Raw genomic sequence first — 826,531 nt, forward strand, 5'->3', positions numbered from 1 at the left:
CCGCCGTCTTCCGTGATCCACCACCGAGGGTGCTTTCGGCCCGGAGGGGTCGTTCGCGACGCACCTGCGTTTTTCCGTCAGGTTGCGCAGCAAGACCACTAAAGCTCCACAGATACCTCACTATTTGACGCGACGGATGCGTCGACGACCGGTCTCTGAGGGGGAAGCCGGCGTCACGCGCGGGGGTGCGTTCGCTCAGCGGAGCCGTGCTCGCCCCTGCCCTGGGAGGGGACAGCACCGCATGAAGCGGACCTTAAGCACCACGCTGCTCACGACGGGCGCGCTCATAGCCGCCTTCGGTGTACCGGCCGCACATGCCGCGGACCCGCCGCCGCCCCGCATCGACCTGCGGGTGCTCGTCGTCAGCGACGGCGGGCCGGCCACCGACGCCATCGCCGCCGAACTGGACACCGCGGGAACGCCCTACACGCAGATCGACCTCACGCAGTCCGGCCGCCCGGTGATCGATGCCGGATATCTCGCGGACACCGTGGACGGCCGGGACCGGGCCAAGTTCCAGGCGGTCGTCCTGCCCAACGACAACCCGTTCCCGGCGAACTCGCCCGAGATGGCCGCGCTGGTCGCGTACGAGAAGGCCTACGACATCCCGCAGGTCGACGCGTACACCTACGCCCGCCCGGAGGCGGGACTCCAGTACCCGGTGTACGGGGGCTACTCGGGCAGCGTCGACGGTGTGCAGGCGCAGGTGACCGATGCCGGGCGGGCTGGTCCGTTCGACTACCTCGACGGGCCGGTGCCGTTCGAGGACAACTCGCCCACCGTCGGCGAGAGTTACGCGTTCCTGTCCACGCCGATGGCCGGCGCCGACTTCACCCCGTACGTGCAGGCGCCGATCCCGGGCACCAGCAAGCAGGGCTCGCTGGTGGGGGAGTACCGGCACGACGGGCGGCGTGAGCTCGTCGTCACGTTCGTCTACAACCAGTACCAGCAGCAGTTCCGGCTGCTGGCCCGCGGCATCGTCGAGTGGATGACCGGCGGGGTGCACCTGGGCGCCTCCCGCAACTACTTCGCCGTACACGTCGACGACGTGTTCGCCGCCGACGACCGCTGGAACTCCACGCTCAACTGCACACCGGGCGACGTGGACTGCACCGACCCCGACGCCACGCCCGACCCGATCAGGATGACGGCCGCCGACGTCGACCACGCCGTCTCCTGGCAGCGCGAGCGCGACTTCACCCTCGACCTCGCCTACAACGGCGCCGGCAGCGTAGACCACCGTGAGGACAACAACGGAGCCGACCCGCTGGCCGACCGGCTCATCGCCGAGCGCGCCGAGTTCCGCTGGATCAACCACACCTACACGCATGCCTTCCTCGGCTGCGAACAGGACACCTCGGTCGTGCCGTGGCGGTGCGCCACCAACGCCGACGGCAGCACCAAGTGGGTCAGCCGCGCCGACGTCGCCGACGAGATCGCGCACAACCAGGTGTGGGGGCAGCAGGCCCAGCTGCCGCTGAACAACGACGAGTTGGTGACCGGCGAGCACTCCGGGCTGCGGGTGCTGCCGCAGCAGTCGGCCGACAACCCCAACCTGGCGCTCGCCCTCGCCGACACCGGCATCGGCTGGCTGGCCTCGGACAACTCCCGCGAGCCCGGCCAGCGGCAGGTCGGGCCCGCGACGACGGTCCCGCGCTACCCGATGAACATCTTCTACAACGCGGGCCGGGCGGCCGAGCAGGTCGACGAGTACAACTGGATCTACACCGGCCGGGCGCAGGGCGGCAGCGGCATCTGCGAGGACAACCCGGACACCACGACCTGCCTGGCCGCGCCGCTCGACACGGCCACCGGCTACGCGCAGCACATCGTGCCCCTGGAGCGGCAGATCGCCCTCGGCCATGTCCTCGGCAACGACCCCAAGCCGCACTTCATCCACCAGTCCAACCTGGCCGAGGACCGGATCGCCTACCCGGTCCTGGACGGCGTGCTCAACACCTACGACACGCTGTTCGCGCAGAACACGCCGATGGTCAACCTGCGGATGAAGGACATCGGCAACGAGCTGAGGCAGCGCGCCTCCTGGCGGGCCGCGGTGGGCGACGGGCAGGTCATCGCCTACCGGATCGGTGACACCGTCACCGTCGACAGCCCCGGTGGCGTGTCCGTCCCCGCCACCATGCCCGAGGGCACCACACAGGCCGGCTCGGCCTTCGGCGAGGCGTACGCGGGCGAACGGTCCGGGTGGACCACCCAGGCCGCCGAGCCGCTCACCCTCACCCTGCCGCAGCCCGCGGCCTCCTCCACGGCCCCCGGCACGGGCGGCTCCGCGCCGGCCACCGACCCGGCACCGGACGCCCGCGTGCCCGAGGGCGTGGCCGAGCCGGTCCTTCCCGCGGGGAACTGACCGGCGCACCGGCAGCGAGGTCCCGGCCGCCCGTCGGCAGGCCGGGACCGGCACCCCTCCCCACACCTCGGCCGTGGAGCACATCAATGCACGTTCACCACGGCGCGCGACGCAACGACGCCGCGCGCGTCACCCTGCTCACCGAAGGCACCTACCCGCACAGTCACGGCGGTGTGAGCGTCTGGTGCGACCAGCTCGTCACCGGCATGCCCGACATCGAGTTCGACGTCATCGCCGTCACCGGCACCGGACGGGAGCCGCTCGTGTGGGACCTCCCCGACCATGTCCGCGGCGTCCTGTCCATGCCCATGTGGGGCGCCGCTCCGGAAGGCCGCCCACCGCGCGGCCGGTCCCGCAGGCGGCTCACCGACGCGTACGAGCGGTTCCTGACCGCGCTCGTCGACCCCGGCGCCGAGGGCGGCTTCGCACCCGCCCTGCACACCATGGCGCGGGCGGCGGCGAGCGGCGAACTCAGCCCTTTCCTGCGGGGCGACACGGCGATCACCATCCTGACCGCCGTATGGACGCGTCCCGGGCTGGCCGTGCGCGAGGCGCGGCCGACCCTGCACGACGCGCTCACCGCCACCGCCCTGCTCGAACACGCGCTGCGCCCGCTGGCCGCACCGTCGCCGCAGGACGGCGTCGCGCACGCCGTCAGCGGAGGCGTCGCCGTCCTGCCGGGGCTCGCCGCACGCGAGCGGTACGGGGTCCCGCTGCTGCTCACCGAGCACGGGGTCTATCTGCGCGAGCGCTACCTCGGATACCGCACCGCGCCGTACCGCTGGCCCGTCAAGGCGGTGATCCTCGGCTTCTTCCGGCTGCTGGCGGAGGAGAGTTACCGCCAGGCGGCCCTGATCACCCCGGGCAATCGCTACAACCGGCTGTGGGAGGAGCAGGGCGGCGCCGACCCGGAGTCGATCCGCACCGTCTACAACGGCGTCGATCCCGCCGCGTTCCCGCCGGCCGGTCCGGAGCCGGAGACCCTCACCCTGAGCTGGGCCGGGCGGGTCGACCCGATCAAGGACCTGGAGACCCTGATCCGCGCCTTCGCCCTCGTCCGGGACCGGCTGCCGGACGCCCGCCTGCGGTTGTTCGGGGGCACGCCCCGCGGCGGAGAGGCATACCGCGAGCGCTGCGAGGCCCTGGCCGCAGAGCTGGGGCACGGCGACGCGGTGACCTTCGAGGGCCGCGTCGACGACATCAAGGACGCCTACGCGGCCGGGAACGTGGTGATGCTGTCCAGCATCAGCGAGGGCTTCCCGTTCACGCTGATCGAGGCCATGTCGTGCGGCCGGGCGACCGTCTCCACCGATGTCGGAGGGGTGCGCGAGGCCGTCGGCGACACCGGCCTGGTGGTGCCGCCGCGCGACCCGGCCGCCATGGCCGCCGCCGCCCTGGAACTGCTGGACGACCCCGTCCGGCGCCGGGCGATGGGCGAGGCGGCGCGGCTGCGGGTGATCGAGCAGTTCACCCTGCGGCAGACCATCGACACGTTCCGCGCCATCTACCACGAACTGGCCGCAGGGAAAGCGGAGTTGCCCGCCAGAGTCGTGCTGCCCGCCCCCGCGGTCACCGGCACGAGGAGCCTCACCGGATGAGCGGACCGATATCCCTCGAACCCGGCGACGCGGGGCAGGACACCCTTGCCCTGCGGCTGGCCGAACCCCGTCCGCCGCGCCGCCGCCCACGCTGGGCCCTGGACGATGCCACACTCGCGATACGGCTGCCGGGCCACGGTCCCGACGAGGAGGCGGTGAGCACGCTCGCCGCCGAACTCGCCGACGCCATAGGGCCCGCCGTCCATCCCTACGAGGTGGCGGCCCTGCTGGAGGCGGAGGGCCTGTCCGCCTCGCTGATCAAGGAGCGGTACGGCCACCCCAACCTCTTCTCGCTGGCGACCGCGCTGTACGAGAGGGTGCCCCGCACGTTCCCCGAGCCGCCACCGGCGACCGACCCATGGCGACCCGACACCCTGCGCTGCCTGCTGCGCGGCGTGCTCTTCGCGTTGCCCGCCCTGGCCTACCTGCTCATCGCGCCGCTGTGGCCCATCGACCGGCACGCCCCCGTACTGATCGTCGCGGGCATCGCCTCGTGGGCGTGGGGACAGGCACTGGGCCATCGCGCGCACCTGCGGCTGGTGACCGGACGCCGGGAGGCGTCAGGCACGTTGCTGACCGGGTCCGCGCTGGGCGCCGCGGTGGCCACGGCCCTCGCCGCGCTGCCCGCCGACGGCGTGTTGGCCATCGGAGTGGCGGCGGCCCAGTCGCTGTACCTGGCCGGAGCGAGCGTGCTGCTCGTCCTGGGCCGCGAGCGACTGCTGCTGGCCGCGCTCAGCCCGCTCATCGCGGGCGCCGCGGTGCTCCCGTGGTGGGAGCCCGGACCGGAACTGCGGGTCGGGCTGCCCCTCCTGGCCCTGCTGGGCACGTCGGTGGCCGCCGCACGAGTCCTGTGGGCGGGGCGCGCAGGCCAGGCAGCGTCCGACGCCGGGCGGCCGCGACTTCGCGCATCCGTGCCGTACGGCCTGTTCGGACTCGCCGCGGCGGTGCTCGTCATGCTGGAAGGCCGGCGGCAGCCGTACGCGGTGATCGCACTGACCCTCAGCATGGGCCCCGCGGAGTGGCTGCTGTACCGCTACCGCGGCTGGTCGGTCGCCGCGTTACGGGTCAGCGCGACCCCCGGTACGTTCCTGGTGCGCTCGGCCGCGGTGCTCGGCCTGTGCCTGTCCGGCTATCTGCTGTTGCTGCTGCCGGCGGCCCTGCTCACCGACTCCGAGGCCTCGCTCCTCCTGCTCGCGGCGGCCCTGTGGACCGCCCTGCTCCTGCAGGCGTTCGGGGTGGCCTGGCCGCCCGCCGTTCTCTGCCTGGCCGCCGCCGGCGCGGCCGGAGCGGTGACCTTGCTGCACCTGCCACCCGGACCGGCCGTGCTGCCGTCCGCCTGCGGTGTGGCCGCGGTCTGTCTCGCGGCCTGCGCGATACGCCTGCTCGGCCGGCCCTCCCCGCACGCCTGACCACGCGAACCACCCCTGGCGGACCACGGACCCGCAGCCCGTCCACACCGGGTCTCCCGTCCGACGACCACTACGAAGGGACAACGAGTTGACCTCCGCACCGCTCGCCGCCGTCACCGGAGCAGAAGGCTTCATCGGCTCGCATCTCACCGAGGCGCTGGTCGCCTCCGGCCACCGTGTGAGGGCCATGGCCCAGTACAACTCCTTCTCCTCCTACGGCTGGTTGGAGACCCTGCCCTCCGACGTCCTCGACCAGGTGGAGATCGTCCTCGGCGACGTACGAGATCCCGGCTCGGTACGCGGCCTGCTCGACGGCGCCGACTGCGCCTACCACTTGGCCGCGCTCATCGCGATCCCGTACTCCTACCAGGCCCCGCACAGCTACGTGGACACCAATGTCACCGGCACCCTCAACGTGCTGGAGGCGGTGCGCACCCTGGAGACGCCGCGCCTGGTGCACACCTCGACCAGCGAGACGTACGGCACCGCGCAGACCGTGCCGATCACCGAGGACCACCCCATCAACACGCAGTCCCCGTACGCCGCTTCGAAGGCGGGCGGTGACCGGCTGGCCGACAGCTACCACGCCAGTTTCGGCACCCCCGTGGTGACGCTGCGGCCCTTCAACACCTTCGGCCCGCGCCAGTCGATGCGCGCGGTCATCCCCACCGTCATCGGTCAGGTGGCGGCAGGGCAGCGCACCATCACGCTCGGCGACCTGCGTCCCACCCGGGACTTCACCTTCGTCGAGGACACCGCGCGGGCGTTCCTCGCGGTGGGCACCGCCCCGGCCGAGCAGGTCGTCGGCCGCACCTTCAACGCCGGGACCGGCGGCGAGATCTCCGTCGGTGACCTCGTCGCGCTGATCGGCAAGGTCATGGACGCCCCCCTCGACGTCCGCGAGGACGCCGAACGCCTGCGGCCCGCGGCTTCCGAGGTGATGCGGCTCGTCGCCGACGCGAGCCGGCTGGCCGCCGCGACCGGCTGGCAGCCCGGCCACACGCTGGAGGAAGGGCTCGCGCGAACCGCCCGGTGGTTCGTCGATCCGGCCAACCTGGCCCGCTACAAGACCGGCATCTACAACATCTGACCCGTCCGGCACGTACCCGCAGGAGGTATGTCATGCATGCAGTCATCCTGGCCGGAGGGAAGGGCGTCCGGCTGCGGCCGTACACCACCGCGCTGCCCAAGCCGCTCGTCCCCATCGGCGACCAGCACGCCATTCTGGAGATCGTGCTGCGCCAGCTGTCCACGGCCGGCTTCACGCGCTGCACCATCGCCATCGGCCACCTCGGCGAGATCATCCGTGCCTACGTCGGCGACGGCACCCAGTGGGGCCTGAGCGTCGACTACGCCACCGAGGAGAGCCCGCTCGGCACCATGGGCCCCCTGCTCACCCTGCGCGACCGGCTGCCCGAGAACTTCCTGGTCATGAACGGCGATGTGCTCACCGACCTCGACTACGCCGACGTGCTGCGCAGGCACGAGGCGTCCGGCACGCCCCTGACCATCGCCACCTACGCCCGCAAGGTGCACATCGACTTCGGGGTGCTGACCACCGACGCCAGCCGGGTGGTCGCCTTCACCGAGAAGCCCAGCATCGACTACCGGGTTTCCATGGGCGTCTACGGCGTCTCCCGGGCCACCCTCGACGGCTACACGCCCGGGCTGCCGCTCGGCTTCGACGAGCTGGTGATGGACCTGCTCGCGGCCGGACGCCCGCCGCACGCCTACGAGTTCGACGGCTACTGGCTGGACATCGGCCGCCCCGACGACTACGACCGGGCCAACGCGGAGTTCACCAGCCGCAAGTCGCTGCTGCTCAAGGGGGCCTGAGGAGCCATGCACATCCTCGTACTCGGCGCCACCGGCTACCTGGGCACGCACGTCGCCGAGCACCTGCGCACCCTGCCCGACGCGCGGGTCCTCGTCGGCGGCCGCTCGCCTGCCGCCGACGTCAGGGTGGACCTGGCCGCCGATCGTCCGCAGGAACTGGCGGCGGCTCTGGCCGACGTCGCGCCCGACGCCGTCGTCAACTGCGCCGGCGCGACCGGGGGCGACACCGTCACCCTCGCGGAGGTGAACGCCCGCGGCCCGGCCGTGCTGTGCGCGGCACTGCGGGCTGCGGCGCCCGGGGCCCGCCTGGTCCATCTGGGCTCGGCAGCCGAGTACGGAACCACCGGGGCCGGAGCGCGGGTCACGGAGTCGGCGGCGACCCGGCCGGCCGGCCCGTACGGCGCGACCAAGCTGGCCGGCACGGTGGCGGTGACCGCGTCCGGGCTGGACGCGGTGGTGCTGCGGGTGGGGAACCCGGTGGGCCCGGGGGCCCCGCCCACCGGGCTGCCCGGCCGCGTCGCCGCTCTGCTCGCGGGCGCCGGGGACGACCCGGTGGCGACGCTGCGGCTCGGTGACCTCTCCGCATACCGCGACTTCGTGGACGTACGCGACGTGGCGCGGGCGGCCCAACTGGCGGTCACCGCCGCGGGACCACTGCCGCCGGTGCTCAACATCGGCGGCGGTGACGCCCGTCCGGTGCGGGACCTGGTGCGGGGGCTCGCGGACGCGGCCGGTTTCCGCGGCCGGATCGACGAGGCGGAGTCCGGCGGATCGGCCCGCTCCGCGCAGGTGTCGTGGCAGTGCTCGGACATCACCGCCGCCCGCGACGCCCTGGGTTGGTCGCCGTCCCACACCCTCGACGCGTCTCTGGAGGCACTGTGGGCGGCCATCCGCCCACGGGCCCGCAGCGCCGAGGGGGCTCCGGCGCGGTGAGCCTGCTGATTCCGCTGTACGTGCATCCGGCCGAGGACCCGGGCGCCTGGCACCGGCTCATCACGCGCGCCGCGCGCACCTACGGCGTCGTACTGAACCCGGCGAACGGCCCCGGCCGGGCCCCGGATCCGGCGTTCGTCAAGGCGGCCGAGGCACTGCGCGCGGCCGGAGCCCGCCTGCTGGGCTACCTGGACACGGACTACGGAGCCCGTGAACCCGCCGAGATCACCGCGGATCTGCGCCGGCATCAGGAGTGGTACGCCGTCGACGGCTGCTTCCTGGACCAGGTGCCGGCAGCCCCGGACGCGTTGCCGGACTGCCGCCGCCTGGTCCGCTCCGCCCGCCGCCTCGGGGCCTCGACCGTCGTCCTCAACCCCGGCGTCCATCCCGCGCCCGGTTACGCCCGGCTCGCCGACCTTACGGTCACCTTCGAGGGCCCCTGGTCGAGGTACGTGTCGGACTTCAGCCGCCCCTCGTGGACCGAGCGACTGCCCGCCGACCGGCTGTGCCACCTCGTCTACGGCGTGCCCGAACCGCTCGTGCCGCTCGCCATGAGGACCGCGCAGGAGCGGGGCGCGGGTGTGTGCGGACCGGTGACGGGAGAACCACCCAACCCCTGGTCCGGGCTGACGCCGGCGCTGACCGAGGCGGACAGGTGAGGCGGGACGTCTCGGCCGTCCACCTTGTTGACCGTGGTTGATCCGACCGCGTCCCTCGTCATGCCGCGTCGGCCGTGAGCCGGCCGATGACCCTGATGACCTGCCGTCGGGTGGCCAGGCGGCGGGCGAGGAAGGCCATCACCCGGTTCATGCGCCCTGCGATGACGCTGGGCGGCGGGTTCCTGCGGTCCAGGGTGCCGAGCGCGGTGCGGACGACGTCGACGGGGGAGGCGAGCCGCATCCCTCCGGCGGCCTGCGTGGTGCCCGCGACGTCGAAGAACTCGGTCCGGGTGGCGCCGGGGGACAGCGCCAGCACCCGCAGACCCGTGCCCCGCGACTCCTCCCACAACGCCTCGGTGAGGCTCAGCACGAAGGCCTTCGTCGCCCCGTAGAGCGCCATCCGCGGGTTGGGCTGGTAGGCGGCCATGCTCGCCACGTTGACGAGTACCCCGCGCCCTGCCGTACGCAGTTGCTCGATGAAGGCGTGGCTGATGTCGGCCACCGCGGTCACGTCGACGGCGATCTCCCGGCGCATCCGTTCCGGATCCGTGCGGTGGAAGGGACCGAAGGTGGCGAACCCGGCGTTGTTGATCAGGCTGGTGACGTGCAGGCCGAGCCGCTCGACGTGCGCGGCCAGCGCCTACCCGGGATTGTCCGTGGCCAGGTCCATCGGGACCACGTGGACCTGGATCCGGCGATCTGCACGCAGCTCGGCCGCCAGCTCCTCCAGACGTTCCCTGCGGCGGGCGACCAGCACCAGATCCGAACCGCGGGCGGCGAGCTGACGGGCGAACTCTGCGCCGAGACCCGCGCTGGCTCCGGTGATCAGTGTGGTCTGCCCGTGGTAGTCGACGGCTGTCATGGCTGCCCTTCTTTCAGTCGCTGCTTTTCTGGCAGTTAATGCCAGGTAGGCGGCTGCTGTCTAGAGGAGTAGCCTGATGTTCATGACGACCTTGTGGGACCGCTCGCGGCAGGTCGCCGTCCAGGAAATCCTGGACACGGCGGTTCGCCTGTTCGCCGAGCAGGGCTATGAGCGGACGACGATCGCGCAGATCGCACGCGAGGCAGGGATCTCGCAGCGGTCTCTGTTCCGCTACTTCGGCACCAAGGAGGACCTGGTCTGCGGGGACCAGGAAGCGCTGGGCGAGCTGCTGAAGCGGACCGTCGAGCAGCAGCCGGCCGAGGCGTCCGTCTGGGATGCCCTGCGTGCCGGATTCGAGGTCGTCCTGACCGCCAACCACACCCCGGAGCGGGTGCTGGAGCTGTCCCGTCTCATCTTCGACACTCCCTCACTGCACGCCCGCTACATCGAGAAGCGGCTGCGCTGGCAGGCCGCACTCGTCCCGGTCGTCCAGGCACGGCTGGGCGCCGCGTCCGGCCCGGGCCCGGCCCCCGACCCGCGTGCCAAGGCGATCGTCGCGACGGTCTTCGCCTGTATCGACACGGCGACCGAGCTCTGGGCCAGGCACGACGGACGACTCGACCTGGCCGACCTGTACGACGAGTGCCTCGCGGCCGTGCGGGGCGGCCGCGGCTGAGTGGCGGTCGGCGCCCCCAGGGCGAAGACGCGATCATCCCCGGTCAGGATTCTCCAGACCGGCGAAGGCCTGGCAGAGGTCGCGGTGCGAGGCCGGTGCCGTGGCCTCGCACCGCGGGCCGGTCAGATGCCGAACGGCGCGGCGTAGCGGACGGTTCCGCCGGGCAGCGGGTGGGCGGCGTCCAACGTGAGGGCCATCAGGGCCTCGTCGGGTACGTCGATGGTCAGGCCGATGCCGTGTGCGGAGGCCCGGTTGAAGCCGAACCGGGGGTAGTACGTCGGGTGCCCGAGGACGACGACGTAGTGCTCGGCCTTCTCCTTGGCCGCTGTGAGGGCGGCGCGGATGACTGCGGAGCCGGCGCCGCTGCTTTGCTGCTCGGGCCGCACGGCGCACGGGGCCAGGCACAGGGCCGGGACCTCGCCGATGTGGCAGCGGGTCAGCAGGGCGTAGCCGACGGGGCGGCCGTCGTCGTCCGTGGCGACGAGAGACAGGCCCTCGATCCAGGCGGGGTCGGCGCGCAGTGCGTCGACGAGGTCGGCCTCCAAGGGAGTCTCGAACGCGGCCAGGTTGATGTCGCGGACGGCGGGGATGTCGGCGCTGGTCTCAGCGCGCGTGATCCAGTTGCGCATGATGGATGATGATCCGTTTCAATGTGGTGTTCGTGCAGGCGCCCCGCGAGCTCACGCTCCCAGCGAGGGCGGACAGGATGGCGTCAGGCCACGGCCCGGGACGTGAGGGAGACCCGGACACTGCGCACGGTGGCCACGAGCGCGGTCATCGACCCCACCTCCCTGTTCTCTGATCACCTGTTGACACGAACAGCCGTCAGCATACACAGGGCGCCTGCGTGAGGTGCCGTGCCGTCGGGATCACTCCTCCCGGCACACCGTACGAGGGTCGGCCCCCTTGCGGCCCGGCGGTGCGGAGAGCGGCTGGTCGCTTCCCGCCGGGCGCCCGCACACGGTCGCCGAGCGCACCTTGTGGTCGCGGTAGGTGACCCGCACGATCTTGTAGCCGTGCCCCCGCTGGTCGGCGTACGGCTGACTGCCCGCGAAACTGACCGTGCCGACCGGCAGGTTCGGGTTGGGGCGCCAGCGCAGGTCGGCCCAGGTCTCCGGAGCGGTCTGCGGGGCGTCGCCGTTCTTCGAGGCCCGGTACAGCACCGCGGTGGCGCTGTAGGCCAGTACCGACTGACCGCTGGAGAACAGCGCGTCGTTCCACGGCCGGGCGGGGTCGGCGAGCGCGGTCGCCGACGTGCCCGCCGGGAGCAGCTCGCTGAGCACGCGGTGGGAGTCCTGGTAGAAGCCGGTCGCGCCGACGAGGTCCATCGGTGCCAACGCGAAGTGGTACAGGGTGACCTCCGGTGGGATGCGCAGACTCTCGCCCTCGTCGTAGTTGCTCTTGGTCAGGTCGTCGCCGGTGAACACGGTCATGTGCTGCCCGGAGCAGCCCGGCGTGGAGCCGAGCTGGGACATCAGGTTGGGGACGTCCTCCACCCGGCCCGCGAAGTACAGGGCCCGGGGTACGGGGTCACTGGCGCAGATCGCCTCGACCGGGTCGGTGAGTTCCGGTTCGCCGTTGGGGCTGAGCCGGTAGGACCGGGAGGGAAGCAAGGTGAAGCCGGCCCGGTCCAGCATGCCCTTGCCCACTCTGGCCTGCTCGGTCGTGTAGAAGTCCTTCTCGCTGCCGACCTTGCGGGCCAGCACCACGGCCCGGCCGTCGTCCTCGCGCCGGGCGAGCTGCTTGGCGACGACGAGCAGCGCGTTCGCCTCCTCCTCGTCGGTGGCGGCCAGACCGAACCAGTTCGACAACTCCCGCGCCAGATGGCTCCCGGAGTTGGTGGTGCTCACCACGGGCAGGCCCGCGCCCTTGAGGATCTCCACGGCGTCATCGCTCTCCGTCGTGTCCCGTCCCAGGCCGACGACGCCGACGACCGACCGGTCGCGCCGGGCCAGCTCGGCTATGTGCCGGGCCATGGGCAGCACTTGGAGCATGTTCTCGCCCGCGTTGGCCAGCAGGACTCTTATCTTCGTCGGCTGGTGGGTGCTGACATTGGCGTAGCGCTGGTAGAGGTAGACGCCCGTGATCTCCTCGAGCCCCTTGCGGGTGCCGGACTCGTCGGCCGCGGTGACCGGGCCGGCGTAGACGATCGTCACGTACTTGTCCTTCGGACCGATCTTCGCGTTCTCGGCCCGGATCGCCTGCTCGACGGCGTCGAAGGTGATGCCCTTGCCGGCGCCGTACAGTTCCAGCGCGTTGCCCGCGGCCAGCCGTACGTCCCCGGTCGCGACCCCCACGCACTCGCCGCCCACCAGGACGGAGTCCGTGTTGGAGCCGACCAGTCGGCCCTCGCAGTAGCGCTCGGCCATCCACCGGTTGCCCAGGAAGCCGAGGCCGAGGGCGATGGCGAGGACCACCGCCAGGCAGGGCCTGGACCACAGCAGCCAGGCCGCCGTACGGCGGATCCTGGTGGTGGAGTGCTGCGTGGAGTGCCGGCGGACCAACTCGTCGGCGGACAGCGGTATCCGCAGGATCCACGGCAGCGCGGCCGCGCGCCCGGGGGACTGGCCGACGTTGAGGCCGGTCACCCACTCCTGGTACCTGGCGTCCGCTCCGTAGGCGCGCTCCGGATCCGCCCCCGCGGACCCATCCGGGTACGGTGCGGCGGGCAGGCGGGGCTCCGCTGTGGGCACCCCGGACTGCTCGGATCCCGGCGGACGCAACCGCTCGGCCGCCGGGATCGCGGCCAGCACCAGCAGCGGGTCCACTTCGCTGCGGCGGCTGCGTACGTTGCTGATCGCGCGCAGCAACAGCAGGCCGCCGTCGTCCTCGGTGGCGCACGGCAGGTACACCACGGGCGGGACCGTGCGCTTACGGCGCCGCAGGTCCAGCGTCCTCGGCCGGAAGTTCTCGCGGAGGTCCTCCAGCAACGCCAGCACCCGCAGCTCCAAATGGAACTGACGTGCCGTCACATCACCTGTCTCGGCCGCGACGATCTGCTGGGCCGCGGCGAAGGCGCGGCCGCGGATGGTCTCCCAGGACTTCGTCGGCCGCCACCGCGACCACTCGGCGGCGGCCGGCCGGTCGCTCGAAGGCGCCAGGAACGTCGTGGTCGCGAACCAGCGGCTGGCTCGGCGCAGCCACAGCAGCGGCGGCGCGCTGCGCGCCAGCAGATGCGCCACGCCGAACGCGGCCAAGGCCAGGGCGCCGCCCCACACAGCCGTCTGCCAACCGCCCTCGCCCAGCAGCACGCTCAGGCAGGCGATGAACATCGCCCCCACGAAACCGGACGGGTTCACCACGGCGCCGACGGTGTCCGCCAGCGCCGAGGCGCGGTTCTCCTCGTCGGCGCCGTCCGGGTCGCGCCCCGGACGCCAGCGCAGCTCGGCCAGCCGTCGCATCAGCCGCTCGCGGCGCTGGGCCGCGGACCACACCGTGCTGACCTCACCGCCGACCTCCGGCGCGGCCTGCTCGACGGCCCGCAGCAGCCGTGAGCGCGGAAAGGCGAACGGCTTGTACTGCGACTGGCTCTGGTTGTCCCAAGGGTGCTCGCACAGCTGGCGCACCATGTCGATCGCGGAGGAGTAGGCGTCCACGCCGCCTCCGCCGTCCAGCCGTTTGGCGATCAGCCCCCGCGGCTGATGGCCCTGGCGGACGAAGTCCACGACCTGTTCCACCCGCCGGTCGAGCGTGCCGCTGTCGTCCTCCTCGGTGGCCTGCAGTACCACCAGCGGCGTCACCGGCGGGTTGTCCCGGAAGTTGTCGATGAGTCGCCTCATCAACTCGAACACGGCGTCGGCCGCCTCGATCCCGGCGCTGCCGCTCCACACCTCTCTGCCCACTCGCTCCGCCCCCGTCGCATCCGCCCGACCCGGCCCTTCCGGATCAGATGGAGATACCCACACCCAAACACCCTGCACCGTACGGGCGTTGCGATTCTCGCGATCCGTCACGAGCCGGGGTGTGAGCCGATCGGGGTCAGCCGGTGGGGTCGAGAAGGATCTTGCGGACCCCGTCCGAGCGGTCGGCGAAGAGTTCGTACGCGGCAGGGCCCTGGGAGAGGGGGAAACGGTGCGACACCACGACCTCCGGCTTGATCCGGCGCGCCTGGGCCAGCGCGATCAGGGTCGGAAGCTCGTAGTGGATCGAGCACAGCCCGATGGCGAACTCGAGTTCCTTGATCTGCGCCAGTCCCATGTGGAACGGGAACGCCTTGCTGTGGCTGACTCCGACGACACTGACCCGGCCGGCCTGCCGGACCGCCTTGAGGGCCAGCTCGATGGTGGCGTCCGAGCCCACGGCCTCCACCACCGCGTCCGGGCCACGTCCACCGGTCATCTCCCGTACGGACGTCTTCGTGTCCTCGCCCTCGACCGGTTCGACGCCCAGGGACGCGGCGAACGCGCGTCGCTCCGGGACCAGGTCCGCACCGAGCACACGCGCGGCGCCCATCGCGAAGGCGGACTGCGCGGCCATCAGGCCGACCGGACCCAGACCGATGACCAGCACGGTCTCGCCGGGCTGGATCCGGGCGCGACGGCAGCCGTACCAGGCCGTCGGAGCGTTGTCCGTCAGGACGACGGCGGCCTCGTCCGAGATGCCCTCGGGAAGGTGCACCAGGTTGATGTCGGCATGGGGCACCGCGAGCGCCTCGGCCTGGCTGCCGGGGAGCTGGGGGCTCACGCCGTAGCAGAGCTCCGTACTGGACTTGGCGTACTCGCACCGGGCGGTGAACCCGGCCGCGCAGGCCTTGCACCGGGTGCAGCCGGCCGAGGCCGGAACCAGGACCCTGTCACCGGGCTTGAAGCGGGTGACCTGGTCGCCGGTGTCGACGACCACGCCGACACACTCGTGTCCGGGTGTGTAGCCCAGTTCCGGACTGAACGGGTTGCCCTGGTAAATGTGCAGGTCACTGCCGCAGATTCCGGCCGTGGTCACCTGGACGACGGCGTGGGTGGGGCTCGTGACGGCCGGATCGGGGACGTCCGTGTAACGGATGTCGTGACGGCCGTGGTAGGTAAGTGCCTTCATCGGATCGCTCCTCCCCCTGCCGGGTCAGTCCGCGATCTTCAGCACGAGCTTGCCCCGGTTCTCACCACGGAACAGGCGCATGAGGGTGTCGGGGAACGCCGCCACGTCACCGGACACCACGTCCTCGAGTGACTTCAGCCTGCCTTCCTTCCGCCACGTGGCCATCCGGGCGATTCCCTCGGCGTATCGGTCGGCGTAGTCGAAGACCACCATGCCCGTCATGGTGGCCCGGTTGACCAGCAGCGACAGGTAGTTCGCGGGGCCTTGCGGCTTGACGCTGTTGTACTGGGAGATCGCGCCGCAGACGACGACGCGGGCGCCGCGTGCGAGCCGCAGCAGTACAGCGTCCAGGACGTCGCCGCCGACGTTGTCGAAGTACACGTCGACACCGTCGGGGGCGTGGGTGCGCAGCGCCTTGCGGATGTCCTCGTTCTGGTAGTCGATCGCGGCGTCGAACCCGAACTCGTCGACCAGCAGCCGGCACTTGGCCTCACCGCCGGCGATGCCGATGACCCGGCAGCCCATGATCTTGGCGATCTGCCCGACGACGCTGCCGACCGCTCCCGCCGCACCGGAGACGACGACCGTCTGACCCGGCTCGGGGCGCCCGATGTCGATCAGGCCGAAGTAGGCCGTCAGCCCCGACATGCCGAGGGTGCCGAGGTACGTCGCCAAGGGGGCCGCCGCCGGATCGACCTTGATCACATCCCGGCCGTCCGACAGGCAGTACTCCTGCACGCCGAACGACCCCGACACATGGTCACCGACCGCGAATCCGGAGTGCTGTGAGGCGATCACGCGTCCCACCGCACCCGCGCGCATGACCTCACCGATCTCCACCGGGCGGATGTAGGACCTGCCCGCGTTCATCCAGCCGCGCATCGCCGGATCGATCGACAGACAGAGCACCTGCACCAGGAACTCCCCGTCGCCCGGTTGTCCGACCGGCTCCTCCACGTGCTTCCAGTCGGTGGACCGCGGCTCGCCCACGGGACGCGCGGCCAGACGCACCTGGTGGTTGGTTCGGCTCATCTTCGGCGACTCCTCAGTCCTCGCAGTGACCTGTCGGCGGACATACCACCCGGTCGGTATGGCCCGTGAGCGTACGGTGCCGATGCGCGTGAGGCAAGGGATGCTGGGCTCGAGACGTGGACCCGGCTTCAGGGCATACCTGAAATCCGAGGTCGCACGAACGGGTTCGGTGGGCATTCGGTCAGGGAACAGCCGTACGACAAGGAGGGGCGAGGCCATGGGTACCGCCGTCCACGTGCCGCAGACCCGGGACATGATCGGGGAGGAGCTCTCCGGAGACGAGGCGTTCGCCGCTCTGCGCCACTACGGAGGGCTGCGGCTGCTGGCCGACTCCTTCGTGCGGTTCCGTTACGCGGACGGGTTCACCAACGCCCGAGCGCTGGCCTTCCAGGTGGTGCTCGGACTGGTTCCCTGCACCGTGGCGCTCGTCGGCCTGGCGACATCGGTGCACACCGAGGACGTGGGCCGGGTCGTCGAGCTCACGCTCGGCCGGATCGTGCCGGGAGCCAGTGCGGAGATCGTGGAGGATGCCTTCGAGGGGACGCGGCGCACCGCGCACGGCGACGTCTGGGGCACGCTCGCCCTGTGGCTCGGTCTGGGCTTCGCACTGCTGAACCTCGCCTCGGCCATGGGCCAGATCGAGCGCGGCGCCAACCGTATCTACGGGATCGAGCGCGACCGTCCCTTCCCGCGCAAATACGCGCGGGGGATAGTTCTCGCGATCGCCGCCGGTCTGCCCCTGGTACTGGGGTTCGTGGTGCTCGTCGCCGGAGAGGCCGTGGGCGACGCGGTGGCGGACACCGCCGGCTGGGCGGCCAGCGTGCCGCAGTGGTGGAGTGTGCTCGACATCCCGCTGGGGCTCGCGCTGGCCTGGGTGGCCTCCGCCGTGATCTTCCGTTGGTCGCCGCGGCGCGTCCAGCCCGGCTACACGTGGCTGGCCTTCGGCTCGGCCGTGCACCTGTTGCTGTGGGTGGCGGCCACCTGGTTGCTCGCGCTGTACGTCAAGGAGAGCGGTGCCTTCGGCGCCGTGTACGGCCCTCTCACCGCCTTCATCGCCCTGCTGCTGTGGGCCAACCTCACCGCCGTCGCACTCTTCCTCGGCATCGCGTTCGCCGCCCAGCTGGAAGCGGCCCGCGCCGGTATCGAATCACCTGTCCGGCCGGACCCAGGACCGGGCAGGTGAGGCCGGCCGGCCAACCGTTCCCCCGCGCGAGGGATCACGGCGGTCCGCAGGCATAGACCTTTCCAGGCGGGGCACTTGGAGTTCTGCTCGCGCTGCTCTGAGTCGATCGCTGGCGTGAGCCATGTATGCAGCCTGTTCCTCGCGGCGGCGTCGGCCGCCGAGCGAGCTGTGCTTTGAGAGAGGAATCGCCATGCTCCTTCCGGCTGAGAAGGAACTGCGTGCCGCGCTGGCCCGGTTCGCCGAGGCGCGCATCGCACACGACGTGCTCCCCACCGTTCGCACCAGCCGCGCTCTCGAAGACGCCACGTACACGCTGTGCGTGATCACCGGCGACCGCACCGCCGAGGACGCCCTGTCCGCGGCGGATGCACTGCTGCAGAGGTTCTGCGCCGACCGTGAGGGCCCCACGCGAGAGGCCAAGACGCTGGCCGCGTAGGAGGCCGAACCCGCGTGACGGGCCGGCGGCTCCCGCGGGACGGCATGTGAAGTGACGAGTCCGCCCTCTCCGACGCTGAGATCAACGTGATCATTGACGTGACGTACGGGGAGGGCTGGGACTCCGCCTCCCGTACGGTCCTCGGTCCCATCAGCCGGAAGCTCGCCGCGAGTCGGGACGCCGCGGGCGAGCAGTACGCCGTGGTGCTGCGCGAGCGAGGACGCCCCCAGCCGATCGCCGTGCTGAACGTCGCCTGGGCGCACGACTATGTCGGCGTGTGGGCGTACGACGAGCAGGGCCGTCGTTTCCGCGAGTTCGACCTGCGCCGCCTGGAACCCGGCCGGCTCTTCTGCCGCCACATCGCGCAGTGGAGCTACGCCACCGAGGCGATGAAGGAGTTCGCGGACGACGCGGGGCGCGTCCTCATCGACCTCTACCCGGACGGCACGGGCGGGAAGGTCGCCCAACCGAAGGGCGCCTTGGGCAGTTCGCTGCACACCCTGGCCGATGTTCCGGACGAGGAGCGCTGGGTGTCGCCTTCGGCCTTCGCCGACTGGGCATGGGCGGTGGCCCTGGTTACCGGCGGACTCGCAGACGACGTCGACCTGCGGGACGTACCGGAGGGAACTCCTCTGCGAGACGGCACGGCGCAGGACCGGAAGAGGGACGGCCGAGCCACGGTCCCCGGGTGGTGCCCGCCCCGCCCTCTGCGTCCCCGCCACCTCGACGAGATGTTCGTAGCCGGCACCCGTTTCTCACCGCCGGACACCCATGCGACCGGCCCGTACGTCGTCGAGCGCATCATCGATGCCGGTTTGCTACGGCTGCCGACAGGCCGGGTCGTCGCCTGCGATCCCGGCTGGACGGATCCCGAAGAGCCGTTCACTGTGGCCGTACGGCCCGGCAGCTACCGCATGCAGATCGCGACCGCGGCCTACCCGGTCGAGCACTGGGGCAAGTCGCTGCACATGGAGGATTTCATCGGAGCGCGCATCGTCGTCTCCGAGGAACCCACGGCTGCATGGGAGTTGGCGCTGCGGCCCGGCGAGGATGTGCGGACGCTGCGGGAGGGCGAGTTCTACGGTTTCGGCGTGGACACCGGCACCGGCTGCTTCGTCGACGCCGCGGCGGCCGGCAGGCTCACCGGCGGGGAGGACACCGTCCCGGACCACGACAGCGCCGACGGCATCTTTGCCCTCGACGACCCGGAGTCCGGGGGCAACCTCATCGGCTACCCGAGCGGTATGGGAGACGGCTCCTATCCGGTGTGGATCGGCCGGGACGCCGAGGGCGAGGTCACCTGCCTCGTCGCCGACATGCTGCTCCTGCGCCGCCAGGACCTGCTGTCCGGTCGAGACCAGCAGGACGCGTGACGGACTCGACCGTCAGCCGAGCCCTTCGGCGAGTGCGACGACGTCCTCGAGGCCGTCGACGGCGAACATGATGCGACGCAGACAGGTCATCGACATCCTCCGCCACATCTCCTTGGCCGACTTCCCGGCCGCAACGTCCCCCGCCTCCAGCCGCTCGCCCAGCCAGCGGAGGGGCCGCCGGGCGGGTGACTCCGGACTGCTCCGAGCGGAGTCCAGGAGCGGCGGACGTCTGCCCGTGCGCTCAGGCTGACGTACGCCGTGCCCGCCCGGAGCGTGTGGTGGCGGGCGGAGCCACGCCGCGTCGTCGGCGTCGGTGCGGCAGGGACGTCGGAGGAACGAGAGCACATGGCGGAACAGGGCACCAGAACGGGCCGGCTTTCGGGGTCGTGGAACCGCAGCGGCGGAGCAGAGGACGACCCTCGCCCCGCCACGACCGATCCTGCTCAACACCCGCCCCGCACACGTCAGTCACCGGTCGCGACGTCTTCCGCCGTCGGGATGAGCCCGCCGGTGCAGCGATACCTCTTACGACGCATGCGGCGACGAGCGCGGTGCTGAACCCCGGGCGCATGCGGGCTGCCGTGAGCGCGAGCGGGACAACCGAGAACCCTCACTCCGGCCAGGGCCGTGCGTGTGAGGTGGCCGCGCCGATCGCCGCTCTCGCCGCCCGTTCGACGAGTGAGATCCCGCTTTCCATCGTCGGGTTGCCGTCGCTGAGGACCGAGACGAGATACCGGTGACCGTGGACCCTGACCTGGCCGACACTGTTGATGACCCAGAGGTCGGTCGTGTTGCGCTGTAGCCAGCCGTTCTTGAGGGCCCATCGGGAGCCGGGGGAGCGGGCGGCGGACACTCCCCAGTCCTGGTCGTCCGTGACGCCGCCCATCAGGTTCCCGATGGCGGCGCGGGACTCCTGGGTCAGCCCTCTGGGAGCGGGCGGAGCCGACCGGCCCTCGGCGAAGACCGCCCGCAACAGCTTGACCTGGTCCGTTGCGGTGGTCCGGGTGAGGCCCCAGCTGCCGGGGCCGGCCTGTGTCGAGGAGAGCCCCAGCCGCTCGTTCGCTTCATCGAGTCCTTCGGCCTTGCCGATCACCCGCCACAGGGCGTCCGCCGCTGCGTTGTCGCTCGTCCGGATCATCTCCTCGGCGTACATGCGCTCCGAGTACGTCAGCTCGCGGCCCTCATCCTGTGCCTGGAGCAGCAGAGTCGCGAGGATGTTCACCTTGCTGATGCTCGCCGTGACGAAGGTCGTGTCCTCGCCGTACGAAGTGATCCGCTGATAGGCGCTGTCCAGGTCGAGCACCGCCACTGCCAACCGCGCGTCGCCGTCCGGCAGGACGGGCCGGAGTGCCCGCGCGAGGGTGGCAGGCAGGTTCTCTCGCGGCGGCGCCGCGAGCCCGGGGGCGGGCGCGCCGGCCCGCGTGTGGGGCGATTGCGCCTCGTGCGCGTGGGGCGTGCCGGCGGTGGAGCAGGCCGCGAGCGACGCCACGACTGCGGTCGCGGCGCAGGCGGCGCAGATCCGCAGGGTGTGCGTGAGGAAGTCGTGCGCTGGGTGCATCCGGTTGGGCTGTCCGTCGGGCATGGCAGGGCAGGCCTCGGTGTTCCTGTCGGGGAGGCGGAGAACAATCAGAAAATATGACAAACCGGATGCGATGGTGGTGATTGGCGTCAGGGGCGGCGTGTCGTGTCGCTCGTCGGCCGCCGGTCGGCCCAGTCCCGGGTCGCGCACTTCGGCTATTGCCTTCGCCGTCATTCATTGCAACGAGCCGTTGCGTTCGGCGGCAGAGTCATTGCTTCAATTCGCCGCGTTTGACCTGGTGTTAAGGACTCAAGTGGATTGACTTGATTGTGAATGCAACGTAGCTTTCGGGCATCGCAAAGCACGTGGTATCGCGAGATGAGGAATGGCCATGAGCGAGTCCGTCCACACCGTCACGACGCTGCCGACGAAGCGTCAGTCCGGCTGCCCCTTCGACCCGCCGGCAGAGCTGCTCGATGCCCGTCGGCACGGCCCCATCAGCCGCTTCACCCACGATGGCGGAAAACCCGGCTGGCTGATCACCGGCTACGACCTGGTCAGGTCGGTCCTGGCCGACTCGCGGTTCAGCTCGCGCAAGGAGCTCCTGAATGTGGGTGACTTCGAGGTTCCTCCGGCGCCGCCCGGCGAGTTCCTCCTGATGGACGAGCCGCAGCACGGGCGCTATCGCAAGCCGCTGGTGGGCAAGTTCACGGTAAGGCGGATGCGGCTCCTCACCGAGCGCATCGAGCAGATCACCGCCGACTGCCTGGACGCCATGGAGAAGGCCGGGCCTCCGACCGACCTGGTGAGCGCGTTCGCCAAGCCCATCCCGACCATCGTCATCTGCGAGCTGCTGGGCGTGCCGTACCAGGACCGGGGCTCATTCCAGGAGCAGATCGACACATTCATGGGAGGGGAGACGAGCGACGAGGAACTGATAGCGGCCTACACCGCAACCCAGGAGTACCTCGCCCAACTGGTGGCCGCCAAGCGCGCGAACCCCACCGACGACGTGCTCAGCGAGCTCACCGACAGCGACCTCACCGACGAGGAGCTGAAGGGGATCAGCCTGATCCTGCTGGCCGCCGGATTCGACACCACGGCGAACATGCTGTCCCTCGGCACCTTCGCGCTCCTTCAGAATCCGGCGCAACTGGCCGCGCTGCGCGCCGACCCCGCGCTCACCGACAGGGCCGTGGAGGAACTGCTGCGGTACCTGAGCGTCGCCAAGACGTTCATGAGGACGGCCATCGAGGACGTCGAGCTGGGCGGCCGAACCATCAAGGCCGGCACGACCGTCGTCCTGTCCTACAACACCGCCAACCGCGACCCCGAACGCTTCGCCGACCCCCACACGCTCGACCTCCAACGGCCGGACACGGCCGGGCACCTGGCCTTCAGCCACGGCATCCACCAATGCCTGGGCCAGCAACTGGCCCGCGTCGAGATGCGGGTCGCCTTCCGCGCGCTGATCGACCGGTTCCCCACGCTGCGTCTGGCCGTACCGGCTGAAGAAGTCGGCCTGCGCCCGGAGACCGCCGACATCTACGGAGTGAAGAGCCTCCCCGTCACCTGGGACAAGGAGGACTCATGAGAACGACGCACCTGAACGTCGACCGAGAGCGCTGCATCGGCGCCGGGATGTGCGCCCTGACCGCCCCCGATGTCTTCGACCAGGATCCGGACGACGGCCGCGTGCTCCTGCTGCACGCCGAGCCACCCTCCGCCCATCGCGCGGCCGCAAAGACGGCCGCTGGGGTGTGCCCTTCCGGGGCGATCACCCTGCGCGAGCCGGAATCCGGCGGCCCCTGACGTCCGGGCCGCCTCGTTCCCGCTCCGGAGTCAGTTCGACACCTGTTGCGGTGGGCAAGCTCCTTTGCACCGGCGTTGAGCTGCATCAACCACGTGGGCAGGATCCACGCCCTGGGGCGCGCGCTGAGTACGGAGGAGAGAGGACAGGCGCGACGCTCCCCGGTGAGCGCGCCCAGGCGCTGGTCAGCAGTTGCGGATCGACCAGACCGGCTCCCAGTCCACGTCCGGTGCGTCGGTGCTGACCGGGAAGGTCTGGATCACGTTGCCGTTCTGCCCGTAGATCGTCGCCTGGGCGTTGTCGGTCTGGCTGTTCATGACCTCGCCCGTGCCGTGCCAGTTCGACAGGTAGTAACGGCTGCAGGCGTACAGGAAGAAGACCCGCCACTGGTTGACCGTGGGGTCCCAGACGCCGGCGCAGAAGTTGCCCGTGTCGCAGGTGATGTGATCGCCGGCGGGCACCAGCTGCGAGGGGGCGGCCGGCGAGATCGTCGGGGAGACGGCGGACGCGGCCGAGGACGCAGCCTGGGCCGAGCCGGTGGCGAAGACTGAGGCCAGCACCAGGGTCATGGTGCCGACCGCGCCGAGAAGGGATCGCAGGGGACGCATGGGTTCCGTTGCTCCTGTAGGTGTCGAACGGCGGGTGTGAGGACGGGCGGATGCCGGTCGTGGCGACCGACGGGAGCGCGTGCGAAGGGGTCCTCTGCGAGACCGGGCTGTTCCGGACTGGCAGAGGTGGTGCGCACAGCAACCTAGAGGGCCGTCGGCCCCGACGGTCCCTGACAGATGTCAGGGACCCGCACCGAGTCATTGCGTGTCACGAGTGCAACTGGCGTATGAGGAAGGGGAGTTCATCGCGCCGCAGCCGCCACGGGAAAGTGCGGAGCGAACTGCCGAGCCCCCTCCCCTCGCCGCCGACGACGCCCGTCACGGGGCCCGCGTGCCCGGGCTCATGTCACGGGCGTGAACTCGGGCAGGATGAGGGCCGAATGGGCCGGTCGTCCCTCCGCGGGGGGGCATCGCGCTGAGGTTGCGCAGCATGTCGTTGCGCTGCTCCAAAGCGTGAGTGGTGGTCGGGAAAGTGCGGCATCCCCCTCGCCGACCAACTCCTGGTTCGAGGTCACGAACGCACGGGTGTTGCGTTCGTAGGCGGCGAAGCCCGCGGTGTGGTCCCGGCCGGCCAAGGAGCCGGCGAGCATGTACGCGCCGACGATCGCGAGACTGGAGCACTGTCCGGTGAGGAGCGAGCGCTCGCCAACGGCCTGTGCACGAACGGACAGTGGGCCGGCTGGTCACCGGCATCAGGGAGCCCGCGTCCGGGACGCAGGTATTCAGCAGGACCGTTCAGTCCACTCAGCCCACTCAGTCCACCGGATGCCCGGGCTCAATGGAGAGGGCATCGGAGAGCCTCAGTAGCGCCGGGCCGTCAGTGTTCCCGCCCTCGCTGCACTGCACGGGATCCAGGACGAAGCCGACGTGGTCGCCGGCGTCGATCTTCTGCTCGATGCTCCCGACGAACCACGCGCACGAGTCCTGCAGTACGGCGGCCCCACTGTGCCCAGGGGCCCAATCAGTACGCGCGAACTTGTCCACCTGGTGACCGGTCTCGCCACCGAACAGGGCAGCGAGCTCCTGCTGCTCCCGGGTCAGCAGATGTACGGCGAGGAAGTCGGCCGCGCAGGCCACCTCATACGTGCGGTTCACCTTCGACAGCCACACCACGAACCGCAGCGGCCGGATGGAGCACTGCGAGGCGAACCCCACGAGGCAGCCCGCCCGCTCCGCGCCCGCCGTGGCCGTGACGACGTACATGTCGGGGTTGAGCCTGCCGGTGAAAGCGTCCATGCCCACCATATTCACCTATCCGCCCGCTCCCGCCGGCACATGAACCGGCACCGTCGGGACCCGCGGGCGGCCGGACCCCGTCGGGCTCGGTGGCGGACGCTGCCGCACTGCTCAATTTGGCCGCCCTCGTTGCCGCGCTCCTCGCCTCGCGAGATGCTCGGTGGTCCCATAGGGTCACGGTGCCGATACGAGGAGCGCTGATGTCAGGACAATTTGAAGCGACGGTCGAGGTCGATCGACCTGTCGAGGCTGTGTTCGACTACCTCGCCGACGGGCGCAACGATCCGCAATTCAGTCCCCGAGTGCTCGGGATCGAGCGGGTTCCGGACACCCCGACCGCCGTCGGAACGGTCTTCCGCAGCACGGTCAAGGACGCCGGCATGAAGACGGCCAGGGAATTCCGCATCACCGACCTCCAAGCCCCGGTGCGCATCCGGTGGGCCGAGGTGTCGAAGAACACCGTCACGGCCCGCGAAGGCGGCTACGACCTGGAGTCACTGGCCGGGGGCAGGACTCGGGTCCGTATTTACAACGTTCTGGAGGGCCACGGCGTCGGCAAGCTCCTCGTAGGCCTGGCGCTCGCCGCCGCCCGCAAGGATGCCGACGCCTTCGGCACCCGGATCAAGGCAGCGGCTGAAGCGGCGATCGCCCAGCGCTGACGCCTTTCGTGAGCGCGGCGGCTCGCTCCACCTCGCGGACCGGCTCGTCAAGCTCGACGGTGAGGTCTACCGGTTCGACGCGCGCCGCGCACATGCGAACCCGGCCGCGTCTGGACCCGCCGCTGTGGCCCGGCCTGGCTCGCCCGCCTGCACTACCTCACCCGCACCGACCACGCCCGCACCGCAGCCCGCGAGGCCGGCCTCACCGTCACCGACCGCACCCTCAAGGCATGGCTGGACGGCAGGCGAAGCCCATCGAGGGCGAACCTGGCACGCATCGAGACCGCATACCGGGCGGTGCGCCGTCACAATGTCTCCCGCTACCTGCTGGCCCGCCTCAACCGCGAAGGCCGCGGCACCCGGGTCGAGTTCCACCCGCTCAACCAGTCCCAGGTCGACCGCCCGCGCCAGCGCGTCCGAACTTTCATCCGCGCTTACGGAGGTACGCCTCCAGCTCCGCGGCCCCGGTCAGCATCGCCCGCCCGCGGGCGGACAGCCGGCTGCGCCAGTCGCACAGTGCGGCCTCCAGGGGTTCCAGACCGCCGGCCCTCCGTACCTGGTCGATCAGCGGGGCGATCTGCTCCAGCAGGTAGCCGCCCCTCCTGAGTTGATGGGCCAACCGGGCGTCCCGCACGTCGGCCTCGACGTAGCGGCGGTACCCGGTCCGTGGGTCACGGCGAGGGGTCACCAGCCCGGCGCGCTCCCACTTGCGCAGCGTCGCGGGCCGGATGCCGAGTTCCTCTGCCAGCGGCCCGATGAACGTGCCGCCGGGCCCGGAGACCGTGACTGGCTCGGACCCCCCACCCGGCTCGGCCGCCGTAGTGGGCGCCAGGTCGCGCAGGGCGCTTTCCACTGCCTGGAGGGTCCGCCGGTCGTCGAGGAGTTGGGCGTGGCTCTCGTCGATGAGTCGGAACGCCTCGTCGTCCCCGCCCTGATTTACGGCCCGCATGATCGACGCCGCCGTCTGGTGGCCGTGGCCGGGCAACAGGGCAAGAAACGCGCGCAGGGCCCCCGCGTGCAGCGAGGTGTAGGTGCGGTAGCCGTGGGGTGTGCGGTCGGCGGCCGGAAGGATGCCGGCCTCCTCGTAGTTCCGGACCGCCTGCGTGGACAGACCGTGCCCGCGCGCCAGATCAACCGGCCTGAGCCGTTCCGCGATTTGAAGGTTCTGTCCCATGTTCCTGCCGATATCGCGAGAAACTTTCAACCGAAGGTTCAACGATACCGTTGAAGGCATGGCGACTCACCTCAAGGATTCCATCGAAGCCTTCGACGCTGCGGCAGTCATGAGACGGCTGCCCGCCCGGCCCCGGCTGCTCGCCCTGGGCGAGCCCACCCACGGGGAGGACGCACTGCTCGAACTGCGCAACGAGCTGTTCCGGCAACTCGTCGAGCAGGAGGACTACCGGACCATCACGATCGAGAGCGACTGCATGATGGGCCTGGCCGTGGACGACTACGTCACCTCCGGCAGAGGGTCTCTCGATGAGGTCATGAAGCACGGGTTCAGCCACGGCTGGGGCGCCCACGCGGCCAACCGCGACCTCGTGCGCTGGATGCGCGCCCACAACGACGGCCGGCCCGCGTCCGAGCAACTCCGCTTCGCCGGTTTCGACGGCCCGTTGGAGATCACCGGCGCCGCGAGCCCCCGACAGGCCCTCACCGCACTCCACGGCTACCTCGCGGCCCGAGTGGACGCGGATCTGCTCCCCTGCACCGCGGAAACGCTGGACCGCCTGCTCGGTGCCGACGACCGGTGGACCGACCCCGCCGCGATGATGGACCCGGCCCAGTCCGTGGGACAGTCGGCCGACGCCGGTCAACTGCGGCTGCTCGCCGACGATCTGGTCGCGCTGCTCGACGCCCAGACTCCGCACCTGCTCAAGGCGACCTCGCGGGAAGACTGGGACCGGGCACGCCTGTACGGACGCACCGCGACCGGCTTGCTGCGCTACCACCACTGGATGGCCGACACCTCACCGGCCCGCATGGCCCGGCTGTGCGCCCAGCGGGATCTGATGATGTCCCACAACCTCCTCGCCGTTGCCACTCGCGGCCCGGCATTCATCCACGCCCACAACTCCCATCTCCAACGAGAGAAGAGCACGATGCAGATGTGGGAGGGGCCGGTGCAATGGTGGAGCGCCGGTGCACTGGTGAGCGCCCAACTCGGCCCGGAGTACGCCTTCGTGGCCACGACCCTCGGCACGATCCGACACCAGGGAGTGGACACCCCGCCCCCGGACACCCTCGAAGGGCTCCTGTACGCCCTCCCGGACGACCGCTACGTCATCGACGCCCCGCGCCTGGCCTCCGCCCTCGGTGACGCGCGGCCCGTGCTCCGCAAATCCCCCTGGTTCGGCTACGCCCCGTTCGACCCTGCCCACCTGGCGGTCACGGATGGCATCGTCTTCGTGAAGGACGTCCAGGACGTCCCGCACAGCTGAGGTCAGCGAAATGAGTCGATGTTCTCGCTCACCCAGTCGTCGTAAGTGCGCATCGGGCGGCCGATGATGTCCCGCACGGACGGCCGCTGGTCGACCGTCCACTGAAGGAGTTCGTCGAAGCGCGCGCCGTACTCCTCAAGTGCGTACAACGTCACGTCGATCGCACCGTCCGGCCAGCCGCGGCGTCGCCAGATCGCCCGACTCTCATCCGCCGACAGATCAACCGTGCCGATCTCGCGGCCGAGAGCGGTCGCGATGCTCCGTATCCGTGAACGTGTGCTCAACGGTGGGCCCACGGCCTCGACCACCGTCCCGGTGTAGTCATCGCTGATCAGCGCTGCGGCCGCGACGGCGGCGAGGTCCGCCTCGTGGATGAAGGGGTAGTGGCCTTGATTGAGGAAAGCCTCCCGGACCACCCCGTCGGCGCGGACGCTGTCGGACCAGTCCGATCCTGTTGCCGGGTAGGTGCCCTCAAGGACGGCACCCATCACAGCCGACGGCCGGATGTGCGTCCAGGCGATGCCCGAGCGCTCCACCGCTTTCTCGATCGCCAGCCAGAACCAGGTCTCCGGCGGATTGGCCTCTTCGTACTCGGGCCCATGAGACGACAACACGACGACCTTGCCGGCGCGGGCATTTCGCGCCAGGGCGAGGGCGTCCTGGACCGTAGACGGACGGGCACCGGCGAGGAACACGGCCTCAACACCGTCGAAGGCCCACTCGCACTCCAGCGGACGGGTGATGGATCCTTCCACGACGTCGACCGTGTCAGGCCAGCCACCACACTGGTCCGGCTCCGCCATCACCCGCACTTGGCGACCCAAGTCAAGCAGTTGTCGGGCCAGGCACCGGCCGACGATCCCGGTCGGACTGTTGCCTTCATCCTTGCGCGGGCTGACGACGGTCAGCAGGCAGATGCCTTCGGTGACCGGCTTCTTCTCACTCTGCTCGAACCTGTCCACAGCAAGACCTTCCAACGCGTCAGCGGAGATCTTGCACCGGGACCGGCCCCGGGCACCGGACGGCGTCCGTCGTGCCTCATGGCCGCAGGGCCCCACGGCTGCGGATCGAGGCCGGGAAGTCTAGCAGGGTGTACCGCGACAACTTCGTTGACTGCAGGCCCAGTAGGGCGCGGGCAGCCGTAGGGCGGGGACGGCTTCACCGGAGATATCCAGGTGTCCGGTTCGGCCTGACTGCAATTCCTGTGCAGGAGAGGCCTGCAGGACGCGATCTGTTGATGGTAGGCGTTGAGGACATCGGCGGGCGGCCGAGCGGATGACATGTGCGCTGACGAACGACGGAGGTGTGTGGCGTGGACGCGGTGACATCGCGATACGGCGGTGAGGTCCTGCAGGAGCGGGACCGGGCCGGCGACCCCTGGGAGGGAGTGGATGCGGCAGCTCTCGCGCGGGCCGCGCGGGCCCAGGCGGGGCGGCCGGTGGCGGGCATCGACGACATGGCGGCGTATCTCGCCCGCCAGGTGTCGGACGCCTCCCACCGCGAGGTCCTCGGCCCGCTCCTCGACGGTCAGGGTGCCTGCGGTGTCATCGTGCGACGCGGCGAGGTTCTGGCCTCGTGGGGCGACCCGACCCGGGCGGAGATGGCCTACAGCGCCACGAAGAGCGTGCTGTCGCTGGTGGCGGGTGTCGCCTTCGACGACGGGGTGTTGCGCCTGGACGAGCCCGTGTCGGAGTCGGTGGACCTGCCCGAGTTCGGCACGGCCCATGGGCGTGCGATCACCTGGCGCCACCTGCTGGACCAGACCAGCCAGTGGGAGGGGGAGCTGTGGTCCAAGCCGACCTGGGTGGACGCGCAGAGCACCCGCGAGGGCACGGAGTCGGCGGGCGGTGCGCCCGGCGCGGGCTGGGCCTACAACGACGTGCGGGTGAACCTGACGGCTCTGGCGCTCACGGCCCTGTTCGGCCGTCCTCTGCCGGACGTGTTGCGTGAGCGGGTCATGACGCCGGTCGACGCCTGCGACGGCTGGTCCTGGCACGGCTACGAGAACTCGGTGGTGGACATCGACGGCACCCAGGTGCCGGTGGTCTCCGGAGGCGCGCACTGGGGTGGGGGCCTGTGGATCAGCGCCCTGGACCTGGCGCGCATCGGCATGCTGTGTCTGCGCGGCGGGACATGGGCGGAGCGTCAGGTCCTGTCGCGTCGCTGGATCGAGGAGCTGTGGACTCCCTGCCGGGTCAAGCCCGAGTACGGCCTGTCGTGGTGGCTCAACGACCACGGCACGGTATGGCCCGGGGCCCCGCGGACGGGCCGCTGTGCCCGCGGCAATGGCGGCAACCACCTGCTGTGGGTGGACCCGGCACGCGACCTGGTGATCGCCTCACGCTGGGGCGCCGAGGTGGAGCGCCTCCTGGCCGAGGTGTCGTCGGCGGTGCCGCCGCTTGCGTGACGCGCAGGGGGCGTTTCTCGGCTCGCCCCATGCCGCGTCCTCGTCAGTCGGGCCCCGCCTCACTTGGCGTAAGGACCGGACGCTCCGGGTGCGCTTCGGAGCGGGCTCAGGTCAACTGGTGACCATTGCAGCGACATAAGGAGCGGCATGGGTGCCCTGCCTTTGAAGAACGGCTACACGACCATCGATCCGCGCCTTGACCGGGTGCCGCAGTTCGACGAGCGCAGCAGGAACTTTCCGATTCGGGCGCTGGTTGCCGAGCGTGCGCCGTTGCGCTCGGCCGGATGGGCCTGTCCGCGCTGGCTCGACCAGGGCCGCGAGGGCGCGTGCGTCGGCTTCGCCTGGTCTCATGAGCTCATCGCCACCCCCGTGCAGGTACCCGGGGTGGACGACGGGTTCGCGCGCAAGGTGTACCGGGAAGCGCAGCGGCTCGATGAGTGGCCCGGGGAGAACTACGAGGGTACGTCGGTATTGGCGGGGGCCAAGGCGGTCGTTGCCCGTGGATACATGGAGGAGTACCGTTGGGCGTTCGGTGTCGACGACGTGCTGCGCACGCTCGGCTACTTCGGCCCCGTCGTCATCGGTGTCAATTGGTACGACTCGATGATGAGGCCGGCACCGAACGGACTGCTCGAGGTGTCCGAGGGCGGCTTCGGCGGCCATGCGATCCTCGTCCGCGGCGTCTCGTTCAAGGCACGTCTCAACGGACACAACGGCACGATCCCCGTTGTGCGGCTGCGTAACTCCTGGGGCCGTGACTGGGGTGTCGACGGTGACTGCTATCTCCGCGTCGAGGACCTGGAGAAGCTGTTGGAGGATGGCGGAGAAGCGTGCGTCCCGGTCACGCGTACGGCCGGCCCGCTGATGGCTCCGGAGGCGGACCTCGACCTCCTTCGTGAGACCGGTGAGGTCGACTGAACGCCCCTTCGAGCCCTCTGCGAGCTCCTGACAAAGACAAGGATGAGGGCCCGGTCAGCCGAGACTGAGAAGGCCGGCTTCGACGACGGCGCGGCCGAAGGGGCCGGCGAGTTCGGCGAGACGCTCACAGTCGGCGTCACCCAGGACGGCGTAGGCGGGGAGGGCCAGGCGGTCGGTGCGGTCCTCGATGTGCCGGCGCAGGAGAACGCCTTCCGGGCTGAGGCAGTCGCCGTCGAGGAGACCTCGCGTGCGTAGACGCTCCTGGGCGCCGGCCCACTCCTCCTCGGGCCAAGCACGGCTCGCCTTGAGGAAGTCGACGGGAACCTCACCGCTCGCGGCGTGCAGAACCAGGGCCTCCAGGCCTCCGACGCCCTCGCTCAGCAGGCACGCGACATGGCCGTCTCCGCGGAACTCCCGGAGCAGTGTCTGAGCGTGCCACAGCTGCAGTACCGGCTCCTCCGGCCAAGGCAGTGCGGCATGCGCGGCGAACAGCGGGCGGCCCTGCGCGTGTTCGCATGCCGCTTCGGCGGCCCGGCGGGTCAGTGCCAGCACCTCCTCGAAGTTGGGCAACCCGTGGATTCCCGCCCGTCGCAGGGCTTCGCCCGCCGCTGCGTAGCGCGCATCCAACACCTGCTGTGGCGTAGTTGCGTCCCAGGCCCCGTCGACCGCCTGCCGTACGACAGCGGGGTTGAAGTTGTAGAAGGTCGAGATGACCAGTTCGGCGGAGGCGCGGCCGAACGCGGCGCTCCTGGAGGTGAAGTACCCGGCGCGAACGCTCAGGCCCAGGTCCGCGTACCGTCGCCTCCCCTCGGGGACGAAGTAGATCATTGCGTGGACGGGTTCGAGGCGGCGCCAGGCCGCCCGCGCAGTCTCCATGGGGTCACCTCTGCGGAGAGTCGACGAACGGGATATTCGCTGCGGGGTCAGTACTCGCCGTGCGCGCGCAGGTGTTCCAGCAGCAGGCGGCTCAGTGTTTCGGGCGCCTCCTCGGGGATCCAGTGGCCGGCGCCCTGGAGGGTCTCGAACCGGTACGGCCCCTTGACCCATCGCTCGGTCTCGTGCGCGGCTGCCGGGCCGAACGCGATGTCCTCCGTGCTCCAGACGTACAGCGTGGGCAGGTCGATGACGTCGATCGCGCCGTCGGGGCGGCCGGCCCGATACCAGTTCAGTGCAGCGCTGAGAGCGCCCGGCTGGGACAGGTGGCGCACATAGGCGTCCGCACTCTCTTGCGGGACTCCTCCGGCGTAGAAGCCGCGAAGCTCCTGGGCATCGTGGGCGAGCATGCGCTCCTCGGTCGCGGGTGTTTCGCGCCAGTCGATCATGTACTGGGAGCGGTTGCGCTGATCCTGGTCGGTGCGCAGGGTGGTGGCCAGAGCGCCGGGGTGCGGGGTCGAGACAACCGTCAGGGTGCGCACCCGGCCGGGGTGGGCGTGCGCGGTCCACCAGGCCACCGCGCCTCCCCAGTCATGACCGACCAGGTCGAACGCCGCCCAGCCCAGTTCCTCGCTGATCGCGACCACGTCATCGACGAGAAGGCTGATGCGATAGTCCTCGGGCCGCTGGGGGCGGGCGCCGGGGGAGTACCCGCGCTGGTCGGGTGCCACCACCCGGTAGCCGTGCGCGGCCAACGCCTCGATCTGCCGTCGCCACACCAGCCCCGTCTGCGGGAAGCCGTGCAGCAGCAGCACCGGGCGGCCCCCGGGCGGACCTGCCACGATCGCGTCGAACACGCCCGCACCCGTGGAGATGCTCAGCTGAGTCACGATCCACCTCACTGTACCGACTGGTCGGTACCCTCCCGGGGAGGAAGCGGGCTGTCAAGGCTGCGGACTGATTGAATCTGACGTCGGATTCAACTATAACGAGTGGCGAGGCCGACCCCTGTCACCCCTGCGGCCATGACATGCGCAATCGAGCCCGGCTTGCGGCGTTCGGAGTTCTCGCCCCGAGGCCCCGGAAGAACCGCACCAACAGGAAACAGTGAGGCGACATGAGGGAAGCAGTCATCGTTTCGACGGCACGGACGCCGATCGGAAAGGCTTACCGCGGTGCGTTCAACGACACCCAGGCGCAGGAACTTGCCGCCCATGCCCTTTCGCACGCCGTGCAGCGCGCCGGGCTCGACGGAGGTGAGGTCGAGGATGTGGTCTTCGGCTGCGCTGTCCAGCAGGGGTCCTCGGGTTTCAATGTCGCGCGTCAGGCGGCTCTGCGCGCCGGACTTCCGGACATCGTCTCGGGGATGACGATCGACCGGCAGTGCTCGTCGGGTCTGATGGCGATTGCGACGGCCGCCAAGCAGATAGTCGCGGACGGAATGCAGATCGCTGTCGGCGGCGGTGTCGAGTCGATCTCCTTGGTCCAGAACGACCATATGAACACCCACCGCATGGCGGATCCCTGGCTCGTCGAGCACACGCCGGACATCTACCTGTCGATGCTGCACACGGCGGAGATCGTCGCCGAGCGCTACGGCGTGAGCCGGGAACGCCAGGACGAGTTCGCGCTCGTGTCACAGCAGCGCACCGCTGCCGCGCAGGACGCCGGCCGATTCGACCATGAGATCGTCGCGCTCGACAGCGTCAAGAAGGTCCTGGACAAGCAGTCCGGGGAGGTGCGGGACGAGGCCGTGACCCTGACCCGGGACGAGGGCAACCGGGCGTCGACGACGCTCGAGGGCCTGGCCGGGTTGGCGCCGGTGCTGCCGGACGGTCAGGTGAGCGATCATTCCAGCGTCACGGCGGGCAACTCCTCGCAGTTGTCGGACGGGGCCTCGGCGTCGGTGCTGATGGAGTCGAAGGAGGCCGAGCGCCGCGGACTGGAACCGCTGGGCGTCTACCGGGGTATGACCGTTGCCGGATGCGGGCCGGACGAGATGGGCATCGGGCCGGTGTTCGCCATTCCGAAGCTGCTGAAGCAGCACGACCTCACCGTTGACGACATCGGCCTGTGGGAACTCAATGAGGCCTTCGCTTCCCAGGCGTTGTACTGCCGGGACGAACTGCACATCGACCCGGAGCGGTTCAACGTCAATGGCGGCGCCATCTCGGTCGGCCATCCGTACGGAATGACCGGCGCCCGACTGGTGGGGCATGCCCTCATCGAGGGCAAGCGCCGGGGCGTCCGGTACGTGGTGATCTCGATGTGCATCGGCGGCGGAATGGGCGCAGCCGGACTGTTCGAGGTCGCCTGAGGTGTCGACCGTGACGGGCAAGGCCCGAACCGCTGTCCTCGTGGACTTCGGTGGGGTCGTCACCTCCAGTGTGTTGCAGGCTTTCACCGACTTCGGCGCCTCGCTCGGCGGCGACCCGCGTCTGCCGCTCGACCTCCTCGGCCGGGACGAGGCATCACGCACCCTCCTGGCCGACCACGAGTGCGGCCGTATCGACGCCGAGGCATTCGAGCGAGGATTCGCCGAACGGCTCCGTGCGCACGGCGCCGACGTGGTGGCCGAGGGGCTCACGGCCCGCATACAGGCGGCAATGTCGATCGACCAGGACATGCTCGCGCTGCTCGGTGATCTCCGAGCCGCCGGCCGTCCTGTTGCGCTCGTGTCCAATTCCTTCGGTACCGGAACCTACGACGGGGTCGAACTCGCCGCTGTCGCCGATGTGATCGTCATCTCCGCCGAGGTCGGGATCCGCAAGCCCTCCCGGCGGATCTACGCGATCGCGTGTGAACGCCTCGGCATCGACCCCGAGGAGGCGGTCATGATCGACGATCTGCAGCAGAACCTCGACGGAGCGGCACGGATCGGAATCGAGGGCGTACTGCACACCAGCACCGCCGACACCCGCCGCCAACTCGCCGAACGCTTCGGGATCACCACCTGACGATCCACTGGAAGGCACGCCCATGACCAGCGTCTTCGATCCTGTGTGCCGCCACGCGGCCGCCACCCCCGAGAACATCGCACTGCGCGGCGCCACGGATCAGTGGACCTACCGTCGGCTGCGTGACGCGAGTATGCGGTACGCGGGCGCCCTGGTCGCCGCGGGCCTTTCCCCGGGGGACCGGGTGCTGCTCGCGGCGCCGTCGGTGCCCGAGTTCGTGGTGGCCTACCTCGGGATTCAGGCCGCGGGCTGTGTCGTTGTGCCGGTCAACACGATGTCCACCCGGGCTGAGGTCGAGTACGTTCTCGGCGACGCCGGATGCTCATCGGCGATCGCATGGCACGCCCTCGGCCCCGCTGTCGCGGAGGCAGCCGCGGCGCTCTCGGTGCCCTTTTGGACGCTGTCCCCGGGCGCGTCGGTCGCCGCCGCTCCTGTGGGCGTCGTCGACCGGCATCGCGGCGAGACCGCGGCCATCCTGTACACGTCGGGAACCACGGGCCGGCCGAAGGGGGCCCAACTCAGCGTCGGGAACCTGCTGTCCGCCGGGGAGATCGGCGCCGAGTGCAGCCGTGCCTCGAGCACCGACCGTACCGGCACCGGACTCCCGCTGTTCCATGTGTTCGGCCAGGCATCGGTCATGATGGCGACCTTGACCGTGGGCGGCTCGATGTCGTTGCTGGCCCGCTTCGACCCGGCGTCGATGCTGGACATGCTGCGCCGCGACCGGCTCACCATCATGGCCGGCGTGCCGACCATGTGGAACGCGCTGCTGCATGCGGCGGGAGACGCGAACCCGGCGGACTTCGCCGGGCTCCGGGTCGCCGTCTCCGGGGGCGCGTCGCTTCCCGGGGAGATCGCCCGGGCCTTCGAGGCCCGCTTCGGCTGCACGATCCTCGAAGGGTACGGGCTCACCGAGACCACTGCGTTCGGTACCTTCAACGACCTCGACCGCGGCGGCAAGACGGGGTACACCGGCAGGGCGGTGCCGCGGATGCAGGTCCAGGTGCGCGACGACGACGGAAACGAGTGTCCGCCGGGCGGCGTCGGCGAGGTGCACATCAAGGGGCCCACGGTGATGCGCGGCTACTGGAACCGCCCCGCGGACACCGCCGCGGCCATCTCGTCCGACGGCTGGTTCCGGACCGGCGACCTCGGTGAAACCGACACGGACGGGGACCTGCGCATCGTCGACCGTCTCAAGGACCTGATCATCCGCGGCGGTTACAACGTCTACCCCGGTGAGGTCGAGGAAGTTCTCTACGAGCACCCGGACATCGTCGAGGCAGCCGTGATCGGCGTTCCCGACGAGCACTACGGCGAGGAGGTCGCCGCGCTCATCGCAGCCCGGCCCGGTTCCGAGCTCGGTGCCGCCGAGGTGTCGGCCTGGGCACGAGAACGGTTGTCCGCCTACAAGATCCCGCGCATCGTCCGGCTCGTCGACGCGTTGCCCAAGGGCCCGACCGGGAAGATTCTGAAGCGGTCCATCGACCGCAGCGCTCTGGCCCGTGACACGCCGACCGCCGACGTTGCCGCCGGCCCCCACTGAGCGTCCCCACGTTACGGATGGTGAGCATGGTGTCGGATTCAAGTACAGTTTCCGGGATGGACACCACTGCTCCCGAGGAGATCGACGGCGACGAGGCGCCCCCCATGGCGCCCCTCTCGCACCTTCGCGAGCCCCCCACGACGAAGCGCGGAGCTCGGACACGGGCCGCATTGGTGAAGGCCGCACGGACGGTGTTCGAACGGGACGGCTACCTCGACACCCGCCTGACCGACATCACCAAAGAAGCCCAATGCGCGGCGGGATCCTTCTACACCTACTTCGCCAACAAGGAAGAGGTGCTCGCCGCCGTCCTCCTGGAGGCGCAGGAGGACATGATGCACCCCGGCATGCGCCGGGTGCAGGACACCGACGACCCCTATGCGGTACTCGAGGCGAGCAATCGCGCGTATCTCGAGGCATACAAGCGGAACGCGAAGCTGATGGGTCTGCTCGAGCAGGTCGCCCAAGTGGAGCCGGAGTTCCGTGAGTTCCGAAGCCGGCGCGCCGATGCGTTCATCCGCCGCAATGCCCGCGGCATCGCCGACCTGCAGGCGCGGGGTGTCGCAGACCGTGAGGTCGATCCGATGATGGCCTCCCGTGCGCTGTCGGGCATGGTCAGCGTCATGGCCTACAACGCCTTCGTGCTCGGCGGACGGCAAGAAGAGGGCCCGCCGGCGGACTTCGAGGAGCTCGTGTCCACGGTCACCCGGCTCTGGGCGAACGCTCTCCGCTTCCCCGACCAGCGCTGATCCGGCGGCTGGACCACCTGCCTCACAGCACCCGGCACCCGCCGGGTGCTTCTCCTTTTCTCGCCTCCTTTGCCGGGGCCGGTCACATGGTTCCTCTTCGCGCGGCACTCGAGCCCGGCCCGTCCCCCGCATTCCGCTATTGAACTTGACGTCGGATTCAACTATACATTTCGGCAGAGCATGGCTCACGATCTTTGGGCCGTGTCCCGGCCTCGCACGCCCAGCCACCGAGAGGGTTCGCTGTGAACGTTGCACGAAGAGTCGCCGTCGTCACCGGTGGTGGCGCGGGCATCGGCAGTGCGCTGGTCGCACGGCTCGCTCGCGCGGGCGCCCGGGTCGTCGTCGCGGACCTCGACGCGGACGCCGCGCGGGCGGTGTCGGAGCGAGTCAACGCCGACCATCCGGGAAGCACCGTCAGCGCCGGCGCGGACGTGTCGGACACCGAGCAGATCCAGCAGTTGGTCGACCTGGCGGAGAGCGCATTCGGCCCGGTCGACCTCTACTTCGCGAACGCGGGCATTGCCGGGGCGCCCGGCCTCGACGCGAGCGAGCAGGACTGGGACCACTCGATCGACGTGAACCTACGAGCCCACATCCGTGCGGCAAGGCTGCTGGTGCCGAGGTGGCTCGAGCGCGGTGAGGGCTACTTCGTCAGCACGGCCTCGGCGGCCGGACTGCTCACCCAGATCGGCTCCGCCACGTACGCCGTCACCAAGCACGCGGCCGTCGCCTTCGCCGAATGGCTGAGTGTCACCTACGGCGATCGCGGGGTCCGCGTCAGCTGTCTGTGCCCGATGGGGGTGAACACCAAGCTGCTGTCCTCCGGAGAGGACTCCGGGGACGCGCTGGGACGAGCCGCGACGCGGGCCGTCACCTCCGCCGGTGACGTCCTGGAGCCGGCCGAAGTAGCCGACGCCGTCCTGGCCGCCCTCGAGGACGAACGCTTCCTCATCCTGCCGCACGAAGACGTTCTTGAGATGTACCGGCAGAAGGGCTCGGACTACGACCGGTGGCTGCGCGGAATGCGCCGGTACCAGAGCGCCCTGCTGGCGCAGTCATGACCGATGCGCCGAACGAGCTTGTCCTCGCCGAACACCGAGGGCCGGTGCTGGTGCTCACCTTCAACCGGCCCGCCAAGCTGAACGCCTGGACCTACGAACTCGAGGACCGCTACTTCGCGCTGCTCGACGCCGCCGAGGACGACCCGGACGTACGTGCCGTCGTGGTCACCGGCGCGGGACGCGGATTCTGCGCCGGAGCCGACCTGCAACAACTGCAGGCGGTCGGCGAGGTCTCCGAGGCGGACAGGGCGCGGCGCCGCCCGCGGGACATTCCGCGGACCCTGCGCAAACCGCTGATCGGAGCGATCAACGGGGTGGCCGCCGGCCTGGGCATGGTGGAGGCGCTCTACTGCGACATCCGCTTCGGCTCGTCCTCGGCCCGGTTCACCACGGCATTCGCGCAACGCGGGCTGATCGCCGAGTACGGGATCGCCTGGCTGTTGCCCCGGCTGGTGGGGCACAGCCGGGCAGCGGACCTCTTGCTGTCGAGTCGCATGGTGGATGCCGAGGAGGCATTCCGTGTCGGACTCCTCGACCACCTGGTCCCCACCGCCGACGTGGTGGACGCCGCTGTCGCGTACGCCGCCGATCTGGCGAGGCGCTGCTCCCCGGCATCCATGGCCGTCATCAAGAGCCAACTCAGCGCCGACGCGGACGGCACCTACGCCGATTCCGTGAGCCGGGCGCAAGGCCTCATGCTCCAGGCCTTCCGCGGGCCCGACGTCGTCGAAGGCGTGGCCAGTCACCTGGACAAGCGCCCACCCAACTTCCCCTCTCTACCCGTCAGGAGTTCGGATGTCCCTGTTTGAGATGTCGGACCGCGCCAAGAAGTACCGGGCGGATCTGCTCGAGTTCATGGATGCACACGTCTACCCCGCCGAGGCGGTGTACCACGAGCAGATGCGCGCGTCGGGTGACCCGCACTTCCACCCGCCGATCCTCGAGGAGCTCAAGGCCGAGGCGCGCAGGCGTGGACTGTGGAATCTGTTCCACCCGCACCCGGACTGGGGCCCCGGTCTGACCAACCTTGAGTACGCACCGCTCGCGGAGATCATGGGCCGCAGCCACATCGCCTCCGAGGCGTGCAACTGCAACGCGCCCGACACCGGCAACATGGAGGTGCTCACGCTGTTCGGCAGCGACGAGCACAAGGAGAAGTACCTCAAGCCCCTGCTCGACGGAACGATGGCCTCGGCCTTCGCGATGACCGAGCCGCGTGTCGCCAGCTCTGACGCCACCAACATCGAGCTGCGGATGGAGCGCGACGGCGACGAGTACGTGCTCAACGGCCGCAAGTGGTTCGCTTCGAACGCGATGCACAAGAACTGCAAGGTGCTCATCGTGATGGGCAAGACCGACCCGACGGCGGCCCCACATCGCCAGCAGTCGATGATGGTCGTCCCGATCGACGCCCCCGGGGTCACTGTGGTCCGCAACCTCCCGGTGTTCGGGTACGCGGATCGCGAGGGCCATGCGGAGATCGTCTTCGAGGATGTCCGGGTGCCGGCCAAGGACGTACTCAAGGGCGAGGGCGAGGGTTTCGCCATCAGCCAGGCCCGGCTCGGGCCCGGTCGCATCCACCACTGCATGCGTGCCATCGGCGCGGCCGAGCGGGCGCTGGAACTGATGTGCCGGCGCGCACAGTCACGGGTGACCTTCGGCAGTCCGGTTGCCGAACGGTCCAACATCCAGGACTGGATCGCGGAAGCGCGTATCGACATCGAGATGATCCGCCTGCTCACGCTCAAGGCGGCGTATCTCATGGACACGGTCGGGAACAAGGAAGCGCGCACCGAGATCGCGGCCATCAAGGTAGCCGCCCCCGACATCGCGTTGAAGATCGTGGACCGCGCGATTCAGGTGCACGGGGGAGCGGGAGTGACCGACGACTTCCCCTTGGCGATGATGTACGCGCATCTGCGGACGTTGCGGCTGGCGGACGGTCCCGACGAGGTTCACAAGCGGGCCATCGCCAAGCAGGAACTGCGGCAGTACCGCGACGTGGCGACGGCGGCGGTGAACTGACATGGCAGGACTGGACCTCACCGGTCGCACCGCCGTCGTCACCGGGGCCTCGCGCGGTATCGGGCTGGCGATCGCCCAGGCCGTCGCCGCGGCCGGCGCAAACGTCGTCCTCACCTCCCGGTCCCAGGAGGCGGCGGACGCCGCCGCTGCCCAGGTCAAGGGCACAGCGGTCGGCGTCGGAGCGCACGCGGTCGACGAAGAGGCGGCCCAGCGCTGTGTGGATCTGACCCTCGAGCGCTTCGGCAGCCTGGACATCCTCGTCAACAACGCGGGGACCAACCCGGCCTTCGGGCCGGTCATCGACCAGGACCACGGTCGGTTCGCGAAGACCTTCGACGTGAACCTGTGGGCGCCCGTCCTGTGGACCGGACTGGCCACGCGGGCCTGGATGGGCGAGCACGGCGGGGCGGTCGTCAACACCGCGTCGGTGGGCGGCATGGCCTCCGAGGCGAACATCGGGTTGTACAACGCGTCGAAGGCCGCACTGATCCATCTCACCGGGCAACTGGCCCTGGAGCTCTCGCCGAAGGTCCGCGTCAACGCGGTGGCACCGGGTGTGGTGCGCACGAAGCTGGCCGAGGCCCTGTGGAAGGAGCACGAGCAGGCGGTGTCCGCCTCGGTGGCGCTGGGCCGCATAGGGGAGCCTGCTGACATCGCCTCCGCGGTCGCCTTCCTCGTCTCGGACGCCGCGAGTTGGATCACCGGCGAGACCATGGTGATCGACGGGGGGCAACTGCTGGGTGACGCACGGCCGTTCAGGCAAGGAGCCGGCATCGGCGTCTAGCGCGGACTTCGTCGAAATCGACGCCGGGGCGGTGAGCTGAGGCTCGAAACCTCGGCGTCGAGTGGCCGAGTTGCCCTGGCCCAGCAGCCGGTGCCCGGTGCTCTGGAGTCGGTTGTCGTCGGGCTGTGGCCTGGTCCTGTGGCCCCCCACGCGCCGGGCGTGTCAGCCGGGCGGTGCCGTCAGATGGATCAGGATGCCGCACACCTCGTCCACGATCTCCAGGGCCTCCGACTCGTCCCCGCAGTCGGCCAGCTCGCGTGCCGCACCGCCGATCACAGTGGTGAGCACTCGCACCCGAACCCGGCCGGCACGTCGCTTCTCGTCCACCTCCAGGAGCCGGGCGTTGCGCCGCACCCACGCGCGGTCCCACTGGCGGCGCAGGGCGTCGAAGCCCGCGGGACCGTCGTCCTCCGCGATGAGTCTGCCGAGCCGCCGGTTGTCCCAGGCACCCGCCAGGTACGCCCTCGCTCCCGCCACGAACAGGGCGATGGGGTCGTCCACACCACGGCCCCGCTCGGCGGTCAGCGTGGCCGCGGTCCGGCGCTCCTGCTCCTCCCGGAACTCCTCCCAGAGGGCGAGGTAAAGCCCTCGCTTTCCGCCGTAGTGCTGGAAGAGACTGCCCACCGGGATGCCGGAGCGCGCCGCGATCTCGGCGAGACCGGCGTCAGAGTAACCGCGCTCGGTGAACACCTCCAGCGCGGCGTCAAGAAGCGCACAGCGGACCGTTCGGTGCTGCCCGGTGGCTGCCTCCGGCCGGTCCATTCCCTTCTGCCCGTCGGCCTGCTGACGTAGCGCCTCGGGCCCGGCAGACTCCACGATGCCGCTCACCGGCAATCCCCACCTTCCCCGGCACCGTCGCGGATGGCGAGGGCGACCAGCAGTTCCAGGAGGTCGGCGATCCGACGCGGACTGCGCCCGGTGCGTTCCTCGATCCGGCGCAATCGGTAGTGCGCCGTGTTGTGGTGCACCCGCAGCCGGTCGGCGGCCAGCCGCAGGTTGAGGTCGGCCTCCGCGAAGGCCCGTATGGTGGCCGCCAGCGTGTCGCCACGTCTGCGGTCCTCATCCAGCAGCGCACGCACGCGGGGATCGACCAGCTGCCGGGCGAGGTCGTCGGCGCGCAGCGCCAGGTAGTCGAACGGGGACAGCCGCGGCAGTGCCGCCACCCCGCCCCCGCTCCCGCTCGGCACGAGGTCGAGGGCGGCCCGTGCCTCCTCGTAGGCGCGCGGCAGTTCGCCGGCGCCCTGGGCGACCGTACTGATGCCCATGGACAGCATGGTTCCCTCTCGCGCGAGCCGTTGCTGTACCGCCTCGAAGTGGGCGCAGATGTCCTCCGCGTCCATGCCGGTGCGGACCACGGGCACGGCCACCACCTCGCCGTGGCGTACGACGACCAGGGTTCGGCCGGCCCAGGGACCGGCCACGCCGATGGACGCGCTGGTCGCGTAGCCCTGTTCGGCCGAGGTGGGGTCGCCGGTGCGGGTGTCGCCGACGCACACCGCGACGACCGCCATCATCGGCGAGTGCGGTCCGATGCCGTAAGCCTGCGCCGCGGCCAGCAGCGGGCCGCGCGTCGGTGCCGCGCCGGCCAGCAGCTGGTCCAGGAGATCCCGGCGCTCCCGGTCCGCGTCGGCGACCACATGCTGCTGGTACTCGACATAGGCCTGCGCGGCATGAGTGCTGGCGTAGTCGACGTACCGCATCAGCGGTGTGACGAGGGACAGCGCGGCCTGCTGCGCCTCGGCGGAGGTGCCCGCGCAGTCCAGCAGTTCGTCCCACAACACCTGCCGGCCGACCCGGAAGGCACTGATCCAGTCCTCGAGGGCGAACCCCGCGCGTGCTCTGCGCATGGCTGCCGCGCGGCTGAAGACCAGGTCTTCGGGGGCGATGTCCTGGTCGCCGGCCAGCGCCGCCAGCTGCATCCGGTAGTGCGTGAGGACCTGGTCCCGAACGTCGTCGAAGAACCGCTCGTCCTGCAGCGCGTACGACGGGATCTCCGTGCGCATCACCGCGACGGCGGTCTTCGCCACGTCCTCGAGCCGGTCGTGGACGGTGTGCAGGATCCGGTGCCGCTCCCGGCTGAGGGGTTCGGAGAGTGCGGGGGCGCCCAGAGCGGGTCCGCGAGGCATGGCGCCGATCGTCGCTGGCTTCCTCGTGTCCCGTCAACAGGCTCGGCGGGCGAGATGCCGGGGGCGTTGGGCGTGGCGCACAGACCGGTGGCCGCGAAGTTGGGTGCTCGCACCCAATGTGCGCTCGGAAGGCGCCCACTTACTGTGACGCTCGCCCACCCCCCAGTACCTCGGAAGGGGCGTCTCTCATGCTCGCGGTCGACGGTATCAGCGTGCGCTTCGGCGGGATCACGGCACTCGACGGTGTCGCGTTCACCGTCGAGCCGGGCACCGCCGTGGGGCTCATCGGACCGAACGGAGCCGGCAAGACCACCTTGTTCAACTGCCTCACCAGGCGCTGCACCCCTGATGCGGGGACGGTCCGGTTCGAGGACGAGGACCTGCTCGCCCTCCCACCGCACTCCGTGGCCGGGCGCGGTATCGCCCGCACCTTCCAGAACCTGGGTCTGTTCCCGCGGCTCACGGTCCGGGAGAACGTCATGGTCGGCGCCCACAGCCGGGGGCATTCGGGACACCTGGCCGCGGCGCTCCGGCTGCCCCGCGTCCGGCGTGAGGAGAGGGAACTACGTGACCAGGCAGATGACTTGCTACGGCGTCTCGGCCTCGCGGATGTCGCCGACCACCCCGCCTCCGGGCTGCCGTTCGGCACACTCAAACGCGTCGAGCTCGCCCGGGCCCTCGCGGTACGGCCCCGGCTGCTGTTGCTCGACGAACCCGTCAACGGGCTCAGCCACGGCGAGGTCGACCAATTCGCGGATCTGGTCCGGTCGGTGCGCGAGGACTTCGACCTGACGCTCGTGGTGGTCGAACACCACATGGGGTTCGTGATGGGCCTGTGCGACAAGGTCGTGTGTCTCGACTTCGGGCGCAAGATCGCCGAGGGGTCGCCGGAGGGGATCCAGCGTGACCCTGCGGTCATCGAGGCGTACCTGGGGGTGCCGGCATGACGGAATCCACCAACGACAGCACCGAGACCGGACAGTCGAGCGGGGAGCCGGACTTCCTGAAGGTCACCGGTCTGCATGCCGGATACGGTCAGGCCCGCGTGCTCCAGGGGCTCGACTTCACCGTCGCACGTGGCGAGGTGTGCGCGGTCCTCGGGCCCAATGGCGCGGGCAAGACAACCACTCTGCGGGCCCTGTGCGGCATGGTCCGCGGACGCGGCTCGGTGACGTTGAACGGTACGGAGCTGCTGGGTCGCTCGCCCGAGCAGACCGCGCGTCTCGGCGTGGCGCACGTACCCGAGGGCCGGGGCACCTTCAACGACCTGACCGTCGAGGAGAACCTGCGCATCGGCGCCCATTTGCGCACCGGCCGATGGAAGCGGGGCCGTGCCGAGCGCGCAGGCGTGGCGGCCGATGCGGAGCGCATCTACGACTACTTCCCCAAACTGCGCCAGCGGGCCCGTCAAACCGCCGGCAGCCTCAGCGGCGGCGAACAGCAGATGCTCGCCATCGGCAGGGCGCTGATGCTGCGGCCCTCGCTGTTGCTCCTGGACGAGCCGTCGTTGGGGCTCGCGCCGCTGGTCACTCGCGAGCTGTTCGAGATCGTCCGTGCCGTCAACGAGGAGGAACGCACCACTGTGGTCGTCGTCGAGCAGAACGCCCAGCTCGCGCTGGATGTGGCGCACCGGGCGCACGTACTGGAGGCCGGCCGCCTGGTGCTGTCCGGACCGTCCCGGGAGATCCGCGAGGACGGGCAGGTCGCCGAGGTGTACCTCGGGGTCTCCGTCCGCTCCGGACAGGGCGGGTGAGCGCAGTGACCGAACTGCTCCAGCAAGTGGTGGAAGGGGTTGGCTCCGGTGCCGTCTATGCCAGCCTGGCGCTGGCCCTGGTACTGATCCACCGGTTCACCGGAATCGTCAACTTCGCGCAGGGCGAGCTCGCCATGATCTCCACGTACGTGGCGTGGCAACTCGTGGCGTCCGGGATGTCGTTCTGGCTAACGCTGCCGGTGACCCTGGCGGTGTCCTTCGCCGGCGGCATGCTGGTCGAACGGATCGTCATCCGCCCGGTGCAGAACGCGCCCGAGCTGACGATGGTCATCGTCACGGTCGGTCTGTTCATCTTCGTCAACGCCATGGCCGGTCTGATCTGGTCGTTCACCGTGAAGGACTTCCCGCAGCCGTTCCCCGACGGCGGGATCGACCTGGCCGGGGTCCGCGTGGACTGGTCGAGCCTCGGAATCATCGCGGTCGTGGCCGTCGTGATGGGCCTGCTGTACCTGCTGTTCCAGCACACCTCCATCGGCCTGGTGATGCGGGCGGTCGCCTGCAACCCCGCCTCCGCCCGGCTGTCGGGCATTCGAGTGGGCCGCGTGCTGATGCTCGGCTGGGGGCTGGCCGCGACAGTCGGCGCGGTGTCGGGCGTGCTCGTCGCCCCGCTGCTGTTCCTCGAGCCCAACATGATGGGCGGAGTGCTGATCTACGCGTTCGCCGCGGCCACCCTCGGTGGCTTCGACAGCCCGGTCGGCGCGGTCGTCGGCGGCCTGGTCGTGGGCGTGGCCGAGACGCTGGCCGGGGCGTACGTGGACGTGATCGGTGCCGATCTGAAGGTGGGCGTACCCCTGCTGATCATCCTGGCGGTGCTGCTGGTGCGACCCCAGGGCCTCTTCGGACGGGCGGCGGTGGAGCGCGCATGAGCACGATCACCGCAGCACTCGGCACCGACCGCGCCCGCCGCCTGCGGGCCGCGCTCACCGTGCTGCTCGCCGCGGGCGTCGCAGTCGGCGCACCGTTCTACTTCGCCCCCTTCCAGGTCTTCCAGCTGACCATGGTGCTGCTGTACGCCGTGGCGCTGGCCGGCCTGAACCTGCTGGTCGGATTCGGCGGGCAGATCTCCCTCGGACACGGTGCGTTCTTCGCGGCAGGGGCCTACACGGCAGCGGTCATGCTCGACCGCTACGACACCGGCCACCTGGCCACGCTGCCGGTCGCGGCCGTCGGATGCTTCCTCCTCGGCCTCGGTTTCGGCGTGCCCGCCCTGCGGCTGCGCGGGCTGTACCTGGCCCTGGTCACGCTCGCCTTCGCGGTGTTCCTGCCACCGCTGCTCAAGCGGCTCGAACCGGTGACGGGCGGCTCGATGGGCCTGACCGTGGACAAGCTGCAACCACCCGCGTGGAGCGGGCTGGCCGAGGATCAGTGGACGTACTTCGTCGTCCTCGCCGTCACCGCGGTGGCTCTGCTGCTCGCCCGCAACCTGCTGCGGTCACGGGTCGGTCGGGCGCTGCTCGCGGTGCGGGACAACGAGAGCGCCGCGGAGGTCATGGGCGTACGGCTGTCGCTGCACAAGACCCTTGCCTTCGCGTGGAGCGCGATGTTCGCGGGCGTCTCCGGATGCGTCTACACCTGGGTGATCGGCTTCGTCTCGCCCGACTCGTTCAGCTTCGTGCTGTCCATCACGCTGCTGGCCGGCCTGGTGGTCGGTGGGCTCGCCTCACTGTACGGACCGCTGCTGGGCGCGGCCTTCGTGATGTACGTGCCGAGCGTGGCCCAGGACATCAGCGAGGCGGCGCCCGGCGTGGTGTTCGGCCTGCTGATCATCGCGGTGATGTTCGTGGCGCCGACGGGACTCGCCGGTCTGGCGGGCCGTGTCCGGGGCGCCGCCGGTCGCCTCACCCGAACCACCACCCCGGTCGTCGGCGACCGGGAGTGCGACGCCGAACCCTCCGCGCCTCCCACCCCGGCGGAGCCCGCACCTGTCGATGCCCAACCCGTGGGCGCCCCGCCCCGCATGGAAAAGGAATGAATCACATGCGCATGACGACCACTCTGCGCGCGGCCGCGGCCGCGTCCGCCGCCCTGCTCCTCGCCACCGCCTGCAGCAGCCAGCGCGGGCAGGACGACAAGGACGCCGCCGCCGACGGCGCCTGCCAGGGCCAGCAGACCACCGGCATCACCGACAAGACCATCAAGCTGGGCGGCATCTACCCACTGTCGGGACCGGCCTCCGCATACGGCACGATCAGCAAAGGCGTGAGCGCCTACTTCAAGCACGTCAACGACAAGGGCGGCATAGACGGCCGCACCGTGGAGTTCACCGTCCGCGACGACGGCTACCAGCCGCCCAAGGCGGTCGAGGAAGCCCGCAGACTCGTCGAGCAGGAGAAGGTCTTCGCCGTCTTCCAGACCCTGGGCACCCCGTCCACGGCCGCCGTGTGGGACTACCTCAACAAGCGGAAGGTGCCGCAGCCTTTCGTCGCCACCGGTGCCTCCGTCTGGGGTACGGACGACGACCACCCGTGGACCACCGGCTGGCAGCCCAACTACATCGCCGAGGCACGGGTGTACGCCAAGTACCTCAAGGAGGAGAAGCCGAAGGCCAAGGTCGCCGTCCTCTACCAGAACGACGACTTCGGCAAGGATCTGCTCGGCGGGTTCGAGGCGGCCCTCGCAGGCAGCGGAATCAAGGTGGTCGCCGAGGAGAGCTACGAGGTCACCGACCCCTCCGTCTCCGCCCAGATGACAAGCCTCGCGCGGTCCAAGGCGGATGTGCTGCTCAACGTCACCACGCCGAAGTTCGGCAGCCAGGCCCTCGCCGCCGATGCCAAGAACACCAAGTGGAACCCGCTGCACATCGTGAACAACGTGTCCTCGTCGGCCACCGTGCTCAAGCCCGTCGGCTTCAAGAACGTCCAGGGCGTGGTCTCGGCGACCTACTTCAAGGACCCCGCCGACCCGCAGTGGGCCGACGACACGGAGATGAAGACGTACCAGGACGCGCTGCGCAAGTACGCGCCCGACTCCGACCCGGCCAACCAGTTCAACGCCTACGGCTGGGCCGCCGCCTCCAGCTTGCACAAGGCTCTGGACGCGATGAAGTGTCCGACCAGGGAGGGGATGCGGGACGCGGTGCGCAACCTCAAGGACGTCAAGGTGGACATGCTGTTGCCCGGCGTCACCCTCTCCACCGGGCCCGATGACGCCTTCCCGATCGAGACGATGCAGCTGATGCGGTTCGAGGGCGAGCGGTGGCAACTGTTCGGTGAGCCGGTGGATACCCGCAAGGAGTTCGGCCCGCTGGCGAAGTGAGCCGGCGGGGCGGCCCCCAGCGGTCGATGCCCTGACCGCTGAGGGCCGCCCCCGCCGTGCCCGGGACCCGTGCGGTGGGGAAGTGGCTCTCAGGTCGAGCGAGTGCGCAGTTCGGCGTCGGCACGCAGCAGAAGGGTGTCGGCCGGTGGCCGCGACGCACTGGTCCTTCGGTGCCGTTGGCAGGCTGCTGGACCTGGAGAAACGGCACATCCGCGAACGCGCCGGCAGCGCGTACATGTCAACCTGCTTGCCGTAGCCCCTCGCGCCCGCCACGCCGCGCCGCGGACAAGGCGCGTCCTTCGTCGGAATTCAATAGGCTTACATGGTCAGCAGGTCAACGTGCATTCGGGAACACCGAGCCACCGCCACGGACGCCGTCATGCCGATCACCGGCCGCGGTCAGGACCCGCGGCAGACCATCGGTGACCGCGTACACGGTCGTGTCCAGCGGTGGAGAAGCGGATGACGGAGCTCAGCGAAGGCCACGACGATCCATTCGGCCTGCATCTCGCCGCCTTGGCGGTGCTCGACGACCGGGGAGTCGTCGTCGGATGGAACCGGCGGGCTCAGGAACTGCTCGGCCATCCGGACACAGCCGTGATCGGTCGCCCGGCACTCGAGGTTCTGGTCGATCCTCGTGATCTGCCGGCTGCCACCGAGGCCGCGGTGACCTGCAGAAGTGCCGGCGGCTGGTTCGGCGTCCTCACATTGCGGCACCGCGACGGGCAGCTCGTGGCGCTGGGGCTCAGGGCCCAGGAGGTGTCACGCGATGGCCGGGTCCGTGAGTGGTTTCTTGCGGGGGCACCCGCGGTTGACGTCCTGGAATGGCAAGGGGACCGCGCGGTTCTCGACGGGTTGTACCGCCAGTGCCCGATCGGTCTGGTCATCCACGGCCCCGACCTGAGGATTCTCCGGGTCAACCGGGCCATCGAACGCTTCACCGGCGTCCCGGCAGACGACTTTCGGGAGCTGCCCACCGGGCGGATGCTCCTCCCTGACGACGCACGCAAGGCTGTGGACCGGGTGCGCCAGGTGATGGAGACCGGAAGACCCCTGGTCTACTCCGAGCAGTTCGTTCGCCTGGAGCGGGATCCGGCACGAGAGCGGGTCGCGTTGGTCTCGTCCTTCCGGATGGAGGAGCCGTCCGGCCGTATCCTGGGTGTGGCCGAGTTGATCGAGGACATCACCGAACGTCATCGGGCACAGCGCCGGCTCGCGCTCCTCGACCAGGTCGGCAGTCGCATCGGAACCACTCTCGACGTGGCCGAGACCGCCCGGGAACTCGCCGAGGTGATGGTGCCTCACCTCGCCGACCATGCGTCGGTGGACCTCCTTGAGCCGGTGACGCGGGGTGAGGAACCGCCGCGCGCCCTGGCAGGGCCTCTCGTGCGACTGGGGGCCTACGGCGTCGGTGCCCAGCAGCCCGGCCCGCCCCACCCTCACGGCGAGCCCGTGGAGTTCGGGCCCGACACACCTCAGGCCGGATGCCTGGCCGAGGGACGACCTGTCCTGGAGCCGGTTCTCCCGCCCGACTGGTTCTCGACGGTGGGCCATCAGGGGGCCCATGCTCCCGATCCGGGCACCCACTCCTTGATCGTGGTGCCTCTTGCCGCGCGTGGCCTGGTGCTCGGCGTCATGACCCTGTGGCGTTCGCGCCGCCCCGATGCCTTCGAGGCGGACGATCTCACCCTTGCTCAGGAACTCGCCTCGCGCGCCGCCGTCGCCATCGACAACGCCCGGCGCTTCACGCAGCATCAGCAGACCGCGTTCGCCTTGCAGAGAAGCCTTCTGCCCCGGGCGATTCCGGAGCAGTCGGCTGTCGAGATGGCCCTGCGGTACCTGCCGGCCAGCGCGGGCCCAGGCCTTGGCGGCGACTGGTTCGACGTCATTCCCCTGTCCGGGGCCCGGGTCGCCCTCGTCGTCGGCGACGTGGTGGGGCGCGGTATCCATGCTGCCGCCACCATGGGCCGGCTGCGCACCGCGGTCCATACGCTCGCCAGCCTCGACATGGAACCGGACGAGGTCCTCTCCCGCCTCGACGACCTGGTCAACCTGGTGGCGGCCGAACAGGAAGCAGTCGGCGAACGGCCCGTGGGAGAGCAGGTCGTCGGCGCCACCTGTCTGTACGCCGTGTACGACCCGGTCTCCGGGCGCTGCTCCGTTGCCCGCGCCGGTCACCCGCCGCCGGTGGTGACCGCGCCGGATGGACGGGTGGCGCTGCTCGACCTGCCCGCCGGCCCACCGCTCGGCCTGGGCGGCCTGCCGTTCGAGGCCCGGGAGATCGAACTGGCCGAGGGAAGTCTGCTGTGCCTGTACACCAACGGAATCATCGGTGAACGCCACATCGATGCCGACGTCGGCCTGACGAAGCTGTGTGCAACGCTCACCCGCCCTGCCGACACGCTGGAACGGACATGCCAAGCAGTGGTCGACGCGCTGGTCCCCTCGCTGCCCAGTGACGACGTCGTATTGCTGATCGCTCGCACCCGCATGCTGCCGCCGGAGAATGTCGCCTCCTGGCATCTACCCCCGGAGCCTGCCAGCGCCGCCCGCGCCCGGGCACTGACCTCGGCCAAGCTGACCGAATGGGGTCTGGAGCACCTGGCGTTCACCACCGAGTTGATCGCCAGCGAACTGATCACCAACGTCTACCGCTACGCCGGCGGTCCTGCGACGCTCCGGCTGATCCGGGAACGGTGCCTGGTGTGCGAGGTCAGCGACACCAGCCACACCTCACCACACCTGCGCCGCGCCCGTACGACCGACGAGGGCGGGCGCGGCCTGTTCCTGGTGGCCCAGATGACCGAACGGTGGGGTACCCGCTACACCCGCGAAGGCAAGACCGTGTGGACCGAGCAACCGCTGACCGGCGCGCCCGCCTGACCATTCACTACGGCTTGTATCCCCGCCGGTGCGGTGCCCCGGACACGGGTTCCCTCATCGGCGTGTGATTCATCACAGCAAGTTATATTGTGCACAATTTAATTGCTGGCTAGATTTTGGGAATCAACGGCACTGTCACAAGGAGGCAGCACCATGGATCCCGTCCGCTATGAGGATTACCGCCCCGCCGAACGCCCTGACTATCAAGCGGAGTTGGAAGCGGTGGTCGCACAGGTGGCGCAGCGCACCGGTGCCTCGGTCGAACGCGAGGCCGTCGGCCGCGCCGTCCGCACCGCTCACGGAAAGACGTACGGCCTCCTCAAAGCCACCGTCACGGTCGGTGACAACCAGGGCCTCCACGGGCAGGGCATCTTTGCCCGGCCCACCGTGTACGACGCCGTCGTCCGCTACTCCAACGGTCTGGGCCACCAGCGTCCCGACCACCAGCTGGGCGCGGCGTGCGGGATGGGCATCAAGCTGTTCGGGGTCCCCGGCCGGTCACTGCTGGCCGATGAAGCGGACGCCGGCACCTTCGACCTCAACCTGATCAACAATGACGTCTTCTTCGCGAACACCGCCTACGACTACATGGTCATCGAGGAGTTGTTCGCGGAGCTGCCGGAAGGCCTGGCGAACCCCGCCCGCCGCAAGACCTGGATGGCGGAGTTCCTGACCCGCCGGGGCACGCTCACCGATCCTGACGGCTGGCTGTGGGACGAACTGTTCGCCATGCTCTCGTTCACCACCGTCCCGCGCAGGAACCTGCTGTCGTACACCTACAACAGCATGGGGGCCTTCCGGTACGGCGACCACATCGCCAAGATCCGCACCGTGCCGACGGCCGAATCCCTGGCCGCCCTCACACACCAGATCGTGGACGTGCGCGCGGACAACGAGGCGTTTCGCCGCACGCTGATCGCCGAGGCCGAGGAGCGCGACCATTCCTTCGAGCTCCAGGTGCAGCTCAACACCGATCTGGCTCGCATGCCGGTGGACAACACCTCCGTGAAGTGGCCCGAAGAGTTGTCCCCCTGGGTGACCGTCGCCCGTGTGGACCTCCCGCGTCAGGACGTCGGCGGGGAGGACAACGTCGCGGCCGCCGACGCCACGTCGATCACGCCGTGGCGCTCACGAGAGGAGCACCGGCCCATCGGCGAGATCCAGCGGGTGCGGCAGGAGGTGTACCGGCGCTCGTCCATCGAGCGGCACCGCATCAATGGACAACAGCGGCGTGAACCGGTCAGCAGCGCACAACTGCTCGGCTGAGCCGCCCGAGCCGCCCGGCGGGCCCTACCCCTGCTCGGGCACGGCCATCTCGCCCAGCAGCGACCAGTCGTCCTGCGGAATGTTCGCGTTCACGATGCGAGGCGTCTCGATCAGATGGGGCGGCAACGTCTGCTGCGCGGCCCTGAAGTGCGCCGACTGCACGTGAGCCGCGCCCGCTTCGTCATCGCGGAAGGCCTCGACCAGGACGTACTCCGTGGGGTCCGTCACGCTTCGCGACCAGTCGAACCAGAGGCAGCCGGGCTCCCGGCGCGTGGCTTCGGTGAAGTCGGCGGTGATGTCCGGCCACCGATCGGCATGCTCGGGACGGACTCGGAACTTGGCGGTGATGAAGATCATCAGCCTTCGTGTCTCCTCGGATGTACGTCGTCTCGGTTGCGGTCCGGCAGCAGATGTCGGAGGCCGGCGCGTGCGGATGCGTGGCGACAGGATCGTACGACGTCAGCCGCGCACGGGCAGTTCACCCGCGCCGGGAAGGGCCTGAAGCAGCACATCGTTCGGCTGCCCCCGCGGTCGGTGATCAGGTCACTGGGATCTTCACGAAACGCGTGGCCGTCGCGAACTCCGTCTCGATGCGAGCTGCCGTGGCACGGAGTTGGGGGAGGAGTTCGGTGGTGCACTCTTCCGGGGTGCGGCGGCTGTTGTGCATCGCGGCATTGACGGCCGCCACCACCTTCCGGTCGCGGTCGTGCACGGGTACGGCGATCGAGCGCAGTCCTTCGTCCAGTTCGCCCTCGTGCAGCGCGTAACCCTGCTCGGCCACCTGGTCCAGCACCTCCTCCAGCCGCCCGCGATCGGTGATCGTACGGCCCGTCAGTCGCTCCAACGGGCCGACATGATCCAGGGCATCCCTGCGCTCGGCAGGCGGCAGGCCCGCGAGGAGCACGCGTCCCCTACGAGCAGCCGAGCGATGCACCGACTGCCCGGTCGAGTTGATGGCTGCGACCGGGCATCTCGCCGGTGCGGCCTCAGTCGGCGGCCGCTCCCTGGAAGCGGCCGACCCAGTACGCGGTGCGATCCAGGTACGCCGTCTGCGCCGCCTCTCCCGTCTGCCCGTACGCCCCGCTGTACGTCTGGTAGCCGTGGCCGGCCGGCGGGGTGGAGTCGGCCGGCTCGATGGAACTCCCTTCGTGCCACTCGTTGAACGAGGTGACCGACACCCAGGTCGGCGACCCGCCGATCGCCGGATCCAGGGCGTTGGACCACTGCCGGTCGTACGCCGCGCCGTCGGCGCGCTCCACGGTGGGTGTTGCGTTGCCCGGCACCGCCCGGTCGTCGATGTAGCCCGGCGCGACGGACGGAGCCCAGATCAGACCATGGGCACGGGCGTAGTCGCCGGCCTGTTTCCAACCGGGAGCCGTGGCGCCCGCGATGCCGTCGTAGGTGTACATGCCGGAGAAGTGCGCGATCTTGGTGGTGTCCGTGGTCTGGGCGAGGACGATGCTCGTGTCGGTGACCTGGTCCAGTGCCGTCCAGTCGGTGATGTCGAGGCTCTGGAAGACGTAGAACGCGCCCTTGCCGCCGTGGTCCGCCGAGCGGTGGAAGGCGGGGTGGCTGCCGTAGGTGCTGTTGATGTACTCGATGTCGGCGGCCGTCGATGCCCCGGTGCGGCCCGAGTACGGCTCCAGGTGCCAGGCCACCTGGATGCCCTGCTCCTGCGCCGCGTCGAGTACGCCGCGCGCGAGCCGGTCCTCGTAGCTGCCCCGGCCCCACCAGCTGTGGACGATCACGCCGGCGCCCGACCGGGCGACCCACTTCATGTGCTGGTCGACTGTGCCGTCGAAGTCACCGGAGTCGTACGGGCCGAGTGCCGGGTAGAGGTCGGCGCCGAGGCCGTCGGGTGGGGTGTGGCCGCCCTGCTGCCAGTGGCGCCAGCCGCCGTTCACCGTCGGGCTCCCGTACCAGGGGTAGTAGAAGAGGTGTACGTCGTCGGACAGCGGTCCGGCGGTGGTTTCGGCGCCGAGGCGGAACGTGTCGATGTCGAACAGGGCCCCGCCGCCCCCGGTGAAGCGCAGGAAGAGCGACCCGGAGGCGGAGGCGGTCAGGGGCGTGGTGACGGTCGTGAACGTCTCCCAGCCCCCGGTGACCGGTACCGCCACCGAACCGAGCAGGGTGCCGCCGGCCGAGCCGGACCGGATCTCGATCGTGCCGCCCGCGCCCGCGGAGGAGACCTTCGCCGTGAAGGTCTTCGCTCCCGCGGTGGTGACATGGGAGTAGCCTGCCCAGTCCCCATGCTCGATGTAGCCGAGTGTCTGTCCGCCGCTGGCCGGGGCGTGCGCGGCCACCTGCACACCGGAGCCGGAGCTGTACGACTCGGCCTCGATCTGGCCGTTGCCCGCCGGGGCCGAGCAGTCGGCCGTCGCCTGCCCGGCGGCGTACCGGACCCCGCCCAACAGCAGTGAACGGAAGGCGGGGTCGGCGTAGGACTCGATGGTGTGGCCGAGCCCGGTGTAGAAGGATCGGCCCGTGCCCTGGCTGTGGCACCAGGTGATGGGGTGGTCGGCGCCCATCGAGCCGCCGCTGTAGGTGCTTTCGTCCAGTGTCTGGAGGACGCGCACGTTGGGGCGGGGGTTGGCACGGTAGTTGTACCACTCGTCGGTGCGGGTCCAGGTCGCGCCCAGGTGGGTGGTGGCCGGGTGGGTCCGGTCCTCGGTGCGGATCGTGGCCTGCTGGATCGCTGGGTGGCTCTGGAACCAGGCACCGACGAGCTGTCCGTAGTAGGGCCAGTCGTACTCGGTGTCGGCCGCCGCGTGCACGCCGACGTAGCCGCCGCCGGAGTCGACGTAGGACTGCAAGGCGTTCTGCTGCGCGGAGTTGAGGACATCGCCGGTGGTGTTGAGGAACACCACGGCCTCGTAGCTCGCGAGGTTCGACGCGGTGAAGGCCCCGGCGTCCTCGGTGGCCGCGACGGTGAAGTCGTTCTGCCCGCCGAGTGTGCGCAGGGCGTCGATGCCGGCCGGGATCGCGTCGTGACGGAAGCCGGCCGTCTTGGAGAACACCAGGACCTCGAAGGAGGCAGCGTGCGCGGTGCCTGCCGGGGTGATCAGGGCGCCGAGCAGGCCCAGCGCCAGGGCAGCGGTGCCGCGGCGCAGCCGCCGCATCAGGATGGTCATGGTCATCGCCCCTTTCGCGCCGCGGAGGCGGACGAGTTGAGCGTGAAGGTGTCGACGTCGAACAGAGAACCGGAGCCTCCGGTGAAGGTGAGGAACAGCGGGCCCGATCCAGCGCCGTTGAGTGTGGTGCTGACGGTGGTGAAGGTGTCCCAGCCGCCGGTCACCGGCACGGTCACGGAGCCCAGCAGCGGACCGGTCTGCGAGCCGGAGCGGAACTGGAGGGTGCCGCCGGCCCCGGCCGAGGAGACCCGCGCGGAGACGGAGGCCGCACCCGTGGTGGACACGGAGGCATACCCGGCCCAGTCGCCGTTGTCGATGTACCCCAGCGTCAGACCACCGCTGGCCGTACCGTGCGCGGCCGACTGCACACCAGAGGCGGAGCTGTACGACTCCGCTTCCCACGGCGTCGTCGTGGCGGAACCGGAGCCGACGGTGAAGGCGTCGACGTCGAACAGATTGCCCTGCCCGGTCGGGCCGCGGAACACCAGGAACAGCTCGGTGGTTCCGGCTGGCGCGCCGGAGAGGTTGGCGGTGACGTCGGTGAAGGTGTCCCAGCCGCCGGTCACCGGCACGGTCGCGGAGCCGAGGAGGGTGCCGGTGGCAGAGCCGGCGCGTACCTGGAGGGTGCCGCCTGCGCCACCGGATGCCACCCGGGCGGTGAACTTCGTGGCGCCCGCGAGGACGTACGGCTTGAACGAGATCCAGTCGCCGTCATCGGTGAATCCGACCGTCCTGCCGCCCTCGGCCGTGGCGTGATCGGCGATCTGGATGCCGGACTGGGCGCCGAAGTGCTCGCCCTGCCGATGACGCGGTTGCAGAGTGCGCACGGAGTGCGTGGTCAGGCCGCCGGCGTCGGTGTACTCGGCGTCGAAGACACCGTACAGATTGGCGGCGCTGTCGTGTTCGCCGTCGGCGGGCACGGTGAGGTTGCCATCGCAGCCGTTGGTGGAGGTGATGGCGTGGGTGTGGCTGTCATGGCCGAGGAGATAGGTGACCTTCACCTTGGAGCAGTCGACGGTTCCGTCCTCGGGGTCGCTGACCTGCACCTTGAACGGCACGGTGTCGCCGAAGGCGAACGGCTGCCCGTCCAGGGGCTGTTGCAGGGTCACCGTCGGTGCCGTGTTGCCGGCGGTCACCACCAGGCTCGCGGTGCCGGTCAGGCCCTCCGGGTCGCGGACCGTGAGGGTGGGCCGATAGGTGCCCGCGCCGGTGTACGTGTGGGTGGGGTTGGCCTGCGTGGACGTGGTGCCGTCGCCGAAGTTCCAGGAGTACGTCAGCGTCCCACCCTCGGGGTCGGAGCTGCCCTGGGAGGAGAACCGCACGGTCAGCGGCAGGGCGCCGGAGGTGCGGTCGGCGGCGGCCCGGGCGACCGGGTTGCGGTTGCTGCCCGCGATGTACTCGATGCGGTACAGGGCCGAGTTGTTGCTGCCGGTGCCGTAGTCCAGGACGTACAGCGCGCCGTCGGGGCCGAAGTCGGTGTCCATGACCTGGGTGCCGTTCCAGGGGACGTCCTCGATCGACCCGTAGGAGCCGTCGCTCCTGACCTCGATGGCCTTGATCCACTGGCGCCCGTACTCGGCGGCGAAGTAGCGGCCGTCGAGGGACTGCGGGAACTTCACCGTGGAGGTCGAGTTGGGGTCGTAGCGGTAGACCTCGCCGCCCATCGGGGACTCGGAGCCGCCGCCGAACTCGGGCGGCGAGCCGTCCAGCCCGTACTTGATCCAGCTCGGCTTGGCCGGGGGCAGTTGGGCCTGCCCTGTGTTGCGGAAGGAGTTGTTGGCCGGCCCGCCCGCACAGTTGTACTTGGCGGCGGAGGGGCCGCTCGGGAAGGTGTACTCGTTGTACGTCTCGCTGGTGGTGTTGGTGCCGGTGCAGTACGGCCAGCCGTAGTTGCCGGGCGAGGTGATGCGGTTGAACTCGACCTGGCCGCCCGGTCCCCGGTTGGGGTCGGTGCCGCCGGCGTCGGGGCCGTAGTCGCCGAGGTAGACGGTGCCGGTGGGCCGGTCGACGGACATCCGGAACGGGTTGCGGAAGCCCATGGCGTAGATCTCGGGTCTGGTGCCGGCGGTGCCCGGTGCGAAGAGATTGCCCGAGGGGATGGTGAACCCGCCGGCTGCGGTCGGCTTGATCCTCAGCACCTTGCCCCGCAGGTCGTTGGTGTTGCCGGAGCTGCGCTGGGCGTCGAACTGGGGGTTGCGGTTGGTGCGTTCGTCGATCGGCGCGTACCCGGACGAGTCGAACGGGTTGGTGTCGTCGCCGGTCGTCAGATAGAGGTTCCCGGCCGCGTCGAAGTCGATGTCACCGCCGACGTGGCAGCACTGGCCGCGGTCGTTGGGCACTTCGAGGACGACCTTCTCACTGGACATGTCCAGGGTGCCGTCGGTGCGCAGCGTGAACCGCGACAGGTTGAGGTGACCCTTCCACGGCTCGAAGTCGGCGGCCGTACCGGTCGTGGGGGCGTCCCCTGCCGGTGTGTTCAGCTTGGGGGAGTAGTAGACGAACACGTACCGGTTGGAGGCGAAGGCGGGATCGGCGGCGATTCCCTGCAGGCCCTCCTCGTCGTGCGTGTAGACGTCCAGTTTCCCGGCCTGCTTCGTGTTGCCCGCGGCGTCCGTGAGGCGGATCGTGCCGTCGCGGGCGGTGTGCAGGACCGACCGGTCGGGCAGTACGGCCAGCGACATGGGTTCACCCATCTCGGCAGCGCCGGTGGCGAGTTGGACCTGCTGGTAATCGCCGGGCGGAAGGTCCGCCGGGGCGGCGGAGGCGGTGGTGGCCGTGGGAGCCGCCGTGGCGACGCCGGCCAGGAGGAGCGCGAGCGCGGTGAGCGTTCTCAGCCCCGCGCGAGGGCGCCAAAGCATGGGGGGTCGTCCTTCCTGACGGTGAGAGATGTCAGGCAAGGCGCGCGCCGGCCGCGCGTGCCGCAAGGTGGTGCGGGGCACGACGACGGACCTGTCGGACCCCCGCGTGGGAGCGCTGTGCGTGAATTGCGCTGTTGGCAAAGGGAATTGCGGCACTCTGATTGCATTTTGCATGCTGGCGGCCACCGCCAAATATGTCAAGGCCCTGTCAAAATCTCGAGTGGAACGGACTCGCCGGCCAGGGTGGGCTCCAGCGTCAGGGTGCCGGTCTGCCGGGTGCCCGTGCGCCCGAGGGTTGTGGCCAGGGGGGCGTGGCGATGGCCCTGAGTAGGTGTATTTGAACTTTCTGTTCATGATCAGCGGAAGCGCCATCCACTAGGAGTGGTGCGTGGGCCGTGACTGGCGCTGAGGTGGAGCACCACCGGGGAGCGGTCTGACGAATCGGTCGATGCCGTGCGCCTGGGCGAGTGGTCAGCGACGCCTGGAGGCGACCATGTCCCAGACACAGACAGCCCGGCTCATGGACGGCGTTGGCCTTGCCCGACGCATCGTCGAGGAGACATCAGACAAGGCGTCAGAGCTTGCTCGACGTGTCGGTGTGACGCCTTGCCTCGCAACGGTGCTGGTAGGTGAGGATCCGGCTTCGGTGACGTACGTTCGGATGAAGCGGGCCCGTTGCGCGAAGGCGGGCGTCGAGTCCCGGCTTGTCAGCCTGCCGGCCACCACTACAACGGCTGAGCTGGTGGAGGCCCTCCAGTCCCTCTCGCGGGACGCCGGAGTGCACGGCACCTTGCTTCAGCACCCGTAGGCCATCACATCGATGAGCGGGCGGCATTCGAGGCCATCGCGCCGGAGAAGGACGTCGACGGGGGCCAACGGCAGCTGGAGCGAGCAGTACTGCCTGGCCGACCTGCGACTTCGCGCCGGGGGCGACCCGACGTACGTGTGGGACTGGTACAAGTCCAACGGCTGCCTGTTCGGCTCCAACCGCGCGACGATGATGTCCGGCTGGGACCCGACCCTGCACGTCAACGGCCCCGGCCAGCACAGCTTCGTCCTGCTCGACGGCGACATCGGCACGAGCCCGCCGGCCGGCCCGAGGTTCCCCCTGATGATCCACGCGGTCCCGAAGGGAACGCCGTACGCGTGGGAGAACCGGTACTGGTACACCGGCACGTTCTGCTGGTGGGGCAACACCACCTACAGCCGTGCCAATGTCCCGGGCGCGAACACGAACACGGGCTGGAGTCTCAAGTTCTTCGAGTAGGGGAGACCAAATCCTGCCCGGAGCTTCCGTGCCGATGACCGTACCGTCCCTCCTGGTCGCACAAGGTCCCTTCACCTCCGGGGGCAACGATCCGGCCGGTTCGGCAGTCGTAGGGGAGTGACGGACTTCCGTCTCCGGAGCCTTCTGCCAACCACCGTTCCCCTTCCGGTGGTTGGCGGCAGGGCCTGTCACCCCTGGGAGATTTCATGAGCCGCTATGCCACACCGCTTGGCGACAGACCGAGCGGCGGGCACGACATCGCCGTGTCCACCACCGGCGCAAGTGCCCCGCAGGGTAGGCCCGTCGGTCGCGGGGCAAGCCGCGGTGTCGTGCTGGGGGCCGCTGTCGTGCTGCTGGCCGGTTTCGGCGCCCCGGCCGATGCTGCGGCCGGCGAACCGGTGGTCAGCGGTGCCACCGTCAACTCCGGACGGGACGTCATCGTGGGTATCACGCACGACGTGGTTTTCCCGGTCACGGTCGGCGGATCGGACGACTCCGGCCTGTCCTTCGTGGACGTGGATCTGAAAGGGCCGCACGGCGGCTTCTACACCACCGACGCGTTCTGCGAGAGTGCGACGGCCTGCACAACGGTGTTCACCGTCAACGCCCACCCTGCTCCAGGCAGCGACGATCCGGTGGACCTGGCCAACGCCAACGCGGGAACATGGTCCGTAGACGCCTTGGCCGACGCCAATGACGGCGAATCGGTCTTCGCCCCGCGCGTGGGGTCGTTCAGCCTCAAGCGTGCCGCGCAGCTCACGGTCAACGCGTCACCCGAGCCGGTGACGAAGGGCGCTCGTATCACCGTCACCGGCAAGCTCGTGCGGGCCAACTGGGACACCTATCGGTATGCGGGATACACGGGCCGGACCGTGCACCTGCAATTCCGCCCGAAGGACAGCAGCACCTACACCACGGTGGTCGCGGTAAAGACCAGCAGCACCGGCACATTGCGCGCCACGGTCAAGGCGGTCAAGGACGGCTACTGGCGTTGGAACTTCGCCGGCACGACCACGACCGGCCCGGCCAAGGCCACCGGTGACTACGTCGATGTACGCCCCTGATCCGACAAGCACCGCAGCTCGCAAGCCGGGTGGCTCGTCCGCCCGGCAGCAGTGCGCCACGACCCCGCACCTACGACGTCCCGTCGTCACCTCTCGGCGCTGACCAGGTGTCGATGCGTCGTATGGTTCCCGCTGTGGTCGCTGCTGCGGGATGTGAGGGTGTGCGAATGCCGTGGCTGAGAAAACCCGGGAGGCGGACGGTCGGGCTCGTGGCCGCGGTCAGCGCGGCGCTGGCGCTGACCTCCTGCAGACCGGGGGGACATGACGACGAGTCCTCGGCGGACCGTGAGGCGAAGTACAAGCGCGTCATCGAAGATCCTCACCCGCGCCCCGCCGACGTCATCGAGATGGCCGGCGCACCCACCGGAGTGGTCCGCGCGGGCGAGGGCTCGCTGCTTCTCACGTACTACGCCGGCAATGTCGAGGACGACGAAGGGCCGGCTGCGTCCGCGTGGCGCATCATCGGCCCGGACGGCGCTACGGTCGCGCAGCACGCGGAACACGCCGACGCGGAGGCGACACCAGCCGCGTACAAGGGAGTGACCGGCGGCTTCGTGCGGGTGCCGCCGGGCGAAGGAGCCGAGGGAGCCCAGGCCCTCGACGTAAGCGGCAAGCGGCAGAAGGTCGTCATCACCGGGACTTCGTTGCGCACCCGACCCGGCGACGTCCTGCTCGCCGAACTGGAGCCGACCCTCGTCTACCGCCCCGCCACGCGCACCGTGGCGCCCCCGGCCGGAGTGCCGGAAGACGCCGTCCGTCTCGCCGTCGACGAGCGGGGCACGATCTGGAGCCTGGACCAGTCACTGACCGAGGACCCTGATCGTGTCCTGTGGCAGCGCGACGGTCGCACCCTGGGCTCTACGGCGGTCCCGAAGCCGTACACGGGTGGCGTGCTCGCCGCGCGCGGTGGCACCGCGGCGCTGTCCCTCACCCGGGGCGAGAGCGCGAGCGGTCTGCTGGTGACGACGGACAGCGGCGAGCACTGGCGGACGGTCCCCGGCGGCGGCGTCGCCTGGCAGGACCTGAAGCGTGGCCCGGAGTCGCTGGTCCTGGAGGTCCTTGCCGACGGACGACTGCTCGTCGGCGAGGAAGGCGGCCGCTACTGGCTCGCTGACGACCACACCAACAGCACCTTCCACCAACTGAAGACGCCGACTGCATTCACGTCGCTCACCGTCCACGGCAAGACGCTCTACGGCATCGCGGACGCGACGACAGCGACGTACAGCCTGGTGAAGGGCGAAGGGCTGTGGATCTCGCGTGACGGCGGCCGTGATTGGCGGCGCCACGACTGGCGCGGATGGTGACGCTCGCCGAACAAGGGGAGGCCCTGGGAGTGCCGCTGCACTCTCGTGTTCCGCTTTGTCCTCTGGCCAACGCGCGTAGACCGCGGGCACGATTCTTCCTGCACCACCTGCACCACCTGCACAGCCGCCCCACAGAATCGTGGCCCACCGCAGGAAGGTCCCCGTATGAAGGTCACCCAGGCCGTGAAGCTCCGCTCGGTCCTGACCGCTCTCGCGCTCGTCATCGCCCCCAGCGCCGTCGTCATCGGCACCGCCGGCGATGCGTTCGCCGTCACCAAGATCAGTCACGCCACCGCGACCTCGATGTTCCAGCAGGTCGGCATCACCTGGTCGTCGTCCGGGAACTGCTCCAACCGCAACAACCCCACCTGTACGTCCTTCGAGCAGCTCAACCTCGCCACCGCCCAAGGCGCACAGACGCTCAAGCGTGCCAGCGGCTGTGCCCTGAACATCACGGGCGGCACCGAGACCGGACACGCCTCCGGCACGTACTCGCACTGGAACGGCTACAAACTCGACTACGGCAAGTACGCCTGTCTCGGGAACTACATCAAGAACACCTTCACCTACATCGGCCCGCGCGGCGACGGGGCTCCCCAGTGGCGCTCCGGCTCGGGCAACATCTACGCCGACGAGGGCAACCACTGGGACGTCCTCTACTACAACTGCGGCGGCTGCTGAAGCCCGCACTGCACAGCACCGAGAAGTCGCAGCTCTTCCGGCAGCTCCCGGGCTGCCGGAAGAGCTCGCAACGTCCGTTCGCCGCGCCTGAGCCTGTGGTTCCGGTGACCGGGCGGAGGCCGGGTCTGACGACCGTGCCGTCCCGCAGGCCCGGCTCTTCAGACCTTGCCTCGGCCTGCGCCTCCTGGGCTGGGACCTGCCCGGGCGATGAGCAGGGCCACGTCGTCGTGGTCGTCATCGGCACGCAGGGTGTGCAGCAGAAGGTCGCAGGTGGCGTCGATGGAGCGGTTGGGGTCGTCCAGGACGTTGAGGAGGGCGTCCAGGCGTGCGTCGATCGGCTGGTCGCGGGTCTCGATGAGGCCGTCGGTGTACAGGACCAGTTGGTTCCCGGGCCCGAAATCGACCGAGGTGGAGTCGAAGGAGATGCCGCAGCCGCCCAAGGGTGCGCCGGTGGGTAGGTCGAGTAGCTCACGTGTGGCGTCCGGGCGGAGGAGCACGGGCGGTAGGTGTCCGGCGAGGGAGACGTGGCACTGCGCGGAGTGGGGATCAAAGACGGCGTAGACGCAGGTCGCGATGGTCTCGAGGTCGTCCGTGATGTGGTCGAGGTGGTGGAGGACCTGGTCGGGGGACAGATCGAGGTCGGCCAGCGTTCTGGTGGCGGTGCGCAGTTGTCCCATGGTGGCAGCGGCTGTGACACCGCTGCCCATGACGTCGCCGACGACGAGGGCGGTTTTGTCGCCGTTCAGGGGGATGACGTCGAACCAGTCGCCGCCGATCTCGATGGTGGCCTGGGCGGGGCGGTAGCGGAAGGCGACATCGAGACCAGGCCGTTGCGGAGGGGGGTGGGGCAGCAGGCTGCGTTGGAGGGTGAGTGCGGTACGCCGCTGTTCTTCCACGGCGTGGTGTCGGTCGGTGACATCGACGCTGGAGGTGGCAACGCCCAGCACTTTCCCGTTGGGGGATTCGAGCCGGTAGAAGGAGATCGACCAGGCGTGATCGTTGTCCGGGTCGGCCGCTGTGCGGCCCACGATGTACTGGTCAACAATCGGTGTCCCGGAGGCGAGGACTTCACGCATGGCGCCTTCGAAGGACTTGTCCAGGTAGGGCACCACCTCGTGGACGTGGCGGCCGATGTGCTCGGTGGCCGGCACGCCGTTCATCCGTTCTTCGGCGGGGTTGACGGAGACGTACCGAAGGTCGGTGTCCAGCATGCCGAGCCCGATCGGTGACTGGGATACCAGCTGGGCGGACAGGGCCAGGTTCCGCTCCACCTGCCGTAGCGTCGCCTGGTCCGTGGCCAGGCCCAGAGCCCAGTACTCGCGGTGGTCGTCCTGCAACCGCATGTTGCGGAACTCCACCAGGCGGCTGCTGCCGTCCTTACGCCGGACGGGAATGACCCCGGCCCAGCTCTCGCCGTCCTGCATGACCTGCGCGAACAGCGTCAGCACCGTATCGAGCTGCTCTCTGTCGATCAACAGGTGGCTCGCGTACCGGCCCAGTGCCTCCTCGGCGGTGTAGCCGAAGAGGGTCTCGGCCTGCGGGCTCCAGAGATCGATCCTGCCCTCGGCGTTGAGGAGGACTGCGGCCACGTTCAGCACATCCAGCAGGCCACCCGGCCTGGACGCAACCACACCAGCCGTGGCGGGATCGTCGCGGAACGGCTCGGTCGCACCCATACCTCGGGCTCCTTCCCGCCGCGGACCAGGCTGCCGCCCTGCCAGGCTGACAGGTGCCGGCGCCAGTACCCCGCTATCCCATCGTCCTCCTCCGCGGCCGACGCGTGCACGCCAGCGCCGGCGAGGAGCGGGAGCCGGCTGGACGTCATCCTGCCGGGTTAGTCGGCGGGGATTGCCGGGGCGGCGGGGCCTGCAGTGCGCTGGGGGCAGGCAGGCAGGCAGGATGGACGGCTGGACGGTCTACGTGGGCACAGACATGCCAACGTAGACCTTCTCGGAGCTGCAGGTCAGATCGAGGTCGGGAGTGAAAGGGCCCGCTCGTCATCTCCAACGCGCCTCGGGTTCCGCTCAGCGTCCTTCCTGCCCTGCGTTCACTCCTACGCCTTCCGGGCGAGTCCGCCGTGTTCTGCGACGACCTCCGCGGCGGGCAAGCCGGGCTCCGGTCGCCACTGCGTCACCGAGACCACGCCAGGTGCGATGAGGTCCAAGCCGTCGAAGAACGTGGCGATCTCGTCGACCGTGCGCAGGTTGTAAGGGACGGCGCCGCTGTTGTTGTAGGCGTCCTGAGCCTGCTCGAAGACCGGGTCGATGCCGCGCGATCCGTCGTTGATGGAGAGGTAGCTGCCCGAGGGCAGGGCGCTCATCAGCCGGGTGACGATGGAGCGAGCCTGATCGTGGTCGGCGACGTGGCCCAGGATGTTGCTGAGGATGAGCGCGGTGGGGCGATCGAAGTCCAGTGTCTCGGCGGCGGCTGCCAGGATGCGGTCCGGGTCCGTCACGTTGGCGTCGATGTAGGCGGTCGCGCCCTCCTGGGTGGAGTAGAGCAGGGCGCGAGCGTGGGCGAGCACCATCGGATCATTGTCGACGTAGACGATCCGGGTCTCGGGAGCCAGCTGCTGGGCGACCTCGTGGGTGTTCTGGGCGGTTGGAAGACCGGTGCCTATGTCCAGGAACTGCCGGATCCCCGCCTCGGCGACCAGATACGTGATGTTACGGCGCAGGAAGGCGCGGCTGGAGCGGGCGATGGTGACGATGCCGGGGAAGACCGCGGTGTACGCGTCGCCTGCCTCCTCGTCGACGCGGTAGTTGTCCTTGCCGCCCAGCCAGTAGTTCCAGATGCGGGCGGAGTGCGGAACCGAAGTGTCGATCTTCTGATGGTTCGCAGGTTCCGGCGTCGTCACAGGGTCGGTCATGAGTCGTGTCCGTTCTTGAACCGCAGCATGGATGCTTCACGGCACAACCTACGTCCGAACGCCCTGTGAATCTGCGGCAGTTCACACTTTCCCGGCTGGTTCGCCAGCCGCCACGATGCCGCCGAAGAGCTCGGTCGGGATCAGTCCGCCGTCCGGCCCAACGGCGTCCGTGTGCGTTCGTCTGCTGATCGGCAGGAGGTCCAGTCGGCCTCGACCGGTAGAACGGCGGCCACGTTCCCAGTGCTCACCCCCGGTCGCAGCCGTCTGCACCAGCCTCGTGCCGCGCACGATGACGCCCCCATCGGCCACGGTCGAAGTTTGGGGGCGCGGGACGTGTGGACGACAAGGACTGCGCTGTCGGCGAGGCGGTGGTGTGTTTACTGTCCTTGATGCGGGGGTTGGTGGGTATAGGGGTTGGGGTGCTGCGGCGGCTGTCCCTGGTAGGGGTTGGTGTTGGGGTAAAACTGCTGGGCAGGGGGGTACATCGGGTACTGGGCGTCACCTCCACTGCCGGCACCGGGGCCGCCATTGCGGCGACTGCGCAGGAGCGCGAAGACGATCGCGCCGACGACCACGACCGCTGCGACGCCCCCAACGAGAACGAGAAGGTTGCGAGATGACGTCTGGACCGGGGCGTCCGCTATGGACGCCCCGGGTGGTGCAGGAACAGCCAGCGTCAGCTTGCCGAGAGGGTTCTTCTGGGGGCCGGCGGGGATGTCCATCGTGAGCGCCGAGTACGGGCGGACGATCCCGTAGCCGTACTCCTCGCCGGGAGCCTTCAATCCCTTGTGGTGCGCGAAGGTGGCGGCCGACTTGATGAGGCGGTTGATGACCTGGCCTGCGGTGAGGTCGGGGCACTTGGAGCGCACGAGAGCGGCGGGGGCGATGGTCAGGCCGGTGCAGTCGACGACGATGGCGTCGTCGTCGCCCGCCGCCGTGATGAGGCCCGGGCCGACCCCCACGAGCAGGGAGCCGACGGACAGGAGGTCGGCGCCGCTCATGGTCATTGCATGCTCCTCAGCGGGGTCGCCTCATCGGTTTCCCCACTGCGCGAAATGAGCGCCGGTGCGGGTCCGAGGCGAGAGTCCGGCAGCCGCAGTGGCCGCCTGACCACCAGGTTCGTCGCGCGGTGGCGCCGGAACCAGGCCGCCCTGTCCCTATGTGTCGGACGCCCACGATCCGCCCCGCCGCCTACGACAACGGGGGATGAGCCCCGGCGCACGCCGCCGCACCGCACCGTGGGCCCCATCGTTCGGGATGCTGGGTGCGCGACTCCCAGGAAGTTGTCACCTGGGGAGACTGCGGTCTGGTTGCCGCCGGCCGCCGCGGTGATCGTAGAGCCATGACCGGCAACGTCACGCCCCGCGACCCGCACTCCTACGTCGGAATGTGGGTGACCGCGGACGGAATCATCCGCCAGGAACTCCTGCCCAACGGTCGCTACGACGAAGCTCGCGGCAACCGGCGCAGCGCCTACACCGGCAGCTACACCGTCACCGGCAACCACATCGACTACGTCGACGACACCGGCTTCACCGCCACCGGCGACGTCCGTGACGGCGTTCTCTTCCACGAGCACCTGGTGCTCTACCGCGAGGGCGACGAGCACACCTGGCGGGAACCTCGACCGTAGCCAAGATCCAGGTGCAGGAAGCCGTACTGGCCTCGACCTCGTCGCGCGAGCAGCCGAGGTCGCCGTCGGCGGCCTGTTGGTTCGGCGACTCTGTGCGCATCGCGGCCGACAGTTCGGTGCGGGCGGCACTGAGCACCCCTGGATGGCTCGGTGAGCCGCGCTGGGTCGATCAGCGCGAGATCGTCGGCCCCGTCGGCGGATCGTGGCCCGGCTGTTCCGATTCCATGCGCGAGCGGGCCGGGACGGCCTCGAACAGCGCCCTGGCAGGTGAGAAGGGCATCGGGCGCAGTCGCGGCAGGTGCGCCGATGGTCTGGAGCCGGTGGGCCAGGCCGCCGATTCGCTCGTAGATTGGAGGTGCAGGCGGTCGCGCTCGCAGCCCTGGGAGAGCGCCTGATGACAGCGGACATTGAATTTACGGCGTTCTTCGACGCCACACCAAGCCCGTACCTGGTGCTGGGCACGGACCTCGTGATCCACTACGTCAATCAGGCATACCTGCAGGCCACCGGGCGGTCCCGGAGCGAGCTGGTCGGGAAGTACTTCTTCGACGCCCTGCCGGAGAACCCTCACGCCCCCGAAGAGGCGCAGCGGAACCTGAAGGCGTCGCTGCGCCGGGTCCTGGAGACCGGGGAACCGGAGACCTTGGTGCTCCAGCGGTACGACATCCCGGCCCTCCAGCATCCGGGCGAATTCGAAGAGCGCTGGTGGTCGGAGATTCACACACCGATTACCGGGCCTGACGGCAGGGTGAAGTGGATCGTTCAACGGGCCGAAGACGTGACCGTGTTCATCCGGTCACGCCGGGCACGCGCGCTCACCGCGGGCTTCACCGCACGGGAGAAGGGCATGGCGGCCGAACTGTTCGCGCGGGCCCGCGAACTGCACCACCTGAATGAGGAACTGCGCCAGGCCCACGCCCGCGAACGGCAGGTCGCGGTCACCTTGCAGGAAGCCATGCTCTCCGCCCCCGACCTGGACCGCCACACCGAGAACATCGCGGTCCGCTACCTGCCGGCGACCACCTCACTGAACGTGTGCGGCGACTGGTACGACGTCGTCGACCTGCCACCCGACCGCTACGCAGCAGCGGTCGGAGACGTTGTCGGCCACGGCCTGCACGCCGCCGCCGTCATGGGGATGCTCCGCAGCGCCCTGAGCGCGGTCATCCGCACCACTCCCAGCCCCGCTCAGGCCCTGGAAGTCCTTGGTCTGTACGCCCGCTCCCTGGACGGCGCGACGGCGGCAACCGCGGTCAAGGTACTGATCGACACCCGCAGCAAGCTGATCATCTACAGCAACGCCGGACACCCGCCGCCCGTCCTGCTCCACTCCGACGACACCTGCGAACTCCTGGACCAAGCCACCGATCCGCCGCTCGGCGCCCGTGAGCACCATGTCCCCCGCCCCCAGGCCGGCCTCGCCTACACCGTGGGGGACACCCTCGTGCTGTACACGGACGGCCTCATCGAGCGCCGCGACGAGGACATCGACGCCAGCCTGACCCGCCTGACGACGGCTCTGGCCCAGGTCAGCTCTCTCACCCCTGACCAGCTCGCCGACGAACTGCTGACCCGCCTCGGCGTTGCGAGGGGCGCTCCCGACGACATCGCCCTCATCGTCATTCGCCTGTGAGCTGAGGCGGAAACCGTCAGCGATTCGACGAAGGGGCGGCTCACGGTGACGCGGTTCAGACAGTGGTCGGCGTGACGGTGGCCACTCTGTGCTGGGCGGTCGCGGCTGGAGCAGGCCCGGGTCATCGCGGCCGCCAACGCTTCGGCGGGCGTACGGTCTTCCACGCCCTGCGGTTCTTCGCGCCCGGCTTTGTGCCCATGCCCGCCCTGGAATAGCCGTACGCCCAGGCTATTGGCATGGCCCTGCCCGAGGGCACGGAGCACTCGTGTAGGGCCCCCTTGGGGCGGTGACGTGCAGGTGTCACCGAGAGTCAGGTGACACCTGCCGTCGGGAGAGGGCCAGCCTGCGCCGCACTCGGTCGACCTCCGTGACGACGACCGTCACCTCGTCGCCGGCCTCAACGACGTCCTGTGGAGTCGCCACGGGCGTCGAGGCGAGCTCTTGAAGGTGAACCAGTCCCTCGATGCCGTCGGCGACCTGGACGAAGACGCCGAACGGGACCAGTTTGGTGACCTGCCCCTGCAGTGTTTGGCCAACCGCGAATGCCTGGAAGGGGTCCGGCCGTGTCGCTTTCAGAGACAGCCTTGCCTCGCCGTTCCATGTGTCGAACTGGAGGAACTCGCACGAGACGCGCTGCCCGACCTGAACGACGTCCGAAACCGCTTCGATGTGCCGCCAGGACAATTCGGGAATCGCGATGAACCCGACGCCTGGAAAGACCGGATGGTCGGGGCCGTCGTCCAGAGCCACGAACACGCCGAACCGTTCGATGGCCGTAATCGTGCCGGAAAGGATCTCGCCGCGGTGGCGTGATTTCAGGAACGCCCACAGTTCCGGGTTTTCGGTGGCGGTCATTGACAGCCGGGCGTGGCCCTCATCCAAATCAACGGCAATGACCTCAGCGATGATCCGCTGGCCGACCTTCACGGCCGCAGAGTGATTCCGCCTCCAGGAGACATCTAAAGGCCAGATGATCCCGAGGGGGCGTGCGGAGAATCCGTCCAGGGTGACCGTCACCCCCTGAGACCGTGAGACCTCTGCGACCGTGCCGCTGCAGAGGTCGCCAATCCCGATTCCTGCCAGGAACTCCCGAGAATCCAGATCGCCCGACGCTGCCCCCATGCCATCCAGCCTCTCATGGAGAGCAGCGCACGACGTGGATGGGGCTGGGGGGAGTTGACGATGATGAACTGCCGCAGCGGCCCGAAGTAGACCTCGATCGGGTTGGCCCAGGACGGTAGGTCGGGGAGGGTCGGGACCTGTCATCGATGAGCGGCATCCTGGCCGGCGCCGCCTGCGGTCTGCTGCCGGCCTGACTGCCCGGCCTCACTTCAGGTGCCGGCCGAAGAACCGGTTCCCGTCGTCCACCTCGAACCACGGGGTGCCGGTGTGCCCGCCCAGATTGGCGTGCAGCGTCTTCTCCTTTGTGCCGAAGGCGTCGAACAGGTCCAGCGCGCGCTGCCGGGGGTTCCCTTCGTCGTCCCACTGCAGGAGAAGCAGCAGCGGAATGGTGACCCGCCGGGCCTCCTCGCGTTGAGCGCGGGGCACGTAACCCCCGGCGAAGAAACCCGCGGCCGCGATGCGCGGCTCGACCACCGCCAGCCGGATGCCGACGGCGGTCCACCCCGAGTACCCGACCCGACCGCCGATCTCGGGCAGCGAAAGGAGGGCGTCCAGGGTGGTCTGCCAATCCGGGACCGCATTGGCGACCAGCGGGCCGACGAGGGACTCGAAGATCTCGTCGACCGGCTCGCCGGTTTGCATCGCCCGGCGGAGGTCGGCGCGGGCCTGCTCGTCGGCGGCGGAACGGGGGCGGTCACCGCACCCGGCGGCGTCGATGGTGGCCACCGCGTAGCCGTACGCCGCCGAGTGCCGGGCCCGGGCCACCAGCCGCGATTGCCGCCTGGACAGGCCGTTGTTGTGGGCCATCAGGATCAGCGGGACCGGTGCGGCGGATTCAGGGGTCCACAGAGTGCCGGGGATCTCGCCGAGGGTGAATTCGCGCTCGACGACGCCGTCGTCGAGGCGCTGTTCGGAAGTGAATTGCACAGTCGTGCCTTTCGGGAGTGCGCGGAACGGCGCTCCCGGACGACTGCCTATCGTCCGACCGTGACCCCGGAGGGGAGCACCCATGTCGATACTGTGTTCACGGGTACCACCTCCTCGTTCTCTCGCACGGCCTCCGGAAAAGTAGCAGCGGTCGCCGTGGTCCGCCAACGGGTTTTCGCGGAGGCTCCGTTGCCGGATATCACCGGGCCACTCGCCCAAAGGTCAAGGTCGGTGTAGTCCAGGGCTGAGAAGGGTCGAGGTGTGCGCCTGCACCACGTCCAAAGCTCCCACTGAACACCGCGGTCCGGCGCAGTTCGGGGCAGCGGCTGGTGCCCGCAGGGCCCGAACGCCCTTGGCGCGGGCGGCACTTCAGCGCCGGTGGGTGAACCGGCGGCGACCCGGAGTGCAGTCGCGCCCGGCCGAACCTGGTCGTGGAGTTCGTCGCCGACGCCGCCATCGACGCCGGTCGCTACTCCTCACGGTCCGCTTCGTACGTCTGCGCGACGACCTCACCCCGCAGAAGATGCCGCCCTTCGCGGCCTGACCGCCGTACTTCGGGAAGATCACGGTACGGGCGAACCGAGCATCGACTCCCCGGAGGTAGTCGCGGTCTTCTTCGGTACGGGGCCGTGGTCCGCCCGGACATGTGAGTTCGGGGTGACAACGCGCTCGCGCAGGTGAGCGTTCAGGACGCCCGGCGGCCGCTGATGACCCGGCGTATTCCGTAGGCGGCGAGGCCGGCGGCGAGGACCGCGACGCCCCATGCGACGGAGGCGGCGGGCAGGGTGAAGGCCAGCACGAGGCAGCCGGCCAGGCCTACTGCGGGGACGATGCGGGGCGGGCGGTTCTCGTCCGGTGTGAGTGTCCAGGCGGAGGCGTTGGCGATGGCGTAGTAGACGAGGACGCCGAAGGAGGAGAAGCCGATCGCTCCGCGTACGTCGGTGGTGGCGGCGAGCACCACGACGACGGCGCCCACCAGCAGTTCGGCGCGGTGCGGCACCTGGAAGCGCGGATGGACGGCGGCCAGGACGTGGGGCAGGTGCCGGTCGCGGGCCATCGCCAGGGTGGTGCGGGAGACGCCGAGGATCAGGGCGAGCAGGGAGCCGAGCGCGGCGACGGCCGCCCCGGCCCGCACGACGGGCGCCAGCCAGTCCGCCCCGGCGGCCCGCACCGCATCCGACAGCGGCGCGGCCGCCTCGCCCAGCCCCTGGGGGCCGAGCACCATCAGGACGGCGAGGGCCACGGCCGCGTACACGACCAGGGCGAGGCCGAGCGCGAGTGGGATGGCGCGGGGGATGGTGCGCGCGGGATCGCGGACTTCCTCGCCGAGGGTGGCGATGCGGGCGTACCCGGCGAAGGCGAAGAACAGCAGTCCCGCCGCCTGCAGTACGCCCGTGACGGTGGCATCGGAGCCGACACCCAGCAGGTCCGAGTCCGCTGTTGCCGAGGTCAGGCTGGCGACCACGACCGCCGCCAGCACCGCCAGTACGACGGCGACGACCGCCCGCGTCAGCCACGCGGACTTCTGGATCCCGGCATAGTTCACGGCGGTCAGCGCCACCACCGCGGCGACCGCCACCGCGTGGGCGTGATCGGGCCACACGTATGCGCCGACGGTCAGCGCCATCGCCGCACAGGAGGCGGTCTTGCCGATCACGAAGGCCCAGCCGGCCAGGTAGCCCCAGAAGTCGCCGAGGCGTTCGCGGCCGTAGACATAGGTGCCGCCCGAGGCCGGATAGCGGGCGGCCAGCCGGGCGGAGGAGGTGGCGTTGCAGTACGCCACCACCGCGGCCACCGCCAGAGCGACCAGCAGTCCGGAGCCGGCCGCGCCGGCGGCCGGGGCGAGCGCCGCGAAGATGCCCGCGCCGATCATCGAGCCCAGTCCGATGAGGACGGCGTCGCCGAGGCCGAGCCGCCGCTCGAGCTGAGGTGATGAGGTTTCGGGGGGCTGGCTCATGACTTGCTCCGTCTTCCGGCAGTGCGCGGTCGGGCTCCCGACAGTAAGGTACATCAATTCAGATTGATGTATTCTGTCTTCATGAGGCCTTCGGAGCCCGCCGCCCCGGCGTTCGTGCAGCTGGCCGCCCACCCGCTGAGGTGGAAGCTGCTGACCGAACTGGCCGCGAGTGACTACCGGGTTCGTGAACTGGTGGAGCGGGTCGGCCAGCCGCAGAACCTGGTCTCCTACCATTTGCGGCTGCTGCGCGGCGGCGGGCTGGTCACCACCCGCCGCAGCAGCTTCGACGCCCGCGACAGCTACTACCACCTGGACCTCGAGCGCTGCGCACACGCGCTTGCCGGCGCCGGCACCGCCCTGCACCCGGCGCTGGGCTTCGCTCCCACCCCACCGCCGCCGCCCTCGCCACCGCCGGCGGAACGACCCGCGGTCCTGTTCGCCTGTACCGGCAACAGCGCCCGCTCACCGATCGCCGAGGCACTGCTGCGCCACCGCACCGACGGTCAGGTGGAGGTGACCAGCGCCGGCAGCCACCCCAAACCCCGCATCCATACCGACGCCGTACAGGTGCTGCGTGACCAGCACGGCATCGACATCTCGGGGCAGCGTCCACGGCACCTGGACACACTGCTCGGCCGTCGGTTCGACTACGTGATCAGCCTGTGCGACAAGGTCCGAGAGGTCTGCCCCGACTTCGGCGACCACTCACGGCTGGTCCACTGGAGCATCCCCGACCCCGCCGCAGTCGGTGGCCCCGGCCCGGTCGGCCACCCCGCGTTCGTCCGCACGGCAGCAGAGATCGACACCCGCATCCGCTACCTGCTGCCGCTGCTCATCCCCGCACCACAGGAGGTTCAGCCGTGACCACCCCCGACCAGTTCGCCAGCGTCCGCTACCTCGTCGACGACGTCCAGGCGGCCATCGACTTCTACACCAACCACCTGGGCTTCACCCTCCGCAGCCACCCCGCCCCCGCTTTCGCCGACGTGACGCGCGGTCCGCTACGGCTGCTGCTGTCCGGCCCGGCCACTTCGGGCGCACGCGCCACCCCCGGCGACCTCGGGGCTGGGGGCAATCGCATCCACCTGATCGTCGACGACCTCGACAGCGAGGTCGACCGGCTGCGCAGCGCCGGACTCACCTTCCGCAGTGAGGTGGTTTCGGGACCTGGCGGGCGCCAGATCCTGCTCACCGACCCCGCCGGCAATCTGATCGAACTGTTTGAACCCGCCCGCTAAGGGTCTGTGTCTGATCCCCTGTTACTCGTCCCGCCGAACGCCGCGACGTCGCCACGGGTACGTGATGCAAGCCGCCTGACCTCGGGGCCGGCGTCCAAGGGCCCGAGTTCTGTGCACCTTGGTGCGGGTTCACAGAGCCCACTGACAGCTCACTGGATCAAGTCGGTGTGTGAATGGAACTTCGGGCAGACGTACAGCTGCAGATGGTTGCCCCTGGAGACCTGGACCCCCGGCGGGTTTGCCACGCCGGCGCTCTCGAGCGCGGCCGGGGCCTGATCCTCGTACGGGGCCCAACCGACGTTGCTCCGGTCCCATTCATTGATGCGATGGTCAGCAGCGGGCTCATCGCGGTGCCAGGCGATGCAGAACCGCGCGATGGGATCGGTGAGGCCCCACGCGGGCCAGCCGCCGACCTTCCATCCGGGGGCGACGGGCAGCTCGTTCATGTAGAACTCCTCCGGGGCGATCTCTTAGGAATCGTCCACCGCGGCGGCGACCGCCTGCCACGTGCTCCAGTCCGCCAAGTGCTGGTGCAGGTCCTTGGGCAGCTCCAGAAAGTTGGGGTACTCGGTGATCTGCTCCGGTGCGAGCACGCACGGCTCCGGCACGTAGCCGTCGTACTCCACCTCGGACGGTGTGGGCGGCGTGGCGAGGACGTTGGTGACGTCGGCGGCGGTTCGCCAGAAGAGCGCGGTCGGGGGCTTGTACTCCGGCGGGTGCTCGACGGGACACCACAACACCCGGAGCAGATCGTTCTTCCCGGGCGATTGCCGCAGGGGTATGTCGCGCGCGTACAGCTGGGCGACGGGCAGAAGCGGGGAGACCGGCCCCTTGTGCCACTTGTCGCAGTACGGCCACGGCTGTCTGGCGGGCCACAGCAGCGGCCCGCCGACCGAGCTGTCGTAGGGCGTCGGTGAACCTGGGCGGGGATGCAACCGGAGCGCCGGGCGCACCAACGGGGCCAGTTGAGGAAAGGCAGCCTCTGAGAAGGCCGCACCCGCCCGGTCCACCAATCGGGCACGGATCGGGTTGCAGGCTCTAAGCGAAGGGCGTTCGAACTCGCCACTGTCTGGATGACCACCCGGAGGCCGACTGGCATCGAGGTGTGGTCAAAGGGCCAGCTGATTGCTGCCGCAGCCGCCGAGGTGTGCCTGCGCGCCCTCGTCCCTGCCCCACCACCGGCCGCCCTCCGCCGGAGAGTTGCGCCTCACACGCCCACCGGTCTCGCGCCGGTGGCCGGCGTGCTCGGGGGCATCCATGGCATCGGCGGCGGTTCGCTGCTCGGCCCGATTCACGTCGGCCACGGTGCGCCCGTCGCACGCGTCGTTCCGGCTGCGCTCGCCGCTACCTTCGCGACCTCGCTTGTCGGCGCCGCCGCGTACGCGCTGCTGTCACTCGTGAAATCCGGAGAGTTCGCCCCTGACTGGTGGCTCGGCGTCGCCTGCGGCATGGCAAGTCGCCGAGGTCGGTCGCGAATTCGACGCACGCCCAGGCCAGCTGATCCGGGTTCTTGGCGGCGACGTAGCTCCCCAACTGTGAGCTTCCGCGACCTCTGAACGCGCTGAAGGCTGGGGCAAGTAGTAGAACGCGTGAGCGATCTCCGGCTCACGCGCCAGGTGGCACGCAGTGCACGGTTTCGCCGCTCGCACGCGAGAGCCGCTCTCGCGGGGCCCCTGCGGACCTTCCCGCGTGCTGCGCCTTCGCCCCGGCGGACAGCTTCGGCATCCACGGGCGGCAACGCCTGCCACGTACCACAGGCGGTTTCATCCGGGTCACCGCATGCACACAGGACTCGACGCGCGTGATCGCGCCAGACCTGTTGCCCTGGTATGAGGCCCTTGCATTCACCCACCGGAGGGACCAATGAACAGCTACCGAGTCGCGCAGGTAACCGCCCCAGGCGGCACCCTCGAGATCGCCGAGCGAGAGGTGCCGCAGCCCGGCCCCGGACACGTCAGGATCGCCGTGGAGGCGTGCGGTATCTGCCACAGCGACGCCAATTTCGTCGAGGGCCGGCTACCTGGAGTCACGTTCCCGGACGTGCCCGGGCACGAGATCGCCGGGCACATCGAGGAACTGGGCGAAGGGGTGCGCGAGCGGGGGTGGCAGGTGGGCGACCGAGTGGCGGTCGGCTGGTTCGGCGGCAGTTGCGGCCACTGCAAACGCTGCCGCCAAGGCGACTTCATCGTCTGCGACAACCTGAAAGTCCCTGGCTGGGCCTACGACGGAGGCTTCGGCGAGAAGATGATCGCGCCCGTCGACGCCCTCGCCGGAATCCCTGACGATCTCGCGGCAGCCGACACGGGGCCCATGGCCTGCGCCGGTGTGACCACTTTCAACGGATTGCGACGCAGCCCCGCTCGGCCCGGCGACCTCGTGGCCGTCCTTGGCCTGGGGGGCCTGGGGCACCTCGGAGTCCAGTACGCGGTCGCCATGGGCTTCGAGACCGTGGGGATCGCCCGCGGCGCCGAGAAGGCCGAGTCCGCCAAGCGGCTGGGCGCCCACCACTACGTCGACAGCACCTCGGACATCCCGGTCGCGGAGGCGCTGCAGGCCCTCGGCGGTGCGAGGACCGTTCTGGCCACTGCCGGAAACTCCCAGGCCATCAGTGCGACCGTGGAAGGCCTGACACCGCGAGGGGAGCTGGTGATCATCGGGGCGGATCCCTCACCCATGAGCATCACCCCCGCCCAGCTGCTTTTCAGCGGCCGTGTCGTCCGCGGCCATCCATCCGGCACTTCGCAGGACGTGGAAGACACCATGGCGTTCAGCGTCCTGCATGGCATCCGGCCGATCACCGAGACCGCACCGCTGGACCACGCCGATGAGGCCTACCAGAAGATGCTCTCCGGAGCCGCCCGCTTCCGGATGGTGCTCACACCCGGCTGACTCCGGCCGGCTTGGGCGACGTGGGGGCGACGGCATGATCAAGCACGCGCACAGGGCCGTGCGCCCCCGACTCCGGCCAGGCCCCGCCGTACCCCTCCAGACGGCCTCGCCGGGGTTTGGCTGGTCATACCGGACACGTATCCCGCGTATCCGCGTCGAGGAACGACCTCGGGAGAGACACAGGGGTCCCGTGCCCGCGGGCGTGGAGGCCGACGATGCGCTTACGACGGCAGTTCGGTTCCTGCCTGCTCGCTCACCATGTACTGGGCGTACCAGTCCGGCCAGTTCGGGTCCTCCGCGCCGGTGCGCGCCTCGTGCTCGCCGTGCGCGGCCGCGGCGCGGCGCAGTGCGTTGGCCAGGTCTTCGGCCGAGGCGAACGTCGTGGTCGCGGGATCGAGGCGTCCGGGGAGGCGGGCCGTGATCTCCTGCAGGAGCCAGCCGTTGCCGTCCGGGTCGCTGAAGGACAGGAACGAGCTGTAGCTGGTGCGCTGCGGATCGGGGCCTGGCACCCGGGCGTCGGTCCCGGCGTGGTGGAAGATGCCGCCGGCGTCGTGGAATACCTCGCTCGGCTCGGCGCCGAGCCGCTTCAGCTCATCGTGTGCGGCGTTGATGTCGTCCACGATCAGGTGCAGCCCCTGAGCCGAGCCCGGCGTCTGGGACGTGACCGAGGTGCCGAAGATGACCGACGCCGGCGAACCCGGCGGCGTCACCTGCACCACCCGGAAGTTCTCGTCCGCGGCGACGTCCGCGTCCAGCCTCCAGCCCAATCGCGTGTAGAAGCCCTTGGCCCGGTCGACGTCGGACACCGGCACCACGACGACTTCGAGTTTCATGTCCATGACTGGCACCTCCTGCGCTCGTACAAGGAGCCGACGCGACGAGACTCGCACGGCCTCGCCTGAGAACCACCGACCACCGGGCGAGTGAACGCCGTCGCCATTAAAAGGGTGGTTCGTGAGTTGATTGTCGGCAACGCGGGGCTCGGGCAACTACGCGATCTCGGCGAGCAACGGCCGCGTGCTGACGCGCGGGCACGATGGGGGAGTCCATGATGTCCCAGTTGATCGACCACACCGTCTGTTGCTGACCGGCAGGAACGGCCACAGCCCTTCCCGCGTCGCATCCGTCCAGTCACCTCGCCCCATGTCAGGGACAACGAGACAGCAGTCGGACAGACGCATGATCGGACGGTCGCTTCTAGTCGACGCCGGGTGCGGTGCCCTTCTTGCCCCGCGCATCGGCGACGGCGTACGGCAGGCCGGGAAGGAGCAGTGCCAAGGCTACCCACAGTGGCAGAGTGAACAGCGCCCTGTCGCCGACCAGCCACTGGGAGAGCAGCACTGCGCCCAAGCCTGCGACAAGGGCGACCGCAAGATTCCTACCGAGCCCCAGACGGCCGCGCCGCAGTTCCCAGGCGACCGTGACCGCTGCGACGACGGCCCAGAAGGCGACCTCGTCAACGCTCACGACCCGTTCGGTGGTCCACCGGACCAGACACGTGGCCAGCAGCAACCAGCCGATCACGAAGCAGACCATCGCCGCCGTGCGCAGCAGCCGGCGGGGGAACGGAGCGCGGGCCCGCGCCCAGGACGCGGCGAACTCCTTGACGTCGTCGCCCACGACGTCCTGAGGCGTCCGCCCTGCGGCCGCCGCGTCCTCCAGATGAGCGGAGAGCTCGTCGAGCATCTCCCGGACGGATCCGTCGTCGATGCCCCGGTACTCCCAGTTGCTGCGGCAGACCGCGAGTACCTGTTGGTTCGTCATGGTTCGCTGATCCGTCATGGTGCGCTTCCCCCCGTGGGTTCGTTGTCGGTCAGGATCCGCCCCACACGCCTGCTGAAGGCGTGCCACACGGCCCGGCCGCTCCTTAGTTCAGTACGTCCCGCTTCGGTCAGGCGGTAGTACTTGCGTGGGGCGCCACCGCTGGCCGACGGGGCGCTGTACGAGGAGATGAGCCCCTCCCGCTCCATCCGGGCGAGCAACGGATAGATACTGCCTTCGCTCACGAGATCGAGCCCGCTGTCGGCGAGTGCCGTCACGAACTCGAAGCCGTAGCGCGGCCGTTCGGCGATCAGCGACAGCAGGCACAGGTCGAGCACTCCGCGCAGCATCTGACTGCGACGCTGGTCACCGCTAGCGGGCCGCCCCTTTGTCATGCGGTACAAGATAGTCAGCCATTGCCATGCGTCGCAAGATACTTGCAGTGCATGGCAATGACGCCGACGGCGCAGGTACGAACGGGGACGGCGGCCTCGATGCCGATCCGGAGCTCGCACGGTACGTCGTGTCGGATTACTTCCGGGCCAGCGTGCGAGTGAGTCCGGCTGCGACGGTCGTGGCGAGGATCCAGCCGGCGGCAATGAGCGCTGCGGCCAGCCACTGCTGCCAGCCCTGCGGGTTGAAGGCCTGCTGCTGGCCGAAGCCCACTACGGGCAAGAGCAGGTCGAGCGTGTACAAGAGCGGGTTGAACGGCGGTGCTTCGGCCGGCTTCACCGCGGGCGGATGGTGGACGGCAAAGGTGCACGTCCCAGCGATCAGCAAGAGCAACAGCCACACCGCGGCCCGCAAGGGCCGGTAACCGTAGCCGACAGTCCAGTCCTGCAGCAGGCCCCACCCGCGCTGGGCCGTCGGCTGCATCGCCTGCCGCCTGCGGCATTTGGCGAGGAGCACCTCACGCGCTGCATCATCGAGTCCCTGCCGGGTGTAGGCGGCGGCCAGTTGTTCGTAGGGCTGGGGCAAGTAGCCGGCCTGTTCCCTGGCCAGCCACGCCAGCCGCTCGCCCACCGGGTCCGTGATCTTGAGATGGTCGTAGGTGAGGCCGTCCAGGAGCAGGACATCGGGCCAACGATCCGGGAGGTCGGCCAGGACGCCGATGCGAGCGTGCCGGAGATCGACGAGGCTGCGGAGCTGCGTGCTGTTGTTGGTCCTGAGTGAGCCTGCCGAGATCCTGTTCAGCGTGAGCGGTCCGTCGACGGTCGTTCCTTCGAGGCACAGGTCGCTGTGGATGCGGCTGTTGGTCAGGGATATGTGGCCCTCGGAGAGGAACCCGTCGCAGCAGTCGAGAGTGCCGCCGACGGAGAGCCCCCAGGCCGTGAGGGTATTGCCCGATGGGTTTGTCAGGCGAGCGTTCGGGAGTTCCACGCTGGCGCCCACGTGTGCATCGGTGAGCACAATCTGCCCGGTGGATGCCAGCCCCTCCCCGCCGATGCGTCCGAGCACGTGCAGGCGGCGCGCCGAGAGCGTCTCACCGTGTGGGTGGTGCAACCGTGCTCCAGCGAGAATGACGGATCCGTCCACGTGCGTCTCCTCCAGCATCAGCTGCCCGGTCGCAGTGAAACCGGATCCTGCGGCAAGGTCGCCGTTGATACGGGCGAGAGACGCATCCAGGGCAGGCTTGCCGACACTGTTGAGGGTTGCGCCCTGCAACAAGAGCGGGCCCTGCACGGTGGCGCCGGCCAGGACAACCGGGCCTTCAGCCGTAAAACCCGTGTCCAGGGCGAGAGGGCCATCCACGTGCAGGCGTTCGGCGTTGAACGCGGGCCCGTTCGTGTTGCGAAGCCGCGCGCCCGCCAGCGTGCAGCAGCGGGATATCTTCGCGTCCTGCAGCCGGAGTTCGCCCTCGGAGACCAGGGGGCGTCCCGGCGCCTGAAGAGGGACTCCGCCGAAGAGTCCTCCATCCACGACGAGTCCGTCGCCGTTGAGGGTCGCCCCCTCGGGGTGGGTGATGCCGGCGCCTTCCACGACCAGGGTTCCGCCGACTCGGGCACTCCACAGCAGCACCTCGCCGTCCATGACCGCATCGCGGCAGAGCAAGTCGCGCTCTACCACGAGACTGTCGCCGTGCAGTGCCGGAGCGCCGCTGACGCTCAGACGGGTCAAGTCCACCGTCCCGGTCACATGCGCACGAGTGAGCCGCACGGGCCGACTGCTGCGGCAACGCGTGAGCCGTAGAAGTCCGTCAACGCGCGCGTCCTGCATGAGCAGCCCTGGAAACGCTGAACCGCTGAGATCGACGAGTCCGGTGGACGCGGCTTCCAGCAGCGGCTGTTGGTCGAAAGTGCAGGCCTGAGCGATCAGGGCGTACTGGAGGTCGCAGCCCGACAAGTCGAGGACTCCCGTGACGGTCGCGCCTCGCAGCCGTAGCGCCGGCACGCGCCCCGGCAGTGGTTCAAAGTCCCCCAGCAGTAGACGGGCAAGGACCTCCGCTCGGACGACTGCGCTCGAGGCAGGCGGGCGACCTGCGATGTGATGACGCAGATCGACCTGTCGTCCGGATGGGAACGCATCCCACACCGCTTGCTCTGCGTCGGACAGTTCAGGCCCGGACATGGTGCTCCCCCCCCCGCTGCGGTGTCTCCACAGACCGCCTCCCGAGATGCTCGGCTCGAATCTGCGGTTCCAATCCCGGCGGGCACGACTGTCCTGTCCGGTGAATCGCGGGCGCCATCGGGAGCTGGAAGCCGCCTCAGCCGGTGAACTGAGAGGAGTCCGGCCCACGTCGAGCGTCGTGCTGGCGGCGGCTGCGGGTCTGCAACGAGGCCGGCGGGTGGCAGCGGTCGTGGTTCCTCGCCCGCGTTTTCAGCGGCGCACCCTACGAGAACAGCACGCTCGTCCAGGACCGTTCCGCGGCGCATCCGCTTCGCGCGCGTAGGGGACCCCAATGAGGGGGACCCCAATGCGGGCGACAGCCGTAGGTCGAACTTAGTGCGTCTGCCCTGGGAGTTCGGCGGTTGCGGTGGTCGAAGGGTGGGTGTGCGCGGCTTCGAGGAGTCTTGCTGCGCCGCGGACGGCGGCGGTGTGCGGTGCGGCAACGGGCTTGATGGGGGCGTGCAGCCGCGCGGTGAGGGGGTAGGTGATGTCGGGGCGCAGCGCGCCTCCGCCGGCCAGGAGTACCCCCCGCTGCAGGGCGTCGAGCGTCTGCGCGGTGTGGTCTTCCTCCAGCATCGTCGTCACCATCGCGGTGACCGCGTCGGTGATCTGCGTGGGCGGGGTGAGACCGTCCAGGTCGCTGGTGCCCAGGACGGCGTGGCGGGCATCGGTCACGGCGCCGTCGGCGAGCAGGACGACCTCGGTGATGCCGGCGCCGATGTCCACCACGAGCAGCGGCCGGGTCAGATCGGCACCGGCGGCCGTGGCCACGGCTCGCGCGGAGGGCACGGTCAGCACGGTGTGCGGCCGTAGGGGCTCCAGTGCGGTGCGGGCCTCCTTCCGGAAGGTGACTCCACCCAGGACGGGCGTGGTCAGGACGATCAGGCGACTGCCGAAGCGCGGCAGGAGGTGGCCGAGCAGGCGGTCGAGCATCCGGGCGGTGGCGGGGGCGTCGACGATGGTGCCGCGCAGGATGGGGTGGCTCGTGCCGTCGCCGGGCAGGGTCACCGTGGGCACGTCGAGGATTGTTCGGCGTGCGGACACCCAGGCGCGCGTTCGGGCGCTGCCGAGGTCGAGGGCGATGCCGGAACACTGGCGGTACAAGGGCCAGGTACGGTTCGGGGCAGTCGCGGCACGGGGTCGGGCTGATGTCGTCATCGTCCGGCCTCTCTGACCTGCTGGCAGCGGGCGCAGTAGCGGGCCTGCGGCACGATCATCAAACGCTCGCGGGCAATGGGCCTGCGGCACAGGTGGCAGGTGCCGTAGCGGCCCTGATCCATGCGCGTCAGGGCCGCTTCCACATCGGCGAGCACCATGCGGGCGGAGGCGGCGAGCTTGACGTGCACTTCGAGCTGAGAAGCGGCCCGCCGGTCGAGCAGCGCCTCGGTGCGACTCGTGGCGGGGACTGTGAGCTGCTGGAGCTGTTCCTGGCGGAACAGACGCTGCTCGTGCAGGTTCTCGCGCAGCGAGGCAAGGTCCTCGACCGACAGGGTCGTGCCGCGGCCGCTGATGATCTGCTGGTTCACCACTTCACCCCTCGGGCAGGGCGGGAGACGGAGACTGGGGGGCGCTTGTGTCAGGCGGCATTGCGCTGGCAGGAGACGCAGAACCGTGTGTAGGGCAGGATCTCCAGGCGCTCGACCGGGACGGGTGTGGAGCAGCCCAGGCAGATTCCGTAGCTGCCGTCGTCGACACGGGCAAAGGCAGCCTCGATCTCCTTGAGGACCCGTTCAATGGTCTCCTTCTGCACCGACATCAGCTGTTCCGTCGCGTCAGGACCGGACTCGTCCAAGGCCTGCAGCTGCGTCAGCCGGGAGCCGCGTTCGTGTTCCAGGCGTTGGCGGGCCTCGTGCGCCGTCAGACGCTCGGGACGGGTTTCGGTGCGGGGCGTATCGAGCGACATGGTGGTCCTTACCTCGAAAAGGCGGATGGCGCGGATGGCGTACGGAAGCGGTGAGGGGCCGGGGCGCCGGGGGGATCACGGTTGGTGGTCATGCCCCCACCGTGGCCGATACGCCGCGTGAAACCCATCGGGCGTGATACCCATCTGCGGCCGTTACCGGGGCCCATCGCGCCGTATGCACGCAGGGTGCGGAAATGGGCATTGGAGCCCATCGACGGATCACGCTGGGCGGGGCAGGCTGGCAGCAGGCCGGTCAGAGCAGTGGCCGCGGCTCAAGCTCGGAGAACGCGGTGACCGACAAGACAGACAGAGCCGTGTCACGAAAAGGAAGGCGTCATCCCGGTGTCCCTGTTCTGGCGGATCTTCGCCCTCAACGCCGTGGTGCTGGGAGGCGCGACGGCGCTGCTGCTGTGGGCTCCGGTGACCGTTTCCGTACCGGTCCTGTTGACCGAGGCGATCATCCTCGTGGCCGGCCTGGCTGTCATGCTGATCGCCAACGCCGCCCTGCTGCGCATCGGGCTCGCCCCCCTGGACCGGCTCACCCGGTTGATGACCACCGTCGACCTTCTGCGCCCCGGGCAGCGGCTGCCGGAGCACGGCCGCGGTGAGACCGCCGAGCTGATCCGCACCTTCAACGCCATGCTGGAGCGGCTTGAGCATGAGCGGGCCGCGAGCAGCGCCCGCGCACTGCTCGCGCAGGAGGCCGAGCGGCGCCGCATCGCCCAGGAACTCCACGACGAGGTCGGCCAGAGCATGACCGCGGTCCTGCTGACGCTGAAACGGGCAGCGGACGACGCGGACGAGCCCTTGCGCGGTGAGCTCCAGCAGGCGCAGGAGATCACCCGGGGGAGCCTGGACGAGGTCCGCCGCCTGGTGCGCCGCCTACGGCCGGGCGTACTGGAGGATCTCGGCCTGGTCAGCGCCCTGACCTCGCTGACCACCGAGTTCGCCACCCACACCGGGCTGCGCGTGGTGCGCCACTTCGATGTCGGCCTGCCCGAACTGGATCAGGAAACCGAACTGGTGCTGTACCGCGTCGCTCAGGAGGCCCTGACGAACGTGGCCCGCCACGCCGAGGCCGACCGGGTGGAGGTGCGTCTGAGACACACAAGCGACACGGTGGTGTTGGCCGTTGCGGACGACGGCCGGGGGACAGGAGTCGCACGGGAAGGGGCGGGGCTCCGCGGGATGCGCGAACGGGCCCTGCTCATCGGGGCCACGCTGGATGTCACGTCCCAACCACTGGCCGGCACGCAGGTCCGGCTGACCGTGCCCGTTCCCAGGAAGCAGCCATGACCACAACCGACACGCCAGCGATCCGGATTCTCCTCGCCGACGACCACGCGCTGGTGCGGCGCGGCGTGCGGCTCATCCTGGACCAGGAGCCGGACCTCCAGGTCGTCGCCGAGGCCGGCGATGGCGCCGAGGCGATCGCATCGGCCCGCACCCACGAGGTCGACCTGGCCGTGCTGGACATCGCCATGCCCCGGATGACCGGCCTGCAGGCCGCCCGCGAACTGATCGCGCTGAAGCCGGACCTGCGCGTGCTGATGCTGACCATGCACGACAACGAGCAGTACTTCTTCCAGGCCCTCAAGGCCGGCGCCAGCGGGTACGTGCTGAAGTCCGTGGCCGACCGCGATCTGGTCGCCGCCTGCCGGGCGGCCATGCGTGACGAGCCTTTCCTCTACCCGGGTGCGGTGACCGCCCTCATCCGCAACTACCTGGACCGCGTCCGCCACGGCGAGGAACCTCCCGACCAGATCCTGACGCCGCGGGAAGAGGAGGTGCTCAAGCTCGTTGCCGAGGGCCACTCCTCCAAGGAGATCGCCGAGATGCTCTTCATCAGCATCAAGACCGTCCACCGGCACCGGGCGAACCTGCTGCACAAACTCGGCCTGCGAGACCGTCTGGAACTCACACGCTATGCCATCCGCGCCGGCCTGATCGAACCCTGACCCGTTTCGCCCTGTACCGCCTCAAGGTTCCGGCTGTCACTCCCCAGCCGGGACCTCGAGGTCCCCGACGGCCCGCTTTCACCGAGGCACCACCAGACCAAGAAGGGGACGGCGCATGGCACGCTCCTTGCAAATCGTCCCCCGCGCGGGCGGCCTCGGCCCAGCCGCAGTGATCGCTGTCCTGCTGGCCATCCTCACCGCTGTGGTCAGCCCGCCGGCTCAGGGCAGCACTGACTTCAGCGGCAGTGGGGCTCTGACTCCCGGAGCTGCACAGGCCGCCGGCGAACCGTACGCAGACGATGGGTACTTCGCTGTCCGCAACGCGCTGGTCCGAGGCCACCGCGACATCCCCGACGATCGTCCTTCACCGCCGGTCACCGCCACCCTCGCTTCGTGCATCAGGGCCTACAGCCCGCCGCAGTCCGCACCCACGCCCCTGCCGACGGCGAACCGGCCTGCATCTCCGCATCTGACGGGCCGTCACCAAGGGCGGGCGCCACCACCAGCCTCAGGCACCTGAACCTCTCCCGACTTCCTCGTCACCGCTGCCACTGCCCTGGCCGTGGTGTGCCTGCCGGAGGCCCACTTGACCCGCGCCCTACGCATCCGAGGGCTGCTCGCCCTCGCTGCCCTTGCCCTGTCGCTGTACGCCGCCCTCACCGTCCCTGTCCACCTCGGACTCGATCTGCGCGGCGGTACACAGATCGTGCTGGAAACCCGCCCCACCGCCACCGCTGACGCCGACAGCGACGCCACCGACCGAACCCTGGAGGTGCTGCGCGGCCGCATCGACGCGCTCGGCGTAGCCGAACCCACCCTCGCCCGATCCGGCGACAACCGGATCGTCGTCGAACTGCCCGGCGTACAGGACCCGGCCAAGGCCGCGGACGTGCTCGGCCGCACCGCCCAGCTCACCTTCCACCACGTCGTCGGCACGGCCACCAGTGCTGACGACACCGCCAAACCGCTGCCCAAACGGCCCCGCCAGGAAGTTCTGGCCGACGAGTCCGGTCGGCTCCTGCGTCTTGAAGCAAGCTCGCTGACCGGCAAGGGCGTCAAGGAGGCAGCCGCCCGGTTCGACCAGCGGAGCGCTGCCGGATGGCAGGTCGCCGTCGACTTCGAGGGTTCCGGCCGCGACGGCTGGGCCCGCCTGACCGGCCAGGCCGCCTGCCACCCTGCGGGGGATCCGTCCCGCCGGGTCGCCATAGTCCTGGACAACAAGATCATCTCCTCGCCGCAGGTCGACCCCTCGGTCGGATGCGGCTCCGGCATCAGCGGCGGCACCACGCAGATCACCGGATCCTTCACCGCCGGCGAGGCCAAGGAGCTGGCCCTGCTCATCAACGGCGGCGCTCTGCCCGTACCCGTCGAAACGGTCGAACAGCGCACCGTCGGCCCCACTTTGGGCGCGCAGGCCATTACCGCCAGCGTCTGGGCCGCCGCCGCGGGCACCACGCTGACCGCGCTGTTCATCATCGTGATCTACCGGCTCATGGGTGCTCTGGCCACCATGGCGCTGGCCTGTTACGGCCTTGTCTCCTACGCCGCCCTGGCTGCCCTGGGCGCCACCCTCACCCTGCCGGGTCTTGCCGGGTTCGTGCTGGCCATCGGAATGGCCGTCGACGCCAACGTCCTTGTCTTCGAACGCGCCCGGGAAGAGTACGCCTCCCGTAACCGGCCGAGCCCGCGCTCGTCCCTGACCGCGGGATTCCGCGGCGCCTTCAGCGCGATCGCGGACTCCAACGTCACCACCCTCATCGCCGCCGGCCTGCTGTTCTTCCTTGCTTCCGGGCCCGTGCGCGGCTTCGGTGTCACCCTGGGCATCGGCGTCCTCGCCTCCATGTTCAGCGCCCTGGTCATCACCCGTGCCCTCGCCGAGTACGCCGCCTCCCGGCGTTGGCTGCGCCGCCGCCCACGCCTCACCGGCATCGCCCACACCGGTGCGGTCCGCGACCGCCTCACCCGCACCAACCCCCACCTGATGCGCAGCCCCCGGCGCTGGCTGGCCGCCTCCGCCACCGTCCTGGTCCTGGCCGCCTCCGGAATCGCCGTACGGGGCCTTGACTTCGGCATTGAATTCACCGGAGGCCGCCTCATCGAATACACCACCGCCACCCCCGTCGACCCCGACCGCGCCCGCACCGTCCTTGCCGACGCAGGCTTCCCCCGCGCCGTCGTCCAGACATCCGGCGACACCCGGCTCACCGTCCGCACCGACCAGTTGACGAACGCGCAAGCGGCCACCGTCACCCAAACCATAGGCACCCTGGCCGGCGACGCCGACAAGCTCCGCGACGAAGCCATCGGCCCCAGTCTCGGCAAGGAACTACGCCAGGGCGCTCTGATCGCTCTCGCAGTCGCCCTGGGCGCTCAACTGCTGTACCTCGCGGCACGCTTCCGCTGGCTGTTCGGCACCTCTGCGGTAGCTGCCCTCGCCCACGACGTGGTGATCCTCACCGGCATCTTCGCCTGGCTCGGAAAACCCATCGACGGCGTCTTCCTCGCCGCGCTGCTCACCGTCATCGGTTACTCGGTCAACGACTCCGTCGTCGTATTCGACCGCATCAGGGACCTGAGCCGACGCGACCCCAAGGCACCCTTCGCAGCCGTCGCCAACCGAGCTCTCCTGCAGACCCTGCCCCGCACCATCAACACCGGCATGGGCGCCGCCTTCATCCTCACGGCCCTGGCCGTCCTCGGCGGCGACTCCCTCACCGACTTCGCCCTCGCCCTGCTCATCGGCCTCGCCGTAGGCACCTACTCCTCCATGTTCACCGCCACACCCCTCGCCATCGAACTCCACAAACGCACGTAGGCCAGGCTCGCTGCCCCCGTGCTGCCGGAAGTGACCACTGCCCGGCAGGCCACCGAGGTCGCAACCCATGACCTGCGCACGATGGCGTCCGTACGGACCCAGAAATGGATACTGCGCCCGATGGCGGAGCCACGCGGCCGCGTGTGACGGTGGCACGGACCCCAACCTGCCACCGGTTCACGCAAGGAGGGAGTCATGCCCCACCCGGTACAGATCCCCTGCACTACGAAACCCGAACGCAGCCAAGCGGCCCTCATGCCGCCCGCCCTCCGAGAGCGGGGCGTCAGCCGCGCGAAGACCGGCGACGACGAGGCCGGGCCCGGGCCCTGCTGACCCTCTCCGTGGCGATGCTGATCACGGGCATGATGCTGCCGCAGGGTCTGCTCCTCGCGGCTGGTCTGGTCACGGCTGGGACGGCGACATATCTACTCGTGCCCCCTCGTGGCCCGGATCGCCCCGGCCTGTTCTTACCCGCGTCTACGGAGCGATCCGCACCGGTGAGACGCTGCAGTACCGCAGTCCACGCCTGCCGTACGGCGCGCACACATTGCAGGTCCGCGTCACTGGGGAGCGTAATTCCTCCTCCGAGGCGGCGTTCGTGAGCGTGGACCGCGCCGAGGTCTGTACCGACTGACAGTCCACATACCGGGGAGGCGAACGGGCCGTCAGCAGGCGGGCTGGACGCTCATCGGATCGCGTTTCCGTCGGCCAGTAGGCCGACCACCGTCGACGCGGCGGTGCGGTGCCAGTGTCCGCTCCGACGGAGCATGGCATGGCCCCCTCCGGCCATGATCTTCAGCTCGGCCCGTGCGCCGGCCGCACGCGCGCGGCTCACGAACGACGCCGACGCGTGTGGATCGGTGACTCGGTCGCGGTCACCGTGGAGCACGATCACGTCCTTGCCTCGCAGGTGGGCCACCGGCTCCCCTTCCGGACACCAGGGCGCAAGCGCGAGGACCGCCCGTACCCGCGGGGCGACGGCCGCGCGCAACGCCGCACGGCCTCCCATGGAGTGGCCGACCAGGACGACCGGTACGTCTTCGGCCAGAGCGGCCAGTTCCCTGAGCGCCTGCCGGGTGTCGCGGACAGGATCAGCGTCGTGACCGTTCCAGCCGCACACCCTGTAGCGCACCTCTGCCAGCAGGACATCGTGATCCGGCACAGCCGCGGCGACAGCCCGCACGAAGGGTCTCATCCGGAGCGGTGAGGGATACCACCCGCGTGACGTGGCCCGACTGTGCGCCTTGCCGCCGTGGAGGAACAACACGGCTGCCCGAACCGAGCGAGGGCTGCGCCGTGCCAGCAGTGCGGCCGCGCTCTTGCGCGCAGCCGCGGGCGCGCGTTCGTTGCCGCCCATCCATCCTCCTCAAGCGCCGCGCTCGATCCCAGGGGGATCCGGATCGATTGCTGATCAACAAGCGTCGCCGACCGTCCTGCAGCGTAGACGGTTCACGTCACCTCCACGCCCAGCACCCGCGCGAGGGTGGGTGGCGGGCGAGGCAGGAAGCCGCCACCAGAGCTGTGACCATTCGTTCTCCCCGCCCCGCCCCGGGACTTACGCTTGATGCTCCGTGTGGCCAGGGGAGGCCACCGATTCATGGGGGGATGCGCGATGCGCGCCTACATTCGCCGTGCCTGTGTGCCGGCAGTGCTGCTGTCCGCCGTTGTGTTGGCGGGGTGTTCGTCGGAGAGCGACTCGGGGGATTCGGTCGCAAGCCAGGAGCCGGCGGGCGAAGCACCGGCCGAAGGAGCGGCGGTCGACACGTCGGAGTCGGCGTCCTCATCCGCTCCCGGGCCCGTTCTGGAGGTCGGGGAGACGGGCGAGTTCGCCACTGGCGAGACGGACGAGTCCGGCGAGGACTACAAGGTCACGTCGACCATGTCCGTCAAGGTCGTCAGTGCGGAGTACGTGACTGCTGAGCAGGTGGACATGTCGAAGGAGCCGGAGAACGGTCAGTACGTCAAGCTGACGCTGACGTTGAAGAACGTGGGCGACGCTCCGGCGAAGATCATGACGTACGGCAGGATGGAGTGGGAGGACACCGACACGGCCGCTCAGGGCGCCTCCACGCTGGAGGGCATCGGCGACGGGCGGAGTGTCGACTCGTGGTACAAGCCCGGTCAGTCCGTCACAGGACATCTCATCCTCGACGTCGGCGACGAGGGTGGGACCGTCAGCTACAACGGGTCGGAGGATCCGAACGCTGAGGGGCCGGTGTTCTCCGTCAACCTCCCGGAGTAGGGGCGGCCTGGTCCGGGGGCGCAGCAGTCGGCGCGCACCTGCGTCACCGCGCGACAAGCAGCACCCCGGCGTACGAGACGCCTGCCACGACCAGCCATGCCGAGAGGCCCAGCAGCGCCGTTCGTGCGCCGGTGCGTGCGAGTGAGGGGAGGTCGACCGCGCTGCCGATCCCGAACAGGGCTGCGGCAAGCAGGAGTTCCTGCCCGGTGTGAGCGGCCTCCAGGACTTCGCCCGGCAGCAGCCCGGTGCTGCGCAGAGTCACCGCCGCGAGGAAGCCGACGACGAAGAGTGGTATCAGCGGTGCTTTCTTGCGGCCCGGCTTGCCCGCCCCGGCCACGTCACCGCTCGGGCGCCGCGTGGAAAGCGCGACGGCGGCGACGAGCGGTGCGAGCAGCGCCACCCGCACCAGCTTCACCAGCACCGCCTCGCCGAGGGCTGCGTCACCGGCGGTCTGCGCCGTGGCAACGACTTGGCCGACATCGTGCACGCTCGCGCCGATCCAGCGCCCGAACTCGGCGTCGCCCAGTCCCAGCGGCCCCTGGAGCAGCGGCAGTACGGCGATGGCGAGCGTCCCGCAGAGAGTGACCAGGGCCACCGAGGTGGCCGCGTCGCGTTCGTCGCTGCCCCTGGCCTCGCCCACCGCGCCTATGGCCGAGGCGCCGCAGATCGCGTACCCCGCGGCGATGAGCAGGGGCTGGTCCCTCGGCAGTCCCAGTCGCCGCGCCAGCCACCAGGTGCCGGACAGCGTGGCCATGACGACAGCCAGCGTCATGAGGACCGTTGCCCAGCCGAGACGGGCTACGTCGTCGAGGCCGAGCTGCAGTCCGAGAAGGACGATGCCGACACGCATCAGCCGCCTGCCCGCGTAGGCCAGTCCCGGGCGGGCGGATCCCCGTACCACCCTTCGCAGCCGGGGGAGGTGCGCGGCGAGGACTCCGAGCACCACGGCGACGGTGAGCATCGGCACGGCGGGAAGGAGCCGGTGGATGGCGAGGGCGAAGGCGAGGCCGCATGCGGCGAGGAAGAGTCCCGGGCGCAGGACGGGCGCTTCACGCACCCGGCTCCGTTGCGCAGGACGTTCCCTGAGGAGAGCCATCAGCAGTCGGCGGGCAGTTGGTAGACCCGCCGGACGCTGCTGCCGAGGCGGGAGATGTCCGCGCCGTAGACGTGCAGCGAGATCGCCGTAGAGGGGCCGGCGTTCCAGACCCGGTGGATGTCCCCGGGAGGGGCGAAGCCGCAGAACTCGCCCTGCTTGTTGACCACGTCGGTGGTGGCGACGAGCCTGGCGGCGCCGTCCGCCGCCGGGAGGAGCCGGTAGCGCCGCTCGCGTTCCTGGCCCTGGTGCACCCCCGTGGTGCACCAGGACACGTGGTCGTGGACGGAGGTTCCCTGGCCGGGCAGCCAGACGAGCGCGACGACGGAGAAGCTTCCGTCGTGCTCCGCGTGAAGCAGGTGCTGCCGGTACCGGGTCGGATCGCTCTGTCGCTGTTCCTCGGTGAGCAGGTCGGACGCGCCGAGGTGGGGTGCGAGACGTTCACCTACGAGGTGAGCGGTCAGGTCAGGTGGAAGGCCTCGCCCGACGTCTTCTCGTAATCCGGCGAGCAGGGCTTCAAGACGGTCGGTGGTGCGGGCCGCGGTGAAGGCACCCGGAGCGGTCGACGCAGAAGTCATACGCAGAGCGTCCGACCGCTCCTGCCATCACGTCCAACGACAGTTTCTTCGCATCTCCCAAGCAGCGCTTATGGATTGAGCGGTCAACAGCCCGTCTTGCTCGCCGCCACGGCCTTGAGTTCCTGGAGAACGAGCGCCGTGGCGGGGATGCGCAGGTGCTCCCGCAGGACGTAGGCCGAGACCTTGCGCCGGGAAGCGGGCTGGAGCGGCCGGCCGGCCACCTTGGCGCGGTGCATGAAGGTCAGCACCAGCGCGGGAACCATGGCCACGCCGAGCCCTTCCGCCACCAGGCTCTGCACCGCCAGGTTGTCGTCCGTGGTGAAGGCGATGTCGGGTACGAAGCCCGCCTCCTCGCACTCGTGCAGCAGGTTGGCCCGGCAGCGTGGACATCCGGCTATCCAGCGTTCCCCGTCCAGATCGGTGAGCTGGACGAACCTGCGCCGGGCGAGCCGGTGTCGGCTGGGCAGCAGTACGGTCAATTGGTCTTCCAGGAGCGGGGTCTCGACCAGATCGTCAGGGACGTGTTCGTGCAGTCCCGGGTAGGTGAACGCCAGGGAGATGTCGCACTCGCCCTGCGCCAGGCGCCGAAGCGATTCCGGGGGCTCGTTCTCCAGTAGATCGATGCGTATGCCTGGGTGGGCAGCCGCGAGACGGGCCAGAGCCTCCGGCAGGAGCGTGGAGTTGGCGCTGGGGAAGGAGCAGACACGGACCTGTCCTGCGTGCAGCCGGGCGAGGGCGTTCATCTGCTCCTGCGCCGCCGATAAGGAACCGAGTATGTCGCCGGCGTGCCGTGACAGCGTCTCGCCCGCCTCGGTGAGGCGTAGCCCGCGGCCCACCCGGACGAACAGCGGCATGCCGACGTCCCGTTCAAGAGCCTTCATCTGCTGGGTGATCGCCGGCTGGGTGTAGCCGAGAGCGCGTGCGGCAGCCGAGTACGAGCCGGTCCTCACCACTTCGTGAAAAGTTCTCACATACCGGGAATCGAACACCGCTGCATCATAGGGAATGCGAGGGCGCGGCGCTGCCGTCACCGTGTGCGCCGAGGACACCAGTTGGGTGGTGCGGCTCGCCGGCCTGGAACCGTGATCTAGTCGGATCGACGGCTTCAGGTAGCGATCGAGAAGGGTGGTTCGTGCCGTGGCAACCAACGGTGCCTGGCGGATCCGACGCGCCGAACCCGACGAGGCCGGCGAGCTTGAAGAGCTCCAGAACCGATCGTCGACTCACTGGGGGTACCCACCGGGCTACTTCGACTGGGCGGGTGATGCTCGGGCGATTCCGGCTGCCTATGTCCGGAACAACCCGGTCTTCGTCCTGGAGGAGGCCGGCAAGAGTCTTGGCTTCTACGCTTTCACCGAGGAGGACGGTGACCTGCTCCTGGACAAGCTCTTCGTTGACGCCGACGAGATCGGCAAGGGGTACGGCAAGCTTCTCTGGCAGCATGCGATCCAGACCGCGCGCGAGCTCGGGCGATCGGAGTTCATCGTCGGTTCGGATCCGAACGCCGCTCCGTTCTACGCAGCCATGGGGGCCGTGGAGTACGCGACGAAGCCGACCGCCGAGCCATCCTGGACCCTGCACATGTTCCGTTACACGCTCTCCAGCTAGCTGAGGGGCCGTCCGTCGTACCGCTCGCCGACCTGTCCGGCGAGGGTGTGGTTGTGCATCCGGGCGATTCCGAGCATGGCGCGGCCGGGCTCTCGGCGGTGCGGGATGACGCGGCCCTTGCTGTCCGGCCCCAGAAGGCGATCGCCGCCCTTATGGCCAGTCGTGTCTTGGCATCGTGCCGGGGCGGACGAGCGCCGCCGCGCGGACCGGGATCCGCGCGGCGGTGGATTCGTCGGCACACGAGCCGTCAGGGATGACTCGTGAGGTACCCGCCCATGGAGGTGAAGTACTCGGTCGCGCCCAGCTCCCGGCCGTCTTCGGTCCGTACGCGTGTGATGGCCAGGCCATGGTTGCGGCCGGTGCGGGCGTCGGCTCCGGTGACGATCACCACGCCGTCGCCCTCGCGGTAGAAGATGCGGCCGGGCGTGCCGCCGTACCGGCCCTGGGAGACCACGGCGGCGAGCACCTCAAGCCGCTTGCCCTTGTGGAAGGTGAAGGTGCTGGGGTACGGCTCGGACTGGGCGCGGATCAGGCGCTGGAGGTCCTCCGCCGGCCAGGTCCAGTCGATTCGGCTGTCCTCGATGGACCGCTTGTGGAAGAAGCTGGCCTGCGACCGGTCCTGCTTGGTGAACTCCGTCTGCCCGGCGGCGATGAGGTCGAGCGCGCCGATCGTGACCGGCGCGATGAGGTCCACGGTCTTGTGGAAGAGGTCGGTGGCGGTGTCCGTCGGTCCGACCGGCACCGCCTCCTGCCGGACGATGTCGCCGGCGTCGAGTTCGTCGTTCATCATGTGCGCGGTGACGCCCACTTCGGGTTCGCCGTTGATCAGCGCCCAGATCAGCGGGGAGAAGCCGGCGTACTTCGGCAGCAGCGAGTCGTGCACGTTCAGGGTGCCGTTGCGCGGGAGGTCGAAGATGCGCGGAGGGATCCACGTCCGCCAGTTGTTGGCCACGATGATGTCCGCGTCGGCCTCCTTGAGGCGCTCGAACAGCTCGTCGTCGTCCGGGCGGTTGCGGATCACCACCGGGACGCCGTGCTCCTCTGCGAGGTCGGCGACGGAGTCGCTCCAGATCTTCTCGTAGGCGTGCTCGCTCTTGGGGTGCGTCACGACCAGGACCACGTCGTGTTCGGAGTCCAGGAGGGCTTGAAGGGTGCGATGCCCCCAGGTCTGGTAGCCGAACATGACGACCCGCATGGGCTTCCTCCTCGAGGCAGGGATTTACCGAGGTCAAGTAAAGCAAGGCTTGCCTTAGTGCACAACGGGCCTATGTGGCCCGCCACTTGAGTCGCCGCTGATGCTTCGATACCCGCCTCGCCCCTATCGACAGCTTCACAGGATTAGCTTAGGCTCACCTAAGTTCTCGGTTTGCCGCTCCGTCGGCGTGCCCGCTCCTCGTACTTTCCCCACGCCTGACAGGCGACTGCCCCGCACGATGGGAGAGACATGTCACAGGTTCTTCCTGGTGACGCAACACCGGTTCACGACCTCATTGGCATCGGCTTCGGACCTTCCAATGTCGCCATGGCGATAGCCCTCAGCGAGCACAACGCACGAGCCGCAGGGCAAGAGGTGATCACCGCTCACTTCTTCGAGCAGCAGCCCTCCTTCGGCTGGCACCGTGGCATGCTCATCGACGACGCGACCATGCAAGTGTCCTTCCTCAAGGACCTGGTGACGCTCCGGAACCCGGCCAGCGAGTACAGCTTCCTCTGCTATCTGCAGAGCAAGGGGCGGCTGATCGACTTCATCAACCACAAGAACCTGTTCCCGCTGCGGGTGGAGTTCCACGACTACTTCGAGTGGGCGGCGGCCAAGGTCGAGGACATGGTCTCCTACGGTCATGAGGTCGTCGGCGTCGCGCCGGTCGTCCGTGACGGGGCCGTGGAGTACCTGGAAGTGACGGTCCGTTCGGGGGAGGGGCTCCTGGTCCACCGGGCCCGCAACCTCGTCATCGGTACCGGCCTGCGCCCCCTCATGCCGGAGGGCATGGAGCGCGGCGAACGCGTCTGGCACAACTCCGAATTACTGGCGAAAGTCGATGAGTTGGAGGGCACCTCGCCTTCCCGCTTCGTCGTCGTGGGCGCCGGGCAGAGCGCCGCCGAGAACGTCGCCTACCTGCACCGCCGCTTCCCCGAGGCCGAGATCTGCGCGGTCTTCTCCCGCTACGGCTACAGCCCCGCCGACGACAGCAGCTTCGCCAATCGGATCTTCGACCCCGCGGCGGTCGACGAGTACTTCGCCGCGCCCGAGAACGTCAAGCGCAGGCTGATGGACTACCACGGCAACACCAACTACTCCGTGGTGGACATCGACCTCATCGACGACTTGTACCGGCAGATGTACCAGGAGAAGGTCCTCGGCACCGAGCGGCTCCGCTTCCTCAATGTCTCCAGGCTCACCGACGTCAAGGAGACGCCGACCAAGGTCCGTGCCACGGTGACGTCCCTAGTCACCGGCGACGAGACGCCCCTCGACGCGGACGTCGTGGTCTTCGCCACCGGCTACAGTCCCGCCGACCCCATCGGCCTCCTCGGCGAGGTCGCCGATCGCTGCCTTCGCGACGACGAGGGCCGCGTCCGCGTCGAGCGCGACTACCGCATCGCGACCGACTCCGACCTGCGCTGCGGCATCTATCTGCAGGGCGGCACGGAGCACACCCACGGCATCACGTCGTCGCTGCTGTCGAACACCGCCATCAGGGTCGGCGAGATCCTGGATTCCCTCCTCGACCGGGGCCTCAAGTCGGCCGCCGACGAGGCCCGGACGGTCGCCGACGGAACCGGCAGCGCCGCTCGTTAGTCCGGCCCACTTGCCGTATGCCGCCAACAGGCCCGAATGTAGGGCATGTTGTGGGTGTGATCCTTCCTGAACCAAAGGGATGACGTACGTCGACATGGGCACGACTGCAGTCGAGCGCCCCGCGCTCAGGGGCACAGCACCGGCCCGTCGGCGACGGGTTGTGGGCTTGGGCGCGCTGTTGCTGATCCTCGTGATCGCGGGGTTGGCGTCGTTGGCCGTAGGTGCGCGCGCGTTGAGTCCTGCCGAGGTGTGGCACGGGCTGTTCGCGGCGCCGGACTCCGACCAGCGGCTCACCGAGATCAGGCTCATCGTGCAGACCGTTCGGGTGCCCCGGACGGTGCTCGCGATCGTCGCGGGCATCGCCCTGGGCGTCGGCGGGGCGTTGATCCAGGGATACACACGCAATCCGATCGCCGACACGGGCCTGCTGGGGGTGAACACCGGCGCCTCGTTCGCCGTGGTGTCGGTGATCGCCCTGTTCGGGTTCGATGATCCCTTCCAGTACGTCTGGTTCGCCTTCCTGGGGGCCGCGGCCGCCGGTGTCGTCGTGTTCGGGCTGGCGAGCATCGGCAGGGGGGCGGGCAACCCGTTGACGCTCGCGCTGGCCGGGCAAGGGGTCGCGGTGTTCCTCATGGCGATGACCACCGCGGTCGCGCTGTCGGACAAGGAGTCGCTGAACGCGCTGCGCTTCTGGAACGCGGGCTCCGTGGCCGGTGTCGGCTTCGACGTCATCTGGCCGGTCACCGGATTCATCGTGGTCGGGCTGGTGTTGGCGCTGACCACGTTGCCCGCCATCAACCTGCTCAACCTGGGGGACGACGTGGCGCGAGGGCTGGGCGTGAACATCGCGCTGAGTCGGACCGTCGGCATCACCGCCATCACCCTGCTGGCCGGCGCGGCGACGGCCGCGTGCGGCCCCATCGCGTTCCTGGGGCTCATGGTGGCCCATGTGGCCCGCTATCTGACCGGGCCGGACTACCGCTGGCTGGTGCCGTACGCCGGTCTGCTCGGAGCCGTGATCCTCCTCGTCTGTGACATCGTGGGCCGCTTGGTGGTGCGGCCGAGCGAGCTGGACGCGGGCGTCCTCGTCGCTCTGCTCGGCGCCCCGTTCTTCGCGGTTCTGGTGTGGCGCGGAAAGTTCAAGAGCGCATGAACGGGAAGGACTTGAGGGTGAACGGGCCGGACGTCAAGCCGAGCGGCGCAGACGTGCGGTCGAACCGGGCAGCCATGAAGCCGGCGGTGACGCCTGGCGTGCGTCTCGGAAGCGTCTCGTTCGTCTGGCGCCCCTGGATCGTCCTCGTCACGCTGCTGCTCGCCGCGGCGACCTTCCTCGTGTTCTGTCTGTCCATCGGGGTGGGGGACTTCCCCATCGGGCTGGACCAGGTGATCGCCACGCTCCTCGGCCGGGGTGAGCAGGTCGACGAGTTCGTCATCATGGACCTGCGGATGCCGCGTGCCCTGGCCGGGCTCGTCGTCGGGATCGCGCTGGGAGTGTCCGGGGCGATCACGCAGTCCATCGCCCGCAATCCGCTGGCCAGCCCGGACATCCTGGGGATCACCGGGGGCGCCAGCGCCGTCGCCGTCTTCCTGGTGACGGCGTCCGGTGGGACCGCCGCGGCGATCGCCAACTCCGTCGGCCTGTCCGCGGCGGCGCTCGCGGGCGGGCTCGGCACGGGTCTACTGGTGTACTTCCTGGCGTGGCGGCGCGGGATCGACGGCTTCCGGCTCATCCTGATCGGCATCTCGGTCAGCGCCGTGATGGAGGCGATCACGACCTGGCTGCTGGTCTCGGCCGACATCAGAGACGTGGCCCGGGCCCAGGCGTGGCTGGTCGGCTCGCTGGACGACCGGTCGTGGGACGAGGTGCGGGTGGCGATCTGGGGCACGCTCGTCCTCATGGTCGTCGTGACCTGTGTGTCCTTCCAGTTCAAGCCGCTGCATCTCGGCGACGACGTCGCCGCGGGCCTGGGTGTCCGGTACACGAGGGTGCGGGCGGTCCTCCTGCTGTGCGCGGTCCTGCTGGCCGGCGTGGCGGTGAGCGCGGCGGGCCCGGTTCCGTTCGTCGCGCTGGTGGCGCCGCAGGTGGCCATGCGACTGGCGAGGTGCCCGACGCCGCCGATGGTGGCGTCCGGCGTGAGCGGCGCCCTGCTGCTGATCGGCGCGGACCTGGTCGCGCGCACGGCGCTGCCGATCAGCCTCCCGGTCGGCGTGGTCACCGCCGCGATCGGCGGCCCCTTCCTTGTCTATCTGCTGGTGCGGGCCAACCTCAGATAGCCGGAGCAAAGGTCAGGAAGCGTGAACGGAGGGGGCCTGATGGGCGCTCAGCAGACAACAGCCGAGACCGAGACCGAAGTCGTCGACGCCGCACGGCTGGCAGCCAAGGGCATAACGGTCGGGTACGGCGCCCGGACGGTCATCGAGGACCTTGACGTGGCGATCCCGTCCGGCGTCGTCACCACGATCATCGGGCCCAACGGCTGTGGGAAGTCGACCCTGTTGCGGACGTTGTCGCGGCTCCTCAAGCCGACCAAGGGGACGGTCGTGCTGGACGGCGACGACATCGCCCGGCTCAGGACCAGGGACGTGGCGAAGAAGCTCGGCCTGCTGCCGCAGGCGCCGGTCGCGCCGGAGGGGCTGACGGTGGCCGACCTGGTCGCCAGGGGCCGCCATCCGCACCAGAGCTGGCTGCGGCAGTGGTCGTCGGACGACGCCGCCGTCGTGGAGCGCGCGCTGGCCATGACCGGGGTGGCCGACCTGGGCGACCGCCCCGTCGACTCCCTCTCCGGTGGCCAGCGTCAACGTGTCTGGATCTCCATGACGTTGGCACAGGGAACCGACCTGCTGCTGCTCGACGAGCCGACCACCTACCTCGACCTGGCGCACGCGATCGACGTGCTCGACCTGGTGGACGATCTGCACGAGTCGGGGTGCACCGTGGTCATGGTGTTGCACGACCTCAACCTGGCCACCCGCTACAGCGACAACCTCATTGTGATGAGGGACGGTTCGATTCTTGCGCAGGGGCACCCGCGTGACGTGATCGCCGCCGAGCTGCTGCACGAGGCGTTCGGTCTGCGCGCCATGGTGATCGAGGACCCGGCGGGGGACAGGCCGCTCATCGTGCCGATCGGTCGCACTCACGTCCAACTCCCGTAGATCCCGATAAAGTTGGAGAAGTTAGGCTAGGCTTACCTCATCTGGTCACGCTAAGGTTTGCCTGCCCTTAGACGGGGGTGCAGTGGAAAGCGCGAAAGCAAGGGGAATGCGGATGCTCCTCACAAGAACGACGCGTAAGAAGCCCGGGCGGCGGCTGGCAGCCGCACTGTCCGCCGCGACTCTCGGCGTCGGCCTCCTCGCGGGATGCGGTTCCGACTCGTCCGACTCGGCGGACAATGCGAGCGACAGCAACTCGACTGCAGCCGCCGGCGTATTCCCGGTCACCGTGGAGCACGCATTCGGATCCACGAAGATCACCAAGTCTCCCGAGCGGGTCGTCACCGTCGGCTACACGGACGACCAGACCGTCCTGGCATTCGGCATCAAGCCGGTCGGCATGACCGACCAGTACCCGAACCCGGCAGGCCAGAGCCCCGACATCAACACCCAGTGGCCCTGGGTGAAGGACAAGTGGGGAGACACCAAGCCCGAGGTCATCATGAAGAACGGTGACTCCGGTCCCAACTACGAGAAGATCGCCGCCCTGCGCCCCGACCTGATCATCGCGGTCTACTCCGAGGTCGACCAGGCAGCCTACGACAAGCTCTCCAAGATCGCTCCCACCGTCGGCCGCACCAAGACCGAGAAGGAGCCGTTCAGCGCGCCCTGGCAGGACAACGCGCTGCAGATCTCCAAGGCCCTCGGCAAGGCCGACGAGGGCGAGAAGATGATCGCGGACGTGCAGGAACAACTCGACGCGGCCAAGAAGGACCACCCCGCGTTCGGGAAGGAGACCGCCGTCGCACTGTCCTGGTACGAGAACTCGGTGGCGCCGTTCACCTCCACCGACGTACGCGGACGGCTGGTGTCGGGCATCGGCTTCAAGTACCAGACCGAGATCGACAAGGTCGCGGACGGCAGCTTCTACACCAAGCTCTCGCCCGAGCGCATCGACCTGGTCGACGTCGACCGCATCTTCGTGATCAACGACAAGGCGGACACGGACGCGCTGAAGAAGTTCAAGCTGTTCACCAACCTGGACGCGGTCAAGAACGGCAAGGTGTCGTACCTGCTGGACAGTGAGGGCCCGGCAGTCGGGGCGGCCATCTCCCAGGGCACCCTGCTCTCCATGCCGTACGCGATCGACGAACTCGTCAAGTCGGCCGGCTAGGTGTGAGCATCACCGACACGCGCGTCGCCCCGGCCACACTGCGCACGGCGACCGGACGCGAGGCCACCCGATGGGTAGCGGCGCACTGCCGCGAAGTGCCCTGGCTTTCGGTCGCCACCGTGCTCACCACGGTGGCCGGGGCGGCCCTGCAGGTGCTCCCTGTGCTCCTGCTCGGCCGCGTGGTCGACGGGGTGGTCGAGGGCGAAGAGCGTTCGATCCTGGTCACGATCGGGGCGTTGATGGTGGCCGCCGCGCTGCTCGGCGCGGCGGCCACCGCGGTGTCGACCTACCTGATCGGACGGCTGGGGGCGGATCTGCTGGCGCGGTTGCGCGAGGGCGCCGTCCGGGCGGTCCTCGGGATGCCGAGCGCACGGATCGAACAGGTCGGCCGGGGAGACGTACTTTCCCGGGTCGGTGACGACGTGGCCGTCATCTCCAAGGGCATCCGTACGGCCATCCCCACGGTGTTCTCGGCCGGAGTGCTGGTCGTCATCGCGACGGTCGGCATGTTCGGCCTGGACTGGCGGCTCGGCCTGGCCGGCGCGGGCGCGCTGCCCGCCTACGCGCTGGCCCTGCGCTGGTATCTGCCCCGGTCCGCCCCGCTCTACCGGAAGCAGCGGGCCGCCCAGGCCGACCGCGCACAGGCGTTGATCAGCGGTCTGAACGGCATCGACACGGTCCGGGCGTACCGCTTGGAGGACGCCTTCCGCGACAAGGTCACCAGCGAGTCGTGGCGGGTGCGCAATCTCGGCATCGAGGTGTTCAGGTTCTTCGGCCGGTTCGTCGGCCGGGAGAACCGCGCCGAGTTCATCGGGTTGGTCCTCATCCTCGTAGTGGGATACGCCCTGCTGGAGGCCGACGCCGCCAGCCTGGGCGAGGTGTCGGCGGCCCCCCTGCTGTTCCACCGGCTGTTCGTCCCGCTCGGCGCCATCATGTTCACCTTCGACGAGGCACAGAAGTCGGGCGCGAGCCTGACCCGCCTGGTCGGGGTGCTGGAGGAGCCCACCGAGGACCGGCTGGTGGGTGACACCGCTGTCGAGGCGGCCGGCGCCGGGTCGTACCCGGTGACGGTGGAGGGGCTGACGTTCCGCTACCCAGACGCCGAGGAGCCGGTTCTGCAGGATGTCAGCCTCACGATCCCGGCCGGCGGTTCGCTCGCGCTGGTGGGGGCGACGGGCGCGGGCAAGACGACGCTGGCCGCGCTGATCGCGGGCATCGGCACACCGCAGTCCGGGTCGGTGCGCGTCGGGTCGACCGACCTGGCCGGTCTGGACGAGGCAGCCGCGCGCGCCTTGGTGAGCATCCTGACGCAGGAGACGCACGTCTTCTCCGGCCCGCTCGCCGACGACCTGCGGCTGGCCGCACCGGACGCGACCGACACCGAGCTGACGGACGCCTTGCGCACGGTCGGCGCCGACCGGTGGGTCGATGCCCTGCCCGATGGGCTGAACACCCTGGTCGGGGAGGGTGGCGAGCGCCTGGACGTCACCAAGGAAGCCCAGATCGCCCTGGCCCGACTTGTGTTGGGCCGCTCGCCCGTCGTGGTGCTCGACGAGTCGACGGCCGAGGCGGGCAGCGAAGGCGCCGCGGAGCTGGAGCGGGCCGTGCTGGCCGCGTGTTCGGGCCGGACCACGTTGTTCGTGGCGCACCGGCTGACCCAGGCGATGGCAGCGGACCGTATCGCGGTACTGGACGCGGGACGAGTGGTCGAGCAGGGCACGCACGAGGAGCTGGTGGCTCTGGGCGGCCGGTACGCACAGCTGTGGCGGGCCTGGCGAGAGGGCAGTTGAGCAACCCCTGATGTGAGTTGGGCCGACTTTCGTACGGTGGAAGGAACGCGGAGTCTTCGATGATGGAACCGAGCGCTCGTCACGTACTGCTGTCCCCGGGGCAACTGGCCGCCGTATGCCGGCGAATCGGCGACCATTCCGACCGGACCATCGCCGAAGCGTGCGCCATCGGGCTGTCGTACTGGGCGACGGGTCTCGGCCCCGACGGCATCGACCTCACCGCCGGCACGCTCTTCACCGAAGTCCTCGGATGGGTCGACAACGGAGGGGACGGGCCCGGAGGTTGGGAGGTCGGCGCGGACGGGCGGAGCATCGCCGTCCCGGACGGAGTCGCGCTCGCCGAGGCACAGCTCGCGCTGGACGACCTGGCCGACTTCCCGGACCGGCCCCTCGGGACGATCGGTCCGTCCAGCGTGGCGGCGCGGCTCGCAGCCCTGGCCGAGTGGAACGACACCCAGGCCGAGCGGGTCCGTCCGACCATTGTGGAGATGTTCCGCGAGCAGGCGCGGACCCGGCCGGACGCGGTCGCCCTTGTCGACGAACACCGCTCACTGACTTACCGGCAGGCAGCCGAGCTTTCCGGACAGTTGGCCCACCATCTGATCGACCGAGGATTCGGCGCCGAACAGGTCGTCGGCATCTCGCTCGGCCGCTCCGCCGACATGGTGATCGGACTGCTCGGCGTCCTCCAGGCGGGCTGCGCCTTCGTACCGCTCGATCCGCAGTGGCCCGCCCCGCGCCGGGCCGTCGTCATCCAGGACGCCCGGGTCGTGGTGCAGCTCAACGACTCGGGGGAGCACGCCCCGGACGAACCGGAAGCCGTGGCCGTCGACTTGGACGACTGGAGGTTCAGCTCCTGGCCCACCGAGGGACCCGAGGTCACCGTCCTCGGAGACGCCCTGGCATACGTGATCTTCACCTCCGGGTCGACCGGGCGGCCCAAGGGCGCGATGATCCGGCACGAGGCGATCAGCGAGCGTCTGCTCTGGCAGGTCAACGAGATCCTGGGCTTCGGACACGACGACGCGTCGCTGTTCAAGGCGCCGCTGTCCTTCGACATCTCCATCAACGAGATCTTCCTGCCACTGGTGAGTGGTGCCCGGCTGGTGGTTCTGCGGCCCGGCGGCGAGCGCGACCCGCACCACCTGCTGAGCGTGATCGCCGAGCAGCGCGTCACCTTCACGTACCTGGTGTCGTCCATGCTGGACGTGCTGCTGGAGATCGCGGGCGACTCCGACCGCCTGGACAGCCTGCGGCACGTATGGTGCGGCGGTGAGGTGCTGACCCCGGAGCTGTACGAGCGGTTCCGCACCAAGCTCGACATCCCCATGTACCACGGCTACGGCCCGGCCGAGACGACGATCGGCGTCTCTCACGTCATCTACCGGGGCGCGGCGGAACGCCTGTCGACGTCGATAGGCAAGGCCAACCCGAACACCCAGCTGTACGTACTGGACGACGAGTTGCGCCCGGTCCCCGTCGGCGTCGGCGGCGAACTCTACGTAGGTGGCTTCCTCCTGGGGCGTGGTTATGTGGGCGCGCCGGGCCTCACGGCCTCCCGATTCGTCGCCAACCCCTTCGCCGACGACGGCTCCCGGCTCTACCGCACCGGTGACCTCGCGCGGTTCGCCCCGGACGGGTCGCTGGACTTCCTCGGCCGGGCCGACAACCAGATCAAGATCCGCGGAATGCGGCTGGAGATCGAGGACGTCGAGGTCGGTCTCGCGGAGCACCCCGGTGTGCGGCACACCTGCGTCGTCGCGAAGAAGAACACGGCGGGCGGCACCTACCTCGTGGGGTACGTCATCCCGGCCGCCGGGAGCGAGGACCTGCGAGCCGACGAGGTCAAGGCCTGGGCCACTGAGCACATGGTCGAGTACATGGTGCCCGCCCACATCGTCGTCATGACGGAGTTCCCGCTCACCGCGAACGGCAAGCTCGACCGGAACGCATTGCCCGAGCCGGTGGTGGGAACGGGCTCGCTGAGGCAGCCCACGACCGAGAACGAGCGAGCGGTGTGCGCCGCGGTCGCGGCAGTACTGCGGCTCGAAGAGGTGGGAGTCGACCAGGACTTCTTCCAGCTCGGTGGCGACAGCATCCTGGCGATCTCGCTGCTGAGCGCGCTGCGCGACGTCGGGCTCTACGTCACGGCACGGCAGATCTTCACCAACAGCACCGTAGGGGCGCTGGCGGCGGTGGCGAGCCGTGAGGACACCTCCGCGGTGGACCGCCGTGATGTCGCGACCGGTTCCGTCGTGGGCTCGCCCATCGTGCAGTGGCTCGGTCGGACCACGGACGCGATCGACGGCTTCGTGCAGTCGGTGGTGCTCAACACCCCGGCGGACCTGACCGCCGACGCCCTCGACGCGATTCTCACCGCCCTGGTCCGGCGCCACGACATGCTGCGCGCCAAGCTGGTGCGCGGTGAGCGCTGGAGCTTCAACATACCGGAGGCCGACGAGGCCGTCGCCGGGTGGCAGGAGAGCGACCGGCCCCTTGACGAGTGCGTCGCGCTCGCCACCGCCGGGCTGGACCCGGTGGGCGGGGTGATGCTGCGGGCCGTATGGCGCCGCGTGGCACGACAACTCGTCCTGGTCGCCCACCACGTGGTCATCGACGGCGTGTCCTGGCGCGTCCTGATGGAGGACCTGGCCACCGCCTGGCGGCAGTTCACCCCGGGTGCGCCGATCGAGCTGCCCCCGGTGGGCACGTCGTTCCGGCGCTGGACGCAACTGCTGGAACGCGCCGCGTTCGACGCGGACAGCTCCTACTACTGGCGTCCCCTGCCAGGGGAGGACGGGCCGGTGAGCAGGCGTGCCCTGTCCGCCGCCGACACCGTCGCACACGAGCGGATACACACCGTCTCGGTCGGCCCCGACGTCACGGCCCGGCTGCTCGGCGAGATCCCCGCGAAGTTCCACGCAGGCGTCAACGACGTCCTGCTGACCGCGCTCGCCGTCGCCCTCGCCCGATGGCGCCGCGACCTCGGGCAGTCGCAGACCTTCGCGCACATCGAACTCGAAGGCCATGGCCGCGAGGGACAGTTCGTGGCGGGCTCCGCCGGCTTCGAGCCGGAGTTGTCGCGGACCGTGGGCTGGTTCACCACGCTGTTCCCTGTGATCGTGGACCCCGGTGCGGCGGCCGACCTCACGGCGCCCGAGTACCTGGCCGCTGCGCTCAAGGCGGTCAAGGAGAACCTCGCCGAGGTGCCGGACAACGGAGTCTCGTACGGCGCCCTGCGCTACCTGACCCGCACCGAGTTCGACGCTCCCGCACCGCAGGTGCTTTTCAACTACCTGGGCCGCTTCGACGCGAGTGCCTCGGGGGACTGGCAACTCGCGGGCACCACAGGACAGTTGGGTGAGAAGCGTGACCCGAGGATGCGCCTGCCGCGTCCCCTGGAGTTCAACGCCATCGCCGAACCCGCACCCGCTTCCACCGGCGAGTACGAACTGGTCACCAGCATCTCCTGGCCCGACGGCATGTTCTCCGACGAGGACATCGCGACCCTGGGCGAGTACTTCCGGGTGGCGCTGACGGGACTGGCCGTGCTCGAACAGGGCGGCCATTCGCCCAGCGACTTCGCCCTGGTGCCGCTCACCCAGGCCGATGTCGACGACCTGGACAGCCCGGTGCTGCGGGACATCCTGCCGTTGACTCCGCTGCAGGAGGGGTTGTACTTCCACTCCGTCTTCGATGACGACTCCGCGGGCGCCTACGTCGAGCAGCAACTCCTGACGCTGGACGGCGACGTGGACGCCGACCGGCTCGCGGCGGCGGCCACCCGCTTGCTCACGCTGTACCCGAACCTGGCGGCGCGGTTCGTGGCACTGGCCGACGGCCGTGTGGTCTCCGTGCTGGAGAGCGGTGGGGAGGCGCCCTTCACCACCCTGGACCGCCCCGGCATCACCGACGCCGAGATACGCGAGTACGCCGAGCGGGACCGCCGCGCCGGATTCGACCTGGCCACCGGTCCGCTGATGCGGTACACCCTCATCCGCGCCGGCTCCGGTCGCACGGTCCTGGTGCAGACCGTGCATCACATCATCGCCGACGGCTGGTCGGTTCCGCCGATGCTCCGCGCGCTGCTGGCCGAGTACCACGCGCCGGGCACCGTGTACCCGGTGGGCGGCTTCCCCGATTACGTGCGCTGGCTCGCCGGACGGGACGCCGACGAGAGCGACCGCGTCTGGGGCGAGCAACTCGCCGAGCTGCCCGGCCCCTCGCTGGTCGCCGAGGGGCACACCCCGTCCGACCGGTTCACCGACATCGCCGTGGAGCCGGAGGACGACATCGACGCCGCCGCCCGCTCGGCCGGCGTGCCGCTGAGCGTCGCCGTCCACAGTGCCTGGGCCGTGACGCTGGGCGGCATCCTGCACAGCACGGACGTGGTGTTCGGTTCGACGGTCTCCGGGCGGGACGCCGATGTGCCCGGCATCGCGGACATGGTGGGTCTGTTCATCAACACGATCCCCGTGCGCGCCGGTTGGACCGGAACGACCACGGCGGGCGACCTGCTCGCCTCGGTGCGGGAACACCAGAGCGCGGTGCTGCCGCACCAGCACGTGTCACTGGCGCGGATCGGCCGCCAGGCCGGCTCCGGGTCGCTCTTCGACACGCTCGTGGTGTTCGACGTCGCGACCGACGTCGACGGGCTGCGGCGCCAGGACGACACGCTGGTCATCACCGGCATCGTGAATGAGGGCGCCCCGCACTACCCGTTGACGCTGGTGGTGGAGCGCGCACTGGATGGCCGTCCGCGCTTCAACCTGATCCACGACGGTGAGCTGCTGCGGGAGGCGAGCGCCCAGGCGATCCTGCGCACGTTCACCGCGACGCTCACCGGCCTGCTCGCCCGCCCGGACGCCCTGATCGACGACCTGGCGTCCGAGAGCGACCGGCCACCCGCGCGGATCACTCCGACGACCCTGGGCGGACTGTTCGACGCCGCCGCGCACCGCGACCCGGCCGCCATCGCGCTCACGCAATGCGGTCTCGACGGCGGAACCCGGTCCTTGACGTACGGCGAACTGGCCGCGGCGAAGAACCAGTTGGCCTCGACGCTGCGCACGGCTGGTGTCGGTCCGGGCAAGCGGGTCGCCGTCGCCGTGCCGCGTTCCCTGGAGCAGGTCGCCGCCCTGGTCGCCATCGTCAGTGCGGGCGGCGCGTACGTGCCGCTGGACCTGGCGTACCCGGACGAACGGCTGGAGTACATCCTCGCCGACGCCGCTCCGCAGGTCGTTCTCGTGCACCGCGAGCAGCGGGACCGTTTCACTGAGCTGCTGGCCAGGGCGGGTGTGTCGGCCCGGGTGCTTGTGCAGGGAGACGAGCTGCCGGTGGGGGACACCACCGAGCCCGAGGTGAGTTGGCACGACCCTGCCTACGTGATCTACACCTCCGGATCGACCGGCCGGCCCAAGGGCGTCGTCGTCCCGCACTCCAGCGTGGTGACGCTGCTCGCCAACACCCAGCCCGACATGGACTTCGGCCCGCACGATGTATGGGTCCAGTTCCACTCCTTCTCCTTCGACTTCGCGGTCTGGGAGTTGTGGGGCGCTCTTGCGTACGGCGGTGAGTTGCTGGTGCCGGAGTACGGGCTGACCCGTTCCCCGGTCGACTTCCACCGGCTGGTCCGCGAGCGCGGGGTGACCGTCCTCAACCAGACTCCGTCGGCGTTCTACCAGTTCATCGAGGCCGACCGGCATGCCGACGAGCCCCTGCCCACCCTGCGTCGGGTCATCTTCGGCGGCGAGGCGCTGGAGCTCGGGCGGCTGCGCGGCTGGGTCGACAGGCACGGCACCGGCTCGCCCGAGCTGGTCAACATGTACGGGATCACCGAGACCACCGTCCATGTCACCCACCGGGTGCTGACGGATGAGGACTTCGGGCTGGGCGACGACGTGAGCCCGATCGGCGGGCCGATTCCCGGCCTGGTCACCTACCTGCTCGACGACCGGCTTCGGCCGGTCCCGCCGGGCCGGGTGGGTGCCATCTACGTCGCCGGTGACCAGGTTTCGCTCGGCTATCTGGGCCGGCTGGGGCTGACCGCGAGCCGGTTCGTGGCGGACCCGTTCACAGGGGACGGCTCCCGCATGTACCACACCGGCGACCTCGCCCGCCGCACGCTGGACGGCGAGCTGGAGTTCGCCGGACGCGCCGACGATCAGGTCCAACTCAAGGGGTTCCGAGTCGAGCTGGGCGAGGTGGAGTCCGCGGTCAGAGAACTCGACGGCGTGGTCGACGTGGCCGTCACCGTGGCGGACAGCGGCGACTGCTTGGTCGCGCACGTCGTGGGTGGGGTGCCGGGTGACTTCACCGAGTCGCTGTCCAGGAAGCTGCCGGTGCACATGGTGCCCGGGCGGGTGTTGCCGGTCGACGCGCTGCCGTTGACGGTCAACGGGAAGCTGGACCGCGAGGCTTTGGCGCTGCGCTCCGAAGACAGTGCCACCACCGCGGCGGCGTTGTCAGCGGCCCCGCCCGGACCGGTCGCGCCCCGCGGCGGAGCCCCAGATCGATACAGCCCCGCGCCCCTCCAGGGACGAGGCGGTGACTCCGCGCTCGCAGCACTCGTCGGCATCTTCACCGAAACCCTGCCCGGCACCGCGGTGGACGCCGACACCGACTTCTTCCGCGCCGGCGGCGACAGCATCGTCGCCATCACCGTCATCAACCGGGCCAGGGCGCTCGGCCTGGCGATCGCGCCCCGCGACGTCTTCCTGCTCAGGACCCCCCGCGCGCTCGCCGAGCACCTCACCACGAGCGCACCGCGGGCCGCCGCGCCCACCGCGGCCCGCCGCGAGGACGGCCCCCTCATACCCACGCCGATCATCCTGCGCCAGCGCGAACTGGGCGGATCCCTCTCCCGGTTCGCCCAGGCCAGGACACTCGTGGCCCCGGAGGGCACCGGCTTCGCGGACGCCGAGCGCGCGGCGAACGCCGTCGTCGCCGCGCACCCGATCCTCCGGCTCCGCCTGCGAGTCGAGCACGGGGTCTGGGCCCTGCGCACCGAACCCCACCACGACGTCACCGTCGTACGGCCGGACACGCCCGATGCCACGGCGGCGGCGAACGAGGCCGCCGATCGCCTCGCCCCCGAGTCCGGGGACGTCATCGCGTTCGCGTGGCTGCAGTCGACCCGGACCCTGGTGGTCACCGTGCACCACCTCGCCGTCGACTCGGTGTCCTGGCTGGTGCTCCTGGACGACCTGGCCACGGCCCTGCGCGGGGAGCCCCTGGCACCGCCGACCACGTCCTACGCCGAGTACGCCGAAGCCCTGACGCTGCACTCGGCCCACGCGATCGACGACCTCGGGCACTGGGTCACCACGCTCCAGGCGCCCGCGCTGCTGCCCGCAGTCGCCGGGCTGCGCGAGACAACGGTCGTCCTCCCGCCCGACGTGAGCGACCGCGTCACCCGCACCGCACCCGCCGCACTCGGAGTCGGTATCACCGAGTTGCTGTGCGGCGCCCTGCGCACCGCACTGACCCGCATCCAGCCGACGCCCACCGACCTCGCGATCGAACTGGAGCGACACGGCCGGTTCCCGGCCCTCGACCACCACGACTACACCCGCACCGTCGGCTGGTTCACCTCCATCGCGCCCGTACGGCTCACCGCGCACACCGACCCCGTCGCGGCGGCCCGTGAACTCGCCGACCGCCAGCCGGACGAGCGCGCACATGTCGCCTACGGGCAGCTCCGGTACCTCAACCCGCAGACGACCCCGCTGCTCACCGCCCGCCCACAGGTGCTGTTCAACTACCTCGGCCGGGGCAGCGAGTCCCAAGCGCTGCAGATCACCGGTGGTGGCCAGGGCAGCCCGTACGCCGTCGAGGTCAACGCATGGCTCGACGAGGCCACCGGTAGCCTGCACGCGGCCTTCACCCTCGCCGAGGGCATCCCCGACGAGATCACCGAGCACTGGCACAGCGCACTGGAACGCATCGCGCAGGCCTCCGCGACAGCCGAGCGCACCGCGCCCGTCACCCCGCTCCAGCGCGGCCTGTTCTTCCAGGCCCAGATGGCGGGCTCGGCCGGACACTACGTCGCGCAGAGCTGGTTCACCTTCGACCGGCGTCTCGACACCGACGCGCTGGCCGAGGCGATGGCGTACGTGATCGCCCGGCACCCGGTCGTGGGTGCCGGCTTCACCACCGACGACGACGGCAACCCCGTCCAGACGCTCGCGGCGGGCCGCAGCGTCGAGGTCCGTACGATCGCCCTGTCCACGGAGGCGGAGGTCGACGCCCTGCGCGTCCGTGACCGCGACATGGGATTCGATCCCGGCGAGCCGCCGTTGATCCGGATGACCGTGGTGCGGCGCCCCGGCGACCGCGACGGCCTGCTGCTGAGCTACCACCTGCTGCTGTGGGACGGCTGGTCCCGCGAGATCGTCCTCAGGGACCTGTTCGACGCCTATCAGGCCGTCCTCGCGGGCGAGTTGCCGGTACCGACCCCGGCCACGCCGAGCTTCGAGGATCACGCCCGGGCGCTCGACGCCAAGGACGTGGCCGTATCGGAACGCTTCTGGTCGGATCAGCTGGCCGGCCTTCCCGGCCCGACACTGCTCGCCGGACCGACGCCGACCCTCACGGACGCCCTGCCGCGCGCCCTCGTGCGGACACTGCCGGCCGAGCAGTCGGACCTGCTGCGGGAAGCGGCCAAGGTACACGGTGTCACGCTGAACTCGGTGCTGACCGGGGCCTTCGGCCTGCTGCTGGGTGCCCGCACGGGCCGCAGTGACGCCGTGTTCGGCGTGACCGTCTCCGGCCGGGAGGGCGAGGGGCTGGCCGACATCGTCGGCGTGCTGCTCAACACCGTGCCCATGTGGACGCGAGCGAGGCCCGGCGAGACGGTCCGGGAGTACCTGTCGGCCGTGCAGACGGCCAGGGTCGAGGCGATGGAGCACGAGCACATGGGGCTCGGTGAAATCCAGCGGGCCAGCGGACACGACACGCTGTTCGACAACTTGTTCGTGCTTCAGAACTTCCTGGACATGGACGCGTTCGCGGAGATGAACGCCCGGCACGGCATCACCTCGGTGAAGGCGGATGACTCCACCCACTATCCGTTCACCTGGGTCGTGACGCCTGGCGACCGGCTTACGGTCAAGCTGGAGTACCGCGACGAGGACGACGAGAGCGCCCGGCGCCTCCTCGACGACTATCTGCGCGTACTCGAAGACCTGGCACGGGCGACCGGACCGGTGGGGGCGCTGCGGGGGCTGGGGCCGCAGCCCACGCCGGCCGAGCGTACGGACGTCGGCACGGACACCGTCGTCGACCGGTTCGACCAGGCGGCGGACCGTGACCCGCAGCGGGTGGCATTGGTCGCCCATGGCTCGACCATGACCTTCGCCGAACTGCGGGACCGCAGCCGGGCGGTGGCCGGTGTGCTCGCCGCGCGTGGCATCGGTCCCGAGACGACCGTGGGTCTCGCGATCCCGCGCTCCCTCGACTGGATCGTCGCGCTGTTCGCCGTCCTGCGCGTCGGCGCCGCCTACGTGCCGCTGGAGCTGGACCACCCGGACGAGCGGATCGCGGCGATCGTCGAGGACGCCGGCCCGGACGTGATCCTCACCGTGAGCGCCGTATCCCCCCGCCTGACGGGCGAGCTGCTCGAGTTGGACCGTCCCCTGCCGGCTGCCGAGCCGTTCGTGACGTTCGCGCCGGACGACCCCGATCGGCTGCGGCACCCCGCGTACACGATCTACACCTCCGGATCGACCGGTAAGCCCAAGGGCGTGGTGACCGAGTACGCCGGGCTCACCAACATGCTGATCAACCATCAGCGCCGGATCTTCGAACCGGTGCTGGCCGAGCACGGGCACCGGATCTTCCGGATAGCGCACACCGTGTCGTTCGCGTTCGACATGTCGTGGGAGGAGCTGCTGTGGCTCGCCGACGGGCATGAGGTGCACATCTGCGACGAGGAGTTGCGCCGCGACGCGCCCCGCCTGGTCGAGTACTGCCTGGAGCACGGCATCGACGTCATCAACGTGACGCCGACCTACGCTCAACAGCTGCTCGCCGAGGGCCTGTTGGACAGCCCCGATCGGCGTCCGCCGCTGGTGCTCCTCGGTGGTGAGGCGGTCACGCCGACGCTGTGGCAGCGGCTCGCCGAGACCGAGGGGACGGTCGGCTACAACCTGTACGGACCGACCGAGTACACCATCAACACCCTGGGCGTCGGCACCTTCGAGTGCGAGGACCCGGTGGTCGGCGTGGCCATCGACAACACCGACGTGTACGTGCTGGACCCGTGGCTGAGGCCGCTGCCGGACGGCGTCCCCGGCGAGCTGTACGTCTCGGGCATCGGCATCGCGCGGGGCTATCTCGGGCAGCCCGCCCAGACCGCGCACCGCTTCGTCGCGTGCCCCTTCGGCGAACCCGGCGAGCGCATGTACCGCACGGGCGACCTCGTGCTCCGGCGGCCTGACGGCAATCTGACGTACCTGGGCCGCACCGACCAGCAGGTCAAGATCCGGGGCCACCGGGTCGAACTCGGCGAGGTCGAGGCCGTCTTCGTCGCCCACCCGGCGGTCCGGTTCGTCGCCGCGGTCGCCCAGCCCGACCCGCAGGTCGACGGCGCGTACCGGCTGGCGGCCTACCTCGTGCTGGACGGCGCGGATCTTGCGACGGTGGCCGCCGAGGTGGGTGCCGGGCTGCCGGACTTCCTGCGTCCGACGCACTACGCCCAGGTCGACAGCATCCCTCTGACGGTGAACGGGAAGGCTGACACGAAGGCGTTGCCGGAGGCCAAGCCGCTCGGCGCGCTGACCACGGCGGGGGAGCGCGGTCCCGAGACCGAGACCGAGACCGTGGTGTGCGAGTTCTTCGCCGAGGCACTGGACCTGGACGATGACGAGGTGAGCGCGGTGAGCGACTTCGTGTCCCTGGGAGGGCACTCCATGCTGGCGGTACGGCTCAACGGACTGCTCCGCCGCGAGTACGGTCCTGTGATCACGATCCGAGACCTGTTCACCCTGCGAACCCCGGAAGCGATTGCCCGCCACCTCGATGACAACTCCTGACACGCAGCGACCCCGCCCGGGGTCCGACATCCTGCGGACCGCCCTGCGCCGCAACGTCGGCGCCATGGTCTGGGGCACCGTACTCATGGGCCTGTACCAGGCGGGCGAAACGGCCTTCCCGATCGCGCTCGGCCTGATCGTCGAGCACACGATGCAGGACCGGAGCCTCGGTTCGCTGGGCCTGTCCATCGCCGCGCTGGCCGTGATCATCACGACCGTGTCGCTGTCGTGGCGGTTCGGGATGCGCGTCCTGCAGAAGGCCAACACGACCGAGGCGCACCGCTGGCGGGTGAGGGTCGCGGCCTGCGGACTCCAGCCGGTGGCCAGGGACGTCGACCTCAAGTCCGGCGAGGTACTGACCATCGCCACCGAGGACGCCGACCAGACCGCCGACATCATCGAGGTGGTGCCGCTGCTGATCAGTTCGCTGGTCGCGGTGGTCGTCGCGGCGGTCGCGCTGGGCCTGGCCGACCTCCGGCTCGGCCTGCTGGTGATCGTGGGCACCGTCGCGATCATGTCCATCCTGAGCGTGCTGTCCAGGCGGATCGGCTCCAGCACCCAGGAACAGCAGGCCCGGGTGGCGCGGGCGGGTGCCAAGGTCGCCGACCTGATCACCGGCCTGCGTCCGCTCCACGGCTTCGGCGGCAACCACGCGGCGTTCAGCTCCTACCGGAAGGTCAGCACCGAGGCGAAGCTCCAGGCGATCACCGTCGCCAAGGTGAACGGCGCTTACGCGGGCACCGCGCTGGCGCTCAACGCGGTCCTCGCCGGCGCCGTGACCCTGACAGCGGGCTGGCTGGCCTTCGACGGGCAGATCAACATCGGGGAACTCGTGATGGCGGTGGGGCTGGCGCAGTTCATCATGGAACCGCTCAGGCTCTTCTCGGAGATGCCGAAGTACGTGATGATCGCGCGTGCCTCGGCCGAGCGGATGGCGTTGGTGCTGACCGCGCCGCCGGTCACGACGCCGGGGCCGGAACGCCCGGCCGAGGGCGGGGACCTGGAGCTCGACTGCGTCCGGCACGGGACATTGCGCGACCTGAAGTTCCAGGTGTCGCCCGGGGAGTTCGTGGCGATCGCCGCCTACCAGCCGCGGGCGGCGGCCGACCTCGCTTCGATCCTGGCGGTCAACGTCCCGCCGGACGCGTACGAGGGAGCGGTGCGGGTCAGCGGACAGGAGCTCGCGGACCTGTCGATCGAGGCGGTCCGCGCGCACATGCTGGTGAACCCGTACGACGGCGAGATCTTCGCGGGCACGCTCCGCACGAATATCGACCCGTCCGGCACCAGCGGGTCGGTCCCCGAGGCCGTCGAGGCGTCCATGCTGACGGACGTCGTCGCCCTCCACCGCGACGGCCTCGACTACGGCGTCCGCGACCGCGGCGCCAACCTCTCCGGAGGACAGCGCCAACGGCTGTCCCTGGCCCGGGCGTTGGCCGCCGACGCCGACATCCTCGTCCTGCACGACCCGACGACCGCTGTCGACGCGGTCACCGAACAGCTCATCGCGCGCAACGTCGCGAAGCTGCGCCGGGGGCGCACCACCGTCGTGATCACCAGCAGCCCGGCACTCCTGGACGCCGCCGACCGTGTCCTCGTACTCGACGACGGGGTCATCACGGCTGAGGACACGCATCGGAACCTGCTGTCCAACGACGCGGACTACTGCCGGGCCGTGGCTCGGTGACGTGACCGGCTAGCCAAGCGCCCAGGCGACATCCCTTAGCAGGGCGTGTCGCCAGCCCGCCCGGTCGTGTCCGGAGGCCGATCGCGAGACCCGTAGGGTCGCACCGGCTTGTTCCGTCAGGGACTCGGTCAGTTCGCAGTGGGGCAGCATTCGTGTCTCGTGTTCCCCGACGTCGAACGCGATCCGTAGACCGGACAGGTCGGGGCGCTCCCGCAGACGCCTGGCGATGGCGCCGCCGACCGGGCCGCCCAGCGGGTCCGGTCGGTCCATGGCGTCGGGAGTCCACCAGAACGACCCCGACTGGCAGGCGACGCGGGACACCAGGTCCGGGAACTCCAGCGCCGCGTACATCGCGCTCAGTCCGCCGAGGCTCTGCCCGGCGACCACCAGCCGGTCCGGGTCGGCTGGTACGCCGGACTCCGCCACCAGCGGCAGCAGTTCGCCCCGGACCGCCTCCCACAGCTCGGGCCTGCACGCGAACTCTGCCGCCCTGCCCTTGGCCGGCAGAAACACCAGGGTGACCGGGGGTATCTCGCCACTGGCGACGGCCGAGTCGAACGCGGTCATTGCCGGATGCAGGTACAGCCAGTCGTCCCCGTCGAGCAGCAGGACCACCGGTCCACCCCCGCCCGCCGGATGGACTCGTACGGTACGCCGCCCGCCGAGCCGTTCGCCGGCCCAGCGGATCCGGGTGCGGGGGAGGGGCAGGACGTCGTCGGCGCCGACGACGGGCCAGTGCGGCTGGCCGGGGGCGTCCGGGGTCGCGGCGATGGACCGGTCACCGCCCGCACCCACCGGGTTGAACGGGTCGGCGTACGCCGAGTCGCCCGCGAGCAGCTGGTAGGTCACCCGCAGCCGCGCGGGCATCCTCACCTCGGCGTACCAGCAGTCCGTTTCGCCCCACCGGCGCAGGGGCACGGGCTCCGACCAGCTCTCGAAGCCGATACTCGCCTCAGAGCCGCGCCACAGGAACAGGGTCACCCAGCCGCCGTCGTCGGCAGGTACCGACGGGGGTGCCCCCGCCGCTGCCCAGAACGCGTCGGTGCCGGGTTTGCCGGGCAGCCCGAACTCGGCGAAGGCGTTCTCCATGTCGGCCGTGACCAGGCGCACGAACGTCTCCTTGTGAGGGGGAAGCGACGACGGCTAAGCTCCTGTCAATTAGGTCAGGCTAACCTAATGTTGACGTTTCGAGGAGGCAACTCGCCATGAGCACCAACCCCTTCGACGACAACGAAGGCCGCTTCCTGGTCCTTGTGAACGACGAGGGCCAGCACTCCCTTTGGCCGTCCTTCGCCGAAGTGCCCGGCGGGTGGACGATCGTCTTCGCCGAGAACTCCCGGGAGGCGTGCCTGGAGTACATCGAGTCCCACTGGACCGACCTGCGCCCCCGATCCCTCTCGGCGTAGCACCGTGTACAGAAGGTCGGGGGCGGGTGTTGAGGGTCTGCTGCTGCCCCTCGGCGGTGCGGCGCTGCAACTCCACGGTGTCCTCCAGGAGTTGGGCTTACTTCGCCGCGAGGTCCTTGTACTGCTGTTCGCGCGCGGCCAGCATCCGGGCCCGCCAGGTGGCGGCGGCCTGCCACACGATCACGATCAGCAGGGTGAAGACCCCGGCCGCGCCCACGGCTCCGACCAGAGCACCCACGGTGTCGGCACTGTCGGCGAGCGTCACCTGTTCCCCATTCACTTCGCTTCCTCTTTCTCGGCCTCGGTCTTCTCGGCCTCGGTCTTCTCGGGCTGGGACTTCTCGGCCTCGCTGAGCGTCGCGGCCGCCCGCGCGACGACGTCGGGAGTCAACTCGTAGAAGAACGGCGTGACATCGAAGTACTTCATCGCCTTGCCGTCCTCCGCGAGTTCGAGCGTGCCGACGACCAGTCCGGCCGCCTCCAGTCGCTGGAGGTGCATGTGCAGCAGCGGACGGCTCATCCCGATCTCACGGGCCAGCGCGCTGACGTAGTTCCGGCTCTCCAGCAGCGCCGCGACGATCCGCATGCGGTGCGGATTGCCGAGGGCGGAGAGCACCTTCAGCAACTCATCACCCGTCGGCGCCGGAGGCGGGACCTCGGGCATCGCGGCCCCTTTCCGCCGTACCTGTCAGAAAAGGCTGACAGCCCCTTCCGGTACCTGTCAAAGATTCCTGACACATATCGGGGGCGGATCGGGGACAGATCAGGGGTGGCGTGGGGGATGCCTCAGGGTTGGATCAGAGCCGGATCATGATCGCGTTACGAGCTCATGGAAAAGGGTTGGAGTGCGGGGGCGCCCCGTTGCTACCTTCGTGGTGGACCGTGAAGTCGTCGTATGGAGGTGAGCCCCGTGAACACAGTTACCCGTGGGTGCTCCCTCATCCCGTCACGGTCCGGCGGCTGACGTTCGGTGTCGCCAGGAGCGCCTGAGATCGAGGCACTCCTGAAGGAGACTCCGATGAACACGAAGCCTTTTACCTCTGGCCTGAGCGAGAACGCGATGATGATCACGCGCGTCGCGGACAGGCAATGGCATGCACTGGATGACGACCTGGTGGTCGGCCGCGGGTATGCGGAGCACCGGCCCGACGGACGCTTGTTCGTCAGCATCGATGCCTGGCACGACGCCGCGTTCGACCGGCTCGCCGAGGCGATGCTGGCAAAACTGCCGACGCCGCTGTACACAGTGGTCGACGAAGCCGACGTCGAGCTGACGGCCGGCTGGCGGCGGGCCGGATTCACGGTCCGGCGCCGCGAGTGGGAGTACGTCGTGCCGACCGACCCCCGGGTCACAGGGCTCGAAGCAGTCCTGCCGCCTTCGGGCGTGACGCTCGTGCCCGCCGGTCAGGCGGACGAGAGGCTGCTGCGGGCCGTGGACCGCGCGATCCGTGACGAGGTCGAGGCGACCCTCGGGTGGCAGTCGATGCCCGCGGAGGTAATTCCCCGCCCCGAAGGCGACACCATCGTCGACCCGTCAAAGTACGCGGTGGCCGCGGCGCCGGACCGCTACCTGGGGCTGATCCGCGTGGTGACGGTGACCCGGCCGCGCATCGGGCTGGTCGCCGTCCGGGCCGGGGACCAGCGCCGCGGCATCGCGCGGGCGCTGCTGGCCCACGCGCTGGGGACGCTGCACCGCACCGGGATCGCCGCAGCCTGGACCGAGGTCCACGAGTCCAACCAATCAGCCTCGGCGCTGTTCGAGGGCATCGGCGCCCGGCCCATGGGCAGCAATCTGGAGCTGGTGCGATGACGAAGAACAGGAACGTCATCGAAGTCGAGGGCAAGGTCGTCGAGTGCCTGCGCAGCGCCATGTTCACCGTGGAGCTCGAGAACGGCCACCAGGTGCTCGCGCACATCAGCGGGAAGATCCGCAAGAACTACATCAAGATCATGCTGGAAGACCGGGTGCTGGTGGAGCTCCCGCCCTACGATCTGACGCGCGGCCGGATCGTGTTCCGGTACCGGAACTAGAACCGCATCAGGCAACGTTCGCCCTGTAGTTCGCGGCCCTAGCTGCTGCTCGTGATGGGTCACCCCTGCCGACGCCCAGGATTTCCTCATCGCAAGGGAGTTGCTGATCCGCCTCGCCCGCCGGCATCCGGAGATCGCGTCCCGCCGAACGCCGCGACATGAGGGGCTGCCAAGGGGGCCGCTTTCTGCCGCTACGGCCAGCCGCCCTTGTGGCGGCTGGCCGTCCCGCGTTCTTTGCCACGGAACCAACGCGTAGGCCCGAAGGGGGCCTCGGCACGGCGTGTAGGCGGCCCTTCCGTAGGCTCGCTCGGTGACCCCGTTGATCGTCATCTCGACGTACGGAGAGAGCACACGCTTGCACTTACCAACCGGAACGGTGGGCGCGTAGCAACCCGCGGGTGAAGCCCGACTCGAGGTTGGATGCGGCGCACCAGACGTCGCCCCCGAGCTGCGACTCGAACACCACACGGCCCTTCTGCATACGCCAGAGATGGAGCTCGTTCGCGTTCTGCGCGACCAGAACGGCCTGCGCGCCGCCACTGGCGTTCACAACCGTGCACGCCTTGAAACTGAGGCCGACCATCCCGGGCTCGTAGGTCTCTGTGCGCTACATAGTCTCCGCAGTACCAGTTGGAGTTCGTACTGACGGTCTTCCAGCCAACTGTGTAACTGGCCACGGCCGACTGAGTCCCGAACAGGACCAGACTTGCCGCGACAGTTGCGGCCTTGAGTCAACGGCGCATGCCGTCCCCCCAATGAGATGCCGACGGCCTCCAGCGGCGTCGGCCCCACCCCCGACCCTGTCGAGATGATCGCACCGACCCACGCCCGACCCGTCCATCCGCGCGAGGGCATCAGAAACGGGTACTCGCCCCGGACTCCCCGACCTCATTGAGGGCTGGGTGGCCGGCACAGCAGGCGAAGAGACCCCCACGCCCTGACGTGATCTTCGCTGCGTCGTGAGGGTGTCCTGCTGTTCCGGTCCGGGGCAGAGTCGGCGACCGGGTCGGCGTGGGCTGCGAGCCCGGGTCCTGCAGCCAGTGCGCGCGGCGCCTGAAGGGCCAGGAGGTGTACTGCCTCAAGGGCAGCCTGCAGACCTACAACGACGTCGACGCATGATGGTCCCGGTCAAGGCGTCGGTGGCGGAAGGTCTGGAGGATCCTGGCCCAGCGACCTGGCGACACGCTCAGTACTGTTCGGTCTCCGCAAAGCCCGCGTCCGCGTCGTCGTCGGTGACGAAAGCGTCGGCAGCGGCGGTCGGGTCGAATCCGGGCGGGCTGTCCTTGAGCGCCAGGCCCAGCCCGGCCAGCTTCGCCTTGACCTCGTCGATGGACTTCGCACCGAAGTTGCGGATGTCGAGCAGGTCGGCCTCGGAACGAGCCAGGAGCTCACCCACCGAGTGGACACCCTCGCGCTTGAGGCAGTTGTACGACCGAACGGTGAGCTCCAGCTCCTCGATCGGCAGCGCCAGATCAGCGGCGAGCGCGGCGTCCGTCGGGGACGGACCCATGTCGATGCCCTCGGCGTCGATGTTCAGCTCGCGGGCGAGACCGAACAGCTCGACCAGGGTCTTACCGGCGGAGGCCATGGCGTCACGCGGACGCATCGCCTGCTTGGTCTCGACGTCGACGATCAGCTTGTCGAAGTCGGTGCGCTGCTCGACACGCGTGGCCTCGACCTTGTACGTGACCTTCAGAACCGGCGAGTAGATGGAGTCGACCGGGATACGGCCGATCTCCTGGCCCACCTGCTTGTTCTGCACGGCGGAGACGTAACCGCGGCCACGCTCGACCGTGAGCTCCATCTCCAGCTTGCCCTTGCCGTTGAGCGTGGCGAGGACGAGATCGGGGTTGTGCACCTCGACACCGGCCGGGGGCGCGATGTCGGCGGCGGTGACCAGACCCGGACCCTGCTTGCGCAGGTACATCACGACCGGCTCGTCGTGCTCCGAGGAGACGACCAGCTGCTTGATGTTGAGGATCAGGTCGGTGACGTCCTCCTTGACGCCCGGCACGGTGGTGAACTCGTGCAGCACGCCGTCGATGCGGATGGACGTGACCGCCGCACCCGGGATCGAGGACAGGAGGGTCCGGCGCAGGGAGTTGCCGAGGGTGTAACCGAAGCCCGGCTCCAGCGGCTCGATCACGAACCGGGAGCGGAATTCGTCGACGACCTCTTCGGTCAACGAGGGACGCTGAGCAATCAGCACGAGGTATTGCCTCCAGTGTTGGGCGCCCGCTATGTGACGCCGTAGACCTTACGAAGGGTACGGGCGGTTCGGCCTCATTGGAGGCCGAACCGCCCGTACCCCGATCAGTGGGTTGAGGCGGTCACCGGATCGGCCGGACCTGAACGAGCTCAGCTGGTGCGGCGCCTTCCGGGCGGGGTGTGGGGCGGTCGGCCGGTGTCGTCGCCGGGACGGGCATCGATGAGTCCGCCGATGCCGGTCTCACACAACATGGCCTCATCGTGCTGAATGCCCTCCGGCCACAGACCGACGACGGGGCGTTGGCCGATGCCACGGCCGCCGTGCTGGACCCGTCGAGGTCGACTCGACCGATCGCTACGGTGGACCTTGTCGGCCACGGCTGACGACGAGGACGAGGACCGGGACACCAACGGGAGGGGCACACCATGCAGTTGGCCGCCGACAAGGGCGACATCAACACGATCATCGGGGGTATCGCCCCCGACTGGGGGCCCTTCGGGGCTCTCGGTACCGAGGCCAAGACGATGATCCAGGTGGTCATGGCACTCGCCATCCTGATCTGTCTCGCAATCGCCATTTGGGGCGCGGCGAAGCAGCGGATCGGCGCCACGGCCCTGCGCGACACATTCAGCGCCGAGCAAGGCAAGGGCCTGATCGTCGCTGGACTGACCGGCGTATTCATCATCGGCTCACTCGGCACCGTGTTCACCATCGTCTACGGCATGGCCGTTTGACGACCTCGTGCACGGCCAACCCTGCCGCGGCCCGAGGCAGAAGTGCGCTCTCGGTCCCTCGGGCCGCCGAACCACCACGGTCCCGATATCCGCGTCCACAGCCGGGTCTCGACCACGGGCGACGACGCCGCGCATGGCCGTTCCTGAAGGGTGGTATCCCGGCCGCGGCGGGCGCCGGCGACGCGAGCGTCCCCTGTTGAGGGGGCCCTCTCACGTGCCGGCGGCTGTTGCCTCGGCTCGGTGGTCAGCGACAGCTCTTGAGCGATCCGTTGCCATACCCGACCCAGAGGCGCGATCGATGCGGCTGCCTGACCAGGCGGGGGCACCTCGCGCGGGTGACCTGGCCTCGCCAGAGCACGTTGGGCGACCGTCCGGGCCCCGGTCAGCCGGTGTCGAGGGCGCCCACCAGGCTGGCCACCGTCACCGTGTTGAAGACGAACGCGATCGCCGAGTTGGCCGCCACCGTTCGGCGCATCTCGCGGGAGATCACCGAGACATCCGTCGTGCCGAACGTCGTCATGACCGACAGGGCGAAATAGACGTAGTCGGCCCAGGCGGCGGACTGGGTACCGGGGAACTCCAGGCCCCGTTCGTTCTCCAGCAGGTTGTCGGCCAGGAAGGTGACCGCGAAGGACACGCACACGCAGATCCAGGCGGTGACGACGAGGGTGAGCGCCGCCGTCACCCGGGGTTCGACGGGAAACTGAGAGCCGATGTGCCCGGGGCGCCACACGACGGCCACCACGAGCGCCGCCGCCGCGATGAGGAGCGACGCTCCCGGCCCGGGCGCGGTCCCGAGCACGTAGCGCTGCATCACCGTGCCCCGGGCGCTGCGCTCCGCCCAGTTGCGGATCCGCTCCTCGGGGGCGGTCGAGAACGCGGGCAGCGTGACGACGAGGTAGGTGAAGAGATAGGCGAACAGCACCAGCACGCCCGCATCCCCCACCGAGAACGGCGCCGTGTCGTCGTCGAGCACGAGCACGAGGCCGAGCAACGCTGCCACGCAGACCGCGACGAGGCTGCTCACTCCCGCTCGACGGCGTTCGGAGAGCCAGGAATGCACCGGCAAGCTCCTCTAGATTGCGGTCATCGTCATGATTTCCCCCTTTTCGGGCGAGTTGCAGCCTAGCGGCCGGGTGTCGGTTTTCAGCCGCGCAGCGCGGAGGCGAAGATCCTCGGCAGTGCCGACCAGCTGGGCGCGGCGGCGAAGTCGGCGAGAGCCATCCGGTGGTCGCCGCGGTGCGGTTGGTGACGAACCACGGGGGCTTGGGGGACATCACCGGCTCGGCGTGCAGGAGCGACCGGGGTGCCGGACGGAACGGGCCTCGTACGACCGTGCGCTCCGGTCCGTCCAGGAGCAGCGCGCTGTGGACCACGCCGATGCCCGCTCTGCACGTCGTCGAGCGTGTGGCCCGGGAAGGCGCCCCGGGAGGCGGTCTCGGTGAGATAGCCGACGCCGGTCCACGCGTTCAACGCGACCGTGCCGTAGCGGAGTTCGGCGAGTCGCCTCGTCGAGCGCGGGGCCCCAGGACGGCCATCGTCCCCGGATGCGCGATCAGGTTCACACCGAGCGGGCGCGTACCGTCTCCTCCGTGACGCCCGCGGCGTCCACACCTCGGCGCTGAAGCCGGTCAGCAGCAGTTGGTCCCAGACGCTGTGGGGCAGGACTCGGACCGGGACGCGCCCGCCGGGCGCCCGCGGACGGAGAACCCGACGACGGGACTGCGGCCCTTCTGCAGGGCCTTGATGCTCGCGGCGAGCGCGCCCGCCGAGGTCAGCACCGGATACGGGCCGTGATCCACTCCTGGCCGACCAGCGGACTGCCCTCCAGCAGCCGCTTGTACGCCAGGGCGGCGTCCACCCACGCCTGGGCCCGCGCGGCGGCCGCCGCGTGCACCCGCTCCAGCAGCTCGCGCGGCCGGCGCAGCCCGCAGGCGGCCTAGCCGCGGACCAGGTCGTCGACGGCCCGGTCGAGCGCCCACCTCCGGTCGGTCGCGGGCAGGGACGGCGCCATCACGCGGCTCCCTTGACGAGGTCGGCCGCCTTCTCCGCGGCCATGATCGTGGGCGCGTTGGTGTTCCCGCGCGGCACCGCCGGGAACACGGACGCGTCGACGACCCGCAGGCCCTCGACGTCGTACACACGCAGTTCGGGGTCGACCACCGACCCGATGGCACAGGTCGAGGTCGGGTGGTACAGGGTCTGCCCGGACCGCTGTGCCCAGGCCAGGAGTTCCGTGTCGGAGTCCGCGGCCGGCACGTCGTACGGCCCGGTCACGAGGTCGGCCACCGCCCGCTGCTCGGCGATCTCCAGGGCGATCCGGATGCCGGCGACGAGGGCGTCCCTGTCCTCGGCCGTCGTCAGGTAGTTGTGCACGATCCGGGGCGCCACGTCCGGGCGCGGTGAACGCAGGGTCACCGCGCCGCGGCTGGTCGGGGCGAGCACGCACGGGCCGAAGGAGAACCCGTGCTCGGCGACCGGGCCGAGCCCCTCCTGGTGGAACAGCACGGGCGCGGCGTGGAACTGCAGGTCGGGGGCTTCCAGTTCGTCCCGGCTGCGGAAGAAGCCGCCGGCCTCGCCGACGTTCGAGGTCAGCGGCCCGCGTCCCTGGCTCTGCAACAGCGCGACATTGTCCGCGCTCGCCGCGCTGATCAACGACTCCTCGTGGGTGCGGAAGTTCAGCAGCGCCATGTAGTGGTCCTGGAGGCCCTGACCGACCGGGAGATCGCGTACGACGCCGATGCCGAAGGCGGACAGGGTGGTGGCCGGGCCGATCCCGGACAGCATCAGCAGCTTCGGAGACTCGTAGGCGCCCGCGGAAAGGATCACCTCGCGCTCGGCGCGCACCACCTCGACCGTGCCGCCCCGCTCCACCTCCACGCCAGTCGCCCGGCCGCCCTCCACCTCCACGCGGTGAGCTCGGGCCGAGGAGAGCACGGTGAGGTTGGGGCGTTCGAGGGCAGGGTGCAGATAGGCCACTGCCGCGCTGCAGCGCAATCCGTTGCGCTGTGTGAGCTGATAGCGCCCTGCACCGAACTGCGTCACGCCGTTGAAATCGTCGTTCGCCTTGTGCCCGGCCTGCGCCGCGGCCCGCACGAACGCCGAGGCCAGCGGATGCGAGGACCTGCCCTCGCTGACCGTCAACGGGCCGCCCGTGCCGTGGAAATCGTCCGCACCGCGCTCGTTGTCCTCGGCACGCCGGAAGTACGGCAGCACATCGGCGTACGACCAGCCGGTCGCCCCGGCCGCGGCCCAGCCGTCGTAGTCGGCCCGGTTGCCCCGTATGTAGATCATGGCGTTGATCGAGCTGGAGCCGCCGAACACCTTGCCCCGGGGCAGGTAGGCCCGCCGTCCGCCGATCCCGGGCTCCGGGTCGGAGTCGAGGTCCCAGTCCACGTCGGACTTGAACAACTGGGGGAAGGCGGCCGGGACATGGATCTCCTGCGCGGCGTCGGGGCCGCCCGCCTCGATCAACGCCACCCGGACCCCGGGGTCCTCCGACAGCCGTGCCGCGAGCACACAGCCCGCGGATCCGGCACCGACGATGACGTAGTCGTACATGCTCATCTCAGTCCCCTTCGATGGGAAAGGCGGCTCGGGAAAGCAACCGGGAAAGACACTCTTGGGAAGAACACCTGTGAGGGGGAAGGCACTTCTCGGGCGTGATAACCGAGGTGCCGGACCGAGAGCGCGCGTGAGGAAGTCGACCTGATCGGCCGGCGCGCGCAGCTGCCATCAGCCACCCGGCCCCGGCATGGCGTACGACGTGCCCCACGGGGTGATCCGGGCCGGGTCGGATCCGGGGCCGAGCCACGGCCGAGGCATACGGTGGCGACCCCGACGACTGTGTCCTCGGCGCCAATGTGGCCGAGTGCCTCCGGGTGGCGAAGGCCATGATGGAGCAGGGCGGCATTTTGAGCAGGACGCAACTGCGGTAGGAGGCGTACGACCGGATGCCGAATCGAGAGGTGTGAGACACGGACATGCCCGCCACGGGATACACAGCGATCGAATACGGCGCCGTCAGCGTGCTTGTGGGCCCGCGACGGGGCGCCTACCCGTACGGCAACTCACTCCTCGTACGCGGCACGAGCGCATCGCTGGTCGTGGATCCGTCGCTGTCGCTCGTCGAGGCCGCGCCGCCCGCGGACGTGGTCCTCGTCAGCCATGCGCACGAGGACCACATCGCAGGTCTCGGCAGCTACGACGTCCCCGTCCACATCCACCACGGCGACCTCGACGCGCTGCGCTCCCGCGCGGCGCTGGTCGCGGGGTACGGCCTTCCGCCGGGTGACGTGGACGAGGTCGACCGGACGATGCGCGACCAGTTCCACGTCCAGGGACGTGCCGACGCGAAGCCATTCGACGACGGCACGGTGTTCGACCTGGGTGGCCGCACGGTGACGGTCGTACACCTCCCCGGCCACACCGAAGGCCACAGTGGCTTCCTGATCGAGCCGGACGGTTTCCTGTTCATCGCCGACATCGACCTGACGTCGTTCGGCCCGTACTACGGCGACGTCGGCAGCGACCTCCCCGACTACGAGGCCTCGATGCGTCGTTGCCGTGACATCGACGCCCGCTGGTACGGCACCTCCCACCAGAAGGGCGTGATCGAGGGCCCCGCGGAGTTCCGCCACCGGCTCGACGTCTTTGCCGCTGTCGTGGAGAAGAGGGAAGCGGCGCTCCTCGACTTCCTCAGCGAGCCACGCACGGTCGAGGACATCGTCGACCACCGCCTGGTCTACCGACCCCACGTCGAAGGTCCACATGTGCGGCCGGTCGAGCGCAGAACGGCCGTGCAGCACCTGGAGCGACTGAAGAGCCTGGGGCGAGTCGAGGAGGTGGAGCAGGGCCGATTCCGTGCGAGACAGCGGAGCTGACCGTGACCGCAGACGGCGCTGGGCCGGCCATGCGCTCGCGCACCGTCCCGCCCTGCGCGCGGTGCGGGACGGTCACCGCTGTGGCCGAAGAGTTCCAGAGCAGCGTCAGGACGGCGACGGGGTGTCAAGGGACCACTGAGAACGTCGGTCTCACTCAGCCGACCTGCGGTTGCGCTGGACCGAGGAGAAGAAGGACCAGGCGATCAGGACGACGCCGACGAGGCCCGTGATGACCTCGTGGATCTCGTACCGGATGGTGACGAGCAGGATCACGGCGAGGGCGCCGATCGCGTAGTGCGCGCCGTGCTCCAGGTAGACGTAGTCGTCGAGGGTGCCCTGGCGGACCAGGTAGACCGTGAGCGAGCGGACGTACATCGCGCCGATGCCGAGGCCGAGCGACATCAGGACGATGTCGTTGGTGATCGCGAAGGCGGCGATGACGCCGTCGAAGGAGAAAGACGCGTCCAGGACTTCCAGGTAGAGGAACATGAAGAACGCGGCCTTGCCGGCCATCGCGACCGCCGGGACCTTCTTGCCGCTCCTCTCGGCCTCTTCCTCGGCCTCGTGTTCGCGTTCCTCCTCTTCCTCGAGTTTGTTCTCGAAGCAGCCGGAGAGGCCGCCGACGATCAGGTAGGTGATCAAGCCCGCGATGCCGGCGGTCAGGACGGTCTCCGCCTTGTCCGCATGGATGCCGCCGTGCTGGTGGGCGTTGGTGGCGAAGGTCATCGCGGAGACGAGCAGCACGATGAGCGCGATGCAGACGGAGAGCATGTCGACCTTGCCGAGCTTGGCGAGCGGGCGCTCCAGCCGGCTGAGCCACTTGATGTCCCGGTCCTCGAAGATGAAGTCGAGGAAGATCATCAACAGGAACATGCCACCGAAGGCGGCGATCGACGGGTGGGCGTCGGTCACCAACTGCTGGTACTTGTCCTTGTCGTCGAGCGCGAGCCGTACCGCTTCGATCGGGCCGATCTTGGCGCTGACGGCGACGATCACGACCGGGAAGACCAGGCGCATGCCGAAGACCGCGATCAGGATGCCGACGGTGAGGAAGATCTTCTGCCAGAAGGCATTCACCTTCTTGAGGATCCCGGCGTTGACCACGGCGTTGTCGAAGGACACCGAGATCTCGAGGATGGACAGGATCGCGACGATCCCGAAGCCGGTCCACCCCCCGTACAACACCGCCGCGACCAGGCCGAGCGCGGTGACCGCGAACGATCAGCCGAACGTCTTCAGAAGCACTGGCTACCCAATCGTCCTGTACGGGGCTCCCCGCGCCGTACCTGGCCTTACGAAACATTGACCTGCGCAAGTGGGACCATCCTAAGTAAAGGAGCTGCTCAACTGCCGTCGCTGTTTCGGGAGTTGGGCCGTAGTCTCGTGCTGCGGAGGTGGTGTTCGACGAGGCCGGCCTGGTCGACGGTGGAGGTGTGTGCCGGCCGGACGGAGGGAGGTGTGTCCTCAGGAGCCGCAGTCGTGGCCGGCGTCGCATTGCCAGCCGGAGAAGCCGTCTTCGCGGGGGTTGTCGAGGTCGTGGTCGAACTGGAGGAATCCCCAGGCCACCCAGGCGATGAAAGCGATGCAGAGCGCGAGTCCGGTCCAGAGGGCCAGATTGGCCGGCTTCCTCAGGAGGGCTCCGCGGCCCGCGTCGTCCTCGTGGGTGTACTTGATCTCGTCGCCCTCCATATCCCCGACGAGACCGTACTGGAAGTGGTTGAGCGCATGCCGCGAGGTGGTGCTGGACCAGGCCCGTCGGCCGGCCCTTCGGAGCCGCCTTCCGCCGGAGGTTCTCGGCGCGCAGTTTCAGGCCTGCGAGGCCTTTCCCGCCGCTGGCCGGTGGCGCCGTCGGCAGCCTTCGAACTGCCGCATCCGCAGGCCCATAACAGTCCTCACCCACAACGGGCTGACCCTCAACACGCCGCGCATGCAAGGGAAATACCCAGACCGCAGCCGTCCGCTACACGCATCAAACCTCGTTCAGTGTCGAGCCCCCAGTGCCGTCAGCGCCGCCACAGTCATAGCCGTGGCCGCCGACGGCAGGGCCAGGGGCAGGTGCGGGGCGAACTCGGGGGAGTGGTTGGCCGGGAGGGCAGCGAAGCGCTCCGCCGTGCCGCCCGCGCCCGCCGTCCCGGCCCACTGCCGCGGACCCACCACACCGACCATCCAATAGCCGAGCGGCACCCCCGGACACCCGTGGATCTCCCGCCCGGCATCGCCGTACAGGCCGAAGTCCTCCGTCGCCATCGACGGCGGCCACGCGGCCACCCGCTCGGCGCCCAGCGCCTCTCGGTGGGCGTCACGGATCGCCGCAGTCAGCTGCTCGTCCGGCAGGGTCACCGGCGAGCGGGACACGACGGTGATCTCCGGTTGGCGCGGACAGCCGGACGCGGTGGCCTCGGCCCGTACGATCCGCTCGACCGCCGCCACGGCCCGGTCCAGCGCCGCCGGGGTGAGAGCCCGCACGGTGATGCCGAGCGTCGCGCTCTCCGGTACGACGTTGCTGCGCGTGCCGGCGTGGAGCGAACCGACCGTGAGGGTCGTCTGCTCGGCCGGCGCGCTCTCGCGGGCGACGACGCCCTGCAAGCGCATCACGACCGCCGCGGCGGCCAGGACCGGGTCCACCGTCAGCTGCGGCGCCCCCGCGTGACCGCCACGCCCATGCAGGGTGACGTCGAGGCCGACGCTACCCGCCAGCACCGGCTGCCCGTGCCCATGGGCCACCATTCCGCCCAGCAGCGGCGCCGTGTGCTGCGCGAGCACGGCGTCGGGGGGGCCGAAGCGGTCGTAGAGACCGTCCGCCAGCATCGCCCGCGCGCCCGTCAGGGTCTCCTCCGCCGGCTGGCCCACGACCACCACCGAGCCCCGCCAGTGCGCACGCGCACGCGCCAGCAGCGTCGCCGCGCCCAGCGCCGCGGCGATGTGCAGGTCATGCCCGCAGGCGTGCATGTGGGGGCCGTCCGCGGCGTACGGCAGTCCGGTTCGTTCGCGGACCGGCAGTGCGTCGAGTTCGGCGCGCAGATACACGCGCGGGCCCTCGCCGTTCGTGAGGGCGCCGACCACACCGTGTCCGCCGACGCCGCGCGTCACGGTGTACCCCTCCGCCTCGAGCGCGTCCGCGAGACAGGCCGCGGTCCGGGTTTCCGCGCCGGAGGGCTCCGGGTGCTGGTGCAGGTCCATCGCGAAGGTGACGAGTGGGCGCAGCACGGTGTCCAACTGCCGCAGGACGGGCGCGTGTCGGCCGGTGGGGGTGGTCGCGGCGGGGCTCATCCGGGCATGATCCGGCGGACCGGCAGCCGACCGCCGTCACATCGCTGGCAGAACAGTGGCAGATCACTGACAGATCGCTGTCACCTCGCTGACCGATCGCCGGCGCGGTGCTGGCGCGGGCCGTCAGCGCTCTGTCAGTGCTTCGCAGCTGATCGCGTCAGTGGTGCCCGGTCCAATGAGGGGGCCCAACACCCCGGGAGGAGCCCGGTGGTGTGACCACGTCAGGAGTGATCATGGCTGACAAGTCGACCCTCGCCGCCCTCGCCGACGAGATCCTGGAGCTCGAGTCGGAGACCTTCGAGATCTCGGACTACTCGGACGCCAGCGAGGTCGTACTCGCCGGTTCCACCAGCTGCTCCTCCACCTCGACCTGCTCCTCCACCACCAGCACCACCTCCTGCAGCGCCTGATCCCGCGGATTCGGCACGCGGCGGACGGCCGGGTGCCGCCCGTCACTCCTCCAGGAGCGGCGAGCGGCACCCGGCCGTCGGCGTGTGGCCCTACCGGGTCTATTCGCAGTGCACCGGGCCTCAGCTCGGTGGTGAAACGAATTTTTGGCCCGCTCTGACCCCAGCTGTGCGCACGGATCCGCAGTGTTCACCTCGGCCAGAGTCAGAGCGGCCGGTTCTGCCGCTCGGCGAGAAGTTCACCAGCAGGTGGACGTGGTTGGCCCCGCCGATGAACTCCACCAGCTCGGACTCGAAGTCCTCGCACACGGCCCGCATGATCTCCTCGCAGCGTGTCAGATACCTGCTCGCGTAGACGCGGAAGATGCAGTGACGGCCCGTACCAATGTTCTCATCCAAACCTCCAAACCAGCTGTGTAGCGTGATCCGCGTGCAGCTTCGGTACAGCTTTCGCCTGTACCCGAGCGCCGGTCAGCGCACGGCGTTGGCGAAGGCGTTCGGGTGTGCGCGGGTGGTCTACAACGACGCCCTCAGGGCTCGGGAGACCGCCCGCAGCGAGGGCCTGCCGTTCCCGAAGACTGGCGACCTGTCGAAGACCCTGATCACCGAGGCGAAGAACACCTCGGAACGGGCCTGGCTCGGCGAGGTGTCCGTCGTCGTTCTCCAGCAGTCTCTGCGCGATCTGGACACGGCCTACCGGAACTTCTTCGACGGCCTGAAGGGCAAGCGGCCGCGTGTGGGTGCGCCCCGGTACAAGTCCCGCAAGGACACCCGGCAGGCGGTCCGGTTCACTGCGAACGCCCGCTGGTCCATCACCCCGGGGCAGAAGCTGCGCCTGCCCAAGATCGGCGATGTCAAGGTCAAGTGGTCGCGCACGCTGCCCTCGACGCCGTCCACGGTGACCGTGGTCAAGGACTCGGCGAGCCGGTACTTCGCCTCCTTCGTCGTGGAGAGCAGCCCGTCCGAGGTGCTGCCGAAGGCGACGCGCGAGCTGGGTATCGACCTGGGGCTCGGGCACTTCGCGGTCCTCTCGGACGGCACGAAGGTCGACAGCCCGCGCTTCTTGCGCCGGGTCGAGAAGCGCTTGAAGAAGGCGCAGCGCGCCCTGTCTCGCAAGGAGAAAGGCGGCAAGAACAGGGACAAAGCCAGGATCCGCGTCGCACGGGCACACGCCCGTGTCGCGGACGCGCGCCGCGAGTTCCATCACCAGCTCTCCACGCAGCTGATCCGCGACAACCAAGCGGTCGCGGTGGAGGATCTGTCGGTGAAGGCCCTCGCGCGCACGCGTCTGGCTAAGTCCGTGCACGATGCCGGATGGTCGGCGTTCGTGAGCATGCTGGAGTACAAGGCCGCCCGGTACGGGCGCGCCTTCGTGAAGATCGGCCGGTTCGAGCCGACCTCTCAGGTGTGTTCCGTGTGCGGCGCCAAGGACGGCCCGAAGCCTCTGCAGGTGAGGGAATGGACATGCGGGGCGTGCGGAGCGGTCCTGGACCGGGACATCAACGCGGCGGTCAACGTCGCCAAGGCGGCCGGACTGGCCGTGACAGCCTGTGGAGCGCAGGTAAGACGTGCCCCCGTGCCCGCACCGCGCAGCGAAGCAGGAACCCTCTCGACACCACGTCCTTCAACGGCACGGTAGGTAGGCGAGAATCTTCCCCCTTCAGGGGGAGAGGATGTCAAGGAAAGGGATGCGGGACCCGCCGGATCTCCCCCTCCGCGAGATCGGCCTCCCGCAGGCCTGCCCGGCGCGCGGCAGTTCGCAGGCGTGGCATCCGCAGGGCCCGCTGGCGCGACCAGCCGAAGTCGATGGGCAGCAGACCGGGTGCCAGGACGCAGACCGTGCGCAGGCCGATGCGTTCCTGCTCCGGCGTGGTCTGGTCGACCACGACGACATCGAGGCCGGCTCGTACCAACTCGTCGCGGCACAGCGCCACATCGTCCAGCAGATCGCCGGTGCGAGGCCGTCCGCCCGACTCCCAGGACGCGTACACCTCCGCCATCGGACGGACAGCCGTGGGCTCGTGGTAAGGCGTCACGTACGTCGCCGTCCCGGGCAGCCCGTACAGCTGGGCGTGGTCCTTGAGGTGCAGCACCTTCGTGAAGTCGGCGGCCATGGCCTCCAGTTCGGTGCGCCGCTCGCGCACCTGGCCAGGCAGGTGCGGGATGTACGTCAGTACCTCCGAGAGGGCGCCCTCCAACGCCGCCGCCGGGTCGAGGGAGGCGCCCGCGCCGAAGGAGTGGACGCCGGGGCCGCCGTCCCGGCGGACCGCCAGGCCCGTCACCACCGGTACGGCGAGGTCGATCCGGTTGTCGAAGGCGTGTACGTCGTAGCCCTGCAGAGCGGCGCGATCGATCATCGCGCGGACGATGGGGTCGGTGACCGTGGCCAGGTCGATCTCCGTGAGCCGGATGCCGCCGTACCAGGCGAGGAGGAAGGCGTCCCGCTCGATCAGTTCGAGCAGCCCGCCGAGCACCGCCTCCTCCAGACAGCTGCCGATCGCACAGCCGTTGGAGCACTCGAAGACGAAATTGTCCGCCGCGAGCCCCGCGCTGTAGTGGACGAGCCGGGCCGGCACCAGGAGCGGACGCTCGTCGCGCAGGGAGTACCCCCAGACCCACGGGATCGGTCGGTCCGGATCGAAGGGGTCCACGAGCGGATCGTCGCGGTAGGTCTCGGGCGCGTAGAAGCCGCAGTCGGCCGGGTCGAGCGCGTCCTCACCGAGGCTGCTGTACGACGCCGTCAGCAGCCGTGTGCCGCGCCGCCGGTGTGTCCCCGCGTACCGCTCCAGGCCCTCCAGGAAGGCCAGGTTCCGGCTCGCGGAGAAGCCGTTGGCCTGCCCGCTCCAGGTCACGTCGGTCAGACCCGCGTACCCACGCATGAACACACTGCCCGCGACGGGCGCCGTGGTGGGCGAGGTGATGTTGAGCCAGGTACCTGCGCCGAGCAGGCCGGTGACCGGGTTGGCGAGTGCCGCCGGCGCGAGCCGGTAGGAGGATGCCGGGCGCAGCCGGTAGCTGTCCTCGGCCGGCTTCGACCTGCTCACCAGGGTGAGTTGGGCCGACTCCCGGGTGTCCGAGCCGCCGGTGCCGCAGTGCGGGCACAGCGGGTCGGCGTACAGCGGGAAGGTCCCTACGCTCAGCGTCGCGAAGTCGAGGCAGGACACCTGCGGCAGCACCCGGTCGGATGCCGTCTCGCCGGGCGGATCCGGGTTTCCTAGGACGACCGCCTCGTACAGCGCCCGCACGGCGGTGGTGACGAAGTCCGGCAGCTCCGGCCAGGCCGGGGCGAAGCTCCACGGCGAGCCCGTCTCCAGCGCGTCCCGCTCGGTGCGTGAGCGCAGCCGCTGCCAGCGCATCGCGAGGCAGGTGCCGCACGCACGCGCGTCCGCGTCGCCGCCCCAAGGGCCCACCAGCACCTGCCGGGACGTCAGATGGACCAGTGCGCCGGGCCGCACATCGGCATACGGGTCGTCCCGCACGGCACGCGCCCCGAGCGGCACCACCTCGGGCCCGGTGTCGTGCGGCCGCGCAGTCCGCGTTCGACAGGGCGAGGCATACGGTGAGCCGGCCCGCTCATCGAGCGCCGACCGCAGCCGCAGCCGTGCCTGCTCCAGCGGCAGGCCCTCCAGCACGGGTGTCATGCGCGGTTGCTCCAGCGGAAGGTCTTCAGCCCGATCGTCGCGAAGACCACGGTGAAGCCCACGAGCGCGGCGCACCCGATCCCGATGTCGCCGAGGCTGCCGCTGCCGGTGAGCGCGGCGGAGACGGCGTCGTTGAAGTAGCGCAGCGGCAGCACTCGGGAGATGGTCTGCAACCACGACGGCATCAGGTCCAGGGGGAAGAACGAGCCGGACAGGAACGCCATCGGCACCATCATGAAGTTCGCGATCGCGGCCACCGCCTCCGGCGTGTCGGCGTACGAGCCGATGATCACGCCGATCGACAGGAACGTCGTGATGCCGAGCACCAGCACGGGCAGGGCCAGTGGCCAGCGGGCGTCGAGTTCCAGGCCGAAGCCCGGCAGCATCGCCACCGCGATGAACAGCACCGCCTGGACCGCTCCCACGGCCAGCGCCAGCACGTACCGCGACGCCAGGACCGTCGGCAGGCTCGTCGGCGTCATCCGGATCAGCCGCAGCAGATCGTCGCGCCGCCACTGCATCAGCGTGAACGCGATGCCGAACACCGCCGCGTTGGCCACGCCCCACGACATCACGCCGGGCGCGATGTAGGAGATGTACGGCCGGCCGGTCTCCTCCACCTCCTGGCCGCTGAAGATCAGCCCGAACACCAGCAGAAACACCAGCGGGAAGGCGAAGGTGAAGAAGAGTGTGGCCGCGTCGCGGACCTGGGCCCGGTAGCCGGACGCCGTAAGTGCGCCGTATGCGCTCATGCCTGGTGCTCCGTGTTCTGCGCGTGCGGGATGTCGCCGGTGCTCGCGTCCGACGTGAGCTGGAGGTAGACGTCCTCCAGGGTGGCGGTCCGGGTCTGTACGCCGTCGAGGCCGCCGAGGGCGTCCAGCGCCGACATGACCTTCCCGGACACCTTCGTCTCCAGGACGAGGCTGCCGCCGCGAACTTCCGCGCGGTCGACGCCCGGGACCGCCTCGGCCTCTGCCACCGTCATCCGCTCGGGCGGCAGCAGCAGTGAGGTCGGTGCGCCGGCCGCGCCGACGAGTCCGCGCGGGGAGTCCAGTGCGGCGATCCTTCCCTCGACAAGGATCGCCACGCGGTCGCAGAGTGCCTCGGCCTCGTCCAGGTGGTGCGTCGTGTACACGATCGTCCGGCCGGCTTCCTTCAGTCGGCGCAGCACCTCCCACAGATCGCGTCGGGCCTGCGGATCGAGGGCGGCGGTGGGCTCGTCGAGGAAGATCAGCTCCGGGTCGTGGACGAGCGCGGAGGCGATGGCGAGCCGCTGACGCTGGCCGCCGGAGAGGTTCTCCACGCGGGTGGCACGCTGGCCCACCAGGCCGACGGCGGCCAGCGTGCGCTCGACGGCCGCCGTGTCCGCGCGGTACAGAGCGGCCACGGTCGCCAAGTGCTCGTACGCCGTCTGCCGTACGAAGAAGGCCGACGACTGGGTCTGCACACCGAGCCGGGGCAGCAGCGCGACATTGCGGGGCCAGGGTGCGCCGCCCAGCACGTCGACGGTGCCGGCGTCGGCCTGGCGCAGGCCCTCCATGATCTCCACCAGCGTGGTCTTGCCGGCACCGTTGGGTCCGAGCAGGCCGAAGAACTCTCCGCGGTCGACGCGCAGCGACACCCCGTCCAGGGCCTGGCGGCTGCCGTAGCGCTTGCTCACTCCCTCGACGCGGATCGCGGTGTCCGCCGCGCGGTTGCCGGGGTCCGCCGGCACGGTTTCGGTGTCCGTCATGAACAGCTCCTCGGAACAGGTCCGTCAGGGGGCGAGCAGGACAAACGCGGCCGCAACCAGGCCGGCCGCGATCAGACAGACCAGAACGGACGAGCCGATCCCGTATGCCGTGTACAGGGCCCGCGCCCGGCGCGGGTAGGCGGCAGCGGCCTGCCGGTCGCGCAGGCGCAGTCTCAGGTAACGCCCGCTCTCCGGGGCGAGGTTGGACACACCCAGTGCATGACCGATCATGGTGTATCCGTCGAGGGGCGGGAGTGGCACCAGGTTGACCAGTGCCTGAACGCTGCCCAGCAGAAGCAGTCCCGAAAGCACCCGGCGCGTCGGGTCGCCGGGCCCGAGCGCCGCCCACCAGAGGGCGAAGGGCAGCAGGAACAGCAGGTTCGCGAAGGCCCCGGCCGCGCCGACCACCAGCTGGTGCCGACGGCTCGCGAGGAAGCGGTAGTTGTCGACCCGGCAGTACATGATCGCCACGGGCAGCCGCCAGCGCAGGCCGATCTCGCTCACCGTGCCGCCGTGGTGCCGGGCGGCCACGCCGTGCGCCAGCTCGTGACAGGCGGTGCTCAGCCACAGCAGGGTGAACACGCCGACCAGGGCCACCGGTTGCCGCAACAGCCACCATGTGTCCCGTACGAGCGAGCCGGCGCCCGCGGCCAGGACGACCTCCATGGCCAGGCAGATCGTCAGCAGGGCGATCAGGACCGGCGGGCGCAGCAGCGGGCGCAGCACCCGGTGCAGTCGCCCGGTCGTCGCTCCGGCGTCGGCGACCAGTCGCAGGCTGCCCCTGTAGAGGTTGCCGGTGAGGGGCGAGGAGGGCGGGGCCGCGGGGACGACGCGGACGGGCGCTCCTTCGAGGAGCCGCTTGGTGCCCAACAGGCCCAGAAGCTGCTGCCAGTTGGCCTCGCCGAGGCGTCGCCCGAAGGCGGCGGCGTACTCGACGCCGATCTCCTCGAGGCTGCGGTCCCCGTCCAGCCGGGAGATCAGGAAGTACTCCTTCGGCCCCACCTCGAACGACGAGCCGTCCGCCGGATCCTTGATCAGGTGCACGGTGGCAGGACCGCGCAGCAGGGGCGCGCTGAGCAGGATGTCCGGCCGCAGCCGGGGCCGGTGCGTGAAGACGTCGGGTGTCATGAGAGGGCCTCCGACGCGGCTCCCGTGCCCGAGCGCAACACCCGGCCGAGGATGTGGGAGAGGTACGCCTCGTCGCGGATCGTCACATGCAGCCGGTTGTTGGTCATGTGCATGTATGGCGAGAGGAGCAGCGGCAGAGCGAGCGCCGGGTCGGTGACCTGCTCGTCGCGGGTGCCGTCCCAGGACCGGAAGACCAGTTCGCCCGCCTCGGCCAGCGCGACCGCCTTCTCCCGCAGCTCCAGGCAGTGCGCCGCCCAGCCGCGCAGAAACGCGGGCAGCCGGTCGGGCCGCCTCGCGGCGACGGCCCGGCGTATCCCGTCGAAACGGCGGCCCAGCCGGGGCGCCATCTCGGCGTAGCTGCGGTCGTACTCCGAGGAACCGATGAAGCCCGTGCCCGGGAACGCGCGGTGCCAGAACTCGTAGTACCGCTGCAGATAGTCGGCGAGGTCGTCCTCGTCGGGCAGGAAGCAGCTAGCCATCACCATCATCAACTGGGCCGAGGTGCCGAGCAGTACGGTCCTCAGGTGCAGGTTCATCGAGCCCAGCGCCGCGATGACCAGATCGCTGGAGTGCGCGAAGTGCCACTCCGCCAGCGCGACTCCGGCCGGCCCGCCGTACTTGCCGTACTCCGGCTCGTACGGCTGGTAGGCACGTGAGTTGTTCGGGCGCAGCCGCATCCGTCCGTCCTCGCCCATGAACTCCCCGCGGTCGCCCTCCGGGAATTCGATCTCGAAGAGGGTGTTGTAGAACTCGCTGAGGAACCCAGAGTCGACCTCGTACAGCGCCGGACGGCTGCGCAGGAACGCGTCGACGGCTTCCTCGGCCCGGCGGCGCACCTCGGCCGTCGCCTCCTCGCTCGCCGGCCGCAGCCGGAGCCGCACATGCGGGCCCTCCAGCCAGTAGTTGATGAAGAAGTGCCCGGCGAGCAGCCCGTCGCCGGTGAGGTCCCGGATCAGCGGGCCCACGCACTTCACCAGCAGGGGCTGCGGGTTGGCGGCGTAGAAGATGTGCATGGCCTGCCACTTGCCGCGGCCGGGGGTCAGGTCGGTCATGCGGGGCTCTCCTCGAAACGGCTGTGGGAGGTGAAGGTCTCGACCGACAACTCGGCCACGTGGCTGCCACGTTCGGAGACGACGTGCAGGCCGCTCTCCGCCGGGAGCATCTCGCGCAGCTCGATCCGGTCGTCCGGCGACTTGACCAGCGCCTCGACGGCGGTGAGCGACAGTGGGCTGTCGAAATCGAGGTACTGCGGCTTGGCGCCCGCCCCGCCCCGGGGGCCGCTGGAGACGGTGACGAAGACGCGGGCGGGCAGGCCGTGCATGCGGCGCCAGCGCCGCCACGCCAGGAATGCCTCGTCGTCCGGCGTGCCGGCCGGCCGTGTGGGCAGCGCCGCGGCGGTCGTGGACCAGCCGCGCCGGGCGAGCACGAGGTTGCCGTGCCGCACCCGGGGGCGGCGGGTGACGCCCTCGTGCGCCGGGCCGTGCGGGACACCGGCCCAGACGTCGAGCGGGGCCATCGACGTGGGCGACAGAAGGAGCAGTGTGCGCGGGGTCTCGGGGAGGGCGAGCGGCACCAGATAGCCGAGGTACACCGGGATCACCTCACGGCCGAGCCGCTCGGAGCGCAGCAGCAGCCGGTCCTCGTCCTCGTCGTGTTCGAGGCGGAGGTCCTCCAGGTGGATACGGCGGTCCTCGGGAACGCTGCTCGACTCGCCGGGGCAGACGATCTGGTACTCGGTCAGGCGTCCGTGCAGGTTGAGGTTGGTCGTCACCGCCCCGCCGGTCAGCTCGGCGAGCACGGCTCCGGGCGGCGTCAGTCGGGTGGCCTGTTCCCGGAGTGGTTCGGAGAGGCCGGGGCCGGACGGCTCGTCCCAGACGTGCGTGAACCGGCTGAACGGGAAGGACAGTCCGCCGTAGGAGCGATTGAGCACCATCAGCGGCTCACCGTCCTCCGTGGTGAGCTGGAGGTGGTGGCTCTGCGGGGTGAACGGGGCCCGCAGGCCGTCCAGTTCGGCGGCCACCTCGTCGAGGTGCGCGTCGTCCAGCACGACGTCCGTCTCCCCTGCGTGGCCGGCCCACAGCGCGCGCATCCGGTCGATGAACGTCCGGCGGGCCCGATCCAGGGACTTGATGTCCGCGAGCCCGAGCCAGTTCTCCTCAGGCACGTACTCGCCCCGCGCGTCGAACGGGGACCGCTTGGCGGTGAAGGAGAGGTACTGGTCGAAGAAGTCCTCGTGGAAGTCGTGCACGAGACCGAGCAGGTCGTCGCAGCGGCCGCCCTTGCCGTAGCGGGCCACGAAGAACCCCTTGAACGTGAGCCGCTGAGGCAGCGTCAGGTCGAAGGCCGGCAGGATCCGCTCCACCGAGCGCAGCGCGCCGCCGTCCGTGCCGGTCCAGGCACCCAGCCCGCAGGACACGTCGTCTCCGGCGTCGGCGTCCTCGTAGAGCAGGGTCTGCGGCAGGGACGGCTCCTCGACGCCCAGCAGCTTCTGGGCCCCGCCCAGACCGGCGCGCAGCCGGCGCAGCAGCCGCGCCCGTCCGGCCGTGTCCGCGTGCGGGTACGCGTCGATCAGCTCGGCCGCGTTGTCCAGCTCTCCGGCAAGGTCGTGAGCCCACGGCCGGTCCAGTGCCCGCAGCGCGTCCTGGAAGGAGCGCAGCGGGTCGGCGGTGTGCACGTCGGTGTCCAGGCTCGGGACACGGATCATGCCGAGCTGGAGCAGCGCCGACACATACGTCTCGCACAGCGAGGCGTCGGCGCCGTACTCGGCGCAGAGCCAGTCGGCCACCTCGCCGTAGCGCAGGTCCCGTTCGCTCAGCAGGGCGATGAGCCGGTCCAGCGTTCCGCTGCGGCGCAGGAAGAACAGCCGGTCCTTGACCGCGTCGAAGGTGACCGCCGCGTCGTCGTCGCCGGTCGTGACCCAGCGCCGCACGTATCGCACCCTCTGATCGTCGCCGCCCCACCCGGACGCGAGCCGCACCGGCAGATCGGCGCGCAGCGCGGGAGAGGCGAGGATCTGCTCCGCGAACCGCGCGAGAGCCACGACGTTGAGCCGCACCCGACCCCGCCACTCGGCCCGCAGCACGATCGACGGATCGTCGCCGTCGCCGAACGTGCCGAGGGCGACCCCCGTGAACGTGCTGAACGGGCTGGTCTTGCACGCCGTCCGGTACAGGTAGGACAGCACCGAACGCTCGATCTTCCGCAGCCGCTTGTCCGGCCGTTCACCCGCGCCGAGCCGCACATACGACTCGAGCCGGCCTTCGAGCGTCGGCGACGCGAGCAACAGGCCGTGCCGCAGCCGCTCCTCGTCGAGCAGCGCCCGCAACACGCCTCGTGTCCCGGCGAGTTCGTCGCCGAGCAGCGTGGCCCCGCGGCGGTGCAGCAGGTCGAGCGCCCGCCTGCCCTCCAGCCACTGCCCGGTCCGCTCGGCCACGGCCGGGTCCAGTGCTTCGATGAGGTCGAGCGCGGGCGGGTCGCCCTTGGGCAGACGGTTGTTGAAGATGTCCCGGCGCAGCGTCAGCAGGTGCCGGCGGCGGCCGTCGCCGGGGAAGACCCGGTCGGCGGCCGGGACGAGCGCGTGCAGGACGTCGCTCAGCTCCCGGCCCCGCTCCAGCAGCTCCTCCTCGGCGGCCAGCACCTCGTCGGCCCAGCGGGCGGTGCCGGGGCAGCGCAGGGCACGGACGGACTCGACGGGTAGCCCGGCGACCCGCAGAAGGAAGCGGTGCCCGGGCTGCCAGCTGGTTCTCGGTGTCACGGCGGCCCCCTGTCAAACGATCTCGGAGCGGAAGTCGGCAGGACACGGGCGCTCATTGCCGAGCAGCATGATCAGCAGCGGCGCCTCGCCGGAGTCCGCAAGCCCCAGCTCCTCGATGTACGAGATGTTGTCGAAACCGAGGGCCACACCGGCGCCCAGCCCGAGCGCCGCCGAGGCGGTGTAGAAGCTCTGCGCGATCGCCCCGATGGTGGCGTTGACCAGCCGGTACCCCCGGTCGCCGACCGCGTCCAGCACCGCCGTCGTACGCAGGCACGGCACGATGACCGTGCCGGCCTGTTCCAGGTTGTAGTTGGACAGGAAGTAGTTGCGCTGCAGGAACGAGCCCGGCGCGCCGGACGCCACCAGGTGCAGGGTGTGCGTGTCGGGCTCGTAGGCGTAGGCGCCGGGCGCGACGCCGTCGACGTGGTTGACGAACGCGTACAGCCGGGCCTGACGCGGGGTGCCGGCAGGTTCCGCGTCGCTGCCGAGCCGCGTCCCCGCGCAGGCGGCGAGCGTGGTGGCCAACTGCGTGGCCGTCACCGGGACCGTCGCGTCGAAGCGGCCGAAGCTGCTGCGCCGGGAGCGCAGGGCCGTACGGACGCTGACGTCCGGGAACTCCGCGGGCGGCAGGGCGACCGGGTCGGTGGTCGCGGCCGGCTGGGCGGGCGCGCTGGGCCGGAGCGCCTCGGGCCCGGGCCGGTCGGTGGCGTACTCGGCGGTGGCGCGGTGGATCCGGCGCAGGGTCTCGAAGTCGAGGACGGTCCGGGACCGCTCCTGGTCACGCCGACGGACGGCCGCGCCCGGCGCCCCTGCCGACGTGCCCTCCGCCTCCGTACCGTCCCACAGCAGCGGAACGACCGCGAACAGCCCTTCCTCGTCCTCGCCCAGCCCCAGCAGCCGGGCCAGCTCCGCCTCGTCGAACCACAGGGCGGGGGCCACCCTCAGCCCGCGGGCACGCGCCCAGACGCGCCAGGTCTGGAGCAGCGCGCCCACGTCCATGCTCACGGCGTGGAAGGAGAAGCTGTTGTACTTGAACGCGTTCTGCCAGTACTTGACGCCGAGTACCAAGAACTGGTCCGTCGCCTCCCCGTACGCGCCGAGCGCCGCGGCCACCTCCCCGCTCACATCGCCGGCCAGCAGCCGCTGCATGGCGTGGCGAGGCGGTGAGTAGTAGTGCACGCCGGGTGTGAGGGGCCCCGACCGGCCGGAGATCCAGTAGATGCTCACCGGGTAGAGACCGCCGCCCGAGGCGGTGCCCCGGGACCAGTTGGCCTGCGTGTAGTGCGGGAGAGCACCGAGGTCGGTGTTGGCCTGGACTCCGAGACGGCGGCCGGTCAGGCCGTAGGAGTCCAGCAGCATGCCGGAGAGCAGGGGCAGCGAGAAACGCCCCGCGTTCGGCATGTCGTCGGCCAGTAAGCCGGCCGTGACCGTGGCGTCGGCGGGGTAGGGCGCGTCGGGCAGCGGGAACGACTCGGCGCCCGGGTAGTACTTCGCCTTGCGCGGACGGTCCGCCCAGTCGGGCACGAAGTCGGCCGGCTCCATCGGGATCCGGCCCCGGTGCATGATGGCCGTCGCGTATTCATGGGCGTAGCCCATGGGACTCGCCTCTGCTGGGCGTGGAGGGTTGTGGGGGATTGGGAGAACGCGGGTCGTCAGGGGAAGGGGTGCGGAGCCCGATTGAGGTCGGCGGCCTCCAGGTCCCGGTCGCGCAGCCCCGCCTCACGCAGAGCCGTACGCAGCCGCGGCATACCGAGAGCCCGCTGGCGCGACCAGCCGAAGTCGATCGGGAGCAGGCCGGGCACGAGGACGCTGAACGTGTGCAGTCCCAGCCGTCGTTGTTCGGGCAGCGTCTGGTCCACGACCACGACGTCGAACCCGGCGCCGGTCACGGCGGACACACACCGTTCCAGGTCGTCCCGCAGATCAGGCGAGACGGGCGCTCCGGTCGCGTCCGGCCAGGCCAGATCGGAGACCGCGAGCTGTTGCGTGGCCGTCCGGCCGCGCAGCAGGAAGTCGGCGTGCACGCCCATCTCGGGGATGCCGTAGACGAGCGGGTGGTCGTGCAGGTCGGTCACCTGTGAAAAGTCTCCGGCCATGGCGCGCAGCCGGGCCTCGTCGCGCTCGGTCCGTCCCTGGAGGTTCACCGCGTCGGTGGCGATCTCGCACAGTGCCGCGTCCAGCGCGGACTCCGGGTCCATACCGGCACCCGCTCCGAAGCACATCCGGCCCGGACCGCCGTCTACGCGTTCGGCGACGCCGGTGACGACGGGGATCGGGAACGTGACGCGGGTGTCGAAGAAGCGGGCCCGGTAGCCGTACATGGCGAGCCGGTCGACCATGTTCCGGGTGGCGGGGCGGGTGCTGGTCGCCGGGTCGATCTCGGGCAGGGGCTGCCGCCCGTACCAGGTGAGCAGGAAGGCGTCCCGCTCGACGACCTCCATCAGGCCGAAGTAGACGGCCTCCTCGGCACAGCCGCCCGAGGCGCAGCCGTTGGAGCTCTCCTGCACGAACCGGTTGTCCAGACCGGGCGCGTGATAGTACGTCAGGATCTCGGGCACCAGCCGGGGCGCCCGGTCCCGCAGCGACCAGCCCCATACCCAGGGGATCTCCCGATCGGGCGAGAAGGGCACGACGTGCGGGTTGTCGCTGTGGAAGGCCTCGGAGTACAGGCCCACTTCGCGCGGATCCACGGCGTCGGCGCCGAACTCCGCGAGCGTCCCCGTCACCCGGGTCCGCTTGCCGCGCGCCCGCATGCCGGCGTAGCGCTCCAGCCCTTCAAGAACGCCGATCCGCGCACTGGCCCCGTAGGACGCCGTGTGCCCGCCCCAGAACGTCTCCCGCAGGTACTCCCCGGAGCGCATCGAGAAGCAGCCGATGGTCGCCGACGTCGACGTGGACGACACGTCCTGTACGAGGGACGGGCCGAGCGCGCCGCACACCGGGTTTGCGAAGGCCGCGATGTCGATGTCGTAGGCCTCGACCGGACGCAGCCGGAAGGACCCGGGCGTGTGCTTGGGCGCGGAGTCGAGCGAGACGACGGCACCCTCGGGCGTGTCGGCGACCGGCCGCGAACACGCCGGGCACTGCGGGTCCGGCACCAGCGGATAGCCGCGCACCGACAACGACTCCAGATCCAGCACCCGCACGTCCGGGAACGGCTCGCGCGCCGGGGCCGCATGCGCCTGTGCCACGACCACGGCGAGAGCGTCGGCCGCGAACGGGACGGCATAGGGCCACACCCCCGACTCGTGGGTGGGACCGCCGAGTTCCAGTGCGTCACGCAGAGGCACGGAGCGTACCGCCTGCCAGCGCCGGCCCAGACACCGCGGACAGGGCGAGTCGCCCATGGGGCCGACGATCGCGTGCCGCGCGTACAGGTGCACCGGCACCGGCACCGGTCCCGGTCCCGGCTCGGGCGCGCCGTACTCCTCGGCGAAGGCGTCGTCGAACCCCAACGCGCGCACCGACACATCGATGTGGCCCCGCCCCTGTCGGTCGAGGGCCGCCCGCAGCAGGCCGGTCATGAGACGGACGGCACTCGGCACGCGGACCGCCGGAGCCGTCGTCTCAACCGACACGCCGGGCCTCCGACGTCAGTAGCACGCGCACGACGTGGATGCCGGCGCGTTCGAGGTCCGCGGAGCCGGTCGGCACGACGAGGGCGTCCCGAGCCTGTTCGCCGAGCCGGCGCAGTACATCCGCCCAGGATGTGCCGGCGCCCGGGTCGGCGGTCACAGTGCCGATCACCGCCAGGGCGCGGGGGTCGAGATCGCTGAGCACCGGATCCCCGAACGACGTGTCATCGGCCGGCTCCTGCTGCTCCAGCTGAACCTGACCCAACAGCTCACGCAGCGCCGCCACGGCCGCGGCACGGAACGACAGCTCGGCCCCGAGCGACCAGCGGGTACCGGCCCGGGTGAGGACGACCGACACGCCGGACCGCTCCCGCTCACCGAGGTCGAGCAGCTCGGCCTCGACACCGAGGTTGACGGCGGAGCGCATCAGGAAGGTGAGTTCGGGATCGGCGTCGGCGGGCACGGCCACGCCGGACACCGCGGCACCTCGGACCGTCCGCCGGAGCGCGTCGTACGCGAGCGCCGACAGCATGCCCTGCGCGGCGGCGTCGGCCACGCTCGCACCGGCCCGCATCCCGGCGCTCGTCGCCTCGAAGAGCCGCTCCGGATTGCCGGCACCGAACGGGCGCACGGCCTCGCCCGGCACCAGGAACCGCTCCTTCGTGAGCAGCGAGGCCGCCGCCTGCCACTCCCGTACGTCCGCCTCCGCGCCCCCGATGCCGGTGGCGGTGACCAGCTCGGCCGGGGCGAGGCGCACCGCGGGTTCCGGGGCGTTGGTGCGGGCGTGCGGGACGACGTGCTCGGCGTACGTCTCGGCGGCGCGGTGCAGGGCGCGCAGCCGGGCGCCGGCCACGTGGTGGACGTCGGCGGCGGCGATCCGCCGGGGGCGGCCGTGCCCCACGCCGAGTTCGACCACGCTGAGCTTCAGCGGGGTCTGGGTGATGTCCTCGTCGTCGTAGCGGCGGAACACACCGGCGTGCGGCCGCAGCAGCACCGAGCGGCGGTTCAGCTCCGCCACCAGATCGTCCGCCTCACGGGCGGTGTCGACGGTGGGCAGTGCGAGAGCGTCGGTGTCCCCGGTCGCCAGATCCACCTCGGGCACCTCGGCGAGCGTGTCGTCGGCGCAGAACGGGCAGCGGGGGTGCGGGAGCAGGGGCTCCGAGGCGAGATCGAGCGACTCCGTGTCCTGCACGATCAGCTGCCCGGCCGTCTCGGCTGGCAGCGCGCCGGCCGCCGACTTGAAGACCTCGAACCCGAGCAGGTTGCCGAGCATCGCGGACAGCGGGCCGCCTGGAACGGGCGTGCCGGCCGGCAAGCCCAGCGCGAGCGCACTCCACACGTCGGCGGCTTGCGCGGAGGCCCCGTTGGCGCCGAGACGCAGCACCGCACACGCCCAACACCCCGTTGTCTGAGCCGACATGGCCGGTCCGGCGACCGCGTGCCGCCCGAAGGACCAGGCCGGCAGGAGCGTGCGGCCCGCGGGCACACCGGCACGCAGCAGTGCGAGAATCACCCGCGGCGCGTCCGGCCCGCCGGTCACGACGACGACGTCGTACCCGTCCAGGCTGTCCCAGGTCACCGGCCCGTCCGCGAGGTCGCGGACCTCGACCGGGCAGCCCTCGGCAGCGGCGGCCGCCGCCTCCTCCGCGATCGCCTCCCGGTCGAGGCCGGGCAGTACGCCGACGACCGCGCCGCCGTTGCGGATCAGGCTCAGCACACACCAGCGGGCCACCAGGTCGGCGCCCACGACGGCCACGCGCGTGTCCCGGAACCGCTGGAAGCGCCGCGCAGCGTCGTCGGCGTAGTGGTCGACATAGGCGATCTGCATCTCGAATCGGCGGGCCACGTCGGCGGACGGCTCCGCCTCGGCGGACGCGTTCGCCGCTGGCCTGGACGGGACGTCACGCGCGAAGCCTCGCTCGTACAGCGTGCCGACAAGCTCGCCGACCATGGCGCGCTGACGGTCGCCGAGCCCCTCGCAGATCTCGGCGACCGTGTGCTCGCCGTTGAAGTGGGGCACGAGAAGCGTGGCGAACCGGTACGCCGACTTGGCCGTCAGCCGGAATCCGCCGTCGGCGTTGTGGAAGAGGACACCGTCGGGGGTCTCGGTGAACAGGACGTCACGGCGGATCCGGGGGCGGGTCGCGGCGACGGCGTCGTACCGTGCGGAAAGCATGCGGATGTCACCTCGGGTCGGAGGGGCGGTGGGGGGCGGGGGACCGGATGGTGCGGGGTAACGGGAAGCGGTCAGCCGGGAGTTCGGGCGGGCGCGGCGAGCTGACGCGCGTAGATCCTGAGCAGTTCGTGGATGCGGTACGGCTTGGGCGGGCCCTCCTCGACGAATCCGGCGTCCGCGAGCTGTTCGAGCACCTCGTCGGGCGGCGGCGAATCCGGGTTCCCGCCGCCCTCGAACTGCGCGGCCAGCCGCAGGAAGGCCTCACGCAGATCGGGATCGAGCCGCCCCAGAGCGGCTTCGAAGACTTGAGGTACGGACATCAGCGGCTCGTCGGCGAGGGAGAGCCGGGCGGGCAGGTCCTGGGCCAGCCAGCTCGCGCAGTCCGCGATGCCGAGGCCGGGCCGGGTCAGCAGACGGGCGGCGGCGATCCGCAGGCTGAGCGGGAAGTGCCCGCAGATGCGGGCGAGTTCGCGTGCGGCGTCAGGTTCCTGGCCGACCCTCTCGGCGCCCAGGGTGGCGACCAGGAGGTCGTGGGACTCCTGCTCGTCGAGCGTATCGAGGCGATGCACGACGCCGCCGTGCGTGGCGACCAGGCCCGCGAGCCCGCGTCTGCTGGTCACCACGGCGGCACCATCGGCGGGGGAGGGGAGCAGGGGCCGTATCCGCCCGGCGCTCGACACGTCGTCGAGGACGAGCAGCCGACGCCCCGGGCGGCTCGGGGAGGGAAGCCGCCCCAGGGCCTCCGCCGTACTGAGCGCACTGCCGTCAGGGTCGGTCATGGTCAGGGTGAAGCAGCCGCCGGGAAAGGCGTCCTGCACCAGATGGGCCGCCTGCAGTGCGAGCGCGGACTTGCCGATGCCGGGGGCTCCGGAGATCACCACCAGGCCGGTCCGCGGATGATCGGCGGTCAACGCGCGTTGAATCGCGGCGAGTTGGGTGGCGCGTCCGGTGAAGCAGGGGACGGGGGCGAGGGAGGGGACGGTGGTGACGGTGGGGGCCGGCGTGGTGGCGGGGAGGCTGCGAGTGGTGTCTGCGGCTAGAGCGTACGTCGGGTCGGGGGCGGGGTCGGGTGCCCGGTCGTGAGCCGTGGAGGCGGCAGGCGGAAGGGCCGCGGGATCCGGTGCCTGTTCCTGTGCCGGCGTTTGGGCCGGCGCCTGACTCGGCAGATCGGCCCTGGCGACACCTGCCGGCAGTGCGGCCGGTCGCGAGGATGTCCGTGCCCCGATCGCGGGGAGGACCTTGAGGCCCGGGGTGGTATCCAGCTCCTCGCCACGGAGGATGGCCATCTCCAGCCGCTGGAGAGGCGCGCCCGGATCGATGCCGAACTCCTCCTTCAGCCGCTCCTTGACGGCCCGGATCTCCACAAGGGCTTCTGTCTGGCGGCCGGTTCGGTACAGCGCCTCGATCAACTGCTCCGCGAAACGCTCCCGCTCCGGGTGGCGTCGGGCCGCGTCCCACACATCGGTCAGGACCTCGCGACATCGCCCGCGCGCCAGTTCGATGTCGCACAGCCTCTCCAGCGCCCTGAGCCGTTCCTCCGACAGCCGGGGTGCCTCGTCGCGGTGCAGCATGTGCGAGGAGACGTTGGCGAGTACCGGGCCCTGCCACAGGGCGAGGGCCTCGCGCAGTACGTACGACTCCGTCTCGGCGTCGCGGGCGGAGTCGGCCGACTGGACCAGGCTGCGGAAGCGGACGAGGTCGAGGGTCTCGCGGTCCATCCGCATCCGGTAACCGCCCGGTACGGCCTCGATGGTGTCGTTGGCTATCCCGTACTTCGCGAAGATCCTGCGCAGCCGCAGGACGCAGCTCTGCAAGGCTGCCCTGGCCGTGGCTGGGGGCTCGGTGTCCCAGACGGCGCGTAACAGATAGTCGGTCGAGACCACCGCGCCGGAGTGAATGAGGAGGGCGGCCAGGAGATTCGTGGGCTTGGACGGCTGCAGGACGGCGGCGTGCTCACCGTCGGTGATGCTCAGGAGTCCTAACAGCTGGAACCGCATCCTACTTATCGCTCCGTTGTGTCCTCTGGCGGTCCTGGCGTGCGGCTGATCGAGCTCGCTCCTGGGCCCGGCAAGAATACGGGTGCAAACGTCGGCGGCGTTGACGGATTAGGGGACGCTCGACGACCGGAAAGAAAGCTGTTTCTGTGGCAGCAATGTCCGGAAGCCTATTGCTTTGGCTCCCTTGCGGGTGCCAGCGGATACTTTAAGCGTGAGATCGCGGCAAGTCGATCCCCTGGTTTGAGAATATTGCCCAGGTGTCGGAATTTCGGTTGTATTTCATGAAGGTCTCACATGGCCCCTTTGTCGGCCCTGTGTGGATGACCAGGTCGGATCGCTTTCATGAACTCGCAGGTCGGCGTCGGCCAGGCGAGGGTGGCAGGCCCGTTCGCGACTCTTCGGAAGGCCTGATCCCGGTTGTGATCGGAAGGTGAACAGGCTTCTTCTTTCCGTTCGGAATCGATTGTTCCGTCATTGGTTCAATCCAATTCCACACGTTACCTGAGGTAACGTATAAGTTGACGCACGAACGAAATCAGGGCGCCCACTGTCGTGTGAAGTGGGCCGGTCGAATAAGGACGCCTGAATTTCTTCTGGCCGTCGGGGTGCGCCGGGCTCGGCCCCGGATCTCTCGGCACCCTTGTGGCGTCGCCTTACAGAGGCCGTGGCTCGCCCCAGCGGGTCTCTGCTCGACAAGGCCCCGGCCGTCGCGGGTGTCGTCGGCCGACCGCGACGGCGGCCCGACTTCCTCTTCGCGGGCGACGCCTTGGTCGGGAACTGCAAGCCCGCTACCCCATTGCGTATACCGACAAATCGCGGGCAGGCGGACCTTGAGGGACGAGTGAAAAGGACGCGTTCCTTACGACGGCGACGGAGGTGGATACGCCATGGACGCGAAGGTGTTGGAGCGGTTTCCAGCGGGAGCTCCGCGCGGATCGTGGCCTGCGGAGGAGTATGCGGCCCGGCTACGGGACGAGGGCGAGCCCGGCGCGACCGTCGTGATGGACCTGCAGTCGGACGCGTTCCTCGTGGTCGTCGGGGATCGTGGCAAGGACTGACGTGCCGTAAGGCTTCGCGCAACGTGACGGCGACGGCGACGGCGGGGATCACACCGCAATTCGCGCGGCGGATTCTGGCTGGCACGCTGTCTGCTGCACGGCCATGAATGCTGAGCGGTATGCCTTCGGCGGTTGTCGTCTGCCCTCTGCACGGACTCCGGTCGCGGTGGCCCGGTCCGTCCAGCCGCCGGGCATCGCGGTTCTTGCGCCGGCGTCAAGGCCGTCGACGGCCCCGTCGCCGCCGCCGCGCCGCCGTGTCTCGCTGCCGGCCGACCGTCCTATGGCGGCGTCGTCCCCCAAAGCCTGTCTCGCAATGCGGGGGACTTCCCTTCATCTCCCCTGGAGCCTCGCCCACCGGTTACCAGCTCGGCTGTGTCCCAGCAGTCGCGCCTGCTCACTCTTGAGCCGGGCGAACCGGTCACGGATGTACTCCCTCAGCTCCCGGCCGGGGAAGGATATGAGTGACAGGTGCTCCTCGTAGTTACCTTGGGCCCAGCGCGCAGCCGTGATCTCGTAGCCCGAGGCGTGGGCGCATGGCTGGAGTAGGTCCTGGGGTATCTCCTCCTCGATGAGGTGGCGCTATCTGCCTCAAGATCTACCAGAGACGGACTTGACGCCGCTCTTCGCGGGGGCTGGAATCGGAACGGCCGACGGACGCCACTCTCGCCTGATCAACCCGAACACCCACGAGTCGGATACTTCGCCGTTCACGACGCAGTCTTCCCGCAACGTCCCTTCACGCACGAATCCGATCTTCTCCAGGACCCGGGCAGATGCCTCGTTGCGCGTATCGGTCTCGGCCTGGACTCGATTCAGGTCCAGTGTGTCGAATGCCCACTGCAGCAATGCGTGCGCGGCCTCCGTCGCGTAGCCGTGGCCCCACATCGCTTCGTCGAGGATGTAGCCCAATGACGCGCTGCGGTAGTCCGGGTTCCATCCGGTCAGACCGCACCAGCCGACGAAGGCACCGTCAGAAGCACGGTCGATGGCCACCCGTGCCCCGGTGCCTTCGTCCGCGATCTTCCGGCACATCGCGATGAAGCGGTCGGCGCGGGCCCGTTCGGTCCATGGCGGGGAGTCCCAGTAGCGCATCACGTAGGTGCTGCTGTGCAGCGCGAAGAGGGGGTCCGCGTCGGTGTCGGTGAAGGGGCGCAGTCGCAGGCGAGCGGTGTGCAATATGGGGGTGGCCAGAGTCATGCGCACCATCTTGGGTCTTCATGGGGCGGGCAGAACACCGAATATCCGATCCCCGGTCCGGCCCCCTCTGGCCCGGCGGTAGCTGATCGACGGCATACGGCTCCGGGTTCGGACAGGAGTTCCTCGTGGGGATGTCCCCGTCGAGTACGGTCCGTGGGGCCGGATCTGCGATCTGTTCCGCCGATGGCAACGAGACGGTGCCTGGCACCGGGGCCTCACCCGACTTCAGGATCGACCGACTCAAGAGGCACAGAGCAGTGGCCACGACGTACGAACAAGCTCTCCGTCCGCTACGAGGCGACGGTGCTGGTCGCAGCCCTGAACGAGTGGCTGTGACCACCACAGTCGCAACGGCCCTCAGACGACGTCGAATTCGTTGCCCTCGGGGTCCTGCATGGCGGCGGCGTAGAGCCCCATGTCCGGCTCATCCTTGATGCGCAGCACGGTGGCGCCGGCTTTGACCAGCCGTTCCACCGTAGCCTGGACCCGCTGGGTGCGGACGTCCAGTGGGACGTCACGGCCCCCACCGACCTTCAGGTCGAAGTGCCACCGGTTCTTGGCGACCTTCGGCTCCGGAACCTGCTGGAACCACATCCTCGGTCCACGTCCCGCGGGGTCGATGATCGACTCCGGAATATCCCCGGCACCGGCCGGCAACTCTGCCTCGGGCACCCCCACCGCCGCCCAGTAAGCGCGCCACGTGGCATGCCCGCCCGGCGGAGGCTCAGGCACGTAGCCCAGGGCTTCGGCCCAGAAAGTCACCATTCTCTGCGGATCGGAGCAGTCGATCGTCAGCTGAACTGTCATCTCCATGCTCGGAGCATCCCAGGCAGGTCTGACAGACGATCCACTTTCACGACAGGCCCTAGCGGCCGATGTAGAACCGGATGACCGTGCCGTCGGCGTCAGTGTGAACACGCACGAGGTCTGCGACGCAATGCACCAGCAGCAGGCCCCTGCCTCCCCGCTGGTCACGGGTGGGCGGGCGGCGTCCGACCAGCGGATCGCTCAGATACCCGCGGTCGCTGACCTCACACACCACCTGGGCGTCCTGCGCCCAGACTCGCACGGTGCCGGAACCGCCCCCGTGTACGACGCTGTTGGTGGTGAGCTCGGCCACCGCCAGCGCCAGATCTTCCAGACGCACCCCCTGCAGCCCGAGTTGCGCTGCACACTCGACGGCGAAGTGTCGCGTGGCCGGCAGTTCCTGTGCACCGAACTCCCGCGACTGGGCCGACGTGGGCACCGGCCCCAGCGGCTGGTTGTACAGCTCCACGATGTGCCCGGGGGCAAAGGACGGGCTCGGATGCTGGGATGGGCCGGAGACGATCAGCGGGTGGGTGGCATACGCGTCGGCGAGGACTCGTTCCTCGAGCCGGTCAGCGTCGTAGGGACACAGGATGGTCGCTTCCCGGCCTTGGAACGCGGGGTTGATCAGCGCCTCGTGCTGGGCGCAGGCCGGGTACTCCAGGCTGCTGCGGCCGGGCCAGATCGGCTCCCCGATGATCCGGACCCGCGTCGCAGGGTGTGCGTCGGCGAAGGCGCGGAGCACGTTCGGGATGATCCGCCCCGGGTTGCGGCCGGCTTCGGTCATGTCGATGAAGCGTACGGATCCTGCGTCAGCGCCCAGAGTTTCCTTGAGCATGGCCAAGTTCGGGCCGGGCACGGCGACCGCCACCGGCTCCCCGCCTTTGAGACCATCTCGGATGAAGGGGACGGTTCCTTCGAGATACTCCTGCTCACCCCGGTAGAACAGCGCTGGGTGCACGAACGGTTCGGTGGCAGCCGATCTGGTCATCATGACACCACCTCGATCGCGTGCAGCTTCGGCCAGAACATCTCAAGCACCCGCCGCATACTGGCAGGTGGCCGCTCAACGACGATGCGTCGCCCTGGCGGAAGGTCATGGGCGGTCACCGCCAAGGCAGAGACCCCTGCAACGTCCGCGAAGGTCACTGCGGACAGTTCCAGATGACACACCGGCGCTCCGCTCCGAGCGAGTCCGTCCAGCATCTGCTCCCAATCTCGGCGCGTGGCCAGCGTGATCTCACCGGCCGCCCGCCACCCCCTGTCACCGGTCAGGGGTGACACGGTCAGCTCACCGTCCAGCGAGGTGGGCAGTGATGCCTTTCCATCAGCCTCCGGCGAACCATCCATTTTCTGTCACCTCCAGTCACCTGCCGATCTGAGACCAGTCTCTCGTGTGCAACACCAGGGTACGAACCGTTCACCACAACTTGCTGGTGTCGGCTGTACTGGAGTCAAGCCGGGATTGGCGCGGGAGGCCCAAGGAGCTGGTCCCGGGGTCCGGGTTGTTGAGGCTTGGGGCCGTCACTCGGATATCGCGAAGCGACCTCCCGCCACGCCGATCCGGGCCCTCATCCCTTGCCGCATGCATCTGGCGGGGCGGGTGCGGGCGGCGGCTCGAAGCAGGCTGTGACGTCCTTGCCGCGAGGGCAACGGCGTGCCGCCACGTCATGGGCGAGGGCGTCGACCAGGAACAGCCCACGTCCACCGGGGGCTTCGTTTCCGGCGTCGCGCTGTTCGGGTAGCTGAGCCGAGGCGTCATGCACTGTCACGTGCAGGCATTCCTCGTCCCGCGTGAGGATGAGTTGTGCTGTGGTGTGGGCGTGGATGTGCGCGTTGGTGACCAGCTCGGACACGGTCAGGACGATTGAGTCCACCAGATCGGGTGCTGTCCGCTCCCACCCGAGGGCCGCCAGATGACTGCGCGTCCAGTCCCTGGCCGTCTTCACTCCATTGCTGATCGGCAGCGAACGCGCCCATCCCGCAGCTCTCATGTCCTGCGCCACTTTTTCTCCTCCGGGCCGATTAAGTGCGTCGTCCGTGTGCCCGGAAAGTGCAGCTCCTCACCCTCACGACGCCGAACCCGTGCGTGGGTTCGCGCCGTGTGAGCCGCGGCTTGAGCCAGCGCGTCTGCGCTGGCTCCATGCCGCGCGGGGTTCGGCAGTGACCCCGCGCTTCGGCAAGGTTGCGGGTGTGAGCGCGAAACGAGGGGGTACGCGCTGGTCATCAGCCGTTTCAAACGGCAGCGGCTGTCGCGGTTCTGGGAGAGGAACATCATGGCGATCACGAGCACGCCTGCAGCGCATACGCAGACCAGCGAGCTGCCGGAGGTCGCCGATCCCTCTCAGGTGGCGCCGAAGGACGCCCGCGAGCTGTCCAAGGTGTTCTTCGATCAGCTTGCGGTGCTGGAGGAGGGCACGCCGGAGTACAGCTACGCGCGGAACACGCTGATCGAGATGAACCTGTCCCTGGTCCGCTTCGCGGCCGGCCGGTTCCGCAGTCGCGGGCCGGAGGAGATGGAGGACATCGTCCAGGTCGGCATGATCGGTCTGATCAAGGCGATCGACCGGTTCGACCTGTCCCGGGAGACGGAGTTCACCTCGTTCGCCATCCCCTACATAGTGGGTGAAATCAAGCGGTTCTTCCGGGACACCACCTGGGCCGTCCACGTTCCGCGTCGGTTGCAGGAAGCCCGCGTCCAGCTCGCGCGCGCCACGGAGGAGCTGAGTAGTCGTCTGGGGCGCACCCCGACGGTGACCGAGCTGGCGGAGTTGATGAGCCTCTCCGAGGAAGAGGTGCGCGAGGCCCGCCTCGCCGCGAACGGTTACAACTCCTCCTCTCTGGACGCCACCATCAATGGCAGCGAGGACGGCGAATCGGCACTGCAGGACTTCATCGGCACCGAGGACACCGCTCTGGAGCTGGTGGAGGACTTCCACGCTCTGGCCCCGCTGATCGCCGAACTCGATGAGCGGGACCGGCAGATCATCCACATGCGGTTCGTGGAGGAACTCACCCAGGCCAAGATCGGCGAGCTTCTGGGCGTCTCGCAGATGCACGTCTCCCGCCTGCTGTCCCGTACCCTCGCCCGCCTGCGTGAAGGCATGCTCACGAATCAGTGAGTTGCCCGCCCCGGGCCCCCGAGCCCCCGGGCGTGGCCGGAGTTGTGTTCCTAGCCGGTGGCCAGCCACTTCCTCTCCTCAGTCTTCGGGTCTGCGCTGCTGAGGGGCACGTCAGCAAGGATGTAACTGCGCCCCAGACGACGGCGACGGCGGGCCGTGGGACCGCGGTTTACCGCGGCCGGGAGCTCCAAGACGTCGTCGATCTGTGTGCGCTTTCCGGCGCCCTGGTAACGCAGATGCACCTGGTAACGCAGATGCAGAGGGAGAGGCTCCGCGTCTCACCTGTCGCGGCGCAGGAACCGAGACCGGGTGGTCATCCGTTCCACCATCCGCCGCGCAGGCGCGGCGGATGGTGGGGTCTCAGGCCAGATGCCAAGCCGTGGCCGTGCCGTCGTCTTGCTCACGAACCAGGCGATGACCTTGCCCTTGTCTTACCAGCGGTCCAGCGGTCGGCGAGCTCCCGCCGAGGTACCCCATGCCGGCGCCTTCCCATAGCTCGTGCGCGGGCCGGCGTCCGCTCGAGAGCCGACGCCGGCCTGACGTTTCGCAGTGGTGGCGCGCGCGTGCGGGAGAGGCCCTTCGCCCAGGCCTCGACACCGCACACACGCCCCCTCTGGGTTAGTGCGAAGTCGCCGCCGCCCTACTGCGGCAGCGCCTTGCCCGCCGGGCGGGGGCGGGGCGTTGGACGTGTCAGATCCGGCCGCCGGTCATGCGGGTGATCGGACCCAGCGTGCGCCGGCCCGCCCGCCGACCCGCCGCATACGACGCCGCGCCCAGCGCGGTCAGCCCGGCGCCGGCGCCCGCGACGACGATCTTGCGGTTGGCGATGAACGTCCAGGTCGTCTTGGCGAGGGCGACGGCCTGTCCCGAGGCGGCGACGACGGCTTGGCGGCCGGCCTCGACGCGCTCGGCTGCCGTGTGGGCGACCGCGGTGGTCGCCGCGGCCGCCCGCTCTGCCGTGCCCGCGGCGGCTGACGCCGCGTCACCGGCCTTGTCGGCCGCCTTGCCTGCCGCCTTGGATGTCGGAGCGGTTGCCCGCGACGTGGTGCGACGCGCCTTGGCCGCCGCCTCCTTCGCGGATGCGGAATCTTGACTGGTGTCATTGTTCGATGGGCTCATGGACATCGCGTTGCCGTATCCTCCGGCAGCAAACATGTTCGAGCAAGGTCGCGTTTCCGGGCCTGCGCCCGCCCGACTCTGGTTCACCGGGCACCCTCTGGGCCATCTGCGCCCCGCAGTCGCAGACCGGCGACGCATCGAGCCGTACCCGGACCGCTCCAACCGGGCGGTGAATGACCGGGCCGAACGTCGAAATCACTCCAGCGTCACGTACTCGCCGACCGACGCCATGCGGGCTGCGGCGACGACCAATGCGGCGGCAACGGCATCCTGGACGGCCACCCCGACTGACTTGTACAGGGTGATCTGGGTGGGTGAGGTGCGGCCCGGTTTGTGCCCGGAGATGAGTTCGCCCAACTCGGTGTGCACGTGCTCGGGAGTGATCACGCCGTGCCGGATGGGCGTCAGCAGGTCGTTGCTGCCGGCCGGGAAGGGAGCCAACGCGGCTTGTCGCGACTCGACGCACACGAGCGCATCGGCGATCGTGGCGTCGTCGATCTCACGGCCGTCCGGGTTGTAGCCCACCGAGGTGACGTGCACTCCAGGAGCCAGCCAGGGACGGCGGACCACGGGTTCGAGGGCGTGGGTGGTCGCCGCGGCGATGTGGGCGCCGTCGAGCGCCTCGACGTAGGTGGGCACCGCCCGCACTTCGACGTCCAGCTCGGCTGACAGCTCTGCGGCGAGGTCAGCTGCTTTTGCCGGGACTCGGCCGGCGATTCGGACCTCCCGGATGGGGCGAACTCGGCACATCGCGCGGGCGTGGGATCGAGCCTGGACTCCGGTGCCCAGGACCGCCAGTAGCGTCGCGTCCTCGCGCGCCAGCAACCGCGCCGAAAGAGCCGAACAGGCAGCGGTCCGGGCTGCGGTGATGGCCGTACCGTCCAGCAGCGCGGCAGGCGCGCCGGTGGCCGAATCGAAGACGAGGATGGCCGCTTGATGGGTCGGCAGTGGAGTCGCGGCATTCCGCGGGAAGAGGGACACCAACTTGGCCATGAGCACATCGGCCGATGGCACGTAGCCCGGCATGGCGGCCAGGAAGCCATCCTGCTCGGGCACGAGCGCCGCGATCCGGGCCGGTGCCGAGGCGCTGCCCGAGCTGAGGTCCGCCATGGCTGGGGCCAAGGTGTCGATCAGCGCGTCCAAATCGATGAGGGCCTCGACCTGCGAGCGCCCGAGCACAAGCATCCGGCAAACCTCCTGAGGGGCAGTCGCGCCCGACGGCTGATCGGTCAAAGCGTTGTCCTACGGCTCCTTCCCCTGCTGTGACACGCCGTCCCCCTTGAGCATGTTCATCCGTACACACTGGGCAGGTTCGTTCGTCTGCATGCTGCGTCGCCCCCTGGCAGCCACAGGCGGATTGCCCGCTTGAGTGATGCCGTACATGCACTTCCGTGGATCCGCGAGCGGCTCGCCAGCTGAAGACTGCTTCTGCTCACTGGCCACTCGGCCCGGCGGCATAGGCCAGCGGCGGCGCGATCGCCTGAGCATCCGCTCCTTGGCCGACCCACAGGGCGATGAACAGCGCGGCGGTCGCCTCCAGGAGCCCGGCCCGTTCGAGACCGCCGCCTGCCACGGGCTCGCAGCCCACATCCCGCACCAACTCGCGTACCTGCGCGAGAGCTGCCTCGCTGTCCCCGCACACGGGAACGGCCAGTGGCCGCCCCTCGAAGACGGGCGGCCGCATGCGCCACACATCCTCGTGACAGAGATTGAACGCCTTGACCACATGAGCTCCTGGTGCTGCCGCGGCCAACTGCTGCGCCGCCGAGGGGCCTCTTTCCGTCAGCAGTCGGAAATCCGGCCCGACCGGATTGGAACAGTCGACCAGGACCCTGTCGTCCAACGATGCCCGCAGCTCCCGGACCACGACCGCTCCCGCCCCGAAGGGCAGCGCGGCCAGCACCACCTCACCGAACTCGGCCGCGGCGCGCAGGCCGGCAGGCGCCGCGCTGCCTCCGATGCGCGTCGCCAGTCGCTGCGCCTTGTGCGCGTCCCGTGCGCCGATGGTCACCTCGTGCCCGGCCCTCGCCCACTGGGTGGCGAGTGCGTCCGCCATGTTCCCTGTTCCCAGCACGCCGATTCTCATCATGTGTTCCTTTCCCCGCCTGCTTCGACCGTTCAGCACGACGCTAGGGAGCCTCTCGGGCACCATTTGGTAAGTGACGACCGATGATTTCCTCGCCGACTGCCGCGCCCGCCTCGCCTTCGACCTGTTCTCCAACACGTGGAACGCCGTGGTGCTCTGGGCGCTGCGCGACGGACCGAGGCGCCCCGTCGAACTGCGGGAGCGGATCGGGGGCATCAGCTCCAAGGTCCTCACCGAGACGTTGCGGCGCCTGCAGTTCAACGGACTGGTGGCACGGCACGCCCATCCAGGGGCACCGCCTCGGGTCGAGTACCAACTCACCGCTCTGGGGCGGACCTTGTTGGCCCCCATCGACGCCGTCGGGGCATGGGCTTTCGAGCACGGTGACGAGGTCATGGCGGCCCAGGACGCGGAATGCAACGCCGCCGCGCAGCAGTCCCCTCACACCCGCTAGAGGACTGACCCGGGCTCTCGGCCGGCCGCTGTCACCGCGGCCGGCCGGCCGGGCTCAGGATCCGCCGCGCTCGCGGGGGATCTTCTGACCCGCCTCGATCGCCACCGGCAGCCGGTTCTCGGCCGGTGGCAGCGGGCAGGTGGCCAGGTCCGTGTAGGCGCACGGCAGGTTCGTGGCGCGGTTGAAGTCCAGGACAACCGTGCCGTCGGCGGCGGGCGGCTCGACGGCCAGGGTCCGATTGGCGGCGTAGGTGGTGACCCCGGAGGTCGCGTCGGTGAACAGCACCGTCAAGCCGCCCGCACCACGTCCGGGGAACGCCGTCAGGGACAGCCGACGCCCCTCCACTTCGAACTCGATCCTGCCCGGAGCGTCGTACACGTGCTCGAGGCCTGCGGCCGCGGCGCCCACGGTGGTCGGGCGCGGCTCTTCGAAGGGGATGTACCGGCCCGTCACGGCCCAGCGCGGGTCGGGGGCGTAGGCCGGTGTGCCCGTGAAGGCCTTGAGCAGTGGTGCGTCCGGGTGCCGCGGGCGCACGATGTCGTTGCCGCCCCGTTTGGCGACCTCGATGACGGCGTCTCCCCAGACCGCGTCGACGCCGCCGCGCTCGGGAAGGACACCGAAGCGGTGTTCACCCCGCACCGGCGTTCCGTCGACGACCAGCTCCTCGCCGTTGTCGAGATTCACGACGACCCCGTCGGGGCCGGTGCGCCACGCGCCGGGTGCGTCGGGGAAGCGCTGCGGCCGGTCGTCGAGCCAGTGCAGACCGGTGACCGCCAGGAACCCGTGCGGGTCGGCGAGCCGGGCCTCTTGGGCGCGGTGCCACTCCAGCCAGTCCTCGGTAAAGGCATGGAGGTCCGTTGTGGTCGCCTCGGTGGGCATGAGTTCTCCTTCGTCACGCGAGATTTGGCCTCGCTCGGGGGTACGGGGAATGTGTCGGGAGCCCGACGGGCGTACTCAGCCGGCCAGTTGGCCGAGGAGCGCCCAGGTGCGCCGGCGGTCCGCTGCTCCCGCGATCTCGGTGCCCGAGAACACGACCTCGGTGGCGCCGGCGTCGCGGTAGCGTCGTACTTCGGCTTCGACGGCCTTTTCGTCGCCGATCACGGCCAGGTCGGCGGCCCGTCGGCCGCCGGAGAGCTCGATGACCCGTGCGTAGGACGGGATCTGTTCGTAGAACGCGAGGTTCTCGGTGGCCCTCGCCCGTACCGCATCCACGTCGTCCGTGACCACGCCGGGCACCAGAGCCACGATCCTGGGCGTGGGCCGGCCGGCGGCCTCGGCCGCGGCGGTGAGGGCAGGGACGATGTGCTCCGCCAGGGCGCGCGGCCCCGCCAGGTAGGGCAGGATCCCGTCCGCCAGCTCTCCGCTGACCCGCAGCGCCTGCGGCCCCATCGCGGCGACCAGTACGGGGACGCCGCTCTCGGCGCCCGGTACGCGCGCCGAAATCGGGGTGCCGGCGGTGATCAGCTCGCCGTGGAAGTCGGCCGTGCCGGTCTGTGTCAGCTGCCGTAGTGCGGTGAGGAATTCACGCAGGCGGGCGATGGGGCGCTCGAAGGGCAGGCCGAAGCCGGTCTCCGTCAGCAGTTTCGTACCCAGGGCCAGCCCGAGGTGGTAGCGGCCGTGGGTCGCCGCCTGGGCGGTCTGCGCCTGGCTGGAGACGATCAGTGGGTGGCGGCCGAAGACAGGGATCGCGGAGGTGCCCACCTGCAGTCCGGGCACCGCGCGCCCGACGATCGCCGCGAGCTGGGGTGAGTCCGCGCCGAAGGTCTGGCCGAACCAGGCCGACCGCAGACCCGCGGCCGCGGCCTCCTGGGCCAACTGCACGGTGGCGTCGACCTGGTTCTGCGCGTCGGACGCGTTGAGCACTACTCCAACAGTCATGCCAGTCACAACGGGCCTCGGCCGAACCCGCATTCCGGTCCGTGTGTGACAGCTTCTTGTCAGTCATGTGTACAGGAGTCGGGTGGGACAACGACGTCCCGGAGACCGGCGGAGAGCCCTCAGGACCGCCTTGACCGACCCCCGTCTAGGTCCGCGCCACTGATGGCGGTTGATGCAGCGTTCGACGGTGTTCCGCTGCTTGTAGGTCTCGGCATCGACGCTGCGCGGGCGGGCGCCGCGGCGGCCTCGCCGCAGACGTTGCCCGATCTGGTCGGCCGGCTGCGGGATGGCACCGCGCCTTCCTCGCCGGCGTAGATGATCACGGATGGCGCGGGAGGAGCAGACGCGGTCCGCCAGAACGGCCAAGGGGCGGTTCCGGGGCCCGCCTGGGCCGGGTCGTGGCACGCGGACGCGCGTTATGACGGTCCCCAAGACCGGTGCGTCACCAGCCTGGCCCGCGGTGAGGCTTGAAGGCCAGGGGCCTCGCATGGCCGTCCGCGGCCAAGTGGACCTTGGTGCTCAGCCCGCCGTGCGAGCGTCCGAAGGACCGCCACCAGCGACGGAATCCACAGATGCCGGTGCACGTCGACGTTGGTCAAGATGCTCGTCCCACGACGGTTTCCGCCCGTTCCGCGATGGTGCGCAGTGCGCTCCGGACGTCGTCGGAACCCAGCACGTCGCGGTGCACCGCCTCCACGTCCACCCCGCAGGGCCGGTCGTCGTCCAGGCGGGGCACGATCTCCCGGATCGCTCGGTGCAGCAGCCGAGGTCCTCCTCCCAGGGCGGACGGAGCGGCCAGGTCCACGGCCTGGGCGGCAACGACGGCCTCCACAGCGAGCAACTGCCGCAGCCGGACGAGGATCGTGGCCAGCCGCCGTGCCCCGAGCGCCGCATTGGTCGAGTCGTCCTCGACGGCGTCGGCGCCATGGCGGGGGTCCGTGCACACGGGTACGGACAGCATGCGGATCTCGGAGACGAGTGCCTGCGCCGTCTTGGCGAGCGGTGCGAAGCCCGAGCGCTCCGGGCCGTACGGCGAGAGGTTCGCGGGCAGTCCGCTGACCTCGGGGTCGAGCAGTCGTCGCATGCGCTCGGCGGAGAGCGACGCGGTCTGCGTCAGGGCCAGCGCGAGGGTGTCGAAGGCGAGGGCCAGAGCCGGGGTGTGGAAGTTGCCGGAGGAAAGGATCTCGCCGGTGTCGGGCAGTACCACCGGATTGTCGCCGCAGCCGTTGAGTTCCGGTCGGAGCGAGGCGTCGGCGAAGTCCAGCGCGGCGTGCAGTGCCCCGTGCACCTGGGCCGCGCAGCGCAGGCTGACGGGGTCCTGGACCCGGCGCGCGTGCCGGGGAACACTCAGCTCACCGCCGTCGAGCAGTGCGAGCAGCTCGTCTGCCGCGCGGGACTGACCAGGGGCGGCGCGCAGCCCCAGTACCCGGGCGTCGAGCGGGCTCGTGTTCGCCCGGAACCCCTCGTAGGTCAGAGCCGTGACCGCCTGGGCCAGCGTGAGGAGAGCGGCCGCCTCGTGCAGGGCCAGGGCCCCCTGTCCGGCTGCCAGTGGGCTCGCGCTGCACAGCACATGTCCGTCCTTCGGGCCGAGTCCGGCAGGGTTGAGACCGGCCTGCCGCAGTGCCGTGCCGCCGTCGAGCACCTGGCCGGCGAACTCGGCCCTGCCCTCACCGAGGACGACCAGGCCGACGTGGGCCATCTGGCACAGATCGGAGGCGCCGATCGACCCCACCTCGGGGATCACGGGATGCACCCGCGCGTTGAGCATGGCCACGAGCAGCCGCGGTATCTCAGGTCGTACCCCGCTGCCGCCGCCCGCGATGCCGTTGACACGGGCGAGGAGGGCAGCACGTACGAGGGGAGCCGGTAGCGGATCGCCGACAGCATTGGCTCGTCCTCGGACGGTACGGACGCTGAACTCATCCAGTTCGTCGCGGGGCAGCGCGTACGACGAGCGGGTGCCCAGCCCCGTCGTCAGTCCGTACGTCGGCACCTGGCGGTCGACGACGTCGTCGACGACGGCCCGGTCGAGGGTGAGGCGGTCGAGCACCTCGTCCGCCAGGACGACTTCGGCTCCGTGGTGGGCGACGGCGACGACATCGTCGTAGGACAGCGTCCGCCCGTCGACGACGACCCCTGTCACGAGAACCGCAGCTTCTGGCCGAGGCCGCGCTCTTCGGCCTTCTTCAGCATGGCCGCGCCCAGCGCGATGTCGGAGAGGGAAAGCCCGCGGTGCCAGAACAGGTTCGTCTCGTGGGCGCTCTCCCTGCCGGGTTTGCCGCCGGCGACGATCTCGCCCAACTCGCCGTGCAGATTGGTCTCGTCGAGTCTGCCGCTGTCGACGTGTGCGCGCAGCGCGCCGAATGGTCCGGCGTGCGCCTGGCCCCAGTCGTCGACGACGATCTTGTCCATGACATCCGTGAGGGAGAGTTCGACGGCACTGTTCGTTCCGTAGGGCACGACCAGGGAGCCGGGGGCGATCCACTCGGTCTTCAGCAGCGGCTCCGGGTGCTCCAGCCGGGAGGCCTCCACCACGATGTCAGCGCCTTCCACGCAGGTCTTCCAGTCCTCGGTGACGACGACGGGCTTGCCGAGTTCCCGCTCAAGTCGCTCGGCGAAGGCCTTCCGGCTCTCGGGACGGCGCGAGTGGACGCGGATCTCGGCGAGGTCGAAGATCCGGTCGAGCAGGCGGACGTTCCAGTACGAGGTGGCGCGGGCGCCGATGTGCCCGAGCACCTTGGCGTCCGGGCGTGCCAGATGCCGCGCTCCGAGCGCGGTGAGGGCACCGGTGCGCATCTCGGTGATGGCGGTGGCGTCGAGGACGGCCACCGGCATTCCGGTGCGCGGGTCGAAGAGGTTGAGCAGCGCCATCTCGGAGGGCAGGCCCTGCCGGTAGTTGCCCACGAAGTCGCCCACGATCTTGACGCCGGCCAGCGCGAGCGGCGCTATGTAGCCGCGCAGGACATTGAAGTGGCCGTTGAACGCGGAATCGGGCACCAGGTGGACGCGCGGTTCGATGACCGTTTCTCCGAGGCCCTGGGCGCGCAGCCCGTCCTCGACGGCGTCGAGAATTTCGTTGTCGGTCAGCTCGAGCTGCGCGATGTCCGAGCCGTTCAGGAAGGTGAACCAGACCGGTTCCATGGGGGTGTCTCCCTTACGTCTGAGCTGGCCAATTGTGTGTGGCACATCAGTCGTGGAACGTGGGCATTCCGGGCGCCCCTGGCCTGATTTCGTACGAACGTAACAGTGCGTTCACGGTTGGCCATTGACTGCCATTCACTCACTCGAAAATCTGCATACGTATATGCAGTCAGGTGAGGGGCAGCCTTGATCAGATTCGACGCGGTGAGCAAGAACTATCCAAACGGCACCACGGCCGTGGATGACTTGTCCCTGGACTTGGCCGAGGGCGGCATCACGGTCCTGGTCGGTCCCTCCGGCTGCGGCAAGACCACGACCCTGCGCATGATCAACCGCATGGTGGAGCCGACGGCCGGGACGGTGAGCCTGCACGGCCGGGACATCCGGGAGGTCAACGCCCCCGAGCTGCGCCGCGGTATCGGCTACGTGATCCAGCACGCCGGGCTGTTCCCGCACCGGACCATCCTCGACAACATCGCCACCGTGCCGCTGCTGCTCGGCTGGAGCCGGAAGAAGGCGCGGGCGCGGGCGGCGGAGCTACTGGAACTGGTGGGCCTGCCGGCCGAGATGGCGGGACGCTACCCGAACCAGCTCTCCGGCGGGCAGCAGCAACGCGTCGGGGTGGCCAGGGCGCTGGGCGCCGATCCGCCGGTCCTGCTGATGGACGAGCCGTTCAGCGCGGTCGACCCGATCGTGCGCGCCGAATTGCAGGCGGAGTTCATACGGCTGCAAAAGGAACTGCACAAGACGATCGTATTCGTCACGCACGACATCGACGAGGCGATCAAACTCGGCGACAACATAGCGGTGTTCCGAACCGGCGGCAGGCTCGCGCAGTTCGACACCCCCGAGCGACTGCTCGCTCACCCGGCCGACGATTTCGTGGCCGGCTTCGTCGGGCAGGACCGGGGCATTCGCCGGCTGTCCTTCGTCAAGGCGGCCGAAGTGCCGCTGCGCGACGGTCCGGTGCTGCCCGCGACCTCTCCCGTGACGCGGGCCAGGGCTGCGGACGAGCCGTGGGTGCTCGTCGTCGACGACGAAGGGCGACCGCTCGGCTGGGCCGCGGTCGTGGACCTGCCGGAGAGCGGCACCCTCGCCGAGGTCCCACTCAGGCCGCTCGGCCACACCTTCAGCCTCGTCGGCGACTCGGCGCGAGCCGCTCTCGACTCGGCGCTCCTGTCGCCGTCCCGGCTCGCGGTGGGCGTGGACGCGGACGGCGCGGTTGTCGGCGTCGCGGACGCTCACGAACTGTCCGCCGTGGCAGCCGCCGCCGAGGTGCCCGAAGCGGTCGAGAGGGCGGTCGTGGACGCGGCGCCCGAGGTCGTCCAGGACGGCGGCCCGGAGTCCGGGATCTCAAAGGCCGGTGACGCGAAGATCGGGGACGCGAAGCACGAGGATGCGAAGGCCGGGGGCACGGCCGGTGCCGGCCGCCCTGGCGGTGGTGAGCGATGAGCGGCGGTGAACCGCTGGTCCGGTGGGACTGGATCGGCGACCACATCGGCGAGCTGGCCGACTACACCGGGATCCACCTGCGACTCGGCCTGCTGCCGGTGCTGTTCGGGCTGATCATCTCGGTGCCGCTCGGCATCCTCTGCCACCGGTGGCGGTGGCTGTACGCGCCGGTGCTGACCGTGGCCAACATCCTGTACTCGATCCCGTCACTTGCCCTGTTCATGATCTTCGTCAAGTACACCGGGCTGACGGAGCGCACCGTGATGATCCCGCTGACGCTCTACACGCTGTCGGTCCTGGTGCCCAACGTCGTGGACGGGCTGGCCTCGGTCCCCGAACCGGTCCGCCAGGCGGCCACCGCGCTGGGATTCGCCCCGGTACGCCGTGTCGTCCAGGTGGAACTGCCGATCGCCGTACCCGTCGTCATCGCCGGCGTTCGCGTCGCCGCCGTCTCCTCCATCAGCCTCGTCGCCGTGGGCCAGCTGATCGGGCAGGGAGGTCTCGGCTACTACATCACCCGAGGCCTGCAACTCGACTTCCCGACCCCGATCGTCACCGCGATCGCGCTGATCATGCTGCTGGCGCTCGCCACCGACGCGCTGCTGGTCCTGGCACAGCGGCTGCTCACCCCCTGGTCCCGGAGCAAGGTGACGGCGAAATGAACGATCTTCTGAACCAACTCGGTTCGGTGGGGGACTGGTTGACGTCCGCCAAGCAGTGGCACGGTGCGGAGGGAATCCCGCAGCGGCTCCTGGAGCACCTCACCTACAGCGGGCTGTCGCTGCTGTTCGCCGCCCTGATCGGGCTGACGCTCGGGCTGCTCGTCGGGCACACCGGCCGCGGGGCGTTCGCCGTGGCCAGTGTCGCCAACCTCGCCCGTGCGGTCCCCACCTTCGGCCTGGTGGTCCTCGTCGTCACGCTCGTCGGGCTCAGCACCACCCCGGTCCTGGTCGCCCTGGTCGCGCTCGCGATCCCGCCGATCCTCATCAACACCTTCGAAGGAGTCCGGGGCGTGGACCCCGCCACCAGGGACGCCGCGCGCGGGGTCGGCATGACCGAGTGGGAGGTCCTGGTGCGGGTGGAGGTACCGATGGCGCTGCCACTGATCCTGCTCGGCCTCAGAGTCGCCGCGATCCAGGTCGTGGCCACCGCGACCATCGCGGCCTATCCGGGTCTCGGCGGTCTGGGCCGCTTCATCGTCGACGGGCTCTCCCGCAACGACTACGAACTGGTCATCGGCGGCTCGGCCGCCGTCGTCGTCCTGGCGCTCGTCGTCCAGATCCTCTTCACCGCGCTGCGGCGCGTCATCGTCTCGCCGGGCCTCAGGGTCTCGGCCTCCAAGTCCTGAGTTGTACCGAGCCCCCCGGGGCTCAGAGAAAGGAAACACCCATGAGAGGCATCCACCGCGGCGCCGCCTTCGCTCTGATCGGCGCGCTGTCGCTGACCGCCTGCGGCGGCGGCGACAGCGATGAGAACCCGCTGACGGGCAGCGGCGGCGGCAGCGGCGACGGCAAGTCCGTCGTCGTCGGCTCGGCGAACTTCCCCGAGAGCCAGCTGCTCGCCGAGATCTACGCCGAGGCCCTGGAGGCCAAGGGTGTGAAGGTGACCCGCAAGTTCGACATCGGGGCCCGTGAGGTCTACTACGACCAGGTGGTCAAGGGAGGCATCCAGGTCTTCCCGGAGTACAACGGCGCCCTGCTGGCGGTGGCGGTCGACAAGAAGAGCACGGCGACCAGCACGGAGGCCATCAACGCCGAGCTGAAGAAGAAGCTCCCGTCGTCGGTGGAGATCCTGGACTCCGCCGAGGCCCAGGACAAGGACTCGGTCACGGTCACCGCCGAGACTGCCAAGAAGTACAACCTCAAGACCATCGCCGACCTCAAGCCGGTCGCGGGGGACTGGACGATCGGTGCCGGCTCGGAGTTCAAGACCCGTACACAGGGATGGGTCGGTCTGAAGAGCATCTACGGCGTCGAGTTCGGAAAGTTCCAGCCGCTCGACGCGGGTGCCCAGAGCACCCTGCTGAAGCTGCTGAGCTCGGGCAAGGTGCACGCCGCCAACATCTACACCACCGATCCCGCCATCGTCGAGGACAAGCTGGTGGTGCTGGAGGACCCGAAGAACCTCTTCGCCTCACAGAACGTCACGCCCCTGGTCTACAAGTCCGCGGTCAACGACACGGCCAAGGCGGCGCTCAACGGCGTCTCGGCCAAGCTCACCACCGAGGACCTGCTGGACATGATGAAGAAGCTCGTCAATGACAAGGAGGACGCCGGCACGGTCGCGAAGGAGTGGCTGACGAAGGCCGGGCTCGCGACCTGACCGGTTCGGCCGGGCCGACGCCGTCCGCCCCGCACTCCTTGCCACCGCCGGGCAGGAGTGCGGGGACCGAGCGCAACCGGCGGCCCCGTTCGGCCGGATCCCCACGCGGGCCTCGCCTTCGCGTCAGCACCGCGCACTGCCGTCGTTTCGCCCGCCTGACTGTGCTGACCGACCCGCGTCGGCAGCGTGGTCTTCAGCACCGCCGTGCGTGCCTGGGCGGCCGACCAGCACCTCGAGCCGCTGGTCGAGTCCCTGACGGCCCGCCACGGTCGGCGCTTCGATCTGCAGGACATCCACCAGGCGGCCGACGACCAGGGCTCCGGCCGCCTCAACCCGCCGACCCTCGTGCTTTGTCACTGGGGAAGCGCGGCTCATAGCTGCGGGACACCTCATGCACCTTGCGCAGGCCGAGGAACCCCAGGACGACCGCGGTCACGATGGCCGTGGCGGAGGCGACCAGGGTCCGCAGGGTGTCCCCGGCGCCGGCGGCCTCGCAGACCACCGCGGCCAGAACAGCGGTGACGACGGAGTTGATGACGCCGACGACAACAGGTGAGCCGGACAGCCAGTGGGTTACCCCGATATGGCGGCGGAAGCTGTAAGTCGTCCAGATCCCCGGTGGGTCGTCGTGGTGGCTCGCGATGAAGTACGGCTCGAGCTCCGGTGCGAGCTCGACGTACGCGTGCCGCAGCCGGTTCATGCCGATGATCAGCCAGGCGTCCTCGATGTCCGCCTCGATCAGCCGGAAGTACGTCCCGAACCCGACGAGCAGGACGACCGGCAGCACCAGCAGCGCGAAGGTCGTGAACTCGGACCCGAACCCGGCCGCGTTGGCCACCAGCGAGAGCGCCACCACCACAGCCGACAGCACCGTCAGATACGTCCCGGTCCGGCTGAAGATCTCCTGCCACGTCATGCTCCGCGTCGCCAGCAGACTCCAGTGCTCGGTCGCCAGAAGCTGCGCATGCGGCGTCCCGGCATCAACACCCTTGAGTTCTCTCATCCCCCGAGTGTGGGACCTCCGTCGTCGACGAGTTCGAAGGGCCCGCCGGTGGTGTCAGCGGTGAGTTCGAGACTTCGGGAGTCACTACGGCCTTCCTCGCGCGCTGAGTGCGGCCGTCACCCGCCGCTCCTCGAGGTCATTCCCCCGTGCCCCGCTCTTGGCGCTCCACCTGGAGGCCTCGCGCGTGTCGTTCCTGCGGTCAGGATGCATGCCCGGACCGCATGCCGACGCGGTGCCGGGCGTCAGTGAGTGCGTGCGGTCGCCAGCTCGTGCGCCTTGGCGCTCATCGCCCCCCGCATCTGCTCCAGACCCGACGGGCATGCTGCCGGAAGGCACCCGGCACAGGGGAGGACACGGAGTGAATCAGGCATCCCGCCTCATGGTCGGGCCACCTCGACCGCCCGGCGTGGACACCCTCCACTACACCCCGCGCAGCGGCCTCGAGGCCATCCGCGAGCCGGGCCACCGCAGGATGGTCGCGAGTGTCCTGGCCTCCGGCCTCGTCGACCGGATGATCGCCCTCACCGAGGGCTTCGAGCCGCCGGTCGACATTCAGCAGCCGGGAGAACCCCTGAGCCGGGCGAAGATGACCGCTCCGCCCGCGGTGGCGGCACTGGCGATCGCGGTGGCCAGACCGATCACGCCGGAGTTCTCCACCCCGAGGTCGTCGAGCAGGTACGACATCTCCACCGGGACGGTGTAGAAGACCATCGCGCCGAAGAAGGTGAGGGGACAGATGCCCGCCAACTGCCGCCAGGGGAACGGGCGGCGGGCCTCCGCCTCGGCCGGAGGCAAGTCGCCGGCCGCGCGGGCCGCCGGGGTGGGCGGGGCGGTTGCCATCAGCGGGGCGAGCGCCAGGCTCACGGCATAGATCCAGAAGGGCATCCGCCAGCCCGCCGATCCGGCGGCGCCGCCGAGCACGAAGAAGACGGTGGCCGACGCGGAGGCGCAGATGGTCTGCAGGGCGAGGTACTTCACCCGCCGGTGACCGCTGTGGTAGTCGCCGATCAGAGTGGTGCAGGATGTCATGATCGCGGCCTCGGCGACTCCGACCAGGGCGCGGCTGGCGATGATGCCGCCCAGCGAGTCCAGCCAGAGCGGGGCCGTGCCGAACACGGCGTACAGGACAGTCGCCACGATCAGCAGGCGCTTGCGGCCCACCCGATCCACGATCACACCGGCGAACGGGGCCAGCAGCGCCAGCGCCGGGACGGTGAGCGCGAAGGGCACCAGCGCCTTGGCCCCCGGGACCGACGCGAAGTGGTCCTGCATCTTCGGCAGCACCGGGGCGATCAGCACCGCCCCCAGGATCGGCAGACAGCTGCCCGCCATCAGAAGAGTCACCCGCAGCAGATGGGCCGGGCCTGACACCGCGACGGCTGACGGAGTGGCGGCATCGACGGCGGCGGGAGGTGGCGGGGGCACAGATCCGGACATGGCGGCTCCAGGGGACGGCGTAAGGGAGCGGGCATGCCTCACAGGCGCCGACGGCGCCCGGCATGCTGCGGAAGCCCGCACGTCGGCGGCATCCGGACAGCGGCGTGCGGTAGCGACGACTATGGGCGCGCCAAGGTGGCGGTGCGATCCCCTGCGCAATCGGAATCCCGTATCCGGGTTATCCGCGCTGTGGATGGTCGCGCCCGCCAGGGGGACAGGCAGCGGGGCTTCCGGAGCGGTCCGCGCGCTTTCGGTTCGGGCGGTTCCATGGCTGAGAGTCCAACCAACCTGATTGGGAGTCTCAGCGGCAGCACACCCGAGAGCCCGTCCGGCCGCTTGCTCGGTGATCCATTTCCCCTCGTCGGGCAAGCCGAGCGGAGCAGCCGGCCCAGGCCGAGCTGGTCCCGTACTGCCTGCGTCCACGCCTCGCTTCTCACGACGCCCGGAGCGTCCGCGCACTCCGGGGAGGGGGTGCTCAGGCCACTCGCCTGACCACTCACTCCCTGGTGCATAACTCGGGCAAAATGCAATAAAACGACGATAATCTGAATAGTGAGTGCCAGGCGGGCCTCTTGAAGGAGGAATATGTCGATGACTGAGGACACCGGCGCAAAGTATGGCGGTGCGCCCGGTTCTCGTGGCCGGACGACCATCGCCGATGTGGTGGTGGAGAAGATCGCCGGAATGGCGGCACGGGACGTGCTCGGCGTCCATGCCCTGGGCAGCGGATTCGCACGCTCGATGGGATCCATGCGGGAGCGGATGCCTGGCGCCGGTAGTGGCAAGTCCGTCACGCGTGGCGTCAGTGTCGAGGTCGGAGAGCTGCAGGCGGCCATCGATCTGGAGATCGTCGTCGACTACGGCGTCTCGATCACGGACGTGGCCGGTGCGGTGCGGGAGAACGTGATCTCCGCCGTGGAGCGGATGGCAGGTCGGGAAGTTGTGGAAGTCAACATCATGGTCAGTGACGTGAAGCTGCCCGACGAGGAGGACGAAGCGGACGAAGGGGAAGAGCGGCAGCGGATCCAGTAGCCGGGGCCGAGCAGCCCGGTTGAGTGAAGGGAGTCAAGGAGCGCGTGATGCAGGGCCGTGGTGGGCTTGATAGCCGGAATGGCCCTGGGTGTCGCCGCGTACTTCGGTGACTTCTGGGCCTTTCTGCTGGTGCTGGTGCTGGGTGTCGTCGGTCTCGTGGTCGCCGTCGGCACCACTCTGCTCCTCTGCACCGACGGCGCCACCGAATCCCGCGCCCGCCGTACCGCCGCACCGCGGCCTCCCAAGGCATCGTCACCCACCTCGGCAACCTGCTGGCCGAGTACCGCGGCGACTGGGCCAGCGATGACACCGCTCTGCTCGCCCGGCGCGTCCCACCAAAGATATGAACCGCCTCGCAGGACAAACCCACAGCCGCAGATCGGCCGCCCTGTCGGCTCCCGCAGGGGAGCGGCGTAAGACAGCAGGCGAAGGCACCCCTGTTTCCAGCCGAATTTCTAACCGGGGTAAGCAGGGCGTGGCCCTGTCCGCGTACGCGCGCAGGCGGATTGCAAAATCGTGCGCTTGGGTGGAGATTTACTGGGCAGGCAGTGGTTCGGAGGGCAAAAACTCACCCAATTCTTGTTCTCTAGCTGGTCCTGATCCTGTTTGGTGCGGGATTCGCGCTGAAATTTCTGTGGTGGATCGCGATCGCCGTCCCGGTCATGTGGCTGGTCGGCTCGTCGCTCGCCCGACGGGTGGGAGTGGCCGCTGATATCGCTGGTAGACGAGCGGCCTCGGTGGATGTCGAGCGGCAGAGGGCGCTGGCTCGTCGTCCTGCCGAGGAAGCGGGCGTGCCCGTGGCAGCAGACGCCTCCGCAGGTTTCCGATGCTGGGTTGAGAATTTTTTTCCCGCGCAAGAATCAGAGAACCTGGCTTGATTGAGGGCGTGGAACCCTGAACGCAGGGCACCCGCAAACGGCAGCGGTCATCGAAACCGCTGTGTACAGGCACGGAAAAAGGAGGAACAGCGGAGCCCCTGCTGTCCTCTGTTTACCGGAGGAGTTGTTTTCCGCGTGACTGAAAATGTGTGGAGTTACAAGCCGACGGCGAGGCTGACGGACGCCGACCTCACCGGGTACAAGGTCGAGGCGACGGACGGCGGCATCGGCAAGGTCGACAAGCACTCCGACGAGATCGGTGACGCCTACCTGGTAGTGGACACCGGTGTGTGGATCTTCGGCAAGGAGGTTCTGCTCCCGGCGAGCACGGTAGTCAGTATCGACCTGGAGGAGCAGAAGGTGTTCGTCGACCGCACCAAGCAACAGATCAAGGACGCTCCCGAGTTCGACCGCGACAAGCACCTCGGCGACCACCGTTACCGTGATGACCTGGGCACGTATTACGGCCCCAGCGGCCCGGTCGTCTGATCCAACGCCTGTTCTGAGGAACACGACCCTGGGACTCTGCGAAGAGTCCCGGGGTTCATCCGTGCCCAGGCAGCGATGGCGAAACGGCTCGGCGAAGTCCTGAGCGACGCGGCGATAGCGTCTGGGCGGTTCCTGCTGGGGTTTCCCGTCATGGGCGGCAGGTAGGCCAAGGGCCATGGGCGACCTTGGTCTCCCGGACAGATCGGCGAACAAGGCCTCAAGAGCCTCGGCCACCGCGTCGTGGTCAAGAAGCCGGGCTCGCTCCTTCGCTCTCCAGCGGGCCGGCGTCCCTACGGTGATGCGCGCAGCCCGCGGGGGAGGGGGGATGGGCCGGTCGATGCCTCCGTTCCCCGCGAGGCCGGCGCATCCGGGGCGGCCGCCATCGAAGCCCTCGGTACCTCCCGCTAACGCCCCCAGACGCGACCTCGCCCGGCCGCACCTTCACGGTGCGACCGGGCGAGGTGCCGTACGGGCGAGGTCGGTGGCAGGCGTGAACCACGGCGTGGCCTTGCCGCGACCCGGACCACTTCCCCAAGTCCACCCCGTTCGCCGAGAACATTGACCAAGTGCTCACCGACGCGTTGTGGAACATCCTCGACTCCGCGAACTGATGCCGACCCGCCACGGGTTCCAGTACAAGACGAACATCCGGGACACCGGGAACCTGGAGCACTGGCTACTCAAGGTCGATCGACACCGCGCTTCGCGACCCGCGGACGCGGCATGCCTCAACCGCTCGCGCGCTATTCGAGGACGCGCCCGGTCAGCCCCGTTCCGCAGCGTGCCCGCACTGACACGGGCAGCACGTGCTGGGTCTCTGGGGAGATGCGCGCCCGCGCATGTGGGAGGAGGGTAGAGAGAGGGGTACAGCCTCCGAGACCGGGCGCCGGGGGCGAACGCAGGCGCTGGGGGCGAAGGCAGGCGCTGGGGCCGGGCGGCGTGGCCGCGCGCGACCTGAGCAACCTGATTCCGCTGACTTGACTTGAGGCCATTCATGGAAACCGAAACAAAAGCCACTCTGGCCGCAGCCCTCGCGACCGGATACGTGCTGGGCCGCACCAAGAAGGGCAAACTCGCCATCGGTGTCGCCTCCGTGCTCGCCGGTCAAGGACTACTGAGTCCCAAAGAGTTGGTCAACCGAGCGCTGCGCATGGCGTCCGAGAGCCCGCAGGCCGCCCAACTGCTGGACCAGGTCCGCGGAGAGCTGATGGACTCCGCCCGCGCCGCGCTGTCCGCCACCGCCGACCGCCGCCTGGGAGCGCTGGCCGACTCGTTGCAGCAGCGCATCAGCTCTCCTGGGGACAAGCCTGACGACGAGGAACAAGAGCCGCTCGACGAAGAGGAACCGGACGGCGAGGAAGAGGCAGCAGAGGAAGAGGAGCCGGAGGAAGAAGAGGAAGAGGCAGCAGAGGAAGAGGAGCCGGAGGAAGAAGAGGAAGAGGAAGAAGAAGAGGAAGAGGAAGAGCCGGAAGAGACACCGCCCCCTCGAAGCCGAGCGAAGAAGAAGACTCCCGCAAAGCGGTCCGGAGCCAAAACACCTCCAAGGAAGAAGGCTCCCGCTGGAAAGAAGGCCGCCGCGTCGAAGCCGACGGGTAAGAAGGCCGCGGCGTCGAAGTCGACGGGTAAGAAGGCCGCCGCCGGCAAGGCACCCACCCGCGGCAGTCGTAGGAGGTAGGCCATGGCCAAGACGGCGGAGAAGACCACTCCGAATGGAACCTCCGGCATGGACCAGCTCAAGGAGCAGCTGTCCGCGTTCGCTGCAGCGCAGGGCCAGCGGATGGTGGACAAAGCCGGAGACAAGATCAGTGATCTCGCTCAGGGCCTGGCAGAGGTTGGCGACGGCAACAGCACGTTGCTCAACGTCGGCAAGCGCGTACTGGGCGGCGGGCAGTCACCGGTCATGGCGTTCCTCAGCGAGAAGGCAGGAAACGTGAAGGACAAGGTGGTCGACAGCGTCAAGGGTGCCTTCGGGGGCGGCGGCAAGGCGGGGAGTGGGAAGGTCACGAACATCGTCGAGGTCATCGACGTCGGCAAGCCACTGCGCACCGTCTATGACCGCTGGACCCAGCTCGAGGAGTTCAGCTCCTTCGCCAAGGGTGTCCAGAGCGTCTCTCAGTCGGACGAGATCGAGAGCGGCTGGAAGGCCAAGATCGCCTTTTCCAGCCGTAGTTGGAAAGCCACCGTGCAGGAGCAGATTCCCGACGAGCGCATCGTCTGGAACTCCGAGGGTGCCAAGGGCACCACGCGCGGTGCCGTCAGCTTCCACGAACTGACTCCGGACCTCACGCGCGTGGTCATCGTGGTCGAGTACTACCCGTCCGGCTTCTTCGAGAAGACCGGCAACATCTGGCGCGCGCAGGGACGTCGCCTGCGGCTCGACCTCAAGCACTTCATGCGGTACGTCACGCTCTCCGACGACGAGGACCTGGAGGGCTGGCGCGGCGAGATCCGCGACGGCGAAGTGGTCCGTTCCCACGAAGAAGGTCTTGAGGACGACGAGGAGGACGAGCCCGAAGAGGGTGAGGTGGACGACGGCGAGGCCCGGAACGTGGAAGAGGAGGAAGAGGAAGAAGACGAAGACGAAGACGAAGACGAAATGGAGGACGGAGACGAATCGGAAGACGAATACGAAGACGAATACGAAGAGGAGGACGAAGCGGTCCGATAGGCCCAACCGGACCGGCGAGAGAGGCCATCACCGGCCCACGTCACACGCGGTGAGGTGTCACTGCACTCGCCGCGGGTGCCCTATCCGGGGGCTGAACCCGTGGGTCACCCGGTCTCGTTTCTGGCTCCCCGTGCGCCCATCGCCCTCTCGGAGCCGGCCCAGCCGAGTGCGAGGCCCGTCAGAAGCCTCTTCGTGGTTGCGTCCAACGCTCGTTCCCACTGCCACCCGTCCCAATTTGAACGTCCTCTGACCGGCGGAAACGCTCCTCGTGAGGTGTTGGAGCGTCAACTTTCGCTCAGCGGACTGAATGCGCGGCTCACGTCCTTGGGGTCCGGCGTCGCGCCCGCCGCTCGGGGATCTCCGGGCTTGGTTCACTTTCGGCTGAGAAAGGCCGGGCCACTACTGCAGTGCGCGGACCGCGGCCGAGAACACCGGGGGCATCCGGGACGCCGCAGGGACGATGAGACGGGCGGTGCCGGGACGACGGCTCGCGGCCAGCAGGGCCCCGGTCAGCAGCCGGTGGCGCCGGGTCAGCCGGGTCCAGGCGCGCTCGTATGCCGCTGGTTGTCCGGCGGCCAGGCAGCGGATGGCGGCTCCGGCGGTTGCCACTGCGAGGGCGATGCCTTCGCCGGTGAGGGCGTCCAGGTAGCCCGCGGCGTCGCCGACGAGCAGGACACGGCCGGCGGTTCTGTGCCGCACGCGCTGTCGCAGTGGTCCGGCGCCGCGCACCTCCGTCGCGGCCGGGCCGCGCAGCGACGCGGTGAGGGTCGGGAAGTCGGCCAGGTGTGCGTCGTATCCCCGGCGGCTGCGGCTGAGGACCGCGACGCCCACCAGGTCGTGACCGATCGGTGTCACGTAGGCCTCGCCGTGCCGGGACCAGTGGACCTCCACGTAGTCCGTCCACGGTTCGACGCGGTAGTGGCGGCGCAGTCCGTAGCGGCCGTGCGGGCGGGCCGGCAGTTCCAGCCCCAGGCCGCGGCGCACCGGGGAGTGCAGGCCGTCGGCGGCGATCAGCCAACGGGCCGTGGTGCCCGCGGCGGTGACCGTGTCCGCGCTCTGGCGCACCTCGCCGACCTTGCCCGGCAGTATTTGAACGCCGAGGTCGAGCGCGCGCTGGTGCAGTGCGGAGTGCAGCGTCGTACGGCGGATCCCCAGCCCACTGTGGCCGCCGCGGAAGGACGCTTCGGCGCGGGTGGTGCCGTCCACGTAGCGGATGCCGCGCAGTTCGCGGCCGGTGACCTCGACGCCCAGTGCTCGCAGCGCGGCGACTCCGCCGGGCATGACTCCTTCTCCGCAGGCCTTGTCCACAGGAGTGGTCCGGGGTTCGACGACGGCGGCCTCCAGTCCGGCGAGCGCGGCGTGGATGGCGGCAGCCAGTCCGGCGGGGCCGCCGCCGGCCACCAGTACGTCGATCATGCCGACACGGGCGTGGTCGCGGTGGCCAGTGCCTGGTTCTCGCAGCGGATGCGCACGGTGAGCAGGGCGGCGTTGAGTGCCGTGAAGACGGCCGCGGTGGTCCAGGCGGTGTGCACGAGGGGCAGGGCCACGCCCTCGGCGACGACGGCCACGTAGTTCGGATGCCGCAGCCACCGCCACCGGTAGGGGCCGCCCGTCACCAGCGGAAGACCGGGTACGACGATCACCCGGGTGTTCCACCGGGGGCCCAGGGTGTGGATGCACCACCACCGCAGCGCCTGGGCGCCCGCGAGCACGGCCAGCATGGGCCAGCCCAGGGCGGGTACGAACGGCCGGTCGGCCAGCCATACCTCGGCCGGGCAGGCGATCAGCAGGCCGGTGTGGAGGGCGACCATGGCCGGGTAGTGGCCCTGACCGGTCTCGGTCGCGCCGCGGGCGGTGGTCCACCGTTCGTTGCGGCGGGCGACGACGAGTTCGGCGACGCGCTCGGCGGCGACGGCGGCCACCAGCAGTCCGTACCAGATCATGTGTCCTTCGTGTCCTTCGTGTCCTTCGAGGTCCGAACTACCAGCGCAGCAGGACGAGTTCGCAGGCGAAGCCGGGCCCCATCGCCAGCAGCAGACCCGGCGTGCCCGGCGGCGGGCGGCGTTGGGCCAGGGTGTCGCGCAGTACGTGGAGCACCGACGACGAGGACAGGTTGCCCACGTCGGCAAGGTGACGCCAGGTCACATCGAGTGCCTCCTCGGGCAGGCCGAGGGCCTCGGTGACGGCCTGAAGGACCTTGGGGCCGCCGGGGTGGCACACCCAGGCGGTCACGTCCTTCGGCTTGATCCCGTGGCCGCCGAGGAACCCCTCGACGTCATCGGCGAGGTAATGGCGCACCACATCGGGGACCTTCGGGTCGAGGATGACCTGGAAGCCGGTGCTCTTGATGTCCCAGCCCATGACCCGCCCGGTGTCCGGATACAGATGACTGCGGGAGTCCACGATCGTCGGGCCGGCGGTCTCTTCCGGGCGGCCCGGGCGTTCCCCGCCGCACGCGACGACCGCGGCGGCGCCGTCGCCGAACAGCCCGGTGGCGACCAGGTTGGCCATGGAGGCGTCGTTGCGCTGGAAGGTGAGCGAGCACAGTTCGACCGACAGCAGTACCGCCACTTGGCCCGGACGGCCCAGCAGGTAGTCGTGCATACGGGCCAGGCCGGCGGCGCCGCCGGCACAGCCCAGGCCGAACAGGGGGAGCCGTTTGACGTCCGGCCGCAGTCCGAGGCGGCCGACCAGCCGTGCGTCGATCGAGGGGGTGGCGATGCCGGTGACGGAGGTGAAGATCAGCAGGTCCACGTCGGCGGCGGTCAGGCCGGCCATGTGCAGAGCGCCTCGGACGGCCTTGGCGCCCAGGTCGGTGGCGGCGGCGATGAAGACGTCGTTGGAGGCGCCGAATCCGTCCAGTTCCCCGTATCGATCGAGCGGCAGGGTCATGTGCCGCGAGCTGACTCTCACGCTGCGGTGCAGCCGGTCCAGGACCCGGCGGTCGCTGCCCTCCGGCAAACAGGTACGGGCCACCATGTCGGTGATCTCGGACTGGGTGCGACGGTGCGGTGCGAGGGCACCGTGAACGGCGGCGATCCGCGTCATGTGGTTCCCGTCCGGTTACCGACTGGGGTGAGTTGCTTCCCACGTGTTCCCCGGACCGGGCCTTCGACACCATGGATCGCCCGTCCGGCCGTTCGCCACGAGGGCGCGTGCTCGAGCCGGGTGGGGCCGGGACGCCTACGATCGGCCCGGTGAGCACTCCCGAGCAGTCGACGGTCGGCGGCCCGGCCGCGAGTTGGGCCAGCCGGGTGGGCGGCCTGGCCGGATCGTGCCACCCCGGGCCTGTCGCGGCGGTCACCGCCTTGATGGCCGCCCTCGCCGTCACCGCCGGCCAGGGCGCCGCGCGTTGTGTCCTGACCGCCGCCGCGGTGCTGACCGGGCAGTTGTCCGTCGGCTGGTGCAACGACGCGTACGACGCGCGCCGGGACATCGCCGCCGGCCGTCGGGGCAAACCCGTTGTCGACGGCACGGTCGGCGTGACGGAGGTGTGGGTGGCCGCGTATGCCGCACTGGTGCTGTGCGTGCCGCTGTCGTTCGCCTGTGGGCTGTGGGCGGGCGTCGTTCACCTGACCGGGGTGGCGGCGGCGTGGGCGTACGACCTGCGGCTCAAGGCGACAGCGTGGTCCTGGGCGCCGTACGCGGTGGGTTTTGCCGCGCTCCCGGCGTTCGTGGCGCTGGGGCTGCCGGGGCAGCCATGGCCGGCCTGGTGGGTCGTCACCGCCGGGGGGTTGCTGGGAGTGGGCGCGCATCTGGGCGATGTGCTGCCGGACATCCGCGGGGATCTGGCGACGGGCGTACGGGGCTGGCCGCACCGGCTGGGTCCGGACGGCGCGCGGCTGCTGCTGCCGGTGCCGCTGGTGGCCGCGTCCGCGGTGCTGGCGCTGGGGCCCGCCGGACCACCCGGCAGATGGGGAATTGCGGCGCTCGCGGTGGCCGGCCTGGTCGCGGTGGCGGGGACGGTGCTGGGACGCCGCTGGGAGCGAGCGGCTTTCGCGGCAGCGGTCGCCGTTGCGGTGGTGGACGTGGCGTTGCTGCTGCTGCGCGGCACCGGGATCGCCTGACCGCGCCGCCTCAGCCCAGGGTCAGCCCTTGATGCCGCAGAGCGTGTCCGGCTTCTGCGCGCGGGTGTGGCGGGCGGCCTTCGGTGCCGACGGTGATCATGGGGTACTGGTTCGGCTTGCGCTACTCCCGTGGAGGGTGCCTCCCCACGTGCCCCTCTCTGGTAAGAACAGGCCCAGCTCGAGGGCGACGGTGACATGCTGGCCACCCACGGTGGAGGTGGCGTCGCCCGAGGAAATGCGCCGTGTCATGGACTCGGCATGCATGCACGGACAGCCGTCCATCCTGGTTCAAGCAGCGCCGGATGCGTGAGGCGCCTGACGTATCACTGCGGGTGCGGGTGCCCGCCGTTCAGGGCCTGTTCGACGGTGAGGTGGCAGTCGATGAAGGTGTCTACGCCGACAAGCCGGACGATGCGCTGTACGGGATCGGTGAGGGCGGCCAGGCGGAGCCAGCCTCCGTTTGCGGCAAGGCTGCGGTGGGTGCCGATGAAGATGTTGATGCCGGTGGAGTCCATGAAGCTGACGCTGCTCATGTCGACCACCACGCGGGAGAGGGCAGGTGTGGTGGCGTTGAGGGCCTGCTGCAGCGGCTGGCTGGTCTGCTGATCGATCTCTCCCGTGACGGTGACTACGCGGATTCCGTCGTCGACGGTGGTGGTGACCGACAGCTGGCCCAGTTGCCCGGTCCCCGTCATTGCTTGCTCAGCCATGACTGTAATCCTGGCACGCCCTGATCGTGGACCCAAGGGCTGCCCGTACCGTGTGGGTGAACTCTGTGGATGGCGGAGCCGGCAACGCGCGTTCTGGCGTCATCGTACGCAGGGGGAGTCAACCGGCCGCCCATGGGTAGGCGCGGGCCTGTGAAACGAGGGCGACGGTATTGATAAGGGAAGTGGACCCGCTGGCTGAGGACGGCAGCGCCCAGGACGGACGTTCCCGCGTGCAGACCACGGTGGCCCTGGAGGGCGGCGGTGCGACGATCGCGCAGGCCCGTCACCTGGCCGTCAGCTTCCTCTCCCAGGCGCAGGACCGGCACGGTGTGCCGGTGTCGCAGCGCGCGATGGAACTGACGCAACTGGTCGTGAGCGAGCTGGTCACGAACGCCCGCAAGTACGCTCCGGGCCCGGTGCTGATGCATCTGGGCATTGCGGGGGAGTGGGTGGAGGTCGTGGTGTGGGACTCCGACCCGGTCCTCCCGGTGGCCCGGGCCGCCGATGCCGACCGCATCGGCCAGCACGGTCTGGAGATCGTCATGGCAGTCGCCGAGAGTTTCGAAGCGTATCGGGAGCCGGTCGGCAAACGCATCACCGTCCGCATCGCCCTGCACGATGATGCCGACGCCTCCTCGAGTCGGCCTCAGTAGGCCACCCGTGGGCCGTCGACGAGTCCCTCCGGTAACTCCCCCACTTCCAGCCGTGTCACCTGCCCCGTCGGCGTCCAGTCGCCGGGAGGAACGAATCGGATCAGGTGAGCACCACAGCAGGCGCCGGAGGGAGGCGCTCACTGCTGCAGCGGGCGAGAGAGGTTGCCGTCGTCCCCATCCGCCGCTTTCTGTAGCTCCGGTACCCACCGTCTGCCCCGACCCCGTCATGCGGCCCGTTCAGCACGGCCTGGTCGAATTCCCGGGGGTTGCGGAAATATGCATTCAACTTTTGAGCGCGTGAAGTGGCTTCTGCGGGGCACCTGATTGCGCGGAGGTTGATAATCATGGTTCCCCTGCTTCTCGTTCTGCTTCTCGCCCTGATCCTTTTCGGTGCCGGGTTCGCCCTCAAGGCCCTGTGGTGGATTGCCGTCATCGTCCTGGTGGTCTGGCTGCTGGGCTTCGTGGTACGGCCCGCCGCCCACGGTGGCCGCAAGGGCCGCTGGTACCGCTGGTAAACAACACCCAGCGCGAAGGGCCCCACCGAAGATCGCCGGTGGGGCCCTTCGCTATGCCACCGCGGCGCACGCATCCACGGAATTCCACATCGGACCAATGGGGGCCGACTCAAGGGGCAGGGGTGTCCGTGTGGCCGGAGAGCGGGCGGTGCTTCGCAGGGGTCCGTGCGCCTTCAACCCCATCCGTTCCGCCCGCATTTCACCGCCTGCCCCAAAAGCGTCGTGTCTGCGCCGGCCACTCGCAGAGTGCCACCTTTCCGGCAGTTCCGGGTCATCCCCAGGTTGCGGCACGGCGCTCATATGTCGTACCCGTGCGGCGAACTCGCCGAGATGGTGTCTGCCCTGCGGCTGTGGACGGAAGGCGACCGGGACACGTCCCATGGCGATTCGCGACAGCGGTCGGAGGACGATCGAACACGGGATGCCCCGCCGCTACGGCCGCGACGCCGAACCGGTCCTTTCGTGGGCATGCGGGTACTCCGCGGTGCGATGCTGGAAGGCGAGCACCTTTGGGTTCTGGACGACGCCCTGGCGGATCTCGATGGCGTGCCGGATCGTGTCGTCGGCGTCCCAGCCGTCGGGGCCCTGGAGCACGGCGTCCAGATACGGCAGGAGTGCCTCGCTGTTCTCCCAGGTCGCGGAGTTCCACAGGTAGGAGGGGCTGTGGTCCACTCCGTAGTACCTGACGCGGTCGCCGACGGTGAACATCGGGTCGGTGAACGTGGTGGGCCGGGCCCAGTCGAAGCCCATGCCCTCGTCGCAGGAGACGTCGATGACCAGGGTGCCGGGGGCCAGCTTGGGCAGGTCCTCGTCTATCAGGAACATCAGCGGCGCGTCCGTGTCCTGCAGCACGCAGTTGACGATGATGTCGTGTCCGGCGAGGAACTCGGCCAGCGGCAGCGGGCCGTCCTCGGTGAGGGCGACACTGCGTCGTGGGGCGAGGGTGTCGTCGGCCTTGTCGTGGTCGAAGTGGACGATCCGCGCGGAGTGGATGGGGGAGCTGACGGCGGTGACGCCACGCGCCGTGAGGACGTCGACGTCGTGCACGCCCAGGGCGCCGAGCGCGGTCACTGCGCCGCGGGCGGTCGCGCCGAAGCCGATGACGACCGCGCGCTGCCGTCGCCCGTAGTCGCCTGTCACGCCGGTCAGTTGCATGGCGTGCAGGACCGAGCAGTACCCGGCCAGCTCGTTGTTCTTGTGGAAGACGTGCAGGTTGAAGGCGCCGCTGCGGGTCCAGTGGTTCATCGCCTCGAAGGCGATCAGGGTCAGCCGCCGGTCGATGGCGGCCTGGGTGACCCTCTCGTCTTGGACACAATGGGGCCAGCCCCACAGAACCTGACCCTCGCGCAGTTCCGCCAGGTCTTGGTGGAGCGGTTTGGCCAGCAGGATGACATCGCAGTCGGCGATGAGCTCCTCGCGCGTGCGAAAGCCCGCGACGAGCGGGGCGAGCTGGCTGTCTGGGACGCCGAAGTGCTCTCCATAGTTCTCCTGGAGGTAGATGCGCTTGCGGAGACCGGCGTCGATGCGGTCGAAATGAGCGGGGTGAACGGGCAGACGATGCTCGTTTTCCTTGCGGGTCTGCGACATGATTCCGAGCTTGAGCTGCTGCAAAATGCCCCTTTGGTTGCTCCCTGTTTAGCACACCGGGGCAGTCCCGCAGCCGAATGCGTTGGGCGGGACCAGGGGCGGGCGAGGCGTTAGCCGGCCGGCGGCCACGACCAGAGACGGGGTAATCGCGGCAGGCCATGCGGGCTGCCGCTTGCTCCTCCGTCGTCGGCCCCGCAGGGCCGAGCTACTGATCTCGGGCAATACGGCCCGGGCGGGCGGGCGCTGTACGACCCGCGCCCCCGGCGACCCGAGCCGCTTCGACTGGACTGTCGACAGCCCCTGATCGGGCCCGGGTGGCGACGGCGCGGGGACACTGAACGTAGGCGTGACCCGCCCCGCCCGTGGTGAGATCTGAAGCCCTGTTATCGGACCGCGGTCTCGCCCACCCGTCCCACGTGGGGAGCGGGACCCTTGTGGCCGATGTCGCGACACGGGCTGAGGTGATGGCGACGCAGTACGACCAAAGGGTCCCGCTGGTGAGGCATCTACTGAGCTGTGGGGCTCAGAAGGCGAACGCCGAAGCCCCCTGCGTTTCCTTTATGCAGGGATTGGCGAAGGTGTGCTCGTAGTTCACGCGCGTACCGCGCCATACACCTTCAACGGTGACGACAATGGGGCGGTATTCCTTGGTGCAGGGCCGTCCCGTCTCATTTCGCCGGAGTGTGGCTAAGCGGTCGAGGTCCCCGTTCACGCGGTCCAGGTCCGCACAGGCTTGTCGCGGATCGGGGTGAGTTCCCGTAGTGGTGTACGCACAGTTCACGGTGACCGCGCGCTCCGGTGCTGTCGTGGCTGCCTTCTCACCCTGGCCGGTGGTCATGACCAGGGACGAAGGGGCGTACAGCGAGGCGGGGGCGCTGTGGGCGGGCGCGCTCAAGGGACCAGCGAGGGTTGCGGTGAGCAGGGCTCCTGTCATTGCCCAGCGTGTCATCGGTTGCATGGTGTATCTCCTTTCTGTTCGCGGTGCTCAGTGCCTCGAAGTACCCGTCTTGTTGCGCCCGTCCCACGGTGAGGCAGTTGGCGTCTTTGCTGTCGCGGCAATTCAGACCAGATTGCGTATTCAATCAGTGGCTTGATTGACTGACCACTCTTCACGGTTGCGGAGGTGAGCGGCTTTTCGTTCGGTTCGTCGGTTGCAGGTGTGGCCGATGCACTCGCGTGCGAAATGGCCTGAACCTGGTAAGTGTGTTTTCGGCCCGGGTTCGCACGCTCGCCCGAGCTGTCTCGGACGGGAGCCGGCGCGAGTTCCGCTTCGTGCTGGAGTACAAGGCAGCTGGTGCGGGCGGGAAGTGATCGCGACGCGGTCGACCGTTTCTTCCCCTCCTCCAAGCGCGCTCGTGCATGCTGGTGTTGATGGGGGTGCGGCTGGACGGCTCCAAGGAGCTGATCGCGTCGGCCGAGGGGGTGGGTGAGTCGGCCGCGTCGTGGGCGGATGTGCTGAGCGACTGCCGCCGACGGGGCATGCGGGATCCGGAGCTGGTCGTCGGCGACGGGGGGATGGGTCTATGGAGGGCCCTGGCACAGGTGTTCCCCGCTGCCCGCCATCAGCGGGTGCTGGGTGCACAAGGCCCGCAATGTCATGAACGCCCTACCGAAGTCCGACCAGCCCAGCACGACGAAGGCGATACAGCAGACCTGCCATGCGGATGACCGGCTCAAGCAGCTGACATGGATCATCGCCTTAAGAGCTCCTAACAGAATGATCTGCCTTGACGTCTTCATGGCCACATCAGGATCGGTGAACGTGGTTGGTAGGGTCCGGCAGTGACCTTGACGGACCTCAGCTACGGCTTTCGTGACGATGATCAGCGGCGCCGCGTCCAGGCGGTTATCCACGATCGTCTTGCTGACGACCGCGAGCCGCAGGAGTGTCGTTACCTCATGCGGTTCTGGTGGCAGCTGGGCATGCCGTACCAAGAGGTGTCGTTGGCGCAGCTGAGCTTGAACGTTCGCAAGTCGAAGCTGGACGTGCTTGAAAGGCTGATCAGCGCCATCAGGACGTCCCACGACGAGATCGACGCATGGGTAGCCAGCGCGCAGGACGCCTTCCCGGTGATTCAAGATCGTGGCTTCCGGGCCGCCTCGGGTGACGACTGCTAGTGCAACAAGTTGAGTTGCCGGTGGGCGATGAGGCAGCAGGCGAGTCTGAGGAACGCTTCGTGGATGTCGGCTCGTCGTTCCCAGCGGATCCGTAGGCGTCGAAAGCCGTGAAGCCAGGCGAAGGTGCGCTCGACCACCCACCGGTAGATGCCAAGACCGGTGCCGTGCCGGGTGCCGCGGCGGGCGATGGCCGGCACGATGCCGCGAGCGCGGACCTGGTCGCGGTAGATGTCGTGGTCGTAGCCGCGGTCCGCGAACAGAGAGTCCGGTTTGCGCCGTGGCCGTCCCACGCGGCCACGGATCGGCGGGATTGCGTCGAGCAACGGCAGGAGCTGGGTGACGTCGTTGCGGTTGCCGCCGGTCAGCAGGATTGCGAGCGGAGTGCCGTGTCCGTCGGTGATGAGGTGATGTTTCGATCCGGCTCGCCCACGGTCAACCGGCGAAGGGCCCGTGTGCTTCCCCCTTTTAGGGCCCTGACGTGGGACGAGTCGACCACGCACCGAGACCAGTCCAGCCGTGAGGCCGCGTTCAGCTCGGCCAGCAGGACCTCGTGAAGCCGCTGCCACACGCCGGCCTCGTTCCAGTCCCGCAGCCGCCGCCAGCACGTCATGCCCGAGCCGAAACCGAGGTCCTGTGGCAGGTACTCCCACTGGATCCCGGTGTGCAGCACGTACAAGATCCCGCACAGCACTTCCCGGTCCGGCAACGGCTTGCGGCCCGGATACCGGAACCTGCGCTCACGCTGCGGCAACAGCGGCTCCAGGCGATCCCACAACTCATCCGACACGAACCACGGCGACATCCCCACACCGGGCCGAACGCTCAACTCCCGCCCCGGAGACGGCAACCAGAACTGATCCACCTCATTGTGTTAGCCGTTGTAAGGGCCGGCCCCCGTAAATGATCTCTGGGTCCGCATGGACGCGGCTGTTCCCCGTGTGGCCCGCTCGCCTATCCAGCGAGGGTGAGGTTGTGGAGGCGGGCGATGCCGAGCATGGCGTGGTGGACGCCGTCACCCTTGAGACGGCAGTCGCGGAGTACCTTCCAGGTCTTCATGCGAGCGAAGACGTGCTCGACGCGGGCTCGGACTTGCTTGTGGGAGCGGTTGTGCTCTTGCTTCCAATTGCATAGTTCACCGCTGGCGGGGCGTCGATGCGGGATCACAAGGCCGGTGCCCGGGTAGCCGCCATCGGCGATTGTGGTCGTCTTCCCGACGGCCGCCTTGGCCCCGGACTCGTCCCATGCCTTGCAGTCGTTACGGTTACCCGGAACCGGCCGTCCGACCGCGACGACCAGGCGGGTGTCGGCGTCGACGACGACCTGGTGGTTGGTGGAGTACCTGTAGTTCTTTGATTGCTCGGCGATTCTGTGGTCGCGGGTGGGAACCAGGGTGCCGTCCACGATGAGCACTGTGCCCTGGCGGAAACGCTGTCGCTGCTTGAGCGCGAGCAGTGGGCCGGTGCGGGCGACGATCCGATCGGCTGCGGACTTCGAAACACCGAAGAGCGGGGCGAGCTGCCGCAACGGCAGGTTGGTGCGCCAGTAAGCAGCAACGAGCAACACCCGGTCCTCCAGCGGTAGCGACCACGGGCGCCCAGGCCGCAGCACTTCGGCTCCCTCGCGGCGCAGCATCGTGATCAGCTTGCGGGAAGCGCGCGGGTTCAGCCCGGTGAACGGGGCTATCCAAGATGGCTCCGACGCCGTGATCACTGCTGGAACACCAAGATCGTCCCACTACCCGGGGCCCGGACATACGGAGATCCCTGCCTGCCAGAATTTCACTGGGCGGTCTCGTCATCGGCCGGTACCGTGCGACGCAGAACCAAAGGGGATGAGCCGGTGCGCCCAGTGCTGTTGGTGGATGTGGACGGACCGCTGAATCCGTATGCCGCGAAGCCGCACCGCCGGCCCGGGGGCTATCAGACGCACCGCCTACTGACGCCTCGCTGGAAGGCCGCCGAGCGGCGCCGACTAGCTGAGTGGGGGCTCCCGAACAAGCCCGTGAAGCCGCTGCGGGTGTGGCTTAACCCGGATCACGGCCCGGCGCTGGATGCCCTTCCCTTCGACCTGGTGTGGGCGACCACGTGGGAGGAAGAAGCCAACGCCTTCATCGCGCCAGTCCTGGGATTGCCGGAGCTGCCCTTCATTCCCTGGCCCTCCCCGCGAGCCCAGCCCGGCGGCGGTGTGTTCTGGAAGACGCCTGAGATCGTCACGTGGGCGAAAGGCCGGGCGTTCGCTTGGATCGACGACGAGATCACAGAGGCCGATCGCGCCTGGGTGAAGGAACACCACGACGGTCCCGCCCTACTGCACCGGATCGACCCCCGATGCGGCCTTGCCATCGACGACTTCACCGCGCTGACGGCGTGGGCGACCGGCCTGGACTGACTTCACCGCCGGTCGACAGCCGTCCGCGACGCCGTTCCGCACGAACATTGCGGGACGGCCCTTAAAGGCTGTTGCACAACGGCGATCTCGCTCAGATCCAGCCACCGACAGCAAGGTCAACTGCCCGAATATGCATGCCTTCCTGCCGTCTTGGAACGCAGCATGAAGGAGACCCGGAAGATCGACCAGGCGTTGTGCAACAGCCTTTAGGTGTCGGCTGGACGTTGTGCAAGGGAGAGGCGTGTGTGCGGACTTGACCCCCGACCACATCACACTCGACGAGTGGGGCAATCCGTTGGTCGACGGGATCCCGATCCCGGCTCGCACGGTGAGACGCGCACGTCGTGCCGCCGCCAACTGCCGGTACTCGCCTTGAAACTCAAGGTTGGGCGAGGCTCCCCGCGGCTGTCGGGCTGCGCGAACCACGATACGTCCGTGGTGCCAGAACGGCGGGGGCGGTCCACGCCGCAGAGCGCGCGCCGCGCACGCCGTTGCCGTGGCGGGGGCCTCACCGAATCGCCCAGGGCGTTCCGTTGGCTGACAGGGCGGACTTGGCGCGACCTGTCGGCGGCATCGCGAACAGCCGAGTCGCCACACCGGCCACGACTGGCCAGCGTCACTTTCACAAGATCCTGTTGCGAGCTCTTAGAAATGAAACCGCAGCAGCGGTCGGGCGTATGACACTTCAGTCGGCGTGAGGAGCGCGAGTTGGAGACGATGGTTCGGCGGTGGCGGCGAGGAGGGCGGTGTCGTCGTCGACCCGATCGGGGGTGTTCAGCAACTCCAGGGCTCGTTCGGTGATCAGCTGGGGGTCGGTGCGGGCGGCGGCGGGAAGCGTGCCGCAGGTCTGGCGCAGGGCCTCCAGACAGCCGTCCAGGGACAGCGCCCGGTTTTCCACCAGGCCGTCGGTGTACATCAGCAGGCTGGTGCCGGGCGGGAACGCCACCTCGCGGTCGACCGGGGCGCTGCCCAGCCCCAGCGGCAGTGCCGGGGGCAGCTCCAGATAGGCGGTGTCGGTGGCTATCAGCAGGGGCGGCAGGTGCCCGCTGGCGGCGTAGCACAGGCGGTGGCGGTGTGGGTCGTAGACCGCGTACAGGCAGGTGGCGAAGCGTTCGGCGGCGAGCGACTGCATGTAGGCGTCCAGCCTGGCCAGTACCTGGGCCGGGCCGTCGCCCTCCATAGCGAGGCTGTGCAGGGCGGAGCGGAGTTGGGCCATCACGATGGCGGCTTCCACGTCGTGGCCCATGACGTCGCCGATGGCCAGCCCCACGGCACCGTCGGGCAGTGCGAGCACGTCGTACCAGTCGCCGCCGACCTCGGCACCGCGGTTGCTGGCCCGGTAGTGGGTGGCCAGGCGCACCCCGGGCACCTGGGGCAGGCTGTGGGGCAGCAGGGCGCGCTGCAGGGTCAGGGCGAGGCGGCGTTCGTTGTGGTAGCGGGTGGCGTTGTCGTAGGCGAGGGCCAGGCGGTGGGCGAGGTTCTCCAGATACTTGTGTTCGACCGCGGAGTAGCCGGTGTGCCGGACCAATACCAGGGCCCCCAGGGTCTGGTCGTGGGCACGCAGCGGAAGGGCCAGCATGGAGGCGGGCGGCGGGTGAGCGCCGGCTGGGGCCGGGGCGGTGCCGTTGATCGCGTGGGTGGCGGCGGTGGCCAGGGTCTCGCGGGCAAGCAGCGGAGTCCCGGCGATGTATGCCGGTGGCGACTGTGCCGGGGCGGGTCGTGCGGCGGTGAGGTGGATGCTGATCTGGTCTGCGAAGTCGGGCAGCAGGATCTGGCCGGCAGTTTGGAGTATCTGGTCCGGGTCGAGAGTGGCGGACAGCCGCAGGCCCGCGTCGGCCAGGGAGCCCAGCACGGCCAGCTGGTTGCGGGTCTCGGTGAGGGCCTGTTCACGCAGCCGGGACAGTTCCAACCCGGTGCTGACGCGCGCCAGCAGCTGGCGCGCGGAGAAGGGTTTGGCCAGGTAGTCGTCGGCGCCGGCCTGGCGGCCCTGGACGGATTCCTCCTCGCCGGCGCGGGCGGTGAGCAACACGATGGGCAGGCGGGCGGTGCGCGGGTCGGCGCGCAGCGCCCGGACCAGCTCGAAGCCGTCCATGTGGGGCATCATCACGTCGCTGAGCACCAGCTCCACCGGCTGCGCCAGGGCCATCTCCAGGGCGGCCCGGCCGTCGGCGGCGAGCAGTACGTCGTAGTCGGGCTCCAGGAGCTGGGTGAGGTAGGCGCGCATGTCGGCGTTGTCGTCGACGACGAGCAGGCGGGCTCGGTGGGGGCGGTCGGTTGCGTGCGGCCCGGGGCCTTGGAGGGGAGTGTGGGTCGCGGAGGCGTGCGGGGTGCGTGCCGCGGGGGTCGGCGCAGCGGGGGCGGGGTCAGCCGCCAGCCAGCCCAGCGCCTCGTCCACATAGGGTGCGGCGCGGCCGGGCAGGCTGCCTCCGCCTTCCCTGGGGGTTTCCCCGGGGGAGCCGGTGTCGGCTGCCGGCGGGGCCGGGCGGGGCCGGTGGGCGGCGGTGAACGGGAGGTGCACTGTGACGCTGGTGCCCTGCCCGAGCTGACTGTCCACCCCGACGGTGCCGCCCTGCGCTTCCACAAGGTCCTTCACCAGCACCAGGCCGAGGCCGCTGCCCTCGTGGGAGCGGGAGCGGGCGCCGCGGACCCGGTGGAAGCGCTCGAACAGGCGCGGCAGCTCGTCCGCGGGGATGCCGGTGCCGGTATCCGTCACGGTCAGCCGGGCCCGGTCGCCGGCCGCGACCACCTGCACCCGGGCGCCGCCGGTGAAGGTGAACTTCAGGGCGTTGCTGAGCAGGTTGAGGATGATCTTCTCCCACATCTCCCGGTCCAGGGACACCGGCTTGGACAGCGGCGGGCAGTCCACCTCCAGCGTCATCCCGGCCGCCTCGAAGGCAGAGCGGAACACCCCGGCCAGCTCGGCCGTGGCACCGGCGAGGTCGACCGGCTCGAGGACCGGGCGTATCTGCCCGGCATCGGCCCTGGCGACCTCCAGGAGGGTGTTGACCTGCTTCAGCAGGCGCAGGGCGCCACGCTCGGCCAGGTCCAGCTGCTCGCGCCGCTCGGGCCGGTCCTCGTCGGCCAGGGCCTGCTGGAGCGGGCCCAGGAGCAGGGTGAGCGGCGTGCGCAACTCATGGCTGACGTTGGCGAAGAAGGCGGTCTTGGCCCGGTCCAGCTCGGCGAGCGCCTCCGCCCGCCGGCGCTGCTCGTCGTGGGCGAGCGCTGCCGTCAGCGCCCCGGCCACGGCGGCGGCGAGTACCTCCAGAAAGTCCCGGTAGGCCGCGGCGGGCGGGAAGCAGGGGTTGATGCCCACGACCAAGACGCCTCCCACCTGGCCGGCGCAGTCCAGCGGCAGAGCCAGCGCCTCCTCGACCGGGAGCCGGGAGGCCGCGGCGTGCCGGCCGGCGGTGTTGCCACCGGTGAGCGCGGCGGCCGACAGCGTGGCAGGGGCACCGTCGGTGACAACCTGCGTCAGCCGGGCCGCGACCTCCGACCCGTCGGCCGTATTCAACGAGACGGGCTCAGGCGCCTGCTGGAGCCCGGCGCAGGACGCCAGCCGCAGCATGCCCGGCTCGGAGGCCAGGTACAGGCTGAGGAACGGGATCTCCTCGGGATAGGAGCTCAGCACCTCCGCGACGACGCGGGCGACTTCGTCCGGAGTGAGCAGCCCGGCGGTGCGGGCACCGGTCTCGCTCAGCAGGCGCAGCCGACGCTCGCCCAGTACCCGGCCGGTGGTCTCGGTGATGATCTGCAGCACGCCGCCGGATGTGCCGTCGTCCAGCAGCACGGGCTGGAAGGAGGAGTCGAAGTAGCACTGTTCCGGAAAGCCGTGGCGCTCCATGATGAGCGGCTCATCGGCGATCAGCAGGGACTTGCGGGTGTCGGTCACATAGTGGAAGTGGTCGCTCACGGGGTGGGCCCAGACTTCGGGAAACACATCCTTATAGGGCCTGCCGAGGGCCCAGGGATGCTTGGCGCCGACAATGGGTGAGGAGCCCAGGTTGTACAGAGTGGCGAATTCGGCGCCCCAGTACAGAGCCATCCCGTGCTCAGAGGTGAGCATGAGGCGCAGGGTGTCCACCAAGGGGCCCGGCCAGGACTCGGGGGGCCCGAGCGGCGTCGCCGCCCACTCGATCCCGGCCAGCAGCTCGCCGAAGGCACCGGCCTCGGCGAACATCCGGGCCGCCGCGGTGCTCGGGTCATCGGGCCGGGTCATCGAGAAATCTTCCTCCTGGCGCCTATGCGCTTCGCCCGCGCCCTCCCAGCGCTACCGACAGCCACTCAGTGCGGATCCTCCGGGCAGATCGGACGCCGGGTCCGACGGTTCAGGCTGCACGCTGCCGAAATTGGAACAGAAAAACAGCCTAAACTGCGATTTTGTAAGAAGTGTAAACTTTCAGATGCCGCAATGCCGGTGCCCGTCGCCCAGCCAGACGTTCCTCACGGACGCATCATTGGACGGGCGGAAATGATCGACGCCCTTCGGCGGACGTTCGAGCTGGCCTGGCAGCGCGCTATGCCGGTGCCCGTAGGTGGAAGCAGCCGGGTCCGGTGCCGCCTGGCGCTTGCCGGGTACGTCGTGTTCTTCCTGGCCCGGACGGCGAGAAGGCGAGAAGGCGGCGGTGAAGCTTCGGATCCGTCCCTTTTTGGGGACCTGGCCTCGCCGACGGCCGAGCTGAAGACCCACACGGTCGTGGCGGGCAGACCGCGGTGCGCATCCTGGGCCCGCGACCTCCATCAGGGCATCGAGGGAATCGCCGCCCGCGCCGTCGAGGAGGCACTGGACCGGCACCCGGCCGTGCTCGCGGTCGATCTCAACGCGGTGGAGTTGTTCACCGCTGCCGAGCTCAACGTCCGCTGTCCCTGCGCGAACCTGGCCACACCGGTGAGGGGGGGAGGGTTGGCATGGCTGCGCCCGCGGCATGGCAGGGCGGGGCGCGTGTGCCAGCCTGCGTTCGGGCAAGAACTTCCACGACTCGTCGCCTCCACGCTGCCGCCCCGTCGTCCGCATGCACGTGCTCGGGCCACCCCGTAGCGTGGATTACGTGCGTTCCGCCAACACCGCCTCGGCGTCGCCCGGGAGGCCTCGTGGCTGTCGGTAGGGAACGGGATCACATGGCAGAGAGCAGCTTCCGCATCAGGACGCTGGCTGCCAGGGCATTCTGGTTCCTTCTGACGACCCGGCCTGGTGTCGGCCGGCGCCGCATCACGGCGCACCCGCCCAGCGGCGCACCCGCAGCGGACTTGATGACCTCAACCCTCCGATGTTCGAGATGGCACTGAGCCGATCTCGTTCCAGGTGGCGAAAGCGGGTGGTGTCCGTGAACCGGACGGCGTCGTTGTGCACCGCCGAGGGCGCCACGGCTGTGGTCGTACTGGCCGGTGTCGCGAACCCGCATGCCTACGCGAGCGGCGATGACCGGGAAACGCGCAGCGCGGAGGTTCTCCAGGAGCTGGTGCCTTCCCCGGATGGCCCGGGCCGTACGGCAGCCGGCGGCGTACGGGGCAGCGTTGTCCCGGAGGCGGGAAGAGGGAAGGCTGAATTGAAGGCAGGCCGCGTCATCACCTCGAAGGCAGTCTTCGACGTGGCCTCCAACTCCAACCAATTCGCCGCAGACACGGCCCTGTTGCCGGCCGGGCGGCAACACCTCGCGCTGAACGACCCCCTGTCCGACCACCTCGACAACCCTCCGGCCTGGGCGCGGGACGTCCCGCTTGGCGACCTGATGCGCCACACGAGCGGCATTCCCGACCACCAGGATCTGCCGGAGGCCAAGGACATCGGGACGACCTTCATCCAGCAGGAGTTCTTTCGCAGCACCGTCAAAGTGAGCCCGGACCGCAACACTGCCGTCACCGTCGTGTGCAACGCGGAACCACCCGATAGCTTCCGTGCGGCAAACCAACTGCCGGACACCTGGACCAAGTGATGCGTCAGGGCCGTCCGGGACCTGCCGAGTCGCCTCGCCCACGGCGCTTCGGAAGGTCCATCCTGCCCGTGCTCATCCTCATCGCCTTCTTGATCGTGGCGGCGGTGACCGTTGGCTCGTGGCTGCAGTTCACCGAGCGGCAGGCGGTCGACACGGTGCACACCGTCGGATCCTCGGCCGCCGACCGGGTGGATGTGGAGGCCGTCGTCCAAAGCGTCGACGCCGCGGGCAGAGAGCTGGTGCTGCGGGTCTGGGTGACCCCGCGCGGGACCCTCGGCGAGGCGGACGGGGCGGCCCCGGTGGCCGATCTCAGCCTCCAGACCTCGGGGGCGACCCTCAGCGACCTGAAGTTCGCGGCGCATGAGCGGCTCGCGACGCGAGACGTGCAGGTTGCGCTCACAGGCGGATCGATCAGTGACTACCCGTTCGACACCTACGAGACCGACATCGCGTTCCGGGCGCAGCTGGGCGGCGAGCAGGTGCCGGTACGGATGCTGTTCTCCAACGCCGACACGCTCTTCTCGATCTCCGCGGAACCCGCGCCCTCCCGGCAGGAGGCCGTGGTGGCGGTGGAGCTGGCGCGATCGGGCAGCCTGCTCGTCTTCGCGGTGTTCATGATGGTGGTGATGTGGGCGCTGGCGGCGGCCGTGCTCATCGGGGCCTGGTACCTGACGACCAGCGGCGAGGGCCTGGTCTGGCCCGGCCTCGCCTGGATGGCCGCCACCCTGTTCGCCCTCGCCGCGTTCCGCAACACCGCCCCCGGCACACCCCCGATCGGCTGCGTGCTGGACTGGTTCGCCTTCCTGTGGGCCGAGACCATCATCGCCCTCTGCCTGGTCACCGTGGTCCTCACCGGCGTCAACAAGGCCCTCCACCAGGCCGCGCCACCCGTGTAGTCGCTCCGCCGCACCGGGCCGGCCACGGCCACGGTCGGGCGCGTATGGCGGCATGCCGGGATCTGAGGCGGGTCGGTCTACAGGATCCTCCTTCGGGGGCCCACCCCCTGAGCTCTGACTCCAAGGGCGCGCTCGAACAGCTCTCGCTGCACTTCGCGCGGCATCTCGCTCCTCGCGGGATCACGGTCGACAGCGTGCTCCCCGGCGCTACGGGACAACGGCATCGCGGTCTTCCAGGTCCCCGATGGAAGGAGGCGGTGCTTGTCCAGGACGACCTGGCCGCGGACCTGTGCGGGGTCTCCGAGTCCTCCAGCCGCCGGGCGGTTTCCTCAGTGGAGGGGCCGACGAGGTCGAGGCGCTGATGAGCTTCGATCACCTCCATGTAGACCTCGCCGCGGGCGGTGGCTTGTTCGCTTTCAACGTCGGCCCGGAAGCCGAAGCCGCTGGTGCCGGCTGTTACCTGCCGTCCCACGCCGAGCGGTGGGATCACCTACACGCCGGCGCGTGCCACTAGCAGCGGCTGGAAGAAGCCAGTCTCCTGTGGCATTCGCCACCCGAGGTCGACAAAACCGGCCTCGGCTGCGAGGCCCGCCAACCGGTCCCGGCCGAGTGCCCAGTACGTGGTCCGGCGGACCCGGACGCGCCAATGTCCGCCTGCCGGGAGGAGTTGGAAGTGCTCCAAGTCGTAGTGCTCGCCGTCGTCGTGCCAGTGCCAGAGCTGGAAGGTGACGGTACGTTCTCCGCCCTCGGTGTCGGCGATCTGGTGGACTTGTGGAGGCGTCGAAGCGGGGCGGTCGCGCACCAGATCGTCATAGGGGCGGGTGCTGACCAGCAGCAGGCCGGTAGGACGCAGCACGCGGCGCATCTCGGCCAGGGCGGCGTGCACATCCTGCTCCGTCAGCAGGTGAGGCAGCGAATTGTCGGCGCAGACGACGGTGTCGAACTGGCCGTTCGGAAACGGGAGGCGTCGCATGTCGGCGACGGCCGTGTGCAGGCCCAGGCCCAGGCGGGCGCCCTCACGGGCAGCGCGGGCGGCGGCACGGGGGCTGAGGTCGCTCCCGGTGACGCGGTGCCCGCGCAGCGCCAGACCGATCGCCTGTGTGCCGATGCCGCAGGAACAGTCGAGCACCGCCGCACGATCCTGGCCGATCAGGGCGTCCAGGGCGTTTCCTTGCCGACGGATGCTCGCGTCCCAATCTGCGTAGATCAGGTGGTAGTCGTCGGCCAGCTCGTCGTAGAAGTGCGCCACCGATGTCTCGGGCATGACCCCAAATTACAGTGCCGGATTACCCCGAGGCCCTGGTCGCCCCATGAACGGAGCGGCCCCCTCTCACTGACGAGTAAGGGGTTCAGAACACTTTCTCCTGGGACGGCTCGGATAAGAGCCAAGGGTGCGGGGCGGGACGTCTTGCTTGAGTAGAGCCGGCCGCACGGTGGCGAGGCTTGTTTTTCTCCGCTGGCCAGTATGCGCGCCGGCGTGCGGTGGCCCAGTCGGCGGGCAGTTGGCGCGGCGCCGGCTGGTGGACCACCCCATCAATGATCTCCCTTCCCGACGCGCGAGCGGTCCACCGGGCGGGGGGCGGAAGAAGTGTGGGGGTGGGCTATCGGCCGACACGTACGGCCGCCTCCTGTGCGACGGTCGCGTTGATGTGCGAGACCTCGGGCTCCTCGGCCTCGGTCTCGGCCGCGGATGAGCACGAGCCGGGCATCACGCGACTATTCAGGAGTCCTGGCCCCCGGATCAACGACGACAGCAGCCACGGCTGCGGTGTCAGTCCGCTGTCGTATCCTTCCCGCTGCCGCACACCGACTGGGAGGACCAAGAGAATTGACTGACCTGTCTGCTTTCCCGCTGCCTTTTCAGGCTTCCCGTTCCATATCGTTCGCGACACCCCGAACGCTTCGGGAACTTCAGATGATGCAGTGCAGCGCCCACATTCGGGCGAAGCCAGGGTGGTTCGACAAGATGAACGACGCCGACATCGTCGCCAGGTGGACGCAAGAAGCGGTCGCCCAGGGTCTCACCGAAGCGCAGGTGCGTTACGTGCTTGCCGAACTCGCGCATTACGCCGCACTGCGGGACGGACAAACCGGCGTCGAGGTCTCCGCCGTCGACGGGGTGTGGCAGTCGGACACACTGGTCGACAACGAGCTCAGATCGCGGCTGCGCCAGGCGGTTCGGGTTCTGGAACAGGTCCCCGCAGCGGAACAGGACTGGCACCCCGGATCCGATGGTCAGGTACTGGATCTGGTTCATCCCTCACTGTTCTGCCTGGTGCGCGACGTGAGCGGTGCACCCGAGCGGGCTTGGCAGAACCCGGCGGACCGCTATTCGCGGTACGAATTCTCGGAGAAATTCCAGTGGCTGCCCACTGACGTGGACGTCAGTGACGACGGCGATGTCGCCTTCCGTTCGTACGTCAACAACGTCCACCCTGATACTCATCGTGAACTGGCCTCCGTCCTACCAGACTTGTTCGCGCGCCTGCGCCCACTGCTGGAGAACGTGCTCACTGATCTGCGCCATCCGCGGCCCTTGAGGATCGAGGCCGATCCTTACGGGTGGTACGACTCGGAGCCGGAGTACCCGGACAAATCTGCCTACGGTGATGATGAGGCCTACCAAGAAGCGGTCCGTGCTTGGGAACAGGCCCAGGACGACTGGTGGGAAAACCGCCGCCCGGTCATCCCGGACGCCCCGGCCTTCACCCCGCCCGAGTTGCCCGATGACTCCGCCCGAGTCGACCTGCGCGGCCGCCGTCTCCAGGTCATCGTCAAGCTCGCCACCATTCATCTCACCCCGGACAAGCCCGAGTACGCCGGCGGTTCCTGGCATGTCGAGGGGATGTTGAACGAGCGGATCGTCTCGACCGGCATCTACTACTGGGACAGCGAGAACATCACCGAAAGCCGGCTGAGTTTCAGGGCGGCACTCGACGACCCGGCCTACGAGCAGAACGACGACAACGGTCTGCGTGAGGTCTATGGACTGGAGGACGAAGACGCCCTGAACCAGATGCTGGGATCGGCATCGACCCCAGCGGGCCGCTGCCTGGCGTTCCCGAACATCCTCCAACACCGCGTCGGCTCCTTCCGCCTCACGGACCCCACCCGCCCGGGACATCGCAAAATTCTCGCGTTCTTCCTGGTCGACCCCTCGGAAAAGATCGTCTCGACATCCGATGTGCCACCGCAACAGCCATGGTCCCCCGCCTCGACCATGACGCTTGAACAGGCCAAGAGCTACCGCGAACAACTCATGCAGGAACGCAAGTTCTTCGTCGACGAACACAACGAGCAGCTCTACGAACGAGAGTTCTCCCTCTGCGAGCACTGAGGAGCACGGCGGCAGGCTGCGCTCCTGATCCGCACCGCTCAAGGGCCGGGCGTCGGGAGCCGCACCGTCCGGTGCCGCGGTGGCGCAGCGCGCACCCCACGGAAGATCGCCAGTCGTTCGAAGGACGGAGATCAGGTCAACCTGGCGCGCTGACAAGCGATGCTGCGTGGCCGTCCCCTGGGCGGCCGGTGTCGAGGGCGGCAGCAGGGCAGGTTGAGAAGCCATCCGGGCAACTTATCCGAACGCCGTTTCGGACCCAAGCGATTAACTGAGCATTTTCAGCGTGACCACCTATCAGGTGACAGCTCCGGCGCCTCTGGCGTCAAGCACTTGCCGGGGAGGCAGTCAGTTGAAAGCGTCGGTCATGCAGTCCACCCGGCAGTCGGCAGCCTCATAGCGCTGGCGGAGGGCGGCAGCTGCTTCTTCGCGCTCCACAAAGAGGTACCCGTAGTGCTGGCGCGCCACCCTGGTCACGTCTCCGACCGTGACGATGGCCGGTTCGCCGTGTGCGGCCCGTCGACGCGCTCCGGCGATTGCCATGTCCGCAGAGCGCAGCAGGTTTCTGGAACGATCCCGGATCACGGCTGCCTGGGCGCGTTTCGCCGAGAGGGGACGCAGGACATGTCCTCTCCAGACGTAGCCGGCGGCCACAAGGATGAGACCGAGCGCTACGAACAGGAGTCCGCCTGGGGCGTGAGGTCGCATCTATCCAGTCTTCACCACTCGCGTGGTGACCGTCATGCCCGCGTCGGCGGCCGATTGTCGGAGCGACTTGGTGTCAGTGAGCCCTTGCGCAACGCACGAGGCTCCCGTGCCGCTGAGGGAGGTGTTCGAAGTCTCAACCCACAGGCACAGGAGCCGCGTTGGTTCCGTATTCTGCCGCACTCGACCTGCCTCACGCCCTGGTCGAGTGGGTCACCATGCTCATCGTCACCCCGCTAGGGTGACCGCCGCTGCAAGCTCCCACCGCACCAGCGTGCCCTGGTCGGCCTGGTGTACCTGCACCGGCACGACACCCTCGCCCAGATCGCCGCCGGCTTCGGTATCTCCGTCGGCACCGCCCACGCCTACACGACAGCCGTCGTCGACCTGCTAGCCGACCGGGCTCCCGGCCCGCTGCGTGCCTTGCGCGAGACGGACCCGGACTACGTCCTGCTCGACGGCACCCTTGCCGAGTGCGACCGGGTCGGCGACAGCCGGGCCGACTACCCACAAGCACCGCCGACACGGGGTGAACGTGCAGGTGGTGACCGACCCCGCCGGGCGGCTGCTGTGGATCTCGCCGACGATGCCCGGCCGCGCGCACGATCTCACTGCGGCCCGCGCCCACCGGATCATCCGGATCTGTGAACGCCAGGGCGTCCCGGTCCTCGCCGACCGCGCCTACATGGGAGCCGGCCCATGGGTGACAACACCCCTCAGACGCCCGCCGGGCCGTGACCTCACCCCGACCCAGCAAACCATCAGCCGAGCGCTGGCCACGGCACGGGCACCGGTCGAACGCGGCGTCGCACGACTGAAGTCCTGGCGGATCTTCCGCAAGTCCCGGTGCAGTCCGAATCGAATGTCGTCAATCTCCGCGGCCGGGCTCACTCTGGAGCGGCAACGCTGAAAGACCTCACTGACCGCTGCAAACTGAGCCAAGCCCGCGATCTTGCGGCTGGCGATCTTGGTGGGTGGGCTGTGCGGTGCGTGCTGATCTTGTGCCAGACGACTTGTGGTGCGCACGTGCCGATCGCGGCGCCGATGCACGCCGGCACTATCCGCCGCGCCCTGCGGCGCGTCGGCCATGCGGGCAAGCCCGCACATGCCGTCATCCAGGCCCTGGACGGCCTGCTGGACGACTTCGGTGACGGCCTCGACGACAACACGGCGCTACTCGCTCTCGGCGTCCCCACCGCCCGGTCTACGACGAATAACACGGACCTGAGCATGCTGAAGATCACCACCCGCGACACCGCGACCGGTCCCGTTCTGGAGATCACCGGAGAACTCGACTACGCCAACACCGCCGAGCTGCGGGACCTGCTCACCACCCTCACCCTCCAGCCGGGCCGGCGCCTCGTCCTGGACCTGGCCGGCCTGGACTTCTGCGACTCCAGCGCTCTCACCGCCCTGATAGCCGCGCGGCACTTCGCTCCGATGGGTGAAGCCGACGGTGAGGGCGCCTGGCAATCCGGTCGCAGGAGGTGGCCTAATTCTGCAGAATTCGGGTTGTGGATCGCTTGGTGGAGATCGCGGATCGGTTGACCGCCGTCGGCGGCGTTGTCGGAGTGTGTTTGGGAGGCAGCCGCGCGAGGGGCACGCATCGTCCTGACTCCGACTACGACCTGGGCCTGTACTACCGGCCGCCCCTCGACACTGATGCCCTGCGCCTGCTCGCGGCCGAGCTGACCGGCGAGCCGGTCGACGTGACTGAGCCGGGCGGCTGGGGACCGTGGGTGGACGGGGGTGCCTGGCTAACCATCGAAGGTCACCACGTGGACTGGATCTACCGAGATCTGAACCGGGTGCATCGGATCTGGCGGCAGTGCCAGGATGGGCAGTTCGAGGTAGGCGTCCAGCCCGGCCACCCATTGGGGTTCTATTCCCACGCCTATGCCGGCGAGGTAGCCCTCGGACGCATCCTCGCCGATCCGAGCGGTGAGCTGCAGACCCTGCACTGGCAGACCCACAGCTATCCGCAACCCCTGCGCGAAGCGCTCATCACCAACGCGCAATGGGAGGCGCCGTTCATCCTGGCTGGCGCCCGCAAGGGCGCGGCTCACGGCGATGCCTTCTATGTCGCGGGTTGCCTTTTTCGTGCGGTAGGGCTTCTCGCGCAGGCCCTCCACGCCCAGGCCAGGTGTTGGGTGCTCAACGAGAAGGGGATGGTTCGGGCCGCGGGAGAACTTGCCGTGGGACCAGCCGATTTTGCCGAGCGGGCCCACGAACTGTTCTCCGCGCTCGGCACCACCCCGGATACGCTCACCGCCGCACTCGATGACGCCGATCGACTGGCTGCCGAGGTCTGTGAACAGCTGGTCTTCTGACCGTGTCCTTGACGGTTCACGCAGTGTCATGGAAGGGCTAGTCCGTTTACGGACCGGTGCGACGTTTCTGTGCCCATATCTCGCTCCCACCGCTCGGCGTGGCCTCGCACTGTCCATCCGCCGGCCCGGCTGGCGGACTCTGCACTCCCCTAGGTTGGGTGCGTACGGGTGCTGTCACGGGTCTCCTGCAATTCGCGCGGGAATGCAGACGTGGACGGTGGGGCGTTGGGTTCGGCGTTGGGTGTCGTCGCGCGTGGCGCGGAGGAGTAGGAGGGTGAGGTCGAGCGCTGCGAACTCACCGGCCCAGCCCTTGGCTTGGGCGGGGCCTCTACGAGTGATGAGGTCGTCCCCAAGTCGGTGATCATCTTCGGGCTGACCTGGAGCATCCGGCGGCGAGTTGCGCAGGTCGGGACTGAGGTGAACGGTGTAACGGGCGGCGGTGAGCATCTCCGCCGCCCAGGTGGCGTTTTCGTTCTCCCAGGTGCGGCCCAGGTCGAATGACAAGCGGATCCACACGCTGCGGAGCGTGGGATAGGTGTCGAATACCGGCACGCCCTGGGCGCTCACGGCGAAGGCGTCGACGGGGCCGAGAACTTCGAGTTCGCCGCTTTGGCGCGGGTGATGCGGATCATTGCGTTGCTCATCGGCTCCGCCCCTTCCCGGCTGGCTGCGCTGGGCCGCCCACAGGCACGGCGGCGCTCTGCGGCGCACACTCGGGGAAGGCGGCCTCCGGTGTGGTGGCCTTCGCGGCGAGCGGGTGACCGCCGTCTGTGCGATGCGGGTTCGCCGCTCCAACAGCCCGTTGCTGGTTCGACAAGCGCGCCTACGTCTTCCACGGCACTATCACCGTCGCCGCGCCCCGGCTCTGGATCAGGGCCTGATCAGCCAGTGCTCAGCAGCGTGACCATGCCTCTCTCGGAAGCCAGTGGGACAGGTCGTCCATGGCTTCGAGCGGAAAGACCACCGGTCGAGTGAGCAGGTGGTCGCCGACTCGCTGCACATCGATCACGACCCCCGACGATTCCGAGCCGGGCACACCTGCGTCGATGTAGACAAGCTCGTCATGGGGCTCGCGAGCCTCGGCCTGGTCGATGATCCACTGCTCAAGCGTTGAGGGGACTCGCCCCACCATTGGCGTCTCGTCTGCAACGACCTGAGGCCCGCGCTGCGCGTCGACGACAACCGCTGCCAGCCGTTCTTCCCGGTAGTGCAACTGCAGGCCGAAATTCGGGTAACTGCCCTCCAGGACCATGGGGACGGCGTCGAGGCCGGGCTGGTGCAGTGTGCACCGTTGAGACTCCATCGTGATGCCGCTCAGTGCCATCGACACCTCATCAGGAGTCACGCCGAAACGCAGCGGCCCACGGCCATGAACGGATCCAGCGACCACTGCTGTCTCTCGTTGTCCGGCAACACGCCCCGCCATTTGACCATGGCCATGAAGAGTACGGCGGCCCCAAGATCCGCCGGACAGGCCCCCAAAGCCTGTTGCAGAACCTGGTTGGAGATCGCATAGCGCCGACATGCAAGGTCAACCGGTTTCATCAAGCGGCAGGCAATCAGGCAACGCTCCGCCTCCAACAGGTCTGATCATGGCCTGGAATCGGCGCAGGGCAAGTTCTGCACACGCTTTAAAGCGTGTTGCACAAGGCTGTGTTCGGGCAGGCCAGAGCGGGCGGGGTTGTCTGCTCATGACGTGAGGGCGAGGTTGTGCATGTGGGCGACGGCCTGGACGGCGTGATGGAGACCGTCACCGCGCTGGCGGCAGTTCCGGAGGATCTTGTAGGGGTTCATCCGGTCGATGACATGTTCCACGCGGGCGGGGACCTCGGCGCCGGCGGCGATGGCCTCGCGTGCCGGCTTGCACGCGCTCTTCTGGTCAGTGAGCATCGCGGCGATGTCGGGCTGACTTGAGGGCTCGTCTTCGGTGGCCATGCGGTGACTGTAGAGACTGAACGGGGGCGTTGCTACAGGGTTGCCGCGTGGCCTGGGCTGCGGGGGGGGGAGAGAGAGACAGAGGGTCACGATGCTGTGCCGGGCATCATGGAACGATCTTCTAGTGGCTGGTGTGATCACGGCGTCGGAGACGTCTTGGATAGCCCTTTTCAGCGGGCTGAGCCCGCGTTCCTTCGGGAACCTGGTGACGGCGCTGCGCCGCGAAGCTGCGGATCCGGGTGCAAGGGCCGGCCTGGTCCCTTCCGCTGAAGGACTGGGTACTGCTCGTATCGGCCTACTGGCGCGGGAATTTGACGATGCGTCAACTCACGCCGCACCTCGGCATCTCGAAGTCCGCGGCCGACCGGATTATCGACCACCCCGCTCCCGCGCTTGCCCTGCGGCCCCGCAGGCGGTTCGCCAAGGGCACCGCTCTCATGGTGGACGGCACCCTGGTCCCACCCGGGATCACGACATCGCCGATCGGTCGAAGAATTCTCGGTACTCAACCAACCACCAGGTCGTCATCGACGCCGACACCCGCCTGGTCGTCGTGGTCAGCCGGCCGCTCGCGGGCAAGCGCAACGACTGCAAGGCGTACGAGGAGTCCGGCGCCAAGGCCGCTGTTGGCAAGACCCTCACGATCGCCGAAAGGCGGTTTCCGGGCACCGGACTCGACATCCCACACCGTTGTGAGCGTGGCCGGGCCGAACTCCCGGACTGGAAAGAGGAACACAACAAGTCTCAAAAGCAGGTCCGCGCCCGCGTCGAGCACGTCTTCGCCCGCATGAAGACCTGGAAGGTCCTCCGCGACTGCCGCCTCAAAGCGACGGCATCCACCACGCCATGCTCGGCATCGCCCGCCTGCACAACCTCGCCCTCGCCAGGTAGATCAGAGGACCCGTGCGGCGGCCAACCCTGCCCGAGCCGATCCGGAGATTATTCACGGGACATCCCGCAGGCCTGCAGCTCCTGGAGACGCTCGAGGTCGTCACGAACCGTCTCCCGCTCCTCGGCGGTGAGGTTGACCGCGCCGGCCTTGGCGAGGGCCGTCGTCGCGGTCCCTTCGTCACCGAGACGCCCGGCGACGTCCGCTCGCAGGAGGAGGAGGCGAAGCAACTGCACGGGTGTGGGCCGCTCGTCTTCCAGGTGCAGTACCCGGTCGATGATCTTCGCGGCGCCCGCCGGATCCTCTTTCGAGTCCGCAAAGAGGGACGCGTGGTGCAGGGCACGGGCGAAGGTCTCCTTGGGGGCGGGGCGGTGATGCGGGTCCTCGCTCGTCTGCTGCCCGATGCGGATGCAGTTGCCACCTGGATCGGTCATGAGGAACTGCCGCACGCCGTACGACATCTCCTTGAGAGGCCCGATACGCGGCAGTCTGCGGGTCGGGATCCTTCCGTACGCCGCCTTGAGCCCGGCCCGGAAGGCGGCGTGCAGCCCGGCAACGTCATCGGTCAGGACGTAGCACGTGCTGATTGATTCGGTCGGCTCGTACTGCTTCATCCCGAAGAACTGGAGCTCGATGCCGCCGCGCTTCACGACGGCGTACGGGTTGGGGCTCTTCTGCTGGAAGGTCACCTCGAACCCGAGGGCGGTGTAGAAGTCGACGACGGGCTGGATGGTCTGGCACGGCAGGATCGGAATGGTCTTCTCACTCATACCCGCACACTAGTCAAAATTGACTATTGGGTACAGGTGCTGCAAGGAGTCACGCCGTGTGCGGTGGCGACGTGCCGGCCGAACGGCGGGATCAGATGCTCTCCGAGCATGGACCCGCAAGGCTGCAGGTGAGCAGCTTGTCGGCCAAGGCTGTCGCCCTCGTACGGGTCCTGCAGGCTGAGCTCGGTATTGACCTGACGAGCGCGAAGGCCGTAATGCGGCGCGTGGTGAACGGTGAACGCTCAGGAACGCTTCAGGAGATGGAACACCTGGCTCGCAAGCTGAGAGAGCCCGGCTCATTGCTGAAGCTACGCGCCGTAGGTGTGATTGATGCCCATCGCCCTGGCCTTGCCGGGGGCGAGGGTGGGGTGGCAGCGGCACTGGGCCCGGATGGAGGTCCTCTCGTCCGCGCTGATCACGTACTCGTCATCGCCGAGCTGTTCGCCCTGCCAGGTGCGGGCGTACAGGTCCAGCACCCAGGCGGCCTTCGGCCGGAAGCCGGGGCTGGTGATGAAGATCCAGGAGCGCTGCTGCCAGGGCCTGAGCGCGTCCTGGACCAGCCAACTACCCACGGTCGACGCCGACATGAGCGGGGCGATGCCCCGCCGGGTGGCCTCCCGGGCCAGTTCCGGGCACGACCAGCGTGAGAGCGGTACGTCACTCTCGGCAGGCAGGCAGGCAGCCGGCAGGCCAGCGCCTTGACCTCGGCGGCCTGCAGCGGTGTGAACGAGGCGGGAAGGCCGCAGCGTTGACGGTCTTTGAGCCCGGACAGGCCCGCCTGGGCGAACCGGCCACGTCAGCGGCGCACGGGTTCCAAATGCAGCCCCGTCTCCTGGGCGATGCATGCGTTAGAGCGTCCACGCGCGGCGTGCAGCACCACCCGTGCCCGCACCCGCAGCCGGTGCCCGGACTTGTGGCCGTAGGCCGCCTTCTTCAACCGCACGCGTTCGGCGGCACTCGGGGCTGTCGGACAGGGGGTGCGAACGGGGATGGCGGGCGAACCGACCGGCCGAAGTGGATCACTGGTACCCCGCAGCCTGCCCCGCCCGACACCGCCCCAGCCCCCGCAATGCCCGGTGCAAGAGGCCACCTGGACAGGGAAAACGCAACTTCGACATGGCCCGCAGAGGCAGCTACCTTCACCTGGTCTTCGGCGATCGCCCACGGTCGCACAGGAGTTCCTTCAGGCTGAGCCACTCGCCACGGGATGAGTTAGTCACGCCCCGCGAACCCTCGCCCCCATGCCCAAGCCACCGAAACCGGGTCCACGCCAGGCACCCCCAACCAGGGAGAGACGCATGCCCCATCTTGCGCTGTACACATTCGGCGTCCTGAAGTCACCTCTCGCCGATCCCGCAGCTCTCACGCGCGAGTTCTACGACAGTGGTGAGGCCGTCTACCGGAAGATCGGCCAGCACCCCGGATACCTCGCGCGTGCTGAAGCGGCAGACGGTGACCGGGGCATGCTCTTCGAGGCGGACTGGGGTGCATGGGGAGAGTTCGCCGTACCGACCTGGTACGGCAAGGGCCGTACTGTGGAAACCACCGCCCTGGCCGCGACCCTCTCACTCTGGACCGACCTGCGCCCCGCCGTCGACGCCGTCTACACCGGTCTGCACCGTGAGGCGCTCAACAGGCGTTACGACTGGTTCGAGAGGACAGGACACCCGAATTACGTGTGCTGGTGGGTCTCCGACGGCGTGATACCCACCTGGCAGGACGGGGTTTCCAGGCTGGAACACCTCCACGACCACGGCTCCGCGCCGCACGCCTTCACCTTCCACCACTCGTTCGCCCCGGACGGAACTCCGACCAGGATCAAAGGCATCGGGCCGAAGAGCGACCAGGTTCGCTGACAAGGAAGCCTGAACGACCGGGTTCGCTGTCAACGCCTCGATTGAATTACGGGGAACAGATGCGTCTGCGCTATGGACGGATCCGCCAGTACACGGGCTTCGCCGTCCACCTCGCGAGCACCGATGAGTACCAGGACGCCATCCTGCCCACCAGCGACATCTCCGGCCCCCCGAAGACGCCCTCGACTGCGCCTGCTGCCTCTACCTCACGGACCCCGGCATCTGACTCCGCACCACTCACAACACAGGCTCCCAGTCAACCCCCGAAGGATTTACGGAGCCGACCGGTTGGGTGTCTGATCTGACGGAGTGATCACTGCTCGGACATGTCGGTGCGGCGGGCAACTGACTAGCGTCGCTGCCCGCCGCATGGCTCTCGCGGATCAGCTGTAGGGGATCACCAACACGGACTTGTCCGTGCCCGTCTGCAGTTTTGAGGCGCCGTTGCCGATGGCGTTCCAGACCTCGAGACGTACGGTGCCGCCCTTGAGGCTGCCCAGTGTGCCTGTGGACGCCTTGAGGCCTCGCGTCTGCGTGTACTCCTCCCACCCGGCGACCGGGTCGGTGGCGAAGTAGTTGTACGTCTCGGTCCGGTCGAAGGTGCCGTCACCGGTGAGGTCGTAGCTGACACGCGCCTGTTGGCCGAGGCCGACCGTCGTGCCGGCGTCCAGTTGGAGCCGGAACGTGGTTCCGACGCCCGGGGTGAGCGTGCCGTTGACTCCGCGGACCTCGTAGACGAGGGGCTGGTGCGGGGTGCCGTCGTGGTTGGCGCCGCCCGCGGAGGCGATCGTGTCGCTGCCCGAGGTGCCGTCGGTCGCTGTGGTCAGGACACCACCGCTGCGCAGCTGGAAGGTGTTCCCGGTCGGCGGATCGGGATCGGGGTCCGGGTCCTGCGACCCCGACCCGGTGCCGGTCGCGGTGGAACGAGCAGGCACGGAAAGGGTTTTGCCGTCCGAGAAGGTGACGGTACGGGCCGACGATCCGTGGTTGTGGGCGACGTAGGTGCGGGTCGTCCCCTTGGTGAGGACGGCGGAGGTGGGGATGTCGCCGGTCACCGTTGCGTCCGGGGCGCCCAGCGCGTCGAGGGTGTTGATCCAGTGGTAGGTGTGTGCCTTGGACTCTCCCTGCTCCGGGGTGTATCCGGCGTTGCCCGCGTCCCACTTCGCCTTGGCCGTGGCCGGGTCGGCCATGGACTGGAACTCCCAGAGGATGTCGCGCCATTCGACGGCCGGGCCCCCGTTCTCCCGCTCCATCTCGGCGATGTTGCGCCGTATAGCGGCCTTCTCACCGCCGAGATGGAGTGATCCGCCGGTGACGGGCAGGACATTGATGCCGTGGATCTCCTCGGGGTTGGCGGTCCACCAGGTGGCGTAGGCAGCGCCGCTGCCCCAGACCATGCCCGCCGTGTCGTGCCCGAACGAGGCGGGGAAGACCTGCTCGTCGGCGTCGAACCAGTACTGGGCGATCGATTCCGACTCGGTGGTCAGCAAGTAGGTGCCGAGGTCACGCAGCGAGGTGTCGCCGGTGGCGGAGCCCCACAGGACGAGGGCTGCGCTGAGGTTGGTGGACTCGGAGGAGGACTCCTGGTTGTTGCCGGCGGCGAAGCCTTGATGGCCGGATGCCCAGCTGTGGCCGGCGTAGACGTCGAAGCCGCGCAGGAAGGGGAAGGAACCGTCGGTGCGGCTGGGGTTGGCAGTGTCCCGTACGAGGGTCTTGACCATGCCGCCCCATGCGGATTCGGCGGCCCATCCCTGGTCGTACTGGGCGACGATCGCCGCCGCATAGACGTAGTAGCTGTAGTGGAAGTGGTGGTCGTTGAGCTCGGTGTCGCTGCCGTAGGACGCGGGATAGCCGGTGAGGGTCTTCCAGTCCTTGTCGTAGCTGAACTCGTTCGCGCCGCCCGCCGTGAACCATTCCTGGAGCTTGCCCTTGATCAGGCCGAGAAGCCTGTCGCGGATGCCGGTCTCCCCGATCTGCTCGGCCACCGGAACGAGTTGGGCGAGGCGGCCGAGGGCTTTGCCGGTCCAGTAGGTGTCGGTGGCCCCGGAGAAGGGGTCGGCAGCATTGACGACCTCGTTCAGGTATCCGCGCAGCCGGGCGGCGTCCACACCGTTCGACTTCGGCAGTGCGGGCAGGACCGCCGCTGCCTTCTGGGTCGTGGTGAACGAGGCCGACTCGCGGACCTTCATGGTGCCGCGCGGTGAGACGTACGTGTAGGAGGTGAGGGCGTCGGTGGTGTTCAGCCACTGGTGACGGTAGAGCGCCTGGAGAGTGCCGCGCTCGGTGCCTTCCTTCGACTCCGTGGTGAGGGTGTAGGTGGCGTTCACCGTGCCACCGGTGTAGCTCCAGGTCACCTTGGAGTCGGTGACGAAGCTGTAGGCGTACTTCTTGAAGGTCGCCAGCGCGTCGGTGTTCGGCAGCACCGCGACGGAGAAGTAGTCCTTGGAGCCGAGACCGGCGGTGATGGTGGAGCCCGCGACGTTCCAGTCGCTGCCGGTCGGCGCGAAGAGGGCGTAGTGATGCCCGCCGACGGTGATGCCGAGGACGTTGGTCTGGTCGGCGAAGACGGTGGGCGCACCGGCGGTGGTGATCTGGGCGTTGCCGCCGGAGCCCTTCGCGTATACGAACGGGGAGCCGTGGCCGATGGTGGTGCGCAGCGTTCGGGCACCGTCGGACCACAGGGGAGTGACCGTCCAGTCGGACCAGTCGTCGGCCTTGGTGTCGGGGGAGTTGAGGTCGGTCAGTCCGATGGTGAGGTCGCGCTTGTGGGCGTACTCGTACTGTCTGCCGTCACCGACGATCGCGGGCGACGTCGGGTAGCCGACGTCGAGTCCGCCGGCCGTGGCCTGGTAGGTGAGGGGATGCCCGTACATGGGGGTCGACCACGGGTTGTCGCCGTAGCGCTGGAAGGCGAGGGAGGACCACCAGTCGTTGGTGGGCACGGGCCGGTTCCGGGCGGCGGTGGTCAGCTTGGGTGTGACGGGTGTTCCTGTGTTGGTCGTAGGGCCCGACGTGCCGGCGGGCCGAGTATCGGAGTAACTGCCGGAGCCTACGGGAACGGTAGCCGCGGCCGCCGGTGCGGCGGCCGGGACCAGGCCGACGACGGCGAGCGCTGAGGCCAGCAGCAGTATGACGGCCGGTCTGGTGCGTGGGGATGGCATGCGGCACCTCAAGTCTTCACAGAAGAGGAGTCTGAGAGCGCTCTCAGATGGCCGGAACGTAAAGCCTCTGTAATGCACGTGTCAATGCATTGAACGCGCCCGGGAGTTGACGACGAACCAAGTCCGTTATGTCTTCGGCAGTTGATGATGAGGGTCGGTGAAGCCGGCTCCCGGCGGGCGCGGATCGCCGCTACGGCCGGCAGTTCCCTTGCTGCGGCCGGTCCGGCCGACATCCTGCGCCTGTGACCAGGGCTGCCGCCATCCGACTCCGCACTGCGGAAAGCCCGTGGGCGCACGACCGAGTCGGTCACCACGGCCTTCCAGTTGGTGCCCTCGATGCCCGCGCGGATCTTGTAGCGCGCTTCCACTGATCGGTCTTCTGTTTCTGGCGGGCCTGTTGGACGGCGTCGCGTTCGCTGAGGTGCCGAAGCCCGTCCTCGCGGTGGAAGAAACGCTCCTTGACCTCTGGCTCACCTCGGAACCACGAAGGCCCCTACATCGCTGCGTTCGTCGCCTGGGCCGTCCGCAGCGAATACGCCGCCAACATCAGCATCTCCGCCGATCCCAGGGGACGATCTCCGGCCACCTCCTCTACGACGACTCCTTCGAGACCAAAGACCAAGTCGCTGGGCTGATGGCCCTCCTCTACGGACAGACCCCGCCAGGATCAGCCGCCTGACCACCACGCACGTCATCCACGACGACAAGGGCGTCGCCCTGCAGCGCTACAAGACGCCGCTGAGACTGCCACCGCCGCTGGACGAGCTCGTCCTCCAGCTCGTTGAGATCGCCCGGAGCCATGAGCTCACGCTGGTATCCAACGACCAGAACGCACCCTGGCTCTTCCCGAACCAGCGCCCCGGCAACCCGCTTCCCAGACACCGACTCGCAAGCACGCTCCGCGACATCGGGATTCCCTCCGAAGCCGCGCGATGCGCCGCCCTGCTCGATCTCTTGTGTCCAGGGGCCCCGTCCTGCAACGGCGCCTCGGGGTCAGCTACTTGGTAGTACGCGCCCGCGTTCACGCGGCGGGCTGCTATGAAGCAGCCACAGACGAGGAACAGGCCCTGATGGACAAGTTCCTGGCCCGCACCGAGCGCTACCAGACACTCCTGATCGATGCCACCGACAGGCTGGGCCTGGATCGCATCGACGTGGGTGGCGGACAGTCCGCCACAGAACTGGCTGACACCGTGCTCGCGGCAGCCGACGCGCAGACCGCGGTGGGACGGTCATCCAGCGGTCGGTGACCACTCGTGGCGGCTCACCTACGGCACGGCACATCCCGACGCCCAGCGCCCCACCAGCTCGTATTGAAACGATCAGTTAGGCAGTCACCTGCTCGTCGACGCTGCTGCTTGGGACAGAGCGGGGGCCGCGCTGAAAAGCGCATATACGGAGGCGCGGACTTGGCCTGAGACCACCTCGGGTGTGGAGCTGTCCAGCTTGCCGTCGAGGTGCAGGAACGCCAGTCCGCGGTCGTTGAGGCGGCCGGAGACGATGTGGCTGAACTCCGGACACGGCGAGGCCCTGCTGGCCCTCGGCTTCGATCTGTGCTGGGCGAGCGCCTGGATGGGCGAGCCAACCCGTGGATCGGCCCCGTCCTCGGCCTCCCGCCGCTGCCGTTGGTCGACTTCGGGGACAGCCTGATGCGCGAGCGGCCGGACGGAGTCCAATGGAAGTCCGAGCCTGTGGTGGCCTACGCCGAAGGCCGACCCTTCGCCTGGGTGGACGACGAACAGACCGACGCCGACCACGCCCACATCGCCCTCATCCACCCCACCCCGCCGCTGCTCCACCACGTCAACCCGCGCATCGGCCTGCGGCAGGACGACTTCACCACCTTGACCGGCTTCGCCGCCTCAGTCTCCCGGCTCCGCCGTACCGTTCTGACTGTCTTTGTGAGGCAGGCTCTATCCCGGGGGAGGACGTCCTGTCGGCCTCCGGCATCCTGGGCGACCACCGGTTCATGGGCGGCCAAAATGGCTGGCGGAAGGCGTGGTTGAACGGGTAGGAAGGGCGCCATGAGTACCTCTGGCCGCCATCAGTCCGCCGTTCCCGATCCGCGGACGTTCTCCCGCAGCACGCTGGAACTGGGCGATGTTCTGCTGCATCCGTGGGGTCGGGCGAGCGCCGAGCCGGACACGCTGCTGGACGGCCTGATCGTTGCTGCGGCGGATCCGCTGGTCGCCTTGTGGAACCCTCTCGCGATATCGGACCGTGATGACGCCCTTGGATGGCTGGAAGGTCGAGACGGCGGCTGGGACGCCGGTGTGAGTGCCTCTTTCGCCGCGCGGAACGCCAGCGACGGCGCCCTGTTGGGGAGCGTTACCGTTCGGTGGGTCGACCGCGCGGACGGTCTGGCGATGATCGGTTACTGGACGTTGCCGACCGCCCGCGGACGGGGTGTGGCCACGCGAGCAACGAGGGCGGTAACGAACTGGGCCTTCCGAACTGCTGATGCCCGCCGCATCGAGATCGCCCACGCAGTCGGCAACGAGGCTTCCTGCCGGGTGGCCCACCGCTGCGGCTACCTCGCCGAGGGCACGTTGCGCGCCTCGCATCGCTTCGGTGACGGCGCGTACCACGATGAGCACTTGCACGCCCGCCTGGCCACAGACCCAGGACCGGCCGATCCCATACAGTGGCCGACTGCCCAGGTGCAGTCGCCCCCCGGGACCACGAGTAACTGACCAAGACCGTCGCCGGCTAGTGCCGCATCTGCAAACGTTCGCCTCCCCGCAAGGACGTTTCTTCGTGTTCCATCAGGTGGAGGGTTATCGGGCTCCGGTTTGGCCACCTGCCGACGCCGATCAACGCCCGATGATGCACTACGACAGCCAGGTCGGCGAACTGCACTCAGCGGTCGCCTTGGGGCCACGGTGGCGGAGCAGCCGCATGAAACGTCGGCGTGCTGTTCGACCCTGCCGGCCACCCTCTCTGCCTGTGCCGCGACGACTAGATCAGGCGACGTTCGCCCTGCTCCTGCCCTGCGCGGATAGCAGGTGGCATCTGCGCGCGTGCGTCGCCAACGCACGACCGACCCGGCGCCCTTTCGGATGATCCGCAGCAGGCGCCGCCCCTCGTTATCGTCGACCGTGGACGCGCACTGGGTTTGCCACCTGGACAGCCTGGCTGCCGCCGGACTGGTTTCAGATCCGAGCCCGGCAGGCCGACGGCGGGATGAGCCGTACGTGGTCCGCAACGACTGGCAGAGCCGAGGCCTGGCCATGGCCGCCGCCCTGACCTGCTACAAGAAGCTCGCGAAACTTGCCTCGTGAGACTCTCTCTAAGAGCACCTACTGACCTTCAAAGCGTGGTGTCGTAGAGGCTGACGTCTCGTGATCCCTGCGGTTTGCCGACTGCATGAGGTACGCGAAAGGGGGCGGGCTGACCGACGAACGGCGGGCCTTCCGAGAGTAGTTGAGGCTGGAGGCGGCCGAACGGCTCATACGGGGCGAGGAGAACACGGTCATCGCTCACGGGCTGCGGGTCAGCGTCCGGTTGGTACAGCGTTGACGCAAGGCTTGGTCGCAGGACAGGCCGAGAGCCCTGGCCTCGAAAGGCCCAGCATCGTTGCCGCTACTCAGCGACGTACTGTTCGCCGTGCTGGAGCGGGAGCTGGCCAGGGGCCCGACGGCACATGGGTGGCTGGACCAGACGTGGACCCTGTCACGGATCCAGACGCTCATCGGGCGCCGCTTCTATAAGAGCTACACCGTGCAAGGGGTGGCCGCCCTGCTCAAGCGGCACGGCTGGAGCTGCCAGGTCCCCGCCCGGCGTGCGATCGAGCGGGACGAGAACCTGGTGGCCGGCTGGGTGAAGGAGACCTGGCCCCAGGTGGAAGGACCGTGGCGGCGCTCGACGCCTGGCTCGCCTTCGAGGACGAAGCCGGATTCTCGATGACGCCGCCGACCACCCGCACCTGGTCCCGACGCGGCCATACGCCTATGGTCCGCGTCCGGGGCCGCTCCCGCCGCCGCTTATCTGTGGCCGCCCTGGCCTGCTACAAGACCGGCGAAGCCTCACGGCTGATCTACCGGCCCTGCCCAGACGCCCGGCCCGACGGGCGCAAAAGCTTCTCCTGGAAGGACTACCGCGACCTGATCCAGACCGCCCACCAACAGCTTGGCGGCCCGATCGTGCTGGTCTGGGACAACCTCAACCCCCACCTCACCACCGGCATGCGCCGCTACATCACCGACCGCGACTGGCTCACTGTCTTCCCACTGCCGCCCTACACACCCGACCTCAACCCAGTCGAGGGCATCTGGTCCGTCCTACGACGCACCACCGTGGCCAATCGCGCCTTCGCCGACCCCGATGACTTGATCACTGCCGTCCGACGCGGCCTACGCCAGCTCCAATACCGCCACGAGGTCCTCGACGGCTGCCTCACCGGCACCGGCCTCCGATGCCAGCCACCATGACGACATCACGCACTCGACGCGGTAGTCGGAGAGCCCTTTCGGTACTCAGATGTGCTGCATCCAGATATTGGGCTCTACGTAGGTGCCCTGATCAGCGGAGTGGTCGAGCCGTAGCAAGCTCAGCCCGTCAGGGATGACGTAGTCACCCGTTTCGGGGAAAGCCATGCCGGTCCACCCCTCCCATTCCGCGATCGTGCCGGTCATAGTTTGCGACTCGGGAGCCGCTGCGAGAATGCGGGCGCCCAGACGCTGGTGCGTCCGGATCCATGGATCCAGGGCCATACCGTCCTCACGGGTCCACCTCATGAAGGCCTCGATGGACGTCAGCGGGTAGCGGGCTTTCAAGGTCGGGCGGACCGGTGCGATGACGCGCGGCCATCCTGCATCCTCGGCGAGTTGGCGCAGTGCTGTGAGTGTCTCCCCGGCCAGGCCGCGTCCTTTGAATGACGGGGTGACGATTGCTCCGCAGATCACCAGGGTGTCGGGTTCGACGCCTTGCTCTCGACCCTCCACGGCGCGGATCGTGGCATGGGTGTAGCCAGTGGGGAGTGTCTCCGTTCGCCCATCCCACCGGATCGGTATACCCCAGCCGGTCGCGACAGGCATGCCGTGGTCGTCCACCAGCGTGAGATTAAGGTCGGCGAACCACTCCCTGATCCTGTCGATGTACTGCTTGGCCAGCCGATCGGCTGTGATGAACTCCGGGAAGCCCTCGCTGAAGAGCTCCTTCATCTGCTCATCAGGCCATGTGCGTGCGTCTGTTCGCTCAACGGTCAAGGTCACCGGCCCGTTTATAGCGCACCGATCACAGACGGAGCGACGCAGTTCTTGTGGCTTGGGCTGGAGCAGGCCGCCGGGATCATGCCCTGTCGGCCCTCACGACACCACGCTTTGAAGGTCAGTAACAGAAAACCTGGTCGTAGCCACATCCCCTTCCGGCTGAGTCGGCAGTGCTGCGGGAGGTGCTCGGGCCCGAGCTGTAGGAGGCCGTACTGGCCGTCCGCCGCGCGGAGGCGGAGCTGTTCGCGATGTTCACCGACGCGGACGTCATCGAGGCCGTCCGCTGGCGGTATTGCCTGGCTACTCCTCGGGCTCCCAGGCGATCAGCTGCTCGAACACCTGCCGGTCGCCCTCGATCTTCAGGTCGCTCAGCGTGAGGCGGCCCCAGACGAAGAGAAGCAGCTGCTCGGCCGTGCCCGTGGCCGAAGCGGAGGCGGGCGCGGCGTCGTCCGTGAGGGGTGCGGGCCAGGCGCCGGTGCCGTCCAGCGCGAGGAGCCAGGAGCTGCCCTCGGTGGCGTGGTAGTGGATGGTGGCGGCCTCGTGCGGCCAGGCCGCCGGGGTCGAGTTGCAGGTGTCGAGAAACTCGGCCACGCCGTCGATCGCGACGTCCGGTGGCATCGGCTGCACGGCGCCTTCGGCGAGCTGGGCGTCGTAGGTGTGCACCAGCACCTCGTGCACCCGGCGCCGGGCAACGACCCAGGCATTCGCCGACGACACGCCGGCGCCCCACCACGCCCAGCACTCGCGCTCCGGGCCAGCCTCGCGCAGCGCACTCAGCAGCAGCTCGTTCGACTCGGCATACCAGGCCAGCAGCGCCTCGAGCTCGCGCGGCACCTGTGCGGCATCCTTGGCCGGCGGAGCCTCGGCCGGGCCCGCGGCGACGATCGCGGCCCACCAGCGCTGGCCCGTACCCAGGTGCTGCACCAGATCGAACAACGTCCACTCGGGGCAGGACGGCACCGGCGCCTCAAGGCTGGGCGCGGCGGTAACCGCACTCCGGAACGCGGCCGACCGCTCGTCGATCAGTTGCAGCAGGGCGGAATACTCAAGACTCTCTGTCACATCGCTTGCCTATCAGCCCAGTTCAGCCGACCGCACCCCATTTTCCAGGCCGTCAGCTGCGGGAGTTAGGCACCTGATAGGAAGGCCTGGTCGTAGCCATATCCCCTTCCTGGATGGCTCGTTGAACGAGTCACGGGGAAGGGGAACGGTCCTCCGTGGATGGTGCCGGATGACCTGTGGGGGCGGATCGAGCCGTTGCTGCCGGTCAGGCAGCGGCGTCCGCGCCATCCCGGCCGGTTGCCACTGGACGACCGTGGTTGCCTGCAGGGCATCCTGTTCGTGCTGCACACCGGGATCCAGTGGGAGTGGCTGCCGCAGGAGCTCGGCTTCGGGTCCGGGATGACGTGCTGGCGCCCGCTGCGGGACTGGCACGAGGTCGGGGTGTGGGACCGGCTGCACCAGATGCTGCTGACCGAGCTGCACCGTGCCGGGAGGCTGGACTGGTCCCGGGCGGTGATCGACGGCTCCCACCGCCAGGCCCGTCGGGGCGGTCCAAAACAGGCCCGAGCCCGGTCGACCGTGCCCGGCCCGGCTCGAAGCACCACGTCATCACCACGCAGGCGGCACCCCGCTCGCCATCACCCTGACCGGTGGCAACCGCCACGGCATCACCAGCTGCTGCCCCTGCTCCACGCGATCCCGCGGATCCGCGGAGCGACCGGTCGCCCCCGTCATCAGCCGCGGCAGTTGTTCGCCGACCGGGCCTACGACTTCGAAGTACCGTCGGCTCCTGTGGAAGCGCGGCATCAAGCCGGTCATCGCCCGACGCGGAGTTCCGCACGGCTCCGGCCTGGGCTCGGTCCGCTGGGTAGTCGAGCGGACGAACGCGTGGATCCACGGCTTCCGACGGCCACGGATCCGCTGGGAGATCGGCATTGTGTTAGCTCCTCTAAAGCCGCGGTGCGTTCCGCTCTTGAGGAACCAGCATGTCCTGCGGACCGTTCTTCCAGGAGGACTGTCCTGGATTGCGGCCCGAGCTGGAACGACAGCTGATGGTTCACGCTGATCCTGGTGACAGTCGGCCCTCGAAGACCCAGGATCCAGCGGTCGTCGTGCTCGGCAGAGAGGGAGGCTTCCACTCCGGCACGATGCGCTGTCATACGCCGGATCACGCTGCTGAGATCACCCGAAAGACTCGCAGTCCCCTCTCGGGTGAGGTCAGGACTCAGCGGTGATCAATTCTCCCTCGACGCTCAGGTGGGCTCCAACACCCGTTCTCGAACGGGCTGCTGCTCATCCGTGAAGGGGTTTGGGTGGACCAGGGGTTGCGGGGGAGGGAGGCGGCGTCAGTGTGCCGTTCGGCGTGCCGTGTTCTCTCGCCATTCCCGGCCGATCGATCGCATCAGGGCGGGGTAGACCCCCAGGTACCGGAAGGGTTTGATGCCGGCCATGTACAGGGAGCCGAGGCGGCCATTGGGTTTGACCAGGACGGCCATCTGGCCGCGGTAGCCGCCGTGGCCGTCGGGGACCCAGCCGATGTGCATGACCCCGTGCATGGTCTTGTTGGCGTACTCGGCGGCCCACTCGTCGTGCGTCTGGAAGACCGAGGTGAAGGGCACCGCGGCGAGGTCGGGCCCGCGCGGCCCGTCGCGCAGGTCGTCCGGCAGCCGGTCGCGCAGCGTCGCCACCCGGCCGCCGACGCCCGAGTCCGGCTTGTCCCAGCCGAGCACCGCGCCGAGCTTCCAGCGCACCGCGAACAGGAAGCGGCCCACGGGGTTGCCGCCGTCCGGACCGTCCGTGCCATCTGCCATCTGCTGGACCAGGTGGTGCAGGTCGTCGGGGCCGCCCGGGGTAGGCAGCGCCCACAGGTCCTCGAGCTGGAAGTCGCCGGCGATTTCGTGGATCCGCCAGGGGCGGGACATGTGGTCGGTTGAGGGAAGGCGCAGACCGTTCATGGTGGACCCCTGTCTATACGGTGGCGTATAGATCGAGCATAGACCCATCTATACGGCTCCGTATACTTGGGCCGGGGTAGGTGAAAGGGAGACACGGCATGGGCGCGATCCGTACGCCGCGGGACAAGTGGATCGAGGAAGGGCTGCGGGCGCTCGCCGCCGGCGGCCCGGAGGCTGTCCGGGTCGAGGTCCTCGCCCAGGCGCTCGGCGTCAGCAAGGGCGGTTTCTACGGCTACTTCCGTAACCGCGCCGCCCTGCTGGAGGAGATGCTCGACACCTGGGAGCGCGGGGTCACCGCGGATGTCATCGAGCGGATCGAGCGCGACGGGGGCGACGCCCGCGAGCGCCTCGGGCGTCTCTTCGACTTCGTGGGGTCGGGCGAGACGCCCGTGACCAGCGCCGGGGTCGAGCTTGCGATCCGCGACTGGGCCCGGCGCGACGAAGGCGTCGCGCGTTGCCTGCGCCGGGCCGACAACCGGCGCATGGACTATCTGCGCGAGCTCTACGGGGCCTTCTGCCCCGACGAGGGCGATGTCGAGGCCCGCTGCCTGATCACCTTCTCACTGCGCATCGGCGACCACCTCATCGCAGCCGACAACGGCCCGCGCAGCCGCACGGAAGTCCTCGCCGCAGTGCGGAACCGGTTGTTGGGCTAACAGCCTTGGGAGCGATTGAGGTCGGGGCGTACTGGCGTGGCGGGTCGGCTGGTGGGTGATCAGAAGGCGGCCTATGGGGCTAGCAACAGTTCCGTGCTCGCTTTGTGGCGGGTCGCCTTCCGGGCGGAGCGGTCAGGGACCAGGGCTGCCACTGCGAGGTGGGTCTCGGCGTAGGTCTTGCGGCGGCAGGTGAACCGCTGCAGGGGGCCGCCACTGCTTGTGCTCGGCGTTGCTGTGCTCCACGCAGATCCGCGTGGAGGGCCACCGGCGTCGCTGCTCGCGCCAGGCGTGGTGCTCGCCCAGCGGCGCGTCGTCCTTCGGCTTCTTCGGCGGAGCGCTGACCTGACCGAGAAACTCGTCGGCTGGGCCTCCGGTAGCCCTCGTCGGCCTCGGCCTTGACTTTGGGGTGCCGTGGGAACTGCTCGGCGATTTACTCGGTGCGCATTTCGGTCTGGTCGTGCATGCGGCCCGGTCGGACCATCCCGTTCAACGGAGTGCGACCCTGCGGGTCACTGAAAGGTGGTGGTCTTGATGGTGTTCTGCTTCTTCTTGCCGGAGGCGAACGCCCTGCGGTCGGGGCGGCGGGCGCGGGGGCGGCGGACAGGTGCCGTCGACGTGCAGGCCAACGCCCTCCGCGCCGGCGTAGGCGAACGCGTCCTCCATCGTCCGCAGCCGCACCCCCAGTTGCCGGGGGAGGGCGAGGCCGCGGGTCGCCGGCAGCGGGCGGACCTCGCGGATGGCTCCGAAGGCGGTGGAGCGGTCCACTGCGTACAACTCGGCCAGAGCGGCGTGCGGGATCCCAAGCCGCGGATGGACCAGCGTGGCCAGGAGCCGGTCGGCGAGGGTCAGGCGCTGCTTGGGTCCGGCGCCTGTCGGCCGCCTCCGGTCTCCACCACGCCGCTCGTGTAGACAATCCGACTTGCGTGACGCCGACTTCACCGAGACCGACCTGCGCGAGGCAAACCTGCGCAAGGCCGAGGCCCACGGCGCGGTCTTCCACCGCGCCGACCTGCGCATGGCCGACTTGCGCGGCACCGACTTGAGCACCGCCAGCCTTGTCGAAGCACGCCTGACCGGCGCCCTGGCCAGCACGCACACCCGCTGGCTCGCCGACTTCGACCATACGGCCGCCGGAGTCGCTGACACCGATGACCCCGGACCCGAGCCCTCACCCCTACTCCAGCCGCCCGGGATGACGTGGCAGGCACCGCCGCTGCGGTCCACCCCCTGACCAGGACGCGCCGGTCAAGGCTGCGGCGACCAGGATCCGCCTGACCGGCGTCACTCCCTCTGCAACGGCGTCCTGATCGCGCAGAGCCGCGGGGGGCCAGGCAAATCCAGGAGCTGACACCGCTCCCAAGGTGGTAAGTGAGTGCCCGGCTCTTCCCGGTGTCCGGTGACAGCGGGCTGTGAGCGCGTGCCATAGATCCTTGACGGACGCGCACGCGAGTTCCTGTCACGTGGCTGGGGACACGGGGCTGTGGCAGGTCCGGGGCGGGACGGTAGCCTGCCCCGTTGTGATCACCGCGCGTGAACTGAACCGGGCGACCCTCAGCCGTCAGCTGCTGCTGGAGCGTGAGCCGTTGACCGTCGTGGATGCGGTGCGGCGCGTGGTCGCGCTCCAGGCGCAGCACCCGGCCTCGCCGTATCTCGCGTTGTGGAACCGGGTCGCCGGTTTCGCTCCGGTCGAACTCGATGCCGCCTTCACCGGGCGTGCGGTGGTCAAGGCGACCCTGATGCGGATCACCCTGCACGCGGTGCACGCCGGGGACTATCCGGTCTTGCGCGCGGCAATGCAGCCCACTCTGCACGCCTCCCGACTCGGCTTCCGCTTCGCCGACGCGGGGCTGACCCCGGCAGACGCCGACGAACTGGTGCCACAGCTGCTGGCCTTCGCCTGTCGGCCGCGGACTTCGGCACAGATGCAGGCGTGGGTCGAGGAGCGGCTCGGTGCCGAGAAGAAGGACGGGGCGTGGTGGGGGCTGAAGGCTTACGCGCCACTGCACCATGCCCCAACAGGCGGGCCGTGGTCATTCGGCCTGCGGCCGTCCTTCGTCGCGGCGGGTACCGGGACCGTCCCCGCGGGGCGGGCGGTGGATCCACAGGCGCTGCAGACCCTGATTCTGCGCTACCTGGCAGGTTTTGGGCCCGCGTCGGTGGCCGACGTGGCGCAGTTCGCCATGGTGCAGCGGGCACCCGTTCGCCAGGCGCTGTCTGCTCTGGACGGCGCCGTCGAGCAGGTCCAGGGGCCGGACGGCAACACGCTGTTCGACCTCCCGGCCGCCCCCCGCCCGCCCGCGGATACTCCCGCTCCACCCCGGCTCATGGCGATGTGGGACAGCATCTTGCTTGCCTACGCCGACCGTAGCCGGGTGATACCCCCGGCCTACCGTCCCCTGGTGATTCGCACGAACGGAGACGTACTGCCCACCTTGCTGGTGGATGGCTATGTCGCCGGTGTATGGCGCCCGGTGGAAGGCGGTATCGAGGCCACGGCTTTCCACTCCCTGTCGCCCGCCACCTGGGACGGCCTGGCCGCGGAGGCACAATCCCTGAGGGCGCTCCTGGGCGAGCGCGAGGCGGAGGTCTACAGCCGCTACCACCACTGGTGGGCGAAGCTCCCCCAGGCCGAGGTGCGGATGCTGTGACCGGCTGATGTGCCGCTCGGACTTGAGCGGTCCCCCCAGGTTCCCTGACAGAGCCTGGCGCGTCTGCGGAGGTCAGCGCGGCGCTTTGCGAGGGTGGCCGCGGACAGCATTGCGGCTTCGCGCCGGCTGGTGGCGAGTGACGTGCTTCGCCATTGACAGCTACCGTGCCTCGGTCCCGGAGCGCGCAGGCCGACGCGGCCCGGGGGGACGACAACTACCGTGCGTCGGCACACCCGTGCGTCGGCACACCCGTGCAAGGTGCTCAGCACCAGCCATCAGGTGTCATGCCGACGAACCGACTTGCCATTGCCCGGGGGAGACCTCTGACGTTTCATCACCCATCGTTGCCGGCCCGGGCACCCTCGCCGGTTCGCTCCCGACCGGCGCACTCCGGCACGACGGCCGACGGGAAGTTGGCCGCCGTGCCGAAGCCACCCCCCCTGCGCAGCCCCCAGAACCCGGCGGGGTGTCGCGGCGGCCGCAGCGCCGGCCAGCCACCGCCGGGCGATGTGGGTGCGCGAGCACCAACGTCTGCGGGGTGAGGACTGCCCCGAGTCCGGGGTGAGAGCCACCGCAGCCACTCGGCCGTCCCCCTACTCCGGGTTCAGTTGCTCGTGCCCGACATCGCACCCCCTCTGGTCGGCCGCCGAGAGAACGCCATCGTCAAGACGGACGACCTGATCACCTCAGTGGGTCGCCGTCTGTTCGCAGCCTGACCTTGTCGCATCACCGGAGCTCCACGTTCGGGGGGACGCGTTCGCCCTCCGGTCAGCCCAAGGCTGAGGTAGCCGACCATCGCCAGACCCATGGGGGAGCGGGGCGGGACCTCGTTCCTGCGTGAGACCGGCGGCGCGGCGGATGATCCTCCGCTCGGCGGGCTCTTGAAATCGGCCCCGGTGGTCACCGGTCGACTTGTGGCTGGGCTCCTCAGGCCGTCTGCCGGGCGGGTCCTGGCTGTGTCGGCGGCTGGGGCTGGGAGGGCGAGCATTGCGCCGGCGCCATGGGGCGGTGCCACCTCCGGCAGCGGCGGCTGTCGTGGCGGTGAAGTCGGTGGTGGCGCCGGCGCCGCTGGCTCGAGCGCCGGCGCTGCCGGTATCTGGGGCAGGCCGTGGTGGCTGGGACGCGACCGGTGGCGGCAGCGGGGGAGGCGTCGTCCTTGGTGGTGGCTGCGGGTGGAGCGATGGCGCGTGGGGTCGCCGCCACGGATGGGGGGGCGGCCATGGCTGGAGCCGGTGGCTGGCGTGAAGGCCGCTGTCGGTTGCGGATGCTGCGGTGCGGTCGGCGAGGGTGGCAATGCCTGGATTCAGTCCTGGGCCGGATGGCACCCCGCTCCAGTGCTGTCCGCGGGTTTTTGACTTGTCGTCGGCTATCTGGGGTGTCATGGTCCTGGTCTCTGGCTGCTCCCCTTGCGTGGCTGCGGCGGCTGCGACTGGACGGCGCGCGTCCGACCTTCGTGCGGGGGTGTCGGCAAGTCTGTCCGTGGCGGCTGTGTGTGCCCGCTACAGTTCCTGCTGTGAGGCGCTGATCAGGGCATATCCAGATGTCCGGGGGTGGCGTCTTAGTCGTCGTGCGGTGCGTTGTCAATGCCCGACACGCGCGCAGAAGTGTGACGGGGTGTCAGTGGGGTCCCCCGTATGGCTCAGTGTCGTGGCCAAGTCGCTTCTGCTGTCACTTTTTGATGGTCCGTCACATGTGCGGTTCCGGGTTCTTGAACGCCCGATCGGCCCCGTTCTGGTGTCTGCCACAGATTTCTGAAGTGGCGACAGAATTCGGCGTGAGTAGGTTCTTTCGTAGGCGGCCGGGTCGGCTGGCATCCCTGAGAGATGGAGAAAGCAATATGCCTGCGAGAGGGAGAAGCGGAATGCGTACGCGTACCGTGGTCGGGATCGCATTGTCGGTGGGTATCACCGTCGTCGCTGCAACCACCGTGAACTATGCCTCGGCTTCGAATTCCGTTCCGGAGTCCGCCGCGTCGGTGCAGGAGGCCGCTGCCTCCTTGCCGCAGGGAGGGGACATGGGCGGGGACGGGCAGACTGGTGGGGACGGGCGGACGGGCGGGGACGGGCGGACGGGCGGGGACGGGCAGATTGGCGGGGACGGGCGGTCGGGCGGGGACGGGCGGTCGGATCACGGCGACTGGAGGGATGACGACGATCGCGAACGGGTCTACGTCAACGAGCGGACGTATTCGGTCAAGGGGGGTGAGTGCATCGCTGTAATCAGTAGTCCGGCGACCAGCTTCAACGTCCGGAACGAAACTGACAAGAGGATCGAATTCTTCACCGGAATTACCTGCGACAACGGTGCCGCAATTGCGACCATCGGGCGCGGAGACTCCAGCAGCGCAATCCCCGGAACGGTCGTCTTCGACGGCAGCGTGGTGCCGTTCGCGCTCGTCGGCAGCTTCCGGGCAGTCGACAGGAAGCACCACTGACCTCCACACCGGCCCAGGGGCAGCGCCAACCCGGCCCGTGTGCCATGTGGACCCCGGCCCGCTTTAGGGCCGGGCCCTGCCCGTCGAGCCGTGGGACGACAGCAGACGCGATCCCTGCCCCTCACCTGGCCGTCTCCTCACGGGTGGACAAGGGACTGCCGGCCTCCTGTCCCGGGGCGATACGGGCCGGTGAGTGCGGCGGCAGCATCGGGAACCAGGCCAGGATCACGGACGGCCAGGACTCCGGCGCCGGTTTCTGCACAGCCGTGTCCACGCGCAGGACACCCCCCGCGCCAGGGGTGCACGCGCTGCGCTGATCCGTTCCCCGGGACACGACCGACTCGATCCACAGCAGAGCCCACGCACGTGGAGGCCAAGGAGCCCCGGTCGAGCAAATCGGCCGGGGCTGCCTTTCGGTCAGATGGCCGCCAGTTCCCGTAGTGATTTCATCGCTGGGTTCCGGGCCAGTGGGCCTTCTTCGATCGGCGATGGCCGGGCCGCTGGCTCCTGGAGCACGTCGGCCCCAAGGGGTTCGCCGAGCTGGAGGCGGCCGGGGTGAACGGCATGTATCTCACCGACCAAGCCCTCCACCAGACCGCGCTGCTGGTGTCCGCCCTGCTGATCACGTTGCTGTGACTGAAACTCTTGCTGCTCGCCGCCGGCCCGCTGGCTGCGGTCCGGGCAGCGGACGACTGCACCGGCCCGGACCAGACCGGCCAGTCAGGGTTGGTCGGGGGCGGCGCCGAACAGGGGGGCGAGCGGATCGCCCTCGTACCCGACTACGAGGCAGGCCGCGGCGACCGGTCCTCGGGAGAGCTCTGCGAGCTGGGCCAGGGCAGCCGTTTCGGACGGCAGTCCAGCCGGATCGAGACCGAGCGCCCGAGCCGCAAGGTCGCGTCGCCGGTCGAGGTCGGGCATGTCCTGCCGGTACTCGTCGGCGACCGCCTGGAGTTCTCTGGCTGTCCGTCCGGGAGCACCCCGCCACCACGGTGCCACCAGACACAGCCGCACCAACTCCGGCAGTCCGACCGCAAGCGGTCCGGCCTCACCGTCAAGGCTGACGTACACCACGGGGCGTTCCTCACCGCCCTCACCAACAAAGCAGAACGCGTCCCCTGAGCCCGCCCGTGCGAACTGCTCCAGCCGGGCCCCGGAGGCGAGCCGGACCCCGTCCTCCAGCTCGTGATCGGCTGGATTCGTCGCGTCGAGGTCCGCGACCCCGGCAAAGAAGCCGACGACTCGCTCGTCGGTAGCCAGGAGAGGCAGCAACGCGCCGGGGTGGGCGGGCACGTCGGCTGACGCATTTGATCCGTTCATCCGACAACCGTAACTGGGCCATCCGGCACCGGTGCGGCCTGACCTGCAAGGTGGTGGTCAAGCGTCGCTGAGACGAACAGGGCGGTCGTCGAACTTCAGTGACATCAGCGGCGGGTGATCTCGGGCAGAAGCGAAGGAACTCAGCTCCCGGCGAAGCCGCTGAACCCCGTCGTTCTTGGCCGCCAGGACGGATAGCAGGAGCCGGTGACGCTCCTTGAGCGGTCCCGACAGACGTCGGTCCGCGTACGTACCGACCGCGGCCACCAACTCCTGCCGCGTTCCGAACACCGCGCCCCGGTGTCGCCGCAGGTGCATGAGCCAGTCCCGGGCCGCCAACGCGTACGCCCGCCACGAGTTCGGCGACGGCGCTGCTCGACGGCAGCGTACGAAGCCAGGTGTTCACCGCCCGCGTTGCGCGCGGACCGTGCCCAACCTCGAACAGCACCGGCATCCGCTCAGGGATCAACGGCTCGCCACAGAGCCCCCAGGACTGCCAGCCCTCGGCAGAGAAGAAGTGAACCAACAGGCGCCGGGACGGTAGAGCCGCGAAACGATCCTCATCAACAACGAACCCCACGACCGATCAACGGGAGTTGATGAATCTGAGACACGCCAAGAAGGCAGCGACAAACTGGTTCCAGACCTCACACCAGGCCCCCAGGGCGAGCACGGCAAGACCCCTGGCCAGTCCAGCCGGGCCGGTCGCATCTCCTGCACCCTGCACGTCATCGGTGTGACGATCACCAAGGACATCGCCCTCGCCGCGGTCGTCCTGGTCCTTGACCTCCCCGTCACGGTCACGGGCGTGGTGGCCGGCCTGGGCATCGACGGCTCGGCGGTACTGCCGGGAGTGCGGTGATCCGCTGCCGCAGACGATGGCGGCGGAGGCGGTGTTCTGCTTGAGTCGGTGCAGGTCACGGCAGTGGCGGAGGCTTCAGCGGACCCGGCAGCGGGTGGCCGCGATGGTCGAGGACGGGAGTTGCCCTCCCTTGCCGGTACGTGCGGCCAGACACAGCCGGTACATTCGGCCGGACACACCAGGACGAATTCTCTTCTCGCCCTTGCTCACCATGCACGTCTTGAGCCAGTTCTGTCGACCAGGGGCAACCGGCGTTGAATCTCCGCCGCGAAGGCGGCGGGGTCTTGTGCCACTTCTGGCAGAGGCCCGAACAGTGTGGGGTGCTGAGGGACGAGGACGCCGGAGTAGGCGCCGTATGAAGCCCATGAGGTCAGCCCAAATCCGTTTCCCACTTCTTCGGCTACTGAACACCCAGCAATGGGTTGGGCCAGCTCGACAAAGCGTAGCCCCCGCGGGCCCGGGGGTGGGCGGGCCCCGCTACGATCGCGGCTCGGCAGCACGACGATCTGGGGAGCGACCGTGCAGGAAACGAGCACTGTAGAGCTGGCCTACGTGCCGACGACCGCGGACGCTACGGGGGCAATTCGCGCGCGGATGCGAGCCACACCGGCGGGACGGCTGCAGAGCGGGATCATCCTCGCCAGCGCGATCGTCGTGCTAGGCGCTTTTGCCGTGAGCTTCACTGGGCCGAAGGGTCCCAGCCTCCGTGTGACGGTGCTCTGCCTCGCGGCGCTGGCCTTGTGCATCGGTGTGTACGTGCTGGTACCTGCCCTGCAAGGGCGCCAGGTATACCGGATGGTCGCCCCGCAGGGGGAGTTCCGGGCCGTTGTGGACGACACCGGGGTGCGGGTGACCTCGCGGGACAGCGAGACGATTCACCGGTGGCCAATGATCACCCGCTATGCGGAGACTGATGCGCTCTATGTGCTGATGACACCCGACAAGTACAGCGTCGGCATCGTCGTCCTCCCCAAGCGCGGCGCCCCGGAACCGGCGGATGTCGACCGGTTGCGAGTCATCCTCGACCAGCACGCCACCCGGGTCTGATCCGAGAGGATCGCCACACTGCAAGGGTGGCCAGTCCGGGCGCTGATACGCGCCCTCTGGCTGTCAAGGGGCCTGGGACCTGTGACACCAGCGGCTGACACCAACGAGGACGTACAACAGCGGCCAGGGCCGGACGCAGGCGAACCATCGATGGAGGTCTCGGTCCGACTGGCCACTGTCGCCGGGCGCCCCATGCGCTCCGCTGCCAGAACCTGGTGAGACCGGTCCCGCGAGAGTGGCAGTGCACCGACCAGCCCAGGCCCAACCCGTTGGACCCGGTCTCGTGCATGGCGCGATGCCTGATCACGGACGAGCACAAGGAGATCCCATGAACGATCAAGCCACCCCTGTTTCGACAGATGCTTTCAGGGTCGTCGCTGTTGATGCCGACTGGCCGGAAACACGGCAGTTCATGGGTGGCGGCGACAACCAAGTCACCGGCGACATCCATGTGTGCCTGTGGTTCGGCTCTGCGTCCTATGACCCACAGGTCGAGCACGTCATGGTTTTCAGCGCCTCCTCCGGCAATGCAAAGGCGAGCGAGGCCCTGGAGGACGCTTTGGAGGACTACTGCCACCCCGGTGGGGGACTTCCGGCCAGCCTGCCGGTCTCCGAACACATCACCATCACCGCAGAGGGGAAACCCGTGACGTTCGAACTCTGGCGGAACAGCAGCAACCATTACTGGGTCGCCCGGGGTCGTGTCGAGAACACCGAAGTGGTCCTGTCCGGCTCCAAGACAGAGCCCAGCGAGCTGCGCCTGGTCCGCGTGAACGACCTGGCCGCGTACTCTGCCCCGATCGCGTTCCTCCCGGCCCGGGAGGCGATCTCCGTTGCCATGGGAAGAGATCTCCAGACGGCGGGGCCCAGCCGGCAATTGCAGGTCGAGGAGGCGGACACTGCACTGCGGCCCCTGCGCGGCATCGCCGCCCGAGGTGCCGCCCTCGGGGGACCCAGCCGGGAATTGCACGACGAGGAGGCGGACACCGTGATGCGCGCCCTGCGCTACCTCGCCCAGGATGCCGGCCCCGCGGGAGAATTGGGAGCAGAGAGCTGATCAGCTCCCGCCCCCCTGTCCCACTCCTCGAAGGCCGTCAGGCTCTCGTGGCCCGCGCTCCGCTGACCGACGATGTGGTGGGTCACGACGACAGCGGCGGCTACGGAGAGCATGACGTGCAACCTGTGCCCCGAGCGAGTGCCTGGACCATACTCTGAAGCCGACGTGAGTCGTGACCGATGCTGGAGGAGGTGCTGGTATATCCCCGGGCATGTCAGCAGTTCTCTTGAGTGGATCGCGCGAGGGCACTGACGGCAACGAGCGAGGATGGCGACAGCACGCAGCAGCCTGCTACGGCGGCGATCCGTGACCGCCCGGCCGAGCCAACAGGATGTGCCCCAACTTCTAAGAGGTCGTTTTCTCCTGTTGTTTCATCCTGGGATGCGGGTTTGATCCGGTGATGTCGGGTCGCGCCAGGAGATGGTGTTCTCGCCGGTGAGGCGGCGGGCCATCAGGTCGGCCATGGCGAGGTGGATCATGGCTTCGGAGCGGGCGGGGAGGGTCTCGTAGTCGCGGGCCAGACGGCGGTGCAGCATGAGCCAGCCGTAGGTCCGCTCCACCGTCCACCGCTTCGGGATGGGGGCGAATCCCCTGGTTCCGGGGGCGCGTTGGACGATTTCAAGGTCGATGCCGAGGGTGGCGGCGTGGTCGACGGAGTGCTTGCGGTAGCCGCCGTCGACCCAGACCTTGCGCAGGCTGGGGTGGTCGGTGGCGGCCTGCTCGAGGAGGGGTCGGCCGGCGGTGGAGTCCTGGACGCCGGCCGCGGTGACCAGCGCGGCGAGAAGCAGGCCGAGGGTGTCGGTGATGATGCTGCGCTTGCGGCCCACGATCTTCTTGCCCGCGTCGATGCCCTGTGTCCGGGCGGGGACGGAGGTGGAGGTCTTGACGCTCTGCGCGTCGATCACGCAGGCCGATGGCTGCGTGTTGCGGCCTTCCTGCTGCCGCACCGACTGCCTGAGCAGGCCGTTGAGCTGGGCGAAGATGCCGTCCTTCTGCCACTTGGCGAAGTAGCCGTAGACCGTCTGGTGGGGCGGGAAGTCGTGCGGGAGATAGGCCCACTGGCAGCCGGTGCGGTCCACGTAGAGGATCGCGTTCATGATCTCGCGCAGATCATGCTGGGGCGGCCGGCCGAAGTCCAGGGCCCGACCGCGGCGCTCGAAGCGCCAGGCGGACAGCACCGGCTCGATCAACTCCCAGCGGGCATCGGACAGATCACTCGGATACGCGCGACGGTCGGTCATTCCCTGGACGTACCGCCAGTCGGGGGCGTGCGCCCGGGCGTGCATCCTGCCCCGCAGAAGCACGGCACAGACAGGGGCGTCCAGGGTTGAGACAGGCGCAAGCCAACTCCGACCCCGCACGTCACACCATCTACCCCGACAAACACGACCGACTCAGCACCCTCACCAGCGCCAGATCACCGGCCCACAGAAACCTGGACCGATCACCGCACTACAGATGAAAACGACCTCTAAGAGGTCGTTTTAATCGTGAGTATTGGGCTTTAAGTCAGTTCGTTCTGCCTCTCGATGTGGTGCTGGTGGGTCTGTGATGGCGGTTCTGCTTGGTGAGGCTTGCGGTGCGACGGATGGGGCGGAGGATTGCTTGCGCCTGTCTCATTCAAGGACGCCCGGGTCTGTTCCGTGCTTCGACGCCGCAGGGTGCACGCCTGGGCGCACGCCCTTGGGCGGCGGTATGTCCAGGTCATGGCCGACCGTCGTGCGTATCCGAGTGATCTGTCCGATGCACGCTGGGAGTTGATTGAGCCGGTGCTGTCAGCCTGGCGCTTCGAGCGTCGTGGCCGGGCCCTGGACTTCGGTCGACCACCGGAGCATGACCTGCGCGAGATCATGAACGCGATCCTTTACGTGGACCGCACCGGGGTGCAGTGGCGCTACCTGCCGCACGACTTCCCGCACTGGAACACGGTCTACGGATACTTCGCCAAGTGGCAGCAGGAAGGCGTGTTCACCCAGCTCAACGGCCTGCTCAGGCGGCTCTTACGACAGAAGGAAGGCCGCGGCGCCGAACCATCTGCCGGCGTGATTGACGCGCAGAGCGTCAAGACTTCCACCAGTGTCCCCGCCTCAAGTCAGGGCATCGATGCGGGCAAGAAGATTGTCGGCAGGAAGCGGAGCATCATCACCGACACCCTCGGCCTTGTGCTGGCGGTGCTGGTCACCGCGGCCGGCGTCCAGGACTCCACCGCTGGCCGAGCCCTTCTGGAACAGGCCGCCACCGCCCACCCCACCCTGCGCAAGGTCTGGGTCGACGGCGGCTACCGCAAACACTTCGTCGAGCACGCCGCCGCCCTCGGCATCGACCTCGAAATCGTCCAACGCGCCCCCGGCGCCAGGGGATTCACTCCGATCCCAAAACGGTGGACGGTCGAGCGGACCTACGGCTGGCTCATGCTCCACCGGCGCTTGGCCCGCGACTACGAAACCTTGCCCACACGCTCCGAAGCCATGATCCACCTCGCGATGACCGACCTGATGGCCCGCCGCCTCACCGGCGAGACCACCGTCTCCTGGCGCGACCCGACAACACCGGATCCAGTTCGCATCCCGGGATGAAACAACGGGAGAAAACGACCTCTAAGACAGCGTTTCTGATGGTGAAAGCTGTTTGGTTGCCTGACGACCTCGTGCACGGCCGTGGATCGTCGAGGGTGACGGTGCTGGCAGTGGTCACGCTGGAACGCCGCGGGAGAGGGCAGCGGTCTGCTGGTGTGAGAGCAGTCCAGCGACGGCTGGGACGATGTCGGTCATGTGCTCGCTACGGCCGAGATGGCGGGCAAGAGCCCGCCAGTTCCAATTCGGCGCCCTGCGTATCGCGGCCGGGTCGCCCAGCCACGCTTCGAGCCCCTCACGTACCGAGTCCGGCAGGCCGCAGGCCTGAAAGGAAGGTTGCCTCATGTGTGCAGTGTGGAGGATCGCATCGACGTCGGCAGGCGGGGCTCGGCCGGACGACCGTAACGGCCCCGCCCAATCGACCCCCTCGGGATGGGGCGGGTATGGGCACCGGCTTCATCGACCCAGCCCGGTCTCCGCTCATCCAGTCGAGCCGTCGGCATAGGTGACCTCAGGGTCGGGAGGTGCCTCGGAGCCGGTCAGCGCGGCGCAGGTGCGTGCGAGGGTCAGGACTGATGTCTCTTCGGTTGTTACACAGGCCAGCAGCCGGGTGGCCGCCATGCCCGTGGGTGACGATGCGCTGTCCGCCCAGCGCTTGCTGGTCTCAACCCGTTCTTTGGTCATCGTGACCGTGCAGGTACGTGACCTGGGGCCCTCGTCGCAGCCGTACCAGTAGGGAGTTTTGCGTGGCTCGTAATACGGGTTGTTCTGCTCGGCGAGGTCACCCATCGGGTTGGGGTTGGGGCCGCTGACGGCGGCCTGCAAGGTGATGCGCTCGCCCTCGCGCATCGTGAACCGGCACTCCCGGTCGGTGGTCGCATTGGTCGTCGCGGCGCAGCGCACCGGCGTGCCCGTCACGTTGACCGCCCAGCCGGTGAAGAGCCCGACGACGAAGGGGTGTTCGGGGCGTGCTGATGTCTCCGGCGCACCGGGGCTGCTGGGCACCGTCACGTTTCGGGCTTCGTGCTCCTTCGGCGGCATCAGTTTTTGGAGCTCGGGGGTGAGTGTGTCGGCTGTGTCCGCAAAGCGTGGCGCGGGCGCGTTCACGGCGGTCGCGAGTCGGCCGAGGTCGGCCCGCTCGCCGGCGGGTACCTTGTAGCCGACGAACCTGAACTCCAGCTCCAGCCCGGCGGCCTTCGCCTTGTCATGGGCGTCCTTGAGCAGTGCACGTTGATCGGACGTGCAGGCGTCCCTGCCGCTGCTCGTGACCACGATGATGCGGTTGCTCTTCTCCCCGCGGAACGGGTGGAGACCGTCGAAGTCGTCGATCGCCGCGGCGATTCCGCTGCCCAGCGTCGCCTGTCCGCCGGGCGTCACCCCGCGGACGGAGTCAGCGATCTTGCGTCCCTGGCTGGTTCCGCTCGCGACGACCTGCGATGTGTTTTCGGGCTTGCCGCAGTCACCTCCGAACCTGCGCAGGGACAGGGCGTCGTCTTCCCCCGCGTTCTGGGCCGCCGAGCCGACGGCACGGGCCACGGCGGCGAAGTCGGCCCCACGGCGTGTCGCGGCGGCCGGCACGGGGACGGACGCGTCCACGAGGAATGCGGTGCGGTGGTCCGGTACGGAGCGGTACACGTAGAACGCGGCGGCGCCCAGGAGCAGTACGGTCACCGTGATCAGCGCGGTGATCACCTTGCGCCGCCGGGACCTCCGGGGGGCAGTGGCCGGCTCTGGGGGCGTCCCGACACCGCCGGAAGCGTCTGCAGTCCTGGTCCTGTCGGCCGCGGTGTCCTCGGCCGGTTGCTGGCCCGTCATGTGGCAACCGGGGATTCGGCGCGCAGCTTGGCGAGTGTCTTGTTCAAGGCTTCGGCCTCCGTGTTGTAGGCGTCGGCGGCCCTCCGGTAGGCCGTCCGCGGTTCAGGGCCGCCGGCGGTTCGGGCCCGTTCGGCGTCCAAGAGTTCGTCGGCGGCCTCGATGACGCGTCGCTGCCGGTCACGAAGCTGTGTGGCGTGGGCGTTGATGTCGCGTTCGGTCGGGTTCTTGGTGCGGCCCGCCAGGTCCTCGAGGACCGCCCTGACCCGGGGGTCCGCCCCGCGTGCCGTGCGCAGGTGGCCCTCGGCGGCTTCGAATCGGCCTTCGTCGATCGCCTGCACGGCCGCGTCGACTTGTTCGACGGCGGGATTGAGCGCGTCGACGACCTTTCGGGCCCCGCGCAGGACCGGCTCGTCGTTGGCATACCAGTCCACGGCGGCCTCCAGCTCCGGAAGGGTGTCGACGAGCAGCGGATCCGGGGCTCCGGCGCCCGCGGCGATCCGGCGCAGCCGGTCACGCTCTGCCTTTGGTACCTGATAGCCGACCACCCGGAACTCGAGGCGTAGCCCTGCCGCGCGGATCCGGTCCCGGATCTCGTTCTCCACGAAGGCGATGTCGTCGTCGCAGGCGTCCGCGCCGTGACGGGTGATCGCGATGACGCGGTTCATCTGGGTGGCGGAGAGGTCGAACGGCCGGGAGAAGTCCTGCACCGCCTCCACGATGCCGCGTACCAGGGTGGGTTCCCCGGCGGCGCGGATGCTCTCGGTGGCCTGTGCGAGTTCGCGGCGGTCATCAGTCGTGAAGTCGACCAGGCGCCGGGTGTTGTCGCTCGCCCCGCACGCACCGCCGAAGGTGCGCAGGGCGAGCGCGTCGCCGTCCCCGGAGTTGCCCACCGTCGTCCGTACGGAGGCGGCGATGTCGGATGCTCCGCGGGGGTCCCTGCCTTTCGCCGTGTCAACGAGGAACTGGGTGCGGTAGGTGGGGGCGATCTCCGGGATGATCCACCGGGAGGCGATCCACCCCCCGCCGGCGATGACGGCCAGGCAGAGCAGCAGGAGCAGTACCACCTTGATGCTGCGCGGCAGCTCGACGAGGTACTTGATGAAGATGTTGCGCTGGCGGCCGGAGCCGACCATCACGCCTTGGGCACCTCGCAGATCGAGGGGCCTCTGGTCTTCCGGATCCGGCCTGAGGCCCCGGTCGCCGGTGATCCGGCCGCTCATGGAGCCGTCACCCGGAGAAGTGATTGGTCTGCTGGGCGCGGTCGCCGACCACGAGGCCCTGGGCGTGGCGGGCGTCGACGGTGTAGGTCCGCTGGTCGCTCCGTGTTCCGGGGTGGGTCAGCACGAGGACCGCCCGCGCGGCGTCGGCCAGGCCGGCGTCGCGGTCGGCGTGCGTCGTGGCGAGCGCGCGCACAAGGTCGTCATGGTGGCCGACCGGGTTGGTGAGGTAGGCGTCCAGCACGTCCACGCGCGCCTGCTGGTCCTCCATCTCACCCTGCCCACCCGAGAGTTTCCGGCGCACCGCATCGCAGAGCGCCTGGTAGGAGTCCTGGACCGCGCTGGATGCCGCACCTGAGATGCCCGCGACCCCACCCGCCACGAGTGCGGTGGTGATCAAAGTGACAGGATCCATGAGTCGGCTCTCCCCCCTTGAAAGTCGAGCACGCAGCATGACGTGCCGGATACTCACGGTAGGGAACGCGGTCCCGCCGTGTGTAGCTTTCGCAAGATTTGCGGGCATAGGCAACTGCCGTATGTTATAGGCGTGTTGAGGGCTTTCACCCGAGATTTGAGGGAGGCGGGTCATTGCGCTCCGCGAATGGCCTCCGGCCCGGGCGCACGGCTCGCCGACGTCGGCGCGGTCCGTGTGGTCGCGCACACAGGGACCAGCGACCGTCCGGAGGCTTACGCGCCCAGAACTGCTCGCGCGGATCATCGCCGAACCCGACGCCGCCGAAGGCTGAGACAGGACCGGCCTGCTCCCCGAACCGCTCCAAGAAAGAACGTGGGCCGCTGTCGATTCAGTCACGTCCCGTTCGACGTCATGATGTGCGGCGCCTCGCCGCACGATGACGCGACAGAACCTGACGAGGAAACACGTGGATCAACTGCTGAGAGTCATGAACTTCAACGTCTCGAGTGACGGAATCGGTGCCGGTGAGTACCAGAGTCTTGAGCGGCCGTTCGGTCATGACCACCCCGAGAGGCTGTTCGCCTGGGCCGGAGCCACGGCGAGCTGGCCCATGCGCACCGATCCAGGGGGAAGCCGGGGCCTTGACGACTACTTCACGCGAGACTTCGCGCGCAACATCGGTGCCGAGATCATGGGCCGCAACAAGTTCGGGCCTCAGCGCGGGCCCTGGCAGGGCCATGACTGGCGCGGCTGGTGGGGAGAGGAGCCCCCGTTCCGCACTCCGGTGTTCGTCATGACCCACCACCCGCGTCCGTCGTTCGCGCTCTCCGACACCACGTTCCACTTCGTCGACGGCAGCCCGGCCAAGATCCTCGAACGGGCACGGGAAGCGGCGCAGGGCAGGGACGTTCGCCTCGGCGGCGGGGTCACCACCATCAGGCAGTTCCTTGATGACGGCCTCGTCGACACCATGCATGTGGTGGTCTCGCCGGTGAAGCTCGGGTCCGGACTGCGACTCTGGGAGTCCCCTGATGAGCTGCTCGACCGGTTTCACCTGGAGGTCGTGCCCAGCCCGAGTGGGGTGACCCACCACCTGTTCTGGCGTAGGTGACGCGGGGTCCGGTCGAGTTCAGGCGGGGCGACCGCGAGGGGGGGCGTCCGCCCCGGCGGATGCCCTTCTCTCGCCGTGTTCTGCGCGCGCTGCGGCTCGGCGACCGAGGCAGCCTCTCCAGCCCGCGTCGGCCCCGCCGGACGTACTCGTTGATGGCATTCGTCGGGTGGTGCAGGCGGAGCTTGCGAGGCTGAGGGTGCGGGGGGGGGCGTGTCCGAGCTTGTGCTGGTCCAGGTGGTGCTGGATGAGTCGCTCGTGGTGGGGTTCCGGGCGGTCTCCGCTGATGCTGAGGATCTGCCCGAGTGCCTCTCACGGGATGCGCCGACAGTGGGACCGTGGGGCAGCTCGTGATTGCGGCCGGGCGCGGCGAAACCGCCGGACTGCGGGTGACCGGATCCGCGCCCCGGAGTCCTCCTGCATGGCTCCGGCAGTCGTATGGTTCCGGGTGATTTATGGTGACTCAAGGAGTATGTCCCTACCGGAGGTGCAATGATGCGCGCCGCGGCAGCGATCGTCTCTCTGGCTGTCAGCGTGACGCTCATCGTGGCGACAGCGGCTTGTGACCAGGGCGGGTCGGAGTCGCCGAAGGCCCAGTACGGCGGCTGCCCTGTCACAGGGGACTACGGGGAGTTTCACCTCTCACCCGAGACGGCGGGCGCCCTTACGGTCAAAACGACGCTGCCCGCGCCGGGCTGGTGGAACGGCAGCACGCCGGAGTCCGTCAAGAGCGGCTACGAGTACTGCATGGCCGCCAATATCGCCTACCGGTCCGGACTCGACCGGGTGAAGGTGGAGAACGCACCCTTCCCGGAGGTGGTGTCAGGACGGACCAGCGACTTCGACCTGGCCCTGGCGCAGATCACGATCACCCCGGAGCGGAGCGAGGTTGCCGAGTTCTCCCCGCCCTACCTCTCCTCGACCCTGGGAGTGCTGATCAGGGACGGTGAGAAGATCAACGAAGACAACATCCGTGACGTTCGGATCGGAGTGGCCGAGGGCACCACGGGCGCGGAGTTCGTCGAGAACCGCCTCAAGCCGACCAAGCCCGTCACCGCTTTCGCCAACGACCCGGAGATGGTCAAGGCGCTGGAGGAGGGCCGGGTCGACGCGGTCGTCCACGACACGACCATTTTGCTGGCGTATCCCCAAAAGCAGGAGAGCAGGGTGCGCCTGGTGGGCCAGTACCGGACCGACCAGGGGTACGGCGCCCTGTACCCGGCGGGGTCACCCGACAAGGAGGAGCTGGACCGGATCATCAGGCAGCTGATCGACGACGGAACGCTCACCAAGCTGTCGGCCGTCTATCTCGGGGGTGCCTTCGGCCAGGACCCGGCCAAGATCCCGTACCTCTCGGTCGACGACTCCTGAACCCTCCGGGTGCGCACACCCCGAGCGGGCGACGGCCCGGTTTCCGGCCCACTTCACAGATCCGCCGTCAGGGACCCGCTCAGATCCCGGCGGCTTCGGTATCGAGTGCCTGCTCAGCCCAGATGATCTTGCCTCGGTCGGTGTACCGGGTGCCCCAGCGGCGGGACAGCTGCGCGACGAGGAAGAGGCCACGGCCGCCCTCGTCGGTGAAGGCTGCGCGGCGCAGGTGCGGGGAGGTGCTGGTGCCGTCTCCGACCTCGCAGATCAGGCTGTCACGGTCGTGCAGCAGACGCAGGCCGATGGGGCTCTTGCCGTACCGGATGGCGTTCGTCACCAGCTCGCTGAGGATCAGCTCGGTCGTGAAGGCGGCCTCGCCCAGCCCCCAGGCTTCCAGCCTGCGGGTGGCCTCAGCGCGGATCCGGGGTACGGCGGCTGGGTTCTCTGGCACCTCCCACTCCGCGACCTGCTCCGGGTCGAGGAGCCGGGTGCGTGCGACGAGCAGAGCGACATCGTCACTCGACCTGGTGCGCAGCATCGCGTCGAGCACCGTCCGGCAGGTGTCGTCCGGGGTGGCGCCGTCCGTAGCGGCGAGCGCCTCCCTCAGCATGCCGAGTCCGATGTCGATGTCCCGGCCGCGGGCTTCGACCAGGCCGTCGGTGTAGAGGACCAGTCGGCTGTTGGCGGCCAGCTGGAGTTCGGCCGTCTCGACCGGCAGACCTCCTGCCACGCCGAGGGGTGGGGCGCCGGGGATGTCGGGGAAGGTCACGGAGCCGTCGGGCGAGACCAGCGCCGGGCCGGGATGACCGGCCCGGGCGAGGACACACAGTCCGGAGACCGGATCGTAGACCGCATACAGGCAGGTGGCGCCGGTGACGGCAACGGTCTCGCCCTGGGCCGCCGCGTCCTCGTCGATCCGGGTGATCAGCTCGTCGAGGCGCACGAGAAGCTCGTCCGGCGGCAGGTCCAGGGCGGCGAAGTTGTGCACCGCGGTCCTCAGGCGACCCATCGTCGCGGCGGCGTGCAGACCGTGTCCGACGACGTCACCGACCACCAAAGCCACCCGGGCCCCCGGCAGCGGGATGACGTCGTACCAGTCGCCGCCCACCCCCGCCTGCGCGGGCAGGTACCGGTGCCCGACCTCCAAGGCGGACAACTCGGGAAGTGTGCCGGGCAGCAGGCTGCGCTGGAGGGTGACGGCCGTGGTGTGCTCGCGCGTGTAGCGGCGCGCGTTGTCGATGCACACGGCCGCCCGGGCGGCTAGTTCCTCGGCGGGGGAGAGGTCGTCCGACTCGAAAGCGTCCTGCTCCGAACGCCAGAACTCCACGACGCCGAGCAATTGGCCTCGGGCCTGGAGCGGGACCGAAATCATGGAGTGGATTCCGTAGGTGATGACCTTCTGGGCCCGCTCCGGGTCCTGGGCCCGCCACCCGTCGGCCACGGCGAGGTGCGCCACCAGGATCGGCCGGCCTGTCGTCATACCGATGGCCACCGGGTTCTCGGGTACGTAGCGCATACGCGTCCCGACGGGGTGAAAGGGCGTCTCCTCCCGGTTGCCCGCGGCCGCGATGCGGCGCAATTCCAAAGGTGCCCCCGTCGGCTCATCACCGAGCAGCACGGCTTCCACCAGCTCGACGGTGGCGAAGTCGGCGAAGCGCGGGACCGCCACCTCGGTCAGCTCCTCGGCGGTGCGCTTGATGTCGAGGGTGGTCCCGATTCGGGTGCTGGCCTCGTAGAGCAGCTGCAGGCGCCCGCCGGCCACGTCCGCCCGACCTGCGAGGGCGCGCAGTTCCGTGGTGTCCCGCAGCGTGGCCACGCTGCCCCCGTTCGGTCCCACCGGCCGCACGTTGACCGCGAGGAGGATGTCTCCGGCAAGGAAGACCCTGTCCGTGGCCGTCCGGCCCGACCCCAGCAGTTCTGCCAGGGCCGGGCTCAGTCCGAGTCCGGTGACCGGGCGGCCCTCGGCTTCCGGCGGCAGTGCGAGCAGACGGCGTGCCTCGTCGTTGACCAGCAGCAGCCTTCCGTCACGGTCCAGGATGATCACGCCTTCACGGACCGCGTGCAGCACCGCCTCGTGGTGCTCGTACATGCGGGTCATCTCCACCGGCCCCAGACCCCGAGTCTGGCGCCGCAAACGCCCGCTGACCAGAGCCGAACCACCTGCGGCCAGCAGCAGCGCGACACCGCCGGCGGCGAAGATCACCGGCAGTTGGTGCTGCACCACACTGGTCACCGTGTTCACCGTGACCCCAACCGTGACGAGGCCGACCGCGGTCCCCTCCTCGTCGAAGACGGCCACCGTCGAGTCGACCGCCTTCCCCAGGCTGCTGTCGAACGTGGTCTGGTGGGGCTCGCCTTCCAGCGCCTCGTCGTAGGAAGTGGAGACGTGCTTGCCGATCTGGTCCGGGTCCGGGTGGGTCCATCGGAAGCCGTAAGGGCTGAGCGCTACGACGTAGTCGACGCCGGTGTTCTTGCGTACGGTCTCGGCACGTGGCTGAAGTGCCGCCGTCGGGTCATCGCTCTGCATCGCCTCCGCTGTGCCCGGGGCGTTCGCGAACGACTCGGCCGCCACCAGTGACCGATCGGCGGCCTCCTGGATCGCGCGGTTACGGTCCTGGATCACGAGCGCCACCACAGCCGTGGCGATGAGCAGCAGGACGACCACCAGCTGCAGCAGGAAGACCTGGCCGGCGAAGCTGCGCGGCTTCAGCAACGACAGCCCGCGTCGGCCGGCCGTCTCGTGACGGGCCTCCGGGCCGGATTCCGGCGGCCCGGCCTTGGGGGGCATTCGCTCGCCCCGTCGGCCCGCTGGGACATATGGCCCACTTTTGCCCATTTCACCAGTATCAGTGACCGTCCCGACGGGCGCGGCTCAGGACGGGCCCGCCGGGCTGGTGCCGCGGCAAGCGGAGAGTTGCTGCGCGGCGCGAACGTCTTGGACTTCTCCCGGGCGGTGGCCGACGGCTCGCATGTCCGGGCACTAAAAGGGGATCCAAGACGGGACGAAGTCCTGTCGACCGGGGCAGAACCGGCAGCAAGCATCACCTGCTCACGGACGCCTCTGGCATCCCTCTCGCCGCCACGCTGACCGGCGGCAACCGCGACGACGTCACTCAGTTCATCCCGCTGCTGGAGGCCGTTCCGCCCGTCCGCGGCAAGCGCGGCCGACCTCGACGCCGCCCGGACGCAGTGCTCGCCGACCGCGGCTACGACCACGACAAGTACCGCCGCCTCGCCTGGGACCTGGGCGTCAAGCCGGTCATCGCCCGACGCGGCACCGAGCACGGCTCCGGACTCGGGGCCGAACGCTGGGTGGTGGAGCGGACCTTTGCCCATCTGCACTGGTTCCGCCGCCTGCGGATCCGCTGGGAGGTCCGCGACGACATCCACGAAGCCTTCCTCTGGCCTGCGCACTCATCTGCTGGCGCCGTTTCTCAACGGCTCAGCGTCGCCACTCGTAGGAGCCGGGAGAGGTCTCCACAACCTCCTGAGGCCAAGCGGCACGGACACGGTGCAGCCGTTCGTGGTGCTCATCGGCCCATCCGCTGGCCAGGCGCACTGGGACACGGACGGATGTCCCCGATGCGGCCAGGTCCTCCACCACGAACACGGCAACCCCGTCCTGACCGGACGGCTCGAACCGGATCTCGGGGTTGCGCCCGTCATCCATCCAGACGGCATCCCGCCCGGCGGCGAGCTCTCCCAGGACCTGTGACCAGCTGTCCAAGTCGTCCGGAGCCAGACACACATCGAGACGTCCTTGGGCGAACCCGCTCGTGACGACGATCTCCGCATCGAGGTAGTCGTGCAAGGTCAACACCCCGGGCATCGTCCGGCCCAGAACGCGAACCTCAAGACTGCTCTCCCCGTCGGCCAGACGGATGAGATCCACAGTGCTGCCCTCGGCCACGACCGCTCCCCACTCTCGCATCGGCTCTCGTCATCATGCACGTGCATCAGCACTCGGCTGGACGGGGGCATTGAGTTAGGAGTTCTTAGTGCGATGCGGGCCGGTCCCCAGCGGCGCAGGACACGGACTTTGGTGATGCGCCGCTCGGTGGGGGGGCTGGATTCGGCCTGGGCTGGTGCGTGGGCGGCTGGAGTGGTCGGCCATGCGGTCTCGCCGAGCCGACGGCAGCGGTCGGCTCACGCTGCGCCGTGGTCGGCGAGACCTGGAAGCGTTCGGCCCAGCCATCCCGGTCCATCTCAGCTGCTGCTCGCGGACAGCAGGAGGTGGGCGACGCAGCCGGGATCGTCGGACATGGGTGAGTGCCCACAGCCGTGTAGCCGGAGATGACGGGCCCCGGGCAGGAGCCGAGTCGCACGGCGTGCTTGGTGCAGCGGTGTCAGAAGATCGCGGGTGCCCCATGCGACGGTGACGGGGACGCCGGGGGCGAAGCCACGGAGCCGGTAGTTCCGGGCTGCCCTGCGGGTGGCTTCGAAGCCGGGTGAGCGGGCCAGGTTGCGAAGGGCGCCGTCGGCTGCCTGTGCTGTCATCTGCCGGGGCCGCGCGACGAGTTGCCAGAATGCGAGTGTGCGGCCCAGCGGATTGCCGGTCACTCGTGCCGTACGCCCGCCGAGGCTCTCCGCCATCATGCGCGCGACCCGAAGCGAGCCGAGTGCATAGGCCGCTTCGGGGCCGGTCCACAGGCCGATGGGGGACAGTGCGACAGCATTGCTGACGGCGCCTGTCCGGGCGAGTTCGAGTGCGACGGCCGCGCCGAGCGAGTTGCCGACGACGGGCGGGCGTGTGAGGCCGACTGTGGAGAACCACCTGGCGACCTCGGCAGCCAGTGCGTGGACGGTGGGGGTGGTGCCGTCCGGCAGCGGTGGGCTGTCGCCGAATCCCGGCAGGTCGACGGCCACGACATCGCGTTCACGAGCAAGCAGGTCGATAACGGGTGCCCAGCCCTCCCGGTCCAGCTGGCGGATCACGACCAGGGCCGGGCCGCTGCCGTGACGGCTGCTGACGAGCTGGATGTTCGACATGTCGAGATCGTACTGCGGTGGGTGATTATCGGGCGAGTTGATTGGGTTGGCGCACAGCGAAGCTAAGCCGCTGGTATCGCCGGTGCGCTCCGGGGCGTCCCGCGACCAGTCCAGCTCGCCGTTCCGGCCGAGTTCGTCCAGCACAAGCCGATGCAGCTTGCCCCAGACTCGGCCTTGCTCCACTCGGCGAACCGCCGGTACGCAGTTGACCAGGACGGCCCGAACGAATCCGGAGCCTGCCGCCAAGTGCAGCCGGAGGTGGCCACGAACAGTATCGCCGCCAGGCCCTCCCGGTGCCGTAGCGTCGACGGCCGCCGCCTTGCGGCCGGACTGGTGCGGCCGGCACCACCCGTTGGAACAACTCCCACAACCCGTCGGGGACCAATCACTCCGTGATCGTCACGGGCATGCAGGCTACCGATCACGCCAAACGCAACGTCGTCTTAGAGGTCGTTTTCTCCCGTTGTTTCATCCCGGGATGCGAACTGGATCCGGTGTTGTCGGGTCGCGCCAGGAGACGGTGGTCTCGCCGGTGAGGCGGCGGGCCATCAGGTCGGTCATCGCGAGGTGGATCATGGCTTCGGAGCGTGTGGGCAAGGTTTCGTAGTCGCGGGCCAAGCGCCGGTGGAGCATGAGCCAGCCGTAGGTCCGCTCGACCGTCCACCGTTTTGGGATCGGAGTGAATCCCCTGGCGCCGGGGGCGCGTTGGACGATTTCGAGGTCGATGCCGAGGGCGGCGGCGTGCTCGACGAAGTGTTTGCGGTAGCCGCCGTCGACCCAGACCTTGCGCAGGGTGGGGTGGGCGGTGGCGGCCTGTTCCAGAAGGGCTCGGCCAGCGGTGGAGTCCTGGACGCCGGCCGCGGTGACCAGCACCGCCAGCACAAGGCCGAGGGTGTCGGTGATGATGCTCCGCTTCCTGCCGACAATCTTCTTGCCCGCATCGATGCCCTGACTTGAGGCGGGGACACTGGTGGAAGTCTTGACGCTCTGCGCGTCAATCACGCCGGCAGATGGTTCGGCGCCGCGGCCTTCCTTCTGTCGTAAGAGCCGCCTGAGCAGGCCGTTGAGCTGGGTGAACACGCCTTCCTGCTGCCACTTGGCGAAGTATCCGTAGACCGTGTTCCAGTGCGGGAAGTCGTGCGGCAGGTAGCGCCACTGCACCCCGGTGCGGTCCACGTAAAGGATCGCGTTCATGATCTCGCGCAGGTCATGCTCCGGTGGTCGACCGAAGTCCAGGGCCCGGCCACGACGCTCGAAGCGCCAGGCTGACAGCACCGGCTCAATCAACTCCCAGCGTGCATCGGACAGATCACTCGGATACGCACGACGGTCGGCCATGACCTGGACATACCGCCGCCCAAGGGCGTGCGCCCAGGCGTGCACCCTGCGGCGTCGAAGCACGGAACAGACCCGGGCGTCCTTGAATGAGACAGGCGCAAGCAATCCTCCGCCCCATCCGTCGCACCGCAAGCCTCACCAAGCAGAACCGCCATCACAGACCCACCAGCACCACATCGAGAGGCAGAACGAACTGACTTAAAGCCCAATACTCACGATTAAAACGACCTCTTAGAGGTCGTTTTCATCTGTAGTGCGGTGATCGGTCCAGGTTTCTGTGGGCCGGTGATCTGGCGCTGGTGAGGGTGCTGAGTCGGTCGTGTTTGTCGGGGTAGATGGTGTGACGTGCGGGGTCGGAGTTGGCTTGCGCCTGTCTCAACCCTGGACGCCCCTGTCTGTGCCGTGCTTCTGCGGGGCAGGATGCACGCCCGGGCGCACGCCCCCGACTGGCGGTACGTCCAGGGAATGACCGACCGTCGCGCGTATCCGAGTGATCTGTCCGATGCCCGCTGGGAGTTGATCGAGCCGGTGCTGTCCGCCTGGCGCTTCGAGCGCCGCGGTCGGGCCCTGGACTTCGGCCGGCCGCCCCAGCATGATCTGCGCGAGATCATGAACGCGATCCTCTACGTGGACCGCACCGGCTGCCAGTGGGCCTATCTCCCGCACGACTTCCCGCCCCACCAGACGGTCTACGGCTACTTCGCCAAGTGGCAGAAGGACGGCATCTTCGCCCAGCTCAACGGCCTGCTCAGGCAGTCGGTGCGGCAGCAGGAAGGCCGCAACACGCAGCCATCGGCCTGCGTGATCGACGCGCAGAGCGTCAAGACCTCCACCTCCGTCCCCGCCCGGACACAGGGCATCGACGCGGGCAAGAAGATCGTGGGCCGCAAGCGCAGCATCATCACCGACACCCTCGGCCTGCTTCTCGCCGCGCTGGTCACCGCGGCCGGCGTCCAGGACTCCACCGCCGGCCGACCCCTCCTCGAGCAGGCCGCCACCGACCACCCCAGCCTGCGCAAGGTCTGGGTCGACGGCGGCTACCGCAAGCACTCCGTCGACCACGCCGCCACCCTCGGCATCGACCTTGAAATCGTCCAACGCGCCCCCGGAACCAGGGGATTCGCCCCCATCCCGAAGCGGTGGACGGTGGAGCGGACCTACGGCTGGCTCATGCTGCACCGCCGTCTGGCCCGCGACTACGAGACCCTCCCCGCCCGCTCCGAAGCCATGATCCACCTCGCCATGAGCGACCTGATGGCCCGCCGCCTCACCGGCGAGAACGCCATCTCCTGGCGCGACCCGACATCACCGGATCAAACCCGCATCCCGGGATAAAACAACGGGAGAAAACGACCTCTTAGTGCGCGTTGAGCCATTGAGCAAGCGTGCCCGCGATGAGCCAGTCGTAGAGCCTGGGACGTCTGTACTGGACCGGGCGGGCTACTGCCGTCGACGGCCACCGAAACAAGGCTCCGCCGCCTGCAACCTTTCCCCCCGTCCGACTGTCTCCTGATCATCAACCGCTCCTGTCTCTGTGGTCCCTGAGACATCAATCGGCACAGGAGCGGTCGCACAGAATCATCAGGAGACACTTCATGCGCATTCGCCCCGCAGCCTGCGCGGCACTCCTCGTGGCGTCCCTCGCCCCCGTCCTCACGGCACCTCCCGCCACCGCGGCGGCGGCCAGGTACGCGGACGACTTCAACGGCGACGGCTACCGCGACTACGCCAGCTACACCTACGAGCAGTACAGCAAGGGCGGCGGCGTCCGGATCACCTTCGGTACCGCCTCCGGACCCGGCACCCAGACCCAGTTGATCACCCAGGACAGCCCCGGTGTCCCCGGCGCCGACGAGACGGAGGACCAGTTCGGCGACGTCCGGGTGCCCGCCGACTTCAACGCCGACGGATACGGGGACCTCGCCGTGTCGGTGTCGCGCGAGGACGTCGACGGACGCACGGACGAGGGCGGCGTCGTCATCCTGTGGGGAAGCGCGACCGGCCTCTCGGGTGGCACCGCGATCCCCAACGCCGGTGCCAAGGTGTCGAACGCCCGCTTCGGCCGCGACCTCGCCGCCGGGGACTTCAACGGGGACGGCAAGAAGGACCTGGCCGCGATCAGCGGGAGCAAGGCCTACGTCTACCGCAGCATCACGCGCACCGGTGTGGCAGGCTCGGTCACCAGCCACGACAAGACGACGAGATTCGCGCCCACGTCCCTGGTCTCGGGCAACATGAACGGGGACTCCAAGACCGATCTGGTGATCATCGGAATCACCGACGAGCCCGACAACTTCGGCACGGACGCGTGGTTCATCAAGGGCGGATCCCCGCTCAGCGCGGGCAAGACCCTGCGCCTCGTCACGAACTACGGCGATCCCAGCGAGGCGGTGATCGCCGACTTCAACAAGGACGGCTACGGGGACCTCGCGGCGGGCAGCCAGATGTACAACAACTACCAGGGCCGGGTGTCCATCTGGTACGGCTCCTCCACCGGCCCCGCCACCGCCGTCCGTATCACGCAGGCCACCACCAACGTCGCCGGCACCCCAGAGTCCGGCGACATGTTCGGCTCCTCCGTCTCGGCCGCCGACATCAACGGCGACGGCTACAAGGACCTCGCGATCGGCGTCTACGGAGAGAAGATCAGCCAGGAGACGACCGAGGGCGGCGTCCACGTCCTGCGCGGCAGCGCGAGCGGGATCACCGGCACCAACTCCCAGTGGCTCGCCCGCAACACCGCCGGCGTCCCCGGCGACGTCGCATGGAACGACTGCTTCGGCGAGCCGGTCCGCCTCCGCGACACCAACCGCGACGGCAAGGCCGACCTCTACGTCGGCGCCATCAACGGCTCGCTGCGCTTCCCCGGCACGTCGTCCGGCGTCACCACGACCGGTGTGACCGACGCCGACACCGAACTCATCTGGGGCATGCTCCACTAGGCCCGGCCTCCCGCCCAGCTGCCTGGGGTTCGCCTTGTTCGTACGAGTGCGGCCGCGTCGTGGCCGCTCGCGCAGTTCCCCGCGCCCCTAAAACGGGGCTTCGCCCCTGAACCGGGCCCCGTTCGGGGGTACAGGGGGCGGAGCCCCGACAGCAACGCCGAGGGCCGTACCCATGGCGGGGGTCCTGGGGGCAGCTCGGTACACACCCCGTACGGCACCGCGACCTCCCCGACCGCGCGGCGGGCGTGCTCGGAGTCGAGCAGGGCCTTCGCCCTCCGCCAGATCCGGTTGCCGTGCCGGTCGAACTGCCTCGCGGTGACCCTGTCGACGGCCTCACGGCGGCGCTGATCGCCGACCCGGTAATAGCGTTGAGTGGTGGTCAACTGCCGGTGGTCCATGAGCTGGCGCAGCACGTCGACCGGTACGCCAGCGTCCGCGTGCACACCGAGCGAGCCGCGTGCCCGCGCCTGGCCTCCCTCATCCGCTGGGACGCGGCGGAGCTCGCTCGCACCGCCTGTCCCGGTGTCGAGGGAGGACTCGAGGAGCTCGCGCAGCACCTGGGTGTGCCGCTGCACCCGGGACGCCGGCCCGCCACCCAGGAGGCCTGGGCGGTGGCCCAGGTGTTTCGACGCGCGATCGAGCGCGGCGCGGCCGCGGGCCGGTGGTCGACCCTCGCTCAGCTGGAGGAGATCGCCGGGACCGCGCCGAAGCCGGTCGAGGAGAAGTACCTTCCGCCGCCCACGGTGCAGAGCTCGCTGTGCGACTGACGACACCGGGTGTCGTCCCGGTGCCCGGGCCGGGCCGGTCATGTCCGGCGTGCGATGAAGACGCATCGCGTGCTGTCCCCGGTGAGGGGGCTGCCGTCATACCCGCCGAAGTGCCGTGCTCCCGCCTGCCTCCGCTGATGCCCGCCGGGCATCAGCATGGGTGCCTCCGGCCACTGGCACATGTGTGATGCCTGACGGGTATGAGAGGCGTCGAAAGAGGTCTTGGACGGAGTGCCGTCGCCGGACGGAGGCTGTGGGGGCAAGGACATCGAGCCACTGACAGGAGCTAAGACGATGAGGGTTTTCCTCACCGGCGGATCCGGTTACATCGGCAGGGCGACCATCGCCGCACTGATCCGGCAGGGACACACCGTGGATGCCCTGGCCCGCAGCGACGGCGCCGCCGGGACCGTCCGTGCCCTCGGCGCGACACCGGTGCGGGGCGGGCTTGGGGACCTCGGCGTGTTGAACGCCGCGGCTGCCCGTGCGGAGGCCGTCGTCCACCTGGCGCAGGCCGAGACCGGTGCCGAGGATCTGGAGGCGGCCGGCGCCATGCAGGACGGCATCGGCAGCGGCCCCTACGTGCACACGGGCGGCACCTGGGTCTACGGCGACACTCAGGGCGTGGCGGACGAGAGCGCGCCGTGGAACCCGCCGTCCCTGGTCGCCTGGCGCAAGTCCGTGGAGGACGCCGTCCTTGAGCGCGCCCAGCGCGGTGGCCGCCCCGTCTTGGTACAGCCCGGCCTGCTGTACGGCGGCGAGAACCGTCTGATCGACGTCTTCTACACCACCCCGGGCAAGGAGGCCGGCGCCATCCCCTACATCGGCGACGGGGCCAACCGGTGGGCGCTGGTGCACATCGACGACATCGCCGAGCTGTACGTCGCCGCCCTCAAGGCGAAGCCGGGTTCGGTGTACGTTGGTGTCGGCGGTGTCAACCCCACCGCCAAGGAGTGCGCCCTGGCGCTCAGCCGGGCCACGGGCATCGAGGGCAAGGTCGCGTCGATCAGCCTGGAACAGGCCCGTGAACAGATGGGCCCGATCGCGGACGCCTTCGCTCTCGACCAGCAGCTCACTCCGGCCCGGGCCAGGGAGGAACTGGGCTGGACTCCCACCCACACCGACCCGCTGGCCGTTCTCGCCCGTGGCTGAGCACGCCTGCGCACGGCCGACAGCGTCTGCGGCGGCGCGCGCTCGCCCGGTAGATTGGTGATCGACTGCCATGGTCGTGCCGGAGGAGGTCCGGGACGGCCATGGTCCACAGCGGCCGACCGACCGGGTGCGCCGTGGCGACGGAGCAGGCGGTGATTCCGGGTGGATCTTGATCTGCGGAAGCTGCGCTATTTCGTGGCCGTGGCGGAGGAACTCCATTTCGGGCGGGCCGCGGAGCGGCTGCACATCGCCCAGCCGGTGCTGTCCCGGCAGATCCGCAGCCTCGAGGACGATCTCGGAGCGGAGGTGTTCGACCGTGGCCGCCGCGGGACGCTGCTCACTCCGGCGGGAGAGCAGCTGCTGGAGGACGCCCTGCCCTTGCTCGCCTCTGCCCAGGCACTGATGAGGCGTGTGAGATCGGCGGCCCAGGACACACAGTCGCTGACCATCGGCTTCATGCCCGGCATCACGGTCACCCCGGCCATGGTCGCCTTCACCGCGCACCATCCGGACGTGAACGTGCGCCTGCTGCGCACCACTTGGGACGACCAGGTGGAGGTGCTGCTGGACGGCCGGGCCGACGTCAGCATCGTGCGTCTGCCCATTGACCGCAACGGTCTGCAGATGCGTCCGCTCTTCCGGGAGCCCCGCGTCGTCATGGTGCCGGCCGGGCACCCCTTGGCCGGCAGGACGTCGGTGAGCATCAAGGATCTCGCCGCCGAGCACCTGTTGCAGGATCCCAACGCCGTTCCGGAGTGGCGCGAGGTGGCACTGGAACTGCAGGGCGGGCGGCGCCCCGAGGTCCCGGTGATCCACCAGGTGGAGGAGAAGCTGGAAATGGTGGCGGCCGGAGCGGGTGTCTGCGTGCTCCCGCTGTCGACCGCCAACTTCTACACCCGGCCGGACGTGATCCCGCTGCGCGTGGAGGGCATCGGCCCCAATGAGGTGGCCCTGGCCTGGGTGGCGGCCCGCCGCTCCCGCCTCATCCACGACTTCGTCCAGGCCGCCGCTGCCACCCTCGTCCGGCCCCACACCGAGGAACCGCAGCCGTCTTCGGGCTGAGGCGGTTTCCACGCGGACCGGGGCACCGCTCGACTCCGGCCTCGGGCGGTGCGTTCGCGGTGCCGAGCGGCCGCGTCGCTGTCGGCGCAGCACCCGGTGCCGCGGGTTTCGCCGCCCGTTCCACTGGATCTGCTCGGCGAAGTGATCGAGTCCCCGTCGATCTGTGCGACGGGATCCCTCAGGTGGCTGATCTATGCACGTCGCGCGACGAAGACGAACTCCTTGCCCGGCCGGTCGGGCGCGTCGCGCACGTCCTCCACCTCGACTACGGTCGAGGGGGAGGTAGACGCGTGTCCTGGCCATCAGTGATCGTTCTTGTCCCCGCGGAGCAACGCCCGTCGCTTGAAGGGCGAATCCGTTCCCTTGAGCTCGTGCCGGATCCCGTGACTGGCGACGAAAGGCTGCACCAGCACGGGTACTCGTATTACATCGACCTCTCCGGCGGGATCCTGGCGGACTACGAGCCGGAGGAGCTCGAGCAGGTGAGGACCCGGATCGGCGAACCGTACGCGGTCTATGTGTCGTGCCAGTCCATGGACGCGGCCCGGGCCTTCCTCTGCGACGTCCTGCCTGGCGTGGACGGTCTTGTCGACACCAACCACGACGAGATCCTGCAGGCGAGTGAGTTCCTCACGCTGGTGGACCGTTACCCCGGATGGGACTGGCGTCGCCAACCGAGCACAGACCTCCAATAGACCGGCTACGTCGGCGTCCTGTCACCTGCGGGTCCAGATGAGGATGGCGGCCAGGTGCAGTGCGGCCTGGTAGGCGACAGCAAGCTTGTCCGTCCGCATTGCAAGGCCCCGCCACTGCTTGATCCGAGCGATGCACCGCTTGACGGCATTGCGCTCTTTGTATGCCTCAGTGTCGAAGCCGGGCGGGCGGCCTCCGGCGCGGCCTCGCCGCAGACGGTGGCCGATCTGGTCGGCGGGCTGCGGGATAACGGCACGGATGCGCGTCGACGGAGGTGCCGACGGATTGCGCGGGAAGAGTAAGCGCGATCCGCAAGGACGACCGTAGGGCGGGTTCTTGGCCGGCCGAGTCCGCTTCGCGGGATCCGGATTCCGGCCATGACTGCCTCGAAGGCCGGCGCGTCACCGGCCTGGCCCGCAGTGAGGTGAATGGACAGAGGCCGTGCCCGGCTGTCACTGGCCAAGTGGACCTTCGTGCTCAACCCACCGCGGGAGCGTCCGAGCGCGTGATCCTCTGGCTCGGTCCGGCCGGGCGCCCCCTTTTCCTGGCTCCGGCCGAACGCTGGTGAGCCCGGCAGACGGTGGAGTCCACCGAGACTGTCCAGCCCACGTCGTCGCCAGCATCCGCCACCGCAATGACAGCCGCGAGAATCCGTTCCCATGTGCCGTCCATGGCCCACCTGATTAGGCGTTTGTGCGCGGTCTGAAAGGGCCCGAGTTCCTCTGGCAGGTCGCGCCAGGGCGAGCAGGTGCGGTACTTCCACGCGATGGCTTCCAGGGTCCGGCGATGATCCGCCCACCGTCGTCGACGGACCGGATCGGGCGGCATCAACGGCTCGATCCGGACCCACATCGCATCAGTGATCATTAACCGAACAGACACATCCGATCAACTGACCCACTCATCAAGGAGACACGCTCCAGGAGCGCGGCGGAGGGGGTGCTTCAGATCGCCTGGGTGAGCAGGCTCTCCGACAGGTCCCACAGGCGCCGGGCGTTGTCCGCGTCGACGGCGTACCGGGCGACGCCGTGCAGGGTGCCGGTGCGCCGGTCGACGGTGTCGGTCTCGTTGCAGTCGACGAAGTAGCGGCCGCCGATGCCTTCGAGGAGGGGCGAGGTCGCGAGGAGCACGGAGATCGCGGCGCCCTGTTCGACCGTCTTGATCAGCTCGGCGGGCACCCTGCCGCTGCCCCGGCCGCCGGTGTGGCGCTGCAGGTTGGTGTAGGTGGCGCCGGGCATCAGGGCGTTGGCGGTGATGTTGTCGCCTGCCCAGCGACGGGTGGCTTCCACCGCGAAGAGGACGTTGGCGGTCTTGGACTGACCGTAGGCCAGCCAGGGGTCGTAGGGGCGGAAGGCGAAGTTGACGTCGTCCCAGACGATGGGTGACTGCTGGTGGCCGGTGGAACTCACCGCGACGATGCGGGCGTTGCCGTCGGCGGACAGCGCGTCGTGCAGGCCGGTGGCGAGCGCGAAGTGGCCCAGGTGGTTGGTGGCGAACTGCCACTCCCAGCCCTGTTCGGTGTACTGCTCCGGGCTGGCCATGACGCCGGCGTTGTTCACCAGGACGTGCAGTGGGCCCTCCCAGGCCGTGGTGAAGGCGGTGACGGACTGCGGATCGGCGAGGTCGAGGTGGGCGACCTGAACGTCCCGGTTGCCGGTCGAGGCAGTGATGTCCTTGGCGACGCGTTCTCCCGCCGCCATGTCCCGCACGGCGAGCGTGACGCTCGCTCCGGTGCCGGCCAGGACGCGGGCCGTCTCGGCGCCGAGGCCGGACGAGGCGCCGGTGACCACGGCGCGGCGGCCGGTGAGGTCGATCCCCTTCGCCACCTCGGCGGCCGTGCTGGAGAATCCGAAGGGAGTGGTGATGGTGCTCATGCGTGAACTCCTTGCCGTGTACTGCGTCGCGTACTGAGGTGTGTGGCGGTGGTCCTGTGGGTTCAGGGCGTGACCATGCGGTCCTGCTCCACCGGGGGCGTGCCGTCGTGCCAGTCCAGAGCCTTGCCGTAGCGGACCAGTTCGCCGTACAGGGCGGGGTCGACGTGTTCGGTGAAGACCAGGTCGAGTACGGCTTCGGCGGCCTGGGCCGGCGTCCGGGCCTGGCTGTAGTCGCTGAACCAGGGGCGCGAGGTGGCGGTGTCCACCATGCCCGGGCACACCGACGCGATCAGCGTGCCGGCGGCGAGGTCATGGGCACGGCGCTCGGCGGCGACCGCACGGACGGCCGCGACCTGAGCCACCTTCGAGGGCACGTTCAGCCAGACCGGCCAGCCCGCCTCCTGCGCGCTCCGGTGGTGGATGGCCCTGCGCCACGACTCCACGGCGTACTCGACCTGGTCCAGGCTCGCGCCGTCGAAGAGGTGGTGCAGGCGGTGGTCGAGATGGCCGAGAGTGCCCAGGCTGCTGGCCACGACGAGCAGTCGTCCACCCGGCCGCAGGATGGGGCCGAAGGCGCGCAGGATCGTGTGCGTGGCCGTGTTCGAGACGTCGATGAACTCGTCGGCCCGCTCGGCCTGCGACTCCTCGGGCAGCAGGCGGGCGACGGCGTTGGAGATGACGACGTCGACTCCTTGGTGCCGGGTGCGGAGGTCATCGGCGAGAGCGGCGACGGCGTCGCTGTCGGTGACGTCCAGGACACGGCCCTCGACGCGGGCCCGGGTGCCGGGCAGCAGGCCGACCTCGTGGGCGGCCTTCCTCACACGCTGGTGGTTCCGGCCGGTGAGCAGGACCAGGTCGTCCGGATGCATGCGGGCCGCCAGCCCTTCGGCAAGAGCGCGGCCGAGTCCTTGGTTGGCGCCCGTGACGAGGGCGATACGTGAACCGTTCATGCATGCCACGCTAGGAACGCCGCGTTCATGAGTCCAGCGAAAGTTCAGCACGGCTAGTATGCGTAAACGTCATGGACTTCACGGATGTGTCACTCACCGCGCTGCGCGTCTTCCGCGCCGTCGCCGAGCAGGGGACCTTCACCGCCGCCGCCGCGTCGCTGGGCTACACGCAGTCGGCGGTCTCCCGGCAGATCGCCGCGATCGAACGAGCCGCGGGCGCGGAACTGATCGAGCGGCGGCGCGAAGGCGTACGGCTTACTGCGGCCGGGCGGCTCGTCATGCGCCGCGCGACGGTCGTACTCGACGAGATCGACGCGGCCGCACGCGAACTGTCCGGCCTGCCCGCGCAGGCCGCGACGGTTCGACTGGGCTGGCTGCCCAGCGCCGGTGCCGTACTCGTGCCCCGCGCCCTGGCCGCCCTGCGCGACACGGACCCCGGCATTCAGGTCGTCGGCCGGGAGGGCGGCACTCCCGCGCTGGTGCGCGCCCTGCGCGCCGGCAGCCTCGACCTGGCCCTGCTCGCCTCGGCCCCGCCGTTCCGCCCGCCGGACGACGAGTCGCCCCCGCTCGCCGTGCAGACGCTCACCGAACGCGCCCTGTGTCTGGCGGTGCCCGCGGCGCATCCGCTGGCCCGCGGCGACTTCGTCGACGTGGCCGACCTGCGCGGGCAGCGCTGGATCGCGAGCTCCGCCTCGGGCGAGGACCGTCTGATGGGAGTGTGGCCGGGACTGGACGAACGGCCAGAGATCGCCCACATCGCCCGCGACTGGCTCGCCAAGCTCCAACTCGTTGCCGCGGGCTGCGGATTGACCACGGTGCCCGCAGTGCTGGTTTCCGCCGCACCGCAAGGAGTCCGCATCCTGCCGGTCCGCGGCGGCCCCCAGGAACAGCGACGCCTGCTTCTCGCCCGCCCGCCTCAGGCGCCGAACGAGCCGGTGACTCGTGTGGCGGCGGCCCTGCGTACGGCGGCCCTCAGCTCCGGTAGGCCTGATGCCTCTTGATGGTGGTCAGCCCTCTGCCGTTTCGATCAGCTCGAGGAGGTTGCCTTCCGGGTCAGTGACGTACGCGTAGCGCATCCCTTTGGTCGCTCCGGGCGCGGGCGGCGACACCGCCCCGGCACCGCACTCCGTGGTCAGGCGCGCAAACGCCGCGTCCAGATCTGGAACTTGCAGCGCGAGGTGCGTGAAGGTCTGCGCGGAGGTGGCCGCGAACGGATCGGCGTGCGCGACAGGGCTCGAACCGGAACGTTCGACGAACTCCACACGCAGCCCGGCCCCGTCACTCAGCACAGCGGTGCGGACGCCCGCCTCCGGCATCTCGATTCGCTCCTCCGCTTCGGTGAGCCCGAAGGCATCGCCATACCAAGCTTCCTGAGCGGCCAGGTCGGCGACCGAGAGGCTGACGTGATGGAAGCAAACAGCTGTCATGGCAACTCCCATGGTTAATACCATTTACCTGGTAAGTGATGTTAACCTTAGCTTCATGAGCCCTCCTGTCAAGCGGCGCCCCACCGGCCGTCACCACGGGGACCTGCGCAACGCCCTGCTGCGAGCAGCCCTGGAACTGGTCGCCGAGCGAGGTCCGCACGGCTTCACCCTGGCCGAGGCCAGCCGCCGCGCAGGGGTGAGTGTCGCGGCGCCGTACAAACACTTCGCCGACCGGGAAACGCTGCTTGCGGAACTCGCCACGCAGGGCTACCGCCAGCAACGGGACCGATTCGCTGCAGCCCTGGTCAGCAGCGAAGACCCGGTGGAGCAGCTCGCGGCCTTTGCGTCCGCCTACGTCCGCTTCGCCGCACAGGAACCGGCCCTGTTCGACATCACGTTCCACGCGGGTTTGGACAAGTCCCGGTTCAACGAACTGGCCGCCGCCGGCGACGAGGTCGCCAGCCTGCTTCTCCCCACGTCCCGCCGCCTTGCCCCGGACGAGGACGATGCATTCGACTTGCTGCTCCGCGTCGCCGGCGCCGCCCACGGGCTTGCCGTGTTCCTTCGGCAGGGCCTGTTCGGCATGGGTGGCGAGGCTCTCGCCGCCACGGAGGAGAAGGCTGCCCGCACGGCCCGGGACATCGCGCGGCAGAGCGACACCTGATCTCTTCCTGCGCCAGCACTCTCCACGCCGATCGCCCTGATCCCCGACTGCGATGCGGATGGTGCTCGTCGGCCGCGATAGAACCCGTGTCAGGACGCCGATCAGGTCGCCGTCACCTCGGTTGAGCGCCGGTCCGAGGATTCGGACACGCCCGTGAGACTCTGCGTCCGGGACACGGCGTGAGACGTCAGCTCAGGCCGCAGGATGCGGCAGCGCCGTAGGACACGACCCCTGAGACCCCACAACCAGCCTGAGAGCGTGGCACTGGATGGCAAGGCGCAGCTCCGCCGCCGACGGCCACCACAAAGTGGAGGCCGCTGCCACAGCAGGCCGGCCGGTGCGGATCCTCTCGCTCCTGGCCCTGGGCGATAGCTTGGCCGGAGCGGAAGACAGCGCCCGGCTGCCTGCCGTCCGCACCCAGCCCCGCTCGGCCCGAGCGACCAGTACCTGAAACGGCGCCGAAGATCACACCTGCGGGACAACAACAGCGCACACCCGGGCCGACTGCACCGCTAGCAGGCCAACTGAAGTGCTCAGTCACAACTGGTGCCTGCGCCGTGTTCGTCTGACATCAGTGACCTGCATATCAGCCGTGCGGGTTGGTGATGATGGAGGGCGTAGGTGCGCGTGATGCGACGGCCCTTGGGCCGCCCCCATAGGTTGAGACCGGCTACGGGCCGATCATGCTGCCGCTGACAGCATCCAGCGGAGTTCAGCCGGTCGCCGGGTCTGGTCCCTGCGTCTAGTTAGGACCCTGAGTCAGGTTCCTGCCGGAGGTCCGGGAAGCAGCGCAGCCGTATACCGGGCTCACCGGGCTGCCTTCGCGCGGCGAGCTGCTCCTGGATGGCCAGCGCGGTCTGGTCGTCGCAGGCCGCGACCTCCACCACGGCCGGCCCCGGCTTTGCTGCGTGTGCTTCGTCGGTCGGCCTCATGCACGGCACGACGCGTCGCCGCCTGCAGAAGTTCTTCCACTTCGGCGGCTTCACCCGACCGAGTAGGGGCACCATCCGTTCGTCAGGATGGGGCGTGAGCGCGGTCGGGCTGACGGCTGCACGCCCTACAGCGGGAACGGCGAAGTCGTCGAGGGCCAACCGGCCCTGGAAGGCTTGTCCTCGTGCTCCGCGTCAGTGCTCTGCGAGCCGGGCCTGCACCACTCACGCCGCCCCCTCCAGCCCAAGGGAGGTCAGCGCCTGGAGCTTGTCGGCGGCTCTTGGTGCTCGACAGGAGCAGTGAAGGCCCCACGGGCCTACGTAGAGCAGCTGGAGGACGGCACCAAGGTCAAGCCGGAGGGTTGTACGCCCGCCCTGGTCGTTGTTCGAGGCCGATTACCTTGCAGTCGAACACGCGGAAATCTATGTCGGCCGGAGTAGACATTGGACGGTGGTGTAGTTATGGTTTCTCTCGTAGCCCAGAGATCCAGCAGGGCCTGGCAGAGATGAACTGCCGGCCAGCAGTACATGTAGTTGCAGTGCGCAGGACGGTGCGGTGGTGGAGTTTCGAAGCCAGGCTTGTTGCAGGACGGCGACGGGGCTGACGACCGCATCGGGTGGCCCGCAGTGATCAGGGGCCGCCGTGAGCAGTACCGCAGTAGCAGTTCAGTAAATGCAGTTCGCAGTACCCAGCAGTGAAGTCAGTGAGCAGCACCTCGGTGAAGGCGTCGGCTGCGGACGCGCGCACCGGGAAGTTCGGCAGTGGGGTTCTGAGCCAGAGCAGACGCAGGACAGGCGACGGGGCTGGCTGCCGAAGGGTGACGCTTAGTCAGGTCACCAGCAGTTCGCATCACCAGTAGTGCAAGGCAGTACACCACCGAGGGAAGAACGGAGGAGCCCCGCGCCATCAGGATCGCCCGGGCGCAGTCGCTGAGCCCGGGTACCGCAGGACATCGATAGTGAGGTGGTCTCCGGTCAGGCAACCGCGATCCCCGCGCCCCCGACAGCATCCTCGGTCGGGCTAGCGGAAACAGAAGGCCGGCGCAGTACCAGGGCCGGCAGATGGTGTAGCAGTTCCTTCGGGGCCCTGGTGCCATAAGGCACCAGGGCCCCTCAACGCGTTCCACAGAGAGGTGCAATGACAGCAGACGACTCGTACGGCCGTCTCGACGACGACGACTACCCCGCCTACACCATGGGCCGGGCCGCCGAACTACTCAACACCACGCCGAACTTCCTCCGCGCCCTCGGCGACGCCCGGCTCATCACCCCGTTGCGCTCCGCAGGCGGCCACCGCCGCTACTCCCGCTACCAACTGCGCATCGCCGCCCGCGCCCGCGAACTCGTCGACCACGGCACCCCGATCGAGGCCGCCTGCCGCATCGTGATCCTCGAGGACCAGCTCGAAGAAGCCCAGCGCCTCAACGCCGAATACCGCCGCGCCGCCGACTCGAAGGCCGTGACCGGAGACAGCTGAGACCTGCGACCTCTTGGGACTTCGCGAGTGCGTCCTGCGCATGCTGCCCGGGACGCACACCGCGCTGGCCGTTGGGGATACGGCGTGGTTCGGAACGGCTTGGATCGCATCGCTTCGCAGATCGGGTTGCCCAGGGCATAGCCCTGGGGTGGCGCCCTGTCGGGCGCGGACCTGTGATTAGGGCGTCCGGGAGCCACCGTCGGCGCCGGGGCGCGGCACTCGCGAGAGCAGCGGCGCCCAAGGCACGGCCCTTCGGCGGCAGCGGCGCTGTCAGGCCCAGGCGATGGCGTCGTCGACGGGCACGCGAGGCCGGCGCGGGAACCACGGGTTGTCACCGGGGTGACCGACGTTGCAGCGCTGGATGTGGAAGGTATCGGCGGCATCGTGTGAGCGACAGGGCTGTCTCGCGAGGGCCACGCATCACCGATGCAGAACGTCCCGAACGCGCAGAGCAGCCACCTGCGGTGCCACACCGGCGGCGGCGAGCAGCTCGGTCGCCGCCGCCTCACCCGTGGGGTCCACCCAGGTGGACGCCGCGTTCGCCTCGGCGAGGGCCAGCATCAGCGCTTCCAGCGCCAGGGCGAGGGCGGGGGCGGGGACGAGGTCCGCGAACACGCCTTCGTCCTGCCCGCGTTGAACGGTTGCGCCGGCTTCCTCGCGGGCCGGTGCCAGTGCGGCGCGTATGGACTCTTCTCCTGGGTGGCGGCGCTCGAGGGAGACGAGCATGCGGTAGTGGTCACCCGCGTCCCAGGCCGCCAGGGCCATCCGTGCCATCGCTTCCAGCGGGTCATCACCTGGCGTACGGGCTGCGGTGAACGCCTGTTGAAGCGCTTGGCCTGCCTCCTGTGTCAAGGCGGCGACCAGCGCTTGCCGGTTGGAGAAGTGTCCGTAGAGAGTGCGGCGCACGACGCCGGCCGCCTGAGCAATGCTGTCCAGACTCGCGTCGGGGTGGTCCAGCAGTTGCTGCCGGGCGGTCGCGAGGATGCGTGTGCGGTTCGAGCGGGCGTTGCTGCGCTGTGGAAAGCGGTCCAGGACTGCGGTCATCTGCATGGCTCCCCTGTGCCGGATCAGGTGCGGGCAGGTCCCGCGGCCTCCGCTCTGCGGGAGAGGCACGGGTGGGTGCGGCATCCGCGTGACCCGGGGACGCCGGGAAAGTGTGGGCGCCGGTGCACCCTCGAGCACCGACGCCCACTCACCCCTGCCCGGGGTGGCTTTGGTGTCCTGCTGATCACACGTCAGGGGACGAGGATGAGGCGGATCGGGTCGCCGATCTTGTTCTCCAGCCGGTGGACGGCGTCGGCGGCGTCGGTGAGCGGGATGTGGTCGGTGATGGAGGGGGCCAGGTCGAGGCGGCCGCTGGAGGCCAGCTGTACCAGCTCGACGACGCCCTCGGGGGTGGCGCCGTAGTGGCCGCGCACCTGCTTCATCATGTAGTTGAAGGTGAGGCCCTCGGTGATGGTGAGCGGCCTGGGGGTGATGCCGACCAGGATCAGAAGGCCTCCGCGGCCGAGCACTCCGGCGGCCTGCTCGCGGACGGCGGGTACGCCGGCGCAGTCGAAGGCGAAGTCCAGGCCCTTCCCGCCGGTGGCCGCGCGGACCTGCTCGGCGAAGTCGGGGGCCGTCGGGTCCAGGGCCAGGTCGGCGCCGAAGGTCAGGGCACGCTCGCGAGCGCTCAGAAGCGGGTCGATCGCGATGATCGGCGCGGCGCCGACCAGGCGGGCGAGACGCACGTTGTGCGCGCCGACTCCGCCCACACCCCAGACTCCGACGGACTGGGCGGGACGGACGCCTGCCGTGGCGACGACAGCGGCGTACGGGGTGGAGACCGCGTCAGGGATGATCGCCGCCTGGTCGAACGGGAGGCTGTCGGGGATGGGGACGAGGGTCTCCTCGGGGGTGACCATGTACTGGGCCCAGCCGCCGTCGTAGTCGATGCCGGCGGTACGGAACCGGGAGCAGGGGCGGCGGCGTGCGCAGTCGGCGCAGCGGTTGCAGCTCTTGCCGGCCTCCAGGGTGACGCGGGTGCCGACGGTCAGGCCCCGCTTGAGGTCGGGGCCGAGGGTGTGAACCACACCGGAGACCTCGTGGCCGACGGTGACCGCGTCGGATTCGAGGAACAGCGGGGGAAGGGTGCCGTCGAGCAGGTGGACGTCCGACAGGCAGACGCCCGCGGCCTTGACCTCGACGAGGACCTCGCCCGGGCCGGGTACGGGGACGGGGACCTCTTCGACGAGGAACTTCTTGCTGTCGACGTAGAAGCGTCCGGCGAGCATGGTGTCCATGCGGATCTGCTTTCTGTGGATGGCACTGTCCGGCGGTTCGCGCAGACGGGTGCCGGGTTTCCCAGAGGCTGAGTGGAGGCCGGGAGGCGTACGGCATGGGAGGTGGTGCCGCACGCCTCCCGGCGTATGGGGGGGTCAGGCGAAGACGTCCTGCTGGTAGCGCTCGTCGGCTTCGAGCTGGGCGAGCCACTGCTGGGCGGCCTCGTCGTCGGTGCCGGTCCGCTTGCGGTAGATCGCGCCCAGGGCTTCGCGGACGGCGGGTGCCATGCGGCGGCCGTCGCCGCAGACGTAGATGTACGCGCCGTCCTCGATGGCCTGCCACACTTCGTCGGCGGCGCCTGCGAGGGCGTTCTGCACGAACCGGGCCGGGTGGCCGGTCACCGCGGAGAAAGCCGTGTGGAGCCGGGCGATGCCGGACCGCTCCCAGGCCTGCATCTCGCCCCGGTAGAAGTAGTCGTGCTCCGGGTGCCGGCAGCCGACGAAGACCTGGGACAGGCCGACCCTCGTGCCGTTCTCGTGCTGCCCGGCACGCTCCTCCAGGAAGCCGCGCAGCGGTGCGATGCCGGTGCCGGGGCCGATGAGGATCAGCGGCGTCGTGGGGTCGGCCGGCGGGGCGAAGGCCGGAGAGGGCACGCGTACGTAGCCGTAGACGACGTCTCCGGGCTCGAGGCCTGCGATGTAGGAGGAGCAGGTGCCCCGGTACTGGCCGTCGCCGGACAGGGCGGGCCCCTCAAGCAGGCCGACGGTCAGGCGGACCTGGCGCGGGTTGGCCTGCGGGGCGGAGGAGATGGAGTAGAAGCGGGGCCGGATCGGGCCCGTCATCTCCAGGAAGCTACCCAGCGGCAGTTCGACCGCCGGGAGGCGCTCCAGAAGGGTGAGCACCGAGACGCGCTTGTCGAGGATCTCCTTCCGGTACCGCTCCTCGGCTTCCTCGGTGTCGGCGGTGTACGCCTCCAACTGCGGCCGGGTCCATGGGCACTGGGTGTGCTCGGCCAGGTTCCGGATCTGGGAGCGAGTGGCGATGTCCTGCAGTTCCAGGAACTCGGTGAGCAGCAGGCCGGCGGTGACGGGCGTGCCCACCGGCAGGTGGGTCCGGCCGCCGGCGGGCTGGTCGAGGCGGAGCACCTGGTCGCGGTCGACGCCGAGCCGCGCGAGGGCGCGGTCCACCAGCGCGGGCTCGTTCTTGGCGAAGACCGCGAGGTGGTTGCCGGTGTCGTAGGTGACACCCTCGGGCAGCTCGATGGTGAGGGACTTCGCGGACGGGCGTGGCGGCTCGATCTGGAAGTCCCACAGGCCGGTGGCGTCGCTGACGAGTTCCTCGTTGGCCAGCACGGTCAGCGGGTAGGCCTGCTCGGAGACGATCGCCGGGCGCACGTCCGCCTCGGTGAGCAGCTGCACCTCGTAGCGCGGTCCGCCCGCGTCGGAGGTGTCGGCGGCGTACTCCTCGGCCAGGGTGGCCCACAGGGTGTCCATCCAGCGGCTCGCCATGCCGTCGAAGTCACCGGCGGCGTCGGCGATGCCGCGCTCGACGAAGGGGGTGGCACCGGCAGCCAGCAGGCCTTCCTCGACCCGCTTCGGGAAGGCCTGATAGGTGGCCACCCACTGGGTGTTACCGGCACCCAGCAGCGCGAACCGCACATCCTTCAGCGAGCCTTCCGGCAGCCCGGCGGCGAGCAGGTCGTCGAAGCGCTGGGCGTTGTCAGGCGCCTTGCCGTTGTAGCTGGCGGCGACGACCACGAGCAGGCCCTCGGTGGGCAGGTTGTCGCCCAGCTCGTCCAGGCTCGTCAGGGTGGTACCGAACCCGGAACGCTCACCGCGATCGGCGATCGTGCGCGCCAGGTCCTCACAAGAGCCCAGGCTGGAGCCGTAGGCGACGGTCAGGTTCACGCCGACACCGCTGACCGCGGCCTGCTGCTCGGCATTGTCGCCCTGCGCGTCCGCGACGCTGAAGACGGTCCGCTCGTGCTCGTGACGGGTCCGTACGACCAGCTCGAAGTCGCCGGGCTTGCGCGTCAGCGCCTCCCGCACGTCCATCTGGTAGTCGCTGGCGTCGGAGAACTTGAACTTCTGCAGCACCAGCGCCAGGGCGAGGCGGGCCTCGGTGAGCGCGAACTGGCGGCCGATGCAGGCACGTCGGCCGTTGCCGAACGGCTTGTAGGCGTGCGGGTGATGCTGCTCCCGGTTCTCCGGCAGCCACCGGTCGATGTCGAACTCGTACGGCCGCTCCCACGCATTGGGGTGCGTGTGCAGCGGGCCCATCAGCAGGTTCGTCTGCGTGCCCTGCTTCAGCTCGTAGCGGCCGCCGATCACCGTGTCCTGGAGCGGCGCCTTCATGATCTGCGGGATCGGGGCCCACAGGCGCAGGGTCTCCTCCAGGATGCGCGGGATGACGTCCAGCTTCATGATCGTGTCGTAGTCCGGGACGGTGTCGCCCGGCATCACCCGGTCGATCTCCGCGTAGGCCTGGGCCAGCACGTGCGGGTTGCGCATCAGCGAGTAGGTCGCGAACGACAGCAGACCACTGGTCGTCTCGTGACCGGCGATCAGGAACGTCACCACCTGGTCCCGGACGTTCTCGTCGTCCAGCGGCTTGCCGGTCTCCGGGTCGGTGGCCTCCAGCATCAGACCCAGCAGGTCGCCTTCACCACTGCTGTTGCCCTGACGGCGCTCCTTGATCACACGCTCGACCAGGTCGCGCATCACCTGGATGTTCTCGTGGTACTTCTTGTCGTCGTCCGCGCGCAGCGCGGTCATCTCCGGCAGCTCACCCGTGCGCCGCATCGACTCCGTCAGCGCCTCCAGCAGCGCGTTGAGGAACGGGTGCAGCTCCTCCTTGGCGAAGGAGTCGAACCGGTGGGCGAACCCGGACAGAGCGATGGTGTCCAGCGTCAGCCGGGTGTAGTCATCGGTGATGGCTACGGGCCGGCCCGCCTTGCTCTCCCACTTGCCCACCAGGTTCTGGGCGATCTCCAGCATCTGCCCGTAGTAACCCTTCATGGCCCGCTGGCTGAAGGCCGGCATGAGGATCCGGTGCGCCATGCCCCAGAGCTCGCCGTCGTCCTCCTCATGAGCCGTGAACAGGCCGGTGCCGGTGTAGTCCCGGACATGGGACAGCGGCGCCAGGATCGGCTTCCCGAAACGCGTCTCGTCGGAAACCTCGGTGACCAGGTCCGGGTCGTAGACGAAGACGTTCTCCTGGCCGCCCAGGTCCAGGCTGAAGATGCCCTCGGGGAACTGCTTGGACAGCTCGGCGAAATACGCGACCGGGTTGGTGTCGGGAATCTGCGGTGTGTCGCCGAGGATCGGGACCCCGCCCGGGGACCGTGTGGCGCTCGGGTCGGTCACAGGTTGCCGAGTCATGGCGTGCTCCTTCTGCGCGGAGAGGGGGGAGGGGCAAGGGCGCTGCGCGCTGCGGGTGAGGCCGCCGGCGGGCAGCGGGCCCCGGTTTCCATACGCTGTATGGAACTGCTTTCAGTGGTACCATACGTCGTATGGAAAATCAAAAAAGGGCTCCCCGAGGGACGCGAAAGAGGGACGTACCGCTCACCAAGGACGGCATCTACGCCAAGGCGCTGGAACTCATCGACGCCGACGGGGTCGAGGCACTGAGCATGCGCAAGCTCGCGACCGCGCTGGACGCGAACCCGATGTCGCTGTACCACCACGTGCCGAACAAGGACGCCGTACTGCGCGGCGTGACCGAACGCGTCGGCTCACAGTTCCGCACCCCGGAACGGGTGGACGCTCCCTGGCAGGACCGCTTGCGGCAACTGGCCCTGGACTTCCGCGCCCTGTCGCACCAGCACCCCAAACTGATGGGTTACTCCTTCGGGCGCGCCGACTTCATCCAGCCGGAAGACTCCTTCTGGAAAGGACTCACCGACACACTCGCCGCCGCGGGTCTGCCGACCTCCGAAGTCCCGCGCGTGGCCGGCACCCTGTGCGCGGTGTTCTCGGGGCTACTGGGCGGCGAACTGACCGGAGCACTGCAGCGGTGGAGCAGCTTGCCGCCGGCACCCACCGGCCCGCGCGGGGAAGACACGCCCCCACTCCCGCAAGCCGCTCTCGACACGATGTTCAGCTGGGCGGTGGAAGCCGTGATCACCGGCGTCGAAGGTCATCCCGCGCGGGCCCGCGAGGAGGCCTGACGGGGAGGAGCGGCGGCCGACCCGAGGGACCCGACGGCGGAGCCGAGGTTGTGCAGCTATCGGGCGGTAGTCCTGCCCACCAGCTGGCGGGGGGCATTGCTGCATCCATCGCCCCAGAGGCGATGACGCCTCAGCCGCTGGCCGATGTGCCGTGCTCCGAGGCAGCCGCGATTTCCAGCGCCACCCGCAGTTCAAGTGAGCTGCCCGCTGTGGTGGCTGCGGGCAGCAGTTCCTCCGCGCGTTTGACGCGGTAGGTGACGGTGTTGCGGGCGATGTGCTGACGGTCGGACGCGGTGCGCAGGCTGCGTTTTCTCGGCGAGGTAGACGCGCAGGGTTTCGCGAAGCTCCCGCAGCCGGGCGCCCTCGGAGGCGAGCGGGCCGAGCACCTCCTGTACGAACCAGCGGGCGTGTTCGGAGTCAGCCGTGACGAGGGCTGCCAGGCGGACATCCCGGTACTCGCAGAGCCAGGAACGCGTACCGTGCGAGGCCATCCGCTGTGCCTGCAGCGCTCCGCGATGGCTGCGGCGCATGCCGTGCGGGCCGGTCGCGGGCGGGCCGAGCGCCGCACGCACCCCTGCCGGGTCGGGCAGAGAGCTTCGCAGGCGCTCGATGCGGTCTTCGGCGAGTTCGCCGGTAACGGCGAACCAGGCCCACACAGTGTTGCCGTGGGCCGGGATCATGAGCGCCTTGGCCGCCTCCAGGGCCCGGGCCACGGAGGCGGCCGCGTGGTGCAGCCGTTCCGCGGCGGGACCCGAGCCGGCGGTGTCGTCCCACAGCACCGCGGCCACGTGCGTGCGGGACAGGTCATACCGCAGACTCCCGGCGGCGGCCTCCTGGTCGACCGGGCGGCCGGCCAGCAATTCGTCGATGACGGCGCGGCGTGCGGCTTCGTCACTGCCACGCCAGCGGTCCCGTTCGGCGATGTACTCCTCGGCCATCACGCTCGAATGGGCGTCGACGTAGGAGAACATCAGGTCCTCGATCCGGCGCAGCTCACCCAGGCGCTGGTCGGCCGGAACGTGCTCCTCGACCCCTGACGCCAGGCCGCGCGTCAGCTGCGCGTGACCGAGCCGCACTCCGCGCAGGACGAGTTCCAGCGGGATCCCGCGGCGCGCGAACTCCCGGCATCCTTCCAGGGCTTCCTCGGCGAGGGGCGGTATGGGCGCGTTGAAGTCGGACCGCATCAAGTACAAGCCCGTCAGCACCGCGGACTGGGTCACACGTCTCAGGGTGGTCACGGCAGCGGGACCGCCGCCGTGCTCGGGCACTTTCCTGAGGACTTCCTCCGCGATCGCGTCGGCACTCTGCAGCGCCCACCCGACCGCTGCCGGGCCGAGCTCTGTGCGTGCCGCGGCCAGCTCGGCCGGCGACAGGACGGGCTCGGTGGGGCGGCTGGGATCCGGCTGCAACCATTCAAGCCACTGCCCCGTCACGTCGTTTCCCTCCTTCACCGGGGATGCGGGCGAGCGGGCCGCTCGCCGCTGCCGCCCAGGCCAGGGGACCATAACTTTCCCGGGAGCGTCGAGCAGCCGCGGACCCCGTCGCCGGCGGGCGCCGCCATACGGCCGACGGCAGGAGGCGTTCTGCCCGGCCGGCACGGTCGTACCGTTCACCGGCCGGAGTCGTTCACTCCGCGCGGCGGCACGGAGCAACGCATGGAGCGCCGGCCGCCCCGTGCCACTGTGCTCGGGGCAGCCGGCCATGGGCGCCGTCCGCGGCGCCGACGACTCAGGCAGTGTGCTACGGGACGGGTACCGCCGTGAGCCTGCCGCGCAGCGCAGCCACCAGACGCGGGACGTCGGCCGTACTCTTCGCGCCGCCGAAGACGTAGAAGTCGGGGCGCACCAACATGGCCTCAAGGCCGGCCCCGGCCAGGTCGGCCAGGTAAGTACGGTCGAGATCGACGACGTCGTCGGGGCCGCTCGCCGTCGGATCGTCGGTGATCCTCAGCAGGCGGAGCCCGACCTCATCGCACCAGGCCAGTGTGTCCTCGTCGAGCCCGTCACGCGGATCACCCGTGGTGAGCAGGGTGAACCCGATGCCGACGGTTTCGTCGAACAGGCCGGTACGGCCACTGAACCGCACCCGTCCCTGTCGGCTGAGCTGCCCGGTCGGCTCCGCCCGGGCACCGGAGAGGTCGCCGTCCAGCAGTCCGTCCGCGAAGGTCTGCAGGAACGGGTCTCCTTGCGGTACCCGCCCGGCCTCCTGGTCGGCGAGCATGCGGGCGTCGCGCTCGGCGGCCGCGGCCGGGTCCGGCTCGCAGATGACCCTCCCCAGGCGCACAGACGTCTGCATCGCATGTTGCAGATGCTGGCTTCGTTCGATGGTGTACGTGTCCAACAGCGCCTCGTCGGCTTTCCCGGACAGCACCAGGTCGAGCTTCCAGCTCAGGTTGATGGCGTCACGCAGGCCTGAACACAGGCCCTGCCCGGCGAACGGCGGCATCTGGTGGGCCGCGTCCCCGGCCAGCAGCAGCCGGCCCTCCCGCCAGGCGTCCGCCCACCGTGCCTGGAAGGTGTAGACGGTGTGCCGCTCCATGGTGGCGTTGCCCGGGTGCAGGTCCCACGGCTCGAGCAGCTTCCAGGCGGTCTCGATCTGGTTGAGCTCTGCGATGGACTCGCCGGGCAGGCGCATGAACTCCCAGCGACGGCGGCCCGGGCCGCCGACCACCGCCGTGGTCGGCCGGCCCGGATCGCAGATCTGCAGGTTCCGGGGCGTCCACTCGCGGTCCCGGTCATGGGGTATGACGTCGAGGACCAGCCAGTCGAACTTGAAGCCGAGGTCGGTGACCGAGGTGCGCATGCACGACCGGATGAAACTGTTGGCGCCGTCGCAGCCGACGACGTACGCGGCCCGGAGGGTACGCTGCGCGCGTTCTCCGTCACGGAGCAGGGGCTCGTCTCCCGTGCTCTGCGCCACGGTGACTTCCACGGCCGTGGTGCCCTCGTGGACGCCGACGGCTTCCCAGCCGCGCAGGATGTCGATCCCCGGGAGCGACCGGACGCGCTCCTCCAGGGCCGCTTCCAGGGTGGGCTGGTTGAACGCGCTCAGGTTGGGCCAGCCGGAGTGGCTGCCGTCCGAGAAGTCGTAATGGAGGAGTCTCTGGCCCTCTGCGTTGCGCCACTCGTACTCCACAGCGGGCTCACTGACAGCGGCCATGTCCGTCCCCAGGGATGCCAGGATGCGGCCGGCCTCGTGGTCGAAGACGACCGCCCGCGGCAACGGGTAGGCCTGCGGCCAGCGTTCGACGACACCGACCCGCCGACCCCGGGTGGCCACCTGGATGGCCAGTGCCAGCCCGACCGGGCCGGCGCCGACGACCAGCACGTCGTAGGGCTCCTCGGCGAGGCCCTTGGTGGAGATGCTCATACGTACTTCCGTCTCCTTGCGTTCGTTCAGCCGGCGTCGTGCGCGCCGGTCATCATCGCGGCGAGGTCCTCGGGGCGGAGGAAGGACGGCGGTACGGGCGGGCCCCAGTTGTACAGAGCGAGGCGGGCGTCCTCCCACATCCCGGGGGTCCACAGCTGGTCGTCGACGATGCAGTCCGTGTCGGAGTAGTACTCGGAGAAGTTGCCGGCCGGGTCCTTGAGGTACCAGAAGAAGTTCGACCCCAGCTGGTGGCGGCCCAGACCCCACACATGGCGCTCGGGGTGGCCTTCCAGCATCCGGGTGGCGCCGCGTCCGACCTCGTCCACGTCATCCACCTGCCAGGAGGTGTGGTGGAGGAAGGAGATGGGGGCCTTTTGGACGAGCACGTTGTGGTGGTCGGTGGAGCAGCGCAGGAACGCCGCACCCGGTACCTGGTCGCTGACCTTGAAGCCGAGCCCTTCGGTGAAGAAGCGCTGGGACGCCTCCTGGTCGGTGGAGCCCAGGACGACGTGTCCGAGCCGGCGGACGCGCACCGGCCCTTCACGCAGCACGCCCGGGGCACGCTCGCCGGCCCGCTCGATCCGGCCGGGAGCGTTGTATGGCGCCGCGACAGGCGCGGACTGCACGATGCGCGGCTGCACCTCGACGGTCACCGTCACCTCGGTGCCCGGGTCGACCGCGCGCAGGCGGTGGCTGTCCCGGACGAACGGCACCTCGAGCCGGTCCAGGGCGGAGGCGATCCGGCCGAGGTCGTCGGGCTCATCGGCGCTCAGGGTGAGGTCCTCCAGGCGGCGCCGCGCCGCTTGCACGATCTTGAGCTGTTCGCCTCCGTCGGCAGTCGCGAAACGGCCGTCGCCGAGGTCGGTCAGCCCGAAATCGGCGTAGTAGGCCGAGGTGGCGGCCACATTGGGCACGCCCATCGTGATGTGCGCCACGCGATGCAGGGACATGGCAGTCTCCTCAAAAGCTTCAATGTGCGGTCATCTGCGCAGGGAACTCATGTGCCGCGTGTCAGGCGGCCTGCGTGCCTTCCGGGTAGCTGGAGCCTGCGATCAGCGCAGTGCGCAGCTCACCGATGCCGTCGATCCAGCTGCGCAGTTCCTCGCCGGGCGCCAGGAAGCGGCGCGGGTTCCGGGCGCCGCCCACACCTGCCGGTGTGCCGGTGAAGATCAGGTCGCCGGGCAGCAGCGGGCAGATCGACGAGAGCCAGGCGATCTGCTCGGAAACCGAGAAGATCATCTGGGAGGTGCGCGAGTCCTGCATGGTCTCGCCGTCGATCGCGCAGCCGAGCGCTAGGTCGTCGGGATTGTCGAACTCGTCCGGGGTGACCAGGACCGGCCCGGTCGGGCTGAAGCCGGGGAACGACTTGCCCAACGAGAACTGGGGTGCCGGTCCCTGCAACTGGATGCCGCGCTCGGACAGGTCCTGACCGAGCGTGAGGCCGGCCACGTACTGCCACGCGTCCAAGGCGGCCACCCGGTACGCCTCACGACCGATGACCGCTACCAGCTCGACCTCCCAGTCGACCAGGGCACTCGGCAGCGCGACCGTGTCGTAGGGCCCGGTCAGGGACGTGGGGTACTTGGTGAAGACAGCGGGACGCTCCGGTACGGCGACCCCCGACTCCGACACGTGGTCGGCGTAGTTCAACGCGACCGCGAAGACCTGCCGCGGGCGCGGAACCGGCGCGCCCAGCTGCCGCTCCTCGACAGGGGTCCGCTCGTGGCCGGTCGCGGCCTCCGACCCGGCCCAGGAGCGGAACTCGGCCCAGCGGTCGAAGACTGCCTGCGGGTCCGAGGAGAACAGCCCGTCGCTGGCCTTCTCCACGTCGACGGCACCGTCAGGGAAGACGAGCACCAGGCGGCTGTTGAGCGTGGCTGTGCGCATGGCACGACACCTCCATGAGAAAAGGGGATGAGGGAAAGAAATGTGCTCTGAGAGGGGATCAGCCATGCGGGCGTGGCTCGCTGCTCCGGCTGCGTGGCGAGCAGGTGGCCCGGCCTGGGCCCTCAGGCGCCGGCTCGGCGCCAGCGCAGGCGCAACAGGGACTCATCGGGTCCGGCAGCTGTCAGCTCCAGCCCTGCCTGGTTGAGCCGGACATCGCGTACCAGGGCCGTCCCCGTCCACGGTGTGTAGTGACTGGCCTGAAGGCGGTGCACGACCGGCCCGTCCGCCTCGCGCTCCCAGCGTCCGGCATACGCCACGGTCCCGCTGGCCGTCTCCTCGAACGGGGATGCGACCGGAGCATCATCGGGATGGACTGTCAGCAGCGCGCTCATCCACCCGTCGGCGGTGTAGAGCAGCATCCCGCTGGGACGCTCCCCGAGCGGATGGACGACCGTCCCCTCACGTGTGAGCGTGAAGTCCTCAAGCTCCCAGGCTCCGACCAAGCTGTCCATGTCCGCCTCGCACCGTGGTCAAGTACCGTCGGCCCGACCCCGACGGGCACCGTCACAGCACCACGGAGATGCCCGAGCGGCCGGGCCGAGTGGTCGGCCCCTGCCGCCCACACACACCAGTCAACCTGCGACCACCGCACCGACTCTCGGTCTCCGGAACCAAGAATTCCGCCTGCATTGGGCTGACAGCGCCCATGCGCCCCGCCGATCCGCCGGGGAGGCACGGAAGTCGCCCGGGCCGGCGAGCGCCGACTCCACCACGGCGTCGAAGTGCCGGTCGCGGACGAGGGCTTCGACGGCGGCTGCCATCGCACGGTGTCCGGGCGGACCAGGGCCGGCCGTACCGACGTCGGCGGCCAGGAGTCCTGCGGTAGTGCCGGTGGGCCGGCTTGCTGCTCGAAGATCTGGTGCTCGCCGCGCCGGTCCATCTGGGAGGTGGGCTCGTCCAGGATCAGCAGTCCCGGGCGCCGGTACAGGGCCCTCGAACACGCCACGCGCTGCCACTGGCCGCCGGAGAGCTCCGAGCCGCCGAAGACATCGCGGGCCAGGAGGGTGTCAAGGCCTGCGGGTAGTTCCTCGACGGCCTCGCGCAAACCTACCGCGTCGACGGCCTCCCACACGGGGGTGTCGTCGTGGGTGCGAGGCTGGCCGAGGGTGACGTTCTCGCGGACCCGCAGCGGCTACTGCGCGAAAATCTGCGGCACCAGGCCGGTGTTCGCCCACACCGTGGCGGGGTCCACCTCGGCGAGGTCGGTGCCGTTCCACGGGACCTTGCCCTTGTCCGGCAGGTAGATCCCGGTCAGCAGCCTGGTCAGCGTGGACTTTCCCGATCCGTTCGCGCCGACGATCGCGAGGATCTGGCCGCGCCGCAGCGCGAGGGAGACACCGTCTACGGCGGGCTTGTCCTTGCCCGGGTACTGGTAGACGACCTCCTCGAGCCGGATCTCCTCGGTCGGCGCAGCGTGTGGGTGGGGGCCGCGCTTGGGGGCGCGGGCGGCGGCGTCGTCGAGGAAGGATCGGCGCTGCTCACGCCGCGGGCGCGGCGCCTACACAGGTGAGGGTGACCATCGGGGCCGGGGTGGTGGGCGAAGTGGCAGACCCGGTCGGTATACAGCTTGGTGGTCAGTTGAAGGCCGCAGCCTCCGAGCAGCAGCCCGCACCAGTACGTGTCGTGCTCGTGAAGGCGTCGGAAGGCGTCCAACTCGATCGCTTCCAGCGGGAGTATCAGCGGCTCCTCCGAGTCCGCGCTGGCCAGGACCGCCGTCTGGATCTGCCGCCTGTCACCACGCACGAAAACCCCGCCTTTCGTCTCAACTCATCGTGCCAGTCACGCTGTTGATCTCACAGACCATGACCGTGCTCACGCCGTCGTACGCAAATTGACCCGGCTGGGGACGCCACTGAGCTGCGGATTCTCGGTCATCACGCCCCCTCCCCGGCCAGCTCCTGGACACGGTGGACACCGCAGATGCTGCGGGCTGGCAGGGGCTTGCGCCGCACAACACCATTCCGTCCTGGCCCGAGCAGGTCTCCTGCCCGGCCGAAGTGGCAGCGGGCGTCGGCACGACGGCGGCGCCCAGCGCTGCGGCCTCCTCACGGCAGAGCTTGCACAAGCCGTCCTCGAGGGCGCGGCCGACCACGATGATCCGGTCACCGAACTCCCTGTCGGAACATGGCGCGGTGAACTCCGGCTCGGCAACTGGGCGCTGCCCCTCCCTGAGCTTCCGCAGAACCTCGCCCCGGCCAAGTGGCGCCGCCGTGCCCTCCCCTGGTACGCCAAGCCCGCACCGGGCGCCGCCGAGGGATTCGCCCTGCAGGTCGCGAAGACCGACCTCGTCAGGGCTGTGACCCGGCGCGCAAAGCCATAAGGTGCCATGCCGCGACCCCAGATGACGACGGAGGACCCGGACCCGGGCGTCGCCGCCACGGGCGCTCCGTCGGCTTGCAGGACGGATGGTCCCCGTGTGTTGAAGGGCCACCGGCGGGGACCGCGTACCGCTTCGGCCTCACTGGCCGAGGTGGGGCTCCATTGCCTGGCCCGCGGTGAGGCCGGCCCGGCTTCGGCGTACACGGTCCGGACTTCGGCGGCTAGGTCGGAGTGGTCGCGCAGGTCGATGTCCAGGGCGTGGCCGATGAGGCCGAACATCTCGTGGACGAGCCGGTCGTTTCACGCCGTTGCCGTGAGTGCGACGGCGCCCATTGGCTGGATTCGAGTACCTGTTCGATAAACCATGAGTTTGATCATGTTGCACTGCATGTATGCGTGATGGGGTGTGTGGGTTGACGTGCACAACTCACAACCTCGCAGGGGGGATTGAAGAAGTGAGACCTTTACGTGCGTCGGGGTGGGGACATGTTGCGGCTGGTGCCGCCCTGGCTCTACTGGCGGGAATGGGAACGGCAGCAGCTGCCCCCGCCCCGCCTGCGCCCGATCTGGGAGCTTCGCCAGAGGCGTTGGCCGCGGCGGGACCGCAGGACCTGACGGCCATCGCTGCCGGGGGAGAGCGGCCGGTCTCCGGCAGGGCGCCGTCGGCCGGCCCCAAGTTCTCCAAGTCGGGGACTGTCTGGCGGGTCATCACTCCGGATGTGGTGCTGCGCAACACTGTGACCGATGCGGACGGAGACAAATCGAATCTGACGTTCCAGGTGTGGACCACGAACGCGGACGGTACCCCGAAGGCCGAGGTTGACCTGGACGGGACGGGCGAGTACGACGTGCTGGTGTCGTCGTATGTGTCCTCTGGCGGGACGGCGAGGGTGACGGTGCCGTATGGCTTGCTGAAGCCCGGCGTGCTGTACAAGTTTCGTACCTCCGCCTACGACGGCAGCCTGTACGAGACGACCTGGTCGCCCTATGCGGACTTCCGCATCGACCCCTACATGAAGTTCCCCGCAGCGCAGACGTCGTCGACGATCGACTCCGACAACCAGGAGATCGCCGAGGTCACACGGACGGATCCGGGGCCGGCTCTGCCTACGTTCACCCCAAGTGGTGCGGTGAAGCGGGAAGCCACGCAGAAACGTACCTGCGGCAAGCAGGACGCTGAGGGCCACCAGCTGTGCATCGAGCTGTCTCCTCCCACCAAGGAGTCCAAGGCGCGCGCCAACAAGCGCGCCGAGGCGGTACGCAAGGCCGAGGAGGCCAAGGCCCGAAAGGCCGGGAAGTCTCCAGCAGAAGCGGCCGCGGAAACAAGGGTGGCGCCTGCGGTGGAGCTGGTCGACTGGTGCTGGGACAAGCCGGTGGGCAAGGACTACATGAACCGCACCGACGCCTGCCTGAAGAACATCGGATCGGCGACGCTGATCTTCGTCGACCCGGGGCGGGACGTGACGATCGGCACCGCCGAGTTCGACTTCGAGCAGCGGATCAAGGCGTACCCGAACAAGGGCGCGTCCGGGTCGAATTTCGCGGAGTTCGACCAGGCGATCGCGATCATGCCGGTCTCGATCGACCAGGCGCTGGAAGGCGTCACGATGAAGTGGAACGCTGGGACGACGTGCCAGTCGTGTGTGACGTCGAACGTGAAGTGGACGGACGGGCAGAACAACAACGCTGGATCGACCGCTTACTGGGACGTGGACGGCACCAGCGCGCCGTACGGCGACCGGTGGGGCCGCGTCACGACGCAGTGGAACGGCTCGGGCAAGGAGACCATCGATCTGGGCTGGTCAGTAACCGCCACCGTGGACGCCAGCGACACCGCGATCGCTACGGCTTCCTTCGGGACCTCCGGGATCGATGAGGTGCGGGAGCTCGCGCCGCGCTGCGACGACTACCTCAAGTCCTCGGCGCCGGGCTGCGTGCTGCCGTACTTCAAGACGACCTGGACGGTGGACACGAACAAGTACCCGGCCGCCGGGGCGTACTACTGGTACATGCAGCAGGTGATGCCCGATCACGCCGGCTCCAAGCGGTGGGACTCACTGATGCACTACCTGGGCCCGGACACCACGGTGAAGAACAGCGCGGGCAATCCGTGGACGAGGGACGACAGCCGCAAGGTCATTTGTGGGCCCACCTCTTCCTGGAGCGTGCACCCATCCGATGCCTCGGTGGGCTCGGTCGACTGCGACGAGTTCGCGATGGCCTCGACGCACGAGTCAGGCGGATACCCGAAGAGCGTCAACCTGGTGTCTTCTGGCACCAAGTGCGCTCAGCTCTTCACCGACAAGATGGGTGACGGCTCGGCGAACTTCGGTCTCCTCGCGGACACCCGTACGATGACGAACGGACCGAGCGGCACTGAGCGATGCGGGCGTGCAGCTGTCTCGAGCACGCAGAACCAAAAGGCGTTCAGCGGTTTTCCCGCCCCAGAGTGGCGGACGCTGGACGGTGACGGGTTCTTCGTGACGCTTCCGGGATACGAGCACTGCACGTCGACCACGACCACCTGCACGTGGCGCAAGATCGGCTGACGTAGCTTGAACGCCAGCAGATAAAGGCACCCAGGGGGCCAGCCCGCAGGGCTGGCCCCCTACTTTTCGTGGTCAGTCGGCCCAACGCTGCCACTGGTCCTCCTGTGCTGGATCGATACTGCTGAGCCACACCAGCGTCCCACCGATCAGACCGGGCTTGTCGCGCGCGGCCAGGGCCGGGGTTTCAAGCATGTCGGCAGTCTCTTCCAGGTAGGTGACCAGTGTGTCGAGCTCCTCGCCTGGGTTGTCGTTGTAGCGGGACCAGGGGCCCAGGTAACCGGTCGTGCTGTCCAGGTACAGACCCGAAGTACTGTCGGCTGGCCCCAAGGCGAACACCGGAATCCAGGTTGCCTGCCACACGGTGATCCGGTTGTCTTCGGTGCGGTTGGCGTTGAGGGCGTCCTGATCAGCTTGGGCGTCCGTCTTAAGCCGGTAGGTGGCAGCCACGGCGTCCAAGGTCATCAGAGCCCTGTTGCCTGGAAGGCATCCCCATCCATTGGCCCCGTCGTCGCCCGCGGTCAGCAGCCACAGGGCGCGCAGCTCGACGGGTATCCGGATGCCAAGGTCCTCTTCCAGTGCGTCGATGGCGGCAGGACTCGCTCCGGCGCGCAGCGCAGCGTAGGAATCGGGCGCATGGCGCTGGAGCCAGCCGGTGATGCGCCGCCAGGCATCGCCGACCTCCCGTACGGTGACCGCGTCGGCGGCAGGATCAGCAGCCTGCCCCAGCTCGTGGTTCTGATCCTGGGTATCTGTTGCGGGCTCGACAACGGCGGCCGGGTTCACGTACCGGATCTCGATCCGGTCGACCTCGCGGACATAGCCCACAGTCAGGTCGGGGCAGTCCTCGAACACCTCGCCGTCGACCATCACCGTGAGGATGCCGGGCAGAGCCGAAGGCTCACCCATGCCCGGGTCGTCGGCCAGCTGGCCGGCCAAGACCTTCAGAGCGTAGGGCACGCCAGCTCCGAGCTGGGGGGCGAGCTCGCGTACGTGCGCGGGGATCTCGACGATCACGGCCTGGTGCTCCTTGCTGGTCGATGGAGGACGCTGCCACTCACCCTAGGACGCCGACGCTCAGCCGCAGGGCTGTCTGGGCCACTTGCCGTGCGGCCGAGACCACCGAACTCGCCTCCGTGCTCCGCGCGTTGGACCATCGCACCACCGACGGCGAGCAGGAACCCCTAACTAAATGATCAGTGCGGTGGTTGGCTGGAAGGGACACTCGGCGTCAACTGGGGACGGGCCAGGCGCGCAGCACAGCAGCGATCCTGCCGCTGGTGCAGGCTGGGTCGCGCAGCAGGTCGCGCAGGGCGAGGGCGTCTTCGCGGGTGGGTTTGACCGAGACCCCGGACGCCTCCAGGTACATCACGCCGGTCGCCGCGGCGACGGCCATGTTGGAGCGCTCCAGCCAACGGCAGCGGCCGAGGACGTGCACGAGGGCCGCGGCGCGCGCGTAGGGACCGTCGTAGACCGGTGTGTCCAGGAGCTCGGCCTTGTGACAGGCGACAGCGGCCACCGGCACGCCGTAGTCGTCGGGCGCGGGGTCTCCGGCGCCCGCCAGCTCGGCGACCTGGAGGATCCAGGGGACGTCGATGTGCAGGTCCATCAGGCGGCGTGCGCTCCCGGCGCCTGGACGTCGTCGTCCTCTGCCTCGTCGAAGAGTTGCTGGTGCTCGTCGAGGAAGCGGCGAGCGGCGTCCAGGCCGCGCTGGCGCAGGCCCTCGGCGTCGTCGCGGACGAGGCGGGCGATGTAGTCACCGAGGTCCAGGCCGCGGTCCTTGGCCCGGGCCTGGGCGAGTTTCTTGACTTCGGGGTCGACACGGACGCCGAGCTGAGTCTTCGCCATACCAGCATGGTAACAGCTGTTACCAACCAGAGGGACGCGCTACCACCCACAGGCAGGCCAGCTTGTGCCCGGCTACCTTCTCGGCCGAGACCGGGACCTCGACGTGCTGGGCGAGGCCGCGCAGGCTCCGCGCGTTGGAGACCGAAACTGTCATTGAAGCCGTACTCGGCGGGCCCGGGGTGTAGCGGCTGCTGTCCGAGATCACCCGGACGCGTGCTGGCTGGCGCCGTCTGTGGCAGCTGTCGGCAGCTAGCGTGGCCGTTGGTCGACAGATTGGGTGTGTCATGTCAGACGAGTCGTCGGCGAGCCCTCTGGGCACGACCATGCGCGAGGTGACATTCCCTGACCAGTCGCGCGGCATCGTTCTCGTAAAAGCTGGTACGCCGCAGGTCGAAGCGGATGAGATGGCTGCCCGGATGTGGGCGGAGCGCTGCCCGACGCGGGGTAAGTGGGAACAGTAGAAGCCCCGGCCGGGCGCTGTCTGTTTGACGCTGGGACCAACGGGACGTCGACTGGCAGATATGTCCCAAAAGTGTGGTGCGCATCCAATTGGAAGCGTGTCATGATCACGCCGTTAGGAAGATCATCGCATTAGCGGCAACTGTCCGGTTCATGGGGCGGGGAGATCTCACAGATGAGCAGTGGGCGGTGCTGGAGCCGCTGTTGCCGAAGAGGATGACGGTGGGGCGGCCGCCGGTTTGGTCCCGGCGGCAGCTGATCGACGGCATACGGTTCCGGGTCCGCACCGGGGGTGCCATGGCGGGACGTGCCCGTCGAGTACGGGCCGTGGGGCCGGATCTACGACCTGTTTCGCCGGTGGCAGCGAGACGGCACCTGGCACCACGTTCTCACCCGGCTCCAGGCCCTGGCTGATGCGAAGGGCGCGATCGTGTGGGACCTGAGCGTCGACTCCACCGTGTGCCGTGCCCATCAGCATGCGGCCGGGGCCCGCAAGCAGGGTGACCTGCAGAAGGAACCACCGGGCGGTGTTTCGACGAGCCCGGTGATCACGGGCTGGGGCATTCGCGTGGCGGGTTCACGACCAAGCTGCACTTGGCTGTCGAGCACTCCCAGGCGCTGCATACGGTCCAGACGTCTCGCCCGGCCTCTGCCAAGACTGACAACTGCCAATCCACAGTGCCTATTAGGCGTACGCCTGCCGGAAGAACCGCGCCTACCTGCGCCGCCGGGGAATCCGCTGCACCATTCCGGACAAGGCCGACCAGGTTCGCAACCGCAGGAGGCGCGGGTCCAGCGGTGGCCGGCCACCGAGGTTCGACCCCAGAGGACTACAAGGCCCGGCACGCGGTCGAGTGCGGCATCAATCGCCTCAAGAGACATCGAGCCGTGGCCACTTGGTACGACAAACTCGCGGTCCGCTACGAGGCTACCGTCCTCGTTGCCGCCATCAACGAGTGGTTGTGACGTACTGGTCCGACGACAACTCGAACACCCGGACTCGCCGACCGCCGGTGGGATTGACGGTCTCACGGATCGGATGCATCCCCAGTTTGGTCATGATCCGTTCGGAGGCGTCGTTGCCCACTTGAGTGATGCTGACGATCCGCTCCAGCCCTCGCTCTTCGAACCCGTACCGTACAGCGGCTGCAGCGGCCTCGGTGGCCAAGCCCTGCCCCCAGTGGGAACGTCCCAGCCGCCATCCGACCTCAACCGCCGGCAGTACCTCCGGCAGGAAGTCGGGCACCGAAAGGCCGGTGAACCCGGCCAACTCGCCAGTGGACCGGATCTCCACGGCGAACAGGCCGAAGCCCTGTGACTCCCACTCGCTCTCCCATGCCTGGATCCCACCGCGAGTCTGCTGCTCGTCACGGACGCTGCCGTCACGGATCCACCGCATGACCTCGGGGTCGGCATTGATGGCAGCCATGGGCGCAACGTCTTCCTCGCGCCAGCGACGCAGGATCAAACGGGGAGTCTCAAGCGTGACCATCCAAGCATTCTGGATCACAAAATGGGCCCTCCGCCATCCTCACCAGGCACTTTCGATACACGCCCTAACGACCTCGTGCACCGTTGGCCGTGGCTCAGTACTCAGGTGGCTCGTTGAGCTGTGCATGGTGGGGGTTGGGGCGCGTGAGTTGATTGTGGCGGAGTACCGGGTCACTGGGCTGTCGCCGGGTGTGACCGCTGAACTCGTCGCTGAGGTGGGGCCGTTGTGGCATGAGGAGCATCAGGCTCGGCTGACGGCTCGGCCGCGGCGGCGGGCTGTAGGAGCCGGAGCGAAGTACAAGTTCGTCTTCGTCGACCGGCTGCCGGCCACCCTGGTGAGTCTGCGCCATGGCACCACGCATGACGTGCTGGCCTGCCGGTTTGGCGTGGACCGCTCCACCATCACACGCGCCATCGGCGAGGTGCGGCCCCTGCTCGCGCAGCGGGGCTGCACCGTCGCGCCGGGCATCCGCCTGGGCTCTCTCGCCGAGGTCATCGAGCACCTGGGTGCCGGCGGCAGGACCGGGATCATCGACGGCACGGAGATCTGTGTGCGACGCCCGGCCGCAGGCCGCAAGGACCGGGACAAGTTCGTCTCCGGCAAGACCAAGCAGAACGCCGTGAAAGCCATGGTCGTCACGGACGCCGAGGGGCGCGTGTTGTTCTGCAGCCCGGTCCGGCCAGGCAGTTGCGCCGACATCACCCAGGCCCGGCAGCTCGGACTGGTCGAGCTCCTGGCCGACGGCCCGTTCATGGAGATCCTCGCGGATGCCGGCTATCAGGGCATGGGCGCCCAGACCAGCGGACGGGTGGTCACACCACCGCACCGCAAGTTCAGGAAGAACGCTCCCGCCTGGTACGAAGAGCGGCACGAGCAGCAGCGCAAGGCGCATTCATCACGGCGCATCCGCGTCGAGCACGGCATCGCACACCTGAAGAACTGGCGGGCACTTGCCCGCCACCTCGGCCGTCGCGAGCACATGAGCGACATCGTCCAAGCCGTGGCCGGGCTGCTCTCACACCAGCAGACCGCCACTCTCTACCGCAGCTTTCGAGCGTGAATGCCGTCAGCGCCGCAGACCTCGACGTGCCACGGCCAACTGTGCACGAGGTCGTTAGGCAGACGGCGAGGGCGGTTGTGGCGGCCCTGTGCGCGCATCGCCGCCCGGGGCAGCTGCGGGAAGCGCGGACGCTGACCTGGGCGTCACGGCCGGCCGCAGGCCGGCCAGCAACTTCGCCTCCTCCTCCGCGAAGGCCGGATCCGTCTGGTATCCGACGTTGCCGAGGATCGGGGCGGGCAGCGGATGCTGCGCAGTGCGTCCGAGCGCGAGAGGGTCCACGAGGGGTGCGCGATCGACTGCAGGCCCATGGTCTCCGGCGAGACGGATGGGTCCGCCGACGGGGTCGGTGAGGCGGTACAGGTTGCGCCAGCCCTGGACGCTGCCGTGCAGTGCGGTGAGGCTGGCCGGGCCGAAGTGGGCAGGGAACCACCGTCCGTAGAGCCGTTCAAGAGGCGAGCCGTAGGTCTGCAGGGCGACCCGGCGGCGCAGGGATGGGCTGAGCTGACAGATGGCGGCTGCCACCAGGACGCTGCCTTGGCCGTGGGCGGATAGAGCCAGACGCCCGCCCGTGGTTTGGCTCCACGTCGTGATGCGCCAGGCCACGTCGGGCACGGCGCGTTCGGCGTAGCAGGGCGGCGCGAGGGGGTGGGCGGCGCGCGGCCAGAAGGTGCCCATGTCCAGGACGGTGATGGTGCGGCGGCCCGCCTGCCCTTTGTAGGCGTGATGACTCCAGGCGAGGAAGAGGAGAAAGCCGACGACCATCAGCCAAGAGCCGAGCGCCTGTGCGGCCTCAGCCGTCCCCTGTACGAGACCGCCGGCACCCTGCGCCGCCTCGCTCGGCCCCTTCTCCGTCACGAAGGCACCCGTGAGTCCGGCCATGCACAGGGCCAGGGACCCGCCGGAGGCGACACCGATGACCAGGGGACTCCGGTCGATGAGCGCGGCACGTGCGCGTTTGCTCGCGATGCGGCGGGTGCGGACGGTGTCCCTGATTTCGCCCGGGTAGTCGCTTTCCACGTGGGCCCTCTCCTGGCGGCTCACCTGCCGGGTGCGCCAGGCCAGCCAAGCGAACACGGCCAAGAGCACGAGCAGCAGTGGGGGAGCGGCGGATGCCTGCCAGGTCAGCAGGACGGGCGGCCCGGCAATCGATTCGTCAGTGTTGTTCAGCCAGTCGCCGGCACGCTGCGCCATGCCGCCGCTGAGCACCGCACCGAGCGTGCAGGCGAGCAGCGCAACGGCTGGGCCGGCCAGGCCGCGCAGTGCGGTGCGCGGGTCGGGACGCGAGCGGTACAGGAGGCGGGCGACCACGCCGAGCGCGATCACGAACACGCACTGGACTATGGCGATGATGCTGAACGCTGCCCCGCCGGGCATCCGGCCTGAGGAACGCCAGTCGGGACGCGACCACCCCGCATACAGCATGGCCGCGGCGAGCAGGACCAGGGCGGCTGTGGGCAGGTAGCGCATCACGAGAGTGTCGATTTGCCGGTCCAGGCGGTGCTCGCTGCGGCCGCGGCGGCATACCACCCAGAGGACAACAACCGCCCCCACACATAGAGCTGTGTCGAAGACCCAGCTCAGCACCTCAAGCCCAGCCCGGTGGCCAGAGGCACGGTCGTAGCGGCCCGCGGAAGTGCCGACCGCCGCAGCGACCGTCAGGAAGCCGGCAGCGACGTGCGCCGCACGCAGCCTCGCCACCAGACGTTGCCCGTACCAGAACCCGGGCCGGCTCAAGGCGCTGCCGTGGTCATTGTCGTCATCGGATCCGGCGCTGCGCGGCACCGGTTGCTGACTCTCGTACGCACTCCAGGTGCGACAGGACAGCCACCACAGCAGACCGATGAAAGCGGCGGGTGCCAGAGCAGCCATCACCAGGCGGCGGCCCGGCTGACTCCACCAACCGCCCGCTGACCCCACCGGCGAGAGGAATCGCAGCCAGGAATGCTCCTGGGCGCACACCCGGCTGCCCGCGCACTGCCACGCGGCCAGGTCCAGGACCACCTCACAGGAGGCGGCCACCAGCAGCACCGTCAAAGTGAGGGCGGTCAGCCGTACGAGCAGACCGTAGAGGCGGATCGCACGTACGTGGCCTCCGGCGGCGGGAAGCATCCAGTGCGCCAGATTGATGAGCGCGAAAGGCAGCAATACCAACCACGAAGCGCGGGCCACGTGTTCATATCTGCTCTGGCACCACACGTACGCCTCAGGCACCGGCCTGCCGGCACCGCTCTCGCCTCTGCTCTCCGCGTCGACGTCGTCGACCCGCCGGTGGATGGCGGCCCTCTCGTCACCGGTGACCCGGACTGTCTGAGGAACGTCCAGCATTTCCTCAGGCGAGGTGCCATCGAATCCGTGAACCAGAAACTCCAAGACGGCCGTCGTGACTTCCGGCCCCGCCGGGATGCCGGCGCCCGGCTCCTGCCAGGGCGGCGGTTGCGGAGCCGGAGCCGTAGCCGGGGCCTGAGATTGCCGAGCCGTTCTGGCCCGAGCCGGGACCTGCTGCCCCCGCGCCCGTTCAGTGGCCTCATGGACGCGTGCGAGTACACGCTGCACCGCCTTGGCCTGAGGATGCCGGGCACCGAGCGCGGTCGAGGTCCGCTGTGCCGCCACCGCCAGCACATCGGTAAGGCGGTCCATGCCCGCGAGATCGCCATCGACCCGGGCGATCTCGTGACGCGCCGAGGCCATGGTCACCAGAGCTTCGAGGGCCCGCGGGTGATCCGGGCCCCAGCGGTCGATCTGCTGCTGGCATACAGTCTCAAGAGATTGAGCAAGCCCTCGCGCGGCCTCATGGTCTGCCTCCTCGCGGGCAGCCAGGTACAGAACGGAGACGGTACGCATCCGCACTTCGAGCCACTGAGGGCCTTCGCCGCTCCGGCGACTGTGGCGCTGCGCCTTGCGGGCATACGCCACGGCCTGCGGCCAGTCACCGTGACGGGCTGAGAAGGCCCCGTAGTGCGCGAAGGTGTAGGCCTTTTCCAACCGAGTTCGGGCGCTCTGCAGTGCGGAATCCAGAGCCGTGCGAGCGGCAGCACTGTCTCCGCCCTCGTCGAAGACAGTAGCGAGTCGGGTGTGGACCACGCACCGGTGCCGCATCGGCACCATCTCCGCCTCGACCCAGCGCCGGGCCACATCCAAGGCTTGCTCGTATTCCAGACCCATCTCCATCTCGCGTAACAGCGCGAGGAAATAGGCGAATTGACCTGCAGATGAAGCAGTACTGAGCAGCTCCATCCCGCGGGGGAGGGCTCTCACCACCCCTTCGAGTGCCGCTTTGGCGGCCGGCCTGCCGCGAATGGCTTCCTGCGCGATGTCGAGCCGCTCCGGCCACTGAAAGTCGTAGCTCTCAGCCATCCGCGGGTCCTCCCGCCAGACGCCTGCGTAAGCTGCGCAGCGCCCAGCGGCGTTCCTCCGCAGCTTCCACCTGCGAGAGAACGCCCTCCTCTTCCCACCTCCGTAATTGCCTGAGATACAGATCAGTGCTGGTCAGATCTTGCGCGGCACGTTCCTCGTCCACCAGCTGTGTCCCTGATGCGGCCGAGCGGCGCGGCTCGGGAAGAGACACCTGATGCCGGAGATGGCTGATGCTGAACTGCGTAAACCTGCCCATGGCGTGCAGCAGGGAAGCGGCGATGAGGACGTTGCTTACCCGGGAGGCGTCCGCCCGGTCGAGCCTCTCCTCCATCAGAATGCCCACCACCGGCCGCTGGGCCTTCTCCCCGTGCTGCTCATGCCGAGCGTCAACGCCCGCGGTGTCCACCGGGCTTCCGGAGTAGCCGTCATAGCTGCCCAGCTGCTGCTCCACGGTCAATTGGACTGCCTTGAACACCCCGTCCGCCGCGTTGCGGTAGTCGAGTGGCTCATGCGTCACGCGGCCGCTCAACCGAGTCTCCTCGCTGGGCGGACAGTAGGTGCCCCGCCAACTCACCTCCGGACGCGGCCAGTCCGTTGGAGCAGCGGGCGGCAACCCATGCGACTCCGCGTCCTCCACAGCGATCAGCGCGAGGTCTGCATCCTTGATCTCCTCGCACACTTGACCCGCAAGGCGCCGCCCATCGGGCAATTCAAGATCAAAACGCATGTTGCCTGGCGAGCGCCAGCGCAGGCAGTGCAGCGCCGTAAGCACAAAGGCCCGGGTGATCAAGAAGCCGGCGCCCAGACACCGCTCGCCCTCACAGATCCGCACCCAGTAGTGCTGCTCCCTCATGGCGTACTGGCGCTCCGCTCGACGGTAAGCGTCACTTCGAAAGAGGCTTCTGCGGAGGCTTTGGAGAGAATCACCCCAGCCTCAGCCGCAAGAGTGAGGCCGAAGACCACCTGCATGCTCGTGACGGACCAGCCGTCCCGCTCGGGAGTCTGAGACAACGAGTCCTGCGCGATACCTGCTGCCTGGACGATCGCTTCTTGTACCTCGCACGAGCGCTCAATGAGCGGAGCTGACAGGCGCGCCCTGCTTCCGATCTGCCGCGAGCCCCGGGCGTCCACCTCGACGGTCTCGACGCGCACCACTGGAACGCCTTCAGCCGGCTGTTCCCCCATGACGGTGTCCTCTCACACGACCGCGCTGATCGCCCTTAGCCTAGACCCGAGGCTGCCTTCCAGGAGGCGGATCCCAGCGTGCTAACACCCGTGCTGAGCCTCACTGTTGCGGACCGGATAGGCGTCATCCGGGAACTCGCCGACCGTAAAGACAGCTTGACCCAGCACCTGGATCAAGCACCCTCTTGCCAATCGCTCAGCCTGGCCCCCATCACGGGGCCTGGAGTCGGCTGCTGGCACCGCCAGTAGCTCGCACCGTATCGCCCCGCGCCAGCCCCCCACCAGGCCGGCCGCCGCCGAGCGCCTACGTCACAGCCGCCCGGGCCGGCGCAACACGTGGCGCGACCAGGGGCATTGGAGGAAAGATCTCCGGAGGCGGCACTGCGAGGCTGGGCCAACGGTGCTGTTCGCTACTGCGCACCCTTCCCCGACCGTCCGGGCATCGCCAGCGAGCGCGGTGCGGGCACGCCCATTCAGCACGACGCATTGCTGCCCGTCACCCACACGGGTGATCCGACGAGAACAGGCCCGACATGGGCTGAAGAACTTCCGGTAGACGTCGACCGAGAGGCGCAGCCGAGCGGGGCGGCAGCGCCCTAGGGGGCGCAGGACCGTGAAGTGATGAGGACCACCAGCTCAGCGGGCATGGCTGACCTCCGCAACGGCCTCGAGCAGCTCCAGCCTACGAATGCGACGAGCGCCGCGCATGCGCGCTGGGTCAGGCGCCGAACCGGGTTACTTCGCCGGGGGAGAGGTCTGGGCGGGTGTGGTGCCAGCGTGCGGGGTAGCGCCGTCGGTCGGCGCTGTCCCGGGCGCTCCGGACGTGCGTCATGGGCCGTTCTCACCCGCTGACGTCATCTTCACTCGGCCAGCCCATCCCGTCGCGCCGCACGGGTGAGGTGAAGGCAGTGTCGTGAGCAGTCATCCCCGGAGAAAGAGTGGATATGAACCACATACGGCGCGCCACCGTCTGGGGGGCACTCTCCTTGGCGGCCCTCCTCCCTGTCGTCACCCTGATGGTTGCCGCCCCGTCCATGGGGTCCGAGAGCGGCGGCAGCGCCAAGCTTGGCGAGAACGCCAAGCCGACCGTTGTGCTGGTGCACGGTGCCTTCGCGGACGCCTCGGGCTGGAGCAAGGTGGTCCAGAGCCTGCAGGCCCAGGGATATCCGGTGATCGCGACTGCCAACCCGCTGCGCAGCCTCTCCGGCGACTCCGACTACCTCGCCACGTTGCTCAAGTCGATCAAGGGTCCCGTCGTTCTTGCCGCCCACTCCTACGGCGGCGCTGTCATCACCAACGCAGCGGCCGGCAACCCGAACGTCAAGTCCCTCGTCTACATCGCCGGATTCGCGCCGGACAGGGGCGAGAACACCGTGGAATTGTCGGCCAGGTTCCCGGGCAGCCGATTGACGGACGACCCCCAAGCACCCGTCCCCACCGCTCTGAACGCTGTTCCGCTCGGCGGCGGTCCGAACGAGGTCGATCTCTACATCAAGCCGGAGAAGTTCAGCGACGTCTTCCTGAGCGACCGCGTGGGCGGGAGCCGGGCCGCTGTACTGGCCGCCTCACAGCGACCGCTGGCCGCCCGCACCGGGAGCGAACCGACCAAGGCCGTAGCGTGGAAGTCGATTCCCTCGTGGTACCTGGTTGCCACCGACGACCGCACAATCGGTACCGACAACCTGCGCTTCATGGCCAAGCGGGCCGGCTCGACCACCGTCGAGGTCGACGCCCCGCACAACGTGATGGAGACCAACTCCGCCGAGGTCACCGACCTGATCCTGCAGGCAGCGCACGGCTCCCGACCCAGCCTCGCCCGGACCGGCACTGGCAAGCAGGGCATAGTCCTCGGGGGCGTGGCGGTTCTGGCAATCGCCGGGGGCGCGTCCCTGGTCATGCGGTCGCGCCGCGCCTGACACAGACGCCGCCACACATCTGCGTGCCGAGGCTCACCGGGGTCCACGTCCCCACGCAGGACCCTCACTCGGCAGCGGCAGTACTTCAGCGGGTCAGCGCATTCCGTGGTTTGGCCAACCCGCACGCACACCTTGGCCGCCTGCCAGCACTGTCCCCAGGACGGCCGGCGGGTCACGGCGGAGTCCGCGCGCTCGGCGGCCCTGGCCCATCTCGCCCGCCATGCCCGCGGTGATCTGAGGGCGCCTCACCTGCGGATCTGTCAGTGTCACGAGCGCGGCTGCCGCTGGCACCGCCGCCACCGCTGGTGCGCGGGACCCATCCGCCTGCTCCTGGCGTGTGAACGCGGCGGCCGCGTCTGGCGCCTCGCCGACGCGTGCGGCGCCTGTGCCGCGGCAACCACCCAGGCCGCCGTCGTGCCCGACACCGTGCTGGCCGCACCGTTCCACCCGGCTTCCGTGCGGCTGCGCGGCCCCCGGCCCTGGCGGGGGCCGGGGGAGCGTGTCCGTGTGGGCGAGATCCTCAGCTACTTGGCTGCGGCCCTGCCCGCGGACGTGTCCGCCGGGACGAGGCTCCTCGCCCCGGCAGTGCGCCCTGCGTATGAACGCGTGCATGCACGTCGAACTCCGCGCGGGCCTGCTGCGCAGCCTTCGTATCGACGCGGTGGAAGCCTGCCACGAGTTGGAGCGGGCGCAGTGGGCGTGCGTGGTGAACGGCCCCGGAACGGCCGGGGTGGCTGCGGAGCTTCGCGATGCCACACTGCTCGCCCAGTCTCCGGCCCGCCCCGACCGACGGCGCGCGGCCGACTGGGCGCTGCGTATCGGGTGCCCTGCCCGAATCGGTGGGGTTGAGCCTCGACTGCGCCTGTCGGGCGTCTATCTCGCGGCGCGTAGCGATCCGTCCTCGGGAGAGGGTCTGAGTGAATGCGACCGGATCATCCGTGACTGCGGCCTGCACGATCTCGGTCGCGGACATCAGGCAGATCGTGGCGGATCTCCACCGGGTCGCGGACGACTCTGATGACTCCCGCCCGTCTGGTTTCGTAAGCGAGAGCGAGCAACGTTTGTAGGGTCTTCGAACTTGAGCGGTGCGCGTCGGATACGTGCTGACTGTTCGGCACAGGCTGTGACGAGCGGAGCTGTTGTCGACCCTGGATGCAGGGCGCCCGTGGTCCTGGTTGATCATTTCTATTCTCTACGCAGAATGATCACTGGGGAGCCACGGGCTTGGTCAACGATACGACGTTGCTGCTGGACCTCGACGGGGTGTCCGTCATGCGGGTCGAGCGATGCGAGGACGGTGGCCGCCGGGTCCACCTGGCCACGGCGGATGTCTCGGCCCGGGCCTGCCCGGCCTGTGGGGTCCTCGCATCCCGGGTGAAGGGATCCTCCGCCACCACCCGGCCCCGTGATCTCCCTTACGGGGAGCGCGGGTTGGAGTTCTTCTGGCACAAGCGGCGCTGGTTCTGCCGCGAGCCGGCTTGTCCTCGCGCGTCGTTCACCGAGCAGATCCCGCAGATCCCGGCCGGCGCCCGGCTGACGGAGAGGCTACGGAGTACGGCCGGGCGTCGGATACGGGATGCTGGCTCCACGGTCATTCAGGCCACCCGCGATCTGCATCTGTCCTGGCCAACCGTGATGGATGCCTTCCGGACAGTGGCCCACGAGGTCGTCGAAGCGCCGCTCCCCGAGGTCGGGGTGTTGGGCATCGACGAGACCCGGCGGGGCAAGACGAAGTGGGAAGAGGACCCCGACACCGGCAAGTGGCGGCTGGCGCGGGATCGCTGGCACACCGGGTTCGTCGACGCCCTCGGAAACGGTGGGCTGCTCGGCCAGGTCGAGGGCCGCACCGTCGCCGACGTCCTGGCCTGGCTCGCCACCACGCCGCTGGAGTGGAAGAAGCGCATCCGATATGTCGCCATCGACATGTCGGCCACCTACCGGGCCGCCGTACGCACCGGTCTTCCGGACGCCATCGTGGTCGTCGACCACTTCCACGTCGTCCAACTCGCCAACACGATGCTCTCCCTGGTGCGACGCCGGACCACCGCCCAGGTGCGCGGGCGGCGCGGACGGGCCAGCGATCCGGAATGGAAGGCCCGACGCCGCCTGCTACGCAACCGGGAAGACCTCACCGACGAGCAGTTCGCACGGATGTGGAATCCCCTGCTCGACGAGGGGCAGATCGGACAGACGCTGCTGACCGCATGGATCGCCAAGGAGTCCCTGCGTAACCTCCTGGCCCTGGCCCGCACCGGCCCAAGCCGTCACCAAGTCGGCCTGGCCCGTTGGAAGTTCCTGACCTGGTGCGCGGACTCCGACATCCCCGAAGTCCGCACCCTGGCGACCACCGTCGACCGCTGGTGGCCCGAGATCGCGTCGTTCATCGACACCGGCCACAGCAACGCCAAAAGCGAGGGCATCAACCGCGTGATCAAGCTCGTCGCCCGCAACGCCTTCGGATTCCGCAACGCCACGAACCAGCGACTACGCACACGCTGCGTCACCACCCGCCGAGCCCGCGGACACATCCGGCGAACCCACTTCATGCAATGCCCTGGTCACTGCGGCCCCTGCTGCAACCGCCGCCACTCCTCCTCCACCTCCGCATCCGCGTTCTGGCCCCGCAACTTCAGCATCTGCATGTCCTCATTCCGCATGGCTTCTTTGAAGCGAGCTGCCCTCTCGGCCTCGACGGCTCGTACGTGCGCGGCCCCTTCTTCTCTTACCGACGTGTCGAGTATCCGGAACTGATCGGCGATGTGGGCCAGCGTGCCTCGGGTTTCTGCCATACGAAGTCGCCTTTGCAGAGATTCCGTGAATCGTTCAAGGTCAGCTCGGGATTCACGCATGAAAGCTTCGACTTCCCGGCAGGTGCGAACGATTTCGTCGGATTCCAGCAACGCGGTCTGCCATACATCTATGTCCTCGCGCAGACGGCGCGCCTTCAGCAAGGCCGTTCGAGCCTCGGGCGGTACATCGGCCGGGCTCTTGGCCTTTCGGGCCACGGGGGACACCAACATCCGCAGCTCCCGCTCGGCTTTGGAGGCGTCCGATATCTGTAGGCTGAGGAGTTCGTTGTCGTACGTTTCCCGGACGAGTTGCGCACGCAACTCGTCTTCCAATGCTTTCCACTGTGTGATCGCGGCGTTGGGTTGCGGTCCGTGCTGTTGGGGCCGGGCTGTACCTTCCTCCAATGTCTGGAGGAAGCGGACGGCGCGCTCTGCGATGCCTAATACCTCCCCGACCCGTGCCGGAAGGTTGCTCTGATCTCCTGTCATTTCTCTCTCACTTCCTAGACCCTGGCTCCGTGGCTCACGACTGATTGCGCTGAGAGAGCTTCTGGATCGCGTTGGCCAGCGCGCGCAGGTTCTGCTCCGCCGCGAGGGCTTGGGCGCCCCCTCCCCGTCCGCCTCTCGCTATGGCCTCAGTCAGCTCACGGTGCACCGCAGCCGCTGCCACGCTGATCTTGTCTAGCGCTTGAGCGTCGTCCTTCAGTGATCGGCGCGGCTCTTTGTCCAGTCTCTTCCATTCGTGCCCGAGATGAGTGAGCGAGATCAGCTTGACCGCTACCGCATCGAGCGCGATCAACGCGCTCTCGACCTGGGCTCGCAATCTGTCCGTGAACTCCTTCTCCACTCCCGCCGCATCTGCAACACCAGCGCTATGCGTCAGTACTGCCAGCCATTCAGCCGCACGGAGCAGCGGCTTCCGTGTTGGCCACGCAGGTAATTGTTCGATTAATCCCTGGACCTTCTGAGGGTCACCTTCCCGTGTCGTACGGGCGAGTTCCATTCCTACCCAGGCGGGATCATTGATGCGGGCCAGCCGGGCGGCCTCCGCCGCGGCCTCCGCCTGGGCCCGGGCTTGGGCCTGAGCTTGGGCCAGGGCTTCGGCCTCCTTGCGTTTCTTTTCGTCGTACCACGCCCAGATGAGGAACAGGACGACGCCCAGCACGATCAATTCCACGGACACCTCAGGAAACCGGAGTTCGCACGATGAGCACAGTCATAGTGGCAGGACAGTTGCCATGAGCGCCATGTGTGTTCGCCCCTCGTTTGTCACGAATGCGCCAGTGCGCCCTCCCAAGTGCCAGTCTCTGGTGGGACGCTGATGCTGTGGAAATGAGTCGGCACTGCTCGATGGACAACGGTGCGTGGACGGATTTGATCACCAATGCCACGATGCTTACAGCGGAGGAACGGGACGACCCTCGGCCGTGGTTGGGAGAACTACCCGGCGGGTCGCACGACGTGGCCGCGTACGTTCACGAGTCCACCCATCACTGGTGTTTCAACTCGCGTGTGGGCAACGCACTGTTCACTGTGGCTGCCCGAGCTGATAGCAATGCCCAGGTGTATCTGCTGCGCCGTGCCGCCTCCACTTGGCGGGACTACTCTCCAGAACTCGACGCGGTGGGCGAGGCGTTGAGTGACCTGGTCGAAGAGCGGGGCGGGCTGGGGCGAAACGGCCGCCGGCTGACGGCCGAGGACCGGGTAGATGCCCCTTGGTTGATACTCGACGATGTCCTGCGTTTCCAGGTCACCATCCGCTTGCTGCGGCCACTCGCCGAAGGGTTGGCTCTCTTCGCAGAACACGACGCGGTACCCCGGGTGAACAGTCGTGCGGGAAGCCACCTTGCCAAGGATCTCGCCTTCTACTTCAAAGGCGGAGCCAACCTGGTCAAGAACGATCTGATCATCGAGCCGTTCAGCACCCTGGCTGCGGCAGGCGGAATTCTGCGTGACGCCCGGCTGAGCCCCTACGGGCTGGCGTCGAAGGCCAGTCTGCTGGCAGCTCCGCTGAGCACCAGTGCACAGGGCTATCTTCCCGGCTATCTTGCGGTCAAAAGCATGTGGTGGCACCTCAGTAGCCAGGACAGTCGGCTCGCCACCGAGACGGACCTCGTGCTGGCCTATCTTCGCAGCTATTTCTACGACGACCCTGGCCTGGCAACAGTGCTGCTCGCCTCTCCCGAGCGCGATCCACTCGTCAGCGTCGACCGCGTCGTGGACCATCTGGCTCGCAGGCTTGCCGACATCGAGCGGGTGACGGCAAACGACGTGGCGTTGTTCGAGGACTCACTGGTGCGGTTCACCCAGACCGGGGAGCCAGGGACGGGAGACGGCATCCTCGCCGACCCCCGCTGCCGTGAGCGTGCGACACCCCTGTTCATGGAGACCGTGCAGTCTCTGGGCGAGGGGCCTCGGCAGGAGTTGTTGGGTGAGCGTGTCGTGCAAGCCACCCAGGATCTGCTGTTTCGGGTATGGAGGAGACGGCCGTACCTCTCCGTCTCTTCCGTCCCGGTCACGCTGCGCGTACGCGGTGACGGCGCGGGCGCAGAAGTCGAGTGGCGGGGGAAGCCGCTCTTCGCCGTGGCGGCTTCGGATCTGACACCGCATGCTGCTGCCGGTTCGTACGATGCCAGGCTGGAGATTCTGCTCGCGACGGCCATGACGGGAAAGGACCTGCTGTGCCGGGGCGCCTTCGTCACCGCACAAGGCCGCCTGCTCTCCTGCACTATGAACCGGCAAGCCTCTGCCGATCTGCGGCGGACGATGCTCACGCACCATCAGGAGCGCAACGAACTTGTGGCCGCTGGTGGCCAGTTGTCGGGCTTTGCCAATGGCGTGGTCGCACACATGGATGGTCTTAAACAGTTCCTCGACCGCACCATGAGGCAGACCATCCCCGTCGCTGACTCCCTGTTCCGGGACACGGCGCTGTGGCCGTCACGTGACCAGGCATCGACCGAGCACTGTGGGGAGCTGATGTCGGAGGACGGCCTTATCCCTGTGCTCGGCTCAGCTCGGCTGCTGAACTCCTTGGCTCTGCTCGGTCTCGCGACCGGTATCGACCCCGACCGCTCCCGGGTAGCCGAGGTGTTCGCCTCCAGGGGATTTGACCTCGAGTGGACGCTCGATCAGCTGGATGCCTGCTGGCACACGCATGGCTACCCACCCCGGGTGACGCGTTCCCCGGAACTTCTGCTGAGCCTCGTGTGACGCCGCCTCGCCCGATCCCTCGAAAGGATGCTCACACATGACCGACACCGACCCGGAGAACGACGGCCAAGCGCAGGCCGGGGAACCCTTCGTGGTCATCAAGGGTCTATGGCTCGTCGAATTCCACGAACTGCACGAGAGCCTGCCACCGGGCGCCATCCGCAAACAGTCGCGTGCCGCCGACGACGGCCGTACGTACGGAGACCTCGGCACCATCGTCGCGGTGCTCACTCTGACGAGCGCAGCACTCCAGACCTTCACCGCTTGGCTTCAAGCACGCCAGGCGAAGCATCTGGGGCGGACCGAACCGCAGCCGGAGCCATCAGGTCAGGGCTACACCTTGGAGTTGCGGTCCGACGGAACTGTCGTGATCACGCTGCCCCCGCTCGGCGGGACGGACGGGGAGCGTTCGGGTGATCCAGCACTCTCCATCCAAGAACTGCGCGTACAGCTTGAAAGGCTCCTTGGCCCCTGAAGTTTCGCCATTTTCTTGATCGGCTGGAGGCGGGCGGGTCATGCTGCGTGAAACCGACTGAGAGGGCATTTGATCTAGGCATATTACCCTTTTTGCCCTAGTGGGTCCCTCGCCGGGTTGGCGTGGTCTCATCTGTTATGCGTTTGGCAAGGTAGTCGATCGACGCGATGTGGATCACGGCTTCGGAGCTGGTCGTCACAGTCCGTGACGACCAATCAGCGCGTATCCGACGCGCACCGCTCAAGTTCGAAGACCCCGTTTGTAGACGGTCTCGGGCAACACTTGGCGATCAGACAGCTCGAAAATGTTGATGTGAACCGACAACACTGGAGGGGCTGGTCCATTCCTCGCTTGTTGTGCGCCATCGAATCGTGATCACGCACCAACGCCTTGAGCGGTTAGAGTCCGGGCACGACACGACGAAGGGGAGAGCCGTAGCCAAGATCAACATCAGTCTCGATGCCGAGTTGGTGGTAGAAGTGATGGTCCTTGCTGGCGTTGGATCGCCCCAGGACGCCGTCGAGCTGGTCGTCCGCGACTACATCGCCCGTGGTCATCGCACGGAGGCACGCACGGAACTCAAGGACCAGAGTCTGCGCGAGGTAGAGGTCAAACCGCAGGAGCCGCAGGGTTGATCATTCGCAGCGTCCATCGGCGAAGGACCAGGAGTGATCAGCCTGCGGCGGTCTCCTGTGCCCGGGCTGCCCTGGTGCTGGCGAGCCGGTAGGACTCGGTGCCAGTTTCGATGATGTTCCCGCCGAAAGTGAGCCTGTCGACGATGGCCGCGCAGAGCCGCGGATCGGTGAACGTCCTGGTCCACCCGCCGAATGACTCGTTGGAGGCGATGGCGACGCTGTTCTTCTCCTCGCGTTCGGTCAGCACCTGGAACAGCAGCTCAGCGCCCCTGCGGTCCAGCTCCATGTAGCCCAGCTCGTCTATGCAGAGGAGATCGACGCGTCCGTAGCGGGCGATGGTCTTGGTCAGGATCTTCTCGTCTGCGGCTTCGACCAGCTCGTTGACCAGCTTGGTGGCGAGTGTGTAGCGGACCCGGAAGCCGGCCATGGCGGCCTCGGTCCCGAGCGCGATCAGCAGGTGGGACTTGCCGGTACCCGAGTCACCGATCAGGCAGAGCGGCAGGCCCTTCTTGACCCATTCACAGGTCGCCAGAGTGTGGATGACCGCGGCGTCGATGTTCCCGTTGGCCTCGAAGTCGAAGGCCCGTAGCGACTTCTCCCGCGGGAACTGCGCTGCCTTGATGCGCCGTTCAGAACGTCGCCGGGCCCGGTCGTCGCACTCGGACATCAGCAGTTCGGCGAGGAAGCCGCGATAGGACATCTGGTTCCGGGCGGCGGCTTCGGCCAGCTCGTGGAGATCCGTCGCCAACCAATCCTTGTATCGACTATTTGACACAAGATTCCATCCACGGCATCTTGTACTCACCACTCGATACAACCGTGGCTTGCGGCAAGTAGCGTCCGCTTCCGCTGGGCGCAAGCCATGCGATCATCACCACTCATTGGGGTTCCCGTATGCTCGACACCGACCGGCCCGAGTCCCGCCTCCGTGCCCGTGCTGATCGCTACGCCCGCTGGGCCGGTCCAGCCGTGGGCGTCGCCGCAGCACCGCTGTGGGCCACCATAGACATCACCAATTTCGGCTACAGCAGCTTCGACTTCGGCGTGCCCCTGGTCAGCTTCGTCACCGCTTTCGGCCTGTGCACAGTGGGCGGCGTCCTGCTCGGCGACGCCCTCACCACGCGTCCTCGGGAGGCGGTACGCACCGCCAGTCTCACCCCGCGCCGAGTGCGAGACTATGTGCCGCCCCGTTTCACCCTTCTACTTCTCCTCCAGGCGGTATTCCTCGTCGCGCTGGTGGGCATCGGGGATGCCACGGCCACTCAAGGCGCCGCGGACCGGGTGATCGGGGCGATGGCGTCTGACGGCGGCTGTGACGGGACCGAACCACCTGTCATCCTCTGGCCCGGCATCTTGGACGGCCGCCAGATGCTCGGCTCGCTCGTCATCGGCACAGTCGCCTGCGCCTGGGCCCTGCGGCGTATCGCCCGGCGTCCGGGCGACGAACAGCAGCGCCGCGACCGCGCGCGGGCGATCGTCGCAGCCTGGGGGGTGCTGGTCTCGGGCCTGCTGTTGCTCGTCGCTCTGATGATCGACACCTATCTGGCGGACGGTAACTGCGGGGGCATGATGGGCTCCGTCGCCTCCTTGGCGGTCTACCCCCTGGGCCTGCTGGCTCTGCTCACCCTGGCCTGGTCCCTGTTCACCGTGGTGGCACCCAGGGCGGCCCGACGATGACCGCGCTCGCCGTCCGCATCGACACCACCAGCCAGGTGCCGCCGTACGAACAGATCCGCACCCAGCTCGCCGCCCTGATCCGCACAAGCCAACTGGCCGAGGGCGAACGCCTGCCGACCGTGCGTCAGCTCGCCACCGACCTGGGCCTGGCGCCGGGGACCGTGGCCCGCGCATACCGCGAGCTGGAGGCCGCTGAGCTGATCCGCACCCGCCGTGGCGCAGGCTCCCGGGTCGCGGCGCCGCCGTCCGATGCAACACACCCCGATCCGGACCAACTTGCCACGCTGGCACGGGACTTCACTTCGGCCGCCCGCGCTCTGGGCGCCCGTGACGAAGCCATCCTGACCGCCTTGCGAAAGGCGCTGAACTAGGACCAACCGGCCGTCCGGTGCCGTCCTCCGTCGGCCCACTCGGCACGTCCTGGCCATCATGCCCACGTATGAAAGGAATCGCACACGTGAACGCAAGCAAGCAACTTGGTGAGGTGCTGGGATTCGAGGAGTACGTCCGCACGCGGCATGACGTTCTGCTGCGCAGTGCCCGGTGCCTGGTCCACGATCCGCTCGACGCACAGGATCTGCTGCAGACCGCGCTCGCGCGAACGTACCGCCGCTGGGACCGCATAGACAAGCAGCTTGCGGATGCCTACCTGCACCGCGTCATGATCAACACGCGCACCGAGTGGTGGCGGGCCAGGAAGCTGCAGGAGCTTCCCACCGCCCAACTGCCGGACGTGAGCGTCGAGGACTCCACCAAGCAGCACGCCGACCGCGCCCTGCTGATGGGCATCATGAAGATTCTGGCGCCCCAGCAGCGCAGCGTCGTTGTGCTGCGGCACTGGGAGCAGATGTCCACGCAGGAGACGGCCGCTGCCCTCGGCATGTCAGCCGGAACGGTCAAGAGCACTCTGCATCGGGCGCTCGCCCGGCTTCGGCAGGAACTGGAACGCCGCGACCTCGATTCTTTCTAGCCGACGCGGCCACCGTGGTGGCTGACGGCTGATCACTGATGCGCAATGCGGCGCGGTTCCGGGCAAGAGCCAAGGGCCGGTCGCGGTCTGCGCGCAGTTCGTCACCACGGCCGGCAGGATCGTTACCAGCCTGCGTGGCGAGCACTACGACGATGCCGAACGCGACACGATCAGCCGCGGACTTTCCCGGTACGCGCCGCGGCCGACTGGATCGAGAACGCCGTCACCCGCGGCGAGGTCGACCTGGACGAGCAGCTCCAGAAGCTGCTGAAAGGCTCGGGTGAGTAGGCGATGGGGCGGGGCTGCCCCGCTCACGTCCACGCCGAAGCGATCCTCAGCGTCCTGCAGGAGGCCTGCCCCGCCGGACTGACCATCACCCAGCTCATGGCCGCCACCGAACGCACCCGCGCGCAGATCCACATCGGGCCTCGCACACCTGCGCCAGGTGGCGGCCGCGCGCCGTCTTTCGCCGAGTGACCTGGGACAGGAAGTGGGGGTATCGGCTGCTGGGCGACGCGCCGGAGGTATGGATCGGCTACGAGCGGGCGTTCTTCGACGCCGTCCACCACCGCGTCGAGAACTTCATCGCCGAGATCCTCCTGCCCCACCAGAAGAAGACCCCCGACGACCCCTACATCCCTGAGCCCACCCGCCCCGAGTACTGGCCAGCGTGGAGCAGCCCTGCACGGCGATCTGTTGCAGCGTTCATGCGGGGGTGTCCGGCTGCGCGGGGGACCAAGGGAACCTGGCACCTCGTTCGACCGCAGGTTGAAGATCAATCTAGAAGCCGAACACCTGGGTCCAGGTCCAATCGTCGTTGGCCAGGCCGACGCCCATGGTGGCCAGGGAGCAGTTGAGGAGGTTGGCCCGGTGGCCCGGCGAGTTCATCCACGCATTCATGACGGCTTCGGGAGAGCTTTGCCCTTGGGCGATGTTCTCTGCTCCGGGCGACGGATGCCCCTGGGCGGTGGCCCTGTCCGCGAAACTGCGGCCGTCCAGGCTGGTGTGGTCGAAGTAGTCGTTGGCCGACATGTCCTCGCTGTGGAGTTGGGCGGCGCGTGCGAGGCGGTCGTCGAGCTTCAGGGGGCTGCAACCGGCTTTGGCCCGCTCGGCGTTGGTGATCGCCAAGACTTGCTCGGCCGGAGTGTTCACGGGATCTGCGGCGGGAGGAGGAGTGGGGGTCGACTTGGGTTTGGGAGACGCCGCCTTCGGTTTCGACGGTGCCGGCGTGGGCTTCGTGCGGGTGGGAGTGGGCCTGGGCGAGCCGGACTTGCTGGGTGAAGGTGACGGGATTGCCGAGGCGGTGCGAGGGGGAGAGGACTCGGGCGCTGTGGGTATCGCGGACTGTGAGCCGGCCGCGGACCGCACCGTGCTCCCCTCCCCGTCCGACGTCGCGGTCAAGCTCGCGATCGTGCCCCCGGTGATCAGGACGGCTATCGCGGCGGCCACGCCGGTGATGCGACGCCGCTGTATTCGCCTTTGGGCGCGGCGGCTGCGCCGGCCATGCGTGCGAACGCCGCGGACCGGCGCAAGTACGGCGGTGTGGTCGCCCGGTTCGGACGTCGTGCCCATGTCCGGGCGGGAGGAGCCTGCGTGGGCGTGGTCTCCCGTAGCCGCGAGATCACCCCTGCCTTGGTGTCCGGGTGTGTCGAAGGCCACGGGCTCGGCGAGTGTTTCGGCACCGCTGAGGGCGGTCAGCCCTGCGAGACCGGTCAGCGCGGCAGCCACGGGCACCAGGCCGAGGCCCACCAACAGCCCCTCTGCGGGCACCAGTCCGGCTTGGTGGCCCGAGCAGTTCGCGCAGTCCCGTGCGTGCCGAGCGATGCGCTTGCGCCAAAGCGGCGACGGGCGGCCGTCCCAGTTTCCGATCACTTGGTCGACGCGTGTGCACAGCGGGGTCGCGGAGAGCGCGCGTACGACCAGACGGGCGGCCTCCAACTGCGCCTTCATCCGCTGTACGCGCACGGCGGTGTGCTGCACCGACAGCTCCAGCGCGGCGGCCATCTCGGCCCGGCTCAGCTCGCCCACGGCCTCGAGCCACCACAGCGACAGCAGCGTACGGTCGTCGGTCTCCAGCCAACGGGTGGCCTCAGCCACCTCACGCCGCTGGCCTTCCAGACCGAGACGGACGATCGTCAGGTCCACGAAATCCGCGCCGGGGTCGGCCACGTCGTAGGCGTCCTGCAGACCCGAACCGTCCGGTGCGATCCGCTGCTTGTACCGGTGGGTGCGGATCTGGTTCATCGTGATGGCCACCAGCCAGGACCGGAAGCTGGCCGGGTTATGCAGCAAGCTGAGGCCGCCGAGCGCGCGGAGCATGGTCTCCTGTACGACGTCGTCGACGTCGGCATGCCCGTTCAGCGCCCGGCCTACGATGTTGTACACCAGCGGCAGATACGTGCTGACCAGCTCGTCCTGCGCCCACAGGTCGCCTCGTCGTGCCGCCTCGACCACTGCGTGCTCGTGTTCCCCAGTTGCTGCCACGCCTGTCCACATCCCTTTCCGGCGCTCAATTTTTGGTCCTGGTACAAGGGGAGACCTTGGGCCGGGGGTGCCATAACAGAAATTGGTTCCTGCTAAGTAGCTGTTGTCTTTCCGATCTTGAGAGATGCTCGTCGAACGGGAGTCCCGATTAGGTGGTCCTGGGTGCTTGGGGGCGCGTTCGCATCCCGCGGATCCGGGGTGACCCCCGCGCCGACGGTGTTGCCGCCGTCCGGAGCCAGCACCGTGTTGACCCGCCTGCGGGCGATCGCCCACTCCTGCCATTCCAGCTCGGCCTGGATACGGCAGCCTCCTCATGCAGCCCGTCGACTCGACGGCGAGCGGCGAACTCGTACTGTTTCCAGTAGCCCGACCCCGACGGCATTCGAGGCCTCCCGGCGAGCGACAACACGACAGGCCACAGCTCCCACGGAATCACCGACCCTAAGCTTGACCAGCTGAAACGCCGTCCTCAAGTTCGGCAAGCCAACAGCCACCCACCCTTACCGCTTCAGGGGCGGCGGCGCCGTGCTGCTTCTGACCACCAGGCGGGTGGGAACGATGTCCGTGCCGGATCGGGGGACGTCGTGTTCGTGGATCTGCCGCAAGACCTCCTGGGCACTTTTCCGGCCCACCTCGGCGAAGTCCTGGTGGACGGTGGTCAGGGGCGGGGCGAAGTGGGCGGCATCGGGGAGGTCGTCGAAGCCGACCACGCTGATGTCGCCGGGGACGGCCTTGCCTCGTTCTTGGAAGGCGTGCAGGAGACCGAGTGCCATCTGGTCGTTGGAGGCAAACACCGCGGTGCAGTCCGGCTCTTGTGCGAGTTCGAGGCCGGCCGCGTAGCCCGATGCGGCGGTCCAGTCGCCGTGCAGGGGCGGTGGCACAGGCCGTCCGGCTTCCTCGAGCACGGTCTGCCACGTCTGGGCTCGGCGCTGGCTTGCGTACGACGTCTCCGGACCGGTCACGTGCCAGACGGTCTCATGTCCGAGTTCCAGCAGGTGGCTGATGGCCTCTCGGGTGCCGCCGGCCTGGTCGGTATCGACCACGCGATAGCGGTCTCCGGCGTCGGAGTCCACGACGACCACGCGCACGCCGGGCGGCAGCTTCACGGTTCCCGCGTCAAGCAGGTGGACCTCGATGAAGACGATGACTGCGTCGACGGCCAGCTCGCCCATCCGGGTGAAGGCGCCCAGCACACTGTCCTGGGTCGGAATATCGACGGGGATCACCGTGATCGCGTATCCCTCGGCCGCGGCCTGGGCCGCGATCGCTTGCACGGTGTCGCTGTGGCCGGTGGCGGAGAGGCTGTGGAGGATCACGCCGATGGTCTTGAACTGCCCGTACCTGAGGGCGCGCGCCGCACTGTTGGGCCGGTAGCCCAGCTCCCGCATCGCAGCCTGCACCCGCTCCCGGGTCGAACCGATCACGCTGGGATGGCCGTTGGCCACCCTGGACACGGTCTGACGTGAAACGCCGGCAAGCGCGGCGACGTCGGCCCTCGTGACGTGCTGCCTGTGGCGCCCGCCCGGTACGGCCGAGCCGACTTGCTGTGCGCCCACCGCAGGACCAGGATCCTGCTGTCCCAGCTCACCCAGGTCCATCGAGCCTTCGCTCCTGTCTGTCCACTCGTCGCCGTCCGCTGAAGGCTCGGGCGGAAGTCTTAACGTGCGAGAAACCTTGACCTCCCACTGTGACGGGTGCCACGCTACCGCATCATGTTCACGTGACCAACAGGTCTGCGGGCTGAATGGTCACGTGAACAAGGTCGGGTCGGTGCGCTGAGCCCGGACTCGATGTTCACGTGACCACGCAGTGTGGTCAGTATTCGCGCAGCAAGGAGTGAAGCGGTGGTCGCAGCACCACAGGCAGGGGTTCTAGGTGCCAGGAGGCCATCGGCCTCGAGACGGCGGTCATGGGTCGGCTGGCGGTTCGTCGGGCCGTTCGTGGCGGTGTTTGCGCTGGTCTTCCTCGCACCGATCGGCTACTCGATCTACCTGAGCCTGTTCCGTACCCGGCTGATCGGCGGAACGGCCTTCGTCGGTGCCGACAACTACAGCGAGGTGCTGGGGGACGCGCAGTTCTGGTCCGCCTTCGGGCGGGTGGCGGTCTTCCTGGCCGTGCAGGTCCCGATCATGTTGCTCCTCGCGCTCCTGCTGGCCCTGGCGATCGACAGCGGCCGCCTGTACGGGGCGGGCTTCTTCCGGATCTCGGTGTTCCTGCCTTACGCGGTGCCGGCCGTCGTCGCAACGCTGATGTGGGGCTTCATGTACGGAACCCGGTTCGGCCTGGTCGGCAACATCAATGAGGCGTTCGGGATCTCGCTTCCCGACCCGCTGTCGCCCGATCTGGTCCTCGCGTCGATCGGCAACATCGTGACCTGGCAGTTCGTGGGCTACAACATGCTGATCCTCTACTCGGCGCTGAGGGTGGTCGATCCGGCGCTGTACGAGGCCGCGGAGATGGACGGGGCCGGGCAGCTGCGGATCATCTGGGCGATCAAGCTCCCGGCGCTGCGCGGGGCTCTGTCGATCGCGACGATCTTCTCGATCATCGGCAGTTTCCAGCTGTTCAACGAGCCGAGCGTCCTCAAGAGCCTGGCGCCGAATGCGATCACGTCCTACTTCACGCCAAACCTCTACGCCTACTCGCTGTCGTTTGCCGGACAGAAGTTCAACTACTCGGCCACGGTCGCCATCGTCATGGGTGTGATCACGATGATCATCGCCTACGCCGTCCAGCTGCGCGGCATGCGAAAGGAATCCTGATCATGGCGACCACGACTCCCCGCGTCGGGCACAAGCCGCGCACCGCACGGCACGCGGGTGCCTCTTCGGGCCCGCTGGTGGTCCGCCCCGCCCGGCGCGCCTCCCGCCGGAAGAGGCGCAGCGCCACGCTGACCGCCCTGACGGTGATCATGCTGGTGTACACGCTGCTGCCGCTGGCCTGGCTGGCGATCAACGCGACCAAGACGCAGAAGGGGCTGTTCGACTCCTTCGGCCTGTGGCTGGATGGCGACTTCGCCCTGTTCGGCAACATCGCCGACACCTTCAGCTACAACGACGGGATCTTCACCCGCTGGCTGCTCAACACCGTGCTGTATGTGGTGGTCGGGGCGGGCGGCGCTACCTTCCTCGCGACGCTCGCCGGGTACGGGCTGGCCAAGTTCGACTTCCCCGGCAAGAAGGCCGTCTTCGCGACCGTCATCGGAGCGGTCGCGGTGCCCGGTACCGCACTGGCGGTTCCCACCTTCCTGATGTTCTCCGAGATGGGGCTGACCAACACCCCGTGGGCGATCATCATCCCGTCGCTGGTCTCACCGTTCGGCCTCTACCTGATGTGGACCTTCGCCACCGACGCCGTCCCGAAAGAGATCCTGGAGTCGGCGCGCGTCGATGGCGCCGGCGAGTTCCGCACGTTCTTCCAGATCAGCATGCCGATGCTGGCGCCGGGAATCGTCACCGTTCTCCTCTTCAACGTGGTCGCGACCTGGAACAACTACTTCCTGCCGCTGATCATGCTGAAGGATCCCGACTGGTACCCGCTGACCCTCGGCCTGAACAGCTGGAACGCCCAGGCTTCCACCGTGGGCGGCGAAGCGGTCTTCAATCTCGTGATCACTGGATCACTGCTCACCATCGTCCCGCTGATCGCGGCGTTCCTGCTGCTCCAGCGGTACTGGCAGTCCGGCCTGTCCGCCGGAAGCGTCAAGGGCTGATCTGCGCCCGCCGCCTGCCACCCCTCCCAGGTACACCGCACGAAAGGGAACACCCCATGACGAGAACCCGTCGTCACGCCCTGCTGCTGGGCGCCGCGGCCCTGTCGGTGGCACTCACCGCCACCGCCTGCAGCTCCTCCGGCACCGAGGACTCGGGCAGCGCCAAGCCGGTGTCCAACGCCGACATCCAGGCCGCCCTGAACACCGGCGGCGAGATCACGGTCTGGGCCTGGGACCCGACGCTGAAGAAGGTCGTCAGCGACTTCGAGGCCAAGTACCCCAAGGTCAAGGTCAACCTGGTCAACGCCGGTACCAACAACGAGCAGTACACCGCGCTGCAGAACGCGGTCAAGGCCGGGAAGGGCGTCCCCGACGTCGCCATGATCGAGTACTACGCCCTGTCGCAGTTCTCGCTCGCCAAGTCCGTCACCGACCTCAGCGCCCTGGGTGCGGACAAGCTCAAGGGCACCTTCACTCCTGGCCCGTGGAGCGCCGTCCACGCCGGCACCGAGGGTATCTACGCCCTGCCGATGGACTCCGGCCCGATGGCCCTGTTCTACAACAAGGAGGTCTTCGACAAACACAAGATCAAGGTGCCGGCCACCTGGGAGGAGTACATCGCCGCGGCCAAGAAGCTGCACAAGGCGGACCCCAAGGCGTACCTCACCGCCGACACCGGCGACGCCGGCTTCACCACCAGCATGATCTGGCAGGCCGGCGGCAAGCCGTACACCGTCGACGGCACCGACGTCGGCGTGAACTTCGACGACGCCGGCACCAAGAAGTTCACCACCGCCTGGCAGCAGCTCATCAGCAACAAGCTGCTCGCCCCGGTCCCCGCCTGGAGCGACGCCTGGTACAAGGGCCTCGGCGACGGCACCATCGCCTCCCTCGTCACCGGCGCGTGGATGCCCGCGCCCCTCGCATCGGGCGTCAAGGCCGGCGCCGGCAAGTGGCGTGTGGCGCCCATGCCGCAGTGGAACAGCGGGGAGGACGTCACCGCCGAGAACGGCGGCAGCTCGCTGGCCGTCATGGAGGCCAGCACCAAGAAGAAGCTCGCCTACGCCTTCCTCAAGTACGCCACCGTCGACGAGGGCGCGCAGACCCGTATCGACGCCGGGACGTTCCCCTCCACCACCAAGCAGCTGAACTCCGTGGAGTTCCTGAACAAGAAGGACCCGTACTTCGGCGGCCAGAGGATCAACGAGGTGCTCGCAAAGTCGGCCGACGACGTCCTCGTCGGATGGTCCTACCTGCCCTTCCAGGTCTACGCCAACAGCATCTTCAACGACCACGTCGGCAAGGCCTACGTCAGCGGCACCACCCTGCAGGACGGCCTCAAAGCCTGGCAGGACGCCTCCCGCAAGTACGGCCAGGAACAAGGCTTCACCGTCAAGTAACACGCCCCCGGCCCGTGTCCCGCCCGCCTGTTGGCGGGACAGCAGGACCGTCCAACGGCACTTCTTCGCACCTCCACCCTGAGGGCACGAGGTCGCACGACCGGCCGCCAACGGCCGCCGCTGACGACGGCCTCAGCGACCCGCCCCCACCATCGCCCCGCCGGCCACCTGACCGGCCGGCGGGGTCCCACCCCGGGCTCACCGAGCCACACGCGGCCTCCCTCCCCCATGCCCTGAGCCGCCCGTACCCGAAGGAGCAACCCGGATGCACGGACGCTCGCCCAGCATCCTGCCCAGGCCACCGCCCGCGCGGATTCGGGCACCGGTGGTCGCGATCACCGCGGTCGGCCCCGCAGCCGCCAACAGCATCCCGTGCCCGCCGCCCCGAGCAAGGACACTCAGCGGGCGGTGACAACGCCGTAGCGTGCCCCACCCGCAGTGGCCCCTTCTCCACAACAAAGGCCGTGCCCGCCAGCCCAAAGCGAGCACGTCAACTCAGCCGACCCCACGTTCCCCGGCCGCCCGGCACCCATCACCACCTCGCGCCGTGCCTGCTCCGGAACACACCCAGGCGCCACCACCGCATCACAACCGCCCACCGCGGCAGATCGCTTCGTGGCGCCCAAGGCGGCAACGACCGCCTGCACAGAGCCGCATGCAGAAAAGGAACACGACATGCCCAACTCCCAACCCACCCGGCCAGGTCCTCACTCCGCCGTACTGCCCCCCGCCCGTACCCGCTTCCTCCGCCGCGCGCTGGCCTGCCTCGCGGCCGCACTGATCGCCGCGCCGATCACCATGCTGTCCACCGCGTCGCCGGCGGCTGCGGAAACCAACCCGACGGACGCCAGCAAGTTCAAGGGCGTGAACTGGGCCCGCGTGGGAGACAACTATGTCCACGGCGACGTCGTCCCCGAGGGGTTGGACAGCTCCGACAGCTACGACACCGTCAAAGCCAAGGCCAACGCCATCCTCGGCGGATTCCAGAGCACGCTCGGCGCCAACACCGTCCGGCTGCCGATCAACACCCACTCCGTCCCCGGCACGACGTGGGGCGACAAGTACACCGGCGCCATCGACGCCGCAACCGCCAAGGGCTTCAAGGTCATCCTCTCCTACTGGGAGGACGATGCGGCCCAGAGCGGCAGGATCACTAATATGGCCGCCTTCAACTCGATGTGGGACGCGGTCATCGGCAAGTACGGCTCCAACAGCCTGGTCTACTTCGAGCCGATGAACGAGCCCCACGGCTACAGCGCCACCGACTGGGCGAACCTCGCCGCCAAGTGGATCACTGACCGCCCCTCGGTCCCCAAGAACCGGATCATCGTGAGCGGACCCGGCTCGAACGACTACGTCACGACCGTGTGCGCCGACTCCCGCCTCGACGGGACCTACCTCTCGCTCCACCACTACGCCTTCGGTAAGCCGGCGAAGACCTACAGCGAATGGGTCACCGACTTCAAGAGCAAGGTCGGCACCTGCGGCACGCGTACCATCCTGGACGAGTTCGGCGCGCCGATGGACACAGGTCTCAACTACAACGACGCGACGAGCACCGACAACTTCGTGCGGTACCTGCGTGCCGACACCGACACCGCCCGTTCCCTCGGCATGGGCGCGGTCTACTGGCCGGCCCTCGGCGGTAAGCGCATCGACCGGCCCACTTACGACTGGTACTCCCTGTTCGACCTCAAGGGCAGCGGCACCAACCTGGCGCTGGGCGTTCGCAACATCAGCGGCATCGACCGCCTGAAGTACGCCTGGGGCAGCGACCCCGGCTCGCACACGAGCATCCTGCGCAACGTCGGCAGCAACGGCTGCCTCGACGTCCCCGGAGCCAGCCACGACAACGTCCAGGCCCAGGTCTGGGCCCAGTGCTGGGGCGGCGAAAACCAGCAGTGGACCCGGACGCCCTCCGGGCAGATCACCGTCTACGGCGGTACGAGCACGAAGTGCCTGGACGCCTACGGAGCAGGCACCAAAGACGCCACCGAGGTCGGCACCTATGACTGCAACGGCGGGGCCAACCAGAAGTGGATGTTCTACTCCGACGGCACGATCCGCGGAGTGCAGTCCGGTCTGTGCCTGGACAGGGCCCTGGACACCTCCAAGGCCCAGCTCTGGTCCTGCTGGGGCGGCAACAACCAGAAGTGGCAGACCAGCTGAGAGCCACCCCCGCCTGACACACCCACAGGCCGGTCGCGGACGTCAAGAGCCGCGACCGGCCTCATCCCCGGGGCGCTCCCCTCCGGGCCCGAGCAGCCGACCGGTCCATCCACGGTCCCATCGGCACTCCGAACGTCTCCCTACCACGAAGCGAGGAAAGCTGTGCCCCTTGACGACCTGACCGCATTCCACTCCGGCTTTGCCTGGGGAGCGGCCACCTCCGCCTACCAGATCGAAGGCGCGGTCGCCGAGGACGGCCGAGCACCATCCATCTGGGACACCTTCTGCAAGCAGCCCGGCACCATCGCCGGCGGGGACACCGGCGACATCGCCTGCGACCACTACCGCCGGTGGCCCGACGACGTGGCGTTGATGAAGGCCCTCGGCCTCAACGCCTACCGATTCTCCATCGCCTGGCCCCGCGTCATGCCGGACGGGGACAGCCGCGTGAACCCGGCAGGGCTGGCCTTCTACGACCAACTGGTCGACGCGCTGCTGGAAGCGGGCCTTGCTCCTCATGCCACCCTCTACCACTGGGACCTGCCGCAGGCCCTCGAGGACCGCGGCGGCTGGCCCGCCCGCGACACCGCCCTGCGATTCGCCGACTACGCCACCGTTGTCGCCGACAGGCTCGGTGACCGGGTCACCAACTGGGCGACGCTGAACGAGCCGTACTGCTCCGCATGGCTCGGCCACCTCCAGGGGGTCATGGCGCCGGGCCGCACCGACCTGACCGCCGCCGTGCGCGCCTCACACCACCTGCTGCTCGCCCACGGGCTCGGCGTCCAGGCCCTCCGGTCCACCGCATCACAAGCGCGGGTCGGCATCGTCAACATCCTCACGCAGTCCGAGCCCGCGAGCGACCGGCCCGAGGACATCGCCGCCGCCCGCCGCGACGACGGGCACAACAACCGCTGGTGGCTTGATCCCATCCACGGCCGCGGTTACCCGGCCGACATGGTCGAGGTGTACGGGACCGAACCACCCGCCGAACCCGGTGACCTGGAGGCGATCGCCGCGCCGCTGGACTGGCTCGGCGTCAACTACTACAAGCGGTCAGTCACCGTCGACGATCCGCAGGGGCCCGCACCGTTCGCCCGTCCCGTCACACCGCCGGGCACACCCCGTACCGGAATGGACTGGGAGGTCCACCCGGACCGGCTGGAACACCTGCTCGTCCGGATCAGCGAGGACTACGCACCGCGATCGATCTTCGTCACCGAGAACGGCTCCGCCTACCCCGACCGTGCAGCGCCCGACGGCAGCGTCCACGACGTCGAGCGCATCGCCTTCCTGGAGTCCCACCTGGCAGCCTGCGCGCGGGCGGCCCGCCGCGGCGTCCCGCTCGACGGCTACTTCGCCTGGTCCCTGCTGGACAACTTCGAATGGGCCTACGGCTACTCCCAGCGGTTCGGCATCGTCCACGTCGACTACGAGACCCAGACACGCACCATCAAGGACAGCGGCCACCGCTACGCCGAGATCATCCGCGCCCACGGGCGCACCACACAACACGCAGCCGGCCGTGCGCAACAGCACTAACCGCCAACCGCCATGGTGACGGGTCCGGTTGAGCTGGGTCGCTAGGTCGGCGTTGCGTACCGGCCGCGTGGGAGCACTGGGCAGAGAGTAGGAGACGCAGCCAGAGAACGGGCGCGCGCCGAGTGAATCCGGGCGGGGTTCTTACCGCTGTTCCGGCCGGAAACATCCACTGCCTGCTGAAATGCGTAAGTCGACACGGGCACGATCGGTCCGGAACGCATGGCGCCTTCACCTGGCCATGTGGCTGAGAATGCGTGTAGAAAATCTACATAAACCCGCACGGATCGGCTTCGTCACTGCGCGGCAGGGTCTTCGCTTCGTTGCCGCGACAGGTTCGGTTGCTACGACGGGTTCGAAGGTAGCGCCAGAAGATCAAGGAGTCGGCGAGCTCGGCCGCCAAGCCGGAAAGGCTCTGCGGGAGCAGCAATGACCCGTGAGCGATCCCACAAGCGCGTCGATCGGTTGGCGCGCGGACGGCGAGGGGGTTATCGTCGATTAGTAGAACGACCGGTCTTCCTCCCTCATGAGGAAGAGTCTATATCGACCTTCCGGCTGGGCTGCCTCCAGGCGGAGAACTCCCAGTAGGTCGCCGGTGCACGTCGAAGAGAGATCAAAAGGTTCCGTGAAACCAATCCGCGCCCCGGCCCAGCCGGGGCACCGCACAGAGCCGCTGCCTCATGCGGCTCCGACGGGATCAGCTTCCCGACCGGATCAACCGGACGGCGTTCAGCAGGGTCTCGTAGGCGGCCGTGGAGTCGTCCAGGTAGCCGGCGGCCATCGCGCCGTCGTACAGCATCAGCAGCGCACCGGCGGCCGACTCAGGGTCGGCGTGGCCGAGCCGGCTGAGGAGATCCTGGAAGAGGCTGCGGATCCAGTTGCGGTGGGTCGTCACCAGGTCGCGGACCGGGTGGTCGGCGTCCGGGTACTCGGCGGACGCGTTCAGGAACGGGGATCCGCGAAAGCCGCGCTCACGGGCGTGCTCGGCGATCGCCTCGAAGATGAGGTCGATCGCTTCGGCGGGCGGGTGCCCGGCCGCCAGCGGTTCGGCGACCTGCTTGTAGTAGGCGTCCTTGGTCAGCAGGTATGCCACGACCAGGTCGTCCTTGGAGGCGAAGTGCCGGTAGAAGGTCGCCTTCGTCACCCCGGCCTCGGCGATCAGCCGCTCCACGCCGATCGCGCGTACTCCCTCGTAATAGAACAGCCGCGACGCGGCCCGGACCAGGCGTTCGCGAGGAGGCAGGTCTCCTTCGATCGTGCTCTCCTGACGCTCGGGGTTGGTTGGCTTCTGCCCAGTAGTACTCACTTCCCCATTCTGCCCGTGGAGCGGCCTTGAGTGGCCCCCACCCCCCTACGGCCTACCAGGGCCGCCACCCCCTATCCCGTACGGCCCTAGCAACGTGGCCGCGCATCGAAAGGCTTGAACCATGACTCGTCGTCTTGAAGGAACCGTCGCCCTGGTCACCGGCGCGTCCAGCGGCATCGGCCACGCCACCGCCCTCGAGCTTGCCCGCGAGGGCGCGTCCGTGGCCCTGGTCGGCCGGCGCGAGGACCGGCTGACCGACCTCGCCACCGAAATCTCCAACGCTGGTGGCAAGGCCCTGGTCGTGCCCGCTGACATCACCACTGCCGAGGCCGCTGCGGAAGCGGTCGAGCGGACTGTCAACGGCCTGGGCCGCCTGGACACGCTGGTCAACAATGCCGGCCTCATGCTGCTCGGACCCACCCCCGGCGCCGACCTGAACGACTGGCAGCGCATGGTCGACATCAACCTCATGGGCCTGCTGCACACCACCCACGCGGCCGTCCCCCACCTGGTCAAGGCCGCCGCCGACGGGCCGCGCCAGGTCGCCGACATCATCAACATCAGCTCGCTGAACGGCCGCAACGCCTACGCCATGATGGCCGTGTACACCGCCACCAAGTTCGGCGTCACCGGCTTCAGCGAGGCGCTGCGCCAGGAACTGGCCAAGCAGCACGTCCGCGTGTCCGTCATCGAGCCGGGCAGCGTCGACACCGAACTGCGCACCCACAACTCGGAAGTTGTCCAGCAAATGCTCAACGCCGGCCTCGGCGACGTCGAACGGCTGCAGAGCGAGGACGTCGCCGACACCGTCGGTTACATCGTCACCCGCCCCCGGCACGTGGCCGTCGCCGAACTGCTCGTACGCCCCACCGAGCAGGCCTGAGCCCGAGCCCTGAGTCCATTCCCAGACATGCAAGGAGGCGTGGTGGCGGTCGGCACTCGTGTCGCAGCAGCCAACACCATCGTCCGTGTCTGCCTGGTGCTGGCCACCGCCATCACGCTCGGAGACGGCCTGCAGCAATTGGCGCAGGGAGGCCCGGCGGACGCGGACAACCTGCACCGCTTCATGGCAGGCGTCTACATCGGCTGGGCTCCCCTGTTCTTCTGGGCGGCGGCAACGATCCGTCGGCAGGGAGTGCTCGTCTACTTCCTGGCAGTCCCGATCTTCCTCGGTGGCATCGGGCGGCTGGTCTCCTTCTCCCAGTACGGCATTCCCAGCCCAGCGGGAGTCTTCCTCGCCTCCGCCCTCCTGGAATTCCTGCTCGCGATCGTCATCGTCTGGGCACATTCCACTGCGCTCAGGTCCCGACGATCGCCGGCCGCTGCCTGAGGCGCCGGTCCCGGGTGGGCAGGGCAGGGACCGTGATCGCAGCCTGGGCGTGCAGGAGCGGGTTGCGTCCAGTGCCCTTCTGCCACGCCCGGCCCGGAATGTGCATTTGACCGGCAAGGAGACGTGGGAAAGGTGAGACTGAAAAGGATTCTGGCGGTGGTGACCAATCAGGGCACCTACGGGGCGAGCGAGCACCGGACCGGCCTGTGGCTGGGTGAGCTCGTCCATTTCTACGACAAGGCAGTGAAGGCCGGCCACACCGTGGAGGTGGTAAGCCCGGCGGGCGGCGAGGTGCCTCTCGACCCTCGAAGCCTCGGCCGGTTGTTCGTCGACAGAACGGTTCGCACGTATCTCGACGACCCGGCCTTCATGGACGATTTGAAATCCACCCGTTCTGTCGCCGAGGCGGATCCGGACGACTACTCCACGATCTTCTTCACGGGTGGTCACGGAACCATGTGGGACTTTCCCGACAGCGCTGACGTGCAGCGAACAGGCGACGCCATCTACGCCGCAGGCGGCATCGTCTCCTCGGTCTGCCACGGCGCCTGCGCCCTCATCAACCTCCGTGACGCCGACGGGAACCCGCTCGTACAGAACCGCAGCGTCACAGGCTTCGCGACGGTCGAGGAAAGACTGGCCGGCGTGAAGAGCAGGGTGCCGTTCCTCCTGGAGGACGAACTGCGCGCGAAGGGAGCCAAGTATGTGCGCTCCACCGTGCCGATGACGCCGCACGCGGTGCGTGACGGCCGCCTGATCACGGGCCAGAACCCGGTGTCCACCAAGGCCGTCAGCGACTTGATTCTCGGTGCCTTGGCTGAGACCGAGTAACAAGCACAGACACTTGGGGCGCCGGCATCCGCAGGGCGCCTCCCGACCAACCCACCTCTAGGAGACTCCTCAATGTCGAAGATCCTTTTCGTGATGACCGGCGCCGACCACTGGACGCTGGCGGACGGCAGCAAGCACCCGACCGGCTTCTGGGCCGAGGAGGCCGTCACCCCTTACCAGGCGTTCACGGCCGCCGGCCACGAGATCGTCGTCGCCACACCGGGCGGAGTCGTGCCGCCCTTGGACCAAGGAAGTCTGGCGCCGCAGTTCAACGGCGGCGAGGAGGGCGCGAGGAAGGTGGCGGACGCCCTCGCCTCGATCAGCGAGATCCAGCACCCCGTCAAGCTGGAGGACGTCGACCTCGACGACTGCGCCGCCGTCTTCTACCCCGGTGGCCACGGCCCGATGGAGGACCTGGCCGTCGACGCCACCTCCGGCAAGCTCCTCATCGACACCCTCTTCTCGGGCAAGCCGCTCGGCGTGGTCTGCCACGCCCCGGCCGCCCTGCTGGCCGCCACCGATGCCGACGGCGGCAACGCCTTCACCGGCTACCGGCTCACCGCCTTCAGCAACGCCGAGGAGACCCAGGGGGGCCTGGCGGCAGGCGCCAAGTGGCTGCTCCAGGACCGCCTGGTCGAGATCGGCGCCGACTACCAGGAGGGCGAGCCGTGGGCCCCGAACGTGGTCGTCGACCGCAACCTGATCACCGGCCAGAACCCTGCCTCGGCTGGACCGGCTGCGGCCGAGATGCTCAAGAAGCTGACATGACGTAGCAAAGACCCCGCGCCCGCACCTGCTCCCGTACCCCTCCGTACGCAGGCGGCTGATTCCCGCCTCATGCTGCCGATGCCTGAAGTTGAAGTCCCGGTCCCGCGCTTTCCCAGGCTTACGAACCCTGGATGTGCCCAGTGAAGGGACCGGCGCACATCCAGACGGCGATCCCGCCCCCCCACCCGCGCTCCCGGAAGGTGTCCAACGCCTTCGCCGCGCAGTTCGCAGCATGTACTGCGGCCTTGTGGGCCCGCCCCGATACTGCGCCTTCGAAGGAAATCCGACTGGACGGCCCCGCGAGAACACCGCATCGGATGCGAACAGGCAGGCCGACGATGCCGCGCATCGACTCCGTGCATGTGCTCGGCTCAAGGAACGGCGCGATGTCGTGCGGCTTGCTGCGAGTCAGCCGGGCTGGCCCCGCACCCTCGCATCAACATATCGACGACGCCGGGCCGGCGTCCCCACCGCCACCCGGCAGGTGCGCGAGAGGGAGAGACAGAAAGCAATTTCGATCAAGGGACCCGGAGGGCCGGAGGTCCTGGAGTGGATCGAAGTCGAGGACCCGACCCCGGCCGCGGGCGAGGTCGTCGTCGACGTGGTGGCCGGTGCGGTCAACCGGGCAGATGTCGCACAGCGGATGGGGTTGTACCCGGTCCCGCCGGGAGCATCGTTCTGCCCGGGACTGGAGGTCTCCGGCCGGATCAGCGCCATCGGCGAGGGCGTGACCCAGTGGCAACTGAGCGACGGAGTATGCGCGTTGCTCGCCGGGGGCGGGTACGCGCAGAAGGTCGCCGTCCCTGCCGGGCAGTTGCTCAGGGTGCCCAAGGGCATCAGCCTTGTCGAAGCGGCGGCCCTGCCCGAAGCCGCCGCCACGGTGTGGTCGAACGTCTTCATGAACGGTGCTCTGAAGACGGGCGAATCCTTCCTCATACACGGTGGAGCCGGCGGCATAGGCACGATGGCCATCCAGATCGCCAAGGCCCGCGGCGCCCGAGTCGTCACCACCGTCGGTGGCCCCGAGCAGGCCGCCAGGGTACGAGACCTCGGCGCCGACCTCGCGATCAACTACCGCACCGAGGACTTCGCCGAGCACGGCCCGTACGACGTGATCCTCGACGTCATTTGCGGCCACTACCTCCAGCGCAACATCCACTCCTTGGCCCTCGAAGGGCGACTGGTCATCATCGGTCTGCAGAACGGCCTGGAGGCGAACTCAACCTCGCCGAACTCCTCTTCAAGCGCGCGTCCGTAAACGGGACCACTCTGCGTTCCCGCCCGACCGGGCAGAAAGCGGCCATCGTGGCCGAGGTCCAGGACCACGTGTGGCCACTGGTCGAGAACGGATCCGTACACGTGGTCATCGACCGGACCCTGCCCATGACCGAGGCTGCGGAAGCGTACCGGATCCTGGACGCCCACCACATCGGCAAGATCGTCCTGGTCAACCCCGACACCGCATGACGCGACCTGCCGTCGCTCGCGTCACCGACGGCAGGTCGCGTCATGCGCGCTGAAAGCCGCCCAAGGAGCGCGGTAGGCGAGACCGACCCGAAGACGTCGGCGGGCATTACGCCGACGCCGTGCGTCAACTTCGTGACCGGGGTTCCGGGGTCGCGGGCTCATGGGCGGGGTCTGCGGGCGTGGAGGACGAAGGCCGGGGGTGTGTTGCGCCATATGGTGCGGCTGGGGACGACCTCTTCGAAGCGGTTGACCATCAGTTCGCGGAATCGACGGGCGGGGGAGAGGGGAACGGCGTGGAGGTAGGTGAACGCGGTGAAGGCACCCGCCGGGGCGAGCACCGCGGCTGTCGCGTCCATGAGCTGGTGTTGGGTGGCGGAGGGAAAGAGGGCCCAGGGCAGGCCGCTGACCACCACGTCGGCCTTCTCGATGCCGCGCTCATCCAGCAGGCGGCGCAGGTGTACGGCGTCGCGCTGGATGACTTCCGCTCCCGGGTGCCGGTGGCGCAGGCGCTGGGCAAGGAGCGGATCGATCTCGACAGCCAGGTGGCGGCCGCGGCCGCCCAGCCGGCGCTGGATCTCGGCGGTGAAGGGTCCGGTGCCGGCACCCAGTTCCACCACGACGGGCTCGCCGCGTTCGGGCACCGGCGCGCAGACCGCCGCGGCCAGGTGCCGCGAGCTGGGGGCGATGGCCCCCATGCGGGCCGGTGCCCGCACCCACTGCCGCAGGAACAAGGTGTAGTCGTTCGGCTCCTGCAAGGGCCGCCTGCAAAGAGGGCAGTGCCGGGCTGTGTGGTCCGCGGTGCTGGTGGTCATATCGATGCCCTTGTCGGGGAGTGCGGGTGGTCCATCGCGTCGGCGTGAACGGGCAATGTGCTGTGGTCCCGTCGGCGGCTCAGCGGTCGGTTCTGTTGGGGGCGGAAGGACTTGGAGGGCGATGCCGCAAAGGCCTCAGCGGATATTTGCTGTGCAAGACGCCGCACCTTCCAGGGCACTTCGCCTTCTCGGACGACTTGGCCGTGGCCGGTCTGCTGACCAGGGACCCCTGCTGTCGGGAGGTGGCCAAACAGCTGACCGCCGGGCACCCGCCCGCGGGGGCGATCGACCTGATCTTCGAGACGATCCCCGAGCACGCGCGGGCGCGGCTTTCGCGGATCGCCGTTCAAGTACGTGGCCGCCGAGTGCTCAGACGCCCTCCAGACGGTGGGCGGCCTGATGGCTCCCATCGGATGGATCCGCACCTTCTTCAGCGACAAGAGGCTCACCGGCGGAGGCCACCTCGACCCTGGAGCGGATTGGTTTCATGGAACTTGTCATCCCTGTTCGACGTGCACCGGGCCCGGTGAGAGTCCTCCGGCTGGTGGCGGACCCGCCCAGACAGCCCGGACAGCCCAGAGAACCACTCTCAAAGAAAGACCGGTCGTTCTACCTCGCCGACAATAGCTTTCCTGAGGCCCTCGCGCCACTCGTCGACCCGATTGAGGTGTCCCTCACTCGTCATCACTGACCAGCAGTGACAGGCCGACCGCGTCGCGTTCTTGACCGCGACCTCGCAGAGGTCGACTGCGCATGTGCGGGTCGGCGGCATCCACCTCAATGTCCGCCCGGAAGAGGCCCAGTCCGCGTACTCGCCTTGTCGGCGTACGCGCGGACGGCACCAAGGAGTTGGTCACGCTCAAGGGCGGAGTCCACGAGGTGGGCGAGCCCTGGGTGGACCTGCTGTACGACCACACCCGCCAGGGCGGGCCGGCTCCGGTCCTGGCGGTCGGCGGCGGGGGTTCGGCTTCCGGAGGTCCTGACCGAGGTCTTCCCTGCCTACCGGCATCAAGGCGCTGGGCCCGCAAGGCGATCAACGCGCTCAAGGCTCTGTCGCAGTGGGCCCAGCCCGGACCTTGTCAGGCGGGGTGGGCTACTGGGCCGGGAAGACCACTGTCAGGAGGCGGAAGAGTTCGGCGCGCTCCTCGTCGGACAGTTGGTCCAGGCCGGTCTGCGTCTGCTCCATCCGCTCGCGGATGGTGTCGATCAGCTTCTGGCCCGCCTCGGTGAGGGCGACGTTCTTCACGCGACGGTCGGTGGCGCTCACCTCACGGCGGACCAGGTCGCGCTTTTCGAGCCGGTCAATGATTCCGGTCATGTTCGACGCGTCACAGGCGAGGGTGTGCGCGAGCGAGCGCATCGAGGCGGGCGCGCGGCGCAGCACCGTGAGGGTCTTTGCCTGACTTGAGGTAAGGCCCGTGTCGGCGGCGGCGGTCGTGAAGTCGGCGTAGTGCGTACTGACCGAGTGGGCGAGCAGCTCCATGAGCTGGGCCTTGGACGGGGTGGGCGGCATGCCTGGAGGGTACCCCGAAAAGCTTGAATCTCTCAACCTTTGACATACCCCAGCTTCATATTGTTTGATGTCTTCAAGTATGGAGTACCTCGATGGTTTCGGTTCTCGCCCATCGATGCGTCCGTCCTTTGGCAACCTTCCACCGGAAAGAAGACCGTGAAGTCCTCCCTCCCCACCGCGCCGGAGCGCCGCACCGGCAGCCTCAGCCTCGTGCTGGTGCTGGGCCTCGCCGCCATGGTCGTGTCGATGATGCAGACCCTGGTCATCCCGATCCTCGGCATCATCCAGAACGACCTCGGCGCCTCCACTGCGCAGGTCAGCTGGGTCACCACCGCCACGCTGCTGTCGGCCGCGGTCTTCACGCCGCTCCTGGGCCGCTTCGGCGACCAGCACGGCACGAAGCCGACCCTGCTCGGTGTGCTGGTGCTGATGGTCGCCGGATCCGTGCTCGCCGCGACCACGAGTTCCATGCTGTGGCTCATCGTGGCCCGCGTGATGCAGGGCGCCGCCACCGCGATCTTCCCGCTCGCGCTGTCCGTGCTGCGCTCAGAGGTCGAGCCCGCACGGCTGCCCGGCGCCATGGCTCTGGTGAGCGGAACGCTCGGGTTCGGCAGCGGCCTCGCCCTCGTGAGTGCCGGACTCCTCACCCAGGGCGCGCACCCCGACTACCACCAGGTCTTCTGGCTGGCCGCCGCACTCGCCACCGCCGCGCTCATCGCCGTTGCGATAGCCGTACCCGCGCCCCGCACCCGGACGGGCGGGCGCACCGACTGGCTCGGCGCCGCCGGTCTCGCCCTGCTGCTCGTCCTGTTCCTGCTGCCCATCTCGCAGGGCCACACCTGGGGCTGGACCTCGACCCGCACGCTCGCCCTCTTCGCCGCCGCGGCCGTCACGACCGTCATCTGGGTCCTTGTCGAACGCAGGGTCCGCGACCCCCTCGTGGACATGAAGATGTTCGTCCACCGCCCGGTGCTCTTCACCAACATCGCCGGACTTCTCGTCGGGTTCGCCATGTTCTCCCAGTTCATCGGCGTCTCCTATCTCGTGCAGACGCCCTCTGAGATCGCCGGCTACGGCTTCGGCGCCTCCGTCCTGCGCGCCTCCGTCGTCTACCTGCTGCCCTCCGCCCTCGTCTCGCTCGTCGCCGCGCAGTTCGGAGGCATGCTGGTACGCCGCATCGGCGCGCGTCTCACCCTCGCCGCCGGCGCCGTCTTCGGCGTCGTCGGTTTCGCCTGGCTGACCTTCGCTCACGACACCACCGCGTCGGTGATCCTGGCCGGCATGGTCGTCGGCGTTGCCATCAGCTTCGGCTATGCCGCGATGCCCGCTCTGATCGTGGCGGGCGTCCCCCACCACCAGACCGGTATCGCCAACGGCATCAACTCCATCTCCCGCTCCGCCGGCAGCGCGATCGGCAGCGCGGTCATCACCTCGCTGCTCGCCTCCCAGACGCTCGACAACCTGCCCCCCGGGGTTCCCGCGCTGCCCGCCGAGAGCCAGTACACCCTGAGCTTCGCCCTCGCCGGCATGGCGTTCGCGCTGGTCATCGGCGTGGCCATGGTCGGCCTGGCGGTCCGCCGCAGGTCCCCCTCGCCCGCCACCGGCACGCCCGCCCCGTCGGGCGACGGCGAAACCACGCCCGCACGCACGGCCGCCACGGTCTGACCGCACCACCTGCGCGGCCGCGACTTTCCTTCCCTCGAATGCCGACCGACCGGCCTTCCCTCCCAACCGAACAGGACACGACTGTGACTGACACCAAGGCAGCCTTCACCCTCGACGACACCTTCACCTCCGCCGAAGCCACCACGCTGGTGGACCGACTTCGCGCCACCTTCCGCACCGGCCGCACCAAGCCCCTGGCCTGGCGCCGGACACAACTGACCCGCCTGCGCGACCTACTCACCGACAACCGCGCGGCGATAGCCGACGCCCTCTACGCCGACCTGCGCAAGAACCGCGCCGAGGCCGAGGCGATGGAGATCGAAACCACGATCGTCGAGATCGACGACTACCTGGAGCACTTGGAGGAGTGGACCGCCCCGCAGCCCGCCCCCGTGACGGTGCCCGGCGTCCCCGGCAGCACCGCCCGTACCGTGTTCGACCCCCTGGGTGTCGCCCTGGTCATCTCGGCGTGGAACTACCCGCTCAACCTGCTGCTCGTGCCCGTCGCGGGCGCACTCGCCGCCGGCAACGCCGTCGTCATCAAGCCCGCCGAATACGCCGCCCACACCTCGGCACTGCTGGCCGAACTACTGCCCGCGTATCTCGACACCGACGCGACCGCCGTCGTCGAGGGCGGCGCACCGGAAACCACCGTGCTGCTGGAGCAGCACTTCGACCACATCTTCTACACCGGCAACGGCACCGTCGGCCGCATCGTGATGACCGCCGCCGCAAAGAACCTCACCCCCGTCGCCCTCGAACTCGGCGGCAAGTCACCGGTGTTCGTGGACCGGGACGCCGACATCACCACCGTCGCGCAACGCCTGGCGCAGACGAAGTTCGCCAACGCAGGACAGACCTGCGTCGCCCCCGACTACGTCCTGACCGACCCCGATACCGCGGCCGAACTGCAGGCCGCCCTGGTCGTCGCGATCAAGGGGCTGTTCGGTGCGGACCCGCAGACCTCCGACGCCTACGGACGGATCATCAACGAGCGGCACTTCGACCGGCTGACCGCGCTGCTGGGCTCCGGCCGCACCGTCACCGGCGGGCAGACCGACCGCGCGGACACGTACATCGCCCCGACCGTGCTGGCCGACGTCCGGCCCGACGAGCCCGTGATGCAGGAGGAGATCTTCGGCCCCATCCTCCCGATCCTGACCGTGGCGGACCTCGACGAGGCCATCGCGTTCATCAACGACCGCGACAAGCCCCTCGCCCTCTACGCCTTCACCGAGAGCAACACCACCAAGCGTCGCCTCGCCGCCGAGACCTCCTCGGGCGGCCTCAACTTCGGCCTGCCGATGCACCACCTCGCCGTGCCGACGCTTCCCTTCGGCGGTGTCGGCGAGAGCGGCATGGGCAACTACCACGGCCGCTACTCCATCGAGACGTTCAGCCACCGCAAGGCCGTCCTCGACGTCCCCCTGAGCTGAACCACCCCGGCCCCAGGCGGTCGTACGCAATCCCACCCCGCAACCTCACACGCGCCGCCGTCCCGCACCCTCCTCGGAAGAAGGCATCCCCATGCGCCAATTGACATCGCATTACGCCGCCCCCGTGGCCAACGACCTCGAACACAAGAGCAAGGAGACCAAACGCCTCATGGACGACACGCTGCTGGAGCAACTGAGCGCCGGCAAATACATGCTGATCACCAGCTACCGCAAGAACGGCACCCCGGTCGCCACACCGGTGTGGGTGGTACGCGACGGTGACACGCTGGGCGTGCAGACCCAGGCCGACTCCTGGAAGGTCAAGCGGATCCAGGCACGCGGCGACATCCTCGTCGGCCCCTGCGACCTGCGCGGCAACCCGACCGGCGACCCGGTCCCGGCCACCGCCGAGATCACCGACGCGGCGACCAGTGCCCGCTACCGCACCCTCATCGCCCGCAAGTACGGCATCCTCGGCCGCCTCATGATCCTCAACAGCCGGCTGCGCCGGGGAGGGGACACGACGCTGGGCATCCGCGTGCGACTCGCCTCGTGACGAGTTGACGCACCGTCAGCTATCGAATCAGGGGCCGTCTGTCGGACGGCCTTGGTGAATGCCGTCAAACGGTCACGGCACACAAGAACGAGCGATCAAGGGGGTCGGGTCGGATCATGGAAACAGCGCAGAGCCAGCAGCAGGCGGCACCCGGCGCCTGGTCCGCCTTCGCCCGCTTCGTACTCTTCGGCGGCGGAGTAGGGCTCGCCTCCAGCTTTGCGGTGGCGGCCCTCGCCTCCTGGATTTACTGGGGCCTGGCCAACGCTCTGATCACCGCGGCTTCCACGCTCCTCGCCACCGAGTTGCATTCCCGCTTCACCTTCGGCACAGGCGGGCGCGCGACCAGGCGCCAGCATGCGCAGTCGGCCGGGTCCGCGGCGGCCGCGTACGCGGTGACCTCCGTGGCGATGCTCGTCCTGCAGCAACTGGTGGCAGCACCCGGTGTGGTGCTCGAGCAGGTCGTCTACCTGTCCGCCTCCGCGCTCGCCGGTGTCGCGCGCTTCGCGGTGCTGCGCCTCGTTGTCTTCGCGCGGAGTCGCTCGCAGGTCGCGGCCACCGTCCGCACCACCCGTCCCGTGCACACGACCGCGGCCCGCGCCGCGGCACCCGCCGGCCCCGTGGTGCTGTCCCACGCCGCTTGACCGTTGCGCCGTTCCCAATGATCTTTAGGACCTGGATGGGCGCGATCCAGCGACTTCTCGGGGTAGATGACACCGAGGTGTTGGGCTGAGCTGGGCCCTTGGTTGTCTATTCGCACCGCTTGGCACCGGAAGGTCATTCCTTGTTGCCACCTGCGCCTGCTTCGCGTGTCAGCAGCGTCTCGGCGCTCGTCGCCCGCCACCGGATCGGCCTGAACCGGGGCCAGACCCATGCAACTTCCGCTACTCGCACCCCCGTATAACGAGTGGATAACGCGCCAGGACGGTAGAAGGCGGCTGCGCTCCTCAACGGGTGACAGATCCTTCGGGGCGCACGTGCGATGAGCGTCGCTCAGGAGCCCCGTGCAAGCTCGGAGTTCGCTCGCAACCTCGCGAGCCGCTCAACCACCGGAAGGACCCCACCCATGCGTGTGCCTCGCGGCGCCCTGCTCATGTCCGCCGCCTGCACGTCCGTCGCACTGGCCGCGACGGCACCGTCCACCGCCGCTGCCGTGGACGGCCCCGCCCAGCGGCGGATCCAGATTGTGATGATCAACTTCAGCGACAGCTCCTTCGCTGACCCCACGCAGGCCAGGAGCAACCTGCAGAACAGCTACTTCGGCAAGACCAGGTCCCTGACCTCGTACTACAACGAGGTGACCCGGGAAGCCACCACGTTCAAGCCGGCCGCGGGGGGCGAGGGCGGAGTGATCGGCCCGATCAATCTCGACATGCCGGCCGCCGGCTGTGACACGCGCAAGATCTACTGGCTGACGCAGAAGGCGCTGGAGGAACAGGGCTTGACGTGGGTGGACGACTTCGATCACCTCTCGATGGCCTTCCCCGGCGAGAAGGCGGGCTGTGGCTTCGGGGGACTCGGCTCTGTGGGAGGCGGCCTGACCTGGATTCCGACCGGCGACGGCACAGCCGACCAGACAGTGCTGTCCCACGAGTTCGGTCACAACCTCGGCTACGGCCACCAGATGCGGATCCGCTGCGAGGACTCGGACCTGGCGAGCTGCCGGGACACGGAGCACAACAGCTTCATGACCCCCATGGGGGGAGGCGGCGTGTCGGTGGGCCTGACCGCGCCCGAGCTGATTCACGCTAAGTGGCTGTCGGACACGGAAGCCGTGAAGGTCACCAAGTCCAGTACGTACACGATGCGTTCTCTGTATGGACCGGGTGACGGCGTGCGCGCGCTGATCGTCCCGGCCGGGCAGGACAGCCTGATCGTGGAGGTGCGCGGCGCGTCCGGCACGCTCGACGATCGCCTCACGGGTGTGTACGCCTACCGCGTGAAGAACGGCGACTTCGGCAAGGACGCCGACCTGATCGACACCACGCCTGGTGACGCCGACGCTCTCAAGGCCGGCACGGTCTTCACCGACAAGGCACACAAGGTTGAGATCAAGGTGGAGCAGTCCGGTGACGGTACGGCGACGGTGGCAGTCAGCCTCAATGGCGTGCCGAGCCCCGCGAAGGCCGAGGGCGAGTCCGGCAACGGCGCGGCGCCGCAGACCGGCAGCAGTGAGCCGGTCGCTTCCCAGAACGAGGACGGTGCGGAAAGCACCGGCAGTGCCGGCGACCAGAATGGTGCCGATCTCGCCGAGACCGGCGCCGACACCACCAACTACCTGCCCATGGCGGCGGGCGGCGCCGCGCTGTTCACGGTCGGCGCTGCATTCCTGCTGAAGTCCCGCCGCAAGCGGGCGGCCATGGCCCGCCACGCACGCTGACTCCGGCTTCCTGAACCGGTTCTGGGCGCCTCTCGCGGGAGGGAGGTGCCCAGAAACCTCAGACGTCCCACGAGGAGTGGCCCTCGTCAGCCGCTGAAGACGTCTCCTGTGTAGCGGAACCGGAGGGAGTCGGTGTCGTAGTAGTTCGCCGTCGTGCCGATGGCAGGCGAGTGAGGCCCGTCGGCCTTGTTCCACTCATCGATGCCCAGGAAGTACATGGTGTTCCCCTTCTGAGCGAAGTTGACCGTGCCGGAAGCCTGGAAGAAGTAGGTCCACAGGGCCGTGACCGCGGTGGAGTTGCAGGCGCGCTCCTGGCGGACCGGGGCGCCGTCCGTCGACGTGCCGCTGTGGGTGAGACACATGCCGGTCGCGTAGTTCCGGACACGGGCCTCCTGCGTGGCACGGTCGATGAGCAGCTCCCACTGCTGCGTACGGCTGCCGTCGCACTCGGCTTCGTACGGCTCGGCGCCCTCGGCCGTGGAAATGTCCATGCAGCGGCCGCTGGACACGATCGGCAGCTGGGCACGGTCGTCGGCGGCCGGCTGCCAAGCGGGAGGGGTCGATTTCTTGGAAGCGCGTGCGGACGGTGTAGGGGAAGGGGAAGGGGAAGGGGAAGGGGGCTTCGGGTCGTGCTGTTCGCTCCGGGCGGGGGATGAGGATGGCGAGGGTCGCGTGGCCGCCAGGGTGGGCCGCGGCGACGGCGGGTCGTTGCCGTCGGGCAGAGCCGCGTAGCCGCCGATCGATACGGCGAGGAGAGCGGCGCCGACGCCGGCGACCTTGACGGTCGTGCCGGCCCCTGGGGTGGCCGTGGTCGTCCCGGCCGCGGCCCCCGTGGCGGCGGAGCCGGCGACCGCGGCCGCTCCCACGACCTTCGTGCCGTATGAGGCACCCACCCACAGCAGAACACCTGCCGGGAGTACGGCCTTGAGCGAGTTGTTCAGCTCCCACAGTTGGTGGTTCGCACGGCGACACCGGCGGCACCCCGAAAGATGGCGCTTGAGACCTGAGTGCCCGCCGTGCCGCCCGCCGCGGCGGACCGAGGCGGCCAACACGCCCGTGAAGTGCCGGCACTCGTCGGACATCGTCGGGTCCGCCGCGTACTCGGTCAGGTACGCCTCACGCAGACCCTCACGCGCCCGCGCGGTGAGGGACGCGACGCCGCTCGGGCTGATACCGAGCAGTGGCGCGATCCGCTTCGCTGGTTCTTCTTCCACAGCCGAGTGCCACAGCACGGTCTGCCAGCGCTCGGGAAGACTGCGGAACGCGCGCTGCACCAGACCGGCGTCCTCCCGCAGCAGCGCCTGTTCCTCACCGCTCGGCGCCTCGGAGAGCCAGGTCCCGAAGTCGGGGGACAACTCGATCCGGTCGGCTGTGGCGGCCCACGACGCGGCCGTGCGGCGGACCGTGGTCAGCAGATACGGCCGCCAGGCCCCCTCGGGACCGGCACCTCCGCGCACGGCGCGCAGCGCGCGGGCGAACGCCTCCGAGGTCAGGTCTTCCGCCGTGTGCGTGTCTCGTGTGCAGGTGCGGGCATAGGCGATGACCGAAGGGCGGTGCCGCCGGTAGAGCTCGTCAAGCGCGGCGTCGGCGGCCTCCGGGGGGCCGTTGCGTATGAAGGCGGTCAGGTGAGCGTCGCTGGCGGCTGCCGTAGCGGCGGCTACGGAGGTGCGGTCGCGCATGATAGTCATCCTGGGGGCGACAGACGGGAGGGCTTGTCGAAGGCGATGAGCGGTCAGCGCGCGCGCCGTCCCGGGCCGTTATGAAGCCGTGATCTGACGGCGTCACCGTCGACAACCGCGCGCCGACACACCTGGTGGGCCTTCTCGATCAGGTCCTTGGCGGTGGCGGCGTCCACGTTCAGGATGTCCGCGGATATCTTGCCGATGATGCCGAAGCCCCCGTCGTTCTTGCCGATGCCGACCTCGGCGGGGACAGTCGAGCCGGAGATGTCCGGCTGTGAAGAGCTGCTCCGGGTTCGTACCGGCGCCCGAACCGCCCATCTCCTTGCGCGAGTTGACGACGACTTCGAGGTTGCCGTCGTCGGTGGCCACGCAACCGTCACGGCCGTTGTTGCGGTGGCGACGGCGGTGTGAAGGACGTCGGACGGCTTGATCGAGATGAAGACGCTTCCGTCTGTGGTTCGCCGTGACTCGTGCCCACGATCGCGACGGTGTCGGTCGAGACTACCGATCCAGGGAGACGATCATCTTCCCGGTGTTCTCGCCGCGCATCAGCCCCAGGAACGCCTCGACACCGTTCTCGACGCCCTCGACGACGGTCTCCTGGTACTTGAGCTCACCGGAGCGCAGCCAGCCCGCGACCTCCCGCACGAACTGCGGCTGGAGCGCCTCGTGATCGCGCACGAGCATGCCCTGGATCCGCAGCCGCTTACCGATGACCATGGCCAGGTTGCGCGGGGCGGGCGTGGGCTCGGTCTCGTTGTACTGGGCGATCATTCCGCAGAGGGTGATGCGGCCGTGCAGGTTGAGCGAGGAGATCGCGGCTTCGAGGTGCTCGCCGCCGACGTTGTCGAAGTAGACATCGATGCCGTCGGGGGCGGCGGCCTTGAGCTGCTCGGCCACGTTGCCGTTCTTGTAGTTGAAGGCGGCGTCGAAGCCGTACTCCTCGACGAGGAGCTTGACCTTCTCGTCGGAGCCGGCGGAGCCGATGACCCGCGAGGCGCCCTTCAGCTTCGCCATCTGGCCGACCAGGATGCCGACCGCACCGGCGGCGCCGGAGACGAAGACCGCGTCGCCCTCCTCGAAGGAGGCGACATCGAAGAGGCCGGCGTAGGCGGTGAGTCCGGGCATACCGAGAACGCCCAGGTAGGCCGGGAGCGGAGCGATGGACGCGTCGACCTTGACGGCCTGCTTGGCGTCCACGTCCGCGTACTCGCGCCAGCCGAGGCCGTGCAGCACGTGGTCACCAACCGCGAAGCCCTCCGCGTTCGACGCGATGACCTCGCCGACCGCACCGCCGTCCATGGGCTGGTCGAGCTGGAACGGCGGGACGTACGACTTCACATCGTTCATCCGCCCGCGCATGTACGGGTCGACCGAGAAGTGCAGGTTCCGGACGAGGATCCGGCCCTCGCCGGGCGCGGCTACCGGAGCCTCGCGCAGGGCGAAGTCCTCCGGCTGGGGCCAGCCGTGCGGGCGGGCGACGAGGTGCCATTCACGGCGGAAAGGGGGGAGAGCGGACGTGGACATGGTGCGGTACCTCCCAGAAAAGGTTCAGGAACTGAAACAACTATCACTTCAATGCTTTAGGTTGTCAAGTATCGCCGTTCTGACGGCATGGCCACCACCCGTACAGGCCCGCTGACCATCGAGGTCGTCGGAGGCGGCCGCGATCAGCCATGCCCTCACCGGGGCGCCGGCCCGGCAGCTGCTGGGAGTCCCTGCACTTCGCGCGGGAGCCGCGGGGCGCGACCCCGTCCCCTCCGGGGCTTCGCCGGCGCATAGGCCGTGGACATGCGGGGATTGCCCGTCAGGGCGAACGTCTACGAGAGCCGTTCGACAGCACGAGGTTGAAGATCGAGCTGAGAAGTCATCTGCCTACCGATAGCGGCCCCGGGTCTGATGAGGTGCTCACCGCACACCATCAGACCGGGGCCGCCGAGGTCTGGCACTCAGAACTTCACCAGTTCCCGCTCCTCATCCGGATCCGCACCCTTCGAATCGCCCGAGCCGGACGAGCCCGACGAATGGGCCGAGTCGCCCTGCGTCCGCAGCCCTTCCCCCTCGACATCCACGTTCGGCAGCACCCGGTCCGGCCACTTCGGCAGCCACCACGCCTTCCTGCCGAGCAGAGCCAGGACGGCTGGGACGATCGCCATCCGCACGATGAACGCGTCGAAGAGGACGGCGATCGCCAGGCCGAAGCCGATCATCTTGACCATCGCCTCGCTGGAGCCGATGAAGCCGCCGAAGACCGCGATCATGATCACCGCGGCGGCCGTCACGACCCGCGCGCTGTGGTTGAAGCCGGTCACCACGGCCTGGCTCGCCTTCTCGCCGTGGATGTACGCCTCTCGCATCCGGGTCACGAGGAACACCTCGTAGTCCATCGCGAGGCCGAAGACCACACCGATCATGAAGATCGGCATGATCGCCACGATGGGGCGGGTCTCCTCGACGCCCACGAGGTCGGCCATCCAGCCCCACTGGAAGACCGCGACCACGGCGCCGAGAGCTGCCATCACGCTCAGCAGGAAGCCGAGGGCCGCCTTCAGCGGGACGAGGATGGAGCGGAAGACCACGATCAGCAGCAGGAACGCCAGGCCCACGACCAGGGCCAGGTACGGGATCAGAGCGTCGTTCAGCTTCTGCGCGACGTCGATGTTCATGGCTGTGGTGCCGGTGACCAGCACGTCCGCGTCCGTGTCGGCCTTGATCTCCGTGCCCGCGTCCCGGATGCCGTGCACCAGCTCCTCGGTGGTCACCGACGACGGCTCGGAGTCCGGGATCACGGTGATCGTCGCTGTGTCACCCGCCTTGTTGGGGGCGGCCGGCATCACGGTCGCGACGTTCTTGAGAGCCTTGATCTGGTCGGTGACCTCGGTGAACGCGGCATCCGGGTCGTCGCTCGCCTTCGCGTCGACGACGACCACCAGGGGGCCGTTGAAGCCGGGGCCGAAGCCCTCGGACAGCAGGTCGTACGCCCGGCGCTGCGTCGTCGAGGTCGGCAGCGAGCTGTCGTCCCCGATGCCCAGTTCCATGGAGGCGGCGGGGACGGCGACGGCCCCGAGGCCGGCAACGCCGAGGAGCAGGACGGCGATCGGACGGCGTACGACGAACCTCGCCCAGCGCGTGCCCATGTTGGGCTTGGCCTTGGCCGAAGCGGCCTTCCGCGCGGCCCGGGCGCCGCCCAGGAACTTGCTCTTCTCGCCCGCCGGCTTGACCCTCCGGCCCGCGTAACCGAGCAGCGCGGGGATCATCGTCAGTGCGATGAGTACCGCGATGGCGACCGTGCCCGCGGCCGCGACGCCCATCTTCGTCAGCATCGGCATGTTGACGACGGACAGGCCCACCAGCGCGATCACGACCGTGAGGCCGGCGAACACCACCGCCGAGCCCGCGGTGCCGACGGCCCGGCCGGCCGCCTCCTCACGCTCGCGGCCCTCGGCCAGTTCGGCCCGGTAGCGGGAGACGACGAACAGGGCATAGTCGATCCCGACCGCCAGGCCGATCATCGTGGCCAGCGTCGAGGTGGTCGAGCCCAGTTCGAGCGTGCTGGCGAGGGCCGTGATCGCCGAGACTCCGATACCGACGCCGATGACCGCCGTCAGCAGCGGCAGGCCGGCCGCGACCAGTGAGCCGAAGGTGATGACCAGGACCACCGCGGCGACCGCGATACCGATGATCTCGCCCGTGCCGGTCTCGGGCTGCGCCAGGAGTGCGTCACCGCCGACCTCCACGGTCAGCCCGGCGTCCCGCGCGTCCTGCGCGGTCTCCTCCAGGACTTCCCGGGTGCCGTCCTCCAGTTCCATGCCGGGGACCTTGTACTTGACCGACGCGTAGGTGATCGTGCCGTCCTTGCTGACGGCGTCGGCCTGGTAGGGGTCGGCGACGGAGGCGACCTCGGGGCCGTCGGCCAGCGCGTCGACGGTCTTCTGCACGGTGTTCTTGTTGGCGGCGTCCGTCATCTTCTCGCCGGCGGGTGCCTTGAAGACGATGCGGGCGGTGCCGCCGTCGGCGCTCATCCCGGGGAAGCGCTGTTCCAGCAGGTCGAAGGCCTTCTGGGCCTCGGTGCCGGGGACGGTGAAGGACGTGTTGCTTGCCGAGGGGGCGCTGGCCGCGCCGAAGCCCGCGAGCGCCAGCAGTGCCACCCATATGAGGGCGACGAAGTGCCGTCGCCTGAAGGCGAGTCGGCCGAGTCTGTAGAGAAACGTGGCCACGAGGGCGTACTCCCAGTCAGTCGTGGGGTGTTCAGGGCAGGGGTGATCAGCCCGGCGGGGAGGCAAGGTTGATCGGCCCGACGACGTGAGCGGTCACGTCAGGTGATGAGTGCGGGGTTTGTCAGGCCGTGGGCGCGCCGAGGGCGGGGAGGGCCACGGCGTCGATGTACGCAAGGAGGAAGTAATGCGTCGGCGGCTGTGCGTCGATCAGCGTGTGGGCGGCGAAAGCGCCGCTCATCATGTGCATCGTGAACCTGATGGCCGGGGTGTCCGCACGAACCTCACCCCGGTCGACCGCAGGCCGCAGCATGGGAAGGTACTCCGCCATCACTGGGAGACAGTCGAACCGCCGGCCGCCGAGGCGATCGACCTCGTCTTCGAGGCAATCGGCGAGCACGCGCGCGAGCGCGGCTTTCGCGGATCGTCGTTCATGAGCGGGCCGCCGGGTTCTCGGACGCGGCCCATCCGGTCCGCTGCCTGGGTGGCGGCCCACCTTAACTGGACGCGCCCCTTTCACGGAATTGCCGACCCAATTCGGCCGCGCCGAAGCGGAGTCGGCCGCCGGTTCGCCGCTGATGCTGTACGACGGTGCGATGGCTGCCGACCACCCGGACGGACGGCTCGACGGCGGCGCACAAGACCCTGCTGGAAGCGGTCCGACTGATCCGACCGGGAGACTGACCCCAGCGGGCACTCACGCGAGACCGGTCATCACGGCATCGCGTACCGGTTCGCGATAGCCGGCTGGGCGCGCGGCGTCAGGCTGGCGAGGAGCTCACGGACGGTGGCCACCTCGACCCTGGAGCGGATTGGTTTCATGGAAGTTCTTCATCCCTGTTCGACGTGCACCGGGGGACCCTGCGAGAGTCCTCCGGCCGGAGGGGACCCGCCCGGACAGCCCTAAGGCCATCTTCATAGAAAGACCGGTCGTTCTACCTCTCGACAATAGCTCCTCCGGGGTTTTCGCGCCACAATTCGACCCGATTGAGAGGTCCCTCACTCATCCGCCATTGACAAGAGCGCAGCCCGCCGGAGGTAGCCTCCCCACATGCTCTACGGGCGGCAAACGGAACTCCAGGCACTGAGTCGGCTTGTCGCCGAGGCCAGTGCGGGCCGGGGCGGAGCGCTGATCGTGGAGGGGGACGCCGGGGTCGGGAAGACGGCGCTGCTGCGGCGTGCCGTTGCCGCGGCCGGCAGCGGCACGCGTGTACTGACCTGCTCGGGCGTCCAGGCCGAAGTCGCCCTGGCCTTCGGTGGACTGCAGCGGTTGTTGACGCCGCTGCTCGACCAGTTGCCGGAGCTGCCGGACGATCAAGCCGCCGCGCTGCGCAGCGCGTTGGGCCTGTCCACCGCGCCCGCCGCGGATCTGCTGGTCCGCACAGCCGTGTTGTCCCTGCTGGACCGGGCCGCTGCCCGTACCCCCCTGCTGCTCGTCGCGGACGATCTGCACTGGCTCGATCCGGCCACCGCCGGTGTGCTGCTCTTCGCCGCCCGCCGCATCGAGGGCCGTTCCATCGCCTTCCTCGCCGCTGTCCGCGAAGTCGGGGAGGCCACCGGGGACCTGCCACGGCTCACGCTCGGCGGGCTCGCCCCGGACACCGCGTCCGCCCTCCTCGACGCGCACGGGTGGGGGACGCCGGGTCCGGCCAGATGCGCCATCGCCGCCGCTGTGGGAGGAAACCCGCTGGCGCTGGAGGAACTGGTTCGGCTCGGCAGTCCGGCGGAGGTCGCGGAGAAGGTCGTGCTCACCGGCACTGCCCCGCTCAGCCTGCGCCTTCGCGAGGTCTTCGCCGAACGCACCCGGGAACTGCCCGAATCGGCCCGCACCCTCCTGCTGGTGGCGGCGGCGGAGGACAGCGGCCACACCGGCACCGTGCTCGCCGCGGCCGGACGGCTGGCGGTCGACGCGCAGGCACTGGACGTCGTGGAGGCTGCCGGGTACTTGGAGGAGGTGCCGGGTGCCCGGCTGCGCTTCCGGCATCCGCTCGTACGGGCCGCGGTGTACGCCGACGCCTCCGCTCGCCGACGTGCGCTCGCGCATCGCGCGCTCGCCGACGAGCTGGCGACACAACACCCGGAGGGCGGGCAGCGCGAACGGGCCGTATGGCACCGCGCGCTCGCGGCCACCGGCCCCGACGAGCAACTGGCCGAAGCACTGGTAGCCGGCGCGGAGACGGTGCGCCGCAGGGGCGGACTCGCCGCGGCCGCGGCCGTACTGCACCGGGCCGCTCTGCTGAGCCCCACGGAGCAGCAGCACACCAGGCGGCTCGCCGCCGCGGCCCACGCCGCCTGGAAGTCGGGCAGCCCGCAGCTGGCCCACCCGCTGCTGAGGGAGGCACTGTCCCGGCCTGCGGACGCCGAGACTCAGCTGGAACTCGACCGGCTGCGGGGCATGATGGAGCTCTGGGGCGGCGATCAACAGGCGGCGGTGGCCCGGCTGTTGGACAGCGCCGTCGCGCTGGCCGGCCGGTCCCCCGATAAGGCGGTGACTCTTGCCTTCATGGCGGTGGACGGGGCGCTGCGCGCCGACCGGACGGACGAGGCCCTGCGGGCCGCGCGGCTCATCGAGGCCGCCGGCGTTGAGGATCCCGGGTATTCCCGGTACGGGAGCTGGCTGGCGGACGCGGTCGTCGGCCGTCCCTTGGACGGGTTGACCCCCTGGCAGATCCTCCAGGCCGCGCCAGAGGGCCTCAGCCGCAACGATGCGCACCTCCACGCGTGGCCTGCCGCGCTGGGCCACCTCGGGGCCTCCCCCCGGATGGCCCGGTCCTTCATCGTGGAAGCCTGCGACCATTTCGCCACGTCCGGCATGCTGGCGGTCCGCGGACTGCTCCTGTCGTGGCTTGCGGACCTGGAGTACCGGACCGGGCTGTGGCCCGAGTGCGAGGCGCACGCGCAGGAGGGGTTGCGGATGGCCCGGGACGTCGGGCAGCCCGTCCTGGAGGCGGATCTGCTCGCGGTGCTGGCCCTGCTGTCCGCCGGGCGCGGCGAGGCGGAGGATTGCCGCGGGTACGCCGAGCGCGCCCAAGCTCTGGCGGTGCCGCAGGCCAACAGGTCGGCGGCGGGCACCGCGCAGTGGGCGTTGGGGCGGCTGTCCCTCGCCGCCGGCGACTACGCGGAGGCCTGTGAACGACTGGCGGCGCTCGGCGAGCCGGGCTCACCGTTCGCCCACAGCCGGGTGGCCCGGCAGGCCGCCCTCGACGTGGTGGAGGCGCACGTGCGCGCGAATCGCAGGGGAGCCGCCGAGCAGTCGGCGCGGGCGTTCGAGGAGTGGGCGGAGCAGACCACTCTGGTCTGGCCCGAGCCGGCCCGGCACGGCATCCGCGCCCTGCTCACGGAGGACGACGCCGCGGACAAGCACTTCCAGGCGGCCCTGTCGGCCGCGGGCGCGGCGGACGCTCCGCTCGCCCGGGGGCACACCGCGCTGCTGTACGGGGAGTGGCTGCGGCGGAACCGGCACGAGGGCGAGGCCAGAGCACAGCTGCGCTCGGCGCTGGACACGCTGGAGGGTCTCGGGGCGCGGGGCGAGGCGGAGCGCGCCCGCACCCAGCTGCGTGCGGCGGGTGGTGCGCCACGGCGCCGCGGCGGCGATCCGTCGGCTCGGCTGACGGTCCAGGAGCTGCAGGTTGCCCGGCTGGCAGCGGAGGGGCTGAGCAACCGGGAGATCGGCGCGCGGCTCTCCTTGAGCCCGCGGACCGTCGGCTACCACCTGTACAAGGTGTTCCCGAAGCTGGGCATCAGCAGCCGCTCCCAACTGCGCGACGCGGACCTGGATGCGGTTGGCTGACCCGTACGGCGACGAGTTGGGCCGCGATCGCCGTGGCCACCTCGGCCGGGGTGCGGCCACCGAGGGGCAGGCCGATCGGCGAGTGGATCGCGGCGCGCCCCGCCTCGCCGAGTCCGGCGTCGCGCAGTCGTCCGTCCCGGTCACGGACCGTCGCCGCCGAACCGATCGCGCCCAGGTACCCGACGCCCGCCTCGGTGGCTTCCAGCAGCGCCGGAACGTCGACCCGCGCATCGTGCGTGAGCACCACGACGGCGGAGCGGCCGTCGAGTGCGCCTTCGCCGCGCAGGGTACGCAGCCCCGTCTGCGGCAGTCCGGGGAGCACCTCCACACCGGCGTCCCGTGCCTGCGCCGCGAAGACCGGGCGGTGCTCCAGGACGATCGGCCGGTAGCCGAGTTCGCCGCCGATCCGGGCCAGGGGCCCGGCCACCGGCGTCCAGGTGACGATCGCCAGCCGCGGCGGGGAGGCGTGTGCGGCGACGAAGACGTCCGGTTGCGGACCGGAGCCGAGAACCGCGGTGCCGCCCTCGGGCAGCAGGCTCCGCGCCGCCGCCTCGGCATCGCGGTCCACCTCGCCCGCGCCGAGGCTGCCCTCCCGGCCGCCGTCGGGCAGCACGACCAGGTGCCGGGAGCCGGCGCCGCGCAGCCGTATGGCGTGCGCGGCGGGGCGCCCGGCCTCGACCGCCGTGGCCAGGACGGGCAGCCACCAGGCGCTGTCCGGCGGCACCGGCTCGATCCAAACCGTGACCGTGCCTCCGCAGGTCAGACCCACGTCGAACGGTCCACTGGCGGGTCCGGCGGGGCCGTAGCGGCGCAGCACGGGGCGGCCGTCGCGCAGCACGTCCTGCGCCGTCGCGGCGATGTCGGCGTCGACGCAGCCGCCGCTGATCGCGCCGAGCGCCGCGCCCGCGCCGTCGACGGCCATCGCCGTGCCCACGGGGAAGGGTGTGCTGCCGGCCGCGTCGACGAGGGTGGCCAGGGCGAACGACCGGGATTCGGCCCACCACCCCGCCAGCTGCGGAAGGATGTCGCGCATTGCGTCAACCCACCAGCTTGTCGGGGGTGATGGGCAGGTCGGTGATCCGCCTGCCGGTGGCGTGATGGACGGCGTTGGCGATGGCCGCGGCGACGCCGACCGAGACCACCTCGCCCATGCCCTTGCTGCCGTGCGGATGCGCGATGGTGTCGGGCTCGTCGATGAACAGCACCTCGATGTCGGGGACATCGGCGTTCACCGGGATGTGGTAGTCGGTGAGCGCGGCGTCGACGTACCGGCCGGAGACCGGATCGGGCGTCAGCTTCTCCATCAGCGCCCAGCCCATGCCGAACACGATGCCGCCCTGGGCCTGGTTCCTGGCCGCCTTGTGGTTGGTGATCCTGCCGACGTCGAATACCGCCACGTGCCGGGTGACACGGACCCTCGGCAGATCCGGGTCGATCCGCACCTCGGTGAAGTGCGCGCCGAACGTGGCCACGGCGTGGGAGGTCCGGGGGGTGTAACTCGCCTCGGCCACCACCGGTTTGCCGTCGTGGCGGGCCAGCAGGGCACGATACGTCTCCCCGCGCTTGGTGTCGTCCCGGTGGAACAGCCGCCCGTCGGCCGCCTCGACCTCGCCGTCCGCCAGCCCGTACAGGGGCGAGTCCGGGTCGGTGACGGCCATCCGCACGGCGGCCCGGCGGGCCTTCTCCGCCGCGAGGTGGACGGCGGAGCCGGTGTAGCCCGTGGTGCGCGAGCCGGCGTTGCCCGCGGTCCTGGGCAGGTTGGTGTCGCCTGCGCGGACGGACACCCTGCCCAGGGGAACCCCCGTGCCCGCCGCCGTGATCTGGGCGACCAGTGTGAGGGCCCCGGTACCGATCTCCTGGGTGGCGGTGCGCACCTGCGCCGTCCCGTCGGCGCGGATCTCGACCTCGGCCCGGGCCTGGTCGGGGATCTCGCCGCGTACGGCGGTGGCCATGCCGTAGCCGACCAGTTCGCCGCCCTCGCGCATCGAGCGGGGCTCGGCCGTGCGCCGGGCCCATCCGAAGCGCTCGGCTCCCAACTCGTAGGCCTGGAGGAGGTGCTTGGCGCTCCACGGTTTGCTCGTCAGCGGGTCCGTGGTCAGGTGGTTGCGGCGGCGCAGCTCCAGTGGATCCATGCCGAGGCGGTAGGACAGCTCGTCCATGGCGCTCTCCAGGGCGAAGGAGCCGGGGGCGTCGCCCGGGGAGCGGAGGCTGATGGACGGGCCGATGCTCACCTTCGCGACCTTCGCGTCCACGGCCAGGACCGGCGCGGCGTAAGAGGAGGCGGTGGAGATGATGGCGGGCTCGGGCCGGTCACCGCGCATCTCGGTCGCGTTCACAGTGTCGTGGAGGATCACGGCGAGCCTCCCGTCCCTGCCGGCACCGAGCCGGATGCGCTGAACGATCGGCGGCTGGTGGCCCGTCGAGGTGAACACCTGCTTGCGGCTGAGCACGAGTTTGACGGGGCGTCGGACCACCCTGGCCGCGTGCGCGGCGAGCAGAGAGTGCCCCCACACGTCGGTCTTGTTGCCGAATGCCCCGCCGACCAGCGGGGACAGCACCCGGACGCGTTCCGGCGGCAGCCCGAACACGGCGGCCACGACCTCCCGGTGGCCGTGCACGTCCTGGCTGCAGTCGTGCAGCGTGAGCGTGCCGCCCGACCATTCGGCGACCACGGCGCCCGGCTCCAGCGGCACGTGGCTGAAGTGCGGCACCCGATAGGTGGAGTCGGTACGCACGTCCGCGCCGGCCAGCGCCGCCTGCGGGTCGGCGCCGGGAGGGAGCACCAGGTGCTGCGGCCATGGCGGGCGGATGAGGCGTCCGCTCGCGGTGTAGGCGTCGGGCAATGCCCCGTCGAGTGTGGGCACGGACGCGTCCACCTCGTAGTCGATGTCCACGAGCGACGCCGCGTGCAGGGACTGCTCCAGGTTCTTGGCGACGACGATCGCGAGGTGCTGCCCGTAGTAGGTGATCTTGTCGTCGGCGAGCGGGAAGCGATTCTCCAGGTAACCGGTGTCGGCGGGGGTGCTCCGCCACGGCAGCCGGTCGCGGTGGGTGATGACGGTGAGCACTCCGGGTGCGGCCAGGGCCCGGGTGGTGTCGATACGGTGCACCCGGCCCGCGGAGATCGTGCTCGTGACGACGGTGGCGTGCGCCATGCCCCGCAAGCGCACGTCCGCGGTGTAACGGGCCGATCCCGTGACCTTGTCACGCGCCTCGACGCGGTTGACCGGCGCGCCGATCCCGGATTCGGGAACCTCGGTCCTGGACGTCATCGCGCACCTCCGAGTTCGGTGAGGGCCCGCCGCACGACCGCTTGGGCCAGGCTCACCTTGTACGTGTTGTCGGGGCGCGGGGCCGCGCCTTTGGTCGCCGCGCGGGCGGCCGCGTCGATGGCGTCCTTGCCGAAGGGACGGCCGAGCAGGGCGTGCTCCGCCGCCCTCGCGCGCCAGGGTTTGGGGGCGACGCCACCCAGCGCGATCCGGGCCGAGCGGACCGTGCCGCCGCGCACCTCCACGGCGACGGCGGCGGACGCCAGCGCGAAGGCATACGAGGCGCGCTCGCGGAACTTGACGTAGTGAGAGTGCGCCGAGGAGGCACGGCCCGGCAGCTCGACGGCGAGGATGATCTCGTCGTCGCGCAGCATGACTTCACGCTCGGGTGTGCGGCCAGGCAGCCGGTGGAAGGCGTCGATCGGGATACGTCGCTCCCCACGGGGCCCCCGGACGACGACCTCGGCGTCGAGTGCCTGGAGCGCGATGGCGCAGTCGGAAGGATGGACGGCGATGCAGGAGCCGCTGGTGCCCAGGATGGCGTGTTTGCTGCTGTCACCGTCCAGTGCCGCGCAGCCGGAGCCCGGATCGCGGCGGTTGCAGGCGAACTCGGGCTGCCGGTAGTAGGGGCAGCGCACCCGCTGCAGGAGATTGCCGCCGAACGTGGCGCGGTTGCGGATCTGCGGGGACGCGCCCGAGCGCAGCGCCTCGACGAGGACGGGGAATCCCCGCACGATCCGCTGGTCGTCAGTGGCATTGCGGCACAGCGCGCCGATGCGCAGCCCACCGTCCGGCAGGGCGGAGATCTCGTCGAGAGCGAGCCCGTTGACGTCGATGAGGTGGCTCGGCCGCCGGATGCCGTCGCGCATCAGGGTCGTCAGATCGGTGGCGCCGGCGATCACCTCTGCCCCGGGGTGACGAGCCAGGAGACCGACCGCCTCACCGACGCTGCGTGCGCGGACGTACTGGAACGGCTCCACGACTACCGCCCCTTCGCCATTGTGTCCGAGGCCGACGCGATCGCGTCCCGGATGTTGCAGTAGGCCGCGCACCGGCACAGGTTGCCGCTCATGGCTTCGGGGATGCGGTCCTCGGTGATCCCCGGCTGCTCTTCGAGCAGCGCGACAGCCGACATGATCTGCCCGGAGGTGCAGAAGCCGCACTGGAACGCGTCGTGGTCCATGAAGGCCTGCTGCACCGGGTGCAGGCGGTCGCCGTCGGCGATGCCTTCGACGGTGGTGACCTCCTGCCCGTCGTGCAGGACCGCGAGGGTGAGGCACGACAGGACGCGCCGTCCGTCGAGCAGCACGGTGCACGCTCCGCACGCCCCCTGGTTGCACCCCTTCTTGGGGCCGGTGACGCCGACTTCGTCGCGCAGAGTGTCGAGGAGGCTGCTGCGCGGGTCGACGGCGAGCTTCAGGCGCTCGCCGTTGACGGTGAGGGAGAGCTGTCGCGTCGCTTCGGGGGCCTCGGTGCCCTCCGCCGACGTCGCGGACAGGTACGTACCGGCCGCGACGGCGGCTCCGACGGTCAGCCCACCGGCCACCACGGTACGGCGACTGGGGTGAGGGGACACCTCGTCCGGCATGGAGTGCCCTGCCTTTCTGATCGGGACTTCAGCCTCCGTCCCGGTCGTCCCGGGTACATCTGTCACTTCGACTGGTCTCGTCAGGTGAGGGTCCATTTCTGGTTGGGCTGGTCGTTGCAGGTCCACCGGATCAGCTGGGTGCCGTTGGCGGTTGCCGCGCCAGAGGCGTCCAGGCACTTGCCGTTGAGGTCGGTGATGGTGCCGTCCGAGTGGACGGTCCACTTCTGGTTGGCGCCGCCGTGGCAGTCCCAGAGGACCACCTTGTCGTCCTCGCTGTCGTCTGCGGCGTCGAGGCACTTGTCGCCGTAGACGACGAGTTCGCCGCGCGAGGTCTGCTGGAAGGTCTGGTTGCGTCCGCCGGAGCAGTCCCACAACTGTGGCTTGGTGCCGTTGATGTGGGTGTTCTTGTCGATGTCCACACAGCGGTTGGAAGCGGCGCCGACGAGGGCCGCGCCGTCGGTGCCGGGGATGCCCTGGACGCGGAGGGCGTCGATGTCGGGGGTAGTGCTGCCGGAGATCGCGGCGAACTTCACGGTGTTCGCGCCCTTGGCCAGATGCGCGAGCACCGAGACCGTCCGGTAGGTGGAGGCCGAGCCGGTCGGCGGGAAGGCCACGACGTACTTGTACTGGCCGTTGACCTGGATGGTGGCCTTGCGGGCGGTGCTGCCGCCGTTGGCGTAGGTGATGTCGACGAGCTTGGTGCCCGCCGTGGAGGCGGTGATGTTGCTGAAGGCGGGGGTTGCGGCGGTGGTGGTGTCCTCGTAGGTCGAGCCGGAGGCCTCTGTGCCGGAGACGGTCAGCAGGACCGCGTCGTTCGCCGGGACGGAGGTGGTGTAGCTGGTCGCGAACGATCCGGCGTCGGTGTGGGTCCAGGCGTTGCGCACGGTGGCGGAGGCCGAGGTCAGGCCGAGGTCGGCCCAGCGGACGGTGATGTTCGCGGCGGAGCCGGTGCGGTTGAACAGCATGACCGCGCGCTTGCCGGTGCCGGAGAGGATCTTGCCGTACACCCGCAGGCCCCGGGTGTCCTCGGCGACCTTGACGCCCTGCAGGCCGCGCGGGTCCTGGTTGATGGCGAGGACCTCGGGGTTGGTGAGGATGTCGCGGGTCTCCGCGCTCATGGTGGCGACGTTGTTGCCGGCCAGCAGGGGGGCGCCGGCGATCGACCACAGGCTCATGTGCAGCCGGTTGCGGGCGGCGGACATTCCGTTCACGCCGACCGTCAGCATGTCGGGGTCGTTGTAGTACCCGGTGTGCTGGGCCGCGGGCTGCTGAGCCTCGTCGAAGTTGTAGTACATCTTGGTCAGCTGCGGGGTCTCGTCCTTCTGCAGGATGTCGACGCTGGTGCGCCACAGGTCGCCGTATCCCGGCGCCCAGTTCCACGGCAGTCCGGAGCCCCACTCGCAGAACGACAGCACCAGCTTGCGACCGGTCACGGCCGAGGCGGCCTCGTTGGCGGCGGCGATCTGCTTGTACGTGGCCTCCTGGTCCAGGCCCTCCACACGGCCGCCGCAGAAGTCGATCTTGACGTAGTCGAAGCCCCAGCGCTGGAAGGCCTCCAGGTCCTGTTGGTAGTGGCCCTCCATACCGGTGTTGGGCGCCTTGGGCCGGGTGGTGGGGTAGTAGTAGCCGCAGCCGTTCTTGCCCGCGTCGGTGTAGATGCCGGCCTTGAGGCCCTTGCTGTGGATGTAGTCGGCGATCGCCTTCATGCCGCCCGGCCACAGGTTCTCGTCCACGACGATGTTGCCGTTCGCGTCGCGTTGGCCCTGCCACCAGCCGTCGTCGAGGTTGACGTACTTGTATCCGGCGGCGGCCATACCCGAGGAGGCCAGGGCGTCGGCCTGCTGCTTGATCACGTTGTGGTCGATGCTGCTGAAGAAGCTGTTCCACGATGCCCAGCCCATGGGCGGCGGGGTGACGCCTATCTGAAAGGTGCTCACGGCAGCCGGTTCGGCGGACAGGGGCGCCGAAGACTCCGGCCGGTCCAGGGTCGCCAGACCCGCGAAGGCGAGTACGGCGGCGAGCACCTGGGCGATGACGCGGCTGGTCCAACTACGTGCAGCGGTGCGGGACATGCGGCTCTCCAAAGGAAGGGAAGGCTGACACGGTGCTACGGCGTGAGCTGGGCGAGGTTCACGGCGTTGGCCATCGCCTGATAGCCGGCGTCGTTGGGGTGCAGGTGATCGCCGGTGTCATAGGCGGGGTTGAGGGCGCGAGGGTTGCCGGGGTCCCGCATTGCCTTGTCGAAGTCGATGACGCCGTCGAAGGCGCCGCTGGTGCGGATCCATTGGTTGACGGCTTGGCGGACCTTCTCGCCGTCAGGCGTGTAGTAGCCGGCGCCCTCGTAGGGCAGGATCGTCCCGCCGATGATCTTCACGCCGACGGCGTGGGCTTTGTCGATCACCTTCTGCATGCCGTTCTGGAGGTCCGTGGCGGTCAGAGGGGTGGATCCGTTGGAACCGAGGTTGCCGCCGATGTCGTTGATGCCCTCCAGCAGGATCACGCTCTTGATGTTGGGCTGGCCGAGCACGTCGTGGTCGAATCGGGTCTGAAGGCTGGGGTTGTTGCCGTTGACGTCTGTCAGTACGCGGTTGGAGCCGATGCCGGCGTCCACGACGCCGAGGGTGGGGCCGCCGGGGGCGGAGTTCATGCGCTGGGCGAGGTAGTCGGGCCAGCGGCGGTTGGCGCCCCAAGTGGAACCGACGCCGTCGGTGATGGAGTCCCCGACGCACACCAGTGTTCCGGTGGCGGTCGAGGAGATGACGTCCAGGCCTGCGAGGAAGAACCAGGACCACTTGTTGGTCGGGTAGTTGCCGAGGCCGTCGTCGGTGACGTGGTTGCCGACGGTGGAGACCCAAGCATCCTGCTGGGCCTCTGCGTGCCAAGTGGTGCCGGCGGGCGTGCCCGGCAGGTGGAGGCTCACGAGCTGGTCCGTATTCGCGGCCACGTCCATCGGGATCGGATCGCTGGCGACGTCCTGCCCGGCGGGGATGGTGACGGAGGCGCTGCCGTTGAAGGTGACGGTGTGGTGGGTGCCGGGGACGGCGGTGCCGGGGGTGCTGCCTTCCTGGGCGAGGTCGACGGCGTCGATGGTCAGCGGTGCGGTGCCGTAGCGGTTGCTCAGTCGGACGCGGAGCTCGGACCCTGCCACGGTGGTGTGGGCGACCATGCGGATGCTCTGGTTGGTGAAGGAGGGGCCGTTGGACATCAGGCCGGCGGTGTAGGTGCCGACCCGTGTGAGCGGGGTGAGCACCGGCGTGAGGGTCCAGTGCTGGTTGGCGCCGCCGTTGGACGGCCACTGGATGATGTCGTTGCCCTCTTTGTCCAACGACTCTTTGTTGTCGACGAGCAGGCCGCTTGCGGCGTTGGCAAGGGTGTAGGTGCCGCCGCCGACGGACTCGATCTTCCACTGCTGGTCGCCGGAGCCGTCGCAGGTGTTCTGGACGAGCTGCGGAACGGAGTTCTGCGGGTCGGGGGCGTCCAGACACAGGCCGCTGTTGGCGCTCCTGACGGTATAGGCGCCGGAGCTGGTCCGGGTCAGCAGCCATTGCTGGTTGGCCCCGTTCTTCGACGGCCACTGAACGACGGGTGCGCCGGGGGCGGTCGAGCCGTATCTGATGTCCATCAGTTGGCCGCTCGCGGCGTTCGTCAGGGTGTAGACGGTGCCGGAAGCGGGTGCTGCCGGCACCGCGTGGGCCGTGGCGCCGGCCCCGGTCAGGGCGCAGGCCACAAGGCCCAGGCCGACCGGGACCGCGAGATGTCTGGTTGTTCGCATGAGAACTTCCTTCTTGAGTGTTCATCCGGCCCGGAGCAGGCACAGCAGCCGCGCGGCCTCCTGGGCCATCGCGGCGCGTCCATGCAGGACCAGCGGTACGGGTACTGCGGCGCGGAGCCGGGTGATGAGGGTCGAAGTCCAGTGCGGCCGTGCGTTGCACAAGGGGGGTGAGCAGATCTGATGGCGTCGGCGATGGCCACACGGGGGCGAGGTGGGGCGGAGATCCCCTGGACTACAAGGGATCTCCGCCGCCTTCCTAACCGGGGAGCTTCCACTTCTGGTTGTTTGCGCCGTGGCAGGTCCAGATCACAAGCTGCACAGGGCTGGTGCTGCCCTCCGGGACGTCCAGGCATCGCCCGGACTGCGTGCCGCGCAGCGTGCCGTCGGCTTGCGGAGTCCACGTCTGGTTGCTTCCGCCGTTGCAGGTCCAGATGTGCACCTTGGTGCCGTTCTTCGTGGCCTGCTCAGGGACGTCCAGGCACTTGCCGCCGATCCTGATCGTGCCGTCGGCCGGGTTGTGGGTCCAGATCTGCGCGAAACTGTTGTTGCAGCTGTAGGTCTTCACCGGCGTGGCGTCAGCGGCGTTGCCTGCGGGGAGGTCCAGGCACATGCCGGAGATGCCCGAAGGGACGGAGCCGACACGTGCAGGGGTCGGATCGGTCCCGGGCGTGACGGAGAAGGCGTCGAACTGCTGCGTCTTGTATCCGCCGCCGGTCGTCGCGTCGGCGGAGTCGACCGTGCCCAGACCGGAACGGCCGTGAGCGTAGGTCGAGTCGGTGACACTGCCCAGCACCGTGCCGTCGACCCTGGCGGTGATCGTTGAGCCCTGCATGGTCAGGGCGACGGAGTGCCAGCGGTTCGTGCCGAGGGCCGCTGTGGTGCCGCTCTTCAGGGTGGTGAACTTCCACGCGGAGTCGCTCTTGAGGATCGACCAGGCACCCGTGTCGCTCACCCGCAGGTGGTAGGCCTCCAGGCCGTTGTTGTTCCTGCCCTGCATGGTCACGCGGCCAAGGAGTTCCACCGCGCCCGGTTGTTCCAGCATCGTGTCCGCGCTGACGGTGTAGTTGCTCCACGAGTCGTCGCCCATGAAGGTGTACGGCGCGTAGTACGGCTCGCTGGTCCAGCGGATCGGGGCGGCCGTGGCCATCTGACGCAGGCACGTGCCCCCGCGTCCGCCACCGCAGGACACGGTCTGGAAGGCACCGTTCATGTCCGTGAAGTACCTCGGAGACGAGGTGACGCCCTTGGTCTCGAAGTCATCGGACTGCGGCAGGCTCAGTGACGAGGCCGCCGGCGATCCCGCCGTGCCCTTGCCCTGCCCGGTCCTCGTTGTCAGCGTGTAGACACGGCCGGGCTGCAGCGTCACGGTGTACCGGCCGTCGGAAGGCGTGACATCGGCGGTGTGCGCCAGGTTGTCAGCGGCGCTGTCCGAGTTGGTGTTGAGATTCGTGGCCCACACGTGAACCTGACCAGTGGACAGGCCGCCGGTGACCCGGACATCCAAGGTCTGCGGGGCGGTGGCCTCCGTCGTCTCGATGATCGTGCTGTAGTCGCCACCGTCGGGCGCTCGCAGCGTCACATAGCTGCCGTTGGACCGGTCACCGCCCAGATAGCCACTGGCGGAATCCTGGTACCGCCACCCGATCTGGGCGAACTGCGTCGTGTGGGCCATGACCCACGTGGTCTTGCCGACGCGATAGTGGCCCGACCAGGGCTGGTTGGCCGACACCAGTCCATTGAAGGCGAAGTACGTGTTCGGATAGAGGGAGCCCACCAGCGGCCAGTTGTAGTACGCGGTCATTCGACCGTCGATGTAGTCCCGGTTGAGTGCCCGTGCCACCGGCGCTGCGCCCGCCTCGGTGTCCTGTGATCCGTTCTCGCTGGCCCACAGCGGCTTTCCGATGTTCTGCGCGGTGCTCGTGCTGTTGCAGGTGGTGAACGGGGCGTTGTTGCCGATGGCCCCGCCGTTGCTGTAGCCGCACGGGTAATGCACGCCGATGACGTCCACCGCGTCCCGGAACGCCGCGTCCGCCTTCATGTCGTCGGCAACTGCCCAGGAGTCGGTGTCAGCCGCCACGACCTTGGTTGCGTAGCCCTTCGAGACCAGCGCCTTCTTGAGGTCGACGTACCACCAGGCCTTCCAGCCCCGCTCGTTCCAGCCGCCGAGGGAGTCGATGGTCAGGTTGTGCTGCTTCGCGCAGTCCATCCAGCCCATCAGGTAGTCGATCGTGTCGGAGGACCAGAAGTTCCCGTCGGGGATCCAGCCCGGCGCGCCCCAGGCCAGGCCGGCGAACTTGATCTTCGGATTGCGAGCCTTGGCCTCGCGGGCCAGCCACCACTCATAGCCGGCGTCGCAGTCCACATCGCCCTTGGTGTGCTCGTGGCTTGGTTCGGCGCCGTCGGTGGAGTTGGTGTCCCCTCCGATCTCAAGCTTGAGTGTCTGCAGCGAGGCGCCGACGCCGGGCTTGAAGAGGTAGTCCAGTATCTGGCTGCGCTGCGGCTCCGGGTAGTCGACCAGCAGGCGGCTGTTACCGCCGCCGCCGCTGATCGCCCCGATGCCGTCGAAGGTCCGGCCGCCGGACGTCCCGTCGACCGTGATGTTTGTCGTTGGGGCCGCCGCGGCCGGCGTCGGCGGAAGGGCGAGCAGTGAAAGGCAGACCACGAAGACTGCTAAGAGGGCACGAGGAACCGATCTGGGCATGGTGTCGCCTCTCGTGTCGGTGACGGTGAGGTACGCGAGCATGTCCGGGGAGCGCCCGACGCGAGGCGCGGAACGGGGTGGGCCCGGGTCTGGCGTGCGGTGGTGCGCATAAATGCGTCGACCCAGGAGGTTCAGACCTTGGGCCGTGTGAACTGCTGGTTGGTGCCGGTACCGCAGGTGTACTGGATGAGGCGGACATCGTCGTTCTTGGAGCCGGCCGGGACGTCCAGGCACTTGCCGCTGTGTCGTGCAACCAGGCGGTAGTAGCCGTTGCCCTGGTCGTCGAACTTCCACTGCTGGTTCCGGCCGCTGCCGCAGCTGTACTGGTTCACGAAGGCCTCGTCCGCGGTGGACGCATGCTCGACGTCCAGGCACTTGCCGCTGTGCTGGGCGAGGATGCGGTAATAGCCGTCGCCTGCGCCCTCCAGACGCCACTGCTGGTTGAGGCCGCCGTTGCAGGTGAATTGGACGACGGGGGCCTTCTGGGTATCGGGGGCGTCGGCGGAGGGGGTGTGGTCGGCGGAGGAGTTGTCCTTGACGTCGACGCACTTGTTGCTGTGCCGGGCCACGAGGTTGTAGTAGGGGCCGCCGCCCACGCCCTTGACCGTCCCCGCCGCCGTGTCGATTTCGACCTGGGGGTACCAGGGCAGGTTCATGGTGGTCTTGGTCGGGAAGGTCAGCGGCAGCCAGACGTACGTGGATTCGTTGACCGGGCGCCTGCCCCTGATATCGGCACCGGCCCACCGGTCGCCCATGTACAGGTACGAGGTGCCCGACGTGCCTTGGACGGGCAGGACGAACGTGGTCTGGGAGTCGTGGGCGATGTCGTTACCGACATCCTTCATCTCCGACCAACCAGTGCTGAGGCTGGTGGAGGTGGCGTACTTCTGCTGGTTGGGATTCCAGCCCCTGGTGCCGGAGGTCAACATGAAGTAGACACCGTCTCGCTTGAACAGCGCCGGGGACTCCCGATACTGGCCCGGCCAGGGGTTGGCGACCAGGGCGACCTCTTCCTTCACCTTGTAGTTGGTGTCGTACCCGGTGAAGGCGGAGTTGAGCTTGTAGATGCGCAGGTCGGCGTTGTCCTTGGCGGCCGTGGCGTGGTAGGCGGTCTCATTGCCGTTCGCATCCTTGTCGACGAACAGCGTCATGTCCCGGGACTCGGTGCCGCTCGGCGGCCGGAAGCTGCTCTGATAGTCGTAGGGGCCCTCGATCGTGTCGGAGACGGCGACGGCGGTGCGGGCCTCGACGTAGTCCGTGGCGTTCTCCTTGTGCATCCACATGACGAACTTCTTGGTGGTGCTGTTGTAGATCACCTTGGGACGCTCGATCTTGGCGGACTCCAGCTCGGGATCGCTCGCCTCGTTCAGGGCATCGCCCACCCCCTCCCACGTCTTCAGGTCGGACGACTTGTAGACGGAGACGGCCTTGAAGGTGTCGTCCGAGTGGCGGTTCTCCCCGAACCAGTAGTAGTAGCCGTTGTGCTTGATCACCCCGCCACCGTGGGCGTCGACGGGGTCGCCATTGGTCCCGGTGAAATCGATGGGGTTGGTCAACGCGACCGGGGCGGCATGGGCGGGCGGCCCGACCACCAGGAGTGCGAGCACGCCGGCACAGGCGGCCGGCAATGCCGTGAGAACACGTCTGAGCATCATTGCTCCTTCGTGAACGGGAGGGCGGCTTCGGGAAGGAGGTCGAACCCACCCTCGGGCGGCTCTTGGCCTCATTCGTCGATCTGCGCTGGGCCTGATCGAGAATGAGGGTTGGCCCCACCCCGGAGCGGGGCTGACATGAGGTGTGAGGTGGGGCCAAGATCGAGGGATTGGACGTCGGGTACGTCCGCTGTCGGCCTTCGGCCAAGTCCCGTTCAGCGGACTTCCCGGGGGTGTTCAACGGCAGCTCGGCAGGAGCCTGGCGAGGCCGTCGCCGCGGCCGACGACGCCGTCATTGGCGCCTCGCCGGCGGCTACTGGTGCGGGACGAATGGGGTTCGTCGGCTGCGAGAGCGGCTCAGGTGAAACGGGGGATGCAGTCCGGGCAGACGGACAGCGTCCGGTCGGGGGCACTGGACCGCTGGATGTGGCCCACGGAGATGGGGGCGTCTGTCCAGCGGTTGCACCTGCAGCAGAGGTCGGCATTCATCTGTCCGGAGTCTCCTGCTCTTGAACGAGGTTGGCGTCGTGGGGCGTTGGCGCTCGTGCTGGGGAGGGGCAACTGCCGCTCTGTGCTCAATACCGGCTCCAGAGGAATGGGGGGTGGGAAGGCGGAAAGGGGCCGGCGCGGCCGATGGTCAGCCCTTGTTGGCGCCGAGGGTCAGACCGCTGACGAACTGGCGCTGGAGCGCGAAGTACACGATCAGGGTCGGGATCGCGGTGAGCAGGGCGCCGGCGGCGATCAGGTTGGGGTCGGTGAAGTACTGGCCGGAGAGGTTGTTCAGGGCCGAGGTGATCGGCATGTTCTCGCCGGTCGAGATCAGGACGATGGCCCAGAAGAAGTCGTTGTAGATCCAAATGGACAGCAGGGTCGCGAGGGCCGCCATCGCCGGCTTGCACAGCGGCAGCGTGATCTGCCAGTACAGCCGCCACACCGAGGCGCCGTCGACCAGCGCGGCCTCGGTGAGCTCGTGCGGAAGTGAACGCATGAAGTTGCTGAGTACGAAGGCGCAGAACCCCGACTGGAACGCGACATGGATGAGGACCAGGCCGAGGGCGGAGTCGTAGAGCTTGCCGGACATGGTGATGCCGGGCAGGTCGATGAGCAGGTACATCCGGTACAGCGGGGTGATGATGACCTGCTGCGGTAGCAGGTTGCCCGCCGTGAAGACCAGCAGCAGGAAGAGGTTGAGGCGGAAGTCGAAGCGGCTGACGTAGAAGGCGACCATCGACGACAGGAACAGCGTCACCAGCACGGCGGGCACCGCGATGAGCAGCGTGTTGCCGAAGTAGTGCATCATGGCCGACTGCTGGAAGGCGTTGGTGAAGTTGTCGAGGCTCAGTTTGTCGGGCCAGGACACGTAACCCTTCTCACTGGTCTCGCCGTACGGGCGCAGGGCCGCGAGGATCGCCCAGAGCAGCGGAGCGAGCCAGGCCAGTGCGGTGCCGACGAGGAAGACGTGCAGCAGGATCCGGGCCGGGCGCAGGGGGGTGCGCTGCTTGCTCAGCGCGGCGGTGAAGGCGCTCACGATCGCCGCTCCTTCCGGAAGGTGGCCACCAGGTACGGGATGATCACGGCGAGCGAGATCACCAGCAGGACGACGGCGATCGCGGAGCCGTATCCGATGCGGCTGGACTCGCCGATGATGTTGTTGGTCACGAGGATCGAGAGCAGCTCGGTGCCTTCGGCGCCCTTGTTGAAGACGAAGACCAGGTCGAAGGCGCGCAGGGCCTCGATGATGGTGACGACCAGCACGATGGTGTTGGTGGGTCGCAGTGTGGGGAAGATGACGTTCCTGAACGTCTGCCACTCGTTCGCGCCATCGATCGCGGACGCCTCCCGCAGCGAGGGGTTGACGCCCTTCAGGCCCGCTAGATAGAGGATCATCAGGTAGCCGGTATGCCGCCAGCAGGCGGCGACAAGCACGGCCCAGAGGTTCAGGTCGGGGTCGCCGATCCAGTCGATGTAGTGGCCGGGCTTGTTGGCGCCGATGAGGCTGTTGATCAGGCCGGTGTCGGGGTTGTAGACGAGCTGCCAGACGAAGCCGATGACGGCGAAGGACATCACGACGGGCAGGAAGAACGCCGTCTGGTAGACCCTGCTGAAGCGGATCTTCTTGTCCAGCTGTACCGCCAGGAACATCCCCAGCGGCATGGGTAGGAGGATCAGAACGGCGAGCCAGATGACGTTGTGCTGGACAGCGGGCCAGAACTGCGGGTTGTTGGAGAACAGTTCCTTGAAGTTCTGCAGCCCGACCCACTGGATCGAGTCGAAGCCGATGCCGTCCCAGGTGGTGAAGGCCAGCCCGATCGAAGCTAGCGCCGTGACCCACACCAGGGCGATGTGCAGGACGGTCGGCAGGCCGGCCATGAGCCACAGCGTGAGCCGGTCGCGGCGGGTCAACAGCCGTCGGTGCCCCTGTCGCACCCGCTCGCTCCTCCCCTTTGCCGACAGTGTCTCCGGGGGCCCCGGGGGCGGGGGCATGGGATTGGTCGCCCCCGGGGTGCTGGTAAGTCCGGTCCCGGTACCGGTGTTCCGCGTGACAGTCATGAGGAAGCGAAGATCGTCTTTTTCTGGCGCTCGATCGACGAGAGCAGGCTGTCGATTCCCTTCGGATCGCGGATGAACTTCTGCAGCGCGGGCTGCATCACCGTGGAGGTGAAGTCGGGGCGGCTGTCGCGGTCCATGAACTGTGTCAGGCTCTTCGCGCCCGAGATCATCTCGTACGCCTTCTTCTGCAGCGGGCTGTACGAGGAGGTGTCGGCCTTGGTGGAGGCGGCGACGACGCTCGGGTCGGACTTGAGGTAGATCTCCTCGGCGGCCGGGGAGCCCAGGTACTCCAGGAGCTTGACGGCACCGGCCTTGTTCTTCGGGGCCTTGCTGAGCATGAAACCGTCGGTCGGCGCCTCGACGGTGTTCTGCCCGTACGCAGGGTCGATCTCCGGGAAGGCGAAGAAGTCCAGGTCGTCCAGGTCGGCCGGGTTGGTGAACTGCTGGGCCACGAAGGTGCCCAGCAGGTACATGCCGGCCTTCTTCGAGGCCAGAGTCTGGGCGGCGTCCTGCCAGGTACGGCCGACGGCGCCGTCCTGGTGGTAGGGGAGGAGCTCGGTCCACAGGTCGAAGGTCTTGCGCACCTTGGCGTCGGTCCAGGAGGCATTGCCGGCCATCAGCTCGACGTGGAAGTCGTAGCCGTTGGCACGGAAGTTGATCTGATCGAAGGTGCCCATCGCGGGCCAGGCGTCCTTGTCGCCGAAGGCGATCGGGACGAGCCCGTCCTTCTTCATCTGCTTGCACAGCGCGACCAACTGGTCCCAGGTGGTGGGAACTTCGTAGCCGTACTGCTTGAAGACGCTCTTCCGGTAGAAGAGGGCCCAGGGGTACGTGTACAGCGGGACGAAATAGTGGTTGCCGTCCTCACTCTGGCTGAGCACCTTCATCGCGACGGAGAAGTTGTCCCCGATGGTCTTCCACACGTCATCGATCGGCGTGGCCAGTCCCTTGCCCGCGAAGAACTGCATGCGGTAGCCGGCGAACCAGTGGAACACGTCGTCCGGCGTGCCCTGCAGATACGAGTTGATCTGCTCCTGGAACGTGTTGTGGTCCTTGGTGTTCACGTCGACCGTGACCCCGGACTTCTTCTTGTAGGCCGCGTAGATGTCCGCGAACGCCTTCTTCGGCACCGCGTCCGACGCGTTGGAACCGACCGACACGGTCTTCGGGTCACTCGCCGTGCCGCTGCCGCCGCAGGCGCTCAGCAAGGGGATGCCGGCGCCTAGCGCAACGGCCCCGCCCATCCCTCGCAGCAGCGTGCGGCGGTCGGGGCCGGGAGAGGAGAGACCGGAGGAAGAGAGTTGCATGACGACTCCTGGGGCAGGGCAGCGGCCATCGAGGCCAGGCCGCAAGGACACACGATCGATCAGAAGTGAACGAGACCGAACAGTAGGCCCATGAGATCCGTTCGGCCTGCCGAACGTCAAGAGTCGCGCGCGACCTTTATTTGACCCCTGCGAAAACCGACGACCTGGGGAAATCGCTTTCTCCTGGCGCCCGTTGACGGATTCCCGCAGGACCGACGCGATGGGTGCGCTCCCATGGCGCGAGTGTGTCTGGTCCGCACATCGAGCACACCTGGCGCCATTTGAGCCATTTCACGCCGAGCCGCAAGTGCAGTAGCCCCACTCCAGACAGGGACGTCAGCATGTCGGCAAATGAGCAGCAACTGGGAACGTCAACCACTCCGGAAAGCCGTCGCAGGCCCGGCCTCCGTCCGCAGGCAGGCCGGGTGGACGGCGGCGGCCCTCCGTACGGCCTTGGATGCCGAGCCCGCGCATCCGGCAGCTCATTGGACGAGTTCGCCATGCCCTGATGCTGGCGGGCTTCCATGTCGTCGATGAGGCAGACGACACCACGCAAGGGCTGAGGGTGAGCGAGGCACCGACCGGTGTGCTGGTGAGCTGGACGATGTCGCACGGCTTTATCGCGCTGGCGGCCGATCAGGCTGGGGCGTCCAGCGACGGGATGCGGGTGGTGGTGCAAGCCGCGGTGGCGGACCTGCTGGTCCAGTGCGGGCACCCAGTGGTCGAGACACTGGAGGGGAACGGAATCGTGGTGCTGGCGGAGGAATCAGCGGCCGATGCGTGACCCGGCTGTGGGTGCCAGTCGCCGGATCCCGCCGACAGGGAAGGACCCTTCGACCTCCCCAGGCTTCATGGCCCTTCCCCGGTCGGCTCCAGATGGCTACCCGTCCGCCCGGGTCTCACGCTGTCACAGCTGACGGCCAGCGATATCCCCGACGGGGTCGTCGGCCAGCACGATCGCCGCGGTGATCCGTTTGCCCACCGGCTCGCGGTGGATGGCGAAGCTCTGACCGACCGCCATAACGATCTCCAGCCCATGCTGGCCGATCCGGGTCGGGTCAGGCGCGAGGACCACCGGCGGGGTCGGGTTGCTGTCCCACACGGTCACCTCGATGGCACCGCCGCTGATCTCCAGGGTGAGCAGGCACGGTCCGGGCGCGTACTTCCGTGCGTTGGTGACCAGCTCACTGACGACGAGCTGCACCATACCCATCGCCCGTCCGGACACCGGCAGCCCGTGCACGGCCTGCACATCAGTGAGGAAGGTGCGGGCCAGGTCGCGGGCCACGGCGATGTCCTCGCTGCCCTCGAACGCGCCGGACACCGAGAGGACGTCCCCTATCAGTGATTGATCGTCCTCGCTGCCTACTGTCCGTTCCATGCCGACCCACCCCCCGCCCCGTGCCCACACCTGCTTCGCTCGTTTACCCCCGAACCTTCACATCAAGCCGGTCAAGCACGAAGTATGAGTCACGCTCGCGCGTGCGTGACGGCGGCAGTACGGCGGGCGGCCCAACTCCGGCCGGGGCAGAACAAAGGCCCAGGTCAGGGAGGTGTGGGTCGGGGATTTGTGCCGGGGGCAGCCTCTGTGGCGGGTAGAGAGTCGTGTTGGTTGCGGCAGAGGAACTTTCCCTGATGCGCGGTGTGTGGGCGGATGGCCAGGGAAGGCGTTCGACATGCGTTCTTCTCAGCGCCGGCATGGCCGGGCCGAATCCGCGATTCCTGAGAGTGGCCAGGCAAGGCTGATTGCGGGCGAGGCCCGTTGCGCGCCGGATACGGGTGCGGCGCTCCAGCGGGAGAAGGAAGAGCTCGAAAACGCGATGGAGCCGGCCGGTCATCGACATGGCCCGCGGTGTGCTGATGGTGACCTTCACCTGTTCGCCGGAGGACGCATGGGAGGTCCTGGTGACCGTCTCCCAGCATGCGAACGTCAAACTCCGGGAGGTCGCGCAGGCCATCACAGCGGCCGCGGCCGGAGAGCCAATGCCAGCAGCGCTGCCGGAACACCTCGCATCGGCCGTGCAGACTCGCCGGACGCCGCCTGACGGGATCGACAGAGGGGCCGTCGGCTTAAACGCTGAGTGCCCACCGTACGACCGACAGTGAGAGTTCACGGGCTGTGGTTCCACAGCGACTGGACCGGTGGTCCCGCGCAGTACAAGCACGGGCCGTAGAGGGTGCAGGCAACCCATCCCCGGTGCGGCAGAGCGACGCTGGGGCAGTGAACGCCGCGCGAGCCGGTAGACGGTGTTCCTGCGGCGCAGCAGCAGGCTGGCGAGCAGGGAGGCGACCAGGACGGCGGCTTTGACGTGCTCGCCGACGGCTGTGCCGGGGAAGGCGAGTTCACCGATGAGCAGGGCGACGGTGAACCCGATGCCGGCCGGTGTCGCCAGGCCGAAGACATCGGCCCAGGCCAGGTCCGGGTTGAGCCAGGCTCGGGTGAAGCGGGTGGCCAGGTAGGTGCCGGCGAAGATCCCGAGTACCTTGCCCGCGACCAGGCCGACGATCACCCCGAGGGGCTCGGGGGTGGTGAACACCTTGCCCAGCGCGCCGCCGGAGATGCCGACCCCGGCGGCGAACAGCGCGAACAGCGGCACACACAGGCCGGCGGAGAGCGGGCGCAGCAGATGCCCGGTGCGCGCGCCGGGCGATTTCTGTTCGCCCTGGTCGCGGGTGGTGCGCAGGGTCAGGCCCATGGCGACCCCGGCGACGGTGGCGTGGACGCCGCCGTTGTACATCAGGGCCCAGATCACCACTCCGAGCGGCAGGTACCACCACCAGCCGCGCACCCGCAGCCGCTGCAGTACGTAGAAGACGGCCAGTCCGGCGAACGCTCCGGCCAGCGCCCAGTAGTTGAGGTCGGAGGTGAAGAAGACGGCGATGATCAGGATCGCGCCGAGGTCGTGGACGACTGCGAGGGTCAGCAGGAAGGCCCGCAGGGCGGTCGGCAGGTGGGTGGAGATGACCGCCAGGACCGCCAGGACGAAGGCGATGTCGGTGGCCATCGGCACCGCCCAGCCGTCCATGCTGCCCCCGCGGGCCGCGACGGTGACCGCGTAGAGGGCCGCGGGGATCGCCATGCCGCACGCGGCGGCGATGACCGGCAGCGCCGCGGTGGTTGGGGTGCGCAGCGGGCCGACCACCAGTTCCCGTTTCAGCTCGATGCCGGTGACCAGGAAGAAGACGGTCAGTAGTCCTTCGGAGGTCCAGTGGCCGACCGACAGGTCCAGTCCCAGCGCGGGTACCCCGAAGTTGGGGGCGGCGCCGATGCATGGCGTGTCTCAGCACCCGAAGACGGCTCTTGCATTGGCGACGGTGTTAAACACCCGAAGAATCTGATCCATCCCGGTCATCTGAAGGACCCGCCGCAGATGCTCGGGCACACACGCCAGCACCAGCACGACCCCGCTCGGTTCCGCCTGCTTCCACGCTCCGATCAGCAGGCTCAGCCCCGCTGAGTCGCAGAACGAAACGCCGGACAAGTCCAGCACGATGAAGCGGCCAGCCCGCGCGATCAGCTCCTTGAACTGCGGGCGAAGCACCGGCTCGGTCACGAAGTCCATCTCGCCGCTGACCCTCGCGACCAGACAGTGGCCGACGGCAAACGTCTCGACCGACGGATCACTCACAGTGCTCTCCCATCCCTCTGGTCGGGAGACCTCGGCGGAATCTCGACAAGAGCCTGTCGGCCCCCTGCCTCGCCCCAGATGTCCTAGTCACCCTCCGGGGGACACGCGCGCGTCCACGGCCAGCCCGTCGCGTCGCTTGTGTCGGGTTAGGGCAGTGGCCAGGCCATCGGGACGTGATCGGCGCATATGCTCTGCCCGGACCACTGCACCAGCGTAGGTTTGCCGCACATGACGCCGTGCATCCACTCCCGCTGCCCGCTGGGCATCTCCACTTCGCGGGCGACCAGGCGCCGACACGTTTTCCCGTCCATAGCTGACCTCACCTTGCTCGCCCCCGCTCGCGTCGAGCGCTAGATCGCTAACCGTCACTCTGCCGTACGTCGACGGTAGCTCCACGCGCGTAGATATGAAGTAAGCCCGGGCGCGGGCCGGTCCTCACGGAGCTCGGCAGTTCGGCCCCGCGGGGGCCGGGCGCTGTACGACCCGCGCCCCGGTGACCCGGCCCGCTGGGACTGGGCGGCAACAGCCGCTGATCACCCGCACTCGGTCGGGTGAAGACACCGCATCGGCAGAACCCTCCTGGGACGCCCCGTGCAGTGCCGTACGTGAACCCGCTCAACGAGACGCCTGTGAGTCGGCCAAGCCTGGTCGTCGTCGACCTCGCGGCCGCCGACGACGCCAACGCGCTGGCCTTCCAGCAGCTTTTCCGGCCGCTGCTGGACACAACGTGGGCGTTCTCCGGCCCCGCAGCCCGCAGGACGCCCACGGGGCTCGATTCCGAACTCCGCCCGGACGAGTAGCCGGCGCGGAACTACTGTCCTGACCTCGGGCCTGAACAATTCTGGGCGTCGGTTGTAACGTTCGGTCCGCCGCACGCACTGAGGGGTATGAGTTATGACGACCTGCGTGCGCTGTTCCTCAACTGCACGCTGAAGAAGAGCCCGGAGCGCAGTCACACGCAGGGCCTGATCGACCTCAGCTCGCGGATCATGGAGAAGCAGGGCGTGTCCGTGGAGCACCTGCGGCCGATCGACCATGAGATCGCCACCGGGGTGTGGCCGGACATGACCGAGCACGGCTGGGAGCGCGACGCGTGGCCGTCGGTCTACCAGCAGGTGATGGCGGCCGACATCCTCGTCATCGCCGGGCCGATCTGGCTGGGTGACAACAGTTCGGTCGCCAAGCTGGTCATCGAGCGGCTCTACGCCTGCTCCGGCCTGCTCAACGACGCCGGTCAGTACGCCTACTACGGGCGGGTCGGCGGCTGCCTGATCACCGGCAACGAGGACGGCGCCAAGCACTGCGCCATGAACGTCCTGTACAGCCTTCAGCACCTGGGATACGTGATCCCGCCGCAGGCGGACGCGGGCTGGATCGGGGAGGCCGGGCCGGGTCCCTCCTACCTCGATCCGGGCTCTGGCGGCCCCACCAACGACTTCACCAACCGGAACACCACGTTCATGACGTGGAACCTGCTGCATCTGGCCCGGCTGCTCAAGGACGCCGACGGCGTTCCGGCGCACGGCAACCAGCGGTCGCAGTGGGACGCCGGGTGCCGGTTCGACTTCGAGAACCCGGAATACCGCTGACCCCGTAGGCGGCGGGTCCACAAGCCAGTGAGTCAGCACGCCAGTAAGTCACGTCCACAAGTCAGCTGTCAGCAAGTCAGCGTCAGCAACGAGAGGCCGAAAATGACCGTCGAGTCCACCGAGACCATCCCCACCTGCGCCTACCCGGGCTGTACCAATCCGCCCGAGCCGCACGCACACGGCGGGCAGGGTCCGGTGCCCCGCTACTGCGAGCACCCCGAGCACAACGCGCTCGGCGCGTTCCGGAAGTTCCGCGCCAAGCGGCAGCAGCGCAAGGAGGACAAGCGCGTGGCAGCCGAGGCCAAGAAGGCGGCCAAGGACGAGGCGAAGGGCCCCGAGGCGCCGGTGGCCGGGCAGTCCTGGCCCGCCGTCTCCGGACATGCGCCCGGGCAGGTCCCCGGCGCCGGGGTGGTGCCCCAGGAGCACGGGCAGGCCCCGGTCGCCGACGCGTCCGAGCAGGCGTCGGTGGAAGCCGTGACGGGTGAAATGGCGGCCATGGCGGCGATGCCGACCGCCGACGATGCCGCCCAGTCGCGCGACGCCCTCGCCACGCTCATCAAGCAGCTGGCCACCGATCTGCCCTCCTACATAGAGGAGTTGGCGATCATCACCGACTCGGCGGCGGCCGAGGCCCGGATCGAGACGGTCACCCGCGCCGCAGCGCAGCGCATCCTTGCCGCCGAGGAGCGCGCCACGCTCGCCGAGGAGGCGGCCGACATGGCCGTCACCGCGCTCGACACCGCGCAGACGAAGTTCGCCGAGGAGACCGCCGCGATCCGCGAGGCGACGGCCCGCCAGGTGGCGGACGCGGAGTTCGTGCGGGCCGAGCTGGAGCGCTACCGCGAGCGGGTCGGCATGCTCGAGGTCCGTCTCGACGCCGTCCGTGATGAGGCCGACGAGCTGCGCCGCGAGAGGGCGGCACACGCCCCCGAGCAGGAGCGGCCGCGTCCCGCCGACCACCAGTGCTGAACAGCCGTCAGCCCACGCGCAAGCGTTGATCCTGCGGTCCACGGCCGGTTCGGGCAGCGGCCCCGGACCGGCCCTTTCACCAGCAGAGAAAGAGAAACGGAAACCCTCATGTGCCGAAACAAGCGCCCCCTTCTGTGGATCACCACCGCGGTGGTCGTCGTCGCGGCGGCCGCCGGGCTCTACCTCTTCCAGCCCTGGCGGCTGTTCACCACGGACCGCGTGGATGAGGCGGCTCCCGTGGCCACCGGCCGGCAGAGTGCCGCGGCCAAGCCGTCGGCGACCGGCAGCTTCGTCTCGCACGAGCACGAGACCAGCGGCTCGGTGGAGGTCCTGAAGCTCGACGGCGGAAAGGCCACCCTGCGTCTGACAGACCTGCGCACCTCCGACGGCCCGGCCCTGCACGTGTGGCTCAGCGACCAGCCGGTCGAGCAGGACGGCGGCAGCAACCTCGACGACGGCAAGCACGTCGACCTCGGCGACCTCAAGGGCAACGAAGGCAACCAGAACTACGCCATCCCGGCGGGCACCGACCTGAACAAGTACTCCACGGTGACCATCTGGTGCGAGCGCTTCAGCGTGTCGTTCGGCGCGGCCGAACTGAAGCAGAGCGCCTGACGGAACAGACCGCACGGAAAAGCAGTGGGGCGGGGGGCATGCCACCCGCCCCACTAATCGTCTATCCCGCGCTGCGCAGCGGCAGCCGCTGTGTGATCAGGTTGAACAAGTCTGTCAGCGGCTTGCCGACGTCCTTACCGAACTCGGTGAGCCCGTAGGTGACTTGGGGCGGCGTTGTCGGCTCGACCTCCCGCCGGACCAGGCCGTCCTCGACCAGCGCGCGCAGGGTCTGAGCGAGCATCTTCTCGCTGACACCCTGGATACTGTCGCGCAACTCGTAGAACCGAAGGTCGTTGTTCCGCAAGGAGATCAGCACCCAGATGCCCCACCTGCTGGTCACGTGATCGACCACGCCGCGCGCGGGACAGTCGGTGTGAAACACCTCATACCGATTGCCCGCCTCGGCCTGTGTGAGCTGCGCGCCTTCCGTCATATCCGGAGCTTACCCCTGGGTATGTTCTTACGAAAAGTAAGCCCCGACTCCTAGCGTCAATTACCGCAGTGCACAACGGACTAGGAGCGGAACATGATCGTGGTGACCGGGGCTACCGGGAATGTGGGCCGGCCTCTGATGCGGGCTCTGACTGAGGCAGGCGAGCAGGTGGTAGCGGTGTCGCGGCATGCGGCGCGGGTGCCGGACGGGGTCCGACACGTGGCGGCCGACCTGGCCGAGCCGGCAGGTCTCACAGCCGCGTTGGACGGGGCGAAGGCACTGTTCCTCCTGCTGTCCGGCGACCTGCACGCCCCACAAGCCGGGCCGGGGGACATCATCGACCTGGCCGCCGCCAGTGGGGTCGGCCGGGTCGTCCTACTGTCTTCGCAGGGCGTGGCGACCAGGCCGCTCGGCCCGTCGCGGGTCGCGATGCGTGCGGTGGAGGACACGTTGCGGGAGTCCGGCTTGGACTGGGTCGTCCTGCGACCGGGCGGCTTCGCCTCCAACGCGTTGGCCTGGGCGGAGTCCGTCCGCACGCAGCGGACGGTCCGCGCACCCTTCGGCGACGTCGGGGTGCCGGTCATTGACCCGGCGGACATCGCCGAGGTCGCGGCAGCCTGTCTGCTGGACGATCGGCACACCGGTGGGGTGTACGAGCTCACCGGGCCGGAGGTGATCACACCGCGTCAGCAGGCGAAGGGCATCGCCGCCGCACTCGGCTCACCGCTGCGATTCCACGAACTCACCCGCGACGAGGCCAGGGCCGCGATGATCCAGTTCGTGCCGGCCGAGCTCGCCGAAGACACTCTGGACATCATCGCCGCCCCGAACCTGGCCGAACTGCGGATCAGCCCGGACGTGGAACGAGTCCTCGGCCGCGCCCCGCGCCCCTTCAACGACTGGGTCGCCCGCAACATCGCTGCTTTCCGCTGAGACATAACTCAGCTGAAGCGCCCGGGCAGCCTCGTGCGGCTGTGGCCGCACGAGGCGACCACCTGGGAAGTGCCGCCGTCACCGGTGCGCGACGAAGCGGGCCCACCGCGACGATGACGTCCGGGACGCCTCATGCATGTCGAACGACGCACCAACGACCCAGGCCACTAGGACACCAGGACGGGAATGAGCAGCGCCACGCAGGTGATGAGGCTCCACAGGGCGGGGGCCGCGCTCAGCGTCTGCTCGTGCCGCGCGGCCGCCCGGGCAGAGGCCGCCTCACTGCGGGTCAGGTGCCAGGGGCCGACCCGCTCCTCGAGCCGCTGGTACACCAGGCCGAGTACGGCGCCGTAGGCGAGGTGACCGACGAGGGAGGGGAACGACACGGCCAGCGCCGCAGCGCTCCACTGGGGGTCGGCCCCGAGCAGCACGGGAAGCAGCGTCAGATTGCCGAGGACCCACCAGAGGAAGCCGTACGAAACACCCCAGCCGATCCCCGAGGGCGCATCGAAGCTGCGTCGGCGGAAGAAGACCGCGTACGTGACGCCGATGACCTGGGAGATCAGCAGGTGGATGACGAGGCCCACGACCTCCGACTGCGAACCGACGAGGGCGGCGACAGTCGGCAGGAATCCCACGGCGACCATGACGCCGGTGAAGAGCACGCCGCCGGCCAGCCCGGCGATGACGCCGTGCCAGACCGAGATCACCCGCCCACCGGTGAGGCGTCCCTCCTGGGCGTGCCGTACGTCGTCGGAGAACACCGCCCGCGACAGGCCGCCCAGCCAGCCGCTGAGCAGGGACGTACCGGCACCGAGCAGCACGTATCCGGGCAGTGACTCAACGGCGGTGCGCACCGCGTCCGGCGTCCACTCGAGGCCGCGGCCGTCCAGCAGCGGCGAGACCGTGACGGCCGCGAGCCCCCACCACACGAAGCCGAAGGCGGCACCCCGGATCAGGGCGGGGCCGGAGCCCTCACGGGCGTCGCCGAGGACCACCGCATACGAGGCACCGACCGACAGCCCGACGAGCAGCCCCTTCCAGCCGAGCCCGAGCACCGGGGCGACGAGCAGCCCCGAGGCAGACGCGCGCACCAGGAGGCCGGGCCTGAACTCCCGCTCCGTGTGCACCAGCAGGGCGAGGACGGCGGCCGTGGCCGCCCCGTAGGCCAGGTGGCCGAACAGGCTGGGGACGAGCGCCTGCGCCGACGCCACGTCCCAGGCCACCGACCGGCCCAGCAGGAACGGCAGCAGGGTCAACGGCCCGAGGAACCACCACAGCACGCCGTACGCGAGTCCCCAGAACAGCAGCTCGCGCTGGCGTGCGACGAGGGCGCCGAAGACGGCCCCGATGACCGCTGCGATCAGCAGGTGGAGGGCGAAGCCCACGCCGGGCGCATCGGTTCTCACGATCGCCGCGACGGTGGGCAGGAACCCGATCTCCGCCATCACCCCGCCGAAGACCAGCCCTCCCGCGAGGCCGGCGAGGGCTCCGAGTCCGGCGTTGCGCACGACGCTCACGGCGTTAGGCATGACGGTCATCCTTGGTCGAGAGGGCGATGTCCCTGGGGAAGACCAGGTCGAGGGTCCAGTCGGCGAGCACCCGCAGCCGTTTCTCCACACTGGGCAGCTTGCTCAGGTAGACCGAGCGCCACAGGACCCAGGCGAGGAAGCCGGAGACCCGCCGCCCGCCGATCTCGCCGGCCGCTGTGCGGTGCCCCAGCGAGACCAGTACGCCGAGTCCGCCGAAGCGGAACGCGACGGGACGGCGCCCACGCAGGACCGCGGCGATGTTCTTCGCCACCGCCTTGCCCTCGCGGATCGCGTGCTGCGCGGTCGGTGGATGGAACCCGCCCGCCAGGTCCGGGATCCGTGCGCAGTCGCCCAGGGCCCACAGGCCGGGTATGCCGGGGACCTGCATGGTGGGTTGCACGGTGAGCGGCGGCGGCATGACCTGCTGCACGAGCGGGTTCGGCCGGTTGCCCGCCGTCCAGGCCAGGGTGCGGGTGGGGATGGTCTCGCCGGAGTCGAGCGTGATGTCCTCGGCGGTGGCCATGCTCACCCGGGCGCCGAGGCGGAACTCGATGCCGCGTCCGCCGAGTTTGCGCTGCGCGTAGCGGCCGAGCTGCGGCGACAGCTCCGGCAGCAGCCGATCCCCCGCGTGCACGATCACGAACCTGGGCCGCAGCCCGTGCAGCCGCGGATAGAAGTGGAGTACGTCATGGACGAGGTCGAACAGTTCGGCCACCAGCTCCGTCCCGGCGAAGCCGCCGCCCGCGATCACGAACGTCAGCAGCCTGGCCTGCTCGGCCGGGTCCGGTTCGAGGTCGGCCCGCTCCAGCGCGCCCAGCACCTGGTTGCGCAGCTTCGTGGCGTCCTCGACGGACTTCATCGCGAAGGCGTGCTCACCCACTCCCGGAAGGTCGAAGAAGTGCGGCACCGCACCGACCGCCAGGACCAGTTGGTCGTACGGCACGCGGAGCATCCCCTCCTTGCCTGCGCAGACATACGCGTTGCGGGTCTGCGTGTCGATCGAGGCCACCCGCCCGTGCAGGAACGAGGCATGGCCGAGCCCGGCGCGCACCGGGGCGCTCACGTGCCTGGCCTCCACCGTGCTGGAGGCGACGCCGACGAGGAGCGGGGTGAACAGCAGGAAGTTCGAGTCGCTGATCAGCGTCACGTGGGCGTCGAGCCCGCGGCCCAGGCGCCGGTCCAGTTCGCGCGCGGCGCCGACCCCGCCGAAGCCGCCACCGACGATCACCACATGGGGTTTGGCCCGCTGGGGCGCCGGCCGGGGCGGGAACCGGACCGACAGGGCGTGGAAGGAGAGCCCGGCGATCGCGCCGAGCAGCGCGGCGCCGACGAGTTCGGGGAAGTGCGAGACGGCCACCGTGATCGTCCACGACGGCTTCTGCCCCTCCAGCGCGGGGGCGAGGGTGAGCGTCCAGGTCACCCAGTCGAGCAGGCCGACGAGCAGACCGACGGAGAAGGCCGAGCCGGTGCTCTGCCGCTGGCCGCCGAAAAGGAGGCCGAGCACGGCTCCCAGCGCCACTGTGTGGGCGGCCCACGGCAGCCATGGAGGCTTGGTCACGACGGCCACGAGCGCGCCGCCGGGTAGTGCGGCGATGACGCCGAAGAAGAGTCGTCTGAGCAGAGTCATGCCGTTCCGTGCGGGCGGGCCGCACGAGCGTTACAACTCCCTTGGAGGCAAAGGCACCGAGCGAAGGCCTCGCCGACGAACTGCCGGTTACCCGGGGGTCAAGCCGTCACTGCCGTCACTGCCCCTGCCAGTTCCGGAAGGCGGAGAGCAGCTGCTGCCTGGCGTCCGACGAGATGTTGTCCGGGGTCAGTTCGCCGGTCGTGGCGATCGTCCGACGGAACTGGTCGAGATAGGCCTCGCACCCGGTGCATTCCGCCAAGTGCTCGATGAAGCGCCGCTCGTCATCCTCGCACAGGACGCCCTCGAGGAAGTCGGTCACCAGCTCAACGAAGTTAACGCAGTCCACGCTCGTTCCCTCCCGCCACGACGTCTTGGGCACCGGACAAGTAGTCCTCCAGCTTACGGCGCAGGAACGCCCTGGCCCGATGCAGGAGCACGCGTTGGTTTCCGGGTGAGATGTCCAGCAGGGAACAGACCTCCTCCGAGCCGTACCCCTCGACATCGCGAAGGGTGATCACCGTGCGCAGGCGGGGCGGGAGTTCCTCGAGCGCCTCCGCGATCACCTCGCGGACCTCGCCGCGCAGCACATGGTCCTCGGGAATGTGCAGATGCCGGGGCTGCTGCCCGACGGCCCAGTGGCCGGGGTACTGCTCGTCGGGGCCGCGGAACCGTGCGGCTTCCACCGTCGGCCCTTCCTCCTCCTCCGGCAGCAGGCTGGTGAAGGGGACGGTCCTGCTGTCCTTCGTACCGCGCGCCTTGGCCGTGTTGACCAGGATCCGGTACACCCAGGTCTTCAGGGACGAACGGCCCTCGAAGTCGCCGATCCCCCTGATGACCCCCAGCCAGGTATCCTGGACGGCCTCCTCCGCGGATGCCTTGGTCGACACGAAGGACATGGCCAGCCGGAGCATGCCGCCCGACCAGGTGTCCAGCACCAGGGCGAACGTCTCCTCGTCACCGTCACGCAGCCGCTGGACCAGGACCTCGTCCGGCGGCAGTTCGCGTGCGCCCGCCATTCGTCACTCCCCCTTGCCGGCCGTCAACTGGGAGGTCAGCTTAGGGCAGCCCAGCGATCGAGATCTCATGCCGGTGCCTTCGGTCATGTCCCGGTAAGGACCGTCACGGCCGTGGAGACCGGCCGTTACAGGTCCGTCACCCTCGCCGCAGGGTTTGGAAGGCGCCACGCAGCCGGTCGCGCGCTTCGCCGGACAGGGCCTGGGCAGGCGGGCTCTGAGGCAGCTCACCCAGCATCGTGAGGGTCTGCTTGAACTGGTCGAGACAGGTCTCGCAGTCGTCGCACCTCGTCAGGTGCGTGAGAAAGCGCAGCTCGGTCGGCTCGTCCATGGCGCCGTCGAGGAAGGCGGTCACCAGCTCGACGAACTCGTCGCAGTTCATGCCACCTGCCTGATCTCGCTCAGTGAACGGTCCATCGGAGTACCGAAGGGACACAGAACCAGATACCGGCCACGGCCGCAGCCGGGCGGCCTGATTCGAGCCGATCGGCGCGCGGCCCTGCGCCGGGCGGCTCCAGAGTGTCAGCGACCTGGTGGCTCTGATCGATCGGGAACACGCCGAGATCCCTGCCGATCCCTTGGATGGGGCCGTGGCATTGCTTGAGCAGGCCAACAGTGGCGATAGCGGTGCCTCCGACGCCTTCCTCACCCTGCTGGCCGACCAGGGGGCGAGGGGTTCCCACCACACGGAGCCGCTGACGTAGGTCCAGGCCGCCGGCCGCTGCGGCGGGCACGGCGGAAGCGCCAGTACTCCCTGGACGTCCATCGACCATGAAGCAGAGGGTTGCGGCGCAGGGTGTCGCCCAGGAAGCGGGGGGGTGAAGCGGCGGTAGTGGTCTGCGGCGATGCACGTGGCCGACCAGGTCCGCATCTGCGCGGCAGAGGACGGCCTCACGCCGACACAGCTCGCCCTCGCGTGGCTCCTCCACCAGGGCGACGACATCGTCCCCATACCTGGCACCAAGCGCCTCGCCCACCTGGATTTGGGGCCATTGCGGTGCCCCGGCGTGAGGGGTGGCGCACGCGGATCGCTCCTCCTGGTCCGAGCTTCGCCCGGTAACCGTTCGGGCGGATCGGTGCTGTTACCTTCTCCTGTCGGCATTCGTCATAGGTGTGACGACCGAAATTCGAACGGTCGTCGTACCCAACGACTGAATCGGGAACCGGATGCTGACCAACATCATGTACGTGACGATCTACGTCACCGATCAGGACCGTGCGCTGGAGTTCTACACCGAGGGACTCGGCCTGGAGAAGCGGCTCGACTTCCCGGGGCCCGACGGACGTTTCCTCACCGTCGGCCTACCCGACAGCCCGGTGCAGATCATCCTGTGGTCGCATGCGGCGGCCGCGGGACAGCCGGGCGGCGCGGGCGCGCCCGGTCCGCTGATCCTCGAATCCCAGGACTTGCGAAAGGATTTCGAGATCATGCGCCGACGCGGCGTCACCTTCGAAGAGTCCGAACCCGTGGACTATCCGTTCGGGGTCCGCGTCGAGGCGCTGGACCCGGATGGCAACCGGATCTCGCTCCGTCAGCAGCTCAAGTCGTGACCGCCCACCCGTCCGGCCTCGTGGCCGAGGCGTTTGAAGCCCAGCACGATCGGCTGCGCGCCGTCGCGTACCGGGTGCTGGGCTCGCACGTCGACGCCGAGGACGTGGTCCAGGAAGCCTGGATGCGCCTCGCCCGCCAGGACGCGGCGGCCATCGACAACCTGGCCGGTTGGTTGACCACCGTGGTCGGCCGAATCAGCTTCGACCTCCTGAGATCCCGCCAGGCCCACCCCGAAACCGCCTACGGGAAGGCGTCTGCGGACCTCGTGGTGACGCCCGCCGACGACCCTGCGCCCGACGAGCAGGTACTGCTTGCCGATTCGGTCGGCCTGGCCCTGCTCGTCGTGCTCGACTCGCTCACCCCGAGCGAACGCCTGGCGTTCGTCCTGCATGACATGTTCGCGGTCCCGTTCCGAGAAATCGGCCAGATTCTGAGCAAATCCGCCGACGCCTCCAAGATGGTCGCCAGCCGCGCCCGCCGCAAGGTCCAAGCCAGAGACCGGCCGGCGGCCCCCGGCCGCGAGCACCAACAGGGTCGTCCAGGCATTCCAAGCCGCCGCTGTCAGCGGCGACTTCGAGGCGCTCCTGCGTGTCCTCGACCCGAACGTGAAGCTGACCGTCGACACCCCCGACGGGGTGGTCGTCACCCTCGGCGCCACCAAGGTCGCCGCCGGCGCCCGCATGTTCTCCGGCGAGGTCGCCCGCCACCGACCCGTGCTGGTCAACGGCACCCCCGGCCACATGTCCTGGCGCCCCGACGGAACCCCTCTCTCCGTCATCGCCTTCACCGTCATCGAAGGCCGGATCACCGGCATCCACATCGTCGTCGACCCGGCCAAACTCGCGTCGATCCATCTGCCCCCCGGCCTGAGCAGGTGTCAGGGTCTGCCCTGGCCGGCCCCGGAGGGGTCGGCCGCCGGAAGTTCAGACGATGAGGCGGAGGGAGAGCTCGCCTCGCCGTCGACGGGCAGGATGTGGCGCAGCACCGCATCGGGAGAGGCCAGCGAACGGGCGAAGGTCGCGACGAGGTCGTGCGGGGGACTCGCGGAGAACACTGCGGCCTACAGGCTCGGCCGGATCCCGCTGATCGTGGTCGACGAGGTCGGCTACATCCCCTTCGAATCCGAGGCCGCGAACCTGTTCTTCCAGTTCATCGCGGGCCGCTACGAACGCGCCTCCGTGATCGTGACTAGCGATAGACCCTTCGGACGCTGGGTCGAGGTCTTCGGCGACGACACCGTCGCCGCCGCTATGATCGACCGCCTCGTCCACCAAGCCGAGGTCAACTCACTCAAAGGCGACAGCCACCGCATGCGCAGCCGCGACCTCGGCCGGGGTTCCCGCCGCCGACACCGGCGAATGACCAACATCAACTGACGGACCGGGGGTCAGAGTTCACTGACCACCAACGGGTTCATTCTGAGAGACCGCCGACACAGGCCAGGAGACAGAGGAGGTTGGGTGAAGAGCCCGAAGGCCAGGTAGGTGCCGTCGCAGCTGGTGTATCCGAAGGCCTGCGCGATGCGCAGCCGCCGGCGGGAGTTGACGCGGCCCATGTGGACGGCCAGTCCGCGCTCGAGGAACAGCGTTTCGATCGAGTTCCAGGGGGATGAGGCCGTGCTCGCTGGCGTCCTGGACAGGGTGGCGACCTGCGCGTGTCGTGTGTGAGGGGCGAAGGTGCGTGGGTGTGATCGCTTGATCTGGGGCGCAGCTTCGTGCCGGTGCTCTCGTCTGGACCGATGGCGGCGGCAGAGCAGACAGCAGGGGGAACCTGCGGCTAGAGTCGGCAGGGCACGGCCAGCTGGACTGGCTGCGACGGGAATGGGTCCGACGTCCCTTTCGGGCGTGGTTGCCACGGAAGTTGGCGCTGCGTCAATCGCGACAACTTCACACGCGGCCTGTACGTCGGCAGGGCCTCAGTTGATCATCCGTCTTGAGGATGGTCGACCTGAGACACCTGCCACTCTGCATGCGGTTGCACTCAGCTCGGCCTTCCTCCGTCCACGGGAGGGACCCGAGCGTGGAGCAGCAGATTGTCCTGGCAGTTCTGGGCGTTGCTGGCGTTGTATCGGCCTTTTTGTTCGCCTTCAAGGGCTTGCTCGACCAGATTCCTGATGTGATCCGTTCATGGCGCCGTGTCGTTGATGAAGCCCGCCGCTCCCACTCTGATCACGGTCTGACGTCGGATGATCATCACCCCCCGTCCTCAAGCGGCGATGGAACGCGATGACCGATACGTTGGTCCGGGGAGCGGTCATGGCGACACCTGGAGCCTTTGTCGGCTGAGATTCTCTTAATGAGCTGAGTGAGGGGATGAGGCTGTCGGCTGTGCCCACCTCGGGCGGCCCAGATCTCGGCGTCGAAGTCCGGGTGCTGCCGGGCCGCCGCCGGCAGCAGCGCGTAGCGGACGTCCACGGCCTTGGTGAGGACCCGCAGTTGTGCGGACGACAGCACTCAGGTACCCCGCTCGTTGGCGTCCAGCGCTGACAGCAGGTCACTCCGTGGTGGTGGAGCCCTCGGCCTGCCGGTACAACGGTGTGCGCGATTGACGTGTAGTGCGACGCTCACGCTGGCGCCCAGGTGTAGGGCGAGACATCGCCGGTTGGGGGTGATGACCTGGTGGCCGTCCGGCACGGCGAGAATCCGGGGTACGCCCGCGCGCACTGTAAAACCAGTGGAGGCCGCGCTGGCGGCGGCTCCGGCTGGTCGCAGTGGGGACGGCGTCGATGAGGTGCGCGCCGCTGCGCGCGACTTCCACCGCGCCGTCTTCGGTATCGCCGTTGTGGGACGGATGCGGAGCGGAGCAGGAGCCGGGATGGATTCGGGGGAGAAGGGGTCCAGCTGCTCATCGACATGCAGGCCGACACCTACGAGCGGGCCATCGCGGCAGTACAGGCCGCGTACGGCAGCAACTCCAGCCGTCCGAAGTCTCCCGACCGCAGCCGATCCACCTCTTTGTCCGGGCTGCCATGCCTGCACGGCTGTCGGTCGCGTGTGGGCAGGAGTGTTGTCTGGAAGGCGTTCAGGATGCGACCTCCCCAGGCCCGTCCCTGCCGTGGAGAGATGCCCGATGATGCGCAGTGCGAGGACCAGGAACATGTTGGGTATTGCCCGGCGCGTTGAAGAGATCGGCGAGCAGGCGCACGCAACGCTGCTCGCCCTCGGGCGGTGCTCTGCGTGGTGTGAACCCGGCTGCGTTCGATCGCAGAAGGGCGTCGCTGGCAGAGCGTCGGCCCGTTTCGCCTCAGCGTCCCGGGCCGACGCAGCGTGCCCGAACAGCCCCAACTGTCGGACACACGCGGCCAAGCCGTCCGGTCGCCTCCGCGACACACTTACGCCGCACCGCACACATACCCTCATGCATACGCCTCACGCGTGGCTGCAAGGTGGCCCATGACCGCCTACTCCAACTGGGACCGGGCCGCGGCCAGCTGCCGAAACCGCGTCTGCTGAAGCGGCGCTTCGCCTCCGCGTGACCCGCCTCGTCCTACAGTTGTGCTCCTACTGACCTTGAACTCGGGTTGTCGTAGCCGCTGACAGAGCTTGATCCTCGCGGTACGCCTCCTATGAGGTATGCGCAGGGCGGCGGTCTGTCGGCCGAGCGCCGGCAGTTCCGCGAGGGGATCCGGTTGAGGGCGGCCGAGCGGTTCGTTGCAGGTGAGCCGAGTTCGGCGATCGCGAAGGAGTTACGGGTCAGCGTCCGGTCGGTGCAACGGTGGCGGCGGGCCTGGGACAAGGGCGGTCCTCGGGCGCTTCGGTCGGCGGGTTCGGCCTCGCCACCGCGGCTGAGTGAGGCCCAGTTCGTGCAGCTGGAGGCGGAGTTGGCCAAGGGGCCGGTTGTACACGGCTGGCTGGATCAGCGGTGGACGCTGTCGCGGGTCAAGACGGTGATCGGCCGTCGGTTCCACAAGAGCTACACCCTGCAAGGGGTGCGCAAGCTGCTGATCCGGCACGGCTTCTCCTGCCAGATCCCGGCAAGGAGAGCCGTCGAACGCGACGAGGAGGCGATCTGCGGCTGGGTGAAGGAGACCTGGCCGCAGGTGGAAGGACCGCGGCGGCGCTCGACGCCTGGATCGTCTTCGAAGACGAGTCCGGCTTCTCGATGACGCCGCCGACCGCCCGCACCTGGGCCAGACGTGGCCACACCCCAGTAATCCGGGTTCGCGGCCGTTCTCGCCGCCGGATCTCCATCGCTGCCCTGACCTGCTACAAGCCTGGTGAACGCTCCCGGCTGATCTACCGGCCGCGGCGTGACGACGGCCGACGCGACGGACGCAAGAGCTTCGCCTGGACCGACTACCGCGACTTGCTCATCACCGCGCATCAGCAGCTCGGCGGGCCGATCGTGCTCGTCTGGGACAACCTCAACGTCCATCTCGCCTACGGGATGCGGCAGTTCATCGCCGGCAAGAGTGGCTAACCGTCTACCAGCTGCCCTCCTACGCACCTGACCTCAACCCGGTCGAGGGTATCTGGTCCCTGCTGCGGCGCGGCTGGCTGTCCAACACAGCCTTCACCACCCCCGAGCACCTCATCCAGACCATCCGCCACGGGATGAGGAAAATCCAGTACCGCCCTCACCTCATCGACGGATGCCTCGCCGGGACCGGACTGTCACTCACCCCAACGACATCATGAGTTCAAGCTCAGTAGTTCTGGGCAAGGTGGCGTTGCAAGTCGATGTGACGGAACTGATAAACAGTGCCGACTTGACGCAAAATGCCCCGCCTGTGGGCATCTGCAAGGAAGGCCATCAGGTTGTGGGGGACATGACCGCGCAAGGCAAAGTAGAAACGAACTGCAAGAAAGGGAAGCCATGCGGTCGCCTTCAGGCCGACCCTCAATCCGTTGAACAAACCCAAGAGGCCGGCGAAAAACAGTGCCCCTCCCATGCCCCCGCTCATCATGAGAAGGAAGAGCGGCAGGCCGCTAACCAGACCGACAATGGTGGTGATCATCAAGAAAGTGCGCCGGTCTTGTGCGAGGATTCGGTTGGGCCCCACGGATGATGTGAGGATTGCGCCGACAGTTGCGACTCCTCGCCCTATGGCACTGGGGGCGAATAATGCCAGCCCAAGGAGAAGCCCTAGCTGGAAAACGGCACCCATTGATTGCAACGTAACACCCAGAAGCATTCCTACGGACATCAGTCCAACCAATTTGATAGGTGACCAGCGCAATGCGATTGCCGGATCCTCCCGGAGAGCGATAGTGCCTCCGGCCAAGAACGTGACAAAGAGCGCCACGAGTCCGCCGGTAGGAATTCCTGCCCGTAAGCCTTCAGAAATTCCGGAATCATAGCCGAGTTCCTCTTGGAGAAACCCAAGGCCAGCCGGAATCCCGAAAGCGAGACCAGCCCCGACGCCGACTACCGGTCCGACTATCAGCCCCGGAATTAGCGGGTTACACCACTTTCTGATCTGCCACCATCTAATATCTCTACCTTCTCCGGTAGCCTGCAATTTACGGGCGAGGAAGGAAAGAGTACGACGAGCCTGCTTCACGGTCCACCTGCTCGTAGAATCAGCACTGTATCCGTATACGGAATCGATGTACCCGTCGAACAAATGCGCACAGATGTCATTCTCGTCTCGGAATCGCTCGCCATCCAGAAGCTCGCTCGGAACCGGCCCTTCGTGGCCACGCGGCGTGTAGATGGTTCTGGCTAAGAATAGGTGGAGCGGTGTCTTCAGGGACCGAGCCAACGGCCCGTCGCTGGCTAGGTGAGGGAAAATCGGCTCCCATCGACCTGGTGGCATTCCAAATTTTAGATAATCAGCCGCTTTTGTATGCTCCACAGGGTCTACGTAAATCCGAGGAGCGCTGGCGAGTGGAATAACTCCTTGGGCTGCCTGCACAGTCAGTTCGAACTCACTAGACCGACTGACGAGCACCAGGCCCGGCAGTCGCGCCTTGCTGATTTCTTCAAGCGTTTCCATGTAAAGACCTGGCGGCAGTTCATCAAAGCCGTCAAGCAGCGGAATCACCAGGTTCTGATCGAGGAGTGCTCGGGCGCGGGAGTAATAGTAAGAGCGCACGTTCCGTTGCCGATCAGCAATGCCCAATAGCGGGTGTTCGCGTGCAAGCTCCGATGCAATCCAGGATTTTAGGTCTTTTTTATTCGGATCCCAGGAAGCCAGCGACATGAGCACCGGTACCGCGGCACCCGATTCGCGCTCCTCGAGAAGATCGAGCAGGAGCCGTATCAAGAGCGTCGTCTTACCCGAGCCGCGCTCGCCCAAAAGTACCAGCTGACGGCCGGGAATCCTATTGAGAACCTCAATGATATTATGCTCCCCAGCCAACGTCTGCACATCCGGTGTGGAGCCGGATGAGCAATTCACTGCACCAGGGGTAACGGATAGCAAGTCCGTCCACTGTTGAGGTGTCATATCCGGATTCCAGGAGACTGAAATCCAAGGCGCCCCATGCAGTTGACGTAGCTGTACCTCGACGCTCCATTCCCTCTGGACGCCATCGGCTAGGTAACGAGTCAAATCTTCCATCGAAAGCGGAAGCTGCTGCCTAGTGGCTTGCCATATGCCGTATGCTGTAAGTATCAGCCCCCCTAATCCAGAAAATCCACCAATTACGCTCGATTGCTTGTCGGAGGCATCCCAGCCAGCTTTCGCAAAGTGAACCCCCAGCCAGATAAGAGCACCACCCAGGGCGACCAAGCCGACCGCCAGCACGATACGTCGTCGAGCCATGACGTCATCATCCCGCAGGAGTTGTGCTTGAGTCAGTGGCTTACAGGAACCCAAGTAGGCGCCTGCCCTGCCACTTCTCGCCGACCATCAGGGGCGCTACCAGCGCGACGCGGCACTGACGGCCCTGCGACTGCCCGAGTCTTCCCCACGGCGCGAGCGCCGCCGATATCAACGTGTCCAGCCTGGTCTCGCGAATGGTCTCGACCAACAGAACGCCCCCGGCCTGGGAGACTACGGCCTGGCACCGGCTCTCGACGCGGACACGCGGGTAGGACCCGCTATGCTACTTCACCTGCGGAGTGCTCCCTTCCACGCGGCGACCTGAACCCTAAACAGGTCCCATCGTTACTGGTCAGGAGCACTCTTGCATTTCCGATAACGCCTCGGTCGCCCGCCCACGTGAAAGTCCGAGGCTAGTACTCCAGCCGTAGATGATGAGCTGGCTGGTTCAGCCGATGCATGGCAGTTGTCACATGCGCAGGCTTGTTGCCCGGAGAAGATTCCCTCAGCCCAGTGTGATTCGCGCTATGACCGGGAGATGATCGCTGCCGGTAGCGGGCAGGGCACGGATGGGACCGACGGTTGCCGAGCGAGCCATGATCTGGTCGATCCGGGCCAGTGGGAAGGCGGCGGGGAAGCTGAAGGCGAAACCCCGTGCCGGCACGTTCATCTGTGAGGTCAGTGGGTTCAGCCCACGGTCGTCGGCCGTGCTGTTGAGGTCGCCGAGGAGTATCACTGTGTGCGATTTGTCGGTGGCGATGGCCTTGCCCAGCAGGCCGGCGCTTTCGTCGCGCCAGGACAAGGCGAGGCCGGACGGGTGGACGCGGACTGAGGGCAGGTGCGCGACGTACACCGCGATCTCACGGTGCTGGGTGTGGATGACCGCCCGTAGCCCGCGGCTCCAGGGCTCCGTGATCCCAGCGGGTTTGATGTGCAGCTGCTGGACGTCGGTGAGGGGGTATTTGGACCAGAGTCCGACGGTGCCCACCACCGCGCGGTACCGGTAGCGCGGGGCGAGGGTTCTTTCGTAGATCGGCAGCGCCGCGGGCACCAGCTCCTCCAGGCCGATGAGGTCAGGCTCGGCATCGGCCAGGGCGCGGACCGTGCCCGCGGGATCGGTGTTCTCGTCGCTGACGTTGTGCTGTACCACCACCAGGTCGTGCGCCCCGGGCTTCGCCCCGGGCAGCAGCAGCCCTCCGAAAAGGTACGTCCAGGCCGCCACCGGCAGGGTGAGGGCCGCCAGCGCGAGCACCGAGCGGCGCAGGAGCGCCAGGCCGAGCAGCACTGCGATCATCAGGCCGTACCAGGGCAGGAACGATTCCAGCAGACTGCCCAGGTGTCCCGGGGAGTTCGGCACCAGCCGATGGAACGCCAGCAGCAGTGCTGTCAGCGTCGCCAGCGCGGCGAGCACTCGTTCCCGCGTCCAGGGCGGCCGGCCCTTTGCGTTCCCGCCCACGGCCCACCACCTTGTCCTGCGGGATGTTGTCGTCTTCATCCCACGCGTCGCACCGCTGCTCCGCTCACCCATGGCTTCCCATCCGCCCGCCCTTTGCCCTTGCTCTTGCCCTGCAGGACGAGCCACCTGGTGAATCAGGTTCTGTTTGCGCAGGTGTGACGGCACACATCCGTGAGGCCCAGGAGATCGGAATGGAGCCACAGCTGGTGACACCGTGGTGCTGCCGGAGCCGATGGCGAGTGGGGAGACAGGTGCGGCCACCGGTGATCATCGGTGGGTGTGTGGACAAACGAAGATCAGGCGATGGCCGCAGGCCACCGCGTAGACCCGGCTCACTGGCTGGATATGTTCGAGGGCTTGATGAGCCGGATCGCGAGCCGCTTCGCGCGGGCCGAACCACGGCGCCGGGCACGCTCGCTCGTCCTGGGACTGCTGTCCGGCCTGCCGAGCAAGAACTGCTGGACCATCGCCGAGCATGCCGGACACGCCACCCCCTACGGCCTGCAGCACCTGCTGGCGCGAGCCAAGTGGGATGCTGACGCAGTCCGTGACGACTACGCGGATACGTGGTGGAACACCTCGGCGACACCCACGCCGTCCTGGTCGTCGACGAGACCGGCGACCTGAAGAAGGGCACAGCCACGGTGGGCGTGCAACGCCAGTACACCGGCACCGCGGGCAGATCGAGAACTCCCAGGTCGCCGTCTACCTCGTCTACGCCTCCCGCGCCGGACACGCAGCGATCGACCGGGAGTTGTACGTCCCGCGTTCATGGACCGAAGATGTGGACCGCTGCCGGGGGGCCGGGATACCCGACGAGGTAACCTTCGCCGCCCAAAGCCGCCCTGGCCACCGCAATGATCACGCGTGCCCTGGACGCCGGCGTCCAGGCCGCCTGGGTCACCGGCGATGAGGTCTACGGCGCCAACCCCCACCTCCGCGCCGCCCTTGAAGCCCGCCAGACCGGCTACGTTCTCGCTGTCGCCCGCGACCACCAGCTGCCCACCAAGGCCGGGAAGTTCCGGGCCGACACCCTGGCTCGGAAGCTGCCCAAGCACGCCTGGCAGCAACGCTCCGCAGTCGCCGGAGCCAAGGGACAGCGGTTCTACGACTGGGCGGTAGCCGACCTGCCCAGCGCACAGCCCGGTCACCACCACCTGCTCATCCGACGCAACCGTCGCACCGGTGAACTCGCCTTCCACCGCTGCTACTCACCCAATCCGGTGCCGCTGGCTACGCTGGTACGAGTCGCGGGATCACGATGGCGGGTGGAAGAAACCTTCCAGTCCGGCAAGGGCCTGGCAGGACTGGACGAGCACCAGGTCAGACGGTGGACCTCCTGGCACCGTTGGGTCACCCTCGCCATGCTCGCGCACGCCTTCCTCGCCGTCGTCCGCGCCGACGAACACGCCCGCCATCCAACACCCTGATGGCGCTCTTTGAACTGGGCTCTGTCCGCAGTTCCGTGAATCCCCAGGTCAGCGAGATGAGCGAGGGATCGTTTCGGCAGAGTATGTCCTGGCATGGCGAGCAAGACGGTCGAGGCTGTGCTGTTTCCCGGGATCGATGTGCGAGTGGAGCGCGTCATCGACTCCTCCGACATCCTCGTGGTGAGGCCGTGTCCACCGCTCGCCCAGGCCGATGCCCGGACTGTCGGAAACAGGCCAGTCGCATACATAGCGCGTATCAACGAACCCTGCATGAAAGGCCGTTGGGGACTCGCCGGGTCATAGTCCGGCTGCGGGTCCGCCGGTACTTCTGTGATCGGAAGAACTGTTTCCGCAAGACGTTCGTCGAGCAGGTGCCGGGCCTGTCCGAGCGGCACCGCCGCTCCAGCACCGGGCTGACAGGGTGGCTTCGGTCGATCGCGGTGGAGCTGGGCGGCCGTCCGACCGCGCGGCTGTGCCGCCGTCTCCGGCTGGTCGCGGGCCGGACCCGGCTGCTCAGGCTGTTGACGGCGCCGACGGTGCCGGACCGTGCGCCGCGGGTGCTGGGGGTCGATGAGTTCGCCTTCCGCAAGGGCTGCACCTACGGCACCGTGCAGGTCGACGTCGCGGCCGGCCGGGTCGTGGACGTACTGCCCGACCGCACCTCCGAGACGTTCGCGGCAGGGCTCACCGAGCACCCTGGAGCCGAGATCATCTGCCGAGACCGCGCCACCGCCTACACCAAGGCGGTCAAGGAAGCCGCTCCTCACGCCCTGGAAGTCGCTGATCGCTGGCACCTGCTGCAGAACCTGTCCGCCGCGTTGGAGAAGACCTGCCACCAGCACCGCGACTGCCTGCGCAAACGTGCCGAGGAGGAGACGGTGACCGAGATGGCAGAGCCTCCCCCGATGCTGTTACCGCCCGCGGAATTGCCCCGCACCCAGATCATCGAACGCACCCGCCACCGCTACGAGGACATCCACCGCCTGCTGGAGAAACGCTGGACGATCAGCGCCATCGCCCGCCGTCTGAACCTCGACCGCAAGACCGTGCGCCGCTTCCGCGACACCGACCTCGACGAGCTGCCGGCCTCCGCTCGCGAGCGCCGCCCCAACGGCGTCCCGGAGCCGTTCAAGGCGTATCTCAACACCCGGTTCATCGAAGCGCAAGGCCAGGTCAGCGGCACCCGGCTGTTCCTGGAGATCCAGGCTCGCGGCTACCGCGGCAGCCGCCAGGTCGTCCGCAAACACCTCGCCGCCCTTCGTGCGGGCACCGCCGAACCGGTCCGGGCCGACATTCCGAGCCCTCGCAAGATCACCTCGTGGATCATGCGACCTCGGGAGACGCTCACCGAAAGCCAGGACGAGCGACTCCTTCAAGTCCGGCTCGCCCGCCCGGACATCACTCGGGCCTGTGATCTCGCTCGGGCGTTCGCCGATCTGGTCCGTCACCAGCGCTACCTGTGCTGGAGTGGATCCGGCAGGCCGAGCAGGACGCACCGAAGCCCATGAAGGGCTTCGCCGGCTTCCTCCGTCAGGACCTCGACGCGGTGACCGCCGGCCTGACCCTGCCCTGGAGCTCCGGAGTCGTCGAGGGGCACGTAAACCGGGTGAAAACACTGAAGCGAGATATGTACGGCCGAACCTCGTTCGAGCTTCTCCGGACCCGCATCCTGACTCAGCTTGAGGGGTAGACACGAAGCGCCACCTGCCTGCTCACAGGCACGGTGCACTGGCGCAATGGGGGTGGAGCAGGTGCGACGGGTGGTCAATCTGCAATCTGTTGAGCAGAAGTTGTTGCTGCTTGCTCTCCTGTTTGTGATCGGCGGGTCGATCGTCGCAAACCTCTTCGCGTGGGACGTGAAGTGGCAGATACCCCTCATCTACGCCGTGCTCTATGTCCTGCTATCAGCCGTTATTGAGATCCGTGATCATCAGGCCCCTACAGCTTCCACGCACTACCGCACCAGCGACGAATTCTTTCTGTCGTTCGCCCGTCTCGTACGCACCGCCGAGCGCCATGTCTACACGAGCTACGTGCGCAACACGCCGCCGCCGAGTTTCCAATCCCCGGCCGCACAGCAGTACTTCAGGGCCGCGGCCGACTGGACCCGGCGCAACCCCGGCGCGTCATTCCACCGCATCATCGGTGTCCCTGCCCAGGAGCCCGGCAAGAGCGCCATGCGCTTATGGCTGCGAGAGCACTACGAAGAGATGCACGGTCTTGCCAACTACCACGCCCGCGTGGTGACCACCAACAGCGGTGTCGACGCCGTCAATATGGCGATCATTGATGACACTGCGGTCCTGTTGCTCCTGACCGCGGATGGATCTTTCATGAGCGGACACAGCCTGGAGACGGCTGAAGCCGTCAACTCCTTCAGGGACTACTACAGGTCTTGGTGGGCATCAGCGGAGCCTCTGGAAAGCTACGCGCAGAGGACTGACCTCATGTCTGCCGACCACTGAGCTTCACGGAACTGCGGACAGAGCCAAAACTCGCGATCCGTATCAACCCGACCAACTGATCCCGATGACCTGCAACGAGGTCCAGCATCTGTTCACCGCCCTGGCGGTCCAGCCTGTCCACGGCGCAGCCCACCGGCTCCGCTGGTCCCACTGGCGACGGCGTCACCAAGCCCGCGCCCGCGACAGCCACTATCAACGACAAACAGCCCAAAACGCATGAAGATCGCCATCTACGGCTGGAGTACTAGTGTCCTGTGCCAGAGATCCGTCGGCAGAAGTGAGCGAGGGAGTCGAGGATTTCCTTTGCCGGTAGGACTCGCGCACTTCGGTCGCGGGAGGGCGGTACCCGCGCATCGCGTGCCGCCCTGCTGCGTATGCCACCAATGCCGCGTACTCCTCCAACGCTGTGTATCCCCCAACGCTGCGTACTCCTCTCCGCCTCGCGGCCCGCGACCGTATGCTGACCTGGATTTACGGGGCCGGGGCCGGGTGGGGGTTGGCGTGATGGGACGTCCTTGGGCGAGGGGCGCTGCGGCGGCTGTGGCCGTGATCGCTTCGGCCGCGCTCGCTTCGTGTGCAGGAGGTGCGCGCTCCGCCGAGCCTCGCGACAGCAAGTCCGCATCGCCGCAGCGGCAGGCTCCCGCCTCGCCGTCGCAGAAGTCGCGGCAGGCGCAAGTGGAGCGGCACCGTCAGAGTGTGCTCAGCGAGATCGCCAAGGGTGACGACGCCCCCGACCGTGCGGGCTTGAGTCTGGTGAGCGTGGGTGCCAAGGGCACGGTGTTCTTCTGGATGACGACCGACGCGCGCTACTGCGCCGTGTTTTACTCCGGGACGGCCAGCGCGTCGTCGTGTTCGACGAAGCCCGACGACGTCATCAGCCCCGCGCCGGCGCTGGACCGTCTCCACGAAGGGGATGTGTACAGCGCCCGGAGTGCGTACGGGCTCATCATCGCGGCCGACAGAGAGACCGTTCGGTCCCTCTCCTGTGGTGACGAGCGCCTCGTCGTGAGAAGGGTCCGCGTCATCGAGGCCGGTGGCGCGACCCGCACGATCTATGGGGTGGAGCTCGACGGACGCACTGCCGGTATTTTGCAGGCCGAGGTCGTGCGGGCCGACGGCCGGCACACGGAGACGCTGCCGCTCGGAATCACGGCCGACGAGGTCACGGCCGGGCACGGCTGGCAGGTCTGCGCCTAGCGTCTTGCGCCAGAGATCCGTCGGCGGAAGTGAGCGAGGGAGTCGAGGATTTCTTCAGCTGTCTTGGTCCAGATGATCGGCTTGGGGTCTTCGTTCCAGTCCTTGACCCATGCGCGGATGTCGGCTTCGAGGACCTGAACGTTCTTGTTGTGCGCCACGACGGATCTTCTGGCCGGCGAGGAAGCCGAACCACCGCTCGACCTGGTTGATCCAGGAGGAGCCGGTCGGGGTGAAGTGCATGTGGAACCGGGGGTGTTTGGCCAGCCACGTCCTGATCGCAGGGGTCTTGTGGGTGCCGTAGTTGTCGCAGATCAGGTGGATCTGGAGATGTGCGGGAACTTCCTTGTCGATCCTGACCAGGAACTTCTTGAACTCCGCTGCCCGGTGTCGGCGGTGCAGGCGGTGATGACCTCGCCGGTGGCGACGTCGCTGCTCGGGGTGGAGAGGGACATGGCCGCTGGAGGCCATCGCCCGCAAACCGGGTCAACCTGAGCAAGGTGATCAGGCACTGGCCGGACATGCAGAGGGTGGCCGGCTCCCTGGTCACCAACCAGGTCCGGGCGTATGACGTCGGCACCCGCGACCCCGAGGCCACCCTGGCCCGTACCGCGCCAGACATGAACGGTTGGCTCTGCTCAGTCGGGCGGTTCTACGCCGCAAGCCGTGGCGAAGCGATCCAGGTCTTTCGAGAACTGTTTGCGGGTGCTTGTGGTGGCATCGGAGTTCCCGGCTTCGCGAGCGTCGGCGAAGAGACGCAGGTCCACGGCCATAGCCATGAGCGGCGACCTGACATCGACAGCGTCGGCGACGTCCGCGGCGTCGCCGAAGGAGGACGCGACTCCCCGGATCTGAGAGTGGGTCACGTCCCCTTCCAGAGCAGCGGTCGCGGCACTGACAGCGGCAAAGCCCGCCGTGCAGCCGGGGTCTTTCCCGGATGTCGGCTCAGTCGTCTCGGTCGGCGCGGGCTGTGCAACGGGCGGCGTGAGCTGCGGGGCGGGTGCCGTCGGCGGGGCGGTGCTGGTCGGAGACGATCCGTGAGAGGTCACCCACTCCTTGAACTCTTGCAGGTCCCCCGCACCGAGCCAGGCGACGATCGCGAGCACCGATGCCGCTGCCCCGACCACTGGACCCCACCGGCCGCCCGCGCCCCCGCCGGACCCTTCTGCCATCGGCGCCTTCCCCCTTGATCGCGACCTCCCCGGTTCACTGGCCGGAGCGTTCCGTTGTGCTGGCAGGCTAGCGTTTTCGGGCACTCGGCGGGTCCAGCGCTGGTCTTCCGATGTGACTCAACCCCAGGGCTACCGACGGAATGCTGTGACCTGCTGTTTTGCAGCGCTTGGTGGGGATGGTCCCGTGACTCTATGAAGAGAATCCCGGCACTGTGAAGCAGAAGTGGCCGCAGTGAGTCGGCTCGGGATCTGGCGCCAGGGGGCCAGGCTCGCGAACTCAGCATCCTCGTACCGCTCGAATGCTCTTTCCAGCGGCCTGAGACGTGTTGGCTGCCGCTGTCAGGTCCATGTCCGAAGTCGGTGTCGCCAGAGATCGTGCCGCGATGCAGCCCGTCCGGTTCTCCCGCTTTTCAGCCGCCGCAGGCGGAGCGAATCCTGTAGAAGGTGCTCAGGTACCGCGCGTGGTAGGACGCGCTGGTGATCCGCACGATCGCCTCGTCGGCCGAGCGCGCAGACGACCCGGTCAGGTTGGCACTGCCCGTGTAGACGCGCGCTGTGATGGCGCCGTTGTAGTAGCCGTCGATCAGCATCTGCTTGTTGTGCGGGCGCACGTCGATGCCAGGGCCGTTGGGAATGCGGCATCTGCGGTGCTGGATGCCGGCGGCGTTCAGTCGGCTTGTGATCGTGCTGTCGGTCTCGGTGTAGATGAGGTCGATCCAGCAGCCTCTGCCACGCAGCTGGGCCAGCTTGTCGGCGACCTGGCGGCGGGAGCCGAGGAAGCTGTGCGTCACGATGCGGACGGCGGTTCGGTGGGCCAGCCCGTCCGCGCCCGTGTAGGCGCAGCTGATTTCGTCGAGCACGTTGACGACGGTGTCGGTGGCCGGGTTGTTGTACGAGCTGTCCCCACGGGGGAAGAAGAACCCTCGGTAGGTCGAGCCGGTCGGCGTGGAGAAGTACGCGTTGTTGTTGCCGCGTGCCAGGGTGCGCCCGCGGCGGAGCTGCTCGTGGTACGAGGCGTACCCGTCGTACACCGCGCTGCTCACGAAAGTGACGGCGTCGTTGAAGGATTCGACCTTGTACCAGTCAGAGAGGTTCGAGGAGGTCTGGAAGACGACCCTCGAGTAGCTGGTGCTGTCGTCGAAGGGTCCGATTCTGGAGAAGGTGAAGAACTTGTTGTGGTTGTACGCCGGTTGGGGCGGGGCCACGGCCAGGCAGCCACGCCGGACGTCGTCGACGCCGTCAGGGTCCTCGAAGCGGTCGTCGCACACGACGATCCAGGAGCGGGCGGCGTCATTGGTTCCCAGCCCTGCCCTGAGGGTCTGGTAGGGCACGTTGGTGTACTCGGGGCCGCCGGCGCCGTCCACGTAGGTCGAGTCGTCGACGATGAGCCGGACGTTGACACCGCGCCGATGGGCGGCGAGCAGCGCGTTCGCGACCTCCTGGTCGTTGAACTCGTACATCGCACCGCGGATCGTCGCCCCGGCCGGCGTCGCGTCGATCAGCCGTACGAGCTGGGTGAAGATCGCCTTCTGCTGTGCCGCGGTGCCCAGCGGGTCGTTAAATACGGGCCCGTTGACGACCGGCTTGGTCTGCGCGGCGGCGGGCGTGGCACTGCCGAGGAGCAGGGCGGCCACCATGGACAGGACGGCGGCGGCCGTGGTCGGCAGGGTGCACAGACATCGGGCCGGAAGCGGGCGTGCAGTTGGACGGGGCATCATCTTCGCTTTCCTGAAGGTGGGCAACGGGCGATGCCGGCGGCAGTGACACCCGCAGTCGGCTGGCGAGGGACAGGAGGCGGGCGCGCAGACCACGGAAGCGGCGAGATCACTGTGCCCCAGCGAGCCGAAAAGCCACCCAAGGCTAGGCATTTCGGAGTACTGAGTGAGCTCTACGAGTGAGAAGTGATCACCAGGCTGATGCGGTCGGTGGCCGGGCCGACGTTCCAGCCACTCAGATCGCACAGTCCGGATGGCCCGGTCTCCAGACGCCGGTGGTCATCACGCAGGCGGGTAGGCAGCCTGGTTCGCGGGACGCCGCGGGTGGTGGCGCGTGAGCGCTTCGGCGGGGGAATGGTGCAGGATGCCGTGCGCACGGGCCAGATCGCCCATGGCCTGGTGCAGCGCCAGTTCCATGGCCTCGGGTGGGTTGAGGGGGCCGTTTCCGTCGGGGCGGCGAGAGTCAGCGCAGGTCTCCCCAGCGGCAGTGCGGGCCGGGAGTGGCGATCCACCCGCCCCGGGTGACGTAGCGGATGTCGTGCCCGACCCAAGTGGCTGCGGGGCCGGGCGGCAGGAAGAAGCTGACCTGCTCCCGCCTACTGTCCAGAAGTACGGGGCCGGCATAGAGGCGGGGCAGGCCGGTCAGGATGTCGGCCGTGCGCAGGCCCAGGCAGGCGGGGACGACCAAGCGAGCGCCAGCGCGCGGAAGGGGTAGATAGGGAGCCGTTCAGTCAGGCCGCCCATGCTGGTAGATGCCTGATGCCCACCAACCGGAGCGCCCAGGCCGCGGCAGGCGACGCAGCGGCGGCGCCAGGGACTCATCGGGTTGAGCGGGCTCACCCCGGTACCCGCGTACAGGTCGGGTTCCAACGACATCGCTCCACCCCCATGCCGTACCGAGGGATGCAGGGGGGCGATTTGGTTGAAGCGCTATGACTGCGTTCTTGCCGCAGTCGTATAGGCAGGGCGCACCACCAGGCTCGTATCCCTCGAAGGCTGGTTTCGAGGCCAGATTCTGGCTCCCGTCGCTACCCTCGATGATCGAGGCAGCGGTTGTGGAGGGATCCGCGATTCGGTGAGCGCTGTCGGCGGATCATGAGCACCGTCGGAGCAGATCCGGGTGATCATGAGCATCGGTGACGCTCAGTAGCTCTTGGTATGGGCCTGTGGTTTTGTGTCTGGGCAGGTGGCCGTCGCCGGTATGCGATCTTGCCGGGGTTGGCCGGGGATCCCAGGCGTAGCCATAGCCGGATCGCGGCGACGGGCCCTGCGAGGTGTGATCGATGCGTCTCGCTGGGTTGGGGCTTGGGCCGGTGGACCGACGCGCGCACACTGGAACTGTGCACGAAATGCTCGCCGGCGGGATGGCGGAGCGTGAGGATCTGCTCGCTGCAGCCGTCGTCGAAGCCGTTGAAGGAACCGGCGCGTATGCCGGGAGTGTCTTTCTCCAGTCCCGCGACCGTCGGTCGATCGTGCTCGCCGCGACGTGCGGTGTGCCGCCTTCGCTGCTCGGTGGCTGGCACCTCATTCCGGTGAGCAGTCCCATTCCGGTCGCCGCAGCCTATAGCTCTGGGCGCACGGTCCACCTGAGTGGCGCCGACGAGACGATGCGCCGGTTTCCTCAGCTGGCGGTAGCTCTGCCGTACGCCTTTGGCTCCTGCTCCGTGCCGGTGGGCTCAGGTGAGGAGACCTTCGGTGCGCTAGCGATCGTCTGGGCGGCGTCACCAGGCGGCGAAGGGCTGTCCAGGGCGCAGCGCCGTCGCGTGCGGACCATCGCCAAACGGCTCGGTGCCTCCCTTGCCGATCTCCGCGCCCGTACCGGCGATCCTGTTGAGTGCGACCCGCAGACGATTCCCGTCGAGACCCCATCTCCGTCGGCACCGGCCGTGAGGGTCGGCCTGTTCGACTGGGACCTCGTGAACGGCACCGTCACCGTGGACGACGAGCTCTGCGCGATCTTCGGTTTCGCCCCCCGTGCTTTTGACGGACGAGCCGAAACGCTGGCTTCCTGCTTGCACCCCGGCGACCGAGCCGCCGTTCGAGCGGCCGCCCGTGCGGCAGCTGCCGGGGGCCGGATCACATCGCGGCGCCTGCGCATACGGGATCGCAGGGACGGCGGCGCGGGGTACCGCACGGTCGAGTTGTGGAGCCGCGCACCGGGGGCCAACGACGCGCGGGCACGCACCCATCTGTTCGGCACGGTCGTCGACGCGCAGGCCGGCAGCGCGGCCGTCGCCGCGGTCGAACGGCTGCGGGACGGGGTGTTCTCCCTAGCCCCCGACGGGCGGGTGGCCTATGCCAACCACAGTGCCCTGAAGCTGCTGGGCGTGCGCGGAGACGCGTTGCTGGGCCAGTTCCTCTGGGACGTGCTGCCGTGGCTGTCCGATCCCGATGTCGAGTACCGGCATCGGTCCGCGATGATCTCGCAGGCGCCGGTCTCCTTCCTGGCCTGTCGACCGCCCGACCAGTGGCTCGACTTCTCCCTCCATCCGGAAGCGGACGGAGTAACCGGCCGAGTGGTTCCCTCCGGTCATCCACCTTCCACCTCAACGCCATCCGTCTCCTCGGCCGAGACAGCAACCGCTGCCACACCGGCGCGTCTGGGTGTCATGTACCACGTCCTTCAGCTGGGCAGCGCGCTGACCGAGGCGGTCACCGCCCGCGAAGTCTGCGAAGTCATCTCCGACCAGCTCCTACCCGCCTTTGGAGGCCAGCAGCTGGCGATCTACGTGGTCCGCGACGGAACGATGCGTCTGCTCTATCACACCGGCCACCACGAAGACTTCCTCGACTGGCTGGAGGGCGTACCGCTGCATGCCTGCCTGCCCGGTACGGAGACCCTGACCTCCGGCGCTCCACTCTTCATCGAGTCGCAGCAGGACCTCTCCCAGGGCTACCCGGGCATCCCCACGGGCGAAGTGAGCTCGTGGGCGTATCTGCCACTGATCGCCTCCAGCCACCCTGTCGGCACCTGCGTCCTCGGCTTCGACGAGATCCACCGATTCACGGCGAAGGACCGCGGCGTCCTCACCGCACTCGCCGGGCTGATCGCCCAGGCCCTGGAACGAGCGCGGCTCTACGACGCGGAGTTCGCCCTCGCGCACGGCCTGCAGCAGGCGCTCCTGCCGCACCGGTTGCCAGTAGTCCCGGGTATCCGCACCGTCGCGCGCTATCTGCCCGGCACCAGCGGAATGGACATCGGGGGCGACTGGTACGACGTCATCCCCACCGGTAGTGGGGTCTGTCTCGTCATCGGAGACGTGGAGGGGCACAGCGTCGCCGCCGCAGCCACCATGGCCCAGCTGCGCAGCGCCGTACGGGCCTTCGCAGCAGTGGGCCATACTCCTGGCGATGTGATGGCGGGCGCCAACCGAACCCTCATCGACCTCGACCCCGGGCTGCTGGCCAGCTGCTGCTACATCCACCTCGAACCCCACAGCCATCACGCCTACGCCGTCACCGCCGGCCACCCCCCACCCTTGCTTCGCCGTCCCGACGCGACGACCAACGCCCTTGAACTGGACATCGGCCCACTCCTCGGTGTGGATCGCGCAAGCGTCTATCCAGCAACCCGGTTCGACCTCCCACCAGGGTCCGTCCTCGCTCTCTACACCGACGGACTGGTCGAGGAACGCGGCGCCGACATCAACGTGGGCATTGACGGCCTGCGAGCATCACTGGCTCACGCCGCTGCGGACTCACTGAACCAACTCGCCGACCGGCTTCTGCACAACGCCCGGGGCTCCTCGTACCGAACTGACGACATCGCCCTGCTGCTCGCCGAGTACGGTTCCGGTCACGGCGCCGAGGTGACACCTGATCACGGTGTCATTCTCACTGACTCGGCACAACGCTAGGCCGACGCCGAACTCTTCTGCGGCCAGCGTGCGCGGCGGCGGCCTGATGAGTGCGCCGGAGCGCGCTTGCCGTCGTAGAGGGCGACATCGGCGGCGCACGTCAACACGGTGAGGTCGCGGGGTGCTGACGGATCGCAGGTCGCGGCGGCTACCGAGGCGGCGATGCCCGCCACCTGGTCGTCGTCCCGGGCGACCGGCGTACGCAGCGTCTGCACCAGCTGCGCGGAGCGGACCTCACGGCGGGCTGCGGGCAGCTCCAGCACGATCAAGACCTTGCACCACCGAAGCGGCCTACGGCAGGGCGCCGCGGAGGCCGTCCCTTGTTGCCTGACGATCCCCGTTCGTCAACACGGGCATGGGCGGCTCTCGTCCGCCCCGTCGGGCAGGAGCACCCGTTCGGCGGCGGTGAAGTCACGCCCGGCGGAATGGCACAACTCGTGGAACCAGGCATCCGAGCTGAGCGGGATCGAAACCGATCCGTTGAAGGTTGTGTACTCCATGAGGGAGGCGTGTTTCAGTTGCCATCCCCGGGTCTGATGCAGCAGAGGGAGCTCGGCGAGCATCCTCCTGCTGGACGCAGCTGCACGACGCCCCAGGGAGCCTGCCTTCGGACGCGGTGACCAGTGTGTTGATGCCAGCGAACGCGCGGATTGAGTCGGTCTTTGCCGCAGGGACGGGTTCACCGATCCGTGTATCCAGATCAGCGTCCCAGAAGACCAGCTGGTTCTGCTCGTTGAGTAGGACCAGTCGCTGCCCGTCCGGGCTCCAGGCCCACTCCGGAAGATGTCTGCGTAGAGCTGGCCCACCGAGAGCTTGCGTACGAGCTCGCCCGCGATGACATCCCAGATTCTGATGATTCCGTCGCTGGTGACCACCTGCGCTCGGCTGGCCGGAGGCCGAACCGCCATACTGCCGGTTTGCGCGAGATTCCTACGTTCGCCGGCGTCGCGCCCCGCTCCTCCGACTCGCGCGCGAGGATCTGCGAGGCCCGCACACACAGTTGCTCGCGCAACCCCTGATTGCCGCGAAAGGCGATCACGGTGAGCACCCCTGCCACCAGCGCGAGCACGGTGATTGTCGCCGCTACCGTGCGCCATCGACGGATGCCACGGCGCTGGCGACGGCGGCTCGCCTCCCCATACTCCCGCTCGGCAGCGCTGATGTCGGTGGAGCGTTCCGCACACCACCCCACGGACATCTCCAGAGGAGCACCGCGCAGCAGCGCGCCGGGGTCGTGGCCTGAGGCCTGCCACTGAGCCACGCTCAGACGCAGCTGCTCCTGCCAGGCACGGAATTCCCGTGACTCCTCAAGCCAGCCCCGCAGACGCAGCCACTGACGAATGTTGACCTGGTCGGATCTGAACTTCCCTGCACCCTCACGCGATACGGCAACGGTTCCTGGCCGAGTCGGCGTGCTTGATCGCCGTTCCATAGGGTCGGACGCTGAGCCGGCACCACCTAACCCCGAGCGATACCGGCAGATGCTCGACGAACACGGCGCGCGTGAGCACCGCTTGGGGCAGTTCAGCGCCAAGCGGGTCCCGGTCAGGCTGCCTGGGCGGTCAGGACGGCCTTGGCCGCCAGCCGGAGATTCCTGATCATCGGATTCGGGTCGCCCTTGCGGCTGACCAGGACGACCTGGCTCGGGGGAGCGCCCTCGACCGGGACGGTGACGAGGTTGGGACGCAGTGAGCTACGCCGATCGCCGACCGGTAGCACGGCGATCGCCCTGCCACTCGCGACGAGTTCGAGCTTGTCCTCGTAGCTCTCGATCGGCGGCACGCCGGCCCCGAGGATCCGGTAGGAAGTCCAGTCCGCGGTCTCGAACGCGCACGGCGCCGTCTCTTCGCCGGCCAGTTCTTCCGCAGTCACCGACGTGCGGTCGGCCAAGGGATGGCCGCGCGGGACCACGAGCATCCGGGGCTCCTCGTACAGCGGCGTGGTGAACACGTCGTCGGTGGCGAGCGGCAGCGGGGTCCGCGCGATCAGGGCGTCGACGCGCTTGTCGGACAGCGCTCCGACGTCGCGGCAGCTCAGGTACCGGGTGGCGATTTCGGCGTCCGGGTAACGGCGGCGCAGTTCCCGTACGGCGGCAGTGATCACCAAGTCTTCAACGTAGCCGATGGCGATTCGTTCGGTCTCGGCTTGTTCACGCACGGCCAGCTCGGCCTGGCGGGCGGCCTGCAGCAGGGCTTGGGCACGGGGGAGGAACCTCTGGCCGGCCGGAGTGAGCCGGGTGCCCTGGGGTGTGCGGTCCAGCAGACGTGTGCCGAGATACTTCTCGAGCCGTTGGATCTGGCGGCTCAGCGCCGGCTGGGCCACGTGCAAGTTGGCGGCGGCCCGTCCGAAGTGCTGGTGCGCCGCCACCACGGTGAAGTAGCGCACCAGCCGCAGTTCCAGGTCCTGTCCGAGATCGTTCACCCTTCCAGCGTAGGCGTCATGCCGTTTCGGAATGATTAGGTTGCCGAACCGGTCTTGGACGGCCATGCCGTCCTGAGCCTTGACTGAAGGAGCAACGTTTCCCCGAGAAAGCGACAGGCGCGATGAAGGCGATCCAGTTCCACGAAGCGGGCGGGCCGGAAGTTTTGCAGTATGACGAAGTGCCGGTTCCCGAGATCGGCCCGGGCGAGGTGCTCGTCCGGGTGCACGCGGCAGGCATCAACCCTCCGGACTGGTACCTACGTGAGGGGATGAAGGTCATGCCGGCCGAGATGAGGCCGGCGCTGGAGTTCCCCCTGATCCCTGGAACGGACATGTCGGGCGTGGTCCAGGCGGTGGCTCCGGACGTGCTGGGGTTCGCCGTCGGTGACGAGGTCTTCGGCATGCTGCGGTTCCCCGGATTCGACGGCCGGACGTACGCCGAGTATGTGGCCGCGCCGGCTTCGGACCTGGCTCACAAGCCGGCCGGTATCGACCACGTGCAGGCGGCTGGGGCGCCGATGGCCGTGCTTACGGCCTGGCAGTACCTGGTTGATCTCGGCCACGACGTGCCGTCTCCTTTCACCGGCCAGGTGCACCAGCCGGTGCCGATCACGCCAGGGATGACCGTGCTGGTCAACGGGGCCGCCGGTGGCGTGGGCCACTTCGCGGTGCAGCTGGCGAAATGGAAGGGGGCACACGTAATCGCGGTGGCCTCGGGCCGGCACGAGCAGTTCCTGCGCCAGCTCGGCGCCGATGAGTTCATCGACTACACCAGGACGCAGGCCGCGGACGTGGTCAGCGGTGTCGACCTGGTGATCGACACCGTCGGTGGCCCGGACAGCTCACGCTTCCTGAGCGTGCTCAAGCGCGGCGGCACCATGCTTCCGGTGTTCTTCGCCCAGTACGACCCGGAAGAGACGGCGAGTCTGGGCATCACAGTCTCGAACATTCAGGTGCGCTCCAACGGCCCCCAGCTCGCCGAGATCGGGCGCCTGGTCGACGAGGGCAAGCTCCAGGTCGGGGTGGACAGCACCTACCCGCTGCCCGAGGCGGGCAGCGCACACACGCGGGCCGCGCAGGGCCATCTCCAGGGCAAGATCGTGCTGACGGTGGTCTCGTGATCGCCGAACTCCAGCAGGCGGTGGCGAACTACGACCACGCTCTGGACGAGCTGAATGTGCCCGAGCTGGAGGCGGCCCTGACCGAAGACACCACCTGGACCTTCACGATGCCCGGACAGGGAGTGCTCGGCCCGGTCGCCGGACGCGCCAGGCGGTGCTCGACTTTATCCGTGACGGGCACACGGCCCAGACCGGAAGGGCGCGGCACCACCTGGGCAATGTCGTGGTCACGACGACGGACGCCGCCACCGCTGGGGTGCGGGCCTATTTGGTGCAGACGAGGAGCACCGGCGAGAGCATCCAGATGATCTCGACCGGGTCTACACGTTCGGCCTGTGCCGGTCCAACTCCGACGGTGGGTGGCGGATCGCCGAGCTCACCCTGACGCTGGTCAACGCCTTTTGGGGCGGGGCTATTGACCCCGCAGCGGCGCGGGCGCTCAGCATGTCGCCGAACGCGGCGGCGATCTGCTTCAACGTCAGCAGCCAGGAGACCGTCAAGACGTTCGTGTCCTGCATTGTCGGCAAACTCGGGCTTCGCGACCGCGTTGAGGTTGGTCGTGTACCCCTACCGCCGGGGGCTGGTGATCTGATGCGGGTCCGCCTAGCGGCCGGCCGTGCGGCATCAAGGTGGCGCGTGGACGTATGGGTGAAGCGGCCGGACGGCGCCGACTACGACGCTCCGCCCATGGCCAGCGCGGTTCGCGCCAGCCCGCGCAGCCAGGCGTGGGCGTGATCGGTGTCGTAGCGCTGATGCCACGACAGGTATATCGGTGCCGACGGCAGTTCGAGCGGGAGGGGGAGCACGACCAGGCCGAGGTCGGCGACCGCTGAGCGCGTGGTGGCTTCGGGGACGCTGATCAGGAGATCGGAGCCGCGCGCGAACTCCAGCGCGGCCGCTTCCGTAGGCGCGGTCGCCACCACGCGGCGGGTGAGGCCGAGCCGCGCGAGGGCGTCGTCGATGGCATTGCTGAGGTTTCCACGTCGCGAGACGGTGACGTGCTCAGCGGCGGCGTACCGCCTTGCGGTGACGGTCCTGACGCGGGTGAGGGGGTGCCCCTGCCTCACGACGATGACGAGGCGGGTCTCGCCCACGTCCTCGGCACGGATGTCCGGTGCGCTCGGGCGGTTGGCGTTCGCCTCCAGGTCGACCTCGCCGCGCCGCAACTCGGGGGTGTCGATGCTCGATTCCGCGACGAAGCGCAATCGCACGCCCGGCGCCTGTCCGCGCACGGCCGCGAGCAATGCGGGGCCGCTCAAGGTGACCAGGGAATCGTGCCAGCGGAGTGTGAAAGTGCGCTCCAACGTTGCCAGATCGAGTTCACGGCTCGGCGCCAGCACCCCCTGGACCTGGTGCAGCAGCTCGTGCACCTGTTCACGGACGGCGATCGCATACGGCGTCGGGGTCATCGTGCGGCCGGTGCGTACCAGGATCTGATCGCCGGTCGTGCGCCGGATTCGGCCCAGACTCCGGCTCATCGCGGGGGCGGTGACGTGCAGGCGCGCGGCCGCTCCGGCCACACTTCCCTCCTCCAGCAGCGCATCGAGCGCGGTGAGCAGGTTCAAATCCAATTGCATGTGAGTAATTCTAGCCGTGCTTGACATGCATTTGAAGTCAATTAAAGGGCTGTATACCTTCGAAACGAGAGCGCAAAACGAACGTGCAGCTCGGCCCGACCGGCCTCATCGTCCCCCTTTCACGCGGGAGTACCACCATGTCCGAAACGCTTCAGTCCACTGACGTCGTCACCTCCGACGCCGATCTGCTCGGCCAGACCGCGATCGCCGTGCGCGCGGCCGGCTCGGTGCTGCGCGAGCGCTTCGGCGAGGTGGTCCGCTACCAGACCCGCGAAGAGCTGATGCGCGCGCTCGCCGCCAACGACGCCACTGCCCTCGACATCCTGCGCCCCCGCCTCACGGGCCTGCGCCCGGCCGCCGACTGGGTGGAGGACGAACTGGACGGCGGGGCGCTGCCGCCCGGCGAATGGTGGGTCGTGGATCCGGCCGAAGGCAACGTCAACCACCTGCACGCCCTGCCGGAGTGGGCGGTGACCGCCACTCTCGTGCGTGACAACCAGCCGGTGCTCACCGCGGTCCACCTGCCGTTGACCGGCGAGACCTACACCGCGCTCATCGGCGCGGGCGCCTACCTTGACGGCCGGCCGCTGCACGTCTCGCAGACCGCAGACCTCGGCCTGAGCATCGTGGCCACCAGCCAGGCCCGGCCGGACGAGGACGAGAAGGTCGTGCGGCGCGTCGGCTCCTCGATCACTGCGATGCTCTTCGACGCGCTCGTCGTACGCACCGCCGTGCCCGCGACCCTGCACCTGCTGAACGTGGCCGCCGGCCGGATCGACGCCTTCTGGCAGTTCGCCGGCGCCCGCGCGGACCTGCTGCCCGGGGCACTGCTCGTCAGCGAGGCCGGCGGACAGCTCTCCGACGCCGAGGGCCGCCCCTGGACCCCGCAGAGCGAGAGCTTCCTGGCCGCCGCGCCCGGCGTCCACGCCGAGGCCGTCGCCACACTCTCACGCTGACCGCGCACCACGACCTGCACGCACGGAAGGACCAGATCATCATGACCACGATCGCAGTTCTCGGAAACGGCCGCGTCGGCGGCAACCTGGCCACAGCCCTCACCCGGACGGGGCATGAGGTGACCGTGGCGGACCGCGCGCCGCGCGCTGCCGCCGACGCTGCCCGGACAGCCCAGATCGTCATCAACGCCACCCCGGGCGCCGGCTCGCTGGACCGGCTCGTCGCCCTGCGCGAGGAACTGCGCGACAAGATCCTCGTCGACGTCTCCAACGCCACCGTCGACGGACCGGACGGACTGCCCGCGGACCTGATCTATCCCGGCTCAAGCCTCGCCGAGCAACTCCAAGACGCGCTCCCCGAGACGCGCGTCGTCAAGACACTCAACACCATGCTCTTCCCGGTGATGACGGCGCCGGCCACACTCACCCAGGCGCCCGACGCCTTTCTCTCCGGCGAGGACCCGCAGGCCAAGCAGACCGTCCGTGAACTGCTCATCAACCTCGGCTGGCGCAAGGAGTGGATCACTGATCTCGGCGGGATCCAGACCGCCCGCGCCACGGAGGCCGCGATACTGTTCGTACCGCACGTGATTCGGTCCAGCGGATTCGCGCCCTTCGCGATCTCGATCGCCCGCTGATCCGCACACAGTGCACCGCCGCCGGGGTGGTGTCCAGGACCACCATCAGCTGAGCCAGGCCCAGCACGACCAGGATGCGTCCACGACGTGGCGCGGCCGCGCCGTCGGGTTCGAGGGCCGCAGCGGATGCGGTGCTCATGACGAACTCCAAGTCAATGAAGAAGCATCAGTGAGTAGAGGGGCGCGGTGGGCGAGCCTTGGCGCGGCTAGCCCACTGATCCCGCGTCTCAGCTTCGGCTCCCGTTACGGTCCATGCATGGTTTTGGGGCGCCTTGCCGCTGTCGGGTATGCGGGGCAGTCGGTCGCCAGGCGTGGCGATGCCCAGGAGCTGCTGGTGGATGGCGTGTTGTCGGCGTGGGGGCTATGGCGTCACTCGCCGGGCAGGGTGAGCGCCAGCTTGCCTGTGACGCGGCCGTCAAGAAGGTGTCGGACGGCTGCGGCGGTCTCAGCGAGTGGGTAGACGCTGTCCACTACAGGGCTGAGCGTGCCCGCGTCGATGAGGGCGGTCAGGTCGCGTAGCCCGTCGGCGTGCTCGGAGGAAATGAAGGTGCCCAGGTGCTGTCCGGTGAAGGGGGACAGCATCTGTGCGCGGAGCTGCCGGTCAGTGCCGCCGAGCCAGAGGCCGTTCGTCTCGCCGCCGGTGATGACCAGCCTGCCGCGGCGCGTAAGGGCACGGCGTAGATCCCGCAGACTGCGGTTGCCTGCGATGTCGATGATGGCGTCGTAGCGTCGCGGGCCGGCGAGGAAGTCCTCGCTGGCGTAGTCGATCACGTGATCGGCGCCCAGTGCCCGTACGGCGTCGAGCTTGGGAGTGCTCGCGACGGCCGTGACCCGGGCATCGAAGGCGTGGGCGAGTTGGACGGCGAAGGTGCCCACGCCGCCGGCGGCTCCTGTGATCAGGACGTGCTTGCCTTCCTGGACCATGCCCTTGTCGCGAACCGCCTGGAGTGCGGTGAGTGCGCTGACGGGTACCGTCGCCGCCTCCTCGAAGGTGAGTCCGGTCGGCTTGGGAGCGATCCTGTCGGGACGGGCGGCGGCGTATTCGGCGAATGCGGCGACTGCCGTGCCGTAGACCTCGTCGCCGGGCGCGAAGCCGGTCACGTCGGAGCCGACCGCCTCGACGAGACCGGCGATGTTGCGGCCGGGGTTGGGGAGCTTCGGCCTGCGCAGCCCGCTCACGGGCCGCACCGCGTACGGCAGACCGGCCATCATGTGCCAGGTGCCCCGGTCCACGCTGGAGGCGCGCACCCGCACCAACACCTGGCCCGGCCCGATGCTGGGCCGGGCGAGCCGCGCCGTGCGCAGCACGGCCTCCGGCTCGGCGCCGTAGCGCTCCTGCACGACGGCCGCCATCGTCTGGGTTCCACCGGTGGTCGCGGTCGGCTCGCTCATGTTCCGCATCGTCACTGCTCCGGGTTCCGATACCGCTGCACTTACGGCGTAAGTACTTACGATGTAAGTGCAGCACTTACGGCGTAAGCTCGTCAACGCTGGAAGACCACGAGAGGAAGTGACCATCCCCCGTGACCCGTCGAACCACCCCGCAGCCGACCCGCGAGACGCTCACCCGGCAGCGGGTGCTGCATGCCGCCGTCGAACTCGCCGACACCGGCGGCTTGGAGACGCTGACCATGCGCAAGCTCGGCGAGGCCGTCGGAGTCGAGGCGATGTCTCTGTACAACCACGTGGCCAACAAGGAGGACCTGCTCGACGGCATGGTTGACCTGGTCTTCGGCGAGGTCGAACTGCCCACGCCGGGTGACAACTGGCGACAGGCGATGCGGCAGCGGGCCATCTCCATGCGCCTCGTGCTGTCCCGCCATCGCTGGGCAATCGGGCTGATGGAGTCACGTTCCACACCAGGCCCGGCCACCCTGCGTCACCACGATGCCGTTCTCGGCTGCCTGCGTCAGGGCGGGTTTTCCCTCACCCTGACTGCCCATGCCGTCTCGGTTCTCGACAGCTACATTTACGGGTTCGCCCTGCAGGAGAAGGCCCTGCCCTTCGACACCCCGCAGGAGACCGCCGAACTTGCGGAGTCCATCATGAGCGGTTTCGGCGACGGCGAGTACCCGCACCTGGCCGAGATCGCGACTGCTCACGTCATGCGTCCCGGGTACGCCTACGGCGGCGAGTTCGCATTCGGACTGGACCTCATCCTGGACGGCCTCCAGCAGATGGCGGGCTGACGAGCCAGCGGCGTGCCGGCCGCACAATCCGGTGCGCTCTCTTGTCGAACTGGTGAGGACAGAAGAGCCCAAGGGAGCCGGCGCACTATGAATGCCTTCAGGACCAGGGCACGGCCAGCCCGCCCCGCGGTACTTCATGGCCGCTAGGAAGCTCCACAACAAGGGGCGGGCCGTCGACGTCATCCTGTGGAGGGCACCCAGGATCTGACCGACCAGAACGTTCCTAAGGTGATCCGCGAGCGCGCCTACACGCGCGCCTGGCTGGTCCTGGGGACGGCGTCCCAGGCCAGATGGCGTTCGGCGACAAGGCCGTGAACGGCGGCGCACGCCCCGCCTGCTCCAGGCAGGGCCTCGACAGGGGCACCCTCGTCGTCGCCGGCGACGGCATCGACATCCCCCGCCGGCGAGGTGCGCACCCACCACATCGACGACGAGGCCAGGGCCATCGCCAGCGTGCCGAGTCGCTGCGCGAGTCCATCGCGACCCTGCGCATGCCGGCCCCCGTTCAGGACGTCGACCCGCTCACCGACATCGCCCTCGTCCTCGGCACCGCGCCCCGCATGCGCACCCCGGAGGTGTTGCAGGGCCTCACCGAGGGGCGCTCCATCGCAAGCGGCTGCACGGTCGTCGACGCAGAGGTCGCCGCCGACGGGACCTCGGTGACGCTGACGGTCGACATGCCGGACGGCGTACTGGCCCAACGGGTGACCACGCCGGGCGCCTTCAGCGCCGGCTGACTGCGTACGCTGGGCACGGCGACCGCGCGTCGCTCTGCCGGGCTCGGCACGCCGCTCGCTCAACATGCGGACGAGCAATGGAGGGATCGGCGTCGGCCGCATGGCCTGGGCTGCCCGGTCAGCAGGCCATGCAGCCGTATCTCGACAACGCCGGATCCGAGAACGGCGTCCGTGCCCTGTGCCGGGTTCCGCCGCCTGCGGAACTGCTGCGCCGCCGCATGCTGGCGATCGAGTTCTACCTGGTGCTGATCGAAGCAGGTCTGGGACTCTGCCTGAGTGCCGCTTCGCTGGCGAACGTCGCGCGGGCGACGGAGTACGCGCAGGAGCACATCGCCCTGACCAACGATCTGTTCTCTTCCGCAAGGAGCGGTACGAGCACGACGACCTGAATCGCTGCCTACCACCATCACCACGGTTGGTCCCTGCAACGTACGGTGAACCACATGTGCGCGGCGATCGACCGCGCCGAGCACCAGCTGCTGGCCGCCTGTGACGACCTCCTGAACACCTGCGACCGGGCCGCCGTGGGCGCCTACCTCGATGCCCTGTGTCATCTGGTGGGGGGGCAACCAGCACTGGAACTACATCGCTGCGCGGTACCACGGTGAGCACCACCGCTGGAACGGTGTCCGCTCGGGCACTATCACCCGGCATCGGGACCGCACGGTCTTCGCTGCCACCGGTCCAGCGCTACCGCCGATCAACGAGGTGACACTGTGAACAGCACTTTTGCGACGGCTCCCGGTGCCCTGCCCGGCGTGGGGCATGCACTCCTAGCCTGACCCGCATCCTCACCCAGCCATGAGTCCCGGTGTCAGGAAAAGGAACTGGGCGACAGCACAGCATCTACGAAGTCGGTCGGCGGCAAGTAGCCATGGGCTTCGACATAGTGGGCAACCAGCTCAGGAGCAGCGTAGGCGACGCCGTTCCCCATGACGCGTACCTCTGAACTGCCCCGCGGGCAGTCGCCACGCGGTCCGAACAGTCTCGCGACGCACCAAGGGCAGAAGTGATAGCCGCGAGTCTGCTGGGCCCGATGTGACTGAGTCATACTCTGCAGTGCGCCTACCAACCCCGCAGGCGGCTCCCCTTTTGAGTAGTTCTCGCTTCGGCTGAGCCAACCCACGTTCAGCAGCGGGACACCTCGCCAGCGGCCTGATGCTTCTGGGTCCCAATTGTCCCTGTCATACGTGTACGGAGTCAGGTCTGCGTAGTTGGTCATGCTGATTGTCTATCAACCAGAGTCGCTCGGACCCCACGCGCCGCAACCGATCAGACCACAACGCTCGAAAGCATCACGGAACTGCGGACAGAGCCGATTTCAAAAGATCCCCATCAAGGGAGCTTGCTGGGCGCCGGACCGTGGAATCGGCCGGTCTCAGTCCGGCGTGGAGTCTCCGAGGAGCGCATCGCGGATCGAGGAAGCCACGACACGGAACATTCCGGAGAACGCTCCACCGATCGCTGCCAGGCCGGCCTTCTCAGCGATGTCCGTCCGAACCGGGGCCTTGTCCTCGGCCATCTGCGCGAGTGGCGCCGGGCGCCTCCTGACCGTCGGGCTGGATGGATCCGGGTCTGGGGTGCCCTGCTTGTAACTCACTGGTTCATCCGAGAGCTCTATCGGGACAGTGCGCTCTACCAGATGGGGGGCGCCGACCAGACGATGGAGCGCCCAGGGGTTAGATGCCTCACGGACCCAAGCCGTCAAGGAGACGGCTGAGGTGTCTGTGTAGCTTTGCTGGCTGTTCGAGTACAGGGGCAAGGGAGCTTCGGTGGACGTGGTGCGGGTGATGGAGTCGTTGGCCGAGCAGGGGGTCACGGTCATGTTCAAGGCTGATGCCGAACGCATGCGGGAGGGCACGAAGCCATGGACGTTCGTCGCGAGCGGAGCCCCTTTCCACGAGGACCTGGTCGTGCGCACGGACGCTGTCTCCGTCCAGGCATGCCTGGCCGTCTGCTTGCCACGGCTGCGCGAGTTCGGCCTGGTTATACCGGAATGAGGGCTTACTGGCCCTAACAAAGCCTCTGGACGTGTCGGTGGGTGATCAGGCAGACAGCAGGTCCGAGGAAGGCCTCGTGGATGTCGTCGCGTCGTTCCCAGCGGATCCGTAAGCGGCGGAAGGCAGCCAGGAGATCGTCCGCTCAACGACCCAGCGGAAGGTGCCCAGTCCTGTCCCGTGCGGCTGGCCGCGCTCGGCGATCGCGGGCCTGATGCCGCGCTGGCGCAAGAGCCGTCGGTACTTGTCGTGGTCGTAGCCGCGGTCGGCGAAGAGCATGTCGGGCCGTCTGCGCGGTCGGCCGACGGCTCCGGCCACTGCCGGGATCTTGTCCAACAGGGGCAGCGGTTGGGTGACATCGTTGCGGTTTCCGCCGGTCAGAGATACCGCGAGCGGGATCCCCTGGCCGTCGGTGATGTGTGGTGTTTGCTGCCCGGGCGTGCGCGGTCGACCGGGCTGGGCCCGCTTTTGGGCCCCTGCGTGCGGCCCGGACGTGGGAGGAGTCGATCACCGCCCGCGACCAGTCCAGCTGGTTCTTCGAGCGCAGCTTGTTCAGCAGCAGCTGGTGCAGTTGATCCCAGACGCCGGCCTCGTTCCAGGCAGCCAGGCGGCGCCAGCACGTCATGCCCGAGCCGAAGCCCAGTTCCTGCGGGAGGTACTCCCACTGGATACCGGTGTGCAGGACGAACAAGATCCCGCACAACGCCTGACGGTCGGGCACTCGCGGCCGTCCCTCGACCTGCTTCGGTAGCGGCTCGGGCAGCAACGGCTCGACGAGCGACCACAGTTCATCCGACACGATCCACGGCCGCGACTGACGCTTCCCCATGCCCACATCAACGAGCGATCAAGCGGACAGTCACATGATCAACCCGCTTTTGTTAGAGCCAGTTAGTCAGGTTGGTATCGGCTCTGGTATGCCGCGGTGACAGGTGGGGCAGGCGCCGGTCCAGACAGCGAGGAGGAACTGCATCTCGCGGACGACCTGGTAGAGGGTCAGGCCGGCGCCGTTGATTTTGGGGGTCCGGACCAGTCGCTGGAGTGTGCGGAAGGCATGGGCGGCGGAGACGAGGGTGACGTGGTGGTGGCAGCCGTTCCAGGTGCGGCCTTCGAAGTGGGCAAGTCCCAGTACTGCAACGGTCTATGTCGTGACTGTTGGCCAGGCCGTTCGTTGATGTGGTCATGGGTGGGGACCTTGCTGATGTCAGTTTGTGGGCGGGTGAGTTGGACCGGTTGCACGAGCGGTTCGTGCATCGGTTCAACAGGACTGAGCCGCGGGAAACGGCGCTTGCCTATATGCAGGGGCTGATCGCTCCGCTGGAGCGGAAGAACGGCTGGACACTGGCCGAACAGGCGGGTCACGGAGCTCCGGACCGTATCCACCGGCTGTTGAACAGGATCGAGTGGGACGCCGATGAGGTCCTCGACGATGTGCGGGACTACGTCGTCGAGCGCCTCGGCGACCCAGACGCCGTCCTTGTCGTCGATGACACCGGATTCCTGAAGAAGGGTGTCCGTTCGGCCGGCGTGCAACGGCAGTACTCCGGCACCGCGGGCCGCACCGAGAACTCCCAGATCGGTGTCTTCCTCGCCTACGCCACCGGCCGCGGACGCACGCTGATCGACCGACGTCTGTATCTGCCCACCCTCGTGGACGGACGACCGGGAACGCTGTCGGCGGGCAGGCATCCCCGTTTCTGCTTTCTCCGCATCCAGCTCTCTAGCCCGCACCACGGTCAGGCAGGCGTGGGCGGCCATGGCCAATGTCATGTGGCGGTGCCAGCCGGGATAGCGGCGGACCTGGTAGTCGTCCAGGCCGCATTCCTGCTTGGCGGTCTGGAAGCATTCCTCGACTGCCCATCGGCTGCCCGCGATGCGGATCAGCTCGTCCATCGTCGTGCCGGCGGGACAGTAGGCGATGTAATAGGAGATCTCCTCGGACCTGCGCACGCTGCGGCGGGCGAGAACCCAGTGCCGGCGGTCCTCGCGGTGCCAGGGCCTGACTTCGACGCGTGCCCAGTCGAAGATCCGCCGGCCATGGGCTCCCGCGCCGCAGGAACGGCGCTTCCATTTCTGCCGTGGCAGGCCGGGAAACAGGTCGTGGACGGGGTGGTCGATGGACCAGCGGGTGACGACGGTGTCGTGCCGGGTGGTGGCCATGACGTGGAAGACGTCCGCCTGCTCAAGCTCGAACCGCCAGCCCTTGCTGTAGCCGTAAGCGGCGTCCGCCGTCACCCAGCTGAACGGGACCTTGCCGGCGATGGCCCGGCGGACCATCGCCCTGGCCATGGCCACCTTCGTCTCGAAGGCGACACTGTCGTCGATACCCGCCCGCCGGCAGCGGTCCCGATCGTCCATCCATGACGTGGGCAGATACAGACGGCGGTCGATCAGAGTGCGTCCACGTCCGGTGGCGTGAGCGAGGAACACACCGATCTGGCTGTTCTCGGTGCGGCCGGCGGTTCCGGAGTACTGCCTTTGCACGCCGGCCGAACGGATGCCCTTCTTCAGAAACCCGGTGTCATCGACAATCAGGACGGCGTCCCGTTCTCCGAGGTGATCCACCACGTAGTCGCGTACGTCGTCCAGGACCTCGTCGGCATCCCACTCGATCCGGTTCAGCAGCCGGTGGATGCGATCCGGCCCGGCATGGCCGGCCTCCTCCGCCAGCGTCCAGCCGTTCTTCCGCTCCAGCGGCGCAACCAGTCCCCGCATGTAAGCCAGCGCTGACTGACGCGGCTCCTCCCGGTTGAACCGGTGCACGAACCGCGCATGCAGCACGTCCAGTTCACCCGCCCACAACCTGACATCGGCAAGGTCCCCACCCATAACCGCACCAACGACTGAACTGGCCAGCAGTCACGGCAAACACCGTTGCAGTACTAGTGCTGGATTCCTCTTTCGCTGGGTATATGTCCTGGTGGCGGGATAGTTGATGGTGCTCGGGGGCGGGTGCTGGACGATGGTTTTACGGGCACGGCCGGGGCGTGACGAGGACGAGTGGACCGTCGTTCGCCGCTTGTCGCGGGCACGGAAGGCTCCGCGGGATGCAGTGATGCGGGCCCGGATGATCGAGCTGAGCTGGTCGGGGCTCCGGGTGCCGGCGATCGCCGTGGAGCTGGACTGCAGCCAGAAGACGGTCCGGTGCTGGCTGCACCGCTTCAACCGCTCAGGCCTGCAAGGGCTGGATGACCTGGGCGGGCAGGGCCGCAAGCGGCGGATCACCGAGGAGGAACGCTCGAGAATCATCTTGCTGGTCAAGAGCGTGCCGCCGGGGCGGCTGAGGTGGGAGCCCGTCGGCGAGCTGTGGGCTTTCGACGAGTCCGGACCAGCCGAGTGGACCCTGGATTCTCTGGCCGCGGCCGCGCGGACCGAAGGGATCGAAGTGAGCCGCTCGCAGGTCCGCCGCATCCTGCTGGCCGAAGGCGTGCGCTGGCGCCGTACCCGGTCCTGGACGCGATCGAAGGACTTGGACTTCGTCCCAAAAGGACGAGGATCATCGGCCTCTACACCCGTCCGCCCGACGACGTTACGGTGATCTGCGCCGACGAGCTGGGGCCAGTGATCCCGCGGACCTTCCCGCCCGCACCTGCCTGGTCACCCGACGGGCACCGGATCAAAGCGGAACTCGACTACAGCCGCGGACCCGAGAAGACCTGGGTCAACGGCGGCCTGCGACCAGCCGACGGCCAGGCAGTCACGATGACCGCGTCCTCCCGCAACAGCGAGTTCTACCAGCAGTTCCTGCAACTGATCGAGGACGCCAACCCGCACGGGCAGATCTGGATCGTCACCGACAACCTGTCCAGTCACAACAGCGTGTCCACCCGGACCTGGCTCGAAAACCATCCCCGCATCCACCACGCCTTCATCCCCGTCGGCGCATGTTGGCTCAACCTGCAGGTAGGCTGGTGGCGCATCGTCCGCAAGGCCGCCCTCGCCCGCCGGTCATTCGCCAACCGCGACGACATCGCATACGCCACCACCCTGGCGACCGACCAGCTCAACGCCCATGCCAACCCCTGGATCTGGGGCAGACCGACACCACCAACTCGCATACTGCGGCGCCGATATGTCTACACCGTTTGAGGAATCCAGCACTAGGTCCCTACGACGCCCGTGCCAGCCGCACGATCGCCGCAATCGACTGGTCGACGTCGGCCTCTGTCGTGGCGTGGCCGGAGACCGAGATGCGCATCAGCCGCCGGCCGCGCCAGGTGGTGGCGCCCACCCAGCAGGTGCCGTCCTTCTGTACTGCCTGCACGACGTGGTCGGTGCGGGCGTCGTCGCCGAAGCTGACGAGGACTTGGTTGAGCGTCACGTCGTTGACCACCTCGAATTCCGCCGCGGACAGGCCTTCGGCGAAGCGGCGGGCGAGGGAGCAGCACCGGTCCACAAGTTCAGCGACGCCGTCACGGCCGAGTTCGCGCAGCGCCGACCAGGTGGCGAAGCCTCGTGCGTGGCGGGAGGACTCGGTGGTGTAGTCGGCGCCACCGGCCGGAGTGCTGTCAGCGCGGGTGAGGTAGGAGGCGGTGTATGCCAGGGCGTCGGCGTGGACGGCGGGGCGGGAACAGAAGGCGTAGCCGCAGTCGTAGGGCACATTCAGCCACTTGTGGCCGTCGCAGGCCCAGGAGTCGGCCAGCTCGACGCCGTCGACGAGGTGGCGGGTCGCTGGGCTCGCGGCCGCCCACAGGCCGAAGGCGCCGTCGACGTGCACCCAGCCGCCGTGGGCGTGGGTGAGATCGCAGGCGGTACGGAGGTCGTCGCAGGCGCCGGTGTTCACGTTGCCGGCCTGGGTACAGACGATCGCCGGCGTGCCCGGGTCGGACGCCAGCACGCGGCGCAGGTCGTCGGTGTCGAGGGCGCCGCGTCCATCGGTGAGGACCGTCTCCAGGCAGTCGGTACCCAGGCCGAGCAGCCGCAGCGAGCGGTCGATGGTGGCGTGGCGCTCCTCGCCTGCGACCACCCGCAGGCGCGGGGCGCCGCCCAGACCCTTACGCCCAACGTCCCAGCCGGCTTCGGTGAGCAGATGCTGCCGGGCTGCCGCGAGCCCTGCAGTGTTGGCCGCTTGGCCGCCGGTGACGAACCCGGTGGACGCCGTGGCGGGGATGCCGAGCAGGTCCTTCAGCCAGCCGCCCGCCGCCTCCTCCGCGGCGAGCGCGGCGGGCGAGAGCGCGGCGTTGAAGGCGTTCTGGTCCCACCCGGCGGCAAGGATCTCCGCGGCGGTGGCCGCGGGCAGCGCCCCGCCGACGACGAACCCGAAGAACCGCGGCCCCGCGGTGGCGACGAGTCCGGTCTCGGCGACGGCCACCAACTCGTCGACGACGGTGAGCGGATCGGCGGGCGAGCGGTCCAGCGGGCGGGAGAACGCCGCGCGCAGGGCTTCGTAGTCGACGGGCCGCGCCACCGGCCGCTCGGGCAGCGAGCGGCGGTAGGCGGCGGCGTGCTCGGCGGCGTGTTTCAGGATCTTGGTCAGCTCGTCCATGGCCGGACCGTAACCGCTCGTCCGAGCGGCCGGGAACGGCCAATGGGGGGAGTTGGTCCGTCCTCCGATCCCTCAGCCCTGGCGGCGGGAAGCTCGACGGAAGCTTCATCCCGCAGCACTTCGATGCTGCCACCGCAAGCCCTCAAGTGTTGCCGGAACTCAGGTTCTGGCTCAACTTCTGTGGTGCGGCCCCGTTCCGGATGCATCGGACCGGTGGGCCCAGGAATCCCGCAGGTCAGGGGCTTGCCTCGACGAGGGCACTCAGTCGTAGGGCACAACACCGAACGATGACAGGCAGGACACCGCCACAGGATATGAGGGGTTCCCTACGAGGTGCGGCGTAGGGCGGAGCAGCGGCTGTACGCACGGTGGCGAAGGCCGCGCGCTGGGCGGACGCCGCCCTGCAGGGGGATCTGGGGTCCGGAGGGGAACTGCGGGAGCGCGGCGAGGGCCCCGCAAGGGTGTACCGGGATTAGGTCAGAGCTCCGCGCTATTCGCTCAGCCGAGCAGCCTGCTCAGTAGGCTTTCGCCTGCGTCTTGGTCAGGACTCTTTGCGGCCGGAGTCTCACGTTGGTCGGAAATGCCCCCGATTCGATTCACGCCGTGCTCAGGCAACGAGCTCGGCATTTCATGTCCGACATGCTCTGGCTGGTCATTCCCGGAAGCGGATTGAACGATGATGCCGCTGTTCTCGTCGTCTGCGGCGGTGGCTGGGCCAATGCTGCCGAGGACTGCTGCGGCAGCCATGGCGGTTACGGTCAGGAGCTTGCGGATGCGCATGTGGGGCGTTCTCCGTTCGAGTGCGGATTGGACAGGCCCATATCACCATCAATTGTGAAATTAAAGCCCAATGCGCCCATCTGTGGGCGAGGCATCGGATAAAGCAAGTGGACCGTGGCGGGGGAGTGCCGGCCGCTGTGCTCGTGCGTCGATGCGCCATCCGACGAACACAGCCTCCAAACTGTCGTCCACAACAACCCGCGCCTGGCCGACCTCGCCGCCGAACAGCTCCACGCGGCCGCCGAATCCGACGGCCGTGTCCTGCGCCTCGCCGAGGACCTGGCCCTATTCAGCGCCAACCCCGACCACCTCGCAGGGGCCTGCGCTCGGCTCGCTCTGCTGGATCCGCCGGCCGTCGTCTCCCCCGCATCGAGCCGGACCCTGATCCGCGCTGTTCGGTACGGGCACCTCTGGCTGGAGGAGCAGGCCGGAATTCGCCAAAGGCTCTTCGCCCGCCTGGACAAGGCGGTGTCCGATCAGCGGCCCGGGCAGGGGCGCAGGATGCTGATGCGCGTCAACGTGACCGCCTCGGATGACCGCACGGACGCCGAGGTCGCGATCGTGGAGAGGGCGACCGACTACTTCGCCGGCCTCGACAACCTCACGCAGGAAGCAGTCGCGGCAGAGGCGCTACCGAGCGGGAGGCAACGGACGCCGCCAGCCGCCTTCGCACGATCCTCAAAGGCCTGCGCCGCCACGACGCCTACGCGCACGACCTGCGCTCTCAAGTAGAGGATCTGATCCGGGCAGCGGCCTTGGCAGGAGACCGTGTGACTGCCGGACAAGCCCGAGATGTGGCCACCTGGAAGCAGCGCGCCACCGCCGGGGCGCAGTTGCCGTTGACTCCGCTGCACAAGCAGGTAGCACGCCGGTACTGGATCCAACAGAGCTGTCCGCGCTGTCACGCGAGACAGGGCAAGCCCTGCGTTCTCGCGGGTACAACCGATCCTGGACGAACGGAAAGCCCGGCAGAAGACGAATCCGAAGGTCGTTCCGCGCCCGTGGCGCGTGTACGAGGTGACATGCCCGGACTGCGACCAGGGCCCGGATTCGCGTTGCGAGAGCCCCGGAGGCCCACATCGTGCACGGGTGGAGAAGGCGAAGGAGTACACCCGCCTGCGGAAGGCGCGACCGCAGTGATTCATCCTTGAATGGGGGCGCTCTGCGGGATGTTCTCGCGGGCGTCGATGCCAAGACTCCGGCCGACGAGCCTCTCCTGACAGTGCTGTTGGCTGCCACGGAAACGAGAGCGCCGTCCTTGTACGAGCGGGCGGCGAATCGGCTCGGCCGGGACGTGCCTGGGGATGCGCAGGCCGGCTCCGGGCGACCCGGTCAGGATGATCACGTGGCCGGGGTGAACGGACGTCCGAGAAAGGGGTGCCGGATTCATGCCACCACTGCCACGTTCGACCAGCACGCCGCTTTCGACTCGACTCAAGTACGTCCCGACCACTGGTGCCCTGCTGTCGCATGCCGCACGGTTGATCGGCCCTGGACGTGCCCGACACGGGGTTGCCCTCGTCCGTGTACGGCAGGACGTCCAGCGGGGAAGGGCCGGTGGAGGGGTAGACAATACAGTCCGTGCCAATCGCGACGTGGTATCGGCCAGTCGCGGCAGCGGTCTTGAGGATCTTGCGGTGCATCCCGATCCGGCCGGTGGCCAGCACGGCGGCCCGGATGTCGGGTGCCATGTCTCGTGCTTCAGCGCCGGCCACTCCTCGTTGTACGTCACCTGGCCCGGCTGCGCTGCCTCAACTTGCCGATGCCGCCCTTCGCCGTCGACTTGATGGCGTTCAGTAGCAGCGCCATCGTTTGGGTCGACCTGCTTGTGCACGGCCATCGCGTCCAGGAATTCCTGGTTGCCCATCTTGGTGGTGACACCGAGGTCGGCCATGGTCTCCACGTACGCGTCGCGCAGCCGGTTGTGCCAGGGATCCAGGTAGCGGCATGCCTCCAGGCGCACATGCGCCTCGATCGGCGCGACCTCGAACCCGAGCTCCTGCGCGTACGCGACAGTGGGGGTGACGGACGTCAGATTGATCGCGCCCGCGAGCCAGTCAAAGAAGAAGAAGCGGCGCCGATGCCCGCACGTCCTGGTTGTATGCAACGGCCGTTGTTGCCAGAGATCCAGGTCCGGCGGAGCATGAGCACGGAGCGATGTCTAAGGGGTGTCGAGCCCACAGCCGCCGGAAGTCGGCACCAGACCGGCAGACGCCCGTCCTGGTTCGGGTGGCGGCGCCGGTCGGCGATTTCGACGGTACGTCCGAGCTGCTACATCGCGGTGGTCTTCCCGGTGGTGGCCGGCCCGGAGATGATCAGGCCGCGTCTGGCTCCGCCCTGCTGGCCTCCCAGCACCACGAACCGTGCGTGGTAGTCCTCCCGTTGCTCCAGCGTCCATTCCTGGTCGTCGGCGTCCCGTGCCGGTGTGTGGGGCGTGTCGACGAACTGCTGCCATCCGTCCCACGTGGTCAGCGGACTGAAAGTGCTCGTGGTGGCGGGCTGGGCCGCTGTCACCATGCCTGGGCCTCCTGGTACGGGTCGTGGATGCGCATGCCGCCCGCCCCGGCGGCGTCCAGCGTCTGCTCAGCGGCCTGGTCCTGGGTCGTTTCGGCCGTCGGCTCGGATGCTTCATCCGCGTGGCCTGCCGCGGCGTCCTGGTCGTCGGCGAGGGCGGCGAGAAGGTCGTCCTCGTCGTCCGGGTCGTCCTCGATGTCGTCGGCGTCCCAGCCGTCGGCATCCTGAAGCGGGACGGTGAAGGAGCCGGGCAGCCCGAACGAGGCCCCCGGTGCGAGAGGCGCAGGCCACTGCTGCGGGGTGGTGGCGGGGGAGGGATCGGTCATCTGCGCGGCCGCCTGGGCCCGGGCGGCTACCGTCCGCTCTCGCCTGCTGCCCAGCCCCTGGCTGGCACGGCGCAGCAGCGCATCGAGTGCCTGGGCGATCGCGGCCTCGTGCTCTTCACGGCCATGCCGGCGTTCCACGGTGCGGCGGACGTGGTCGAAGGTGAACGCGGTGAACGGGCGCCGGACCGCCCCCGCGTGGACCCACGGCACCTCGAGCCATCCCTCGGGCAGGCGCACCCACACCCGGTTCGGATCGTAGGGGTTGTGGTGGACCTCCCACCGTCCGTTCTTGTCCGCCCGCGGTGAGCGGCGGCGCCGGTAGGGGTTCAGGCCGGGGTGGTCGTAGGTGCGGTAGCCGAAGTTGATGCTGTGGTTCTCGGTAGCGCTGGCCAGGTTGATCGGTACCGTGACCAAACCGAACGAGACAGCTCCGGACACATATCGATCGGGGCATGGCTGACCTCCGCGACGGCGCCGAGCAGCACCAGCCTATGAGCGTGGCGCTGGAGGGCAAGGCGCAGCTGCGCCGCCCGCGCGATGCAGACGATGGAGAAGTCTCCAGCCCCCGGGGGTTCAGATGCCGAAGGGGGCTACCTCGTCGGGGGAGAGGTCTGGGCGGGTGCGGTGCCAGCGTGTGGGGTGGCGCCAGCGGCGGGCGCTGTCCCGGGCGACGTCGACGTCGACTTCCACGACCAGGTCGGGCTGTACGAGGGTGACGGTCAAGGTTTCCTTCGTTCCCCACGCGGCGGAGAACGTCCAGCCCGTCCACGGGTGCCCGCTGGCGGTGGGGGACAGCAGAGGGGCGACGGCGGCGCTGGCGGCCGCCGAGAGGGTCGTGCTGCGGCCGACGTATCGCAGGCGCCCGTCGGTATCGAGTCGCCCTAGGAGGAGACTGCGGGGCGTGGCGAGGGAGCCGGTGACGGCGCCGACGATCGCGTCCTGGCTCTCGCGCACCTTGTACTTCCGCCACCCGCGCACCGACGGTAGATAAAGACTGTCGAGTCCTTTGAAGAGCAGTCCCTCCAGGCCGACCGCCGTCCAGGTCAGCCACTCGGTGACCACGTCTGGGTCAGTGGTCGACGGGCACAGTGCCCACGGCGCCGTCAGTCGGCGCTCGGTGAACAATGTCTCCAGTGCCGCCCGGCGCCGCCAGTACGGCCACGCTGTTGTGTCCTGGCAGGCAAGCCGCAGCACGTCGAAGGCCACGAAGTGCGCGGGCCACTCCTGTGCGAGCCGGGAAGCTCCGGCAGCACGCCGCTGCAGCCGCTCCTGCAGGCGCTCGAACGCCAGCCGCCCGGCCTCCCACACCACCAACTCGCCGTCCAGCGCCGTAGCGTCCGGCAGCTGCCCGCGAGCGGCGGCCACCTCCGGAAACGCCGGCGCCAGGTCCGTGCCACGGACGTCGAAGTGGTCGGAATTGTCGGGGGCGTCGCTCGTTGACCGCCACGGGACCGTGCTACGCGGTCGTTACGGAATCAGCGCGTTGTAGACCTCGACCACCCTCGACTCGAACGGTGGTGCCCCGAGATCCTGCGCGGCCGGCTTGACCTGCTCTTCCATGAAGCGCCGGAACGCGTCTTCCGACTCCCAAACGTCAATGACCTGCCAGCCGCCCGCCTCGCCAGGCGCCCCGAAGTGGGCGATGAGCCCGGCGGGCGGATTCGTACGGTCCGGGATCGCCCGGTCGAAGGTTGCTTGGTAGAGCTCCTGATTCCAGCCTGCGGCCTTATTGAGTACCAGAATCGCCATCTCGGTGCCTCGTTTCACGTGCGAAGACAGATGTGAACGACGTTAGATCCGAGTGCGGGCGACGGCGAGCGGCGGCGATGACTGCTGCGCCGTCCGAGGGAGTGCCGGTGTCGCCACGTCCTGCCTCTGTTCCCTCGTGTGTTACGGGGGCGGCGGCCCTCCGGCCGATCGGCAGCAGCGCCCGTCAACGATCAAGGTTGTTCGTTGCACAAAGCTTGGTCCGCGCGCCCACGGTGTGGCCCATTCGCCAACGCCGTCCTGCTGCGGCGGGGCGCGTCCTCGCTGCATCCGCTGGGCCCCGCAGATGACGAGCGCCGTGATGGCGTCAGCACCAGCCGCAGGCCAGTTCCCTGTCGTGCCCGCCGGGCCTGGGGCGGGATGCGAGGCACGGCTTATCAGCCAGGCGGCGCGGCTTGCTGCGGTCTGTACGGAGGCGGTGGTGGTGCCGAGGACGTGTGCGTCTGCCGAGTCGTCCAGCCCGGGAATCCTCAGCAGCAGGGCCTGCGCCACGTCAGATGCCGCTTGAGCCGCGACGGAATGCCGGTCCCGTAGTGAGCGGGCCGGGTGGCCGGTACAAGCGCTTACGCGGCGACGGGACCCTGTCGAGGGCTGGCGCCCCTGCCTCAGTCGCTACCGTTGGATAGCAGAAGGCGTGCAACCCGGCCGGGATCGTCGGACATGGGTGAGTGTCCGCAGCCGTGCAGCCGGATATGACGGGCTCCGGGCAAAAGCCGAGCGGCGCGGCGGGCTTGGTGCAGGGGCGTCAGGAGATCTCGGGTGCCCCAGGCGACGGTGACGGGGACGCTAGGGGCGAAGCCGCGGAGCCGGTAGGTGCGAGCTGCCCGGCGTGTGGCTTCGAATCCGGGTGAGCGGGTTAGGTTGCGGAGGGCGCCGTCGGCTGCCTCCGGCGTCATCCGCCAGGAGTATGCGACGAGTTGCCAGAATGCGAGCGCACGGCCCAGAGGGCTACCGGTCACCCGTGCCGTGCGGTGTCCCACACTTTTCGCCATCGTGCGTGCGATGCGAAGCGAGCCGAGGGCGTGGGCGGCCTCGTGGCCCGTCCACAGGCCGATCGGGGACAGCGCGACAGTGTTGGCGACCGCGCCGGCCCGGGCGAGTTCGAGTGCGACGGCGCCTCCGAGCGAGTTGCCGACGACGGGCGGGCGCGTGAGGCCGGCCGTGGAGAACCACGTGGCGACCTCGACAGCCAGTGCCTGGACGGTGGGGGTGGTGCCGTCCGGCAGCGGTGGGCTGTCGCCGAATCCAGGCAGGTCGACGGCCACGACCTCGCGTTCATGGGCCAGCAGGTCGATGACGGGTGCCCAACCTTCCCGGGTCCAGCTGACGGAGCACGACCAGGACCGGCCCCGTGCCCCTGCGGACGCTTACGAGCTGAATGTCTGGTATGTCTGGATCGTGAGGGTGTGATCGGTGGTCGCACGAGCCGACCGGGTCGTCCGCCCGCCCGGGAGGCGTCCGGCGACGGGCCAGTGTGAAGGTTTCGCCGGGAATTTCCCTACGCCCCTGAGATCCGCCGCACGAGCTCAGTTCATGAAGCGCCGGAACGTGTCTCCCCACTCCCATACGTCAACGACCTGCCAGCCACCTGTCTTTGCCGGGTGCCCCGAAGCGAGCGATGAGCCCGGCGGCCGGATTGGCCGACGCCCGCCACCGCGCCATCGCCTTTTCGATCCGGCCCACACTGGCTATCACCTGCCCGTGCCCGCACGCGCCTCGTCCAGCTGGTGGTCAGCTCGCTGGTCACCAACGCCCTCAAGTACGCCCCCGGCCCCCCTGATGTAACTGTGCTTCACCGCCCGCGCCGTGGACATCATCGTGTGGGACAGCGACCCCGCCGTCCCCGCGGCCCGGGCCGCCGGTTTCGACAGGATCGGCCAGCTTGTCGCCCTGGTCGGCGGCATGTTGTCTCGCGCCTCTGGATCATCTTTGCCCGAGGCAGTGATGTACGCGGGGCAGCGCCTTCGTGGTGTGGATGACGCTTTGTGTGTCCGTATTTGCCACCTTTCGCTTGCTCGAATGACTCATGCCGACAGGACGGGGGCGCCGACGCAAAGCGCGGCAGGAACTCCGTCTTCACCTGGCACTGGAACGAGGAGGGGCGCTTGCTGGTCAAGGCACTCACGTTGTGCCTTGACCAGCCGCTGCGATACCGGGCCCGGGCGTTCGCGGAATGCCTGTTGATACGGGTACGGGGTGGCGCGATCGGCTGGCTGAGCAAGCAGTCCACGAGTATCTCCATGGGAAGCATCGATTCCACCGGTCGCCCGTAACGCTCCTGATGACAAACGGCCCCTACTCGGAGGGGCCGTTGTTGCGCTCAGACGCTCGACTGGTCGTCTCCCGGTGGCAGGGGCTCGCGCCAGGCCGCCCTAGGTCGTGTCCGCAATGTCAGGGCAGCCAGAGTCGTAGGCAGGCGATGGTGACCAGGGCCTGGTAGTGGCGGGCGAGTTTGTCGTACCGGGTGGCCAGGGCCTTGTTGTGCTTGAGCTTGTTGAAGCAGCGCTCGACGAGGTTGCGGCGCCGGTAGGCGGCCCGGTCGAGCCGGCAGCGGCCCTCGCCGCGCCGGATGCGGCCGTTGATCTGGTCGATCCGCTCGGGGATCGCGGCTTTGATGCCTCGTCTGCGCAGGTAGGAGCGGATCTTCGTGGACGAGTAGCCCTTGTCGGCAGCAACCTGCTCGGGCCGGGTCCTGGGCCGCCCGGGCCCGGACCGGCCGACACGGATGCGGGCCATGACCTGCTCGAACTGGGTGCAGTCGTTGACGTTCCCGGCGGTAATCGTGAAGGCAAGCGGGCGGCCCTGCCCGTCGCAGGCGAGGTGGATCTTCGTGGTCAGCCCGCCGCGGGACCGGCCGATCGCCTCACCCGGCCAGAGCCCCCTTTTCGGGCCCCGGCCGCGTGCTGGTGAGCCCGCACAGTCGTGGAGTCCACACACACCACCGTCCAGTCGACACTGCCCACGGCGTCGCAATGCTGCTGGACATGGGCCAGCAGCCGGTCCCAGGTGCCGTCGGCCGACCAGCGGCGGAAGCGTTCATAGACCGTCTTCCACGGGCCGTAGCGTTCGGGCAGGTCCCGCCAGGCCGCGCCCGTCGACAGCTTCCACAAGATCCCGTTGACCACCTGACGGCGATCCCGCACCGGACGGCCCATCCGCGGCGGAGCCAGCAACGGCTCGATCACCGCCCACGACTCATCAGTCAGCTCATGACGACGCACCACGAACAGACCAACGCACCAACCACTTTGCGGACACGACCTAGCGGCGTTGTGGGCGCGGCGGATGCGGGTCAGTGTTCGACGCGCGGGCCTACGGAGCGTCGCCAGCATCGCAAGGGTGAAGGCTGCACCCAGGGAACCCAGGAATTCCGGCAGAGCAGAGCGTAGAAGCTCGTACACAGGCACAACGGCACGCCAGAGGGGCCGATCGCGTGCCTGCTTCTTTGTGTACTCACTCGGCAGCCGTGCGCGGCACCACGTCCCGGCCCTCGGACGTTCCGCAGTACTTCGCCTCCGAAGAGCCTGTGCTCTCCAGATGCTTGGCCGGTGCCGATGTCAGTGTGTCGAACGAGGGCGGCAGAAGGAGACGTTCCGCGAAGAATGATCGAGTGAATTTCGAGGCTGGAGGGGGCTTGATCGTTGCGGGTCAGTTTTCGAACCGGGTGACCTCGCCGGGAGAGAGGTCTGCCCGCGTGCGGTGCAGTCGTGCGGGGTGGCGCCATCGGCCCACGGCTCGCGAGCGACGTCGATTTGGACTTCGACGACCAGGTCGGGTTGGACAAGGGTGACGTCCAGGGAGCCTTTCGTGCCCCACCCGGCGGAGAAGGACCAGCCCGCCCATGGGTGGTGGTGAGCGGCTTGGGACAGTAGCCCGCTGAGTGCGGTTCCGGCTGATGTGGGGAGGGTGGTGCTGCGGCCGATGTATTGCAGGCGCCCACGGGCATCGAGGCGGCCCAGGAGGAGGGTGCGGGGTGCGATCAGGGAGCCGGTGATCGCGCCGACGATCGCCTCAGTGGTTTCGCGCGGCTTGTACTTCAACCAGCCCCGCATAGAGGGCCGGTAGGGATCACTGAGCCTCTTGTAGATCACGCCTTCCATGCCAACTGAGCCCCAGGTCAGCCACTCGGCGACCTGTTGGGGATCGGTGGTCCACGGGCACAGCGTCCACGGCGCGGTGAGCCAGCGGGCGTGGAAGACCGAAGTGAGGGCGGCGCGTCTGCGATGGTATGGCCAGCTTGTGATGTCCGTGCCGGACAGGCGCAGCAGGTCGAAGACGACGAAGTGGGCGGGCCAGGTGTTGGCGGCACGGGCGGCTCCCGCGCCGCGGCCGTGCATGCGGTCCTGCAGCAACTCGAAGGCCAGCCGTCCTTGCACCCATACGACCAGCTCGCCGTTTATGCGGGCTGCTGCACCTGTCTCATCGACAGCCCCTATCCGTCGGCAGATCACCAGCGTGACTACCTGTTTCTGAACCAGACTGCGCAGGTCAGCGGCTGGAAGCCGACGTATCGGCGAGATGCTCCCGCACTCCGAAGGACCACGGTGACTGAAAACATGAACGGAAGACGTGGGGCGCCTGATGAACATGCGTGTGAGTCCGGCGCGACGGTCCTACGACCAGAATTCGTCGTACGCGCGCGAGTCGACAGGGAGGACCCAGCTCTCGCTGATCCTGTTGTCCCTCAAGTGGAAGACGAGGGCGAGGCCAAGATCAAGCTCCTTGGCCTCACGTGACGCCGTGACATGGAGCAGAGCAACCGTGTGGTCATCGTTTGCGAGGACATCGTGGAGCTGCGCGCGGTACGTGCCACCCGTCAGCTCGAACTCCCGGCCGAGCAACGCGAAGGTGTCCCCGCGCCCCTGGTAGGCCCCTGGTAGTCACCTGTCAGCAGGTTCCTGCCCCCGATGTGCCAGACCACATCGGGGTGGAATTCCTGCGCCAGTGCATCCATGTCGCCGACCGAGAAGGCGGCCAGGACACGGTGGAACACGGCGATGTGTGGGTGATCGGTCATCAGGGCCTCCTGCTCTCCCTGGCAACGTACGCACCGGGACCCGCGCAGTGGCACTTTGGCGTCGGACATTGGGCCGAACGCCACACAGGGCCGTAGCAACCGAGTCTCAGTTCTGAGTGGTTTCGAGGCAGTGTGCAAGGTGGAGCAGATCTGCCAGTCCAGCCCGTAGTACGCCCCCGCGAGGCCTCCGGTCACCGCGGCGACGGTGTCTGTGTCGCCGCCGAGGTCGATCGCCGCGCGTATCGCGTCTTCGAAGCTGGTGGTGGTGCGCAGGGCCCAGAGGGCAGAGCCCAGGCAGGGGCCAGACGGCACCGTTGAACTCCAGCCTGCGCGCGAGCTCAGCCTTGATATCTGTCGCCAGGTGACCGGTCGCACCCCATAGGTTGAGACCCCGGCTACGGGGCCGGTCATGCTGGCGCTGACAGCATCCACCGTCGGTCAGCCGGTCACCAGGTTTGGGCCCCTCCGGGTAGTACCTGTGTCAGTTTCCTGCCGCAGGTCCAGGAAGCAGGGCAGCCGTACACCGGGCTCACCGGGCTGCCGGGTCGTACCGGTCCGCCGGCGCAGTCGCCCACTGCGCGGCGATCAGCTCCTGGACGGCGAAGGCGGTCTGGTCGTCGCTGGCCGCGACCTCCACGACGGCCAGCCCCGGCTTTGCTACGTGTGCTTCGTTGATCGGCCTCATGCGCGGCACGGCACGACGCGTCGCCGCCCGCAGAAGTTCTTCCACTTCGGCGGCTTCACCCGGCCGAGTCGGGCGCCATCCGTTCGTCAGGCGGGGGCGCGGTCGGGCTGACGGCTGCTGACGTATCGCACGCCTGGGCCCCACTTCTCCAGGGTGCGGCTCATGCACCGCTGGCACAGCGGCTGGCCGCCGCGGCCGTACTTGTGCGTCTTGCGGTGGCATGTGGAGCACGGCCCGACCTGGTCACCGGGGCAGACAAGCGCGGACAGGTCCGGCTCGGTGACCGCGGGCGGGGGAGTTGCCATCGCATTTCCTTCTGGGTGACACGTACCCACCACCTCGACCGCAGGACAGCCCGCCCCTTGGCACGGCTGTTCGAGCCGAGCTCCCGACCGCATGGGTGTCTAAGTCGAGGATGTGCAGCCGGGTGTCGTGCTGGCAGTGGATGCAGGCCCGCAGTCCCGCGGCGAGCAGTCGGCGGGCTTCCTCGCGGCTGACGGGGCGGCGCCGGTGGCCGGCCATGTGGCAGTCGCCGGCATGGACTTCGATGGGCGGTCGTCCGTCACCGATGCCGAGTTCGACGATCCACTCCGGCGGCCGCGGCCGGCTGCGCCGGCCGTGTTCCTGTTCTGCCTGCCGCTTCTGAAGGGCTGCGATCTTATGGTCGATGCGCTCCACCCACAGGGTGTGTTCGCGGGCCTGCTCGTTGAGATAGCGGGAACTGGGCGTCGCGGTCCGGGTGCTGGCTGCCCTCGATCGTCTTGGCGTTGGCTTGCAGGCTGAAGCCTTCCTCCCGCAGCAGGTCGGCGAAGGTGTCGGCACTGACGCGGTGCCCGGCCCGGGTCAGCTCCTGCGCAAGCGTGCGGGTGGACTTCACCGTCCACCGCAGCGGCGACATCGGGGTCGCCTCGCACATCCGGCTCGACCAGCGCCAACAGTGCCGGCCGCAGCCCTGGATTCATATCCGCGACCCGTTTGCGGCCGCCGCCCGGACGCCGCACCCGCCCCAGTGGCTCCTCACCCGCCTCGAGTTCGAACACGCCCTTGCGGACCGTCGTCTCGCTGACTGCAGCCGCCTGTGCCGCGGCCCGGACACCGCCGTGTCCCAGCGACCGGGCCTCCGCAGCCATCAGCAACCGTCGCTGCCGCTCGTTCAGGTGTGGGAGTAACACCGCGAACCTCACAGCGAGTTGATCACGAGTCTCGTCCGGGATGCGCCTACCACATCAACGAGCCTCAGGACGGGAAGCAACACCTTGATTCCCTGCAAGCCCTTAGCTTGAGATTTAACCTGCAGATTCGAACACCTTTGACGGGCGCTTTCGCGCGCGATCAACGCGCCCACGCCGGGGTTGAATCGGGTGAAAACGCCCAGCCGGTACGGCAGAGGGTCGTGTTCGAACGGCGAGGTTAACTCTCAAGCTCACGGCGCCGACCGGATGACGAAGACCTGGCTGTCCTTCGGCCGGCACGGCTCCACCACGGCCTCGGCTCCCTCCGAGGTGTCCGCGTCACTGATGGCCACGCAGCCCCGGCCGTCGATACGCAGCGAGTACCGTCGGCTTCCGTCCGGCCCGGCCGGCGCGAGCCGGAACGGGGTCGTCTTCCCGCAGTCGTCCCACGGCTCCAGCAGCCCGGAACCCGGCCCCCCGGCCAGGGCCTTCAGACAGCCGGGGCCGTGGTCGGGGTGGTACCAGCGGATCCGGAAGGTGTTCCCGCCGAGCGGAACCAGCGTCGTCTCCTGGGGCGCGACCTCGTCGCACGGCCGCTGCACGGCGACCAGTGACTTGTACCGGCTGCTGTAACCGTCCGTCAGACAAAGGCCGTTCGCCAGGGCCGGACGGATCTGCACACGGCCCTTGGGTAACTGGGACCGCGCGTCGGCCGCGGCGAGGTCCCTGCCCCCGGCGCCCTTCGAGCCGCCGTCGTCCCGGGAGGGGACCAGAGCCCAGACGGCGGCGGCCAGGAGCGCCACCAGGACCACCGACGCCGGCAGGACGGGAACCCCGAACACCCGCGCACCGAGGCGGACGCCCCGCCTCGGATCCGCGCCTCTCTCTTCGGTGACCTCCCCTCGGGCGAGGCCGTCCCGGGCCGCCAGCCACTGCGCCGCCCGCTCGCCGTCCCCGCAGGCTCGTACGAAGGCGGTCAGCAGTTCCGGACGCGGCAGGGTCCGGCCGCGCAGCACATCGGCCAGGGTGCTGCGCGGCAACACCTCGCCGTGCTCGGCGGCACGCTCCTCCAACTGGCGGTACGTCAGTCCCGCCCGTTCCTTGAGCTCCCGCATGGCGGCGATGAACTCGGCGGTGTCACACGCCTGTTGGGGGCCCGCGTCCCCGCTGATCTCCATGTCGCACATCGTCGGCCCTGCTCGAACGGCCGCACAATCCCGTTTCCCGCCACGGTCCTCATGATCCGGACAAGACCCGAACAAGACCCGGACAAGGCGCTGACCAGGCCGGACAGTCAGTGGGCTGTCCGGGACAGCGATGGCTCTTGTCCCTGTCCGGCCCACCCCGGCAGGCTCGGTGCTGCCCCGGCCGGAGCACCCACCCACCCGACTCGTCGATCCCAGGGGGATACCTCATGCCCATGCGTCAGCGCATCGCCGCGACCGCGTTATCGGCCGTACTCGCGGGCGGCGCCCTCGGCTTCGCTCCGGCGGCCCAGGCACACGACATCGCGCCGGCTTCCTGCTACGGCAGCGCGAACAGCTACCTCAAGCCGGCCGGAACGTACTGGCTCCCGGCGGGCGATGTGTTCAGCACCTCAAGCGCGTGCGCCGACATCAACATCAAGCCCAACACGAACCGCTACGTGAAGGTCTGCTTCGAGACCAACGGCCGCCTGGAGTGCCAGGCGAACTACACCCTCGCCCGCGCCGGGCAGTGGAACGTCATCGCGAGGAACGTGCGGGACGGCGCCCTGTTCGCCTTCGAGTTCCGCTCGGACGCGAAGTCCACCGGCAGCTGGGCCGCCTGACCCGCGGGCACCGACACCCACACCAGCACTGCCACCGACCACCAGGAAAACCGATGAAAAGGACTCGAACGATGGCAAGAGGCACCTGGCGGGCCACGGCCTCGCTGACCGGAGTGACCACGGCCCTGTTCGCCCTCGGCGTCGCGCTGCCGGCCCAGGCCCACGCCGCCGTCCGCTGCGAGACGGTGCGCGCCACCGTGGCCAACTCCCAGGGGCTGTCCGGCGGCACCGTGCGGGCGACCGTGTGCAAGCCCAGCAGCGGACACGCCTACTTCGACGACGGCTACTACAACTACGTACAGGACCACCAGGCCGACGGTGCCGCGGCCCGCGCGTACGTCGTGGACGCGAACGGCCGCTACGGCCCGCTCGCAGTGGACGACACCTCCACCTCCGGTGGGGCGCCCATTTCCTGGGAGTCCAACGGGGCGGGCAGCGGGACGGTCCGTGTGTACGTCTGCCTGGGCAAGAAGTACCCGTGGGACAGCGGGTCTCGCTGCGCCTCGGACTCCATGAGCTAGATCCGTAGGAGAACAACGGGGGAAACCGGGGGACGGGGGCCGGGCTGCTAGAGCAGCCCGGCCCCCGCGAGGAACTTGCCCACCCGCTCCACCTTTTCCGGCGACAGCGGCACCTTAGCTTGGCGTCTAAGGTCCGCCCGTGGTCAGCTCGTTGAGCTGACCACGGGCTTCGTCGTTCTGCAGACCGCAGGGCGGCCTTTGCGTGATCATGTCTTCTCGCTGAAGTCGACGTTGATCACAACAAAGAGCACTCAGCCTTGCGCGACCTCAGCCGAGCCCTACCCGAGGCCGCGATCAGTCGGCTACTCGACATCAGCGTCGTCCCCGTCGACCGCTGGAAGGTCGGCGGCCAATGGGCGAGCTACGCGCCCGTCGTGGCGCAACGCTGATAGTCCGTACCTCTAGGAGCTGCTCGCCCCGGCGCGCGGAAGTGGGATGTCTTCTCCTACGGGTTCGCGGCATGCTGGAGCAGCGCCGGGCACGTGGCTTAAGGCAGCGGGGGGTGTGTGACTGTGCGACATTATCCGCCGTTTCCGGGAGCGGTCGCTGTGGCAGTGCCGTTGGCCGAGGTGGTTGGGCTGGTGGTGGTGCTCAGCTCCGCGCATCGCGGCGAGGACGCGTGGTTGATCTGGGTCGCTGCCGTGCTGGCGCTTGCCGGGGCCAGCGGCGCGGCGTTCGTCCATGGGCTGCGGCGGTGGGCTGAGTTCAGGGAGTTCGGAGGCGTTTCGTGGTCGGCCGTGGTGCGGCCACTGCTGCCGGTGTATGTGATCGGCGTTGTGCTCTTGGTCCCGCTGCTCCTGAGGGACTTTGACGCATGGCGGGGCGCGGTTCTGATCGTGCTGGCGTCGGCGGGGCTGTCGCCAGCCGCGGCAACGATGGTCGCTGTGGGACGTACGACCGCGGTGCGCGCTGATGTGGCTGCGGCCGCACCGGGTCTGCAGGTGGATCATCTGATCCGGGCTGGTCGGCTGCTGCAGTCTTTGCTCTCCGTAGGGGGCGGGATCGTGGCATTGCTGGTGGTTGTAGAGGCGACCAGTCAGCGGATGACTGGTCATGTCAGCGTCGAGACGACCTTGGTCTTCGGAGCGAACAGCTCGGCTCTCGTGGCGATCGTGTACGTCCCGATCGCGGCTCGGCTGCGGCAGCGCGGCATGGAGCTGGTGGACATCTGCCACCCCCTTGGGCCGGTGGGCCCCGGGGAGCTCGCTGACGTGTTGGATCAACGCTCAAGGATCGAGGCTGCGCTTCGGGTGGACCGCACGGTCTTCAGCGACATCCAGACGAACCTGGCGGTCGTTGGTCCGCTGCTCGCGGCTGCGGCATCAGTGTTCCTGTCCCGTTAGCGCCCATCGATCACCTACCGCGCCACGCTTCGGTTCGAGACCGACGCAGAATCGGTCCGATGCAGAGTCCCCCGATTGATCAGGGCCGGAGCAGGCTCCGGCGAGCACGCGATGGAGAGCCGGCCGGTCATCGACACGGCCCGTGGTGTGCTGATGACGGGCTTCGCCTGTGAGCGGCAGGACGCGCGGGAGATGCTGGTGGCATCTCCCACAGCGGGCCAACGTGAAACTGCGGACGGTCGCCGAGGCTGTCACGGCGACCGCGTCCGGGCAGCCGATGCCAGCCGAGCTGCAGGAGCACTTGGCGGCCGCCGTGCAGGCATGGCAGACCGGGCACCGGCGCGGCCCGGCCGGGTAGTCCAAGCGGCGCCTGACCCGGGAAGAGCTCCCGTACGCCGGTGCGACCGGCTGCCGACAGCTGGTGAGGGAGGTGCCAGCGATGCATGTCCGCTGTCTAAACTCTGGGGCCCGAAAAGAGGCGGGCGCGGTCACGTCGGGGCGGCGGAAGAATCAAGGCCCGTAGCAGGCGGAGGAGTTCGTGGCTCTGGGGCTCCGTACGCAGACGCGACGTCACCGTAGTTGCGCTGGAGGAGTTCCTCATGGCGCGGGCCGAAGTTCTCGCGCCATGTTCCTGTCCTGCCTTGGTGGAAGGTGAAGGAGTTCGGGTTGAAGATCTGCTCGGCGATGGTGGCGGGGTGGGCGGCGTGGTTGCCGAGGAAGTCGGCGATGCGGGCGACGGCGGCCTGCTGGGCGATGCTGGTGCCGCCGCCGTGAGGCCCGATGAGTTCCTCGAACGACACCTTGCACACGGCCGGGTGGCGCAGCAGCCACAGGGAACGGCGGGCCGTCTCCATGCCGGGGAAGCCGGGGTCGGTCAGGGCGAGGTGGAGTCGGGCGTCCATGTCGGGCAGGGAGCGCAGGATGTCGCGGTAGACGCGGTGGTCGGGGAAGGTGCCCACCGGGTCGGGCCGGTCCGGTGGCGCGTCGCGGATCAGGAAGTTGATGGTGGAGACGAGGATGTCCGGCAGGCTCCGGTAGTTGAAGATGATCCTCGGCCTGCCGGTGTCGAGCCAGGTGTTGAGGAAGGCGGGGTCGGCGGCGGTGAGGTCGAGCTGGTGGACGAACCAGCAGCACCGGCCGGGCAGCAGCTGGAAGTCGGCGGCCTCCGGTGCGCATAGCAGACGCCCCACCAGGCCGGCGTCCACCCCGGGAACGCCGGGCAGGGACAGCGGTGTGGGCGCCCCGAGCCGGATCGCCCACACCTTGTGCAGGGCCGCGACGACGGCCTCGAACGCTGCCGTCAGCGCCGTTCGGTCGTGGCCGCCGAGCAGCCGTGCGGCCTCCTCGGACCCGTAGGCGACCTCCAGGAGCCGCCGTACCTGTACCGGGTCGGCGAACTCCACGTCGACGGACGCCCGTACGGCGCCGAACGGCGCATAGCCCAGCGCCTTCATCACCTCACCGATCAGGTGGGTGCCGCTCTTGCGCAGCGACACCACCACCACGTGCGAGTCTGCTGCCACAACCGTCTCGGTCACCGCTGTCCTCCGTGCTCCGTCACGCGCCCAGCGGCCCGCCCAGCCCGGTGCCGTAGTCGGTGTTGGCGCACCTGTTGCGCTGGATGAGCAGCGGCGCCTGCACCAGGTTGGCGCCCAACGGGGCCACGCCCTCGTGGGTGCGGTCGGCCTGCGACTGCTGCCCGACGTTCGCGCAGTAGTTGTCGTGGGCCGGCAGTCCGATCGCGCCGATGCCACCCGCGGCGGCGGGAGCGGCGGAAGTACCGACGGCGGCGGCCGCGGCAAGGGCGAGAAGGGCGGCGCGAGACGAAAGATTCACAGGGAGATGTCCTTGTCGTGTGACTTCATCAGCTTGCATGACAAGAACGCTGTTGGGCCGTTCGCGGTAACTCAATGTCACCCGATCCGGTTGCGCGCCGTGCTGCTCTCGCTCCGCTCTGCTGACTCATGACCCGTCGGTGGACGTGTCCGAGTCGATGATGAAGCTCGGATCAGTCCCGAGCTGGACAGCCTCGCGATCGGAGAGCCCCACCGAGGCGACGAGGCTGCCCCTGCGCGTTTCGTAGGTGCCGCACCGGAGTGTGCCCCTGCTTCGCTGCATGCCGCTGTGTCGGCTGGATTACGTCGTGTCGCGGCTTTGCGGTCGGGTACGGCTTCGGCAACTAGCCGCCGGTGAGCGGGCTGTGGGGGTGGGGAAGACGAGCCGGGGCAATCGGGAGCGCACCCGGGACAAGGACACAAGACAGAATCATCGTTGCTGGCTATCGTCTGACGCCGAGGCGTCGCTGAGAGGGCGGTATGAGGATTGACGCCTGATTTGCTGCTTCGTTGAGGGTGGGCGGGCAGGTCGCGGCGACGCAGGGCGGCTTACGGCCGCGGATGGGTGAACAAGCCCTGCTCGGTCTCGGCCAGGATCCCGCGTTCGACGAGCCGCTTGAGTTTCAGGCGGGTTCCTGCGGGTCGACATCGACGGCGCGGCTTCCAAGGCCCGCGTCGACGCGGCACTGGGAGGGCGGGCTTGGCAGGATCTGCGGCGTCGCTACTTCGCCCTGGTACGCCGCCTGACCGGCGCCACCACGGTGCCCGCCCCGGTGTCGGTGCGGTACTGATCACCGGAGTCGGGGTGATCGCCGACCGGCTGGCCAGCCAGCGCCCCTACTGGCTGCCCAAGGCCCGGGCACCCGCGTTCGGAGCGGGCGCGCACTACGCCCAGGCCATCAATGACGCCCCGGGCGTGCTCGATGAGTCCGGTCTGGCCCGCATCACGCTGCCCGAGGTGCCTTTCACCCGAGCCCACGGCGGTCTTGCGGCGCCGAATGACCTGCAGGCCTCCCTGATCCAGCAAGTCATGCCCGTGCTGGGGGGAGAAGGGGCCGGGCATCGTGGTGGTCACTGATGCCACCGGCGGCGGGAAAACCGTCGCCGGACTGGAAGCCGCACGCATCTTCAACGCCGACGGCGACACCGCAGGGATCGCCTGGCTACCGCCCACCACCGCCACCACAGACGCCGCCTACGACGTCCTCGAAGCGTATGTGGCCGCGCACTGCCCCGATCATGCTCCGGTATCCCTGGTGCACAGCCACAGCTATCTCAACACCGCCTACACCGATCACCGCCTGGCCGCCCATGAGCCGTCGAGCACCGACGAGTTCTGGCCCGACTGCCTCGACGATGCCGACGATGCGGACGGGCCGGTGGAGCGGATCGAACAGCGGGTGACTGTCCCGGACGGCTGGCTGCGCGGTTGGGACAGGGCGCTGCTGGCCCAGTTCACGGTCGCCACCCACGACCAGGCTCTCGTGGCGGCCCTGCTGGTCCGCTTCAGCGCGCTGCGCCTGCTGGCGTTGTCCGGGCGGACCGTCATCTTCGACGAGGCCGATGCCCTCACCGCGTTCATGCAGCCACCGCTGAGCCGTCTGCTGCACTGCTCTACGCCAACTCGCTGCTCCAGCCGGACACCGCAGCCCGCGTCCGCGACGCCTTCCCCGTCCTGGGAAGCCTGGCCGGCCTCGCCGCCGAAGCGACCGTGTGCGCCCAGCTGCTGCAGACCGTGAGCCGTGGGGGCAACCTCCCCCTCGAAGACCGGCTCCGGGACTGGTCCGAGGGACTCCGTCGCCGCTGAGTCCGCCAAACCCCGCCGTGCCGCCTGGCCGTGTGTGGCTCAACAGCCCTGGTGCGCGGCGGCGAACGGTGGATCACAGACGCTTCGAGGATGCGGGAGGCACCCCCAGATCCGGGTCACCAGGGGCGCCGAAGAAGTGGGCGTCCTAGGCGACCAGCTTGTATCGCAGGCGGGCGAACTCGCTGGCCAGGTCCCAGACATCCTCACTGGACACCAGGCCGATGTCGGGACGACTGAGCCCCCTCGTTCCTTTGATGGTCCGCCACCCATGGACATCGTCGTCGTAAACCCAGCAGCTGTGGATGTACCGGTTGCGCTCCTCGAAGCTGGCCGTGCACAGGTCTAGGTCATGCAGCAGAGCGGCACGTGCTTGAGCGGGGATTCGTTCGTTGGCGGGGGCAGTCAGCCGGTTCTTGGCCTTGGTGATGAAGTGCTTCACCGTCTCGTGGGGCTTGTCTGTGTAGGGCCGTTCGACGCCACCGAGGTGGGCGTACAGGCCGTGCAGGATGTACTCGGTTTCGGCAGCGCGCTGCACGAGCACGCCCAGGCCGAGTGTCAAAGCTGCCTGCTCCTCGCTCATCCCTTCAAGCAGTTCGGCCGCGCCGGGAGGAATTTGCGCTACCTCGGGCTGGGGTGCGTCGGCGGGAGGCGGGATGGTCATGAGATCTTTCGGGGCTGTTGCTCGGGGCGGATAGTCGACTGCCGCCGTCAGGAAACGGTTGTACCGCCAAGCCGTAGATGCTGGGAGGCGTTACAGGGCGTTGATGCGGGATGGACAATCCGTTCCGGCCTGTTGAAGGATGCGCTGTTATGGCGGATCACGTACTTCTGGAAGCCGGGGACGACCTGGTGCGTCAGCTCTCGCACGAGCGAGAAGCCGTCAAGGCTGTCTTGGAGCTGGTGTGGAACTCCCTCGACGCCGACGCCACCAAAGTCGACGTGACCATCGAGCGATCTGGCACCACGGGCGTAGACAAGATCGTCGTTGCCGACAACGGCGACGGCATCACCCCGGAGAAGGCGCGGACTGCCTTCAAGCAGGTCGGCAATTCCGACAAGCGGGTGGGTGGCACAACCGACCGGCTGCAGCGTCCGCTCCATGGGAAGGCCGGCCGCGGACGCTTGCGGGCTTTCGCGCTGGGTGATGCGACGCGCTGGACGAGCACAGCTCGCGCAGTGGACGGCCAGCTGATGCGCACGACGATCGACTCGGAGATCAGCCGTCGGACGACGTGGCGGATCGACACGCAGCCGGTGCCTGGGACGGACAGCCCAGGCAGCATCGACCACAACCCCTCCCTCGAACAGGCCCTTGCCTACCTCCGGCACCGCCACGGCGATCTTCTTCCCGACCAACTGCGGCAGTCGGCCGCAGTTCCCACGCCGCGCTCAGGAGCAGCCCATAATCCCGCTGTCTGATCCGGCCCGGGCGGAGGTCTGGGTCCGCCCAAGAGCCCTCCACGCCAGACCATCGCCCCGACCACGGGTCCGACCGTGCCGTGTCGGAGGACGGACGCGAGCTGCGGCTCGCCCTGGACGACGTCCTGGACCTGGTCGTGCGCGCGACCGGCGACCAACTCCAGATCGTGGGCACCGATCGCAGGGCGACACGGTGACCAGCCCGCCCGGCCGCCGCTTCACCTCATAAGGCCCCGTGTTGCGCTGAGGGTTGCGGCAGATGTTGCGCTGAGTGTTGCGGTAGGGGTTGCGCCGGCCTTCGCAGCGCCCTGGAGTCCGCCCAGGTCACCACGGGTGTACGGCGTGGTCGGGCCGCTGACATCCCCGTTGCGACCCCCTTCGCCCATGCCCTGGCTGGAGTTGAGGATGAGGGAGGGCGGGATGGGCGGCGCGGACGCAGCCGGGGATCGGGCGCGCTCAACGGCCAGCATGTCGGCGCGGAACTTCCCGGCGCCTGTGGTGACTTCGTGCGAGCAGGCCACCGCGAGGACGTAGCCGGTGCCACGTTCCTCCAGCGCGGCGCGCAGCCTCGGGTTGCCGCCGTAGACCTCGTCTCCCGCGACCCAGGCGGCCCGGTGGCCGGCGTCGAGGAATCGGGTGACCATGCGAGCGGCCAGCTCCGGCTTGGTCGCGAACTCCGTCTTGTCGCCAAGGCCGGCTGCCCGGCAGCGGTCGGGGTCGGAGCCCAGGAACGCGGAACGTACAGTTCCCGGTCCGCCGCGGCGTGCCCGCGGCGGCCGGCGTAGACCAGATAGACGGCGACCTGGGCGTTCTCGATCCTGCCCGCGGTGCCGGTGTACTGCCGCTGAGCACCGACAGTGTCGGTGCCCTGCTTCACGTCGCCGGTCTCGTCGACAACCAGGACTGCCTCGTCGTCGTGCAAATGCTCGATCACGTAGGCGCGCACGTCGTCGTGGACCTGGTCGGCGTCCCACTTGGCCCGCCCGAGCAGGTGCTGCATGCCGTCCGGGGTTTTGTCCCCGGCCCACTCGGCGATGGTCCAGCAGTTCTTGCGCGGCAGGTCGGACAGCAGGACGAGTACCAACTTCCGGGCCCGGCGCCGGGATTCCACCCGCGTGAACCGTCCCGCTATCCGGCTCATCAGGCCCTCGAACGCTTCCTGCCAGCGGGCAGGGTCTACGCTGTGACCTGCGGCCACTGCATGATCGTTTGTCTTCACACACCGATGATCAACGGTGGCCGCGCCCGTCTCCACAGCGCGTCAGGGTCGCGCAGTGTCTGCCTGCCGTCCTGTATTTGGAGGACTTGTGCAACGTGGCGAAGTCTGGTGGGTTCAGTTCGACGAGCGGAGGTTGGTCGTACTGCTGTCGGGAGAGGACACGTCCGGGATCCGGGTGATGCAGGTCGTTGCTCCGGCGGGCGTCGACATCAGCGGTCTGGGCATCGAAGTGATGGTGGGCGCCGGTGAAGGACTCCCGTTCGAAGGCGTGCTGAGGCTCGCGTTCCCGCGTCCAGGCTTCACCCCGTGCACGTGGCTGACCACTGTGTCCCGGGACGACCTGATAGAGCGCGAGGCCGTCCTGTCCTCCCTGAAGCTCAGCGAGATTGACGATGCCCTCCGACTCGCTGAACAAGCGCACGAGCGTACCCCGGCAACGACCGCGAAGCTCAGCGAGATACGGGACGCCCTCCGTCTCGGTGAACTCGGGTAGACGAAGAAGGAGCCGACGCCCGTGATGGCGTGGGCGATCTCGGGCGAGATGATCCACGCTGGCCTCGGCGCCCCGCACCATCGAGATCACGATCTACGGCTGGAGCTAGAAGCCTTCCTTTCCGGTGATGCAGCGCTCCCCGAAGCAGCGCCATGTGACGTCGCCTTGGGGATTGATGTCGGCGTTGAACCCGGGATGCTCCTGCCAGACGCCTCGGATGAGGGTTTGGCAGTCGGGGCAAGGGCGGCGGGGGATGAGGTTCTTCTCTGACCGGCGGTAGATCCGCTGCATGTTGTCCATGCTGCGACCGTGGCACGGATTCGCCGTCTTGTCTGAGCCGCCTTCCCCCGATTGCAGGTCAGGCGGCATCTGCCGGGGCCGCGCGATGCGCCTGAACCTCATCTCCGCCTCACCGGCCGATACGGCCTCGGCAGCGAACGCGGCGACGGCGGTGTGCACTGTGCGGGAGTAAAGCAGGGCGTTGCGCCGCACACCTGGGCGCGAAGGGGCGGTGATCTTGCGTGGGTCAGGGAGCTGGGCGCAGGCCGTCCAGGGTGACGTCGACGAGGCGGGTCACGGCGGCTTGGGAGGTCAGGCCGACGGCGGCGGTCAGGGCATGGAGGCAGTATTGCGCGAGCTCGGCGGGTGGGACGTCGGCCCGCAGGTCGCCCGCTTGCGCGCCTTCGGTGATGAGGTCTTCCACGATGCCCCTCAGGTGCCGTTCGGCGTGGGTGATGTGCTCGCCCTGGTGCAGGTAGGTGGCGAGTTCGCCGCCGTGGCGTTGCCGGGCGATGGCCGCGTACGACCGAAGGACGGCTTCAAGGCGCTCGCTGGCTGTCCCTGCGCGGTCGCGGACTTCTGCCAAGTGCTGGAGGTGTCCGGTGATCTGGCGTTCGTGCCAGGCGAGGAGGACGGCGTCGACGTCGGAGAAGTACTTGTAGAGCGTCGCGCGCCCGATGCCGGTCCGCTCGGCGACCTGTGACATGGTCACCGACCGCAGGCCGCCCGCCTCCACCAGCTGGGCGGTGGCGTCCAGGATGGCCTCGCGCACGGCATGGCGGTGGGCGTCGATCGTCTCGTTCCACAGCTTCGGCACCCCCCAAGAATACGGACGTCCAGGAGTAGATACACTCCGCCGCAAGAGAGACGCTGTGTCTCGTAAAACAGGTACGGGGCCGGGGCGGTGACGCTCCGGGGTTGAACTTGTGGAGGACGCCATGGCCGGCTCACCGCCTCGTTCCGGGGCCGATGACGACGACGGGGCACCCCGCTGGGTGAAGGTGTCCGCAGTGGTCGCGGTCGTCCTGGTCGTGGTGTTCGTGATCGTGCACCTGGCCGGCGGCGGGATGCACGGGCACACACCGTGAGACCGTTCCCGTCGCGGCTGCGCAAGGTGACCCTCACCCTCCACGTCACCGCCTCGGTCGGCTGGCTGGGAGCGGTCGCCGCCTTCCTGGCACTGGCCGTCGCCGGGCTGTCCAGCAGCTCGCCCCAGACGGTGCAGGGCGCCTATGTGGCGATGGAGCTGGTGGGGTGGTCCGTGATCGTTCCACTCAGCATCGCCTCGCTGCTCACCGGCGTCCTCCAGTCGCTGGGCACCGCCTGGGGGCTGCTGCGCCACTACTGGGTCATCGCGAAACTGCTGATCACGGCGCTGGCCACGCTGCTTCTGCTGGTGCACATGCAGCCGGTCGGACACCTCGCCGACGCGGCGGCCAGGGCCACACTCGCGGGCGGCGACCTGGAAGGCATGCGCATCCAGCTGATCGCCGACGCTGCCGCCGCCCTGCTGGTCCTGCTCACCGCGGCCGCCCTGTCGGTGTTCAAGCCGCGCGGCGTGACCCGCTACGGGCGCCGCCGCCAGCGCGAGCAGAACCTCCTGCCGCACTGAAACCTGGCCCCGAGGCCGGTAGGCCGCCGGACATCGCCAGCTGACGCCGACCACCGCGAACGCGCCAGGGCGCACCCTCAAGGGGATGCGCCCCGGCGCGTTTGTGCTGCGAGAGGTCAGTGGTAGGCGTGGACGACAGCGTGGCCCTTGCCCCGGCCGATCATCCACTTGTTAACCGGAGTCGTGATCACGAAGGCGACGGCGAAGCCACCGAACAGCGCGGTCCAGAACAGGGCGTCGGACAGGTGGGCGTCCATCGCGCCACTGAGGGCGATGACGCCATTGTCGACGAGCTCCATGATCGCGATCGAGACGGTGTCCGCAGCCAGCGCCACCTTGACGGCGCTCTTGAAGTCCAGGCCCGCCCTGCGGAGGGCGAACAGGGTGAAGGAGTAGCCGAAGACGAACGCCAGGGTGATCGCCAAGACCAGGGTGGGCACGTTGCCCCACAGCAGGGCGGTGCCGATGACCATGCCGAGGATCTCGCCGATCGCGCATCCGGTCAGGCAGTGCAGCGTTGCCTTCGCCGCCGTTGCCCAGGACGCGCCGCCATGCCCACCGTGACTCCCGGCCGCCTGGTGTGCGGCGTGGTCGTGAGCGGTGCTGGTGTGGTGTGCGGTGTGGTCCATGACCGTCATCCCCATTCCCGTCCAGTGTGGCCCGATCCCGTGGCCCACACCACAACGATATACCCCCAGGGGGTATTTCGGGGAAGTGGGGAACGCGTAAAAAGCAGCGGGGGTGTGGAGGGTCGCGCCAGCCCTCCACACCCCCGCTGACGGAGTGGGTCAGCTCTTGCCGAGCAGCTTGTTCATCTTCTGGATCTCGGCGGTCTGGGAGGTGATGATGGCGTCGGCCATCTTCTTGGCGTCGGGGAAGGCGCCTTCGGTCTTCTCCGTCTTGGCCATCGCCACCGCGCCTTCGTGATGCTTGATCATCATCTCCATGAAGGCGGTGTCGAACGCCTTGCCGGATGCCTTCTTCAGCTGGTCCATCTCCTCGGCCGTCATCATCCCGCCCGTGCCGTGAGCGGAGTGGTCCATGGCGCCCTCGGCGGGCACCTTCTCGCCCCAGGAGGTCAGCCACCCGGACAGGGCCTTGATCTCCGGGTCCTGGGCCTTCTTGATCTGTTCGGCGAGCTTCTTCACCTCGGCCGACTGAGCGCGGGACGGGGCGAGGTCGGCCATCTCCACAGCCTGGCGGTGGTGGGGAATCATCCCCTGCGCGAAGGCGGTGTCGGCGGCATTGTGCTGCCCCTGCGAGGCGGAAGCCGAAGCGGATGCCGAGGTCGCGGCGTGGCCGTTGTGCCCGGTCGCGCTGCCGCCGCATGCGGCCAGGACGAGAGCGGCCGTGCCGACGGCGGCCACGGCGGTGCCGCCGCGGATCAGGGAACGCTTACGGATCATGGTGGTGCAACTCCTTGACGCGCACCCGTCTCGGGCGCGCGGGATCAGGGGGATGAGAACAGGCGAAAACACGGCAACCCGCCCGGACAGGGCATGCAGGGGTGCCGTGCGGGCCGCTCTATATCCGCAGGAGTTGCAGTTCGGAGAGGTCAGGCGGCGCCCGTCCCTGCACGGCCGACGCCGGCGCGGCGATCGGAACACCGGCAGCGGCCGGTGCGTCGGGCAGTGCGCCGACCAGCGCGGGCGGCGCATGAGCGGAGCCGATACCGGCCGCCGCGCACGTTCCGTCGGCGTGTGCGAGGTGCCCGGAGCCGCCGTCTGTGTGCGAACATGCCGCGCTGGCCTGCTCCGTGGCAGGGGCATGGGCCATGGTCATGGCGTGTTCGGGTGCCGGCGCTCCGCTGGGAGCCAGTGCGTGCATGCCCAGGATCCCGGCCAGCACCGTGAGCACCAGCAGCGCGAACAGCGGCCCAGCGGGGCGGCGGCTCGATCGGGTGCTGCTGGTCATGCCCGCCATCGTACGGATGCACACGCAACAGCGTGACGTTGAGGGACCCGCGCGATGCCTGGCCTGCTCGGCGGGCACGGACTCATCGCGCGAGGCATCCCATGCTGAGCAGGCCCACTTGCGCCCGTGCGGCTGCCCGGCGGCGCCTCCCGTGGCGAGCTCTTCCTCGTGGGCTGTTGGTGTTACGCCCCGCCGCCGGTCTCGGGTACCGGTGTGCCCGGGGGCGTGAAGGCGGCGAGCACCGTGGCGGTGATGTGGTCGGCGGCGTGGTCGGGGGTGAGGCGGCCGGCGCGGATCTCCTCGGTCGCGCTGTGCATGACCGTGTGCAGGACATTGACCATCCACGCGATCGGCAGGTCCGTACGGAAGGCTCCCTCGGCGCGGCCGCGGGCGACCAGTGTCTCGACCCGGGCGGCGGGCCCGGCATGCAGTTCGCGGATGCGTCCGGCGGGGAGTTCCCGTTGTGCGGCGGCGAGCAGGGCGCGTGCCTGGTCCACCAGGTGCCAGCCGGCCTCGATGTACCGGGCCAGGGCGAGCAGCGGGTCACCGGTCAGGTCGACCGTGTCCAGGACTTCGTTGCCCCGGTCGATGGCGCGGCTCATCGCCGCGTCGACGACCTCCGCCCGGGAGCTGAAGTGCGCATACAGCGTTACCCGGCCCACGCCCGCAGCCCGCGCGATCTCACTCAGGTTCGCCTCCGGGTTGCTTCCGAGGCATTCGGCTGCGGCCTGCACGATCGCGTCGATGCTGCGTAGAGCGTCGGCGCGCTTGGCGGCCGTGGAGTTCTTGCTGCCCATGCGCCCACCCTACCCCGGCAAGTCGTACAACCCTGTTTGGCTTATACCCCCGGGGCGTATAACGTGAACACTGCTGTACGACTTAGCGATGGAGGGTGAGCGTCATGAGCGACACGGAAACCACCACCACACGCGCACCGGATGCACCGCATCCGCTGCGCTGGACGGCCCTGGGACTGCTGGGCCTGGCCCAGCTGATGCTGATCCTCGACATCACCGTGGTCGCGATCGCACTCCCCGACATGGGCGTGGAACTGGACCTGGACCGCGCGGCACTGACCTGGGTGGTCAGCGGATACGCCCTCACGTTCGGCAGCATGATGCTGCTCGGCGGCCGGGCCGCGGACCTGTTCGGTCCCAAGCGGGTCCTCCTGGCAGGGCTCGCCGTGTTCACCGCCGCATCGCTGGCCGCCGGACTCGCCACCGGCGCCCCGCTGCTGCTCGCCGCGCGGATCGCCCAAGGGGTGGGCGCCGCGATGCTCTCGCCCGCCGCCCTCTCGGTGGTGGTGCGGCTGTTCGACGGCGACGAACGCAACCGCGCGCTGGGCATCTGGTCGGCGCTCGGCGGCGGGGGCGCCGCCCTCGGCGTACTGCTGGGCGGGCTGATCACGGCAGGTCCGGGCTGGGCGTGGGTCTTCTTCGTCAACGTCCCCGTCGGCCTGATCGTCCTCGTCTCGCTCGCCCGGATCCTGCCGAGCCTGCCCCGCGCGGGCACCGGTTCCCTCGACGTACCCGGCGCCGTCCTGGTCGCCGCCGCGACGGGCGCCCTCATCTACGCCCTGATCCGTGCCGGTGACCACGGCTGGCTCGACATCGTCACCGTGGCCCTGGTCGCCGCCTCGGCAGCCGCCTACGCGGCTTTCGCCCTCTGGCAACGCCGGGCGACGGCACCGCTGATGGACCTGCGACTGCTGGGCCGGCGCCCGGTGGTGGCCGGCACCTTCGTCATCGCCGTCACCACGGCGCTGATGGTGGGGGCCTTCTTCCTCGGCTCCTTCTACCTCCAGAACCACCAGGGCCACGGTGCCCTGATGACCGGCGTGCTGTTCCTGCCGGTGGCGCTGCTGACCATGGCCGCCGCCGCAGCCGCCGGCCGCGTGATCGGCCGTCTGGGAGCCCGGCTGCTGGCTGTGCTCGCCCTGGCTGTCGCGGCCGCCGGGTTCCTCGTTCCGGTGCTGTGGTCCGGAACCACGGCGATGGTCACCGGCCTAAGCATCGCTGCGGCAGGACTGGGCGCCCTGTTCGTCGTCGCCGCCGCCACAGCCCTCGCCAGCGTCGCCCCCCATGAGGCCGGGGTGACGTCGGGCATCGTCAGCACCTTCCACGAGTTCGGCGCCTCAGCCGGCGCCGCGGCCGTCTCCAGCGCCGCCGCCACCAGCATCGCCGCCCACACCGGCGCCCAGAGCGCCTCCGGCTTCGACGACGCGTTCCTCGTCGCCACGGGCATGGCCGCGGTAGCCGCCGTCATCGTCCTGTGGCTGATCCCCGCCAAGCAGCAGTAAGCCCAATCCCAACGGCCAGCTGGGACGGGCCGGGCCAGCACTCCCACAGCTGCGGCGCAGCCGAAGTCCCGTCCCGGGCGCCCTGGCGGCCACGGCACCGCGGCGATCCCATTCACAAAGGAGAGGGCGTACCTCCCTCGAAGTGCTCACGGAGGCACTGGATGAAGTACGGCAAGCGCTGGCTGCTGACGGTCGGCATCACCGCGGCGGGTGTCGGCGCGGCACTGGGCGCAGCGCTCCTGATCGGCGGCCCTCAGCAGGACGGCGACAACGGGCAAACCGGCAGGCAGGAGGCGGTCGCAGAACGCGGCCGGACTGTGATGCCCTTCGACGTCGAAGCAACCACCCACCGCTTCACCCCGACCGAGACGGGCGGGGTCCAGGACGTCGTCGCCGACCAGCCCCACGACGCCAAGCAGGTCAGTCTCATACGCACCCACCTCCAAGAGGAGGCCAAGGCGTTCGGCCGGGGCGACTTCGGCGACCCCGCCCAGATCCATGGCGATGGCATGCCGGGCCTGGCGGAACTTGAAGACGGCTATGAGCGCATCGAGGTGCGCTACCGGGAACGGCCCGACGGGGCCACCCTCACCTATACCACCGCAGAGCCGGTCCTGGTCGACGCGCTGCACGACTGGTTCGAAGCGCAGCTCAGCGACCACGGCGACCACGCCGAATGCGGCCACTGACCAGTGAGCGAGCACCGGAGCAGGTCGTCACAGCGCACATCGCACGATCGGAAGTGGACAGCTTGAACGACCCGTACGAGTTGAGCGTGGGGGTGCCCTCCGTCGAGGTCTTCCGCCGCCTGCGCACCGATGCCGGCCTCTCTGACAAGGACCCCGAAGCGGTGGCGCTGGCCCTGCCCAACACATGGCACGGGGTGGTCCTTCAGCACGAGGGGGAGCCCGTCGGCATGGGGCGGATCATCGGTGACGGCGGTACCGCGTTCCAGATCGTCGACATGTGCGTACACCCCGCCCACCAAGGACGCGGCCTGGGCAAGCGCATCATGGCCGCGCTCACCGCCGAGCTGGAGCGCCGGGCGCCTGCCACCGCGTATGTCTCCCTGATCGCAGACGGCCCCGCCCGCTTCCTCTACGAGAAGTTCGGCTTCGCCGACACCGCCACGCACGACTCGACCGGCATGTACCGCGTCATGGACCCAGTATCCGTCTTTTCCCACAGGAGGCCCCCCGTGCCGGACGTTGTCAACACCGAGCAGGCACAGGCATGGAACGGCCCAGAAGGCTCCCACTGGGCCCGCAACCAGGACCGCTGGAACGCCGTGAACGAAGGCTTCAACGAGCCACTGCTCGATGCCGCCGGGATCGCCGGGGACCACCGGGTCCTCGACCTTGGTTGCGGCTCCGGGCAGACCACGCACCTCGCCGCGCGCAGAGTGCCCCGAGGGCACGCGCTTGGCCTCGATCTGTCCGGCCCGATGCTGGCCGAGGCGCGGGCCCGCGCGAAACGGGAGGGCATCACGAACGCCTCCTTCGTGCAAGGCGACACCCAGGTGTACCCCTTCGAGGAGGGCTCGTTCGACGCGGCGGTCAGCCGCTACGGGGTGATGTTCTTCGCCGACCCGGTAGCGGCCTTCGGTAACGTCTGCCGGGCGCTGCGGCCCGGCGGGCACCTGGCGTTCGTCTGCCCGGCCGATGCCACGCTCAACGGCTGGGTCGCGGCGATGGCGTCGCTGCGCGACTTCCTGCCCGTCGGCGACTTCGGACGGCCGGGGCTACCCGGCATGTTCTCCCTAGCTGCCCCGGACCGCATCCGCGAAGTGCTCGCCGCAGCCGGATTCACCGGCATCAGCATCAACCAGGCGCAGGCGTATGGGACATGGGGACACGGAGCCGAGGACGCGGCAGCGTTCCTGCTGGGCACCGGCCCCGGCCGCCACCTGATGGAGCAGGCCGACGCGGCCACACGATCCCGCGCCCGCCACACCCTGACCGACCATCTGCGCGCCCAGGAGGTGGCGGACGGCACAGTCCGGCTGCTCAGCACGTCGTGGCTGGTCACGGCGGACCGCCCAACCGACCCATCGGACAGGCCCTAGTAGGACTTCGTTAAGTCTGTCTTGATCTTGGTGTTGTGTGTGGCCTGGTGGGCAGGGGCTGTTGGCAGGTGGTGCAGATGCCGGTCCAGCACCTCAGGGTGTTCTGGAGGGTGTCGAGGACCTGATAGAGGGTGAGGCTGGCCTGGGCACTTTTGGGGACAGGCGTTGTTCGGTGAGGAAGGCGTGGGCGCCGGTCACGAGGGTGACGTGGTGATGCCAGCCCGGCCAGGAACGCCCTTCGAAATGGTCTAGGCCCAGGCCGTGTTTGAGTTCGCGGTAGTCGTGCTCGATGCGCCAGCGGACCTTGGCCAGGCGGACCAGGTTGCTGATCGGGGTGTCGCGCGGGAGGTTGGACAGCCAGTAGTCGGTCGGCGTTTCGGCTTCGGCGGGCCATTCGATCAGCAGCCAGCAGTCGGGCAGAATCCCGTCCCACCAGCCCAGTTCAGCGGAGGCGGCGGCTTTGACCGGGCGCTCAACAGCTTTGCCCGCCGGGCGCACGCGCACGGCGGCGAAGCGGGAGCATAACTCTCCTCGTGAGCCGTTGCGCCAGGTGAGAGAGGTGAATGCCTGCTGTCCGAGGCGTGCGGCCAGGGCTGCCACCGACGGTGCGCTGTGGCGGTAGCGGGGCTGGGGCCAGCAGCCGACGGGCCCGTTGCGGGCCGGGGCCTGAGGCTTCGCGTCGAACGGGTGGGCCGTCACATCGGCGCGGATGGCGAGCACGTAGGCGAGGTGGCGGTCGTCGAGCGCGGCCCACAGGTGTGCGTTGGTGCCGTAGGCGGCATCGACCACCACCGCCGGCGGGGTCATCCCCCAGTCGGCGAGGGTGTCGAGCATGTCCAATGCCAGGCGCCACTTCTCCCGATGCGTGACCTGGGGCGGGACGATGGTCTTGACCCGGCGCTCGCTGTCTGAGGCCCACTCCGCGGGCAGGAACAGCCGCCATTGCAGCGGGCAGGAGGCGGTGTCACTCGCCGCGTGAACACTGACGGCGACCTGGCAGTTGGCGCGTTTGCCCAAAGCTCCGCAGTATTGCGGAGCCACGGCGACCGACATCTGGCCGTCCTTGGGCACCGACACGTCGTCGATCACCCAGGCGGCCGGGTTGACCAGCGGCAGCAGGCGTTCGTTGATCCGCCGTTGCACCGGCACCGGATCCCAGGTGGACTGGTTCACGAACTGCTGCAGGTTCTGCTCGTTGCCGTCCGGCAGCCGCGAGGCCATCGCCTGGATCGACTTGCGGCGGCCGTCCAGCATCAGGCCCCGCAGATAGCAGTCGCCTTTGGCCCGCTGGTCCTTGCGCGGCAACGAAGCGAACACATCAGCCACGTATAGCGCCAACGTCGCCCGGACACGGTTCACTTCATGTGCGTCCACACATCCAACATGCTCGTGATCAGCACTGATGGAAAGACCTAACGGAGTCCTATTAGGGCGTGTATCGAAAATGGATCTTCGATGTGAGCAGAGTCCGTTGCGGGGGTAGCGCCCGACGGCCGCCTTCCCAACACTGGTGGCGTACAGGCGACGGGGGGCACAGACATGGCGACGCGCACAGAACCTGCGCAGGCGCCGCTCCCGGAGCGGCGGCCGGAGCTGGACACGATCCGGATGCTGGTCGTGATCGGGCTGGTCTTCTTCCACTCGGCGCTCGTATTCGCTGCCGACGACGACTTCTACGTCAAGAACGCCGAGACCACCGAAGCCATCACGATCATCGCCGGGTTCGGGGTCGTCTGGGCTATGCCGCTGCTGTTCCTCATCTCCGGCCTCGGCGCCTGGCACTCGCTTCAGCGCCGCGGCGCGGGCGGCTTCGCCAGCGAGCGGCTGCTGCGGCTCGGCATTCCGCTGGTCTTCGCGACCCTCGCGCTGAACCCGCTGCCGCAGTGGCTGCGGCTGCGCTCGGCCGACGCCGACTACCACGAGTCGTACCTCGGCTTCCTGCCTCGCTTCTACGACGTGCACCTGGAGCCCGAAGCGTTCCCCTTCCTCGTCCAGGGCGAGCACTTCGAGACCGGCCATCTTTGGTTCGTCGTGCTCCTTCTGGCGTTCTCCCTCACGCTGGTGCCGTTCCACCGGTGGTTGCCGCGCGAGCGCGTCCGCCGCATCGGCGACCGGGTGGCGGAGGCGACCCTGCACCGGCAGGGCGTCGTGTTCCTGCCGGCCCTCGCCTTCGCGGCGATCTGTGCCTTCGCACGGCTGGAGGAGGACTACGCGGGCTGGCACCGCGGGTCGTACCTGCTGTTCTTCGTTGCCGGCTTCGCGCTCGCCACCGACGACCGCTTCCGCACCGTGATGCGGCGCGACGCCGGGACCGCAGCCTGGCTCGGCGTCGTGCTGTTCGCGGCAGCCGGCCCTGGCTTTGCCCTGGCCGACGAGCCCTTCACGGAGATGACCGCCCTGGCCACCGCCTCACGGGCGCTGTTCGGTGCGGCCGGATGGTGCCTGGTGGTCGCCATCCCAGGCCTCCTCGACCGTCGGCGGCTAGAGCAACCGCGTGCGGCGCCGAACCCGGCCCCGACGACGCGTCGGCGCCTCTATGGCTATCTCGCCGCAGCCGTGCTGCCGCTGTACGTCCTGCACCAGCCGATCGTGGTCGCCGTCGCATACTTCGTGATCGGCTGGTCGGCGCCGATCCTAGTTGAGTACGCCGTGCTCGTGGCGATCGCCCTCACCCTCACCCTCACCGCGTACGAGCTGCTGGTCCGCCGCACGCGGGCGACCCGCTTCCTGTTCGGGATGCGATCCTAGGAGCGTCACGAATGTGCTGGTCACAGCCACTCGTTGATAGCCGCTACGAGGACGGTCGCCTCGTAGCGGACCGCGAGCTTGTCGTACCTCGTGGCCACCGCGCGGTGTCTTTTGAGGCGATTGATACCGCACTCGACCGCGTGCCCGGCCTTGTAGTCCTCCGGGTCGAACTTCGGCGGACGGCCGCCGCGGGAGCCGAGTTTCCTTCGGTTGCGGGCCTGGTCGACCTTGTCCGGGATGGTGCAGCGGATGACACGTCTGCGCAGGTAGGCGCGGTTCTTGCGAGAGGCGTACGCCTAAGACCACGCCAGGACGGTCCATGAGCGGCTGCTGATCCTCATCTTGCCCAGGCAGGTCCATAAAGTCCGCCTCACGTCCGAGCGCCGCTAGTTGATCCGTCCGCCTACCTCTGAAACATCACCACAGTCCCGCCAGGCAGTGGCCGCTTCATCGATCACCGTCACCTCAGACGCCAGCACGGATAAGAAGCACGCACTGACATTTGGAAGCAACAGCTCGCAATAGGCGAGAGAACCGGCGGCCGCCACCGCGCCGCCACCTTCGCCCTCGCGCTCCAAGCCGTCCTCACCGGCGACATCGCCGGCGCCACCGAACTGGGCGTCGCGGACCTCGCCCACCGCTACTCCGGCCGCGACCTGACGGTGCACCTCGTCCACCGCGACCTCGCCAAAGCCGTCGTCGACCGCTGACCGACCACCGGAGGACTGCTCACCATGGCCTACCGCGACAGCGAATTCCCCTGGATCAAGGTCACCACGTTCGGCTTCGACCACGGAGTCCCCGAAACAACGATCGGCGCCCTTCTGATCGACCTTCGCGGCACTGCCCTGAACGACCCGGCAGCCGACTCCGCCCTGGCCGGCCGCGACGGCAAGAACCCGGACGTCATCCAACACGTCATGGAATCCCCCGGCCTGTTCACCAAGCTCGAGCGAATCGCGGGCCAGGCCCGCGCACTACTGGACTTCAACGCCCAGAAGAACTTCACCGCCCGCATCCTGATCGGCGACACCGACGGCCGCATCCACGCCGTGGTCATTGCCGACGCCGCCGCCGCTGTCGCTTGTCACTCGACAGGAACTGTCATGTTGAGATGCTGGAGCACCAGCCGGGCGATCCCATCCTGATCGGGTGCGCCCTCCTGGACCGTCCGGCTCATCAGGTAGACCGCGTTGAGCAGCTGGTCGGTGGCGAGTTCACCGGTCGTCGCGCGCTCCATGAACAACTCGATGATCTCCTCCGCCTGGTCGTCGGCCCCCGGAAGATGCGCGCGCACAATGGCTCGCAGTCGCGTCTCGTCCTCGGTGACAGCTGGCAGTTGGAGTCTGACGCAACGCCGTAGGAAGGCGGGAGGAAACTCTCGTTCCCCGTTGCTGGTCAGCACGACGAACGGGAAGGCACGGCAGCGGACGAGGCCGCGGTGCACCGTGACGTGCTCGCCACCGTCGGCTGGCCGCATCATGACCGTCTCGTGGGTGTCCGCGGCACGCGCCAGCTCCGGGATCTCGAATCCGCCTTCCTCGAAGACGTCCAGAAGATCATTCGGCAGATCGATGTCGCTCTTGTCGATCTCGTCGATCAACAGCACACGCGGCAGCCGGTAGGGGGACAGAGCGGTGCCCAGCGGGCCGAGGCTGACATACCGGCCGGGACCTGCCGGTTGCGGCTGGTCACCCTGTCGCGCCTGGTGCCTGTTCACGCCCGCCTCCTCCAGGCGGCCCAACGAGTCGTACCGGTACAGCCCCTCGCGCAGCGTGGTCTTGCTGTTCACTGGCCAGCGCAGCACCGCGCCCAGTTTCAACTCGCTCGCTACCGCGTCCGCGAGCGTCGACTTGCCGACGCCGGGATCTCCAGTGACCAGCAGCGGCCTGCGCAGATACAGGGCCGTGTTCACCGCCTCGATGATGTTCGTATCGGCCTGATAGGCCGCGGCCCGCGGCAGCCGACGTCGGCCCTGCGCGGGTACTTCTCGGTCGAAGGGAGTCACCTCGTCTTCGGCGTTGCCGAAGTCACGCCACGGCGGCGGATCGGGCAGGCGGTCGATGCCATCGTGCGGTTCGCCGACGCCCTGATAGATCCTCCACTCACTCAACGGGTTGTCCTTCCTCGACCAGGGAGGCCGGGGCTAGGGGAGTGCGAGGAATCCGCCGGCTGGGGTCGTCCCACAGCAGGACAACATGCTCGCCGATGTGACCCTCGTCCTCCGCTTCGATCTCCGCATCGTTGCGCAGCACGCAGATCCTGTCGGGCACGTCGTCGCGCGGGGTGACGGAGAGGAACCCACGTGCCTGAGTGAGGAACCCCGGGTCGGGACAGGCGTCCCGGCCCGGGATTCCGCAGGGACTTCCGCAGACCGGCGGGCCGGGCACGGAACCTCGCCGCCACAACATCATCGGCACTCCGGACGTGAGCGCGACCATGTACGCGTCGGCGACCGGCGACTCGCGCGGCGATCCGGCCAGCGCCAGCGCGGCCAGCGCAGGGTCGTTGTTGAACATGGCGTCGAGCGCTGCCTGGCGCTGACGGTCGCGCCCGCAGACACAGACCAGCGCCTCACCCACCCGCTTCCCTTCCAGATGGCGCCAGCGCTCTTCCCATGCCGCGTGGAGATGCGGAGCCTCGTGTCGTTCCAGGGGCCGCCCTGTGAGGTCTCACCGATGCTGCGGTGGCAGCGCGTCGTTGACCAGCACCGCCACAGGTGTATTGCGACGGCTTCTGGCTCTGTATGGGTGATCTGACCTGCGGTGCTGCAGGTTGGATGAGACTGCCGCACATGTGCTGAGAATGCCTATAGGGCGGCGGCAGGGGAGGCGCGCGCCGATTCCGCCTCGGCGGGCGCGATCAGGCTCCGCAGGGTGTCGCCGCTGCCGTGCGGCAGCGGCCACGTAGACGCGCAGACCCCCGAGTTTCTCTTTGAGGTCGAGGAGCCGGTAGCCGGGAAACGCCGCATGGATCTGTTCATGCAGATGCTCTAGTAACTGCCGCCAGCCCGGCCCCACTGCGTGCCCGCGCGGGGATATGTACCGGGTACGCGCCAGGGCGGTGGGGTCGTTCAGCCATGCCCCGATCCTCGGGCACGGCGCGCTCGTGCTGGCTCCGTTCATGCGGGACACCGGTGTTTGTCCGGCACGATCGCGAACCCGGGACAAGGTTGACCCCTAAGCCCGAGCAGTTGCTCGGCTACATCGAGGCCCGACTCATCGTCTGGAACCACCTGTTCGAGGCCGAGGACGACCCCGACCTCTGCCTCGCCCTCGACGTCCCGCCCGCGGTCCGGGCTGTGTGTGGTGCCGGATCTTTCGGCTTGGCTCTCGGCGGCGCTGGTAGGGGTGCGGAGTCGCTTTCCCTCCTATCTGCCGAGGTGGGAGGGCCAAGGAGACAGATCGGACAGTCGTGATACAGATCACGAGCTCCTAGTGGAACCAGTCGTTGATCCCTCTGTTCTCGGAATGTTCATGGAAGCCACTCTCTCGCTTCATTGATCGATTTCTGGGCTGAGCTGGCTCCACCGTGCTGGGGAGCACGGTCGGCTCCCGCCCGGATGCCGACTTTTTGGTCATGGACTGTGGTCCGCGCTGCACGCATGCGGGGGCCACTTGGGGTGGGAGTTCGAGTGGCTGCTCGGCGTGCGCGTTTGCTGTCCGTCACCGTTGCGGGTGCTGTTCTGGCCGGTCTGTTGTCGACAGCAACGGTGGTGGCGCCGCGGCAAGCTGCCGCGGCATCGGAAGAAGCGACGCCGCTGGTGCCGTCACAGTCCCTGGGAACCGTCCCTGCCCAGCAGGCGGAGGAGACGGGCAAGCCGCTGCCCGAGCCGGACTGGCCGGTAGCTGCCGAAGCGACGGTGGATCTGTCACGGCAGCTCCCGGAAAGCCCGGTACCGTGACGCCGGAGCCGTCCGCGTCACCCAGCGGGGACACGACCGAGGTTGCCGACGTCGTCGAGGTGGCACCAGCGCCTGAAAGTGAGGCCGCCACGCCCCAGATGTCCAGGGGGCGGGGCTGCTCACCGAGGAAACCCCCACATCCACCCCCACTCCCAATTCCACGCCCAGCAGCACGGACGGCGCCGAGGCGACGGCTTCCGCCGGCCCGGAGCCGACCACGAGTGCATCACCGCAACCGTCGGAGTCGGCATCTACCCCGCCAGCTGGGCCTGCCGAGGATCTGGTGTCGCCGGAGCAGGTTGATGTACGGGTACTGGACCGCCAGGACGTGGCTGTGGCCGGGGGAGTGGGCCTGGGTCTGCAGGTCACCCGCACCGACGGAGTGGCCTCGCCCGGTCAGGTGCAGGTCGACATCGACTACTCGGGCTTCAAGTACGCCTATGGCGGCGATTTCGCCTCCCGGCTGCGGCTGGTGAAGCTGCCAGAGTGCGCGCTGCAGACCCCCGAGGCCGATGGCTGCACGGACCGCGAGCTCATACCTGCGGAGAACGACACCGCGACCGGCACACTGACCGCGACGATCGCAGCGCAGCCGGACAGCGCAGGCTTGTCGGCCCAGCTGGGCAGCACCACTAGCTCCGTCTACGCACTGACCTCTGGTTCCTCCTCGGACAAGGGTGACTACCGGGCCTCCACTTTGTCACCGACCGGCTCGTGGGACGTGGCGACCGGCTCCGGAGCCTTCACCTACAGCCTGCCGGCTCCTGCGATGGGGTCAGCCCCTTCGCTGGCGCTGTCGTACAACTCGCAGTCGGTTGATGGACGCACCTCGGCGACGAACAATCAGGCCTCCTGGGTCGGCATGGGCTGGGACCTGAACGTCGGCTTCATCGAGCGCCGCTACCGCAACTGCAACCAGGACGGACTGGCCACGATCGGCGACATGTGCTGGGACTCGCCAAACACCGCCGACGAACCGGACGGCTCCGTCTACGTCATCAACCTCAACGGCGTGACCTCGACTCTGGTGCAGGACAACAACGGCGCCGGCTCCTACCACCTGCAGGACGACCCCGGGTGGCGGGTGCAGCATCTGAGTGGCGGTCACGGCGCGGACGACGAGTACTGGGTCATCTCCACCCAGGACGGCAAGCGCTACTACTTCGGCTGGGGCCGCTCCGAGCGCACCGGCAGCGCCACCGGGTCGGTGTTCACCATCCCGGTGGTGGGCAACAACGCAGGCGAGCCCTGCCACGCCCAGTTCCCCGAACCGTGCACGCAGGCCTGGCGGTGGAGCCTGGACCGCGAGGTGGACGCCAACGAGGTCGAGTCGGTCTACTTCTACGACAAGGAGACCAATTACTACCGGTCGGTCGCCAACAGCGACAAGGCCCGTTCTTACACCGCGAGCGGCTACCTCACGGGGATCGAGTACGGGTGGCCCGCTCAGATCACGGGCTCCAAGCCGACCGGCAAGGTCGAACTGACCCACGTGGGCCGGTGCACGCAGCGCATGTCGGATGCGGACCCGCTGCGCAGCGAGCCCAGAGCCTGCCCGTCGATCTCCTCCAGCCCCTCCTCCTACCCGGACGTGCCCGTCGACCTGCTGTGCGACGGCAGCTCGGCGGACTACTACTGCGCGGGCAAGACGTACTACCCCACGTTCTTCAGCAAGGACATGCTGTGGGACATCAAGACGTCCGTGCTCAACACCACTGCGGACGGCTGGGATCTGGTGCAGCAGTACCAGACCAAGCACGGCCTGCCCAACCCGGACGGCACGATCGGCAAGACTCTGTGGCTGGACTACGTCCAGCGCAAGACCTACGGGTCGGGCAAGGACATCGTCCTGCCGGTCATCAACTTCAACGGCGTCGACCTGGACAACAAGGTCGGCTCCACCGAACTCAACTTCCGCCGCGTCAGCACCATCCACGGCGACCTGGGCGCCACCACCACCGTCACCTACGGATCTCCGAACGCGTGCAGCGCCGACAACCTGCCAAGCGAAGCGTCGAACACCAAGGACTGCTTCCGGCAGAAGTGGACCCCCGAAGGCGACACCGCATCCAAGACCGGCTGGTTCAAAAAGTTCCTGGTCACCAAGGTGACCGTCGACCCGACGGTCACCAGCAACCAGGACGGCGCCCCGGAAATGACCACCACCTACGACTACCAGGGAGGCGCCGGCTGGCGCTTCACCAACGACCCCCTCACCCCGGACGACGACGAGTCCTGGTCGGACTGGCGCGGCTACCAGCGCGTCGAAGCCACCACCGGCACCGGCACCGTCAAGCACTCCACGTTCCACTGGCTCTACCGCGGCCTGGACGGCGACCGCACCTCCAAGACCGACCCCTCGGCCACGCGCTCCGTCTCGGTCACCGACGGCGAAGGCACCTCCTACACCGACTCACCTTGGCTGCAGGGCCGCACTATCGAGACCTCCGTCCGGGACGACGCCGGCATCTCCCACAAGCGGGTCTTCCACCGCTACTGGGCACACAACACCGCCCAGTACGCCGGCCTGCCCGACGCACGCTTCGTCCGCGAAGCCAGACCACCACCGAAACCAGGATCTCCACCGGCTGGCGCACCCACGTCGTCCAGAACGAATACGACGCAGCCGAGGCCGCCTCAGCCACCTACGGACTGCCCCTGCGCATCGACGACCAGGGTGAGAAGGACGTCGCCGACAACCGGTGCACCACCTACGGCCGCGCCTACAACACCGACGTGTACGAGGGCGGCAGCATTCAGCGCTGGACGGTCCTCGTCGACGAGACCCGCCACTACACCACCGGCTGCGCCGACCGCGCCGCAGCCAACCAGGACGGCTACAAAGCCACCCTCTACGACCAAGCCGCTGACGTGGCCGGCAACAAACCGGTAGACGGCAATCTCACTGAAATGCGCACTCACACCACAGCCAGCCTCTACCAGAAGGTGCGCTACGGCTACGACGACGCCGGCCGGATGCGCTGGACCGAGGACGCCAACCGCAACCGCTCGACCACCACATACAGCCCGGAAAACACCTGGCCCCTGGACGGCATCACTACCACCACCCCCAAGCCGACCGACAACAACGCCGACCTGCGCGGACCGCTGAGCACCACCGTGTGGAAGTCCCGGTTCTGGGGCGTGCCCTATCAGAGCAAGGACACCAACGGGAAGAGCACCAAGATCACGCTGGATGCTGCAGGCCGCACTATCGAGGTGTGGAAGCCCACCGAAACCGGGTCCTCGCCGTCGCTCAAGTTCAGCTACAGCATCCCCGCCTCCCCCATCGGGGGAGTTCCGGACTCCGTCGACGGCTACCCCCGCGTGGCGACCCACACCCTGCAGTCCGGCACCACCTACCTGTCCGCCTACGCCTACACCGACGGGCTCGGCCGGGCGAGGGAAACGCAAGCGCCCATCCGGGACGGCACCGATCCCACCACGGGCAATGAAGTGCCCAACCGGCAGGTCGCGGTCACCCGCTATGACACAGCCGGCCACGTCACGGGAACCTCGGCGGTCTTCCGCAACCAGGGCACAGCGGGCTCGGGCGGCCCGGTCAGCCCCAAGGTCGAGGACCTGCCCTCGTACACCGACCAGGTGCTGGACTGGGCAGGACGCACAACGAAGTCCGAGCTGCTTGTAGGCGACGGCACCACTGCACGATCGCAGCCGTACGGCCGGGTCACGACCTCCTACCACGGCGACTACACCACCGTGACCCCCGCTGCCGCCGGTCCCACGGACAGCTACACCGACGTCTACGGACAGACCTCCAAGATCGTTGAGCACAACGGCAGCTCCACCTTCACCACCCAGTACACGTACACCGCACAAGGCAGCCTGCAAAAGATCACCGACTCGCGTGGCAACGAGACGCTCTACACCTACGACTGGGCCGGCCAGCGCATCAGAACCACGGACCCCGACGCGGGATGGTCCACCACCGAGTACGACGCCAACGGACAGATCAGCAAGGCCACCAGCAACGGCGGCAGGACCGTCCTCACCTACGCCTACGACAACCTGGGACGCAAGACCTCCGTCACCAGCGGCACCAACACCCCCGCCACCTGGACCTGGGACGGACTCGGCGTGCCCGGCGGCAAAGGCCGCATCACCGCGACGACCAGCACGGACACAGACGGCACCACCTACACCGTCAAGACCGGCGCCTTCGACGACCGCGGCCGCCCACTGCGCAGCACCGTCAGCATCCCGGCCAGCGTCAACGGCCTTGCCAGCGACTACACCACGAGCTTCACCTACGACGCCGCCGACCACCTGACCACGGTCAGCTACCCAGCAGCGGGCGGGCTGGACGCGGAAACCGTCACCACCACCTACAACGCCTACGGCCAGCCCGTCAGCCTTGCCTCCGGCCAGCAGACCTACGTGAAGGCGACCCTCTACGACGCATATGGTCTGCTGACCGACCGCTCCTACGGATCCCCCACCGACCCGATCAGCGGGGTCGCCGCGCAACGCTCCTACAGCTATTACTACGCCAACGGCACCCGCTGGCTGCGCGGCATCACGACGACCACCACCGTCGGCCCGTACACCAGTGAGAAACAGGAGGACCTCTACTACCAGGATTACGACGGCAAGATCACCGAGCTGCGGGAACAGGCCTCCGGCCAAACCGCCCAGTCACAGTGCTTCCGCTACGACGACCAGGCCCGCCTCACTAGCGCCTACACCCGGGCCGATCAAGGCGGGTGCTCACTGAACAGCACCTCCGACTTCACCGGCCAAGCCCCCTACCAGAGCGCCTACACCCACGACCGCCTCGGCAACCTCCAGTCCGTCACCGACATCGACGCGACCGGGAAGGCCACCACTCGCGACTACCTCTACCCCGGATACGACGACACCGGAACCTGGACCACGGCCAACGCCGCCAAGCCGCACGGCGTGCGAAAGATCAACCACATCACCGCAGGCAGCACCACCCGCACCGACACCTTCACCTACGACGCCGCCGGCCAGATGACCCAGCGGATCGAGTCCGGCACCACCACCGACTACACCTGGACCAGCCTCGGCCAGCTCTCCACCGTCAAAACCACCACAGGCAGCGGCAGCGAACTGACCCGCTACACCTACGACGCCGACGGCAACCTCCTCATCCGCACCACACCCGAAGAGACCGTCGCCACCATCGGCGGCATGGAACTGCGCACCACCAACGAAACCACCGCCACAGCCACCCGCTACTACACAAGCGGCACCTCGGTGGTGGCCATGCGCACAACCGAGGGCACCACCACCGCCAACGGCAAACTCACCTACCTGATGGCCGACACCCAGGCCTCCACCCAACTTGCCGTCGACGCCACCACAGGCACCACCACCCGCCGCCGCTACACCCCCTTCGGAGACGAACGCAACGGCACCCTGCCCAAGGGCACCGACAGCGGATTCCTCGGCAAAACCGAAGACACCAGCACAGGACTGTCACTCCTCGGGGCCCGCGCCTACGACCCCCACCTCGGACGCTTCCTCAGCCCCGACCCCCTCACCACCCCATACAACCCGCAAAACCTCTCAGCATTCAGCTACAGCGCCAACGACCCCATCAACTACGCCGACCCATCCGGAATGATCCTGGAATACACGGACGGATCAGAATGCGAGGGCGGCTGGGACGAGTGCGGCCCCGGGGACCTCGGCGGCAACGGAGATGACGGCAGCAGCGGCGGCGGAAATCCCGTCATCGTCGATCTCGGCGACGGCGAGTCAACCCTGCCGCCCAAGGAGATATATCAGCAATACCAGTACGCGCTTCCAGGTGTCGGCCAGCTCCAGAGGAACGGCGTCTATTCAGAAGACCTGAGCTATGAACTCATGGTCGAGCTCTATTTCCGAGAGCGCTGCAGTGAAAGTTTCAACGACGGATGCAGCGAACTCCGCAACTTCTACGGAGGCTGGAAACATGTAGACAGTATTGACGCGGTCAACACCTGCCTGATATGTGGCAATATAGGTTTTCAGTCAATAGTGGCCAGCCTCGGTGCGCGTGGGCCCGGAGTGAAATGGAAGAGCCCCTGCAGTAACTGCTTCCCCGCCGGTACAGACGTCCTTATGGCCGACGGCACCACCAAAGACATCGAAGACATCAGCGTCGGCGACAAGGTCCAGGCCACCGACCCTGAAACCAACAAAACCGGCCCCAGGGCAGTCACCCGCCACATCATCACCGAAGACGACAAACACTTTAACGAGCTGTCCCTAGCGACAGATGACGGCATCGAAAGACTGACTGCCACCCACGAGCACCCTTTCTGGTCACCATCCGAGCAAAACTGGGTCGAGACACAAGACCTGAACCCGGGCATGACCCTCTTCACCGACGAGGGCAACACCGTCATCGTCACGGAAAACCGCCCCTTCATAAAACATGCCCGCACCTACAACCTCACCGTTGCCGGCCTGCACTCGTACTATGTGCTGGCGGGGGCCACTCCGATCCTGGTGCACAATTCCGGTCCGAATTGTGGAGTTCCAGCTGGCGGCAGGAATGGAGACCGTCTCGGCGGCGAGGATTTCCATGGAAGCGACTACAGTCTCGACGAGATGGTTGAGTTCGTGAACGGGCACACGGGTGGGGGGAACCCGGCAATGGGGCGTCCGTCCGCCACGGAAGTTGAGACGACGCTTCGGCAGGCTGGGCCGCGCCAGTTGGACGGGCAGAACTCGTCAAGGTTTGACCACAATGGTGTCCGCGTAATTATCAACTGGGATATGCCGTGGAAGTCCACGTCGTATTACCCTGGCAGGTGAATGGATGAATACAAGCGAACGAGGCGAATGGCTCGGATGCTTCCTGACGGATATGGATATCCGTCGGCTGGAGGGCGTCTCAGTTCCAGTCGCCCCGGAGCGGACCCTAGGGCTGGTTGAGCTGCTGGAGAGCTGGCGCAATCACGTTCTTAGAATTGAGGCGGAGATTGGGCTACCCGATTCCGACAGGACGGTGTGGGGCGTCTATGACTTGATTGCCGCCCTCGCACTCAGGAGCTTCGTCTCTCTCGGCATGAAAAACGCCGACTCAGATTTCCTTGTGGGATTCAGGCGGGCGCTCGATGATGCCGACTCCAGATTTATGCAGTTCACTGAAATTGATGAATCTGGAATTGTTCGTCGTCTCGATGGCGGTGAGCGATCGAATGGCGAATGGTGGTGGGATCGAGTTCCCCGGATTGGCCCGATCCGTCGAGAGGTCGAGCGAATCAGATCGTCATCGTGACCCGATTGCGGGCTGTTGAAATGAAGGGAATTCGATGGCAGCCCTAGGATTTCATCAGTAAGCCTGAAGCCCCACCGGATTACTTTCCGGTGGGGCTTCAGGGGTGTTTGACGGCAACGCTGACGGCAACGTCAGCCAAGGCGACCCGCTGACGCGGGTCGCGCGCGGCACGGCCGCCCACCCGGCCCGCTCTCGGCTCCGCCACCGCGGGCCGGCCAGCGACCAGGCCGCGCAAAGGCAGCACAGCGGACGACCGGAAGCGCAGAGAAGCCGGACGGGCCAGCACGGCGAGCGCCAGGCCGACGGCGAGGCAACGGCGGGGAGTTGGCCGGGACGGGGCCCGAAGGTGGGGTCGGTCGGCTCCGTGGGCTTTACCCACCTCCCCGGGCCGGGGCCCGCGTCGAGCAAGGCCAGGGGGCCACTCGTTCAAATTCCGGGCAGGGGCACAGCCTGCCCGAGTTGCCGGGCCAGCGTACGGCCCCCTGACCATGCCCGACCCCAACCCGGGCAGGACACCGGCCAAAGCCCACTCCACCGCCCTCACCGCACGTTGCCGTCTGACGGCAACGCCGACGGCAACACGGGCGCACAACACGGCACTTCCACGCACGCCCACGGACAGGCCGGAATTCGCTGACCAGCGAAAATGCAGGTGCCGCCCGCCCGGCGCGCACACGTACTATGTGCTGGCGGGGCAGACGCCGGTCCTCGTCCACAACAGCAACTGCAGTCTCTTTAGCGGGGATGGTTGGCAACACGTGCTGGATGAGCACGTGGATGGAAGCCCAGGGGTGGCGCAAGGAAACACGACTTTCTCCAATTACCTGGATCTGGATGAAATCGGAGAATTGATTGAGGATGCCGCGAAAACTCCAGGGCGGCGAAATACTCCCGATGCAGCTGGGCGCCCTCGCGACGGAACAATTCACACGCATGATTTCGACTACCCTGTTGGATCCCGAGGTGAAACCCGCGTCGAAGTGATCCTTAATCCAGACGGATCTCTACGTACCGCCTATCCAAGGTGATAACAATGGAAGAACTCTCTCTGCATTGGAAGATGCTGCGGACCGGCTCGGCCGACCTCGTTCTACGCTTTCCACGGGAGGTCATCGAAGTACACACCACATACGTGGGAGATGGCCTCAGTTCTGTAATGCAAACGGCCATTGACCTTCAGTTGGGCTCAAGCTCTGCAACTGCCTTCCTTCCTGCCGAGCCCGCGGGTACCTTCCTGTTCTTTACAGGAGCGGACGAAGAAGCGTACCTGCAGGTCGTCCAATTCGCGGACATGGAATCAGAGTCCCGCCGCTGGGCTGAAGGAAGTCTGCGATGGCACGGTCGGGTTGACGTCCGTTCATTTATTCGCAGCGTGGAGGTCATGGCCGAGGACGTGCTGGTTCGGTGTGGAGGTGCTGACGGGTATTCAAGGGCGTGGGGTGGAATCGCCTTCCCACTTCGTGAACTGGATATTCTCCGGCGAAGATCGTCATACTGATGCGCGCAGCAGTCAGATCTGAGAAGAATCCCTGAGCGGGTGCTCTGAACGAGGTCACCCCGGACTCGGCTCAGGGCAGGTACGACGAATACATCATCAAGGCCGCCGAAGGCGAGCTGCAGTTGCTGCGGCAGGCATCACACCTGTCGCAGCGCTGCTGCCCGCCGCCCCTTCCCCGGGTACGCGTTCAGCGGTGCCGGCCGATCCGGTCCATGGACGAAGGTGGGCGGATCACCGCCGCACGATCGAGGCCATCGCATGGAAATACCGGCTGCGACGCCCGCCCACCGATGGCATAACCGCCCATACGTGAGAGCAGTTGCTGGCCGCGCGTGCCGACTGACCGAACCCGCACCCGCGGCACTCCAGCTCGGCAAGCTGCGCTTGGAAAAAGAGACTCCTCCAGGCCTGCGCCCTGACGGGAGGTCCGCCAGACAGCACAACAACGTCCCCCGCGTCACGACTCCGCCGATGCATAGACCAGGTGGGGCCACTCCCTGCCGTCGGCGAGTGTGCCTACCCGCCGCAACGCAGCATCGCTCAGCCGGGTTGTCGGAAGCCGCGGTTCAACGCCAACCCTCAATCGCCCGGCGGAAGAAGTCCACACAAAAGCTGCCTTCACGCTCCCGCAGCGCCCTCTTGGATGATGCTGGGCAGTCTCGTGTGAGCGGCGCTGGCACGTGGGTCGATGTCCGGGACTGCACTTCCTCGCGGTCGAGTTCCGTCGAGTGGTGGCCCCGACCGTCGGGAACGTGGTGCGTGCTCAGGTGGGCGCGGCTGGAAAGGTGGGCTTGGTTCGCGGGCCGGGCGCGGTCTCGATCGACCCGGAAGACGGAGTGTGCTTCGTGAAGGTGGCGGACGCGATGCTGGACTCGGGAGTGATCTGAGCAGGTTTTCCGACGGACGACCAGCGGGATCACTGGGCTGAACGCTGCTGCGGGGGCGATGCGTGGGCAGGTGAAGGGGAGGCGCGGGGTGCTTGACGAGCGGGCAGGGGCCGACGCGACGGCCGGAGACGAAACGGCCGTGGTTCCCGTGACAGTGGAAGGACATCCGCTGTATCTGTCGGTGCGCCGGCTGGAGTCCGGCCAAGCCGGTGCAGACGAGCGGGAGATCGCGGCTTCGCGGCCGACCCTTGAGGAGGCCCTGGACTCGCTGGTGGGGGTCGCCAGAGCGGTGGGGACGCGCTTGCAGCAGACCGGCAGCCAGAAGGCGACCGTCGAGTTCGCGTGCGAGTTCGCGGTCGAGTCCGGCACGCTCGTGGCGGTCCTCGGCAAGGCCACAGCCCGGTCCACCTTCAAGGTCGCACTGGGGTGGGCCGCGCCGACGCCGTGACCGCCCTGAGCACCACTACTCGGGATCTGCTCACGGCGGCGACGGTGGCGCTGATGATCCGTTCACCCGACGGTGCGTCGCGAAGATCCGGCACCGGTTTCCTCATCGCGCCAGGCACCGTGGCGACGTGCGCCCACGTAGTCGCGGACAGCGCTGAAACACTCCCGGAAGTGGTGTACGGCCGGGTGGGTGGAACGGACCGCGAACTGCGGCTGCTGCTCGTGGCGGGTCATCGTCCGTGCCCTCTAGATCACCCTGGCTGAACCCGTCGCCCAGGCTGATCACATTGTGCAGGGAGTCCACTACGGAGTCGGACACGCACGCTGCAGCTGCGTCCGGCAGTTACGCAGCGCGGTGGCACGCACGTACTTTGCCGGGTAAAGGTTGTCCCGTAACTGATGGGGCAGTTGGTGCGTTGACTGGGCATGGGTGGGGTGATCTCAGCGGATGATCCGAAGTGGATCGAGCCGTTCTCCGGGCTGACCGAGGCTCAATTCACCAGGCTGGTGGCTTTGGTACGGCGTCGCGGTGGTGACGTTCAGCGCGGCCGTCCCTGGCGGTTGCCGCTGGAGAACCGGGTGCTGCTGGTGGCGACGTACTGGCGCACGAACCTGACGTTGCGGCAGGTGGCGCCGTTGTTCGGGGTCTCCAAGTCCGCGGCCGACCGCATCCTCGACCACCTGGCGCCCTTGCTGGCCATCTCGCCAGCGCGCCGGCCGCGCAAGGACACCGTCTACATCGTCGACGGCACCCTCGTGCCCACACGCGACCGCAGCATCGCCGCGTCCAGCAAGAACTATCGGTACTCGACGAACCTTCAGGTCGTGATCGACGCCAACAGCCGTCTGGTGGTGGCGATCGGCCTGCCGCTGCCTGGCAGCCGCAACGACTGCCGGGCCTTCACGGAGTCCGGCGTCGACCGGGTCTGCCGCGGCGCACCGACCATCGCCGACGGGGGCTACCAGGGCACCGGCCTGCTCCTCCCGCATCGCAAGCGACGAGGTCAGACGCACCTCAGCCCACACCAGGAAGCGGAGAATGCCGTCCACCGCAGGGCGCGAGCCCGGGTGGAACACGCCCTGTCGCGGTTGAAGAACTGGAAGATCCTGCGGGACTGCCGGCTCAAGGGCCACGGCGTTCACCAGGCCATGCTCGGCATCGCCCGGCTCCACAACCTGGCCCTCACCGGATAACTCGCGCCTCATACGGGACAACCTTTAGTCGATGCGATCCCAGCGTTGATACGCCTCCGCGAATGCGTTCTGTGTCGCGTCCCACGCGTCGTCCCACGTCGCACCGTTCTTACGCAGCGGGTGACTGCCAGGTGGCCGGATCCTGGTCGGTCTTCGAGCAGTCTGACCCGGCAGAGACGGCGATCAACGCGCGGGCGTCGCCGAGGTCGTTGGCGTAACCCTCCCGCTCCTTCGCGGTCCAGGCGGAGACGCCGGAGTCCCAGGCCTCGGCGAGCGGGACGAGGCGGTCGATGTCGAGGCCGCGAGGGGCGATGAAGTAGGTCTCGTCGTAGGGCGAGTACCAGGAGCCGTCGTTCAGCTGGCAGTTGGAGCCTGAGCTGTGGCGCGATCGCTGGATCGAGCGACGGGGCTGAGTGGTCAATTTCGACATGGACACCCGCCTGCACCGCTGTGCGGTCCCCGTGCCTCCGCTGCACCCATAGCCGAAGAGGAGCGTGGTGTGACGGCCCGGTCGTCGCATGCGCTGCAGCTTCTCAGTATTTTCACTCCGGAGAGCCATACATAAGGAAGTTTCCCGGCACGGGCTGCGCCTTGGTGTTCATCATGTGGGGCATGAAGAGTGGGCGGGGGCGGCTTGCCGCGTGGCTGTATGGCATGGGGGCGGTACTGGGGCTCGGCGTGGCTGCGCTGATGCTTCCGGGGGCCAAGCGGGGGGACATTGACCCACTGAGCGCGGTGATCGCCTTGGTGGGGCTGTCCGTCAGCGGGTGGGCCGGTCATCTCGCTTGGCTCTCCTGGCGGCACCAGGAGACCGACGTCGCGGGCACGGCGAGCAGGCTCGCCGCAGCGGTACTCGACTCCGAGACCGGGGCCAGAAAGCGCCTGCTAGGCGGGCACGGCAGATCGATCGATCTGGACTTCGTCTACATGCCAGCACCCCATCACAACGCGTTGGGCGCCCGGCCCAGGGGGAGTTCGCGCAAGGTCGTGGCCTATTACCGCCGACTGCGCCCTGGCCGACTGGTGATCACCGGACCGCCCGGGGCAGGAAAGACCCTACTAACCCTGGAGCTGATCCTCGGCTTGCTCCAGGACCGCAGGCCCGACGATCCGGTGCCCGTGCGGCTGTCGCTGTCGTCGTGGCATACCCTGCTCGCCCCGGCGCCCGCCGCCCGTCCGGGCGAGGACCCGGTGAAGGCTCTGCGGGAATGGGTCTGTTCATACCTGGTGGACTCTCACCGCCTCTCCGAGGCTGCCGCGGGCGCGCTGTTCGACGCTGGAATGGTGCTGCCGGTGCTCGACGGACTGGACGAGATGGCCGCGGAGAACGCTCCGGACTACACCTCCCAGGCCCGGCGGGCGCTCGACGCGCTCAACTCCTACCAGCGCGGGCTGGACAGCGCGAAGCTGGTGTTGACCTGCCGCACCGAGCAGTACCGGGCGCTGGAATCGGCGCGCGTGTGGCTCAAGGACGGAGCCCGGGTGGATATCAGCAGTGTGCGGCCAGCCAGGGGCCGGGCGTTCATTGAGGGCAGGACGGACGACCCCGCGCGATGGGCCGGGGTGCTTGACGAGATCTACGGCTCCGCCGCCACGCCTCTTGCCGCGCGGCTCGCCACGCCCTGGCGGCTGACCCTGGCCGCGGTCGTGTACGAACAGCGTGACCCAGCCACGGGCGCGTACGTGCGGGACCCCCGTGAACTGGTGGAGCCGAACTCGGACGGGGACCGCGCCCTGCGCGATCGTCTGCTCGGCCTCTTCGTCGAAGCGGCCGTCGCGAGTCATCCGGCGCCTCGCGGCGCGCTGTACTCTGCCGACCAGACACGTACGTGGCTACGGACCCTGGCCGTCTACCTGCACCGTAATGAGGCCGAGGGCCGCTCGGTGCGGGGCCGTCGGCTGTCCGGCACCGATGTGGTCCCGCACGCCCTCTGGCCTCTTGCCGGGACGTACCTGCCGCGCGTCGTACACTGCCTCGTCCTAGCGCCAGTCTGGGTGATCCTGCCCTGGCTCGGCGTGCGTTTCTGGACGATGCTCTACAGCGACCTGGCGGTCCAGGTTGCGGTGTTCCTGTGCATCGAACTCCTGGCGCTGTGGGCGACCGAGGCATGGCAGGCGTGGCCGACGATGGAGCGGGCCCTGCCGAGGAACCTCTTCTCCCGTAGCGGAGCCCGCGGTCTGCGGTTCGGCTGCGGTTGGGGCCTGATACTCGGCGCCGTCGTCTGCATACCGGCCGGCCTCGCGCTGGAGCTGGGGCTGACGTTCTCTCTGGGGGCCGCCGTCTGGATGGCCCTTTTCCTGACTGTGTGGCTGGGCCTGGGGGCGATGAGGCTCGAGAATCCGCAGGCGGCGGACATCGCGGACCCACGGCACTTCCTGCGCGCCGATGTCGTAAGCACGCTCGGCCGCGGCGTCATGGTTGGGCTCCTCGTGGCACCAATCGTCGTCTTCGTCATCGCACCGGGCCTCGAGGTCCCGGCTTCTGTCGGACTCTCCTGGCAGCTAGGTGTGACGCTGGCGTTCGCCCTGGTGGCAGCGTCCAGTGCTTACCGCTATTTCGCTTTGCTGCTGTGCACGCGCCGTGGAAGCCGACGCTTGCCGTGGCGGCTCGGTGCGTTCCTCGCTTGGGCAGAGTCGGCAGGCTTGCTGCGAGTCGCCGGTGTCGCCTACCAGTTCCGGCACCGTGAGCTGCAGGACTGGCTCGTCGGTCCCGCGCAGCATCCATAGCAGCGGGACGACTCCACGCGGGGGACCGGCTGGTCACTCACGCTGGTTCAAGGCTCGGGTCAACTGACGGTTGGCCTCCAGGTTCTTCCAAGGCGGCGGTCAGAGCGACAGTGCGCTGTTCGGCCTGGTGATCGTCCGCTTGAGTTCCTCGGTGTCGGCAGGGCCGCCCAGACCGGACTCGCGCCACTTCTAAGTCGTCCATGCGCAGCCGGACGTCGGGTGCGCAGTGGCCGCATCCGGGCAGTCCTGCGGCGAGGAGCCGGCGGGCTTCGTCACGGCTGACCGCGCGGCGCCGTTTGCCTGCCATGTGGCAGTCGCGGCGTGGACCTGGACGGGAGTGCGGTCGGCTCCGATGCCGAGTTCGACGATCCGGGCCGGCGGCTGAGGGCGGGCGCGCCGACCGCGCTCTGCTTCGGCCTGCCGCTTCTGAAGGGCGGCGATCTTGTGGTCGATGCGTTCCACCCATAGGGCGTGCCAGACCCGCATTCTGTGGAATTAACTTTGTCAACCGACTGCTGAACGTGCGCGCACCGGAAGGCGGCCCCCGGGCCAGCCCAGCATGAGCTGAGCGACGTCATGTGTGAGTGTTGAGTCTGTCGGCCGGCACCCGTTCGATGCGGGTCCAGCCGCTCCAGCCACGCTCCTTGAGAATCGCCAACACCAGTTCGGCGCCTGGTGCGGACTCAAGCATGGTCGAGTCCATCAGAGCGACGAACTGGTCGTCGAAACCGTCGGTACCCACTTCGCCGGCCTCCACGGCGCGAATCATCAGCCGTTCCAGGATGTCGGCGACCTCGACGATCCGTGGATCGCCGGCCAGCCAGTCGGGCTCCCCGGTGAAGAAGCTGTAGAGCCTCACCATGTCGGGGTCGTCCAGTTCCTCGTGTTTCTTGGCAATCACGGAGTCGATCAGGTGCGGCACCTGCGCGGCGATCATGATCCAGGCATCCCGCTCCAGCTCGATGTACCGCTCCCCGACGCCGAGACCGCGCAGCCGGTCGAGGTAGCCCACGACGCTCTGCGGAAGCGCCAGGTGCTCTCCGGCGGCGAGCCGGGCGAGCCGGCTGCGGGTGTGCTGCAGCCGCCGGATTTCGGCGCGCAGATCCTTGTCGATCTCCTGGACACCGCCGGCGAACTCCTCCGGGCCGGCGTCGAGGAGTTCTTGCACCCTGGCCAGCGGCACCCCCGCATCGGCCAGGGTGCGGATCCGGATCAGTCGTACGACCGCCGCGGCATCGTATGTCCGGTATCCGGACCGGTCGCGCTCGGGCTCGGGCAGCAGTCCGATCTTGTGGTAGTGGCGTACCGCCCGTACCGTCACCCCGGCGTACGCCGCAAGTTGGCTGATGGTGAGCATGGGTCTCAGACTGCCTCAGGCGATCTTCCGGCGATAGGCGGCCATCGCGAAGACGTACGCGACGACGAGGATGCCGACGCACCAGGCGAGGGCGGTCCAGATGTCGTCGCCGACCGGCTGTTGGGCGAACAGGTCGCGGATCGTGTTGACGATCGACGTCACCGGCTGATGCTCGGCGAACCAGCGCACCGGGCCGGGCATCGTCTTTGTGGGCACGAACGCCGAACTGACGAACGGCAGGAAGATGAGCGGGTAGGCGAACGTGCCCGCTCCCTCGACCGACGACGCGGAGAGCCCGGGGATCACGGCGAGCCAGGTCAGCGCCAGGGTGAACAGGAGCAGGATGCCGGTGACCGCGAGCCATGCAGATACTCCTGCCCCGGAGCGGAAGCCCATGAGCACAGCGACGCCCACGACGAGCACGAGAGCGATCAGATTGGCGACCAGAGAGGTGACGACGTGGGCCCACAGCACACCCGACCGAGCGATCGGCATGGACTGGAATCGTTCGAAGATCCCGCTCTTCACATCGGTGAACAGCCGGTACGCGGTGTAGGAGATGCCTGAGGCGATGGTCATGAGCAGGATGCCGGGCAGCATGTAGTTCACATACGAAACCGACCCGGTATCGATGGCGCCGCCGAACACGTAGACGAACATCAACATCATGGCGACCGGCGTGATGGCGGTCGTGATGATGGTGTCCATGCTGCGTGTGACATGGCGCAGGGTCCGCCCCGTGAGCGCGACAGTGTCGTTGAAGAAGTACGCGGTCATCCTTGCCCCCCAGTTGTCGTGCCAGTGGCGTCGCTCTTTTCGCCGTCGCCGATGACCGCGAGGAAGATCTCCTCCAGAGTCGGCTGCTTCTCGACGTACTCGACCTTGGCGGGCGGGAAGAGCTGCTTTAGCTCGGCAAGGGTGCCGTTCACGATGATCCGACCCTGGTGGAGGATCGCAATCCGGTCGGCGAGCTGCTCAGCCTCGTCCAGGTACTGCGTGGTGAGCAGCACCGTCGTGCCGTACTCGGCGAGCTCCTTGACGGCATGCCACACCTCGATGCGCGCTTCGGGGTCGAGTCCGGCCGTCGGCTCGTCCAGGAAGATCACGGACGGATTTCCGATGAGGCTCATCGCCATGTCCAGCCGGCGGCGCACCCCACCCGAATACGTGGACACCTTCCGCGGGCCGGCGTCGGTCAGCGAGAAGCGCCTCAGCAGGTCATCTGCGATCGCCCCCGGATCCTTGAGGTGGCGCAGCCTGGCGACGAGCACGAGGTTTTCCCAGCCGCTGAGGATCTCGTCGACGGCCGCGAACTGCCCTGTGAGGCTGATGGACTCCCGCACATTCGCCGGTTGTGTGGCGACGTCGAAGCCATGGACGCTGGCTGTCCCCGCGTCGGACTTCAGGAGCGTGGCGAGGATCCTCACGGTCGTGGTCTTGCCCGCTCCGTTGGAGCCGAGCAGGGCGAAGATGTTGCCCCGCGCCACCTCGAAGTCGACGCCGCGCAGGACTTCGAGCTTCCCGTACGACTTCTCCAGACCCTGCACGCGAATCACCGGACCGGCGATCGATTGGGCCGTCATGGTCATCTGCCTCCTTTGTGGAGTTGTTCCAGGCGACTGCGAGGAATCTCCTGCCGGAAGCATGGAGGGTTGACCCAGCGTCAAGGTCAAGCCGCTCCCCGACCATGGCACCCATCTCGCTGGCACGATCGGCCCGGCAGACTGCCGCCGTCCATCAGCGCGAGCCCCCCAGCAACATGCCATGGCATGTCCCTGATCCGCCCCTTCACGATGGCGGCAGCTCAACAATTGGCAAGAGCTGGCGCGGGGTGGCGCCGGATGGGGTAGGCACGTCCGCGAGGCGCTTCAGGAGGCGGTCTATGGCGGCTCGGCCATCAGCGACAGCTGCCTGTTCTTCGTCGGTGAGGGGGATCGAGGCGAGCATGCGGTGGAGGTTGTCCTTGGCCTCTAGGAGTTGTCCTTTGCTGGAATCCTTGGGTGTATAGAAGTCGCAACGTGCGCAGGCCATGCGGTGGGGGCACTGCTCGAAGAATGTGTAGCTGCAGAAGCCATGGCCCAAGTCGTAGTGCTGCCAGGGTTCACCGGCTGCAGCCGCGCCTGATTCGACTGCCTCGCGGTCGACGAGGACTTCGATGGTCCGTACATTGCGGGCGAAGTATCCGGCGTCCTTGTACGCCTTGGTCAGAGTGCTGGGGCTGATCTTCGCGTAGTGCTGGGTGGACTCCGGGGAGCGGTGTCCGAGCCAAGCCTGCAGCTCGAACAAGGTCATGGGCTCTTTCGCGTTGTACGGCTGGCTGGCGATAGTGGAGCGGGCTCGGTGGCTGGTGATGCTGCCGCGGACCTCGGCGTCCGGAACGCCGGCCTTGCGGCAGAGCATGGGAGTGATGGTGCTGTTGATGTAGCTGCTGGAGACCGCGCGGGCGCGGTAGGAGAACAGCAAATCGACCTGCTCTCCGGTTCTTCTGTCGGTGCGTTTGGGCTGGGCAGGGCGCAGGGCTTCCCAGGCGTTGATCGCCTGCCCGAGCAGTGGGTCGACCGGCTTTGTGAACGCCGTGCCGGTCTTGTGTGCAGGAACGTCCAGCAGGCAGATGGCGTCCCGGGCGAGGACCTGCATGGCGTTGCCGGCGACGGGAGCGCCGTCGTACTGCCACCGGATGCATCCCAGCCGCAGCCGCGCGATCTCGTTGCTGCGCTGACCGGCGAACAGCCAGGTCAGTGTGACGGCGCGGACCAGCTCCAGCGGGTAGGTGAGGCCGGCTTTGCCGCGCGGAAGGTCGTGGGACTGAAGGTTGAGTCCGGCCCCCAGCAGCTTGGCCCAGACATCGTCGGCGATCACACGGGGGCGGGTCCATTCCCAGTACGAGCGGCCAGAGTCAGCGCATCGCAGGAGCAGAACGGCGACAGCGTCGTTCATGGCTCGACGCATGTGCATGGTGGGCGGCGTGTCGAAACCGACGTTGACGTCTTGTAGAGGGTGCAGCAGACGGCTGAGCGCAGCCCATTGCGGGGCATCGGGGTCGTGATAGCGCAGTCGGCGCAGGTTCCGCAGGTCCAGGCGGCGGATGGCGTGCAGGTCTGCCTCGGACAAGCCGGGCGAGCGCTCGTAGCGCTTCAGGTCGATCGGAGAGCACCATCGCCCGCCGGTGTCCTCGGGCAGGGGAGCGGTCGTCATCACCGAGCTCCTCCCGCCGTGTCCTGCGGTGTGCCCCCGTTGGTAAGCATTTGGATCCGCCAGGCGTGAATGTGGTCCATCCCGTTCTTCAACTTCTCGGCGAGGTCGCGGCCGGAGAGATGGATGTACTGCAAGGTTGTCTCGGTGTGGCGGTCCCCGGCGAACGACGCGATGGCATGCAACTCCCAGCCCATGCGTGCCAGATCGGTCAGGCACAGATGGCGGGTGGTGTGCGTGGAGAACCGCTCGACACCAGCCGACAACGCGAGACGCGCACCACCTGCGACCAGGTCCACAGACTCAGCGGCTGACCGTAGTTGCGCCGAGACTCCGACAAGAACAGAGGTCCGCGGGCCCGGCTGATCGCCGTGCGATGCCTGAGGTAGTCGGCCAGAAGAACACCGGTCGGCGCGGAGTACGGCACCACCCGCTCCAGCCGGTTCTTCGTCGTCTCAGCGCGCACACGCACCGTCCGGTGCGCCGGATCCAGGTCGTCGGTCCGCAGCGAGCACAGCTCTTCCCGGCGCAACGCCGCATCGTAGGCGTGGGCCAGCAACACCCGGTTGCGTACCGGCTCGCGCCGCGCGACTTCCAGGAAATCCCGCCACTGCTGCTCGTTCGGGATCCACGGCAACTTGGACAGCCTGGGTACGAGGCCCCGATGCCGAGTGCTCCTGCGACCGGGCGTGTACCGCCCGCGGCCCACAGGATTCGACTCGCGCAGGCCTTCCTCCACGAGGAAGTCGTAGAACAGGCGTACTGGCACCAAGCGCTGCTGGATCGTCGCGTTGGTCAACCCCGCCCCCGATTCGATGGAGACGACGTTTGCCCCTCGCCGGTGCGGCCGGGTCGTCAGGACGCGGACGAACACCGCGATGTGCACCCGACCCGCGGCGAGCGGATTGACTCCTTCTCGCTCACACAGCTCCAGGTACTCGGCGAGCCCCCGGGCGTACGCGTCCATTGTCCGCGGTGCACGGCCGAGATCTTCCCAGGCCCGTAGCCAGGCCGCTGCGTGCGCGTGCCGTGCCAGCACCGGCCACTTGGTCATGAGTGCTGATGTACTGCTCAAGCCGCCCCCCAGGTTCGTGGATGGAGCCGGGGCTACATGATCACCCGGGCTGATTCCAAGTAACTTCTAGGGTGTGCAGGCGCTCCAAATCGGGCGGCAGGTTATCGAACACATTTTTGATTCTATGCCCATGATCCACTGCTCGCGCCCCTCGCGTGTTCGATTTTCTGTTCGATAACGTGGGGTGTGGGAGGTGAGGGTGATGACCACGGACGGAGCGGCAGGCCAGGTGCCGACGGTGATGCATGTCCGCTGCCCGGACCGGCTGCCGGAGGAGACCTACCGGCAGGTCCTGGAGCTGCTTGCGGAGCTCTCGCCCGTCGTGCAGGCGTTGCCGCCCACGGCGGCCCTGGTGGAGCTGAAGGGTGCGCTGCGCTGTCACGGCACCGACACGCGCCGCCTGGGCGAGGTCCTGCGCGTGCGGACCCTCTCCCGCCTCGGCGTCGACGTGCGCGTTGGGGTCGGATCCTCGATCACGGTCGCGGCCACCGCCTCCGCCCAGATCCCGCAGCCCGGCGGCGTCCTTGCCATCGCACCCGAGAAGGCCGCCGACTGCTGGGCGCACTGCCCGTCGACGCCCTGCACGGCATCGGCCCGCGCCAGGCCGAGGTACTGGTCGACTACGGCATCCACGCCGTGGGTCTGCTCGCCGCCGTCCCGTCCGCCACCATCCAGCGCCTGCTCGGCGGCCGCGCCGGCCGCGCCGCCGCCGACCGGGCCCGAGGCATCGACCCGCGCGCCGTTGTCCCGCGCGTCCTGCCGTCCGCCGCGACCGTCCGCCACGCCTTCCCCCGGCACACCCTGGACGGCGCCCCGGTTCGGGCCGCCCTCCTCGACCTGGTGGTCCGGCTCGGGTTGCTGCTGCGCCGCCGCGACCAGGCGGCCAGCGCCCTCACGCTGCTCACCCTGACGTTCGCCGGGAACAGCAGCTGGACCAGGACCCGCCGCCTGATCGAGCCGTCCGCGCACGACGACGACCTGCGCACCCTCGCCTACCAGTTGATGGACGCCGCTGGCCTGCAGCGCGGCCGCCTGACCGCACTCGCCCTCAAGGGCGAGGACCTCATCGACGCCGACCAGGTCGCCCAGCAGATCAGCCTCGACGGCGCCCGCGAAGACCGCCTTGTGGCCGAAGCCGCCGTCGATCGAGTCCGCGACAAGTTCGGCCCCCGCATCATCGGCCCCGCCGCCGTGTTCCGCCGCGCTTCATGACCCGCTCCACCCACGGAGGTGAGCTGTGATCCTCAACCCGCCCGGGCTCGGGGCCGGTTCGGCACAGCGGCTGCCGCACTGGCCCTATCTCCAGGCCGTCGACGAAGCCCTCATTCGGCGGGGCATTTCTCCCGGCACTATCCGGGCCGACCGCGCCTACCCCCGGCATGGCGACACGATGTACCTCGTGCTCGTGTGGGACGTCAGCCGCACCGGCGGCGTGGGCGGCCTCCGTTTCAACTGGGAGGAAGAGCGCGGCTGGTCCTACGCACTGCTCGGGTCAGCCCGTCCATCGCGACCCCGACCCAGCCGCTTGCCGCGCTGCACCGGGTCTTCGCAGCGCCGGATGACGTCGCCGCGGTGGCCGAACACCTCGTACGCAACTGGCGTACGCCCGCCGGCGAGTACGGTGCGGAATGGGACCAGGCACCACATGTGCGGGCCACGATCGAGAGGTTCCGCGCCACTGTGAACGAGCCCGGCGGCCTCTGGACAGGCGCCGAGTAAAACGACCGCAGCCGGCCGCGCACCCGCAGTCCCTACGTCCGCGACCTTGCTGCCCACTTTCGTGGTCGCGATCTTGGACGGGGTGCACGGTGACCTAGGCCGACAGACCGCCACGGGACCGCCACGGGACGGCCGCGCCGGCGACAGCGCGCCGGCGTCTGCTGCTCGGTCATCGCCGCAGCCTACGAGCCCCCGGCATCTGATGCCGGGGCTCCCATGTATGCCGTTCCAATCAGCGCGGAGGGCTCTACTCGGCGTCACGGTTATGCCGATAGTCGTCTACCCGTGCGTTCCTTCGTGCCTGGTCAGATACAGGTGATGTCGATGGAGGCGCTGTTGGTGCCACGGTCGGCCTCGGGTGAGGTCACTTCTACGGTCATGCTGCCCTGGACACGCTCGCCGGACTGGGTCCCGGTCAGCTGGACGTTGAACTGGTCCTGCTGCTCGTTGGTGGTGGTGAAGGTCATCGTTCCTGCTCGGTCCTGCACTCCTCGGGCGATGAGCTGTTCGTCGGGATGCCAGGCGAACTCGATGGTCCCCGGGCGCTGCGCGGCTGCGGAGAACGTGAAGACGATCGGCTGGGAGCAATCCGCACTGTCAAGCCGGGGCTCGGCATTCATGGTCCGCCCGCCCAGGACCGGCCCCGTCTCCTCCTCAGTCGCCGGGTCAGTGATGGTGATGGTGGTGTCGGTCTCGGAGGGCTCTTGGGTCGGCCGCTCCGGCGAAGGATCCGGGTCGTCACCCAGGTCGAGGTCCGGGGTCGGCGTCGGCCCGGGGCGCGGTGTGCTTCCTCCTCCTGGGCCACCGGTCGGGGTGACGGTTTCCGTGGCCGTAATGGGGGCCGAAGGGGATTCTTGGGCGGCCGTGCCCCGCTGCTTCTTCAAGAACGGCACCAGGTAGACGTAGCCCACCACGAGCAGCACCACGACCAGCACCAGGGCAATGGCGGGGGCCAGCCAGTCGCCCCTCTCCCCACCGCTGCGGTCGAAGGAGGGAAGTGCGGGCGGCGGGGTGTACGGCGTACTCGGCTTCGGGGCCGGCGCCGGCGCGGCGTCGGGATCCCCGTCCGCTTCGGCGAGCGCCCGGTGCAGGGCCCTTGAGGTGTGCCCCAGAACATCGTGGATCTCATACAGCACGCCCAGCACGGTTGACGTGCTTTCGGGTTCGGGTTCCATCAGTCCTGCTGGCAGCGGCACACCGGCGGCGGCGACATCTTCAACATGCGCAGCGGTGTCCGCACGCAGGGTCAGTACTGGGGATGGCAGCGCGCAGTCGTGGTCGTCCGCCTCGGCCGGCATGGCGGCGTCCTCGTACTGGTCAATCTGGCCCTCGCACTTCCCTCGGAGTCGGCCGGCGTCCTGTTCAAGGATCTCTAGTCGGTAGCTTTTGGGGTCAGCGACTGCGAGCGCCTGTAATCGCAGCGCCAGCAACTGCCGCCGCGCCTGACTCGGCACTGGTCGGCCGGCCACTTCGCTCACCAGGTCCAACAGGGCGTTAAGAACCTCCGCTGACGGGAGGCGCTCACCACTGGCGATCCGGCTCAGCGTCGGAACACTGGACCCGGTGATTTTCGCCTCGCGCAAAATCCCGCTGATCCGGTGCAGCGGCCACCCGGCCGAACGCAACGGCTCAAACAGCTGTTCGCGCATCAGGTTCGCGAACTCCTGCCGATGCGGCGGCCCCTGCACCCCCCTACGCGGCCGCCCCCGCCCCTCAGGGGCCGGCAGCCTTTTCGAGTCGTCTCCCGCGCTGTCCGTCGTGTCGGACACGGCTCACCCCCTGCTGCAGCCCACCCCGGGAATTGTTTCTTTTTCTCCGGGCTGACCTGCAGTTTTCTCCTCTAGCGCAACAAATTCCCCCTCCTGCAAGGTGCGTGAGAAGCCGCTCCGGGGAGCACCGCCCCGGCTGGCCGGATCACCCGCTGCGTGCAGGAGGAGTACCAGCATGTCCGCATCCGCCCCGCCCCCGCCGGAACACTGCAAAACGCCCCGGCTGTATACGACTTGTCGGTCACCGTGAGCTGCCGCCCGACCAGCCCGCGTTCGCCGCGCGAGCCGGTGGCGGCGTAGCGCCGCCGCTCTTGCGGGACTAACCCCCGCTTCCAGCACTCTGGCGCCGCCCCGTCCGGGAGCACTGCCCGGGACGCAAGGGCCGGGGACCACCCATGCGCCGTCATCTATCGCACGCGGATCGCCGCGTGCCTGATCTCAGAGGGAATTGCTGTGCTGAACAACTCCAACGAGGCCGACAACCGTGGCGGGCTCGATCTGCGTACCACGCTGCTGCTCGTCACTGGCGGGGGCGCCACGTACGTGGCATTCCTTCACCCGGCCGTCGGAGTCGCGATGCTGGTCGGGGTCGGAGTGATGACCCTCCTGCATCTGCTGCTGAAGTAGCGCCGGGTTCATGCCTGCAGTGTGCCGTGCAGGGTTGACAAGTCTCCGCGTCATGCGTCCGATGACGCGGAGACAGGTTTATCGGGCCGTGCAGGGCCGGATCGCGACGAATTCGGCGTAGTGGTCGCGGTAGGTCTCCGTGAAGGTGGACGGAGGGCACAGGCTGGCGCGGCGGCTCATGTCGCGGGCGTCTTTCGGCAGGATGAAGCCGGCCTTTCGGTAGTCACGGAGCTTGTCGGCGAAGGCTTTGGAGTAGGCCCGGTGGTTGCTGAAGCCGAGTTGCTGCACGGTGCGTACGTTGTCGTAGCTGCCGATGAAGCCGGTGGTGAAGCGGGCCTCGCCGAGTTCGATGAACGGCAGCCGGGGCACGCGGCGGCCGTTGCGGTCTTCGGTGATTGCGTTGCCGTTGGCGTCCCGGACGATGCTGTAGTCGTTCGCCGTGCGCAACTGCGTGCTCGTCGGCGGCGGTGTCCCCTTGCGTACCCAGGCGTGCCCTTGCAGGAAGTGCGCGCGCAGCGCGGGCACGAAGCCCGCCGGGGTCGACCCCCTCACCGGGAACGGCACGTCCAGCGGTGCGTCCAGCGGATCCGGAATGTGCGGGCTTCCAGCGACGACGTAGAACCGGTACCGCTTGGTCGCGATGCCCCGGTCGATCAGGTCCGTCGAGTCGTCGAATTCCGAATTGACGATGAGGACCTTGCCCTTATAGCGGCCGGCGGCGATGTCAGCCTGGGGGTCGAAGCCCTCCGTGGTGATGGGCAGCACCAGGTCGAGCGCGCCTGTGGCGTCGCGGGAATGAACAAGGCGCAGGAGGGGATACGAGCTGTCGGAGAAGCCGGTGCCGTACCGTCGGGACAGCTTGCCGACCAGGGGACGCGCGCCGGAGGAGCGGGAGGCGAGTGCCTTTGCGAAGTCTGTGATGATCTCGTCGTCGACCCTGGCTCCGTCCTCTTCGACTCCGCCCTCGATGAAGGTGCCGGGTACCGAGGGGTCGAGGATGCGGTTGCCGAGCGTGCTCCAGCCGACGCCGGCGTGCACGAAGCCCTGGCGGAACAGGAAGTCCTTGCGCAGGTAGACATTGAGTGCGCCGAGGCCCACCACGAAGTGTGGCGGCTCCACGACTGCGGTGCCGTTGGTGCGGTGCGGATCGGCAGGAGCGCTGATCCGGTAGGGGACGCGGAACCTCCCGGTCGACGTCCTGCCCTCGAACACGCCGTCGTACTGCACATAGCGAATTCCGCCGAACGAACCGATGGGTGTGACCTTCGGATCGCCCAGTCGGTCTTGGGCACTGCCCTTCGGGGTGCTCACCGCATGGCCGGGATGGTGGTGATGGGCCGCTGCCTGGGCGGCCGAAACCGGAACGGCTGGGGTCAGCGCCGCCATCAGCAGCGCACCTACCCGGAGAAATCGCGCTCGTCCAAAGCGCGGGGCGAGGCCAGTACCTCGGGAACTCAGCCAGGACATCGGAAGCTTCTCCTTCCGCGCCGGGGCACTCATCCGGGGCACTGGCGCTGGAGTCAGCCGATCACCCGATGCCCGCCTGAGCCTTCCGGCAGGCCCGAAGGAGCGAGGCGTCTCACTCGCCCAGCCGATCGGCCATCGGACTGCCGCCCTCGCCGTTCAGCCGCTTCAGCGGTGCTGTGTGCGTCACCGGCACGGACCCCCGGTGCAGGCTCTCACGTGGGGTCGCCTCAGCGCGCCCAGTCGAGTCCCAACTCGGCGAGCTGCGCGAGTTTGTCCGCGGCGAGGTTCGCGCGCGCCTCGACTTGGTATTGGAGAGGAACACTCCGAGTTTGACTTCGGTGCCGTCTTCCCGTCGCTCTATGTGGGTCCTGGGGACCGTCACACACCGTATGGGATCGCCGCTGCGCGCCAGTGCCTCAATCCGCCCGGGCCCGAGCTGCGGGTCCGGGCGGCGGGCCGGTCAAGAGAGCTTGTGGGCCTGTCAGTCGGCGGTCGGGGGTTGGTCGTCGAGGACGATGGTGGTGACGTCGCCGCTCCGGGGACGGCCGGTGCTGGCGGCGGTGACGGGCCTGGTGGGTGCGGGTGTGTATGGCGTGGGCGAGGGCCCCAGGCCAGGTCGTCTTGGCCGCCACCGTCCGGCACGCCTTTCTCGACGAACTCGCCTACGGCAAGCAGCTCGACAGCGGAGGACTGGAGCCTTTACGGCATCACGACCCAGGTCGTGCGGGTGCTGGACTGGCTCATCGGCCATCACCCCCGGGCAGCCCATCACGCCATCTGCGAGATCATCGGCGATGCAGAAAGCCGCCTGGACATCCGCGGGCTGCGACTGCCGCATCCATGGCAGCGGCCCGGTGCTGTGTACTGAGCGGGTGGGACAGCCTCGGCCCGGTTCGGCCGGACTGGCGGGCTTGCTGACCTGTTCGGGCTTTGATGGTGCGGGTGAAGCCGATGCCTGCCCCCAGGGGGGCATGGCAATCGGCTTCACGTGGAGAGATGCGCCAACATCCCTCCCCCTGGTGCGCGCCGGTTGGAGCCAGTAGCAATCAGGGCGGCCACGGTCTACTGGGCGTAGAACGCGGCTCGTGGTGAAGAGTCTGGCCGCCCGAGCTTGATCGGCATGGATCTCAGGCGGCACGAAATTGAACCATCCCAGCTCGCCGCTCAGCACGGAGATGAGCCGCATACGGATATTTGCCTGAAATGCCCGTATCGGATTGTGGTCCCTCGGGTCATTCGCTGTCACGCCTCGTGGTAGTGCCTGCTGCGAGGCCCTCACCAGCAGTGATCGTTTTTCGCGCCAGCTTTCACAAGGGTTCAACCTCCGCCTCCACCGGCGCGTTCGTACCGCGAGGTGTATTTGGCACATCGGCGCACCAACTCATCAGCGGGCTAGGAGTTGTGCCATAGCGCCTGAGATCGTGACCGTGTCCACTCGCGTACGGGAGCGCCAACTCCCACTGTGCACACGGGAGGACGAAGTCAACGGTTGGAGCCGAGTAGCACCGTCCGGCGGTCACCTGATCGCCGGACGGTGATGAGGGAGACCCCATGGGCATCGAGCCCAACGCTGCCGTACCAGCGGCAGCAGCCGCCGATCCTGCGGCATCCAGCACCGACAACGCCCCCGCGCACGCGTACGGCCGCTTCGGCATGCCGCACGCCCTCATGATCGCGACCTGCATCGTCACCGCGGCGATCCTCGCCCCGCGCGACATGACCGTCGCAGACGTCCTGCTCCTCATCGCCGGCGCCGGCGGCACCGGCGCCGCCATCGTGCTCGCGGTCGTCACCGGCAGCCGGCGCGTCGGCCGCATCGGCCGCATCGCACGCGCGTACCTCAGCTCGGGCAACTAGGTGATCACCATGGCCCGCCCTGAAGCGCCCGTGGACCGCACCGTCAAAGCCCGTGCCGAGCTCGCTGACTTCCTGCGCGCACGCAGGAAGTCAGCGAGCCTGACGTACCGAGACATGACCAGGCTCGCCCACGGGATGCCGTCCAAGACGACCTTCGAGCGCGCCGCCTCCGGCGCGACCGACCCCGCGTGGGAGACCGTCGAGGCCTACGTCAAGCTCACCATGACCGAGGAGGAAGAGTTCACCGGCAGTATCGGTGACGCGGTCGACCACGCCCGCAAGCTATGGATCGAAGCGCGCCGGGCCACCAGGGCGCCCTACTACCTCCACAAAGCACCGGATCCAGGCCTCATCGCCCACCGGTCGGACTTCAGCCGCGCCCTCCGGGACCAGCACGTCTGGGCCGGCTGCCCTACCGCCGGAGAGATGTCAGACATGGCCGGCCCCGGCCTGCTCCCGAAGACGACCGCCTACCGCATCATCAACGGCAGGGTCCTGCCCGTCACACCCGCCCAGGCAAAGGCCTTCCTGAAGGCCTGCTACGTCCAGACCCCCGAAGAACTCGAGCCGTGGTTCGCAGCCGCAGCCCGCGTCTTCAGCGGCAGCCGCGGCGGCTCTGAGTGGCGCACAGCCCAAGCCCTGCTCGTCGTACGACACCTGAGAGCTGTCGCCTGACCACGATCCGGACCACCGGAGCCCTTCAAGCATGAGCTCCAGGAACCGCGTAAGCAGCGCCCCGGCCAGCCGATCGGCCGGGACGCTGGTGCATCCGCTGAGTGGACGCACACCTGGGCGACGGCGGGGCCGCTCTTCCAGAGCAGACAGGGGCGGGCGCCCGCCCACACCCCCACCGCGGCCAGGCATGAGCCCTGCACTCCGCCCAAAGGCGGCACGGACCTTGTCTCGGCAGCCGGGAACCCGCGCCTGCAGCCGGTGAACCCGCGACCGCGTACCCCAGCGAAGCCACCGATCCGGTGCCGACGTCGACGTCGGTGATCTCCGCGAACGCCCCCCAAGGGTGTCGCGGCCCGTCGTTAACGTGACCCGCGTGATGGTGGAACCAAAGAGACCCGACTGGTCGTACGGCGCGGCAACAGCGCCTCGGGCAAGTCGTCCGTGGCGGCCGGCGTCCGCGAGAAGTTCGGGCGAGGCCTGGCCATCGTTGATGTCGCGGCCGCCGACGACGCTACTGCGCTCGCTTTCCAGCAGCTGCTCGCCGATCGGCGAGCGCATGCGACAGCAGGGGGGCGGGCTTGCCCGACGGGTGGGGCGGGCATGGCCAGCATGGAAGTTTCGCGAAGCCGATGCTTTCGGTGTTGCCGAAGCCTTCGGTCTTGGGCTTTCGCCCAGCACCGGTTGAGCCCCTGTGCGCCGACGCATCCGCCCGTCGAAATGGTCTCAAGGCAGCGTAGTTGGGTAGTTGGCGGTATCAGATCATGAGGGGCATACCGGGGCATGCCGCAACTGGCGTAGACGGCTAGCGGATGGCGGCGCCGCCTGGGGTGCGGAAACCCGGGAGCAGCCCGGTGTGACCGGAGGGACGAGTGACACGAAACCCACGGCACCATGCACGCTTGAGGCTCGCGCGTGAGAGGCCCAGCCCGGATCGCGTCAGAGCCCGGACCCGCGCGAGCGCACCAGTGAGGCGGATCGACTGGGGACAGCTCGGCACGGTCATTGCGGTGGTCGCCGGCATCGGCACCCTGCTGTTCACTGGCATCGCGACCTACTACAGTGCGCTGGTATCCAGGGACCAACTACAACAGTCTCGCGAGAACAACGAGTATGACGCTCGGGAGCAGGCGCTCCGAGTGTCCTTCTGGATAGATAGATCCCCATCGCCGATGCACGTCTATCTGTTGAACCGGTCTCCTGATCCCGTTCCGCTAGTGACGTTCCGCTTCCGCGTCTGGTACCAGGACGAGAACGGTTCGTACGACGTGATGGTGCAGCCGATGAGTCTGCCGCCATGTACTGAAGTCGTCCTGGCGCAGGAAGACCTGCTGATCCAGGGCCCAAGCGGGTTCTGGGAACTACAGGGGCTGCGCTGGGAGGTCCGTGGCCTGCATTTCGGCGATCGGGACGGGAGGCACTGGCTACGCACCGAAGACAGCCTCAACCCCCTGGAGGGCGACTTGGTTCCTGCAAGCAAGACAGGACAGCAAGTCCGGATCGCTGAGTCGCTCCAAAAGAAGGTCGCCAACTGCGGTGACAAAGCCTAAGCTCCGGCGGCGGCCGCCATCCCGTACAAGACCACCGAACCGGAAGCCGTTCAGCTCACTCTCACCCATGACCCCAACCACGTGGCTTTATTCACGAGTCGTGAAGGCAGTTGTTCATGAGTTTGGGAGGCGCCCAGATCCACGGTCGGGTGATGGTCACGAGTTTTGGTTCTGGCTCACTTTTCGTGGAGGGCTGACTGAGTGTGATGTCAATGGCTCCCCAGGCCGTGAGCTACGGACAGTCGGAGTCACGCGCCCACGGCCTCGCTGCGACGTCTGATCGCCGTTCTCTTGGTGGCGTCGCGACGGCAGACTATGAAGGTGGACTCTGACCTTTACCCCGATCTGGCTGCTGCGGGCAGCCTGGCCGCAGCGCTGGAACAGCTGGCGGCCGAACTCGGTGCCGATCTCACAGTGGTACCCGGCGATTGGGGCCCACTCGTTTCGGCTGGCATCGCCTCGTCGGTCCCTGAGCGCAAGCCGCTATCCGTTCACATCGGGGCGGGGAACCGCTGGTTCGGTGTCTCCGGCTGGAGTCACGGAGCCTTTTCCATCCTCACTCTGAGCTGGTCAGATGAAGGGTGAGGACTGCCTGGACGAGTTTGGTGATGCGGGTGGTCGAACACCGCAGTTTGCGAAGGAGCCTCCAGGCCTTGAGGGTGGCGATGGCCTGCTCGACGAGTGCTCGGATTGTGGCGTGGGACCGGTTCACCGCCTTCTGGCCTGTGGAAAGGGTCTCCCACCGGCCCCAGCACGGGACACGGACCGTGCCGCCGGCGCCCCGGTAGCCCTTGTCGGCCCAACACTTGATGCCGACCTCGGCGAGGGCGTCGATGATGCCGTGTTCACGGGCCGCGCGGACATCGTGGACGGCGCCGGGCAGTGCGGGTGAGGCCCACAGCAGCCGACCGAAAGGGTCTGCGACGACCTGCACGTTCATTCCGTGCTTCTTGTGCTTGCCGGAGTAGAACGGTCGGTCCGCGGCGATGCGGTCGATGGGCAGGAGCGTGCCGTCCAGGATGACGAATGCCTTCGCCGACGCGGTCCGTACCGCGTCGGCCAGGCTGGGAGCGAGGGCGGCCAGGAGTTCGACGGCCTCGGTGACGTAGCGGTAGGCCGTCGTGGTGCCCACGCCGAACCCTGCTGCGAGTTGGGCATATGTGTGACCCATCCGCAGGTGGGCGAGGGTGAGCAGGGCTTGGCGGCCGACGCTCAGACGCCGCCAACGGGAGCCGATCTCGCGGCGGCGTCGCCGCAACAGCTGGGTGAGCAAACGCAGGGCAGAGCTGGACACGTCGATGCCCGACGGGTAGACAAGCACGTGAAGCCTCTGGTGGAGACGGTTCTCTTGGTCGAAAACCCATCTACCAGGGGCTTCACCATGTTGTCAGCCCAACTGCCGTGCTTCAGCCGCAGGTTGGAAAAGGCTCACGGAGTCGAACTCATCACCGGAGCCACGCCCGACCTGGCGGATGTCGTCAGGGCCGGAGCGGCATGGGGGCAGGGCAGGAGCCTGCGGGAGCTGCGGGCGGAGCTGTCGTTTCTGCGCTCCAGCAAGCGCGCCGAAGCTCACGAACGCGGGCCGGCCGCGGTGGTGGAGCTGCAGTGGCGCACAATGCAGGAGCAGGCGGCCGAGGAACCGGATTTCACAGGGTTCGGCGAACTCGTGGAAGCGGCTCATGCAGAACCACGGCTGCGACAGCTATATGTATTCTCCAGCCACTGGACGCTCGGCTTCAGCTCCTGTACTCGATACCCGTTCCGCGATGAGGTGGCCATCGTCCCGTCACACAATGGCAGCCCATTCCGCGTGAAGAGGCACCTGATGGATGACGAGCGCACACCAAGTCACTGACCGTCACCGATCCCGTGGCCAGTTGTCTCCCCGTCAAACGGCCGCGGGCGGGTGTGAGTGGGCGTGTTGGTGGCGTTGGGTGGGTGTCAGCAGGGTGGGGGTGCTGAGTGCCTGGTCCGGGGGTTCGTGTGGGGGTGGGTTTGCTGTCACGGGGTGACCAAGCGGCTGCTGTTTTCTGACTTGTGTGGGGTGGGTTGGCTGTCGTGGGGGTGGCTGTTCCTATGGGGTGTCGGGGGTGGCTTGGTGTGGGTCGGGTCGGCGGTCGCGGAGTGTCGCGGGTCGTTTTTTATGCGTGTTGTGTGTCCTCTGAGCTGGGCTTTCTCAGTTGTAGTGGTTCGTATTTTGGTGCTGATAGTGCTATTGAGGGTGGCCTGGCGGGGGTTCTGTTGGTTGCTGGCCTGGGGGTTGTGCAGTTTGCCTGGGTGGCATGCAGATGGATTGGGCCGCTACTTGAAGAAGGAGGGCAGGCCCTCTTTCGGGGCGGTCAGGTGGTGGTGCCGTTGTGGGGTGAGGGTTGGCTGGGGCGGTGCTCGCGGAGTGCTTGGAGGATGTTGGCGTGGTGTTCGTCAGCGGGGCTGTTGTCGGTCTCGGCCTGGAGGAGGGGATCCAGGCGCGTGTAGAGGTCGTCGAGCCCGAACATCGCGTCGAGGCCGGCCAGGACACTCTCATCGATCAGATGGTGCGGGCGTGACGTGGGGTGGAGGAGTTTGCCCAGGAGGGGGAGGGGTTCCCATCCGCTGTCGATGCGTTGGCGTAGCCAGGGGCGCAGGCTATAGGGGTGGGTGTGGCGCCACATCCAGATCAGATCGGTGTCGGACTCGGTGAGTTCCTCGGCAGGTTTGCCAGTGGTGGGCGCGAGGTGCTGGGCGATCCGCTCGGTTACGGCGTTGCGAGCCTGAAGAGACCAGTCTTCGGTGGTCTGTACTTCCTCGGAGTGGTTGTTGTCTGCATTGGTGGTGCGGTGCAATGTCCGAGTGGCCAGGACCGTTCCGTCGGGGGTGGTGGCCATGGCGGCCAGTACTGGGGCTCTTCGTTCCGGTGGGAGGTCGGTGAGGAGGTCCCGGGCCAGGAACTGCAGGCTCATCCCACTGTTGACCAGGCCCATCATTTCCGGCTCGGCGGTCAGCTGCCCGTAGCTGTCAGCCATGGCCTTGAGTAGCGCAGCGGCGGGGAGACGGATGCCTGCACTGCGGCGCTGCTCGATTCGGCGGGTGATGCGGTGGGTGTCGTCACGGAGGCGGAGCAGCAGTTCGGCTGCTTCCTCTCCAGGGGCGTCGGCGGTCAGCTGGGCCAGGGCTTGGTCGAAGGCGGCTTCGGGAAGGTCGTCATCGGGAATGCCGAAGACCATGTACCGGTCGAAGTAGTCGGTGCTGCCGATCCCGCGGCGTTGAGCGGCGGCTTTCGTGTCGCTGCCGTTGCCGAGGTCTTGCTGGACTGTTGGGAACAGCAGGGCCAGCAGGTTGAGCACGCCTTCGATGTGTTCATCGGCCACGCCGGCTTCGCGCAGGCGGCGGCGCCAGCGTTCGGCTCGCTCGCCGGGCTGCTGCGTGCTGTGTCGCTGTGCTGGGTCGATTCTGGTGCCGGTCAGCTCGGCGCGGTGCCGTCCCAGGAGTCGGTAGACGCCGGGCTCGTTGGTGCGCAGGAAGGTGACGATGAGGAAGTCGACCAGGTCCACGTTTCCGGTGAGGGAGCTGAGAGTGGCGTCGGCCTGCCCGAAGTAGCGTTTGACGGCCCGTGGCGTCTGCAGCCTGTCTTGCAGGTGCCGGAAGTAGGCTTCGGAGAAGCGTCGTTCCTCGCTTGGCGTCATGGACAGGCCGTGGGAGTCCAGCAGGGCGTTGAGGGCGCGGATACTCATGGCGGCGGCGTCGCGTTCGCGGAACGCGGGAAGGTCGAGCCGCACCTGGATGATCTTTTCCAGGAACTCGCGGGCTCTGCCCTCGCTGTTTCCTACGAGGTCGCTGCGCTGCAAGACGTCCAGCAGCGTCTGCTCGTCGAAACTGATCAGGTAGTAGACGTTCGGTAGATGGCCCACCAGGCGCACCAGCTTGAAGACAAGGAGCAGTTCGTCGGGGGTGAGGCGGTCCAGGTCGTCCATGACGACCAGGACGGGTTGCCCCACCTGCCGCAGGGCGTCTTCCGCTTTTCGTTTGGCGGCCGAGGCGCTGGTGTCGCCGGTGATGCGGTCGCTGAACGCCTGGATCAAGCCTTCCGAGTCCAGGCCGGCCAGCGCGGTGAGCTTGCCCAGGGGGCTGATGGCTTGTCCGAAGCCTCCGATCTTCTGGCGGGCTTCCGACCAGCGTTCTTCCTTGGGCAGGGCGGCGCGGATCTCGCTGAACAGCGCTGCGGTCAGCGATTCCAGATCGGAGTACAGCCATGGGTTGAGCTCCGCGATCAGCCAGTCCTTGCTGCCGTCCTGTCGCTGCAGGAGGCGTATCACTTTGCCCAGGACCGTCGACTTTCCAGAGCCCCAGGAACCGATCAAAGCCAGGACGCCGGTTTCGGTCTGAGCCCGGACGCGCCCCAGCAACTCCACCGCGTGCCGCGCGTACTGTTCACGCCCCAGCAGGTCGGACCCCTCGTCGTCGAGGAACGGTTCGTCGTTGAAGAAGCGCGCGTCGCTCATCGGCATAGCGTGCCTGACTGCGTTGTTGCCTCGCTGCAGATTGGTGGAGGAGGTCAGGTGTTCGGCTGGATGCCGATGGCGGAGAGAAGCTCCTGCTGGTCGGGGTGGAGGGTGGTCCATCGGGTGCGTTGCCTCTCGGTCCATCGCTGGAGGGTGGGGGAGTAGGCCTGGCCGGTGTGGTGGTTCAACTTCGCTTGCTGGTAGGTGCGTTGCCAGATGCTGGGCCAGGGTGGGTTCCACCAGGGGTCGAGGGTGTCGAGTGCCTGGCTGGTGGTGGGGGAGAGGCGGCCTTGTCGGGCTCTGCGGCGTGTTTGTACGAGCCAGTCGCCCAGGGCGAAACCGTCGTGGCGGGTGTCCTTGCTGCAGGAGAGGTGACCGTTCAGGGCGGCGTAGTCGCGGGCGTGGGCGAGGCCTGGGCTTACGGGGTAGACGCGGCTGGTCCGGCGGCGGGCGGCGGCTTCGGGGGTGATGTCCAGGTCGGCCAGGAGTTTTTGCTGTTGGGGGCGTAGATGGGGCCAGGCGGCGTGTTGTGCTCTGATCCAGGTTCGTACGTCGGCCGGGACACCGTGGGGGCGGGTTTGTGTGGTGCGGGCGCGGGTGCAGGCGCGCTGCCAGGCCAGGTCCCAGGGCGGGTTCCACCACGGGTCGATCGCGGTCAGGGCCTGGTGGCGGGCGCTGGGGGTGGTCTCGCGTCGGGCCTGTTGGCGTTGGTCGTTGAGCCAGCGGCCGAGGGGAAAGCCGTCGTGGACGGTGGAGTAGGCCACGGCCAGGGTGTGGTGTGTGTCGGCGTAGGCGCGGGCGTGGGCGAGGGCGAGGGCGGTTTCTGCGTAGGGGGTGAGGGGCCGGGTGCGGGCGCTGTCGCGGGTGAGACCGATGTCGCCCAGGAGGCGCTGCTGATCGGGGTGGAGGTCGTCGTAGTGGGTGCGCTGCAGGCGTAGCCAGGTGCGCTGGGCGGGGGCGAAGCTGCGGAAGTGACGTTCGGCGTCGAGCCGGTGGCCGGCCTTGACCTGGCCGTGGATCTGCTGCCAGGCGCGCTGCCACGCCAGGCCCCAGGGCGGGCACCACCAGGGATCGACCGCCGACAGGGCCTTCGTCTGGGCGGATGGAGGTGTGCCGCGGTCGGCGTGGTCGCGGGCGTGCTGGCGTTGCCGGCGCAGCCACCGCCCGAGCTGGAAGCCGTCGTGGACGGTGTCGACTGCGGCGGCGAGGGTGCCGTGGACGGCGTGGTAGGAGCGTGCGTAGCCCAGGGCGGTGGCGAAGTCGGCCTCGTTTTCGGCGGGCCGGGCGGCGGCACTTTGGGCCTGGGCTGCGGTGATTCCGATGCGGGCCAGCAGGTCGTGTTGGTCGGGTTGGAGGGTGTCGTACTGGGCGCACTGGGTGGTCAGCCACGTGGCGAGTGCGCTGGTGGTGCCGGGGAACCCGGCCGCGGTATCCAGGACGTGACCGCCGTCGACGTGGGTGCGTGCCTGGTGCCAGGAGCGCTGCCATTCCAGCGTCCAGGGCGGGTTCCACCAGGGGTCGATCGCCGACAGTGCCAGCGCGCGGGGGGAGGGGGTGCCGTGACGTAGCTGGTGGGCGCGGTCACCAGCGTGCCGTGGGTGTCGGCGAAGGCGCGGGCGCAGGCGAGGACGCGCTGGAAGTGGGTGGCCATGTGCTTGCGGCGGGGCCGGGCCGCCTGTACGGCTTCGTGGGTGAGGCCGATGTCGGCCAGGAGGCGCTGCTGGCCGGGGTGCAGGCTGTCGTAGCCGGTGCACTGGCTGTAGAGCCATTCGCCCAGGCCGAAGCCGGTGGTGGGGAAGCCGTGTTCGGGCCGCAGGGCTCCGCGGGCGCGTGTGTGGTCGCGGGCCTGGTAATAGAAGCGCTGCCACATCACCGTCCACGGCGGCCGCCACCACGGATCCAGTGCCTCGAGTTCCGCGACGTGTTCGGGTGGCATCGCGGGGAATTTCCGGTGGTTCGACAGCCACCGGCCCAGGGCAAAGCCGTTGAACCGGCTGTGGATCGGTGCGGCGAGATGGCCGTGGACGGCGGCGTAGGCGCGGGCGTGTGCCAGGCCGGTGGTGAAGGCCTGGTCCGAGGTATGCCGAAGCCCCAGGTGCAGCCGCGTACCGACCGCGGCTTTCTCCGGCTGCTGTGCGGCGTCGCGGTAGGCGGTGAGTTCGCGGGCGATGGGCCGGGGCCGGTGCGCCATGTGCAACGTCCACCGCCGGTCGGCGACAGCTGCGTCCGCGTCGGCCCGTACACAGTGCTGCACCCAGAGCAGCAAAGGACCGGCCGAGGTCGAGGTGATCCGCTCGGCAAGCCACGGCCGGTTCGTGGCCCGCGCCAACTGGGTGACCAGGGCAGGGGTATGGGCAAGCGTGTGGGGCAGATGTCTGCCGGTGTCGGCGAGCAGCCGCTGTCTGGTGCGTTCGTTGGTGAGGACCGAGGTGAGGGCGACGGTCTCCGGGTAGGTGACCGCGTCCCGGGTTAGCAGCCGCCACCAGCCCGGATCGGTGCCCGGCGGCGCCAGCCGCAGTGCCCGGCGCGGCCACTGCTCTTCTTCGGGCCACTGCTGCGCCCACCAGGAGACAATCACGGCATGCGCGACCTCGGACGCCTTGGCCGCGTCTGGCCGGTGGCGCAGCAGGTCCCGGTGCTGCCGGTGCGCCGCGACCATCTGCGGCAGCTCCGCCAGGTCGACCTGTTCGGTGTCGGCCGGCCCGCCGTCGATCCAGTGGGTGCCGAGCATCCAGCGCCGGTGGCGCCGGCAGATCCGGGTGTGCGGCTGCAGATACACCCGGGCGGGCTTGGCCCGTCCGGTGCGCGCGGTCGTGCACAGCCGGCAGCCTTCCCCCGCGGATGGCACCACGGCCCCGAAGCGGAACCGCCCGGCTGCACCCGCCCCGTCCGGTGAGAGGGGCTCTTGGGCGGTCCAGGCGGGCAGGGCCCGCTGAAGGATCTCCTCAGGCACGCGGCAGAACGCCGATATGCGGGCGCGGGCTTCGGCGTTGAGGTACACCTCGCCGTCCGTCCGGTAGCCCTTGAACAGGCCTCCGCCGACCTGGAGCAGCGAGGGGATGAGGTCTCTGACGCCGAGCCGGTAGCGGTCGGCCAGCCGGTCCAGGTACGACAGGTTCGTCTCGCCCTGCAGCGGTGCGAGCCGCACCGGCCCTGGACGTGCCATTGCTGTCCGCGGCGGCTGCGGCTGTGGTGGAGAAGAGTCGTGCATGAGGGGGCAGAGGTCGTTCCTGGAGGGTTCGGATGGGCTGGCATCCGGGCAGTGGCCAGACGGGGGGGGCGGGACGGACGGTTGAGGCAGACGCCGCCGGTCAGGGCTGGCGTTGCGAGGGCGTCCGGTGGCGCTGTGGTGCCCGGGCCCGCTGTTCGGCGGCGCTGTCGAGCTCGATCTGTTCGAGCAGTTTCTTGGTGATCTTCTCGGTGCCGTCCAGCAGGGACACGAGGGCGGCTTCGCGGATGAGGTGGGAGAGGCTGCCCATGCGACCGCCGGTGCGGGCGTGCAGGTAGGCGGCGTGTGTGACCAGCGTGCCGGGCCGGTGCCGGCGTAGCCGCAGGGCGCTGTCCATGCCGTGCACGAGGTCGTGCCAGATCTGCTTGTCGGCCGGGCTGCCGTAGCGCAGCGGCTGGTTGCGCACGATTTTGAAGCGGCCGGCGAGCTGAGAGCCGCGCACGCCGGTCAGCAGCGGCGAGGATTCGACGTCGATGCCGGAGTAGACGAAGGTCGCCGGGATCCGCTCGCCGAGGTACTTCAGCTGGTCGGAGGTCTCGGCGCCGGCCCGGCTGCGGGTGTCCATCAGGTGTACGTCGTCGACCAGGACCAGTTGGGTGCCCATCTCGCACAGCAGCTCGCACACGGCGTTGGTGATCTGGATCTGGTTCATCCGCTCCAGCATCGGCAGGCCGAGGAAGCGGGCGAACTCGCTGATGAGCATCTTCGGGGTGGAGGACGGCGGCACGGTGATGAACAGGACCGGCAGACGCCCGTCCTGGTTCGGGTGGCGGCGCCGGTCGGCGAGTTCGACGGTGCGCCCGAGCTGCTGCATCGCGGTGGTCTTCCCGGTGGTGGCCGGCCCGGAGATGATCAGGCCGCGTCTGGCTCCGCCCTGCTGGCCGCGGTTGAGCAGCAGGCGGCGTACCGCAGTGGAGATGGTGTCCATGGCGGGGGTTTTCAGCACCACGAACCGTGCGTGGTAGTCCTCCCGTTGCTCCAGCGTCCATTCCTGGTCGCCAACGTCCAGTGCCGGGGCGGGGGGTGTGTCGACGAACTGTCGCCACCCGTCCCATGTGGTCAGCGGACTGAAAACGCCGTGCTGCGCGGTGGCGGGCTGCGCTGTCGTCACCATGCCTGGGCCTCCTGGTACGGGTCGTGGATGCGCATGCCGCCCGCCCCGGCGGCGTCCAGCGTCTGCTCAGCGGCCTGGTCCCGGGTCGTTTCGGCCGTCGGCCCGGATGCTTCGGCCTCATCCGCGTGGGCTGCCGCGGCGTCCTGGTCGTCGGCGAGGGCGGCGAGAAGGTCGTCCTCGTCGTCCGGGTCGTCCTCGATGTCGTCGGCGTCCCAGCCGTCGGCATCCTGAAGCGGGACGGTGAAGGAGCCGGGCAGCCCGAACGAGGCCCCCGGTGCGAGAGGCGCAGGCCACTGCTGCGGGGTGGTGGCGGGGGAGGGATCGGTCATCTGCGCGGCCGCCTGGGCCCGGGCGGCTACCGTCCGCTCTCGCCTGCTGCCCAGCCCCTGGCTGGCACGGCGCAGCAGCGCATCGAGTGCCTGGGCGATCGCGGCCTCGTGCTCTTCACGGCCATGCCGGCGTTCCACGGTGCGGCGGACGTGGTCGAAGGTGAACGCGGTGAACGGGCGCCGGACCGCCCCCGCGTGGACCCACGGCACCTCGAGCCATCCCTCGGGCAGGCGCACCCACACCCGGTTCGGATCGTAGGGGTTGTGGTGGACCTCCCACCGTCCGTTCTTGTCCGCCCGCGGTGAGCGGCGGCGCCGGTAGGGGTTCAGGCCGGGGTGGTCGTAGGTGCGGTAGCCGAAGCGGACGCCGTAGTCGTTGACGGCCTGCCACCGAAGAGGCAGCAGCTCGACGTAATCGTCGGCGGACAAGGGCACCGGTACATGCCCGGTCAACGCCACCAAGGCCGCCCACATCTCGTTCGGGCAGACGGCGACCCGCGGCATCATCGGGTGCCGCAGCGCCTCGTGTCGGCGCTCCTGCCACCCGCAGATGACCCATTCGTCCAGCAGTTCCTGAAGCTGCGTCAGGCTCCAGCAGGCATCCTGCTCCGCGGCCGCGCCCCGCTGGGAGACGTCCGAGCCGGTGTGGCCCGGCAGGTACTGGCTGAACCCGTCGGCAATCGCGCGGAAGGTCCGCTCCACGTTCCCCTTCGCCGGGCCGTTCGCCGGCGGCACCGGCTGCACCGACACCCCCAGGCTCTCGCACGCCGAGACGAACGACGCCGACACATACACCCGGCCCTGGTCCACGACCACCGTCTCCGGCATGATCACCGGCCGGGCGGCAGCCCGCTCCAGCCGCGCGTCCAACGTAACCAGCCGCTCATAGGGGATGACCGACCGCTGCATGGACAGTGCCGCATCCCAGCCCGGCCGCATCGCCGTCGGCACCACCATCTGCGCCAGCAGCATCGCCGCGTCCACCGACGTCGTGCCCACTGTGCCGAAGGTCGTGCAGCGACCAGTTCGACCCGAGTGTGGTGTTCGCGCGGACGAACATCGCCCGCGCGGCATGGTAGTTGAGCGCACGAAACGGCCGTCGCAGCGTCCACCACAGCGGGACATCCGGGCCAGTGGGCACCAGCCCGTGCATCTGCTGTTGGTAGAGCCGCAGCCAGACGAACGCGTCCGGCGAGGCTGGCAGCTGCTGCATCGCGCGCGACCCTTTGCGTACCACCGTGACGAGCTGCCGCCCCGGTTCCGTGCCCGAGGACATGACGCCGAGCAGTTCTGAGGCTCTGGCCCCGGTCGAGATCCAGAAGGCGACCAGGGCCCGGTCCCGGTCCGAGGACAGCCTCGCGAACAACTCGTTGAAGACCTCATCGGGGATCTGCCGGGGGATCCGCTGAGGCTGCCGCGGCCGGAACAGCCCCGACCGCTGCGGGCGCCACGGCTCCATCGGGTGGTGGTGCGCGTTCACCCGAGGCGCCCTGGCCAGCGGAAACGGGTTCACCAGAGGGCCGGTCCCGGCCTCCAAATGGTGGGCGTAGAAACTGCGGAGCACCGTCTCGCTGTGCGCGACCGTCGAGGAGGCGTAGGTCGTCCCGATCGGTCGCTTCGCGGTGATCGGGTTCACGGGCCGGTCTGTACCCGGTTGTGCACGTTGAGCTGTACGTCGGCGTCGGGGAGGCTTGGCGGTGATCTGGATCCACCGCGAGAAGTCGCGGGCCTCGATCCTGGTCGCCTCGTGCCATGGCATTTCGATCGCCCACAAGAAGCGGAACCACCGCAGCAGGTCCATGCCATAGGAGCGTTGCGTCGTCGCGGGCCGCCCCGCCGCCTGCAACTCGTGCAGATACGCGGTCACCGCACCCACCGGGAACTCCGCTGGATCAACCAACCGATACGGCTCCCATAGATCGCCGGCCTCCACGAGCGAGCCCACCCGAGGAACCACCAGCGAGCCCAAGTCCCTTGGAACATCCTCACCTTCAGCCATGGCAGAGGACGGTAACCACCCCGCTTCCCACCTGTCCGAAGAACAAGGCGAGAGCGTCCCGTAGTTCAGTCAACACGCCCACGGACGGTAGGTCCGCCGTTTGCCCGCCTTCCATGCGGTCTTCGCCGCGTTCACCGCCCGCCGGGTCGAGCGCGGGCTGCCCCGGTAGCCCATCTTCACCAACTTCTCGTGAACAACATCGGCGCGGATCGTCGCCTTGGACTGCTCGACCCACTCCTCGGTCTTCTCCAGGAACGCATCGATCATCTTCGGCCGCGGCTCGCGTTCGTACGGGTTGCGCCCGTCGGCACGGGCTTCGACATACCGCTTGACCGTCTTCGGGTCGTGCCCCGTCAGGGTGGCCGCCGACCAGACCGTCTCGGTCAGGTCGTACGCCTCAAAGATTTCCATGATCTCTCTGTCAGACTTCGTCACGGGACCTCTCCGGCCGGTTGCTGATGCTCGCAAACACCAGCGAACCGGACGGAGGGGTCGCCTTCAGATAGGGCAGCGATCAGGAACAACAGGCCGTCCACCTGGATTTCCGGTGGCCATCAGCCTGGACTCGACTGGCCGCGCACCTGGAGCATTTCATGGCCGCCGACATCTGGTCTCATCGATCATCCAGCGCAGGTCGTCGTGTCGGCGACGGCTGTCCCTTCCGCCGGGAGATGTCGGTGTGCCTGCCGGCCCGGCCGGGCTGGCACGATGCGCGTATGACGTTGCCGACTCCCTGCCCTGCTGATCTGGTCCCGGAGGCCACCGGTCTGGACGCCTACACCGCGGTCTATCAGCAGGCCAAGCGGCAGGGTGCGGTGTTCGTTGCTGTGGAATGTCAGGCACAGTTTTGGACGGTGAAGGTCGACACGCTCACCGCGGGCCCGTCGTACGTCGTCGACGAGACGGTGATGGAGGCTCTTCGTGCCGCCGTCGCCCATCTGGTGCGCTCCCGCGAGATCCGTCCGGACTCGCATGAGAGCGTTGGCTACGTTGCGCTGTTCGACATCGGCAGCGAATCCAGGGCTTGCATGCCGCCCTGTACGGAGACCTCACACTACTGAGCTGCGCGGTTCCAGACCTCTCCTGATCCCAAGCTTCTGACATCCCGCGAGGGCCGCGCCTACCTGCGAAGAGGCGGTATCAAGGTGACGATCCCGCCTCCAGGCGGACTGTGTCCGCAACCAGCAGCACCTCGATGACGGACGGCAGTGGTGAGGGAGGCAGGGACGGACTGGCTGTCGCTGGTGCGGGTACTCGCAAGTCATGCGGTTGAGCCTGGTGGATGTGGGATCGAATACGGTCCGGCTGGTGGTGGCAGACGCCGAGGGCGGAGTGCCGCTTCCCGTACACACCGCCAAGTGGAAGCTCCGCCTCTCCGAGCACGTCGACACACAGGGCCGTTTTTCTGAGGAGTCCGTGGCGCGCCTGGTCGAGGCGGTCGCAGCGGCTGCCAGCACGGCTGAGCGGTGGGGTGCGGCGGGGCCGCTGGCTTTTGCGACCGCGGTGGTGCGTAACGCGCCGAACCGTGTGGAGGTGCTGCGAGCGGTCCGTACCGGGACGGGTGTGTCGATCTGCACGCTGCCGGGTGAGGTGGAGGCCGAGCTGACCTTTCTCGGGGCGCGGCGGTGGATCGGCTGGCAGGCGGGGCCGTTCGCGCTTTTCGACATCGGTGGCGGTTCGTTGGAGGTGGCATTCGGGCGCGGTCGGCTGCCGGATTTTGTGGCGTCGCTGCCGCTGGGCGCGAACCGATTGACGCGGGAGTTCTTCGCGGCCAGGGAGGACCCGGCGAGCGTGGAGAGTGTGAAGGCTTTGCGTCGTCACGTGCGCCATCAACTGCGTGATGTTGCCGGGCGGATCCGCTGGGAGGGGCCGCGTACGGTGGTGGCTACCTCACGCACTCTTCAGCAGCTGGGGCGTATATGCGGGGCCGCGCCCGGGCGTGAGGGGCCGTTCGTCCCCCGCTACCTGTCGAGCCGTGACCTGCGTGGCTGTATCGACACGCTTGCGGCGCTGCCTGCGGCGGAGCGTGCGCAGCTGCCGGGGATCTCCGCACCGCGGGCGAGGCAGAGCCTGGCCGGGGCGGTCGTGGCGCATACGGTCATGAAGCTACGGCTCCGCACCCGCTACGAGCGACGCGCCGATCTCCATCAGGGTCTGCTCGAACTGGCCTGCAGCCTCATATGCCTGCGCCGCCTACGGACCTCATCCTGAGACGATCAGTTACGCCCCGTAGAGCGCCAGCCGAGGGTGAGCCGGCCCAAGTAGATGGACCGCGCGGCCCCGAGCACCGTCGGGCCGCCCCGCTCGACCTGCCCGCCTGGTGCCACATGACCGGCCACCACTACCTCGTTCGCGGTGTCCGACCTAGACCGGTTTGTGCGCGGAGATCAGCCCAGGGCGAGCCAGTGGATGCCGAGCCGTTCGACCTGTGCGGCCTCCGCCTCGGTCAGCGACTCCCGGCCGGTGGCCTTGCGCAGGAAGCGGGAACGGCTCCACTCCAGTTTGTCGGCCGCCGGGGCGTGCTCCGCGCCCAGGAGCAGCTCTGCCACGGCGTCACCGGCCGCCGGGGTGAGCCAGGCTTCGCGTCCGAGTGCGTCGGCCAGGTCGAGGCCGTGGACGGCGACTTCCACGACGCGGGTGAGGACGAATTCCGACAGGAGCATGGCGTCGCCATGCCGTGTCCGCACGGTCCGACCGCCGGGTTGGTCCTGGCAGAGCCGGTCGACCCGCCGCCACGTCGCGGCGAAGTCCTCGGCGAAGGCGGCGCCGTCGGCCGGCCTCGCCGCACGGTCCTGGGCCAGGGCGGTCCGCTTGGCGTTGGTCTGGGGTGAGAAGCGGTCGTCCGGGCGGTAGTACTCCACCGCGGAGATCTCCGCCTCGCCGGGTTCCGGCGCGTCCAGCATGGCCGGAAGCCAGTCGATCACCACGCATACGTGCCCGAGTAGGTCGCGTACGGTCCAGGGAGTGCAGCGTGTCGGGAGGTTCCACTCGGCCTCGGACAGTCCGGCCACGGCGTCGCCGAGGGCTGCGCATTCCAGCTGAAACGCTTCGAGAACCTGGTCGTGACCCACGCCGTGTCGCCTTCCGTCCGTTCGCTGTCCCGCGCTCGCTTCACGGTCCCGCCGGTTCCGCTTCGAGCGCGCTTCTCAGATCATCGACACGCGTACCGAAGCGGTCCCGGTTGCAGACCGCAGGAGAAAGATCGCCGGGCAGCCGCCGGGCTTCTTCGTCGCTCGCTCTCACAGGGCGTGCGGTAGGTTCCCCGCCATGATCGAACCTGGAACCTGGCCGACGGCCCCGATACCGACCGACCGGCTCGTGCTCCGCACGTCTGAGGCCCGGGACCGTGCGGCCTTCGTCAAGCTGTTCGCCTCGCCCGAGGTGGGCACCTACATCGGCGGCGCCCGGCCGCGCGACGAACTCGAGCGCGGGATGCCCGAAGTGCCCGGCCGACGCCCCGGCTGTTTCGTGGTCGAACTCGACGGAACGATGATCGGCATGATCACGCTCGATCCCCGCGGTGCCGAGCGCCGGGGACACGTCCGCCCCGAGGGCGGAGAGACCGAACTCGGTTACCTGTTCCTGCCCAAGGCATGGGGACGCGGGTACGCCTTCGAGGCGTGCGCGGCGGTACTCGACTGGTTCACTGGCGCGCGGCCCGGCGAACCCGTGGTGCTCTCCACCCAGAGCGCCAACGACCGGGCGATGCGCCTCGCGGCGAGACTGGGCTTCGCCGAGGTCGAGCGGTTCGAGGAGTACGGCGCCGAGCAGTGGTTCGGCGTGCGTCCCCCGGCCGCACCGGCCGGACGTGGGACGGCAGCCGTGAACGAGATCGTGCTGATGTCGGATCCGAGGGTCGCCGCCGTGCCTGTGATCGAGTCCGGCGAACGCCTCGTGGGCGTCCGCCCCGGCGGCCGATTGCTCGTCGACACCCGCAAGCAGGACCCGGCGGACGCCTTCGCCCACCTGCGGGAAGGCGTTCTGGAACGGCTGCTCACGGCTCAGACGATGCTGCCGGCGGGCATCCGGCTGCTGTTCGTCGAGGGCTACCGGCCCCCCTCGCTCCAGCGGGAGTACTTCGAGGAGTACGCCGACCGGCTGCGCGCCGCCAACCCCGGCTGGTCCTCCGAGGAGATCCACTCGGCGGCGAGCAGGTACGTGTCACCCCCCGACATCGCGCCGCACAGCGCGGGCGCGGCCGTTGATCTCACCCTCGCCGACGCCGACGGACACGAGCTGGACCTGGGCACGCGCATGAACGCGGACCCGGAGGAGAGCGCCGGCGCCTGCTACACCCACGCCCCGAACATCAGCGAGGAGGCCCGCGCCAACCGGAAGCTGCTGGGCACCGTGCTCACGGCCGCGGGGCTGGTGAACTACCCCACGGAATGGTGGCACTGGTCCTTCGGGGACCGCTACTGGGCCTTGCTCACGGGAAAGCCCGCGGCCCTCTACGGCCCCAGAGAACTCGGCTCGCCCAGCTGACCGACCAGACTCCTGTTCCGGCCCGGGCAGCGCACGGATGGCGAGCCGCCCGCTCTGGTCCGGCAAGAGGAATTGTCAGACGTGTGGATGAGGAGTGGTTGCCTGCCGGCCGGCGAAGGGACTTGAGTCTCCTGTAGGGGGAGACACGAAGGTGGGGACATGAACGGCGACACGCTCTACTCGATCGGCGAACTCGCTCGACGGACCGGTCTCACGGTCAAGACCATTCGGTTCTACTCCGATCGCGGAATCGTGGCGCCGACCGACCGCAGCCCGGCCGGCTACCGCCTCTACAGCATCGACGCCGTCGCACGCCTGGACCTCGTGCGGACCCTGCGCGAGCTGGGACTGGACCTTCCCACGATCCGCAAGGTCGTGGACCGCGAACTCTCGCTTCCCGAGGTCGCCGCAGCGCACGCCGAAGCACTGGCAGTGCAGATCCGCGTCCTGCGCCTGCGGCGCGCGGTGCTGACGGCGGTGGCCGAGCGCGGGTCCACACCTGAGGAGACGGAACTCATGCACCGGCTGGCCCAGCTTTCCGAGGACGAACGCAGACGTCTGATCGGCGATTTCCTCGACGCCGTCTTCGGCGGTCTTGACGCCGCCCCCGCCTTTGCGGGGGTCATGCGCTCGATGACCCCCGAGTTGCCCCGCAACCCGAAGACAGAGCAGGTCCAGGCGTGGGTGGAGCTGGCCGAGATGTCCCTGGACCCGGGTTTCCGCGCCGTCGTGCGGCGGATGGCCGAGGACCAGGCGGCCGAGCAGACCCGAAGCGGGGTGACGGTCCCGCGCCGCGACATCGCCGCAGCCGTCCGTGACCAGGCCGGACCGGCCCTGGCCGCAGGCATCGACCCGGCCTCGCCCCAGGCTGATCCGATCGTCGCGGCCTTCACTGCGTTCTACGCACACCTCCTCGGCCGCCCCGACGACGTCGCGCTTCGCCGCCGGCTGACGACTCGGCTGGAGAGCGTGAACGATCCGCGCCGGGAGCGGTACCTCCAGCTGCTCGCAGTGGTCAACAGCTGGCCGGCCCCGGAGAGCCTGGCTCCGGTGCTCGACTGGTCCGTCCAGGCTCTGCGCGCCCGGACACAGCAATGACGGGGTGGTCACAAGGCGGCATGGGACGGACGCGGCCCGCGTCGGGTAAGAACACCGCCGCATATGATCAGCTGATGAGTGCCCCAGTCGTACTTCAGGTCGCCGCGTCGCCGGTCTCTCCCGCACTCGTTCTTCGCCCCTGGTGCATGGAGCACGTCGCCGCATTGGTCGAGGTGAGCCGGGATCCGGTACTGCGCCGCTGGGCGAGCTTTGTCATGGACAACGATGCCGACGGGACACGCTGGGTGCAGGCTCAGCAGCAGGGCTGGGCAGCAGGGGACCGGTTCGGCTTCGCCGTCCTTGAGGCACAACCCGGTTCAGTTCGCGACCAGTTGGTGGGCAACGTGGTCCTCAAGGAAGTCGCCTCCGGTAAACCGGCGGCCGAAGTGGGCTACTGGACCGCGGCGCACGCACGCGGGCGGGGAGTGGCCTCCCGCGCTCTGGAGGCACTCACCAACTGGGCCTTCGACACCTTCGAAGCCGACGGGCTGGAGCGTCTCAAACTCCTGCACCAGGTGGACAACCTGGCATCGTGCCGGGTTGCACAGAAGAGCCGCTACGACTTCGACACCCTCCTGCCCGCGGCACCGCCCTCCTTCCCCCGCGATGGCCACCTGCACATACGGGCATGCGAGCGCCTGAGATCCTCCCGGCTTCTGCGGACCGGCTGATGCTGCTCACGCCGAGACGGGTGCCGGGCGTTCGACGGGGTGGCCGCGTTCGAGTGACTCCTTCCATTCTGAAACGAGCAGTAAGAGGTCGTTTTAATCGTGAGTATTGGGCTTTAAGTCAGTTCGTTCTGCCTCTCGATGTGGTGCTGGTGGGTCTGTGATGGCGGTTCTGCTTGGTGAGGCTTGCGGTGCGACGGATGGGGCGGAGGATTGCTTGCGCCTGTCTCATTCAAGGACGCCCGGGTCTGTTCCGTGCTTCGACGCCGCAGGGTGCACGCCTGGGCGCACGCCCTTGGGCGGCGGTATGTCCAGGTCATGGCCGACCGTCGTGCGTATCCGAGTGATCTGTCCGATGCACGCTGGGAGTTGATTGAGCCGGTGCTGTCAGCCTGGCGCTTCGAGCGTCGTGGCCGGGCCCTGGACTTCGGTCGACCACCGGAGCATGACCTGCGCGAGATCATGAACGCGATCCTTTACGTGGACCGCACCGGGGTGCAGTGGCGCTACCTGCCGCACGACTTCCCGCACTGGAACACGGTCTACGGATACTTCGCCAAGTGGCAGCAGGAAGGCGTGTTCACCCAGCTCAACGGCCTGCTCAGGCGGCTCTTACGACAGAAGGAAGGCCGCGGCGCCGAACCATCTGCCGGCGTGATTGACGCGCAGAGCGTCAAGACTTCCACCAGTGTCCCCGCCTCAAGTCAGGGCATCGATGCGGGCAAGAAGATTGTCGGCAGGAAGCGGAGCATCATCACCGACACCCTCGGCCTTGTGCTGGCGGTGCTGGTCACCGCGGCCGGCGTCCAGGACTCCACCGCTGGCCGAGCCCTTCTGGAACAGGCCGCCACCGCCCACCCCACCCTGCGCAAGGTCTGGGTCGACGGCGGCTACCGCAAACACTTCGTCGAGCACGCCGCCGCCCTCGGCATCGACCTCGAAATCGTCCAACGCGCCCCCGGCGCCAGGGGATTCACTCCGATCCCAAAACGGTGGACGGTCGAGCGGACCTACGGCTGGCTCATGCTCCACCGGCGCTTGGCCCGCGACTACGAAACCTTGCCCACACGCTCCGAAGCCATGATCCACCTCGCGATGACCGACCTGATGGCCCGCCGCCTCACCGGCGAGACCACCGTCTCCTGGCGCGACCCGACAACACCGGATCCAGTTCGCATCCCGGGATGAAACAACGGGAGAAAACGACCTCTAAGTCGTCAGAGCGGGCGCACAGGAAGGCGCAAGAGGTCTCCCCGCTGGAACGGTCGCGTGTGGGCAGGAGTGTTGCCGGGAAGGCGTCCGGCATGCGACCTCCCCAGGGCCCTGGTCCCCGCCGTGGAGAGCCTGGTGATGAGCAGCGTGCGGACCAGGAGCATGTTGGGCCTCTTCCCGGGCTGCCTGTCGTTGAGCAGGCCGAGCTGCTGTTAGAGGAGACGGAGCAGCTCAAGGAGGCGTTGGAGCGGCGGCCGGTGATCGACGTGGCCCGTGGTGTGCTGATGGCGACCTGGTCATGCACCGAGGAAGAGGCCTGGCAGATGCTGGTGCGGGTGTCCCAGCACTCCAACACCAAACTGCACGATGTGGCGGAGGCCGTGGTCGCGGCCACGCAGCACAAGCCGATGCCGGCCCACCTCCAAGACCACCTGGCGGCGGCCGTGGCGGCATGGCGCGCCCGCCGAGCCGGAGAGGCGCCTTGACCCATCCCGCCATCTAGGGTCCGTCTTCAAACGGACCTTGCCCAGATCAGGAATGACGCGAGGGTGACCGCTGCTTCGTAGGAGGTGGCGGTCTTCTCATATCGGGTGGCGATTCCACGGAAGCCTTTGAGCCGGTTGAAGCAGCGTTCGACGATGTTGCGTTGACGGTAGATCTGCTGGTCGAAAATCGGTGGCCGCCCGCCGCGACTGCCGCGGTTGTGCCGGTGTCGCTGCTGGTCGGTCTTCTCTGGGATGGTGTGGGCGATGCCGCGTTTCCGCAGATAGGCGCGGAAGCCGCGGGAGCTGTAGGCCTTGTCGGCGATGACCTGGTCAGGCCTGCGGCGGGGTCGGCCCCTGCCTGCGCGAGGGACACGGATGCGCTCCAGAAGAGGTTGCGCACAGATGCTGTCGTGACGTTGCCCTGGCGTCACGAGGACTGCGAGCGGGCGGCCCTTCCCGTCGCATGCGAGGTGGACCTTGGTGGTCAGTCCGCCTCGGGATCGGCCGAGGGCGTGATCGTCCGGTTCGTCCGGCTGGTGCCGCCCCCTTTTCGGCCGGTGGCGGCGGCGTGCTGATGGGCGCGGACGATGGTGGAGTCGATCTGGACGAGCCAGTCGATGTCGCCGACCGCGTCCGCACAGGCCTGGATCTGCTGAAGAGCCCTCGTGAACACGCCGTCCAGCGCATAGCGACGGAAGCGGGTGTAGGCGGTCTGCCATGGGCCGTAGCGTTCGGGCAGGTCACGCCAGGAGATCCCGGTCCTGATCTTGTAAACCATCCCGTTGATGACCTGACGGTCCGACGCCCGCGGCCGGCCCGTCGCAGCCCGCGGTATCAGCGGAGCGAGTAACTCCCACTCCTGATCGGTGAGTTCATGACGACGTATCACCCCGCCATGATCCACCACCCGATGATCTTTGAAGACGGAACCTAGTTGTGGTGCCTCAGGACCTTGGTTCGCCGTGGGTGCGCCAGCGGGCGTACCACTTGGCCAGGCAGCGCCGTGAGATCCCGGCTTCGGCCGTAACGTGCGCGATCGGACGCCCGGCGTCCACGCGTTCACAGAGTCGACGACGCCCTTCCGGCGTCAGCGGGGCGTTGGGGTGCCCCGTCATCTCAGCCCATCGAGGTCCCACTCAGGGCAGGTCAGATGAGGGGGATGAGGTATCCAGCGGCGACAGCGATGCCGATGACGGCCAGGGTGTAGACGGCGAGCAGTCGCGGTGCCATGACCCGGCCCAGCAGGCCGAGTTCGGGGACGTTGACCCCTGCTGCGGAGATGACCAGGGCGAAGACCGCTCCCAGGCTCATGCCGCTGTCGTGCAGAGCGGCGGCGATGGGCAAGAACGCTTCGGTGGAGACGTAGAAAGGGGCGCCGAGTATCGCCGCGACGGGAACGGCCAGCGGGTTGCCCGGACCGGCGAGCCGGGCGATGAGCTCCTGCGGTATCAGGCCGATGATTGCGGCAGCGATGGCCACGGACACGATCATCGGTATCGCCAGGTCGCGGGCGAGGCCGAACGCGTAGCGCAGGGCGGGACGGGACTCTGTGCGCCACCCGGCCCATTGGGCGGTGTCGGTGAACGGGTCGTACTTCGCGGACGTGCAGGCGCCGTCGGTCGGGACCGGGGCGACGGCCGCGCCGGCCCCGCCCGCAGCGACAGCGACGGACGCCTGGACGGGCCGCAGACCGCGCTCCAGGTGGGCCGCATCGGCGAGCAGTGCAGCTAGCAGCACCCCGATGCAAGTCACCGCTACGTAGGCGGCGGTGGCCTGCCAGCCGAACAGCGGGATGAGGATGGCCACGATGACCGGGTCCAGGACCGGTGATGACAGGAGAAACGCGGCCAGCGTCGCCGTCTGGATCCGCGTGTTCACCAGGCCGACAACCACCGGTATCGCGGAATAGGTGCAAAACGGGGTGACGAACCCGAGCAGGATCCCCTTCACCGCCCCGCGCAGCCGGCCACCGCCGAGCCAGCCCTGCAGCCGGGACACCCCGATCTTGCGGGCGAGCAACGCCATGAGGGCCGACACCGCGATCAAGAGAACCACCAGCTCGACCAGCAGGACGGCGAAGTCGACCAGCGCGCTCGACAGCCGCTCACTCACCGTTCTCACCGGCCTGCCAGGGCGCCAGCACCTGCGCGCTGGAGCCGGAGCGGACCGGTGCGCGGCCCATGACCACTTCGGCGGCGGTCGGGAACTCGGCCAGGCAGTCCGGGTTCACGCGCACCAGAGTGGAGGTCCCGGCCCGTTCGACGAACACGAACTCCAGCTCGGTAAGGCGGCGCACGTGGGTGGAGACGGTCGACTGTCCCACCCCCAGCGCCGCCACCAACTCCCCAATGGTCACCGGCTTGCGCTCGGTGGCCAACAGGTGCAGCAACTGCAGGCGCGTCGGGTCCGCCAGGCACCCGAACCAGCTCGCGTACGCCTCTGCGGAAGAACGGTTCAGCACCACACTCACCTTTCATCGTTCATCGGCGATGATAGATGAATGGGATCGCAGTGTCACCCCCAGGCTCCCCGAGGGTGGATCGCGCCTGCTCCATCGCATCTTCCGGCCGGATGGAGCGGCACCCGGGTGAGCCACGGCGGGACCCAGCTGCCCTACCGCATCTCCTTGACGAACGAGACGGCACATCTAGGCGTGACCACGCGTGCGGCTGCCGTCCCAGGTGCGAGCGGGGTGTGTCGTCGGTCGGATAAGCGGTGTGGGCCGGGGTAGAACGGCGTGTGGCTCGTGTGGTTGCGCGAGCTGGAGCATGCCCGGGTGAGTGGGCTGTTCTCTCGCATGGAACGAAGGATTGACGGTATGGCCAGCGGCACCGTGAAGTGGTTCAACTCTGAGAAGGGCTTTGGCTTCATCGAGCAGGACGGTGGAGGGCCGGACGTGTTCGCGCACTACTCCGAAATCAAGGGCAGCGGGTACCGGGAACTGACCGAGGGCGAGCACGTGACGTTCGACATCGGTCAGGGCCAGAAGGGGCCGCAGGCGCAGAACATCGTTCGGGGCTGAGCGAAGGGGTCCGTGCTGTGTGCGTCACCGGCACGGACCCCCGGTGCCGGCCCTCACGTGGGGCCGCCTCAGCGCGCCCATTCCCGAGGCCGGGGAGCTGCTGCAGGCGGCCAGTCAGCTTTCAGAAATGCTCAGCACCGGCCGGGGTTCGCCCTCCCCGGCAGGGTGGACTTCCAGGCCGCCGTCGGGGCGGCCCCAGTAGGACGGCGCACCCGGTCAGGGGTCCGGGTGCTCGCCGGCGGTGTGGGGCGGCACAGGGACGCTGGTGTCGTGACTCAGTGGCCGAGGGGCTGCATTCGCGTTGCTGCGGCCATCTGGTGGCGTGCGACGAAGAGCGCCGTGTCCAGTTGGCGGGTGCCGGTGATGACGCACAGGGTGTAGGTCGCGTCTTCGAGCTGGCGAGCGGTGTCTGAGCTGGGATGGGCGGCCTGGCGGCGGCTGAGTGTCTCGCATCGTTCGATCAGGTCCCGCAGGAGCGAGGGGTGCGCCGTGATCATGGTGCCTCCCTACCGTCTGCCCCGAGTGGACTGCCCTTCGACCCACATACGGTCGCAGCCACCGGATCCTGCCGCATCCCGATCAGTGGTGTTCCCTGCCCTGAGCTGGTCTTTCGCTCCGGACGTCACGTGCAGCGCCGGTGCTCTACCTGATCTCGTCGGGGCGGGCGGAGGACCCGGCTGCGCGGGGGTTCTCGCTCAGGCCGAGCCGGTATCGCAGCAGGAGGAGGGCGGTGGCGTCGGCTATAGGTGCCAGGCGGATGAGTAGAGCGCGGATGGTGGCGTCGTCGCCGGCGCGGACCGCGGCGGCGATGCCGTCGATGAGTTCACGTACCGGTAATGGCACGGGGTGATGGTCCAGGAGGGGAGTTGCGGGGTGAGTGTCCATTGTCGGTGCCTACCCGACCTGGCCCCAGGTACGGGTCACTCGTTTGAGTGCCCTGCGTCGTCCTCCTAGAAGTGGGCACGGTCCAGCCTCGGCTCCTCAACTCCGGCCAGGCCCGAGCACAAGTCCATGTATTTGTCCTCCACCCTTGGCCCAGACGAAACCGCGGTCAAAGCATCCCTGCTCCGGCCGTCGAACGGCCTGACGGCATGGCACGCGACTCCAGGCTGGACTCCGTGATCAATTGCCTCGACCGTGAGGCTCTAGCCGGGCGCGTCGTGGTGGTCTGGTCGGTGGGCTGTGGATTGCGGGCCTGGTGCGGGGGCGGCGGGGTGGGGCGCAGCTGGCGGCTCAGGGTGCGGCGGGCACGCCAGGCGTGTCGTGTCTGCCTGCCGAGAGCTATGGCGGCGGCGAGGACGAGGCCGCCACGTGCGGCGGCACTCAGTGCTCACGCCAGATTCGAGGAATGGTCCATCCGGTCCTGGAGGTGTACTCACTCGAAGGCACCGGCTTGTACGGACCGGCGAGCCCTTCATCGGGCCGTCAACGGTGATGGGCAAAGTCCACCGATGCCGTTCACGCTGCGGCCTCCCAGGTCGTCATCGAAGAGCAGACGGATCCCCGCGCACCCGAGGGCGGATACGTCCTGTGACCCGGCGGGCCAGATCCAGCCGGAGGCGACGGCACTCACGCGTTCATCTGGATGGCGGACGTGCCACGTCAGGCGACGTTTGCCCTGTCTGCTACCGGCACTTCGGGGCGATGTCCCCCGTCAGTATGTCCGCGCGTTCGGGGGCACGGCCAGCGCGGGGCAACGCGACCCCGGGCCGTCGTTCCGTCGCGAAGGAGCGGCCAACGTGCCAGGGTAAATCATGTCAAGCCGTAACTCGCGTGGGCCGGTATTGCAGGGCGACCGCCCCCGACCGGAACTCATGGCGGTCCACGGGCTCGAGCTGGATGCGCTCGCGCAGACCGGCGAGCAACGTCGGCCCGTGTCCGGCAAGGACCGGCTGCACAACGAACTCGTACTCGTCGATCAGTCCCAGATCTGCCAACGCCAGGGGGAGCGTCACGCCGCCCACCCACAGGCCCTCGCCCGACTCCTGCTTGAGCCGCTCAACCGCTTGCCCCACGTCGCCTCGCACCAGCTCGGCATTCCAATCGACTCCGCTCAGCGTGCTCGACACGACGTATTTCTTCGCCCGGTCGATGGTCTCGGCGAACGGGATCTGCCACTCATCCATCCAGTCAGGCCACGTGTCCGTGGCCGGCTTCCGCCACGCCGACTCCATCATCTCGTAGGTCACCCGGCCGAATAGCAGGGCATCGGCTCGCTCCATCTCGGCGGTCCAGTAGCGCATCGACTCCTGGTCCGGGGGGAGCGCTGCCTCGTGATGGCAGCAGCCGTCGAGCGTGACGTTGATCGAGTATCGAAGTGGTCTCATCTCGTTACTCTCCCTTGATGCGCGCAGCGCGTTCTTCACCGGACCGTACTTAGACAACTGTCGGCGCCATTTTTCATCGGCGCCCGATCGGGAAGGCGCCCATAACGCTCGACTTCGATGCACGGTGCCACGTCACCTACCGTCGGCTCAGGGCAACGACCAACGTCAAAAACGTTGCCTGACGCGGCACTAGATCATGGCCTTCACCGCGGCAGCGATAACGGCGGCCACAGCGAAAGCGACTATGACAGTTCTCGTGGTCCGGGATAGCAGCGAGCCTGTGCGGCGGTCAGACTCCGCCATGCTGTGCAGCCCAGCAGACTCGGCCTCCGGTCCCCATGTGGCCGGCACGGCCGCAGAGGCCACGGCATCCTCACCGCGATCTTCCACGTCCTGGCTAACGACTGATCAAGGCGGTAGAAACGGCGACCTTCGAACATCCGGCAGCCTGGGCCGGGCGCAGAAGCTGGCTGCACAAGCGCATCCGTCGCGATCATCGTCAACCCGGGCGCCCGTACCGGCGAGCAGGCCCTGAAGAACCGCATCCTGGACCTCACCCGGGACGTCTGGGCCAGCACCTACGAGAGCATCGCCATCTCCCAGGTCGGAGAGTGGGACGGCTACTTCAGCTACGCCGACGCCATCCCGCTTCTGTTCACGCCCCTGCCCCGAATCCAGCAGGACGGGCCGTTCGCGGCGGTGTGGTGGCGGTGCGGCCACCGCCAATGGGAAACCCTCACCGACGCGCTCACCAACCCCTACGACGAAGCAGCCTGGCACCGCCGCGACACCGGCCTCGCCAGCGCGAACAACAAGAGGAGCGGGATCGGCAGCGCAGGACGGCCCCATGGCAGTCGCCTCCCGAGCAGCTGCAAGCAACCACCCCGGCCGCGCCGCCTCCTGCTCCCTGCGAGCGTTGCGGTCAGCCTCTCAGCGGCACGCCGGCGTCTGGCATCCCGAGTTGAAAAAGCGTGCGTCGGCCATCTGCATATTGTCGGGGCAGGGCTCGGCCCGGGTACAAGCGTTGGCGAATCAGGTCGGTGGGGCAGCGGCGGAGGTGGCCGCGCCGCGCCGCGGTGCCCCGCAGCGCGCCACCAAAGGAACGTGTTTTCTGCGGGGCACCGTCATCGAGCGTGGCATGGCGGGTCAGAGGTGTCCGCGGAGCCAGGCCAGGAGGCGGCCTCCCGCGTGACGGCGCCCAGGGCTGTGGCGGGCTCCGCGGACGAGGCCGGTCAGTGCGGTTTTGGACAGGTGGCGGGACAGGCGGCGCTGTCGTACCGGGCGCCGGCAGTTGCGGCCGGGTTTGGGGTGTGTGTGGCGCTGGTGGTCGGGCTCCAGTCATGTGGGCCGGTGCGCTCCCGGGGGCCGGGTGTTGGTCTGCGCGTTCGGGCCTCGTCGGACGTGAACACCTGAGACGATGCCGGGGCCTGATTTGTTGCCCAAGCCGCAACAAATGCTGTGAGCAGGTCTTTTGGAGTGATGGACGTCATGGCGAGCGGCGGCCCGGGAAGTCCGGGCGACGGGGGAGCGAGCCGCGGCCGGCCGCGTAAGGATCTCGACCCGGAACTGGCCCCCGTAGTAGCCCGGTGGGCCGGACACTTACAGAGGCTGATCGGCGACTGCTTCGCGACGGACGCGGACGCGGCGCGCGCCCTCGGGGTGACACCGGTGACGCTGTCGTACTACCTGTCGGGCAAGAAGGAAGTGCCCGAGCGGGCCTTCGTACGGCGCCTGCACACGGTGCTTGCCCGGCAGAACAACACCCCGGCCGACGCCGAGGCGCTCATCCCGCTCGATCCCTCCGTCGACGCGGCATCCGTGCCGTTGTCCTCCAGCCCGCCGACCGGATCGGCCACCGTCTGCGGCGAGGCCGCGCCGGAGGCCGCCCGCCCGGCTTCGACGCTGAGGCATACAAGGACGAGTGCTTCCGTCCCTGTGAGAGGGGCCTGTCGCGCTCCAACTGGGCCGGTCTTCGACGTGGTGTGCCGCTGCTTCGGCGCGCGCGATGAGCATCGGGCCGATCGGCCGCGGACCTGGCGAGCGATTGCGCGTGGTCAGGGCGCCTGCCTTGGCCGGCCCGGCAATATCGACGAAACCCGGCTTAGGCGGCAGCAGTTGTAGCACCATCACTCCATGCCGATCGGGGGAGGGCGGCGGGATCGTCGCCGGCGGGGGGCGCTCGGAGCGGTCGCTGGCTGCGCGGTCCTGTCCTTGGCAGTGACATGGCGTGCCGGAGAGGCCTCACCGGAAGTGGCCACGGTGCTTGCGCTGCCCTGGGCCATACTCGGTGTGTGGCTTGCTCTACGGGCACTGCAGCGGACGCCGGAGACGGATGTGGACAGGCTCGCGGAGAGTCTGGCGCAGGAATCCAAGCTGAGGTGCGGGGAACAACACCGGCAGCTGCTCGGTGACAGGGGGCGGCTCATTGCCCCCATTGATCTCGGATTTGATGCCGAAGGTGAACGCGGCTTGATGACGCCGCTTGCCCGTCACGGGCGAATGAGCGGCATCACCACGTTCTATCAGACTCTGCCGTCACGCCGACTGGTGATCACCGGTTCTCCGGGTGCAGGGAAGACCTTCATGGCCATCGAGCTCGTCCTGGGCCTGCTCACCTGCGACGACCGCAGCAAAACCGACCCGGTCCCAGTCCGTCTCACCCTCACGGACTGGGACACCGACACCGACTTCGGCACATGGCTGGCCAAGCGCCTCGCCGCTGAATACCGTCTGTCCCTGCACGGTGCGCAGGAGCTGGTCGCCGCGCGCCGCATCATCCCGGTGCTGGACGGCCTCGACGAACTGGACGCCATCGCCGACCCGCACGCCGCCACCCCGCGTGCCATCGCAGCCGTCGAGGCACTCAACCGCTACCTTGACGGTAAGAACGGGGCTCCGTTCGTGCTTACGTGCCGCTCCTGGCGCTACCGCGCACTCGTCGCCGCCGGCCACGGCGTACGCGGAGCCGACCGGATCCAGATATGCCCGGTCACCGCCGGCCAGGCCCGTACCTACCTCACCGAGCGCCGCAGGCACGCGGCCCTGCCAGACCGATGGCCCGCACTCCTGAACACATTAGGCCCGGAAGCGGACGCGACGCCGCCAGACTGGCTGTCCACGCCCTGGCGGCTCACCATGGTCTCCACGGTGTACGCCCGGGACGGGGACCCCTCCGAGCTGATTGCCCGGCAGCGCGACGGAGTCGTGGATGAGTATCTGCTGAACCTGTACATCCCGGAGGCTGTCGCCATGCACCCCTCAGCCCCTCAGAGCCGATACAGCGCAGCGGACACCGAGCGCTGGCTTGCACACCTCGCCCGCTATCTCCACCAGACCGGGAAACAGTCCATCGTCCTCCACGAGCTGTGGGGCCTGGGCCGGGGATGGAAGGCTCGAGCGCTCGCCGGCCTGGTGGGCACAGTCCTGGGGATGCTGACCCTCCTGCTGCTCCTCTCCAGCGATCGCTCCGCCGATGCGTACATGGGTCATCGATATGACATCCTCATCGCCGCCCTCATAGGCGCCGGGCTGGGAGGGTTCGCCGCATTCGACCCCTCGGGTCCTCGCGTGCTGCACTTCGCGCGCGTTGATCAACGATCCGAGGCCGTTGCAGCATTCAGGGTCGCCCTACGATGGTGTCTGCTGTCGTTGCTTGCCAATGCCCTCGGTCTGGCCGCCTTCGTGTGGGCCTATGATCACTGGCCGCTCCTCCATGACGCGATACGACGGGAAGTCGACGGCGCCGACTCGCCCCTCTGGCCGGACGGGTTGTTGCTTTTGTTCGTCTTCATCGTGTTGGGGGGCCTGCCGACGACGTTCCTGACCGCGTGCCGCTACCTGCTGGTCAGCGGTATAGCCGCCCGGACGGGCAAGCGACCAGTTGTGGCCGCCTCTCCACAATCGTCCTCCATAGAAGTGACAGACCCGCGGGCGCCGTTGCGCGGTGTTCTACTGACAGGAGCAGCCGTCCTGGCCGCTCTGATTACCCTCACCTTCCTCGCCTTCACAGTGTTTCCCGTCTGGGCCAGGTTCGCTGTGTGGCTACCGCTCTACCTCGTTGGTTTGACCGCGCTGCCGGAATCCGCCCGCTGGTATGTGTGGTACGTGACCTTCCGGCTGTGGGCGCGTGATCGACTACCCCTGCGGACGGGGGTGTTCTGCGACTGGGCATGCGAGGCCGGGCTCTTGCGTGTTTCCGGCCACGCCTACGAGTTCCGTCACCGTGAACTCCAGGACTGGCTCATGGCATCACCTGAACGGCCGCCGTCCGCTTACTGAGGAGACACCGGCTGCGAGCCGGAACTCGGGCGACGCAGGCCGACTCGCCCGCCCCGGACCAGCAACGTGCGCTTCGGTATTCCCGACAGGACAGTGCGGTGGGGGAGAGGGCTCATCCCACGACAAACATGCGCGCAACCTTGCTGTGCCACCACCGGAGCCACGGCACAGGCGCCACAGGAAACCCGCGACGCCCACCACGAGCACGCCTGGCACGCTGCAGACCAGCCAGCGGCGCAGGGCAGCGCCCGAACGCCGAAAGCTCGTGCTGACTTCACGGATCGGTAATGGCCCGGCCTGGGAACGGGTTTTGGCCTCTCGGTCTTGTCCGTGCCCGTGATCTCGAACGCGCCCTTGCTGGTCGAAGCCTACGAATGAGCAGGTCGGGTGTAGCGCACACCGTAGATCCGCAGGTTCCCGCACTCGTTGTACTTGTTGGCGGCCGTGGAGCCCATCCGGTTGTGGATCTCGCCGAACTTGGCCACCGTGAGCGCCTCGGCCCGCTCGTCGGCCTTGGCCAACGCAGTGCTCACCAGCGTGAACATGACTTCGAGGCCCACCCCTGCACTGGGGCGCTCGCCAGAATACGGGCACTGGGTTGAGGGGCGTCCATGCCGCGCCTTGGTCGGCGACCACACCAGTGCCCAGGGCAGTACGTGACCAGGCGGGGCGGTGCCCCGTGTCGGGCCACGGACCGCCCAAGAACCCAGAGCGAGGCACCTGCATCGGTCAGTGACTCAGCCGCTGGCGTGTTGACACGCGGGGTCACCCGCTAGCGACTCGAGGGAGCGTGATGGCGGACGGTGCGAGGAGGAGAGCGCGGATCCGTCCTGCTCACAGGCAGCGGTATGGAGATCTCGGTGGAGGACCTGCCCGGCGCGGGGACCGCTTCATGCTCCCGGCGGGCCTCACTTCGGCTGGGTTTCCCCTGCCAGACGAGTGCTGCCAGGGGGCGCAATCGACAGCCCGCCTCCTTGGCCGGCGCTCCCCCTGCAGAGTTGAGGGATTTCCCTCAAGCGAAGCCCTCCCCGCCGTGTGCATCGTCGCGTGACGGAGGTGATCTATGAACGACGACTTCGTTCTCATGGATGACGGCGACGACATTATCGACATCCAGGTCGAGCGTCTGAGGGCGCCAGACGAATACGAGTTGATCCCTCGCCTCAGCGGTAACTGGTGATCACGATGGACGCTGCAGTGTCGACCTCAGTGCCGTGACATGCAGCGGCTGGGGGACCACCTTGCAGGCGTGTGTAAGCCTTCCCATGACCTGTCACAGCGGCCAGCCCCGCATGGCAGGAAAAACGGTACCTGGGCGGCAGCGCCGGTTGATGGGGCGCAAGTCCGGATGGACTTCCTTGAGCGCTCGCACGTCGCGGACCGCATGGTCGCGTTTCAATCATTGGATTTCGGTGAGGAAATGATTTCACAAAAACAGGTTGCTCTCATCGCTCCGCCGAACTACGAAGAGGTGATTCGAGGCGCGGCCGCTGTCGATGAAGCGAGAGTGCTGAAAAGAGCGTTTGGTCTGCTAGGAGTGGAACTTTCAATCCAGTGTTTTAATGATCCCACCGTGAAGTGGTCGTCCTTCGATGCTGTTCTGCCTAAAACAGCCTGGAACTATTTCAATGAACCGCTGCGATTCGCGGAATGGCTTGATCATCTCGCTGACAGTGGAATTCAGTCAATAAATCCAGTCGAGCTCATCAGATGGAACCACGACAAAGCCTATCTAGCAGACCTTCGAGATTTAGGTGTTCGCGTTGCGCCATTTGAGCTGTTCGTTGCCGGAACCGAACCCGGAGAAATCCTCGATAGCCTGGCGGGCGTTGGATGGCAAAATATCGTGATCAAGCCTTCGATCTCTGGAGCTGCACAGAGGACGTCGACACTTACTCTCGATCAGTCAGGACAGATCGAAGCGCTTTCAGGTGAAATTCTGAGCGATTCTGGACTGATCCTGCAGCCGTTTTTTGACGAGATTCCGAATATAGGGGAATGGTCGATCTTCTTTATTGATGGAGAAATTACACATTCCGTCCTCAAGGTGCCGAAGAGCGGAGACTTCAGGTGCCAGGAAGTATGGGGGGCGCACACGGAAAGACAGGAGATCCCGAGGTGGATCGCGGAGGCGGCAAAGGGTGCGATTGAAGCTGCTCCCATGGTGCCGACCTATGGCCGAGTGGACGGATTTGTTCGAGATGGAGAATTCAATCTCATGGAACTCGAACTAATCGAACCTTATTTCTACTTCGAGCATGCTCCCCAAGGGACAGTCGGCCGGTTCGCCAGGGCGATTGTATCGAAAATTGAAACGTAAATCGCCTTCGCTGAACGGCGACCGGCTCGCGAGGTTTTTCCAGCCTCAGGTCTGACGGGACGAGCCGCAGGGCGAGCACAGCCTTGCGCGGGCGAGGGTCTGGCCATCGGTCACGCGGTGTGTACGGTCAACCCGGTGTATGGGCAAGGTGTGTCCGTGGCCGCACTCGGAGTTCTCACCGCTGCGCGCGGCGCTCCAGCGGTATGGGGCTCGCCAATCAGGTGCGAGGGGCGGTGGGCCCGGTCCGAGGCCAGGGCTACGATCCGATGCTCGTGTTCGAGCGTACTGGTCATTGCACGGTTGGCTGCCTCATAGCTTCAGAGGCAGTGGCCTCGACATACTCCCAGAAAAGACTCCTTCGATGAAGCATCTCAGCAAGGAGTTTGCTGTCGGGACGATGATTACTGCAGCGGTTTCCGGTTCGCTGTCAGGGGTCGTGACGTCTCCCGTCCATGCGGCGACGTTCTTCAACCACATCAAGGCGCAGCATTCCGGCAAGGTACTGTCGGCCACCCCTGTTGGGAATGGCAGCGCCGTCGTCGACGGCAATGTGGTTGCGCAGGTGACGGCGAAGGCCTCTGACCTCAGACAACAGTGGGTGGCTGAGGGGAAGGGGTTCTCTCAAGGTGGGGCGGTGTTCTCCTACAAGCTCCGCCAGAAGATCATTGCCAAGCACGGTGAGGTTGTGAACGGGTGCCTGGATGCCCCTAACGACCAATTCTCCCAGAAGGAGAACTCAAACCTGGTGGTGCGCGCATGTGACGGCACGGACACTCAGAAGTGGATCCGCTTCACCGACGAAGACGCCGGTTCAGGTTTTGTCCGAACAAAGAATTTTTTCAATGGGAAGTACGTTTCCATTCTGAATCAGTCCAAGCTTGAAGGCGCGAGTCTTGTTCAGACCGCGTCCTCCGTTGGCGCCCACCGGAAGTTCTCTGTCGTCGGTGTGGCCAGTAAGCCCTGACTCATGGCACTTCGCGGCCGGCCTGCCGGGTAGCAAGAATGTCGCCGGGCCTTGTCCAAGTTGGCATTTGACTTGCCGGGCATTTGTAGTCCATCGGCGGTGGGCGAAGGGATCATCGGGGTTGCGTCCATGGAGATGGTGTACGGGTTCGACCTGATCCGGGGGTTTGCTCCGGCGTCGGGATGATGCCCGCATAGATGAACGGCCACCGGCTGATCTTCGAGTTGTCGAAGGCTCGAAGGAGATCAGCACGAGACGTTCACCGACGCCCTCATGTCCGCGGAGGCCGATGCTCTGTGCAACGCCGAATACGGGCAGGTCAGCGGCGAGAGAGTCAACCACCGCAACGGCTATCGCCCACGCGAGTGGGACACAAGGGCCGGCACCGTCGAACTCGCCATCCCCAAGCTCAGGTCCGGCAGTTACTTCCCGCGCTGGCTCCGGGAACGACGACGCCGGGCCGAGCAGGCCCTGATCTCGGTGGTCGCCACCGCCTACCTGCTCGGTGTCTCAACCCGCCGCGTCGAGAAACTCGCCGAGTCCCTCGGCGTCACGCAGTTGTCGAAGTCCCAGGTGTCCGCGATGGCCAAACACCTGGACGAGCAGGTCGCCGCCTTCCGCAACCGGCCACTGGAGGCCGGACCTTACTCATTCGTCTGGGTCGACGCGCTGACCCAGAAGGTCCGTGAGGGCGGCCGCATCATCAACGTCCACGCCCTGATCTCGGTCGGCGTCAACGCCGACGGCCACCGCGAGATCCTCGGCCTGGACGTCGCCACCGCCGAGGACGGCGCCGGCTGGCTGGCATTCCTGCGCTCACTGATCGCCCGCGGTCTGACCGGCGTCCAGCTCGTCATCTCCGACGCGCACACCGGCCTGGTGGACGCCATCGGCGCCGTGCTGCCCGGCGTCTCGTGGCAGAGATGCCGCACCCATTGGGATCGCAGAGAATTAACTTGTGGGTTCTGGGACTTGAACGCCCTGGTCATCGCATCGCTCGCCCGCATGTTGTTCTTCTGCGATCCCATTACGCCCGCAACCTGCTCTGTCAGTTTCCCAAGTCCGCCCAGCCCTGGGTCGCCACGCTGCTGCCGACCGTCTTCGAACAACCCGACTCCGATGCGGTCCAGGCCCAGATGCGGCACGTCCTCGACGCCGTGGAGGCCAAGTTCCCCAAGGCCGCCGACCACCTCGACGCCGCCCAGCACGCACTGCTGGCTTTCACCGCCTTCCCCCGCGAGATCTGGCGGCAGATCTGGTCCAACAACCCGCAAGAGCGGCTGAACAAGGAGATCCGCCGCCGCACCGACGTGGTCGGGATCTTCCCCCGACCGCTCCGCCGTGATCCGCCTGGTCGGAGCGGTGCTGGCCGAGCAGAACGACGAGTGGACCGAGGCCCGCCGCCACATGGGACTCGACCTGCTGGCCAAGGTCCGCCTCCACCCGATCGAGTCAGAAACCGACGAGACCGTCCTGCCCACCGAACTCACCGCATAGCCTCAAAACGAGATCACCGAGTGGCCGTCGATACACCACTCGAGTGGACGTGACCCAGCGCGCTCCCGCTAGGTCAGAGAAGACCCTCAATGCGCAGTATCGGCTCGTCAGGCTGACTCAGTGCGGTCCGGGCAGCTACCTTGCGTGCGCCGCGAACGTCACGCGGCGTCCGCGGCCCCTGTTGGACATTGTCTGAGCAGACGGCGTGTATCGCACGGTCAGTTCCGCACAGCAGCACGTCCTCCGCTGCGCGTAAGGGGCCCCAGCGATCCGGTGCTGTCAAACCGAGACGTGCCGAGGTGTCCAACCCCCTGCAGTCAGGATCCGATCGATGGCGCGCACCGTATAGGTACATGGATGGCCGTTCTGGCGACAGATCTCTGATCGCCGGCGGACCCCTGCGTCGGCATACGTCCTGCTGTCACGGACACGGCGCAGCGTGCGGCGGCCGACTACATCCCGCCCCTGACAATCCGGCGTCCATCACCCGCGGGGTTCGCGCAACGCGAAGGTGAGACCCTTCCTGCGCTGATCCCCAAGCTCGACATGACGAGCACTTGCCAGGGCTCGTGCCGAACCCTGCAGTCACCTCCGCCTGTTTCCGCCCCGGCTGGCATAGCAGCCGTCGCTGGCCGCACCTTGTTTGTCCTCCACGGTGGGCCAGCGCCGGTCGGATGCGCGCTGTGATAGCGGCACCGCGAGCGGTGCCGGTGGTACCTGGAGCTCTTCGGGGCGGGGGAGCGGTCCGCGCCTGCCTCGTGTGATCGGAAACGTTTACAGCGCGTTGGTCTTCGCAATCGATCTTGGTGTCCTCGCCTGTTTGATCCAGGAGTAAGACGGCATGCGTCCGGCAGGGTGCTGGGTGGGAGCTCACGCAATTGCGAGCCGGTTCGGAGGGGAAATCCGCAGGCGTACGAATGTCCGTGAACCACCCGACTCCTGCCCTGCGTACTGTCCACGAGCCGGAATCACCCTGGGGCGGAAGAAGGAGTCAGCCCTGTGGTGCCTACGGCCAGAGAAATGGCATCGGCCCGGTGGCATGCGGCCGGTGCACGCCTGCGGGGAAGGGACGCCTACTGTGACGCCGGTGATTGTTGGAGATCGGGGACTGCTCGCCGGACAGCGCATCCCGGTCTTGGACACGCGCATCACCTTCGGACGGAATCAATCCAACACCGTCGTCATCGCCAGCAGTAACGTCTCGCGGTTCCACGCGGAACTCGTTCTGGACGAGCCTGAGGGCTATGTGCTGCGGGATTGCGGAAGTTGCAACGGTACCCTGGTCAATGGGGAGAGAATCGACTCCCGCCTCCTGCGACCCGGCGATTTGATCACCTTGGGCGAGCACAGTTTTCGCTTCGAGGTGCCGGACCTCCAAGAAACACTCATGGCGCTCTCCCTGCCCCGCTCACGGCCGGGCGGCCGAGTTGAAGCTGACTCCGCCTCGCCGCTTCGAGTGATCGTCGTGGGCGGCGGCCCTGTCGGACTCACACTGTCTCTGCTGTTGGAGCACTTCCTGGGGCCTCGGGTACGGGTCACCGTTTACGACGGACGGTGGCGTGTCGAGGGCCGGACTGTCGTTTGGAAGGACGAGCGGCACGGCAACACTCGTCGGCAACAGGTGGTGACCGTGCAGAGCCGCCAGTACCTGAGCCTGCCCGAGGGCGTGCAGGCCCGCCTGTTCGACCCGCGGCACTACACGGAGATGTGGCCCTCGGGGCCGGACTCGATCGGCGATTACCACCCCCGCAACATGCGCATCGCGTATATCGAGGACAGGTTGCTGGAGGTGGCGAACGAAAAGCCCGACCGGATCCGCCTGGTACCGGCGCGGTTCGACCCCGCGGAGCATGAGGCCGACATCGCCGACCAGCATGTCCTCGCTATCTGCGATGGCGGGCGGTCCAGGACGCGGGAGCACTACGCAGCCAAATTCGGCAAGGCCGACGAGTCCATTTACTCGCTTGACGGCCGGCATCTCCAGGATGTGGTGCTCGGCCTGCGGGTCAGATCCACCTTGTCCGACCCGATGGCCGTGCTCCTGACAGTCGCCCAGAACCGGTTCCTGCTCAACTCGCTACGCGGCGAAGGATTCCTCAACATGCGTCTGACCGAGTCAGAGGCAGCCGAGGTGGTCGGCATCGACCCGGTGCGCCGCGTGTTCGAGGAGTGCATCGCCTCCCGGCCGTGCCTGATGGGACGGGATGAGCACGGCGACTTCCAGTGCCCCACCCACGGCACGCTTTTCCTTCCCGCCCTGATCAAGAGATCGGCCTTGTGGAGGAGGGTACGCGAGGGCCTGCTCCTCTTCGGCGTCGAGTCAGCGGATCTCAGCGCGATCACGTCGTTCCGCCTCGACATGGTGCAGCGCCCGCGATTCACCGCCCAGCTGCGGCCGCCCACCGCCACGTTTCCCGGCACATACGGGTTCCTGCTCGGTGACGCGGCCAACGCCCTCCACTTCTGGCCCGGACGGGGCCTCAACAGCGGCCTCGCCTCGGCAATCTCACTGGCCCGATCCCTCAACCAGGCATGGACAGGAAGGCCTTTCCGAGACGCGGACTTCCTGCGCCACGAGGCCGCCATGTCGATGCTGCAATACCGCCACAAGAGCCGCGCATGGAAGGCCATGGTCAACGTCGACGACGATGGCAATGTTCGGGCCGTCAAAGACATCATCGAGCAGAGTCTCGAAAGGACACCCGGCGAACCGGACCGTGCAGCGGACACGGCGACGCTGTTGACACGGATGCGGGAGATCCGGGCACGGCTCGCCTCCCGCGTCTCGGGCCTGCCGGACGCCGAGGCAATTCTGAGACGCCTGGAGCCCCTGGAAAGCAGCACGCTGCGCATGCTCGTTCTCAGCGGCGGGTGGGACACCCTGACCATGGGTGGGGAGGAAGTGGACATCAGCATCTTCTACGGCCAGGACTCCTCGGCCGCCGCCGCCGCGGTCAAGTCGCTGCAGTCTGCTGCCCCCACGTGAGGGCGCGGCCTCCGGTGCGTTCTTTCGTCTCCGCGCTGTCAGCGGGTGGTCGTCGTCCCGGTGGTGCGCCAGCCGCGGGCCGGTCGCTGGCTGCGAAGGTCGTGCTCGCCGCTTGCGACGGGACGCTCAGCCAGCAGTGGTAGTCCGCGATCTTCAACGGCGATCAGTGCTCCAGGAACTCTTCCTGGGCACGAGCACCAAGCTGATGCTGACCTATGCACAGGGCCAGGCGAAGCTTAAGCCGAGCACGGTCATAACAACCTGTCGGTCGCCGAGCGCGGGAACACTCCCAAACTTCGGCGGCTTCCTGGTCAACCAGCAGCAGTACAGACACCGGACATGATCCGCGGTCCCCGCACTTCGCGGACCTGAGCATGACGAGAACGCGTGTTCGCCGCCCGTCGGCACTGGGGGGAGAGGAGGAGGAACCCCGCGGCCAGCCGTTCACCGACCTCCTTCACACTGCAGAAACCTCTGATGCTCGATCGGCCGCGCAGCGAGCCTCCTCGATCGGCGCATGCCTCCAGAGTCGAGGGGTTTCCCTCAAGCGAAACCCTGGCATCCGCGGGCATTATCGCGTCACGGAGGTGATCAAGGAGACCTGCACAGGAAACAGCGGAGCTGCCTGAGGCAGGCCGTTTTCACTGGTGTGGGCCGACACTGTGGCGAAACCCATTTGGAGTTGTCCATGAGAAGGTTCCCAGCGCTTTTCGTGATTGGTGCGGCCGTAATAGCTCTTGCTGCGTGTGACTCATCCCCTGGCAAGTCTGCCTTTCGCAGCCCAGCAGCTGTCCCCCCGCTCCCCTCTCCGACCGAGAAGCCTGGTTCTGTGAAACTCTCGGTCGCCCAGGCGAATGTGAAGGGTAAAAAGGCCGACGTAGTCACCATCAATGACCGGACCGTCTATCGCTTCGAGGGAGACGGCTCCAAGCCTCCACGAGCGAACTGCCTCAACTACTGCCAGGTCGCTTGGCCTCCCGTACTGACTAATGCGTCAAGGGTCGAAGCCGAGGGCATCGACCCGAAGCTGCTCGGCACCGTCAAGCGAGACGACGGTTTGGTGCAGGTCACCCTCGCCGGCTGGCCGTTGTACAGGTTCAATGAGGACAAGGCGAGAACCGACACCAAGGGCGAAGGCGTCGGCGGCAACTGGTCCGTGATCAAACCCAACGGACGGCCAGTCATCCCGAAGACGCCAACCAACCTCCCACGACCGTGAGGGCGGGACTGCGCGATACCGGCGATGCCAGTCATGCTTGTCTTCGAGCGCTGGGTTACTTCACGAGCGCGCAGGCGGATGGTGGCGTGTGCCCAGCGCATGGAGCCAGCGAAGTGTGCTCATGGCTGCGACCCTTGAAGGAGAGCATGCCCCTCAAAGCAGCGTCAGGACTTGAGCTGGGCGAAGGCGCGTTCGCCGGATGCGCGCAGACGGCATGGTGGCGGTTGTACTGCGCGTAGGGATTGGGCCGTTCGCGGTGCGGTAGAGGGTGGGGACGCCGGCGCCGTCACCCTGACAGGCGCAATCGGTCAGGATGAGGATCTGCCTGTTCAGGCAGGCTTGGACGATGCCATGGGCCGCGGGGAGCGAGTTGTGGTGCGGGTGGTTGAGCACCCGAGCCTGCAGAGGAGCCGCCAGAACATGGGACGGCGATGGCCTGCTCGACGAGGGCCCGAATCTTCACTTGGAACCGGTTGACGGCCTGGTGGCCTGGGAAGCGTCTACAGCAGCCGAAGTAGGGGAACCCGCGCCCCGACGCCCCGGCCCCACACCACTGCCCGGGCGCCCCCCTCGCCCCACTGGAAGCCGAGATCGCCTTCAGCTCCCTCATGCGGCATTACCCCAACTATTCACTCAACTGCCCGGAGGCGGAGGTGAGATGGAAGACACCCTCTCCTCGCGCGGTCTCAAGGAACTCCCCACACGATTGCGGTGAGTCGGCTTCAGCATCGCCGCACAAGCTCCAGAATCCCTGGCTGAGCAGAAGCGGTTGTTGCCGCCGAGCGGGATCACCGCGCCGCCACCCTCCGTGAGATCGTGCGTGTCCTGGCCAGCGCAGAGAACGATGGGCGTCTGGACGAGCAGGTCGCTCGATCGCGGCCGTCCGTCGCTGCGGTGTGTCCGGGCTGGCGTGGGGATCACCGTGCCCCGCGCCGTGCTGCGGCGGCTAGGGGGAGGTAGCGGTAGCGGTCGGGTAGGAGACGATCCACGACCGCCGTGCAGGCGAAGAACCGCCGCGACGAGCGCTTGTCGCGATCGGTGAGGCTGATGCTCAGACGCTGCAGGTAGGCAGGGGGGAGCGTCGATATGGTGAGCTGAACTGCCCGTCGGCCGAGCGGTGGCCAGATGGCTTTCCACAGTGCCGCGGGTATTGGCGCGGGCGGTGAGACGTTCAGCAGGGCCGGGCCGAGGAGGTCCCGCACCACGGGGTTGACTTCCAGTCGGTTCGCGACGGTGTTATCGAAGTAGGTGCGAAACGACTCGGCCGTGGGAGGGAGGTCGTACTCGCTCAGACCCAGCATGCGTCCCACGGCGCGCCATTCGGTGTAGAGGCGGGCCTGTGCGTCGGCGGTGAGGGGGGCGCCGCACACGTGGCCGAAGGTGACCACGCTCTCGAACAGTGTGGCGTGTACCCAGGCATATGCTTCGGGTTCCAGTGCGTGGTAGCGGCGGCCGTGACGGTCAGTGCCGCGGATGGTGTGGTGCAGGGTGCGCACCCGGCGGGCTTCGGCGAGTGCCTCGGTTGGCGTGCCGTAGACGATCCGTTGCATCGAGGTGAGGGTGCGCGCGAGGCGGGGCAGCAGATCGGTGCGGAAGTCGGAGTGCTCCTGGACACCGGCGCCGACGATGGGGTGGGCGGTCTGCAGCACCAGGGCACGGGCGCCGAGGCTGAGCATGGCCAGGCGGCCCATGTTCTCCCACGTCATGGATCCAGGGCCGGGGATGCGGTTGAGGATTGAGGGATCGAGTGGGGCAGTCATCGCGGTTCCTTGCCGGGGCCGCAACCGATGCGCGGCTGCCGGGTCAGCGCATGCAGCAGGGTGCGGGCTGGTCGAAGCACGCCGTAGCCGACCGGGCGTCGGGGCAGACTGCTGCCGCGCCGCTCTATGGCGTCGAGCCGGTGCCGTTGGAGTTCCAGCAGGGTGTGCAGCAGTGGATGATGGATGGGGCTGCTGATCCGGAACAGGACTGTGCTCGCGTCGGTGAGTGAGGCCCGGGCTCGTGTGCAGGTGTGGGCGATCAATGCCCGCAGCTGGGGGCTGTCGCGGCCGAGTTCCAGGTCGGCTCGGGTGACGTCGTGCCGGTCGAGGTCCTCCTGTGGCAGGCACAGCTTTCCGGCGCGCAGGTCTTCGGCGAGATCGGCCAGGAAGTCCAGCCGCTGGCAGGCGTCGGCGAACCGGCGCCAGTACGCGCTGGTTTCTTCAGCTGGACCGCCCGGATGCAACAACCCCACTGTCGTCATCAACGCTGGCCACGTGATCCGGTCGACGTATGCCTGGTAGTCCGTCTCCGTGGGGAAACCATGGAAGCTCAGATCGTGCACGATTCCCTGCAAGAACGTGTGCGTCCACGTGTGCGGCATCTGACGTGCCTGGAGGGTGCAGATGTAGGCGGCAAGGAGTGGCTGCCGGGAGCGTCCGGTCTCCAATGCGTCTCGCGTTTGATCCGCCCACTGGTACAGGGCGTCCGCCCGCCCATGGACCGGACCGTTGTCGCACAAGTCGTCGGTATGGCCGACGAAGGCACAAGCGGTCAGCACGTGGGGCTGAAGTTCGGGGGGAAACAGCAGCCGCACCGCCCCGTACGCCGCGGTGTCGCGCCGTCTGACCAGCCGTGCGGCCGTGGTGTAGCTGGCACGCAGCTCCGTGTCCCGGATACCGGCTGACGCCAGGGTGCGCGGCCAGGTCAGCATCCGTGCAAAGCCGCTCTGCTCGGAATGCATCACCGGCCGTCGCCCGCACCGGCGCCGACCGCCATAGGCCCGGGCCGCGCCGCAGACTCAGTTGCCCCACCGAAGCGGCGCTGGCGCCGGTGGTAGAGGTCGACGGCAAACTGAAGGTGCTCAGCTCTAAAGTCCGGCCACAAAACGTCGAGAAAGACCAGTTCCGCATAAGCGGCCTGCCACAGCATGAAGTTGGAAAGCCGGTGCTCACCTGAGGTACGCACCAGAAGATCGATGTCCGGCAAATCGGGGTACTGCATGTGTGCTCCGAGGACGTCTTCGGTGACCTCCTCAGCGGGCACGCCGCGCTCGACCAGCATGCGGGTGGCACGCACCAGGTCACGCCGCCCTCCATGGTCGAAGGCCATGGTCAAGGTCATGCCCGTGTTCTCCCGCGTCAGGTCCTCGACAAAAGCGATGTCCTCGTGGACGAAGTCGGGGATCCGCGGGTCAGCCTTGCCGAGATAGCGGATGCGAATGCCCAGGTCATGCCAAGCGCGGGCGTTGTTGCGGATGACCCGCTGGTTGAACGTCATCAGGAAGTCGACCTCGGGCTGCGGGCGGCGCCAGTTCTCCGTGGAGAACGCGTACAGCGACAGCCATGGCACGCCGGACTCATGAGCGGCCATCACAGCTGCCACTATGGCCTCCTCGCCCGCGGAGTGGCCGTCGATCCTCGCCAGGCCCCGCCGCTGAGCCCACCGGCCGTTGCCGTCCATGATGAGGGCGATGTGTTGGGGCAGTGAATCCATACTTTTGCTCCTGGCTGTACGGCGGGGATGGGAGGTCATGCGGATTCCGCCCGCACTCGCTGACGAGCCGGCAGTTGCCCATCACCCGAAGTCGAGAACTGGCTGATCGTTGTTAGGTACTGAAGATCGGGCGGTTGCTCCTGCGGAACGCTGAATGGCAGATGTGCCGGAATCGGTGTGGCAAGCTCCATGCACCGCGTTCCCCTAGGAAGGCGCCGGTGATCCCGGAGGGTGGGGCTGGCGCCGTCTGCGATCGATGCACAGACTTCAGCCGCGTGTCCCTCATGCGCGGGGGGCAGGGCCACGGATAACGATTCCGTTCCGGCTCGCCTTGCCCAAACGACGGGTGAGACCTCCGGCAGAAGCCCTGTACGCGACCACTCGCCAGCCCCTGGCGTGCTGGATGTCCCCCGCGAGCGGTCGGGAGTCCGCCCCGTCTGCGAGCCATTCTTCATGATCGCCTCCGCTCGAGATCTGTCAGGGGGTTCTCGTAATGACACGAAACATCACCTACGTACATTTCTGTTCAATACGTACTCGGGCGCCTGAATGGATTCGCCGACACGAGGTGCAGACTCGGTGCCTGGGCTTCCTCGGACGGCGGACTGCTCGTACCCGTGAACACACTGGGATGTCGTGATCAGAGTCGCCTTGGCCGACTCGAGCCACCCGTCGTCGTGTCCGATGCTTGCTGGCAAACCGTTCCGACTGCGGCACGCGTATTGGTCGGCAGCGATACCCAGGAACGGCTCAAAAAACCCGGCTGTGGCATGAGGAGCCTGGTGGCGAAGGAAGACCGTATGACGCTTGTCGCCTATAAGATCCCTCTGTTCCTTGGACTGGAGATCATCAAGCGCTGTTCCTGGCCGCGCTACGTGCTCTCGGGTCCCACAACGGTGCACGGCGCCATAGCCGCCGAGGGCGAAAAGATCACCATCGGGGGAGGCGCTTGGCTTCCTCGGGTTCAATCCCGTCGGGGCCCCGGTCGGAATCGGTCGGCGGGTACGGGCGAATCTGCTGATCCGGCCATGGCGAGCGGCGAGGCCGAGGCATGAACACGGCCGTCACACTTGGTTACGTGCATGGCTACTCCGACCATGAGGCGCTCAGGCTGGGCTGTCAGGCGGACACGCTGGCGGGGTTGCTGCACGCAGGTACCGCGTATCCGGCGGGGAGCAGGGTGCTGGAGGTCGGGTGCGGTGTCGGTGCCCAGACGGTGCATCTGGCCGCGGGCTCCCCGCGGGCCCGTATCGTCGCGGTTGATGTCTGCGAGGCGTCTCTTGTGCAGGCCCGCGCGCGGGTTGCGGCCGCTGTCCCGCGGGCGCGGGTGGAGTGGCGTCGCGCTGATGTCCGCGATCTGCCGTTCGCGGACGGGGAGTTCGACCACGTCTTCGTGTGCTTCGTTCTGGAGCACCTGGTGGATCCTGTTGGAGTGTTGTCCGGGCTGCGGCGCGTGCTGCGGCCCGGTGGCACGATCACCGTCATCGAAGGCGACCACGGCTCGGCGCTTTTCCATCCACCGAGCCGGTACGCCCGCGCCGCGATCGATGCTCTGGTTCAGCTGCAGGCCACTGCGGGCGGAGACGCGCTGATCGGCCGCCGACTGCAGCCGCTCCTCGACAGTTCCGGATATGACGGGGTGGAGGTTTGCCCGCGCACTGTCTATGTCGACAGGACCCGGCCCGCCCTCGTTGACGGCTTCACCCGAAGCACCCTCATCGCCATGGTCGAGGCTCTGCGTGAGGATGCCCTGGCCGCAGGCCTGTTGACTCCCATGGACTGGGACCGGGGGATCGCCGACCTGCGCCGGATCGCTGACGAGGGTGGCACCGTGCACTACACCTTCTTCAAGGCCTGCGCTGTGAATCCGCCCCGTGGATAAGTGGCCCACTCCGGTGAGCGACCTCGTTTCCGAGACGGCGCTGCCGCGTAAGCCAACGGCCGGTGAAGAGTTCGGGCTGGATGCCGTGGTGGCGCCGGGCAGCGGCGATGGTCATCAACGCCTCGGCCACGCCGTGGCTGAGGTGTCTCACTTCGTGGACGGTGGGGATCTCTGGCGAGCCCGGCGGAGTTGATGGCTGCGGGGACGATGCCCCACACCGCGAAGTCCCAAGATCATCGGCAGCCTGAGAGGCACGCACAGACAGGGGCCGAGGTGGGAGTATCTGCCCCGAGAGCAGGGCTTCGGCCCGGGCATGACCTGCTGCCATTGGCTGGCCGCCGGGAACGAAGCCGGCGTCTGGGACAAGCTGAGTGATCCTGCTGGAGAAGCTGCGATCGAAGAACAAGCTGGACTGGTCGCGGGCGGTGTCGATTCCTCGCACCTGCGGGCTGCCTGTTGGGGGCCCGAAAATTGGCCCCAGCCCGGTCGACCGTGCGTGACCCGTGCATCACCTCCTCGTCGGCGGGCCGGGCATCCCGGCCTCGGTGACGCTGACCGGCGGATACCCAAACGAGCACGCACTCGGGCAGCTGCTCGACAAGATCCCGGCGGTTACAGGCCTGCTCGGTATACCCCGCCGGCCCCCCGACGCTCGTCTGGCCTACTGCGGCTACGACCACGACAAGTATTACCGCCTGCTCTGGCAGCGCGGGGTCCGCCCTGCCATCGCACAGCGCGGCCAGGCCCACGGCACCGGCCAGGGCATATTCCGCTACGTCGTCGAGCGCACGACCTCCTGGACCACGGCTTCCACTGCCTCCGCTGCCGCTGGGGACGACGCGACGACATCCGCGGAGCCTTCCTCGGTCTGATCACCAACGGGCGCGCACAGCGTCTCTGTTAGGAGCAATAAGGGATGTGCTGGAGCGCCTCCGACGAGTGAAGTGCAACAGCCGCACACGCGAACTCCCCTGAGCTGCATTGAGAGAACCCTGCGCATGATCCGTCCGAGGTGTTTGAAGCGTACAGGTCCGCGGGTTGCCCGCCGTGCCGGGTAGGGGCCCGCATAGTTCTACGGCCTCGAGCTGAGGAGTAGGTCACATGACGGTCGTCGCCAGGGACACAGGAAGCAAACCTGAGGTCGTGGTGATAGGAGGTGGACTTAGTGGCCTGCTGGCCGCGAACGAGCTTGCAGGCTACGCGCGGTCGGTAACAGTGGTGGAGCGGGACAACTATCCCTCTGCGGCGGTGTTTCGAAAGGGCGTCCCCCAGGCTCGGCATGTGCACGTGTTGCTGACTGGCGGTCAGGAGGCATTGGAGCAGCTTCTGCCTGGCGTGGCGGGCGATCTTCTGACTGCTGGAGCTCGGCGGTTGCCGTTTCCGCGGGATGTGCTTGTGTGTGGACGCAATGGATGGGAGCAGCGCTTCCCCAATGACGTCCACAGTCTTCTGTGCTTGACTCGCCCGTTGTTGGACGAGGTCGTGCGTACCAGCGTGCTGAATGGTCGGGGGCGTGCGCCCTCCCGCATCGAAGTGCTGCAAGGCGCCGAAGTCATTGGTCTGTCAGGGAGTCACCGCCTCGTCAGAGGTGTGCGCGTGCGCCTTCGCGACGGGGGAGAGGCGCGCGACCTTTCAGCGGATCTCGTGGTCGATGCCAGCGGCCGCACGTCCCGGGCAAATCTATGGCTGCAGGCGCTGGATTGCACTGCTCCGCGGGAAGAAGTGGTCGACTCGGAATTGGCCTACGCCAGCCGTGTCTTGCGCCTGAAGAGCGCCCACAGGGTGGGCGTGAGCATGCAACCGCGCCGGGACTGCCCTCGGGGAGGCACCCTTGTGCCGGTCGAGAATGACCGGTGGCTGGTCACCCTTTATGGTTTCCGGGAGCACCAGCCGAGTGCTGTCGAGGCGGACTTTCTGCCGTTCGCTCGTAGTCTGGCGCACGGTTATATCCATGATCTCCTGCTCGACGCTGAGAGCGTCGGTCCTGTGTTCGGTTTCCGTGGAACGTCTAACCGGCGGCGCCATTACGACAAGTTGACGCCTGAGGGTTTCCTCGCCATCGGTGACGCGGTATGTACCTTCAACCCGGTTTACGGGCAAGGTATGTCCGTGGCTGCACTCGGAGTTCTCGCGCTGCGCGCGGCGCTCCAGCGGTACGGTTTGGCGCCAGGCATGGCACTGGCTGCTCAGCGTGCCATCGCCCAAGCGGCGGAGCCTGCTTGGCTCACCGCCACGGGTGCGGACCGGCCCTTTACCGCGGCGGCCGCGAGTGGCGGAGCGGGGCAACGTTTTCAGGACTGGTACGTGGACCGGCTGGCTCGCCGCAGCGCCGTCGACCGGGTAGTGAGCCGGACGTTTGCCGACGTGACACTTCTTGCCGCGCCCCCTGCGCGGCTATTCTCACCAGCCGTTGCCCTGCGGACTTTGCTCCTCCCGTGCAGGCCCGGTCTTGCGGATCCGCCCACTCTGGCAGAGCCGTTCGGACAGTGAGACCTCGAGAGCATTTGGTCAGATAGCCCGCAAGGTGGGCGCCGTGCGGGAGATCGGCGAACGGATCACCCCGGAGTACCGCAACGGCGTCATGGCCAGATCGTGGCCTCGCGGTTTCCGAGTCCGGTGCGCGGGTGGGGCAAGCTGCGCGTCAGCATGAGCGGTCAGGAGGGCGCGGTGTGCCGGCGGACGGGGTTCAGCTGGGGCGAGGGCGGACCATGCTCCGCCGTACGGCCGCGGGCTGGCAATGTCGTGGCTGGTCGAGGACCGCAGCCGGGAGGCGACCTGATGCTCTCGCGCTGCACCGCCTGGCAAGGCCTGGGTGTATTGACCCGCGGCGTTGTTGACGCGGGTGAAGGGTGGGTGGCCGCCGCGTGCGGTGTGGCAGCGGTGGTGGTGGTAGGTGTGCAGGAAGTCTGCCAGGGCGTCGGCGCGTTCGGTTTTGTTGGTTGAGGGCCGCAGGTTGCCCCTCATCGTTGAGTCACCAGTCCGAGCCGTATACGGCGTTTCGGCGCGCCATCAGCGGCCGGACGTTCACGAATCTACGAGGGCCCAGACGGCACCTGCCTGTGAGGGATTCCCCTCATGGCAGCGTCCAGCAAGCGCACGAAAGAATGAGCTACCCGTGGCAGCCGGACAACGCAACGCGACACGTGCGGCAGCGCACGAGCGGCAGGACGACGTCGCCGCTGCGGAAAGGACCGGCCTGGCGCACACACTCCCCTTGCACCGCAGCTGGAACTCGGGTTGCCGATTGCAATCGGTCCACACAGCAGACGTCTGGCTGTGACTTCGCACCTCATTGGCTGCCCTTACACCACTCACCCTGGCAAGGGAACGACCCAGCATCCGAGTCCGAGGGTCGAGCGGTGCAGTTGGCCACGCCCGGCCATACCAAGATTCCCGGCACTGAGAAGGAGAACGTATGGCAGCGCAGTCCGTACAAGCCCATGGTCTGTCGGAGCCACGGCGCACACGTCCGTTGACCGGTGCCGAGTACATCGAGTCCATCCGTGACGGGCGCGAGATCTGGCTCTACGGCGAGCGAGTCAAGGACGTGACCACTTACCCGGCCTTCCGTAACTCGGTACGCATGACCGCGCGGCTCTACGACGCTCTCCACGACCCTGACAGACAGCAGGTGCTCACCGCACCGACCGACACCGGCAGCGACGGATTCACCCATCCGTTCTTCCGCACCCCGCGCAGCCGCGAGGACCTGGTCACCGACCGGGAGGCCATCGCAGAGTGGGCCCGGATGACGTACGGGTGGATGGGGCGTAGCCCTGACTACAAGGCCGCCTTCCTCGGTACTTTGGGCGCCAACAGCGACTTCTACGGTCCGTTCGCGGATAACGCCCGGCGCTGGTACGCCGAGTCGCAGGAGAAGGTGCTGTACTGGAACCATGCGATCGTTCACCCGCCCGTAGACCGTCATCGCGACCCGGACGAGGTCAGGGACGTGTACGTGCATGTCGAGAAAGAGCTGGACGACGGCCTCGTCATCAGCGGCGCCAAGGTGGTAGCCACCGGTTCGGCCATCACCCACTTCAACTTCATCGCCCATTACGGACTTCCCATTAAGGACCGGAAGTTCGCCCTCGTTTGCACAGTCCCCATGGGTGTCCCTGGCATGAAACTCATCGGCCGGCATTCCTACGCCATGAACGCTGATGTGATGGGCAGCCCGTTCGACTACCCGCTGTCCAGCCGCTTCGACGAGAACGACACCATCTTCGTCCTCGACAAGGTGAAGATCCCGTGGGAGAACGTCTTCATCTACGGAGACGCCGAGCGGGCCAGCACCTTCTTCCCCGGTTCCGGTTTCCTGCACCGCTTCACCTTCCACGGCTGCACGCGCCTTGCGGTCAAGCTCGACTTCATCGCCGGCCTGCTGATGAAGGGGGTCGAAGTGACCGGTACCAAAGACTTCCGCGGTATCCAGACCCGTGTCGGCGAGGTCCTGGCGTGGCGGAATCTGTTCTGGGGGCTCACCGACGCGATGGCCAACCACCCTGTCCCCTGGAAGGGCGATGCGGTCCTGCCTCACCTGGACTACGGGCTGGCCTACCGGTGGTTCATGACCATCGGCTACCCACGGATCAAGGAAATCATCATGCAGGACCTGGGCAGCGGCCTGATCTACCTCAACTCCAACGCCAAGGACTTCGGGGCGCCGGAGATCCGACCCTACCTCGACAAGTACGTGCGCGGCTCCAACGGCTACGACTCCGTCGAACGGGTCAAGCTGATGAAGCTCATCTGGGACTCAATCGGCAGCGAGTTCGGCGGCCGGCACGAACTCTACGAGCGTAACTACTCCGGCAACCACGAGCAAATACGTGCCGACATACTCATCACCGCCCAGGCTACCGGCACAGCCGACGCCATGAAGGGCTTCGCCGAGCAGTGCATGGCCGAGTACGACCTGGACGGCTGGACCGCGACCGACTTGATCAACCCGGACGACGTGAGCATCCACCGCTCCTGAGACACCGATCCCCCGGTCTGAGACCGTGTGCCCTATCTGGTGAGGCGGACGAGTCGCACGTAGCAGCACAGAGCGGCGGATCACCGCGAACAACCTTCTGCAGGCGTATTCGTGGAGATCCACCGCTCTGCTGCCGCACCCGGTCCGCCGGAATCTACGACCTGGCGATCTCCCATAAGCCATCCACATCCAACTCCACAGCCCCCGCTCCATGAACAGAACAGCCCAACAACCTCACCATGTAGGACACGGTCTCCCTGGCTGTTCGCTATCCGCACACATGGTCGGTGGGGTTCGAACAGCGTGCTGATTCGGGTGAGTTAGCCGGTCGGCAGGCATGGAAGAAGGGCCTCTTGGTAGCTCGCGGTTGTCGAGTCCATCGAGAAGCAGGAGGCCCTGTCGTCGAAGTGTCGCGTGGTCATCATTGCCGGGTCTAGTTCGTCCACTCCTGGGTGGGACTGCCTGCCCACAGGGACGGGAACGCGGCCGACCGGCCGGATCGCTGACCCCGATACGGTTCGGACATGAGCGACGCCGAGTGGTTCCTGATGCTGGATCTGCTGCCCGCTCCGGGATGGCTGGCGGGCCGGACGGCCGTCCGGAGGGCCACTGCCACCGGCAGATGATCAACGCAGTGCGTTACGTCGTCGACAACGGCATCAAGTGGCCGGCGACGCCGCCGACTTCCCGCCCTCGACTCGGGTGTATGCCTTCTTCGCGCGCTGGCGGGATACGGGGCAGGCGAGCGAACTGCATGAACCTCTGCACTGGGCGGTTTGCCGGGCGGAAGGACGTGAACCGGGGGGCGAGTGCTGCTGTCATCGATTCCCAGTCGGTGAAGGCGGACGCCACCGTCGCTTACGGCTCACGGGGATTCGACGCCGGGAAGAAAATCAACCGGCGTAAGCGGCACCTGCTCACCGGCACCCTCGGACCCCTGCTGAACGTGCTGGTCACACCCGCGGCCACGACCGACCGGGATGCTGCCCGCATCCTGCTCCCCCGGCAAGGACTCGCTTGCCGCGGCTTTCGAAGATCTGGGCCGACGGCGGCTACCGCGGCCACCTCCAGAACTGGGCTGTCCCACACCTCCGACTCGTCCTCGACGTCGTTCACCTCCGCGAAGACGTCCGCGGGCTAACAGGCGCTGCCCCGCCGCTGGATCGTCGAAAGATCCTTGGCCTGGCTCCTGCGCAGCCGCCGCCTGGTCCGGGACTACGAACGACCCACCGACACCAGCGAAGCCGTCATCCGATGGTCGAGGATCGCACTCATGAACCGCCGACGGGCCGCCCGACATCACCAGCATCCTGGGCCTGCACCGATGCCGGCAGCGTGAACCTTCCCGGCTTCATTTCCACCAGTCAGCCCCGTTCCGGGAGCCCGTTCAGGCGTGCTCTCGCACCCTCGACGCGGGAAGCGGAGGCGCTGTCCCAGCCGAGCACCACCGCAGCCCGCCGGGCACCCAGCCCGTCCGCTCCCGAGTCCGCCGCGGCGCCCATCACCGCCTGGTAGTCCACCGACAGGCCCTCGACCCCGGCCGCGTTCTCACGATGAGGCACCGCGCGTCACGGTCCGACCGGCCTCTTCCGCGACACCCCAGCTGCCACCACCGCGGGCGCCTACTCCTCGGCCAGCGCCTCCAAATACTGCTCAAGACCGATCACCGACGCCTGAGCACCTCTTCCGCGTCCGCCAAGTCCGTCCGCACCCACTCCAGTTCGGCTTCGAGCTCCTCCATCCGCACCACCGCGGCCTTCCGCTGGGCTTCCAAAACCGCCCGCATCGACGGGCATCCGCCACCCCACAACATCCCCGCTGACAGCGAGCCGAGAGTCCCGCGATCCCACTCCTGACCAGCGGAATCCACACGCGAGTTTGGAAACAGGTCGACCTCTTACACGGTGTCCTACATGGTCAAGTTTGCCGAGGCGTTTGTAGCAGCAGAGGGCCGCGGCGAGGCCCAGGAATGCCAGGTAGTTACGGGGATGCCGCTCGTAGCGCGGTGACAGGCGGCGGTAGCCGGTCAGCCAGGATATCGTGCGCTCGATGACCCAGCGACGGCGGCCCAGTCGTTCACTTGCGCCGATTCCCTTGCGGTCGATGCGGATGCCGATCCGCTGGCTGTGCAGCCATCGCCTCAGGTCAGGAACGTCGTATGCTTTGTCGGCGTGCAGCCGCTGGGGTTTGGAATGGTCGCTGTGGGATTCGTGTCCTACGTGGAAATGGGCGACCATCGGCTTCAGCCCGAGGCTGTCGTGAGTGTTCGCTGCAGAGAGTCCGACGCGTAGGGGCAGTTCGTTCGCGTCGGACAGGACGTGCATCTTGGAACCCGGCTTACCCGGTCCACGGGCGATGGGCCTGCAAGTTCGCCCCTTTTTTGGCGCGGACGTAAGCGGAGTCGAGCACCGCCCGGGAGAGGTCGACCAGGCCCTGGCCGTCGAGCAGTTCGAGCCTTCTGGTGCAGCCGTCCCCAGACGCCCGCACGCGACCAGATCAGGAACCGGCGGTGCACCGTGGACTTCGACGCCCCGAAGCACGCGGGCAGGGCCCGCCAGGCACAACCGCTGACCAGGACGTAGATGATAGCTGCGAACACAGCCTCGTCATCGATGTTGGCCACCCTGCCGCCCTGCGGCCGCACCCGCGCCGGTGGCAGCAAAGGCCTGGCGATCTCTCAGAATCCGTCCGGCACGATCCATCCCCACCGCCCACTCCCCATGACTCGGCCAACGACCAACTGGCCATGTAGGACACCGTGTTCCTACATGGTCAGTCTGCTGTTGGGTGGGGCATGGGGAGTGGGCGTGCGATGGATCGTGCCGGACGGTCGAGGGGATTTGGCGCCGGCGGGGGGGGCATGGGCGGCGGCCACTACTCGTCTCTGTACGGCGGTTTCAGACGCCTGCCTCGCGAGCGGTTGTGTAGAGCTCGCGGGACACGTCGAGGAGGTGATGCACATCCCGGGTCGTGATGCAGAGGTCGAGCAGGACCTCATCGATCCCTGGAATCTGTGAGTGCTCCACCAGGTCGCCAACGATCTGTTCCAGATTGCCCTGGAACGGGAGCCGTTGCTCTCCGGTGAACGGCTTGTCGCTGAGGAGTACGTTGGCCCGGACTATGACCCCTAGGGGGTTGCTGCGGTGGCGCTCGGCTGCCATGTCCTGCACGGATTGCCAGGTACGTGCCAGCTGGGGTGCATGCATGCCTACGGGCATCCAGCCGTCGGCACGATCAACGAGACGACGTATGGCCTTGCCGCTGCTTGCCGGCAGGTAGATCGGCAGGGGGCGGGCTGGCTTCGGGCCGACCTCGGACGGCGCGATCTTGGTTGTCGTGCCGTCGTAGGTGACCGGGTCGGCTCCCCATACGGCCTCGAACACGTCTAGCGTCTCGTCGAGTACCGCACCACGTTGCCCGAACGGTGCGACGGAGCCTGCCGCGTATTCGTCAAGCGACCAGCCCGTGCCGAGCCCTGCAATCACCCGCCCGCCTGAGGCGTTGTCCAGCGACGCGAACCAGCGAGCCAGGTGGAACGGCATGTGGTAGGAGGCGACCAGCACACTCGTGCCCAGTCGAGCCTGTCGCGTGACTGCTGCGGCCATCGCCAGGGTCACCAACGGGTCGGCGACACTGCGGTAGGCATCGGGCCACTCGAGACCCGGCACGTTATAGAGACCCTGGGTCATCGGTGTGGGAAAGAGAGTGCGTTCGAAGACCCAGAGGCTCTCGTATCCCGTCTCCTCGGCTGCCCTGGCCACAGTTACGGTGTCGGGCCCGAGATTGAATTGCTTCATCTGTGGAAGCGCCATACCGAGCTGGAGTGGCATCCGGTACTCCTCAGGTGTGCTGGGCTGAGACGGAACACGCATGCGCGAGCGTTGAAGAGTTGACAGAGGCGGTTGACTTCTCGCAACGAGGCCTGCTCTCCACCTGCCGACGGGTTGGGTGTCCTTGGGCTGGCAGGGGTACGGCGGTCGCCTCCGTTGCCGCGGGGGCGCAAGCGGAGTAGTGGGCGACAATCACTACGCGAACAGAGACCCGCTCGGATCAGGGCGCGACTGCTCCGAAGTGGGGGAGACCGTGGCCATGGCTTCCGCCCTTGGGGAGGAGCCTGTTCGTTAGGGGACCTGGGCGGCGCCACAGTGTCCTGACGTAAGCCAGTAGGGTGCCGGCCGATGGAAGACACTGCCGACAAGGACCACGGGGGCGCTGTCGGCGACGGACGGGCCGACTACTCCCACAAGCACCGCCGGCACGGGGTGAACGTGCAGGTGGTCGCCGATCCGAACGGCCGGCTGCTGTGGCTCTCACCCGTGCTGCCGGGCCGGACTCATGACCTGACCGCTGCTCGCACCCACCGGATCATCCGCATCTGCGAGCGCCAGGGCGTCCCCATCCTGGCCGACCTCGCCTACCAGGGCGGCGGCCCCTGGGTGACCACGGGCATCAAACGCAGACCCCTTCAGGAACTCACCCTCACCGAGAAGACCGCCAACCGGGCCCTGGCCGCGGCACGGGCACCGGTCGAACGCGGCGTCGCGCGCCTGAAGTCCTGGCGGATCTTCCGCAGATCCCGGTGCAGTCCAAACCGCATGACGTCAATCGCCAAAGCCATCCTCACCCTTGAGCGGCAACGCTGAAGAAGCTCAGTGGGTGGGTTCCTCACGCGCCTTCGCCGACGGGGATGGACGCGAGTGCAGCCGCCTGCCGTCTGCGCTCCATCCCCGGTCATGGGCGGTCTTCCCGCCCCATATGCCGAATCGTTCCGGGCGGGATTCCGCGTGCTGCAGGCACTCGGCGGTGACGGTGCAGGAGGCGCATATTTGCTGTGCGCGCGCTGCCGCGCGATGTCCGCTATTGGTGAAGAACACGTTGTGGTCAGTGTGGGCGCAAGCAGCTCGCGCCCGCCATAGCACCGGGGAAACGGTTCTAGGTGTCTCCGAGCCCTTCTTCATGATCACCTACATTTAGGTTCGTCTGGTAGGGGAGTACTGAAGCAAACGTGCCTTATGTGCTGTTCATTACGTACTCGGGTGCTTGAGTGGTTCGCCGCCAGAGGCACAGCCGCGCCGAAGAAGAGGGGGCTGCCCTCTTTGTGTGACCGGGGGCTCGGCGCGCGGCGGCAGCACGTGTGCGCTACGAGGCGCGGAGGGTGTCTGGGCGTCGATTGTGAACGTCGCTGGCGCGCAGGCGGCCCCCCGCGTTGGGATGCAGGGGGCCGCCCTTGCTCGCGCCTCGACGCGCACTGACCGCGCGCGAGCGTTCCGGCCCTCCTCCTCCCCTATGAGTAGGGCCGCCGGACCGACAACGCTCGGTTGAGGGATGCGTTGTCGAGTCCGCTGTCCAGTACGGTGCGAGCGCCGTGTGTGGATCATCGGTTCAGCAGACCACGGCAGGAGGCGGATCCCGGGGCCCGTCACCTCGATCCCACCAGCCCGAAGGTTTTGGGGCCGGGCGTTGTCGGGGCCCGCGGTTCGTTCCTGTTGCTGCCTTGCATACCGACGGGTGGTTCGGATCGTGCGGACCGGTTGGCTACGCCGCTCGTCTCCTGACCTGATCGTGGTCAGCAAGTGGTGGCTTGCTCCTCCCCGAGAGACACGGCCGTCACCAGTAGTCCCTTGCCACGACCGGACCTGTTCGGAAGACTCGACCCGGAGGAGCAGGTAATGAAGATCGCGAACCGGCTGGTCGACGTCGGCGGCGTCGTCGCAGTCTGCCTCGGCGGCAGCCGGGCACGCGGCACGCATACGCCCGACTCCGACTTCGATCTTGGCCTCTACTACCGCCCTCCGCTGGACACCGCCGCCTTGCGCCTGCTTGCCACCGAGCTGACCGGCGGCGCGATCGAGGTGACCGAGCCGGGCGGGTGGGGTCCCTGGGTCGACGGCGGCAGCTGGCTGACCGTCGAGGGGACACGCATCGACTGGATCTACCGCGACCTGGACCGCGTGTACCGAATCTGGCAGCAGTGCCGGGCCGGGCACTTCGAAGTAGGCACCCAGGTAGGCCACCCGCTCGGCGTGTACTCGCACGCCTACGCCGGTGAGGTAGCCCTCGGACGCACCCTCGCTGACCCCACCGGTGAACTGGCCGCCTTGCAGGAGCAGATCCGGACTTCATACCCGCGGCCGCTACGCGAGTCGCTGGTGGCCAACGCGCGATGGGAAGTTCCGTTCACGTTGTCCATCGCCCGCAAAGGTGTGACACGGGGCGATGCCTTCTACATCGCCGGCTGCCTGTTCCGCGTGGTAGGACTCCTCGTGCACGCCCTGCACGCCCGGGCCGAGTGCTGGGTACTCAATGAGACAGGAGCCGTTCAGGCGGCAGGACAGCTCCCGACCGCTCCGGCCAACTTCGCCGCACGTGCCCACGCCCTGTTCGACGCACTCGGCACCACCCCGGACGAGCTCACCACCGCGTTCGACAACGCAGACCAGCTGGCCGCCGATGTCCTGGATACCCTCTCTGGCTCACCGGGGTAACCGGGAGCGCTGTCACAGACGCGACCGCAATTGTTGTACGTGAACAGAAAAACACGGTCTGATCACCCGTTTGATCCGGTTAAGGTGGGGGAGGCGGTCACCATCGTCAAGGACCTATTTCAAGAACACGTCCGAGGTGAAACCGACCACGGTGCACCCTGACACCCAGGGCCAGTTCCGGCCGTGATCGCGCTCGCGCGCGTGCTGGGCTTCGACGTGATGCCCAGGATCAGGAACTGCACCGGTCTGACCTTCTGTCGTCCTCGGATCGTGGTGGCCTGGTAGGGCTCGCGGTGGCGTGCTGGCCGACAACGGATCTAGCCCGAGGCGGGGGTTCGCGGTAAGGATGCCGTCGCTGACCAGGGCACGCGTGAGAAGCCGGGGCGGCGGAACGGCGTCGGTTTGGCGGCATTCTTGCAGTGGGGGAGAGCAGTAGATCTGCCTCCAAGCGAACTCGCCTTTGTGAGAGGGAAAGTTGGCTGGCCTTGGTTCGAGCCGGGCATCACCAAGAGGCCAGGAGATGCAGCACCCGGTCTTCCAGCGGCAGCCGCCAGGGACGGCCTCGCTGGACATCACCGCGGCGGCCGCGGTACCAGTGTGACCAGCCTGGCAACTGCCCCTCGCTCAGCCCGGAGAACGGCTCGATCCACTTCGGATCACCTGTTGAGATCATCCCACCCATGACCGGTCGCCGCACCACGCGCCACACCGGTTACGGGACACCCTTTACTACCTCATGCATGGTTGGCCGTGACACGTCGAGGTGCGTGGCGTGGTCGATGTTCACGCTCGAAGACTTTGGTCGAGGGTGGTGGTCTGAGCTGAACCGGATTGTGTAGCGGCCCTGAAGCCAGGCATGATCGCCTCGGCAGATGGGAGAACACAGGTCCGATGCCTGCACCACGGAAGTACCCCGACGAGCTGCGTGAGCGAGCCATCCGCGAGGTTCAGACCTCGGGCCGTCCGGTCGCGCACGTCGCCCGGGACCTTGGCATCCACAAAGAGGCTTTGCGGAACTGGGTCCGTCAGGCCGAAGCAGACCAGGGCGACCGGCCTGATCTGCTCACCACGGCCGAGAAGAATGAACTCGCCCAACTCCGCAAGGAGAACGCCGAGTTGAGGCGAGCGAATGAGATCTTGAAGGCCGCCTCGGTGTTTTTCGCGAAGGAGCTCGACCAGCCCCGCACGAGGCCGACGCGGTGATCAACCACCTCCGCGACGACTTCGGGGTCGAGCCGGTCTGCCGGGAACTGGACCTGTCGGTCTCGGCATACAACGCTCGGCTCAGGCGACCGAAGTCCGCCCGGCGCCTGCGCGACGAGCGCCTTCTGATCAAGATCCGTGCAGCTCACGCTGCGTCCGGCGGCACCTATGGAGCCCGCAGGATCCACCGCCAGCTGCGGCGCGAGGGAGTCACCGCGGCCCGCTGCACCATCGAACGGTTGATGCGCGAGGACGGTTTGGAAGGTGTCATCCGTGGCCGGCGACGCCGGACCACGGTCCCCGAACCGACCGCCCCGCGCCCGCCGGACCTGGTCAACCGGCTCTTCACCGCAACCCGGCCGAACCAGCTCTGGGTCGCTGACTTGACCTATGTCCGGACCTGGTCCGGCTGGGTCTATGTCGCGTTCGTCCTGGACGTGTACTCGCGGATGATCGTGGGATGGCAGCTCGCGACCCACATGCGCACCGATCTCCCTCTGGATGCCCTGGAGATGGCGCTGTGGCGCCGGGGCATCGAGAAGGGAGCGGGCCTGATTCATCACAGCGATCGCGGCAGCCAATACGTGTCCATCCGCTACAGCGAACGGCTGATGGACGTCGGCGCGGCCGCGTCGGTGGGCTCCGTCGCGGACTCGTACGACAACGCGATGGCCGAGGCCCTCAACGGCACCTTCAAGGCCGAACCGATCGAACACCGAGGCCCCTGGCGGGACGCTGACCAGGTCGAACGCGCCGTCGTGCAGTGGGTCGGCTGGTACAACACCGAGCGCCTGCACTCCGCACTCGACTACCTCCCACCCGAAGAGTTCCGAGGCGGCCTACTACCGTTCTCTGGCCACTCCGAACGCCGCCTGAAACACACAAGATCGGCCGCTACGAAACTCGGAGCAGCTCAGTCTGCTGGTGTGAGAGCAGTCTGGTGACGGCTTGGACGATGTCACTCATGTGCTCGCGACGGCCAAGGTGTCGAGCGAGAGCTCGCCAGTTCTTGAGGTGGGCGATGCCGTGTTCGACGGGGATGCGCCGTGAGGAGTGCGCCTTGCGTTGCTGCTCGTGTCGCTCCTCGTACCAGGCTGGGGCGTTCTTCTTGAACTTGTGATGGGGCGGTGTCACCACCCGCCCGCCGGTCTGCGCGCCCATGCCCTGATAGCCGGCTGGCCGCGAGGATCTCCAGGAATGGACCGTCGGCCAGGAGCTGGACCAGTCCCAGCTGTCGGGCCTGGGTGATGTCCGTCCGCACAACTACCTGGCCGGACCGGGCTGCAGAACAGCACCCGCCCCTCGGCGTCCGTGAAGATCATCGACTTCACGGCGTTCTGCTTGGTTTTGCCGGAGACGAACCTGTCCCGGTCCTTGCCGCCCGCGGCCGGCCGCCCCCCCCCCCCGCACACGGATCTCCGGTACCGTCGATGATCCCGGTCCGGCCGCCGGCGCCCAGGTACTCGACGACCTCAGCGATGAGTTCAGTGATCACCACCGACGACAACCCGGTGATCCGGTACTCCGTCACGATCAACTCGCGCGCCCCAGCCCTCATCATGCTCAGATCAACGAGGCACCTGGGCGCCGAGCTACGGCCAACCGTGCACGAGGTCGTAAAGGCTGTCTCGAAACTCCTGGTCCGGTGCTGCGTTGGGCTTCTTGTGCATGTGGGGGACGGCTTGGACGGCGTGGTGGACGCCGTCGCCGTGCTGTCGGCAGTCGCGGAAGATCTTGTTCTTCATCCGGCCGATCACGTGCTCCACTCGTGCACGTGCCCTTGCGGTGGGCGGCGTTGTCGGCTTCCTCGCCCGGCAGCAGCAGCAGCTCGCGGCGGGCGTTTGCGGTGCGGGGTGATCATCCCGCAGTTGAGGTAGGCACCGTCGCCCAGGACGGTCACGCCCTGACAGTGCTGGGCCATCCCGGAGGCCCGCCAGGCGTGGGCGTCCGCGGCGGTGCCCGGCACCGGCCGGGTCGCGGCGATCACCAGGCGGGTGTCTGCATCCACGATGAACTGGCACGTTCGCGGAGAAGCGGTAATTGAGGCTGGAGGAGCCCACCTGCCGGTCGCGGACCGGGATGAGCGTGCCGTCCACGATCCGCAACCGGTCGGCTGCATCAGTTGGCCGGGCTATGGGCTCGAGTGCGAGCAGCGGGCCCAGCTTCTGGAACACCCGGCACACCGTCGAGGAAGAGACGCCGAAGAGCGGCCCGAGCTGGCGCACGGTCAGGTTCGTCCAGTAGGACACGGCCACCAGCAGCACCCGCCAGCGGCAAAGACCACGGCCGGCCCCGCAAAGTGCCGTTGCCACCTCGCTCCCGCACCACCTTCAACAGCCGCGCAATCTGCGTCACCTGCAGTCCCGTGAAGGTCTCACCCACACCCGCTCAGCCCTTAACACCCCGGCCATACACAAAAGATGCCCAGCTCACAGCCTTGTGCAACACGCTTTAAAGCGTGTTGCACAAGGCTGTGTTCGGGCAGGCCAGAGCGGGCGAGCGGGGTTGTCTGCTCATGACGTGAGGGCGAGGTTGTGCATGTGGGCGACGGCCTGGACGGCGGGATGGAGACCGTTGCCGCGCTGGCGGCAGTCCCGGAGGATCTTGTAGTTCTTCATCCGGCCGATGACGTGTTCCACGCGGGCGCGGACCTTGCGGTGTTCCGCGTTGTCGTCCTCCTCGCCCGGCAGTAACGGCCGTCCCGGGCGTTTGCGGTGCGGCACCGCCATCCCGCAGTTGAGACAGGCACCATCGCCGAGCACGGTCACCCCCTGGCATTGCCGGGCCAGCCCGGACGCCCGCCAGGCGTGGGCGTCCGTGGTCGTGCCCGGCACCGGTCGCGCCGCCGCGATCACCAGCCGGGTCTCAGCGTCCACGATGACCTGCACATTTGTCGAGAACCGGTAATTGCGGCTGGAGGCGGCCACACTCCGGTCACGCACCGGGATCAGGGTGCCGTCCACGATCCACAACCGGTCTGCGGCATCCGCGGGACGAGCCGCAGGCTCGAGCGCGAGCGACGGCCCCAGCCGCTGGATGACCCGGCACACCGTGGAGGAGGAGACACCGAACAGCCGACCGAGCTGCCGCATGGTCAGGTTGGTGCGGTAGTACACCGCGACCATCAACACCCGCTCCGCCAGCGGCACAGCCCACGGCCGGCCCCGCAAGCTGCCGTTCCCGCCCCGCTCACGCACCACCTTCAACAGACGCGCGAACTGCGTCACCCGCAGTCCGGTGAACGTCTCCACCCACACCCGCTCAGCCCTTAACACCCCGGCCATACAAGGGAGATGCCCAGCTCAGGCCTTGTGCAACACGCTTTAGACTCAGCACGGGTTATCATATTCCGCTACACAGCTAAGCATGCGGAGGTCGTGCGCATTTTGCGCTAGATGACTGATGCATCAACTGCGCGACCTCGAATCCTGACGCGGCTGCGTCAGGCAATAGCCGTCGCCTATCTGGATACTAGTGGTACGAGATTGGCCCGACGTCGACCCAGCGGTAGGGTTTCTTGTCGTCGCCAATGTACCAAACTGTTCCCAGCATCTTGTCGGTCGCGAGAGTGCCGCCATGATTGACTTTGAGTTGCTGTTTCGGGTCCACCCATTGGCCAACATGGAACTTACGGCTGAGGCCCGGCTGTGTCACATTTTTCGTGTCCACTTCTGATATGAAGTACGACTTTTCACTTGAGGCGTTGAAGATGTTCACATAAAAGAATTGTACGCGCTTATCGACGCCACCGGGAGCCACCTGGAACAGGTCGTCAGTGTCGAATGATCTGGTGCAGACGTCCACCTGCAGTTTCCCGTTCGTATTGGGGGCCTCTCCGTGAGTGCACTTTGTGTCCGAGACCCAGACGTCGGTTCCCGGTATCTGCCAGTTGGCGTTGGCGGTATCTGCGAAGACGAGCGATCCAGCAAGAGCTGCAGCTGCGGTGCTAGCCGTCAGAGTTCGACGGCGGCGGCGAAGCGCTCCTGGCTTCCTGAGTCGTGACATGTGAGGGTCTCCTTCATCCGGGAGATGGTGCGACAACAGCATTTACATCTGCAGTCAGAATGGTCTACTGCGTGGTCAGCATGCTCTATTTTCGACCCAGAATGAGGTGCCACCCGGAGGGATATCAACCTTCGGTATACGAGCGTACCAGGCAGTTACATCTGCCCATGCTTCGTTGCGGCTGTCGCCTGGGAAGGTGAAGTCAGTCTCACCGATATGCTGCCAATTCTGACCTGTCCACTTGACGTCGACAACACAGAATTCATGCCAGGCGGCCGGAGGTTCCGAGATTGCTGTATGTCCTGTAGCGGGAGAAGGAATCGGGTTACCGTTTGGATCCTTCCAGGAGGGAGTCCACCCGGCTGCGATTTCTTCGGGGTGGTTTCCGGTTCCGATCGGCTCGCTGAGCTTGGCCGCCCTCCAGCCGGGATGTGCCGGATCGTTGATCAGGAGGGCCTGGGGGCGCGGTCCCATTGCCTTGCCGACGTTGCGCTGGTACACCAGCCCGCCGCCGTTGGCCTGGGTTTCCGTGACAGCCAGGACCGGGCCCATGAGGTTGGTGTACATGGCAGGGCCGTAGTTGCTATCCCCTTGTTTCTGGAACAACCGCCAACCCGGCCCAGGCGCGCCGCAGTTCCCCCAGGGGTCGCCGTTGAAGCAGCCGTGCTGGAGGGTCTGGTAGAAGAACCCGCCCTGGATGCCCCGCACAGCCACCCAGAATGTGTCAGCGAAACCGTCGTGGTCCTCGTCCCACTCCGCCATGGCAGGGGCATGTTTGGTCAGGCCACCGCCGAAAACCTCGAAGAGCGCATAGTCGTCGGCGAACTCGAAGCCGTGTGTCACGTTGCCGCTCTTCGGTCTGGCCGTGAGGCTATAGATTTTGCCGCTGCCCTGCACGTGCACCACGGCGATTTCCAAACGGATTCCGTACACCTGGCCGGTTAGGTCATTCTTCTCCCCTGACCAGCGGGCAGCGACCTTCAGAGCGGTATGAATGCGATTATGGTATATGGGTCCGTTCCCGAACTTCCTCCAGCCCCCAGTACTGGCGGGCTTACCGATTCCCTGATTCTTGTAGGCGAGTTCCTGATCCGTGCCCGCCCCCAGGAGCGTGATGATGGCCCAGTGGTCGTTCACCGCGATCTCCGGCGGCGAGGTGAAGACGCCACCGTAGTGGACCCAGGAAGACCCCCAGTGGCCCGTGTCCCAGTTGAGCGTCTGGAGGAACATTCCGTACCCGCCCAGACCGGTCACAGCCACAAACGTCTTCCTATACGTCTTGCTGTGGTGAATAGCAGGAGATTGTTCGGTCCGTCCGCCGCCGGGAATCTCCGCCCACCCGCGGATTGTGGCTTGGGGATTCGCGGGGTGGGCAATCGCGTAGAAGACGCGGTTGTCCTTCAGCCTGGCGACCTGCAGCTGATTGCCCCCGGCGCCGTCAGTCCAGCCGGCGAGTCCGACGGCCGGAGTACCGGCGATCTGATGCTGAATGGTCTTGTCATGAACTAGGGGCTCCGCCGCCGTTGCGGGCGGCCCCGCCAGCATTGAAGCGGCAAGGGCCACTAGGCTCCCCACCGCCGCCAGCGACTTGGATAGAAGTCTCATGCCCGCCGGTCACTCTCCAATCGGGGTAAGCTCGCGGCACCGGTCGGCGCGGGGCCAGGCACCCCCAGGTAACGCCCGGCAGCCCCCGGACACGAGCGGACCCGCAGAAAAGGGCCCACCGGTCAGCTCACGCGCCTAGCGTCTCCCGCCCGCCACCCCCCAAACATCGGGGAACTTCCCCCAATCGGCCTCACGTGCGGCCACAAAAGGATCTTGCTCAATACATGCTCAAGCACTCCGCCGACTATCCGGAGAATCACCCACTTCCGGGCCCCAGATCTCCCTGCCCGCCGGGCCGCTGACCGAGCACTCCGGGCTGGGGCAACCGATCAGATTGTCGGCCGTCCGCACCGCCAGGCTCACTACGTACCAGCGAGCGGCAGAAGCTGCTGCCCGATCGGTTGGGCCGTTTCCGTTCAGCTGACTGTCCCCTGTCGCCGGTACCAGGGACTGAAATGACGATGCCTGCGTCATTCCACTGGCCAATTAGAGCTCGTAACACGATCTTGTTGAAGTGCCCTGGTAGGGCGTGACTGATGTGATGATTCGGCCGTTCGGGATGGTGTGAGTGCTCGGCCGTGGATCGTGGACGATGGCTTGTGGGCGTTGATCGAGCCGCTGCTGCCCGCGTGGCCGGAGAAGTCGCCGGGGCCGCGGCCGGTGGCGGACCGGCTGTGTCTGCAGGGCATCCTGTACGTGCTCCACAACGACAGAGCCTGGCAACTCCTGCCCCTGGAGCTGGGGTTCGGCTCCGGGCAGACCTGCTGGCGGCGCCTGGAGCGATGGCAGCAGGCCGGCGTCTTCGACCAGTTGCACCGCATCCTGCTCGCCGAACTCAACGCGGCCGGTGAACTCGACTGGTCCCGCGCGTGCGTGGACGGCTCCCACGTCCGCGCGAAAAAGTGCCCCTATGGTCTTCGTCAAGCCGTGACAGGGGTCGGGGACTCGTAGAAGGTGCCGTCTCGGAGTATGGCGAAGAGCACGTCGACACGTCGGCGGGCGAGGGCGATCAGGGCTGCGACGTGGTGTTTCCCCTCGCGGCGTTTCCTGTCGTAGTAGGCCCGTGACTCCGGTTGGGAGAGCGAGGCGAACGCGGCCAGGTAGAAGGCGCGTTTGAGCTGTTTGTTGCCTCGCCGGGCGGGGTGTTCGCCGCGGATAGAGGAGCCGGAGGCGCGGGTGACCGGCGCCAGGCCGGCGTAGGCGGCCAGGTGTCCGGCCGTGGCGAAGGCACTGCCGTCGCCAACGTCGATGAGGATCCGGGCGGCGGTCCTGACCCCGATGCCAGGCATCGAGATCAGGACCGCGGAAAGAGGGTGGGCCTCCAGCAGTTCCTCGACCCGGGCTCCGAGGATTCTGCGCTGATCCAGCACGGAGTCGAGGCTCGAGACGAGATTGGGGATGATCAGTGCGGCGGCGTCAGTGCCGGGGACGACCACGGTCTGCTCGTCGAGCGCGATGAAGACGTCCTCGACCAGGCGCTCGGCCATCCGCGGGGCCTTCGGCCGCAGCAGCGTGACCAGTCTGCGCCGCCCCGCCTTCCTCAGCTGGGCAGGAGAACCGAAACGTTCGAGCAGGGTGAGCACGGCGGGGTGGTCCAGGCGGGGACCGAGGACCTTCTCCAGCGGCGGATGGATCTGTGTCAGCAGGCCCCGCAGGCGGTTCTTGGTCCGCGTCACCTCGGTGGCCAGGTCATCATCGAAGCCGGTCAGCATCTCCAACTCGGCCACGATCTCGTCAGCTGCCTCGACGGCCCGCAGTGTGTGCGGCATCGAACGGGCCGCGTCCGCTATGACATACGCGTCGCGGGCGTCGGTCTTGGCCTCGCCGGGGTAGAGATCGGCAATCCGCCGCATCGTCAGACCCGGCAGATAGGCAACACGGCAGCCCACGTCACGAGCCACGGCCAGAGGCAGTGCACCTATGGAAGCGGGCTGGTCAACCACCACCAGGACGGTGCCGTGCTTGGCCTGGAGCTTGGCAAAGACCTCACGGAGCTTCGGCTCAGTGTTGGGCAGCCGCTTGTCGAAGGCCTTCTTGCCCTCCGGGGTCAGTGCCGTCGCATGGTGTTCGCCCTTGCCGACGTGCAGACCCAGATAGACGTCGATGCCACCTTCACCGGTCACGTGCTTGCTCCCGTACGCGCGTTCTTCCCGGCCTCACCTGCGGCATCAGCGTGCCGGCATCCACGTTACGAAGAGACTGCTTCTCCCATCCGGGATCGGCGCTCGTGCCCCTAATCAGCGGTCTGCCAATGCCTTCGGTCCCGGTGACACCACTTTTTCGATCCTGATCGACAAGGGGGCACAGTCATGCCGGGCCCGAAGGCCGGGAGCCCTGTTGCAGGGCCATGAAGAAGGTAACGGGGGAGCCGACACCGGTCCGTCGCCGGTCGACCGGCGGAAGGCGGGCAGCAAACACCACCTGATCTGCGACGGCAAGGGGACCCCGTTCAAGGTCTTCACCACCGCGGCCAACGTCAACGACGTCACCCAGACCTTCGCCCTCGTCGACGGGATCCCACGCGTGGCCGGACGGCCCGGCCGCCCACGCCGCCGCCCCGACTCGCTGCTCGGCGACAAGGGCTATGACTCCAATGAAGCTTCCCCGTGATCCTGGACACTCGATCTTTATGCTGCGAGGTCGTGTTGGTGCCGCTGTCGGGTCTCGGCCGGGGTGAGGTAGCCGAAGACCTTGTGCTTGCGCAGTCGACGGCGGTTGTAGAACGTCTCGATGAAGTCGAAGACCTCGGCGCGGGCGGTGGCCCGGTCGGGCCAGAGCCGGGTGCCGATCTCTTCTTTGAGCAAGGCCCAGAAACTCTCCGCGGCGGCGTTGTCGAAGCAAGATCCGGTCCGTCCGCAGCTTTGCCGGAGACCCAACTCGCGTATGTGGCGGCGGAAGTGGCTGCTGGTGTATTCGCTGCCGCGGTCCGAATGCGCTATGCAGCCGGACTGGAGACGACCGCGGCCGGCGGCCATCTTCAGCGCGTCGACGACGAGCTCGGCGCGGTGGTGGCCAGCCATCGAGTAGCCGACGACCTCGCGGGTGGCCAGGTCCAGCCAGCAGGCGAGGTAGAGCCAGCCCTCCCTGGTGGGCAGGGCGGTGATGTCGCCGACCAGCTTCGTGCCGGGCGTCTCGGCGTGGAAGTCGCGGCCAATCAGGTCGGGGGCCGGCTTCGCCTTCTTGTCCGGCCGGGTCAGCGACCGTCGCCTGCGGCGGTGGGCTCCTTGGATGCCGCGCTCGCGCATCAGGCGGGCGACCCGCTTGCGGTTCACCCCTCGCCCCAGGCGCCGCAGCTCGGCATGGATGCGCGGGACCCCGTAGGTGTGGCGGGAGGCGACGTGGAGGACGGTGATTTCGTGGGCCAGGGCCTCGTCGGCGACTTTGCGGGCCGAGCGGGTCTTGGCCGCGGCAAGCCAGGCGTAGAAGGAGGAGCGGGCTACCTTGAGCAGCCGGCACAGGAAAGCGACGCCGTGGGTGGTCTTCTCCGCCTCGATGAACGCGTACGTCTCGTTCACCGGTCGCTCTCCTTCGCGAAGAAGACCGCGGCTTTTCGCAGTACCTCGATCGTCTTGGCCTGCTCGGAGTTCTGCCGACGCAACCGCTTGAGCTCTTCGCGTTCGGCCGTGGTGAGCTCGCCCGGGGCACCCTCGCCCCGATCCGCCTTTGCCCGGCGGTACCAGCCGCGCAGGGACTCCGAGCTGATCCCGAGCTCCCGGGCAACCGCGGTGACCGTCTTACCCGAAGAGTCGACGAGCGCGATCGCGTCCCGCTTGAACTCCTCGGTGTACCGCTTCGTGTACTTGCTTCCCACCTGGTGCTACTTCCTCTGGAACCTCAAGATCCCAGTCTCCAGGTGTCCACGATCAAGGGGAAGGCTCACGGCTGATGGTCATGGCGGTGACGCCGAAGAGTTGGCCGAGGAGGTCCATGGTGGCGAGTTTGCGCAGGTGGAGCACGGTGGCCAGGATCCGGTCGGCTGGGGTCAGCTTGGCTTTGGCGCCCGCGCCAGGGGCGACCATGCGCTCGTGACCACGGCGGGTATGGAGCACTCGCTCGTGTTGAATCTCCAGCGCGGGAGTCAGTGCGTCGATGAGCTCGCTGAGCTGTTGGCGGGTCATCCCGGTCAGTTCAGGGGCTGCAGCGACTGCTGGGTAAGGCGATCCGGACCGTCCGTCGGGGCCTGGTTTGACGTGGTGTTGGTCGCTAAGGGCTCCGGCGGGTGCTGGGGGTGGAGGGTGTAGTTCCAGTCGCCGTGGAAGCGGTGCCGGGTGATCGGTAGGGCGGCGATCTCCTCGTCGCTGACCTGGATGCCGGTGGGGTACGGGTTGGTGTCGAGTTCGGCGTGCACCGTCAGGCCGGTCTTGGTGGTGGTGGCCGCGATGCTCTCGATGATGACTTCGTGGCTGGTCAGGGGCCTTCCGCGCCAGTTCATAGTGATGTGGGAGAACAGCCGGTGCTCGATCCGGTTCCACTTCGAAGTGCCGGGAGGCAAGTGGCAGACGGTGATGGTCAGGCCGGACTCAGCGGCGAACTGGGCGAGTTCGGTCTTCCAGGTGCGGGTGCGATACCCGTTGGAGCCGCCCGCATCGGCGGGGATCAGCAGTCGGCCGGCCGTCGGGTAGGTGGCCCGGCCGGCTCCGTTCCACCAGCGGCGGATCGACTCGACGGCGAACGCGGCGGTGTCGTGGTCGGTGCCCACGTTGACCCAGCCGGTGTTCGCGGCGACGTCGTAGATGCCGTAGGGCACCGCTCTGCCCAGCTCGCGATCGGGGAAGTCGTGGGTGTCGACCCGCACCGGCTCGCCTCGCGGCTCCCATTCACGGCCGTTGTTCTTGAACGGGCCGACCAGCTCCTTCTTCTTCGTGTCCACACTGATCACCGGTGCCCCGCAGTCCTGGTGGTCGCGGGCCTGCTCGTTGAGGTAGTGGAATTGTGCGTCCCGGTCGGGGTGCTGCTTGCCTTCGAGGGTCTTGGCATTGCTCTGCAGACCGAAGCCCTCCTCGCGCAGCAGGTCGCCCACCGTGTCCGCACAGATCCGGTGGCCCTGCCGGGTCAGCTGTTCGGCGGGCTTGCGGGTGGATTTGGTGGTCCAGCGCAGCGGCGACATGGGATCCCCGCGGACGTCGGGCTCGACCAATGCGAGGAGAGCCTCCCGGACAGCTGGGTTCAGGTCGGCGACGCGTTTGCGGCCACCGCCGGGCCGGCGGATGCGTCCCAACGGGGCCTCTCTTGAGCCGAGTTCCCGCACTCCGGCAGACACAGTGCCCTCACGGACACCGGCGGCACGGGCGACCGCTCGGATCCCGCCGTGGCCGAGGGACTGGGCCTCCGCCCCTATCACCAGGCGACGCTGCCGCTCGTCCAGGTGCGGCAGAATCGCCCCGAACTTGGCTGCCAGCATGGCCCGTTGCCCTTCCAACCCGCTCATGTCAGACCAACGAACCACCGAACGGAAAGTGACGAGTTAAAGATCTGCACGCCCTAAGCCCGGCTGTGTGTCTTCGGTTGAACGGCATTTGCTTGGCGTGCCAGCTTGGTGATCCGTGCACAGCGGACGCGCCTTATGGAAGAAGGACACGTCAACGCAGCCTGTGCCAAACAAGCATGGTCCCCGCCGGCCGACGCGAAGGGGAGAGGAAGGCGCAGCCGGCTCGCGCCACGGCGTCGCGGGCGCGAGTGGTGGTGGCGCCCGGCGGCCACCACCGAATCCGGGCAGAGGTCTCTCGAATGGCGGTGCTGTCTGTCACCGTCGGGCTGGCCGCACGTGGCGAACGGCGATTGGTGCTGGCCGACGGTGCCCGGGCTGCATCAGGACTACCGGGCGCCGGACTACCATCAGTGGCTATCTGCGGTGCTGGAGCCGTCCTGACGCGACAGGAACGCCAAGGCGGCGCACCCCCAGCAGGTGTGTTCCTTACTTGCCTCCTTCGACTGGGGATGGACCTGAGCGCACCCGCCTGCCGTCTGCGTTCCACCCTCGGGCATTGGCGGTCTTCCCGCCCCATATGCCGAAGCGTTCCGGGACGGACAGCGCGTGCTGAAGGCACTCGGCGGTGACGCTGCAGGAGGCGCATATTTGCTGTGCTCGTGCTGTTGCGCGATGTCCACTGTTGGCGTACTCGGGTGCTTGAGTGGTTCACCGACACGAGGCACAGCTGGCACTCCTGGAAGAGTGCAGCTCTCTTCGGGTGACATGGGCTCGGTGCGCGAAAAGCAAGACAGTGTGCGCTACGCGGCGGAGAGGGTGTCCAGCGGCGATCGTGAACGCGGCTGGGTGCGGGACGGCCTCCTGGGTTGGGGTTCAGGAGGCCGCCCTTGCTCGCGCCTCGACGCGCACCGGCCGTGCGCGAGCATTCCGGCCTTCCTCCTCCCCTACGAGTCGGGCCGTCGGACCGACGGCGCTTGGCGGGCGTCGTCGTGTCCGCCGTCCAGTACGGTGCGACCGCCTTGTGTGGATCATCGGTCGAGCCGATGAAGGCAGGAGGCTGTTCCCGGCGTGCGGGAAGTCACGTCGATGCCACTCACCGCCTGAGGGTGTTCTTCGATCCTCGCTTTGTGGTCTCGATGAGTCAGGGCATCCGTCGCCGTTTGATCGCGCCTTCGCCTTGAGGGGCAGGTTGAGGGATCTTCCCGATGAAATTGACCACCGACGCACGCGACGCGGCGCAGGTTTTCGCACTCGCAGGCGCAGAATTGGTGAGCTCAACCGGCACAGTGGGATGATAAGGATGCAGGAGAGCATGGCAGGACGAATGCCGTTACGACGGCAGGTAACCGCAAGCACCGCTGCAACGGCGCTTGCGGTAGGTGGTACTGGCGGGGCGGCACTCCAGCGCCTCGCGGATCAGGGTCAGATGCCGCCTGCCGTTCCATCGTTGACACTGCTCAATGATGCCAGCGGACTCAACCCGACGCGGGCGCGTGGTATCACCTTCGCAACATCATCGAGCAGGGATACCGCCGGACTACTCAAATCCTTGCTTGGCCGGATCGCTCAAGGCCGTGACCCTGCCCTGGCGATCTCGGGGGCAAGGCATTCGATGGGCGCGCAGAGTCTCCTGCGAGACGGCTGGATCCTGGAGACCCAGCCGATGAACCGCGTCACCCTCGACAGCGGCAAGCAGATCATGCGGGTCGGGGCGGGAGCCACCTGGCGTGAGATAATCCCCCTGCTCAACGCCCGCGGGTACGCGCCCAAAGTGATGCAGTCCAACCACGACTTCACCATCGGCGGCTCGCTGAGTGTGAACTGCCACGGGTGGCATACCAACAGCCCGCCGATCGCCACCACCGTTCAAGACCTGCGACTCCTTACCGCCGACGGCGCAGTCGTGACCTGCAGCCCCACCAAGAACGCCGAACTGTTCCGGCTTGTTCTTGGCGGGTACGGGATGTTCGCAGTAATTCTGGAAGCAGACATCGCGGTGGTACCGAACGTGCTCCTCCATCCGGACTTTGTCACCGTCCCCACACAGGGGGTCTACGCGCCCACCTCACAGGTCGAAATGGCCTACGGACGACTGTCGGTGGATCCGGGTAACTTCCTGAACGAAGCGATCATCGGAACGTACACACCGCTTCCGGAGTCTCGCGGCCAGCAACTGCCCCTTCCTCCCCTGCCGCAGCCCGGCGCGCGTTTTTCCGCAATTCCGCAACCAGCAGCGCCAGCAAGACTTTGCGCTGGTGGCTGGAGCGCGAGGCGGGTCCCTGGCTGGCCAACAACGTGAGCCGCAACTCACTGCTCAACGAACCCGCCGCAGTCTTTGCAAACTCCACGCTAGGAACCACCGACATCCTGCACGAGTACTTCGTCCCACAAACGCGCCTGTGGATGCCGATGACCTCCCGCTGCGTCTGGTGGATCTGGTCCCGACGGCGGGGCACCAGGCGGCGAACGCGGCGCCCATCTCCTCGAGCGAGGAAACGCTCGCCCAGACAGCACGTGATCGCGGACGATCAAGACTTGCCGTTCGACGCGGCCCGTGCCCTGGGGCCGGTAGGCGGCCAGCACGTCGATGTCGAAGTCGTAGTGACCGGCGAGCCCGACCGCTTCCGGGTGCAGCGGGACCGCCTCGCCCGGAGCGACGTGACGGCGCACGACCGTCTTCGTCCGGTCGTAGACGATGCTCATCGGTACCCCCCGAAGTGCGCGAACGCGCGGCAGTGGCAGTGGCAGTCGAAGAACGTCTGCCGGTCCCGGCTCGTGGTGAAGCAGCAGAACGGGTCCCGCGAATACGACAGGACCATGTGGAACGAGTAGACCTTCGCGATGCCCATGTGGGCGAGGATCTTGCCCTCGTCGCCCCAGTCGACCTGGGGCCTGAGCCCCGGGAATGACCTCGAGGCGACGGTGCAGCCCCGCCAACTCCTCCGGGGATATGCCGAGTTCCTCCGCAACCCTGGGCCGGGCCTGCTGAACGTAGAGCTTGACGCGCTGATAGTTCCCGGTGAACCCGTACTGCTCGACCAGCCGCTCGTGGATCACCGGCTGACCGAGCTGGGTGTGGGCAAGTACCTGCGCCGCTGGGGCCTGTCGTTCCAGCGCGCGGACAGGCGGGCTGTCGAGCCGGACGCGGAAGCGGTCCGCGTCTGGCGGGAGGAGACCTGGCCGACGATCCGAGCCAGGGCGAAGGCCGAGGGCGGGGAGGATCCTCTTCGCCGACCAGGTCGACATCCGTTTTCGACCACGTCACCGGCCGGACCAGGGGCGCTAAAGGAAGCACTCCGGTCGTCCGCCGCACGGGCAACCGGTTCTCGGTCAACGCGATGCCCGCGATCAGCACCAAGGGCCGCATGCACTTCATGGTCTTCGCCGAGACCTTCGACGCCGACGTCATGCGCCGGTTTCTGGACCGGCTCGCAGGCCCACTTCGACCACAAAGCGCCCCTCGTCGTGGACGGCCACGCCGCCCACCACTCCCGCACGGTCCGCACCTGGCTCGCCGATCACCCGGACCGCATCGAGCTGCACTTCCTGCCGTCGTACTCACCGGAGCTGAACCCCGACGAGCTGGTCAACGCCGACCTCAAACGGAGTCTGCCCATGCACAGCCGGGCCCGTGACCAGACATAACTCGTCGCCGCGACCCGCCGGCTCTTCCACCGCCGCCAACGGCAGGCACACATCGTCCGCAACTACTTCGGCGGCCCACACGTCCGCTACACCCTCGAATAGAACCCTTTGAGTCTCTGATCAATATGGTGACGAGGCTGCAGCACCTGCAGCCTCGTCACATCACGTATCCTGCGCGCTGAGGACGCAGCGTCAGCGGATTCCGACCCTTAGGCGGATGGGGCCTTCAACCCAGCCAACTCCTGCCCACTCGCCCTGGACAGACCCGCCGACCCTGAAACTACCCAGCCTGGCCTGGGTGAGGTCGGTCCAGCCTGAGCTGAACCCGGTCTTGCTATTCCAACCGGCCCTCCAGCCAGCCTCGTAGCCGACGACCCCCGGGATGCCCGCTTCGCCGACAGCCCACGTATTCCATCCATAGCTGCCATCTGTGGCAACGTTGAAACTGATGCCGGCGTTACCTCCGATGGGAGTTTTCAGGATTGTTGAATTCGGTCCGATTCCCAGCTCGTATCCGCCGGAAAAGAAGAACGTAGGCCGGAACTTGGGCCCAGCCGGCACATCACCCCCGCCGTAGGCTCCTTCGTGCCCGCCGGCTCCTTCGGCCTCTGCGGCTGGGCCTGCTGGTGCTCCTCCGGCTCCTCCGGCTCCGGCGTCGGTGGACCCAGCGTCGGTGGGCCCGGGGGTGCAGGTGGTTTCTTCGCTGCAGTATCCGCCGGTGTCGGTGGTGATGTTGGTGGTGCAGTTGGTGGGGTCGCAGACGTCTTGTTGGGCGTAGAGGGAGCCGGCTTCGTCGCGGACTTGTCGTTGGAGTTCCCTTGTCTGGGATTCGCGTTCTTTCCATTCCTTGACGAGGCCTTCGAGTTTGGCTTGTGCGACGAGGGCGTCGATGCGTTCTTGCTGCTTTTTGCGTTCGTATTCTCTGCGGGCTTGGGCTTGGGCGTCGCGGTTGTTGAAGTAGCGGTCTGCGTTGGTTTCTTGTTGGTTGGAGCGGGGTGAGTTGGGGTTGACGGGGCTGATGCCGTATTCGCCGCCGTTGAAGAAGGCTTCGTCTTCGGCTGCCCAGTCGTTCATGAGGTCTTCGGCGGGGGTGGTGCCGCTTCCTTCGCCCCATTGGCATTCGGTGCATTCTTCGAAGCCGTTGGGGTCGGTGTTGGTGAGGGGGTTGTTGGAGACGTAGGTGTAGCGGTTGAAGGCCTGGGTGGTGTTGGAGCCGTCGATGTTGGGGTCGGGGGTGAGGAAGCGGCCGAGTTCGGGGTCGTAGATGCGTCCGCGCATGTTGACCAGGCCGAGTTCGCGGTCGTCGGTGTGGCCGGTGTAGCCCTCATCGAGGGCAGCAGGCTGGATGCCGTCGGTGTAGCCGGTGTCACCCTTGTTCAGGTCGGGGCTGCGGAGTTTGCCGAAGGCGTCGTAGCTGCGCTGCTCGACGACGTCGGCGTGGTGACCGGCACCGGCCGCCTTGTCGGTGGTGACGAGGCTGGTGGAGCCGAGGCGGTCGGTGTGGGTGTAGAGGGTGGGGCCGGGCACCGCGAGGGGGATCGTGTCTTCCTCGAGGTAGGTCAGGGCGAGTGCGGTGCGGCCGGCGACGGGGATCAGGAAGCGGTGCTCGGTCTGTCCCTTGGCGTGCTCGCGTTCGTAGAGTCCGGGCACGTAGGTGGTGGTGCCGGCCGGGCTGGTCTTGCGGGCGCGTTCGCCGGAGGGGTAGTAGAGGAAAGACGTGGCGCCGGTCTTGCTGGCCGGGGTGAGGGTGGCGGGCAGGTTGAAGTCGTTGTACTTCACCTGGCCTTCAGGACGCACGGTCTGGTTGCCGACCGCGTCGTAGCCGTAGGTGCGGTCGCCGAACAGGCCGCCCTTCACGCCGGTGACCTGGGTGGGCTTGGCCGGGTCGTAGGTGTAGGTGCCGCGGCGCTTGCTGCTGGTGATGTTGCCGAGCTTGTCGTAGGTGAAGAAATCGGTCTTGTCCGTGGCCTGGGGCGTGACAAGGGTGGTGATGGACAGCCGGCCCAGCGGATCGTAGGTGAACTTTTCCGCGACGCCGTCCCGGCTGCGCTCGGACAGGTTGCCCTCGGCGTCATAGTCGTAGGTCTCCAGGAACAGGTCCTGTCCGGGGTTGACGTCGTCAGCAGCCGTGGTCACCTGCCGGGCCAGGACGGCACTGTTCCAGTCCAGGCTCGTGTGGTCGATCGTCCCGTCACCCGCCTGCTCGATGGTCGGCCGGTCCTGCTCGTCGGTCTCCTTCAGCTCCCACAGCGTCTGCGTACCCGCCTTCACCGAGGTGAGACGCCCGTTGCTGTCGGCGGCGGATGCGTAGGTGTAGGCGACGGTGGCGGCAGCCTGCTGTCCGTTCAGCTTGGGGTAACGCTGCTGGGTGATGCGGTTGAAGGTGTCGTAGCTGTAGCCGAAGTTCAGACTCTCCGACTGCGACGGATTGCCTTCCTTGGGCAGGGTGTGGGTGACGGACTCGGTGCGGCTCAGCGCGTCGTAGACGTAACTGCTGCTGGTGGTGTGCCCGCCCCCGGTGTGATCGGTCAGCCTGGTCTCCATCAGCAGGCCCTTGCGCGTGCGAGTCCCGTCGCTGTCCCAGGTGTGGGAGGCCGTGCTGCGCGTGGCGCCGTCCTTGGTGACGGTCCGCTTGGTCTCCCGGCCCAGGGTGTCGTAGGTGACGGTGGTTTCGCGGCCTGCGGCGTCCTTGGCCGAGATGAGTTCACCGAAGGCGTTGTAGGTGTGGGTTGTGGTGCCGCGTTCGGCGTCGGTGCTGGTGATCAGGGCGCCCTGGCCGTCGTAGGTGAACGTGCTTTGGGTCTTGTCGACACCGTCGACCCTGCTGCTGGTCAGCGTGTCGAACGGGCCGTAGGTGTAGAGGCGCTTCGTCGCCGAGTCACCGGACCCGTCCACCGCCCTCACCAGCTTGCCGCGGTCGTTCAGCTCTGTTGTGCGCACGGTGCCGCGGGCATCGGTCGCAGTGACCTTCAGACCGTCGTAGGCCCAGGTGCGTGAGACGGATCCCGGCTCGGTCTGCTTGATGAGGCGGCCGGTGTCGTCGTAGGTGTAGGTGATCTTGTCGTGCGGTCCGGCAGCGCCCGCCGGGTGGTAGACGGTCTGTGCGGTGAGGCGGCCTTCCGGCTCGTGGGTGCGGGTGCGTTCCCGCATGGTGCCGTCGAAGCCCTTGAACCGCTCGATCAGGACCCGGCCCGCCCGGTCCGTCACCGTCTGCGTGTGGGCTCCGGTGCCGTCCTTGGTGTCGGTGCGGATCAGGTACTCGTTGCCCACCGTCTCCAGAGCGTAGGAGGTCTGGGTTTCGGCGCCGCTGGGCTGCCGGGTCGTCCGCAGCCGGCCCAGGCTGTCGAAGATGTAGTCCGTGCGCAGCCCGTTCGCATCGATCCGGGCGCCCGCCTTGCCCAGCACCGGATCGTAGAGGGTGGTGGCGGTGTGACCGGCCGCGTTCGTCACCGTGTGCGGATACCCGGCCGCGTCATAGGTGTAGCCAGTTTCCCGCTTGGCACCCGACTTGGTGTCGGTCACAGTCCGGCTGGCGATGTTGCCCGAGGTGTCGTAGGTGAAGTCCGTGGTCAGCACGCGGCCGGGAGCGGTTTGGCTGGCGTAGCTCTTCTTCTGCTTGATGCGGTCCGTACCGGGCTCATACGTGTAGTCGACGGTGCGGGTCTGTGCTTTCGGCTGCTGGGTCTCGGCGTCCAGGACGGTGTCCTTGGTTTCCACCCGCTTGGGGCGGCTGACCAGCCACGCCTCACCGGTGTCCACATCCGGCGTGGTTGTGACCTCGGTCCGCGACTTGGCGCCGCCACCGGATGATTCGGTGGTCTTCTTGCCGGCGTTGCCGTAGGGGTCCATGCCGGTCACGGTTTCCAGGGTCCGCTTGAACGCCGTCTTGCCCTGGGCGTCGAACGCCGCCGGCAGATACGTCGACAGCCCGGAGATCGTGGGGAACTCGTAACTGCGGTGCTCGCTCTGGTACGGAAAGTGGAACATCGTGTTCTTCGCCGCGGCGACGGGGAACTGCGTGGCCCAGGTGATGTTGGTGCGCTGAAGTGACTGCCGCGCGTTGGGCAGTTGGCGGATCAGCCACCGCTCGGTCAGCTGGGGATGACGCGTGTAATCGGTGTTGGAGTAGAAGGAGCGCTCCACGACCGGCCCGTGCGGGCTTGCGCCGGTGGCCGTGGTGGTCACGCGGCGCTCGGCGAAGCCGAGGAATCCCCTCGCGGTCTTGCTGACTCTGCCGGTGCGGTAGAAGTAGTTCGAGACCAGCTCAGCACCGGAGGGCTGGTTCAGCCCGGCATCACGGCGGACCTGCTTGACCACATACATACCTCCCCCGCTCAGACAGCTCGTCCCGATCTGGCGCAGGCACTCACCCCGGTCATAGACCGAACTGTCCGTCAAAGGCGCGTACTTGAACGTGACCGTGGGCGGCAGCACTCCAAGGGAGGGCTTGGGGGCCTGGGATCCCTCATACACCTGATACAGCAGATCCGGCTTGTCGCCGGCCAGTGAACCGCCCGAAAGATGGCTGAACAGGCGCAGGTTCACCGGGCCCGAAGCGCCGGGGTCGGGGCGGTCCACCAGCACCACATCGTCCAGACCGTCCCCGTCGGCATCCACTACCCGGGTGCCCTGCGACTTCAGCGAGTCCAGACTCCGCGCGGCGAAGCTGACCTTCGTCGGTGTCTTGGTGAACGACATGGTCCCGTCGTCGTTGAACGCCGCGCGCACCACATCCAGCCCCACATACTGCGCACCGCCCGTACTGGGCAGCGTGCTCGCCCGCGGCAGCAGCAGATCCTGCCGACCGTCCCCGTCATAATCCACCAGCTCAGCAGCAGTGAACCCGCCCGCACCGATATTCATCGGCAGCGCCGGAATCGTGAAGGAGCCGTTCCCCCTGTTGAGCCGGTAGTAGAGCGTGTTCTTCTTCTCCCCGTTCAGGCCGTTGGTGACCAGATCCAGGAACCCGTCACCGTTCAGATCAACCAGCTTCATATCCAGCTTGAAGTCATTGTGGCTGGGCCCCTTGCCCGCGCTGAAGGTGTCCTTCACCAGATCGTGCGCACCGGTGGGGGTGAGGACTTCGTCGCGGCCGTCGGCGTTGATGTCCGCCACCACCACATCGGTGGGGGAACCCAGCCCGTTGCCGGGGGTCTTCTGCGGGCCGAATGCCTTGTCATCGAACGGGTCCGCCGAATCGATCAGCGGATTCACCGTGCCGCTGCGCACCCGCCACTTCCACGACCAGGCCACCCCGTCCGGAGCCCGCTTGAACTCCAGCACATCCTGATACCCGTCGCCGTCGAAGTCCCCCATCTTCGCGCCCGCATCGTTGAACACCTGGCTGAACGCGCTGACAAAGTTCGTCGTCACCCGCTGCACTCCACCACCGGGCAGTGTCAGCACCGGCCGCCAGGTCGAGTTCCCCACCAGCCGCGGCAGCAGGTCCACCCTGCCGTCCAGGTTGTAGTCGATCGGGAACGCTGTCGCCTTCGGCCCGGAAACCTGCGCATCACCATTGGTGTGCTTGCGGTAAACGTCACCGGTCGACGACGGCTCGGCGAACAGGTACTTCCACGTCCCCTCCTCCGGCCACGCCAGATCCGTGCGCCCGTCCCCGCTCAGATCCGCGGCGATCAGCTGACTGTCCCGCGTGGAGGGCACCAGCGACTGCGACGACGATTCCTGCGTCACACCGTCCGCGAACCCCGCACTGCCCGGCGTCCACTTGAACACCGTCGGCCGCTTGCACTCATCGGCCACCACACCGCATTCCTCAAGCTGAGCCAGCCGACTGCGCTTGGTCACACCGGAGTTGTCATACGACAGTTCATAGGAACGGGCCTTCTTCCACACGGCACCGTCCAGGACCCGCATGGTCACCATCGTCAGGCGGCGCAGATTCTCCCGCCGCCCCCCGAAAGCAAACCCGAACCGCTTGTCCGGCCGCAGCTCATACGAGAAATCCACCCTCCGGTCCAGCTTGTCGCCGTGCCCGTACTCGATCGACGTCACCCACCGCTCGAGCTCACTCGGCCAACTCGCACTGGCAACACGCGTCGCATACTTGTAGACAATGCGGTTACCCGCCCGGTCCTCCGCCCGCTCGATCGCCCACGACACATTCGCCATGTCGACCGTGCCGGACGTGACCTGCGCCGTCCCCTCACTACCGCCGTAACGCTGAACCGTCCCGTCCGGGGTCTCCACCGTGAAATACGACGGCCCCTTCACCGTGCTCGGCGCCGCCCACTCCCGAAACGACTTCACCCGCACATGCGTATCCCGCTCCGTGCGGTACTCCGTGCCATGCGCCCCGTACACGCCCGAAACAGCAACCAGCTTCTGCCCGTTCAGACAGAACCGGTCCGTGTCGTCCAGCTGCACACCCATCGCACCGCCGTCATCGGCATGCGTCCGGTCACACCGGCTGATCTGCGACAGCCCCGACAACCCGAACCCCACACCAACCAGGCCATCCTGGCCATCACTGCTATACCTCAACGACAATTCAGGCTGAAAACCCCCACGCCCCGGCACCACATCCAACGGCACCTCATAACGCGCAGAACCCCCATCACTGACCGACACCGAACCCGGCGTCCCCCCCAACGCCACCCCACCCGCCGACACCACCGGCGACACACCACCAGCAGCCGAAGCACTCAAACCCCCCACCGGCAACACAGGCAAAACCCCCGCACCCACAGCCATGACCACCGCCACCGGCATGACATTCCGCCCGCGTCTACGAGCCCGCCACCCCGCAACCACACCAGACACAGCCCATGCCACCATGACCCAGACCTCTCCATACCCGGACAACACACACGCATCGCCCGGCAACAGCCGCGGCACAAAGCCATACGGCCCACGACCGACAAATGGATGACAAGCCGTTGTGTGTTGTGATCGGGTGTGTCAATTTAACGGCTGATCTTGGTTGTTGATGGGTCAGTTGTTGCTCGGGGTCAGGCGTCCTGCGAAGGCGATCTGGAACGCGTTGCGGGGTGCTTTCCAGCGCATGGTCCACCGCCTTCGGCCCTTCCTGGTCGGGTCCAGGCTCATCAGCGCCATGTAGATGCACTTGAGGGCGGCGGCCTCGTTGGGGAAGTGCCCGCGGACGCGAACCGCTCGGCGGATGCGTGCGTTGACGCTCTCGATCGCGTTCGTGCTGCAGATGACCTTGCGGATCTCGGCGCCGAAGGAGAGGAAGGGCGCGAACTCGGCCCAGGCGTCCGGCCACAGTTTCACGATCGCCGGATACTTCCGGCCCCACGCCTCCTGGAACTCCAGGAAGCGTTCCGTGGCTGCGTCCTCGCCGGGTGCGGTGTAGACGGGCTCGAGAGCCATGGCGACGTTGTCCCAGTCCTGACGGGCGGCGTAACGGAACGAGTTCTGCAGCAGATGCACCACACACGTCTGGACGATCATGCGAGGCCAGACGGCCTCCACGGCCTCGGGCAGACCCTTGAGCCTGTCGCAGACCAGCACGAGCACGTCGTCCAGGCCGCGGTTCTTGAGCTCGGTGAACACGTGCAGCCAGTACTTCGCTCCCTCGCCGCCGTCGCCGGCCCAGATGCCGAGGATGTCGCGGGTGCCGTCCACGGTCACGCCCATCGCCACGTAGACCGGACGGTTCGCGACGTTCCCGTCTCTGATCTTGACGTGGATCGCATCGACGAACAAAACGGGTAAACGCGGTCGAGCGGCCGGTTCTGCCATTCGGTCATGCCCTCCATCACCTTGATGCTCCTATCGTTGGTCAAGCGGCGGTGAGCCAGTCGCGGTAAGAGGCGGCGAAGGCATCGTCGCGGCGATGGCCTCGCTCGATGTTGGAGATGACGGCAGGCCAGACCCCGAAGTGGTTCGCGGCGGCGGTGAGCGTGATGTTCTTGGCTTGCCGGGCCGGCCTGAGGTCAGCGATCTCGGGAACCGCGACCGTCGTGGTGAGGTAGCGGAAGATCTCCCGCGCGATGGCGCGTTTGAGGAGGCGAATGATCTCCTTCTTCGTCCGCCCGGCCTTGGTTTGCCGCTCGACGTAGTCGCGGGTGTGCCGGTCACGGGCCATCCGGACGAGGGCGATCCGGTAAAGGGCCGCGTTGGCCGCGCGGTCCCCGCCGTGGGAGAGCCGGTGACGGTTGGTCTTGCCGCTGGAGGCAGGCACCGGGGCGGCGCCGCACAAGGCCGCGAAAGAAGCCTCGGTGCGAAGGCGGTTGGGGTTGTCGCCGGCCGTGATCAGCAGTTGTGTCGCGGTGTCAGGACCGACTCCGTAGGCGGCGCGTAAGCCCGGGTTGAGATAGGTGACCAGGGCATCCAGCGCCGCGGTGAGGGTGTCTGCTCCTCGGTCAGGTTCTTGACGCGTCGGGCGAGCGTTCGCAGAGCGGTCAGGATGGGGACCCGGACGGGGTCGTCGCCAAGACGGCGGCGGGTGAGGGCTTCGATGCGCTTGTCGCCTTGCAGCAGCTCGTACTTCACCCGGATGTCGTCGGGCGCGCTGATCAGGATGTGCCCGATCTGGTTCAGCGTTGCCGTACGGGCTTGATCGCAGATCGTGCGGCATTGTGCAGAGACCGGATTCCGTTGATGGCATCGCTCTTGGGGGCGCTGGTGGCCCGGCCGGAAACGACCGCGCGGGCAGCGGCGAAGGCGTCGATGGGGTCGGACTTGCCTATCCTGCGGCGCTCGGCTTTGTCCGGCCGGTTGACCTCGACCACGGTCAGACCAGCGTGCTGGGCTGCGTGCGTGAAGCCTGAGCCGTAGGAGGACGTGCCCTCCACCCCTACTGCGGCAACGGTGCCGTGTGCGGTCAGGAAAGCGATCGCAGCCTTGTAGCCGGCGGCCGTTGTGGGAAACTCCGCGTCGGCGAGATGCCCACCGCGGTTGGTGACCACACCGACGTGAATAGTGTCGGCATGCGAGTCCACCCCGCCGACCACTATCTCCTCAACAGCGTCCGCAGTGTCTGTTCCTGTCATGCTGGAGATGCCTTCCTCACCGGAGGTGACTCCGGCCGGATGGGGCAGACAGGACAGTGAGGGGGCCTCTGGCCAGGCTCCTATTAGGTCATGATCCACCCGGCCGGAGCCTCGGGAAAGGGACCCCGGCAGCCGGACAGACCAAGGTAAAGACAGCCCAGCAGGGCGTCAGTCAGTGATAGAGCCACGACCACCGGGGACCCGGATACCACTATCATTGTCGGTGATGGTGGAGATGGTCTGCTTGGACACCTCGGCCCCGTAGACCTCTGCCAGGTGGGCGGCGATCTCGCCGTGTGTGAGCCCCTTCGCGGACAACGACAGAACCATCTCGTCGACCCGGTCAGCCGGCGCTGCCGCTTCTTGATGATCTGCGGCTCGAACGTGCCCGACGCGTTGCGCGGGACCTCGATCTCGACCGGCCCGACGTCGGTCAGCGCGGTCTTGGCCCGGCCCCCGTTGCGGGAGTTGCCACTGCCCCGGCCGGCTGAGTCGTGCTTCTCATAGCCGAGGTGATCAGTGATCTCACCTTCCAGGGCGGACCCCCGCTTGGTCAGCTGCAGTTCCTCTGAGCGGGTCCGCTCTACCAGCATCGCCACCAACTGCTCGTCCGACACGGGCACGGGCGGCCCGGACCAGTCCTTCTCGACAGGCTCCACGGTCTCCAACCCCACGGCGGTGTCAGTCACTTGACGTCTCTCCCATGATCGTCGGATCCGCCGTTAGATTTACACTCCCCCAGCTGGAGGTTGGTAGGCGCCTCCGAATTGGGTGACCTGGAGGGCGCCCAGCGAGCCTGCAGTCAGCGTGCAGTCGGCGGTATTTCTCCGCGTCCGCGTGCGGCTCGTTGCGGGTGTGGATGATCGGGCGCTTGAGGGTCGTTTCGAGGTCCACCTCGACCTCGAAGTAGTCGGCTCGCTGGCTGAGCCGGAAGCCGTGCTCGTGGCCGTCCTGGCCGATGCCGGCACGGCCGGCGCCGGCGAGGACCTGGCGGGAGACGCAGAAGGGCGTCAGGTGGCGCACGATGTCGGAGAAGGGGGTTTCCCGCTTCATCAGGTAGTTCTCGTGCGTGCCGTACGAGGCACCCTTGTTGCTGCGGCGGGATCAGCGGTGGTGGGGTGAGTGTTGTCTGCGGGGCCTGATGCTGGACGGCCGGCGGACGTCGATCGATCCGATGGCCGATCGGCTGCCGGACGGGCAACATGCAGGCCCTGCAGCAGTTTGTGAACCACTCGCCGTGGGATCCCCTGCCTGAGCTGGGGTGCACACGGTTGCTGTGAAGCCGCATTAGGTGCTGGGAGTTGGGCTTGGTGACGGGGGCAGCGCCACTGCGATGGTCAGCTCGACTGTGAGGGTCGCGCCGCCCGCGGTGGTGATGCGGAGCAGGTACGTGCCGGTGGCGTCGTCCGCGTACAGTTGCGGCAGTTTCAGCAGGCCGTTCGTGTCCGTTTTGAGGTTACTTAGGGTGCGTACGGCCTTGCCGTCGGCGTCCTTGAAGTAGGGGCCCGTGTCGTTGGCGGTCGGCTCGTCGGGGGACTTGATCACGATGGCGGTGGCCGCGACGTTGCCGGCGGCGGCGCCGTCGCGGGTGGCTTTCACGACGACCCGGTCGGCGAACTCGCCGCCCGGGGTGCAGGTCAGCTTCTCGTCGCCGGTGCGCATGAGGTCGTCGGCGGTGCGCTCGGTGACGGTGGCCTTGTAGTCGAGGCCCGGCACAGTACTGCCGACGACGGTGGCGCGCACGGTGATGTCGCCGGTCTTTTCGCCCGCGGTGAGCGCGGGCGCCACGGCGACACCGGAGCTGTCGGTGATGGCGGTGGCCACCCTCTCTCCGCCGGTGAACGTGGTGTCGGTGTCGCCGACGACGGTGAAGCGGATGTGCACCTTCGCTACGGACGTGCCGGCCTCGGTCTCGGCGCGGGTGCTGATCCGCTTGGCAAACGCCTCACCTGCCATTGCGGTGAGCGTGGTGGTGCCGCCGTCCTCCAGGTGGTCCACGGTGTCGGTGGGCGTCGCAGGTGAGGTGCCGGGTGGTGTCGGCGGCGCCGTGGGCGGCTTGGGGGTGGGGCTGCTTACAGGCCTTGCGGGCTTGGAACTGGCGCCGGGGGTAGGGCCGCCTGTGGCGGGCGGGGTGGGGCGCGCCGCGCTGTCGTCGCTGCGCCTCGCGGGTGGGGTGCCGGTGTCGTCGGGGATCTCGTGGGTGCCCTTGCGGTAGTACTCCAGCCACCTCAGGACGGTGCGCAGGTAGTGCGTGGAGTTGTTGTAGCTGAGGATTGCCCTGTTGAGGTCGTTCTGGTTGGACAGGTCCCAGCCGTAGCGGCACAGGTAGTGCCCGGCGGCGAGCGCAGCGTCGTAGATGTTGTTCGGGTCCTTGCGGCCGTCGCCGTTGCCGTCGCGGCCCGCCCACTGCCAGGTGGAGGGGATGAACTGCATGGGGCCGACGGCCTGGTCGTACGTGCTGTTGCCGTCGTACGCGCCGTTGTCGGTGTCCCGGATGAGGGCGAAACCCTGGCCGTCGAGCTGGGGACCGAGGATGGAGGAGAGCGCGGTGCCGTCGGCGCTGACGCGTCCGCCGCGGGCCTGTCCGGACTCCACTCTGCCGATGGCGGCGAGAAGTTGCCAGGGCAGGTTGCAGCCGGGCTTCTTCGCGCGGAGCGCGGCCGCTGCTTTCTTGTAGGCGTGGAGGACGGTTGCGGGTATACCGGCCTCGGTAGCGTCGGCGACTAGTGTGTCCGTGCCGGTGGACGGCGAGGGGTTGGGGCCGTTGAGCGGCGGCAGGTCGGTGTAGTACGGCGAGTTGCCGGTGGCGCTCAAGCCGTGGGCGGTCTCCTCGGGCGAGGGGGCGGAGTCCGCGGCTGCCTGTCTGCCCTTGTCGTCGACGGTCACGCCTGTAGCTTGGGATGCGGACAAGGCGCTCCCCGCCGCCGCGGCCACGGCGGTGGCGGCCGCTCCCTTGCGCAGCCGCCTGCCGAAATGCACCGCCATGAGTGAATCCCTCCCGTGGACGCCGGAGCATCCGTGATGATCTACCGCCTGCTGGGTTCCCCCCGCTCGAGGGCTGTCCTGCGCGGTTGCCGCAACTGCGCGTGCAGCCATGTGCATCTGCGCGCAGCGGCCCTCTCGGAAGCCAGGCTTAGTTGAGGTGCTTGCCCACACCCCTCCTGGCGGTCGCGGCGGGCCGGAGCCAGGGAGAACATCCTTTTCGGGCAACCCTGTTGGATACGCCCTGTGAAGCGTCAACGAGTGCTCATGTGGGCAAATCTGGATCCAGCCGCCTCGTCCGTCATTACGTACCGGCGCTGGCTTCGGTTCTCGTTTGCCGCGGACGGCTGCGCCTTCCGGCATTCCCTGCGAGGGGAGGCGGGAGCCGGCATGCCGCCAGGGACATCACATGTATGCCGCCGATGTTGTCAAAGACGCTTGCCGCGGTGACATCAGTGTGTCACCGCGCCGGCAGCGTATGCGGCCCATCGCTGGGTATGACCACCCCTTCCCTGCCCGTCCGGTCACCGAGCGAGAGTAGGAGTGGCCGCGGGAGTCCTGTGTCTTCACCGTTCCCTGGAGTACACAGCGACGTGATCATGCCTGCCTGGGAGGACGCCACCTGGTGTAGCCGTCCTCGTCGAGTACGTAGTCCTCCGCCCGGGCTCCTGGTGCAGGCATGTGCACGCGGTCGGGTGCTGGGTCCTTACTCAGTCCGAACGCTACTCCGCCGTAGTATCGTTCGCCTTCGGCCAGCACAGGGAAAATGATCTGCAGATGATATCCAATGGGAATTTTTGCAGGATTGATGTGGGCAGCTTGCGTACCGTCCACCAGATCAGACGCCGAAAAGACTTCCAGCTCGAGCCAGCGACCACCGGGACGACGTCCATCGCCGCCGACTTGAAGTGACACGGGGCAGCTGGGATCGCCTTGATACACGCGGGCCCGGACACCGTGGTGGTCGAGGTCACGCTGCAAGCCCTCCACATCGGGCTTGCCACGGCTGTCTTCTCTAATGGTCACCTTGATGACCCCAGGAGATTCAGGGTCGAAGCGATCTGACATTTCATGATCCCCTTTCGATGGAAGACCCGCAATAGACGACCGTGCCGTCAAACTGGCATTTCACCCCGGTTGCGGCCTGCTCGTCTGAGGCAGGCCGCTACACCCTTGCTTCAACCTCTGGAGTCTTCTGTCGACTCGTGCTCGTTCGTCGTCCGACACCCCGCTAGGGGGTGAATGTCATGCCAGCATCGGACCCAGGCGCAGAGGCGCTCGGGGCGGTTCCTCTGCCCGCTCGATCGCCCCAGGAGACATTCAACTGGGCTGCAGGAGCAGGTAGAGCCTGGACGCCTTCTCTCGAGCGCTGGCGGAACGGCTCATGCTCGTTCGCTGCCGCCCGGAGAGCGACAGAATCCGTGAGAAGAACAGCTGGCGGGGGCGGCGCATCGTTCTTGCTGCCCCGGTAGCCGCAGGCCCTGGCTGGCTGCGACCGGGCTGGTGCACTTGATGAGTGTCGGCACGTCGTCGAGGAAGGTCCCGAAGCTCAGATCTGCTCGGGTGCAACAACCCGGTAGGGAAGGTGCAGTTGGGGTGTCGGTCCTGAAGCGACGTGCTTCCGCATGCTCCGGGACCGCCAGTGAGCTGGCGCTCCGCTGTGCAGCAGTCAGCGGTCCTACCGCGCGCGGGCAGTCGGCCTCCGCCACCCCCCACGGCCGACGGAGGCCGACAGAAGGCGGGCCCTCCGGGGGTGCCGGGGGGACGACGTGAGGGCCCGCTCTTCTGGTGGTCGATACGGATGCCGGCCGGGGATTGGATCACGCCGCCGTAGACCAGCTGCACCGCAACTGGAGTCGGCACTGGACGGCGCGGGTGATGTGGTCGTCGGGCCGCTGCCGTGGCCTGCGGTCATGGTTGAGACGAGGGTGCGAGCGCGCTCGGCAGAGGGCATCCGGTTCGGGCTGTGGGCCATTGAGCGATTCAGTGTCTGGCGACGGTCGAATTGTGGCTTTGTGCGCTGCGAACTGTTTCGTGGGCGCGTCCGCTTGCCGGGTGTTTGGGTGATCCAAAGCGCGCTGGTCGCGTAATGGCCTTCAAGCCGTGACGGCTGGACCAGCCAGGGATGGGCTGATGTTTGAAGTGGTCATTCAGGTATGTCAGTTGTGGCGCACCTTGAGGAGAAGCGGGCCCTGAAGGGGGCCTTGGGCACGTGCGGGCCGGCGGCTCGCCGTGGACGCTGCACTGGATGGTGCTGGGCGTGGTTGTCGCTGCGTTGACCTGTAACAGGGTCGGTCTGGTGCTGGTAAGTGCTGCGCGTCCCGGCTGCTGGGGGCAACGAGGCACCGGCACCCTGGCTGGTGTGGTTTCGGGGGGTGCTGTCCTGTCCGCACCGTGGACGTAGGGACTGCTGACGTCGAGCGGGTGTGAGATCCGCCAGGGCGGTGGTTGCCGTAGTGATGGCATGGACGCTCTGGTGTAGGCACGGGGCGGTGATGGCTGTCCGCCTGTGGCGCGTCGGCAAAGTGGGGAGACATGGGACCTGCGCGTCACTCTCAGGCTGGGACGGTGCTGGAGAACGTCGTTCGTGCTCTGCTGGAGCGGGACAGCCTGGCTGGTTGGCGAATGGAACCGTCCAGTTCCTGGTGCCGTGTGCTGGCGCCGCATGAGGACGTGCCGCGGCAGGGCTGGAAACTGCATCTGTCGGCGACTCCGGTCAGTGCGAGCACGGTCCTGGCCCGCGCGGCGCAGGTACTGCTGGCACAGGGATGCTCGTTCAAGTTCGCGGGGACGTTCGCTCGCCTCGAGGAACTGATCTCTCCTCATTACGACCGGTTCCATGCCGGGAAATTCATCACGGCCTACCCCAGCGGTGATCCCGACTATGTGCGTGATCTCGCAGAACAGCTGCACAAGGCCACCGAAGGGCTCGCTGGACCGCGCATTCTGTCGGATCGCCCGTACCGGCCGGGGAGCCTGGTTCACTACAGGTTCGGGGTCATGCAGGCCCCCTTCACCCTCAGCAACGACGGAATTTACCAGTCCATGTTGATGCGTCCGGACGGCGAACTGGTTCCGGATGAACGCAAGGCCTGGACCGGGCCTCCCGCCTGGGCACCGAGCGATCCCTTTGCTGCCGAACAGGCTGCTGCCACCGGTGCATCGAGTGCCGCGCGCCCGGTCACCGGTGGGTCCGCCCTGCTGCAAGGGCGCTTCCTTGTCCGCGAAGCGATCCGTCACTGCTATCGCGGCGGGGTGTTCCGGGGCACCGACACCGTCACAGGCCAAGCCGTCGTCATCAAACGAGCTCGAGCTCATGTCGGGGCGACTGCACACGGCAGTGACGTGCGTGACCTGCTGCGTCACGAAGCCTTTATGCTCCAGCAGTTCGCCCCCTCGGGGATCACACCCGCGATGGTGAGCTGCTTCGACCACGATGATTCCACGTTCCTGGTTCAGCAGGAGCTCACCGGAGCGCCCCTGCGCCACTGGATACGCCACGTCGCTGCCGGCCACCACCGTGACCTGCCCGTGTCCTGCGCCGAGCAGGTAGGGCTGGGGCTCGTCCAGTTGCTGGAGGCTGTCCACGCCCGGGGATTCGTCGCGCAGGACTTCAACCCCAACAACATCATCGTCGAGCCCGACGGCACGCTCCGCCTGATAGACCTGGAGTTCCTGGCTCGACCCGGCGACGTGACCTACCGCGGTTTCACGCGCCCCTACGGTGCTCCGGAGCAGGAGAACCTGCCCCGCACCGGTCCGGCCCCCGACCAACGTGCAGACCTCTTCAGCCTCGGCGTCACCCTGTTCTTCCTGGCCACCGGTATCGACCCGGTCCTGCTTCCGGAGGATCCCCCGGCACGCCCCCGCGGCGCACGCATCACCACCTGGCTCAGCCATGCCGGCACCGACCACGCGACCGCGCGTCGCCTCACCCCACTGGTCGCTGCGCTGACGCACGAGGACCCGGCCAGCCGAGCCTGTCTGGCCCAGGTACGGCAGATGCTCCTGGCCCGCGATCCGCATGGGCCACCCACCGCGACGCTGGCCACCGACCAGTCCGGCAGCTGCGTCGACCCGCCGCGCCTGGTCCGTGATGGGATCGACCATCTGATCACCGTCATGGATCCCGTCAACGAACGACAGCTATGGCCTCTTGGCACACAGAGCGCCAAAGCCGACCCGCTGAACGTGCAGAACGGGGCCGCTGGCACCCTCGCCGTCCTCACCCGCGCCATGCAAGCCACACCGGATCCCGAGCTGCGAAAGGCCGTCGTCACAGCAACAGCGTGGATTCGACAGCGGGTAGGCCGTGAACCGCGGGTCCTGCCGGGCCTGTACTTCGGCAGGTCCGGCACAGCCTGGGCTCTGGCAGAAGCAGCGCTCGCGCTGGGCGATCAGGACACATTGACCTTCGCCGCCCACATTGCCCGCAGTATCCCGGTCAGCTGGCCCAACCCAGACGTCTGTCATGGCCTGGCCGGTGCCGGCCTGACTCAACTGCGGCTCTGGGAGATCACCGGTGACCAGGCGTTCTTGCACCGGGCCCGACAGATTGCCGACACACTGATCAAGACAGCTGACCGTCAGGGCCATCTCACCCTGTGGCCTGTGCCGGATGACTTCCCCTCCCGCGGTGCAGGCCTGGTCCACTTCGGCTTTGCCCACGGTGTCGCCGGCATCGGCACCTTCCTCTTGGCCGCCGCCCGGGCAACACGAGACGAGCAGCACTTCGAAGTGGCCACAGCGGCCGCGAACACCCTCACTCACGTCGCCCGTGTCAACGATGACGCCGCGTACTGGCCTTCGGGCCCAACGACGCCGATCGCCCCAAGCTGCACTGGTGCAGCGGATCCTCAGGCGTCGCCACCTTTCTCCTGCGCATGTGGCAGAGCAACGGCGATGCCCGCCTGCGAGAACTGGTTGAGCAGGCGGCCACAGCCGTGTACCGGGCACGCTGGCGCACCGAGTCCTCGGTTCAGTGTCATGGGCTCGCCGGAAACGCCGAGTTGCTCCTCGACGTCGCCGATGCCACCCGCGACTCGCACTACCGACACTGGGCACATGGCATGGCCCGGGCCATCGGCGTCCGCCAGGCTCGTCGGCGAGAGCGGGCGCTTCTCCCCGACGAAAGGGCACGAGACGTCTCCGCCTCCTTCAACATCGGATCCGCCGGAACACTGGCCTTCCTTCTGCGCCTGGACCACGGCGGCCCCCGCCCATGGCTGCCTCACAGCCTCGCCGGTGCCCCCACCAGCGACTGCCCTACCACCGATAAGGAGGTGATCACCTGATGGAGCTGGACCTTGACATCCTCGATGCGCTCCCCGGAGACGATGTCACCGAGGCTGCGGAGCCGTGGACATCCTGGAAGTGCTGGAGCTGGTCGGACTGCTGACAACGCAGCTGCCGCATGACCAGGCCTCGACCGGCCTGTGACACAGCAGTTCAGGGCACAGGATCGACCGTGCCCTGAACTGCGACAGCACGACGCGGGCGAGGAAGACCCGGCCGGCTGAGCCCCCTTTGCAGGCTGCTCCCTGCCCCCCCTGTTGTGGGCAGGAACACCGAGGCCACCGGACTGCCGTCCGGCAGGGCCTGCCCGCCTCGCCCTTCTCCGCGGTCGAGGCCGCTCGGCTCGGCCGAGCGTCTGCCGCGAGCGTGCTGGCGCAGGATTGCCGCGATCGATCCCCGGAGCTGTCTTGGCCGGCCAAGAGCTCCTTGAGAAGTGGGGTCGGTGCGGGAATCGGTGTGTACGGCAGCAAGCGTGCCGTAGGGGGTACCAGCGCGCGCGTCGAGAGCAACGGCGGCGTCGGTGCGGCTATTTGGTGGCTGCGGGTTGGGTCTGGGCCGGGGCTGCTGCGGGCTGGGGTGCAGCGGGTGCGGTGTAGAAGACGGACGCGCCCTGCTTGGCGCGGTGGGCCTGGTTCTTGGCGACGAGATTTTCGAGGGTGGTGCGTACGACGGTGGCTTTGATGCCGCGGTCGGGATGTGCGTGGCTGAGTACGGTGGCGATCTCGGCTGCGGAGCGCGGTTCGCTCTGTTCGGTGAGGTGTCGGCGGATGAGTTCGACCAGCGTGGGCTGAGCCGTATGTGCGGCAGCCTTCTTGCCAGTGGGCTTAGCGGCGGCGGTCTTTTGGGTAACTGCCGTCTTTGCCTTGTTGTGCGGCTTTGAGGTGGTCTTCTTGCGAGGGGAGGGCACAGCGCTGGCGCTGTTCGTGGGCTCAGGGGCCGCCGCGATGCCGAGGGCTTGTTGCATGTGCACCAGCACCGTGTGGTCATGCTGCAGAGCAGTCAGCTGTTGCTGCAGCGTGGCAATTTCCGCTGCGATGCGGTCCTGCTCCTTGACGTTGCGCTCCATATCACTGGCTACTTGGCTGGTGTACTGCGATGTCAACTCAGTGGCTGGGGCCGTGCTTTCGGGCATCCTGTCTCCTCGGTTCGTGGCAGGCGAAGCTCTGCGGCCCAGTTGTGACGTCGGCGCTTTCGCGAGGGCCGCCTGATGCAGTGATACTACGGGGCGAGTAGAGCTTGCTCATGCTGTGTACGCCGCACGCCCCCGGGCAGTATGGCTCCCTTGTTGTGCTGGCATGGGAACTACCGCACCAGGGTTAGTCGCTGATGCCGTGCTGCTGGTGCCGGCCCACGGCTGAGGTCCGCCGTGGTGGCTCGGCCGATGTCTGCCCCTTTCGAGCAGGGAACGCGATCTGGTTGACTACTTGGGAACGGGGGGACTGCAGTCGGGTGGCGAAAATCGTCATGAGCTTTCGCCGCAGGGGCATTCCATGACGGCCGCGGTCAGTCCTGCCCGGCCACGTCGGCTGCTCAGGGTGCCGCCGTTGGTGGAGGCCCGTGTCCGGCCCACCTCTGAAGCAAATGCGGGGGACAAGGAGATCGTGCGCATGCGGCGTATGAGAAGCCGCTGGCGCCGTGTCGGCCGCGGCTTCCCACTTCCTCCACCGGGCGGTGCCCCTTCACCGTGCCGAATTGAGTGGATTGACCGCACATACGTGATCAGCTGCTTTCCCGGTTTCGCGTGCCCGGTCCTTCGTGAAGGCAGCCTGCCCGCCGCGCGACCGCATGTAGAGCACGGTCAAGCCTCTCTGGCGAGCTCTGCCCGCGCCGGCCCTTGCTTCGGGGAGGGGCGGTTCGCGTGATCGATACCCTTGCATCCCGTGGTGAAGCACACGAATTCAGCCTCTGGCGCGCGAGGCAGGCGGCCGGCGGCTCTCGACGAAAGCGCCGCATCATTTCGCTGGATTGCCCGGCCCCAGCAAGAACTGCGGCTCTTGCAGCGCAGTCGGCGGTCCGCGGTGTGTGTCCGCCGGGGCGGGACATTAAGTCCTGCCCCGGCGACGCTACTGATGGTGTAGTGGCTGCTGACGCAGCGCTGCCATTTCGCGGCTGGCCTACCAGGAAGCACAGTTCCCGACATGTGCAGCGGCCGGTTCCACTGAATGCTCCGATAGCTGCCAATTCGCCGAGGCGACCGGTAGCCGGACGGTCTGGCAGTGGCTTCGACCGGGCTGTCCGGCGGAGCGCGGGAATGCCGTGGCTGCCGGGGTCAGTGGGCCTTTTCGTACGCATCCCGGATGTTGGCAGGGACGCGGCCCCGGTCGTTCACCTGGTAGTTGTGCTGCCGGGCCCATGCCCTGACTTCCTCAGCGCTTGGTCCGTCAGCCGGCCCCTTACGCGATCGAATCGCGCCCCTTGTCCGGCCGAGCTTGCGGCCCTTGTCGATGAAGGGGGCTAGCGCTTCGAACAGCTTGTCATAGTTGTCCGACACGAGGTCGATTTCGTAATTCACCCCGTCCAGGGAAAAGGTGTGTGTCCGCACCTCTTCCGATTCCACACCGGTGAGGTCATCCGTGTAAACAGTCACGACTTTCTGTGCCATAGCTGGATGGTACACAATTTCCTCGAGGTGTCTACCCCGATCCTTCGAGGTGAGTGCTTAGCAGCAAGCAGAGCTGCTTTCCCATGACTCTTACTGAGCGCCAAGGCCGACCAAACAGCGGGCACCCTCGGCCCACGCGGCGGGGTACGAGAAAACGGCTATGACGGAGCACCCAATGGAGAACGCGGCCGGGTCTTTGCGGCACCGGAGAATGATGCGGTGCTTGTCGCTCTTGCACGAATGCGAGCGAGTGAACCTCACGGAAGGTGCGCCACCTGCGGGAAACCCGTCAAGGCACACGTGGCGTCGGAGGGGACGGTTTCCGGTTCTCCACTGCAGAATCGGCATACATCCACAGGCCGTCGAAAGCGTCAATTCGGGCATATTCGACGCAATCGATAAAGCCTGTATATCGCTGACGCGCGCCCTGGCTTCCTCTTCCTGGCGCCCTGCTCTTCATGGTCACGATATGCGGTCTGGGGCCTGCGGATGGTCCATACGTCAGTGCCGACCCCCGAGCGCCCCCGTATGCGGCGTTGAGGCTTGCTGGGCCTTGGTGTTCCGGCGCCATGGGGCGCAAGCTGTCGGCATTGCGGACCTGGCGGTTGCCAACCAGGGCTTTGCTGGGCCGAGTGCGGTGTCCGATGGGCTGCCGGGCCTGCTGGCCAGTCAGCGGACCCGGCGCTGTGAGCCGAGTAGCCGGATGCCCGCTTCGGGGAGGAAATGCACCGTTTTCGGCACATCGAGGGGCGGGATCGAAGCACACATCGATCAGCAGGGTCGGCCCGTCGGTGATGCAGTAGGTCAGGGAAGCGGCCGCCCCGGCTCGTCGAGCACAGATCGCCCCAACAGTTGCTTCTCCTGGCATGCCAGCACCTGAGGCGGGCAGCCCGGTGCGCTTGAGTACGCTCCCGCTTCCGCTCAAGAGGATGCCGACGCACGGTGTCGGGCAGGTGACAGACGGCCGGGGTGGCGGGCCTGCTCCGCATCGGGCGCCCGCGCCGACATCGTGTGGGGGACCGCCACGGTGATGCCGTGGCATGCGCCATCGTGGTGACCTTCGCTCGCGCGAGTGGTCCTAATTATGGCCGGGGCGACCCGCTGTGGGTGGGAGACCTTCACCGGGCTGCAGGTAACTGACGCAGTTGCGTTTCGAAGGTGGTGCGGGAGCGGGGCGGTGACAGCCCTGCGGGGGCCGGGCGTAGTCGGTTGCCGCTGGCGAGCGGGTATTGGCGGTCGCGGTGCACTACCGCACGAACCTGACCGGCCGACCGATGCCCGGAGCCGTTGCGGATCGTGACGGCACGCTGGACCCGGTCCGTGAGCCCCAGGTGGCAGTGTCCTCGCGTAACTACCGGCTCTCCGCGGGTGTGCAGGTCATCGCGGACGCGTCCACCCGCCTGGTGATTGCCGCAGCGCGTCCGGTGCCGGATGCCACCGCTGACGCGTACGCCTGGCGGATGTCTTGAGCGAGCGCACTGTCAGGGCGTGACGGTGCTCGGTGACGGGGCCCCTCTCAATTGCGGGATAGCGGTGCCACACCCCACCCCCCGGGACAGGCTCTGCTCGGGGTGAGGAGGACGTCAACGCGGAGCGTTGCAAGATCCGTGCCCGGTGGAACATGTGATCGGCCGAATGAACAACCACAAGATCCTCCGCGACTGCCGCCAGCGCGGCGACGGCCTCCACAGGAATTGGGCTTGTGCTCGGGCAGGACCTGCTGGCGCCGGATGGCGTCTGGCAGAGACGATGACTTCCCGCGAGCACTCCGAATTGAGGGAAGCCCAGCTCGACTCCAGGCAGCAGGGAGCCGGTAACCCACGCCCCTCACCCCCTCACGCGATGTTCCGAGCCCCGTCCCGGCTGAGAAACAGGACATCAGAGCGGCGGACGACAGACCTCCAAAGCTCGCCACACCATCACACGGGCCCTCGGCGCGTCTGTGTGAACCGGATCGAAAGAGCGCACCGTACTGAGACCGACGGAGCCGCTCAGAAAGAAGGGCGTCTCCCACCACCGTCTGACGTCCAAGGGCGAAGACCTCCAAAGGATGGCCTCATGAAGCCCATTAAATCGACCAGGGATGTAGGCATCAGAGGCGTCGTCGCCTTTGGATTGTGGCTGCTGGACTGGGTCCTGCAAGCGACCGGGGATCCCGGACCTCGTACCGCTGCGTGGTATGCAGTGCAGTCCGTGGCGGCAGTCGCACTGATTGCTACGACTTACTTTATTGCAGGGGTGGCCTCGAGACGCATTGCGGGATCAGGCCGTATCGCCTGCGCTGTGCTACGTGCCTGGACTGCAGGTTGGGCTGTCTTGTCGACGGGCGGTGTTGCCATGGTCGTTACTGGGCAGCAGGAGACGGATGCCGTCGGCCTCCTGATGTTTCTTGGGGGCACCCTCAGCAGCTTCGCTGGACTTGCGGCTGCCGTGTACATCGCCACAGCGCAAGTGCTCGTTGGATGGCGACGCTGGACAGCACTTGGTTACATGGTGGCGTATATAGGGTTTGCCAGCTCCCCACTTTCCAACCAGGACAGCCCCCTCGCCGCCTTTGTGGAACTGCTCATGTATGTCCTGCTGCTCGTGTTCGCCCTTGCCCTGGCGACCGCTCAACCCGGGAGCGATGCTCCAGCATCCCGTACTGGATCCCTGAGGCGCCGTGTCTGATCGTGTGCTTGCCCGACGACGCTGGATGACAGTGCTGGGTGGCACCCTCCCGCCCATGAGCTACGACTTCGCTATCTGAGCGGGTGTCCGACCAACGAACGACGCCGCTGCCGGGCAGCGTTGTGGTTGAGGCGTGTGCGTAGGTGGTCCACCTTCGCTTGGTGATCTGTGTCGGGACAGTCCACGGTGTGAGGTGAGGGCCATGGCGCAAGTGCACCGCAGCTGGTTCAGCATCTCCCAATACTCCTTGGTCGCGTCTTTGGGCGCACGTCACCCTTGCCGTAAGGCCGCGGCGGGCTTGCGGGTCATTGAACAGGCCAGCCAGTGCCCTGTGTGACTGAGGCTGTAGTACGCCTTGGTCGGCGGGGTCTGCTGCAGCGTTGGGTGACAGGTTCGATCACGCGGCCTGGAGGACCGGTGTGGTCATGACGGTTTCGAATTCGACGGGGGTCAGCCGGCCGAGCGAGGTTTGTCGGCGGCGTCGGTGGTAGGTCCTCTCGATCCAGGTCACGATCGCGATCCGCAGTTCCTGGCGGGTGGCCCACGATCGGCGGTCGAGGACGTTCTTCTGCAGCAGGCTGAAGAAGGACTCCATGGCCGCGTTGTCGCCTGCCGCCCCGACTCTTCCTATCGAACCGGCCATCCCGTGGCCGTCGAGCGTCCGGACGAATTTCCGTGACCGGAACTGCGACCCGCGATCGGTGTGCAGAATGCACCCGGCGACGTTCTCGCGCCGGGCGACGGCATTGTTCAGGGCGGTCACCGCGAGGCGGGACTTCATCCGCGCGTCGATGGAGTAGCCGACGATCCTCTTGCTGAAGACGTCCTTGATCGCACAGAGATACAACTTTCCTTCGCCGGTGGCGTGTTCGGTGATGTCGGCGAGCCACAGGCGGTTCGGGCCATCCGTGGTGAAGTCACGGCGGACCAGGTCGTCGTGCACCGGCGGACCGGCCTTTTTGGTCCTGCCGCGCCTTTTCCCGAACACGCTCCACCAGCGGTTGTCCCGGCAGATCCGCCACGCGGTCCGGTCGGCCATGGCCGATCCCGCGTCGCGGGCTTCATCGGCCAGGAATCGGTAGCCGAACTCCGGATCCTCACGGTGGGCGTCGAACAACGCGTTCGCGCGGTAGGCCTCCTCCCACGCGGCATCGGTCACCGGCCGGTCGAGCCAGCGGTAGTAGGGCTGTCTGGCGAGCTTGAGAACCCGGCACGTGACCGTGACGGGGACCCCGCCGGCGGCCAGCTCCTTCACGAGCGGGTAGATCCTTTTCCCGGCAGATTCGCCTGCGACAGGTAAGCCGCGGCCCGGCGCAAGACCTCGTTCTCCTGCTCCAGCAGCTTGATCCGCTGACGCGCGGCCCGCAGTTCCACGTTCTCCTGGCTGCTCGTTCCGGGTTGCACCCCGTCGTCGATGTCCGCGCGGCGCATCCACTTCGACAGCGTCACCGCGTGGACGCCGAAGTCGGCGGCCACCTGCTCGAGCGTCACGCCCGGGCCGCGATTCCTCGCGACCCGCACGACGTCCTCGCGGAACTCTTCGGGATACGGCTTCGGCACAGCGACATCCTTCCCACCCGCCCTACAGGGCAAGCCAGTTCAGATGTCACCCGATCGTGCAGCAGACCCGCATCGTTATCGCGGCTTGCGATCTGGCTGTGCACTGTCGGCGCGCCTTGTCCGGGTACGTGGGCTGCGATCCGGTGGCAGTGATTGCGCGTACTGGTTGTTGCAAAGGCCCGTTGCCCCGCCGCTGGGGGAGGTACTGGCCAGCTCACACTCTCGGGAATGGATCAATGATATGGGACGGTTCACCATGCGGCTGGCGGTGGGGATGACGGTTGCTGCAGCCACCGCCGTTGCCGGCTCGCTCTCAGGGGTCACCGCGTCTCACGTGCACGCGGCGACGTTTTTCAATCACATCAAGGCGCAGCATTCCGGCAAGGTGCTGTCGGCTACCCCTGTTGCTGGTGGCGCCGTCCGTGAGGGCAACCCGGTAGTGCAGGCGACGCCGCGGTCTTTCGACCTCAGGCAGCAGTGGGTGGCTGAGGGGAAGGGGTTCGCGCAAGGCGGGACGGTATTTGCGTACAAGCTCCGCCAGAAGATCCTCTCCAACAGCGGTGCGGTCGTGAACGGATGTCTGGATGCCCCCAACGACCAGTTCGCGCAGGCAGAGAACTCGAACCTGGTAGTGCGCCCGTGCGACGGCACAGCGAGTCAGAAGTGGATTCGATTCACCGGAGAGGACCCCGGTTCCGGCTTCGTTCGGACCAAGAACTCCTTCAACGGGAAGCACATGTCGATTCTGAACCAGTCAAAGCTCGAGGGCGCCAACCTTGTTCAGTCCACGCTCTCCATCGGCACCAACAGCAAGTTCTCCGTGGTCGGCGTGGACTTTGTCGACTAGGACACGGCACTCCAAGGCTGGCTCTCAACTCGCTGACCAGCACGTTCAGTTGCTCCAGGGATGCCAGCCCGGACAGCTACGGGTTCGCCGCCGTTCGGCGATCCGGGCCGGCCCTGAGCAGGTCGCTTCCCTTCACCGCGCATAGAGCGCCGTCCCCATACGGTCCCCTTCGCGGACCGTATGGGCAGGCAGAGACGCAGCATGATCACGCTGCCAGGGCGACAACCACCCCCCGCGCCGGCCGACACCGTGCGGCCGTCGGCCCATCGCTACTTGCGAGCGCACTTCGCGATCAAAGCTCAAGGCAGCAGGCCTCGTCCTATTCCACGTTCACTACCGGCACCAACTGCATGTTCCCCGTGGCGGCAGACTGCACTCCCTGAGACATCACACTCCGCGGCCGGACTGCGGCCGAGCTGATCGCATGAGGCAACTGGCGAGACCACGGCTGATGCCAGAGCTGGCTGCGGTTCGCGGTGGCCTGGGCCGCGAGCTGCGGGGACAGGCGGAAGCGAATGGTATGCCGAGCCAGATCATCAGCTTGAGCCAGCCATCGAATGGCCGATGATGCCTGCACCTGCGGGATCGCGGTGAGCTTCCCACCGCGAGTCCGGCCAGTCGCTCGACTGTCCACGCAGCGACAGACCACAATCCATTCACACTCCTAGAAGGAGCCGGCGTGTCCTGCAAAGCCCAGTTCATTGGGGCTCTGACCATCGCTGTCCTCATTGCTGTCCTGGCGATTGCAGCTGGGTTTGCTTGGGGTGTGCGCGCCTTGTGGACCTTCGCGGTCCTGGCGCTAGGAGCGGGGGCAGTCTTGGTGCACGCTGGGACTCGGGGCTATCGCTAGGGACGACGGCCTCGGTATGCGTGGCACTTTGTACATGTTCTTGCGCATGTGGGCTCCGGTGGTTGGGGCAGGCCTGCCGACAGGAGGCGTGTCCGGTCGGCTGGCAACCCTCGAGGAATCGGCTCGCGGCGACCGCGGACGGTTTTCCGTGGTGTCAGCCCTGGCACAAGGGCAACGACCAGCACGTGCAGACGGTTCACACCTGAGCGCGCTGGCGCACCCGTTCATGGCGTCGGTCAATTAGGAGCCGCAGGACCGTGGCGTCGTCCTGTGCCAGAGGTGCCTGCAGGCTAGAGCGTGCATGGCAGCCGTGGCTATCGCATGGGCGTGGGGCGGGATCGGTCTTGCCCGGGCGCCCGCTGGCGAGCAGGCGCACCCGGGTGGACAGTTTGGCCGGCACATCCACAACTGCTCGTGACACTGCAGAAGCCGCTGGTCCAGATCCCGGCCATTCCAAGGGCGTTCTCGACCGCCCCCTGGTGCAACGGCCACCGGCCAGCCCAACACGTTGCCCCAAGCAGCGGCGCGGGCCCGGCGATACGCACCGACAAACTCGCCATCGACTACCAAGCCGCACTCCACCTCGCAGCCATCCTCATCTGGGCCCGCAGATGACCAACAAGACAGAACCTACAGGGCCGGCGTCTTCTCCGATCCGAGGTGAGCAGGCCAGTCGTACCGTCTTCCGTATGCCGGGCTCCTCTCGCAATGAGACACCGGGGCCACGAGACCGTGCTGGCTGCGAGGCGGCCTTGACGGCGAAGGCATGCAGGTTCTCACCCCCTAGACCAGCCCTCTGCTTCGGTCTGGGCGGAATCAGGCCTATGGATAGGTAGGTTCATGTCGCGGTTTCCATGGCTGCTACCGCCGGGACGAGTAGCGCGGATTCTCGGCGTGGCCTCGTTCGTCTACGGTGCGGGGTTCGGCAGTTTCGCCGCCATTAGCGCGATCTTCCTCACTCAATCTGTCGGACTCGACTTGGCGGAGGTCGGTACGGGCACTGCGCTCGCGGGGATGCTCGCCGTTGTCGCATCGGTGCTATCGGGCCGCCTCGCGGACCGGGTAGGCGCGCGTAACCTGCTTGTTGTCCTGTCAGCTGCGCAGGGGGTGCTCTTCGCTAGCTACAGCGTTGTGTACAACTTCGCCTCTTTCCTGGCCGCGGCCTGCGCGCTGGCAGCAGCTGACCAGGGCGCGCGAGTGGCACGTAACACCGTCATCGCCGATATGGCCCCCGGTCGAAGCCGGGTCGAACTCAAGGCGTTCCTGCGGTCAGCGACAAAGCTTGGCACGTCAGTGGGAACCCTCATTGCTGCGGTTCCGCTTTACCTGGACACCCGGGGCGCCTACGTTGCCGTCATCTTCTGCAGCTCAGGTGCGGCCTTGTTTACCGTCGCGCTGACCAAACAGCTGCCGCGGTCGTCGACCTCGCCGGCTCCTGCCACCTCAGTGGTGCTCCCTGGCTGGGCTGCGCTGCGGGATGCGCCGTACATGTCAGTCGCTGTGTTGTGTGGGCTGCTGGCGATGTATCGCAGCCTGTTGACGATCGCGTTGCCGCTGTGGGTGCTCGCTCACCTCGACGTCTCTGCCGCCTGGCTCGCAGCCTTGCTCACATGCAACACCATCCTGGGGATCGCGCTGCAGAGCAGAGTCGGCAAGCGTGCTGACACCGCCGAGTCCGCACGCCGAGCCGCTCGGCTCGGCGCGTGCCTCGTCCTCCCGGCGTGCGCGATGTTCGCCTTGTCTGCCGCCGTACCTCTCACACTGGCCCTGATGCTGCTGTGCCTGGGAGTAGTTGCTTTGACCCTCGGGGAGTTGCTGACTTCGGCGGCCGCCTGGGCGTTGAGTTTCGAACTCGCCGACAGCAGGGTCTCCGGGCAGTACCAGGGGGCGTTCGCCCTCGGCATGTCAGTGGAGACCGTCGTGGGACCGTTGCTGGCCACTGGGGTTGTCCTCGGCTTCGGCGGCGCGGGCTGGCTCCTGGCAGGCCTGCTGTCAGCCCTGTTCGGCTCCGCGCTGGCCGCCGCCACGCGTTGGGCGCTGCACACCCGCTCTGCAGTCCCGGCTGCCGAAGCATCCTTGCCCAGTGCCGTCGCCGTGCCCACGGCGCCGGGCAACGGGCCTCTTCATCCGGCTCGTCCGACTCCGTGTCCCTGAGAGGGCCAGCGCCGAGCTGAAGCGATGGAGAGTGTTTTATGTACCACGCGTCAGTGCGAACCGCATCACCGCGTAATCCACGCCCTCCTGCACGGGCGCACGCGAGTCTTCAGCGGGGAGGCAAACCGGGACGCTCACGGTGGGCTCGGGGACTGGCTGAAAGAGCAGTGATCAGGTCAGGGGGAGCGGAAGGGGAGACGCTGGCGAGTCCCGTACGTAGCGGCGTCACCCGTACAAAAACGACTGATCCGGGCAGGTCGCACCTCGCGTATTGCCTCAAGAGCGCTGCCGGGACCTGCTCACGGTCGTGAGCTCGTCCGTCGAGAGCTACACCGCACGGGCCGACGTGCCGTCAGAACGCGATCGGCACACGACGGGCCTGCCGACGGAGCGCCACAAGAGTGGAGAGCAATGAAGGTGACGTGCAGCGCGAGCAATTCCATCAGCCTGATAGTGGTGGCCATAGGGAAGGACCGCCGCTTTCACCAGGCCGTCCATGCAGCGCTCAGCGACGTGGACGGCGGATGCGTGAGTGTCGCCGCGGATGCGTCCACTCCGGTAACGGCCCCTCAAGGCCAGGAGCCCAGGCCTGAGGCGTACAGCAAGGCACTCCGGCGCGCCCGCCGTTACCTGAACCGTGTGCAGCCCCGCCCCTCGGTCAGGCTCGTCCTGGCCGGCACGATCGAAGAGGCTTGCTCCGTCATCGCATCACCGGACGCGTCCCAAGGACCCCGCGTCCTGGCACTCTTGCTGCTGGACGCACGGAACAAAGTGCGCGAGAGCGCCGCCCCCGGTTACATCGACGAACTGAGCGGGACTCTGACCCGTCGGCTAGCCTCGGATCCGTTGCTGGATGCATCACACTGCGTTCCGGTCGCCTACCACACCGCGACCCGGCCTCGAATCGACGTCGCCGGCAGGCATGTTGTGAGGACGTTCCCTGAACACGAATGGGTGCTGTCTGCGGACATCGTCTGCCAGTACGTCGATTTCGTGCAGCGTTGGGCCGGTAGCCCCCCCGGAGGCTCACCCGTCCGCCGGCCGACGGCCATCGCCGCAAGAATCGCCCAGTTCCTAGACGCACAGGCCGGAAGCATGTGGGGGCTGCACTACTACACCGGATCCGTGGTCTCCGGTGTGATCGAAGACCTCGAGGCCCATGCCGGAGAAGGGGGAAATCCGGTTCTTCGTGGCCCGAGCGAGCACGCTCTGGCATGCGGTGCTCTCGCACGCTGGCAGCTGGACCATGCGCCCTTCGTGATCGTGGTCACGAGCGGGATGCTCGATGAGTTCCGTGGAACACTGGCGAACCTGCGCGAATCAAGAGCTCGAGGGTTCATCCTCTGTGCCGACGCCCCCGCTGGGAAATGGTTCCCGTTTCAAGGTGCGATTCACGGTGCCGAGGACGTGCGAAAAGTCCTCGAGGCCCGCCAGATCCCCTTCGTCTACCTCCAACAACCAGCACAGATGGAACGCGGCCTGGAGGAAGCAGCCTCGCTCTATACGTCCAACGCCGGCCCCGTGGTCATCGTGGCGACTCCTGCTGTGCTGGATTGCACCAAACCCCCGGCCACTTCCGTACTTCAGCAGCCAGCCCCGCCTGAGGAGCGGACAGCGGATCATGCCCCTGCACGAGTCGCAGTCCTCCGGGAGGACTGGATCGAAAAGGTGCGCGACGTCATCAACACTGAGCCGGCCGACCTGCTGTGGCAGTGCGGGCATCTGGATCAGGTGGAAGGCGGCCTCGTCCATGACATAGCCAGGTGCGCCGGAATCGCTCTTGCGGACTCGGCGATCCGCCCCGGCGGCGTCTCCCGGTACAGACACGGGAAGGCGGTCCCTGAATACATGGGAACGCTGGGCCTGTACGGGTGCTCCAGCAGGGTTCATGATTTCCTTCACCGGCCTGACGGAAGTATCAGGCCTCGTCATGAGCAGTGGCTCTTCTTTCTGAAGAGCAGAATCTGTGAAGCGGCAACACCATTCTCGGAGCGCACCCTGCGGAACTCGTTCCAGATCGCGCAGATCACACGGGAAGCGGCTCATTCAGCACCCTTCGCCGACATTGCTGTCGTTTCAGATCTTGCTCCTTTTCTCCGTGCGGTAAGAGAGGGTATCGAGGTCACGCCGGATATCCTCGCACGCCGCCGCACATCGATGGAATCGACACAGGACAGTCCCTCGGATGTGGTCAGCGGCATACCCATTCTTCCCATGAGCCCCAACTACTTCTTCCGGCAGTTGAACCGCCTCCTCGAGGACATGATCAACCGCGACGGGTATACATATACCGGCGTCTATGACGTAGGCAGGGGAGGGGCGTCAGCCATTCGGAATCTTGTCCGGACGGGCCCGGGGTTCTCGGGCTTCTACGGAAAGGCGCTCATGGGAGACGCCGCCCAGGCGATCCCGGCACTGGCCTTCAGCGGAGAACGCAATATTCTCGCATTCATCGGTGATGCTGCGGCCGCACTCGTCCCGGACATCGTGCCTACGCTGGTCCAGCAGGCCCATGTCGAAGGGCGCCGGCTGGCCGGCAACGTCAGCATATTCCGGCTCTGCAACGGCGGCCACTCAATGATCAGGTCGTACTGGGAAGGGCACCGGATGCAACGGGAGAGCGCGCAGACCAGAACCCTCAACTTCATTGGGGAAGACTGGTGTGAAACCTTCTCGTCCGTGAAAGTGAGCCATCGTCACGTGAGTCACCTCGACGAGAATTCCCTGCGGGCCCAGCTCCTCGATAGAGCGGCAATCAATCTGTATTCTGTCTCACTTTCGCACAACAATGAGGGTGACGGGCTGGGCCTTGCTTCGTCCCTTGGCTGGCAGCGGGACAACCTTTCCAGAATCACCCTCGCCATGGCCCGCCGCCGGAATCACCTCGCGAGACCGACTGGCAACTGAACCCCCGCAGCCTGCAGAAGCATCCGTCCCCATCATTGGCGTAAGGATCAGCCATGACTGAAGAAACGTTCACAAAAGTGTCCAGAATACTCACAGAGGTAGTCGGGGTTGAACCGGAGCTCGTCCTTCCTGAAGCGGACCTGCGTGATGATCTCGCACTCGATTCACTTTCTATGCTGCAGCTGCTCACCTCACTTGAGGAGGAATTCGAGCGAGTCGTCGAGGACAGCGAGTTCAACGATCTGAGAACGGTGAATTCCGTGGTTTCGTACATCGACAAGACCCTGCTCTAGGCGGCTGCAGCATGGATGACGACCGGAGAATTCTTGTCACCGGACTCGGCCCAGTAACTCCGATCGGCACCGGGGCGCAAGAATTCCGCAAGGCCCAGCACGACTGCGCACGTGGCGTGCGGACCATCACACAGTTCGACGCGAGCACATTGGAGAGCCGGATCGCAGGGGAGATCGACCTGCCCGCGGATCTCACACTGCCGCGGCGCGACACGGTCAGCACCGATCGCTGCACTCAGCTGCTCGCAGCCGCTGCCCGGCTTGCCGTACTCGATGCAGGTCTGGAACTCGCCGGCGAAGACCCCGAGCGCGTGGGCATCGCAGTCGGGACCGGGCTGGGAGGAATCCGCAGCTGGGAGGAAGTGATCACCACGGCCTACTGCGGACGCGGACCGGCCTTGATCAGCCCGCGTTCCATCCCCAAGTCCATGGCCAACCACGCAGCCGCCTGGCTTTCGATCCACTACGGCATCACCGGTCCCGCAACGACGGCGGTCACAGCCTGCGCATCGGGCAGTGAGGCACTGGTCACCGCCTACCAGATGATCGCCTCCGGGGAGGTGGACGTCGTACTGGCCGGCGGTGCCGACGCACCGGTGACCCCCACCTCGGTCGGCGGTTTCTCCAGAATGCGGACCCTGTCGCAGAGAAACGAAGACCCACCGGGGGCCAGCCGGCCCTTTAGTGCCGACCGGGACGGATTCGTCATCGCCGAAGGCGCAGGAGTGCTGATCCTGGAAACGGCGACACATGCGCGCGCACGAGACGCTCGGGCCTACGCGCAGTTCGCCGGATACGGCCGGACCTCCGACGCCCATCACGTGACCACACCACAGGGGGATGGGGCACGGCGGGCGATGCGGACCGCCATGAACCACGCCCGGCTCAACCCCCAGGACGTCGACTACATCAACGCGCACGGCACCGCTACCCGCCTCAACGACGCCGCAGAGGCAGCGGCCATCCACGCAGCACTGGGCGTTGACGCCAAACGAATCGCAGTATCGTCCACAAAATCGCTGATGGGCCACTCCATGGGTGCCAGCGGCGCCATCGAAGCGATCGCTTCCGTCCAGGCGATCGCCGAGCAGACTGCACCCCCTACGGCCAACCTCGACGCCCCAGACCCGTCGATGAACCTGGACTTCCTGCCCTGGGCGGCGAAGGAGATGAAGATCCGGGCTGCGCTCTCAAACTCCTTCGCCTTCGGAGGGCACAACGTCGTGCTTGCCTTCACACGCCCAAGTCTGTGACCTAGGAAGGCAGTTTCGATGACAACCGCACTCAGCAATCCGGTCGTGGCAGGCACCTGTATCACCTTCCCGCGCAACCGCTACGCCCACGACGAGCTGACCGCGACTCTTGCCGCAGACAGCGGACTGTCACCGGCTTCCGTGCGGCGAGTAGTGAAATTCCACCAAGCGTTCGGCATCGCAACGCGCCACCTTGCCCTGCCTGTTGAACAGTACAAGCACGTCTCGAGCCTTACCCGCGCCAACGACCTCTTCCTCGAGATCGGTGTCGAACTCGCCGAGGAAGCACTGATGACGGCGCTCAGCAAGGCCGGCGTCGCAGCGAACGAAGTCGATCTTGTCGTGACGACCAGTAGCACCGGCCTGGCGGTCCCGCCACTCGACGCCCGACTGGCTCGCCGGGTGGGATTCCGTTCCGACATCAAGAGGATGCCCCTCTTCGGACTGGGCTGCACCGGCGCAGGCACCGGCATCGGCCGACTGTACGACTACCTGCGCGCGTGGCCGGACCACGTCGCTGTCCTGCTCACCGTTGAGCTCAACTCGTTGACCAAGCGGCCTGACCGTAGCTCGGTCGCCGACCTTGTCATCGCGTCCCTCTTCGGAGACGCCGTGGGCGCGGTCGTCGCATGCGGGGCGGCGCGGTCCAATACTGCACCCCTGACCGGACCGCGTCTGATCGCAGCCTCCAGCCGCCTCTATCCCGAGGCCGCCCACCTGTCCGGAGCGCGCATCGGCAGCGACGGATTCGAGCTCACCCTCTCCGATCAACTACCCGCCCTCGTCGAAGAAAACATCGGAGACGCCGTCGGTTCCTTTCTCGCCAGCCACCAACTGCTGATCCCTGATGTCGCCACATGGGTCTGCAATTCGGCCCACCCCGACGTGATGGACGCCGTCGAGCGAGCCCTGGGCCTCCCGGCTGCAGCCCTGCTCCATTCCAGGGAGTCTTTGGCCGCAGCCGGAAGTATCACGGCAGCAGGGGTCATCGACATCCTCCAGCGCACCACGCACTCGACCACACCAAGCAACGCGCCGGGGCTCCTCCTGTCAACAGGCCCAGGGTTCAGCTGCGACATGGTCCTCTTCCGCTACTAGCTCCGGAAAATGAACCAGGCGTTGGACAGCAGATCCGGCGTGCGCAGCAGTGTCTGATGACGCGCAACACGGCCACCAGGACAGAGAAACGGATGGCCCTGCGCACTGGGTACAGCCGCCGGGCGAGTTGCTCCTGGCCGCGGGTCTCCCCGGCGCGGCGCTAAGCCAACGTTATGGGGCAGCTCCGCTGGTGGGTGCCCGCGGCGTCCAGACCAGCATGCCGCTAGATGTCGGCCTCAGGGCCTGGCCCGGACGTACTGTGCTGTTGCGGCAGCGGGCGGGGGGAGGCAGCCTCCGTCACCGTCCGCATCGAGGAGTGGTTGATCCGGTCTTCGCGGCACCCGAGGTTGCGTGCCTGCGGTGCATCTACGCTTGTCAGCGCGGATGCGAAGGCTGTCAGCATCCGACTGGCGAGAGCGGGGCTCGCCGCAGCTAGATAGTCCTCCAGCAATTCCGAGAACACACTGCGCGAAGTGGCCATTTGACGTCCTCTCTCGACCGATCCCGACACGTTGTGCAGGACAGGGCGGGCGCCTGGGAGGGAAGGTGTCTGTGTTGTCAGGACCGCGGCTGCGTCCTTACTTGGTTCCTTGCATCAGTTCGGTCCAGCCGTGCCGGGCTCCTGTTGTGCTCGTCAGCGCAGGGCGCCGGTTTCTTACACGATGCAGGCACTTTGACCCTCTGCAGTGCAGTACGAGTCCTGTGCTGGCAGCGGTTTCGCATCGATTCCATATTCTGGCGCAAGTCGCTTGCTGGCAGCAGGACAGGTCGGCCACAGCCCACAGCCCCGCAGGTGCACTCCCTGGGTGGCTTCGGGTGCCACGCGCGTGCTGCTGGACGGGCCGAAGCCGGTGGGAGGCCGCTCACGGGTGCGGTGCATTGGGCGGCAGGCGGGAACCCCGGGCAGCGGGCTGGAGGTGGCCCTGCAGGGTCGGCGGCACGCACAGCACGCCTGGCGATTGCGTGGGACCGACGACCCCGTCTGCACCTGTTTCCGCTCGTCGACGCCGCCGTCAGCCTCCCAGGGGCAAGATGTCACACGCGGCGTGGCAGGCGGCCGTGCACAGGACTCGGCATACGCTGAGCAGCAGGCCTCTGTCGGCGTCATGGCCGATGGCTGGGCCGCACGGTCCGATCGTTGTGGTCAGCCGTGGCCCGGCGATCTGCCGGCCGCCCTGCTCTGAAGCACTCACCTGGGCACAAGGGGCGGCTGCCCGGGGGCGCGAAACATATGCGGCTGGGAGCTGGCAAGCGGCCTGGAGCACGCTGGACTGTCGCTGGCGGGATTTCGACAGGTCGAGGGCATGTCCAGCGTGGCCGGGGCCGCAAACCGCAACCGGCAGTCCTTGCATTCTGCGGGGTGTATCGCACGGAGACGGGGCACGACGAACCCGCTACCGGCTGCAGACCAGGAGGACCATTCCAGCTGTTTGCGGCAATCACAGCTCAGGAGCAAATATGAGTAGCGGGGATCAGTGACGATGGACTGATGCGATGAACACATGGGACGAGGCAGGCGGAGCAGCTCTGCACAATCCTTTGGACATCACCAGAGCAGCCACGATGATCATCGATGGCCGTGGCGTGGTGAGCGGTTGGAGTTCAGCCGCTCAGGAGCTGCTGGGCTACCCGCCGGACGAGGTGATCGGGAAACACGCTAACGCTCTGCTAGCGCGGACGCATGTGACGCACGCACAGCCCCTGCGCTGCGGGCCGGAGCCCCGTCTGCGCAGCGAGGCGTTCGACGTGCGGCACCGAGACGGCCGCATGCTGCGCATGGCGGCCACCATGTGCCCGCTCACCCACCATGCGGGGTTGGAGTCGGCGACCCTTGTCATCGCCGCCGAGCTGGAAGCGCTGCAAGGCTGGGATACCCACCAGGCGATGCTGGCCGACCTGGTGACCCGGTCCCCGATCCAGCTGGCGATCTACGACAACAGCTTGCACTTGACCTGGGCAAATATGGCGGCGGGCTTGGAGCTCGGTGCCCCGCTCTCGCACTTCGCCGACCAGCGAGTCGACGAGATCTACCCAGAGGGCGAGGTGATCTCCAAGGGGCATCCCGCGACGCTCGAAGAAGCCATGCAGCAGGTGCTGCGCACTGGGGTGCCCATCGTCGACCTGCGCTATCGCGCCCGAATGCCGTCCGACCCGGAGCATGTATACGTCTGGTCTTGCTCGTACTACCGACTCACCGGTGCGCGTGGCGAGCCGCTCGGCGTATGCGAGGAGGCCGTCGATATCACCGAGCGTTACCGTGCACAGCAACGTCTGGCATTGCTGGTCCGGGCCGGGGCCCAGCTCGGGAGGTCTCTGGACATGACACGGATCGGGCATGAGCTCGCCGAAGTATGCATACCTGACTTCGCCGACGCGGTCGCTGTCGATGTTCTGCAGACCGTAATCGAGGGCGAGGAACCGGATGCGGCCAGCCCTCTTGTCCACCTGCAGCCGACTGCCACCGGCGAGCCCTCTGGCAACACAGCCGTCTCCGGGCCAACGGCCGTGCAGAGCATCCCGGACTCCGCAGCAGCGCGCTGCCTGTCCACTTCCCTCCCTGTCATCGATCAGGAGGGGAGTGGAGTCTCACGCGTACACCTCCCGTTGCGCGCTCGTGGCGCCACCATGGGTTTGCTCACTCTCACCCGGGAGGCCCATCAGCAGCCCTTCGACGCAGAAGAGACCATGCTCGCCACGGAGCTGGCCAGGCTCACCGCCGTGTGCATCGACAACGCCCGTATGTACACCGGACAGCGACGGGCGGCCCTGACCCTGCAGCGCAGTCTGACGAATACCCCCCTTCCGACAGTCCCCGGACTGGAACTCGCAGGACGCTACCTGCCGGCCAGCAGCCACATGGTGGGCGGCGACTGGTTCGACGTCATCGGGCTGCCAGGTGGAAGGACCGGCCTCGTCATCGGCGATGTGATGGGCCACGGAGTCCACGCGGCGGCCGTCATGGGTCAACTGCGCACAGCCGTCCGGACCCTGGCACGGCTGGGCATCGCCCCGGCCCAGCTGCTCCGCTCGCTCGACGCCGTTATGGCTGATGCGGGGGAAGACGAGATGGCCACCTGTGTCTACGCCGTCTATGATCCCGCTGCTCACGACTGTGTGATCGCCAGGGCTGGTCACCCGCCGCCCCTGGCAGTCGGCGCCAGGGGAGCGATCACCTTCCTTGACGGCGCCTGCGGCATGCCGCTGGGAGTCGGCGGACAGGACTTCCAGACAGAACATGTGCTACTGCCTCCAGACGGTGTCCTTGTTCTCTACACCGATGGGCTGATCGAGGCCCGGGACCGACAGATCGACCAGGGCATGCATCAGCTTGCCCAGTCACTGCACGAACGCAGCGTCCCGCTGGCCCAACTCTGTGACCGCATCATCGGACGCCTCTTGCCGCACGGCGCCGAGGACGATGTGGCCGTACTCCTGGCCCGGCCACTGCACCCGTCACCCGGGCACCCGTGAAGAGCCACTTGCACGAGCCCGTCCCCGCAGGACAGACGTGGCTGGTTGGCCAGCCTTGATGACACACAGAGCGGTCGGCCTCCAGGTGGCGACCCTTGGCGGTCTCAACGTCCAGACCCTTCTGTCTGACTTGTCCTCGACGAGCTGCAGCCCGAGAACCGGAAGCGCCAAGGCTGCGTATCGCTGGAGGAGAGAAGCCGCATCCCACCTCCGGAAGGACACGTCCTGTGTTTGGTCTTCGCAATCGTCCGGCAGTCGGCGCCGCCGTCGTAGCAGTATCTGCTGCCACCCTCCTTGCCGGCCCCCTCACCTCGAGCGCTTCCGCCGCAACGATCTTCTCGACCATCGTGAGTCAGAAGGCCGGTCTTCAGCTTTCCATCACCTCAAACCAAAACAACGCGGCCCTCACCTTCGCACCTCGGCAGGGGACGGTATCGTGCAACTTCACCTGCTCAGCGCCGGACACACCGCCTGGCCACGCGTGGGCTCAGGTGAAGGTCGCTCCCACCGCCTCCGGCATTTCACTCGTCAACAAGCAGACGGGCGAGTGTGCAGACGTGGAGTTCAGCGCTCAGCAGCCGGGCGCACAAGCGGCAGGCGCCAAGGTCGTTCTCTCCGCATGTGACGGGACACTCAGCCAGCAGTGGAAGTCCAGGATCTTCACCGGCAATCAGCGCTCGTTCCAGAACCTTCTCCCCGGCACGGGCCCCGCTCTTATGCTGACCAACTCGCAGGGACAGGCGATCCTTGAGCCGATTACGGTCAACAACAACCTGTCGCTCGCGGAACGCGAGAAGCACGTCCAGAACTTCGGCACCATCCTGGTCAGCCAGCAGCAGTAGAGGCCGGACATGACTCACCTCGCGTCTATGGGCCGGGTTTGTTCCCGGCCGGACTCCTTCTTCCCGGATCGGCCGCACGCTTGCAACCCTCGTTGGAGCTAAGCACGCTGAGAACTTGCTCGCCGCCTGTCGGCAAACCGGGCTGAGGCCCCTTCTCGTACCGGGCAGCCGCTGTGCTCACCAGGACGACTACCGCAGAACGCCCGACAGGGTATCCCCGCGGGCGAGAGAGCCTCATTTACACAATGGCAAGCCTCAGCCGCCACCCCGGGCCGTGGCACTGGCGCTTGCTTCTGCGGCCGATGGTCGGCAGCGCCACGGCAGGGAGAACCGGCGGCAGGCCCGCACTCGTACAGGCGGGTAAGTCTCATGCTGTTCTGGCCCTGCTTGGGGCACAGTGCGAGCGAGACGACCACCTATGGTCTGACTGAGGGAGCTTCACACCATGTGCAGTAGCGAAATTCTTCTGGATGATGAGGGCAACATCGCCACCAACCACAACCAGGTACTGCTTCCGGCCTGACCGGACATGAAGGGGCTTTGCCATCGCTCAACGCATGTGTCAGTTGTGCGTTCGCATGGTGAGGCCCCCTCTTTCGTGCCGGGCGCCCGGAGCACTACGCCTTAACGCAGCGGCGTGGGGCCGGGAATGCAGACTGTGACAGGTTTTGAGCACCGAGATCGTGGTGATCGAGGCGGGTGTGGGGGAGTCAAGGCCGACCTGTCGTGTGAGGGGCGTACGTCAACAACCAATAGTTGATGCGGATTCGGCCGCAAGCAGCGGTCAGGCAGACCGCCGCCAACACCGACTGTCGCGCTCGTGGATGGCAGACGGAACCACCTCTTGGGGCCTGCAAGAGTAGGGCCCTAGCCATCGATGGCTAGGCGGTGGCCGACGAAGTCGCGGACGTAGCGGACCAGCCCACGCTCCGACGGCTGCCAGCGCTGAAGACAAAGTCCGCCCCCGAGTGATCTCTCCAAGCGCACGCACGTGTCCTGGGGGCGGCCGCAAGGGGTGCACGATCACTTACGCTCGCGGACCTGCTCCACCCTGTACCTAACAGGCGGCCTGTCCGATCAAAACCGGGCTCCCATCGCCGTGCTACTGGACGCAGATCCAGCTCTGCTGCGAAGTGCGGGTGCGCTTGCGGCGGTCACCGTGCCGGCAGGAGATCTCGTGGAGCTGGGCGAGGCCGCTCGCACGAGAGCCCACGCATGGACCCATCGCGCCGCCGGCAGCATGCCGGCTTTCGTGCGGTACTCGAGACAGCCAAGTGCGCGACTCGTGCTTGCAGAGGCACAGCGAGCTGATACCTGTGTCGGATTAGTGCCCCAGGGCGGCGCTGTGCACGGAACGAGTAGAGGGGTCATTCGCCGCATCGCCAGGTCACCACGCTCACGCCATATGGCATGTGGGTCGTCGTTCCTCTAACGGTCGCTGGTGAGGTCAGGCGCCGGGTTCGAGTCGAGTGAAGCCAGCAAGGTGCGAGCGGCGGCGAGGGTGGGATGAGCGGGATCGACCACGCTTTCGAGGATGTCCACGCAATGGATGGCGTGTCGTCGTGCCTGGTGGATGTCGCCCGCTCGCAGCAGCACTTGGGCCAGGTTGCACAGTGTTGTCGCCAGTTCTGGGTGGCGAGGCCCTAGCACTTGCATCTTGATCCGGGCGGCTCTGGCGAACTCGCGGGCGGCTCCGGTGTGATCTCCCGTTGCAGCCTGGGCGGCGGCGAGATTGTGCAATGTCACGGCCACTTCATAGTGATCACGGCCGTAGAGACGCTCATAAGCGGCGAGCACTTCACGCAGTATCTCCTGGGCTTCAGCAACGCGGTGGAGGTCGATGAGGATGGCCGCGTATGCGGCTCGGTCGGCGGCGGTGCTCGGTGAGTGCGGGCCGTCTGCCTGGACTCGGATCGCGATGCCCTGTCTGGCCAGGCGGTCGGCGGTGCGGTGATCGCCGCGCGCATGGGCTAGCCCGGCGAGGTTGTGCAGAACGGCGGCGGCCTCAGTGCTGTCCGGACCGACGTGCGTTTCGACAAGGGTCAGGGCCTTCTGATAGATCTGCGCAGCCTCATCAAAGTGACCTGCATACCTGTGCACCATCCCCAATTCGTTGAGGACGAATGCCGTCTCCGGACTGTCGGGTGAGAGACGCTCTTCTGTAAAGGTGAGCAAGCGGCGCAGCTCGTGTTCAGCATCCCGGTAGCGTCCTGCGGTCCGCAGTGTGCGGCCAAGTGCGAGCGAGACGTGGTACTGCATGTGCAGTGCTCCAGGCCCTGGGTCTGCGGACGCGGCATGCTGTGCCGTGCGTAGCACGGCGACTGCCTCTTCAACCGCCGGTGTCTGCGCGAGCAGTGTCCCCTCAATCAACAGGGCATTCGCCACAACTGCGCTGGGAAGGTGATCGCTTTGAGCTTGGCTTACCGCGAGTCGGGCGTGGTCCAGAGCCTGTGCCGGCTCGCCGGATCGGTGCAAGGCAACGGCCTGGGTGAGAAGTTCTGCCACTGTGGCCATAGTCATCACCGGGCCGGGGTGGAGACGTTGGGATCGTCGTCGCTGATGTCGGAACCAGCCAGGCGTCCCGGGGTGAGGTTGACCGCGGGATTGAGCCGACGTTCCAGAACGTAAATGAGTGGCACAGTCGCTAGACAGACGGAGGTAAGCCCAACGAGCAGGAGTACCGTCTCGCCGTTTCCCAGCGCCGAGGCGGACAGCAGTGGGCCGACCACGAATCCGACGGTGTAGGCCAGGGTATGGGCGCCGTTGTAGCGTCCCCGCAGCCGCTCAGGCGCTATATCGTTGACGAGGGCGGGTAGCGTCGGTGCTAGAAGGACCTCGCCCAGAGCGAAGACTGCCGAGGCGGTCAGCAAAGTCGCCAACACCAATGGGCCTGGTGGGAGCCGGACTGCCAGTATGACGATGCACCAGCACATTGCCCAGAGCACGGCGAGGATCATCGCCACGCGGGTCCGGCGCCTGGATCTCACCATCCGCAGTGCGACCAGCTGAAAGACAACGACACCTATCGTATTCACAGCGAAGATCATCCCCAAGCGGTGAGCGGGGACCCCGGCTTCCACGGCCACGATGGGGATGGCGATGTGGAACTGCGCGAAGCCAGCGGTGACCAACAGTGCTGTGATCAACCACAAAAGGACTAGGACGCCATCTCGTACGACGTGCCTGTATCCCGACTGTCGGTCGCGCAGCGCGGCGCCCTCCTGGGGCCCACGTGTGCTGCCTGCCCCTGACAACGGAGCGCCTAGAGCCACAATCCCTGCGGCGGCGAGGAACGTGACCGCATCCAACAGGTAGAGCAGGGTGAACGTGCCCAGTTGACGAGGGTCCACCAGCAGCGCCGCGATCAGGGCGCCAGTTCCCAGACCCATATTGAGTGTCATGTGGCCAACGGAGAACACACTGGTGCGCTGGTGTGTCTCCACCACGGAAGCAAGAAGCGCGCTCTGAGCAGGCCAGCACACCGAGATTCCCAAGGCCGCGATAGTGGCAGCCGTGAACGCGTGCCATGGCTGACTCACCACCGCCCATCCCGCCGTGCCGAGGGCAGACAGCGCAAGGCCGGCCACGAGCGGTCTTTGTGGGCCGCAACGATCGCTGAGCCATCCGCCCAGTGGGTTACCCACCAGGGAGACCAGGCCGAAAGTAGCGAGCACCGAGCCTGCGACCTCGACGGCAAAGCCGCACACGGTGTGGAGGTAGACCATCAGGAACGGCAACGTCAGACCCGTGCCGACTGCCGAGAGCGCATCGGCACCCAGAATCCTCCACGCTGCGGGAGGCAGCCGAGGAACCAGACTCTGCACCGGCATCCGTAACTCCTTGCTCATCGAGCGGCCGGGAGAGAGGCTTCACCGAAGCCAGCGTGGCCCGGCACTCTCAGGCCGGATGTCCCCGCGAAGGCGGGCCAGTCAACGCATGGCGCTTATCGGCCCACAGTGCCCGCGCGCTGCAAGGGTGGAGCTATAGCCGAACCGTCACACTCCGCCCGTGCGTCCTGCCAGCGCCGGGGCTGCAGGCACACGCGAAAGAAGGTCTGCCCGGTGAGCCGCCTCAGCCTGCAGAAACCGTAGGCTCGTCGTGGTCAGGGTTTACGCACTCCTCGTGGAGCAGCGCCATGTCATGATCCATTGCGTCACCGGCGCGGCCGAGCAGCACCTCATCGTGATTGAGGGCGATGCCATCGTAGCCAAGGAGAATCTCGGTTTGGTTCATAGAGGTCAATGCCTTTCGTGAAGCCCAACCACCACAAGCCGCAGGTGGGGCATGTTTACCGTGCAGTACGCACGGAACATCGGATCGGTTCCATCGGCCTGCTGGCCCTCGTGCAGGCTCCATGACGTTGTGATCTGACCACGCTAGACAGTGACGATTGTATTGGCGTACGGACGTCCATCGGATGGACGTCGTCCGCGGTTCGCTCCATGTCCACCGTGCGAGTTGCCCCGAACCTTTGGGTGCAGTGTTGCGGCCGCCCGATCCGTGCCACGCCCCACCTGATGGAGGCAGTGCGTCCGAGAAGTATCCCGGCCGTGCCCATGGCCAATCGTTCGTGGACTCTAGTCGATGCCGGCAGGGCCCCTCGCTCGTAACTGGTTTGCTGGTACCCGGTCTGCTGGCGGCGGGAGGAAGACGGTCATGACGGGTGGCGAGGGCGGAGGGCCCATGCCGGGTGCAGGCCTCGTGGTGGGGCAGGCTTGGCGCCACGCTCCAGGCAGTGGGCAGTGGGCAGTGGGCAGTGGGCAGTGGGCAGTGGGCACAGGCGGATTGGGGGCATCATTGGGGGGATTCCCCTATCCAGCAAGGATGTGAAAGATCGTATGGTCGGCGCACAGCAAGGGCCCTGATTACCTGAGACGGTCCCAGCAGGCCACGTTGGTCCAAGACATAGCTGAACCACCTCGTCCCAGTGTCCTGGCCACCGACCCTAAGGAGGCCACAGTGGCGCCGATAGCGAACACCGCACTAGCGCTGGCTCGCACGACACCCCAGAACCAGGGTCAGTCATCCGTGACAGTACGGCTTGCGGAGTCTGCCGCCGACAGGGCCAAGGTTGTCCAACTGAGGAATGCAGTGTGTGCAGGTGAACCATGGCATGACCCAGCGGGCGATCAGCAACAGGACAGGGTCAGCTACATATGCCTGGCGGAGCGTTACGGCAAGCCTGTTGCAACCGCCCGGGCTTTGCCTCACGCATCGGGACTGTCCTACTCCACGAAGTGGCGTGCTCCGTTGCACTGGTTGTCCTTGGACGACTCCTGGGTTGAAGTCGGCCGTCTCGCCGCAGACCCCACGGCTGGATACATGGTTGCTCCGCTTCTGTTCCAGCAATGCGCGCGCTGGCTGCTAGTCAACACGCCCTACCGATGGGCTTACAGCATGTGTGTTCCTGCAATGGTGCCGTACTACCAACGTTTTGGTCTGAAGGCCAGCGAGGAGACCTTCACGGTGCTCTACCCAGGGGCACCGACAACGTTCCACCTGCTGCACGGACACCTTGCCGAAGTGTCCACTCCTGGCCGGCGTCCTCGCCCTACCCCGGCCGGGTCACTCGCCCCCGGCCGGCCGGATTCCGGCGCCAGCCTGGAAGGGTGAGCCTTCTGCTCGTCCGGCTGGGGCCGCCCGAAGGGGCGTCGCGCGGCAGTGCAGCTCGACCGGGCTCGGGGTGGACACCGTGCGCTGCCCGGCGAAGTCGACGGGCAGCGCACGGTGTCGACTGACGCACGAACCGTACGGGCGGCCACGGCACCGACGCGCCATGTGCTGAAGACCCGCGGGAGATCGTGCGCCGTCTGAAGGACGCGATCCAAATCCAAGTACCACGTTCTGGCACCACGTTCGGAGAAGCTCGATGGGAAAAATGGTACCTCGTCTCGGACTGCTCGACTGGATGAAGTCACCTTCAGCCGAACGAGGACTTCGGTTCCTAGGTGAAGACGGAACGTGGCAAACTCTCTCATTCACCGATCTCGCGGCCCGTGCAGGCGGCACAGCCGATCACCTGCGCAGGAACTATGGCTTGCGTCGCAACGATGTAGTCATTCTCCTCCATCACACTGGGCCTGAGTTCGTCGCCTCATTCTTCGGAACCCTGGCCGCAGGAGGAACGCCATCGCCGCTTGCACCCCCTGCGGCCTTCAGTGACACAGCCCAGTGGGTTGAGCATGCGGCTCACGCCATAGGTGCAGCCCGTGCCCGTTACGTCATCACAGACCCGCAATTTGCGGCGCTGGCTCGCCAGGCTACAGCTCGATCCGGCGGCCAGTGCGAGGTGATGGAGCCCTCCGGCATCTGCATTGATCCTGCGGCTCTCGAGGCCGCGGCGCCGGCGGACCTGGCAATACTCCAGTTCACGTCGGGGTCCCGCGGTGCAGTCCGCGGGGTCCGCGTCTCGTGGGAGAATATCGAGACCAACCTGGAGATGATAAAACGCTGGATCGTCGTCGACTCCATAGGTGCCACCTGGCTGCCCATGTATCATGACATGGGCCTGGTCGGCTGCATGATTCTTCCTGTTGTGTATCAGATGAACAACGGGCTCATGAGACCGGACCAGTTTATTCAGGATCCGAAAGGCTGGCTTGCGGAATACGGCCGTCACGGCGCCGAAGTCATGGCTATGCCAAATTTCGGCTTCGATTACGTAGTGCGCCGCATAACGCCCGAATCGCTGCACGGCATGGACTTCTCCCAGCTAAAGGTCATCGTGACCGGCGCGGAGCGGGTACGCCAGAGCAGCCTCAATGCGTTCTACCGTTTGCTCGGCCCCCACGGCCTTCGCTGGGAGGCGCTCCAACCGGCCTATGGCCTGGCGGAGGCAACCCTTGCCGCCACTGGGGTCCCCTTCGGAGAATCCCCACGCGCAGTTGCAGTCCCCGCCGGCAGCGAGCGCATGGGGTTCCCGCTGGAGATCCGAGCAGTAGCGAAATCCCTGCAGGAGGTCCTTCCTGAGGTGGCCCCGGGGAGCTCCTGGCACGTCAGCTGCGGCCGCCCGTTGACAGGAAATTCACTCACGATCATCGATGACCATGGGGCGTCCCTGCCAGAAGCGCACGTGGGAGAGATCGTACTGCGTGGCCCGACCGTGGCCCGGGGTTACAGTGGCGATCAATCCCACACATCAACCAGATTCGAAGGCGGCAGCCTGTACACCGGCGATGCCGGATTCCTTCACGACGGAGAACTGTACGTCCTCGGCCGCATCGGAGACATGCTCCAGGTGCGCGGTCGGAACATCTACGTTGAGGAAGTCGAGAGCATGCTTTCCCAGCATGGGCTCTTGAATACCCCACGCTCGATGGTGGTGGCAGGATTCCACTCTGACCTGCCGACGGTCCTGGTGCTCAGCCAGAGCCGAATCGATGCGGATAAGGCGGAGCAAGCAGCACACAGCGTATCCAAAATCGTCGGCACAGGCGTCCATGTGTGCGTGAGGAGAGTTCCCCCGAACTCCATCAAGGTGACGTCCAGTGGTAAGCCGAGACGCCGTGTCACATGGCAGCTCGTTACCACGCGTGAGGTCGACAGCGAGCCGATTGCCTGTATCACCCCTGGAACCCCTTGTCTCAAGGAGAAGTGAGTTGACAAACACCACGACGGTAGATGATTTCACAGCCTCCTTCCTCGCGGTCCTCGACCATTTCTACCGCAACAGCAAAAATAGTTCGCGACTCATCCGCATGGAGGACCGGATAGCGGAAGACCTCGAATTTGATTCTCTCGCAGCACTTGAACTTCTCGTCACTCTCGAAGAGCGCTGGAACGTCACGTTGGTTGGAACAGCGGATGTCGTGGAGATAGTGACAGTGGCGGACCTGCACGACCTGCTACTCAGGAGCTTTGAATCCGAGGATCCGCCGGAAACCCTGTTCATATCAGGGGAATTGATGCAGCAATTCAACGTCAGAGCGAGCTGCCGGCGAACGCTGGAGTAAGAAGTGCAGCGCGATTCGCTGCCACAAGATATTTCGACTGTTCCCAGGGCAGACGGAGTCCGGGCAGGAACCGGACGGGCAGTTACAACGGCCCGATTCATATCGGGTGGCCACTCCGCGATGGCGGGCTCCCTGGGTGGCGACCTAGCAATTTCCCCGCGCGGCGTCGAGGGGGTTCCGTCGGCATGTGCGACGATCATGCACCCTGACGGGGTGGAAGACGCGGCCTGGGGCGAGTTAGTCGCGCACAACCGCCGCGCATAGCTGCGTGCCGGTGGTCCTCGTACTCAGGGTGGCTTTGGGCAGCAGCACACACCAGTGCCGTTCCGTGACGCAAGCCCAGCCCAGGCCGAGAAGCTGAAATCCGCGTCTGGATCCGATCGGTGACTTGCACCGTATAGGTACTTGGATAGGCTGAGCTCCGGCAACGCCCCCGCCGGCAGCCAGCTCGCGTCCACCGGCCGCTGCCAACCGTAAAGGGCTGGCAGCGGCCGGTATCTTGCTGCGTCGGCGCCACTCCTGAACCTCACGGTACGGCGTGCCCGGTGCCGTTCTGCTCCGCCTGCACGGCGGTGCGTACGCCGCGCATAGGGCCCACCCGGCGACGTACCCCGCCGGCCACCCTCTGGACCAGCATGGCGGGGGGCACGCAATGTTGAAGTGCGGTGTGAGGCTCCCCGCCCTGTGCGCGATGTGGGAATCATGCCCGCGCTGAAGTGTCGGGCGTAAGCGGTGAACCGATCTGTGGTGTGGCGCCGTACTGCCGCAAGTCGGGGCTGCACCGGGCAGTGTCGTCCGGGGTGACAAGCTGGCAGTGGCCTCGGAACCCAGTGGAGTATTCGACCGTACCGCCCTTTGGGCGGGGGTGCTACTGCTGTCCGGACAGCAGTGATCACGTGTGTGTGCGCTTCCGCGCAGATGCGGGTAAGGAGAGGCAAACATCTATGAGTTCACTGCACGGGGTAGGTTCGGGACGCGGGCAGGTCTTCCACAACCCGGTCACACGTGAGCGGGTGGTGGTGCTCACCGATCCTGTGGAAAACCCTGAGCGGGCTCTGGTCGGGCACCTCTACGTCGGTGCTGGAGGCCGCGTTGCGGCACCTCACAGCCACCCCGAGTCCACGGAACGCTTTCACGTGCTGGGTGGCCGGGTCGGGTTCACCATCGATGGACAAGAGCAGGTACTTGGTCCCGGTGAGTGCGCCGAAGTCCCTCCGGGCGTCGTGCATGACTGGTGGCAAGTAGGCGACGAGGAAACACAAGTCCTGGTCGAGGTGACGCCGGGGGACCGGTTCAGCGAAGTAGCGAGCACGCTGTTCGGTCTTGCCCGGGACGGCAAGGTGAACGAGCACGGTCTGCCCGACCTCCTCCAGTCGGCTGTGATGCTGCACGCCTACCGCGACGCGATCGTCTTCTCCTCACCGCCGCCATGGTTGCAGCGTCTACTGTTCGGGGCGTTGGCGCCTGTGGGACGCATGCTGGGCCGCCGCCCGGTCTACCCGGACTATCTCGTGTCTACCGATGTCGTCGAACCGTCTGCGACCGCCATGGCCCTCCTGGATTCGGACGGGCGGCTTAAGTGGAGCAGCAGCAAGGGTTCTTAGGAAGCGGGGCGGCCGTCGGTGAATGGCCGCCCCATCAGCTTGGACCGCCTTATGGGAAACAATGCTTTCACCGGGTGTTCGGGGCAGTGGCTCGCCATGTCGGCGCGCGGATTCGGATGCCTGCGCTCTGGAGTACGACCATCCGCCGCGCCGGCAAGCGCCCTGGTCAGATCCGGTGGCACCGGCGGGCGATCGCGCAGATGCAGCAAGAGAACGAGAACATACCCAGGCGGCCGTTCAGGGGCGACGAACGACATGCCGCTACGCTCAGGCCGGGCGCGGGAAGCCCCCAGTGCGTCTGTCCTCAAGCAGGAGCCACCCTCGTCGTGCAGCGCGCTGCCTTCCAGCGCATGCACAGGGCCTGGCTGGCCACCTCGCCGGGAATCTGCTGGCAGGCATTATCGACTGAGCGGCGGTTGGCCGCCGATGCACTGTCACGGCATGACAGCGCCGCCACCAGTGCACTTGTAAGCTCCTTGGTCTCGTGGGCCGCGCGAAACCGCGGGCTGTCCGGGCGGCCCAGTCTGCTCGACACGGCCGTCACCATCGTCGTCTTCGGCCTGCTCGTGCTCCTGGCTGGCTTGCTCAGCCTGGAGCTCCGCTACCGCCGAGGCGATGAAGTGCCCCGCCTGCAACTGCGCTGGCTGCTGCTGGGGGCCGGCACCGTGCCAGTGCTGCTGGCCAGCGGATGGGCGGCGCAAGCCAACGGAGTGTCCATCGATCTGGCCTACAGCGGATTCTTCCTGGCCATGCTCATCGCCATCCCGGCGAGCGTCGCGGTCGCGGTATTGCAGTACCAGCTCTTCGATGTGGACCGGTTGCTCGGGCTCCTCATTGGCCTGGGCCCTGACCTCCCTGCTGTCGGCAGCGATCTTCACGACCGTGGTCCATGCCGTCGGCACCCCTGGCCAACTGGGGCGATCGCTTGAGCGCGACCGGTGCCGCCTTCGTCACAGCGCTGGTGCTCCTCCCTCTCCACCGCGCCGTCGACCGCGTCGTAGGCCAGGTGATAGATCGCGAGCGGTACGTGCTCCACGCCCGCGTCCAGCAATTCGTCAGTGATGTCCGCGACGGCCACACCGAACCGGAAACCATTCAGGACGTGTTGCGCAACGTGCTCACCGACCCCGGCCTGAAACTTCCCGACAGCCGGCCGGGGCAGTACGTCGACCTGTTCGGCGCACCCACCGACAGCAGCCCCGAAGCCGTGTGTATCCCCCTGCGCAGCGGGATCACCGAGGTCGGCATGATGACCCTCAGTGCTGCCTCGGCCCGGCGCGTGCGCAGGGCAAAAGATATGGCGCGTGCCGCGCGGTTGCCGATCGAGGTCACTCGGCTGCGACTTGAACTACGTGCTGCAATCAGCTTGCCCTCTGCCCTTCGCGCAGGCGGGAGAACCGTTGGGCACAGTGAAGCGTATGGCTCTGAGAGCACCGCGTCCGGCCGAAGAAGCAGTCGGCGACGTTCTGCATCACGTGGAGCCGAGGGGGCCATGCCATGACAGTCGACACCAGGGGCGCAACGTACGGACCTGAGGCGGTGGTGATCGGAGGGGGGCTCGGCGGGCTGCTGGCCGCCTGGGTACTCGCAGGCTACGCACGTTCAGTGACGATCGTGGAGCGGGACGTCTACCCCTCGGGGGCCCTGTTCCGCAAGGGAGTTCCACAGGGTCGACACCTGCATGTCCTGGGGACCGGCGGCCAAGAAGCGATGGAGCAGCTGCTCCCTGGTGTGACCAACGATCTGATAGCCGCCGGAGCGCTGCGGTTGCCCTTTCCGCAGGGCGTACTGGTGTGTGGCCGCAATGGATGGGAACAGCGCCTCCCCGACCCACGGCATAGTCTTCTGTGCTGTACGAGGCCGCTGCTGGATGAGGTCGTGCGTAATCGAGTGCTGGCTGAGCAGCAGAGGACAGGGCGATCTCGCATCCAGGTGCTTCAGGGAGCCGAGGTCATCGGGCTTTTGGGCGATCCACACCTCATCACCGGCGTGCGGGTGCGGCTTCGCAAGGGTGCGGAAGAGGTCCGAGAGATCTCGGCGGACTTTGTCGTGGACGCCAGCGGCCGCTCATCTCGAGCCCCTCGGTGGTTGCAGGCATTGGGCTGTGCTACGCCGCAGGAGGACGAAGTCGATTCCCGTCTGGCCTACGCCAGCCGCCTACTGCGTATCAAAGGCGCCGACAAGGTGGGGATAAACATGCAGCCGCGCCCGCACTGTCCTCGCGGCGGCACGCTCGTCCCAGTCGAGGGTGATCGGTGGCTTCTCACCCTCTATGGTTTCCGGGAGCATCAGCCGAACACTGATCAAGAAGAGTTTCTTCGGTTCGCCCGCACTCTCCCTCACAGCTATATCCACGACATCGTGCAGGATGCAGAAGCCCTCAGCCCCGTCTTCGGCTTCCGTGGCATGTCTAACCGTCGACGTCACTACGACCAACTTAGCGGCTTGCCGCGGCGCTTCCTGGCCGTCGGCGATGCGGTATGTACTTTCAACCCCGTCTACGGACAAGGAATGTCGGTGGCTGCGCTCGGAGTTCTCGCTCTCAGCGGTGTGCTGGAGCAGCATGATCTGGTTCCCGGCATTACGGCACAAGCTCAGCGTGCCGTCGCCCATGCGGCAGACGGCGCATGGATCACAGCCACGGGAGCAGACCGCCCCTATACGGAGGCAGGCACGACACGCAATGGATTCGGACAGCGTTTCCAGGACTGGTATGTCAACCGGCTGGCATGTCGTAGCCCCATCGACCGAGTGGTGAGCAAAGCATTCGTCGACGTGGCACTACTCACCGCGCCTCCTGCTCGTCTCTTCTCGCCGGCCGTTGCCTGGCGGACTCTGCTTCTCCCCAGCAGGCCTGGCCCAGCGGATCCACCTGGATCAATGGATGCTGTGTGACGCCAGGTGGCGGGCCAACGGAAAGCCACTCAATGGCCACCTGTCCAGCCGAGCGGTCATCGGCTGGCGGGAAGCACCGTAAGAGGGTCGCCGGAAATCGGTGTCAGCCTTGAAGCGTCATTGCCCCGCGTGCCGTTTCGGCCCTGGGGCCTGCCCGACCGGTCAGGTAATCCGCATGTCGGCCGGCCCGGCCGTCGGATGTGGGGCGGCCGGCCGCCGAGGGCGACGTCAGCGAGATGCCGCTCGTACCGGAAATGGCCCCACTCACTCAGGGCACCGCATCCGTACACGCCGCCGAAGCATACGATCTCGTACGAGCCCGAACCACCAGGCCGGAGCTGACACCTCGACCGAGACCACCACCACGTCCGCCAACTGCGGTAATAACTCAGGAAGGTCAGTAGGCGCAATCGAAGCTAGCCCGCTACACCGGCGGCCGACCGCTACCACCCAAATGATCTCCGCCTACGAAAATCTTGCCAGAGCCACTCCAGCGAGTACGCGGACGCGTAGTCCTTGCCGCCGACCCCGCCTAGCCAAGAAGGTCCGGATCGGCCGTGAACCTGCCGGATAAGGACGTTGTGCCGCCCACATTGTGCTGGCCAGGGCCACGAGATGGGCAACCGAGCAGGCCAGAGCGCATGCGGTCCCAAGTATCAGCCGACCCGGGTTCGTAACGCTTACTGGCCCTAACAAAGCCTCTTGACGTGCCGGTGGGTGATCAGGCAGACGGCGAGGCCGAGGAAGGCCTCGTGGATGTCGTCGCGTCGTTCCCAGCGGATCCGCAGGCGGCGGAAGCCGTGCAGCCAGGAGATCGTCCGCTCGACGACCCATCGGAAGGTGCCCAGACCGGTGCCGTGCGGCTGTCCACGCTCGGCGATCACCGGCCGGATCCCGCGCTGCCGCAGAAGCCGGCGGTACTTGTCGTGGTCGTAGCCACGGTCGGCGAAAAGCATGTCGGGCCGCCTGCGCGGCCGGCCGACGACTCCCGCGACGGCCGGGATCTTGTCCAACAGGGGCAGCAGTTGGGTGACGTCGTTGCGGTTTCCGCCGGTCAGCGACACCGCGAGCGGGATCCCCTGCCCGTCGGTGATGATGTGGTGCTTGCTGCCCGGGCGTGCGCGGTCGACCGGACTGGGTCCGCTTTTGGGCCCCTGCGTGCGGCCCGGACATGGGAGGAGTCGATCACCGCCCGCGACCAGTCCAGCTGGTTCCTTGACCGCAGCTTGTTCAGCAGAAGCTGGTGGAGCTGGTCCCAGACGCCCGCCTCGTTCCAGGTCGCCAGCCGGCGCCAGCAGGTCATGCCCGACCCGAAGCCGAGCTCCTGGGGCAGATACTCCCACTGGATGCCGGTGTGCAGGACAAACAGGATGCCGCACAGGGCCTGCCGGTCGGGCACCCGCGGTCGCCCTTCCACCTGCTTCGGCGGCGGCTCGGGCAACAACGGCTCGATGAGCGACCACAGTTCGTCCGACACGATCCACGGCCGCGACTGACGCTTCCCCATGACCACATCAACGAGCGATCAACCCGACAGTCACATGATCAACCCGCTTTTGTTAGAGCCAGTTAGAGGCGCCCCGGAGCGGGCGCGCCCACAAGCACGGAGTCCAGGATGGGCGCATCGTCGTGCCAGAGAATCAGTGCTCGTCATTGCTGAATCCAGTGCCCACGAGAATGAGCACCAACTTCAGCCTACGCCGGACGCGTCGCAGCATCCGCCCGAGCTCGCCTGATCTTCCCTCGGCAGGAGGGTCCAGCGGAACAAATGCTTGAGGGCAGGAAGCACAGTTGCTCCCTGCCCTCAAGCGTCAGGATCTGCGACGTCAGGTCACGGGTTGACGATAAGCCTGAAGTTCGGGAACACCAGTGTTTGGTTCGGGACCTTCTGTTCATAGGCGGGGACTGCGCCCGTTCCCGCCCAGGACAGCACGTACTTCGAGTATGCGTTGGTGAGGGTGATGGTCTTGTCGGAGTTGTTCTTCCTGATCCACAGCTGGGAGTTGGTGCCGTCACAAGGCCGCGTACCCACGGCATCACCAGCCTTCGGCAGGCCCTGGCCCGGGGCCTGTGAATCCATGCACACAAACTTCCCGTCGACCTTGTGAAGGTTCCGGAGCACAAAGAGTCCCCCCAGCGGGACCTTCTCGACCATGTCCCACCGCTCGGCCGGGTCGAAGGCAGCGCTGTTCCGCTGTGCGAGCGGGAATTCAGCGCCCAGGGCCACATTCACCTTAGGGGCAACGCTGGGAATCAGGGCTACATTGCCGATACTCCCCGCGGAGGCCGGGGTGATCATCGTGACGGTGGCCGAGACAACAGCGGCAGCGGTCGCCAGTCCCGCCCCGGCCCTGCGGAAGAAACGCTGAGAAGGCATTTTGTGTCCTTGACTGTGAGGTAGGAACGCTCAGTGCTCCTATCGGCACTCGCATATTCCGTTGCTTGACGTCAAGCAGTACGCGATGCAGACCGTTTCGGTTCTGCGCGTGCCCTGCGTGAATCGGTCGGTGTCTGCGGGCGCTGTGCTCTCACGGGAGTCAGGAAACCGGCCACAGGCCTCCGAGATGCCATCGCACGCGCGATCGGCGATCAACATGGGTGGAGCGGAACAGGCGCCGTCGTCATCGTGAACCGATCATTGGTGAGGGGTCGTAGTGCCTTGGAACGGCTGGCACAACAGGCACCGCAACAGCGCGAGTTGCTCTCATAGGGGGAGGTATGTGTTGTTTGAGACGCATCAGGTGGAGAATCAGGTGCCTCCCTTGCCTGACCATAACTCAGCGGATGATCGGGCCCTCCTAGAAGCGCTGCACCGTGAAGGAGCAGGGTGGGCCGAAGCAGAGCTACGGCAGGTCGGCGAGTTTGCGGGGAGTCGCGAGGCCCGGGAGTGGGGCCGCCTCGCGAACGAGCACCTCCCAGTCCTTCACACCCACGATCGCTACGGGCACAGGGTCGACGAAGTGGAGTTCCACCCCTCCTGGCACCAACTGATGACAGCCTCAGTCACCTTTGGCCTCACCGGAAGTGCCTGGCAAGAGCCCCGGCCCGGCGCTCACGTCGCACGCACGGCAAAGCAGTACCTGATGAGCCAAGTAGAGGCCGGGCACACCTGCCCGATCGACATGGGGTACTCGGTGGTCCCTTCCTTGAGGAGTGCCCCTGAGCTCGCTAGACAGTACGAGCCCCTGCTCTCCGCGCGTCAATACGACTTCGGCCTTCGCCCCCCGCTGGGCAAGGCGGGCCTGTTGGCCGGCATGTCGATGACTGAGAAACAGGGAGGATCTGACATCCGCGCCAATACCAGCCGGGCGGTTCCTGCCGGAGATGGTGCCTACAGACTCACTGGGCATAAGTGGTTCACTTCGGCGCCCATGTGTGACGTCTTCCTCGTCGTTGCGCAGGCTCCTCAGGGGCCCACCTGCTTCTTCCTTCCACGGGTACTCCCCGACGGCAGCCTCAACGGCATGAGGATTCAGCGACTAAAGAACAAGCTGGGAAACAGGTCCAACGCATCATCGGAGATTGAATACGACGACGCACTGGTCTGGCCCGTAGGTGAGGAAGGCCGAGGCGTACCAACGATCATCGCCATGGTCAATGCGACGCGGCTATGCGCCATCAACAGCAGCGCCGGACTCATGCGCGCAGGCTTGGTCAACGCTTTGCACCACGCCCAACACCGCAGGGTGTTCGGGAAGTTGCTGGTGAACCAACCCATGATGCGCAACGTATTGGCTGATCTTGTCCTCGAGAGTGAGGCTGCTGTGGCGGTCACGATGCGACTCGCCGCCGCAACTGACAGAGCCGAGCGAGGCGACACCTTCGAGGCAGCGCTACGCCGAATCGGCGTAGCCGTCACCAAGTACCACATCTGCAAGCGCGCTTCGACGCACTTGGCAGAGGCTATGGAGTGCCTCGGGGGCAACGGGTACGTTGAGGATTCAGGAATGCCGCGCCTGTATCGCGAAGCACCGCTCAACTCGATCTGGGAAGGATCCGGAAACGTCGCAGCCCTTGACGTACTGCGCGCGATCTCACGCGAACCATCAACGATCGAGGCATTCAAGGCAGAAATCGACGCAGCTCGCGGCGGGAACCGTCATCTGGATGAGGCGTCCAAGCGGATCCAGGAGGAGCTGTCGGACGCGACGTGGCTTGAAGTACGCGCGCGTCGTATTGCGGAGTTGATGGCAACAGCTCTGCAGGCTTCGCTACTGGTTCGTCATGGACGCGCGGCTGTGGCCGACGCGTTCTGTGCAACCCGGCTGGGCGGAGACTGGGGCCAGACGCTCGGCACGCTGCCTCCAGAAGCCAACCTGAAAGCCATCGTCGAAGGGGCTTGTACCATCTGAGTGACGGAGAGTCAGCCAGGAGAGCTAGCCACGGTCGTCAACCGCTTCCTAGTGCGGTGACCACCTACTTCACCGGGTTGGTGACACGCCGGTTGGCGTCCGTGATGGTGGGGCTTGTCGGCCTCAGTCTCGATAGTGACCAGATCGCTGTTGAGAGTGAGGCCATCGGGTGGCAGAGCCGGTTCGGGCACGTCGGCTGAGTGACCAGGAAGGTCAGCGGCTTACCCACATCGTGCGGCGAGGCAGAGGCGAATCGATCCGAGTCCGCCGGGCGATGATGATCATGGCGTCGGCGTCCGGGACGCCGGTGCCGGCGATCGCCCGGCTGGTCGCTGCGGACGAAGACACCGTCCGGGATGTGATCCACGCATTCAACGAGAAGGGGCTGGCCTGTCTGGACCCTAAGTGGGCGGGAGGCCGTCTCCGCCTGATCAGCGACGATGACATCGCCTTCATTGTCGAGACGGTCACCACACGCCCAGCGAGGCTGGGGCGTCCGTTCACGCACTGGAGCATCCGCAAGCTCGCCGATTATCTGGCCACCGGCACCGCCCGCAGCGTGCGGATCGGGCGGGAACGGCTCCGGCAGATCCTGCATGCGCGAGGGATCACCTTCCAGCGCACCCGGACCTGGAAGGAATCCCGGGACCCGGACCAGGAAGCCAAGCTGGATCGGATCGAGTACGTCACCAGCCACTTCCCCGAGGGTTGCTTCGTGATTCGGCCCTGCCATGGATCGACGTGGGCGCCGCGGTCGCGTCCGGACCGGCTGCCGGCGACTTACCGCCGCACTCATGGCATCCGCTACTTCCACGGCTGTTACTCCCTGGGCGATGACCAGTTGTGGGGCGTGATCCGCAGCCGCAAAGGCGGTGACCACTCGCTGACCGCCCTGAAGTCAATCTGGGCCGCCCGCCCCGACGGCGCCCCGATCTACGTGATCATGGACAACCTGTCGGCGAACAAGACCCCACCATCCGCGCCTGGGCAAAGAAGAACAAGGTCGAGTTGTGCCTGACCCCGACCTACGCGTCTTGGGACAACCCGATCGAGGCCCAGTTCGGGCCCTTGCGGACCTTTGTGATGGGCGACTCGAACCATCCCAACCACGCCGTGCTCGCCCGCAGGCTGCACGCCTGCCTGCGGTGGCGTAACGCCAACTCGCGCCATCCCGACGTCCTGGCCGCCCAGCGCTGCGAACGCGCCCGCATCCGCAGCCAACGACAACAGCGCTGGGGCCGCCCCCGCGCCAAGGCGGCGTGATCAAACTCTGCGAACGTTCGTGGTCACCGCGCTAGCTGTTGGAGGGCCGCGCCTACTTTCGCACACGGAAGCGGAGCATCGTGATGGCGCCCGACTGGGTGTTGCTGAAAGGCTCCAGGTCGATCCTGTCGAGGCTTGGGGGCGAGAAGCGGACGCCGTCGCCCAGTAGCACCGGTTCGATGCCCAAGCCAACATCGCTCATGCGTTCTCTCCACGGATCTTGGAGGCCCGAGGCCGGGTCATAGTTCGGCCGGTGGGAAGTTGCAAGCGTATCTGCGGTGGCACAACGCGAACAACCGGCAGCCGGGTGTGCTGGCCGCGCAGCGTCGGCAACGTGCCCGGGTACGGCGTGAACGACACCGCCTGTGGGGTCGTCCTCAGTCCCGGGTTGGGTGACCAAGCCGGTGATCGTTTGTGGTCACCGCACTAGCTACAAGGCCCGGAGCGGCTGGTCGAGCGGGCCAACGGCCACCTAGAGACCAGCTTCCTGCCCGGGCGCATCTTCGCCTCGCCGAGCGACTGCGACATCCAGCTGGCCGACTGGCTGGCCAAGGCCAACCGGCGCATCCTCCACACTCTGCAGGCCCGACTGTCAGAGCGGATCGCCAGCAACCCGGCGAACGCGGCGAAGTCCTCCGTCAGCTGGGGCCGCCGTCCTCGCCAGGAGCCGACGGAGGCCTCGTTGTCCCAGACCAGGGCCCTGGGGACGGCGCCGAGCCCGGTCAGCAGTCGCCAGCGCCCGGCGATCAGGTCCGCCCGCGGTTCGTGGGCAGCATCCTCGCCGTGATCCACCGCGAGTAGCCGGACACCATCCCCAGCACCGGTGGGCTGCCCGTCTGCCCGAACCCGAGCGGGAACTCCGCGGGCGGGAACCACAGATCGCACTGCGCGACTTCACCCGGTTCACCGGTTCGCGAGACCGGATCTGCGGCCCGGTGGGTCGGCCGTAGTTCACGGACCGCCGCTTGAGCACCGAGTACGACTGCGTCCAGCCGGCCGTTCCGCGATCACCGTCGCCAGCATGTCCGGGAACCGCTTTCAGCATGTCCCGGATCTCCGGCTCGACCGCGGGCGACGATCGAACCCCTCAAGGCCCGCTGGTACTGAGATAGCCAGATGCCTCGCGATCGCCCTGATCGGCATCTGCTCGGCCCGGTGCAACCGGCGGATCTCCGCCCAGTCCTACACGTCGATCACCCTTCCTCCCGGCCTGACTCAACGGGCCAGACCTCTGAAGGGTGTCAACTCTCGAAGGCCACCAGTGGTCCACTTTTCAGAAGCCACCGACAAACCACGGCCATCGGCAAATTGCACAACAGGGTGAAGGCCTCACGGTGACAGCAGGACCTCGTTGTGGTTCGTGCCAGTACTGCCCACGGGGTCGGCGAGGAGGTGTACGAGGTCAGGTGATGCCGTCGGCGTCCCGCGCTGAGTGTGGGGCTCCGCAGCGTGTGCTGACGGCGCTGTAACGACTGTGCCAGCACATGCGAAGCCGAGGCACACGAGAAGGCAAGCACAGACGTGGCGGAGGGTGGACGATGTAGACATGGAGTATACCTTTCAAGTGCTTAACTGGCTCTAACAAAAGCGGGTTGATCATGTGACTGTCGGGTTGATCGCTCGTTGATGTGGTCATGGGGAAGCGTCAGTCGCGGCCGTGGATCGTGTCGGACGAACTGTGGTCGCTCATCGAGCCGTTGTTGCCCGAGCCGCCGCCGAAGCAGGTGGAAGGGCGACCGCGGGTGCCCGACCGGCAGGCCCTGTGCGGCATCCTGTTTGTCCTGCACACCGGCATCCAGTGGGAGTATCTGCCCCAGGAGCTCGGCTTCGGGTCGGGCATGACCTGCTGGCGCCGGCTGGCGACCTGGAACGAGGCGGGCGTCTGGGACCAGCTCCACCAGCTTCTGCTGAACAAGCTGCGGTCAAGGAACCAGCTGGACTGGTCGCGGGCGGTGATCGACTCCTCCCATGTCCGGGCCGCACGCAGGGGCCCAAAAGCGGACCCAGTCCGGTCGACCGCGCACGCCCGGGCAGCAAGCACCACATCATCACCGACGGGCAGGGGATCCCGCTCGCGGTGTCGCTGACCGGCGGAAACCGCAACGACGTCACCCAACTGCTGCCCCTGTTGGACAAGATCCCGGCCGTCGCGGGAGTCGTCGGCCGGCCGCGCAGGCGGCCCGACATGCTTTTCGCCGACCGTGGCTACGACCACGACAAGTACCGCCGGCTTCTGCGGCAGCGCGGGATCCGGCCGGTGATCGCCGAGCGTGGACAGCCGCACGGCACCGGTCTGGGCACCTTCCGATGGGTCGTCGAGCGGACGATCTCCTGGCTGCACGGCTTCCGCCGCCTGCGGATCCGCTGGGAACGACGCGACGACATCCACGAGGCCTTCCTCGGCCTCGCCGTCTGCCTGATCACCCACCGGCACGTCAAGAGGCTTTGTTAGGGCCAGTAAGTGCCTGTAGCAGAGCACCTCGTGCGCCAATGTGTTGGATGCCTGATTGCGCCTGGTCGACACGGCTTCAAGCGGATCAGGCCGCTTGACCATCAACTGCGGCCGTCACCGGCGTGCGCGCACAGGGCGTGGCCCCCTCGGCGTGTGTGTCAGTGCCGTGCGGCGTAGTCAACGCGTCGATGATGAGCAGCCTGTGGCCATGTTCGCGTCGTTTTGGACGACGGCAGTTCAGGTTGCCCGGCAGGCGGAGCCGCCGTCGGTAATCCCCACGCCTGAGTACTGAGTGAACGATCTGCCGAGAGCGGCCCGCCGCCTGCGGCCGATGCTCCAGCGGCCAGGTGCCCCCCTTCCGTAAGGCGCGAGGCCGGTGCAAGGACCCGAATCGTGGTCCGGCCACGCCTCCGTGCGCCGCCCTGCCGAAGCCGCGCTACGGGAGCCATTGAGGTGGCGTTAGCTGGTATAGCCGCACATGACGATCACATCCGTATTCCGAAGTTGGTTGACTTACAACGGCTAACACAATGAGGTGGATCGGCGCTGATGGCCGTTGCCGTCAGGGCAGTTGAGCGTTCGGTCTGTCGTGGGGATGTCGCCGTGGATCGTGTCGGATGAGCTGTGGGACCGCCTGGAGCCGTTGCTGCCGCAGCGTGAGCGCCGCTTGCGGTATCCGGGCCGCAAGCCCTTGCCGGACCGGGAGGTGCTGTGTGGGATCCTCTACGTGCTGCACACCGGGATCCAGTGGGAGTACCTGCCCCAGGAACTTGGCTTCGGCTCAGGCATGACGTGCTGGCGACGTCTTCGGGACTGGAACGAAGCCGGTGTATGGCAGCGGCTGCACGAGGTCCTACTGGCTGAGCTGAACGCAGCGGCCAAACTCGACTGGTCCCGCTGTGTGGTCGACTCCTCCCACGTCAGGGCGTTAAAAGGGGGAGCCATACGGGCCCGTCGCCGGTCGACCGGGGCCGGGCCGGCTCGAAGCACCACCTGATCACCGACGGACATGGCACCCCGCTCGCGGTCCTGCTGACCGGCGGCAACCGCAACGACGTCACCCAGCTCATCCCCTTGCTCGACGCGATCCCGCCCGTCCGCGGCCGAGTGGGCCGTCCGCGCCGCAAGCCAGACTCGCTGTTCGCCGACCGCGGCTACGACCACGACATCTACCGCGACCAGGTCCGCGAGCGCGGCATCGTGCCGGCCATCGCTCGCCGTGGCACCCGACACGGCACTGGGCTGGGCACCTACCGCTGGGTGATCGAGCGGAGTTTTGCGTGGCTGCACGGCTTTCGACGCTTGCGGATCCGGTGGGAACGGCGGGCAGACATGCACGAAGCGTTCCTCAAACTCGCCTGCTGCCTGATCGCTCACCGACAACTCGGCTCATTGTGTTAGCCGTTGTTAGAGCCAATGGTTCCGACTGACCTACCCTTTCGTGGTTCTGCGTCGCTGTACGTGCCCCCAGTGGGTTGCGGTTCGAGGTCGCCGAACGAACCCCAGTCCGTGTTCTTTGCCCGTACGGAGTCGCTTGAAGGGCCGAGACCCGCCGCACGGCCAGGATGAGAAAGGAAGCTATTCCTGCTGCCCCTGCCCTCAAAACGGCTACCCATAAGGTGATTTGTCGATGGGTGATCAGGAAGCCGGCGATTGTCAGGAATGCTTGAGAGGGATCGGCGCCGTTCGCAGCGGATGCGCAGATTCGTGCCGTGCGGCCAGACTAAGGTCCGCTCGATCTGCTACCCGTAGGGCAGGCAGTGCCAGCGGTGCGCTCCTGCGGACACCAGGCCGCGAGTACGGACGACATCGCGGAATGTCGCGGTCACAGCCAAGTCGGCATGGCGGGTGGGGTGATTTTCAGTGGGTGATCCGAAATGGATCGAGCCGCTCTCCGGGCTGACCGAGTCGCACTTAACCAGGCTGGTGGTGTTGGTGCGGCGTCGCGGTGGTGACGTTCATCGCGGCCGTCCCTGGCGGCTGCGCTGGAGAACCGGGTAGTGCTGGTGGCGACGTGCTGGCGCACGAACCTGACGTGCGGCAGGTGGCGCCGTTGATCGGGGTCTCGAAGTCTGGGGCCGACCGCATCTTCGCCCTTGCTGGCCATCTCGCCGGCCCGCCGTGCCGCGCAAAGTCACCGTCTACATCGTCGACGGCACCCTGGTGCCCACCCGTGATCGCAGCGTGGCCGAATCTAGTAAGAACTACCGTAGTGGGGCGAACTTCAAGGTGCCGCCCTCGCGCAGCAGCTGCATGAGGAGAAACGGCGAGGAAGGCAGCCTTGGGCCCCTTGATGCGCCTGTCCGCGCGGCAGATTGGTCGTGAAAAAGGGGGCTTGATCGAGGCACGTAAGGGTGTGGAGCCGCCCCTGCCTTCACGGGGAGCTGGGGCGGCTCCTGGCGGACCGCGCTCGCCCTCTCCCGACCTCGTGGAGTGGGCGGGCAGTGGATCCTGCCGACAATACGTAGCGGTCGGACCGGATGGATCACAGCCCTTCGCGGCGGCGTCTACCCCCGCACGCCGGACGTCCGGCCGTCTGAGGAGCGGCACCGACAAAGTCAGTTGAGGTGGTTACGCCAGGGACTTGGACCGTTCGACGAGGTGGCCACGGTAGGCGGCTCGGGCCCGACGTCGTCGAGGTAGCGAGCATTCGCAGCGGCGGCGGACGCAATAAGCTTGGCCTCACCACCTCGGCGCTCTGGTGGGCACCCCTTTGGTCCGCAGGTGAACTGGCGAACGTCAACGCACATTTGGGTCCGCATGCGGATCAAGGGTCGTTGGGCGCCGGATTCGTTGTCGCGCTGCAACATCTACGTGTCTGCTGCGGCCAGCGGATGTTGATTGGAGGCCAGGCGGACCGGCCGCCAGCTCATCATCGGTTCAACCTGCTGTCCCAGGAGCATTTGAAGTGCCGGCCGAGATACGCGCACTGCCTGGGACTCAGAGCAGCTCACAGGAGCGTTTCGACGTGATAGACGTCCCTGCCCCAAGAGTGTTCTGTCACCAGTCGTAGACCGCCTCGTGTGAAGTGCGGCTGGAGGCGTTGTACGCGGCTTCGGACGGCCGGGAGGCTCAGTGGATGCCGGGGCCCACCAAGCAGCAAGCGGACGTCGTGGCAGCAAACTGGTCGCGGTGCGCGGGCGAGGATCCCGGCAAGGATCTTTTGGGATCGCGGAATACGGGGGTGAGGTGGGATGCTGGCGGGACGGATCTCATCGTTCATTGTTGTGGTCCACCGCAGGTCGGCCCGCAGCCGAGCGCTGATCTCTCCAGCGGGTGCCTCACGGGAGACGACGTTGACCGCCCCGGCGTTGAGCAGGACTTCTGCCTTAATACTTGGCGGAGCTGCCACAGTTACCGGTGCTAGCAAGAACAGCGCCCGCACGCGCGCTACTAGATCCTCTGTGGACCAACTACCTGGGGCATCGAGCACCACCAGGCTGCGATGGGAGTCGAGCAGGGCCTGGTAGGCGCATTGGTCCCCCCATGCGCGCACTGCCAGGTTCCGCAAGCCTGCCCGCTTCATGCGGGCTGCCAATGAGCCACTCGCGGGGGGATCCAGCGAGAGGGCCAGCAAGAGGTGGAAGCGCGAGCTCTGTTGCGGTGATCGGGCCAGGTGAGTGCGCATTTGAACTTCATCCTCTGAAATTGAGCATCAGGGGAAATGCCCGGCAGCGTGGCTGCGGGAGTCTGGTCGAGACGCACCCGGGCGTTGGGGGAGAGGGGGCAAGCCCACAGGCAATTGCAGGCGAGGAGGGCGGGTCTCAGCGCAGGCTGGTCGTCCTCTGAGACGAACCCACCCTCATCCTCGAACACGTCCAATGCACCCAAGGCCCTCTGTGCCCTGATGCGAAGCGAGGGTACCGTGTGTCTCGGGCGCCTCTTTCGCACAGGTTTACGGACACAGGGGGCTGGTCGGTTCTTCCGGTGAGCTAACCCAGCGAGTTGCGGTTCTTGGCTTTCCGCCCGCCGCCAGATTGCCCGCGGGTACTGCTTGCTCCCCCATGGCCCGCGCTACTGCTTCTCCGTCACCTCGCGATTCCTGCAGGGGCGACTGGTGTGGCTGCACAGCCCCGTGAGGCGGTATGCGCGACGTCATCTTTGACCGCAGTGCAGGCCTGGCGTGCGCCGTCGGGTGCTGTCCTATAGGCGCCGGAGGCATGCCGCCAGCGGAAGGGGAGCGGCCCCGATAGGTGCCCAGGTCTACCAGGGCCGCGTGCCACCCGTGCTCATACTCCACCGCTGAGCTGTGGGCGGCGTGCGACCTCCGACCCTGGGGATCGCCTTGGGCCGGATTTGATGGTCGACTGTCTTTACGTCGTGACGCAGTTCATCGGATCACTTGGTGGGGGAGGTGCCACTGGAACCTGCGGTGCCATCGGGCGGTCACTATGTTTGCCAACTCACGGGCTGGTAAGGCGCTCGTTGAGGCCGCAGGTGACAGAGACTTGGCCGAGCCAAGATCTGGCGGAGCGGGTTCGGGACACTGAGCTTGCTGATCGCTCAGGTCTACACGCAGAGAACCTGACGCTGATTGTCCGGTCCTCAAGGCCTGATGCCGTCCAGGTGTCGGGCCAGAGGCCAGGCGCCGGGGGAGGTGTTGGACAGGACGGTGTGGGTGGTGCCGGTGTGCGGGTCATGGGTGGACTTGAACGATACGCCGGCGTCCCACCCGGCCAGGATGACGGTGTCGGTGTTCTGGTGCAGCCAGAATCCGAGGCCGTAGCGCAGGGACTCCTCGGGTACGTCACATCGGGGCCGCACCACTTCGGCCACGGATTCCACGATCGCGCCGGCGAAGAATGCCCGCCAGAAGGTGGAGATGTCGGCGGCGGTGGAGTGGAGGCCGCCGTCGCCGGTGGCCAGTATCGGCAAGTGGAAAATGTTGGAGCGGTCCACCCCGTCGATGGGCAGATAGCCGACCGCGGCGTCGGCCGGGAGTTCGTCCGAGCGCAGGAAGTCAGTGCGGGTCAGGCCGGCAGGGCGGAGCACCCGGTCCCGCACCAGGTCGTGGTAGCCGATGCTGCTGGCCCGCTCGGCCAGCAGGGCCAGCAGCACGAAGCCCCCATTGCAGTAGCCGAACCGTTCCCCGGCCTGGAATTTGGTGGGGTGGCCGTCCAGCAGCGGAAGGAACGCCTCGGTGCTGGACAACTCGTGGACGGCCCCCACCAGGTAGTCGGTGATCTCCATGTCGGCTTCCTCGTCCAGGTAGTCACCGATGCCGGAGGTGTGGGTGAGTAGGTGCTCGACGGTGACGTCATCGGCCACGAGGGGCAGGTCGGTGCCGAGTAGGGATCGGGCGGTGGTGGTCAAATCTAGGACGCCATCGGCGACCAGGGAGAGCACGGCGAGCGCGGTGAACCCCTTGCTGCCGCTGGCGATCCCGAACCTGGTGTCCACCGTGTTGGGGACGTGGTAGGCGCGGTTGGCCAGGCCGTACGCTTTGGCGAACTCGATCTCACCCGCGTGGTCTACCCAGACCACGCCGGAAAAGTTCGTTTCCTCGGCGATCTTGTCGATTGCATCCAGTGACATGTTCCAGCTCTCATTCGGCTTGCTCTTCGAAGGCCTCGGCGACGGCGGCGCACCATGCGCGGGACTTGGGATTGCGGCGACGGACCCGCTTGATACAGATCTCGGCGCCGGGGCGCGTGGCAGCGCGGGTGTAGACGATGGGTTCGTCGTCCAGGTGGAGGTATTGCACCGACAGGGGCTGGCTGGGCGGTCGCCAACTACCGCCGTCACGTGCCTGCCTGATGGCCATGGTGTCCTGGCGATCCGATGACGTACTTCGCGACGAACTGTTCATCAAGACTGTACGAGGGAGCGTAGCCGCAAGGCGCTGCACGGTACTTCACCGACCCTCACTGCGTCGCAACCGTAAGACCGGAGGCCCCGGGCAGCTGCCGCTCCTATGCGGCTACTCCCGGTCAGACTCCTTTGACTGATACCAGGGAAGTCGGCCGTCATGGGCGTTAACCTCGCCAAGAACTCACGTCCCCCAGAGGGATTCACTACAGGGTCCCCGGCAGACCTGCCCGATGCGTTCTGCGATGGCGATTGCATCTCTGATGAGTACGGCATCACCTGGGAACGTCTCGAAGGACGCTGGGTTGCACCACACATGCCCGACGGTCTGGTGGTCAATGACATCGACGTAGCGTTGCTCATTGCGAAGCGTCATGTCTTGCACGCGATGGACGGTCGAATAACATACATCCCTGCGGAGCACCGCAGTTCGGCAGGTGGGAGCGGTGACTGACAGGACAAGCGGGCTTCGGCCCGGTCCAAGTCGGCCTGGCGCTGGGAGGGGAGCTCGAGGACGGCCCCGAGGGACATGTGACCGTTGAAACGCATGCAGCCTCACAGCCACGATAACCTAGTCCTCCTTAGCCGGAGAGACTGGGGAAGCAAGGCTGTGGTTGGCCGGCGCAACTGGGAAGTCGGCATGGACCGCGACGATCGCTGCATGCAGCCCACTCAGGGCTTTCACCGCCCTGGCTTTTGACCACGGCGGGCGACCTGCTGGCTCTGCGCTCACCGACTTGACGTTTGTCGCTCCTGTTGGGCGACTGCGCTTTGGACATCGGGGCTGTTGCCCTTGGCCTTCTTGCCGTCCGGCGCTATCGCATGCCATGTGCCCTTGAGTCCCTCACCCAGTACGTCGCCCGGTGCCTGATCTTTGTCAAAGCGGTACAACGGCCAGCCCCCGAGTGTGGCCTGCCAGGTTCCGTCGGCCCGCTTGAGCGAGCCGAGCAACGCTGGGTCTACGCCCTTGCCGGCCGTTGGCTTCGCCTCCCCGTCGGGCAGGTAGAGCGGTTTCCACGCCTGGAGGCACTGGCCGCTGAGGCAGACGGACTTGGGCGGGTTGGTACCGTCGAGGACTGACAGGTAGAGGGTGTGACCGTCACCGTCGACGGCTGTTGCCCCCAGCTTGGTGGTGGCTTGCTGCACTACGACCGCCTGCGCGGTCGGTACGCCGCCTGCTTCGGTGGGCGAGCTTTGGGGGGTGGGCTGGGCCGGAGGCGTGGGTGTCTGGCCACCTGGTGCGATGGTCTCGGCCGGGGAGGCCGAGGGTGCTTGCACGGTGGCCGGGCTCGTGGTCACTGCTTGGCCGACGACGGGGCTGAGTGCGGCAAGGGCGACGGTCGATCCGATGACCCATGCCATTGTCGGTAGGTTCTTGAACATGCCCATCTCGTGCTCAGGCGGGGTAGATCGCGTCGCCACGCTGTTCGACGGCGACCGGGGGGAGAGGGCTCTTTGCGGGTCCAGCCACCGGCTGACCGGTGCTGGCATCGAACTTGCTCCCATGGCATGCGCAATTGATCGTGCCACCGCTCACTGAGGTGACTGCGCATCCCTGGTGTGTGCAGATGGCAGAGAACGCTTGCGCCGTGCCACTTGAGTCTCGAGTGATCACAACCTTCTGTTTCTTGAGAATGAGTCCGCCACCGGTCGGAACCTCGCTGAGCTGGGCGAGCGGGGGCGTCGCCTCAGGAACCTGACCGCCATCGGCGGAGTTTCCTTCTCCCGAGGGCTGCTCCGGGCTGCTCCCCGCTTCTTCCGGCGCCGCGGGCGGCGCCGCCGGCGCGGCCGGCTCCTGCTGGGCGGGCACTACGCAGGCATTGAGCGCGGAACCCGCTGCGACGGCGCCTGCGGCCATGAGGAGTCTGCGCCGATGCACCGTGTCCCTTGGCATTGCGACTTCGAGGTCATCGTGATGGCTGGTCATGTGTCTCCTTCTTGGCACGACTGCGGACGAGTTGCACGGGAAGAGTTCTCGAGCACTTCACAACAGTGGTACGCCGGGCTGGGTGAAGTACCACAACGATGCGGTCGCCCAGGCTGCTATCAACAGCGTGAAGAGGAGGCCGCCGAGGATCGGTAGTGACCAGGACGGCACTGAGCGGACGCGCAGGGCGAGCATCTTGGTGGCGAACGCGCCGTAGAATGCGCATCCTGCGGCCGAGTGGACCGAGGTGCGCAGGTCGAAGGTGCTGTAGCCCAGACTCCACAGGCAGTGGTAGGCAACGGGCAGGGTCATCAAAAACGCGATGGCGCCGAGCCAGCGGTGAGCTTGTGGCACCCATGAGGGGGCGGGTCCTGCACCGGGCAGGCGCCCCCACATCCACGCTGCGGAGAGCAGCTGGGTTATGGCCAGTACGGCCGCTGCCGTTGCCAGCCATGCCTTCATGGGGGTCATGCCGGTGAAACCGATGAGCAGGGCCAATGGCCGCCCCGTCGCCGTGTGCACACGCCCGTATATGCCGAGTGCCACCGCCACGAGCGCACCGAAGAGAGCCACTATGAGAAGGACTCCTGTGCCCTTTGATCGTGAGCTGGCCGCGTGCCGCTTTGCCATGTGATCGTTCCCGTTCGGAGTGCCGGTCCTCGTCCGCTGTACGCCCGAGACGTGCTGACTGGTTCGCATGGATTGGGCTTGCCGAGGACGCCATGCGCCACGATCGTGAGCTGCGGCATTGACGCGGGGCGAAGAGGATCATCGGCGGGCCACGCCAGCCACGCCGGGGGAGAGGGGGGCTTTGAACCGAGGACGGCCGTGTCACCGTACCGATGGTCAGGAGACTGGTCACGTGTGGCTCGTGCCGGAGAGGAAACGGGCTGAGATTTGCGCGGCTCACTAGACGGCTTCATCGCTGGAAAGGCTCGAGCATGGAGTTCATTTTCACCGCGCCCGTGGCTATCGCTTATGGTGATCTGGTCGATTTGCCTGCGATCACCCGCAGGCAGCTGTTGATCCACTGCAGGAACTACCTGGGGGAGCAGGTCCAGGATCCCGTACAAGCACTGGCCCGGATCGCAGAGTTCGGCGGTGAAAGCCTGCATACGTATGATTGCTTGCACAAATGGCAGGTAGTGTCGGCTAAGGCCCCTGATAAACCGCTATACGATGCATGGATAGACGTGGATTTCGGTACGGTATTCGACGCTGGAACCCTCATCGAAATGCCTATCCGCATGGTCGATTCCCATTTCCGGGGCAGTGGCGGAACTCTACATGGAGAGGAAATCGCCGCGGCACTTGACCGAGCCTTCGCAAAGGCGCTGCTGGATGAACCGTTTTTGTTCTGAGCGCCTCCGTACATGCCACACCGGGCGCGCCTCCCATGGCCAAGGTTTCATCAGCTGGCCTCTGCATTCGCCCTTCCCTGACAGGGAGGCGTCGGCTGCACCGCTCGAGCCCCCATTCTGGCCACTTACCGCCCCGCCTCCTCCACCATCGCCCTTGCTCCACGGCGAGACGCCACCTTTAGCGAAGCTTCGTTGAGGCCCCGGCAGGGCCGACATCGAAGGCACTGGCTCCATGGACAGGGCACGGCACGGCTGACGACCAGTTCCTCGATGCCCCGTGCCCGCCCCGCAAAGGAAGTGATTAACCTGCAGATGGGCACGCTTCATGCCCGGCCGCAAAACGATGCGGCATCACAGCGGTTGCCCTGCATTGAGACGACCTCGTCGGCCGGGCGGTGCGGCTCAGTCATGGCCGGGTGGATTTTTCTCAACCGACCACGCCTACTTCCTCGTACAGCAGGCCGGGGTGCGCAGGTTGCTGTCCGGTCAGCGAGACCGCGGCGTCGTGTAAGGAGTGCCTTATCAACCCACGTACGCGCCATGCGGTGCCACTGGTGGGCCGGACAGCGGAGCTTGCTGCTTGGGGCGGAGCGCTGAATCGGCCTGGTGATCCCATCTGGCTGGTGGCGCTAACGGGAGAGCCTGGGATGGGCAAGACGAGACTGCTGGCGGAGTTCCGGCACCGCTCGGAAGCTGCCGGGGCATTGGTCACGACAACTCGTGCCTCCGAAGAGCACCACGAAGTCCCCTTCGCGACGCTTACTGATGCGCTCGATGCCTTGGTGGTGCAGCACCAACAGGAGCTGCTAGCGATCTGCGAGGGCCTCCCTCGTGAGATCTTGAGCGTCGTCCCTTCCTTGGCGGCCGACGAGACTGCTGTTCCGGTCGCGCCGAACCGACACCGGGTTTACGGCGCGGTACACCTCATGCTTGAGCGGCTCGCGCGGGACCGGGGCGTGGTGCTTCTCTTCGATGACTTGCACTGGTCAGACCCCCAGACCCTTGACGTCCTCACCTACCTGATGCGCCGGTCTGCGCCTGAGAAGGTCCTTGTTGGCGTGGCCTATCGTCCTCATCAGGCCCCGCATCGCGTCGGCGCCGCCATCGACGAGCTGACGGAGGCAGGCAGGGCACGTCGGTTCTCGCTGAGCCCCTTGTCACAGCGTGAGGTTCACACGCTGTTGGGTGAAGAGACATCCCGCAACGACGTGTCCCGACTGCACGCGCTCAGCGGTGGCAACCCCTTGTACCTGCAGGTCCTTGCCGCTCAGAAGCACGCGTCAGGCCTTGAGGGCCAGGTCTGCCATATGCTCGGAGCCGAACTCGACACACTCTCGCCCGAAGCGCTCCAAGCAGCTGGCGCTGCCGCTGTCCTTGGAGCTGAATTCGATCCCGGACTTCTTCCGTCTGTTCTGGGACTGCCGGCGGACGAGGCGGGCGCGTGGCTCGACGAGCTTGCTCGCCGTGACATTGTCCGGCGCGCCGCCACGAACGGGTCCTTCGCCTTCCGGCACCCGCTGCTCAGACAGGCGGTGTATGAGGCGGTCGGCGCCGGGTGGCGACGAGCGGCGCATGTGCGTGCTGCTGCGGCGCTGTGCGCCAGGGCGGCTCCGGTTGAGCTGTGGGCCCATCACGTGCAGCACTCGGCCACCGTTGGGGACGCCAGGGCCATCCGCGCATTGCTGCGGGCGGCGGTAGCCACTCGCTGGCGCGACCCTGCTACTGCTGCGCGATGGTACCGAGCAGTGCTTGACCTTCTGCCCGACAAAGCCTCTGCCCGAGGGCAGCGTGGGCGACTGGCCATCGCCCACGGAGAGGCGCTCCTGCAGGCCGGCCGGCCTGATGACAGCAAAGAGGCCTTCCTCGAGGCTCTGGCCCTGCTGCCTGGCCGGTCTCTGCGACTGAGATACCGTGCGATTGTCGGGGCGGCTAGAGCCGCGCAGAGCCTGGGCCGATGCGATGAGGCGGCAGCCCTGCTCGATCGGGAGATCAGCACACTACCGCCTGGTGCGCTGCAGCAGTCCCACTCGCTGCGGCTGGAGCTGAGTACGGTACGGATTGCGCACGGGGACTTCTCTGGTGCGCATCGCCTGGCACGGGACGCCGCAGGCCGCACTGATCTCGACCGCTCGGTGCCGTCAAGCGCTTACACGTGTGCGGTCCTGGGGTTCGCTTTCGTCGCGTACGGAGACCTGGAAAACGGTGCAGTTCATGCCCGGGCCGCCGGCCGCGCTATCGACGCCATGGCCAAGGCTGAACTCACGTCTCAGCTTCAGGCCGTCGTGTGGACGGCGCGCGCCGATGCGCAGATGGGCAAGTACCACCTGGCGCTGAGGCGGCTGAAGAGGGCATCCGAGGTCGCTCGCGCCTCAGGCCAGGCCCACGTGCTCACCCACCTGCTTGTCGTACAAGGCGGCGCTCTTCGCTCGGTGGGCCGCCTGTCTGAGGCGCGTGCATGCCTGGAGGAGGCCTGTGAGCTCGCCGACATCGCCGGTAGCGATCACCTCAGCATGATCGCACTTACCCATCTTTGCGATGTGGCTGTCCTGCAGGGAAAGGTGACGGAAGCCATCCGGGCAGGGCAGAGAGCTGCCGAGCTGGCCAATGCCCAACCGGGGTGGTTCTCGGCCCTGGCGAAGGCCACGCTCGGTCAGGCACGTTTTGCCGAGGGGGACCCAGCAGCATGCGCCGCCCTGGTAACAGTGGCGGCGGGCGGCCCGGACCTGGACCTGATTGATCCGCCCAGTCGCCCGGCATGGTATGAGCTGCTGACCCAGGCTGCCCTCGCGGAGGACGACACCCGACTGGCGGGGCAGTGGGCGGATCGGGCCAAACGAACCACCCCAGGTACAGCCCATTCCCACCCGGCAGGTTTTGCTGCTCTGGCCGAGAGCCACGTCCTCATGGCTGCGGGAAAGGCCCACGAATCTGCCGTGCGGGCCAGACCGGCAGTCGCCGCCTTCACGGTTTCCAGCAGGCCGCTTGAGGCTGCCCGGGCCCGCGTGGTTCTAGCGCGGGCACTTGCAGCCCTGGGCGACAGCGAGGCGGCGGTTGAGGAACTGCGCGCTGCGCATGCGGACTTCACCGTCTGCGGTGCATCACGATTGGAAGCCGAGACCACCCGCGAACTACGCCGACTCGGCGTCAAGGTGTCGCGCAGCGGCGGACGGGGACAGCCAGGTCATGGATTGGCGTCACTGAGTGGACGGGAGAGAGAGGTCGCAGAGTACGTCTGCCGCGGGCTGACGAACCGGGAGGTCGCGGCGGCGATGTACTTGAGTGAGAAGACCGTGGAACGCCACCTCAGTTCCATCTTCGTCAAACTGGGTGTGCGTACGCGCGTGGCCCTGGCTATGGAGCTGCAACGGGCTGCAGCTCTGGGAGATGCCGAACAGACCAAGGACAGCCGCGAGACCAAGTGAAATGGAGCTGGCCCTATGGCCTGGCGACCGCCACCGGCCGGCACCGGATCCATCCATCGCTACCCGCCTCCTCGGCCTGAGCAGCCTGGTCAGCGTGGTGCCGGGGCCGTGGAGCACCTGCCGGCCAGCACAAGGCCGAAAGAAACCGGCCAGCACAAGGCCGAAAGAAATACGGCTGTGCCTCTTCGGGCACCGGCTCCACAAGGCAGGAGGCGGCCTCCCAGCTCAGGATGGTCGATCGACCACAACAAGCGCTCCGCCGCACGACCCCCACATGAGAGGCCACGAGTCGCTGGGAAGCCGGCAGCACCGCTGTCCTGCTGCGTAGGTCAAAGAAGGTGTCAGCAGTATGAGAACCGATGACGCCAGACCAGACGTACAGCCAGGTGCTGGCGGATCGGCGGGCAGGGACCAGGACCACTGATCTGCTGGCAGCGCCGCCACTGCCTGCACCCCTCTCCGTTGTGATCCCCCTGCAGGCAGTGGCGGCGTTTTCTGCCTTTGGTGTGCCGGTCGGGGAGCGCGCGCTGTTCTAAGTGCTCGTCATTCCACCCTGCGGGCATGGGCAGTTTCCCTGCGGAGAACATCGAGAGTCGCCAGGAAGTCCAAATGAGGTATCTACCGTCTGTCCTTGAGGCATGGTGTCCTTCGGACCAGCTTGAGTCGCTGCTCCCGTGGGATGAGTGTGTGGTGCGTGTGCACGGACGCGCGGGGCTTCTCCGCACGTATTCGCGGTGGAGAACGATCTCTATCGATGGCGCCGTCGTGGAGGTGGCGTACGGCGTCCAAGACCACAGTCACCGCGTGGCACCACCTGGGGTGCAAGCAATCGTAGACGAACTCAAGTTCACAATTCCCCGAGGCTCAGGGGACCGCTAAGCGGGGGCAGATCGGCAGGGAGCCCGTGCTCCGACGATGAGCCGACCGCGTCTTTCATAAGGCGCGAAGGCTGGTCCCGAGTTGCTGCTATGTCCGCCTCGGGCGACTCAGTCGCGGTCGCAAGCCTATGCGCGGGTGGTACTCCGGCCCTCCGGTCGATCGCAGGTCTGAACGCCCGCTGATGCACGGGGTGGCCAACAGCCGGGCAGGAGAACTCCGGTCGCGTAGGCGCGTGCAACGAGCGCGGCGCGCGAGTCTGCGCCAAGTATGGTCCGCAGCTTAGCGAGGTGATAGTCCACGGTCTGGCGAGCCAGCAGCACGCTGCGCTGCAGCTCTGCATTCGTCGCGCCGGCTGCCAGTGCGAGCAGAAGGCTCAGCTCAGTTGGGGTCAACTTCGGTGTCTCAGGCACGGCAGCTGTGATCCCGCCAAGTGTGCAGGCGGCTCTGGAGGGAGTACCGTCCAGACGCCGCACCAGGGTGGTCGTCATGCGGGCTGTGAAGCGCGCCCCGTCCTCCTGCAGCCCGCTGACGTCAACCTGGAGGCGGCTGCGCCCGCCGTTGATCAGTTGCTGCCAGGGATCCCCGGCCGGAGTCTCGGCCTCGAAATCCACCAAGTCCGTAAGGCGGCGCTGGCGCAAGGCGGAACAGGAGAGCCCAAAGAGGCTGCAGAATGCTGGATTGGCATCTGTAATACGTCCGCGGATGTCGAGCATGGCCATGGGGGACAGCGCATGGTCGAACACGGCGCGGAAACACTCGTCGGCCACGGCCCACCGATGACGCACCTCTTGCAGCTCGGATGCGTCGATATAGACCCCTCCGACTCCGCGGCCGTGGCCAACGAGCTCGACCGGGAACCTGAAACCCAGTGCACTTCCTGATCCCCCTTGGCGTGGAAAGGGAACGCTGTCATACAGCGGGGTGCCCTTCTCAATGACGGCTTCGTCCAGCTGTCGGTACAGGCGGGCGTATTTGCGGGGCAAAACCTCATCGAGCCTTCGCCCCTGCAGGCCGCCCTCGTATGATCCGCACAGGAGCCGGGTGTAGGCGGCATTCGCCCATACGAAATATCCCTCACCATCACGCAGGAATACGGCGGCTGGATTGTGCTCCAGGAAGGGGCGGAGGGCTCCGCTGACCGTGTTCAGCCAGGCTTGCGCGTCCGCATCGGGCACCTGCGAAGTTGCAGGTGCCCGGAGGTCCTTCGACCTCGTTGATGCCGTGTCCACGTTCTAGCTCCGCTCCGGGATCGCCGGCGGACAGCAGTGGAGATCAGCGTCAGCTCCGGAGAGTGCATAGTGCAGGCAAGGGCGTCCACCTGTCTGGCAGTTGTCCTGCAGCAAGGTTTTGCTGGACACCAAGTTGCGGAAGGGCCTGGGTACAACGAAGGAGATATCGCCCTGCTTCCGACGTGCCAGGATGAGCGAATGATTGACCAGGTCGTCGAGAGAGGGGGCGACGGCTTCTTGAGGGATGCCGCTCGACGCGCATGCTGCTTCCGCCTCGAGCAGACGGAATGGGTAAGGCAACTCGGACAGGCACTCGAGGACTTGGCGCTGCAGGGCAGTCAGCAGGATGTAGGAGCTCTCGACCGCGCTCGTCAGGGAGCGGTGTCGGTCATGCCGGGAGGGAGATTGCAGCAGCACAGCGGCGTCATCGAGCCGAGTCAGAATCTCTTCGGGAAACATCGAGCGGCAGCGTGCGGCGGCCAGGTCGATCGCGAGGGGAAGACCGTCGAGCCGACGGCACAGCTCTGCGACCACCCGAAGAGTTTCCGGGGGAAAGGCCAGCTGGGCACCGGCTCTCTCAGCGCGCTCTAGGAACAACTGGACGGCCGCAGCTGCCTTGATCGTCGACAGGTCTGCCTCAGGTTCAGGAACCGGCAGCACATCGAGAGGCTGAACGCGCTCCTCACCGCACCCGAGGGGGCTTCGGCTCGCGGCCAGGACCGTATCTCCACGGGAGAAATCGGCCAGGGCAAGGAGGTCACGTCGGGCGGCATGAGGGAGGCCGTCGCAGTCGTCCAGGAGGACAATCCGCGCCCCGCTTCCCGCCATCGAAGAGGCGCCCTGCGCACGCGCATGGTTAAGAGCCGCACGCACAGCCTGGCGCGGATCCGGTGCCATCCTGACTTCGCCGAGGCAGACGTGTGTGACCCCGCCCGGGTATCTCGCTGCAAGTCGTTCGGCCATCCCGAGGATGAACCAACTCTTTCCCACTCCCGGGGGGCCGGTCACCGTCACGGTGTGGTTTCTTCTCAACAGCTCGCAGATGAGATCTTGGTCGGTGTCTCTTCCGAAGAGCTGGCGTGGGCTGGGGACAGGGCCTCGGGTGCTGGTAGGGCTGGAATCAACGGTGAGTTCTGTCCAGGCGCTGTCTGGAGCCGCAACTGACGTTCCCGGCCACGGAGCGGTGCGGTTCTCCAGTATGGCCTTCTGCAGATCACACATCACGGGTGATGGCTGCAGCCCCAATTCGTCGGAGAGGTGGTGCCGGTAGTCGGCATACGTTGCCAGGGCGTCTCCCGACCGTCCGAGTCGGTGGAAGGCCGTCATGAGTAGTACGCGCAGGCCTTCACGAAGCGGATGGGCAGCGACGAGGGAGGTAAGGCCGGCTGCTGCCTCGCCCTCGCGGCTGAGGCCAATGAGCAGGCGATGACGTTCCTCGTGCGCGACAAGGTAGAGCTCCTGGAGGCGTTGGGCCTCAGCAGCGAAGAACACGTCGTCGGTGAACTCTTCATAGGAGCTGCCGCGCCACAGGGCCAGTGCGCTGTCCAATGTCGCCAGTCCTGCTTCGGGTTCGGCTACGGTTCGGGACCGCACCTGGTGCAGCAAGCGCTCGAAGACATCGGCATCAACAGAGCCGGAGGGTGCGTGCAGCGCATAGCCGGGAGAGCAGGCTTGCAGCATCCCGTCGGGCAGCAGTTGCCGCAACCGGTGGATCTGATTGTGCAGAGCTGCCGACGCGTCGACGGGTGCATCGGCTCCCCAGACCACATGGGAGAGAACGTCTTCAGGAACGACTGAGCCGCGTCTGCACAGAAGCGTGGCAAGCAGTCGACGTCTGCGGCGGGCTCGCCGGAAGGCGGCCAGGGGCACATTTGCAACGTCGAGTGGACCAAGTACACGGAAGAGCACCGTCATCCGACAGTCCCGCTGGCGATTGACGCATACGGAGCTCGCGGAGGCCGGTGACACTCGGCAGTCAGATCTGACATGGGGGACCACCGTCGCGCTGATGGCCGGGACAACGTATCGGGAGGATCCCTCACCCCACCCCTCAATCCCTCGATGGCGCGCCACGTCTCCGCTCGCCCATGCCGCCGTATCGGCTCCATGGGTGTGTCTCTCAGGGGGAGGGCGGAGCGACGAAAGTCCCATGACAGCCGGACGACAGCGTCGTGGGAGTGGTCGGCGTCAGGGTGGCCGTGCTCCGTACCTACGACTCAAGGGCGGCGCCGGCGGCCGCGACGGCCGGCTGGTGCCGTGTGTGAGATGTCCACGACCTTCGATGCCTCCACGCTCGAGGAACGCTTCAGTAGCGGTGACGAGACGGCCCTGCCGGAGATGTACCGGAAATTCTCCGGTCCCATGTTTGTCACCGCACTGAGCCTCCTGGGCGATCGTGAGCTGGCCGCAGAGGCGGTGCAACAGGCGTTCGTCCAGGCGTGGCGAGCCGCTGACCGCTTCGATCCGAAGCGTGAACTGCAACCGTGGCTCTACGCCATCACCCGCCGCGCAGCCGTGGACACATACCGGCGAGAGCGCCGCTTTTCGACGCAGCTGCCTCTGGATGAGTCATGGACGGGGGAGAGTCACTTCGCGACGGAGGGGCCGTCCATGGACGCTGCCTGGCGCATGTGGCAGGTTCGGCAGGCGCTTGAAGAGCTCCACCCCGACGAACGCCAGGTGCTCCAACTGGCGTACTTCGAAGGATGTACGCAAAGTGAGATTGCTGTGACACTGGGTATTGCCCTGGGGACGGTCAAGAGCCGCACCACCCGGGCTCAGCGGCGCCTCGCCCAGCTTCTCGCCCACCTGCAAAACGCGGAAGACGAACCCTCCCGGTGATCAGGCCGACGGTTACGAACCGATATACAAATGGGGCCCGTACCGCTGGTTGGATCGCAACTCCCCGACGAACACAGTGAGGAAGGACTAGTGGGCGAGGACCGGGACATTCGGGACCTGCATGGGGCTCCCATGGACGGGGAAGTGGATCTCCTTACTGACGGCCCTATCGATGAGATCCTCCGGCAGGAAGCTGTCTGGGTAGTCGTGCCCGACGGGATCGAACAGCGCGTCATGCACGAGCTGATGAGAGGTGCGGGCAACGTTGTGCCTATGCGCCCCAGGCTTCGCCGCCGCAGCACAATCTCCCGCCGCCGTATCGGTCTGGTAGCCGCCTCGGTAGCGCTGCTCGGGCTGACCGCTGCCGTCGGCAGTGTTGTTCTCGATACGGATGAGGAAAGCCAACGGATGCAACTGACCGCATCGGCGTCGGCTGCGGGCCATGCTGATGTCACACTGCGTGACACACCATCAGGAGTGGCGATCGAGGCCGATTTCCAAGCGATCCCCCCTGCGCCCGAGGGTAGTTACTACGAAGGATGGGTGACCGGCGAGCGTGGAGCAGTAGCCATCGGCACCTTTCATCTGCGCGACGGCCAGAGCGACGTCACTCTGTGGGCAGGGGTGGAACTTGCTGACTACCCGAGAATGACCGTCACACTCCAAAAGGAAGGGGGAGGCCCGGCCTCCTCAGGCAACATCGTACTTTCCGGAGATGTGCCCGACAAAAGCCGTTAGTCGCGCGGCGCCGCGAGGTGCTGAGCTGACCCACTCTGTCGGGGGACTGCCCCAGCGCTCTTGCAAGGCAGGCAGGACTCACGTGGCAACTGCGCCGGCACGTCCGATGGCTCCCCCTCCGGGGGACGGGAAAGGGCTTCGAGGTTGCGTGGGCAGCAGGTCGGTCATCAAGGACGTGAGCGTTGTCTACCCCTACTCTTTCAGCGCGGATGCTGCCTAAGCGACAGCGCCGCCGCGTGCGAGGCTCCTATGCCGACGGCGAGTTGAGACGTTGAACGTCTCAACTCGCCGTCGGCATAGGAGCCTCGTTGGTTTGCACCCTGCCGCACCCGACCGATTCAAGCCTTGGCCGAGGAGGACACCACGCCCCAGCCCGGGCGAGAGCCGGTACCACCTGATGCTCTGAGTGCAGGGGGCACGGTCCGTCCAGGCCTCCGGACCATGCTCAACGAGAGCAATGCAGGGTCTCGGACTGGAGTGCCTGGCGGGATTTACCCGGAGGGAGCGGGTCCGGCACCGCGGTACAGCCAACTGCACCGCTGGCTGTGGACGGCCACTTTCAACATTCTACCGATACAGGAAGGCGCCGGGCTGTGCGAGAGCCGTCCGAGAAACGGACAGAGCATCCGTCGCGATGAAGTTCCCCGCGGGGCCGACGACGTGTGACATGCAATAGCCATCGGGCAAGCAGGGCGCCCCTGCGAGGCGATCTGGTTGCGGACGAGCGATGATTACGCTGCATGCGCAGCCCGGTACCCACCGTGTTGGACGAATGTACAAAATGATCTAAAGCCTGAATAGTCCTCTCGCGAGGTTTCCCGTGCTTTACTGGCGGATATGGAAGGCGTTGCACTGGACGCGGCGGTGCCCAGGCTCGAAGGTTTCGTCGGCCGTAAGGCAGAACTTGCCCGGCTACGCCAGTGTGCCGATGCGGCCCGCGCTAGCAAGCCTCAGCTCGTGCTCATCCTGGGCGAGCCCGGAATCGGCAAGAGCGCCTTGCTTCGGCGCCACATCGTCGAGCTGGACGATTTTCAGCTCCTTCGCGCGGCCTGCGATGCAACGGAAGCCGACGCAGCCTACGGCGTGATCTCACAGCTGGTAGCGCGCATCACGCCGGCCGAGGCGAAGACCTTTCCCTTGTTCAGCGAGCCCTTGCCGGAGACGGCGGCACCATTTCAAGTGGGGGCCCAGCTGCTCGGCGTCCTCGGACACCTCCAGAACGACAGCCCCCTGGCCATAGTGATCGATGATCTCCAGTGGGCTGACTCCGAGTCGATTCAGGCGTTGGGATTCGCCTTGCGCCGTTTGTGGGCGGACCGGGTCTTGGTCATTCTCTCAGCCCGTTCTGGCACACCAGGCCACGGACATGATCCAGAGCTATGGCAGCGGCTTGCATCGGGGCCCGAGCACACGCGATTCCTGCTTCGCGGCCTCGATCGGGATGAAGTCGCCCAGCTTGCAGGCGAGTCAGGTGGCGACCCCTTCAACCCCGTCACCGTCGACCGGATTCACCAGCGCACCGGCGGTCACCCCCTATACGTCCGGACCGTGCTGGCCGACGTCTCGGCGACCACTCAGCATCTTCCAGGACCGGCGGATACGCTGCCCGTGCCACACGTTCTCTCGGATGTGGTCCAACAACAGCTGGGACGCCTGCCTGAGCCGAGTCAGCGCCTGGCTGAGGCGATGGCAGTCCTTGATCAACGTTCCCCGTTGGTGATGGCCGGCGCAGTAGCAGGCGTCAAGGATCCCGTTGAAGTGCTTGAGCCCTTGCTCTCCTTGGGGCTGGCGCAGTGGTGGCCATCCGAGATGGATACCCCCGTCCAGACATACCATCAGATGCAGAGGGATGCCATCTACGAGAGGATCGCACCGAAGCGTCGACGGAACCTGCACCTCAAAGCCGCCGAACTGGCCCAGGGTGCTGCCAAATGGCGACACTTGGTCGCCGCAGCAGACGGGGTGGACGAGCGCCTCGCCGCCGAACTGGAGGAGCAGGCAGAGAGGGCGTCAGCGACGGGAAACGTGCAAAGCGCTTCGACCTACTTGCTGTGGGCATCAGGTCTGTCAGCCAGTGAAGCGGATCGAGAACGCCGGGTGGCCATGTCTGCGGCATGCCTCCTATGGGGGTTTGCTCCAGGACGAGCCAAACCGTTGAGGCCGACTGTCGAAGCATGTTCCCCCTCCCCACTGCGTGACTGCGTTCTGGGCAGATATGCCATGAACCGAGGCCAGTTCGCCGAATCGAAGCAGCTGATGACATCCGCCTTCCACGAAAGCGACGGCACGGCGTCCTTGGAGCGCGTAGCGCTACTCGCCGCAAGCGGACTGGGTATCGTCCATCTCTGGCAGGGTCACGGGGAAGATATTTTCAAGGTTGCGCAGCGAGTCCTGACCAGCGATCGGATCGATCCACTCGCCGACCTTGAAGCGAGACTGGCCCTCGGTTTCGGCTATCTGTTCACTCAAGGCCCGCACGAGGCCGCAGCCCAGATCACCCACATCATGAACCTCCCACAGGACCCCGGGGATGCCGCACCTTCCCACGCTCCAGCACTTATGTGGCGAGGTGTATGGCGAACCCTCGCAGGTGAACTTCGGGGCGGCAGCCGGGATCTTTCTGTGGCATTGCGACTCGCTCGCGAGCACGCAGTCTCGATGCTGGACGAGAAGGGGCATGCCTACTTGGCAACCGCCCAGTACCTGATGGGACTCTGGGATGATGCCCTCATCAATGCGGCGAACGGGGTGACCATCGCCCTCCATGAAGAGCGGTCCTGGGCCTATTGCCAGACTCACATGGCTGCTTCGCTCGTGGCATCCGGCCGCGGCGAATGGAAACGGGCACGAGAACACATCAGGCAGTCCGAGCGCTGGTGGGAGGCGTGTGGGCCGGCAGAGTACGTCGTCTGGCCGGCACTGTCCACAGCCACGCTGGCCCAGGCAGAGACTGATTATCCAGGGATGCTAAGAGCGCTCCAGCCCGTACTAGACCTACCCGAGCACGGATGGCGCTCCGCCCTGGAATCCTGGTGGCGCCCCCTGCATGCCGAAGCGCTCATCGGCAGTGGTCGGCTGGATGAAGCGGAACATGCACTGCACCGGATCCGCGAACTGACCAGCCAGACCCCCTACCTCCACCTGATCTCATCCGGCCTGTCAGGCTGGTACGCGCACAAGCGCGGAGACTTCGATGCCGCACGCGCCTCCTTCGAGGAAGGGTTGAGCCCATCCGTCCAAGAGGACGCACTCATGCACCGGGCCTTCCTGGAGCACGCACTTGGCAGACTCCTGATGGACACCAAGTCACAAGACGATGCAGTCAACTATCTCAGCAGCGCACGGGATCGCTACGCAACAGTTCGCGCTCGCCGGTTTGTTGAGCGCTGCGAAGCCGACCTCGCCCATTGCGGATCGTGGTCTGACGACGGCGCACAGGATATTCTCGCATCTCTGACCCAACGCGAGCGCCACGTAGCACGCCTGGTGGGCAAGGGCTGGACGAACCAAGAAGTCGCTCGTGAACTGTATGTCAGTTCAAAGACTATCGAATACCATTTGTCCAACGTCTTCGCCAAGCTGCAGCTCACGTCACGCCGTCAGCTTATGCGCTTGCTCACCCCCTGAAGCGACGGGAAATGCCAGATCCGAACGCCGTCGGGGTGCTCGGTCTCCGGTAAACGTACAGGTTATCGGGTCAGACACCGGCTCGTTTGGCTGCCGCCCGACCGTCGGCGGGCGCACCGCGGCCGCGTACACCACGGCTTCCCCCGGCCCGACTCGGCGCTGCCAGGGCGACCGCGCTCCGCGACGGGCAGCCCGCCGGCGTCGGCCCGTTTTCCCCTCACTGCATCGCCCGGCAGCCGCCTGAGGAGGAGAGGAGAGGAAAGGGGCCACGCCAGTACGCAAGGCCGCGCCCGTAGGGAGCATGTCATCGGGCGAATGAAGAATTGCAGGGTCTCTGGTACTTGCGACAGCCGGCGCCGGCATCCTCAACGTCCAGGCCGTCGCCCACATACACAGCCTCTTTCCCCTCCGGTCATGGGGAACGCGTTGGGCGCGAATCGTGTTATCTGCTCCGTCGCGCGTCGTTGCGAGACCGGCGTTCCGACGCGAATCATTCGCCGTTCAGCCGCGAGTGCTCCCTCGGCGCCCGGTATGCCCGTTACCCGGCATGCCTGAGTGCCATGCCGGGTCAGGCTGTTAGGCGGTTCATCATCCCAGGGGGCCGGATGTGCCCTTACGGATCACAGGCTTGCCGTCAGGCTTGACCACGGACCAGTTGCCGCCGACCCCCTCGCCCTTGGTGTCGGTCTTCGCCTTGTCTTCCTTGAACTTGTACAGCGGCCACCCGCCCAGGGTCACCTGCTCATACCCGTCTGCGCGCTTTACTGTGCTGACGAGATTCTTGTCTATGCCCGAGACCTTGACCTCAGAACCGTCAGTGAGCGCCGGGGGCCACGTGACCAGGCAGTCATAGAGGCAGTTGACCTTCGTCGGCTTGTGTTCGTCGGCCTCGAACCGGTAGGCAGTCCATCCATTGATCGTGACGATGTCGGCACTGACCCCCTTCACCGTGGCCTTGGTAACCGCGAGCTTGATGGGCTCCGGCTTGACCGTCGGGGACGGCAGCGGTTCCACCGCAGCAGCGGAGGCAGCCTGAGACGCCTTCGGAGCTGGCGAATCTTCGCCGTCCGAGCTGCACGCTGCGAGCCCCAACACCACCGAACCAATGACGACCAGGGCGGGGAACTTCTTCACAAGCATCTCCGAACAGATAACACCGCCCGTGCCAGGCGGATACTGACGTCAGTAGCGGCGAGGTCACCGCGCCAACGTAAGGACATCTACCGGTACGGGACTATCGCGCAAATCGGTTCTTAGACGACGTTCCTATGGGTCACTGAGCTCTGCCGGCAGCGTGAGGCGAACCCCGTCGAGCGCGTGCCGGCGGCCACGCAGACCGTCTCGAGGCGCAGGCGCAGGCGCTAACCGCGGAAAGCCGAAGCAGGGTCCATTGGTCCACCCCGACGCATGATCGTCTCTTTCACAGCCCGGATCGCGGAAACGGCAGATGATCGATTGATTCCAAACCGCGTCGTATCGAAGATCCGGGCACACAAGCATGTCCAGGCAGGACGCCGAGCGTGTACCTGGTCCTTGCAGACGGTTCCCGGAGGAGGCGGCATCGCATGTTCCTGAGTCCGATGCGGTCTCGTGTCCCACACACGCTGCTGGACTTCATTGTTACTCCTCGGCGCTGGAAGACCCCTCCCGCGCTGTGGTTGCCCGCCGCGAGCGCTCCCGGCCTCGGCGCAGACCCTGCTGGTAGCTGGTGAGCCGAGAGCGCAATGATGCCGCACGGCGTCGGGTTTCTGGAACGCCGCCACCTGGCAGTGCGCCGGGCCGAAGAAGGGACCCAGGAGTGCGCACAGGCAGGGGCGGTGGTGAGCCCTGCGCCGCGCAGACTGCTCCTGCATCCTCAGTGTCCGCTGCTGCCGAAGGAGGGCTGGGTTGAAACGCGTTGGTTTCGCTGCCCGTAAGGAGGTGCTGTTCGGGGGCCGGTGCCGTCCGTTGGCCAGGCGGTTCTGTGAAGTGCAGGAGCAGTTCTTGAGGAATGCGCAGCTCCGCCACGGTCCCCCGGGGGGAACCGGGCCGCAGGCGGACCTTCATCTGGTGCCGAGCCGCTAGGTGCGCCACAACGAACAGTCCCATCTGGCGGGACGCCTGCACGTCAGGCGGACTAGGGGCTGCCAGCCGCGTGTTGATGTCCTCGAGCAAGTGCGGCGGAATGCCCGGCCCGTTGTCCAGCACTTCGACCACGGCGACGCCGTGCTCGACGACGCAGCAGCCGATCGTCACCCGACTGTGGCTGTCGGAAAGACGCAATGCATTCTCGATGAGTTCGGCCAGGAGGTGGACGGTGTTGTCCAGCGCTGCGCTTGCCAGATACAGGTCTGGCAAGGCGCCCACCGTGACCCGCTCATACCCTTCGACCTCACTGAGAGCTGCCCGTACGACATCGAGCAGGGGAGCGGGAGGACGGTGTTGATCGCTGGATCCGTCGGTGCCGGCGAGGACCAGGAGGTTTTCCCCGTGTCGGCGCATGCGGGTGGCAAGGTGATCCAGGCGGAAGAGATTCTCCAGCTGGTCGGGATCCTGTTCGGTGCTCTCCAGCCCCTCAATGAGCTGGAGCTGCCGCTGGATCAGGTCTTGATTGCGACGGGCCAAGTTGACCAGCATCGCGTTTGTGTTGGCGCGCAGCTGCGCCTGCTCAGCTGCCAGGCGCACAGCTTCCGTGTGGACGGCGTGGAACGCCCGGCCTACCTCGGCGATCTCGTCAGTGCCCGGCAATGAAACAGGGCGGAGGCAGACGGCCCGTGGCGGCCCTTCGGATTGCTCCAGGATCTTGACCACGGTGGGCAGACGGATGGCCGCCACGTTCAGCGCCGTCGAGCGCAAGCTTTGCAGCGGCCGGGTAATCGACCTTGCTACCGCAGTGGTGACTGCCGCCGTGATGAGCAGGAGGAGGACGAGGAGGGCGGAGTCGAGGAATACGGTGGAGAGGACGTCGCGGAGCCGGTCCTCCGCCGTTGTGCTCAGGTTCTTCTCGATGCCGTTCCTGACCTGCCGGATGAGGTCGCCGGTACGCGAGGCCGCCGCATACCAAGCGGCTGGATCTGCGACCGGCTCCTTGTCAGCGGAGCGCGTCAGTCCGACAAGCCGGTTGGTGAGAAGGACGCGGATTCGCTCGCTTTCGTCTACGTCCCGGCCGGTGACGGTTTCCTCGAACGCCCGTCTTGTCGCGGGGTCTGCGAGGACGAAGAAGTAGTCGAGCGCGCTGCGACGGTCGCTTGTTGCTTTCTCCAGCTCTGACTGTTCTTTGGGATCCAGTGTGCCGCGCTCAAGGGCGACGGCCACCAGCGCACGCTGGAGGGAGACGGCGTCCTCGGCGAAAGACAGAGCCGCCGAGCTCCGCATCCTCTGGGCGAGAGTGGGGTCATGGACGGCTTCGTCCAGATCGTCCAGGCCGCCTATGACAGAAGAGATGATGTCTCCGTAGGCTCGTAGCGCGGCGGAGACGGGGAATGGGTTGCCGGTCTCGTCGACAGAACTGCGCAGGATCTGCAAGGAGTTGCCGACCGTATTACCAGCCAGGGCCGGCAGCTGCACGAAGCCAGCGGGCGATGCGTCCGCCAGGACCGTGATCCTGCCGAGGGCCCCGTCGACGTCACGGCGCAGCCGCGTGAGCCCTTCGGTGTGTTCCTGCTTGCGTCTGACAAGGCGTATGGCAGTGAGATCGCGCTCACCTTCGAGTGCATGAGCCAGGCTTGCCACGTCGGCGGCCATCCTGATCAGCCGTTGGTCGCTGCGGTAGTCGGCCACCGATTCAGCCGAAGCCTTGACCCGCAGCCCGCCCAGAACACAGATCATGACCAGTGGGACCGCAGCGACAGATCGGATTCGGCTGTGGACCCGCCAGTGGCGCCATGAGGCTCGCTTGCCCCGCGAGGGCGCGGCAGCCGCACCCCGGTCACGCTTTGGAGCATGGAGCACCGTGCCCCGGCCAGCAGGGACTTGCTCCACAGAAGTGCGCGAGAGCGCCGCGAGGTGCTTGTGCATAGATGTCATGTATCAATCAGAAGAGGGCTAGGTGGCGTTCTACTGCGCCACATGGACCGACGGATTTGCGATGGTGGGCTGTGACCAGTGATCTCCCCTCGTTCCTCTGGCCCCGCGTTCTGATCTGGCAAGTACGACGGGGGAAGGCGGCTCGGACGGCAGCAGTTGGATGCCTGTGCCAAGCCGGCTGAACGCGCTCGAGGGTGCGTCATCCTCGGTGAGGCCGCTTGCTCCCGCCGCGGCTGCCAAGGGGCAATGGCACGCACGGGGCCCTGCCGACAGGCCTCATCGCATGGGCGCCTTCACGTGGTGCTCCAGCGTTGTCCCGCTCGTTGCCGACGTTGACACTGATGCCGCGAGCGACGTACGCATGGCACAACTCAGGTCGTTCAAGCATCTGCGTCTCCCCGCAGGGGCAGCCATGTAATTGCCAGCGATCTGGCCCGGAGCGTGGAACCCACTGCTGTCAGGCCGGTGTCGGCTGGGAGGCGGCGCCGCCCTCGCCGAATGGGCCAGTAGTTCCGCGAGAGCCGGCAAAGTCGGCCTCCGATCATGGGCTCGGAGCCGGCCGGGTTCGTGAACGGTACGGTCAACCCAACATGGCCGTCACGTCGAATCGTTTCTTCAGCCACCCGAAACGCTCCATGAGATCCGCAACACGCTGAATTCGAGTCGGATTTACCGTCTCAGGGAATTTCCCTACACGCACAATCGCTGCCGTACTCCTGTCGATTTTGGTGTACTTCGGCAGTATTGCGGTGACGTTCCGGCGGTCGGCGCATTCGTGCTGCGCTTGCTGCATCGCCCGGGTGAACGCAGCTGCGCTATTCGGATACCTTTTTGCCCAATCGGAGGTGCAGGCGTAGCCGGCAATCGGCAGATCTGCCGTGGGCCCCCCGGTGACGTCGTCCAGCTGCTGCGCCCCGAAGTCTTTCTGCGTGCCGGTAATGAACGGTTCAGCCATGACCGCGGCATCCACCTTGCTCTGCGCCAGCGCTCGGCCCATGTCGGGGAAGGGGACTTCGACGAAGGTCACTTCACTCTCGCGGACCTGGTATGTCGAGAGCAGGGAGAGCATGAGGAGATGGAGAACATTGCTGCGGGCATTTACTCCCACCGAGCGACCCTTCAGATCTGCGGCCGAGCGCATATCAGAACCAGGAGCCACCATGAGTCCAAAGCTGTCCCTTACTGCTTGGAATCCGTCGGAGCATAGACGAAGTGCCAAGCCTTCGGTGTGAGCCTGGATAAACGACACGTAATTCCCGAAAGTAATATCCAGATCCTTGTTCAGGCGAGTAATTCCAGCCGCGCCGCCTGGTATGTCCTCGATGCGAACCTGAAGGCCCTCGGCCTTAAATAGGCCATCACGTATTGCCAGGTGCAGTGGGGCAACGTCAATGATTGGTATCGCGCCTACGGTGATCGACGCTTTTTCTGGGGCATGGCCGCTGCCCTGCGGTACAGGTGCAACCTCTTCTTTCGCCGTATGCCCTGGCGAGCCATCGCACGACACGAGGAGTGCTGACGCGCTCATGGCCGAAATACCGGAGAGCAAGTCACGCCGAGGCAAATTGGTAGACATTCCGACTCCAAGCAGGGAACACGTGCGAGTGGTGCGGCAAACGAATGGGAGGCACGGAGAAAGCGGGGAGCCGCAGTGGCAGAAGCTACAGGCCGACCGCTGTCCGGTTGCTGGGCCGTGGCCCCCACCGTTCAGGCATTTGCCTGAACTGCGGACTACGAACGCTGGGCGCCTCCGCTCCTGCTGGGGCGGTTTACGCGCCGCGTCGACCAGGAGATCTGTCGACGGGCCGGCCTGCACGCTCTAGATCACATCTCTACGGAACGCGGTCTGTGAGGGACTCCCGGTAGTCAGCGGCCCGGGCGTCTGTGCTGGTGCTGGCCGCTCCACTCACCAGAAGGTCACTCCCCGGGTGCTCTGACCTGCGCTCATCATCGTTTCGAGCGCTCGAGAGAGGCACGACAGTGAGGTGACAGGGCGATGCAAGAGCCTCCACGCACATTGCTGTCGTTCCTGAAACCTCGTGCGAAGGGCGTGCTGAGATGACCGCTCATGGCCACTCCAGCATTGCAGAGCAATGCTGACCACAGCCGAATCGATCAGGTCGCTGCCTGAGCGATTCCAGCAGGGGGACGAGACCGCTCTGGTGGAGATGTACGCGGAGTACTCCGGCCCCATGTTCGCTGCGGCCTTGAGCCGACTCGGTGATCGCGACATGGCAGCCGAGGCCGTGCAACTGGCCTTTCTCCATGCCTGGCGGGGCGCGGCTGACTTCGACCCCACGCGTGCTCTGCAACCATGGCTCTACGCGATCACGCGCCGCGCCGCTGTCGACGTCTACCGTGCCAACCGGCGGGCGGCAAGCGAGCTCCCCATCGAGGCACTCCCGGACAGGCGCATCTCAGTGGACGCCCAGCCCTTGGAAGAGATCTGGCTGATCTGGGAGGTGCGGCGTGCAGTGGACAGCCTGCACCCCGATGAGCGAGAGGTTCTACGGCTCGCCTACTACGAAGGCATGACCCAGAGCGAAATCGGTCGTGCCCTCGGGTTGCCGCTTGGGACTGTGAAGAGCCGTGCCGCCCGAGCTCAGCGGAAGATCGGCGTACTCCTTTCACACCTGGTGGACGACGATCCCGAGTAGACGTCCCTGACGCGAGGTTGCCATCGGGGCAGAGCGCGCCGTCAAATGCCGCGACTGCATCCCACAGTCGCGGCTTCTCAACTACACGCGCGCGGTCATGGCGGAACGGCAGTATGTACTGGGGTGATCAGGACGGGAGCGCCACACGTGCTGCGATTCAGCGAGCACACGGCCTGCAGCGGCTGGCCCCAGACCGGGGTGGTCGGAGCCGGCGGGCTTGTCACCGTGCCCCATCACCTCGCAGAGTGTATTCAAGCCACTTCGACGAAATTGAGGGTGAAGGACTGAACATCCTTGGCTTGCGCTGCAGAATCACGCTTGGGGTTGATCGGCTCAAGGACAGCAGAAGTGCCGGTATTGGTAAGAAGCAGGTGGTTCCACTCATTCTGGAAGCCGTGGGGGTTGACCTTGCCAGCTCCAAGGTCCTTCCACCGCTGGCTGAATGTTCCGTCGCATGGGTTGAGCACCGCCTTGGCCCTCACTGCCCGAGCCCCCCCGCCCTCTGCACCGCGTTCGACGTCCAGGCACCGGCCAGTGGCCTTGTGGACGATGGACAGGCCATTGTTGATCCTCACCTGAGCCCAGCGCAGCTTCTGAGGAGTGTCAGGGTCGCCTGCAGATGCTCCGCTGAACCTGCGATCCTCCTTGAACTCAGGGACGAAGACCACCGGTGCGTTGTCCGCCGCAGATGACGACGAGAGCATCAGGCCTTTGCCGTTGCTGATGGTCCTGTAGAAGATGGCGGCGGATGCGTTCGACGCCATTGGGCCGGCCACAAGTACCGCGGCGGACGCTGCGACTGAGGCGATCATGGCGCGGCGGATGCCCGAGCCGGACATGGGGGAGTCCTTTCGAGGACATGGCGAGCTGCTTCGTACCTGTAATACGGCCGTTTCGATGAGTCTGGTTCGCGAGAAGTCATGCCTTGATGCGGAAGGATCTTCCACCCTCACTCAGGCGAAGGCATCTCTGAAGGAGGATAAACCGCGCTGCCAGCCCGACATGACTCCGTCTCAGGGCCTCAATTCTGGTACGCCGACACTGAATTCCTGTCAACCTGCTTCGCCTGCGGGGGATACTTGTGACTTCGGGACGATCTTGTAGTTTTGCACCAGTCCGATCAAGCCAGCGAGCATCACCGCAGGCTCGCATGCCTTGCGGCATCCTGCCCGGCCGCTCGGGATGGCAATGTATGCCTCACAGAGCGGACCTGATGACCAGCACCGCACACGCCCTCGGAGACCGCTGCCTGAGGTGAGGGCACTTCCGGACAGCGCCCGGTCCGGCCCCGTTGTGAGGCACGTGACGACGTCATCGGCGCCCTGGTCTGCCCCGCCGGGATGGCCGTGATCATGTACGCTCCCTCCTGCCGGCATCTGGACCCGGGACACTCCGGCCGGGACAGACAGACATCTCGGTGGAGTCCGCTGTCCGCACCCTTGCAGGCTGGACCTCCAACCAACGCTCTGACGTCAAGTCCGACCCGTCCGCTATGAGACCGGCCACCCTCAAGAGATCGTTCCAAGAACTCGGGATTTCCCCCATGTTAGAGAGGGGCAATGCCTCGCTACCTTCCCCTCGGGACTCGTGATGGGCGGCTCCCTTCTAGCTTGGAAACGAAAGGGAGGAACTCATGGAGGCTGCTCTTCAGATCGCGCCTGCAGTCGAAGAGGATGATCTGCTCTTCTCGGAGCCGCTCGCTTACGGCCACGACCGCAAGTCGCCGGTGATTTGTCCTTGGCCCAGGCCGTGTGCGCCGGTAGCTCCGACTGACTAGTCACTTGGGTATGCGGTCATTCTGAGTATGAATAGTGGCCGTGTAGTAGGGGTGCACGCGAAAGCGACACCCCTACTACTCTTCGACGGTTCGAAAGGAGATCGTTAGTCCCGCATTTACTGCGAATTCCGGTTCGTGGCAAATCTGTTGACGATAGCGGGCCATGACACTCCCTCTCCTGCCAAGACGGTGAACCCATGTCGCACGTTGCAACTACACCAACACTCGGTGCCGGGCTCGGATACCGAGCGGAGCTACATAGTGACGTACTGGCCAATACACGACAAATTGACTGGCTCGAAATTATCTCTGAGCAGTATATGAATGCGGCTGTTGACGAGCGTGAGCATCTGCTCGCACTGCGCCGCGAATTTCGCCTGGTGCCTCATGGGGTCAATCTCTCCCTCGGTACTCCGGGTGAGCCGGATTGGGGATATGTCGAGGCATTGGCTGAATTGATCGAAATAATCGATGCGCCTTGGTGTAGTGATCACCTGTGCTTTACGCGCACTGAGAGCGTCGACCTGGCCACGCTGACTCCGCTCCCCCGTTCACGCGCACTGGCCCGCGAACTCGGGTCAAAAGCGCAGCGCATACAGGAGCGTCTCGGCATCCCCTTCATCTGGGAGAACATTGCGTACCACGTGGAGTTCGATTCCGATCTAACGGAAGCGCAGTTTATTTCAGAATTCCTCGAGAGCTGCGACTGTGGGTTGCTGCTAGATCTCACCAACCTATTCATCAACTCGGTGAACCATGACTTCGATCCGTTGGGTTTTCTCGAGACCATACCGCTCGAAAGGGTAGTTCAGGTTCACGTGGCGGGAGGTGTTCGGCAGCCCGCTGTTTTCTATGACACGCATTCTCGGCCGGTTCATGAAGAGGTCTGGAACCTCCTTGAGCGCGTCGCGTCCGAAACTGAACTCAAGGGCGTGCTGCTAGAACGTGATCAAGATTTCCCCGATGACTTTTCTGAAATCCTTCGCGACGTAGGGCGTGCGCGCCATATCATGGAACGAGCTCAAGCAGCAGGGGCTTGATCATGGGATTCATCGAGGCATTTGCATACGTACTCAGCTGTGAGGAACAGCGCCGTGCTCTCTACAGTGATCCCCACCGCGTACAAGCGCATTTTGCGTTGACTGAAGCAGAGCTTGAGACGCTGCTCTCAGCATCGGCCGTGAATGTAGATATTACGGCTGAACTCATACGCGACAAGCGATGGCGGCTCGTGACGTATGTTTTTCCCACTGTCACGCGCCTTCTGGCAGCTGAAGGGGTGAATTTCAACTCAAAGAAATATCTTTCCGAGGTTGTTCCGACTGTCCAAAAAAGTGATGCCGCAGGTCTCATGACGGAGGCCACTGCATTTGTTGAATGGCTAACGCTGCATCCTCCTAATGGTATTCCGGCCGCGATCGTTGATGTGGCCGATCATGAATTGGCGTGCTTCCGGCTGGGGGCGAACCCCCGTGCGGCGGTCGCCGCACGGGAGTGGAGGGAGAACCAAGAAAGGGAATCTGTCGATCGTAAACGGCCATTGGGATTTGAGAAATCGTTGCTCACTGCGTCGCTGACCGTGCGCACCGATACATATCGGTGGGACGTTGTTGAGGCTTGCCAAGGCGGATGGGCGGACATAGGTGTTCAATCGATAGAGCCTCGCGCCACGTCTATTCTCCTGCAAAAAGTTTGGCCCGATGTGCGTCCTGTAATTTCAAGGATTGGTGCAGTAACGCGGTCCATGATCGAGCGCAGTGACGGCACGTGCACTGGCCGAGAAATTGTTCGCTCTGTAAGCACCCATGCCTCTGATGAACGCATACTGGAGACTTTGCGTGCTCTGGTCGCCAGGGGGGTATTGATTCCCAGTCGTGTTCTGGAGTAAGTCCATGGCGTCAGCTCAAGCGTGACACGGTCTGGGAAGTGTCATACTCGGATGATCTTGGTGACCGAAATCCTCGAGCCGGGCTAACGGAACACCCTGTCTCCATCATCAGCTTGCTTGTCCTCGCAGGTCCGTGTCTCATGTGGCGGGTTTGGGCGATGAGTCCAGGCGGCTATCCGACTTGGTGCGGTCAAGCATCACCACCGGAATGAGTTGCGCTCCTGCCGCCCCGGCGCCGGCGGCACTGCCCGGCGTGCAGCACTGTTCTGTTCATGCCAGGAAACCTAGGGGCCGTCCCTAGGGACATCCGCTGCCAAGAGGCAGAGATTGGGGGCATGGCCCGTCCCGGCCTGGGGCGGCGGCACTGAAGGCGATCAAACAAGGGGGCCACTGTGCGCCAGATTCGTGTCCGTCCGCCTCGCCCGGATACCCGTGACAGTCGTCAGCTTGACCTGCGCTCTCCCTCCGGGCGCAGGCTTCCCTACTGACAGGGCATGCGGGATGAGCGGCCGACTTCCGCTCGTGCATGACCTCATCTGTGCTGTTGAACGGACGCCAACTCGACCAGGGAGGCGACATGGCTGGGCTGTCCCCGCTGCCCGGTACGCGTCTGGCTGCTCGCACGGCCCCGCGCGATGGGAGTGTAAGCACTGGTTCCCAGCAGGTCGAGATTCGCGCGCTGGGCGGCCTGGAGATCCGCTGCGACGGAATGGCGGTACGAGTGCTCGGCCGCAGGCAGAGAGCACTGATCACCCGCTTGCTCCTGCACCCGGGCCACGTGGTCGCGACGGCCGCTCTGGTGGAGGCTTTGTGGGGCGACGACGCACCTCCATCAGTCCCGCAAGGGGCACTGCAGAGCCAGGTGTCTCGTCTGCGTACCGTTCTCGGGAGCGCCCGGGAAGCGGTGGTCACCCGTTCGCCTGGCTACCTGCTCGATGCGCGAGCATGCGCCATAGACGTCCGTCAGTTCGAGGAATGCGTCGCCCAGTGTCAGGCCCTGGCCGACCGGGACCCGCACAGTGCCCTGCGATACGCCAATGAAGCATTGCAGCTATGGCGAGGCAGAGCATTTGCGGAATTTGCCGACTCCTTCGCGCAGCCCGAAGCGGTCCGGCTCGAGCAGATGCGGCTGAGCATCGAAGAAGACCGTGTCGAGCTCCTGCTGCGGATCGGCGACACAGCCACAGCCATCGCCGCAGCAGAGTCTCTCTGCAGCCGTGCACCACTACGGGAACGACCGTGTGCCTTGCTCATGAAAGGCCTGGCCCTCGCAGGACGGCAGGGTGAATCTCTTGCCGCCTACCAGCGCATGAGGCAGCGGTTCTCCGAAGAGCTGGGCTCGGAGCCATCGCACGAGCTGCGCCAAGTCCACTTGCAAGTGCTCAGAGATGAGTTGGTGCGGGGTGTAACCGCTGACCAACGACACCAGATACCTACCAGGGACACAGCGTCAGAGCACTCCCTCATCCGCGTTCCTATGCCACTGAGCAGCTTCATCGAGCGACACGACGAACTGAAGATGATCGCTGCCGCGGCGTCCGAGACGCGGGTGCTCTCACTGATCGGCCCAGCAGGCGTGGGAAAGACACGCCTGGCCATCGAACACGTTCAACGGCTTGGCGGCTCTGACGACACTGTATGGGTGGACCTGGCGCCCCGCTGTGAACAGGACGCCGGCGTCGTCGCGTTCCTTCAAGCCATCGGGGAACCGGTCCGCGAGGCTCCATGCCTTACGCAACTCACCGATACGTTGCGTGATCGATCGATCACCCTGATAGTGGACAACTGCGAGCACGTCATCGAAACCGCCGCTCGCACCATCTTGGCCATTACGCGCGCATGTCCCGACGTTCGTATCATCGCCACCAGCCGCGAACGGCTCGCTGTGGAAGGCGAATGCGTACTCCCTGTGGGGCCGCTGTCCACCGAGACCGACACAACAGAACCCTGGAACTCACCTGCTCTGCGACTGCTCACTGCACGGCTGCGTGCGGCAGGAATCCACGAAGATCCCCGCAGCGATGCGCGCTACCGGACACTGGCAAGCATGCTGTGCGAACGCCTTGACGGGCTGCCGCTTGCCCTGGAACTGGCAGGTATCCGGGCGGGTTCCTTCGGCCTCGAAGAGATAGTGAATGCTACAGATCTCCTCAGCCAGCTGTGCGGCCGTCGATCGAGCGAGGAGCGCCACGGCGACATGCGTTCCGCCCTCGCCTGGTCGTACAACTTGCTCGCACCCGATGAGCAACGCCTCCTGCGCCGACTCTCGGTGTTCCCCGGCTGGTTCTCCCTCACCTGGGCAAAGCAGGTCTGCGCTGACGACTCGCTGCCCCTCACGTCCATACCACAGGTGCTGGCATCACTCGTCAACAAGTCTCTTGTCGTCCGGCGTCCGGACCTAGAACCCGGACGCTGTGCTTACAGGATGCTGACGACCATGGCCTGCTTCGCCGACGAGCAGATGCACTTTGCCGGTGAGGCGGAGCGCTTCGAGGATGCCCGTGCCCGCTTCGTCGTGGGCGGGCACCCGACAGTCGAACTCGTCCTCAACACGCTCGTCGCCGAACCTCAGTTCTAGAGCGTGTTGCACAGGCTGTGTTCGGGCAGCGTGAGCGGGTGAGGAAAGTTGTGTGCTCATGATGCGAGGGCGAGGTTGTCCATGTGGGCGACCGCCTGGACTGCGTGATGGAGGACCTCGCCCGCGGTGGCGGCAGGCGTAGTTCTTTATCCGGCCGATGACGTGTTCGGCGCGCGCCGACCTTGCGGTGCGCGGAGTTGTCAGTCCTTTTCGCCCGGGAGCAGATCCCGTCCCGGAGCAGATCCCGTCCCGGGCGGTGTGGTACGGCCATGCCGCAGACGAGGCAGGCGCCGTCACCGAGGGCGGTCACACCTCGCAGTGCCGGCTCAGTCCGGACGTGCGCCAGGCGTGAGCATCTGCGGTGATGCTTGGCACCGGATGCGCGGACGCGATCACCAGCCCAGTGGCGGCGCCGACGATGACCTGCACATTCGCGGAGAACTGAGAGCGGCGGCTGGAGACGGCCACGCTCCGGTCGCGTACCGGAACCAGTGTGTGCCGTCCACGATCCACAGCCGGTCCGCAGCGTCGGCCGGGCGGGCGACGGGCCCGAGCGCAAGCAGCGGCCCAATGCGCTGGATGACCCGGCACACCGTGGAGGAAGAGACGCCGAACAGCAGCCGCAGCGGCCGTATGGTCGGGTTCGTGCGGTAGTACGCGGCGACCACCAGCACCCGCTCGGCCAGCGGCACAGACACGGTCCGCTCCGCAGGTCACGACTCGTGAGCGGCTGTCTGCCCATGACGCGAGGCGAGGTTATGCATATGGGCGAGGGCCTGGACGGTAGCTAGGACTGCTGTTCGATGTCTCCTGCTCCACGTACTGTCGAGTCGTCAAGCGGCTCGAGCGGTTTCGCGTTCGAGTCACTTCCGCCGGTTGACTGCACCGGACCGCTGGGGATTTGGACCCTTCTCTGATCCCAGTCGTGACTGGGACATCTGCATCCTCAGACGCGGTTACTGACCTCTTCTGCGGTTGTCGGCGACGTCTGAGAAGTGGTTCTGGATACTTTCAGTGACGGAGCCACGGAGGGTCACTGCAAGCGCGATCATGAACGGCCTCACGCCGTGAGGAGGATCCCCTTGCGGAGCAGGTAGAAGTTGGCGCGGCAGAACATCTGCCGCTTGATCTGATCTTGCTGTTGTGGAGCTCGACGGCGCCGAAGCTGTAGCGGAGACTGAGTCCGGCGACCACGGCGTCGAGGTCCTAACCGAGGCCGGGGTGACGAATCCGTGCAGGGGGCAATCGTCTGCCTGCACGCGTTCTACCCATTGACCGAGGTCATCGGCCCCGGCGGTCGTTCATCAACTCGGCGAAGGCGCGCACGTGTTCGACAGTTCGGTCGAGGGCGGGCAGCGGGCGGGAATCTGCTTGAGCTGCTGGGCCTAGTCGTCATCGAGCCGGTCGGGCGGCGCGTGATCCAGCTGGTCGCGTCACGCACGGACGGGTCTTGCGGGGCGGCTCGTCCTGTGGGAAGGCATTGCGGAGCCGTTGGACGTACCTTTTCACCACGCCCTCGCCGCCGGGATAGCCGCGCTCGCGGACTTCCTCAAACAGGCCGCGGGCGACGGTGCAGCCTTCCGTCCACCGCTGATGCAGGTAGGGCTTGTAGAGGGTTCGAGGATGCTGCTCCGGCGGGTCACCGTCCGACCAGGAGCTCGTCCGCGGTGGCCGCATTGGCGAGGCGGCGGACGGTGCTGCGGGGGCAGGACCAGTCGGCGAGCGATCGGCCGCAGCCCCCCTCATCCAGCACGGCGTGGACGGCCGCGTGCTGCTCGCGCACCCGGTCAGGTGGCCCGATTGTCATGGTTCATCCAGGGAAGGGGACGCAGACTCCCGGCTCTCCAGGCGCTCGGCGCGACCGGGGCGGGGTTCTCCGGCTCGCGCAGAAGGGCGGGGTGCTGGATGACCGTTTTCTCGACGGCCTCGACCAGGTTTTTCCAGATGTGCACCGGTCCGCGACGTGAATCGCGTCCGGGGCGCCGAGCCGTCCGGCCTCGGCGTAGGCAGTCAACCGGTCACGGCAGATCACCTCGACGCTGGGGGGGGTCGGCGAGCTAGGCGGACACTGTCGCCGTGGCTCGGTCGGGCAGCAAATCATAGGACGACGCGCGTCGATGTACACCAGGCTCGTGCCGTAATTGTGTGTCCCTTGCGCAGGGCAAACTCGTCGATCCCGAGGACCTGCGGTGTGTGCACTTGGGGCTCCGGCATGCGGCGTATCAGCGGCAGGAGTGTCGACCGGCTCGCCGTGACCGCGAGCGTGTTCGCCAGGCGGGTGCCGCCCCGGCCCCCCAACATCAACGGCGACCTGTTGCAGCACCGTCTGCAGCCCGGTGCTTCGCCTTCCCGTGCCAGAAGGTGAGTCCGTCGACCTGCCCGGCGAACGTTGTCCGCTGGCAGGCGCGGCCGCGGCAGCGAAACCGCCGGACCTGTAACTCGAGTTGGGTCACATCGTCGCGGTTGCCGCCGGCCAGCCGGCCGTGCGCGCTCGACAGGACTGGTTCTGCTATTGGGCCCCGCCGTGCCGCGCGAAGGTACGAGGAGTCGATCACCAGCTGTCCTCGACCGCAGCATCTGCAGCAACACCACAGGGAGCTGTCCCAGACGCTGGCATCAGGCCAGGCAGTCAAGCGCCGCCAGCAGGTCGTGCCTGAACCGAAGCCCAACTCCTGCGGCAGGTACTCCCACTCGATGCCGGTATACAGCACGTACAGAGTGAGAGGCGCACTTCAACGGGCATAGCAGCCGGCTGATGCGCCCTTCCACAGCGGGAGACCTCTAACCGACAGGCCTGCTGCCCTAAACCACGTTGTACCTGTGACGACCGAACGTAATCCATTTGTCGACGGTGGGCCGTATGGCTTTGTGCCGCGGCTGTTGCCGGGCGATGCGTGTGTGTTGTCCGGGTATGGAGGGGTCTGGGTCATGGTGGCATGGGCTGTGTCTGGTGTGGTTGCGGGGTGGCGGGCTCGTAGACGTGGGCGGAACGTGATGCCGGTGGCGGTGGTCATGGCTGTGGGTGCGGGGGTTTTGCCTGTGTTGCCGGTGGGGGGTTTGAGTGCTTCGGCTGCTGGTGGTGTGTCGCCGGTGGTGTCGGCGGGTGGGGTGGCGTTGGGGGGGACGCCGGGTGTGGTGTCGGTGGGTGAGGGGGGTTCTGCGCGTTATGAGGTGCCGTTGGATGTGGTGCCGGGGCGTGGGGGTTTTGAGCCTGAATTGTCGTTGAGGTATAGCAGTGATGGCCAGGATGGTCTGGTTGGTGTGGGGTTCGGGTTGTCGGGGCTGTCGCAGATCAGCCGGTGTGACCGGACGCATGCCGATGACGGCGGTGCGATGGGTGTGCAGCTGGACGACACGGACCGGTTCTGTCTGAACGGGCAGAAGCTGGTTGCTGTTTCGGGCGTGTACGGGGCGCATGGCACGGAGTACCGCACGGAGCGGGATACGCATGTGCGGGTGAAGTCGTTTCGGGAGTGGGCGGCGCCGAGCACGGTGAAGGGGCCGTCGTATTTCACGGTGGAGACCCCGGACGGGACGGTTCAGCGTTACGGCGGTAGTGAGGGGACGGCGCAGGTCACGTCCGGCACGGTCGACATGGCGAATGTGTCGTGGGCGATCGAGCGGGCGGAGGATCGGGCGGGGAATCGCATTGTCTACAAGTATGCGACGCGTGTTGCCAGTGCGAGTTGGCCGAGTGAGCTCGAGCGGTGGGTGACGTCGATCGAGTACGGGCACGGCGACAAGCTGGACCGGAGGGTGGATTTCTCGTATGAGCTGCGGCCGGACAAGCGGTTCGGGTTTGCTTTCGGGGGGCGGCGGGAGAATCTGCGCCGCCTGACGATGGTGACCATGCGGGTCCTGGACGGTGCCGTGTGGAAGAAGGCCCGCACGTATGAACTGTCGTATGACAACTCCGGTGTGACGAAGCGCAGTCGGCTGGCGCAGCTTGAGGAATGCGGTGTGGTGGCTGATGAGTGCAAGCGGCCGACGGTGTTCAAGTGGTCTGCCGGCGCCTCGGGGTTCGCGACAGGTGTGACGCAGGCTTCATCGACTCAGTCGCTGGTGCCCTCCACGCGGGACAGTCAGCTGATCGCCGCGGATCTGAACGGGGACGGGCGCACGGATCTGGCATGGCCGGAGGAGGGGACGTGGAAGTACCTGTTCGCTGAGCCGTCGTCGACGGGTGATGTGTACCGCAAGCATGTGAACGGTGATGCGCAGGTTTCCGGGCCGAAGGCGACGGCGTTCCCGATCGACTACAACCTGGACGGGAGGGTGGATCTGCTCCCGCGGCTGGTGGGTAATTCGACCTGGCGGCCGGTGCTGACAATGCCGGGTGGTGGAGTGCAGCGGGTGAAGACGGACTTTGTCAGCGCGTTCAGCCAGGTGTTCAATGATGCGGGCGCGAAGATGGGGGACTTCGACGGTGACGGGTATCAGGATGTGCTGGAGTTCAAGCGGGCTCCGGACGGGGTGGCCTGGTCGTGGAAGTGGCGTCTGCGCAGCGGCACGGTGAATCCGCTGATCGATTCGGCGGACCCGTTCGATGACAAGGCATTCGGCCCGCAGAAGACCCCCGGCAACGGGCTGGGTTCCCCCACCGATGTGGTGGTGGCGGACATCAACGCCGACGGCCGCGACGAAGTCCTCACCCCAACTGGTGCGCACGATCTGGTGAAGGACACCTTCAGTGCGGGCAAGGGCCCTGGCAACGATGATTTCAAGTTGGATATGAAGCTGGTTGATCTGAACGGTGACGGGTTCCTGGATCTGGTCACCAACGGCCTGAACGGGGAGAAGAAGAACACGCTCTACTACCGGCTCAACAAGGGGAACGGGCAGTTCTCGATTCCGGCGCTGCCGATGAATATCGGTGCGGGCGGGTTCACTGCTGCTGAGCTGGTGGATTATGACGGGGACGGTCGGCAGGATCTGCTGCTGCCGCGGGCCAGTACGCTGCCCAGTACGGGCGGTGCGCAGTATGTGGGGCTGGATGTGGTGCGCGCGGCGTTCAACGACGACGGGACCATGTCGTTCACCAAGACACCGACGAAGGTCAGCTTCGCCGCGCGGAGTCTGGACTCGCTGAAGTCGCAGGGCACCCGGGTAGTGGATGCCGACGGGGACGGCCTGGACGATGTGGTGCTGGTGGACCGCCCCGACCCCGGCGCTTCGGGCCCGGTGAACCTGCGCCTGTTCAGCCATCTTTCGGGCGGTTCACTGGCCGGCGACAAGCCGGATCTGCTGTATCAGGTGTATGAGGGAACCCAGGCCCCCAAGCCCTCCCTTGGAGTGCTGCCGCCCACGGTCACGTTCAAGTACGCGCCTTTGACGGACAGTTCGGTCTATGACCGGGGTGAGTGCCTGCGCCAGATCGGGACGAGCTGTCTGAGCGGGGGAGGTATGTATGTGGTCAAGCAGGTCCGCCGTGATGCCGGGCTGAACCAGCCCTCCGGTGCTGAGCTGGTCTCGAACTACTTCTACCGCACCGGCAGAGTCAGCAAGACCGCGAGGGGATTCCTCGGCTTCGCCGAGCGCCGCGTGACCACCACGGCCACCGGCGCAAGCCCGCACGGGCCGGTCGTGGAGCGCTCCTTCTACTCCAACACCGATTACACGCGTCATCCCCAGCTGACCGAGCGGTGGCTGATCCGCCAACTGCCCAACGCGCGGCAGTCACTTCAGCGCACCAACATCACCTGGGCCACGCAGTTCCCCGTCGCCGCGGCGAAGAACACGATGTTCCACTTTCCGTACCAGAGCGAGCACCGCAGTTACGAGTTCCCCACGATCTCCGGGCTGTCGACGTATCTGCCGGCGGCGTTCGACGCCCAGGGCAAGACGGCGTTCAAGCGGACCCTGGAAACCGTGACCGGCATGGACCCCTACGGCAACGCCGGCAAGAAGACCACCGAATCATCCGGTGGCGGCGCCAAGTCGCGGACCGAGGTCACAACCACGCCGGATGTGGACACCGGTGAGGCGTGGCTGGTCAGCCGCCCCAAGCGGGTGGAAACCAAGGACACCGTCCTGGACGCCGAGACCCAGCAGCCGAAAGCACAGACCCGCACCGTCGACTACACGTATGAGCCCGGTACGGACCGCATCAAGCAGAAGAAGAGCTACGCCAGCCAAACCGCTCCCGGCCGCGTGCTGACCACGGACTTCACCTACGACACCTCGGGCAACATCGCCAGCCGGACTGTGACCGACACCAAGTCGGGTGCCAAGCGGGAAACTGGCTACACCTATGACGCGGCCGGGTATCCGCACACGGTGACGAACGCGGCCGGTCACACCGCCACCACCCTCTACGATCCGGTGCTGGGCAAGGCGGGCGCCCGGATCGATGCGAACGGGCTGCGCACGGACTACATCTTCGACAGCCTGGGCCGGCTGCGGACGACCCGGCAGCCCAGCGGCGCCGAAACCCAGACCTCCTACGCTCTGGAGACGGTGGGCAACGAGTACCTGATCCGCACCGACACCAAGGACGGCACCGGAGCCCACACGCAGACGGTGACGGACCGGGCGGGCCGGGTCCTGATCGAGCGGTTCAAGGGCTTCGACGGCACCATGCGGGAACGCACCCGCACCCACGAGCCGGAAGGCCGCCTCACCGCACAGACCGTCTACCACCCGGCGGGCGCTGCCGGACCGCACGACAAGATCACCTACACCTACGACGACACCGGCCGCCTCATCAAGCAGACCGAGCCGGGATCCGTCTCACGCACCTGGGCCTACGACGGTCTGAAGGTCACTGCGACCGATGCCCGCGGCACCGTGCGCACAACAGAGCTGAACGACCGCGGCAAGCTGGTGAGGGCGGTGGACGGGTCCGGTGACTCGGCGACGAAGCGCCTCTACACCTACGGCCCGTTCGACACGCTGACCAGCAGCAGGGTCGACGGTGTCGACAAGACCCAAAGCACGTTCACCTACGACGGCCAGGGCGCCCTGATCACCAGCACCGACGCCGAACGCGGCACCACAACCCACACCTACAACGCCTTCGGTGAACTCATCTCGGCCAAGGACGCCGCAGGCCGCGAAACCACCGTCACCTACGACACCCTGGGCCGGGAGACCAAGCGGACCGTCACCAAGGACGGCGCCACGCGCAGCACGGCCTCCCACACCTGGGACAGCGACGGGACTCGCACGCGCAAGGGCCTGCTGATGGAGACCAGGCTGACCGATCACACCGGGGGCGGGCACACCACCAGCAGCAGTTACGTCTACGACGCGCTGAGCCGCACCGAGTCCGTCACCCACACCCTGCCCAAGGAAGGCAATCCGTCGCAGTCGGAGAGTCTGAACTTCGGCTACAGCTACGACACCTTCAACCGCATCACCCAGCAGCGTTACCCCAAGCTGAACGGACAGCAGGCTGCCGCCACCGTCGCCTACACCTACGCATCCGCCGCCGACAGCAACGGGCGTCTCACCTCGGTGAAGGCGGGTACGCAGACGCTGTGGGAGCTGAAGGAGACCGACGAGCAGGACCGGCCGACCATCGAGCAGGCGGGTGACGGGACGATCGACCACACGAGCCTGGACTGGAACAGTGCCGTCCTGGCCCGGCAGGTGACCACGGCTGCTGACGACGTCAACCCCGGACAGGACCTGTTCCTGGAGACCTACGACTATGACGCCGAGGGCAACCTGTCCGAGCGCAGCCGGGACGGCGTCGCGGAAAAGTTCACCTACGATCCGCTGGGCCGGCTGTCCATCACCACCCTTGTCACGCCCCAGGCCACGGACAAGACCGATTTCTTCACCTACGACAAGCTCGGCAACATCACCAGCAGCAAGCGCCGCGGCACCTACACCTACGACCCGGCCAAGCCCACCCAGGTCACCGGCGTCAAGGGCGGCCTGTTCGGCGACCGCACCTACGGCTACGACGCGGTCGGCAACCAGACCGTGCGTCCTGAAGGCCAGGTGAAGTACAACGACTTCAACCTGCCCGCCACCCTCACCCCGGCCAGCAAGACCGGCGCCACGTCTTTCCTCTACTACCCCTCCGGCGAACGCGCCCGCAAGACCAGCCCGGCCGGCACCACCACCTACGTGCCCGGACTCTACGAACGCGAGCACGCCAAGGGACAGACCGAGCACCGCTTCCTGATCCCCGTCGCCGGCCGCACCGCACTCGCCCTGACCTACCTCGAGGAAGACACGATCCCCCTCGCGGTGCCCGGCCCCACCCTCTACACCCACACCGACCGCCTCGGCTCCACCAGCCTCGTCACCACCGACAAGGCGGCCGGTGCCGGTCACCACGCCGACGTCGTCGAGCAGCGCAGCTACGACGCCTTCGGCAAACTCCGCAGCCCCGACCTGAACAAGGGTGACACCGGCTACACCGACGGCATCCAGCCTGCTGCCCTCGATGAGGGCTACACCGGCCACACCGACGACCGCGAACTCGGCCTGGTCAACATGCGCGGACGCATCTACGACCCCGAACTCGGCCGCTTCCTCACCCCCGACCCCAACATCGACGGCTCCAACACCACCCAGGCCTTCAACCGCTACACCTACGTCTCCAACAACCCCCTCACCAACACCGACCCCAACGGCTTCGAAGAATGCACCGAATGCCAATGGGGCGAAGGAAGCGGCACCACCCCCGCCGAAGACCTCATGAACGACTGGGCAGCCGAAGACGAAGCCTTCTTCAACGGCGGCGAATACGGCATCAGCCCCGTCAACCCCAACTCACCCCGCTCCAACCAACAAGAAACCAACGCAGACCGCTACTTCAACAACCGCGACGCCCAAGCCCAAGCCCGCAGAGAATACGAACGCAAAAAGCAGCAAGAACGCATCGACGCCCTCGTCGCACAAGCCAAACTCGAAGGCCTCGTCAAGGAATGGAAAGAACGCGAATCCCAGACGAGAGAACTCCAACGACAAGTCCGCGACGAAGCCGGCTCCCTCTACGCACAACAAGACGTCTGCGACCCCACCCACTGCCCCACCACCGACATCACCACCGACACCGGCGGATACTGCAGCGAAGAAACCACCTGCACCGCAACGGCCGAGGCAGGTGCCAGCGGAGCAGGCGGAGCAGGCGGATCCGGCGGATCCGGCGGAGCAGCCCAGGGATACTCGGGAGCAGGAGGCGCCCCAGAACTCGAAACCGCACCGCCAGCGGAGTTCACCGGCCTGTTCCTCATCGGTGGAGTCGAGCCATTCGCCATAGCCACGCCATCATCATTGCCAGTCGGCCTCTCTTTCACAGCGGGGACCAATATTCGCGGGGGTGTGGACAAGGACCTGCAGGGGTTCTGGGGAGCCTCTGTCTACGCAGGCATCGGATTGCGAATCGGCCCCTCTGGTGGCCCGAGCGCTGGCAAGCACCTCTGGTCGGGGAGTTTCTCCGGGACGACTCTCACAGGATGGGACTGGAGAAGCTCCGGCGGCGCTTGGCAGAACGCCGGTGTAGGTTGGATGGCGCCCGGTGGTGGCGCCGCCGTAGCCAATCCGTACGGGGCGCCGTTGTGGATAGTCCAGCACGGCCCGTTTTACGGCGGGTGGGGCCACTTCTAGCAGGTGCTGGCCCTGCCAGACAGCTATCCGAATGACGAGGGCCTGATCACCTAGCGGTGATCAGGCCCTGAAGAGGCGTCCCCGAGCGCTGCCGCCCCCCACGCCCAAACTGTGAGATGCGGCGATGTTGCCCTCGCCTGAAGAAATCAGGCGACGGAAGGAGTGCCCTCAACTGCTGGACGGAGTACCGATGTCCCCAGGTAGTTATGAGGGCCGCAGGAGGGCGCCCAGCCATCTGGCCGTGTTGAGAGCGGAGTTCTGTGTCTTCGCATATCACTGCCACGAGGCTGAAGCTGCAGCTTCCGGCCTGTTGAAAAGTCCGACGGCGGGCGTCCTTACTGCGGAGATAGTCTCTTGACAGAGTTTGTGATCCGAGCTGTGGGGGAGAGGAGGATTTGGCTGTTGCTGAGCAGTGACAACGTCTTGCTGGCCACTTCTCCAAACCTGTCGCCTGATGCGTGGCATGCTCGCGCTTGTATTCAGCTTCTCCAAGCGGCCGCACAAAAGGCTGATATGAGAATCCTTGCCACAGGTTCAGGGCAGTGTCGCTGGTATCTGTGGGAGGATGATTTTCTTTTGGCGCGCTCTCCCCTGCTGGGGCCGGACCCCGAATGGGCGATGATCCAGGCAGTAAGCGTTACCACACTAGTGGGTGACGTTCCGGTCCGGGAGCAGCGAGGGCCTGCCAGGTTCTTCCTACCCGGTCAGCGTCCGGGATGGCCGACGGTGTGAACCACGTTGCCGTAGGTGGACACCCGGCTGGCCAGCTCAGCTTTCGTCGCGACTATAGGGGTGGTCGCGGCTCCCGAGTACGTAGCCACCTGAAGAGCCGGTGGTCGGCCGACCGCCGGGAGCCGCAACGACTGCAAGGCACGGGACGAGTTCGGAGCCTCACCATCGCCGACGGCGCGTACCCGGGCACCGGCCTCGTCATCCCGCACTGCCGCGAGCGTGGCGAGGTTGAGCTCCCAGCCTGAAGAGGACCACAAGGTCCTACAAGTAGGTTCGGGCCCGTGTCGAGCACGGTTTCGCTCGCATGAAAGCTTGGAAGATCCTCCGCGACTGCCGCCTCAAAGGCGATGGTGTCCACGCTCGGCTCGCCCGGATGCACAACCTCGCCCTCGCCCGGTAAGCCGGCACGGTGGCCCGCCATGCCCGAGTGCGACTAAAAGATCTTTACGAGACAACCTTCACGACTTCGTGCACGGTTGGCCGTGGGACGTCGGGATCTGCGGCGCTGACGCTGTTCATACTCGAAGGCCGCTGGAGATGGTGGCGGTCTGCTGGTGTGAAAGCCGACCGGCGACGGCTTGGACGATGTCATTCATGTGATCGCGTCGGCCAAGGTGTCGGGTGAGACCCGACAGTTCTTCAGGTGTGCAATGGCGTGTTCGACGCGGATGCGCCGTGAGGAGCGCGCCTTGCGCTGCTGCTCGTGCCACTCCTCGCGCCAGGCGGGAGCGTTCTTCTTGAACTTGCGGTGTGGCGGTGTGATCACCCGCCCGCCGGTCTGGGCGCCCATGCCCTGGCAGTCGGCGTCCGCGAGGCCGCCGGCCAGGAGCTGGACCAGTCCGAGCTGTCGCGCTTGGGTGATGTCGGCGCAACTGCCCGGCCGGGCTGGGCTGCAGTACAGCAGCCGCCCTTCGACGGCCGTGCGGACCATGGACTTCACGGCGTTCTGCTTGGTCTTGCCGGAGACGAACTTGTCCCGGTCCTTGCGGCCTGCGGCCCCGGGCGTCGCACGCGGATCTCTGTGCCGTCGATGATCCCGGTCCGACCGCCCGCGCCCAGGTACGTCGACTGCATCGGCGAGAGTACGCAGCCGGACGTCCGGAGCGACGGTGCAGCCCCGCGTGGCCAGCAGCCGGTCGATGGAGACGAACTTGTGCTTCGCTCCGGCTCCTACAGCCCGCCGCCTGGGCCGATCCGTCAGGCGTGCCTGATGCGGTTTGTGCCACAACGGCCCTATTCCGGGGCGAGTTCAGCGATCACTCTCGGCGACAACCCGGCGATCCGTTACTCCGCCACGATCAACTCGCGCGCCCCAGCCTCCATCATGCCCAATTCAACGAGCTACCTGGGCGCCGAGCCACGGCTAACGACCTCGTGCACGGTTGGCCGTGGCTCGTCGAGAGTTGCGGTCCTGACAGTGGTCACGCCTGAACGCCGCGGGATAGAGCGGCGCTTTGCTGGTGTGAGAGCAGTCCGGCGACGGCTTGGACGATGTCGCTCATGTGCTCGCGACGGCCGAGATGGCGGGCAAGAGCCCGCCAGTTCTTCAGGTGCGCGATGCCATGCTCGACTCGGATGCGCCGTGAAGAGTGCGCTTTGCGCTGGAGTTCGTGCCGCTCCTCGTACCAGGCGGGAGCGTTCTTCTTGAACTTGCGGTGTGGTGGTGTGACCACCCGTCCGCCGGTCTGCGCGCCCATGCCCTGATAGCCGGCGTCCGCGAGGATCTCCATGAACGGGCCGTCGGCCAGGAGCTTGACCAGTCCGAGTTGCCGGGCCTGGGTGATGTCGGCGCAACTGCCCGGCCGGACCGGGCTGCAGAACAGCAGCCGCCCTTCGGCGTCCGTGAGGACCATGGACTTCACGGCGTTCTGCTTGGTCTTGCCGGAGACGAACTTGTCCCGGTCCTTACGGCCCGCGGCCGGGCGTCGCACACGGATCTCCGTGCCATCGATGATCCCGGTCTGGCCATCGGCACCCAGGTGCTCGATGACCTCGGCGAGAGTACACAGGCGGATGCCCGGCGCGACGGTGCAGCCCCGCTGCGCGAGCAGGGGCCGCACCTCGCCGATGGCGCGCGTGATAGTGGAGCGGTCCACGCCGAACCAGCAGGCCAGCACGTCATGAGTGGTGCCATGGCGCAGACTCACAAGCGTGGCCAACAGCCGATCGACGAAGACGAACTTGTGCTTCGCCCCGGCACCTACAGCCCGCCGCCGCGGCCGAGCCGTCAGCCGAGCCTGATGCTGCTCGTGCCACAACGGCCCCACCTCAGCGATGAGTTCAGCGATCACATCCGGCGACAGCCCAGTGACCCGGTACTCCGCCACGATCAACTCACGCGCCCCAGCCCCCACCATGCGCAGTTCAACGAGCCACCCGAGCGCCGAGCCACGGCCAACCGTGCACGAGGTCGTTAACCGTGCACGAGGTCGTTAGGGCTCGCAGAGAATCAACATGTTGCTTGCTGCGGGCGAGATCGTTCACGTGGTATGCGCATACCTGACGAGACTCGAGATCAACTCGCCATCAAGTTCGGGGTGTTGTTCCCGCATCTGGACGAGCGGCAGCGGCGGTTGATGATAGGGGCCGAGGCTCGGATCCTGGGCCACGGCGGTATTCGGGCGGTCGCGCGGGCGGCCCAGGTCAGCGAGACGACGGTCCGCAAAGGGGTGGACGAGTTGGAGGCTGGCGAGGCGCCTCTGGGCCGGATACGCAGGGCCGGTGGTGGTCGGAAGAAGGCTGTGGACCTTGATCCGGGTCTGCGGCCCGCGCTGCTGGCGCTGGTGGAACCTGACGAGCGGGGCGATCCGATGTCGCCGCTGCGTTGGACGGTGAAGTCGACCAGGAACCTCGCGGCCGAGCTCACCCGTCAGGGACACAGGGTGAGCGCGGACATGGTCGGAGACCTGCTGCGCGAGGAGGGCTTCAGCCTGCAGGCCGGCGCCAAGACGCTCGAGGGCAAGCAGCATCCGGACCGTGACGCCCAGTTCCGCTACTTCAACGAGCGGGCCAGACAGCACATGGATGCCGACCAACCGGTGATCAGCGTGGACACGAAGAAGAAGAAACTCGTCGGCGACTACAAGAACGTCGGGCGTCAGTGGCGGCCCGAGGGTGAGCCGGTACTGGTCAAGACGCACGACTTCCTGAACCGGCAGGGACCAGGCAAGGCGATCCCATACGGGATCTACGACATCGCCGCGAATACCGGTTGGGTCAGTGTCGGCACCGATCACGACACCGCCGCGTTCACTGTCGCCTCCATCCGCCGCTGGTGGCAGGCCCGAGGGCGGCACGACTACCCGGCTCCCGCCCGTCTGCTGATCACCGCGGACGCAGGCGGCTCCAACGGCTACCGCACCCGTGCCTGGAAGACTGAACTCGCTGCTCTGGCCGCCGAGACGGGCTTGGACATCACGGTCTGCCACATGCCGCCGGGCACCTCGAAGTGGAACAAGATCGAGCACCGGCTGTTCTCCCACATCTCCATGAACTGGCGCGGCCGCCCACTGACCAGCCACGACGTCATCGTGAACAGCATCGCCGCGACCACCACCCGCGCAGGGCTGAAAGTCCACGCCGAACTCGACTCAGCCACGTACGACACCGGCATCAAGGTCACCGACAGCGACATCGACGCCCTGCCCATGCACCGGCACCGTTTCCACGGCGACTGGAACTACACCCTCCACCCTCAACATCGCGACACCACAGCCACAGCCGATGCAGCCAAACGCCCTCGATCAGCCGACCCCTCCCCACAGCCCGGCACTGGGTGTCTGCGCAACCCGGAACTGACCGGGATGCCCGAACCGGCATTGGACGAACTCGTCGACCAACTCACCTCGAAATTAGACGAGTTACGTGAGCAAGGACGGCTCCAGCAGCGAGGAGGTGAGCGCATCCGTGCTCGCGGGGCAGGGGCCAAGGACAAGCTGACCAGCGCCGACAGAGTGCTGGCCACCGTGCTCTACCTGCGCAAACTCGGCACCCGAGACCTGCTCGCCCAGCTCTTCGGAGTCAACGGCAGCACCCTCACCCGGGCCGTTCACCAAGTCCAGCCCCTCCTGGCCGAACACGGCTACACCATGCCCCCATCGACAGCCAGGTTCCGCACCCCTGCTGACATCACCGCGTTCCTCGCAAACACCAGCCCTACAGAGATCAAATCAGCATGTTGATTCTCTGCGAGCCCTTAGGGCTCGCAGAAGAACAACACGTCGGTTCGAGCTCTGGAGCCTGCCGCTGTGCTATCTGACGCTGAACTTGCAGGTCACGGAGCGATCCCTACTCTGTAGGCGCGGAGGCAGTCATGACGTCCGCCCCGGCGCAACGCAGGAGGTCTACGCGCTCTACCACACAGACACAACCAGACGCTGAAAACAGCGTGTTGTTCTTCTGCGAGCCCTTAGCATCCGCCTTGGCCTGCCGCATGCTTTGGCGCAGTGGCATCTCTGAGCAAGCTGAGGTATAGGGCGGCTTGAGCGGAAGGTTTCCTGCCTGCTTCCGCGGCCTGCAAAGTCGGCCGCGGAAGGGCATGGCTGCAAGCGTGGTTCTCGTGTGTGGCAACCCTGCAGCCCGAACTCCCTGCAAGACCTTGGAGCAGCTCGCTCTGAAGGCCGGATCAAGGGACGACGACTCGTACGGAGGGGGGAACGAAAGGGGCGGCACCTCGGTAGCCCGCGCGCCAGGTGGGATTCAAATAGGGAGTTCGGCCCAGTTGTTGGCGAAGCCGGCTGCCGCCCATGTGCCGTGGTCGCGGCAGAGCTGTTCGATGATCATGTGGCCCCGACCGTGCTCGTCGGGGTCTGCCGTGGGCTGCTCGTCGCAAGCGCAGCCGCCATCCATCACATCGATGCGTAGGAGAGATCGACTCGGGTTGAGCGTCAGGCACAGCACCGTTGTGGGACGCGCGTGCTGAATGGCATTGGTTACGAGCTCAGAGACGACCAGGAGGACGTCATCGATGCTCTCACGTGGAACGCCCCACGCCGTCAGGCATTCTGTGGTGATTCGACGCGCCATACCTGGAGACGTCTCCTGGTGATCGAGGAAATGCGTTCGGGTAAACAGTGACGTAGCCTGGGGCGGCCTGGGCGGAGTGTGACTGCCTTCGTGAGCCACCTCGATCATTTCGAACTGCTTCAGAGCCATATGACGATCACTACCTGATGTCTGCTCTCATGAGAGTCACTCGTAGGGGACTACACACCACCCTGCTTCTTTTGTCCTGTTCAGTCCCTAGGGAAAACCCCCTGACTACGCTTTGACATTGCCTGGTTACGCAGGGGATCTGATGGGATGGATGTCGCGGGCGCACGTCGCAGCCCAAGAACCATTTCTTCCTGGCTTCCCGTATTTCATTGAGTAGGCCCGTTTCGTGCAGGGCAAGCCTCTGCGGGGAGGCGGCGGCGTGCAGGCGGACTGCTACCCCTCGGGTGTGATGGGCAGGATGCCGTGTGGCTTGGTGTCCCTCTGGGACGACCAGCGTCTGTTTGTTTCCGGCGCCTGGAATACAAGCCACCCTGCCATGGCCGGCCTGGTACTGCCGTGATCATCGACGGCAGTCCTCAGGGTTTGCGGACGTCGTTACCCAGGAGCACTAGACACAAAGGCCATGGACAAGATCGTGCGTGGGCGCTTGACCGAGGCCTGAGGGAGTGAGTGTGCTGATCCGACTTGTATGGGCCCACCTGGGCCCATACAGACGACCGACTTCCTGGCTCGTCCTGCTGCAACTGGCGCAGACCCTCGCGACGCTTTGTCTGCCCGTCCTCAACGCCGCCATCATCGACCACGGTGTTCTGCGTGGGGACACGAACTATGTCCTGCGATACGGCGGGCTGATGATCACCGTTGCCGTGTTGCAGTCCGCGGGCAACGTCGGCGCTCTGCACTTCGGCGCACGCACCGCCGCTGCGGTCGGCCGGGATGTGCGGGCCCGGGTCTTCGAGCGAGTACAGAGCCTCTCGGTGCACGAGGTGGGCAAGTTCGGTGCGCCATCTCTCCTCACCCGCACCACCAATGACGTCCACCAGGTGCAGATGCTCGTGTTGATGGCGTTCGCCTTCATGGTGTCGGCGCCGATCATGTGTGTGGGTGGGCTTGTCATGGCACTCTGCCTTGACGTGCCGCTGTCGATGGTGCTGCTTGCTGCTATTCCCGTACTGGTGGTAGCAGTGAGTTTGATCGCGCGTCGCGTGCGGCCACTGTTTCGCACGCTGCAGGAGCGGCTGGACACAGTGAACCGAGTGCTGCGGGAGCAGATCACCGGCAACCGCGTCATCCGCGCCTTCGTCCGCGACTGCTACGAGCAGAAGCGTTTCGGGACCGTCAACACTGAACTCGCCGAGGTGTCGCTGGCCACTGGTCGGCTGATGGCGCTCATGATCCCGATCGTGATGACGGTGGTGAACCTCTCCAGCATCGCTGTGGTGTGGTTCGGCGCGCACCGGATCGACAGCGGCGGGATGAAGATCGGTGCGCTCATGGCTTTTCTCGCCTACCTGATACAGATCGTGATGGCCGTCATGGTGACCACCTTCATGTGCATGATGGTGCCGCGCGCTGAAGTATGCGCCGAGCGGATTCAGGAGGTGCTGGGCACGGAGCCCAGTGTCGTGCCGCCATCCGTGCCGGTGGCCGCGCTTGCTGGCCACGGCCGCCTGGAGATCCGCGATGTCGAGTTCCGCTACCCGGGCGCGGAGGCGTCCGTGCTGCACGGCGTCCACCTCACAGCCCGGCCCGGCCAGACGCTTGCCGTCATCGGCTCCACAGGAAGCGGTAAGTCGACGCTGCTGAGCCTCGTGCCGCGGCTGTTCGACGCGACTGAGGGGGTGGTGCTCGTTGACGGGGTGGACGTACGGACGCTGGATCCGGGACTGCTGGCGAGGAACGTGGGGCTTGTACCGCAACGGCCCTATCTCTTCTCCGGCACAGTCGCGACCAACCTGCGCTATGGCCGGCCCGATGCAACCGACGAGGAACTGTGGCACGCCTTGCATGCCGCCCAGGCCAGGGACTTCGTAGCCAAGCTCGAAGGCGGAGTCGACGCTCCCATATCCCAGGGCGGAACCAATATCTCTGGAGGGCAACGTCAACGTCTGGCCATCGCACAAGTCCTCGTGCAGCGCCCGGCGATCTACCTCTTCGACGATTCGTTCTCCGCACTGGACTCCGCGACAGACGCGGCGCTACGTGCTTCGCTCGCCCGCGAGACGGTCGGGGCGACCGTCGTCATCGTTGCCCAGCGGGTGTCCACCATCCGCGATGCCGACCGGATCGTAGTGCTGGACGGGGGCAGGGTCGTTGGTAACGGCGCCCACCACGAGCTGATGGCGGACAACGGGATTTACCGAGAGATTGTGCTCTCGCAGTTGATGGGGGCTGAGGCGTGCCCGGACCGATGACGCGCTTGATGGGCGGTGTGCCCGACCATCGCTCGACAAATTTCAAGGCCTCCGGCGTGAGGCTGCTGGCGCAATTGCAGCCGGAGCGGATGGCCCTTTCTGGGATGCTGACGGCCGGCGCGTGCGGCGTGGGTCTCTCGGTGGCTGGACCGATGATTCTCGGTATGGCGACCGACCTGGTCTTCGCGGGCATCGCCGGTCAGCCGATGTCGGACGACGACAAGGAGCAGGCCGTCGAGGGCCTGCAGGGCAGGGACGACGGCCGGGGCGCGGACCTGCTCCCCGGCAGGGACTTCACTCCGGGGCACAGTCTCGACTTCGATGCGCTGGGCGCTCTTCTGCTCGCCGCCCTTAGTGTCTTCCTGCTCGCCGGAGTATTGATGCTGGTGGCGAATCGTCTGTCCAACCTGGTCGTGAACCGGACCGTGTTCCGGATGCGTGAGCAGGTGCAAGCCAAACTGTCGCGGCTGCCGCTGTCGTACTTCGATCAGCAAAAGCGTGGCGAGGTGCTGAGCCGCACAACAGACGACATCGACATCGTCGGTCAGACGCTGCAGCAGACGATGGGGCAATTCATCGACTCGCTTCTGATGATCGTCGGTGTGCTGGCGATGATGTGCTGGATCTCGCCGCTGCTGGCGCTGGTCGCGCTGGTGACCGTGCCGTTGTCGGTGGTGGTGGCCGCCCGGGTCGGCAAGTGGGCACAGCCGCAGTTCGTGCAGCAGCGGCGCTCCACCGGCGTACTGAGCGCCCACGTGGAGGAGATGTACACAGGGCACGCACTGGTGAAGATCTTCGGCCGGCAGAGGGAAGCAGCCGACACCTTCCGGGTGCAGAACGAGACGCTGTACCAAGCGGATTTCAAGGCTCACTTCATCAGCGGCACAATGCAGCCGCTGATGCTGTTCGTGTCCAACCTCAACTACGTGCTGGTGGCGGTGATCGGCGGGCTGCAGGTGGCCTCGGGTGTTCTGTCGATCGGCAACGTGCAGGCGTTCATCCAGTACTCGCGGCAGTTCTCTACGCCGCTCATGAGAGTCGCTTCCTTGGCCAATCTGGTGCAGTCCGGCGTCGCCTCCGCCGAGCGGATTTTCGAGCTGCTGGACGCCGAGGAACAGTCGCCTGAGCCTAAATTGCCACTCAGGCCGCACCAGCATCGCGGTCTAGTCGCGCTGGAGAATGTGCATTTTCGCTACGAGCCGGACAAGCCGCTGATTGAGGACCTTTCGCTCACCGTCGAGCCAGGCCAGACCGTCGCTATCGTCGGACCGACCGGCGCGGGCAAGACGACGCTGGTCAACCTGCTGATGCGGTTCTACGACGTGAGCCGCGGCCGGATCACCCTGGACGGTACGGACACAGCGTGCATGTCACGGGAGGAACTGCGGGCCAGCATCGGCATGGTGCTTCAGGACACCTGGTTGTTCGAGGGCACGATCGCGGACAACATTGCATACGGTTCCTCCCGCGAGGTATCCCGCGAGGAGATTGAGGAGGCAGCGCGTGTCGCCTACGCAGACCGCTTCATCCGCACCCTGCCCGAGGGTTACGACACCGTTATCGGCCACGAGGGCGCGGGGATAAGCGCGGGCGAGAAGCAACTGATCACCATTGCGAGGGCCTTCCTGTCCAACCCGACGATTCTGGTACTGGACGAGGCGACCAGCTCGGTCGACACCCGCACCGAGGTGCTGATCCAGCGCGCCATGGAGCAGCTGAGTCACGGCAGGACCAGCTTCGTGATCGCACACCGGCTGTCCACGATCCGCGACGCTGATGTGATCTTGGTAATGGAGGAGGGAGCGATCGTGGAACAGGGCACGCACCACAAGCTGCTCTCCGCCGGCGGAGCCTATGCGCGGCTATACGCCGCCCAGTTCGCCCGAGCCACGGATGCAATCAATTAGCCGCATCGCATCACAGTACGTCGACATTGAATTTCGGTGTCTGGTTCGCCTGGTGGGTGCTGAGACGGGTGCGTCGATGACGTGACTATTGAGGATGAGGCCGTACGACAGCTGCGGTCGATGGTGGGCGTACCCGTGCAACCCCCCCGGGGCGGACGGCCTGACGTTCCGCGCACGAGTTGTAAGACTGCAGCCAAACCCATGTCCTCATCGATGTGGCGAAGGGCTTCGGATGTGGAGGTTGACTACTGTGCGCACGACTGTCGTCAGCGGGCCGATTTGCTAGTGACCCAGGTTGGTCTTGGTGCATGCCGCGTGATCGCTCGAGCAGGCCGCAGTGGGCGGCCCTTCAATGGTCAGGTCGAGGCGCAAGCAGGCATGAGGCCCGTCGTCCGCTGCTGCACAGGAGGCGTGTCTGTGGCCGATGCGGTTCCTTGCCCGATTGCACGTATTGCTCGCCCCCGGCGGGTCAGGGTCGGAAAGAAGCTCGAGCAAGGTTCATACTCCGACGTGCTGTCGGAGGGCGGGCGAGACTATCGGGTGCTCAGCCTCGTCGAGGCTGATCCTGTCCTCCCCTAGCACGTGCCGCCCGGGGGAGAACCGGGTGAAGAAGGCCCTTTCCCCCAGCATGTTTGAGGCGAAGAGGATTCCTGCGACAAGCCCTCGACTCGCGTCATGACAGCTGAGATTGAGAGGGCTGTGCCGCGTCGGCGCAGACCGCGTGCGCGCTCCAACCGTGGACAGCCGTTGTCCACGGGTGTGTCACGACATTTCACTGGCGAATCCGAGCAGTGATGCGGGCAGGTGCTACGGCCCGGCGTGGCAGAAGGATGCACTGTGTCCGTGTGGCCTGTGAAAAGACAGCTGTGAGGTGCCGTCAGGTCAGTCAGGACGATCAGGTTTCGGTAGCGGCAAGTCAGCGCTTGTCACCCGCGCGCGGCAGGGTGGCGACGGCGCGCTCTGACCGTACAGCCGTGTCCATGCAGAGGCGGCAGGTCGGCGGGTGACTACGGAAAATCCTTGCGCGCAGTGTGATCCGCCAGGACAGACCGTACGTACAGCTGGGCAAGACAGAGACGCGTCGACCTTGGCGTCGGTAGGCGCGTACCGTCTGGGGTCGCCTCCTCACCCGTCCCCCCGTTGGGCAAGGAGGCGGCCCCTCCTTCGGGCCAGCGGACCTGCAGTGGCGGATGCGGGGCTATGTCCCCGGGCTGCTGGCGCCGCTGGGCCGGAAGAACGGCTGGCAACTGGAGCCGAGCAGGCAGGAAACCGAACGGTGCCCGCTAGTGACGTGAGTCGGAGATTCTCTGGCAGTAGGTGGCGACTTTGTCGAGGATCTCGTCGGCGGTTTTCGTCCAGACGAAGGGTCTGGGGTGTTCGTTCCAGTCGGTGAGCCAGGCTCGGATGTCACGCTCGAGGGCTTGGACGGAGCGGTGGACGCCGCGGCGGAGTTTCTTACTGGTCAGTTCGCCGAACCATCGCTCCACCAGGTTCAGCCACGATGATCCGGTGGGTGTGAAGTGCAGGTGGAAGCGGGGATGTGCCAGCAGCCACTTCTTGATGGCGGGTGTCTTGTGGGTGGCGTAGTTGTCCAGGATCAGATGGACGTCGAGGTCTGCGGGTACTTCCTTGTCGAGTTTGGTCAGGAACTTCTTGAACTCGGCGGCCCGGTGTCGGCGGTGCAGTGAACCGATCACCTTGCCCGTGGCCACTTCCAGGGCCGCGAACAGGGTGGTGGTGCCGGCCCGGACGTAGTCGTGGCTGCGGCGTTCGGGGACGCCGGGCATTATCGGCAGCACTGGTTGCGAACGGTCCAGGGCCTCGCAGCCCAGGCCCAGGACGCCACAACGGCAACAGCAGAAACGACACCACCAGCCTCATCATCCCCCTCACTTGGCAGAGATCCGCACCTGCTGGACACACTCCTGCCCCATACCTCACCAGGACCGACGAGTGCACGCAGAATCGCCGCCCGGAGACTGCCCTGAGACGCCCAGTCCGTCCTGCCGGATACGCAGACTCCTCCGTGACTTGGCACCGCCATCACTACCCTTGAGAACCACCGATAACCAATCCTGCAGACGCGGCCCCGACCGAGTGCAGCGCAACTGGCCCCTGGCCGACAGGAGCGCCTGGGGGCGGAGTGCGTCAGAAGCCCGGCTCAAAATCTGTCACGAAGGTCTTGGCAAGTGCGAGATTCTTTGCAGGCAGCGCGCACGAGCGTCGCGTCTTCGTGTCGAGGTGGACTCCGGTCACGACGGTGACGGCTGCGACGGCGCCGGTTACTGCGTTCTCCATCTGGTGGCAAAGGCGAATGACCTTTTCCCGTACTTCCAGGATTGCAGAACGGACCAGCACGACATCACCTGTGAGTAGCTCACTGCGATACGAGATCCGCTGGTCCACTGCAACCATGCCACGATGGTTGGAGCGCAGATAGTCAGGAGTGATGCCGATGTTTGCGAAGAGGTTCCACGTGGCCTCGTCGAACTTGCCGACATACCACATGACGTTCATGTGGCCGATGTGATCACAATGCCATGGGTAGACAGTTCCCCGGTATGTCACATACATCTCCTGCATTTACCCCTCCCTAATGCCCAGCGCACCGCAGTGGGATGACCAGGTAGCCGATCTCGCACCTCCGCATCAAGCAACGTTCACTCATCACAGCGTCGGCGCAGCTCATTCACGGATACTTGAAGTGATCAACGCCGGACGCAGGTGCGGAAGCGACACTAGATTGGATGCACACCGACCGGCGTCACGGTCAACGCGTCTCGCCATCTGTACGTAGAGGCTGTCCTGTCGGATCACGAGCAGGCCATCGCCACTCAAGTCCTGGGGCGGCCCCTGGGCAAGATCCGATGCTCACTCATCCACATCACAGGCTCGTTCAGGGGTTCTATGCCTGCATCTGGCCAGCAGTACTGACGAGACACAAGCTCAAGTGCTGCGAACTCCAGGAGGAGCGCAGATGCCGTCGGTTTTGATGCTGCGGTCGGAGTGATGCTCGATTACGCATAGTGACGGGGATGGATGCGGCAGTTGGACGGGACGAATGGTCGCGTCCCTGGCGGACCTAGCATCCCACGCACATAGGGACCACCTGCCGGCACGGTCTGGACGATGCCGAGCGCTTGAGTCGTGGTGAGAAGCGCTAAAAACTCCTTGCCACGGGGTTCGGCAGGGCGAGCGGAAGACTTCTCCACTACGCAGCGAAGGCCGTCTTCCGCTCGCCCAAGCACTTGTCCGCAGCTAGGCCGCACCGAATCCCCGGGGCGGCCTAGCGTCATTGGAGATCTGCGCTAGGAAACCGGGTTGATGTACCAGAACTGGTGATATCCGCCCCACCCGCCGAGCAGATCTTCCTGTACCAAGGCGGCGCCGTCGGCCTCGGAACCGCCCTTCACCGTCAGGGAATAGAGACTCAGCTTGTTCTGCACGGCGTACGCCTTCTTGAAGAAGGGGTCCCAGTCCGTCCGCAGCTCCCACACTTGGCTGAGAGTCCCGCTGCATTCCTGCTGGATGACCCGTGCTCCGATGGTGTGTCCTTGATTCGGGCCACTCTTGTCGACGTCCATGCACAGGCCCGTGTTCCGGTTGATGTAGTTCACCTGCCCTGCAGGCCTTCCGGAAGCCTGCACCACCGACCACTGCTGCGCCGGCGATCCGTTCGAGGTCGAGTACGTGACGCTGCCCCCGGCGCCTCCAGTTGCCGTCCACACCCGGTCTGACTTCTCGAACAGACCCTGCCCCTGGTAGTAAGCGGAGGAGCCCGCTGCGGGGGAGGGCAACAGCACAGCAGCGGCAAGCGCACAGGTCGCCGAAGCCACCAGCGTGCGAGGCGCGCGGAAGCGAATCATGATCGGTCCATATCCTGGAAGGTGAATGAATCCAGCCGACATCTCGAGGCCGCGTAGACGAGTGATCCGAGCTGCTCGATACGTGCCGGCTGCAGGCTCATACTTGTCTTCCATGTCTGCAGGTACATCGGGGAAATCCCTACAGAGATCACACGTCCGTAAGCCCAACGTAGGCATCGTGCCCGGCGCGTCGCGTGGCGTCTCGGCAGACCATCTGCTGGACGAACCGCTGGATCTGGCTGAGCTTCTACTCGGACTCGGAGGGCCGACGTGCTGACCGTTGACGACGTCGAGCAGGCAAGCCGTTCTTCAACACCTCGCCGCCTCGCCTAGTTTGACTAGGCCTCGCGGATGCGCACCAATGAGGGCATGGGCGTCGTCCGCATTGAGTAAATTGCAGAGCTGGCACTTGGCCGCCCCTCACGCCACGCGGCATCGCGAACGCCGCAACCACCCGCAGCCGGTCGGGGAGTGCGGTGAGCATGCCTGTCCTTGCCGGCATCGGGCAAGTTGTGCACACGGTACGGGGGGAAGTCATAGGGCGCGTCGGCCCTGTATGGCGCCGTTGTCGACTGCGTAGCGGACCGCGTCCAGCATCACGCGGTGGCTAGAGCCCCCGAGTGCCCGCCCCTGACACCAGCCGGGTACTGCCAGCAAGGGCCGGATAACCTGCCACTGAGCCCCCGAGGGGTCTGATCTGTAGCAGCGGACGTGATCCGGGCCGTCCGCCTCGTTGCCGAACCTGCGTGTGAGACAGTCACACGTCGGAGACGGCGCGTTGGAGTTCACCGAGGTAGCACGAAGGGCTGCGCCCCAGGGGCCTCTTGGCGCTGTCGGTTGGGATCGCACCCAGAGTTATTGGCAGGCGTTGCCGTCGTGCCCGCCCCGACAGCGAGAGATCACCCGAACCGGACTTGTGTTCGACCGATCGGAAAACCTCTCAGAAGCGAGTCCTCACGTTGGCATGGTGCTGGAGTGATTCGGGCTGACCCGGATTGAGGATGATCGAAGGCGCGGCTCAGCTGCCCCATCGATGTATGCGGCGGAGCCGTTCTCGATGATCGGGCTTCACGCCCGGCGCGTCACCGCGAACCGAGGGAAGCACCGCAGCGTACTGCTCGGCGTCGGCGGGGCAACGGGGCAAGCCCCAGACCCAGTTCGTTGCGGGGAATCGGCCGCCAAGAAGACGACCAGACTCCCGGCTCTCGTTCTCACTGCAACCCTCGCACGTCATTGGAGTTTCGTGGTGATCAGTTCATCCCGTCAACGCCGCAGAGTCGGCGTCGCGGTAGCTGCTACTGCCGCGTTTGTGGGCGCCTTGGCGGGCCCGCTTGCCGGCGGAGCACATGCCGACACCTTCTTTGGAACCTTTACCTTCGAGCCACGCACCTCAATTGGGTCATTGGCGACCAAGGCCGTATTCCCTGCCCCTGGGCCGGCCAGCGTGTCAGTTGACGTCGGTTCCGGTTTCGGAGGCCAGTGGAACACGTTCAACAAGCTCGACAACGGTTTTGGCGGCTTCATGCTCAAGAACCGGAAGGCTGGGTTGTGTTTGGACACCGCCAATGGCGGCCTCAGTACCGCCGTGGCTGTCCGAGCATGCGACGGCACCATCAGCCAGAACTGGGCGATCGATCCTGTCCCTGGAACAAGCCTCAAGTACTTCACCATCCGGAACGGCCTTTCGGGTAAGGCCCTGACGACCCTGACGGGTTCCTCAACGCCCAACCTTCAGTCCTTCTCTGCAGGGAACACAAAGCAGCACTGGTCGCGGACAGTCATATTCAAGCCCTGAGCCCACCACGTCGATGCCGCCACGGCGACGCCTCACCGACAGCAGCCCCGCTGGGACCATCCCAGCGGGGCTGCCTCGCGTCCGTGGATGGGTGTTCGACCAGGAAGACCTCGCTCCACCAGGAGCTTCACGTGCCTCAACCGGTCTGGGATCGAGGTGCCCTGCTTCCGCCCGAGCTGCTGCCCCGGGAGGTGGCAGCCAAGCGACGGCGGACAGGGCGCGCTGAAACGGCGTAATAGGCCGAGCTCTTTCTCGGCTGCCGGGCCGCCCTCTACCGCGTGCTGGCCCGTGCCTGGGAAGCAAGCGACGTGCAGCCGCACAGGGTGCTGCCGAGCAGTCTTGTGGCGTGGGGAGAGGTGGGGGAGTAACGCATCTGCCGCGGGACGCCAAGAGGGGGAAAGGGCGACGGACAGACGTAGGGAGTTGATGTGAGACATCCGCCGGACAGTTACCAGGTAGCGCGCATCGCTGAGGACCCGCAGGCGCTCGAGGCGTTCTACCGGGAGCACGTGCAGGCGGTGCTGCGGTATGCCACTCGGCGCAGCAGTGATCCCCACGCCGCGGCCGATCTGGTGGCCGAGGTGTTCCTGGCGGCGATCTCTGCGGCCCACGGCTACCGGGAGGAGCTGGGCAGCCCCATCGCTTGGCTGCACGGCATCGCCCGCAATGTCGCGGCGGCTGAGAACCGGCGTGCCGCCCGCGCGTGGGCCGCCGAAGGCCGGATCGCCGGCCGCCGCCTGTTGGACGGCGACGACATCGCCCGCCTGGAAGAACGCATCGACGCCGAGCGCCAGGCTCGCGCACTGCTGGCACGAATGGCCACGCTGCCAGCAAGCCAGCGAACCGTGCTCGAACTGGTCGCGGTGGATGGCCTGACGGTCGCCGAGGCTGCCACGGCGCTCGGTATCAACACCGTGGCCGCCCGGGTGCGGCTGCACCGTGCCCGCCGCGCACTGAAGGACGTGCCGGAGACGGCAGTCCCGGACTCTGCCCCGCCCTTCTCGTCCCTGATGGAGGCCTGATGAACCCTGAACGCTTCGAGGAGCGGTTGATGCACGAACTGAAGAACCACGTCCAGCGCGCCCAGCAGGAAGGCGCCGAAGAGACGGCCGCTCCCCGGCCGGCAAGGAGCCGCCGGGTGCGCTGGGTCCCGGTCACCGTCGGCGCCGGGCTGACCGCTGCAGCGGCGATCACCGCACTTATCCTAGGCCAGGCCCCGAATGCCGGAGGCGGCCAGGCGGTGTCCTCGGGGACGGGTCAGTCTCTGGGCCGGATCACCAACGTCGCCTACACCCTGGAACAGCAGAACACCGGCAAGGTCAAGCTGACCATCGAGGATCCGTCCGGCAAGCCCGACGTTGAGGCCATGCGCCGGGACCTGGCCCACATGGGCGTACGGGCGAAGGTACTGCTCGGCGATCCTGAATGCCTCTCCTCCCCCCCGCCTGCCGGTGCTGGCGACGGCAGCCCGGAGACCCCCGCCCCGCAGTCATCTGCTCCGACGCCGTCCGCGTCGGTGCCCGCGGAGAATTCTGACGGCTTGGGGCCATTCCACATCACTCGGGAGAACGGCAAGCTGGATCCGGCCATCGTGCCGACGGGGAACACACTGATCATCGGCTTCCCCGCCGCTCACACCGAGCACCCGCTGGGAGTCATGATGATCGCGGATTCCCCTGGTGACGGTCCCAACTGCATTGCAGCCGCACCAGCGGACGCCATCCAGCCCGCCCTGCAGCAGTAGACTCGCACCCCCGCTGGGCGGGGTGCCCTCTCACAGTGCACCCAGCGGCCCGTTTCCGACCACTGCGCACTCCTCACCGAGGCGCACCCACGCTCCACTCGGGTCGCATAGCCCGGAAATCAAGGGGTCCGAAGTCATGGGAGCTGACTTCGGACCCCTGCGACTGAACATGCCAGGCACGATGTCCATACCATCCCACGCGTCGAGCGACGGACTGCCCACGTCTGACCACCTCACCGCCCTGGTACGGTCCGCACTCCAACAGGCCGAGGAGCACACCGTCGACGAAGTCGCCCCCTGCCATGAGCAGGCGGACGGCTGCACGCGGCGACTGAGGAGCCTGCACGAGGTGCTCTTCCTTGAGCTCGGCGCCGCATCACAGTGGTCTGACTGCCACCTGATGCAGACGTGGGCTTGATCCGCTTTGACGGACATCTGAGATCAGGGGCTTCAGCCCCGGAAGGATGATGTCCATCATGGAGAGCGTGGGGAAGAAGAAGCCGCGTCCTCGCCGCTCGTTCACGCCGGAGTTCAAGGCCGAGATCGTCGAGCTGTGCCGGCGCGGTGACCGCTCGGTCGGTCAGGTCGCCAAGGACTTCGACCTGACCGAGACAGCGGTGCGGGACTGGGTCCGCCAGGCCGAGGTCGACGCGGGCGAACGCGGCGGCCTGACCAGCAGCGAGCACGAGGAACTGGCCGTGCTGCGTCGCGAGAACCGCAGGCTGCGGGAGGACGTGGAGGTCCTCAAGCATGCGACGGCTTTCTTCGCGACGGAGACCCGGTGAACGTGGACCCGTTCATCGAGGCGGAGAAAAGCGCAGGCCACAGCGTCAAACGGGCGTGTGAACTGCTTGAGGTCTCCCGGACCGCCTATTACGCCCGCCGCAACGGCAATCCCGGTCCGCGCGAGGTGCGGGACGCCGAGCTGACCGAGAAGATCACCACCGTTCACCAGCGGTCCCGCGGCGCCTATGGTGCCCCACGCGTCCATGCAGTCCTTAAATGCGAGGGCGAGGGGTGCGGACGCCGCCGGGTCGCACGGCTGATGCGGCAGGCCGGACTCACCGGCCGAACCCGCAGGCGCCGACATCGCACAACCATCCCGGACCCGCATGCATTCACCCGTCCTGACCTTGTGCTTCGTGACTTCCAACCCGACCCGGCAGCGATCGACACGCGCTGGTGCGGTGACATCACCTACGTCGCCACCGAGGAGGGCTGGCTCTACCTGGCCACCGTCATCGACATCGCGTCCCGACGCGTCGTGGGCTGGGCCACCGCCGACCACCTGCGGACCGAACTCGTCGCCGACGCCCTCAAGGCAGCTCGCGAAACCCGCCGCCCGTCCGGGGCCGGTGATCTTCCATTCCGATCGCGGGTGCCAATACACCAGCCATGAACTCGCCATTCTGGCAGCGCAGTTCAATATTCGCCTGTCCGTCGGCCGCACTGGCCAGTGCTGGGACAATGCCCTCGCAGAATCGTTCTTCTCCACCTTGAAAAACGAGCTGGGCGACACCCAGCCGTGGCCCAGCCGGGCTGCCGCACACACCGCGATCTTCGAGTGGATCGAGGGCTCGTACAACTTGCACCGGCTCCACAGCAGCCTCGGCTATCGCAGTCCAGCCGAATACGAGACTGCCTTGGCGGTCTGACCAACACACGGAGGGTGTCGGCCCAAACGGAACAAGCTCAGACGGTTATGACATCGCTCCCGCTCGCGGTGCCACGGACCAACGCCAACTGCGTTGACGTCACCCGGCTGCCACTCCTGCGCGATGCGATCCGGCCCGTCCGTAGCCTGCCGGCGTTCCCCGCCCACGCCAGACTTCGTGCTGGTGAGAGGTCGTTTTAATCGTGAGTATTGGGCTTTAAGTCAGTTCGTTCTGCCTCTCGATGTGGTGCTGGTGGGTCTGTGATGGCGGTTCTGCTTGGTGAGGCTTGCGGTGCGACGGATGGGGCGGAGGATTGCTTGCGCCTGTCTCATTCAAGGACGCCCGGGTCTGTTCCGTGCTTCGACGCCGCAGGGTGCACGCCTGGGCGCACGCCCTTGGGCGGCGGTATGTCCAGGTCATGGCCGACCGTCGTGCGTATCCGAGTGATCTGTCCGATGCACGCTGGGAGTTGATTGAGCCGGTGCTGTCAGCCTGGCGCTTCGAGCGTCGTGGCCGGGCCCTGGACTTCGGTCGACCACCGGAGCATGACCTGCGCGAGATCATGAACGCGATCCTTTACGTGGACCGCACCGGGGTGCAGTGGCGCTACCTGCCGCACGACTTCCCGCACTGGAACACGGTCTACGGATACTTCGCCAAGTGGCAGCAGGAAGGCGTGTTCACCCAGCTCAACGGCCTGCTCAGGCGGCTCTTACGACAGAAGGAAGGCCGCGGCGCCGAACCATCTGCCGGCGTGATTGACGCGCAGAGCGTCAAGACTTCCACCAGTGTCCCCGCCTCAAGTCAGGGCATCGATGCGGGCAAGAAGATTGTCGGCAGGAAGCGGAGCATCATCACCGACACCCTCGGCCTTGTGCTGGCGGTGCTGGTCACCGCGGCCGGCGTCCAGGACTCCACCGCTGGCCGAGCCCTTCTGGAACAGGCCGCCACCGCCCACCCCACCCTGCGCAAGGTCTGGGTCGACGGCGGCTACCGCAAACACTTCGTCGAGCACGCCGCCGCCCTCGGCATCGACCTCGAAATCGTCCAACGCGCCCCCGGCGCCAGGGGATTCACTCCGATCCCAAAACGGTGGACGGTCGAGCGGACCTACGGCTGGCTCATGCTCCACCGGTGCTTGGCCCGCGACTACGAAACCTTGCCCACACGCTCCGAAGCCATGATCCACCTCGCGATGACCGACCTGATGGCCCGCCGCCTCACCGGCGAGACCACCGTCTCCTGGCGCGACCCGACAACACCGGATCCAGTTCGCATCCCGGGATGAAACAACGGGAGAAAACGACCTCTGACCGGAGCGGAGATACGCATCGTGGTCTCCACCAACCTCGAGGCCGGTCAGACCCCCTGCGGTCGGCAGCCCATGTGGCCCAGACCGCAGAGTTCGCCCGGCTTTTTGGGAGTCCACGCGGATCATGCCGTGGCTCACTGCCGACCTGACGGCGGCCGCAGCTGTCAACGTGGTTTCGCACTCCCATGACGAAGTGAGGGAGCCCGGCTAGTGCTGTGACCGCATAGGTTCGCCGGGGTTGCTCAGGCCGCGGTGGCGAGGGGCCGGCCGCCCCAGCGGATGCCTTTCTCGCTGCGGATGCGGGCGCGTTCCTTGCGTTCGGCGGCCAGGACGTCGCGATGGCGGGCGTTGGCGTTGCGCCAGCGCAGGTAGGCGTGCAGGGCACGGGTCTGCACGGTGTGATTGGGATAGTTCGAGTTGGCGATGGTGAACTGCCTCAGCGGTCCGAAATGGGCCTCGATCGGGTTCGCCCACGAGGCGTAGGTCGGCGTGAAACACAGTTCGACCTTGTGTTTCTTCGCCCAGCGGCGGATGTCGGCGCCCTTGTGGGCGGACAGGTTGTCCATGATCACGTAGATCGGGGCGCCGTCGGGCCGGGCGGCGCGGATCGACTTCAGCGCGGCCAGCGTGTTCGCGGCACCTTTCTTGCGGCGGTTGACGCCCCACAGACGGTCGTCGCCGATGGAGTAGCAGCCGTGGAAGTACCGGACTCCATGGGTGCGGTGGTAGGTCGCCGGCAGCCGGTCGGGATGTCCTTGTTCGGCCCAGCCCGAGCCCGCAGTGGGCCGGATCCCGAGCGGGCCGAACTCGTCGAAGGCAAAGACCCGGTCCGGGAAGCGGTCGAGGACCTCCTCGATCCGGTCCAGCTTCGCCTCGCGGTCCGGATCAGGGGACTCCTTCCAGGTCTTGGTGCGCTGGAAGGTGATACCGCGGCGGGCGAGCAGACCGCGTAACGCCTCGCGGCCGATGCGGATCACCCGCCCGTGCACTCTGCGCAGGTAGGCGACCAGCTTGCGCAGCGACCAGCGCGTGAACGGCTGACCGAGCTTGACCGGGCGGGTGGTGGCCGTCGCGATGACGAAGTCCTCGTCGTCATCGCTGAGTTGGCGGGGACGGCCTCCCGCCTACTGAGGGTCCAGGCAGGCCAGGCCGATCTCGTTGAACCGGTGGATCACGTCTCGGACGGTGTCCTCGTCGGCCTGGACCAGCTGCGCGATCACCGGCACCCGGTTCCCGCCGGCCGAGGCCAGCAGCATCATCGCCCGCCGGTAACGCACCGTGCTGGTGCTGCCCCGGCGCACGATCTGCTGCAGCTTCTGCCCCTCCTGATCGGTCAGTCTGCGCACACGGACCGGCTCAGCCACCGCACCTCCAGCGATCGGATCGGACGTCACCCCACATCCAACCGCCACGACCACCGACCCGGCGAACCTATGCGGTCAGAGCACTAGTCACGTGGCCTTACTGTCCTCCATCCGCCTGTTGGCATGGCGCCAAACAGGACCGGCTACCCGCGGCACGACTGTCTGCCGGCCCGAGACTGTCGCCTTACCTCCGTGGCTGCCAGCCCGGCCACACGTGATCGGGGCAGGCCATGCCAACGCGGCTGGCGGTCGTCGGGCCAGCTGTGCAAGGTGCAGCCTTGCGCGTGCCTGAGTGCGCGCCGGTGGCGTCGCCGTCATCCTGTGCCCCGCTTCGTCACTGGCCTCGATCGGGACTCTCGCGATAGTCGTTTGGTATCGGTCCTGTGCGATCGCGCACGTTGTCGGTGAGGTTTATGAGGGAAACGTTGAGGGTTTTCCTTCGTGCGGCTCGGGGCGGGGGGCGGTCACTCTGCTGTGCCAGTGGTGTGTCGTTGCACTACCAATTCAGGACGCCTTTTAAGGATTTTGTCCGTTTTATCTGTTTGGTTTCCCGCTGCTTGTTGTGACTGATGTCTGGAGTTGTGGATCGTGGGCTTGCACGTGAGGCGAACCGGTCGGCTTCGGAGTTGGCGCGCCGGCGTCGCCATAGGGGTTGCCATTGCGGTGGTTGCCTCGGGGGCGGCGCTTGCGGAGCTTCCGTTGCCGGTGAAGGATCCGTCGAAGGTGGCGAATGCGTCGGTCACAGTGTCCGCGGGATCCACGAAGATGGGCGGGCTGGTCGGCGCCGCGTCGGTAAGTGCCACGGGGACGGCCGGGTATGAGATTCCGCTGCGGGTGGTGCCAGGGCGTGGGGGTCTGCAGCCGAACCTGTCGTTGAGCTATTCCAGCCAGGCGGGGAACGGCCAGCTGGGGATGGGCTTCACCCTGACCGGGCTGTCGCAGATTTCCCGGTGTCCCAAGACGTTGGCCACCGAGCCTATGACGCAGGGCGTGCAGTTGGGTGACTCGGACCTGTTCTGTCTGAACGGTCAGAGGCTGATCGGGATTGGTGCGGGAGCCTACGGAGCGGATGGCAAGGAGTACCGGACGCTGCCGGACACGCACATGCGGGTGAAGTCGTTCCGTGCGGCCGGGACGCCGGCGTCGGTGAAGGGGCCGACGACGTTCCAGGTGTGGGGCCCCGACGGCCGCGTGGAGACGTACGCCGCCAATGGCGATGCCGCGCAGGTGCAGACGTCGACGGGGAGCGCGAACACGGCGTGGCCGATATCGCAGGTGAAGGATCGCTCGGGTAACACGATCCAGTTCGAGTACGGAAAGCGCACCGTGTCGGCGTCGAATGCGTCCGAGGTCGAGCGGTGGATTGACAAGATCAGTTATGGGCGCGTCGGCAAGATGGACCGTCAGGTGCGCTTCCAGTACGGGGACACCCGGCCGGACAAGCGGTTTGGCTATGCGCTCGGTCAGCCGCGCGAGTCCACCAAGCGGCTTGAGACAGTGACGATGAGTCTGCTCTCCGGGCCGGAGTGGAAGCAGGCCCGTCAGTACACACTGTCCTACGAGAACAGCGGGCCGGCCAGTGCGAGCAAGCTGGCGAAGGTGCGCGAGTGCGGTGCCAACGACTCCGAGTGCCGACGGGACACCATCCTGTCGTGGACGCTGGGATCGGATGGGTTCCTGCCGGGGAAGGAGCAGACCACCACGTCCGGGGCGGCGTTGGTGCCGTCGTCGGTGAACAGTCAGGTGGTGGCGGCGGATTTCACCGGTGACGGCCGTACGGACGTGGCGTGGCCGGAGGCGTCGGGCTGGAAGTATCTGAAGGCGCAGGCCACTTCGGGTCAGCAGGTCTACACGCAGGTCACGGATGGTCCCTCGAACTCCGCGGGTACGGGCGTGAAGGCGTGGCCGCTGGACTACGACAAGGACGGGCGGATGGACCTGCTGCCCCGCGACGCGGTGAATGCCGCAAGCACCTGGAAGCCGTTGGTGACGCGGCCTTCGGGGAATGTGCTGAGGGCGACGACGCCCTTCACGGGCGGCTTCAACCAGGGTGGTGGTGCCGAGGGTGCGATTCCCGGTGACTTCGACGGGGACGGCTATCAGGATGTGCTGCAGTTCCAGCAGCTGTCGAGCACCAGCTGGAAGTGGACGTGGCGCAAGAACACGGGCACCGTGTCGTCCAGCATCGACGACACGACAGCTCCCATTGACGACAAGGCATTCAGTGACACGCTGCCTGTGGCGGGGCTGGGCAGCGAGCATCCGGCCGGGCTGACCGTTGCCGACGTCTTCGGTGACGGCCGGGACCAGGTGCTGTTCAACGATGACGGGCAGATGTATGCCAGGGACGTGGCCAAGGGCACGACGGCGCAGATCAGCCTTCCAGCGAAGGTACTGCAGCTGGACAAGCAGTGGCTGGACCTGAACGGTGACGGCCTGGTTGATCTGCTGACCAATGGTTCGTCGGACGGCGTGAAGAAGGCGGAGCTGTTCTACTGGCTGAACACCGGCCGCGGCTTCACCGGAGCGAAGGCGAGCGGGGTCACGGCGGGAGAGCACGCGTTCGCGAACGCGCTCGTCGTCGACGACAACGGCGACGGGCGGGGCGAGCTGCTCGTGCCCAGGCTGGCGGGCGGCGCTCAATTTGAGCCGCTGTACGCAGGGCTGGATGCGATCCGCAGCGCTTCCTCCGCCCCTGGGGCACTGTCATTCACCCGCACGGCCACGACCATCAACTTCAACGCGATGTCCAAGAGCGTCTACGAGCGGCAGGGCCCTCGGCTGGTCGATGCCGACGGTGACGGGCTGAGCGATGTGCTGCTGGTGGAGCGCCCCCCGGCAGGAACGACCGGCTCACCCGCCCTGAAGCTGTTCCTCCACAAGACCGACGGAGGCGCGGCCGGTGACCAGCAGGACCTGCTGTGGCGGGTGTACGAGGGTAACCACTTCCCCAAGGGCGCGCTGGATGAACTGCCGGCGACGCTGGAGTTCCGCTACGCCCCGCTGACCGACGCCGCGGTCTACAGCCGTGGAAACTGCCCGCGGGCAACCGGCCTGGCATGCATGAGCGGCGGCTCCTACGTGGTCAAGCAGATGCGACGGGACTCCGGTATCGACGACGACACCGTGATGATGTCGGACTACTTTTACCGCGAGGGCCGGACGGACAAATTCGGCCGCGGCACGCTGGGGTTCACGGAGCGGAAGGTGACTACCTACCCCAGCAGCGACTCCAGTCGCAGCGTGGTGGAGCGGTCCTTCTACACCAACACCAAGCGGCACAAGGATCCCGCGCTGGAGCAACGGTGGATGATCCACAAGCTGTCCGGAAACCGGCAGCGACTGGAACACACCGAGAGCGACTGGGACATCAAGGGAAGCAACCTCGTCTTCTTCAACTACGTCAGCAAAACCAGGCAACGCAGCTACGAATTTCCCGCGATCACCAACCTGACATCGATGACGCCGGGCGCATTCGAGGCGCTGGGCAAGGAGCCCTTCCGGTCGGTGACCACGTCCGTGAAGGACATGGACGAGTACGGCAACGCCCACAGGACGTACACGCATGCGGTGTCTGCCCCGAAGGTACGGGAGAACTCCCGCACGGTCCTGTTCACGCCGGATGTGGATGCCGCGAACTGGCTGGTGCGCCGACCGCAGAAGGTCGTCACGATGGACCAAGCGATCGACCCTGCCACCGGCACGCTTGGCAAGCAACAAATCCGGACCCGTGCCTACACCTACGAGGGGTCCACGGACCGGATCGATACCGTCAAGTCGTACGCCAGTGATGCAGCCCCTGGTCGGCAGCTGAAGACCGCCTTCGACTACGAGGACGGCAATGTCATCCGCCGCACCAGCACCGATCTCGCCGACGGCACGGTGCGGGAGACCACCTATGCATACGACGACCTCGGTTATCCGCATGCGGTGCAGAACGGGCGGCAGCACACCTCCTACACCGGCTATGACCCGGTGCTGGGTGTGCTGAAGGTCGCCGTTGATGCCAACGGTCTGCGTACCGATCACACCTATGACACGCTGGGCCGGCTGGTGAAGACGAGGCTGCCCAGCGGTGCGGAGCGCACGGTCGGCTACAGCCTGGTCGAGGCGGGCGAGGAGAACCTGGTCCAGGCCGAGGTCAAGGACGGCACTGGTGCCGTGACGCAGACCGTGGTGGACCGGCTGGGCCGACCCGTGACCGAGCGGTTCAAGGGCTTCGACAACACCATGCGACAGCAGACGCTGTCCTACACGCCGCAAGGCATGCGGGCGTCGATGTCGACGGTCCACCCGGTCGGCACCCCCCCGGCGCAGGTGGACAAGACCACCTACAGCTACGACGATGCCGGGCGGCTCGTCAAGCAGCGAGACCCCGACAGTGCCGCACCGCGCACCTGGGAGTACTCCGAGCTGACCACCACCTACACCGATGCCCGCGGCAACATCAAGACCACGACCGTGGACCACAACGACATGGTGGTGGGGCAGGTCGACGACGACAACACATCCGGCCCGCCGACCCGGGTCTACCGCTACGGGCCGTTCGGCACCCTGCTCAGCACCCGCAGCACCAGCAGCGACAAGACCGAGACCACCTACACCTACGACGACCAGGGCGCGCTGCTCTCCAGCACCGACGGGGACCGCGGCGCCATGACCTACGGCTACAACGCGTTCGGCGAGGTCACCTCGACCACGGATGCCAAGGGCCGGCACACCGCATTCACCTACGACGTGCTGGGCCGCGAGACCCTGCGCGCCACCACGGACAAGAACGGCGTCAGCACCTCCACGGCGACCCGCACCTGGGACACCGTTTCGGGACGCACCTGGCGCGGCGCACTGATGCAGGTCACCTCCGACGACCGGGTCACTCCCGCGGCCAGAGGCGTGGTCACGACCGACTACGCCTACGATTCCCTCGGCCGCCCGGACTACGTCTCCCAGACCCAGCCGGCCAACGCCAGCCCGAACGCACCTAAGGAGACCCTGACCACCAACTTCGACCACGACAGCTATGACCGGCTCACCAGCGTGGGCTACCCGAAGATGAAGGGCCAGAGCCAGCACACCCAGGTCACCTACAACTACGGTCCCGCAGCCACCACCAACGGCCGCCTGTCCAGTGTGCAGAGCGGCACCGAGACGCTGTGGACGGCCAAGGACTTCGACAGCCAGGACCGTCTGGTCAAGGAGCAAGCAGGCGACGGGACCGTCACCAGCCAGACTCTCGACTGGAGCGGGCAGGTCCTCAACCGCAGCGTCGTCACCCACAGCACCGACATCAACCCCAACACCAGCCTGTTCGCCGAGACCTATACCTACGACGACGAAAACAACCTGAAAACCCGCACGCAGGGCCCGGTCACCGAGGAGTTCACCTACGACCCGCTGAACCGGCTGGCCACCGCCAAGACCCGCAACCCCTCCACGGGGCAGGTGTTCCAGACCGACGACTGGCACTACGACAAGCTCGGCAACATCATCAGCAGTGAACTACGCGGCACCTACGCGTACGGCAACCCTGCCCGGCCCCACCTGGTCACCCAGGTAAGCGGTGGCCTGTTCGGCACCCGGACCTACGGCTACGACGAGGTCGGCAACCAGACCAGCCGGCCCGGCGCCACCGTCACCTACAACGACCTCAACCTGCCGGCCACCCACACCCCCACCAGTGGCACCACCACCGCCTTCCTCTACGACGGAAACGGCGAACGCATCCGCAAGACCGGCAGCCAGAGCACCATCACCTACCTGCCCGGCCTCTACGAACGCCACCAGAGCGGCACCAACACCGACCACCGGCTCCTGGTCAAGGCCGAAGGCCGCACGGTGGCCACCCTGGCCTACCGGGAGACGGCCGACGCCGCCACCGTCACCAAGCAGCCCACCCTCTACACCCACACCGACCACCTGGGATCCCCCCGCCTGATCACCAAGCACACCGGCCCCACCAGCAGCTTCGCCGCCGCCGTCGTCGAAAAGCGCAGCTACGACGCGCTGGGCAAACTCCGCAACCCCGACCTCACCCGCGGCGACGACCAGTACACCACCGGCATCCAACCCCGCACACTCCACCAGGGCTACACCGGCCACGACGAAGACGACGAACTCAACCTCGTCAACATGCGTGCCCGGCTCTACGACCCCACCCTCGGACGCTTCACCACCCCCGACACCATCGCCACAGGAGCCAACCCCACCCAGGCCTACAACCGCTACGCCTACGTCTCCAACAACCCTCTCAAGTACACCGACCCCACCGGCCACCAGGAATGCTCCGGCAGTAACTGCAACATCCCCGAATGCCCCGTCGACGTCTCGGGCTGCGGCGGAAACACCGGCCAGGGTGGCACGACGGACAGCGATCCCTGCGCGCAGCCCGGGGCCCCGTGCGCGGACAACGTCACGATCTACGGCAACCCCCACGATGCCCAGGACGACGTCACTGCCCCCGGCGCAGGCGACCCCAACGGCGCCGACGGCGGCGCCGGCGAAGGATGCAGCGGCCCCGGCTGTAACGCCCCAGACGACGACAACGACCCGAACCAGGACCGCTCCGACTGCGAACCCCTCTGCCGCGACAACTTCGGCTACAAAGAACCCGCCAGTAGCCCAACCCAAACCAACAACGTCACCCCCGCCGACACCAATGGAAACCAAGCCCCAACAGACATAGGAGGCAACGCTGAACGTTCCCTTTGGGGCGAGGTCAACGATTATCTCGAATACCTTGCCTTCTTTGGGAACCCCCCCCAGCGGTCGGCGGAAGACGACACCCTCTTCCTTGAGATCGGGGGTGGAGTGGGAATGGCCATGGCCGGAACGTTCGGTAAGTCGAATGCGGCCATATTCCGTGGCTCGAGGGGTGGCGCCGCTCCGAGTTTCGCTGCAAGGCCCGGCGAATTCAGGGTCGACCCCAAGACGGGATTCGTGCGGGAAACGCATGGGGTGTCGGTGTTCAACAACGCGGGAAGTGTCGCGTCGAAGGGCTTCACCCCGCACCGAATCGATCCTTCCAGCTTCCCCAGCACGCTTCGAGTGATCCAGCGAGGGAGCAACTCCGCCCACTACGAGATCGTCCCTGCCCCGGGAGCTAACCTCACTCCCGAGCAGTTCGCGGCAGAGCTCGCCAAGATCAAGACGCTGCCGTGAGAGAGTGATGTGTGTGTACGAAGTGAGGTTCCCTGATTACCTGACAGGATACGAACTCGAGACGGAGGCGAAGGGCTGTCTGGTGGGAGTGCAAGTGGTCTCTCCCCTAGCCGTCTACGACCTCACCATCTACGATCCTGTCCGCCTAGGACAAGACGTCGCCGCAGAGGTGGAGTCAGACGGCTATTTCACCGAGACGAACCTGGTCGTCGTCCCGCGGGTGACACGCGAGGACATCACCCGCGCAGTAGCCGCAATGGCTCAGTGCGACTTCGCGGGCCTCAAGCCCGAGCCTGCGCAAGGGGCATAGGGCAACACGCCGGTGGTGAAAATAATCCTGATCTCCACGAGGGAGCTGATCGTCTTCTTAGACGCTTTCCGTCGCGGAGAGTAGGGCGGCGCCTGGGAGATGCCTTCTGCGGGTTCTCCGAGCAGTCACCGCACCCGAGCTGACCGCTCAGCTCGATGCAGAAGCTCGTCCCAGCAGATGACTGCCAGGGCGTCAGCCCTGCGTCGGGCTCACCAGCCGAATGATGCCTGTAGGGATTTCCCCGATGTGCCTGCAGGCAGGAACACGACTATGAGCCTGCAACCGGCTCGGACTTCTCGTCCATCCCGGCTCGAGACGGCGGCTGGATTTATCCACCTTCCGATCATGATTCGCTCTCGCATCCTGGTTGCTACCAGGGGCGGGGTCTGTTCGAGAAGTCAGACCGTGGGTGAACGGAACTAGAGGCGCCGGGGGCAGCCTCACCTACTCGACTGCGAACGGATCACCGATGCAGCAGTGGTTGGTGGTTCAAGCCCCCGGTAGGCCGGCAGGGCAGGTGAACTACATCAACCAAGGCACCGACGTAGCGGAAGATGCCCAGGCCGGTTCCGTGGGGCTGGCCTCGCTCCGCAATCACCGGGTGGATCCCGCGTTGCCAGAGGCGGCGGTACGTGTCGTGGCCGCAGTCGGCCAGGAGGGCGTCCGGCCGTCGGCGGGGGCTGCCGACGGCCGGCGACGGCTGGCAATCACGGCCACGGTGGGCTCCACACTGCGGCCGTGCGCGCGACGGGTCTTGTCGCGTAAGAGGTCGTGGACCTGCTGGGTCGTGCCGTCGGCTTCCCAGTTCGCGTCGTAGTCGTAGACGGTCTTGCATGGCGGGAAGTCGTGCGGCAGGTACTCCCACGGAATCCTGGTCCGGTTGACGTAGAGGACCGCGTTGACGATCTCTCGCAGTTCGTGCACCCGGGCCGCAGCGCCGGGCCCGGTCCGTCTCGCCCGCCAGGTGGTGAAGACTGGCTCGATCAGAGCACACCGGGCCTCAGACACATCACTGCGATAGGGACGACCCACGCTCACGCCCGGTAACGAACCGCCAGCACCTGCCGTCACGAAATCATCCCTATCGAGTTCGCGCGTGATAGCGGGTGAGGCGTCGTGTTTGGCCGGTGGCGTGATCTGCCTGTGGCCATCACGGTCAATCGGGCGGTGCTGGCGCATCAGCTGTTCACTGGGATCTCGCGGGGTCATCTCGCGACCCTCGTCGAGGAGCTGGCAGTGCCGTGGCAGGCCGGGGTCGAGGGTCGTCGCCATGCTGCACGAGGTGGGACCAAGATGCGGGCCGCGGGAGCCGGCGCCCGCCCACAGCTGGTCTTCCGTGGACCGACTGGTGGTCACGCTGATCCATCTGCGGCACGACCCGCTGCACTCGGTACTGGGGCTGCTCTTCGGCGTCGACCGCTCCACCATCACCCGCGCGATCGCAGAGATACGTGTGCTCCTTGCGGAGCGGGGGTGCGCGGTCCCCGGCCGCCCCGGCCTGCGATTACGGACGCTGGCCGACGTGTTCGCCTACGCCCAGGCCGAAGGCATCGAGCTGCGGCTGGATGCCTGCCACCGTCATCGCCGACTGGCAGGGCCGCACGTTATGGACCGACACCCTGCGGCTCGGTCGTATGCACGATGCCACGGCCGCCCGCAAGGAAGGCATCGCCGTCTGCTTCCAGCACTTACCCGACGTCGAGATCCTCCTGGACGACGGCTACCTCGGCCTGAGCCGCGACCACCGTGGGCAAGCAATCACCCCGCCAAGAAGACCGGCGTCCGGGGAGCACTGCCCGTCAGAGTCCAGCAGTGGGAACGCGACCGCAACCGGCACTCCTCCGACCGCATCACCGTCGAACACGCCCTCGCCGACCACAAACGCTGGAAGCAACTGACGCACTGGACCCACCGCCGCGACCGCCTTGACACCTCGAGCTACTGCGCGAACCGCTGTGGAGCCCACAGACGTACCGAAGTTGGGCGTGCTTGTACGCCCACTGCGACCCGGTGCGCTTGCCGCCTGGGTACTGCTGGAGGAGGCCTCAATGCCCCCGCCAAGAAGGGAAGGAATCCGCATGTTCACCCATCGCATTCGGCGAAAGCTGGCTCTGAGTCACATGCTGGCTGTAGCCACGGCCGCTGCACTCGCGCTCCAGGTAGCACCGGCTCATGCCGACGGGCCGGTTGACGGCACCGTCTTCAACAAGTGGCTTCTCCGCAGCAGCGACAAGGCCATGTCCCTGGGTCCGTGGTACCCCGAGTGGTCCGCTCCGGTGTGGCAGACGGCCTACCAGGGGCATGGGAACCAGAAGTTCAAGTTCCGTTACTTCGACGACGGCTATTTCAGCCTCGTTGACGATTCCTGGTGGGGAGGATGCGTTGACATTGAAGGCGATTCGAAGTCTGAAGAGGCTCGGATCGTGTCACGCCCTTGCGACAACACCACGAGTCAGCGCTGGTCCTATTCTCGAGACCCGGGCAATCTGGACTATGCCTACCTTACGAACAAATGGAGCGGCTTGACCGTTACCCTGGAAACGACGAGCAACGCAGACGAGGTCAAGTTCGTACAGCGGAAGAAGAGCGGCGCTTCCACGCAACAATTCCGCTTCTCTGCAGCCTGACGCGCGAGACTCGCATGCTCTGCCAGTCCCGACGCCGAGAGCGACGGCCTTGGGGGATCATTGGCGAGACGGCGGCAAGCCGACGCTGCCGCCTGATCAGAGCGAGACGGCAGTGGGCATCAAGCCTGTGATGACTATAGCTCGACTTCGCCAAGGCCCGCACGAGGGCTCTCCGTGCGCCGCGCCCCGAGCTGACCACACGCGGCCGCCGCAAAGGCATGGTGCGTCTGGTGGTGGACGATTCGTCGTCCACCACCAGACACCGCGGTGGCACGAGAGCTTTGGTGGCCTTAGGCCTCAGGCCGCTTCACGATATCCGCCGGTGCCGGGGGCACCGCACGGACCGCCTTCGAAGTCGCTGACCTGCGTGGTGGGAAACTCGCTGGCATCGTAGGTTGGCGGATCGGTCTCTGGCAGCCTCTGCAGCCAGTCTGTGGAAGTGTTCATGATCGGGTTTCCCTTCTGCTGGGATCGGGCGGATTCCCGCAGTCGACTCGCTCGTGCTGAGCGAGTTCTGCGGGGGGCTGGATGAGCGCGTTAGGCAGCCACATTCGGGGGCCGTGGTCGAGCAGCCGCTGGAGGAAGGCGACGACGCCGGCGAGTCCGGTGCCGTAGCCGACCGGGATGGCGTGGTTCGCCGCGCCGATAAGGATCATGCGGCCGTCGCGCAGAGCGTGTCTGGCCTGCATACAGGCCAGCAGATCCTCCGCCCAGGCCCGGTACTGCTGCTGCCCGGTCGCGTCGCACAGGTCCAGGAGGAACTCTGCGTCCCCGGACAGGCCGTGACACTGGGCGGTCGAGCGGACGCGCCAACGGGAGTGGTGGACGGCCGTGGCGGCCTGTTCGGCGAAGTGCAGAAGCGATGGGTTGCCCGTCTCCTGCCACATCCGCAGCAGGAAAGTGCCCACGCCGGAGGAGCCGTTGCACCAGTGGGTCAGCGGGCGGTGAATGTGTGGGTCGCCCGGCCAGTAGGCGGCTCCGTTGTGCACTTGGGCGGCTGCGACAAGAGTGCGCGCGGCTGTGCCGGCGAGCTGAAGGCAGTCCGGGTCGCCCAGTACCCGGCCGGCGGCGAGTAGGAACATGCCGACCCCGGCGGTCCCGTGGGCGTAGCCGTAGTGCTCCGCACCTGCCAGCTGGGAGGCGAAGTCTTCGGGTATGGGCCAGGTCACCGTCCCCTCGACGTGGTGTGCTGTGCTCATGACGGTGGCTGCGGCGTCGGCCGCTCGGCGTAGGAATACCTCGTCCCCGGTGGCCTCCCACAGGCGGAGCTGGGTCAGTCCCGCGCCAGCGGTGCCGTGGCAGATGTCGGAGTTGGGCCAGCGGGTGGGCAGGCGCAGGGCGAGTTCCGTTGCCGCACCGGTCAAGCGCTCGTCTCGCAGAACGAGGCCCGCCTCCAGCAACGCCCATGCGGTCCCTGCCCGGCCGAAGTACAGCCCTGGTAGCACTCGCGGTTCCCGGAACAGCTGGGCGTGTACCCAGTCGGCTACCGACGCCACAGCCTGCCGGAGCAGAGGACTGGGCTGATGGCGCAGTGCTCGGATCAGGACTACCAGCACTCCGGCTGCTCCCTGCTGCACGTTCAGCGGATCGAAGCCGTCGGAGGCCTTGTCGGTGGGCCACAGCATCTGGTCGTCAGCGGGATCCATACTGGTGATTAGGTAATGCAGCCCGTCGCTGAGCAGGCGGGAGGAGATCGCTTCGCGTATCGGCGGCGGGGCAGGTGGAGTCTCGGGAGGCTCTACATGCTGGGGGTTTCCGTCCTCGAGGAAGGCGCGCAACTGGTTCAGACTCGGCCGCCGGGCAGGCACGTCGTCCATCAGAGCGGCGATCAGGGGTGCCAACCGGTGGGCAGCCGGGTTGTGCTGTGCGATCAGGTCGAGCCAGGGACGCAGGCGGTCGCGGTATTTGCGGCCCTGCGGGATGTCCGGGGCAAGCACGGGGTCAACGCCGCTGACGAGGTGGAAGACAGTGGCGCCCAGGCCGAACAGGTCGGCGCTCTGCGCCGGGGCTGGTCCGGTGCGCTCTCCGGTCAGCTGCTCCGGGGCGGCGTATCCCAGTGTGGCCAGATTGACGACCTGGCGGCCAGGTACGGCCAGCAGTTCCAGATCGATCAACCGAAGCGAGTCATCCGGGCCGACCAAGACGTTGTTGGGATTGAAGTCGCGCAGTACAAGACCCTGTCCATGGCACAGCTCGACAAGATCGAGCAGCGACCGGGCGAGTCGAGTGGCCCTCTGCGTGCCCACACCCCAGGTGTCCGAGAAGGTGATGTTTTGCTCTGCCCAGCTCCGCAGGGTGATTCCGGGCAGGCGCTGCTGGACCAGAAAAAGCTCGCCCCGCTGCTCGAACAGACGCCGAGGCAGAGGTGTCAAGCCGCTGGGAGCGAAGAGCCGTAGCATCTCCCACTCGTGGCGCAGCGCGTCGCGGACATCGTTGCCGCTCAGCATGGACCCCACGTGCGGGCGGGCCTGCTTGATAATGACCGCCTCTCCACTGTGTTGGTCGGTCGCATGGAAGACCCCACCCTTGTAGGCGTGGCGGACAGCGCTTTGCACCAGGTACCGGCCATCCAGCAGACGCGGCCCCGGAATGTCGGATTGCACCGGGCCGTCCTGGGACACAGTGTCCACAATGAACGGATCGGGCGGCGCCCACCGCGGCGGGGAGAACCACGCCAGGCGCTGGTCCACTGCCAGACTCCCGTCTGGAGCCTGGAGCATCGCCTCGTACTTGCCGTCGTTGCCGAGGACCCGCACCCCGAGGAAGGCCCCGAACCGGTAGTGCACCAGGCTTCCCGGCCGGTAGGGCCGGTCTGACAAGATGCCTGGGCCCGGCAGACCCTGTGTTGCTTCGTGGAGCTCTCCAGCGACACGCAGCAGGCCGTCCTCGTTGTCGGGGTAGGCGGTCAGGAATTTGCCGCCACTGCCACGGTTGCATCGAGGGCTGACGAGCTGCTCAATTCGATCGATGGTGGGTGCGAATTTGAATGCACACTGATGCCGTATCAGCACCCGCGCTGCCCGCAGTAGGACCCACGGGGCGGACAGGGGAGTGGCTGACACATGCAGCTTCCATCCCTGAGTCCGAAGCTGCGACTCGGCCGGCCGCACATGGCACCACCGGGTGTCTGCATGGACGTGCCAGTTGCCCGCGTCCGGCTGCTGTAGCAGTGAGTCGACGCAGTCGATCAGCACCCTGTCCTGCGTCACGGTGCCACCCAGGCTCGGGCCAGGGCAGCGGCGTCGACGGGGCAGGTCCAGACGCCCTCCTGTATGAGACTTCCGGAAGTCACACTCGAAGGGAGCGGGCACGATCCCGACCGTGCCAGACAAGGAATCGTCAGCTCATGGACACTGAGGAGGGAGAAGTCGGTGGTGTATTCCATGGTACATACCGTGACGCGCATTTTGTGTAGGGTCGCGTGACTGTACGGCTATGGCGGGGCAGACGGATCACCCTGAGTCCGAGTACAGAACCAGCGGCGATCACGGCGATCCGTCCCGGTGCCATGGGCCGCGACGCTTTCGCTCCCTGCCGGTGTGACGCGGCCATCGTCGGGCGTCACTCTCCGGGGCGCGGAGCGGGGAGATGATCAGCCATGGCTTCCGCCGTCGATCTGACCGGGCCGCTGCTGAGGCAGGACGTTCGGTCGGCTATGGCCAACGGCACGCGCGGGCGGACTGTGGTCCCCTCCGGGCTTCTCTTTATGCATGTCCTGTGGCGAGAGCCTGAAGGCCAGTTTCAGTCGTATTGAAAGTAGGGGCGGTCACGGCCGCATCTGGCCGAAGCCCGTCAGCACTGTCCGTTTCCACCGTGAGTCCGACTAGAGACCACATGCGACTTCGGGGTTCTGTATGCCCATGCGTTCCCGTCCCTCGGTTGTTGTTTGGGACATCACTTATGCCTGCCCACTGCGCTGCAGCCACTGCTACTCGGAGTCCGGCCGCCGACCGAAGCGGCAGTTGGATAGGGGAGATCTGGAGCGGGTCGCGGACGCGATCGTTTCGCTAGGCCCCGAGGAGGTCGCTATGGCCGGCGGGGAGCCGCTGCTAGTCCCGGGCATGCTTGATGCTGCCGCGCGGATCGCCGACGCGGGCATCGCACTGAGTGTCTATACCAGTGGGTGGACGTTGCGCGCCTCTCACATCCCGGCACTAGTCCGGAATTTCTCACGGATTCATGTGAGCATCGACGGGGCCACGGCGCTGGTTCATGACCGCATCCGTGGACGGGCTGGTTCGTTCGAGCGTGCAGAGAAGGCTCTGGCGGTGCTGGACGAAGCAGCCCGCTGTGCCGAAGAGACGGCGCCCTGGAGGTTCGGGATCGACTGGGTAGCCGTGCGTAGCAACTTTGAGCAACTAGAGCGGATGTGCAGTGAGTTCGTTCCGCGCTTTCCGCACTTGGCGTTCCTCCATGTCGGTGCGGCGGTTCCGTCCGGACTTGCTAGCAGACCTGGCTTCGCCGCCAGCGAGTTGCTATCCGATGCGCAGGAACGCCTGCTGAGCGATCCCGGCTTCAGAGGCCGACTGCGTGACTTGGTACCGGCCTCGGTGCGCCTGAGCACGACAGACAACCGCGTGCTGCAAATGCGTCCCGACCAGATTGAACGCGGCGCGGTGATGGCCGGAATGCAGATCGAGCCGGATGGCGCGGTGCGGGCCATGCCGATCTACGAGGGCACGGTTGGCAGCCTCCTGACGGACGATCCCGCAGAGCTGTGGCGCAGGGCAGTTGCCCGCTGGAGTCATCCCGTTGTCACACGAGCGCTGTCCGGCGCCTACACCATGCAGGCGTGGGCTCAGGCTGCGCGGCGCATCGATCGCCACTTCGGCAGTCAGGAAGTCCGTGACCGTATCGACCGCCGCCCAGACTTCACAGCACGCCCCGCCTCATGATCCGGCCATCGATCGCATGCGGTCCACGCAGGCGAGCTGCCGCGTAGTGCCCAATCCTTCCCCTTTTGGAAGCTGTTGGCCCGGCAGCCGACTGAAAGCAGCCTGGCCCAAAGCACTGACCGGCAACCAGTGCAGTCGATTACGCTGCTTGTCCATCAGGCACCGAGGTTGCGGGCATGCGGGCCCAGTGGGTGGCGCCCTCACCGTGGGGGTGGGTGCCATGCGCCGTAGTCAATGCGTCGATGATGTGCAGTCCGCGGCCATGTTCGTCGTCTTGGCCGGCAAAGGCCCTGGGGGCAGGGCTGGCGGGGCCGCCGTCGGTGATCCCCACCCACAGGCGTTGTCCGACCCTTTCACGGTAGAGATGCAGCGTCAGCGGTGGATGGGCATGCTGGATTGCGTTGGCCACCAGCTCGGAGACCACTAGCAGCACCGCTTGAGCCTCTTCACCGAAGACTCTCCAGCCCTCAAGCGTTGAGTGGACGATCTGCCGGGCGTGGCCAGCCGCCTCCGGCCTGTGCTCCAACGTCCAGGTACTCCCCTCTGCCTGAGAGGGTTGGGGCGGGGGCACGGCCAGAGCTCTGGTCCGGCCACACTCGCTGTCGGTGCGCTGTCCTGCCGCAGCCGCGCTGGAGGAGCCGTCGAGGAGGCGTTCGCCGGTACTGCCGCACATGGCCATCACATCCGCATTCCGAAGTTGTTTGGGTAAAGCCCCGTTTCTGGCTGAGTAGCCTTGCCTGTTCCTGACTCGCTGTACGTGGCCGCCATGGGTTGCGGTTCGAGGCCGCCCTTGAAAGCCCCAGGCTCGGTTTCCCTCACCGTCGTTGAGTGGCGTGAAACGTGGTCCTAGCACGCCACACCGTCAAGACTGCGAAACCGGAGCAATTCTTGGCACTTCGTCTTGGAACGGCTAACGCCACGCGGTGAGCTGTTGGTGAGGGACCGGTGGAGGTGGCAATGGAAGGGGGCGACACGGTTCCCAGCGATGGGCAATCGGAGGCTGTGCAACTAGGACGAAGGATCGATTGCCCGCTGAAAGGTAGACAGGCCTCAGAGGAAGATGTGTCACATCCCCTTTCCGCAGGTGTCGGCGCCATGAAGCATGGTGATGCTCCTGTGGGGCGTTCGGGTTGGTGTCGAGCGGGCTGGCGGCCGAACGGCCGGGAGGAATCTTCAGACCGCTGCCGCGAGGGTCCGGGATCGTCTCGGTGCGGCAGGATCACGGGTTCCGGGCCGCTGCTGGGGATCAGGAGCCAACTGCTGTGCGATCGCGGCCTGTTGTCTTACTCTCCTGCTCTGCGTCACTCCAGGTTGCCAGCAGTTGGAGGGTGGACTCGATCGCGCCTATCTGTGCCATGACCGTGCGGATATAGGGGTGTCGGGGGGTGTTCTGGTGCGGAAGGAGGATCCCGGCGATGAAGTTGGCGACGCAGTAAAGGGCCTGAGCTGAACGATGGTCAGGTCCGGGAGGGCCTGCAAGGCGCTGAGGACCGCTTGGGCGCGAACGTGAGCGAGAGGGGGGCCCTGCCCCATCGCCACCTCACCTGAGCCCTTAAGCAGCTTCTGGAATTGTTCGTCTTTCTCGTGTACGAACTGGGCCTGCTGGGCGGAACCGGTCGAACTGAGCCTCGTTCACGGCGTGTCGGGCGGTGTCGTCCGCCGTGCCCTCGAGGCGACCGTGTACGGCGCACAGGAGGTCGGTATCTCACGGCCGCGGCGATCCGTGTCGTCGTTGGCCAGGTCGTGGATGGCCTCCGCTTTCTCCTGGATCTTCTCCCGGGGAGTCGACCTTCCAGCCCACCAGGCGTTTGTGGCGGTCGTGCGTCCAGCGGGTCGGTCCGCCTCGCGGGTTGGGCGGGAGGTCGTTCACCGCCTCGGACCGCTCTGCGGGATCCGGATCCTGGCCAGGATCACCTGGATCGCGCGAGACATCTGTCCGCCGACGCTCCTTCGGCCAGCGGGAGGCGCCCTCCAACCGGTAGTCGCGGACCGTGGAGTACGACAGCCCCATGGTCCTCGGCCAAACGACCGGATGGCATCGCTGGCCGTGAACAGGTCGTCCTTCCCGGCCGGACTCGCACCCCCGCGCGAGCGCATCGGCTCGATCTCCAAGGCGGCATCGCCGATCTTCACTGGACGCCGGCTCATGGTGGCGCCCCAGCCCCGTCCGAGCTTGACCACTTCGTCGTAGCGTTCCCGGCCTCGCTGCCATCTCGGGCATCCGGACAACCCACCCCCGCGGGCCGGGGCGCGGCGCCTGCCCTGCCGCTAACTCGCCTTGGCAGCCCGTCACTTCGTAGCCTCCGTCAACGGAGGAGTGCACGGCTGGGGTGCGGAGCAACCCCAGGACCTCCGGATGATGCGGCCTCACACCCGGCGCTGTCACGTTGCGTCGCTTGGTGCAGCCCATTTGCGGCAGCGAGGAGAGCACTACGCTGTCGAGACGGGACAATCGACCCCGACCGCCCAGGACGTCCCGCATTCCGGGCAGCTGGCCGTCACACCGGCCTTTACCGCTCGAGGCTTGCTCGCGCCCGCCGCATCCGCTGTCAGTGCCGTGACCGGCAGGTTGACGGACAGAGTACCGCGGTCGCCTTCGCCGCCGGCATCAGCGGACCGCCGCACCCACGGCACAGCTGAGGGCCGTTGTCATCGTCCATGACCACGATCAAGCGGCAGCCGGAGTATCCCCGTCCCTGTCCATACGGTCACCGGACGAGCGAAAGGGGCGGCCAGGAATCCCGGCGGCGGCTGAGGAACCCTGGCCAGCAAGCAGGATGAACTGCCTGTAGCCCTCGTACGGTTCGCTATCCGGCGAGACTTGAGTCATGGGGGACGTCGCTGTGACCTGCATGAACGCATCAACGATCGAGAGCTGCAGCTGTCGTGACTGACCGTAGGACGGTTGCGGTGGCGACGGCGGCGGTGGCGGCCTGGTGTCCCTTATCCTCGGTAGAGCCGGGTAGACCGGCACGGTCTAGCGCCTGTTCCTCGGTGTCGCAGGTCAGCACGCCGAACGCGACAGGCACTGAGGTGTCAACCGCGACCTGGGTCAGGCCCTGGGTGACGCCCTGGCAGATGTAGTCAAAGTGCGGTGTACCGCCGCGGATGACGACGCCGAGGGCGACGATCGCGTCGTAGCCGAGGCTGGCCATGGCCTTGGCGGCGGCCGGAAGCTCGAAGCTGCCGGGGACCGCCAGCACGGTGGGTTCGTCGATGCCCAGGTCTCGCAGCGCGCGCAGTGCGCCGTCGACCAGCCCATTCATCACCGGCTCGTGCCACTGGGCCGCGATCACGGCCACGCGCAGGTCGCCGCAATTCCTCGCGGACAGCTCGGGCGCGCCTATACCGCTCATGGGCTTCCTCCTTAGCGGGTGGTGCCGTCCTGTTGGTGCTGGACGTACTTGGCGATGACATCGACCTCAAGGTTCACGAGCTCGCCGGGCTGTTTGAGGCCGAGGGTGGTCAGGGCGAGGGTGGTCGGGATCAGGCTGACGGTGAATGAGCCGGGGCCTGTTTCGACGACGGTGAGGCTGATGCCATCGACGGTGATGGAGCCCTTCTCCACCACATAGCTGGACAGCTTCGCGGGCAGCGAAATCCGCACGATATCCCAGTGCTCCGTGGGGGCACGGGTGATGACCGTGCCGGTGCCGTCCACGTGTCCCTGGACGAGGTGGCCGCCGAAGCGGCTGCCCAGTGCCATGGGGCGCTCGAGGTTGACCTTGCCGCCGGCTCGCAGCGCCCCGAGGCTGGAGCGCTTGAGGGTCTCGGCCATTACGTCGGCGGTGAATTCGCCGTCGGCGGTTTCCACCACGGTCAGGCACACCCCGTTGACGGCGATGGAGTCGCCATGCTTTGCGCCTTCGGTGACGAGTGGACCGCGCAGCCGGAAGCGGGCGGCGTCGCCCAGGTCCTCGATGGCGACTACATCGCCTAGTTCGTCGATGATTCCGGTGAACACGTCAGTTCTCCTCACAGCTCGAGCATCACGTCATTTGCAGGGGGCTGGTGCGTTCGGTCTCGGCGATGTCGAGCCACGGCGCACCGGTGGTGGGGGTGATTCTCGCGTCGCCGAAGGCGGCAGGCGGGTGCAGTTGTTCGGCACGCGGTTGAGCGCGCAGTCAAGGCGCCCCCAGGAGGCTCCTCGGCTTGTCCACGAGAGGTGATGAGCTCGTTGTGCCGTGGCGGCCGGCCCTTGTTGTCACGGTCATCAATGAGTGGCTGTGTCAGTACATGCGAGTGCGCGCGCTATCGCTGGAGGATCTGACGGCACACCGCATCCCTGGCCTGCCAACCCAGTCGTTCAAGCTCGGGGGTGTCGGAATCGAACTGGGGGCGGCCCACGCAGAGGTAGGCGACGAGTTTCCAGGTGCGAGGGACGGTGAGTTGTTCGATGACGGCCTGTGGATCGAGGATGGACACCCATCCGACGCCAATGCCGTGAGTCCGGGCAGCCAGCCAGAAGGTGTGAACAGCTAGGACAGCAGAGTATTGCAGCATTTCGGGCATGGTGCCCCGGCCCAGTCCGTGCCCCTGCGGGGTTTCGCTGTCGCAGAAGACAGCGAAGTGACGCGGGGCCTCCTGCAGTCCGGCCAGTTTGAGAGTGGCGTATCGGCGGGCCCGTTCCCCGGAGTAGCCGCCCAGGGCCCTGGCGTTGGCCTGGGCGAAGTTTTCGGCGATCGCCTTGCGGTTGGTGGGGTCGTCGACGGAGACGAGGCGCCATGGCTGGGCATTGCCGACGCTGGGCGCCAAGCAGGCGGCGTCCAGGACCGTGTCGACGAGGGAATCACTGATGGGCGCTGGGTCGAAGTGGCGGACGTCACGACGCCACCGCAGCAGGGTGTGGAAATCGCGGTGGAAGTCCTCTGTGAAGTAGGGAACCTGACCTCCAGGTGCGGGTGCGGGGGGGGTGTGTGCGGCGCTGGGCCTTTCACTCATGGGGGTTGCCTCGCTGAAGTTTCTGGGGTGCGGACTGGGCCAGCCGGGGTGGCCGGGTCACTCATACCTTGGCGCTGTGTAGTGGGTGTGCTGGGTCGCTGGCTGGTGTACGTGCGTGCGCGGAAGGGTGGCCGGTTCGGTGAAGCGTGAGTGAGTTCCAAAGGTCCGGTTGTGGTAGATGAGCGGTGGGGCTGAGGTGTAGGTGGCGTGAGTGACTCCTCCGATAGCGATGACGTGGTCACCGCCTGGGATCAGTCGCTGGACCTCGCAGGTCATCCAGCTGGAACAGCCGTCGATCCGGGGCAGCCCGTGGTCGGTGCTCCAGGCCACCGTGTCGAATCTGATGTGCCCTGGTTGAGCGAAGGCTGTGGCGAGGGCTTCTTGATGCCATGCCAGTACGTTGATCCCGAAGCGCTTGGTGCTACGGAGCATCCGGAGCAGGTGGGAGTGCCCGTCCAAGGCCATTGTTACTAGCGGCGGGTGAAGGGACAGCGAGGCAAAGGCACTGATGGTGGTCCCATGGGGGCGGGCGCCGCTCATGCTGGTGGCCACAGCAACGGGGGTACATATGGTTGCCATCAGGTCACGGAATGCGTTTGATGTGTCCATAGGGCCGTTCCTGGCTATCGTTCAAAGGATCGCCAGCGAGGGGCGTCTGGAGCAGCGTGCGGACGTGAGCGATGTCCTGGTGTAGGCAGGTGATGAGCTGCTGGGTGTTGGTGAAGCGCCGCATTGCCCGGAGTCGGGTGGTGAACGTGACGCGGACCCTGGCGCCATAGAGATCCAGTTCCTCATGGTCCAGCACGTGCGCTTCCAGTCGCCGGTCGGTCTGGTCGAAGGTGGTGTTGGCTCCTACCGAGATGGCGGCGGGCAGGGGCGGCCGTCCGGTGACCTGGAGCCAGCCGGCATACACGCCATCAGGCGGCAAGCGGCAGCCGGGGTCGGGGGAAACGTTCGCGGTGGGGAAACCGAGCTGGCGGCCGCGCCGGTCACCGGGGACCACCACCCCCTCCACCTGGGGCATACCAGTGAAAGTCCTTGCTGTGGACGCCGCGCCCTGGTCGGGGTGCCCATGCGGGCCATTCATCAGTTCTCGCTCGGCACGATGGAGGCGGCGGCTTGGTTGAGGTGCTGCTCCATTGGTGCTTCAAGGTCCTCGACGGGGGACCGGGGATGCAGGGGCCCCAGAAGGTGTCCCATGCGATCCCGTTTGGTCAGCAGGTAGCGAAGGTTGTCCGGAGTAGGTTCCGAGACCAGGGGGACCTGGCCCAGGATCTGTACGCCCTGCTGTTCCAGGCCCTGGTGTTTGGCCGGGTTGTTGGTCAGCAGCCGGACGCCGGTCACGCCGAGGTCGGCCAGGATCTGGGCTGCGGTCAGGTAGTCGCGGGCGTCGGCGGGCAGTCCCAGGGCAAGGTTGGCGTCGATGGTGTCGTGTCCGTCATCCTGCAGTTGGTATGCCTGCAGCTTCGAGGCCAGCCCGATGCCCCGGCCCTCGTGGCCGCCCAGATAAAGCACCACTCCCCGCCCTTCGGCAGCGACGGTCGCCATGGCCGACCGCAGTTGGGTGCCGCAGTCACAGCGCAGGGAGGACAGTGCGTCGCCGGTGAGGCACTCGGAGTGGACCCGGACCAGGGTATCCTGACCGTCGCTGATGTCGCCCATGACCAGGGCGATGTGTTCGCATCCGTCGGCGGGTGAGAGGTATCCGATGGCGGTGAATTCTCCGCTGGCGGTCGGCATGCGGGTTGTCGCGACGCGCTGGACGCCCAGTTCGTGGTGGCGGCGGTAGGCGATCAGGTCCTCGATGCTGATCAGCGATAGCCCGTGCTGGCGGGCGAAGGGCACCAGTTCGGGCAGCCGGGCCATGGTGCCGTCGTCGTTCACGATCTCGCAGAGTGCACCCCCGGGCCGCAGGCCGCACAGCCGGGTCAGGTCCACGGCTGCCTCCGTGTGACCGGGACGTTCCAGCACTCCTGCATCCCGTGCGCGCAGGGGGAAAATATGTCCAGGCCGGGCGAAATGGTCTGCGGTGGCCTCGGGATCCACCAGGGCGCGTATGGTCAGCGCCCGGTCATGGGCCGAAATGCCGGTGGTCACGCCCTGGCGCAGGTCGACTGACACGGTGAACGCGGTGCCTTTGGGGTCCTCGTTGCGTGCCACCATCGGCGGGATCCGTAGCCGGTCCAGATCGGACCCGGGCAGGGCCACGCAGATCACCCCACTGGTGTATCGGATGATGAAGGCCAGCGCCTCGGGGGTGGCCGCCTCGGCGGCAATGATCAGGTCCCCCTCATTCTCCCGGTCGGCATCGTCGACGACCACCACTGGCTTTCCATCGGTGAGGTCCTTCAGTGCCTGCTCGACCGTGTCAAAGGAGAAGCCAGCGGTGGTATCAGACATGGGACTTGGGCCTCTCTGGGTACAGCAGGTTCAGGGCTGGTGCATGCCGACGAAGACCCAATTCTTGCCGGCGCCACACCGCGACGGAGTCTATGGATAAGCCCGAATACTCCTGATTTTCCGGCTATACGAGCAGGTGGGTCGGATCGGTTCTCCTGTCAGGGTCCCGAGCTTGGGGAGCGGGCGCCTCCTAAGGGCCTCGTGCACGCTTGGTCGTGGCTCGGCCCACAGGTGGCTGAACTGTGCGTGATGAGGGCTGGGGCGCGTGAGTTGATCGTGACGGAGTACCAGGTCACTGGGCTGCCGCCGGATGCGATCACTGAACCCGTCGCTGAGGTGGGCCGTTGTGGCACGAGCAGCACAGGCTCGGCTGACGGCGCGGCTGCCGCTACGGCTGTAGGAGCCGGGGAGAAGCACAAGCTCGTCTTCGTCGACCGGATGGTGGCCACACTGGTGAGTCTGCGTCATGGCACCACTCATACGTGCTGGGTCGTCACACCACCGCACGCCGTTCAAGAAGACCCGCTCGCCTGGTACGAAGGAGCGACACGAACTCCAGCGCAAGGCGCACTCCTCCCGGCGCATCCGCGTCGAGCACGGCACCGCACACCTGAAGAACTGGCGGACATTGCCCGCCACCTCGGCCGCCGCGAGCACATGAACGGCATCTGCAAGCCATCGCTGAACTGCTGTCACACCAGCAGACCGCCGCGCTCTCCCGCAGCTTTGCAGCGTGAACAAGGTCAGCACCGTGACCCTCGACGAGCCAAGGCCAACCGTGCACAAGGTCGTAAAGTGTGTTGCAGAAGGCAGTGATCAAATAACCTGCGTGACGCGGCTGTGGCCGGCTCGCCTCACGGGCCGTTAGGGCCTAGTGAGAGGTCGCCGTGCCCGCGCAAGGCTTGGCGAGAAGGTATCGGCCACGCGCAGGAATGTGTCATTCGCCTCAGCCACCCCGATCGTGACTCGGACGCCTTCTCCCACGAATGGTCGCACCGCTACACCGGCCTGCTCACAGGCCTCGGCGAACTCGATCGTGCGCCCCCCCAGCCGCAGCCACAGGAAGTTTGCCTGCGTCTCCGGGAGAACCCAGCCCTGTTCGGCGAGCGACTTGCAGACCCGACCGCGCTCACGCACGAGCGAGTTGACTCGCTCGAGTAGTTCTCTCTCCGCGCGCAGCGAGGCCACTGCTGCATCCTGGGCTATCTGGCTGACTCCGAAGGGCAGGGCGGTCTTGCGCAACGCAGCTGCGACCGGCTCATGTGCCACAGCGAAACCGACCCGCAGTCCGGCAAGGCCGTACGCCTTGGAGAACGTTCGCAGCACTGCCACGTTCGTCCGGCTGCGGTAGATGTCGAGGCCGTTCGGTGCGTCAGTGTCTCGAACAAACTCCTGGTACGCCTCGTCCAGCACCACCAGAACATCGGTAGGCACACGGTCGAGGAAGCGTTCCAGTTCCTGTCTACGCACAACTGTGCCGGTCGGGTTGTTCGGGTTGCATATAAAGATCAGCCGGGTGCGGTCGGTGACTGCGTCAGCCATTGCCTCCAGGTCGTGCACATCGCCAACGGTTAGCGGAACCTGCACTGACTGCGCTCCTGCGATCTTCGTGATGACCGGGTAGGCCGGGAAGGACAGCCGAGCGCAGATGACCTCGTCGCCAGGTCCTGATGTCGCTTGCAGAAGCGACTGGGCCACGCCGATCGAGCCCGGGCCCGTGGCCAAATGGGAAACAGGGACGCCGAGCCGCTGGGCGAGCTCGTTCATCAGTGCGGTGCAGGCCATGTCCGGGTACCGATTGAGTGACCTGACCGCGTAGATCGCCTCCAACACTCCGGGGAGCGGCGGGTAGGGGTTCTCGTTGTGGGACAACCTGTGTGCTGCCAGTCTATGGATCGCGCCCGCCCTGGAGGCCGGGACACAGTCCAACTCGGCACGCAGTCTGGGGCCGTGGTCACTCACCGCACGTCTCACCTCCGCTGTTCCCGTGCGTTCTTATTCAGACGGGGGCCCAGACACGCCTGGGCGGCGTCACCGAAGCGCACGCAGATCTCACAGCTTCAGCAGTTCGACCGCAGCTTGAGTGACGCTCACTGTCACGGCGCATCTGTCTGCGCTGCAGGGTTGGGTGCTGCTGCCGGCTGCGCTGGCTGACTCTCGCTGAAGAGCTGGATGATTTTGGCCTGTGGCGTTCCAACGAGGGCCGGGGTGTTATCGGGCGATGTCCATATCTTGGTCTGTAAGGCGTGAAGGAGCCTCTCCGCATCGGCCAGCGCGGCGAAATCGAGATCGATGATGACGTAGTTTGGATCGTCGATCGGGCGCTTGATGCGGTGTTGGTGAACCCCTGACTTCCAGCGGAAGCAGCGAACCGGTCGAATGTGGACTTCCAGAGCTTGAAGTCTGTTATGGAGTGCCCTATGCGGAGCGTCGGCATAGTGTTTCCCGGGGTGCTGACTTGCTTGTTGCGGAATGCTGGTAATTCATGCTGTACGCCAGGGGCGGCTCGATGATGATTGCGTGAGCTGATGTATCCGGAGAACGGGATGCGGACAGCTGATCAGATCCTGCGCGGTTGGGTGCACCGGTCGTGTGGCATCAGGGCTGTCTGCAGACCTGAAGAACGTTGCCGGCTAGTCGGGATCCACGAGAGCCCAATCCGTCGGCATAGTGCCGGAATACGGCATTTTCTGCTGCGAGTTCTGTGCGTGTGCCTCCGCATTTCAGTCGTGCCGACTCAACGAGATTCGAAAGTTCGGCACGCTCTCTTAGGAGTTGAATGATTCGCTCATCGATCTCCTGGATATGATCCCAGAGTTCCACGATGTATGTGTCTTCATCAGGTTTGTTGGTTGTCGTTTCCATGGCGGAGTGGTGCCTTCGTCCGACGATTGCCTGTTTGCCGATCCTCCGAAGTCCGGCCCGTAGCTTGGCTGCGCGGCGCATGGCTTGAGTGGCCGATGATGACGTCGTCCCCGTGAACAGCTTCGGTGCGAGCTAGTTGGCCATGGTCCCGGTCGGCACGAACAGGGCCTTCTCCTTGCCGAGAAGCGTGGCGACGCGGTGTTGGAGCGCGTTGACGCTCGGATACTCACCGAACTGATCGCTGCCTACCGGTGCCTGGGCCGTTGCTGCACGCATCCCGGCGGTGGGGCGGGTGACTGCGTCAGTGCGCAGGTCGATCATTGGGTGCCTTCCAGGGGGTCGTACGTTCGGTAGAGGCGACGGGTGGATCCGTCGATCAACTGAACATATTCTTGAATTGACTGGCTGTCTGTCGCTCTGCCTCGGGTGGCAGCAAGCCGAGTGCCTCCAGCATGGCTGCCAATTTCCAGTTGGTCTCGGCGAGTTCCATGGTTGGGTCGGAGTCGCGGACAATTCCTGCGCCAGCGAAAAGATAGGCGGCGGATTCCGTCAGCAACGCGCAGCGCAAGGTAACCCAACAGTCGCCGTCCCCTGCAGCGTCGGTCCACCCGACGGGCCCCGTGTACCAGCCCCGATCAAAGCCTTCGAGCTCTCTGATGAGTGAATACGCCTCAGGAGTAGGGCACCCGCCGATCGCTGGCGTCGGATGGAGCCATTGGGCCACGTCGAGCACCGATGCGGGGTGCGTCAACGTTGCCCGGAAGTCGGTTCTGAGGTGGCGGATGTTCGAAAGGCTGACCACCGCAGGTTCTGGATCCATGGTGATCGTGTCGGAACGCGGACGCAGGGCCTGCTCGATGTGCTCGGCAACGATGGAGTGTTCCCTGCGGAGCTTCGGGTCCGACAATGCAGCAGCGTCGCCCGCGCCCGCCGGTATCGATCCTGCGAGCGCCATCGTCCGGGCCGTCCGCCCCTGCACGCTGCACAACAGTTCCGGGGTAGCGCCCAGGAACGTGGTGCCGGACAGCGAGATGGCGAAGCGGCAGGTCTGGGGATACCTCACGTCAAGCCGGCCGAGTATCGCGAGTGGATCAGTCGCCCCCGTCTCCACCCGTACCGATCTCGCCAGTACGACCTTCTCAGCTTCTCCGAGGCGCAGCCGTGCGATAGCTTTCTCGGCTGCTGCGAGGAAGGCGGTCTCTGCATCGACCGGAGGGGGCGGTGCCTGAGAGGAAGGCTCCGTCTGCCCTCGCCCCGCATCGAGGGGGGCGTCGTTCTGCCCTACTACGACCGAGGCAGTCGCAACCAGCCTGTTGTTGTGTTCCCGTATGGATATCCAGGGGACGATGGCACGGGATCGGCCAAACAGCCTCCACAGTCCTTGGGAGTTGTGTTCTTCAGCGAATGAGCGCCCGAAGATGAGGATGGGGCCGCTTATCTGCTCCGTCAGCTCATCGCGCACGGCGTTGGCTACCAGCTCGCTCCAGCTCGCCTTCACAGAGAAGAGGTCTGCGTTGTCGCGGATACGTGCTGCGGCCCCCCAGGTCACTATGCGTTGCGCCTCGCTGGCGAAGCTTGTCCACTGCGGCATGTGTCTCGTCAGCGGCAGCAGGTGCTGCAGTGTCCCCTCGTCCTCGAGAACTACGCTGGCGGACGTCAGTACGGGCCGGCGAATGCGCTGTGCACGTCGGTGAGCCGTCTTCAGCAGGTGCTCCAGTGACAGGTCAAGGCAGGCCAGTATGCGGGCCGCTGAAGGCCGGTCAGGTTTCATCATGCTCGGTCCTGTCCACGCCCACGCGCACAGTGACGGCGTCCGTCAGCCGGAACATCAGCGCCGTGCCCGTGGCTTGGTGGCGCTGCCACGTCCATGCGGGGGCAACCGGTTTCCCGGGAGATGGCGGTGCCGTCGAGGTCGCGAGAGCCTGCGCCTTCGGCAGTCATGCTCGACAAGGACGGCAGCTGCCGGCGATGTGCCCAAGTCTTTAGTGTGTGTAGGTCGGAGCTGTCGACAAGAACCATGACTTGCTCCTTGGTGCATGGGGGACCTGCTTCATAACCCCACTACGTTGGAGGCTGGCTGTCTGGTTCATCCCGGTTGGCGCTACTTCGACGCTGTGTTAGCACCCAATTCCGCTGCGTATCCGAACCCGGCAAGGGCCGACGGAGGCTGGACATCAGGGCATAAAGCGGCGGTAGCGGCCGCGGACGCGATCATGGCCGCGCGATGCGCCGAGCATGACGGCCGCGGATCAGGGCGTGGCGGTCGGGCTTGCCGGAGGGCAGCAGCGGGAGGGCTTCCACCAGGTCAAGCTCGCGCGGGGCGGCGTAGGCGGGCAGAACCCGCCCCACCCAGCGGCGCAGCTCGTCGAGGCTAGGTGCCGAGCCGGACGGGACGACCACGGCAGTAACACGCTCGCCCCACTCGGGATCGGGGCGCCCCACAACGGCTACATCGCTGACGCTGGGATGTCGGGCGAGGACAGCAGCGACTTCCGTGGCGAGGACCTTCTCGCCACCAGTATTGATGATGTCGTCAACGCGGCCACGCACCCGCAGGACGCCATTGTCGAACGTCCCCAGATCGTGAGTGACAAACCAGTCTCCGTCGCGGGCGGCAGCGGTCAACTGCGGTTGCAGTCTGTATCCACTGAACAGAACCGGCCCAGCGAGCCGAATCCGTCCCTCGGCTCCCACTTCGACTCGAACGCCATCCAAAGGCGCGCCGTCGTAGACGCAGCCTCCGCAGCTTTCACTCATTCCATACGTGGCGAATGTGCGGGCCCCGAGGGCGTGGGCGTCGGCGAGCATGTGCGGGGGAGCCGGGGCGCCACCGAGGAGAATGCTCCGGAACCTGGCCAGATTGACGCCCCTGTCCAAAAGACGGCGCAGTTGGCTGGGAACCAGGGCCACATGATGCGCGTCGGACTCCGCCACCGCAGCGATGTCGAAGCGCGGATGGATCTCCGGTTCGCTCCCGGTGACCAGCGACCGGATGAGTACCTGGATGCCCGCGATGTGGTGCGTGGGAAGGCAACACAGCCAGCGGTCATTGACACCCGCCTCCACCCGTGCCAGCGCGGCAACAGCAGAGTGTCGGAGGGCATCGACAGAAAGCTCCGCAACTTTCGGAAAGCCGGTTGAACCCGAAGTGGCGATCAGTACGGCAGTACTGGCTGCAACAGGAACACCGACGGCCTCTGCATGGCCGCTTCGCGGAGCATACGGTCGTATACCCGCGGTTGTTTCAACTGCGGCAGGCGCCACCGCTTTGAGGAGTCTTTCCAGCTCGGGCGGAGGGAAGCTCGGGGACAGCGGGCACACCGCAGGGCCGCTGCCGTCCATGGCAGCGGCCAGGGCCCGGTACAGCCTCCGGCCCGGGGGCAAAATGAGGGCGTGCACTGGGCGGTCCATGGTGCTGTCGATCGTAATCGACCCCTTTGGTGAATACCCGCGAGAGCCTGGCCACGGCGCCGGGGGAGGCGCTCAAGAAGGGATCACTCACTGTGCCAGGCCCTGCAGGGCGTGCCGGCGCACTGTCTGAAACCTTGCGTCATGGCCGCCGGATGACCGTCCGCCTGTTGGCCCGCTTCGACGCTCAAGCCCGCGAGCACACGACTTCTACAGCCGTTTCGGTGGTCCTGGTGATCCGGAAACCACCCGGCCCTCGTACCGCTTGTTAAGCAGTGCCATGCTCGCACCCAAGCCGGATTGGGGAACCAAAGATGGTTTCGGACCTCTTCCACACCGAGGCGTGGAAGGAAGTGGACGGGTTCGGGTTCACGGATATCACTTATCACCGGGCCATCGACCAGGGCACCGTGCGCATCGCGTTCAACCGGCCCGAGGTACGCAACGCCTTCCGCCCGCACACTGTCGATGAGCTGTACCGAGCCCTCGATCACGCCCGGATGACCACGGACGTGGGGTGCGTACTGCTGACAGGGAACGGACCCTCGCCCAAAGACGGGGGCTGGGCATTCTGCTCGGGTGGTGATCAGCGCGTCCGCGGCAAGGACGGCTACATGTACGCCGTGGGCGAGACCGGCGAGTCGATCGACCCGGCCCGATCCGGGCGGCTGCACATCCTGGAGGTGCAGCGTCTGATCCGGTTCATGCCCAAGGTGGTCATCTGTGTGGTGCCGGGTTGGGCAGCTGGTGGCGGACACAGCCTGCACGTCGTAGCCGATCTGACGCTGGCCAGTCGGGAACATGCCCGGTTCAAGCAGACCGACGCAGACGTCGCCAGCTTTGATGGCGGGTTCGGCTCGGCCTACCTAGCCCGCGAAGTCGGGCAGAAGTTCGCTCGCGAAATCTTCTTCCTCGGCGAAACCTACGACGCGGAGACCGCACACCGGATGGGCATGGTCAATGCCGTTGTTCCGCACGCCGAGCTGGAAGAGACAGCACTGGAGTGGGCCAGAAAGGTCAACGGGAAGAGCCCCACTGCGCAGCGCATGCTGAAGCTCTCCTTCAACCTTATCGACGATGGCCTCGTCGGCCAGCAACTCTTTGCCGGCGAAGCCACCCGACTGCTCTACATGACTGACGAGGCCGCAGAGGGACGCGAGTCGTTCCTGGAAAAACGCAGACCCGACTGGTCCCTATTCCCTCAGCACTTCTGAACTTGGATACCTAAGGGCAGGGGGCGCAGTGCGCTTCTACTCCATCCCCATGCGAACTTCGTATCGCGGACTGCAGCGCCGGCAAGGTGTCCTGTTCCAAGGCCCCGCCGGCTGGGGGGAGTTCTCTCCCTTCGCCGGGTACGGCCCTCGAGAGTCGGCCCGGTGGCTTGCTGCTGCGATGGAAGCGGCACAGGGCAGCTGGCCGCCGCGCCGGCGCGACTGGATCCCCGTCAACGTCACCATTCCCGCGGTTCCACCAGCGCAGGCGCATGCGATGACGAAGGCGTCGGGGTGTCGGACGGCGAAGGTGAAGGTGGCAGAGCGCGGCCAGTGCGACGCTGATGACATCGCCCGAGTCGAGGCCGTCCGAGCGGCACTCGGATCGGCAGGCCGGGTACGTATCGACGTCAACGGCGCATGGGATGTCGATCATGCAAGGAGGATGATCAGGGACCTTAGCCGGTTCGATCTCGAGTACGTGGAGCAGCCCTGCGGGACATTGGAGGAACTCGCACATGTGCGGCGGATGGTGGACGTACCGATAGCTGCGGATGAGTCGATCCGCCGTGCGGAAGACCCTCTTCGAGTGCGGGCCGCAGGGGCTGCCGACATCGTCGTCCTCAAGGCGCAGCCACTGGGCGGCGTGATGATGGCGCTGCGGGTGGCCGAGGCGTGCGGTTTGCCGGCCGTGGTGTCGAGCGCGGTGGAGACCTCGGTGGGACTGGCTGCCGGCTTGGCGCTCGCGGCAGCGCTGCCTGACCTTCCCTATGCCTGCGGGTTGGCCACGCTGGCCTTGCTGGAGGGAGACGTCGTGGATGACCCGCTGCTCCCCGTCGGGGGCCAGATCCAAGTACGACGCCCTGATCTCGACGAAGAGACGTTCCGCCCGTACGAGATCGAAAGCCCAGCGTGGCGGCGGCGGACAGCCGAAGCACAGGCGCTGCTGGACGCCCCGCCGATGAGCAAGGCGGTGCTCCAGTGAACCCGGCCACTGCGCTGGCGACGGTGCTTGTGGACGAGTTCCTGCGCTGCGGCATGACCGATGCGGTGCTGGCACCCGGCTCTCGGTCTACGCCGCTCGCCATCGCACTCCAGGCTGCTGCGTCAGCCGGACGCGTCCGGCTGCACGTCCGCATGGACGAACGCTCGGCCGCCTACCTGGCGCTAGGCATGGCCAAGCACTCCCGCCGGCCCGTTGCACTCATCTGCACCTCAGGAACCGCAGCGGCCAACTTCCACCCGGCGGTGATCGAGGCGCACGAGTCGCACGTACCCCTCCTGGTACTCACGGCCGACCGGCCACCCGAACTGCGTGACACCGGCTCCAACCAGACCACCGACCAAGTCAAGCTGTACGGCACGGCGGCGCGGTGGAGCTGCGAGATCGGAGTTCCCGAGGAACGACCCGGCATGGTCGCCTACTGGCGGTCCGTGGCCGGCCGCGCTTGGGGATTGGCCTTGGCACCCGACCCTGGACCAGTGCATCTGAATGCATCGTTTAGAGAGCCGCTCATTCCGGATGGAGACGAGCACTGGTGCGAGCCACTGGACAACGGCGCCAGGGCATGGACGCAGGTGCACCCGCCAGCCCCGAGATCGGTTCTGCAGGTACCGAGAACGCAGCGGGGAGTGCTCGTCGTTGGTGACGGAGCCGTCAATGCCGAGCAGTATGTAGCCGCGGCAAGAGAGGCGGGGTGGCCGGTGATGGCGGAGCCGACCAGCAATGCCCGTTACGGCGTACACGCTCTGTCCGCCTATCACTTCCTGCTCGACGTACCTGAGTTCGCAAAGACGCATTCCCCCGACGTGGTAGTAACCGTCGGCAAGCCTGGGCTCTCACGGCCCTTGCTGTCGATGCTGAGGCAAGCACAGATGCACATCGTTGTCTCCGACAACCTCAACCGCTGGCCAGATCCTGTGCGGTCGGCGGCTCACGTGGCACAGGCGGGACAAATCCCAAGGCCCGCTGGCGATAGACACTGGCTAAGGTCATGGATCGCTGCGGATCTTGCGGCGGCTGCAGCAGTCGACGCAGTGCTTGACTCCTACGATGAAGTGACCGAACCCCGACTGGCCAGGGACCTCGTGGCCCTGCTTCCGACTGACACTCTGCTTTTCTGCAGCGCCAGCATGCCGATCCGTGATGTGGATCAGACCATGCGGCCACGTCGGGGACTTCAGATTCTGGCGAACAGAGGCGCCAGCGGCATAGACGGAACTGTTTCCTCCGCCCTAGGGGCAGCCCTTGTGCACGGGAAGCCGGCGTATGCGCTCCTAGGAGACCTAGCATTCCTGCATGATCAAAACGGGCTGATTCTGGGACCAGACGACCCTCGCCCCGACCTGGCGCTCATCGTCGTGAACAACCGAGGCGGGGGAATCTTCTCACTACTTCCCCAAGCAACGCTGCCCGACGGGTTTGAGCGCGTATTCGGCACCCCGCACAATGTTGACCTGTCTTGCCTGGCGAAGGCCCACGGCGTGCCGCACACGTTGTTGCGGTCCCCAACTGCCCTGCCACAGGCGATCGAGGGGAACGGACTGCGCATAGTCGAAGCGCGCACCGACAGGGAGGCCAACGCCCGCGTACATGAGCAACTGCGGCAGGCTGCTCACGAGGCTGTTCGGAAGGCCATGGATTGAGCGGGCCAGCTGAGGCCACCACACGGACCTACGGGATGAACGACCTGTTGGCCGCAGCCGGGAGCGCAGCCCGCCGTGTCCGCCCGCTCAGTTCCAGCCAGACGCTGACTGGACCAGGCAAACACCGGTGAGCCCCGGCTCTGACATGGAGACACTGCTGACCATTGGTGATGGCTACCGCCACCTGCTCGGTTTCTCCACCCGCCGGGTCGAAAAGCTCGCCGAGTCCCTCGGCGTCACGCAGCTGTCGCAGTCCCAGGTCTCCGCCATGACCCGGCGCCTGGACGCAGACTTCCACAATCGGCCCCTGGACGCCGGGCCGTCTGCATTCGTCTGGGTCGACGCGGACGCCCGGGGATGCTCGGTCTGGACGGCGCCACCGCACCGAGCACGGCGCTGGCTGGCCGCCTTCCTGCGCTCACTGAGCCTTTTCAGAGTGGCCACTGATCGAGTGACGGTCGGCTCCGGCAGGGCTGTGAGCGTTGCACTTCAGAGGCCGGTCAATCGCCCATCGTCCGTCGCCCTGGCGGGTGGCCGCTGAAAAGGCTCACTGATCCCCCGCGGCTGGGGCGGTGTCCAACTGGTCATCTCCGATGCCCAACTCGACAGGGTCGACGCGACCGGCGCCGCCCTGCGCGGCGCGTCCTGGCGCGATGCCGCATCCACTACGCCCGCAACTTGCCCAGCCAGGCCCCAAATCGGCCCAGCAGGGGGCGGCCACACCACTGCGGACTGTCTTCGAACAGCCCGCCACGGAATCAGCCGTTCGTGAATGAATCCACCGCGGATCCGGGCCCGGTACAGCGACGCATCTGGGAGTGGGGGCTGAGCCGGCGGACAGCCGCGCCATGATGCGCTCGGCGGCGCGTCATGAAGGCGCGAGCCTACGGCTATCGTGTCACGAACCGACTTGCTGCCGAAGGTGTCCGTGCGAGGACTGAGGTCATCGCTCTGACCAGAGTGGTCTCCGGGGCAGCGACGGCGCGCGCACTTCGGAATGCGACGTGATTGTCAGGGCGGATCAGCAGGGCGCCGTCGTCGCCGATCTGGCAAACCCGCGCCCATGATCCTTCCGGGTCGGAGTAATCCGAGGTGCTACCGATTTGTACCGGGAAGATCGGCACGCCGAGACGCTTGCTCGTGGCTGATGCCGCAGTGCACCATGGTGCGCCTTTAGAACCTGTGATGAGCACGAAGCCGCATCCACGTTCAGCCAGGTCGAGCGTCGACACCTGATCCCCAAGATGTTCGATCCATGCGTGGGGTAGTCGGTGGCCTGGTCGCGTCGTTGGGTGGTGGACACAGCCCATAGGATCCCGCTGTGGAGGCTGCGATCCGTCGGGCACGACTGCCCCCGCTTCATAGGGATAGCCGATCTCCAAGTCGTGCGCCTGAAACTCCGCTCGCAGCACGCCGATTGCCTCGGCCGCCCGGCGTCTGCGGTGCTCGCCCGCAGGACTTTCGGCGAAGTACGCCTCGCAGGCGGCCTTACGCATCGCGGCTGGCGCACCTGGAATGAGCCCAACCCCGGCGTCGAGGACGACATGGTGCAAGGCACTGAACATGGCCCAGTCCACGTTGTGCATGCCGACCGGCCTGCGTTCCGACTCGTACGAGTCCAGCAGCCCGTCGCCAGCGCGACCCTGTATGACCGCGGCGAGTTTCCAGGCCAGGTTGTGCGCGTCCTGCACTGCGGTGTTGAGGCCAATACCCGTAGCGGGCGGGTGTCGGTGCGCCGCGTCTCCTGCGAAGATGAACCGGCCCATCTTGTAGCGTTCCGCCAGCACGGCTTCCAGAACCCAATGACTGACTTTGTGTACCGTCAGGTCGAGGTCCGGCAACTTGAGCAGTTCGAGCATCTTGGGCACGATCGCGTTCTCGTCGTGGCGTGCCGGGTTGTCCGGGCCGAAGGTGAAATGCATCATCCACTCCTCGGAGTCCCGGCCCCAGGTCGGCCCGAGCTGGACCAGCGCGCCGGTCCCGTAGGAATTGGAACTTTCCGGGTCGATGATCCACGTCATCAGGCACTCGTCGTCCCACCATTTCGACAGGTCTGCGCTGAAATGCGCGCTGACCATCTCCAGGAGGTTGACCGGGCCGTCCATCCTGACGCCGAGGCGGGAGCCGACGGTCTTGCCCCCGTCCGCAGCGACCACGTAGCGCGCCCGGACGGTGTAGGGCTCACCGGTGGCCCGGTTGACCCCGACCGCAGTTACCCCATCGGCGTCCTCCGACCAATCGGAGAGGGTGTGGCCGAACCGGACTTGTCCCGGAGCCCGCTCCTCGGCATGCCTCCGGAGCAAGGGCTCCAACCGGATCAGCGGGTAGTTGCTCGGGGCGCAAGGGCTGTCGCGTAGATAGGTCGAGGTCAGTGATCCGCCACCGAATGCGTCCATCTCGGCGATCGTGCGTCCGTACAGCGGGCCGGCATCGCCGAGGGAGGTGACCCAGCTGACCTTGCCGAAGTGTTTCAGGGGGGCTCCGACGGCATAGACCGAATCCGCCACGCCGTGCTGGCGGAAGATCTCCATTGTTCGCTGGTTGAGGTAGTGCGCCTTCGGAAGAGTCGATGTGGTCGAGTGACGCTCGACGAGCAGGTGGTCGACTCCCAGGTCGGTCAGGAAGATGGAGCACGAGAGTCCGCAGCCGCCACCGCCAACAATGAGGATAGGAACCTCGATCGCGTCCAAAGCTACCTACCTTCCTCATGGCGCCGCTTGTGGTGAGTTCCCGGCGCCAAGGTCGTCTGTCTGTCCGGAGTCCTAGTGATACTGCGCGGTCCGGCTGTGGCCGACACGGCTCTGCGCGGAGCTCATGACCGCGGTGCAGGCCATCCTGGCCCGGTGAGGAGCACCCTTTTGCTGAGTTGCGCGGCACTGGTGCACGAGCTGATAGCTGCCGTGAGCACGTTGGCGGCGCGTTGACAGTCTTCCCGCGACACGTCGAGGTGCGTGCACGCTCGAATCCTGTGTGGCCCGAACGGCAGCACTTTCACGCCCGCCTCGAGCGCATGTTTCGCTACGGCTACGGCGTCTGGGACGTCGAATACGATGATGTTCGTCTCCAACCGGTCCAGGTCAATGGTCACACCGGGCACCTCCGCCAGCGCCTCACCGATCAGGCGCGCGTTCACGTGATCCTCGGCCAGCCGCTCGATGTGGTGGTCGAGAGCGTGGAGCCCGGCTGCCGCCGCGATCCCGGACTGGTGCAGGGTGCCGCCCAACATGCGCCGGTAGCGGACGAGCTTGGCGATGTCCCCTGCCGAACCGACCAGTACCGAACCGATCGGGCAGCCCAGTCCCTTTGTGAGCGACACCGCCACCAAGTCGAACGGAGCCGCGAGCACAGCAGGGTCCTCCCCGCCGGCGATCGCCGCGTTGAAGATCCTTGCGCCATCACAGAAGGTGGCGACTTCCCGCTCCCGTGCCAGCGCGCAGACGTCCTGCATCTGCTTCAGGTCCCAGACCAAGCCGCCCATGCGGTTGTGGGTGTTCTCCACCTCGATCAACGTCGTCGGTGGGTAGAGCATGTGGCCTCGCGGCTTGAGGACGGCTTCGACGTCGTCGGCGGAGAACGTGCCATTGGTGCCGACGGTCGTGAACTGCACTCCCGCGACGGCGGGCGCCGAACCGGTTTCGTTCCACAGCGAATGGCTTTCCTGCCCGATGATGACGTCGTCTCCCGGACGGCAGTAGAGCTTCAGGGCGAGCTGGTTTGCCATGGTTCCACTCGGTACGAAGATCCCCGATTGCTTGCCGAGCAGGTCGGCCATCCGCTGTTGCAGCGCGTTCACACTCGGGTCCTCACCGAACTGGTCGCTGCCGACCGACGCTTGCGCAATGGCCTCGCGCATGGCTGCGGTCGGGTGGGCCACCGCGTCGGTTCGAAGGTCGATCCACCGTTCGTGAAGCATGGGTTACCCCTGACTTGGTGTCGTCGGTCAGCTGTCCGCGCGCTCTTCGCGGTAGATCTCAAGAGCGACCAGAGCGGGCCGGTCGGAGAGGTGGAGGAGCAGTGCGGAACTACTGGCGCGGTGTTGCTGCCAGCTCCACGCAGGAACGGCGAGAACGTCGCCCTTCGCCCACGAGACGGCGGTGCCCTCGATCTCGCTTGTTCCCGTACCCTCCACAACGACCACGATGCTCGAGGACGCCTCACGCCACCTCGGCGTCGAGCGTCGGGCGTCGATGGCTGTGATCTCACAGCCCAGCGTGCCCGTGACACGGCCGTCCTCGCCGTACGGCGCGCGCCGCACACCGTCGACCGCAACCGTGCGATCGATCGCCGCCTGCATCTCCTCCCATCGGTACAGCACCGGTCGGGGATGCTCCTGAGTTGTTTCGAACGGACGGTCCGGGAGCTCGAACCACATGGCCGCAAGGCGGGACACCAACGGCAGGTCGAGCCCGTCGAGCCACACGCCGCGGGCCGGACCGTCGTTCCGGTGCTCGTGCCACTCGCCAGCGTGCTGGACCAGCAGGTCGCGGGGCCGCATCGGCACGGGCGTGCCGTTCACCAAGGTGACAACCGCATCACCTTCAATTCCGAAGCGGATCGACGACATAGAGTGACGGTGGGGAGGCACCTTTTCACCAGGCTGGATGATCTGGATCGCCGCGAACAGCGTGTCCGTGGTCGCGACGATGCCAGGTCCCTCGATCCCTGGATTGGCCAGGCCCACGATCCGGCGTTCCGGTCGGCCTTCTGGAACGAGCAGGGAGGAGTTCTCGATCGCATCCCGGATCGCTGTAGATGGCCAGTGGTGGGGGACCGCGTTCGTTGTAGGAGCCGTGGGCACGTCACGGGCGGCAGCGATCCACAGCGGCGCGAAGTGATTCTCGCCAGCCCACGAGGTGACACCGCCGCTATCGCTCCTATCACTGACTGCACTCATGGTGCTTTCCAATCGATTGTGTACTGCCGTCCGGGGCTGTACTCCGGCGCAGCTCTCGCCACTTTTCTGTACGGAACTCCCCTTTGCGTCGGATCACGGCACAAGGGATGCAGATCATGGCGGAGCAGGATCTGTTCAGTGAACGGCTGTCCTATGCGCTGAGCAGGCGGGCGGCTCACTATCTGGCTGGGGCCACCTGCATCAGACGCTCGGGGCCGGGGAGTCCGTGGTGCTCCGCAATCAGGCCCTGGCGGCAGATCTGACCACTCCACCGGCTAGTGCTGTGACCGCATAGGTTCGCCGGGGTTGCTCAGGCCGCGGTGGCGAGGGGCCGGCCGCCCCAGCGGATGCCTTTCTCGCTGCGGATGCGGGCGCGTTCCTTGCGTTCGGCGGCCAGGACGTCGCGATGGCGGGCGTTGGCGTTGCGCCAGCGCAGGTAGGCGTGCAGGGCACGGGTCTGCACGGTGTGATTGGGATAGTTCGAGTTGGCGATGGTGAACTGCCTCAGCGGTCCGAAATGGGCCTCGATCGGGTTCGCCCACGAGGCGTAGGTCGGCGTGAAACACAGTTCGACCTTGTGTTTCTTCGCCCAGCGGCGGATGTCGGCGCCCTTGTGGGCGGACAGGTTGTCCATGATCACGTAGATCGGGGCGCCGTCGGGCCGGGCGGGGCGGATCGACTTCAGCGCGGCCAGCGTGTTCGCGGCACCTTTCTTGCGGCGGTTGACGCCCCACAGACGGTCGTCGCCGATGGAGTAGCAGCCGTGGAAGTACCGGACTCCATGGGTGCGGTGGTAGGTCGCCGGCAGCCGGTCGGGATGTCCTTGTTCGGCCCAGCCCGAGCCCGCAGTGGGCCGGATCCCGAGCGGGCCGAACTCGTCGAAGGCAAAGACCCGGTCCGGGAAGCGGTCGAGGACCTCCTCGATCCGGTCCAGCTTCGCCTCGCGGTCCGGATCAGGGGACTCCTTCCAGGTCTTGGTGCGCTGGAAGGTGATACCGCGGCGGGCGAGCAGACCGCGTAACGCCTCGCGGCCGATGCGGATCACCCGCCCGTGCACTCTGCGCAGGTAGGCGACCAGCTTGCGCAGCGACCAGCGCGTGAACGGCTGACCGAGCTTGACCGGGCGGGTGGTGGCCGTCGCGATGACGAAGTCCTCGTCGTCATCGCTGAGTTGGCGGGGACGGCCTCCCGCCCACTGAGGGTCCAGGCAGGCCAGGCCGATCTCGTTGAACCGGTGGATCACGTCTCGGACGGTGTCCTCGTCGGCCTGGACCAGCTGCGCGATCACCGGCACCCGGTTCCCGCCGGCCGAGGCCAGCAGCATCATCGCCCGCCGGTAACGCACCGTGCTGGTGCTGCCCCGGCGCACGATCTGCTGCAGCTTCTGCCCCTCCTGATCGGTCAGTCTGCGCACACGGACCGGCTCAGCCACCGCACCTCCAGCGATCGGATCGGACGTCACCCCACATCCAACCGCCACGACCACCGACCCGGCGAACCTATGCGGTCAGAGCACTAGCCACGATCACGATCGCGGCCCTGTTCGGCGTCCGCTGTCCTGTCCCAGTCTCCGCAGGCTCCTGTTCCAGGGCGCCTGATTGCCCGACGACCCGCTCAGCGAGCCCCCCGTTCACCGCAGGCGATACAGGCCTCTGGACGCTGGATCCGTTTGTCGAACTGACTGACGAGGACACCGCGGTTCAGCCGACAGTTCGATCTCCGGTCAGTGGGCGTAGGCGACCAGTGATTGGATGATCGGGGCGTTGGTTGCATTGTCGTGCCAGACGGCGGTGGCCAGCGCCAGGACGCGCTGTGCGACACGGACGGCCACGCCCCGAAGGAACGGTCGCCGTGGTCTTCCAGGTCGAGCTGCCCCCTTTGAGGGTGTCGCTGACCGAATCGATCAGCTGCCGGATATTTCTTGAGCATCGGCTCGCGTAGCGGGTTCTCATCCTTGCAGGGACGGCCGCAGCATCGTGATGCCGTACGCACCGAGCAACGTCTCGAAGTCCCGCCCCGCGAACCCTTTGTCGCAGATCGGGAGGATGCCGTCGTGCTCGGCCGCCACGCCCCCCCGCGTCGAGTTCGCGCATAGCGGGCAGCACCTCCCGCTCGCCAATCTTCGGGTTGGCCAGCACCCAAAGGATCGGCATCCCCGTCGGAGTGCATACCACGTACAGCATCAGTCCCCTGTGGAGCCGTGCAGTATCCGTAGCCGCCCGCCCCCCCGTCCGGCAGGCCCGAGCGCCTCACCGTGGACCGCAACATGCCGCAGGGCACCGGGATGGAGTCCATGATCCAGATGTCGTCGAGCCAGAAGTCGCTCGATTTGGGAGCATCCGATGACCCGTTTGCCAGGCCGAGCGCGCCAGGCAGCTACTTGATGTGGACCGGCCGCTGAGGCAGGTACGGAAACAGGCCCCCTCGTGACCTCGCCCGCGCATCAGCAAGCGGGTTCGGCAATGATGTGCCGTGTTCTATGAAGATCAACGAGCACGACAACCAGGACGAAGATGTGTTCACGGACAGGGCGTCAGGCTTCTACGAGCTCTGGTCCCTTCAGGCGTAACCAACCTGAACTCAGGTGGCTGGAGGCCGGCAAACCGTACTCGACTGGAATGGCCCCATGGAGTGCGTGGTGAGAGCTGAAGGCTGTTCAGGAATCCAGTGGATGAACGTATGCCTCAGCGTGCAGGATTGGGACCTGTGTCCTGTTCATAGTGTCGCAGCGGTGTGGGCCTGAAGACCAATGTCCCCAACTGGCAGAGAGATCCTCCACGTCACTCCAGATGCGGTGCAACCAGCCATGAGTGTCCTTCGCATGCCCGTACTAAATGTCCAGCACGTGCTGTCCGAGTGCCAAGTCCATTCGCCAGGTGCCGCGTTGCCGATGGAGAACTCCTACCCATCACCCTTGAAGTCGACGACCGGTGTTGTCACCGCGGTTGTACTGTGGTAAATGCCTCTGCAATTCTCTCCCCCCGGCTGCTACGTGGCGGAAGTCTTCCAGCCGAACGCGCTGGCCAGGGCAAGGGCGGTCGAGCGGGTGCTCCCTCCAAGATTGTGCCGAGCGGGGGCGTGAGCAGACGGCGATCGGCGTGACGAGGCGGAGGTTGATCGTGCGGATTCCTCCAGATTGCCCTTGCCGTCGGTCCCGAGGCGGTCGAGATAGAGAACCTGATCATAACCGTGCTGCTGGGCACGGTTTTGTGCCGCGAAGCTTGCCTGGTTGGCACCGCATGCAGGGTGCTGCTTCCTGTCAGGGGTGTGCGGTTGCCCGCGAGGGCTGGCCGTCTGACCGGTGAACGCTCCGACGAGCTGGTCGCCCTTCAGCAGTCGCGTCCAAGGAGCTGGCTGACGAAAACCGGAGCCAGGGCGCTGAGCGTAGTGCCGGGCATGCATATCATCGACCCGCCACGAGGCCTGCCCGTTCGGCGGCTTGGGCTAAGAGGACTGCGCAAGTGCGGTGCTGTGGTGCTTGCTTCCGGTGTCCTCGCTGTCGCGAGCCCCGTGGTCACTCCGGCCGCTGCCGCGACGGCGCCCTCCGTCACTGCCAAGGGCGCCTTCCTGTACGACGTTACGGCGAAGAAGAACTTGTGGGGCAAGGCAGCTGACACCAAGCGCCCCATGGCGAGCACGACCAAGGTCATGACCGCCACTGTCGTGATGGGTACCAGCAACCTCAACCTCGACAAGCTGGTCACCATCAAGCAGGCATACCGCGACTACGTGACCGCCCAGGGCGCCAGCACCGCCGACCTGAAGACCGGGGACAAGGTCACCGTCCGCCAGCTGCTGTACGCCATGATGCTGCCCTCGGGCTGCGATGCGGCCATGGCCCTGGCCGACACCTACGGCACCGGCACCACCACCGCGGCACGCACCAAGTCCTTCATCGCCAAGATGAACGCCAAGGCCACCAGCCTGGGCATGACCAACACCAAGTACGACTCCTTCGACGGCCTGACCACCGCCGGAAACACCTACACCACCCCCCGAGACGCCGCCAAGCTCGCCGCCAAAGCGCTGACATACTCCACGCTGCGCACGGTCGTGAAGGCCAAGAGCACTGTGCAGACGGCCACCAACGGCCGCACGTACACCTGGTACAACACGAACAAGCTCCTCGGCTCCTACGTCGGCGCCATCGGTATCAAGACCGGCACCACCACCCCGGCCGGCCCGTGTCTGATCTTCGCCGCGACACGCAACGGCCGCACCGTAGCCGGGGTCGTACTGAACAGTTCCACCCTTGACACCCGCTTCACGGACGCCGCAAAGATGCTCGACTACGCCTTCGACACCAACATCGCCAGCACCATGCGCTTGCGCACCCTGCCCGACGGCGCCCAGCGGGACTGACCTTCGCGAGGACCTGAGCCGCGGGAAGAATGTCCGCGGAGGCAGGCGGTTGCCGTGAACGGGCAGCCAACTGGGCGGATCGGCCTCGAAGGCCGATCCGCCCCGAGCGGCCGAAAGCACGCCACCGACATGGCCGCCAGCAGCGGAATCCTCCGGGCGCATAGAGGCCCCGCCAGCGTCCCCTGGCTTGGGACATACACGGTTTCGATCCGATCCACGTTTGCAGTAGTCGCGCGCCGAACATGGCCTTGCCGCGGAGGCCGTGCCTGGATCCTGCCTACGTGACTTCATCAGCTCAACTGCACACCAGCGGCTGCGCTGCTTCAGTGGTAGTTGCTCAGCTAGAAACGGTGGCTGCCGTGATGCCCGGCAGGATGCATGCACAAGCCGTCACGCGCTTCAGGCAAACTGCGCATTGCTGGAAGGCTGCCGTACCGCCGGATGGCAGGGCCAGGATCGTACCGACCTGCCGCAGTCGCAGGCCCCGCCGCTCGGGCCCACGGCCTCATGGCAGTCCGGGCGAGCCGCAGCACAGGCCGACGCAACCAGGGCGAGCTGCCGTGCCTGCCGCCGGTTGCGATGCTCTGCAGGCTCCGGAGAAAGCTTCAGGTCAGCGCAGCGTTCTCGCGCGGCGCCCCACAAGTCGCCTTCAATCGCAGCCATGTGCCTGGGCTGCTCGCCTGCGAACGAAGGCAGACCGATGGGCAACTCGCGCCGAAAATTCCCCTATAGAGGAGTGACTGACCCGGCGAAAGTGTATGAGAAAGCCCCTAAAGTGAGTGGACTCCCATAGTATCGGCGTGACCCGGTGAGAGTCGGAGGATGGGTGAGTCGGCCAGAACACGGTGAAACCGCGATGAACGCGACCGAGGCGCGGAGTGATCTATATGCCTTGGTCAAGCGCGTCGAGGAAGACGGGCGCACCACACTGATCCATAAGCGGCATGATCAGGCGCTACTGGCGCCGCTCGACCGGCTTCCGGCAGCCCGGCAGGCCGAGGCCCTTCCGTCCCACACACTCAGCGCAGCACAGGGCAAGTTCGGCGAGCTCATCACCAAGGCGGCTAAGGGCGAGCCGCAGTTGCTGCGGCGCGGCATCACACCGGTCGCGATCCTGCTGCCCGCCGACCCTGCCGCGGGTTCCTTTTCATCCGATCCGGCCGCGGGCGCGGCGACCGCAGGAGGTGCGGTGACCGGTAAACGGGAGCGCAGTAGCGTGCACCGCAGGCTTGCCACGCTCGGCGACGCGATGGGCACGATGCTCACCACTGGTCCTGCCACGGGCCCAACGTTCGGACTGCCCGGACTGGACACCGCCGCCGGCCGTCTGCAGGCAGGCAGGCTGACAGTGGTGGCAGCACCCCCGAACGTCGGCGGGAGTCTGCTGGGGCTGGCCACTGCCCGGAAGACCGCGCTCGTCGACGGCCACCGCGTGCTTTACGCAGCGTCCGGCCCGAACCGCGATGACATCTTCCGCCGGATCCTCTCCGCGGAAACCAGCGGTGACTATCCCCGCCTGAAGCAGGGCCGCCTCACACCTCACGAGCAGGAAGTCGCAAAGCAACTGGGCCAAGCTCCACTGCTGATTGACGACGGCAGCGGCCTGACTGCCGAGGCGATCGCGGACACCGCCCCGCACGTGCTGGACCTGGCCCTCGTGGTCGTGGACCGGCTCCAGGCTGCCCATAGTGCCCGGCTGCCCCTGTCCGGCGACCGCCTGCCGGACGCATCCCAGGCCCTGGCCGCCCTCGCCCGCTCGCTTCACGTCCCCGTCCTGGCCGTCGTGGACAGCGACGACCCCGCGCTCCTGAGCCTGTTGGATGCCGACGTCCTCCTGACCCTCGCCCCGACCACGAACCCCGCCCAGGTCCAAGTCACCATCACCGAACGCGACCTCGGCACCATCGGCACGGCATACCTGCAGCCCGACCTGCTCCACGCCCGCTTCCTCGACGCGGGCTCCGGGCCTAGCGACCGCACCTACAGCCCGGCTGCGTCGGCGCCTTCACCAGTCAGCGGAACGGCGGCTCTGGAACTGGCCGAGGCCGCCCTTCCCTACACGTCCGGCGGGCAGCAGGGGATTGCCGCCGCCCTCACCCACGAACTGGCGGCGTGGCGTACTGCAGTCGCCAGCGGTGACCAGCAGGCCCTGAACGAGATCCTGCCGTCGCTGCTCCAGGCCGCCCAAGCGGTATCAAAGTTGCCAGACACTCATGAGGGACACCGCCTCGCCGCCGCGCTGCGCGCCGTCACCCCGCCTGTGTCCGTGGACACCGCCGGTAGTGCCGACCAGGCAAATCCTGCTGGTGCTGGTATCGATGCCCCGGCGGAAACTGGGCAGGCGCAGGGCGAGGTGGCGCAGAATGAGGACGACGGCCAGGACGATCTGGTGCCAGGGGACGAGGAGGACGAGCCCAAGGACCATGTCTTCCCTGCCCTGAGGATTCTCAAGGACGCGGTCGACCGCTCGAAGATGCATCCGATCAAGGTAATCCGTACTGCCGAGCGTGAGAGCGGCCCGTGGCCACTGATCAGCGAGGACATGGATGGTGAGCCCCGCTGGGTCCGCCCCGATGTCACCCTCACCCGCGTTCCCCACATCAAGGCGAACGGAAAGCGTGTGCGGCGGGACCAACTCGGCGTGCCTGCCTCCCTCGGCGAGGGCATGTTGTGCCTGATCGACCGCAACGGCAGTTTCCCCTCCGCGTGTTCGGCCGTTCCCCTCGCCCCGAACAAACTCCTGCCCACTGGCCCGCTGGAGGCGTTCGACAAGACACAAGCCGGCATCTACCTCATCGACATCCCGCAGTGGCACCGCACGGACATGCCGCATCCCCTGGGGCGGATCATCGACCGGCCCGACGCCCAGGGCCGGGTGTGGGTCACCACCCCGCACATCAAGCAACTGGAAAGGCTTGTCCGCGAGGGGCACCTCGCCGCCATGCCGACCATTCACGACTCCTGGACCGGGAAGGCCAACGAGTCCCTGTTCAAGCCCTTCTACGAGGCCACCCGCAAGGCACGCGTTGAGCTCGTCCAGGTCGGCGGCGACCCCTACAAAACGTACAAGACCCGCCTGTCCATCGCCTTGCGCCTGCTGTGGCCCAAGCGAGCAGAACAGAAGTCCCCGTTCTGGCGGCCGGACTGGCGCATGAGCATGGTGGCCGAGGCATCCGTCCGACACTGGAGCGTGGCCTTCAAGGCCGTCCAGGAAGGCCACACCCTCCTCGCCCTGCGCAACGTCGACGCGGCCCTCTTCTGGACACCTGATGACACGCCACCGGCCACGTACCGGATCGGCACCGGCTTCGGCGAAGTGAAGGCCAAGTTCATCCAGCCCGGCGACATCATCCCCGAAGGTGACGACTGATGGCCGGCCCCACCGGCCACGGCCAATCCCTGGGCGCCGCCCTCAATGACCTCCTGCACAGCCAGGTCACCCCCCGCCACCGGCTGTCCTCGTACAACGCCCAACACTGGCACGCCCAGCTCAGCCATCTCACCGTGACCCACCGTGGCTACCAGGCCCTGCAGGACGCCGGCCTCCACGTGGCCACCAAGACCCTGGTCAGCTGGCTGTCCGACCCTGAGTACAACGTCCGAAGCAGCTATCGCGACATCATCCACACCGCGTACGAAAACGCAGCCGTCGTCCCCGCCGGCCCGGTCCCCGACTACGTCAGGAGGGGCCAGTTCGAGATCACCGGCATCGTCAAGACCGGCGACGATGAACGCGAACGCGGCACACGCCGCGCGGCACCACTGCGTATCGACGGCAGCAGGGGCACCTGGGACGAGATCGAGGAACTCTGGCTGGCCGGCGAGCTCACCGATGACGCGTTCGAAGACCACTTCATCGACGACATCATTGTGGCGGACATTGGCGAAGGCACCGACGGGTGGGAGTTTCCCGGCGCCTCGTACTCCGTCGAAGTTAGGTAGCACGCGGGAAGCGGAAGTCTGTCCCGACGCCTGCTATATGGCATGACCTCCCGTCAATGCTTCACAGGGCGAGCGTCATATCGACGGGGCTATTCGGTGTGCACCGGCGAGGATCCTGCGAACGCGTCCCGTGCCACGGGGCGATCGCGGGCCGGCCACGGGAGTTCGAGGACGGCGTCGGTGCCGAGTGGCTGCGGGGCGGCTGTTCTGATCAGCTTCGACTGGCTGGAGACCGCGAACAGGAGGGTCTCGCCTCGCGTATTGCAGCCGTCGTGGTTCGTATCGACCATTGACCGTGAGCGGGATGTGCGTGACTGCGGGCGCGGTTCAGGACGAGCCGGAAGCCGCCCAGAGGGCCGGAGCACGGCGGTGGCCGCCGGGGCCAGGGCGGCGTCGCGCAGAGCCAGTCCGCACCGGGGGAGGCCGGGGGAGCAGAACTTGGAGGAGCTGGGCATCGTCGCCGAGGGGAACTGGCACGGCGACATCGACCACGTCTGCACCAACGCGGTGCAACCGGATGGAGATGGAGGGGAGTTGGGCGGGTGGTGCGTGTGTGCGATGACCGGAGAGCAGCCGGAGGACGACATTCCCTTTTCAAATTCCGACGCCCTTTGTCCGGTATGCACCCTAAGATCGGGTGGCGCAAGGTGGCGCTTGGCGCGGGAGTGGCGAGAGTGCATATGCAGCCGGGCTGCGCCCGGCAGACTTCCGCCGGGGAACGAGCCGCGATGGGGCCGTCCCGAGCCGATCCCTGCAGGGTATGGGTGTCGCCGTCGTTGTGGCTGCGCGCATGTCAACCGACAGATCTCTGCACCGCCGACTCTTATGAGGAGCGAGGCGCGCACGGATGACGTGCGCCGATCCAGCCATGTCGACATCCTTCATTCATGACGTCAGCGCCCAGTACATCGCTGCCGTGATGTTCGCTCTCACGGCTGCCACCGCTGCCGCTGTCCGCTCCGCCTGGCGCCGTAGGCGCCGCCGTCAGGGGCGAGAGCAAGCCCTACGGACGCAGCAGCGGGCTGACTTAGCCGCGCGGGCGATGGGAGAGCGAGATCCCGCCCCATCGCAGGCGACGGAAACGTCGTCCTTGGGACGACGTGAGGAGTCGTCATGAGGACGACATCCAACCCCGGAGACCAACGGCACCTGGACGCTCAGCACAACCGGGACCAGGCGTGGGCACGGCTGACCCAGACCCCCTCGGGCAGCCACCGGCTCCCCTCACGCAGCGACGGCTCGCCGGGACGGCTGATAGACATCGCACGGAACTATGACCGCATCTGCCAGCGGGCCGAGGGCATCTTGTTGCCCGACACCACCGACGCCGACGTGCTCGCCGCGCTGCTGGTCATCCGGATGCTGCGCGAGAAGCTTGACCACGACGAACTCAAACTCACCTCTCTCGCCCGCACCAAAAAGATCACCTGGGCGCGCATCGCCCAATGGCAGGAGCTCAGCGGGCGCCAGGCGGCAGAGCGGCGACACCTGCAGCTCAGCCGGGCCTACACCCGGCCAGACGGCACAGTGCCGCGCACCCAGAGCGAGCGGGTCGAACAGGCCCGCGAGCGCCGTAGCCGGCACGCCGAACGAGAGTGGGCCCGCCAGCATGCGCAGCGGATCCGCCGCATTGCAGCTCAGCTGGCCGCCATTGGCGATCTTCAGAAGCGCGCCGACCGCTCGCAGGAGGCACGGGTCATCCTGGCGGTCCGAGGCTCCGAAACCCAGGGCACCCCCGAGCCAGTCCCGCTCGTGTGGCCAACGGCTCTGCGGGACTGCCTGGCTGAGGACGAGCGGTTTCGCAGCGCCCCGCCGCAGCCCACTGCCGACGACCCGGACGGCTCGGTCTGGCGCCGGCAGCAGCAGGAAGCCGACATCCTGCACCGCCTCCTCGGCCTGGTCAGGTACGCGGCGAACCCGCGCAACATAGATCTGTCTGACCTCCCCCAAGTGTCCGACGCCATCCGGGACCTTCACCGCGACTCGCAGCAGCAAGCCAAGACCCGCCGACCGCCAAGGCCAGGCGCTTCCACAACGTGATGCTCGCGAAGCCCATAGACATCACGCATTGAGCGATCCAAGCGCGAACAGCGCAGCGGCGAGGGGAGACGCAAAACCGGCGCGGGGCATGGTGCTGCTCGGTGGTGCTGCGTTGCTGCCCGAAGCCGACGAGGCTGGACGTCCGCGCGCTGCTCGGCTTTCTCATCCTGGGCGCCTTTCCTCCTCAGCGAGGGCTTCGAGTTCGACGATGTGGAACTCCCCTCGTCCTGGGCCGGTCCTGGGCTGGTACGGCTGGGTGATCGTCCTGGTCGGGACCTTGCCGCGCACCTGTTTCGGCGCGCCGGGTTGCGACTCCGCTGCCCCCTGGCGCGCCTGCGGGCGTGAGCTCCCGGATCAAGAAGGCCGGGTCCACATTGAACGAGGGCCAGGCCCGTTGTGGTGGTTCGGCTGGCCTGATCCGGGTCCGGCCAGCCGAACAAGACAGGGACACTGAGCGCCGTTCATGTGGATCTGCACCTACCAGCATCCGATTCGCTTACATCCTGACCCGGACATGAAAGTGTGAGAGGTGGTCAGTTACGCAACTGAGACGGGGGAGTGGAACGTGGTAGCGGGGAACGGCGAGGCACCTCGGCTGACCAAGGCACATCGGATACTGATCGGCGTAGTCGTGGCAGGCGCGGTGATCATCGCCGGGATCGGCTTCGCGGGTTCCTACGCCGCCGTCCGCGAACTGGCACTCAAGAAGGGCTTCGGGGACTTCTCCTACGTCTTCCCCATCGGCATCGACGCCGGCATCTGCGTCCTGCTGGCACTGGACCTTCTGCTGACGTGGATCCGTATCCCGTTCCCACTACTACGTCAGACGGCCTGGCTGCTGACAGCCGCGACGATCGCCTTCAACGGCGCCGCCGCCTGGCCCGACCCGCTAGGCGTCGGCATGCACGCCGTTATCCCTGTCTTGTTCGTGGTCGCGGTGGAGGCCGCACGCCACGCCATCGGCCGGATCGCCGACATCACAGTTGACAAGCACATGGAGGGTGTCCGCCTCACTCGCTGGCTGCTCTCACCGCTGCCCACGTTCCTCCTCTGGCGCCGGATGAAGCTCTGGGAGCTCCGCTCCTACGAACAGGTCATCAAGCTGGAGCAGGAACGCCTCGTCTACCAGGCGAGTCTTAGGTCCCGGTTCGGCCGCGGCTGGCGCCGCAAGGCCCCGGTGGAGTCGCTGATGCCGCTGCGTCTCGCCCGCTATGGGGTTCCCCTGTCCGAGACGGCGCCGGCGGGTCTGGCCGCCGCCGGCATTGATGAGCCGCCCATTCAGTTCACGGGTGTGCGGGCCGGGCTGCCGGCGCAACGCCGAAGCCCTGAACTTGAAGCAGCCGTCGAGCCCGAGTTCGAACCAGCGCAGGTCGGTAGCGCTGATCTGCAGCCCATGGAGCCGGGGCTATCCGCGAAGACCGACCGCCAGGAAGGCCCGGTTCTGCAGACCGGGCAGGACGACCGTCCCCTTGCTGATGCCTACCAGGCTTGGATCGATGCTTTCGGCTCCGAGCCCACCGGTGCACAATTCGCACGCTGGCTTCGGGACCGGTACGGCATCGCCACCGCAGCCGGCGGGCCGCTCTCCGACGAGCAACTGGCGCCCCTTCTGCAGGTCATCAGGCAACGCCACGCTCAGGACGCGGACACGGTCGCGGAGGGCGAGCCTGAGAGCGCGGATGACGGGTGGGGCGACTACTTCTACAACGCGTGGCTCACATACGCCCGGCAGCGCGGGGCCTACCCCGACGCCGACGCTCTCGCTGTCTACGTCTCTGAGCGTGATCAGATCACCAGTGCCGGTGGCCGGCCGATCACCGGGGGAGACCTTGAGGTCTTCATCCGGAGCTTTCAGCAGCGCGAGTTCGATGAACCACCAGCCAGCCCCCCGGTTGTGCCGGCTGAGCAGCAACCAGTCCAACAGGCCCTGCCCATCGAAGGCGACGATGCGGCGCAGGCGGCTGTCGCCGCTGTGCAAGCAGCCACGGACAGGCGCGGGCCTCGGGCGAACGCCACCATCGACGACGCGCAGCCGAATGAGGGCCCTGCATCTACGCAACCAACCGAGCTCACCACAGTGGACCGGTACTACCTGGCCTGGACCGACTTCCAAACCGAGCACGGAGAAGAGCCCAGGGCTGAGCAGCTTTCCGCTCACCTTGCGGAAAAGGACATGAAGGGCCGCGGCGGAAAACCTGTGAGCCCCTCCACCTTGCGCCGCTACCTCCTGCCGTTCCGCGTCTACACCCTCTGGGCCGAACAGCGCGTGCGCACCGCAAATCCGCCTCTCGAAGTCATTGCGCTGGAGTGCGCATCCCGCGGGATCACTGCGCAGCACAACAGGCCCCTCACGACCGACTACATCGCCGACCAGGTCGACGATTTCGAACGGCGCTGGCACGCACTGGGCCACCACTACATCGAGGCACAGCAGTAGCGGACCCGCTTGCGCGCGGCTGCGCAGCACCCCACACCTCTACGCTCCGCGGCGTGCGCAGACGAGGTGATCACTGCGCAGGCAGATGTGCCGTAGCAGCCGCGCTGCTGTCAGCGTTGCACCCGAAGTCGCTGAGCACGAGCACCTTCGCCCCTCTGGCCGGAGGCCGGTAGGGCTTCCACGTCCACCCAGCACCCTCGCCGCTTCGGTGCAGCGGGCAGCCGGAGAAGTAGCGCACCTGGCAACTCTGCCGACCGGCAATGGCCGTCACACCGTCCATCTCGTCCCGCCAAAAGGGCTCCATACCCTCTCCGAGATCCACCAGGATCTGAACGCCGAACCGCAATGTGCGCACCGGCTGACGGGGAAGCTCCTCCACGGCGACATTCCCGGCCAGCCGGTCGAGCAGACGATCCAGGTCGACCGGGCCCTCAGGGGGCATACGCGACACCAGCACATGCAGGGTCGCTGCCTCGGAACTGGGCGGCAGCAGCGACTCGTAGGGCAGGGGGCTTGCGTCCTGCACCGGCAGTGCCGGGCGCAGCATGGGCTCCTCCCATGTCCGTGGCCCGCTATGCCCGGTACTGAGCGGGGGCAGCAAGGACGTAGGTTCGTCCGGTGGCCGCCGCAGGGGCGCCGTCCGCTCCTCAACAGGGGCATGGGGCGCTTCCTTGGACGGCGGGCTGAGGAAGCCGAGGGAGGCGAGGGTCGGCTGCTTCGCGCTGACGGAGCCGGCTGATGAACGGGCACAGGAGCAACCATGCCCAGCAGACCCGCGATCTCAGCCCGCTGCTGGTGGTCCGACGCCGCAACGCCCAGCGGCGTGACCACTCGGGCCATATCTGCGATCCAGATCTCCGGGTTGCCGCGTGGTACATCCAGCGCCTCACCATCCGGGACGCCTGGTCGATCAGGACAACCGCATGTTCCAGATCGCGGCCCGTGTTCCGCTTCTGCTCCGGATGCTTCCAGCTCTCCGACGCCACGCCCTGCGACTGCCGGCCGGCCCGGACATGCCGGACCGCCGACTGCGGCGCGAAAGCCCACCATAAAGGCCCGGTTCCACATACAGGTCCTGGCTCAGAGGCCTCGCCGTCTTGCCTCCCCACTACGACTTTGTCTGGGCATCGGCCAGGCGGCGCACGCCGTCGAACGTCCACTGCAGGTCGCGGGGCCGTGCCCCTCTTCGGCGAGCGTGACCATGGCGCCGCACGCATCTGCCATGCGGATGCCGGGGGTGGAGGATGTCCGTATGATGCGGGCGACTCGCTTCTCCTTGGTCCCAGGTCCTTCGCGCGGAACTCGGCGTTCACCCTTCGCGAGCCGTAGGCACGCCGGAGTCGCCCTGGACCGAGACGCCCCACGCGGTGCGAACCGGCAGGTGCGCTCGCCGCGTACTCCCAGTTGACGCACGGACCGAGTCGCGTGCCCGCCAGCGTCAGCCATTACAGCCAACCCTCGGAACGGGATCATGCACAAGCCATCCGCGTCATCGGCCCTACGAGCAGGCCTCATCACCATGCTCAGTCTCGTCGGCGTCACCACCGTCACGACGGCATCACTTTCCCAGGCTGTGGAACACCACCACGACTACACGCCCCCTTCACAGGAACACCTGCTGCTCCTCAAAGCCGACCCGGTCCTAAGCACCGGCACGAACCACAACGAAGTGCTCCTACGCTGACACCGGCACACACGCACCGCCAAGCGCTGCCCCGCCGTGCGAACAGCAGCTGCAGCTCGCGGTAGTGAGACAGCGGCGTGTCACGAGCCGCTGTCTCGTGCCCAAGCTGCTGTCCGGAACACGGGGCACCAGGGGCGGGGGTGAAACGGTGTCAGTATTCAGGCAAACGTCACCGGCCAGAGGGATCCGAGCATTCGCGCGCACTACATAAAGGGTGGGCCTTCAGCAGCTCCTCAATCCATTCGGCCAGCAGTTTGCGCTGGTCAAGCACTGCCTGGAGCAAGGAGGCGGGGCTGGGAACGATCAGCGCGACCGCATCCGTGCGCGGGACGAGGAAGTCTGCTCGTCGAGCACCGTGAACACGTCGTCGATCAGTCGTTCGGCGATCCTGGGCGTCTTCGGGCGAGGCTGACGAGCCGTCGGCGCCCGCCCTTGTGGGCCTGGGCCGGTGAACCGAACTGGTCCAGCAGCCTGAGCACGGACGGGTGCTGCATGCGCGGGTCCAGCGCGGGCAGGGCGGTCCCGCAGCGCCCCGTTCAGGGTGCGGACGGATCTGCGTGAACAGGCCCCGCAGCCGGTTGGGCGGGCGAGCCGCTTCGAAGACGAGGTCGGCGTCGAACCTGCCGATCGTCTGCAGAACCACGATGGTCTCGTCATCGAGCCAACCGACCGCAGGGTGTGGGGCGGTGATGGACTGCGGTCTCTGGCCACTCACCGATTAGAGGACCTTGCGCACCGACGTACCGAAACGTCGAGGAGTGATGAGGGCTTCGGTCTCCGTCGCCAGCGACCAGTCGAACGACCGGTTGACCTGTTGCACCCGTGCGATGGCGGTAAGCAGTCCCTGCCGATCCCCGGCCGCGTGCTCGATAATTAGCAAGTCACGACAACTCCGCCGTGTCGTCGACATCGAGCCCGATAGCGACCGCCTGGCGTACCGCGCTGAGGTTGCGGTGAGGGCTCGCCTCGGCGCGGTAGGCGGCCATGGTGTGGGCGACGTCGACGATCCGCGTGATCATCTCCTGCTGGTAGGGCTCGGCCCAGGGCAGGGATCTGCCGCCGAATGGCTTGCCCCGCACCAGAGCCACTGCCTCCTCCAGATCGGTCAGGCCTGCCGACCCCAGGGGCAACGCGGGCTCGACGAGTTGGGGGTCCTCGCCGGAGCTGCGCGGAGGCCCGTAGGGGCTGTTGGCCGGATCGTTGGCCACTGAACGACGCAGGTCCCCAAACTGGGCGTTGAGGGTGCTCAGACCAGGGATTGACGGGAGCCATGTCGGAGCACAGCATGTCCGAGCTCCGCCCGGGCCGGAAAAACAGAAGGGCGGCGAGCTGCGCCATCAGCGGTCCGTGTGGCCCTGGTGTTGTCGACGCTATCCACGTCAACTGGGTCTAGGACACGGATTTCAGGTGCGGGCATGGTCGTGTGCCTCAAGCTCCTGCACCTCTGTCGCCTCGCCTTGAGCTGCTGAGTCCTCGTGCTCGTCGCACTCGGCGACCTTTTCACCGACGGTGGCCCTCTCGGCTGGCGGGAGCTTCGGGGTCGAGTCCTCTGTTGGACCGGTTGCCTGGCCCGGGTTTGTTGTCGGACTGAGTCGGTGGCGCAGCACTGTCGCGCTCTGGTGCACGCCTGAGCGCTCGGGGGGCAGCGACCCTCCCGGACGAGTTGCAAGGTGTACTGACGGCAGCACTGTGCACCAGCTACAGCGTGAAGGGTGCCAGCGCACGGACGCCTGGGTGCAGCCCACTGCGACACTGCATCAGTTCGCCGCCGACATCCAGGGGTCGCGATTGCCAGGCCGTAGCCGAACAGCTCGTTGCGCCAGGAGTGGAGGAGACCTACGCCCCTCCTCCAGGAAAACCGCCGCAAGCCAGCTTGGATCAGCGGTGCTGGTCGTGGCTGGGCGGCTGGGCCTTGCGGGAGGCGGAGATGCCGAAGAAGAGGGAGGTCTGCTTCTCCTCGGCTATTTGCGCGAGGTAGGTGTCCAGCGGCGGCGGAAGCGGTCGAAGAGTCCGCTTCCGCCCTCGGAACCCCCAGCGCCGGCTCCACTTGTGGGTCCTGGGACGGGGGGCGCCTATCTCTGTGGCCGCGTGCGCGACGGGACGGCCGGAGCGGACGCGGTCGATCAGCAGCCCGCCTCGATGGACGGCCAGCCGGGCTTTGCGGTGGGTCACGAAGGCCTCCGTGCGGTGAAGATTCGACACCTCCATCCCACGGAGGGCCTTCGCCATGATCAAGCCAGCCAGCGTCCACACCGCTCGTGATCCATACACTTGGACCCGTCGGGATCGCAAGTCAGGCACTGACGGCTGGTGGCCTGACCACGCTCCCGGCCACGGCAGCCAGGGCGCATGTTGCTGAATCGTGCCCGATGATCGGAGGTCATGGCTGCTAGTAGGTGAGCCCGGACCTCGTCCTTTGGCTGGTAGGTGGCGATCAGCGGGTGGGGTCCGCGATGGGCGGCCGTGCCGTGTTCACCGCACGCGAGCACACGTAGGGGCTGCCCCTGTGCTCGCGTGCGAGAAAGGGGCGAGCCCTCGGATATCATCGGGCGGCCCGGACGATCTTCGCCCGCCCGGTACCTCACCACAGAACTCCGCACCCGCCAGGTGCTTACCTCTGCAGACGACCCAGTACACCGACATCAGAGCTGTCGCCTGCGCTGGACCGCGGTCGCGAAGGCGAGCAAGGCACAGGCGAGCGCCATCACGTAGAAAACGCCGACGGCTATGCCGCCCGGTATCGCAGCAGCATCCGAATCACCAATGATGACCGCCATCGCTGTGAAAGGGAGCCACGGCGAAAGATCGGAGCCCAACAGCCAGTCGCTCAATGGGCCCAAGGCAGGCTCACCCGCTAGCGACCACACCAGGAGAAGAGAGGTGGCCAGGCCTCCACTCTTGATCACGATACCGACCGACATACCGATCACTGCGCTAATCGCGTAGGCAAGAACGAGCCCCCATAGCGCACGCCACTCGACGGAAGTATCGGGTACCAGGTCAGCGTCAGGCGCCACGATGGCTACTACCAGCAGACTGCCCGCGCATATTGCGGCTCCCACCACGGCGGACACAGTCGCGAGCGTCGCGGCTCTCGTGCTGATCAGTCGGGGCCAGTTCGGCACCGCAAGGTACGAAGCCCAGATCACGTTGGTCTGGAATTCCTGGGTGGCGGCCCGGGCTGCGAGGATCATTATCAGCAGCAGCGAGAAACTCGGGCCGATCATTGCATCGATGATGCCAATGTCCCCTGCATCACCCATCCCGCCCACCAATCCACTGATGGTCAATGCGGCAGCTGAGGTGACGCCGAGAAACCACCAAGTGGACGGGATTGTCCGGAGTTTGATGAGCTCGGCCCGAGCAACTGCAGGGTCGATCACGGAGTTCACATGTCTCATCCGCGAACATCTCCCTTGTACTCCACGGACTGACTCGTCAGGCGCAGGAACGCGTCTTCCATGCTGGCGCGGCGTGGCGTGAGTTCGTACAGAGCAATCCCCGAGCGCAGAGCAAGACGACCTATCTCTTCGTTGGCGACTCCACGTACCAGTAGTCCGCTCCCCTCCGGGCATTCCGGGCTGTCTTCTATCTTGGCTCCGTGCTCCGTCAAGGACAGGCGGAGGCGAGGCAGATCGTCGGCGCGAACGTAGACGGAGAGGCGATCACCGTGCTCATCGGCATGGGCGACGAGTTCACTGATGCTGCGCTGGGCAAGCAGTCGCCCTTGCCCAATCACGACGACGTGGTCAGCCGTCATGGCCATCTCGGCGAGAAGGTGGCTCGACACCAGTACGGTGCGTCCTTCAGCGGCCTGCGCTCGGATCATGCCACGCATCCACGCAACACCCTCAGGGTCAAGGCCGTTTACGGGTTCATCGAGGACCAGCACTCGTGGCTCGCCGATCAACGCCGCGGCCAGGCCCAGCCGTTGCGCCATACCGAGGGAGAATGTCCCGACGCGTTGGCTGGCGACGGAGGCGATCCCCACCTGTTCAAGCACTTCGTCGACCCGCCGCTGGCCTATTCGGTTGGCCGTGGCGAGCCATTCAAGGTGTGCCCGAGCGGTCCGTTTCGGGTGCGCCCAACGCGCGTCGAGCAACGACCCTACAATGCGCAGTGGTTCGGGATGCTCATGATATTGCTTGCCCTCAATGAGCGCCTTACCGGCATCTGGGCGTGTCAGTCCGAGCAACATGCGCAATGTAGTCGTCTTGCCCGCCCCGTTAGGGCCAAGGAAGCCAGTCACAGTCCCAGGGGCAACGGTGAAGGACAGCTCATCTACGACCCGCTTCTTACCGTATGACTTGATGAGGGAGCTGATCTCGATCACGAATGGCGCCTCTCGATGTGTTCCGATGTCCCTGATGGGCTGTCTGAACGTGAACTAAAGTCCGTAAGGTCGAGTGTCCGGCGTGTAGACGCCTGCACGAAGAGGCCTCAGGAGTTCAGGATGCCGAGAATGACCAAGAGTGCAACGGTGAAGCCCAGGTGGGCAGCGACGAGAAGAGACCATTCCCAGGCGCTCGTACTCCAGTTGCTGCGGGCCATTAGTCGCCACTCGTATGCAGTGAACCCAACTGCAAGGACCAACAAGGGGGCCCAGAGCAGAGCCCACCAGGACCAGACACCGGCGAGGCGGAAGATGACGTAGACAAGGCCAAATAGAAGCCCGGGCAGAGTCCACGCCGGTGCCTCATCTTCTTCCCCTGAATGTGCTGTGACTCCAGGCTCTTTCACGTCTTGCAAACTCTCCGTTCCAGGATCACGACGAGGCGCGCCGCGGACGCAGTACGCCGAGTGGATACGATGGGAGTCCATCCGCCCAAGGGGTCGCGGGCGGATGGACTCCCAGGAAGCCTGTACGGACCCTCGCAGCGGTCTGGATCACGAGAACCACCTCCACTGGTGTGCCACCCAGACGTGCACCTTCCGTGCTGTTGCTTTGCCTTCGGCTCCCGGAAGTTGGGCGAGGCGAAGGCAAAGCAGCCAGGCTCAGCGCTTGTTGCTGGCGTCGGTGTGAGCGGCGTAGGGGAGGTTGTTGCCGTCCTTGTCGTCTTCGTTACCGACTGTCCACAGGCGGCCGCAGTGGTCGGTGTCGATCCCTGAGAGTGTGCCGCTGCCGCTCTGCGGCGGGGTGTCCATTGGTTGGCTGCCAGCAGGGGTGAGGATCAGGCCATAGAAGCTGATCTGCCCTGGCTGGCTTGCGGAAGTGGTCTTGGATCTGCCGGGAGGGGTCGGCTTGCCGATGGTGAGGTTTATGTCTGCGGTGTCGGGTGTGGCGTAGCCAACGGCGTAGGCCCGGTCGCCGGAGACGGTCACGCCTGTGAGACGGGCGGAGTCGCCGGGGGTGGGAACGCGCTTCCAGGTGTGTCCGTCGTAGTGCAGGGCAAGGGGCTGTTCGCCACTGCCCTGGGTGTATGTGTAGCCGACGGCCCACAGGTTGTGCGGGGTACCGGCGATGCTTTCAAGGATCGCAAGGTCGCCAGGCAACTCGGGCAGATCAGCCTTGGACCAGGTGTGTCCGTCGTAGCGCAGGATGGACGGCTGATCGTAGCTCCCGGCCTTTTGCCCGACGGCCCAGATGTTGCGTCTGGAGAGGGCGAGGACGGCGTTCAGATCGCCTGCTGCGGTGATCGCAGGGTCCTTGATTTGCTCCCATCTGCCACTGGCTGCACGGTGCATCAGCACGCCGCGTCGGTCGGTGTCGTCGGTGTAGGAACTGCTGTTCCCCACCGCCCATGCTTCACCGGAGCTCAGGGCATCGACGGCGACGAGGCGGCTGTAGAAGTCGGCACCGGAGGGCTGGGGCACGCGCTCCTTGTGCCATGTGCTGCCGTCCCAGCGCACGGCAAGGTGGTGGTAGCCCGGCTGCCCGTCGGGCTGGTAGCGCATCTCCTCACCGACGCTGAAGACGCCGGCGTCGCTGGTGTCGACTCCGTCAAGACGGGTGTTGATCGGCAGCCCCGCCGTGACCGGCTTCCAGCCCGCGTCCTGGTAGGTGTAGGCCGCGGGGCCGTAGTAGTCGCTGTTGGGGTCGTCCTGGTCGAAGCCGACCGCCCACGCGCTGCCTCTCTGCCCGGTGGCCACATCGGCGAGCACTTGGTGATCGCCCGGTACGGGGGTGGTCAGCCACATGCCTCGGAGGGGGTTGGGAGCCGGGGACGCGGAGACCTGAGGAGCCAGGGTTATCGCCCCCAGCGTGGCGGTCAGCGCTGCGGTCGCTGCAACAAGAGCAGATCGACGTGAAGTTCGCATATTAGGTGATAGCGGGGCAGAAAAAGTCATGGGTGTCTCCAGGATGGTCAACTGGGTAGAAGAAGCGGCGCTTTCAGGGCCTGTGCGAGGGCCGTAGCCCGTGGCAGGTCGTGAACGATGTTCACGAGACACAGACGGCGCATGTGGCCCTTCGTGGAACACCGGCCGCCCGGCTCTGGAGCACGAGCGGTCAGCAGACACAGCTGTGCCCAAGGAGGTTTGCCGAGGCGGCGGTTCACGCTCGCGGGAACGCCACTCAGTCTGTGAGCGCCTCTACTGGGCGGTGGGCGGTGCGGGGAGGCAGTAAGGGGCGTTGTCGTCGATCACGCTGCCCCGGACAACGGCGAGGGCCATGGCGGGGTCGGTGTGGGCATAAGGGAAGCCGACCATGATCTCCTGTCCCGCCGGGATGGCACGGGGACGCACATACAGGACTGTCTTGCCGTGCTTCATGGCAACGGCCATGACCTGGCCCTCCGCGAGGGGAGTCTCGCCGGCTGAGCGCTGGCGCAAGGGCGCATCAGACTGCCGGAATCCAGACGGGGTTGTACTGGGGTTTTCCTCGGGGCGGGGCTGGGTGCGGCAGTTCGGGTCTCCGGCCAGGACCCGGCTGGGCACGCCCATGCGGTCGAGGTCCTTCTGGAGTCTTGTCGGGTCGAGCTTGCCGGTGGGATCGGTGACGGTCAGAGTGACGATGCTGTTGTCCTTGCGTTCCACGGTGTAGGAAGCCGTGGTGATACGGCTCGGCGAACGGCTCGGGCGAGCCGGGGTCTCGGTCACTGCGGAGGAGGGGGCTGCGGCCTGAGGTTGGGAAGCCGGTCCACCCGGCAGGACCGTGATCGCGACACCGGCCGCAGCGGCGGCAAGGCCTACGGGCACGGCCACACGCAGGGCCAGGCGCCTGCGGCGATCCGGCCGCGACGAAGAGGTAAGCAGGCTGTTCATCAGGTGTTCCTCACGCTGGTCCAGGCGTCCGGCTGGGAAGTCCCGCTCGGCGGGAACGGGCAGCATCCGACGTAGCGCCTGCAGATCGTCGCCCTGGTCCCGTGTCCTCACGGCTTCCTCTCCCTCGAACGGACCGCTCGGTTGCGGTCACCTGTTAGCTGCCAACCCGATGTCAAAGGTTCCCCTTTCCGGCCAAGATCTTTTTCGACAAGTTTGTCCAGTCGACGACGGGCCCGCGACAGCCGGGAGCGCACCGTTCCCACCGGAACACCCAGAGCCTGCGCCGTGGCCGCGTAGTCCAGTCCCGCCCAAACGCACAGCTCCAGCACTTCACGATCCGCGCGCGGCAACCGCTCCAGCACCTGACGCGCGACCGCGATCCGCTCCTGATCCTCCAGCCGGCCGACCACCTCGTCGGCGAAATCGGCCAGCAGCCCGGGCCCGGGCATCCGATCCATCAGCGCCTGATGCCGACGACTGACGCGCCGACGCCGGCGCACCACGAACGTGGCGATCCCCAACAGCCACGGCAAAAGACTCCCACCGTGCGGCTCGGCCTTCTCCCGCAGCCGCCACGCCTCCAAGAACACCAGCGAAGTGCAGTCCTCCGCCCCCGACCAATCCCCGGTCAGCCGGAAGCAATGGTTGTACACCGCCCGGCCATGTTCCCGGAACAGCACCCCGAAGGCGCCCTCATCGCCAGCCCGTATACGGGCCCCAAAATCTGGATCCATACCTCGCACTGCCCATCAGCAACCAAACGGTTCCCGTGACGCCGGTCACAGCGTCCCCGCCCGACTGGTGTGGCCTAGGAAGGAGAGTGTTCCATCAGCGGGTATCTCAACACCTTGCTTTTGTGGTCTCGATGAGTCAGGCAATCTGTCGCCGTTAGTCGCGCTTAACTTTGAGGGACATGTTGAGGGATTCCCCCGATGAAGTGGGCCAGTCAACCCACACGACCCCTGACAGGTGAAGTTGGGTATAAGCGCAGAACTGGGGAGTTCAAAGACATAGCGAGATGCGGATTCCGGAAGAACGTGAGAGTCACGAGCGGCCGGGCATTCGCCGTGGCCCACAGGGTGGGCCGAGTCCAAGGTCTCTCGGCTGGAGAACGGGAAGCAGAACCCCCAGCGAAGCCGACATCCGCGGCTGGTGCATCACGACCAACCGGCAAGAGCACCTTGAAGACTTGATAGCCACGGTTGGCACATCGACGAGCCGTAGCTGGAGTGGCGCCGACAGCTCTAGACCGGAGCCGAGCGGAAGCAGCGCAAGACCCTGCCGGCCTACGTCAGGAGCAAGGTTTTCTGCATCTGGCGCCCGACACTCGTGTGGGGAACGCTCCAGAGGGCGGAGTACGCGGCCGAGACATTCCGACGGGTCGTTGACTACTACGAGATCCCCGACGACGCGGAAGCCGCCACGGCCAAGCACCGCGCCCGCCTCGTTGTTCGGATGCTCGCAGATCTGCTGGTCGAAGACGGGCGTAGCCTCATGGAGATCGGCACGGGCGCCGGCTACTTCACCGGCCTCCTCTGCCATTGGACCGGCGACGGCTTCGTGCCGTCCATGGAGGCCGACCCGGGCTCAGTACAAGATCCTCATCAAGCGAACCATCCTCGCCTCCGCGGGGATGAACCGAGGGATCCGGGCGACCCAGGCGATGCCGGGCCGTGCTCCCCGCCAATGCTGGGCTAACGTCACGGATGGCGCCTTCCGGTGAGCACATTCCTCCCGAGCGGCTACGGTGTCACCTTCAACCGCCCGTGTCGGGCGCGTATCGGCGTGAGTTAGAAGCTGTGTCTAATCCTTTGGACAGGTTGTGAGTGCTTCTGGCGCGAGCTGTAGCACTCAGACTCTTCGTGCTCCCCGATTCGAGGATTTCAGGTCGAGCAGTGCCGACAGGGATGCGGTTGTCGCGATAGCCGCAAACCTTGCGTCTATCTGGGTGGGCAGGGCAGTTTTGCCCCGCCCAGATGGCGGGGCAAAACGGGTGCCTGGGTGGTCAGTCCTTGCGGTCGGGGGTGATCTCTCCGGTGGAGGTTGCCGTGGGGGCCGGAAGCTCATTGTCGGAGAGGAACATGTGACGGCAGTCAGGAGCCTTGCCGTTGCGCAGCCCGAACGCGAGGTCGTCGATGTGGGCGGAGTCCTTAGAAAGCGGGGGGAAAACGATTTCCAGGTGGGTCCCTGCGGGGAACGTGCTGGGTCGGATAGTGGCGGTGAAGGCGCCGTTGCGGTGCTGGAAGTCAATGGCCTTCAAAGAGGTGTAGCCGAGTTCGGGGTCCTCGCCCTTGTCGAGCGCGCAGGCGGGGTCGTCCTGGTAGACGCGGGCGTTCACGCCCATGCGCTCCAGGTCGTGCTGGAGCCGGGTGAGATTGGGCCGTTCGGCTCCGGCGTCCCGGATGATCACGGTGACCGTTCCATGTGGTGCACGGGTCAGGGTGTAGGCGACGGTGGAAATGTGCTGAGGGGAGTCTCCCGTAGTGGCGCGGCCAGTGGCAGTCGCGGAAGAGGTAGCGTGCGGGGTTGTTTGCTGGATGGCGAGTGCGGTCCCGGCCAGAGCGGCGGCCAGGGCTACGGGGGCGGCTATCCGGACGGCCAGGCGGCGATTCGGGCGCGTGAGGGGGGGGTCTGTGACGTTGTTCATCAGAAAGTCCTCAAGCAGGCGTTGGCGGTCATCGGAGAGAACCGGATCGCCGGGTGCCGGCAGCAGCCGGGCCAGCTCCGTGTGATCCAGCGGTTCCTGCCGCCGCCACGGATGGAAGATCATCGGTTCTGCTCCTTGTTCGACCGGGCCGCTTCGGTGCGACCACCCCGTACTTGTCCGGTGCCTCGTACTGGTTCCGTATTTTTCTGGTCGGCCCGCCGTTTCTTCATCTCCTGCTCGGCAAACTTGCGCAGTCTGGACCGTGCCCGTGCCAGCCTGGATCGGACCGTTCCCACCGGAACCCCCAGGGCCTGTGCGGCTTCGGCATAGCTGAGTCCGGACCAGACGCACAGCGTGAATACCTCCTGCTCGGACCGGCGCAGCTGCGCCAGTACCGACTGGGCGGCCGCGAGCTGTTCGCCATCCGTGATCCGCCCGATCAACTCGTCAGCGAAGTCGGGCACCGCCTCTTTCACCGGCGAACGGGCCAGTGCCCGCTCATGCCGACGCGCCGCGCGCGCCGTGTTCCGCAGGACATTTGTCGCAATGCCCATCAGCCAGGGACGCGGGGTGTCGCCTTCGTCGCGCAGCTTCTCCCGAATCCTCCACGCTTCGAGGAACGTCAGCGAGACGACGTCCTGGGCCGCCGCCCAGTCACCGGTGGTCCGCACTGCGTGGCGGTACACGACCTGTGCATGATCTTTGAAAATTTCCCTGAATGCCTCAGGGTCTCCGGCCCGGATCCGGGCGTGCAAAGAGAAATCCACATCAGGTCTTGTCCGTAGCCCCCAAGGTGTCTCAGTGATCCGCACCACATTCCTCCCGAGAGAAGGAACCCAGGATGTGCTGCACATGGACGGGTACAGCGCCGCGGAGCTCGTCTGCAGCCAGCAGGCCATCGTCGCAAGTGGCCACACGAGAAGCAGAGCAAACAGCACTCCCATCCGCTGTCCGGATCCTGCACCTCCTTAGCCGGACTTGTCAGTGAGGAACTGCTGCAGCTGCCAGCCGAGGGAGTCCTCGACGCCGCCGGCGTCCTGCCGCAGCCAGCGCGCGGCCCGCTGAGGCTCCCGGCGCTCGGACCGAGGCGCGGCACTCATCAGCTGCACGCGCAGCGCCCTGAGCACCCACTTGGGGCGCGCTGGATGTCCAGCCGTATCTCGGCGAGGTCGCCGAGCTCTGCCCACAGATCGGCCACAGCATCGACAAGCGGCTGGAGCGGGTCGGGGGTGAGCGGCACCTCGTGCAGCGGAGAGATGAGCTTGCCCCGGAGGATGAACTCGGCCCGCACGATGTGCGTCCGAGGCTCGTCGACGATCGGCCGGACCTTGCTGACGCTAACGTCCGGCCCGACCGGAGTGATGGACGACAGACGTTCACCGCCCACCGGGCCTTCGATGCGGTAACGCAACGGCGCACTGCCGTCCGTGCGCAGCCGGATCTGTACGGCCTCGGATCTGCGGGCGCCTACCAAGGCATGGACGTCGATGCGCGGGCGAGTTGTACGCCGCGCCGGAGGATTTCCTCCAGGCTCGGGTCGAAGTGCCGGTTGAGGACGAGCTCCAGGGCCATTCGCTCGGTCTAGGCGAGGTCCGCGAGCCGACGCCCAACGCACCCGCGCCCCAGCACACAGTGAGGGCCAGCGTGAGCAAGTACCCAGTGGTCGTAGGGCCAGCCGGCGGCGTCGGCGAAGCCGGTGACCAAGCTAAGTGGCTGACCAGCCGCACCCACAGTCCAGCTACCTCGGCACCCTCGCCTGTCAGCGAGGGAACAGCGGCTCTGGAACTGGCCAGGCCGCCCTACCCCGCACCTCCGGCGGGTACCAGGGAATCCCCGGCCGCCCTCACTCACGGGCTGGCGGCCTCGCATACCGCAGTCGCCAGTGGCGACCAGGAAGCCCTGCGTGGGCCTGCCGTTGCTGCTCCAGGCCGCCGTGGTGGCACGGGAGTACCGGACACTAAGAGGTCGTTTTCTCCCGTTGTTTCATCCCGGGATGCGAACTGGATCCGGTGTTGTCGGGTCGCGCCAGGAGACGGTGGTCTCGCCGGTGAGGCGGCGGGCCATCAGGTCGGTCATCGCGAGGTGGATCATGGCTTCGGAGCGTGTGGGCAAGGTTTCGTAGTCGCGGGCCAAGCACCGGTGGAGCATGAGCCAGCCGTAGGTCCGCTCGACCGTCCACCGTTTTGGGATCGGAGTGAATCCCCTGGCGCCGGGGGCGCGTTGGACGATTTCGAGGTCGATGCCGAGGGCGGCGGCGTGCTCGACGAAGTGTTTGCGGTAGCCGCCGTCGACCCAGACCTTGCGCAGGGTGGGGTGGGCGGTGGCGGCCTGTTCCAGAAGGGCTCGGCCAGCGGTGGAGTCCTGGACGCCGGCCGCGGTGACCAGCACCGCCAGCACAAGGCCGAGGGTGTCGGTGATGATGCTCCGCTTCCTGCCGACAATCTTCTTGCCCGCATCGATGCCCTGACTTGAGGCGGGGACACTGGTGGAAGTCTTGACGCTCTGCGCGTCAATCACGCCGGCAGATGGTTCGGCGCCGCGGCCTTCCTTCTGTCGTAAGAGCCGCCTGAGCAGGCCGTTGAGCTGGGTGAACACGCCTTCCTGCTGCCACTTGGCGAAGTATCCGTAGACCGTGTTCCAGTGCGGGAAGTCGTGCGGCAGGTAGCGCCACTGCACCCCGGTGCGGTCCACGTAAAGGATCGCGTTCATGATCTCGCGCAGGTCATGCTCCGGTGGTCGACCGAAGTCCAGGGCCCGGCCACGACGCTCGAAGCGCCAGGCTGACAGCACCGGCTCAATCAACTCCCAGCGTGCATCGGACAGATCACTCGGATACGCACGACGGTCGGCCATGACCTGGACATACCGCCGCCCAAGGGCGTGCGCCCAGGCGTGCACCCTGCGGCGTCGAAGCACGGAACAGACCCGGGCGTCCTTGAATGAGACAGGCGCAAGCAATCCTCCGCCCCATCCGTCGCACCGCAAGCCTCACCAAGCAGAACCGCCATCACAGACCCACCAGCACCACATCGAGAGGCAGAACGAACTGACTTAAAGCCCAATACTCACGATTAAAACGACCTCTCAGTCGGTGTTTTCGTGGTCTCGAAGCGTCAGGGCATCCGTCGCCGTTGCGTCGCGCTGCACCTTGAGGGGGCAAGTTGAGGGATATTCCCGATAAGTTGACCACCGACGCACGCGACTCTTGACATTCGCACGCACTCTAGGGCGCAGGATCGGTGAGCTCAACAGGCACAGTGGTTGAGCTCGCGGTCTTGAGTTTCTGCCCTGCTTTCCCGCCGGGCGTCTGGCGCTGTCCCCGGAATTTGAGGTTCTGATCTCACCGGGCCTCGATAAGTAGGTCGTATAGGTACGGATACTCATCTACCGGTGGTCCTGGCCCTGCATACTTCGGGCGTATCTGCTGTTCAAGAGTTTGTGATCAAAGGATGCAGGAGAGCATGGCAGGACGAGGGCCGTCACGACGGCAGGTATTTTCCTACGGTGGCACCGCTGCAGCGGCGCTTGCTCTAGGTGGTACTGGCGGGGCGGCACTCCAGCGCTTCGCGGATCAGGGTCAGATGCCGCCAGCTGCTCCATCGCGGACACTGCTCAATGATGCCAGCGGACTCAACCCGACGCGGGCGCGTGGTATCACCTTCGCAACATCATCGAGCAGGGATACCGCCGAACTACTCAAACCCCTGCTCGGCCGGATCGCTCAAGGCCGTGACCCTGCCCTGGCGATCTCGGGGGCACGCCATTCGATGGGCGCGCAGAGTCTCCTGCGAGACGGCTGGATCCTGGAGACTCAGCCGATGAACCGCATCACCCTCGACAGCGACAAGCAGGTTATGCGAGTGGGGGCGGGAGCCACCTGGCGTGAGATCATCCCCGTGCTCAACGCCCGCGGTTATGCGCCCAAGGTGATGCAGTCCAACCACGACTTCACCATCGGTGGCTCGCTGAGTGTGAACTGCCACGGCTGGCACACCAACAGCCCGCCGATCGCCTCGACCGTCCACAGCCTGCGACTCCTTACCGCAGATGGCACAGTCGTGACCTGCTGCCCTACGAAGAACGCCGAACTGTTCCGGCTTGCTCTTGGCGGGTACGGGATGTTCGGAGTCATCCTGGAGGCAGACATCGCGGTGGTGCCGAACGTGCTGCTCAGGCCGGCCTTTGTCACCGTTCCCACACAGGACTACGTTGATGCCTTCACTCGCCGGGTCTATGCGCCCGCCTCTCAGGTCGAGATGGCCTATGGGCGACTGTCGGTGGATCCGGGAAACTTTCTGAACGAAGCAATCATCGGAACATATATCCCGATTCAGGAGTCACGCGGCAGACGGTTGCCGCTGCTTCCCCTGCCGCAGCCTGGCGCACGGCGCACGATCTTCCGCAATTCTGCAACCAGCAGCTCCGGCAAGACTCTGCGGTGGTGGCTGGAGCGTGAGGCTGGCCCCTGGCTGGCTGACAAGGTCAGCCGCAACTCACTGCTCAACGAGCCCGCCGCAGTCTTTGCGAACCTTACTCCGGGGACCACCGACATCCTGCACGAGTACTTCGTCCCCCAAACGCGCCTGTGGGAGTTCGTGCGCGCTGCACAGGAAATCATCCCCCGGGCCCGGGGCAACCTGCTGAACGTCACCGTTCGGGACACGCGCCGGGATGAGCGAAGCACTCTGGCCTACGCCCGCCGGGACGTATTCGGCCTTGTAATGCTCTTTGTTCAAGAGCGAACCGCCTCTGCTGAAGCACGGATGCAGGCCATGACACGGGACTTGATCGACGCATCCATCTCCAACGGCGGCACCTTCTACCTGCCATACCGGCTCCACGCCAGCAAGGAACAACTCAACCGCGCCTATCCCACCTGGGATCTCGCAATGCACGCGAAACACCGCTACGACCCGCATGGTGTGTTCCGTAACGAGCTCTATGACCGCTACGTCCCAGAGTGAAATACCTGAGAATTCTCCAGCCTGCGCACCGTTGTCGTCGGCGGCCGGCCAGGGCGACTCCGCCTCGCCGATTTCACCGTGCTGAACTTCAAGCCCATGTCCTCGGCCACCAGTGTGAGGGGCGTTGTCCCCGACCACTCCGGGTCCACCGCGTTGTGGCCGCCCGACCCTCATCGGCTCGATCTCCAGGGCGCGGTCCCCGATCGTGAACTGCCCGTGTCTGCTGTTCCGCCACGTCCCGCAGCTCGGCCACGATCTGCTCATAGCGGGACTGGCTGACGCTTCCGACCTTGTCGGTCTCTTTCGGCATGAGTTTCACATGCGGGCCGCAGCACGGAGCTGATGTCCGTGACGTGGACACGGCCCGCTCATCACCGAGTGTCAGACCGCAAGTCCACAGATCACAACGAACGACCGCAAGTGACAGGGTCCTGAACGAGAAGCGGGCCCTCAGACGCCTGAGTCTACGCTTCCGCAGGTGGAGACCATCCTGATAATCACGGCCGCTGTGCTGTGGGCTTGCGGCAAGGGCGTGCTCATACCCGGTCCCGCGTATCGGTTCTCCGTACTGCTCGAGGAGCCGTGTCCGTCGGCATGCCTGGCTGGCCATCCTCCCCAGTAACAACGGCTAACACAATGAGGTGGATCGGCGCTGATGGCCGTTGCCGACAGTTGAGCGTTCGGTCTGTCGTGGGGATGTCGCCGTGGATCGTGTCGGATGAGCTGTGGGACCGCCTGGAGCCGTGGCTGCCGCAGCGTGAGCGCCGCTTGCGGTATCCGGGCCGCAAGCCCTTGCCGGACCGGGAGGTGCTGTGCGGGATCCTCTACGTGCTGCACAACGGCATCCAGTGGGGGTACCTGTCCAAGGAGCTGGGCTTCGGCTCGGGCATGACCTGCTGGCGGCGGGTGCGGGACTGGAACGAGGCCGGTGTCTGGCAGCGGCTCCACGAGGTCCTGCTCGCCGAGCTCAACGCCGCGTCGCGGCTGGACTGGTCCCGCTGTGTGGTCGACTCCTCCCACGTCAGGGCGTTAAAAGGGGGAGCCATACGGGCCCGTCGCCGGTCGACCGGGGCCGGGCCGGCTCGAAGCACCACCTGATCACCGACGGACATGGCACCCCGCTCGCGGTCCTGCTGACCGGCGGCAACCGCAACGACGTCACCCAGCTCATCCCCTTGCTCGACGCGATCCCGCCGGTCCGCGGCCGAGTGGGCCGTCCGCGCCGCAAGCCAGACTCGCTGTTCGCCGACCGCGGCTACGGCCACGATATCTACCGCGACCAGGTCCGCGAGCGCGGCATCGTGTCGGCCATCGCTCGCCGTGGCACCCGTCACGGCACTGGGCTGGGTCCCTACCGCTGGGTGATCGAGCGGAGTTTTGCGTGGCTGCACGGCTTTCGACGCCTGCGGACCCGGTGGGAACGGCAGGCCGACATGCACGAAGCGTTCCTCAAACTCGCCTGCCGCCTGATCACACACCGACAACTCGGCTCATTTTGTTAGCCGTTGTAAGGGCGTGCAGATCTTTAACTCGTCACTTTCCGTTCGGTGGTTCGTTGGTCTGACATGAGCGGGCTGGAAGGGCAACGGGCCATGCTGGCAGCCAAGTTCGGGGCGATTCTGCCGCACCTGGACGAGCGGCAGCGTCGCCTGGTGATAGGGGCGGAGGCCCAGTCCCTCGGCCACGGCGGGATCCGAGCGGTCGCCCGTGCCGCCGGTGTCCGTGAGGGCACTGTGTCTGCCGGAGTGCGGGAACTCGGCTCAAGAGAGGCCCCGTTGGGACGCATCCGCCGGCCCGGCGGTGGCCGCAAACGCGTCGCCGACCTGAACCCAGCTGTCCGGGAGGCTCTCCTCGCATTGGTCGAGCCCGACGTCCGCGGGGATCCCATGTCGCCGCTGCGCTGGACCACCAAATCCACCCGCAAGCCCGCCGAACAGCTGACCCGGCAGGGCCACCGGATCTGTGCGGACACGGTGGGCGACCTGCTGCGCGAGGAGGGCTTCGGTCTGCAGAGCAATGCCAAGACCCTCGAAGGCAAGCAGCACCCCGACCGGGACGCACAATTCCACTACCTCAACGAGCAGGCCCGCGACCACCAGGACTGCGGGGCACCGGTGATCAGTGTGGACACGAAGAAGAAGGAGCTGGTCGGCCCGTTCAAGAACAACGGCCGTGAATGGGAGCCGCGAGGCGAGCCGGTGCGGGTCGACACCCACGACTTCCCCGATCGCGAGCTGGGCAGAGCGGTGCCCTACGGCATCTACGACGTCGCCGCGAACACCGGCTGGGTCAACGTGGGCACCGACCACGACACCGCCGCGTTCGCCGTCGAGTCGATCCGCCGCTGGTGGAACGGAGCCGGCCGGGCCACCTACCCGACGGCCGGCCGACTGCTGATCACCGCCGATGCGGGCGGCTCCAACGGGTATCGCACCCGCACCTGGAAGACCGAACTCGCCCAGTTCGCCGCTGAGTCCGGCCTGACCATCACCGTCTGCCACTTGCCTCCCGGCACTTCGAAGTGGAACCGGATCGAGCACCGGCTGTTCTCCCACATCACTATGAACTGGCGCGGAAGGCCCCTGACCAGCCACGAAGTCATCATCGAGAGCATCGCGGCCACCACCACCAAGACCGGCCTGACGGTGCACGCCGAACTCGACACCAACCCGTACCCCACCGGCATCCAGGTCAGCGACGAGGAGATCGCCGCCCTACCGATCACCCGGCACCGCTTCCACGGCGACTGGAACTACACCCTCCACCCCCAGCACCCGCCGGAGCCCTTAGCGACCAACACCACGTCAAACCAGGCCCCGACGGACGGTCCGGATCGCCTTACCCAGCAGTCGCTGCAGCCCCTGAACTGACCGGGATGACCCGCCAACAGCTCAGCGAGCTCATCGACGCACTGACTCCCGCGCTGGAGATTCAACACGAGCGAGTGCTCCATACCCGCCGTGGTCACGAGCGCATGGTCGCCCCTGGCGCGGGCGCCAAAGCCAAGCTGACCCCAGCCGACCGGATCCTGGCCACCGTGCTCCACCTGCGCAAACTCGCCACCATGGACCTCCTCGGCCAACTCTTCGGCGTCACCGCCATGACCATCAGCCGCGCGAAACAGGAGGTCAGCCCACTTCTGGAAGCACACGGCCACCACATCAACACCTCAACAGCCCGCCTCCGCACACCAGCCGACGTCACGGCCTTCCTCGCTTCCGACCCCACCCAAACCAAGGTCAAAAAGACGAGCTAAAGATCTGCACGCCCTAATACTCCAGCAGCGGTTCGTGTCTTGAGCTGGTGGTTGTTGTCGTTGTCCTGGCATGGAGGGTATGGCTGAAGTCAGTTGCTGGGCGGCTGAGTTGGAGTCGGTGTTGCGGGTGGCGGGCCGGTTCGTTCGGGCGGATCTGCGGTGGCGGATGCGGGACTATGTCCGTGGTCTGCTGGGACAGGCGGCACGCAAGAACGGCTGGCAGCTCGCGGAATGGGCAGGTCACCGCACTCCGGACGGCTTCAGCGGTTGTTGAACAGCAGTGTCTGGGACGCGGACGCGCTGCGTGACGACGTCCGTTCATACGTCGCTGAACGACTCGGACCGGACGGCGTGCTGATCATCGACGACACCGGGTTCATCAAAAAGGGCACCACATCGGCTGGGGTGGGCCGGCAGTACACCGGTACCTCGGGAAAGGTCGACAACTGCCAGATCGGGGTGTTCGCCGCCTACGCCACTCGCTCAGGGCGGGCCCTGGTCGACCGTGAGCTCTTCCTGCCGAAGCCCTGGACCTCCGACCGGCAGTGGTGCCGGGCGGCAAAGATCCCTGACGAGCGAGGCTTTGCCACCAAGGGCGAGCTGGCCCGGGACATCGTCCGCCGCTGCATCGCCGCCGGCCTGCCCGCCGCATGGGTCACCGCCGACGAGGCCTACGGTCAGGACTGGCACTTCCGCCGCCTGCTCGAGCAGCTCGACCTCAGTTACGTCGTCGCCGTGCCCAAGTCACAGCAGATCAAGTCGCTTGCTGGGATCTGGCGCATCGACCAGCTCATCGAGGAGGCCCCTGCCGATGCCTGGCAGCAGCTGTCGTGCGGCGACGGGGCGAAGGGCCCGCGCATCTACGACTGGGCCGCGGCCAAGCTGCCCGTCAACCTGATCTTTGACCCCGATCCGCCCACTCGCCACCGCTGGGTGATGGCCCGTCGTAGCCTGTCCGACCCCGGCGAACTCGCTTACTACCTTGCCTATGCACCCGTTGATGGTCGAGATCGCCGAGCTGGTCCGGATCGCCGGCTCCCGCTGGGCGATCGAGGAGTGCTTCCAGGCCGCGACGAACGAGTGCGGCCTGGACGAATACGAGGTCCGTCGCTACATCGGCTGGTATCGGCACATCACCCTGGCAATGCTTGCCCACGCCGTCCTAGCCGCATTCGCCTCCCAGGTCACCGGCGACGCAAAGGGGGCCGCAGAAACGGATCAGCCCTCGTCCCCCTCACCATGGCAGAGAGCCGGCGACTCCTGGACGCTCTCCTGCCCCGTCCACGAGCCGACCGCGATCCCATCACCCACACACTGAACTGGTCGGCCCGGAGAAGGCACCGCCAAGCCATCGCCCGCCGCTGCCACTACCGAAAACGCAGCTCAGGACACGAACCGCTGCTGGAGTAGTACTGGAGTAGTAAGGGCTTCGGGTTCGGCGATGTGTAACTTGCCCGCGTTCTGGGGGCTGTTCTGGGTGGTACAGCTGGGTGATCGCCGGCGAAGAACGCGAACAGTTGCGGCGCCGTGTCCGGACGGGTCGTACACCCTGGAGGGGGCCGGTGAGGATTTCGAGCTGGATGTCGTGGTGGCGCAGGCCCTCGGCGATGGTCAGCACGGCTGCGCCCCGCTTGGGCCGCTTCATCTCGTGCACGGTGAAGATCAGCCGCTGGTGCGGGACGGCCTTCTTGACGGTGTCTCGCAAAACAGATTTCGCACAATGCCCTTCGGGATAGCTTTGCGACATGTAAGAGTTTGCCCAACCGGCCACGTCGTCGAGCAGTTCGACTGCCCCACCTGCGAGGCCCCCGGAAGCACCTGCCGCAGCACCCGCTCCGGCAAAGCCGCCCCGGGGTACCACGCCCTGCGCTTCATGCTCGTCCCCCAGCTCGCGCCGAGCTCGAAGTCCGCATTTCTGCCAACCGCGGTCCCGGTTGTGAGAATGAAGATTGAGGGCGAAGCGGACACGGTCCGGCAGGGCCCGTGTCTCTCAGAACTACTCATTTCTGCGGGCAGGATGGTCGGCACTGACCTGGCTGTCATGGGCTGTATGGGGTGGACGCATTCGTTGAGTGGGGATGGTGGTGGTGAAAGTGGTTCCGGTTCCCACGGTGCTGTCGACAGTGATGGTGCCGTGGTGGTCGGTGATGATTTGGCGGGTGATGGCTAGGCCGAGGCCGCTGCCGCCGGTGGTGCGGCCGCGGGCGGGGTCGGCACGCCAGAAGCGGTCGAAGAGGCGGGGCAGATGGTCGGCGGGGATTCCACTGCCGGTGTCGCGTACGTGAATGGTCGCGTGGGCGGCTGTGCGGGAGAGGGCGATGGTCACGGTGCCGCCGGGTGGGGTAGCCCGCAGGGCGTTGGTGACCAGGTTGCCGAGAGCCTGGCGTAGTCGGTCGTGGTCACCTTCCGCCCATACCAGTTCCTCGGCTCTTACTTCGAGAGTGATGCCGGCCGCTGCGGCCTGGGCGGCGTGTGCGGTGTGGCAGGCATGCAACAGCTCACGCAGGTCGATGGTGGTGCGGTGGTAGGTGAGGGCTCCGGCTTCAGCGAGAGCGAGGTCCTGCAGGTCGTCGACGATGCGCTGCTGCAACATGGCTTCGCCGTGCAGCGCGTGGAGGAGGTCGGGGGTGGGGGTGAGAATGCCGTCGCGGAGGGCTTCGAGGTAGCCGCGCAGGTTGGCCAGTGGGGTGCGCAGTTCATGGGCAATGTCGCCGGTGAGGCGGCGTTGGCGTTCTTCGCTGACTTGCAGTGAGTCGGCCATCCGGTTGAAGGCGCGGGCGAGCTGGGCGATCTCGTCCCGGCCCGCAGCGGGGACACGGTGTCCCAGGTCGCCGCTGCCCAGGCTCCGGGTGGCTTGGGTGAGTGCGCGAACCGGGCGGAGCACCGTCCTGCCCAGAATCAGTGCGCTGAGGATCACCAGGGTTCCGACACCCGCGGCCACCACGATGACAGGAGTGGCTGCCAGAGTGGGCGGGGCGTCGTCGACCGCGCCGAGGCGGACTTGGAGCCGGGGCGGTGCCACGTCGTTGGTGCGCTGCTCGAACAGTCGTCGCAGACACGGGCCGGGTTCGGTCGATGGTCGGCAGGCCTCCGCAGCCGCCGCATCCGCGACGAACCGGGCATCGGGATAAGCCTCGCGTACGCATCCGGTCCTGGCGGGTGGCTTGGTACGCACGACCGGCAGACCGTGCAGGGGGTCGGCCGTGGTCTGTATGGGTATGCCAGCTTTGGTGAGGCAGGCGGCATAGCGCGTTTGCGTGTGGTAATCGGCGATCGCCGTGACTGTGATCTTCGCTGCACCGAAGTGGTTCGGAAGCTGCAAGTCAGGGCGGGAGTCGATCAGAAAGGGTGTCCCGGAGCCGGTTCTGCGGGGTGTGTGGCCCGCGCGAATGTCGGAGTCGGCAACGATGGATCCGTCGCTGTCGCTGGTGATCCGGATGCGTTGCCCGGTGTCTTCCGCGAGTCGGCGCACGGTCTCTGGGAGCCCGTGCCAGGTGCCATGCAGAGTTCCGTAGTCCCGCAGTTCAGTGGTGATCTGCTGGATGTCGTCCTGCTCCGCGGAGGCCGTTTCCCATACCTGGGTGGTGGCCTGCCGGAGGGTGAGCCAGGCGGTGGCAGTGGTGGCGGTGACCGCGATGAACATCAGCAGGGCCAGTGCGCGCAGCCGGAAACTCATCGGCCCGCATCACGGGGATCGACAATGCGGTAACCGCGCCCGTACACAGTCTCCAGCAAGCAGCGTGATTCACCAGGCACTTGCTGGACTTTGCGCCGGAGGTTCATCACGTGGACGTCGACGGTACGGGCGAGGACCTCCCGGTCCAGGCCGAAAGCATGATCGATGATCTCCGGCCGAGTGAATACCCGGCCCGGCTCCGCGGCCAACACCGTCAGGATGGCGAACTCCTTCGCGGTCAGAGCGACCAGCTGGCCGGCCACGTGCACTTCGAAGCGGGCGGTGTCGATGACCAGGTTCCCCACGGTTATGGCGGCCGGCGGGGTGGCTGCTGGTTCTCGGGTGCGGCGCAGCAGGGACCTGACCCGGGCGGCGAGTTCGCGGGGGCTGTAGGGCTTGGTGAGGTAGTCGTCCGAGCCGAGATCGAGCCCGAGGAGCATGTCCGTCTCGGTGCTCTGGGCAGTCAGCATCATGATGGGTATCCGGGAGGCTTCGGCGCGCAGGATGCGGCAGACATCCAGGCCGCTGACCGCGGGCATCATCACGTCCAGCACGAGCAGGTCCGGCCACCCGGTGCGGGCACGTTCCAGTGCCATGCGGCCGTCGTGTACGCACTGCACGATGTGTCCTTCCCGCTCGAGGTAGACACGGATGAGCCGGGCCTGCATCTCATCGTCCTCGGCGACCAGAATGCGCGCGCTCAGCACCCCGGCCTCCCTTCACTTTTCATGGGTGGGCAACATATGCATGAATTCATGAGTAAATCGACGGCGATGGTGTGCCAGATCCGTCACTTCCGCTCTGACGCGTGTGTTGGGGGCCTGAACCAGAGCGCGGCTGCGGTGCCCTGGACAGGTTGTTCAGAGGACGGGCGGTCCGCTGATGTAGGTGCCGTCAGTGGTGTAAGGCCAGGCGTTGGGCAGACAGCCCTTCAGGCCTTTGGTCTACTGCTGCATCATCACCAGTGCCCGTCTGCGGGGGCCGGAGCAGCCTTCGTGGCCGTGGCCGATCCTTTGGCCGACCTCGTTGGTTGATGATCAGTGCCGATAGTCGTCCAAGGGCCGGTGAACTGCTGTGAGCCAGTGTTCCAGCGGGTGGAATTGGCCACGACCTGGCGGCCGACGCTGCAGTTCAGCCCCCCGCGCGTGTTCAGACCGGCGATGCCGCAGATCCGGTCGACCGTCGCCGGTGAGGCGATCTTCACGGTGAAGTCGTACGGGCTCGAGGCCACGAGCTGCAAGCCGTCCCGTGTCCAGCCACGGTGTCGGCAGGTATGCGGTGGACCAGGCCCAGCAGCCGCCGCGGGATCGACACCGATACCGTCCTCCACCTGCACCGTGTAACGGCACACCGTGCCCCGGCCAACCGCGTGACCTTCACTGCGCTGGGGAACCGGGGACGACGGAAGCGCACTAGCGGACGGCGCCACCGTCCGCGGGACGGCACGCGCAGCGGCTGATGGGAGGGCCCGGGTTTTCGCGAGGCCACGGCATGCCGGGCATGGTCCTCGCTGGCTCTGGAGAAGACGGCGGCTGTGGCTGGGCCGGTGGCCACGAACACCGCTGCCGCGCTCAATAGGCCGAGCCGCCTGCGGGCCCGGCGGCGTCTTTGGGTACGCCGGTGCTGCCGCGGCAGGGCAGCATTCGGCCCGTGGGCCCCTGGCCCCTTGTTCTTCAGATCGTTCGTCATCTCGTTCTTCGTATTCGTCTGCCCCTGGCACCTCGGCGCGCGGCTGCATGGAGTGCATGGCTCGGTACCGGCCTGTCGCCTAACGGGCCCGGCGGCGCTTCGTCCGGGCAGCGCGACTGGCGCGGCGCTGGTTCAGGGTCCGGCGAGGGCTTGGGCGGGGGCCATGCGTCCGGCTCGGATCGCCGGATACAGGCCGGCGATGGCTCCGATGAGGAGGGTGGCGGTGATCCCGGCAACGGGGGCCCACAGGGGGACCGTGGTGGGCCAGCCGCGGAAGGCGGCGAAGCTGGCGGTGATGGCAGTGCCTAGCAGGGTGCCGCCCAGCCCACCCAGCGCCGACAACAGCAGGGCCTCGGTGAGGAACTGGCCACGGATATGGCCGCTGGTGGCGCCCAGGGCGCAGCGCAGGCCGATCTCCCCTCGGCGTTCGAGGACGGAGATGACCATAGTGTTGCCGACCCCGACGCCGCCGACCAGCAAGGCTACACCGCCGAGACCGAGCAGGAGTCCGGTCAGGGTGGATTCAGTGGCTTCGCGGACGGCGAGGGCATCGGAGGGGCGGGAGATGGCGACGTCGCCTACGTGTCCGGGGCTGACGGTGGCGGCGAGGACGTCGCGCACGGCTGTCACCTGGCGGTCCTGGGCCCGTAGGTAGACGGTGGTGGGGTGGCTGTCGAACGCGAGGTGGTTCTCCGCGGCGGGCCAGCCGACCAGGGCGGAGCTGTCGATCTCCGGGGCGAGCGGCACCGGGCGCAGCACCCCGACGAGGGAGAACCACGTCTGGCCGATCCGCAGCCTGGTGCCCGGTGTGTCAACGCCGAGGCGCTTGGCGGCGGTAGAGCCGAGGACCACGCCGGGGAACTTTTCGGTGGCCGGGGTGAGCCAGGAGCCAGCTTGGATATGGCCGCCGATGACGGGCAGCAGGCCGCGTCCCGTGGCGGTTACGTCGATGCTGCCGGTCCGCCCGCTGGGGATGTGCTCGTTGCGGTACACCTTCGCGTCCTCGATGACCGCCGTCTGCCCAGCGCTCAGGACGGAGCCAATACGTTTGACCATGGCGACTGCTTCCTTCGGTAGCCGGGCTCGGGTGCCGTCATCCTGTTCCGCTGGTGCGGCACGCAGCAGGTTGGTGCCGAGCTTGTCGAGTCGGCGGTCGACCTCGGCCTGGCCGGAGGCGGAGATCCCGATCACGGCGGTCATTGCTGCGACGCCGATGGCGATGCCCAGTGCAGAGAGGAATACCCGCAGCGGCCGGGTCCGCAGCCCTGTTCCGCCCAGACGGACAATGTCAGAGGGGCGTAGCCTGGCCGGGCGCAGTCTGCGGGTCACCGGCCCGCCCCCGCCCTTGCTATGGTCTGCTCGCTGGTGGTGGTGGTGCCGGTGTCGGAGACAATCTGGCCGTCCCGCATCTCCACCCGCCGGTCGAGTACATGGGCCATCTCCCGGTCATGGGTGATCACCACCACGGTCGTGCCGTCGGCGTGCAGCTCCCGCAGCAGCTCCAGTACGGCCGCTCCGGATGCCGAGTCCAGGTTGCCGGTCGGCTCATCGGCCAGCAGCAGGGCCGGCCTGCCGATCACTGCCCGGGCGATGGCCGCCCGCTGCCGCTCACCACCTGACAGCTGATGAGGCAGATGGTGCATGCGCTGGTCCAGGCCCACCCGGGACAGCGCCTCTTCGGCGCGGCGGCGTCGCTCCCGCACCGCAACCCCCGCATACAGCAGCCCGTCCGCCACCGTCTCCAGCACCGGTACCCCCACCGCCAAATGGAACTGCTGGAACACGAAACCGATCCGCTGCGCACGCAGCGCAGAAATAGCACGGTCCGACAGTGTGGACACCAGATGCCCGTCGATGGTCAGCCGCCCGGCAGAGGGGCGGTCGAGGGTTCCCATCAGGTGCAGCATGGTCGACTTCCCTGACCCTGACGGGCCCACGACCGCGACCAGTTCACCGGCCCGGATACACAGATCCACACTGCTGACGGCGGTGACCCCGCCGGGATAGGTCTTGGTGACGTTCTCGAACTCCACAACGGGTCTCACTTCGGGATCCTCACCGTCATGCCCTCACGCACAGCAGGGCCGCTGACCTCGGCCTTGCCGTCTGCGACCAGACCCGTTGTCACCGCCACGTACGGGCCCAAACCACCACCTCCGCCGCCGTCCTTAGTGTCGGCGGGTTCGAGGCCGTAACCGCCCTCCGCGAGTGCGACCAGCGCCGCCACCGGAACCGTCAGCACACCCTTGCGTTCCCGGCCGGTGTACCGGACCGTCACCGGCCCGCTCTGCAAAGGCCCCAGCGCCTTCTGATCAGCGAAAGTGATCAGCACCGGAATCGTGGCGCCCTCCGCTTCCCCCTCCCTGCCGCCGGACCCGCTGCTGCCGCCCTCGGCTGGGGAGGCGTCCGTGCCCACACTGGCCACTTTCCCCTTCACCGTGGCACCGCCGGGCAGCTCAACGGTGACTGTGTTGCCGCGTTGCGCCCACGCCATGTCCGCAGCTGACGCGTCCACCGTCACCATCCGCGACGTACTGGAGTAGCTGACCGCTTCCTCCGACGTCGCGGCCCCGACCCGAACGCCCGTACGCGCAATGCGGACCGGACCGGCCGCGTAGACCACGTCCCCCGCCTTCACGGTGCCGATCTGCGGCAGGCCCAGCGCCTTCTGCCAGCGCTTCACGGCCTCCGCCGTCTTTGCCGAGAACGTGTCATCCACTGTGAACCCCGTGTAACCCAGCGCAGCCAGGTTCCGCTCGAACTGCCGTACATCTGCGCCCCGCACGGGTCCACTCACTGCGTCGGCTGACGAGTCATCCCCCGCACCGGCGCCGCCAACCTCTCCGGCGGATGCGGACGATTCCTGCGCTGACCCGGCAGCGCCACCGCCGCGCTGGCCGCTGCCACTGTCATCTCCCCTTCCGTCCTGACCCGAGCTGCCTGAGGCGGTCACGCCCAGATCCCGGTACATCGGCAGCGCCCCGTACAGCAGCACTACGGGACGGTCATCTACCCGCAACACCGCCTGCCCCCGCTTGATCGTCACATCCCGTTCCGGCAGCCACGTCACCGTCCCTGATGCCTTGATCGGCAGCGGCACCTCCGGCCCATGCCCCAGCTCACCCTTGACCGCCGTCTCCTCGGCCACCGTGCCCCGCACCACCCGCACCGTCCCGCCCGGGCGAGCAGATGCGCGAGAATTCAGATCCGGTTCACCACCTCCCAGTCCCAGCGCGCCCACTCCTGAAACAGCCGCCACGACAACGAGGGCAATCCCGGCCAGCGCACGCCCCCGGGTCCTTGAACCCTTGGCAGATCCACCCGGCTCTTCGACAAGCCGCTCATCCCGAGCCATCAACGGACGACCCCTCATCCCGCGGCCGGCGGCCGGGCGGAGAGGTCTACGCCGAAGACCTCCTTGTAGCAGAGACTCTCGGCTCGTTGAGCCGCCGCAGTCCTGTTCCACGCACCATCAGAAAAGTTGCCCTTCTCATCCACATCAGGGAAGTCCGGAGCCCCGTTCTCCTGCATACATGTGGCATACCGTCGGTTCTTCTTGGCATCCTCGGGCGACTGCGTAGGCTCCAGCGCCTCCCTGATACTGTCAGGCACGGGAAGACCAAGCGGCTGGCACTTCTCCATCGCCTGGCGAGTCGCAGCGTCCTGCTTCCAGTTCCCTAGGCTGGTGGTATCGATCTCTCCCCGAGCATCGGGATCCGGGACGTCTACTCCTTCCTTGCGCAGGCAAGCCACCACCTTGCGCTGACTCTCCGCGTACCGGGCCACCTCCGAATCCGGCTCGCCCTCGTTCGTGGCACCGGCGGAGCTACTGCCCTGCGTCGCCGACGCGACCTTCGCCTCACTGCCACCGCATCCGGTGGCAGTCACTGCCAGCGCACAGGCCGCAGCAGCGGCTAGAACCAGACGGCCCGAGTATCGAGAACGCATGCGTATCCCCACACCTTCATCAGATCGGCTTGTCGCAGCTCTGACGGTGTCGGCAACGCTGCGACAGCGACCGTAGAAGAAGCCCTATGAAGAACCCATGAAGAACCCCTCAAGAACCGATTTGGTAGATGCCACGGCAACGTCTCGTCGTGTCGAATGCGACGGTGAACGGCTGCTTGGGCAGCGGGTGCGGCCGCTGCCGTTCCTCGAGCAGAGCCTCGGCCGGCCGGCGGCGGCTCTCGCGGTGGACCGGTCGTTGACCGCGTCGCAAAACTCCCGGCAGGCCGCCTCGAGCTGGCTCATCGTCTTGTACTGCGGCAGCAGGTTCGCGCTGGTGGGACCAGGTCCGCCTTCGCGATGCGGACTGTTGCCTCGCTTCTGCCCTTCGTCTCGAGGTCTGCCGGAAGACAGGTCCTGATCCTCATGCCGTAGTGCCGGCCCGCCTTGCGCCGAATCCAACAGCGGTGAACACAACAGCTGGCTCCGACACTCGCCTCACCATGACGACATCACGCATTCTAGGTCAGTAGCGGAACCAAGGAGTGGACTCGTCCTCGATACTTGCAATGGCGGGCGACGGCCTGGCGCCTGGGCCGCCACTGCGACCATCTGCGCTCGGCTGTCCTTCCCGGCCCGGTCATCACGAAAATCGCAGGAGCGCAGTCAGTGCAGGACGCCGATCTGACAGTTCTCGGTGCGGCCGGCGGTGCCGGAGCCCGCGAGCTATATCTGCCCAAGTCCTGGACGGACGACCGCGAACGCTGCCGCGCCGCCAAGATCCCTGATGAGAGGGCCTTCGCCACCAAACCAGAACTGGCCAGGGCCATGGTGCTGCGCGCACTCGCCTCCCCGCTGCCGATCGCCTGGGTGACCGCGGATGCCGCCTACGGCCAGGAGTGGCGCTTTCGCCGGATGCTGGAAGAAGCCGCAGTCGGCTACGTGCTCGCCGTCCCGAAGTCCCAGCCGGTGCCCCGCTTCGGACGCATCGACCACCTCTTCACCCAGGCACCGCACGAGGCATGGGAGCAACGTTCGTGCGGCGACGGCGCCAAGGGCCCGCGCGTCTATGACTGCGCGGCCGTCCAGCTCCCGGTGATCGAGGACTTCGACGGCGAGCGGCCCACCCATCACCGCTGGGCGCTGGCCCGACGCAGCCAACTACACTCCCGACGATGCCTCTGACCAGGCCAGATAGCGAACCGCTGCTGGAGTATTAGGCCGAGGCCATACGGCGTGCCGAAGGGCGAGTTTCACATCGCCGAACCCGAAGCCCTTGCGGAGGAGCGAAAAGGGCGAGATAGCAGGCGCCCAGGATGAGGGAGCCGAGTAGCGTGGACGTCCCGCTGTCGCCCGTGCCGAGCAGCGCTGCGGTACCAGCGAGCAGCAAGAGCGCGGCGGGGCGAGCGGCAGGGTGAGGGACGAGACGGCGCCGACCGGCGAGAGGTGAAGCCGCGCGCTGGGCCGACGCCGGGGCAGATGTGCTCTCGCACATGAAGCCAATCTCCGGCCCGCGCCGGTTCCTCCTCACCGCTGCGGTTCTCGCGCATCGATCTATGCGCTTCGTGAGCGTCATGCCGTGGAAGTGCCCGGTCTTGGCGGTCGGCAGGTCTTGAATTGCTGCTGCGAGTCGCGGTGAAGGTCCCGGATGGCGTCGGACAGTTGGGGGAGGTCCGACAGGTCAATGTTGCGCGGGTTCGCCGCGTACCTGACCAGGCCGAGGAGCAGCCGGCCGGCGGTGCAGGATGTCGGCTTCCTGTTGCTGCCCTTGCGGGTCGCCGTCGTCGGTGGGCTGCGGCGGGGCGCTGGGGAACCGGTCGTCCTCAGCCAGGCAGTCCCGCAGAGCCGTTGGCCACACGAGCGGGACTGGCTCGGGGCTGCCCTGGGTTTCGGAGCCTCGGACCGCCAGGATGACCCGTGCCTCCTGCGAGCGGTCGGCGCGCTTCTGAAGATCACCGATGGCGGCCAACTGAGCTGCAATGCGGCGGATCCGCCGCGCATGCTGACTCGCGCTCGTCTTGCCGGCTGCGGATCCGGTCGGCTGCCTGCTGCAGCCGGTGAAGAGTGACGGTGTGTTCCTGCGTCGCGGCGTACAGGTGACCGGCGCATTCTGCGGTCCGTCGCCACACGCGGTTCCGACTCGTGGCTCACCCTCGGGTTGGGGAAGTGCATGACGTGGCGTCGACACGAACTCACGCATGTTACGGGTGCCGGGAGCAGTACAACGTCCGGCCCGAGACCGGCCAGACGGACGGCTGCGCCCTGTTGAGGATCTTTCCTACGACTTCAGATTTCGCGTTGGAGTAATCCTGGAGGTGCTTCCATGTCCTGGTTGCGAGCTCGTGCTTTGTGCGTGCGTAGAGTTCGCGGTCGGGCTCGTTAAGGCGTAGCAAGTCGCGGAAGAGGAGGACGCGGGCTGCCTCAGCGCATCCCTGCTGGAAGACGTGCAGGTTCACTGGTGGAACGTCCCTGCGCAGCATTCGGTGCCCGTGATAGTCCGGCTGACGGATCAGCAGGCTGTAGCCAGCGGCTTCCAGCTGCGGGACGTAGGCAGACTCCTCCTCAGGGTCGGTGACGAGAAGGTTGATATCTATGAGGGGCTTCGCTGGCAGTCCAGGGACCGAGGTGGAACCGATGTGATCGATCTGAAGAGCCGCCGCGCCAAGCGCACCCCGTATTTCTTGGGCTGCTTGTTCAAACCATGCCGGCCAGGCGGGGTCATACTCAGAGATTACGATCTTCTCGTCGTCCATTTGCGCAGTATACGTAGCTACGATGGGGCAGCAAGGGGGGCTACACCGGATTCTCCCGCCCTCCCTCGATCGCTTGAGCGGAGCCGAGTCACTCCATGGCTGGCATGGGAAACTCAGCCGTGCAACGATCTTGGGCATGTTCGTTGGCGTGGCTTGGTATTGATGAGCTGACGGTTGAGCAGACCGAGTCGTGGTTTGAGGGCATAGCCGTCTTCACGCCCGCTCCGACCTGCCGCCTCGTGCGGAACCCGATATCGACGCAACAGCCGCCTGATGGTGGCGATTGGGCTCCCGATTCCCGAGAGCCGGAACGACTTCTGGATTTCACCGAGTCCTGTGTCGACCGGCCTGTCGTGGAACCCCAGTCAATGCAGACGACGGCTACCAAAGTGGTAGCGACGAGGTCAGACGATTTCTCGGCCCGCAACAATAAGCGGAGAACACTGTTCACCGCCGAGCCCGGCCCCGAGCGGCGCACGCCCTCTGCGAGGTGGAGATCCTCGGAAGCGCCGACTCAAGGACAACAGCGTTCATCAGACCGCAGCAACACACAAGATGGTCCCTGGAGGCCTCACTCCTCGAGCAGATGATGCTGCAGGCGAGGTGGAGGTCGGCGCGTGTCTCCTAGAGGTTGTCCCGTAACCAGTGGGGCGGTTGGTGCGTTGGCTGGGCATGGGTGGGGTGATCTCAGCGGATGATCCGAAGTGGATCGAGCCGTTCTCCGGGCTGACCGAGGTGCAGTTCGCCAGGCTGGTGGCGCTGGTGCGGCGTCGCGGCGGTGATGTTCAGCGCGGTCGCCCCTGGCGGCTGCCGCTGGAGGACCGGGTGTTGCTGGTGGCGACGTACTGGCGCACGAACCTGACGTTGCGGCAGGTGGCGCCGCTGTTCGGGATCTCGAAGTCTGCGGCGGACCGCATTCTCGATCACCTCGCCCCTCTGCTGGCCATCTCGCCGGCCCGCCGGCCGCGCAAGGACACCGTCTATATCGTGGACGGCACGCTGGTGCCGACCCGTGATCGCAGCGTGGCCGCGTCCAGCAAGAACTATCGGTACTCGACGAACCTTCAGGTCGTGATCGACGCCAACAGCCGCCTGGTGGTGGCGATCGGGATTCCGCTGCCCGGCAGCCTGGGCGACGGCCGGGCGTTCACGGAGTCCGGCGTCGACCGGGCCTGCTGCGGCACACCGACCATCGCCGACGGCGGCTACCAGGGCACTGGCCTGCTCATCCCGCACCGCAGACGACGCGGTCAGACGCACCTCAGCCCGCAGCAGGAGGCGGAGAATGCCGTCCACCGCCGGGCGCGAGCCCGGGTGGAGCACGCCCTGTCACGGTTGAAGAACTGGAGGATCCTGCGGGACTGCCGGCTCAAGGGCAAGGGTGTTTACCAGGCCATGCTTGGCATCGCCCGGCTCCACAACAAGGCCCTCACCGGATAACTCACGCCCCATACGGGACAACCTCTAGCGGATGCGGAGTCGTTTGAACTGGTGAGGCCAGGTGAAGTCGCGCTGAACGCCCCTGCAGGACTTGTGAGCCGGCAGCAGTGGATGGCGCGGCGGGCGATCTTGAGTGTGTTCCCCGCGCCGGACGAAGCCACGACATTTGTCCAGTCGCACACCGTCGACGAAGAGGCGGCGAGAGTGTGCTGCGGGGGCGGCCGCGTAACCCATGGACCCTGCTTCCGTGCGAAACCCCCACCCTTCGACAGGCCCCTGCCGATCGAGGCGAAAGGGCCGTGACAGTCGGATGGGATTGGGCGGGTGTACAACCTGGGGTGTCACTGGAGTGCCGTTCATCGGTAACAATGACGAGAAGGGCGATGACCATGGACGACCAGCTCAAGTCTGAGATCGAGCCAGACCTGCCCCCATACCGCACCCCGGCCGGGCCTGCCCCTACCCGGGCCGTCGGCAGTATCACGGGGTGTGCGTTCTGCCGCATGGCACGACGGCACCCACGACCGCCCGGTACATCACTCGTGAGCTGCCAGCGAGGCACGTGTTGTCGGATGTCGTGATGAGGGCACTGTCGGGAAGTGAGCACTCCCTCTACGAGCTCGTAACACGATCTTGTTGAAGTGCCCTGGTAGGGCGTGACTGATGTGATGATTCGGCCGTTCGGGATGGTGTGAGTGCTCGGCCGTGGATCGTGGACGATGGCTTGTGGGCGTTGATCGAGCCGCTGCTGCCCGCGTGGCCGGAGAAGTCGCCGGGGCCGCGGCCGGTGGCGGACCGGCTGTGTCTGCAGGGCATCCTGTACGTGCTCCACAACGACTTACTGGCCCTAACAAAGCCTCTTGACGTGCCGGTGGGTGATCAGGCAGACGGCGAGGCCGAGGAAGGCCTCGTGGATGTCGTCGCGTCGTTCCCAGCGGATCCGCAGGCGGCGGAAGCCGTGCAGCCAGGAGATCGTCCGCTCGACGACCCATCGGAAGGTGCCCAGACCGGTGCCGTGCGGCTGTCCACGCTCGGCGATCACCGGCCGGATCCCGCGCTGCCGCAGAAGCCGGCGGTACTTGTCGTGGTCGTAGCCACGGTCGGCGAAAAGCATGTCGGGCCGCCTGCGCGGCCGGCCGACGACTCCCGCGACGGCCGGGATCTTGTCCAACAGGGGCAGCAGTTGGGTGACGTCGTTGCGGTTTCCGCCGGTCAGCGACACCGCGAGCGGGATCCCCTGCCCGTCGGTGATGATGTGGTGCTTGCTGCCCGGGCGTGCGCGGTCGACCGGACTGGGTCCGCTTTTGGGCCCCTGCGTGCGGCCCGGACATGGGAGGAGTCGATCACCGCCCGCGACCAGTCCAGCTGGTTCCTTGACCGCAGCTTGTTCAGCAGAAGCTGGTGGAGCTGGTCCCAGACGCCCGCCTCGTTCCAGGTCGCCAGCCGGCGCCAGCAGGTCATGCCCGACCCGAAGCCGAGCTCCTGGGGCAGATACTCCCACTGGATGCCGGTGTGCAGGACAAACAGGATGCCGCACAGGGCCTGCCGGTCGGGCACCCGCGGTCGCCCTTCCACCTGCTTCGGCGGCGGCTCGGGCAACAACGGCTCGATGAGCGACCACAGTTCGTCCGACACGATCCACGGCCGCGACTGACGCTTCCCCATGACCACATCAACGAGCGATCAACCCGACAGTCACATGATCAACCCGCTTTTGTTAGAGCCAGTTAGCCTGGCAACTCCTGCCCCTGGAGTTGGGGTTCGGCTCCGGGCAGACCTGCTGGCGGCGCCTGGAGCGATGGCAGCAGGCCGGCGTCTTCGACCAGTTGCACCGCATCCTGCTCGCCGAACTCAACGCGGCCGGCGAACTCGACTGGTCCCGCGCGTGCGTGGACGGCTCCCACGTCCGCGCGAAAAAGGGGGAGCCAACACCGGTCCGTCGCCGGTCGACCGGCGGAAGGCGGGCAGCAAACACCACCTGATCTGCGACGGCAAGGGGACCCCGTTCAAGGTCTTCACCACCGCGGCCAACGTCAACGACGTCACCCAGACCTTCGCCCTCGTCGACGGGATCCCACGCGTGGCCGGACGGCCCGGCCGCCCACGCCGCCGCCCCGACTCGCTGCTCGGCGACAAGGGCTATGACTCCAACCCCAACCGGCGTGAGCTGCGCAAGCGGCGCATCCTGCCGGTCATCTCCCGCAAAGGCGCCCCGAACATCAAGGGGCTGGGCAAACTCCGCTACGTCGTCGAGCAGACCTTCGCCCTGCTCCACCAGTTCAAGCGCCTCGCCGTCCGCTGGGAACGCCGCACCGAACTCCACGACGCATTCCTCTCGTTGGCCTGCAGTCTGATCTGCTGGAGACGCCTCAAGAAACACCGATCATGATCGTGTTACGAGCTCTAAGGGTGAGATATTTGGCCTGGCTGATGGTCTGAAAGTACTTGGAGCGCGCAGGTGTATCGAGGTATTGCGTTTGCCCGCCGGAGACCATCAGCCATTTGCGCAATTGGCACCGCGGGGGTCGCACCGACAAACTCCGCTCCTGCTGTGTCCCGCCGCACCGTTGCTGCCGTCTGGGGAAGCACCGCTGGCGTAAGGGTTGAACCAGCGAGCCGAGAATTCGAACCCACCCGCCCGACAGCGCGAACGCGCTGGGGTGACCTTCCGATCCAGCAGCGCAGCTGTAGTCCGCTTGTGCCGGTGCCATGACTTGTTGGCGGACCTTCGTCACCTCTGGGGCAGGGCTGGCTGATGGCACTCTCCGTCGCTGGCCATCGCCCACAAAGCGTTAATACGTCGGCGCGCGGGCGACGAAGCGCATCATTGTGCCCCTTGCCCTCGTTCCGTTTCCGCTCGTAGTACGTCTTGGAAGCAGCGCAGGACTTGGGCTGGCCAGCGCCGACAAGTACATGGTCCGGAGCAAGCCACGGCGGTAGCGGCGGGTTCAGCGCATGTTGCCACTGACACGACCGGAGTCATGCGCTGTGGAGCCACCCGACGAAGCCGGCCAGCCGTCCGCGCTGCCGAAGGCGTCCACGCATCGGGCTCGCACCACGAACACCAACGAGTCCACTACCGTCGGGTAGTGGCCACGAGGACGCCGGGCGCCGCCGCTCGCTTGGCGAGGGCCTCTGAGCCAGGCACATGAGGCGCCTGTGGGCGTTCACAAAGCCACACCCTCGGTAGGGGCCGTGCGCCGATCTTTCACAATGCCTCATCCGACTGGGAAGACGACGTCACGGCTCTTGCACTCGAACAGTCCGGAAGGGCTTCACACCCCAGCACGGGAGCCATTCCGAACGAGTTAGGTACGGCAACCCATGGCTGACCAGTCATCACTGGGTTGTGAAGTGGAGTTAGGCGAGTGGGCGGGCGTCCAGCACACAGACGCCGCTTGGCGCGTCAACAACGCTGTCCACAATGAATCCTGCCTGCTGAAGCAGCACGCTGTACTCATCGGTCGTGCGATTTTTCCCTCCGAACAAAACGAGCATGATCATGTCACGGATAGCCCCGTCTTCGACGTCGTCAAGTGACATAACCAACTCAACTACGAGTAGGCGGCCTTTCCCATTCATCGCTTCACGGCACCTGCGAAGGATTTCGAGCGCTGACTCGTCGCTCCAGTTCGGCAGAACAGACTTGAGTACATAGACACTAGCTCCAGGCGGCACTTCGCTGAGGAAGTTGCCACTGACCAATTCGCATCGGTCTTCCAGCTTGCGTTCTGTTACTGTGCGGCGCGCCTGCTCGATCACGGCTGGCTGGTCGAAAGCAATTCCCCTCATTCCAGGGAATGAATCCAGCAAACCGCAGACTAGCGTGGCATCCCCCGTACCCAAGTCAGCTACAACATCCTTATCAGAAAAGTCGTGGAGAGTAATAAGGTCGCTCACAACCTCAGTGGTGTTCCATCGCATAGTACGGGCGAAGGATCCAGCCACATCACTTTTCTGGTCCAGAAGTTCATAGAGGGTTTGCCCGTGCCGGGCCTCGAATGCCGAGGCGCCGGTGATCAGGGAGTAGTCAAGGCCCATCCAGGCTTCGTAATATTCTGCCCCTGCCATTAGGGCTTGACCGTAGAGACCACCCGCTTCCTGCTGCAACGGCGCTAGGAGCGGAGTTCCCCGGAATGTGTCATCACCCACGGGCTCCACTAGCCCGAGTCCCTGGAGTGCACGCAGGAAGCGGAACATTTCGTTACTGCGTGTACCGGCCAGCTGGCTCAGTTCCGACACCGAACGCACCCGGCCATCCAGGTGATCGGGGATCCCAAGCCGCGTAGCACAAGCGATGAGTTGAGTCACGATATGGCCGCGAAGTAGGGACGCGACGATCCGATCGGGTCGCTGTTCCTCCAGATTACTGTTCACGGTCAGCTCCTTGACTCTATTGATCCAGCGGTAAGTTCTGGCGACTCTTCTGGCGAGCCGCCCGATTCCTGGCCATGCGTTGAGAAGGAATCCTCCCAATCGCTAACTGAAGGCTCGACAGGCAGCCTATCCAGATGCCGCAACGTGGTGGCATATCGGTTCATCTGCCGGAACCAGTTGCAAAGACAGACAACGAGCTCTCGTACAGTTCCGCCATTCGACGAAGTTCCGCCATGACGACGAAATAGAAGGCGCACTAGACACACCTCCAACGGGCCGAGTAACGAGTCATCCACCAGAGCAGCGGAAGGAACCCGTCGGCATCCGACTGCGCCACCGAGCATCGGTACGCTGTCAGCCCCCAAATCGGATCACCAGTCCTTTAGTTAGGGAACCTGGTCGTAGGGGCTGGCCGCGGGTCTTGACCGTTGGCGGATGCGGAGCCCATCGTTGACACCGCGATTCTTGATCTCGGGAAGGATATGCAGCCAGTGTTGAGGATCGCCGTACGGCTGTGACGGATTCCTTGAGACGCAATAGGTCGCCGGGCTCGTCCGCGAACTCAAGCGTCCCGGGGACGTCCCTTGCCTCCATCGGGATTACCACCCCAGCACCCTCTCGAGCAGTGAGGCCTGGTAACCATCGGCACGCTATCCAGCAGGAGTGGACATGCCCCTCCGGGACACCCCCGCCGACGTGGACGCCTTCGCCGCCGCATGGGAGGCATGGCACCGGCAGAAGGACGCCAACCTCGCCCATGAGCATGGGTTCCTCGCCGTCACCAGCCTGCACTGGCTGGACAGCGAGCCTCAGCGCTTCCCTGACGCGCCCGGCATCTGGTCGGCGGGCGACGAGGGCGTTACCGTCGTGCTCGGCGAGGGGGAGGAACTCGTCGTCGACGGCACGCCCGTGCGCGGCCGCTATTCCTTCGGGGTCATCCAGGAACGCGGCGGCGTCAACGCCATGTGGCGCGACGCAGTGATCGAGGTCGCCAAGCGCGGCGACCAGGACCTGGTCCTTGCCGCGGCACCCGGAGAACGCGCTGCGCACTGGGTTCACCGGAACACCGGCCTACCCGCCGGACCCGCGCTGGGTGATCACCGGCACGTACACCCCCTTTATTCAGCCTCGGCCAACCACCGTAGGCGCCGCGGTCGAAGGGCTTCAGCACGTCTACGACGCGCCCGGAGCGGTCCGCTTCCGGATCGACGGGCAAGCACTGCGTCTGACTGCATTCAACGGGCCCCTACCGGGCAGCCTCTCGGTGTTGTTCACCGACGCGACTTCCGGCGTGACCACGTACACGGCCAACCGCGCCCTGCATATCGACGCACCCGCCCCCGACGGCACAGTGGTGCTCGACTTCAACCGCGCCACCAACCTGCCGTGCGCCTACACCGACTTCGCGACCTGCCCTCTGCCGCCCGCCGAGAACCGGCTCCCGGTCGCCGTCGAGGCCGGTGAGAAAATCCCGAAGGAGCGGAAGCCGACCGCGCGGTGAGCGCACACTGCCGTCCCCGGATCCGCTCGCTGTGGTTGCTGACACCGGGCAACTTCGCGGAGGTCGGCCCGTACACGGGCCTGGGGGCGACGCTGCGGCTGTTCGAGTACGGCAAGCGCGGGGGGTGCCCCTATGACTTTGGTCAAGGGGTGATCGGGGTTGGTGGTTGGTAGAAGGTGCCGTCGCGGAGCATCGCGAAGAGCACGTCGGCTGGGCGTCGGGCGAGGCAGAGGATGGCCTGGGTGTGGTGCTTGCCCTGGGTGATCTTCTTGTCGTAGTAGGTGCGGGAGGCCGGGTCTGCCAGTGCGGCGAACGCGGAGAGGAAGAAGGCTCTTTTGAGCTGCTTGTTTCCTCTCCGTGAGGGCTGTTCGCCGCGGATGGAGGACCCGGAGGTCCGGGTTGCCGGGGCGAGGCCGGCGTAGGCGGCGAGGTGGGCGGCGGACGGGAACGCGGTGCCGTCGCCGACGTCGATGAGGATGCGGGCTCCGGTCCTGATGCCGATGCCGGGCATGGACATCAGGACCTTGGAAAGAGGGTGGGCCTCCAGGAGTTCCTCGATCCGGTGGGCCAGCAGTTTGCGCTGGTCGAGCACTGCCTGGAGCGAGGAGGCGAGGCTGGGAACGATCAGCGCGGCCGCATCCGTGCCCGGGACGACGACGGTCTGTTCGTCGAGCGCGGTGAACACGTCGTCGATCAGGCGTTCGGCCATCCTGGGTGCCTTCGGGCGGATCAGGGTGACGAGCCGTCGGCGTCCTGCCTTGCGGATCTGGGCCGGTGAGCCGAACTGGTTCAGCAGTCTGAGCACGGCCGGGTGCTGCATGCGCGGGCCCAGGACCCGTTCCAGATGCGGATGGATCTGCGTGAACAGGCCCCTCAGCCGGTTGGACAGACGGGTCGCTTCGGCGGCGAGGTCGTCGTCGAAGGCGACGATCATCTGCAGCTCGGCGATCGTCTCGTCATCGAGGTCGACCGACCGCAGCGTGTGGGGCATGGCCCGGGCGGCGTCGGCGATGATGAACGCGTCCTTGGCGTCGGTCTTGGCTTCGCCGGGGTAGAGATCGGCGATTCTCCGCATGGTCAGGCCGGGCAGGTAGGCGACGTGGCAGCCGAGCTCGCGGGCGACGGCCAGGGGCAGGGCGCCGATGGAGGCCACCTGGTCGACGATGACGAGCACGGTGCCGTGCGTGGCCTGGAGCTTGGCGAAGACCTCGCGGAGTTTGGGCTCGCTGTTGGGCAGTCTGCGGTCGAAGGTCTTCTTCCGGGCCGGGGTGAGCGCGGTGGTGTGGTGTTCGCCCTTGCCGACGTCCAGGCCGAGGTAGACGTCGATGTCGCCAGTATCGATCACGTGCTGGGTCCTCCGGTCGTACTCGTCCGGCCCTGCCACGGCACTGATTGCCACATCCACATTACGAAGAGCCTCCCGACCTGCGAAGAAGCCGGTGGTCATGCCCCTAATCAGCGGTCTGTCAGTGCCTCCGGAGCCGGTGACACCACCCCCCAGGCCATGCACTCGACAAGGGGAGGTAGTCATGCCAACTCCGAAGGCCGGTAGCCCTGTTGCAGGCTACGAAGACGGTAATGGGGGGCGATGGCGCCTGGAGCGCATCGGGTTCGGCACGGCGGTGATCCCGTATCGGACATCGGGTCCGATCAGGCTGGCCGCCGACCTCCTTCTCGCTCGACGATGTCCTCCCTCGGACCGTCTTCATATGCCGCGCATCGCGGAGCAGTGTCGGTCTGATCGGCTCGCGCCCCTCTCGTCGGCGGCAGCGGGTGCGGGCGGCGGACGACCTGGGCCCGGAGGTGTTCCACAAAGTGCACGCGCATCGGTACTGCGCTGCGGCGCACTGCGCAGGAACAGGCCGGCTGACCGAGCCGGAACGACGGACATCCAACCGTGAACCGGCCTTGTCATGCGGAACGTAAGGCACTTTGACCCGACGTCTGCTTCTCGCTCGTCGAAAGCAACGCACGCACGATTACACGTGGAGCAGTAGTGAGAGCTCTCGATCTTCCCATCTTCGCGGGCACGTGCGTCCTCGGGAGGGTAGCCGTCAACGACGCGGCAGTCGCGGCACTCTCCCGTCAGACACTCGATGCCGAGCCAGCAGTAGCACGCGTGCGAGGCGAATCCACCGGAGTACAGGACGATGCGGCTGACGGGTGCACGGGCGCGGAGGACTAGCCTACTGGGCCCGGGCTCCAGCAGTACCTCCGCATCGCGACCGTCAAAGCCTCACCGAAGGCCGACGCCTGCCGACGAAAGACGCTGCGCGTCGCACCCAAAGTGCCGTCTATGGCCAACCAGGTTCAATTCGGCGCCCCTGGCGAACGACAAGGCATCCGGCCGCGGCATGTCATAGCTCAGGGACTGGAGTGACGGACACGGCCGCAAGAGCCGCCGAGTGACCGCCGTTGCACTCGCCCAGCAGGCGGGCGATGTCCCCGCCCGGCACACGCCTTCCTCGTCTGCCGACTCCCACAACGAGAAAAGCGACGCTACAACCACGACGGCCACCGTTCGTCTCAATAGAAGTGGCCCCCAGCTGAACCGATGCCCCCAATCCGGACGTACTGCCAGCGAAGGCCGATGCGGTCTCCGCGTATTAGGGGCCGGATGTCGCTACTTACGCCTGCATGAGTGGCGGCATCCCCGCGACGTAAGAGAGGGGGAATTTTCCATGATGTACGACCACGCACCGAAGTAGTGCTCTGGGGCCGGGCTACTGATTCAGTAGCCCGGCCCCACCCTCTGCCCTTTACCGTTCTGAAGGACTGGACGCTCGATTGACAAACCTCATTTATGATCCTCTCGACATGGCGACCATCGCGGACCCGTATCCCGTATACGCGCAGCTACGCGAGAATGCGCCAATCTTCTGGCATGAGCGGATGAAGTCATGGGTCTTGACGCGGTATGACGACTGCCGTGAGGTTTTGCGCAACCACGAGGTGTGGGCGCGAGACTGGCGTCGTGTCGGGGTTGAGATGTCAGATGACCGACTGCATATCCAGCTCCAGGATCCGCCTGAGCAGGCGCGGTTGCGCAGCATTCTCCTGAATTCCCTCAACACGAGAGGCCTGGAGGCTTTGTGTCACAGAGCCCGGGCTGACCTGGAAGAAGCCTTCGCAAGGTTGGCGCTTCAGAAGTCATTTGACTTCCTGAGCGAGGTCGCCGCCCCACTCGCGCTGCAAATCACGTGTGACCTGGTCGGCATGGCACCTCCCCCGTTGGAGTCGTATGCGAAAACCTTCGACGGTATCACTCTGGCCATGGACGCGGGTCTGGAACCGGCGCGGGCGGCTCGATCGGAAGAGACACGTGTAGAGCTGGCCAGCCTCATGGCAGCTGGGTTTGCCAACCCTCTGCCGGGAGGGATGATAGCCGATCTTCTCGCCCACCCCGACTGCCGCGCCATGCATGAACGGTATGTACAGAACAGCATGGGCGCTATTTTCAATGCCAGCTACAGCACATTGTACGCGTCAACCGGCAGCGTACTGCTCGAACTGCTGCGCCGACCCGAGACGTTGGAACGCTTGCGCGACCCGCGGGTGCTTCGGAGTGGTATCGACGAACTCGTACGCTTCGTCAGCCCCGCCCAAGGGACGAGTCGTGTCGCGATCAAGACCACGCGTATCGGCGAAACCGAATTCCAACGGGGCGATGTGGTCGTCACCATGTTCGCTGCAGCTAACCGTGACCCCAAGCAGTTCCCTGATCCGGATGAGCTGATCCTAGACCGCTCGCCTAACCAGCATCTGGGTTTCGGCTGGGGACCACACGTGTGCATCGGGGCGGAACTCGCCCTCGTCTGGTTGCGCGAGTTCATCGACTGCCTGCACTCCTGGCCAGACCACCTGACCATGGCAGCCGAACCGGCCTACAAGCACACGGCCACGCTGCGACACCTGGACACTCTTCCTGTCAGCTTCCGCTGAACGGTGTGTGCCTCGCCGCAGGCCAGGTTTCCCTGCTCATTGCATCGCCGCAGCCGCCGGAGCGCTGGGGAATCCAATTGCTCCCAGCGCCGTACCCACTGAGTTGATGCCTATGGAGTTGATCGTGAACCAGGATCTGATGGTGCACAAACCCGGTGGGGCCGTTACTTCCCCGCTCCGCTGGCATAGCGCAGCCCAACTGGTCTCGTGGGTCGTACGGTTCGAGACTCCCGATCAGCGCTGCGGCGCACTACGTGACCCATCATGTGCTCTTGAAGGATTCTGCTTCGTGGAGGCCGTGGGCGCAGGCGCCGGCCAGGGTGCTGGGCTCTCGAACGGCCGAGGAGCACAGCACTCGGTTGCGGCAGGCGGGATCCGGCGTGGACAAGGACATCCCCGCACCGCAGAGGGACTCCTGCCCGCTAAGCGCCCATCGGTCGTGACGTATCCACTTCCGAGCAGGCGGGACGGTTCAGACAGGCAGGTTCGAGCTGGCGAAGCATTGCCTGAGACAGGCGCGTGAACATGTCAATGAAGGCGCTCCCCCCAGATGATCCTGGCTTCGCAGAGTGCTCTTCGGTGCGTGCGGACACGAGTCCCTGGAACGTGCCTGCTTTCAGGTGGTACTTGGCCGGATCAGCCACCTCATGGTTGGGCAGTGCCATGGCGCCGGTCGCTCTCGCGTTCGGCATCATTGCTCATTCGGGCAGCGCCACGGACCTGGGGATCGCCCTGGCGGCCCGGAGTATTCCCCTAGTCGTTTTCCTCGTGCTCGGCGGAGCCCTCGCGGACCGTATGCCGAGCGGTCGGCTCCTATGGCTTGCCAGCCTCGGCTGCGCCTTCACTCAAGGAGCCGTCGCCGCCTTGCTGCTGTGCGGGACCGTGCACCTCGGCGCAATCGTCGTATTGGAGCTGTGCAACGGCGCCATTAGCGCCTTCGCAACACCAGCGACTACCGGCATCGTGCCCGCACTGATCGCTGCCCCAGGCCGACTCCGTGCCAACTCCCTGCTCAGCGGTTCTCGAGGTGCAACCAAGGTCCTGGGGCCTGTCCTGGCCAGTCTGGTAGTCGTGACAGTCGGCGCGGGTTGGGCGCTCGCTGTGGACGCTGCCACATTCTTGTTTGCCGCTTTCTGCATCAGACGTCTGGCACTGCCCAACCGCATCTCCAGCAACACGACAGGGCTATGGGGCGACATTCGCGACGGCTGGAAGGCGTTTCGCTCGACTACCTGGGTGTGGGTGTGCACGGTGGCCATGTGCGTGGCCAACTGCGTGCAGGCCGGCATCTGGGGCGTGCTGGGTCCAACGACGGCCCAGGACACCATCGGCATCACGGCGTGGGGCGTGATTCTAGGTTCCGGAGCCGTTGGCCACCTCGTGATAAGCGCAGTGATGTACCGGCTGTCAGTGAGACGTCTCCTTGGGTTTGGTCATCTGTGTCTGGCTCTGGGAGCAATCCCTCTGCTCGCTCTGGGCCTGCAGGCGAATGCCGGCCTGCTCATCGCAGGCTCGTTCGCCGCTGGTCTCGGCACCGGAGCGGTGACGATCTCCTGGAGCACCTCATTGTATTCACACGTGCCTGAGGACGTTCTGTCGCGCGTCTCGGCCTTTGACCACGTCGGGGCTTTCATCGCAGTCCCCTTAGGACAGGCCGTTGCAGGACCCCTGGCAGCAACGGCCGGTGCGTCCACGGTAGCCGTCTTTGGATCAGTCGTCTTCGGGGTGACGGCGCTACTTCCACTCGCCTTCCCTTCAGTGCGACGCCTTCGTGAGGAGTGAATAACAGCAAAAGATTCCGACTGCTCTACGGCATCAACTATCGAGACAAGGTGGTCATACGTGCGTCCACTCTCTTTGCCCCCTGTCAACTCATGGAACGAATGGGATCCCCTGCGTGAAGTGGTGGTGGGATCTGCTGAAAATTCCTGCTTCGAGCCGACAGAGCCCGGCAACAAGCCCACCATCCGAAATTCCCCCGGCACACCCTTCCCCACGGGTAGAAAATCCAAAGAGGCGATCGACCTTGCCAATGAGGAGCTCGCCGGGCTCGTGGCCGTGTTGGAGTCCCAGGGAGTGACGGTACGCCGCCCCGAACCTCGCAACTACGCATCCCCCATTCGCACACCGGATTTCGAAGTCAAAAACCAGTACTGCGCCGTCTGTCCGCGGGATGTTCTGATCACCATAGGCAACGAGATTCTAGAAGCCACCATGTCACGCCGGGCACGGTACTTCGAGTACCAGGCCTATCGCAGTCTCGTTTACCAGTATTGGAACGCCGATACTCGTGTCGCGTGGACGACGGCACCCAAACCCTCGATGGCCGATGAAATGTATCGCGAGGACTTCTGGGCCTGGCCGTTGGAAAAGCGGCACGCGATGATGCATTCCTTCGAGTTCTGCATCCACCAGAACGAGGTGATATTCGATGCGGCAGACATAAGCCGATTTGGCACGGATATCCTTGTCCAGGAGTCCATGACGACAAATCGGGCCGGCGTCCGATGGCTCAAGAGGCACCTGGAACCCCGCGGCTTGCGTGTCCACCCAGTGCACTTCCCTCTAGACCTCTACCCTTCGCACATAGACTGCACTTTCGTTCCCTTGCGTCCAGGGCTGATTCTCACCAATCCTGACCGGCCACTCCGGGACGGTGAGGAGAAGATGTTCCTGGCGAACGAATGGGAATTCGTCGAGGCTCCGCAGCCGGTCCTAGGCAATGACGAGATGCCACCCTACTGCCAATCCTCCAGATGGCTCTCGATGAACATTCTCAGCATCTCACCGACCAAAGTCATCTGCGAAGAGCAGGAGACGCCTCTCCAGAGACTGCTCGAAAAACATGGATTCGAAGTCCTCCCCATACCATTCCGTAATGTCTTCGAATACGGCGGTTCCTTGCACTGCGCCACTTGGGATGTACGGCGTGAAGGCAATCGGGAGGACTACTTTCCTCACGTCGCTTACCAACCGTTGACCTGACCCGCGACCCCACCGAAAGCGTCTAGGCGGATAACACACCTGGTCAGTTCATCCGGCCTCCCATCCCATCCAGGTCACACCGCAGGGGAGAATACTGATGCATGTTCTGCTGGTTGGAGCTCGTCCGGAAACCGTCGTGGGTTTGCATCGTGGCGGGCACGACATCACGCTTCTGTACGAGGCCTGGGAAGCCGCACGTATGAGCGGCAATCCGGAGCTGGAGGGCTGCATCGCCCGCAAGTGTGCGGTCGATTCGTACCGTAACGTGGAATCCCTGTGGTCGGGTATTGATCACTTGAAGCCGCTCCCGAAAATTGATGCCGCTCTCACGGTCTCCGAGTATGCGGTGGTCCCTACCGCGATCCTCGGCAAGCAGATCGGCGCCATCGGCCTCGATCCCGCCGTCGCAATGGCATGCAGAGATAAAGCCATACAGAAAACCCTGTGGACTGAATCGGGAATCCCGACGGCTAAATTCCTCGTACTGCCGGACGCGGCGGAGCAGAGAGAAGTCGAGAAACTCCTGGACCGAGCAGACCTGCACGCTCCCTTTGTCATCAAGCCACTGGCAGCCGGCGGTTCAGAGAACGTATCCGTAGTGGATTCACCAGCCGAAATCGCCGCCTACGCCGAAGCCAACCCGCACATGCGACGCCTCCTCGTAGAAGAACACATCACGGCTCCGGAATGGCATTTTGATGGGATCGTGAAAGACGGACGAATCACCAATCTTATGGTTTCACGCTATGTGGAACCACTGCTCTGCACTAAGAGGGGAGAACCTTCCCGGTCCGTCGCCCTGCCCCCTTTGAAGAACCTCGATCTCTATGCCGAGGTCGAGGAATTCACGACACGAGCACTCGCAGCGCTGTCTCACTCCGTCGGTGTCTTCCATTTTGAAGCATTCGGACAGCAGGGCAGCTTCATCGCTAGTGAACTCGCCTGCCGACCAGGAGGCAGTCTCGTTGGAGCGGTAGCCGAAAAGACGATCGGGGTCGACCTATGGGCCGCGGCCACACAACTATTCACAAATGATGAACCAGAGGTACGCGAGGTCGAGTCCGGCCTCGTTCACGGCTGGGTCAATCTGCCCTCCATCCCAGGAATTCCCAACATGGTCCGAGAAGAAGACCTCACCCGAATCAACGGAGTGGGTCAGGTCTCGGTAACGCCTCAAGGACGAATGATGTACGACATGTCCGAGACAACATCCACGGGGATTGGCTTCGCAACTGTGAGCGCCTCCGACGATGCAGAATGCCGCCGCGTGATGGACGCGGTGATCGCAACGGTTCGAAACATACACGAAAAGACCGCCAAGTCCACATCAACGGAATCCAACGAAGACGCGCCCTGAATCTGCGTCCAGCGATAGCGATCCGGGCCGACCTTGCGGCCAATCCGCTCCACCCAACCTGGACTTCACAATTCGTCCTATTGGCATGAAACACCCTGTCCTAGATAGCACAAAGGGAGAATTCTGATGCACGTTCTGCTGGTAGGGGCCCGCCCGGAAACCGTACAGGCATTGCATCGTGCCGGACACGACATCACGCTTCTGTACGAAGCCGGCGAGGTATCACGTATGAACAACACTCCGGAGCTGGAGGGCTGCATCGCGCGCAAGTGTGCGGTTGATTCGTACCGTAACGTGGAATCCCTGTGGTCGGCTATTGATCACTTGAAGCCGCTCCCGAAAATCGATGCCGCTCTCACGGTCAACGAGTATGCGGTCGTCCCTACCGCGATCCTCGGCAAGCAGATCGGCGCCATCGCCCTCGATCCCGCCGTCGCAATGGCATGCAGAGACAAGGCCATACAGAAAACCCTATGGACTGAATCGGGAATCCCGACGGGTAAATTCCTCGTACTGCCGGACGCGGCGGAGCAGAGAGAAGTCGAGAAACTCCTGGACCGAGCAGACCTGCACGCTCCCTTTGTCATCAAGCCACTTGCAGCGGCGGGCTCAGAGAACGTATCCGTAGCGGAGTCACCAGCCGAGATCGCCGCCTACGCCGAAGCCAACCCGCACATGCGACGCCTCCTCGTAGAAGAACACATCACGGCTCCGGAATGGCATTTTGATGGGATCGTGAAAGACGGACGAATCACCAACCTTATGGTTTCACGCTATGTGGAACCACTGCTCTGCACTAAGAGGGGAGAACCTGCCCGGTCCGTCGCCCTGCCCCCTTGGAAGAACCCCGATCTCTATGCCGAGGTCGAGGAATTCACGACACGAGCACTCGCAGCGCTGTCTCACTCCGTCGGTGTCTTCCATTTTGAAGCATTCGGACAGCAGGGCAGCTTCATCGCTAGTGAACTCGCCTGCCGACCAGGAGGCAGTCTCGTTGGAGCGGTAGCCGAAAAAACGATCGGGGTCGACCTATGGGCCGCGGCCACACAACTATTCACAAATGATGAACCAGAGGTACGCGAGGTTGAGTCCGGCCTCGTTCACGGCTGGGTCAATCTGCCCTCCATCCCAGGAATTCCCAACATGGTCCGAGAAGAAGACCTCACCCGAATCAACGGAGTGGGAGAAGTCTGGATAACTCCTCAGGGAAAGATAATGGTCGACATGACCGAGACGACAGCGATGGGGATTGGCTACACAACCGTGACTGCCTATGACGAGACCGAATGCCGCCGAGTGATGGACGCAGTGGTCGCAACGGTTCGAAACGTCCACGAAGAGACCGCCAAGTCTGCATCGACGGAATCTCAGGAAGGCACTCCCGGAAACGGTGATTCGCAATGAGGGTTCTCATTGCGAATGATATCGATCTGTTCGAGCGCAGCGATCCTCGTGCTTGGGCCCAGCGAGCATTTTGGTTCGTAGAGGAAGGCGATGTCGTCATACTCTCCGACGCCCCAGATCAGGATTTCCTCGACCATGTCGGAAAAACTATTGGCGTGGACATGGCTCGGGTGAGTATTAACATCAGTCCCGAAGGTCGCTTCGGGAGGCGCCAGATCGACCCTTTCTCCTTGCTCGACGAAGGGTTTACAGAATCGATTTCCCGGCAGCTAGGAGACGTGTCTGAGATTTTCCCCCTCTTCCCTTCGGCTCAGCTGGGCGAATTTGCATCGAGACTCGGTCTCGCGGAGCACCTGCCCGGGGCTTCCTTCTTCGCTCAAGGAGGCAGTGCATTGGTCAACAGCAAGGCCACGTTTCGCGCCATCGCCTCCGGTACAGGAGTGCAAATAGCCCCAGGATCCGTCTGTTGGAGCCCAACTGAAGCTGCTCATGCAATGCAGAGCGTGATCGACACGGGCCACGATGTGATGGTGAAAAAGACACAACACGGAGGCGCGGCAGGAAATGAAATCGTGCTGCGGGCCGGCAGCCGCCTCCCCACGAACATAGGCGGGCGACACTTTCATTACCTTAACGCAGCAGACGGCGTAGCTCGATATTGGAGCGACCGCTGGAGGTGGGCGTCAGCGGATGGTGTCCATCCCGTTGCCGTCGAACGCCTCCTCAACGTCTTGACCAGTTGCTACGCAGAATTCAAGGTTACCGACGCGGGCGTCGAACTCGGCAGTGCAGGGTCTCTTACATACATCGAAAGGCTGTTGGCATGTGACACGCTAATACCCAATTCGAGGGCAGCTACGCAATATTCTCCCCTCATTACAGATTCCGAAAAACTGGCGCACGCATATCATTCCATCGGTTATCGGGGACGTCTATGCGCAGACGCTGTGATCACGGCAGGCGGGGAAATAGTCTTCACGGAAGTGAACGCCAGGACGACCACCTCCACACACCTGTATGAGGTGCTCAGAGATCGGATTGTTGAACCAGCGTTCAGCACTCGGACAATTAAGCAGATCGCTGCTGCGGCGACGTGGGAGCCCGTGACGACTGGCGCTTTCCTCTCCGCCATACAAGCCGCAGGGCTCGCTTACGATCCTGTAGATCGACAAGGCATACTCATGACAATGCCTGTGCCTCCGGGAGAAGGAAGTAAGGGGTTTCTGTACATCCTCGTATACAGAAGCCCAGCAGACGAAGAGGCATACATCAACGAACTGGACCGGCTTTTTTCAGCGCACTCTGGCCGGTAACTTCTCTCCATCTTCGACGCCCACCAGTAGCAGATTCACAGGAGGTGCCGTGATCAATCAGCGCGAGGAATCGGCAGGGAGCAGTCACCAAGAGACCGATCCCATTGCCGTCGTTCGTGAGTATTATCGCTTGGTGGATGATGGTGATGTCACCGGCCTTCTGCAATTGTTCGAACCCACGGCAGAGTACTCTCGGCCTGGGTATGAAGGACTCACAGGGGCTGCATTGGAAAGGTTCTACCGCCATGAGCGAGTCATCAGGACCGGTCGCCATGTGATATCCAAAGCGATCATCCAGGGAGGGGAAGTTGCTGTTCATGGAACTTTTCGCGGCATGCTGCACAACGGCGCCGAGATCTCCGTGCGCTTTGCGGATTTCTTCACTGTGACACCGCTCGGCACATTTTCCGCCCGCACCACTTTTTTCTATACGCCGCTGGTCTGACCTAAAACAGATGACTGACTGTCCCGTCTCCGCTGAAGACGCTGGCCACCAAGATGTGGGCCGGTGGGACCCGGCTGTCACGTGATGACTATCGTCCGCGTGTGTCGAGTGCGTCGCTCTGGTGTGACTTTGCCATACCTCGAGCCTTATTGCGCGTGACGATCTCTCTTGTCCTTGATGTGCACCCGTTTTCCCTTGCGTGACCTCGGGGCCCGGCACAGGGGAGCGTGACGTCTAAGAGCTGCCGTTCTATCGCAAGGACTCAGGTTATGAGCAATCAATTCCCTCTGTCCCGGACGAGGACCCCTGTACCGGATGCCGAGCGTGCTGCGATTCTTGCTGCCCCAGAGTTCGGCCGCTACTTCACTGACCATATGGCCTCCGCCGTGTGGACCCCCGATAGGGAATGGCACGACCGCAAGATCATGCCGCTGCAGCCTTTTCCCCTACATCCAAGCGCCGCTGTGTTGCACTATGCGCAGGAGGTCTTCGAGGGGCTCAAGGCATATCGCCACGCCGACGGCAGCGTCTGGCTGTTCCGCCCAGAGCTCAACGCACGGCGCTTCGCCAGCTCAGCCACACGTTTGGCGCTGCCCGAGCTGGCGGGGGGTGATTTCCTGAGCAGCGTGGAAGAGCTGGTCCGTGCGGACGAGCAGTGGGTTCCGGGATCGGCTGGCGAAGAAAGCCTCTACATCCGTCCGTTCATGTTCGCTTCCGAGGCGTTCCTCGGGCTACGGCCCGCCAAGCGAGTGATCTACTCCGTGATTGCAAGTCCTGTGGGCCCGTACTTCGCATCCGGCGTCAGGGGTGTCACGTTGTGGGTGAACAGCAAGTACACCCGCGCAGCCAAGGGCGGCACCGGAACAGCCAAGTGCGGAGCGAACTATGCGGCAAGCTTTGCGGCGCAGAACGAGGCCCAGCAGCACGGTTGTGACCAGGTGCTCTATCTCGACCGCCTCGGGGCCGACGGCAAGGGCAATCTGGAGGAATCCGGCACGATGAACCTCTGCCTCGTCACCTCCGATCGCCGTCTCCTCACCCCCCCTCTCGGCACGATCTTGGAGGGAGTCACCCGCGCTACGGTCCTTGTCCTAGCCAGCGAGTTCGGGCTGACAGCGGAAGAACGACCTGTGAGCATGGATGAACTTCGTTACGGAGCTGCCGAGGGCAGCATCACGGAGGTGTTTGCCACAGGCACGGCCGCAGTGATCACACCCATTGTCGGCTTTAGGGGGAACGGGTACGAGTTCACGATCGGCAACGGGGCACCTGGCGCATGGACCTTGGCGCTGCGCAAGCACGTGCTGGACATTCAGTATGGACTTGCAGAGGACACTCATGGCTGGTTGCGCCGCGTCATCTGAAGTGGCAGCCAATGGAGGCTCGATTCCCTGAGAGGATCGAGTCATGGCACGTCTGTCCCCCTACCCTCCCGAGCTGCGTGAGCGTGCGGCACGCATGGTCGCGGAGATCCACCCGAACTACCCGACCGAGTGGGCCGCGATGAAGGCGGTTGCGGCGAAGCTGGGCATCGGTGCAGCGGTGACCGTGCGGATCTGGGTCCGCAAAGCGCAGGTGGACGCCGGCCAGCGGCCCGGCACCACCTCGGAGGAAGCCGCGGAGATCAAGCGTCTGCGGGGCCGAGAACGCCGAACTGCGTCGGGCGAACGAGATCTTGAAGGCGGCGTCGGCTTTCTTCGCGGCCGAGCTCGACCGGCCGTAGAAGCGCTCGTAGAGCTCGTAACGCGATCATGATCGGTGTTTCTTGAGGCGTCTCCAGCAGATCAGACTGCAGGCCAACGAGAGGAATGCGTCGTGGAGTTCGGTGCGGCGTTCCCAGCGGACGGCGAGGCGCTTGAACTGGTGGAGCAGGGCGAAGGTCTGCTCGACGACGTAGCGGAGTTTGCCCAGCCCCTTGATGTTCGGGGCGCCTTTGCGGGAGATGACCGGCAGGATGCGCCGCTTGCGCAGCTCACGCCGGTTGGGGTTGGAGTCATAGCCCTTGTCGCCGAGCAGCGAGTCGGGGCGGCGGCGTGGGCGGCCGGGCCGTCCGGCCACGCGTGGGATCCCGTCGACGAGGGCGAAGGTCTGGGTGACGTCGTTGACGTTGGCCGCGGTGGTGAAGACCTTGAACGGGGTCCCCTTGCCGTCGCAGATCAGGTGGTGTTTGCTGCCCGCCTTCCGCCGGTCGACCGGCGACGGACCGGTGTTGGCTCCCCCTTTTTCGCGCGGACGTGGGAGCCGTCCACGCACGCGCGGGACCAGTCGAGTTCGCCGGCCGCGTTGAGTTCGGCGAGCAGGATGCGGTGCAACTGGTCGAAGACGCCGGCCTGCTGCCATCGCTCCAGGCGCCGCCAGCAGGTCTGCCCGGAGCCGAACCCCAACTCCAGGGGCAGGAGTTGCCAGGCTAAGTCGTTGTGGAGCACGTACAGGATGCCCTGCAGACACAGCCGGTCCGCCACCGGCCGCGGCCCCGGCGACTTCTCCGGCCACGCGGGCAGCAGCGGCTCGATCAACGCCCACAAGCCATCGTCCACGATCCACGGCCGAGCACTCACACCATCCCGAACGGCCGAATCATCACATCAGTCACGCCCTACCAGGGCACTTCAACAAGATCGTGTTACGAGCTCTAAGGGCGTGCAGATCTTTAACTCGTGGCTTTCCGTTCGGTGGTTCGTTGGTCTGACATGAGCGGGTTGGAAGGGCAACGGGCCATGCTGGCAGCCAAGTTCGGGGCGATTCTGCCGCACCTGGACGAGCGGCAGCGTCGCCTGGTGATAGGGGCGGAGGCCCAGTCCCTCGGCCACGGCGGGATCCGAGCGGTCGCCCGTGCCGCCGGTGTCCGTGAGGGCACTGTGTCTGCCGGAGTGCGGGAACTCGGCTCAAGAGAGGCCCCGTTGGGACGCATCCGCCGGCCCGGCGGTGGCCGCAAACGCGTCGCCGACCTGAACCCAGCTGTCCGGGAGGCTCTCCTCGCATTGGTCGAGCCCGACGTCCGCGGGGATCCCATGTCGCCGCTGCGCTGGACCACCAAATCCACCCGCAAGCCCGCCGAACAGCTGACCCGGCAGGGCCACCGGATCTGTGCGGACACGGTGGGCGACCTGCTGCGCGAGGAGGGCTTCGGTCTGCAGAGCAATGCCAAGACCCTCGAAGGCAAGCAGCACCCCGACCGGGACGCACAATTCCACTACCTCAACGAGCAGGCCCGCGACCACCAGGACTGCGGGGCACCGGTGATCAGTGTGGACACGAAGAAGAAGGAGCTGGTCGGCCCGTTCAAGAACAACGGCCGTGAATGGGAGCCGCGAGGCGAGCCGGTGCGGGTCGACACCCACGACTTCCCCGATCGCGAGCTGGGCAGAGCGGTGCCCTACGGCATCTACGACGTCGCCGCGAACACCGGCTGGGTCAACGTGGGCACCGACCACGACACCGCCGCGTTCGCCGTCGAGTCGATCCGCCGCTGGTGGAACGGAGCCGGCCGGGCCACCTACCCGACGGCCGGCCGACTGCTGATCACCGCCGATGCGGGCGGCTCCAACGGGTATCGCACCCGCACCTGGAAGACCGAACTCGCCCAGTTCGCCGCTGAGTCCGGCCTGACCATCACCGTCTGCCACTTGCCTCCCGGCACTTCGAAGTGGAACCGGATCGAGCACCGGCTGTTCTCCCACATCACTATGAACTGGCGCGGAAGGCCCCTGACCAGCCACGAAGTCATCATCGAGAGCATCGCGGCCACCACCACCAAGACCGGCCTGACGGTGCACGCCGAACTCGACACCAACCCGTACCCCACCGGCATCCAGGTCAGCGACGAGGAGATCGCCGCCCTACCGATCACCCGGCACCGCTTCCACGGCGACTGGAACTACACCCTCCACCCCCAGCACCCGCCGGAGCCCTTAGCGACCAACACCACGTCAAACCAGGCCCCGACGGACGGTCCGGATCGCCTTACCCAGCAGTCGCTGCAGCCCCTGAACTGACCGGGATGACCCGCCAACAGCTCAGCGAGCTCATCGACGCACTGACTCCCGCGCTGGAGATTCAACACGAGCGAGTGCTCCATACCCGCCGTGGTCACGAGCGCATGGTCGCCCCTGGCGCGGGCGCCAAAGCCAAGCTGACCCCAGCCGACCGGATCCTGGCCACCGTGCTCCACCTGCGCAAACTCGCCACCATGGACCTCCTCGGCCAACTCTTCGGCGTCACCGCCATGACCATCAGCCGCGCGAAACAAGAGGTCAGCCCACTTCTGGAAGCACACGGCCACCACATCAACACCTCAACAGCCCGCCTCCGCACACCAGCCGACGTCACGACCTTCCTCGCTTCCGACCCCACCCAAACCAAGGTCAAAAAGACGAGTTAAAGATCTGCACGCCCTAAGGGTGAGCCGCAGTTGCTGCGGCGCGGCACCACGCCGGTCGCGGTCCTGCTGCCCGTCGACTCCGCCACTGGAATCCCTTCACTCGATTCGGCCGCGGGCGCGGCGACCGCAGGAGGTGCGGTGACCAGTAAACGGGAGCGCAGGAGCGTGCACCGCAGGCTTGCCACGCTCGGCGACGCGATGGGCACGATGCTCACCACTGGTCCTGCCACGGGCCCAACGTTCGGACTGCCCGGACTGGACACCGCCGCCGGCCGTCTGCAGGCAGGCAGGCTGACAGTGGTGGCCGCACCCCCGAACGTCGGCGGGAGTCTGCTGGGGCTGGCCACTGCCCGGAAGACCGCGCTCGTCGACGGCCACCGCGTGCTTTACGCCGCGTCCGGCCCGAACCGCGATGACATGTTCCGCCGGATCCTCTCCGCGGAAACCAGCGGTGACTATCCCCGCCTGAAGCAGGGCCGCCTCACACCTCACGAGCAGGAAGTCGCAAAGCAACTGGGCCAAGCTCCACTGCTGATTGACGACGGCAGCGGCCTGACTGCCGAGGCGATCGCGGACACCGCCCCGCACGTGCTGGACCTGGCCCTCGTGGTCGTGGACCGGCTCCAGGCTGCCCATAGTGCCCGGCTGCCCCTGTCCGGCGACCGCCTGCCGGACGCATCCCAGGCCCTGGCCGCCCTCGCCCGCTCGCTTCACGTCCCCGTCCTGGCCGTCGTGGACAGCGACGACCCCGCGCTCGGGCGCAAGCGCCACCTCGGCTGCGACACCCTCGGCCTGCTGCTGACCGTGCTGGTCACCGCCGCGGGCGTGTCCGACACCGCGGCCGGCGTCCAGCTGCTGTCCCGCATCGCCACCCGCCACCCGCGCGTGACCAAGGCCTGGGCAGACGCCGGCTACCCCTTGGTCCCGGCGGGCGCGGGACCGGGTGGACGTCGATGCCCAGGCGGGCGCCGTGGTCGAGGGCGGTGGTGGTTCACGGTCATTCCGCGGCGGTGGACCATCGAACGGAGCATCGGCTGGCTCATGCACCACCGCAGTCTGGTCTCGTTTCGCCGTCGGCTCGGTGATGCCCCCCTTCGGCGGAACGGCATCCGGTGTCGGCCCGCCCGTGTCCGGGCGTCCTTGATCGTTAGAGCGGCGGATCGAGGGGTGATTGAGTTTCTTCAACCGAGTCTCATGAGAGTGAAGCCGCGCTTGGTGTTGACCCTGTTGCAGAGCAGGGTCGTTGCCGTAGGTCCCGTCTGTGCCGTCAGCTGCTGCGTCACCTGATCGGCGGCCATTCTGAAGAAGCTCATTGCCACCGGTGTGTCACAGCAGTGGCGGACTCGGGACGCATTCGATCCGAATAGCTGCGTGGGACGTATTGGCTATTGGTTGACGAAGCATCCCCAACAAGATCAAAAGCGAACGCTCACCCAACCCACCCGTCCTGCTGCTGCAAGGCCGGCTTGGGTTCGTTCTCAGCAGCAGCGGAGGCAGTTGAGCGACCCTCGTGCCGTTTGGGTTGCCGGTGCCTCTGCCAGGACAATAATCGGGACGAGAGGCCACCGCCGAAACCTCGGTGACCCTCGCGGCTGAGGGAGCGGTCCAGCCAGGAGGCGACGGTGAATCCGATGACCATTCCAGGTCCGAAAGGCTACCCACTGCTCGGCGTGACCCCCATGATGATCAAGCGCGGTGCGGATTTCCTGCTGGAGTCCTTCCACGCATACGGTGATGTAGTGGCACTACCGCTGAAGCGGCCGGCCACGATGTACCTGCTTGCACACCCTGATCATGTTCAACAGGTGCTGGTCAAGAACAGCTCGAAGTACGTCGTGGTGCGGCCCAGCGCGCACTACAACACGCTCATGGGCAACGGCCTGACGGTGAGCAACGGCGATTACTGGCGGCGACAGCGTCGGATACTGCAGCCGGCATTCCAAAGACGCAAGACCGATGTCATGAGCGATATCATCACGGCCCGGATCGCCGCCGTGATCAACGACTGGGAAGCCGGCCCGGACAGCCAGGTCGAGATATCGCACCAAATGGAACGTATATCCCTCGGTGTGCTGCTGGACACCCTGCTCGGCACCAGCCTCGATGACCGGCAGGTTCGTCGCCTGACCAGCAGCGTGCAACGTGTGCTGACCGCGGCGGGCAAGGGCATGTTCCTGGAGATACCACCCTCCTGGCCGACCCCCGAAAATCGGCGGATCAAGCACGCCCAGCAGGAGATCAACCACGTCATTCACGAGATCATCAGCCAACGGCGCGCCAGCGGGCCCCGCGCCGAGCAAGACCTGCTCTCCCTACTCCTCGACGCACGCGACGAGACCACCGGCGAGGCGCTGAACGAGACCGAACTGCGCGACGAAATCACAGCGAACCTGGTGGCCGGTTACGAAACCACCGCCTGCGCCCTCGACTGGTGTCTACACCTGGTTGCCACCCACCCACAGGTGGAGCAACGTCTTGTGACCGAGATACAGACCGCCCTCAACGGCCGCCGTCCCACTGCCGACGACCTTGCCGCAATGCCGTACCTTGGCCAGGTCATCAACGAGTCCATGCGGCTGATCCCGCCGTTCTGGGCCTACACCCGGGTACTGCTCGGTGAGGAAGAGTGCTTCAACGGCCACCGCATCCCGCCGAACTCCCTCATCGTGCTCAGCCCCTGGGTCACCCACCACCACCCGCAATTCTGGCCCGACCCCGAGCGCTTCGACCCCGAACGGTTCGCCCCCCAAAATACCGCCGCCCGCCACCGATTCGCCTACTTCCCATTCGGCGCTGGCCCCCGCGTCTGTGTGGGCATGGGACCAGCACAGCTCACCCTCCAGCTCGCCGTCGCCATGATCCTCCAGCAGTACCAACTCCGCCCAGCGCCCGGTCGGTCTCCCCAAGCGCGCACTGCCATGACTGTTCACCCCAAGGACGGCATTATGATGCGCGTCCGCCCCCGCGATGAACCGGCCAGCCACGGCTGAGGGGTGTGTCAATTTAACGGCTGATCTTGGTTGTTGAGTGTCAGCTGTTGCTCGAGGTCAGGCGGCCCTCGAAGGCGATCTGGAACGCATTCAGGGGTGCCTTCCATCGCATGGTCCACCTCTTGCGGCCCTTCCCCGTCGGGTCCAGGCTCATCAGCGCCATGTAGATGCACTTGAGGGCGGCGGCCTCGTTGGGGAAGTGTCCGCGGGCGCGGACGGCCCTGCGGATGCGGGCGTTGACGCTCTCGATCGCGTTCGTGCTGCAGATGACCTTGCGTATCTCGACGTCGAAGGAGAGGAAGGGCACGAACTCGGCCCAGGCGTCCGACCACAGCTTCACAATCGCCGGATACTTCCGGCCCCACGTCTCCTGGAACTCCAGAAACCGTTCCGTCGCCGCGTCCTCGCTGGGTGCGGTGTAGACGGGCTTGAGTGCCTTGGCGACCTTGTCCCAGTCCTGGCGGGCGGCGTAACGGAACGAGTTGCGCAGCAGGTGCACCACACACGTCTGGACGATCGTGCGAGGCCAGACGGCCTCCACGGCCTCGGGCAGTCCCTTGAGCCCGTCGCAGACCAGCATCAACACATCGTCCAGGCCGCGGTTCTTCAGCTCGGTGAACACCTGCAGCCAGTACTTCGCACCCTCGCCGCCGTCACCGGCCCAGATCCCCAGGATGTCCCGGGTCCCTTCGGTGCTCCAGAGCAGATTCCAAGACCCGCTTGGTCAGCTGCTGCAGCAGCCCGCCCTGCCCGGTCAGCTGCAGCCCCTCCGACCGGGCCCGCTCTACCAGCATCGCAACCAGTTGCTCGTCGGACACGGGCGCAGGCTGCCCAGGCTGGGCACTCTCGACAGGTTCCACGGTCTCCAACTCCACGGCGGTGTCAGTCACTTGACGTCTCTCCCATGATCGTCGGATCCGCCGTTAGATTTACACTCCCCCCAGTTCGGCGGTTCCGTCAGGCGTCCGTGCGAGACTTCACCCTGGGCGCGGTGGACTGGGAGCCCGCGCGTGCTCGGTGCCCAGCAGTGGGGCAGATCAGGGACAGATCGCATCATATGCCTAGGTCTTGAGGTGGGCTATGACAAAAGCAGCGGTGTGTCGATATCGAAGCCGTTGCGTGTGCCGTATAGCACCACTGTGACGCTATGGCCGTGCCCCTCTCGGAGGGGGCCCGTCACCAGGTCAGCGTTCCTGTCACCGTCCACATCGCTCAGGTACGGTTCGCCGAAACCGTTGGGTGCGCCATCGTGGATTGCGGGGAGGCCGAGCTGCTGAGTGGTGACTGTTTGGGCTTTGGTGCGAAGGCCCGTGTGACTTCCCGCGAAGAGCAGCAGTCGCCTGGCATCGGCGGTCACGACGACGTCGGCGCAGCCGTCTCCTGTGACGTCTCCGACAGCCTGGGCGCCATCCAGGTTGAAGGGTGAGATGGTGCCGTTGTCATGGGTGATATGTGTTGTCGCGCGTCCCTTGCCATAGCCCTCTGGTGCTCCGTAGATGACGGAGACTTGGCCGCCAGGAACGGAAGGCTGAGCACCCTCATAGCGCAGGCTGCCTTCGGTGAGTACGAGATCCTCTTGGCCGTCGCAGTCGATGTCGCCTGAGCTTGCCGCGGTGGCAGGGGGCAGCTGCCGGCGCCCGGAGCGGGCCTCCTCCGTGAAGGGGTACCAGAGTGTCGGCTGCTTGCCACGCGCGTCAGGCTCGTCGTTGGTAACGATGCCAAGGTCTGGTTCGTCACCGGGACTGTTCGCCGATGACAGCACAGCCAGGCTGTCTCCTTCCCTGGCACCACACGCTCGGGTAGGCGTCACATAGCGCGCTGCTCCCGTGCGCTTGAACGGGCCGTGGAAGAGCTCAGATGGGCCAGAGTCGTCGGCGAACCGCATCAGATCGACATTCTGATCGCCGTCGAAATTGCCCATCTGCAGGCCCATGGTGTGATTGACGTCTGGGTCTGGCGCGACATCCGTATCCGGGTCAGCCGTCATGCGGCGCTGCTTCGCGCTCAGTGCAGGCAGGTGCTGCAGGTAGCTGGCAGCCCCGGTCAAGCCGCTTGGCGCTCCCCAGAGCACAACGGTGTTGTGCTCATCGGGAATCTCGTCACCGCGTACGTGGAGCGCCAGGTCCGCGTATCCGTCATGGTCAAGGTCGCCGGATACCAGCTCGTCAAACCCGTCCGCCTCTCGGATGCCGCGCGGCATTCCAGGGCTGCGGGGCGTGATGACAGCCGACGCTTTGACGTTCAACCGACCAGGCTCACCGCTATATACGCGGACCGCCGTGTTGTCCTGGGCTTTCACGGCAAGATCAGTTCGTCCATCGCCGTTGAAATCGCTGGGTTTGGCAATGGCACGAGCCGGGCTCGGAGCGGTACGCGGCGCCGCATCGGAGGGTGTGCTCATCCCACCGCTGCAACCGCTCAGCAGCAGAAGCGCACCCAGCGCTGAACACACGGCTACGCGAGTTCCCACGAGGACTCCCCATATTCGGCAACTGCCAACGCCAGGTAGCTCTACGGGCCGCACACACGATACGGATCGCACACTCCTCTCTGCCTAACGCGAGAACGTACAAGCAGAGATGTCAGACAGACACTTAGCCTGGCAACTCCTGCCCCTGGAGTTGGGGTTCGGCTCCGGGCAGACCTGCTGGCGGCGCCTGGAGCGATGGCAGCAGGCCGGCGTCTTCGACCAGTTGCACCGCATCCTGCTCGCCGAACTCAACGCGGCCGGCGAACTCGACTGGTCCCGCGCGTGCGTGGACGGCTCCCACGTCCACGCGAAAAAGGGGGAGCCAACACCGGTCCGTCGCCGGTCGACCGGCGGAAGGCGGGCAGCAAACACCACCTGATCTGCGACGGCAAGGGGACCCCGTTCAAGGTCTTCACCACCGCGGCCAACGTCAACGACGTCACCCAGACCTTCGCCCTCGTCGACGGGATCCCACGCGTGGCCGGACGGCCCGGCCGCCCACGCCGCCGCCCCGACTCGCTGCTCGGCGACAAGGGCTATGACTCCAACCCCAACCGGCGTGAGCTGCGCAAGCGGCGCATCCTGCCGGTCATCTCCCGCAAAGGCGCCCCGAACCGAGGTGTGGCCGATGAGGGTGAGCGGATCGTGGTGCGGGCACGGACGCCGCTGGAGGCCGCGGTCTGTGGTGTGCGGGGCGTCGTCGGGGCGGGTGCGCGGCTATCACTGGCGGACGGTGCGGTGACGTCCTCGGCCGGGCCCGAGACCTGGGTGGGCGGGGCCGGTCATCCGGCCCATTCTCGGGCTCAGGAGCGGGCGTGTGGCCGAGGACTCCCGGGCAGCAGCGTCTGCGCTCGGGGCGACGCCGACGGTCACCCGTGCCTGCCCATCCCATTCGAGTAGGGCGCGCGGGGCCCGTTGGGGGCAACGTGAGAGGCGCGGGCTCCGTCGGTGAGAGGGACGGCACGGCGTGTGCCGGTCATCTCCCGTTCCGCCGCCCCGCGCCGGTCGCGTCGGGCGGCCCACTCGTGCAGAGGCTCCTCTTCCGCCACCGTCCTCGTCCTCCTGGAGCTCGTTGCCATCAGGGTGGGGTCAGAAGTCGTTCCAGGAAGTCGTCAGGGCTGACGATGCGCGCGAGGTAGTACGCCGGTCGCCCCTTGGGGGTCTGGGTGTCGTGGTATTCGATCATGCCGAGGTCGTTCGGCACGGGGTGCAGGTAGGCGCCAGGGATGCCGGGGATGGGCATCGCGTCGGGCGGCATGATGCCGAGTTCCAACGCCTCGATCAGCGCGGCCATGACGACGCTCACGGCGCTGAAGAGGGCAGCCGGGGCCTTGGGGCCGATGGCCTGCTGCACGGCCGGAGAAAGGATGAGCGGGTCTTCGTCGTCGGGGCTGGTGTAGTCGTGCTGAGGGCCGTCGTGGGTCAACGGTTCTCCTGCCGCTCGCGCAGGACGGCGGCAGCGCTGCGTCCGGGCGCGGTTCCCGCCTTGACGGCAGCGGCGGTGCGGGCAGTGGCGGGGTCGACGGCGACCTGGACGAGGGTCCACCATCGACGCAGGACGGTAGCGATGGTGTCGTCTGTGGCTTCGCCCATCTGCCGGTAGAACTCCATGCGCTGTGCAGGCGGGAGGGCAGCGGCGACGGCGTCTTGCGTGCGGGGGATGCGGCCGGGGTCGGGTGTGTGGTGTACGGACTGCGCGGTCATGAGAGGCGTTTCCCTTCGCGTGCGGTCAGGCTGCTGCCGTGTGGGGTGCGGCGTAGGCGCTGCGTACGGGTTCGGGGATGCCCTTGAGGGCGCGGAGCTGACCGCCGGAAGGGTTGAACCGGTAGACAACCAGCGGAATCCCGGAGGAGTTGGCGAGGGCGGCGTACCGTGTGCCGGTGGGCCCGGTAACCACGCGCGACCGAGTCAGGTCGGGCTCGGTCGCGTCGATGGTTCGCAGGTGGGCAAGCGTGGCCCGGGCGATAAGTTCGGTGTCTGTGGCCATGCCCTTAACCATACTCCACCGAGCGCTACTCATAACAGGAGCCTTCTAGTACTTAATTGAGTAGCTATTGCAGACGCTCGGGAACACTTGATCCCTCAGACGGTCGAAATGCCGGCCGCTGCGTACCGCGACCACTGCGGGTCCCTGTATCTCTGGGCTGGACGGGCTATCGCGCGCGGCCGTGACGATCCGCACCTGCCACTGACCGGCACCCGCGACAGCCCGCCGATGTCGAGCGACATGGCCTGGGGTGGCCCGGCTGCATACGGCGTGGATCCCGCAACTGGCGAACGACAAGCTCGGCACAAACTGGACCTGCACGACCTGAGGCACACTGCGACCAATCGCATGGCCCTGTTCCTACTTGCGACGCGGTCGCACGATCGAGGGGCGGCCTGCCGAAGGCCACCCTTGATCATTCCGCGGCCCGCTACACTCCAGCCGCTCGGCGAAACCTGTGGGTCAGACAGCGAAATCCTGCTGGAATATTGGCGCCCCGGCTATTTCTTGCCGCTACCGAATTCCGACATTCGTCGGGTCAGCGCTTCAAGGGATCCGGAACTCATGACAATATCTACGGCCCCGTGGTCTAGGCCGGCCGCAGCTTCACGCATGCGCAAGAGTGTGGCTTCTCGCAGGGCTTGCTTGGATGTGGCAAGCATCCAGGCAGGCACCCGGGTACAGCCTAGGGCGTCGGCCACGTGCAGCTTCCCGCAGAAGCTGGCCCTCGTGCACCGGCCCAGCCGACGCCAGCAGGCCTGAGTGGAGCCGAACCGCAGCTTCAATGGCGGCAGTTGCAAGCATAGGGCGTTGCTCTTCCCACTGCGCAGGACAGGACGGCTGACGTCATCCCACCATGTCGCTCCGCTGTTGGGCGAGGCGCATCAGTTGCCGACGTGAAGTGAGTTGGAGCTTTGCAAAGATGTTCGACAAGTGATATTCGACGGTCTTGGAGCTGACGTACAGTTCGCTCGCTACTTCTTGATTTGTCCAACCTTGCCCGACGAGGCGGGCAACGTCCTGTTCGCGATGGGTTAGGGTTGCGAAGTAGTCCGGCGTCCTGCTGGTAGACGGCAGGCCGCAGAGAGCCAAGTCAGCTTCACATCGCTCAACAAAGGGACGCGCCCGAACTGTCGCGTAGCGACTTCGGGCATGATTGAGGTAGAGGCTTGCCTCCTCGGGCGAGTCGGTCGCGATTAGGAGACGCCCGAGCGAGCGCTCCAGGAAGGCTCTGTGCATGAGCACATCATCGCCTCGGACAGGTAGGTTGAGTCCGGCCTCGTAGGCGTCACGAGCAGCATCTAGCTGCCCGCGCTGGTGGGCGTGCCATCCACACAGTCCGAACGAGATCACTCCGAGGCAGGCGACCTCACGGGCCAGCTCCCTGATCTCTTGCAAGACGGGTTCAGCTTCCGCAAGCCTTCCTGAACCGATGAGCGCCTCTGCATAGAGCGGGAGCCACCATGGTCGCAAGGCCATGCGCCATCCGCGCTCTGGTAGTCCGAGCACAGGCTGTAGTGCTCTCAGCATCCCCGGGTGGTCCTCCTGCGCCTGCGCGAAGACCGCTGCTGCCAAAGCCGGCCATGCCACGTACTGCTCGGGCCCCATCGCTTCCCACCACTGCCGGCACTGCCTGATGTGTGCTGCCGCGCGCTGCCATTCCCCTCGCCCCGAGGCCACGAGCGATGCAGCCATATGTGTCTGGCAGTAAGACCAGGGACGCTCTTCGAAGAATGCAATCGTCACACCGTTCGCGGCATTGATTGCGGCATCGTCCCACGATCCGAGTAGATATTGCACGGACGCCAGGTAGGCATTTGCCTTACAATCCAACATCGGCGATGCATGCGCCCGGGCGAAGCCCAGTGCCACGGAAAGCTCCCTGACTGCAACATTGAGTTCCCCCGCAAGTGCCCAAAATGCGCCACGCCACAAGAGGGACGGAGCATGTGCGGTGGTAGCCCTCTCCGGATCCCGAGGCAAGTCCGCGACTCGTGAAAGCTGCTCAGCCGCCTCACGTGGCCCGCGAGTAAACAGATAGGCGAAACCGTGTGCCAGTCTTGCTTGGAGTTCGGAGAGCGCATCTCTCCGCTCACTGTTCAGGACCCGCCTGGAAACCTTGAAAAGCTCATCCCCCCGGCCGTCCCAGATATGCGTCGCACACAGCCCGCTGGCCGCCAGTACCGCCACATGCTCCAAGGGTTGCGATTTTTCACTGGCCTTAAGGGCTGCGGTAAGGAGCCTTTCAGCCTCAGCGAACTGACCCCGACTCAAGGCGTATCGGGCCACGACACAGTCCCGCAGAGGGGAAGGGGAGCAGGTCTCGACGGCAGACCTCAGCGGCTCGGCCCGCGCTGGGGCCTGGCCCCATTGGAGGAAGGCGGCTGCAGTGAGCACCCGCCGTTCCCGCTCGGCGTCAGTGGCGGACACCCCTGAGGCCCACAGCAAGTGAGTCGATGCGCGCTGGATTTCTCCCCGGGCTGCTTCCTCGCCGGCCCGCTTTTCCAGCTCTGTCGCGAGTCGTTCATCCGCCCCCTCAGCAGCAGTTACCAGGTGTCTCCATACGTCATCGCCATTGCTCAATTCCGCCGCCTTGCGGTGCAATTCCCGCTGGCGTTTCGGAGCGATCCTCTCGTAGATCGCTGCTCTTTGCAGGTCGTGATGTATCTGAACGGGGGTATTCACCTCAGAAGGCCACCATTGTGCCAGCCCTGCAGACAGCAGTGGCTCCAATGCTCCCAGGGCGTCATCGACACCGCTTACGACACCCACCGTTACCAATGGTGACCGTACGTCCAGCACAGCCAAGGCCTCAGCCATGCGCTGGCTCGCCTCGGGCAGGCGCGCGAGCTGTTGCTGCACCGCATCGGAGAGCACCTGGGGAACGGGCAACGTGTTTGCCGGCCCCACGGGGTACGAAGTGGCGGGCGAAATATCAGCCAGCACGGTCCGGACGTAGAGAGGGTGCCCTCCCGTGTGCTGGTGAATCCGATCAATGAGGATCGGATTCAAGGTCTTGCCCGACTCTTGGGCCAGCTGAGCCACGTCGCTACGCTCCAGGCCGCCGAGCAGGAGGCTCGTTGGTTCGAGGGTGGGGGCGAGGCGGAGCCAGGAGTCCGGGTCATAGCCGCCGGGGGTTCCCGGACGGGTGGAAAGAATGACGAAGACCTGGTCGGCCCAGAGGCGAGGCAGCGCGAACCCAAGTGTCCGGGCGGACTCTGAATCCGCCCACTGGAGATCGTCGACCACTATGGCGACGGGGCCGCTGTCCTGGAGACGTCCCAGCAGCCCCAGTAGCTGGCCACCTACCTGGTACGGTGCCGCCATCGTAGGCAAGGGGGTGCTGAACAACGGGAAAGCCTTCGCATCAGCAGCAACAGAGGCCACTATCTGCGAGATCAGCCCGTATGGCACGTCCGCTTCTGTTTCATCGCAGACTGCACGAAGCAGAGTGAAATCACTGAGTTCTGTTGCATACCGCTGAAGCAGGGCCGTCTTGCCGATCCCTGGTTCCCCCACGATGAGCACAGCCTGTGGCCTGCCACCGCGGGCTTCACCAGCACATCGGCGGAGCCGGGTAAGCGCTTCTGTCCGACCGACGAATCCCCTGGAACTGTGCACTGTGGTTGGAGCCGTCACATATCAAGTAAAGCACAATCATGGCACTTTGCGCCGCACATGCGTGCCCAGCAGCCCGCCCCGCGCCCTGACTAGGGATGGCCTTGGCGGCGGCGACTTCTTCGCTGAAGCGAGATGAATGGGCCTCTCACTATGCTCGGATAAGTCCCGGTAGAAATCCGCGTTCTCATGCCGGAAGATCAAAAAGAGCGCTTCAATAGGAAGGATCAAGCAGATTGAATGGCGATGTTGGCATCCTTAATCACGCGGGAAGAGCAGATTGTGCCGCGGATGACGGCATGTCCCACAATGCCTCCGCACCAGCTGCTCGACTATTCCCCGGGAAAACTATTGATCTGAAACTCAAGGGTTCTATTCGAGGATGTAGCGGACGTGGGGTCCGCCGAAGTAGCCGCGGACGATGTGCGGCTGGCGTTGACGCCGGTGGAAGAACCGGCGGGTCTCCGCGGCGAGTTGGGCCTGGTCGCGGGCCCGGCTGTGCATGGGCAGGCTGCGTTTGAGGTCGGCGTTGACCAGCTCGTCAGGGTTGAGTTCGGGCGAGTAGGCGGGCAGGAAATGCAGTTCGATCCGGTCGGAGTGGTCGGCGAGTCAGGGCCCCGGAGGCCCCGGACTCCCAGCTCTGTCCCCAGGGGCAAAGTAACCCGCCGGTTTGTTTCAGGATTTCGGGGCGGCGGTCTCCTTGGGCTGGCGGGGGACGGTCTTGGTCTTGTCGAGGTGCCCGTACACCGTCGACCGTGGCGCGCCGAACATGTCGGCGATCTGCTGGACGGTCTTCTCCCGCTCGTCGTAGAGACGTTGGGCGAGCGCGGCCTGGTCCTCGGTGAGCTTCGGTCGGCGTCCGCCGACCCGCCCCCGGGCTCGCGCGGAGGCGAGCCCGTCGTTCGTATTCGCCACGATCAGCTCGCGCTGGAGCTCTGCCAGTACGGACAGCATCCCGAACATGGCCCTGCCTTCCATGGTGGCGGTGTCGATGCCCTGCTCGATGACGTGCAGCCCGATGCCGCGCTCGCGCAGGTCGGCGCCAAGGGTCACCAGGTGCAGGACGGAGCGGGAGAGCCGGTCGAGCCGGGTGACCTTCAAAGTGTCGCCGTTGCGTAGCAGCTGCATGACGAGGTCGAGCTTCGGGCGGGATGCCTTCGCGCCGCTGGCGACGTCGAGGTGGATGTTGTCGCGGTCGACGCCGTGGCGGAGCAGTGCGTCGATCTGATGATCGGGGTTCTGGTCGGCCGTCGATGTGCGGCAGTAGCCGATGAGCATGTGTCGGAACCTATCGGCCGGACCGTTCACCGACGTTGATTCCGGACGCGAGTTGCCGACACTGTCCACCTGCGGGTTCGTGATCACGGGGTCGAGTGTCGGCATACGGTCGTTTCCCGACGCTGAGCGGATGAGGCGCGGTCTCGCCGAAAGGCAGGGTTTCCGTGCTTGGGGTCGCTGCGTGTAAGTCTGAAGTCGGCTTACCAGTGGCAGCAGTTGTGGCGGCAAGGCGGTGCCGACGAGCTGCTTTCGCGAGGACCGAGCTAGGGCCGGTGTCGCTTGTCGCCACGCTGTCTGGAAAAGCTCGCCAGGTATCTCGAGCAGGGTCCGGCCGCGCATGGGTGGGTGGAGGACCAGGTGTGGACCGCGGCGAGGGTGGCCACGCTGATCGGCAGGAAGTTTCACGTCTCCTACAGCGTCTCGGGCGCGACGAGGCTGATGCACCGGCTGGACTTCAGCCCGCAGGTCCCTGCGCGGCGGGTCGCCGAGCGCGACGAGCAGGCCATGACCGCGTGGAAGGAGGCGGCCTGGGCGGAGGTAAAAGAGTCCGGGCGGCCTGTGGGGCTACATCTGCTTCGAGGACGAGGCAGGCTTCACCCGACGGCCGCCCAGGGGACGCACCTGGGGCCGGCGCGGCCACATCCCGCAGGTGACGGTGAGCGGACGACGCTCGGGCCGGCTGCCCGTGGCCGGGATGATCGCCATGCGGCCCGGCTCCCGGACCCGGCTGTGCCACCGCCTGCGCACCCACCGAGCGGGCAAAGACAAACGTCGCAGCATGGGCGAGCGGGACTTCATCGCGCTGATCGACGGCGTCCACCAGCTCGTCAAGGCGCCCATCCGTGCTGGTGTGGGACCGCCTGAACACCCACGTCTCCCGCGTCATGGGCGAGCTGATCGCCGAGCGTGAGTCGAGTGGGTATGGGCGCACGTCAAGCGCAGCCTGGCCAACCTCGCCGTCGTCGCCCTCGACCGGCTCGAAGCACTCGTACGCAACCGGCTCAAGCGCCTTCAGTACCGATCCGGCATCCTCGACGGCTTCATAGCGGGCACCGGCCTGGCCCTCGACGAACCAGCGTCACCCTGACGAGCCGAAGTCAGTAGTGGGCTTCGCGTGCTTCTGGTGTGGGGCTGTTGAGGAGGTGGGTGATGAGTTGGAAGGTTTCTGTTTCCAGGGAACAGTCCAGTGCGTGGTTGATTTGTTGCACGCGGGTGATGGCGGTGTGGAGCCCCTGCCGGTTGCCGGCCGCGTGCTCGATGCGGAGCCAGTCGCGATACAGGAGTTCCGCGGTGTCGTCGACGTCGAGGCCGGTCACGACAGCGTGGCGGGCTGCGCTGAGATCGTGGTGCGGACCTACTGGCGTGCGGTAGGTGGCGACGGTGTGCGCGACGTCGATGATCCTAGTGATCATTTCCTGCTGATAGGGCTCGGCCCAGGGCAGAGGCCGTCCGCCGAACGGCCGGCCGCGCACCAGGCCGAGTGCTTTCTCCAGATCAGGCAGGCCGGTGGGGCCCAGTGGCAGGGCGTGTTCGACGAGCTGCAGGAAACGGATCCAGTCGCAGCGCACACCGGGGGAGAGCCGGTACGGGTCCTCGCCGGAGCTACGGCGAGGCACGTAGGGATTGCCGGTAGGATCGCTACCTAGAGAGCGACGCAGGCCGCCCACTCGGGCATTGAGAGTGCTCGCCGACCACGGGCTGACGGGATCCATGTCAGAGCACAGCACGTCCGCGCTCCGCCCAGGCCTAAACAGCAGCAATGCGGCGAGCTGCGCCATCCTCGGGCCGTGGCCGGTGCTGTCCACGCCGCTCACCTCGACCGGACCCAGGACCCGAACCTCCGGCCCGTGCAGGTCATGCGCCTCGGACGCCTCCGCCTGCGGCACCTCGTGGTCCTCGACGGAAGCTTCGTTGTCATCCGCCTCCCCGGCCACTGCCCTAGTCGGCTGCGGAGTGGGTGCCACCGCTGCTTCGTTCTCCGGGCCGGGCTCGTCGTCGTCCTGCATCGGCATTGTGGCGGTGGGCAGGAGACGCGGCCCGGACGGATCCGTAGTGGCGGCGACCAGGGCCGGGAACACCTCGCTGCTCCCGTCCGGTGCCACTGCCAACGAGGGACTCGTCGAGGCGGGGGCCAGCGCGATGAGGTCCTCGGATACGGGCGGTTGCGTCTGCGGCGTGCTGTCGGGCTCGTCCGGGACGTCCTGCCAAGGGCCCTCGGCTGGGTGGGGTGGCTGCCCGGACACCTTCAGTGCGGTGGTGATCTGCAGGTAGGCGGCGTGCTCCAGACGCTGCACGGTGATGTCGATGCCCGCGTGGTCGAGGTGCTGTGGCTCGCTGACGGAGGCGTTGAGGAGTTCCGCCTCGGGGAAGCATGAGGCCGCGGAACTCGCCGGTGCGACCAGCGTGACAGGCACCGTGCCGGACCTGCTGATGACATCGGCGAAATGCCAGGCCGTGTCGGCGTCCAGCGGGGCCGCGCACAGCAGCAGGTACGGCTGATGCTGAGTGTCGGGCATCTGATGCGTTTCCAGTACCCGCTCGGACAGATCGCGCAGCGCGTGCGTGGCCTGACGCATGTAGGCGATCCGCGCGGTGGGCAGCAACTGCGGCAGGTCCTCACCGAATCCGATCGCGACGACCTCGACCTCGTTCGCCCACGGGCTCATCCCGAGTTCCAGGGCGAGGGAGGTGCACACCTCGGTGATGTGAGCCGGGCTGCCGTCCAGCAGCAGCGCGGGCATCTGTGCGAGGTTGAGCAGCAGTAGGTCACCCGCCTCGGTGCTGCCGATCGTGACCAGCCCCGGGTACGGTGCCGGTACCTCGCGGGCGGCCTCTTGGTCCAGGAGCACAGCATCAGAGGGCAGGACCCACCAGCCCGCCGTTCCGGAAACGAACGGCGCCGCCGGCTCCTGGGACAGATCCTCGGGTAGCACCTCCATCGCGCGGGCCCCGATCCGTGCGGCCCGCAGGCCTGGCAGACCGCCGTTGCTCTCTGGCTGAGCGATCTGGTGGGCGAGAGTCCGCAGCGCAATGTCCAAGCGGGTGGCTCCGCCGGGCTCGGCGCCCGCCGCTAACTGGGCTTCCGCCGTGGATGTCTCGGGCGCGATGGCGATTGTCTCGCCGGGTTTGCGGCGGCGGCGTTGCAGCGTCCTGCGCAGGGCGAGGGCGCCGGTGACGGCGGCGGCCAGCAGCGCGCCGGCGCCGATAACGGTGCGCAAGTTCAGCGGGCTGCTGGCCGGAGCCTTCGCCGGGGCCTCGGACGCCGCGGGGGCGGATGACGAGGCAGCGGAGGCAGTTGACTCAGCCGAGGGTGAGACGGCGGAGGACGAGGTGTTGGGCCCTGGTGCCGCAGAGGCCAATGCGGACGGTGAGGCCTGATCCTGCCCGGACTGTTCGGCAGCGCGGCTTGCCGAGGCGCTGGGGGCCGGAGCCTGCGGAGCAGGTGTTGCCGTGTGGCTGGGCGCGGGCGCCTGCTCATCTCCAGTGTCCTCGCCCGGGTTCTGCTCGCCGTCGGGCTTCTGGGCGGCCGGGGGAGTGGTCTCCGTGCTTCCCGAGTCATCCCCGGGGGCGTGCTCCTGGGGCGGCTGTCCGGGCTGGGTGCCGGGCACAGTGACCTGCTGCCCGGGACGGATCAGGTCCGGGTCGGTGATGGCGGGCAGGCCGTCAGGCTGCGGCTTGCCGCGGCTGGCATCGAAAAGGCGAGGCCAGTCCTTGCCGTCGCCGAGCTCTGCCTCGGCGATCTTCGACAGGTAGTCGCCGGACTGGACCGTAACGGTGTGCTCGCTCTTCTCGTCGGGGGCCGGGGTGCCATCGCCCAGTTGCGTACGGAGGCCTCCCGCAGCATCCCCGCCATCAGGCATCTGCAGCTGCCAGCCCGGCTGCAGAAAACTGTTGGCGCGGAAGACTTGGCCGTCGACCATGGTCCGGCCCTCGTTCAGGTCGGCGATCTCCCGCCACCGCTCGCCGTCCCCCAACTGCCGCTCGGCGATGGCCCACAGGCTTTCCGCTGGCCGCGCCTCGCGCACCGTGTATGCACGGTGCCTGGTGCCCACGCGCGTCGCGTCTTGGTCGGCGTCGGCCGCCTGCGGGAAGTGGCTCTGGCCGGGCAAGCGGGCCGAGGCGGCGGAGGGTGCTGCCTGGGCGTCGGAGGCAAGGGCCGAGCTCGTGGGGAGCAGGACCAGGATGCTGCCGATCAGGAGCGCAGCGGCCCGCTGGGAGCTGCCCAGTCCGCGCGGGGCGTGCCAGGCCCGGCCGCGCAGTTGTGCGATGAGCTCACGGACGGCGCAGAACGTGAACTGCGCCCACCCGATCCAGCCCACCACAACGAGCAGGAGCAGGAACGCAGCGCCGGTGTCCTGGCGGTCCAGCAGGTGTTGGAGGTCGTCGTGGCTGGATGCCCAGATGATCGGTGTGGCCCACGCCAGCACCAGCGGGAGCCCGGCGACCGCACCGACCAGGACGAGCAGGCTCAAGCCGGCCCTGAGGGCGTGGCCGACTGTGGCGGGGCGGGAGTGGGTGGTGCGCATCAGCTTCCTTCTTCTGGAGCGGTAACGCCGTACAGGAGGGTGGCCTCGCCGTGGCCGATCACAGTGAGCGAGCCGATGCCCACGACGGACAGGAACTTGGTGTCGTACGCGTCGGTGACCGTGACGGTGAGCGTCTTGCCGTCCCCGGAGACGCTGACCGTGCCAGTGGCGTCGACCGAGCTGAGGTAGGAGCGTGCGGCAGCGACCGCGTCCTGCGGATCCACCACGATGGCTTCACCGCTGATCGCCTTGGCGGGATCGATGGCCTGTCCGCCTGCCCGGGCGGCTTCCCCGGCGATGAAGTCGGCGCGTTCCACAGCGCGCATCTTGCTGCCGCCGTCGACCGCGACGCCGATGATGCCGATCAGCGCGACCACGCACACCGCGACAAACACCGTGATGCCGCCGCGGTCGTCGAATCGGGCCTGGTCGGCCAGCCGATGCACGCTCATCAGCCCTCCCGTGTCGGAGAAGCCGTAGGTTCGGCAGCGGCCGCCCGGGCTTCAATGACGCTGGCCCGTCGGCGTGACCCAGCTCCTTCACGGAGAATGACGTCATGACGCGCTGGTTTCGCAGCCACTGGGCCGAAGAAGACACCTGGTTCTACTTCGAGGTCGACGCCGACGGCTGGGTCACCCGTCAGGTCGAACTCCAAGGACCGCTCGAAAAGCCCATCGCAGCCTCGTTGACCGAGTGGAATGCCGCCCAACAGGCCGGAACCCTTGCGGACTACGAAGCGACCTTCGGTGCGACCGCCGAGGTTCCCGTTCATCAGTGGGACATCCGCGATCCGCAGGACCTCACCATCGGAGAGTTCGAGACCGTGTGGCGCACAGCGCGGGCCGTCTGCCAGACAAGAGCTCGAGCACGCTCGACGTGGGGCGCGTGAACCCAAGTGCTGTGGCGCGCTCACTGCGCAGCACCCGCACTTCGTTTCGCGGTCCACGGCACTTCAGGATTCGCGAACCCAAGAGCTCGCTGCCGGTACTGATCCACGACCGAGGTTGCTGTCGAGGTGAGCGTGCGGGCTCCCGGGACGCCCGGCAGCAGCAGGTCCGACAGGGTGACTGTGCAGTGCACGGTCACGGTGACGGTGCCCATCTGGCCCACGGCAGCGTTCAGCCCGCTCGTGTTGATGGTGACGTCGGCGCTCGCGCACGTGATGCCCTGGTCGTCCAGCGACTCGGTTGCCGCGGCGCGGGCGGCGTCCTGGGCGGAGGTGACCGTGCGGTGGATGGACGCCTCACGTGCGGCGTCCTCAACTGCGGCATCGATCTTCGCTCCGGACATGACGAGCCGCCCGCCCGCGATCGCCATACACAGGAACATGATCAGCGGCGGGACGATGATGGCGGCCTCGATCGCCACACTGCCGTCGTCGCTACGCGCCAAGCGTGCCCAACGGGCCCTGCTGATCAACCACTTCACCCCCTTGGGAGCGTCCAGCGCTCCACGGGACCGGCTGCCGACTGACTGACCTGCAAGCCGGCCACGCCCGGGATCATCGACTGGGCCGTGCCCGTCACCGTCAGCCGCACCCGCTCGTCGGTGCTGCCGGCGGTGGAGACGCTGTAGGCGAGCAGGCTGTCGCCCGCCGAACGCCCCAGTACTTCCTGGGCCTTGGCCGTACCGTCGGCGGGGGCGGCCTGGTAAGCGCAGGCTGCCGCCAGCCCTTCGCGGGCGGCGGTCAGCGCGATCGACCGCGCGTAGTACCACATGGACACCTGAATGACGGCGATGGTGGCCAGCAGAACGAACGGGAAGATGATCGCCATCTGTATGGAGGCGTCCCCGCGGTCGTCACGCCATCGCCGGCCGCGCCACCAGGTCTGAAGCCGCTCGCCGCCCAGCATCAGATGCCGTTCAGGGTCCCGTTGTACCGGGCGATCACCGCGGCGATAGTTCCGGCGATCACCAGGGCGCCGGTGACAGCGGCCACCCAGATGATCACGGTGGTGAGGCTGATGTCGCCGCGGTCCGGCCGGCGGGTTGCCTCCTCCATGCGTTCCCGCCACCGTGTGGTGAGCCAGAAGACAGCACGGCGGGTGCGGGCTGCGGTGTACCTCATGGTCCTTACCTCTCAGATGCGTTGAACGGTGTCGGGTCGGTCTTAGACGGTGAGCATGCGGATCACCGCGGGGAACGCCATCAGCAGCATCACGAGCACGGCGAGCAGAGCTCCGGGCGCGGTCATCTTTTCGCTGGCGGCGTTGGCCTCTGTGGCCTGATCGGACAGCAGCTCGGCATTGAGCGCGGCGGTGCGGGCCCGTAGTGCCTTGTAGACGGCGGCGCCGTCGGTGGCCGAGCCGCGCATGATGTCAGCGACGTCGTCCAGGCCCGGCAGGTCGTAGGTATCGGCGAGTTCCGTCAGAGCCTGATAGGGAGGGATCTTCTCCAGCCGGGCCCGGCGCAGCGCCCCCTGCAGATACAGAAAAGGCCAGCCGCGGCCGACCGCAGCCGCCTTCTCCAGCGCCTCCGTTGGACCGGCGTCCGCGGCCCGCCTCAACGCGACCAGGTCCAGGTAGGCGGACAGGGCGTGCGCGAACTCCTCCCGCGCCCGTTTGGCCTGGTCGCGTACGGCGAGGTCAGGGGTGACAAACAGCAGACCAGCGATGGCGAAGCCCACCACGGCGGGTACGTAGAACGGCAGCGAGACACCGGCGATGATCCACGGGATGGTCACCAGCACCGGGCACAGCAGGCCGAGCGCGGCCAGCGCGGTCTTCTTCAGCATGAACTGGCCCGGCCCCTGACCGAGCAGGGCGAGGTTCTTGGTGGGGATCCGCACACCGGGCATGCGCTCGAGGCGGGCCAGCACCCACCTGCCCCACCGTTCCTCACGGTCGAGCTCCGGCTCCGGCATGCTCAGACTGGGCCCGCGCACTACGTGCGAGCGCTGCCGCCAACGCGGGCTGGGGACGCAGCAGTTCACGCACCAAGAGCGCGACGCCGCCCCCGACAGCGCCGCCCGTGAGGAGCACAGGAATCAGATTCACGACCGGGCTCCCCCCATCTCACGCTCTACCCCGGCCGTGTCCTGCCCGGCCGCGGGAACCGAGGCGGGAAGCCGCACGCTGCTGCGCGCGTCCGCGATCAGGAAGCGCGGGATACGGCGGAAGGTGCCCATCTGACGCATCATCGCCAGCACGCCGACGAACCCTGCCGTCAGGAAGGCGAGCACCAGCTGGCCCAGCAGCGTGCCGTAGGGGCGGGTGTAGGACGGGACGAAGAATCCGCCGACGATCACACCCAGGGTGATGAAGGTCATCCACCGCACGGTGGTGCGCGGCTTGGCGCGGTCCGCCTCGATGGAGCGCTTGCGGGCGACTTCTTCACGGACCGTGCCGGCCAGGTCCTCCAGCGCTTGGGCGAGGCCCGGGCCGCGGTCGCCCGACGACAGGATCAAAGCGGCGGTCACCTTGTCCGCGGTGACGTCATCCAGCTCGGTGGCGAAGGCGCGCAGGGCCTCCTCGGGCCGCCAACCCAGTCGCAACCGGTCGGACAGGCCGGCGATCTGGGGCGCCAGCGAGTCCGGTGCCCCCTTCCGACTGGTGATCATTGCTTGTTCCAGGCCCATGCCCAACCGCAGCAGACCGGCCAGGCGCTGAGTCCACTCACTCAACGCCTCCAGCTGACCGATCCGCTCTTGCGCGAGACGCGCCGGGGCGACCAGCCAGGGCACCCCAACGACCGCGGCGCCGAGAAGTGCCCCGGCCACGAAGTTCCCCGAGACCAGCCACACGGCAAGGAAAACCACGAGCGCCGAGACAGCTAGCGTCCGCCGCCGCAGCCTGACGCCCTCGGCCTGGTCCCGGCCTGTGCGCAACGCCTGCCACCGCTGCCGCAGTGGAGCTCTGCGGGGCGCCGTGGTCCCGGCCAGCCCGACGATCACGCCGATCAGTCCGCCGACCACGGCCATCCCGGACAGAAGGCCCAGAAACAAGGTCACCGGCTTACCCCCACCTTCAGGGGCAACGGCGCAGTCCAGGCCCCGTAGTGCTGTTGCAGCAGCGCGGAGTCGAAGCCGACCCGGCGCAGATCGTCGATGCACCCGGGATCCATCCGAGGCACTGCCCGCAGCTCGCCGAACTCGGTGCCGGGGGAGAAGACTTCGTTGGTGGCGGGGCGGCCGGACTCGCCGATCCCGGTGAGCTCCAGGACGTGGGAGACGTAGCGGTGGCGGCGGCCACCGATCTGCGTCTCGTCCGTCATGTCGACGTACACGATGAAGTCCAGGCCGTTGGCGGTCTGCCGGTACGCGAGCTGCTCGGACAGATTCTCCTGGGCGAGCGCATACAGCTCGGCGATCCGGTCGAAGATGATGTCCGGGCGCCGGGCGTGGATGGTGCACAGGTTGCCACCCGAACCATTCGTCAGCGCCTGCATCATGGCAACGACTTCAGGGCCGCGGACCTCGCCGACCACGATCCGCTCCAGCGACATCCGCAGCGCCGGATGCATCAGATCCAGCAGCGTGACCTCGCCGGCGCCGCGACCGGTGACGTCCTTCTCACCGTTGGACTCACGGCCCACCAGAGAGACGACCTGGCGGTGGTAGCCGTTGCTGTGGGCGAACAGCTCGTCCTCGGTCTGGATCGTGGCGAACCGGCACTCCGGGTCGAACTCCTTGAGCATCGCCCGCAGCAGCGTCGTCTTTCCCGCCTTCTGCTTCCCCGCGATCATGACGTTCTTCTCCGCGCGCACGCACGCGCCGAGGAACTCCCGCAGGACCTCGTCGATCGAGCCCAGCCGCACCAACTCGTCCAGGTCGGCGTGCGAGACCCGGTGCCGGCGGATGACCGCATAGGTCATCGGACCCAGCCCGGTGATCGCCTGCAGACGGGATCCGTCCTGCAGAGACAGCGCGAGTGTAGGGCTGGCGGTGGAGATCGTGCGTTCGCTGAGCCCGGAGTCCCGGGCCAACTCCCGCAGCAGATCCAGCAGTTCCTCTTCAGAGTCCGCGATCGGGCCGACCATGCGCCGCTGGCCGTCGCCGTAGTCGAGCCACACCTCGTGCGGTCCCTGGATGATGATGTCCTCGACCCGTTCATCGTCCAGGTACGGCTGCAACCGGCCCGCCCGGTACAGCAGGTCGTACACGGCACGCCGCAGCCCGTCATCTTCGTGCGGTGTGGGGCTCACACCGCGCTCGACGCCCTGAGCGTCTGCCCACAGTGCGACCGCTTCGTTGATCCAGTGCAGGCACTGTTGCTCTTCGGTGGCTCGGTCCACATTCGGGCTGGTCTTCAGTAGCGCCTCGCGCTGCCGGGCGACCTGGCCAGCGATGTGCCGGGCGACCTTGTAGTCGACGGTGACTTGGGGTGCTGCCGTCCCGAGCGGCTGCGCGCTCGCAGCGGCCCCGGCGGGCGCACGGTTGGCGCGCTGCGGCCATCCCTGAGAGTGGCCTGGCAGGGGATTCACGCTGGGGTCGGGGTGCAGAGGTCTACCGCGCATGGCTCACCTCCACGCCCGGGGCGAGGCGGGCGCGGCGCAGCGCAGCGCGCTGGACCAGCACGGTGCTGCCCGTGCGGGCCGCCTTCATCAGCGGCGACCTGGCGAAACGGCGGGGCTGCTCGGCGCCGTCGGACAACACCCGGGCATCCACGGGCGCGTACGGCAGGGTCGCTACCACCGGCACCTGGAGCACTCGCTTCACGTCACCGGCCGGGTAGGCCCCCTCATCGATCACCACGAGCCCGACGTCGCCGATACGTTCCTCCAACGCGCTCACCCGCGTCTGCGCGGCCTGCAGCCCGCGCAGCGTGTTGCGGACCACCACCACGACGAGGTCAGCCTGCTCGGCCAGAACACCGGAAGGGCCGACCGCCCCCGAACGGCCGAGGTCGATCAGCACATCGTGGTCGGTCTGCGTATCGATGCCCCGGAACATCGTCGCGAGCGCCTTCCAGACCGGGCTCAGGCTCGCCGCCTGCGCAGGATCCGTGATCCCAGGCAGCAGCAGCCGGTCACGCGGCGACGCCTTCGTACCGTCCTCACCGCTCAAGTCGATCAGCTGCCGCCAGAACGCGTCGCTGAACTCACCTGTCCTGACGGCGACGGAGAGGTTCCGCAGTCCGTAGCGGTCACCGAGCGTGCCCTGCAGCAAGCCATGCAGCACGGCACCGCCGTCGGGGTCGCACTCGGCGAGGATCATCTTCCGGCCCGGCTGCAGCGGCCAGTTCAGCAGCAGCGCCAGAGCCGTGGTGGTCACCCCCGGCGCGCCGCTGCAGCCAGCCAAAGCGATCACACTCATCAGCTGCCGTCCGGAGCGTCAAGAACCAGACGCAGCGTGCCAGCCGACACCCACGCCGCAGCGGTCGGGCCGTCGGTAGCGGCGGTCGCGACGTCGACGACCACAACACCGGTGCCGGGAGCTGCCCCTGAGGCCTTCACGACCCGGCCCGCGATCGTCTCGGGTGATGTGTCGCCCTCCACGTCCGCGTTGCTCGCGCCCTGGGCCGGAACGTGGACCAACTGCACCTTCTGGCCCGGCACAAGCGCCGTGGCCGGTACTTGCTCCGGCTTCAGACCGATCGGCACAAGCTGTTCGCCTGCCTTGACAAGGCTGTCCTTGGTCACCTGGGACGGAGCGAGCAGCGAGCCGGACTTGAGTTCGACCGCCGCCCGCTTACCGACCACCGAATCCCGGTCGTCGGCCTCAAACGCCTTCAATGCCGGATCCAACGCGACGGAGGCCGCGCCCAGGTCCTGCTCGGTGAGTACCTGACCGACTTGAACCTCGCGGACCACGGTCACCACCTCGGTTCTGTGGCCGACCTGCAGCAGCAGGACCGCTACCCCGACGCCGCCAGCAGCGATCAGCGCCAGCGATAAGGCGATAACGCCCGGACGGCGCCGACGCGCTGACACACGTGGTGGCATCACCGGGCCGGCAACCTGAGCCTGCCGTGGCAGGCCGGTCGCGGTGGCTGTGCGTGCTTGTGTCTTGCTCAACGTTCTGCCCTTCCGGCGGCTCTACCTGACGACCTGCAGCTCGCCGATCGCCACCTGCGCGTTGGTTTGCCGGATCTCGGTGAGCTGACCGGCCGCTCCGCCGCCCTGCCAGTCGATCGTCCACGTCGAGGTAGCCGTGACCGGGAACTTGCTGCCTGGGGCACCATCTGAGGTCTTTGCGTAAACGTGCCCGCAGGTCGGCGACTCGGCCATGCTCTCGGACGCCTGGTAGGGGGTACCGGGGCCATTGCAGGTCACGCTGACACCGTCACCCATCTGCCACACGATCTTCGAGACCTTCGCGGTCGCGGTGACGGTCACCCCGCCCGCCGAGGCAGAGGCGGTGTTGGGGCCATAGGTCGTGGCGCTCTGGTTGACCCACATCCACACCGGGACACCCACGGCGTACCGCCCGGCCGTCTTCGGGCTCGCGACATCTGGGCCAAGCAGCGTCATGGAGTCGACCGCACGCTCCGCCAACTCCTGCGGATTGGCCTGCTGCTGAGGGGTTTGACCGTTCGGCACGGAGATGAACCCGTCGGGGTTGTCCTGGCCACCGTTCGAACAGGAGTAGAAATACAGATCGCTCTTCTTCGGGTCGGCGCCTTTCCAGAGCTCGACCGCGCTAGCTGGTGGCTCAGGGTCGATCTTGGTGTACCCGCATTTCAACCCGCTGTTGCTGCCCTCACTCCCGTTCCCCGAGTCCGTCTGTGTGTCCTTGCCGCCTGGCTCGCCACCGACGGAGACATCGACGCAGAACTTGATGACCTCGCACTGACCCGCCCCGACATCGGGGTCCTCACCGGCCTGGGCGGCGCCCGCGGCGGCCAGGACGAGTGCGGAACTGAGTAGGGCAGGGCGCCGTATCAGCAGGGCTGCGTTTGAGCGGTCAACTCGGTGACCATCCACTTTGCCCCCCACTTCTCCAGCTTTGCGGTGCTGATGTATTTGACGAGCCGCGTCGACGGCAGCGGGACCTCCTTCTTCGAGGCCTTGTCGATCAGGGTCCACTTCGTGGTGTCGACGCAGTCGGTGAGGGTGGCCTTGGGAATGTCGCCGTCGGTAACCTTGGGGTCTCGGGGGTGAATCGCGGGCTTTCCGGTCGTCACCTGCCCGGCCTTACGCATGGTCGTCAGGTCCTTCTCGATGAGGCCCAAGGCCCGAAGAGTGGTGGTCTTTCTCAAGCCGGTGCCTGCAGAGGACGCCTTGGCGTAGGCCTCAGTCTGGGCTTTCCAGGACTGGGTGTACGCGGCGAGGACTGCGGCCTCCTCAGCATCAGCCGTGGAATTGGGGGATGCAGTCGGGGTTGCGGTAGGCCTCTGGCTGGGTGCGGATGGCGACGCCTTTGGGTCGCTGTCGCTGCAGCCGGCTAGCCCCATCAGGCTGCCCGCAAGGAGCAAGGCGGTTGCATTCCTGTGGATGCGAACGGTAGTGAATCCCGTCCCGCGGCGTTGTGCTTGTGTCACGTAGTCTCCCCGTACGACGCGATGTGGCAGACCGCTGCCCGAGATGCCGTGTACAGCAGTGCATAGCCGCGTCCTGTTCGAGCTGCGGTTATGCGTTTGTGTGACCGAGACATTACGTAGACGCCAGCCAACTTCCCAGCCTAATATTTGGGTCGACTCGCACAACCTGTGACATACGTGGTCGCATTCGCAACTGGATGTCGACTTGTAGTCCCCTACGTTCGCTAATTCCTTCAGTGAACGAGGGCGAGCGTCCTGTTCCTGGTTGGATCACAGTGCCATGTGCATCCAGAGGATGATCGCGTCGCCGTCTAGCGTTTCGCGTGACGCTGGGAGCTGACGGCGCACCAAGTTCAGGCGCTCCGCTTTCCGGCGGACACCACGGCTAGTGGCTCGCAGGGGCAGCCACCACCGGAGTCATGGACCGTGCTGCCGTTTGTGCGCCTCGCGCAGGACGGCACGTCTATCGGGCTGGACGTAGACGATGAACACAGCCTCCTCGAGGAGGAGGGAGGCCACGTTGCACACTTCCTCACAGGACAAGGTCAATCCGTCGACGAGGTTCTGGTTGCTGCAACGTCCGCGCGTCGTCGAGCTTCCGTATGGCCTCTGCTGTGACGCTTCGGCTCACCACGTCGGCGATCTTCCCCTTGCGGTTGCTTCCAGCTGCGCCTCAGTAGCGCGCTACACCGCGGCCACAGCAGCGCACACGGTACCGGGACTGCCCCTTAGGGGCGGGTTTGTGCTGCGCCAAGGGCGTACCAGGACCACCAAGCGGACCATTGTCAGCGCGTGCTAAGACGACGTCCCGGATTTCGACGTCGCAGCGAGGCGTGGAACTCCGCTGCGCACCGATCAGCGGCTGGCTCGGATCATCACGATGAGTACTGGTGAAGCCGGTGACGGCTGGCTCTGTCCGATGTCCTCGTACCCCCACGCCCTGTAAAGCGCGTGAACTTTTCCGTCCCCAGCAGCCGGGTTGACCATGAGAGTGACGTGCGGCTCGTCGCGTGTGGCAAGGAGAGCGTCATGGATACGGCGGGACGTGCCGGTCTTCCGCCAGATTGGGCGGACGCCGATCTCCTTCAGGGCCAAGGCCGGACGCTCGGTGTACTTCTCGGCTGGCGTCGGGCTTGTGCGCTGCCAGTAGCGGTCGCCGTGCTCGATGGTGTTGCCGTAGGCGTAGCCGACCGGATGGCCGTCCGCGTATGCGAGGACGGCCGTGAACCCCGGTTCGGCGCCGTGCCGGTCCAGGCGCTCACCGAACGCGGTGACCGCGTAGTTCGGCAGGTGGAGCAGCGGGGCGCGCACGTCGGCATACACGTCGAGGAGGTCGCCGCGGGCGGTGTCGAGGGTGGTGAACGTGCGCAGTTCGATGGCGGGGGCCGTGGTCATGCCGCCATCCTCCAGGTAGCGGCGTGCTCGGTCCAGGTCTGTACGCTGGAGCTGCCCGGCGCTGTGGCGCGCAGCGCGGCCCCGAATTCCTGCAGCATGCGCGTTACCCGGGCGTGCTGCGTGGCGGCGTCGGCGGGGACCCTCATGGCGGTGGCTGTGGCGGCTTCAGGGGCGCCCTGGGCGAGCTGGGCGTGTGCGAGCCGGGTCGTGGTGATGGCCCGGGACCGGATCATGTGAGGCCGGAGGGCGGACAGGCAGCGGTGGGCGTGGTACTCGGCGGTCGAGTAGTCACCGAGCGCCAAGTGCGCAGAGAGGGCCAGGGAGTCCAGCTCGGCCTGGTCGTAGAAGGCAAGCATCCACACCGGCCGGTAGTCGGCAGGGTCGGCGCGCAGCATGGCGTCCTGAGCCTGCTCGAAGGCACGGCGGGTGCCGGTGCGGTCCTGTGCCGCCCCGTGGATGGCGGCCTGGCGGGCCAGGCCAAGGGAGGCGAACAGGGGGTCACGGCGGGTGAGGTGCAGGTTGCGTGCGACGTCGTTGGCGGCGAACGCGTCGGCGGGACGGCCCATGTGCCGGTACATGGTTCCCGCGTGGCTCCAGATGCGGAACTTGATCGCCTGGTCGCCGGACATCTCGGCGAGGGCCTGGGCCTCGCGCATGTGGGCCTTGGCGATGTCGTAGCGCCGACCGTCGATGGCAGCCCACATTGCCGAGGATCGGAACGCCGCTGCGGAGGCGTAGAGGTTGCTGCGTACCCGCTGGCTGGCGCTGCCGGCGTTTTGGAGGTTTAGGGCCTCGTCGGCGAGCGCGGCGGCCCGCTCCTCGATGCCGAGTTGGCCGCCATGGCGGTGGTCGCTGGCGATGATTTCGGCGAAGCGCTTCTGTAGGCGGTCGACGTCGCTCATGCCGATGCGACGCGGGGATGCGGTGCCGGGAGCGGCAACTGCTGCGGCGGCAGCCGCAGCGATCCCGCCGACGAGAGTGCGGCGCTTCATATCGGGGTCCTCCTGCTGCGGTGGCGCTGGGTTGGACGGTGTCCGGCCCCGTGGCACGAACCCTAGAGCGATGGCGGGCAGGCCACTGACGTCCTCAAGTGCTCTGCGGGTAGCCGATTTGGGCCACCTGACCCGGCCTGCTTTCCAGTCCCGGACCGATGAGCCGTCGAGGCCGCCGGTCCTTCCGGTCAGCTGCTCTAACGCCCTGTTCACAGCGTCAGCGAGGCTGTTGGAGCTGTAGCCGTGTTCGTCCATCCACGCCTCAAGAATGGTGTTGCGCGTGGTGTCCATGTCCGCACGGTAGCTCCCGTGCCCCCTCACCCGCCAGGTAAACGGAAGGTCAAATCGCCCTAGGTCGTTCCGTTGTGAGAGCCATTAATCGCCCTAATCACTCTGCTTGCAAAGGGGGTTGTCTTGTTGGTGGTCGCCCCGCCAAGCCACATAGTGCGGGCGGCTGTTGACGGCCTGGCCCGCTCTTGCAGGTTCCCCCCCCCGCGAGGGTGGGCCAGGCGCCGAGACAACACGAAGGCTCCACCCCAATGATGAGTCTCACTAAGCAAGTTCACGTCGCTTCCGTCGGTCGCCCCGCGTACAGCCAGACCTTCCCCTGCGAGCCGTCCACGGCCGAGATCGGCCGCCGGCTCCTCCGGGACGTCCTCAGCATTTGGCGCCTCGACCGCGTTGCCGACCATGCCCTGCTGATCGTCACAGAGCTGATCGCGAACGCCGTCAGGCACACCCCGTCCCACAAGATTCGCCTCATGGCTGAGCTGCCGAGTCCAACACGGCTCCGTGTCGGGGTCCTGGACCGGGCGCCGACGCGCTTGCCGGCATTCAGAAGCGCTGATGACGATGACGAGTCGGGCCGCGGATTGCTCCTCATCAACGCGGTCGCTGACCGCTGGGGCTATGACTTGCACAGCTCGGGAACGGGCCCATGGGGTAAGGAAGTTTGGGCCGAACTCCGCATCGAGGACGGTGCGTGATGACCCTCGCGCGCCTGCCCCTTCGAGAGGTAGTCCTCCATCAGCCCCGCCGACAGTTGGCCATGGATAGTGCCCTCTGCACGCCTTCGCTGAGCGCGATCGTCCGGCGGCAGGGCGAATTGCGCCACCGAAGCCTGCCGTTTCAGGTCTGGGCCTGCATGCCCGACTGGCAAGCGGCGAGATCGCCCAGGTACGCCTGGTGCCGGTACGCCTTACCTGGGGAGGTGTGGTGACTGCTGTGGGGCAGCACTGGATCCGCCCTGTGGAGCGGTGGGCACCGCCGCTCGACGGTCAGGCGCTGACGGTGCTCCTGGCCAAGGTGCGTGCGTGGGAGGCCTTTGACGGTGAGGCGCTGCTCGGCGACGTGGCTGCTGTGTTGGACGACGTTGTACCTGCCGAGCAACAGGTCGACGAACTTGCGGAACGGCTCCGAGGTCACTTGATGCGGCTCGTGACCATCGCTGTCGCTGCCGAAGTAGAGCAGCGGGACGACACAACAGCCCGGCTAATGAGCCAGGCACGCACATTGCGCATTGAGGAGGCGCCGGGCGACCACTGCAGGGCCGTTGGGTATCTCCGCCGGATGGGCTGGATCACCAATGAGTTGCTGGAACGCCTGGTGGCTACGAAGTGCCTGAAGGAGGCAGTGTGATCACTCCTCCGCTCCCGTACTCGCCACGCCCAAAGACGACAGAGAAAAACGGTCCCGTGCGCCCCTCGACCGAGCCCGGCCTGGTCCCCTACATCACCCAGCGGCTGGGTGAGGAGGCGGCGCCGGCCAACCTCCTCATCCAGCGGCATCCCTCCGGCCTGCGGCTGTACTACCGGGACGAGGACCCCAGAGACCGGCCTATGCGCGGCGTTCTGTGGGCGCGGTGCGGATTCAACCCCGTAGACGAACGACACATGCCGACGGGTGTCCCGCAGTGGAAGTTCATGCACCCGTACCGGCAGATGCTCACCATGCAGGCGCTGCGCTGTCAGGTCTGCGCAGAACAGGCCCGCACACCGCTGGGCTTCATCTTCCTGGCAGGTCCCAAGGACGAAGACCCGCAACAGCCCACGATCTACACGAACCAGCCGCCGGTGTGCGTCAAGCACGCCCGCGCCGCTGCTGCGTTGTGCCCGCATCTGGAGAGAAGCCCGATGGTCTTCCTGGCCCGGAGCGCGCCTTTGTACGGCGTCCACGGCACCCTCTATGGCCTCGACTCACGCAGCGAAGTGCACGTCGTCGCCAGTCCTGATCAACCCCTGCCCTTCGGTCATCCGAACATCCCCACCCTCCTCGCCTCACAGCTCATCCGCCGGCTCAGTTCCTTCCGAGTCCTCGACATGGAACAGCTGCTGGGCGCGCTGGAGGCGGCTGCCTAAACCCCTTCCCGGTGGCCCGGTGGATCGGCCAGCGCTATCGGGAAGGCCCAGCCTTCGGCGCGGGGGCGAGCTTCCGACTCAAGTCCCCCCACGGACCACGTCCCTCCCCGAGCTGGGCCCTCAACCACCCGAAAGCCCCGAAACCAAAGGAGGCGCATCATGACGATTGCTCCCGAGGCTCCCGCAACACCCGTCGTTCCCGCCTTCCTGGAGCTGGAGATTACCGGCCAGTGTCAGCTCACCTGCCCCGCGCTGTGCTACGCCAACGCCGGCCCCACCGAGGGGCACGGCAGCATGAGTGGCGACGACTGGATGCGGCTCATGGCCGAGGCCGCCGTGATCGGCGTGAAAAAGGTGCAGTTCATCGGAGGCGAGCCGACCCTGCACCCGCAGTTCGAGGCCCTCGTGAACCATGCACTGGCCTGCGGACTCGACGTGCAGGTCTACAGCAACCTGTATCGCGTCCGGCGACAGCACTGGTGGCTGTTCGAGCGCCCGAAGGTATCCCTGGCGACGTCGTACTACAGCGATGTGGCCCAGGAGCACGAGCGGGTGACCGGCCGACAGGGTTCGCACGCAGCGACCCGCGCGAACATCGTCCAAGCCGTGCAGCGCCGCATCCCGCTCCAGGTCGGCATAGTCGAGGTGTTCGAAGGGCAGCGCACGGCCGCAGCCCGCCAGGAACTGCTCGCTCTCGGCGTCCGAACGGTGAACGTCGACCGGGTCCGCAGTGTCGGCCGGGGCGAGATTCATGTCCCCAGCAGGGCGGATCTGTGCGGCCGCTGCGCGGACGGGCGGGCCGCCGTCATGACCGACGGCACTGTCACCCCGTGCGTGCTGGGCCGCTTCCTCCCCACGGGGAACGCGAAATCTGACGGGCTCGTGACGGTCTTCTTCGGCCAGCGGTGGGCGGACACCGCGGCCAGCATCCCCCGCCGGCCCGCGTCGGCGGATGGCTGCACTCCGGCCGACTCCAACGACTGCGACCCTGCCAACACCGAAGCCTGCGACCCTGCTTACTGACGAACAGAAACGGACAAGCGATGAACTGGGTGCAGCACGCCAAGCGCCTGGCGGACGAGGTCGCACGGCCGGAGTCCCGATGGCACTCGGCCGTGGCCGCAGTACCGCGGCACAAGTTCGTGCCGCGCTGGTGGGAGAGCACCGGTGACGGCATCTGGGTCCTGCGCGATGGCCATAGCGACCCAGAGGCCTGGCTTGAGGCCGCATACGCCAACCAGACGTTGGTGACCCGCGTCGACGCGTGCCACGCCGACCGCACTCTGCCTGAGGACGCAGGCATTGCCATCAGCGGGACGCCGACTTCGTCGTCGACGCTGCCGGGCCTGGTCGTGCAGATGTACCGGCACGCGATGATCGCCGACGACTCCACGGTGCTGGTCACTACCGGGACGGGTTACGGCACCGCCCTGGCCTGTGCCCGGCTTGGCGGTGATCAGGTCACCAGCATCGACGTGGACACCGTCCTGGTGAACATGGCGAAGGACCGGCTCGCGCTGCACGGGTACCGGCCGCAGATGGCCGTGTGCGATATCACCAGGGAACTGCCCGGCACCTTCGACCGCATCGTCGCCACCGTGTCGGTCCGGCCGGTGCCGGCCTCCTGGCTGTCTGCTCTGGAGCCCGGCGGGCGGCTGGTCACGACGATCGCCGGAACCGGGCTCATACTGACCGCCGACAAAACCAAGGACGGCGGCGCCACCGGCCGAATCGAGTGGGACCGGGCCGGATTCATGGCGACCCGGCACAGCGGCGACTACGACCACCAGGCGGACGAGGTCTGGCCGCAGGCCAAGGAGGCGGACGGGGAAGAGGTCACCACCAGCCGGTACCCCCTGCTGTACCCGCCGGACTCGTGGGACGTCATGTCGATGCTCGCCCTGTACGAGCCCGGCGTCATCTACCGGCGCCAACAACACGGCGACGAGCGCACCGTGTGGCTGCTGCACCCCGACGGGTCATGGGCCCGCGCCACAGCCACCGGCTTCCTCGACTCACCGACCGTGCACCAGGGCGGCACGCGACGGCTGTGGACCACGCTGGAACGCATCCGCAACCGCCTCAACCGTGAGGGATCCCTCCCCGCATACGGCGCCCGCGTCACCATCACCCCCGACGGCGTGACCACCCTGAAGCGCGGTTCCTGGACGTTCACGCTCTAGACCAGCCGTACCCCCAGTGTGGACATGACACCTCAACCACCTCTCCCGCAAGCCCGAAGACGGCACCCCAGGCATGCCACTCGCCGGGGCACCCGCTGCCGGACTCCCGACCCAGAGCGGCGGCCTGCCGTACCTGACGCGGCCCGTCCTCGCGCCGGTCGAGCCGGTGACCAACGTCATCGGCATCGCCGACATGGACACCGTCATGGACAGCGCGAAGTGCTCGTGCGCGGCCGGCGACGACAACCCGCACTGACCTGATCTGCGCCCTGCCCCGGTCGTGAAGACACAGGCCCCGGCACGTTCGTGCCGGGACCTGCGGCTCCTGGCCGACGTGAGTAGCGTGCGGCCATGCGCTTCTCCTGGGACCTGATTCAGCCCGTGATGCCCGTTCCGTACGTGCCGACCCTCGGTCCTGTTCGCCAGGACGACCCAGTGCACGACCTCTTCGAGGCCGTCGTCGAGACCGCCGCGACAGACCGCTTCCTGCCCTACGACAAGGACCAGCGATGGTTCGAGACGAAGACCGAACGCGTCATGGCGGACGCCATCGAGCACGACAGGCACCTGACGCTGATCCCTACGCTTGCTGAGCGCGCCGGGGGAGTCGTCAAGGTGCACGTGTACGGGTCGACGCCGGACAGTCTGTCGGCTGGCGCCGACCTGGCTCGCAAGCTCGCCGCCGCCCATGGCGCCCGGCAGGCCCGCATCGTATGGTTCCTCGGCCCCGACCAGCCCGAGGAGTACGCCCGGGGCGTCGGGACTCGAGTCCAGCTCAAGGACTTCACCCACGGCCCCGGACAGGCCCCGGGCGCCCGGGGCCTGGAGTACAAGGAACTGCCTGAGCCCGACCGGTTCGAGATCTTCGCGGACCTGATGGCGGAAGACGGCTTCGCGTTCCTCTACGGCCAGATGCAGGCCGGGACCGTCGGCCCGGTGCTCGTCGTCCTCGACGAAGGCACCGTGGCTGGCGCCATCGGCCCGATGGAGACCATGAACGACGCCGCCGGCCGGTCCCGGCTGCTGCCCCAGTACTTCGGCGTACGCCCGGACTACCGCGGCCTCGGCTACGGTCGCACGCTGTGGCGTGCGGCCATGCACTGGGGGCACCAGCACGGCGCCGCCTATCAGCTTCTCCAGACCGAAGTCGGCGGCGCCTCCGATCAGCTGTGCGCGACCGAGGGCCTTACATCGCTGGGGTTCGTCAACCAGAAGCCCGTGTAAGCCACTGGTGATCGCAGACCGATGACCACTCACGCCGTATGCCTGGGCGTCGCCGGGGCGACCGCGACCGTCGTGTCTGTCGGCCAGACCGTGACCGACGGCCCGCTACTTCGGGCAGTGGTGGAACGCCACCAAGAAGCGGCCGCCGCATCGATGGCACCACCGAGGTCACCACAGGCTGCCAACGCCTGTATCGCGTATCGCGGCGCGGGTCGCCGCCGCATGGTCGTAGGGCGTGGTTCGGGAAGCGACACTGGGGTCATGGGTGTGCAGTCTCCGTCGTTTCCAGTGCCGAACGCGTTTGAGCTGCTGTGTGCGCAGTACGAGCACAGGCTGCCCGCACGTCTGGAAGATTTGGCCGGTCCCTCGCATGGGACGGTCGACCTCCCGTTGCATGTGGCGTGGTCTGGACGGCGTTCGTATGACGTGGAGCAGCCCAAGTCACGGATGGGCCTGTACAGAACAGTCCTCGCCGAGGGGCAGCGCGAAGATCTGATCGACTCCCTGAACCGGGAGCTGCTGATCAAGCAGTGGCCTGTGCTGCGAAGGCTGATCAGCAGCCCTATCCGGCTTGTGTGGGAAGCAGCCTTCCCTGAGCTCGCAGCCGCCAGGACCGCGACCGCTGCATGAATCTGACCCACCTGCATCGTCGGCTGCTGACCGACGTGCTCGCCATCGGTGCGCCTTTCCGACGACGTCTAGCGACTTCGTACACGGTTACTGACTTTGTTGGCGTGATGTCGTGGCTGACAAGTGGTGGCTGCCTCGGTAGCTGGCTATATGAGGTATCCACAAGGGGGCTGACCGCGGAGCGTCGGGCGTAGCGAGCAGATCCGCATGCAGGCGGCTGCGTGATTCGCCCTGGGAGACGACAACGCCTCCGTCGCCAGGCAGTTAACGGGGCATCTGGTCACTGCTGCGACGGGCGCCTCAGCTCCGTGCTGGTGAGTACAGCGGCGGGCACCTCGGTCGCCTGCAGGATCAAGTGTGTCCCAGAGTGCCGTAATGGCTACTTATGCAAGCAGCTAAAAGCAGCTTTCTTGAGTAGCGCTCAGTAGAGTATGGTTGGGGTATGGTCACGGACACCGAACTCATCGCGCGGGCTGCACTCGCCTACCTGCGAACCGTCGGCGCGGCCGAACCAGATCTCACTCGGTCGCGTGTGGTCACCGGACCGACCGGCACGCGGTACGCCGCCCTGGCCAGCTCCTCCGGCGTCCCGCTCATTGTCTACCGGTTCGACCCCTCCGGCGGTCAGCTCCGCGCACTCAAGGGCGTCCCTGAACCCGTACGCAGCGCCTACGCCGCACCCGACACGGCAGCAGCCTGACCCGCCCCGCGAAGGGAAGCGCCACTCATGACCGCTCAGTCCGTACACCCCGCACCCGACCCCGGCCGCATCCCCCGCACGCAGGACGCCGTTGCCGCTGCCCTACCGCCTGCACAACGCATGGAGTTCTACCGGCAGATGGGCGAAGCCACAGACGATACGATCGGTGCCGTCCTGCGTCGATGGTGGACCCTCGTCCAGGTCGCATCCGACCCGGCCACCGCCCGCACCGCCGCCGCCGTCAAGTCTGGAACCGCACCCGGACGCGGCGCCGCCGCCGTCCTGCGCGAGCGGCAGGAGAACCGTTGACCCACGACGGCCCTCAGTATGACTACAGCGGCTCCGACGACGAAGACCCGCTTATCCTTTCCCCGGCCATGCAGCAGGCCATCGGCCCCAAGGCGCCGGTTGGCCTCTTCAATGCCGTGAGCGTCGCCATGGCCGCACTGATCGAGGCGCTGGAACTCGGCATCATGCCGCCCGACGCGATGCCTATTCCCGGCGTCCCTGGCGCCTACCTGCACCCCGTGCCGAACGACTTCGGCATGATCGAATACCACGACACCCAGACCCCCAAGGGGCGACCGGCGTACTACCTCGCGCGCATCGTCAGCCCCGAGGACTTCCTGAACGATTTCTGACCTTGCTCCTGGTAGGCGGTGGGCGTTGACGGTGCCGACGGTGGCGCGACCTACGACGCCGCCACCCCGGCAGCCGTGGGGCATGTCCCTTGTAGTGGTGTAACCGCGTCGGTGGATCCCCTTGATCCTGCACACCTGGAGACTGGGACGCGTGAGCCCTGGGAAAGCAGTGCCAGGTGTGAAGTAAATACACGGGGAGTAGCTGATCATTTCAGAATGAGGTGCGGAGTCGTCTCAAACAGATGATGCTGCAGGCGCGTTGGAGTAGTCCGAGGTGGAGGTCGGCGCGTATTGCGTAGCGGGCCCCGTCCTGGGAACGCGGCGCTCGTTGCCGCGCAGCGCGGCGGGGACCACGGTCGCGGTGGTCCCGCTGTTCTTCATGCTGCCGCGGACGGTGAGGTATCCGGCTGGGTCCCGCTCGGCGGACGTGAGTGTGAGAGACAGGCCGTTCGGTCCATGGAGTTCAGCCAGTGGCAAGTCGGTCCGTTCCTGGTGCGTGGCTGAGCTCTCGCTGACTGCATCGGTAGCCACGGTTCGGTCCTGCCGCGCACCGCTGTCTGAGCATCCGACCGCTCCGAGGGTGAGCCCTGTTGTGATCGTTAGCGCGGTCAGGTGTCTGCCGCGCACCGCGTGTATCCGTATGGTCATTCGATGTCGTCCTTTCGGTGAATGATGTCTGGAAGCAGCCGTGTCACAGCTCGGTCCACGGCCGCGAAACACCGCCAGCCAGACGGACCCAGACGTCACCTGTGGGTCCCTGGTCTTCGAGGTCTTCCAAGACGGCCGCGCCCATGGGTACTTGCCGGACCAGCGTGCCCACGAGCGGGTGCTCCGTCACCATGGCCTGCAGGTCGCTGATCCGGTTGCCCAGGACATACCGGGAGGCCCCGGTCAGCACGACCAGCACTCGGGGAAAAACGGGATACCAGCGCAGCCACACCGGCCCAACCCCGGCGGGCTGCCGCGTGCGTGGCCGGCCGACAGGCTGGGGTTCGTATGACCACAACCGCGCGTACTCGATCAGCTTGGAGGCGAGCCGTTCGCTGCCCATGGTCGCCCGGTCGACCTCAATGAACGCCCGCAGCTTCGTCCGTTCCTCTGCCTCGATGAGGGTGTAGTGCATCACCGCGTCCGTGATGATCCTCTCGCCGTCACTGAGCGGGTGGGAAACCTCTGGCGTCCAGTCCAGGTGGCCGTGCTCGTCGCCGCGGCGGCGGGCGTCCGCGACGAACGCGAGGTGGGTGCGGACCACGGTCAGGGTGTGCGGTGTCTTCAGCGAGGCAGCTGTGGTCGAGTTGATCGGGTACGGGGGCCGTCCCCGCAGGGCGGGGAAGTCGCGGGTCAGTCGTGCGCCATCGCTCGTCAGGTACCAGGCGCGAGACCGGTTGGACGCGGGAAGGACTGCATAGTCCACTAGGCCGTCGCGGCGCAGCTTGTTCAGCGGAGCGGAGACGGTCTGCCGCGCTGCGCCGGGCCGCAGTAGTTGGTGGAGCTGGTGCGTGGTCGCCATCCGGTGCTGACCGAGCACGGCCAGGAGCTGATGCGGCAGCGGCTCGATGGGGCTCGGCGTACGGCCGGACGGCATGGTCTCGAAGGTGGTGGTCACTGGTATCCCTTCTTGCGCAGGTGGACTGCCGGTTGGGCTTCGGGGGTGTGGTGTGCGAGGAACCTGCTCAGGCGGGTGAGCTGGTGATCCGCCCGGTCAGCGAGCTGATTCAGCGGCGCGCTGCCGGCTGTGGCCCGGGCGGCGTGCTCCAGCGCCCCCGCCCGGCCCGGGCGGGCGTAGTCGGCGAAAACGTCGTCCAGATGGGGGCCGGAGATTCGGACGGGGCCGACTCGACGGCCCTCGACGGTCATCGACATGAAGTGCTCGAACCGGTCCAGGGTGGCGACGACATCCGGGCTCGGACTCTCGCCCCACTCTGCCGTGATCGGGGCAACCGCTGACTGCGAGCCTGCGGTCGAGGCAAGAGTGGAGGCGTTCTGTACCAGCGAAAGCCGCACCGGGATGGGAAGGCGGGCCAGCAGCTGGGTCATGCCGTGGACGTGGACCTTGTACTTGCGGAAGTCCTCGAACATCGACGCGATGGTTTCCGGGGCGGCCCCTGTGAGGGTGATCAGCTCGTCGAAGTAGGGGCGGAACGGGACCCGCTGGTCTTCCGCGGTGTCCCTGCGCGAGCGCACGGCCCGCAGAAGGTCGCGGGCGAGGAGTGCGGTGATGAGCCGGTCGGTGGGCCCGTTCCCGCCCGGACACACCCACACGATCATCCGTGAGTCCATCGCGGCGCGGATGTTGTAGACGCCGGCCCCCTGGCCGAGGAAGGCTCGGGTGACGGGGTTCGCTGCCAGGCGGGCGATCGGGTTGAGGACCACGGCGAACGCGTCGGCGGGCAGCGCCGGGAACACCGTCTGCCACCACGAGCGGGTCTCCTCATCCAGGCGCTCCTCGATGGCGGTGAGGGCCGCCGCACGGAAGACCGGGTCGGTGAGGAGCGGGCGCAGGTGGAAGACAGTGGCCTGGTCCTGCGGCCGTTCGGCCTGGCAGGCGGCCTCGTTGACGGCCACCAGCACTGCCAGGGCGGCGGTCAGGATGGTGAGTGCCCGGGGCGCGGTGGCGTCGTCCCAGCCGAGTACGGACGCGTAGGCGTCGGCGGTCGCCTCGACGACCTCGTGGGCCACCTGGCCCTGGTGCATGCCGATCGGATTCCAGCAGCTGAGCTGAGGTGCAGGCCCGCCCGCGTTCAGGTCGATCAAGGCGATCCGTGGCATCAGATGGTCATGGGCGAGGAAGGGCAGGGCGCGCGGCCAGGAGTCGCGGTGCGGGTCGACGAACATGAGCCCGCCGCCTGCGTGGGCCCAGCCAATCGCCTGGGCGAGAGCCCGTTCCGTTTTGCCGCCGCCCGCTTTGCCGACCCCCACCTCGAACAAGGTCTCGTTGGCGTAGGTGGCGACCAGGCGACGGCGGCCGTCCGGGGCCCGGTAGATGCCCTGCAGCAACAGGCCGGGGTTCCCGTGCTCGAACGTCGGCAGATCGCCGGCGAGCAGGGGCAGGCGGCAGTGCACGGTGGGCGGCTTGAGCAGCCCGGTCAGTTCCTCCAGCCGGACCCAGTTCGCCCGGGGTGGCTGGCAGTGCCCCAGTTTCCAGCGGCGCTCGAAGCCCCGCCGGCTGGGCCAGCGGTCCGCCCCGAACCGCCACGGGCCGATATTCCAGCCCCGCATCGCCCAGCGGGAGCCGCCACCGAACACATCCAGCGCGGCCTGGAGTTGAGCCAGCCGCGCTTCGGCGCGACCTGACGTGTTCGACGCGCACGTCACCAGCAGCTGCACCCGCACGAGGTGGTCGTCCTCGGCGAGCTTGCCCAGGGCCTCTTGGGGGTCCACGCGGCGCGGTACCGGCGGCATGACCAGCCTCCGCCCGCCTCCGCCCCCGCCTTGCTTGCTTGCGACCAGTTGCTGCAGTTGCCAGGTCCACGAGTCCTCGATGCCGGTGGCGTCCTGCCGCACCCACCGGGCGGCCCGCTGGGCTTCACGCCGCTCCGCACGGCGCGCATTGCCCATCAGCTGCACACGGCGCGCCCGCAGCGCCCACTTGGGGGCACGCTGGATATCGAGGCGTATCTCGGCGAGATCCCCCAGCTCGGCACGCAGGTCCGAAACGGCGTCGATCAGCGGCTGCAACGGGTCCGGGGTCAGCGGGACCTCACGCAGGGGCGCGGTCGGTTTGCCGCGCAGGATGAACTCCGCCCGCACCACATGGTCACGGGGCTTGTCCACGGTGGGTCGGGCCCGGGTCACGGTGACAGCCGGACCGAACGGTGTGATCGACAGCAGGCGTTCGCCGCCGGCGGGGCCTTCGATGCGGTAGCGCAGCGGGCTGGAGCCGTCGGCGCGCAGCCGGATCTGCACTGCCTTGGACCGGCGCGGGGCCCACCACGGCATGGAAGTTGAGGCCCGGGCGAGCTGAACACCCCGGCGGAAGATCTCCTCCAGACCGGGATCGAAGTGCCTGGACGGGACGAGCTCCAATGCCATCCGCTCGGCCGAGGCCTTCCGGGCCAGACGACGCATCACCGCCTCGCCTGCCGCCCAGACGGCGACGACAGCCAGGGCCATCACCCACGAGTAGGTGAGCACCCATGCGGCGGCGTGAACGATGCCCGAGACGAGGCCGAGTAGCTGGCTGGATGGCGGTGCGGAGGCTTGGCCGGTCAGGTACGGGGCTGCGGGGTCCACGTGGACGCTCCCTTCCTTGAGGTGGTGCGGGTGAAGTGCCAGTCGGTGATGCGCAGGTCGGTGAAGGTGCCGCCGCGGTCGGTCCCGGCCCACACCAGATGGACCACCGCCTTGTCCGCACTGCCGTCACGGCGGGCGATCGCGGCCTGGACACGGAAGCGGGCAGCGGCGAACGCCGGAGCCACCCCTTCGCCCAAGCCGGAGAAGACGGCGGGCCACTGTGCACGGCCGATACCGGTGGCGTCTGCCCGTAGCAGCGCCCGGCCGGCAGCAAGCAACTCCTTCTCCTCGGCGGCGGGAAGGTCGGCGGGCCAGGCCGCCTCCAGGCTCTGCTGGACAGCCCGGTCGCCGACCGTGCCCTCGCCGTGCGGCGGCAGAGCGGACATGAGGGCTGACGGTGCCGATGCGGCGGGAGCCGCCGAGCGAGCCGGCTCCAGAGCCGTCTTGTTGTTGGGAGGTGGCGATGCTGCAGATGCCGGGCCCGTGGTCGCGTGCGCGGTCGTCGACGTCTGAGGGGCCGTTGGCGCGTTCCCGCGTGGCAGGCCGATGAGGGCGATGCCCACGATGGCGAGGACAGCCGTACTGACGAGCAACAGCTGGGGTGAGCGTGGGGTGGTGGTCACAGCAGCCGTGCCCCTCCCGCGTAGCCGGACATCGCGTTGACCGAGTCGAGGCGCACCACGGTGCCCGGGCGAGGGGCGTTGACCATCTGTCCGCCGCCCACGTAGATCCCGACGTGGTAGATCGTGGAATCGCGTCCGGGGGCGTAGGCGTAGAAGACGAGGTCGCCCGCCCTGAGGGCGCCGGCGCCGAGGCTTGCGGGGATGCGCCGGCCGACCCCGGCCTGCGCTGCCGCGGTCCGCGGCAGCTGAATGCCGACCTTGGCGTAGGCATAGGTGGTCAGCCCCGAGCAGTCGAAGCCCTTGATCGTCGTGCCGCTCTTTCCGCTGGGGGAGCAGCAGATCCCGTAGGACGTGCCTTTGGCGTTGCCGCCGCCCCACGAGTACGGTTCTCCCCGCTGGGAGAGTGCCGCCTCGAGGACTGTGCGGACCTTGCCTGTGGCGTTTTTCAGATCCGGGTCCTGGGCGGCTGCCGTGTACTGGTCGATCCACCCGAGCACGTTGACGACGTACTCGTCGGAGCGGGTGTACTGGAAGATCGCGGCCTTGAGCTGGGTCCGCTTGGCCAGGTCGCGGCCGTTGCCGCACAGGTAGATCGCGGCACCGAGTGCTGCGTCGTCGGCGTTGTGCGGGTCCGCTCTCTTGCCGCCGCTCGCGTCCTTGCCGACGCCTTCCCAGGTGGAGGGCAGGAACTGGAACGGGCCGACGGCACGCTCTCCGTTTGCGGTGCCGTCCCAGCGGCCGTTGTCGGTGTCCGGGAAGACGGTGGTGTTGCCGCCGGCGCCGGAGCCGTTGAGGAGCACCCCGTAGATCTTCGGGCGTATGTCCCCGCCCCCTGCGACGTTCCGGCCGATGGCGTGATTGGACTCCACCTTGGCGATCCCGGCGAGGACCGGCCAGCGCATCCCCCGGCACTTCGGCACATGCTTCACAACCTGTTGGGCGGCCTTGCGGTAGGCGGTGAGCATGCGCGGCGGTATGTCGGCGGCTGTGCCGCCCTCTGCGATCCCACCGTCTCCAGCGCCGGGTACACCCGTCTTCAATGCTACGTAGGCGCTGATCGCGTTCCCTACCGGTGCGGCGCAGCACACGGCTGCGAACAGCAGCAGCACGACTGCACATCCCCAGCGGCCTATGCGGCGACGGGCGTGCCTCATGCGCTGCCACCGCCCTCGTCCGGTGCCCCACCCGGACCCTCGCTGTGCCGCTGCCACCAGTCCCAGAAGTCGGCGTCTGCGGGGTCCGGGTTGTCCGGGTCCGGGTCGTAGGGATGTCGGTCGTCGGGGGGCTGCGCGCGCGCCGCCTGCTGGCGCAGTCGCTCGGCTGCGGGCTCGGTACGCCGCTTGAGTTCCTCGAACCGGGCGCCCGCCTGGGCACGTGTGCTGCTGCTCGCGCCGCCCGCCTCCGGCCAGTACCGGCCCGGCCGGGCTCGCCGGACGCCGGGACGGACCGCCTCCCAACCGGGTCGGGGACGCCGGTGGTGCGGCGTGCGCAGGGGTGCTGCCTGCGGCCGACGACGTGGGTGGGTCGGATCGTGTAGAGGACGCCAGCATCGTGCGGGCCGGGGCACTGGAGGACCCGGTCGGCCCGGAACCCGGTGTCGGGCGGGTGGGCAGGCGACGGCTGACGGCACGGGACACCTGACCGCCAGTCTCGGCCCAGACCCGGCCGTCCTCGCGGAGGGTGTTGCCCCACACCCGTACCTGCTGCCGTGCGTCGTGCGCGTAGCGCGAGCCGCCGGCCCGGGCCCGGCGGAGGTTGGCCGGCAGACCGGCCGTCGCCCCGTAGGCGGTGCGGCCCCCGCGGTTCAGGATGCGGTAGCCGCGCAAGCGCACCAGACGGTTGTGGGCGCGGGTGGACAGCAGGGTGCGGTCGGTGTTCTGGTCGTGCAGTACCTCGCTGGTGTTCTGATCGACGATCCGGCCCTCGTCGTCGCGGTAACGGTCGGGAGGGCCTCCGGGCCGCCGCGGTCCTCCACCGACGCCCCCGTCCAAGGGGCCACCCTCGCCGGGGTCGGCGTCGGCGGTGGGCTTCCGCCACTTCGCCAGCTGGTTCCTGTCGGGCCTGCGGCCGATCAGCAGCCAGTGCGCGCCTTTTGCGCCGAGCCGCGCGCCGAGTCCGCCCACGGCGGCCGCGGCGGTGAGCGGGGCCAGACCGCGTCCGGCTTCCGCGGTGGCATCGGCAAGGACGCCTGCGGTGTCGACCGGCATGCCCGCCCCGTCGGTCAGGGAGGCGAGTGCGCCCATCAGCCGCTGCCGGGTGCCGAGCAGCCCGAACCGGCCGCCGCCCCCACCGGTAAAGGCGCGCAGCCCGCCGCCGTAACCTCCCCTCGCTGCAGGGGAGTTCATGGCGAGGGCGGCGCCGAGCTCGGAGGTGTCGCCGGGCATGTGGGTGCCGCCGACCTTGGCGTAGCGCATCCGCATCGCCATGCGGTGGCCGAAGGACGTGATCCCGATCAGCAGGCGGCGGTGCCCGGCAGCGCCGGCGATGGCCAGGACGTCGATGAGCAGGATCCGCTCGACCATCAGGTCGGGTCCGTCGGTGATGGTGGCGTCGACGGCGATGCCGAAGAACGGCACGAAGGCGCAGATCCCGACCACGGCCAGGATGGCGATGCCCCAGATCGACAGCCACTTCCAAACCGACTGGCGGGCGGGCCCGGGCAGCATGCCCGCGACGAAGGTGACGCCCCCGACGGCCGCCGCTGCGGCGCAGACGCCCTGGGTGCCCAGCAGCACGATGGCGCTGGACAGCAGCATGCCGCAGATGAACAGCGCGGCGATCAGCAGCAGTCCGGCGCCGCCCACCCGCCACCAGGTGGGCTTCTCCGCGTGGGCGGCACACGCCTTGCCGACGTCGCCGGCCTTCTTCATGTCCTCGAGGAAGTAGTAGAACTCGCGGTCTTCGTCGGTGACGATCGCGTTGGAAGCGTCCAGCAGTTCGCCGCCAGGAGTGAGGGCCGGCAGGCCGTCTCCGCCTTCGTCAGGGTCGGTATCGCCTGCCTGGTCGCGTTCGCAGTACTGTTTGGCCGGGCCTTTGACCAGGCTGCAGGCGTCCTTTCCTTCCTCGGTGACACGGGCGTTGCCCGCCTTGTAGCCGCCGATGACCCATTTCAGGTGGACGGCGTAGGCCTTGAGGTCGGACTTCTTGGCGGGGTCGAGGATGCGCCCGTACTGCAGCAGCATGTACGGCTTCACGATCAACGCGTTGGTGACCGAATCCTGGAGGGGGCGGGCCACATCAGTTGAGGAGACCGGTTCCGCGTCTTCCCGTTCCAGGCACTTGATCTCGGCGTTGCCCGCCAGGCCGGCGCATGGGTCCAGGCTGGCGAGTTTGCCGCCCCAGTCGTAGGAGTTGACGCTCTGCTGCGCCACCTCGGCGGCGACCTGCTGTGACTGCCCCAGCGGCCCGTTGGGGCCGAGCAGGGTGTCGGGGCGGATAAGGGCCGAGGCGGCGAGCGCCCCGATGAGGAGGGTCAGGGACATTTCGCCGAGGCCGCGGCCGACTCGCCCGCGCACGATCATGAATCCGGTGAAGACGAACGCCCACGCGAGCAGCAGACCCTTCAGCCCGAGGGTGTCGACCACGACGTTGTCGTAGGTGTCGGCGACCTTCTGCGCGGGGCGGACAAGGATTTTTAGCAGGGGGAAGCGGAAGGCCATCTCGATTGCCCACCCGGCCAGGCCGACCAGTAGCCGGATCAGCGTGAACAGCCCCGACAGGGCGAAGGCCAGGGCCTGCGTCTTGAAGGCGACGATGGATCCGCCCTGGGCATTCAGCTCGTACCCGTTGATCGGCACGCCCTCGGACGAGTAGATGTTCAGCGGCGCGAGGAGGTCACCGGTCTCGCTGTTGCTGCCAGCCGCGTACACGACCTGGCTGTTCACCATGACGAACACGCCGGTGAGCAGCACGACGAAGCCGGCTGAGCGAAGTGTTGCGCGATCTGGGCGGAGCATGTCAGCGCCGTCCTCGCCCTGCCGGCCGGGACCGGCGCCAGATGGCGAGCGCGCCGAGGGCCGCCGTTGCAGGAACAAGCCGCCACACGGCGCGGTCATCACGGGCCTGCGCAGTGTGGGTGGTTGTCGTGTCGCGCTCGCAGTAGTCCTTGGCCGGGCCCACGATCAGCTCGCACGGATCGTCGTGCCGGTCACCGGTCGCAGCGAACGCTGCTCCGGTCCGCGGCCACCATGCCTCGGGCAGGCTGACCATGAACGTCATCAGCACAAGCCCCACCGCGACGGCGGTGCCTGTGATGATGCTGGCGGCCGCGGCGAGGCGCCGTGAGCGGCTGGGGGAGAAGGCTTTCATCGAAGGTCCTCCGGATGGTCACCAACACCAGTACTGGCGAGCGGCGCGGACGAGGGCGTCGTGGTCCGGTGGCCCGGGGTGGTGGTGATGGACGAAGCGATGCGGGCGATGCGGGGGATGACGACCTTGATGCGGCCGGTGTTCTGCCGGGGCCCGGTGATCAGGAACTCGCCTTCGCGGCCCTTGCGGCCGACGGGGGACAGACCGGTGGTCACCAGCCGCAGCAGCTCGCCGTCGTGCGGGTCGAGGCCCACGAACTCAAGACCGCGGCGGGCGCGTTCACGATCCGCGGTGCGGGCGAGCCCGCGGTAGGCCATCAGGCCGCGGTCGGGACCGAGTTCGTCAGCGTCGTGGGAGGCAGCCAGGAGTCCGGCGCCGTGCTTGCGGCCGTCGTGGAGGATCTCGTGGATCAGCGCGGTGCCCTCGGCGGACGAGGTCAGCCAGTACAGCTCGTCCGCGACCACGGCGGTGAACCGGTTCGGGTCCTCGAACGCGGTCTGCCTGGCGATCGCGGCGATCAGGTAGAGCACCGCGCGGCCGATCAGTGCCTCCAGCGGCTGCTGCTGCAGGACCTCCGGGTTGTCGAACGCGGCCTTCGGCGGCAGCTTCAGACCCGCTGTCGTGATCACGATCATGTCGGAGGTGCTGGACGCATCCAGGTGCACCGGCGGCAGCGCGGGGTCGAACACCATCCGCGCCAGGGAGTTGGTGGCGACCACGCGGACGAGACCGGCGAGGGTGGCACACGCGTCCTGCCGCTTTCCCGCCTCGCTCCTGGCCATCTCCTCGAGGACCTGGAGCATGCGGTGCATGGATGGCTGCGGGCTGGCGGCGGCCTGTTCGACGGCGTGGTGGAGGACTTCGCCGTTCGTGCTCATCGGCCCGATCCCGAGCTGCAGGGTGAGGTAGGACAGGGCGTAGTGGCGGCCCTCAGGTCCGTCGAACATGCGCAGCGGGTCGATGGAGACTTCGGCCTGGGCGGCGTCGATGATCTGGACGCGGCCCTCGGCCGCGGTGCGGGCGAAGGTGGCCCACTCGCGTACGGGGGTGCGGTCGATGCAGATGGCGCAGCCTCCGCGCGCCCAGACCGCTTCCGCGATCAGTTTCTGCAGGACGCTTTTGCCCGCGCCGAGATCGCCGACGATGCCCATGGATGCGGACGCGTCGACCTTGGGCGCGTCCGCCACGTTGATCATGACGGGGCGGGTGGTGCCGCTGTCCAGGTCGATGCCGAGGAACATGCCGTTCGGGTCGCCGACCTCCGAGGCGGTGAAGGCCCCGCTCAATGCCCAGTCTTCTGAGATCTGGTGCTGGGTGAACTCCCGTACAACACCCGGGCGTACGGTGCCGGGCAGGCCGAGCGTGAACAGGGCCTCTTGCAGGCCGGCCGGGCGCACGGCCCGGTAGTCGGCGCCACCCAGCAGTGCCGCCAACGCGCGGGCCCGGGCGTCGCACACGGCGGCGGTCGGCCCCCACACCGTCAGCACGGTCACGGACTGCACCTCGACCTCCACGCTGGTGCGCGACAGGCGGGCGTCCAGCTCGCCCAGGTCGCGGGCGGCGTCGGTCAGGGAGGCAGGCATGCCGGTGGGGCGGGCGTCGTACTGGTCGGCCTGGTCGATGAGTTCGTTCTTCTTGCGGCGCACCTGGTCGCGCGCCTTCTCCGCCGGGACGAGGGTGAGGTCGACGGTGTAGTCGACGGGGAAGTCGAGAGTTTCCAGCTGGGCGAAAAGATCGGCGGCGTCCTGACTGACCGCGGGCGGACACTCGGCCAAAGCGAGCTGCGCCTGGTAGCCCACCCCGGCGTCGGATTCGACCTGCAGCCAGCGCCGCCCGAGCGGCGAGCCGCTGTTCACCCGCCACCACGCCTTCCGCCCGGACCGCGTGATCCGGCCGGAGCTCTTGAGGTCGTCGACGTCGTCCAGGTCGGGGTCGATGCCGCCTTCCTGCAGGCGTACTTGGCCGAGGTCGGCGTAACTGGGGGAGCGCAGCACACCGTCACGCAGCTGCCCGCCGTACAGGCCGCTGCTCTCGGCCTCCGTCAGCAGGGGCTCTGCCAGGCCGCGGTGGAGGGCGTGCTGGATCATCCACACGATTTCCGCCGGGCGGGCCGGGCGAAAGGCGATGCCGCCGGCGAGCGCGGCCTCCACCCGGGAGGCCTGCTCGCGGTGGGCGGTCACCTCCCGCTGTGCCACCGGCGCCGGCCGCATGCCGAGCATCGGAGACATCTCCGCCCACACCGCGCCGAGGGACGCCGATACCTGAAGGCCACCTGTCTCGGCCTGGAGCGGCACCGCCAGCCACAGGGTGCGGTGGTGCATCTCCTGGTCGTCCAGCAGATCCAGGGTCGCCTCGACGTTCTCCACCCACGGGTGCCGACCCGCGCCCGGTGCCGTGTCGGCCGGCTCGATGCCCTCGATCATCCGCAGGGCGATCTCGCCGGGGTCGACCTGCGCACACAGCCCGAACAGCCGCGGCGCCCCAGAAAGCGACCGCACCAAATGTGTGATCTTGGCGAGCTGTTCGTCACGGACCGCGGCGGGCACATAGGTGCCCTGAACGGCCTCCTCGTGCTGCCCTTGCGCGTCCGGGCCCGGGTGCAGGCGGTAGACGGCCCACACGCTGCCGTGCGTCGACCAAACCAGGTGCCCGGCGATGTGACGGATCGGAACTCTCACCGCACACCCCCGCCCTGCTCGGCGAGCGCGAGCAGCTGCTGAACACCCGACACCGGCCCCACCGGCGCCGCGGGAGCAGTCGGCTCCTTGCGGTGCCGCGTGGCCGAGCGGCTGGAGTCCGGGTTCGGGTGCGGCGCCCGGTCGCGCACCGCGGGGGACGGTTCGGCGGCCGTAGCGAAGACGGGCGCGTCCTCGATCGTGAAGCCGCCGATCAGCGGGTGGGGAGCGCGGTCGCGGGCGGCACGCCCGCCGATCCGCCCTCCCTGGGGCTGCCAGAGGAGCAGCATCCAGCCCAGCGCCGCCTGCAGCGGGGCGCGGCCCCGGATCTTCGGACGGCGGACCGCCCAGATCGCCAGCAGCCAGGCCGCGATCGGGATCGGCCCCATCCACGACCACCAGCTGATCGTCTTGATCAGAAGGAAGCCGCCACCGACGGCAACCGCGATCTGCGCAGGCGTGTACGGGCCGAGCGGGATCTTCCAGTCCGCGACCTTTCCCAGCACCCAGGGATGGCGACGGGCGGCGGTGTAGAAGCGCCCCACCCGGCCAGCGGCCGCCGCGGCGCTCACAGCCAGCCCCCGGCACCAGTGGAGTGCTCTCGTACGACAGGGTCAGAACCATGCACGATGCCGGGGACAGCGGGCGCGCCCTTGGCAGGGTTCTTGACCTCGTCCTCGAACATGTCCGCCAGGTCCTCGCGGGAGTTGTACAACCCCAGCGCGATGATCATCAGCAGCAAGGCGCCGATCCCGGCCTTGAGGCTGAACTTCTGGATCATGATGACGACGACGAGCACGAGCAGACCGGCCTGCAGACCCTTGGTCGCCCAGTCCTTGAACATGTTGATCCAGCTGTCGCCAAGGTCGTCCAACTGACCGGCGAGGATCACGCTGTTCACCGTGTTCACCGGGCACCCCCGTCCAGGGCCGTCCCGGACTCAAGCGCCGAGACTTCCCAGCGCCCCGAGCGGGCCGTGAGCGCAAGCTCGTACGCCAGCGGCCACCGCCCGCCGGTGTCCCGGGCTTCCACCTGTGCGAGGACACGGACCTTCGTGCCGTCGGCCGGCACCTGTTCCGATGCCGCGGCCTCCTCGACGGCGGACACCTGCTGCACCGTGACCGACGTGTAGGGGGCGGGGGATACCGGCGACAGGCTCACGCCGGGGGCCAGGTAGCGGTGCACCTCTCCGGCACCAGTCAGGTAGGCGGCGAGGAACTCCCCGACGGCCGCCGACAGATCACCCTCCGGGACACTCACGCCGTACGACGACTTCGGCACCTCGGCCCGGACAGGGCCGGCCACCACACCGGGCGCACCGGTCACGGCGAACGAGGCGCCCGCGCGACCGGCGGCCACCGGCACGGCGTAGTACCGCACCGCTCCGTCGCTGTATTGCGCAGCCACCGTCACCGACCAAGCGCCGTCCGCGCGCTGCGCACTGCGCACCGCCGTCACGGACTGAGGCGTCGACTGCGCATCCGCGGCAGGGTCGGGTAGTTCGACGTCCGGCGCCATCGAGTGCGCAAGCCGCGCCTGCGCACTCGAGGCGTCATCCGCGCTGCTGCGCAGCCACGCGTGCACGAACAGCTGCGCATAGCCGACCGGATCGGCGGCCACCGCCGTGGTGCGCACGGCGGCGGTGGGCTTGGACGGGGTGGCCGCCTCGACCGTGGTCGGAGTGGAGGTGATGGTGAGGCCCAAAGCGATCGGGCCGGCCGCGATGACGGTCCAGACCGCCAGACGCGACAGACGCACGCGGCGCCGCATCGCCTCCAGCCGGGCGCCTGCCGCCATCGGAGCAGCGGCCTCGCGTTCCGAGGCCTGCTTGCCAGGAGACATGGTCAAACTCCCAGGTCAGAAGGAATGTTTCTGACCTTGAGAAAACCCGCGGGCCCCGACCCGACCGCCGACCACGAACCCCCGACCACGGTCACGATGGGGACACGAAGTCCATGGTCGGGGTCATGGTCGGCCCGACCACAGGCCCGACCACGGGTCAGCCGAGAGTTGGAACCGGCGCATCCTGTCCGCCACAAGCCCACGGCCGGCGACTGCTGCGGTTGCCTTCCTGCCGCACTGCGCCGGACCCGCACGCCAGTGCGCAGACGGTCGCCGCCAGGGGCCGCGGCAGAGCCTGCGCAGTGCGGCGCCCGAACCTGTGCACGAGAAGATCAGGAAGCCTCGGGCGGACTGCGCAACCGCTCAGCGCCACCCGACTGCGCACGATCCTCGACCGGTTGCGCAGCCTCGCTGTGCAACCGCCCGTCTGGCGATGCGCAATCGGGCGGCACACCACGTACAGGCCACAGCTGAGGGCGCGTGGTCGCCCCGACCATGAGCCCGACCACGGCAGCTAGTCGACTCCCGTTGCCGGATCGTGACCGATGGTCGGGGCTGGTGGCCGTCAGCCTGGTCGGGGTCGGCGAGTGAGCTGACGGCATGGAACAGATGCACGCCTCCATGCCCAGGACCACCGGCCGCCCCACGTCGGCGAGCCGGGTGCGCCACCGTGGCCACCGGGCGCGGCCGGCGGCGGGGGCACGGAGGTGAGCCGCTTCGGGGCGGGGATCCGCCGGGGCGTGATGGCGGCCGATCAGTTCACCCAGGTTGCCAACGCGCTGTTCCGTGACTCCCAGTTGTCGTTCAAAGCGAAGGGGATCTTCGGGTACGTCAGTACGCACACCAACGGCTGGCAGGTGACGATCGCCGACCTCGTCCGCCTGGGTCCGGACGGACGGGAAGCGGTCCGCGCCGGGCTGAAAGAGCTGGAAGCGCACGGCTACCTGATCCGTGAGCGCCTGCGTCGCCCGGACGGCACCCTCGGCGAGATCGTCTACTGCATCACCGACCGTCCGGCCACCCTGGACATCGCGCTGCTTGAAGCCGACTTGGTGATCGCGGCCCCGGAGGCCGGGCACGGGAGCGGGTTCGGGGCGGGGATCCGTCGGGGCGTGATGGCGGCCGATCAGTTCACCCAGATCGCCAACGGCCTGTTCCGCACCACCGCGTTGTCCTACAAGGCCAAGGGACTGTTCGGACTGCTCTCCACGCACCGGGAGGGCTGGCGGATGACCGTCACCGATCTCGCCCTCCGTGGCCGTGACGGTGAGTCAGCCGTCAAGAGCGGGCTGAAGGAACTGGAGAAGCACGGCTTCCTCGTCCGGGAACGCGAGCGCGGCGAGGACGGCACCCTCGGCGCGGCCGCGTACTTCATCACCGACCTACCCGCCCTGCAAAACAGCAGGTCACAACCAGAGTCGGGTTTTCCACCAGTGGATGACCCTACGTTGGCTGATCGGCCCACTAAGAACACCAACAGAAAGAAGACCACTCAGCAGAACACCAGACCCCTCCCTCCCCGCGCCCGCGCGGTGCGAGCGCGCGGCGAAGCGCCGCCGGCACCACGGACGGCACCGGCGCCCGCGGACCTCGAACCAGGCGTCCGCCTGCTGCTGGCGATCGGCGCACAGCGCCCCGAGCTGCTGCTGACCGACCAGGTCCTCGCCGAGCAGGGGCGCACCGTCACCGCGATGCTGGACGCCAGCTGGACGCGCGAGCAGCTTCAGCACGTCATCAGCGACCGCCCTCTGCCGAGCCCGGTCCGCACCACCGTCGGCGCGATCATCGCCGCCCGGCTCCGCGCCGCCCAGGCCTACCCGCCGCCCGCCACCGTGGCCAGCCGCCACGACACGCCCGCGTGGGAGGACCCGCCCCCGCGCTCAACCACCTCCTCCGCCGCGCGCACGGTGAGCGAGGCCCTGACCTACCGGGCCCTCGTGGAATGCGCCGGCTGCGGCGTACCCGGAACCGCCCCCGGCGAGGACCTGTGCCCGGCCTGCCTCGGCTGGCCGCCATGCCGCACCTGCCCGGGGCCGACTCCCCGCCGCGCCCACCCCGACGGCGACGGCCGCTGCACCACGTGCGCCTCCACGTTCATCGACCACCTGGAAGGAAGCACCCCGTGACACAGACGCTCCACACACCGTCGCAGACCGCGGCCGCGCACCACCAACACCCCTTCACCTGCCACCCGGGCCGGTGGGAGAAGGAAAGCACCCGCGCCCTGCGCACCGGCCACGTCCGCGACAGCACGTGCTCGGCCGCGTGCCAGCCCGTCCTCGTACACGAACGCACCTCGTGGGGCTGGCTCGCCTGGACTGTCCCCAGCGACGGCACGCTGCCCGAGGTCCCCCAGCAGATCGGGGTGCTCACGCCTGCCGCGACCCGCGCCCAGCGCCTCGCGCTGCGGTGGCTGATCAGGCGCCCCGCCCAGCGCATCGCTCTCGCCACCGTCCCCGGTTCCTTGCGCTTCTCCGCCGCTGCCGTTGCGCTCATCAGCGTGATCGTCGGGCTGTTCGCCATGCGCCACGGCGTCCCCATCGACGTCGCACTGCCGGCGATGCTGCTCGCTCCGCTCCTCGCCGAGCACCTGCCCGGCCGGCTGGACGCCCGGGCCGACGAGCACGTCCGCAAGGTCGAAGGCGTCAACGCCTGCCGCTACCTACAGCGCCTCGCCACCCTGCACACCTTGCTCGTCCAGGCCGCCGCAGGCAGCGACCGCTACGAACTGCGCCGCTCGGCCGAGGTCGGCCACAACCTGCTGTGGGACGCCGCTGGCCTGCTCCAGACCCAAGACACCCGCTCGGCCTCCGAGGGCCTGATCACCCGTGAACGGCTGATGCTCCAACTCGCCGACCAAGTCGCGCAGATCATCGAGCGCACCGCACGCGAGGACGCCGCATCCGATGCGGACCAGCCCCGCGTGCCGGGGCGGCCACTGGGCCCGTACCCGCCGGGCTTCCGCCAGACGACACCTGGCCCCACGCCCAGCACATCACCGCTGAAGGGAAACGTCCTCATGCCCCAGCCCCAGCCCGAGTCCAGCCAAGCCGCCCGCACCCCGGACGTCTACCTGCTGTTCGCGCACGAGCCGTACTACCCGGGCCCCGGCACCCAGGAGATCAACACCACTGTGGTCGCCGCTGGCTCCCTGCGGCACCCGCAGGTGCGCCAGCCCGACGGAGTCCGGATCCACGACCTTCTCGTCCAGGGACGGCAGCCGGGCGAGATCATCCCGCTGGCCACCCTCACCCACGAACTGAACGGCGGCGCCGACTGGCCAAAGATCGGCGACTGGGAGGGTGTCACCACCGACCTGGTGCAGCTCGTCCACGCAGGGCGGTGCGACGCTCTGAGCCTCGGTCTGCCCGAGATAGCGCGCGCCCTCCTGTGCACGGGGCCACACGGTCAGGTCCGCGCGTATGACGCCGCAGCCGACGACTTCGTCATCTACGGCTCTGCGGAACGCGCCGTGGTCCTGGACGAAGTCGGCATGTTCCTCACCGGTGTTGCGACCGAGCGACCCTTCTGGCCAGGGGACAGCCTCCTGCCCCCGCTGGACCGGCGTGCCTGAGGAAAAGCCCGGCTGCTATCGACGGGAACTGACGATGTTCGGATACGTATCGCGCGCCGTCTGGGCAGATCTGCGGCGCCTACTGCATCGGCTCGCCCACCGATGCATGGGCAGCCTGCCTGACGCGTGAAAACCGACGCCCCAGGTCATGTACCTGGGGCGTCGCATGAGCCCGCCTATCGCTCGCGCAACCGGCTCAGCGGGAGGGGCCGACATTCGCCCCCGCTGCGGTCACGGAGGATGCTGACGTCGCCGAGTTCTTGCCGCAGTTCCTCCTCCCGCTCTTGGGCGTACGCGTACCGCTCGGGCAGGGTTTCCAGAAGGTGCTTCCACTGGCGCTGGCCCGCGCGCACGCACGTGCCCCCGCAGTTGTTGTGGGAGAAGCCGAGCTCATACAGGCGGGGCGGTGAGACACCCAGAGCCCGCGCCTCGTCCAGGAGTTCTTCCTTGGTCCGGAGCGGCTCCCACTTCCCGCACAGCGGGAAGCGCGTGACCCACGGCTTCCAGTTGCGGGCGATCGCCGGGATCCGTGCCCGATCGCGCTTTGTGTTCTCGATCCCGACGTACACGAGCGTGTCGGTGGGGTCGGCGTGCTGGTCCATCCACTCCCGGCACGGCACCTGTTTGAGCAGACGGGTGCAGGGGGCCAGCCGGTCGTTGCCGAGGAACCGAACGTCGTGGAACACCTCCCAAGGGGTGCGCCCATCGGCGACCTTCGTCAGCGGCACGCCGAGAAGCCTGCTGGTGTCGTCGGCGAACCTCCACAGATCCACGATTATCTAGAGGTGTCAAGTGTTGAGCATGATCAGAGCATTTTAGGGTCCTCTGGGACGTGAGGCACGTTGCTGAACTCCCGGTTCGCCGAGCCGAGGCCCCCGCGGCTCGATACTGTCTCCGTAGGGGCGTAGGGCTGCTTGGGGGAGTGAGGAACATCGGAGCGAAAGCCTTCGCTTGCACTCTCCGTAACGATCTGCCCAGATGGCGGCCCGTTATCCGTGGGAAGACTTCACCACCACCCCGCAGTCGACGGCCCGTCAGCCGCCCACCCGTCCCGGAGCCGTATTGGTGCGGCAAGAGGACATGTAGTGCTGTGTGACTGCTGTCGTCGTCAAATCCTTCACGACCTTCGAGGTCAACGTGCCGCATTGAGGCGTATCGCGTCGGCGCGCATGGTGGTACCTGGCTCGGCAGCCGCCGTCTGGCTTGAGGTTGTCAGCGGATGGATAGCCCGTAATCGGCCGCGGCGCGGCCAAGGACTGTGACTTCCACGAGCTCTCGACGCTCCGCATTGGCGGGATGAGCAACCTGGATTAGCCCGGCCTCCGTGAGCTTGAGTACGGCTCGGTCGAGGGCGGTCTGGCGCTCTGTCAGGGCGGTGCGGGCTGGGGTTTCCTCGACGGCGTCACTCGTGAAGGCCGCAGGGTCGATGAGGGGGAATGGGCCGTCGGCGGCTACCGGCTCCGGTTCCTGCGCGATGACGCGCAGCAGTTCCCGTTCGGCAGCGTTCAGCATCGTGAAGGCGGCACGAGCCCGTAAGAATCGCCGCCGACCCTCCTCCGCCAGGGCAAGTTGGGCGGAGGTTGGCCGCCTCAGGCGTGAAACGGCTGGGAGCGGCTCGTTGGTGATGGCTTCGGTGCTCTGGATGAGGAAGGTGTTGATCCGGTCGTAGGTGGTGCGTACGTGGGTCTGAATGTCTGCCAGCGCAGTCTGGATCTGGGTGTCTGCGTCGTGGTGGAGGGCGTCGCGGATACGCTGGGAAGTTTCCGAAAGCTCGTCCACGAAGGGGCGATTGCGGACGCCTGGCCTCAGGAGCGGGGTCTGCAGACGCATGCCGTCCCTGTGGGCACGCCGGACCATGCAACGGTAGAGCGTTGCGGTGAACTCCTTCAGCTCTGCCTGTAACTGTTCGTCGTAGCGCTCGCTGTCGACCGGCCGTCCCTGTTGTAGATCAGCTATCACGCGTTCGGAGGTCATAAGCCAGACTCGTGCGGCAACGCGCGCCGTGGCAATGATCTCCAGAGTGACTTCGTTATACGCCTCCGTGGCTGCTGCCTTTGCGCGCCCGGCTTCCGCTTCTGCAGCCACGGCGTCGTCGCGCCGCTTCGCACGCTGCACCAGGAGGGCACCGGCCGCTCCAAGGCCGGCTCCGCCGAGGCCGCTGACGGTCGCGAGAATCGTCTCCCACATTGCCACCACGCTATCGTCCACGCCCTGCCCACAAGCCCTGCACGCCGAATCTGACACCGACTCCCGCCACGGGTGCCCGTTCGATTCCCACGCGTGCCCCTTCCGGCTCTGCCGCAGTAAATCGGGCATTTAATGCGGCACTACCCTGAACCCTTTCTAGAAGGGTGTGCAGGTCAGCGCCCCGTTCACTCGGCGGCCGCGAGCCCGTGATCCTCAAGGAACGAACTGGTGGCGTCGACGGAGGCTGCGAGCGTCGCAGCCGCGGCGCGGGCTTGTGTGAAGTGACTTCCCCATGCGGCCGCGTGATGAGGATCGACGGCGTCGGCCACGGCCAGGTCGACGAAGTCGTTGCTGCGGCCGGCGAGTTCTTGCAGCGCCTTCCAGGCTCGATAGCGGTCGTCGACCTCAAGCGCGTGCCGGGCGAGTTCCTCGAGATTGCCCATGGGACTGTCGAGGGCGGCCCGGGCTTCGGCGAGTACCTTGCCCGTTTGCTGCACCGTCTGTGCCGGCAGGAGGCCTCCGGTGTCGTACGCATCCGCGCGTTCGCGCGTGCGGCGCAGGCTGGTGAGCCGGGCGCAACGCTGGGCCACATCCCACAGCGTGGCGTTGACGGCGGCCAGCAGGGCAGGTTCGTCGAGGTATCCGGCCTTCACGACTTCGGCCCTCTGCAGCGCCGAACGCAGAGCTCTGGCGCGGCCGACCACCCGCCAGGTCTCCTCGTCCAGATCGTCGAAGAGCACGTAGCGGTGGTGCAGCCGGGCGTAGACGTCCCGCTTGCCCAAGACGTAGTGGCGGTGCAACCAGTTCCCCACTTTCTTGCCCCGCCCGGACGGCTCGGCATCCCACGGGAACGCGCCGATCGAGAGGGAAAAGGGTGTGGTGAGCTCCCGTACCAGGACGGAGCCGAGCATCGGGTCCGCAGCGATCGGGATGCGCGCGGTGACCACGTCGGTCTTTCTCATCTGCGCGTACGACAAAGGGCGCGCGTGGTACCGGCCCAGGAGCTCTTCTGCGGCAGAGCTGACGGTCCGCCGGCGCGGGCCTCGTCCTGCTGGCGGGCGAAGGCCCCTCGCCGGAGCCGTGCGGCGGCGCGACGCAGCGTGTGGGAGCGAGGCACCGGCTTTTCGGGCGGCGTGTCGCGGGTCATGGGCAAGCTCCGTCGGCTACAGCGCGGGCAGCGGGTCGGCGTAGTCGTCGACGCCGAGGAGGAGCACGTGGTGTCCGACGGCCTCCGCGGTGCCGTCGGTGACCTTCTCGACGTCGAGGCGCAGCCGGATGCGTCCGGCGCCTTCGCCGTTGGCCGCAAGGTCGTGTTCCAGTTCGTCGTCGAGGCGGTCCAGGGCGGCCTCGGCCGCGGCGTAGTCGGCCAGGTCGCGAGCGAGGACCTGGCGGGTGGCGGTGTCGCGAAGCTGATAGCTGGGCATCAGGGCTTGTCCTTCGGCTGGTGGGGGCGATCAGGTGGTGGGCTCGGCGAGCCTGCGCGCCGCTTTCACCGCGCGCTCCCAGACGTCGCGGCTGCCGCCGTGCTCGCGGGCGAGCGAGGCGGCGAGCCCTCGGACGTCGCCGCGCTCGCGCAGGGCGGCCAGGGCGATCTCCGCCCGCCGGTCGGCTTCCGAGCGGGACGGTGTGGCTGCAGGTGCAGGGCGGTGCTCGAGTGTGTTGCGGACAACGTACTCCCAGGACCTCTGCGGACCGCCGTACTGCACGCTGAGCTCGGCGGCCAGACCCGGGTGGTAGCCGTCGCGATCGATCGCCTCGGCGGCGAACTGCTCGGCGAGCTGCGTGGCGGTGAGCGGCTCACCCCCGGCACGGGCGCTCAGCTCGGCGGCGAGAACCTCCTCGAGGGCCGAAGGCCGGCCGACGGGCGCCTCCTCCTGCGGTCCGGTACGGCGGCCGGCCTTGCCGAGCTTGTCCCCGGTGCGGTTCCGGTCGAAGTCCTGCAGGTCGCCGACGCGGAAGCCGGGGATCATCCGGCCGGTCGGGCCCTCGACTTCGCCGACGGAGTCCGGGAAGTAGCCGGGGTTGTCCTTCAGGTACTTGCGGATCGTCGAGGGTCCCTTGAAGCCCAGCAGCTGGGCGGCCTTGTTGATGGAGACGACGGTCTCCGAGTGAAGCTTGTACAGCTCGGGGTCGGCCTTGAGGACCTTGCTCTGCTTCTCGTTCTGGAACCACGTGTAGAAGTCGCGGAACTGCTTCTCGTCGTAGAAGTCGGCGCCGTCGATGCGCTCCTTCTCCGGGTGGCGGTGCTCCTTGGGCTGCTCGTCGCGCACCTTGTACCAGCGGGCCGCGGTGCCGACGCTGGCGCCGGTGAACTCGCGGATCCAGTCGCGGTTGACCACGGCACGGCCGCCGATGACGCGACGCTGCGGGTTCAGGGGGTTGGGCATGGCGTTCTCCGCTTCGGGCCGCGGCCCTATACTTGGGGCCTGCTCTTCTGTGTTCCTCCGGCGCTCACGTGCCGGCGGGCGAGTCGAGTTGGTGAAGGTGGTCGGCGGGACGTTCGGCCGGGGTTGCCGCCCTGGGTCGACACCCTCGTGAGGGGGTGCCTTCCGCTGGCCACCGCTTTATGCCGCCGGTTTCGCGTAATCAATAATGCGCGCTTGATGGGTGGGTGTCAATCTCGCCGGCGCAGCCCCCGCCACGAGTACGCCCTCCATTCCCGTTCGAAGTGCCCCACCTGCTTGTTCTGTACGTGGTAAGGGGCGGTGACCATCAGCTCCTCCACCGTCGGCAGCTCCGCCTCCCGGCGCCGCATCCACGCCCGCACCCGCCCGTAGCGTTTGTCGACCCCGACGGGGTAGCCGTGCCGCTCAGAGACGGTGCGCAGCCTCCGGCCCAGAGCGGACGCACGGCCCACATGGACCCGCTCCACCGAACGCATCGGCCGCCCACGCCGGGTGGGGCCTGCCTTTGAGACCGGCAGGATGCGCCCACGTGATACAGCGCCCACGGGCAGGCGAGCTCCCCCTCGAAGGCAGCGAGGATACGCCCTACCCCGAGCAGCCGGACATTCCCTGGATCATGAAAACGGCCTCACTCGGGTTGTCGCTCAGCACAGACGGTGAGGCGCCCGCCAGACCATCGCCCGCCGAATCGACCCAGGCCTGCAGACGCAACCGGTGAACTCCACACCCTCCACCGTCTCCTTCTCCTTCAACGCGGGACTGTTCAGCGCAGGGGTGGAGCACCCAGTCGGGGATCCGCAACCAGCTCGAAGTGGGTCGTGCAGGGCTACGGGGCGCAGCACTCCCGGCTGCGCTGGGACTTCCGCAGCACCAAGAGCCATCCACTCGTAGGCGACCACCCCTTGGTCGTCCTTGTTGAGCTCGATCCCGACAAGGAGCACCACGCCGAGGTGTTGTTCTCCGGCGAGTTGAAGCACCCGATCCTCGGACGGCGCAGGCACCAAGCGCAACTGCCCACTGTGACCATCCCACTCACCACCTGACCGCACCGCGTCGACGACGGCGTCCGGGCCGAGCTCACCAATACCGGAGCCGCCACTGCGTAGTCGGTGGCGTTCTATCGCCGGCGCCGGGTGAGCCGTCAGCGCGCCAAGCCCGGCGGATTCGCTGCATTATTGCCCGTTTCCGAAGTCGCTGAGGTGATCTCTCGGTAGGGCTGAGCGTGGTGGGGTGGCCGACGGTGACGGCTGGGTGGCTGCCCGGTATTGCCTGGCCGGTATCGCCGCAGCCTGCCGCATCACCGAACGCACCACCAGGGCATCATCGCGGACCTCGAACAGGCCAGATATCTCACCCGGGAACGTATGGCAGCCTCCGCCATCCAGCAGAAGCGGGCTTGCCCGTCCGGGCACTACTGGATCTCGTCAGCCGCCACGACGGCGAACAGCGAAGCCAGGGTCCAGCGACCCGACCGCGTCACACGCAAGATCCATCTTGGAAGGCATTGAGGGTGCTCTGGCCTTTGCGGTACGGAGCCTAGCCGAGCCTGTCCCGAGACATGCTCGAGGGGCCGACCTGTAACAGGTCGGCCCCTCGAGCATGTCTCGGGTGGCTGCGCTCTGGGACGTCTGTGTGGGACGGAGTCAGAGTTTGTCGAGTGACGCTATCACTCGAATGGATTACCGATTGAGGAGGGTGCCTACGCAGAATTCGATGGAGTGGATTGTATTTTCTGTTCCGGCACTCGTGTTCAGGTTACGTCGAGGCTAGGCTGTGAGGCGCTCATCGTCGTATTTCCGAGCTGATGCGGGTTTCAAAGGCGCGTCCCGTCGGCATGATCCGCTGCGGGGTAGTCACCTTGGGGGGACAGGACATGGCGGATTTCGTGTCGTTCATCGTAGCCATACACAACCGGACGTACTCGCGGATGCAGTTGTGGGGTACGGCCCACCTTCAGCACGGCGTGTGGAGCCCCGGAAGTCCGTACTTCGGGGAGCCTCAGGAAGAGATCGCACCGCACTCCACCGAGTCCTTCCGGGGTGAGTCCCAAGGGTTCTTGACTGGCGTCGAGGGAACCCTCGATTATCTGATCACTCAGGACCATCTGCCCGACGAGTACATCCACATCTGGTTCAGTAACCCCGCATTCGGACATCCTGGATTCCGGGCATCCAGCAGCGCACTGAATTCCTTCTACCGTCTCGAATGGGGGGACCCCGGTGGCTCTGACGCCAGGATCAACTTGGATATATGGACGACCCCGGCTGCTGCAGGCGAGATCCTGCACGATGCCGGATGCAATGTCGCGTCACTATTCCAGGGAAGCGCGACACCCGTGTCCCGGGACGTCACATTCGACAAAATGCGCGGGTTTCGCAGTTCTGCATTCAGGGACCTTCCGGGACTGGATCGCTGGTGGGCTGAATTCAACGCGGCGATCCCGCAGTTGGTGCGCCTAGCCGAAGAGAACCAGGATCTTCGCGCTTCCATCGACCGTCTTCTCCCCCGAGTCGACGAGTTCCTCTCCAGGCCCGACGAGGAGATCCGGCACGAGGACGTGGCGGACGTCCGAACCGTCCTGGCCTACCTGGCAGCAGCCGATGCGAACCTGTCCATCCGGTTCGCCGAACGGGGCTTTCGCGTCCTGTCGGCCTTGCCAGGCAAGGCGTGGAGCGAGGCGCTAGCCATCGTCTCGTCAGCGCAGCCGCACGCCGAGAGGTGACCTCAGCGCAGTCACAGCAGCGGCGTTCACTGATACCGTCCACCCGGCTGTGATCCGCTCCCTCGGGAGCGTAACCGGGTGGGCCGATCCCCGCGGCAGTCAGCCATGCTGACTCACCCCTGTTCGATTCCCGAGCTGGGAAAACCTCCGCCGGAGCTTTGACAACAGGTACTGACACAGCTCCCCGACGACCTGTTGGCGCACCTGTTGCCACGGCGCCGACTCCGCAGCCAGCCCCGCTTGGTCAAACGCAAGATGTCCAATGACCGCCTCAAGAGAGCCGAGCATCGGCACTGGCCCCAGCCGACCCAGACCGCCACCGGCGCCGACCTGATCCATACACCCAGACCGGCGATCAGATGGTCTGCAAGGAATCGGGCGGCTCAACCGGGCGCCGTGAGCGAGGACCACACACCGAACTACCCAGCGTGGTAGGACAAGTAGGGCTTGACGGCGGGAGCGGGTCCCGTGACAGTGAGCCTGGTGAAGGAGCTTGTGGAGTTCCCTTTGGACGACGACAACGGCTCGGTGTACGTCGAAGTGGACGCGTCGGGGTCGTCCGACACCTACACGCGCGTCTCGACGCAGCCAGGGGAGCCGGCCGGTCGGGCGGTGGCCTCGTTCCAGCGGGCGTTGGACCCGTTGCGTCCGGCCGTCGGCGTCGTCCTGGAGAAACTGACTAGCCTGGCAGTGCCGCCGGAAGAGGTACAGGTTGAGTTCAGTGTGAAGCTGACCGGCAAGGCGGGAGCTGTGTTCGCTGCGTCGTCGGCGGAGGGGCAGTTCAAGGTGGCGGTCACGTGGCGGCGAAATCTGGGGTCACCAGTTGCCGGTGAGCCGGAGGATCCCGGAGCGGCAGATGGCGACCAGGGCGTCTGACGTGGTCCAGCAGAGCGCGTCCACCGCGGAGCCGAGATCCGTGGACAGGACCAGGTCCGCGCTACCGCCTCTTTGGTGCCGCCAGATCCTGACGAGGCCATTGCGGTCGCCGGCAGCACTGAGGATACGGCCGTCCGGACGGACGGCGAGCGTGAGTTCGGATCCGAACTCCAGCTGGGCCGACCACCGTTCGCTCACCGGATGGAGCCGCTCCCCGCGACTCTCGTAGACGCAGAGCTCCCCGACGAATTCGGTCTCCGTGTAGGCGAGGATGAACTCTCCGACGCCGGCCCTGCGGTCGATCGGGGGCATCAGAGCGAATCGTTCGACGTTCGGGACATTGTCAAGGAGGCGCAGCTCGACGTGGCCCGACATCCCCCAGAGGCACAGCGTGCGCCCACTCAGTCCCAGTAGCCCGACGCGACCTTCCTCGTTGGCGAGGAACGTCAGCTGCCGAAGGGCGAAAGGGGTTGGAGCAGGGCGGGCGAAAGGCAGTGCCGGCTCCGGCGGCGGAGAGCCTGCTGCGGGTGGCGTGCGCTGCGCCAACGCCGGGATCCCCCCGGCATGGTGGCGGCTTCGGCGGCGCAGGATGCCCAGGCCGCGCCTGCGCTCTTGGGAGTCGAGGGACCACAGGCGCACCAGGCCGTTCTGGTCGCCGACCGCGATCAGCACCTCGCCACCGTCGACCTCCTCGATGGCCAGCGGGCCGTCGACCTGGTGTGACGAGTCGCGACTCAAGCCAAAGATGTCCAGCCCGACAGTGGTGAACAGGGACAGGCCATTCGGTGCGGCCCGCCACACTTCCAGCGTCTCGCGGTCGAGTCGGCCTATCACCAAGGTGCGCGGGGTGTCGGCGTAGGCCACCGCCAGGCGTTGGCCATAGCTGGGCGGGTCGGAGTGGGGCGCGTCGGAGACGAGGGAGAAGAGCGAGTCCTCGGTGACCAGCAGAGCGGTGAAGGGGCAGTCGTCATCCTGTTCCGTCAGGGCGATCACCTGCCCGCCCCCCACGGGGATCATCGCGGCCGGGTAGATCGGGGCACCGATCGGTTCGGGCGGGAGCACGGGCTGGGGAGGGAGATAACCGACCTTCCAGAGCCGTACCTCCGCGCCGCTGTCAACGGCGGACAAGCCCTGGCCGCTGTAGGAGAGCAGCACGGGTTCGCCTGTCGGATCCACGCCGAGGGCCAGGTTCTTGACCCCGGATTCGTGCCCGACCCTCGGGATGCCGATCGGTGTCAGTGCCTTGCCCACCTCCCAGGTGGAGAGAGTGCCTCCGGCATCACCGAATGCGGCGATGCCGCGGCCGTCCGCCAGCATGATTCCTGCGGCGGCGGTGACGGGCATGTTTAGGCCGGGGGCGGCCATCGCCGACGGGCCCCCGGGCGTCACCTCGGACAGGGTTACGGCGTCTCCCGAGGCTGCGAAGAGCAGCAGCGTGCCGTCCGGCCGGGGCAGGAACTGCACCACTTCCGGGTTGAAGGTGTGGTCCGGGATCGGTGCCCCGCAGCGGACCAGCCGGTCCTCGGCGACCCGGGCCAGCTGGACCCGTACGGTACTCGCGCCCGCCACGGTCACGGTCTCGAACCAGGCGAGGTACAGCTCCCCGTTCTGGTCGGCGATGGTCACGCTGTCCTTGCGCAGGGGCTCCAGCCCTTCGGGGGTGAGGCGGTCGAGCAGCTGTGGGCCGTCGCCGCTCACGTCGACCAGATGGATCACGCCGTTGGCCGCGACGACGCCAAGCAGCCTGCCGTCGGCGTCCAGGGCGAGCCCCGCGTCCCCGGTCATCGTGAATCCCATGTCCTCCAGGGCGAGTTCGCCCAGCAGCCGTACTCCGCCGGTGAGCGCCCAGTACTGGAGTATTCCCTCGCCGGTGAGGGAGAGCGCGGTCTCGCTGCCGTCGTCGTGCACGTGGACGGCGTTCGCATGGAAGGTGTTAAGGAAAGAGTCCTCTGATACGCCGTCGTCGGGTTGTAGAAGGTAGCCGTGCGTGCGCCACAGCTGGCCCGAGAACCACGCGGCAGGGTTTCCCTCCGGGTCGAACCACAGGGCGGTCGCATAGGTCTTCGAGAACCGTGCGAGGGTTTGCTCGGCGCTCTCCGGCTCCCACCGCACGGGCCGTCCCGACCAGGTCGGCGAGAAGAGAGCCTCGGCCTGCTCGGCCAAGTTCGGAAAGCCCGTCTGGCGGGCTGTCAGGATCAGGACGGCTGCCCGTCCGGGGCAGTCCGCCTCGGCGAACTGGTGGCTGGCGCGCCGGTATACGAACGCGGCAGCCCGCGCCGCCTCAGAGACGACGTGTCCGAGCTGGGGCAGCAGCCGCTCGGGGGGTGCGGTGATGAGGTAGCCGACATCCTGCACTAGCTCGTCGAGGCATCCGGCGGCCACCGCGTGAGCGGCCATGTTCACCCTGAGGTACTCCGCTGCCCGCTCCCAGCGCAACGTTCCGTCCTGGTCGGCTGGCACCTGCTCGAGCAGGGCCCGGTACACCAGGCGGTGACCGTTGCGGCTGGGGAACCGTTCCCCGTACTGCACGCGGAAGGTGTCGTCCAAGGCCTGGTGGAACAGTCGATACGCGGGTGGGTCGACGGTCGTCTGCTCGACCAGATAGCTGCCGGCGGAGGCGATCATGCGGGCGAGGTCGGCCGGCGAATGCCGGGCCGAGGTCAGGGATTCGGCGACGGAGAGCCACAGCGGTCCCTCGCCGAAGCCGGGGTGCTCGGCGAAGGCCACGGCGGTCAACAGGTCCCGTACCGTCTCGGCCCGGTCACCGAAGCGAATGTTCAAGTAGCCGTCGACCGCTTCGCCGAGGTCGGCGGGCAGCAGTGCTTCCCACGAAGTACCGCTGTCCGCCGCGGCCAGCGCGGCAGCACTGGCCAGCTGGGCGACGAGGAAATTCCCGTTCGCGTGGTCTGTGATTGAGTGGGCCAGCCCGTTACGGCCCGTCCTGCCGACCCGCCGTGCCACGAACGATTCGACATCGGCGAGTTCCAGATAGCCGAGACCAGAGCGCGAGTCGCGCTGGGTGCTGTCCAGATCGATGACCAACCGGTTGCCCAGCCGGGCCAAGACGGTGCTCCGCCGGGTGCCGACCAGTACGCGGAGACCGTGGCGTGCGGGATCCAGCGCGATCCTGCCGAGCAGTGACGCGATCCGCGTGGCGTCGTCCCCCGTCGCCTCGTCGAGCGCGTCAAGCAGCACCGTGAACGGGGCACTGCGTCGGGGCAGTTGCTGGAGCAGTTCGACTGGATTCTGCGCCTCGACCCCGGCGGCGACGGCGACCTGCTGGATGACGTCTTCCAGACTCCTGCCCCGGGCGTGGACGGCGACGTCGATGCAGCCCGGGCGGGGCAGCGGCACGGCGGGATCGAGCTCCTGCGCGTGGATGAACGGCCGGGTCAGGGG

The 826,531-nt window shown here is 67.6% G+C and carries 642 protein-coding genes, 104 pseudogenes and 1 riboswitch; of the genes and pseudogenes, 352 read left to right on the forward strand and 394 right to left on the reverse strand.

All coding sequences use genetic code 11. The features are described from left to right. Window positions 1-241 precede the first annotated feature (241 nt). From AB5J55_RS40700 to AB5J55_RS40730, 7 genes are all read left to right on the forward strand, one after another. Window positions 242-2,368, forward strand: coding sequence for a hypothetical protein (locus tag AB5J55_RS40700; RefSeq protein WP_369275454.1), 2,127 nt, complete (start codon window positions 242-244; stop codon window positions 2,366-2,368). Window positions 2,369-2,454: 86 nt separating this feature from the next. Further along, entirely contained in the window at window positions 2,455-3,966 is a 1,512-nt protein-coding gene (gene pelF, locus AB5J55_RS40705; RefSeq protein WP_369275455.1) for a GT4 family glycosyltransferase PelF, read from the forward strand. Continuing rightward, complete coding sequence (locus AB5J55_RS40710; RefSeq protein ID WP_369275456.1) at window positions 3,963-5,375, forward strand: hypothetical protein; 1,413 nt, start codon at window positions 3,963-3,965, stop codon at window positions 5,373-5,375. Before pelF ends, AB5J55_RS40710 begins: the two co-directional genes overlap by 4 nt. Before the next feature lie 88 nt (window positions 5,376-5,463). Further along, window positions 5,464-6,465 carry a GDP-mannose 4,6-dehydratase gene (locus AB5J55_RS40715; RefSeq protein WP_369275457.1) on the forward strand — a complete coding sequence of 334 codons (1,002 nt, stop codon included), beginning with the start codon at window positions 5,464-5,466 and terminating at the stop codon, window positions 6,463-6,465. A gap of 32 nt (window positions 6,466-6,497) precedes the next feature. Further along, entirely contained in the window at window positions 6,498-7,211 is a 714-nt protein-coding gene (locus AB5J55_RS40720; protein ID WP_369275458.1) for an NDP-sugar synthase, read from the forward strand. 6 nt (window positions 7,212-7,217) lie between these two features. Next, window positions 7,218-8,144: an NAD-dependent epimerase/dehydratase family protein gene (locus AB5J55_RS40725; protein ID WP_369275459.1), complete on the forward strand. Its 927-nt coding sequence runs from the start codon at window positions 7,218-7,220 to the stop codon at window positions 8,142-8,144. Beyond that, a complete protein-coding gene (locus AB5J55_RS40730; RefSeq protein ID WP_369275460.1) occupies window positions 8,141-8,803 on the forward strand; it encodes a spherulation-specific family 4 protein in 663 nt (220 codons plus the stop codon). Before AB5J55_RS40725 ends, AB5J55_RS40730 begins: the two co-directional genes overlap by 4 nt. A 58-nt stretch (window positions 8,804-8,861) precedes the next feature. On the opposite strand, the pseudogene AB5J55_RS40735 reads toward AB5J55_RS40730, so the two are convergent. Next, window positions 8,862-9,665: pseudogene (locus tag AB5J55_RS40735) on the reverse strand (SDR family NAD(P)-dependent oxidoreductase). An 82-nt stretch (window positions 9,666-9,747) separates the two neighbouring features. On the opposite strand from AB5J55_RS40735, the gene AB5J55_RS40740 reads away from it, so the two are divergent. Then, a complete protein-coding gene (locus AB5J55_RS40740; RefSeq protein ID WP_369275461.1) occupies window positions 9,748-10,341 on the forward strand; it encodes a TetR/AcrR family transcriptional regulator in 594 nt (197 codons plus the stop codon). Between the two features lie 122 nt (window positions 10,342-10,463). On the opposite strand, the gene AB5J55_RS40745 is transcribed toward AB5J55_RS40740, so the two are convergent. The 4 genes from AB5J55_RS40745 to AB5J55_RS40760 form a co-directional block, all read right to left on the reverse strand. After that, window positions 10,464-10,970 (reverse strand): GNAT family N-acetyltransferase, encoded by a 507-nt coding sequence (locus AB5J55_RS40745; RefSeq protein ID WP_369275462.1) that lies wholly within the window; start codon window positions 10,968-10,970, stop codon window positions 10,464-10,466. A gap of 240 nt (window positions 10,971-11,210) precedes the next feature. Further along, window positions 11,211-14,183 (reverse strand): hypothetical protein, encoded by a 2,973-nt coding sequence (locus AB5J55_RS40750; RefSeq protein ID WP_369275463.1) that lies wholly within the window; start codon window positions 14,181-14,183, stop codon window positions 11,211-11,213. Window positions 14,184-14,319: 136 nt separating this feature from the next. Beyond that, on the reverse strand, window positions 14,320-15,372 hold the full coding sequence (locus AB5J55_RS40755; protein ID WP_369275464.1) for an alcohol dehydrogenase catalytic domain-containing protein: 1,053 nt from the start codon (window positions 15,370-15,372) through the stop codon (window positions 14,320-14,322). A gap of 24 nt (window positions 15,373-15,396) precedes the next feature. Then, window positions 15,397-16,404, reverse strand: a complete 1,008-nt coding sequence (locus tag AB5J55_RS40760) for an NADP-dependent oxidoreductase (protein WP_369275465.1) — start codon at window positions 16,402-16,404, stop codon at window positions 15,397-15,399. Window positions 16,405-16,621: 217 nt separating this feature from the next. On the opposite strand from AB5J55_RS40760, the gene AB5J55_RS40765 reads away from it, so the two are divergent. The 3 genes from AB5J55_RS40765 to AB5J55_RS40775 all read left to right on the forward strand — a co-directional run bounded on the left by AB5J55_RS40765 (window position 16,622) and on the right by AB5J55_RS40775 (window position 19,396). Beyond that, complete coding sequence (locus AB5J55_RS40765; protein WP_369275466.1) at window positions 16,622-17,587, forward strand: YihY/virulence factor BrkB family protein; 966 nt, start codon at window positions 16,622-16,624, stop codon at window positions 17,585-17,587. Window positions 17,588-17,777: 190 nt separating this feature from the next. Continuing rightward, window positions 17,778-18,023 (forward strand): DUF5133 domain-containing protein, encoded by a 246-nt coding sequence (locus AB5J55_RS40770; protein ID WP_369275467.1) that lies wholly within the window; start codon window positions 17,778-17,780, stop codon window positions 18,021-18,023. An 86-nt stretch (window positions 18,024-18,109) separates the two neighbouring features. Next, window positions 18,110-19,396 carry a DUF4241 domain-containing protein gene (locus AB5J55_RS40775; protein WP_369275468.1) on the forward strand — a complete coding sequence of 429 codons (1,287 nt, stop codon included), beginning with the start codon at window positions 18,110-18,112 and terminating at the stop codon, window positions 19,394-19,396. Window positions 19,397-19,408: 12 nt separating this feature from the next. On the opposite strand, the gene AB5J55_RS40780 is transcribed toward AB5J55_RS40775, so the two are convergent. Continuing rightward, the gene (locus AB5J55_RS40780) at window positions 19,409-19,741 is read right to left on the reverse strand and encodes a hypothetical protein (protein WP_369275469.1); all 333 of its coding nucleotides are present in this window, start codon (window positions 19,739-19,741) and stop codon (window positions 19,409-19,411) included. Between the two features lie 265 nt (window positions 19,742-20,006). After that, the gene (locus tag AB5J55_RS40785) at window positions 20,007-20,978 is read right to left on the reverse strand and encodes a serine hydrolase (RefSeq protein WP_369275470.1); all 972 of its coding nucleotides are present in this window, start codon (window positions 20,976-20,978) and stop codon (window positions 20,007-20,009) included. A gap of 328 nt (window positions 20,979-21,306) precedes the next feature. On the opposite strand from AB5J55_RS40785, the gene AB5J55_RS40790 reads away from it, so the two are divergent. Both AB5J55_RS40790 and AB5J55_RS40795 read left to right on the forward strand, forming a co-directional pair. Further along, complete coding sequence (locus AB5J55_RS40790; protein WP_369275471.1) at window positions 21,307-22,509, forward strand: cytochrome P450; 1,203 nt, start codon at window positions 21,307-21,309, stop codon at window positions 22,507-22,509. Next, entirely contained in the window at window positions 22,506-22,727 is a 222-nt protein-coding gene (locus tag AB5J55_RS40795; RefSeq protein WP_369275472.1) for a ferredoxin, read from the forward strand. The genes AB5J55_RS40790 and AB5J55_RS40795 overlap by 4 nt, the downstream gene beginning before the upstream one ends. Window positions 22,728-22,910: 183 nt before the next feature. On the opposite strand, the gene AB5J55_RS40800 is transcribed toward AB5J55_RS40795, so the two are convergent. From AB5J55_RS40800 to AB5J55_RS40810, 3 genes and pseudogenes are all read right to left on the reverse strand, one after another. Then, window positions 22,911-23,333: a hypothetical protein gene (locus AB5J55_RS40800; RefSeq protein ID WP_369275473.1), complete on the reverse strand. Its 423-nt coding sequence runs from the start codon at window positions 23,331-23,333 to the stop codon at window positions 22,911-22,913. 341 nt (window positions 23,334-23,674) lie between these two features. Beyond that, window positions 23,675-23,971 (reverse strand): annotated as a pseudogene (locus AB5J55_RS40805) (FAD-dependent oxidoreductase); the annotation flags it as partial. A gap of 115 nt (window positions 23,972-24,086) precedes the next feature. Next, window positions 24,087-24,578, reverse strand: a complete 492-nt coding sequence (locus AB5J55_RS40810; protein WP_369275474.1) for a flavin reductase family protein — start codon at window positions 24,576-24,578, stop codon at window positions 24,087-24,089. 191 nt (window positions 24,579-24,769) lie between these two features. Here AB5J55_RS40810 and AB5J55_RS40815 point away from each other — a divergent pair, with 191 nt between their 5' ends. Next, a complete protein-coding gene (locus AB5J55_RS40815) occupies window positions 24,770-25,228 on the forward strand; it encodes an SRPBCC family protein (protein ID WP_369275475.1) in 459 nt (152 codons plus the stop codon). 138 nt (window positions 25,229-25,366) lie between these two features. Beyond that, window positions 25,367-25,645 (forward strand): annotated as a pseudogene (locus tag AB5J55_RS40820) (transcriptional regulator); the annotation flags it as partial. Between the two features lie 7 nt (window positions 25,646-25,652). Here AB5J55_RS40820 and AB5J55_RS40825 read toward each other — a convergent pair. Beyond that, window positions 25,653-26,402: a TioE family transcriptional regulator gene (locus AB5J55_RS40825; protein ID WP_369275476.1), complete on the reverse strand. Its 750-nt coding sequence runs from the start codon at window positions 26,400-26,402 to the stop codon at window positions 25,653-25,655. Window positions 26,403-26,460: 58 nt separating this feature from the next. Between AB5J55_RS40825 and AB5J55_RS40830 the strand changes: the two genes are divergently transcribed. Further along, entirely contained in the window at window positions 26,461-27,672 is a 1,212-nt protein-coding gene (locus AB5J55_RS40830; protein WP_369275477.1) for an erythromycin esterase family protein, read from the forward strand. Between the two features lie 2 nt (window positions 27,673-27,674). Here the strand turns inward: AB5J55_RS40830 and AB5J55_RS40835 are convergent, their stop codons facing one another. Then, window positions 27,675-28,634, reverse strand: a complete 960-nt coding sequence (locus AB5J55_RS40835) for an SDR family oxidoreductase (protein WP_369275478.1) — start codon at window positions 28,632-28,634, stop codon at window positions 27,675-27,677. Between the two features lie 350 nt (window positions 28,635-28,984). On the opposite strand from AB5J55_RS40835, the gene AB5J55_RS40840 reads away from it, so the two are divergent. Both AB5J55_RS40840 and AB5J55_RS40845 read left to right on the forward strand, forming a co-directional pair. Then, complete coding sequence (locus AB5J55_RS40840) at window positions 28,985-30,079, forward strand: serine hydrolase domain-containing protein (protein WP_369275479.1); 1,095 nt, start codon at window positions 28,985-28,987, stop codon at window positions 30,077-30,079. 147 nt (window positions 30,080-30,226) lie between these two features. Beyond that, window positions 30,227-30,997 carry a hypothetical protein gene (locus AB5J55_RS40845; RefSeq protein ID WP_369275480.1) on the forward strand — a complete coding sequence of 257 codons (771 nt, stop codon included), beginning with the start codon at window positions 30,227-30,229 and terminating at the stop codon, window positions 30,995-30,997. A 54-nt stretch (window positions 30,998-31,051) separates the two neighbouring features. Here the strand turns inward: AB5J55_RS40845 and AB5J55_RS40850 are convergent, their stop codons facing one another. Both AB5J55_RS40850 and AB5J55_RS40855 read right to left on the reverse strand, forming a co-directional pair. Further along, entirely contained in the window at window positions 31,052-31,873 is an 822-nt protein-coding gene (locus tag AB5J55_RS40850) for a hypothetical protein (protein WP_369275481.1), read from the reverse strand. 47 nt (window positions 31,874-31,920) lie between these two features. After that, a complete protein-coding gene (locus AB5J55_RS40855; protein ID WP_369275482.1) occupies window positions 31,921-32,760 on the reverse strand; it encodes an alpha/beta fold hydrolase in 840 nt (279 codons plus the stop codon). Window positions 32,761-32,987: 227 nt separating this feature from the next. On the opposite strand from AB5J55_RS40855, the gene AB5J55_RS40860 reads away from it, so the two are divergent. The 8 genes from AB5J55_RS40860 (at window position 32,988) to AB5J55_RS40895 (ending at window position 40,992) form a co-directional block, all read left to right on the forward strand. Next, a complete protein-coding gene (locus AB5J55_RS40860; RefSeq protein ID WP_369275483.1) occupies window positions 32,988-34,187 on the forward strand; it encodes an acetyl-CoA C-acyltransferase in 1,200 nt (399 codons plus the stop codon). Between the two features lie 10 nt (window positions 34,188-34,197). Continuing rightward, the gene (locus AB5J55_RS40865; protein ID WP_369275484.1) at window positions 34,198-34,827 is read left to right on the forward strand and encodes an HAD family hydrolase; all 630 of its coding nucleotides are present in this window, start codon (window positions 34,198-34,200) and stop codon (window positions 34,825-34,827) included. A gap of 22 nt (window positions 34,828-34,849) precedes the next feature. Beyond that, the gene (locus tag AB5J55_RS40870; RefSeq protein ID WP_369275485.1) at window positions 34,850-36,373 is read left to right on the forward strand and encodes a class I adenylate-forming enzyme family protein; all 1,524 of its coding nucleotides are present in this window, start codon (window positions 34,850-34,852) and stop codon (window positions 36,371-36,373) included. A gap of 56 nt (window positions 36,374-36,429) precedes the next feature. Beyond that, window positions 36,430-37,122 carry a TetR/AcrR family transcriptional regulator gene (locus AB5J55_RS40875; RefSeq protein WP_369275486.1) on the forward strand — a complete coding sequence of 231 codons (693 nt, stop codon included), beginning with the start codon at window positions 36,430-36,432 and terminating at the stop codon, window positions 37,120-37,122. Between the two features lie 242 nt (window positions 37,123-37,364). Next, on the forward strand, window positions 37,365-38,183 hold the full coding sequence (locus tag AB5J55_RS40880; protein ID WP_369275487.1) for an SDR family oxidoreductase: 819 nt from the start codon (window positions 37,365-37,367) through the stop codon (window positions 38,181-38,183). Beyond that, on the forward strand, window positions 38,180-38,992 hold the full coding sequence (locus tag AB5J55_RS40885) for an enoyl-CoA hydratase-related protein (RefSeq protein ID WP_369275488.1): 813 nt from the start codon (window positions 38,180-38,182) through the stop codon (window positions 38,990-38,992). Before AB5J55_RS40880 ends, AB5J55_RS40885 begins: the two co-directional genes overlap by 4 nt. Next, the gene (locus AB5J55_RS40890; protein WP_369275489.1) at window positions 38,979-40,208 is read left to right on the forward strand and encodes an acyl-CoA dehydrogenase family protein; all 1,230 of its coding nucleotides are present in this window, start codon (window positions 38,979-38,981) and stop codon (window positions 40,206-40,208) included. Before AB5J55_RS40885 ends, AB5J55_RS40890 begins: the two co-directional genes overlap by 14 nt. 1 nt (window position 40,209) lies before the next feature. Further along, entirely contained in the window at window positions 40,210-40,992 is a 783-nt protein-coding gene (locus tag AB5J55_RS40895) for an SDR family oxidoreductase (RefSeq protein WP_369275490.1), read from the forward strand. 162 nt (window positions 40,993-41,154) lie between these two features. Here AB5J55_RS40895 and AB5J55_RS40900 read toward each other — a convergent pair whose 3' ends face one another. Next, complete coding sequence (locus AB5J55_RS40900) at window positions 41,155-41,820, reverse strand: TetR/AcrR family transcriptional regulator (protein WP_369275491.1); 666 nt, start codon at window positions 41,818-41,820, stop codon at window positions 41,155-41,157. Continuing rightward, on the reverse strand, window positions 41,817-43,118 hold the full coding sequence (locus AB5J55_RS40905) for a PucR family transcriptional regulator (RefSeq protein WP_369275492.1): 1,302 nt from the start codon (window positions 43,116-43,118) through the stop codon (window positions 41,817-41,819). Before AB5J55_RS40905 ends, AB5J55_RS40900 begins: the two co-directional genes overlap by 4 nt. A gap of 188 nt (window positions 43,119-43,306) precedes the next feature. Between AB5J55_RS40905 and AB5J55_RS40910 the strand changes: the two genes are divergently transcribed. The 7 genes from AB5J55_RS40910 (at window position 43,307) to AB5J55_RS40940 (ending at window position 52,296) form a co-directional block, all read left to right on the forward strand. After that, a complete protein-coding gene (locus tag AB5J55_RS40910; RefSeq protein WP_369275493.1) occupies window positions 43,307-44,065 on the forward strand; it encodes an ABC transporter ATP-binding protein in 759 nt (252 codons plus the stop codon). Continuing rightward, a complete protein-coding gene (locus tag AB5J55_RS40915; protein ID WP_369275494.1) occupies window positions 44,062-44,871 on the forward strand; it encodes an ABC transporter ATP-binding protein in 810 nt (269 codons plus the stop codon). The genes AB5J55_RS40910 and AB5J55_RS40915 overlap by 4 nt, the downstream gene beginning before the upstream one ends. Continuing rightward, entirely contained in the window at window positions 44,868-45,758 is an 891-nt protein-coding gene (locus tag AB5J55_RS40920; RefSeq protein WP_369275495.1) for a branched-chain amino acid ABC transporter permease, read from the forward strand. Before AB5J55_RS40915 ends, AB5J55_RS40920 begins: the two co-directional genes overlap by 4 nt. Then, window positions 45,755-46,864: a branched-chain amino acid ABC transporter permease gene (locus tag AB5J55_RS40925; RefSeq protein ID WP_369275496.1), complete on the forward strand. Its 1,110-nt coding sequence runs from the start codon at window positions 45,755-45,757 to the stop codon at window positions 46,862-46,864. The genes AB5J55_RS40920 and AB5J55_RS40925 overlap by 4 nt, the downstream gene beginning before the upstream one ends. Window positions 46,865-46,875: 11 nt before the next feature. Further along, window positions 46,876-48,147, forward strand: a complete 1,272-nt coding sequence (locus tag AB5J55_RS40930) for an ABC transporter substrate-binding protein (protein ID WP_369275497.1) — start codon at window positions 46,876-46,878, stop codon at window positions 48,145-48,147. Window positions 48,148-48,609: 462 nt separating this feature from the next. After that, complete coding sequence (locus AB5J55_RS40935) at window positions 48,610-51,030, forward strand: SpoIIE family protein phosphatase (RefSeq protein WP_369275498.1); 2,421 nt, start codon at window positions 48,610-48,612, stop codon at window positions 51,028-51,030. A 153-nt stretch (window positions 51,031-51,183) separates the two neighbouring features. Continuing rightward, window positions 51,184-52,296: a catalase family protein gene (locus AB5J55_RS40940; RefSeq protein WP_369275499.1), complete on the forward strand. Its 1,113-nt coding sequence runs from the start codon at window positions 51,184-51,186 to the stop codon at window positions 52,294-52,296. 24 nt (window positions 52,297-52,320) lie between these two features. Here AB5J55_RS40940 and AB5J55_RS40945 read toward each other — a convergent pair whose 3' ends face one another. The 4 genes from AB5J55_RS40945 to AB5J55_RS40960 form a co-directional block, all read right to left on the reverse strand. Continuing rightward, the gene (locus tag AB5J55_RS40945) at window positions 52,321-52,653 is read right to left on the reverse strand and encodes a putative quinol monooxygenase (protein ID WP_369275500.1); all 333 of its coding nucleotides are present in this window, start codon (window positions 52,651-52,653) and stop codon (window positions 52,321-52,323) included. Between the two features lie 181 nt (window positions 52,654-52,834). After that, a complete protein-coding gene (locus AB5J55_RS40950) occupies window positions 52,835-53,230 on the reverse strand; it encodes an IclR family transcriptional regulator C-terminal domain-containing protein (protein ID WP_369275501.1) in 396 nt (131 codons plus the stop codon). A gap of 52 nt (window positions 53,231-53,282) precedes the next feature. Continuing rightward, the gene (locus AB5J55_RS40955) at window positions 53,283-55,415 is read right to left on the reverse strand and encodes a ThuA domain-containing protein (RefSeq protein ID WP_369276439.1); all 2,133 of its coding nucleotides are present in this window, start codon (window positions 55,413-55,415) and stop codon (window positions 53,283-53,285) included. Between the two features lie 14 nt (window positions 55,416-55,429). After that, window positions 55,430-58,285, reverse strand: coding sequence for a carbohydrate-binding protein (locus AB5J55_RS40960; protein WP_369275502.1), 2,856 nt, complete (start codon window positions 58,283-58,285; stop codon window positions 55,430-55,432). 385 nt (window positions 58,286-58,670) lie between these two features. Continuing rightward, window positions 58,671-58,757, forward strand: a riboswitch (ZMP/ZTP riboswitch). 21 nt (window positions 58,758-58,778) lie between these two features. On the opposite strand from AB5J55_RS40960, the pseudogene AB5J55_RS40965 reads away from it, so the two are divergent. From AB5J55_RS40965 to AB5J55_RS40985, 5 genes and pseudogenes are all read left to right on the forward strand, one after another. Beyond that, window positions 58,779-59,155 (forward strand): annotated as a pseudogene (locus tag AB5J55_RS40965) (tetrahydrofolate dehydrogenase/cyclohydrolase catalytic domain-containing protein); the annotation flags it as partial. Window position 59,156: 1 nt separating this feature from the next. Further along, window positions 59,157-59,552 (forward strand): annotated as a pseudogene (locus AB5J55_RS40970) (hydrolase); the annotation flags it as partial. A 329-nt stretch (window positions 59,553-59,881) separates the two neighbouring features. After that, window positions 59,882-60,616 (forward strand): calcium-binding protein, encoded by a 735-nt coding sequence (locus tag AB5J55_RS40975; RefSeq protein WP_369275503.1) that lies wholly within the window; start codon window positions 59,882-59,884, stop codon window positions 60,614-60,616. 209 nt (window positions 60,617-60,825) lie between these two features. Further along, a complete protein-coding gene (locus AB5J55_RS40980; RefSeq protein ID WP_369275504.1) occupies window positions 60,826-61,923 on the forward strand; it encodes a hypothetical protein in 1,098 nt (365 codons plus the stop codon). A 165-nt stretch (window positions 61,924-62,088) separates the two neighbouring features. Next, window positions 62,089-62,604 (forward strand): hypothetical protein, encoded by a 516-nt coding sequence (locus tag AB5J55_RS40985; RefSeq protein ID WP_369275505.1) that lies wholly within the window; start codon window positions 62,089-62,091, stop codon window positions 62,602-62,604. A gap of 158 nt (window positions 62,605-62,762) precedes the next feature. On the opposite strand, the gene AB5J55_RS40990 is transcribed toward AB5J55_RS40985, so the two are convergent. The 3 genes from AB5J55_RS40990 to AB5J55_RS41000 all read right to left on the reverse strand — a co-directional run bounded on the left by AB5J55_RS40990 (window position 62,763) and on the right by AB5J55_RS41000 (window position 66,480). Continuing rightward, on the reverse strand, window positions 62,763-64,280 hold the full coding sequence (locus AB5J55_RS40990; RefSeq protein ID WP_369275506.1) for a SpoIIE family protein phosphatase: 1,518 nt from the start codon (window positions 64,278-64,280) through the stop codon (window positions 62,763-62,765). A gap of 377 nt (window positions 64,281-64,657) precedes the next feature. Next, window positions 64,658-65,473 (reverse strand): SAM-dependent methyltransferase, encoded by an 816-nt coding sequence (locus tag AB5J55_RS40995; protein WP_369275507.1) that lies wholly within the window; start codon window positions 65,471-65,473, stop codon window positions 64,658-64,660. A 377-nt stretch (window positions 65,474-65,850) separates the two neighbouring features. Beyond that, window positions 65,851-66,480 carry a hypothetical protein gene (locus AB5J55_RS41000; protein WP_369275508.1) on the reverse strand — a complete coding sequence of 210 codons (630 nt, stop codon included), beginning with the start codon at window positions 66,478-66,480 and terminating at the stop codon, window positions 65,851-65,853. A gap of 335 nt (window positions 66,481-66,815) precedes the next feature. Here AB5J55_RS41000 and AB5J55_RS41005 point away from each other — a divergent pair, with 335 nt between their 5' ends. The 3 genes from AB5J55_RS41005 to AB5J55_RS41015 all read left to right on the forward strand — a co-directional run bounded on the left by AB5J55_RS41005 (window position 66,816) and on the right by AB5J55_RS41015 (window position 68,954). Further along, window positions 66,816-67,106, forward strand: a complete 291-nt coding sequence (locus AB5J55_RS41005) for an Atu4866 domain-containing protein (RefSeq protein ID WP_369275509.1) — start codon at window positions 66,816-66,818, stop codon at window positions 67,104-67,106. 394 nt (window positions 67,107-67,500) lie between these two features. Continuing rightward, a complete protein-coding gene (locus AB5J55_RS41010; protein WP_369275510.1) occupies window positions 67,501-68,739 on the forward strand; it encodes a SpoIIE family protein phosphatase in 1,239 nt (412 codons plus the stop codon). Between the two features lie 71 nt (window positions 68,740-68,810). Then, the gene (locus tag AB5J55_RS41015) at window positions 68,811-68,954 is read left to right on the forward strand and encodes a hypothetical protein (RefSeq protein ID WP_369275511.1); all 144 of its coding nucleotides are present in this window, start codon (window positions 68,811-68,813) and stop codon (window positions 68,952-68,954) included. A gap of 85 nt (window positions 68,955-69,039) precedes the next feature. Here the strand turns inward: AB5J55_RS41015 and AB5J55_RS41020 are convergent, their stop codons facing one another. The 3 genes from AB5J55_RS41020 to AB5J55_RS41030 form a co-directional block, all read right to left on the reverse strand. Beyond that, window positions 69,040-69,666, reverse strand: coding sequence for a S1 RNA-binding domain-containing protein (locus tag AB5J55_RS41020; RefSeq protein ID WP_369275512.1), 627 nt, complete (start codon window positions 69,664-69,666; stop codon window positions 69,040-69,042). 399 nt (window positions 69,667-70,065) lie between these two features. Further along, window positions 70,066-70,788 carry a dienelactone hydrolase family protein gene (locus tag AB5J55_RS41025; protein ID WP_369275513.1) on the reverse strand — a complete coding sequence of 241 codons (723 nt, stop codon included), beginning with the start codon at window positions 70,786-70,788 and terminating at the stop codon, window positions 70,066-70,068. 685 nt (window positions 70,789-71,473) lie between these two features. After that, a complete protein-coding gene (locus tag AB5J55_RS41030; protein ID WP_369275514.1) occupies window positions 71,474-72,745 on the reverse strand; it encodes an APC family permease in 1,272 nt (423 codons plus the stop codon). Window positions 72,746-72,826: 81 nt separating this feature from the next. Between AB5J55_RS41030 and AB5J55_RS41035 the strand changes: the two genes are divergently transcribed. Both AB5J55_RS41035 and AB5J55_RS41040 read left to right on the forward strand, forming a co-directional pair. After that, window positions 72,827-73,609 (forward strand): ArsR family transcriptional regulator, encoded by a 783-nt coding sequence (locus tag AB5J55_RS41035; protein ID WP_369275515.1) that lies wholly within the window; start codon window positions 72,827-72,829, stop codon window positions 73,607-73,609. After that, entirely contained in the window at window positions 73,606-73,983 is a 378-nt protein-coding gene (locus AB5J55_RS41040) for a VOC family protein (protein WP_369275516.1), read from the forward strand. Before AB5J55_RS41035 ends, AB5J55_RS41040 begins: the two co-directional genes overlap by 4 nt. Window positions 73,984-74,132: 149 nt before the next feature. Here AB5J55_RS41040 and AB5J55_RS41045 read toward each other — a convergent pair whose 3' ends face one another. From AB5J55_RS41045 to AB5J55_RS41055, 3 genes are all read right to left on the reverse strand, one after another. Continuing rightward, the gene (locus AB5J55_RS41045; RefSeq protein ID WP_369275517.1) at window positions 74,133-74,429 is read right to left on the reverse strand and encodes a hypothetical protein; all 297 of its coding nucleotides are present in this window, start codon (window positions 74,427-74,429) and stop codon (window positions 74,133-74,135) included. A 24-nt stretch (window positions 74,430-74,453) separates the two neighbouring features. Next, on the reverse strand, window positions 74,454-74,939 hold the full coding sequence (locus tag AB5J55_RS41050) for a hypothetical protein (RefSeq protein WP_369275518.1): 486 nt from the start codon (window positions 74,937-74,939) through the stop codon (window positions 74,454-74,456). A gap of 153 nt (window positions 74,940-75,092) precedes the next feature. Further along, window positions 75,093-75,287, reverse strand: a complete 195-nt coding sequence (locus AB5J55_RS41055; RefSeq protein ID WP_369276498.1) for a hypothetical protein — start codon at window positions 75,285-75,287, stop codon at window positions 75,093-75,095. Here AB5J55_RS41055 and AB5J55_RS41060 point away from each other — a divergent pair. Continuing rightward, window positions 75,195-75,434, forward strand: a pseudogene (locus tag AB5J55_RS41060) (sulfite exporter TauE/SafE family protein); the annotation flags it as partial. The gene AB5J55_RS41055 and the pseudogene AB5J55_RS41060 sit on opposite strands and share 93 nt — an antisense overlap. 412 nt (window positions 75,435-75,846) lie before the next feature. Continuing rightward, on the forward strand, window positions 75,847-76,872 hold the full coding sequence (locus AB5J55_RS41065; protein WP_369275519.1) for an alcohol dehydrogenase catalytic domain-containing protein: 1,026 nt from the start codon (window positions 75,847-75,849) through the stop codon (window positions 76,870-76,872). Between the two features lie 221 nt (window positions 76,873-77,093). On the opposite strand, the gene AB5J55_RS41070 is transcribed toward AB5J55_RS41065, so the two are convergent. The 7 genes from AB5J55_RS41070 to AB5J55_RS41100 all read right to left on the reverse strand — a co-directional run bounded on the left by AB5J55_RS41070 (window position 77,094) and on the right by AB5J55_RS41100 (window position 83,143). Then, the gene (locus AB5J55_RS41070) at window positions 77,094-77,711 is read right to left on the reverse strand and encodes a VOC family protein (protein WP_369275520.1); all 618 of its coding nucleotides are present in this window, start codon (window positions 77,709-77,711) and stop codon (window positions 77,094-77,096) included. A 358-nt stretch (window positions 77,712-78,069) separates the two neighbouring features. Further along, window positions 78,070-78,636, reverse strand: coding sequence for a hypothetical protein (locus AB5J55_RS41075; RefSeq protein ID WP_369275521.1), 567 nt, complete (start codon window positions 78,634-78,636; stop codon window positions 78,070-78,072). A gap of 14 nt (window positions 78,637-78,650) precedes the next feature. Then, on the reverse strand, window positions 78,651-79,028 hold the full coding sequence (locus AB5J55_RS41080) for a PadR family transcriptional regulator (RefSeq protein WP_369275522.1): 378 nt from the start codon (window positions 79,026-79,028) through the stop codon (window positions 78,651-78,653). A 136-nt stretch (window positions 79,029-79,164) separates the two neighbouring features. Beyond that, window positions 79,165-81,201, reverse strand: coding sequence for a hypothetical protein (locus AB5J55_RS41085; protein ID WP_369275523.1), 2,037 nt, complete (start codon window positions 81,199-81,201; stop codon window positions 79,165-79,167). A 372-nt stretch (window positions 81,202-81,573) separates the two neighbouring features. Beyond that, window positions 81,574-82,398, reverse strand: coding sequence for a hypothetical protein (locus AB5J55_RS41090; RefSeq protein ID WP_369275524.1), 825 nt, complete (start codon window positions 82,396-82,398; stop codon window positions 81,574-81,576). Then, entirely contained in the window at window positions 82,395-82,769 is a 375-nt protein-coding gene (locus AB5J55_RS41095; protein WP_369275525.1) for a TraR/DksA family transcriptional regulator, read from the reverse strand. Before AB5J55_RS41095 ends, AB5J55_RS41090 begins: the two co-directional genes overlap by 4 nt. Before the next feature lie 47 nt (window positions 82,770-82,816). Continuing rightward, a complete protein-coding gene (locus AB5J55_RS41100; RefSeq protein WP_369275526.1) occupies window positions 82,817-83,143 on the reverse strand; it encodes a TraR/DksA C4-type zinc finger protein in 327 nt (108 codons plus the stop codon). 342 nt (window positions 83,144-83,485) lie between these two features. On the opposite strand from AB5J55_RS41100, the gene AB5J55_RS41105 reads away from it, so the two are divergent. From AB5J55_RS41105 to AB5J55_RS41120, 4 genes and pseudogenes are all read left to right on the forward strand, one after another. Further along, window positions 83,486-84,439 (forward strand): HAMP domain-containing sensor histidine kinase, encoded by a 954-nt coding sequence (locus AB5J55_RS41105; protein WP_369275527.1) that lies wholly within the window; start codon window positions 83,486-83,488, stop codon window positions 84,437-84,439. Further along, window positions 84,436-85,101: a response regulator gene (locus AB5J55_RS41110; protein WP_369275528.1), complete on the forward strand. Its 666-nt coding sequence runs from the start codon at window positions 84,436-84,438 to the stop codon at window positions 85,099-85,101. Before AB5J55_RS41105 ends, AB5J55_RS41110 begins: the two co-directional genes overlap by 4 nt. Window positions 85,102-85,687: 586 nt before the next feature. After that, the gene (secD, locus tag AB5J55_RS41115) at window positions 85,688-87,916 is read left to right on the forward strand and encodes a protein translocase subunit SecD (protein WP_369275529.1); all 2,229 of its coding nucleotides are present in this window, start codon (window positions 85,688-85,690) and stop codon (window positions 87,914-87,916) included. A 478-nt stretch (window positions 87,917-88,394) separates the two neighbouring features. Beyond that, window positions 88,395-88,550: pseudogene (locus AB5J55_RS41120) on the forward strand (hydrolase); the annotation flags it as partial. Between the two features lie 51 nt (window positions 88,551-88,601). Here the strand turns inward: AB5J55_RS41120 and AB5J55_RS41125 are convergent. Further along, a complete protein-coding gene (locus tag AB5J55_RS41125) occupies window positions 88,602-89,273 on the reverse strand; it encodes an alpha/beta hydrolase (protein ID WP_369275530.1) in 672 nt (223 codons plus the stop codon). A gap of 255 nt (window positions 89,274-89,528) precedes the next feature. Here AB5J55_RS41125 and AB5J55_RS41130 point away from each other — a divergent pair, with 255 nt between their 5' ends. Further along, entirely contained in the window at window positions 89,529-90,158 is a 630-nt protein-coding gene (locus AB5J55_RS41130) for a DUF4352 domain-containing protein (protein WP_369275531.1), read from the forward strand. Window positions 90,159-90,201: 43 nt separating this feature from the next. On the opposite strand, the gene AB5J55_RS41135 is transcribed toward AB5J55_RS41130, so the two are convergent. The 3 genes from AB5J55_RS41135 to AB5J55_RS41145 form a co-directional block, all read right to left on the reverse strand. Beyond that, on the reverse strand, window positions 90,202-91,254 hold the full coding sequence (locus AB5J55_RS41135) for a YeiH family protein (protein ID WP_369275532.1): 1,053 nt from the start codon (window positions 91,252-91,254) through the stop codon (window positions 90,202-90,204). Beyond that, the gene (locus tag AB5J55_RS41140) at window positions 91,254-91,829 is read right to left on the reverse strand and encodes a cysteine dioxygenase (protein WP_369275533.1); all 576 of its coding nucleotides are present in this window, start codon (window positions 91,827-91,829) and stop codon (window positions 91,254-91,256) included. Before AB5J55_RS41140 ends, AB5J55_RS41135 begins: the two co-directional genes overlap by 1 nt. 83 nt (window positions 91,830-91,912) lie before the next feature. Beyond that, the gene (locus tag AB5J55_RS41145; RefSeq protein ID WP_369275534.1) at window positions 91,913-92,818 is read right to left on the reverse strand and encodes a LysR family transcriptional regulator; all 906 of its coding nucleotides are present in this window, start codon (window positions 92,816-92,818) and stop codon (window positions 91,913-91,915) included. Between the two features lie 148 nt (window positions 92,819-92,966). Between AB5J55_RS41145 and AB5J55_RS41150 the strand changes: the two genes are divergently transcribed. Further along, the gene (locus AB5J55_RS41150) at window positions 92,967-93,437 is read left to right on the forward strand and encodes a GNAT family N-acetyltransferase (protein ID WP_369275535.1); all 471 of its coding nucleotides are present in this window, start codon (window positions 92,967-92,969) and stop codon (window positions 93,435-93,437) included. A 247-nt stretch (window positions 93,438-93,684) separates the two neighbouring features. On the opposite strand, the gene AB5J55_RS41155 is transcribed toward AB5J55_RS41150, so the two are convergent. Further along, window positions 93,685-94,632, reverse strand: coding sequence for a methionyl-tRNA formyltransferase (locus tag AB5J55_RS41155; protein ID WP_369275536.1), 948 nt, complete (start codon window positions 94,630-94,632; stop codon window positions 93,685-93,687). Window positions 94,633-94,881: 249 nt separating this feature from the next. Between AB5J55_RS41155 and AB5J55_RS41160 the strand changes: the two genes are divergently transcribed. The 8 genes from AB5J55_RS41160 to AB5J55_RS41195 all read left to right on the forward strand — a co-directional run bounded on the left by AB5J55_RS41160 (window position 94,882) and on the right by AB5J55_RS41195 (window position 115,074). Further along, window positions 94,882-96,237 (forward strand): lysine N(6)-hydroxylase/L-ornithine N(5)-oxygenase family protein, encoded by a 1,356-nt coding sequence (locus tag AB5J55_RS41160; protein WP_369275537.1) that lies wholly within the window; start codon window positions 94,882-94,884, stop codon window positions 96,235-96,237. A gap of 94 nt (window positions 96,238-96,331) precedes the next feature. Then, window positions 96,332-97,390, forward strand: coding sequence for a FecCD family ABC transporter permease (locus tag AB5J55_RS41165; protein ID WP_369275538.1), 1,059 nt, complete (start codon window positions 96,332-96,334; stop codon window positions 97,388-97,390). A 74-nt stretch (window positions 97,391-97,464) separates the two neighbouring features. Then, window positions 97,465-98,511: a FecCD family ABC transporter permease gene (locus tag AB5J55_RS41170; protein ID WP_369276440.1), complete on the forward strand. Its 1,047-nt coding sequence runs from the start codon at window positions 97,465-97,467 to the stop codon at window positions 98,509-98,511. Between the two features lie 39 nt (window positions 98,512-98,550). Next, complete coding sequence (locus AB5J55_RS41175) at window positions 98,551-99,393, forward strand: ABC transporter ATP-binding protein (RefSeq protein ID WP_369275539.1); 843 nt, start codon at window positions 98,551-98,553, stop codon at window positions 99,391-99,393. Window positions 99,394-99,505: 112 nt separating this feature from the next. Beyond that, window positions 99,506-100,564 carry an iron-siderophore ABC transporter substrate-binding protein gene (locus AB5J55_RS41180; protein WP_369275540.1) on the forward strand — a complete coding sequence of 353 codons (1,059 nt, stop codon included), beginning with the start codon at window positions 99,506-99,508 and terminating at the stop codon, window positions 100,562-100,564. Window positions 100,565-100,566: 2 nt separating this feature from the next. Next, window positions 100,567-102,354 carry an ABC transporter ATP-binding protein gene (locus tag AB5J55_RS41185; RefSeq protein WP_369275541.1) on the forward strand — a complete coding sequence of 596 codons (1,788 nt, stop codon included), beginning with the start codon at window positions 100,567-100,569 and terminating at the stop codon, window positions 102,352-102,354. Window positions 102,355-102,413: 59 nt separating this feature from the next. Further along, a complete protein-coding gene (locus AB5J55_RS41190; protein WP_369275542.1) occupies window positions 102,414-113,387 on the forward strand; it encodes an amino acid adenylation domain-containing protein in 10,974 nt (3,657 codons plus the stop codon). Then, the gene (locus tag AB5J55_RS41195; RefSeq protein WP_369275543.1) at window positions 113,374-115,074 is read left to right on the forward strand and encodes an ABC transporter transmembrane domain-containing protein; all 1,701 of its coding nucleotides are present in this window, start codon (window positions 113,374-113,376) and stop codon (window positions 115,072-115,074) included. Before AB5J55_RS41190 ends, AB5J55_RS41195 begins: the two co-directional genes overlap by 14 nt. 9 nt (window positions 115,075-115,083) lie before the next feature. Here AB5J55_RS41195 and AB5J55_RS41200 read toward each other — a convergent pair whose 3' ends face one another. Beyond that, window positions 115,084-116,163, reverse strand: a complete 1,080-nt coding sequence (locus AB5J55_RS41200) for an alpha/beta hydrolase-fold protein (RefSeq protein WP_369276441.1) — start codon at window positions 116,161-116,163, stop codon at window positions 115,084-115,086. A gap of 116 nt (window positions 116,164-116,279) precedes the next feature. Here AB5J55_RS41200 and AB5J55_RS41205 point away from each other — a divergent pair, with 116 nt between their 5' ends. After that, a complete protein-coding gene (locus AB5J55_RS41205) occupies window positions 116,280-116,480 on the forward strand; it encodes an MbtH family protein (RefSeq protein ID WP_369275544.1) in 201 nt (66 codons plus the stop codon). A gap of 100 nt (window positions 116,481-116,580) precedes the next feature. On the opposite strand, the pseudogene AB5J55_RS41210 reads toward AB5J55_RS41205, so the two are convergent. Both AB5J55_RS41210 and AB5J55_RS41215 read right to left on the reverse strand, forming a co-directional pair. Continuing rightward, window positions 116,581-116,760, reverse strand: a pseudogene (locus tag AB5J55_RS41210) (hypothetical protein); the annotation flags it as partial. Continuing rightward, window positions 116,757-117,143 carry an ArsR/SmtB family transcription factor gene (locus AB5J55_RS41215; RefSeq protein WP_369275545.1) on the reverse strand — a complete coding sequence of 129 codons (387 nt, stop codon included), beginning with the start codon at window positions 117,141-117,143 and terminating at the stop codon, window positions 116,757-116,759. The gene AB5J55_RS41215 and the pseudogene AB5J55_RS41210, both read right to left, overlap by 4 nt. 354 nt (window positions 117,144-117,497) lie before the next feature. Between AB5J55_RS41215 and AB5J55_RS41220 the strand changes: the two genes are divergently transcribed. Both AB5J55_RS41220 and infA read left to right on the forward strand, forming a co-directional pair. After that, window positions 117,498-118,289, forward strand: a complete 792-nt coding sequence (locus AB5J55_RS41220) for a GNAT family N-acetyltransferase (RefSeq protein ID WP_369275546.1) — start codon at window positions 117,498-117,500, stop codon at window positions 118,287-118,289. Continuing rightward, the gene (gene infA / locus AB5J55_RS41225) at window positions 118,286-118,510 is read left to right on the forward strand and encodes a translation initiation factor IF-1 (protein ID WP_161241757.1); all 225 of its coding nucleotides are present in this window, start codon (window positions 118,286-118,288) and stop codon (window positions 118,508-118,510) included. Before AB5J55_RS41220 ends, infA begins: the two co-directional genes overlap by 4 nt. A 361-nt stretch (window positions 118,511-118,871) precedes the next feature. On the opposite strand, the gene AB5J55_RS41230 is transcribed toward infA, so the two are convergent. Then, complete coding sequence (locus tag AB5J55_RS41230; RefSeq protein WP_369275547.1) at window positions 118,872-119,093, reverse strand: hypothetical protein; 222 nt, start codon at window positions 119,091-119,093, stop codon at window positions 118,872-118,874. 603 nt (window positions 119,094-119,696) lie between these two features. Further along, window positions 119,697-120,719 (reverse strand): DNA-directed RNA polymerase subunit alpha, encoded by a 1,023-nt coding sequence (locus AB5J55_RS41235; RefSeq protein ID WP_369275548.1) that lies wholly within the window; start codon window positions 120,717-120,719, stop codon window positions 119,697-119,699. Between the two features lie 425 nt (window positions 120,720-121,144). Between AB5J55_RS41235 and AB5J55_RS41240 the strand changes: the two genes are divergently transcribed. Continuing rightward, window positions 121,145-121,453 (forward strand): hypothetical protein, encoded by a 309-nt coding sequence (locus tag AB5J55_RS41240; RefSeq protein WP_369275549.1) that lies wholly within the window; start codon window positions 121,145-121,147, stop codon window positions 121,451-121,453. A 382-nt stretch (window positions 121,454-121,835) separates the two neighbouring features. Here AB5J55_RS41240 and AB5J55_RS41245 read toward each other — a convergent pair whose 3' ends face one another. From AB5J55_RS41245 to AB5J55_RS41255, 3 genes are all read right to left on the reverse strand, one after another. Beyond that, window positions 121,836-122,516 (reverse strand): DUF1345 domain-containing protein, encoded by a 681-nt coding sequence (locus AB5J55_RS41245; protein WP_369275550.1) that lies wholly within the window; start codon window positions 122,514-122,516, stop codon window positions 121,836-121,838. A 711-nt stretch (window positions 122,517-123,227) separates the two neighbouring features. Further along, entirely contained in the window at window positions 123,228-123,350 is a 123-nt protein-coding gene (locus tag AB5J55_RS41250; RefSeq protein WP_369275551.1) for a hypothetical protein, read from the reverse strand. 116 nt (window positions 123,351-123,466) lie between these two features. Then, window positions 123,467-125,020, reverse strand: a complete 1,554-nt coding sequence (locus tag AB5J55_RS41255; protein WP_369275552.1) for a GMC family oxidoreductase — start codon at window positions 125,018-125,020, stop codon at window positions 123,467-123,469. A 416-nt stretch (window positions 125,021-125,436) separates the two neighbouring features. Between AB5J55_RS41255 and AB5J55_RS41260 the strand changes: the two genes are divergently transcribed. Beyond that, window positions 125,437-126,336, forward strand: coding sequence for an MBL fold metallo-hydrolase (locus AB5J55_RS41260; protein WP_369275553.1), 900 nt, complete (start codon window positions 125,437-125,439; stop codon window positions 126,334-126,336). Between the two features lie 150 nt (window positions 126,337-126,486). On the opposite strand, the gene AB5J55_RS41265 is transcribed toward AB5J55_RS41260, so the two are convergent. The 3 genes from AB5J55_RS41265 to AB5J55_RS41275 all read right to left on the reverse strand — a co-directional run bounded on the left by AB5J55_RS41265 (window position 126,487) and on the right by AB5J55_RS41275 (window position 129,516). Continuing rightward, a complete protein-coding gene (locus tag AB5J55_RS41265; protein ID WP_369276442.1) occupies window positions 126,487-127,533 on the reverse strand; it encodes a DUF475 domain-containing protein in 1,047 nt (348 codons plus the stop codon). A 267-nt stretch (window positions 127,534-127,800) separates the two neighbouring features. Further along, window positions 127,801-128,025, reverse strand: coding sequence for a hypothetical protein (locus AB5J55_RS41270; RefSeq protein ID WP_369275554.1), 225 nt, complete (start codon window positions 128,023-128,025; stop codon window positions 127,801-127,803). 291 nt (window positions 128,026-128,316) lie between these two features. Beyond that, a complete protein-coding gene (locus tag AB5J55_RS41275; protein ID WP_369276443.1) occupies window positions 128,317-129,516 on the reverse strand; it encodes an amidohydrolase in 1,200 nt (399 codons plus the stop codon). Window positions 129,517-129,839: 323 nt separating this feature from the next. Between AB5J55_RS41275 and AB5J55_RS41280 the strand changes: the two genes are divergently transcribed. Then, window positions 129,840-130,016: a thiazolylpeptide-type bacteriocin gene (locus AB5J55_RS41280; protein WP_053760578.1), complete on the forward strand. Its 177-nt coding sequence runs from the start codon at window positions 129,840-129,842 to the stop codon at window positions 130,014-130,016. Window positions 130,017-130,241: 225 nt separating this feature from the next. Here the strand turns inward: AB5J55_RS41280 and AB5J55_RS41285 are convergent. Beyond that, window positions 130,242-130,352: pseudogene (locus AB5J55_RS41285) on the reverse strand (transposase); the annotation flags it as partial. A 91-nt stretch (window positions 130,353-130,443) separates the two neighbouring features. Here AB5J55_RS41285 and AB5J55_RS41290 point away from each other — a divergent pair. After that, on the forward strand, window positions 130,444-131,652 hold the full coding sequence (locus AB5J55_RS41290) for an RNA-guided endonuclease InsQ/TnpB family protein (protein WP_369275555.1): 1,209 nt from the start codon (window positions 130,444-130,446) through the stop codon (window positions 131,650-131,652). A 37-nt stretch (window positions 131,653-131,689) separates the two neighbouring features. Here the strand turns inward: AB5J55_RS41290 and AB5J55_RS41295 are convergent, their stop codons facing one another. The 10 genes from AB5J55_RS41295 to AB5J55_RS41340 all read right to left on the reverse strand — a co-directional run bounded on the left by AB5J55_RS41295 (window position 131,690) and on the right by AB5J55_RS41340 (window position 148,016). Then, window positions 131,690-133,654 carry a TOMM precursor leader peptide-binding protein gene (locus AB5J55_RS41295; protein WP_369275556.1) on the reverse strand — a complete coding sequence of 655 codons (1,965 nt, stop codon included), beginning with the start codon at window positions 133,652-133,654 and terminating at the stop codon, window positions 131,690-131,692. Further along, on the reverse strand, window positions 133,651-134,406 hold the full coding sequence (locus AB5J55_RS41300; RefSeq protein ID WP_369275557.1) for an ABC transporter permease: 756 nt from the start codon (window positions 134,404-134,406) through the stop codon (window positions 133,651-133,653). Before AB5J55_RS41300 ends, AB5J55_RS41295 begins: the two co-directional genes overlap by 4 nt. After that, window positions 134,403-135,386, reverse strand: coding sequence for an ABC transporter ATP-binding protein (locus AB5J55_RS41305; RefSeq protein WP_369275558.1), 984 nt, complete (start codon window positions 135,384-135,386; stop codon window positions 134,403-134,405). The genes AB5J55_RS41300 and AB5J55_RS41305 overlap by 4 nt, the downstream gene beginning before the upstream one ends. Before the next feature lie 24 nt (window positions 135,387-135,410). Next, a complete protein-coding gene (locus AB5J55_RS41310; RefSeq protein WP_369275559.1) occupies window positions 135,411-136,514 on the reverse strand; it encodes a peptidase M50 in 1,104 nt (367 codons plus the stop codon). Next, window positions 136,511-137,566 carry a lantibiotic dehydratase C-terminal domain-containing protein gene (locus tag AB5J55_RS41315; protein ID WP_369275560.1) on the reverse strand — a complete coding sequence of 352 codons (1,056 nt, stop codon included), beginning with the start codon at window positions 137,564-137,566 and terminating at the stop codon, window positions 136,511-136,513. Before AB5J55_RS41315 ends, AB5J55_RS41310 begins: the two co-directional genes overlap by 4 nt. Continuing rightward, complete coding sequence (locus tag AB5J55_RS41320) at window positions 137,563-140,268, reverse strand: lantibiotic dehydratase (RefSeq protein ID WP_369275561.1); 2,706 nt, start codon at window positions 140,266-140,268, stop codon at window positions 137,563-137,565. Before AB5J55_RS41320 ends, AB5J55_RS41315 begins: the two co-directional genes overlap by 4 nt. 12 nt (window positions 140,269-140,280) lie before the next feature. Continuing rightward, window positions 140,281-141,864, reverse strand: a complete 1,584-nt coding sequence (locus AB5J55_RS41325; RefSeq protein WP_369275562.1) for a nitroreductase family protein — start codon at window positions 141,862-141,864, stop codon at window positions 140,281-140,283. Window positions 141,865-141,920: 56 nt separating this feature from the next. Next, window positions 141,921-143,792: a TOMM precursor leader peptide-binding protein gene (locus AB5J55_RS41330; protein ID WP_369276444.1), complete on the reverse strand. Its 1,872-nt coding sequence runs from the start codon at window positions 143,790-143,792 to the stop codon at window positions 141,921-141,923. A gap of 43 nt (window positions 143,793-143,835) precedes the next feature. Next, on the reverse strand, window positions 143,836-146,019 hold the full coding sequence (locus tag AB5J55_RS41335) for a TOMM precursor leader peptide-binding protein (protein ID WP_369275563.1): 2,184 nt from the start codon (window positions 146,017-146,019) through the stop codon (window positions 143,836-143,838). 71 nt (window positions 146,020-146,090) lie between these two features. Beyond that, window positions 146,091-148,016: a BTAD domain-containing putative transcriptional regulator gene (locus tag AB5J55_RS41340; RefSeq protein ID WP_369275564.1), complete on the reverse strand. Its 1,926-nt coding sequence runs from the start codon at window positions 148,014-148,016 to the stop codon at window positions 146,091-146,093. An 887-nt stretch (window positions 148,017-148,903) separates the two neighbouring features. On the opposite strand from AB5J55_RS41340, the gene AB5J55_RS41345 reads away from it, so the two are divergent. After that, window positions 148,904-149,074 carry a hypothetical protein gene (locus AB5J55_RS41345; RefSeq protein WP_369275565.1) on the forward strand — a complete coding sequence of 57 codons (171 nt, stop codon included), beginning with the start codon at window positions 148,904-148,906 and terminating at the stop codon, window positions 149,072-149,074. Between the two features lie 588 nt (window positions 149,075-149,662). On the opposite strand, the gene AB5J55_RS41350 is transcribed toward AB5J55_RS41345, so the two are convergent. Continuing rightward, window positions 149,663-150,271: a GNAT family N-acetyltransferase gene (locus AB5J55_RS41350; RefSeq protein WP_369275566.1), complete on the reverse strand. Its 609-nt coding sequence runs from the start codon at window positions 150,269-150,271 to the stop codon at window positions 149,663-149,665. A 94-nt stretch (window positions 150,272-150,365) separates the two neighbouring features. Here AB5J55_RS41350 and AB5J55_RS41355 point away from each other — a divergent pair, with 94 nt between their 5' ends. Next, entirely contained in the window at window positions 150,366-150,593 is a 228-nt protein-coding gene (locus AB5J55_RS41355; protein ID WP_369276445.1) for a hypothetical protein, read from the forward strand. A 35-nt stretch (window positions 150,594-150,628) separates the two neighbouring features. Here the strand turns inward: AB5J55_RS41355 and AB5J55_RS41360 are convergent, their stop codons facing one another. From AB5J55_RS41360 to AB5J55_RS41375, 4 genes are all read right to left on the reverse strand, one after another. Next, window positions 150,629-151,084 carry a VOC family protein gene (locus AB5J55_RS41360; RefSeq protein ID WP_369275567.1) on the reverse strand — a complete coding sequence of 152 codons (456 nt, stop codon included), beginning with the start codon at window positions 151,082-151,084 and terminating at the stop codon, window positions 150,629-150,631. 52 nt (window positions 151,085-151,136) lie between these two features. Further along, complete coding sequence (locus AB5J55_RS41365; protein ID WP_369276446.1) at window positions 151,137-152,069, reverse strand: anti-sigma factor RsbA family regulatory protein; 933 nt, start codon at window positions 152,067-152,069, stop codon at window positions 151,137-151,139. Further along, window positions 152,069-152,428: an STAS domain-containing protein gene (locus AB5J55_RS41370; protein WP_369275568.1), complete on the reverse strand. Its 360-nt coding sequence runs from the start codon at window positions 152,426-152,428 to the stop codon at window positions 152,069-152,071. The genes AB5J55_RS41365 and AB5J55_RS41370 overlap by 1 nt, the downstream gene beginning before the upstream one ends. Window positions 152,429-152,649: 221 nt before the next feature. After that, window positions 152,650-153,084, reverse strand: coding sequence for an ATP-binding protein (locus tag AB5J55_RS41375; RefSeq protein ID WP_369275569.1), 435 nt, complete (start codon window positions 153,082-153,084; stop codon window positions 152,650-152,652). Window positions 153,085-153,354: 270 nt separating this feature from the next. Here AB5J55_RS41375 and AB5J55_RS41380 point away from each other — a divergent pair, with 270 nt between their 5' ends. Next, window positions 153,355-154,200: an RNA polymerase sigma factor SigF gene (locus tag AB5J55_RS41380; RefSeq protein WP_369275570.1), complete on the forward strand. Its 846-nt coding sequence runs from the start codon at window positions 153,355-153,357 to the stop codon at window positions 154,198-154,200. A 690-nt stretch (window positions 154,201-154,890) separates the two neighbouring features. Here the strand turns inward: AB5J55_RS41380 and AB5J55_RS41385 are convergent. From AB5J55_RS41385 to AB5J55_RS41395, 3 genes are all read right to left on the reverse strand, one after another. Then, a complete protein-coding gene (locus AB5J55_RS41385) occupies window positions 154,891-155,325 on the reverse strand; it encodes a hypothetical protein (RefSeq protein ID WP_369275571.1) in 435 nt (144 codons plus the stop codon). Between the two features lie 189 nt (window positions 155,326-155,514). Then, window positions 155,515-156,504 carry an ornithine cyclodeaminase family protein gene (locus tag AB5J55_RS41390; RefSeq protein ID WP_369276447.1) on the reverse strand — a complete coding sequence of 330 codons (990 nt, stop codon included), beginning with the start codon at window positions 156,502-156,504 and terminating at the stop codon, window positions 155,515-155,517. A gap of 247 nt (window positions 156,505-156,751) precedes the next feature. Next, entirely contained in the window at window positions 156,752-157,405 is a 654-nt protein-coding gene (locus AB5J55_RS41395; protein ID WP_369276448.1) for an NADPH-dependent F420 reductase, read from the reverse strand. A gap of 73 nt (window positions 157,406-157,478) precedes the next feature. Here AB5J55_RS41395 and AB5J55_RS41400 point away from each other — a divergent pair, with 73 nt between their 5' ends. Beyond that, complete coding sequence (locus AB5J55_RS41400; protein WP_369275572.1) at window positions 157,479-157,859, forward strand: winged helix-turn-helix transcriptional regulator; 381 nt, start codon at window positions 157,479-157,481, stop codon at window positions 157,857-157,859. Between the two features lie 54 nt (window positions 157,860-157,913). Here AB5J55_RS41400 and AB5J55_RS41405 read toward each other — a convergent pair whose 3' ends face one another. The 5 genes and pseudogenes from AB5J55_RS41405 to AB5J55_RS41425 form a co-directional block, all read right to left on the reverse strand. Continuing rightward, the gene (locus AB5J55_RS41405) at window positions 157,914-158,738 is read right to left on the reverse strand and encodes a DUF1684 domain-containing protein (RefSeq protein ID WP_369275573.1); all 825 of its coding nucleotides are present in this window, start codon (window positions 158,736-158,738) and stop codon (window positions 157,914-157,916) included. A gap of 75 nt (window positions 158,739-158,813) precedes the next feature. Further along, the gene (locus tag AB5J55_RS41410) at window positions 158,814-159,737 is read right to left on the reverse strand and encodes an LLM class F420-dependent oxidoreductase (protein WP_369275574.1); all 924 of its coding nucleotides are present in this window, start codon (window positions 159,735-159,737) and stop codon (window positions 158,814-158,816) included. A 150-nt stretch (window positions 159,738-159,887) separates the two neighbouring features. Beyond that, window positions 159,888-160,284: pseudogene (locus AB5J55_RS41415) on the reverse strand (transposase); the annotation flags it as partial. A 48-nt stretch (window positions 160,285-160,332) separates the two neighbouring features. Continuing rightward, window positions 160,333-161,880, reverse strand: a complete 1,548-nt coding sequence (gene hutH / locus AB5J55_RS41420) for a histidine ammonia-lyase (RefSeq protein WP_369275575.1) — start codon at window positions 161,878-161,880, stop codon at window positions 160,333-160,335. Further along, window positions 161,877-162,878, reverse strand: a complete 1,002-nt coding sequence (locus tag AB5J55_RS41425) for an ornithine cyclodeaminase family protein (RefSeq protein WP_369275576.1) — start codon at window positions 162,876-162,878, stop codon at window positions 161,877-161,879. The genes hutH and AB5J55_RS41425 overlap by 4 nt, the downstream gene beginning before the upstream one ends. Before the next feature lie 186 nt (window positions 162,879-163,064). Between AB5J55_RS41425 and AB5J55_RS41430 the strand changes: the two genes are divergently transcribed. From AB5J55_RS41430 to AB5J55_RS41445, 4 genes are read left to right on the forward strand one after another with little or no spacing between them, the layout of a single operon-like run. Further along, window positions 163,065-164,330 (forward strand): ABC transporter ATP-binding protein, encoded by a 1,266-nt coding sequence (locus AB5J55_RS41430; RefSeq protein ID WP_369275577.1) that lies wholly within the window; start codon window positions 163,065-163,067, stop codon window positions 164,328-164,330. After that, window positions 164,327-164,992 (forward strand): ABC transporter permease, encoded by a 666-nt coding sequence (locus tag AB5J55_RS41435; RefSeq protein WP_369275578.1) that lies wholly within the window; start codon window positions 164,327-164,329, stop codon window positions 164,990-164,992. The genes AB5J55_RS41430 and AB5J55_RS41435 overlap by 4 nt, the downstream gene beginning before the upstream one ends. Continuing rightward, complete coding sequence (locus AB5J55_RS41440) at window positions 164,989-165,678, forward strand: ABC transporter permease (RefSeq protein ID WP_369275579.1); 690 nt, start codon at window positions 164,989-164,991, stop codon at window positions 165,676-165,678. Before AB5J55_RS41435 ends, AB5J55_RS41440 begins: the two co-directional genes overlap by 4 nt. 50 nt (window positions 165,679-165,728) lie before the next feature. Then, window positions 165,729-166,652: an ABC transporter substrate-binding protein gene (locus tag AB5J55_RS41445; protein WP_369276449.1), complete on the forward strand. Its 924-nt coding sequence runs from the start codon at window positions 165,729-165,731 to the stop codon at window positions 166,650-166,652. Between the two features lie 328 nt (window positions 166,653-166,980). Here AB5J55_RS41445 and AB5J55_RS41450 read toward each other — a convergent pair whose 3' ends face one another. Further along, window positions 166,981-167,655: a hypothetical protein gene (locus AB5J55_RS41450; protein ID WP_369275580.1), complete on the reverse strand. Its 675-nt coding sequence runs from the start codon at window positions 167,653-167,655 to the stop codon at window positions 166,981-166,983. Between the two features lie 561 nt (window positions 167,656-168,216). Next, window positions 168,217-169,092, reverse strand: a pseudogene (locus AB5J55_RS41455) (MFS transporter); the annotation flags it as partial. 591 nt (window positions 169,093-169,683) lie between these two features. On the opposite strand from AB5J55_RS41455, the gene AB5J55_RS41460 reads away from it, so the two are divergent. The 5 genes and pseudogenes from AB5J55_RS41460 to AB5J55_RS41480 all read left to right on the forward strand — a co-directional run bounded on the left by AB5J55_RS41460 (window position 169,684) and on the right by AB5J55_RS41480 (window position 174,159). After that, window positions 169,684-170,124, forward strand: coding sequence for an Asp23/Gls24 family envelope stress response protein (locus tag AB5J55_RS41460; protein WP_369268692.1), 441 nt, complete (start codon window positions 169,684-169,686; stop codon window positions 170,122-170,124). 590 nt (window positions 170,125-170,714) lie between these two features. Beyond that, window positions 170,715-170,836, forward strand: a pseudogene (locus AB5J55_RS41465) (hydrophobic protein). Between the two features lie 301 nt (window positions 170,837-171,137). Continuing rightward, window positions 171,138-171,491, forward strand: coding sequence for a PRC-barrel domain containing protein (locus AB5J55_RS41470; protein WP_369275581.1), 354 nt, complete (start codon window positions 171,138-171,140; stop codon window positions 171,489-171,491). A 994-nt stretch (window positions 171,492-172,485) separates the two neighbouring features. After that, window positions 172,486-173,166 carry a hypothetical protein gene (locus tag AB5J55_RS41475; protein WP_369275582.1) on the forward strand — a complete coding sequence of 227 codons (681 nt, stop codon included), beginning with the start codon at window positions 172,486-172,488 and terminating at the stop codon, window positions 173,164-173,166. A gap of 3 nt (window positions 173,167-173,169) precedes the next feature. Continuing rightward, window positions 173,170-174,159: an SRPBCC family protein gene (locus AB5J55_RS41480; RefSeq protein WP_369275583.1), complete on the forward strand. Its 990-nt coding sequence runs from the start codon at window positions 173,170-173,172 to the stop codon at window positions 174,157-174,159. A gap of 399 nt (window positions 174,160-174,558) precedes the next feature. Here AB5J55_RS41480 and AB5J55_RS41485 read toward each other — a convergent pair whose 3' ends face one another. From AB5J55_RS41485 to AB5J55_RS41495, 3 genes are read right to left on the reverse strand one after another with little or no spacing between them, the layout of a single operon-like run. Beyond that, entirely contained in the window at window positions 174,559-175,575 is a 1,017-nt protein-coding gene (locus tag AB5J55_RS41485) for an NAD(P)/FAD-dependent oxidoreductase (RefSeq protein ID WP_369275584.1), read from the reverse strand. After that, entirely contained in the window at window positions 175,572-176,102 is a 531-nt protein-coding gene (locus AB5J55_RS41490; RefSeq protein WP_369275585.1) for an isoprenylcysteine carboxyl methyltransferase family protein, read from the reverse strand. Before AB5J55_RS41490 ends, AB5J55_RS41485 begins: the two co-directional genes overlap by 4 nt. A 37-nt stretch (window positions 176,103-176,139) precedes the next feature. Further along, window positions 176,140-177,207 (reverse strand): type III polyketide synthase, encoded by a 1,068-nt coding sequence (locus tag AB5J55_RS41495; RefSeq protein WP_369275586.1) that lies wholly within the window; start codon window positions 177,205-177,207, stop codon window positions 176,140-176,142. A gap of 149 nt (window positions 177,208-177,356) precedes the next feature. Here AB5J55_RS41495 and AB5J55_RS41500 point away from each other — a divergent pair, with 149 nt between their 5' ends. Continuing rightward, window positions 177,357-178,226, forward strand: coding sequence for a UbiA family prenyltransferase (locus AB5J55_RS41500; protein WP_369275587.1), 870 nt, complete (start codon window positions 177,357-177,359; stop codon window positions 178,224-178,226). 323 nt (window positions 178,227-178,549) lie between these two features. Here the strand turns inward: AB5J55_RS41500 and AB5J55_RS41505 are convergent, their stop codons facing one another. Beyond that, window positions 178,550-178,936: an STAS domain-containing protein gene (locus tag AB5J55_RS41505; protein ID WP_369275588.1), complete on the reverse strand. Its 387-nt coding sequence runs from the start codon at window positions 178,934-178,936 to the stop codon at window positions 178,550-178,552. 191 nt (window positions 178,937-179,127) lie between these two features. Here AB5J55_RS41505 and AB5J55_RS41510 point away from each other — a divergent pair, with 191 nt between their 5' ends. Then, entirely contained in the window at window positions 179,128-179,589 is a 462-nt protein-coding gene (locus AB5J55_RS41510; protein WP_369276450.1) for an ATP-binding protein, read from the forward strand. A gap of 344 nt (window positions 179,590-179,933) precedes the next feature. Next, on the forward strand, window positions 179,934-180,104 hold the full coding sequence (locus tag AB5J55_RS41515) for a hydrophobic protein (protein WP_369275589.1): 171 nt from the start codon (window positions 179,934-179,936) through the stop codon (window positions 180,102-180,104). Window positions 180,105-180,536: 432 nt separating this feature from the next. On the opposite strand, the gene AB5J55_RS41520 is transcribed toward AB5J55_RS41515, so the two are convergent. Both AB5J55_RS41520 and AB5J55_RS41525 read right to left on the reverse strand, forming a co-directional pair. Continuing rightward, complete coding sequence (locus tag AB5J55_RS41520) at window positions 180,537-181,715, reverse strand: N(5)-(carboxyethyl)ornithine synthase (protein WP_369275590.1); 1,179 nt, start codon at window positions 181,713-181,715, stop codon at window positions 180,537-180,539. A 499-nt stretch (window positions 181,716-182,214) separates the two neighbouring features. Further along, window positions 182,215-182,649, reverse strand: a complete 435-nt coding sequence (locus tag AB5J55_RS41525; RefSeq protein ID WP_369275591.1) for a subtilase-type protease inhibitor — start codon at window positions 182,647-182,649, stop codon at window positions 182,215-182,217. 413 nt (window positions 182,650-183,062) lie between these two features. On the opposite strand from AB5J55_RS41525, the gene AB5J55_RS41530 reads away from it, so the two are divergent. After that, window positions 183,063-183,359: a transposase gene (locus tag AB5J55_RS41530; protein WP_369276451.1), complete on the forward strand. Its 297-nt coding sequence runs from the start codon at window positions 183,063-183,065 to the stop codon at window positions 183,357-183,359. A gap of 114 nt (window positions 183,360-183,473) precedes the next feature. After that, window positions 183,474-183,809, forward strand: coding sequence for a hypothetical protein (locus AB5J55_RS41535; protein ID WP_369275592.1), 336 nt, complete (start codon window positions 183,474-183,476; stop codon window positions 183,807-183,809). On the opposite strand, the gene AB5J55_RS41540 is transcribed toward AB5J55_RS41535, so the two are convergent. Further along, window positions 183,806-184,611, reverse strand: a protein-coding gene (locus AB5J55_RS41540) for an IS5 family transposase (protein ID WP_369276452.1) whose coding sequence is annotated in 2 segments (ribosomal slippage) — window positions 183,806-184,291 and window positions 184,294-184,611 — 804 coding nt in all. Because the reading frame shifts where the segments join, the coding sequence is not laid out codon by codon here. The genes AB5J55_RS41535 and AB5J55_RS41540 overlap by 4 nt on opposite strands. Window positions 184,612-184,760: 149 nt before the next feature. After that, on the reverse strand, window positions 184,761-185,519 hold the full coding sequence (locus AB5J55_RS41545; protein ID WP_369275593.1) for a transposase: 759 nt from the start codon (window positions 185,517-185,519) through the stop codon (window positions 184,761-184,763). 138 nt (window positions 185,520-185,657) lie between these two features. Between AB5J55_RS41545 and AB5J55_RS41550 the strand changes: the two genes are divergently transcribed. Then, window positions 185,658-186,197, forward strand: coding sequence for a hypothetical protein (locus AB5J55_RS41550; protein ID WP_369276453.1), 540 nt, complete (start codon window positions 185,658-185,660; stop codon window positions 186,195-186,197). Between the two features lie 685 nt (window positions 186,198-186,882). On the opposite strand, the gene AB5J55_RS41555 is transcribed toward AB5J55_RS41550, so the two are convergent. Further along, window positions 186,883-190,413: a SpoIIE family protein phosphatase gene (locus AB5J55_RS41555; RefSeq protein WP_369275594.1), complete on the reverse strand. Its 3,531-nt coding sequence runs from the start codon at window positions 190,411-190,413 to the stop codon at window positions 186,883-186,885. 1,150 nt (window positions 190,414-191,563) lie between these two features. Between AB5J55_RS41555 and AB5J55_RS41560 the strand changes: the two genes are divergently transcribed. Continuing rightward, on the forward strand, window positions 191,564-192,127 hold the full coding sequence (locus tag AB5J55_RS41560; protein WP_369275595.1) for a serine hydrolase: 564 nt from the start codon (window positions 191,564-191,566) through the stop codon (window positions 192,125-192,127). Window positions 192,128-192,189: 62 nt separating this feature from the next. After that, window positions 192,190-193,023 (forward strand): DUF4436 family protein, encoded by an 834-nt coding sequence (locus tag AB5J55_RS41565; protein WP_369276454.1) that lies wholly within the window; start codon window positions 192,190-192,192, stop codon window positions 193,021-193,023. Window positions 193,024-193,513: 490 nt separating this feature from the next. Here AB5J55_RS41565 and AB5J55_RS41570 read toward each other — a convergent pair whose 3' ends face one another. Beyond that, window positions 193,514-194,287, reverse strand: coding sequence for a class I SAM-dependent methyltransferase (locus AB5J55_RS41570; RefSeq protein WP_369275596.1), 774 nt, complete (start codon window positions 194,285-194,287; stop codon window positions 193,514-193,516). A gap of 564 nt (window positions 194,288-194,851) precedes the next feature. Between AB5J55_RS41570 and AB5J55_RS41575 the strand changes: the two genes are divergently transcribed. After that, a complete protein-coding gene (locus AB5J55_RS41575; protein ID WP_369275597.1) occupies window positions 194,852-196,360 on the forward strand; it encodes a DUF4246 domain-containing protein in 1,509 nt (502 codons plus the stop codon). A 345-nt stretch (window positions 196,361-196,705) separates the two neighbouring features. Here AB5J55_RS41575 and AB5J55_RS41580 read toward each other — a convergent pair whose 3' ends face one another. After that, window positions 196,706-197,011, reverse strand: a complete 306-nt coding sequence (locus tag AB5J55_RS41580; RefSeq protein WP_369275598.1) for a hypothetical protein — start codon at window positions 197,009-197,011, stop codon at window positions 196,706-196,708. A 212-nt stretch (window positions 197,012-197,223) separates the two neighbouring features. Between AB5J55_RS41580 and AB5J55_RS41585 the strand changes: the two are divergent. The 3 genes and pseudogenes from AB5J55_RS41585 to AB5J55_RS41595 all read left to right on the forward strand — a co-directional run bounded on the left by AB5J55_RS41585 (window position 197,224) and on the right by AB5J55_RS41595 (window position 199,392). Beyond that, window positions 197,224-197,972: pseudogene (locus AB5J55_RS41585) on the forward strand (transposase family protein). 314 nt (window positions 197,973-198,286) lie between these two features. Beyond that, window positions 198,287-198,490: pseudogene (locus tag AB5J55_RS41590) on the forward strand (STAS domain-containing protein); the annotation flags it as partial. Between the two features lie 86 nt (window positions 198,491-198,576). Continuing rightward, window positions 198,577-199,392: a nucleotidyltransferase domain-containing protein gene (locus AB5J55_RS41595; protein WP_369275599.1), complete on the forward strand. Its 816-nt coding sequence runs from the start codon at window positions 198,577-198,579 to the stop codon at window positions 199,390-199,392. A gap of 174 nt (window positions 199,393-199,566) precedes the next feature. Here the strand turns inward: AB5J55_RS41595 and AB5J55_RS41600 are convergent, their stop codons facing one another. The 4 genes and pseudogenes from AB5J55_RS41600 to AB5J55_RS41615 form a co-directional block, all read right to left on the reverse strand. Then, window positions 199,567-199,959 carry a hypothetical protein gene (locus AB5J55_RS41600; protein WP_369275600.1) on the reverse strand — a complete coding sequence of 131 codons (393 nt, stop codon included), beginning with the start codon at window positions 199,957-199,959 and terminating at the stop codon, window positions 199,567-199,569. Window positions 199,960-200,284: 325 nt separating this feature from the next. Beyond that, window positions 200,285-200,716, reverse strand: coding sequence for a hypothetical protein (locus AB5J55_RS41605; protein ID WP_369275601.1), 432 nt, complete (start codon window positions 200,714-200,716; stop codon window positions 200,285-200,287). Window positions 200,717-200,733: 17 nt separating this feature from the next. Beyond that, on the reverse strand, window positions 200,734-200,973 hold the full coding sequence (locus AB5J55_RS41610) for a hypothetical protein (protein WP_369275602.1): 240 nt from the start codon (window positions 200,971-200,973) through the stop codon (window positions 200,734-200,736). Window positions 200,974-201,081: 108 nt separating this feature from the next. Next, window positions 201,082-201,219 (reverse strand): annotated as a pseudogene (locus tag AB5J55_RS41615) (IS5/IS1182 family transposase); the annotation flags it as partial. A gap of 232 nt (window positions 201,220-201,451) precedes the next feature. Between AB5J55_RS41615 and AB5J55_RS41620 the strand changes: the two are divergent. Further along, a pseudogene (locus tag AB5J55_RS41620) lies at window positions 201,452-202,218 on the forward strand (transposase family protein). A gap of 48 nt (window positions 202,219-202,266) precedes the next feature. Here the strand turns inward: AB5J55_RS41620 and AB5J55_RS41625 are convergent. Together AB5J55_RS41625 and AB5J55_RS41630 are read right to left on the reverse strand one after the other, a co-directional pair. After that, window positions 202,267-202,986, reverse strand: a complete 720-nt coding sequence (locus AB5J55_RS41625; protein ID WP_369275603.1) for a bleomycin resistance protein — start codon at window positions 202,984-202,986, stop codon at window positions 202,267-202,269. A gap of 308 nt (window positions 202,987-203,294) precedes the next feature. Beyond that, entirely contained in the window at window positions 203,295-203,573 is a 279-nt protein-coding gene (locus AB5J55_RS41630) for a hypothetical protein (protein WP_369275604.1), read from the reverse strand. Between the two features lie 711 nt (window positions 203,574-204,284). On the opposite strand from AB5J55_RS41630, the gene AB5J55_RS41635 reads away from it, so the two are divergent. Continuing rightward, on the forward strand, window positions 204,285-204,842 hold the full coding sequence (locus AB5J55_RS41635; protein WP_369275605.1) for a DUF3291 domain-containing protein: 558 nt from the start codon (window positions 204,285-204,287) through the stop codon (window positions 204,840-204,842). A 383-nt stretch (window positions 204,843-205,225) separates the two neighbouring features. On the opposite strand, the gene AB5J55_RS41640 is transcribed toward AB5J55_RS41635, so the two are convergent. Next, window positions 205,226-208,003 carry a glycosyl hydrolase gene (locus AB5J55_RS41640; RefSeq protein ID WP_369275606.1) on the reverse strand — a complete coding sequence of 926 codons (2,778 nt, stop codon included), beginning with the start codon at window positions 208,001-208,003 and terminating at the stop codon, window positions 205,226-205,228. A 1,004-nt stretch (window positions 208,004-209,007) separates the two neighbouring features. On the opposite strand from AB5J55_RS41640, the pseudogene AB5J55_RS41645 reads away from it, so the two are divergent. Beyond that, window positions 209,008-209,253: pseudogene (locus AB5J55_RS41645) on the forward strand (hypothetical protein); the annotation flags it as partial. Between the two features lie 84 nt (window positions 209,254-209,337). Here the strand turns inward: AB5J55_RS41645 and AB5J55_RS41650 are convergent. Next, window positions 209,338-209,478 (reverse strand): annotated as a pseudogene (locus AB5J55_RS41650) (TetR family transcriptional regulator); the annotation flags it as partial. A gap of 10 nt (window positions 209,479-209,488) precedes the next feature. Between AB5J55_RS41650 and AB5J55_RS41655 the strand changes: the two are divergent. The 5 genes and pseudogenes from AB5J55_RS41655 to AB5J55_RS41675 form a co-directional block, all read left to right on the forward strand. Further along, a pseudogene (locus AB5J55_RS41655) lies at window positions 209,489-210,009 on the forward strand (hypothetical protein); the annotation flags it as partial. An 18-nt stretch (window positions 210,010-210,027) separates the two neighbouring features. Further along, window positions 210,028-210,696 carry a GNAT family N-acetyltransferase gene (locus tag AB5J55_RS41660; RefSeq protein ID WP_369275607.1) on the forward strand — a complete coding sequence of 223 codons (669 nt, stop codon included), beginning with the start codon at window positions 210,028-210,030 and terminating at the stop codon, window positions 210,694-210,696. Window positions 210,697-211,023: 327 nt separating this feature from the next. After that, a complete protein-coding gene (locus tag AB5J55_RS41665; RefSeq protein WP_369275608.1) occupies window positions 211,024-211,284 on the forward strand; it encodes a hypothetical protein in 261 nt (86 codons plus the stop codon). 295 nt (window positions 211,285-211,579) lie between these two features. Further along, window positions 211,580-211,909 (forward strand): winged helix-turn-helix domain-containing protein, encoded by a 330-nt coding sequence (locus AB5J55_RS41670; RefSeq protein WP_369275609.1) that lies wholly within the window; start codon window positions 211,580-211,582, stop codon window positions 211,907-211,909. Further along, window positions 211,906-212,433 (forward strand): transposase, encoded by a 528-nt coding sequence (locus AB5J55_RS41675; RefSeq protein ID WP_369276455.1) that lies wholly within the window; start codon window positions 211,906-211,908, stop codon window positions 212,431-212,433. The genes AB5J55_RS41670 and AB5J55_RS41675 overlap by 4 nt, the downstream gene beginning before the upstream one ends. Window positions 212,434-212,478: 45 nt before the next feature. Here AB5J55_RS41675 and AB5J55_RS41680 read toward each other — a convergent pair whose 3' ends face one another. Together AB5J55_RS41680 and AB5J55_RS41685 are read right to left on the reverse strand one after the other, a co-directional pair. After that, the gene (locus tag AB5J55_RS41680; protein ID WP_369275610.1) at window positions 212,479-213,216 is read right to left on the reverse strand and encodes a hypothetical protein; all 738 of its coding nucleotides are present in this window, start codon (window positions 213,214-213,216) and stop codon (window positions 212,479-212,481) included. A 297-nt stretch (window positions 213,217-213,513) separates the two neighbouring features. Next, entirely contained in the window at window positions 213,514-214,275 is a 762-nt protein-coding gene (locus tag AB5J55_RS41685) for a maleylpyruvate isomerase family mycothiol-dependent enzyme (protein WP_369275611.1), read from the reverse strand. Between the two features lie 159 nt (window positions 214,276-214,434). Here AB5J55_RS41685 and AB5J55_RS41690 point away from each other — a divergent pair. Beyond that, window positions 214,435-215,281: pseudogene (locus tag AB5J55_RS41690) on the forward strand (IS5 family transposase). 280 nt (window positions 215,282-215,561) lie between these two features. On the opposite strand, the gene AB5J55_RS41695 reads toward AB5J55_RS41690, so the two are convergent. Further along, entirely contained in the window at window positions 215,562-216,170 is a 609-nt protein-coding gene (locus AB5J55_RS41695; RefSeq protein WP_369275612.1) for a DUF2867 domain-containing protein, read from the reverse strand. 98 nt (window positions 216,171-216,268) lie between these two features. On the opposite strand from AB5J55_RS41695, the gene AB5J55_RS41700 reads away from it, so the two are divergent. Continuing rightward, window positions 216,269-216,826: a TetR/AcrR family transcriptional regulator gene (locus AB5J55_RS41700; RefSeq protein ID WP_369275613.1), complete on the forward strand. Its 558-nt coding sequence runs from the start codon at window positions 216,269-216,271 to the stop codon at window positions 216,824-216,826. 762 nt (window positions 216,827-217,588) lie between these two features. On the opposite strand, the pseudogene AB5J55_RS41705 reads toward AB5J55_RS41700, so the two are convergent. Continuing rightward, window positions 217,589-217,843: pseudogene (locus AB5J55_RS41705) on the reverse strand (hypothetical protein); the annotation flags it as partial. Here AB5J55_RS41705 and AB5J55_RS41710 point away from each other — a divergent pair. The 3 genes from AB5J55_RS41710 to AB5J55_RS41720 all read left to right on the forward strand — a co-directional run bounded on the left by AB5J55_RS41710 (window position 217,746) and on the right by AB5J55_RS41720 (window position 221,908). Next, the gene (locus tag AB5J55_RS41710) at window positions 217,746-218,057 is read left to right on the forward strand and encodes a pentapeptide repeat-containing protein (RefSeq protein WP_369275614.1); all 312 of its coding nucleotides are present in this window, start codon (window positions 217,746-217,748) and stop codon (window positions 218,055-218,057) included. The pseudogene AB5J55_RS41705 and the gene AB5J55_RS41710 overlap by 98 nt on opposite strands. 286 nt (window positions 218,058-218,343) lie before the next feature. After that, window positions 218,344-219,474, forward strand: a complete 1,131-nt coding sequence (locus AB5J55_RS41715; protein ID WP_369275615.1) for a winged helix DNA-binding domain-containing protein — start codon at window positions 218,344-218,346, stop codon at window positions 219,472-219,474. Window positions 219,475-221,335: 1,861 nt separating this feature from the next. After that, window positions 221,336-221,908 (forward strand): hypothetical protein, encoded by a 573-nt coding sequence (locus AB5J55_RS41720; RefSeq protein WP_369268722.1) that lies wholly within the window; start codon window positions 221,336-221,338, stop codon window positions 221,906-221,908. A gap of 121 nt (window positions 221,909-222,029) precedes the next feature. Here AB5J55_RS41720 and AB5J55_RS41725 read toward each other — a convergent pair whose 3' ends face one another. After that, window positions 222,030-222,182, reverse strand: a complete 153-nt coding sequence (locus tag AB5J55_RS41725) for a hypothetical protein (protein ID WP_369275616.1) — start codon at window positions 222,180-222,182, stop codon at window positions 222,030-222,032. 446 nt (window positions 222,183-222,628) lie between these two features. Further along, window positions 222,629-223,225: a hypothetical protein gene (locus AB5J55_RS41730; protein ID WP_369275617.1), complete on the reverse strand. Its 597-nt coding sequence runs from the start codon at window positions 223,223-223,225 to the stop codon at window positions 222,629-222,631. A gap of 733 nt (window positions 223,226-223,958) precedes the next feature. On the opposite strand from AB5J55_RS41730, the gene AB5J55_RS41735 reads away from it, so the two are divergent. The 3 genes from AB5J55_RS41735 (at window position 223,959) to AB5J55_RS41745 (ending at window position 226,188) form a co-directional block, all read left to right on the forward strand. Further along, entirely contained in the window at window positions 223,959-224,084 is a 126-nt protein-coding gene (locus AB5J55_RS41735) for a hypothetical protein (protein ID WP_369275618.1), read from the forward strand. A 519-nt stretch (window positions 224,085-224,603) separates the two neighbouring features. Then, window positions 224,604-225,131, forward strand: coding sequence for a YcxB family protein (locus AB5J55_RS41740; RefSeq protein WP_369275619.1), 528 nt, complete (start codon window positions 224,604-224,606; stop codon window positions 225,129-225,131). 328 nt (window positions 225,132-225,459) lie between these two features. Then, window positions 225,460-226,188 (forward strand): hypothetical protein, encoded by a 729-nt coding sequence (locus AB5J55_RS41745; protein ID WP_369275620.1) that lies wholly within the window; start codon window positions 225,460-225,462, stop codon window positions 226,186-226,188. A gap of 371 nt (window positions 226,189-226,559) precedes the next feature. On the opposite strand, the gene AB5J55_RS41750 is transcribed toward AB5J55_RS41745, so the two are convergent. After that, on the reverse strand, window positions 226,560-227,429 hold the full coding sequence (locus tag AB5J55_RS41750) for an IS5 family transposase (protein WP_369275621.1): 870 nt from the start codon (window positions 227,427-227,429) through the stop codon (window positions 226,560-226,562). 465 nt (window positions 227,430-227,894) lie between these two features. Between AB5J55_RS41750 and AB5J55_RS41755 the strand changes: the two genes are divergently transcribed. Beyond that, complete coding sequence (locus AB5J55_RS41755) at window positions 227,895-228,764, forward strand: IS5 family transposase (protein WP_369275622.1); 870 nt, start codon at window positions 227,895-227,897, stop codon at window positions 228,762-228,764. Between the two features lie 477 nt (window positions 228,765-229,241). Here AB5J55_RS41755 and AB5J55_RS41760 read toward each other — a convergent pair whose 3' ends face one another. The 3 genes from AB5J55_RS41760 to AB5J55_RS41770 all read right to left on the reverse strand — a co-directional run bounded on the left by AB5J55_RS41760 (window position 229,242) and on the right by AB5J55_RS41770 (window position 232,208). Next, on the reverse strand, window positions 229,242-230,453 hold the full coding sequence (locus tag AB5J55_RS41760) for a hypothetical protein (RefSeq protein ID WP_369275623.1): 1,212 nt from the start codon (window positions 230,451-230,453) through the stop codon (window positions 229,242-229,244). Between the two features lie 119 nt (window positions 230,454-230,572). Beyond that, window positions 230,573-231,796 carry a hypothetical protein gene (locus tag AB5J55_RS41765; protein WP_369275624.1) on the reverse strand — a complete coding sequence of 408 codons (1,224 nt, stop codon included), beginning with the start codon at window positions 231,794-231,796 and terminating at the stop codon, window positions 230,573-230,575. A gap of 7 nt (window positions 231,797-231,803) precedes the next feature. Continuing rightward, window positions 231,804-232,208: a hypothetical protein gene (locus AB5J55_RS41770; RefSeq protein ID WP_369275625.1), complete on the reverse strand. Its 405-nt coding sequence runs from the start codon at window positions 232,206-232,208 to the stop codon at window positions 231,804-231,806. 466 nt (window positions 232,209-232,674) lie between these two features. Between AB5J55_RS41770 and AB5J55_RS41775 the strand changes: the two genes are divergently transcribed. Beyond that, a complete protein-coding gene (locus tag AB5J55_RS41775; RefSeq protein WP_369275626.1) occupies window positions 232,675-233,319 on the forward strand; it encodes a dihydrofolate reductase family protein in 645 nt (214 codons plus the stop codon). A 492-nt stretch (window positions 233,320-233,811) separates the two neighbouring features. Further along, a complete protein-coding gene (locus tag AB5J55_RS41780; RefSeq protein ID WP_369275627.1) occupies window positions 233,812-234,687 on the forward strand; it encodes an ABC transporter substrate-binding protein in 876 nt (291 codons plus the stop codon). A gap of 79 nt (window positions 234,688-234,766) precedes the next feature. Here AB5J55_RS41780 and AB5J55_RS41785 read toward each other — a convergent pair whose 3' ends face one another. Further along, complete coding sequence (locus AB5J55_RS41785) at window positions 234,767-237,472, reverse strand: SpoIIE family protein phosphatase (protein WP_369275628.1); 2,706 nt, start codon at window positions 237,470-237,472, stop codon at window positions 234,767-234,769. Window positions 237,473-237,601: 129 nt separating this feature from the next. On the opposite strand from AB5J55_RS41785, the pseudogene AB5J55_RS41790 reads away from it, so the two are divergent. Next, window positions 237,602-238,145, forward strand: a pseudogene (locus tag AB5J55_RS41790) (IS5 family transposase); the annotation flags it as partial. On the opposite strand, the gene AB5J55_RS41795 reads toward AB5J55_RS41790, so the two are convergent. From AB5J55_RS41795 to AB5J55_RS41810, 4 genes and pseudogenes are all read right to left on the reverse strand, one after another. Continuing rightward, a complete protein-coding gene (locus AB5J55_RS41795; RefSeq protein WP_369275629.1) occupies window positions 238,127-238,594 on the reverse strand; it encodes a DUF5959 family protein in 468 nt (155 codons plus the stop codon). The pseudogene AB5J55_RS41790 and the gene AB5J55_RS41795 overlap by 19 nt on opposite strands. Window positions 238,595-238,890: 296 nt before the next feature. Next, a complete protein-coding gene (locus AB5J55_RS41800; RefSeq protein WP_369276456.1) occupies window positions 238,891-239,673 on the reverse strand; it encodes an alpha/beta fold hydrolase in 783 nt (260 codons plus the stop codon). A 93-nt stretch (window positions 239,674-239,766) separates the two neighbouring features. Then, a pseudogene (locus AB5J55_RS41805) lies at window positions 239,767-240,058 on the reverse strand (transposase); the annotation flags it as partial. Between the two features lie 83 nt (window positions 240,059-240,141). After that, window positions 240,142-241,011, reverse strand: a complete 870-nt coding sequence (locus tag AB5J55_RS41810) for an IS5 family transposase (protein WP_369275622.1) — start codon at window positions 241,009-241,011, stop codon at window positions 240,142-240,144. 465 nt (window positions 241,012-241,476) lie between these two features. Here AB5J55_RS41810 and AB5J55_RS41815 point away from each other — a divergent pair, with 465 nt between their 5' ends. The 6 genes from AB5J55_RS41815 (at window position 241,477) to AB5J55_RS41840 (ending at window position 247,629) form a co-directional block, all read left to right on the forward strand. Then, window positions 241,477-242,346 (forward strand): IS5 family transposase, encoded by an 870-nt coding sequence (locus AB5J55_RS41815; RefSeq protein WP_369275630.1) that lies wholly within the window; start codon window positions 241,477-241,479, stop codon window positions 242,344-242,346. Between the two features lie 260 nt (window positions 242,347-242,606). After that, window positions 242,607-243,953, forward strand: a complete 1,347-nt coding sequence (locus AB5J55_RS41820) for a VCBS repeat-containing protein (protein ID WP_369275631.1) — start codon at window positions 242,607-242,609, stop codon at window positions 243,951-243,953. Window positions 243,954-244,246: 293 nt separating this feature from the next. After that, the gene (locus AB5J55_RS41825; protein ID WP_369275632.1) at window positions 244,247-244,720 is read left to right on the forward strand and encodes a hypothetical protein; all 474 of its coding nucleotides are present in this window, start codon (window positions 244,247-244,249) and stop codon (window positions 244,718-244,720) included. A 294-nt stretch (window positions 244,721-245,014) separates the two neighbouring features. Next, window positions 245,015-245,872 (forward strand): NAD-dependent epimerase/dehydratase family protein, encoded by an 858-nt coding sequence (locus AB5J55_RS41830; RefSeq protein WP_369275633.1) that lies wholly within the window; start codon window positions 245,015-245,017, stop codon window positions 245,870-245,872. 162 nt (window positions 245,873-246,034) lie between these two features. Then, window positions 246,035-246,934, forward strand: a complete 900-nt coding sequence (locus AB5J55_RS41835) for a LysR family transcriptional regulator (protein ID WP_369275634.1) — start codon at window positions 246,035-246,037, stop codon at window positions 246,932-246,934. Between the two features lie 371 nt (window positions 246,935-247,305). Beyond that, on the forward strand, window positions 247,306-247,629 hold the full coding sequence (locus AB5J55_RS41840) for a hypothetical protein (protein WP_369275635.1): 324 nt from the start codon (window positions 247,306-247,308) through the stop codon (window positions 247,627-247,629). A 21-nt stretch (window positions 247,630-247,650) separates the two neighbouring features. Here AB5J55_RS41840 and AB5J55_RS41845 read toward each other — a convergent pair. The 3 genes and pseudogenes from AB5J55_RS41845 to AB5J55_RS41855 form a co-directional block, all read right to left on the reverse strand. Then, window positions 247,651-248,494, reverse strand: a pseudogene (locus AB5J55_RS41845) (IS5 family transposase). A gap of 77 nt (window positions 248,495-248,571) precedes the next feature. Continuing rightward, window positions 248,572-249,501 carry an SDR family NAD(P)-dependent oxidoreductase gene (locus tag AB5J55_RS41850; protein WP_369275636.1) on the reverse strand — a complete coding sequence of 310 codons (930 nt, stop codon included), beginning with the start codon at window positions 249,499-249,501 and terminating at the stop codon, window positions 248,572-248,574. Window positions 249,502-249,563: 62 nt separating this feature from the next. Further along, window positions 249,564-250,451 (reverse strand): SDR family NAD(P)-dependent oxidoreductase, encoded by an 888-nt coding sequence (locus tag AB5J55_RS41855; protein WP_369275637.1) that lies wholly within the window; start codon window positions 250,449-250,451, stop codon window positions 249,564-249,566. Window positions 250,452-250,522: 71 nt separating this feature from the next. Between AB5J55_RS41855 and AB5J55_RS41860 the strand changes: the two genes are divergently transcribed. Beyond that, window positions 250,523-251,452, forward strand: coding sequence for a LysR family transcriptional regulator (locus AB5J55_RS41860; RefSeq protein ID WP_369275638.1), 930 nt, complete (start codon window positions 250,523-250,525; stop codon window positions 251,450-251,452). Window positions 251,453-251,458: 6 nt separating this feature from the next. On the opposite strand, the gene AB5J55_RS41865 is transcribed toward AB5J55_RS41860, so the two are convergent. After that, a complete protein-coding gene (locus AB5J55_RS41865) occupies window positions 251,459-251,890 on the reverse strand; it encodes a VOC family protein (RefSeq protein ID WP_369275639.1) in 432 nt (143 codons plus the stop codon). A 43-nt stretch (window positions 251,891-251,933) separates the two neighbouring features. Here AB5J55_RS41865 and AB5J55_RS41870 point away from each other — a divergent pair, with 43 nt between their 5' ends. Then, a complete protein-coding gene (locus AB5J55_RS41870) occupies window positions 251,934-252,542 on the forward strand; it encodes a TetR/AcrR family transcriptional regulator (protein ID WP_369275640.1) in 609 nt (202 codons plus the stop codon). A 746-nt stretch (window positions 252,543-253,288) separates the two neighbouring features. Here the strand turns inward: AB5J55_RS41870 and AB5J55_RS41875 are convergent. Then, window positions 253,289-253,474, reverse strand: coding sequence for a DUF6207 family protein (locus AB5J55_RS41875; RefSeq protein WP_369275641.1), 186 nt, complete (start codon window positions 253,472-253,474; stop codon window positions 253,289-253,291). A gap of 1,135 nt (window positions 253,475-254,609) precedes the next feature. On the opposite strand from AB5J55_RS41875, the gene AB5J55_RS41880 reads away from it, so the two are divergent. Then, a complete protein-coding gene (locus AB5J55_RS41880; protein ID WP_369275642.1) occupies window positions 254,610-254,948 on the forward strand; it encodes a MerR family transcriptional regulator in 339 nt (112 codons plus the stop codon). Between the two features lie 420 nt (window positions 254,949-255,368). On the opposite strand, the gene AB5J55_RS41885 is transcribed toward AB5J55_RS41880, so the two are convergent. The 3 genes from AB5J55_RS41885 to AB5J55_RS41895 form a co-directional block, all read right to left on the reverse strand. Further along, a complete protein-coding gene (locus tag AB5J55_RS41885) occupies window positions 255,369-255,992 on the reverse strand; it encodes a TetR/AcrR family transcriptional regulator (protein ID WP_369275643.1) in 624 nt (207 codons plus the stop codon). Between the two features lie 191 nt (window positions 255,993-256,183). Next, complete coding sequence (locus tag AB5J55_RS41890; RefSeq protein ID WP_369275644.1) at window positions 256,184-257,230, reverse strand: zinc-binding dehydrogenase; 1,047 nt, start codon at window positions 257,228-257,230, stop codon at window positions 256,184-256,186. A gap of 135 nt (window positions 257,231-257,365) precedes the next feature. Beyond that, entirely contained in the window at window positions 257,366-260,590 is a 3,225-nt protein-coding gene (locus AB5J55_RS41895; protein WP_369275645.1) for a bifunctional cytochrome P450/NADPH--P450 reductase, read from the reverse strand. A 131-nt stretch (window positions 260,591-260,721) separates the two neighbouring features. On the opposite strand from AB5J55_RS41895, the gene AB5J55_RS41900 reads away from it, so the two are divergent. Then, window positions 260,722-261,378 carry a TetR/AcrR family transcriptional regulator gene (locus AB5J55_RS41900; protein ID WP_369275646.1) on the forward strand — a complete coding sequence of 219 codons (657 nt, stop codon included), beginning with the start codon at window positions 260,722-260,724 and terminating at the stop codon, window positions 261,376-261,378. A gap of 130 nt (window positions 261,379-261,508) precedes the next feature. Here AB5J55_RS41900 and AB5J55_RS41905 read toward each other — a convergent pair whose 3' ends face one another. The 7 genes and pseudogenes from AB5J55_RS41905 to AB5J55_RS41935 form a co-directional block, all read right to left on the reverse strand. Then, complete coding sequence (locus tag AB5J55_RS41905; RefSeq protein WP_369276457.1) at window positions 261,509-261,826, reverse strand: helix-turn-helix domain-containing protein; 318 nt, start codon at window positions 261,824-261,826, stop codon at window positions 261,509-261,511. Between the two features lie 52 nt (window positions 261,827-261,878). Further along, window positions 261,879-263,081 (reverse strand): annotated as a pseudogene (locus tag AB5J55_RS41910) (hypothetical protein); the annotation flags it as partial. Between the two features lie 37 nt (window positions 263,082-263,118). Then, window positions 263,119-264,747, reverse strand: a complete 1,629-nt coding sequence (locus AB5J55_RS41915) for a bifunctional 3-(3-hydroxy-phenyl)propionate/3-hydroxycinnamic acid hydroxylase (protein ID WP_369275647.1) — start codon at window positions 264,745-264,747, stop codon at window positions 263,119-263,121. A 26-nt stretch (window positions 264,748-264,773) separates the two neighbouring features. Further along, a complete protein-coding gene (locus AB5J55_RS41920; protein ID WP_369275648.1) occupies window positions 264,774-265,697 on the reverse strand; it encodes a VOC family protein in 924 nt (307 codons plus the stop codon). A 61-nt stretch (window positions 265,698-265,758) separates the two neighbouring features. Beyond that, window positions 265,759-266,634, reverse strand: a complete 876-nt coding sequence (locus tag AB5J55_RS41925; RefSeq protein ID WP_369275649.1) for a fumarylacetoacetate hydrolase family protein — start codon at window positions 266,632-266,634, stop codon at window positions 265,759-265,761. A 122-nt stretch (window positions 266,635-266,756) separates the two neighbouring features. After that, window positions 266,757-267,146 carry a lipocalin-like domain-containing protein gene (locus tag AB5J55_RS41930; RefSeq protein WP_369275650.1) on the reverse strand — a complete coding sequence of 130 codons (390 nt, stop codon included), beginning with the start codon at window positions 267,144-267,146 and terminating at the stop codon, window positions 266,757-266,759. Window positions 267,147-267,538: 392 nt separating this feature from the next. Then, a pseudogene (locus AB5J55_RS41935) lies at window positions 267,539-268,165 on the reverse strand (ATP-binding cassette domain-containing protein); the annotation flags it as partial. 41 nt (window positions 268,166-268,206) lie between these two features. Between AB5J55_RS41935 and AB5J55_RS41940 the strand changes: the two are divergent. Continuing rightward, window positions 268,207-268,485, forward strand: coding sequence for a hypothetical protein (locus AB5J55_RS41940; RefSeq protein WP_369275651.1), 279 nt, complete (start codon window positions 268,207-268,209; stop codon window positions 268,483-268,485). Window positions 268,486-269,600: 1,115 nt separating this feature from the next. Further along, on the forward strand, window positions 269,601-271,562 hold the full coding sequence (locus AB5J55_RS41945; protein WP_369275652.1) for a cell envelope integrity protein TolA: 1,962 nt from the start codon (window positions 269,601-269,603) through the stop codon (window positions 271,560-271,562). Between the two features lie 72 nt (window positions 271,563-271,634). On the opposite strand, the gene AB5J55_RS41950 is transcribed toward AB5J55_RS41945, so the two are convergent. From AB5J55_RS41950 to AB5J55_RS41960, 3 genes are all read right to left on the reverse strand, one after another. Next, a complete protein-coding gene (locus AB5J55_RS41950) occupies window positions 271,635-272,576 on the reverse strand; it encodes an SMI1/KNR4 family protein (protein WP_369275653.1) in 942 nt (313 codons plus the stop codon). A gap of 214 nt (window positions 272,577-272,790) precedes the next feature. Next, window positions 272,791-273,168, reverse strand: coding sequence for a fic family toxin-antitoxin system, toxin component (locus AB5J55_RS41955; RefSeq protein WP_369275654.1), 378 nt, complete (start codon window positions 273,166-273,168; stop codon window positions 272,791-272,793). After that, window positions 273,168-273,407 (reverse strand): hypothetical protein, encoded by a 240-nt coding sequence (locus tag AB5J55_RS41960; RefSeq protein WP_369275655.1) that lies wholly within the window; start codon window positions 273,405-273,407, stop codon window positions 273,168-273,170. The genes AB5J55_RS41955 and AB5J55_RS41960 overlap by 1 nt, the downstream gene beginning before the upstream one ends. A 612-nt stretch (window positions 273,408-274,019) precedes the next feature. On the opposite strand from AB5J55_RS41960, the pseudogene AB5J55_RS41965 reads away from it, so the two are divergent. Then, window positions 274,020-274,832 (forward strand): annotated as a pseudogene (locus AB5J55_RS41965) (IS5 family transposase). On the opposite strand, the gene AB5J55_RS41970 reads toward AB5J55_RS41965, so the two are convergent. After that, complete coding sequence (locus tag AB5J55_RS41970; RefSeq protein WP_369275656.1) at window positions 274,816-275,358, reverse strand: GNAT family N-acetyltransferase; 543 nt, start codon at window positions 275,356-275,358, stop codon at window positions 274,816-274,818. The pseudogene AB5J55_RS41965 and the gene AB5J55_RS41970 overlap by 17 nt on opposite strands. 190 nt (window positions 275,359-275,548) lie before the next feature. Here AB5J55_RS41970 and AB5J55_RS41975 point away from each other — a divergent pair, with 190 nt between their 5' ends. Then, a complete protein-coding gene (locus tag AB5J55_RS41975) occupies window positions 275,549-276,418 on the forward strand; it encodes a transposase family protein (protein WP_369275657.1) in 870 nt (289 codons plus the stop codon). Between the two features lie 54 nt (window positions 276,419-276,472). On the opposite strand, the gene AB5J55_RS41980 is transcribed toward AB5J55_RS41975, so the two are convergent. From AB5J55_RS41980 to AB5J55_RS41990, 3 genes are all read right to left on the reverse strand, one after another. After that, the gene (locus AB5J55_RS41980) at window positions 276,473-278,743 is read right to left on the reverse strand and encodes a hypothetical protein (RefSeq protein ID WP_369276458.1); all 2,271 of its coding nucleotides are present in this window, start codon (window positions 278,741-278,743) and stop codon (window positions 276,473-276,475) included. Window positions 278,744-279,764: 1,021 nt separating this feature from the next. Beyond that, entirely contained in the window at window positions 279,765-280,625 is an 861-nt protein-coding gene (locus AB5J55_RS41985; RefSeq protein ID WP_369275658.1) for a serine protease, read from the reverse strand. Further along, window positions 280,622-280,957 carry a CU044_2847 family protein gene (locus tag AB5J55_RS41990; protein ID WP_369275659.1) on the reverse strand — a complete coding sequence of 112 codons (336 nt, stop codon included), beginning with the start codon at window positions 280,955-280,957 and terminating at the stop codon, window positions 280,622-280,624. Before AB5J55_RS41990 ends, AB5J55_RS41985 begins: the two co-directional genes overlap by 4 nt. A gap of 944 nt (window positions 280,958-281,901) precedes the next feature. Between AB5J55_RS41990 and AB5J55_RS41995 the strand changes: the two genes are divergently transcribed. From AB5J55_RS41995 to AB5J55_RS42005, 3 genes are all read left to right on the forward strand, one after another. Continuing rightward, window positions 281,902-282,873, forward strand: a complete 972-nt coding sequence (locus tag AB5J55_RS41995) for an alpha/beta fold hydrolase (protein ID WP_369275660.1) — start codon at window positions 281,902-281,904, stop codon at window positions 282,871-282,873. 610 nt (window positions 282,874-283,483) lie between these two features. Further along, entirely contained in the window at window positions 283,484-283,891 is a 408-nt protein-coding gene (locus tag AB5J55_RS42000) for a hypothetical protein (RefSeq protein WP_369275661.1), read from the forward strand. A 206-nt stretch (window positions 283,892-284,097) separates the two neighbouring features. Next, entirely contained in the window at window positions 284,098-285,624 is a 1,527-nt protein-coding gene (locus AB5J55_RS42005; protein ID WP_369275662.1) for an ISL3 family transposase, read from the forward strand. Window positions 285,625-286,185: 561 nt separating this feature from the next. Here AB5J55_RS42005 and AB5J55_RS42010 read toward each other — a convergent pair. After that, window positions 286,186-286,839: a hypothetical protein gene (locus tag AB5J55_RS42010; protein ID WP_369275663.1), complete on the reverse strand. Its 654-nt coding sequence runs from the start codon at window positions 286,837-286,839 to the stop codon at window positions 286,186-286,188. 173 nt (window positions 286,840-287,012) lie between these two features. On the opposite strand from AB5J55_RS42010, the gene AB5J55_RS42015 reads away from it, so the two are divergent. Further along, window positions 287,013-288,875, forward strand: coding sequence for a hypothetical protein (locus AB5J55_RS42015; protein ID WP_369275664.1), 1,863 nt, complete (start codon window positions 287,013-287,015; stop codon window positions 288,873-288,875). Window positions 288,876-288,912: 37 nt separating this feature from the next. Then, on the forward strand, window positions 288,913-289,350 hold the full coding sequence (locus tag AB5J55_RS42020) for a hypothetical protein (RefSeq protein ID WP_369275665.1): 438 nt from the start codon (window positions 288,913-288,915) through the stop codon (window positions 289,348-289,350). A 97-nt stretch (window positions 289,351-289,447) separates the two neighbouring features. On the opposite strand, the pseudogene AB5J55_RS42025 reads toward AB5J55_RS42020, so the two are convergent. Next, window positions 289,448-289,582: pseudogene (locus tag AB5J55_RS42025) on the reverse strand (IS5/IS1182 family transposase); the annotation flags it as partial. A 211-nt stretch (window positions 289,583-289,793) separates the two neighbouring features. Here AB5J55_RS42025 and AB5J55_RS42030 point away from each other — a divergent pair. Further along, window positions 289,794-289,985 carry a type II toxin-antitoxin system VapB family antitoxin gene (locus AB5J55_RS42030; protein ID WP_369276459.1) on the forward strand — a complete coding sequence of 64 codons (192 nt, stop codon included), beginning with the start codon at window positions 289,794-289,796 and terminating at the stop codon, window positions 289,983-289,985. A gap of 37 nt (window positions 289,986-290,022) precedes the next feature. On the opposite strand, the gene istB is transcribed toward AB5J55_RS42030, so the two are convergent. Further along, window positions 290,023-290,733, reverse strand: coding sequence for an IS21-like element helper ATPase IstB (gene istB / locus AB5J55_RS42035; RefSeq protein ID WP_369275666.1), 711 nt, complete (start codon window positions 290,731-290,733; stop codon window positions 290,023-290,025). 146 nt (window positions 290,734-290,879) lie between these two features. On the opposite strand from istB, the gene AB5J55_RS42040 reads away from it, so the two are divergent. The 4 genes and pseudogenes from AB5J55_RS42040 to AB5J55_RS42055 all read left to right on the forward strand — a co-directional run bounded on the left by AB5J55_RS42040 (window position 290,880) and on the right by AB5J55_RS42055 (window position 292,920). Continuing rightward, on the forward strand, window positions 290,880-291,662 hold the full coding sequence (locus AB5J55_RS42040; protein ID WP_369275667.1) for a hypothetical protein: 783 nt from the start codon (window positions 290,880-290,882) through the stop codon (window positions 291,660-291,662). Then, entirely contained in the window at window positions 291,659-292,033 is a 375-nt protein-coding gene (locus AB5J55_RS42045; RefSeq protein ID WP_369275668.1) for a GntR family transcriptional regulator, read from the forward strand. The genes AB5J55_RS42040 and AB5J55_RS42045 overlap by 4 nt, the downstream gene beginning before the upstream one ends. A gap of 86 nt (window positions 292,034-292,119) precedes the next feature. Beyond that, window positions 292,120-292,632, forward strand: coding sequence for a SigE family RNA polymerase sigma factor (locus AB5J55_RS42050; RefSeq protein WP_369275669.1), 513 nt, complete (start codon window positions 292,120-292,122; stop codon window positions 292,630-292,632). Between the two features lie 130 nt (window positions 292,633-292,762). Continuing rightward, a pseudogene (locus tag AB5J55_RS42055) lies at window positions 292,763-292,920 on the forward strand (DUF6192 family protein). Window positions 292,921-293,412: 492 nt separating this feature from the next. Here AB5J55_RS42055 and AB5J55_RS42060 read toward each other — a convergent pair. Further along, entirely contained in the window at window positions 293,413-295,116 is a 1,704-nt protein-coding gene (locus tag AB5J55_RS42060) for a sigma-70 family RNA polymerase sigma factor (protein WP_369275670.1), read from the reverse strand. 500 nt (window positions 295,117-295,616) lie between these two features. Next, window positions 295,617-296,714 (reverse strand): LacI family DNA-binding transcriptional regulator, encoded by a 1,098-nt coding sequence (locus AB5J55_RS42065; RefSeq protein ID WP_369275671.1) that lies wholly within the window; start codon window positions 296,712-296,714, stop codon window positions 295,617-295,619. Between the two features lie 246 nt (window positions 296,715-296,960). On the opposite strand from AB5J55_RS42065, the gene AB5J55_RS42070 reads away from it, so the two are divergent. The 5 genes from AB5J55_RS42070 to AB5J55_RS42090 all read left to right on the forward strand — a co-directional run bounded on the left by AB5J55_RS42070 (window position 296,961) and on the right by AB5J55_RS42090 (window position 303,939). Continuing rightward, on the forward strand, window positions 296,961-297,878 hold the full coding sequence (locus AB5J55_RS42070) for a carbohydrate ABC transporter permease (RefSeq protein WP_369275672.1): 918 nt from the start codon (window positions 296,961-296,963) through the stop codon (window positions 297,876-297,878). Window positions 297,879-297,880: 2 nt separating this feature from the next. Then, window positions 297,881-298,828, forward strand: coding sequence for a carbohydrate ABC transporter permease (locus AB5J55_RS42075; RefSeq protein WP_369275673.1), 948 nt, complete (start codon window positions 297,881-297,883; stop codon window positions 298,826-298,828). Window positions 298,829-298,884: 56 nt separating this feature from the next. Beyond that, window positions 298,885-300,228, forward strand: coding sequence for an ABC transporter substrate-binding protein (locus tag AB5J55_RS42080; RefSeq protein ID WP_369275674.1), 1,344 nt, complete (start codon window positions 298,885-298,887; stop codon window positions 300,226-300,228). Between the two features lie 675 nt (window positions 300,229-300,903). Continuing rightward, on the forward strand, window positions 300,904-302,397 hold the full coding sequence (locus tag AB5J55_RS42085; RefSeq protein ID WP_369275675.1) for a ricin-type beta-trefoil lectin domain protein: 1,494 nt from the start codon (window positions 300,904-300,906) through the stop codon (window positions 302,395-302,397). Between the two features lie 162 nt (window positions 302,398-302,559). Beyond that, window positions 302,560-303,939 (forward strand): GH1 family beta-glucosidase, encoded by a 1,380-nt coding sequence (locus tag AB5J55_RS42090; RefSeq protein WP_369275676.1) that lies wholly within the window; start codon window positions 302,560-302,562, stop codon window positions 303,937-303,939. Window positions 303,940-304,633: 694 nt separating this feature from the next. Here AB5J55_RS42090 and AB5J55_RS42095 read toward each other — a convergent pair. Further along, window positions 304,634-305,242, reverse strand: coding sequence for a TetR/AcrR family transcriptional regulator (locus AB5J55_RS42095; RefSeq protein WP_369275677.1), 609 nt, complete (start codon window positions 305,240-305,242; stop codon window positions 304,634-304,636). A 121-nt stretch (window positions 305,243-305,363) separates the two neighbouring features. Between AB5J55_RS42095 and AB5J55_RS42100 the strand changes: the two genes are divergently transcribed. The 5 genes and pseudogenes from AB5J55_RS42100 to AB5J55_RS42120 all read left to right on the forward strand — a co-directional run bounded on the left by AB5J55_RS42100 (window position 305,364) and on the right by AB5J55_RS42120 (window position 309,638). Further along, window positions 305,364-306,125 carry an SDR family NAD(P)-dependent oxidoreductase gene (locus tag AB5J55_RS42100; RefSeq protein WP_369275678.1) on the forward strand — a complete coding sequence of 254 codons (762 nt, stop codon included), beginning with the start codon at window positions 305,364-305,366 and terminating at the stop codon, window positions 306,123-306,125. A 42-nt stretch (window positions 306,126-306,167) separates the two neighbouring features. Next, on the forward strand, window positions 306,168-306,572 hold the full coding sequence (locus AB5J55_RS42105; protein ID WP_369275679.1) for a DUF4345 domain-containing protein: 405 nt from the start codon (window positions 306,168-306,170) through the stop codon (window positions 306,570-306,572). A 132-nt stretch (window positions 306,573-306,704) separates the two neighbouring features. After that, window positions 306,705-307,403, forward strand: coding sequence for a type 1 glutamine amidotransferase domain-containing protein (locus tag AB5J55_RS42110; protein ID WP_369275680.1), 699 nt, complete (start codon window positions 306,705-306,707; stop codon window positions 307,401-307,403). 72 nt (window positions 307,404-307,475) lie between these two features. Further along, window positions 307,476-308,171, forward strand: coding sequence for a type 1 glutamine amidotransferase domain-containing protein (locus AB5J55_RS42115; protein WP_369275681.1), 696 nt, complete (start codon window positions 307,476-307,478; stop codon window positions 308,169-308,171). A 484-nt stretch (window positions 308,172-308,655) separates the two neighbouring features. After that, a pseudogene (locus tag AB5J55_RS42120) lies at window positions 308,656-309,638 on the forward strand (NAD(P)H-quinone oxidoreductase). Between the two features lie 158 nt (window positions 309,639-309,796). Here AB5J55_RS42120 and AB5J55_RS42125 read toward each other — a convergent pair. Beyond that, complete coding sequence (locus tag AB5J55_RS42125) at window positions 309,797-310,450, reverse strand: class I SAM-dependent methyltransferase (protein WP_369275682.1); 654 nt, start codon at window positions 310,448-310,450, stop codon at window positions 309,797-309,799. Window positions 310,451-311,543: 1,093 nt separating this feature from the next. Continuing rightward, on the reverse strand, window positions 311,544-311,963 hold the full coding sequence (locus AB5J55_RS42130) for a MarR family winged helix-turn-helix transcriptional regulator (RefSeq protein WP_369275683.1): 420 nt from the start codon (window positions 311,961-311,963) through the stop codon (window positions 311,544-311,546). Window positions 311,964-312,119: 156 nt separating this feature from the next. On the opposite strand from AB5J55_RS42130, the gene AB5J55_RS42135 reads away from it, so the two are divergent. The 5 genes from AB5J55_RS42135 to AB5J55_RS42155 all read left to right on the forward strand — a co-directional run bounded on the left by AB5J55_RS42135 (window position 312,120) and on the right by AB5J55_RS42155 (window position 317,997). Beyond that, window positions 312,120-313,628, forward strand: coding sequence for an MFS transporter (locus AB5J55_RS42135; RefSeq protein ID WP_369275685.1), 1,509 nt, complete (start codon window positions 312,120-312,122; stop codon window positions 313,626-313,628). An 83-nt stretch (window positions 313,629-313,711) separates the two neighbouring features. After that, window positions 313,712-315,064 carry an aldehyde dehydrogenase family protein gene (locus AB5J55_RS42140; protein ID WP_369275686.1) on the forward strand — a complete coding sequence of 451 codons (1,353 nt, stop codon included), beginning with the start codon at window positions 313,712-313,714 and terminating at the stop codon, window positions 315,062-315,064. Between the two features lie 169 nt (window positions 315,065-315,233). After that, on the forward strand, window positions 315,234-315,620 hold the full coding sequence (locus AB5J55_RS42145; protein ID WP_369276460.1) for a PPOX class F420-dependent oxidoreductase: 387 nt from the start codon (window positions 315,234-315,236) through the stop codon (window positions 315,618-315,620). A gap of 116 nt (window positions 315,621-315,736) precedes the next feature. Further along, the gene (locus tag AB5J55_RS42150) at window positions 315,737-316,261 is read left to right on the forward strand and encodes a hypothetical protein (RefSeq protein WP_369275687.1); all 525 of its coding nucleotides are present in this window, start codon (window positions 315,737-315,739) and stop codon (window positions 316,259-316,261) included. Between the two features lie 422 nt (window positions 316,262-316,683). Then, window positions 316,684-317,997, forward strand: coding sequence for an LPXTG cell wall anchor domain-containing protein (locus tag AB5J55_RS42155; protein ID WP_369275688.1), 1,314 nt, complete (start codon window positions 316,684-316,686; stop codon window positions 317,995-317,997). A gap of 86 nt (window positions 317,998-318,083) precedes the next feature. Here the strand turns inward: AB5J55_RS42155 and AB5J55_RS42160 are convergent, their stop codons facing one another. The 5 genes and pseudogenes from AB5J55_RS42160 to AB5J55_RS42180 all read right to left on the reverse strand — a co-directional run. Further along, the gene (locus AB5J55_RS42160) at window positions 318,084-319,676 is read right to left on the reverse strand and encodes a sigma-70 family RNA polymerase sigma factor (RefSeq protein WP_369275689.1); all 1,593 of its coding nucleotides are present in this window, start codon (window positions 319,674-319,676) and stop codon (window positions 318,084-318,086) included. A gap of 53 nt (window positions 319,677-319,729) precedes the next feature. Further along, a pseudogene (locus tag AB5J55_RS42165) lies at window positions 319,730-320,116 on the reverse strand (organic hydroperoxide resistance protein). A 64-nt stretch (window positions 320,117-320,180) separates the two neighbouring features. After that, on the reverse strand, window positions 320,181-321,206 hold the full coding sequence (locus tag AB5J55_RS42170; RefSeq protein ID WP_369275690.1) for an NADP-dependent oxidoreductase: 1,026 nt from the start codon (window positions 321,204-321,206) through the stop codon (window positions 320,181-320,183). 422 nt (window positions 321,207-321,628) lie between these two features. Next, window positions 321,629-323,896, reverse strand: coding sequence for an MMPL family transporter (locus AB5J55_RS42175; RefSeq protein WP_369275691.1), 2,268 nt, complete (start codon window positions 323,894-323,896; stop codon window positions 321,629-321,631). A 121-nt stretch (window positions 323,897-324,017) separates the two neighbouring features. Further along, window positions 324,018-324,230 (reverse strand): annotated as a pseudogene (locus AB5J55_RS42180) (TetR family transcriptional regulator); the annotation flags it as partial. 714 nt (window positions 324,231-324,944) lie between these two features. Between AB5J55_RS42180 and AB5J55_RS42185 the strand changes: the two are divergent. After that, window positions 324,945-327,683 carry an AAA family ATPase gene (locus tag AB5J55_RS42185; protein ID WP_369275692.1) on the forward strand — a complete coding sequence of 913 codons (2,739 nt, stop codon included), beginning with the start codon at window positions 324,945-324,947 and terminating at the stop codon, window positions 327,681-327,683. On the opposite strand, the gene AB5J55_RS42190 is transcribed toward AB5J55_RS42185, so the two are convergent. The 11 genes from AB5J55_RS42190 to AB5J55_RS42240 all read right to left on the reverse strand — a co-directional run bounded on the left by AB5J55_RS42190 (window position 327,634) and on the right by AB5J55_RS42240 (window position 344,522). Further along, the gene (locus tag AB5J55_RS42190; RefSeq protein WP_369275693.1) at window positions 327,634-328,716 is read right to left on the reverse strand and encodes an XdhC family protein; all 1,083 of its coding nucleotides are present in this window, start codon (window positions 328,714-328,716) and stop codon (window positions 327,634-327,636) included. The two genes, AB5J55_RS42185 and AB5J55_RS42190, sit on opposite strands and share 50 nt — an antisense overlap. Window positions 328,717-328,720: 4 nt before the next feature. Further along, window positions 328,721-330,955 (reverse strand): xanthine dehydrogenase family protein molybdopterin-binding subunit, encoded by a 2,235-nt coding sequence (locus AB5J55_RS42195; protein ID WP_369275694.1) that lies wholly within the window; start codon window positions 330,953-330,955, stop codon window positions 328,721-328,723. Then, window positions 330,952-331,932 (reverse strand): xanthine dehydrogenase family protein subunit M, encoded by a 981-nt coding sequence (locus AB5J55_RS42200; protein WP_369275695.1) that lies wholly within the window; start codon window positions 331,930-331,932, stop codon window positions 330,952-330,954. Before AB5J55_RS42200 ends, AB5J55_RS42195 begins: the two co-directional genes overlap by 4 nt. Before the next feature lie 2 nt (window positions 331,933-331,934). Then, window positions 331,935-332,540: a (2Fe-2S)-binding protein gene (locus AB5J55_RS42205; RefSeq protein WP_369275696.1), complete on the reverse strand. Its 606-nt coding sequence runs from the start codon at window positions 332,538-332,540 to the stop codon at window positions 331,935-331,937. An 80-nt stretch (window positions 332,541-332,620) separates the two neighbouring features. Further along, window positions 332,621-334,612 carry a ricin-type beta-trefoil lectin domain protein gene (locus AB5J55_RS42210; protein WP_369275697.1) on the reverse strand — a complete coding sequence of 664 codons (1,992 nt, stop codon included), beginning with the start codon at window positions 334,610-334,612 and terminating at the stop codon, window positions 332,621-332,623. Between the two features lie 35 nt (window positions 334,613-334,647). Then, entirely contained in the window at window positions 334,648-336,312 is a 1,665-nt protein-coding gene (locus AB5J55_RS42215) for an RICIN domain-containing protein (RefSeq protein ID WP_369275698.1), read from the reverse strand. A gap of 256 nt (window positions 336,313-336,568) precedes the next feature. After that, window positions 336,569-338,974, reverse strand: a complete 2,406-nt coding sequence (locus tag AB5J55_RS42220) for a ricin-type beta-trefoil lectin domain protein (protein ID WP_369275699.1) — start codon at window positions 338,972-338,974, stop codon at window positions 336,569-336,571. A gap of 170 nt (window positions 338,975-339,144) precedes the next feature. Next, window positions 339,145-340,665: an RICIN domain-containing protein gene (locus tag AB5J55_RS42225; RefSeq protein WP_369275700.1), complete on the reverse strand. Its 1,521-nt coding sequence runs from the start codon at window positions 340,663-340,665 to the stop codon at window positions 339,145-339,147. Between the two features lie 637 nt (window positions 340,666-341,302). Next, on the reverse strand, window positions 341,303-342,193 hold the full coding sequence (locus tag AB5J55_RS42230; protein WP_369275701.1) for a carbohydrate ABC transporter permease: 891 nt from the start codon (window positions 342,191-342,193) through the stop codon (window positions 341,303-341,305). Then, window positions 342,190-343,215, reverse strand: coding sequence for a carbohydrate ABC transporter permease (locus AB5J55_RS42235; protein WP_369275702.1), 1,026 nt, complete (start codon window positions 343,213-343,215; stop codon window positions 342,190-342,192). Before AB5J55_RS42235 ends, AB5J55_RS42230 begins: the two co-directional genes overlap by 4 nt. Beyond that, window positions 343,212-344,522, reverse strand: coding sequence for an ABC transporter substrate-binding protein (locus AB5J55_RS42240; protein ID WP_369275703.1), 1,311 nt, complete (start codon window positions 344,520-344,522; stop codon window positions 343,212-343,214). The genes AB5J55_RS42235 and AB5J55_RS42240 overlap by 4 nt, the downstream gene beginning before the upstream one ends. 508 nt (window positions 344,523-345,030) lie before the next feature. On the opposite strand from AB5J55_RS42240, the gene AB5J55_RS42245 reads away from it, so the two are divergent. After that, a complete protein-coding gene (locus AB5J55_RS42245) occupies window positions 345,031-345,306 on the forward strand; it encodes a hypothetical protein (protein WP_369275704.1) in 276 nt (91 codons plus the stop codon). Window positions 345,307-345,429: 123 nt separating this feature from the next. Here AB5J55_RS42245 and AB5J55_RS42250 read toward each other — a convergent pair whose 3' ends face one another. Then, entirely contained in the window at window positions 345,430-345,903 is a 474-nt protein-coding gene (locus AB5J55_RS42250) for an ATP-binding protein (protein WP_369275705.1), read from the reverse strand. A gap of 479 nt (window positions 345,904-346,382) precedes the next feature. Between AB5J55_RS42250 and AB5J55_RS42255 the strand changes: the two genes are divergently transcribed. Then, window positions 346,383-346,628 carry an ANTAR domain-containing protein gene (locus tag AB5J55_RS42255; protein WP_369275706.1) on the forward strand — a complete coding sequence of 82 codons (246 nt, stop codon included), beginning with the start codon at window positions 346,383-346,385 and terminating at the stop codon, window positions 346,626-346,628. 131 nt (window positions 346,629-346,759) lie between these two features. Here AB5J55_RS42255 and nhaA read toward each other — a convergent pair. Both nhaA and AB5J55_RS42265 read right to left on the reverse strand, forming a co-directional pair. Further along, window positions 346,760-347,776, reverse strand: a pseudogene (nhaA, locus tag AB5J55_RS42260) (Na+/H+ antiporter NhaA); the annotation flags it as partial. A 27-nt stretch (window positions 347,777-347,803) separates the two neighbouring features. Continuing rightward, window positions 347,804-348,151 (reverse strand): STAS domain-containing protein, encoded by a 348-nt coding sequence (locus tag AB5J55_RS42265; protein ID WP_369275707.1) that lies wholly within the window; start codon window positions 348,149-348,151, stop codon window positions 347,804-347,806. A gap of 605 nt (window positions 348,152-348,756) precedes the next feature. On the opposite strand from AB5J55_RS42265, the gene AB5J55_RS42270 reads away from it, so the two are divergent. From AB5J55_RS42270 to AB5J55_RS42285, 4 genes are all read left to right on the forward strand, one after another. Continuing rightward, on the forward strand, window positions 348,757-348,951 hold the full coding sequence (locus AB5J55_RS42270) for a DUF6207 family protein (RefSeq protein ID WP_369275708.1): 195 nt from the start codon (window positions 348,757-348,759) through the stop codon (window positions 348,949-348,951). 87 nt (window positions 348,952-349,038) lie between these two features. Further along, window positions 349,039-349,740 (forward strand): flavodoxin family protein, encoded by a 702-nt coding sequence (locus tag AB5J55_RS42275; protein ID WP_369275709.1) that lies wholly within the window; start codon window positions 349,039-349,041, stop codon window positions 349,738-349,740. Window positions 349,741-349,842: 102 nt separating this feature from the next. Further along, entirely contained in the window at window positions 349,843-350,709 is an 867-nt protein-coding gene (locus AB5J55_RS42280) for a hypothetical protein (protein ID WP_369275710.1), read from the forward strand. 108 nt (window positions 350,710-350,817) lie between these two features. Beyond that, window positions 350,818-351,324, forward strand: coding sequence for a DM13 domain-containing protein (locus AB5J55_RS42285; RefSeq protein WP_369275711.1), 507 nt, complete (start codon window positions 350,818-350,820; stop codon window positions 351,322-351,324). Window positions 351,325-351,385: 61 nt separating this feature from the next. On the opposite strand, the gene AB5J55_RS42290 is transcribed toward AB5J55_RS42285, so the two are convergent. Further along, window positions 351,386-351,757 (reverse strand): winged helix-turn-helix transcriptional regulator, encoded by a 372-nt coding sequence (locus AB5J55_RS42290; protein WP_369275712.1) that lies wholly within the window; start codon window positions 351,755-351,757, stop codon window positions 351,386-351,388. A 93-nt stretch (window positions 351,758-351,850) separates the two neighbouring features. Here AB5J55_RS42290 and AB5J55_RS42295 point away from each other — a divergent pair, with 93 nt between their 5' ends. Beyond that, window positions 351,851-352,690 carry an SDR family oxidoreductase gene (locus AB5J55_RS42295; protein WP_369275713.1) on the forward strand — a complete coding sequence of 280 codons (840 nt, stop codon included), beginning with the start codon at window positions 351,851-351,853 and terminating at the stop codon, window positions 352,688-352,690. Window positions 352,691-352,857: 167 nt separating this feature from the next. Here the strand turns inward: AB5J55_RS42295 and AB5J55_RS42300 are convergent, their stop codons facing one another. The 5 genes from AB5J55_RS42300 to AB5J55_RS42320 form a co-directional block, all read right to left on the reverse strand. Further along, window positions 352,858-354,222 carry a hypothetical protein gene (locus AB5J55_RS42300; protein WP_369275714.1) on the reverse strand — a complete coding sequence of 455 codons (1,365 nt, stop codon included), beginning with the start codon at window positions 354,220-354,222 and terminating at the stop codon, window positions 352,858-352,860. Further along, entirely contained in the window at window positions 354,215-355,849 is a 1,635-nt protein-coding gene (locus tag AB5J55_RS42305) for an NAD(P)/FAD-dependent oxidoreductase (protein WP_369275715.1), read from the reverse strand. Before AB5J55_RS42305 ends, AB5J55_RS42300 begins: the two co-directional genes overlap by 8 nt. A gap of 115 nt (window positions 355,850-355,964) precedes the next feature. After that, a complete protein-coding gene (locus tag AB5J55_RS42310; RefSeq protein WP_369275716.1) occupies window positions 355,965-356,168 on the reverse strand; it encodes a zf-HC2 domain-containing protein in 204 nt (67 codons plus the stop codon). Between the two features lie 13 nt (window positions 356,169-356,181). Next, complete coding sequence (locus AB5J55_RS42315; RefSeq protein ID WP_369275717.1) at window positions 356,182-356,865, reverse strand: RNA polymerase sigma factor; 684 nt, start codon at window positions 356,863-356,865, stop codon at window positions 356,182-356,184. 136 nt (window positions 356,866-357,001) lie between these two features. Then, entirely contained in the window at window positions 357,002-357,244 is a 243-nt protein-coding gene (locus AB5J55_RS42320) for an anti-sigma factor (RefSeq protein ID WP_369275718.1), read from the reverse strand. Between the two features lie 785 nt (window positions 357,245-358,029). On the opposite strand from AB5J55_RS42320, the gene AB5J55_RS42325 reads away from it, so the two are divergent. The 6 genes and pseudogenes from AB5J55_RS42325 (at window position 358,030) to AB5J55_RS42350 (ending at window position 363,051) form a co-directional block, all read left to right on the forward strand. Further along, window positions 358,030-358,413 (forward strand): VOC family protein, encoded by a 384-nt coding sequence (locus AB5J55_RS42325; protein WP_369275719.1) that lies wholly within the window; start codon window positions 358,030-358,032, stop codon window positions 358,411-358,413. Continuing rightward, a pseudogene (locus tag AB5J55_RS42330) lies at window positions 358,410-359,274 on the forward strand (sigma-70 family RNA polymerase sigma factor); the annotation flags it as partial. The gene AB5J55_RS42325 and the pseudogene AB5J55_RS42330, both read left to right, overlap by 4 nt. 111 nt (window positions 359,275-359,385) lie before the next feature. Further along, window positions 359,386-359,790 carry an ATP-binding protein gene (locus AB5J55_RS42335; RefSeq protein WP_369276461.1) on the forward strand — a complete coding sequence of 135 codons (405 nt, stop codon included), beginning with the start codon at window positions 359,386-359,388 and terminating at the stop codon, window positions 359,788-359,790. Between the two features lie 643 nt (window positions 359,791-360,433). After that, window positions 360,434-360,643 (forward strand): hypothetical protein, encoded by a 210-nt coding sequence (locus tag AB5J55_RS42340; RefSeq protein WP_369275720.1) that lies wholly within the window; start codon window positions 360,434-360,436, stop codon window positions 360,641-360,643. A gap of 1,336 nt (window positions 360,644-361,979) precedes the next feature. After that, on the forward strand, window positions 361,980-362,519 hold the full coding sequence (locus AB5J55_RS42345; RefSeq protein WP_369275721.1) for a winged helix-turn-helix domain-containing protein: 540 nt from the start codon (window positions 361,980-361,982) through the stop codon (window positions 362,517-362,519). Further along, window positions 362,516-363,051, forward strand: a pseudogene (locus tag AB5J55_RS42350) (transposase). Before AB5J55_RS42345 ends, AB5J55_RS42350 begins: the two are co-directional and overlap by 4 nt. Before the next feature lie 8 nt (window positions 363,052-363,059). Here AB5J55_RS42350 and AB5J55_RS42355 read toward each other — a convergent pair. The 3 genes and pseudogenes from AB5J55_RS42355 to AB5J55_RS42365 form a co-directional block, all read right to left on the reverse strand. Next, window positions 363,060-365,123, reverse strand: a complete 2,064-nt coding sequence (locus tag AB5J55_RS42355) for an NACHT domain-containing protein (RefSeq protein ID WP_369275722.1) — start codon at window positions 365,121-365,123, stop codon at window positions 363,060-363,062. A 145-nt stretch (window positions 365,124-365,268) separates the two neighbouring features. Further along, window positions 365,269-365,415, reverse strand: a pseudogene (locus AB5J55_RS42360) (IS1380 family transposase); the annotation flags it as partial. A 213-nt stretch (window positions 365,416-365,628) separates the two neighbouring features. After that, window positions 365,629-366,534 (reverse strand): endonuclease/exonuclease/phosphatase family protein, encoded by a 906-nt coding sequence (locus tag AB5J55_RS42365; protein WP_369276462.1) that lies wholly within the window; start codon window positions 366,532-366,534, stop codon window positions 365,629-365,631. Between the two features lie 405 nt (window positions 366,535-366,939). Between AB5J55_RS42365 and AB5J55_RS42370 the strand changes: the two are divergent. The 6 genes and pseudogenes from AB5J55_RS42370 to AB5J55_RS42395 all read left to right on the forward strand — a co-directional run bounded on the left by AB5J55_RS42370 (window position 366,940) and on the right by AB5J55_RS42395 (window position 371,671). After that, window positions 366,940-368,009, forward strand: a pseudogene (locus AB5J55_RS42370) (IS701 family transposase). Window positions 368,010-368,092: 83 nt separating this feature from the next. Beyond that, the gene (locus tag AB5J55_RS42375) at window positions 368,093-369,517 is read left to right on the forward strand and encodes an ISL3 family transposase (protein ID WP_369276463.1); all 1,425 of its coding nucleotides are present in this window, start codon (window positions 368,093-368,095) and stop codon (window positions 369,515-369,517) included. Continuing rightward, window positions 369,514-369,699, forward strand: coding sequence for a transposase (locus AB5J55_RS42380; protein ID WP_369275723.1), 186 nt, complete (start codon window positions 369,514-369,516; stop codon window positions 369,697-369,699). The genes AB5J55_RS42375 and AB5J55_RS42380 overlap by 4 nt, the downstream gene beginning before the upstream one ends. Window positions 369,700-369,745: 46 nt before the next feature. Then, window positions 369,746-370,474: a hypothetical protein gene (locus tag AB5J55_RS42385; RefSeq protein WP_369275724.1), complete on the forward strand. Its 729-nt coding sequence runs from the start codon at window positions 369,746-369,748 to the stop codon at window positions 370,472-370,474. Window positions 370,475-370,520: 46 nt separating this feature from the next. Further along, window positions 370,521-370,694, forward strand: a pseudogene (locus tag AB5J55_RS42390) (IS701 family transposase); the annotation flags it as partial. A 476-nt stretch (window positions 370,695-371,170) separates the two neighbouring features. Continuing rightward, window positions 371,171-371,671: a hypothetical protein gene (locus AB5J55_RS42395; RefSeq protein ID WP_369275725.1), complete on the forward strand. Its 501-nt coding sequence runs from the start codon at window positions 371,171-371,173 to the stop codon at window positions 371,669-371,671. Here AB5J55_RS42395 and AB5J55_RS42400 read toward each other — a convergent pair. Both AB5J55_RS42400 and AB5J55_RS42405 read right to left on the reverse strand, forming a co-directional pair. After that, a complete protein-coding gene (locus tag AB5J55_RS42400; protein ID WP_369276499.1) occupies window positions 371,668-371,829 on the reverse strand; it encodes a hypothetical protein in 162 nt (53 codons plus the stop codon). The two genes, AB5J55_RS42395 and AB5J55_RS42400, sit on opposite strands and share 4 nt — an antisense overlap. 28 nt (window positions 371,830-371,857) lie before the next feature. Further along, window positions 371,858-372,070, reverse strand: a pseudogene (locus tag AB5J55_RS42405) (transposase); the annotation flags it as partial. Between AB5J55_RS42405 and AB5J55_RS42410 the strand changes: the two are divergent. Then, entirely contained in the window at window positions 371,987-372,163 is a 177-nt protein-coding gene (locus AB5J55_RS42410; RefSeq protein ID WP_369276500.1) for a hypothetical protein, read from the forward strand. The pseudogene AB5J55_RS42405 and the gene AB5J55_RS42410 sit on opposite strands and share 84 nt — an antisense overlap. 143 nt (window positions 372,164-372,306) lie before the next feature. On the opposite strand, the gene AB5J55_RS42415 is transcribed toward AB5J55_RS42410, so the two are convergent. From AB5J55_RS42415 to AB5J55_RS42430, 4 genes are all read right to left on the reverse strand, one after another. After that, window positions 372,307-372,774, reverse strand: a complete 468-nt coding sequence (locus AB5J55_RS42415; RefSeq protein WP_369275726.1) for a hypothetical protein — start codon at window positions 372,772-372,774, stop codon at window positions 372,307-372,309. 476 nt (window positions 372,775-373,250) lie between these two features. Next, the gene (locus tag AB5J55_RS42420) at window positions 373,251-374,558 is read right to left on the reverse strand and encodes a phospholipase D-like domain-containing protein (RefSeq protein ID WP_369275727.1); all 1,308 of its coding nucleotides are present in this window, start codon (window positions 374,556-374,558) and stop codon (window positions 373,251-373,253) included. Between the two features lie 279 nt (window positions 374,559-374,837). Continuing rightward, window positions 374,838-374,972 carry a hypothetical protein gene (locus AB5J55_RS42425; RefSeq protein ID WP_369275728.1) on the reverse strand — a complete coding sequence of 45 codons (135 nt, stop codon included), beginning with the start codon at window positions 374,970-374,972 and terminating at the stop codon, window positions 374,838-374,840. 46 nt (window positions 374,973-375,018) lie between these two features. Beyond that, window positions 375,019-375,243, reverse strand: coding sequence for a hypothetical protein (locus AB5J55_RS42430; RefSeq protein ID WP_369275729.1), 225 nt, complete (start codon window positions 375,241-375,243; stop codon window positions 375,019-375,021). 661 nt (window positions 375,244-375,904) lie between these two features. Here AB5J55_RS42430 and AB5J55_RS42435 point away from each other — a divergent pair. Further along, window positions 375,905-378,412 carry a SpoIIE family protein phosphatase gene (locus tag AB5J55_RS42435; protein ID WP_369276464.1) on the forward strand — a complete coding sequence of 836 codons (2,508 nt, stop codon included), beginning with the start codon at window positions 375,905-375,907 and terminating at the stop codon, window positions 378,410-378,412. Here the strand turns inward: AB5J55_RS42435 and AB5J55_RS42440 are convergent. Together AB5J55_RS42440 and AB5J55_RS42445 are read right to left on the reverse strand one after the other, a co-directional pair. Then, window positions 378,409-378,675: a hypothetical protein gene (locus tag AB5J55_RS42440; RefSeq protein WP_369275730.1), complete on the reverse strand. Its 267-nt coding sequence runs from the start codon at window positions 378,673-378,675 to the stop codon at window positions 378,409-378,411. The genes AB5J55_RS42435 and AB5J55_RS42440 overlap by 4 nt on opposite strands. Before the next feature lie 1,282 nt (window positions 378,676-379,957). Next, window positions 379,958-380,833 carry a LysR family transcriptional regulator gene (locus AB5J55_RS42445; RefSeq protein ID WP_369275731.1) on the reverse strand — a complete coding sequence of 292 codons (876 nt, stop codon included), beginning with the start codon at window positions 380,831-380,833 and terminating at the stop codon, window positions 379,958-379,960. Between the two features lie 122 nt (window positions 380,834-380,955). Between AB5J55_RS42445 and AB5J55_RS42450 the strand changes: the two genes are divergently transcribed. Next, window positions 380,956-381,954: an NADP-dependent oxidoreductase gene (locus AB5J55_RS42450; protein ID WP_369275732.1), complete on the forward strand. Its 999-nt coding sequence runs from the start codon at window positions 380,956-380,958 to the stop codon at window positions 381,952-381,954. Window positions 381,955-382,274: 320 nt separating this feature from the next. On the opposite strand, the gene AB5J55_RS42455 is transcribed toward AB5J55_RS42450, so the two are convergent. Both AB5J55_RS42455 and AB5J55_RS42460 read right to left on the reverse strand, forming a co-directional pair. Beyond that, on the reverse strand, window positions 382,275-382,472 hold the full coding sequence (locus tag AB5J55_RS42455; protein WP_369275733.1) for a hypothetical protein: 198 nt from the start codon (window positions 382,470-382,472) through the stop codon (window positions 382,275-382,277). A 153-nt stretch (window positions 382,473-382,625) separates the two neighbouring features. Further along, entirely contained in the window at window positions 382,626-383,531 is a 906-nt protein-coding gene (locus AB5J55_RS42460) for a LysR family transcriptional regulator (protein ID WP_369275734.1), read from the reverse strand. Between the two features lie 137 nt (window positions 383,532-383,668). Here AB5J55_RS42460 and AB5J55_RS42465 point away from each other — a divergent pair, with 137 nt between their 5' ends. Further along, the gene (locus tag AB5J55_RS42465) at window positions 383,669-384,487 is read left to right on the forward strand and encodes an inositol monophosphatase (RefSeq protein ID WP_369275735.1); all 819 of its coding nucleotides are present in this window, start codon (window positions 383,669-383,671) and stop codon (window positions 384,485-384,487) included. Between the two features lie 41 nt (window positions 384,488-384,528). Next, on the forward strand, window positions 384,529-385,125 hold the full coding sequence (locus AB5J55_RS42470; RefSeq protein ID WP_369275736.1) for an NADPH-dependent F420 reductase: 597 nt from the start codon (window positions 384,529-384,531) through the stop codon (window positions 385,123-385,125). Window positions 385,126-385,494: 369 nt separating this feature from the next. On the opposite strand, the gene AB5J55_RS42475 is transcribed toward AB5J55_RS42470, so the two are convergent. Continuing rightward, window positions 385,495-386,517, reverse strand: a complete 1,023-nt coding sequence (locus tag AB5J55_RS42475) for an NAD(P)-dependent alcohol dehydrogenase (protein WP_369275737.1) — start codon at window positions 386,515-386,517, stop codon at window positions 385,495-385,497. A gap of 131 nt (window positions 386,518-386,648) precedes the next feature. Between AB5J55_RS42475 and AB5J55_RS42480 the strand changes: the two genes are divergently transcribed. The 4 genes from AB5J55_RS42480 (at window position 386,649) to AB5J55_RS42495 (ending at window position 388,659) form a co-directional block, all read left to right on the forward strand. Then, entirely contained in the window at window positions 386,649-387,314 is a 666-nt protein-coding gene (locus AB5J55_RS42480; protein WP_369275738.1) for a TetR/AcrR family transcriptional regulator, read from the forward strand. A gap of 290 nt (window positions 387,315-387,604) precedes the next feature. Further along, window positions 387,605-388,051: a hypothetical protein gene (locus AB5J55_RS42485; protein WP_369275739.1), complete on the forward strand. Its 447-nt coding sequence runs from the start codon at window positions 387,605-387,607 to the stop codon at window positions 388,049-388,051. A 77-nt stretch (window positions 388,052-388,128) separates the two neighbouring features. Further along, window positions 388,129-388,440: a terpene synthase family protein gene (locus tag AB5J55_RS42490; protein ID WP_369275740.1), complete on the forward strand. Its 312-nt coding sequence runs from the start codon at window positions 388,129-388,131 to the stop codon at window positions 388,438-388,440. 54 nt (window positions 388,441-388,494) lie between these two features. Beyond that, window positions 388,495-388,659, forward strand: coding sequence for a hypothetical protein (locus AB5J55_RS42495; protein WP_369275741.1), 165 nt, complete (start codon window positions 388,495-388,497; stop codon window positions 388,657-388,659). A 770-nt stretch (window positions 388,660-389,429) separates the two neighbouring features. Here AB5J55_RS42495 and AB5J55_RS42500 read toward each other — a convergent pair. Then, window positions 389,430-389,573 carry a hypothetical protein gene (locus AB5J55_RS42500; RefSeq protein ID WP_369275742.1) on the reverse strand — a complete coding sequence of 48 codons (144 nt, stop codon included), beginning with the start codon at window positions 389,571-389,573 and terminating at the stop codon, window positions 389,430-389,432. Window positions 389,574-389,823: 250 nt separating this feature from the next. Here AB5J55_RS42500 and AB5J55_RS42505 point away from each other — a divergent pair, with 250 nt between their 5' ends. Continuing rightward, window positions 389,824-390,051, forward strand: a complete 228-nt coding sequence (locus AB5J55_RS42505) for a hypothetical protein (RefSeq protein WP_369275743.1) — start codon at window positions 389,824-389,826, stop codon at window positions 390,049-390,051. A gap of 45 nt (window positions 390,052-390,096) precedes the next feature. On the opposite strand, the pseudogene AB5J55_RS42510 reads toward AB5J55_RS42505, so the two are convergent. Then, window positions 390,097-390,471 (reverse strand): annotated as a pseudogene (locus tag AB5J55_RS42510) (transposase); the annotation flags it as partial. 79 nt (window positions 390,472-390,550) lie between these two features. Then, window positions 390,551-390,877 (reverse strand): annotated as a pseudogene (locus tag AB5J55_RS42515) (transposase); the annotation flags it as partial. 353 nt (window positions 390,878-391,230) lie between these two features. Between AB5J55_RS42515 and AB5J55_RS42520 the strand changes: the two are divergent. Further along, a pseudogene (locus AB5J55_RS42520) lies at window positions 391,231-391,738 on the forward strand (IS701 family transposase); the annotation flags it as partial. Window positions 391,739-391,740: 2 nt separating this feature from the next. Here AB5J55_RS42520 and AB5J55_RS42525 read toward each other — a convergent pair. After that, a pseudogene (locus tag AB5J55_RS42525) lies at window positions 391,741-392,877 on the reverse strand (IS701 family transposase); the annotation flags it as partial. Between the two features lie 226 nt (window positions 392,878-393,103). Here AB5J55_RS42525 and AB5J55_RS42530 point away from each other — a divergent pair. Both AB5J55_RS42530 and AB5J55_RS42535 read left to right on the forward strand, forming a co-directional pair. After that, complete coding sequence (locus AB5J55_RS42530) at window positions 393,104-393,586, forward strand: helix-turn-helix domain-containing protein (RefSeq protein WP_369275744.1); 483 nt, start codon at window positions 393,104-393,106, stop codon at window positions 393,584-393,586. Window positions 393,587-393,609: 23 nt separating this feature from the next. Continuing rightward, window positions 393,610-394,137 carry a transposase gene (locus tag AB5J55_RS42535; RefSeq protein WP_369275745.1) on the forward strand — a complete coding sequence of 176 codons (528 nt, stop codon included), beginning with the start codon at window positions 393,610-393,612 and terminating at the stop codon, window positions 394,135-394,137. Between the two features lie 19 nt (window positions 394,138-394,156). On the opposite strand, the gene AB5J55_RS42540 is transcribed toward AB5J55_RS42535, so the two are convergent. Next, window positions 394,157-395,533, reverse strand: a complete 1,377-nt coding sequence (locus AB5J55_RS42540; protein WP_369275746.1) for an aspartate aminotransferase family protein — start codon at window positions 395,531-395,533, stop codon at window positions 394,157-394,159. Between the two features lie 498 nt (window positions 395,534-396,031). Next, window positions 396,032-396,313 (reverse strand): hypothetical protein, encoded by a 282-nt coding sequence (locus tag AB5J55_RS42545; protein WP_369275747.1) that lies wholly within the window; start codon window positions 396,311-396,313, stop codon window positions 396,032-396,034. Between the two features lie 114 nt (window positions 396,314-396,427). Between AB5J55_RS42545 and AB5J55_RS42550 the strand changes: the two genes are divergently transcribed. Next, a complete protein-coding gene (locus AB5J55_RS42550) occupies window positions 396,428-397,045 on the forward strand; it encodes a hypothetical protein (RefSeq protein ID WP_369275748.1) in 618 nt (205 codons plus the stop codon). A gap of 409 nt (window positions 397,046-397,454) precedes the next feature. On the opposite strand, the gene AB5J55_RS42555 is transcribed toward AB5J55_RS42550, so the two are convergent. From AB5J55_RS42555 to AB5J55_RS42630, 16 genes and pseudogenes are all read right to left on the reverse strand, one after another. Next, window positions 397,455-398,420 carry a hypothetical protein gene (locus AB5J55_RS42555; protein ID WP_369275749.1) on the reverse strand — a complete coding sequence of 322 codons (966 nt, stop codon included), beginning with the start codon at window positions 398,418-398,420 and terminating at the stop codon, window positions 397,455-397,457. A 164-nt stretch (window positions 398,421-398,584) separates the two neighbouring features. Continuing rightward, window positions 398,585-398,830, reverse strand: a complete 246-nt coding sequence (locus AB5J55_RS42560; RefSeq protein ID WP_369275750.1) for a hypothetical protein — start codon at window positions 398,828-398,830, stop codon at window positions 398,585-398,587. Beyond that, on the reverse strand, window positions 398,824-399,567 hold the full coding sequence (locus AB5J55_RS42565) for a hypothetical protein (RefSeq protein ID WP_369275751.1): 744 nt from the start codon (window positions 399,565-399,567) through the stop codon (window positions 398,824-398,826). Before AB5J55_RS42565 ends, AB5J55_RS42560 begins: the two co-directional genes overlap by 7 nt. A 159-nt stretch (window positions 399,568-399,726) precedes the next feature. After that, a complete protein-coding gene (locus tag AB5J55_RS42570; protein ID WP_369275752.1) occupies window positions 399,727-400,518 on the reverse strand; it encodes an ATP-dependent DNA ligase in 792 nt (263 codons plus the stop codon). Window positions 400,519-400,620: 102 nt separating this feature from the next. Next, window positions 400,621-400,902 (reverse strand): hypothetical protein, encoded by a 282-nt coding sequence (locus AB5J55_RS42575; RefSeq protein WP_369275753.1) that lies wholly within the window; start codon window positions 400,900-400,902, stop codon window positions 400,621-400,623. 623 nt (window positions 400,903-401,525) lie between these two features. Continuing rightward, the gene (locus tag AB5J55_RS42580) at window positions 401,526-402,215 is read right to left on the reverse strand and encodes an alpha/beta fold hydrolase (RefSeq protein WP_369276465.1); all 690 of its coding nucleotides are present in this window, start codon (window positions 402,213-402,215) and stop codon (window positions 401,526-401,528) included. Between the two features lie 1,096 nt (window positions 402,216-403,311). Next, window positions 403,312-404,141, reverse strand: a protein-coding gene (locus AB5J55_RS42585; RefSeq protein WP_369275754.1) for an IS5 family transposase whose coding sequence is annotated in 2 segments (ribosomal slippage) — window positions 403,312-403,793 and window positions 403,793-404,141 — 831 coding nt in all. Because the reading frame shifts where the segments join, the coding sequence is not laid out codon by codon here. Window positions 404,142-404,477: 336 nt separating this feature from the next. Then, window positions 404,478-405,509 carry an ATP-dependent DNA ligase gene (locus AB5J55_RS42590; RefSeq protein WP_369275755.1) on the reverse strand — a complete coding sequence of 344 codons (1,032 nt, stop codon included), beginning with the start codon at window positions 405,507-405,509 and terminating at the stop codon, window positions 404,478-404,480. Between the two features lie 227 nt (window positions 405,510-405,736). After that, window positions 405,737-405,937, reverse strand: coding sequence for a nuclear transport factor 2 family protein (locus AB5J55_RS42595; protein WP_369275756.1), 201 nt, complete (start codon window positions 405,935-405,937; stop codon window positions 405,737-405,739). Between the two features lie 156 nt (window positions 405,938-406,093). Continuing rightward, a pseudogene (locus tag AB5J55_RS42600) lies at window positions 406,094-406,259 on the reverse strand (ADP-ribosylglycohydrolase family protein); the annotation flags it as partial. Window positions 406,260-406,375: 116 nt separating this feature from the next. Beyond that, window positions 406,376-406,504, reverse strand: coding sequence for a DUF6207 family protein (locus tag AB5J55_RS42605; protein WP_369276466.1), 129 nt, complete (start codon window positions 406,502-406,504; stop codon window positions 406,376-406,378). Further along, entirely contained in the window at window positions 406,467-406,622 is a 156-nt protein-coding gene (locus AB5J55_RS42610; protein ID WP_369275757.1) for a DUF6207 family protein, read from the reverse strand. Before AB5J55_RS42610 ends, AB5J55_RS42605 begins: the two co-directional genes overlap by 38 nt. Window positions 406,623-406,708: 86 nt before the next feature. Continuing rightward, window positions 406,709-406,927 carry a hypothetical protein gene (locus AB5J55_RS42615; protein WP_369275758.1) on the reverse strand — a complete coding sequence of 73 codons (219 nt, stop codon included), beginning with the start codon at window positions 406,925-406,927 and terminating at the stop codon, window positions 406,709-406,711. Further along, window positions 406,866-407,300 carry a DUF6233 domain-containing protein gene (locus AB5J55_RS42620; protein ID WP_369276467.1) on the reverse strand — a complete coding sequence of 145 codons (435 nt, stop codon included), beginning with the start codon at window positions 407,298-407,300 and terminating at the stop codon, window positions 406,866-406,868. The genes AB5J55_RS42615 and AB5J55_RS42620 overlap by 62 nt, the downstream gene beginning before the upstream one ends. A 9-nt stretch (window positions 407,301-407,309) precedes the next feature. After that, a pseudogene (locus AB5J55_RS42625) lies at window positions 407,310-407,752 on the reverse strand (ISAzo13 family transposase); the annotation flags it as partial. 293 nt (window positions 407,753-408,045) lie between these two features. After that, window positions 408,046-408,972: a helix-turn-helix domain-containing protein gene (locus tag AB5J55_RS42630; RefSeq protein ID WP_369275759.1), complete on the reverse strand. Its 927-nt coding sequence runs from the start codon at window positions 408,970-408,972 to the stop codon at window positions 408,046-408,048. Between the two features lie 236 nt (window positions 408,973-409,208). On the opposite strand from AB5J55_RS42630, the gene AB5J55_RS42635 reads away from it, so the two are divergent. From AB5J55_RS42635 to AB5J55_RS42650, 4 genes are all read left to right on the forward strand, one after another. Then, window positions 409,209-409,604, forward strand: a complete 396-nt coding sequence (locus AB5J55_RS42635; RefSeq protein ID WP_369275760.1) for a hypothetical protein — start codon at window positions 409,209-409,211, stop codon at window positions 409,602-409,604. Window positions 409,605-409,675: 71 nt separating this feature from the next. Then, a complete protein-coding gene (locus tag AB5J55_RS42640) occupies window positions 409,676-410,125 on the forward strand; it encodes a hypothetical protein (protein WP_369275761.1) in 450 nt (149 codons plus the stop codon). A gap of 548 nt (window positions 410,126-410,673) precedes the next feature. Further along, window positions 410,674-411,468, forward strand: a complete 795-nt coding sequence (locus tag AB5J55_RS42645; RefSeq protein ID WP_369275762.1) for a hypothetical protein — start codon at window positions 410,674-410,676, stop codon at window positions 411,466-411,468. A gap of 223 nt (window positions 411,469-411,691) precedes the next feature. After that, entirely contained in the window at window positions 411,692-411,826 is a 135-nt protein-coding gene (locus AB5J55_RS42650; protein WP_369275763.1) for a hypothetical protein, read from the forward strand. A 130-nt stretch (window positions 411,827-411,956) separates the two neighbouring features. Here the strand turns inward: AB5J55_RS42650 and AB5J55_RS42655 are convergent, their stop codons facing one another. Together AB5J55_RS42655 and AB5J55_RS42660 are read right to left on the reverse strand one after the other, a co-directional pair. Further along, window positions 411,957-413,006, reverse strand: coding sequence for a hypothetical protein (locus AB5J55_RS42655; protein ID WP_369275764.1), 1,050 nt, complete (start codon window positions 413,004-413,006; stop codon window positions 411,957-411,959). Between the two features lie 19 nt (window positions 413,007-413,025). Beyond that, a complete protein-coding gene (locus AB5J55_RS42660) occupies window positions 413,026-413,304 on the reverse strand; it encodes a hypothetical protein (RefSeq protein WP_369275765.1) in 279 nt (92 codons plus the stop codon). Window positions 413,305-414,108: 804 nt separating this feature from the next. Between AB5J55_RS42660 and AB5J55_RS42665 the strand changes: the two genes are divergently transcribed. Together AB5J55_RS42665 and AB5J55_RS42670 are read left to right on the forward strand one after the other, a co-directional pair. After that, window positions 414,109-414,381 carry a hypothetical protein gene (locus AB5J55_RS42665; protein WP_369275766.1) on the forward strand — a complete coding sequence of 91 codons (273 nt, stop codon included), beginning with the start codon at window positions 414,109-414,111 and terminating at the stop codon, window positions 414,379-414,381. Further along, window positions 414,368-415,042 (forward strand): hypothetical protein, encoded by a 675-nt coding sequence (locus AB5J55_RS42670; protein WP_369275767.1) that lies wholly within the window; start codon window positions 414,368-414,370, stop codon window positions 415,040-415,042. The genes AB5J55_RS42665 and AB5J55_RS42670 overlap by 14 nt, the downstream gene beginning before the upstream one ends. A gap of 213 nt (window positions 415,043-415,255) precedes the next feature. On the opposite strand, the gene AB5J55_RS42675 is transcribed toward AB5J55_RS42670, so the two are convergent. Further along, complete coding sequence (locus AB5J55_RS42675) at window positions 415,256-415,771, reverse strand: hypothetical protein (protein WP_369275768.1); 516 nt, start codon at window positions 415,769-415,771, stop codon at window positions 415,256-415,258. A gap of 149 nt (window positions 415,772-415,920) precedes the next feature. On the opposite strand from AB5J55_RS42675, the gene AB5J55_RS42680 reads away from it, so the two are divergent. After that, entirely contained in the window at window positions 415,921-416,529 is a 609-nt protein-coding gene (locus tag AB5J55_RS42680; RefSeq protein ID WP_369275769.1) for an ATP-binding protein, read from the forward strand. A 218-nt stretch (window positions 416,530-416,747) separates the two neighbouring features. On the opposite strand, the pseudogene AB5J55_RS42685 reads toward AB5J55_RS42680, so the two are convergent. Next, window positions 416,748-417,670: pseudogene (locus tag AB5J55_RS42685) on the reverse strand (IS701 family transposase). Between the two features lie 166 nt (window positions 417,671-417,836). On the opposite strand from AB5J55_RS42685, the gene AB5J55_RS42690 reads away from it, so the two are divergent. Then, a complete protein-coding gene (locus tag AB5J55_RS42690; RefSeq protein WP_266552357.1) occupies window positions 417,837-418,241 on the forward strand; it encodes a type II toxin-antitoxin system PemK/MazF family toxin in 405 nt (134 codons plus the stop codon). A 105-nt stretch (window positions 418,242-418,346) separates the two neighbouring features. On the opposite strand, the gene AB5J55_RS42695 is transcribed toward AB5J55_RS42690, so the two are convergent. Continuing rightward, window positions 418,347-418,700, reverse strand: coding sequence for a hypothetical protein (locus tag AB5J55_RS42695; protein WP_369275770.1), 354 nt, complete (start codon window positions 418,698-418,700; stop codon window positions 418,347-418,349). A 67-nt stretch (window positions 418,701-418,767) separates the two neighbouring features. Next, window positions 418,768-419,337 (reverse strand): TetR/AcrR family transcriptional regulator, encoded by a 570-nt coding sequence (locus AB5J55_RS42700; protein WP_369275771.1) that lies wholly within the window; start codon window positions 419,335-419,337, stop codon window positions 418,768-418,770. 121 nt (window positions 419,338-419,458) lie between these two features. Here AB5J55_RS42700 and AB5J55_RS42705 point away from each other — a divergent pair, with 121 nt between their 5' ends. Together AB5J55_RS42705 and AB5J55_RS42710 are read left to right on the forward strand one after the other, a co-directional pair. After that, window positions 419,459-419,608, forward strand: a complete 150-nt coding sequence (locus tag AB5J55_RS42705) for a hypothetical protein (RefSeq protein WP_369275772.1) — start codon at window positions 419,459-419,461, stop codon at window positions 419,606-419,608. Next, window positions 419,605-420,132 carry a hypothetical protein gene (locus tag AB5J55_RS42710; protein WP_369275773.1) on the forward strand — a complete coding sequence of 176 codons (528 nt, stop codon included), beginning with the start codon at window positions 419,605-419,607 and terminating at the stop codon, window positions 420,130-420,132. Before AB5J55_RS42705 ends, AB5J55_RS42710 begins: the two co-directional genes overlap by 4 nt. A 116-nt stretch (window positions 420,133-420,248) precedes the next feature. Here the strand turns inward: AB5J55_RS42710 and AB5J55_RS42715 are convergent, their stop codons facing one another. The 4 genes from AB5J55_RS42715 to AB5J55_RS42730 all read right to left on the reverse strand — a co-directional run bounded on the left by AB5J55_RS42715 (window position 420,249) and on the right by AB5J55_RS42730 (window position 422,843). Then, window positions 420,249-420,761 carry a DUF4396 domain-containing protein gene (locus AB5J55_RS42715; protein ID WP_369275774.1) on the reverse strand — a complete coding sequence of 171 codons (513 nt, stop codon included), beginning with the start codon at window positions 420,759-420,761 and terminating at the stop codon, window positions 420,249-420,251. Between the two features lie 159 nt (window positions 420,762-420,920). Beyond that, window positions 420,921-421,538 carry a DUF305 domain-containing protein gene (locus AB5J55_RS42720; RefSeq protein ID WP_369275775.1) on the reverse strand — a complete coding sequence of 206 codons (618 nt, stop codon included), beginning with the start codon at window positions 421,536-421,538 and terminating at the stop codon, window positions 420,921-420,923. 118 nt (window positions 421,539-421,656) lie between these two features. Next, on the reverse strand, window positions 421,657-422,046 hold the full coding sequence (locus AB5J55_RS42725) for a DUF6153 family protein (RefSeq protein WP_369275776.1): 390 nt from the start codon (window positions 422,044-422,046) through the stop codon (window positions 421,657-421,659). 182 nt (window positions 422,047-422,228) lie between these two features. Then, window positions 422,229-422,843, reverse strand: a complete 615-nt coding sequence (locus AB5J55_RS42730) for a TetR/AcrR family transcriptional regulator (protein ID WP_369275777.1) — start codon at window positions 422,841-422,843, stop codon at window positions 422,229-422,231. A 104-nt stretch (window positions 422,844-422,947) separates the two neighbouring features. Between AB5J55_RS42730 and AB5J55_RS42735 the strand changes: the two genes are divergently transcribed. The 4 genes and pseudogenes from AB5J55_RS42735 (at window position 422,948) to AB5J55_RS42750 (ending at window position 426,410) form a co-directional block, all read left to right on the forward strand. Further along, window positions 422,948-424,345, forward strand: coding sequence for an MFS transporter (locus AB5J55_RS42735; RefSeq protein WP_369275778.1), 1,398 nt, complete (start codon window positions 422,948-422,950; stop codon window positions 424,343-424,345). 161 nt (window positions 424,346-424,506) lie between these two features. Further along, window positions 424,507-425,034, forward strand: a complete 528-nt coding sequence (locus AB5J55_RS42740; protein WP_369275779.1) for an aspartate carbamoyltransferase — start codon at window positions 424,507-424,509, stop codon at window positions 425,032-425,034. A 53-nt stretch (window positions 425,035-425,087) separates the two neighbouring features. Then, window positions 425,088-425,507: pseudogene (locus tag AB5J55_RS42745) on the forward strand (GNAT family N-acetyltransferase); the annotation flags it as partial. A 36-nt stretch (window positions 425,508-425,543) separates the two neighbouring features. Continuing rightward, on the forward strand, window positions 425,544-426,410 hold the full coding sequence (locus AB5J55_RS42750; protein WP_369276468.1) for a class I SAM-dependent methyltransferase: 867 nt from the start codon (window positions 425,544-425,546) through the stop codon (window positions 426,408-426,410). Window positions 426,411-426,503: 93 nt separating this feature from the next. Here the strand turns inward: AB5J55_RS42750 and AB5J55_RS42755 are convergent, their stop codons facing one another. Further along, entirely contained in the window at window positions 426,504-427,784 is a 1,281-nt protein-coding gene (locus AB5J55_RS42755; RefSeq protein ID WP_369275780.1) for an IS701 family transposase, read from the reverse strand. A 165-nt stretch (window positions 427,785-427,949) separates the two neighbouring features. On the opposite strand from AB5J55_RS42755, the gene AB5J55_RS42760 reads away from it, so the two are divergent. After that, on the forward strand, window positions 427,950-429,158 hold the full coding sequence (locus tag AB5J55_RS42760; RefSeq protein ID WP_369275781.1) for an acyltransferase: 1,209 nt from the start codon (window positions 427,950-427,952) through the stop codon (window positions 429,156-429,158). A 20-nt stretch (window positions 429,159-429,178) separates the two neighbouring features. Here AB5J55_RS42760 and AB5J55_RS42765 read toward each other — a convergent pair. Together AB5J55_RS42765 and AB5J55_RS42770 are read right to left on the reverse strand one after the other, a co-directional pair. After that, a pseudogene (locus tag AB5J55_RS42765) lies at window positions 429,179-429,439 on the reverse strand (transposase); the annotation flags it as partial. A 105-nt stretch (window positions 429,440-429,544) separates the two neighbouring features. Further along, a complete protein-coding gene (locus tag AB5J55_RS42770; RefSeq protein WP_369275782.1) occupies window positions 429,545-429,835 on the reverse strand; it encodes a hypothetical protein in 291 nt (96 codons plus the stop codon). 57 nt (window positions 429,836-429,892) lie between these two features. On the opposite strand from AB5J55_RS42770, the gene AB5J55_RS42775 reads away from it, so the two are divergent. Then, a complete protein-coding gene (locus AB5J55_RS42775; protein WP_369275783.1) occupies window positions 429,893-430,306 on the forward strand; it encodes a hypothetical protein in 414 nt (137 codons plus the stop codon). Here the strand turns inward: AB5J55_RS42775 and AB5J55_RS42780 are convergent. Together AB5J55_RS42780 and AB5J55_RS42785 are read right to left on the reverse strand one after the other, a co-directional pair. Continuing rightward, window positions 430,246-431,271 carry an AAA family ATPase gene (locus tag AB5J55_RS42780; protein ID WP_369275784.1) on the reverse strand — a complete coding sequence of 342 codons (1,026 nt, stop codon included), beginning with the start codon at window positions 431,269-431,271 and terminating at the stop codon, window positions 430,246-430,248. The two genes, AB5J55_RS42775 and AB5J55_RS42780, sit on opposite strands and share 61 nt — an antisense overlap. Then, window positions 431,264-431,812, reverse strand: a complete 549-nt coding sequence (locus AB5J55_RS42785; protein WP_369276469.1) for a hypothetical protein — start codon at window positions 431,810-431,812, stop codon at window positions 431,264-431,266. Before AB5J55_RS42785 ends, AB5J55_RS42780 begins: the two co-directional genes overlap by 8 nt. Before the next feature lie 1,001 nt (window positions 431,813-432,813). Here AB5J55_RS42785 and AB5J55_RS42790 point away from each other — a divergent pair. The 6 genes from AB5J55_RS42790 to AB5J55_RS42815 all read left to right on the forward strand — a co-directional run bounded on the left by AB5J55_RS42790 (window position 432,814) and on the right by AB5J55_RS42815 (window position 444,343). Further along, on the forward strand, window positions 432,814-433,062 hold the full coding sequence (locus tag AB5J55_RS42790) for a hypothetical protein (protein ID WP_369275785.1): 249 nt from the start codon (window positions 432,814-432,816) through the stop codon (window positions 433,060-433,062). A 2,736-nt stretch (window positions 433,063-435,798) separates the two neighbouring features. Then, window positions 435,799-439,851 (forward strand): polymorphic toxin-type HINT domain-containing protein, encoded by a 4,053-nt coding sequence (locus tag AB5J55_RS42795; protein WP_369275786.1) that lies wholly within the window; start codon window positions 435,799-435,801, stop codon window positions 439,849-439,851. Between the two features lie 4 nt (window positions 439,852-439,855). After that, window positions 439,856-440,317: a hypothetical protein gene (locus AB5J55_RS42800; protein WP_369275787.1), complete on the forward strand. Its 462-nt coding sequence runs from the start codon at window positions 439,856-439,858 to the stop codon at window positions 440,315-440,317. A 2,229-nt stretch (window positions 440,318-442,546) separates the two neighbouring features. Beyond that, entirely contained in the window at window positions 442,547-442,702 is a 156-nt protein-coding gene (locus AB5J55_RS42805; RefSeq protein ID WP_369275788.1) for a hypothetical protein, read from the forward strand. 148 nt (window positions 442,703-442,850) lie between these two features. Next, window positions 442,851-443,150 (forward strand): CU044_2847 family protein, encoded by a 300-nt coding sequence (locus AB5J55_RS42810; protein WP_369275789.1) that lies wholly within the window; start codon window positions 442,851-442,853, stop codon window positions 443,148-443,150. 425 nt (window positions 443,151-443,575) lie between these two features. Then, a complete protein-coding gene (locus tag AB5J55_RS42815) occupies window positions 443,576-444,343 on the forward strand; it encodes a transposase (RefSeq protein ID WP_369270679.1) in 768 nt (255 codons plus the stop codon). Between the two features lie 115 nt (window positions 444,344-444,458). Here AB5J55_RS42815 and AB5J55_RS42820 read toward each other — a convergent pair. After that, a pseudogene (locus tag AB5J55_RS42820) lies at window positions 444,459-444,716 on the reverse strand (HNH endonuclease); the annotation flags it as partial. Between the two features lie 221 nt (window positions 444,717-444,937). Here AB5J55_RS42820 and AB5J55_RS42825 point away from each other — a divergent pair. Next, window positions 444,938-447,070, forward strand: coding sequence for an NACHT domain-containing protein (locus AB5J55_RS42825; RefSeq protein WP_369276470.1), 2,133 nt, complete (start codon window positions 444,938-444,940; stop codon window positions 447,068-447,070). Window positions 447,071-447,107: 37 nt separating this feature from the next. Here the strand turns inward: AB5J55_RS42825 and AB5J55_RS42830 are convergent, their stop codons facing one another. Then, window positions 447,108-447,377 carry a DUF6233 domain-containing protein gene (locus tag AB5J55_RS42830; protein WP_369275790.1) on the reverse strand — a complete coding sequence of 90 codons (270 nt, stop codon included), beginning with the start codon at window positions 447,375-447,377 and terminating at the stop codon, window positions 447,108-447,110. Window positions 447,378-447,391: 14 nt separating this feature from the next. On the opposite strand from AB5J55_RS42830, the gene AB5J55_RS42835 reads away from it, so the two are divergent. Further along, window positions 447,392-447,538, forward strand: a complete 147-nt coding sequence (locus tag AB5J55_RS42835; protein WP_369275791.1) for a hypothetical protein — start codon at window positions 447,392-447,394, stop codon at window positions 447,536-447,538. Between the two features lie 106 nt (window positions 447,539-447,644). Here the strand turns inward: AB5J55_RS42835 and AB5J55_RS42840 are convergent, their stop codons facing one another. The 6 genes from AB5J55_RS42840 to AB5J55_RS42865 form a co-directional block, all read right to left on the reverse strand. Further along, complete coding sequence (locus tag AB5J55_RS42840) at window positions 447,645-448,427, reverse strand: MerR family transcriptional regulator (RefSeq protein WP_369275792.1); 783 nt, start codon at window positions 448,425-448,427, stop codon at window positions 447,645-447,647. A 15-nt stretch (window positions 448,428-448,442) separates the two neighbouring features. Next, window positions 448,443-449,204 (reverse strand): ABC transporter permease, encoded by a 762-nt coding sequence (locus AB5J55_RS42845; protein WP_369275793.1) that lies wholly within the window; start codon window positions 449,202-449,204, stop codon window positions 448,443-448,445. Then, entirely contained in the window at window positions 449,201-450,010 is an 810-nt protein-coding gene (locus AB5J55_RS42850; RefSeq protein WP_369275794.1) for an ABC transporter ATP-binding protein, read from the reverse strand. Before AB5J55_RS42850 ends, AB5J55_RS42845 begins: the two co-directional genes overlap by 4 nt. Before the next feature lie 205 nt (window positions 450,011-450,215). Further along, window positions 450,216-451,622, reverse strand: coding sequence for a tyrosine-type recombinase/integrase (locus AB5J55_RS42855; protein WP_369275795.1), 1,407 nt, complete (start codon window positions 451,620-451,622; stop codon window positions 450,216-450,218). Continuing rightward, a complete protein-coding gene (locus tag AB5J55_RS42860; RefSeq protein WP_369275796.1) occupies window positions 451,622-451,918 on the reverse strand; it encodes a tyrosine-type recombinase/integrase in 297 nt (98 codons plus the stop codon). Before AB5J55_RS42860 ends, AB5J55_RS42855 begins: the two co-directional genes overlap by 1 nt. Continuing rightward, window positions 451,831-452,673 carry a tyrosine-type recombinase/integrase gene (locus tag AB5J55_RS42865; protein WP_369275797.1) on the reverse strand — a complete coding sequence of 281 codons (843 nt, stop codon included), beginning with the start codon at window positions 452,671-452,673 and terminating at the stop codon, window positions 451,831-451,833. Before AB5J55_RS42865 ends, AB5J55_RS42860 begins: the two co-directional genes overlap by 88 nt. 223 nt (window positions 452,674-452,896) lie before the next feature. On the opposite strand from AB5J55_RS42865, the pseudogene AB5J55_RS42870 reads away from it, so the two are divergent. Further along, window positions 452,897-453,906: pseudogene (locus tag AB5J55_RS42870) on the forward strand (hypothetical protein). A gap of 360 nt (window positions 453,907-454,266) precedes the next feature. After that, window positions 454,267-454,413: a hypothetical protein gene (locus tag AB5J55_RS42875; protein WP_369275798.1), complete on the forward strand. Its 147-nt coding sequence runs from the start codon at window positions 454,267-454,269 to the stop codon at window positions 454,411-454,413. Between the two features lie 305 nt (window positions 454,414-454,718). On the opposite strand, the gene AB5J55_RS42880 is transcribed toward AB5J55_RS42875, so the two are convergent. Then, window positions 454,719-456,062, reverse strand: coding sequence for a helix-turn-helix domain-containing protein (locus tag AB5J55_RS42880; protein WP_369275799.1), 1,344 nt, complete (start codon window positions 456,060-456,062; stop codon window positions 454,719-454,721). A 573-nt stretch (window positions 456,063-456,635) separates the two neighbouring features. Between AB5J55_RS42880 and AB5J55_RS42885 the strand changes: the two genes are divergently transcribed. Beyond that, window positions 456,636-456,809 carry a hypothetical protein gene (locus AB5J55_RS42885; protein ID WP_369275800.1) on the forward strand — a complete coding sequence of 58 codons (174 nt, stop codon included), beginning with the start codon at window positions 456,636-456,638 and terminating at the stop codon, window positions 456,807-456,809. Window positions 456,810-456,887: 78 nt separating this feature from the next. On the opposite strand, the gene AB5J55_RS42890 is transcribed toward AB5J55_RS42885, so the two are convergent. Then, window positions 456,888-458,195 carry an alpha/beta hydrolase domain-containing protein gene (locus AB5J55_RS42890; protein ID WP_369275801.1) on the reverse strand — a complete coding sequence of 436 codons (1,308 nt, stop codon included), beginning with the start codon at window positions 458,193-458,195 and terminating at the stop codon, window positions 456,888-456,890. A gap of 1,632 nt (window positions 458,196-459,827) precedes the next feature. Between AB5J55_RS42890 and AB5J55_RS42895 the strand changes: the two genes are divergently transcribed. The 4 genes from AB5J55_RS42895 (at window position 459,828) to AB5J55_RS42910 (ending at window position 462,355) form a co-directional block, all read left to right on the forward strand. After that, complete coding sequence (locus AB5J55_RS42895) at window positions 459,828-460,133, forward strand: hypothetical protein (RefSeq protein WP_369275802.1); 306 nt, start codon at window positions 459,828-459,830, stop codon at window positions 460,131-460,133. 9 nt (window positions 460,134-460,142) lie between these two features. Then, window positions 460,143-460,808, forward strand: coding sequence for a hypothetical protein (locus tag AB5J55_RS42900; protein ID WP_369275803.1), 666 nt, complete (start codon window positions 460,143-460,145; stop codon window positions 460,806-460,808). Between the two features lie 399 nt (window positions 460,809-461,207). Continuing rightward, on the forward strand, window positions 461,208-461,573 hold the full coding sequence (locus AB5J55_RS42905) for a DUF6207 family protein (protein WP_369276471.1): 366 nt from the start codon (window positions 461,208-461,210) through the stop codon (window positions 461,571-461,573). A 200-nt stretch (window positions 461,574-461,773) separates the two neighbouring features. Beyond that, window positions 461,774-462,355, forward strand: a complete 582-nt coding sequence (locus AB5J55_RS42910; protein ID WP_369275804.1) for a hypothetical protein — start codon at window positions 461,774-461,776, stop codon at window positions 462,353-462,355. Between the two features lie 556 nt (window positions 462,356-462,911). Here AB5J55_RS42910 and AB5J55_RS42915 read toward each other — a convergent pair. Beyond that, complete coding sequence (locus AB5J55_RS42915) at window positions 462,912-463,676, reverse strand: IS5 family transposase (RefSeq protein WP_369275805.1); 765 nt, start codon at window positions 463,674-463,676, stop codon at window positions 462,912-462,914. Window positions 463,677-463,688: 12 nt separating this feature from the next. Between AB5J55_RS42915 and AB5J55_RS42920 the strand changes: the two genes are divergently transcribed. Then, entirely contained in the window at window positions 463,689-464,210 is a 522-nt protein-coding gene (locus AB5J55_RS42920) for a DUF6193 family natural product biosynthesis protein (RefSeq protein WP_369275806.1), read from the forward strand. Window positions 464,211-464,694: 484 nt separating this feature from the next. On the opposite strand, the gene AB5J55_RS42925 is transcribed toward AB5J55_RS42920, so the two are convergent. The 7 genes from AB5J55_RS42925 to AB5J55_RS42955 form a co-directional block, all read right to left on the reverse strand. Further along, on the reverse strand, window positions 464,695-466,833 hold the full coding sequence (locus tag AB5J55_RS42925; RefSeq protein WP_369275807.1) for a P-loop NTPase fold protein: 2,139 nt from the start codon (window positions 466,831-466,833) through the stop codon (window positions 464,695-464,697). Between the two features lie 53 nt (window positions 466,834-466,886). After that, window positions 466,887-468,326, reverse strand: a complete 1,440-nt coding sequence (locus AB5J55_RS42930; protein WP_369276472.1) for a helicase associated domain-containing protein — start codon at window positions 468,324-468,326, stop codon at window positions 466,887-466,889. Then, window positions 468,215-469,999 (reverse strand): Helicase associated domain protein, encoded by a 1,785-nt coding sequence (locus tag AB5J55_RS42935; protein ID WP_369275808.1) that lies wholly within the window; start codon window positions 469,997-469,999, stop codon window positions 468,215-468,217. The genes AB5J55_RS42930 and AB5J55_RS42935 overlap by 112 nt, the downstream gene beginning before the upstream one ends. Window positions 470,000-470,144: 145 nt before the next feature. After that, window positions 470,145-471,176, reverse strand: a complete 1,032-nt coding sequence (locus tag AB5J55_RS42940) for a TniB family NTP-binding protein (RefSeq protein ID WP_369275809.1) — start codon at window positions 471,174-471,176, stop codon at window positions 470,145-470,147. Further along, window positions 471,170-472,504, reverse strand: a complete 1,335-nt coding sequence (locus AB5J55_RS42945; protein WP_369275810.1) for a transposase family protein — start codon at window positions 472,502-472,504, stop codon at window positions 471,170-471,172. Before AB5J55_RS42945 ends, AB5J55_RS42940 begins: the two co-directional genes overlap by 7 nt. Beyond that, on the reverse strand, window positions 472,389-473,504 hold the full coding sequence (locus AB5J55_RS42950) for an integrase (protein WP_369275811.1): 1,116 nt from the start codon (window positions 473,502-473,504) through the stop codon (window positions 472,389-472,391). Before AB5J55_RS42950 ends, AB5J55_RS42945 begins: the two co-directional genes overlap by 116 nt. Before the next feature lie 69 nt (window positions 473,505-473,573). Next, window positions 473,574-473,915: a hypothetical protein gene (locus AB5J55_RS42955; RefSeq protein ID WP_369275812.1), complete on the reverse strand. Its 342-nt coding sequence runs from the start codon at window positions 473,913-473,915 to the stop codon at window positions 473,574-473,576. A 182-nt stretch (window positions 473,916-474,097) separates the two neighbouring features. Between AB5J55_RS42955 and AB5J55_RS42960 the strand changes: the two genes are divergently transcribed. Further along, window positions 474,098-474,565: a hypothetical protein gene (locus AB5J55_RS42960; protein WP_369275813.1), complete on the forward strand. Its 468-nt coding sequence runs from the start codon at window positions 474,098-474,100 to the stop codon at window positions 474,563-474,565. A 202-nt stretch (window positions 474,566-474,767) separates the two neighbouring features. Beyond that, a complete protein-coding gene (locus AB5J55_RS42965) occupies window positions 474,768-475,715 on the forward strand; it encodes a Ppx/GppA family phosphatase (protein WP_369275814.1) in 948 nt (315 codons plus the stop codon). 176 nt (window positions 475,716-475,891) lie between these two features. On the opposite strand, the gene AB5J55_RS42970 is transcribed toward AB5J55_RS42965, so the two are convergent. Further along, a complete protein-coding gene (locus AB5J55_RS42970) occupies window positions 475,892-476,575 on the reverse strand; it encodes a maleylpyruvate isomerase family mycothiol-dependent enzyme (RefSeq protein ID WP_338778241.1) in 684 nt (227 codons plus the stop codon). A 196-nt stretch (window positions 476,576-476,771) separates the two neighbouring features. Between AB5J55_RS42970 and AB5J55_RS42975 the strand changes: the two are divergent. From AB5J55_RS42975 to AB5J55_RS43000, 6 genes and pseudogenes are all read left to right on the forward strand, one after another. Next, window positions 476,772-477,311, forward strand: a pseudogene (locus AB5J55_RS42975) (GNAT family N-acetyltransferase); the annotation flags it as partial. Window positions 477,312-477,326: 15 nt separating this feature from the next. Beyond that, entirely contained in the window at window positions 477,327-477,989 is a 663-nt protein-coding gene (locus tag AB5J55_RS42980) for a M15 family metallopeptidase (protein ID WP_338785322.1), read from the forward strand. Window positions 477,990-478,148: 159 nt separating this feature from the next. Continuing rightward, window positions 478,149-479,087, forward strand: coding sequence for a MerR family transcriptional regulator (locus AB5J55_RS42985; RefSeq protein ID WP_369275815.1), 939 nt, complete (start codon window positions 478,149-478,151; stop codon window positions 479,085-479,087). Window positions 479,088-479,161: 74 nt separating this feature from the next. Continuing rightward, window positions 479,162-479,758, forward strand: coding sequence for a GNAT family N-acetyltransferase (locus AB5J55_RS42990; RefSeq protein ID WP_338778244.1), 597 nt, complete (start codon window positions 479,162-479,164; stop codon window positions 479,756-479,758). Between the two features lie 315 nt (window positions 479,759-480,073). After that, entirely contained in the window at window positions 480,074-480,943 is an 870-nt protein-coding gene (locus AB5J55_RS42995; RefSeq protein WP_369275622.1) for an IS5 family transposase, read from the forward strand. 116 nt (window positions 480,944-481,059) lie between these two features. Next, window positions 481,060-481,452 carry an ANTAR domain-containing protein gene (locus AB5J55_RS43000; protein ID WP_369275816.1) on the forward strand — a complete coding sequence of 131 codons (393 nt, stop codon included), beginning with the start codon at window positions 481,060-481,062 and terminating at the stop codon, window positions 481,450-481,452. A gap of 26 nt (window positions 481,453-481,478) precedes the next feature. Here AB5J55_RS43000 and AB5J55_RS43005 read toward each other — a convergent pair. The 4 genes and pseudogenes from AB5J55_RS43005 to AB5J55_RS43020 form a co-directional block, all read right to left on the reverse strand. Beyond that, a protein-coding gene (locus AB5J55_RS43005; protein ID WP_369276473.1) for an IS5 family transposase occupies window positions 481,479-482,338 on the reverse strand; the annotation gives its coding sequence in 2 pieces (ribosomal slippage) (window positions 481,479-481,984 and window positions 481,984-482,338; 861 coding nt in all). Between the two features lie 82 nt (window positions 482,339-482,420). Further along, window positions 482,421-482,567: pseudogene (locus tag AB5J55_RS43010) on the reverse strand (leucine zipper domain-containing protein); the annotation flags it as partial. Between the two features lie 31 nt (window positions 482,568-482,598). Beyond that, window positions 482,599-483,564 carry a permease gene (locus AB5J55_RS43015; protein WP_369275817.1) on the reverse strand — a complete coding sequence of 322 codons (966 nt, stop codon included), beginning with the start codon at window positions 483,562-483,564 and terminating at the stop codon, window positions 482,599-482,601. Further along, window positions 483,557-483,913 carry an ArsR/SmtB family transcription factor gene (locus AB5J55_RS43020; protein WP_369275818.1) on the reverse strand — a complete coding sequence of 119 codons (357 nt, stop codon included), beginning with the start codon at window positions 483,911-483,913 and terminating at the stop codon, window positions 483,557-483,559. Before AB5J55_RS43020 ends, AB5J55_RS43015 begins: the two co-directional genes overlap by 8 nt. A 357-nt stretch (window positions 483,914-484,270) precedes the next feature. On the opposite strand from AB5J55_RS43020, the gene AB5J55_RS43025 reads away from it, so the two are divergent. Then, window positions 484,271-484,474 (forward strand): cold-shock protein, encoded by a 204-nt coding sequence (locus AB5J55_RS43025; protein ID WP_055522082.1) that lies wholly within the window; start codon window positions 484,271-484,273, stop codon window positions 484,472-484,474. Window positions 484,475-484,749: 275 nt separating this feature from the next. On the opposite strand, the gene AB5J55_RS43030 is transcribed toward AB5J55_RS43025, so the two are convergent. The 3 genes from AB5J55_RS43030 to AB5J55_RS43040 all read right to left on the reverse strand — a co-directional run bounded on the left by AB5J55_RS43030 (window position 484,750) and on the right by AB5J55_RS43040 (window position 486,840). After that, the gene (locus AB5J55_RS43030) at window positions 484,750-484,971 is read right to left on the reverse strand and encodes a DUF5133 domain-containing protein (protein ID WP_369275819.1); all 222 of its coding nucleotides are present in this window, start codon (window positions 484,969-484,971) and stop codon (window positions 484,750-484,752) included. A 145-nt stretch (window positions 484,972-485,116) separates the two neighbouring features. Continuing rightward, window positions 485,117-485,317 (reverse strand): hypothetical protein, encoded by a 201-nt coding sequence (locus tag AB5J55_RS43035; RefSeq protein ID WP_369275820.1) that lies wholly within the window; start codon window positions 485,315-485,317, stop codon window positions 485,117-485,119. Window positions 485,318-486,231: 914 nt separating this feature from the next. Beyond that, window positions 486,232-486,840 carry a dihydrofolate reductase family protein gene (locus AB5J55_RS43040; RefSeq protein ID WP_369275821.1) on the reverse strand — a complete coding sequence of 203 codons (609 nt, stop codon included), beginning with the start codon at window positions 486,838-486,840 and terminating at the stop codon, window positions 486,232-486,234. Window positions 486,841-488,594: 1,754 nt separating this feature from the next. Between AB5J55_RS43040 and AB5J55_RS43045 the strand changes: the two are divergent. After that, window positions 488,595-488,717: pseudogene (locus AB5J55_RS43045) on the forward strand (IS5/IS1182 family transposase); the annotation flags it as partial. A gap of 418 nt (window positions 488,718-489,135) precedes the next feature. After that, window positions 489,136-491,079: an NACHT domain-containing NTPase gene (locus tag AB5J55_RS43050; protein WP_369275822.1), complete on the forward strand. Its 1,944-nt coding sequence runs from the start codon at window positions 489,136-489,138 to the stop codon at window positions 491,077-491,079. Between the two features lie 389 nt (window positions 491,080-491,468). Here the strand turns inward: AB5J55_RS43050 and AB5J55_RS43055 are convergent. Then, window positions 491,469-491,564: pseudogene (locus AB5J55_RS43055) on the reverse strand (proteasome subunit alpha); the annotation flags it as partial. Window positions 491,565-492,427: 863 nt separating this feature from the next. Here AB5J55_RS43055 and AB5J55_RS43060 point away from each other — a divergent pair. The 5 genes and pseudogenes from AB5J55_RS43060 to AB5J55_RS43080 all read left to right on the forward strand — a co-directional run bounded on the left by AB5J55_RS43060 (window position 492,428) and on the right by AB5J55_RS43080 (window position 500,065). After that, window positions 492,428-493,399: a RimK family alpha-L-glutamate ligase gene (locus AB5J55_RS43060; RefSeq protein ID WP_369275823.1), complete on the forward strand. Its 972-nt coding sequence runs from the start codon at window positions 492,428-492,430 to the stop codon at window positions 493,397-493,399. A gap of 361 nt (window positions 493,400-493,760) precedes the next feature. Next, the gene (locus tag AB5J55_RS43065; RefSeq protein WP_369275824.1) at window positions 493,761-494,363 is read left to right on the forward strand and encodes an RICIN domain-containing protein; all 603 of its coding nucleotides are present in this window, start codon (window positions 493,761-493,763) and stop codon (window positions 494,361-494,363) included. A 255-nt stretch (window positions 494,364-494,618) separates the two neighbouring features. Next, a pseudogene (locus tag AB5J55_RS43070) lies at window positions 494,619-495,860 on the forward strand (IS256 family transposase); the annotation flags it as partial. A 1,078-nt stretch (window positions 495,861-496,938) separates the two neighbouring features. Next, on the forward strand, window positions 496,939-498,846 hold the full coding sequence (locus AB5J55_RS43075; protein WP_369275825.1) for an FHA domain-containing protein: 1,908 nt from the start codon (window positions 496,939-496,941) through the stop codon (window positions 498,844-498,846). 829 nt (window positions 498,847-499,675) lie between these two features. After that, window positions 499,676-500,065 carry a hypothetical protein gene (locus tag AB5J55_RS43080; protein ID WP_369275826.1) on the forward strand — a complete coding sequence of 130 codons (390 nt, stop codon included), beginning with the start codon at window positions 499,676-499,678 and terminating at the stop codon, window positions 500,063-500,065. Between the two features lie 167 nt (window positions 500,066-500,232). Here AB5J55_RS43080 and AB5J55_RS43085 read toward each other — a convergent pair. The 4 genes and pseudogenes from AB5J55_RS43085 to uppS all read right to left on the reverse strand — a co-directional run. After that, a pseudogene (locus AB5J55_RS43085) lies at window positions 500,233-500,422 on the reverse strand (IS5/IS1182 family transposase); the annotation flags it as partial. Window positions 500,423-500,982: 560 nt separating this feature from the next. Next, the gene (locus tag AB5J55_RS43090) at window positions 500,983-501,825 is read right to left on the reverse strand and encodes an oxygenase MpaB family protein (RefSeq protein WP_369275828.1); all 843 of its coding nucleotides are present in this window, start codon (window positions 501,823-501,825) and stop codon (window positions 500,983-500,985) included. Next, window positions 501,822-502,640, reverse strand: coding sequence for a squalene/phytoene synthase family protein (locus AB5J55_RS43095; protein WP_369275830.1), 819 nt, complete (start codon window positions 502,638-502,640; stop codon window positions 501,822-501,824). Before AB5J55_RS43095 ends, AB5J55_RS43090 begins: the two co-directional genes overlap by 4 nt. A gap of 146 nt (window positions 502,641-502,786) precedes the next feature. Next, the gene (uppS, locus tag AB5J55_RS43100) at window positions 502,787-503,539 is read right to left on the reverse strand and encodes a polyprenyl diphosphate synthase (protein ID WP_369275831.1); all 753 of its coding nucleotides are present in this window, start codon (window positions 503,537-503,539) and stop codon (window positions 502,787-502,789) included. A gap of 782 nt (window positions 503,540-504,321) precedes the next feature. Between uppS and AB5J55_RS43105 the strand changes: the two genes are divergently transcribed. The 6 genes from AB5J55_RS43105 (at window position 504,322) to AB5J55_RS43130 (ending at window position 511,543) form a co-directional block, all read left to right on the forward strand. Next, window positions 504,322-504,594 carry a hypothetical protein gene (locus tag AB5J55_RS43105; RefSeq protein WP_369275832.1) on the forward strand — a complete coding sequence of 91 codons (273 nt, stop codon included), beginning with the start codon at window positions 504,322-504,324 and terminating at the stop codon, window positions 504,592-504,594. Further along, window positions 504,591-505,421 carry a methyltransferase domain-containing protein gene (locus AB5J55_RS43110; RefSeq protein WP_369275833.1) on the forward strand — a complete coding sequence of 277 codons (831 nt, stop codon included), beginning with the start codon at window positions 504,591-504,593 and terminating at the stop codon, window positions 505,419-505,421. The genes AB5J55_RS43105 and AB5J55_RS43110 overlap by 4 nt, the downstream gene beginning before the upstream one ends. Window positions 505,422-505,924: 503 nt before the next feature. Continuing rightward, complete coding sequence (locus AB5J55_RS43115) at window positions 505,925-506,293, forward strand: hypothetical protein (RefSeq protein ID WP_369275834.1); 369 nt, start codon at window positions 505,925-505,927, stop codon at window positions 506,291-506,293. 229 nt (window positions 506,294-506,522) lie between these two features. Beyond that, a complete protein-coding gene (locus AB5J55_RS43120) occupies window positions 506,523-507,911 on the forward strand; it encodes an FAD-dependent oxidoreductase (protein WP_369275835.1) in 1,389 nt (462 codons plus the stop codon). 925 nt (window positions 507,912-508,836) lie between these two features. After that, window positions 508,837-510,402, forward strand: a complete 1,566-nt coding sequence (locus AB5J55_RS43125; protein ID WP_369275836.1) for a 4-hydroxyphenylacetate 3-hydroxylase N-terminal domain-containing protein — start codon at window positions 508,837-508,839, stop codon at window positions 510,400-510,402. A 754-nt stretch (window positions 510,403-511,156) separates the two neighbouring features. Next, window positions 511,157-511,543, forward strand: coding sequence for a transposase (locus AB5J55_RS43130; protein ID WP_369275837.1), 387 nt, complete (start codon window positions 511,157-511,159; stop codon window positions 511,541-511,543). Window positions 511,544-511,673: 130 nt separating this feature from the next. Here AB5J55_RS43130 and AB5J55_RS43135 read toward each other — a convergent pair. The 4 genes and pseudogenes from AB5J55_RS43135 to AB5J55_RS43150 form a co-directional block, all read right to left on the reverse strand. Further along, window positions 511,674-512,188: pseudogene (locus AB5J55_RS43135) on the reverse strand (hypothetical protein). 214 nt (window positions 512,189-512,402) lie between these two features. After that, window positions 512,403-512,759 (reverse strand): annotated as a pseudogene (locus AB5J55_RS43140) (transposase); the annotation flags it as partial. Next, complete coding sequence (locus AB5J55_RS43145; RefSeq protein WP_369276474.1) at window positions 512,645-513,046, reverse strand: transposase; 402 nt, start codon at window positions 513,044-513,046, stop codon at window positions 512,645-512,647. The gene AB5J55_RS43145 and the pseudogene AB5J55_RS43140, both read right to left, overlap by 115 nt. 253 nt (window positions 513,047-513,299) lie before the next feature. Beyond that, entirely contained in the window at window positions 513,300-514,232 is a 933-nt protein-coding gene (locus tag AB5J55_RS43150) for an LLM class F420-dependent oxidoreductase (protein ID WP_369275838.1), read from the reverse strand. Window positions 514,233-514,616: 384 nt separating this feature from the next. Between AB5J55_RS43150 and AB5J55_RS43155 the strand changes: the two are divergent. Beyond that, window positions 514,617-515,045: pseudogene (locus tag AB5J55_RS43155) on the forward strand (transposase family protein); the annotation flags it as partial. A 6-nt stretch (window positions 515,046-515,051) separates the two neighbouring features. On the opposite strand, the gene AB5J55_RS43160 reads toward AB5J55_RS43155, so the two are convergent. Then, window positions 515,052-515,360 (reverse strand): WhiB family transcriptional regulator, encoded by a 309-nt coding sequence (locus AB5J55_RS43160; RefSeq protein ID WP_369276475.1) that lies wholly within the window; start codon window positions 515,358-515,360, stop codon window positions 515,052-515,054. A gap of 711 nt (window positions 515,361-516,071) precedes the next feature. Here AB5J55_RS43160 and AB5J55_RS43165 point away from each other — a divergent pair. Next, complete coding sequence (locus tag AB5J55_RS43165) at window positions 516,072-516,887, forward strand: nucleotidyltransferase domain-containing protein (protein ID WP_369275839.1); 816 nt, start codon at window positions 516,072-516,074, stop codon at window positions 516,885-516,887. Window positions 516,888-517,410: 523 nt separating this feature from the next. Here AB5J55_RS43165 and AB5J55_RS43170 read toward each other — a convergent pair. Continuing rightward, window positions 517,411-517,569, reverse strand: a pseudogene (locus tag AB5J55_RS43170) (IS5/IS1182 family transposase); the annotation flags it as partial. Between the two features lie 209 nt (window positions 517,570-517,778). Here AB5J55_RS43170 and AB5J55_RS43175 point away from each other — a divergent pair. Then, window positions 517,779-518,966 (forward strand): annotated as a pseudogene (locus AB5J55_RS43175) (IS3 family transposase). Between the two features lie 18 nt (window positions 518,967-518,984). Here AB5J55_RS43175 and AB5J55_RS43180 read toward each other — a convergent pair. The 5 genes and pseudogenes from AB5J55_RS43180 to AB5J55_RS43200 all read right to left on the reverse strand — a co-directional run bounded on the left by AB5J55_RS43180 (window position 518,985) and on the right by AB5J55_RS43200 (window position 523,658). Next, on the reverse strand, window positions 518,985-519,251 hold the full coding sequence (locus AB5J55_RS43180) for a transposase family protein (protein ID WP_369275840.1): 267 nt from the start codon (window positions 519,249-519,251) through the stop codon (window positions 518,985-518,987). Window positions 519,252-519,682: 431 nt separating this feature from the next. Then, window positions 519,683-520,501, reverse strand: a pseudogene (locus AB5J55_RS43185) (transposase family protein). Window positions 520,502-520,603: 102 nt separating this feature from the next. Further along, complete coding sequence (locus AB5J55_RS43190; protein WP_369275841.1) at window positions 520,604-521,374, reverse strand: transposase family protein; 771 nt, start codon at window positions 521,372-521,374, stop codon at window positions 520,604-520,606. Window positions 521,375-521,561: 187 nt separating this feature from the next. Beyond that, complete coding sequence (locus AB5J55_RS43195; RefSeq protein WP_369275842.1) at window positions 521,562-522,095, reverse strand: hypothetical protein; 534 nt, start codon at window positions 522,093-522,095, stop codon at window positions 521,562-521,564. Between the two features lie 75 nt (window positions 522,096-522,170). Further along, window positions 522,171-523,658, reverse strand: coding sequence for a hypothetical protein (locus AB5J55_RS43200; protein WP_369275843.1), 1,488 nt, complete (start codon window positions 523,656-523,658; stop codon window positions 522,171-522,173). A 624-nt stretch (window positions 523,659-524,282) separates the two neighbouring features. Here AB5J55_RS43200 and AB5J55_RS43205 point away from each other — a divergent pair. Then, window positions 524,283-524,597, forward strand: a pseudogene (locus AB5J55_RS43205) (transposase); the annotation flags it as partial. A 23-nt stretch (window positions 524,598-524,620) separates the two neighbouring features. Here AB5J55_RS43205 and AB5J55_RS43210 read toward each other — a convergent pair. Beyond that, complete coding sequence (locus AB5J55_RS43210; RefSeq protein WP_369275844.1) at window positions 524,621-525,823, reverse strand: IS110 family transposase; 1,203 nt, start codon at window positions 525,821-525,823, stop codon at window positions 524,621-524,623. 253 nt (window positions 525,824-526,076) lie between these two features. On the opposite strand from AB5J55_RS43210, the pseudogene AB5J55_RS43215 reads away from it, so the two are divergent. Next, window positions 526,077-526,289: pseudogene (locus tag AB5J55_RS43215) on the forward strand (transposase); the annotation flags it as partial. 38 nt (window positions 526,290-526,327) lie between these two features. Here the strand turns inward: AB5J55_RS43215 and AB5J55_RS43220 are convergent. The 4 genes and pseudogenes from AB5J55_RS43220 to AB5J55_RS43235 all read right to left on the reverse strand — a co-directional run. Then, window positions 526,328-527,215 carry an IS3 family transposase gene (locus AB5J55_RS43220; protein ID WP_369275845.1) on the reverse strand — a complete coding sequence of 296 codons (888 nt, stop codon included), beginning with the start codon at window positions 527,213-527,215 and terminating at the stop codon, window positions 526,328-526,330. After that, window positions 527,212-527,511, reverse strand: a complete 300-nt coding sequence (locus AB5J55_RS43225; protein ID WP_369275846.1) for a transposase — start codon at window positions 527,509-527,511, stop codon at window positions 527,212-527,214. The genes AB5J55_RS43220 and AB5J55_RS43225 overlap by 4 nt, the downstream gene beginning before the upstream one ends. An 88-nt stretch (window positions 527,512-527,599) precedes the next feature. Then, window positions 527,600-529,101, reverse strand: a pseudogene (locus AB5J55_RS43230) (ISAzo13 family transposase); the annotation flags it as partial. Between the two features lie 513 nt (window positions 529,102-529,614). Beyond that, window positions 529,615-529,794: pseudogene (locus AB5J55_RS43235) on the reverse strand (WhiB family transcriptional regulator); the annotation flags it as partial. A 781-nt stretch (window positions 529,795-530,575) separates the two neighbouring features. Here AB5J55_RS43235 and AB5J55_RS43240 point away from each other — a divergent pair. After that, window positions 530,576-531,427, forward strand: a complete 852-nt coding sequence (locus AB5J55_RS43240; RefSeq protein WP_369275847.1) for an FAD-dependent oxidoreductase — start codon at window positions 530,576-530,578, stop codon at window positions 531,425-531,427. Window positions 531,428-531,530: 103 nt separating this feature from the next. On the opposite strand, the pseudogene AB5J55_RS43245 reads toward AB5J55_RS43240, so the two are convergent. Continuing rightward, window positions 531,531-532,185 (reverse strand): annotated as a pseudogene (locus AB5J55_RS43245) (DDE-type integrase/transposase/recombinase); the annotation flags it as partial. Here AB5J55_RS43245 and AB5J55_RS43250 point away from each other — a divergent pair. Continuing rightward, window positions 532,186-532,875: pseudogene (locus AB5J55_RS43250) on the forward strand (IS630 family transposase); the annotation flags it as partial. A gap of 90 nt (window positions 532,876-532,965) precedes the next feature. On the opposite strand, the gene AB5J55_RS43255 reads toward AB5J55_RS43250, so the two are convergent. The 6 genes and pseudogenes from AB5J55_RS43255 to AB5J55_RS43280 form a co-directional block, all read right to left on the reverse strand. Continuing rightward, window positions 532,966-539,499 (reverse strand): FG-GAP-like repeat-containing protein, encoded by a 6,534-nt coding sequence (locus AB5J55_RS43255; RefSeq protein WP_369275848.1) that lies wholly within the window; start codon window positions 539,497-539,499, stop codon window positions 532,966-532,968. 228 nt (window positions 539,500-539,727) lie between these two features. Continuing rightward, a pseudogene (locus AB5J55_RS43260) lies at window positions 539,728-540,500 on the reverse strand (IS256 family transposase); the annotation flags it as partial. A gap of 233 nt (window positions 540,501-540,733) precedes the next feature. After that, window positions 540,734-541,042, reverse strand: a pseudogene (locus tag AB5J55_RS43265) (transposase); the annotation flags it as partial. 253 nt (window positions 541,043-541,295) lie between these two features. After that, window positions 541,296-541,667 (reverse strand): transposase, encoded by a 372-nt coding sequence (locus AB5J55_RS43270; RefSeq protein WP_369275849.1) that lies wholly within the window; start codon window positions 541,665-541,667, stop codon window positions 541,296-541,298. A gap of 303 nt (window positions 541,668-541,970) precedes the next feature. Continuing rightward, window positions 541,971-542,344 (reverse strand): annotated as a pseudogene (locus tag AB5J55_RS43275) (transposase); the annotation flags it as partial. A 214-nt stretch (window positions 542,345-542,558) separates the two neighbouring features. Then, a pseudogene (locus AB5J55_RS43280) lies at window positions 542,559-542,843 on the reverse strand (proteasome accessory factor PafA2 family protein); the annotation flags it as partial. Between AB5J55_RS43280 and AB5J55_RS43285 the strand changes: the two are divergent. Further along, window positions 542,821-543,004, forward strand: a pseudogene (locus tag AB5J55_RS43285) (transposase); the annotation flags it as partial. The pseudogenes AB5J55_RS43280 and AB5J55_RS43285 sit on opposite strands and share 23 nt — an antisense overlap. Window positions 543,005-543,038: 34 nt before the next feature. Here AB5J55_RS43285 and AB5J55_RS43290 read toward each other — a convergent pair. Both AB5J55_RS43290 and AB5J55_RS43295 read right to left on the reverse strand, forming a co-directional pair. Continuing rightward, complete coding sequence (locus AB5J55_RS43290; RefSeq protein WP_369275850.1) at window positions 543,039-544,736, reverse strand: lytic transglycosylase domain-containing protein; 1,698 nt, start codon at window positions 544,734-544,736, stop codon at window positions 543,039-543,041. A 594-nt stretch (window positions 544,737-545,330) separates the two neighbouring features. Continuing rightward, the gene (locus tag AB5J55_RS43295) at window positions 545,331-545,801 is read right to left on the reverse strand and encodes a hypothetical protein (RefSeq protein ID WP_369275851.1); all 471 of its coding nucleotides are present in this window, start codon (window positions 545,799-545,801) and stop codon (window positions 545,331-545,333) included. Window positions 545,802-547,358: 1,557 nt separating this feature from the next. Here AB5J55_RS43295 and lanL (AB5J55_RS43300) point away from each other — a divergent pair. Beyond that, window positions 547,359-549,572, forward strand: a pseudogene (gene lanL / locus AB5J55_RS43300) (class IV lanthionine synthetase LanL); the annotation flags it as partial. Window positions 549,573-549,616: 44 nt separating this feature from the next. After that, complete coding sequence (locus AB5J55_RS43305) at window positions 549,617-550,027, forward strand: lanthionine synthetase LanC family protein (RefSeq protein ID WP_369276476.1); 411 nt, start codon at window positions 549,617-549,619, stop codon at window positions 550,025-550,027. Window positions 550,028-550,554: 527 nt separating this feature from the next. On the opposite strand, the gene AB5J55_RS43310 is transcribed toward AB5J55_RS43305, so the two are convergent. Together AB5J55_RS43310 and AB5J55_RS43315 are read right to left on the reverse strand one after the other, a co-directional pair. Further along, window positions 550,555-551,160: a hypothetical protein gene (locus AB5J55_RS43310; protein WP_369275852.1), complete on the reverse strand. Its 606-nt coding sequence runs from the start codon at window positions 551,158-551,160 to the stop codon at window positions 550,555-550,557. 1,137 nt (window positions 551,161-552,297) lie between these two features. Next, on the reverse strand, window positions 552,298-552,630 hold the full coding sequence (locus tag AB5J55_RS43315) for an Lsr2 family protein (RefSeq protein ID WP_369275853.1): 333 nt from the start codon (window positions 552,628-552,630) through the stop codon (window positions 552,298-552,300). Window positions 552,631-553,904: 1,274 nt separating this feature from the next. Between AB5J55_RS43315 and AB5J55_RS43320 the strand changes: the two genes are divergently transcribed. Further along, window positions 553,905-554,099: a hypothetical protein gene (locus AB5J55_RS43320; protein WP_369275854.1), complete on the forward strand. Its 195-nt coding sequence runs from the start codon at window positions 553,905-553,907 to the stop codon at window positions 554,097-554,099. A gap of 1,598 nt (window positions 554,100-555,697) precedes the next feature. Here the strand turns inward: AB5J55_RS43320 and AB5J55_RS43325 are convergent. After that, a protein-coding gene (locus AB5J55_RS43325) for an IS3 family transposase (RefSeq protein WP_369275855.1) occupies window positions 555,698-556,860 on the reverse strand; the annotation gives its coding sequence in 2 pieces (ribosomal slippage) (window positions 555,698-556,573 and window positions 556,576-556,860; 1,161 coding nt in all). Window positions 556,861-557,101: 241 nt separating this feature from the next. Between AB5J55_RS43325 and AB5J55_RS43330 the strand changes: the two genes are divergently transcribed. From AB5J55_RS43330 to AB5J55_RS43365, 8 genes are all read left to right on the forward strand, one after another. Beyond that, entirely contained in the window at window positions 557,102-557,707 is a 606-nt protein-coding gene (locus tag AB5J55_RS43330) for an RICIN domain-containing protein (RefSeq protein ID WP_369275856.1), read from the forward strand. Window positions 557,708-559,451: 1,744 nt separating this feature from the next. Next, window positions 559,452-560,711 (forward strand): MFS transporter, encoded by a 1,260-nt coding sequence (locus AB5J55_RS43335; RefSeq protein ID WP_369275857.1) that lies wholly within the window; start codon window positions 559,452-559,454, stop codon window positions 560,709-560,711. 411 nt (window positions 560,712-561,122) lie between these two features. Further along, entirely contained in the window at window positions 561,123-563,618 is a 2,496-nt protein-coding gene (locus AB5J55_RS43340) for a hypothetical protein (RefSeq protein ID WP_369275858.1), read from the forward strand. Between the two features lie 53 nt (window positions 563,619-563,671). Continuing rightward, window positions 563,672-563,911: an acyl carrier protein gene (locus AB5J55_RS43345; RefSeq protein ID WP_369275859.1), complete on the forward strand. Its 240-nt coding sequence runs from the start codon at window positions 563,672-563,674 to the stop codon at window positions 563,909-563,911. A gap of 11 nt (window positions 563,912-563,922) precedes the next feature. Further along, window positions 563,923-565,164 carry a beta-ketoacyl synthase gene (locus tag AB5J55_RS43350; protein ID WP_369275860.1) on the forward strand — a complete coding sequence of 414 codons (1,242 nt, stop codon included), beginning with the start codon at window positions 563,923-563,925 and terminating at the stop codon, window positions 565,162-565,164. A gap of 18 nt (window positions 565,165-565,182) precedes the next feature. Then, window positions 565,183-566,262, forward strand: a complete 1,080-nt coding sequence (locus tag AB5J55_RS43355; RefSeq protein WP_369275861.1) for a type III polyketide synthase — start codon at window positions 565,183-565,185, stop codon at window positions 566,260-566,262. 1,494 nt (window positions 566,263-567,756) lie between these two features. Then, a complete protein-coding gene (locus tag AB5J55_RS43360; protein WP_369275862.1) occupies window positions 567,757-569,733 on the forward strand; it encodes a SpoIIE family protein phosphatase in 1,977 nt (658 codons plus the stop codon). 227 nt (window positions 569,734-569,960) lie between these two features. After that, a complete protein-coding gene (locus AB5J55_RS43365) occupies window positions 569,961-570,575 on the forward strand; it encodes an RICIN domain-containing protein (protein ID WP_369275863.1) in 615 nt (204 codons plus the stop codon). A gap of 1,428 nt (window positions 570,576-572,003) precedes the next feature. Here the strand turns inward: AB5J55_RS43365 and AB5J55_RS43370 are convergent. From AB5J55_RS43370 to AB5J55_RS43380, 3 genes are all read right to left on the reverse strand, one after another. Then, window positions 572,004-573,080 carry a tetratricopeptide repeat protein gene (locus tag AB5J55_RS43370; RefSeq protein ID WP_369275864.1) on the reverse strand — a complete coding sequence of 359 codons (1,077 nt, stop codon included), beginning with the start codon at window positions 573,078-573,080 and terminating at the stop codon, window positions 572,004-572,006. Window positions 573,081-573,094: 14 nt separating this feature from the next. Beyond that, window positions 573,095-574,405, reverse strand: coding sequence for an MFS transporter (locus tag AB5J55_RS43375; RefSeq protein WP_369275865.1), 1,311 nt, complete (start codon window positions 574,403-574,405; stop codon window positions 573,095-573,097). A 241-nt stretch (window positions 574,406-574,646) separates the two neighbouring features. Further along, entirely contained in the window at window positions 574,647-574,808 is a 162-nt protein-coding gene (locus AB5J55_RS43380) for a hypothetical protein (protein ID WP_369275866.1), read from the reverse strand. A 1,636-nt stretch (window positions 574,809-576,444) separates the two neighbouring features. Here AB5J55_RS43380 and AB5J55_RS43385 point away from each other — a divergent pair. From AB5J55_RS43385 to AB5J55_RS43410, 6 genes are all read left to right on the forward strand, one after another. Further along, window positions 576,445-578,172 carry an AMP-binding protein gene (locus AB5J55_RS43385; protein WP_369275867.1) on the forward strand — a complete coding sequence of 576 codons (1,728 nt, stop codon included), beginning with the start codon at window positions 576,445-576,447 and terminating at the stop codon, window positions 578,170-578,172. Window position 578,173: 1 nt separating this feature from the next. After that, window positions 578,174-578,527, forward strand: coding sequence for an acyl carrier protein (locus tag AB5J55_RS43390; RefSeq protein ID WP_369275868.1), 354 nt, complete (start codon window positions 578,174-578,176; stop codon window positions 578,525-578,527). Window positions 578,528-579,471: 944 nt separating this feature from the next. After that, window positions 579,472-580,131, forward strand: coding sequence for a cupin domain-containing protein (locus AB5J55_RS43395; RefSeq protein ID WP_369275869.1), 660 nt, complete (start codon window positions 579,472-579,474; stop codon window positions 580,129-580,131). A 326-nt stretch (window positions 580,132-580,457) separates the two neighbouring features. Beyond that, a complete protein-coding gene (locus AB5J55_RS43400; RefSeq protein ID WP_369275870.1) occupies window positions 580,458-581,060 on the forward strand; it encodes a hypothetical protein in 603 nt (200 codons plus the stop codon). Then, window positions 581,057-581,632, forward strand: coding sequence for a hypothetical protein (locus AB5J55_RS43405; RefSeq protein WP_369275871.1), 576 nt, complete (start codon window positions 581,057-581,059; stop codon window positions 581,630-581,632). Before AB5J55_RS43400 ends, AB5J55_RS43405 begins: the two co-directional genes overlap by 4 nt. Continuing rightward, window positions 581,629-583,026: an NAD(P)/FAD-dependent oxidoreductase gene (locus AB5J55_RS43410; protein ID WP_369275872.1), complete on the forward strand. Its 1,398-nt coding sequence runs from the start codon at window positions 581,629-581,631 to the stop codon at window positions 583,024-583,026. Before AB5J55_RS43405 ends, AB5J55_RS43410 begins: the two co-directional genes overlap by 4 nt. Window positions 583,027-583,715: 689 nt before the next feature. Here AB5J55_RS43410 and AB5J55_RS43415 read toward each other — a convergent pair. Together AB5J55_RS43415 and AB5J55_RS43420 are read right to left on the reverse strand one after the other, a co-directional pair. Next, window positions 583,716-584,533: pseudogene (locus AB5J55_RS43415) on the reverse strand (IS5 family transposase). Window positions 584,534-584,857: 324 nt separating this feature from the next. Beyond that, window positions 584,858-585,403 carry an RICIN domain-containing protein gene (locus AB5J55_RS43420; protein WP_369275873.1) on the reverse strand — a complete coding sequence of 182 codons (546 nt, stop codon included), beginning with the start codon at window positions 585,401-585,403 and terminating at the stop codon, window positions 584,858-584,860. Between the two features lie 376 nt (window positions 585,404-585,779). Between AB5J55_RS43420 and AB5J55_RS43425 the strand changes: the two genes are divergently transcribed. Both AB5J55_RS43425 and AB5J55_RS43430 read left to right on the forward strand, forming a co-directional pair. After that, window positions 585,780-587,378, forward strand: coding sequence for an acyl-CoA dehydrogenase family protein (locus AB5J55_RS43425; protein WP_369276477.1), 1,599 nt, complete (start codon window positions 585,780-585,782; stop codon window positions 587,376-587,378). A 169-nt stretch (window positions 587,379-587,547) separates the two neighbouring features. Continuing rightward, a pseudogene (locus AB5J55_RS43430) lies at window positions 587,548-588,641 on the forward strand (IS630 family transposase). Between the two features lie 52 nt (window positions 588,642-588,693). Here the strand turns inward: AB5J55_RS43430 and AB5J55_RS43435 are convergent. Continuing rightward, window positions 588,694-588,843 carry a hypothetical protein gene (locus AB5J55_RS43435; RefSeq protein ID WP_369275874.1) on the reverse strand — a complete coding sequence of 50 codons (150 nt, stop codon included), beginning with the start codon at window positions 588,841-588,843 and terminating at the stop codon, window positions 588,694-588,696. Between the two features lie 59 nt (window positions 588,844-588,902). Here AB5J55_RS43435 and AB5J55_RS43440 point away from each other — a divergent pair. From AB5J55_RS43440 to AB5J55_RS43455, 4 genes and pseudogenes are all read left to right on the forward strand, one after another. Next, a pseudogene (locus tag AB5J55_RS43440) lies at window positions 588,903-589,037 on the forward strand (integrase); the annotation flags it as partial. Window positions 589,038-590,275: 1,238 nt separating this feature from the next. After that, window positions 590,276-591,093 (forward strand): IS5 family transposase gene (locus tag AB5J55_RS43445; RefSeq protein WP_369275875.1). Its coding sequence is split into 2 segments (ribosomal slippage): window positions 590,276-590,627 and window positions 590,627-591,093, totalling 819 coding nucleotides; the frame shifts between segments, so codons are not numbered across the junction. 595 nt (window positions 591,094-591,688) lie between these two features. Further along, window positions 591,689-592,494 (forward strand): IS5 family transposase gene (locus tag AB5J55_RS43450; RefSeq protein ID WP_369275876.1). Its coding sequence is split into 2 segments (ribosomal slippage): window positions 591,689-592,006 and window positions 592,009-592,494, totalling 804 coding nucleotides; the frame shifts between segments, so codons are not numbered across the junction. 462 nt (window positions 592,495-592,956) lie between these two features. After that, a pseudogene (locus AB5J55_RS43455) lies at window positions 592,957-593,304 on the forward strand (IS5/IS1182 family transposase); the annotation flags it as partial. 2,334 nt (window positions 593,305-595,638) lie between these two features. On the opposite strand, the gene AB5J55_RS43460 reads toward AB5J55_RS43455, so the two are convergent. The 5 genes from AB5J55_RS43460 to AB5J55_RS43480 all read right to left on the reverse strand — a co-directional run bounded on the left by AB5J55_RS43460 (window position 595,639) and on the right by AB5J55_RS43480 (window position 599,527). Next, window positions 595,639-596,628: a serine hydrolase domain-containing protein gene (locus AB5J55_RS43460; RefSeq protein WP_369275877.1), complete on the reverse strand. Its 990-nt coding sequence runs from the start codon at window positions 596,626-596,628 to the stop codon at window positions 595,639-595,641. A 10-nt stretch (window positions 596,629-596,638) separates the two neighbouring features. Further along, window positions 596,639-596,857, reverse strand: coding sequence for a hypothetical protein (locus AB5J55_RS43465; protein ID WP_369275878.1), 219 nt, complete (start codon window positions 596,855-596,857; stop codon window positions 596,639-596,641). Between the two features lie 773 nt (window positions 596,858-597,630). Next, entirely contained in the window at window positions 597,631-598,290 is a 660-nt protein-coding gene (locus tag AB5J55_RS43470; RefSeq protein ID WP_369275879.1) for a hypothetical protein, read from the reverse strand. 7 nt (window positions 598,291-598,297) lie between these two features. Further along, window positions 598,298-598,828, reverse strand: coding sequence for a Rieske (2Fe-2S) protein (locus tag AB5J55_RS43475; RefSeq protein WP_369275880.1), 531 nt, complete (start codon window positions 598,826-598,828; stop codon window positions 598,298-598,300). 57 nt (window positions 598,829-598,885) lie between these two features. Next, the gene (locus AB5J55_RS43480; protein WP_369275881.1) at window positions 598,886-599,527 is read right to left on the reverse strand and encodes a DUF6529 family protein; all 642 of its coding nucleotides are present in this window, start codon (window positions 599,525-599,527) and stop codon (window positions 598,886-598,888) included. A 242-nt stretch (window positions 599,528-599,769) separates the two neighbouring features. Between AB5J55_RS43480 and AB5J55_RS43485 the strand changes: the two genes are divergently transcribed. Beyond that, entirely contained in the window at window positions 599,770-600,189 is a 420-nt protein-coding gene (locus AB5J55_RS43485; RefSeq protein ID WP_369275882.1) for a hypothetical protein, read from the forward strand. 554 nt (window positions 600,190-600,743) lie between these two features. Further along, window positions 600,744-603,611, forward strand: coding sequence for an AAA family ATPase (locus tag AB5J55_RS43490; RefSeq protein WP_369276478.1), 2,868 nt, complete (start codon window positions 600,744-600,746; stop codon window positions 603,609-603,611). A gap of 1,004 nt (window positions 603,612-604,615) precedes the next feature. Here the strand turns inward: AB5J55_RS43490 and AB5J55_RS43495 are convergent. Both AB5J55_RS43495 and AB5J55_RS43500 read right to left on the reverse strand, forming a co-directional pair. Then, window positions 604,616-605,665 (reverse strand): PAS domain-containing protein, encoded by a 1,050-nt coding sequence (locus tag AB5J55_RS43495; protein WP_369275883.1) that lies wholly within the window; start codon window positions 605,663-605,665, stop codon window positions 604,616-604,618. Between the two features lie 57 nt (window positions 605,666-605,722). Continuing rightward, window positions 605,723-607,633 (reverse strand): BTAD domain-containing putative transcriptional regulator, encoded by a 1,911-nt coding sequence (locus AB5J55_RS43500; protein ID WP_369275884.1) that lies wholly within the window; start codon window positions 607,631-607,633, stop codon window positions 605,723-605,725. Between the two features lie 351 nt (window positions 607,634-607,984). Here AB5J55_RS43500 and AB5J55_RS43505 point away from each other — a divergent pair, with 351 nt between their 5' ends. From AB5J55_RS43505 to AB5J55_RS43515, 3 genes are all read left to right on the forward strand, one after another. Next, complete coding sequence (locus tag AB5J55_RS43505; RefSeq protein WP_369275885.1) at window positions 607,985-608,560, forward strand: RNA polymerase sigma factor; 576 nt, start codon at window positions 607,985-607,987, stop codon at window positions 608,558-608,560. Window positions 608,561-608,692: 132 nt separating this feature from the next. After that, window positions 608,693-609,298, forward strand: a complete 606-nt coding sequence (locus AB5J55_RS43510; protein ID WP_369275886.1) for an anti-sigma factor — start codon at window positions 608,693-608,695, stop codon at window positions 609,296-609,298. 837 nt (window positions 609,299-610,135) lie between these two features. Next, the gene (locus AB5J55_RS43515) at window positions 610,136-612,925 is read left to right on the forward strand and encodes an AAA family ATPase (RefSeq protein ID WP_369275887.1); all 2,790 of its coding nucleotides are present in this window, start codon (window positions 610,136-610,138) and stop codon (window positions 612,923-612,925) included. 588 nt (window positions 612,926-613,513) lie between these two features. Here the strand turns inward: AB5J55_RS43515 and AB5J55_RS43520 are convergent. The 3 genes from AB5J55_RS43520 to AB5J55_RS43530 form a co-directional block, all read right to left on the reverse strand. Beyond that, the gene (locus AB5J55_RS43520) at window positions 613,514-614,059 is read right to left on the reverse strand and encodes a hypothetical protein (RefSeq protein WP_369275888.1); all 546 of its coding nucleotides are present in this window, start codon (window positions 614,057-614,059) and stop codon (window positions 613,514-613,516) included. A 486-nt stretch (window positions 614,060-614,545) separates the two neighbouring features. After that, window positions 614,546-616,732, reverse strand: a complete 2,187-nt coding sequence (locus AB5J55_RS43525) for a nitrate- and nitrite sensing domain-containing protein (RefSeq protein WP_369275889.1) — start codon at window positions 616,730-616,732, stop codon at window positions 614,546-614,548. A gap of 778 nt (window positions 616,733-617,510) precedes the next feature. Beyond that, the gene (locus tag AB5J55_RS43530; protein WP_369275890.1) at window positions 617,511-618,506 is read right to left on the reverse strand and encodes an ABC transporter substrate-binding protein; all 996 of its coding nucleotides are present in this window, start codon (window positions 618,504-618,506) and stop codon (window positions 617,511-617,513) included. Between the two features lie 517 nt (window positions 618,507-619,023). On the opposite strand from AB5J55_RS43530, the gene AB5J55_RS43535 reads away from it, so the two are divergent. Next, complete coding sequence (locus tag AB5J55_RS43535) at window positions 619,024-619,587, forward strand: RNA polymerase sigma factor (RefSeq protein WP_369275891.1); 564 nt, start codon at window positions 619,024-619,026, stop codon at window positions 619,585-619,587. A gap of 251 nt (window positions 619,588-619,838) precedes the next feature. Here the strand turns inward: AB5J55_RS43535 and AB5J55_RS43540 are convergent, their stop codons facing one another. Continuing rightward, window positions 619,839-620,426 (reverse strand): hypothetical protein, encoded by a 588-nt coding sequence (locus AB5J55_RS43540; RefSeq protein WP_369275892.1) that lies wholly within the window; start codon window positions 620,424-620,426, stop codon window positions 619,839-619,841. A gap of 1,135 nt (window positions 620,427-621,561) precedes the next feature. Between AB5J55_RS43540 and AB5J55_RS43545 the strand changes: the two genes are divergently transcribed. From AB5J55_RS43545 to AB5J55_RS43555, 3 genes are all read left to right on the forward strand, one after another. Beyond that, complete coding sequence (locus AB5J55_RS43545) at window positions 621,562-622,404, forward strand: DUF692 family multinuclear iron-containing protein (protein WP_369275893.1); 843 nt, start codon at window positions 621,562-621,564, stop codon at window positions 622,402-622,404. A gap of 2 nt (window positions 622,405-622,406) precedes the next feature. After that, window positions 622,407-623,252, forward strand: coding sequence for a hypothetical protein (locus AB5J55_RS43550; protein WP_369275894.1), 846 nt, complete (start codon window positions 622,407-622,409; stop codon window positions 623,250-623,252). Between the two features lie 577 nt (window positions 623,253-623,829). Next, a complete protein-coding gene (locus tag AB5J55_RS43555) occupies window positions 623,830-625,830 on the forward strand; it encodes a BTAD domain-containing putative transcriptional regulator (RefSeq protein WP_369275895.1) in 2,001 nt (666 codons plus the stop codon). A 56-nt stretch (window positions 625,831-625,886) separates the two neighbouring features. Here AB5J55_RS43555 and AB5J55_RS43560 read toward each other — a convergent pair. From AB5J55_RS43560 to AB5J55_RS43570, 3 genes and pseudogenes are all read right to left on the reverse strand, one after another. Further along, window positions 625,887-626,522 (reverse strand): annotated as a pseudogene (locus AB5J55_RS43560) (transposase family protein); the annotation flags it as partial. Window positions 626,523-627,469: 947 nt separating this feature from the next. After that, window positions 627,470-627,637, reverse strand: a complete 168-nt coding sequence (locus tag AB5J55_RS43565) for a hypothetical protein (RefSeq protein WP_369275896.1) — start codon at window positions 627,635-627,637, stop codon at window positions 627,470-627,472. Between the two features lie 793 nt (window positions 627,638-628,430). Then, a pseudogene (locus tag AB5J55_RS43570) lies at window positions 628,431-628,547 on the reverse strand (transposase); the annotation flags it as partial. Window positions 628,548-628,830: 283 nt separating this feature from the next. On the opposite strand from AB5J55_RS43570, the gene AB5J55_RS43575 reads away from it, so the two are divergent. Both AB5J55_RS43575 and AB5J55_RS43580 read left to right on the forward strand, forming a co-directional pair. After that, window positions 628,831-635,394: an FG-GAP-like repeat-containing protein gene (locus AB5J55_RS43575; protein ID WP_369275897.1), complete on the forward strand. Its 6,564-nt coding sequence runs from the start codon at window positions 628,831-628,833 to the stop codon at window positions 635,392-635,394. Between the two features lie 834 nt (window positions 635,395-636,228). Then, window positions 636,229-636,526: pseudogene (locus tag AB5J55_RS43580) on the forward strand (transposase); the annotation flags it as partial. 192 nt (window positions 636,527-636,718) lie between these two features. Here the strand turns inward: AB5J55_RS43580 and AB5J55_RS43585 are convergent. Both AB5J55_RS43585 and AB5J55_RS43590 read right to left on the reverse strand, forming a co-directional pair. After that, window positions 636,719-637,354: a transposase family protein gene (locus AB5J55_RS43585; protein WP_369275898.1), complete on the reverse strand. Its 636-nt coding sequence runs from the start codon at window positions 637,352-637,354 to the stop codon at window positions 636,719-636,721. Between the two features lie 193 nt (window positions 637,355-637,547). Continuing rightward, entirely contained in the window at window positions 637,548-638,483 is a 936-nt protein-coding gene (locus AB5J55_RS43590; protein ID WP_369275899.1) for a transposase family protein, read from the reverse strand. Window positions 638,484-638,615: 132 nt separating this feature from the next. Between AB5J55_RS43590 and AB5J55_RS43595 the strand changes: the two genes are divergently transcribed. Further along, window positions 638,616-640,307 carry an ISAzo13 family transposase gene (locus tag AB5J55_RS43595; protein WP_369275900.1) on the forward strand — a complete coding sequence of 564 codons (1,692 nt, stop codon included), beginning with the start codon at window positions 638,616-638,618 and terminating at the stop codon, window positions 640,305-640,307. A 517-nt stretch (window positions 640,308-640,824) separates the two neighbouring features. On the opposite strand, the gene AB5J55_RS43600 is transcribed toward AB5J55_RS43595, so the two are convergent. After that, window positions 640,825-641,280, reverse strand: coding sequence for an ATP-binding protein (locus AB5J55_RS43600; protein WP_369275901.1), 456 nt, complete (start codon window positions 641,278-641,280; stop codon window positions 640,825-640,827). A 512-nt stretch (window positions 641,281-641,792) separates the two neighbouring features. On the opposite strand from AB5J55_RS43600, the gene AB5J55_RS43605 reads away from it, so the two are divergent. Continuing rightward, entirely contained in the window at window positions 641,793-643,535 is a 1,743-nt protein-coding gene (locus AB5J55_RS43605) for an ABC transporter ATP-binding protein (protein WP_369275902.1), read from the forward strand. Further along, complete coding sequence (locus AB5J55_RS43610) at window positions 643,520-645,442, forward strand: ABC transporter ATP-binding protein (RefSeq protein WP_369275903.1); 1,923 nt, start codon at window positions 643,520-643,522, stop codon at window positions 645,440-645,442. Before AB5J55_RS43605 ends, AB5J55_RS43610 begins: the two co-directional genes overlap by 16 nt. Window positions 645,443-646,725: 1,283 nt before the next feature. Here AB5J55_RS43610 and AB5J55_RS43615 read toward each other — a convergent pair. The 3 genes and pseudogenes from AB5J55_RS43615 to AB5J55_RS43625 all read right to left on the reverse strand — a co-directional run. Beyond that, window positions 646,726-647,265 (reverse strand): annotated as a pseudogene (locus AB5J55_RS43615) (IS630 family transposase); the annotation flags it as partial. Window positions 647,266-647,590: 325 nt separating this feature from the next. Beyond that, entirely contained in the window at window positions 647,591-648,025 is a 435-nt protein-coding gene (locus tag AB5J55_RS43620; protein ID WP_369275904.1) for an acyl-CoA thioesterase, read from the reverse strand. A 725-nt stretch (window positions 648,026-648,750) separates the two neighbouring features. After that, window positions 648,751-649,308, reverse strand: a complete 558-nt coding sequence (locus AB5J55_RS43625) for an RICIN domain-containing protein (RefSeq protein ID WP_369275905.1) — start codon at window positions 649,306-649,308, stop codon at window positions 648,751-648,753. Window positions 649,309-650,554: 1,246 nt separating this feature from the next. Between AB5J55_RS43625 and AB5J55_RS43630 the strand changes: the two genes are divergently transcribed. From AB5J55_RS43630 to AB5J55_RS43665, 8 genes and pseudogenes are all read left to right on the forward strand, one after another. Further along, window positions 650,555-651,103, forward strand: a complete 549-nt coding sequence (locus tag AB5J55_RS43630; RefSeq protein ID WP_369275906.1) for an RICIN domain-containing protein — start codon at window positions 650,555-650,557, stop codon at window positions 651,101-651,103. A gap of 428 nt (window positions 651,104-651,531) precedes the next feature. After that, window positions 651,532-652,125: an RNA polymerase sigma factor gene (locus AB5J55_RS43635; protein WP_369275907.1), complete on the forward strand. Its 594-nt coding sequence runs from the start codon at window positions 651,532-651,534 to the stop codon at window positions 652,123-652,125. Further along, window positions 652,125-652,847, forward strand: coding sequence for a hypothetical protein (locus AB5J55_RS43640; RefSeq protein ID WP_369275908.1), 723 nt, complete (start codon window positions 652,125-652,127; stop codon window positions 652,845-652,847). The genes AB5J55_RS43635 and AB5J55_RS43640 overlap by 1 nt, the downstream gene beginning before the upstream one ends. Window positions 652,848-653,028: 181 nt before the next feature. Then, window positions 653,029-653,265, forward strand: coding sequence for a hypothetical protein (locus AB5J55_RS43645; RefSeq protein ID WP_369275909.1), 237 nt, complete (start codon window positions 653,029-653,031; stop codon window positions 653,263-653,265). Window positions 653,266-653,323: 58 nt separating this feature from the next. Beyond that, window positions 653,324-653,611: pseudogene (locus tag AB5J55_RS43650) on the forward strand (transposase); the annotation flags it as partial. Window positions 653,612-653,628: 17 nt separating this feature from the next. Further along, window positions 653,629-654,246, forward strand: coding sequence for an IS3 family transposase (locus AB5J55_RS43655; protein WP_369275910.1), 618 nt, complete (start codon window positions 653,629-653,631; stop codon window positions 654,244-654,246). After that, window positions 654,203-654,502 (forward strand): transposase, encoded by a 300-nt coding sequence (locus tag AB5J55_RS43660; RefSeq protein ID WP_369275911.1) that lies wholly within the window; start codon window positions 654,203-654,205, stop codon window positions 654,500-654,502. The genes AB5J55_RS43655 and AB5J55_RS43660 overlap by 44 nt, the downstream gene beginning before the upstream one ends. 418 nt (window positions 654,503-654,920) lie before the next feature. Then, complete coding sequence (locus tag AB5J55_RS43665) at window positions 654,921-655,790, forward strand: IS5 family transposase (protein ID WP_369275912.1); 870 nt, start codon at window positions 654,921-654,923, stop codon at window positions 655,788-655,790. Between the two features lie 266 nt (window positions 655,791-656,056). On the opposite strand, the pseudogene AB5J55_RS43670 reads toward AB5J55_RS43665, so the two are convergent. Beyond that, window positions 656,057-657,178, reverse strand: a pseudogene (locus tag AB5J55_RS43670) (IS630 family transposase). Between the two features lie 765 nt (window positions 657,179-657,943). On the opposite strand from AB5J55_RS43670, the gene AB5J55_RS43675 reads away from it, so the two are divergent. Further along, entirely contained in the window at window positions 657,944-664,336 is a 6,393-nt protein-coding gene (locus tag AB5J55_RS43675; RefSeq protein WP_369276479.1) for an RHS repeat-associated core domain-containing protein, read from the forward strand. Between the two features lie 13 nt (window positions 664,337-664,349). Then, window positions 664,350-664,646, forward strand: coding sequence for a hypothetical protein (locus tag AB5J55_RS43680; RefSeq protein ID WP_369275913.1), 297 nt, complete (start codon window positions 664,350-664,352; stop codon window positions 664,644-664,646). 541 nt (window positions 664,647-665,187) lie between these two features. Here AB5J55_RS43680 and AB5J55_RS43685 read toward each other — a convergent pair. Continuing rightward, window positions 665,188-665,331, reverse strand: a pseudogene (locus AB5J55_RS43685) (IS5/IS1182 family transposase); the annotation flags it as partial. Window positions 665,332-665,429: 98 nt separating this feature from the next. Then, window positions 665,430-665,855 (reverse strand): annotated as a pseudogene (locus tag AB5J55_RS43690) (transposase); the annotation flags it as partial. On the opposite strand from AB5J55_RS43690, the pseudogene AB5J55_RS43695 reads away from it, so the two are divergent. Both AB5J55_RS43695 and AB5J55_RS43700 read left to right on the forward strand, forming a co-directional pair. Further along, window positions 665,790-666,573 (forward strand): annotated as a pseudogene (locus tag AB5J55_RS43695) (transposase family protein); the annotation flags it as partial. The pseudogenes AB5J55_RS43690 and AB5J55_RS43695 sit on opposite strands and share 66 nt — an antisense overlap. A gap of 151 nt (window positions 666,574-666,724) precedes the next feature. Continuing rightward, the gene (locus AB5J55_RS43700) at window positions 666,725-667,273 is read left to right on the forward strand and encodes an RICIN domain-containing protein (RefSeq protein WP_369275914.1); all 549 of its coding nucleotides are present in this window, start codon (window positions 666,725-666,727) and stop codon (window positions 667,271-667,273) included. Between the two features lie 297 nt (window positions 667,274-667,570). Here AB5J55_RS43700 and AB5J55_RS43705 read toward each other — a convergent pair whose 3' ends face one another. Together AB5J55_RS43705 and lanL (AB5J55_RS43710) are read right to left on the reverse strand one after the other, a co-directional pair. Beyond that, window positions 667,571-667,720, reverse strand: coding sequence for a hypothetical protein (locus AB5J55_RS43705; RefSeq protein ID WP_369275915.1), 150 nt, complete (start codon window positions 667,718-667,720; stop codon window positions 667,571-667,573). After that, window positions 667,717-670,482 carry a class IV lanthionine synthetase LanL gene (gene lanL, locus AB5J55_RS43710; protein ID WP_369275916.1) on the reverse strand — a complete coding sequence of 922 codons (2,766 nt, stop codon included), beginning with the start codon at window positions 670,480-670,482 and terminating at the stop codon, window positions 667,717-667,719. The genes AB5J55_RS43705 and lanL (AB5J55_RS43710) overlap by 4 nt, the downstream gene beginning before the upstream one ends. 651 nt (window positions 670,483-671,133) lie before the next feature. Here lanL (AB5J55_RS43710) and AB5J55_RS43715 point away from each other — a divergent pair. After that, entirely contained in the window at window positions 671,134-672,168 is a 1,035-nt protein-coding gene (locus tag AB5J55_RS43715) for a radical SAM protein (protein WP_369275917.1), read from the forward strand. 139 nt (window positions 672,169-672,307) lie between these two features. On the opposite strand, the gene AB5J55_RS43720 is transcribed toward AB5J55_RS43715, so the two are convergent. The 8 genes from AB5J55_RS43720 to AB5J55_RS43755 form a co-directional block, all read right to left on the reverse strand. Continuing rightward, complete coding sequence (locus AB5J55_RS43720; RefSeq protein WP_369276480.1) at window positions 672,308-672,847, reverse strand: ATP-binding protein; 540 nt, start codon at window positions 672,845-672,847, stop codon at window positions 672,308-672,310. Between the two features lie 1,026 nt (window positions 672,848-673,873). Further along, window positions 673,874-674,650, reverse strand: coding sequence for a DUF6192 family protein (locus AB5J55_RS43725; RefSeq protein ID WP_369275918.1), 777 nt, complete (start codon window positions 674,648-674,650; stop codon window positions 673,874-673,876). Between the two features lie 379 nt (window positions 674,651-675,029). After that, window positions 675,030-675,524: a 6,7-dimethyl-8-ribityllumazine synthase gene (gene ribH / locus AB5J55_RS43730; protein WP_369275919.1), complete on the reverse strand. Its 495-nt coding sequence runs from the start codon at window positions 675,522-675,524 to the stop codon at window positions 675,030-675,032. 11 nt (window positions 675,525-675,535) lie between these two features. Continuing rightward, the gene (locus AB5J55_RS43735; protein ID WP_369275920.1) at window positions 675,536-676,132 is read right to left on the reverse strand and encodes a riboflavin synthase; all 597 of its coding nucleotides are present in this window, start codon (window positions 676,130-676,132) and stop codon (window positions 675,536-675,538) included. A gap of 287 nt (window positions 676,133-676,419) precedes the next feature. Beyond that, window positions 676,420-677,109 (reverse strand): 5,6-dimethylbenzimidazole synthase, encoded by a 690-nt coding sequence (gene bluB, locus AB5J55_RS43740; RefSeq protein WP_369275921.1) that lies wholly within the window; start codon window positions 677,107-677,109, stop codon window positions 676,420-676,422. Between the two features lie 57 nt (window positions 677,110-677,166). Continuing rightward, window positions 677,167-677,718, reverse strand: coding sequence for a flavin reductase family protein (locus tag AB5J55_RS43745; RefSeq protein WP_369275922.1), 552 nt, complete (start codon window positions 677,716-677,718; stop codon window positions 677,167-677,169). Next, the gene (locus AB5J55_RS43750) at window positions 677,693-678,133 is read right to left on the reverse strand and encodes a riboflavin kinase (protein WP_369275923.1); all 441 of its coding nucleotides are present in this window, start codon (window positions 678,131-678,133) and stop codon (window positions 677,693-677,695) included. Before AB5J55_RS43750 ends, AB5J55_RS43745 begins: the two co-directional genes overlap by 26 nt. A 62-nt stretch (window positions 678,134-678,195) precedes the next feature. After that, complete coding sequence (locus AB5J55_RS43755; protein ID WP_369275924.1) at window positions 678,196-679,509, reverse strand: bifunctional 3,4-dihydroxy-2-butanone-4-phosphate synthase/GTP cyclohydrolase II; 1,314 nt, start codon at window positions 679,507-679,509, stop codon at window positions 678,196-678,198. A gap of 466 nt (window positions 679,510-679,975) precedes the next feature. On the opposite strand from AB5J55_RS43755, the gene AB5J55_RS43760 reads away from it, so the two are divergent. Continuing rightward, on the forward strand, window positions 679,976-680,170 hold the full coding sequence (locus AB5J55_RS43760; RefSeq protein ID WP_369275925.1) for a hypothetical protein: 195 nt from the start codon (window positions 679,976-679,978) through the stop codon (window positions 680,168-680,170). Window positions 680,171-680,373: 203 nt separating this feature from the next. Here the strand turns inward: AB5J55_RS43760 and hisC are convergent, their stop codons facing one another. From hisC to AB5J55_RS43785, 5 genes are all read right to left on the reverse strand, one after another. Then, window positions 680,374-681,471: a histidinol-phosphate transaminase gene (gene hisC, locus AB5J55_RS43765; RefSeq protein ID WP_369275926.1), complete on the reverse strand. Its 1,098-nt coding sequence runs from the start codon at window positions 681,469-681,471 to the stop codon at window positions 680,374-680,376. Between the two features lie 636 nt (window positions 681,472-682,107). After that, window positions 682,108-682,455 carry a chorismate mutase gene (locus tag AB5J55_RS43770; RefSeq protein ID WP_369275927.1) on the reverse strand — a complete coding sequence of 116 codons (348 nt, stop codon included), beginning with the start codon at window positions 682,453-682,455 and terminating at the stop codon, window positions 682,108-682,110. Window positions 682,456-682,506: 51 nt separating this feature from the next. Further along, entirely contained in the window at window positions 682,507-682,695 is a 189-nt protein-coding gene (locus AB5J55_RS43775; protein WP_369275928.1) for a beta-eliminating lyase-related protein, read from the reverse strand. 55 nt (window positions 682,696-682,750) lie between these two features. Then, window positions 682,751-684,148, reverse strand: coding sequence for an isochorismate synthase MenF (locus AB5J55_RS43780; protein WP_369275929.1), 1,398 nt, complete (start codon window positions 684,146-684,148; stop codon window positions 682,751-682,753). 437 nt (window positions 684,149-684,585) lie between these two features. Further along, on the reverse strand, window positions 684,586-685,785 hold the full coding sequence (locus AB5J55_RS43785; RefSeq protein ID WP_369275930.1) for an AMP-binding protein: 1,200 nt from the start codon (window positions 685,783-685,785) through the stop codon (window positions 684,586-684,588). Between the two features lie 311 nt (window positions 685,786-686,096). Between AB5J55_RS43785 and AB5J55_RS43790 the strand changes: the two genes are divergently transcribed. The 4 genes and pseudogenes from AB5J55_RS43790 to AB5J55_RS43805 form a co-directional block, all read left to right on the forward strand. After that, window positions 686,097-686,996, forward strand: coding sequence for a 1,4-dihydroxy-2-naphthoyl-CoA synthase (locus AB5J55_RS43790; protein WP_369275931.1), 900 nt, complete (start codon window positions 686,097-686,099; stop codon window positions 686,994-686,996). A gap of 28 nt (window positions 686,997-687,024) precedes the next feature. Then, entirely contained in the window at window positions 687,025-687,978 is a 954-nt protein-coding gene (locus AB5J55_RS43795) for an o-succinylbenzoate synthase (protein WP_369275932.1), read from the forward strand. Then, window positions 687,975-689,639, forward strand: a complete 1,665-nt coding sequence (gene menD / locus AB5J55_RS43800) for a 2-succinyl-5-enolpyruvyl-6-hydroxy-3-cyclohexene-1-carboxylic-acid synthase (protein ID WP_369275933.1) — start codon at window positions 687,975-687,977, stop codon at window positions 689,637-689,639. The genes AB5J55_RS43795 and menD overlap by 4 nt, the downstream gene beginning before the upstream one ends. 181 nt (window positions 689,640-689,820) lie before the next feature. After that, window positions 689,821-689,985 (forward strand): annotated as a pseudogene (locus AB5J55_RS43805) (transposase); the annotation flags it as partial. Between the two features lie 544 nt (window positions 689,986-690,529). On the opposite strand, the gene AB5J55_RS43810 reads toward AB5J55_RS43805, so the two are convergent. The 4 genes from AB5J55_RS43810 to AB5J55_RS43825 all read right to left on the reverse strand — a co-directional run bounded on the left by AB5J55_RS43810 (window position 690,530) and on the right by AB5J55_RS43825 (window position 695,965). Continuing rightward, window positions 690,530-692,329, reverse strand: coding sequence for an FAD-dependent monooxygenase (locus AB5J55_RS43810; RefSeq protein ID WP_369275934.1), 1,800 nt, complete (start codon window positions 692,327-692,329; stop codon window positions 690,530-690,532). A gap of 122 nt (window positions 692,330-692,451) precedes the next feature. Beyond that, window positions 692,452-693,552, reverse strand: coding sequence for a low specificity L-threonine aldolase (locus tag AB5J55_RS43815; protein ID WP_369275935.1), 1,101 nt, complete (start codon window positions 693,550-693,552; stop codon window positions 692,452-692,454). 27 nt (window positions 693,553-693,579) lie between these two features. Next, window positions 693,580-694,533, reverse strand: a complete 954-nt coding sequence (locus AB5J55_RS43820) for a cupin domain-containing protein (RefSeq protein WP_369275936.1) — start codon at window positions 694,531-694,533, stop codon at window positions 693,580-693,582. A gap of 310 nt (window positions 694,534-694,843) precedes the next feature. Further along, on the reverse strand, window positions 694,844-695,965 hold the full coding sequence (locus AB5J55_RS43825; RefSeq protein WP_369275937.1) for an IS630 family transposase: 1,122 nt from the start codon (window positions 695,963-695,965) through the stop codon (window positions 694,844-694,846). A gap of 1,964 nt (window positions 695,966-697,929) precedes the next feature. On the opposite strand from AB5J55_RS43825, the gene AB5J55_RS43830 reads away from it, so the two are divergent. The 3 genes from AB5J55_RS43830 (at window position 697,930) to AB5J55_RS43840 (ending at window position 702,837) form a co-directional block, all read left to right on the forward strand. Continuing rightward, window positions 697,930-698,895 carry a D-alanyl-D-alanine carboxypeptidase family protein gene (locus AB5J55_RS43830; RefSeq protein ID WP_369275938.1) on the forward strand — a complete coding sequence of 322 codons (966 nt, stop codon included), beginning with the start codon at window positions 697,930-697,932 and terminating at the stop codon, window positions 698,893-698,895. A gap of 856 nt (window positions 698,896-699,751) precedes the next feature. After that, window positions 699,752-702,265 carry a DnaB-like helicase C-terminal domain-containing protein gene (locus AB5J55_RS43835; protein ID WP_369275939.1) on the forward strand — a complete coding sequence of 838 codons (2,514 nt, stop codon included), beginning with the start codon at window positions 699,752-699,754 and terminating at the stop codon, window positions 702,263-702,265. Continuing rightward, window positions 702,265-702,837: a hypothetical protein gene (locus AB5J55_RS43840; protein ID WP_369275940.1), complete on the forward strand. Its 573-nt coding sequence runs from the start codon at window positions 702,265-702,267 to the stop codon at window positions 702,835-702,837. Before AB5J55_RS43835 ends, AB5J55_RS43840 begins: the two co-directional genes overlap by 1 nt. An 89-nt stretch (window positions 702,838-702,926) precedes the next feature. On the opposite strand, the gene AB5J55_RS43845 is transcribed toward AB5J55_RS43840, so the two are convergent. Next, the gene (locus AB5J55_RS43845; protein WP_369275941.1) at window positions 702,927-703,127 is read right to left on the reverse strand and encodes a hypothetical protein; all 201 of its coding nucleotides are present in this window, start codon (window positions 703,125-703,127) and stop codon (window positions 702,927-702,929) included. Window positions 703,128-703,950: 823 nt separating this feature from the next. On the opposite strand from AB5J55_RS43845, the gene AB5J55_RS43850 reads away from it, so the two are divergent. Both AB5J55_RS43850 and AB5J55_RS43855 read left to right on the forward strand, forming a co-directional pair. Beyond that, a complete protein-coding gene (locus AB5J55_RS43850; protein ID WP_369275942.1) occupies window positions 703,951-704,877 on the forward strand; it encodes a hypothetical protein in 927 nt (308 codons plus the stop codon). Window positions 704,878-705,508: 631 nt separating this feature from the next. Further along, window positions 705,509-707,314, forward strand: coding sequence for a DUF2637 domain-containing protein (locus AB5J55_RS43855; protein ID WP_369275943.1), 1,806 nt, complete (start codon window positions 705,509-705,511; stop codon window positions 707,312-707,314). Between the two features lie 70 nt (window positions 707,315-707,384). On the opposite strand, the gene AB5J55_RS43860 is transcribed toward AB5J55_RS43855, so the two are convergent. Beyond that, window positions 707,385-707,861 carry a hypothetical protein gene (locus AB5J55_RS43860; protein ID WP_369275944.1) on the reverse strand — a complete coding sequence of 159 codons (477 nt, stop codon included), beginning with the start codon at window positions 707,859-707,861 and terminating at the stop codon, window positions 707,385-707,387. Window positions 707,862-708,833: 972 nt separating this feature from the next. Here AB5J55_RS43860 and AB5J55_RS43865 point away from each other — a divergent pair. Continuing rightward, entirely contained in the window at window positions 708,834-708,998 is a 165-nt protein-coding gene (locus tag AB5J55_RS43865) for a hypothetical protein (RefSeq protein WP_369275945.1), read from the forward strand. A 214-nt stretch (window positions 708,999-709,212) separates the two neighbouring features. After that, entirely contained in the window at window positions 709,213-709,410 is a 198-nt protein-coding gene (locus AB5J55_RS43870) for a hypothetical protein (protein WP_369275946.1), read from the forward strand. A 469-nt stretch (window positions 709,411-709,879) separates the two neighbouring features. Here AB5J55_RS43870 and AB5J55_RS43875 read toward each other — a convergent pair whose 3' ends face one another. From AB5J55_RS43875 to AB5J55_RS43905, 7 genes are all read right to left on the reverse strand, one after another. Further along, entirely contained in the window at window positions 709,880-710,206 is a 327-nt protein-coding gene (locus AB5J55_RS43875; protein WP_369275947.1) for a hypothetical protein, read from the reverse strand. A 670-nt stretch (window positions 710,207-710,876) separates the two neighbouring features. Beyond that, window positions 710,877-711,170: a leucine zipper domain-containing protein gene (locus AB5J55_RS43880; protein WP_369275948.1), complete on the reverse strand. Its 294-nt coding sequence runs from the start codon at window positions 711,168-711,170 to the stop codon at window positions 710,877-710,879. Between the two features lie 470 nt (window positions 711,171-711,640). Then, the gene (locus AB5J55_RS43885) at window positions 711,641-712,390 is read right to left on the reverse strand and encodes a hypothetical protein (RefSeq protein WP_369275949.1); all 750 of its coding nucleotides are present in this window, start codon (window positions 712,388-712,390) and stop codon (window positions 711,641-711,643) included. A 5-nt stretch (window positions 712,391-712,395) separates the two neighbouring features. Beyond that, window positions 712,396-713,331 carry an ATP-binding cassette domain-containing protein gene (locus AB5J55_RS43890; protein WP_369275950.1) on the reverse strand — a complete coding sequence of 312 codons (936 nt, stop codon included), beginning with the start codon at window positions 713,329-713,331 and terminating at the stop codon, window positions 712,396-712,398. Between the two features lie 662 nt (window positions 713,332-713,993). After that, entirely contained in the window at window positions 713,994-715,136 is a 1,143-nt protein-coding gene (locus AB5J55_RS43895) for a hypothetical protein (protein ID WP_369275951.1), read from the reverse strand. Between the two features lie 393 nt (window positions 715,137-715,529). Further along, window positions 715,530-716,312, reverse strand: coding sequence for a hypothetical protein (locus AB5J55_RS43900; RefSeq protein WP_369275952.1), 783 nt, complete (start codon window positions 716,310-716,312; stop codon window positions 715,530-715,532). Further along, window positions 716,309-716,881, reverse strand: a complete 573-nt coding sequence (locus AB5J55_RS43905; protein ID WP_369275953.1) for an RNA polymerase sigma factor — start codon at window positions 716,879-716,881, stop codon at window positions 716,309-716,311. The genes AB5J55_RS43900 and AB5J55_RS43905 overlap by 4 nt, the downstream gene beginning before the upstream one ends. Window positions 716,882-717,530: 649 nt before the next feature. Between AB5J55_RS43905 and AB5J55_RS43910 the strand changes: the two genes are divergently transcribed. Further along, a complete protein-coding gene (locus tag AB5J55_RS43910) occupies window positions 717,531-717,899 on the forward strand; it encodes a hypothetical protein (RefSeq protein ID WP_369275954.1) in 369 nt (122 codons plus the stop codon). 307 nt (window positions 717,900-718,206) lie between these two features. Here the strand turns inward: AB5J55_RS43910 and AB5J55_RS43915 are convergent, their stop codons facing one another. From AB5J55_RS43915 to AB5J55_RS43935, 5 genes are all read right to left on the reverse strand, one after another. Continuing rightward, window positions 718,207-718,971 carry a hypothetical protein gene (locus AB5J55_RS43915; RefSeq protein ID WP_369275955.1) on the reverse strand — a complete coding sequence of 255 codons (765 nt, stop codon included), beginning with the start codon at window positions 718,969-718,971 and terminating at the stop codon, window positions 718,207-718,209. Then, the gene (locus tag AB5J55_RS43920; RefSeq protein WP_369275956.1) at window positions 718,968-719,615 is read right to left on the reverse strand and encodes an RNA polymerase sigma factor; all 648 of its coding nucleotides are present in this window, start codon (window positions 719,613-719,615) and stop codon (window positions 718,968-718,970) included. The genes AB5J55_RS43915 and AB5J55_RS43920 overlap by 4 nt, the downstream gene beginning before the upstream one ends. Window positions 719,616-719,816: 201 nt before the next feature. Further along, window positions 719,817-719,948: a hypothetical protein gene (locus AB5J55_RS43925; protein ID WP_369275957.1), complete on the reverse strand. Its 132-nt coding sequence runs from the start codon at window positions 719,946-719,948 to the stop codon at window positions 719,817-719,819. Beyond that, window positions 719,948-720,322, reverse strand: coding sequence for a hypothetical protein (locus tag AB5J55_RS43930; RefSeq protein ID WP_369275958.1), 375 nt, complete (start codon window positions 720,320-720,322; stop codon window positions 719,948-719,950). The genes AB5J55_RS43925 and AB5J55_RS43930 overlap by 1 nt, the downstream gene beginning before the upstream one ends. Window positions 720,323-720,831: 509 nt before the next feature. Continuing rightward, the gene (locus AB5J55_RS43935) at window positions 720,832-721,701 is read right to left on the reverse strand and encodes an IS5 family transposase (RefSeq protein ID WP_369275912.1); all 870 of its coding nucleotides are present in this window, start codon (window positions 721,699-721,701) and stop codon (window positions 720,832-720,834) included. 596 nt (window positions 721,702-722,297) lie between these two features. On the opposite strand from AB5J55_RS43935, the gene AB5J55_RS43940 reads away from it, so the two are divergent. From AB5J55_RS43940 to AB5J55_RS43955, 4 genes and pseudogenes are all read left to right on the forward strand, one after another. Beyond that, window positions 722,298-723,812, forward strand: a complete 1,515-nt coding sequence (locus AB5J55_RS43940; RefSeq protein ID WP_369275959.1) for an FAD-binding oxidoreductase — start codon at window positions 722,298-722,300, stop codon at window positions 723,810-723,812. 696 nt (window positions 723,813-724,508) lie between these two features. After that, window positions 724,509-725,314, forward strand: a protein-coding gene (locus AB5J55_RS43945; RefSeq protein WP_369275960.1) for an IS5 family transposase whose coding sequence is annotated in 2 segments (ribosomal slippage) — window positions 724,509-724,842 and window positions 724,842-725,314 — 807 coding nt in all. Because the reading frame shifts where the segments join, the coding sequence is not laid out codon by codon here. Window positions 725,315-725,377: 63 nt separating this feature from the next. Further along, window positions 725,378-727,068: pseudogene (locus AB5J55_RS43950) on the forward strand (ISAzo13 family transposase). Window positions 727,069-727,147: 79 nt separating this feature from the next. Next, window positions 727,148-728,386 (forward strand): annotated as a pseudogene (locus AB5J55_RS43955) (IS701 family transposase). 678 nt (window positions 728,387-729,064) lie between these two features. On the opposite strand, the gene AB5J55_RS43960 reads toward AB5J55_RS43955, so the two are convergent. The 8 genes and pseudogenes from AB5J55_RS43960 to AB5J55_RS43995 all read right to left on the reverse strand — a co-directional run. Beyond that, window positions 729,065-730,744 carry a sensor histidine kinase gene (locus AB5J55_RS43960; RefSeq protein WP_369275961.1) on the reverse strand — a complete coding sequence of 560 codons (1,680 nt, stop codon included), beginning with the start codon at window positions 730,742-730,744 and terminating at the stop codon, window positions 729,065-729,067. Beyond that, complete coding sequence (locus AB5J55_RS43965; RefSeq protein WP_369276481.1) at window positions 730,741-731,448, reverse strand: response regulator transcription factor; 708 nt, start codon at window positions 731,446-731,448, stop codon at window positions 730,741-730,743. The genes AB5J55_RS43960 and AB5J55_RS43965 overlap by 4 nt, the downstream gene beginning before the upstream one ends. Window positions 731,449-731,702: 254 nt before the next feature. After that, window positions 731,703-732,491 (reverse strand): DUF3152 domain-containing protein, encoded by a 789-nt coding sequence (locus tag AB5J55_RS43970; protein WP_369275962.1) that lies wholly within the window; start codon window positions 732,489-732,491, stop codon window positions 731,703-731,705. A gap of 74 nt (window positions 732,492-732,565) precedes the next feature. Further along, window positions 732,566-733,762: an ABC transporter permease gene (locus tag AB5J55_RS43975; RefSeq protein ID WP_369275963.1), complete on the reverse strand. Its 1,197-nt coding sequence runs from the start codon at window positions 733,760-733,762 to the stop codon at window positions 732,566-732,568. After that, on the reverse strand, window positions 733,759-734,478 hold the full coding sequence (locus tag AB5J55_RS43980; RefSeq protein ID WP_369275964.1) for an ABC transporter ATP-binding protein: 720 nt from the start codon (window positions 734,476-734,478) through the stop codon (window positions 733,759-733,761). Before AB5J55_RS43980 ends, AB5J55_RS43975 begins: the two co-directional genes overlap by 4 nt. Then, a complete protein-coding gene (locus AB5J55_RS43985) occupies window positions 734,475-735,218 on the reverse strand; it encodes a peptidoglycan-binding protein (protein WP_369275965.1) in 744 nt (247 codons plus the stop codon). The genes AB5J55_RS43980 and AB5J55_RS43985 overlap by 4 nt, the downstream gene beginning before the upstream one ends. Window positions 735,219-735,802: 584 nt before the next feature. Continuing rightward, window positions 735,803-736,381 carry a hypothetical protein gene (locus AB5J55_RS43990; protein WP_369275966.1) on the reverse strand — a complete coding sequence of 193 codons (579 nt, stop codon included), beginning with the start codon at window positions 736,379-736,381 and terminating at the stop codon, window positions 735,803-735,805. Between the two features lie 139 nt (window positions 736,382-736,520). Continuing rightward, window positions 736,521-736,824: pseudogene (locus AB5J55_RS43995) on the reverse strand (IS21 family transposase); the annotation flags it as partial. Between the two features lie 223 nt (window positions 736,825-737,047). On the opposite strand from AB5J55_RS43995, the gene AB5J55_RS44000 reads away from it, so the two are divergent. Continuing rightward, window positions 737,048-737,563 carry a transposase gene (locus AB5J55_RS44000; RefSeq protein ID WP_369275967.1) on the forward strand — a complete coding sequence of 172 codons (516 nt, stop codon included), beginning with the start codon at window positions 737,048-737,050 and terminating at the stop codon, window positions 737,561-737,563. A gap of 1,016 nt (window positions 737,564-738,579) precedes the next feature. Here the strand turns inward: AB5J55_RS44000 and AB5J55_RS44005 are convergent. After that, window positions 738,580-739,131, reverse strand: a complete 552-nt coding sequence (locus tag AB5J55_RS44005) for a GrpB family protein (RefSeq protein WP_369275968.1) — start codon at window positions 739,129-739,131, stop codon at window positions 738,580-738,582. A gap of 672 nt (window positions 739,132-739,803) precedes the next feature. On the opposite strand from AB5J55_RS44005, the gene AB5J55_RS44010 reads away from it, so the two are divergent. Both AB5J55_RS44010 and AB5J55_RS44015 read left to right on the forward strand, forming a co-directional pair. Next, a complete protein-coding gene (locus AB5J55_RS44010; protein WP_369275969.1) occupies window positions 739,804-740,571 on the forward strand; it encodes a transposase in 768 nt (255 codons plus the stop codon). 691 nt (window positions 740,572-741,262) lie between these two features. Then, window positions 741,263-741,400, forward strand: a pseudogene (locus AB5J55_RS44015) (transposase); the annotation flags it as partial. Window positions 741,401-741,418: 18 nt separating this feature from the next. Here AB5J55_RS44015 and AB5J55_RS44020 read toward each other — a convergent pair. Further along, a pseudogene (locus AB5J55_RS44020) lies at window positions 741,419-742,236 on the reverse strand (IS5 family transposase). Between the two features lie 74 nt (window positions 742,237-742,310). On the opposite strand from AB5J55_RS44020, the pseudogene AB5J55_RS44025 reads away from it, so the two are divergent. Together AB5J55_RS44025 and AB5J55_RS44030 are read left to right on the forward strand one after the other, a co-directional pair. After that, a pseudogene (locus tag AB5J55_RS44025) lies at window positions 742,311-742,553 on the forward strand (IS5/IS1182 family transposase); the annotation flags it as partial. Continuing rightward, a complete protein-coding gene (locus AB5J55_RS44030) occupies window positions 742,457-742,960 on the forward strand; it encodes an IS5 family transposase (RefSeq protein ID WP_369275970.1) in 504 nt (167 codons plus the stop codon). The pseudogene AB5J55_RS44025 and the gene AB5J55_RS44030, both read left to right, overlap by 97 nt. Window positions 742,961-743,931: 971 nt before the next feature. Here the strand turns inward: AB5J55_RS44030 and AB5J55_RS44035 are convergent. Beyond that, window positions 743,932-744,948, reverse strand: a complete 1,017-nt coding sequence (locus tag AB5J55_RS44035; RefSeq protein WP_369275971.1) for a methyltransferase — start codon at window positions 744,946-744,948, stop codon at window positions 743,932-743,934. Between the two features lie 669 nt (window positions 744,949-745,617). Between AB5J55_RS44035 and AB5J55_RS44040 the strand changes: the two are divergent. Next, window positions 745,618-746,449: pseudogene (locus tag AB5J55_RS44040) on the forward strand (DUF1684 domain-containing protein). A 142-nt stretch (window positions 746,450-746,591) separates the two neighbouring features. Here AB5J55_RS44040 and AB5J55_RS44045 read toward each other — a convergent pair. Continuing rightward, on the reverse strand, window positions 746,592-747,791 hold the full coding sequence (locus tag AB5J55_RS44045) for an IS110 family transposase (protein ID WP_369276482.1): 1,200 nt from the start codon (window positions 747,789-747,791) through the stop codon (window positions 746,592-746,594). 1,475 nt (window positions 747,792-749,266) lie between these two features. On the opposite strand from AB5J55_RS44045, the gene AB5J55_RS44050 reads away from it, so the two are divergent. The 9 genes and pseudogenes from AB5J55_RS44050 to AB5J55_RS44090 all read left to right on the forward strand — a co-directional run. Continuing rightward, on the forward strand, window positions 749,267-750,391 hold the full coding sequence (locus tag AB5J55_RS44050) for a cytochrome P450 (RefSeq protein ID WP_369275972.1): 1,125 nt from the start codon (window positions 749,267-749,269) through the stop codon (window positions 750,389-750,391). A 531-nt stretch (window positions 750,392-750,922) separates the two neighbouring features. Further along, complete coding sequence (locus tag AB5J55_RS44055) at window positions 750,923-752,173, forward strand: MFS transporter (RefSeq protein WP_369275973.1); 1,251 nt, start codon at window positions 750,923-750,925, stop codon at window positions 752,171-752,173. 60 nt (window positions 752,174-752,233) lie between these two features. Continuing rightward, window positions 752,234-753,376: a glycine amidinotransferase gene (locus AB5J55_RS44060; protein WP_369275974.1), complete on the forward strand. Its 1,143-nt coding sequence runs from the start codon at window positions 752,234-752,236 to the stop codon at window positions 753,374-753,376. A 97-nt stretch (window positions 753,377-753,473) separates the two neighbouring features. After that, on the forward strand, window positions 753,474-754,733 hold the full coding sequence (locus AB5J55_RS44065; protein WP_369275975.1) for an acetyl-CoA carboxylase biotin carboxylase subunit family protein: 1,260 nt from the start codon (window positions 753,474-753,476) through the stop codon (window positions 754,731-754,733). A gap of 126 nt (window positions 754,734-754,859) precedes the next feature. Continuing rightward, window positions 754,860-756,137 carry an acetyl-CoA carboxylase biotin carboxylase subunit family protein gene (locus AB5J55_RS44070; protein ID WP_369275976.1) on the forward strand — a complete coding sequence of 426 codons (1,278 nt, stop codon included), beginning with the start codon at window positions 754,860-754,862 and terminating at the stop codon, window positions 756,135-756,137. Next, on the forward strand, window positions 756,134-757,450 hold the full coding sequence (locus AB5J55_RS44075) for a hypothetical protein (RefSeq protein WP_369275977.1): 1,317 nt from the start codon (window positions 756,134-756,136) through the stop codon (window positions 757,448-757,450). The genes AB5J55_RS44070 and AB5J55_RS44075 overlap by 4 nt, the downstream gene beginning before the upstream one ends. Window positions 757,451-757,499: 49 nt before the next feature. Next, the gene (locus AB5J55_RS44080) at window positions 757,500-757,895 is read left to right on the forward strand and encodes a nuclear transport factor 2 family protein (RefSeq protein ID WP_369275978.1); all 396 of its coding nucleotides are present in this window, start codon (window positions 757,500-757,502) and stop codon (window positions 757,893-757,895) included. Between the two features lie 269 nt (window positions 757,896-758,164). Continuing rightward, a complete protein-coding gene (locus AB5J55_RS44085; protein ID WP_369275979.1) occupies window positions 758,165-759,259 on the forward strand; it encodes a branched-chain amino acid aminotransferase in 1,095 nt (364 codons plus the stop codon). Between the two features lie 244 nt (window positions 759,260-759,503). Next, window positions 759,504-759,594: pseudogene (locus AB5J55_RS44090) on the forward strand (XRE family transcriptional regulator); the annotation flags it as partial. 50 nt (window positions 759,595-759,644) lie between these two features. On the opposite strand, the gene AB5J55_RS44095 reads toward AB5J55_RS44090, so the two are convergent. Beyond that, window positions 759,645-760,453, reverse strand: a protein-coding gene (locus tag AB5J55_RS44095; RefSeq protein ID WP_369275980.1) for an IS5 family transposase whose coding sequence is annotated in 2 segments (ribosomal slippage) — window positions 759,645-760,133 and window positions 760,136-760,453 — 807 coding nt in all. Because the reading frame shifts where the segments join, the coding sequence is not laid out codon by codon here. Window positions 760,454-760,585: 132 nt separating this feature from the next. Between AB5J55_RS44095 and AB5J55_RS44100 the strand changes: the two are divergent. The 3 genes and pseudogenes from AB5J55_RS44100 to AB5J55_RS44110 form a co-directional block, all read left to right on the forward strand. Next, window positions 760,586-762,138, forward strand: a pseudogene (locus AB5J55_RS44100) (ISAzo13 family transposase); the annotation flags it as partial. A 276-nt stretch (window positions 762,139-762,414) separates the two neighbouring features. Continuing rightward, window positions 762,415-763,563 (forward strand): DnaB-like helicase C-terminal domain-containing protein, encoded by a 1,149-nt coding sequence (locus AB5J55_RS44105; RefSeq protein ID WP_369275981.1) that lies wholly within the window; start codon window positions 762,415-762,417, stop codon window positions 763,561-763,563. A gap of 344 nt (window positions 763,564-763,907) precedes the next feature. After that, on the forward strand, window positions 763,908-765,266 hold the full coding sequence (locus AB5J55_RS44110; protein WP_369276483.1) for a cytochrome P450: 1,359 nt from the start codon (window positions 763,908-763,910) through the stop codon (window positions 765,264-765,266). Window positions 765,267-765,306: 40 nt separating this feature from the next. On the opposite strand, the pseudogene AB5J55_RS44115 reads toward AB5J55_RS44110, so the two are convergent. From AB5J55_RS44115 to AB5J55_RS44125, 3 genes and pseudogenes are all read right to left on the reverse strand, one after another. After that, window positions 765,307-765,957, reverse strand: a pseudogene (locus AB5J55_RS44115) (IS256 family transposase); the annotation flags it as partial. Continuing rightward, window positions 765,920-766,156, reverse strand: a complete 237-nt coding sequence (locus AB5J55_RS44120) for a transposase (protein ID WP_369275982.1) — start codon at window positions 766,154-766,156, stop codon at window positions 765,920-765,922. The gene AB5J55_RS44120 and the pseudogene AB5J55_RS44115, both read right to left, overlap by 38 nt. A 188-nt stretch (window positions 766,157-766,344) precedes the next feature. Continuing rightward, entirely contained in the window at window positions 766,345-767,667 is a 1,323-nt protein-coding gene (locus AB5J55_RS44125) for an FG-GAP repeat domain-containing protein (RefSeq protein ID WP_369275983.1), read from the reverse strand. Window positions 767,668-767,845: 178 nt separating this feature from the next. Between AB5J55_RS44125 and AB5J55_RS44130 the strand changes: the two genes are divergently transcribed. Both AB5J55_RS44130 and AB5J55_RS44135 read left to right on the forward strand, forming a co-directional pair. Then, window positions 767,846-768,115 (forward strand): transposase, encoded by a 270-nt coding sequence (locus tag AB5J55_RS44130; protein ID WP_369275984.1) that lies wholly within the window; start codon window positions 767,846-767,848, stop codon window positions 768,113-768,115. After that, window positions 768,019-768,273 (forward strand): annotated as a pseudogene (locus AB5J55_RS44135) (transposase); the annotation flags it as partial. The gene AB5J55_RS44130 and the pseudogene AB5J55_RS44135, both read left to right, overlap by 97 nt. A gap of 183 nt (window positions 768,274-768,456) precedes the next feature. Here AB5J55_RS44135 and AB5J55_RS44140 read toward each other — a convergent pair. From AB5J55_RS44140 to AB5J55_RS44175, 8 genes and pseudogenes are all read right to left on the reverse strand, one after another. Then, entirely contained in the window at window positions 768,457-768,609 is a 153-nt protein-coding gene (locus AB5J55_RS44140) for a hypothetical protein (RefSeq protein ID WP_369276484.1), read from the reverse strand. Beyond that, window positions 768,606-768,815, reverse strand: a complete 210-nt coding sequence (locus tag AB5J55_RS44145; protein WP_369275985.1) for a DUF6087 family protein — start codon at window positions 768,813-768,815, stop codon at window positions 768,606-768,608. The genes AB5J55_RS44140 and AB5J55_RS44145 overlap by 4 nt, the downstream gene beginning before the upstream one ends. Then, window positions 768,815-769,162 carry a hypothetical protein gene (locus AB5J55_RS44150; RefSeq protein ID WP_369275986.1) on the reverse strand — a complete coding sequence of 116 codons (348 nt, stop codon included), beginning with the start codon at window positions 769,160-769,162 and terminating at the stop codon, window positions 768,815-768,817. Before AB5J55_RS44150 ends, AB5J55_RS44145 begins: the two co-directional genes overlap by 1 nt. Next, window positions 769,159-769,440 (reverse strand): hypothetical protein, encoded by a 282-nt coding sequence (locus AB5J55_RS44155; RefSeq protein ID WP_369275987.1) that lies wholly within the window; start codon window positions 769,438-769,440, stop codon window positions 769,159-769,161. The genes AB5J55_RS44150 and AB5J55_RS44155 overlap by 4 nt, the downstream gene beginning before the upstream one ends. Window positions 769,441-769,465: 25 nt before the next feature. After that, window positions 769,466-769,723, reverse strand: a complete 258-nt coding sequence (locus tag AB5J55_RS44160; RefSeq protein WP_369275988.1) for a hypothetical protein — start codon at window positions 769,721-769,723, stop codon at window positions 769,466-769,468. Window positions 769,724-770,569: 846 nt separating this feature from the next. Further along, window positions 770,570-773,362 (reverse strand): AAA family ATPase, encoded by a 2,793-nt coding sequence (locus AB5J55_RS44165; RefSeq protein ID WP_369275989.1) that lies wholly within the window; start codon window positions 773,360-773,362, stop codon window positions 770,570-770,572. A gap of 351 nt (window positions 773,363-773,713) precedes the next feature. Continuing rightward, a pseudogene (locus AB5J55_RS44170) lies at window positions 773,714-773,941 on the reverse strand (transposase); the annotation flags it as partial. Window positions 773,942-774,016: 75 nt separating this feature from the next. Continuing rightward, window positions 774,017-774,619: a recombinase family protein gene (locus AB5J55_RS44175; protein WP_369275990.1), complete on the reverse strand. Its 603-nt coding sequence runs from the start codon at window positions 774,617-774,619 to the stop codon at window positions 774,017-774,019. Between the two features lie 375 nt (window positions 774,620-774,994). On the opposite strand from AB5J55_RS44175, the pseudogene AB5J55_RS44180 reads away from it, so the two are divergent. Together AB5J55_RS44180 and AB5J55_RS44185 are read left to right on the forward strand one after the other, a co-directional pair. Then, window positions 774,995-775,084: pseudogene (locus AB5J55_RS44180) on the forward strand (winged helix-turn-helix domain-containing protein); the annotation flags it as partial. A 184-nt stretch (window positions 775,085-775,268) separates the two neighbouring features. Continuing rightward, window positions 775,269-775,706, forward strand: a pseudogene (locus AB5J55_RS44185) (IS630 family transposase). Window positions 775,707-775,716: 10 nt separating this feature from the next. Here AB5J55_RS44185 and AB5J55_RS44190 read toward each other — a convergent pair. Together AB5J55_RS44190 and AB5J55_RS44195 are read right to left on the reverse strand one after the other, a co-directional pair. Next, complete coding sequence (locus tag AB5J55_RS44190; protein WP_369275991.1) at window positions 775,717-779,145, reverse strand: hypothetical protein; 3,429 nt, start codon at window positions 779,143-779,145, stop codon at window positions 775,717-775,719. Further along, window positions 779,145-779,597: a pilus assembly protein TadG-related protein gene (locus tag AB5J55_RS44195; RefSeq protein ID WP_369275992.1), complete on the reverse strand. Its 453-nt coding sequence runs from the start codon at window positions 779,595-779,597 to the stop codon at window positions 779,145-779,147. The genes AB5J55_RS44190 and AB5J55_RS44195 overlap by 1 nt, the downstream gene beginning before the upstream one ends. 104 nt (window positions 779,598-779,701) lie before the next feature. On the opposite strand from AB5J55_RS44195, the gene AB5J55_RS44200 reads away from it, so the two are divergent. Beyond that, complete coding sequence (locus tag AB5J55_RS44200) at window positions 779,702-780,034, forward strand: hypothetical protein (protein ID WP_369275993.1); 333 nt, start codon at window positions 779,702-779,704, stop codon at window positions 780,032-780,034. A 20-nt stretch (window positions 780,035-780,054) separates the two neighbouring features. On the opposite strand, the gene AB5J55_RS44205 is transcribed toward AB5J55_RS44200, so the two are convergent. From AB5J55_RS44205 to AB5J55_RS44260, 12 genes and pseudogenes are all read right to left on the reverse strand, one after another. Further along, on the reverse strand, window positions 780,055-780,513 hold the full coding sequence (locus tag AB5J55_RS44205; RefSeq protein ID WP_369275994.1) for a TadE/TadG family type IV pilus assembly protein: 459 nt from the start codon (window positions 780,511-780,513) through the stop codon (window positions 780,055-780,057). A gap of 56 nt (window positions 780,514-780,569) precedes the next feature. Next, window positions 780,570-780,998: a TadE family protein gene (locus tag AB5J55_RS44210; protein ID WP_369275995.1), complete on the reverse strand. Its 429-nt coding sequence runs from the start codon at window positions 780,996-780,998 to the stop codon at window positions 780,570-780,572. Further along, window positions 780,998-781,213, reverse strand: coding sequence for a hypothetical protein (locus tag AB5J55_RS44215; protein WP_369275996.1), 216 nt, complete (start codon window positions 781,211-781,213; stop codon window positions 780,998-781,000). The genes AB5J55_RS44210 and AB5J55_RS44215 overlap by 1 nt, the downstream gene beginning before the upstream one ends. Before the next feature lie 42 nt (window positions 781,214-781,255). After that, window positions 781,256-782,141, reverse strand: a pseudogene (locus tag AB5J55_RS44220) (type II secretion system F family protein). Further along, a complete protein-coding gene (locus AB5J55_RS44225; protein ID WP_369275997.1) occupies window positions 782,138-783,094 on the reverse strand; it encodes a type II secretion system F family protein in 957 nt (318 codons plus the stop codon). The pseudogene AB5J55_RS44220 and the gene AB5J55_RS44225 overlap by 4 nt, the downstream one beginning before the upstream one ends. Continuing rightward, the gene (locus tag AB5J55_RS44230; protein ID WP_369275998.1) at window positions 783,091-784,599 is read right to left on the reverse strand and encodes a CpaF family protein; all 1,509 of its coding nucleotides are present in this window, start codon (window positions 784,597-784,599) and stop codon (window positions 783,091-783,093) included. Before AB5J55_RS44230 ends, AB5J55_RS44225 begins: the two co-directional genes overlap by 4 nt. Further along, the gene (locus AB5J55_RS44235; protein WP_369275999.1) at window positions 784,589-785,398 is read right to left on the reverse strand and encodes a hypothetical protein; all 810 of its coding nucleotides are present in this window, start codon (window positions 785,396-785,398) and stop codon (window positions 784,589-784,591) included. The genes AB5J55_RS44230 and AB5J55_RS44235 overlap by 11 nt, the downstream gene beginning before the upstream one ends. Next, complete coding sequence (locus AB5J55_RS44240; RefSeq protein WP_369276000.1) at window positions 785,398-786,099, reverse strand: SAF domain-containing protein; 702 nt, start codon at window positions 786,097-786,099, stop codon at window positions 785,398-785,400. The genes AB5J55_RS44235 and AB5J55_RS44240 overlap by 1 nt, the downstream gene beginning before the upstream one ends. A 21-nt stretch (window positions 786,100-786,120) precedes the next feature. Next, window positions 786,121-787,008: an ATP/GTP-binding protein gene (locus tag AB5J55_RS44245; protein WP_369276001.1), complete on the reverse strand. Its 888-nt coding sequence runs from the start codon at window positions 787,006-787,008 to the stop codon at window positions 786,121-786,123. After that, window positions 786,966-787,565 (reverse strand): hypothetical protein, encoded by a 600-nt coding sequence (locus AB5J55_RS44250; RefSeq protein ID WP_369276002.1) that lies wholly within the window; start codon window positions 787,563-787,565, stop codon window positions 786,966-786,968. Before AB5J55_RS44250 ends, AB5J55_RS44245 begins: the two co-directional genes overlap by 43 nt. 855 nt (window positions 787,566-788,420) lie before the next feature. Further along, entirely contained in the window at window positions 788,421-788,960 is a 540-nt protein-coding gene (locus tag AB5J55_RS44255; protein ID WP_369276003.1) for a GNAT family N-acetyltransferase, read from the reverse strand. Beyond that, complete coding sequence (locus AB5J55_RS44260) at window positions 788,957-790,243, reverse strand: XRE family transcriptional regulator (RefSeq protein ID WP_369276004.1); 1,287 nt, start codon at window positions 790,241-790,243, stop codon at window positions 788,957-788,959. The genes AB5J55_RS44255 and AB5J55_RS44260 overlap by 4 nt, the downstream gene beginning before the upstream one ends. A 248-nt stretch (window positions 790,244-790,491) precedes the next feature. On the opposite strand from AB5J55_RS44260, the gene AB5J55_RS44265 reads away from it, so the two are divergent. The 11 genes from AB5J55_RS44265 to AB5J55_RS44315 all read left to right on the forward strand — a co-directional run bounded on the left by AB5J55_RS44265 (window position 790,492) and on the right by AB5J55_RS44315 (window position 797,687). Continuing rightward, window positions 790,492-790,938 (forward strand): ATP-binding protein, encoded by a 447-nt coding sequence (locus AB5J55_RS44265; RefSeq protein WP_369276005.1) that lies wholly within the window; start codon window positions 790,492-790,494, stop codon window positions 790,936-790,938. A 229-nt stretch (window positions 790,939-791,167) separates the two neighbouring features. Then, a complete protein-coding gene (locus AB5J55_RS44270) occupies window positions 791,168-791,590 on the forward strand; it encodes a DUF6415 family natural product biosynthesis protein (protein ID WP_369276006.1) in 423 nt (140 codons plus the stop codon). 56 nt (window positions 791,591-791,646) lie between these two features. Then, window positions 791,647-792,309 carry a hypothetical protein gene (locus AB5J55_RS44275; protein ID WP_369276007.1) on the forward strand — a complete coding sequence of 221 codons (663 nt, stop codon included), beginning with the start codon at window positions 791,647-791,649 and terminating at the stop codon, window positions 792,307-792,309. Window positions 792,310-792,468: 159 nt separating this feature from the next. Beyond that, complete coding sequence (locus AB5J55_RS44280) at window positions 792,469-793,332, forward strand: radical SAM protein (RefSeq protein ID WP_369276008.1); 864 nt, start codon at window positions 792,469-792,471, stop codon at window positions 793,330-793,332. A gap of 20 nt (window positions 793,333-793,352) precedes the next feature. Next, window positions 793,353-794,492: a protein-L-isoaspartate(D-aspartate) O-methyltransferase gene (locus tag AB5J55_RS44285; RefSeq protein ID WP_369276009.1), complete on the forward strand. Its 1,140-nt coding sequence runs from the start codon at window positions 793,353-793,355 to the stop codon at window positions 794,490-794,492. A 73-nt stretch (window positions 794,493-794,565) separates the two neighbouring features. Then, window positions 794,566-794,748: a hypothetical protein gene (locus AB5J55_RS44290; RefSeq protein WP_369276010.1), complete on the forward strand. Its 183-nt coding sequence runs from the start codon at window positions 794,566-794,568 to the stop codon at window positions 794,746-794,748. A gap of 95 nt (window positions 794,749-794,843) precedes the next feature. Next, window positions 794,844-795,716: a GNAT family N-acetyltransferase gene (locus AB5J55_RS44295; RefSeq protein WP_369276011.1), complete on the forward strand. Its 873-nt coding sequence runs from the start codon at window positions 794,844-794,846 to the stop codon at window positions 795,714-795,716. Window positions 795,717-795,977: 261 nt separating this feature from the next. Then, window positions 795,978-796,346 carry a hypothetical protein gene (locus AB5J55_RS44300; protein WP_369276012.1) on the forward strand — a complete coding sequence of 123 codons (369 nt, stop codon included), beginning with the start codon at window positions 795,978-795,980 and terminating at the stop codon, window positions 796,344-796,346. A 442-nt stretch (window positions 796,347-796,788) separates the two neighbouring features. Next, complete coding sequence (locus AB5J55_RS44305; RefSeq protein ID WP_369276013.1) at window positions 796,789-797,046, forward strand: hypothetical protein; 258 nt, start codon at window positions 796,789-796,791, stop codon at window positions 797,044-797,046. Window positions 797,047-797,073: 27 nt separating this feature from the next. Beyond that, window positions 797,074-797,355 (forward strand): hypothetical protein, encoded by a 282-nt coding sequence (locus AB5J55_RS44310; protein WP_369276014.1) that lies wholly within the window; start codon window positions 797,074-797,076, stop codon window positions 797,353-797,355. Continuing rightward, the gene (locus tag AB5J55_RS44315) at window positions 797,352-797,687 is read left to right on the forward strand and encodes a hypothetical protein (RefSeq protein WP_369276015.1); all 336 of its coding nucleotides are present in this window, start codon (window positions 797,352-797,354) and stop codon (window positions 797,685-797,687) included. The genes AB5J55_RS44310 and AB5J55_RS44315 overlap by 4 nt, the downstream gene beginning before the upstream one ends. Window positions 797,688-797,898: 211 nt before the next feature. On the opposite strand, the pseudogene AB5J55_RS44320 reads toward AB5J55_RS44315, so the two are convergent. The 10 genes and pseudogenes from AB5J55_RS44320 to AB5J55_RS44365 form a co-directional block, all read right to left on the reverse strand. Further along, window positions 797,899-797,988 (reverse strand): annotated as a pseudogene (locus tag AB5J55_RS44320) (IS5/IS1182 family transposase); the annotation flags it as partial. A 390-nt stretch (window positions 797,989-798,378) separates the two neighbouring features. After that, the gene (locus AB5J55_RS44325; protein ID WP_369276485.1) at window positions 798,379-799,272 is read right to left on the reverse strand and encodes a replication-relaxation family protein; all 894 of its coding nucleotides are present in this window, start codon (window positions 799,270-799,272) and stop codon (window positions 798,379-798,381) included. 17 nt (window positions 799,273-799,289) lie between these two features. Further along, complete coding sequence (locus AB5J55_RS44330; RefSeq protein ID WP_369276016.1) at window positions 799,290-801,920, reverse strand: ATP/GTP-binding protein; 2,631 nt, start codon at window positions 801,918-801,920, stop codon at window positions 799,290-799,292. After that, complete coding sequence (locus AB5J55_RS44335; protein WP_369276017.1) at window positions 801,896-802,306, reverse strand: hypothetical protein; 411 nt, start codon at window positions 802,304-802,306, stop codon at window positions 801,896-801,898. The genes AB5J55_RS44330 and AB5J55_RS44335 overlap by 25 nt, the downstream gene beginning before the upstream one ends. Before the next feature lie 233 nt (window positions 802,307-802,539). Further along, window positions 802,540-806,499 (reverse strand): C40 family peptidase, encoded by a 3,960-nt coding sequence (locus AB5J55_RS44340; protein WP_369276018.1) that lies wholly within the window; start codon window positions 806,497-806,499, stop codon window positions 802,540-802,542. Window position 806,500: 1 nt separating this feature from the next. Then, window positions 806,501-806,851 carry a hypothetical protein gene (locus AB5J55_RS44345; protein ID WP_369276019.1) on the reverse strand — a complete coding sequence of 117 codons (351 nt, stop codon included), beginning with the start codon at window positions 806,849-806,851 and terminating at the stop codon, window positions 806,501-806,503. Next, on the reverse strand, window positions 806,848-809,529 hold the full coding sequence (locus tag AB5J55_RS44350) for an ATP-binding protein (protein WP_369276020.1): 2,682 nt from the start codon (window positions 809,527-809,529) through the stop codon (window positions 806,848-806,850). The genes AB5J55_RS44345 and AB5J55_RS44350 overlap by 4 nt, the downstream gene beginning before the upstream one ends. Then, window positions 809,526-810,098 (reverse strand): hypothetical protein, encoded by a 573-nt coding sequence (locus AB5J55_RS44355; protein WP_369276021.1) that lies wholly within the window; start codon window positions 810,096-810,098, stop codon window positions 809,526-809,528. The genes AB5J55_RS44350 and AB5J55_RS44355 overlap by 4 nt, the downstream gene beginning before the upstream one ends. After that, window positions 810,095-810,436 (reverse strand): hypothetical protein, encoded by a 342-nt coding sequence (locus tag AB5J55_RS44360; protein WP_369276022.1) that lies wholly within the window; start codon window positions 810,434-810,436, stop codon window positions 810,095-810,097. The genes AB5J55_RS44355 and AB5J55_RS44360 overlap by 4 nt, the downstream gene beginning before the upstream one ends. After that, entirely contained in the window at window positions 810,433-811,368 is a 936-nt protein-coding gene (locus AB5J55_RS44365; RefSeq protein WP_369276023.1) for a conjugal transfer protein, read from the reverse strand. The genes AB5J55_RS44360 and AB5J55_RS44365 overlap by 4 nt, the downstream gene beginning before the upstream one ends. 707 nt (window positions 811,369-812,075) lie before the next feature. Between AB5J55_RS44365 and AB5J55_RS44370 the strand changes: the two genes are divergently transcribed. Both AB5J55_RS44370 and AB5J55_RS44375 read left to right on the forward strand, forming a co-directional pair. Then, on the forward strand, window positions 812,076-813,494 hold the full coding sequence (locus AB5J55_RS44370) for a hypothetical protein (protein ID WP_369276024.1): 1,419 nt from the start codon (window positions 812,076-812,078) through the stop codon (window positions 813,492-813,494). After that, on the forward strand, window positions 813,491-814,942 hold the full coding sequence (locus AB5J55_RS44375; protein ID WP_369276025.1) for a hypothetical protein: 1,452 nt from the start codon (window positions 813,491-813,493) through the stop codon (window positions 814,940-814,942). The genes AB5J55_RS44370 and AB5J55_RS44375 overlap by 4 nt, the downstream gene beginning before the upstream one ends. A gap of 176 nt (window positions 814,943-815,118) precedes the next feature. Here the strand turns inward: AB5J55_RS44375 and AB5J55_RS44380 are convergent, their stop codons facing one another. The 6 genes from AB5J55_RS44380 to AB5J55_RS44405 form a co-directional block, all read right to left on the reverse strand. Then, window positions 815,119-815,715 carry a hypothetical protein gene (locus AB5J55_RS44380; protein ID WP_369276026.1) on the reverse strand — a complete coding sequence of 199 codons (597 nt, stop codon included), beginning with the start codon at window positions 815,713-815,715 and terminating at the stop codon, window positions 815,119-815,121. Window positions 815,716-816,154: 439 nt separating this feature from the next. Further along, window positions 816,155-817,129: a hypothetical protein gene (locus AB5J55_RS44385; protein WP_369276027.1), complete on the reverse strand. Its 975-nt coding sequence runs from the start codon at window positions 817,127-817,129 to the stop codon at window positions 816,155-816,157. A 185-nt stretch (window positions 817,130-817,314) separates the two neighbouring features. Further along, window positions 817,315-818,076, reverse strand: a complete 762-nt coding sequence (locus AB5J55_RS44390; RefSeq protein ID WP_369276028.1) for a hypothetical protein — start codon at window positions 818,074-818,076, stop codon at window positions 817,315-817,317. Window positions 818,077-818,292: 216 nt separating this feature from the next. Next, the gene (locus tag AB5J55_RS44395) at window positions 818,293-818,553 is read right to left on the reverse strand and encodes a hypothetical protein (protein WP_369276029.1); all 261 of its coding nucleotides are present in this window, start codon (window positions 818,551-818,553) and stop codon (window positions 818,293-818,295) included. 30 nt (window positions 818,554-818,583) lie between these two features. Further along, window positions 818,584-819,516 (reverse strand): hypothetical protein, encoded by a 933-nt coding sequence (locus tag AB5J55_RS44400; RefSeq protein ID WP_369276030.1) that lies wholly within the window; start codon window positions 819,514-819,516, stop codon window positions 818,584-818,586. A 227-nt stretch (window positions 819,517-819,743) separates the two neighbouring features. Next, on the reverse strand, window positions 819,744-819,986 hold the full coding sequence (locus tag AB5J55_RS44405; RefSeq protein WP_369276031.1) for a hypothetical protein: 243 nt from the start codon (window positions 819,984-819,986) through the stop codon (window positions 819,744-819,746). A 366-nt stretch (window positions 819,987-820,352) separates the two neighbouring features. Between AB5J55_RS44405 and AB5J55_RS44410 the strand changes: the two genes are divergently transcribed. The 3 genes from AB5J55_RS44410 to AB5J55_RS44420 all read left to right on the forward strand — a co-directional run bounded on the left by AB5J55_RS44410 (window position 820,353) and on the right by AB5J55_RS44420 (window position 823,132). Then, a complete protein-coding gene (locus tag AB5J55_RS44410) occupies window positions 820,353-820,577 on the forward strand; it encodes a hypothetical protein (protein WP_369276032.1) in 225 nt (74 codons plus the stop codon). Between the two features lie 830 nt (window positions 820,578-821,407). Further along, on the forward strand, window positions 821,408-822,256 hold the full coding sequence (locus AB5J55_RS44415; RefSeq protein WP_369276033.1) for a hypothetical protein: 849 nt from the start codon (window positions 821,408-821,410) through the stop codon (window positions 822,254-822,256). A 483-nt stretch (window positions 822,257-822,739) separates the two neighbouring features. Continuing rightward, a complete protein-coding gene (locus AB5J55_RS44420) occupies window positions 822,740-823,132 on the forward strand; it encodes a CU044_2847 family protein (protein ID WP_369276034.1) in 393 nt (130 codons plus the stop codon). On the opposite strand, the gene AB5J55_RS44425 is transcribed toward AB5J55_RS44420, so the two are convergent. Then, on the reverse strand, window positions 823,073-826,531 hold a 3,459-nt coding region (locus AB5J55_RS44425), incomplete at its 5' end, for a hypothetical protein (RefSeq protein WP_369276035.1). The two genes, AB5J55_RS44420 and AB5J55_RS44425, sit on opposite strands and share 60 nt — an antisense overlap.

The organism is Streptomyces sp. R11, from assembly GCF_041051905.1.
Lineage (GTDB): Bacteria > Actinomycetota > Actinomycetes > Streptomycetales > Streptomycetaceae > Streptomyces.

Excerpts from the sequence above, each read along its gene's own strand:
- AB5J55_RS40700 (WP_369275454.1), top strand. The coding sequence starts at position 242 with ATGAAGCGGACCTTAAGCACCACGCTGCTCACGACGGGCGCGCTCATA.
- pelF (WP_369275455.1), top strand. The coding sequence starts at position 2,455 with ATGCACGTTCACCACGGCGCGCGACGCAACGACGCCGCGCGCGTCACC.
- AB5J55_RS40710 (WP_369275456.1), top strand. The coding sequence starts at position 3,963 with ATGAGCGGACCGATATCCCTCGAACCCGGCGACGCGGGGCAGGACACC.
- AB5J55_RS40720 (WP_369275458.1), top strand. The coding sequence starts at position 6,498 with ATGCATGCAGTCATCCTGGCCGGAGGGAAGGGCGTCCGGCTGCGGCCG.
- AB5J55_RS40725 (WP_369275459.1), top strand. The coding sequence starts at position 7,218 with ATGCACATCCTCGTACTCGGCGCCACCGGCTACCTGGGCACGCACGTC.
- AB5J55_RS40740 (WP_369275461.1), top strand. The coding sequence starts at position 9,748 with ATGACGACCTTGTGGGACCGCTCGCGGCAGGTCGCCGTCCAGGAAATC.
- AB5J55_RS40745 (WP_369275462.1), bottom strand. The coding sequence starts at position 10,970 with ATGCGCAACTGGATCACGCGCGCTGAGACCAGCGCCGACATCCCCGCC.
- AB5J55_RS40755 (WP_369275464.1), bottom strand. The coding sequence starts at position 15,372 with ATGAAGGCACTTACCTACCACGGCCGTCACGACATCCGTTACACGGAC.
- AB5J55_RS40760 (WP_369275465.1), bottom strand. The coding sequence starts at position 16,404 with ATGAGCCGAACCAACCACCAGGTGCGTCTGGCCGCGCGTCCCGTGGGC.
- AB5J55_RS40765 (WP_369275466.1), top strand. The coding sequence starts at position 16,622 with ATGGGTACCGCCGTCCACGTGCCGCAGACCCGGGACATGATCGGGGAG.
- AB5J55_RS40770 (WP_369275467.1), top strand. The coding sequence starts at position 17,778 with ATGCTCCTTCCGGCTGAGAAGGAACTGCGTGCCGCGCTGGCCCGGTTC.
- AB5J55_RS40785 (WP_369275470.1), bottom strand. The coding sequence starts at position 20,978 with ATGCCCGACGGACAGCCCAACCGGATGCACCCAGCGCACGACTTCCTC.
- AB5J55_RS40790 (WP_369275471.1), top strand. The coding sequence starts at position 21,307 with ATGAGCGAGTCCGTCCACACCGTCACGACGCTGCCGACGAAGCGTCAG.
- AB5J55_RS40795 (WP_369275472.1), top strand. The coding sequence starts at position 22,506 with ATGAGAACGACGCACCTGAACGTCGACCGAGAGCGCTGCATCGGCGCC.
- AB5J55_RS40800 (WP_369275473.1), bottom strand. The coding sequence starts at position 23,333 with ATGCGTCCCCTGCGATCCCTTCTCGGCGCGGTCGGCACCATGACCCTG.
- AB5J55_RS40810 (WP_369275474.1), bottom strand. The coding sequence starts at position 24,578 with ATGGTGGGCATGGACGCTTTCACCGGCAGGCTCAACCCCGACATGTAC.
- AB5J55_RS40815 (WP_369275475.1), top strand. The coding sequence starts at position 24,770 with ATGTCAGGACAATTTGAAGCGACGGTCGAGGTCGATCGACCTGTCGAG.
- AB5J55_RS40825 (WP_369275476.1), bottom strand. The coding sequence starts at position 26,402 with ATGGGACAGAACCTTCAAATCGCGGAACGGCTCAGGCCGGTTGATCTG.
- AB5J55_RS40830 (WP_369275477.1), top strand. The coding sequence starts at position 26,461 with ATGGCGACTCACCTCAAGGATTCCATCGAAGCCTTCGACGCTGCGGCA.
- AB5J55_RS40845 (WP_369275480.1), top strand. The coding sequence starts at position 30,227 with ATGGGTGCCCTGCCTTTGAAGAACGGCTACACGACCATCGATCCGCGC.
- AB5J55_RS40850 (WP_369275481.1), bottom strand. The coding sequence starts at position 31,873 with ATGGAGACTGCGCGGGCGGCCTGGCGCCGCCTCGAACCCGTCCACGCA.
- AB5J55_RS40860 (WP_369275483.1), top strand. The coding sequence starts at position 32,988 with ATGAGGGAAGCAGTCATCGTTTCGACGGCACGGACGCCGATCGGAAAG.
- AB5J55_RS40870 (WP_369275485.1), top strand. The coding sequence starts at position 34,850 with ATGACCAGCGTCTTCGATCCTGTGTGCCGCCACGCGGCCGCCACCCCC.
- AB5J55_RS40875 (WP_369275486.1), top strand. The coding sequence starts at position 36,430 with ATGGACACCACTGCTCCCGAGGAGATCGACGGCGACGAGGCGCCCCCC.
- AB5J55_RS40885 (WP_369275488.1), top strand. The coding sequence starts at position 38,180 with ATGACCGATGCGCCGAACGAGCTTGTCCTCGCCGAACACCGAGGGCCG.
- AB5J55_RS40890 (WP_369275489.1), top strand. The coding sequence starts at position 38,979 with ATGTCCCTGTTTGAGATGTCGGACCGCGCCAAGAAGTACCGGGCGGAT.
- AB5J55_RS40895 (WP_369275490.1), top strand. The coding sequence starts at position 40,210 with ATGGCAGGACTGGACCTCACCGGTCGCACCGCCGTCGTCACCGGGGCC.
- AB5J55_RS40905 (WP_369275492.1), bottom strand. The coding sequence starts at position 43,118 with ATGCCTCGCGGACCCGCTCTGGGCGCCCCCGCACTCTCCGAACCCCTC.
- AB5J55_RS40910 (WP_369275493.1), top strand. The coding sequence starts at position 43,307 with ATGCTCGCGGTCGACGGTATCAGCGTGCGCTTCGGCGGGATCACGGCA.
- AB5J55_RS40915 (WP_369275494.1), top strand. The coding sequence starts at position 44,062 with ATGACGGAATCCACCAACGACAGCACCGAGACCGGACAGTCGAGCGGG.
- AB5J55_RS40925 (WP_369275496.1), top strand. The coding sequence starts at position 45,755 with ATGAGCACGATCACCGCAGCACTCGGCACCGACCGCGCCCGCCGCCTG.
- AB5J55_RS40930 (WP_369275497.1), top strand. The coding sequence starts at position 46,876 with ATGACGACCACTCTGCGCGCGGCCGCGGCCGCGTCCGCCGCCCTGCTC.
- AB5J55_RS40935 (WP_369275498.1), top strand. The coding sequence starts at position 48,610 with ATGACGGAGCTCAGCGAAGGCCACGACGATCCATTCGGCCTGCATCTC.
- AB5J55_RS40940 (WP_369275499.1), top strand. The coding sequence starts at position 51,184 with ATGGATCCCGTCCGCTATGAGGATTACCGCCCCGCCGAACGCCCTGAC.
- AB5J55_RS40945 (WP_369275500.1), bottom strand. The coding sequence starts at position 52,653 with ATGATCTTCATCACCGCCAAGTTCCGAGTCCGTCCCGAGCATGCCGAT.
- AB5J55_RS40955 (WP_369276439.1), bottom strand. The coding sequence starts at position 55,415 with ATGCGGCGGCTGCGCCGCGGCACCGCTGCCCTGGCGCTGGGCCTGCTC.
- AB5J55_RS40960 (WP_369275502.1), bottom strand. The coding sequence starts at position 58,285 with ATGCTTTGGCGCCCTCGCGCGGGGCTGAGAACGCTCACCGCGCTCGCG.
- AB5J55_RS40985 (WP_369275505.1), top strand. The coding sequence starts at position 62,089 with ATGAAGGTCACCCAGGCCGTGAAGCTCCGCTCGGTCCTGACCGCTCTC.
- AB5J55_RS40990 (WP_369275506.1), bottom strand. The coding sequence starts at position 64,280 with ATGGGTGCGACCGAGCCGTTCCGCGACGATCCCGCCACGGCTGGTGTG.
- AB5J55_RS40995 (WP_369275507.1), bottom strand. The coding sequence starts at position 65,473 with ATGACCGACCCTGTGACGACGCCGGAACCTGCGAACCATCAGAAGATC.
- AB5J55_RS41000 (WP_369275508.1), bottom strand. The coding sequence starts at position 66,480 with ATGACCATGAGCGGCGCCGACCTCCTGTCCGTCGGCTCCCTGCTCGTG.
- AB5J55_RS41005 (WP_369275509.1), top strand. The coding sequence starts at position 66,816 with ATGACCGGCAACGTCACGCCCCGCGACCCGCACTCCTACGTCGGAATG.
- AB5J55_RS41010 (WP_369275510.1), top strand. The coding sequence starts at position 67,501 with ATGACAGCGGACATTGAATTTACGGCGTTCTTCGACGCCACACCAAGC.
- AB5J55_RS41030 (WP_369275514.1), bottom strand. The coding sequence starts at position 72,745 with ATGAGCCAGCCCCCCGAAACCTCATCACCTCAGCTCGAGCGGCGGCTC.
- AB5J55_RS41035 (WP_369275515.1), top strand. The coding sequence starts at position 72,827 with ATGAGGCCTTCGGAGCCCGCCGCCCCGGCGTTCGTGCAGCTGGCCGCC.
- AB5J55_RS41045 (WP_369275517.1), bottom strand. The coding sequence starts at position 74,429 with ATGAACGAGCTGCCCGTCGCCCCCGGATGGAAGGTCGGCGGCTGGCCC.
- AB5J55_RS41065 (WP_369275519.1), top strand. The coding sequence starts at position 75,847 with ATGAACAGCTACCGAGTCGCGCAGGTAACCGCCCCAGGCGGCACCCTC.
- AB5J55_RS41070 (WP_369275520.1), bottom strand. The coding sequence starts at position 77,711 with ATGGACATGAAACTCGAAGTCGTCGTGGTGCCGGTGTCCGACGTCGAC.
- AB5J55_RS41075 (WP_369275521.1), bottom strand. The coding sequence starts at position 78,636 with ATGACGAACCAACAGGTACTCGCGGTCTGCCGCAGCAACTGGGAGTAC.
- AB5J55_RS41080 (WP_369275522.1), bottom strand. The coding sequence starts at position 79,028 with ATGACAAAGGGGCGGCCCGCTAGCGGTGACCAGCGTCGCAGTCAGATG.
- AB5J55_RS41085 (WP_369275523.1), bottom strand. The coding sequence starts at position 81,201 with ATGTCCGGGCCTGAACTGTCCGACGCAGAGCAAGCGGTGTGGGATGCG.
- AB5J55_RS41090 (WP_369275524.1), bottom strand. The coding sequence starts at position 82,398 with ATGACGACATCAGCCCGACCCCGTGCCGCGACTGCCCCGAACCGTACC.
- AB5J55_RS41100 (WP_369275526.1), bottom strand. The coding sequence starts at position 83,143 with ATGTCGCTCGATACGCCCCGCACCGAAACCCGTCCCGAGCGTCTGACG.
- AB5J55_RS41110 (WP_369275528.1), top strand. The coding sequence starts at position 84,436 with ATGACCACAACCGACACGCCAGCGATCCGGATTCTCCTCGCCGACGAC.
- AB5J55_RS41125 (WP_369275530.1), bottom strand. The coding sequence starts at position 89,273 with ATGGGCGGCAACGAACGCGCGCCCGCGGCTGCGCGCAAGAGCGCGGCC.
- AB5J55_RS41130 (WP_369275531.1), top strand. The coding sequence starts at position 89,529 with ATGCGCGCCTACATTCGCCGTGCCTGTGTGCCGGCAGTGCTGCTGTCC.
- AB5J55_RS41135 (WP_369275532.1), bottom strand. The coding sequence starts at position 91,254 with ATGGCTCTCCTCAGGGAACGTCCTGCGCAACGGAGCCGGGTGCGTGAA.
- AB5J55_RS41140 (WP_369275533.1), bottom strand. The coding sequence starts at position 91,829 with ATGACTTCTGCGTCGACCGCTCCGGGTGCCTTCACCGCGGCCCGCACC.
- AB5J55_RS41155 (WP_369275536.1), bottom strand. The coding sequence starts at position 94,632 with ATGCGGGTCGTCATGTTCGGCTACCAGACCTGGGGGCATCGCACCCTT.
- AB5J55_RS41160 (WP_369275537.1), top strand. The coding sequence starts at position 94,882 with ATGTCACAGGTTCTTCCTGGTGACGCAACACCGGTTCACGACCTCATT.
- AB5J55_RS41165 (WP_369275538.1), top strand. The coding sequence starts at position 96,332 with ATGGGCACGACTGCAGTCGAGCGCCCCGCGCTCAGGGGCACAGCACCG.
- AB5J55_RS41170 (WP_369276440.1), top strand. The coding sequence starts at position 97,465 with ATGAAGCCGGCGGTGACGCCTGGCGTGCGTCTCGGAAGCGTCTCGTTC.
- AB5J55_RS41175 (WP_369275539.1), top strand. The coding sequence starts at position 98,551 with ATGGGCGCTCAGCAGACAACAGCCGAGACCGAGACCGAAGTCGTCGAC.
- AB5J55_RS41180 (WP_369275540.1), top strand. The coding sequence starts at position 99,506 with ATGCTCCTCACAAGAACGACGCGTAAGAAGCCCGGGCGGCGGCTGGCA.
- AB5J55_RS41190 (WP_369275542.1), top strand. The coding sequence starts at position 102,414 with ATGATGGAACCGAGCGCTCGTCACGTACTGCTGTCCCCGGGGCAACTG.
- AB5J55_RS41195 (WP_369275543.1), top strand. The coding sequence starts at position 113,374 with ATGACAACTCCTGACACGCAGCGACCCCGCCCGGGGTCCGACATCCTG.
- AB5J55_RS41200 (WP_369276441.1), bottom strand. The coding sequence starts at position 116,163 with ATGGAGAACGCCTTCGCCGAGTTCGGGCTGCCCGGCAAACCCGGCACC.
- AB5J55_RS41205 (WP_369275544.1), top strand. The coding sequence starts at position 116,280 with ATGAGCACCAACCCCTTCGACGACAACGAAGGCCGCTTCCTGGTCCTT.
- AB5J55_RS41215 (WP_369275545.1), bottom strand. The coding sequence starts at position 117,143 with ATGCCCGAGGTCCCGCCTCCGGCGCCGACGGGTGATGAGTTGCTGAAG.
- AB5J55_RS41220 (WP_369275546.1), top strand. The coding sequence starts at position 117,498 with ATGAACACGAAGCCTTTTACCTCTGGCCTGAGCGAGAACGCGATGATG.
- infA (WP_161241757.1), top strand. The coding sequence starts at position 118,286 with ATGACGAAGAACAGGAACGTCATCGAAGTCGAGGGCAAGGTCGTCGAG.
- AB5J55_RS41230 (WP_369275547.1), bottom strand. The coding sequence starts at position 119,093 with ATGGTCGGCCTCAGTTTCAAGGCGTGCACGGTTGTGAACGCCAGTGGC.
- AB5J55_RS41240 (WP_369275549.1), top strand. The coding sequence starts at position 121,145 with ATGCAGTTGGCCGCCGACAAGGGCGACATCAACACGATCATCGGGGGT.
- AB5J55_RS41255 (WP_369275552.1), bottom strand. The coding sequence starts at position 125,020 with ATGAGCATGTACGACTACGTCATCGTCGGTGCCGGATCCGCGGGCTGT.
- AB5J55_RS41260 (WP_369275553.1), top strand. The coding sequence starts at position 125,437 with ATGCCCGCCACGGGATACACAGCGATCGAATACGGCGCCGTCAGCGTG.
- AB5J55_RS41270 (WP_369275554.1), bottom strand. The coding sequence starts at position 128,025 with ATGGAGGGCGACGAGATCAAGTACACCCACGAGGACGACGCGGGCCGC.
- AB5J55_RS41275 (WP_369276443.1), bottom strand. The coding sequence starts at position 129,516 with ATGGACCTGCACCAGCACCCGGAGCCCTCCGGCGCGGAAACCCGGACC.
- AB5J55_RS41280 (WP_053760578.1), top strand. The coding sequence starts at position 129,840 with ATGGCTGACAAGTCGACCCTCGCCGCCCTCGCCGACGAGATCCTGGAG.
- AB5J55_RS41295 (WP_369275556.1), bottom strand. The coding sequence starts at position 133,654 with ATGACACCCGTGCTGGAGGGCCTGCCGCTGGAGCAGGCACGGCTGCGG.
- AB5J55_RS41300 (WP_369275557.1), bottom strand. The coding sequence starts at position 134,406 with ATGAGCGCATACGGCGCACTTACGGCGTCCGGCTACCGGGCCCAGGTC.
- AB5J55_RS41305 (WP_369275558.1), bottom strand. The coding sequence starts at position 135,386 with ATGACGGACACCGAAACCGTGCCGGCGGACCCCGGCAACCGCGCGGCG.
- AB5J55_RS41310 (WP_369275559.1), bottom strand. The coding sequence starts at position 136,514 with ATGACACCCGACGTCTTCACGCACCGGCCCCGGCTGCGGCCGGACATC.
- AB5J55_RS41315 (WP_369275560.1), bottom strand. The coding sequence starts at position 137,566 with ATGACCGACCTGACCCCCGGCCGCGGCAAGTGGCAGGCCATGCACATC.
- AB5J55_RS41325 (WP_369275562.1), bottom strand. The coding sequence starts at position 141,864 with ATGGGCTACGCCCATGAATACGCGACGGCCATCATGCACCGGGGCCGG.
- AB5J55_RS41330 (WP_369276444.1), bottom strand. The coding sequence starts at position 143,792 with ATGACCGGCCTGCTGCGGGCGGCCCTCGACCGACAGGGGCGGGGCCAC.
- AB5J55_RS41335 (WP_369275563.1), bottom strand. The coding sequence starts at position 146,019 with ATGCTTTCCGCACGGTACGACGCCGTCGCCGCGACCCGCCCCCGGATC.
- AB5J55_RS41340 (WP_369275564.1), bottom strand. The coding sequence starts at position 148,016 with ATGCGGTTCCAGCTGTTAGGACTCCTGAGCATCACCGACGGTGAGCAC.
- AB5J55_RS41345 (WP_369275565.1), top strand. The coding sequence starts at position 148,904 with ATGGACGCGAAGGTGTTGGAGCGGTTTCCAGCGGGAGCTCCGCGCGGA.
- AB5J55_RS41350 (WP_369275566.1), bottom strand. The coding sequence starts at position 150,271 with ATGACTCTGGCCACCCCCATATTGCACACCGCTCGCCTGCGACTGCGC.
- AB5J55_RS41360 (WP_369275567.1), bottom strand. The coding sequence starts at position 151,084 with ATGGAGATGACAGTTCAGCTGACGATCGACTGCTCCGATCCGCAGAGA.
- AB5J55_RS41365 (WP_369276446.1), bottom strand. The coding sequence starts at position 152,069 with ATGACCAGATCGGCTGCCACCGAACCGTTCGTGCACCCAGCGCTGTTC.
- AB5J55_RS41370 (WP_369275568.1), bottom strand. The coding sequence starts at position 152,428 with ATGGATGGTTCGCCGGAGGCTGATGGAAAGGCATCACTGCCCACCTCG.
- AB5J55_RS41380 (WP_369275570.1), top strand. The coding sequence starts at position 153,355 with ATGGCGATCACGAGCACGCCTGCAGCGCATACGCAGACCAGCGAGCTG.
- AB5J55_RS41385 (WP_369275571.1), bottom strand. The coding sequence starts at position 155,325 with ATGTCCATGAGCCCATCGAACAATGACACCAGTCAAGATTCCGCATCC.
- AB5J55_RS41390 (WP_369276447.1), bottom strand. The coding sequence starts at position 156,504 with ATGCTTGTGCTCGGGCGCTCGCAGGTCGAGGCCCTCATCGATTTGGAC.
- AB5J55_RS41395 (WP_369276448.1), bottom strand. The coding sequence starts at position 157,405 with ATGAGAATCGGCGTGCTGGGAACAGGGAACATGGCGGACGCACTCGCC.
- AB5J55_RS41405 (WP_369275573.1), bottom strand. The coding sequence starts at position 158,738 with ATGCCCACCGAGGCGACCACAACGGACCTCCATGCCTTTACCGAGGAC.
- AB5J55_RS41410 (WP_369275574.1), bottom strand. The coding sequence starts at position 159,737 with ATGACTGTTGGAGTAGTGCTCAACGCGTCCGACGCGCAGAACCAGGTC.
- AB5J55_RS41425 (WP_369275576.1), bottom strand. The coding sequence starts at position 162,878 with ATGGAACCGGTCTGGTTCACCTTCCTGAACGGCTCGGACATCGCGCAG.
- AB5J55_RS41435 (WP_369275578.1), top strand. The coding sequence starts at position 164,327 with ATGAGCGGCGGTGAACCGCTGGTCCGGTGGGACTGGATCGGCGACCAC.
- AB5J55_RS41440 (WP_369275579.1), top strand. The coding sequence starts at position 164,989 with ATGAACGATCTTCTGAACCAACTCGGTTCGGTGGGGGACTGGTTGACG.
- AB5J55_RS41450 (WP_369275580.1), bottom strand. The coding sequence starts at position 167,655 with ATGAGAGAACTCAAGGGTGTTGATGCCGGGACGCCGCATGCGCAGCTT.
- AB5J55_RS41460 (WP_369268692.1), top strand. The coding sequence starts at position 169,684 with ATGACTGAGGACACCGGCGCAAAGTATGGCGGTGCGCCCGGTTCTCGT.
- AB5J55_RS41475 (WP_369275582.1), top strand. The coding sequence starts at position 172,486 with ATGGAAACCGAAACAAAAGCCACTCTGGCCGCAGCCCTCGCGACCGGA.
- AB5J55_RS41480 (WP_369275583.1), top strand. The coding sequence starts at position 173,170 with ATGGCCAAGACGGCGGAGAAGACCACTCCGAATGGAACCTCCGGCATG.
- AB5J55_RS41485 (WP_369275584.1), bottom strand. The coding sequence starts at position 175,575 with ATGATCGACGTACTGGTGGCCGGCGGCGGCCCCGCCGGACTGGCTGCC.
- AB5J55_RS41490 (WP_369275585.1), bottom strand. The coding sequence starts at position 176,102 with ATGATCTGGTACGGACTGCTGGTGGCCGCCGTCGCCGCCGAGCGCGTC.
- AB5J55_RS41495 (WP_369275586.1), bottom strand. The coding sequence starts at position 177,207 with ATGACGCGGATCGCCGCCGTTCACGGTGCCCTCGCACCGCACCGTCGC.
- AB5J55_RS41505 (WP_369275588.1), bottom strand. The coding sequence starts at position 178,936 with ATGGCTGAGCAAGCAATGACGGGGACCGGGCAACTGGGCCAGCTGTCG.
- AB5J55_RS41515 (WP_369275589.1), top strand. The coding sequence starts at position 179,934 with ATGGTTCCCCTGCTTCTCGTTCTGCTTCTCGCCCTGATCCTTTTCGGT.
- AB5J55_RS41525 (WP_369275591.1), bottom strand. The coding sequence starts at position 182,649 with ATGCAACCGATGACACGCTGGGCAATGACAGGAGCCCTGCTCACCGCA.
- AB5J55_RS41530 (WP_369276451.1), top strand. The coding sequence starts at position 183,063 with ATGGGGGTGCGGCTGGACGGCTCCAAGGAGCTGATCGCGTCGGCCGAG.
- AB5J55_RS41555 (WP_369275594.1), bottom strand. The coding sequence starts at position 190,413 with ATGACCCGGCCCGATGACCCGAGCACCGCGGCGGCCCGGATGTTCGCC.
- AB5J55_RS41570 (WP_369275596.1), bottom strand. The coding sequence starts at position 194,287 with ATGCCCGAGACATCGGTGGCGCACTTCTACGACGAGCTGGCCGACGAC.
- AB5J55_RS41605 (WP_369275601.1), bottom strand. The coding sequence starts at position 200,716 with ATGGCACTGAGCGGCATCACGATGGAGTCTCAACGGTGCACACTGCAC.
- AB5J55_RS41625 (WP_369275603.1), bottom strand. The coding sequence starts at position 202,986 with ATGAGTGAGAAGACCATTCCGATCCTGCCGTGCCAGACCATCCAGCCC.
- AB5J55_RS41630 (WP_369275604.1), bottom strand. The coding sequence starts at position 203,573 with ATGTCGGCGTCGACCGTGGGTAGTTGGCTGGTCCAGGACGCGCTCAGG.
- AB5J55_RS41635 (WP_369275605.1), top strand. The coding sequence starts at position 204,285 with ATGCCCCATCTTGCGCTGTACACATTCGGCGTCCTGAAGTCACCTCTC.
- AB5J55_RS41640 (WP_369275606.1), bottom strand. The coding sequence starts at position 208,003 with ATGCCATCCCCACGCACCAGACCGGCCGTCATACTGCTGCTGGCCTCA.
- AB5J55_RS41660 (WP_369275607.1), top strand. The coding sequence starts at position 210,028 with ATGAGTACCTCTGGCCGCCATCAGTCCGCCGTTCCCGATCCGCGGACG.
- AB5J55_RS41675 (WP_369276455.1), top strand. The coding sequence starts at position 211,906 with ATGACGCCGCCGACCACCCGCACCTGGTCCCGACGCGGCCATACGCCT.
- AB5J55_RS41695 (WP_369275612.1), bottom strand. The coding sequence starts at position 216,170 with ATGAACGGTCTGCGCCTTCCCTCAACCGACCACATGTCCCGCCCCTGG.
- AB5J55_RS41700 (WP_369275613.1), top strand. The coding sequence starts at position 216,269 with ATGGGCGCGATCCGTACGCCGCGGGACAAGTGGATCGAGGAAGGGCTG.
- AB5J55_RS41720 (WP_369268722.1), top strand. The coding sequence starts at position 221,336 with ATGCGTACGCGTACCGTGGTCGGGATCGCATTGTCGGTGGGTATCACC.
- AB5J55_RS41730 (WP_369275617.1), bottom strand. The coding sequence starts at position 223,225 with ATGAACGGATCAAATGCGTCAGCCGACGTGCCCGCCCACCCCGGCGCG.
- AB5J55_RS41745 (WP_369275620.1), top strand. The coding sequence starts at position 225,460 with ATGAACGATCAAGCCACCCCTGTTTCGACAGATGCTTTCAGGGTCGTC.
- AB5J55_RS41750 (WP_369275621.1), bottom strand. The coding sequence starts at position 227,429 with ATGACCGACCGTCGCGCGTATCCGAGTGATCTGTCCGATGCCCGCTGG.
- AB5J55_RS41755 (WP_369275622.1), top strand. The coding sequence starts at position 227,895 with ATGGCCGACCGTCGTGCGTATCCGAGTGATCTGTCCGATGCACGCTGG.
- AB5J55_RS41765 (WP_369275624.1), bottom strand. The coding sequence starts at position 231,796 with ATGAGCGGCCGGATCACCGGCGACCGGGGCCTCAGGCCGGATCCGGAA.
- AB5J55_RS41770 (WP_369275625.1), bottom strand. The coding sequence starts at position 232,208 with ATGGATCCTGTCACTTTGATCACCACCGCACTCGTGGCGGGTGGGGTC.
- AB5J55_RS41780 (WP_369275627.1), top strand. The coding sequence starts at position 233,812 with ATGCGCGCCGCGGCAGCGATCGTCTCTCTGGCTGTCAGCGTGACGCTC.
- AB5J55_RS41785 (WP_369275628.1), bottom strand. The coding sequence starts at position 237,472 with ATGCCCCCCAAGGCCGGGCCGCCGGAATCCGGCCCGGAGGCCCGTCAC.
- AB5J55_RS41800 (WP_369276456.1), bottom strand. The coding sequence starts at position 239,673 with ATGTCGAACATCCAGCTCGTCAGCAGCCGTCACGGCAGCGGCCCGGCC.
- AB5J55_RS41810 (WP_369275622.1), bottom strand. The coding sequence starts at position 241,011 with ATGGCCGACCGTCGTGCGTATCCGAGTGATCTGTCCGATGCACGCTGG.
- AB5J55_RS41815 (WP_369275630.1), top strand. The coding sequence starts at position 241,477 with ATGACCGACCGTCGCGCGTATCCGAGTGATCTGTCCGATGCCCGCTGG.
- AB5J55_RS41820 (WP_369275631.1), top strand. The coding sequence starts at position 242,607 with ATGCGCATTCGCCCCGCAGCCTGCGCGGCACTCCTCGTGGCGTCCCTC.
- AB5J55_RS41830 (WP_369275633.1), top strand. The coding sequence starts at position 245,015 with ATGAGGGTTTTCCTCACCGGCGGATCCGGTTACATCGGCAGGGCGACC.
- AB5J55_RS41850 (WP_369275636.1), bottom strand. The coding sequence starts at position 249,501 with ATGAGCACCATCACCACTCCCTTCGGATTCTCCAGCACGGCCGCCGAG.
- AB5J55_RS41855 (WP_369275637.1), bottom strand. The coding sequence starts at position 250,451 with ATGAACGGTTCACGTATCGCCCTCGTCACGGGCGCCAACCAAGGACTC.
- AB5J55_RS41860 (WP_369275638.1), top strand. The coding sequence starts at position 250,523 with ATGGACTTCACGGATGTGTCACTCACCGCGCTGCGCGTCTTCCGCGCC.
- AB5J55_RS41865 (WP_369275639.1), bottom strand. The coding sequence starts at position 251,890 with ATGGGAGTTGCCATGACAGCTGTTTGCTTCCATCACGTCAGCCTCTCG.
- AB5J55_RS41870 (WP_369275640.1), top strand. The coding sequence starts at position 251,934 with ATGAGCCCTCCTGTCAAGCGGCGCCCCACCGGCCGTCACCACGGGGAC.
- AB5J55_RS41875 (WP_369275641.1), bottom strand. The coding sequence starts at position 253,474 with ATGAGGCCGACCGACGAAGCACACGCAGCAAAGCCGGGGCCGGCCGTG.
- AB5J55_RS41880 (WP_369275642.1), top strand. The coding sequence starts at position 254,610 with ATGACAGCAGACGACTCGTACGGCCGTCTCGACGACGACGACTACCCC.
- AB5J55_RS41885 (WP_369275643.1), bottom strand. The coding sequence starts at position 255,992 with ATGACCGCAGTCCTGGACCGCTTTCCACAGCGCAGCAACGCCCGCTCG.
- AB5J55_RS41890 (WP_369275644.1), bottom strand. The coding sequence starts at position 257,230 with ATGGACACCATGCTCGCCGGACGCTTCTACGTCGACAGCAAGAAGTTC.
- AB5J55_RS41895 (WP_369275645.1), bottom strand. The coding sequence starts at position 260,590 with ATGACTCGGCAACCTGTGACCGACCCGAGCGCCACACGGTCCCCGGGC.
- AB5J55_RS41900 (WP_369275646.1), top strand. The coding sequence starts at position 260,722 with ATGGAAAATCAAAAAAGGGCTCCCCGAGGGACGCGAAAGAGGGACGTA.
- AB5J55_RS41905 (WP_369276457.1), bottom strand. The coding sequence starts at position 261,826 with ATGTCCGCCTGGCAGCCCTCGTCACGGCTGACTCCGAACACGCCCGCT.
- AB5J55_RS41915 (WP_369275647.1), bottom strand. The coding sequence starts at position 264,747 with ATGAGCATCTCCACCAAGGGCCTCGCCGAGGAGCCCTACGACGTGCTG.
- AB5J55_RS41920 (WP_369275648.1), bottom strand. The coding sequence starts at position 265,697 with ATGTCCCTGCATCGCGTGGCGCACATCACGATGGGCGTGCCCAATGTG.
- AB5J55_RS41925 (WP_369275649.1), bottom strand. The coding sequence starts at position 266,634 with ATGCGCACAGCCACGCTCAACAGCCGCCTGGTGCTCGTCTTCCCTGAC.
- AB5J55_RS41930 (WP_369275650.1), bottom strand. The coding sequence starts at position 267,146 with ATGGACAGCTTGGTCGGAGCCTGGGAGCTTGAGGACTTCACGCTCACA.
- AB5J55_RS41955 (WP_369275654.1), bottom strand. The coding sequence starts at position 273,168 with ATGGACCTGCACATCGACGTCCCCTGGATCCTCCAGGTCGCCGAGCTG.
- AB5J55_RS41960 (WP_369275655.1), bottom strand. The coding sequence starts at position 273,407 with ATGGCGAAGACTCAGCTCGGCGTCCGTGTCGACCCCGAAGTCAAGAAA.
- AB5J55_RS41970 (WP_369275656.1), bottom strand. The coding sequence starts at position 275,358 with ATGGTCACGCTTGAGACTCCCCGTTTGATCCTGCGTCGCTGGCGCGAG.
- AB5J55_RS41980 (WP_369276458.1), bottom strand. The coding sequence starts at position 278,743 with ATGCTGGACGTTCCTCAGACAGTCCGGGTCACCGGTGACGAGAGGGCC.
- AB5J55_RS41985 (WP_369275658.1), bottom strand. The coding sequence starts at position 280,625 with ATGAGGGAGCAGCACTACTGGGTGCGGATCTGTGAGGGCGAGCGGTGT.
- AB5J55_RS41990 (WP_369275659.1), bottom strand. The coding sequence starts at position 280,957 with ATGGGGGAACAGCCGGCTGAAGGCGTTCCAGTGGTGCGCGTCGAGACC.
- AB5J55_RS41995 (WP_369275660.1), top strand. The coding sequence starts at position 281,902 with ATGAACCACATACGGCGCGCCACCGTCTGGGGGGCACTCTCCTTGGCG.
- AB5J55_RS42000 (WP_369275661.1), top strand. The coding sequence starts at position 283,484 with ATGCACGTCGAACTCCGCGCGGGCCTGCTGCGCAGCCTTCGTATCGAC.
- AB5J55_RS42015 (WP_369275664.1), top strand. The coding sequence starts at position 287,013 with ATGGACAACGGTGCGTGGACGGATTTGATCACCAATGCCACGATGCTT.
- AB5J55_RS42020 (WP_369275665.1), top strand. The coding sequence starts at position 288,913 with ATGACCGACACCGACCCGGAGAACGACGGCCAAGCGCAGGCCGGGGAA.
- AB5J55_RS42040 (WP_369275667.1), top strand. The coding sequence starts at position 290,880 with ATGCTCGACACCGACCGGCCCGAGTCCCGCCTCCGTGCCCGTGCTGAT.
- AB5J55_RS42045 (WP_369275668.1), top strand. The coding sequence starts at position 291,659 with ATGACCGCGCTCGCCGTCCGCATCGACACCACCAGCCAGGTGCCGCCG.
- AB5J55_RS42065 (WP_369275671.1), bottom strand. The coding sequence starts at position 296,714 with ATGGACCTGGGTGAGCTGGGACAGCAGGATCCTGGTCCTGCGGTGGGC.
- AB5J55_RS42075 (WP_369275673.1), top strand. The coding sequence starts at position 297,881 with ATGGCGACCACGACTCCCCGCGTCGGGCACAAGCCGCGCACCGCACGG.
- AB5J55_RS42080 (WP_369275674.1), top strand. The coding sequence starts at position 298,885 with ATGACGAGAACCCGTCGTCACGCCCTGCTGCTGGGCGCCGCGGCCCTG.
- AB5J55_RS42085 (WP_369275675.1), top strand. The coding sequence starts at position 300,904 with ATGCCCAACTCCCAACCCACCCGGCCAGGTCCTCACTCCGCCGTACTG.
- AB5J55_RS42100 (WP_369275678.1), top strand. The coding sequence starts at position 305,364 with ATGACTCGTCGTCTTGAAGGAACCGTCGCCCTGGTCACCGGCGCGTCC.
- AB5J55_RS42115 (WP_369275681.1), top strand. The coding sequence starts at position 307,476 with ATGTCGAAGATCCTTTTCGTGATGACCGGCGCCGACCACTGGACGCTG.
- AB5J55_RS42125 (WP_369275682.1), bottom strand. The coding sequence starts at position 310,450 with ATGACCACCAGCACCGCGGACCACACAGCCCGGCACTGCCCTCTTTGC.
- AB5J55_RS42130 (WP_369275683.1), bottom strand. The coding sequence starts at position 311,963 with ATGCCGCCCACCCCGTCCAAGGCCCAGCTCATGGAGCTGCTCGCCCAC.
- AB5J55_RS42145 (WP_369276460.1), top strand. The coding sequence starts at position 315,234 with ATGGACGACACGCTGCTGGAGCAACTGAGCGCCGGCAAATACATGCTG.
- AB5J55_RS42150 (WP_369275687.1), top strand. The coding sequence starts at position 315,737 with ATGGAAACAGCGCAGAGCCAGCAGCAGGCGGCACCCGGCGCCTGGTCC.
- AB5J55_RS42155 (WP_369275688.1), top strand. The coding sequence starts at position 316,684 with ATGCGTGTGCCTCGCGGCGCCCTGCTCATGTCCGCCGCCTGCACGTCC.
- AB5J55_RS42160 (WP_369275689.1), bottom strand. The coding sequence starts at position 319,676 with ATGCGCGACCGCACCTCCGTAGCCGCCGCTACGGCAGCCGCCAGCGAC.
- AB5J55_RS42170 (WP_369275690.1), bottom strand. The coding sequence starts at position 321,206 with ATGTCCACGTCCGCTCTCCCCCCTTTCCGCCGTGAATGGCACCTCGTC.
- AB5J55_RS42185 (WP_369275692.1), top strand. The coding sequence starts at position 324,945 with ATGCTCTACGGGCGGCAAACGGAACTCCAGGCACTGAGTCGGCTTGTC.
- AB5J55_RS42190 (WP_369275693.1), bottom strand. The coding sequence starts at position 328,716 with ATGCGCGACATCCTTCCGCAGCTGGCGGGGTGGTGGGCCGAATCCCGG.
- AB5J55_RS42195 (WP_369275694.1), bottom strand. The coding sequence starts at position 330,955 with ATGACGTCCAGGACCGAGGTTCCCGAATCCGGGATCGGCGCGCCGGTC.
- AB5J55_RS42205 (WP_369275696.1), bottom strand. The coding sequence starts at position 332,540 with ATGCCGGACGAGGTGTCCCCTCACCCCAGTCGCCGTACCGTGGTGGCC.
- AB5J55_RS42210 (WP_369275697.1), bottom strand. The coding sequence starts at position 334,612 with ATGTCCCGCACCGCTGCACGTAGTTGGACCAGCCGCGTCATCGCCCAG.
- AB5J55_RS42215 (WP_369275698.1), bottom strand. The coding sequence starts at position 336,312 with ATGCGAACAACCAGACATCTCGCGGTCCCGGTCGGCCTGGGCCTTGTG.
- AB5J55_RS42225 (WP_369275700.1), bottom strand. The coding sequence starts at position 340,665 with ATGCTCAGACGTGTTCTCACGGCATTGCCGGCCGCCTGTGCCGGCGTG.
- AB5J55_RS42235 (WP_369275702.1), bottom strand. The coding sequence starts at position 343,215 with ATGACTGTCACGCGGAACACCGGTACCGGGACCGGACTTACCAGCACC.
- AB5J55_RS42240 (WP_369275703.1), bottom strand. The coding sequence starts at position 344,522 with ATGCAACTCTCTTCCTCCGGTCTCTCCTCTCCCGGCCCCGACCGCCGC.
- AB5J55_RS42245 (WP_369275704.1), top strand. The coding sequence starts at position 345,031 with ATGCTGGCGGGCTTCCATGTCGTCGATGAGGCAGACGACACCACGCAA.
- AB5J55_RS42250 (WP_369275705.1), bottom strand. The coding sequence starts at position 345,903 with ATGGAACGGACAGTAGGCAGCGAGGACGATCAATCACTGATAGGGGAC.
- AB5J55_RS42255 (WP_369275706.1), top strand. The coding sequence starts at position 346,383 with ATGGTGACCTTCACCTGTTCGCCGGAGGACGCATGGGAGGTCCTGGTG.
- AB5J55_RS42275 (WP_369275709.1), top strand. The coding sequence starts at position 349,039 with ATGAGTTATGACGACCTGCGTGCGCTGTTCCTCAACTGCACGCTGAAG.
- AB5J55_RS42280 (WP_369275710.1), top strand. The coding sequence starts at position 349,843 with ATGACCGTCGAGTCCACCGAGACCATCCCCACCTGCGCCTACCCGGGC.
- AB5J55_RS42285 (WP_369275711.1), top strand. The coding sequence starts at position 350,818 with ATGTGCCGAAACAAGCGCCCCCTTCTGTGGATCACCACCGCGGTGGTC.
- AB5J55_RS42290 (WP_369275712.1), bottom strand. The coding sequence starts at position 351,757 with ATGACGGAAGGCGCGCAGCTCACACAGGCCGAGGCGGGCAATCGGTAT.
- AB5J55_RS42295 (WP_369275713.1), top strand. The coding sequence starts at position 351,851 with ATGATCGTGGTGACCGGGGCTACCGGGAATGTGGGCCGGCCTCTGATG.
- AB5J55_RS42300 (WP_369275714.1), bottom strand. The coding sequence starts at position 354,222 with ATGCCTAACGCCGTGAGCGTCGTGCGCAACGCCGGACTCGGAGCCCTC.
- AB5J55_RS42305 (WP_369275715.1), bottom strand. The coding sequence starts at position 355,849 with ATGACTCTGCTCAGACGACTCTTCTTCGGCGTCATCGCCGCACTACCC.
- AB5J55_RS42315 (WP_369275717.1), bottom strand. The coding sequence starts at position 356,865 with ATGGCGGGCGCACGCGAACTGCCGCCGGACGAGGTCCTGGTCCAGCGG.
- AB5J55_RS42320 (WP_369275718.1), bottom strand. The coding sequence starts at position 357,244 with ATGAACTGCGACGAGTTCGTCGAGCTGGTGACCGCCTTCCTCGACGGC.
- AB5J55_RS42325 (WP_369275719.1), top strand. The coding sequence starts at position 358,030 with ATGCTGACCAACATCATGTACGTGACGATCTACGTCACCGATCAGGAC.
- AB5J55_RS42335 (WP_369276461.1), top strand. The coding sequence starts at position 359,386 with ATGTGGCGCAGCACCGCATCGGGAGAGGCCAGCGAACGGGCGAAGGTC.
- AB5J55_RS42345 (WP_369275721.1), top strand. The coding sequence starts at position 361,980 with ATGAGGTATGCGCAGGGCGGCGGTCTGTCGGCCGAGCGCCGGCAGTTC.
- AB5J55_RS42355 (WP_369275722.1), bottom strand. The coding sequence starts at position 365,123 with ATGGCTCGACGACGTATCGTGCTGGCGGTCGGCTTGGTCGCCCTGGGT.
- AB5J55_RS42375 (WP_369276463.1), top strand. The coding sequence starts at position 368,093 with ATGTCCTGGCATGGCGAGCAAGACGGTCGAGGCTGTGCTGTTTCCCGG.
- AB5J55_RS42380 (WP_369275723.1), top strand. The coding sequence starts at position 369,514 with ATGAAGGGCTTCGCCGGCTTCCTCCGTCAGGACCTCGACGCGGTGACC.
- AB5J55_RS42385 (WP_369275724.1), top strand. The coding sequence starts at position 369,746 with ATGGGGGTGGAGCAGGTGCGACGGGTGGTCAATCTGCAATCTGTTGAG.
- AB5J55_RS42420 (WP_369275727.1), bottom strand. The coding sequence starts at position 374,558 with ATGATGCCCCGTCCAACTGCACGCCCGCTTCCGGCCCGATGTCTGTGC.
- AB5J55_RS42425 (WP_369275728.1), bottom strand. The coding sequence starts at position 374,972 with ATGGAACTGGCGCTGCACCAGGCCATGGGCGATCTGGCCCGTGCGCAC.
- AB5J55_RS42435 (WP_369276464.1), top strand. The coding sequence starts at position 375,905 with ATGCTCGCCGGCGGGATGGCGGAGCGTGAGGATCTGCTCGCTGCAGCC.
- AB5J55_RS42450 (WP_369275732.1), top strand. The coding sequence starts at position 380,956 with ATGAAGGCGATCCAGTTCCACGAAGCGGGCGGGCCGGAAGTTTTGCAG.
- AB5J55_RS42455 (WP_369275733.1), bottom strand. The coding sequence starts at position 382,472 with ATGCAGGACACGAACGTCTTGACGGTCTCCTGGCTGCTGACGTTGAAG.
- AB5J55_RS42460 (WP_369275734.1), bottom strand. The coding sequence starts at position 383,531 with ATGCAATTGGATTTGAACCTGCTCACCGCGCTCGATGCGCTGCTGGAG.
- AB5J55_RS42465 (WP_369275735.1), top strand. The coding sequence starts at position 383,669 with ATGTCCGAAACGCTTCAGTCCACTGACGTCGTCACCTCCGACGCCGAT.
- AB5J55_RS42470 (WP_369275736.1), top strand. The coding sequence starts at position 384,529 with ATGACCACGATCGCAGTTCTCGGAAACGGCCGCGTCGGCGGCAACCTG.
- AB5J55_RS42475 (WP_369275737.1), bottom strand. The coding sequence starts at position 386,517 with ATGAGCGAGCCGACCGCGACCACCGGTGGAACCCAGACGATGGCGGCC.
- AB5J55_RS42485 (WP_369275739.1), top strand. The coding sequence starts at position 387,605 with ATGGCGTTCGGCGACAAGGCCGTGAACGGCGGCGCACGCCCCGCCTGC.
- AB5J55_RS42490 (WP_369275740.1), top strand. The coding sequence starts at position 388,129 with ATGGAGGGATCGGCGTCGGCCGCATGGCCTGGGCTGCCCGGTCAGCAG.
- AB5J55_RS42495 (WP_369275741.1), top strand. The coding sequence starts at position 388,495 with ATGTGCGCGGCGATCGACCGCGCCGAGCACCAGCTGCTGGCCGCCTGT.
- AB5J55_RS42500 (WP_369275742.1), bottom strand. The coding sequence starts at position 389,573 with ATGGCCGAGGACAAGGCCCCGGTTCGGACGGACATCGCTGAGAAGGCC.
- AB5J55_RS42530 (WP_369275744.1), top strand. The coding sequence starts at position 393,104 with ATGCGGGCCCGGATGATCGAGCTGAGCTGGTCGGGGCTCCGGGTGCCG.
- AB5J55_RS42540 (WP_369275746.1), bottom strand. The coding sequence starts at position 395,533 with ATGGACGAGCTGACCAAGATCCTGAAACACGCCGCCGAGCACGCCGCC.
- AB5J55_RS42545 (WP_369275747.1), bottom strand. The coding sequence starts at position 396,313 with ATGCGCATCCGCAAGCTCCTGACCGTAACCGCCATGGCTGCCGCAGCA.
- AB5J55_RS42560 (WP_369275750.1), bottom strand. The coding sequence starts at position 398,830 with ATGGTGACAGCGGCCCAGCCCGCCACCACGAGCACTTTCAGTCCGCTG.
- AB5J55_RS42575 (WP_369275753.1), bottom strand. The coding sequence starts at position 400,902 with ATGGCGATTCTGGTACTCAATAAGGCCGCAGGCTGGAATCAGGAGCTC.
- AB5J55_RS42590 (WP_369275755.1), bottom strand. The coding sequence starts at position 405,509 with ATGTTCATCAGGCGCCCCACGTCTTCCGTTCATGTTTTCAGTCACCGT.
- AB5J55_RS42595 (WP_369275756.1), bottom strand. The coding sequence starts at position 405,937 with ATGACCGATCACCCACACATCGCCGTGTTCCACCGTGTCCTGGCCGCC.
- AB5J55_RS42610 (WP_369275757.1), bottom strand. The coding sequence starts at position 406,622 with ATGAGGCCGATCAACGAAGCACACGTAGCAAAGCCGGGGCTGGCCGTC.
- AB5J55_RS42615 (WP_369275758.1), bottom strand. The coding sequence starts at position 406,927 with ATGGCAACTCCCCCGCCCGCGGTCACCGAGCCGGACCTGTCCGCGCTT.
- AB5J55_RS42630 (WP_369275759.1), bottom strand. The coding sequence starts at position 408,972 with ATGGAGATCAGCGGGGACGCGGGCCCCCAACAGGCGTGTGACACCGCC.
- AB5J55_RS42635 (WP_369275760.1), top strand. The coding sequence starts at position 409,209 with ATGCCCATGCGTCAGCGCATCGCCGCGACCGCGTTATCGGCCGTACTC.
- AB5J55_RS42640 (WP_369275761.1), top strand. The coding sequence starts at position 409,676 with ATGGCAAGAGGCACCTGGCGGGCCACGGCCTCGCTGACCGGAGTGACC.
- AB5J55_RS42675 (WP_369275768.1), bottom strand. The coding sequence starts at position 415,771 with ATGACCATCCCGCCTCCCGCCGACGCACCCCAGCCCGAGGTAGCGCAA.
- AB5J55_RS42680 (WP_369275769.1), top strand. The coding sequence starts at position 415,921 with ATGGCGGATCACGTACTTCTGGAAGCCGGGGACGACCTGGTGCGTCAG.
- AB5J55_RS42705 (WP_369275772.1), top strand. The coding sequence starts at position 419,459 with ATGGCCGGCTCACCGCCTCGTTCCGGGGCCGATGACGACGACGGGGCA.
- AB5J55_RS42715 (WP_369275774.1), bottom strand. The coding sequence starts at position 420,761 with ATGGACCACACCGCACACCACACCAGCACCGCTCACGACCACGCCGCA.
- AB5J55_RS42720 (WP_369275775.1), bottom strand. The coding sequence starts at position 421,538 with ATGATCCGTAAGCGTTCCCTGATCCGCGGCGGCACCGCCGTGGCCGCC.
- AB5J55_RS42725 (WP_369275776.1), bottom strand. The coding sequence starts at position 422,046 with ATGACCAGCAGCACCCGATCGAGCCGCCGCCCCGCTGGGCCGCTGTTC.
- AB5J55_RS42730 (WP_369275777.1), bottom strand. The coding sequence starts at position 422,843 with ATGGGCAGCAAGAACTCCACGGCCGCCAAGCGCGCCGACGCTCTACGC.
- AB5J55_RS42735 (WP_369275778.1), top strand. The coding sequence starts at position 422,948 with ATGAGCGACACGGAAACCACCACCACACGCGCACCGGATGCACCGCAT.
- AB5J55_RS42740 (WP_369275779.1), top strand. The coding sequence starts at position 424,507 with ATGAAGTACGGCAAGCGCTGGCTGCTGACGGTCGGCATCACCGCGGCG.
- AB5J55_RS42760 (WP_369275781.1), top strand. The coding sequence starts at position 427,950 with ATGGCGACGCGCACAGAACCTGCGCAGGCGCCGCTCCCGGAGCGGCGG.
- AB5J55_RS42775 (WP_369275783.1), top strand. The coding sequence starts at position 429,893 with ATGGCCTACCGCGACAGCGAATTCCCCTGGATCAAGGTCACCACGTTC.
- AB5J55_RS42800 (WP_369275787.1), top strand. The coding sequence starts at position 439,856 with ATGAATACAAGCGAACGAGGCGAATGGCTCGGATGCTTCCTGACGGAT.
- AB5J55_RS42815 (WP_369270679.1), top strand. The coding sequence starts at position 443,576 with ATGGGTGGGGTGATCTCAGCGGATGATCCGAAGTGGATCGAGCCGTTC.
- AB5J55_RS42830 (WP_369275790.1), bottom strand. The coding sequence starts at position 447,377 with ATGGCAGGCAAACGGCGCCGCGCGGTCAGCCGTGACGAAGCCCGCCGG.
- AB5J55_RS42840 (WP_369275792.1), bottom strand. The coding sequence starts at position 448,427 with ATGCTCACCATCAGCCAACTTGCGGCGTACGCCGGGGTGACGGTACGG.
- AB5J55_RS42845 (WP_369275793.1), bottom strand. The coding sequence starts at position 449,204 with ATGACCGCGTACTTCTTCAACGACACTGTCGCGCTCACGGGGCGGACC.
- AB5J55_RS42850 (WP_369275794.1), bottom strand. The coding sequence starts at position 450,010 with ATGACGGCCCAATCGATCGCCGGTCCGGTGATTCGCGTGCAGGGTCTG.
- AB5J55_RS42855 (WP_369275795.1), bottom strand. The coding sequence starts at position 451,622 with ATGACGACCGCTCCCCTGCCCGAGGACACCGGCGGGCGATGGTGCTCT.
- AB5J55_RS42865 (WP_369275797.1), bottom strand. The coding sequence starts at position 452,673 with ATGACCAAGTGGCCGGTGCTGGCACGGCACGCGCACGCAGCGGCCTGG.
- AB5J55_RS42880 (WP_369275799.1), bottom strand. The coding sequence starts at position 456,062 with ATGCGCGAACAGCTGTTTGAGCCGTTGCGTTCGGCCGGGTGGCCGCTG.
- AB5J55_RS42890 (WP_369275801.1), bottom strand. The coding sequence starts at position 458,195 with ATGGCGGCGCTGACCCCAGCCGTTCCGGTTTCGGCCGCCCAGGCAGCG.
- AB5J55_RS42895 (WP_369275802.1), top strand. The coding sequence starts at position 459,828 with ATGGGCATCGAGCCCAACGCTGCCGTACCAGCGGCAGCAGCCGCCGAT.
- AB5J55_RS42900 (WP_369275803.1), top strand. The coding sequence starts at position 460,143 with ATGGCCCGCCCTGAAGCGCCCGTGGACCGCACCGTCAAAGCCCGTGCC.
- AB5J55_RS42925 (WP_369275807.1), bottom strand. The coding sequence starts at position 466,833 with ATGAGCGACGCGCGCTTCTTCAACGACGAACCGTTCCTCGACGACGAG.
- AB5J55_RS42935 (WP_369275808.1), bottom strand. The coding sequence starts at position 469,999 with ATGGCACGTCCAGGGCCGGTGCGGCTCGCACCGCTGCAGGGCGAGACG.
- AB5J55_RS42940 (WP_369275809.1), bottom strand. The coding sequence starts at position 471,176 with ATGGTGACGACAGCGCAGCCCGCCACCGCGCAGCACGGCGTTTTCAGT.
- AB5J55_RS42950 (WP_369275811.1), bottom strand. The coding sequence starts at position 473,504 with ATGGCTGAAGGTGAGGATGTTCCAAGGGACTTGGGCTCGCTGGTGGTT.
- AB5J55_RS42955 (WP_369275812.1), bottom strand. The coding sequence starts at position 473,915 with ATGGAAATCTTTGAGGCGTACGACCTGACCGAGACGGTCTGGTCGGCG.
- AB5J55_RS42960 (WP_369275813.1), top strand. The coding sequence starts at position 474,098 with ATGGCCGCCGACATCTGGTCTCATCGATCATCCAGCGCAGGTCGTCGT.
- AB5J55_RS42965 (WP_369275814.1), top strand. The coding sequence starts at position 474,768 with ATGCGGTTGAGCCTGGTGGATGTGGGATCGAATACGGTCCGGCTGGTG.
- AB5J55_RS42985 (WP_369275815.1), top strand. The coding sequence starts at position 478,149 with ATGAACGGCGACACGCTCTACTCGATCGGCGAACTCGCTCGACGGACC.
- AB5J55_RS42990 (WP_338778244.1), top strand. The coding sequence starts at position 479,162 with ATGAGTGCCCCAGTCGTACTTCAGGTCGCCGCGTCGCCGGTCTCTCCC.
- AB5J55_RS42995 (WP_369275622.1), top strand. The coding sequence starts at position 480,074 with ATGGCCGACCGTCGTGCGTATCCGAGTGATCTGTCCGATGCACGCTGG.
- AB5J55_RS43000 (WP_369275816.1), top strand. The coding sequence starts at position 481,060 with ATGCGACCTCCCCAGGGCCCTGGTCCCCGCCGTGGAGAGCCTGGTGAT.
- AB5J55_RS43025 (WP_055522082.1), top strand. The coding sequence starts at position 484,271 with ATGGCCAGCGGCACCGTGAAGTGGTTCAACTCTGAGAAGGGCTTTGGC.
- AB5J55_RS43030 (WP_369275819.1), bottom strand. The coding sequence starts at position 484,971 with ATGATCACGGCGCACCCCTCGCTCCTGCGGGACCTGATCGAACGATGC.
- AB5J55_RS43060 (WP_369275823.1), top strand. The coding sequence starts at position 492,428 with ATGGACTTCCTTGAGCGCTCGCACGTCGCGGACCGCATGGTCGCGTTT.
- AB5J55_RS43065 (WP_369275824.1), top strand. The coding sequence starts at position 493,761 with ATGAAGCATCTCAGCAAGGAGTTTGCTGTCGGGACGATGATTACTGCA.
- AB5J55_RS43090 (WP_369275828.1), bottom strand. The coding sequence starts at position 501,825 with ATGACTGCCCCACTCGATCCCTCAATCCTCAACCGCATCCCCGGCCCT.
- uppS (WP_369275831.1), bottom strand. The coding sequence starts at position 503,539 with ATGGATTCACTGCCCCAACACATCGCCCTCATCATGGACGGCAACGGC.
- AB5J55_RS43110 (WP_369275833.1), top strand. The coding sequence starts at position 504,591 with ATGAACACGGCCGTCACACTTGGTTACGTGCATGGCTACTCCGACCAT.
- AB5J55_RS43120 (WP_369275835.1), top strand. The coding sequence starts at position 506,523 with ATGACGGTCGTCGCCAGGGACACAGGAAGCAAACCTGAGGTCGTGGTG.
- AB5J55_RS43125 (WP_369275836.1), top strand. The coding sequence starts at position 508,837 with ATGGCAGCGCAGTCCGTACAAGCCCATGGTCTGTCGGAGCCACGGCGC.
- AB5J55_RS43130 (WP_369275837.1), top strand. The coding sequence starts at position 511,157 with ATGAACCTCTGCACTGGGCGGTTTGCCGGGCGGAAGGACGTGAACCGG.
- AB5J55_RS43150 (WP_369275838.1), bottom strand. The coding sequence starts at position 514,232 with ATGCCACTCCAGCTCGGTATGGCGCTTCCACAGATGAAGCAATTCAAT.
- AB5J55_RS43160 (WP_369276475.1), bottom strand. The coding sequence starts at position 515,360 with ATGAAGAAGGGCTCGGAGACACCTAGAACCGTTTCCCCGGTGCTATGG.
- AB5J55_RS43165 (WP_369275839.1), top strand. The coding sequence starts at position 516,072 with ATGAAGATCGCGAACCGGCTGGTCGACGTCGGCGGCGTCGTCGCAGTC.
- AB5J55_RS43180 (WP_369275840.1), bottom strand. The coding sequence starts at position 519,251 with ATGGGCGCGCAGACCGGCGGGCGGGTGGTGACACCGCCCCATCACAAG.
- AB5J55_RS43190 (WP_369275841.1), bottom strand. The coding sequence starts at position 521,374 with ATGGCCGGGGTGTTAAGGGCTGAGCGGGTGTGGGTGGAGACGTTCACC.
- AB5J55_RS43195 (WP_369275842.1), bottom strand. The coding sequence starts at position 522,095 with ATGTCACGACTCAGGAAGCCAGGAGCGCTTCGCCGCCGCCGTCGAACT.
- AB5J55_RS43290 (WP_369275850.1), bottom strand. The coding sequence starts at position 544,736 with ATGGCGGTGCATTTCGGCAGGCGGCTGCGCAAGGGAGCGGCCGCCACC.
- AB5J55_RS43295 (WP_369275851.1), bottom strand. The coding sequence starts at position 545,801 with ATGTCAGATCGCTTCGACCCTGAATCTCCTGGGGTCATCAAGGTGACC.
- AB5J55_RS43305 (WP_369276476.1), top strand. The coding sequence starts at position 549,617 with ATGTGGCAGAGCAACGGCGATGCCCGCCTGCGAGAACTGGTTGAGCAG.
- AB5J55_RS43310 (WP_369275852.1), bottom strand. The coding sequence starts at position 551,160 with ATGCCCGAAAGCACGGCCCCAGCCACTGAGTTGACATCGCAGTACACC.
- AB5J55_RS43315 (WP_369275853.1), bottom strand. The coding sequence starts at position 552,630 with ATGGCACAGAAAGTCGTGACTGTTTACACGGATGACCTCACCGGTGTG.
- AB5J55_RS43320 (WP_369275854.1), top strand. The coding sequence starts at position 553,905 with ATGCCCGGAGCCGTTGCGGATCGTGACGGCACGCTGGACCCGGTCCGT.
- AB5J55_RS43330 (WP_369275856.1), top strand. The coding sequence starts at position 557,102 with ATGGGACGGTTCACCATGCGGCTGGCGGTGGGGATGACGGTTGCTGCA.
- AB5J55_RS43340 (WP_369275858.1), top strand. The coding sequence starts at position 561,123 with ATGAAGGTGACGTGCAGCGCGAGCAATTCCATCAGCCTGATAGTGGTG.
- AB5J55_RS43345 (WP_369275859.1), top strand. The coding sequence starts at position 563,672 with ATGACTGAAGAAACGTTCACAAAAGTGTCCAGAATACTCACAGAGGTA.
- AB5J55_RS43350 (WP_369275860.1), top strand. The coding sequence starts at position 563,923 with ATGGATGACGACCGGAGAATTCTTGTCACCGGACTCGGCCCAGTAACT.
- AB5J55_RS43355 (WP_369275861.1), top strand. The coding sequence starts at position 565,183 with ATGACAACCGCACTCAGCAATCCGGTCGTGGCAGGCACCTGTATCACC.
- AB5J55_RS43360 (WP_369275862.1), top strand. The coding sequence starts at position 567,757 with ATGAACACATGGGACGAGGCAGGCGGAGCAGCTCTGCACAATCCTTTG.
- AB5J55_RS43375 (WP_369275865.1), bottom strand. The coding sequence starts at position 574,405 with ATGCCGGTGCAGAGTCTGGTTCCTCGGCTGCCTCCCGCAGCGTGGAGG.
- AB5J55_RS43380 (WP_369275866.1), bottom strand. The coding sequence starts at position 574,808 with ATGAACCAAACCGAGATTCTCCTTGGCTACGATGGCATCGCCCTCAAT.
- AB5J55_RS43385 (WP_369275867.1), top strand. The coding sequence starts at position 576,445 with ATGGGAAAAATGGTACCTCGTCTCGGACTGCTCGACTGGATGAAGTCA.
- AB5J55_RS43395 (WP_369275869.1), top strand. The coding sequence starts at position 579,472 with ATGAGTTCACTGCACGGGGTAGGTTCGGGACGCGGGCAGGTCTTCCAC.
- AB5J55_RS43410 (WP_369275872.1), top strand. The coding sequence starts at position 581,629 with ATGACAGTCGACACCAGGGGCGCAACGTACGGACCTGAGGCGGTGGTG.
- AB5J55_RS43420 (WP_369275873.1), bottom strand. The coding sequence starts at position 585,403 with ATGCCTTCTCAGCGTTTCTTCCGCAGGGCCGGGGCGGGACTGGCGACC.
- AB5J55_RS43435 (WP_369275874.1), bottom strand. The coding sequence starts at position 588,843 with ATGAGCGATGTTGGCTTGGGCATCGAACCGGTGCTACTGGGCGACGGC.
- AB5J55_RS43460 (WP_369275877.1), bottom strand. The coding sequence starts at position 596,628 with ATGTCACTGGATGCAATCGACAAGATCGCCGAGGAAACGAACTTTTCC.
- AB5J55_RS43465 (WP_369275878.1), bottom strand. The coding sequence starts at position 596,857 with ATGGCCATCAGGCAGGCACGTGACGGCGGTAGTTGGCGACCGCCCAGC.
- AB5J55_RS43470 (WP_369275879.1), bottom strand. The coding sequence starts at position 598,290 with ATGGGCATGTTCAAGAACCTACCGACAATGGCATGGGTCATCGGATCG.
- AB5J55_RS43475 (WP_369275880.1), bottom strand. The coding sequence starts at position 598,828 with ATGACCAGCCATCACGATGACCTCGAAGTCGCAATGCCAAGGGACACG.
- AB5J55_RS43480 (WP_369275881.1), bottom strand. The coding sequence starts at position 599,527 with ATGCGAACCAGTCAGCACGTCTCGGGCGTACAGCGGACGAGGACCGGC.
- AB5J55_RS43485 (WP_369275882.1), top strand. The coding sequence starts at position 599,770 with ATGGAGTTCATTTTCACCGCGCCCGTGGCTATCGCTTATGGTGATCTG.
- AB5J55_RS43500 (WP_369275884.1), bottom strand. The coding sequence starts at position 607,633 with ATGACGGTGCTCTTCCGTGTACTTGGTCCACTCGACGTTGCAAATGTG.
- AB5J55_RS43505 (WP_369275885.1), top strand. The coding sequence starts at position 607,985 with ATGTCCACGACCTTCGATGCCTCCACGCTCGAGGAACGCTTCAGTAGC.
- AB5J55_RS43510 (WP_369275886.1), top strand. The coding sequence starts at position 608,693 with ATGGACGGGGAAGTGGATCTCCTTACTGACGGCCCTATCGATGAGATC.
- AB5J55_RS43515 (WP_369275887.1), top strand. The coding sequence starts at position 610,136 with ATGGAAGGCGTTGCACTGGACGCGGCGGTGCCCAGGCTCGAAGGTTTC.
- AB5J55_RS43525 (WP_369275889.1), bottom strand. The coding sequence starts at position 616,732 with ATGATCTGTGTTCTGGGCGGGCTGCGGGTCAAGGCTTCGGCTGAATCG.
- AB5J55_RS43530 (WP_369275890.1), bottom strand. The coding sequence starts at position 618,506 with ATGTCTACCAATTTGCCTCGGCGTGACTTGCTCTCCGGTATTTCGGCC.
- AB5J55_RS43535 (WP_369275891.1), top strand. The coding sequence starts at position 619,024 with ATGCTGACCACAGCCGAATCGATCAGGTCGCTGCCTGAGCGATTCCAG.
- AB5J55_RS43540 (WP_369275892.1), bottom strand. The coding sequence starts at position 620,426 with ATGTCCGGCTCGGGCATCCGCCGCGCCATGATCGCCTCAGTCGCAGCG.
- AB5J55_RS43545 (WP_369275893.1), top strand. The coding sequence starts at position 621,562 with ATGTCGCACGTTGCAACTACACCAACACTCGGTGCCGGGCTCGGATAC.
- AB5J55_RS43550 (WP_369275894.1), top strand. The coding sequence starts at position 622,407 with ATGGGATTCATCGAGGCATTTGCATACGTACTCAGCTGTGAGGAACAG.
- AB5J55_RS43555 (WP_369275895.1), top strand. The coding sequence starts at position 623,830 with ATGGCTGGGCTGTCCCCGCTGCCCGGTACGCGTCTGGCTGCTCGCACG.
- AB5J55_RS43565 (WP_369275896.1), bottom strand. The coding sequence starts at position 627,637 with ATGACAATCGGGCCACCTGACCGGGTGCGCGAGCAGCACGCGGCCGTC.
- AB5J55_RS43590 (WP_369275899.1), bottom strand. The coding sequence starts at position 638,483 with ATGGTGGGGGCTGGGGCGCGTGAGTTGATCGTGGCGGAGTACCGGGTC.
- AB5J55_RS43595 (WP_369275900.1), top strand. The coding sequence starts at position 638,616 with ATGCGCATACCTGACGAGACTCGAGATCAACTCGCCATCAAGTTCGGG.
- AB5J55_RS43600 (WP_369275901.1), bottom strand. The coding sequence starts at position 641,280 with ATGGCTCTGAAGCAGTTCGAAATGATCGAGGTGGCTCACGAAGGCAGT.
- AB5J55_RS43620 (WP_369275904.1), bottom strand. The coding sequence starts at position 648,025 with ATGCAGGAGATGTATGTGACATACCGGGGAACTGTCTACCCATGGCAT.
- AB5J55_RS43625 (WP_369275905.1), bottom strand. The coding sequence starts at position 649,308 with ATGATTCGCTTCCGCGCGCCTCGCACGCTGGTGGCTTCGGCGACCTGT.
- AB5J55_RS43640 (WP_369275908.1), top strand. The coding sequence starts at position 652,125 with ATGAACCCTGAACGCTTCGAGGAGCGGTTGATGCACGAACTGAAGAAC.
- AB5J55_RS43645 (WP_369275909.1), top strand. The coding sequence starts at position 653,029 with ATGTCCATACCATCCCACGCGTCGAGCGACGGACTGCCCACGTCTGAC.
- AB5J55_RS43665 (WP_369275912.1), top strand. The coding sequence starts at position 654,921 with ATGGCCGACCGTCGTGCGTATCCGAGTGATCTGTCCGATGCACGCTGG.
- AB5J55_RS43675 (WP_369276479.1), top strand. The coding sequence starts at position 657,944 with ATGGGCGGGCTGGTCGGCGCCGCGTCGGTAAGTGCCACGGGGACGGCC.
- AB5J55_RS43700 (WP_369275914.1), top strand. The coding sequence starts at position 666,725 with ATGTTCACCCATCGCATTCGGCGAAAGCTGGCTCTGAGTCACATGCTG.
- AB5J55_RS43705 (WP_369275915.1), bottom strand. The coding sequence starts at position 667,720 with ATGAACACTTCCACAGACTGGCTGCAGAGGCTGCCAGAGACCGATCCG.
- AB5J55_RS43715 (WP_369275917.1), top strand. The coding sequence starts at position 671,134 with ATGCGTTCCCGTCCCTCGGTTGTTGTTTGGGACATCACTTATGCCTGC.
- AB5J55_RS43720 (WP_369276480.1), bottom strand. The coding sequence starts at position 672,847 with ATGGCCATGTGCGGCAGTACCGGCGAACGCCTCCTCGACGGCTCCTCC.
- AB5J55_RS43725 (WP_369275918.1), bottom strand. The coding sequence starts at position 674,650 with ATGCGGGACGTCCTGGGCGGTCGGGGTCGATTGTCCCGTCTCGACAGC.
- ribH (WP_369275919.1), bottom strand. The coding sequence starts at position 675,524 with ATGAGCGGTATAGGCGCGCCCGAGCTGTCCGCGAGGAATTGCGGCGAC.
- bluB (WP_369275921.1), bottom strand. The coding sequence starts at position 677,109 with ATGAGTGAAAGGCCCAGCGCCGCACACACCCCCCCCGCACCCGCACCT.
- AB5J55_RS43745 (WP_369275922.1), bottom strand. The coding sequence starts at position 677,718 with ATGGACACATCAAACGCATTCCGTGACCTGATGGCAACCATATGTACC.
- AB5J55_RS43750 (WP_369275923.1), bottom strand. The coding sequence starts at position 678,133 with ATGCCCCAGGTGGAGGGGGTGGTGGTCCCCGGTGACCGGCGCGGCCGC.
- AB5J55_RS43755 (WP_369275924.1), bottom strand. The coding sequence starts at position 679,509 with ATGTCTGATACCACCGCTGGCTTCTCCTTTGACACGGTCGAGCAGGCA.
- AB5J55_RS43760 (WP_369275925.1), top strand. The coding sequence starts at position 679,976 with ATGGCACCACTCATACGTGCTGGGTCGTCACACCACCGCACGCCGTTC.
- AB5J55_RS43770 (WP_369275927.1), bottom strand. The coding sequence starts at position 682,455 with ATGCGCCGCGCAGCCAAGCTACGGGCCGGACTTCGGAGGATCGGCAAA.
- AB5J55_RS43775 (WP_369275928.1), bottom strand. The coding sequence starts at position 682,695 with ATGATCGACCTGCGCACTGACGCAGTCACCCGCCCCACCGCCGGGATG.
- AB5J55_RS43780 (WP_369275929.1), bottom strand. The coding sequence starts at position 684,148 with ATGATGAAACCTGACCGGCCTTCAGCGGCCCGCATACTGGCCTGCCTT.
- AB5J55_RS43785 (WP_369275930.1), bottom strand. The coding sequence starts at position 685,785 with ATGGACCGCCCAGTGCACGCCCTCATTTTGCCCCCGGGCCGGAGGCTG.
- AB5J55_RS43790 (WP_369275931.1), top strand. The coding sequence starts at position 686,097 with ATGGTTTCGGACCTCTTCCACACCGAGGCGTGGAAGGAAGTGGACGGG.
- AB5J55_RS43815 (WP_369275935.1), bottom strand. The coding sequence starts at position 693,552 with ATGCTTCACGAACGGTGGATCGACCTTCGAACCGACGCGGTGGCCCAC.
- AB5J55_RS43820 (WP_369275936.1), bottom strand. The coding sequence starts at position 694,533 with ATGAGTGCAGTCAGTGATAGGAGCGATAGCGGCGGTGTCACCTCGTGG.
- AB5J55_RS43830 (WP_369275938.1), top strand. The coding sequence starts at position 697,930 with ATGCATATCATCGACCCGCCACGAGGCCTGCCCGTTCGGCGGCTTGGG.
- AB5J55_RS43835 (WP_369275939.1), top strand. The coding sequence starts at position 699,752 with ATGAACGCGACCGAGGCGCGGAGTGATCTATATGCCTTGGTCAAGCGC.
- AB5J55_RS43840 (WP_369275940.1), top strand. The coding sequence starts at position 702,265 with ATGGCCGGCCCCACCGGCCACGGCCAATCCCTGGGCGCCGCCCTCAAT.
- AB5J55_RS43845 (WP_369275941.1), bottom strand. The coding sequence starts at position 703,127 with ATGGTCGATACGAACCACGACGGCTGCAATACGCGAGGCGAGACCCTC.
- AB5J55_RS43850 (WP_369275942.1), top strand. The coding sequence starts at position 703,951 with ATGAGGACGACATCCAACCCCGGAGACCAACGGCACCTGGACGCTCAG.
- AB5J55_RS43860 (WP_369275944.1), bottom strand. The coding sequence starts at position 707,861 with ATGCTGCGCCCGGCACTGCCGGTGCAGGACGCAAGCCCCCTGCCCTAC.
- AB5J55_RS43865 (WP_369275945.1), top strand. The coding sequence starts at position 708,834 with ATGCTCAGTCTCGTCGGCGTCACCACCGTCACGACGGCATCACTTTCC.
- AB5J55_RS43895 (WP_369275951.1), bottom strand. The coding sequence starts at position 715,136 with ATGTGGCTGACCACCCCCGTACCGGGCGATCACCAAGTGCTCGCCGAT.
- AB5J55_RS43915 (WP_369275955.1), bottom strand. The coding sequence starts at position 718,971 with ATGATCTTCCATCCGTGGCGGCGGCAGGAACCGCTGGATCACACGGAG.
- AB5J55_RS43925 (WP_369275957.1), bottom strand. The coding sequence starts at position 719,948 with ATGAGTGCCGCGCCTCGGTCCGAGCGCCGGGAGCCTCAGCGGGCCGCG.
- AB5J55_RS43935 (WP_369275912.1), bottom strand. The coding sequence starts at position 721,701 with ATGGCCGACCGTCGTGCGTATCCGAGTGATCTGTCCGATGCACGCTGG.
- AB5J55_RS43940 (WP_369275959.1), top strand. The coding sequence starts at position 722,298 with ATGCAGGAGAGCATGGCAGGACGAGGGCCGTCACGACGGCAGGTATTT.
- AB5J55_RS43960 (WP_369275961.1), bottom strand. The coding sequence starts at position 730,744 with ATGAGTTTCCGGCTGCGCGCACTGGCCCTGCTGATGTTCATCGCGGTC.
- AB5J55_RS43970 (WP_369275962.1), bottom strand. The coding sequence starts at position 732,491 with ATGCACTCCATGCAGCCGCGCGCCGAGGTGCCAGGGGCAGACGAATAC.
- AB5J55_RS43990 (WP_369275966.1), bottom strand. The coding sequence starts at position 736,381 with ATGCGTTCTCGATACTCGGGCCGTCTGGTTCTAGCCGCTGCTGCGGCC.
- AB5J55_RS44005 (WP_369275968.1), bottom strand. The coding sequence starts at position 739,131 with ATGGACGACGAGAAGATCGTAATCTCTGAGTATGACCCCGCCTGGCCG.
- AB5J55_RS44010 (WP_369275969.1), top strand. The coding sequence starts at position 739,804 with ATGGGTGGGGTGATCTCAGCGGATGATCCGAAGTGGATCGAGCCGTTC.
- AB5J55_RS44050 (WP_369275972.1), top strand. The coding sequence starts at position 749,267 with ATGGCGACCATCGCGGACCCGTATCCCGTATACGCGCAGCTACGCGAG.
- AB5J55_RS44055 (WP_369275973.1), top strand. The coding sequence starts at position 750,923 with ATGAAGGCGCTCCCCCCAGATGATCCTGGCTTCGCAGAGTGCTCTTCG.
- AB5J55_RS44065 (WP_369275975.1), top strand. The coding sequence starts at position 753,474 with ATGCATGTTCTGCTGGTTGGAGCTCGTCCGGAAACCGTCGTGGGTTTG.
- AB5J55_RS44070 (WP_369275976.1), top strand. The coding sequence starts at position 754,860 with ATGCACGTTCTGCTGGTAGGGGCCCGCCCGGAAACCGTACAGGCATTG.
- AB5J55_RS44075 (WP_369275977.1), top strand. The coding sequence starts at position 756,134 with ATGAGGGTTCTCATTGCGAATGATATCGATCTGTTCGAGCGCAGCGAT.
- AB5J55_RS44085 (WP_369275979.1), top strand. The coding sequence starts at position 758,165 with ATGAGCAATCAATTCCCTCTGTCCCGGACGAGGACCCCTGTACCGGAT.
- AB5J55_RS44110 (WP_369276483.1), top strand. The coding sequence starts at position 763,908 with ATGACCATTCCAGGTCCGAAAGGCTACCCACTGCTCGGCGTGACCCCC.
- AB5J55_RS44125 (WP_369275983.1), bottom strand. The coding sequence starts at position 767,667 with ATGAGCACACCCTCCGATGCGGCGCCGCGTACCGCTCCGAGCCCGGCT.
- AB5J55_RS44130 (WP_369275984.1), top strand. The coding sequence starts at position 767,846 with ATGTCAGACAGACACTTAGCCTGGCAACTCCTGCCCCTGGAGTTGGGG.
- AB5J55_RS44145 (WP_369275985.1), bottom strand. The coding sequence starts at position 768,815 with ATGGCAACGAGCTCCAGGAGGACGAGGACGGTGGCGGAAGAGGAGCCT.
- AB5J55_RS44155 (WP_369275987.1), bottom strand. The coding sequence starts at position 769,440 with ATGACCGCGCAGTCCGTACACCACACACCCGACCCCGGCCGCATCCCC.
- AB5J55_RS44160 (WP_369275988.1), bottom strand. The coding sequence starts at position 769,723 with ATGGCCACAGACACCGAACTTATCGCCCGGGCCACGCTTGCCCACCTG.
- AB5J55_RS44175 (WP_369275990.1), bottom strand. The coding sequence starts at position 774,619 with ATGCTCATCGGCTACTGCCGCACATCGACGGCCGACCAGAACCCCGAT.
- AB5J55_RS44190 (WP_369275991.1), bottom strand. The coding sequence starts at position 779,145 with ATGCGCACCACCCACTCCCGCCCCGCCACAGTCGGCCACGCCCTCAGG.
- AB5J55_RS44195 (WP_369275992.1), bottom strand. The coding sequence starts at position 779,597 with ATGAGCGTGCATCGGCTGGCCGACCAGGCCCGATTCGACGACCGCGGC.
- AB5J55_RS44200 (WP_369275993.1), top strand. The coding sequence starts at position 779,702 with ATGACGCGCTGGTTTCGCAGCCACTGGGCCGAAGAAGACACCTGGTTC.
- AB5J55_RS44210 (WP_369275995.1), bottom strand. The coding sequence starts at position 780,998 with ATGCTGGGCGGCGAGCGGCTTCAGACCTGGTGGCGCGGCCGGCGATGG.
- AB5J55_RS44215 (WP_369275996.1), bottom strand. The coding sequence starts at position 781,213 with ATGAGGTACACCGCAGCCCGCACCCGCCGTGCTGTCTTCTGGCTCACC.
- AB5J55_RS44230 (WP_369275998.1), bottom strand. The coding sequence starts at position 784,599 with ATGCGCGGTAGACCTCTGCACCCCGACCCCAGCGTGAATCCCCTGCCA.
- AB5J55_RS44235 (WP_369275999.1), bottom strand. The coding sequence starts at position 785,398 with ATGAGTGTGATCGCTTTGGCTGGCTGCAGCGGCGCGCCGGGGGTGACC.
- AB5J55_RS44255 (WP_369276003.1), bottom strand. The coding sequence starts at position 788,960 with ATGACCACGGCCCCCGCCATCGAACTGCGCACGTTCACCACCCTCGAC.
- AB5J55_RS44260 (WP_369276004.1), bottom strand. The coding sequence starts at position 790,243 with ATGGACACCACGCGCAACACCATTCTTGAGGCGTGGATGGACGAACAC.
- AB5J55_RS44265 (WP_369276005.1), top strand. The coding sequence starts at position 790,492 with ATGATGAGTCTCACTAAGCAAGTTCACGTCGCTTCCGTCGGTCGCCCC.
- AB5J55_RS44280 (WP_369276008.1), top strand. The coding sequence starts at position 792,469 with ATGACGATTGCTCCCGAGGCTCCCGCAACACCCGTCGTTCCCGCCTTC.
- AB5J55_RS44285 (WP_369276009.1), top strand. The coding sequence starts at position 793,353 with ATGAACTGGGTGCAGCACGCCAAGCGCCTGGCGGACGAGGTCGCACGG.
- AB5J55_RS44290 (WP_369276010.1), top strand. The coding sequence starts at position 794,566 with ATGCCACTCGCCGGGGCACCCGCTGCCGGACTCCCGACCCAGAGCGGC.
- AB5J55_RS44295 (WP_369276011.1), top strand. The coding sequence starts at position 794,844 with ATGCGCTTCTCCTGGGACCTGATTCAGCCCGTGATGCCCGTTCCGTAC.
- AB5J55_RS44300 (WP_369276012.1), top strand. The coding sequence starts at position 795,978 with ATGGGTGTGCAGTCTCCGTCGTTTCCAGTGCCGAACGCGTTTGAGCTG.
- AB5J55_RS44305 (WP_369276013.1), top strand. The coding sequence starts at position 796,789 with ATGGTCACGGACACCGAACTCATCGCGCGGGCTGCACTCGCCTACCTG.
- AB5J55_RS44310 (WP_369276014.1), top strand. The coding sequence starts at position 797,074 with ATGACCGCTCAGTCCGTACACCCCGCACCCGACCCCGGCCGCATCCCC.
- AB5J55_RS44325 (WP_369276485.1), bottom strand. The coding sequence starts at position 799,272 with ATGCCGTCCGGCCGTACGCCGAGCCCCATCGAGCCGCTGCCGCATCAG.
- AB5J55_RS44335 (WP_369276017.1), bottom strand. The coding sequence starts at position 802,306 with ATGTCCGCTCTGCCGCCGCACGGCGAGGGCACGGTCGGCGACCGGGCT.
- AB5J55_RS44340 (WP_369276018.1), bottom strand. The coding sequence starts at position 806,499 with ATGCTCCGCCCAGATCGCGCAACACTTCGCTCAGCCGGCTTCGTCGTG.
- AB5J55_RS44345 (WP_369276019.1), bottom strand. The coding sequence starts at position 806,851 with ATGAAAGCCTTCTCCCCCAGCCGCTCACGGCGCCTCGCCGCGGCCGCC.
- AB5J55_RS44365 (WP_369276023.1), bottom strand. The coding sequence starts at position 811,368 with ATGTCTCCTGGCAAGCAGGCCTCGGAACGCGAGGCCGCTGCTCCGATG.
- AB5J55_RS44385 (WP_369276027.1), bottom strand. The coding sequence starts at position 817,129 with ATGTGGGAGACGATTCTCGCGACCGTCAGCGGCCTCGGCGGAGCCGGC.
- AB5J55_RS44395 (WP_369276029.1), bottom strand. The coding sequence starts at position 818,553 with ATGCCCAGCTATCAGCTTCGCGACACCGCCACCCGCCAGGTCCTCGCT.
- AB5J55_RS44400 (WP_369276030.1), bottom strand. The coding sequence starts at position 819,516 with ATGCCCAACCCCCTGAACCCGCAGCGTCGCGTCATCGGCGGCCGTGCC.
- AB5J55_RS44415 (WP_369276033.1), top strand. The coding sequence starts at position 821,408 with ATGGCGGATTTCGTGTCGTTCATCGTAGCCATACACAACCGGACGTAC.